The following is a 922,746-nucleotide window of genomic DNA, read 5'->3' on the forward strand; positions in this document are numbered from 1 at the left end:
CGGACTTGGATAACGTCACCACCACCGCATCTTTATTTAATTTTTTGTGCCCACGATGAATTAATTCCGCCGCCTGCTCAAGGTAAACAGGTACGCTGGTTAATTCTTTTGCAAACTCATTTATTGCCATCATAGGCGCCAAAGAACCGCCTACCGAGGCGAAAAATAACGCGCTACAGCCGCTGTGATAAATATCGTCGGCGACGGCTTCTGCCTGCTGACGCGCAGCGATGATCTCGCGAGCACTGGTCAGGTACTCGTCCTGATTAAAACCCAACATAGTTATTCTCCTGAATAATCAGATTTTACTTTTTAATACGCGGTCAAAATTGTCAAAAATACGTTTTGCCAGATCGATCCCTTTTAGTCGGGCGGTATGCCATGCCAGCATCTGGACCGGAACGATTAGCAGCAGCGGCGCCAGGTGATGGTCACACGGACAGTTCAGCGCCAGCGCCTGCTCATCCTCTTTATCGCTGAGCGTCAGCGTAAAGGCCCGGGCAATGGACGGCGCCATATAGTCCCGCAGCGCCCGGGTACGCGCATCCGGCGCATCTTCAATAAACAGCATCACGTGACGGGCGTTCGCCTCCAGATAGGGGCCGTGCATATAGGCCTCAAGTTCAAATCCACTAGAAGGGACCCGCACCGTCTCGGTAAATTTGGTTTCGAACTCCTTCGCCACGCCAACCAGCGCGCCATAGCCGATGGCGATAAATCGTTCGCCGCCCCGCAGCGCTTCGCCGTGCCTGTCGATAAAGCGCGAGGTGCGGGCGATAACATCCGGGATAGCCGCCGCCAGCCGCTGCAGCTCGTCAAGATAGCGCTGCTCCTCGGCCTCGCTGACTCTTCCCTGGACACGGGCAATCATCAGCGCCATCAGCAGCAAATTCAGTACCGTCGCGCTAAATCCGCGGGTGACAAACCCTACGCTCTCAATACCGGTATTGATATCCAGTACCCCGTCGCAATCGCGGGCTATCGGGCTTTGCGGGTCGGAGGTCAAGGCAAAAACCGGCAGATTCGCCGCCTGGACCTTGCGCATCGCCTCCAGCGTCGAGGCGCTTTTTCCGCTCTGCGAAATCGCCACCACCAGATCGGTATGCGGATCGACAGCCTCGTAATGCGTAAAGTTATACGGCTCTTTAATTTCAACCAACACGCCGAAGCGCTGTTCAAAGAAATAGCGCGCGCACAGTGCGGCGTTTAGCGACGATCCGGTCGCCAGCAGCAAAATACGGCGTACCGGATGCTGGCGGGCGAAATCCTCAATCGCCGCCAGCTTTTGCCGATAGTCGCGCAGGATCTGCGCCAGACAGGCCGGCTCTTCGCTGATATACGTCATCATTGTTGGTACCATTTTCGACTCCCGTTAAAACAAGCCAATCCACGAACCCAGAATGCCCACCAGCGCCATCCCGCCAATAATAGAAAGCGGTTTGACCTTACGCCCCAGCAGCCAGTAAACGATGCCAAAGCTCAGCAACGGCAGCATGCAGGGCAGAATGTCGTTGATAATGTCCTGTACCTGGGTTTTCGCCTCCCCGGCACCGAAAGAGACAGGGATAGTGATATCAATCATTGAGGCGGTCATCGCGCCCACCACCATCAGGCCGATAATCGACGCCCCGTAGGTCAGGCTCTCCATCATTCCGCTCTTCTGGATCCGCTGCAGCACCCCGGTGCCCAGCACGTAGCCCCAGCGGGTAAAGAACCAGCGCACCAGAATATGCGGTACGTTAAACACCAGCAGAAACAGAATGGGTCCGAGAATGTTGCCCTTTAGCGCAAGGCTGGTGCCGATGCCGGTGGCGATCAGCCGCAGCGTCCCCCAGAAAAAGGAGTCCCCCAACCCGGCCAGCGGCCCCATCAGCGACGCTTTAACGTTATCAATCGCGTTGGCGTCCATGTTTTTCTGCTGGCTATTTTTCTCCTCCATCGCCGTGGTGATCCCCAGCAGCAATGTGACGATATGCGGCGTGGTATTGAAGAACACCAGATGTCGTTTCAACGCTCCGGCCAGCTCCTCTTTGCGCGGATAGAGCTTTTTCAGCACCGGAATCAGCGCGTAAACAAAGGCGAGATTCATCTGCCGCTCATAGTTCCACGAGAACTCCATCTGGAAGGAGCGCCAGAACACCCGGCGTAAATCGCGCGGCGTAATACGGGTCTCTTCTTGCTCCTGCGGGCGCAGGGTCTCTTCAGAAATCATCTTCGTCGTCATCGCTGACTCCTTGTTCTGTCGTCGTACGAGGTGAGCTCAACGCGGTGACGTTAACCATGACCACCGCCACGATTGCGCCAAGAATAGCGATGCCGGTCACCGGGATTTTCAGGTAGGCCATCAGCACGAAGCCGAGGAAAAAGTACGGCGCGACTTTCTTGTTAATCAGCAGCCTGGCGAGCATCGCGAAGCCGAGAGCCGGAATGATGCCGGTAGCGACGCTGAGCCCGTGTTTGATAAATTCCGGGATGGTATCGAGCAGGGATTTCACCGCGTTGCTGCCGACCAGGAATGAAACGGTCACCACCGTGGCCAGCATCAGCGACAGCCCGAAGCCGGCAATCAGATGCATCCGCTCAATGCCCCGCGTATCCGCCCGTTCCGCGTAGCCGTCAGCCTTCTGGCTGAGCATCGGGATAAACATCCCCAGATAAACGTTTTTCAGGATTAGCGTCAGGGTGGCGATAGGCAGGCCAAGCAGCAGCGCCGTTTCCGTTCCCGCGCCGGAGGTAATGGCGAACGCCACCCCGAGAATGCCGCCGGTTACCACGTCAGGCGGTATCGACGCGCCGACGGAGAAAGATCCAATAAACGCCAGCTCGAGCGTTGCCCCCATGATGACGCCGGTCTGCACATCCCCCAGCACCAGTCCGGTCAGCAGCCCGGTGACGATAGGCCGCGAAATCAGCGACGTCCCTAATGCATATTCCGATTGCGCAATAAACGCCACCAGACCCAGTAAGAGAGCCTCTACCATAATCTGTCCTCCGGAATTAAACGCATTCCGCAAAAAGCTGTTTGCGATCGTTAGGGACCTGGCGGATCTCAACCTCGACGCCTTTCCCGACCAGTTGCTGCAGTTGCTCTATTTCTTCCGGGAGTAAATTAATCGCCTTAGAGATATTTTTGCTGCCCTCTTTAGCCTTAATCCCACCGAGATTAATACTTTTTATTTCCGCGACGGCGCTGGCAATACGCCAGGCGTCATTCACCGACTCCACAACGATAAAGAGATTATATTTATCCGTAACGCCGCTTTTTATCGCTTCTATAGCGTCGTCAATATTTTTAATCACCAGTTTTACCGAAGGCGGCTTGGCGAGCTTAATCGTGGTTTTCCGCAGCTCATCAGTGGGGACATTATCGTTGGCAATTAAAATGCAATCGGCCCCGACATACTGGGTCCAGGAAAAAGCGACCTGGCCGTGGAGTAATCGATGGTCTACCCTTAATAGCGTAATCATGGTGTTCCCTCATTTCAGAAGTCTTTATCAACGGTCATCGCACTGGCAATCGTCTGATTGCAGTACTGGATGCTCTCTTTGGCGCTTGTTAATGCTTCAGAAATTAATTTCTCGGTATTTTCTTCCCCTGCGGAAATAAGCAAATCAATAATCAGCGGCAAGTTTAAACCGGACAATAAATGAAAATTAGGACGCGATAAAAAACGCACAAACTCATTATTGACGCTACCGGCGAAAATATCCGTAATGACAATCAGCTCATCCTCAGCGGGAAAACGCGCCAGCAGCGTCTCCACCTGCTGCGTTAGATCGGCCTCCTCTTCGATATAGGCGCAGAGGGTATGAATATCCGGCTGCTTGCCGAGGATCAGCTCCACGGAGTTCAGCAGACCGTTAGCAAAGGTGCCATGGCTGGCAAAAATATAGTGTCGTTTCATCCTTACCTCGAAAGCGCATTCCACTGCTTTCTTAATTGCAACCGGCGTGCCAGAAACAGTGGCGCGCCGGTTAGCGCAAGGACCAACGGATGAAGGGAATTAAAACTCTTGATCTTCCTGAATAAATTCCGTTTCCCGAGTCAGGATATCGTGAATGTAATACAGCTCTACGGCGGGGATTTTGACACTATATCCGCTCTCAATGACACTAAAGGCCTCGCGGAGAATAACCAGCTCGCTCTCCGGACACTGCCTTCCGGAATAATGGGATGGCGACGCGTTGCGGATCAGTCGCTCAATCAGACAGCTGATATGCACGTACAGCGCCACCTTGCGATCGTTGGGCACGTCGCAGCCGGCCAGATGCTCATAGCGCAGTAAAAACTGCTCGACCTGATTGATGACCTTTGCGGTATCGAGGATCGTCACCGACTCGATCACCCGGCGCAGCGAGAAATTTTTCAGGAGCAGGTTATTAATTTCGCTGACCTGTTCAGAGGTGGCCAGCTCGCCGAAAATACGCATCAGCGGGCGGCTGCCCTGGCCGGAAATCAGCGAATCCAGCGAGATCCACGGCAGATCGGCAAGATGCGGGTCGAGTGTACCGACGATCGCTAACACCTCGTAGCGGCTGAGCATCGGCTCCCGCCGCGCGGGATCGGCGAGCGTTTCCACATCGCAGGCCACAATATCGATGCCGAGCGCTTCGGGAATACTGGCTTTTAACAGCGCCGACAGATTCGCCGCCGCCCCCAGGCCGGTGGCGCAGGTCGTGAGAATCGCCCGCGGTTTGTCCGCCTGCGGATAATAGAGCTGATGCTCAACCGCGAGATCATCGCCAATCTCACGGACAATATCCTCCAGCATATCGCCCTGCAAAATCCGCTCTCCGACGTACATCGCCATCCCGGTCGAGACGTTATTAATAATCGCCACCGGCGTGGTCAGACGGCGGTTAAAGTGGCTGTGAATAGCGTTCAGCGATCCCATATCGACCAGGATGATCAGCCCGGAAGCCAGCGAGTGGCTCTCGATATAGGCCATCACCTGGTCGGCGATAGCCTCCGGCGTCACGTCGAGCGGCATATCGAATGACTCAAACAGCTGGCTTTTCAGCAACCGGTTCGCCACGTTGGCGATGCTGCTGGCGGTGGCGTAACCGTGGGCGAGAACGATCGCCCGGGTGACCTTCTGCTGGCTGATGGCGCCGTTTTTCTGTAACCACAACACCAGCAACAGCAGGTCAATGCGTCGGGGTTCAATATCCAGCTTCAGCGCCAGCGCGGCGAGGATCTCTTCACAAAAGCGATACAGCAGCGGAAACTTTTGCGCCAGGAAATCCTCCAGCTGGCGGCTTTTCTCGTTGCTCATGGTGGAGTGCGCCTGGCGAGAACGATGTATCAGGTAGTGGCTGAGGGCGTAAATACAGTTGCCGTTAAACTGGATATTGAAGCGCTTTTCAAGGCGATAAAACTCTTCCCGCGCCTGATGGGTCAGCAGCAGTAGCAGATGCGAACTGCTGGCATCGTGATTATCGAAAATAAGCCGATCGAAGAGAGTTTCAATCTCTTCGCCCATTTTTTTTTGCGCCTCTTCCCAAACCGTTTTTTTACTCAATACCGCTTCATATAGCGCCAGAACGCGGCACTGAATATCGTAGATCAGCCCCTGAAGCGGATCGCGCGCGCGCAGCAGCCAGACCAGACTGGTCTGCGGTTCGATAAGCAGCGGCTCCTGCTGGCCCATCGGTTCGCTGAGCGCTGGCGTCGCGGCTATGATATTTTCCGGCAGATCGTGCAGCGTGACGTTAAGCCTCTCGCTGCCCGGGCACCTTGCCCAGGCCGACGCAACGGCGTACTTCACCACATTCTTCAGCTCACCGACGTTACCCCGATAAACATAGTGCGTCAGCACCTGTAGCAGCCGGGGCGTCAGCTGCAGCCGGGCGGCCAACGTGCGCGCCTCCTGCCAGAAAAACTGCAGCGTTAACGCTTCTTTTTCGTGGCGGCTGCGGTTTTGTAAATCAGGCAGGCTAACGAGGATCGGAATACGGCGAATAAAGGTGGTCAGAAAAGTGCTGTGAATATCTTCGGTGGTGGCAAACACCAGCCGCAGAGAAATCGGCATCCCCTGCGCCGTTTCCCCCACCCGATAGATCTCCTTGCGATCCAGCCAGGTGAAGAGCTTCTCCTGGCCCTGCGCATCCAGACGATGGACTTCATCGAGAAACAGCACGCCGCCGTTTGCCGCCTCAAACGCCCCGGCTTTATCCCCCTGCGCGCCGGTAAACGCGCCTTTAACGTAGCCAAACAGGTTGGCGGCCAACAGCTCCGGGTTACTGGCGTACTGGGCGCAGTTGAAGCTGACAAAGGGCGCATCGGGCGCCAGCAGTCCCTGGGCGATAGCAAACTCGTGCATCAACTCCGCCATATAGCTCTTGCCGGTACCGCTGTCGCCGGTGATCAGCAGCGGTAGCCCGCCGTTAGGATAAAACAGCGCGGTTTTCATCTGTTCGATAGGCTTGCGCAGGCTGCCGTCATGGCCGGTCAGCAATGAGAAATGATCCGCCTGCTCCGGCTGTCGGTCGCTCTCCGCCAGCAGCTCCGCCATGCTGGCGTACTCGCTGCGGGAAAGGGGGAAAAACTGCTGGCAGAAGGCGGCCTTATGCAGGAAATAGACCGGACGGGTATTGATCTTCACCAGCACATCCTGGGCCACCAGCTGATTCAGATAGTGGCTGGCGGTGTTTCTTTGCATGGCAAAACGCCGGGCAAGGTAGCCGGCGGTGAAGATCTCGCTCAGGTTATCCGGATCAAAAAAATCGGTCTGATTTTGCAGAAAAGCCAACAGTTCCGTTTTACGCATCGCATCCCCCTCTTCGCCTGTCAGGGGCTTATGATGCGGGAAATCCGCCAGGCGTTGGCGCTTAATTCATTTTTTGCGGTTCAGAGCACAAAAAAAAACGACGCCCAAATCCGCGGGCGCCGCACAACAAACCTGCTATAACCGTATCAGGGCCTCCCGCATCCCCTCGCTCAAAATCACTTCCAGATACCGCGTGACCTGTTCGGCAAGTCCGGGAATCCCCGTCAGATCCTCGCCCCAATGCGCTTTATCCTGCAAAATCTCCGTCACCAGCTCACCCAGCGGGCGGCCCTGGGCCACCTGCGCCCACCCTTCGACAAAACGAGTTAACCAGACGTCATCATCCTGTAACGGATACGCTTGCCCGTCACGCTGGCCGCGGTAGAAGGCGATAAGCGCCGCCAGGGCAAAGGTTAAGCGCGGCGGAATGACGCCATGCTGGCGGATATTCGTCAGCAGCTGCGGCAGGATCCGGGTGCGAAACTTGGTCATCCCGTTCAGGGCGATGGAGAGCAGCTGATGGCGGATAAACGGGTTGAGAAAGCGTCCGGTAACGGCATCAGCAAACTGGCGTAGCTCATCGGCGGGCAAATCCAGCGCCGGGATAATCTCCTCGCCGATGGTCTGCTGCACATAATGGCGAATGGCTTCGTCGCGCATCGCTTCGCCGACGGTATCCACGCCGCACAGCCACGCCACCGGGACCAACGCGGTGTGCGCGCCGTTAAGAATGGCGACTTTGCGCTCTTTGTAGGGCCGGATATCCTCTACGATATGAATATTAAGCGGGCAGCGGTCAAGCCGTAGCTTTTCCGCCAGCGCCCGCGGTCCCTGGATAACAAACAGCCAGAAATATTCGGCGGTATCGAGGAAAGCATCATGGTAGCCCAGCTCCGCCTCCAGCTTTTCTGCTTCATCATGCGGGTAGCCGGTAACGATGCGGTCAACCAGCGTTGAACAAAACGTATTGGCCGTTTCAACCCAGTTGTGAAAAGCCGCGGGCAATCGCCACTCTTCGGCGTAGCGCAGCACCAGCGCCTTCAGCGCCTCGCCGTTATAATCAATTAGCTCACACGGGATAATCGTCCAGCCCTTATCCGCTGCGCCGTTGAAATGGCGGAACCGTTCGAGCAGCAGTTGGGCCAGCTTCGCCGGGAAGCTAACCGGCGGCTTATCGTCAGGCCGGTCTCCGGCGTGATAGCTGATGCCCGCTTCGGTGGTATTTGAAAATACGAATGCAATATCCGGGTTACGGGCCAGCGCCAGATAGCCGGCAAAATCCTGCCAGGGGTTAATTTCATTGTTTACGGAGCGAATAATTCGCGCCTCGCTCACCGCCTCCCCGTGTTCGTCCAGTCCGCGGCTCACCGTGGTGTAGAGTCCGTCCTGGGTATTGAGCGACGGTGGAAACTCGGTGTTGATCGGACGAACGATGGTGACTCCCGCCGCCAGATCGGTTTTCTCATTCAACAGATCCAGCTGCCAGTCGATAAACGCCCGCAGAAAGTTGCCCTCGCCGAACTGAATCGCGCGCGTCGGGTACTGCGGCCCGGGAAAATCTTGTCTGTTTAACGATTTCATGAGCTTACCTGCTAAAAATGAATGACGCCTTTGATCAGCTGGCGATTATTAATCACTTCGCTTTCGTAAATGTCCGCCAGCGACCTGAAATCGTAACGGTGGGTCAGCATCATCCTGGCGGTGATTTCCCCCTCGGCCATCAGCCGCCCGACTTTGGCAAAATCCTCTTCCGTCGCATTGCGGCTGCCCATCATGGTGGTCTCTTTCTTATGAAATTCTGGATCTGAGAACTGCAGTTCACCTTTAAACAGGCCAACGAATATGATGCTGCCGCCGTGGCGAATTAAATTCACCGTGTTGTTCATCGCATGCTGATTCCCGGTGGCGTCGATCACTTTTTGCGCCAGAGAACCGCCGAAGGCGGCGCACAGCTGTTCGATAAACTGCGGGTCGGAAGGATCGAGGGTGCTCAGACCGAGATGCTGCGCCACATGTTCGCGCCGTGCCGGACTGGTGTCCGCCACCACCACCTGCGCCCCGTCGGCTTTGGCGATAGCCGCCGCCCCAAGGCCGATGGGGCCCGCGCCAACTACCAACACCTGCTCTCCCGCCCGGATAGCGGCGCGACGCACCGCGTGGGCGCTGATGGCAAAAGGCTCAATTAGCGCTGCGGCTTCAGGATCGACGTCATCCACCACCAGCAGATTTTTAACCGGAACGCTGAGGTACTCGCTAAACCCGCCGTCCCGATGCACGCCGATAACCGAAATCTTCTCGCAGCAGTTTGTCCGGCCGCTCAGGCAGGCCGGACACTGGCGGCAGGCGACGTAAGGAATGACGGCAACCTGCTGGCCGCTTTTCAGATTAAGAATATTTTTACCAAGACCGATTATCTCGCCGCATATTTCATGACCAAGAACGCGCGGATAGCTAAAAAAAGGTTGATTGCCGCCCCATGCGTGAATATCGGTGCCACAAATCCCCACCGTTTTTATTTTAATGAGAACCTCATCGTCCCCGGGAATAGGAATCTGGCGTTTTTCCCAGTGAAATCTTTTGGGTTCCTGGCACACTAGTGTATTCATCGACGTCATAATAATTGCCTCCGTATTTGTTGGCTTAGATATCGATGAAAAACAGAATTGAGGTTAAAGTCATTGCGAAAATTGTGAAAGCTCGCGCACAAAAATGTTTTAAATCTGGTTTTAATAACGAAATAACAGGAGAACCATGATGAGCCGTTCACAAAACCTTCGTCACAACGTCATTAACCAGGTCATTAACGATATGGCGCGCGGCTTTCTTCCCTCGCCGCTGCCCTCTCAAAGCGCGCTGGCGGAGATGTACAACATCAGCCGCACCACCGTGCGCCACATCCTCAGCCACTTATGCGAGCGCGGCGTGCTGCATCAGGTCAAGCAGGATTACCAGATCCTCCGCCAGCCGGAGGTGCAGGACGGCTTCGATGGTTCCAGCGCCTCGCTGGCCGAACAGAATCGTCTCTTCGAACAGGCGTTTTTCACCATGATCAACCAGCGCCAGCTGCGCGCCGGGGAGATGTTCTCCGAGCTACAGCTGGCGCGTGCTGCCGGCGTCAGTCCGGTGGTGGTCAGAGAATTTTTGTTGAAATTCAGCCGCTACAACCTGATTGAAAGCGAAAAGCGCGGCCAGTGGAACATGAAGAAGTTTGAGCAATCCTGGGCGGAGCAGCTGTTCGAACTGCGGGAAATGCTGGAAACCCACGCGCTCCAGCACTTCCTCAACCTGCCGGATAACGACGCCCGCTGGCTGCAGGCCAGAACCCTGCTTGAGCGCCATCGCGCCCTGCGGGACAGCATCGGCGACAGCTTTCGTATGTTTTCGCAGCTCGATCGCGACTTTCATACGCTGCTGCTGTCCGCTGCGGAAAATATATTTTTTAATCAATCACTTGAAATTATTTCCGTGATCTTCCACTTTCACTATCAGTGGGATGAAAGCGACCTTAAACAGCGCAATATCATCGCCATTGATGAACATATGACCATCCTCAGCGCGCTCATCTGCCGCAGCGATCTGGATGCCAACCTGGCGCTGCGTAACCACCTGAACTCGGCGAAGCAGTCGATGATTAACTCGCTCAAACAGAGCGAATCCCTGGCTCATTAAGTACCGATTAAAAACAGAAAATGATTATCAGCAGCACAAATCTCAAAACATAAACTAATGCCGTAAAAAAGGTTATTTATGCTGAAAACAAGTCGACTTACTTTACTGTGAAATAGGTGGGTGGTGTTTAAACCATTCGGTGTCACTTGTCGTTCAAATAGAATAGCCAGGAGTCAGGCGTGGAACAACGAAATATCACTATCGACCCGCAGACAACCTTTAAAAAAGGGAAAGCGGAGACGATTTCAGTTCCGTTAGATAATACGTTAACGCGTAGTACTCGCATTAAAAAAATTCAGACAACGGCAATGATCCTGTTATTTCTGGCGGCGGTGATTAACTACCTCGACAGAAGTTCATTGTCCGTCGCGAACTTAACGATTCGCGAAGAGTTGGGGCTGAGCGCCACCGAAATCGGGGCGCTGCTGTCCGTTTTCTCGCTGGCCTACGGCATCGCCCAGCTCCCCTGCGGGCCGCTGCTGGACCGTAAAGGTCCGCGCATCATGCTGGGGCTGGGCATGTTTTTCTGGTCGCTGTTTCAGGCGGTCTCCGGAATGGTGCACAGCTTTACCCAGTTCGTTCTGGTGCGTATCGGCATGGGGATCGGCGAAGCGCCGATGAACCCCTGCGGCGTCAAGGTGATCAACGACTGGTTTAATATTAAAGAGCGCGGCCGCCCGATGGGTTTCTTCAACGCCGCGTCGACTATTGGCGTCGCCATCAGCCCGCCGATCCTGGCCGCCATGATGCTGATGATGGGCTGGCGCGGGATGTTTATCACCATCGGCTTGCTGGGGATCTTCGTCGCTATCGGCTGGTATATGCTCTATCGCAACCGGGAGGATATCGCTCTCACCGCCGACGAGCAGGCCTACCTTAACGCCGGGAGCGTCAACGTTCGCCGCGACCCGCTAAGCTTTGCCGAATGGCGCAGCCTGTTTAAAAACAAAACCATGTGGGGAATGATGCTGGGCTTCAGCGGCATCAACTATACCGCATGGCTGTATCTGGCCTGGCTGCCGGGCTACCTGCAAACGGCATATAGCCTTGATCTGAAAAGTACCGGTTTTATGGCCGCCATTCCTTTCCTGTTCGGCGCCGCCGGTATGCTCATCAACGGCTACGTCACGGACTGGCTGGTTAAAGGCGGCATGGCGCCAATCAAAAGCCGTAAAATTTGCATTATTGCCGGGATGTTCTGCTCCGCCGCATTTACGCTTATCGTGCCGCAGGCTACTACCTCAATCGCCGCGGTGCTGTTAATCGGTATGGCGCTGTTCTGCATCCACTTTGCCGGCACCTCCTGCTGGGGATTGATTCACGTCGCGGTGGCCTCAAGGATGACTGCGTCCGTCGGCAGCATCCAGAACTTCGCCAGCTTTATCTGCGCCTCCTTCGCGCCGCTGGTGACCGGGTTTATCGTCGATACCACCCATTCATTCCAGCTGGCGCTGATTATCTGCGGCTGCGTGACCGCCCTCGGCGCGCTGGCCTATATTTTCCTGGTCCGACAGCCGATTAGCGACCCGCGTAACGGCTGAATCTTAACGCCCTGCTGGCGGCAGGGCGCTCAAGGTCGCGCTCATCTCATACTGTTTTAATGCCATGGGCGTATAGCCGGCGGCGTGAAACAGCGGCGTAAAGCGCTCCGGGATAGTCACCGACGTACCGAGGCCGGGAAACCGACGGGCGAGCGCCATCAGCATTTCCTGTCCCAGTCCTCGCCCGCGGGCGGCGGGATCGACCCATAAAAACTGCAGCTGCGGCCTGCTGGTTAAGGTCGCCAGCACGGCGAAAGCCTGCTGATGAAGGCTCAACGCCCGGCACGGGAGGGTGCTGAAGGTGAGCGGGTCCATCAGCCACGGCAGCTGACCGTTAATCTCGGCGCCGGCCCTGCGCGTCAGCGCCAGCACGTCATACTCCTGCAATATGGATGACTCCTCGCTCGCGGCCTGCTCGCTCAGATAGCCGCACAGCCCGTGCCGCACCTCGAAGCCCAGCGATTGATACAGCGCCACCGCGGCATGGTTATCGCGGATAACCTCCAGCCACATCCGCCGTACGCCCTGCTCGCGCAGCGCGTCGATAAGCGGCGTCATCAGCCGGCGGCCAACGCCCTTTCCGCGATACGCAGGCCGCACCGCGAACGCCGCCAGTCGGGCTTCATCGCCGCGTCGGGCGACGACCGCCATCGCGGCGGGGACATCACCCTCCAGCCAGACGCGAGAATCCAGCAGGCTCAGCCCTTCGGCGCTAAAACGCTGGACAAAAACCTCCACCGACAGCGTGACGGGAACGAGGTAATCTTCGAAACAGTCGCTGAGGATCGTTGTCAGTTGCTCAATGCTGAACTGAGTGGCGGGAACGGCGGTAAGCTCCATACATTTCTCCCGGAGGCTGCTATGCTGAGGTGATGAAAACTAACACTATAACCGCCGCCGCGACGTTACGCCTGACTGAGGAGAACGATATTCCCCTCCTGCCCGCGATTGAGCGCTCGGCGGCCCAGGCTTTCCGCCAGATCCCGGCGCTGGCCTGGCTGGCGGAAAGCGATGTGATAAGCCCCGAGCGCCACCGGCTGTTTCTCGAAACGGACCACAGCCTGCTGGCCGTGGCCGATGACCAACCGATCGGCTTCGTGCTGACCGAACCGCTGGACGATGCGCTGTTTATCGTTGAGATCGCCGTCCATCAGGCGTGGCAGGGGCGAGGCGTTGGCCGCATGATGCTGGAGCAGGTAATAAAGTCAGCCCGCCAGGCGGCGTATCCGGCGGTCACGCTCACCACCTTCCGCGACGTGCCGTGGAACGCGCCATTCTACACGCGCCTCGGATTTTCAATGCTGAACGAGCTAAGGCTACCGGCAGGGCTGGCGGCGAAAAGAGATCTGGAGACGGAACACGGGCTGGCGCCGGAAACGCGCTGCGCCATGCGCTTAGCGCTGTAGCCTTCGGCGCTGCTTTCAGCGCCTGAATATGGTACAAAGTATCATTCCAAATTAACCCGTTGATACCCGTATGTCCTGGTCAATCGATATCATTTCCTGCATTACCGATCGCTTTGTTGAACTGACGGCGACCGAAAAGCGCATCGCGCAGTTTATTCTCGATGATGTCGCGGCGGCGGCGGAGCTGCCCATCGCCGAGATGGCGCGTCTGACCCATACCAGCCAGGCCTCGGTCACCCGCTTTGCCCGGGCGCTGGGCTGCAAAGACGTCCGCGAGCTGAAGATGAAGCTCGCGCAATCCCTCGCGGTCGGGCAGCGATTTATCCTCGATGTGCCGGACCTTGAAGGCGTACAGGGGATCTACGAGTCGATCATCGGCGTGCTGGAGACCAACCGGCGGGCGCTGGATCTTGAGGCGCTGAAACGCGCGGTCGGCTGGCTGAGCGACGCGCGGCAGATTCTGGCCCTCGGCATGGGCGGCGGCTCCACCATCTGCGCTCAGGAAATCCAGTATCGCCTGTTTCGCCTCGGCCTGCCGGTGGTCAGTCAGAACGACGGCCTGCTGGTGCGCATGATGAGCTCGGCGGTCACGCCAAAGGATGTGGTTATCGTGCTGTCCTTAGGCGGCTATACCCAGGAAATCATTGAAAGCGCGGCGATTGCCAGCCAGTACGGCGCGAAGGTGATTGCAATTACTCCTGCTGGGACGCCGCTGGCGGAGCAGGCAGATCTGGTTCTGCCGCTGCTGGTGCGCGAAAACGACTATATCTTCAAGCCCAGCACTTCGCGCTATGCGATGCTGGCGATGGTTGACGTGCTGGCCACCGAACTGGCGATGGCCAACAAGACCCAGGCAAAAGGCAGACTACGCCGCATTAAGCTGGCGCTCGACAGCCACCGCGGCGGCGTTGACCGCCAGCCGCTGGGCGATTAAGCGCAGCGGGCGGCGGCGATAAACCTCTCCGCCTGCTGACGGGTACGCTCCACGGCCTGCCCGGCGCGATAAAGATCGCTTCCCAGACCGGCGCCAGCGCATCCCGCTCGCACCCAGCTCGCCAGATTCTCCGGCGTCACGCCGCCGACCGCCAGCACCGGTACCTCCGGCGGCAGTACCGCTTTCAGCGCCCGAATGTAGTCCGGGCCGAATGCGGAAGACGGGAAAATTTTCAGCCACTGCGCACCGGCGTCCAGCGCGCTAAACGCCTCGGTCGCCGTGGCGCATCCGGCGCAGACCCGCATTCCGCGCGCCACCGCCCGGCGAATCACCTCCGGCTGAGTATTCGGCGTCACGATAAGCTTCGCCCCGGCGTCGGCCAGAAAATCGACCTGTTCAACCTTAAGCACCGTTCCCGCGCCAATCACCGCTTGTTCGCCAAAACGTGCGACCATCTGCGGAATGCTCTGCCGCCAGTCCGGTGAATTAAGCGGGATTTCAATATAGCGGAAGCCCTCGCCCACCAGCGTCGCAATATGCTCCGCCGCCTCAGCGGGGCGGATGCCGCGTAAAATCGCCACCAGTTTAATCTTGTCCATGCATTATCCTCGCCATGCCGTTCAGCAATGCCTCATCGCCGCTGCAGCTGTTAACCGTCATTCCACGCGCTATCATCGCCCGGCGATAGCGAGCGTTCAGCGCCGGGTCGCCAACCAGCGTGACGGCGGAGGTACGGTAACGCTGGCCCATGACGGCCACCTCCGCGCCAATCAGCAGACCGGAGAGATAGTCGCTGACCGAGGTCGCCGCCAGCGCCCCGAGTACCCTGGCCGCCCTGGCGACAAACAGTTCGCTCACCAACGACGGCTGCGCCAGCCCTTTTTCCAGCCCTCGCTCAAACGCCGCCTCGTCCGTCTGCTGGGCCGGTAGCCCTTTGCCGAGCAGCGACTGCGCCATCAGCAGATGATGCAGTTCTCCGGTCATCGCCGTGGCAAAATGGCGCACCGCGCCGTCCTCCACCTGCACCCATTTACAGTGGGTGCCCGGCAGCACGTAACACTCCGCCGGCGCCAGCTGCCAGGCCCCCAGCAGCTGCGTCTCTTCGCCGCGCATCACGTTGTAATCCCCGGCCTGATCCATCTTGAGGCCGGGAATAATCCACACGCCTTCCGCCACGGCGCAAAGCTGCTGCCCCGGCGCGTCAATCGCCGCCGGGCAGGCAAGATAGGGCACCGATTGCCAGCCCGCATCGCTGCCGATCATCCCGGCCATCAGCACCGGCAGCGTCGCCGCGCCGCGCCAGGGCGCCAAATGCTCCTCGAATACGTCGGCGGGCGCCCGCCCGTTCAGGCGGGTGATGCCCAGCGGCAGCTGCTTCGTTTCGATGCACTGAGCGTTGCGAATCAGCCAGCCACGCAGCTGGGTGGACCCCCAGTCGACGGCAATATAGTCCCTCATTGCGCGTCTCCTGAGGCCGGCACCACCGTCGTTTTCGCCGGCGCCGCCTGCCCTTCCCGCTCCTGGGTAATCATCTCCAGCGCTTGCTGACGGCTGATTTTGCTGGCAGGTGTCATTAACGTGACAAAAACAGCGGAAACGAAGCTGCCGACGACGGACGGTATACACGGGTTGCCCCAGTAAGCCAGCCAGTCGGCCTTAATCAGAACCACAATAGAGACCAGCATGCCGCTCAGCAGCGCCGTTAACGCGCCCTGCCAGTTAAAGCGCAGCCAGAAGCGGCCCAGAATCGAACAGACGAACAGCCCGGACATCAGCATGGAGATCATTTTGGTGATATAGCTGATGATATCGTTCGAGGTCAGGGCGAAAATCATCGCCAGGCCAATCACGAACGCCAGCATCCAGCGGGAGAGGGTTATCGCCCTGTTCTCCGGCGGCATCTTGCCGGTAACGAGGGTATAGACATCGCGCATCATGATGGCCACGGCGGCTATCGCATCGGAGCTGGCCGAAGACATGGTGGCGGAAAGTCCGGCAATCAGCACCACCAGCCCCAGCGTCGCCGGCAGGAAACTGGTGGCGAACAGGAAGGCGTAATTGCTGTTCTCCAGATGGGGGTTCATCGTCCATGCCGCCATGCCGATAATCGCCGGCAGTACCGAGAAAAACAGATACAACACGCCGGTATAGACAAACGAGCGGCGTACCGAAGAGACATCTTTCCCCGAGTAGATACGCTGACGATAGGAAGGGGTCGCCAATACGCCGACGCCGATGACCATGGCCAGCGATAGCGCCGGTATCACCCCGAGCTTGTCGACGGCAAACAGGCTCATCGCCTTAGGATCCATCGCCTGAACAATGGCATCCCATCCCCCCACATGAACCACGGCCAGAATCGCCATCAGGATAAAACCGAAAAACAGAATTAATGCCTGAATGGTATCCGTCCACACCACCGCAGAATACCCGCCAATAATCACGTAAATCGCAAACGCCAGAGCGATAATAATTTTTGCCAGCGTCAGATTTATTCCTGTGGCCCAGGATAAATACATGCTGCCGCCGAGAATATGGGCCCCCAGCCAGCCAATCGAGGCAATAAATATCATTATGCCGACGATATTTTTAATTAAATGGCTGCCGCCGGTATAATATGAGAGCTCTTCGCTCATGGTCATAAAACGGAGTTTACGCACCGGCGCGAAAAGCCAGGCCACCAGCAGAATACCGATGGCCCCGCCCACGCCGTACAGCATACCGGCCCAGCCGTTGCTGTAGCCGAAGCCTACGGCGCCCATGCTTGAACCGGTTCCCACCATGGTCGCCACGGTGGAACCCAGCGTCAGAAACAGCGGTAAGGAACGGCCGCCGAGTAAAAAATCTTCACCGCTTTTTTGATTACGCGACACGTACCAGCCAAGCCAAATCATGGCCAACGCGTAAATAATAAAGCCGACTAAAAAGACATGACTATTCATGATTCACATCCTGCCAGTTGAGTATGTAAAAGGTAAAAGGCTACGGAGCGCTGAATGAATTCAGCGCTCAAAATCCTGTTTATATTTCTGATGAATAAATTTTTATACGCGAGCCGCGTTATAACAGGTCACATCCACTTCGACTTTACAATCCACCACCAGGTCCGCTACGCAGCAGATACGGGCAGGCGGGTTGTCGCCAAAAAACTCGCGGAACACTTTGTTGAAAGACTGAAAATAGCGTGAATCGGTGAGGATCACTTTAACATGCACCACGTCGGCCAGGCTGTAGCCCGCTTCGCTCATGATATCCACGCAGTTCTGAATCGCCAGGCGCGACTGGTCGACAATCCCGCCTTCCACCACTTCGCCGTCCTTCATCGGCGTCTGGCCGGATACATACAGCCAGCCCCCCGCCTCCACCGCGCGCGCGAACGGTAGATGCTGCCCGCCAGTCCCGGTACCGCCTTCCACGCCATAACGTTTAATACTCATCTTTCACTCCTCAGTTCATTTGGCGACGCAGGAAACGCCCCGCGCGCCCGATAATCTTTTTATCGCTGCCGTAGCTCATCACGCCGTTGACCATCACCGCCTCAATACCGTCCGCCGGTTGTTTCGGGTCGGAGAAGCTGGCGACATCGCGCACCGTCTGCGGATCGAACAGCACCAGATCGGCGAAGTAGCCCACTTTCACCAGCCCGCGATCCGCCAGCTGGAAACGCGCCGCCGACAGCCCGGTCATTTTGTGAATAGCGGTGGTCAGCGGAAACAGCCGTTCATCGCGGCTGTAGTGGCCCAGGACCCGCGGGAAAGCGCCCCACAGCCGCGGGTGCGGCATCGGATCGTTCGGCAGACCATCGGAGCCAATCATGGTCACCGGATAACTAAGTACCCGCCGTACGTCCTGCTCATCCATGTTGTAGTAAATGGCCCCGGCGGGCATCAGCCGCGCCGCCGCCTCATGCAGGCTAACCTGCCAGCCGTCGGCAATTTGCTGCAGGGTTTTCCCGGCCTGTTCCGGTTGCGCTTCCGACCAGGTGATGACGATGTCGAACTCATCGGTCACCTGCTTCATATCCAGCGTCGATGAGCTGGCAGAGTACGGGTAGCAGTCGCAGGCGATCTCCTGGCGCTGGCGCATCTCATCGAAGAAAGCCAGCGTCTCCTTCGTGCGACCCCAGTTTTTCGCGCCGGCGCACTTATGGTGCGATACCACCACCGGTACGTTACCGTGGCGGCCAATGCGGAACGCCTCGTCGAGCGCCTCGAGAATCGGTTCGAACTCCGAACGCAGGTGGGTGGTATAAATTCCCCCCTCTGCCGCCAGCTCCTCGGCCAGCGCCATCACCTCTTCGGTAGTGGATTGAAACGCGCTGGCGTAGGCCAGCCCGCTGCTCAGGCCAAGCGCGCCCTGGCGCAGCGCGTCGCGCAGCTGCACCCGCATTCCGGCAATCTCGGTTTCCGTCGCAGGACGAAATAGATCGTCCATATGGTTATTACGCAGCGCGGTATGGCCAATCAGCGTGCCAACGTTTAATGAAGGCTTCGCCGCCTCCACCGCGTGGGCGTAAGCGTCCACGGTGGGATAAATAAAGTGCTCCTGCTCGCCCAGCAGATTCATCGGGTCAGGCACACCGTCGCGCAGGGTCGCCGTCGCCGCGCTGATCCCGCAGTTGCCGACAATCACCGTTGTCACCCCCTGGCTCAGCTTCGGCAAATACGCCGGCATACGGATGACGTTAATATCGTCATGGGTATGCACATCGATAAATCCGGGCGCCAGCACGCGCCCCTGCCCGTCAATCACCTGCTCCGCCGGCAGGTTTAGCGCCGGGGCCATATCCACAATCCGATCGCCCTTCACCGCCACGTCGCCGCGAAACTGCGGTCCGCCGCTGCCGTCAATGACCGTGACGTTTTTGAAAAGCCAATTAACTTTCATCGCAATTACTCCCTCTCAACTCTGTCGACAAGTTAACCATTTACAAGGCGGAAAAACAGTGGAAAACTACGCAAAAACCAGATCAAATTATGATACTTTTATTCATTAACGATAAAAACAAACAATAAAATTATTATTTTTCAATGAATTAGTATTGATACTTAACTTAATCCGATCATGAACCCTAAAAGGATAGTGTTATGAAATACCATTCCGATACGCTTATTCCGCACAAAGCCGCCGTGATGTCCGAACCGGCAAATCTGCTGGCGGAAGATATTTGCCTGCCCGCCGCGTTGCTGAAAAAAACGGCGCTGGAAAATAACATCGCCTGGATGCAACGCTATGCCGACGCGCGCGGCGTCTCGCTGGCGCCGCACGGCAAAACGACGATGACGCCGTGGATTTTTCAGGCGCAGCAGCGGGCGGGGGCATGGGGGATCGGCGTAGGCAGCGCCTGGCAGGCCGGCGCGGCGATGGCCAGCGGCGTTGAGCGCGTGTTAATGGTTAATCAGTTGGTCGGTAGGGCGAATATGCAGGCGGTTTCGCGGCTGAAGGCGCATTACCGGGCAGCGGATTTTATCTGCTGCATCGATAGCCTCGCCAACGCCCACGCGCTGTCGGCCTTTTTCAGCGAACGGCAACAAACACTGGACGTGCTGATTGAGCTGGGCGTGGCCGGCGGGCGCTGCGGCTGCCGCAGCGTGGAGGATGCGCTGGCCCTGGCGCAGGCCGTCGCGGACCTTCCGGGGCTGAAGCTGCGCGGGCTAGAGCTGTATGAAGGGGTGCTGCACGGCGACGATCCGCAGCCGCAGGTGGAGGCTCTGCTGCGCCAGGCCGCCGATTTGGCCTGTCGGATGGCGCCGCTGGTGGAGGGCGAGTTTGTCCTTACCGGCGCGGGCACCGTCTGGTATGACGTGGTGTGCAATATCTGGCTGGCGGCGAAGAAACCGGCGCAGTGTCGAATCGTTATCCGCCCCGGCTGCTATATCACCCACGATCGGGGGATCTACGATGCCGCACAGAAAGCGCTGGTGGCGCGCGATCCGATCGCCTGCGATCTGGGCGGCGATTTAACCTCGGCGCTGGAGCTGATGGCGATGGTCCAGTCGGTGCCGGAAGCGGATCGCGCGGTGGTCAACTTCGGTAAACGCGACTGCGCCTTCGACGCCGGGCTGCCGCAGCCGATCGCCAGGTATCGCCACGGTGAGCAGCTGTCCGCGCAGGGGATCGAAAGCGTCGGGATCATGGATCAGCACTGTATGCTGCGCCTTGAACCGGGCAGCGACGTGCAGGTCGGCGATATTCTGGTGTTCGGCACCTCGCACCCGTGCCTGACGTTTGATAAATGGAAAACCCTGCTGCTGGTGGATGAGCAGTATAACGTGCTGGAAGAGCTCGATACCTTGTTCTGAAGGACGCTTTCTCCCGGAGGCGGCGCGCTGCGCCTGTCCGGGCTACCAGACTGTGAACCCGTAGCCCGGACAGGTGCGCCAGCACCGCCTCCGGGATGTTTTTCGCGCGGACAACGCATTACGCCTCTTCCTCTCCCTGCGCTCCATTCCCCAGGGCGATAAACTCCTCCAGCAGCGCGGTAAGCTGGCGCATTTTTTCGACGGTAAACTCGGCTTCTATCTGGCGATAGGCTTCTTCGACCTGGGCCTGGGCGCTTTCATACAGCTTCAGGCCCGCCGGGGTCAGCGAAACGTAGAGCTTGCGCTGATCGTTAACCGGCTTTAAGCGCAGCACCAGGCCGTCGCGTTCCATACGGGTCAGGATGCCGGTCAGGCTCGGGCGTAAAATACAGGCGCGAAAGGCCAGGTCGTGAAAATCCATCGACGGATTTTCGGCGAGGATCCGCACGATACGCCACTGCTGCTCGGTCAGATTGTGGCGTTTAACGATGGGCCGAAAGTGGGCCATCGCCGCTTCCCGCGCCTGCAGCAGCGCGATAGTTAACGAATCATGCATCACATACCTCTGAATGAAATCTCTCATCTGTTAATAAGTTAATAATTAGCCTTAATTGCCGCAGAAGGCAACCGGTTTCTGCCAGTGAAAAGTACCAGATGGTACAACTAAATTTCATTACCAATTGATTTAAAACGTATAAATTAAAAACCTGTAAATATATTGTTAATCCGATCACAAAACATTCACTTCTGTTTGCCAAACCTTCCCGCAAAGCATAAAAGATGATCATTAACATATTAATGAAATTTGTTATTCCCAAATCTGTAGCAGAGGAGTGGTCAATGAAAGGCACCATCTTCGCCGTGGCGCTTAACCACCGCAGCCAGCTCGACGCCTGGCGCGAAGCGTTCCAACAGGCTCCCTATAAAACCCCGCCGAAGACTGCGGTCTGGTTTATCAAACCGCGCAACACCGTGATCGGCGACGGCGAGAGTATCCCCTATCCGGACGGTGAAACCGTGCAGAGCGGCGCTACCGTCGCCCTGATCGTCGGGAAAACCGCGCGTAAAGTCGCCGCGGAAGAAGCCGCCAATTATATTGCCGGATACGCGCTGGCCAACGACGTCAGCCTGCCGGAAGAGAGCTTCTATCGTCCGGCCATCAAAGCCAAATGCCGCGACGGCTTCTGCCCGCTGGGCGCCCTCGCGCCGCTCAGCAACGTCGATAACCTGACCATCATCACCGAAATCAACGGTCGCGAAGCGGACAGCTGGAATACCGCCGATCTTCAGCGCTCCGCCGCCGAGTTGCTGAGCGCCCTGAGCGAATTCGCCACCCTCAATCCCGGCGATGCGATTCTGATCGGTACGCCCCACACCCGCGTTACGCTGCGCCCCGGCGATCGCGTACGCCTTCTCGCCGAGGGTTTCCCGGCGCTGGAAAACCCGGTGGTTGCTGAAGGAGAGCTGGCATGAAACAGGCACGTATTGAGTGGCAGGGACAGCGGCACGATGTCCAGGTTAATGAACGTGGTCAGGTCAAGCTCGCTAACGGCAGTCTGCTTCAGGAAGGCGAGTTTCGCTGGCTGCCGCCCGCCGACGGCACCCTGTTCGCACTGGGCCTGAACTACGCCGATCACGCCAGCGAGCTGGCGTTTACGCCGCCAACGGAGCCGCTGGTATTTATCAAAGCGCCCAACACCTTTATCGGCCACCGCCAGGATTCGGTGCGCCCGGATAACGTCGAGTACATGCATTACGAGGCGGAACTGGTGGTGGTGATCGGCAAAACCGCGCGTAAGGTCGCCGAAGCCGACGCCATGGCGTACGTAGCTGGCTACACCGTCTGCAACGACTACGCCATCCGCGACTACCTGGAAAACTACTATCGCCCCAACCTGCGGGTCAAAAGCCGCGACACCCTGACGCCGATCGGCCCGTGGATCGTCAGTAAAGAGGCGATCCCGGATCCGCATAACCTGGCGCTGTGCACCTGGGTCAACGGCGAACTGCGCCAACAGGGCACCACCGCCGATCTGATCTTCAGCATTCCGTTCCTGATCGCTTACCTCAGCGAATTTATGACCCTGCAGCCGGGCGACATGATCGCCACCGGCACGCCTAAAGGGCTATCGGACGTAGTGCCGGGCGATGAAGTGATCGTCGAAGTGGAGGGCGTCGGCCGCCTGGTCAACCGCATCATCAGCCAGCAGGAATATGAGGAGAAGCTGTCATGAAAAAAATTAACCATTGGATCAACGGCAAAAACGTCGCCGCCGCGGAGTATTTCCATACCACCAACCCGGCGACCGGCGAAGTGCTGGCGGAAGTCGCCTCCGGCGGCGCCGACGAGGTGAATCAGGCGGTGGCCGCGGCGAAAGAGGCATTTCCGAAATGGGCCAATCTGCCGATGAAAGAGCGCGCGCGCCTGATGCGTCGGCTGGGGGATCTGATCGACCAGAACGTCCCGGAGATCGCCGCCATGGAGACCGCCGATACCGGCCTGCCGATCCACCAGACCAAAAACGTGCTGATCCCGCGCGCCTCGCACAACTTCGAATTCTTCGCCGAGGTTTGCCAGCAGATGAACGGCAAGACCTACCCGGTTGACGACAAGATGCTCAACTACACCCTCGTGCAGCCGGTCGGCGTTTGCGCGCTGGTGTCGCCGTGGAACGTGCCGTTTATGACCGCCACCTGGAAGGTGGCGCCATGCCTCGCGCTAGGCAATACCGCGGTGCTGAAGATGTCCGAGCTGTCGCCGTTAACCGCCGACCGCCTGGGCGAGCTGGCGCTGGAAGCCGGGATCCCGGCTGGCGTGCTCAACGTGGTGCAGGGCTATGGCGCCACCGCTGGCGATGCGCTAGTCCGCCACCATGACGTACGCGCGGTATCGTTTACCGGCGGTACCGCCACCGGCCGCAACATCATGAAAAACGCCGGCCTGAAAAAGTACTCCATGGAGCTGGGCGGCAAATCGCCGGTGCTGATTTTCGAAGACGCCGATATTGAGCGCGCCCTGGACGCCGCGCTGTTCACCATTTTCTCAATCAACGGCGAACGCTGCACAGCCGGTTCGCGTATTTTCATTCAGCAGAGCATCTACCCCGAGTTCGTTAAACGCTTCGCCGAGCGGGCGAACCGCCTGCGCGTCGGCGACCCGACCGACCCGAACACCCAGGTGGGCGCGCTGATTAGCCAGCAGCACTGGGAGAAAGTCTCCGGCTATATCCGCCTCGGCATTGAAGAAGGGGCGACCCTGCTAGCCGGCGGCGCGGATAAACCGACCGATCTGCCCGCCCATCTGAGAAACGGCAACTTCCTGCGGCCAACGGTGCTGGCGGACGTCGATAACCGCATGCGCGTAGCGCAGGAAGAGATTTTTGGCCCGGTAGCCTGCCTGTTGCCGTTTAAAGACGAGGCGGAAGGTCTGCGCCTGGCCAACGATGTGGAGTATGGCCTCGCCTCTTATATCTGGACCCAGGACGTCAGCAAGGTGCTGCGTCTGGCGCGCGGCATCGAAGCCGGAATGGTGTTCGTCAACACCCAGAACGTCCGCGACCTGCGTCAGCCTTTCGGCGGCGTGAAGGCCTCCGGCACCGGCCGCGAAGGCGGCGAATATAGCTTTGAAGTGTTCGCTGAAATGAAAAACGTCTGCATCTCGATGGGCGACCATCCGATCCCAAAATGGGGAGTCTGATATGGGAAAGTTAGCGTTAGCAGCAAAAATCACTCACGTGCCGTCGATGTATCTTTCTGAGCTGCCGGGTAAAAACCACGGCTGCCGCCAGGGAGCCATCGATGGGCATAAAGAAATCGGCAAGCGGTGCCGCGAACTGGGCGTGGATACCATCATCGTCTTTGATACCCACTGGCTGGTCAACAGCGCCTACCACATCAACTGCGCTGACCATTTCCAGGGCGTCTATACCAGCAACGAGTTGCCGCATTTTATTCGCGACATGACCTACGACTACGACGGTAATCCGGCGCTCGGCCACCTGATCGCCGACGAAGCGGTCAAGCTCGGCGTCCGCGCTAAAGCGCACAACATTCCGAGCCTGAAGCTGGAGTACGGCACCCTGGTGCCCATGCGCTATATGAACAGCGATAAGCATTTCAAAGTGGTCTCTATCTCGGCGTTCTGTACCGTTCATGATTTTGCCGACAGCCGCAGGCTGGGCGAAGCCATTCTTAAGGCTATCGAGAAATATGACGGCACCGTGGCGGTCTTTGCCAGCGGCTCGCTGTCGCACCGTTTTATCGACGACCAGCGCGCCGAAGAGGGGATGAACAGCTATACCCGCGAGTTCGATCACCAGATGGACGAACGGGTCGTGAAGCTGTGGCGCGAAGGCAAATTCAAAGAGTTCTGCACCATGCTGCCGGAGTACGCCGACTACTGCTACGGCGAAGGCAATATGCACGACACGGTGATGCTGCTGGGCCTGCTGGGCTGGGATAAATACGACGGCAAAGTGGAATTTATCACCGAGCTGTTCGCCAGCTCCGGCACCGGTCAGGTCAACGCCGTCTTCCCGCTGCCGGAAACGGCTTAAGGAGAGCGCAGAATGCCGCATTTTATCGCTGAATGTACCGACAACATCCGCGAGCAGGCTGATTTATCAGGTCTGTTCAGCAAAGTGAACGACGCGCTGGCGGCGACCGGCATCTTTCCCATCGGCGGCATTCGCAGCCGCGCCATCTGGCTGGATACCTGGCAGATGGCCGACGGCCAGCACGATTACGCCTTTGTGCATATGACGCTAAAGATTGGCGCCGGGCGCAGCCTGGAGAGCCGCCAGGACGTGGGCGATATGCTGTTCACGCTGATCAAAGCCCATTTCGCCGCGCTGATGAAGAGCCGCTACCTGGCGCTGTCGTTTGAGCTCGATGAACTGCACCCGACGCTGAACTACAAGCAGAACAACGTGCACGCCTTGTTTACATAGCGTGCGCCCGGCCAGTCCCCTCTCCTCTTTAGGGAGAGGGAGAAAACAAGCACTGCCACAAACCACAGGCCGGGTAAGACGCGCCAGCGTCGCCCCCCGGCGCAGCAGCACCGAATGACGTAACAGGAAGCGACTATGCTCGATAAACATACCCATACCCTGATCGCCCAGCGGCTAAACCAGGCGGAAAAACAGCGCGAACAGATCCGCGCCATCTCGCTGGATCACCCGACGATCACCATCGAAGACGCCTACGCCGTACAGCGCGAATGGGTAAATATGAAAATCGCCGAAGGCCGCGTGCTGAAAGGGCATAAAATCGGCCTGACCTCAAAAGCGATGCAGGCCAGCTCGCAGATAAGCGAACCGGACTACGGCGCGCTGCTGGACGATATGTTTTTCCACGACGGCGGCGACATCCCCACCGACCGCTTTATCGTCCCGCGTATCGAAGTGGAGTTGGCCTTCGTGCTGGCCAAACCGTTACGCGGCCCCAACTGCACCCTGTTCGACGTCTATAACGCCACCGACTACGTGATCCCGGCGCTGGAGCTGATTGACGCCCGCTGCCACAACATCGACCCGGAAACCCAGCGTCCGCGTAAAGTCTTCGACACCATCTCCGATAACGCCGCCAACGCCGGAGTGATCCTCGGCGGTCGCCCGATTAAACCTGACGAGCTGGATCTACGCTGGATCGCCGCCCTGCTCTATCGCAACGGCGTGATTGAAGAGACCGGCGTCGCCGCGGGGGTACTGAATCACCCGGCCAACGGCGTAGCCTGGCTGGCGAACAAGCTGGCGCCGTACGACGTCCAGCTGGAGGCCGGGCAGATTATTCTCGGCGGCTCCTTTACGCGCCCGGTACCGGCGCGCAAGGGCGACACCTTCCACGTCGACTACGGCAACATGGGCGCGATCAGCTGCCGGTTTGTCTAGGAGAAACATGATGAATAACGCCTTTAAAGACGCCTTAAAAGCGGGTCGTCCGCAGATTGGCCTGTGGCTGGGGCTGACCAGCAGCTACAGCGCCGAGCTGCTGGCCGGGGCCGGATTCGACTGGCTGCTGATCGACGGCGAGCATGCGCCAAACAGCGTGCAGACGATACTGACCCAGCTGCAGGCGATCGCTCCTTACCCCAGCCAGCCGGTGGTACGCCCCTCGTGGAACGACCCGGTGCAGATTAAACAGCTGCTGGATATCGGCGCGCAAACCCTGCTGGTACCCGTGGTGCAGAACGCCGACGAAGCGCGGCTGGCGGTGAAAGCCACCCGCTATCCGCCCGCGGGTATTCGCGGCGTCGGCAGCGCGCTGGCCCGCGCCTCGCGCTGGAACCGCGTCCCGGATTATCTCCATCAGGCCAACGACGCGATGTGCGTGCTGGTGCAGATCGAAACTCGCGAAGCGCTCAACAATCTGCCGCAGATCCTCGATGTCGAGGGCGTGGACGGCGTGTTTATCGGCCCGGCGGATCTGAGCGCCGATATGGGCTTCAGCGGCAACCCGCAGCATCCGGAAGTGCAGGCCGCCATTGAGCGCGCCATCGCGCAAATTCGCGCGGCGGGCAAAGCGCCGGGGATCCTGATGGCCAGCGAACCGCTGGCGAAGCGCTACCTGCAGCTCGGCGCGCTGTTCGTCGCCGTCGGCGTCGATACCACCCTGCTGGCCCGCGGGGCGGAAGCGCTGGCGGCCCGATTTGGCGCGGAAAAAACCGCCGAGGGTTCGTCAGGCGTCTATTAACGCCAGGTGGCGCAGCGCCACCCGGCAACCCGCAGTACCCTACAAAATTCCCATTAGAGGAAAATGATAATGAGCGATACATCATCTGCCATCCCGGAAAAGTTCGATCCGGCTAATCAGCACAAACAGCTGACGGCGCAGCAGCAGTCGGTTATCAACAAGCTCTTTCGCCGCCTGATCGTGTTTTTGTTCGTGCTGTTTATCTTTTCGTTTTTAGATCGCATCAATATCGGCTTTGCCGGGCTGACCATGGGGCAGGATCTGGGCCTTAATGCCACCATGTTCGGCCTTGCCACTACCCTTTTTTACGCGACCTACGTGATTTTCGGCATTCCCAGCAACGTGATGCTCAGCATCGTCGGCGCACGACGCTGGATCGCCACCATCATGGTGCTGTGGGGCATCGCCTCCACCGCCACCATGTTTGCGACCGGGCCGAATAGCCTCTATATCCTGCGCATGCTGGTGGGGATCACCGAGGCCGGTTTCCTGCCCGGTATTCTGCTATATCTGACCTACTGGTTCCCGGCCTTTTTCCGCGCCCGCGCCAACGCGCTGTTTATGATCGCGATGCCGGTGACCACCGCGCTGGGGTCGATTGTTTCAGGCTATATCTTGTCGATGGACGGCCTGTTGAACCTGCACGGCTGGCAGTGGCTGTTCCTGCTGGAAGGCTTCCCGTCGGTGCTGCTCGGAATTATGGTCTGGTTCTGGCTGGACGATTCGCCGTCGAAGGCCAAATGGCTGACCGCAGAAGATAAAAAATGCCTGCAGGAGATGATGGACAACGACCGCCTGACGCTGGTCCAGCCGGAAGGGGCGATCAGCCATCACGCCATGCAGCAGCGCAGCCTGTGGCGGGAAGTGTTCACGCCGATCGTGCTGATGTACACCCTGGCCTACTTCTGCCTGACCAATACGCTCAGCGCGATCAGCATCTGGACGCCGCAGATCCTCAAAAGCTTTAACGAAAGCAGCAGCAATATCACCATCGGCCTGCTGGCGGCGATCCCGCAGATTTGTACCATTCTCGGGATGATCTACTGGAGCCGCCACTCCGATAAACACCAGGAGCGTAAGCACCACACCGCCCTGCCGTTCCTGTTCGCCGCGGCGGGCTGGCTGCTGGCGTCGGCCACCGATCACAACCTGATCCAGCTGCTCGGGATCGTGATGGCCTCCACCGGATCGTTTAGCGCGATGGCCATTTTCTGGACCACGCCGGATCAGTCGATCAGCCTGCGCGCCAGAGCGATCGGCATCGCGGTGATCAACGCGACCGGCAATATCGGATCGGCGCTCAGCCCCTTTATGATTGGCTGGCTGAAGGATGTTACCGGCAGCTTCAGCAGCGGTCTGTGGTTCGTCGCCGCCCTGCTGGTCATCGGCGCGGTAATTATCTGGGCGATTCCGATGAAAGGATCGCGTCCGCGCGCGACGCCGTAGGGAGCCGCTATGTGCCAGAGCCCTGTTACCAATATCGATATGAATAAAGAGTACGATGAGAGTCTGGGGACGGAAGAGGTGCATTATCAATCCTTTGCCCGGATGGCGGAGTTCTTTGGCCGTGATATGCAGGCGCACCGCCACGACCAGTATTTTCAGATGCACTTTCTCGATACCGGGCAGATTGAGCTACAGCTCGACGATCATCGCTACTCGGTGCAGGCGCCGCTGTTTGTCCTGACGCCGCCCTCGGTGCCGCACGCTTTTATCACCGAGTCCGATAGCGATGGTCACGTGCTGACGGTGCGCGAGGATCTGGTCTGGCCGCTGCTGGAGGTGCTCTATCCCGGCACGCGGGAGGCCTTCGGCCTGCCGGGCATCTGCCTGTCGCTGGCCGATAAGCCCGATGAGCTGGCTGCGCTGGCGCACTACTGGCGGCTGATTGAACGGGAATCGACCTCGCAGCTGCCGGGGCGGGAACACACCCTGACGCTGCTGGCGCAGGCGGTATTCACCCTGCTACTGCGCAACGCGAAGCTTGACGATCATGCGGCCAGCGGGATACGCGGCGAGCTCAAGCTGTTCCAGCGTTTTAACCAGTTGATCGATAGCCACTACCACCAGCACTGGACGGTACCAGATTACGCCTGCGAGCTGCATCTGACCGAATCCCGGTTAACCGATATTTGCCGCCGCTTCGCTAACCGACCGCCCAAGCGGCTGATTTTCGACAGGCAGTTGCGCGAGGCCAGGCGATTACTGCTCTTCTCCGACAGTACGATCGGTGAAATAGCCTGGCAGCTGGGCTTTAAAGATCCGGCCTATTTCGCCCGCTTTTTTAACCGCCTGACGGGCTGTTCGCCGAGCGCGTTCAGAATGCAAAAAGTACCGGTGTCTTAGGATCGTTCCCTGGACGGCACGGCGAGTCGGCAGCCGTCTGAAAGGCGGTAGCCCGGGCAAGGCGCGCCAGGCGCCACCCCCGGGAGCAGAGCGCAGAGTCGCTGAATTTCCCGGAGACGAGGCCGCGCATCTGTCCGGGGTACAAATTCAAAACCCGCCCCGGCTTGTTGTCGGTTCACCGGGGAGCCAGGCAGGAAAATAGAAAAACCAACCCCGATCACATAACCCAACCCCGCCTGAAAAGTACCGACCGTTGACCTAAAAGTCTCTTCACGAAAGGCGCGTTAACCGCTTCAATTGAACAACAAAAACAAAACATAAATTTAACATCACATTCCGATTAATACTGAAGAGGTCACCTATGAAACCTGAAAATTTCCGTGCAGACGCTAAACGCCCGTTAACCAGTGAAGAGTACCTGAAGAGCCTGCAGGACGGCCGCGAAATCTATATCTACGGTGAACGCGTTAAAGACGTGACCACCCACCCGGCGTTCCGCAACGCCGCTGCCTCCGTCGCCCAGATGTACGATGCGCTGCATAAACCCGAGCTGCAGGATACCCTGTGCTGGGGCACCGATACCGGCAGCGGCGGCTATACCCACAAGTTCTTCCGCGTCGCGAAAAGCGCCGACGATCTGCGCCAGCAGCGCGACGCCATCGCTGAATGGTCGCGCCTGAGCTACGGCTGGATGGGCCGCACCCCCGACTACAAAGCCGCCTTCGGCTGCGCGCTCGGCGCCAACCCGGCGTTTTACGGCCAGTTTGAACAGAACGCCCGTAACTGGTACACCCGCATCCAGGAAACCGGCCTGTACTTTAACCACGCCATCGTCAACCCGCCGATCGATCGCCATAAGCCGGCGGACGAAGTGAAAGATGTTTATATCAAGCTGGAAAAAGAGACCGACGCCGGGATCATCGTCAGCGGCGCGAAAGTGGTCGCCACCAACTCGGCGCTGACCCACTACAACATGATCGGCTTCGGCTCGGCACAGGTGATGGGCGAGAACCCGGACTTCGCGCTGATGTTCGTCGCGCCGATGGATGCCGAAGGCGTTAAGCTTATCTCCCGCGCCTCCTATGAACTGGTCGCCGGAGCAACCGGATCGCCGTACGACTATCCGCTCTCCAGCCGCTTCGACGAAAACGATGCGATCCTGGTGATGGATAATGTACTGATCCCATGGGAAAACGTGCTGATTTATCGCGATTTCGATCGCTGCCGTCGCTGGACGATGGAAGGCGGTTTCGCCCGCATGTATCCGCTCCAGGCCTGCGTACGTCTGGCCGTGAAGCTCGATTTCATCACCGCCCTGCTGAAGCGCTCGCTGGAGTGCACCGGCACCCTGGAGTTCCGCGGCGTACAGGCGGATCTCGGCGAAGTGGTAGCCTGGCGCAATATGTTCTGGGCGTTGAGCGACTCGATGTGCGCCGAAGCGACGCCGTGGGTTAACGGTGCGTATCTGCCGGATCACGCCGCGCTGCAAACCTATCGCGTGATGGCGCCGATGGCCTACGCCAAAATCAAAAACATTATTGAACGCAACGTCACCAGCGGCCTGATCTATCTGCCGTCCAGCGCCCGCGATCTCAACAACCCGCAGATCAACGAATATCTGGCGAAATACGTGCGCGGATCGAACGGCATGGATCACGTCGAGCGTATCAAGATCCTCAAACTGATGTGGGATGCGATCGGCAGCGAGTTTGGTGGTCGCCACGAACTGTACGAAATCAACTACTCAGGTAGCCAGGATGAAATTCGCCTGCAGTGCCTGCGTCAGGCGCAGAGCTCCGGCAACATGGACAAAATGATGGCGATGGTGGATCGCTGCCTGTCCGAGTACGACCAGAACGGCTGGACGGTGCCGCATCTGCACAACAATACCGATATCAACATGCTGGATAAGCTGCTGAAATAACGGCAGCGGGAGGTCACAATGCAATTAGATGAACAACGTCTGCGTTTTCGCGATGCCATGGCCAGCCTGTCGGCCGCCGTTAACGTCATCACCACCGAAGGCGAGGCGGGCCGCTGCGGAATCACCGCCACCGCGGTCTGTTCGGTGACCGATACGCCGCCGTCGGTGATGGTTTGTATCAACGCCAACAGCGCGATGAACCCGGTATTTCAGGGCAACGGCAAGTTGTGCATCAACGTGCTAAACCACGAGCAAGAGGAGATGGCGCGCCACTTCGCCGGCATGACCGGGATGACGATGGACGACCGTTTCGGCCTCAGCTGCTGGCAAAAAGGCGAGCTCGGCCAGCCGGTGCTAAAAGGCTCACTGGCGAGTCTCGAAGGCGAGATTAGCCAGGTGCAAACCATTGGTACCCACCTGGTGTATCTGGCGGAGATCCGCAATATTACCCTGAGCCCGCAAGGGCACGGCCTGGTTTACTTTAAACGCCGTTTCCACCCGGTGATGATGGAAATGGAAGTCGCGGTGTAATGGCTTCGCCTGCCTCTCCCCGGATAACGGGGAGGGGCAACACAGATTCGCGTTAGCGTTCCTGCTGTGCAAACTGTGTCAGAGCTGCACCGCGTGCGCGTTCAGCTTACCCTGCGTCACCAGCACATCACTCATCTGGCGCCCGATTTCACCTGTCTTCTGCGCCACCGCCAGCCGGTTCTGCTCTTTCTCCTTGCCACATAGCGGGCTCAAGTCCTGATTCGGACATTCCGCATTCCACCATCTGCTACAAGTTCTACTGCCTGAATTGACTGACAGGATGCCGATCCGGATCCGGGTGACACCGAACTGCATCATCATCACAGCCAGAACACCCGCGAGTTGTACGGCTGCGCCGAGGGGCTGAGCGTGGTTCCCGTCAACCGGCAGAAGATGAAGCTGTGGCTGGAAGGGTTTCCGGGGGCGCTGAATGACACCGGCGATCTGCCGGTGTACAGGCGCGGGAACGGGCATTTTGGGTGAGGCTGACGGCTGATAGCACGATCCCGGCACAAAGGCCGGGATCTTACTGCTATTCAGGGAACTAACTGGATCGGGAAGGTTACTTCCCTGCCTTCAATGTAATCCCATATTATTTTATGCAACTTATTAAAAATTGAAGATTCATGAGGCATAAACTTCATTAAGAACAAGTGCAACTCGTCAGAACTGACCACCTTTATCTCCCCAACTTTTTTCACTTCTGCTGAGAAAATTTCTTTATTATCAATACAGTTAAAATACAAAATGATTTTCCTATCCTCTTCAGAATATAAAATATCATTTATATATAATGAATTACTGGTTGAGGACGGCGTTTCCATTCCAAGTTCCTTTAAACTCTTTATCTGTCATTTTATAACTGGTTCCTTTCCCGGTGAAAGATTATTGTCCTGAGCATATTTAACCCAGGATGTTGCCGACTGGGCCGAATCAGCAAGACCTTTACCGAAGTCATTCGGGCTAAGTGCATTTGATTCCTCCGCATTCTTCCCGCCCTGCGCCCCCGCAGCTGCTGAAGCCGTACTGTCTCCCGCTATCCCTCCGGCCATCCCCGCCGATATCGTTGCCAGCGTACTGACCGTCTGCTTCTGCTCCTCGCTCAGGTCACTGACCGCTTTACCCGGGTACATCGCCGCCATAATGGCACGCGCCGCAAGCTCACCCGTCGCCGCTCCGGCCGCACTCGCTGCCGCACTGTTCCCCTGCAGCGCCGCAACCGCGCCGCCCAGTATCGCGTGCGCAATGGTGTTGACCGCCGGGTTGCCCTCGGTTGATTTCAGAAAATGCGCCAGCTCCGGTACCCCCGACATCCCCCTGTTATTTCCGTGAGTTACAACCGTTTTTGCCTGCTGTATTTCCGGGACGGCAACTTTTTGCGCTGTTAAGCGTTTATGGCCCCGCAGACGCTACCGCCCGACCGTGACACAAGGCCTATCGCGCCACCATCATATAAGCGAACTAAAGCACCACTTAAGGATGCTGAAGTCTTGGATTTATATTTCAATTAAGAAGTTCTTTTGATACGTTGCCAGTATCAAAAAACTCTTTTAAGATCTTTACAACAAATTCACAGTCTTCAGTAAGCTGAGATTCCGGCCAGTAATCTCCAAGAATCAACACTCCTGTATCAGGTTTAGACGAATCCCAGTACGTTCTTACTTGGTATTCATCCTCGACAATTTCACCTAATGTTATCAAGTAATAACCATTCTCCGCTCTGACCTGAAGCATTTCAGCGCTATCATCGCCATTGTTCAGTATATCAAGAGTAAGGGTTCCTTTTTTCCCCTGAATTTGTTTAAACTGATTTAATACCATATCCCAATTTGGGATCTGCTTATTGCCACCTGTTTCGTCCAGTGTCCAACTCATTTTAAAATTCATTTTAATCCCTAACCTTGAGAGATTTCATGCCAGGCTGCCAGTAGAGGACTGATCCTGTAGCTTCTTCATAAATTGTTAAAGATTTTAGCCCCGCTTTATCAGCCATAGCTGCTATATCACCGCGGCAATAACCACATACAGGCTCTTTAGATACACTCATTGTCATCTCACGACCTTGAGACATTTCTTTTTCAAAAGCTTGCTGTATCACCCCTACTTCAGCATGAGCTGTAGCCATATTACCGTTAGGAAGAGGCTTGTTTTGCTTATCTATTTTAGCCTGGATTCGTCCATCAATGAGTGTTGGCTTATTCACATCTGCTAAGTTGGAAGGCCTTGCCCCCTGATTAGTATCAATGAACTTAGCTCCATCAACATTACCTTTCGCCACGACCTTAAGACTAGCATCAACGATTTTACTTAATTGTTTTGCTGCAGCAGAACCCAAAATTGGTGTTACCGAAGCCGCAATGATCTCCAGACCCTGCTTCGTTTCGGTGTAGCTTTCAGCGGTCTGATGATCAACTCCTTTGGTGACCATGAAATAGTTAATCATGGCGTCTTTCACCTGCTGCTGATTCTGTGCATCAACGCTGGTGATATCAAGGAGATTGACTATCTGCCCATACGCATCAGCATACTGTTGGCTATATTTCGAGTTATAAGGGCCATCTTCATACCCCTCTTTTGACGCAATGACTTTCAGCCTTGCACCTGCACACGCTGAACTTCCCGCATTACCATTACCGCAGGCATCAACAACTTCCTTATCACTGGCGATATCCTTCTCACGCAGCGCGTCATATTTCTGCTGCGCTTTCTCGCGCTCTGCCGGATCTTTACTGTTTTTAAGTGTCTGTTTCGCTATCTCAAGCTCAGTCTTATCAGACACGCTCAGATAGTTATTCTCAACCGCGTTCTTCCCGGCCTGCGCCCCCGCCACTGTATCCCCGCTGCTGCCTCCGCTAAGCCCCCCCATCAGTCCCGCCGCCAGCGTGCTCAGCGCGCTTATCGTCGACTTCTGCTCATCCGACAGCTCTTCTGTCTTAACATCCGGATAATATTCCGCCGCTATCCAGCGCCCCAGCAGTTCGCCGCTCACTGCGCCCGCGGCCCCCGCCAGCGCGCTATTATTTCCCGATGCCGCCGCTATCGCTCCCCACACCGCGTGCGCCATCGCATTGGCTTCCACATTCACCTTACCCGTCGCGCTGTCCGTCGTCTGGCTGTGAATGATTTCCGCCACATACGGACTCACTGCCCCGCTCGCCGCTTGCGCCAGGTTGCCGCCCGCCAGACCCTGCATCGCCGACGTTACCGCCTGCGCCACCTTCTGGTAATTTCCACCCGTATCGGCGGTTCACTGATAACTAAGAGCGAATGTAAGCATTTGGGTAAAACCGACGACTGAAAACACTACCGTCTGTATTTCATAAGAACCTGGGTCAAGTTATAATTGACTAAAACCCCTTTACTTTAATAAGTTTAGATAAAATGATCCCACAACCCAATACCCCACCTCCAATCCCACCAATTTTCAAACCCTTTAATATTTCAGAACATTCTGTCTCAATGTATCCATAAGCCAAATATTTAATAAACAGTAAAAAAATATGATACTTCAGCTATTATAACTCCGGAAAACATAGAAACAGCTATGATAAAGAAAGCAAAAAACAATGACTTCATCATTTCCCGCCATTAGAGTATTTATCTTGAATAATTTTTTTCATTTCAGTTCCTGTCATCTCTGATGTAATAGATGAACCCATATTACTAGTAGAGGTTGGTATTCTACTTGGTAACATTTCCTTAGATAAACCAAGTTGACCTTTGATTTCAGCGTATTTGAGCCAGTTGTGATCAAACTTGGGATCCCAGCCTCCTGTTATCCACTTTCCCGCTGAATTTACAGAGGGCTTCAAGATATACTTACCAACCCCATATCCTAATCCCGAGCCAACACTACTTGTTATAGCCCCAACTATGGGGTCATCTCCTTTAATATAACTTGATGTCGCTCCACCTGCCATATTCCATCCCACAGTTCCTAACCAACCAGTTTTTGAGGTTGCTGCTCCAACCCAAGTCGCTATCAACGCATCTGTGTAATTCACTTCACGAGTCGTGGCATATTGTATTGCAGTATTGGCTCCGCCACCGATGGCAGCTGTTATCAGAGCCCCCTTTGGCAATATACCTAACCCAACAGTACCTGGCAGATGGGCTGATACTACTGCATTCCCTTTTGCCACATCTTCTGCAAGTTTTCCTTTACAGTCTGTATCGCAGTCTGGCGTCTGGCTGAACCAGAACCCGAGGTTTGTTCCAGCACTCGCTCCGAAAGCATTATTCTCCACAACAATATCATTACAGCTGAAAGCTAAGAGTGCCTGTCACGTCACTTGTATCTACCTTTTTTTGAATGCTGATAATAAATCCACCAACAACCAGTAGCTATTAATGACCCTGTGAAACATGCAGCTTTGGTATACTTCCCTAAATCACTCCAAGCCAGCTCAAATGGGATGTGGTACATCAATAAGAGATAACCTCTAATGAGAACATATAAAAGTAAAAACAATACGATCATTGCTACATTGCAAGCAAAAAACAGATAGAAAAAAATGAAAAAAAAAGATTTTGTATTCATTTTTGGTTTCCTTTTTTGAATTTCGCATCTGCTTTACCTGCTTGATCATTGAGGATTTCTGTCGCCGCGCTACCCGAGGCATTACCTGCCATACCTGGCACTGGATTAATCGGCAGCGGTTTGGATATCCCCATTCCAACATCTGTCCAGATCCAGTCTTTCCATGGTTTCATTGGATTAAGGACTTTATCAAATGGCAATTCAACCAGTTTACCTGCACCATAACCCAGCCCGGAAGCAGCCCCGCTGATCAATCCACCTTTCAGAGGATCATCACCTTTGAGATAACTTGATGCGGCACCACTACCAGCATTAACCGCCATCGTTCCCCACAGCCCGGTTCCTGCTGTGAATGCACCGGTCCAGTATCCCAGAATAACGTCATTTGGATTTACTTCACCGTTAATCAGCAAGCCCACTCCAGCATTAGCTCCAGCACCTATCAAGCTGGTTGTTGCTGCTGCTCCCGGTAATAATGGCCATGCCATTGCACTACCTATTGCGGCTACTGCCGTTTCGCATGACACCGGCGTTCCACCACTGCACGCTTCCCTGATTTGCTCCTGCTGCTCTTTTGTCCATGACTCAACTGTTCTCGGCTTGTTGGCCTCTATAGCTGCCAGCACATGCGCCAGAGAGTTATTCTCAACCGCATTCTTCCCGGCCTGCGCCCCCGCCACCGCATCCCCGCTGCTGCCTCCGCTCAGCCCCCCCATCAGTCCCGCCGCCAGCGTACTCAGCGCGCTTATCGTCGACTTCTGCTCATCCGACAGCTCTTCTGTCTTAACATCCGGATAATATTCCGCCGCTATCCAGCGGCCCAGCAGCTCGCCGCTCACCGCGCCTGCCGCCCCCGCCAGCGCGCTGTTATTTCCCGATGCCGCCGCTATCGCTCCCCACACCGCGTGCGCCATCGCATTGGCTTCCACATTCACCTTACCCGTCGCGCTGTCCGTCGTCTGGCTGTGAATGATTTCCGCCACATACGGACTCACTGCACCGCTCGCCGCCTGCGCCAGGTTGCCCCCCGCCAGACCCTGCATCGCCGCCGTTACCGCCTGCGCCACCTTCTGGTACTTTCCGCCCGTATCGTAGTCCGCCGTCGCCGTCCGGCTCACCTGCGCACTGATTTGCTCCTCGCTCGGGCTGGCATTCCCTCCCGCTACCAGCTTCTCCCGCGCCGCTGCCCGCGCAGCCGGGTCGCCCTGCGCCGCCTGCGCGTTCAGCTTGCCCTGCGTCACCAGCACATCACTCACCTGGCGCCCGATTTCACCTATCTTCTGCGCTACCGCCAGCCGGTTCTGCTCTTTCTCCTTATCAAATATCGGACTCAGCGTCTGGTTCGCATGCGCCGCATCCCGGCTTAACTCCGTCACGTCCTGCTGCTGACTCGTGCCGTCGCGAATTACAATACTGCCCTCGCTCACCGCCGCCCGCGTCAGCGAACTGTCGCTGCCGCTGCCGTTCGCCCCCATCAGCAGACCACTGGACGCATTCCCGAGGAACTGCCCCGCCACGCTACCGCTCGTGCTCGCCCCCGCGCTCTGCTGCTCCACGCTGTACTCGGCAGAGTTTTTAATATCCCGGAAACCCAGCGTCCCGGTATCCAGCCGGTTCAGCTCCGCCGCCGCCGTGCTCGCCAGCACGCTGCCATTCAGCTGCGTATGCCCGCCCACCTTCACATCAAAACCGCCCTCGCCGGCAAAAATCCCCGTCTGCGCCTCCACCGACGCCCAGGTGCTGTGCATTTTGCTCTGGCTCAGGTTAAGAGAACCCGAACCGCCGCCCATGCTGCCGCTCGCCCCCACGCTGCCGCTACGCTGCTTCGAATCGTAGTTATCGCTGTCCTGCTCGCTGCTCAGCGTCAGGTTACGCCCGACGTCCATTGTCACATAGCGGGCTCAGGGGCTGATTCGGACATTCCACATCCCACCATCTGCTACGAGTTCTACTGCCTGGATTGACTGACAGGATGCCGATCCGGATCCGGGTGACACCGGACTGCATCATCATCACAGCCAGAACACCCGCGAGTTGTACGGCTGCGCCGAGGGGCTGAACGTGGTCTCCGTTAACGGGCCAAAGATGAAGCAGTGGCTTAAGACCTTCCCCGGCGCGCTTAACGACACCGGCGATCTGCCGGTGATTAAGCGTGGCAAGGGGCATTTTTCGGGAGTATAACGGTTTACAACAAGGCCCCCGGCCATTCAGGCCGGGATTTCTTTTAACCGGTATAATTTATCCGATATTTTCTCTAATTCACCTGAGATAACCATCTCATTCAAAAGCGCCTCAAGCTGGTTTTCATCATCAAGCGAAAAGTACTGTAGTAATCGCCATGTATCAACCAATTCAGGACAACTTATATTATTATGTACATCAACCACTTTGCCAGTATGTGAACCTTCTATAAAGAACCTGATCCCCTTTCCATGTTTGGAAAAACTCCATACATCCCCATTAATATGAACATGTCCATTTTTGGGAAAATCTAATAACCACTCAATGTCTTTTGCCATTGGATAGGTTTTAAATAAGGCTTTAACCAGCTCACTCTGAAGTAGAAAAAATCTAATAACTTCATCTTTATCAAAAACACTATTCATTTCAGTACCTCACCCTTGCTTCAGCGGCTTCACGCAGTAATTGATCACCTTGCTCTTTTGTAACAGGGTGAACTCTGACGGGATATCTTTCATACCTGCCTTTCTTGCGACCTCGGCTCTATGATGACCATCGATAATGATCATTTTGCCGTTTACAATAGCGACATCAACGGGCTTATCAACTTTATAGCCATTTGCTTTCATATCCTTTGCAATGCGTTTTACCTGAGAACCTGACATTTCATTACTATTCTGTCGGCTTATTAATGAGCCAGGATTAACATTCTTAGTAACTACTTGTGTTGTTGATGCTTTAGCTCCTTTCGTTCCACTCATAGCTAATGGGAGAGTTGCCGCCATCGCCGTTGCGAATTCCTCCCTGATTCCCATCGCCTCAAAGCGTTTTTTCCAGCCCTCGCTCGCCTTGATGCCACCGGCTTCCTGACTCAGCGTATAAACTGGTGCCATCGCATACCTGAAATCATTCGGCAGCGTACCATCAGCAGCCATGCGCCTGATTGTGGCATCAAACACTTCCCACTGCTCAACCAAATAACCATACTTCTGTTGACATTGCTGAGGGTTGATTGAACACAGAGTTGCTATTTCTTGCTGCTGCTCTATGTTGAGGTTGATCATATCCCTGACAACGTTCTCGCAGCTGGCTGCCCTCGCAGTTTCTGGCTCTTTGCGCAAAACCATCAAGCTGATTCACACTCAGCGCATTATTCTCCACAACAACTATTAAAATCCTTTAACTTCAAAATGGCGAAGCAGAGCAAGTCCTATTCCCATTATCCCCCCTCCACCGGCCCCTACTTTCAGATAGTGCCATGCTGATGCCAGTTCAAAGTTAAAATTGCCAAGCATTACGTATTCAACGATAAGTAAAAAAATATATGCAATTTCAGCTAAAAGTATCCCTGCCAAAATTGAAAATAAAGCGAAAAGGATATTGATCATTTTTCATCTCCATTACTACCTGGAGATGAAATTTTCTCGATTCCTTTACCTGTTATTTCAGAGAAAATAGAACCGCCTAAGTCACCAAAAGAACTGGGTACCTTACTTGGTTTCATTTCTTTTGAAAGGCCATAATCTCCTTTCACTTCAGTAAACTGTCTCAGATCAGCATTAAACTTCGGATCCCAACCACCTTTCCACCAGTTTGCTCCAGCATTAACGCCCCATGAGAGCCCTTTACCAATACCATAGCCAATGCCCGAACCGACACCATTGATAAGTGCACCAGACAGTGGATCTTTATTGTCAATCCAGTTCCCCAGCGCGCCACCTGCCGCATTCCATCCAACAGTACCCACCAGACCATTTCCCATGCTGATAACGTTTACCCATCCAGCAATAGCCGCATTTGCCGGATCTATCGTACCATCCGCCAGATAACTGATGCCTGCATTCGCACCGGCTCCAAGACCCCACATAGCCTGAGCTCCGCCCGGTAACAGGGCAACACTACCTGTAGCCAGCGCCAACCCTATGGCATCTCGTTCATTCATTGCTTTCTGACATGCAGCCCCACTCGGATTGTCTGAACAGCTCGCCATATCGACGCCGTGCTGGCGTATCCATGCAGCCTGAGCATCTTCACTACCGCCGAGTAAATTATTCTCAACCGCGTTCTTCCCGGCCTGCGCCCCCGCCACCGCATCCCCGCTGCTGCCTCCGCTCAGCCCCCCCATCAGTCCCGCCGCCAGCGTACTCAGCGCGCTTATCGTCGACTTCTGCTCATCCGACAGCTCTTCTGTCTTAACATCCGGATAATATTCCGCCGCTATCCAGCGGCCCAGCAGCTCGCCGCTCACCGCGCCTGCCGCCCCCGCCAGCGCGCTGTTATTTCCCGATGCCGCCGCTATCGCTCCCCACACCGCGTGCGCCATCGCATTGGCTTCCACATTCACCTTACCCGTCGCGCTGTCCGTCGTCTGGCTGTGAATGATTTCCGCCACATACGGACTCACTGCACCGCTCGCCGCCTGCGCCAGGTTGCCCCCCGCCAGACCCTGCATCGCCGCCGTTACCGCCTGCGCCACCTTCTGGTACTTTCCGCCCGTATCGTAGTCCGCCGTCGCCGTCCGGCTCACCTGCGCGCTGATTTGCTCCTCGCTCGGGCTGGCATTCCCTCCCGCTACCAGCTTCTCCCGCGCCGCTGCCCGCGCAGCCGGGTCGCCCTGCGCCGCCTGCGCGTTCAGCTTGCCCTGCGTCACCAGCACATCACTCACCTGGCGCCCGATTTCACCTATCTTCTGCGCTACCGCCAGCCGGTTCTGCTCTTTCTCCTTATCAAATATCGGACTCAGCGTCTGGTTCGCATGCGCCGCATCCCGGCTTAACTCCGTCACGTCCTGCTGCTGATTCGCGCCGTCGCGGATAACGATACTGCCCTCGCTCACCGCCGCCCGCGTCAGCGAACTATCGCTGCCGCTGCCGTTCGCCCCCATCAGCAGACCACTGGACGCATTCCCGAGGAACTGCCCCGCCACGCTACCGCTCGTGCCCGCCCCCGCGCTCTGCTGCTCCACGCTGTACTCGGCAGAGTTTTTAATATCCCGGAAACCCAGCGTCCCGGTATCCAGCCGGTTCAGCTCCGCCGCCGCCGTGCTCGCCAGCACGCTGCCATTCAGCTGCGTATGCCCGCCCACCTTCACATCAAAACCACCCTCGCCGGCAAAAATCCCCGTCTGCGCCTCCACCGACGCCCAGGTGCTGTGCATTTTGCTCTGGCTCAGGTTGAGAGAACCCGAACCGCCGCCCATGCTGCCGCTCGCCCCCACGCTGCCGCTACGCTGCTTCGAATCGTAGTTATCGCTGTCCTGCTCGCTGTCCAGCGTCAGGTTACGCCCGACGTCCATTGTCACCTGATGGCCGCTCACCTGCACCCCGGTCAGCGTCGTATCGCGACCGCTGACGATAGTCATCCGCTCACCGGCGCTGAGGGTCGTTTCGTTATGCGTCAGGCTGTTGCCCCTCTCGTGGCCCTTCGCGGCGTTGGCGCTGGCGCTGACCGTCAGCCCGTTCGCGCCCTGACCGAAGTTAATACCGACGCCAAACGAACTCCCATGGCTCTCGTTTTTACCGCTCAGGGTGCTGGCGTTCTCCGCAGAGAATAAATTCACATCGCGCGCGGCATTGAGTAACGCACTGCCGCCGGCCTGCAGCTGGCTGCCCTCAACGTTGATATCCGTCTCAGTGGCGATAATGCTGAGATTGGTGCCGGCCATCAGGCTACTGCCGCGGCTGGTGTTCTGCGTTTGTCGCTGAGTGGATTTCGATGACTGGCTACCCCAGGAAAGGTTGACCCCTATCATGCTCTCCGGACTGGAATCCGCAGTCTGCATCTGCGATGCCTGATACGCCTGTACGCCCGATAATGCCGACTGCAGCCCGCTCAGCGCGGCGAGACGACCATTGCTCTCGGTGCTGGCCTGGTTGGCGCTGGAAACCGCGGTATTAATGGCGCTGCCCACCATCCCGGATAACGCCAGCGTCAGGCCGCTGGTTTTCTGCTCCACGGTATGGGTCTGGGTGCTCTGGTGTTCCGCTGCCAGAATATTCACGGTTTTACCGGTCAACGCCATATTGTTGCCGGCCACCAGGTCAGATCCCTGAACCGTCAACACATTACCGGCGCTCAGGCTAAGGTTGCCCTGTGAGCTTCCGACGGTACTGGCGGCGCTACTCAGCGTTGTCGTCGCGTCGGTGGCTTTCAGCGACGAACTGCCGACGCTGAAGCCAACACCGCCGGTGCCGGAAAAGCCGCTATGTTTCTCTTTACGTAGATGGTTTTCCTGGCGACTCTCCTCGGCGGTGGCGATGGTCAGGTTACGCCCCGCCACAAGGTTGACCTCCTGGGTACCGGCAACACCGCTGCCGGATACCAGCAGGTCGCGCCCGGCCTGCATCACAATACTGTCACCGCTAAAATTGCTGCCGATGGCGTTCTGCGCCCACACTTCATCGTGAGTGGTGAGCGAGCGGCGAGCCAGCAGGCCGCTGCTGCTTTGATGGCTGTTTTCCATCAGATGCCATGAGGACTCGCCGCTGCTGAGGTTTATGTCATTGCCGGCGGCAACCGTCAGGCTGCTGGTTGCCGTCACGCTGGCGGCGCGGGCATTCATATCGTGGCCGGCGGACAGCGCCACCGCGCCGCCGTTAATTTGCGTGCCGATATCGCTACGCTGGGTCAAAGAACGATCGTTGCCTTTCCCCCAATTTCCGCTTTCGCTATGGGTGGTAGCGAGCGTCTGCAGGTTGAGATCGTTGCCGGCGATAATCTGCGTCTGGCTGCCCGCCGCGCTGTTACTCACCATGCTTGCCGTCAGATTAATGTTATGTAGCGCCTGCAGCCCCAGCTGGCCGTTTTCATTCTGGACATAAATCCCCGCAGGCCGATCGAGGCTGACATTACCTGGGCCGCCGCCGAGGGTGCTGGCGCTGTTGATATCACGCCCGGCTTGCGCGTTCAGGCTATCGCCGCCCTGCAGCGTTCCGCCAATATTGTTGATATCAGTACGCGCGTTTAGCGTAAGCTGGTTGCCGCCGATATAGCCGCTGTTATGAATGTTTTCCGCGGTTAGCTGCGTCACGCCGCGGCTGTGGATGTGCCCGCTGTTGGTCACATCACGGCTCACACTGAACGCCACGTTTTCACCGCCGAGCAACGCGCCGCTGCCATCAAGATCGCCCGCTTTAAGCCGCGCATAAACCTGCGGCACCAGCACCTGTTGCACAGAGCCATCCGTTAGCGTGACCTCTCTGGCGACCAGCCAGACCATATCGCTGGTCAGCAGCGCCATCTGCGCTGGCGTCAGCGCTACCCCGACCGTCAGGTTGTACTGTTTGGCGAAGGCGACGCCCGCGTCCATCAGCGCCCGGTACTGCTCTTCATCGTTACTGTAGCCCTGCAGGTAGCGCCCGCCGCTCAGTTTAACGATCTGCTCACGCACCAGCCGCTGTTCGTAATAGCCGTCGCCAAGCCGCTTCATCGCCTGATCAACGCCCAGCTGATTTTGCATGTAGTCGCTGGCGAGCCACGCTTTACCGTTGGTAAAACGCGGATCGGTTTCCACCAGATAGCCCGCAGTAGCCTGCGGATCGATCTGATACAGGCTGCTGACAGGAAGACGGGTATCCGGCGTGACGACGCGAATAACCGTTCCGTCAGCGTTAACCGGCGTCACTTCCACCAATCGTCCGGCGGGTAGTTCACCTGTTTCATCGGCGCGATCGCGCGGGGTAATCACACCGCTATGGCCATCAATTGGGGTATTGCCCTGCCACTTCATGGTTTGCAGATCGATAGTCTGAACCGTTGGCGTCGGTTCATATTCGCTGCTTTTTTTCCCCTGGCTGGTTTTGGTGCCGCCAAACGGGCGGCTGGTCTTTTTTTCATACCAACGAGTCTGGGTGCCGACGTCGGTGGTCACCCGTTTACCGGTCGTGGCGACATTGTTTAGTTCGCCAATCACGCCACCAAGCGCTCCTCCGGCGATAATCTGGCTGTCGTAGTTATTCAGCTTATCGCTGTTGATGATGAGCCGGCCGCCGGAGAGGATTTTGCTGGGATCGCTTTCCACCACCTGCGTTTCCACAACGGTACGCTGGTACTGATATTCATAGAACTCATCGCCGCGGCTACCGTCCGGCATGATGGCGTCGTGAACGCCGTATTTGTTTTTATAGCTGGTATCGACCAGCGACCAGTCGAAGCGCTGTACCGATCCTTTCAGCGCCGCTTCATGGCGCCATGACTGCTCGACCATCACATCTTTCGTCACCAGATGGTCGTTGTAGTTATTGATTTGTTGGATATCGAGCGCCATATCACCGGCGGACTCAAGCGTTGCGCTGTGGTTATTAAAGACTCCCGCCCGGCCGCTGAGCGAACCGTCTTCGGCAAGTAGGCCGCCAATGGAGAGCGTACCGTCGCTGAAGATCAGCGCGTGATCCTGGTTATTGAGCGTGCCGACGCCCATTGCCAGCGATGCTCGTGCAGCAATCGTCGCCGCCACACCGTTCTCCGCGGCGTTAGTCAGCGTTGCCGCCTGCAGCGCGACGGCGTCGCCGTACAGGCGCCCGCTACCGATATTGGTTAACGTCGTGGCGACAATATGGGTTAAACCACCGTCAATCAGCCCCCGATTGACTAACTCGCCATTAACCGTCGAATGGTTCTCGCCAGCGCTGATTTCACCTTCCTGACGGTTATCCAGCTTCGCCACATAGAGATTGAGCGCCTGGCCAACGCTGATAACCCCCTGATTAATCAGCGCCAATCCGGAGAGATTCCACTGCAGGTTGCCGTTGGCGATGATCATCCCGGCGTGATGAAACGCCTGACGCAACGTTAGTGACATATCGCCTTGAGAGAGCACCTCGCCATCGCCGCTGAGGGAATCTGCATCGAGAATAAGTTTGCTCGCGGCCAGTAGCGTCCCGCCCGTATTAGCCAGCGCCAGGTTGACGCCTGCTATATCCAGAGCGGCGGCGGAGACGATCTGCCCCTGCCGGTTATCCAGCCCCCGATTGTGGATGGTGATGTTCAGGTTACCGCCGGACTGCAGTTCTCCCTGACGGTTATCAACAGCGGCGCTGTGAATACGCAGGACATCAACGGCGGTAATTGTGCCCTGCTGATTATCCAGTAAACCGCTCGTCTTCAGGTTGACGCTGCCCCGCTGCGCCGAGCCAACCTGCCCGTGACGATTGTTAAGATTTTCAGCCTGTAGCCGGATGTCGCCGCTGGCGATGATATTCCCCTGCGAGTTATCCACCCCATGGCGCGCAGTGAGCTGAACGTCGCCCTGCGCCGCGCTGATTTTTCCGCCATGGTTGGTCAGATTGTCGGCGTCAAGCTTGATATTGCCATTTGCGGCAAGAACGCCTTCGCGGTTATCCAGCCCCCCTTCAGCACTCATGGCCAGGTCGCCCTGCGCCGCAATCAATTGCCCCTGCTGGTTCCGAAGGCTTGCTACTTGTAGAGTAAGGCTACCGCCAGCAACGATATTCCCTTGTGAATTTTCCAGCTCATGACGCGTAGTGAGCTGGGCATTGCCTTGCGTCGTACTGATTTTACCGCTGCGATTATTAATGTTATCGGAGTACAAAACGATATTGCCGTTAGCGGCAATAGTGCCTTGGCCGTTGTCCAGCACGCCATCGCTGGTAATAGACATGCCGCCGCTGCCGGTATGCAACAGCGTTCCGTTTTGATTGAGCAACTGGCTGGTGCTGAGCGTCAATGCATGGCTGTTGCTGGCGATCTCTCCGCCGTGGTTATCCAATCCCGCGCGAAAATCAAGGCGTAGATCGTCCCCGCCCGTGTGCTGGATTACGCCCTGCTGGTTATCCAGCGCCATTGCTTTCAGCTCAAGCTGGCTGGCCGTCAACAGGCCACTGTGGTTTTTGAGTTTGCCGCTGGCGGCCAACTGGAGTTTTTCGCTGGCCGCCACCACCGCATCTCGGGTTGTGATATCGCCGGACGCGGCGCTGACCACGATCCGCGCCCCCGAGGTTCGACTGTTATCAAGATCCACCGCCCTGCCCTGCGCCGTCAGCGTCCCTGCCGCCATATTGCGGCCATTCAGCGCCAGCGAAGTCTGGCTATTCAGCGTCAGCGCGCCGCTGCTGGCGGAAGAACCATCGCTATTTAATCCGGCGGCGAGCGTGCTGTTTTGCACGCTACGCAAAGCGTTGGCGGCAATCCGCGTATCACCTTGCGCGGCGATAATGCCGTCATTGGTTAGCGTCGCGCTGGCCGTCACCAGGCTATCTTTTCCGGCGTACAGCTGGCCCTGGTTGTGAAGATCGCCCTTAACGGACAGTTGCAGATTCTGCGCGGACTGAATCATGCCGCTGTTGCTGAGCGCGCCATCAGCGCTGATTGCTACGTCCCCCGTCGCCGCGCCGATATTGCCGGCATTGTGAACGCCTACGCCGCGCTCGGTACCGACAAGACGAATTTTATGGGCGTACATCCCGCCCAGCGCGCTGACGTCTATCGCCACCGCTGGCGCCGCACTGCCGTCGGTTGATTTTGCCGTCGTCCGACTGTGCGCCGCATCGATCTGATTACGCCCTGCTGTGACCTTTAGCTCCTGCGCCCAAACCCCGGCGTTGATTTTCACCGCGCGGGCGAGCAGGTCGGTGCTGTCTACCGAGCTCGCATCAAGCCCGCCGCCCTGTACGATAATTTCGCCGCGATTGACATCGTAACCGCTAATCTGCCCGTTGCTGTACTGCACCTGACCTGTCGTCAGCGTCGCGCGGCTGGCATTGATAAACCCGCAGCCGTCGCAGCTAATTCCGCCAGGGTTAGCGATCACCACCTGCGCTTTCTGCCCGGCAACCTCGATATAGCCATTCAGCCGGCTCGGATCACGGGTATTCACCTCGTTGAGGATCACTCTGGCTTCCCCTTTCGCCAGATTCGGGTTACCGGCGACCATCCCGGCCAGTTGGGTTGAAGTGCTGGCGTGGCTGTTATTCAGCACCACGCCGCGCCCATCGACGTCAAACTGGCTGTAGACGTTGCGCGAAACGCCTGCGCCGCTCGGTGTCTGAATATTGACCTGCGGCGTGCCATTGGCGCTATTGGCGATCTGCGGTTGCTGGCCGCCAGGCGCAGGGTTATCGGCGACAATCGCTGCCTGAGCCGGGGTGAGACAGGAAAACGCGAGTAGAAAGCCAAAGGCCAGCGGCGCCAGGGTGGACGTCAGCGTCGACCCGGTTCGCGCGTCGGCGCCGGATTGCGGCGACACGCCCGCCCGATGAGAGCGGGTCGTTTCCGCCACTACCATCAGCATCCCGCGAGCCTTATTAAACACGATTCGATAAAAGCGTTTATTCATTGCCGTTACTCGTCATCCGTTGTCCACCGCGGCGCGGAAAATCATCCCTGTGCGCAGCACGCGCCGCCGGACGGCGCGTGAGTAAAAGTCAGTAGCTCCAGCTGACGCTGAAACCAAAAGTTGCCGGTTCGGTTTTAAAACCATCGGGTTTGTCTAAAGGGATACCGGCGAACAGGTCGTAGCTGGCGCGTAGGTACTGGCCGCGCAGCCCTGCCACGCCTCCGGCGAGGTGTTTGCCCACCAGCGTTTCACTGCCTGCGCCGCCGACTTCGCCGTAATCTGTTCCCAGATAAAACTCCTGCCCCGGTAACGGGGTCGACCAGGCGATATCGTTACGTACGTACCAGCCGTGGCTGGCGGTCAGGGTGCGCTCGCCGTCAAAGCCGCGAACCGTCCAGCGGTTGCCGATGGAAAACATATCCGGCGAAGTCAGCGCCGTGCTGCTCATCTGCCGCTGATAGCGACTGGTAAAGCGAAAACGTTGCCCGCCCAAGGCAAAAGGCAAATTGAGCTGAGCATTAAATTGCAGGATCTTGCTGAGGGCGGTTGCTTCCCCCCACTGCTCTTCCGGCGCGGGTTGAGCGCCGAACCAGCGGGTACCGCGCTGGTAGCTCACTCCGCCATCGAGAGTGGCGTTGCCAAGGTAATGGCGATGCTGCAGACCAAGCTTCCAGGCCGCCGTTTGCCGCCGCTGGACGGCAATCTCAGTGTCGTTAATAAAGTTCTGCTGCTCGCGGGCTAACACATCGGCGCTAAGAGTGGTCTTCTGACTACCGCTACGGTGCAGTACGCGGCTAAGCTGGAAATCAACGTTCTTGCTTTTACCGCTGTACTGGTAATCGCCGTTAGCCCCCGCCACGGTTTGCACGTAATCGTACTGGCTGGCGGTTAACAGGAACTGCCAGTAGCCCAGCGGGACCGAATAGTGGCCGGTCAGGTTCTTCGAGGATTTACCGCCGTTGCCATCGAGGTTATGTGAACCGGAAAGGTAAAAAAGATCGCTTAAGGCTAGCGGGTTATCCAGTGACAGCGTCAGGTTCCCCTGATAACGGCCGGTGGCATTAGAGCCGGAATCATCGAGCGAGGCGTCGACGCGCCAGAAGCGCTCCTGTTGGCGGTTAATGACAATATCGCTTTGCCCCGGCATCTCGCCCGGAACAATTTCCATGCTGGCCTGTACCGTCGGCAGGCGCTGCAGATTTTCCAGCCCCTGTTCAATATCGCGCAAATCCAACAGTTTCCCATCAGTCGCCGGAAATGCGCTCGCCAGCCACAGATAATCATCGCTCTGCGCCGTAAGCCTGGCTTCACGGATATATCCCGGCATCACTACCAGGCGTAAAACACCGCTTTTTAAGTCCTGCTGCGGAGCAAGGATCCGGCTGGTGATATAACCGCGGTCGATTAATATATTTTGCAATTGGGCCATCAGTAGATTTATTCCCTTTCCTCCCAGACAACGCCCAATCACTTTATTTTTCTGGCGCTGGAGCGGAAGCCAATGCGGTAAGGCTTCGGCGCCCTGCAAAATAACCTGAGAAATAGCAAAGCAAGGTTGTTCTACGGGAAATAGCCCATCATCGACATTTATTCCTTCCGCGGATAAATGAATATCCGGTGACGGCGGCGCGATCTGACTTTCCAGGGCATGCTGGCGCTGCTGCTGGTTGATGAACTGCTGCTCACGTACGGTATCCGCAGGCGCGGCGTACCCCCACACTGGCAGCGCAGAGATAATAAAAACCTTATGAATTAAACTCCATTTATTCATTATTTTTTAAGCCAGGGCTATCCATGTCGATGACAAGCATTCAATGATGGCAATTAAATACATGCGAACGCACATAAATATCAACTCATATTAATAAGGCAATCACCGCAATAATAATTCAACGGCGAATTCATCAATTGCGGGATATTTTTATTGGATCGGTGAATATATTTCAGTAATAAAGGTGAAATGTGAATTCATTACGAAATGAGAATAATGAGTTTGAATTGATATAATCTGCCGCTGGTATGACTCGTGCCACACCACAAACCCCTGTGATCTCAATCACATATTTTCCTCCTGCTCACTTCATAGCCAACCGCTTACCCCGGCTAGCGACCGCTTAACCCCGCATATAACCACTCACCGATTTACCCAACTTTACGCACACGGCGTTCTGGCAAGATCGGAGCCAGCATAGCTAATCAATACCTCCACCAACCCAAACACAAAACCAGACGGCTTCGGCCAATTATTAATCTAATTAACGCCAGGTTTTACTATGGATACCAAAAAACTACTCAAGCACATACCTTGGGTGATTCTCGGAATCATCGGGGCATTTTGCCTCTCAGTCGTCGCTCTGCGCCGCGGTGAGCACGTCAGTGCGCTGTGGATCGTGGTGGCGTCGGTTTCCGTCTACCTCGTCGCCTACCGTTATTACAGCCTGTACATCGCGCAAAAGGTGATGAAGCTCGACCCTACGCGCTCTACGCCAGCGGTCATTAACAACGATGGCCTGAACTACGTCCCGACCAACCGCTACGTGCTGTTCGGCCACCACTTTGCCGCTATCGCTGGCGCCGGTCCGCTGGTAGGGCCGGTGCTCGCCGCGCAGATGGGCTACCTGCCGGGTACCCTGTGGCTGCTGGCGGGCGTCGTGCTGGCCGGGGCGGTGCAGGACTTTATGGTGCTGTTTATCTCCTCGCGGCGTAACGGCGCCTCGCTGGGAGAAATGATCAAGCAGGAGATGGGTCCGGTGCCGGGTTCCATCGCGCTGTTCGGCTGCTTCCTGATAATGATCATCATCCTCGCAGTGCTGGCGTTAATCGTGGTGAAAGCGCTGGCGGAAAGCCCGTGGGGCGTATTCACCGTCTGCTCGACCGTGCCGATTGCCCTGTTTATGGGTATCTATATGCGCTTCCTGCGCCCTGGCCGCGTGGGTGAAGTTTCAGTTATCGGTATCGTGCTGCTGGTGGCATCCATCTGGTTCGGCGGCATCATTGCCCACGACCCGTACTGGGGCCCGGCGCTGACCTTTAAAGACACCACCATTACCTTTACCCTGATTGGCTACGCGTTCATCTCCGCGCTGCTGCCGGTATGGCTGATTCTGGCGCCGCGCGATTATCTGGCCACCTTCCTGAAAATCGGCGTGATCGTCGGCCTGGCGCTGGGGATCGTTATCCTCAACCCGGACCTGAAAATGCCGGCAGTGACCCAGTACATTGATGGTACCGGCCCGCTGTGGAAAGGCGCCCTGTTCCCGTTCCTGTTTATCACCATCGCCTGCGGCGCGGTCTCTGGCTTCCACGCCCTGATCGCCTCTGGTACGACGCCGAAGCTACTGGCCAACGAAACCGATGCCCGTTTTATCGGCTACGGCGCGATGCTGATGGAATCTTTCGTCGCTATCATGGCGCTGGTTGCGGCATCGATTATCGAACCGGGCCTCTACTTTGCCATGAACACCCCACCGGCTGGCCTCGGCATTACCATGCCGAATCTGCACGAAATGGGCGGTGAAAACGCCGCGCTGATTGCCGCGCAGTTGAGGGATGTCACCGCGCACGCGGCGGCGACCGTTAGCTCCTGGGGCTTTGTGATCTCTCCTGAGCAAATCCTGCAAACCGCGAAAGATATCGGCGAACCGTCGGTACTGAACCGCGCGGGCGGCGCGCCGACGCTGGCCGTGGGTATCGCTCACGTATTCCACAAAATCATCCCGATGGCGGATATGGGCTTCTGGTACCACTTCGGTATTCTGTTTGAAGCGCTGTTTATCCTCACCGCGCTGGATGCCGGTACCCGTGCAGGCCGCTTTATGCTGCAGGATCTGCTGGGCAACTTCGTGCCGTTCCTCAAGAAAACCGACTCGCTGGTGGCCGGTGTTATCGGTACCGCGGGCTGCGTCGGCCTGTGGGGCTACCTGCTGTATCAGGGTGTGGTCGACCCGCTGGGCGGCGTGAAGAGCCTGTGGCCGCTGTTCGGCATCTCTAACCAGATGCTGGCCGCCGTGGCGCTGGTGCTCGGCACCGTGGTGCTGGTCAAAATGCAGCGCACCAAATATATCTGGGTCACCGTGATCCCGGCCGCTTGGCTGCTACTGTGCACCACCTGGGCGCTAGGTCTGAAACTGTTCAGCACCAACCCGCAGATGGAAGGCTTCTTCTTCATGGCGCAGCAGTACAAAGAGAAGATCGCTTCCGGCGGCGAACTGACCGCGCAGCAGATTGCCAACATGAACCATATCGTGGTGAACAACTACACCAACGCGGGTCTGAGCATTCTGTTCCTGGTGGTGGTTTACAGCATCATTTTCTACGGCATCAAAACCTGGCTCAACGTGCGCAACAATAAAGTGCGTACCGACAAGGAGACCCCGTACGTGCCGGTACCGGAAGGCGGCGTGAAGACCTCTTCCCATCACTAAACCTTAATGCCGGATAGCGCTACGCTTATCCGGTCTACACAAACGAATGTTTGTAGGCCGGATAAGGCGCTAGCCGCCATCCGGCTTTATTCGTTCTCTGGGACTCACAATGTTTGGTAACTTAGGTCAGGCAAAAAAATACCTCGGTCAGGCAGCGAAAATGCTGATCGGCATTCCGGATTACGATAATTACGTCGAGCATATGCAGACTAACCATCCGGACCAGCCGTACATGACCTACGACGAATTCTTTCGCGAACGCCAGCAGGCCCGCTACGGCGGCGACGGAAAAGGCGGCGTACGCTGCTGCTAATGGAGGCAAACATGGCACCGATTGCAGTTACCCTGTTAACCGGTTTTCTTGGCGCCGGTAAAACCACCCTGCTGCGCCATATCCTGAACGAACGGCACGGCTTTAAAATTGCCGTTATTGAAAACGAATTTGGCGAAGTCGCCATCGATAACCAGCTTATCGGCGATCGCGCCACGCAGATTAAAACTCTGACCAACGGCTGTATCTGCTGTACCCGCTCCAACGAGCTGGAAGACGCCCTGCTCGATCTGCTCGACAGCCTCGATCGCGGAGACATCGCGTTTGACCGGCTGGTGATCGAATGCACCGGCATGGCCGACCCCGGCCCGATCATCCAGACCTTTTTCTCTCACGATGTGCTGTGTGAACGCTACCTGCTGGATGGGGTGATTGCGCTGGTTGACGCGGTTCATGCCGACCAGCAGATGAATCAGTTCACCATCGCCCAGTCGCAGGTGGGCTATGCCGATCGCATCCTGCTCAGCAAAACTGACGTGGCGGGCGACAGCGACAAGCTCCGCGAACGGCTGATACGAATTAACGCCCGCGCGCCGATTTACAACGTCACCCACGGCGATATCGACCTGAACCTGCTGTTTAACACCAGCGGCTTTATGCTGGAAGAGAACGTGGTCAGCAGCAAACCGCGCTTCCACTTTATGGCCGATAAGCAGAACGACGTGTCGTCTATCGTAGTGGAGCTTGATTATCCGGTGGATATCAGTGAGGTATCGCGGGTGATGGAAAACCTGCTGCTCACCTTTGCAGAACAGCTGATGCGCTATAAAGGGATGCTGTGGATCGATGGCGAGCCCAACCGCCTGCTGTTCCAGGGCGTTCAACGGCTATACAGCGCCGACTGGGATCGGCCGTGGGGCGATGAGCGGCCGCACAGCACTCTGGTATTTATTGGAATACAGCTTCCGGAAGATGAGATTCGCACCGCATTTGCGAGCCTTCGCAAGTAGCCACGCAGCTTATCCCCCTCTTCGGGAGGGGGAGTGCGCGAATGAAATGTAAAATTCTGTTCTTATATGTAACAACAGAAATGTTTTTGGAAATAATTAGAAAGGCAATTATTGCGTCAACAACCGATTTTTCTCGCCCGTTCAGCGAATATTTAGCCAAAAGATTCAACTCACGCTCAACGGCTAAAGATTAGCCATTGACTCCGCAGTAAAAACAACTAACAAACAACACAAATAAATATATCTAATAACAAAATTAGCATAAAACAGTCATCGCTAGCTGATTTGCAGTCATAAAAATCGATTGTTAAGGTGCCCTCCGCGTAATGTAATGATGAGGCATAAAACATGAAAAAGATGAATATCCTTCTTCTCTCGGCGTTGACTGCCGTCTCGGGATCCGCGCTCGCGATGGGCGGCACCGTTGAGCAGGGCAAGAACTTCACCAACCTGAATCTGGAAATGGGGAAATCCTCCTCTGGCCTGTATGTGGAAAGCAACTGGCTCAAAAATACCGATGACGGTACCCAGACAGGCGGCGTCGGCGCGGGTTATAACCTGGAACTCGGCCCGGTGATGTTCAACGCCGGCGCGAAAGCCATCTACCTCGGCCCAAAAAAAGGCGATAACGGCGTAGCCTTTCCCATTGGCGGCGGCGTCAATGTGGCCCTGACCGACAGCATTCATCTCTATGGTGAGGGCTACGCCGCACCGGAGGGCCTGAACAACAGCGTCAAAAACTACGTTGAAGCCAACGGCGGCGTAAGCTGGACGCCCATCACCCCGGTGACGCTGAAAGTGGGCTATCGTCATGTCAGCGTCGACGGCAAAGATGGCCGCCCGGGCCACACGCTGATTGACGGCGCCTATGTCGGCGGTGGGGTTACCTTCTGATGAACAGCCGCTTCGCCGCGCTTTGCGTTTTGAGCTTCACCATGCTGCTGTCAGGCTGCGTCCAGTACAAATGGGTGAAGCCGGGCGTCAGCGATACGGAGATGAATAAAAAGCTCACGGAATGCGAAGCGCAGGCGCTGATCGATCTCCCCCCGGATAACGTCGTTACCGGTTCAAGCTCGGAAAAAACGGACAAAAAGAACAAGAAAAAGGATATTTCCACCAGCTATACGGTTGAGGATGCCAATGAGGGGCGCAGAGATACGCTCGTCGACAGCTGCATGTTTAAGAGCGGCTGGGATAAGATTGAAGTTCAGTGAATACAAAAAAACCTGCCGGATGGCAGGTTTTTGTCTTTCACGCCGTTATTTATGCACGACCACCAGCTTCTGATTCACAAACTCTTTAATCCCGAGATCGGAAAGCTCGCGGCCAAACCCGGAACGCTTAACGCCGCCAAACGGCAGCTCCGGCGCGGTATCGGTTAGCCAGTTGATATAGACCATCCCGGTTTCAATCCGCGAGGCCATGCGTTTCGCTCTTTCGATATCCTGGCTGAATACGGCTCCGCCAAGGCCATAGTGCGAATCGTTAGCCAGCTTCACCACCTCATCGTCATCTTTCACCACGTAGATTTGCGCAACCGGGCCGAAGAACTCTTCGAAGTAGGCCGGGTTATCGCGGGTAATACCGGTGAGTATGGTGGGCTCGAAAAAGCTGCCCTCACGCTGCACGGGTTTACCGCCCAGGTGCAGCTTCGCACCGTTTTTCACCGCGTCACTCACCTGCCTGGTCAGTGTCTCCAGCGCATCTTTTGAGGAGAGCGGCCCCAGCGTCGTGCTCTCATCCAGCGGATCGCCGATTTTCACCTGACGGAAGGCCTCGGTAAACTGGTTCAGGAACGAGTCGGCAATTTTTTCATGCAGGATAAAGCGCTTCGCCGCGGTGCACACCTGGCCTGCGTTGTTGAGCCGCGCCTGCACGCCGATCTTCACCGCCTTCGCCAGATCGGCATCGTCCAGGACCACAAAGACATCGTTTCCGCCCAGTTCAAGCGTCGCTTTCTTGATGTGTTTAGCCGCCTGCGCCGCCACCACGCCACCGGCTTTTTCCGACCCGGTCAGGGCCGCACCCTGTACGCGATCGTCGGCGATAATCTTCGCCACCTGATCCTGAGAAATAAACAGGTTAGTCCACGCCCCTTCCGGCGCGCCGGCTTCACGTACCAGGTGGGCGAAGGTTTCCGCACAGTGCGGGACGATGCTGGCATGTTTAGCGATAACCGGGTTCCCCGCCGCCAGGTTCGGCGCCAGTACGCGCATAAGCTGGTAATAAGGGAAGTTCCACGGTTCTACAGCCATCAACACGCCGATAGGATGGTGTTCAACCCAGGCTTCGCCCAAATCTGACGGATACTTCACCGGCGCCAAAAACTGTTTGGCGTTGTCGGCATAGTAACGAGCAATTTGCGCGCACAGCTTCACTTCACCGCGGCTTTGCTCAATCAGTTTGCCCATCTCCTGGCTGGCGATTTTAGCCAACTCTTCAACCCGGCTGTCGATCAAGTCCGCCAGTTTATGCAGTACCGGCAGACGCTGGTCAATATCCCCTTTCGCCCACGGCGAATGATAAAGCGCATCCGCCTTCTGCAGAGCCGCTTCTACGTCCGCGTCACTGTGTGCCGGAAACTCTTTAATAAGCTGGTTATTGGCAGGATTCACCGTCTGATAAGCCATATCGTATGTCTCCTTGTTATCGCTGTTAACGCAGTCATAAATACCGCACAGGATATTAAGGGTAGTCGAGATAGCTGAGGATGCGGCCAAACTCAGAGAGATACAGAATTTTCCAGAAATGAAACAGATCGCCCTATCGGCATATATCGCTCAGAAATAAAAACTTAATATCAATGAGTTAGTGAATAACGGCCCGAATGTCCGCCTCAGACAAACCGGTAATTCTCAGCACCGTTTCCAGGGCCATACCTTCGGCGAGCATCGTTTGAGCAATACGCAGCGCTTCGGCCCGCTGCCCCTCCTAAACGCCCTCAAGTCGACCTTCCCGCTTCCCCTGCCTGCGCCCCACTTCGCGGATAAATTTCCCCAACCGAAGCGCTTTGCCCGAGTGAATCAGGTAATTAAACAGCGTGTTAGCTGCCTGTCATTAGCGTATCCGCTAAGCAAAATGGCCGTCAGAGGTTCCATAAAACCCAGCCAATCGCGCTGATAAATATATTTTGCATCATCTCCAGTCAGGCGAGTCTTCGATGTTGGACAATTTCGTCATCAGGCACAGCGATAATATCCACCAGCGGAAACGGCATGGTATAAACAGCTATCCCTCTCAGCTAAGGAGCCCATCGTGAGCCATACGCGCGATATTCAGCAAACCTTCTGGCGCGACGAACAGCTGCCCTGGCTGGAGCTGCGCAGTACCTGGAACAGCCGCCAGGCCTATAAACGTCACCGCCATCCGCAGCTCTCCGTGGGGGCGATTATCGAGGGGGAAACGCGCTGTATCTGCAACGGGCAGGAGTATCTGCTGCGGCCGGGCGATCTGATTACTATCCCCGCCCAGGCCCCCCACAGCTGCAATCCGCGCGACGGCCAGCCGCGCAGCTACCATATGCTCTATCTCGAGCTAAGCTGGTGCCGGCGACAGCTGGCCAACGATATGCATCAAGAGCGGTTAATAGCCTCCCAGCCGGTAATACGCGATGCCGAACTCTTTGCCCGGTATTTGCAAATCGTGGAATTGATGAGCCAGCAGAACACCGCCACGTTACCCGAAAGCGTCGCCCGATTGCTGCGCGGCCTGCCGCTGCGCCCGCTCGCGCCTGCAGCGCTAAGCCAAACCAGCGCGCGTTTGTTCAGTCGTCTGGCAACCAATCTGCAGGCGCCGCCGACGCTGGATAGCCTCGCCGATGAGTTTTCGCTGCGTAAAGAGACGCTGATCCGCGCCTTCAAGCAGGATACCGGCCTGACGCCCGCCAGCTTTATCAATATCGCGCGGATTGAATTCGCCAAAACGCGTCTGCGCGCCGGGGATAATATCGCCGATGTGGGCTACCAGGCCGGGTTTGCCGACCAGAGCCACTTTCATAAAACCTTTGTCAGCTATACCGCCGCCACGCCGCGCCAGTATGCGCAATCTCGATCAATAACAGACAATAATTAGCGTTCGCGCTGGCGTAGGGTGACCTCAGGTTATTACTGAGGTTGCTATGGACATACTCGCTACGCTCTTTCCCTCCGCCTTCCCCGCGCTGGCGCTCTCCCATTTTGTCGCCCTGCTGAGCCCCGGACCCGATTTTTTTCTGCTGGTGGGCTACGCCATCCGCTATCGCCTGCGCGGCAGCGTTGGCCTGTGTCTCGGCATCGCCGCCGGAAACGGCCTGTATATTCTTCTGGCGATTATCGGCTGGGGGATCCTGCGCCAGGCGCCGCTGCTGTTTACGGCGATTGAGCTGCTGGGCGCGGCGTATTTGCTGTGGATTGGCAGCCTGCTGCTCAGAAGCCGCCCGGCCACGCTGGCGCTGCACGGCGCCTCGGCTTCGCGCCCGCCGCTGGTGAAGCAGCTTTTTCTCGGGCTGGGTTCTTCGCTGCTCAATCCGAAAAACGCGCTGTTCTACCTCGCGCTGATGACCTCCCTGCTGGGACCGAACGTCACGCTGGTGCAGCAGGCCGTCAGCGGGGCCTGGATGACCAGCGTGGTGTTGATATGGGATCTGTTGCTGGTCACGCTGATTGCGCTACCGTCGGTGCAGCGCCGCCTTTCCGCCGTCGTCTGGCGAGTCGAGCGCACGGCCGGCGGCGTATTGATGGCTTTTGGTTGTTGGATTGTGTGGCAGTTTTTGCACGAGTTCGCCGTCAGGCTATATGCTTAAGCTTATGGAAAAACTCGCTGAACTGAAACGCGCCAAGCTGCTGGCGCTCTCGCTGCTGCTGATTGCAGCCGCCATTTTTATCACTACCCTCGTGCTGCCGCCAACGCCATGGGTCGGTGCGCTAAAGGCTATTTCCGAAGCGGCAATGGTCGGCGCGCTGGCGGACTGGTTTGCGGTAGTCGCGCTGTTTCGCCGTATTCCGCTGCCGTTCGTTTCGCGACATACGGCGATTATTCCGCGTAATAAGGATCGGATTGCCGATAATCTCGGCTATTTCGTGCAGGAAAAATTTCTTGATACGCCGTCGCTGGTGGCGCTGATCCGCCGCTATGAACCGGCGCTGATGCTCGGTAACTGGTTCAGCCAGCCGGAAAACGCGCGGCGGGTCGGCCAGCATCTGCTGCAAGTGATGAGCGGGTTTCTCGAGCTCACCGATGACGCGCGCATTCAGCGCCTGCTGCGTCGGGCGGTGCATAAAGCGATTGATAAGGTCGATTTAACCCAAACCAGCGCCATGATGCTGGAGGGGCTGACGCGCGATAACCGCCACCAGAAGCTGCTCGATTCGCTGATTAGCCAGCTGATCGCCCTGCTCCAGCGCGACAGCTCGCGGGCGTTTATTGCCCGCGGAATCGTACACTGGCTGGAGACCGAGCATCCGCTTAAAGCCAGACTGCTGCCTACCGAATGGCTTGGCGAGCACAGCGCTGAAATGGTTACCGATGCGGTTAACACGCTGCTCGACGAAGTGAGTCAGGATCGCGCCCATCAGATCCGCCAGGCCTTCGATCGCGCGGCGCTGAAGCTGATCGACAACCTGAAGTCCGATCCGCTGATGGCGGAAAAAGCGGACAATATTAAAGCCTATCTGAAAAACGATGAGACCTTTAACCGCTATCTGGGCGAGGTATGGGCCGATCTGCGCGGCTGGGTTAAAAACGATGTTAATAGCGACGATTCACGTATTAAGCAGCGCATTGCCGAAGCCGGGCAGTGGTTTGGCGAAACGCTGCTCCACGATGAGGCGCTGCGAGAATCGCTGAACGAACACCTTGAGCAGGCGGCGCACCGGGTGGCCCCGGAGTTTGCCACCTTCCTGACGCGCCATATCAGCGATACGGTCAAAAGCTGGGACTCCCGCGATATGTCCCGACAAATCGAGCTGAACATTGGTAAGGACCTGCAGTTTATCCGCATCAACGGCACGCTGGTTGGCGGCACTATCGGTCTGCTGCTGTGGCTGTTTTCACAAATCCCGGCGCTGCTGCATTTACATATTTAATTCAACTGTTTGTTTTTAAAGTATTCCTTACGCCAATATATATTGGCCACTAAAAGAACATGGATATTTAGGTTGACCCTAAATTTATTGCAGTGTGAAGTGCTGAAATAGTGCGCGCATAAACGGCTATTTATGGCGTAGAGACTCAACAAGGAGCCCACCGATGTTGCAATGGATGACCCGCTTTTTTGCCCGCCATTCCGCCACCCTGTTCTTCCCGGCAGCGCTGATCCTCTATGACTTTGCCGCCTATCTGACCACCGATCTTATCCAGCCGGGTATTATCCACGTGGTCCGCGACTTTGACGCCGACGTGGCGCTGGCGCCCGCCTCCGTTAGCCTGTATATGGCCGGCGGCATGGCGCTACAGTGGCTGCTCGGGCCGCTCTCCGATCGTATCGGCCGCCGCCCGGTGCTGCTCACCGGCGCGCTGATCTTTACCCTGGCCTGCTTCGCGACCCTGTTCACCACCTCAATGGAGCAGTTCCTCGCCGCGCGCTTTGTTCAGGGCACCAGCATCTGTTTTATCGCCACGGTCGGCTACGTCACCGTGCAGGAGGCGTTCGGCCAGACAAAAGCCATTAAGCTGATGGCGATTATTACCTCGATCGTGCTGATCGCGCCAATAATTGGCCCGCTCTCCGGCGCGGCGCTGATGCACTTCGTGCACTGGAAAGCGCTGTTCGGGATTATTGCCGTTATGGGGTTTATCGCCTGGCTGGGGCTGCTGCTGAATATGCCGGAGACCGTCCGGCGCGGCGACGTCCCCTTCAGCGCCAGCGGCGTGCTGCGCGATTTCCGCGATGTTTTCCGCAACCGCGTTTTTCTGTTCGGCGCCGCCACGCTCTCGCTCAGCTATATTCCACTGATGAGCTGGGTTGCGGTCTCGCCGGTTATCCTGATTGACGACGGCGGGCTGACTACCGCCGAGTTCGCCTGGACCCAGGTACCGGTCTTCAGCGCGGTGATTATTGCCAACCTGTCGGTGGCGCGCTGGGTAAAAGATCCCACCCGCCCGCGCTTTATCTGGCGCGCGGTGCCCATCCAGATGACCGGGCTGGCGATCCTGATCCTCGGCAACCTGCTGTGGCCGCACGTCTGGCTGTGGTCGGTGCTCGGCACCTGCTTCTATGCTTTCGGCATCGGGCTGATCTTCCCGACGCTGTTCCGCTTTACTCTGTTTTCAAACGATCTGCCAAAAGGCACGGTTTCCGCGTCGCTGAACATCGTGATCCTCAGCGTCAGCGCGCTCTCTATCGAAGCGGCGCGCTGGCTGTGGTTTAACGGCGGCAGGCTGCCTTTTCATCTGCTGGGGGTGGCGGCGGGGATCGCGGCCGCGTGCTGTCTGGCGGGTTTATTAAGCCGGATACGCCAGCAGCCGGAAGCCACGCTGGCGCAGGAGTAGCGCGCATTGGCTACTCCACGGTCCAGGCTTCACTAAAGCTTTCGTCGGCGAACAGCTCCGTCAGGCCGCTGATCTGTTTCAGGCGCAGCACCTCATCCGCATCCATACCGAGCTCTTCGCCGATGCGCCGGTCGTCCCACCCCTGGCGATGTAAATCGCGGACGATGTCGGACATCGCCGCGATCTGATGTTTGCCTCTGGCGCGATTATGGCGAATGGTGGCGGCGATACGCTCTTTCTGCCCCTCCCGCTCGGCATTGATGAGCGTCACCGGAAGATACCCATGCAGGCGGCGGCTCAGCTCCGGGCGACTCTTACCAATCAGATGGCGATGAAAGCCGTCGACAACCAGGTGGCGTCGCTGCTGGCGGGCTACCACTACCGGTTGGGTAAAACCATCCAGTTCGATAGAGCGCTCCAGCAGCTTTTTTTCCACCGTCGCCATCACGTTCGGGTTGTAGTCATTCGCCTCAACCGTGTTGGCTTCGACCCACAGCACGCAGTCCACCGGCTCGCGGCAGAAGGGACTGTGCTGGTGGATCAGGCTCTTCAGCTCGTTAATCGCTTTGATTTTCAGGTCAATATCGTCAAACGACTCGAGATACTCAATCACTGTCTTAGCCACATCCGGTGACATCAAAGCGTCCTCCACTCTTTACGTTTGTTACTCACCAGCCGACAGTAACGCTCATAGTGCTTAGGCTGCGTCGGGCTGAACGACAGCATCCGGCACCAGAAATCGTTTTTCAGCAGCGTCTTGCAGATGCGACGCCATGAGGGAATATCGCGATAGCCAAGATCTTTTTCCTGCTCATCGGGGATATCGTCAGGGAAACCGCGGGTCTGGTACCAGTGCAGATAAATAGCGATTTTATTGCGGTAATGCTCGGCGGTTTTTTCCGGCATGCTGTCGAGCAGAAAGAGCGCATACTCACGCCAGCTAAAATGCGCCGGTTTGCGGATTTTGGTCTTCAGCGCAAAATAGTCGCCGCTGGCGTTGGCGTAAATCGCGCCGCTGTGCGCGCCGCAGACCCGACGGCACATCCGCTCCCAGGTCTCCGGCTCAAGAATGTGATAAAGCCACAGCCCGCGCCGCTGCTCGGGGCCGAAGGGCTCGCAGACGCGCATATTTTTCAGCGGTACGCCGGCGCGGTGCATCAGGTCATAGAGCGGGTTGTAGGGGAGCCGCGACTTGTGATTAAAGATCCAGATGTCGCGGGTCCGCCAGTCATAGAGGGGATAGCAGGTGTAGCTGAACCCTTCCGGCGAGGCGGTGGTCCATGGCTTATCGTCCTCAAAGCGCAGTTTGGTCGGCGAAGTGAGCGCCATGTAGCGATGTAGCGACTCGTCGGTGCGGATACCGATCAGCGAAGCGAGGCTTCTCCCGGCAGCCAGCCAGTGCGAAAAGGCCGGAACAAAGGCTTCAAACGTCATTTCCGGCTGATAAAAAGGGAAAAAATCGATATCGGTGATGGCGTCATCCGGCGGTTGCCTTACCCATTCAACACCGGCCCGCCAGGCGACCCATTCCGGCTCATGCTGCGATACGCCGCTCACCGTGGTCATCGGCAGCGCCACCCAGTAGAAGCGGCTCACCACGTCCTGATAGCGCTCTTTCATATTTTGCACGTGCTGGATAGTTAATAAATACTGTGCTTCCCAGTCCACGAACAATACCGCAAACTTTTTCCCTTTTTTACGCGCAACGGCCGCCGCCAGATGAAATAATACCGTTGAGTCTTTGCCACCCGAAAAAGATAAACAGACCTGCTCGAAAGTATCAAATACCCAATCCAGGCGCATCAGAGCAGCGTCAAAAACATTCATATCCAGTTTTACGCGTTTCATCCTTCACCCCTGATAAATGAATCGCCGTCAGAATGTACTTATAGAAAAATCCCGTAAGCCAGATAACCTGAAATCAGGTTCATAGATTATTCATCCAGATACCGACATGCTGAAAAAAGGCGAGCGCAACTAAATGTTATTCACATCATAAAAATCATAATATCTCATTTAAATTCATAAAGTTATGAGAATATCTCTTATAGTCTCCATTACACAGGGAATACCGTGACCTCTGTCACAATTATCTCCTGAACTATTTATTCATTCTCCTTCACTGCGACCAAAAACATCACGCTATAACCCCACGGGAGCGTCGCTATCGGATATAATCAGCGGCCCTGATTCACCGTAACAATATTGATTAAGGAACGCCATGAGCGATATCGATCTCAGCCCGCCGCAACGCGATCTGCTGCGCGAGAAGCTGTGTAAATACTGCGAAGAGAATTTTGAGCTGGAGCTGGAGCAATTTGACGCGGAATTCTTTGTCGACTTTATTGCGAAAGAGCTGGGTCCAATGTTTTATAACGCCGGGATTGATGCGGCCATCGCCACCCACCTTGCGTGGAGCGATCGGATTCAGGAAGAGATGGATCTGAAAAAAGTCTATTAGCGGGAGATCAATAAATCCATGCAATAAACAGGGGTATAATGCGACCTCTTTCATCATCTCCCGTGTACGGGGAAGGAAAACCATGTCGCTTATCACCGATCTACCCGCCATCTTTGACCACTTCTCCGCAGCCCGCCAGCAGGGTTTCCTCACGGTCATGGAGCTTAAAGAGCAAAACATACCGCTGGTTGGCACCTACTGCACCTTTATGCCGCAGGAAATTCCGCTGGCCGCCGGCGCAGTGGTGGTGTCGCTATGCTCCACCTCCGACGAGACGATTGAAGAGGCGGAAAAGGATCTGCCGCGCAACCTCTGTCCGCTGATAAAAAGCAGCTACGGTTTTGGCAAGACCGACAAATGCCCCTACTTCTACTTTTCCGACCTCGTGGTGGGCGAAACCACCTGCGACGGCAAAAAGAAAATGTACGAATACATGGCCGAATTCAAAGCCGTACACGTGATGCAGTTGCCGAACAGCGCCAGCGATGATGCCTCGCGAGCGTTATGGAAAGCGGAAATTTTGCGCCTGCAGAAGGCAGTGGAAGATCGCTTTGGTACGCCGATCACCGAAGCCGCCCTGCGCGAGGCGATTATCCTCAAGAACCGCGAACGGCGGGCGCTGGCGAACTTTTATCGCGTCGGGCAGCTCAACCCGCCCGCGCTCAGCGGCAGCGATATTTTAAAAGTGGTCTACGGCGCGACCTTCCGCTTCGATAAAGCGGCGCTGATCGATGAGCTCAACGACATGGCGGATCGGGTACGCCTGCAGTGGCAAGAGGGCAAACGGCTGGCGGCGCGGCCGCGTATTCTGATCACCGGCTGCCCGATCGGCGGCGCGGCGGAAAAAGTGGTGAAGGCCATTGAGGACAACGGCGGCTGGGTGGTCGGTTTTGAAAACTGCACCGGCGCGAAAGCCACCGAGCGCTGCGTGGAGGAGACGGGCGACGTTTACGACGCCCTGACCGATAAATATCTCGCCATCGGCTGCTCCTGCATCTCGCCGAACGACCAGCGACTCTCCCTGCTTAGCCAGATGGTGGATGAATATCAGGCGGACGGCGTGGTAGACGTCATTCTGCAGGCCTGCCATACCTACGCGGTGGAGTCGCTGGCGATAAAACGCCACGTGCGCCAGCAGCACGACATTCCCTATATCGCCATTGAGACCGACTATTCGACGGCGGATATCGGCCAGCTCAGCACCCGCGTGGCGGCCTTTATTGAGATGCTTTAGGAGCGCACGTGACCGTTACCGTAGGGATTGATTCCGGATCCACCGCCACCAAAGGCATCCTGCTTGAAGACGGCGTGATTCAGCGCCGCTTTCTCTGCCCGACGCCGTTTCGCCCCGCCGACGCCATCGTTGAGGCGTGGGAAACGCTCCGCGCTGGCCTGAGCGAACGCCCCTTTTTAACCTTAACCGGCTACGGACGCCAGCTGGTGGATTTCGCCGATAAGCAGGTCACCGAGATCTCGTGCCATGGGCTCGGCGCGCGGCTGCTGGCCCCGCAGACCCGGACGGTCATCGACATCGGCGGCCAGGACAGTAAGGTTATCCAACTGGACGAGGCGGGTAATCTCACCGATTTTCTGATGAATGATAAATGCGCGGCGGGCACCGGGCGCTTTCTGGAAGTGATCTCGCGTACGCTGGGGGCCAGCGTCGAACAGCTCGACAGCATCACCGAAGGCGTTGAGCCCCATGCGATTACCAGCATGTGTACGGTATTCGCCGAATCCGAGGTCATCAGCCTGCGTTCGGCCGGGGTGCCGCCGGAGGCGATCCTCGCCGGGGTGATCAACGCCATGGCCCGACGCAGCGCCAATTTTATCGGTCGTCTTTCGGCACAGGGGCCGCTGCTGTTTACCGGCGGCGTCAGCCACTGCGCCGCCTTCGCGCGGAGGCTGCAGGGGCACGTGGGTATGGCGGTGCAGACGCATCCCGACGCGCAGTTTGCCGGGGCGATCGGCGCAGCGCTGATCGGCTTACGTCAGAGGAGCCGCCGGTGACGGAATATCTGTTTTTATTTCACTCAACGGTGGGGGTAGTGCGGATGCGCAAAGCCCTGCAGGCGGCGGGGGCGTCCTTCCGGGTGAAGGACATTCCGCGCCAGCTGCGCGGCGGCTGCGGGCTGTGCATTTATCTGAGCTGTGCGCCGGGCGAAGAACAGAAGTGGATTCTCCCCGGCCAAACGGCAGCCCTGTTTCGCGTCGCCGGGGATGATTATCAGCTGCTGGCTCAGTTTCCGCCGCAGGCGTAACCCAGGCGCGAATCATCGCCCGGCGGCGTACAGCGAGCACAATATCCGGGTTTGTTCCCTCAGCCCAGCAACTGGCGAATGCAGGATTTAAACACCCGCACGCCATCCGCCAGCGCGGCGCGGTCGAAGCGCATCTCCGGATGATGCAGCCCCGGCAGCAGGTCGCAGCCCAGACCCCAGAATCCGCCCTTCACCTGTGGACGCAGGCGCAGGTAGTGGAAAAAGTCCTCACTGCCCGGCGTACTCTTCGCCGCCGTTAAGCCGGCTTCGCCAAACGTTTCGCGAATCGCCTGGCTGACGATAGCCGTAGCCTGTTCGTCGATAATCGCGGCGGGCATCTCCTTGACGATCTGGATATCGACGGTGGCGCCGTAAGCCGCCGCGCTGCTTTCTATCGCCCGCACTACCCGCTCTTTCAACGTCGCCATACCGTCATTTTCCGCGCTGCGCAGATCCCAGCACACGTGCGCTTTTGCCGGCACCGAGTTGGTCACTCCCGCATCGCACAGAAAGCGCGTCGCTTTAGCGCTCCAGGTCAGCGAAGGCGCCAGATGAATCCCGTTTACCGCCTGCACCGCGTGCGACGCGGCATCCAGCGCGTTAACGCCCAGATGAGGCCGGGCGGCATGCGCGGCTTTGCCGTGGAAATCGACCATCACCGTCGCCGAGGCGGAGTAGTACATCGCCGGGACCGCCTTGCCCTTCGGACACTCCTCCAGCGGCCTGAGGTGGAAGCCGAACAGCATCTCTACGTCGTCCAGCACGCCCGCTTCCGTCAGCGCGATCGCCCCGGTGCCCAGCTCTTCAGCGGGCTGAAAGAGTATTTTCAGCTTCCCGCGCTTTACCAGCCCTTCGGCGAGGATCTCTTCCGCGGCGGTCAACACCACCGAAGAGTGACCGTCATGACCACAGGTATGGCGAGCCTCTAAGCGGCCATCAATGATATGGCCCAGCGCATCCATATCCGCCCGCAGCGCCACGACCGGCCCCGGCTTACCGCTATCCAGCAGGGCAACAATGCCGGTGGTGCCGCCGACGTTGCGCTGAACCTGAAACCCCGCGGCTTCTAATGCATCGCCGATGTATGCCGACGTTTTGTGCTCCTCAAAGCCCAGTTCAGGGATTTGGTGCAGATAATTGAAATGATCTAAAGTTCGCGACACGTCTTACTCCTTGCCTTCTATTATGCAATCACGCGCATGACCAGCATGGCGATGACGGCATTGATAATGCTCACCGCCATCAGCAGCGGCCAATATTTTTTCGGGACATCCGCCACGCCGAGCAGGCGCCCCATGTACTGAAGCTGCGAACCCATGAGGAAAATCGCCGGGATCAGAATCGTGATATCCGCCACGTTGAGGGTGCCTTTGCTCAACAGGCTCACCGCCACGCCGGTTCCCGCAGAGGCGGAAAGCCAGGAGGTCAGCAATACGGTAATGGCTTCGCCCGGCAGGCCAAACAGGCCCATCAGCGGCGCGCAGACGTGGCCGATGATCTGCATCACGCCGAGCAAATTGAGCATTTCAGCAATCACGTAGGCCATTAATACATTCGGCATCAGATTGTTGATGGCGATATTAAATCCTTTGCGCGCGCCGATAACGAAAATATCGAACGGGTTACTGCCGACTTTTGCCGAATTATTCATTTTCAAAATCCCTTCTATAAGCGGTATTCAGAACCAGACGCGTGATTGCCGCGCCGACAAATTTCAGCACAAACATTAAAAGCAGCGGAATAATGATAGGAATGGTTAACGAAGCGAACAGCGCTGAGCCAATCGAGAAGTAGTTATTAATCAGACCGGCGCCGGAATATTGCCAGGCGCCCATAATAACCAGATCCTTACGATTTATTTTGTCGCTGTCATACAGCTCTTTGGTCAGCGCCGCGCCGGCATCGGTACTCTGTAAATCGGTAATCAGCGCCAGGCCGGTATAACCCGGGATCCCGAGCAGCGGGCGAAGCAGCGGGGTCAGCAGCTTATGCGCCGCGCGGATCGCCCCGTAGTGGGTAAATATCTCCAGCAGCCCCAGCGCCAGCATCACCGTCGGCACCAGCGACAGGGCAAACAGGAAGCCGGCCTTGGCGCTGATGCCGCCGCTACCGATAAAGGTGTTGGTTTCCGGCGTTTTCATGGTGCCGAACGCGCCGCCGAGGGTGGTAAAGTCAAACGCCCCCAGCCAGGCCATGCCTTCAACCTTAAACAATAATCCGGAGAAAACTAACAATACGATGATCAGTGAAATCCAGGCGCCGGGCCCGACTTTCCACTCATTTGCCGTTTCGTCGGAGGAACATTCCAACGTTTTATTTTCACTCATACCCTGTCCTCTCACATAATGAAATGTTAGTGCGATTGTTTGCAATTTGAAATTATGTCAATTTATTGTTATTCGAATTTATTATTTTCACTGATAGGCTTTTCCATATTCCCTTACTCAGCATCATCACCATTTCTTATTCTTCACCTTCCCGAGCATTGCCACCTTAATAGCACGCCGGAAATAAGCGATGAGAATTTTCCTCCCTGTCAGTTTTTGTCCGAATTACGATTATCTATAACTTGCCGGGATGATAAATACCTGTGAAAGGGTGTTATTGTTGACTACAGGTCAACAAAGGAGCGAGAAACGATGTTGCATGAGAGGCCAATGAGCTATCTGTATGAAGTCGGGATTCAGGGAGGCATTCGCCGGGCCGCCGATATGCTGGGCATCAACCCGTCAGTCATCAGCCGCCAGATAGCACAGCTGGAACGGGCGCTGGAGCTGCCGCTGCTGGAACGGCAGGGGCGAAACGTGGTGCTCACCGAAGCAGGGCGCCTGCTGGCGGAGGACTACTTCGAAAGCCGCCAGCGCCGGGAAAAGCTGGAAAGTCACCTGAAGGATTTACGCCATATGCGCGGCGGGACAATTTCAGTGAGGATTGGCGGCGGGCTGGTCACCACCTTTATTGAATCGGTGATGAGCACCTTTGCGCAGTCCTGGCCTAACGTATTCGTGGATATTATTGTCGGCAGCATGCAGGAGATGCTCAACGATATCGCCAGCGGCGAAGCGGATATGGCGGTCGCCTTTGGCCCCATCGGCAACCCGGAGCTTAAACGCCACAGCTTCCAGTGGGGCCCTATCTGCGCCGTGGTCTCGCCACAGCACCCCATCGCTGCCCTGCCCGCCGTCACCATCGATGAGCTTACGCAATATCGCCTGATCGCGCTCACCGACAGCTTTGGCCTGCAGCGTCATATGAACGCCATGTTCAAAACCGCTGGACGGCAGTTTCATCCGGCCTATCGCTGCAACCTCTTTTCCACCGCCATGAGCCTGAGCCAGGCGGGATTGGGGATCTCTTTTATGACCGCATACGCCGCCCGGGAAGCGATCGCCCACGGTATTCTGACCGCAGTCCCCATCGACCATCCTATCGCCAGCAGCGCCCAGTGCCACCTGCTACGCAACTCCGACCGCCGCTTTTCCCCGGCGGCGCATCATATGTGGCGGCTGCTGCACAACGCTTTTCGCGACGCGCAGCGGGCGCTGGCGGCCTGAGCTTATTCGGTCACCACAAACCGCGTTGGCGCAAAACAGTTCAGCAGCCGATGCATAAGGAAGACCATGGTCAGCGTGACGATCAGCGCCACGGTGACGGAAGTGATGCGGTACAGATCGCTGAACACCAGGTCCTGGTCCGGATGCAGGTTCTGACCGAACATGATGCCGATGGTGGTGATGCTGGCGAAGCCAACGCCAGCCCCCACTTTCTCCATCACGTGCAGACGGGCGCTAAACGCCAGGCCGAGACCAATCAGCGGCATCATCAGCAACATATGGTTGCTGAAGTCGTAGATAATCAGCTGCACCACCAGAATATAAAGGCAGGCCAGCACTACCCCCACCACACGCCAGATCGAGCTGATCACCGCGCCGCGATAGTGCATCGGGAACAGAATTAAAATCCCCGCCATCAGCGCCGACAGCGAGTCGCTCAGATCGCAGACCTGAAAGATCACAAAGATCATTGTCGCCACGCTGCCGGAGAGCAGCGATTCGTGGCGAATACGGGCGGCGTCTTTTTCAATGCGCGGCGGCGGCTTGCGCGGTTCAACGTCCGGGATGAAGTAGTTGAGCAATGCGCTCAGCGCTACCGCCATCACGCAGGCCTCCATATTGGAGAACATCAGGGTGTGCCAGTTACTGGTGGGATAGCTCATAAAGTTGAGCATCGTGCTTTGACACACCACGCCCATCGATCCCAGCAAAAACAGCGGCCCCTGGCTCATAAAGCGAAAGCGCATCACGTACAGACCAAACACCACCAGCGTCATGATCACCGGCCACTGCGACAGATAGCCGACGATCAGCACCATTTCGACGCAGTTTACCGCCGCGCTGAACACAAACTGCCGCGCCACGTGGCGGTTAAATACCGGCACCAGAGACAGCAGCATCAGCGGATAAACCACGAAAAAGACGCCGTACTGTACGTCGTAGAAGGTCGAAATGCTCAGTGCGATAGTGCCGGCCACGGCGATACGCAGCGTCTGGCGAAAATCGTTGGCCGTATAGACGATGTTGCCGTGCGGGGTGAAAACCCGCGCCAGGGTATTAATAGACATAGTGCAGCAGACTCACCAGATGGATCTGCGCGCCGGCAAAGGTGCGGGCAAACGGGCCATCGCTGTTATAAAGCTGTACCGTCGCGCGGGCGCCGGTGGGCAGCGGCTTATCCAGCGGCTCGTCCAGGGCAACGTGAATACGCATGCGCTGCGCGTCGCGCACCCAGCGGGTAGACTGCTCCGGCTGCGACAGCTGGCCATTGACCTCTTCCTGGCCGGCCAGAATACCGGCATCGCTGCTGGTGACGTGCGCCGGGAAGACTTTCCCCGGCAGCGCATCAAACACCACCGCGGCATCGGTATTGACGCCGGTGTGGCGCAGGCTCTTTTCACGGAAATCGGCGACGATATCGGTCTGATTGCTCACCAGCGCCAGCAGCGGCGTGGCGGCGGTGGCGTACAGACCGGGGTTAAGCTGCAGGTTGCTCACCATGCCGTCAGTCTCCGCGCGGACCTTCGTCCAGCCGAGGTTAAGCTGCGCTTCTTCCAGCGCGTTGCGGTACTTCTGCAGCGTGACGTTGCGCTCATCGTCACGCTCGCCGCGCTGGATCAGCAGATTCTGGATACTGGCGTTGAGCGCGCTGACCGACTGCTCGCTGGTCTGCCAGGTGGTACGCACTTTATCCAGATCCGACTGAGAGACGTTCTGCATGGTGCTCAGGCGCTGGTAACGATCGAAGGTCACCTTATCGTTGCGCGCGGTGTACTGGGCGGTGCGCAGGTTGGCTCGGGCAGAGGCGATCTGCGCGTCCAGCTGCTGGTTGCTGAGTTTCGCCTGTTCAAGGGCGATCTGCGCCGCTTCCACTTTATTGATAAACGGCGTCGGATCCAGTTCATAGAGCAGGTCGCCCTTCTTCACCTGGCTGTTGTTGTGCACATAGACATGGGAGACATAGCCGGAGACGCGCGACGAGACCGGCGTGACCACGCGCATCACGGTGGAGTCCGGCGTGAGCGGGATCCAGATATCGGCAACGATAAACCAGGCGAATATGGCCAGGAAGGCGGCAATACTCACCCTTACCCAGCGGGCAAATTTCTGTTCAGGGGTCATCATAGTGTTTTAGATCTTGTTATCTTCTTCGCGGATAGTCCGCAGATTGCAGGCGATTTGATTTAACGTGGCGCTAAAGGCGGCGAGCTGCGCTTCAGGGAGGGTTTCGGTGACGCGCTGTTGATAGGTCTCAATCACGCGGTTCAGCTTCTCCAGAATAGCGCGGCCTTCCGCCGTCAGCGTCAGCAGGCGTATGCGTTTGTCATAAGGCGATGTAGAACGCAGCAGATAGCCCTGCTTTTCCAGCTGCGTGAGGGTGCGCATCAGCGGCGGCAGTTCAATGCCCTGCACCTCCGCCAGCTCGCTGACCGAGACGTTATTCCCCAGCTGATGCAGCTGCATCAGCACCGTCCAGCTTGACTGGGTCAGGCCGGTGTCGGTAATGGCAGAATCAATAATCGCGCGCCACTGGCGCACCACCATCGCCATACGCATCCCCATCGGGCGGCGGGCAAACAGGTCGTCTTCGGTCATCTTTTTTCCTCACTTAACGCTAAGGAAAATAATACTTATCACGATAAGTATCAAGAAACGAAGAGTGGATAAGCATGAATTGATAAATTTTATGAATGTATTATCCCCGGTCGCGCTTGCGCTTACCGGGGCTACAGAACTGCGCGGTTTGGTAGCCCCCCGGACAGGCGCTTCAAGCGCCGCCTCCGGGGAAATGCCAGGGAAAAAATCGCACTTTTTAATTGATCTGATCCCGACGCAGCCCGACATCTTTTAGCTGTTCGTCGCTCATACGCTGCAATGTCCTGCGTGTTTGTTCACGAAGCCACCATTTTTTGATTATCCGCGCCAGAAATACGAAGCCGATAAACGGCTGTCTTGCCCGATTCTCGTGAAATTCCATCCTCTACCTCCTCACCTTGCCAGAGGCTTTATCTTCACGGATCCGGGGCTAAACAATACAGATTCACAAAATACTTTTCTTTAACATACAGATTCGCTAAAACGTACAGCAGACCTCATTTTTACCGCCAATCTGTACTGGTTTATTGATCTGTATGGCGACGATCAAGGATACAGCATGACCCGCTATCAACATCTGGCCAGCATGCTGGCAGAACGCATCGAACAGGGGCTGTATCGACCCGGCGAAAAGCTGCCGTCGGTACGCAGCCTGAGCCAGGAACACGGTGTCAGCATCAGCACCGTTCAGCAGGCCTACCAGATGCTGGAACAGCAGCAGCTGATCGTGCCGCAGCCGCGATCCGGCTATTTCGTGGCCCCGCGTAAAGCCCAGCCGCCGGTACCGCCGATGTCGCGTCCGGTCCAGCGCCCCGTCGAGATCACCCAGTGGGATCAGGTGCTGACCATGCTCGACGCCCGCCACGACAAATCGATTATCCCCTTCGGCGGCGGCTCGCCGGACGTCACTCAGCCGAGCCTGAAGCCTATCTGGCGCGAGCTGAGCCGGGCAATTCAGCACAACCTTAGCGAAGTACTGAACTACGACGAGCTGGCCGGGCGTCGCGAGCTGCGCGAACAGATCGCCCGCCTGATGCTCGACGGCGGATCGGTGGTCACCGCCAACGATCTGGTACTTACCAGCGGCTGCCACAGCGCGCTGTCGCTGGCGCTGCTGTCGGTATGCCAGCCCGGCGATATCGTCGCCGTCGAATCCCCTTGCTACTACGGCACCATGCAGATGCTGCGCGGATTAGGGTTAAAAACCATCGAGATCCCCACCGATCCGGAAACCGGGATCAGCATCGAGGCGTTAGAGCTGGCGCTCGATCAATGGCCGATCAAAGGGGTGATCCTGGTCCCCAACTGCAATAATCCGCTGGGATTTATCATGCCGGATGCCCGCAAGCGGGCGGCGCTGTGCCTCGCCCAGCGCCACGATATCGTTATCTTTGAGGATGATATCTACGGCGAACTGGCGACCGAATACCCGCGCCCGCGCACCATCCATTCCTGGGATATCGACGGCCGGGTGATGCTCTGCAGTTCGTTTACCAAAACCATCGCTCCCGGCCTGCGCATCGGCTGGATTGCCCCCGGCCGTTATTACGATCGTCTGCTGCAGATGAAATATGCCGCCAGCGGCACCAACGTCCCCTCCACCCAACTGGCGGCCTGTAACTTTATTCGCGAAGGCCACTATCACCGCCACGTGCGGCGGATGCGGCAGATCTACCAGCGTAATATGGAGATCTACACCTGCTGGCTGCGGGAGTTTTTCCCCTGCGGAATCTGCGTTACCCGCCCGAAAGGCGGCTTTATGCTGTGGGTCGAGCTGCCGGAGCAGGTGGATATGGTCTGCGTCGCGAAGCAGCTGTGCCGGCTGAAAATCCAGGTCGCGCCGGGATCGCTGTTTTCAGCATCCGGGAAATATCGCAACTGCTTAAGGATCAACTGTGCCCTGCCGCCGATCGAGAAGCATAAAGAGGTGATGGTGCAGCTGGGGGAAGCGGTGAAAGTGGCGATGGAGTGAGGCGCCGGAGTGAGTCTGCGTTGACCGGGACTACCGGTTCCCCATCGTCTGCGGGCCGGTAGCCCGGACAAGGCGCGTCAAGCGCCGCCTCCGGGGAAAACGTTTCTATTATTTTAACCACGCGGGAATATTATATTCAGGTAAATACTCGACTGCATAAAAATCTTTCCTGTTACTGCCTTTTTGGCAAGTAAGCTCATAGAAACCCCATTTATCATTTTTATCTGTATAAAAAACGGTATATTTATCAGTATTAAAGCCAAAGTATTTTTCATTTTTATTCTTCACTTTTAGATCGCCGCATTTTGCTTCATCACGCCATTCAAAATTGATGGTTCTGTTTAACACATAATAAGCAGCATCACCAAACAGTTTAGGAACAAGCAGAAACAAAAAAACTGACATAATAAAGGCGCCGGTTAATGTAAATATTCGATACCCTTTCGCTTTATCACCGTAAATGATAAACAATCCATAACAAATTGGCTGTGATAACCACAAGAAGAACATAAGAAATGCTGTGGCTTTCCAGCAATATTCTAACCATGGAGAGGACGATAGCTCCAGATTACTAATTTGCCAGAAAATACTGGCTGAATAGCTACTGGTAAATGTAAACACACCTGAAAATACGGTAACCGCCAGACCGATTATTTTAAGAGTTTTTGCTGTATTATTTCTGGCAATATCTAAAACCGTTAAAATACTGCTAATGAGGATGAGGAGCGAAAAGAAAATCGCTAACCAATACGTTATAGTATTTACAAACACATTAGCAGACAACAATAAAAGCAAAAAAATTGACCATGCAGTTAGCGATAGAATACCAGCAAATCGAGTCAGTAAATGGTCGTTGCATGTACGTACAAAGAAGTTAATATATTCTCTAAGCCGAAATTCTTGAGTGCATGCGAAGATTAAAATAGATATAAAAAGAAACGCAACCAGGTAACTTTTCAACGGAAATTTATAGGGAATTAAATAGATGGCGATCGCTCCGTAGATAACCACCGCAGAGTCTAATTTTTTCTGTTTGAAATGTTTAAGAAAGGATTTCCAAATCTTAATAATTTCCATATTAAAACCTTATATGTTGAGTACAGGATCCACGAATTCATCTAAAACAGAAACTTAAGACAAATAATGCACATAGAGTGTAATGATTTCATCTGATTTTGTGTGTAGAATTTGCGCATCGCTATTTGATGAGAATCCCCAATGGCTGACCTGAACCTGAGTACCCTGACGGAAGCAGACATCATCACCAAACGCGTTATGCCCGCCATCCTTGATGCTGGCTGGAGCGACACAACGCAAATCCGACAGGAGGTCAAACTCCGGGATGGTAAGGTCATCGTGCGCGGTAAGGTTGCAGCGCGCAGAACGGTGAAATCCGCCGATATCGTGCTGTATCACAAGCCGGGTATTCCGCTGGCGGTCATTGAAGCCAAAGCCAACAAACATGAAATCGGCAAGGGGATGCAGCAGGGCATCGAGTACGCGCGACTGCTGGACGTTCCGTTCGTCTTCGCCACCAATGGCGACGGTTTTATTTTCCGCGATGCCACGGCAGCCGAAGGCGAGTTGCTCGAAAAAAGTATTACCCTTGACGAATTTCCATCCCCAGCCGAACTTTGGCACAAGCTCTGCGTCTGGAAAGGTTACACCGAAGCCCAGCTTCCGGTGATTACTCAGGACTACTACGACGACGGCAGCGGCAAAGCGCCGCGCTACTACCAGCTACAGGCCATCAATAAAACGATTGAAGCCGTTTCCGCCGGGCAGAACCGCGTTCTGCTGGTGATGGCAACCGGCACCGGCAAAACCTATACCGCCTTCCAGATCATCTGGCGCTTATGGAAAGCGAAAAGTAAGAAGCGGATCCTGTTCCTCGCCGATCGCAATATCCTGGTCGATCAGACCAAAAACAACGACTTCCTGCCGTTTGGCACGGCGATGACCAAGGTCACCGGGCGCACCATCGACCCGGCCTTTGAAATCCACCTCGCGCTGTACCAGGCCATCACCGGCCCGGAAGAAGATCAAAAAGCCTTTAAACAGGTAGCGCCGGATTTCTTTGACCTGATTGTCATCGACGAATGTCATCGCGGCAGCGCTTCGGAAGACAGCGCGTGGCGCGAAATCCTCGACTATTTCAGCGCCGCCACGCAGGTTGGCTTAACCGCCACGCCGAAAGAGACCCATGAAGTCTCCAGCACCGATTACTTCGGCGACCCGGTGTATATCTACTCGCTGAAAGAAGGTATCGAAGACGGCTTCCTTGCTCCCTATAAAGTGGTGCGCGTCGACATCGACGTCGATCTCCAGGGCTGGCGCCCGACCAAAGGTCAGACGGATAAAAACGGCGAGCTGATCGACGACCGCATCTACAACCAAAAAGATTTTGATCGCACGATGGTGATCGATGAACGCACCGAACTGGTAGCGAAAACCATTACCGATTACCTCAAACGCACCAACCCGATGGATAAAACCATCATCTTCTGTAACGACATCGATCACGCGGAGCGGATGCGCCGTGCGCTGGTCAATCTCAACCCGGAACAGGTCAAAAAGAACGACAAGTACGTGATGAAAATCACCGGCGATGACGACATTGGCAAAGCCCAGCTGGATAACTTTATTAACCCCAAAAAAGAGTATCCGGTTATCGCCACCACCTCCGAGCTGATGACCACCGGCGTGGACGCCAAAACCTGCAAACTGGTGGTGCTGGACCAAAACATTCAGTCGATGACCAAATTCAAGCAGATCATCGGCCGCGGCACCCGCATCGATGAACGCTACGGCAAGCTATGGTTCACCATCCTCGACTTCAAAAAGGCCACCGAACTGTTCGCCGATGAACGCTTCGACGGCATCCCGGAAAAAGTGATGGACACCACGCCGCAAGATATCGCCGACCCGGAGTCTGATTTTGAAGAGCAGTTCGACAAACACGAAGAAGAGACCGAAGACGACATCACCGGTGTCGATGAAGATCCCGCCCCGTATACCGTCACCGATTCCGGCGATGTCGGCCCGCTGCCGGAAGAGGACGAGAACAAAGTGCGCAAGTTTCACGTCAACGGCGTGGCCGTCGGCGTAATTGCCCAGCGCGTGCAGTATTACGACGCCGACGGCAAGCTGGTCACCGAATCCTTCAAAGATTACACCCGCAAAACGCTGCTCAAAGAGTACGCCTCGCTGGATGATTTCACCCGCAAATGGCAGGGCGCCGAGCGCAAAGAGGCCATCATCAAGGAGCTGGAGCAGCAGGGGATTATCTGGGAAGTGCTGGCGGAAGAGGTCGGTAAAGAGCTCGACCCGTTCGACATGCTGTGCCACGTGGTGTATGGTCAGCCGCCGTTAACCCGCAAAGAGCGGGCGGAGAACGTGCGCAAGCGCAACTACTTCACCAAATACTCCGACGCCGCGCAGGCGGTGCTGAACACGCTGCTGGATAAATACGCCGACGCGGGCGTGCAGGAAATAGAGAGTATTCAGGTGCTGAAGCTCAAGCCGTTCGACAGCATGGGTACGCTGCCGGAGATCATTAAAAGCGGATTCGGCGACCGTAACGGGTATAATCAGGCCATCAGCGAGCTGGAGAGCGAAATCTACCACCTACCGCCCCGCTCCGCGTAACCACTCCCCTTTTGCGCCTTCTGCTGCCACCGCGTAGCAGAAGGCCTTATTGTTAATGAAACATGGAACACATCATGTCAATCAGCTCGGTTATCAAATCATTACAGGACATTATGCGCAAAGACGCCGGCGTGGACGGCGATGCGCAGCGCCTCGGCCAGCTCTCCTGGCTGCTGTTTCTGAAAATCTTCGACGCCCAGGAAGAGGCGCTGGAACTGGAGCAGGATAACTATCAGTACCCGATCCCGCAGCGCTACCTGTGGCGCACCTGGGCGGCGAACGCCGAGGGCATTACCGGTGATTCCCTGCTGGAATTCGTCAATGACGACCTGTTCCCGACGCTGAAAAACCTCACCGCGCCTATCGACAAGAACCCGCGCGGCTTTGTGGTCAGGCAGGCGTTCAGCGATGCCTATAACTACATGAAAAACGGCACCCTGCTGCGTCAGGTGATCAACAAGCTCAACGAAATCGACTTTACCAGCGCCAGCGAGCGCCACCTGTTCGGCGACATTTACGAACAGATCCTCAAAGATCTGCAATCGGCGGGCAATGCTGGTGAGTTCTACACCCCGCGAGCGGTGACCCGCTTTATGGTCGATCGCGTCGATCCGAAGCTCGGCGAGTCAATTATGGATCCGGCCTGCGGCACCGGCGGCTTCCTCGCCTGCGCATTCGATCACGTCAAAAACAACTACGTGAAGAGCGTGGCCGATCACCAGACGCTGCAAAAGCAGATCCACGGCGTGGAGAAAAAACAGCTTCCTCACCTGCTGGCGACCACCAATATGCTGCTGCACGGTATCGAAGTGCCGGTGCAAATTCGTCACGACAACACCCTCAACAAGCCGCTGTCGTCGTGGGATGAACAGCTTGATGTGATCGTCACCAACCCGCCGTTCGGCGGCACCGAAGAAGACGGCATTGAGAAGAACTTCCCGGCAGAGATGCAGACCCGCGAAACGGCGGATCTGTTCCTGCAACTGATCGTTGAAGTGCTGGCGAAAAACGGCCGCGCGGCGGTGGTGCTGCCGGACGGCACGCTGTTTGGCGAAGGTGTGAAAACCAAAATCAAAAAGCTGCTCACCGAGGAGTGCAACCTGCACACCATCGTGCGTCTGCCGAACGGCGTGTTTAACCCATACACCGGGATCAAAACCAACCTGCTGTTCTTTACCAAAGGCCAGCCGACCCAAGCGATCTGGTTCTACGAGCACCCGTACCCGGCGGGCGTGAAGAACTACAGCAAAACCAAGCCGATGAAGTTTGACGAGTTCCAGGCCGAGATCGACTGGTGGGGCAACGAGGCCGACGGCTTCGCCAGCCGCGTCGAAAACGAACAGGCGTGGAAGGTCAGCATCGACGAGGTGATTGCCCGCAACTTTAACCTCGATATCAAAAACCCGCACCAGGCGGAAACCGTCAGCCACGATCCGGACGAACTGCTGGCGCAGTACGCCAAACAACAGGAAGAAATCCAGATCCTGCGCCACCAGCTGCGCGATATCCTCGGCGCGGCGCTCTCCGGTAAGGAGGCCAACTGATGGCAGTGGAAAAACTGATTGTCGACCATATCGACACCTGGACCACGGCGCTGCAAACCCGCTCCACGGCGGGGCGCGGCAGCTCGGGTAAGATCGACCTGTACGGGATTAAGAAGCTGCGCGAGCTGATTCTGGAGCTGGCGGTGCGCGGCAAGCTGGTGCCGCAGGCTCCTAACGATGAACCGGCGTCGGTGCTGCTGGAGCGTATTGCGGCGGAAAAAGCCGAGCTGGTGAAGCAGGGGAAAATTAAGAAGCCCAAGCCGCTGCCGGAGATTAGCGAGGAGGAGAAACCGTTTGAGCTGCCGGAGGGGTGGGAGTGGACGAGGTTAGGATTTATTTCAAACTATGGTTTTTGTGATAAAGCAGAAGCTGAAGACGTAACACCTGAAACATGGATCCTTGAATTAGAGGATATAGAGAAAGTCACATCAAAGCTTCTCAATAAGGTAACTTTTGCAGAAAGACCATTTAAAAGCTCTAAGAATCGATTTTCACAAGGTGATGTACTTTATGGAAAATTACGTCCGTACCTGGATAAAGTGATCGTTGCTAATGAACCGGGTGTATGTACTACTGAAATTATCCCAATAACAAGCTATGGTAATATTTCCCCAGAATTCTTACGTTTATTGCTGAAAGCACCAAATTTCATTACTTACGCAAATAGCTCTACACATGGAATGAACTTGCCAAGGCTTGGTACAGAAAAAGCTCAGCATGCCGTCATCGAATTAGCTCCTATCCAGGAGCAACTGCGAATTGTTTCACGTGTTGATAAACTCATGTCCCTCTGCGACCAACTGGAACAGCACTCACTGACCAGTCTGGACGCCCATCAACAGTTGGTTGAAACTCTGCTAGCCACGCTAACCGACAGCCAGAACGCCGATGAACTGGCCGAAAACTGGGCGCGTATCAGCGAGCATTTCGACACGCTGTTTACCACCGAAGCCAGCATTGACGCCTTAAAACAGACCATTCTGCAACTGGCGGTGATGGGCAAACTGGTGCCGCAGGATCCCAACGACGAACCGGCCTCTGAACTGCTCAAACGTATTGCGCAGGAAAAAGCGCAACTGGTAAAAGACGGGAAAATTAAAAAGCAAAAACCGTTGCCATCGATTAGTGATGAGGAAAAACCGTTTGAACTGCCTGAGGGGTGGGAGTGGTGTAAATTTGGTTTAATCTCTGAGTTTATTAACGGAGATCGGGGAAGTAACTATCCTAATAAAAATGAATACGTTGTTCACGGAATCCCTTGGATAAATACGGGTCACATAGAGAAAGATGGAACTCTATCAATAACAGATATGAATTTCATTACTGAGAAAAAATTTAATGAGTTAAGAAGTGGTAAAATTCAAATCGGAGATTTAGTTTATTGTTTGCGCGGAGCTACATTCGGTAAAACAGCATTCGTAAAACCATATGAAGCTGGTGCCATCGCATCTTCTCTAATGATCATTCGACCATTTATTAGAGAAATGGGAGAATATATATACAATTATTTAATCAGTCCATTTGGACGCTCGCAAATTTTTCGTTTTGATAATGGTTCAGCACAGCCTAATCTATCTGCTAACAGTGTGATGCTTTATGCTTTTGCATGTCCACCACTACAAGAACAATTTAGAATTCATAAAATAATAACTGAGCTATTTCATATATGCGATAATTTGAAATTACAAACTCAATCCGCCCAACAAACCCAACTCCACCTGGCCGACGCCCTCACCGACGCCGCCATAAATTAACCCGCCCCCAGAAACCAATAAAGCGGCTAAATAGCCGCTTTATTCCCATCACCAAAAATAATCATTCCCTTTATCCCCGCCGTTATTTTCATTCATTTTCAGCTGGACTTTCTTTCTATTCCCTGATGATATATCCAGGTATTTATCGCAAGGCACCCGTGCTGCAACACGAGCGCCTTGCTCATCACAATCCCTATTAACAAGGAATAGAGACCATGACTACCCCGCATTCTATTGCAGAATTCACCGATCCAGAAGTCTCCCCGGAAAATAACCGTAAAGGCACCGTCAGTTACGCGAGCCGCTTTGAAGATCGCCAGCGTATCCCGGCAATTATCATGAAGGGCCAGTGGCTGGAAGCTGCCGGTTTTGCCACCGGCACCAAAATTGATATCAAAGTAATGGAAGGTTGCATCGTATTGACGGCAAAGCAGCCGGAGCCGGAACTGGTAGAGTCTCTGCGCCAGCTGCATAAGCTGTCGGCGCGCAAGCAGAAGCAGGTGCAGGCGTTAATCGGCGCGATCGCCGGGCAGAAACGTAAGCTGGCCTAAACTAAATTCCCCGGCGGCGCTGCGCTGACCGGGGCTACCGGTTCCCCGTCGTCTGCTGGCCGGTAGCCCGGACAAGGCGCGTCAAGCGCCGCCTCCGGGATTTCTCTTCTCCCTACACCTAAGACCTTATAATGCGCTCATATCACCGCATATATAAATAATCCTACTGCCGCACGCAGCAGCGTAATATGCTGGATAATAACCCCAGGGCAGTAAACAATTAGCGAATGACCACTAAAGCCAAAATAACAAAAAGTTTTTTGCTAAATAACCAGCATATAAGAAAACCCCACCAATATAGCTAACCGCATGATTCACCAGCAAATATATACCATTTATTTTTGAAAAAACTGACCTGATTGCCTTCCCATAATAATCCCGATACATTCACTCATTCCCTATACGGGAAACTCTAAATATAAAAATCACAACAATATAACCGGGATGAATGTCATGAAAATAACCAAAGATCGGGTGGTTTACGCCATGTCGCGGGATAACGCTCCTGTCGCTACCGTCAGCAGCGGCAGTGAAGTGCTGTTCGAAACCTGCGACTGCTTCTCCGACCAAATCACCTCCGCCGATGCCGTGTTCAACGAACTGGACTGGCAGCGTATTAACCCGGCGACCGGGCCGGTGTACGTCGAGGGCGCCGAGCCGGGCGATGCGCTCAAGGTGACCATCAAACGCATTACCCTGAGCAGCAATCAGGCGGTGATGGTCACCGCACCGCAGCTGGGGGTGATTGGCGACGAGCTAGATGCTCCGAAGGTCACTATCGTCCCGATTGAAAACGACCATGCCATACTGCCCGGCAACGTGCGCGTCCCGCTCAACCCGATGGTCGGCGTGATCGGCGTCGCGCCTGCCGGGGAAGCCATCTCCTGCGGCACGCCGGATAGCCACGGCGGCAATATGGACTGCAAAATGATTACCGCCGGCAGCACCCTGTGGCTGCCGGTCAACGTTCCCGGCGCGCTGTTCGGGCTGGGGGATTTACACGCCGCGATGGGCGATGGCGAAGTCTCGGTTTGCGGTCTGGAAATTCCCGGCGAAGTGCTGGTCGAACTGACGGTGGTCAAAAACCGCAAGCTGCCGCTGCCGATGCTCGAAAACAGCGAGACCCTGTTTACCCTCGCCTCGGCGCTGACCCTCGATGATGCCGCCGCCATGGCTACCCGCAATATGGCGCATTTTATCGCCGACAATACCTCCCTGACGCTGGCGGACGCCATCAGCATCCTGAGCATTGCCGGCGACCTGCAAATCTGTCAGGTAGTCGACCCGCTGAAAACCTGCCGCTATGCCTTACCGAAATCAGTGGCTGAACAGCTCTCCCTGCGAATTGAAGGGGAGCAGGCATGAGCGTTGAACAATTTGGCTATAAGCAGGAGCTGCACCGGGCGCTGACGTTCCGCGATCTGCTGGTCTACGGCATGATTTTTATGGTGCCCATCGCACCGTTTGGCGTCTTTGGCTACGTCTGGGACGGCGCGCAGGGCATGGTGGCGCTGGCCTATCTTATCGGTATGGTGGCGATGTTCTTTACCGCCATGAGCTACTGGTCGATGTCGCGCGCGTTTCCAGTTTCCGGCTCGGTATATGCCTATGCCCAGCGCGGTATTCATCCGATTGTCGGCTTTTTTGCCGGCTGGCTGATCCTGCTGGATTATATTCTGGTGCCGTCCCTGCTCTATATCGTCAGCGCGGCGGCGCTGGCGCCCATGCTGCCGGGCGTGCCGGGCTGGCTGTGGATTGTCGGCTTTATCGCGATTAACAGCCTGATTAACCTGCGCGGCATTACCTTTACCGCGCGCGCCAATAATACGATTCTGATCGCGGAGATCGTGGTGCTATCCGTGTTCGTCGTGCTGGGGCTGATTGCGCTCTACTCCGGCGCCGGGGCGGGCCATCTGACCCTCGACCCGCTCTATAACGCCGATAAGTTCAGCCTGCCGCTGGTGATGGGCGCAGTCTCCATCGCCGTGCTCTCGTTCCTCGGCTTCGACGGGATCTCCACGCTGTCAGAGGAAACGAAAGGCGGCGTAGATACCGTGGGTAAGGCGTCGCTGGGCGCGCTGATGCTGGTCGGTTCGCTGTTTATCCTGCAAACGTGGATTGCCGCCGATCTGGCGCAGGGCATGACGTTCAGCAGCCTCGATACCGCCTTCTACGATACCGCGAATCTGGCGGGCGGCGGCTGGCTGAAGTATGTCACCATGTGGTCGACGGTGATCTCCTGGGGGATTGCTAACGCCCTGGTGGCGCAGGCCGCCGTGTCGCGTATTCTGTTTGCGATGGCGCGCGACAAGCAGCTGCCGCAGCTGCTGGCGAAAGTGCACCCGCGGCTGAAAACGCCTTACGTTAGCACCCTGTTTGTGGCGCTGATTTCGCTGGCTTCCGGCCTGTGGTTCTATGGCGATATCGATAACCTCAGCCGTCTGGTGAACTTCGGCGCGCTGATGGGCTTCCTGGTGCTGCATATCGCCGTGATAAACCATTACATCATTCGCCAGAAATCGCGCAATCTGGTGGTACACCTGCTGTTCCCGGTGGTGGGCCTGTGCATTATCGGCTTTGTTATTTATGAAATGGACGCGCAGGCCAAGGTGCTGGGGCTAAGCTGGCTGGCGGTTGGCGTGGTCTATTACCTGCTGATGCGCCTGGTGCTCAAGCGCAATGTGGAACTGAAGCTGGAAGGCTAGCGCGATTTATCTCCCCGGCTCGCGCTACGCTTAGCCGGGCTACCCAAGCGCACGGGCCGGTAGCCCGGACAAGGCGCGTCAAGCGCCGCCTCCGGGGAAACAACGCGCAATACAGCCTCCACTTTTCCCCGGCTCGCGCTGCGCTTAGCCGGGCTACCCGATTGCACGGGCCGGTAGCCCGGACAAGGCGCGTCAAGCGCCGCCTCCGGGGAAACAACGCGCAATACAGCCTCCACTTTTCCCCGGCTCGCGCTACGCTTAGCCGGGCTACGGGTTCCCGGCCGTCGGTTCGTCCTCGCCAAAAAACACCATACCTTTATAGGGCTTCGCCCGGCACGCCGCCAGGCGCTGGGCGAGGCTGCCGACGTGCAGCTCCAGCTTGTGGCCGTCCGGGTCGAGAAAATAGTGCGATGCGCCTTCGCTTTTGTTGGTTTTCCAAACCGGAACGCCAGCCGCATTCAGGCGCCCGGCAAAAAGCGCGAAATCCTCTTCTGCAATGCTGAACGCGTAGTGGGTGTAATCGCTCTCCTCCGGCGAAATGACGCGCCGCTGCGAGTCCAGCGACAGGCACAGCCAGAGGTCGCCGCAGGAAAAATATGCGCCGTTATCCCAGCGGGCGCGCAGCGTCATCCCCGGAAGCTGCTGATAAAACGCCACGCTCGGCGCCAGCTGGCTGACCGCCAGGGTCAGATGGTTTAATCCGCTTAACATGGCTTTTCCTCTAATGACGTTACGATTTGCTGGCGCAGCCACCGATGCGCCGGATCGCGGTGCCAGCGCTCGTGCCACAGCATCAGCATCTCAAACCCGGCGACCGCCAGCGGCGGTTCAACCACCGTCAGCCCCTCAGCTCCGCGCACCAGCCGCTCCGGCAGCACCGCCACCAGCTCGCTATTACGCAGCGTCTCCAGCATAAAGAGGAAATGTGGCACAGAAAGGACAACCCGCCGCGCCAGCCCGAGATTCGTCAGCGCGCTATCGGTCGCGGCGCTGAATCCTCCGCCGTCCGGCGAGACAATCACCTGCTCCAGCTCGCAGAACTGCGCCAGGCTTAACGCCGACCGCAACGCCGGGTGCCCCGCTCTACCCGCCAGCACGTAGCGTTCGCGGAACAGCAAACGCTGATGCAGCCCGGGCGGCGCGCCGTCGCGCGTGTGAAAAAACAGATCGACCTCATCACGATCCGCCTGCTGAACCAGCCGCGCGGGCTGTAGCTCAAACAGCGCCAGGCGGCTGGCTGGAGAGGCGATGCGCAGGGTATTGAGTACCGGCAGCAAAATCGCCGACGCCATATAGTCCGTCGCCGCCACCCGCCAGGTCTGCGCCGCCGTGGCCGGGTCGAAAGGCTGAACCGGCGCTACCGCCAGCTCCAGCGCCAGCAGTGCATCGCGCAGCGGCCCGCGCAGTTCATCAGCGCGGGCGGTGGGCTGCATTCCGCGCGGCCCCGGTAGCAGCAGCGGGTCGGCGAAAATCTCCCGTAGTCTTGCCAACTGCACGCTGACCGACGGCTGCGACAGGTTGAGGCGCTGCGCCGCGCGGGTGACGTTATTTTCGCTGAGCAGGACGTTCAGCGTGCGCAGCAAATTGAGATCCAGCCCCTGGAGATTAATCATTACTATACCTGTCATTGAAGCAATTCATTTCTACTATAGCGTCGTCGACTCTACTCTGCAGCTCTCCATTGCTCAGAGGTGATTTCAATGAAAATATTACTGGTTTACGCCCATCCCGAACCGCGTTCGCTTAACGGCGCGCTGAAAGATTTTGCCGTGCAGCATCTGCAAAACGCCGGTCATGACGTGCAGGTGTCCGATCTCTACGCCATGCGCTGGAAGGCGGGATTTGATGCCGATGACAGCAGCGCCCCGCCGGTCGGTGAAAGCTGGCGGGCAACGCGGGATTCGCAGTACGCCTTCGCTAACGGCACGCAAAGCGCGGATATCATGGGCGAACAGGAGAAGCTGCTGTGGGCCGATACGGTGATTTTTCAGTTCCCGCTGTGGTGGTTTTCGCTGCCCGCCATCATGAAGGGCTGGATTGACCGGGTCTACGCTTACGGGTTTGCCTACGGCGTCGGCGAGCACAGCGAAACCCACTGGGGCGATCGCTACGGCGAAGGCACGTTCGCGGGGAAACGGGCGATGCTGGTCGTTACCGCCGGCGGATGGGCGGAGCACTACGCGCCGCGCGGAATTAACGGGTCTATCGACGACATCCTGTTCCCCATTCAGCACGGGATGCTGTTCTATCCCGGCTTTGATGTGCTGCCGCCGGTGGTGTTCTACCGCACCGACAAACTCGATGCACAGCGCTTCGCCGCGCTGCGCGATGCGCTGGCCCGGCGACTGGATACCCTCTCTGAAACGCCGCCCATTCCCTTCCGTCGTCAGAACTACGGCGACTATCTGATCCCCTCTCTGAACCTGCGCCCGGAGCTGGCGCCGGGCGAAAACGGCCTCGCTATCCACGTGAAGCCGATGTGAATCTCGGTGGGTGATATTCGCGGCCCGGCGAATATCACCACAATTCATAAGGTGAACTGTGAGCCTCCACGCAATAACGGCATCGCGCCCCGCTACGCCCCTTCGCATATTGATAGCGATCAAGAATAATCATACCGTCTGGTCGGTATGATTCGGGCCATGAATATGGAAGCCCAACATCGTAAAAAAGATCCCGTCCGCCTGTATAAGCAGCTGCTGGAGTCCGCGGCCACCATCGCCGGCCGGGACGGCATCGCCTCTCTGTCGCTGAACGCCGTCGCGCGCGAAGCGGGCGTCAGCAAAGGCGGCTTACTGCACCATTTCCCCAATAAGCAGGCGCTGATTTTCGCTCTCTTTGCCCGCCTGCTGGCGATTATGGAAGAGGCGATTTCAGAGCTTATGGCCGCGGATAACATCTCTTATGGCCGCTTTACCCGCGCCTATCTGCGCTATCTGTCGGCGCCGGAACTCACGGATACCCAGGAGAGCCGCCAGCTGATGGTGCTGTCGCTGGCCATGCCGGATGAACCGGTGCTGCGAAAATGCTGGCGCGACTGGATGCTCAACCATCTGGCGCAAGGCGATGAACTGGACAATAGCCATACCGGCACGCTGGTGCGCTATGCGGCGGACGGCATCTGGCTATCGGAATTAACCGAGGGGCGCACCATGAGCCCCGGGCACCGGCAGTCGCTGGTCAGCGATCTGACGAAGATGACGCTTCCTGCGTGAAGCATGTTGAGGCCACGATGCGCTATAACATCCATGGCCGTCTGATTTATGATGCAATGGACGGCACGCTAACGTTACCAGGAAGCGATGAGGCGGACAGCCAGCTGTCGATCACCGCCAACGCGCTGCTGTGGTTCTTCCTGCGCCACACCGAGGTGGTCAGCCGCGATGAGGTGCTTAAAAAAGTCTGGGATGACAACGGGTTAACCTCATCCAACAGCAATCTCAATCAGTACCTGAGCATGCTGCGCAAAACCTTTCGCCACTACGATATCGACAACATTATCGTCACCGTGTCGCGCGGACTGCTGCAGCTCAATCCGGATCTCACCATTGAGAGGCTCGACGCCAGCCCGGAGCTGGAACCGCTGTTAACGGCGGAAGTTGAGCAAGACGAAACCGCCGCCCCGGAAGCGCAGAAGGCCGTTCCCAGCCGCCACGCGCGCGGCACCTGCTGGTATCTCGCCGGCGGCTGCCTGCTCACCATCGCCCTGCTGCTGGTGGTATGCAGTTTTCTCGGCGGCAACACCTCGCACCCCATCACCCTGACGCAAATGCGCCACAGCCAGTGCGAGCTGCTGGCCAGCGATGAGATGCTGCGCTCCGTTGCCGGAACCGCCTATGGTAAGAATTTTGATGCGGTGCGCCAGCGCCTGAAGCTGGAGTGCAAGCCCGGCGAACGCTTCGTCTTCTTCTATGGCGACCGGCTGGAAACCAACGGCCTGGGCCGGGTATTCCTCGCCCACTGCGCGATGCATGAAGATAACCCGTTCAGCTACTGCGATAACTATTTTTACTATTCATGGAAGCCGCAATGAGACTCGCCCCGCGCCCCTTTTTCGCCCTCTCCAGCCTGGTATTTATTGCCGCCGCCGGGTTCTGCGCCTGGAAGCTGCTGCCGGTCGAAAACGGCGGGGTGATGAGCTGCTCGACCAAAGCGATTATGCGCTTTGAGAACATGGAGAAAGAGAACGTCAACGGCAATATCCATTTCAACTTTGCCGCCAACGGAAAAGGGTCGATGGTCGTCGAAGGCTATACCGATTCCGCCGCCGGTTGGCTCTATCTCCAGCGCTACGTCAAGTTTAGCTACACCAGCAAACGCATCTCCACCACCGAGCGCCACTATCGCATCAGCAAGTGGGAATCCAGCGCCTCGTCCATCGATGAGTCGCCGGACGTGATCTTCGACTACTTTATGCGTGAGATGTCCGATAGCCACGACGGCCTGTTCCTGAACGCGCAGAAGCTCAATGAGAAAGCCATTCTTCTCAGCTCTATCAACTCACCGCTCTACGTCTGCACGCTGAAGTCCGGCAGCAAGCTTGATTAAGCTCACACCCGCTTTTCCTTCATCGCTTTCGCTTTAGTAAAACCGCACGTTTTGTATTTAGCCTGCCGAATAAAACACGATCCTCTCCACACTTCATACATCGTCAAATTACCCCTGATCTGCAATAAATTAGCAACTTGTTAACATCAGTTCGCCTCCGGCTAAATGGTGAAAAAAACGCCGCAATCGTCACTCAATTCGCCCCACCACCGCAGCACAAACGCATAAATCGCCCGCTTATAAAATCTAATTCATAGAGCAAAAAACTAAAAATTCACCTTGAGCAGATTTAAATTTCACTTAATTCGCCATTCCCTATAGTGAACCCCGAACGCCGCTTCCGCGTCCTGACGTCGTTACGCGGACGGTTTTCCCGAATCACAAAACCTGTTCTGAAGGAGAAACCATGGGTGATGCATTAGGGCTTATCGAAACCAAAGGTCTGGTGGCCTGCATTGAAGCAGCGGATGCGATGTGTAAAGCCGCCAACGTCGAGCTGATTAGCTATGAAAACATCGGCTCGGGGCTGGTGACCGTCATGGTGAAGGGCGACGTCGGCGCGGTGAAAGCGGCGGTCGATTCCGGCGTCGAGTCCGCGCAGCGCATCGGTGAAGTGGTGACCTCGCTGGTTATCGCTCGTCCGCATAACGACATCAACAAAATCGTCATTAAACACAAGGCCTGATGGCCAGGAGAACGCAAATGGGTGATGCATTAGGTCTGATTGAAACCAAAGGTCTGGTGGCTTGTATCGAAGCGGCAGATGCGATGTGTAAAGCCGCCAACGTTGAACTGATTGGCTATGAAAACGTCGGTTCCGGCCTCGTCACCGCGATGGTGAAAGGCGACGTCGGCGCGGTGAAAGCGGCGGTGGATTCCGGCGTCGAATCCGCGCAGCGCATCGGTGAAGTGGTGACTTCGCTGGTTATCGCCCGCCCGCATAACGACATCAACAAAATCGTCTCGCATTACAAAATCATGGATTAACCGGAGAAAAACCTGATGAAAGAAGCGCTTGGTCTGATCGAAACCAAAGGTCTGGTGGCCTGTATCGAAGCCGCGGATGCGATGTGTAAAGCCGCCAACGTGGAGCTGATTGGCTATGAAAACGTCGGCTCCGGCCTCGTTACCGCGATGGTGAAAGGCGACGTCGGCGCGGTGAATGCCGCGGTGGATTCCGGCGTGGAAGCGGCAAAACGCATCGGCGAAGTCGTCACCTCTCGCGTCATCGCGCGTCCGCATAACGACATCGAAAAAATCGCGGCACAGCACAAAGCATGACCTGACAGGGCGCGCCCCGTCTCCACTCTTTTAGTCTGATGAAGGATAGACTCATGATTGAACTGGATAACGATTTGCAGTCCCGGCAGAACGCCCGGGAGCTGGTGCGCAATGCCAAAAAGGCGCAGGCGATTCTGGCCACCTTTTCGCAGCAGCAAATCGACGCCATCGTGAAGAACGTGGCCCAGGAAGCGGCGCATCATGCCGAAGCGCTGGCGAAAATGGCCGCGGAAGAAACCGGTTTTGGCAACTGGCAGGACAAAGTGCTGAAGAACCGCTTCGCCTCGCTGCGCGTCTACGACGCCATCAAAGATATGAAGACCGTCGGCATCATTCATGACGATCCGCTACAAAAAGTGATGGACGTGGGCGTGCCGCTGGGGGTGATTTGTGCGCTGGTGCCGTCGACCAACCCGACCTCCACCGTCATCTACAAAACGCTGATTGCGCTGAAGGCCGGCAACGCGATTATCTTCTCCCCGCATCCCGGCGCCCGCCAGTGCAGCTGGAAAGCGATTGAAATCGTGAAGCGCGCGGCGGAAGCGGCAGGGGCGCCTGCCGGTAGCGTCGACGCCATTAGCCAACTGACCCTCGAAGCCACCTCAGAACTGATGCACAGCAAAGACGTGTCGCTGATCCTGGCGACCGGCGGCGAAGGCATGGTGCGCGCCGCCTACGCGTCCGGCACGCCGACCATCAGCGGCGGTCCGGGTAACGGCCCGGCGTTTATCGAACGCAGCGCCGATATCCCCCACGCGGTGAAAGATATCATCACCAGTAAAACCTTCGATAACGGCGTGATCTGCGCCTCCGAGCAGTCGATTATCGTCGAACGCTGTATCTACGACGAAGTCCACCGCGAACTGGAAGCCCAGGGCGCGTACTTCATGAACGAAAGCGAAGCGGCGAAAATGGCAGCCCTGCTGCTGCGCCCCAACGGCACCATCAACCCCAAAGTGGTGGGTAAAACCGCGCTCTATCTGAGCCAGATGGCCGGCTTCTGCGTCCCTGCCAGCACCCGGGTGCTGATTGCCGCGCAGACCACGGTATCGCATTCCAACCCCTACTCGCGGGAAAAACTGTGCCCGGTACTCGGCCTGTACGTTGAAGAGGACTGGAAAGCCGCCTGCCACCGCGTCGTGGAGCTGCTGACCAACGAAGGCCTCGGCCACACGCTGGTGATCCACACCCGCAACCAGGATGTCATCCGCCAGTTCTGCCTCGAAAAACCGGTTAACCGCATTCTGATTAACACCCCGGCGGCGCTGGGCGGCATCGGCGCGACCACCAACATCACCCCGGCCCTGACCCTCGGCTGCGGCGCGGTCGGCGGCGGATCCAGCTCGGACAACGTCGGGCCGATGAACCTGCTCAACATCCGCAAAGTGGGCTACGGCGTTCGCTCCATCGATGAGCTGCGCGCGCCGGGCAGCCGCCCGGAACCGCAGCCGACCATCGTCAGCCCGGCAGCCAGCCCAAACCGCAGCATCTTTGACGATGAACGTTTTAACGCCCCGGCTGCCGCCACCGCAGCCCATCCGGCCAGCGCCGACGATCGCTTTGCGACTGCCGCCGCCGTCGGCGCGGACAGCGAGATTAATGAGCAAAACGTGGAACGCGTCATCCGCCAGGTGCTGGAACGCCTTGGTAAGTAACACATTGATATAAGGCGATAAAACAATGATTCTCGCAAAGGTAGTCGGACATGTCGTCGCCACGCAGAAGTGCGATGAGCTACGGGGCAGCAACCTGCTGCTGATCGTCAAATTAGATGATGACCAGCAGCCGATGAAAGACCAGACCTGGGTTGCCGTTGATAGCGTCGGCGCCGGTATGCACGACATCGTGCTGGCCGAAGAGTATCTGGCGCTCAACAAAGAGCGGTACAAGGCCATGTCGGTGGTCGCCATTGTCGAGAACGTGTTTCGGGACGCTTAAGGAGTCAATAACCCAATGAGTGAATTTTTGCTGAAACCCCGGATTCGCTTTGGTCAGGATGCGCTTGCCATCCTGAACGAGCTGCCCGCCCGCAACGTACTGCTGGTCACTGACCAGGCGATGGTTAAGTTTGGCCTCGCCGATCGCGTCACGCAGATCCTCAATGCGCGCGGCATCGCTTTCCAGGTCTGGGACGACGTGGTGGCCGACCCGGATATCGCCACCGTAGTGCGCGGTATGAAGCGGATGGATAACAGCTATCCGGATCTGGTTATCGCGCTGGGCGGCGGTTCGGTGATTGATGCAGCCAAAGCGGTTATTTTCGCCCTGGCGCAAACCCGTCCGGACGCTCACCGCGAGCCGCCCTGCTTTGTGGCGATCCCCACCACCAGCGGCACCGGCTCTGAGGTCACCGCCTTTTCGGTGGTAAAAGCCCACGCCGAGAAGCTGGTGCTGGTGGACCCGTCGCTGCTGCCGGATATCGCCATTCTTGACCCGGCGCTGGTGGCCTCGGTGCCGCCGGCGATCACCGCCGATACCGGGATGGACGTGCTGTGTCACGCGCTGGAAGCCTATGTCTCCCTCGCCGCCAGCGACTTTTCCGATGCGCTGGCGGAGAAAGTAGTGCAGCAGGTATTTCGCTTTCTGCCGACCTGCTGGCGCAACGGTGGCGACCTGCTGGCGCGGGAAAAGATGCACAACGCCTCCTGTATGGCGGGCATGGCGTTCACCAACGCGTCGCTGGGCATCACCCACAGCCTTGCCCACGCGCTCGGCGGCGTGTTTCGCGTCCCCCACGGTCGCGCCAACGCCCTGCTGATGGCGGATGTGGTGGCCTGGAACGCCGATTATCACGGGCAGTGCGATACCGATGCCGCCCGCAAATACGCCCGATTAGCCCATCTGCTGGATCTGCCTGCGGCCACTACCCGCCAGGGCGTCGCCAGTCTGTTGGTCGCCATTCAGGCGCTAAAAGACGAAATGAGCATGCCGGCCGGCATCCGCGATACCGGCGTCCTTGTAGACGCGTTTGAACAGCGGCTGGCGGAGATGGTCGGCCAGGCGCTACGCGACAGCTGTACCCCGACGAACCCACGCGCGCCGGACGCTCACGCACTAACCGAACTCTATCGCCGGGCATGGACCGGCAACGCCGTTCAGGGCCACTGATAACAAGATTTGGAGAACCTTACCCATGGCACACTACAGCTTAACGCCGCGCGTCAAAGTGTTGGCAGAACGTTTAATCTCACAAAAAAGCACCCTGTGCACCGAACACGCCACCACGCTGAACGCCCTTGATGGCGATATCGCCGGGGTTCCCGCCGCCGTCAAACCGGCGCGCCGTTTCTATGAACTGATGCGCCAGCTGCCGCTGTGCATCAGCGCTGACGAACTGATCGTCGGCAACCAGACCCGCAAACCGCACGGGGCGATTTTCCACGACGAGAGCGCCGTCCGTCGCCCGTCCGCGTTCCAGTTCCTCAACCTGAATAGCGACCTCGACTCCCCGGATTACAAGCTGGTGATCGAAAAAGGCGTACTGGCGATAAAACATCAGTTGGAAGAGAAAACCCGCGCGCTGGGCAGCGCCGTCAGCCGCAGCGGCATGGACGAAGTCAACGGCTGCCGCGCGGCCATCTACGCCTGCGATGCCCTGATGGCGCTGGCGCAAAACCTGGCCAACAGCGCCGAACAGCTGGCCGCCGCGGAAACCAATGCTTACCGCCGGGCGGAATTGCTGGACAGCGCCGCCATTCTGCACCACGTTCCGGCACATCCGGCGCGCAGCTTCAAAGAGGCGTGCCAGGCCTTTTATCTGTTCCAGCTGGCGCTCCAGCTCGATAACGGCAGCTACGCCGTCAACCCGGAAGGCGCCGACAAAGCCCTGCTGCCGTACTACCAGCACGATATCAACAGCGGCGCGCTCTCCCCGCAGCAGGCATATGAAATCGTCGAATCCCTGTGGTTCAAGCTGGCGGAACTGTGCGAAGTGCGCGCCGCCTGCGCGATCGACGGTTATCCGATGTTCGACGCCCTGCTGCACGGCGCAAGCCTTGAGAACGCGCGCATCAACGAACTCTCCGACATGTTCCTCAGCGCGCAGCACAACCTGAGCGCCCTGCATCTGCCGGTGCGTCTGTTCAAGGGCGTCCAGCACGTTTCCGCCGCCCCGTTTGCCGCCGCCGGCGAAACGCAGGCAGCAGAAGGGCTGACCCCGCGCATGCAGCGCCTGCGTAACCACTACCTGACCGTGCGCCCGAGCGTCTCTATCTACCGCGCGCTGGCCTTTACCGAAGTGGTCAAAGCCAACCCCGGCATGCCGACGATTCTGCTGCGCGCCAAAGCCTTCCGCCACGCCTGCGAAACCGCGCCGATTCTGATTCAGGACGATGAGCTGATCGTCGGTCATCCATGCGGCAAGCCGCGCGCGGGCGCCTTCTCACCGGATATCGCCTGGCGCTGGGTGCGCGACGAACTCGATACCATGAGCACCCGTCCGCAGGATCCGTTTGAGATCAGCGAAGAAGATAAGAAAACCATTCGCGAAGAGATCGTGCCGTTCTGGGAAGGCCGCTCGCTGGACGAAATCTGCGAAGCCCAGTACCGCGAAGCCGGCGTATGGGCGTTCAGCGGCGAAACCTTCGTCAGCGACCTCTCCTACCACCAGATCAACGGCGGCGGCGACACCTGCCCGGGCTACGACGTACTGCTATTTACCAAAGGGATGAACGGCATTAAAGCCGACGCCGAGGCGCACCTTGCCAGCCTGAGCATGGAAAACCCGGAAGATATCGACCGCATCTACTACTACAAAGCAGCGATTGAAACCTGCGAAGGGGTGATTAACTACGCGCACCGCATCGCCGCCCGCGCCCGCGAACTGGCAGCGATTGAGCAGAACGCCCAGCGCCGCGCCGAGCTGCTGACCATCGCCGAGGTGAACCAGAACGTGCCGGCGAATCCGCCGAAAACCCTGCAGGAAGCGCTGCAAAGCATCTGGACCGTGGAGTCGCTGTTTGAAATCGAAGAGAACCAGACCGGGCTATCGCTGGGCCGCGTAGACCAGTACTGCTACCCGATGTTTGAAGCCGATATCCGCGAAGGCCGCCTGACGCACGACACCGCGCTGGAGCTGCTACAGGCGTTTATCATCAAATGCGCCGAGCTGATGTGGATGTCCAGCGAGCTGGGAGCGAAATATTTCGCTGGCTATCAGCCGTTTATCAACCTGACCGTCGGCGGTCAGAAGCGCTCCGGCGGCGATGCCTGTAACGACCTGACCTACCTGATCATGGACGCCGTGCGCTTCGTGAAGGTTTACCAGCCGTCGCTGGCCTGCCGTATTCACAACCAGTCGCCGCAGAAGTATATGGAAAAAATCGTCGACGTCGTCAAAGCGGGGATGGGCTTCCCGGCCTGCCACTTCGACGACTCCCATATCAAGATGATGCTGCGTAAAGGCTTCGATTTCGAAGATGCCCGCGATTACTGCCTGATGGGCTGCGTCGAACCGCAGAAATCCGGCCGCATCTATCAGTGGACCTCCACCGGCTACACCCAGTGGCCCATCGCCATTGAGTTCGTTTTAAACCGCGGCCGCATGGTGCTGTTCGACAGCTATCAGGGGCTGGATACCGGCGACCTGCGCGACCTGCGCACTTTCGAAGAATTCGACGCGGCGGTGAAACAGCAGATCGCCCATATCGTGCGCCTGTCGGCGATCGGTACCGTCATCAGCCAGCGCGTGCACCGCGACGTGGCGCCGAAGCCGCTGATGTCGCTGCTGGTGGAAGGCTGCATGGAAAAAGGCAAAGACGTTGCCGCCGGCGGCGCGATGATCAACCACGGCCCGGGGCTGATCTTCTCCGGTCTGGCGACCTACGTCGACTCCATGGCGGCGATTCGTAAGCTGGTGTTTGAAGATAAGAAATACACCCTCGAGCAGGTACGCGATGCGCTGCTGGCGAACTTCGAAGGCTTTGAAGGCCTGCGCCGCGACTGCCTCAACGCGCCGAAATACGGCAACGATGATAACTACGTCGATCGGTATGCGCTGGATATCACCGAGTGGACCGAGCGCGAGTGCCGTAAGTACAAGATGCTCTACTCCACCCTGAGCCACGGCACCCTGTCCATCTCCAACAACACGCCGATCGGCGAGCTGACCAACGCCACGCCGAACGGTCGCCTGGCGTGGATGCCGCTCTCCGACGGCATCAGCCCGACTCAGGGCGCGGATAAGCAGGGCCCGACGGCGATCATCAAGTCGGTGAGCAAGATGAACGTTGAAACCATGAACATCGGCATGGTGCACAACTTCAAGTTCCTCAAAGGGCTGCTGGATACCCCGGAAGGTCGTCACGGCCTGATTACCCTGCTGCGCACCGCGTCGATTCTCGGCAACGGCCAAATGCAGTTCAGCTATGTCGATAACGACGTGCTGAAAAAAGCCCAGCAGGAGCCGGAAAAATATCGCGACCTGATCGTCCGCGTCGCGGGCTACAGCGCCTACTTCGTTGAGCTGTGTAAAGAAGTTCAGGACGAGATCATCAGCCGTACGGTCATCGAGAAGTTCTGATAAAGACACGGACGTTTTTGGACACGGATGTCCCGATCGTTTTTCTGGAGGTATGTGTGAGCGCAAAACAAGAATTAACCGGGCGAATATTCAATATTCAGAAATATTCGATCTATGACGGCGATGGGATCCGCACGCTGGTTTTTTTCAAAGGCTGCAATATTCGCTGCCCGTGGTGCGCTAACCCGGAAGGGCTGAATAGCCAGTTTCAGGTGATGTTCTCACAGGATAAATGCATTAACTGCGGCGACTGCGTCAACGTCTGCCCGGCGGGAATTCATTATCGGGCGGAAGAAAACGGCGAAATGAAGCATTTCGTCAACCGCAACAAAGACTGTATCGGCTGCCGCAAGTGCGAAGAGATCTGCACCCAGAACGCGCTGGATATTATGGGTAAAGATGTCACCGTCAGCGAGCTGATGGAGATCATCATGCAGGACTACGACTTTTATATCTCCTCCGGCGGCGGCGTCACCATCGGCGGCGGGGAAATGAGCCTGCAGACCGACTTTGCCGTCGCGCTATTTAGCGAATGCAAAAAGATGATGCTCAATACCGCCGTGGAAACGCAGGGCACCACGCCGCTGGCCAATTATCAAAAGCTGGCGCCGGTGACCGACACCTTCTTATTCGATATTAAGCAAATTAACAGCGAGCACCATAAAGCGTTATTTGGCATCGGTAACGAAGGCATTCGCCGCAACCTGGAGTGGCTGGTGGATTCCGGCGCTAACGTCATTATCCGCATGCCGCTGGTTCGCGGCTATAACGACTCGTTCGATGCCATTACCGGGGCCATTGATTATGTACAAAAGCTGGCGAAGCGCGGAAATATCCGCCGCATCGATATGCTGCCGTACCACCAGCTCGGGCGCAAAAAATATGAGCGCCTCGATATGCCCTATCCCATTACCCAGGACCCAACGTATTCCGCCGAGGAGTTAGACCGGCTGGAAACGTTCTTCACGCAGTTTGATTTTGATATTCGCTTAGTCCGCCATTAACAGGAGCCGACAATGAAAAGTTTAGGCGTAATTGAAACGCGAGGGTTAGTTGCCGCCGTTCAGGCCGTGGATGCCGCCTGTAAAAGCGCAGGCGTGTCCTGCATTGGCTACCGCAAAGTCGGTTCGGGGCTAGTGAGCGTCTGCTTTGAAGGGGAGATCAGCGCGATTCACACCGCTATCGAACGCGGCGTGGCCGTCGCCGCGCTCATCGACCCGCAGGTGAAATCCCTGACGATCGCCCGTCCGGAGCGCAGCGTCGTCGACGCTCTCAGCACTCTAAAAGGCCGTCCGCCGCGCGCGGAAGCTGCCGCGCCGCTTGAGGCTGAAGCCGTCGCGCCCGCAGCTGTGGAAACAAGGGAACCCACTGAACCCGCCGCTGCGCCTGCGCCGACGGAAGATAAAAACGCGGCGATGAGGAAAGGGAAGAAGGCATGATCGACACCCTGCTCCATGAAAAAATCGCCGCCCGCCTGAGCCACGCGGCTCCGGCTATCCCGGTCGGCATCTCTAACCGCCACGTCCATCTGGCGCAGCAGGACGTCGAAGCGCTGTTTGGCAAGGGCTACGTCCTGACGCCGTTTAAGCCGCTGCGCCAGCCGGGGCAGTTCGCGGCCCAGGAGTGCGTCACCGTGGTCGGTCCGAAGGGCTCGCTCACCCAGGTGCGCGTCCTCGGCCCAACCCGCCCGGTATCGCAGCTGGAAATCTCCCGCGCCGACTGCTTTACCCTCGGCATCAAAGCGCCGGTTCGCGAATCCGGCCAGTTGGAGAACGCGGGCAGCGCGCTGCTGATCGGCCCGGCAGGCCACGTTGAGCTGCGATCTCAGGTGATCTGCGCCTGGCGGCATATCCATATGTCGCCGCAGGACGCCCGCCAGCTGAACGTCGCCAACGGCCAGAAGGTTAGCGTCCGCAGCGACGGCGAACGCCAGTTGACCTTCGATGAAGTGGTGGTGCGGGTGCGCGAAGACTTTGCGCTGGAGTTTCATATTGATACCGAAGAGGCCAACGCCGCCGGCTTGAAAAACGGCGCGCAGGTCACGCTCATCGGCTAAAGGAGGCTCGCCATGACCGACCAACAGATGGAAGACCTGGTTGAACGCATTATCCAGCGTCTGCGGCCGCCGGTACTGGTGATGGTGACCGCCGCGGCGGGCTACCGGCACGCTATTCGTCAGCGGCTGGCCAGCTGCGGCGAGAGCCTGCACCTGGCGCTGGATAGCGGGATTGGCGACGGCGAGCAGTGGCGGGCTATTGGTAAAACGCTGGCGGCGGCCGACTGGCAACAGGAGCTGCCTTCTGCCTCGTATAAGGCGCTGTTGCTGCCGTTTCTCGACTACCCGCTGGCGGCGGATCTGCTGAAGGGTTCCCTGCACAGTCCCGTTGCCCGCCGCGTGCACGATGCCCTGCTGAGCGGCCTGCCGGTACTGGCGCTGCGCTATCACTGCGATCCCGCCAGCGAGCTTAATCAGCTGCGTGGAGCGCAGCCTGATACCGCTTACGCCGGGCATATGCAGGCCACGCTGGCCCGCCTGGCCGAATGCGGCATCGCGCTGTGCACCATGAACGAATTGCTGGAGAAGCTGACGTCGGGTCGCGAAGCGGCGGCGCCGTCGGCGAGCAGCCCGCGGCGTTATCTCACTGTCACAGACGTGGTGAATAATCCGGCGCTGGCCTGTGCTCCTGAAGCGCAGTTGACCGATGCCGCTATCGATTTTTTAAAAAACAGAAAAAAAGAACCTTACCTTAAATAGTAAACCCGGAGTTTAACTTATGTCTTCAAAAACAAAGTGTTGGCTATGGATGCTGCTGGTTATCGTTTCCGAAACCTCAGCCACCTCCACCCTCAAAATGTTCGGCGGCAGTGAAGGGATGACCAAAATGCTGCTGCTCGGGCTACTGGTGCTGCTGTACTGCACCTGCTACTACTCGCTGTCCCGCGCGGTGAAGGATATTCCCGTCGGTCTGGCCTACGCCACCTGGTCCGGTACCGGCATCCTCGTGGTGTCGACCCTGGGAATGGCGTTTTACGGCCAGCACCCGGACACCGCCGCCATTATCGGTATGGCGGTTATCGCCAGCGGGATCGTGATCATGAACCTGTTTTCCAAAATGGGTAGCGAAGAGAGCGAGGAAGCGCCCGCGCAACCAGTCGCTGCATCTCTGGACAAAAAAGTCGCCAACTAACAAAAAAAGGAATTACCTATGTTTAACCTCGGATTTTTATGGCTGGCGCTGTCTATCGGCTCCGAAATCACCGGCACATCGATGATCAAAAAGACCAACGGCTTCAGCAAGCTGGCGCCGTCGGTGCTGGTGGTCTGCGCCTACGGCCTGTGCTACTTCGCCCTCACCCGCGCGATGAGCACTATTCCGGTCGGCGTCGCCTACTCGCTGTGGTGCGGTTTTGGCATCGTCGGCGTCACGATTTGCTCAATGATCCTTTATAAGCAAAAACCGGATATCCCGGCCATTCTCGCCATGGTGCTGATCATCTCCGGCGGCATCATTATGAACGTCTTCTCCAGCATGTAAGTCCCGCCTGCGCCTTCATTGATTGCGGTGAAGGCGCTAATAACCTCACTCAATAAGCCATTATTGGCGTAATAAAAAAACAAAAAACCATCGCCTGCTAATCAATAACGCTAAAAAGACGACGAGCGTCAAATTTTTATACTCCGCTTATCGATAAATAATTTTTTGTGATTTTAATCGTGGTTATTTTCTCATTTTACCTTATTTTTATGGCATCCCTTCACTCACAGAGGACGATGTCATGACGCAAAAATCGATTTATCGCCTCATTGCCCAGGGCGGCCTGGACGACTGGTATAATTTAGATCACCGCATCTCCAACGACTTCCCTCGTTAATTCTCCGCTGCTGTTCATTCCCTAAAAAATTAATTCAGCACTGCGTTTAGTCGCTATTTGTTGCGTCTGTTATTTGTCGCCAAATAGCCAAACGCGGCACAGCATCCCCATGGAGAAAATAAATGAAACGTATTCCTGAGCCGTTCCGCATTAAAATGGTCGAAAACATTCGTATGACTACCTTTGACGATCGCGTCAAAGCGCTGGAAGAGGCGGGCTATAACCCGTTTTTGCTCAACAGCCAGGACGTGTATATCGACCTGCTGACCGACTCCGGCACCGGCGCGATGAGCGACCATCAGTGGGCCGGGCTGATGATGGGCGACGAAGCCTACGCCGGGTCGCGTAACTATCAGCATCTGTGCGAAAAGGTCAAAGAGATTATCGGCTATCCATATACCATTCCCACCCATCAGGGGCGCGGCGCGGAGCAGATTCTGTTCCCGAGCCTGATTGCTCGCCGCAAGTCGGCGCATCCGGTGTTTATTTCCAACTTCCACTTCGATACCACCGCCGCGCACGTGGAGCTCAACGGCGCGAAAGCCATTAACGTGGTGACGCCGAAAGCCTTCGACACTACCTCGTGGTACGACTGGAAAGGCAACTTTGATATTGATTTGCTCAAAGCGACCATCGCCGAACACGGCGCGGAAAACGTGGCGGCGATTATTACCACCGTCACCTGTAACAGCTCCGGCGGCCAACCGGTATCGCTGGCAAATATGCGCGAGGTGTATCAGATTGCCCGCCAGAATAATATTCCGGTGGTGATCGACTCCGCCCGCTTCTGCGAAAACGCCTGGTTTATTAAACAGCGCGAAGAGGGCTACGCCGATAAATCGGTGAAAGAGATTATTCTTGAGATGTACCAGTACGGCGATATGCTGACCATGTCCGCCAAGAAAGACCCGATGGTGAATATCGGCGGACTCTGCTGCTTCCGCGATGACGAAGATCTCTTCAACGAAGTGCGCATCCGCTGCGTGCCGATGGAGGGCTTTGTCACCTACGGCGGCCTGGCGGGGCGCGATATGGAGGCGTTGGCTATCGGCCTGGAAGAAGGGACCAACGAGGATTACCTCGCTTATCGCATCAATCAGGTGGAATACCTCGGCGAACGCCTGCGCGAAGGCGGCATTCCGATTCAGTATCCGACCGGCGGCCATGCGGTGTTCGTCGATGCTAAGCTGCTGCTGCCGCATATCCCACCGGAGCAGTTCCCGGCGCACGCGCTAAACAACGAGCTGTATCTGGAAGCGGGCATCCGCAGCGTGGAAATCGGCTCCCTGTTGCTGGGCCGCGACCCGCAAACCGGCAAACAGAAGGCGTCGCCGATGGAGCTGCTGCGCCTGACCATTCCGCGCCGGGTTTATACCAACGATCATATGGACTATATCGCTGATGCGCTGATCGCCGTTAAGGCCCGCGCCGCCACGATTAAGGGTCTGACCTTTACCTATGAGCCGCCGGTACTGCGCCACTTTGTCGCCAGACTGAAACCGGTGAAATAAATAACGTCCTGGCGCTCTCGCAACGGGAGCGCCATTAATTTAAATCCATCTCTTTAAGCTCAATCATTCGGGTTGCGCCGGGTAGCCGTTTGCCCGCAGCCGTTATCTGTACCCTAAATAATTCGAGTTGCAGAAAGGCGGCAAGAGAGGGACAAATTCGTCGGGAACGAATTTGACCAGCCGAAGGCTGGCCTCCGGTGAGAGGCAGGAGCCTCTCATTAATCCCCAGGAGCTTACTGAGGTAAGTGACTGGGGTGAGTGAACGCAGCCAACACATCTGCAACTTGAAGTATGACGGGTATAATAATTATAGCCACGTGAGGAATGCACCTTATGGCTACACTATCAGTCTCAAAAGCGGTCTCAACAAATACGCCATCGCTGATTGGCGGAGCGATGATTATCGGCGGCACGATTATTGGCGCCGGCATGTTTTCTTTACCGGTGGTGATGTCCGGTGCCTGGTTTTTCTGGTCGCTGTTGGCGCTCATTTTTACCTGGTTTTGCATGCTGCACTCCGGGTTAATGATCCTCGAAGCCAATCTCAATTATCATATTGGCGCCAGCTTCGACACGATTACCAAGGATTTACTCGGAAACGGCTGGAATATTATTAACGGCCTGACCGTCGCCTTTGTTTTATATATCCTGACCTACGCCTATATTTCCGCCAGCGGTTCTGTTATTCAGCATACTTTTGCGCAGATGAACCTCGCGGTTCCCGCACGCCTGGGCGGACTGGCGTTCGCGCTGGTGGTCGCCTTTATCGTCTGGCTGAGTACGAAAGCGGTAAGCCGGATGACGACTATTGTGCTGGGCGCCAAAATCCTCACCTTCTTTATGACCTTCGGCGGCCTGATGTGGCACGTGGAGCCCGCGATTCTGTTTAACCGCTCAGAAGCCAACGCGTCATATTTGCCCTACGTGCTGATGACGCTACCGTTCTGTCTCGCCTCATTTGGCTATCACGGTAACGTCCCCAGCCTGATGAAGTATTACGGTAAAGATCCGCTTATCATTCGCCGCTGCCTGCTGCTCGGCACGCTGATGGCGCTGGTGCTGTATATCATCTGGCTGGTCGGCACCATGGGTAATATCCCGCGCCCGGCGTTTATTGCTATCGCCGAAAAAGGCGGCAATATCGACGTGCTGGTACAGACCTTAAGCGGCCTGCTGAACAGTTCGACCCTGGACTTACTGCTGACGGTCTTTTCCAACTTCGCCGTCGCCAGCTCGTTCCTGGGCGTCACGCTCGGCCTGTTTGATTATCTGGCGGATCTGTTTAAGTTTGACGATAGCCGGCTGGGGCGGTTTAAAACCGCGCTGGTGACCTTTCTGCCGCCGATCGCCGGCGGGCTGCTGTGGCCTAACGGTTTTATCTACGCCATTGGTTTCGCCGGTCTCGCCGCCACCGTCTGGGCCGCTATCGTCCCCGCCCTGCTGGCGCGCGCCTCGCGCAGGCGTTTCGGCAGCCCGAACTATCGGGTCTGGGGCGGCAATGCCATGATTATCCTGATTTTGTGCTTCGGCGGCGCCAACGCAATAATTCATATTTTATCCAGCTTTAACCTGCTGCCGGTTTATCGCTGAATGAAAAAGGGCTTTTACTGCCGCGGCTTTTCGTGGCAGGATAAAAAGATGAACAGAAACGTTGTCATCTCTCACCTCCGCCGTTGGTGGCTGCCTGCATAACAGGCGGCAAGATTTGACGTTTCCTCTATTCAAAGCCGCCGGAAGGCGGCTTTGTTGTTTCTGAGTGTCGCCCTTCGGCCTGATAGCATCCTAAGGAGTCACTCATGAACACCAGCCAAACGATCCTGACCGGCGACCGTCCTACCGGCCAGCTGCACCTCGGCCACTACGTCGGTTCCCTGCGCCAGCGCGTGCTGCTCCAGCACGACCACCAGCAGTTTATCCTCGTCGCGGATCTCCAGGGTCTGACCGACAACGGCAGCAACCCGCAAAAAATCAGCAGCAATATCCTTGAGGTGATGGCTGATTATCTCGCCGTCGGCATCGATCCGCAGAAGACCACCATTTGCCTGCAATCCGCCCTGCCGGCGCTGGCCGAACTCAGCGCGCTGTATATGAATATTGTCACCGTCGCCCGGGTTGAACGTAATCCGACGGTAAAAAATGAAATCGCCCAGAAGGGGTTTTCCCGCTCGCTGCCGGTGGGATTTTTAGCCTATCCCATTAGCCAGGCCGCCGATATCACCGCCTTTAAGGCCGAACTGGTGCCGGTCGGCGACGATCAGCTACCGATGATTGAACAGACCAATGAGATCGTGCACAAAATGAATAGCCTGACCACGACGCCGATCTTACAGCACTGCAAAGCGCTGCTCAGCGACGTCAGCCGCCTGCCGGGCATCGATGGCAATGCCAAAATGTCGAAATCGCTGGGGAACACCCTCACCCTTTCGGCCAGTGAAGAGGAGATCCATCGTGCGGTCAGCGCCATGTATACCGACCCGAATCACCTGCGGGTCGCCGACCCGGGTCAGGTAGAAGGCAACGTGGTCTTCACTTATCTCGACGCCTTTCATGCTGATAAGGCTTTCGTTGCCGATATGAAAGCCCACTATCGGCGCGGAGGACTGGGAGACAGGCAGTGTAAAAACGCGCTGGAGACCTGCTTACAGGAGCTGCTGGCGCCAATACGCGAACGCCGGGCGACCTATATTCAGGATAAAGGCATGCTGCTGACGCTGCTGCGCCGGGGAAGCGAGCGAGCGCACGAACTGACACAACGGACGCTGCATGAAGTGAAGCGTGGCCTGGGGCTGCCGGTGCTGTTTTGAGGCGCGGAGATCTCGCCGCATTGAAATCCGCTGCCACATCTCTCCCGGGGGCGGCGCTTGGCGCGCCTTGCCCGGGCTACATGTTCACAGCCGTCTGCGATCCGGTAGCCCGGACAGGCGCAGCGCGCCGCCTCCGGGATGGGCCGTCAGCTTAATTTCCGTCGCTTTCATGCATTTTCACGCAGTTGCGCCCATCGCGCTTGGCGACGTACAGCGCGCTGTCGGCATCGCGCAGCAGCAGATTGTAATCCGGATGACCGGTGTGGACGGCGTAGCCGATGCTGGCGGTAATCGAAATCTCATTGTCAGCGCCAACGCTAAACGCCAGTTGGCTGATTTTTTTACGCAGCCGTTCAAGGATAGTAAAAGCTTCCGCCGCGCCGGTCTCCACCAGCACCAGCAGAAACTCCTCGCCGCCGTAGCGGAAGATATAATCACTGGAACGAATGTTATCGCTGAGCAACTCCGCAACATGCTTGATGGCCCGATCACCGACCATATGACCCCAGCTATCATTGATCTCTTTAAAGTGGTCGATATCGATAATCGCCACCGTCATCGGCAGCTCATACTCCATCGCCAGCGTCACTTCATGCTTGAGGACAACCGGCAGATAGCGACGGTTCAGCAGGCTGGTCAGCGAATCCTTACCGCTTTGCATCTGCGACAGGCTGCTAAAGAGTACCCCCAGCTGGCTGCCGATCTGCTGGCAATGGATATGAATCCCCTGCAGCAGAGCCTGCGTATTTTTATACTCAGAACCGTCAGAGGAGGATTTCCAGGCGGATAACAGCGCATCCACCTTGCTAATTAAATCGGCGATCTCCTCCATTTGCGGATTTTTGTTAAAATAACGCACGCATTTATGGCGGAACCACAGACCAAATTCCGAATCAGATAATAACGCGCCGTTAATATCTGTCTTATTATCGCTAACGATATTAAAAATAGCGGTATTTTCCCAACCGGAGAGCGAGGCCTGCTGCTTGCCATATTCCAGCGGAACGTTATCCATCAGGCTATACAGGCGGTAGGCTTCTTCATTTTTTGTCGCCCGATAGTGCGACAAAGTATAGGCATGACACATCATCTCTACCGCCATGTTAATGGCCATGATGGCGTAGTAGATGGCGGCGACGCTGGTTTCGCGATCGAGGTGACTATCGCGGATATTTTCAATCAGCCCGGCTTTTAGCTGGCGCGCGCCGCGAAGCACGGCCTCTGCCGGGATACCGATACGCGAATGGATGCTGCCGATCAGGTACTGCCGCTCCGCCAGCGCCTGCAAATTCTCTTTCTCACACATCAGGATATCTTTCACCCACCCGGCCAGCGAGCTACTGAGCCGCTCCTGGACTAAATCATAGGTAAGATGCCTGGCGATATCCGGGTCCTGAAAAATAAAGTCATAGAAACGGGTCGCTAACGCCTCCGCCTGCTGCCCGGCGATATTTTTAAGTACCGCCTTCACCTCCGGCGTCAGGCTGTCGTACAGCGGCAACCATTCCTTAAAAATAATTGAGATATATTTTTGGCTTTCATCTTTCATTGAATAAAGCGCTCGCCTGGCGTGAGTGTATTTTCAGGGCCGGAGATCATACAACAGTTCTCCTGGAGCAACCAGATTAAAAATGCGCCAGTTCCCTACCAATAATATCCTCAGGTTATTAGCGTTGTGCGATAGCTTATAAGTATGATGATTTAATGAAGCGCTATGAGATTGTACGAGCGAGTGCCCGAAGCATTAAACCCAAATAGTATTATGGGTAATATTGGCATATCGGTTCGCGGCTGTTTTTATGTTAACCCTGCGACAAGTCCATGTTTTCCATATGGACATAATTAGTGCGGGTGTTAGTATTGCATTGACGGTAGCAATAAATATGCGTGTTTCATTTAAGGCGAGGATTGCTGATGATGACCACATTAATCGCACCTCTTTCCGACCGGTTCGCCGCGCAGCAGGATTCACGCGCCGGTTGGCCTTGCCCCCCATTCCTCCCTTTCCTGAAGAGACGATACTTCGCCACGCGGAGGAGAAGCGCGCACCACTCAGCCTATGGAACAAAGCGAGTCGCATATGGACAAAATCAAACGACGTTGGGTTGGATACGTTATTGGTTTACTGGTGGTGATTGCCGCAGCGGCATGGTGGATGCTGCGCCCGCCGGGAATTCCGGCGGGCTTTGCCAGCAGTAACGGCAGAATTGAAGCTACGGAAGTCGATATCGCCACCAAAACCGCCGGGCGTATCGAGACGATACTGGTCAAGGAGGGGCAGTTTGTTCACCAGGGTGACGTTCTGGCCCGCATGGATACCCGCGTGCTCAACGAACAACGGCTGGAAGCCGCTGCGCAAATCAAGGAAGCAGAGAGCGCGATTGCCGCCGCGAAAGCCCTGCTCGACCAGCGCCAAAGCGAAATGCGCGCTACGGAAGCGGTAGTGAAGCAGCGGCAGGCGGAGCTGAACTCCTCGGCTAAACGACACGTCCGCTCCAGCACGCTCTCGCAGCGCGGCGCGGTCTCCGCGCAGCAGCTGGATGACGACCAGGCGGCGGCAGAAAGCGCCAGAGCGGCGCTGGAATCCGCCAAAGCGCAGGTCTCTGCCGCCAGGGCCGCAATTGAGGCGGCGCGAACCAGCATCATTCAGGCGCAAACCCGGGTCGAGGCCGCCCAGGCGACCGAACGGCGGATTATCGCCGATATCGACGATAGCGAGCTGAAAGCCCCGCGCGATGGCCGCATTCAGTACCGCGTCGCCGAACCGGGAGAGGTGCTGGCGGCGGGCGGCCGGGTGCTGAATATGGTCGACTTATCCGATGTCTATATGACCTTCTTCCTGCCTACCGAGCAGGCAGGTCTGCTGGCGCTGGGCAGCGAAGCGCGAATTATCCTTGATGCCGCGCCGAATCTGGTGATCCCCGCCAATATCAGTTTTGTCGCCAGTGTGGCGCAGTTTACGCCTAAAACGGTGGAAACCAGCGACGAAAGGCTGAAACTGATGTTCCGCGTGAAAGCCCGCATTCCGCCAGCGCTGCTGGCGGAGCATCTGGAGTATGTGAAGACCGGCCTGCCCGGGATGGCCTGGGTTCGTCTGGATAACCAGCTGGCGTGGCCTGAAGCGCTGACGGTGAGGCTACCGCAATGAAAACCGTCGCCCGCCTGGAAAACGTTAGCCAGCGCTTTGGCGCAACCGTCGCGCTGAAGGACATTACGCTGAGCATTCCCGCCCGCCGTATGGTAGGGCTGATCGGGCCCGATGGCGTGGGCAAGTCCAGCCTGCTCTCGCTGATTTCCGGCGCGCGCGTGATTGAGCGCGGTAACGTCATGGTGCTCGGCGGCGATATGAGCGATGTGCGCCATCGCCAGGATGTCTGCCCGAAAATCGCCTGGATGCCCCAGGGGCTGGGGAAGAACCTCTACCACACTCTGTCGGTCTATGAAAACGTCGATTTCTTCGCCCGTCTGTTCGGCCATGATAAAGCCGAACGCGACATCCGCATCAATGAGCTGCTCCAGAGTACCGGCCTGGCGCCGTTTCGCGATCGTCCGGCAGGAAAACTCTCCGGGGGGATGAAACAAAAGCTCGGCCTGTGCTGCGCGCTTATTCACGACCCGCAGCTGCTGATACTCGATGAACCCACCACCGGCGTCGATCCCCTCTCGCGAGCGCAGTTTTGGGATCTGATCGACAACATCCGCCAGCGTCAGCCGGAGATGAGCGTCCTGGTCGCCACCGCTTACATGGAGGAGGCGGAGCGCTTTGACTGGCTGGTAGCCATGAACGCGGGGGAAGTTCTGGCGACCGGCAGCGCCGATGAGCTTAAAGCGCACACGGCGAGTCAGACGCTGGAGCAGGCATTTATCGCCCTGCTACCCGAAGCTCAGCGCCTGGCGCATAAAGAGGTGATCATCCCGCCGCGCCAGGCCGATGAAAGCGAAATTGCGATTGAAGCGCGCGGGCTCACCATGCGCTTCGGTAATTTTATCGCCGTTGACCACGTGAACTTTCGTATCGCCCGCGGCGAGATTTTCGGTTTCCTCGGCTCTAACGGCTGCGGCAAATCAACGACCATGAAAATGCTGACCGGGTTGCTACCGGCCAGCGAAGGCGAGGCGTGGCTGTTTGGCCAACCGGTCGACCCCAGGGACATCGAAACCCGCCGCCGCGTCGGCTATATGTCGCAGGCCTTTTCCCTCTATAGCGAACTGACCGTGCGGCAAAACCTCGAACTGCATGCCCGCCTGTTCCATATACCGGATGCGGAGATCCCCGGACGGATCGCCGAAATGAGCCAGCGCTTTATGCTGGAAGAGGTTGAGGACACCCTGCCCGCTTCGCTGCCGCTAGGTATCCGCCAGCGGCTCTCGCTGGCGGTCGCGGTGATCCACCGCCCGGAAATGTTAATCCTTGATGAACCCACCTCCGGCGTCGATCCGGTGGCCCGGGATATGTTCTGGCAGCTAATGGTCGATCTTGCGCGTCAGGACCGGGTGACGATTTTTATCTCCACCCATTTTATGAATGAAGCGGAGCGTTGCGATCGCATTTCGCTGATGCATGCCGGAAAAGTGCTGGCCAGCAATACGCCGCAGGCGCTGGTCGAACAGCGCGGATCGGCCAGCCTTGAAGAGGCGTTCATTGCCTGGCTACAGGAAGCAGCGGATACCGCCCAGCCGCCTGATGCGCAGGCTGCACCGGTTCCCGCGATAGAACACAAAGCCGAAAGCGTGGCGCCGCGCCAGGGGTTTAGCCTGCAGCGCCTGTTTAGCTACAGTCGCCGCGAAGCGCTTGAGCTTCGCCGCGATCCGGTGCGATCGACCCTGGCCCTGCTCGGCACCGTGATCCTGATGTTTATCATGGGCTACGGGATCAGTATGGACGTCGAAGATCTGCGGTTTGCGGTGCTCGACCGCGACCAGACCGTCAGCAGCCAGGCCTGGTCGCAAAATATCGCCGGTTCGCGCTACTTCATCGAACAACCGCCGCTGCAAAGCTATAGCGAACTGGACAGAAGAATGCGTAACGGCGAGCTGGCGGTGGCTATCGAAATTCCGCCTAATTTTGGCCGTGATATCGCCCGGGGAACGCCGGTGCAAATTGGCGTATGGGTGGACGGCGCGATGCCGAACCGCGCGGAAACGGTGCGCGGCTACGTGCAGGCCATGCATCTGGCCTGGCTACAGGAGATGGCCGGTCGCCAGGCCAGCCCCAATCGCGATACATCGCTGATTTCCATCGAGACCCGCTACCGCTATAACCCGGATGTGAAGAGCCTGCCGGCAATCGTCCCGGCGGTAATTCCGCTGCTGTTGATGATGATCCCGGCGATGCTCAGCGCGCTTAGCGTGGTCCGCGAGAAAGAGCTCGGCTCAATTATCAATTTGTACGTGACGCCAACCACCCGCAGCGAATTTCTGCTGGGTAAACAGGTGCCGTATATCGTGCTGGGGATGTTCAACTTCTTCCTGCTCTGCGCGCTGTCGGTCTTTGTTTTTGGCGTACCGCACAAAGGGAGTTTTCTGACGCTCACCCTCGCCGCGCTGCTCTACGTCACTATCGCCACCGGGCTTGGCCTGCTGATCTCCACCTTTATGAAAAGCCAGATTGCGGCGATTTTCGGCACCGCGATCATTACGCTTATCCCGGCGACGCAGTTCTCGGGAATGATCGATCCCGTTGCCTCGCTGGAAGGGCCCGGCCGCTGGATTGGCCAGATTTATCCAACCAGCCACTTTCTGACCATCGCGCGCGGAACGTTCTCCAAAGCGCTGAATCTGACGGATTTGTGGGGATCCTTTATTCCGCTGCTTATCGCAGTTCCGCTGGTGCTGGGCCTGAGCGTGTGGCTGTTGAAAAAACAGGAGGGATAATGCGCGGATTACGCAATATTTATAATTTGGGGATGAAAGAGCTACGCAGCCTGCTGGGCGATAAAGCGATGCTGACGTTAATTGTCTTTGCTTTTACCGTCTCGGTGTACTCCTCCGCGACCGTCATGCCGGGTTCGCTGCATCTGGCGCCCATCGCTATTGCCGACATGGATAAGTCGCAGCTCTCATCGCGCATTATCAATGGGTTTTACCGGCCCTGGTTTTTGCCGCCGGCGCTGATCACCGCTGATGAGATGGATGCCGGGCTGGATGCGGGACGCTATACTTTCGCCATCAATATTCCGCCGGGTTTCCAGCACGACGTTCTGGCCGGACGCCAGCCCGAGCTGCAGGTTAACGTCGACGCGACGCGAATGAGCCAGGCGTTTACCGGCAATAGCTATATCCAGAATATCGTCACCGGCGAGGTGAACAGCTTTGTCGCCCGCTACCGGGACAACGGCACGCTGCCGGTTGAGCTGGCCGTCAGAATGCGTTTTAACCCGAACCTGGAACAGGAGCGTTTTGGCGCCGTCATGGCAATTATCAATAATATCACCATGCTGGCGATCGTGCTGACCGGTTCGGCGCTGATACGTGAGCGGGAACATGGCACCATAGAGCACCTGCTGGTTATGCCGGTCACGCCGTTTGAGATCATGATGGCGAAGATATGGTCAATGGGGCTGGTGGTGCTGGTGGTTTCCGGACTCTCCCTGATCTTGATGGTTCAGGGTGTATTGCAAGTACCGATAGAGGGCTCGATATCGCTCTTTATGCTTGGGGTGGCCCTGAGCCTGTTTGCCACCACCTCGATCGGCATTTTTATGGGTACGGTGGCGCGTTCCATGCCGCAGCTGGGGCTGCTGATGATTCTGGTGCTGTTGCCGCTGCAGATGCTTTCCGGCGGCTCGACGCCACGGGAAAGTATGCCGCAGGCTGTACAGGATATTATGCTCACCATGCCGACAACCCACTTTGTCAGTCTGGCGCAGGCCATTCTTTATCGCGGCGCGGATTTCTCGATCGTCTGGCCGCAGTTTCTGACGCTGCTAGCTATCGGTGGGGTGTTTTTTACTGTCGCGCTACTGCGTTTTCGTAAAACGATCGGTGAGATGGCCTGAGTCAATGCCGGTGCCGCTCCCTGTGGTCGCAGCATCGGCGTTATTTATTTCGATTCATAAAGCGCCGCAGAGCCCAGGTGAACCCCATCGCCATGCTGAACAGGATAAACAGCAGCAGCACCCAGCTGACGGAAATTCTCAGTAGCGCGCTTAGCGTCATAAGTGGCTGAAGATAGACGGTAAAGGAGTGTTCGGTAGGCTTTCCGAGCAGAACCATCAGCCCATCTGTTAACCAGACAAGCGCCCGACATACCAGCCAGATGATCGCCGGCCAGCAGAGCAAGACCAGAAAGGTAAAACGCTCCCGGATATAATTTATTGGTTGGCGCAGAGGAGGCCAGTTAATCAGAAATTTCATTTATATTCTCATATTGCCAGCCGGTAACATGCACTATTCGTCAAAAGACGTTACCGGGTTAGCTTCCATACAGGCAATGCACCCTATGTTTTTAGCAAATTTGAATTAACTTAAACCAGATCGAGTTAACAAAGTGTTAAGGACACTAAGTCATTTCGCAGAAAAAGTCCAGCTGTTATGCCTGCTTCCCGGCATGATAAGGGGGTTCCGTATCTATTTGTTAACCTGATTACATTAGAGTAACTTAAGAATTAAACCGGAAATATTCTTAATATAATTCACATTAAATATTAAGAGACGAGTTTATATATATTTTTATTTTCATATAAAACATACATCCTAAGAAACACCTCCTTCATAAGGTTATTTTATTGAGAAAATAAATCCTTTGCAGGTTATTTCTCAATAAAAAAACAGGCTTAAAAGGGCACTATTTTCTCCTTCACCGCAGCTGATAATCATTTCCTCTAACGACTCGCCTCAATATTCAGCGTTCTTGTTCCAAGTCCAGATCAGACAGGAAAACCACTTCAATTTCATTGCGATATAAATCAATATTGTTTTAATACGGCGGATACCTCATCACAATAGCCGTTCGGCTGACACGTTCAGTAATGTTAGGTATTGCTGTATCAGCTGCTGAAACGGCCGAACTCATCCTATAAGGTAAACTAAAGGAACAGCCCGCTGCGTCACTTTCATGCGTTAGCGACGCTTTAACCGGAGGGAGGGCGTATGACAGGCTTCAGGCTGGAAAACATGAATGCTGTCGGTAACGTGATACAACTCTGGCGTTAGTTCTCAGGCCACAAAAACGCAAAAAGCCCATCCGTCAGGATGGGCTCTTCACGTGTTTGATGCCTGGCAGTTCCCTACTCTCACATGGGGAGACCCCACACTACCATCGGCGCTACGGCGTTTCACTTCTGAGTTCGGCATGGGGTCAGGTGGGACCACCGCGCTATCGCCGCCAGGCAAATTCTGTTGTCAGAAACGAATCTTTTACACCGATGCTGCGTTGGCTGCATTCGTAAAGTCAGTCACATACCTCAGTATGCTCCTTCCTTTACTTCATTTGCCGCCTTGCCTCAGCGTAAAATCTTTCGTTCCCGAAAATCTGTAATCAATGCTGAAATTGTTGTCTCTCAAATCCGCCAAAACATCTTCGGCGTTGTAAGGTTAAGCCTCACGGTTCATTAGTACCGGTTAGCTCAACGCATCGCTGCGCTTACACACCCGGCCTATCAACGTCGTCGTCTTCAACGTTCCTTCAGGACTCTCAAGGAGTCAGGGAGAACTCATCTCGGGGCAAGTTTCGTACTTAGATGCTTTCAGCACTTATCTCTTCCGCATTTAGCTACCGGGCAATGCCATTGGCATGACAACCCGAACACCAGTGATGCGTCCACTCCGGTCCTCTCGTACTAGGAGCAGCCCCCCTCAATTCTCCAGCGCCCACGGCAGATAGGGACCGAACTGTCTCACGACGTTCTAAACCCAGCTCGCGTACCACTTTAAATGGCGAACAGCCATACCCTTGGGACCTACTTCAGCCCCAGGATGTGATGAGCCGACATCGAGGTGCCAAACACCGCCGTCGATATGAACTCTTGGGCGGTATCAGCCTGTTATCCCGGAGTACCTTTTATCCGTTGAGCGATGGCCCTTCCATTCAGAACCACCGGATCACTATGACCTGCTTTCGCACCTGCTCGCGCCGTCACGCTCGCAGTCAAGCCAGCTTATGCCATTGCACTAACCTCCTGATGTCCGACCAGGATTAGCTGACCTTCGTGCTCCTCCGTTACTCTTTAGGAGGAGACCGCCCCAGTCAAACTACCCACCAGACACTGTCCGCAACCCGGATTACGGGCCCACGTTAGAACACCAGCCATTAAAGGGTGGTATTTCAAGGATGGCTCCATGCAGACTGGCGTCCACACTTCAAAGCCTCCCACCTATCCTACACATCAAGGACCAGTGTTCAGTGTCAAGCTATAGTAAAGGTTCACGGGGTCTTTCCGTCTTGCCGCGGGTACACTGCATCTTCACAGCGAGTTCAATTTCACTGAGTCTCGGGTGGAGACAGCCTGGCCATCATTACGCCATTCGTGCAGGTCGGAACTTACCCGACAAGGAATTTCGCTACCTTAGGACCGTTATAGTTACGGCCGCCGTTTACCGGGGCTTCGATCAAGAGCTTCTCCTTACGGATAACCCCATCAATTAACCTTCCGGCACCGGGCAGGCGTCACACCGTATACGTCCACTTTCGTGTTTGCACAGTGCTGTGTTTTTAATAAACAGTTGCAGCCAGCTGGTATCTTCGACTGATTTCAGCTCCATGAGTAAATCACTTCACCTACATATCAGCGTGCCTTCTCCCGAAGTTACGGCACCATTTTGCCTAGTTCCTTCACCCGAGTTCTCTCAAGCGCCTTGGTATTCTCTACCTGACCACCTGTGTCGGTTTGGGGTACGATTTGATGTTACCTGATGCTTAGAGGCTTTTCCTGGAAGCAGGGCATTTGTCACTTCAGCACCGTAGTGCCTCGTCATCACACCTCAGCGTTAGTAAGGTTCCGGATTTACCTGGAATCTCCGCCTACATGCTTAAACCGGGACAACCGTCGCCCGGCCAACATAGCCTTCTCCGTCCCCCCTTCGCAGTAACACCAAGTACAGGAATATTAACCTGTTTCCCATCGACTACGCCTTTCGGCCTCGCCTTAGGGGTCGACTCACCCTGCCCCGATTAACGTTGGACAGGAACCCTTGGTCTTCCGGCGTGCGGGTTTTTCACCCGCATTATCGTTACTTATGTCAGCATTCGCACTTCTGATACCTCCAGCAACCCTCACAGGCCACCTTCAACGGCTTACAGAACGCTCCCCTACCCAACAACGCATAAGCGTCGCTGCCGCAGCTTCGGTGCATGGTTTAGCCCCGTTACATCTTCCGCGCAGGCCGACTCGACCAGTGAGCTATTACGCTTTCTTTAAATGATGGCTGCTTCTAAGCCAACATCCTGGCTGTCTGGGCCTTCCCACATCGTTTCCCACTTAACCATGACTTTGGGACCTTAGCTGGCGGTCTGGGTTGTTTCCCTCTTCACGACGGACGTTAGCACCCGCCGTGTGTCTCCCGTGATAACATTCTTCGGTATTCGTAGTTTGCATCGGGTTGGTAAGTCGGGATGACCCCCTAGCCGAAACAGTGCTCTACCCCGAAGATGAGTTCACGAGGCGCTACCTAAATAGCTTTCGGGGAGAACCAGCTATCTCCCGGTTTGATTGGCCTTTCACCCCCAGCCACAAGTCATCCGCTAATTTTTCAACATTAGTCGGTTCGGTCCTCCAGTTAGTGTTACCCAACCTTCAACCTGCCCATGGCTAGATCACCGGGTTTCGGGTCTATACCCTGCAACTTAACGCCCAGTTAAGACTCGGTTTCCCTGCGGCTCCCCTATACGGTTAACCTTGCTACAGAATATAAGTCGCTGACCCATTATACAAAAGGTACGCAGTCACCCAACAAGTGGGCTCCTACTGCTTGTACGTACACGGTTTCAGGTTCTTTTTCACTCCCCTCGCCGGGGTTCTTTTCGCCTTTCCCTCACGGTACTGGTTCACTATCGGTCAGTCAGGAGTATTTAGCCTTGGAGGATGGTCCCCCATATTCAGACAGGATACCACGTGTCCCGCCCTACTCTTCGAGTTCACAGCCTGTGCGTTTTAGTGTACGGGAGTATCACCCTGTACCCTGCGACTTTCCAGACGCTTCCACTAACACACAAGCTGATTCAGACTCCGGGCTGCTCCCCGTTCGCTCGCCGCTACTGGGGGAATCTCGGTTGATTTCTTTTCCTCGGGGTACTTAGATGTTTCAGTTCCCCCGGTTCGCCTCGTTTGACTATGTATTCATCAAACGATAGTGCAACGAATTGCACTGGGTTTCCCCATTCGGACATCGCCGGCTGTAACGGTTCATATCACCTTACCGACGCTTTTCGCAGATTAGCACGTCCTTCATCGCCTCTGACTGCCAGGGCATCCACCGTGTACGCTTAGTCGCTTAACCTCACAACCCGAAGATGTTTCGTAAAACATCGTCGTGTCGCGAAAATTTGAGAGACTCGAACACACATAACATGTGTGTCGTTTCAATTTTCAGCTTGATCCAGATTTTTAAAGAGCAAATATCTCAAACGTCACCCGAAGATGAGTTTTGAGATATCGGTTGGTTGTGCCTTTCACTCACAGCCAGCAAGTGGCGTCCCCTAGGGGATTCGAACCCCTGTTGCCGCCGTGAAAGGGCGGAGTCCTAACCGCTAGACGAAGGGGACACGAGGTGTCACGACTTCGCAGCCGTCTTGCTTCTTTACATCTATCAGACAATCTGTGTGAGCACTACAAAGGCAGGTTCTTTAAGGTAAGGAGGTGATCCAACCGCAGGTTCCCCTACGGTTACCTTGTTACGACTTCACCCCAGTCATGAATCACAAAGTGGTAAGCGCCCTCCCGAAGGTTAAGCTACCTACTTCTTTTGCAACCCACTCCCATGGTGTGACGGGCGGTGTGTACAAGGCCCGGGAACGTATTCACCGTGGCATTCTGATCCACGATTACTAGCGATTCCGACTTCATGGAGTCGAGTTGCAGACTCCAATCCGGACTACGACATACTTTATGAGGTCCGCTTGCTCTCGCGAGGTCGCTTCTCTTTGTATATGCCATTGTAGCACGTGTGTAGCCCTACTCGTAAGGGCCATGATGACTTGACGTCATCCCCACCTTCCTCCAGTTTATCACTGGCAGTCTCCTTTGAGTTCCCGACCGAATCGCTGGCAACAAAGGATAAGGGTTGCGCTCGTTGCGGGACTTAACCCAACATTTCACAACACGAGCTGACGACAGCCATGCAGCACCTGTCTCAGAGTTCCCGAAGGCACCAAAGCATCTCTGCTAAGTTCTCTGGATGTCAAGAGTAGGTAAGGTTCTTCGCGTTGCATCGAATTAAACCACATGCTCCACCGCTTGTGCGGGCCCCCGTCAATTCATTTGAGTTTTAACCTTGCGGCCGTACTCCCCAGGCGGTCGACTTAACGCGTTAGCTCCGGAAGCCACTCCTCAAGGGAACAACCTCCAAGTCGACATCGTTTACAGCGTGGACTACCAGGGTATCTAATCCTGTTTGCTCCCCACGCTTTCGCACCTGAGCGTCAGTCTTTGTCCAGGGGGCCGCCTTCGCCACCGGTATTCCTCCAGATCTCTACGCATTTCACCGCTACACCTGGAATTCTACCCCCCTCTACAAGACTCCAGCCTGCCAGTTTCGAATGCAGTTCCCAGGTTGAGCCCGGGGATTTCACATCCGACTTGACAGACCGCCTGCGTGCGCTTTACGCCCAGTAATTCCGATTAACGCTTGCACCCTCCGTATTACCGCGGCTGCTGGCACGGAGTTAGCCGGTGCTTCTTCTGCGGGTAACGTCAATGAATAAGGTTATTAACCTTACTCCCTTCCTCCCCGCTGAAAGTACTTTACAACCCGAAGGCCTTCTTCATACACGCGGCATGGCTGCATCAGGCTTGCGCCCATTGTGCAATATTCCCCACTGCTGCCTCCCGTAGGAGTCTGGACCGTGTCTCAGTTCCAGTGTGGCTGGTCATCCTCTCAGACCAGCTAGGGATCGTCGCCTAGGTGAGCCGTTACCCCACCTACTAGCTAATCCCATCTGGGCACATCTGATGGCAAGAGGCCCGAAGGTCCCCCTCTTTGGTCTTGCGACGTTATGCGGTATTAGCTACCGTTTCCAGTAGTTATCCCCCTCCATCAGGCAGTTTCCCAGACATTACTCACCCGTCCGCCACTCGTCACCCGAGAGCAAGCTCTCTGTGCTACCGTTCGACTTGCATGTGTTAGGCCTGCCGCCAGCGTTCAATCTGAGCCATGATCAAACTCTTCAATTTAAGTTTGATGCTCGTGAATTAAACTTCGTAATGAATTACGTGTTCACTCAGAGACTTGGTATTCATTTTTCGTCCGAGGACGTTAAGAATCCATGTCACTTTGAGTGCCCACACAGATTGTCTGATAAATTGTTAAAGAGCAGTGCAACGCGGCTTTCGCTCACCGTTGCGAGGTGGCGTATATTACGCTTTCCTCTTTCAGAGTCAACCCTGTTTTTCAGGATTTTTTCTCTTCAACCAACCGGCTGTTTGTGTGAAGTGATTCACATCTGCCGTGTCAGTGGGAGCGCATTATAGGGAGCTGCCGGGATATAGCAACCCTTAAAATACAAAAAACTTATCAAACGCTCATAATTTAAACTTCCCACGCCCCATCCACGCCAGAAAAAATGGGGAAAAGCCAGACGCCACGCGGGCTGCAGCGAATTCAGGCAAAAGCGACATTTTGCGAAAATCAACGTTATCCGCTTTACGTTTCCCCCTCTTTTACCGCGTCGTGACTTCAGATGATGAATTAAGCACCAGCCTTGACCCATGACAAAGCGGCTTGAGGGTGCCTATTTCTATAATCAGGCCCGTTTCTTCTTATTGGTATAAACCTATGGCTTATCAACTCAACATTAACTGGCCCGAGTTTTTAGAAAAGTACTGGCAAAAGCAGCCAGTCGTATTAAAGAAGGCTTTCGCGAATTTCGTCGATCCGATTACGCCGGATGAGCTGGCCGGGCTGGCCATGGAACCGGAAGTCGATAGTCGACTGGTGAGCCTCAAGAACGGTCAATGGCAGGCCAGCAACGGGCCGTTTGAACATTTTGATGGCCTGGGCGAAACCGGCTGGTCGCTACTGGCTCAGGCGGTAAACCACTGGCATATGCCCGCAACTGAACTGGTGCGCCCCTTCCGCGTGCTGCCGGACTGGCGTTTGGACGATCTGATGATCTCCTTTTCCGTACCGGGCGGCGGCGTGGGCCCGCATATCGACCAGTACGACGTCTTTATTATTCAGGGCATGGGCAGCCGCCGCTGGCGCGTGGGCGATAAGCTACCGATGCGTCAGTTCTGCCCGCATCCCGCGCTGCTGCACGTCGACCCGTTCCCGCCCATTATTGATGAGGATCTGGAACCTGGCGACATCCTCTATATTCCACCGGGATTCCCGCATGACGGGATCACTCACGAAACGGCGCTGAATTACTCCGTCGGCTTCCGCGGGCCAAACGGCCGCGATTTGATCAGCAGCTTTGCCGATTACGCGCTGGAAAACGATCTCGGCGGCGAGCACTACAGCGATCCGGATTTAACCTGTCGCGAACACCCGGGACGGGTAGAAGAGTATGAACTGGAACGCCTGCGCGGCATGATGATCGAGATGATTAGCCAGCCAGAAGATTTCCGCCGCTGGTTTGGGCGCTTTGCCACCACGCCGCGCCACGAGCTGGATATTGCGCCCGCTGAACCGCCTTTTGAAGAAGAGGAGATTGTCGACGCGCTGATGGGCGGTGAAATGCTGACCCGCCTGAGCGGCCTGCGCGTACTGCACATCGGCGACAGCTTCTTTGTGAATAGCGAACAGCTGGAGCCAACCGACCCCGCGGCTCTGGATGCGCTGTGCCGCTATACCCTGCTGGGTAAAGAGGAGCTAGGCGAGGCAGCGCTGCGCAATCCGGCGTTTATCGCCGATCTGACCCGTTTGATTAACCAGGGCTACTGGTTCTTCGACGAATAGCACTTCATCATCGGTTCATATAAAGAAGGCGCGGAGCCCGCGCCTTCTTCTTTACTATCGCTACAGCATCATTTACCGAGCAGCGCCTCAAACTGCGGCTGGTACTGCGGCGCGTTCCATGAACCATCAAACAGGGTGTAAGTAATATATCCTTTGTTGAGCCAGCCCGAGTCATTATCCCCTTCCGCCGGTTTCATCGCCTGCGGATTCATCGTCTGTTTGGCGGTCCCGTCCGCCAGAAGTTCATAACCAATCTGCGGCACAGGAAATTGTTCATTCTCAATATAATGAACGCCCTTAATTTCAGCCGACGCTAGCGGCGGATAGTTAATGCTCAACCCGACCCCCTTCGGCATAATCGGGCTTCCCGGTTTATGCGCGGCGTTAAGTTTATCCACCAGCGAGACGACATAATCCACCGAATCAGGCCAGTACTTATGCGTGCTCGGCCATTTGTTCTTCATCTCTTCTTCCGTGAATCGGTAGCCAATGCTGGCGGCAATCGCCGGGAAACCGTAGCGTACGGCGCGGGCCGCGGCGCTCACGGTGCCGGAGTTAACCTGCGCCATACCGGTATTGGGGCCATCGTTAACACCCGAAATAACCAGATCCGGCGGCGCGTCTTTCAGGACGCCCCACAGGCCAAAATCCAGCGCATCGGCGGGGGTTCCGGGGAAGCAATAGCGTTTGTCAGCGGCTTTTTTGACATCAAAAACTTTACCCGTCTTAAAAGTAATTGCCGATCCGATACCGCTCTGATTCGTTGCCGGTGCCACCATCCAGACGTCATACCCTTTGGCCGCCAGTTTTTCCTGTAGCGAAGTGGTCCCCACCGACTGGCAGCCATCATCGTTAACCAGCAGTATTTTCAGCGGTTTTTCAGCAGCCTGTACGCCAGCGGCAGATAACGCCAGAATGGCGGCAGTCAGGATTTTCGTTCTCATCATCACTCCTTGTTGGGTAGCAGAGGTATTTCTTAGGCGCAAAAAAAAACCTAAGACTCCTGCCGCACGCCTCATTGGCGGACGGGAGTCTTAGGTTTTGCCTGTGGTCAGTAACAATCCCAGAGTGTTGCGAAAATAACGCCAGAGCGTAAAAGAGTCCAGCCCAGACATCATTATTCTGTGATGGAGATCAATCCTCTAAAATTATTCAAGCCGAAAACCGCCAATTAATCTGAAAATTAAACTTAAGATACAACTCAATCAGCAAAATTACCTCCATGAAGACGATCACATTTATTGACATTAATAATAAATAGAGGGTGTCTTTTTTCATAATTAGTGCTAACGTCGCCCATGTTGGATTGTTACTGTTTAGAACAGGCGAAACCTACGTCATAGACGTTCGAGCGAACATAACCTTATTTATGCTTCGCGTCGAATATCTGACGTAGGTTTTTTTTTGCTTATAAAAAGACCATTCAGGTGGAGCGTTATATGAAGAAGTGGCTAATAGCATTAATGATGGCGGCAGGTGCGGCAACCTGCTCTGCGGCGGAAGTTAAAAACGATGACGGCGTGAATATCTATTTCGCCCGTCACGGTAAAACGCTGCTGAATACGTTTGACCGGGTGCAGGGTTGGGCGGACTCACCGCTTACCGAAGACGGCATTCGCGTCGCTCGTTATCTCGGCGAGGGGCTTAAAGGTATTCCGTTTGATAGCTTCTATTCCAGCGATGCCGGACGTCAGCGTGAAACCATGCAGGTGATCCTTAAGCAAGCCGGAGTAAGTAATTACAAACTTACCGAGTTAAGCGGCCTGCGAGAAGCCTTCTTCGGCGGTTTTGAAGGCGGCTATAACAAAGATATGGCCGACGCCGGCGCCAGACAGCTGGGGCTTAAAGACGGCGCTGCGCTGTTCAGCCAAATGAAAGCGGGCACCCTGGCCGTTGATACCAACCAGAACGCGCTGGCAGCGGCCGATCCCAAGGGCATGGCGGAAAACTATCAGCAGGTAAAAACCCGCACCCAGGCAGCGCTGCACACTATCGTTGAAAACGCGCAGGCCCGGGGCGATAAAAACGTGCTGGCGATTTCATCCGGTACCGCAATGCAGATCATGATCTCCGATTTAACCGACGATAACGCGAAAAACAAGCCGCTTGCCAATGCCGCGGTGGTGAAAATTGTTTATAAAGACGGCAAATATACCGTTCCAGAAATTGGCACCATGAAATATGTTGAAGCCGGAAAACAGGCTCTCGATAAAAAATAATACCCACGCTTAATTATTTATTACGGCAGACTTCAGGCGAAAACACCTCGCCTGGATCGCTGCGTCCCTACTCTGGGGTTTATTATGAAAATCAATACTACAACAGTCGCCATTATGCTGCTGGCTATTCCCGCCAGCGCCTGGTCAGCTTCGACCACTAACAGCCTGAAGGAGCGCGATAATATCGATACCGTGCTCGACGATCCATTATTTAGCCAGTCCCATATGAATTTGTCGTTTAAAAACTACTGGAAATATCTTAAGGAAGAAGAGACCGAGCCAAAGAAAGTCCATAATGCCTGGGGTCAGGGCGTGGCCGTCGATTATCAGTCCGGCTATTTTGCCGATATTATTGGCTTTGATGCCACTTACTACGGAGCGGTTAAGCTCGGCGCCAGCGATTATTTTAACTCCCGCGGCGTGCTTTATAACAACGGCAGCGGGAATAAAAAGAGCAACGCTGAAGGCTTTTCCAAATTTGGTCAACGCAACGTCAAGCTGCAGTATCGCCTGGCGGACACTCATCTGAACGCCCGCTGGGGCTGGCAGACGATGAAAAACTTTGGCGTCATCTCCAACTCGACCCGCCTCTCCCCGACCACCTATTTGGGCTGGACCGGCGCGGTGAACTACGGTCCCTTCACGCTGCGCGGCGCGTACATCGAAAGTGCGATGGATCGTAACTCGCCGGATAAGAAACGCTTCCAGACCAACAGCGGACAGTACATTAACCATATCGCCAGCGGCGATATTCTGTGGCAAAGCGAGCACCTGAACATGCAGTACGGCTATGGTGAAAGCGACAACTATCTGCGCCGCCATGTTCTGTTTACCAATATTAAGCCGATAAAAGCGCTGAACATCGGTACTCAGGTCTACGCCACTCACGCGCTGGACGAGTATAAAGCGATGCCGGCGAATAAGCGTGACTTTGACGACGACGCCTGGCACATCGCCATGGATGTGAAGTGGCAGGCGGACAACTGGAGCACCAAGTGGGGTCTGGGCTATACCGATGCGAACAAGGCCAATGAAGTGGGCTTCTACCCGCGCCATATGAGTAAAAACTCGCGCGGGACCTTTATCTCAATGGCCTATGCCGGCAACGACTATATGCGCGACGGTGAACTGGTTCTCTCTAATATGTCGGACTATAACCTGACGCCGGAACTGGCGATCGGTCTGGCCGGCAACATCGCCCAGTTTAACTACCGCGGCAACCACGTCCGTACGGGGGAAATTAACGCCTTCAGCCGCTGGGTGCCGACGCACCCAAGGCTGAAAAATCTCACCGTCTGGGCGATGTTCGGGCCGGGCTGGTCCTATAAGATGAATGGTAAAACGCCGGTGCTCACCGACGGCCATTACAGCCGGGCCAACTCGCTCTCTTCGGAAGTGATTATCGAATATAAATTTAACCTGTTCTGATTCGCCCGCCCCGCCGGTCATGGCGGGGCAACCCTTCCCGGCTACTTCTTCACCTCATTAAGCTCATCGTTATAGCTTTCCCGCGTCACGCAGACGCACAGGATGGTAATCAGCGCCATGCAGGCGAGAAACAGCGAGATGGGCCACGATGCGCCGCCGGACCACACCAGCAGCAAGGTACCGATCATCGGCGTTAAGCCGCCGACGATATTCGCCAGCTGGAAGCCGAGCGACACGCCGGTATAGCGCACGCTGGTGTCAAAAAGCTCCGAAAAGAAGGCCGGCTGAACGCTGAACATCATGCCCAGCCCCACGGAATAGCAGAAGGTGGTGGCGAACATAAACATCTTCACCGAGCCGGAGTCGATCATCCAGAACAGCGGGAAAGCAAAGATCAGCGTGATGGCGGCTCCGGCCAGATAGACCGGTCGGCGGCCAATTTTATCGGAAAGCCAGCCGAAGAACGGAAAGGTAAAAATGCCGACAAAGCTGGCCAGCAGCAGCCCGTTCAGCGCCGTTTCGCGGGTAAAGTTGAGTTCCCTTGTCACATAGGACATAAAGAACGCCACCGTCAGCCAGCCCAGAACAATCTCCCCCATGCGCATGCCCATCGCCAGGAACACCGCCTTACGGTGATGCTTGAGTACGGTGAGAATGGGAAACTTCTGCTCCGCCGCTTTCGGCGCGTTCTGCTGCTGTTTCTGATTCTCCTGGAACACCGGCGTCTCTTCGATCCTTGAGCGGATAAACATCCCGACGAACAGCAGCGCGATACTTAACAGGAAAGGCACGCGCCAGCCCCAGGACATCAGGTCATCCTCCGGCAGCATCACCACCAGCGCAAAAACGCCGGTGGCGATAAACAGGCCAAGCACGTTGCCCAACTGAACAAAGGTGCCGAAAAAGCCCCGGCGATGGCGCGGCGCATACTCGGTGATCAGCGTCGTCGCCCCGCCCCATTCGCCGCCGATGGCAAAGCCCTGGCAGAGGCGCAAAAAGATAAGTATCAACGGCGCGGCGTTACCTATGGTGTCGTAGCTGGGGATTAAGCCTATGAAAAACGTCGAAATACCCATAATCATCAGCGACAGAACCAGCGATTTCTTGCGGCCGATCTTATCGCCATAGTGACCAAATACGATGGCCCCGATGGGTCGGCTGACGAAGGTAATCGACAGCGTCAGGAAGGATACCAGCAGCGCCATCAGCGGCGAGAGGTTAGGAAAAAACAGCGATGGAAACACCAGCGCGGCGGCGGTGCCGTAGATAAAAAAGTCATAGAACTCAATCGTTGTGCCAGAAAGACCGGAGCCCAGCACGGTGATCAGCTTTCTTCTTTCATGGGTTTGTTGCGATGTTTGTTCGTCTTTTGCAGGGGTCATGGCGGGCGAGGTAAGCATAGTCATCATTAAATCCTCTGTCCTGAATCATTATTGTTAAGTCGGGCAGCGCCTGGTTAACAGCGGTGGCGAGGGAAAATCGCCAGCAAGCTAACTCGAATTAGCTAATTATAACAAGATACGGAGATTCACAACGTAAATGCTAAAAGAGTGTGACCAGGATCGGTTATATTTTGACACCGTCACCAGCGCCGCGAGGCAAATCGCTCAAAATATGGCGTAAATAATTTATTAAATTCAATTAATTAAATATTAAACGCTGATTTACCGTCCTCGCAGCGCTTTCCGCCCGCTTTTCTGCACGCCTTTATGTCGCTTTAGCAAGCGTTGCTGAACACCAGACCTGCCGTTTAAAAATTAATATTTAAATATCAATAATTTAATAATTACGCATTGATAGCCATCACAAATCCCCGGTAAAGAGTTTGTTCCTGTCTTTTTTTTGACCTAATTTGCTAATTCGAGTTAGCCAAAGAAATTAGCCAAAAATAAAACGATTGATGCCGCGCTTACCCCGGCGCAGCACGCTCAACGATAACTAAGCGACCTATCCCCTACAGGAGAAATTCACATGTTGAATTTAACGTTACCCGCGGAAGCCGAACTTATTACCCCGCAGCCAGGCGAAGTGTTGATGGTGACCAATGCGGATCTCCGCGAACCGGCTAACGTCACCTGCTGGCCCACGCAGAAGCTGTTTGAACAGCGTCTGGAAACGGCGCTGGAAACATTAGGCTATCGCCTGCGCCGCGCCCATCCGGTCAACGAGCAGCGCGGCCACGGGTTTATCAGTAGCCAGAAAGAGGGTAGCGAGCTGTTCGCCGGGATCGATCCGGATGCGCCGATTATTGTCCTGCTGACCGCCTGGCAATACTCCCATCACCTTGCGCCTTCGCTGGTACATCATCGCGGCCCTATTTTGCTGCTCGCCAATTTTGACGGTACCTGGCCGGGCCTCGTCGGCATGCTCTGTATGGCAGGCTGCCTCACCAGCCTGGAGCGCAACTACTCGCGGCTGTGGTCGGAAACCTTCGCCGACGAGGCGTTTATTCGCGGCTTAGACACCTGGCTGCGCGACGGCCATCTCAGCCATAAGCTCGGCTATCTGCATCCGGTCGCGCCCAGCGCGCCGCTGCTGGCCAGCGAAGCCGGACAGGTTGGCGTGAAGGTTGGGCAGTCGATCCTCAAACACAAGGCCATTGTCGGCCTGTTCGATACCTTCTGTATGGGGATGATCAACGGCGTGTTCCCGCAAAAAGCGATGATCGACGTGGGGATGCCGGTGGAGTCGCTGTCGCAATCGGCGCTGCTGGTTGAGATGAACAAGGTGCCGACCGCCCTGCGCGAAGCCTGTCTCGACTGGTATGAGACCCGCGGCATGCGCTTCCTGTTCGGCACCGACGGGGCGAAGGATCTGACCCGGGAGCAGGTGCTGGAACAGTGCGCGATGATGATCGCCATGGTGCGCTTCGTGAAGCGCTTCGGCCTGACGGCGGTGGGCGTGCAGTATCAGCAGGGGCTCAAAGACAGCTGCGCCGCCTCGGATTTTGCCGAAGGCGCCATCGGCAACGCGGAGCGTTTCCCGATCCCGGATGAGAACGGCGAGATCGTCTGTCCGGACGCGCCGATCCCCTGCATCAACGAAGTAGACATGGGTAGCGCCATCCCGCAGGTGATGCTGGCGAAGCTGCTCGGCGCGCTGGGGATGGCGAGCGAAACCACCCTTCACGATATCCGCTGGGGTAGCGAATACAACGGCACGTTCTACTGGGATCTGGAGATCTCCGGCGCGGTGCCGTTCGCCCATCTGAAGGGCGGGATCGCCGGGGCCACCGGCTATCGCCAGCCGGCGATGTTCTTCCCCTATGGCGGCTCGACCATCGCCGGTCAGGGCAAAGCCGGACGCTTTATCTGGGCGCGCGCGCACTACGAAGGCACTCAGGTGATCCTGCATATCGGCACCGGCACCGCCGTCGAACTGCCGCATGACGAATTCGAACGCCGCCGCCGGGCGACCAACTACGAGTGGCCATTACTCAACGCCGTTCTCGACGGGGTTTCGCGCGACGATTTGATGGCGGGCCACCAGAGCAACCATCTCAGTCTGGCTTATGTAGAAGAGGAGGTATTATCCGAAGTGCTGAACGCCTTTATTGCTCAGGCGCTGACGCAAAATATGAAAGTCTTTATCGCAGGCGATGCGCATTTATTAATGAAATAACAACTGATTCGCTTATGTAATTTTTACGTTGTTAGCGATCCTGGCAAACATCCGCTTCATTCGTCTCTTTATCACCCATAAAGAGCGGATTAACGCGCATCTGTCCGGGCGGGCCCTCCGCCTGCCCGGATATGAGAGGATTATATGTATCAGCAGCAACATATTGAATTTATTATCCAGAAGGCAAAGAAACGGCTCGACCAGCAGGAGGCCCCCGGCTGCACCAAAGCGGGATGGCTGATGATCACCGCATTATTAATTGAGTCATGGGATATTTATTCCATGGCGTTTATTTTATTCGCCCTGAAAGATATTTATGAGCCCAGCAGCTGGCTGCTTGGTTTTACCGCCGCTGGCACCCAGCTTGGCGCGGTGGTCGGCGCGCTGCTCGGCGGCTGGCTGACCGATAAGCTCGGACGGCGTAAAATTTTCCTCTGGTCGATGATCCTGTTCGCGATCTTCGCCGTTCTTCAGGGCCTGGCGCCCAATATGTACTGGCTGGCGATTATTCGCTGCCTCGCCGGGATCCCGGTGGGCGCGGACGTGGCTAACGGCTTTACCTACATCATGGAGGTGATGCCGAAGGGCAAGCGCGAAGTGATGGCTAACCGCTGGCAGTTTATGTTCGCGCTGGGGATTATCGCCGCCATTCTGCTGGTCACCACGCTGGTGGCGCTTGATGTTCACCCGGATATGATCTGGCGCATCGTGCTGGCGGTCCCGGCGATCCCGGCCTGCCTGCTGCTGTTTATGCGTCGGGAGCTGCCGGAGACGCCGGCGTGGTTCGTCGAACGCGGCCGCTTTATCGAAGCGAAACAAGCCTCCCGTGACTATTACGGCGAACAGGATGGCCGTCTGCTGGACGACATTCTGCCCAACGAAAATGTCACCATCGCCGACCCGACGCTCAAAGAGACGCTGCACGATCTGTTCCGCCGTCCGTTTACCCGCCGCACCACCCTGTTCGGCTGGTTCTCCTGCGCCGTACAGTCGTTTGAAAACTACGCCTTCTCCTTCTTCCTGCCGCTGATCCTCGTGACCATCGGGATTTCCGGACAGATCCAGAATAACCTCGCCCTGCTGGCGGTGAACTGTATCGCCGCGCTCTCGGCGTTTGTCGGCCCGCTGCTGTTGCCGAAGCTCGGGCATAAGGGGCTGAGCAAATACGGCTTCCTGCTGGTCACCATCGGCATCTCAATTTCGGCGTGGGGCGTCTACAGCAGCAGCTTTGGTTTTATCATTTTCGGCGCGGCGCTGATGCTGTGGGGCCACTACTGGGATTCCGAAAGCGGCATGACGGTGATCTCGCTGGTGGCAAAACCGCGCTATCGCGGCGTGGCCTCCGGCATCGGCTACACCATCGTCAAGGTCACCGCCTTCGTCACCACCCTGGTCTTCCCGGCCCTGTTTGAAGCGGTCGGCGTACCGGTCGCCTCAATGATTATCGCGATCGCGCCGTTCTGCGCCTTCCTTGCCTCTATCTTCCTGCTACCGGAAGTCTTCGGCCATGCGGTGGGCGACGAGAACGATCGAGAACATGACGCCAGCCCGGCAATCGCCCTGGAGGGGCATGAATCCCCGGCCTCCAAACATTAACCGCCCGGGCCGCAGGGGCGGCCCCCGCTGAACCCATAAAGGAAGGAATCAGATGAACAGCACAAAAATGCCCGTAATTGAAAATATCGAACTGATGACCGCCCGCGTTCCGCTGCCGGAAGGCCCGTGGGGGGATCAGATTCACCACGTCACCGATATCGAAGTGGCGATTGTTGACGTCTACGGTTCTAACGGCCACGTCGGCACCGGCTTTAGCCACACTTCCGGCTGGTGCGGGAAAACCATCTCCGCGCTGATTGCCGAGATTATCCCGGACGTTATTGGCCAGCCGCTCTCCCCACGCGGCCTGTGGCATCGCTCGTATAAACACGTACACGACGTCGGCGGCGCGGGCGTCACCACCCATGCCCTGGCGGCGCTGGATATTGCCTACTGGGATCTGTTAGGTAAAACCCTCAATGCGCCGATTATCGACATTCTTGGCCGCGTGCGCGATCGCGTTCCGCTGTACGGCAGCGGCATCAACCTGCATCTGTCCATTGAGGAAGTGATTGACCAGGTCAAACGCTGGAAAAGCACCGGCTACCTGGCGGCGAAAGTGAAAGTGGGCAAACCGACGCTGGAAGAGGACGTAGAGCGGCTGCGTAAGATTCAGGAGGCGGTGCCGGGCTTCCCGCTGGCGGTGGACGCCAACCAGGGCTGGAACTTCCCGCAGGCGCTGCGCGCATTCAAGCTGTTCGAGCCGCTTAACCTGCTGTGGATTGAGGAGCCGCTGCCCTCCGACGATATCGCCGGCCACCTGCGGCTGCGCGAACGCAGCGCCACGCCTATCGCGCTGGGAGAAAACGTCTATAACTTAAACCAGTTTACGCAGTACATCGAGAGCGGCAGCGCGGATTATATCCAGGCGGATCTCGGCCGCGTCGGCGGGATCACCGGCTATCTGGATATCGCCGCCGTCGCCCGCGCGCACAACCTGCCGATGACGCCGCATTTTGTCATGGAGCTCAGCGCCAGCCTGCTGGCTACGGTGCCGAATATCTCATACGCCGAGATGACCGACGGCGGGCGCTGGAAAGATCTGCGCATCATCGCCGAAGCGGGCGAAGAGGTGGACGGCTACTACGTACCGAGCGAACGGCCGGGCCACGGCATTATTCTCGATCGTGATTACCTCGCAACCCACAAAATCTAACCACGCAGTGAGGGGAAAGGACAATGGAAGACTCGTTATTCTCGGTTAAAGACAAGGTCATCATTGTGACCGGCGGCCTGGGACAGCTGGGGGCGCAGTACGTGAAGACGTTACACGACCGCGGCGCGAAGGTGGCGGCGCTGGCCACCCGCGTCGATGCCGCCCGCGTCGACCGCGTGCTGGGGGCGATTAAGGACTCCGATCGCCTGCTGTGCGCGGAAGTGAATATTACCGATAAAGCCAGCATTAACCGGGTGCTGGATAGCATTGAAGCGAAGTGGGGCGTGCCGGATGGCCTGGTCAACAACGCGGGCGTCGACACCCAGCCCAGCGCGCCGCCGGAAGTCTCCGGGCCGTTTGAAGAGTTTCCGGAAGAGGTGTTCCGCGAGGTGGTGGAAGTGAACCTGGTTGGCACCTTCCTGATGACCCAACAGGTCGGCAAGCGCATGAAGCAGGCCGGCAAAGGCGGCTCGATCATCAACGTCGGTTCGATCTACGGCGTGGTTTCTCCGGTGCAGGATATCTACAGCTATAAAAAAGAGGACACCGGCATTCCGTTCGTCAAACCGGTGGCCTATTCGGCGGCAAAGTCCGGGCTGTATAACTTTACCCGCTACTGCGCCACCTACTGGGGGCGCGACGGCATTCGCGTCAATACCCTGACCCTCTCCGGCGTCGAGCGCAGCGATCAGGACCCGCGCTTTCAGAAAAACTACACCAACCGTATCCCCATCGGGCGGATGGCGAAAGCCCACGAGTACAACGGCGCGGTGGTGTTTTTGCTCTCCGACGCCTCGGTCTATATGACCGGTTCCAACGTGGTGGTGGATGGAGGCTGGACCGCATGGTAAGCGATAAATGGCAGGTTTTTCGCGGCATTATCTCCGCCGTGGTGACGCCGATGCATGCCGATGAGTCGGTGAACTACGCGGCGCTGGACGCGCTCGCCCGGGCCCAGCTGGCGCGCGGGGTTGAGGGCTTTTACTGCTGCGGCTCCTCCGGGGAGGGGCCGTTGCTGCGTTTCGATGAGCGCCGGCAGGTACTGGCAACGCTGGTGCAGTCGGCGGGCGGTCGCGTGCCGGTGATCGCCCACGTCGGGACGCCGCGCACCCGGGATGCCGTCGAGCTGGCGAAGCACGCCGAGCAGGACGGCGCCAGCGCGGTGTCGCTGGTGCCGCCCTACTACTACAAATATAGCCGCGAGGAGATTATCGCTTACTACCGTCGGGTGCTGGACGCCATTTCGATTCCGGTGATTTTGTATAATATTCCGCAGTTTACCGGCGTCGAGCTGGATGCCCAGAACGCCGACGCGCTGCTCGGCGATGAGCAGGTTCTGGGGGTGAAGCATACTTCGCATAACCTCTATTCGCTGGAACGGATGATCGCCCGCTACCCGGAGAAAGTCTTTTTTAACGGTTTCGATGAGATCTTCCTTTCCAGCCTCGCGGCGGGCGCGACGGCCACGGTTGGCACCACGGTTAACCTGCAGCCGGAGCTGTTTCTCGCCCTGCGCAGCGCTTTTCAGCAGGGCGACATTGCCCGGGCGCAGCGCCTGCAGCAGCAGATCAACGAGGTGGTGGAGCAGCTGGTCGCGCGCGGCGTGTTCCAGTCGGCGAAGTATCTTGCCGCGAAAGAGACCGTCGAGACCGGCCCCACCCGCGAGCCGTTTGTGGCGCTGACGGCGGCGCAGAAAGGCGAGCTGGATGACCTCTATCTGCGCTTACGGAGGTATATCGCCGATGCCGGACAATGACGTGTTTTGTCCCCAGGTCCGTCTGAACGATAGCGTCGTGTGCCAGCAGGTCGCGCGGTTTTTACAGGAGACGGAAAGCAATGCGCGAACCCGGGGGCTGGCGGTGGCGGTTGTCGGGCCGGAGGGCGAGCTCATCGCCTTTGGCGCGCACGCTCGCTGCCCGCCGCTACCGCGCCAGCTGGCGCAGCGCAAGGCCTGGAGCGCCCTGCGCTTTCGCCGTCCGACGGCAACGCTGGCGCAAGAGGTCAGCGCCGGCGCCCTGCAGCTGGCGGTATTTAACGACCCGCAGCTGCTGGCGATGCCGGGCGGCGAGCCGGTGATCGTCGACGGGCTGGCCATTGGCGGCGTCGGGATCAGCGGCCTGCCGCCGGAGCTGGACGCCGGGCTGGCGGCGCGGTTTGTTCAGCGATTGACTTGATGAGGGATCGTTAAGGGTTCCCGGATTGCGGCGCCCGCGCCTTATCCGGGCTACCAGCGCGCGCAGGATGCGGTATTTGTAGCCCCGGCCAGCATAGCGCAGCCGGGGATTGACGTGTTCACACAAGCCGTGTCATTTACTGGCTCCGCTGCTTCTCCACCGACAGCGGACGATGAATCAGGGTCATCGGCACAGTGATCTTCACATCGGCATTTTCCCCCTGCAGCTTCTGCTGCATCAGATGAAACGCGTGCTGCGCCCAGGCGTCCTCATCCTGGCGCATCGACCATACCGCGTTCGGCAGAAATCCCAGCATTTGATGTTCATCGAAGGTGCCGATGGGAATATCCCACGGAATAAAGCCGTAGGTTTCCCGCAGCGCGCTCAGCGTCCCTTCCAGAATAGGCAGAGAGGAGGCGATAAACGCCTTCGGCGGCTCGCGGTGCTGACGGAGGAAATCGAGCATCAGCTGTTTGCCCTCTTCCTGACGGTTATGGCTGGCGGACAATATCCACTCCTTCCCCGCGGGCAGTTCGCTCAGGTAGCCCTGCAGACGACGCTGAATAGACGGCTGCTGGGTATCCCCGGCGATAAAAAAAATCGGCGAGACGTCCACCGCCTGGGTCATCGCCTGCACCAGCTTTTTGCTGCCGTTGTAGTTATCGCTCACCACCAGCGACACGTCGCTCTCGCCAAAATCGCGGTCGAGCAGCACCAGCGGCCGCTTGCGCGCTACCTTCTGGTGATGCAGCTGCGTTTCCCGGGTAGAGGGCACCACGAAGAGCCCGTCAACGTTGCGCGCCAGCAGTCCTTCAACCAGACTGTTTTCATGCTCGCTGTCACTATAGGTGCAGGCAATCATTAGCTGATACCCCGCCTGACGGCAGCAGGCTTCGAGCTTTTCCGCCAGGGTGGAGAAAAACAGGTTGGATAAACGCGGGATCACCAGCCCTAAGGTCTCGGTTTTATTGAGCTTCAGGCTGCGGGCGATATGGTTAACGACCAGCCCATTCTCGGCGATGTAATCATTAATACGCTGCTGCGTTTTGGCGCTGATGCGATACTGCTCAGCTTTGCCACCCAGCACCAGGCGCACGGTGGTAATCGAGATTTCCAGCGCCCTGGCGACTTGCTCAACGGTTTTGGCCATAAACTCATTTTCCATAACGAACAGAACGGCTTAATCATAAACTAATTCGAGTTAGCAATACATTAGCCGCGCTGTTATTTTGAACAAGGCGTCAGTTTTCTGACGCCACTGGCGCTGTCGATCGCGATCCCGCTACGCGGACGATCGTTAAGATCCTCTCTGTCCTCTCTGTCGGCGTGTGTGCCGGGAGAGATTCTGGCCGCGTGATTTCACTTTGCCGGTTTAACCTCGGTCACCCAGGTGGGGAGATCCCATGTCCCGCCGAGGCGAAGATAGCGGCACATCCCGGTGGTCGCTTCACGGTTTTTGCGGAACGTTGTGCCATCCCAGAGCCAGCTCGCCGTACCCCAGCAATCGCCGAGCCCTCGCCCTTTCTGGCTCATAAAAATCTCGCCGTCACCATACTCAGAACCGGAAACCGTAATAAGCGTTGGATTACTCTCAAGTTTGCTATCCACAACCCAATAGCCATATCCCTCGTTATAGGCCGCCCGCCAGCACAAGGCCGAAATCAGGGAATGCGCGTTATCCAGCGGCGTCAGGCTGATGGTTTCAGGCTCCTCCCCCTCCTCAGGCTGGAGGCGATCGCACCAATCATCGTTATTTAGCGTGGCCAGAAGCTTCGGCTTGAGCACCGCCAGCTCAGGCGCGGTTAACGCTCTCTCCTGCGCCTTCTCAGGCATGACCCGGTGAATGACCGGAGCAGGAATCGCCGCCCGGACGCTGCTTTCCGGCCTGTCGCCTTTTTTGGTCAACGCGCCCGGCGTGCCGATTCGCCCCTGAACATCGTCCATTTTCAGCAGTACCGCGTAAGCACCTTCGCCGGAAAGCTCAAACGGCGCCTCCCCGCCTGTAAATTCGACCTTCCCGCTGCCTTTGATGGCGTTAACGATCGCCCGGGCCTGTTTCTCCGACAGCGGCCAGCTCTCTTTTGCGGGCTTCACATCGCCTGCCGGCTGGCCGTTGATCCACAGCGTCAGTTTGCCCGGCAGAACATCGCTGTCGGTCACCTCCGCCAGCATCAGCTCTCCCGAGAGGGCGGTACCCGCTCCGGCCTGGCGGGTCAGCAGCACCGAACCTCCGCTTCCTTCTTCAGCGCTGTATCCCGCCGCCCGGCAGGTCAGCGTATTATCGCACACCACTTCCCAGTCTTTGTGGCTGAATGAAACGCCTGTTTTCGCCAGCGCGGGGAGGCTAAGTACGGCCAGTGCCAGCACGCCTCTCCAGAGTTCCTTTTTCATACTTTCTCTCCTTAATCGGTCATCCGTATAGTCTGAGTAATCCCCCGCTCAGAGAGAAGCGTTTTCCCCTGCCGCGATATTTTTTCAGACAACGACATGGATGCAGTACGGCTTTACGCGTCGTCAGGCATATTCCCGCCCGTTCAGCCCGGCTGAAAATAGCGGGCTGAGAGTCTGATTACCTCATTCAACATCATTTCCGGGATCACAAAATAACATCCGCCGTGATGTTAAATCATCTTGTGATATTCCGCGCGGCTGCGACCGGCTAACTCTTTCTACGCTCTCACTTCATCTTTGCGATTCATAGCTGAATTCCGCTCTGGTTATTCAGGGGGTTCTTTTATGCATCGGTTCATCTTTTCTTTGACGTCATCAATAATATGAAGCTATCCCGAGTATTCAGCGTACTGCCGTCGCTATTTTTTGCCGTCGCGTGCGCTGCCGCATCATCCGGCGTGGATCATTGTGAAGTGGGCTGCCCGACCGGCGGAAGCGCGCAGACGCTGGTTCGCGAAGCCTATACGCTCAATAACAACAGCCACCGCAAATTCGCTAATTGGGTGGCGTATAAAATCACCAAAGCCAGCCTGGCCAGCGGGCGTTCGCGCAGCTGGAAGCGCGATCCGGATTTACCCGCTGCGGATACCCTTGCCCCCGCGGCATACAAAGGGGCCAGCGCAGCATTGGCGGTCGATCGCGGGCATCAGGCGCCGCTCGCCGGGCTGGGCGCCAGCGCAGACTGGCAGGCGTTAAACTATCTTTCCAATATCACCCCGCAGGCCTCCGCCCTGAATCAGGGGGCGTGGGCGCGGCTGGAGGATAAGGAGCGCGCCCTCGCCGAGCGCCGCGACGTGGCGGCGGTGTGGTCCGTTACCGGGCCGCTGTTCGAACGGCATATCGCCACCCTGCCCGCCGCGCCCGAGGTGGAGCTTCCCAGCGGCTACTGGAAGATTATTTTTATCGGCTCCAGTCCGGATAAAGGCGAATACGCGGCGTTTTTGCTGGATCAGGCGACGCCCAAAAGCGCCAGTTTTTGTGATTATCAAGTGACGGTGGAGGAGATTGAGCGGCGGACTCATCCGGCGCTCTCGTTCTGGTCCGCCCTGCCGGCAGGTATCGCCCGCCGCCTGAAGTTCCGGAAGGGGATGCTGGCAAAAGAGATGGGGTGCCCGTAATTAGGTATGGGCATCCTGTTACGCGTATTATCTCGCTTTTATTTTTTGAATCTGCTTTGCGGTTATTTCAGCAATATCAGGAAAAACATTTTGCACAGGCGCTAATTAATGGCATCACGCATTCTGTTAATTCTTAATTCGCAGTTAAAGGCGTTTATTATGTCCGATTAAAGTCTGGACTTTATTTTTATTACTGGTTAGGTTTACAGGTGTTATTTAGCGCGGTGCGAATGTGCGCCAACACACCCGCACCGCTGATCACAATTACTATTTACCAGGAATAGCAACCATGACTAATGCTGATTGTATTGTAGATTCGTTTGATCCAGAAGTGTCGCCTAAAAATAAGCGTCAGTTGACGGTGAGTTATGTGAGACGTTTGCCAGATCGTCGTCTTGTTCCGGCGCTGATCATGAAGGGCGAGTGGCTGGCGGCGGCAGGGTTTTCGACCGGCACCCGGGTGGAGGTGCGGGTGATGGATGGCTGTATTGTGCTGACGGCGGTTGAGCCGGAACCGGAGCTGGAAGCCGCGATGCGCAGGGTGGAGAAGCTGTCGGCCAGGAAGCAGAAGCAGGTCAGAGAGTTTATCGGGGTGATTGGGGGACGGGGTTGAGGGGTCAGGATTGGAATGTCATGACCTTTCGATTGAGATGCATCGTCATCCCGGGCCTGTACTTATCCATCAAATCCGTACAACGTTCCTTTTAGATAACGGATAAATACCTGTTAATACGACTGAATGAGGAAACCATCATGGAGACTTACCTTTTACATCGCGGCAGGCTTATCGACCATATCCAGCTTGTGGTAAATGATTTCGAGGCCAGCAAAGCGTTTTATACAGCCGTGCTGGCGGTCCTTGAGATCCCTGTTGTGAATACCTACGACGATTATTTTTGGGCTGATGAGCTTGTTGTTTCATCCATTAATAGCCCCGGTTCCGCAGGTAAGCCGACAGGTCGCCATCATCTGGCTTTCCAGGCCAGGGATCGTGAGACGGTGGATGCTTTTTACCAGGCAGCGCTGGCACACGGCGGCAGTGATAACGGCGCACCCGGTGAGCGAACTTATCACCCGGGGTACTACGCGGCCTTTGTACTCGATCCCGATGGTAACAACATCGAAGCGGTTTACCATGGCGAGGGGGAACGCAGTGCGGCATCGGTGGAGATTGGCTTCAGTCTTTAAGTATAACGGCCTCCGGGCAGGGGCCGTATTGGGCGGTTGGCATTAAGTCAGACCAGGAGCCAGCCCAGGAATTAGCCATATCGAAGCCCTCATAATAATGAGGGCTACATAAGATAAGTTCAGTATTGTAAATTTACCTTTAACTACACTGGCTAAGGAATAAGCATGTTAAAATCATATATTGTCCCTATCAACATGAAAAATAATAATTATTATAAAGAAATAAAGAAAACCTTGGATACAATAATCATGTCTTTGCTTGGAGTTGTAGTATACTCTGCTATATCTTTAGATGTGAATTTAAACTACCCTCCTGATTGGATAGTTAGTTTACTCTATGTTTTCTTTATACTGTTTATAGTTAGAGTAACGTTTGCGTCATCACCAACCATTATATTTATCAAGCCTTCAAACTGTAAATTTAAAAAATGCTTAGCTAAAATATTTAGCTATATTACAACGTTACTGATAGGTGTGACTTGCTCAGCATTATATACTGCCATCAACTCTACGCCAGAAAAGATCATAAAAACATCTATAATCTTCCTTCTGTGTTATTGCCTGACTACAATTTCTTTATGTTTTTTTGGTTACTTTTCTATAAATCAAATTATAAAAAAGAAATAAACAGAACAAACTACAATATAAGGAATTAAATAAATGAATCCTGTAAACGAAATAGATATTGCAAAGCTAGTTTTGCTACCCGCGGTTTTATATGTGGCTAAAAAGATCATCGACTGGGCGGGAAAAATGATGTCCAGCCCGCCAGCAAAGCGAAAAATCCGCTTCGAAAAGGTACCTATTGAAACAAAAATAGAGGTGCTGAATAAAATCGCTGAGATACCCGACACTAAACTCTCGAGGACGCATCAGACGGTACAAATGAAATTTTTGTATGAGCAGATCGGGATAACGCTTCCTGTCTGGCACGCCCATCAGCTGATCGCGTTTATCGCTGATAAAAATATCGGCTCATATGATGTACGATTGATGAGTTTCCTTAAAAACCCATCCTTATATCGTTGTGAAGAAAATCATTTTTCTGTAGATGCTAAAAAAATAAAAAATTTTCACATCGTTAGCGGGGTTTTCTGGCTATTTTCAATCGTCATTTTTGCCTGCGCCTGGTGGACAACAATACAATCGTTACTGGCCAGCGGGGGCGTAAATTCAGCTATCGCATTTTCACTGTTTTACTTTATTTCCGCTATTGTGGTCACTGGCTTTATCTTGAGCCAGGTTGGAGAAACCTAGCAAAGCGCCAGATTCGCCAGGCTGTTTGAAAGGTGGTGTGAGGATGAAGCGCGGGTGGAAAGTGGGGAGCATGCTGTGCTAGCCGCATCGGAGCCAGAAGAACAGACGCCTCAACAGGAGGTTTTCAAACGATGAAATGCAGATACAAAAAAGTATTTTAGGGGACTGATTGGGGGATTTGGTGCGAAGGCCGGACTCGAACATCGAAACTATCCTTATGATCTTAAGAGAGTAAAACTTATCATGCTGGGCATGATACCATCATTGATACCATCAGTCCCGATTGGTGATAATCGAACAAAGAGTATATTAATCTTGTTTACTTACACTAACTTCGACTTTATCTATATCATAAATACTTACATTTCCTCCAGTCGCATTTAACGGTTCAAAAAGAGCAAGATTGATTCCTTCACTTACAGAACTACTATAAAGTACTCCATGAAAGCCAGTTTTCTTAATAAATTCGCATATATATTGACTTGGAATATAATCAAGGGCTGCACTTTTAGGTAATACAGGTCTTGTTAGTTCATAACCAAGTCGTTCAAGAAAAGGTATATCTGCAAGCATTTTACCCATTTCACCTGGATCAGTTAATAAAAACGGTGAAACGGTTTCACGAGGGTTTCTAAGGTCTATTAGAGTCATGTTATCTCTTAGAGTAAACTCTGCGACACAAGCTCTGTCACCTGTATGAGGTCGAATTTCAGACAAAGCTGTATCTGGTTTAGATCCAAGATATAAATACGGTATACCTGTAGGATTTGCTCTCCCATGACTAACTAATCTCTTGGGGGGAGCCCCCATTTGGTCTATCGTAAAAGCAGCATCATCTGCATAAATACGGGCTCGATACCAAGTTTTAGAAACATCATCCAAAGCAAGGAAACTTAATAACTCGCCAAGCCTATCTGTATCAAGTGATTTATTGAGAAAATATCTATTTTCATACATGAGTTCCTCACAAAGATGATCCCATAATGCGAGAGATTCACTCTTATAATCATCAGAAAGTACGAAGGTTTTTCTAACAATATTCCCATCATCAAGTATATCACCTAATAACTCTTTGGCATGTGCCTCATCTAAAAGAGGATGTGAGAATAGCTTCCAATCCTCTTTCAAATGTGCAACTAGACTCTTACCATCCGGATGATTTTCGTAGATGTTTATCAATGAACTAAAGTGTTCAAATAAAGCATGAGGCTCAATAATCTCAATACCTTTGGTACCACAATACGAACAATCGCCAAAATCTGGAGAAAGTGAAGGTATGATATGTTTCTTTAAACCATTATCCCCAAAACAGCTCGCACAGCAGTACTTGATCATATTATTTACCATCCATGAAATTGGCTATGGTTTCTATATGATGAATCATAGACAATTTTTTAACTGTGCCTAACCCAGGGAAATGGCTCGGATTATGTAATCGTCTAAATTCTTTGATAGCCGACGTTTCAAGCAACATGGATTTGCCTGAATTTAAAGCAGCCATTAATTTATCAAGGGACTGTGCGAACTTACCTGCCGGGTCTGTCGGTGTATCACGTGTTGTCGAAACAAAATGATAGATGTACATTTCATCTTCATGCTTCGTATTAATGTAAGTTAGATGAATAGCAACAGCATACGCAGGGCCACCGGACTCACTAAACTCATCACCAACAATTAAGAAATCACCAAAACCATTCATACCCTCTTCTTCATAGTTAAGATGAAGATCTGAAAAGAACTCAGAATCGGGATGGTCAGCATTTCGTCTTTTTTCAAAGCCATCTTTAATTAAAATTCTTTCTGAACCCGAAAAATGTTTTCGATAAGCTTTAGAACAATAGTTTGAAATAAATACATGTTTGTATCCATCCCCAAATCTTTCATGTAAAGCTTTTGGCTCATCAAACCCAGCATGGATAAAGGTGACTTCATGAACGAGGTCTGAATGAAGGAGATTATCAACCTTAGTAATAGTCATACTCTTATCAAGAAGTACTCCTACAGAAATATTTTTATAACTACTAAATTCATTTTTTAATAATTGAGCTATACTTTGTCCATCAGAAGAATGATCACCACATGCCGGATTAATGATGACAATAGCCTTACCATCATTTTCTTTTATTGTTTTCAGTGTTCGCTCAAGACCATTGAGAGCCTCTCTCACAGGCTCTATAATCGGAGTAAAACCTGCCTCAGCCATTACATTAGCAGTGTCTCTAATAGCTAACAGTTCAAATTGTTTCCCACGAAAATAAGGATAATACATAGTTTGTTACTCCCATAACAATGCCTCATTAAGAGGAAGCTGCATAGTATTAATTAATCGCTCATGATCCTTAGAGCGAAGCTGAATAGAAAGTGCCGCTGGTTGTAAAGACTTTGGTAAGTTAAGAATCAACTCTCTTAAAGAAAGTAAACTTCTGCTTTCCTTTAAAGTTTTTAACATTAAATTATATACAGAAACAGGTGGTAGACCACTAAATTCTTCTTTTAAGAAACCATGCATTTGGGTATTCGGCAAGTCGGGGATTTTTATACCTAACTCGGAAGCTATAATTTTCGCTTCATTAATTCTTAATGACTCAAAGATTGTTACAGGGCATAAAAAGTCTAAGACTTCTTCAGCTTCTCTTACAGTAGAAATTCGATTCCATCGGGTTAAACTCAATACCCCAATGGTAGATTCAGTTGTGTTCAGCACATCATCTATATGTTCTGAACCTGCTATCACATAGATTTTCCCAAATGCTTTGCGGTAGTTTGTTATTTGGTTATTTAGACGGCTTAAGGAATCCCTTTCGGATTTTATTTCGTAAACCGTTCCAGTTCCGTTCAGAATGATGAGATCAGCTTTGCAAGAGCCGATTCTGAATTCATTAAGCATACAGGCAGTTCTTAATGAATGTTTCCCAAGCAAAAGATTGTGTGTGAGTGCAGAACGATAAACATACTCATTCCGCAAGCCTGTTTGTCTGAGTAGGGCAAATGCCTCATTGAAGGCTTCACCAACGGTAATCCCAAGTGTATCTGCATGGTCGAAAAGCTCGGTCTCTCGGAGAGAGCGAGCAAACATAGGAGACTGCCCTTTTTTCGCTATCTCGCTGAAGACGGAAGCGGAAAAAAGTCTACTTAAAGCAGTCAATTGAAAAGAGTTAAGATCGTTACTTCTCATCATGGTGAATCACATAGTCCATCGTTCAGGATCTTGTTTGGTTACTGTCAAAATCCTCAGCAAAACCCACATAAAAGTCGTTTATCAGTGTAGGAAAGCTATGAAAAAATCTTCACCTTAGGTTACCAAACCAGCAGTGCTCTGCAAAGAAATCTCTTCAGCTACTGGAATGCAATCTTTCTGCTTTGTTAAGTATAGATAGATTTAAGAGCAGAAGTTGTGAGATATGGCACAACCGATTGAAAAAGATAGGGTCTATGCGTAGACTTCTACAAAGAGATTATATTAAAAGATTTATCAAACACTTCCAGTAATTTAATTGAAGCTTATTAAAGATATGAATCAAGAGTTATAAAAATCAATGGTTATTTTTAACGGAAAATTAACAGCTCTGGTACAGCACCTCAATACTGAAGCAATACCCAATTTGAGTTACACCCCCCCCCCAAAAAAAATCGAAAAAAAAATAACTCCGCCTTTATTCTGGCTTTATTAAATCAATATATATAATTTTATGGCTGACTCAGAACAGATGCCCTAACGCAAAAAAATTAAATTCTTTTTTTGTTTTCTTTATCCCTATCTGAACAAATTGGCATGATTGAAGACAGTATGCTTTCTTCTTTTTTCGCAATTAAAGCAGGTATATCTATATTATCACAATCAAGATTATCTCCCCACCAATGCATAAATTTGTTCACTGCGGGTGTCATATCCTCTTTACCCTCATGATATTCATCATTCGTAAAAATAGAGGATATTAACTTCAAGTCATCAACTTCTATTTCTCTTACAACCATTCTAAATATATCCTCTGTAGGAAATAAATCAGTTTCCTCCAGTGTAATATTTAATTTAGCAAGTATCTCGCTAATAAGTACATTAACCTCATTGAATGCTTTTTCATATTTACCCATTATGGCACTCCTTTTATTTTCATTATTGCTAAACATTATTTAGCGGATATATTTCAAATGTCAAGTATCATGACAATAAAAAATTATAAATCTTTTCATTCTTATAGGTATGAAATACAAAATCTTAATTGAGATATAATCTTATTTGGGATAGCCTCCTTTGGTTTGACACCCTGATTCAGAGATCATATATAAATGTTTTTTTGCTCGTGATGCACACAATCGAAACAGTCATTTCAGCGCTTCGCCTGCGCTACAGGAGAAGCTTTTAAAAACAATGCAAGCGAAGCTGTCTGTATTTTTGTAAAAGCAACCGCTGCATTATTCTTTTTCTTTATTATAACTGAAGCAAGGGCTAACTCAGCGAAGCCGCTGCGCTTGCTTCTTCAAGTTCCCCTTGCTTTTCTGCCCTTCGGTTAGAAAAGAAACCAAACCGCTACCAACCTTGAATATCTATATTTTTGAATAGATATCCCCCCTCCTTAACTACCACTATCAAAAATAGAAAAATTATCTTACAAATAACCCCACACACATCATTTTAGATTGCGACCTTATTAAATTAAAAATTCAACCTTAGATGGAATTTAATGTATAAGGAATGTCTTACTGTAACGGAGAATTTTAAACATTAAAAATTATAGATATGGTTTGTCATAGCCTGTACATCTATTCACCCCATGCATATGCACTAAGAAAGCATTTTTTGAATACTGGAGTTGCCCTTGCTAAAACGGACACGGCTAATTAACTGCTAATATGGCATCAAGATATTCGCGTGGCGATTTCATGTTCAACCCCTTGCGTGGATGCAGATTATTATAATTCTCTATCCATTCTGCCATTTTTCCATCACTGAGACTGCATCCGGCAGATCATTTACTTACACGTAATTCCGCTTGAACGTCTTTACAAACGATTCTGCCATGCCGTTACTTTCCGGATGCGTACTGGTGTAGTACACACGATGAACCCCAGTGAACTGGCGAATGTGCGCGTGGTATCGGCTATGCAGCAATTATGCCAATGACAGTGGCTCCATTGACGGCAATGACCTGACATCTACAATCCCGCTACAAAGCACTTACTCCATGAGTCATTGCACTTGCTGAGCTAAACAAACACACTAAAACCAGATAATAATTAATCGCTGTATAAGCTCGTAACAAGCGGAACTTTAAGGCAAAATAGGGCCATCTTCCCCCTTCACAAGGTTACGCTAATGGCCAGAAAACCTAAAGAAATCAAAACAGACCCGTTAGAGGTCATCCTGTGGAAAGCGGCTGACAAGCTACGTAAGAACATTGATGCAGCCGAGTACAAGCATGTCGTGCTGGGCCTCATTTTCCTTAAGTATATTTCTGATTCTTTTGAATCTCATTATGAGTTGCTGAAGGCTGGTGAAGGCGAGTTCGCAGGTGCTGACCCGGAAGATAAAGACGAGTACACCGCTTACAACATTTTCTTTGTCCCTGAGCTTGCACGCTGGAACTATCTAATATCTAAGGCCAAGCTACCCGAAATCGGTAAGCTGGTAGATGATGCGATGGAACTTATCGAAGCGGGTAACCCACAGCTAAAAGGTGTGTTGCCGAAAGTCTATGCCCGACAAAACCTCGACGCCACAGTGCTGGGCGAACTGATTGATCTGATTGGCAACATTGCACTAGGCGATGCCAAAGCGCGTTCTGCTGACGTTTTAGGCCACGTATTCGAATACTTCCTTGGTGAATTTGCACTGGCAGAAGGCAAACAAGGCGGTCAGTTCTATACACCAAAATCCATTGTAAGCCTGCTGGTAAACATGCTGGAACCCTATAAGGGACGCGTCTTTGATCCCTGCTGTGGTTCTGGTGGTATGTTCGTTCAGTCTGAAAAATTTGTTGAAGCTCATCAGGGCAATATTGACGATATTTCGATTTACGGTCAGGAATCAAACCAGACAACCTGGCGTCTGGCAAAAATGAACCTGGCTATTCGTGGTATTAACTCAGAACACGTCCGGTGGAACAGTGAAGGTTCATTCCTTAATGACGCTCATAAAGATTTAAAATCTGATTTTATCATTGCTAACCCACCGTTTAACGTTTCCGACTGGTCCGGTGAGCAGCTTCGTGGTGATGCCCGTTGGCAATATGGTATCCCTCCTGCCGGCAATGCTAACTTTGCCTGGATGCAACACTTCCTGTATCACCTGTCGCCAAAAGGTCAGGCTGGCGTTGTACTGGCAAAAGGGGCTTTAACCTCTAAAAGTTCGGGTGAAGGTGAAATTCGTGCAGCACTGGTTAAAGATGCCAATGTGATTGATTGTATCGTTAACTTACCCGCAAAACTGTTCCTGAATACCCAGATCCCAGCGGCCTTATGGTTTATGCGCCGAGATCGTGAAAACAGCAACCAGTATCGTGATCGCAGTAAAGAAATTCTGTTTATTGATGCCCGTAATCTTGGTCATTTGATCAACCGCCGTAGCAAAGTTTTTTCAGACGACGATATCAAGACCATTGCAGATACTTACCATAACTGGCGTAACAAAGGTGGCGACTATGAAGACGTGGCTGGTTTTTGTGCGTCCGTAGACATTGATGAAGTGGCTAAACTCGATTATGTGCTGACTCCTGGCCGTTATGTTGGTCTCGCTGATGAAGAAGACGATTTTGACTTTAAAGAACGGTTCACGGCTCTTAAAGCTGAGTTTGAGGCACAACTCGAAGAAGAAGCACGTCTGAATCAGGCTATCGCTGATAATCTGGCGAAGGTGGTGTTATGAATTGGTTGCATGAGGTCAGTATTAAAGATATTTGCGATTTAATTACTGTTAAAACAAACATTAAAAACGCATCTATTGAAAATTATATCTCAACCGAAAATATGCTACCTAATTTTGGTGGTGTTGAGCATGCTGAAAAACTACCCACATCAAACACCGTAAATACATTTATTCCTCAAGATATTTTGTTTTCAAACATCCGAACTTATTTTAAGAAAGTTTGGTTTTCGAGATTTAATGGCACTGCCTCCGCTGATGTATTAGTCTTTCGAGCTAAGGATAATTGTGATAGTAAATTTTTGTACTATCTCATGTGTGATCCGTCTTTTATTGAGTATACTGTTCTAACATCCAAAGGGGCGAAAATGCCCAGAGGGGATAAAGATGCAATTTTCAGTTACACTGTATCATTGCCTTCTATCCAAGAACAAAAGGCCATCGCCTCTGTGCTGTCCTCTCTTGATGACAAAATAGACCTGCTTCATCGCCAGAATAAAACGCTGGAATCTATGGCTAACACCCTGTTTAGACAGTGGTTTATTGAGGACGCGCATATACACTGGACGGAAAAAAAACTGTCCTCTTTTGGAAGAATAATTTGTGGTAAAACGCCTTCAAAAAAGAATTCTTTGTATTTTGGTAATGATGTTCCTTTTCTAAAAATCCCTGACATGCATGGCAAGGTTTTTGTATTCAAATCAACTGATAATCTTTCATTTGCAGGGGAGCATAGCCAATCAAAAAAAACAATTCCACCAGGAAGTATATGTGTTAGCTGTATCGCTACTGTTGGTTTAGTCTGTATAACTGATGTAAGCATGCAAACAAACCAACAAATTAACTCCATTATTCCTAACAAGGAATATTATAAATATTTTTTGTATCTTTTAATGAAAAGCATGGGTGATGAATTAAATAACCTGGCAAGTGGCGGTACTGCAACATTAAACTTGAACACTGGGGATTTTTCTAACATAACATTTCTTTCCCCTTCAGAAAATGAGTTGAAAATATTTCATCAATCCATTTCAAGTTTATTTGATAAGTTAAAATTAAATTCAAAACAAATTAATATAATTGAAAACCTTCGAGACACTCTTCTTCCCAAACTGATGAGTGGTGAAGTAAGGGTTCAGGATGCAGAAGAAGCAATCGCGTCAGTAGCTTAAAATAATTAAGCGGGTATGCAGCCCGCCCTCTGGTTAAGCAGCAATAAGGACAGTACTCATGGTAAAGATGACCGAATCCGATATTGAAGTAATGGCGATTGAGCACCTGCAAGGGCTGGGCTATGAGTATGTTTACGGCCCGGATATTGAATCCAGTGGCATTAATCCGTTACGTAGCTATCAGCAGGTTATCCTTGAAGATAAGGTGCGTATTGCTCTACAACGCCTGAATCCGCACCTTAGTGAACAGAAGTGTGAGGAAGCCCTGAAACAGATGATGCAGATCAGCACACCTGATCTAATGGCAAACAATCTGGCCTTTCATCGCCTGTTGACCGAAGGGATCAATATCGAAGTCAGTAAGGATGGTAATACACAAGGAGAGCTGGCCTGCCTGATCGACTTTAACGATCCCACTAATAATGAATTTCTGGTCATTAATCAGCTCACCATCAAAGAAGGCAATCATACCCGCCGACCTGATCTTATTTTATTCATCAATGGCCTGCCATTAGTCGTTATCGAACTTAAAAATGCCGCTGACGAAAATGCTACGGTAACAGGTGCCTATAATCAGATTAAAACCTATCAGAACCAAATCCCCGGTCTGTTTAACTACAATGCTTTTAATGTGATATCTGACGGGCTGGAAGCCAAAGCGGGGACGGTTTCTGCCGATTTCAGTCGTTATATGACGTGGAAAACTGCTAACGGTAAAACGCAAGCCACCAGTACCCAACCACAGCTTGAAGTTTTATTACAGGGGTTGCTTAATCCTGTAACGCTGCTGGATATGATCCGCCACTTTATCGTGTTTGAGGCCAGCAAACATGAAGACAGCAAAGGGATTATCAGTATCCGTACTGTTAAAAAAATGGCGGCTTATCACCAGTACTACGCGGTCAATGCAGCAGTTCTTTCCACTATTCGTGCCTCAGCGGTGAATGCGGACTCCCCCTCTGCCGAAGTGGCACTGCGCCAGCAGGGACGTAACAGTAAAGATCTTGTTAATGCGCAAAAAACCGGAGATCGCAAAGCGGGCGTAGTCTGGCATACTCAGGGTTCCGGTAAATCGCTTTCGATGGTGTTTTACACCGGGAAAATTGTGCTGGCGCTGGATAATCCGACAGTTGTTGTGATTACTGACCGTAACGACTTAGATGATCAGCTATTCGGTACGTTCTCTTCCGCGACCCAGCTACTTCGTCAGACACCAAAACAGGCCGACAACCGGGAAGAACTCAAAGAATATTTGCGCGTAGCCTCTGGTGGTGTGGTGTTTACCACTATTCAAAAATTCCAGCCTGATGATGGCAGCAATATCTATGAGTTGTTGTCAGACAGAACCAATATTGTCGTTATCGCTGATGAAGCCCACCGTTCACAATACGGTTTCAGCGCCAAAGAAGTTGACGTGAAAGACAGTGAAGGCAACGTTACAGGTAAGCGCACTGTTTATGGCTTTGCCAAATATATGCGTGATGCCTTACCTAATGCGACCTATCTCGGCTTTACCGGAACCCCCATAGAAAAAACGGACGTCAACACGCCTGCTGTTTTTGGTAACTATGTTGATATCTACGATATCTCGCAGGCCGTTGAAGATGGTGCAACAGTTCGTATCTTTTATGAAAGCCGTCTTGCCAAAATTGCCATCAGTGATGAAGGTCGTCAGCTTATTGAAGACTTTGATGATGAGTTTAACGAGGACGAACTGACGCTCACGCAGAAAGAACGTTCTAAATGGGCCAGAATCGAAGGTTTGATTGGCAGTTCAAAACGTATTAAAGCGATTGCGGCGGATATGGTTCTGCACTTTGAGCAGCGCTTAAAATCCAATGCCGATCATGGTAAGGGCATGATTGTTACCATGTCCCGCCGTATTGCTGCTGAACTATATAAAGAAATCATAGCCTTAAAACCTGAATGGCACAGCGATGATTTAAATGACGGTATAATAAAAGTCGTCATGACCTCTTCTGCTGCTGACGGGCCAGAAATTGCCAAGCACCACACCACCAAAAAAGAACGTCAGGTTCTGGCTAACCGTATGAAGGATGACGACGACAAGCTTAAACTGGTGATAGTGCGTGATATGTGGCTTACCGGCTTTGATGCACCAAGTATGCATACCCTCTATATAGACAAACCGATGAAGGGCCATAACCTGATGCAGGCCATTGCCCGCGTTAACCGGGTATACAAGGATAAAATCGGCGGTCTGGTTGTTGACTATCTGGGCATTGCTTCTGATTTAAAAGAAGCCTTGTCGTTCTACTCTGATGCCGGAGGACGTGGTGATCCTGCTGAGGTTCAGGAAGAAGCCGTTACCCTCATGCAGGAAAAACTGGAAATCCTGGAAGGTATGATGCATGGCTATGATTACAAAGCCTACTTTACTGCAACAACTTCACAGCGCCTGACGATTATCCTTGAATCAGAAAACCACATTTTAGGTTTGGATAACGGCAAAGGGAAAATGCGCTTCCTTGCCGCTGTTGCTGCCATGTCCCAAGCTTTTGCACTGGCAACGCCACATGATAAAGCAATGGAAGCGGCACCCGAAGTCGCATTCTTCCAGGCGGTTAAGGCTCGCCTTAATAAATTTACTGAAAACCCGGACGGCTCAGAAGAAGAACATAATGACAGTCTCGAAGTGCGGGTAAAACAGACTATCGATCAGGCACTGGTCACGGATAAAGTCGTCGATATCTTTGACGCAGCGGGAATACAGAAGCCGGATATCTCTGTGCTATCTGATGAATTTCTTCAGGAAATGAAGGATTATCAGCACAGAAATATTGCGCTGGAAACGCTTAAAAAACTGCTTTCTGATGAGATCAAGGTTCGCTCGAACCAGAGTATTACGCAGGGTAAAAAACTGATCGATATGCTGACCTCTGCAATCAATGGTTACCAGAACAAGGTACTGACCGCTGCGGAAGTGATCGATGAACTGATCAAGCTTGCTAAAACCATACAGGAATCTGACAGCCTTGCCAGCCAGTTAAACCTCAGCCCCTACGAATATGCCTTCTATTCTGCGGTTGCAGATAACGACAGTGCACGCGAGTTAATGAAAAAGGAAAAGCTGCGTGAATTGGCGGTCGTACTGACGGAAGCTATCCGCAACAATGTCAGTCTGGACTGGACAGTGAAAGAGGCGGCAAGAGCGAAAATTCGTGTGGTTGTAAAACGGCTGCTCAAAAAATATGGTTATCCGCCTGATATGTCATTGCTCGCCACAGAGACTGTTTTGAAGCAGGCTGAACTTTTAGCTGGAGAATTAGGAAAATGATTCCTCTAAATTTTTAACATACAAACTATTTTAAGTTATACAGGAGAAGCTAATGGATAGCAGGCCATATCTTATATATATACTATCACTGTGGCTTCTATTTTTATCATTATTATTAATCACTAAAAGAACGCTACTCTTATGAAGAAATCCTCCAGGACAAATTACAGAGAGAGCAAAAAGTTTTACGAACGACGCTTCAACCAGTTAACAACACAGCAGTTACAAAGAAAAGATTATAAATATGCCTACCCCCAGATTTTAACCTCAGTAAGGTAGTCAAGGGGAACTAATGTAACTAATTTAGTATACTTCTTCACATAAAGCCTGAGCACTATGATAGTGCTATTTAATTACCTCTCATTTCGCTAATTAAAACCATTTAAACCTTCCTTTACCTTAAAAACATATAATTCAAATAACATAAAAATAGCATTTTATGCTAAATTTGTATATTCATCATAAAAAACACCCACTTAAATCAGTTATATATTAAAGAAAACGCTTGCGTATTTTTTAATATTAAAAATAAATTTGATTTATATTTATTTAATAATATATATTCATTTCACCAAAACAATAAAGGAGAATAAAAATGAAAAAATACAATTACCCAACACTGACAAACTACCTTGCCAAAACCAAAAAAAATGCAGATCTCTATAGATTATATAACCCACAATTTTCTGTATTCGGAAAACCAGTAAGTGAAGAGCAGGATTTTTACTTTTGTTACTTCTCCAGACATATGATTACCGAGAGGAATATCTTAACCCTCTTTTCAATTCATACATTTCTCTCTTACAACGTAAGCAAGAAAGAGACAATTAAATCATTTGTAAATTTTCTCAAAAAAGCAAACCGTGACACCTTCAACAAGGCATTCCAGTTTCGCGGGTGCAATATTATTTATCAAAACAAGAAGAGAGAGGTTAAGGAGATCTCATGGTTTTCATTCTCACGGATCTATGACGATATCGTAGAAATAAAAGAGTATAGAACAAACAACAACACTTACAACAAAATTGCAGCCTAAAAGAGGGGACGACACAATGAATAACCATGACGAATACAATTTATTTTACTGCCAGACTAAAAAAGATGTCCAGGATTGCATTGCCGCAGGCATTGATATTAACTCTCTCATACATTGGGGTGAAAATGCACTGTTCAAGAACTGTCACACCAGTGCGATTCAGGCCATGATTGAAGCAGGAATTGATTTAGACCATACAGATCATTACGGAAATAATGCGCTATTTATCAATTCTTCCCCAGAAATACTCAGCCTCTTAATTGATTCAGGCATTAACATTCACCATACAAATGACAAGGGGGAGAATTGTCTTTCCCACCATAGGTATGACAGAGCAAGCACAGAAACCCTCATTAATGCGGGTGTTGATATTCACCATAAAGATAATAATGGTCAGACCCTTCTTTATAATAACTTGGATAATCTCTGCTTTGATTATTTGGTGAATAAAGGTTGTGATCTTAATCATAGGGATAACAATGGCAACACGGTTCTGGATTTGCCTGACCATAAAAGTTACAAATATGATTTTATCGTAATGGCTCTTGCTCGTCACCTTGATAAAATTGATACTCCTCCTACACTTTTTAAACACTTAACGATTAAGTGCTTACCCCTAATGGCGTTGCTGCATGAAAAAGGTATTCATTTCACGGTAGCTGAACACTGTACATTTTCACTTTACGTGAGAGAAATGAAAGCTTTTTTTATCGAATTAAAAACCTACACCGATATCGGCCATGTTCAATTTTACAATATGGACAATAAACACATTGGCAGCTATACGGGGATCGAGAGAGTAAAATGGTTTATTCGAAATGGTATCAGAATGGACGACGATATACTCAGACAGCGTTCCGACTCCGATAAAATTTTATCTTATATCGCAGGAAGAGAGAAAAAAGACCTGTTAAACGAAATGAAGCCAGAGATCCCCCATGCACCTGTGCGAAAAAGACTCTAAAACTTCGGAGTAAACAACCCTTTTCTTAGTCTGAAAGGTTTCATTTAATGACCATTAATCTGATATGTCCTCGTAGGTATACTATTTATCAAATGGTATACCTTTTTTAATCCAGCCAATTAAATTATTTGCCCCGTCATAGCTTGACTTATTCACCTCATCGGTTATCTATAGTAATAAGCATTCACTAAAAGGATAGCTATGAACAGTGACATGAGTAATGAAGATGATATAACCAGATTATCAAAGCGTGGTAAATTCCATACTAACAAACTTCCTGAGAATGAAATACGACATCACTGCATCAGTGTCAGATTAAATGAAGAAGAGTTAATTATTCTCGACAGTAAGAGAGGCCAGTATAAAAAGGGAGAATGGCTCAGGATGGCTTCCCTGAATAAACTCCCGCCGGTTCTGCCTGAAATCAATCGTGAAGCATGGATTAAACTTGGCAGCCTTTCACAGGATTTAAACCACCTGCTGAGTCATCTCGACAGCAAAAGCCCTGACAGCGAACTGACCCGTACAGAGCTCTTTGCCCTGCGCAGACAAATCAAAACTCTTCGCGATCACCTAATTCCTACAACCTTTCTGGAGCCAGGCCGATGAAAGGCATGCAGAAAATAAAAAGGGGTAAACAGTTTGCAGGCGTGGTGCTATACAGCCTCAAATCCGGCCCACACCACAACGTTATGCCTTATGTCATCGGTGGTAATATAACCGGAAGTTCGGTGGCTGAGCTTATCAGTGAGTTTGAAAGTTCTAAACAATTGCGTCCCGATGTCACTAAACCTGTCTGGCATAATTCACTTCGCCTGCCAAAGGGAGAAACACTGTCAGCCAGACAGTGGGCGGTATTTGCCGACGATTATATGACCCGGATGGGGTTCACTGAAACGCACCTTCGCTGTTATATCCTTCACGACGATACCGACGGGCAGCATATCCATATCATTGCAAGTCGCATTAACATGGTCGGTGGAAAGCTGTACCTGGGGAAAAATGAAAATCTCATCAGCACCCGCATTATCAGCGAACTGGAGCGAATACACGGACTCACTGAAACAACACCTGCAACCAGCAGTCGCCCTCAGGCTAAAAGAAAACCCTCACGCAATGAGCTGATGATGGCAGAACGAACAGCAGCTCCCAGCCCTAAGTCTCAGTTGCAGACCCGGATTGATAATGTCTTAACGCATCGTCCCGATTTACTGACTTTTATCGACATGCTGGAACGGAAAGGTGTGACCTGTAAACCCAATATCGCGTCGACAGGAAAAATGAATGGATTTTCATTTCAGTACCAGGGCATTGCCTTTAAAGGGTCTCAGCTTGGGAAAAAATATGGCTGGTCTTCTCTGCAAACACAGATTGATTTTACACCAGAGCACCTGGCTTTACTGAAAAAAGAGCAACAGCAGACTGTACCAATACCAGTACCAGTACCAGTACCAGTACCATCATGCGAGTCTGAAGAACAGGCTGCAAACCGGGAAACGATTCTGGAGAAAATCCTTCGGCTTGAAGAAAAAATTCGTCTGGAACGACAACAGGAAACAGTGAGTGTCATTCAACTCAGGAGCAAACTGCACAATACAGCTCGTCAGATACCCCGCCAGCGTCGGCTGTATTCGTGGCTTGCATTGCTTGGCCATATTGTGGCACTTCTCAGGCGCAGGGGTATGTCTCTGTTACATGCCACTGCACATCCGTTCCACCAAATCCTGCACCTGCATCTTCTGACACCCTGTCATTCCATGACAACAAATCCCATTAAAGAACAATTAGTTAATAATAACCCACATCCTGCACCATAAGTTAACTAGTCCATACTTTAGTGATAGTCAATAAAATATTGATCGTTTATATAGATCGATAATCTTGTTATGATAGTTATAACCTATCAACCAAGATCCATCGATCGGTACAAGCAATTTTACTAAAGCGGAGCATTCATCGAAAATGTTCAAAAATACATCACCTTAAATCAGGCCACGGAGTCATGATGGATAATAAAACGATTAGCTGCCCCTTCTGCTTTACACAAAGCCCGCACGGCGTGCGGATTTGCAAAGGTTGCCATGCAAAAGTGGCCTATGGTGAAAGTCCGCTCAGTGTGGCATTTCTGTTTCAATTCGTGGCATTCGGTCTCGCCTGGTTAGTATTTTCATTAACCGGCAGCACTCCTGTCTCAGTCATTACATTTTTTGCCAGCGTCATTATTCTGATCTGCATAATTAAAAAGAAATATGCAGACAGAGTTGTTTTTATACGGTGATATTAATTTCACACCACCGCAAACATAAAAAATTAATATGGGAGAACTTATGAACAGATTCATGATTTCTGTGTTTTTTATTTCTGCTTTCCTTATTTCTGGCTGTTCAATATCAGGCAACCAGCATCTAAAAAAAGAAACATCACAAAGTCTGCAGTCGAAAATTATCAAAAATAAAACGACGAAATCAGAAATCATTACCGCATTAGGTGAGCCCGAAACCAGAACTACACTTGATAGTGGCAATGAAGAATGGACTTATTCCATGGATAACAATCAGTTTGATGCCACCACATTCATTCCAGTGGTCGGGTTGCTGACAGGCGGTTCACAGACGCAGGCCAAAACGCTGGAAATCGAATTTAAAGGCGAAACGGTCAGCAAGTGGACGTTCTCTGAAAACAACAGCAAGATGAAAACCGGTCTTATTCAATAACGTACTCTACAGTCTGGGATTATTTTATGAAAACATATGCATTTACCACACTCATTGCGTCCATTTTTTTGCTGAGTGGCTGTACCGGTGAACCGTCTGAGCAGGATATTTACACTGCGATGAATAAGGTCGTGGAGCAGACGAATGCCATCGTTAAATCCATAGCAGGTAAAGATGTCCCGAAAGACGCACTGCGGGAATTAAAATCTGTCAAAAAGCATGACTGCGTGAAAGTATCGGATAAAAGCTATAAATGCAATGTAACAGCTGTTGTCGATAACGAAAAACGCACAGCGGCTGTCACGCTGGTCAAAACGGATGATGGCTGGCAGGTCGTTGACAAGTAAGACCACAGTAAAACAATCCCGCCAGGCAGGACACCAAACCGGTGGCTCCTGCCTTTTTAATGCCCGGTAATGTCTTGCGGGAAACGACTGCTTTTATGTCACTCTGCCATCCCCTGCATTGTCCAGTACGTATCCGCTGCCTCACAGCCTTTTCCTGACCACGGATCCTGGTGGTGTATAAGCCAGAGAACGTGCAATGCGTTTCTTTTCATACTGTGCCAGTAAATCAGCATAAATGTGCTCTGCTTCATCCAGATTGCCTGAAATATAATTCACGAGCGAATTCAGGCAATGCAGTAATGTGTCACTGTTTGCGAGTTGCCTGAGCAGAGGGGCCTTCAGGGTAGAAACGACACCCATAAACATCTGCATGATATTATCAACGTGATAACACGAATTGCGATATTGTGCCCGTGAATAAAAATACTTCAGATGGTATCCAGCGAAAAGCACATAAAGTTTTCTGTAAAAATTATTGTTATTAACACTGTCGCGATGGTGTGTTATATATTTATCAACAACAAATATAAACCTTTCTTCCTGAGATGAAACACAAATATTGCTCATAACCCTCTCCTTTTTTGTTTTTATAATTAAGTACTATCAGCTTTAAATTTTAAATCAATACAAAATCGAAAATATTTTATTTTAAAATGACAACTATTTATTCTGTTAATACTGGAAACAGCTTTCGCTGTTGCAATGTTGAGTCCGATCGATTGCATTACCGCTTTCTTTTTTCAAAAACCGGGTAGTTTCCAGATATCAGATAAAACCCCCTCAGGAATTTTTTGAGAGAGTGCTACGCACTGGCTCACGCCCCCGACGACAGATATATGTTAATTATTTTTACCCGTCAGATGAAAACCCAATGTTTAATCCCCCTTGCAGCGCCGCTGAGTGCCCTCAGCACTCACTCGCTGAAGCAAAAAGGATTTTTCCGAAGGGGTTCCGGCGTGAGCCGTATTAAGTTAACGGGTAAATCATGTAGTCGGGTCCATTCTTTCGCTAAACTCAGCAGCCTGAATCTCTGCGCGAAGCGTATTTCTACTGACAGTTAAACACTATAGCAATGTTCTGAAGCCCAGTGGCGCAACACACAGGTGCGCAGGCTTCACTTAAGGAATAATATTACGAAGGAAAATCAGCAATAGCAGTGTTTATCAAACTGTGTACAATGGAATTTTGTGTCAATCTAAAGCTAAATTTCGGTTTCTTGTTTCTTTATCACTCTTTTATCTTGCAAATTCAAAAAGAAAATTAATCAATTACATCAACAAGTTAAGATAGAATATTGGTTGTATCTTTCAGAACCAAAAATTATTAATGACATAACAGGTGATGGTGAAATTTAGCACCCTTCGTAATAACTCTGACAACCCTTAATATTCCACTAAAAAAAATCACAGAGAAATAAATATAATATTTTTTAAATTTTTATTACTAATAATATTGACAAACAAATTTAATATGCCATATCTGTTATCACAATAATAAAAAAGGAGCCATTATGTCAAACACAAGTGTTATGTTAACTAAAGAACAAAAAGCAATTATTGCAGAAGCATTAGATGTTATGCCCGAAGATCTGGAAGAAATAAAAGTTAAAGCAAGTGCCTGTAAAAAGACATCCTTTCGTGACGATTTCTCGATGGTCTTTAAAGATAACACGGCCAGACTCGCCAGAATGGATCTAACACCAACGGCATTCAAAATTGTTATTTACCTATTTTCAATCATTGATTACGGGAATATTATCCCTGACTTTTCACAGTCACGTACTGCCAGAGAATTAGGACTGAATAAATCGAATGTTTCACGTGCATTCAGAGAATTATTTGAAAGGAAAATACTGATCCGTAACGCTGAAGACGGTCAGGTTTACCTGAATTCTAATTTATGCGTAAAAGGCATTCCTCATCGTTTCAATGAAGAACTGATGGATAAGTTCAGTAAATCCAGACTTGAGACTGAAGACTTTGCCACTTCATTCAACTTTTATCGCGCAGGGCGAAAAACAAAGCCTGTAAAAAAATCCAGAAACAGATATCCAACTGACGGCATTCCATTTTAAAAGACATAACAGCGCTGGTGATTTTACTCCTGACACCAGCGAAAAATTTAACAAAATAAAGGATATCTTTATAAAGCAAAGACTCCCTGCTTACCTTCACCAGAATAAATTATCAGATGAACAACGCAATCTGAACAATACTGTTCACAATGTGTTTTGGCTTCTCACATTAATCGCTTCATACACACCAGATAAAAGCACTGTTTACCTGAGTTTTCACCGTGCAACATCCATCGCACAGCAAAAGAGATACATATCACACCAGCCCGATTTTATCAGGCCATCGATAAACTGATTGATACAAATGTTATTATTTGTACTGAGTTTAAATACCAGTATCGTTTAAATCCTGAATTTTTCAGTTTTCTTTAATTTAACCTAATACACGTATTTAATATACAACACAAAATTATCAACATAGCACTAATTTAAATGCTCACCACTATCTGATTCATAACGTAAAGTTTAAGACTCCTTTCCTAAACTTTACCCTACTAAACTCACACAGGCATACCGATACTGTAATAAATAATTGTTTTTGCCAGAGACTCAAGGTAATCTCGTGACTTTATTATTTCAAACCACAAATCAAAGATATCTGCCTGGGCAAGCATATTCATCTCACGTATTTCACCCAGTACTTCACGCATATCTTCCGCAAAGAAGTAGCTCAGCAATTCGATTGCCTTAAGAACCTTTTCTGTTGGCTCTAACTTCTCAATACATTCCATATAAAAGATGTCTTCGAAAAGATCATCATCAATAATGTCCCAATAACCTTCATACGCCTCAAAATCACTTATATTCATTTTATTTTCCTCTTGTTACGCTGCATGAGATCTTGAGTTACTAATGACTGCCTTAATCCATTCATCAATCTCACTCTCGACAAAAGCCACCGCGCGTGTGCCAATCTTTACAGGTGCGGGAAAACGACCTTCACTGATCAGACGATAAATCCAGGCCTTGCCGAAACCAGTTCGTTTCAAGACTTCTGGTAAACGAATTAAGCTTTGATTTGTTGTATTCATTTGGCTGTCTCCTCCGCTTCCGTTATGGATATATTAACCACATAAGTTTCTGTCTATGAAGAGAGTGCTGATAACTGAAATCTTAGATGAGGGAAGAATGAAAGGAAATTCCGGGGAAGAAAAATATTTACGCCCTCCCCTTGACAATTAACATTATGATTTACAACTAGAAAGAGCCGAGTTCAGAAATCGGTATGTTGAGGAGATGGCTGTTTTTGCTAATAAAGTATTCGAGACTACGGGTTGTTTCTCCATTCAATGACTTCTCTGCAACAGGCCTGTCTGTATCTTTAATGTGATCTTCTCCTCTGATCTCACTTGTAAAGTCTGGATACAAGACACGAGACAAGACCATATTTGAGATTTTTACTTTTTTAAATTTTGCCCAAATCAATAAATCAATCATTGGGATAATATTGTAATCGACAAGTTTTCTTATTTTTGCCAGTCCAATTTTTTCAGTTTTTACTGGCTCAATTTCATATTCCTTCCTGAGAATGGGTAGCATCGTTTGTAAGGCCGTTATAATTTCTTCATCGCTGGACATTCCTAAATTAAATGAAACATACATCTTGCTGCTATTTTGGTTAAGAAAAAAGTCTCTCATTGTTTTTGTTATTGGTTTCTTTTTCAACTCTTTTTTGAAATCGCCATTTTCTTCAAAAAAATCCATGCTAAACATTATTAACTTGTTCTCTAATTTTTTTATATCACCAAAGCTAACCTGCGCAACATGTCTTTGGCCCTTGCCAAAATGACCATGATTATTATCTTGTCTGCTTAAAATAGGATTACCTTCAAGGATAGACCTTAAATTTTGATTATCATCTTCCCATCCAAAATTTACACTGTCGAAAATCGCTTCTCTAAAGGCAAGCTCAGTATGCAGTTCTTTGATTGTAAGTGATTTTAACTGCTCATAGTTTTCGAGACTAAACCAGATTTTTAATTCTTCATAAGGGCTTACTACTTTCATTAATCCCTCCACTGTATTCAAAGCTTGAATGAGTTAACACTGCTTATTTGAATTAATTCTCCCTTAACAAGGTTGATAAGGGAGAACGATTACTTAACTACTTATTCATAGTTAAATTATTTTAAAATCAAATGGTGAAACTTGTCGTGTTCTAAGAAGGTCAAGGTAATCGGCCCACCATTGAAGCATTAACTTTCGTTCATCAAGGTGCTCTGCTTTATGTATATAAGCAGCGCGAACTGAGTTCCGCTCCTGATGGCTCATTTGCCGTTCAACAGCATCTTTCGACCACAAGCCGGATTCAATCAAGGCACTACATGCCATAGCCCTGAATCCATGTCCACAGACTTCAACAGTAGTGTCGTAGCCCATAGCTCGCAACGCTTTATTAACTGTATTCTCGCTCATAGGTTTGCGGAAATTATGATCGCCAATAAACACGAGTTCCTGGTCACCACTGATCTCTTTGATTTCCGTCAGCACAGCCAATGCCTGACAACTCAAAGGAACAAGATGTGGAGTTCGCATTTTCGAACCACGGTGAGAATGTTTGACCCCTGGCAATGGCTCGCGTTCTCCAGGGATAGTCCACATCGCATTTTCAAAGTCGATCTCCGACCATCTTGCGAATCTGAGTTCACTGGAACGAATGAAAATGAGCAATGTCAGCTTTACGGCTAACTTCGTGAGTTTCCTACCTTTGAAGTTATCAATTCGTTCTAAGAGTTCTGAGAATCGTTCGAATGGCAAAGCTGGCCTGTGGGTTCGTTTGGCTACGGCAATAGCTCCTGCCATCTCCTGAGCAGGATTGTAATCTATCAGCCCATTTTGGACGGCATATCGCATTACTGCTGTTGTTCTTTGCTGTAGGCGGGAAGCAACTTCCAATCGTCCGGAAGCTTCAACAGCCTTGATAGGTGCAAGAAGATCTCTGGTATTAAGCTCGGATATTTTTCTTTTACCGATTGCAGTAAAGAGACCATCTTCCATGCTTTTTAGAACTCTCTCGCTGTGGGAATCTGACCATTTTCTTTTACAAGCCTTATGCCAGTCCCTGGCAACAGATTCAAAAGTAAGAGCTTCGCTCTGCTCGATTTTGTCGGCTTTTTTCTTCTCAGAAGGGTCGATACCATCAGATACCAACTTTTTGGCTTCATCTCGCTTCCTGCGGGCTTCACTAAGAGAGACCATTGGATAAACACCCAATGCTAAAACTTTCTGTTTGCCATCGAAACGGTACTGTAATCGCCAGTACTTCGAGCCGTTAGGATTGATCAGCAGGTGCATACCCTGCCCATCTGTGAGTTTGAAGGGTTTGTCGGAGGGCTTGGTAGTCCTAACTTTGATATCGGTGAGAGCCATCAGTTGATACCTCCTGTGTTGGTACCAAAATCAATCGAACCGGGAATACCATCAGTTATACCATCATCAGTTGGTATATGTTCAAGGAATTGAGTAGACGTGAACAGACTAAGCCAAGTTAGAGAGCTGCTTAACTTACTGTTTTTATGGACTAAAGTAGACGTTAGTAGACTTGAAAAAAGCTTTGTATGGTGCCGAAGGCCGGACTCGAACCGGCACGTATTTCTACGGTTGATTTTGAATCAACTGCGTCTACCGATTTCGCCACTCCGGCACGGAAAGGATACGGAAAACGTTCTGGATTATACCTGTCAATGGCTGCTGCGCAAGCGGCAGAGTGCGATCGCCGCGCTAAGTGTTGAAAAAAACAGCGCAAGCCGCATTTCGGGCAACATTCAATACGTTCCGCAGGTAATCCCCCTCGTTCTCACCTTTCCCACTCGCGGTTTCCTCTTTCTCCGAGCCTGCTCGCAAAATCCTGCAAACGGCTCAATTCGGTTTACATTTTCGGCAATTTGTTATCAGATCCTGTTATTAGTACGCGTAATAACGCCGGTACTTTCCCAAAACAGGATTTCCGCAATGCGCTTCTATCAGATCGAACCGACGCTGGAGAACTACTGGCGCGGCATTATTCTTTTTGGCAAAAACGTCGCCTCCTATAAGTTTGCGCTGGCGCATGCGCTGTACGATATCCGCCGCGACGGTAGCGATCTGATACGCCTCGAGGAGCTGGCGGTGCCGTTCAGCCAGCATCTGTGTCGCCATCTTGAGCAGGCCCCCAAACAGATCACGTCGCCAAAAAGCCAGTTTCTCAGCGCCTGTAGCCGCTTCAATCGCCAGGAGATAACCCAGGATCAGCTCATCGCGGCAACGGTTAAGCTCGGCTTTAGCGTGGTGCTGGATAAATTTCATAACGTGAATCAGGGCGAAATCGCCAGGCGCTTTTTTATCGACGAGCGTAAAACGCATCAAGGCATCCGTCTGACCGACGACTTTTATTCTCTGACGGAGCGCCAGCAGTACCAGAACCTGATCCACGAAACGGACGCCCGCTGGCGTCTGGTGGAACAGGCGTGGGCGATGAACATCGCCAGCAGCCTGATCGCCGTGGAATATGATGCCGCCGAACAGCAGCTCTTCAGCACCCTGAATACCCGACGAGTTGCCATCTCCAGCTGTCGCGACAGCCTGAACGGCTACCAAAAAGGCCGCTGCTTTTACTGCTATGCGCCGATCAGTCTCGAAAGCGGGGATGAGAACCTGGCCGACGTTGACCACTTTATCCCATGGGCGGCGCGCGGCGAGGTGGCGAATATCAACGGTGTCTGGAACCTGGTTCTCGCCTGCAAGAGCTGCAACCGCGGGGAGAAAGGCAAGTTTATGCGGGTACCGTCGGCAAAATTGCTGCGCCGCCTGCGCGACAGAAACGAATATTTTATTACCAGCCACCTTCCCTTGCGTGAAACCTTAATCCGTCAGACCGGCAACACGACCGCCCGCCGCGATGACTTCCTCGCCAAAATCTGGAACACTGCGCGCATTACGCTCCTTCATGAATGGGAACCTCAAGCCGCCGGAACGGATATATTCTGATGACAATCAACTACTACCAGCAGAACGCTGACAGCTTTGTGGCTTCAACCGTCGCTGTCGATATGACCTCTCTGTACGCGCCTTTTATCGGGGCAATTGAACCGAACGGGCTGATTCTCGATGCGGGATGCGGCTCCGGACGCGATGCAAAAGCCTTTGCCGATATGGGCTACCGGGTCGAGGCGTTTGACGCCTCACCGGCCATGGTCGAGCGGGCTGCGCAACACAGCGGGCTGGCCGTGCGTCAGGCGACCTTTCAAAACATCAGCGAAAGCGCGCGGTATGACGGCATCTGGTGCTGCGCTTCGCTGCTGCACGTTCCCGCCGCGGAGCTGCCGGGAGTGATGCACAAACTGGCTATGGCCCTCAAACCTGGCGGCGTCTGGTACGTCTCATTTAAATACGGTTCAGGCGAGCGAGAAAAAGAGGGGCGGCGGTTTACCGATCTCGACGAAGCAGGGCTGACGGCGCTGGTCGAACCGCTGGCGGATATCCGTCTTGCCAACATGTGGCAGACGGTGGATAAGCGCCCGGAGCGGAGCGAAATCTGGCTCAACGCGCTGTTGATCAAAAGCTGAACTATCGCGATGGCTTCTCTCTCGCAGAGAAGCCGGCTTGCGCAAGCTTCTCCCCTCCTTCTGCCAGGCGTCCCCTCGCCCCATGCTCTACACTTCCTTCTTAACTACGCCAAACCCAAGGAAACTGTCATGAGCACTATTAAAAGTTACGCCGCCAAAGAAGCGGGCGCCGATCTGTCGCTGTGGGAGTACGATGCCGGCGACCTTAAGCCGGAAGATGTCGAAGTGCAGGTGGAGTACTGCGGGATCTGCCACTCCGACCTGTCGATGATCGACAACGAATGGGGCATGTCGAGCTATCCGCTGGTGGCCGGTCACGAGGTGATTGGCCGGGTGGCGGCGCTGGGCAGCGCGGCGCAGGATAAAGGGCTGAAGGTTGGCCAGAAGGTCGGCATTGGCTGGACGGCGCGCAGCTGCGGCCACTGCGACGCCTGTATTAGCGGCAACCACGTGAACTGTCTGGAAGGCTCGGTGCCCACCATCATCAACCGCGGCGGCTTCGCCGATAAGCTACGCGCCGACTGGCAATGGGTGATCCCGCTGCCGGAAAACGTCGATCTCGAATCCGCCGGGCCGATGCTCTGCGGCGGCATTACCGTCTTCAAACCGCTGCTGATGCATCACGTCACGGCGAACAGCCGCGTCGGCGTCATCGGCATTGGCGGCCTCGGCCATATCGCCATCAAGCTGCTGCACGCGATGGGCGCGGAAGTCACCGCCTTTAGCTCCAATCCGGCGAAAGAGCAGGAAGTGCTGACAATGGGCGCCGATCGCGTGGTGAACAGCCGCGATCCCGAAGCCTTAAAGGCGCTGGCCGGCCAGTTCGACCTGATTATCAACACCGTCGCCGTCGACCTCGACTGGCAGCCGTACTTTGAAGCGCTGGCGTACGGCGGCAACTTCCACACCGTCGGGGCGGTGATGAAGCCGTTCCCGGTCCCCGCTTTTACCCTGATTGGCGGCGACCGCAGCATCTCAGGTTCGGCCACCGGCAACCCATCCGAGCTGCGCAAGCTGATGAAATTCGCCGGACGCAGCAAAGTCGCGCCGACCACCGAGCTGTTCCCGATGTCGCAGATCAACGAGGCGCTGAAGCACGTTCGCGAGGGCAAGGCCCGCTACCGCGTGGTGCTGAAAGCCGACTTCTGATCGTTCCTCGTCATGCTTCAGGCCGCAGCCGCGCGGCCTGAACGCCACTGACCGGGGTGATGCCGGGCGGCCCGTCTGCCCGGCGCTTGTTTCCCTGGTCATTAAACCGTCATCTCCCCGCCATACGTTTGCAGTCAATCCTTCTCACAATCCGGGCTTCTACAAACGCCTGAATGAGACGTCCGCCACCATGAGAAAAACCTGGCTCCCCTGGCTGATACTGTCGCCTTCCCTGCTGTTTTTATTACTGTTTACCTGGTTCCCGCTCGGGCGATCGGTCTATGACAGCCTGTTCGATACCCGCATGGTCAGCGACGGCGGCCAGTATGTCGGGCTGGAGAACTTTAGTCGTCTGTTCGCCGACAGCGTCTTCTGGCAGTCGCTGGTGAATAACCTGCTTTATATCCTGCTGACGGTGGTACCGGGCGTGACCCTCGCCCTGCTGCTGGCGGTCGCCCTGACCGAGAATCACCGCGTCAACCGCTGGCTGCGCACCGCCTTCTTCTTCCCGATGATTATCCCGATGGTCAGCGCCGCCGCGCTGTGGCTGTTTATCTTTATGCCCGGCCTGGGCCTGCTCGACCACTATCTGGCGAAGCTGTTCGGCCCGATGAACAACAACTGGCTGGGGCGCAGCAATAGCGCGCTGCTGGCGCTGGCGCTGATTGGCGTGTGGAAGTTCGCCGGTTACTACATGCTGTTTTTCCTCGCCGGGTTGCAAAGCATTCCGGCCTCCACGCGCGAAGCGGCGATCATGGAAGGCGCCACCCGCACGCAGGTGTTCTTTAAGGTCACGCTGCCGCTGCTGCGCCCGACCCTGAGCTTCGTGATAACCACGGCGCTGATCTACTCTATCACCCAGATCGACCACGTGGCGGTGATGACCCGCGGCGGGCCGGATAACGCCACGACCGTGCTGCTCTACTACATCCAGAACCTCGCCTGGGACACTCATGATTTAGGTAAAGCTTCCGCCGCCACCTTCCTGACGCTGGCCGGGCTGTTTGCCTTCTCGCTGATTAACCTCAAACTGCTGGAGAAAGGAGCGCACTATGAGCGCTGAAATCTCGCCGCTGGCGCTGCGATCGCACAGCGCATCGCGCCCGCTCTGGCTGCGCCTGCGCCGCTCGCAGCCCTTTACGCTCACGGTATTAATGTGCTGCCTGGCGCTGCTGTGGATGAGCCCGTTTTTATGGATGCTGGCGACCTCGTTTAGCGCCACGACCTTCGGCGAGGATATGGCCTCGCTGCTGCCCCGCATGCCGCTGACGCTGGATAACTTCCGCGATGCCTGGGCCAGCGCCGACTGGCTGAGCCTCTACGCCAACACCCTTATCTTCACCTTCGGCACCTTCTTCGTGCAGCTGTTGACCATCACCACCGCCGGCTACGTCTTCGCCTGCCACGAGTTCCGCGGCAAAAAGACGCTGTTTCTGATGTTCCTCGTCCAGCTGATGATCATGCCGGTGGTGATGATGGTGCCGAACATGCTGACCCTGAAAACCTTCGGCCTGCTCAACACCCTCACCGGGGTGATGATGCCCTACTTCACCTCGGCGTTCGGCGTGTTCCTGATGCGTCAGGCGTTTCTGGCCATCCCCAAAGAGCTGGAAGAGGCGGCGCTGATGGAGGGTTGTCGCTGGTGGCAGGTGCTGTTCCGCGTGCTGCTGCCGATGTCCTGGCCGTCGGTGCTGGCCTTCGCCACCGTCAGCATTACCTACCACTGGAACGAGTATCTGTGGCCGCTGATGATGCTGAACGACCCGGACAAACAGGTGCTGACCGTGGGGCTGGTCTCGTTCGCCATGGGCGCAGAATCCGGCGGTCAGTGGGGCATCATTGGCGCCGGCACGCTGATGGTCTGCCTGCCGCTGATGCTGGCGTTCATTCTCTTCCAGAAACAGTTCCTGCGAAGCTTCGGCTTCTCCGGGATAAAATAAGGAGCTCTTCATGCTGTTAGCGCAAATTTCCGATACCCATTTTCGCAGCCGCGGCCAGAAGCTGTACGGCTTTATTGACGTCAACGCCGCCAATGCCGACGTCGTCTCCCAGCTGAATGCCCTGCAGGAGCGTCCGGACGCGGTGGTGGTGAGCGGCGATATCGTCAACTGCGGCCGCCCGGAAGAGTATGAGGTCGCCCGCCAGATCCTCGGCAGCCTGAACTATCCGCTGTATCTCATTCCCGGCAACCACGACGATAAAGCGCTGTTTCTGGAGTACCTGCATCCTCTGTGCCCGCAGCTCGGCCGCGACGCGCAAAACATGCACTACGCGGTAGACGATTTTGCCACTCGCCTGCTGTTTATCGACTCCAGCCGGGCGGGTACGTCGAAAGGCTGGCTGACCGAGGAAACCATCAAGTGGCTGGAGACTCAGCTGTTTGATGGCGGCGATAAACCGGCGACGGTGTTTATGCATCATCCGCCGCTGCCGCTGGGCAACGCGCAGATGGACCCTATCGCCTGCGAAAACGGCCATCGTCTGCTGGCGCTGGTTGAGCGTTTCCCGTCGCTGACGCGCATTTTCTGCGGCCATAACCACAGCCTGACCATGACCCAGTATCGTCAGGCCATCATCTCCACCATCCCGGGAACCGTCCACCAGGTGCCCTATTTTCATGAAGATACCCGTCCGTATTACGACCTCTCTCCGGCGTCGTGCCTGATGCATCGCCAGGTCGACGAGCAGTGGGTGAGCTATCAGCATCCTCTGACCCACTACGCCGGACCGTGGATGTACGACGAAAATATCAGCTGCCCAACGGAAGATTGCTAAACGCCATGCTTAGTCTGCAAAACATCAGTAAACAGTTTGACGGTAAACCGGCCCTCAGCGCCCTGTCGCTGGATATTCGCGAAGGGGAATTCGTGGTGCTGGTGGGCCCATCCGGCTGCGGTAAAAGCACCCTGCTGCGCCTGCTCGCCGGGCTGGAGCCGGTCAGCGAGGGGGAGATCTGGCTGCACGATGAGAACATCACCGAAATGTCGCCCAGAGAGCGCAACTTCGCGATGATCTTCCAGAACTATGCGCTGTTTCCGCACCTGTCGGTGCGCGACAACATCACCTTCGGCATGAAGGTGCGCAAAGAGGAGAAGACCAGCTGGCAGCCGCGGGTGGATAAAGTCGCGCAGATGCTGCAGCTGGATACCCTGCTCGATCGCAAACCGGCGAAGCTCTCCGGCGGCCAGCGGCAGCGGGTGGCGATGGCGCGGGCGATTGTGCGCAATCCGCGCCTGTTCCTGATGGATGAGCCGCTCTCCAACCTCGACGCCCGCCTGCGTAGCGAAGTGCGCGACAGCATTATGGACCTCCACCAGCAGCTCAGAACCAGCACCGTCTACGTCACCCATGACCAGACGGAAGCGATGTCGATGGCCGACCGCATCGTGGTGATGAACGGCGGCCACGTACAGCAGGTCGGGCGACCGGAGTATCTGTACGCCAACCCGGCCAATCTGTTCGTGGCAGGTTTTATCGGTTCGCCAGCGATGAATCTGCTATCGCTCCCCTGCGTTGACGGCAACGTTCAGCTTGGCGAACAACGCCATCCGCTACCGCCGCGCCACCGCAGCCAGACCCGTGTCTGGCTGGGCATTCGCCCGGAACATATTACCGACCGCGTGGAGCAAGGCCATCTACGCCTGCCGGGCACCGTCCTGCAACGAGAACTGATGGGAGCCGATTATCTACTCCACGTCAGCACCCCCATCGGCACCTTACGCTTTAGCCGTCGCCATCGCGGCGCGGTGCCGGAGAAAGGCGATTCGCTGATCCTCGGCTTTTCACCTGCCGATGTGCATCTTTTTCATGCTGAGAAACAGCATAATTTACTGATGGAGACAGACCATGTTTAAACCTCTCACCGCTCTCGCGGTTGGGCTCAGCCTTGCCCTGAGCGGCGCGGCGCTGGCGAAAGAGAAGATCGACTTCATGTTTCCGGCGCCGGTGGACGGCAAGCTGACCATGGAGATGACCCGCGTCATTAAGCAATTCAACGAGTCGCAGCAGGATGTCGAAGTGCGCGGGATCTTTACCGGCAACTACGACACCACCAAGATCAAAGCCGAATCAGCGCAGAAAGCCGGGAAGCCGCCCGCGCTGGTGATTATGTCCGCCAACTTCACCACCGATCTGGCGCTGAAAGATGAGATCCTGCCGATGGACGAACTGTTCCAGTATGGCGATCAAAAAGCGGGGGATTTTCTGGTGAAGGCGTTCTGGCCCGCAATGCATAAAAACGCCCAGGTGATGGGCACCACCTATGCGATCCCGTTCCATAACTCGACGCCGATCCTCTACTACAACAAAACGATGTTCGATCGGGCCGGGATCAAACAGCCGCCGCAAACCTGGGCCGAGCTGCTGGCGGACGCCAGAAAGCTGACCGACGAAAGCAAAGGCCAGTGGGGGATCATGCTGCCGTCGACCAACGATGATTACGGCGGCTGGATCTTCTCGGCGCTGGTGCGCGCCAACGGCGGGAAATACTTTAACGAGGACTATCCCGGCGAAGTCTATTACTACACGCCAACCACCATCGGCGCCCTGCGCTTCTGGCAGAACCTGGTCTATAAAGACAAAGTCATGCCTTCCGGCGTGCTGAATTCGAAACAGATTGGCGCCAGCTTCTTCTCCGGCAAAGTTGGAATGGCGATGCTGAGCACCGGCGCGCTGGGCTTTATGCGCGAGAACAGCAAAGATTTTGAGCTGGGCGTGGCGATGCTGCCGGCCAAAGAGCAGCGCGCGGTACCGATCGGCGGCGCCAGCCTGGTAAGCTTCAAGGGCATCAACGACGCGCAGAAAAAAGCGGCGTACCAGTTCCTGACATATCTGGTGAGCCCGCAGGTCAACGGCGCCTGGAGCCGCTTTACCGGCTACTTCTCCCCGCGTAAGGCCGCCTACGATACGCCGGAAATGAAGGCGTATCTGCAGCAGGATCCGCGTGCGGCTATCGCCCTCGAACAGCTGAAGTATGCACATCCGTGGTACTCCACCTGGGAGACCGTTGCCGTGCGTAAAGCGATGGAAAACCAGCTGGCCGCGGTGGTCAACGATGCTAACGTTACCCCGGAAGCCGCGGTGCAGGCGGCGCAGAAGGAAGCCGATGCGCTGATGAAGCCCTACGTCGATAAGACCGCGCTGGCGGAAGTGAAGTAAAACTTTTCCCTCTCCCTGCACCTCTCCCAAAAGGAGAGGGAAACGCGTACAGCGTCGCTTATTCGCCACCAGGCAATGTCACGACAGAGGAAAAAAAGCAGGCCATACGACGTATGGCCTGAAAATAAAACAACGATTAGATTCCTGCCGTCTCGCGGATATATTTGCGCGCTTTTACGGCGTATTCGAATGGGTTGGCCAGCGCCGGATCCTGCTCGGCCTCAACCACCATCCAGCCTTTATAGCCATGTTCGTCCAGCAGTTTAAACACCGGACGGAAATCAATGACGCCGTCTCCCGGCACGGTGAAGGTCCCCTTCTTCACGCCGTCAAGGAAGGAGAGCCCTTCGCGACGCACCTGCTCGATCACCGGCGGACGCACGTCTTTCAGGTGCACGTGATTAATACGCGGCAGATATTTTTTCAGAATCGCCAGCATCGGCTCTTCGCCGCCTTCGGAATACCAGGCGTGCCCGGTGTCGTAGAGCAGGAAGACTTTGTCATCCACCAGCGACATAAACTTGTCGATCTCTGCCGTCGTCTGGATACCGGTACCCATATGGTGGTGCAGACAGACCTGCATGCCCTTTTCCGCCGCCAGGCGACCGAGGGTGTTGTAGCCTTCCGCCACCCGCTGCCACTCTTCTTCGCTAAAGCACGGTTTCTCATTCTCCAGGATGGGCTTTTCCAGCCCCTGGATGCTGCCGCTCTGCTCGGAACAGCCGATCACTTTTGCGCCCATAGCATGCAGGAAATTCATGTGGTTAACGAATTCATCAATGGTCTTTTCCCGCTGGCCGTTAGCAAAAAAGGTGCTGAACCAGGCGTTGCAAATATGAATGCCGCGGATATCCAGCATCGGCTTGAGAACCGCCGGATCGCGTGGATATTTGCTGCCGACTTCGCTGCCGGTAAAGCCCGCCAGCGCCATTTCGCTGACGATTTGCTGGAAAGTATTTTCGCTGCCCAGCTCCGGCATATCGTCGTTAGTCCAGCCAATCGGGGCGATAGCCAGTTTTACGTTATCTTTGTTCATAGTAGGGGCTCCTGCCGCTGCGCCTTACCGGCGCAGCAATTCACGTTCGATGAGTTCACGGGTTTCCACTGCCTGGTATTTTATTTTTTCCGGGTAACCGAACAGCGAGGTGGCCACAATAGGCTCACCGCCGACCTTGAAGGTCTGCTCGGCAAATTTCATATCGCGCAGAGTGCGGAACAGCGCGTCGAAATCAACATCCCCTTCCCCGACGCCCACGTGCTGGTGAACGACGGCATCTACGCCCGGCGGGTTAACGATATAGCGGCAATGTTTTGTATGGTTGCGGGTATCCGCGATCAGCACATGGGAGAGATCGCTTCCCGCGTAGCGCAGCATCTTCTCAACATCACCCACGCCTTTGTCATAGAAGAAGGTGTGCGGGACGCTGTAAACGTACTTAACGTTATCGCTGCGAAACGACTTCACAATATCGACGGTTTCGTTGTTCTCTTCGCAGAAGTCCCACGGATGTGCCTGAATTTCAACGCGGATGCCTTCCCGCTCAAAAATCGGCAGCAGCTCTTCCATGGAGCGATAGAACATCTCATCGCAAATCTCCGGCTGGTTAGGATCGCCGGAGAACTCGGTGTTGATCACCTGAACACCCATTTCAACCGCGATTTCGATCAGCCGTTTCCAGTTTTTCACTGCCGCCTGACGGCGCAGCTCATCCGGACCGGACCAGCGGTAGACGCAGATAAACGAAGAGAGCTCCACGCCGGTATCGCGCAGCGCCTGCTTGTACTCAGCCATAATTTCCCGGCTGGCCCGCGGGTGCTTGTAGAACGGGTTGATCTGCGGGTGCGGCGATTGCTCAATGTACTTGTAGCCCCACTCCGCCACCTGATGGACCATTCGGGTTACCCCGAGGTCTTTAATGACATCAACGTCAAAAGCAATTTTCATCGTCGTTACCTGTGCAAAGAAGTTCCGTCAGCAAAGCGGGATTAGCGTTTGTAGAATGCCGGGCATTCCGGCAGCGTCACCTCAACCGGCTCGCTGGTTTCCTGGGCTTTGATACAGGCGTCGGCAGCAACGGACGCCGCATAGCCATCCCACGCCGATGGGCCGTGCAGCTGGCCGGCCTGAACATCATTGATAAAGGCCTGCAGCTCAACGTCATACGCTTTGATAAAGCGATCCTTCCAGTCGGTCAGGATAGCGGTCGACAGATTAGCGGCTTTGCGCATCTGCACGGCCGACGGCTCAGGCAGGCGGGCAATCCCGGTTTCCCCTACCACTTCACACTGGATGTCGTAGCCGTACTGGCAGTTCACGAAGACTTCCACGTCGATCAGTGTGCCTTTTTTGGTTTCAAACGACACGATCTGCGGGTCTTTCAGGCGCGCGTGGGTGTGGGACGTGGAGCGCGGGAAGCGCACCTGCACGGAAACATAGTCGTCATTCAGCAGCCAGCGCAGCACATCCAGTTCGTGAATCAGGGTGTTAGTGATCGCCATGTTGGTGATGTAATCCTCGCCCACCGACTGGTTGCGGTGCGCGCAGCGCAGCATCAGCGGCGCGCCGATGTCGCCGTCATCGATCACTTTTTTCAGCGCCAGATAGCCTTCGTCGTAAGGGCGCATAAATCCAACCTGCACCAGGCGGCGACCAGCTTTCATTTCCGCATCAACGATGCGGCGGCAGCCTTCCGCGCTCATCGCCAGCGGCTTCTCGCAGAACACCGGCTTCCCGGCGGCGATAGCGGCCAGGGTGTACTCTTCGTGGGTGGGGTCCCATGAGGTGACCAGAATGGCATCGACATCGCTGGCTTTAATCACGTCATGACCGTCGGCATAAACTTCGGCATGCACGCCCGGCAGCGCTACCGCGGCGCGGGCGTTCTCTTCGTTGATGTCCGAAACCGCAACGACCGTGGCTCCCTGCAGTACCTGAGTGCAACGACGGATATGCTCTTTACCGATAGCGCCGGCACCGATGACACCTAATTTGAGTGACATAGTTGGTTTTCTCCCGAGATTTGTAGGGTTCAGGGTTTATGTTCTGTTTAGTAATCCCGCGCCTGAGCGCGTTTTTCATTGATCATTTGCGCCACCTTGCGGATCCGCTCGGAGAGCGCAGACTGCGCGACGCCGACGTTCCACCAGCTGCCGTATTTGTGCACCATGGTTTTCGGCAGCACTTTAATGTCTATTAGGGTACTGACGGTTTCGCGGCGCGCGGCGTCCAGCGCGTGGCGCAGTTCTTCTAGCGTCGTGACGCGCCAGGTTTTGCAGCCGTAGCCGGCAGCGACGGTGGCGAAATCTACCGGCACCAGGCCGCCCTGCAGCTGGCCCGATTCGGCGCAGCGGAAGCGGAACTCGGTGCCGAAGCTGTCCATACCGTGCTCCATCTGCAGGTTGTTAATGCAACCGTTGGCCATGTTGTCGAGCAGCACGATGTTGATCTTCGCGCGCTCCTGCAGGGAGGTGACCAGCTCGGAGTGCAGCATCATGAACGAGCCGTCGCCGACCAGCGAATAGACCTCGCTTTGCGGTTGGGCTAACTTCACGCCCAGCGCGGCGCTGACTTCATACCCCATGCAGGAGTAGCCGTATTCCACGTGATAGGTGTTGGTGGCCCGGTTGCGCCAGACGCGCTGCAGGTCTCCCGGCAGGCTACCCGCCGCCGCCACAATTACCGCATCCGCCGGCAGCGTTTCGTTGAGTACGCCGAGAACGCTGCTTTGCGTCAGGGTGGAGTCGGTTATCTGGCGAAATTCGCGATACACCGATTCCCGATCCAGGTGGTCGTCTATTTCCGGGACGAAAGCGGTTTCCTGCCACACCGCCTGGTAAACGCGCTGGGTCTCTTTCAGCTGGCGGCTCTGTACGCTTTCAATCTGCTCTCCCCAGCCAGCCTGCCAGGATTCGCCGGACAGGGCGCCGTCCAGAGCGGTGAGGGCTTCGCGAGCATCCGCCAGCATCGGGATGCCATCCAGCTTCCAGGCGTCGAAGTTGCTGACGTTGATATTGAGGAAGCGCACGCCCGGGTGCTGGAAAATCCATTTTGATGAGGTGGTGAAATCGCTGAAACGCGTGCCAAGACCGATGACTAAGTCCGCCTCTTTCGCCAGCAGGTTCGCCGCCAGGCAGCCGGTTTCGCCGACGCCGCCTACGTTATAAGGATGCGAAGAGACAACGCTGCCTTTACCCGCCTGGGTTTCGGCAAACGGCACGCCGTAGCGCTCGGCAAAACGGGTCAACGCCTCGCCTGCGCCGGAGTATTTCACCCCGCCGCCGCAAACGATCAGCGGCTTACGGCTGGCTTTAATCGCCGCCACGGCATCCGCCAGCTGCGCGGCGCTGGCCGGACGGCGATCAAGGCGGTGTACCCGGCGGGTAAAGAAGGATTCCGGATAATCCCAGGCTTCACCCTGGACATCCTGCGGCAGACAGAGCGTGACCGCACCGGTTTCCGCCGGGTCAGTCAACACGCGCATGGCGTTGATGCAGGCGCTCATCAGCTGTTCCGGACGGGTGATGCGATCCCAATATTTACTCACCGCGCGAAACGCGTCGTTAGTGGTAATGCTGAGATCGTGGCTCTGTTCGATTTGCTGCAGCACCGGATCAGGCTGGCGGGTCGCAAACACATCGCCCGGCAGCAGCAGCAGCGGGATGCGGTTGGCGGTCGCGGTCGCGGCGGCGGTAATCATATTCGCTGCGCCGGGGCCAATGGAGGAAGTACAGGCAATAATCTGACGACGCAAAGACTGTCTGGCAAAACCGGTGGCGACATGCGCCATCCCTTGCTCGTTACGCCCCTGATAGACCCGCATTTCACCGCTATCTTGTTCAAGGGCCTGGCCCATTCCCAGCACGTTGCCGTGGCCAAAGATAGCAAAGATGCCTTTGACGAACTTATGCTCTTCGCCATCGACTTCCAGGTACTGGTTATCCAGGAACTTCACCAGCGCCTGCGCCATTGTCAGTCTCAGTTTGCCCATGTTGCCCAATCCTTATTGTCAGTATTTGCGTGTGGGTTAGCGTTTTGCCCTGCGCAGCGATACAAGCGATGAGTCAGGGAAACCGTTAACGCCACTGGAATACTTCTGGATTATAGGCAAACATTTTTTTCATTAAATAGAAATACAGAAGAAATATTTCATTTTGCGAGAGGGATCAAACTCTCTATGCATTTCACCCGTTTCATTCGCATCCTGTATACGGGATAACGCGCAAATTACGCGGCCCACCTCTTAATATCCCCTTAAAAATCATAGGTAAAGACCACATCCAAACGGGCTCCAGTTCAACTTTCAGCCGCAGCCCAGGATCCGAGGCAGAATGAGGCTCAGCGCGGCATAGTGGTATATCCCTCACATTTTTGGTTTTTTAATTTCGATCTAGTTTGCAAATGAAATATTTATTTCTCAAACTAAGGGTAACCAATAACCCTCAGGCTGTTTTCGGAGACGCTGTCGGCATTCCGACTCTTCCGTACAGCAGAAATGCAAAAGGAAACCCTAGCTATGAATGCAGCAGTAAAGCGACTCGACGTCATCTGTATTGGCCGGGTGGCAGTCGATCTCTATGCCCAGCAGATTGGCGCGAGGCTGGAAGATGTCGCCAGTTTTTCTAAATACCTGGGTGGATCTTCCGGCAACGTCGCCTTCGGCACCGCCATTCAGGGATTAAAATCGGCAATGCTCGCTCGCGTGGGCGATGAGCATAATGGCCGTTTTCTACGCGAAACTCTGAGCCGCGCCGGCGTCGATACCGAATATCTGATCACCGATAAGCAGCGCCTGACAGCGTTAGTGATGCTGGGGATTAAAGATCAGGAGACGTTTCCGCTGATTTTTTACCGCGATAACTGCGCCGATATGGCCCTTTCGCCAGAAGATATTAAGGAAGAGTACATCGCCTCTTCCCGGGCACTGGCGGTAACCGGCACCCACCTTTCGCACGCCAACACGCGCGAAGCGGTGCTGAAGGCGCTGGAGTACGCCCGCCGCCACGGCCTGCGTACCGCGCTGGATATCGACTATCGTCCGGTGCTTTGGGGGTTAACGTCTTTAGGCGACGGTGAAACGCGTTTCATTGAATCCGGCCAGGTAACCAGCCAGCTGCAGGAGGTCCTGCATCTGTTCGATTTGGTGGTGGGGACTGAAGAGGAGTTTCATATTGCCGGCGGCAGCACCGATACCCTGACCGCGCTGAAAAACGTGCGTAACGCCACAAAAGCGACGCTGGTTTGCAAGCGCGGTCCGATGGGCTGCGTGGTGCTGGAAGGCGCCATTCCCGACAGCTGGGATAGCGTGCCGCTGCAGCAGGGCGTACGTGTAGACGTGCTTAACGTCCTGGGCGCGGGCGATGCCTTTATGTCCGGCCTGTTGCGCGGCTGGCTTAACGATGAAGGCTGGGAGCAGGCCTGTCGCTACGCTAACGCCTGCGGCGCGCTGGTGGTTTCACGCCACGGCTGCGCGCCCGCGATGCCGACCAAAGCCGAGCTTGACGACTATCTGTCGCGGGCAGAATCGGTGCCGCGTCCGGATATCGACGCTCGCCTCAACCATCTCCATCGCGTCACCAGCCGCCGCCAGGCGTGGCCGGAGCTGTGCATTTTCGCCTTTGACCACCGTAAGCAGCTGGCAGACCTGGCGCTGGAAACCGGGCGTGATGAATCCTGTATTCCGCAGCTGAAGCTGCTGCTGCTGGCTGCCGCGGAAGCCGCTGCAGATGAAGCCGGTCTTGACGGTCGCAGCGGCATCCTCGCCGATGGCACCTACGGCCAGCGTTCGCTCAATGCCATCACCGGCAAGGGTTGGTGGATTGGTCGGCCGATTGAAATGCCGAGCTCACGCCCGCTGCGCCTGGAACATGGCAACATCGGTTCCCAACTGATCGACTGGCCGCTGGAACACGTGGTGAAATGCCTGGTCTTCTATCATCCGGCCGATCCCGCCGAGCTGCGCGCCGAACAGGATGCGCTGCTGCTGGAGGTCTGGCAGGCGTGCAACAAGTCCGGGCATGAACTGCTGCTGGAAATCATCCTGCCGGAAAACGGCCCGGATAAAGATGAACGCCACTACCACGATATGCTGGAGCATTTCTATCAGCTGGGCATCCAGCCGGACTGGTGGAAGCTGCCGCCGCTGTCGAGCGCGGAATGGGAAAGGATCGGCAAACTGATCGCGCGCGAAGATAGCTGGTGCCGCGGGATCTTAATCCTCGGCCTCGACGCACCTTCGGACCGACTGCGCGCCGGTTTTGCTGAAGCGGCGAAGCATCCGATGATCAAAGGTTTTGCCGTCGGGCGCACCATTTTTGGCCAACCTTCACGGCGCTGGATGCAGGGAGAGCTCAGCGACGAGGCGCTGATTAACGAAGTGAAACGCAACTACCTCACGCTCATCGGCTACTGGCGAGAAGCCCGCGGCTGATTCAGCCCAGGCCCGCATCCTCTTCAGAAGATGCGGGCTTTTTTCTGGATCTTCGTGAAATGAATCGCGTATTTCATCGTAGTAAATGAAAAATTCGCTTCATTTGATACACTGGAAATTATATTCCTTTCATTTTCTCAGAGCGCAATCTATGGCCAATAATCCGACCCAACTTACCATCTTGCAGGATGAAATCAGGCGTCGCTACGACACGTTAAGCAAACGCCTGAAACAGGTAGCCCGCTATATTCTCGATAACAGCAATAGCGTGGCTTTCGACACCGTGGCCTCTATCGCGCAACAAGCTGACGTCCCCCCTTCCACGCTGATCCGCTTCGCTAACGCCTTTGGTTTTAGCGGCTTCAACGAAATGAAGCAGATGTTCAAGCAGCACCTGATGGAAGAGACGGCTAACTATACCGAGCGCGCGCGTCTGTTCCGCCAGACCACGACGGATGACGCAACCCCGCCGGAAACGCCGACCGAAATCCTGAATATGTTCACCATGGTCAATACCCAGGCGCTGCAGCAGCTGGCGATGCAGACCTCTGGCGACGATCTGCAGCGCGCGGTCGCGCTGCTGGCGGAAGCGGAGAATATCTACGTTATTGGCCTGCGCCGTTCCTTTAGCGTCGCCTCCTATCTGACCTACGCCCTGCGCCATCTGGACCGTAAAGCGTTCCTGATTGACGGTCTGGGCGGCATGTTTACCGAGCAGCTCAGCCTGGTCGGGCCGAAAGATGTCGTGGTGGCGGTGAGCTTCTCTCCGTATGCGCGGGAAGTGGTTGAACTGGTGGAGCTCGGCGCGCAGCGTAAAGCACGGCAGATAGCGATTACCGACAGCCAGGTCAGCCCGCTCGCGGCCTTCAGCGACGTCTGCTTCGTGGTGCGCGAGGCGCAGGTTGATGGTTTCCGTTCACAGGTGGCCTCGCTGTGCCTGGCCCAGACTCTGGCGGTCTCGCTGGCGCTGAACAGCAGCAAGGATGCAGAGACGAAGCAGCTGGCTTAAGTTTTTCATGCCTCCCGGATGGCGACGTAAACGTCTTATCCGGGCTACTTGTCCGCAGACGACGGTAAACCCGTAGCCCGGCTGAGCGCAGCGCGAGCCGGGGGTGCAGTTGGCTTAAGCTTTTCATTATTCCCGGATTGCGACGTAAACGTCTTATCCGGGCTACTTGTCCGCAGACGACGGTAAACCCGTAGCCCGGCTCAGCGCAGCGCGAGCCGGGGGTGCAGCTGGCTTAAGCTTTTCATTATTCCCGGATTGCGACGTAAACGTCTTATCCGGGCTACTTGTCCGCAGACGACGGTAAACCCGTAGCCCGGCTCAGCGCAGCGCGAGCCGGGGATGTGGTAGGATTGCGACGACGATCTTATTCGGGTTACAGGATCAAAAAGGCCGGCTAGCAACGCTAACCGGCCTTTTTATCCTCAACCGACGTTAATCGTGGCGAGGATAATCAGGGCTATTGATCCACGCGTGATCCTCTTCCCAGGTAAACATCCATTTGCGATCCGGGCCGGCCATCACGTTCAGATAGTAACTATCATATCCGGCAATCGCCGCCACCGGATGGTAGCCGCGCGGCACCATGACCACATCGTGGTTGTAGGGAGCCATGCAGGCATCGAGGCTGCGGTCATCTGTGTAGACGCGCTGGAAGGCAAAACCCTGCGGCGGATCGAAACGGTGATAGTAGGTCTCTTCCAGCTGGGTTTCCTGGCCCGGCAGCGCCGTATCGTGCTTATGCGACGGCCATGAGCTGGTCGCCCCTTCCTCGGTGTAAACCTCCACCACCAGCAGGCAGTCCGCCTGCACGTTGTCCGGAAGAATATTGTGCACCAGGCGCTGGTTGCGCCCCTTACCGCGATGCTCTACGCCAACGTCCTGCGGGGAGATGACCCGTGCAGGGAAGGTTCCTTTACCCGGCGCGCTGCATATGGCCAGCTCGAGGTCTGAATCCGCCGTCACTTCGACTTTATCCTGCGGCGGCACGTAGACTGACCAGGGCGGCGTACGCTCAAATGGCGACATACGCTGGCCAAGGTTGGGGAAATCCGCCCGAGTGGTTTTTACCGAAGCCAGCCCGGCGACCAGCACCAGGCACAGTTCGCGATCGCCGCTTTCCAGGGTGACGGTTTGCCCTTTCTTTAACATCCAGACGTCAAAACCAATGTACTTCCACCCCGCGCTCTGCGGGGTGATGTGCTGAATCTGCCCTTCTTTTTTTGCTTTAGCCAGTAAAGACATGGCGCTCTCCTTCGCCGATTAGCCTAACGTCGGCATACTGAATTCAGATACGGTTTGCTGACCCTGCGGCCAGCGGACGGTGGCGGTTTTCATACGCGTATAGAAGCGCACACCATCCGGGCCATGCACGTTCAGGGCGCCGAATACGGAGCGTTTCCAGCCGCCAAAGCTATGGAAGGCCATGGGAACGGGTACCGGTACGTTGACCCCAACCATTCCGGCCTGGACATCATGTACAAATTCACGCGCGGTGTGGCCGTTGCTGGTAAAGACGGCGCTACCGTTGCCGAACTCATGGCTGTTCACCAGCTCCAGCGCGCTGTGGTAATCCGCCACGCGGACAATACCCAGCACCGGGCCAAAAATCTCTTCGCGCCAGATAGTCATCTCCGGCGTAACGTTGTCGAACAGCGTTCCGCCGACGTAGTACCCCTCTTCAAACCCGGGAACCTGCGGCTTACGGCCGTCAACCACCAGCGTCGCCCCCTCGCAGATCCCTTTATCAATATATCCCAGCACTTTTTTCTGATGGGTATCGGAAACGACCGGCCCCATTTCGTTCTCTTCTTTTCCGCGCATACAGCCCGGCCCAACCTTCAGGGATTCCACCAGTGGCTTCAGGCGCGCAATCAGTTTATCCGCCGTTTCATCGCCGACGGCGACCACTACCGGCAGCGCCATGCAGCGCTCGCCCGCCGAGCCGAACGCGCCGCCCATAATGGCGTTCACGGTGGCATCCAGATCGGCATCCGGCATCACAATCGCGTGGTTTTTCGCCGCGCCAAACGCCTGTACTCGCTTGCCATAAGCGCTGGCGGTTTTATAAATATGCTCCGCCACGCCGGACGAACCCACAAAGCTTACCGCCGCGATACGCGGGTCCCGGTAGAGCTGCTCAGCGTCTTCATTGCTGCAGTGCACCACGTTAAAGACGCCATCCGGCAGCCCCGCTTCTTTCAGCAATTCCGCCAGACGCACCGCGGCGGTCGGCGCCAGCGCTGGTGGCTTCAGGACAAAGCTGTTGCCGCAGGCCAGCGCTAGCGGGAACATCCACATCGGTACCATCGCCGGGAAGTTGAACGGTGTAATGCCCGCCACCACGCCCAGCGGCTGCATCAGAGAATAGCTGTCAACGCCGGTACCGACATCCGATGAGAACTCCCCTTTGATCAGATGCGGAATGCCGCAGGCAAACTCGACGACTTCCATGCCGCGCGTCAGCTCCCCATCGCGTCGGAAAACACTTTACCGTGCTCGCTGACGATAATCCCCGCCAGCTCTTCAGCGTGCTGTTCCAGTAACATTTTAAAATTGAACATCACGCGCGCGCGGCGCAGCGGCGTGGTGCGCGACCAGCTCTCAAAAGCATCACGCGCCACCTGAATGGCGTCAGAGACTTCCTGCGCGGTCGATAACGTGACTTCGCGGACCACTTTGCCCGTCGCGGGGTCGAATACCGGCATTGTGTTGTTGCTGCCGCTGGTAACGGTTTTCCCGCCAATAAAGTTTCCTGTGATAGTCATGCTCTCGCCTCATCTGTATGGGGTATCGGGGGCCAACGCAGTACGGCCCATTGCTGGATCTGCTGTGCTATAACCGTAGTAAAATGAAATTAATATTTCAATATTGATAGCTAATGAAATTCAATTTTGGTGACGATGGTCGCAATTTATTGTAAGGAAACGCCGCCTTGCGCGCTAAAGCCCGACAAAAAGAGATTAGACGTAGCGCCTTCTGGAACCGGCAGCAATGAAAGCACAACAGAAAAATATTTTGCGAGTCGGCTCAAAAAATCGCCATTTCATACATTGCTAATTTTGGAATAAATGTTTTGACTATGAGGCATTCGAACGAATTCGATCCCTACGTTTCTGGAGAGTCAAAATGGCTATTGCATCGCAACGTTTCTGCATCAACCGCAAGATCGCCCCGTCATTCAGCATTGAGGCCTTTTTCCGGCTGGTGAACAGCCTCGGGCTGAACAAAGTCGAGCTACGTAACGACCTCCCCAGCGGAAAAGTAACCGACGACCTGAGCCACCAGCAGGTTCGCGAGCTGGCTGACCGCTACCATATTGAGATCCTCACGATCAACGCGGTCTACCCTTTCAACTGCCGCACCGCAGAGGTTCGTAGCCTGACGGAGTCATTGTTAAAAGAAGCCAAAGCCGTTGGCGCCAAATCGCTGGTGCTGTGCCCGCTGAACGATGGTACCGAGGTTCCGGCGAGCGAAACCCTTAACGCCCTGCGTGACCTGGCGCCGTTATTCGCCTTCTACGGCATTCAGGGACTGGTGGAACCGCTCGGTTTCCCGCAGAGCTCGCTGCGCTCCTCGGCGCAGGCGCAAACGCTGATCCACGACGCGCGGGTGCCGTTTAAGCTGCTGATCGATACCTTCCATCATCATCTTTATCCGCAGGCGGAGCAGGAGTTTAACCAGGTGGATATCGGCGAAATCGGTCTGGTCCATCTTTCCGGCGTAGAGGATACCCGCCCACGCGAAGCCCTTACCGACAATGAGCGCATCATGCTGAGCGCAAAAGACCAGCTGCACAGCTGCGAGCAGGCCAAAAACCTGGAGGCGCGCGGCTATCAGGGCGTGTATGCGTTCGAGCCCTTCGCGCCGGAGCTGGCAAACTGGAGCGAAGACGATATCCGCCGCGAAATTGAGCAGAGCATCGCGTTAATTCAGCGCCACTGCGCCTGAAGCGAATAAGCGAAGGCGCGCGTGATTTCCCTGCTTTTGTCATCAAGTTGCCTATACTCGCAGCAGGATAAATGGAGAAATCGATCATGAGCGCACCTCTGCTAATTGCCCGCACGCTGGATAAACAGCTGCATTTACTGCCCGCTATGGCCAACCGCCACGGCTTAATTACCGGCGCCACGGGGACCGGTAAAACCGTCACCCTGCAAAAGCTGGCGGAGTCGTTCTCGGAGATCGGCGTTCCGGTATTTATGGCCGATGTGAAAGGCGACCTCACCGGTATCGCCGAGTCGGGCCAAAGTTCGGAAAAGCTGCAGGCGCGGCTGGAGAAAATTGGCGCAACGGATTGGCAGCCGCACGCCAATCCGGTGGTGCTATGGGATATTTTCGGCGAAAAAGGCCACCCGGTGCGCGCCACGGTTTCCGATCTCGGGCCCCTGCTGCTGGCTCGCCTGCTCAACCTCAATGAGGTTCAGTCAGGGGTGCTGAATATCATTTTCCGTATCGCCGACGATCGCGGGCTGCTGCTGCTCGACTTTAAAGACCTGCGCGCCATTACCCAATACATTGGCGACAACGCCAAAGCGTTTCAGAACCAGTACGGCAATATCAGCAGCGCCTCCGTAGGGGCGATTCAGCGCGGGTTACTCACCCTTGAGCAGCAGGGCGCGGAGCACTTTTTTGGCGAACCTATGCTCGATATTCAGGACTGGATGCGCGTCGACGCTGAGGGTAAAGGGGTGATTAATATCCTGAGCGCCGAGAAGCTCTACCAGATGCCGAAGCTGTACGCCGCCAGCCTGCTATGGATGCTCTCCGAGCTTTACGAACGGCTGCCGGAAGCCGGCGACCTGGAGAAGCCAAAGCTGGTCTTTTTCTTTGATGAAGCGCATCTGCTGTTTAACGATGCGCCGCAGGTGCTGCTGGATAAAATCGAGCAGGTCATTCGTCTGATTCGTTCTAAAGCCGTCGGGGTCTATTTTGTTTCACAAAACCCGTCGGACATTCCCGATGCGGTTCTCGGCCAACTGGGTAATCGCGTGCAGCACGCCCTGCGCGCCTTCACGCCGAAAGACCAAAAAGCGGTAAAAACTGCCGCGCAGACCATGCGCGCGAATCCGGCGTTCAGTACCGAACAGGCGATTCAGGAGCTGGGCACCGGCGAAGCGCTGATCTCCTTTCTTGATGAGAAAGGCAGCCCTTCGATAGTGGAACGCGCGATGGTTATCGCCCCCTGCTCGCGTATGGGGCCGGTCACCGATGACGAACGCAACGGGCTACTTAACCACTCGCCGCTGTACGGAAAATATGAAGAAGAGATCGACCGTGAATCGGCCTTTGAAATGCTGCAACAGGGCGTTCAGAGCACAACGGAGCAGCAGCAGTCACCGCCCGCAAAAGGCCAGCAAAACGGCGATGACGACGGCCTGCTGGGCGGATTAAAAGACATTCTGTTCGGCACCACCGGTCCGCGCGGCGGCAAACGCGACGGTATCGTACAAACGGCAGCCAGGAGCGCGGTGCGTCAGGTCACCAATCAGATAGTCAGGGGAATGCTGGGAAGCTTGCTTGGCGGGCGGAAACGCTAAAAAAACGCCCCCTTTCTGAATTCAGGAAGGGGGCGCGTGACGTCAGGATTTACGCATCATCAGCCAGAGGCTCAGCAAGAAGAAGCTGGCGCTCGGCAACAGCGCGCCGATAATCGGCGGGATGCCGTACACCAGGGTGAGCGGGCCGAAAATCTGGTCCAGCACGTAGAAGATGAAGCCGAAGCTGATCCCGGTCACCACTCTGACGCCCATCGGCACGCTACGTAGCGGGCCAAAGATAAACGACAGCGCCATCAGCATCATCACCGCCACCGACAGCGGCTGGAAGATTTTGCTCCACATATTGAGCTGATAGCGGCCCGGATCCTGACCGCTGGACTTCAGATAGGTAACATAGTTGTGCAGGCCGCTGATAGACAGCGCGTCGGGGTCCAGCGCCACCACGCCGAGCTTGTCCGGCGTCAGGTTGGTCTTCCAGGTCCCGCTGACCGTCTGCGTTCCGGTGACCTGTTTCGGGTCAGTCAGGTTGGATTCATCCACCTGCGACAGCCGCCAGAGCTTATTCTCGGTGTCAAACTTTGCCGAAGCGGCATAGCGAACGGACTGCAGGCGGCGCTGGTCGTTAAAGGCGTAGATGCTCACTCCGCCCAGCTCATCGCTGCCTTTTACCCGCTCGATATACACAAAGTTATGGCCGTCTTTCGCCCATAGCCCCTGCTGCGTTGAAAGCAGCGATCCGCCGTACATCTGCTGAGCACGATAGTTACGCGCCATCTGCTCGCCCTGCGGGGCAACCCACTCGCCCATCGCCATGGTCAGCAGCACCAGCGGAATCGCGGTTTTCATCACCGACAGCGCCACCTGCAGACGGGTAAAGCCGGAAGCCTGCATCACCACCAGTTCGCTGCGCTGCGCCAGCATCCCCAGCCCCAGCAGCGCGCCGAGCAGCGCCGCCATCGGGAAGAAGATTTGGATATCTTTCGGCACGCTGAGAATCGTGTAGATTCCTGCCCCCAGCGCATCATAGTTGCCCTGCCCGGCCTTTTTCAGCTGGTCGACAAACTTGATAATGCCCGAGAGGGAAACCAGCATGAACAGGGTCATCATGATGGTATTGAAAATCGTCTTACCGATATAACGGTCAAGTACCCCAAACGCCTGCATCACGCCGCTCCTTTGTTAAAACGGGCACGGAAGCGGCGCATCGGCACCGTATCCCACAGGTTCAACAGCACGGCCAACGCGAAATAGAGCAGGTTTACCGCCCACATCCAGATCATCGGATCCATTTTGCCTTTACCGCCGCTCGATTTAATCGACGTTTGCAGCAGGAAGAACACCAGATAGAGCAGCATCGCCGGCAGCATCGACAGCACGCGGCCCTGGCGCGGGTTTACCACGCTAAGCGGCACCACCATCAGCGCCATGATGAATACCGTAGCGACCAGCGTGAAGCGCCAGTGCAGCTCCGCCCGGGCGCGATCGGTATCGGTACGCCACAGGGTACGCATATCCATCTGCTCGGTATCGTTCGGATCGGATGCCACCGCCTGATGGCCGACTATCGCCTGATAGTTTTTGAAGTCAGTAATGCGGAAGTCGCGCAGCATCGCGGTGCCTTCAAAGCGGGTGCCCTGATTCATGGTCACCACCTGCGAGCCGTCTTTACGCAGCGAGAGCTCGCCGGTATCCGCGACAACCACCGACGGGCGTGCGTTGCCTCGCGGCCGCAGCTGAGCAAGGAAAACATCGCTGAAGCGGTTGCCGTTGACGTTCTCAATAAACAGCACCGCGCTGCCATCGCTGGCCTGCTGGAACTGGCCCTGAGCCAGCGCCGCCATGCCGGGGTTCGCTTTCGCTTCCGCCAGCACTTCATCCTGGTGACGAGAAGACCAGGGCCCGGCCCACATCACGTTGACCGCCGCGACGATGCCCGTAAAGAGCGCCAGGATCATGGCGGCTTTCACCAGCACTGCCTTGCTCAGGCCGCAGGCGTGCATCACCGTGATTTCGCTTTCGGTATACAGTTTACCCAGCGTCATCAGCAGCCCGAGGAATAAACTCAGGGGCAGAATAAGCTGCGCCATTTCAGGTACGCCCAGCCCTAGCAGCGAGAGCACCAGATTTGTCGGGATATCGCCATCAACAGCGGCGCCGAGGATCCTGACCAGTTTCTGACAAAAGAAAATGAGCAGCAGGATGAATAGGATCGCCAACTGGCTTTTCAGCGTCTCACGAACCAGATATCTTATGATTATCACTATAAATACGCCCGTAAAAACCCGTTTTATTGCAGGAAAATTGCTTGTTTCATGGCTTAAACGTCATTTATTCTCTTTGGTCGTCGAAAACATCGCTAAGATTAAATGACTCGCTGGTTCTGCGTATCAGGATCTTTTCTGACGAACCAAGGCCGTAATAACGTTAAGATTAACACGAAGTCACCACAACAGCGGACATGAGTTACGAAAGCTTTCAATTTCTATACTCTATGGATTTCGAGTTGCAGGCAGGCGGCAAGACTGTGAAGCCCCGGAGCTTACATCAGGTAAGTGACAGGGGTGAGCAGGCGCAGCCAACGCATCTGCAACTTGAAAGACGACGAGTATATCTGTAGCCACCACTGTTGTCTTTAAGATTCAGGAGCATAGTGCATGGAGTTCAGTGTAAAAAGCGGTAGCCCGGAGAAGCAGCGGAGCGCCTGTATCGTGGTCGGCGTCTTTGAACCACGGCGCCTCTCCCCCATCGCCGAACAGCTTGATAAAATTAGCGACGGTTATATCAGCGCCCTGCTGCGTCGCGGCGAGCTGGAAGGCAAACCTGGCCAGACTTTATTGCTGCACCATGTGCCGAATATTCTGTCGGAGCGCATTCTGCTTATTGGCTGTGGTAAAGAGCGCGAGCTGGATGAACGTCAGTACAAGCAGGTCATTCAGAAAACTATCAATACGCTGAATGATACCGGTTCAATGGAGGCCGTCTGCTTCCTGACCGAGCTGCACGTCAAAGGCCGCAATAACTACTGGAAAGTGCGTCAGGCGGTCGAGACCGCTAAAGAAACGCTGTACAGCTTTGACCAGTTGAAAACCAACAAAAGCGAGCCGCGCCGCCCGCTGCGTAAAATGGTTTTCAACGTCCCGACCCGTCGCGAGCTGACCAGCGGCGAACGCGCCATTCAGCACGGTCTGGCGATTGCTGCCGGCATCAAAGCGGCGAAAGATCTCGGCAATATGCCGCCAAACATCTGTAATGCCGCCTATCTGGCCTCTCAGGCGCGCCAGCTGGCCGATACCTACAGCAAGAACGTCATTACCCGCGTTATCGGCGAACAGCAGATGAAAGAGCTGGGAATGAACTCTTATCTGGCGGTCGGCAACGGTTCGCAGAACGAATCGCTGATGTCGGTTATCGAATACAAAGGCAACCCGGCGGAGGATGCGCGTCCTATCGTGCTGGTCGGTAAAGGCCTGACCTTTGACTCCGGCGGCATCTCCATCAAGCCTGCCGAAGGCATGGACGAGATGAAATACGATATGTGCGGCGCGGCGGCAGTGTACGGCGTGATGCGCATGGTGGCAGAACTTCAGCTGCCACTGAACGTTGTCGGCGTGCTTGCTGGATGTGAAAACATGCCGGGTGGTCGCGCCTACCGCCCAGGCGACGTGTTGACCACGATGTCCGGGCAAACGGTTGAAGTGCTGAACACCGATGCCGAAGGGCGCCTGGTGCTGTGCGATGTGCTGACCTACGTCGAGCGCTTCGAGCCGGAGACGGTAATCGACGTGGCGACGCTGACCGGCGCCTGCGTGATAGCGCTGGGCCATCACATCACCGGCCTGATGTCGAACCACAATCCGCTGGCCCACGAGCTGATCGGCGCCTCCGAACTGGCAGGCGATCGCGCATGGCGTCTGCCGCTTGCCGACGAGTTCCAGGAACAGCTGGAATCTAACTTCGCCGATATGGCGAACATCGGCGGCCGTCCCGGCGGAGCGATTACCGCGGGCTGCTTCCTGGCGCGCTTTACCCGTAAGTACAACTGGGCGCACCTGGATATCGCCGGTACCGCGTGGCGTTCCGGTAAAGCCAAAGGCGCGACCGGTCGTCCGGTGGCGATGCTGTCGCAGTTCCTGCTCAACCGCGCTGGGTTTACCGGCGAAGAGTGATGCAACGTGCCGGGTGGACCCGGCCTACTAACGACAGTACACCGTAGGCCGGGTCCGCCCGGCTTAAGCATTTAAAGTCATCACAAGAAGCCCCATATATGAAAAACGCAACGTTCTACCTTCTGGACAACGACACGCAACAAGACGGTCTGAGCGCCGTTGAACAACTGGTGTGTGACATTGCCGCAGAACGTTGGCGCAGCGGCAAGCGAGTGCTCATCGCCTGCGAAGATGAGCAACAGGCCATTCGTCTGGACGAGGCGCTGTGGGCACGGCCAGCGGAAAGTTTTGTTCCGCATAATCTGGCGGGAGAAGGTCCGCGCGGCGGCGCGCCGGTGGAGATCGCCTGGCCGCAAAAACGCAACAGCAGCCCGCGGGATATTCTGATTAGCCTGCGGCTAAATTTTGCAGATTTTGCCACCGCTTTCACAGAAGTGATAGACTTCGTCCCTTATGAAGATTCTTTGAAACAACTGGCGCGCGAACGCTATAAAGCGTACCGCATGGCTGGTTTCAACCTGAACACGGCAACCTGGAAATAATGGAAAAGACATACAACCCCCAAGATATCGAACAGCCGCTTTACGAGCACTGGGAAAAGCAGGGCTATTTCAAGCCTAACGGCGATGAAAGCAAAGAGTCCTTCTGCATCATGATCCCGCCGCCGAACGTCACCGGCAGTTTGCATATGGGTCATGCCTTCCAGCAAACCATCATGGATACCATGATTCGCTACCAGCGCATGCAGGGTAAAAACACTCTGTGGCAGGCCGGTACCGACCACGCGGGTATCGCTACCCAGATGGTGGTTGAGCGTAAGATTGCCGCCGAAGAAGGTAAAACCCGCCACGACTACGGTCGCGACGCCTTTATCGATAAAATCTGGCAGTGGAAAGCGGAGTCCGGCGGCACCATTACCCGCCAGATGCGCCGCCTGGGCAACTCCGTGGACTGGGAGCGCGAGCGCTTCACCATGGACGAAGGCCTGTCCAACGCCGTCAAAGAAGTCTTTGTCCGCCTGTACAAAGAAGATCTGATCTACCGCGGCAAGCGCCTGGTCAACTGGGACCCGAAACTGCGCACCGCTATCTCCGATCTGGAAGTGGAAAACCGCGAGTCTAAAGGCTCGATGTGGCATATCCGCTATCCTCTGGCCGACGGCGCGAAAACCGCTGACGGTAAAGATTACCTGGTCGTCGCCACCACCCGTCCGGAGACCGTGCTGGGCGATACCGGCGTGGCCGTTAACCCGGAAGATCCGCGCTATAAAGACCTTATCGGCAAATTCGTGATCCTGCCGCTGGTTGACCGCCGCATTCCGATTGTAGGCGACGAACACGCCGATATGGAAAAAGGCACCGGCTGCGTGAAGATCACCCCGGCGCACGATTTTAACGACTATGAAGTGGGCAAGCGTCATGCCCTGCCGATGATCAATATCCTGACCTTTGACGGCGACATCCGCGAAACCGCGGAAGTTTATGACACCAAAGGCAACGAGTCTGACGTTTACTCAAACGCTATCCCGGCGGAGTTCCAGAAGCTGGAGCGCTTTGCCGCGCGTAAAGCGGTAGTTGCCGCTATCGACGCGCTGGGCCTGCTGGAAGAGATTAAACCGCACGACCTGACCGTTCCGTACGGCGACCGCGGCGGCGTGGTGATCGAACCGATGCTGACCGACCAGTGGTACGTCCGCGCCGACGTGCTGGCTAAACCCGCTGTTGAAGCGGTTGAGAACGGCGACATCCAGTTCGTGCCGAAGCAGTACGAAAACATGTACTTCTCCTGGATGCGCGACATTCAGGACTGGTGTATCTCCCGCCAGCTGTGGTGGGGTCACCGCATCCCGGCATGGTACGACAACGACGGCAACGTCTACGTTGGCCGCACCGAAGACGAAGTGCGTCAGGAAAATAACCTGGGCGCCGGCGTGGCGCTGCGCCAGGACGAAGACGTTCTCGATACCTGGTTCTCCTCCGCGCTGTGGACCTTCTCCACCCTCGGCTGGCCGGAAAACACCGATGCCCTGCGCCAGTTCCATCCGACCAGCGTGATGGTTTCCGGCTTCGACATCATCTTCTTCTGGATTGCGCGCATGATCATGATGACCATGCACTTCATCAAAGATGAAAACGGCAAGCCGCAGGTGCCGTTTAAAACCGTCTATATGACCGGCCTGATCCGCGATGACGAAGGCCAGAAGATGTCCAAATCGAAGGGCAACGTTATCGACCCGCTGGATATGGTCGACGGCATTTCCCTGCCGGAGCTGCTGGAAAAACGCACCGGTAACATGATGCAGCCGCAGTTGGCGGAAAAAATCGCCAAACGCACCGAGAAACAGTTCCCGAACGGCATTGAGCCGCACGGTACCGACGCCCTGCGCTTTACCCTGGCGGCGTTGGCCTCGACCGGCCGCGATATCAACTGGGATATGAAGCGTCTGGAAGGTTATCGTAACTTCTGCAACAAGCTGTGGAACGCCAGCCGCTTTGTGCTGATGAACACCGAAGATCAGGATTGCGGCTTTAACGGCGGTGAAATGACCCTGTCGCTGGCGGACCGCTGGATCCTGGCGGAATTCAACCAGACCGTCAAAGCCTACCGCGAGGCGCTGGACGGCTTCCGCTTCGATATCGCCGCGGGCATTCTGTATGAGTTCACCTGGAACCAGTTCTGCGACTGGTATCTGGAGCTGACCAAGCCGGTGATGACCGGCGGTTCCGAGTCTGAGCTGCGCGGCACCCGCCACACGCTGGTGACCGTTCTGGAAGGTCTGCTGCGCCTGGCGCACCCGATTATCCCGTTCATCACCGAGACCATCTGGCAGCGCGTGAAGGTGATTTGCGGTATTACTGCCGATACCATCATGCTGCAGCCGTTCCCGCAGTACGATGCGTCTCAGGTTGACGAAGCGGCGCTGGCCGATACCGAATGGCTGAAGCAGGCGATCGTCGCCGTGCGTAACATCCGTGCGGAAATGAACATCGCCCCAGGTAAGCCGCTGGAGCTGCTGCTGCGCGGTTGCAGCGAAGCCGCGATGCGTCGCGTGAACGACAACCGTAGCTTCCTGCTGAACCTGGCGCGTCTGGAAAGCATCACCGTGCTGCCCGCCGATGATAAAGGTCCGGTTTCCGTGACCAAAATTATCGACGGCGCCGAGCTGCTGATCCCGATGGCCGGCCTCATCAATAAAGAAGATGAACTGGCGCGCCTCGCGAAAGAGGTGACAAAAATCGAAGGTGAGATTGGCCGCATCGAGAGCAAACTCTCCAACGAAGGCTTTGTGGCACGCGCGCCGGAAGCGGTGATCGCCAAAGAGCGTGAGAAGCTGGAAGGTTACGCGGAAGCGAAAGCGAAGCTGATTGAGCAGCAGGCGGTTATCGCCGCGCTGTAATTCACTCGCCCCTTATCCCATCCGGGTAAGGGGCGTTTTCTGTGAAAGATCCTCGCTTGCACTCTCCCCTCCCGCAGTGTTATTAACAACATCATCCGTCATCATTTTGTAACGAGTCTTCACATGAATACGAGCGCAACCCTACCGCTAACCCTGCGCCGCATCACGGCTAATGATAATCAGGCGATAGCCAACGTTATCCGCCAGGTTTCCGCCGAATATGGCCTGACCGCCGATAAAGGCTATACGGTCGCCGATCCGAATCTGGATCAGCTCTATGAGCTTTATAGCCAACCGGGTTCCGCCTATTGGGTCGTTGAGCAGAATGGTGAAGTGGTCGGCGGCGGCGGCGTGGCGCCGCTCTCCTGCAGCGAGCCCGATATCTGCGAACTACAAAAAATGTATTTTATGACCTCCGCGCGCGGTCGGGGACTGGCGAAAAAACTGGCGCTGATGGCCATGGATTACGCCCGTGAACAGGGTTTCAAACGCTGCTATCTCGAAACCACCGCCTTCCTTAAAGAAGCGGTCGGTTTATATGAGCATCTCGGCTTCGAGCATATCGACGGGCCGCTGGGCTGCACCGGCCACGTTGACTGCGAGGTCACGATGCTGAAAGTGCTGTAGCGCCCGCAAAACGACGACGTTAATTAATCGAAAAAATGCATGGTTTTCATGCAAAAAGAGCGTTATTCACCGCACGTTTTCGCTAATACACTCTTCGAGCATTGGATCTTTTCGCCTGCTACTGCGGCAGGCTTTGCTCAGGATAGAACATCATGAAAAAACTCCCCCTCCTGCTCACCGGCGGCCTGATGCTTGCCGGCATGGCTTCCTGCGTTAACGCCAGCGAACTTGCTGGCAATACCGAAGGCGCTCAGGTCATTCGCGTGGAAAAAAACCGGGGCCGTATCGATGCGCTCAACGATATCGTTTATAGCCAGGTAAAAAGCACCGTCGCCGTTCGTCAGCTGCATATGTCTTTACTGGTACCGCGTAACGGCGATCTGAAACCGGCAATCATCTATTTCCCCGGCGGCGGTTTCACCAGCGCGGCCTGGAATAAGTTTATCGAGATGCGTATGGCGCTGGCGACGGCGGGATTCGTCGTCGCGGCGGCGGAATACCGTACGGTTCCCGACACCTTCCCGGCCCCGGTTATCGATGGTAAAGCCGCCGTTCGCTATCTCCGCGAACATGCCGCGGAATACGGTATAGACCCGTCACGTATTGGCGTGCTGGGGGATTCCGCAGGCGGCTATATGGCGCAGATGCTGGCGCTCACCAACGGCGACAAAACGTTCGATCGTGGCGATAACCTGGCGCAATCCTCGGACGTGCAGGCCGCCGCCACGCTGTACGGTATTTCAAACCTGTTGAATATCGGCGAAGGTTTTCCGCAGGCGATTCAAAAGGTACACCAGTCGCCGGCGGTCACTGAAGCGCTGCTGGTACACGGTAGCGCTTTTCGCGACTGGCCGGGAGCGACCATTGACAGCGATCCGCAAAAAGCCCTGGCGGCCAGCCCGATGGGCCATATCAGCGGTAAAAAGCCGCCGTTTTTAATTATGCACGGCAGCGCCGATACCCTGGTTTCACCGGTACAAAGTCAACAGCTCTATCGCGCGCTGAAGAAGGAGGGCAACCCGGCTGATTACGTGTTGCTGGCGGGTGCGGAGCACGGCGATGACAGCTGGTATCAGAAGCCGGTTATTGAACGGGTAGTGAACTGGTTTAAAGCGACCCTCGGCGCGCCAAAAGCCGCCGCGACAGCAGAGAAAGACAAAAACGCCAATCTGTAATAGATCGTCAGGCCGCTGCGACGAAGCGGCGGCCTGGCACTCAGACCGGCACGCCGCTGTGAAAACGAAACTCCGCTTCAGGCGCGTTAATTAACGCCGCTTCCGCCTCGCCAAGCTGGCGCACGCGTTCGCTGATATTTTCCGCGGAAATCCTCTGCGCTAAGTCCAGATAGTCCTGATAGTGGCGCGCTTCGGAACGCAGCAGCGACAGATAAAACTTCTGCAGATCGTCATCCAGCCATGGCGCCAGCGCGGCAAAACGCTCGCAGGAACGGGCTTCAATGTAGGCGCCGCAAATCAGTTTATCGATCAGCATCACCGGTTCGTGAGAACGCACTTCCCGGCGCAGCCCGCGGGCATAGTTGCTGGCGGTGATTTTGACGTACGGGATTTCGCGGGAAAGCATGATTTCCCTCACCTGCCAGAAGTGATGCAGCTCCTCTTTGATCAGCAAAATCATGCTGTCGAGCAGCTGACGTCCCCAGGGATCGTCGGTCTGCGGCATGGCGCTTTTGTTTATCTGCTTATGTAGCGCGACGAAATCCGGCTCCGGGCCCCAGCGGTAGGTGAAGTCCTCGTAGGGCTTCAGGCAGGCCAGCAGCTCATCGGCGCCTTCTTTATCCGCAACGTATCGACGCACCAGCAGCATGGCGTTTTGCGCCGCTTTCAGCTCGCACACCATATGGTCGGTCAATAGCAGTGGAAGATTTTCCGGTTTACGGGCTTCATCAATCCACGCCTGAGGAGTTGGGCAATGCAGAAAGCTTAAAATCGGGGCGAGTATTTGCGGGTAATCCATTGAAATTCCTTGCTATACGGCGGCATAACGCACCGCCGTATACCTCTGCTACCTAGTGGCGAACGCCGTCGTCGTCTTCATCAACGAGATCTTCGTCGTCGTCACCTTCTTCGTCTTCCCCGTTAGGATCTTCGTAGTAGGTGCCCCAGCCGTCGTATTCAACGTCGTATTTTTCCGCCAGCGTCATCAGCTGCTCAACCTGGGCATCGATCAGCTCGGCATTCAGCGCGGATTCGCTGAGGATATCGCAGCAAATCACGGTATCGCCCTCTTCCACTTCCAGCTCTTCTGGCTCAGTCACTTCATAGCCCAGCTTGAAAGCTTCTACCGCCACTTTCTCCAGCGTTTCGAAATCATCGGCGGAGAGATGGTGCTCAATGGTGTACAGCGCGTCCGGATCGCTGCCGTCTTCGAGCAACTCTTCAATAATCAGACGCGTTTCTTCACGCTGTTCTTCCAGTAATTCCGGGTTGGCCATGGCTCGTTCCTCATAATGTGTCGCAGATGCTTCTATTGTCACATACCGCCGTGATTGCCTCCACCTTCTAAGAGAAAGATTTATGACACGGGGTTGCAAATGAATATTCATACATATAAAGTGAATTTTAATTCAACAAATGGTCTAAGCCATGTGAGGGAACCATGTCCGCGTTATATCAGAAGCATTTTTTAAAGTTGCTTGATTTTACTCCTGCAGAAATTACCGCCCTGCTTGAACTGGCGGCCAGGCTCAAAGCTGATAAGAAAAACAATATCGAAATTCAGCATCTCACCGGCAAAAACATCGCGCTCATCTTCGAAAAAGACTCTACTCGTACCCGATGCTCTTTCGAAGTTGCCGCATTTGACCAGGGCGCTCGCGTCACCTATCTCGGACCAAGCGGCAGCCAGATTGGCCACAAAGAGTCGATTAAAGACACCGCCCGCGTGCTGGGACGCATGTACGACGGTATTCAATATCGCGGTCATGGCCAGGAAGTGGTGGAAACCCTTGCCGAATATGCCGCCGTTCCGGTATGGAACGGCCTGACCAATGAATTCCACCCTACCCAGCTGCTAGCGGACCTTCTGACCATGCAGGAGCACCTGCCGGGCAAAGCCTTTAACCAGATGACCCTGGTCTACGCCGGCGACGCGCGGAATAATATGGGCAACTCCATGCTCGAAGCCGCCGCGCTGACCGGCCTGGATCTGCGCCTGGTCGCGCCAACGGCCTGCTGGCCGGAAGAGAAGCTGGTCGAGCAGTGCCGGGCGCTGGCGCAGAAAAACGGCGGCAATATTACGCTGACCGAAGATATCGCCGCGGGCGTGAAGGACGCGGACTTTATCTATACCGACGTCTGGGTATCAATGGGCGAAGCTAAAGAGAAGTGGGCGGAGCGTATCGCGCTGCTGCGCGGGTATCAAGTGAATAGCGAGATGATGGCGCTGACCGGCAATCCGCAGGTGAAATTCCTCCACTGCCTGCCCGCGTTCCACGACGACCAGACCACGCTCGGCAAACAGATGGCGGCGGAGTACGGCCTGCACGGCGGTATGGAAGTCACCGACGAGGTATTTGAATCCGCGGCGAGCGTCGTTTTCGACCAGGCGGAAAACCGCATGCATACTATCAAAGCGGTGATGGTGGCGACGCTTTCCCACTGAAATCAAAAACTAAACGTGTAACGCTCGGCGACAATATACTGTTCTCCATAGTGAATAGGCTGATGCTGGCTATCCAGAATCAGCGTTTTCATCAGGAATAACGGTTCGCCGGGCGGTTGCTGCAGCAGCGGTGCGTTGTCAGAATGCGCGCGCACCATCTCTACCGTCGTTTCACCCGCATAGGTAGGCACGATCGCGTATTTATCACTCAATAGCTGATAAAGCGACCCGCTGAGATCTTCCTGCTGTAAAAATCCTAATCGTTTCAGAGAGTAGTAATTATTCTCTAACATTAACGGCGCATCGCCAGCGATCCTGAGGCGTTGGATATAAAGCACGGAATCATCCCTCTCAAGCTCAAGAAGCTGACGCGCATTACGATAGTCCGGCAGAATCTCACGACGAGTCACTACGCTGTGGGTTGGTAGATGGTTAGCATCGCATGCGGCAGTAAAGCTAAGCAGGTGCACAACTTTACGCTCAATTTTAGGCAGACAGACAAAAGTCCCCTTCCCCTGCTTTTTCACCAAATAGCCTTCGGCTACCAGCTCTTTCACTGCGTTGCGCACCGTAATGCGGCTGATATTGTAAAGTTCGCTGAGCTCAATCTCGGTGGGGATTTTCTCTCCTTCAGCGAGTTTCCCGGACGAGATATCGCTGAGGATTTTATCTTTAAGCTGCCTGTATAACGGTACGGAAGTATTCTGTTGCAGTCCGAAATTCGACATAAAAGAGGTACCAGCACGGCCATTAATGCGAAGCAGGATTATAATCGAAGCGCGCCCATCAAACTACGACGGCGCGCATATCCCTTAGACCCAGGCCGAAATCGCAGCAAACACGGCGCTGACTATCCACAGCACCGGAAACAGCGGCGCAATCGCCTTTAACCACTGACCAAATCCAATACGCGCAATAGACAGCCCGGCCAGCAATACACCACCGGTAGGAGAAACCAGGTTCGTCAGGCCATTGCCAAATTGATAAGCCATTACCATCGCCTCTTTATTGATACCCACTAAATCGCCTAATGGCGCCAGCACGGGCATCGTGAGCGCAGCCTCGCCCGAAGAGGAAGGGACAAAAAAGGTGATGACGTTATGCCCTAATAGCATCAAAGTGGTGAATGCGTACTGCGGCAACCCTTCCAGCATTTCCGACAAGCCAAAGAGCAGCGTGTCGATAATTCGTCCGTTCTCTGCCACCACCAAAATACCGCGCGCGAGTCCTATCACTACGGCGGCGTAAACAAACTCTTTACACCCTTCGACAAAGCTGTCGGCCATCCCGCTAATACCCATGCGCCCGACGATCCCAGAAAACAGCCCCAGAGCCAGGAACACAGAGCCGATCTCAACCATGTACCAGCCACGCGTGATTAACCCCCATGAAATGATGGCCAGCGCCAGCACAAAAGCGATGATAATCACTCGATCGGCGATGGAAAAATGGACCGACGTATCCTGTATCGACAAAAACTGCTCACGGTTGCGGCAATCATTCTCATATACCGGCGACTTTTGTGGAGTGCGTTTAACACGATGTGCGTACCACATGGTGTAAGTAATCGCCAGTAATGTGAAGACCAGCCATGCGATGGCACGCAGCCAAAGCTGCGGATTTCCCTGAATACCCGCTACGCCCTGGGCAATGAGTACAGAGAACGGATTGGTCATTGCGCCAACATAGCCAATCTGGGTTCCCAGAAAAAGAATCAGGATCGCGGTCATTGAGTCATAACCCAGCGCGAACATGAGGGATATAAAGATCGCATAAAGAGGGATCACCTCCTCGCTCATACCAAAAGTTGCGCCCCCCAGGCTAAACAAAGTCATTGCGATAGGGATAACCAGAATCCCTTTACCAGCCAGACGTTCAGCCAGCGCCACCAGCCCCCGCTCAATAGCGCCAGTACGTAAAATAACGCCAAAAGCACCACCAACAATGAGTACAAACGCCACTACGTCGGCGGCCTTGATAATTCCCTCCATCGGCGCGGCCAGTACGGCGGCAATACCCTGACGTAAATCGCCCTCGCTGCTGACTTTTTCCAGCAGATGATAAGACCCTGGGATCACTAATGTTTTCGTTTCACCGCCGGGTAAAGTCACTGAGTGATAATCAAAACTGCCGCTGGGAATACACCATGTCAGCAGCGCTACTAATATAATAATGAAGAAAATCAGAGCGTAGCAGTGTGGCATCGCCCACTTTATTTTTGCAATACGCATAATCCGCCTCGGTAAGATGTTTATATAATGTTCGCCGTCATTCGGCATTTTTAGAGTCACAGAAGGTCATGGGTAATACGGCCATCCACCAGGGTCAGTACAACGGTGGAGGTCCGTAACTCATCATTCGGGCAGCTCAACAAATTACGGTCAAAAACCGCGATATCCGCACGTTTTCCCGGCTCAAGGCTACCGGTCATATCTTCCATGCCGTGATGTCGAGCACTATTCAGCGTCCAGGCCGTTAAGAGCTGCTGTCGTGTCATTCCGCGTTCGCGGTACCAGCCATTCACGGGTGAACCATCAGGGAACTGACGACAGCAGGCGGCATACATCGCGTCAGGAACAGAAGGAATAAACAGGGGCAGATCGGTACCAATAGTGACCGTCACACCAGCCCCGAATAGTGCGGCATAATCGTAGAATTGCGCTTCGCGCTCTTCTCCATAGCGTTCGCGCATATAGGCTTCCGCTTCGCAGGGGTTAAGGAGCAGAATTTGTGCATAAACTTCGGCAAAGAGGCCGAGCTCAGCCATTCTGGGAATATCGTTTGGATGCGGGCATTCCAGATCGCTCAGAGAATGTCTAACCACACTCTGCGGGTGACGCTGACGGCATTCGGCAAAAATATCTATACAGCGGCGAATTGCGGCATCGCCCTCCGCATTCATACAGCAGTTGAATCCACGAGCATCAGCCAGCAAAACCTGCTGGCGCAGGGCATCATAATCAACGGGCCTTTCATTGTTCGTGCCGGGACGATCGGCATAGGGGTAAATCATATCGCCGGTATGATCGGCAATAACGCCATCGACCATAAATTTAAAACCATGAAACCGCAGCCATGGCGAATGAAAGCGGCGTCGGGCCTGTTCACCGAAAGCAAGATCGACAGGCGCAGATACGGGCTGAGAAACAATGCTCACCCTCAGCGACAGCGCATCCTCTTTTTCCAGTTCATCCCAGGCATTCATCAACCGCGGCGCATCGTTGAAACAAACGTCTTTTATCGCCGTGATTCCCTGCCCGGCAAGTCGGGTCATAAATGCCCGCATTTCTTTTTTTAACTGTGCGGTATCAGCCAGCATCTCATTCAATAATGCGATTCTCGCCTCCGCGCTGCACTCTTCAGCGGTAAAGCCATAAAGCTCCACGGCGGCACGGTTCATCCAGCAATAGCTTTTGTCATCGTTAATAGCAACAACCGGCCTCTGCGGGAAAGCGTCATCCAATAAGCTGGCATCAGGCACCGCTCCCCAACGGGCAACAGACCAGCCCCAGCCATAGAGGCTTTTCCCCTCAGGGAGAAGATTCACTGCAGCCTGTAGTAGTTCAAGGGCATGATTACTGTCGCGGGCGCCATGGAGATCGACGCCACGCCGCATGCTCATATAGCCGGTAAAAAACGTGTGATTATCGCAAAATCCCGGACAAATCAGGCGATCGCCAAGTTCGATAAAGCGAGTACTTTCACCTCTCCAGGGTTGAATATCTTCCCCATTTGCTATCATCGCCGCGATAGCGCCATTTTTAATGACGACATATCCGCTAAATAGCTCATTTCTGGCAGCAGTAAAAATAGCATCAGAACGTAAAATCAAATCAGCAGCTTCACTATGCATAATTCTTTCCTCACGGAAAAAGCGCACGAATCCCCGTTTCCGCCCGGCAAGCGGACGGAAATCAGTATGGAAAAATGAGAGAAGGCGTTATAGGTTAGTAGTGAGTCCCGTAGCCAAACGCCCCTTCTTTCAGGCAAATTTGTGCCGAGAAAGCTGCTGCTTTTTGCAGGCTATGGGTAATCGCTTCGCGCTTGTTACCCGTAGGTTGGGCCAGAAAATGGCAAACGAAAGCGGTAATAAAAGCATCACCTGCGCCCATTGTATCGACTGGAGTGACGTAATCGGGCGCCTGCTGATACCAATCCTGCCCGTCAAATAAAATCGCGCCTTCATCCCCACGCGTCGCGCAGACAATGCGACTCCCGCTGGCCTGCGCCTGTTGCACAATTTCACGCGTTTGCGCCAGGCTGTAGTCAGCGCATGAGAAGAATGCGAAGTCGACGTAACGGCACAACGGCAGCGCCTGCTCCAGTACAAAGTCATCTGAAAAATCGAAAGAGACAGGAATGTTGAGCTTGCGTAACTGAGGTAATTGCGTCTCCATGTAGCTATAACAACCGCTATGGATCAGATCAAACTCACGCAGGTATTGCTCATGCTGAAAAATAAAATCCATCGAAGTTGTCTTACGAATACCCCCGGCGTTCGAACCAAGAAATATCCGTTCTCCCTCTTCGATTTTCAGCTGCGCACAGCCGTTCTCCCCGGCCACCTGCAGACAGTGGGGCCACTTGACGCCAACTTTATCCAGCACCTGCATAACGTGCTCCGCAGCGGCATCATTACCAAAAATCCCCAGATAGGCCGCATTGTGTCCCAACATGGCCGCATAAGCGGCAAAGTTCAACGCATTTCCACCGGGATACATGGTCTGAGTATGGGCGTATTTATCGACGACGTTATCGCCAATTCCAATCACATTCATCATAATTCCCCTTAGTATTCCACCAGCCCCATATAGCGGCGGGTATCCAATGGATGCTGACGAATGTCGGCAAGCGCAGAACGATATTCACACATGATGCTGTAAAACAGCACGGGGTTGAAAAACTCCACGACTGACGGAGGGAGAACCCCGATGCCCAGTTCTTTAGCATCAACGACTTCCACTTTCTCTGCATACTTGGTGAGGAAGACCAAAGCTCGCTCATCCATCGCTCGCGTACGGCCTTCGTTCATTAATAAAATAAACGGCGTCTCTTTATCCGTAACTTCGAAAGGCCCGTGGAAGTACTCACCGGAGTGAATAGGTGCGGCATGTAGCCATTGCATTTCCATTAGTGAGCAGATAGCAAAACCATAAGCATGGCCGTAAGAAGCTCCGCTGGAGAGGATATAGAAGAGTTTTTCATCCTGATATTTTTGGGCAAAACGCTGGCAGCGATCCGCAACCTGCTGACGGCCATGAGCAATGACGCCATTAATTTGGGCCATTCCCTGTTGGAAATCAGCGTAATTATCGAAACCTTCAACCTGCTGCAGCGTATCAACGCACAGATTGAGGATAATCGCCATCGGATTATCGACCACATTGGTATCGTTACCCCAGGCATAGAGAATGTTGTGGCTGGCGTATTCGATCAGCTGTGCCTGAGCGTTGTGAGTCAGCGTAATAGTATGCGCTTGATGGTGCTGTGCAAGCTTAGCCGCAGCGACGGATTCTGGCGTGTTGCCCCCGTGCGAACAGACGATAACCAGCGAATTCTCCCCCAACGTTTTTGGCGTCGCGTAGACAAACTCATTGGCGGTATACATGCCGACATGAAGCGTTGTCGCCTCGCTATCAAGAAAGTATTTAGCCGGATACATATCCACTAATGACCCGCCGCAGGCCACAAGGAACACCTGGCGGATTCCGCCTTTATCTTCTATCTCTTTCGCAACGGCATTAATTATTTCTTTAGTATTCATATAGTAAAAACTCCACATCTCATTATTGATTGTTCAAATTAACGGAAACAACATTAATACGTTATATAACGTATTAATGAGATCGCCATCAAAATTTGCACAATGCGCGCGGTATGAGCGTTTGGCTGAAGCATCAAATGAGAGGGAATAAGAAGTAAAAAATCGCGAATAGCTAGAAAAAACAAAGGCTAGCAATTGTCACAATATGACAATTGCTAGCCTTCGGTAAAAATACGCTCGTCAACTAAACCATCAGCATCTTCACAACCGCTTTGCGCACCTTCGCTGGCGTGCCGACGGCGCACAGCGGCTTATGTACTTCGCCGGGATAGAACACTACAAAATCGCCTTCGCTGAGGATAACGGTTTTTTCCTGCGCCCCCTCCGCCAGGAAAGCGATGTCTTTATCAGCCAGCCAATCGGTATCCGGCGCACCGGCGGGAAGAACGCTAAAGGTCATGCTCTCCTGGCCTTTGAGTACAATCTGGATGTCGAGGTAGCGGGCGTGATACTCGGCGCGGCGGTCGGCCATCGGCTCGGTGGTATCTTCGGAAATGAGATAAAACAGGTTGTTGCCGTCAATATCATGTTTACCCAGCGGCGTCGCGTCGGTGACGTGGGCCTTAACGTGTTCGATAGCCTCGCGTAGAGACGCCGGCAGCCAGCTCTGCAGATGGTGAATGTTCCCAACGATCATAATAACCCCTAATTATAAAACAGCTTTTCATTTTCCGTTTTATACCCCCCTTCGCACTGCCATACCACCTCTTTTTCAGGGTTTTTTGCGTTACCGCACTCTTCTCCAGGCAAACGTTTACCTTTTGTGGATTAATCGCTTGATCCGAAATATGAGCTGCGTATAATGCCACCCGTTTTGCCGGGAGGAATTATGGTTCAGTGTGTACGACATCGCGTCTTACCGCGTCTGAAAACAGGCGCTGGCCTGCCGTTTTTTCTTTCCGTTGCATCCGTATTCGTAAAGCCCCTTATTTAAGGGGCTTTTTTTTTGCCCAGGCGTCAGGAGATAAACATGGCTAATCCGCTGTATCAAAAACATATCATTTCTATAAACGATCTCAGCCGCGAAGACCTTGAACTGGTACTGGCAACCGCAGCAAAGCTCAAAGCCCATCCACAGCCTGAGCTGCTGAAGCATAAAGTGATTGCCAGCTGCTTTTTTGAAGCGTCGACTCGCACCCGCCTGTCGTTTGAAACCTCGATGCATCGCCTGGGCGCCAGCGTGGTCGGTTTCTCGGACAGCAGCAACACCTCGCTGGGCAAGAAAGGCGAAACCCTGGCCGATACCATCTCGGTCATCAGCACCTATGTCGATGCCATCGTCATGCGCCACCCGCAGGAAGGCGCGGCGCGTCTGGCGACCGAATTCTCCGGCGGTATTCCGATACTCAACGCCGGCGACGGCGCGAACCAGCATCCGACGCAGACCCTGCTGGATCTGTTCACCATTCAGGAGACCCAGGGCCGTCTGGAAAATCTTAACGTGGCGATGGTCGGCGACCTGAAATACGGCCGCACCGTTCACTCCCTGACCCAGGCGCTGGCGAAATTTAACGGCAACCGCTTCTACTTTATCGCGCCGGACGCGCTGGCCATGCCGCAGTACATCCTCGACATGCTCGACGAAAAAGGCATTGCCTGGAGCCTGCATAGCGCCATTGAAGAGGTGATGGAAGAGGTGGACATTCTGTATATGACCCGGGTACAGAAAGAGCGCCTCGACCCATCGGAATATGCCAACGTGAAGGCGCAGTTTGTCCTGCGCGCCGCCGATCTGGAAGGCGCCCGCGCCAATATGAAGGTGCTGCATCCGCTGCCGCGCATTGATGAAATCACCACCGATGTCGATAAAACGCCGCACGCCTGGTACTTCCAGCAGGCAGGCAACGGCATCTTCGCGCGCCAGGCCTTACTGGCACTGGTACTGAATAGCGATCTGGCACTGTAAGGGGAAAAAGAGATGACACACGACAATAAATTACAGGTAGAAGCCATCAAACGTGGCACCGTTATCGACCATATCCCGGCGCAGGTCGGCTTTAAGCTGCTGACCCTGTTCAAACTGACCGAAACGGATCAGCGCATCACCATCGGCCTGAACCTGCCGTCAGGCGAAATGGGCCGCAAAGATTTAATCAAAATCGAAAACACCTTCCTGACCGACGAGCAGGTCAACCAGCTCTCCCTGTACGCGCCGCAGGCTACGGTGAACCGCATTGATGATTATGAAGTGGTCGGTAAATCCCGCCCGCATCTACCGGACCGCATTAACAACGTACTGGTTTGCCCCAACAGCAACTGTATCAGCCACGCCGAGCCGGTGTCCTCCAGCTTTGCGGTGAAGAAACGTGAAAACGATATCGCGCTGAAGTGCAAATATTGTGAAAAAGAATTTTCACATCATGTCGTTCTGGCAAACTAAATGCTTCAGCAGCAGACCCAGAAATGGGTCTGCTAATAAAACGATGCGTTAAATAATCCGCGCAAAGTCAACTCACAGACCGTTTGCAAGATAATCAATATCTCTCACTATACCATCATTTATTATCCAGGTGCCTGACGGTTATATATAATGATTATTGATATTGCTCATTAAATATCACCCGTATTGCTCTCGTTTTTTTCTCTTCATACACTCCAGAACGCTTTCCATTATTTATTAATTAATCACTGGATGAATTATGAAACTGAAGAAAATATCGCTCTATACGGCAACATTATTATTTACCTCCTCAGCATTGGCTCATGGCTATGTAGAATCTCCGCCAAGTCGGGCCTACCAATGTAATACAGGGAAAAACACGGACTGCGGTCCGGTGCAGTGGGAACCGCAAAGCGTTGAGCAAGCAAGCGGTTTTCCTGAAGGCCCGATGCCGCCTGACGGGCAACTGGCCAGCGCGGGTAAAACCAACTTCTCGCAGCTGGATAGCCAGAGCCCGACCCGCTGGTCGAAAACCAGGATAAAGAGCGGTAAAAATAATTTTGTCTGGCACCATTCTGCGCCCCACAGAACCGCTAACTGGCGTTATTACATTACCAAACAAAACTGGGTTCAAAATAAGCCGCTGACACGCAGCGATTTTGAAAGCAAGCCCTTTTGTCAAATCGCCGGTAACGGCGTAGCGCCGGCAATACAGGTCACCCATTCCTGTAATGTCCCCGAGCGTACCGGCTATCAGGTTATTTATGCCGTGTGGGAAATTGCCGATACGGCAAATAGTTTCTATCAGGCCATTGATGTCGATTTTGGCAGCACCGGCGATGACAGCGCAGACGAATCACTCTGGACAACGCAGCTGTCAGGCCAGCTTACTGGGAAGGATCTCCATGCTGGTGATAAAGTCGTTGCCCATTTCTTTAACGCGAGCGGCGAAGTTTATTCGTTACAAACGGAATTAACGATCGCCAGCGATGCGCAGGGGCAAAACAGCCAATGGTCTTACGATCTGGCGGAAGCCATTAATACCGCGCACGAAGGCAAGCTGCGCGCCGGGGTAAAGGAGGGCGATGGCAATATTAACCCGATCCATGGCGTTAACCAGGTCTATGTGCCGCAAGACAGCGCGGTACAAAGCGTCACGCTGACCTATGCCGAATCGCAGTCAGACGATAGCGCGAAAGAATCTCTGAGCATTACCAACGTCAGCGCAACCAAAATCGAAAACGGGAAAGCGACGGTGACCTTTAACGCCACGGCCAACGGTAAAATGCACCTTACCGCCGCCGTCAGCAATCATGCGGGCACGGAGAAAGGGAGCATTCAGCAAACGGTAGATAATCGCACCCTGACGTTAACTATTCCTCTAAGTCACGTTCAGGCTGGCCATCATATGCTGCGCTACAATGCCAGCAATGAGCAAGGCGCCATCATCGGCCAGGGGGTCATTAACCTGATGCTGGAAGAGAGTGCGCAACCGACGCCAGCGCCTGCGGGCAAGTATGACTACACCTTTCCGGAGCAGCTGAAAAGCTATACGGCAGGCACCCGGGTTTTACAGCCTAAAGACGGCAAAGTGTACCAATGTCGCCCACTCCCCTACAGCGGCTACTGCGTGCAGTGGAGCCAACACGCCAACCAGTACGAACCGGGCGTCGGATCGGCCTGGACGGCGGCATGGACTGAAGTCACCCGCTAATTTCGTTCTGCAGATTCATGCCTTAAGCGGATAGCGCCCTGCGTTATCCGCTGCTCTGCTTCGCAAAATGCGGCCTGTATAATGATAAAGCAGTCAGCACTCTTTATAATGGCCAACGCCAGTCAGATTACCTTTAAATATTTCAGGAGAACTCATGTCTAAAACTATCGCGACGGAAAATGCACCCGCAGCCATCGGCCCGTACGTTCAGGGTGTTGATCTGGGTAATATGATCATCACTTCCGGGCAGATCCCGGTAGACCCGAAAACCGGCAGCGTGCCGGAAGATGTCGCCGCTCAGGCACGTCAGTCGCTGGATAACGTGAAAGCTATCGTAGAAGCCGCGGGCCTGAAAGTTGGCGATATCATTAAAACCACCGTTTTCGTGAAAGATCTGAACGATTTCGCCACCGTTAACGCCGCCTATGAAGCCTTCTTCACCGAGCACAACGCCACCTTCCCGGCGCGCTCCTGCGTAGAAGTGGCGCGTCTGCCGAAAGACGTGAAAATTGAGATTGAAGCGATCGCCATTCGTCGCTAATCGTAGACAGTATGAACAAAGGCAGCCCGTGGCTGCCTTTGTTGTTTCTGCACGTAAAGCGCCTCGCTCACTGCCAGCCGTAGCGACGGCTGTAGAAGCCTTTGACCATCTGCGTCAGCGTCATATAGCCCGCAAGGATCGCAATCAGCCACGGGAAGTAGCTGAGCGGCAGCGCCTGAAGCTGCAGGTAGCCCGCCAGCGGCGAGAACGGCAGCGCAATTCCCACCACCATCACCAGCAGCGTCATCACGATCAGCGGCCAGGCCGCGCGGCTCTGGATAAACGGGATCCGCCGCGTACGGATCATATGCACAATCAGCGTCTGCGACAGCAGGCCAACCACGAACCAGCCGGACTGGAACAGGGTCTGATGTTCTGGCGTGTTGGCGTGGAATACCCACCACATCAGGCAGAACGTCAGAATATCGAATATGGAACTGATCGGCCCAAAGAAGACCATAAAGCGGCCGAGATCCGCCGGGTTCCAGCGCTGCGGTTTACGAATCTGCTCATCGTCCACGTTATCAAACGGGATCGCGACCTGGGATACGTCGTACAGCAGGTTCTGGATCAGCAGATGCAGCGGCAGCATCGGCAGGAACGGCAGGAAGGCGCTGGCCACCAGCACGCTAAAAACGTTACCGAAATTGGAGCTGGCGGTCATTTTGATGTACTTGAGCATATTGGCGAAGGTCCGGCGGCCTTCAATAACCCCCTCCTCCAGCACCATCAGGCTCTTCTCCAGCAGGATGATATCCGCCGCCTCGCGGGCGATATCCACCGCGCCGTCGACGGAAATACCGATATCCGCCGCGCGCAGCGCCGGGGCGTCGTTAATGCCGTCGCCCATAAAACCCACCACGTGTCCTTCGCGTTTCAGTAGGGTCACGATACGCTCTTTGTGCAGCGGCGCCAGGCGAGCAAACAGGGTGGTACGTTTTGCCAGTTCGGCCAACTCATCATCGTTCAGCGCTTCAACCTGGCTGCCGATAACCACGTCCCCCGCATCCAGCCCCACTTCGTGGCAGACTTTGGCCGCCACCAGCTCACTGTCGCCAGTGAGGATTTTGACCGTAATGCCGCTGGCCTTCAGCGCCTTGAGCGCCGGGGCGGTAGTCTCTTTCGGCGGGTCAAGGAAGGCGATATAACCTTCGAGGATCAGATCTGACTCATCCGCGCGCTGGTAGTCGCCTTCGCGTGCGGGCAGGTACTTCGTCGCCACCGCCACCACGCGCAATCCCTGGCGGTTGAGGGTGTCGGTGACGCGACGGATGCGCCGTAGCATGGTCTCGTCCAGCGGTACGATGTCGCCGTTATAGCGCACTTGGGTCGAGACGTTGAGGATCTCCTGCAAAGCGCCTTTGCAGATCAGCTGGTGAACGTTGTCCTGCTCCTGCACCACCACCGACATACGGCGACGCTCAAAATCGAACGGGATCTCATCCACTTTTTGCCAGCGTTCCGCCAGCCCGCGCGCTGACTCCAGCTCTACGCCCTCCAGCACCGCGGTATCGAGCAGATTCTTCAGCCCGGTCTGATAGTGGCTATTCAGCCAGGCGGTATGCAGCACCCGTTCGCTCACTTTGCCGGAGACATCGGTGTGATTCTCCAGCACGATTTTATCCTGCGTCAGGGTACCGGTTTTATCGGTGCACAGAATGTCCATCGCGCCAAAGTTCTGTATCGCGTCGAGGTGCTTGACGATCACTTTCTGTTTCGACAGCTTCACCGCCCCGCGCGCCAGGGTCGAGGTGACGATCATCGGCAGCATTTCCGGGGTCAGACCCACCGCGACGGAGAGCGCGAACAGCGCCGCCTCCCACCAGTCGCCTTTGGTGTAGCCGTTAATCAGCAGCACGATCGGCGTCATCACCAGCATAAAGCGGATCAACAGCATGCTGACCCGGCTGATGCCTTTCTGAAAGGCGTTCGGCTCGCTTTCCTGTTCGCTGACGCGACCGGCCAGCTGGCCAAACCAGGTGCCGCCGCCGGTGGCGAAAACGATGGCCTGCGCCGATCCGCTCACTACGTTGGTACCCATAAAGCACAGGGTGTCGCACTCCAGCGGGTTCGTCTGTAGCGGGTCGCGGGTGCGGGTCACCTTTTCGACCGGCAGCGATTCCCCGGTCAGCGAGGCCTGGGCGACAAACAGGTCGCGCGCCTGAATGACGCGCAGATCTGCCGGAATCATGTCTCCCGCCGATAGCTTGACGATATCTCCCGGCACCAGCTGGTCGATGGGCAGCTCGCACCAGCGGCTTTCACCCTGCTCATTCACCACCCGCAGGACCGTCGCGGTGTTGCTGACCATCGCCTTCAGTGCGTCCGCGGCTTTGGTCGAGCGGGCTTCCTGGATAAAGTTCAGCAGCGTGGAGATCCCCACCATCAGGGCGATAACCGCCGCGGCAAACAGATCCTCCGTCGAGTAGGAGACGATACCCAGAACGGTCAGCAGCAGATTGAAAGGATTGCGGTAGCAGCTCCACAGATGCACCCACCACGGCGACGGCTTCTGCGCCGGGATCTGGTTTTCGCCATACTGCGCGATTTTCTGCGCCACTTCGCCTTCGTTTAGCCCTTCTGGATGACTGGCGAAAGCGCGCCAGATTTCATTCTCATCCATTGCCGCCACGTTCAGGCACTGCTTGCCGAGAGAATCCGGGATCGGCGCGCTCGCCAAATTGCGAGCATCGGGTAGCGGATCGCGTTGCACTAAACGATGCGGTAAATGGCGGCCAAGCTGGGCAAACAGCTGGCGGGTAAAATTTTTCAACATAAACAGTCCCTCCGCGCTCGCGCGAGCGAACGCAGCGCAACCGACAGGCGCGAGTAAACCTTACCTGTCAGGCATATTATTTTTATGGCAGGGACATCAAGGACGTCGCTGCTTTACGCTTCCGGTAAAGCAACGCTAAGCGGGATTACCGGAAAAAAAGATGGCTCCATCGAGGATCGGGAGTGGGTTCGGGGTCCATAAAATCTCCGGTAAATGAATACAAACGGCGCGAATTATATCGTCACCGATACTCTATTTGTGGCTATTATGGCGATGATACCCCCGGGTAGCTAAACCAGACGTAAACCAGACTTTGCTCATTGTGGTTTCCTTGAGTAGCATTAGGCTCACTTTAATCGGACCACAACGAGAACCCTGCATGCAAAACCGGCTGACCATCAAAGATATCGCGCGCTTAAGCGGCGTCGGGAAATCGACGGTATCCCGCGTGCTTAATAACGAAAGCGGCGTTAGCGAACGCACCCGCGAACGGGTCGAAGCGGTGATGCAACAGCATGGATTTTCGCCTTCGCGCTCCGCCAGGGCGATGCGTGGTCAAAGCGACAAAGTCGTGGCGATTATCGTCACCCGCCTGGATTCACTCTCAGAAAATCTTGCCGTGCAAACCATGCTTCCGGCTTTTTACGAGCAGGGCTACGATCCGATTATGATGGAGAGCCAATTCTCTCCGGCGCTGGTCGAGGAGCATCTCGGCATGCTCGCCCGGCGCAATATCGATGGCGTGGTGCTGTTTGGTTTTACCGGCATTCATGAAGAGATGCTCACCCCGTGGCGGGAGACGCTGGTGCTGCTGGCCCGCGACGCGCCCGGAATCGCCTCCGTCTGCTATGACGATGAAGGGTCGATCAGGATGCTGATGCAGCGCCTTTACGAGCGTGGACATCGCCATATCAGCTTCCTCGGCGTGCCGCATAGCGACGTGACCACCGGGCAGCGCCGCCACCAGGCCTACCTCGATTTCTGTCAGAAAAAACGCCTCACTCCCCTCGCCGCGCTGCCGGGTCTGGGCATGAAACAGGGCTACGAAAGCGTCGCTGAGGTGCTGTCGGCAGAGACCAGCGCGCTGGTCTGCGCAACCGATACTCTCGCGCTGGGGGCCAGCAAGTATCTCCAGCAGCAGGGAATCGATCGTCTCCAGCTTGCCAGCGTTGGCAGCACGCCGCTGATGAAGTTTCTCCACCCGGAGATCCTGACGGTCGATCCCGGCTATGCCGAATCCGGACGCCAGGCGGCACAGCAGCTGATCGAGCAGATCGCCGGCAACCGTGAGCCCCGTCAAATCGTGATTCCCGCCGTACTGAATTAACCCCGCAGGAACGATTTATGTGATCTTCACTGCGTTTCGGGAACGTTCCCATTTTGCAATTTAAGCGGAGCGAGTAGGATCCGTCTCAAGTTAAATGCAACCTCTCCCCTCGGTCATGAGGCCTCATCATGAGTAAAGTGAATCAGCAGGACATCGATAAACTTATCGAACTGGTGGGCGGGCGCGACAATATCGCCACCGTCAGCCACTGTATTACCCGTTTGCGCTTTGTGCTGAATAATCCGGCCATCGCCAAACCGAAAGACATTGAACAGCTACGCATGGTGAAGGGCTGCTTTACCAACGCCGGACAGTTCCAGGTGGTGATCGGCACCGAGGTTGGCGACTACTATAAAGCGCTTCTGGCGACTACCGGCCAGGCCAGCGCCGACAAAGAGCAGGCCAAAAAAGCCGCGCGGCAGAATATGAAATGGCATGAACAGCTCATTTCACACTTCGCGGAGATCTTCTTCCCGCTGCTGCCTGCGCTGATCAGCGGCGGCCTGATCTTAGGCTTCCGCAACGTGATCGGCGATCTGCCGATGAGCAACGGCCAGACGCTGGCGCAAATGCACCCGTCGCTGAAAACTATTTATGACTTCCTGTGGCTGATTGGCGAGGCGATCTTCTTCTACCTGCCGGTGGGTATCTGCTGGTCCGCGGTCAAGAAAATGGGCGGCACGCCGATCCTCGGCATCGTGCTGGGCGTCACGCTGGTCTCTCCGCAGCTGATGAACGCCTACCTGCTGGGCCAGCAGGTGCCGGAAGTCTGGAACTTTGGTCTGTTCACCATTGAGAAGGTCGGCTACCAGGCGCAGGTTATCCCGGCCCTGCTGGCGGGACTGGCGCTTGGCTTTATCGAAACGCGGCTGAAACGCATCGTGCCTGACTATCTCTATCTGGTGATCGTACCAGTCTGTTCGCTGATTCTGGCAGTCTTCCTCGCGCACGCTTTTATCGGCCCGTTTGGCCGCATGATTGGCGACGGCGTGGCCTGGGCCGTGCGTCATCTGCTAACCGGCAGCTTCGCGCCGATTGGCGCCGCGCTGTTCGGCTTCCTGTACGCGCCGCTGGTGATTACCGGGGTTCATCAGACCACGCTCGCCATCGATATGCAGATGATACAGAGCATGGGCGGGACGCCGGTATGGCCGCTGATTGCGCTGTCCAACATTGCCCAGGCGTCGGCGGTCGTGGGAATCATCATCGCCAGCCGTAAACAGAACGAACGTGAAATCTCCGTTCCGGCCGCCATTTCCGCCTACCTCGGCGTCACGGAACCGGCCATGTACGGTATCAACCTGAAGTACCGCTTCCCGATGCTGTGCGCGATGGTCGGTTCCGGTCTTGCCGGGCTGCTGTGCGGCCTGAACGGCGTGATGGCCAACGGTATCGGCGTCGGCGGCCTGCCGGGCATCCTCTCTATCCAGCCAACCTACTGGCAGGTTTACGCGCTGGCGATGGCCATCGCCGTAGTGGTACCGATTGTCCTGACGACGGTCGTTTACCAGCGCAAATTCCGCCAGGGCACCTTACAGATTGTCTGACTTCTTATTTTCGGGGCGCCCAGGCGCTCCCTTGCTGTAGCAGGAACGTGATATGAATACCCTTCCCCTCTGGTGGCAAAACGGCGTTATTTATCAAATCTATCCGAAGAGTTTCCAGGACACCACCGGTACCGGAACCGGCGATCTGCGCGGCGTCACCTCCCGCCTCGACTATCTGCAAAAGCTCGGCGTGGACGCCATATGGCTGACGCCGTTCTACGTCTCGCCACAGGTGGATAATGGTTACGACGTCGCCAACTATACCGCTATCGACCCAACCTACGGCACGCTGGACGATTTCGACGAACTGGTCACTCAGGCGCACGATCGCGGGATCCGCATCGTGCTGGATATGGTGCTGAACCACACTTCGACCGAACACGCGTGGTTCCGCGAAGCGCTCAATAAAGAGAGTCCGTATCGCCAGTTCTATATCTGGCGCGACGGCGAACCCACCACGCCGCCCAACAACTGGCGCTCAAAATTTGGCGGTAACGCCTGGCAGTGGCACGCCGAAAGCGAGCAGTACTATCTGCATCTGTTCGCCATTGAGCAGGCGGACCTGAACTGGGAAAACCCGGCGGTACGCGCGGAGCTGAAAAAAGTGTGCGAGTTCTGGGCCGATCGCGGCGTCGACGGCCTGCGCCTCGATGTGGTCAATTTGATCTCCAAAGACCAGACCTTTCCGTCCGATACGGATGGCGACGGCCGCCGCTTCTATACCGACGGTCCGCGAGCGCACGAATTTTTGCAGGAGATGAGCCGCGATGTCTTCACCCCGCGCAACCTGATGACGGTCGGCGAAATGTCCTCCACCACGCTTGAGCATTGCCAGAAGTACGCGGCGCTCGACGGCGGTGAGCTATCGATGACCTTTAACTTCCACCATCTGAAGGTGGACTATCCCGGCGGCGAGAAGTGGACGCTGGCGCGCCCGGATTTTGTGGCCTTGAAAGCGCTGTTCAGGCACTGGCAGCAGGGGATGCACAATCGCGCGTGGAACGCGCTGTTCTGGTGTAACCACGACCAGCCGCGCATCGTCTCCCGCTTCGGGGACGAGGGTGAATACCGCGTCCCGGCGGCGAAAATGCTGGCGATGGTGCTCCACGGTATGCAGGGCACGCCCTATATCTATCAGGGCGAAGAGATCGGCATGACGAATCCGCACTTTACGCGCATTACCGATTATCGCGACGTTGAGAGCCACAACATGTTCATCGAACGCGCGGCGCAGGGCCAGGATCCGGATGAACTTCTGGCGATTCTGGCCAGTAAATCGCGCGATAACAGCCGTACGCCAATGCAGTGGAACAGCGCCGATAACGGCGGTTTTAGCGCAGGCGAGCCGTGGATTGCGCTGTGCGATAACTATCGCGAGATCAACGCCGAAGCGGCGCTGGCGGACCCGGAATCGGTGTTTTATACCTATCAGCAGCTGATTGCGTTGCGCAAGAGCGCGCCAGTGCTGACCTGGGGCGACTATCAGGACCTGCTGCCGGAACATCCGTCCCTGTGGTGCTATCGCCGTCAGTGGCAAGGGCAAACGCTGGTGGTCGTGGCGAACCTGAGCCGCGAGTTCCAGCGCTGGCAGCCGGAAGCGATGAGCGGCGAATGGGGGATGCTGATGAGCAACTACGCGGAAGCGGCAAACCGTCCTGCCGATATGACCCTACGTCCGTTTGAAGCGGTATGGTGGCTGCAGGAGTAACCCCTCCCCGGCTTGCGCTGAGAGTCCCGGGTCGCGCTGCGCTTACCCGGGCTACAGGTTCACCATCGTCTGCGAGCCAGTAGCCCGGACAGGCGCGTCAAGCGCCGCCTCCGGGAATATGCTTTAAATACGATCGGCCGCAGACAGCGTCGCGCTGGCTTCCGGCTGCGCTGACGCCTGCTCTTCTTTTGCCTTCAGGCGATCCCATGCCCGGAAGAACGGATAGTAGATCACCAGCGAGATCGCCAGGTTCACCACCTGCAGCACCGCACCGGAAACGTGCCCTCCGGTCGCCAGATAGCCACTCATAAAAATAGGCGTGGTAAACGGCAGCGCAATCCCCGCCGGCTTCATCACCAGCCCGGTGGCCATCGCGGTATACGAGACAATCACCAACAGGACTGGCGTCAAAATAAACGGCAGGAAGAAGTACGGGTTCATCACCAGCGGAATGCCGAATACCATCGGCTCGCTGATATTGAACAGCGCCCCCGGCGCGGCAATTTTCCCTAGCTGTTTCATCTGCTGGCTACGGCTGCGCAGCAGCATAAAAATCACCAGCCCCAGCAGCGCCCCGGTACCGCCGGGCGCAATCCACAGGTCATAAAACTGCTGGGTGATGATATGCGGGATCGGCAGCCCATTCTGAAACGCTTCCAGGTTCTCCGACATATTCGACAGCCAGACCGGGCGAATAAACACCAGCACAATGGTGTCGCCGTGCAGCCCCAGGGTCCACAGGATGCCAATCAGGATCACTGAGATAATCATCCCCGGCAGCGAACCGCCGACGTGCGACATTGGAATACCAATCAGCGTGGTGATCATGCTATTGATATCACCGAACGGCGAGGCTTCGACGATCAGGCGCAGCGCCAGCACCACGGCCAGCACGCAGAAGCCGGGGATCAGGGCGAGAAAAGATTTCGCCACCGCGGGCGGTACGCCATCTGGCATGCGGATCACCAGATTACGGCTGGCCACCAGGCGGTAGATCTCCGTGGAAAGCAGCGAAATCACAATCGCCACAAACAGTCCCTGGCTGCCAATCATCCCTACCGGCAGCACGCCTTTGACGATTTGCGCCGCCGAGCCATCTGCCGGTGTAAAAAGCGTCACCTGCGGGATCGTCATCACAAACGCCACCAGCGACATCGCCCCGGCGCTGAGCGGGTCCAGGGTCCGATATTTTTCCGCCAGCCGGTAGGCAATGCCGAAGGCCGAAAGCAGCGCCATGATGTCATAGGTCGCTTTGACCGGGTACAGCATTTTGTCGCGCCAGGCATCGCCAAATACGCTGGCCATCATCTCACCGTAGCCTGGAATCGGCAGGTAGGCGAATATCAGGAAAAACGAACCAATCAGCATAAACGGCATATTGAGAATAATGCCGTCGCGTACCGACAGGACATGCTTCTGACCGCCGATTTTCAGCGCGGCGGGCATGACATAGCGTTCAATAAATGAAGTACGAGACATAGTGATATCCCCGAAGGCGGAAAAGTTTAGTTAAACTGCGTTAACCAGGGGCGGTTGATGGTTAACACCTCATCAAGCAGCGCCCGGGCATCGGTCACATTCCCAACCAGCGGGTTACTTACCAGCGCCAGCAGCGCGCTATCCCGGCAGCCGTGAACCGCGGCCTCAATCGTCAAGCGCTCGAAGGCTTTCACCTGTTGCGTCAGTCCGTTCATGATCGGCGACAGCGCGCCAAAGGCCAGCGGTCGTGCGCCCTGCGCGTCAATAATGCTGTTAATTTCCACCACCGCATCATCATCGAAGCCGTGGATCGCGCCGTTGTTGCGGGTGTTGACGACCATCTCTTTGCCAAGATTGTTGTAAATGGCGTTAATCAGCTCCACCGCCACTTCGGAGTAGTAGGCCCCACCGCGAAAGCTCAGCTGTTCGGGCTTTTCATCCAGCTCAGGCCGGGCATAAATATCAAACAGCTCCTGTTCCACCTTCATCACCTGTTCCGCGCGGGTGCCTTTGGTTTTCGCCGCCTCAATCTCTTCCGCCAGCATGGCTGGCGTCAGCCAGAAATAGCGGTGATAGGGACAGGGAATCGCCTTCAGGGCCCGCAGAAACTCCGCCGGCCACGGCAACGATTTAATATTGTTCATCGACAGTGATTGACCGTCGCACAGCATGTCGAGAACCTTACCGGTGACATCCTCCCGCCCCTGCATCACCTTGTGTACCCAGACCATATGATTTAACCCGGCGAAGCTCAGCCTGACCTCCTCTGCCTTTGCCTCCAGCATGCCGGCGATCATATGCTGCATGTTGATGGGCACGTTGCACAGGCCGATGATTTTAGCGCTGCTGTAGCGGCTCACCGCCTCCGTCACGATCCCCGCTGGATTGGTAAAGTTGAGGATGAAGGCGTCGGGTGCCAGCGCCTCAACTTTGCGCGCGACCTGCAAGATCACCGGAATGGTGCGCAGCGCCTTAGCAAAGCCGCCGATGCCGGTGGTTTCCTGGCCCAGGAGGTTATATTTCAGCCCCAAACGCTCATCCGCCGCCCGCGCCGCCAGCTGCCCAACCCGCAGCTGGGTCAGGACGAATTTAGCGCCGCGAATGGCCTCATCCAGGCTGAAATGCACGCTAACCTTAACCTGTTCGAGACCATGGCGCTTTAGCATACGCTGGGCCAGCCCGGCGATAATCACCACTTTCTCGCGCCCGGCTTCGACATCGACCAGCGCCAGTTCCGTGACCGGAATCTGCTGATGGCGAAGGATAATGCCTTCGATAAGTTCCGGCGTATAGCTGCTGCCGCCGCCGATGACGGCAATTTTCAATGTTTGCATAGTGGCCTCATTTTTGGCGTACAGATCCCCGCGCAAGGCCGCAGCGGCTTTGCGAAATGAACGCGTTGATGGGAAAGCGTTAGTGGTTCAGCAGAGCGAGCGCTTTATCAAGGACGGCGGCCCCGCGCATCATGCCGTAATCTGCCATATCGATTACCGCAACGGCTTTCCCGTGCGGGGCAGCAAGCTCAGTCAATCGGGCCGCTTCGTACTTCACCTGCGGCCCCAGTAAAATCACGTCGGCATTCGGCAACTCGCGTTCAAACTCGGCGACGGGCACGGCATAAATTTCCAGCGCCAGCGCGCGCTGCTGCGCCTCGGTTTTCATTTTGTTAACCAGCATGCTGGTGGACATTCCGGCGGCGCAGCACAGGACGATACGTGGCATAATTCCTCCCATTGGGTTTTGCTTGAGCGAGTGCTAAATAAGCACCATCGACTATAGGGCGAGGTGCGGGTATCGGTGAAGGCTATATGAAAATTTTTTTCACGTACGTGATCGAGGCGTTATTTTTCGCCTCTTTACCCCGGCATAAAAGCGAAACCGGTCATAATCTCAGGCATTGCGGGTGATTAAGTGGTATAAAAAGCCATCATTATTTGAAAAATATTTTCAATCAGGCGGTGGCGGAGAAAGAGGCTAAGCATGGATATCGTAGGGCAGTTACAGGAAGGCATGACGCGCTTTAGCGCTCAGGAATCAAGAGTCGCGGCATTTATTCTGCAGAATTTAAGCTTTACCGCCAGCGCTTCGATTGATGAACTGGCGGTGCGCGCTGGCGTGAGCGCAGCCACAATTACCCGCTTTGCCCGCTCCGTCGGCTGCGAGGATATTCGTGATTTGCGCAAGCAGCTGGCGCAGGCCTGCGAACGTCGCACCAGTTGGCTAAACGAGGAGAGCGCCGCGCTGCCGGCCGCGTGGCGCGACAAGTTAAGCCTGATTAGCGCAAATCTGGAGCAGCAGCTGGTCAGCACGCCCGAATCGACGCTGCAAAAGCTACGCACGCGCCTACAAAATGCCCGCGCCGTGCACTGTTTCGCCCTCGGCGCGCAGGATATCGCGCTGGCGACGCTGCTTCAGCACCAGCTGCTCTCCATCGGTATCGTGATTAATCTCTGCCAGGACAGCGCCCTGATGCGGATGGTAGCCAGTACCCTCAGCGACGATCATCTCCTGCTGGTGCTGGCAACCGGCGAGGCCGACGCGATTTTGCAGGGCGCTACCCTGCTGGCCCGGGTACAGGAAGCGACGATTTTCGCTCTCACTCCGGCCAACCACGCGTTGAGCAATATGGCCTCCGCGCTGTTGCCTCTGCCTGAGAATGCGCAGGCCGCGCGTTACGCCCTGCTGCTGCTGGTCGACCTGCTTAACGACGCGCTGCTCGCCTGACGTTATCCCTTTCAGGCCTGAATTTACTGCGTTCAGGCCCCATTTCTGCTTATTTTATAAGCGGATAAATTTACATTAAGCGCAAGTGCCCATCATTCCTGCTCTCCTCTTTTTACTTTGTTCTGCATCAATAAAATTGCAAACATCTTTGATGCAAAGCACTACATATAGAACTTAAAATGCGTCCCGGCCCCACATATTGTATTAATAGTCTATTATGTCACCACGCCCATCGTACTCAGGCGGTGATGGGATGTGGATAAAAAGGGCCGGGATCGGAGGGAAACGGCGGCAGCTATAGCGCCTCGTGGCTTCGATTGACCTTCCGCCTCTGTGGATAACCTGTTCTGTAAAAATTATGGAGTGATCATGACACCGCATGTGATGAAACGCGATGGCTGTAAAGTGCCGTTCAAGTCAGAGCGCATAAATGAAGCAATTCTACGTGCAGCTAAAGCAGCGGGAGTCGATGACGCAGACTATTGCGCCACCGTCGCAGAAGTCGTTAGCCAGCAAATGCAGGGCCGCGCCCAGGTGGATATCAGCGAGATCCAGACCGCGGTTGAGAACCAACTGATGTCCGGTCCGTACAAGCAGCTGGCGCGCGCCTACATTGAATATCGCCACGACCGCGATAGCCAACGTGAAAAGCGCGGTCGTCTGAACCAGGAAATTCGCGGCCTGGTTGAGCAGACCAACTCGGCGTTACTCAACGAGAACGCCAACAAAGACAGCAAAGTCATCCCTACCCAGCGCGATCTGCTGGCAGGTATCGTCGCCAAGCACTACGCGCGCCAGCACCTGCTGCCGCATGACGTGGTGATGGCCCACGAGCGCGGCGTGATCCACTATCACGATCTCGACTACTCTCCGTTCTTCCCGATGTTCAACTGTATGCTGATCGATCTTAAAGGCATGCTGACCCAGGGATTTAAAATGGGCAACGCCGAGATTGAGCCGCCGAAGTCAATCTCTACCGCTACCGCGGTGACGGCGCAGATTATCGCTCAGGTCGCCAGCCATATTTATGGCGGTACGACCATCAACCGCATCGATGAAGTACTGGCGCCGTTTGTTACCGAAAGCTTCAATAAGCACCGTAAAATTGCCGAAGAGTGGCACATCCCCGATGCCGAAGGCTACGCCCGTTCCCGCACCGAGAAAGAGTGCTACGACGCCTTCCAGTCGCTGGAATATGAAGTGAACACCCTGCATACCGCCAACGGTCAGACGCCGTTCGTGACCTTCGGTTTTGGCCTTGGCACCAGTTGGGAATCGCGCCTGATTCAGCAGTCCATTCTGCGCAACCGCATCGCGGGCCTCGGTAAAAATCGCAAAACGGCGGTGTTCCCGAAGCTGGTCTTCGCCATTCGCGACGGCCTGAACCACAAGTTCGGCGATGCGAACTACGACATTAAACAGCTGGCGCTGGAGTGCGCGAGCAAGCGTATGTACCCGGACATCCTCAACTACGATCAGGTAGTGAAGGTGACCGGCTCGTTCAAAACGCCGATGGGCTGCCGCAGCTTTCTCGGCGTGTGGGAAAACGAGGACGGCGAACAGGTGCACGATGGCCGCAATAACCTCGGCGTTATCAGCCTCAACCTGCCGCGCATCGCGCTGGAAGCGAAGGGCGACGAAACAGAGTTCTGGAAACTGCTCGACGAACGCCTGCAGCTGGCGCGTAAAGCGCTAATGACCCGCATCGCCCGCCTGGAAGGGGTGAAGGCTCGCGTGGCGCCGATTCTGTATATGGAAGGGGCCTGCGGCGTGCGTCTGAAAGCGGACGACGACGTTTCAGAGATTTTCAAAAACGGCCGCGCGTCAATTTCGCTGGGCTATATCGGCATCCATGAAACCATCAACGCGCTGTTCGGCAACAAGCATATGTACGATAGCGCAGCGCTGCGTGAGAAAGGCGTCGCCATCGTTCAGCGCCTGCGCGAAGCGGTAGATCAGTGGAAAGACGAGACGGGCTATGGATTTAGCCTGTACAGCACGCCGAGCGAAAACCTCTGCGACCGCTTCTGCCGTCTCGATACCGCTGAGTTCGGCGTCATTGAAGGCGTGACCGATAAAGGGTATTACACCAACAGCTTCCACCTTGACGTGGAGAAGAAGGTGAACCCTTACGACAAAATCGATTTTGAAGCGCCTTATCCGCCGCTGGCTAACGGGGGCTTTATTTGCTACGGCGAGTACCCGAATATTCAGCACAACCTGAGAGCGCTGGAAGACGTCTGGGATTACAGCTATCAGCACGTACCCTATTACGGAACCAATACGCCCATCGATGAGTGCTATGAGTGCGGCTTTACCGGCGAGTTCGAGTGCACCAGCAAAGGCTTCACCTGTCCGAAATGCGGCAACCACGATGCTTCTCGCGTATCGGTAACCCGCCGCGTGTGCGGCTATCTCGGGAGCCCGGACGCGCGTCCGTTCAACGCCGGCAAGCAGGAAGAAGTGAAGCGCCGCGTGAAGCATCTGGGTAACGGGCAGATCGGTTAATTCCGCGCGATTTAGCCCCTAACCTTCTCCCCAACGGGGAGAGGGTACCGACCAGTCGCCGTTTGGCCATTCCCGGATCGCGGCGCAAAGCGCCTTATCCGGGCTACAACCGCGTATGCGGCTTTTCGTAGCCCGGCCGAGCGCAGCGACGCCGGGAGCCGTTCCCTTTACAAATGCAAAGCCCCTCCGTTTTCGCAAAGCAATTAGCGTCAGAGCAAGGCGGCAAACGAGGGAATCCCCGGGAGCGTACATTAAGTACGTGACTGGGGTGAGCGAGCGCAGCCAACGCGGCTATGGCGTTAATTGAGAAGCGAAAAAATGAATTACCATCAGTACTACCCGGTAGATATTGTTAACGGTCCGGGCACCCGCTGCACCCTGTTTGTCTCCGGCTGCGTTCACGAATGCCCCGGCTGCTACAACAAAAGCACCTGGCGGCTAAATTCCGGCATGCCGTTTACCCCCGAGATGGCCGACCGCATCATTGCCGACCTCAACGACACGCGCGTTAAGCGCCAGGGGATCACCCTCTCCGGCGGCGACCCGCTGCATCCGCAGAACGTCCCGGAGATCCTTAAGCTGGTGCAGCGCGTTCGCGCCGAGTGCCCCGGTAAAGACATCTGGGTATGGACCGGCTACACGCTTTCCGAACTTAACGATGCGCAGATGCAGGTGGTGGATCTCATCAACGTGCTGGTTGATGGCAAATTTGTGCAGGATCTCAAAGACCCGGCGCTAATCTGGCGCGGCAGCAGCAACCAGGTGGTGCATCACCTGAGATAGCCTCCCGCTACAGCCGTTTATTGACTTTCCGGTAGACGGCTAATTTGTCTCGTTTCCCACAGCAATCGCATAAACCATCACCCCCTCATCCCGAACCTGATATACCAGACGGTATTCCGAAGCGCGCACGGCTCGAACTCTGACAGCGCCTCTCAAAACCGGCTGACGCACTCCATCGCCACCGCTTTAAACTCATCAAAGCTGCGGGTGACGGCGAGGCGGGCCATAGCGCGTTCGCGCAGGAAGGTAACGAAAATATCGTAGATCGCCATCGCTTCTTCATACTCGCTTTTGCTGATGGCAAGCAGGAAGATGATATGCGCGGTTTCATCGCCCCAGGCGATGCCGTGCGGCGCAATCACGGTATAAACCACGGTCTTTTTCGCCAGCAGGCCGAGGGCGTGGGGCAGCGCGATGCCGTCGCCGAGCATGGTGCTGACGATAGCCTCACGCTCCACCACCGAATCATGGAACTCCGCGCCGACAAACCCCTCCCGCTGCAGCTGCTGGCACAGCGTGGCAAACAGCGTCTGCCGATCCATCGGGGCATCAATTACCTGAAAGTGAGTCTCATCAAAATACTTATTCAGCATCCAGGGACGCGTGCGGTCCACCAGCACAAGCTTGCCGATTTGGTCGAGCTGATAGTCGGTAGGAAACGGCGCAATGGTCACCACCGGCTTATCTTTCTCGCTGATGCGCACGGTGGAGATGACAAAATCTTCCGCGATCTCTTGCCGCTGTTCATATTCGCGCTGCGAGAGGGTGGCGGCAATTTCCAGCTGCGGATACTTTCGCTGAAGAATAGCTTCAATCATCCGCACCATCGCGTTGCTGGTATCGCACACCAGCAACACCTGCGGCTGACGCTGGTAGCCGATATTGTAATGGCGCTCCAGCCCGACGCCGATATGCAGCACCAGAAAGCCAATCTCATTTTCGCTGATGGCGTAGGGGGTATATTTTCCCCAGCTGGATACCGCCGCCAGGGTCATGTCCCACGCCATCGGATAGTGCTGCTTGATGTTATCGAGCAGTGGATTAGGGATCATTATCTGGTAGCGCACGCGGGTGATCATGGTCTTAATATGGGTCAGTAAATCCGCATGCAGCTGGGCGTCGTCCAGCAGATTGTAGTTATATTGCTGATTGATATAGCGCAGGATGTAGTTCACCAGCGCTTCGTCGTCGTCGGCGCTGATGGTGCCCGGATCGACGTCCTGCACCTGGCGGGCGGCAAGATGGACGCACAGCCACTCCTCTTCCGCCGCAGCAAGCGGTTTACCCGCCAGCTGTTGCAGGGTATTCGCCAGCTCGCGGGCGGCGTCGCGCACGTTCTGCGCCACATCCTCGGCGCTAAAGTCGGCCAGCGGATACCCTTCACTCACGCGGCGCACGGCAACCGCACCGTACAGGCAGACAAAGCGTTCTCCCGCGTCAGTCAGGCGCACGTGATGACGGGTCAACGTCTCCTGCAGCACGCCTGCCAGCAGCGCCGGTACGCTGGCGTCAAACGCCTCTTCGCCGATAAGCGGGTTCAGCGGCCCTTGCTGGCTCAGCTCCCACAGCAGATCGGTCAGGCAGGCGCGAATGGAGACCTCGCTGCCGAACAGCTTCATACCGTGGCGCGGACGCGTCTCGAGGGTGAGTTGATAACGCTGAAAACGTTCGCGTACGTCGACCATGTCGCCCTGTAAGGTGGCGCGGCTGACGAACCACGCATCGGCCAGATCCTCCAGCTTGATAGAAAACGCGGAGGTTAAAAAGCGCACCAGCAAAAAGTGGCTGCGATCCGCCGCGGTTCGCGGGATGTGCTGCGCTTTCGGCGCGCTCTCTTCCAGCGTCTGATAGCGCGACGGATCGTGAATCACCAGTTGATAACCGCTGCCGCGAGTAAGGGTGAACTGCGCGCCGTAGTGCAGCAGCAGCGCGTTCAGCGCGGTGATGTCCGCGCGCACCGTGCGAGTAGAAACCGACAGCCGCTGCGCCAGCTCCTCCTGCGGCAGCGTTTCGTTTTGCAACAGAGTAAACAGCTGCGCTAAACGTTGATTGGGAAATCGCATGTCAGTTCCTTTTTCTTACGGCTCAGGGTTGAGCGGATATCACCATCTGCGACGGGGCGCCGACCGGAGTGTAGTCCGGGGAGAACGTCAACCTGCCATCCTTCGGCGCGACGCGGAAACGGGTAATGTTGTCGCTACGCTGGTTCATGACGTACAGCCACTGCCCCTGACTGTCCAGGGTCAGCGTGCGCGGGTAGTCGCCGCGGGTCCAGATATCTTCCTGGTGGCTCAGGCTGCCGTCGGCCAGCACCGTAAAGTGGGCGATGCTGTTATGCAGCCGGTTGGCGACGTACAGCTGCTTGCCGTCGCGGCTCAGGACCAGGCCGGCGGCAAAGCTGGTGCCCTTATATTCTTTAGGCAGCGTCGAGACCGTTTTCCCCGCGCGCAGAAGGCCGGTTTGCTTATCAAGATGATAGAAGGTAAGCGTCGATGCCTCTTCGTTAATCAGCCATAGTCCGTCGCCCTGCGGCGTAAAAACAAAGTGGCGCGGCCCGGCGCCGGGAGATGAGGCGTCAATAAATGGCGGATCGTTCGGCGTCAGCTTGCCGCTGGCGTTATCCAGCCGGTACTGATAGATCCGGTCCAGCCCCAGATCGGTGGAATAAACGAACTTACCGCTGGGATCGGCGGCAATCATATGGGCGTGCGGGCCGTTATGATCGCTAATGGCAAAACTGCCTTCGACGGCCGCCGCCGGGCGTTCCGCGCCAGCAGGGCCTTGATCCTGATGTATATCCACCGCTTCACCCAGGTTACCCTCTTCGTTCACCGGGAGCACCGCGATACTGCCGCTGACATAGTTTGCCACCAGCAGATGGCGGCCATCGGGGGTCAGGGAGAGATAAACCGGACCGGCGCCGCCGGAAGCGACCTGATTGAGCTCGCTCAGTTCGCCGTTGCTGCCGATGCGCCATGCCTGAACCACACCCTTGTCCACTTCGCTGGCGGCGTACAGGGTTTTGCCGTCCGCCGAGACGGTGAGCTGGGCAAGATGAGGCAGCTTAGCAACCAGCGCTTTATCTCGCAGCGCTCCGGTCTGGCTATCGATGGTAAAGCGGTACAGTCCTTCACCATTGGGGTTGTAGGTGCCGACCCAGGCGTATTGGGTTTGCGCAGCGGCGCTGGCGGCGAGTAGAGAGAGTGAAGCAACAAGCAGATGACGAGCGGTTGGCATGGTGGCTCCTTGATGGTTCGCTGAGGGTTCCCCTCACCCTTTCCCCAGAGGGGCGAGGGAACAGTTCGGTATTCTCCCGCCCGATCGGCGCAAAAGGCACCGTCTGGTTATCTCCCTCTCCCTTTGGTAGAGGGCCGGGGTGAGGGCAACGGCGCTATTTGACTAACTGTTTGGTGATCGAAAGCAGCTGACGCACATCCGCCGGGCGGGTGTTACCGCTGGCTTTATCAATAATCGAACTGTAGATATGCGGGATAATTTTACTCACGCCGGCATCCAGCGCGATCTGCAGGATCTCGCCATAATTTTCCAGATCGATCCCGCCGGTCGGCTCCAGCCAGAAATCATAACGGGCGCAGGCCTCGGCCACCGCGATAAACTCGTCGCGATGCTTCAGCCCACCCATCGGGAAATATTTAATCGAACTGCCGCCCATATCTTTCAACAGCGCAATCGCGGTTTCCAGCGGTACGATGCCGTCCGGCGCGCCGCTGCTAAGCGGACCGGTGGAGATCTTCACCATGCCCGGCGTACCGGTTGGCGACACCAGACCGTTGACCACGGTTTCGTCCTGCCCCAGCAGCGCGCGGCTGGTCGCCACGCCGGTAAATACCTGATTAACGTGCTGCGGCTGCACCTGGCGCGAAATTTCGCTGACCATCGCCGACTGGTTCGGGTCACCGGCACCCAGTCCCACGGAGAGCGCGTTATCGATCCGCAGCGCGTATTCCCGCATATCGGCCACCGCGCTGGCGACGTCCGGGTAATTTTTGGAGAGCACGCCCACCAGTACATGACCTTCCGCCGCCTCATAAATCTCGCTGGCGTTATCTTTGCTCCCCGCCAGCACGTTCAGGCAGACGCGGTCACGATAAAAATTAGGGGTCAGTTTCATGCGTTTTTCTCCTTGTTCAAAACTTCTGCGATGCGACGGGAGACAATCTCCAGCTGCTGCGCGTTCACGCTGCGGACATCGGCTTCAATAATGCCTTCATTAGCTTTATAGCCACGGAAGTAGATGGCGTATTCGCCCTGCTTCAGCGCATTGACCAGATCGCCGGTATTGACGCCGGTCACCGCTTCATCAAACTTAATCTCTGCCCGCGCGATATCGCGGCCGGCGCTGTCCCAGACCACGCGCGCCGTCACGCCATTAAGCGTATTAAGCTGCTGAATAAACGGCGTCATCTTGGCCACCATCTGCTCACCGCTCTCTTTGCTCGCCGTCAGGTAATGTTCGATGGCGCAGGTCAGCCCGAGAATCCCCTCTTTGCCCACCTTCATCGCCCGACCAATGCCGTTCGACTGGCGTTTGACCCACTCAACGTATTGGGTTTTGCCAATCACCAGCCCGCTGGTCGGCCCTTCGATCGCCTTCGCGCCGCTATAAATCACCAGATCGGCGCCGGCACGATAGTAGGCCTGGAGATCTTCCTCCGCCGCCGCGTCGACAATCAGCGGCAGATTATGGCGCTGCGCCACCTCGGCCGCTTGCGCCACGTTGAGCATGCTTTTCTGCACGCAGTGATGGGATTTGATATACAGAATGGCCGCGGTGCGTGGGGTAATCGCCGCCGCCAGCTGCCCGGCGGAACATTCGTTGGCGTAACCCGCTTCCACCAGCCTGCCGCCGCCCAGCGCCACCATGGTGCCCACCGGCGCGCCAAAGTTGACGTTATGACCCTTAGGCAGCACGATTTCGTTGTTTTCGATCGGCGCCACGTGCAGGTTTTCCAGTAGCCAGTCGCTGTCTTTTACTAGCACCGCCGCCACCGACTGGGCAATGCCCGCCGAGGCGCAGGAGACGACGGTCGCTCCTTCCACGTCCAGCAGCTTCGCAATATACGCGCCGGTTTTGTTGACCAGATCTTTCATCTCGAAATACTGGTTCATGCCCGCCATCGCGGCCTCCACCACTTCCGGCCGCGGCGTGGAGACGCCGAGAATGGTCATACGGCCGGAGGTATTAATAACCTGTTTTAAATCATATTTCTCAAAAATCGAAGGCATTTTCCGCGCTCCCTTGTTCGGTCATATAGCCCTTGCCCGCGCGAACGGCGGCAAGCGGCTGCAGAATCGTGTCGGTCTGAAGGCTCTCTTTTTCCGCATCCACCAGCACCGTCGGCGTCTGCGCGAGGGTAAACAACGTAAGATCGGCGTCGTAGCCCACCTCCAACCGCCCTTTATGAGAAAGACGCAGGCCGTCTGCGGCGTGAGCGGTCACGCAGTCGATGACCTGCGGCAGCGACATCCCGATGGCGAGGAATTTCGACATCACCAGCGCCAGCGAGCGCACCGGGCCGTCGATACGGTTGCGGCAGTAGATATCGGAGCTGATGGTGTGCGGCAGAATGCCCATAGCAATCGCCCGCCGCGCCACTTCAAAGCTGAAGCTGGCGGTACCGTGGCCGATATCAAGGCGCACGCCGCGCTGTAGCGCGCGGGAAATCGAGCTTTTCAGTTCGCCGGACGGCGTCAGAATACGATTGGGTTTACCGTTGTAGCAGTGGGTAATGATGTCACCGGAGGTCAGCAGGTCGGCGATTTCATCCAGGTCGGGCGGATTGTTGCCAATATGCACCATCAGCGGCAAGCCGCCGTTTTCCTGCTGCATCGCCTTCGCGCGCGCCAGCGGCGTAATGCCGTTTTCGCCCACCACGCTGCTGCTCATGCGCGCCTTCAGGCCAACGATAAAGTTCGGATAGCGGTTGACCGCCTGCTTCACCACATCCGCGTCGATATTCGCCATATTGGCCAGTTCATTCTGGGCAATCAGCCCGACGCGGGAGATATTAAGCAGGGCATAAACCTCAGTCGCGGCTTGGCGGGTCAACTGGTAGAAATCATCCACGTCGTCCGCACCGGTGCTGCCCGCGTCAATCACGGTGGTCACGCCGGTAGCAATCCCCACGCTGTCCGGCTCATCATGGTAAATCGGCGAGTTCGGATAGCAGTGAACATGGGAGTCAATCCAGCCCGCGCTGACATAACAGCTGCCGTCCAGCGCAATAGTTTTGCGCGCAGGGGCGCTAATCTCGCCAAGCGCCGCGATTTTACCGTCCCGGATGGCGATATCGGTCAGGGTATCGTCGACGAGGCGCGCACGGCGCAGGAGTAAATCAAACATATCTCTCTCCTGTTAACGCGGGCGCCGATGCGCCCGCAGAACTTAACTAATCGCCACCGGGAAGATTGACCCAAGCAGCATCGCGCCAAGGATCGCGCCGCCGGTGATCGGCTTCTGCCAGATGTAGAACAGCAGCGCGCCCGCCAGGGAGCCGATGCCGATAGGAATAGAAGCGGCCATGGCACTGAGAATAATCAACGGCCCGAGGAAGCGGCCGGAGGCGTTACCGGCCCCCATCATGACGTCCGCGCCGTAGGTGGAGTCGCTCTGGTTGATGGTGAATTTACGCGCCAGGATGATGATGTAGCCAATGGCGAGGCCAAGCACCAGACCGGTGGCCAGAGAGGCGGCAAAGTTGGCGACCGGGAAAACAAAGCCCGCGCCGAGCAGCAGCGCCGGAACGCCCAGGCCGACGCCGGTCTGAATCGCCCCGCCGATATCCAGAATCCCCACCAGCGAGCCTTCGATAATACGCGCGAACAGGAAGCTGGCGCCGAACGCCGCTACCGCGCCGTAGGCCCCGGTATCGATTCCCGCTTTCAGCATCGCCACGAAAGCGACTTCGTTAAACGCGCCGATACCGTAGAGGTAGTACATATGCGTCCCGGCAAAGACGCCGGAGGAGAGCAGGCCAACAAAGATCGGGAACGACCAGTCGGCATACCAAAAACCTTTATTTTGTTCCATGAGAGGCTCCTGTTATTTACCGCTGAGCGAGTTGTGGATCAGTTCCAGCCAGTTCGGCACGGTCAGATGGAAGGATTCAATCATCTTCATATCGAAACCGCGGAAGAAGCCGCTCAGGACGAACAGCGCGACAATGGCCACCATCATCACTTTAGTGACGCGGTGCCAGCCGCTCTCTTCTACGCCTTTACCAATCAGGATACCCAGCACCAGGCCCGGTACGGCGTTTCCCATAATCAGCTGCGCCGCGCCGCCGAAAATCGTCGCCCAGAAGCCCGATTTTTTACCGGCATCAATCGCCGCCAGCCAGAAGATAACCGGCATCACCGTGTTCACCAGCAGGTTCGCCGCCGGAACCAGGACTTTGACCGCCGTCACCTGCAGCGCTTCCGGTACTGAAGAAGCGGTCAGGTTGAGGAAAGCGACCACGATCATGCCGATAATGCCGCAGGCGATGGCCATCTTTTTCGGATCGTGCAGCGTCTCGCCAACGTTGCGGTTTTTGATCATCAGGGCCGCCGCCCCCCAGTTGGGGATGATGCGGTGGTCAACGTCCTGAGTGAAGGAGCCTGCCGCGACGGAAGAGGCCCAGGCGTTGAAGAAGAAGCCCAGGCCAAAAGAGAAGTGGGAAGCCGGATCGCCTTCACATGAATTCAGCTCGCCCAACGTACGAAACGCCCCCATCCCCTGCGTGGTGGGCGCATGAAACATGCGTGCCGCTCCGGCGCCAACGCCGACGCCAACCAGGCCGCCGATGATGAGCGATTTTATTAAAATTATCAGGAACATAGTCTGACCCTTTGGTGAAAATCAGGTTTGCGTGACGAAATCCACTTTATCGAGATTAATGGCGGTCACGTTGACGGTGACCTTCAGCTCCACGCTGTAGCTCCGTCGCTCGCGGCGCAGAAAGAAGAATAAAAACGCCTCTTTTCGTACCGCTTCACGCGCATGAACAACCTCCACATCCTGTGGTTCAATACGCAGTAGAATGTGCGGCGACGTTTTCATCACCGCCGCCTGAACATGGTTCAGCGCATCAGCGAAAGCGCGCGCTTTGCTCTCGCCTTTGCCGGCAACGCTCACCGTGGTGGTGAATTGCTCTTTCATACTCACGCGCCGTACTTCTTCTTCCAGGCCTCAACCAGGCGTTCGCCCAGCTCTTCTTTATCCATAAAGCCGAAGCCCAGAACGTTGTAGCCTTCGTTGATCGCGGTGACGCCTTCATCAACGGAACGCATACCATATTTTGCTTTGTAGCCGTGCTTATTCTGCGCGGTGATCGCCCCTGCGCCGCCGCTGCCGCAGAAAGAGATACCGAAGGTGGCGTTTTCGGCTTTCATCATGTCGCCCAGCTTCATATCCGCGGCGACGCCCGGGACGACAACGGCGCGAGCGCCGGCTTTTTCCGCACCTGCGGCAACTTTTTGTCCTTTACCCAGGCGATCGCCAATAACAACAGTGATTTGTTCCATTTGAGTGCTCCTTACAGGTTATCTTTCGCGACTTCGAAGTGGACAGACAGCAGCCAGGCTTCTTCATCTGGCAGATTGCCGAACTGTGCGACCACTTCGCGGGCCAGCATCATTGAATCTTCCGAGATCTCTTCGAACAGGCTGGCATCCACTTCCGGCAGCGGCTCGCCGCTGATTGAGCGATGGGCCATCGCCCGAACGTGGGAGGTCAGCATTTGCTCCTGCACGTCGTTGGGGACGATGTTGCGGCGGCTCAATAGCGCGAAAACCTGCTGCAGCATCTTGTTGGCCAGCTGTTCGGTTAGCGTGGCCTGCTCCTCTGGGACGTGTGTTACCGCTCCGTTATTCACTTGAATTACCCCGTTGATGTCTCTGGGGATAACACTAATGCCGGGAAGGATGAGTTTGTAGCGAGTTGTTTTCCACTTCGAAGTGGAAAGAACGGCGGCAGGCGTGATTCATTTCACATAACCATAAGGAATGTGTTCACTTAGTCAAATTCACGTGATGAACATCACAAAAACGCCAGCGATTCTGAAGCGAAACCCGCTGAGTAGAAAAGAGAAAAATGTGATGAAGGTGGTTTTTATGTCAGCTTACCTACCTGCAAAGGCCTGCGGAACGGTTTGGGGTTTGGGGTTTGGGGTTTGGGGTTTGGGAGTATTTTTCATTTTTCCATGCCGGGCGAGGCGTCAGCCGCCGCCCGGCAGAAATACCTAACATCTAAAAACGATTAACGATACTTCTTGTGATAGGCGTTGCGGGTGGTTTTGAACTCTTCCGCAGCGGCCTGGGCCTCTTTAACTTTACCTTCGTCGGCCAGCTTCAGCGCGCCGTCGATCTGGCCGATCAGCACATCAAAACCGTGACGATAGTCTTTCATTTCGGCACTGTCCGCCGCTTTACCTTCCAGCTTCGGCGGCGTCTCTTTCTGGGCATCCACCGCCGCCGTACGCATCTTATTCAGCGCCGCTTTCAGCTCGCCGGCGTCGGAGGTTTTCTGCACCACTTGCAGGTTCTCGGCAAGGGTATCCATGTCTTCGCCCAGATCGGCGAAGGCCGATGCCGAACCAAGCGCAAAAGCCGATACGGCCAGCATCGCTAACAGTTTTTTACGCATTGCTCACTTCCTTTTTTATTATTTAGCACACAGGTTTATTGCCCGGCGATTTTCATCTCCGGCAGCAGCACGGAACCGCACTGAATGTTGCTGCGCGTTTCGATATCGTCGCCGATGGTCACGATATTACGCCACATATCTTTCAGATTTCCTGCAATGGTTATCTCACTGACTGGATACTGAATTTCGCCATTCTCTACCCAAAAGCCGGATGCGCCGCGTGAGTAGTCGCCGGTGACGCCGCTTACACCCTGCCCCATCAGTTCCGTTACGACAAGACCGGTTCCCATCTCTTTAAGCAACTTTGCAAAACTGAGGCCGCGGCCGTTGATCCGCCAATTGTGAATGCCGCCCGCGTGGCCGGTGCTCTTCAGCCCCAGCTTGCGCGCCGAGTAGTTGGTCAGTAGCCATTGGGTCAGCACGCCATCTTTAATGATATCGCGGCGTTCCGTACGGACGCCTTCGCTATCGAACGGGGTTGAAGCCAGCCCTTTCAGCAGGTGCGGATGCTCTTCAATGGTCAGCCACTCCGGCAGGATCTGGCTACCCAGCGCATCAAGCAGGAAGGTAGATTTACGGTAAACCGACCCGCCGGCGATCGCTCCGACCAGATGCCCGAACAGGCCGGTAGCGACTTCGTTGGCGAAAATCACCGGCGCTTTCATCGTCGATAGCTTACGCGGAGCCAGGCGCGACAGGGTACGGCGGGCACACTCCTCGCCAACCCACTCCGGCGATTGCAGATCGTCTATCGCCCGCCCGATGGTATAAGCGTAATCTCGCTCCATATCACCATTCTCTTCGGCAATCACGCAGCTCGATAGCGAATGGCGGGTCGAACAGTAGCTCTGCAGCATACCGTGGCTGTTGCCGAATACTTTAATGCCGTAGTGGCTGTTAAAGCTGCCGCCTTCAGTATTGCTGATGCGCTTATCGGCTTTCAGAGCCGCCTGCTCAGCGCGGGAGGCCAGCTCAATGGCTTCGTCCGGCGACACTTCCGCAGGATGGAACAGATCAAGATCCGGGGCCTCAAAGGCCAGCAGCTCTTTATCCGCCACGCCCGCGCACGGGTCCGGCGAGGTGTAGCGGGCAATATCCAGCGCCGCCTGCACCGTGCGGGCGATAGCCTGCGGGCTAAGATCGGTCGAAGACGCGCTGCCTTTACGGTTTTGGTGATAAACGGTGATGCCCAGGGCACCATCGCTATTGAATTCTACGTTCTCCACTTCGCCGTAGCGGGTGCTAACGCCGATACCGGTAGTTTTGCTGACGGAGACTTCCGCGCCGTCGGATTTGCCTGCCGCCAGTTCCAGCGCCGTGGTCACGGCCTCTTCCAGCGTCTTACGCTGTTGTGCAACTTGAGAGATGACTTTCATCGCTAATGCCATAATGTAAGAAGGAGTTAACTGAAGTCTAACAGAGAACCGTTTTTCAGTGCGCGCCTTAACTGGTAACATTAGTCTCTTTTTTAAGGAGCCTGAGATGACAAAGCAGCCCGAAGACTGGCTCGACGACGTCCCTGGTGATGACGTCGAAGATGAAGACGATGAAATTATCTGGGTCAGTAAAAGTGAAATTAAGCGCGACGCCGAAGAACTGAAGCGTCTTGGCGCGGAAATGGTCGAGCTGGGTAAAAACGCGCTTGATAAAATCCCGCTGGATACCGACCTGCGCGACGCGATTGAACTCGCCCAGCGTATCAAGAAAGAAGGCCGCCGCCGCCAAATGCAGCTGATTGGTAAAATGCTGCGCAGCCGCGACGTCGAGCCGATTCGTCAGGCGCTGGACAAGCTCAAGAACCGCCACAACCAGCAGGTTGCGCTGTTCCATAAGCTTGAGCAGATCCGCGATCGTCTGATTGATAATGGTGATGAGGCCGTTGCTGAAGTGCTGAACCTGTGGCCTGACGCCGATCGTCAGCAGCTGCGTTCGCTGATCCGCAACGCCAAAAAAGAGAAAGAAGGCAACAAGCCGCCGAAGTCCGCGCGTCTTATCTTCCAGTACCTGCGTGAACTGGCCGAAAGCGAAGGCTAATTCTGAACGACTCCCCCGGATACGGCCCTAGCCCGATCCGGGCGACCCACCTCCTCTTACAGATCACTTGATCGATAGCCAGTCGTCGTTACCGTGGCTTAAAATCGGTTTTAATTTTTCATTTTAATGCCATTCTGCGTTTAAATTTAACTTTTATTTCACAAAAAAACCGTTCCATTCTAGCCTGCCTGGACTCCCCACCTTTTCGGCAATGCTGCCAGAATAATACTAATATATTGATTTTATTAAATTAAAAAACAGAACCCCGCCTTTAAAACGCTGACTTTATCAGCAGTTTGTTTATCTTTGATCCATCTCTCAAAACGGTCTCGTTATTTCATACATTATTATAATGAAAAATTAATTTCATTAAGTCACGAGAAACGAAACGGTGCGAGCGTGTATTTTGGCCAGTCAGTTCTGTTAATTAAAACCGGGCGTCTGCAGGCTTTCTTCAGGAGAAAGTCGACCAAATCTTCCGCGCCACCGCAGGTGAATCGCCGGTAATCATCGGGAATTCACTATTCACGAGAGTGGCTGACCCGGCGCTAAGCCGTTTGCCGCCGGTCAGAGCCAGATTTTTAGAGAGTCGACAGCTATCATCATGGAGAAAAATATGACTACTGTACCAAGACTGAAATATTTCGTTGATGGTCAATGGCGCGTATCGCAGACCGAACGCTATATGGACGTCTATAACCCAAGTACCGGGGAAGTGATGGCTCAGGCCCCCTGCTGCACCGAGCAAGAAGTGCTGGATGCCGTTGCCGCGGCGCGCAAAGCCTTTCCGGCATGGTCAGATACGCCAGCCATTAAACGCTCGCAAATTATGTTCCGCGTTCGCGAATTATTAATCCAGCATCAGGACCGCTTAACCGAGCTGGTGGCAAAAGAAAACGGTAAAGCCTGGGGCGACGCCCAGGGCGATGTCTTAAAAGCGAAAGAAGGCACCGAGCTTGCCTGCTCGATTCCCACTCTCATGGCCGGTGAAAACCTGATGGACGCCTCTGCCGGGATCGACACCAACCTTTACCGTGAGCCAATTGGCGTGTTCGCCGGTATTGTGCCGTTTAACTTCCCGGCGATGATCCCGATGGGATGGATGGCGCCATTATGCGTCGCTTCCGGTAATACCATGGTGATAAAAGCGGCCAGTATGACGCCGATGACCTGTATGGAAATCACCAAGCTCTACCAGGAAGCAGGCGTGCCGGATGGGGTTATCAACGTGGTGACCTGCTCACGTAACGAAGCCGATATCTTGCTAACCCATCCGGACGTCAACGGCGTCTCCTTCGTCGGCTCTACCTCCGTGGGCCTGCACGTTTACTCCAAAGCCGCCGCTCATGGCAAACGCGTCCAGGCGCTGTGCGAAGCGAAAAACCATGCCCTGGTGCTGGCCGATGCGCCGATTAACCGCACCGCAGCGGGGATTATCAACGCCGCGTTTGGCTGCGCGGGCGAACGCTGTATGGCGTTGCCGGTCGTCGTGGTGCAGGAAGAGATCGCCGATAAGCTGATTGCCGCCGTCGTCGAAAAAGCCAAACAGCTGAAAATCGGCCCCGGCTATCTGCGCGATACCGATATGGGTCCGGTGATTTCTAAAGACCATAAACGGTCGGTGGTCGACTGGATTAATAAAGGCATTGAGGAGGGGGCGAAGCTGGTGCTCGATGGTCGCGATATTAAGGTTCCGGGCCAGGAAAACGGCTTTTACGTCGGGCCGACCATACTGGATCGCGTAACCGAAGAGATGAGCGTCGGAACACAGGAAATTTTCGGGCCGGTGCTGTGCTTTAAGCGGGTGAAAACCTTCGAAGAAGGTCTGCAATTAATGAACAATAACCCGTTTGCCAACGGCTCGGTTATTTTCACCCAAAGCGGCTATTACGCCCGTGAATTCCAGAAACGCACGCACGGCGGTATGGTCGGTATCAACGTCGGTATCCCGGTACCGGTCGGCGTATTCCCGTTCTCTGGCCATAAGCAGTCCTTCTTCGGTGATCTGCACTGCCTGGGCAAAGACGGCGTACGTTTCTACACCGAATCAAAATGCGTGACCTCGCGCTGGTTTGATGAAGAGGAAGCGAAACGCGAAAAAGTCGACTCCTGGGACGGTACGATTTAATCGCAGCTTATTTCTCCAATTAATTCGAGTTGCCGCCATCGCCTCCCCCTGGAAATATGGCGGATTTAAAAGAAACAGCTCCCTCCAGATATTGCTCCGGCAATATCTGGAGCATTAATTCGATTTTTTTACTCTGCACGTGTCGCTGAATCGTAAATGACGAATGCACACTAAAAAAATCCTTAATATTAAATGGAGTTTCCTATGACCCAGGCCTTCTCAATTCCTCGTAGTATTATTTATGGCGAAAACGCCTTAGAACATCTTTCCACGCTAAGCGGTAAAAAAGCCGCATTAGTCACCGGCGGAAGTTCAATGAAGCGTTTTGGCTTTCTGGATAAAGCCGTCAGCGAACTTAATAAAGCGGGGATGGAATGCATTATTATCGATAATGTGGAACCCAACCCATCCATTAAAACCGTCTGGCGCGGCGCAAAAGCGATGCTGGCCTTTGAACCAGACTGGATAGTGGCGATTGGCGGCGGCTCTGCGCTTGATGCCGCCAAAGTCATGTGGTGTTTTTACGAGCATCCGCAACTGAAGTTTGAAGATATTCTCCCAGTCGGCTCCATGCCAGCGCTGCGCAATAAAGCCCGGTTTGTGGCGATTCCTTCCACCAGCGGCAGCGCCTCTGAGATCACCGCGTTCTCGGTGATCACCGATACGGCAAATCATATCAAGCACCCGATTGTTGCCGCCGATCTGGTGCCGGATATCGCTATTCTCGACCCGACAATTCCGGCAAAAATGCCGCCGCACGTAACCGTTCACACCGGTATGGACGTTCTGACCCATGCGATTGAAGCCTATGTGTCCACCGCGGCCAACTCCTTTACCGATCCCTATGCGGTAGAAGCGATTCGGCTGGTGTTTAAGTATCTGGAAACCGCCTGGCGCTCACCTGATGATATAAACGCCCGCATGCATATGCATAACGCCTCTGCGCTGGCGGGAATCGCCTTCACGAATGCTTCGCTGGGATTAGTCCACGCGATGGCGCATAAAATTGGCGGCGAGTTTGGTATTACCCACGGGCTGGCGAACGCGATTATGTTGCCTTATATCATTCGATATAACGCGAAGTTCACCAAAAAATATCGTCAGCTGGAAGCGGCTTTAGACATCAATAACCTAAGTGAAGCGATCAACGCGCTGAATCAACGTCTGGGCGTGCCGAAAACCCTAAGCCAGTGCGATGAAGTTGAAATCAATGAAGTGACCTTTGTGAATGTTCTCGACAGAATGAGCCGCCATGCCGTCGACGATCCATGCACCTTAACTAACCCTAACTATCCGTCTGTTCAGGATGTCAAAGGGCTCTATACCCAGGCATTCTACGGCGCTTAATCGCCTCCCCACTGTTTTTTTTAAACGCTAAAGCAGCGTCAACCAGGGCCGCATGGATAACTAAAACCCGGCGGCCTTATCGGTTCTACAGACGTCATCATAGCCATGGCCAGTAATAGCTGAATCGTTAAAGCTTTCTTCGTTTTAAATCACAAATTTTTAGCAACTATTTTTATAATTACCTAAAAAACGCGATTTAAATCTCATTTAAAAATATAAAAATGGCCATTTTCTCACCAGGTGAGACACTTCACATTTTAATAATCCACTTGCAACTAAATTCCCTCCATCAGCAACACAATCGATTCAGCAAAAGGAATGAAAAATGAAAAAAACATTAGCTTTAACCGCAATCGCTATGCTTGTTTCTGGGCCAGTAGTAGCAAAAACGTGGGTGCTGACAAGTGCTGAAAGCGGCATGGATAAAGGAAACTGGCAGATAACAAGCGACCAGCTGAAGATTAAAGATCATAATTTCAGCATTGAGCAAAAAGTCCTTCACGGCGGTAAACAAGAAGGCAGCAAAATCCTCGTCATCCACAGCAAAGACGGCCTGACAATTACCCTGAGCCCCACCCGCGGCATGAACCTGCTAAAAATCGAAGGGTTTGGTTCGCGGATGGGCTGGGACTCGCCGGTTAAAGAGGTCGTCAACCCGGCGTTCATAAACCTTGAAAGCCGCAACGGGCTGGGGTGGCTGGAAGGCTTCAATGAGATGATGGTGCGCTGCGGCTATGAATGGACCGGCCATCCGGTAACCGCAGACGGTCAGATTTATACCCTGCACGGCAAAGTTGGCAACACGCCGGCTTCACAGGTGGAAGTGGAAGTCGCTGACGCCGCGCCGTATGAAATTCGCGTTCGCGGACTGGTGAAGGAGAGCACGTTTAAGAAAGCGGATCTGCAGACCATGACCGAGTTGCGCTATGTACCCGGCAGCAACAGCTTCAGCCTGCACGATGTCTTAACCAACCATGCCGACTATCCGCATGACTATCAAATTATCTATCACAGCAACTTTGGCCAGCCGATCCTCGAAGAGGGGGCCCGCTTCCTGGCGCCGATCTCAAGCATCAGCCCGTTCAATGACTACGCCAAGGCCGGCCTAAAAACCTGGCAAACCTACGCCGGTCCAACCAAAGGTTTCGATGAAATGGTGTTTAATATGCAGCCGCTGGCGGATGAAAATCATCAAACCCTGGCCGCCGTGGTCAACAAAGCCGGCGATAAAGGGGCATCGATTCAGTTTGATACCCGCCAGTTGCCGGTACTGACGCTGTGGAAAAACACCGATACCGAGAAACAGGGCTACGTAACCGGTATTGAGCCGGGCACCAGCTACGCCTATCCGGTGACCATCGAGCGCGAGCAAAAACGCGTTAAGCAACTTCAGCCTGGGGCAAGCACCCAGTTTGATCTGACCTATACGCTGCTGCACAGCAGCGAGCAGGTTGCCGACGTGGAGAAGAAAATCGCGGCTATTCAGGGCGATACCAAAGTAACGGAAAACGAAACACCTATCGCGAAGGAGTAGCGCTGTTTCCAGGAGGCGGCGCTGCGCACCTGTCCGGACTACCGGACCGCAGACGGCAGTAAACCTGTAGCCCCGGTAAGGCGTCAGCCGCCACCGGGGAATGGTTCAGAGTCCAGGATGGATATACTTTCCTGCAGGCGGCGCTTGGCGCGCCTTATACGGGTTACAAAACCTTGGCCGCACCAGCCCGATCCATGACCACCAAACGCAAATCCTGTGCAAAACGCTGGTACTGCACTTCATTAATCGGCTGCGGGTAGCTCAACACGATCAATTCATGATCGGCGATCCCCTGATGATAGCTCGGGTGACGATGCGTCCAGGGATTCGCGCAAAACCCCATGGTTTCATAAAAGCGCAGGCGCTTATGGGCAATCTCGCTGGTCAGCGGATCGATTTCCAGGATGGTCAGCGGCGCCCGCTGAAGTATTTCAGCTAACAACTGCTTGCCGTAGCCCCGCGATCGTAACCTGTCGTCAACGGCCAGATGCTCAATGTAGACATAGTCGATAAACCGCCAGCCGCCGCTCAGGCCAATAAACAGGCCATCATCGAACCAGGCTTCGAGTTCATAATGCGGATTATCAAGCGCCTGCTGTTTAGCCCCGGCTTCACGCTGTTCATGCCACGGGAAGGCCCTGCCGTACAGCGCGTCAAGCGCGGGAAAATGCGCGGAATCGGTAGAGGTCACTCTTTGTGAAATCAACATGAACCGTCCTGGTCACAAAAACCATCCGCCCTCGCGCGGAGGGCGGATAAACGAGGAGAATAGCTTACTCGACCGCCTCGGCTTTTTTCGCCAGCTTATCGAGCAGCTTCTGATGAATGCCGCCAAACCCGCCGTTGCTCATCACCAGAATGTGGTCGCCCGGATGCGCGGTTTTAACAATCATATCCACCAGCGCATCGACATCGGCGCTCCAGTGCGCGGGCTGTACGCAAGCGTCAGCCACTTCAGCAACCTGCCACGGAATATGCTGCGGCTGCAGCAGGAAGACTTCGTCCGCTCGGCCAAGGGACGGCGCCAGGTCGTCTTTGCAGATACCCATTTTCATGGTGTTGGAACGAGGTTCAAGCACGGCAAGAATACGCGCGGTACCGCCAACCTTGCCGCGTAGTGCCTGCAGGGTCGCCAGAATCGCCGTCGGGTGGTGGGCAAAATCGTCGTACACGGTCACGCCGTTGGCTTCGCCGCGCAGCTCCAGACGCCGGCGGGCGTTGATAAAGCTGCCCAGCGCGTTAGCCGCATCGGCAGGCTGCACGCCGACATGACGGGCGGCGGCAATGGCCATCAGACCATTATGCATATTATGTTCGCCAACCAGCGCCCACTTCACCTCACCGACTTTCTCGCCGTCCAGCCACACTTCCCATGAGGAAGCATCTGTGGTGAGCTTTTTCGCCTGCCAGTGGCCCTGTTCGCCGACCAGCTCCTGTTCGCTCCAGCAGCCCATCGCCATCGTCTGTTTCAGATTGATGTCGTTCTCCGGCAGGATAATCTTGCCTTTGCCCGGCACAATGCGCACCAGATGATGGAACTGTTTCTGGATCGCTTTCAGATCGTCAAAGATGTCCGCGTGGTCAAACTCAAGGTTATTGAGAATCAACGTGCGCGGGCAGTAGTGAACGAACTTAGAGCGCTTATCGAAGAAAGCGCAGTCGTATTCATCGGCTTCAATCACGAAGAACGGGCTATCGCCGAGGCGCGCGGAAACATCGAAGTTGCCCGGAACGCCGCCGATAACAAAGCCCGGCTTGTAGCCGCAGGCTTCGAGGATCCAGGTCGCCATGCCGGCGGTGGTGGTTTTCCCGTGCGTACCGGCAACCGCCAGCACCCAGCGATCGCGCAGAACGAAGTCGTGCAGCCACTGCGGACCGGACATGTAAGGGATATTATTTTCCAGCACCGCTTCCACGCACGGGTTACCACGCGTCATCGCGTTACCGATAATCACCAGATCCGGCTGCGGATCCAACTGACTGGCATCATATCCTTGAATTAACTCAATTCCCTGGTTTTCCAACAGGGTACTCATTGGCGGATAGACGTTCGCATCCGACCCCGTTACCTCATGACCGAGGGAACGCGCCAGCATCGCCAGCCCCCCCATAAACGTGCCACAGATTCCTAAAATATGAATGCGCATTCGTCACTTCCTTCTCTTATCTGAAGCACAGTTTACCGGGATGTTGGGGGTGAAAGAAATGCATTTAAGGCGAATCCGTATTTTGCTGGCGCGATTCACCTGTGCGAACTTTTTTTATTCTTTGTTAAGATTGTTATGTTCGTTTTACTTCACATAAACATGCAGGGAACGGGTTATGAAAACGTTAGGTGAATTTATTGTCGAAAAGCAGCACGAGTTCTCTCACGCAACCGGCGAGCTTACTGCTTTGTTGTCGGCGATAAAGTTAGGCGCCAAGATCATCCACCGCGATATCAACAAGGCCGGTCTGGTCGATATCCTGGGTGCCAGCGGTGCTGAAAACGTTCAGGGCGAGGTTCAGCAAAAACTCGACCTGTTTGCCAATGAAAAGTTGAAAGCCGCACTGCGAGCACGCGATATTGTTGCCGGGATCGCCTCTGAAGAAGAAGATGAAATTGTCGTCTTTGAAGGATGTGAACACGCCAAATACGTGGTGCTGATGGACCCGCTGGATGGATCTTCTAACATCGACGTTAACGTCTCCGTTGGAACGATTTTCTCTATCTATCGCCGCGTCACGCCGGTGGGAACCCCCGTTACTGAAGAAGATTTCCTGCAACCGGGCAACCGACAGGTCGCCGCGGGCTATGTGGTTTACGGCTCCTCGACGATGCTGGTTTATACCACCGGCTGCGGCGTCCACGCCTTTACCTACGACCCGTCCCTTGGCGTCTTCTGCTTGTGCCAGGAGCGCATGCGCTTCCCGGAAAAGGGCAACACCTACTCGATTAACGAAGGTAACTACATCAAGTTCCCGATGGGTGTGAAGAAGTACATCAAGCATTGCCAGGAAGAAGATAGAGAGACCCAGCGCCCGTACACCTCGCGCTACATCGGCTCCCTGGTGGCGGATTTCCACCGCAACCTGCTAAAAGGCGGCATCTATCTCTACCCGAGCACCGCCAGCCACCCGGACGGTAAACTGCGCCTGCTGTACGAATGCAACCCGATGGCGTTCCTCGCGGAACAGGCGGGCGGTAAGGCCAGCGATGGTAAAGAGCGTATTCTGGATATCATTCCGGAAAGCCTGCACCAGCGCCGTTCTTTCTTCGTCGGCAATAACCATATGGTTGAAGACGTCGAGAACTTTATTAAAGAGTTCCCGGACGCATAAAGCGCCTCTTCCCCTCCCGCCGTACGGGAGGGGAAATTCTCCAATCAGTGTCCCACCCTTGTCACCGGCGAGCTCTGCCGATTCTCCCACAGCACCGTCAGGCCGCGCTGCAGCGCAATAAAGATAAACAGCAGGATACCGATGGCGATCTTGGTCCACCATGAACTGAGGGTACCGTCGAAGTTGATATAGGTTTGAATCAGCCCCTGAATCCCTACGCCAAACAGCGTGCCGAGCACCGTCCCTACCCCACCGCTTAACAGCGTGCCGCCGATAACCACTGAAGCAATCGCGTCCAGCTCGACGCCGACGCCCGCCAGCGCATAGCCCGCCTGGGTATAAATAGAGAAGACGATCCCCGCCAGCGTCGCCAGTCCGGTGGAGAGCATATAGATGCGGATCGTCGTGCTCCGCGTGGAGATCCCCATCAGGTTCGCCGACGTCGCGTTGCCGCCGATGGCATAAACCTGATTGCCGAAGCGGGTGCGGTGGGCCATAAAAATTCCGCCGATCACCACCAGCAGCATCAGCAGCCCCATCGCGCTCAGACGCCCGCCGCCGGGGATGGTCCATGCCAGTCCTGACAGCGCGTCATATACCGGGTGATTAATGGGAATCGACTCTTCCGAAACCAGGTAGCTGACGCCGCGCAGGAAAAACATCCCGGCGAGGGTGATGATAAACGCCGGGATCTTCAGCGCATCAATAAGCAGGCCCATAAACGCGCCAAAGGCGCAGCCCATCACCAGTACCAGCGGAAACGCCACCAGTGGCGAGATCCCCCAGAAACCAATCGCTTTAGCGAGAAAGACCCCGGTAAAGGCGATCACCGACCCGACCGACAGATCGATCCCGCCGGAGAGGATCACGAAGGTCATACCGACGGCGATAATCCCGAGAAAAGCATTGTCGGTCAGGATATTACAGATCACCCGCGTCGAGGCAAAGCCGGGAAACTGGGTCAGGCAGTAAAGGTACCCCAGCACAAATACCGCGAGGGTGATCATTAACGGTAAATTACGTTTTATCATGGCCGCGCATCCCCTTCAGTATGCTGATAAAGCGCGGCGACTGGACGATCAGTACGCACAGCACCACCACCGCTTTAACTACCTGATTAAGCTCCGGCGGGAAGCCTGACAGCAGGATCCCGGTATTCATACCCTGGATAATCAGCGCCCCGACGACCGAGAGCAGCAGGTTAAAGCGCCCGCCCATCAGCGAGCCGCCGCCGATAACCACCGCCAGGATGGCGTCCAGCTCCAGCCACAGCCCGGCGTTATTGGCATCCGCGCCGCGAATATCCGCCGCAACGATAATCCCGGCGATTGCCGCGCAAACGCCGCTAAGTACATAGGCTAACATCACGACGACGCGGGTATTTACGCCGGCGTTTTTCGCCGCGCGAATGTTAATCCCCACCGCTTCGATAAACATTCCCAGCGCGGTTTTGCGGGTAAACAGCCAGAACAGCGCCAGCGTGACGATGGCGATAATCACCGGCGTCGGGAACAGCAGCAGCGAACCGCTGCCCAGCCACGCCAGATGCGGTGAGTCAAAGGTCACGATCTGCCCGGAGGTGATCAGCTGCGCCACTCCGCGCCCGGCGACCATCAGGATCAGCGTGGCGACGAACGGCTGGATCTTCAGCACCGCCACCAGGATCCCGTTCCACAGACCGGCCAGCGCGCCGGCCGCCAGCGAAGCCAGCAGCACAATCGGCAGGCTGTGCCCTGCCACGGTCATCGACGCTGCCGTTGCGCCGGCAATCGCCATCACCGCCCCGACGGAGAGGTCAATCCCGCCGGTGGCGATAACCAGCGTCATGCCAATCGCCAGCAGCGCCACCGGGGCGGCGCGGTTTAAAATGTCTATCGGGCTGCCGAACAGCCGCCCGTCCTGGAGCACGACCTGATAAAAATGCGGCGCGACCAGGCTGTCAACGACCAGCACCAGCAGCAGCGCAATAATTTGCGGCATCCCTTTTGGCCAGTTAAAGCGCCGTTTCGGCTGGCCGCTTTTCGGAACAGATTGAGGCATCATCGGTTACTCCTTATGCCGCAATAGCGTTCATGATCGCCGGTACGGAGAGCTCGCTCAGCGACAGCTCCGCCACCTGCTGGCGATCGCGCATGATAATCACCCGATCGGCGTAACCCACCAGCTCTTCCAGCTCAGAAGAGATGACCAGCAGCGCCAGGCCATCGGCACACAGAGTTTCTATCAGGCGAATGATTTCGGCGTGGGCGCCAACGTCAATACCGCGAGTCGGTTCATCGAGGATCAGGAACTGCGGCTTCGTCAGCAGCCAGCGGGAGAGCAGCACCTTCTGCTGATTACCGCCGGAGAGAAATTCGATCGGCTGTTCAGCGCTGGGGGTACGAATACCGAGCTGACGAATAAAACGTTCGGCAATCTCATTTTGTTCGCGGCGACTAATCGGCCGCAGCCAGCCGCGCTGCGCCTGTAGCGCGAGAACGATATTTTCCCGCACCGAGGCGGCGGCGATAATGCCGTCGGTTTTACGATCTTCCGGACAGAAGCCAATCCCGAGGCACGATGCCTGATGCGGCGAGCGCAGGGTTTGCGGCTTGCCTTTGATCCACGCTTTGCCGCTGTCGGCGGGTTTAATGCCGAAAATGACTTCCGCGGTTTCCGTTCGTCCGGAGCCTAGCAGACCCGCCAGGCCGACGATCTCACCGGGACGGACCTGCAGACTAAACGGTGCGATGGTGCCTTTTTTGCCAAAATCTTCGAAGGCGGCCACCGGTTTATCACTCAGCAGGGTGCGGCCCGCACGCTGCAGGGCGTTATGCTCCAGCTCGCGGCCCAGCATCATTTTCACCAGTTCAATTTGCGGTAGCTCGCGGGTTTCCCGGCAGCCGACAAAACCGCCGTTACGCAGAACGGTGATGCGGTCGCTGACGGCGTAAACCTGGTCGAGGAAGTGGGTGACGAAAATCAGGCTGACGCCGCTATCGCGCAGCTGGCGCATCAGGGTGAAGAGCATTTCCACCTCCTGGGTATCCAGGCTGGCGGTCGGTTCATCAAGAATTAACACTTTTGCTGACAGGTCAATTGCCCGGCAGATCGCGACAATCTGCTGCATGGCGACCGAAAAGCGGTTCAGCGGTTCACGGACATCGAGAGAAAAACCGTAGGACGCCATCAGCGCGGTGGCGCGTTTTTCCATCTCTTTGCGCTGCAGGAGGCCAAAGCGCCGGGGCTCGCGGCCAATAAACAGATTATCCGCCACCGACATGTTAGGCAGCAGGTTTACTTCCTGATAGACGGTGCCGATCCCCAGCTGCTGGGCGTGGGCGGTGTTTTTTGGCGAGATCTCCCGGCCTTCCAGCCATATTGCCCCGCGATCAGCGTGGTAGACGCCGGTAAGCGCTTTAATCAGGGTGGACTTACCCGCGCCGTTTTCGCCTAACAGAGCCATGATTTCGCCCCGGCGCAGGCTGAAATTAACGTTATCCAGCGCCTTCACGCCGGGGAAAAATTTGCTTAGCCCTTCAGTTCGAAGGATTTCCTGATGTTGTTCGCCGTTCATGCTCTCCCCTCACCTTAACCCGCTCCCCGACCGGGAGAGGGTGTTCAGCCGCGCCTTAGCGACCGGGAAAATCCCGGAGGCGGCGCCGCGCGCCTGTCCGGGCTACTCAATCCGCAGACGGCGATGAACCTGTCGCCCGGTGCGCATAGCGTCACCGGGAGCGTGCGTGTTTTTCGCTACTCAATAGCCCATATTTTTCTTCTTCTCTAACTCTTCTTTCGCCGTATCCGGCAGGTAGAGGGTCGATTTGGTGATGGTGACTTTTTCAGGCAGGGTGCCGTCTTTTTTGTATTTCTCCAGCGCATCGAACGCCGGGCCGGCCATATTCGGCGTCAGCTCGACGCTGGCGTTAGCCTCGCCGGCCATCATCGCTTTATAGATATCCGGCACGCCGTCGATAGAGCCGGTGAGGATATCTTTGCCCGGCTTCAGCCCGGCCTCTTTAATCGCCTGAATCGCGCCAATCACCATGTCGTCGTTATGGGCGTAAACCATGCAGATGTTCTTGCCGTTGTTCTCCGCTTTGATAAAGCTCTCCATCACTTCTTTACCCTTACTGCGGGTAAAGTCGCCGGACTGGGAGCGGATAATCTTGATATTGGAGGCTTTAGAAATGGCTTCAGCAAAGCCTTTCTTGCGGTCAATCGCCACGCTGGCCCCTACGGTGCCCTGCAGTTCAACAACGTTACACGGCTTGCCGTCGACGGTTTTCACCAGCCACTCACCGATCAGTTGGCCTTCCAGCACGTTGTTCGCGGTGACGGTGGTCATATAGAGATCTTTGTCTTTGACATCAATAGAGCGGTCGAGCAGGAATACCGGGATTTTGGCTTCTTTCGCTTCCTTCAGTACCGGCTCCCAGCCGGTCGCCACTACCGGAGCGATGAAGATGGCATCGACGCCCTGAGCGATGAAGGAGCGTACGGCTTTAATCTGGTTTTCCTGTTTTTGTTGGGCGTCGGCAATCTTCAGCGTAATGCCGCGCTTCGCGGCCTCTTCCTTCGCGACGTTGGTTTCGGCCGCACGCCAGCCGGATTCAGAACCGACCTGCGAAAAACCTACGGTAAGAGGGGCAGCCATGACCATAGACGACATAGCTGCGGAAACTGCTGTGACAAGAAGTAAGCGCTTCCACATAAGAGGATCCTCGTAGGGTTATTGTTGGTTAAAGCCTCACCTGCGGACAAACTATAGACAATCGGAGATGTAACTGAATGCGTTACATCACACTTCAAAAAAGTTAATTAGATGTTAATCAGCACCCATCTCATCAGCGGAGAGCCGATGAGGCTTCGCGAGCCGTGCGAGCTTCACCGTTTATGACGAAATTTTTCACACTTTGAGATATCAAGCATATGCAATGAAAACGGTTACATAATTTTATTCAGTATGCGGCTATGTTTATGGATTTTCAGGCTGTATGACGGGGAAAATTTCAGACTCCCCCCACCCGTTCTGGAGAAAAAGAAGCGAAGACATTCGATGCGAGTTGGCTATAATACCGGGCACTTGTTTGCCATACATTTTAAAGGAAACAGACATGAGCTTACTCAACGTACCTGCGGGCAAAGATCTGCCGGAAGACATCTACGTCGTGATCGAGATCCCGGCGAACGCAGATCCTATCAAATACGAAGTCGACAAAGAGAGCGGTGCACTGTTCGTTGACCGTTTCATGTCCACGGCAATGTTCTATCCGTGCAACTACGGCTACATCAACCACACTCTCTCCCTGGACGGCGACCCGGTTGACGTACTGGTCCCGACCCCGTATCCGCTGGAGCCAGGTTCAGTTATCCGCTGCCGTCCGGTTGGCGTACTGAAAATGACCGACGAATCCGGTGAAGATGCGAAGCTGGTTGCGGTACCGCACACCAAACTGAGCAAAGAGTACGATCACATCAAAGATGTGAGCGACCTGCCGGAACTGTTGAAAGCGCAGATCACCCACTTCTTCGAGCACTATAAAGACCTCGAAGCGGGCAAATGGGTTAAGGTTGACGGCTGGGACAACGCTGAAACGGCGAAAGCTGAAATCGTAGCTTCCTTCGAGCGCGCGAAGAAGTAATTCTTCCGCACTCAGGTTAGCGAAAACACCGCCTCCGGGCGGTGTTTTTATTTGGCATATTGAGCCATTTCCCGGTTAGCGACTAATGCGCCTTAGCCGGGCGACAACACCCAACTTCACAAAAAACAACGCCACCTGAGGGTGGCGTTATCGTTATTAATACTGGTCTTTATCCAACCAGTTGCCGCTTTCTATCAGCGTGAAGCCCTCAACGGGGCGCTGATAGACATACATCCAGGCGCTACCGTAAGGCGTCTGGATCAGGTGACGAGCATACTCGCCGCCTTTGGTACGCAGCGCATCCAATTCAGCCAGCGTCGATGCGTCAATACGATAGACTTCACCATGTACCGTGCCATCGCCGGGCACCGCGCCTGGATAGTGGCCCAGGCTGTACAGTTGATAATCATTGACACTATGATCGCCCAGCCACTGAGCGTTGGTCATCCAGTGGCTGTTGCCTTGTTTGCGTCGTAAACTGCCGTAAACAAATATTCGCATTGCTAAAACTCAAACTGATAGAGCAAATCGAGAGCCTGGTCTACACCAGACACGGCTTCCATATATAGCTTAGGCATCAGGCGATAACGTAACGTCAATGTCGCCAGGGAATCAAAGATCCCTACCCCATATTTTACCTGCAGACCGGGCAGCACATAGCCGCTGACCACCACCTGGGAGGAGTCGCCCACTCCCTCGGTATCCAGCGCCAGATTGCTTACGCCAAACGTCTCGCCGATTTTACCCACAACCTGACCACTTTGTGCAACCCCCATACCAATAAGCATGGAGGTCATTGCCGCACTATCGCTCTGTCCGCTGCCTAAACCCTGCCCGCGGAGCAGGTAAGAGAGCGCTTCCTGCTGCGACATCGCCGGATCGGAGAAAATCTCCGCTTTCGGCTGATCGGCCGAGCCGGTGACGCGAACGCCGGCGATAACGTCGTCCTCGGTGGCGTCCGGATTACGAATGGCTTCGATATTCAGCAGCGGCTGATCCGGAGGACCGGAGAACAGCAGCTCGCCTTTACGCACGATCAGATCCTGCCCGTAGGCATGGAAGCGCCCCTCCGGGATGTTGATCTGCCCGTTGAGCCCCAGCCCCTGTTTGTCCTGAGCGACTTTCAAATCACCGGTCAAACGCGCTTTCAGACCGAAGGCATCCAGACGAACGTTGTTGCCTACGTGAATAGTCAGGTTGCTGTTGATAGGGATACCGGCGCTCTGCTGCTTAATCGGCTGCAGATTTTTATCCAGCATCACTTCGTCAGATGAGACCCCAACGGCGCTTTCCGGCACTTCGTTGACCACGATACGCGCCCAGGGCACATCAACGCTGCCATCCAGGTTAAACAGGCTTGGCGTGGCGGTAAACACCACGTCCGGCGAGACATCCAGGCGCACCATCGGCGGCACGGTTATCCGCACCCGGCTGCCCTTCGCCGCAATCTGCGCGCGCCAGTTATCAATCTGCGTCCAGTCGGCGTTGCCGCTGAGCGCGATGTGGCCCTGGCTGGTATTCACCGTTCCCTGTAGGGTCGAGCGGGTACCGGTGAAATTCATCGCCAGCTGGCTCGGCTGCATATCGAACGGCATAAAGTTACCGTCAATATCAACGCCATTCAGCTGCATTTGACCGAACAGCTGCGGACTCTGAAGGTTGCCACCAAGCGTCAGGCGTGCATTCAGTCTCCCTTCCGCCTTTTCGCCGCGCGAGAAGATTGGGTTAATCATCGCCAGCGAGAAGTTGTTGATATTGACGTTACCGCCCAGATTACGTCGGCCCTGCGGATCGGTGACCTGCACCTGCCCGTCCAACTGGCCATTGTTGGTCAGACGAATTAGCCAGCCCAACTGGGCGCGATTATTATGCAGATCGGCGGTGAGGTTGAGAGTATCGAAAGCCACCGGCAACGGCGCGTCGTTGACCGTCTGCGTCACCTTCACGTTACGCCCGCTCAGGGTGACCTTACCCTGCGGCAGCCCCTCTTTGGTGGTGTCCCAGCTCACATCGGCATTACCGCTAAACACGCCGCTGGCCTGGGTCGCTTCCGGCATAAAGGGCTTCAGCATCGCGAGATCGAAACGGTTGAGGTTCACCACCGCGCGCCCGCTTGCCCCGGCGTCGATGGTCTGCGGTACGCACAGCTCGGCGTTCGGGTTAGCCCAGCAGTGCGGCCCGATGCTGATTTTCTGTTCGAGGTTACGATAATCCAGCGCGATATCGCGCGTCAGCGCAACCGGCCCCACCGGGGTCTGGAAACGGGTATTGCTCAGCGAGCCTTTCCAGCGCTCCGCTTTGCGGTCAAAGCTCCCCGCCAGCGACAGCTGCCCGGAGACCGGATCGCCCTGCACCCGCAGTTGCAGGTCGTGCTGCTTCTCGTTGCCCTTGGCATTGAGCTGCACCAGACTGATATTGACGCCCGGCTGGCTAATGCGGTCCACGCGTACGTCAAGATTACCGCCAATCTGGTCGGTGGATTTCACATCGCCCTTCACGTTCACCTGGGCCACCGACAGCTCCTGCCAGCGCAGCGCCCGGGCGGTAATATCCGCCAGCAGCTGCGGCGCGTCGACGGTGCCGCGAACCTTCACCAGCCCCTTCGCTGTGCCGCCCAGGCCCGGCAGGGCGTTGTCGAGATGCGGCGCATCAATGGTGGCGTCAAGGTTAAGGTCTTTGACCCCCAGCTCGCCTTTCACATCAGCGCTGTTGGGGCCTAACGCCAGATGCAGACCGGGGATTTTCCACTGCATATAGCTGTTGCCCTGCAGCGAACCGCTCACATCAACTTTATTTTGCTTCACGTTACCGGTGATTTTCAGCTCCGGCACCGACATCTGCCAGCTGCCACCGTACAGGCTGCCCTGAGTCTTAATCAGGCCGTTGAGCTTCGACGGCCAGTCCGGGACCTCTTTAGCGGTATTGATACCGTCAAGCGTCAATTCGCCGCGCCAGCTGATCGCCTGCTGCCAGTCGAGCAGCGCCTTCAGTTCGGTTTTCCCTTCGAGGGCGGCGACGGTCAGTTTATCAAGATTGACCTGCTGCTCGTTGCCCTTGGCGCCGAGGTTAATCTTCGCCGGCGGCAGCGACTGCCCTTTGACCGCGGTGCTGAAGGCCAGGGTGTAGTCGGTCATTTTGCCGTTAAATTTCAGCAGGAGATCGTCAGCCTGATACGCTTTCTCGCCGGTGAACGGCCAGTAGAGCTGCTTACTTTTAATCTCCATATCCAACGGTAGCCCCGCCTCCGCCAGCTGCGCTTCGGCACGCAGGGTCATCGCCACGGGACCGTTTAAATCCACGCCGAGCGTAAGCTTTTTACGCACTTCACCGCCCACTTTCAGCTGCACTTTCTCGCCCTTGAGGGGATCAATATTCAGCGTACTGTTGAGGGTAATATCGACCGGCCAGTTATCCTGCAGCTGGGCGTTGCCGGAAGCCGTGACTTTGCCCTGGTCGGAGTCCACATCCAGCGCGTCCAGCTTCATCTGCCCATCAATACTGCTGACTTTAAGCAGCAGATTATAGATGGTGATATCGGTGTCGCCGGTGAGACGCAGCTGCTCGCCGCGGAACGCCTGAATATTGAGATTCAACGGCAGATGGACGTCGGTCATCTCCGGCAGCACCGGCTTCGAGAACAGATCTTTCATCGTCTCGCCGAGCGGCTTTTCTTCCGGCTGCGGATTGTCAATTTTCGGCTCGACCACCTGCTCCTGGGCCACCTTCGCCACCTTCGGCAGCGCGATGAGCAACCCCTGCAGGGAGGTCGGCGTCAGGGTCAGGTTTTTCTCCTGCCAGTTCAGACCGCTGGTAAAGTCGCGCAGCGAGACGGCGGTATCGTCAATTTTTACGTTGACGTTATGCAGCGCCACCCGGCTCAGCGTGATGGGATAAGGTGTGGAGAGATTCAGCGGGCCGCTATCTTCTTCTTCAACCGGCGCCGCCGGCGGCATCTTGCTGGTATCGATCGCCACATAGATATCGCGCAGAGAAAGATCGTTGACGCACAGGCTGCTGTCCCACAGGCAGCGCAGCTTGACGCCGAGGTGGAACTGACCAGCGGTGACCGCCACGCCCGGCTGCTCAAAGCGCACGTTCTCCAGCGTCAAATCGCGCCAGCCGCCGGTCGCTTTGCCAATCTCCAGCCCCGGAACCCAGCGGTCGGCAGCTTTGATCACCAGATGCAGGCCGGTGGTGGTCCCCACCAGGAATCCTACCGTCCCCAGCAGCAGCACAAGAAAAATCAGTACGCCGAGGCTTATCTTCTTCCATAAACTCATAATTCAGGCCCCAGACCGATATAAAACTGTAAACCGTGCTCTTCTTTGTCGCCGATCGGTCTGGCGATATCCAGCTTGATTGGTCCGACCGGAGACTGCCAGCGTACGCCGAGGCCGGCGCCGGTTTTAAAGTCGCTCTCGCGGATATCGCTCACCGCTTCGCCGCTATCGACGAACACCGCGCCCCACCATTTGCCGCTCACGTTGTACTGATACTCCAGCGAACCGGTAGCCAGCTTCGAGGCCCCCATCAGCTTGCCGTCGTCATCTTTTGGCGAGATAGATTTGTATTTATACCCGCGAATGCTGCGGTCGCCACCGGCGAAGAAACGCAGATCCGGCGGGACCTTGCTGAAGTTATCGGCCTCAATCCAGCCGAGATTGCCGCGTACTACGAAGCGGTGGCGGTCATACAGGGTGCGGATCCAGACGTCCTGCGCCTGCATCACGATAAAGTTGATGTCCGAGCCCCACATGGTATTGGAGTAGTCCACAGAATAGCGCTGCGAATCACCCCAGGTCGGCATCAGGCCGCCGCGCGAACGTGTGCGGTTCACCGACACGCCGGGGTAGATCAGCATGGTGGTGTTAGTGACGTTGGCCTGGGTAAAGTGGTCGAGGCTCCAGCGCAGGTTCAGCGCGCGCTGCCAGCCGCTCGACATCTCCCAAAAACGTGATACCCCGAGAGTCGTAGAGTCAGCTTTGGTATCGTTAAGGTCGGTACGCTTAAAGCCGCCCTGCATCAGGTAGTACTGCTCCAGCGGGCTTTTTAACAGCGGCACCTTATAGCTGAAATCAAGCTGCTGTTCCGGGGCGGAAAGGCTGAGGCTAGAGGTCAGGCTGTGGCCGTAGGAGTTCATCCACGGCTTTCTCCAGGTGCCTTTGACGCGCGGCCCGACGTCGGTTGAGTAGCCGACCCCGGTTTCAACGGTATTCTCTTTACGCGGAGAGACGACGCCCTGCAAAGGCAGAACTTTGGTCTGGCGGGATTTTTCAAACTGCGGCGCCACCACGACGGAGCTAAACCAGCCGGTTGCCGCCAGGCGGCGGTTCAGTTCAGCGAGATCCTGCGAAGTGTAGTAGTCGCCCTGCTTAAACGGCACCAGGTTTTGCAGATATTCGTCGCGAATTTGCGAGCCTTCAAAAGTGACCGGGCCAAAGCGGTAGCGCTCGCCGCTGTTGTAGTCGATATCCCAGAAGGCCTGATGTCGGTCGAGAGAGACGCCGAGCTGGCTTTTATTAAACTCGCTATCAAAATAGCCTTTACGTAGCGCAACGCGGGTCAGGGAGCTTTTGAAGCCATCATAGTCGCCGTGGTTTAGCACGGTGCCGATCGCCGGGCGCGTTTTCAACAAATCCAGATAGTCGCGATCGGTTCGGGCGCCGCCGCGTAAAATCACTTCAGTGCCGCCAATACGCACCGGTTCGCCGGGCGTAACTTTGGCGATCAGGACCTGGCGGCCCCTCGCCGGCGGCGGACGTAAATCAAAATCGATCGTCGGTTCGTAGTAGCCGAGCGCTTTCAGGCCTTCGCGGATAGCATCATCAACGCGCGCGCGAAAGCGCCGGTCCGGCGTGACTTCATCGCTCTGGATCGTAGATAGTTGGGCGCGGACGTTTTTTTCCAGTTCCCCGGATAGCCCCTCAACCTGCAAACGCACGCTCGCTGCGCTGGCGACCCCGCTGACCAGCAAAAGGCTGGTGATACATAACTGGCGGATTTGTAGCACGTTTTCTCCTGAATATCCTTGTTTCCCCCCGAAGGAAACGAAAGCGCCGCTCCACGGCTTAACAAAACCCTAACAATCAAGGGTTGAAAAATAGACGTTATCCCAAATAATTCTTATGTTTAAATCTAGACGTATTAAGCGCGTTTATTGTGTTAAAAGACGCGCTTGGTTACAACCTTAACCACATTTTCTGTTTTGAGAGGCCCACCGTGAGTCTATTTGATAAAACGCATCTTGTCGCCCAAGCGGACGCGCTGCCGGGACGCAACACGCCGATGCCGGTGGCTACGCTCCACGCCGTCAATGGTCACTCGATGACCAACGTTCCCGCAGGAATGGAAATCGCCCTGTTCGCCATGGGCTGCTTCTGGGGCGTCGAACGCCTGTTCTGGCAGCTGCCCGGCGTCTACAGTACCGCCGCCGGCTACACCGGCGGCTATACGCCAAACCCGACCTACCGCGAAGTGTGCAGCGGCGAGACCGGTCACGCCGAAGCGGTGCGCGTGGTCTACGATCCACAGGTTATCAGCTATGAGCAGCTGCTCCAGGTGTTCTGGGAAAACCACGACCCGGCGCAGGGTATGCAGCAGGGTAACGATCGCGGTACCCAGTATCGTTCCGCGATTTATCCGCTGACGCCGGAGCAGAGCGAGGCGGCACAGGCCAGCCTGGCGCGTTTCCAGGCGGCAATGAAGGAAGCTAACGACTCACGCACTATCACTACCGAGATCGCGACGGCGAAACCGTTCTACTATGCGGAAGACGATCATCAGCAGTATCTGCATAAAAACCCGTACGGATACTGCGGTATCGGCGGAATCGGCGTTTGTTTGCCGCCGCAGGCCTGATGCCGCCGCGTGGTTCCCGCAGGCCGCCGGATTGAATAATTTACGCTCTGGCGGCTTTACAGTACCTTACGCTATACTACGCCGTGCTATCGCCGGTCCAGGGCCTTCGGACCGGCTTTTTGTGAATTCCACTTAGCGTTATCCACTTCCCTTCCGAGGATCTGATCTCAACGGTCAGATAAGATATGTTAAACAGTATTTTAGTAATACTCTGTCTGATAGCCGTCAGTGCGTTCTTTTCGATATCGGAAATCTCGCTGGCCGCATCACGTAAAATCAAACTCAAGCTGCTGGCCGATGATGGCAACATCAACGCTCAACGCGTGCTGAAGATGCAGGAAAACCCCGGTATGTTCTTTACCGTGGTGCAAATCGGCCTAAACGCGGTGGCGATTCTCGGCGGTATCGTCGGCGACGCTGCGTTTTCACCGGCTTTCTACGGCCTGCTAAACCGTTATCTGTCGCCGGAGCTCTCCGAGCAGCTGAGCTTTATTATTTCCTTTACCCTGGTCACCAGCCTGTTCATTCTGTTTGCTGACCTGACTCCGAAACGCATCGGTATGATCGCGCCTGAAGCCGTCGCTTTACGCATCATCAACCCGATGCGCTTCTGCTTGTTTATCTTCCGCCCGCTGGTGTGGTTGTTTAACGGCATGGCCAACAACATCTTCCGCCTGTTCAAAATTCCGATGGTGCGTAAAGACGACATTACCTCTGATGATATCTACGCCGTGGTGGAAGCCGGCGCGCTGGCCGGGGTGCTGCGTAAGCAGGAGCATGAGCTGATTGAAAACGTGTTCGAGCTGGAATCGCGCACCGTGCCTTCATCTATGACCTCGCGTGAAAACGTCATCTGGTTCGATCTTCATGAAGATGAGCAGAGCCTGAAGAATAAGGTCGCGGAGCATCCACACTCCAAATTCCTGGTGTGTAACGAAGATATCGACCACATCATCGGCTACGTTGACTCTAAAGACCTGCTGAACCGCGTGCTGGCGAACCAGAGCCTGGTACTGACCGGCGGCGTGCAGATCCGTAATACCCTGATTGTCCCGGACACCCTGACGCTCTCTGAAGCGCTGGAAAGCTTTAAAACCGCCGGTGAAGACTTCGCCGTGATCATGAACGAGTATGCGCTGGTGGTTGGGATTATCACCCTGAACGACGTGATGACCACCCTGATGGGCGACCTCGTCGGCCAGGGTCTGGAAGAGCAGATCGTCGCGCGCGATGAAAACTCCTGGCTCATCGACGGCGGGACGCCGATTGACGACGTGATGCGGGTGCTGGATATCGATGATTTCCCGCAGTCCGGCAATTACGAGACCATTGGCGGCTTTATGATGTTTATGCTGCGTAAAATTCCCAAGCGGACCGACGCGGTGAAATTCTCCGGCTATAAGTTCGAAGTGGTGGATATCGATAACTACCGTATCGATCAGCTGCTGGTGACCCGTATCGACAATAAGCCGACGGTGCTGGTGCCCAAGCTGCCGGACGCGGCGAATAGCGATAAAGAGTCGGCGTAAAGCGTTTGACGAACCGACAAGGCGGATGAAAATCCGCCTTTTTTATTGCCCGAATGTGAGGCGGCTCACGCCCCTCGGGCGATAGCAGATTTTTACTGCTCCATAGCGAAACGTTCATGACTCCCCTCTGCACAAAAAGGTAACTTTGCTCGCGACTACACGATCATATTCCTGAATAAAGGAAGCGAGGGTTACCATGATAGAATCAAATAAAAACTACTATATAAGCTGTCTGTTCTTCCTGTTCTTCTTTATTGGCTGGGGATGCTGCTATCCTTATTTATCATTGTGGTTAACGGAAACCATCGGTATTAATTACACCGATGTCGGTCTGGTTTATTCCTTTACTGCGGTTATTGCCGTTTGCGTTCAGCCGCTATTCGGTTTTATATCCGACAGGCTGGTTTATCGTAAAAACCTGATGTGGATGCTGGCCATCATTATTACCCTTTTTGCCCCCTACTGGATCTACGTCTTTGCGCCATTATTAAAAGTTAACGTTTTTCTCGGGGCGCTGGCCGGCGGCATTTATATTGGCATGGCCTACGGCGCAGGCTGCGGTATTTGCGAAGCTTACATTGATAAAGTCAGCCGCGCTTCCGGCTTTGAGTTTGGTCGCGCAAGAATGTTTGGCGGCATTGGCGCGGCTATCGGCACCTTCGCGGCAGGCAAGCTCTACGGGATCGACCAGAACATGATTTTCTGGCTGGCCAGTTGCGCAGGCTTATGCCTGCTGGTCATTGTCTGGAAAATGCAGATCAGCGCGCATAAACAAGGCGCGATGCAGAGTCGTAAAGCCTCTCCGGTCACCCTGAGCGACGCCACCTCGCTGCTGAAAATGAAGAAATTCTGGTTCTTCGCGATCTACACGATCGGTGTCGGCGCGGTATATGAAACCTACGACCAGCAGTTCGCCATCTATTACAGCCACTTCTTTGAGAGCAAAGCGCGCGGCGCGGAAGTGTTCGGCTATTTAACCACAGGTCAGATTTTCCTTGATGCGGTGGTGATGTTCTTCGCCCCATGGTTCGTGAATAAAATCGGCCCAAAAAATGCTCTGCTGTACTGCGGAATGATTATGAGTCTGCGCATTATCGGCTCGGCCTGGGCTATTGGCCCGGTGTCCATTAGCCTGATTAAACTGCTGCACGGTTTTGAAAGTTCGGTATTACTCGTTGCCGCGCTGAAATATATCACCGCCAACTTCAACCCGCTGCTATCAGCCACGGTTTATTTAATCGGCTTCCAGTTTTCGAAAAGCTTTAGCTCTATTTTCCTTTCTACTGGCATCGGTCATATGTACCAGAGCATGGGCTTTACCAGCAGCTATATCGTGCTCGGCGGTATCGCCCTGTGCTTTACGCTGATTTCATTTATTACGCTGGATAAAGCGCGCGCTTTTGCCCCGCAGCCGGCGCCCGCGCATTAATTTAAGGAGGTAACCTGTATGTCTGATTTATTTTATGGCGTGGCCTATTACGATGAATATATGCCGGAAGAGCGGCTGGCAAAAGATATCGCCTTAATGCAGGAAACGGGCATTAACGTGGTGCGCATTGCCGAATCGACCTGGAGTACGCTCGAGCCCCGGGAGGGTGAATATAACTTCTATCATATCGACCGGGTGCTGAATGCCATGCATGAGGCGGGGATCGCGGTGATTATCGGTACGCCGACCTACGCCGTCCCGGCCTGGCTGGCGGCTAAACATCCGGACATACTGGTCACCACGGTCGATGGCCAGCAAAAATATGGCCCGCGCCAGATTATGGATATCGTCAACCCGACCTTTCGCCGCTATGCCGAAAAGATTATCCGTACGCTAATGACGCACGTGCAGCACCATCCGGCGATTATTGGCTGGCAGCTGGATAACGAAACCAAGCATTACGATAATATCGGCCGCTATATGCAAGAGGGTTTTGTGCGCAGCCTGCGGGAAAAATACCCCGATCTCGACCGGTTGAATAACGATTTTGGTCTGGACTACTGGAGCAACCGTATTGATAGCTGGCAGGATTTTCCGCCGGTCGAGAATACCATTAACGCCAGCCTCGCCTGCGCGTTCTCTCGCTACCAGCGCCAGCAGGTGACGGAGTATCTCGCCTGGCAGGCGGAGATCGTGCGCGAATATGCCCAGCCGCATCAGTTCGTCACCCACAACTTCGATTTTGAATGGCGCGGCTACTCCTACGGCGTGCAGCCGCGAGTCGACCATTTTGCGGCGGCGCAGGCGCTGGATATTGCCGGTGTCGATATCTATCACCCGGGCCAGAAGCACCTGACCGGGCGGGAAATCGCGTTTGGCGGCGCCATTACGCGCTCGCTCAAGCAGGGTAAGAATTACTTCGTGCTGGAAACCCAGGCGCAGGGCTTTGCCCAATGGACTCCTTATCCGGGCCAGCTGCGCCTGCAGGCCTTTAGCCACGTGGCCTCGGGGGCGGCGATGGTCTCTTACTGGCATTGGCATTCGATTCATAACGCGTTCGAAACTTACTGGAAAGGGCTGTTAAGCCATGACTTTTCACGCAACGCGACCTGGCAGGAGGCCACCACTATCGGGGCTGACTTCGCCCGCCTGTCGCCGCAGCTGGCGGAGCTGAAGGCAGAAAACGACGTCGCGCTGCTGATCAGCAATGAGGCGATGGACGCCCTTAACCAGTTCCGCCCCGGTGACGCGCAGGGCAATATTTATAACGATATTTTCCGCCGCTTCCACGATGCGCTGTACGACCACAATATCAGCCTCGATATTATCCACGACGTTAACGAGGAAACCTCGCGCTATCGCGTGCTGATCGTACCCGGTCTCTACGCCGCGGATGATGGCCTGCTTACGCGCATTAACCGCTATATTGAACAGGGCGGCAGAGCGCTGATCGGCTTTAAATCGGGCTTTAGCGATGAAAACGTAAAGGTGCGCAGCGGCGCGCAGCCGGGAGTTTTGTGCGAAAGCTGCGGCGTGAGCTACAGCCAGTTCACCCTGCCGGAAGAGACGACGGTAAGCGCGTGCAGCTCGGACATTGATTGCAGCAAAGATAACCAGGTCGAGCTGTGGATGGAGCTGCTGACGCCGGACGCCGGTACCCGTACGCTACTGCGCTATCAGCATCCGGCATGGGGCGACTATGCCGCCGCCACCGAGGCGGATTACGGCCAGGGCCGGGCGATTTACGTTGGCTTCCTGCCGCAAAAAACGCTGATTAGCCAACTGTTCGACCGGCTGACAGTGGGTCTGGAGCTGCGTTCACGCACCTCGGCCTACCGCTATCCTCTGGTGGTCAAAAAGATGCGCAACCGCGACGGTAATAGCATCCACTTCCTGTTTAACTACTCCGGCGATCCGCTGGCGTTTATCAGCGAGACATCGGGCAACGCGCTGCTGAGCGGGGAAAAAGTTCACTGCGGCCAGCCGTTGCGTCTCAGGGAATGGGAATTTAGTATCATCGAAAGTTAAGCGAGCGGCGCCGCTCGGGCGGGGGAAACGATGCAACTGGATATCAATGAGCTACTGAACTTCTCGCCATTGATGAAGACCTTTACCTTCAACGCCTGGGTCGTCGCCGGCTTTACTCCCATCACCCGCGGCTCAAAGCTGGACTACTACATTAACCGCCCGCAGGGAATGAAAGGTTACATCATCAATCTGACCCTGCGCGGCCAGGCGCGCGCGAAAGCGGGCGACGGCTCTCTTCTGTTTCGTGAAAACGATCTGCTGCTCTTCCCGCCCGGCGTTCCCCACCATTATGGACGGGACGAACACAGCGACTACTGGGATCACCTATGGATCTACTTTATCCCCCGGCCCTACTGGATAGACTGGCTAAAATGGGATCAAACGACCCACGGCATTGGTAAAACCACGGTCAACGATCCTGAGCAGTTGCAAAGCCTGCGCGATCTGTTCTATGAGGTCATCCGCCATCACTCCGCTTCCGCCCCGCTGTCGGAGGCGCTGGCGATGAACGCGCTGGAGCGCCTGATCCTGAGCTGCTTTCAGCGACAGCCGATCAGCAACCGCCACGCCCACGATCCGCGGATTAACGCCGTATGCGACTATCTTAACGAACATATTGCCCAGGAGATTAAGATTGAGAACCTGGCGGCGATGGTTTTTATCTCCCCCTCCCGGCTGGCGCATCTGTTCAAAAATGAACTGGGGCAAACGGTTTACGCCTGGCGCGAGGCGCAGCGCATTAACCGCGCAAAGTGGCTGATCCAAACCACGTCGCTGCCGCTTAACAAAATCGCCCTGTCGGTAGGTTATGGAGACCCGGTCTATTTCACGCGCATTTTCCGCAAGCATAACGGCATTCCGCCGGGCGAGTACCGCAAACGCTATGCGCAAATGAAGGGATAGGTCCAGAAACATCAACGGCTCCCGTTGGGAGCCGCCTTTTTACCGTGTAGCCATACCACTTTTCAGATTATGCCATCTCTGTTTGCAGACGGATAACCTGACGATTGACTTCGGACATCACCGACAAATGCAGCTTGTCCTTCACCTTCGGGATAAGGATTTTGCCCTTATCAAACTCAAAAGCGCCAACGTCCTTGATATACAAACGTCCACGGAACAGGATCTTCACGTACTTCGCTACTTGTAGCGGATTGTAGCGTTGGAAAATTTTCATTGTTGTCTCCTGCCAGGGTTACGCTCCTGTGGTGCCACAGTTAGCCCACGTACCGGAAGCGCAAATTTTAGTGCCCTGAAACTATAGTCCAGAATCTGAGTGATACCCAGTATGTATAAGTTTATTTACCTTATGATGACAATAATTCAGAGTTTTCGTTTCAGGCATCCGATGAAGGTAGTATAAGTCGCCGATTTTGGACGAATTTGTGCGTTAACACGCAAACTGGCACCATCATTGCGAGTAATGCCCATAAATCGCATTTATGATTAAAGCAGACCAAGTGGTCGGATCACCTGCACAAATAATAAAAGGAAACACCATGACCCTACATAGATTACTGGCCGTTTCATGTCTCCTGTTCCCGCTGATGGCGTCGGCGCATAACTTTGTCGATGGTCAGCGCGTTGCGCCGGTCGGCGTCGCGGATCGGGGGGAGCTGGTACTGAACAACGATAAGTTTAGCTATAAAAGCTGGAATAGCGCGCAGCTGGTGGGGAAAGTGCGCGTCGTGCAACACATTGCCGGGCGCTCGTCGGCAAAAGAAAAAAACGCGACCCTGATTGAAGCGATTAAAAGTGCGAAGCTGCCGCACGATCGCTATCAAACCACCACTATCGTCAATACCGATGACGCTATCCCGGGTTCAGGCATGTTTGTCCGCAGCAGTATTGAGAGCAACAAGCAGCTTTACCCCTGGTCGCAGTTTATCGTCGACAGCAACGGTGTGGTCCGCAAAGCGTGGCAGCTTAATGAGGAGAGTTCAGCCATCGTGGTTCTGGATAAAGACGGCCGCGTACAGTGGGCTAAAGACGGCGCGCTTAGTCAGGAAGAGGTGCAGCAGGTGGTGGCCCTGCTGCACAAGCTGCTCAATAAATAGAGACCCGGAAGCCGGGGTTGAGGAACGATTCACGCGGCGTGTAATCAAGGGTACGCCCCTGCCAGTCGCGAACGTGCGCCCCGGCGGCGCTGGCCACCGCATGACCGGCCGCGGTATCCCAGGTGGAGGTCGGCCCGAAGCGCGGATAAAGCTGGGCCTGCCCTTCGGCGACCAGACAGAACTTCAGCGATGAACCGATTGAGGTGGTCTGGTGTTCGCCAAGCTGCTCCAGATACTCCTGCAGCTCCGGGTCATTGCCGTGGGATCGGCTAATCACCACCAGCGGCGGACGCGCATCGCGGACTTGAATCTGCTTGCGAACGCCGCACTCCTCTTTCCATGCTTTGCCCTTTTCCGCGCTGTACATCACCTTCATCACCGGCGCGTAGACTACGCCAAGGATCGGCTTCCCGTTCTCAATCAAGGCGATATTGACCGTGAACTCGCCGTTGCGCTTGATAAACTCTTTGGTGCCGTCCAGCGGGTCCACCAGCCAGTAGCGCTGCCAGTGCTGGCGCACCTCCCAGGCCGGCGGGTCCTCTTCCGACAGAACCGGAATATCGGGCGTCAGCGCCAGCAGGCCGCTGATAATCACCTTGTGCGCCGCAATATCCGCGGCCGTGACCGGAGAATCGTCCTTCTTGCTGGCAACGTCCATCGGCTGTTTTCCATCGTAAACTTCCATGATGGCATCGCCCGCGTTCCGTGCAAGCTGACATACTTGTTCTAACATTCTCCACCTCGTCTGGTTACAGTGGCGTTAACTCGTTGTTTTATTTATATCGCATCATTGTGAGTTCCGCTATCTGTGATAACGATGCCGGTTTCATTGATCCCTTTTCTGGCATGATTCACATTTCTGTAAGCAACAGAATGTAAATACATTTTCTTCTGTGCTATTGCTCATAAAAAAGGACGCCACTGATGATTAAGTTTAGCGCAACGCTGCTGGCCACGCTGATCGCCGCCAGCGTAAATGCGGCGACGGTCGATTTGCGGATCATGGAAACCACCGATCTGCACAGTAATATGATGGACTTTGACTATTACAAAGACAGCGCCACGGAAAAATTTGGCCTGGTGCGCACCGCAACCCTGATTGAGAAATCACGCCAGGAAGCCAAAAACAGCGTGCTGGTCGATAACGGCGACGTCATTCAGGGCAGCCCGCTGGGCGACTATATGGCGGCGAAGGGGCTGAAAGAGGGCGATGTTCACCCGGTCTATAAGGCAATGAATACCCTGGACTATACGGTGGGCAACCTCGGTAACCACGAGTTTAACTACGGACTCGACTTCCTGCACAAAGCGCTGGCCGGCGCGAAATTCCCCTACGTAAACGCCAATATCATCGATGCTAAAACCGGCAAACCGATGTTTACGCCTTATCTGATTCAGGATACCCAGGTACAGGATAGCGACGGCAAAACGCAGACGCTGCGCATTGGCTATATCGGCTTCGTACCGCCGCAGATTATGACCTGGGATAAAGCCAATCTCAGCGGCAAAGTCACCGTCAACGACATTACCGCAACCGCGCGCAAGTTTGTCCCGGAAATGCGTGAAAAAGGCGCGGATGTGGTGGTGGTCATTGCCCACTCCGGCCTCTCCGCCGACCCGTATCAGGCGATGGCGGAGAACTCCGTTTACTATTTAAGCCAGGTGCCCGGCGTCGATGCCATTATGTTCGGCCACGCGCATGCCGTCTTCCCGAGCAAAGATTTTGCCGGTATTAAAGGCGCAGATATCGCGAAAGGTACGCTGAACGGCGTACCGGCGGTGATGCCGGGCATGTGGGGCGATCATCTTGGGGTGGTCGATCTGGTTCTGAACAACGACAGCGGCAAATGGCAGGTCAGCGCAGCGAAAGCCGAAGCGCGCCCGATCTACGATGCGGCGGCGAAGAAATCGCTGGCGGCAGAAGACAGCAATATGGTGGCGGTATTAAAAGCCGACCATGACGCCACCCGCGAGTTTGTCGGCAAACCGATCGGTAAATCCTCGGACAATATGTACAGCTACCTGGCGCTGGTGCAGGATGACCCGACCGTACAGGTGGTCAACATGGCCCAGAAAGCCTATGTGGAGCACTATATTCAGGGCGACCCGGATTTGGCGAAGCTGCCGGTACTCTCCGCCGCCGCGCCGTTTAAAGTCGGCGGACGGAAAAACGATCCGGCCAGCTTTGTGGAAGTGGAAAAAGGTCAGCTCACCTTCCGCAACGCCGCCGATCTCTACCTGTATCCCAACACCCTGGTGGTGATGAAAGTGAGTGGTAAAGAGGTGAAAGAGTGGCTGGAGTGTTCCGCCGGGCAGTTCAATCAGATTGACCCCGCCAGCAGCAAGCCGCAGTCGCTGATTAACTGGGACAGCTTCCGCACCTACAACTTCGACGTGATTGACGGCGTGAACTACCAGATCGATATCACCCAGCCGGCGCGCTATGACGGCGAATGTCAGCCCGTTAATCCGCAGGCCGAGCGAATTAAAAACCTGACCTTTAACGGCAAGCCAATCGATCAGAACGCCACTTTCCTCGTCGCGACCAATAACTACCGCGCTTACGGCGGTAAATTCCAGGGCACCGGCGAGGATCATATCGCGTTCGCCTCGCCGGATGAAAACCGCTCGGTGCTGGCGGCGTGGATTGGCGCGGAGTCGAAGAAAAACGGCGAGATCCATCCGGCGGCGGATAACAACTGGCGACTGGCGCCGATCCATAGCAGCGTACCGCTGGATATTCGCTTTGAAACCTCACCGGGCGATAAGGCCGCGGCGTTTATCAAAGAGAAAGCGCAATACCCGATGCGCCAGGTCGCAACCGACGATATCGGTTTTGCCATTTATCAGCTGGATTTGAGTCAGTAATTGCCCGTTCCCCGGTTGCGCTACGCCTACCGGGGCTACCCAGGCATCACCCTCAGGCTACCTGTTCGTGGTTCGCCAGAACCGCGGGCAGGTTCAGCTCAATCCAGTCCGCCAGCGCCGCCACCTTCTCGCTTACCTGCTCACCGAGCGGAGTCAGACTATATTCAACGTGCGGCGGTACCACCGGGTACGACACGCGGTTAAGAAAGCCATCCTGCTCCAGCGCCTGCAACGACTGGGCCAGCATCTTTTCGCTGACGCCGCCGATCTTACGCCGCAGATCGCTAAACCGATGGGTGCCATCGCGCAGGGACACCAAAATCAGTACGCCCCAGCGGCTGGTCACGTGCTTGAGCACTTCCCGCGAGGGGCACTGTTCGGCAAACAGGTTGCCGTTCCGTAGCTGCTCGCTTAGCGTCAGATTCGCCATATTCACACTTACCTTTTTGTACGTACTTACTAAAAGTTAGTTAAGGTGTTAGCTTACCACAACTGCCAATGAACACGAAGGAGAAGACTTATGATCGCCATTACCGGCGCCACCGGCCAGCTTGGCCAGCACGTCCTGGAAAATCTGTTAACTACCGTCCCCGCAGGCCAGGTTGTGGCTATCGTGCGCAACCCGGCGAAGGCCGAATCGCTGAGTCAACAGGGCGTGGTGGTTCGTCAGGCCGACTACAGCGATGAAGCCGCGTTGACCGCCGCCCTGCAGGGCGTAGACAAACTGCTGCTGATCTCGTCCAGCGAAGTCGGCCAGCGTGCCGTCCAGCACCGTAACGTAATTAACGCGGCGAAAGCCGCCGGCGTAAAATTTATCGCCTACACCAGCCTGCTGCACGCCGATACCTCCCCGCTGGGGCTGGCCGATGAGCATATCGCCACCGAGAAAATGCTCGCCGACTCCGGCATTGCGTATGCTCTGCTGCGCAACGGCTGGTACACCGAAAACTATCTCGCCAGCGCGCCGCCGTCGATTGAGCACGGCGTGTTTATCGGCGCGGCCGGTAACGGCAAAATCGCCTCCGCGACCCGCGCAGACTACGCCGCCGCCGCCGCTCGCGTTATCGCCGAAGAGGGCCACGCCGGAAAAGTGTATGAACTGGCGGGCGATGAGGCGTGGACGCTGAGCGAACTGGCCGCTGAGCTGAGCAAACAAAGCGGTAAAAACGTGGTGTATCAAAACCTCAGCGAAGCCGACTTCGCCGCCGCGCTGAAGAGCGTCGGGCTACCTGCCGGTCTGGCGGATATGCTGGCGGATTCTGATACCGGCGCGTCCAAAGGCGGTCTGTTCGACGATAGCTGCACCCTGAGTAAGCTAATCGGTCGCCCAACCACGACGCTGGCAGAGAGCGTCAAAGGCATTCTGTAACTGTTACATAGCGGTTAATTTTTGTAGCATCCCGGCGGACCATCCTCAATAATAAAAGGATGTCCGTCGGGAGTTATCGCATGCAAGGCGTACCAGAACAGTTCAGTGATGAAAGAGACAGCGCGCGCTTTCGCCATCTGGCGCAGCTGCCCGGCGTTGAGCTGTACCATGCCCATATCTCCCGCTACGCCTTTGAACCGCACACCCATGAAGCCTTTGGTATCGGCGCGATCGAGCTCGGCGCCGAGCGTTTTCGCTATCGCGGCAGCCAGCACGTGGCTTCGGTTAACTCGATCGTCACCATGAACCCCGATGAGCTGCACACCGGCGAGGCAGAGACCGCCGACGGCTGGCGCTATCGAATGATTTATCTCGACCCGGATACGCTGGAAGAGGTGACCGGCGAACGCCACTGGTGGTTCAGCGAGGTGGTTCGCCAGGATCCGCTGCGCTCCCGGCAAATCGGCAATCTTATCTATGGCCTGTGGCATACCGACGATCCGCTGGCGCAGCAGGGCCTGCTGCTGGATCTCATCGATACCTTCCGTCCGTTTGCCCATCACGCCGCTGCGCTGCCCGAGGCCCGCCACCGCTTCGAGCGGGTACGCGACTATCTGCACGACAATTATATGCGTACGGTCACCCTCGATGAGCTGGCGCAGGTGGCGGCGCTCAGCCCATACCATTTTCAACGCCAGTTCAAAGCGCACTTTCACGTCACGCCGCACCAGATGCTGATGGCGATTCGCCTGTGGCGCGCCAAAGCGTTTCTCACCCACGGCATGCCCGCCGCCGACGTTGCTCTCGCCGCCGGGCTGACCGACCAGTCGCACCTGACGCGCGCCTTCACTCGCCGCTACGGCATTACGCCGGTGCGTTATCAAAAGCAGGTTCTCCCGCGCTAATGCGCAACCTCATACAATATTCCCGCTTTTGCCTCGCCTACACTGTCGCCAACGAAAAGAGTAATGGAAGGCGTGATGATTAGTGGTGTGCTGTACGCCCTGCTGGCAGGGCTGATGTGGGGATTGATATTCGTGGGTCCTTTACTGGTGCCGGAATACCCGGCTGTTTTACAGTCGATGGGGCGCTATCTGGCGCTGGGGCTGATCGCTCTGCCGCTGGCCTGGCTGGGCCGCGCGCGGCTGCGCCAGCTCACCGGGAAAGACTGGTGGACAGCGCTGGGGCTGACCATGATGGGCAACTTAATCTATTACGTCTGCCTGGCCAGCGCCATTCAGCGTACCGGCGCGCCGGTATCGACCATGATTATCGGCACCCTGCCGGTCGTGCTGCCGGTTTTCGCTAACCTGCTCTATAGCCAGCGCGACGGCAAGCTGCCGTGGCGACGCCTGTTCCCGGCGCTGGTCTGTATTGCCCTCGGCCTGGCGTGCGTCAATATCGCCGAGCTGCATCAGGGCTTACCTGATTTCAGCCCGTGGCGCTACGGTTCCGGTATCGCGCTGGCACTGATCTCGGTGGTGTGCTGGGCCTGGTACGCGCTGCGCAACGCCCGCTGGCTGCGGGAAAATCCGGATAAGCCACCGATGATGTGGGCCACCGCGCAGGCGCTGGTGACCCTGCCGGTATCCCTGGCCGGATACCTTATCGCCTGCGGGTGGCTGCACGGCCAGCACGCGGACTTTCCGCTCCCCTTCGGCCCGCGCCCGGCGGTATTTGTCACCCTGATGCTGGCGATCGCCATTTTCTGCTCATGGGTCGGCGCGTGGTGCTGGAACGTTGCCAGCCAGCGCCTGCCAACGGTGATCCTCGGGCCGCTGATCGTCTTCGAAACCCTTGCCGGACTGCTGTATACCTTTATTCTGCGCCAGAGCCTGCCCCCGTTTCTCACCTTCAGCGGTATCCTGCTGCTGGTGCTCGGCGTGGTGTCCGCCGTGCGTGCCCGCCCGGAAAAGCCCGCGCTGCAGGAGCTGGTCAGCGAGAAAAAATAGCCTGGTATCCTAAAGGGGTATTCCCAGGAATATAAGATGCATTTAAAATACAACTTATATTCTTGATGACGAGGTAACTGCTATGGCTTTCCGTGACCAACCTTTAGGCGAGCTGGCGCTGACGATTCCGCGCGCCTCCGCGCTGTTCCGTCAATACGATATGGACTACTGCTGCGGCGGCAAACAGACGCTGGAGCGCGCGGCGTCGCGCAAAGAGCTGGACGTCGCGGTGATTGAAGCCGAGCTGGCCAAACTGGCGGAAGAGCCGGTAGAGCGCGACTGGCGGGCTGCGCCCTATGCGGACATCATCGATCACATTATCGTTCGCTATCACGACCGGCATCGCGAGCAGCTGCCGGAGCTGATTTTACAGGCCACTAAAGTCGAGCGCGTTCACGCCGACAAGCCCAACGTTCCGAAAGGTTTAACCAAGTACCTGACCATGCTGCACCAGGAGCTTTCCAGCCATATGATGAAAGAGGAGCAGATTCTGTTCCCGATGATCAAACAGGGCATGGGAACGCAGGCCGGCGGTCCTATCAGCGTCATGGAAAGCGAACATGATGACGCGGGCGAGCTGCTAGAGGTGATTAAGCACATCACGCAGAACGTGACGCCGCCGGCGGAAGCCTGCACTACCTGGAAAGCGATGTACAACGGCATCAACGAGCTGATTGATGACCTGATGGAGTACATCAGCCTTGAAAATAACGTCCTGTTCCCGCGCGCCCTCGCCGGAAAGTAAATAAAAAGGCGCCCGCAGGCGCCCTCGACATTGTCAGTCTTATTGGCCACCCCGGGTGGCCTTTTTTATGACGGACCGTTGCAAGCAACGTTAAAAACCGCTGCCGAAGATTTTTTATTTCGCCAGGCGCTTCTTGCCGGCAAACAGCCAGCCCGCGCCGAGCAGCACAAACCACAGCGGGGTCACCATCAGCGCTTCGCGGGTATCGGCTTCCAGCGTCAGCAGGACCAGGACAAAGACGAAGAATGCCATGCACACCCAGCACATCAGTTTGCCCAGCGGCATCTTATATTTGGACTGCTCATGCAGCTGCGGACGCTTTCTGCGATAGGCCAGATACGAGCACAGGATAATCGTCCAGACGAACATAAACAGGATCGCCGACACCGTGGTAATCATGGTAAACGCCGCGATCACGCTTGGATTGACCATCAGCATCACCACGCCGCCCAGCAGACACATACAGGAGAAGGTCAGGCCTTTCGCCGGTACCGCGCGCTTCGACAGCTTGGCGAACATTTTCGGCGCCTGTCCGTCCTGCGCCAGACCGAACAGCATACGGCTGGTGGAGAACACGCCGCTGTTAGCGGAAGAGGCCGCCGAGGTCAGCACCACGAAGTTGATCAGGCTTGCCGCCGCCGGCAGCCCGACCAGCACAAACAGTTCAACGAACGGGCTCTTTGACGGCACGACGGAGCTCCACGGCGTCACTGACATAATCACGATCAGCGCAAAGACGTAGAACATAATGATACGGATTGGAATTGAGTTAATCGCCCGCGGCAGGGATTTCTCAGGATCTTTCGTTTCCGCCGCCGTGGTTCCCACCAGTTCGATGCCCACAAAGGCGAAGACCGCTATCTGGAAGCCGGCAAAGAATCCGCTGATGCCTTTCGGGAACCAGCCGCCGTCATTCCACAGATGGGCGAAAGAAGCTTCTACCCCGGTCGGTGACTGGAAGTGCATCATCACCATCACCAGGCCGACGACGATCAGCGCCACGATAGCGACGATTTTGATCATCGCAAACCAGAACTCCATCTCGCCGAACATCTTCACGGTGGCGAGGTTAAGGCCCAGCAGCAGCAGGATGACCGCCAGCGAGGCGACCCAGTCGGAGAGTCCCGGGAACCAGAACTGCGCGTAGGCGGTGATCGCCACCACGTCCGCCATCCCGGTTACTACCCAGCAGAACCAGTAGGTCCAGCCGGTAAAATAGCCTGCCCAAGGGCCCAGCAGGTCGGCGGCAAAATCGCTGAACGACTTGTATTCGAGATTCGACAGCAGCAGTTCGCCCATGGCGCGCATGACGAAAAACAGCATAAAGCCGATGATCATATAAACAAAAATAATTGACGGCCCGGCAAGGCTGATGGTTTTGCCTGAGCCCATAAACAGCCCGGTGCCGATCGCACCACCGATAGCAATAAGCTGAATATGCCGGTTAGTGAGATTTCGCCGCAGCGATTGTTCAGTCGGAGCCTGTTCGTCGGCAGCGACTTTTACCTGATCTACCATGTGATTTTTTCCTGTTGTACCTGTCTGTGTTGTTCGGGCTCTGCTGGCCCTTCATTCGTCTTAACCCTGGAACGAGGGTTTATCGATATTAGGTAAGAATCGGAGGGATGAATACTATGATTTAGATATAATGTTAATTTTATGTTTAAAGTGAGTGTTATATCACTCAGGTTACGCGAAACAGCTCACAAAAATACACCCATTAAGCAGATATGCAATATAAAGCTCCGAAAAACGCTCAACTTAAGGGTTTTACACTATTTAAAGCGGCCTCCTCCCCCGTACGGGAGAGGAAGCACCTGCTGTTTAGATAATATCCAGCAGTTCAACTTCAAAAATCAGGGTACTGAACGGAGGAATGGATGCGCCCGCGCCGCGCTCGCCGTAGGCCAGGCTGTGCGGAATGGTCAGTTCCCATTTGGAACCCACTGGCATCAGGGTCAGCGCTTCAATCCAGCCGCCGATTACGCCTGTCACCGGGAATTCAGCCGGTTCGCCGCGTGCGACGGAGCTATCGAAGACGGTACCGTCGATCAGTTTGCCGGTGTAGTGGACGCGAACGCGGTCAGTACGCGCCGGGATCGGGCCTTCGCCCTGGGTCAGAACGCGGAACTGCAGACCAGATTCGGTGCTGTTCACGCCTTCGCGCTCGCGGTTCTCTTCCAGGTATTTCTCGCCATCCGCGGCCATTTCCTGGAAACGCTCGCGACGCACGGCGTCAGCGCGTTCGTGGATTTCACGCAGCGCGCGGTGAACGGCTTCCACCGGCACCTGCGGCTGTTTACCTTCCAGCGCGTCAGCAATACCGGCGACCAACGCTTCCGGCAGCAGCCCCTGCAGGCCAGATTCGCTCAGCTGTTGTCCAACCTGCAAGCCGATACCGTAACTTGCCTGTGCTTCGATCGTGTCAAAAGTTGGGGTTGCCATCTTTGTTCCTTTTTTCGTGGGAGCTCTCATGCTCTCTGGCTTCCAAAATGCAAAAGACGATGAGCAGAGAAAAGAGGTGGAAAGCATATCAGCCATAGCACGACGGGTAAAACTTTGTCGCCTGGATGATGACAAATCTAAGGGAAACAGAAACAATAGAGAGATAAGGTTAACCTCACGAAACATTGCTTTGTCTCGTCCTTCAGGAAGTTAGCCATTTATACCCGTCATACTTTAAGTTGCAGGAGCGTTGGCTTCGCCAGCGCGCCCCAGTCACATAGTTATCTATGCTCCTGGGAACTTACTGGCTTGCCGCGTTACTCGGCCTGCGGCCCCGCCCCTACGGGGCCAGCGCAAGCGCTGTTCAAGGCAAACCTTGTCCTGCGACTTAAATTATTTAGGGTATATACTTTATTTACAGGATAAAAATATGCGGAGCAGGAGGAAAGCCATGCCCGGGCGCTTTGAACTGACATCTACCCTGGCGAAGATCTGGCACGCCCCGGATCATTTTCGCCTCATGGATCCGCTACCGCCGATGCACCGCCGGGGCATCATTGCCGGAGCGCTACTGGTGATTATCGGCGTTCTGCTCCCTTCCGAGGATAACAGCAGCGAGGTTCAGGCCAGCCGCGAGGCGAACATCAACCTGCAATCCCAGTCACAGCCCTCTTCCGGCAATCAGGCTGTCCCGCTGCCGCCCATCACCAATACGCCGCCCGTAAACGATGCCGATCAGGTGGCGCCGGTCGCGCCGGAGCCGATTCAGGATGAGCAGCCGGACCAGCCGCAGCAGCAGACCGCTTCCCAGCCTTATCAGGAGCCGCAGTCGACTCCCGGCATTGAGCAGCAGTGGCGGACCTACCGCATTGAATCCGGCAAAACCCTCGCACAGCTGTTCCGCGACCACAACCTGCCGCCGACCGACGTTTACGCCATGGCCCAGGTGGAAGGCGCAGGAAAACCGCTAAGCTCACTGCAAACCGGGCAGACGGTACAGATCCGTCAGAACGCCAATGGCGTAGTCACCGGGCTGACTATCGATACCGGCGGCGGGCAGCAGGTGCTATTTACCCGCCAGTCGAACGGTAGCTTTATTCGCGTCCGATAAGGTCTCACGGCCGGGTAATTGACCCGGCCTGCGGTGAAGCTTTGCCGGGCTTATTCACCCACCAGATCCCGGCGCACACCAGCGCCAGCGCAACCGCATATTTCAGCTCGAGAATATTCTCGCCGAGGAAGATGGCCGACAGCACGGTGCCGGCTACCGGAACCACAAAGTTGAACGGCGCGATCGTACTCACCCGGTTATGCTTGAGCAGCACGCTCCATAGAGCAAAAGCAATGGAAGAGAGCAGCGTCAAATAAGCCAGAACCAGCGCAGCAGCTGCGCTGTGAACCTCAAGGGTGCCGCCGGTCAGATAGCCGCCGCCGACCAGTACCAGGCCGCCAAACGCCAGCTGCCAGCCGGTCATCACCGTCGGGTCAACCGTCTGCGAAATGCGCTTACCGTACAGCGTCGCCGCCGACAGGATAAACGCCGCCAGCACTACAAAGCCGTCGCCCTGCCAGATAAAGCTAAAATCGCTCAATGAATGATTAACGTTCACCAGCATCACGCCGGCAAAGCCGACAATACAGCCGATGGCTTTGTTGTAGCTCAGCCTGTCATTCTGATAGATAAAGTGCGCCAGCAGAACGCTGAAGAAGGTACCTGTGGCGTTCATAATCGATCCCTTCACGCCGGTGGTAAACGCGAGGCCAACGTAGAAGAAAACGTACTGGATAGACGTTTGCGTGATGCCCAGTATCGCCAGCTGGCCGCACTGACGGGGATTTAAGCGAGCGATTGGCTTACGCTGCGCCAGCGCGAAGAGCAGCAGCAGCGCGCCGGCAAACAGGAAGCGATAGCCAGCAAAGACGATTTTAGACGGCACATCATCAGTGGCAATCTGAAACAGTTCATAGCCGCTTTTAATCGCCGGGTAGGAGCTTCCCCACAGCAGACAGCAGAGGGTTGCGCAGGCATAAGCCACTTTCTTGCGGGAAAAAATCGAGGGTGCGTCCATTCACTTCACCAGAAATAAAATAGTGTTTTATTTTATTATCCAGAAAGTTGCTAAGAATAGCCACCATACCAGGAAAAGATTCGACAAATACAGAAAAGCAAAACGCCGGCACAAGGCCGGCGTCTCGACGTGAGTTGAGTAATTAATTACTCAGCTACAACGTTAACAACCAGTTTAGCGAAAACTTCGCTGTGAACCTGGAAGTCCACTTCGTGCTCACCGGTGGTGCGCAGAACGCCGTTCGGCAGACGAACTTCGCTCTTAGCAACGGCAACGCCAGCTGCAGTTACAGCGTCAGCGATGTCGCGAGTACCGATGGAACCGAACAGTTTACCTTCGTCGCCAGATTTAGACGCGATGGTAACGGTGCCCAGTGCGTTGATTGCTTCAGCACGTGCGTTAGCAGCGCTCAGAACTTCTGCCAGTTTGGCTTCCAGTTCAGCACGGCGTGCTTCGAAGAATTCAACGTTTTTCTTGGTAGCAGGAACAGCTTTACCCTGTGGTACCAGGAAGTTACGAGCATAGCCCGCTTTAACGTTAACCTGATCACCCAGGCTACCCAGGTTTGCTACTTTATCAAGCAGAATAACTTGCATTACCTTATCCTCTCAAAGTCGTATTAATGGACCGTGACCGATTACTGATGACGATCAGTGTACGGCAGCAGGGACAGGTAGCGAGCGCGTTTGATTGCGCGTGCCAGCTGACGCTGATATTTTGCACGGGTACCGGTGATACGGCTCGGGACAATCTTACCGCTTTCGGTGATGTAGTTTTTCAGCGTAGCGATATCTTTATAGTCGATCTCTTGAACGCCTTCCGCGGTGAAACGGCAGAACTTGCGACGACGGAAATAACGTGCCATATGGCTAGTCTCCAGAATCTATCAATTCAATCTGCTCGGCATGCAGAACCATTTTGCTCAAGCCGTTCTTTGCCTTGTGGCAAGAGATGAACCCTCGAACGATTACTGCGCTACCGACCGTTATACTGTGAGTAATGGCCTGGTTCTCGTGTCCGCTGATTATCACGGGCATTTGGCACCATGCCTGCCGGTGAAAACCGGCTTCCTCCTGCACTGAACGATGCTCAAGCACGAACTGGCAGTGTGGAATTCCTGACGGGCTGACCTTACGAAGTGGAGTCCTGCATACTATGCCGGACAGCTCCAGACGGTTGGTCATCAGGATTACTCTTCAGAATCCCCAGCTTCAGAATCATCTGCGGTTTCGTTGGCGAAATCTTCGCGACGCTCGCGGCGCTCGTCTTTCGCTTTAACCATCGGAGATGCTTCGGTAACAGCGTGCTTAGTACGCATTACCATGCTGCGGATAACGGCGTCGTTGAAGCGGAAGTTAGTTTCCAGCTCATCGATCGCTTCCTGCGGCGCTTCAACGTTCAGCAGAACGTAGTGAGCTTTGTGCAGTTTGTTGATCGGATAAGCCAGCTGACGGCGGCCCCAGTCTTCCAGACGGTGGATCGTACCTTCTGCTGCAGTGATTGCACCAGTGTAACGTTCGATCATGCCCGGAACCTGTTCGCTCTGGTCAGGATGGACCATAAAAACGATTTCGTAATGACGCATCGAATTGCTCCTTACGGATTATTCAGCCTCCTGTCTGGGTCAGCCGCGGCCCATGGAGGCAAGGAACGTGTTAAAGGGCGGCTGAAAAATTGACGCGTCATAATACGGGCGAGCGGGGTTTAAGACAAGTGAATTGTGCAAATAATTCGCACTAAGCGCGAAGTGGCCTTAAGCCAGTGATTTAAAATTAATCAACGGCGGAAGCGACAATTTTTTGAACAACTGCATCAGAAATGGTCGCGATACGCCAGCGAGGCAGCGATTACACTTAGATCAGAAGCAATCCATACCCCAGGGAAGCGGGTTAACGTCAGGATTGTCATAAGGAGCGTAGATGATGAAATACATCCTCATAACCGTAATGGCAGTGCTTTTATTGAGCGCCAACGCGCTGGCTGCTATTAAAATCGATGCCCGCCAGGCCCGCAACATGGACGATGTGCAGAGCCTCGGCGTTATCTATATTAACCACAACATCGCCACCGAGCAGGAAGCCGACCAGGCGCTTAGTCAGCAGAGCGATGCTCAGGGAGCGAAGTATTTCCAGCCGATCCTCATCCATGAACCGGGAAGCGACGGTCCGATTCACGCCAGTGCCGCCATTTACCGCTAGTTTTCCCGGATCGTTGGCTTCTTCCCGTTGCAGGGGGAAGCCAACGATGGCATTGCCCGGCGGGCATATCCGCACAATAGCGCCTTAATGCAATTGAGAATTATTTTTTCTCGTGACTTATCAGCGCCAGCGTAACCTGATTTAATCACTTTTTAACCGCATGATTTTCCGGAGTGCTTCATGGTTCCGCGTTTTGCCACGCTAAGCCGTATCCCAAAAGGAGTTTGGGTTCTTGGCGGTGTTAGCCTGCTGATGGATGTTTCCTCGGAAATGATCCACAGCCTGCTCCCTTTATTTATGGCCACTACGTTGGGGGCCAGCGTCATTATTATCGGCATTATCGAAGGCGTTGCCGAAGCTACCGCGCTGATGCTGAAGGTTTTCTCTGGCGTCTTCAGCGATTATGTCGGCAAACGCAAAGGCCTTGCGCTGCTCGGCTATGGCCTGGGTGCGCTGAGCAAGCCTCTTTTCGCCATCGCGCCCACCTCAGGCGTGGTGTTTAGCGCGCGAATGATCGACCGCGTGGGCAAAGGAATACGCGGCGCGCCGAGGGATGCGCTGGTCGCCGACGTCACCCCGCCGGAAATCCGCGGCGCCGCCTACGGGCTGCGCCAGGCGCTGGACACTATCGGCGCTTTTCTGGGGCCGCTGCTTGCCGTCGCGCTGATGTTTCTCTGGGATAACGACTTCCAGTCTATTTTCTGGATCGCGGTCATTCCTGCCGCGTTCTCCATCGCTTTATTAGGCTTTGGGCTAAAAGAGCCAAAAACGCCGGTCACCCGGAAACGAACCAATCCCCTGCGCAGCGAGAACCTAAAAAAGCTTTCAGCCACCTACTGGTGGGTTGTGGTTATCGGCTCGATATTTACTCTCGCCCGCTTCAGCGAAGCGTTTCTGGTACTGCGTGCCCAGCAGATGGCGATCCCGCTGTTCGCGATTCCGCTGGTGATGGTCGCGATGAATCTGGTGTACAGCCTGACGGCTTATCCGTTCGGTAAACTATCGGACAGCATGAGCCACAGCAAAATGCTGCAGTGGGGTCTGCTGGTGCTGATCGCCGCCGATATCGTGCTGGCGCTGAGCAGCCACTGGAGCACGCTTCTGGCCGGCGTCGCGCTGTGGGGTATTCATATGGGCATGACGCAGGGTCTACTGGCGGCGATGGTGGCGCAAACCGCCCCGCCGGAGCTGCGCGGAACGGCGTTCGGGATGTTCAACCTGGTGAGCGGCGTTGCGCTGCTGCTGGCCAGCGCAGGTGCGGGGGGGCTGTGGGAGGTATTCGGTGCTGCCTCGACGTTTTACGCCGGAGCGGTAATCTGCGTGCTGACGCTTATTGGTATGCGCTGTATGCCATCGGCTTATCAGCAAAACTAAAATGGCTCCGGAGCAGACCGGTTGATTCATCATAAAGATGAATGCTCCGGAGCACGTGTTTCACTTTTGCCCGTAATAGGCATTTGGCCCATGCTTGCGCATAAAGTGCTTGTCCATCAGCCAGCTATCGATGGGCTTCAGCTGCGGATTGATCCCGCGAGCAATCCACGCCATCCGCGCCACCTCTTCCATCACCACCGCGTTATGCACCGCATCGTGCGCATCTTTGCCCCAGGCAAAAGGCCCGTGCTGATAAACCACGATGCCCGGCGTATGCAGCGGCTCAACGTCTCCTAGCGTTTCGATAATCACGTGGCCGGTGTTCAGCTCATAAGCCTCCGCCACTTCCTGCGCGCTTAACGCCCGGGTGCAGGGAATATCGCCAAAGAAGTAGTCCGCGTGGGTCGTCCCCAGCGCGGGAATAGCCAGGCCCGCCTGCGCCCAGGCCGTCGCGTGCGTCGAGTGGGTATGCACCACGCCGCCGAGGCTCGGATAGCGACGATATAGCGCCAGGTGCGTGGCGGTATCGGAAGAAGGGCGATAGCGCCCTTCCACCACCTTACCCTCGAGATCGACTACCACCATATCATCCGCTTTCATGATCTCGTAGGCGACGCCGCTGGGCTTAATCGCTACCAGCCCGCGTTCGCGGTCAATGGCGCTGACGTTACCCCAGGTAAAAGTGACCAGTCCGTAACGCGGCAAATCCATATTGGCGTCAAAGACCTGCTGTTTTAACGTGTGCATTATGCCGCCTCCACCAGACCGGCGCGGGCCATCCGCGCCCTCACCCAATCGCGTGCTTTCGCAACTTCAGCGGCCGGATCGTCGGTCGTTTCGCTCCACATTTCAATCAGATACGGGCCGCAGTAGCCCGTCTGCTTGAGCGTTTCGAAACAACGTTCAAAATCGACGACGCCTTCACCGAACGGCACGTTTTTAAACACGCCGGGCTTCGTATCTTTGACGTGCACCGCCACGATATGACCCATTCCGGCCTGAAGCTCCATCTGCACGTCGTTATCCCAGGCGGACAGGTTGCCGATATCCGGATAGAGCTGGAACCACGGATTATTCAGGTAGTGGGCATAGCCCAGCGCCTTGCTGATCGAGTTCATCAGCGGGTAGTCCATGATTTCCATCGCCAGCGTCACCTGCGCGCGGCTCGCCATTTCGACGCTCTCTTTTAGCCCGTCGCGGAAACGACGGCGCGTCTCGTTATTGGCTTCCTGGTAGTACACGTCGTAACCCGCCAGTTGGATAACGCGAATCCCCACATCCTGCGCCAGCCGAATCGCTTTGCGCATAATCTCCAGGCCCTGCGCACGAACCGCGTCGTCTTCACTACCGAGCGGAAAGCGGCGATGGGCGCTCAGGCACATAGAGGGTACCCGCACCCCGGTTTCGGCAATCGCGTTGACCAGCGCAAGGCGCTGCTCCCGGCTCCAGTCTAGTCGCGCCAGACGGGCGTCCGTTTCATCTACCGACATTTCGACGAAATCAAAGCCGAGTTCTTTCGCCAGCCGCAGGCGTTCTTGCCAGCACTCCCCCGCGGGGAGCGCTTTTTCATAGATACCGAGCGGAATTTGTTTTGACAGCATGACCGCTCCTTAGCCCCACAGCTGGGCGATAGAACGTTTAAACTGCCGGGCGGCCTCTACCGGAGAGGCAGCGTCGCGAATGCTGCGACCGGCGATAAAGACGTGAATGGGAATACCTTTAAACAGCGGTAAATCTTCCAGCGCCAGGCCGCCGGTGACGGTGACTTTAAAGCCCATTTCAGACAAGCGTTTGATCGCGCTGATATCCGCCTCGCCCCACGCCACGCCGGCCGCCTGGGCATCGCGGCTACGGTGATAGACCACCTGCTGAATACCCGCTTCGCGCCACTCCTGCGCCTGCTCCCAGGTCCAGTAGCCGGTCAGTTCGATCTGAACATCGCCGTTGAACTCTTTCGCGACATCCAGCGCGCCTTTGGTGGTGTTGATGTCCGCGCAGCAGATCACGGTGACCCAATCGGCGTTGGCTTCAAAGCACATGCGGGAGAGAATTTTACCGGCATCGGCGATTTTGGCGTCCGCCAGCACGATTTTATTGGGATAGAGCGCCTTCAGGTCGCGAACGGCGCGTACGCCTTCAGCCACACAAAGAATGGTGCCGACTTCAATAATGTCCACTTCATCGGCTATCAGGCGCGTCGTTTCATACGCGGAAGACATGGATTGGTTATCAAGCGCAACCTGCAACATAGGTAATGACATTGTAGTGTTCCTTTTAAACGGCCGCCGCCGTGGCGTTATCAATTAATTCCAGCACTTCCTGCGCGGTGCGGCAGGCGCGTAAACGGTCAAAGTTGGCTTCATCTTCAAACAGATTAACGATTTGCATGATGCCGACTTCCTGATGGGTATTGGCATCCACGGCCGCCATGGTGATCAGAATATCGACCGGGTCGTTATCCTCGTGATTAAAAACCAGCGGCGTTTTCAGCGTGACCAGCGCAAAGCCGGTTTTCTTAACCCCCTCTTCTGGGCGGCCATGCGGCATCGCCAGACCGGGAGCAATCACAAAATAGGGGCCATGCTGGGCTACGCCATCCAGAATGGCCTGGTAGTAGCGCGGCTCAACGACATCCGCCTTTACCAGTAAATCAACGCTCAGCTTGACGGCTTCCTGCCAGGTGCTGGCGTCGGCTTGTAAAAGGATGGAGTTGTTATCCACCAGCGAGTCACGTAATTTCATTTAGCCTCCTTACTTCACATCCTGCGGAAAGTGCGCTTTGATCACTTCCAGCAGTTTTGGGCCGAAATCCGCAGGCGATAGCATGTTGCGCACCCCAACCACATACTTGTTGCCGGAGACGCTAATCTCACCGGCGATATGGGTGGAGGCGATGATGATATCCGCACCGTTTAGTTCACTTTTGTATTCACCCACCGCGCAGCTGTTTACCGTGTGATCGATATTTGACTGGGTCAAAAACTGGTCCACCTTCATCTTCATGATCATGGAACTTCCTTGCCCGTTGCCACATACAGCCAGAATACGTACGGTCATAGTCAAAACTCCTTATTGAGCAGAAGCATCTGCCAGTTGTTTTTCCGCGTCCTCTTCAGCACGCAGCGTGCGCCCTGCGAAGAACATATAAGCCAGTGCGATAATGATGATGACGGCTATAAACGCGATACCGATGGAGGCGAAGCCCTGCATCATCGGCGGCGCCAGAATTGACCAGTCCGCCATGCCCATCCAGGCGCTCATGCCGGTCAGCTTCACCGCCCAGACGCAGCCAAAGATTTCGATCATCCCCATCACCAGACAAATCTTGAGCGCCGCGCGCCAGCCGCCAAAATGGTTAGCAAACACGCCGATGGTGGCGTTAGAGAAGAACATCGGGATAAAACCCGGAATAATCAGAATGGAAGAGCCGAAGCCGACCAGAATACCGACGGCGATCAGTTGGCCGATGGTGCCCCACATAAAGCCCCAGACGACGGCGTTTGGCGCAAAGCTATAAATCGCGGCGCAGTCAATCGCCAGCACGGCGCCGGGAATCAGGCGCTGGGAGATACCGTTGAACGCTTCCGAAAGTTCGGCGACGAACATGCGCACGCCCTGGGTGATAATGAAAATAGCGACGGCGAACGAGAAGCCGGTTTGCAGGATATAGATTGTCCAGTGGGTTTTACCCGCCATCGCCTGTACGGTGTCGATGCCGAAGGAGAGCAAAATCGCGCCGAAGAAAATGGTCATCACGATAGCCGTGGAGACAATGTTGTCGTGAAAGATGTTCAGCCAGCCAGGCAGCTTGAGATCCTCAACGCTCTCCTCTTTTTTACCCAGATACGGGGCGATCTTGTAAGCAATCCATGAAGCGAACTGCTGCTGGTGTCCGATGGAGAAGCCGCAGCCGTCGGTCACTTCCTGCGTCGGCTTATACATCATATTTGAGGTAATGCCCCAATAGAGTGACACCAGCACCGCCGTGCAGATAATCGTCGTCCACATCGTGTAGCCGAAGATATAAAAAGAGACGGCAATCAGCCCCGCCTGCTGGAACATGATGTGCCCGGTAAGCATGATGGTACGAATACCGGTAATACGCCGCAGCAGGACATAACAAATATTCAGCGCCAGGGCTAACAGCACGGCATAGCCCACCCAGCTGTAAGCATCGCCCATCCTCTCAATGGTCGCCATCATGGAGGCATAGGTATCAGAGATAGCGCCGTTGATGCCGTAAACTTCAGACATTTTCGCCACCACCGGTTTAAACGTGCTGGTCAGAATGCCGGAGCCGGCCTGCAGCAGCATAAAACCGATAATGGTTTTAATTGTCCCTTTAACGATAACGCTGGCGCTTTTGCGCAGCAGGATATAGCCCAGGCAGGTCACAATACCCAGCAGCAGCGGGGCGTTGGTCATAACCTGGTTAAAGAACACGGTAAAGATGTGGTAGAGAATCTCCATAACACACTCCAGAAAGTGGACGCTCTGAACGCACGCTACGCCCAGGTTGGTTGTTGCGATCACTCTAATAATCAAAAATAATCACAACAAGATTATATTTGATTAAATGTGACGCACGCCGCAAATAATCATACAATCCATCATGGTATTAATTCTCATTTTCAGAAATTGAAAAATAATATATTAAAATCAATAAAATAAGATAAACCACATATCATAAAGTATACATTCATCTCTTTTTAACTCCCACAACTACTCTCATGAAGGGCAAAATTCAGGATTGCAATCCTGAACAAACGATGCCAGTATTCGTCAAAACAAATCACATCGTGATTACTTTTGATAATATGTGAGGGAAAAACAAATGAGTAAAGTGCAAACCATCACCCGCGAATCATGGATCCTGAACACTTTTCCGGAATGGGGTAGCTGGCTGAATGAAGAAATTGAACAAGAGCAGGTTGCGCCGGGCACCTTTGCGATGTGGTGGTTGGGTTGTACGGGCATCTGGCTGAAATCCGAAGGCGGGGCCAATATCTGCGTCGATTTCTGGTGCGGTACCGGCAAGCAAAGCCACGGGAATCCGCTGATGAAAACCGGCCACCAGATGCAACGTATGGCCGGCGTGAAGAAGCTCCAGCCCAACCTGCGCACCACCCCGTTTGTTCTCGATCCGTTCGCTATTCGCCAGATCGACGCCGTACTGTCCACCCACGATCATAACGATCACATTGATGTGAACGTGGCCGCCGCGGTTATGCAAAACTGCGCCGATGACGTGCCGTTTATCGGTCCGCAAACCTGCGTCGATCTGTGGATTGGCTGGGGCGTACCGAAAGAGCGCTGCATCGTGATGAAGCCGGGCGATGTGGTCAAAATAAAAGACGTCGAAATTCACGCGCTCGACGCTTTTGACCGTACGGCTCTGATTACCTTGCCCGCGGATCAGAAAGCGGCAGGCGTACTGCCGGACGGAATGGATCAGCGCGCGGTGAACTACCTGTTCAAAACGCCGGGCGGCAACCTTTACCATAGCGGCGATTCTCACTACTCCAACTACTACGCGAAGCACGGTAACGAACACCAGATAGACGTGGCTCTCGGTTCCTATGGCGAGAACCCGCGCGGTATCACCGACAAAATGACCAGCGCCGATATCCTGCGCATGGCCGAGTCTCTGAATGCCAAAGTGGTGATCCCGTTTCATCACGATATCTGGTCAAACTTCCAGGCCGATCCGCAGGAAATCCGCGTTCTGTGGGAGATGAAAAAAGACCGCCTGAAGTATGGCTTTAAGCCTTTTATCTGGCAGGTGGGTGGGAAATTCACCTGGCCGCTGGATAAAGACAGCTTTGAATACCACTATCCGCGCGGATTCGACGATTGCTTCACCATGGAACCGGACCTGCCCTTTAAGTCTTTCCTGTAAGGCTTCTCCGGCGGGACCGCCCGCCGGAAATTATCCCCGTCAGCATTAGTATTTTCACCTGATTTCAAATATCATCTTTGCTTATCACTTTTAATCGGATTTGCTCATGACGGAAGCGCAAAGACATCAAATTTTACTGGATTTGCTGGCACAAACGGGATTTGTCACCGTGGAGCAGGTGATTTCCCGGCTGGGAATTTCTCCGGCGACGGCACGACGCGATATCAACAAACTCGATGAAAGCGGCAAGCTGAAAAAGGTCCGCAACGGCGCGGAAGCCATCAGCGAGCAGCGCCCGCGCTGGTCACCAATGAATATTCACCAGGCGCAAAACCACGATGAGAAGGTGCGGATTGCACGCGCGGCTTCGCAGCTGGTGAACCCGGGCGAAAGCATCGTCATAAATTGCGGCTCTACCGCATTCCTGCTTGGGCAAGAACTGTGCGGTAAACCGGTGCAGATCATCACCAACTATTTGCCGCTAGCCAACTACCTGATCGATCAGGAACACGACAGCGTCATTATTATGGGCGGGCAGTATAACCGCAGCCACTCCATCACGCTGAGCCCGCAGGGCAGCGAAAACAGCCTGTACGCCGGGCACTGGATGTTTACCAGCGGCAAAGGGTTGACCGCCGAAGGGTTGTACAAAACCGATATGCTGACAGCGATGGCGGAGCAAAAAATGCTTAACGTTGTCGGCAAACTCGCGGTTCTGGTCGACAGCAGCAAAGTAGGCGAACGCGCCGGAATGCTCTTTAGCCAGGCCGGGCAAATCGACCTGGTTATTACCGGTAAACAGGCCGATGAGGCGATCCTCAAGCAGCTTGAAGATCAGGGCGTTCAGGTGATTCGCGTTTAAAGGTGACGTTGAAAAAATGCCACCGTCGCGGCTAACGCTTCCGGCGTAATGCGGTGACGGACGCCTTTCTGCCAAATGCAGGTTAAGTTGTCGGCCAGTGCGTTTTGCTGCAGCGCCTGCTGCAGGCGGAAGGTCTCCCCCGGCGGCACCACATCATCCTCATCGCCGTGCCAGAGCAGCAGCGGTCGGCTGGCGAGGGTCGCCAGCTGCTGGCTGACGTCCCACTCAGCCAGCTGCCCTGCCTCCCACGAAGGAGAAGGAAAAAGCGTCTGCGAGAGCGAACTGAAATAGCCTGACCCCATCAGGCAGGCGACGCTTTTCAGCTCCGGGTGGTGGGTCATAATCCCTAAGGCCGTCATTCCGCCCATCGATGCGCCGGCCACCGCCAGCCTGTCGTCAGCAAGCCATCCCCGCTCCCGAATCGCCTCCTGTAGCGCCGGAAATTCAATAAAATTGTTCATCAGAATCGGCCAGAAGCGCTGCATCCGCCCCTGTTCGTCTCCCCGGTAGCGCGCGCCGTGTTCCGCTGCATCGGGCATAATCACCCGAAAGCCCGCCTCTGCAAGCGCAACGGCAAAATAGCTGTAGACCAGCTTAGAAGAGGTAAAACCATGGTAAAAGACAATGCAAGGCAGCGCCGTATCCGCGGCGCCCTGCGGGTACGCATGGAGAATCTCCCCACCCGCAAGGTTACGCATTTCTAGTGCAATCATTTACCGTCTCCTTTCTCTCAAGTGATGTTATGTTATTACTCAAGTCACTCGCTCGCACATGATTCATAATCTTGAGAACCAGATTACGCTTTCACGATATTTTCATTCGAAAATCGCGTACGGGATAACAATTTGGGAACATTCCCCGGAAATGACATTCAGGCTACCACTACACTATGACTAACAGGAAACGAGATATGGTTATGCGTAGGTTTGCACCGTGGTTAATGGCAATCGCTTTAACCGGCTGTAGCGCCCTACAAGGGACGCCAAAGGCGCCGCCGCCAGCAACCGACCATCCACAAGAGATCCAGCGTAACCAGACGGCGGGTCTGCAGAAGATGGGGACGGTGAGCGTATTAATGTACGGCTCGCCGATGGATGTAGAGGCTGCGCTGAAGCTCAAAGCAGAGGCGGCTAAAGCTGATTACTACGTCATCATAATGATTGATGACACCATGGTTCCGGGCCAGTGGTATTCGCAGGCAATTTTGTACCGTAAATAGCGGTCAACCTTTAAGCCAGCTTTACACTGTTTTGCATCCATTCACGTTCTCCTGTGCATAATAACGTTCAGCCAGCTGTAACCTGGCAGAACGTTAGCAACGGACTGCCCTCAGGACTATGTGAAATGGAGCTGACGATGAAACGAACTTTTACCCTACCCAGCCTGATGTTGACCACCGTCACGGCCAATACTTCCGCGCAGTCAGCGGAGTTTGCCAGCGCTGACTGCGTAACGGGCCTGAACGAAATTGGCCTGATTTGCGTTAACAACATCTCCGGCAGCCAGCAGGATGTTGAGCACGCCATCGCCGTGCAGGCCGACGAACAGGGCGCGTCCTGGTATCGCATTGTCCAGATGTACGAGGAGCAGCAGCCGGATAACTGGCGGGTACAGGCCATTCTCTATGCCTGAGGCGCCAGGCGTCCGCGTCCCGTTGCCCGTAACAGCAAATCATCCAGCGTCTGCTCATCCAGCCGCATGCCGCCGCGCGTGTCGAGCATCATACGACACCAGGCCTCTGCCAACGGCGGTGAAGCGAAGCGTAATACCTGAGCGCCAACGCCAAGCAGATAAACCAGCCGGGTAATCTCCCGTCCCTGTTCTTCGTGAGGGCGCCGTAGCCACTGCTGCAGCTGCCGCCACGCCCGATCGAAATGACGATTTTGCCCTTTCACTTCCGCGCACTCCGCCGCCAGAAGCTCAAGCGCCGCCGGCTGCTTCATCAGAACACGCATCACGTCCAGGCACATAATATTCCCTGAACCTTCCCAGATACTGTTTACCGGCATTTCACGATACAAACGCGGCAGTTCACTTTCTTCACAGTAGCCGGAGCCGCCCAGCACCTCCATCGCCTCGGCGACGAAGGCGATACCGGATTTGCAGATAGCAAATTTCGCCGCGGGCGTGAACAACCTTGCCCATAGCGCTTCCTGCACATCATTGCGCCTGTCCCAGGCCCTCGCCAGGCGGAACAGAAAGACGGTTTGCCCTTCCAGCCGCAGCGCCATCTGCCCCAGAACCTGACGCATCATCGGCTGATCGACCAGATTTTTACCAAATGCCTGACGCTGCAGAGCATGGTATAACGCTACCGAATAGGCCCGGCGCATCAGCGCATGGCTACCCAGCGCACAGTCAAAACGGGTCAGACCGCCCATTTTGAGAATTTGCCGGACGCCATCACCCTCTTCCCCGACCAGCCAGCCGCAGGCATTGAAAAACTCGGCTTCGCTGCTGGCATTCGCGCGGTTGCCCAATTTATCTTTCAGCCTTTCCAGATGTACGCCGTTACGCTGGCCATCCGGCAACAGGCGCGGAACAAAAAAGCAGGAGAGGCCCGCCGGCGCCTGAGCCAGCACCAGATGAGCATCGCTCTGCGGTACGGAGAAAAACCATTTATGCCCAATCAGATGATAAAAGCCTTCGGCTGTCTTCTCCGCACGGGTCGTATTGCTCAGGACATCAGATCCCCCCTGCTTTTCCGTCATCCCCATGCCGATAAGCAGCCCGCGTTTCTGATTTCCCGGTACCAAATGCGGATCGTAGCGATCGCTTAATAGCGGTGATAACCAGTCGCTAAAGGGCCTGGGTAAGGAACTCTGCAGCAATGGAATAGCGGCAAAGGTCATGGTGGTGGGACACAGGGTTCCCGCTTCTACCTGCGCATGCAGCATAAAGCGGGCAGCGCGGGCAACGAAAGAACCTCCGCGAGCATCCTCCTGCCAGGCGAGGTTATGTACCCGGTTAGCGCATAGTCCCTGCATCAGGAGATGCCAGGCGGGATGGAAACGCACATCGTCAAGCCGCGATCCCGTGGCGTCATAGCGCAGCAGTTCCGGCGGGTTGCTGTTGGCCAGGCGCCCCAGCTCCAGAGATTCGGCCGTCCCCAGCTGTTGACCAATGCTCGCCAGCAGATCGCCATCCCAGCCCGCGCCTTCGCGGACGACGGCTTCACGCAGGGCGGTATCGGACAAGAATAAGTTGCTGTTGCACAGCGGCGAGGGTTGGTTAAATACGGTATGAGTTTGCCAGTGCATTATGTTTCCCTCTAGACTGGCCCCATGAATCTCCAGACAGTTGGTATCACTTAAATTAGTGATAGTCTTAATACTAGTTTTAGACTAGTCGTTGGAGTCCGAATGATTGATGTTCTAGGTCCAGAGAAGCGCAGACGGCGCAGCGTTCAGGAAAAAATCGCCATTGTTCAGCAGAGCTTTGAGCCCGGAATGACCGTGTCGCTGGTCGCCCGTCAGCATGGCGTTGCTGCCAGTCAGCTGTTCCTGTGGCGTAAGCAATATCAGGAAGGCAGTCTCACTGCGGTTGCCGCGGGTGAACAGGTTGTACCCGCGTCGGAGCTGGCATCTGCAATGAAGCAAATTAAAGAGTTACAGCGCCTGCTGGGCAAAAAAACCATGGAAAACGAGCTGCTGAAAGAAGCCGTTGAATATGGCCGACAAAAAAAGTGGATAGCGCACGTGCCCTTGTTGCCGGAGGATGGCGAATAAGCCTTGTCAGTCGTTGCCTCCGGGTCTCACGTGCGCAACTGCATGCCATGGCCCGTCGGTCGAAGGGCTGGCAGGATCGTCGGTGCAAGCGCAAGCCTGATGATACTGAAGCGCTGGCTCGTATCCATACCGTTATCGACGATCTGCCCACCTATGGTTATCGTCGTGTATGGGCACTGCTGCGCAGACAATCAGAAACTGACGACATGGCGGTGATCAATGCCAAACGCGTATACCGCATCATGCGTCAGAATGCGCTGCTGCTTGAGCGTAAACCGGCAATACCGCCCTCGAAGCGGGCGCATAGAGGGAAAGTGGCCGTTGGAGAAAGTAACCAGCGGTGGTGCTCCGACGGCTTCGAGTTCAGCTGTGATAACGGTGAAAAACTGCGGGTCACGTTCGCACTGGACTGTTGCGATCGCGAGGCACTTCACTGGGCGGCAAGTACCGGTGGATATGACAGTGAAACCGTGCAGGACGTCATGCTGGGTGCAGTAGAGCGTCGCTTCGGTAACAGGCTGCCGACATCCCCCGTTGAGTGGCTGACAGACAACGGTTCAGCCTACCGTTCTCATCAGACGCGTCAGTTCGCCAGAATGGTAGGACTGGAGCCAAAACATACGGCGGTACGTAGTCCAGAAAGCAACGGAATGGCGGAGAGCTTCGTGAAAACGATGAAGCGCGACTACATCAGCATCATGCCAAAACCTGACGGGTTAACAGCGGCAAAGAACCTTGCGGAGGCCTTCGAACATTACAACGAATGGCATCCGCACAGTGCACTGGGATATCGTTCGCCACGGGAATATCTGCGGCGGCGAACCAGTAATGGGTAAAGCGATAAAAAGTGTCTGGAAATATAGGGGCCAATCCACCCTCCTTCAATGGCTCTATTCATAAGTATGGACAACGGCGCACTTTCCGTCAGAGAACTCTGTTATAAAGTTCTCTCACAATCAGAAAGGGAATTTCATGATTCATTTAATTATTGAAGCTCGAGAAAATGCGCCGAGCTATATTCCGCTTATCCACCGCCATCTTCCTCATCTCGCGATGAGCGCTATCAAGCAGAACCTGAACGCTTACGGTTACGTCACCTCATTTGATGAAAACAAAATCTGCGATGACATTCTGGAAGAGCAGAACCCCATTGGAAATTTTCTGAATCTCGTCAAAGTATTAAAGCATCGAGGCGCGCAGCTTAAATTCATTAAGCAAACGGGAGATGAACCGGGAGAGGAATTACCCTTGAGCCAGGTCCTGGACTATGTTGAAAAAGGTCTCGACATTGCCCGTCGGATAGAGCGAGAGGATGAACAGGACTGATGAAGATAAGCCATTCCGGAGAATGGCTTATTCAGAAAGAAGAGATTAGCTGCGCTGGCGTACCGCTTCAAACAGGCAAATACCGGTGGCGACCGATACGTTCAGCGACGACACACTACCGGCCATCGGGATGCTGATTAACTCGTCGCAGTGCTCCCGGGTCAGGCGGCGCATGCCTTCACCTTCCGCTCCCATGACCAGCGCCAGCGATCCGGTCATTTTGCTCTGGAACAGCGTATGATCGGCCTCACCGGCAGTACCGACGATCCAGACGTTCTCTTCCTGCAGCAAACGCATGGTACGCGCCAGGTTGGTGACGCGGATCAGCGGGACGTTTTCCGCCGCACCGCAGGCCACTTTTTTCGCCGTGGCATTCAGCTGCGCAGAACGGTCTTTGGGGACAATCACCGCATGCACGCCAGCGGCGTCAGCGCTACGTAAACAGGCGCCGAGGTTGTGCGGATCGGTCACGCCGTCAAGGATCAAAAAGAACGGCTGATCGAGAGAGGCGATCAGATCCGGCAGATCGTTCTCCTGATACTGACGTCCGGGCTTCACGCGGGCAATAATTCCCTGATGAACGGCGCCTTCGCTTTTCTCATCCAGAAACTGGCGGCTGGCGACCTGAATCACCACACCCTGCGCTTCCAGAGCATGGATCAGCGGCATAAGGCGCTTATCCTCGCGGCCTTTCAGAATAAAGACTTCCTGGAAACGCTCAGGAGCACGCTCCAGCAGCGCCTGCACCGCGTGGATGCCGTAAATCATTTCACTCATTTATCTACTCGTTTAGGTTCTGTTTTCAGTCCCTTCACCCCGGTCCCATTACGATTCCGGGAGTCGCCGGGGTAAAGGGATATCATTACTCAGCTATTTTCTTTTTCGCCGCGCGCTTGGCCTTGGTCGCTGCGGCGATCTTCTGGGTTTTCTCCGACGGCTTCTTCGCTTTCTTCTCGCCTTTTGGCTGAGCGGACTTTGCCTGAGGCTGACCTTTCTGTTTGCGGAATGCGCTATCCGGCTCGAAGTTTACCTGCTTGCCCGCCTGACGGCGACGTCCGGAAGATTTACCTGCGCCACCTTTCTTCGCTTTTTCTCGCTCGGTCTTACCGACGTTGCGCGGCGCGCGCTCGCTGGAGATAAGCGAGAAGTCAATTTTACGCTCGTCCATGTTGACCGCTTCAACGCGCACTTCCACGCGATCGCCCAGTCGATAGGTCTGGCCGCCGGATTCACCAATCAGACGCTGCCCGACCTGATCGAAGCGGTAGTAGTCGTTATCGAGAGAAGAGACGTGCACCAGGCCATCAATAAACAGCTCATCCAGACGGACGAAGAAACCAAAGCCGGTCACGCTGGCAATCACGCCCTTAAAGACGTTACCCACCTGATCCAACATGAAGTCACACTTCAGCCAGTCCGAAACATCGCGCGTCGCTTCATCAGCACGACGCTCGGTCATCGAACAGTGCGCTCCCAGCTGCAGCATCTCGTCCATGCTGTAGTGCCAGCCGCCGGTCTCGGTGCTATTGCCTTTATGTCCCTGCTCTTTCGCCAGTAAATACTTGATCGCGCGATGCAGCGAAAGGTCAGGATAGCGGCGAATCGGCGAGGTGAAGTGGGCATAGGATTGCAGCGCCAGACCAAAGTGGCCACGGTTTTCCGGGTCGTATATTGCCTGTTTCATCGACCGCAGCAGCATGGTTTGCAGCATCTCTGCATCCGGACGATCGGCGATAGAGGTCAGTAATTCCGCATAGTCGCGCGGCTCCGGCTTGTTGCCGCCAGGCAGTTCAAGCCCTAGCTCCGCGAGCACCGAACGGAATGCGGTAATCGCTTCCGTACTCGGTTTGTCATGGATACGGAACAGCGCCGGTTCCTCGGCCTTCTCAACGAAGCGCGCAGCGGAGATGTTCGCCAGGATCATGCACTCTTCAATCAGCTTGTGCGCGTCGTTACGCTGAGTCTGCTCAATACGTTCAATGCGGCGTTCAGCATTAAAGATGAATTTAGCTTCTTCACTCTCAAATGAGATACCGCCGCGCTCTTCACGCGCGCCGTCCAGCACTTTGTAGAGGTTATGCAGCTCTTCAATATGCTTAACCAGCGGCGCGTACTGCTCGCGCAGATCCTGGTCGCCCTGCAGCATATGCCAGACTTTGGTATAGGTCAGACGGGCATGGGAGCTCATCACCGCTTCGTAGAATTTGAAGCCGGTCAGACGCCCCTTGGCCGAAATCGTCATTTCACAAACCATACAGAGCCTGTCGACCTGAGGATTCAGTGAACACAGGCCGTTAGAGAGCACTTCAGGCAGCATCGGAACCACCTGAGACGGGAAGTAGACCGACGTGCCGCGGCTACGCGCCTCGCCATCCAGCGGCGTACCCGGGCGCACGTAGTAGCTCACATCGGCGATCGCCACCCACAGACGCCAGCCACCGCCGCGTTTCTTCTCGCAGTACACGGCATCATCAAAGTCACGGGCGTCTTCGCCATCAATGGTGACCAGCGGCAGGCTGCGTAAATCAACGCGCCCTTTTTTCGCCTCTTCAGGTACCTGTTCTTTCAGGCCGGCAACCTGTTTTTCGACCGCTGGCGGCCAGACGTAGGGAATTTCATGGGTGCGCAGGGCCATATCGACCGCCATACCGGTACCCATATTGTCGCCAAGTACCTCAACGATCTTGCCGACCGCTTTGGTGCGGCGGGTTGGACGCTGGGTCAGCTCAACCACCACGACAAATCCCATCCGCGCGCCCATGATCTGTTCCGGGGGGATCAGGATATCGAAGCTCAAGCGGCTGTCATCCGGCACCACGAAGCCAACGCCCGCATCGGTAAAGTAGCGGCCCACAATCTGACCCGTTTTGGGCACCAGTACGCGGACAATACGCGCTTCCCGACGGCCTTTACGGTCGGCGCCCAGCGGCTGCGCCAGCACCTGATCGCCGTGAATGCAGGTTTTCATCTGCTCGGACGACAGATACAGGTCATCTTTACGGCCTTCAACGCGCAGGAAGCCATAACCATCACGATGACCGATAACGGTCCCTTTCAGCAGATCAAGACGTTCCGGCAGCGCATAGCACTGACGACGTGTAAAGACCAGTTGACCATCGCGTTCCATTGCACGCAATCTGCGGCGCAATGCTTCTTGTTGTTCTTCGCCTTCAATATTCAGCTCTATTGCCAGCTCATCTCGGCTAGCCGGTTTTTCGCGTTTTGCTAAATGATCGAGGATAAATTCCCGGCTCGGGATTGGATTAGCGTATTTTTCAGATTCGCGGTCCAGGAAAGGATCTTGTGACATGTCGGTTCCTCCGTTGTCATCTCCAGTGAAGTTTACGTCACTCCACCAGTAATAATTTATAAAGCGGTTGATTCTTTTCAACCAAATCGGCCAGCGTGTAGTTATCCAGTTCCTTGAGAAAACTTTGCGCGGCTTCAGCAAGCGCCTGTTTAAGACGACAGGCGGGCGTAATATGGCAAAATTCGCTGCTGCAGTTGACCAACGAGAGCGGCTCAAGATCGCGAACAACATCCCCCACGCGAATCATATTTGCCGGTTTCCCCAGACGAATGCCCCCATTTTTTCCCCGTACCGCGGTCACGTACCCCACGCGACTTAGCTGATTGATTATTTTAACCATATGATTACGGGAAACGCCGTAAACCTCCGTCACTTCGGAGATGCTGGTCATTCTTCCATCCGGTAGCGACGCCATATAAATCAGCGCGCGTAATCCGTAATCAGTGAAACTCGTTAACTGCACAATCAACCTCAGGGAAAAGAAAAACAGAGTGCGTCGGTAGACGTAATTACTATTGATGATAAACCAGCCAGCGCTCAGGCCGCTAATTTATTTAAATGGGGCGGGCGAACAGCAAAAACAAGAGGCGCCTTAACGGCGCCCCTGGAGATAATTACGCGTCGAACGGATCGCGCAAAATCATCGTCTCGGTACGGTCAGGACCGGTAGAGATAATATCAACCGGTACACCGGTCAGCTCTTCAATGCGTGCGATGTAGTTCAGCGCTGCCTGCGGCAGGCCGCTGCGCTCTTTCACACCAAAGGTGGTTTCAGACCAGCCCGGCATGGTTTCATAAATCGGCTCGATGCCTTCCCAGTTGTCAGCAGCCAGCGGAGTGGTTGTCACTTCGCGGCCATCCGGCATACGGTAGGCAACGCAGATTTTAACTTCTTTCAGGCCGTCCAGGACGTCCAGCTTAGTCAGGCAGAAACCCGACAGGGAGTTAATCTGCACCGCGCGGCGTACCGCCACGGCATCCAGCCAACCGGTACGACGACGACGGCCGGTGGTGGCGCCAAACTCGTTACCCTGCTTGCACAGGAACTCGCCGGTTTCATCAAACAGCTCAGTCGGGAACGGACCTGCGCCTACGCGAGTGGAGTAGGCTTTAATGATACCCAGCACGTAGTCTACATAACGCGGACCCAGACCGGAGCCGGTCGCAACGCCACCAGCGGTGGTGTTGGAGGAGGTCACGTACGGGTAGGTGCCGTGGTCGATATCCAGCAGCGTACCCTGCGCGCCTTCAAACATGACGAAATCGCCACGCTTACGCGCCTGGTCGAGCAGATCGGAAACGTCAACAACCATCGCGGTCAGGATGTCGGCAATCGCCATCACGTCATCCAGAACTTTCTGGTAATCAACCGCTTCGGCTTTATAGAAATTCACCAACTGGAAGTTGTGATATTCCATCACTTCTTTCAGTTTCTCAGAGAAGGTGGCTTTATCAAACAGATCGCCAACGCGCAGACCGCGGCGAGCCACTTTATCTTCGTAAGCCGGGCCGATACCGCGACCGGTCGTACCGATAGCTTTCGCGCCACGCGCTTTTTCACGGGCGACATCCAGCGCGACGTGATATTCGAGGATAAGCGGGCAAGCTTCAGAAAGCAGCAGACGCTCGCGAACAGGGATACCACGGTCTTCCAGACCTTTCATCTCTTTCATCAGCGCAGCCGGAGACAGTACAACACCGTTACCGATGATGCTGGTGACATTCTCGCGAAGAATACCTGATGGAATGAGATGGAGGACGGTTTTTTCACCGTTGATTACGAGAGTATGGCCGGCGTTGTGACCACCCTGGTAGCGCACAACATATTTAGCCCGTTCAGTCAGGAGATCGACGATCTTCCCTTTACCTTCGTCACCCCATTGGGTGCCCAGTACGACGACGTTGTTACCCATTTTTCAAAATCACCGTTTGCTTAAAAATGGATTCTACCATCGCTTTTTCAGAGTTACAGCACTTTTTGCACTCGAAAGACGGGAAATTAGTCTACTTTACGCTCAGCCAATCGTTTTCCTCAACATGTAGTAGATGACGATGCCAGCAACCACAAGACCACCGCCAAACCGGCGTAATAAATTATCCGGTAATTGACTCATCGTGGCGACCATTCGACGCCAGGCTCGCGGGTAAAGCAGCGGCCCGAGTCCTTCGAGTACTAAAACCAGCGCCAGCGCCAGCCAGATTGTTGAGTTCATTATTTACCCTTATTTATACGCCGCCCGATACAGCACCCGATGCTAGTCAATGCTGTGTTTATCCTCATTTCACATTGTCAGTTATTTCATCATCATTATGAACTAATTTTATGAAACAAAATTCATAACCCATTGTATTGAAGGTTGTTTTTTAAATTGCAAGTATGCATAGCGTATCAAGATTCGATACGAGCATAAGATAATCAGGAGGATTATTATGAGAGAATTAACCGCAACTGAAATCAACGCTGTAAGCGGCGCGGGCTGGCTGCAAGATGGGCTGGCTTCACTGGGTGGTAAGACAGGCTCTGCAGTATGGTCACTCGGCAGTACTCTGAGCGTTGACTTACCTATCCTTGGCACAATCAATCTGTCGACCATCGCGCCAGGGCTTGGAGAAACTATCGGTAGTACGATAGGTTCAACAATCGGCGGTGTGATTGAAAGCACGCTAGCAAGCGTACCGTTATTCGGTGGGCTGATAAATAAATTGCTTGGCAACTAATTTAGCTCAGTTGTAAAAAAGGCGCCTTACAAGGCGCCTTTTCACTTATTCCATCTACGAACGCTTATTAGCGAGCCGCCGCCGTAGGTGATTTCATATAGCGGAAGAAATCGCTGTCCGGGCTGAGAACCATCACATCCTGATTGCTCTGGAAGCTGTTCTCGTACGCACGCAGGCTACGGATAAAGGCATAGAAGCCCGGATCCTGACTGAATGCGTCAGCAAACAATTTCGCCGACTCAGCGTCGCCTTCACCGCGCAGGATACGTCCCTGACGCTCGGCTTCCGCCAGCGTTTTGGTCACTTCATAATCCGCGGTCGCGCGCAGTTTTTCAGCTTCTTCCTGCCCTTGCGAACGATGGCGACGGGCAACCGCTTCACGCTCGGCGCGCATACGGTTGTAGATCGCTTCAGACACTTCAGCCGGCAGGTTGATCTGTTTGATTCGCACGTCGACGACTTCAATACCCAGCGCCGCCATACTGTTCGGGTTGATCACCTGAACCTTACCGTTGGTTTCTGCTTCAATACGCTCTGCCGCTTTGGCAATCGCGTCATCGGCAGCCGGCGTGCTGACTTCATCTTCCGTGCCCGCAGAGCCTGAGTTCAGGGCATCGCGCACTTCCAGGGTCAGACGACCGCGGGAGTCGGTCACGATGTCTTTCACATCGAGACGGCCAATTTCAGAACGCAGACGGTCAGAGAATTTACGTTTCAGCAGCACCTCGGCCTGGGAGATATCACCGCCGCCGGTTGCCAGGTAGTAACGGCTAAAGTCGCTGATGCGCCACTTGATGTAGGAGTCAACGATCAGGTCTTTCTTCTCTTTGGTGACGAAGCGGTCAGCCTGATTGTCCATCGTCTGGATACGCGCATCGAGCATCTTCACAGACTCAATAAACGGAATCTTGAAGTGCAGTCCTGGCGCGTACACCAGAGGTTTGTTTTCATCGTCGCGCAGAACTTTACCAAAACGCAGCGTGATCCCGCGCTCGCCCTCTTTAACAACAAAGATGGACATGTAGAGCACCACCAGCACGATGACAATTATCGCGATAACAGATTTACGCATCGTTATTCCCCCTGACGCTGGTAGTCGTTACGCTGCGCGTTGGCGCGGCGTTGGTCCATAATGGTGCCTCCCGTAGAGGTAGAAGCGTTGCTGGCGCTGTTTGAGCTGGATGCAGGCGGCAGACGCAGCAGATCGCTTGCGCCACTGCTATCGCTCTTTGCCGCCGGCGCGCCGGCGCCTTTAAGCATCTGATCCAGAGGCAGAACCATCAGGTTGCTCCCCTTATCGTTAACCAGCACTTTGCGCGTATGGCTCAGCACTTTTTCCATGGTTTCGATATACAGACGCTCGCGGGTAATTTCCGGAGCCGCTTTATACTCAGGCAGGATTTTCGCAAAGCGAGCCACTTCACCCTGAGCTTCAAGAACGGTCTGGGTCTTGTATGCGCGAGCTTCTTCCAGAATACGCTGCGCCTGACCGTTAGCCCGCGGCTGAACTTCGTTGGTGTAAGCTTCCGCTTCACGAATGTACTGCTGTTCGTTTTCACGTGCGGCAATCGCATCATCAAACGCGGCTTTTACTTCTTCCGGCGGACGAGCCGTCTGGAAGTTGACGTCCAGCAGGGTAATCCCCATGTTGTACGGACGAATGGTCTCTTCCAGCTCACGCTGAGTATCGCTACGAATGACGGTACGTCCTTCAGTCAGGATACGGTCCATGGTGTATTTACCGATCACGCCGCGCAGGGCGCTGTCGGTAGCCTGACGCAGGCTATCGTCCGCGCTGGTGACGCTGAACAGATAGCGTTCCGGATCGGTCACGCGGTACTGCACGTTCATCTCAACGCGCACGACGTTTTCGTCAGACGTCAGCATGACGCCGGAAGCCGCCAGTTCACGGACCGACTCAACGTTAACCGCCTGAACGCTATCAATGAAGGTCGGTTTCCAGTTAAGGCCAGGCTCAACCAGATGGCTAAATTTACCAAAGCGAGTGACGACGCCACGTTCAGCTTCTTTAATGGTATAAAAACCGCTGGCTGCCCAGATAATAACCGCAGCGGCGGCAACGATGCCGACGATACGCCCGCCCATTGGCCCACGAGGTCCCTGAGAGCCGCTACCGCCGCCCAGTCCACCTTTTCCGCCACCCAGGCCGCCAAGTTTTTTGCTTAGCTTACGGAAGATATCATCCAGATCGGGAGGTCCCTGATCGCGACCGCCTTTATTGCCATTTCCCCCAGAGTTGCCGCCTTGGTTATTGCTGCTTCCCCACGGGTCGCGGTCCTGTCCGTTATTACCGGGCTGATTCCACGCCATGTATATGCTCCATATTTGTTTTTGATATCCCCACAGGGGTTAATATCTTCAGGCAAGCTGCAAGGTCAAATCACGTATTCAACCAGCGCTGGCTCTTGTTTACAGAGGCGACGCCAGTCAACGATCGGCATGCGCACCTGCAGACCAACGCTACCGTCATCCTCCATCCACTCTTTCTCTATCGCCTGAAGCTGATAGAACCGGCTTCTCAACCGGCCTTCCTGCGGCGGCAGGCGCAGCGTGTGCTGCGCCACTTCACCAGAAAGCCGTTCCGTCAAAGCCTGAAAAAGCAGCGGTACACCAACCCCGGTCTGGGCGGAAAGCCAGACCCGAATCGGTTTATTTTCTTCATCCCGATCGATACGCGGCTCAAAATCATCCAGCATGTCGATTTTATTCATAACCAGCAGCGTCGGGATCTCATCGGCCTCGATTTCCGCGAGCACCGTATTTACCGCGTCAATGTTTTCCTGCACGCGCACATCGGCCGCATCAATGATATGCAGCAGCAGCGTCGCCTGGCGCGTCTCCTGGAGCGTCGCTTTAAACGCGGCCACCAGGTCGTGCGGCAGGTGGCGGATAAAACCTACGGTATCCGCCAGTACGGTTTCGCCAACATCAGGGACGTCAATGCGGCGCAGCGTTGGATCCAGAGTAGCGAACAGCTGGTTCGCAGCATAGACCTCGGCTTCAGTTATCTGGTTGAACAACGTGGATTTACCGGCGTTGGTATAACCGACCAGCGACACGGTTGGAATATCGGCTTTAGCGCGTGACCGCCGTCCCTGCTCGCGCTGTTTTTCAACTTTTTCCAGCCGCGCCAGGATCTGCATAATGCGGTTACGCAGCAAACGGCGGTCAGTTTCGAGCTGGGTTTCACCCGGGCCGCGCAAACCAATCCCGCCTTTCTGTCTTTCAAGGTGGGTCCAGCCGCGAACGAGGCGAGTCGCCATGTGGCGCAGCTGCGCCAGCTCGACCTGTAGTTTCCCTTCGTGGGTACGCGCTCGCTGGGCAAAAATATCTAAAATCAGGCCGGTACGATCGATAACCCGACATTCGCATAAGCGCTCCAGGTTTCGTTCCTGTGCCGGACTCAGGGCATGATCGAAGAGCACGACCGATGCTCCGGTCGCTTTTACGGCTTCCGCAATTTCGACAGCTTTACCTTCACCAACAAAATACTTCGGGTGCGGTGCTTTACGGCTACCGGTAATCACCTGCATTGCTTCGACACCGGCGGAAGAGGCCAGAGTTTCAAACTCCTGGAGATCTTCCATATCTTTGTCTTGCGAAAAATAGATGTGTACCAGTACCGCCTGCTCACCGGCATCATAACGGTCAAACAAGCGTAAACCCCTTATAAAATACCAGCGGGGAACGCAGAAAACCTGGCTCCCCGACGTGGAAAAACAGCATCTGCCTTATTCGGCGTCTTCGCTGTCTTGCTGCGGCGCAGAAGAACCCTGCGCACCACCACCGTGGTGATAGTTGTTTGTACCGCCACCAGCATTGTTGCTGTGGTGTGACACCGGGCGAGACGGGACAACAGTAGAAATTGCGTGCTTATAGACCATCTGGCTGACCGTGTTTTTCAACAGGATCACGAACTGATCGAAAGACTCAATTTGCCCTTGCAGCTTAATACCATTCACCAAATAAATAGAAACCGGAACACGTTCCCGACGCAAAGCGTTCAGGAACGGATCTTGTAAAGATTGCCCCTTAGCCATTCTCTCTTTTCCTTATATGTATGCTTGTTTTGTACTCAGAACCTTACGATTCTTAAAAAAATTACGCACGATACCTGTTCAATTGTACACGTTCAGTCCAGGCTAGCACCAACAACCTGTAATACTTTGTTGAACGCTTGTTCAGGTTGTTCACTGTCTAACCAGTGAATACCTTCCCAACCGCGCAGCCAGGTAACCTGACGTTTAGCCAACTGTCTCGTGGCGCAAACACCTCGATAAACCATTTCATCATACGGGATCTCGCCATTTAGGTACGACCACATCTGGCGATATCCGACACAACGAATGGAAGGCATATCCGTATGCAAATCTCCCCGGGCAAAAAGCGCCCGCACTTCTGCTTCAAAACCTGAAGCCAACATCTGATGAAAACGCTGTTCTATGCGCTGATGGAGCAGTTCACGGCTCGCCGGGGCGATGGCGAACTGGTGCACCTTATACGGCAGAGCATCACCTGACGTTTGCGTCAGCTCCGTTAAAGTTTTACCCGAAATGAAAAAAACTTCCAGTGCTCGGGAAAGTCTTTGCGGATCATTTGGATGAATACGCGCGGCGGCAACCGGATCAATTTCCTGTAGCTGCTGGTGCAACGCGTTCCATCCTTGCTCTGCGGCCTGTTGCTCGATCCTGGCCCTGACCTCAGGGTCAGCCGAGGGTAGAGGCGACAACCCTTCCAACAACGCCTTGAAATACAACATCGTTCCGCCAACCAGTAGCGGAATACGCCCCGCGGCAACAATATCAGCCATCTCAGCCAGCGCAGCACGACGAAAATCCGCTGCGGAATAAGCCTCAGCCGGATCAAGAATATCCAGCAGCCGATGCGGCGCAGCGCTTAGCTCCGCGGCATCCGGCTTGGCCGTGCCGATGTCCATTCCTCGATAAATGAGGGCTGAATCAACGCTAATCAACTCTACTGGCAAAACTTTACGTAAGGCGATCGCCAATGCGGTTTTACCAGAGGCCGTCGGGCCCATTAAAAATATTGCCTTAGGCAGGCTTGCCTCGGTTACATCACTCATCTTTCAGGGCATTCATCGCCGAATGTAAATCAACAGGTTGTAACAGACCACCCGGCGGCGCTTTAACCAGCTGCGGACATAAGCGCTCAATATCCGCCAGGACGGCAATCGCCTGCGCCATATTCCACTGCGCATGCTCGCTCGCCAGGTTACGCGCCATCCACTGGGCAATATTGCCGACGTCGACGGTTTTTTGCTGCGCCAGGTAGCCTATCAGTTCAGGAATCAAGATTTGTAAATTTTGTTGTCTTAAGGGTAAAGGCACTGCGCGGATCGTCACGTGGTGCGCATCGGACTGGAGTTCAATCCCGACCTCTGCCAGCGCAGACTGCGCCTGCTTGAGCGCGTCTTTTTCCTCTTCGGACACTTTTATCCGCAGCGGGATAAGCAACGGTTGGGCGCAAACCGCCTCTGCGCCCGGCGTCAGCTGTGCCTGGCGCAGCCAGCGCTCAGCGACCGGCAGGGCCAGCAGCGCTAACTTACCGTCGCGCTCCAGCAGCGCGCAGTCGCTATCGATAATCGTCAGCACGCGGCCAAAGCTTTGGCTATGACCTGACAGGCCTTCCGCCGTCGGTGTGGGAGATTTGGGTTTGCGCTCCGCGACAGGAGTATCCAGCAGTTGGCGGTAGAGCGCACCCTGCTGTTTTTGATAGCCTGGCTGCGCATGCGGCCAGCCGGCTCCACCAGTTGAAGATGGCCCCGACGAACCGCTGGCGTTAAAGCGCGGCGCGGCGGGCTCATCACGATACCGGGGAGCCGCGTTTTCACGCGCGACCGCCGGCTGGGCAAAATGATTGCCGCCTGCCGCAATGCGGTTTTCCGGCACCTGCCGCGGTGCGGACTCATCGCCCTCTTCCGCCAACGGTACATCCAGCTGCTGCTGCAGGACGCTCAGCACGCCCTGATAGATAAAATCGTGCACCAGGCGCGACTGATGAAAACGCACTTCATGTTTGGCCGGGTGAACGTTCACATCCACCTGATGCGGATCTATCTTCAGGTACAGCACAAAAGCAGGCTGCTGATCGGCCCCCAGTTTATCTTCACAAGCCTGACGGATCGCGTGATTAATCAGGCGATCGCGCATCATCCGCCCATTAACGTAGCAATATTGAATCTCCGCCAGCGTCGGATTGGTATGCAGAGGATCGGCCACCCAGCCGCTGAGGGTAAGATCGCCATGCTGCCACTCAATCGCCAGGGCATGTTCGAGAAAGGGTATACCGCAGATCGCGCCCAGACGCCGCTCACGCTGGCCGTCCTGCGATACCGCCCGGTACTGACGCACGACTTTACCATTGTGGCTGAGGTTGATAGTGACGTCGAAACGCGCCAGCGCGATGCGCCGGACGATTTCGTCAATATGGCCAAATTCGGTTTTCTCGGTGCGCATAAACTTGCGCCGGGCGGGGGTGTTATAAAACAGGTCCAGCACTTCCAGCGTTGTCCCCACCGGGTGCGCCGCTGGCTTCACGGTGACCGCCTGATCGCGCCCTTCGGCATAGGCCTGCCAGGCCTCCTGCTGATCCTCGGTACGCGAGGTCAAGGTCAGGCGAGCCACTGAGCTAATACTGGCCAGAGCTTCGCCGCGAAAGCCGAGGCTAATGATCGCCTCAAGGTCGTCCAGCGAAGCAATTTTACTGGTGGCGTGACGGGCCAGCGCTAGCGCCAGCTCGTCTTTTTTAATGCCGCAGCCGTTATCGCGAATGCGGATTAACTTCGCCCCGCCGCGCTCAATATCAATGTCGATGCGCGTCGCCCCGGCATCGAGGCTATTTTCCACCAGCTCTTTGACCACCGAAGCCGGTCGTTCCACCACTTCACCTGCGGCAATCTGGTTGGCGAGCTGCGGCGGTAGAACCTGAATCGGCATGGCCGTCTCCTTAATTTAACAACGTCCCATCAGACGAACCTGCGCTGGCGGTCTGCGCGGCTGCTCCGCGCGGCGCGGATTGCAGAGGATGCTGCATAAAGTAGTTACGCAGACCGTTATAAATCGCCTCTGCGACCTGTTGCTGATAGGCATCGCTGCCCAACAGCCGCTCCTCGCCTGTATTACTAATAAAACCTGTTTCGACAAGGATCGACGGGATATCCGGCGAGCGCAGTACACCCAGGCTGGCATGCTCGGGGCGGCGCTTATGTAAATCGCCGATCCGCTGCAGTTGGCTCAGCACATTGGTCGCCACATCATACCCGACGCGCTGGGAATGGCCGAACTGTAAATCCAGCACCGCCTGGCTCAGGTAAGGGTCAGACTGGCTGTTGGCCAGTACATCGCCCGCGCCGCCCAGCAGCTCGGACTGCTTCTCATGCTGTTCGAGCCAGCCGGCCATCTCGCTGTTCGCGCGGCGGTTGGAAAGCACCCAAACCGAGGCTCCGGTGGCATCGCGATTCGGCGCGGCGTCGGCGTGAATTGAGACAAGGAAATTGGCGTTTTGCTTACGCGCGACGTCAGATCTCCCCATGACTGAAATAAAGTAATCGCCGTCGCGCGTCAGCACCGGCCTGAACTGAGGGTCGGCATTCAATAGCGCGCGGAGCTTACGCGCAATGGCAATAGTCACATTCTTCTCTTTCGTGCCATTCGGGCCAATAGCGCCCGGATCCTGGCCGCCGTGACCGGCATCAATGGCGATAATCACTTTATCATCGGAGGACACGGGACGCGCAGCGGGACGCGTTACGCTACTCGTGCTGGTCACCGCAGTAAGCCGGTCGTTATCGGCTTTAAACGGGTTACGTGCGGGTTCGCTCGGACGCACGGGCTGCGCCACGGGCCTTTCCGCCTGTCTAACCACCACCGGCTGCGGCGGTGGCGGAGGCGGCTCGTCGGCGTTAATCGTAAACACCACGGTGTAGTTAGAGCCGTTCTGCTGTTTCACCGCGCGGGTTTTGCCATCGGCAGTTAAATCCACCAACAAGCGCAGCGACTGCGTATCCTGCGGCGTCCCGGAACGAATGCTTTTTACCAGATTATTGCCGCTAAACTGCAGCGGTAGCCCCTGGAGTACGCCGGTCTGTTTGATATCCAGTGCCACGATGCGTTTGCCCTGGGGGCTAAACGAATATTCAGGCTCGCCGATAAAACTAATGGTAATACGGGCCTGCCGATCTCCATTTGAGACCTGGATATCGGATAAACTTGCCGCAGTAGCCTGAATGCTAAACAGCATCAGTGCGGCAGCCAGCCAACTGGTTATGCGATACATCATCCCGTCGTCCTTCAGGCTAATTAGCCAAACGCGCCAATAAAGACTTACCCAATGAGGAGACCGCGGTTACGCGCGCCTCACGCCCTTGTGCCTGATACTCAAGGTGAATTTCAACATCCGGGTCCGGCAGTACTCCCGTGCCCTGCTGCGGCCATTCCACCAGGCAGATAGCATCGTCAGTAAAATAATCGCGGATCCCCATAAACTCGAGTTCCTCAGGATCCGCCAGGCGATACAGATCGAAGTGATAGACCATCAAATTATCGAGACTGTAAGGCTCTACGAGGGTGTAGGTTGGGCTTTTAACGTTGCCACGGTGACCGAGAGCCTGAAGGAAACCGCGGCTAAAGGTGGTCTTACCCGCCCCTAAATCGCCATACAAATAGATGACCGTCGCGCCAGTGCATGCCTGCGCGACGCGGTTGCCAAGGCTTAAAGTCGCCTGCTCATCGGGTAAAGGAATCACTCGGTTAATCATGGTCTACGTCAATCACATCCGGGTTAACAACACGCCTGAGCGTGGAAAAAAGATCGGTCGCCAGCATTCCGCGGGTGCCATGTCTCGCCGCCAGCCGATCGGCAGCTTCGCCATGAGCAACGCATCCGGCGCAGGCAGCATCATACGGCGTCAGGCGCTGGCCTAACAACGCGGCGATAATACCGGTCAGCACATCACCCATCCCGCCGCTGGCCATCCCAGCGTTACCGGCGTCGATAATAGCCATTTCGCCCGTTTCGCTCGCCACGATCGTTCCTGCACCTTTTAGCACCACAACGCCACCATAACGTTTTACCAGACGTTGTGCAGAATGTAAGCGATCGCTTTCAATTTCTGCCACACTCACGTTCAGCAGACGGGCGGCTTCGCCGGGATGCGGCGTCAGCACGCGATTGTGACGTTTATCGGGATTGATTGCCAGCAGGTTCAGCGCATCCGCATCCCAGACCATCGGTTTGCGAAAATTCTCCGCCTGGCGCAGCGCATTCTTACCCCACTCGCTCTGACCAAGACCCGGCCCAATCGCGACGACATCCGCCCATTGCAGGCTTTCCTCAAGCGCGCGGGATGTCAGTTCATGGACCATCAGCTCCGGCCTGGCGGTCAGAACGGGGGCGATATTATCCTTATGAGTCAGGACGCGCACCAGCCCTGCGCCCGCACGCAGCGCCGCTTCCCCGCTCATCCGAATGGCTCCCGCCGTACCCGGTTCGCCGCCAATAATCACCAGCTTACCGTGGTCGCCTTTGTGCGAGGTTGGGCGTCGTGGCGGCAGCCAGTCGGAAAGCTGCGAGGCATCGAATCGACTGATTGCCGTCGTCTGGCCTGCCAGCCAGCGGTCAAGCCCTAAAGCGTGATGATGCAGGCGGCCCACGACATCGCGAGCTTTGCCGGTCAGCAGCCCCGGCTTAAGCGCAATAAACGTGATGGTATGAGCGGCATGGATAACCGCGCCTGGCGTCGTACCTGTCTGCGCGTTCAGACCTGAGGGGATATCGAGCGCGACAACCGGCACCGGATAAGCGTTAGCATGCGCGATAAGCTCAGCGACGTTTTCCCGGGGCGCGCTCTGTAGCCCGGTACCGAGCAGACCGTCAATAATCAATGTGATATCTTCAGGCCAGACGATGTTCGCGGCGTGAATCGTCCCGCCGGCATTGAGCCACTCTTCACGCGCCAGGCTGGCCTCTTCCGGCAGCGGCTTCTCGCTCTCCAGCGCCAGCAGCGTGACCTGAATCCCGCGCGCCTGCGCCAGGCGCGCCACCACGTAGCCGTCTCCGCCGTTATTACCGTGGCCGCAAAGAATCAGCCAGTGCTGGCTTCCTGGATACTGTTCGCAGGCAAGTTCAAAAGCCGCTTCGCCCGCACGGCGCATCAGCTCATATAACGTCAGCCCAAGGGCATCCGCCGCCTCTTTTTCCGCCCGCCGTAGCGCCTCCGCCGGCCAGATGATATGTGGTATACTGTCGGTGTTTTTCGTCATCGTATGGTCCATCATGTCACAGCCCCTCGATCTCAATCATTTAGCGCAGCAAATCAAACAGTGGGGCACAGAGCTGGGGTTCCAGCAGGTCGGTATTACCGATACCGATCTCAGCGCCAGCGAACCTAAACTGCAGGCGTGGCTGGATAAACAATACCACGGCGAAATGGAGTGGATGGCGCGCCATGGCATGATGCGCGCGCGCCCTCATGAACTCCAGCCAGGTACCTTACGCGTGATTAGCGTGAGGATGAACTATCTGCCTGCTAATGCCGCTTTCGCCCGCACCCTGAAAGATCCCGCGCGGGGTTACGTTAGCCGTTACGCCCTCGGACGGGACTATCATAAGCTGTTACGTCATCGCCTGAAAAAATTAGGTGAGATGATTCAGGCGCAGTGTGCTTCGCTCAATTTTAGACCTTTTGTCGATTCCGCGCCGATTCTTGAACGCCCTTTAGCCGAAAAAGCAGGGCTGGGATGGACAGGTAAGCACTCACTCATCCTCAGCCGCGATGCCGGCTCGTTCTTTTTCCTCGGCGAGCTACTTATCGACCTCCCTCTCCCCATCGACCAACCCGTCGAGGAACAGTGCGGGCGCTGCGTGGCCTGCATGACTATCTGCCCAACCGGCGCCATCGTCGAGCCCTATACCGTCGATGCCCGACGCTGTATCTCCTATCTGACGATTGAACTGGAAGGCGCCATCCCGGAAGAGTTCCGCCCGCTGATCGGTAACCGCATCTACGGCTGCGATGATTGCCAGCTGATTTGCCCGTGGAACCGCTTCGCGCAGCTGACTGATGAAGACGATTTCAGCCCGCGCAAAGCGTTGCATGCCCCAGAGCTACTGGAGCTTTTCACCTGGAGCGAGTCATATTTTCTAAAAGTGACGGAGGGATCGGCTATTCGCCGTATTGGCCATCTGCGCTGGCTACGTAATATTGCCGTCGCGCTGGGCAATGCGCCCTGGGATGAAGCCAACCTCAAGGCGCTGGAGAGCCGCCGGGGTGAGCACCCACTTCTCGATGAACACATCGAGTGGGCGATGACGCAGCAAATGGCAAAACGAAATGCCAATGTGGTTGAGGTGCAATTGCCCAAGAAGCTACGGCTGGTCAGGGTGGTTGAAAAAGGGCTACCGCGCGACGCCTGATTCATTCACAGGGTGTGAATAAAAATAAAAACACATTGCGTTTCAACGGGCAGACGTTCGTCAAGTGATCGGATTAACACTTTGAAATGAAATTTAACCCTTACGTTTCAGGTACATATAAGAATACTATTTACATAGTGAAGTGTTTTCCTGAGAAAAGACGAAAGACTAACCTGTGGATAACTCTGTTCACAGTATTTTCAGGACATCGCGAAAAGTATCCATGACGCGTAGTTGCGCTGTGGATAAACTGAATATGAGAAGAAATTTGGAGCGGGAAACGAGACTCGAACTCGCGACCCCGACCTTGGCAAGGTCGTGCTCTACCAACTGAGCTATTCCCGCTTGGGTGTGGTAACTTTCAAATTTTGGAGCGGGAAACGAGACTCGAACTCGCGACCCCGACCTTGGCAAGGTCGTGCTCTACCAACTGAGCTATTCCCGCTTAATCTTTGTCTTTCAAGTCGCTTCTGCGTTAGCTGCTTTATCGCAACTCGAAATCCTGTGATTAGGATGGTACTTTCAAATTTTGGAGCGGGAAACGAGACTCGAACTCGCGACCCCGACCTTGGCAAGGTCGTGCTCTACCAACTGAGCTATTCCCGCATACTTCTGGCCATATTTCTATGGCGTCGTGATTTGCATTTCTGCTTCGTCACGGGAGGCGCATTATACGAGAATTCGATTTACCTGCAACCCCCCTGAGCGCAATTTTTTTCGTTTTTGGTTTAAATGACCACTTTATCACCACACACCGGCCTGAATTGTCTAAATAACCAGCAAATGCGGCAAAATCACTTTTTCCGGGCCCGCTAAAGGCGCAAAATCGCTCAAGTTTATAGGCGGATATCGCCCGCTGACGGTCAACAACGATGACAACCAGGGAAATAAAATGAAAAAAGCGCTTACCGTCCTGCTGCTGGCCACGCTTGCCACAGGAACAGCATCGGCAACAACGCTACATTTTGGGACAACGACGGCCAATCCGCCGTATGAAACCGTCAATGGTAAAAATCTGCCCACGGGTTTTGATATCGACCTGGCCAACGCGCTGTGCAGACAGATGCAGGTCGAATGCAAATTCACTCCCCAGGGGTTCGATACCCTCATCCCGGCGCTGCGCTTTAAGAAATTCGACGCCGTGATTGCCGGTATCGAAGTGATTCCGATGCGAGAAAAGCAGGTTGCGTTCAGCCATCCCTATCGTCAGGCGCTGTCCGGCGTAGTTGTCACAGCGAAAGACGCCGCCCACACCTTTGCCGATCTGAAGGATAAAAAAATCGGCGTCGTAAAAGGCACCCTTCATCAGCGCTATCTGCGGGACAAACAAAAAGCCGTGCATGCGGTGCCTTACGACAGCGACGAAAGCGCCCTGAGCGCGCTGAAAGAAGGCGTGATTAGCGGCGTGATGGGCAATCAGGAGACGTTAACGAAATGGCTCCAGGATAACCCCGACTACGCCATGATGGACGAACGCGCCACGGATCCCGGCTACTACGGTAAGCAGTACGCCATTGCGGTACGTAAAGACGATCCTGAGCTGCTGAATAACATCAATGCCGCTCTGGATGTCGTAAAAGCCTCGCCGGAGTTCCAGGCCATGGAACAGAAGTGGTTTAAATAGTTGGGGGTATGGCTGGGGCGTGTTGGCCCCGGCACGGGCGTTAAAGCTTAATAAAGTGTTCGCGATAGTAGGCCAGTTCCGCGACCGATTCGCGAATATCGTCCATCGCCTGGTGCGTACCTTGTTTCTTAAAGCCGTCGAGAATTTCCGGCTTCCAGCGACGAGCCAGCTCTTTCAGCGTACTGACGTCCAGGTAACGGTAATGGAAATATGCTTCCAGCTCCGGCATATATTTAAACAGGAAGCGACGATCCTGGCCGATGCTATTGCCGCAGATTGGCGACTTACCTGCCGGTACCCACTTTTTGAGGAATTCGATAGTCGCCAGTTCGGCTTCACGATCGCCCTGGGTACTCGCCTTCACCCGTTCCACCAGCCCGCTGCCGGTATGGGTACGCACGTTCCACTCGTCCATCAGCGCCAGCTGCGCGTCTGACTGGTGTACCGCAATCGTCGGCCCTTCCGCCAGAATGTTCAGATTCGCGTCGGTCACCAGGGTGGCGATTTCGATGATGCGATCGCGCTCCGGATCCAGCCCCGTCATTTCAAGATCGATCCAAATCAGGTTGTTTTCATCTGTACTCATGTTATTTTCCACCCTTCTTACGTCACTATATTCATCTAAAATAGCGTGTATCATAGAGGTTTTGCCCGTACAGGGCGACCAGGAGCCAGTTCGATTGAGTAAAAATAAACTCTCCAAAGGCCAACAGCGCCGCGTGAAGGCCAACCACCAGCGCCGCCTGAAAACGACTTCGGAGAAGGCCGATTTTGACGACAACCTGTTCGGTGAAAAATCTGAAGGGACAGTCATTAGCCGCTTTGGCATGCATGCCGATGTCGAATCCGCCGACGGTAGCGTCCACCGTTGCAACATACGCCGCACTATCCGTTCGCTGGTCACCGGCGATCGCGTGGTCTGGCGGCCAGGCAAAAGCGAAGCTGACGGCGTCAACGTTAAGGGCATCGTCGAGGCCGTCCATGAACGAACTTCCGTACTGACGCGTCCGGATTTCTATGACGGCGTCAAACCCATCGCCGCCAATATCAATCAGATTGTCATTGTTTCCGCGATTTTGCCTGAGCTTTCTCCGAATATTATCGACCGCTATCTCGTGGCCTGCGAAGCGCTAAACGTCGAGCCGTTGATCGTACTCAACAAGATCGATCTGCTGGATCAGGAGAGCATGGCCTTCGTCAACGAGCAAATGGACATTTATCGCCATATTGGTTACCGCGTACTGATGGTCTCCAGCCGCACGCAGGATGGCCTGAAGCCGCTTGAAGAGGCGCTCACCGATCGTATCAGTATCTTTGCCGGGCAGTCAGGGGTAGGCAAATCCAGCCTGCTGAACGCGCTGCTGGGCCTGCATGATGACCAAATCCTCACCAATGACGTTTCGGACGTCTCAGGACTGGGGCAGCACACCACCACGGCCGCGCGCCTGTACCACTTCCCGCACGGCGGCGATGTGATTGATTCGCCGGGCGTACGCGAGTTTGGTTTGTGGCATCTCGACGCGGAACAAATCACCCACGGCTTTGTCGAATTCCATGATTATTTAGGCCGGTGCAAATACCGCGACTGCAAGCACGACAATGACCCGGGCTGCGCCATTCGCGAAGCGGTTGAGAAGGGTGAAATCGCCGAAAGCCGGTTTGAAAACTACCATCGCATTCTGGAAAGCATGGCGCAGGTACAGGTAAAAACGCGTAAAAGCTTTTCATCAACCGATGACTGACATTTAAGCTGAGCATCGTTAGAATCGTCCCCCTTTTTCAGGCTCCGCTGCTCCGCGGGGCCAGGAACGACAAATAATGGCCTGGAGGCTACCTTGTTAAACGATCTTAAACTTTCACTGCAATACATTCTGCCTAAACTGTGGCTCACCCGCCTCGCAGGCTGGGGTGCACGCAAACGAGCAGGCTGGCTGACAAAACTGGTCATCGATCTGTTCGTGAAATATTACAAGGTCGATATGAAAGAGGCGCAAAAGCCTGATACCGCCAGCTACCGTACCTTTAACGACTTCTTCGTTCGTCCGCTGCGCGACGACGTGCGTCCGTTAAATACCGACCCGAGCGTGCTGGTGATGCCCGCCGACGGCGTCATCAGCCAACTGGGCGCCATTGAAGACGACAAAATTTTGCAGGCTAAGGGCCATAACTACAGCCTGGAAGCGCTGCTGGCCGGTAACTACCAGATGGCGGACCTGTTCCGTAACGGCAGCTTCGTCACCACCTATCTTTCGCCGCGCGATTACCACCGCGTGCATATGCCATGCAACGGTATTCTGCGCGAAATGATCTACGTGCCGGGGGATCTGTTCTCCGTAAACCACCTGACCGCACAAAACGTGCCGAATCTTTTTGCTCGCAACGAGCGCGTCATCTGCCTGTTCGATACTGAGTTTGGTCCTATGGTGCAAATCCTCGTCGGTGCCACCATCGTCGGCAGCATCGAAACCGTGTGGTCCGGTACCGTCACGCCGCCGCGCGAAGGCATCATTAAGCGCTGGACCTGGCCTGCTGGTGATAGCGAAGGCTCTGTCGCCCTGCTGAAAGGCCAGGAAATGGGCCGCTTTAAACTGGGCTCCACGGTGATCAACCTATTTTCGCCAGGCAAGGTGACGCTGATTGAGCAGTTACACAGCCTGTCGGTCACTAAAATAGGCCAGCCGCTGGCAACCGCGCCTGAAGCCGTAGCGCCGGCCGAGCCCGCGCCGCTGGCAGAAGAAGAAGTCCGCGCGGAACACGCCGCCAGTCCGCTGGTTGACGATAAACAAGACAAAGGTTAATTCCTGAAAGAAAAGGTCACGCCGTGCGCCTGATATACACTTTCCTGCTGGCCTGGTGCCTCAGTTTTGGGGCGTACGCAGCGACAGCCCCGGATGCTAAACAGATAGCTCAGGAACTGGAACAGGCGAAGGCGGCGAAGCCCGCCCAGCCTGAGACCGTCGAAGTCCTGCAATCTGCCCTCAACGCCCTTGAGGAGCGTAATGCTTCCCTTGAGCGCGTCCGTCAGTACCAGGACGTTATCGATAACTTCCCCAAACTGTCGCAAAACCTGCGCGCGCAGCTCAATAATCTGAGCGATGAGCCGCGCCAGGTCTCCACTACTCTCTCCTCCGATGCGCTGAACCAGGAGATTCTCCAGGTCAGCAGCCAGCTGCTGGAAGCCAGCCGTAAAGCTCAGCAGGAGCAGGATCGCGCCCGCGATATCGCCGATTCGCTTAACCAGCTGCCGCAGCAGCAGAGCGATGCCCGCCGCCAACTGAACGAGGTTGAGCGCCGGGTTGGCGCACAAAACAGCAATACGCCGCTGGCGCAGGCGCAGAATCTTGGCCTGCAGGCGGAGTCCGCGCGGCTGAAAGCGCTGGTCGATGAGCTGGATCTGGCCCAGCTCTCCGCCAATAACCGCCAGGAACTTTCGCGGTTGCGCTCCGAGCTGGCGCAGAAAGAGAGCGAACAGCTCGACGCCTGGCTACAAGCGCTGCGTAATCAGCTAAACAACCAACGGCAGCGCGAGGCGGAGAAAGCGCTGGAAAGCACCGAACTACTGGCGGAAAACAGCGAAAACCTGCCGCCGGATATCGTGGCGCAGTTTAAAGTTAACCGCGAGCTGTCGCAGGCGCTCAACCAGCAGGCGCAGCGCATGGATCTGATCGCCTCGCAGCAGCGCCAGGCGACCAATCAAACTCTCCAGGTGCGTCAGGCGCTAAACACCCTGCGCGAGCAGTCTCAGTGGCTGGGTTCTTCCAATCTGCTTGGCGAAGCCCTGCGCGCGCAGGTTGCGCGGCTGCCGGAAATCCCGCGACCGCAGCAGTTGGATACCGAAATGGCTCAGCTGCGCGTGCAGCGCCTGCGCTATGAAGATCAGCTCGGCAAGCAGCCTCAGCTAAGACAAATTCGTCAGGCGGATGGGGAGCCGCTCACCAGCGAGCAGAACCGTATTCTGCAGGCTCAGATGCGTACGCAGACTGAGTTGCTCAACTCCCTGCTACGCGGCGGCGATACGCTTATGCTCGAACTGACCAAGCTGAAAGTCGCCAACGGCCAGCTTGAAGATGCGCTTAAAGAGATCAACGAAGCGACCCACCGCTATCTGTTCTGGACCTCCGACGTCAGCCCAATCGGCTTCTCATGGCCGCTGGAGATCGTTCAGGACCTACGCCGTCTGATCTCGCTCGATACCATGAGCCAGCTCGGCAAAGCCAGCATGATGATGCTGACCAGCAAAGAGACCCTGCTGCCGCTCTTCGTCGCGCTCATTCTGGTGGGGTTCAGTATTAGCTCACGACGCCATTTCACCAGCTTCCTTGAGCGCTCCAGCGCGCGCGTCGGTAAGGTGACGCAGGATCACTTCTGGCTCACGCTGCGCACGGTGTTCTGGTCAATACTGGTGGCCTCGCCGCTGCCGGTACTGTGGATGACGCTGGGCTATGGCCTGCAGGCCGCCTGGCCTTTCCCGCTGGCGGTCGCCATTGGCGATAGCGTTACCGCTACGGTGCCGCTGCTGTGGGTGGTGATGATTTGCGCTACATTCGCCCGCCCAAACGGCCTGTTCATCGCCCACTTCGGCTGGCCGCGTAGCCGCGTCAGCAAAGCGATGCGCTACTACCTGATGAGCATCGGGCTGATCGTGCCGCTGATTATGGCGCTGATTACCTTCGATAACCTCAACGATCGCGAATTCTCCGCCTCGCTGGGCCGCCTCTGCTTTATGCTGATTTGCGGCGCGCTGGCGATGGTGACCCTGAGCCTGAAACGCGCCGGCATCCCGCTGTATCTCGACAAAGAAGGCAGCGGCGACAATATGCTGAACCGGCTGCTGTGGAATATGCTGCTCGGCGCGCCGCTGGTGGCGATGCTGGCGGCGGCGATCGGCTATCTCGCCACGGCGCAGGCGCTGCTCGCCAGGCTCGAAACCTCGGTCGCCATCTGGTTCCTGCTGCTGGTGGTCTATCACATCATTCGCCGCTGGATGTTGATCCAGCGCCGCCGCCTGGCGTTCGATCGCGCCAAGCATCGACGGGCGGAGATCCTCGCCCAGCGCGCGCGTGGTGAAGAAGAGGCTCAGCATACCAGCAGCCCGGAAGGTTCAATGGAAGCCGAGGTCAGCGAGGTCGATCTGGATGCCATCAGTACCCAGTCGTTACGTCTGGTGCGCTCCCTGCTGATGCTGATTGCGCTAGTGTCGGTTATCGTGCTGTGGTCAGAAATCCACTCCGCGTTTGGCTTCCTGGAGAATATCTCGCTGTGGGACGTCACCTCTACGGTGCAGGGCGTTGAGAGCCTGGAGCCGATTACCCTCGGCGCGGTGCTGATTGCCATCCTGGTGTTGATTATTACCACCCAACTGGTGCGCAACCTGCCCGCGCTGCTGGAACTGGCGATCCTCCAGCATCTGGAACTGACGCCGGGCACCGGCTACGCCATCACCACCATCACTAAATATCTGCTGATGCTGATTGGCGGTCTGGTCGGCTTCTCGATGATTGGCATCGAGTGGGCCAAGCTGCAGTGGCTCATTGCCGCCCTCGGCGTCGGTCTCGGTTTTGGTCTGCAGGAGATCTTCGCCAACTTTATCTCCGGCCTGATTATTCTGTTTGAGAAACCAATACGGATTGGCGATACGGTCACTATTCGCGATCTCACCGGCAGCGTGACGCGTATTAATACCCGCGCCACGACCATCAGCGACTGGGACCGTAAAGAGATTATCGTGCCGAACAAGGCGTTCATCACCGAACAGTTCATCAACTGGTCGTTGTCGGATTCCGTGACCCGCGTAGTGTTGACGGTGCCTGCGCCGGTGGATGCCAATACCGAAGAGGTTGCGCAGATCCTGTTAAATGCCGCGCACCGCTGTTCGTTAGTTATCGATACCCCGGCGCCGGAAGCGTTCCTCGTTGACCTGCAGCAGGGGATCCAGATTTTCGAGCTGCGTATCTACGCCGCCGAAATGGGTCACCGTATGCCGCTGCGCCACGAGATGCATCAGCTGATTCTGGCCGGATTCCGCGAGCACGGGATCGATATGCCGTTCCCGCCGTTCCAGATGCGTCTGGAGAGCATTGATGGCAGAAAAAGCAGCAGAGCGCTGACTTCGGCAGGGAAAACCAGCCGCGCCCCCGGCAGTCTGTAAGAACGGCCTTGCCTGAACGCAGGCAAGGCCAGAACGGTCGCACGACCGGACAATCAACCATACCGCCATACATCGGCGGTCATCTCCGTCAATATCCGGCAGGAAAGCGGAAAGGAAGATCAGGCACGGTCGACGGTAAACGAAATGACCTCACCGATGCTTTCAGCCCCCAGGGCCAGCATCACAACGCGGTCAACGCCCAGCGCTACGCCGGAACAATCCGGCAGCCCGGCTTCCAGAGCGGCCAGCAGATGACGATCGATTGGCTGCTGCGGCAGGCCGCGAGCAGCACGCTTGCGGTTATCCTGCTCAAAACGCTGCTGCTGTTCGCGCGCGTCGGTCAGCTCATGAAAACCGTTCGCCAGCTCAATGCCTTTGTAATAGACCTCGAAGCGCTCCGCCACGCGGTGATCTTCGGTGCTAATTTGCGCCAGCGACGCCTGGCTTGCCGGGAAGTGATAAATAAACGTTGGCCGATCTTTACCGATGTGCGGCTCGACGCCCATGGCGAAGAGTAGCTGAAGCAGCGTATCCCGGTCCTCTTCCGTATCGGCGATATTGCTCAGATCCAGCTTCGCCGCCGCTTCGCGCAGCTGGGTTTTATCCGCCGACAGCGGGTCGATTTCCAGATGACGCTGAAAGGCTTGCTGGTAAGAGAGGCTTTCGGCCGGCTGGCAGTCGAGCACCTGCTGGAGCAGATCGTCGACTTCATTAATCAGGCGGTACATGTCGTAGCATGGACGATACCACTCCAGCATGGTGAATTCCGGATTATGGTGACGCCCCATCTCTTCATTGCGGAAGCTACGGCATAGCTGAAACACCGGGCCGCAGCCGGCCGCCAGCAGGCGTTTCATGTGATACTCCGGGCTGGTCATCAGGTACAGGTTCAGCCCCTGAGAGTGGCCAGGACCAACGAAACGCGTCTCAAACGGGACCATATGAATATCCGTCACCGTCGCCTGACTCATGCAGGGCGTCTCCACCTCCAGCACGCCGCGGTCGGTAAAGAAACGGCGAATTTCCGCCATCACCGCTGCACGTTTTAACAGATTTGGAATGGATGCGCTCGGCTGCCAGGTTGCCGTTTCGCTCATGGTACTTTCTCCGATTTGAAACAAGGGCACGAAGTCTACTCGTAACTGGCAGATGAAACAAATTTTGTGCGAATACGTAAACGCGTTACATACACTTAATTTGTTGATAACCCAAAAACATAAAGCAAGCAGATAAACAACCGCACAGAACGATAAAAAAATCGAACACGTCAATTTTCCCTTATGACCCTACGGCTATACTCCTTACCTATAAAGGAGCAGTGATACGTTTTCGCCAGCCCGGCGGCGAAATAAACAAAAACTGGAGGAATGTCGTGCAAACTTTTCAAGCCGATCTTGCCGTAATAGGCGCAGGCGGAGCAGGTCTTCGCGCCGCAATAGCCGCCGCGCAAGCTAATCCAAATGCTAAAATCGCTCTAATTTCAAAAGTCTATCCTATGCGCAGCCATACCGTTGCTGCTGAAGGGGGTTCCGCTGCCGTCGCGCAGGATCATGATAGCTTCGAGTACCATTTCCACGACACCGTTGCAGGAGGCGACTGGCTGTGCGAACAGGACGTCGTTGACTACTTCGTTCATCACTGCCCGACGGAAATGACCCAGCTCGAACATTGGGGATGCCCGTGGAGTCGCCGCCCGGACGGCAGCGTCAACGTCCGGCGATTCGGCGGTATGAAGATCGAACGAACCTGGTTCGCTGCCGATAAAACCGGCTTTCATATGCTGCACACCCTTTTTCAGACCTCGCTTCAATTCCCGCAAATCCAGCGCTTCGATGAACATTTTGTTCTGGATATTCTGGTGGATGATGGCCAGGCTCGCGGTCTGGTCGCGATGAATATGATGGAAGGTACGCTGGTGCAGATCCGCGCCAACGCGGTCATTCTGGCGACCGGCGGCGCAGGACGCGTGTATCGCTACAATACCAACGGCGGTATCGTCACCGGTGACGGTATGGGTATGGCGCTCAGCCACGGCGTACCGCTGCGCGATATGGAGTTCGTGCAATATCACCCCACCGGTCTGCCGGGTTCCGGCATTCTGATGACGGAAGGCTGCCGCGGCGAAGGCGGTATTCTGGTCAACAAGAACGGCTACCGCTATCTGCAGGATTACGGCATGGGTCCGGAAACCCCGTTGGGCGAACCGAAAAATAAATATATGGAGCTGGGTCCGCGCGATAAAGTCTCCCAGGCTTTCTGGCACGAATGGCGTAAAGGCAACACGATCCCTACCCCGCGAGGCGATGTGGTCTATCTCGATCTGCGCCATTTGGGCGAGAAAAAGCTGCTTGAACGTCTGCCGTTTATCTGCGAACTCTCGAAGGCCTACGTTGGCGTCGATCCGGTGAAAGATCCTATTCCGGTACGTCCGACCGCGCACTATACCATGGGCGGGATCGAAACCGACCAGCAGTGTGAAACCCGCATCAAAGGGCTGTTTGCCGTGGGCGAATGTTCTTCTGTCGGCCTGCATGGCGCCAACCGCCTTGGCTCCAACTCCCTGGCGGAGCTGGTGGTGTTTGGTCGTCTGGCCGGTGAGCAGGCCATGCAGCGCGCAACCGAAGCGGGCGAAGCCAATAGCGCTGCGCTGGACGCCCAGGTCGTCGATATCGAGAACCGCCTGAAAGAACTCGTTAATCAAGAAGGTAACGAGAACTGGGCGAAGATTCGTGACGAAATGGGGCTGTCAATGGAAGAAGGCTGCGGCATCTACCGTACGCCGGAGCTTATGCAGAAAACGGTTGATAAGCTGGCCGAGCTGCAGGAGCGCTTCAAGCGCGTGCGTATCACCGACACCTCGAGCGTGTTCAACACCGACCTGCTGTACACCATCGAACTGGGTCATGGCCTGAACGTCGCCGAATGTATGGCGCACTCCGCCCTCGCGCGTAAAGAGTCCCGCGGCGCGCATCAGCGTCTGGACGAAGGCTGCACCGAGCGTGACGACGTCAACTTCCTCAAGCATACCCTCGCCTTCCGCGATGCCGACGGTAATACCAGCCTGGAGTACAGTGATGTGAAAATCACCACTCTGCCGCCGGCAAAACGCGTGTACGGTGCGGAAGCGGAAGCAGCCGAGAAGAAGGAGACGACGAATGGCTGAGATGAAAAATATGAAAGTCGAAGTGGTGCGCTACAACCCGGAAGTGGACATTGCACCGCACAGCGCTTTCTATGAAGTTCCCTACGATGAGCAAACCTCTCTGCTTGATGCTCTGGGCTATATCAAAGACAACCTCGCGCCGGACCTCAGCTACCGCTGGTCCTGCCGTATGGCGATTTGCGGTTCCTGCGGCATGATGGTGAACAAGGTGCCAAAGCTGGCCTGTAAAACCTTCCTGCGTGAATACACCAAAGGCATTAAAGTCGAGGCGCTGGCTAACTTCCCGATTGAGCGCGATCTGGTGGTCGATATGACTCACTTTATTGAAAGCCTGGAAGCCATTAAGCCGTACATCATTGGCAACCCACGCACGCCCGATCAGGGGCCTAACACGCAGACGCCGGCGCAAATGGCCAAGTACCACCAGTTCTCTGGCTGCATCAACTGCGGCCTGTGCTATGCGGCCTGTCCGCAGTTTGGTCTTAATCCGGAGTTTATCGGTCCGGCGGCGATCACCCTCGCCCATCGCTACAACGAAGACAGCCGCGATCGCGGTAAAAAGGAACGTATGGCGCAGCTTAACGGCCAGAATGGCGTCTGGACATGTACTTTCGTGGGCTACTGCTCCGAAGTCTGCCCGAAACACGTCGACCCGGCGGCCGCGATCCAGCAGGGCAAGGTAGAAAGCTCGAAAGACTTTCTTATCGCCACCCTGAAACCACGCTAAGGAGTGCTGTATGACGACTAAACGCAAACCCTACGTGCGGCCGATGCCGTCCACCTGGTGGAAAAAGCTGCCGTTTTATCGCTTCTATATGCTGCGTGAAGGAACGGCGGTACCCACGGTCTGGTTCAGCATCGTGCTGATTTACGGGCTGTTCGCACTGAAGCATGGCGCGGAGAGCTGGGCGGGCTATGTCGGTTTCCTGCAAAACCCGATTGTCGTGATCCTAAACCTGATCACGCTTGCAGCCGCGCTACTGCATACCAAAACCTGGTTTGAGCTGGCGCCGAAAGCCGCCAATATTATCCTTAAAGGCGAGAAAATGGGACCTGAGCCAATTATTAAAGGGCTTTGGGTCGTCACTGCGGTCGTCACCGTGGTGATCCTGTTTGTCGCACTGTTCTGGTAAGGAGGCTGGAATGATTAATCCCAACCCAAAACGTTCTGATGAGCCGGTATTCTGGGGGCTGTTTGGCGCTGGCGGCATGTGGGGAGCGATTATCGCCCCCGTCATTGTGCTGCTGGTAGGTATTATGCTGCCGCTTGGCCTCGCGCCTGCCGACGCCTTCAGCTATGAACGCGTGCTGGCTTTTGCCCATAGCTTTATTGGCCGTGCATTCATTTTCCTGATGATTGTTCTGCCGCTATGGTGCGGGCTTCACCGTATTCACCATGCAATGCACGATTTAAAAATTCACGTACCCAACGGTAAATGGGTCTTCTACGGCCTTGCGGCGATTCTGACCATCGTCACACTGGTCGGCATATTGTTCATCTAAACGAATAGCCGTACGCGGCTTTTACCTCAGCCGCAATAAGCCCGGTAGCATTCTGTTACCGGGCTCGCTTCTCAAGAAAATTCTGCCACATTTTTCCTGCCTGGCTCTACACTTAGCTTAAAACTGGCAAGGAAAAAATTATGCGTCTGCTACCCGTTCTTGCGGTTGTTGCCGCTTCATTTCTGCTTGTAGCCTGTAGTACTCCGGTGCCGCCTCCTGGCGTAACCGTGGTTAGCCCCTTCGACGCTCAACGCTATCTTGGCACCTGGTATGAGATTGCCCGCTTCGATCACCGTTTTGAAAGCGGCTTAGAAAAGGTCACCGCAACGTATAGCCTGCGCGATGATGGCGGACTGAACGTGGTAAATAAAGGCTACAACCCAGACCGGGGTATGTGGCAAAAAACCGATGGCGTCGCCTACTTTACCGGAGAGCCCACGCGAGCCGCGCTGAAAGTCTCGTTTTTCGGCCCCTTCTATGGCAGCTATAACGTGATGGCGCTGGATAAGGATTATCGCTACGCGCTGGTTTGTGGACCCGATCGCGACTATCTCTGGCTACTGGCGCGCACGCCGAAAATCCCGCCGGAAGTGAAGCAGCAGATGCTGGATATCGCTACCCGGCAAGGATTCGACGTGAGCAAACTGCTATGGGTCAATCAGCAGTATTAATGCGCGCTCATTTTCAGGCCAATGATGCCAATCACAATACACGCCAGGCTGGCAATGCGCATCGGGCTGGCGGATTCACCCAGCAGGATAATACCCGTCACGGCTGCGCCGACCGCGCCTATTCCGGTCCAAACGGCGTAAGCCGTCCCTACGGGCAACGTTTTCATCGCCCATGACAACAGCGCCATGCTGATGACCATAGCGGCAATCGTTAACACGCTTGGCACCAGACGGCTAAAACCGTGGGTATATTTCAGACCGACTGCCCAGACAACTTCCAGCAGACCAGCGATAAACAGAACTAACCAGGACATATGGCTCCTTTAATGGGGCCGTCCCCAGATGTGAAACGCTTACAGGTCGTCCCGTAAGGTAGATGATATTCCGCAGGAATTATACACGACGTGGGTAAGGTGAGGAAGAACGGTACGACCAGCGGCCGTACCGCCATGGTCTATTGCTGAGCTTTGGTCGCGGCGCCCGAAATCGCGCTGCCGCCTTCTGAAATATCCTGACCAACACCGCGCGTGGTGTTACATGCAGTCAGTACAGAGGAAAGAGCCAAAACCGTAAAGAACGCTGCAATCGCTTTTTTTACCATAATGTCATCCTTATTAACCAGTTTTAGTTATCGTGCTCTATAAGCATAGACAAACTGCTCCAGGATGAGGGAAACGCGGCGATTTTTAAGAGAAAAAGAAATTACGCGAGCGAATAGGATTGAGCGTGGGGAGTGTGAATAAGAATTCCCTGATGAAATAAGATTAACTGACAGCGTGAGAAATAGCATGACCCAGGCTCTGGATATCCTCGCCAACGCCACGAGCCGTGTTGCACCCGGTAAGCAGCGACCCGCCCAGAACTAACAGTAACAAAAGTTTCAGCGTAGCGTTCATCTTCCTTGCCTGCAGTTTCGACATTATAGAGGGCGCAGCATTGCGGCTGCGCCAACCATCTCATCGCCCAGATTACTTCACGCGGGATACGTATTCGCCAGAGCGGGTATCCACTTTGATGACTTCGCCAATCTGTACGAACAGAGGAACTTTAACTACTGCGCCAGTGGATAGCGTTGCAGGTTTGCCGCCAGTACCAGCAGTATCGCCCTTCAGGCCAGGATCGGTTTCAACGATTTCCAGCTCAACAAAGTTTGGTGGGGTGACGGAAATTGGCTGACCGTTCCACAGGGTCACGATGCATTCAGCCTGATCCAGCAGCCATTTCGCGTTATCGCCAACGGCTTTAGCGTCAGCAGCCAGCTGTTCGAAAGTAGAGTTATTCATAAAGTGCCAGAACTCACCGTCGTTATACAGGTAAGTCAGGTTCATATCGACAACGTCCGCGCCTTCAGCAGAATCAGTAGACTTAAAAGTTTTCTCAACGCGAGTACCGGTCAGCAGGCGGCGCAGCTTAACGCGTGCAAAAGCCTGGCCTTTGCCGGGTTTAACGAATTCACTGGCTTCAACTGCATAAGGTTCGCCGTCCATCATGATTTTAAGACCGGCACGAAAATCGTTGCTATAGTAAGTCGCCATAAGGCCCTCTGAAATTTTGTTAATTGGTAGCTAAGCCACAAAATGGCGCATATTGTAACCCTAAATACCCCATCCAGAGAAGATTGGTTAACGCAACTTGCCGATGTTGTGACCAGTCCTGATGAACTGCTGCATCTTTTAAATGTAGACGCTGATGCGAATCTATTGGCAGGGCGCGATGCTAAGCGCCTGTTCGCATTGCGTGTTCCACGAGCGTTTATTGCCCGTATGGAACCAGGCAACCCTAATGATCCTCTTCTTCGTCAGGTACTTACCTCTCAGGAAGAGTTTACTAATGTTTCAGGATTCTCTACCGATCCGTTGGAAGAACAGCATAGCGTTGTGCCGGGCCTGCTGCATAAATACAGCAACCGCGCGTTGCTGCTGGTTAAAGGCGGCTGTGCGGTAAATTGTCGTTATTGTTTCCGTCGTCACTTCCCCTATGCTGAAAATCAGGGCAATAAACGTAACTGGCAGATGGCCCTCGAGTATATTGCGGCGCATCCCCGACTCGATGAGATCATCTTTTCCGGTGGCGATCCGCTCATGGCGAAGGATCATGAGCTCGACTGGCTCTTGACGCAGCTGGAAGCTATTCCGCACATCAAACGCCTACGTATCCACAGCCGGTTGCCCGTTGTGATTCCTGCGCGTATTACCGATACGCTGGTTGCCCGTATTTCTGCATCATCGCTACAGGTACTGCTGGTAAACCATGTTAACCACGCTAACGAGATTGATGCGGCATTTCGTTCGTCCATGAAAAAGCTGCGTATGGCTGGCGTAACCTTATTGAACCAAAGCGTGCTGCTGCGCGGTGTAAACGATAACGCGCATACGCTCGCCGATTTGAGCAATGCGCTCTTCGACGCTGGCGTCATGCCCTACTATCTCCACGTTCTGGACAAAGTGCAGGGGGCGGCTCATTTTATGGTCAGTGACGAAGAGGCCAGAACCATCATGCGCGAACTGCTCACCCTGATATCCGGCTATTTAGTACCAAAACTTGCACGGGAAATCGGCGGAGAACCAAGTAAGACTCCCCTGGACTTAGGATTAAAGCAGCGATAACCAATCCGTCTGCCGGGCACTGCCTGGCAGACTACCTACTTGCCATTACTCACTGTGTATAAATACTAACGACTTATAATTTTCGTAAAACGAGTATTCTCCAGAAGAAAGTAAAAGCAAATATAAAAGTAAGCTGTAACTTCATTCATTATTAGTTACAAAAAAAGAGAAAGAATGTTTGCTGCGGTCATCGCCAATAACAGGGGTAAGATCCACCCAGGTAATTTGAATTCTGTTGCTTTATTGCCACTGAAACTTTTTGAGGCGTCATCCTGAATGGCTAAATTATGAATCACATTTTTCTCAACCGGGGGCGAGGATGTGCTCGCGGTGATCTGTAGATTTTCAGGCTGTTTCTCCTCCGTTCGGAAGAATGAGGCTATATGTGAACCAGCCGCAAGAACAAACCCCCTCTGCCTTACAGTAACAATAATATCCTGCGACAACCCTGCTTTTACTAACGATTTTCTTAGCAAGGAAATATTTTGATAGAAAGTATTCTGGGAAACGACAACACCTCTGGTTTTCCATACTATATCCAGAAACTCTTCTCTGGATATAATCTTCCCATTGCTTTCCAGTAAAAGTTGAAGGCAGCGTGCAGTTGGCGCATTCAGGGTCACGCTATCCCCATTTTCCCCAACGGGCTGCAACTCATTCATATTTACATTAAATATAACTTCATTATTAATGATATATTCATTGAATATCATAATTCCAATCCCCCTTCACCATTCCATATGAAATAAAGATGAATTAAATTCAAATTCACCTTTAGCAAACACGGTACATCCCTTTAAGCCTGCCAGATTAGATAATTTTACGGATAAGCTCCCGCTCTTCCCAGAGCAAAGATAATATTATCATGATATTTGAACCAAAGGGAAGACTGATTTACAACTATACGTTCCAGACACGCTCATTATTATCCACGAAATCTCTTTGTGAATTTGCAACCTTCAATAAACGAGGTTTAAATTCAAGCAGAATTCACATGCATTTTGTCTACCCTACACTTAGATTTGTTCCCGCTCCGGTACAGTACGCTTTATGTATACTAGCTATACGCAATAGCGGCAGCAGGAGTAAGAAAACGATAGAGCTCAGGCATAGATACGGGGTGTTAGTTATTACTAATATCATTAATTAACAACCGGGCCGAGTATCTATTCAGGACTTTAGTATCTATAAATGGATTAAATAAATGAAAAAAACAATCGTAGCTGTAATGGTCGCTGCTTCCGCAGTTCTGAGCGCTCAGGCTTTCGCGGCAGGGAACAGTTCTCAACTAACAATTCTGGGCAACGTCACTGATACCGGTGAGTCCTGTAACGTTACTCCTTCAGCGCAGATCCAGGGAGGTTCTTTAACTCTGGATGATGTTAAAGCCTCTACCCTGGAAGGCCAGGCCGTAAACTCGCCGTATATGTCTCTTGCAAAAGATATTGAATACAAAATTGAAGATTGCCAGAAAGGCGCAACCGATTACACTGGTAACCTCAACGTGACCGTAACCGGCGACTATATCAGCGGCCAGGATAACGTGCTGACTAACACCGCTGTAAACCCAGCAACCAACGCAGCAGTAACTGTTGTTAACACCGATGGTTCTCGCGTGAGCTTCACAGGCACAACACCTAAAGTTGTCGCTTATACTGCGGGTACCCCATCTTACCTGCGCTACAAAGCAGCATATGTTAAAACCGCTGCCGGCGTTACCGATGGCGCAGTTAAAGGTGTAGCTACCTTTACCATCACCTACTAATACTCAATAGGGCCTGCCTCAGGCAAGCCCTATTTTTATTCAGGGAATGAATTATGTTGAAGTCATTATTAAAGATAGTGGCAGTTTTTGCGTTTTCAGTAAGTTTTGCCGCCTATAGCGGTGTAGTTGTGGACTCCACACGGCATCTTTATAAAGAGGGGGCGCGTGAAATTAACGCTAACCTGGAAAACAAAGATAATATTCCGTATTTAATAAAGTCATGGGTTGAGCCTCGCGAAGGCAGCCAAATGTCTTTTTTTATGGTAACCCCTCCTCTTTTTCGTCTGGAAGCAAAACAGAAAAATACTGTGCGTATATTTCCTAATGCGAACATAACTAACGCGCCTAAAGATAGGGAAACTGTTTATTATTTCAACGTAATGTCAATCCCACCGACCAGTGACGCAGACACGGATAAAAACAAAATCCAACTGGCTGTGCGTCATAGAATGCGTCTTATCTATCGCCCAAAATCCTTACACGATCTTTCGATTAACCAAGAAGCAAAGAAATTAGAATGGCGGAGAAGTGGTAATAAAATCACGCTAAAAAACACGACACCATTTTTTATCTATTTTAAGTCAATCAAAATTAATAACACAGAAGTGAGTGGTTCCATTAACAATATCGATGCATTCGCAACCAAAGAATTTACATTACCAGCGGGTGTAAATGGCTCAGAAATAGTATGGAAAGTCGCAACTGACAACGGAGGCATGGGTTCTGCCTACTCGTCATCAATTTAATTTTTTAGTTCTTTTTTGAACGACCAGGGTGAAAAGTATGTCTATTTTAATAAAAAAAAGGGATGGTGTTCTTTCTGGTGTGTCCCACCCATTTTTCGTTCTTGTTCCTGCGTTAGCCCTCGGTTTTTGTAACAATGCCCTGGCGCGTGATTTTTTTGATCCTGATTTTATTAAATCAGTGGGGCAAAGCGACCCTTCCTCAATACCGGACTTATCGCTGTACGCAACGAAAGATGCTCAGGCACCGGGTGAGTATCGTATTGATGTAGTTTTAAACAACAACCTGCAGGAAACAACTGATATTCAATTTGTCGAAAAAAAAGATCCGACTACTGGTGCTCTGAAACTAGTTCCCTGCCTGAGTATCGCTAAATTAACCAGCTATGGTTTACGCTCAGAAGCGTTCCCTCACTTAAAAGAAGATACTAACGGGTGCGCTGATGTCAGTGGGATACCTAACTTCACGACAGATTTTAACTTCAATACTCAGCAACTGCTGATATCCATACCACAGGCTGCATTATCAACTATTGCTCAAGGGTTTGTCCCGCCTGAAGAATTTGATGATGGAATTAACGCACTGCTGACCAATTACCAATTCAGCTCAGGGAAGGATTATGAGGCGAATAATGAATACTACAACCTCAACTTACAATCTGGCCTAAACATTGGACCATGGCGTCTACGTAATCTCAGCACATGGAATAAATCGGCTGGTATCCAGAGCGATTGGGATTCAGTATATCTTTATGCTCAACGGAGTATTATCCCCCTAAAAAGCACGCTGGTAATGGGAGAAAGCAGTTCACTATCAAGTATTTTTGATAGCGTGCCGTTTACCGGTATTCAGCTTGCTACTGATACTGATATGATTCCAGAAAGCCTGCGCGGCTTCGCCCCTATCGTGCGTGGTATTGCCAGAACTAACGCCCGCGTAGTTATCAAACAGAACGGCTACCAGATCTATCAAGCCTTTGTTGCACCTGGTGCCTTTGAAATTACCGACCTCTACTCAACCGGCGGTAACGGTGATCTCTATGTCACTGTCGAAGAAGCCGATGGCTCCCGACAAAACTTCGTTGTTCCTTACGCCTCTCTGCCGCTGATGCTCAGAGAAGGCCAGGTGGAATACGAAATCACCAGCGGTAAATATCGTCCCTATGATGGCGATGTTGACGAAAAACCATTTACCCAAGCGACCATCAGCTACGGCGTATTAAGCAATACGACTTTTTACACCGGCCTGCAGGCTGCATCGAGTTATCAGGCGCTGGCTTTAGGTGTCGGGCAAAATCTGGGTGATATCGGTGCAGTTTCAGCCGACGTCACCGAAGCCTGGTCGAAAAAGAAAGATATGGATAAAACGACGGGTCAGTCCTGGCGTATCCGCTATGGTAAAAATATTCTTGAAACCGGCACGAATATCACCGTCGCAGGCTACCGCTACTCCACCTCTGGGTTCAATACGCTTACTGATGTAATGAACACTTATAATAATCGCTACGGTAGTTATACTTCTCGTTCTTTACGAAACAGAACCAATATCACCGTAAATCAAAGTCTGGGTTCAGGGCTCGGAAGTCTGTCCGTCTCCGGTATATTTGAAGACTACTGGGATAGCAATCGCCGTAACAACTCATTCAATATTGGCTATAATGGTGGGTTCCGTCGCTTTAACTATTATGCAGGCTATAGCTACAGTCGCTATTCCTGGGGCGATAGCGGCTCGAATCGTACCGTCGAAGACGACCACGTCGTTTCATTTAACATCACAGTGCCATTAGGTGACTGGATATCCAATACCTACGCAACCTATAACGTCACTAATAGCAGCCCAGGATCTACCGACCAGTACGTTTCTCTCAGCGGTGTAGCGCTGGAAAATCATAATCTGGACTGGAACGTACAGCAGGGTTATAGCAATCGGGAAGATGCCAGCGGTGGGGTATATAGCAACTATCGTGGTTCAATGGGTTCCATTAACGGTGGTTACAGCTATAGCAAACATAGCCAGCTCATTAACTATGGTATGAGCGGTGGAGTCCTGCTCCACGCTGACGGGATTACTCTGGGTCAGGAAATGTCTGAAACAGCGGTGTTAGTTAAAGCCCCGGGGTTAGATAATGTTCGACTGGAAAATGATGTCAGTATTACAACAGATTATCGTGGTTACGCAATTATCCCATACGTTACACCATACCATCGAACCAGTGTGACTTTAGATAACACCACCCTGAGTGACAATATGGAATTACCGAATACCACGCAGAAAGTGGTGCCCACTCGTGCCGCAATTGTACGGGCAAACTTTGAAGGCAATATTGGCCGTCGCGCTTTCCTGATATTGAAAAGAACGTCGGGTGACTATGTTCCTTATGGTGCGACGGTAACCTTAACCACGGATAAAAATGCTCAGGCCAGCATCGTATCCGACGGTGGCATGGTTTATATGTCCGGGCTGAAAGATAACGGTGAAATTTATGCCCGGTGGGGAACTAAAAGCGGCCAGCAGTGTAAGGCAACTTATAGCTTAGCTGCGACAACCGAAGGCATTGCGCAGGCCACTGCGGTTTGCCGTTAACAGGGATAGTAATACTATGAAAAGTCTTTTTTTTATTATTAGCTTACTCTGCATAAGCTCGCATGCAGTAGCTACCTGCACGTATGGTAAAACTGGTGGCGGTGCAATTAGCGTTAACTTCAGTGGCTCTGTAATCGCTGATTCAACATTACCTAATGGAAGCATATTAGCGTCAGCAAGGCGCGGAGGTGTTGATCCCAAAACATTTTCGTCATGTAGCGCTAGTGACGTTTTTGTTGTTAGAACCGTTCCTACAGTTAGTCCATCTAGCATTTCAAAAATTGGTGGCAAAGTCGTATATGAGACAGGTATCCCTGGTATTGGCTTTCAGATCTCCGATATTACGTTACCATCTGCAAACTATTTTTCACCAGCAAATATAGATCAGCCAGAAGCAGCCAATACTCATTATTTCTCTAACTCATCTGGCCAAGTCATGGTTTGGTTAGTTAAAACAGGCCCCATAACTAAAACGACGGGAAGAAAAACCTCTGTTTACTTTATGGCTGGCCCGCCAAATCAGACTAGTACTGGTTCGTCAAATGCAACTGAATTATTCAGAATCATTATTGACTTAACTAACATAAAATTCAAAGAAACCACATGTGAAATTTCCCCCCGAAACGGAAATATAGTAAGACTATCAAACATTGATATTTCAGAGCTGAACTCAGTGTCAGTTGGAAGTGCCGTTGGAAAAGCAAAAAGCATCACACTTGATATTAGCTGCCCAGACTCCGAAGTTAACAAGAAATATATTTACTGGTTTAGCCCTATATCTATAGCATCAACTAGCACCGATGGATTATTACTAAATTCATTATCAGATGGTGCTCAAAATGTAGGCATAATTTTAAAAAAAGGAAGCTCTGCGATAAAATTTAACAATCTGGAAGCCTATCCCTTCACCAGCTCGAAGAGTCAAGATATAACGTTAACGGCTGATTACTATAAAATCGCCCAAAATGTTTCAACAGGAACTACTGGGGAGATCAAAACAGACCTAGAGATTGTCCTTCAGGAAGAATAACCTTAACCTACATGAAGATAAATGTCATACCGTCAAGCCTAAGCCAGGCTGGCGGCATATTGACCATATGAAATATAACTTATTTCGGAGTTTCAATGATAGTTAAGAGAGTAATTATATAAATCCATAAAAATTGATACATGAACAACTAAAAATTCATCATTTAATCATGACAAATGGCATTGAAAAATAAAAAGCGCATACTAAAATCATCGTCGAAATGTCACATAACGCATTAGTGACCTTTCGTAGACTAAATGTAACAAAATATGTTAACCTACTTATTATTAACATATTGTTATCGTAGAATAATATTAGTATAAAAGGGAATATGTAATGAAACAATTGACTGTATTCGAAATGGAAACTATCTCCGGTGGATATTCTTGGGACTTCTCTTCTATCAGCTCAGCTATCACAAGTGTAGTAAGTAACGGTGCTGAAGCAGTAGCCTCTGCCATAATTTCTGGTGCAGCACATGCGATGATAGGTTCGACTATTGGGGGATCACAGGGTGGTGACGGCGGTGGTCTACTTGGTATTGGTGCTATCGGGCAAGCTGTTGGAATGGTTTGGGGTCTGGCTGTTGGTGCTATTGGTGGTGCAGTTTACGGCGCTATGGGTGGCTGGGAATTTGCCAGCAAGGAAGCTCAAGCAGCTATGAATGGTCTCTATAACGGCACCCTTGCTCCTTGGGCTTAAAATTCAACAATCGAATATATTATAGTATCATGAATAGATAATATTCTTTATATTCATTGAATTAAAGGTCTGGATATCCAGACCTTTTTTACTAGAAGCAGAGTAAAATTGGTAAAATATGCTAAAAAATATCTATCGCAAGGAAGCGATTGAGTACAAAAAAACGCACTGGAAAGGGAAAGCTCTATTGTTGGCAGGAATTCCTGCATGGCTTATAACCTTACTGGCATTCATTTTCCTTATTGCCCTGGTACTTTCGCTTATATATTGCACCTTTACCCAGCGTATTGATGTACGTGGTGAAGTTATTACCCTTCCCCACTCCGTTAACGTTTTCGCTCCCCAGCAGGGTTTTGTTGTTAACCAGCATGTAAAAGTGGGTGATATAGTTAAAAAAGGTCAATCACTCTATGAACTGGATATTTCACGCAATACAGTGAATGGCAATGTCAGCACTGCACAGATTGAAGTCATCAATGAGAAAATCGCTAATGCCCAGGATATCATCAGCAAACTTTCACATAATAAGTCTGAAACGCTAAGCGCCCTGGATAAACAAATAAAAACTACCCGTGACTCCCTGGCAGAAACGAATCGCATGTTGGCAAATACTCAGGCTGGTTTGAAGAAAATGCATACCAACCTGGCCAGCTATGACAAATACCTGAAAGACGGCATGATTACCAAAGATCAGTATAACTACCAGCATTCATTATATTTCCAGCAGCAAAGTGCTTATCAATCTCTGGTCACTCAAAAAATGCAGCTGGAATCTCAGCTCACGCAAACGAATAGTGACAAAGTTACTAAAGCAGCGGATTTTGACAACCAGATATCCAGCCAGCATAATCAAATTAATGATTATAAAAATCAGCTGGTAGAATCAAACGCCAATGGCAATATCATTATTAAAGCCACTACCGACGGAAAAATAGAGTCACTGGCCGTTACTAAAGGTCAGATGGTCGAAAACGGTAGCAGCCTTGCCCAGATTAAACCGACAGGTGACATTGAATATTACCTTATCCTTTGGTTGCCCAATAATACGATCCCCTACGTGAAGCCAGGAGATACGATAAATATTCGTTATGATGCATTTCCGGCGGATAAATTTGGTCAATTCCCTGGAAAGGTGCTAAGCATATCTTCAGTTCCCGCATCTCGCCAGGAGATGGCCGAATATACCAACGTCAATAACGGCACTAATCAGCAGGAGCTCGCACTGTATAAAGCTATTATAAAAATCAAAGATAAAACATTTAGCTACAATGGAAAAACGCTCACGCTCTCTAACGGCCTGAAGGCTCAGGCGGTAGTTTTCCTTGAAGAACGCCCGCTTTACATGTGGATGTTTACTCCTTTCTATAAGATGACGCAAAGCGTGAGTGGCCCGATCGATGAATAAAGAACTATTTAAAACCATTACCGATAAGCTTAATTTTTCATTCCGCCATAAAACGCCGGTTATTTTACAGTCAGAGGCTGCCGAATGCGGCATCGCCTGCCTGGCAATGGTATGCGGCTTTTACGGTCTCAATATCGATCTGTTTAACTTCCGCCATCGCTACGGCAGCCCCTCTCAGGGCGTCACGCTGATGTCATTAAGTAAAACGGCGGAACATGCCGGGCTAAAAAGCCGGGCACTTTCTCTCGACCTCGATGAAATAAAGCAGCTAAAGCTCCCCTGCATTATCCACTGGGGTATGAACCACTACGTTGTACTGACTAAAGCACGTAAAAGTAGCTTTATCGTTCATGACCCGGCGCTGGGAAAAAGAGTTATTGGTATCCAGGAGATGTCGAATAACTTTACCGGCGTTGCCCTGGAGCTATGGCCAGATCAAAACTTCCAGCAGGAGCAGGCAAAGTCTCGCCTGCGCCTGCTGGATCTGATGCGCAACATTGTTGGCCTCAAATCCGTCCTGCTGAAGATCTTTGCCTTTTCGGTTGTCGTTGAAGCCATCGGTTTGTTATTACCTATCGGTACGCAGCTGGTAACCGACCATGTCATCATGGCCCACGACCAGAGCCTGCTTTCTGTCATATGTATTGGCCTGGTGTTTTTTACGCTCTTTCGCACCTTTATCAGTATGCTGAGAGCATGGACCTCATTAACGTTAAACACCTTAACCAACATTCAGTGGAAGACAACGCTGTTCGATCATCTGACGAGCCTACCATTATCCTTTTTTGAGAAGCGCCATTTAGGCGATATTCAGTCTCGCTTCTCATCGCTGGATACTATCCGTTCAACGTTTACCAATAGCATTGTTACCGGCATTATCGACTCAATCATGACGATTGGCCTGCTGGTTATGTTAACCCTGTACGGCGGCTGGCTGGTCTGGGTCGTGGTAGGCTTTACGTTATGCTACGCCATCATGCGTTTTGCCACCTACAGCTTCTATCGTCGCGTTGCCGAAGAGCAGGTTATCAAGGGCGCGCGCTCCAGCTCGCACTTCATGGAGTCGCTGTATGGCATTTCAACCATTAAAGCGCTCAACTTAAAAGAGCGTCGTTCGCAGCACTGGTTAAATATCAATATCGATGCCTGTAATGCCGGCATCAAACAGACTCGTTTCGATATGATGTTTGGCGGTATTAATACTTTTATTACCTCTATCGATCAAGTCGCCGTACTCTGGCTGGGTGCTATTATGGTTATTGATAACAATATGACCCTCGGTATGTTTATGGCTTTTAACGCCTATCGCGGGCAATTCTCGCAGCGAGCATCAAGCTTGATCGACCTGGTCATGCAACTGCGCATGCTGTCGTTACATAATGAGCGTCTTTCAGAGATCGTCTTCAGCGAGCCAGAAAAAGAGCTGCCTTCGCGACGCGTTTTTGCTGAAAATACGGGCGTTAAGCTGGAAGTGAAAAATCTCAGCTATCAGTACGATCCGTTCTCACAGCCTATTTTTTCTAATTTAAATATTACCGTTGAACCAGGTGAGTCAATAGCTCTGGTGGGCCCTTCCGGGGTCGGTAAAACCACCCTACTGAAAGTCATGTGCGGCCTGTTAGCCCCCACCAGCGGCGACGTGATAGCGGATAATCTCGATATTCAAAAAATTGGCCTTAACAACTTCCGCCATGGAACGGCCTGCGTTCTTCAGGAGGACCGTCTTTTCTCTGGCTCACTTATCGATAATATCAGCGGTTTTGAAGATAACGCCGATATGGATTTCATAATCGAATGTGCGCGCAGGTGTAATATTCATGACGAAATTATGAAAATGCCTATGGGTTACGAAACCATTGTCGGTGAGCTTGGTTTAGGCATCTCTGGCGGGCAAAAACAGCGAATCTTAATCGCCCGTGCGCTCTACCGCAAACCCAGCATTCTGTTTATGGATGAAGCCACCAGCCATCTCGACCTGAAAAATGAATCGGCCATTAACCAGTCTATCTCTGGTTTAAGCATTACCCGAATCATTGTTGCCCATCGACCATCCACCATTGCCTCAGCCGATCGCATCATTGATATGTCACAGCTCCATATGCAGGCACCAGCGTAACCACCAGGAAAAGGAGATCCGTATGCAAGGAACATTTATTGGTTTTAATACTGCATCTATTAAATATGAGGACAAATTTTTGGCTTTGATGCTCAAAGTCAAACAGAGTAATCAACTCTGTCAGTCTTATTATCTTCAGGCGCCGATTCTTGCGGATCTCCTGTTAGTTCTGCAGCACAGAATGGCCATCGTCCTGCAGCGCTTAAATGCTGAAGGCGAAAGTTATAAGAATGAACTGGTGGCCTTTAATGAACGCCTTATAGAAAATACACCGACGATCGATATTCCGGAAGTACAGCAGCCCAATCCGGAAAAGCGTATCATGTCGATAACGTTAAAACCCGGCCACACCTGGTCAACGCTCATACTGGTGCTGCAAAATGAACAAATTGCTACGTTGCGCATTGATGATATGCAAGTTGAAGCGCTGCTGGTGGGCATTCAGCAGTCGCTTAAACACACTGGTGATAGCGATCTAATTAATTATTTAACTTCCTCGCTGGAAGGCCTGATGCTATACGCGGTGGATTTAAAGAATACCAGCAGCGTTGATTATCAGCAGTATCTTCAGGATGAATGGAAGCTCAATCTGTTTTCCCATTATCTCGGCGTGTTGTACTGTTGTGACACGGAGGAAGGCCGAAAAATCATCTCCGGCGCAGTGATTAAAACCAACGCCGCTCATCCATCAGAGCAGGAAAATATCGTTGTAATGCGCTTAATTGAGAGAAGCCCAAAGCTGAAAGAAGTGCATACCCAGCGCCAGCCCAGCCAGATTTTTAGCCAAATAATTCCTTCTCAGCCAGGAAAAATGATGACGCTGGAGGAGTGCCTACGTCCTTTGCATGCGTTCTACCAGCAAACTCAGGCGCAAATCAGCAAGCAATAAAAGAGATCAAGCGGGTGCCTCAATTTATGCAAGAGAGGCACCTGTTAACTCAGTTCGGGCACTTATAAACCTGGCCGTTCATTTGGCTATCGGTCGGCACAAAGCTCGACAGCAGATTCTGCGTCGGGCTGCTGACGCCGTAAATCACGTTGCCGCCCATTTCTGCCGCATGGTTACGCAGAGCATTTGCCGCGCCGCGCATAGAGCCGCCTTCATCACCATTCTGCCCGGACAGCCAGTTGCTCTGCGTTCCGGTCGCGGTCCCTAACAGCTGGCATTCAGAACCCGGCTTATCTTCAACAAAGCGTACGTTCTGGCCGCCAGAGGTCAATTCGTTGCTGGAGCTGCAACCTGCTAACAACAATGCTGCGCCGACAATCCCTGCTAAATATTTTACCTGCATGTTATTCCCCACGATCAATGAGCTGGACGCACTGGCCCGGATGTACAACCTTATACTAAAAAGACGACAAAAAGAAAAACCCCCGAGCATTTCTGCCCGAGGGTTCTTTATTTAAGGGGTATAGCGCACGATTACATCATGCCGCCCATACCACCCATGCCACCCATACCGCCAGCAGCACCTAAATCAGGCGCATCGCTTTTCGGCAGGTCGGTGACCATGCACTCGGTGGTAATCATCAGACCAGCAACGGATGCTGCGTACTGCAGAGCAGAACGAGTCACTTTAGTTGGGTCCAGGATACCGAAGTCGATCATGTTGCCGTATTCTTCAGTTGCTGCGTTGTAACCGTAGTTACCTTCACCGGCTTTTACGTTGTTAGCAACAACAGATGGCTCTTCACCAGCGTTGGATACGATCTGACGCAGCGGAGCCTCCATTGCGCGCAGCGCAACTTTGATACCGACGTTCTGATCTTCGTTCTGAGCAGTCAGGCCAGCCAGTTTAGCGGCAACGCGAACCAGCGCTACGCCACCACCGGCAACTACGCCTTCTTCAACCGCGGCACGAGTTGCGTGCAGGGCATCGTCAACGCGTGCTTTTTTCTCTTTCATTTCAACTTCTGTCGCTGCGCCAACTTTGATTACCGCGACGCCGCCAGCCAGTTTAGCTACGCGCTCCTGCAGTTTTTCACGGTCATAGTCAGAAGTTGCTTCTTCAATCTGCTTACGGATCTGAGCAACGCGGCCCTGAATCGCAGCTTCTTCACCCACGCCATCAATGATGGTGGTGGTGTCTTTGTTGATAACAACGCGTTTCGCCTGACCCAGGTCTTCCAGAGTCGCTTTTTCCAGCTCCATACCGATCTCTTCAGAGATAACGGTACCGCCGGTCAGGGTTGCGATATCCTGCAGCATAGCTTTACGACGGTCGCCGAAGCCCGGAGCTTTAACCGCAGCCACTTTAACGATGCCGCGCATGGTGTTCACCACCAGGGTCGCCAGCGCTTCGCCTTCTACGTCTTCAGCGATGATAACCAGCGGTTTGCCAGCTTTCGCTACGGCTTCCAGAACCGGCAGCATTTCGCGGATGTTGGAGATTTTTTTGTCAGCCAGCAGGATAAACGGGCTTTCCAGCTCAACAGCACCGGTTTCCGGCTTGTTGATGAAGTACGGAGACAGGTAGCCGCGGTCAAACTGCATACCTTCAACCACGTCCAGTTCGTCTTCCAGACCGGTACCGTCTTCTACGGTGATCACGCCTTCTTTACCAACTTTATCCATCGCTTCAGCGATCAATTTACCTACGGTTTCGTCGGAGTTAGCGGAGATAGTACCAACCTGAGCAATGGCTTTAGAATCAGAGCACGGTACGGACAGCGTTTTCAGTTCTTCAACAGCGGCTACGACAGCTTTGTCGATACCACGTTTCAGATCCATCGGATTCATACCCGCAGCAACGGCTTTCAGGCCTTCAGCGATGATAGCCTGAGCCAGTACGGTTGCGGTAGTGGTACCGTCGCCTGCAGCGTCGTTCGCTTTAGAGGCAACTTCTTTTACCATCTGCGCGCCCATATTTTCGAACTTGTCTTCCAGCTCGATTTCACGCGCTACGGACACGCCGTCTTTAGTGATGGTCGGCGCCCCGAAGGATTTGTCCAGAACCACGTTACGGCCTTTCGGGCCCAGGGTGACTTTAACTGCGTCTGCCAGTACGTTTACGCCGCGCAGCATTTTCACACGAGCGTCGTTACCGAATTTTACGTCTTTAGCTGCCATTTTATCTTTCCCTTAAATTCGTATGTTCAGTGTCGTTCGCGGATTACGCTTCAACAATTGCCAGAATGTCGCTCTCGGACATGATCAACACTTCTTCATTGTCGATCTTCTCGGATTTTACGCCGTAGCCATCGTTGAAAATGACGATGTCACCAACTTTAACGTCCAGAGGCTGCACGGTTCCGTTTTCCAGGATGCGGCCCTTACCGACAGCGATGATTTCGCCACGAGTTGATTTTGCTGCCGCAGAACCGGTCAGAACGATGCCGCCAGCAGACTTCGTTTCAACTTCTTTACGTTTGACGATCACACGATCATGTAACGGACGAATACTCATTTTGATAGCTCTCCTTTGAGAAAGTCATTATCAGTTATGGATGACGCCGGTCCGCACACGGTTTTCCGGCTAGTGCCCTGAGAGATGGGGATGGGGTTTTCCCGCTTCAAGGGGAAAAGCAAAAAAAAATTTGTCCACGTGCTCAGACGCACACTAATTTGCTGTCCTCACCTGACGTCATAAGCAAAAGCGATTGTGATACCATCCCTTTTTTGCCGGGCGCAAGGTTGAATCATGAGTGGTTTAAAACAGGAGTTGGGGCTTGCTCAAGGAGTGGGGCTACTTTCCACATCATTACTGGGAACCGGCGTTTTCGCCGTTCCGGCACTGGCGGCATTAGTCGCCGGCGATAACAGCCTCTGGGCCTGGCCGGCGCTGATTTTACTGGTGTTTCCCATCGCTATCGTCTTCGCCACGCTGGGCCGCCACTTTCCCAGTGCAGGCGGCGTAGCGCATTTTGTGCATATGGCTTTTGGCCCGCGCCTGGCGCGCGTCACCGGCTGGCTCTTTTTATCGGTGATCCCGGTCGGGTTACCCGCCGCCCTGCATATCGCCACCGGCTTTGGTCAGGCGCTCTTTGGCTGGCACGATAGCCAGCTGCTGCTGGCCGAGCTGGGAACGTTGGCGATTATCTGGTGGGTCGGTTCCCGCGGGGCCAGCTCCAGCGCCAATCTACAAACGCTGGTTGCCGTGCTGATTGTCGCCCTGATTGTCGCCATTTGGTGGCGCGGGGGGATAAACCCAGCGCAGATCCCCTTCCCGGCGCCTTCTGATATCGACAGTTCGCAGCTTTTTTCTGCCCTTTCGGTGATGTTCTGGTGTTTTGTCGGTCTTGAGGCCTTCGCGCACCTGGCCTCTGAATTTAAGCAGCCGGAACGCGATTTCCCCCGCGCGCTGATGATCGGCTTATTACTGGCGGGTTCAGTCTATTGGGCCTGTACGGTACTGGTTCTGCATTTTCACGCCTTTGGCGAAGAGATGGCCGCCGCCGCGTCGCTGCCCAATATCGTGGTGCGCCTGTTTGGCGTGCAGGCGCTGTGGATTGCCTGCGTTATCGGCTATCTCGCCTGCTTCGCCAGCCTCAATATCTATATTCAGAGTTTTGCTCGCCTGGTCTGGTCGCAGGCGCAGTACAAGCCCGAGAGCTATCTGGCCCGGCTGTCGCCGCGACAGATTCCGCGCAACGCGCTGAATGCGGTGCTCGGCTGCTGCGTCATTAGCGCGTTAGGCATTTATGCACTCAATATCAATCTTGATGCGCTGATCGTCTACGCCAACGGCATTTTTATTATGATCTATCTGCTGTGCATGCTGGCGGGCTGCCGTTTGCTTGAGGGACGTTATCGCCTGTTAGCGGCGTTTGGCAGCCTGCTGTGCCTGCTGCTGCTGGCGATGGTGGGCTGGAAGAGCCTTTACGCGTTTATCATGCTGGCGGTACTGTGGTTGTTTTTACCGAAGCGCAGGCTGGCGTAGAGGGGTTCCGGGCCGGAGTAACCGGCCTGGACAATGCAGGTTAGTCGCGGCGATCGTCTTTATGATCGAGACGGTCGCGTTCGTCGTCTTTACGCTGGTATTCGCCTTCAAAGGTATCGCCGCCGCCCGTTCCGGCACTAAACCCGCCGCCCGGCATCCGGCTAAAACGCAGATGCGGCATCAGTTTTAAGGTCAGATGCTTCTGTACCGGAGGTAGCAGCAGCAGCAGTCCCAGGAAATCGGTAAAGAACCCCGGCAGCAGTAACAGCAGACCGGCGATAATCAGCGACACGCTTTTGATCATCTCAGCGGCCGGGCTCTCCCCCGCCGCCATCTTCTGCTGCATCAGCACAAGGTTTTTAAAGCCCTGGTTTTTTACCAGCGATATCCCCACCACCGAGCTGAAGATCACCAGAATCAGCGTCAGCAAGACGCCAAGCACATGGGCGACCTGGATAAAGATCGAGATTTCAATGTAAACGTATAAAAAAACGGCAATTAATGGAATCCAACGCACCGGCGTCTCCTTCATAAACAGACGCCCGCATCGGCGCCCGTAGTCATTGATGTGCTATTCGCATCAGAAAGATGTTGGGCCAAAACGTCACTTTTCAATCGTAAAAAAAGCTTATTTTTTTCAAGATTAGAAAACCGGTGACTCATTTCACAGATTAATAATTCTTATAAGATTCACTACATAATAAGTGATCAGGGCGGCTGATATTCGCTATCATCAGCATATGATCGTGGGCACCGGGCCGATTAAGGAAATAATCTGCGGCCAGAAAATGCGCTAGATCCGATAAATTCTGCGTATTTGGTGAATTCATAGGCAGCTTGAAAGAGAAGGTTCACATGTTAAACAACATTCGTATCGAAGAAGATCTGTTGGGCACCAGGGAAGTTCCAGCTGACGCTTACTACGGCGTCCATACTCTGAGAGCGATTGAAAACTTCTACATCAGCAACAACAAAATCAGCGATATCCCTGAATTTGTCCGCGGAATGGTAATGGTGAAGAAGGCCGCTGCGCAGGCTAACAAAGAGCTGCAAACTATCCCAAAAAGCGTTGCCAATGCCATTATCGCCGCCTGCGATGAGGTCCTGAATAATGGCAAATGCATGGACCAGTTCCCGGTCGATGTGTTCCAGGGTGGCGCGGGCACTTCCGTTAACATGAACACCAACGAAGTACTGGCCAACATCGGCCTTGAGCTGATGGGCCACCAGAAAGGCGAATATCAGTACCTCAACCCTAACGACCACGTTAACAAATGCCAGTCCACCAACGATGCGTACCCGACCGGTTTCCGCATCGCGGTCTACGCGTCCATCCTCAAGTTGATCGATGCGATTAACCAGCTGGGCGAAGGCTTCCAGCAGAAGGCGGTTGAGTTCCAGGACATTCTGAAAATGGGCCGGACTCAGCTACAGGATGCGGTGCCGATGACCCTCGGCCAGGAGTTCCACGCGTTTAATGTTCTGCTTAACGAAGAGACCAAATGCATTCTGCGCACTGCGGAACTGCTGCTGGAAGTGAACCTTGGCGCGACCGCTATCGGCACCCGCTTGAACACCCCGGATGGTTATCAGCAGTTAGCGGTACAAAAACTGGCGGAAGTCAGCAACCTGCCGGTCGTACCCGCGGAAGATCTGATCGAAGCGACCTCCGACTGCGGCGCCTACGTAATGGTCCACAGTTCCCTGAAGCGTCTGGCGGTAAAACTGTCCAAAATCTGTAACGACCTGCGCCTGCTCTCTTCCGGCCCGCGCGCTGGCCTGAACGAAATCAATCTGCCTGAACTACAGGCGGGATCCTCCATCATGCCAGCTAAGGTAAACCCGGTAGTCCCGGAAGTCGTCAACCAGGTATGCTTCAAAGTGATCGGCAACGACACCACCGTCACCATGGCTTCCGAGGCAGGCCAACTGCAGCTGAACGTGATGGAACCGGTGATTGGCCAGGCGATGTTTGAATCTATCCATATTCTGACCAACGCCTGCTACAACCTGCTGGAAAAATGCGTCAGCGGCATCACCGCCAACAAAGCGGTATGTGAAAGCTACGTCTATAACTCGATTGGTATTGTCACCTACCTCAACCCGTATATCGGCCACCACAATGGCGATATCGTCGGCAAGATTTGCGCCGAAACGGGCAAGAGCGTCAGGGACGTGGTGCTTGAACGCGGGCTACTGACCGCAGCGGAGCTGGATGACATCTTCTCTGCGCAGAACCTGATGCACCCGGCCTATAAAGCGAAGCGTTATACCGATGAAAGCGAACAATAGATCTTCAGAGTAGACTTACCACAGGCATGTCAGCGATGACATGCCTTTTTTGTTCTTATTGATTTACTAAATCACAACAACCCAATATCAACTTGTTAATAAAACAAGGAAGGAAAATATGTTTGGTGCAGAACTCGTTATTGTCCTGCTGGCTATTTATCTGGGAGCCAGACTGGGGGGCATCGGCATCGGTTTCGCCGGTGGCCTGGGTGTCCTCGTCCTGACTCTCGCTTTTCAAATTAAACCCGGCGCGATCCCCTTCGACGTTATTGAAATCATTATGGCGGTTATCGCCGCTATCGCCGCCATGCAGGTCGCCGGAGGGATGGACTATCTGGTCAGCCTCGCCGAACGTATGCTCCGGCGTCACCCCAAATACATCACCTTTCTCGCTCCGCTGGTCACCTGGTTTATGACCGTACTTGCCGGAACCGGGCATACCGCATTCTCGACCCTACCGGTGATCACCGAAGTGGCAAAAGAACAGGGCATCCGCCCCTCGCGTCCTCTCTCCATCGCGGTGGTCGCTTCGCAGATTGCGATTACCGCCTCGCCGATTTCGGCAGCGGTGGTCTTTTTTGCCGGCATTCTTGAGCCGCTGGGCGTCAGCTACCTGACCCTGCTGGCGATCTGTATTCCGGTAACCCTGATTGCCGTCATGCTTACCGCCATCGTCTGTAACTTCCTCGGTTGCGAGCTGAAAGACGATCCGATTTATCAGGAGCGACTGGCAAAAGGGGAAGTCAAACTGCGCGGCAGCCAGGTTTTTGAACTGAAGCCGCACGCCAGACGCTCGGTATTACTGTTTCTGATTGGTATCGTCGCGGTGATGTTCTACGCCACCGCCATTAGCGATACCGTAGGCCTGATCCAGAACCCGGTCCTGCCGCGTAACGAAGCGATCGTCGTATTTATGCTGACTATCGCAACGCTAATAAGCATTACCTGTAAAATCGACACCGGTGAAGTTCTCAACGCCAGCACCTTTAAATCCGGCATGAGCGCCTGCGTCTGCGTTCTCGGCGTCGCCTGGCTGGGGGATACGTTCGTCAAAGCCCATATCAGCGATATCCAGACCGTGGCGGGCGACCTGCTGCACAACTACCCGTGGCTGCTGGCGGTGGTGCTGTTCTTCGCTGCGACCCTGCTATATTCCCAGGCCGCGACCACTAAGGCGCTGATGCCCGCAGCGCTGATGCTGGGCGTGAGCCCGCTGACCGCCATCGCTTCATTTGCCGCCGTCTCCGCCCTTTTCGTTCTGCCGACCTACCCAACGCTGCTGGCGGCGGTCGAAATGGATGACACCGGCTCAACCCGCATCGGCAAATATGTCTTTAACCATGCCTTCCTGATCCCCGGCGTCATCGCCATTACGCTATGCGTGATCCTCGGGTTTATTTTCGGCGGTATCATGCTGTAAATCTCTTCAAATTCGGGCCAGATCCTGGCCCGTTTCGTTAATCCTCCCCACCTTGCGTGCTATGGTGCCTCTTTTCGCTGATACGAGGTTCACGATGACTACGCCTGATGCTGTTGTTGTACTCTGTACCGCGCCGGATGAAGCGACCGCCCAGGACCTGGCGGCCAAAGCGCTGGCGGAAAAACTCGCCGCCTGCGCCACTCTCCTCCCGGGAGCGACATCGCTCTACTATTGGGAAGGAAAACTGGAGCAGGAGTATGAAGTGCAAATGCTGCTGAAAACCGACCTTGCCCATCAGCAGGCGCTACTGGACTGCCTGAAGTCTCATCACCCGTATCAAACCCCTGAACTTCTGGTTCTGCCCGTTATTCACGGAGACAACGATTACCTCTCATGGCTCAACGCATCATTACGCTGATCCTGCTGCTTTGCAGCACTTCGGCCATTGCCGGCCTGTTCGACGCCCCTGGCCGTTCGAACTTTGTTCCTGCTGACCAGGCTTTTGCCTTCGATTTTCAGCAGAATCAACACGATCTTAATCTGACCTGGCAAATCAAAGATGGTTACTATCTTTACCGTAAACAGATAAAGCTGACGTCCGCCGATGCGGCGTTTACCGCCCCCTCGCTGCCTGCAGGCGAGTGGCATGAGGATGAGTTTTACGGTAAAAGCGAAATTTACCGCCAGCGCCTGACCGTGCCGGTCACGCTGACTCACGCCGCCGCCGGCGCGACTCTTACCGTGACTTATCAGGGATGCGCGGATGCCGGTTTCTGCTATCCGCCGGAAACCAAAATCGTGCCGCTCGGCAATGCGCTGGCGCGCTCCGACAGCGGCGCTACGGCCGAACAACCAAAGCTCAACCCGCCTCTGCCGCTGGAAACGCGCCCGGCGCTGCCGGTAGAGTCGCCATCTGCTCTTCCTCCCTTAGTCCAGGATAACAAAGGCTCAGATCTCCCTTTTAGCGCGCTGTGGGCGCTATTAATTGGTATCGGCATCGCGTTTACCCCCTGCGTTCTGCCGATGTATCCACTCATTTCCGGTATCGTGCTGGGCGGCCAGCAACGTCTCTCCACCGCCCGCGCGCTGCTGCTGGCCTTTATCTACGTTCAGGGTATGGCCTTAACCTACACCGCGCTGGGGCTGGTTGTTGCCGCTGCGGGCTTGCAGTTCCAGGCGGCGCTGCAGCACCCTTATGTGCTGATCGGCCTGTCGGTGGTGTTTATCCTGCTGGCGCTGTCGATGTTTGGTCTGTTTACGCTCCAGCTGCCTTCGTCGCTGCAAACGCGTCTGACGCTGATGAGCAACAAACGTCAGGGCGGTTCACCCGGCGGCGTATTCGCCATGGGGGCGATCGCCGGATTAATCTGCTCGCCCTGCACCACCGCGCCGCTGAGCGCCATTCTGCTCTATATCGCCCAGAGCGGTAATCTGTGGCTGGGCGGCGGTACCCTGTATCTCTATGCGCTCGGTATGGGGCTGCCGCTGATCCTGGTGACCGTATTCGGTAACCGTCTGCTGCCGAAAAGCGGCCCATGGATGGCCCACGTCAAAACCGCCTTTGGCTTTGTGATCCTCGCGCTGCCGGTCTTTTTACTGGAGCGTATCGTGGGCGAACCGTGGGGCCTGCGGCTGTGGTCGCTGCTGGGCGTCGCCTTTTTTAGCTGGGCGTTTATTACCTCGCTGGGCGGCACGCGCCCCTGGCTGCGTATCGTGCAAATAGCAATGTTCGGCGCTGCGTTGGTCAGCGCCCGTCCGCTGCAGGACTGGGCTTTCGATGCGCCGCTCGCCCAACGGCAGGCCCATCTCCAGTTTACCCGTATCCATAGCGTCGATGAGCTCAATCAGGCGCTGGCGCAGGCGAAAGGTAAACCGGTGATGCTCGACCTGTACGCCGACTGGTGCGTGGCCTGCAAGGAGTTCGAGAAATACACCTTCACCTCACCTGAGGTTCAACAGGCCCTGAAAGAGACCGTTCTGCTGCAGGTTGATGTCACCAAAAATAGCGCGCGGGACGCGGCGCTGCTGAAGCATCTCCAGGTGCTCGGCTTGCCCACCATTCTGTTCTTCAATGAACAGGGCGAGGAGCTGCCCGCGCAGCGAGTCACCGGATTTATGGATGCCGCGGCATTCAGCGCCCATTTGCGCGATCGACAACCGTGAGCGACACTGTAGGAGGAAAAATGGAGGAAAAGACCGTGCAACGTGAAGATGTCCTGGGTGAAGCCATCCAAATCCTCGAAATCGAGGGTATCGCTAACACCACGCTGGAAATGGTCGCCGAGCGCGTGGCTTACCCGCTCAATGACCTCAAACGTTTCTGGCCTGACCAGGAAGCGCTGCTGTACGACGCGCTTCGCTATCTCAGCCATCAGGTCGATGCCTGGCGCCGCCAGCTTTTACTGGACGAGTCGCTAAGCGCAGAGCAGAAGCTGCTGGCCCGCTACGCCGCACTGACCACCTGCGTAAGCAACCATCGTTATCCCGGCTGCCTGTTTATTGCCGCCTGTACTTTTTATCCGGACCCTCAGCATCCAATCCATCAGCTGGCCGAACAGCAAAAGCAGGCTTCACTGGCCTATACCCACGAACTGCTTAGCCAGCTGGAAGTTGACGATCCGGCAATGGTCGCGAAGCAGATGGAGCTGATCATCGAAGGCTGCCTGAGCCGGCTGCTGATCAAACGCAGTCAGACGGACGTCGATACCGCGCGTCGCCTGGCTGAAGACATTTTACGTTTTGCCCAGTGCCGTATGGGCGGCGCCCTGACCTGATTCCGATATCTTAACTGATTCATCGCGCATATAATTCCCCTTCATCGATATGCTGACAGGGTTTGATATGCGCTCTCTTCTTTGGCTTGCCACCATGGGGCTGTGTTCGACGCCGCTCCTGGCAGCCTCTCCGCAAGGCTTTTCTTTCGCGCATAAAGACTGGGAGCTCGCCTGCGACAACACCGGTACCTGTAGGGCCGCCGGCTATGGCGCCACCATGGGCGAAGTCAGCGTTCTGCTGACCCGCAATGCGGGCGCGGCGCAGCACGTCATCGCTGTCGCGACCTTCGCGCAAACCGAACGCGATATTCCTCCCGACGCCGCGGTAAACCTGTTTATTGACGATCGGGATCACGGTCCACTTGACGTCGCCGACGAGAGCCACTTTCGCTTCGATGATACCCAGACGGCGGCCCTGATTCAGGCCCTTGAGCACAACGGAAAAATTGAGCTGGCGCTTAACGGCGAGCGTAAGACGCTTTCCGACGCAGGCAGCAGCGCCGTATTTTTGAAGATGGATGAGTTCCAGCGGCGCCTGGGCACTGCCGATGCGCTGTTACGCCAGGGCGACGCCGGTGATGACAATATTTTATCGGCAGCGCCCGCGCCGGAAATCATCGCCGCGCCGGTGGTTCACGATGCCGCTACCGCGCCGCTGCCGGCAAAGCAGCGGCAGAAACTCCTTCCCCAGCTTGTCCCGCTCCTGAACAGTCATTGTGACGACTGGCAAAACGCGGATATCCCGGCGTCTGAGCGCCAGCTCACCGCAATCCCGCTGGACAAAAACCACACGCTGATTCAGGCCCTGTGCTGGCGCGCGGCCTATAACGACGGCTATGCAATGTGGGTTGTGGACAAAGGGTTCATGACCCCGCCTCAGTTGGTCACTACTGACGCCTCCAGCTATGCCGATGGCGTACTCACCTTTTTCAATAAAGGCCGCGGTATCGCCGACTGCATCAGCGGCGAAGAGCGCGTCTGGGACGGCAAAACGTTTGTCCAGAGCCTAAAGTACACCACCGGTGACTGCCGGGAAATCGCTCCCGGCGGCGCGTGGATGCTGCCCACCTTTGTGAGCCAGGTTATCCCAAAGCAGCAGAAAGATGCCGATAACAACGCGCTGAAAGCGTTATACAACGCGGTGTTAAAAGAGCAGAAGGTCAATCCTGAACTGGATCTGAATAAGATCGCCGAGCAGTTTCCTCTCAGCGGCAACGTCAGCCATTTTACGCTAACCTACGCGGACGACTCTCTGGTCTCGACGACGAAACCTTCCGCCGATATCAGCGATGATGAGTGGCAGACGTTTCTCCAGTCCGATATCAGCGCCGACTCCGAAAACGGCAAAGTCAGCTTTACCCTGGTCGACCTCGACGGAGACGGTAAGCGTGATTTAATCATCGACAGCTACGTCGGCGGTACCGGACTCTTTAGCTATACCGGAATATTAAAACGCAGCGACGATGCTTTTGCTGCGGTCAACAGCGATGATAGCGGCAACGGCGATGATTTTGACGCAGGCGTTCCCGGCGCGCTCTACTCTCTCAACGGCCGCGGCGCCAACCAGTGGAGCCATTGGGTACGCATTAATGGCCAGGTTTATGCGCTCTGGTACAACGGCCAGTTTGGCGAAGATAATCTCTATCTCTTGCGCCCGTTTGGTCCCTCAGGCAGTACGCCGGCAGTGACGATCCGCTACCGCTACACCCTTAACGACATTCGCTCGCCGGAAAAAGACCAGCCCCTGACGCCCGCGCTGAATGAGCGGGAAAAATCAGACCTGCTGAAGTCACTGGAAGTGATGCAGAGCAGCCTGCTCAAGGATAAGCCGCAGAGCGACAATGACGCGCCGATTTGCCCTATTCCTCCGGGCACGTCGTCCGATGACGCGGAAAACTACTACAGCGGCGTACCGTCGAACTATATCTATGAAACCGTGGCGTATATCCCGGTTTGGCTGAACGATAAATGTTTTATCGGCACCATCTTTAGCCACCACGGCGCCTATCGCCACGGCGTCGACGCGGAAATCACGCTCAGCTCGCCGCGTGATGATGAAGATATCGTTGGCGACTACACGATCTCCGGATTGCGCCGCGCTATCTCGGTGACCAGCGGCTGGAAAATCCGCGAAGGCGACAACGGTATGATGTAATTTTCAGCAAAAAAGCGCCTTTGGGCGCAGAATTGCCGCAAAGTTAAGCAACCGATAGATAAAACGAGAAATTTGATTGACGGGGCGTACGGATTACGGTTTAATGCGCCCCGTTGCCCGGATAGCTCAGTCGGTAGAGCAGGGGATTGAAAATCCCCGTGTCCTTGGTTCGATTCCGAGTCCGGGCACCACTATTTAAAGAACCCAGCCTATGGCTGGGTTTTTGCTTTTCTACGACCGGACTCTCCATCGAACTACGTTCGATTATTCGCCGCACAGCGGCTCACCCCTTCGGGGCCAGCGCGACAAGCGCGCTGTTCAACGCCTGCGGCGTTAGTCCGAGTCCGGGCACCACTATTTAAAGAACCCAGCCTATGGCTGGGTTTTTACTTTTCTGCGACCGGCCTCTCCATCGAACTGCGTTCGATTATTCGCCGCTCGGCGGCTCACCCCTTCGGGGCCAGCGCGACAAGCGCGCTGTTCAACGCCTGCGGCGTTAGTCCGAGTCCGGGCACCACTATTTAAAGAACCCAGCCTATGGCTGGGTTTTTGCTTTTCTACGACCGGACTCTCCATCGAACTACGTTCGATTATTCGCCGCACAGCGGCTCACCCCTTCGGGGCCAGCGCGACAAGCGCGCTGTTCAACGCCTGCGGCGTTAGTCCGAGTCCGGGCACCACTATTCAGAGAACCCGCCTAAAAGCAGCCTAATCGCGGAATAAGCAGACGTTGGTATTCGGGGGGAGTTGAGTACGTCGGACAATTAAACTTCATTAAAACTATTTTTTGCGGAGCTCTTTCGAGCTCCGCGGACGCTGCTATTTCAACAGGGATTTAACTTTCCTGCCTACCCGACGAACCAGACTTCTGCCTCTGTTTGCCCCCTGAACATGAATCGCTTCATAAAGAGCATTAAAGCGATCGTGGGCCCAGCCGTCCCTTTGCTGAGAAATCAGACCATCAATCTTATTATTTAAAAGCTGTAGTTCATTACTGACTGAGTGGCCGCCATTGATGCTGCGCAGTCGGCTCACTTCATTCTCCAGCTCATGAATTTTTTCGAGGTAAGCAGGAATCAACCCCATCGCATAGTTATATTTCACATTCTCATCCATAAATGGACGGAAACTGCGATAGTTGTTTTTGCTCTTATTTCCGCTTAACAACATTCCGGAGTTTGCTACTCTGTACCAAAATAGCGGCTCAGGAACGATTTGCAGTTTATAACCATTTAAAGATATTTTTGCAAAAAACTCCCAATCTTCATGACCTAAACCGTAATCTTCAGTAAAGCCACCGATGTGGTCGAAAGCTTCTTTCCTGATCAGGGCATTAGCATCGCCAAAGCAGTTACTAAAGCTGGCAATATTTAAATCAGGTCCTAACGGAAGCCAGCAGTGCGTCATTTTACGGAATGGCGAAGGGAACTCCTCACCAAAAATGAGATCGCTTGGAGTGGTTAACACATCGGCACCGGAGTTTAAAGCTGCCGTGACAAATGTCTCAACCTCAAAAGGTTTAGCGACATTATCATCATCCATAAACATCAGATATTCACCGGAAGCATGTCGCGCAGCCAAATTTCGTGCTGCACCGAGGTAGTTATTAGAACTGCGGATGATTTTCCAACCTCGGGCGTTAAAGTCGTTCTCGATTAGATTCAAATAACGATGAGATTCTTCTTTTGTGCTTCCATCATCAACTAAAATAACTTCAATATTTTGGTACGTTTGCGTTTTTATTGAGGCCAGCGCCTGCTGGAGCAGATGGTGACGATCGAAATGAGTAATACATACGCTCACTAACGGGCGATTGGATTCATCAATTTTCTTGAAGACACAGTTATCTTTTCTTTCAATCGCGGCAAACCACGCTGCCTGGATATTTTCTTGTGAGTCAACCAGTCCGGGTTTGATGTTTATATTTTTTAAGCGATAGTGAATTTTACCGTATAAATCAACCGGCGTTGGGGTAAACAAAACTTCGGCATGATGCTCCTGCGGAATAAGCTCTGGAATCCCTCCGACGTTTGAGGCGAGGAAGTTAACGTTATTAATCAAGCATTCATAAACGGTATACGGAGAGTTTTCAACGAGCGATGGGATGATGACTAATACATTTTTTCTTTTTATATATTCGTTCGCATTGGTACGGTCATAATCGCTGATGATATTGACTGCCAGACCCAGATTTTTGGTCTGATTCATGATATAGGTAAATGAATCAATTTTACCCAGCGTGACGTTTTTCCCGAGGAAAGTTACACCAGAGATCGTTTCTTTATCTTCGTCAGAGAGTTTTCTTAATGCGCGCAGGAAGATATCGAGCCCTTTACGGGTTTCAAGGCGGCCGAAAAATACAAGCTCAACGCCTGAGGCGGTTTTTTCATTGGTTTTAACGACAACGTCACTTCTCTTTTCAAACCCTTGAAATGGCTCGCAATTTAAAATAACGTGGCGTTCTTCAGGAACATTCCAGTGTTTACTCAACATCCAGTCAATTAAATACTGAGAAGGACTAACGACTTCATCAGCCATCTCAACAACCATTTTTTCCATATAATAGAGTTCAAGGTGATTCTGATCATATGGGAGCTGGTAGTTACCTTCATCAGCCCATAACGTTGAGCTATGGGTATTGACAATGAATTTGGTATGTTCAAAATCAGTGCCATTCTTTTTACTTAATAAAGCGTAATAAAGATCTGCCTGCCATTCACAAGAAATAATCGTGTCATAGACATTATTTTCTTTCAGCCAGAGCAAAATTGAGTAACTTTTTCTTCTAAAATAGGGGGCGTCGATATTAATTTCTTTAACCAGCCCGGTACTCAGCAGATTAATACCAAAGGTGCTATAAATACGTGACCAATCGCTAAAAGTTGATGCAGATGACTCCGAATAGTCACCACATGTATACAATACATCGACATCATACCCCTTTTTTGCCAAAGTAGTGGCAAGGGCAGTGAAAGCAGTACCAATGCCGCCGTTACGGACAGGCCCCTCTATGTCCGGCGTCATTATAAGAACTTTTTTCATTGTGATCTTTCCTTAGTAAACTAGACTTTTCTATAATAATGAGTGAGTTGAAGTAATATTAAGATAGCAATCAATAGCTTCTGTTAAACAGGATAAAAAATGACCAGTGCAGAGTTAAAATTTGATTTATTTCTAAAATCCTATCATCCATCTCATCGATTTGTCTATAAGGCAAACCCCGGTAACGCGGGTGATGGCGTGATTGCATCGGCAACGTACGATTTTTTCGAACGAAATGCGCTTACTTATGTTCCTTATAGGGCCGATGAGCACTACAGCCCCGATACCGATATTTTAATTTTTGGCGGCGGAGGAAACCTCATCGAAGGGTTATATGCTGAAGGCCGTGATTTCATCCAAAATAATATTCATAAATTTCATAAAGCAATCATTATGCCTTCGACAATCAGAGGGTACAGCGATTTATTCACCAACAACATCGATAAATTAGTGGTATTTTGCCGTGAAAATACCACTTTCGATTATATTAGATCTCTTAACTACGAGGCAAACAAAAACGTATTCATTGCTGATGACATGGCGTTTTATCTCGATCTTAGCAAATATCTGTCCCTTAAACCTGCCTATAAACAACAGGCAAATTGTTTCAGAACAGATTCAGAATCGCTGACAGGAGATTATAAAGAAAACAATCATGATATTTCGCTCACATGGAATGGCGACTATTGGGACAATGAATTTCTGGCACGAAATTCTACCCGATGCATGATTAACTTTCTTGAAGAGTATAAAGTCGTTAATACCGACAGACTGCATGTAGCAATTTTAGCTTCTCTGCTCGGGAAAGAAGTCAACTTCTACCCTAACTCGTACTATAAAAATGAAGCCGTTTATAATTACTCACTGTTGAATCATTACCCAAAAACGTGCTTTATCACTACCAGCTAAAAAATGCAGCGTATATTAATACGCTGCTAAAAAGTCACATAACCTTTACAGCATTATCAATTATTGCCTGCCAGCCTTCACGTGAGTATTCATTTGCACGACTATAGTCGGCGAATCTATCAATGGCCCCAACAAAGAGATTATCCGTTAATTTCGTTATTTCACCTGGCGTTGAATTTCCCGCATCGCTTTTAACATAGAGTATTTTACTGTTGCCGTGCTTCTTGAACTCGTTTGCAAAAGCCAGTACAACATCATCAAGGTTATTGCCATTGCTTTTTACGACAAAAATTTTATTCTCATCAGCAAGGCTGTTCTTAAATTTATTTATCAAGTAATTAATCTTATCCATTTCCCTCGTATAAATAAGATCATTTTCCTCTTCGCTATAACGCCAGACCCAGCCATCATCTTTATTATCGCTATACATTTCAGTATGAAAACAAATATCATGCCGTTGATCAAGTACCATATCCTGCCAGAAGGGCGTCAGATTTTCATAAACATACAAATCAGCAAAATCAGATTCGATTAACTTTAGAAGTGCATGATAGTTTTTTATTAAAGTCCAACGAAATAAGCTGCCTTCATCATAACCTGACTCTCTTAGAAAGAAAGCAAACTCACAATTATCACCGAGACTTTCGAAACGCTGTAAATTATTTATCATTGTTTTCCAGAGGGGGAATGGAAGGATTATACAATAAGGCATCTCTCGCTAACACCAAAATGTCGGCAGATCCAGTCTGATCAGGGCCACATAACTCGATGAATACACGGCATATCAGCATTAGGTGCCCTCGCAGGATTAGCACCCATTCTGTCCCGACATGGCGAACATAAGCCATTGATAATATATTTTTTCAGGCCGGGCTCGGATAAAGACGCCCGGCGGAAACCCCGGCTCGGGAGCGAAACGAACCTCAGGCAAACATCTTTCTTCCCAGCTGGCGCCCCGCCTCCAGATGCGCCTCCGCCGTTTTCAGGTCCGGCAACAGCAGCATCTGCGAACTGGCTACCGTAGCCCCGCAGTAATCAAAAATGCCGTGGACAATTTGCGCATTAAAAGCATCGGTAAACCCGTGCTTGTCATACGTTTGTCGACTCGCTGCGCCTAATGCCACCAGATGTACCCGCAGGCGCCCCAGCTTCTTCACGACGTTGCCGTCGGCGGTCTCCTCATACGCCCAGCCGTTTGAAAACACGCGGTCAATCCAGCCTTTCAGCAGCCCCGGCATCGACCACCAGTAAATGGGAAACACCAGCACCAGCGCATCGGCGTTATCGATTCTGGCCTGTTCAGCGGTCGTATCGGACGGCGTAGCGCCGGTTTGCAGAAAGGCGGCAATATCCGGTTCGGCAAAAACCGGGCTAAAGCCTTCCTGGGTTAAATCGGCAATTTCAGCGCTGTGATGTGAACCGGATTCGGCAACCCCCTGCGCAATCGCTGTCGCAACGCTGTGAGTCAGAGAAGTATTAAGAGGATGAGAAACCACGATTAATGCATGCATGAAGGATACTCCAGTTGCTATACAACGATATTGGACGTAGTCTTATATACTAACAGTAACCTACCAATAGTAAGTTACCTTTGGTATATAAGCATGTCAACGGGAGAATGCTTCTATGTCTGAACCACTCGTACGGCAGCGTTTAACGCGAGAAGAGCGGCACAAACAGCTGATTGATGTTGCCTGGCAGATTATTCGCCAAGAAGGGACCGATGCCCTGACGCTGGGTTACCTGGCGACGCAGGCGGGGGTCACTAAACCGGTGGTATACGATCATTTTGACAGCCGTTCGGGACTTTTCGCGACGCTGTATACGGAATACGACCAGCGCCAGACGGCGCGAATGGATGAAATTCTGCGCAATACCGAACCGGACGCGGATAAACTGGCCGCGGCGATCGCCAACGCCTATATCGAGTGCGTGCTGCTTCAGGGGCGCGAGATGCCGAGCGTCATGGCCGCGCTGGCCGGGACGCCTGAGCTGGAGAAGATCAAACAAGAGTGCATCGCCACCTTTACCGGAAAATGCCGGGACTATTTTTCTCCGCTTTGTGAGAGCGAGAATCTCAGCGAGGCGGCCATTCTCGCCATGCTCGGCTCCGCCGACGGATTATCGGCCGCGGTCGTGAACGGCGTCATCACCGAGCAGCAGGCTAAAGATGAGCTCTTTCAGGTTATTATGTCGATGCTGCAACGCTGCTGTCATCGCTAAATCGCGCCCGCCATCCGGCGGACGCGTGGATTATCAGCCGCCCGCTTTCTTGATCGCCGCATCCAGCGAGGCTTTATCCGCTAGCCCCGGGAACACGGTGATCGTCGCTTCCGTGGCGCCGGTAGTCGGCATCACGATAACTCCCGGCGTCCCACTCAGACCAATTTCCTGCGCCAGCTGATTGGTGCTTTCCAGTGCCGGCTCAACGTCCGCCGCTTTCCCGGCATCGAAATTCACTTTCTTCGCCTGCTGCTGGATGTCGGCAGACGTCAGCTTGCCTTCGTTATGCCCGGTGGAATAGATCCCGTTATGGTAGGTGAGATAAGCCTCTGCGCCCTTCTGCTGATAAATCTGCAGGCCGGTTTTCGCCGCCTCAAGCGAGGTTTCCCAGCGGCTGCCAAAAATCGGCCACTCTTTAAATGCAAAGCGGGTCTGCGGGTTCTCTTTAATCACCTGTTCCATTACCGGCGCCAGACGACTGCAGTAAACACACTGATAATCGAAGAATTCAATGACCGTAACTTTGCCCTCTTTCGGACCGTAGGTTGGCGTATTTTTATCCTGGGTCAGCGCAGCCGCATTCTTCAGTACCGCCTGGGTCGCGGCGCTGGCCTGCTGCTGTTGTTGAATTTGCTGTAGCTTCTGGCTAGCCTGCAGCAGCACTTCCGGGTGCGCGACTAAGTAATCCGCGGCGATTTTGCCAATACGGGCCTCTTGTTCAGGCGTAAAAGTCGGCGCATCAGCAGCGGTCGCCATAAGCGGAAACAGGGTAGCGCTAATAAAGGCAAATGTGAGTAAATTCTTATGGCCGGGCATGTAGTTAGTCCTTGCGATAGGTGAACGGCAGATGTATTTCTGCGAACAAAATATCATCCTTTGCCTGCGAATCATTGCCGGACCATGCAATGATTGGTAACGATATTTTTCAATAACTCGCTGCGCGCGGTCTCTCTGGAAGGTGGTCAGGGTGCCCGAACGAGAGTACGCTTCGCCCCTGCGTTTTTCTGTAGGTTTTCTTTTGTGGTTCGATGAGTTGGGTATGAATGAGTTTTTTAGTCAGTGGGACGTGGCGGTTATTCTGCTGCAAATTATTGCTATCGATCTGTTATTGGGCGGCGACAACGCGGTGGTGATTGCGATGGCCTGCCGTAAACTACCACCTCAGCAGCGTACCAAAGCGATTATCATCGGTACCGTCGGCGCAATAGCGGCACGCGTGCTGCTTTTAGCCATCGCGATCTATTTACTCTCATTGCCGTGGCTTAAAGTGGTCGGCGCGCTGATGCTACTGTGGATTGGCATCAAGCTGGTGACCAATCAGGAAGAAGAGAGCGACGTCAGTAGTTCCAGCAGCCTGTGGCGTACCGCAGTCACCATTACCGTTGCCGACGTCATTATGTCGCTGGATAACGTACTGGCGGTTGCCGCCGCCGGGAAAGGCCATCTGCTGCTGGTCGCGCTGGGCGTATTAATCAGCATTCCGATTATCGTCCTCGGCAGCAAACTGGTGCTGGCAATCCTTAACCGCTTCCCGTCCGTGGTGATGCTGGGCGGTGCGCTCATCGGCTGGATAGCCGGTTCAATGATGGTGACCGATGTGACCATCATTCATCTGTTCCCCAACGCACCCGCCGCTCTCCCACTGATGGGCGGAACCATTGGCGCAGCGCTGGTGCTACTCGAAGGGCTACGCAGAAACCGCAGGCGCTCCAGCGAATAGCTGGCGTTCACAATTGGCCGCCGTCAATCCCGACGGCGTCAAGTTTGCGCCACTTTTCCGCCCAATCCGTCTTCATTTGCCCTACGCTTAATAGAGACACCTGATCCAGGGATCTGTAACCGTAATATTGCGCATAAATGAGATAACGCCATGGAATTAAAGGATTATTATGCCATTTTAGGGGTTCAGCCAACGGACGATCTGAAAACCATTAAGACCGCCTATCGCCGTCTGGCACGTAAATATCACCCCGATGTCAGCAAAGAAAACGATGCCGAAGCCAAATTCAAAGATCTCGCCGAAGCCTGGGAAGTGCTTAAAGATGACCAGCGCCGCGCCGAATACGACCAGCTCTGGCAGCACCGCAACGATCCGCAGTTTGGCCGGCAGCAGCATTCTCACGAGCAGAGCTATAGCCAGCAGGACTTCGACGACATCTTCTCCACTATGTTTGGCCAGCAGGCGCACCATAGCCGCCGCCAGCACGGCGTCCGCGGTCATGACCTGGAGATAGAAGTCGCGGTATTCCTTGAAGAGACCCTGGCGGAGCAGACGCGCACTATCAGCTATAAGCTGCCGGTTTATAACGTCTTCGGCATGGTCGAAAGCGAAACGCCGAAAACCCTGAACGTGAAAATTCCCGCGGGCGTCGTCGACGGCCAGCGCATCCGTCTGAAAGGCCAGGGCACTCCCGGTGAAAATGGCGGCCCCAACGGCGATCTGTGGCTGGTGATCCATATCGCACCGCATCCGCTGTTTGATGTCGTCGGCCATAACCTTGAAATCGTCCTGCCGCTGGCACCATGGGAAGCCGCATTGGGCGCTAAAGTTACCATCCCGACGCTGAAAGAGAGCATCCTGTTGACCATTCCGCCGGGCAGCCAGGCCGGTCAGCGGCTGCGTGTGAAGGGCAAAGGGCTGACCAGCAAAACCACCACCGGCGACCTGTATGCGGTGATTAAAATCGTCATGCCGCCAAAACCAGATGAGAAGAGCCGCGCGCTCTGGCAACAACTGGCGGATGCGCAATCCAGCTTCGAGCCGCGTAAGACATGGGGGAAAGCCTGATGGCTAAGATAACAGTGACGTTCACGATTACCGAGTTTTGTCTCCACACCGGCCTTTCCGAAGAGGAGCTTGACGAGATTGTCGGCCTTGGCATGATTGAGCCCCGCCAGCCGCAGCGGGAAAGCTGGCTGTTTGACGATAGCGCAGTGACCATAGTGCACCGCGCCGTACGCCTGCGCAAAGAGCTGGAGCTAGACTGGCCGGGTATCGCTGTCGCCTTAACGCTGCTGGACGAGAACGCGCGCCTGAGCCGTGAAAATCAAATCCTGCAGCAGCGGCTGGCGCGCTTTCTGACGCATAGCTAAGCCCTCGCCGCCGCAACGCCCGGTGGCGGCTAATACCTTACCGGGCATACGCATTTCGCGAACGACATCACGTCTGTAGTCAGTCAGGACATAAAAAATGCCGCCGGGGGAAGCCCGCGGCGGCATGCGTTACCAGCAAAACGATTTAGTCGTTGATGCGCGGATGCTGCTGCACCAGACGAGAACGTTTTTCCTGCAGGTCGGCGATTTCCTGATCGATATCTTCGATTTTATGTTCGATGTTATCGTAGTGCTCGCCGAGAATTTCTTTCGCTTCCTGAATATCCGAAGCCGCTGGCGTCGCCCCTTTCAGCGGACGGTTAGCGGTCTCTTTCATCGACAGGCCGGTAATCAGACCAATCAATGCCACCACCATCAGATAGTAAGCCGGCATCATCAGGTTCTGCGTGCTTTCCACCAGCCACGCCGCCAGCGTCGGCGTCAGACCGGCAATCAGCACCGAGATGTTAAAGGCACTGGCCAGGGCGCTAAAGCGGATGTGGGTCGGGAACATCGCCGGCAGCGACGAGGCCATCACCCCGATAAAGCAGTTCAGCACTACCGCCAACACCAGCAGACCGGCGAAAATCAGGCCGAGAACGTTACTGTTAATCATGATAAAGGCCGGAATCGACAGCGCGAACAGCGCCACGCTACCAATCAGAATAAACGGGCGACGGCCAAAACGGTCGCTGAGCATACCGATAACCGGCTGAACGAACAGCATCCCGACCATGATGGCGATGATGATCAGCACCCCGTGGTCTTCTGAATAGTGCAGGTTATGCGATAGGTAGCTCGGCATATAGGTCAGCAACATGTAGTAGGTCACGTTGGTGGAAATCACCAGACCGATACAGGTCAGCAGGCTACGCCAGTGTTTGGTCGCAATCTCTTTAAACGAGACTTTCGGTCCTTCCTGCAGGCCTTCACGATCGCCCTGCTCCATTTTATCAACGTGCTGCTGGAACGCTGGCGTCTCTTCCAGCGCATGGCGCAGATAAAGACCAATAATCCCTAACGGCAGCGCCAGGAAGAACGGAATACGCCAGCCCCAGTCGAGGAAGTTCTCTTCACCCACCACGCTGGAAATCAGTACCACCACGCCCGCGCCCATCACAAAACCGGCTATCGAACCGAAGTCCAGCCAGCTACCCATAAAGCCGCGTTTCCGGTCAGGGGAGTATTCCGCAACAAAGATCGATGCGCCGGTATATTCTCCGCCCACCGAGAAGCCCTGCGCCATTTTACACAGCAGCAGCAGTATTGGCGCCCAGATACCAATCGTGGCATACGACGGAATAAGACCGATACAGAATGTACTTATCGACATGATGACAATGGTTATCGCCAGAATCTTTTGTCGACCGTATTTATCGCCCAGCATCCCGAAGAACAGGCCGCCTAATGGACGAATTAAGAAGGGAACCGAGAAGGTACCGAGGGCGGCGATCATCTGCACGCTGGGGTTAGCATCGGGGAAAAAGACTTTACCCAGGGCATACGCAACAAAACCATAAACCCCAAAATCGAACCATTCCATCGCGTTACCCAGCGATGCTGCGGTAATCGCTTTCTTCAGTTTGCTGTCATCAATGATGGTCACATCCCGAAGCGTGATGGGTTTTACTTTTTTCCTTTTAAGCATAATTATCCTCTTTTGCTCTCGCCTTGAGCGCACGAATCTCCGCCGAATGACAAAGTCATTCGCGTCATGCGTTGGGAGCGGCGAATTGCTGTGCTCCACATTTCAAGCGTAGCAGGTTTGCCTGCACTGTCTGCTGACAGTCCGTACAACCGAACCTGTTGACGCCTGCTCTGGCCATAATCAAATAAGCGGTGCCGCTAATAAGTGTAGTGAATTTGCGTTCTCGCTTTTTTACCCTAACAGCGTTTAAATTTGGGATCAACTTCACAAAAATTTACCTACCCTTAAACAGAGTCGTCCCAAACCAATAAGTTCAATGAATATTGGAACTTAGCGATATATTTCCGGAAATAACTGGCGGTTTTTAAGGAATTAATCCCGCCAATCCTCACAATATAAATTCTCTTACTCCGCTGCGAAGCCGCATAAAAAAGGCCCGACAAAAGTGCGGGATTGCGCTATAATCAGCATCACTTTCGGCTATCAGCCGCCATTTAAAGGACCAACGTCCTGTTTTACCCAGTAATCGCGAGGAACGTCATGCAACTGCCACACTGCCCAAAATGCCATTCTGAATACACTTATGAAGACAACGGCATGTTTGTTTGCCCGGAATGCGCCCACGAATGGAACAATGCCGAGCCTGCGGACGATAACGACGCGCTGATTGTCAAAGACGCCAACGGCAATTTACTGGCCGACGGCGATAGCGTCACCGTGGTAAAAGATCTGAAGGTTAAAGGCAGCTCTTCGATGCTAAAAATTGGTACTAAAGTTAAAAATATCCGCCTGGTAGAAGGCGATCATAATATTGACTGTAAAATTGATGGTTTTGGACCGATGAAGCTAAAATCCGAATTTGTTAAAAAGAACTGATTTTATTCCCCCGGCGCCCATCGTCGGGGGGAAAAGATTTTTCCGCGCCCTGATCAGCCTTCCCTCATTCGCACTCGCCTTACCCGAGCCTGGCATCCGTCGCTGCCGCCTGGCTTAATTCTGCAATCCCCTTCTACGCTTAATGGAATATTCGTTACCTGAGGTAATGGTTATGCCCTTAAGTCCCTATATCGCTTTTAGCGGCAACTGCGCTGCCGCCATCGCCTTCTACCAGCAGGCGCTGGGCGCTGAGCTGATCCACAAAATCACCTGGGGTGAAATGCCGCAGAATACCCAGGACGCCGAAGATGGCTGCCCTTCTGGCCAACATCTGGCTGCTGACGGTATCGCACACGCCAGCCTGCGCATCGCGTACAGCATCCTGATGCTCAGCGACAGCCCCTCCAGCAAAATGGAGCGCTACGCCGGATTTACCATCGTGCTCGACCCAAAAGACGTGATCGAGGGTAAACGCTGGTTTGACGGCCTCGCCGACGGCGGCCAGATAGAGATGGCCTGGCAGGAAACGTTCTGGGCGCACGGCTTCGGTAAAGTCATCGACCGCTTTGGCGTCCCGTGGATGGTCAACGTGGTGAAAGAGCCTCAAGAGCCTTAACGCTTACCTTCCTCCCCTCACCCTCCGGTAGAGAGCCAGGGTGAGGGCATCCGTGCGTTCATTCCCCCTCTCCCTGTCATCCCATCGGCATTAACTCTTCATCCCCCGGTCATCATGAGTTAACCGAAATGTAACAAAAAACCGTCAGGATCGGCCCACGCTCAGAGGGAAACTCCTTCATGTCTATAGTGAGGTTCGATTGACATGTACTTATCCAGACATCCGACCAGTTACCCGACACGATATCAGGAAATTGCCGCCAAACTTGAGCAAGAGCTTCGCCATCACTACCGCTGCGGCGACTATCTTCCCGCCGAGCAGCAGCTGGCAACCCGCTTTGAAGTTAACCGCCATACCCTGCGCCGGGCCATCGATCAGCTCGTCGAACGCGGCTGGGTCCAGCGCCGCCAGGGCGTCGGCGTGCTGGTTCTGATGCGTCCGATAGATTATCCACTCAATGCTCAGGCCCGCTTTAGCCAGAATCTTCTCGAACAGGGTAGCCATCCGACCAGCGAGAAGTTGCTGTCGGTGTTACGCCCGGCCAGTAGCCACGTTGCTGAGGCGTTTGCCATTAATGAAGGCGATAACGTCATCCACCTGCGCACCCTGCGCCGCGTTAACGGCGTCGCGCTGTGCCTGATAGACCACTACTTTACCGACCTGCGACTGTGGCCGGTTCTGCAAACCTTTACCCACGGCTCTCTCCATGACCTGCTGCGCGACCGGCTTGATATCGAACTGACCCGCGTACGCACCAAAATCAGCGCCCGCCGCGCGCAGGCCAAAGAGAGCAACATTCTCGGCATTCCCAACATGGCGCCGCTGCTGTGCGTGCGCACCCTGAATCATCGCCAGGACGAGCAGAACGCGACGGAGTACTCCGTCAGCCTGACCCTCGCCGACATGATTGAATTCACCATGGAGCACTGAATGCACTTTGATACCGCTACCCGCCAGCGCTGGATGTCCGTGCTGGCCCACAGTGAACCACAAGAACTGGCGGCACGGATGCAGACCCTGCAGCTCGCGCCGCAGTATGAGCTGATTCGCGCCCCGGAAACCGGACTGGTTCAGCTGCAGGCGCGTATGGGCGGCATCGGCGACCGATTCTTTGCCGGAGACGCCACCTTAACCCGCGCCGCCATTCGCCTGGCCGACGGAACGCTCGGCTATAGCTGGATTTTGGGCCGCGACCGCCCGCACGCTGAACGCTGCGCGGCTATCGATGCCCTGATGCAGTCGCCACACCATTTTCACACCCTGATGGAAACCCTGATAACCCCGCTGGAAGAACAACGTAGCGCGCGCATTGAAGCCCGACGCGCCGAAGTCAACGCCAGCCGGGTCGACTTCTTTACTCTGGTTCGCGGAGATAACGCATGACACTACAACCCGCCTTTACCCTGGCTGTGCAAGATGCCCAGCACAGTTTCCGCCGCCTGCTGAAGGCGATGAGCGAGCCGGGAGTGATTGTCTCCCTGCAACAGCTTCAGCACGGCTGGCAGCCGCTGAACGTCGCCTCTACCAGCCTGTTGCTGACGCTGGTGGATCACGAGACGCCGGTCTGGCTGGCTCCGGGGCTGCATAACGATCTCGTCGGCCAGAATCTGCGCTTTCATACCGGCGCGCCGCTGGTTGAGCAGCCGCAGCAGGCGATCTTCGCCGTCGCCAGTGACACCATCAGCGCCGAGCAGTTGAACGTGCTTTCCGCCGGAACCGTCGTCGCCCCTGAAACCGGCGTCACGCTGGTGGTCCAGCTTGCTAGCCTGAGCGGCGGCCGGATGCTGCGGCTGACCGGCGCGGGGATCGCCGAAGAGCGGATGATCGCCCCGCAGCTGCCGGAATGCATTATTGAAGAATTGACCGAGCGCCCGCATCCGTTCCCGCTGGGCATCGATCTGATCCTCACCTGCGGTGAACGCCTGCTGGCTATCCCGCGCACTACCCATGTCGAGGTCTGCTAATGTACGTAGCCGTCAAAGGCGGCGAGAAGGCGATCGTCGCCGCTCACGCCCTACAGGAACAGAAACGCCGAGGCGATGGACGGCTTCCTGAAATCAGCGTTGACCAGATTAGCCAGCAGCTTAATCTGGCGGTGGACCGGGTAATGACCGAAGGCGGTATCGCCGACCGGGAACTGGCGGCGCTGGCGCTTAAGCAGGCCAGCGGTGATAGCGTTGAAGCGATTTTTCTGCTGCGCGCTTACCGTACCACGCTGCAAAGGCTGGCGGTCAGCGAGCCCGTCGACACCGCCGGTATGCGCCTTGAGCGCCGTATTTCGGCGGTCTATAAAGATATTCCCGGCGGCCAGCTGCTCGGCCCAACCTACGATTACAGCCACCGCCTGCTCGATTTTACCCTGCTGGCCAACGGCGAAACCCCGCCGCTGGCGACCGATAGCGCGCCGCAGGAAGCCGCGCCGCACGTTTTTAATCTGCTGGTTCAGCAAGAACTGGCGAAAGCCGAACGAGATACCGACGCGCAGCCCGACGATATCACCCGCCATCCGCCGGTCTATCCCTGCTCGCGCTCTTCGCGCCTGCAGCAGCTGGCGCGCGGCGACGAGGGTTACCTGCTGGCGCTGGCCTACTCCACCCAGCGCGGCTACGGGCGCAACCACCCGTTTGCCGGTGAAATTCGCAGCGGCTACGTCGCGGTGGAGATCGCTCCCGAAGAGCTGGGATTCACCGTCAATATCGGTGAACTGCTGATGACCGAATGCGAAATGGTTAACGGCTTTGTCGCCCCTGAGGATGAACCGCCGCACTTTACCCGCGGCTACGGCCTGACGTTCGGCATGAGCGAGCGTAAAGCGATGGCGATGGCGCTGGTGGACCGTGCGCTCCAGGCGCCGGAGTACGGCGAAGAGCTAGCGGGCCCCGCTCAGGACGAAGAGTTTGTGCTGGCCCATGCCGATAACGTCGAGGCGGCCGGTTTCGTTTCACACCTTAAACTTCCCCACTATGTCGATTTCCAGGCCGAACTGGCGCTGCTTAAACGCCTGCAACGGGAGAATCAACGTGGCTAACGCATTGACCGGCTACAACTTTGCTTATCTTGACGAGCAAACCAAACGCATGATCCGCCGCGCCATCCTGAAAGCGGTGGCCATCCCTGGCTACCAGGTGCCCTTCGGCGGTCGCGAGATGCCGATGCCTTACGGCTGGGGCACCGGCGGTATCCAGCTTACCGCCAGCGTCATCGGCGAAAATGACGTGCTGAAGGTGATTGACCAGGGCGCCGACGACACCACCAACGCGGTGTCGATTCGCCAGTTTTTCCAACGCGTCACCGGCGTCGCGACCACCGAACGCACCGAAGACGCGACACTGATCCAGACCCGCCACCGGATCCCGGAAACGCCGCTGACCGAAGATCAGATCCTGATCTTCCAGGTGCCGATCCCAGAGCCGCTGCGCTTTATTGAACCGCGAGAAACCGAAACCCGCACCATGCACGCGCTGGAGGAGTACGGCGTGATGCAGGTGAAGCTGTACGAAGATATCGCCCGCTTCGGCCATATCGCCACCACCTACGCCTATCCGGTGAAGGTCAACGGCCGCTACGTGATGGACCCGTCGCCGATTCCGAAATTCGATAACCCGAAGATGCATATGATGCCCGCACTTCAGCTGTTCGGCGCCGGACGCGAAAAACGCATCTACGCGGTACCGCCGTATACCCCGGTTGAGAGCCTCGATTTCGACGATCATCCGTTTACCGTTCAGGAATGGGATGAACCCTGCGCCATCTGCGGATCTCGCCATAGCTATCTTGATGAAGTGGTGCTCGACGACAGCGGCAAAAGGATGTTTGTTTGTTCAGATACCGATTATTGCCGCCAGCAGAGCGAGGAGCAGGAAAAATGAGTCATCCGTTACTGGCGGTCAATAATCTGACCCACCTCTACGCGCCAGGCAAAGGCTTCAGCGACGTGTCGTTTGAGCTGTGGCCGGGAGAAGTGCTGGGTATCGTCGGCGAGTCCGGCTCCGGGAAAACCACCCTGCTACAGGCGCTTTCCGCCCGCCTGACGCCGCAACAGGGCGACGTGCGCTATCAGAACCGTTCGCTGTACGCGATGAGCGAAGCGGATCGCCGCCGCCTGCTGCGCACCGAATGGGGCGTGGTACATCAGCATCCGATGGACGGCCTGCGCCGTCAGGTGTCGGCTGGGGGGAATATCGGCGAGCGCCTGATGGCCACCGGGGCCCGCCACTACGGCAATATTCGCGCGACCGCCGAAAGGTGGTTGCAGGAGGTGGAGATCCCGCCTTCGCGCATTGACGACCTGCCCACCACCTTTTCCGGCGGTATGCAGCAGCGTCTACAAATCGCCCGCAATCTGGTGACCCAGCCGAAGCTGGTGTTTATGGATGAACCCACCGGCGGGCTGGACGTGTCGGTGCAGGCGCGCCTGCTCGATCTGCTGCGCGGCCTGGTGGTGGAGCTGAACCTGGCGGTGGTGATTGTGACCCACGACCTCGGCGTTGCCCGCCTGCTGGCTAACCGTCTGCTGGTGATGAAGCAGGGTCAGGTAGTGGAAAGCGGCTTAACCGACCGGGTGCTCGACGATCCCCATCACCCCTACACCCAGCTGCTGGTGTCGTCGGTATTGCAGAACTGAGCGTATGTCCACTCCCTGGTGGCGCTTCGTGAATTAATGCATCAGGTAGCCCGGATAAGGCGTTTACGCCGCGATCCGGGGAAATTCAGGCACGATGAGGCTAAAAATGAACGCCATCCGCGTTGAAAATATTCATAAAACCTTTGTTCTGCACCAGCAGCACGGCGCGCGTCTGCCGGTCCTCGCCGACGCCTCGCTGACCGTGAATGCCGGCGAATGCGTGGTGCTGCACGGCCACTCCGGCAGCGGCAAATCGACCCTGCTGCGCTCGCTGTACGCCAACTATCTCCCCGATAGCGGCCACATTCATATTCGCCACGGCGACGAATGGGTCGACCTGGTTACCGCAACGCCGCGCAAAGTGCTGGAAGTGCGCAAAACCACTATCGGCTGGGTTAGTCAGTTTCTACGGGTGATCCCGCGTATCTCCGCCCTCGACGTGGTGATGCAACCGCTGCTCGAACTGGGCGCCCCGCGCGAAGAGAGTGCCGCGAAAGCCGCCCGCCTGCTGACGCGCCTGAACGTCCCCGAACGCCTGTGGCACCTCGCCCCCTCAACCTTTTCCGGCGGTGAACAGCAGCGGGTTAACATCGCCCGCGGCTTCGCGGTCGACTACCCGATTTTGCTTCTCGACGAACCCACCGCCTCGCTGGACGCTAATAACAGCGCCGCGGTGGTGGCGTTGATTCTCGAAGCTAAAGCCCGCGGCGCGGCGATCGTCGGTATTTTCCACGACGAGGCCACACGCAACCAGGTCGCCGACCGTCTGCACCCGATGGGGATTTCAGCATGATTATTAATAACGTAAAGCTGGTCCTCGAAGACGAGGTGGTTAACGGTTCGCTGGAAGTCCAGGACGGCAGAATTTCGGCCTTTGCCGAAAGCCAGAGCCGACTGGCGGAGGCCATCGATGGAGAGGGCGGCTGGCTTCTGCCGGGGCTTATCGAGCTGCATACCGACAACCTGGACAAGTTTTTCACCCCGCGACCGAAAGTGAACTGGCCCGCCCACTCGGCGATGAGCAGCCACGACGCGCTGATGGTCGCCAGCGGCATCACCACCGTGCTGGATGCCGTGGCTATTGGCGATGTGCGCGACGGCGGCGATCGCCTGGAAAATCTCGAAAAAATGATCAACGCCGTGGAAGAGACGCAGAAGCGCGGCCTCAACCGCGCTGAGCATCGGCTGCATCTTCGCTGCGAACTGCCGCATCACACCACCCTGCCGCTGTTTGAGAAGCTGGTTGGCCGCGAGCCGGTGAGCATGGTCTCCCTGATGGATCACTCCCCTGGCCAGCGCCAGTATGCCGACCGCAGCAAATACCGCGACTATTATCAGGGCAAATATCACCTGACCAACGAAGAGATGGACAAATTCGAAGAGGAACAGATGGCGCTGGCGGCGGCCTGGTCTCAGCCTAACCGGCAGCGCATCGCCGCCATCTGTCGCGAGCGAAATATCGCGCTGGCCAGCCACGATGACGCCACCTGCGAACATGTGCTCGAATCGCGCCAGCTTGGCAGCGTCATCGCCGAATTTCCCACCACGATCGCCGCAGCTCAGGCGTCGCGCCAGCACGGGATGAACGTTCTGATGGGCGCGCCGAATATCGTACGCGGCGGTTCGCACTCGGGGAACGTCGCCGCCCACCATCTGGCGGCCAGCGGCCTGCTGGACATTCTCTCCTCCGACTATTATCCCGCCAGCCTGCTGGATGCCGCTTTTCGCATCGCCGACGACGAGGGCAACGCCTTTACCCTCGCGCAGGCCATTCGTCTGGTGAGCAAAAACCCGGCCCAGGCGCTGGGGCTGCACGACCGCGGGGAGATTGCCGAAGGTAAGCGGGCGGACCTGGTGCTGGCGCGCCGTCACGGCGAGCATATCCATATTGACCACGTCTGGCGGCAAGGCAAGAGGGTCTTCTGATGACAGGGAAACTGATTTGGCTGGTCGGTCCGTCCGGCTCCGGCAAAGACAGCCTGCTGGCGGCGCTGCGCCAGCGAGAACATCCCCAGCTGCTGGTGGCGCACCGCTACATTACCCGCCCGCACAACGCGGGCTGTGAAAACCATATCGCCCTCAGCGAGCATGAGTTTTTTACCCGCGCCGAGCAGCATCTGTTTGCCCTTAGCTGGCACGCTAACAATAATTACTATGGCATCGGTATCGAGATTGACCTGTGGCTGCACGCCGGGTTTAACGTGGTCGCTAACGGCTCCCGCGCCCACCTGGCGCAGGCGCAGACGCGCTATGCCGACGCCCTACTGCCCATCTGTTTGCAGGTCTCGCCGGAGGTGCTGCGACAGCGCCTGGAGCAGCGCGGAAGGGAGAACGAGACGGAAATCGCCCAGCGGCTGGAGCGCGCGGCGCGCTATACGCCGAGCGCATGTTTGACCCTGAATAACGATGGCCGCCTGAGCCAGTCGGTGGATGCGCTGGTCTCGCTGATTCGCGTTCACGGCAACCGACACGAGCAGCAAATTGCCTGAGACGAGGAAAAAATATGAGCCTGACGATCCGCTTGACCGGCACCGGCGGCGCGCAGCTGGTGCCGGTTTTCGGCTGCGCCTGCCGCGCCTGCCGCCGCGCCCGCGCCGACGACGCGCATCGCCGTCGCCCCTGTAGCGCGGCGGTGAAGTTCAACAACGCGGTGACGCTGCTCGATGCCGGGCTGCCGGATCTGCTGGAGCGGTGGCCCGCCGGCAGCTTTCAGCAGTTTCTGCTCACCCATTATCATATGGATCACGTGCAGGGCCTGTTCCCCCTGCGCTGGGGCGTAGGCGAAGCGATTGCGGTTTACGGCCCGCCCGATGAACAGGGCTGCGATGACCTGTTCAGGCATCCGGGCCTGCTTGATTTCAGCCATACCGTTGAGCCATTCGTGATGTTTGAACTTCAGGGATTGCGCGTTACGCCGCTGCCGCTGAATCACTCAAAGCTCACTTTCGGCTACCTGCTGGAATCGGCCCATAGCCGGGTCGCCTGGCTGTCCGACACCGCCGCCCTGCCGGAAAAAACCCTCAAGTTCCTGCTTAACAACCGACCGCAGCTTATCATCATCGACTGCAGCCACGAGCCGCGCCCGCAGACCCCACGCAATCACTGCGATCTCAACACCGTGCGAGCTATTAACGAGGTCATCGGCTGCCCGCGGGTGATACTTACCCATATCAGCCACCAGTTCGATGCATGGATGATGGAAAATTCTCTGCCTGCGGGATTTGAAGCGGGATTTGACGGCATGGAGATTGTGCTGGATTAACCAAACTTCATCGTCTCTTCACTTAACCTCACTATCTTCCCTGCGGACTTAACTATCTGAAGGGAATCCTGTGACCACAACACGACGAGTTCTACATCATGCCGGCTGGTTTGCCGGCTTTGGGCCATTTATACCGCTGCCGATACTTCTTTTTTTCCCTAAGGGAAGCTCGTTTTTCAGCATCTTCAGGCATCTTCCGGAGATCGTATTTCTTACCTGGATTGTCGGCTTTCTGCCCGCATTGTTAACCGGTATTTTTATGGCCGTTCTGTCTGGTAACGTTTATCGCCACTGGTTTTGGCGTTTATTAACAGGGGGAATCGCGGCCGTTGTGATAACGGCCATCTGCTGCGGCACAATCGGCGCCTTTATGCCGATGTTTTTCTATTTAATCCCGCTGTTACTTCTCTCGGCGCTGCTGTCCGGCATGATTATGGGGCTGATAATTCCCCGACTTCCGCCGCGGGTCGCGCCGCATCAATAATCATCATCCAGCCTGCGCTGGTCGCTTTCCAACTGACGGCGGTCCCGGTCCAGCTGGCGCTGACGCTCATCAAGTTCGCGGCGACGATCTTCCAGCTGTCGCCGTTGATCGTCATACTGCCGCTGGCGATCGGCGTTTTGCTGACGGCTGCCCTGATAGCGCCCATCATCATAATCCTCATCATCGGAACGGTTGCCGTTGGGTTGATAAGCGTCATTAATGGCCTGCTGAATATTGCCGATCGCATCGTCAATAATATCAGCGTGCGCCAGCTGGCTGGCGAAGGAAAGAGCGCAGAAAAGCAAAGTAGTAGAGTAACGTTTCATAAAGCCAGTCTCATCAGGGGGCTGGCTCTACGTTAATCAAGGGCTATCGCGGCGAGTAGCGGAGGAATCTCAAATCCGCTGCTGTTCAATCGCGCCGATGGCGTCCACCCGCCCCTGATGGCGTCCGCCCTCGAATTCGGCGCTCAGCCAGGCATCAACGATCATTTTCGCCAGTTCAAGGCCGATCACCCTGGCGCCAAAGGCCAGAACGTTGGTGTCATTATGCTGGCGTGATAGCTGAGCCGAGTAGGGCTCGCTGCAAACCACCGCGCGAATCCCGGGGTACTTATTGGCGGCAATGGAGATGCCGACGCCGGTGCCGCAGATCAGAATCCCGCCGTCAACTTCGCCGGCGGCAACCGCCTGCGCGACGGCGCTGGCATAGCGCGGATAATCGGTGCGTTCCGTTGACCATGCGCCTTTATCCACCACCTCCATTCCGCGCTGACGCAGATGCAACACAATATCGTCTTTTAGGATAAACCCAACATGATCGCAGCCAATTGCAATCCTTTTCATACCTAGCCTCGCCTGTTAGTCACTTTACGAAAATGCTTTATGTTGTGATTTAAACGGCATTTATCGGCCAAATAAGCGTCAAAAACACCGCAGCCAGGGCCTGTTCTACACGCTGTAATTTCACAAATCAAGCGTCATCGTTCTTTCCCCTCAAATTACCACCCATTAAAACCAACAGGGAAAACAACATAATTGATTGATAATTAACAAATAATAAATAATTCAACGAAAAACCAACCTCCCTTAAACTTCACAATAGATAATACTTTATAAAAATATAAAATTTGTGAAGTTGATAGTATCTTTTCTGTTTTGCCTGTGGTGATATAGTGACGTCTTCATTTTATGGACAATGAGAAAGCGATGAATCAGTCAGAATCCAGTTCGCTCCCCAACGGTATCGGCCTTGCCCCCTGGCTTCGCATGAAGCAGGAAGGGATGACCGAAAATGAAAGCCGCATCGTCGAATGGTTGCTTACCCCCGGCAATCTGAGCGATGCGCCGGCCATTAAGGACGTCGCAGAGGCGCTGTCGGTGTCAGAGGCCATGATCGTTAAGGTCTCTAAACTGCTCGGTTTTAGCGGTTTTCGTAATCTGCGCAGCGCGCTGGAAGCCTATTTTTCGCAGTCTGAGCAGGTCCTGCCGACTGAGCTCTCTTTTGATGAAGCGCCGCAGGATGTGGTGAATAAGGTGTTCAACATCACCCTGCGCACCATTATGGAAGGCCAGTCGATCGTGAACGTCGACGAAATTCATCGCGCGGCGCGCTTTTTCGCCCAGGCCAACCAGCGCGACCTGTACGGCGCGGGCGGTTCAAACGCCATCTGCGCGGACGTGCAGCATAAGTTTTTACGCATCGGCGTGCGCTGCCAGGCCTACCCGGACGCACATATCATGATGATGTCCGCCTCGCTACTGAAGGAAGGCGATGTGGTACTGGTGGTCTCGCACTCCGGGCGCACCAGCGATATCAAATCAGCGGTGGAGCTGGCGAAAAAGAATGGCGCAAAAATTATTTGTATCACCCATAGCTATCATTCACCGATTGCCAAATTAGCTGATTTTATTATTTGTTCGCCAGCACCAGAGACGCCTTTATTAGGCCGTAACGCCTCAGCGCGTATATTACAACTCACATTATTAGATGCATTTTTTGTTTCCGTTGCCCAGCTGAATATTGAACAAGCGAATTTAAATATGCGAAAAACCGGCGCGATTGTTAATTTCTTTTCACCCGGCGCGCTTAAATAAAAAAACCGATCCCACGTTGGTGGGATCAATATAACTGTATCCTACACTGAGAATACTGCCATGAATAAATATCTGAAACTTTTCAGCGGCACGCTCATGGGCGTAATGTTATCCACCAGCGCCTTTGCCGCCGCCGATTATGCTGTGGTTTTAAAAACTTTATCCAATCCGTTTTGGGTGGATATGAAAAAAGGGATTGAAGACGAAGCCAAAACGCTGGGCGTGAGCGTCGATATTTTTGCTTCTCCTTCTGAAGGGGATTTTCAGTCGCAGCTGCAGCTGTTTGAAGACCTGAGCAACAAAAACTACAAAGGTATCGCCTTTGCGCCGCTCTCCTCGGTAAACCTGGTGATGCCGGTGGCCAAAGCCTGGAAAAAAGGCATCTATCTGGTCAACCTCGATGAAAAAATCGATATGGATAACCTGAAGAAAGCCGGCGGCAACGTTGAAGGTTTTGTCACCACCGATAACGTGGCGGTCGGGGCAAAAGGCGCGGAGTTTATTATCGACAAGCTGGGTGCGGAAGGCGGCGAAGTGGCGATTATCGAAGGTAAAGCCGGTAACGCCTCCGGTGAAGCTCGCCGCAATGGCGCCACCGAGGCCTTCAAAAAAGCGAGCCAGATCAAGCTAGTGGCCAGCCAGCCCGCCGACTGGGACCGTATTAAAGCGCTGGACGTCGCCACGAACGTGCTGCAGCGTAACCCGAACGTTAAAGCGATTTACTGCGCCAACGACACCATGGCGATGGGCGTCGCCCAGGCCGTCGCCAACGCCGGCAAAACCGGCAAGGTGCTGGTGGTCGGTACCGACGGTATTCCGGAAGCGCGCAAAATGGTCGAAGCCGGACAGATGACCGCCACTATCGCGCAGAACCCGGCAGATATTGGCGCGACGGGCCTGAAGCTGATGGTCGATGCCGAGAAGAGCGGCAAGGTGATCCCGCTGGATAAAGCCCCTCAGTTTACGCTGGTGGATTCCATTCTGGTGACGAAATAGGTCTGCCCCCCCTCTTCCTTTGGGAGAGGGGCATTCATGCAGAGGTAATGAAGGAAATTTTCTATGCTCACGCCATATATTTCAATGGCGGGGATCGGCAAATCCTTTGGCCCGGTTCACGCATTAAAATCGGTTGATTTAACTATTTACCCGCACGAAATACATGCGTTATTAGGGGAAAATGGTGCCGGTAAATCAACGCTGATGAAAGTATTGTCGGGAATCCATGAACCGACCAAAGGCACCATTACCATTAATAACGTGAACTACGACAAGCTGGACCATAAATTAGCGGCCCAGCTCGGCATCGGCATTATTTATCAGGAGCTCAGCGTCATTGATGAATTAACGGTGCTGGAGAATTTATATATTGGCCGCCATCTGACGAAAAAAGTCTGCGGCGTCAACGTGATCGACTGGAAAGAAATGCGCGTGCGGGCGGCGATGATGCTGCTGCGCGTCGGGCTGAAGATCGACTTAGACGAAAAGGTGGCCAATCTCTCCATCAGCCACAAGCAGATGCTGGAAATCGCCAAAACGCTGATGCTCGACGCCAAAGTGCTGATCATGGATGAACCGACCTCCTCACTGACCAATAAAGAGGTGGACTATCTGTTCCTGATCATGAACCAGCTGCGTAAAGAGGGCACCGCCATTGTCTATATCTCGCACAAGCTAGCGGAAATACGCCGCATCTGCGACCGCTATACGGTGATGAAAGACGGCAGCAGCGTCTGCAGCGGAATGGTCAGCGAAGTGAATAACGACGACATCGTACGCCTGATGGTCGGCCGCGAGCTGCAAAACCGCTTTAACGCCATGAAAGAGAGCACCGGCAATATCGTCCGCGAGACGGTATTCGAAGTGAAAAACGTCACCAGCCATGACAAGAAAAAGGTACGCGATATCTCGTTCAGCGTGAATCGCGGCGAAATTCTCGGCTTCGCCGGGCTGGTCGGCTCCGGGCGCACGGAGCTCATGGACTGCCTGTTTGGGGTTGATAAGCGTAGCGGCGGTGAAATTTATCTCAACGGCAAAGCGATCTCCCCCCGCTCGCCGCTGGACGCCTTAAAAAAAGGGATGGGCTACATCACCGAAAGCCGCCGGGAAAACGGCTTTTTCCCCAATTTTTCCATCGCTCAGAACATGGCGGTCAGCCAGAGCCTGAAGCGTGGCGGCTACAAAGGGGCTATGGGGCTGTTCCGCGAAGGCGACGAACGCAAAACGGCGGAAGAGCAGCGCAAACTGCTGGCGCTGAAGTGCCATTCGGTCGATCAGAACATCACCGAGCTTTCCGGCGGCAACCAGCAGAAGGTGCTGATTTCCAAATGGCTGTGCTGCAGCCCCGAAGTGATCATTTTTGACGAGCCGACGCGCGGTATCGACGTCGGTGCGAAAGCCGAAATTTATAAAGTGATGCGCCAGCTGGCCGATGACGGAAAAGTCATCCTGATGGTGTCATCCGAACTACCTGAAATTATCGCCGTCTGCGACCGCATTGCCGTGTTCTGCGAAGGGCGACTGACGCAAATCCTGACCAATCGCGACGACTTGAGCGAAGAGGAGATTATGGCATGGGCACTACCACAAGAGTGAAAGGCGATATGGACGAGAAAAAACCGTTTAACTTCGCGCTGTTCTGGGATAAATACGGCACCTTTTTTATCCTCGCCATTATTGTCGCCATCTTCGGCACCCTATCGTCAGAGTACTTCCTGACGACCAACAACATTACACAGATCTTCGTCCAAAGTTCGGTCACCGTCCTGATCGGCATGGGCGAATTCTTCGCGATCCTCGTCGCCGGGATCGATCTGTCGGTCGGGGCGATCCTCGCGCTCTCCGGGATGGTCACCGCTAAGTTAATGCTGGCGGGCGTCGATCCGTTCCTCGCGGCGCTGATTGGCGGCGTGCTGGTCGGCGGCGCGCTGGGCGCCATCAACGGCTGTCTGGTCAACTGGACCGGCCTGCACCCGTTCATTATTACCCTCGGCACCAACGCTATCTTTCGCGGTATCACCCTGGTGATTTCCGATGCCAACTCGGTATACGGCTTCTCGTTTGATTTCGTTAACTTCTTCGCCGCCACGCCGCTGGGTATACCGGTTCCGGTGATTTTCTCGCTGATTGTGGCGGTGATCCTCTGGTTCCTGACCACCCGCATGCGCGTGGGCCGCAACATCTACGCGCTGGGCGGCAACAAGAACTCCGCTTTCTACTCCGGTATCGACGTCAAATTCCACATGCTGCTGGTGTTCATTATTTCCGGCGTTTGCGCCGGGCTGGCGGGCGTGGTCTCCACCGCGCGTCTCGGCGCGGCGGAACCGCTGGCGGGGATGGGCTTTGAAACCTACGCCATCGCCAGCGCCATCATCGGCGGCACCAGCTTCTTCGGCGGTAAAGGACGCATCTTCTCGGTGGTCATCGGCGGCCTGATTATCGGCACCATCAATAACGGACTGAACATTCTGCAAGTACAAACCTACTACCAGCTGGTGGTAATGGGCGGGTTAATCATCGCGGCTGTCGCCCTCGACCGTCTTATCAGTAAGTAAGGAATTTATAATGAAAATTGCTCCCTCTTTAATGTGTATGGATCTGCTGAAATTCAAAGAACAGATCGAGTTTATCGACCAGCACGCAGACTATTTCCACATCGACATTATGGACGGTCATTTTGTACCGAACCTGACCCTGTCGCCGTTTTTCGTCGGCCAGGTGAAAAAGCTGGCCAGCAAGCCGCTGGACTGCCACCTGATGGTCACCCGTCCGCAGGACTACATTAGCCAACTGGCGCAGGCAGGGGCGGATTTTATCACTCTGCATCCGGAAACGATTAACGGCCAGGCCTTCCGCCTGATCGAAGAGATCCGCCGCCACGGCATGAAGGTCGGGCTGATCCTCAACCCGGAAACCCCGGTCGAAGCCATGAAGTACTACATCCATAAAGCCGACAAAATCACGGTGATGACCGTCGATCCGGGCTTCGCCGGGCAGCCGTTTATCCCGGAGATGCTGGAAAAAATCGCCGAACTGAAAGCCTGGCGCGAGCGCGAGGGGCTGAGCTACGAGATCGAAATCGACGGTTCCTGCAATAAAGCCACCTATCAAAAGCTGATGGCGGCGGGCGCGGACGTGTTTATCGTCGGCACCTCAGGCCTCTTTAACCATGCTGATAAGATTGAAGACGCGTGGCAGATCATGGCAGAGCAGATCCTGGCGGCGAAACACGAGGTACTGCCTCATGCAAAAACAGCGTAACGTCGTCGCGGGTGTGGATATGGGCGCGACCCATATCCGCCTTTGCCTGCAAACCGCGCAGGGCGAAGCGCTGCACTGCGAAAAGCGGCGCACCGCTGATGTAATTAGCGCCGACGGCCTGGTCAATGGCATTAAAAACCTGTTGCAGCAGCAGCTGACCCTGCACGACGCCCATTGCTGCGGGCTGGTGATGGGGTTCCCGGCGCTGGTGGCAAAAGACAAGCGGACGATTATCTCCACGCCTAATCTGCCTCTCGCCGCCGACGACCTCTATAATCTGGCCGACCGGCTGGAAGCGGCGCTATGCTGCCCGGTGGAGTTTTCCCGCGATGTCAATCTGCAGCTCTCTTTTGATGTGCAGGAGAATGGCCTGCAGGAGCAGGAGGTACTAGCGGCCTATCTCGGCACCGGCATGGGCTTCGCGGTCTGGCTCAACGGCGGGCCGTGGACCGGCGCGCACGGCGTGGCGGGCGAGCTGGGGCATATTCCGCAGGGCAATGACGCCCTCACCTGCGCCTGCGGCAACCCCGCCTGTCTGGAAACCGTTTGCTCCGGCATTGCGCTCAAGCGCTGGTATGAACAGCAACCTCGAGCGTACGAACTGGGCGAGCTGTTCGTCCACGCTGCGCGGGAGCCGTTTGTCCAGACGTTGCTAAACCACGCCGCTCGCGCCATCGCCACCAGCATCAACCTGTTCGATCCCGATGCGGTGATCCTCGGCGGCGGGGTGATGGATATGCCCGCCTTCCCGCGCGACGCCTTAATCGCGATGGTCAAAACCTACGTTCGCCGTCCGCTGCCGTATCAGGCCGTTCGCTTTATCGCCGCCTCCTCTTCAGCGTTTAACGGCGCCCAGGGCGCGGCGGCGCTGGCGAGAAGCCGGTATTTAAACTAGCCCAGCAATACCTGTAAGCGCGCTGCCCCGCGATCTTCTCCGGGGGCGGTGCTGCGCGCCTGTCCCGGCTGCCCGACCCGCGTCACATCCTCTCGCGTCGACACGTCAAAACTGACGATAGGCTGTTTTTCGTCAGCATTTCGCCCAAAAAAACAACGTATCATCAGTCAATACCCACAATGAAAACATGGCATAGAAGATGCATAGTGACGGCGCGATAGCGCGTATGCGCCAATTGATTAACTGGAGCAAGACCGATGAAAAAAGTCGTCACGGTTTGCCCGTATTGCGCATCAGGTTGCAAAATCAACCTGGTGGTCGATAACGGCAAAATCGTTCGGGCGGAGGCGGCACAGGGGAAAACCAACCAGGGAACCCTGTGTCTGAAAGGCTATTATGGCTGGGACTTCATTAACGATACCCAGATCCTTACCCCGCGCCTGAAAACCCCGATGATCCGTCGCCAGCGCGGCGGCAAGCTGGAATCCGTCTCCTGGGATGAGGCGCTCGATTACGTCGCCACTCGCCTTAGCGCCATTAAAGAGAAGTATGGCCCGGACGCGATTCAGACTACCGGTTCGTCCCGCGGGACGGGTAACGAAACCAACTATGTGATGCAAAAATTCGCGCGCGCCGTTATTGGTACCAATAACGTCGACTGCTGCGCTCGCGTCTGACACGGCCCATCGGTTGCAGGTCTGCACCAATCGGTCGGTAACGGCGCTATGAGTAATGCCATCACCGAGATCGACAACACCGATCTCGTGTTTATCTTCGGGTATAACCCGGCAGATTCACACCCTATTGTGGCGAATCACGTGATTAACGCCAAACGCAATGGGGCGAAAATCATCGTCTGCGATCCGCGTAAAATCGAAACCGCGCGCATCGCCGATATGCACATTGCGCTGAAAAACGGCTCGAACATCGCGCTGCTCAACGCCATCGGGCATGTCATTATCGAAGAGGATCTTTACGATAAATCCTTCGTCGCCAGCCGTTCCGAGGGCTTCGAAGAGTATCGCAAAATCGTCGAAGGCTATACGCCGGAGTCGGTGGAAGCGATTACCGGCGTCAGCGCCCAGGAAATCCGCGCCTGCGCCCGGATGTACGCCAGCGCGAAATCCGCCGCTATCCTGTGGGGCATGGGCGTGACCCAGTTCTACCAGGGCGTGGAGACCGTACGTTCGTTGACCAGCCTGGCGATCCTCACCGGCAACCTCGGCAAGCCGAGCGTCGGCGTCAACCCGGTGCGCGGCCAGAACAACGTTCAGGGCGCCTGTGATATGGGCGCGCTGCCGGATACCTATCCGGGCTATCAGTACGTTAAGTTCCCGGAAAACCGCGAGAAGTTCGCCAAAGCCTGGGGCGTCGACAGCCTGCCGGCGCACACCGGCTACCGCATCAGCGAGCTGCCGCACCGCGCGGCGCATGGCGAAGTACGGGCGGCGTACATCATGGGGGAAGATCCGCTGCAGACCGATGCCGAGCTGTCCGCCGTGCGTAAGGCTTTCGACGATCTGGAACTGGTTATCGTCCAGGATATTTTCATGACCAAAACCGCCTCAGCGGCCGACGTTATCCTGCCTTCCACTTCATGGGGCGAGCACGAAGGCGTTTATACCGCAGCGGACCGCGGCTTCCAGCGCTTCTTTAAAGCGGTAGAGCCGAAGTGGGACCTGAAAACCGACTGGCAGATCATCAGCGAAATCGCCACCCGGATGGGTTATAAGATGCACTACAACAACACCCAGGAAATCTGGGACGAGTTGCGTCATCTGTGCCCGGATTTCTATGGCGCCACCTACGAGAAAATGGGCGAGCTGGGCTACGTCATGTGGCCGTGCCGCGATGAGTCCGACGCTGACCAGGGGACCTCTTATCTGTTTAAAGAGAAGTTCGATACCCCGAACGGTCTGGCGCAGTTCTTCACCTGCGACTGGGTCGCGCCGATTGACAAGCTCACCGACGAGTATCCGATGGTGCTGTCGACGGTGCGTGAAGTCGGCCACTACTCGTGCCGTTCGATGACCGGCAACTGTGCGGCGCTGGCCGCGTTAGCAGATGAACCGGGCTATGCGCAGATCAATACCGCCGATGCCGAACGTCTGGGCATTGAGGATGAGGCGCTGGTGTGGGTGAATTCGCGTAAAGGCCGCATCATCACCCGCGCGCAGGTTAGCGACCGTCCGAACAAAGGGGCGGTCTATATGACCTACCAATGGTGGATTGGCGCCTGTAACGAGCTGGTTTCCGAGAATCTGAGCCCGATAACCAAAACGCCGGAGTACAAGTACTGCGCCGTCAACGTTGAGCCGATTGCCGACCAACGGGCCGCCGAGCAGTACGTGATTGACGAGTACAACAAGCTGAAAACCCGCCTGCGCGAAAGCGCAATGGGCTAATCAGGTCGCCTCCCCGGAGGCGGTGCTTCACACCTGCCCGGGCTACACAATCCGTAGCCCGGGTAAGGCGTTTACGCCGCAACCCAGGAAACAGATCGCTCGATTATTCGGGTAAAGCATGAGTCTCCCCCACTCGTTCCCGTCGTTTTCTTCTCCTTCACCTGCCTTTATACTGCTCACTATGTCCTCTACCGATAATAAAAAATGAAATACCTCTCTTTACTGCTGGTGATAGCAAGCGTCGCCGCAGGTGCCATGGAACCCGGCAGCCAGTACAAAGCGCAGGCCGAAGCGGGCGACCCGCGCGCTCAGTATTACCTGGCGGATACCTACGTTAGCTTCGGCGATTTTCCGCAGGCCGAATACTGGGCGCAAAAAGCCGCGGACAACGGCGACGGCGATGCCCTGGCGCTGCTGGCCCAGCTCAAAATCCGCAATCCGCAGCAGGCCGACTATCTCCAGGCGAAAGCGCTGGCTGAAAAATCGGTGAAAACCGGCAGCAGGGCGGGAGAAATTGTCCTCGCCCGGGTGCTGGTGAATCAGCAGGCCGGTACGCCGAACTATTCGCACGCCATCTCCCTGTTACAGCATGCCGCACAGGATCCGGAGAGCGACTCCGCCGTCGACGCCCAGATGCTGCTGGGGCTCATCTACGCCAGCGGCGTTCATCCGCCGGAGGATGACGTAAAAGCGACGCAGTATTTCAAAGAGAGCTCCGCCCTCTCCCGCACCGGCTACGCCGAGTACTGGGCCGGGATGCTTTTCCAGCAGGGAGAAAAAGGCTTTATCGAACCAAACAAGCAAAAAGCGCTGCACTGGCTCAACGTGAGCTGTCAGGAGGGGTTTGATACCGGCTGTGAAGAGTTCGACAGGATCAGTAAAAGATAAGAAAAAGCCCGGAGCGATGTCACCGGGCTTTCTGTTTTATTGCGCCGTTTTATCAAATTTACCCAGCACTTCACGCTCGTACGCCAGCGCTTTTTTGCGGTCAAATTTGTGTTCCCATTTGGCGATAACCAGCACCGCCAGCGCGTTACCCACTACGTTCAGCGCGGTACGCGCCATATCGAGGATACGGTCAACGCCGGCGATAAAGGCCAGACCTTCCAGCGGAATACCCACGCTGCCCAGCGTCGCCAGCAGCACCACGAAGGAGACGCCCGGCACGCCGGCAATCCCTTTCGACGTCACCATCAGCGTCAGCACGAGGGTAATTTCCTGCCAGATGGAGAGGTCGATACCGTACAACTGGGCAATAAAGATCGCCGCAATGCTCTGATACAGCGTTGAGCCATCGAGGTTAAACGAGTAGCCGGTAGGCACCACGAAGCTGGTGATCGACGCCGGCGCGCCATAGGCTTCCATCTTCTCAATAATACGCGGCAGCACGCTCTCGGAGCTGGCGGTAGAGTAAGCCAGAATCAGCTCATCCTTCAGAATGCGAATCAGAGTCCAGATGCTCAGCCCGCAAACCCGCGCCACGATGCCTAATACCACCAGCGCGAAGAACAGGATCGCGAAGTAAACCAGAATCACCAGCTTCGCCAGCGGCCACAGCGAGGCGAAGCCGAAGGTCGCCACGGTCACCGAGATCAGCGCGAACACGCCAACCGGAGCATAACGCATCACCATATGCGTCACTTTGAACATGGTTTCAGAGATAGAGCGGAACACCGTAACCAGCGGTTCGCGGTGGGTAGCGGGCAGCGAGGAGAGGCCGAGACCAAACAGCACCGAGAAGAAGATAATCGGCAGCATGTCGCCTTTCGCCATCGAGGCCACGATATTGGTCGGCACCAGCGAGAGGATGGTGCCCATCAGGCCATGCGCGTGGCTCTGCACTTCCGCCGTGGTGTTTTGATACTTCGAAATATCCACCGCCGCCAGCTGCGACATATCGATCCCGCTCCCCGGCTGGAAGACGTTCGCCAGGGTGATCCCCAGCACGATAGCCACCGTGGTGATCACTTCAAAATAGATAATGGTTTTCGCGCCGATACGGCCCAACTGCTTCGCGTCGCCCACGCCCGCAATACCGACCACCAGGGTCGAAATAACGATCGGTACGACGATCATTTTAATCAGATGGATAAAGATATCGCCCGCCGGGGTCAGCAGATTCGAGATCAGCCAATCACGGCTTTCGGCGTGGTAATGCAGGTAACTGCCCAGAAGTATGCCCAGCACCAGCGCCAGCAAAATTTGCCAGGCCAGGCTGACTTTTGTTTTTTTCTTCACTACAGACTTCCTCGATGAAAGGCACCATTCCAGGAGGTAATGGCGCCCACTGAAAGGGGTATGAATTGTGTTGCGTTGCTTTATAGGGTTATTTAACGCGCAATGTCAGTATCATTTGCACGGCATGCTGCGCAAGTCTTTAAGAACAGCGGTTTACTCTGATTTTATGCATAAACCCGCTAATATTCCCACCTTATATTGCATAAGTATTTGTTATAAAAAATATTTAATATATTCAACTTCTATTAATCCATTTCTGAAATTATTTCACATAAAAGTTTCATTTGATTGCTTTTCATTCAATTTATTTATTGCGTGATCTGCCCCCCAAATAGCAAACAAAGCCACCAAAGCCCCTACTATTAACGTTTATTTGACATATATTTAACAACCTACAGGAGAAAAAAAGCCATGAGCCAAATACATAAACACCCTATTCCCGCTACTATTGCGGAACGTTGCCTGATTAACCCGGAACAGTACCAGGCGCAGTATCAACAGTCCGTCACCGACCCTGATGCCTTCTGGGGCGAACAGGGCAAAATCCTTGACTGGATGAAACCCTACACGCGCGTGAAAAATACCTCATTCGCGCCAGGCAATATTTCGATTAAATGGTACGAAGACGGCACGCTGAACCTCGCCGCTAACTGCCTCGATCGCCATCTGGCGGAGCGCGGCGACCAGACGGCCATCATCTGGGAGGGCGATGACGCCAGCCAGAGCAAAAACATCACTTATCGCGAGCTACACCGCGATGTCTGCCGCTTCGCCAACGTCCTGCTCGATCTCGGCATCAAAAAGGGCGATGTGGTCGCTATCTATATGCCGATGGTGCCGGAAGCGGCGGTGGCCATGCTGGCCTGTGCCCGCATCGGCGCTATCCATTCGGTGATTTTCGGTGGCTTCTCGCCGGAAGCGGTCGCCGGACGAATCATCGATTCAAACTCCCGTCTGGTGATCACCGCTGATGAAGGATTGCGCGCCGGTCGCGCGATCCCCCTTAAGAAGAACGTCGATGACGCGTTGAAGAATCCGAACGTCAAAAGTATCGAAAACGTGGTGGTGCTCAAGCGTACCGGCGGCAAAATCGACTGGCAGGAGGGGCGCGACCAGTGGTGGAGCGATCTGATTGAGAAAGCCAGCGTGGAACACCAGCCTGAAGAGATGAACGCCGAAGATCCGCTGTTCATCCTTTATACCTCCGGTTCCACCGGTAAGCCAAAAGGCGTGCTGCACACCACCGGCGGCTACCTGGTCTATGCGGCTTCGACCTTTAAATACGTGTTCGACTACCATCCGGGCGACATCTACTGGTGCACCGCCGACGTCGGCTGGGTCACCGGCCACAGCTACCTGCTGTACGGCCCGCTGGCCTGCGGCGCAACGACGCTGATGTTCGAAGGCGTACCGAACTGGCCGACCCCGGCGCGCATGTGCCAGGTGGTGGATAAGCATAAGGTCAACATTCTCTATACCGCTCCTACGGCGATCCGCGCGCTGATGGCGGAAGGCGATAAGGCCATCGAAGGCACCGACCGCTCTTCACTGCGCATACTCGGTTCCGTCGGCGAGCCGATTAACCCGGAAGCCTGGGAGTGGTACTGGAAGAAAATCGGCAACGAGAAGTGCCCTGTGATGGACACCTGGTGGCAGACCGAAACTGGCGGCTTTATGATCACCCCGCTGCCCGGCGCCATCGAGCTGAAGGCCGGCTCCGCCACGCGTCCCTTCTTCGGTGTCCAGCCGGTACTGGTCGATAACGAAGGCACACCGCTGGAAGGCGCGACCGGGGGCAACCTGGCGATCGCCGACTCCTGGCCGGGCCAGGCGCGCACGCTGTTTGGCGACCACGAACGCTTCGAACAGACCTACTTCTCCACCTTTAAAAATATGTACTTCAGCGGCGACGGTGCGCGCCGTGACGAAGATGGCTACTACTGGATCACCGGCCGCGTCGATGACGTGCTGAACGTTTCCGGCCACCGTCTGGGGACCGCTGAAATTGAATCGGCGCTGGTGTCGCATCCGAAAATCGCCGAAGCGGCGGTGGTCGGCATTCCGCATAATATTAAGGGCCAGGCCATCTACGCCTACGTGACCCTCAACCATGGCGAGGAACCAACGCCGGAGCTCTACGCCGAGGTACGCAACTGGGTTCGTAAAGAGATTGGTCCGCTGGCGACGCCGGACGTGCTGCACTGGACCGATTCCTTGCCGAAAACCCGTTCGGGCAAAATCATGCGCCGTATTCTGCGCAAAATTGCCGCGGGCGATACCAGTAACCTCGGCGATACCTCAACGCTTGCCGATCCGGGCGTGGTGGAGAAACTGCTCGAAGAGAAGCAGGCCATCACGATGCCATCGTAAACCAACCGATCCCCTACACCCTCTCCTCTTCGGGGGAGAGGATATAAATACATACTCCCGAAGGATTTCAGGTAGCAGGAAAGCGGTAAACAGGCGGATTCCCGACAGTTAACTGCCGGGCGGATGAGTGTTGCCGACGACCGGCGCGTGAATGACAAAAGGGAACCTCTGGAGACGCTACGATGAACGATCAGATTTGTCAGCGGATAGAAAATAGTGCGCATTTTAAGGAACTTGTTGCAGCCCGGCAAAGGTTTGCCGCCATCCTGTCACTGATTATGCTGGTGATTTATGTGGGCTTTATTCTGCTTATCGCCTTCGCCCCCGGCTGGCTGGGCACGCCGCTGCATGCGGGCACCAGCGTCACCCGGGGTATTCCGATTGGTATCGGCGTGATCGTTATCTCTTTCGTATTAACCGGAATATACGTCTGGCGGGCAAATGGTGAATTTGATCGGCTGACGAAGAGCATTCTCAGCGAGGTTAAAGCATCATGAAGAAAGTCCTGACGGCGCTCGCCGCCACGCTCCCTTTTACCGCCAATGCCGCGGATGCTATTACCGGCGCGGTACAGCGCCAGCCGACTAACTGGCAGGCGATTATCATGTTCCTGATATTCGTCGCCCTGACGCTCTATATCACCTGGTGGGCGTCAAAACGCGTACGTTCGCGCAGCGATTACTACACCGCGGGCGGCAATATCACCGGTTTCCAGAACGGGCTGGCGATTGCCGGCGACTTTATGTCTGCGGCCTCGTTCCTCGGCATTTCCGCGCTGGTTTACACCTCCGGCTACGATGGGTTGATCTACTCGCTCGGCTTCCTCGTCGGCTGGCCGATTATTTTATTCCTGATCGCCGAACGCCTGCGTAACCTCGGGCGCTATACGTTTGCCGACGTGGCGTCCTATCGTCTTAAACAGGGGCCGATTCGCACCCTCTCCGCCTGCGGTTCGCTAGTGGTAGTGGCGCTCTATCTGATCGCCCAGATGGTCGGCGCAGGTACGCTTATCCAACTGCTGTTTGGCCTCAACTACCACATTGCGGTCGTCCTGGTCGGCGTGCTGATGGTGCTTTACGTCCTCTTCGGCGGCATGCTCGCCACTACCTGGGTGCAGATTATCAAAGCGGTCCTGCTGCTGTTCGGCGCCAGCTTTATGGCCTTTATGGTGATGAAGCACGTCGGCTTCAGCTTCAATAATCTGTTCACCGAAGCGATGGCGGTCCACCCGAAAGGCGCGGCGATTATGAGCCCAGGCGGGCTGGTGAAAGACCCGATATCAGCGCTATCGCTCGGTCTCGGGCTGATGTTCGGTACTGCGGGCCTGCCGCATATTCTGATGCGTTTCTTCACCGTGAGCGACGCCAAAGAAGCGCGTAAGAGCGTGTTTTACGCCACCGGCTTTATGGGCTACTTCTATATTCTGACCTTTATCATCGGTTTCGGCGCCATCATGCTGGTGGGGGCGAATCCGGCGTTCAAAGATGCGGCCGGGCAGCTTATCGGCGGCAACAACATGGCAGCGGTGCATCTGGCGGACGCGGTCGGCGGCAATCTGTTCCTCGGCTTTATCTCGGCCGTCGCCTTCGCTACCATTCTGGCGGTGGTGGCCGGTTTGACGCTGGCGGGCGCTTCGGCGGTCTCTCACGACCTGTACGCGAACGTGTTCCGTAAAGGCGCGACCGAACGTCAGGAACTGAAGGTGTCGAAGATTACCGTGCTGATCCTTGGCGTAGTGGCGATTCTACTTGGCATCCTGTTCGAGAATCAGAACATCGCCTTTATGGTCGGTCTCGCATTCTCCATCGCCGCCAGCTGTAACTTCCCGATTATCCTGCTGTCGATGTACTGGTCGAAGCTGACCACCCGCGGGGCGATGATTGGCGGCTGGCTGGGTCTGCTGACCGCGGTGATTCTGATGATCCTCGGCCCGACTATCTGGGTACAGATCCTCGGCCACGAAAAGGCGGTATTCCCATATGAATATCCGGCGCTGTTCTCTATCGCCATTGCCTTTGTCGGTATCTGGTTCTTCTCCGCCACCGATAGCTCAGAAGAAGGATTGCGCGAGCGCGAGCGGTTCCGCGCCCAGTTTATCCGTTCGCAGACCGGTATCGGTATTGAGAAGGGTCAGGCGCATTAATTATCATTCGTACCCCGGCCTGACGACCGGGGTATATTTTATTGATAAATAAAGGTTATCGTGCCACTTGCATTTGCATTTCCTGGGGTTACTTTCGATCCGGTTTTGTAATAGTTCGTCGTAAACGTCAACGCATTGGATGCCGCCGCCCCGCCGGGGTTATCGGGATCGGTGAATATCAGATAGCTGGCATCCGCGCCGGGATTAGTTACCGTTGTTCTGTTGTAAGGATAGACCCGGTAGTTGGTATTCAGGGATAACGGAGCGCCGTCAATATTCAATTGGACGCCAACGCCGGTCGCCACGTTGTTACCAGGGGTGAGCGCTATCACGCTATTGTCCGGGCTATCGCCATCTGTTTCAGTCGCGTTAATACGCATCGTTACTCTTGTACCGGGTTCACAGGACAAGATAAGCGTTTGCTCAGCAAAACCAGCCTTGTTCGAGAGATTAAAGACGTTTGTGCTGATTGAGCCCATGGGGAAATTGAGGGCGGTCGAACCTACCGTGCACCCCATCGGGGTTAGCTGAATTTTTGTCGAACCCGTCACGTGCAGCTGCGAAAGAACCATCGTTCCGTCAAGGTCGAGAATCGAAACCCTGGAAATCGGATCGGCTAGCGTCAGCGTGCTATTACTGGCGATAGTCCCTCCCGTAGCGACAAGCTGCACCTGGTACGTTGGCGCATAATGTGTGCTCGCCTTGTCATCGCCATAGCCGTTTGGTTTTCCCAGATACAGGTCCGCATCACCGATATAGTGAACATTGTAGTCAGCATTAAAATCATCTTTATCACCAGCATATTCACCCGTGATGTTTAACCAGACTTTAACTCTGATACCGACGCCCTGTACTGAAGTTGAGTAGATATTATCGCCAACTAACGTGCCCGCATTCTCCGAATTCCATACAAACTGTGCATATAACCACCCGCGACAATCTGTAACAGATGTATCTGGATGAGTGAGCTGCCCGGAATCATACAGAATGGTGCCCGCCGAATAGCTTCCGGCATTAACCAGTATCTGCGGGGGTAAATTGGTCAACGCGATATCACCCAAATTTGCGCCAGATTGACATGCCCAGCTGTAAGCCGGTAACAAACAGGTCAGCAATAATAAAATAAACGTCTTCATTCCTCTCCCTCGCGTGAATAGTTCACCTATAGGCCACATTAAAAGTGACCGTATAAGCGACACTTCCCCTCGTAGCTCGTCCATTCGGCGTATACATTCTGGCGTTCATATTAAAAACATGCTCAGAACCCTCAATGAAAGCATAGGTATAGCTGTCATTTGGCCCCAGGACCTTTTGATCCCCCGCGCTTAACAGCTGAAGCCCGACGTCCTTAGCGCCATAAATGTTCTCACTCTCATAAATATCGGTATAGGTACTGCTAAATGAGGTACCGCTAAACGTTAGCGTTACGGAAGCCGTACCGAGAGAGCAATTATCAAAGGCAATGGCAACGATCTTCGCAGCGCTACTCGCACCTGGTTTTCCGCTCAGACTTTGATAGGACACCGTTCCCAGATCGATAGTACTGGAGGGCTTTATCGACACCTCGCATACGGGCTCTTCAATCTTACCGGTGACATTGAAATTAACAGTACTATTCGCATCATAGGCCCCGGCAGGTCTTGCGAAAATAGATACAAACCCAATGCTAATAATGAATAACAAGCGCGATTTCATTAATGACCGGCAATTATTTCCTTCCATCATTTCCATCCTGGGTTTATGAATTAAAGCCATTATCCTGTTATTCATCATTGGCAATCCGCTGCATAAAAAACGATATCATCCACTGACTGATTAGAGGACAAATCATAATTGAGATAACACTGGCTATTTTTCGTATCACCCCATTTCACAAATAGCCGGCCTTTTTTGGGTAACCCGGTCAAATAGGCTTGCCCGGCATCGCCCACAATTGAACTACGGCGCTCTTTATCATTCAGATTTTCATCATCTAGCGTCACCACAGCGCCAAAAGGCACCGCTTTGTTTTTGTAGCTTATGGTGATCATGGCCTTATAGCCGATCCAGGTATCGTATTTGACTTTAACAACCGCATTACGCGTCGGTACTACTGTTTTGACAATATTATCAATTTCCGCACCAGAGACCTGCTGCTCATCAAGAGAGAGATTGTTTTCATGGTAAGGTCGTACAAAAGGCACAACGGCGTATCCGAAAGCATCGGTCGTAATATTCGTCTGCCCGCGCACTGCCACATCGCTAACGCCAGGCGCTTCGACCAGCGCCACGCTCTCACCCAGATAGCGAGAAAGGGTTACCCCGCCGGAATGGGCAACCATCCCACCGCGCAACGAGTAGTTGTAGTGCGAGCTATAGCTGTCATATCCGTATCCGGCGGCGACTTCGCCTCGTGAACCCTGATAGTTCAGATTGACATTTCCCGAGGTGCCTTTGTCGCTGGCGTTGTAGCCTTCCTGCACGTTCCAGCTCAGGGAACGGTCCGCAAAAGCAGAACCGCTCAGCCCCAGATTATGGGTCGTGTCGCCCGTCCGGCTGCTGTTCAGGTTGTAGTTAGCCGATATATCCGCGCCAAAAGGCATGCTCACCGTAAGCGAAATCATATTATCACTGGTCGGAGAGCTATCGCTGTTCTGGCTTGCGCTCTGCACATTTCGGCTATAGGAGTAGTTAATGAAATAGGAAACGCGGCCCAGAGTATTGCTATAGCTCACCCCCAGCGACTCCATACGTGAATTATCCCAATAAGATTCACTGACCAGCGAGAGGGAGAGAGAACCGAACCCGGAGAAAATCTGGGAAGCCGAAGCATCAAAACGATCTTTAGTCCGCCCCGTTGATGAACAGCACCCGCTATGAGCATTCGCCCTATCAATGAAATTCTGCAGAGAATAATAGCCATGGGTCGAATAACGATATCCGGCAACGGAGAAGTTGGTACCCGTCTGCGGAATATCTTTACTAAAGCGCACGCGATAAGATTGCCCTTCGCTGGATGAGGTTCGATCCGCTGCGGAATTGTCTTTGATATCCGCCCAGGACTGAGATGCATCCAGAGAGAGCGCGCCGATAGTGCCGAGGTTAAGTCCGGCGCCCAGCAAAACATTACTGTATTTGTCTTCAAGCTGCTGAAAACCGCCATATAGCGTGACGTTGCTCGATGCCCCCCAGGCAAGGTTATATTGCAGGAAGTTGTATTCCTTTCCACCGGAGCTCCCCGAGCGGGTTTTACCGCCGCTAAGAGCGTAATCTACCTGGCCCTCGCGCTGCAAAATCGCCAGCGAAGCAAAAGGCACCACAAAGCTCTGTTCACTGCCATCGGACTCTTTCACCGTCACATACAGATCGCCCGCGCTGCCGGTTGGATAAAGATCGTTTATCTCAAACGCGCCGGGAGAGACCGTGGTTTTATAGATGCTGTATCCATTCTGATAAACCGTCACATCGGCGGTCGAGCGGGCGATGCCTTTAATGACCGGCGCAAAGCCATTCATACTGTCCGGCAGCATCTCTTTATCTGAATTCAGCTGTAGCCCGGTGAAGCTAATGCTGTCGAACACGCTTGATGAAGTATAGGTTTGACCTACGATCAGCTGGCCTTTCAGGGCGTGGATGTCTCGCGCAATATAGCTGTAGACCGAGTCCCACTGGTTGCCGTTATCATCATGGTTAAGAGTGCTGTAATTACGTAAGCGCCACGGCCCGATGTTTAAGCCTGGCTGCAGGCTAACAAACTGGCTCGACGTCGCTTCCCCGCCGTGCCGCGGGTCGGTTTTTTGCCCGGAGAGATTATAGTTAAGCAGCCCCGCGGTAATGCCCTGCTGCCATCGGTTTTCAGGAACATATCCCCGCGGGTGATGCATCACCGCGACCTGAGGCACGTTAAAATCAACGCGCTGTTGCGAAAGTAATACCGTGGTTCCCCATCCGGGGATCGCGGATAGCCTGGCGCAGCTGGAGCCCGCGACCGCGAGCTCGGGGTAATTTTCCGTTTTAATTGACCACTCTTTCAGATGCGCGACGCTGATACAAGGTGAAGAATCGTCATGATTTTCATCCTGTTGCTTGAAACTGACCGATTCGGAAGTGACAAATTCGTTGTTAATATAAACATCAAGATTATATTCGCCTGGAGGTACGGTTTCCTGGGAGATATAGCTTAAGTCGACCGACGTTGTACCGGTTTCATTGACCTCCAGCAGGTGAGGATTGAAATACTCACCGGCGAGAGTAGATAGCGGAACTGTGGCAAAGCAGGAAATAATGGCAACATAGCCACTCTTCAACAGGAATGTAAAATTCTGTCCAACGTTATTGAATGATGGCGGTGTATTTTGGTCCCGGCATTCCATAATCATTGATCACGCTCCATGTGATTTTCTTTTTCCCTGGTGAAGATGTATTTGCAAGCGGTATTTTTATTGTTGAGAACGGAGCTACAAACCATGCTTCAGGGACTGACTTACCATTAACTGTTATTTCTGAAAAATTCATATATAGCGGCGAGGCGTTTTTTACTTTAATTTCTCGACCTTCAGTAGACCACTGCAGCTTTTCGGCAAAATTTTCCGGAATGGCATTTTTTAATGCCGCCGGGCGAAAAATAAGTTTAATCCGCGAGTTAATGGCAAACTGCACCATATTTTTGTCCGGGGCGCTATCCATAGCGGGAATTCCTTTAATATTTAGCCAAAACATTGACTCTCGCTCCTCGGGCAGCGGTTTACCTGAGCGAAGAATGCGCACAAACCCTTTTTCTCCCGCCTTCAGGCGAAATAGCGGAGGGGTTGTAATAAAGGAATCTTTTGCCGGTGATGCTTCATCCACAACAGCGATCCACGACTGGACAATATTTGTAACGTTATCCTTATTTTGCACAGATACCGTCGCCGCCTTTTGCGTACCGTCGAATATCACTCGCGTCCCGCCAACCACCACACTGGCCTGCGCGACGGATATGCAGGAAAAAAAACACATCAAATAAGCTAATTTATTCATGGTAGAGTCCAGTGAGGGAAAGCTCAAGGCTTTCCCTATATCTATTTATATAATGCTTAATTAATAATAGGTGACATTATAAGTTACTGTTGTCTGCACCGGCCCTTTTGTTGGATCAGCGGCACCCGACTTAGCCATTTTAACGATAAACGGAATGGTAGCCTCGCCAGAAGAAATATCGACATCTGAACCTTCAGTATTGTTCTTCTGTACGACCCCGGCATTATCAAAAATAGCTATTGCGACATTAGCGGCTGGAGACACTGGAGCCTGGTTTTTAAAATAATCGCTATTAAATGTATCTGCTTCACCACCAAAAGTAATTCTGGCTTTTGTCAGAGCCCCCTCTTCACCGGTAGGGCAATTGCTCAAAGTGAAAGAGAAGTTCTTGGCCGCGCTATAGGTATTATCTTTTAAATCTGCTACCGAAACAGTGCCCATTTCAATGGAGTTGGCGCCATTGTTGATATTGGCTGTACAAGTGGTATCTGAGACCGTACCGGTAAAAGTAATTGTATTCGCTGCTTGAGCCATGGTCACCAGAGAGCAGCCAGCAGATAAGGTTAATATTTTGGCAAGTGTTTTGGCTTTTAATTTCATTGGTATTCCCCTGTATATTAAGATTAACAATCAATCCATCAATTGTTTTATGGCATTTATTAGAGATTGAAATTAAATATCAACTTAAGATTTAAGCTGACTTGCAGCATGGGGAGTGAGTTGCCTGTATTTAATAATATCAGATCATAAATACAAGAGCTTTAATTCCACATGAATCCATTCAATAATAAAAGCTCACGTAACTAAGGTAACTAAAATCGAGATTATTCTCAACCACAGTTTATGAATTATCTTAATTAAGAAGTCACATTATATAAAACATTAAAGCATACACATGAAAAATATTTAAATGAAATCATAGCATTAAAAACAAAACATATTCACACTATCTATTACTTCACATATTTATATTGATATTAAAAATTAAAAACACTAAAATCAGAAATAATTACTTACAATTAAGCACAAATAAATAAGGACATTCTCTAATAAATTCGTCGCATTGCCCTTTCAATTCTGATAATTAACGCCTACTCATATATATAAAATGACTAATTATATGAATATTAAGAGGAGTTAGATATATACTTCCGCACTAATAAAAAAACGCATTGTGTAAAAAGCAATATTTAGAACATCACCCAACGCACCAGCGGCGCGGCCAGCACCATCACCACCCCGGATAGCATCATTACCAGGCTGGCGACCACGCCCTCCTGCGGGCCAAGCTCGTAGGATCGTGCGGTACCGGCGCCGTGCGATGCGGCGCCAAACCCGGCCCCCTTTGCCATTCCTTCGCGAATAGAAAGGCGCAGAAACAGTACATCACCTACCGCCATACCGAATACCCCGGTCACCACCACAAACAGGGCGACTAAGTCTGGCTGACCGCCCAGCGGTTTGGCTGCCGCCAGCGCAAAGGGCGTGGTCACCGAGCGTACCGCCAGGCTGCGCTGGATCTCATCAGGTAAAGTCAGTAATCGCGCCAGCCACACCGAGCTGGTCACTGCGACAACCGACGCGGTAGTGACGCCGGCAGTCAGCGACATCCAGTGGCGCTTAATGATCGCCAGGTTGTCATACACCGGCACGGCAAAAGCGATCGTCGCCGGACCCAGCAGCCACAGTAGCCAGTGGGTCTCCCCCATGTAGCGTTGATAGGAGATATGGCCAACCACCAGAATCATGACCAACAGAATCGGAGTAAATACCAGCGGCATCAGCGGAAGTTTATGGAAGCGACGGTAAAGCCGCTTGTTGGCAAAATAGAGTCCCAGCGTGACCAGAAGGCACAGAACGCTTAGCTGAAAATCACTCATGTTTCATCCTGCTGACTTCATAGTGATACACTTTATCAACCACCCACGCCGTTGCGCCCAGTACCATGGTGGTACTCAGGCCAATGACCAGAAAGATGCGCCAGCCATCGACCATTAGCAGCTGCGCGTAGTTGACGACCGCCACCACCGCCGGCACGAAAAATAGCAGCATCTCTGCCAGCAGCCAGCGGGCGCCGGCCCGTACCCAGTTTAGGGGGATAATGCGGCAAACAATCAGCGCCAGCAGCAGCAGCATGCCGACCAGATTCGCCGGAAGCGGCAGGTGCAGCCAGTTGACTAAATATTCAGAGCAGACGAACAGTCCGGCGTAAATCAGTACCTGAACCGGTACCTGAAGACGTTGCATGACGAAGGGCGTCACGCGTGCTGGCGCGAAGGCCATGAGCGGTATTCCTGAAAAAGAAGACAGGCGTGCAGTATAGAGAGCCGCCCGGCCCGGCAGAAATGAATTAAAATCATCGCAGGTATAGTCTCAGGGAATAATCATGGATATCCGAACGCTGCGTTATTTTGTCGAAGTGGTTCGCCAGCAAAGCTTTACCCGCGCGGCGGAGAAACTGTTCGTCACGCAGCCCACCATCAGCAAAATGCTTAAAAATCTGGAAGATGAGCTGAACTGTACGCTGCTGATCCGCGACGGGCGCAAGCTGCTGCTGACCGATACCGGACGCGTGGTTTTCGAGCGCGGGCAGGCCATTCTTGGCGAATTTCATCAACTGGAGTCGGAGCTGAGCGATATTAATCATCTGCACAAAGGCGTACTGCGCCTCGGGATCCCGCCGATGGTCGGCATGCTGATGGCCGAGCCGATTAGCCGCTTCCGCCAGCGCTATGCGGGCATTGAGCTGAAAATCGCCGAGTTTGGCGGGTTGACCGTGCAGCAGGCGGTTAGCAACGGCGAACTGGATCTGGCCATGACGGCGCTTCCCGTTGATGAGGCCAGCGGCCTGACGACGCTATCTCTGTTCAGCCATCCGCTCTGCGTACTGACGCCGAGAACGGCGCAGTGGGAGAGCATCGCGTCATTATCGCCGCGGGCGCTCGCAGCGTATCCGCTGGTAATTTACAACGAGGATTTCGCCCTCAGCCAGCAGCTGATGCGGCTTTTTGCTCAGCATGAGGTTAAGCCGCGCATCGCCGTACGCAGCGGACAGTGGGATTTTCTGGCCGCCATGGTGCAGGCAGGAATTGGCGTCGCGATTTTGCCGGAACCGATTTGCCAGCGTCTCGACCCACAGAGCTTTTGCTGGATCCCCTTGCAGAGCGACCTGCGCTGGGAGCTGGGGATGATTTGGCGGGAAGGGGTGTATATGTCGCACAGCGCGCGCGCGTGGCTGGCGTGCAGTAAGGCGTTCTGGCTGAAGTAAGTCCCCGGGTCGCGGCGTAAACGCCTGACCCGGGGAACAACCGCGTTACTGGTCTTCGATAAGCAGCGCTTCCAGCAGGTCGAGGTCATGCAGCAGCTTCTGCAGCGTCTCGTTACTAATCTGCCGGGTGGCGCGCAGGTGGTACAGCTCACCGCGTTCTGAGCGCAGCGCCGCCAGACGGAACCGCCGTTCGAGGCTCTCTTCCAGCATTGAGGTCTCAACATCGTTGCGCCCATCGACGCGACGACGCAGGTTACCGATGACCCGCGAACTGACCTCGGTCAGCAGCTGATTATCGATATTCTCTTTGGTATCCGCAGCCAGGCGCTCCTCCATTTTCTGAATCGCGACAATCGCCACATCCGCGGTTGCCGCCCGCGCCAGACGCTCCTCTTTGCGCTGCTGGACATGATCGCTCGACTCGATATGCCGCAGCAGAATCGGCAGCACAATCACGCCGACGAACAGCGAGAACAGAATTACCCCTGCGGCCAGGAACACCAGCTCATAGCGCGCCGGGAAGACGTTGCCGTCCGGCAGCAGTAGAGGAATCGACAGTACGCCGGCAAGGGTAATCGCCCCGCGGACACCAGCGACGGAGGAGATCAGCAGCTCGCGCGTGGTCCAGGAGCCAAACTCCATCGGTTTCTTTTTCAGGAAACGCTGGCTGAGTTTGCGCATCGTCCACAGCCAGCCAAAACGCACCAGCATCAGGGCGGCATAAATCAGGATGATATCGGTAAACAGCATCCAGGTTTCGACGTTGGGATCCGCTTCCGCGGCCACCAGAGAAGTGGAGAGAATATCCGGTAGCTGCAGGCCCAACAGCAGGAAGACCATGCCGTTAAACACAAACTCCAGCATCGCCCAGGTGCTGTTGGCGCGCAGGCGCATCGCCAGTGGCGCGCTGCGCATCACCCCGGAACGCGTGATAGTCATCCCCGCCGCGACCGCCGCCAGGATCCCGGAAAAGCCGATATGCTCGGCGATCAGGTAAGAAGCGAATGGCAGCAGGAACAGCAGCACAATTTGCGTTGCCGGTTCATCGCCGCCCCAGCGGCTGAGGAAGCGCATCGAGCGCCCGTACAGCCAGCTGACCACGAAGCCCGCGAGAATACCGCCGACCGCCACCTTGAAAAACTCCACCGTCGCGCCGCCTACGGTAAAGACCATGGTGCCCATCGCCACCGCAACGGCAAACTTCAGGGAGACCAGGCCGGAGGCATCGTTCATCAGCGCCTCGCCCTGCAAAATCCCCATAATTTTTTTCGGGATGCGCCCTTCGCCAACAATCCCGGATAGCGCCACGGCATCCGTTGGCGACAGGACCGCCGCCAGAGCAAAAGCCGGAATCAGTGGAATACCCGGAACGATCCAGTAGATGAGGTAGCCAATACCAACCACCGTCACCACCACCAGCGCTAGCGCCAGACCAAAAATTTCTCGCCCATGCTCAATGAATTCGCGGGTCGGCGTCTTCCAGCCGTCGGCAAAAAGCAGCGGCGGAATGAACAGAACCAGAAAGAGTTCAGGGTCGAATTCAACGTGCAGTCCGAAAGTAGGCCAGGCCAACAGCGCGCCGATGCCGATTTGGATTAAGGGGAGTGGAACCTGAAAGGGCAGTACGCGTGTAACCACCCCGGAGAGAGAGACCACGAGGGTCATGATGAGTATGGTAAAAAATATTTCCATGTGTTCCCTGTTTGCTGCGTTTCTTTTTTTACATCTGAGGCGTCATGTCTCGGCATAATACGCTACTCAGATTAACGCAAAAGGAAACAGGATGTAGCTTAAAAATTAAGCGGGCGGCCAAAGCCGCCCGTTGTTAGCAGAAAAAGTTAAATCGCCCAACCGCCGGCATAGAAGATAACCAGCGCCGCGGCGATGATCACCGTACCCAGGTTAAGCTTACGCCATTCACCAGACACCAGACGTCCAATCACCAGCGTCGCAAAGCCGATCATGATACCGGTCACGATGTTGCAGGTCAGCACGATAAAGACCGCGGTAATCAGGCCCGCCATCGCGTCGACGAAGTCGTTGAAATCGATTTTCGCCACGTTGCTCAGCATCAGCAGGCCGACGTACATCAGCGCCGGAGCGGTGGCATATGCCGGAACCAGATAGGAGAGCGGCGAGAGGAACAGGATCAGCAGGAACAGCACGCCGACGGTCACTGCCGTCAGGCCGGTTTTACCACCCGCCGCCGTACCGGCAGCCGATTCGATATACACCGCCGCCGGCGCCGCGCCCACCAGGCCGGAGAAAACGCTGCTCAGGGAGTCGGTGGTCAGCGCTTTGCCGCCGTTAATAATCTGCCCGTCTTTATCCAGCAGGTTCGCCTGACCGGCCACCGCGCGAATGGTACCGGTGGCGTCAAACACCGCGGTCATCACCAGCGCAAGCACGCTTGGCAACACGACCGGATTCAGCGCCCCCACGATATCCAGACTACCGATCAGCGAGTTGCCTTTATCGTCGCTCAGCGACGGCATGGCGAAAATCCCGGAGAAGTGGACGTTAGGATCGAAAATCAGGCCGATAATCGAGACGCCGATAATCGTCAGCAGGATACCGCCCGGCACTTTCAGTTTTTCAAGGCCGATAATCACCGCCAGCCCGACCAGCGACATAATCACCGGGAAGCTGTCAAAATGCCCCAGCGCCACCGGCAGACCATCCAGCGGGTTTTTGATCACCAGGCCTACGCCATTGGCGGCAATCAGCAGCAGGAACAGGCCGATACCAATCCCGGTGCCGTGCGCCACGCCCTGCGGCAGGTTACGCAGGATCCAGCTACGAATACCGGTTGCGGAAATCACCGTAAACAACACGCCCATCAGAAAGACCGCGCCCAGCGCGACCGGAATGCTGATCTGCTGACCCAGCACCAGGCTGAAGGCGGTAAACGCCGTCAGCGAGATGGCGCAGCCAATCGCCAGCGGCAGGTTCGCCCACAGGCCCATCACCAGAGAGCCGACGCCGGCAACCAGGCAGGTGGAGACAAATACCGCTGCCGGCGGGAAACCCGCTTTACCGAGCATACCTGGCACCACGATGACGGAATAGACCATCGCCAGAAAGGTGGTAAGACCGGCAACGATTTCCTGACGCACGGTGCTGCCGCGAGCAGAAATTTTAAACCAGGCGTCTAATGAACCGCCGTTACGCGCAGAAGGCGTAGACATAGAAAACTTCCCCTGAGAATTTTTATCGTTCGTCTGGATGCGTGGTGGACCATCCACTGCCAGTTAAACGCGATCTCCTTGTGCTACATCGCAGCGCCAGGGGCTGTGAAAAGCAAACGTTTAACTCCGCGCATCCAATACGGTGTGAAGAATGACTTTGCTCCCCCCTGTCAGCAGAGGAAATGATGAGCAAAATAAAAAGGCAAACGATTATCCAGCCTTTAGACGGGCCTTTTCAACTGAAGTTTGTCGTATTTCGCTAAATTTCGCTTATGACGTTCAGGAAATAACCAGCCGATGCGCAAACGTTATCGTCCATGCGCAATCCGGTAACATTTTTGTATTGCGCTGATAGCAATTTTCGCCGGTCATCGGCTTTAGTAATAGTTTACTCGCCGGGTAAGGTAAATGGTCCCCCGCGCGCAATCGCCTTCTGCCAGGCCGGACGCTGCTCTACGCGCTGAACCCACTGCGTCAGATGCGGTAAATCATCCACGCCGCCGCGCGCCAGCAGCGCCATCGCCGGAAAGCTCATCTGAATATCGGCCATACTTAAATCCGCGCCGGCAAACCAGCGCTGGCGGGAAAGATGCGCCTCAATAAAACGGGCATGGGTTTCCACCTGGCGGTTAAGCCACGCCTTTTGCACCCCTTTGCCCAACGCATTGCCCAGCGTGCGCATGCCAAACGGCACTGGGGGTTTACCCAGGCTGGCAAATACCAGCTTCATCAGCAGCAGGGGCATTAGCGAACCCTCGGCGTAGTGCAGCCAGAAACGATATTGCAGCTTATCTTCCACCGACTCAGGCTTTAAGCGCCGGGCACTATCATAGGTTTCCTGTAAATACTCCAGAATGGCGCCGGATTCCGCCAAAATATGGCCGTTATCCTCTACAACTGGTGATTTGCCCAGCGGATGAACGCTTTTTAATTCCGCCGGGGCGAGCATATTCTTTCCCCGCTGATAAGAGACAACCTGATAAGGCAGCTGCAGCTCTTCCAGCGCCCATAATACGCGCTGCGATCGTGACTGATTGAGATGATGTACCGTTAACATGAGCCTCTCCCGCTGTTTGTTCAAATTAACTATAGGAACAGGCGGCGAATGACGGGAATTTTTCGGCAAACGGAAGAGGCAAATTCAGAGAAAAGAGCCACACTTAAAGTGTCGGCGCAAACCGGAACCTCCATCAAAGATTGCGCAATACTGAGGTGAGCCGACGTCGGGGGAAACCCTCCTGCGTACCAGCGGGATAGTGCGAAAGACCAAGACCGGAAAACAACTAAAGCGCCCTGTTGTGGCGCTTTAGTTTTTTTAGTCATCTTCCAGCAATCGCGCGCCGGTCCCCTCTTCACCCAGCTTATCGCCGGGGTTACGTAACGGGCAATCGCGGCGCGACAGACAGCCGCAGCCAATGCAACCATCGAGCTGATCGCGCAGCGCGGTCAGGGTATGGATGCGTCGGTCTAGCTCTTCCCGCCACTGGGACGACAGCATCTTCCACTCTTTGGCGCTGAGGTTATGCCCTTCCGGCAGCACGCCGAACGCGTCGCCGATGGTTGCCAGCGGAATACCAATACGTTGCGCAATCTTAATGATCGCCACCGCGCGCAGGACGTCGCGCCGGTAGCGCCGCTGATTACCCGCGTTGCGCTGGCTGTGGATCAGCCCTTTGCTTTCATAAAAGTGCAGCGCGGAGACGGCCACGCCGGTTCGTTTTGCCACTTCGCCGGGCGTCAGCAGCATTTTGATGCGGGGTGATTTCTTTTCCATAAAGCGCTTTACCTCAAGTTAACTTGAGGAATTATACTCGCCCGCAGACAAAACGACGAATCGAGAATTGAGAGAGGCCGCTTTATGTCCCATCAGGATATTATCCAAACGCTTATTGAATGGATTGATGAACATATCGATCAACCACTTAACATTGATATAGTCGCCAGAAAATCGGGATACTCGAAATGGTATCTGCAGCGGATGTTCCGCGCCGTGATGCATCAAACGCTGGGAGATTACATTCGCCAGCGCCGCCTGCTGCTCGCCGCGGAAGCGCTAAGAACCACCCAGCGTCCTATTTTTGATATCGCGATGGATCTCGGCTACGTGTCGCAGCAGACTTTCTCGCGGGTGTTCCGCCGCGAATTTGACCGTACGCCTACCGCCTATCGCCATCAAATTTCGGCCTGATAAGGCTGCTGATAAGGGCAGAGGCTGATGCGGTCATTCGCCAGCCACTGCATGAACTCCTGCGGTGGCATCGCTTTCGCAAAGTGCCATCCCTGGCAGTATTGCACGCCGCGCTTTTGGAGCCATGCGACCTGCCCTGCCGTTTCGACGCCTTCAGCCACGATTTTTAAGCGCAGGCTGTTCGCCATCTGGATAATATGCTCAGCAATCATGTGGCTGGTGCTGTTGCTCGTCAGCATGTCGACAAAAGATTTATCAATCTTGAGGACATCGACGTTGAGCGCATGGAGGTTGTTCAGGTTGGAGTACCCGGTACCGAAATCATCAATGGCGATTTCATATCCCGCCTCGCGGAACGCCTGAATCACCGGCGTCGTTTTCGCCACGTCGATAAACCCGCGTTCGGTCACTTCAATTTTAATTTGTTCCGCCTTGACCGCGTAGCGGCGGAGCTTCTCGTTGATGTTCTCAATCAGGCGAGCGGAATGGAAATCGGAAGCGGAAAGGTTAATCGCTACGTACAGATGCGGCTGCCGTGCCAGAAACTCGCCAAGATCGGCAAAAACCTCTTCTATCACATAATCGGTGACCTGCGCGATCATCCCTTCGTTTTCCGCCAGTGGAATAAACTCCGCCGGGCTCATCATCGGGCCATCAAAGCCCGGCCAGCGCAATAATGCTTCGGTGCCGACGCAGCGGTTATTTTTAATATCGATAACCGGCTGATAGTGCAGGCACAGCTGGCGCCGACTCAACGCCCGCTGCAGCATCTTGCGCGGAGAGTGGTACTGCTGCCGGGTGCGCGACCACACCAGTAAAAGCAATACGCTGCAAATCAGCCCCAGCGGTAACGTCAACGTGACCTGGTTATAAAAATTCTGAAAATAGCTGACGCGCGAGGTCGACATAATAACGGCTATCGGGCGAACGCTGGAATGAGCGATGGTATAAACGCGACCATCCTGATGAAATAAAGCCTCTTCAGCACGAATCAGACGATGCAGCTCAGCGGGATCGGCATTCTTGCTGACGGAAAAAAACTGCCGGGTTTTAGTGTCGAAAACGCCCCAGGCGAGGTTGCGGTCGCTGGTTATCAACGCGCTATATGAAAGCGGATTCACCACCACCACATAGTTACCGCGCTGCATATAGTTCATCGCGTAGTCTGGGTAGAAAGGCGTTTCGCGGTAGTAGTAAATCGCGATATCCGGCTTTTTGGTATAGGTTGCAGCCGGAATCCGCCACCCCGTCGGGCGGCGTACCGAGGTGGAGCAGAAAAAATGGGTGCCGTTGGCGTAGATTAAATCGTCGATATAGAGCAGACCGCGAACAATCCCGAGCAGATATTGCTGATGTTGCGGTGAACATATCTCTCCCTGATACAAACGGGCTTTATCCCGCGCTTCGTCGGCCTCATGAATCACTAACTCCGTTTTTTGCAACGCCAGCCGAGAAAACAACCGCAGCTGATCGCCGGTTTCCGCTTTGGCGCGTATCTGCGCAAACCACAACGCCAGCAGCACCGGTAGCAGAATGACTAACACGATGCCAAATATTCTCAACGCCTTACGTGGCGCGCTATGATTCATTTCCGCTTCTTATCCATGCGATACGCCTTAATCAAGGTGAGCTGCCCCGACGACTCTGCTTACTGTGATATGAATTAGGGCATCTCAGCAACACATGCTTTGACGTAAAAACCTCATGACGATGAATTATGAATAATACTGGCTTATAGAAGTCTGGAGAAACATTCTCAACAGAATGAGATTAGCTCCACTATGTTATTCGGTTTATCCGTATAATTAGCCGGAATAAGTAATAAAATCCGTAGAACATAAACCTATATAAAAAAGAAAAGTCGCCGGGAATCACTTATAATCGGCCTTCACGCTGAAAGAACAATCCTCCCCCTCGCCATTAACCACATCATTAGAATGGTTATAAGGCGCAATAAAAGACCTTTTTTAGGCTGGTCAATAAAAGAACAAGTGTGATATAGTTCACATTAGTTAATGAAAAAAAAACGTTGTTTCATTACATTCTTGTTTGCCTGAAGATGACCAGAAGACCGTACCATCGTCAGTCTCACCCGGTTGTCAAAGGCTGCCAAATTTCGTTGAGGATAGGTTGATGGCTTCCATTACTACCAGTGTCGTACTTTTGCGCTGGCCGCTCGTGAGCGCAGTGCTGATGTTTCTGGCCAGCTCGTTAAACATTCAGCTACGTAAAAGCGATTATGCCGGTTTAGCGGTGATTTGTAGCTGTATGGGCCTGGCTGCGGCCTGCTGGTTCGCCACCGGTCTGTTAGGTATCACGCTGCTGGACGTGGCGAAAATCTGGGGTAATATCAAGGACGTGATGATTGAAGTCATGAGTCAGACCCCGCCGGAATGGCCGATGATGATGACCTGATGTCCGCCCGCCCTGGCCGGGCGCCGGTGCACCTGACCGGGCAGTCACTCCCTGGCCTGGACAGGTGCGCAGCAATTTCCCCCTCTGCGACAGCATAAATATATCACCGGCATAAACCGCAGCCATGGCAACATAGCCGCCAGGTTTTAGCGCATCCGCTGACCGACGTCGCGCCGTCCGGAAGCCTGCTCTGGCGCTCCGCGAGAAAAATCGTTCGGGCAGCGCTTTATCGCGCAGTGCGCCTGGTAAGCACAGGACGCCGCCGCCGTGGCGGTAGACTGGTAGGGACAGGAGGGCCGCTCACGTAATTTATCCCATTGCGTCTCGTCGTATCGCGTAACGTTATAAACCCTTATCGCGTGATACTGCTCGTTAATTAACACGCCAGACGAATAGAGCTTCATCGACTCTCCCGGCAGCAACAAAATGTCAGCTTCATACCAAAGAATAAATTTTAAAAAACGCAGGCTGGAAATCGAAGAGAAAGCCACGCCGGAATACGGGCACACAAGCGTATTATGAATAGTCCATTTCATTTTTTATCCTTGCAGGCATTGCTGATAAATGACTCTATATATTGATAGCATCCATCATTGCTACCCGCAAGGTTGTCGCCGAATAATTTGATATTAGACAATTCTCAACATTACTGATACTCAATAAGGCTTACCATGAATATGGCGATCTAATAATGAATGATTAGCCATAATAGCCAAAAAAATGCGCGCAGGCCTATACATAAATTAAAACATACTGACAATAAATTACAGGCCATCAGAATCGATAGCCTGTAGTGTTATTTTTGCATTAAGCAGAAAGAGACTGAACGACTCGAAAAATAATCACCTGGGGGATTACCAGGTTTTGCCGATATTAAACTGAAACTGCTCGGCTTTATCCCCATCGTATTTTTTAAACGGCTCGGCCCAGAGAATACCAGCGGGCCTGGCGGCGACATCCACTGCACCGCAATCCCGACAGACATCCGGATATGCGACGGATCGCCATAGTCAGGGATCCCGGCCGCCAGCGTCTGGCCGGTATTTTGCCAGGAGGTGCTCCATACCGTACCGGCATCGAGGAATAGCGACGTCCGCAGGCTGTCGGCGTATTTGTCATTCACAAACGGCGTCGGCACAATAAACTCGCTGTTCAGCACCGCCATCGCGTTACCGCCAACCGCATCGGATGATGAGTCCAGCTGACAGGCGCTGTAGCTGCTTTCAGAGCCATTACAACGATAATAAGCCGCTTTTGGGCCAATCGTATTCGACGAAAAACCGCGAACCGACGACGATCCGCCGGCATAAAAATTATCATAAAACGGTACCGATTTGCCGTTTAGCCCATCGGCATAGCCCGCTCGCAGGTGCTCCATCCACACCCAGCTTTTGCTCTCGGTCAGCGGCATATATTGGGTGGTATCGAAAGTGACTTTGTAATAGCTGTTATCCGAACCGGGCACGGTAACCTTGGCGGTCAGGCTGCTTTTATTCCCCGCGCGCGGGAAGAAGCCGCGATCGAGGTTGTTATAGCTCCAGCCAACGCTGGCAAAATAGTCATTGGCGCTATAGGTGGCGCCGCCGCGGTAACCACCATCGTTTCATCATCATTTCCCGCAGCCGTTTCAGATTTCTTCATATCGTCTGGCGTGCTGCCATCAGCGGCCTGAACCGGCAGCGTCCCTCCCCAGATGACCATCGGGATCAGCACGGCCAGCGAGTAGTATGAATCGTGTTTCATGGAATATGCCCTGTTTTTCTTTTTAGCTGTCGGGGCGCGTCTTCTTCATCAGCCAGATAAACAACGGCAATGACTTTCATGCAAGCGCAGTATCTCTGCTTTTGGCGTAGCCGGGCCCTCCAGCTTAAATAGCGGAACAGCAATAAATAATGATCGGCCAAAATAGATTTTTTACTTTGGCAAAAATGAAGAAATAAACGCACCGTGCTATTCTTTGATAGCATTTGCCCAACAGCAGTAATAGGAGTATTGTGCCACACAACGTTATTAGAAATGAGATGTATTATCAAGTAGATAACTATGCATCACACCAATAAATTTAAATAATCCAATAAAAACAAAAAAATGAAATAATTATTTGCGCTTATTTCTTATTAGCACTTTAAATAATTAAAATATATCCACACCAAAAAAAACACAATCTGATCATATTATTTCCATAATTACTGACATCTATTTCTTTATTACTCCACTATAAATACTGAGCCTGTTAATTAATAAAATAGCTGATTAACCGACCGACATTCTCGATCGCCGGGCATGCTAACGGCGTGGAATTGACTAAAATAAGAAAATCCCCCTGCGGAGCACCGCACCATGAACACTTCATCGTTCTATCGATACCTTGTCGGTGGGCTCGCATGCCTTGCCGCCCTGCTATGCTTCACCTCCGTTTACGCCGCCACTGAGAACAAACTGTCAGAGCCAGAAGAACGCGAGGCTCTGGAGGTCAACGTTGACGATATGCTACAACCATGGAAGGGAGATTTACCCGGCATGCTCGACCGGCGAACTATTCGCGTATTAACCACCTTCAGCAAAACCTTTTTCTTTATTAACAAAGGCACTCAGCGCGGCGCCACGCACGATATTTTTATGGAGTTTGAGCGTAGCCTTAACCAAAGCCTGGCGAAGGAGAAAAAGCTCAAACATCGTCATCTTAAGGTCCGTATCATCTTTGTGCCGGTTGCCCGCGACCAGCTCATCAGCGCGCTTAACGCTGGTAAGGGGGATATTATCGCCGCCAACCTGACGATTACCCCCGCTCGCCAGCAGGAGATGACCTTTACCGCGCCGATATACTCTCACGTTCAGGAGCTGCTCCTTTCCGGCCCGGGTTCCCCCAAAGTGGACAATCTGCAGCAGCTTTCCGGTAAAACGGTCTTTGTGCGTACCTCATCGAGCTATTACGAGAGCCTGGTCGCGCTCAACGCGCGCTTTGCGCAGCAATCTTTGCCCCCTATCACCATCACACCGGCGCCTGAAGCGCTGGAGGATGAAGATTTGATAGAGATGCTCAGCGCGGGCCTGATTCCCTTGACCGTCGTCGACCGCCACAAGGCCCTGTTCTGGAAGCAGGTCTTCCCCAGAATTCAGGTTCATCAAAACATCATTCTGCGCAACGAAGGCAATATCGGCTGGGCGGTACGCAACAACAGCCCGCAGCTGCTGGCCTTGCTTAATGAATTCATCAACAAGAATCGTCAGGGCAGCAAGTTGGGTAATACGATTCTGCTGCGCTACCTGAAGGATGCCCGATACGTTAAAAACGCGGCAGCGCAAAAAGAGCGGCGTAAATTTCTGACCATGGTGGAGATCTTCCGCAAATATGGCGATCGCTACGACGTTGACTGGCTGCTGATGGCGGCGCAGGGCTATCAGGAGTCGCGGCTAAATCAGTCGGTTCGTAGCCACGTCGGCGCAATTGGCGTTATGCAGGTGATGCCGGGCACCGGCAGGGAGCTGAACGTCGGCGATATTAAGCAGCTCGATCCCAATATTCATGCTGGGGTGAAATATATGCGCTGGATGATAGACCGCTACTATGGCGATGAACCGATGACCCAGCTTGATAAGGCGCTGTTCTCATTCGCTTCTTATAATGCGGGCCCCGCGCGCATCGCCCGACTGCGGGCGGATACCAAAAAGCGCGGTTTTGACCCAAACATCTGGTTTGGCAACGTCGAATATCTGGCCGCCGAGAAGATCGGTTCCGAGACCGTAAGCTATGTCAGCAATATCTATAAATATTACATCGCTTACCGGCTGATTGTGGATGAAATGGCGCGCAAGCAGCTGGCGACAGCTGCCGCCAAAAATCCGGCCTTGCCGCCCGCGACAGCGACGCCAGCCGTACCAGCCGCTGCGGCCACGCCCGCTTCGCAGTGAAATAGCGCTGATAACCTGCGTTTTAAAATAGAAAAAGCCCCGGTCAGGGGCTTTTTCGGAACTGACTTCACAACGTCTAATCGCGATTAGAACGGGATATCGTCGTCAAAGTCCATCGGCGGCTCATTGGAAGGGGCTGCCGGAGCCTGCTGCTGCGGACGAGACTGCGCACCGCCGCTGAACTGGTTTCCGCCCTGCGGCTGCTGAGGCTGACCCCAACCGCCCTGCTGCTGACCGCCGCCTGCCGGGGCGCCCGCGCCCTGCTGACGACCGCCGAGCATTTGCATCGTGCCGCCAACGTTAACCACAACTTCAGTGGTGTATTTTTCCTGACCAGATTGATCAGTCCATTTACGCGTACGCAGCTGGCCTTCAATGTAGACCTGAGAACCTTTACGCAGATACTCGCCGGCCACTTCCGCCAGTTTGCCGAACAGCACAACGCGGTGCCATTCGGTCTGCTCTTTCATCTCACCGGTCGCTTTATCACGCCAGGATTCGGAAGTAGCCAGCGTAATGTTGGCAACTGCGCCACCACTCGGCATGTAGCGTACTTCCGGGTCCTGGCCCAGATTACCGACGAGAATCACCTTGTTTACGCCTCTGCTGGCCATGTTTGTGTCTCCTGAATGCGTTTCTTAATAGTGTAAACGCGCGAGTGTACCATTTCCAGGTGCTATGTTGATAGCTGGGAAGTAGGTTCCAGATAACTCTCGCGGTGCGACATTTTTACACACCCCACCGGAAAATGCATTCCAATACTGTATATTCAAACAGGTTAAATTGTGTCATAATTAGCCGTTTCTGCCGTTTGTCCTTCTAACAAACCAGGCAATCCGCGTATCTACCGGGAAAGGTGAATGGATAAGATCGAAGTTCGGGGCGCCCGCACCCATAATCTCAAAAATATCAACCTCGTCATCCCGCGCGACAAACTCATTGTCGTCACCGGGCTTTCGGGTTCAGGCAAATCCTCACTGGCTTTCGACACGTTGTATGCCGAAGGGCAGCGTCGCTACGTTGAGTCGCTCTCCGCCTACGCGCGGCAGTTCCTGTCGCTGATGGAGAAGCCCGACGTCGACCATATTGAAGGGCTGTCGCCGGCGATTTCCATTGAACAGAAATCAACGTCCCACAACCCCCGTTCAACGGTAGGCACCATTACCGAAATTCACGACTACCTGCGTCTGCTGTACGCGCGCGTCGGCGAGCCGCGCTGCCCGGATCACGACGTCCCGCTGGCGGCGCAAACCGTGAGCCAGATGGTCGATAACGTGCTCTCCCAGCCAGAAGGACAGCGCCTGATGCTGCTGGCGCCGATCATTAAAGAGCGCAAAGGCGAGCATAACAAAACCCTGGAAAATCTCGCCGGGCAGGGCTACATCCGCGCGAGAATCGACGGCGAGGTCTGCGATCTCTCCGATCCGCCAAAGCTGGAACTGCAGAAGAAACACACTATTGAAGTGGTGATTGACCGCTTTAAGGTACGCGACGATCTCAGCACGCGCCTGGCCGAGTCTTTTGAAACCGCGCTGGAGCTGTCGGGCGGCACCGCTATCGTCGCCAATATGGACGATCCGAAAGCCGAAGAGCTGTTGTTTTCCGCCAACTTCGCCTGCCCGATTTGCGGCTACAGCATGCGCGAACTGGAACCGCGCCTGTTCTCCTTCAACAACCCGGCTGGTGCTTGCCCGACCTGCGATGGTCTCGGCGTACAGCAGTATTTCGATCCGGAACGCGTCATTCAGAACCCAGAGCTGTCACTGGCGGGCGGGGCGATTCGCGGCTGGGATCGGCGCAATTTTTACTACTTCCAGATGCTGAAGTCGCTGGCGGAACACTATGAATTCGATGTTGAAGCCCCCTGGGGCACGCTGAATAGCAGCGTACAAAAAGTGGTCCTGTATGGCTCAGGCAAAGAGAATATTGAATTCAAATATATGAACGATCGCGGCGACACCTCGGTGCGCCGCCATCCGTTCGAAGGTGTGCTGCATAATATGGAGCGCCGTTATAAAGAGACGGAATCCAGCGCGGTACGTGAAGAGTTAGCGAAATTCATCAGCAACCGTCCCTGCACCAGCTGTGAAGGGACCCGCCTGAAGCGTGAAGCGCGGCACGTTTTCGTGGAAAATACCCCGCTGCCGACCATCTCGGACATGAGCATCGGCCACGCGATGGACTTCTTCAACAACCTGAAGCTCTCCGGCCAGCGTGCGCAAATCGCTGAAAAAGTCCTGAAAGAGATTGGCGATCGCCTGAAGTTCCTCGTTAACGTCGGTCTGAACTACCTGACGCTCTCCCGTTCGGCGGAAACCCTCTCAGGCGGCGAAGCGCAGCGTATCCGCCTCGCCAGCCAGATCGGCGCGGGCCTGGTGGGCGTGATGTACGTACTGGATGAGCCCTCTATCGGCCTGCATCAGCGCGATAACGAACGCCTACTGGGCACCCTGATCCATCTGCGAAATCTCGGCAATACCGTGATCGTCGTTGAGCACGATGAAGACGCTATTCGCGCCGCCGACCACGTTATCGATATCGGCCCGGGCGCCGGGGTACACGGTGGTCAGGTCGTGGCTGAAGGCAAGCTGGAAGATATTATGGCGGTACCGGAATCGCTGACCGGCCAGTTCATGAGCGGCAAGCGTAAAATCGAAGTACCGAAACAGCGCGTGCCCGCCAATCCGGAGAAAGTGCTGAAGTTGTCCGGCGCGCGCGGAAACAACCTGAAAGACGTGACGCTGACGCTGCCGGTGGGCCTCTTCACCTGCATTACCGGCGTTTCCGGGTCGGGTAAATCCACGCTGATCAACGACACGCTGTTTCCGATTGCCCAGCGTCAGCTCAACGGCGCCACCATCGCCGAGCCGGCGCCGTACCGCGACGTGCAGGGGCTGGAACATTTCGACAAAGTCATTGATATCGACCAGAGCCCCATCGGCCGTACGCCGCGTTCTAACCCGGCCACCTACACCGGCGTCTTTACGCCAGTCCGTGAACTGTTTGCCGGCGTACCTGAATCACGTTCGCGCGGTTACACGCCGGGCCGCTTCAGTTTTAACGTGCGCGGCGGTCGCTGTGAAGCGTGTCAGGGCGACGGCGTGATCAAAGTCGAGATGCACTTCCTGCCGGATATCTACGTGCCGTGCGACCAGTGCAAAGGCAAGCGCTATAACCGCGAAACGCTGGAGATTAAGTACAAAGGCAAAACGATTCATGAAGTGCTGGATATGACCATCGAAGAAGCGCGTGAGTTCTTCGATGCGGTACCGGCGCTGGCGCGTAAGCTGCAAACGCTGATGGACGTCGGCCTGACCTATATTCGTCTGGGTCAGTCAGCGACCACCCTCTCCGGCGGCGAGGCCCAGCGCGTCAAGCTGGCGCGCGAGCTGTCCAAACGCGGTACCGGGCAAACGCTGTATATCCTTGATGAACCGACTACCGGCCTGCACTTTGCCGATATTCAACAGTTGCTGGAAGTTCTGCATCAGCTCCGCGACCAGGGCAATACCATTGTGGTGATTGAGCACAACCTGGACGTCATCAAGACGGCTGACTGGATCGTTGACCTTGGGCCGGAAGGCGGAAGCGGCGGCGGAGAGATCCTCGTTTCCGGTACGCCGGAAACGGTCGCCGAGTGCGAGGCCTCCTATACGGCTCGCTTCCTCAAGCCCATGTTGAAGTAATCTCATCTGCCTCTTTCCGTCCCGGGAAGAGGCACCATTTCCTCTCATTTTTTCCCACTGATATTTTGTGATTTGCAGCCGGACGGCATCTGTCATCAGATAGCACCACAGCCATAAATTGCAGGATGGATCATGTATTTACAGCCCGGAGTTTATCGCCTGGCCCTCGCCGCAGCGTTGTTTTTGATAGCCGCCTGCAGCTGGGTAGACGGCTACAGCAGCACGGCTCATCAGCAACTGCTGATGCTGGAACAGCTTCATCTGCAGTTCATCAGCGATGCGGCCGCCGCGCCGGTCAACCGACAATTACTCAGGCAAGAGGATCGCCAGATTCGTCAGCAATTTAGCCTGGCGTTAAGCGATAGCGATGCGCTACGGCAGAATAATCTGCTCGTGCTGGAGAAAAATTATCAGCGGCTGTACCGGCACGTAGCCAGCCAGGATACTGCGCTAACGCCCTTCGAGGCCGGGATTCTGACGCAACAAACGGAAAATCTTTACCAGCAGGCCATCAGCGGCGAACAGCGGCGTTCAGGAAGGTGAGCATGTCCACCATAGAAGAGTTAAGTACCCAGTTAACCGACTCCGGCGTGAATGCGGCAGAGTGGTTACAGCTTATGCAAGCGATCGTTCATGATGACGACAGCGACATTCGCGACGCCGGGACGCTTATGCTCCAGGCATTACAGGAGAAAGCGCGCGGCTGGTTAACCCATGACGACCTGGTTCTGCTTCTGCAAGGGCAGCGCGATATTGCCCGCATTCGCGCCAACAACGCGCATATCGCCATGCAGAGGCATCTTCAGTCCACGCTGCTTCGTCTGCTTGATATGACGCTACTGGCGCTGCTGGGTTGAATATCGCTTTATGACAACAGCTTACGCTTGTTTTCAGTAAGAGAATCAAGCGCCTGCTGATATGACGCATCCACCAGATAGTAAATTTGTGAATCAGGCAGGGAGCCGTCAAGAAACACCGTGCTCCAGTGGGCTTTATTAAGATGTTTGCTGGGTCGCACATCGCGATGCTGCTGCCTCAGCAGCTCTGCAAGCTCGGGGCTGGTTTTTAACGATACCGCAGGCCGGTTGTCCTCTACCTCTTTTATCATCGCAAACAGTACGTCAGCCGCTTTGATTTGCGTCGCTTTCCAGTCGCTATGTACGCTTTGTTCCGCGCCCGGCTTGGCCATGCAGTACTGCAATAAATCCGAAATTGTCATTTTTATTCCCCCATCAGCGTCGCGATGATATGGCGCGATCCGCCATGAATACGATGCTCCCCGAGCCAGATCCCCTGCCAGGTCCCTAGCCTGACGCGCCCATCCCGGACGGGCAGCATCAGCGATACGCCCAGCATCGACGACTTAATGTGCGAGGGCATATCATCAGGACCTTCATAATCGTGTTCATACGGCGCGTTATCCGGTACGGCAGTAAGAAAATGCTGCTCCATATCGTAACGGACGGTCGGATCGCAGTTTTCATTAAGCGTCAGGGAAGCAGATGTATGCTGGAGCAGTATATGCAGCAGGCCCGTTTTCACCCGCGATAGTTCGCGGATTTGACCGAGAATTTCATCAGTGACCAGATGGAAGCCCCGTGATTTTGGGCCTAACGTCAGGGTTTGCTGATGCCACATAGGCGACTCCTTCTACTAATGAACCTTCCTAAGTGTGCAGCAATAAGCGAAAAGGTAAAACCTTTGGTACGCTATTTTGCACAAAAAAACGGCAGCGCGCTGGCTGCCGTTTTAGCAATTCATAATTAAGCCGTCGTCAGCTTAATATTCTGAATTCACAATCACCTCTTCCCCCTGAGCGCCTGCCATTGGCAGCGGCTTATAGGAAGAGTTGGATGCCCGCAGGATGCGGATACCGCGGGCGCCAACCTCACGGGCGGCAGAAATATCGTTATCTGAATCGCCGTAGAAGACTTTAATGCCCTTCTCCTGCAGCCACTGCGTTTTGGTGTTCTGACCAGGCTTATCGCCGGCAAAAATAACTGGGTTCATGTTCGCTGCCGGGATAAGAAAATCGTCCTGCAGAGTTTTTGATACCGTTTCGGTTTTGGTCTGGCTGCGTCCGGTGACAAAATAGATGCTATCGCCACGCTTCACGTGCATCGCAATCAGCTGGCGCGCCACCTCTTTCGGCATGCTGAATTCATCCCAGCCGTTGTTCATTTTTTCCCAGAACTCCGGATTTTTCAGGTAATCATCGCTGCCGGGGGAATAGGTTTTCTGCCCGCGCCAGAAGCCCGGACTGGAGAACAGGACAGTATCATCAATATCAAAGCCGACGGCCATCGGCTGGCGTCCCAGCAGGCTATTTTCAATCTGAGCCACGGAAACCCAATGGATCGGCGCCTGTTCGGCGAGTTTCGCCATATTGGTGCCCGTCCACAGCGGCTGCGGCGTGGAGGCGCGAGCAACGACGGAGCTATTTAGCGTGAACAGTAAGCAGATGGCCCCAAAGGCCAGGGTGATCTTGCGCATATTTTTCCCTAAATAATCGAATCGTTATAGTTTTCAATAATGTGTACGCTTATTAATGCACCCAGACCTTACCCCCCGCTGAGGCGGATAGGAAGGTTTTTCTGCTCAGATGTCATATAAAAAGAGAATGATCACACTTCAGGAAGGGAATGACCCTCACCAAAATGTTGGCGAGGGCAAAAGCGGTCTGTAAGGATTTATATTACCGCGGCAAAGGCCTGGGCCACGCGCTGAACGTTGCGTGAATTCAGTCCCGCGACGCACATGCGTCCGCTGGCAATCAGGTAGACGCCAAACTCATCGCGCAGGCGGTCGACCTGGGCCGGGCTGAACCCGGTATAGCTAAACATTCCGCGCTGCTTCAGAAGATAGTCAAAATTACCGCCCGGCACCGTATCTTTAAGCACATTAACCAGCTCCTGACGCATGGCCAGAATACGGGTACGCATCCCTTCCACTTCCGCCAACCATGAGGCTTTCAGCTCGCTGTCGCTCAGTACCGCCGCAACCACCTGCGCGCCAAAGTTCGGTGGGCTGGAGTAGTTGCGACGTACGGTCGCTTTTAATTGCCCCAGCACGCGAATCGCGGTTTCAGCGTCCTCACAGACGATTGACAGCCCGCCAACGCGCTCACCGTACAGGGAGAAGATTTTTGAGAACGAGTTGCTGACCAGCATTGGCATGCCGGCGTTCGCAATGGCGCGGATTGCGTAAGCATCCTCTTCCATTCCTGCGCCAAAGCCCTGATAGGCGATATCGAGGAAAGGAATCAAATTACGCGCTTTCAGTACCTCAACCACCCGATCCCACTGGGCGTTGCTGAGATCGGCTCCCGTTGGGTTATGGCAGCACGGATGCAGCAGCACAATATCTCGCTCCGCTAGCGAATTGAGTTTTTCCAGGAACGCCGCGAAACGTACGCCATTGGTCTTCTCATCAAACCAAGGGTAAGTACTTACTTCGAATCCTGCCCCTTCAAATATTGCGATGTGGTTTTCCCATGTCGGGTCGCTCACCCAAACACGCGACTCCGGGAAGTAGCGTTTCAGAAAATCAGCGCCCACCTTCAGGGCGCCGGAACCGCCCAGCGTTTGAATGGAGGCCACGCGATTTTGCGCCAGCACCTGATGATCGGCACCGAACAGCAGCGGCGCGATAGCGTGACGATAGGTGTTCAGCCCTTCCATCGGTAAATAGACTGAGGCGCCATGCGGCTGGGCATTGAGGCGCGCCTCAGCTGCGGCAACCGACTGCAGCTGCGGAATAATGCCGTCTTCGTTGTAATAAAGACCGATGCTGAGATTTACTTTGTCACTACGCGGATCGTCTTTGAAACGCTCCATCAGGGAGAGAATGGGGTCGCCAGCGTAGGCGTCAACTTTCTGAAACACGGGATGTTTCTCCAGGTTTACATGGGCTCGTCATAACACAATAAACCGGATGTGAAAGAAGGTCGAGAGGATGTTGGCGGATGGCTGGGTTTGCCAGCCATCCCGGATGGCGGCTTAAAACGCCTTATCCTGGCTACCGACCCGCAGCCGGTAGCAAATACGTAGCCCCCCGGTAAGCCGTCAGCCGCCACCGGGGGAAAGAGCGCGGGCTGAAATCAATCCACGTACTTCATTGATACCCGTGAAGTCAGGCGGGTAATAAGTTCGTAAGCACTTACTTTTGTGATTTCGGCAATACGCTCGACGGGCAGGCCTTCGCCCCACAGCACCACCGGGTCGCCCGATTTATCCTGCGCTTCGGGCCCGAGATCGACGCAAATCATATCCATCGCCACGCGACCCACAATCGGCACTTCGCGGCCGTTGACCAGCACCGGGGTCCCGGACGGCGCAGCGCGCGGATAGCCGTCACCGTAGCCCATCGCCACCACCCCTAAACGCGTATCACGCTCGCTGATCCAGGTTCCGCCGTAGCCCACCGGCTCCCCGGCTTTATGCTCGCGGACCGCAATCAGGCTCGAGGTCAGAGACATCACCGGCTGGCAGCCAAAGTCCGCGCCGGTAGAGCTACCGTCGAGCGGCGACACGCCGTAGAGAATGATCCCCGGACGCGCCCAGTCGAAATGCGACTGGGGCCACAGCAATATACCGCCGGATGCGGCGATAGAGCGCAGTCCCGGTTTCCCTTCCGTGAAGGTGGTAAAGATGTCCAGCTGACGTTCGGTCGCCCCGCACTCAGGCTCATCCGCACGGGCAAAATGGCTGACCACGTTGACCGGCTGGCGGACGTTTTTACACTGGCTAAGACGCTGATAAAACGCTTCGGCCTGCTCAGGCAGAACGCCTAATCGATGCATTCCGGTATCCAGCTTCATCCATACGGTGACCGGCTCGGGTAAATCCGCTTCCTCCAGCGCCGCCAGCTGTTCCGGGCTGTGTACCGCCGTGTGCAGGCGCTGGGCGGAAATCACCGCCAGGTCGGCAGCCTCAAAGAACCCCTCCAGCAGCAGAATCGGCTGGCCGATACCGCCCGCGCGCAGGCGCAGAGCTTCTTCAAGACGGGCGACGCCAAAAGCATCGGCGTCAGGGAGCGTTCGCGCGGTCTCAAGAAGACCGTGTCCGTAGGCGTTCGCTTTCACCACCGCAACCAGTTTGCTGGCGGGCGCCAGTTCACGCAGACGTTGCAGGTTGTGTCGCAGAGCGCGGCGGTTAATGACTACAGTTGCCGCTTGCATTTGAATTCCTTAATAAAAGAATCTCCTAAATCCTTCGTGTTGCAGGAAGGCGACAAGCCTGAGAATCCCCGGAAGCTTAGTAAACTAAGTGACCGGGGTGAACAGCGTAGTCAACGCATCTGCGGCATGAAGGATGACGGAGATTTATTCGTCGTCGTATTGTGGCCCAGCATAATTATCAAAACGCGACCACTGGCCGTTAAACGTCAGGCGCACCGTCCCGATAGGGCCGTTACGCTGTTTACCAATAATAATTTCGGCGATGCCTTTTAAATCACTGTTCTCGTGATAAACCTCGTCACGGTAGATAAACATGATTAAGTCGGCGTCCTGCTCAATGGATCCGGATTCACGCAGGTCGGAGTTCACCGGGCGCTTGTCCGCACGCTGTTCCAGCGAGCGGTTAAGCTGCGACAGCGCCACCACCGGCACCTGTAGCTCCTTCGCCAGCGCCTTGAGCGAGCGCGAAATTTCGGCGATTTCCAGCGTACGGTTATCGGAGAGCGACGGCACGCGCATCAGCTGCAGGTAGTCGATCATGATAAGTCCGATCCCCCCGTGCTCGCGGGCAATACGCCGCGCGCGGGAGCGCACTTCCGTCGGCGTCAGGCCGGAGGAGTCATCAATATAAATATTGCGCTTTTCCAGCAGGATCCCCATGGTGCCGGAAATGCGCGCCCAGTCTTCGTCATCCAGTTGGCCGGTTCGAATGCGGGTCTGGTCAACGCGCGACAGTGAGGCCAGAGAACGCATCATAATCTGCTCCGAGGGCATCTCGAGACTGAAGATGAGTACCGGTTTATCCTGCAGCATCGCCGCGTTTTCCACGAGGTTCATCGCAAAGGTCGTTTTACCCATAGACGGACGCGCGGCAACGATAATCAGGTCCGACGGCTGAAGACCGGCGGTCTTTTTGTTGAGATCGTCATAGCCGGTATTTACCCCGGTGACGCCGTCATGCGGCTGCTGGAACAGCTGCTCAATACGCGCCACGGTGGCGTCGAGCACGTCGGCGATATTCTTCGGCCCTTCGTCTTTATTCGCGCGGCTTTCGGCGATTTTAAAGACTCGGGATTCGGCGAGGTCGAGCAGATCTTCGCTGGTGCGGCCCTGGGGGTCAAAGCCGGCTTCGGCGATTTCATTCGCCACAGAGATCATTTCGCGTACGACCGCGCGTTCGCGAACGATATCGGCATAGGCGCTAATATTCGCCGCGCTTGGCGTATTTTTCGATAATTCGGCCAGATAGGCGAAGCCGCCGACGCTGTCCAACTGACCCTGACGCTCCAGCGATTCCGCGAGCGTAATCAGGTCAATCGGGCTTCCCGACTCCTGCAGACGCGCCATTTCGGTGAAAATATGGCGATGCGGACGGGTATAAAAATCTTCCGAAACAACGCGCTCGGCAACATCGTCCCAACGTTCGTTATCCAGCATTAAACCGCCCAACACCGACTGTTCCGCTTCAATCGAGTGCGGCGGGACCTTCAACCCATCAAGCTGATAATCACGCTCGCGGGGTTCAGTCTGTGGTTTGTTGAAGGGTTTATTTCCTGCCATAGTGAATGGAGTTACCGAGATAGTGAATGGGTCGAAAGATTACCACATTTCTGGAGGAAGCATGGCAACACGAATTGAATTTCACCAGCACGGAGGGCCTGAAGTTCTGCAAGCGGTAGAGTTCACGCCGAAAGATCCCGCAGAGCACGAAATTCAGGTAGAGAATAAGGCCATCGGCATCAACTACATTGATACCTATATCCGCAGCGGCCTCTACCCACCACCATCATTGCCGAGCGGTCTGGGCACCGAAGCCGCTGGCGTGGTGAGCAAAGTTGGCAGCGGCGTGAAGCATATTAAAGCCGGCGATCGGGTGGTCTACGCACAATCGGCGCTAGGAGCCTATAGCACTGTCCACAATGTCCCCGCCGATAAGGCCGCTATTTTGCCGGACGCGATCTCTTTCGAGCAGGCGGCGGCCTCATTCCTGAAAGGGCTCACGGTCTATTACCTGCTGCGGAAAACCTACGAGATCAAAGCGGGCGAGCCGTTCCTGTTTCATGCAGCGGCCGGCGGCGTCGGGCTCATCGCCTGCCAGTGGGCCAAAGCGCTGGGCGCGAAGCTAATCGGTACCGTCGGCAGCGCGCAAAAAGCTGAACGCGCTAAACAGGCCGGCGCCTGGCAGATCATTAACTATCGCGAAGAGAATATCGTCGAGCGCCTGAAAGAGATCACCGACGGTAAGAAAGTCCACGTGGTGTATGATTCAGTCGGTAAAGATACCTGGGAAGCCTCACTTGACTGCCTGCAGCGTCGGGGGCTGATGGTGAGCTTTGGCAATTCTTCCGGCCCGGTGACCGGCGTCAACCTCGGGATCCTCAATCAAAAGGGTTCGCTGTACGTCACCCGCCCTTCTCTGCAGGGCTATATCACCACGCGTGACGAGCTGACGGAAGCCAGCAACGAGCTGTTCTCGCTGATCGCCAGCGGCGTGATAAAAGTGGATGTCGCGGAGAGTCAAAAATATGCGTTAACCGACGCCAGGCGCGCGCATGAGGTGCTGGAAAGCCGGGCGACGCAGGGTTCAAGTTTGCTCTTGCCATAGTTATGGCTTTTCCCTAAATAATTCGGGCTACAGGAAGATGGTAAGTGAATGAATCCCCAGGAGCTTACAACAGTAAGTGATTGGGGTGAATGCAAGCAACCAACGCCCCTGTAGCCTGAAGTATGACGGGAAAAGAAGAAAAGTTTAGGGCTTCCACATGGGAAGCCCTTACTTTTTTTTGTTCGGCTGTATGTAGGGTACAGCGCGATGAATTCGTTAACCCGCTAATAGTGACAGATTTAATAAGCAAAGCCTACGCTGTTTTATGCAAAAATCTTCAGGTTGTGACATACCGCTCAATACCTTAGTAACGCCAGCGGTTATTACCGCGATAGCGGTTCGCGGCTGGCGATTTTATCGCCCGAATCAGCCAAACCACGATAACGGCCAGCAGCAGCCACGGCAGCAGTTTAATCATTAATGCAAACAGACCGCCGACAAACATCAGTGCGGTCGCGACCACAATCGCGGCAATTATGCCCAGCAGCGACACGCCGGTGACCAACAGCATGACAAAAAAGCCAATAACAAATAAGAGTTCCAGCATCGTCTTTCCCCTAAAGAAATTTATCTACCTTGCCGGATGTTACAAAAATCGTGCCAAATATAAGCTATTGAATAAAAACAAAAACGCCCAACACGAAACGTGCAGGGCGTGGTGAATTTGACCAAGTTTTAGCGAAAAACTAACGCTTATCGGCAACCAGCTTCAGCGCCTGTTCCAACACGTTGATATCCGCCCCGGCTTTATGCGCATTTTCGCTCAGATAGCGACGCCACTGGCGCGCGCCAGGTATCCCCTGAAACAGCCCCAGCATATGACGCGTCACATGTCCGAGATAAGTCCCGTTGCTAAGCTCGCGCTCGATGTAGGGATACATCGCCCGGACCACGGAGACCGGATCGGCATCGACGCCTTCCACGCCGAAAATCTCCCGATCCACCGAGGCCAGAATGCCCGGATTCTGATAAGCCTCGCGGCCGACCATCACGCCGTCCATATGCGCAAGATGCAGCTTTGCCTCTTCCAGCGACTTAATGCCGCCGTTAATCGCCATGGTCAGATGCGGGAAATCACGTTTAAGCTGGTAGACGCGCGGATAATCCAGCGGCGGGATCTCGCGGTTTTCCTTTGGACTCAGACCTGAAAGCCAGGCTTTGCGCGCGTGGATGATAAACATCTCGCATTCGCCTTTCCCGGATACCGTTTCGATAAAATCACACAGAAACGCGTAGCTGTCCTGGTCATCAATGCCGATACGGGTTTTTACCGTGACCGGGATCGACACGACGTCGCGCATCGCTTTAATGCAGTCGGCAACCAGCTGCGCATTCCCCATCAGGCAAGCGCCAAACATACCGTTCTGCACGCGATCTGACGGGCAGCCGACGTTGAGGTTAATTTCATCGTAGCCGCGCGCCTGCGCCAGCTTCGCGCAGTGCGCCAGCGCAGCCGGATCGCTGCCGCCGAGCTGCAGGGCGACCGGATGTTCTTCTTCGCTGTAGGCCAGATAATCGCCCTTGCCGTGAATAATCGCACCGGTGGTCACCATTTCGGTATACAGCAGCGTATGGCGCGACAGCTGACGCAGAAAATAACGGCAGTGTCTATCGGTCCAGTCGAGCATCGGCGCGATGGAAAAACGGTGAGCGGCGAAAGCAGTAGGCGTTGATTCTGACATCATGGCGAATAAATAAGCATCCGGGTAAAAAGGGGCGCTACTATAGCATAAAGATAAACCACTGACGCATAGCGTCAGCGCTCACCTTTTTTATCCCGCAATAAACGCTATATTTTCCGCGGCTTCCCGTCGTGAGGGCCAAAAAACTGCGGCGGATGGTCAACCCAGCGATCCTGACGCGTGGCGGCATAGCCTGGGTTCAGCGGGTAGTAGATGCGATTGAATTTCTTGTTTGCCTCGCCAACGACTAACAGCCGCACCTCCTGCTCGGTGTTATTGAGGAAGGTATGGCAAATGCCGGTTCCAGCAGGAAAACCGACGCTATCCCCCGGCTCCAACTTCCAGAGGTAGCCGTTAATCCACACCTCAGGATAGCCGTCCAGCACGTAGATGAACTCTTCTTCATCGCTTTCCGCATGCGGGTAGGAGGTACGACGCCCGGGCGGCAGACGTTCATGGTGGATCCCCAGACGATTCAGTCGCAGGCCGCGCGCCAGCGGCGCGCCGATGGAGAAAAGCTCAGTACTGTCGGGATAGGTGGAATCATCCGCACCTTCCAGTTCACGCCAGTGTCGTATGCAATCAGGTCGTTTCATCGTTTTCTCCCGAAAATGAGATGCTTCAGGTATAGCATAAGGCGGCAAGATAGCGCGCCCCGAGAGCGCATGACCGGGGCGACCAACGCACATGTCACATGAAGTGTGACGGCTATATCCCGCCGGGTCTCGGCGTTTTACCGGTATCGTGATAAAGTAACAGTTTCAGATTCACGCAACCAGAGGACGCTCATGGATAAGACCACTTCGCAACAAATGTTAGCGCATGCTGAAAAGCTGTGCGCGCAGCGTGGCGTGCGCCTGACCCCGCAGCGCCTCGAAGTATTGCGTTTGATGAGCCTACAGCAAGGGGCAATCAGCGCCTACGATCTGCTCGATCTCCTTCGTGATAAAGAACCTCAGGCGAAACCGCCAACGGTATACCGGGCGCTGGAGTTTTTACTGGAGCAAGGGTTCGTACATAAGGTGGAATCCACCAATAGCTACGTACTGTGTCACCTTTTCGATCAGCCTACCCACAGCTCGGCGATGTTTATCTGCGACCGCTGCGGTGGCGTCAAAGAAGAGTGTGCGGAAGGCGTCGAAGATATTATGCATACGCTGGCGGCAAGAATGGGATTCGCCCTGCGCCACAACGTCATTGAGGCTCACGGCCTGTGCGCCGCCTGCGTCGAGGTTGAGTCCTGCAGTACGCCGGGCCATTGCCACCACGACCATACCATTCAGATCAAAAAGAAAGCCCGCTGAGGCGGTAGCCGCAGCGGGAATCAAGGGTGTATACCCGTCATACTTCAAGTTGCATGTGCGTTGGCTTTGGTACTCGGCTCATCCATGAGCTTCGCCCTTCGGGGACAGCGCAAGCGCTGTTCAAAGCACGAGTGCCTTGTCCTGCAACTCGCATTATTTAGGGTATAAATCGTTAGGGCAGACAATAGTAAGGGGTTAAAACACGGCGTTTTCGCTACCAGCGATAGTCGTTTTTAGTTTCCCAGTCGGTCACTTCTTTCTCTGCCTGGTCTTTTGCGTAACCGTAACGTTCCTGAATTCTGCCCACCAGCTGGTCGCGTTTGCCTTCAATGACGGTCATGTCATCGTCGGTCAGCTTGCCCCATTTTTCTTTCGCTTTACCTTTGAACTGTTTCCAGTTACCGCCGATTTCGTCTTTATTCATCATGCATTCCTCATCGTTCGGTGATCGTTCGGTGAATGAACAGCCCGCTGTGTGCCGGACATGACTTAACTATAGATGAGTATTCTGAGTAAGATTTATTATTCGGAATCTTTAACCATCAGATGAGCCAAAGGCATTACGAAAACCAGGTTCCGCGCTGCCAGTGGCGCCGCCAGATAACCGCCAGGGAAGCGCCGCGCAGGGCGAGAAATATCGTCAGCGCCAGCCACAGCCCGTGGTTACCGAGCACCGGTACGGTAAACAGCGTCAGGGCAAACCCTGCTGCTGCGACCGCCATGCTGTTGCGCATCTCCGCGCCGCGCGTCGCGCCGATAAACATGCCGTCCAGCAGGTAACACCAGACGCCGATGACCGGCAGGATCATCTGCCAGACCAGATAGCGGTCGGCCAACTGCTGCAGCGAAGGCAGCGAGGTCAGCAACGCGATAATCTGTTCACCGGCAAGGCCGTAAATCAGCGCAAACCCCAGCGCCACCATCCCCGACTGGCGGCAGGCCGCATGCCAGACCGCAAGCAGCTGGCTGTCGTCGCGCGCGCCGTAGGCCTGCCCGGAGTGCGCCTCAACGGCATAGGCAAAACCGTCCAGCGCATAGGCGGTAAAGGTCAGCATCGTCATGAGGACCGCATTGACCGCGACGACATCGGCGCCGAGGCGGGCGCCAAATACCGTCACCGCCCCGAAGCAGAGCTGTAGCAGCAGCGAGCGCAGCATGATGTCGCGATTCAGCGCCAGCAGGCGGCGTATATCGCCGCGCCAGGCATTTTTCAGCATCGACAGGGAAACGCCGCGCAGCGCCAGCACGCGTCTCGCCATCAGCAGACCAATAAAGAAAGTGACGTATTCTGCGGTGACCGTCGCCAGTGCAGCCCCCTGCACGTTCATATGCAGGCCCATCACCAGCCATAAATCGAGCACAATGTTGAGGACGTTGCCGACCACCAGCAGGATCACCGGCGCTCTGGCGTACTGCACGCCCAGCAGCCAGCCCAGCAGGACCAGGTTCGCCAGCGAGGCCGGTGCGCTTAGCCAGCGGATCTCAAGGAAACGCCTGGCCTGTTCAAGCACGGCTTCGCTGCCGCCCACAATGTGCAGCGCCAGGTTTATCAACGGGATCCTGAAAAGCACAATCGCCAGCCCGGCGGCCAGCGCCAGGCCCAGCGGCTGCACCAGCGCGCGCGCCAGCCGCTGCGGATCCCTGGCACCAAACGCCTGTGCCGTTAGCCCGGTGGTACTCATGCGCAGGAAAAGGAGCAGCATAAAGAGGAAGCTGGTCGCCGTTGCGCCAACCGCCACGCCGCCCAGATAAACCGGGCTGTCGAGATGGCCAATAACGGCGGTATCCACCAGCCCCAGCAGCGGAACGGTGATATTGGAGAAGATCATGGGCAGCGCTAAGCGCCACAGGGCTTTGTCGGCGGCGTTAAAAAGCATGGAGAAAGCGCCTAAATGAGGAAAAACGACGCAGCATCATGCTTCAGATGATGATGCCGCGAGATGAAGAGATTATTGCCAGTTGCCGTTGCGGATAACGCCGACGGCCAGGCCTTCAATAGTAAAACTTTGTTCGCGAAGGTCGACCACAATCGGCGAGAATTCGCTGTTTTCCGGCAGCAGTTCCACGACGTTACCCTGTTTTTTCAGACGCTTCACGGTCACTTCTTCGTCGATGCGCGCCACAACTACCTGACCATTGCGCACATCCTGCGTTTTATGGACGGCCAGCAGGTCGCCATCAAGAATACCGATGTCTTTCATCGACATACCGCTAACGCGCAGCAGAAAATCAGCATTCGGCTTAAACATAGCCGGATCGACCTGATAGTGACCTTCGATATGCTGCTGGGCCAGCAGCGGCTCACCTGCCGCGACGCGGCCGATAAGCGGCAGACCGGTTTCTTCTTCCGTCAGCAGACGAATTCCGCGGGAGGCGCCGGAAACGATCTCGATTGCGCCTTTACGCGCCAGCGCTTTCAGGTGCTCTTCCGCCGCGTTTGGGGAGCGAAACCCCAAGCGCTGAGCAATCTCCGCACGCGTCGGCGGCATGCCCGTCTGGCTGATATGATCCCGAATGAGATCAAACACCTCTTGCTGCCTGGTCGTTAACGCTTTCATTCCGCCCCCTGGGTGTATATACAGTTATGCTGTGAGTATATACAGCTAACGGTGATTTTGGAACCACATTTCACACAAAAATCAGGAGTTTCTTTCCGTTTTGCGAGCAGCTACGACAAGACTTAGCGGTAGTTCGCCCACAGCAGCGTTCCCCATGCGATCAGCGCGATGATAATCGCCAGCAGAACTGCCGCCGATCCCATATCTTTCGCTCGCCCCGAAAGCTCATGATGTTCGGGACCGATACGGTCAACCACCGCCTCAATCGCGCTATTGATAATTTCAACTATCATCACTAGCAGGACCGAGCTAATGAGCAGCACCCGCGTGATAGCATCGACGTCCAACCAGCAGGCGATCGCCACGGCAATGACGGCCGCGATGCCTTCCTGACGAAATGCGGCCTCATTGACCCACGCCGCACGGAATCCTTTCCAGGAATACCCGGCAGCTTTAATAATTCGGGTTAACCCAGTGGTATTATTGGCCATCAAACAAACCTTTTTATGTAAATGACGTCAATGAGTGTACGCGTTTGCCGCGTTACAACGGAAATTTTGCGCACTTTCTGTTATTCTTGCGGCGCATTTGCATGATTAACCAGAGGCTTCACATCGTCTATGTCTGGCTGGCAACGAATTTACTATAAATTACTGAATTTACCATTAAGGGCGCTGGTAAAAAGCAAGTCGATTCCGGCGCAACCTGCGCAGGAATTAGGCCTGGATACCTCGCGTCCTATTATGTACGTCCTGCCCTACAATTCGAAGGCGGACCTGCTGACGCTGCGCGCGCAATGTCTGGAACATGAGTTACCGGACCCGCTGGAGCCGCTCGAGATCGACGGCGCCCTGCTTCCGCGCTACGTATTTATCCACGGCGGGCCGCGCGTGTTCACCTATTACACGCCGAAAGAAGAGTCTATCAAGCTCTTTCACGACTATCTGGATTTGCACCGCAATCATCCCGATCTTGACGTGCAGATGGTGCCGGTTTCGGTGATGTTCGGTCGCGCGCCGGGGCGTGAAAAAGGCGAGGTTAACCCGCCGCTGCGTATGCTCAACGGCATTCAAAAATTCTTCGCCGTTCTGTGGCTGGGCCGCGATAGCTTCGTCCGTTTCTCGCCTTCGGTCTCGCTGCGTAAGATGGCGGACGAACACGGTACCGATAAAACCATCGCCCAGAAGCTGGCCCGCGTGGCGCGCATGCACTTCGCCCGTCAGCGTCTGGCGGCGGTCGGCCCGCGCCTCCCCGCGCGCCAGGATCTGTTTAATAAACTGCTGGCGTCGAAAGCCATTGCCCGTGCGGTAGAAGACGAAGCGCGCAGCAAGAAGATTTCTCATGAAAAGGCGCAGCAAAACGCTATCGCTCTGATGGAAGAGATCGCGGCAAACTTCTCCTACGAGATGATTCGCCTGACAGACCGCGTGCTGGGCTTTACCTGGAACCGGTTGTATCAGGGCATCAACGTCCATAACGCCGAGCGTGTCCGTCAGCTGGCGCACGAAGGCCACGAGATAGTCTACGTCCCATGCCACCGCAGCCATATGGACTATCTGCTGCTCTCTTACGTCATTTATCATCAGGGCCTGGTGCCGCCGCATATCGCTGCCGGCATCAACCTGAACTTCTGGCCCGCCGGGCCGATCTTCCGTCGCGGCGGCGCGTTCTTTATTCGTCGCACGTTCAAGGGCAATAAGCTCTACTCAACCGTATTTCGCGAATATCTTGGCGAGCTGTTCAGCCGCGGCTATTCGGTGGAGTACTTCGTGGAGGGCGGGCGTTCACGTACTGGTCGTCTGCTGGATCCGAAAACCGGCACCCTGTCGATGACCATCCAGGCAATGCTGCGCGGCGGTAATCGCCCTATCACCCTGGTGCCGATTTACATCGGCTACGAGCACGTGATGGAGGTCGGCACCTACGCCAAAGAGCTGCGCGGCGCGACAAAAGAGAAAGAGAGTCTGCCGCAGATGCTGCGCGGCTTGAGCAAGCTGCGCAATCTCGGCCAGGGCTACGTTAACTTCGGCGAACCGCTGCCGCTGATGACCTATCTGAACCAGCATGTGCCGGACTGGCGCGAGTCTATCGACCCTATCGAAGCGGTCCGTCCTTCCTGGCTGACGCCGACGGTGAATAACATCGCCTCGGATCTGATGGTACGCATCAACAATGCCGGCGCGGCTAACGCCATGAACCTGTGCTGTACCGCGCTGCTGGCATCGCGTCAACGCTCACTGACCCGCGAGCAGCTCACCGAGCAGCTGGAGTGCTATCTCGCCCTGCTGCGCAACGTGCCATATTCAGCGGATGCGACCACGCCTGCGGCCTCAGCCAGCGAGCTTATCGACCACGCGCTGCAGATGAACAAGTTCGAAGTCGAGAAAGACACCATTGGCGATATCATCATTCTGCCGCGCGAGCAGGCCGTCCTGATGACTTATTACCGCAACAACATCGCCCATATGCTGGTGATGCCGTCGCTGTTAGCCGCCATCGTCACTCAGCATCGTCGCATTACCCGCGCCGAAATTCTGCGTCACGTTGAGATGTTCTATCCGTTCCTCAAGGCCGAGCTATTCCTGCGTTGGGAAAAAGCGGAGCTGGCGGGCGTCGTCGATGCGCTGATCGCCGAGATGCAGCGTCAGGGTCTGATCGCCCTGAACAACGATGAGGTGAGCGTTAATCCGTCTCACGCCCGTTCTCTGCAGCTGCTGGCCGCAGGCGCGCGCGAAACGCTGCAGCGCTACGCCATTACCTTCTGGCTGCTGAGCGCTAACCCGTCAATCAACCGCAGTTCGCTGGAGAAAGAGAGCCGCACCGTGGCGCAGCGCCTGTCCGTTCTGCACGGCATCAACGCGCCGGAGTTCTTCGATAAGGCGGTGTTCAGCACGCTGGTGCTGACCCTGCGCGACGAAGGCTATATCAGCGATACCGGGGACGCCGAGCCGGAAGAGACGTTGAAGATCTACCGCATGCTGGCGGATCTGATTACTTCGGATGTGCGGTTAACGATTGAAAGCGTTACCCAGGATGAAGCGTAACGTTTAAAGAGATGTCCCGGCTTGCGCCGGGCTACCGGCCCATGCGGTTTTGTAGCCCGGCTAAGGCGTTTATGCCGCAAGCCGGGAAGAACTACTGCATATATCCCATCGCCAGACCAAGAAACAGCACCAGCCCAACGTAGTTATTGTTCATAAACGCCTTAAAGCAGGCATCGCGTTCGCGTTTAAATATTAGCTTCTGCTGCCAGGCGAACAGCGCCGCGGCGATAAACAACGACCAGTAATACTCCCAGCCCAGCCCGCTCAGCCAGCCTACCGCCGCCATCAGGGCCAGCACCGCCACCTGTAAAATGCCGATGATTAAGCGATCGTTGTCGCCAAAGAGAATCGCCGTCGATTTAATACCGATTTTGACGTCATCATCACGATCGACCATCGCATACTGGGTATCGTAGGCCACCGCCCACAGGATATTGGCGAGGAACATCAGCCAGCAGCTCAGCGGCAGCGATTCGCTGACCGCCGAAAAGGCCATCGGGATCGACCAGCCGAACGCCGCGCCCAGTACTACCTGCGGCAGGTGGGTATAGCGCTTCATAAACGGATATACCCATGCCAGCGCCAGCGCCGCTACCGACAGCAAAATGGTCATGGTGTTCAGGGTCAACACCAGCAGGAACGAAAGCAGCACCAGCACGACAAACAGCGTCCGCGCCTCCTTTTCGCTCACGTCGCCGCTCGGCAACGGGCGGTGGGCCGTCCGTTTGACGTGGCCGTCAAACTTGCGATCGGCATAATCGTTGACCACGCAGCCTGCGGCGCGCATCAGCCAGACGCCGGCGACGAAAACGGCGAGGATCCATAGCGGCGGTATCCCCGGCGTCGCCACCCACAGCGCCCACAGCGTCGGCCACAGCAGCAGCAGCGCGCCAATCGGTTTGTCAGTACGCATCAGGCGGTGAAACGCCAGCAGCTTGTTCTGCGTCAGACTCCACTCCATTTCATTTTCCTCTTAATACAACGGCGATGCAGGCAAAAACAGTTCCGTCAGCAGCAGCGGTTTGCCGCTCAACCGGAGACGGGAACGACGTCCCCACAGCTCTGCATGACGACCAATTTCAATAAAATCGCGGGTTAGCGTCGATGACGTGAAGAGATAGCGGCCCAACGGCGTTTGCCCCAGCTGTTGCAGCGCCAGTTCGGGGCCGCTCAGCGTTGATTCGGGCACTATCGTGCGCCCGGCCAGCCAGGGTTCACCGTTGGCGCAAAGAATGATTTCCCGCAGCCAGTAGCGGGGTTCGCTCGGTAACAGGGGCGCCTCACCGGCCAGCGCGTCGCGTCCAACAAAACCTTCGTTAACCATGATGACGCTGACTTTCTTCCCCTGCTGCTCAAAGCGTTTGGTCATTGAGTCTTCCAGCAATAACCAGTCGCGCAGATGCGCATCCAGCGGGGGCATAGCGGCAAAATAATGCAGCGCACGCAGTTGCGTAAGCGCAGGATGTGGCATGCCTGAATCTCCGGTACATAACGTGAAGGTATTGTATCGCAGAATGGGGCATCGGGGGCGGGCAAACGTCAATATACGATCATCCGCGCAACAGCCGTGCAACAGAGGCTGCGGCGCGCTAAAAAAAAGTGCGCCCTGACGGACGCACCTAAAGGCTGTGCCTAAACATCAGCATTGCGGGGAGACGGTCACCCCTTGCCTTTTACACTGCTGATAAAGGTGGAACGAGCAGATTTCGAGCCAAGACGTTCAGCTTCGTTCATCAATTTCAGGGCTTTATCGATATCGCCTTTCGCAACCGCCTGCTTAATGCCGTTGTTGAAATAGGTTTCGGTGTCATCAAGCATCGGTTCGCTTTTCGCCGCCGGAGCCGGGGCCGGCGCGACAACCGGCGCGCTATAGGCAGGAGCAGCGGTATTACCGACGGTAACGGGCCCCGGACCTGACGAACCAAACAACGGGCCAACCAGCACGCTGGAGCCGGTAGAGGTTTTCACCTTCAGGCTAATGGTGCCGTCTGTAACGTGTTTCGCGATGGGATCCGGAATATCCGGCACCGCATTGCCGGTACCTTTGGCGTAAGCCTTCGCCGGATCGATTAATTTAGTGGTCTGCTGCAAATCCTGCGGCGTGGTAAAAACCAGCACATAAATTTTCTGCTGTCCCAGCGCCGGAGTCAGGCGCATTACGCCTTCCAGACGATCTGAACTCATCACTCCCGGTTCAAGATAAGTGAAGTAGCTGCTGGGGAAAAACGCGGATGGCGTCATATTTTGGTCAAGAATCAGCACGTTCGGCGCATATACCGCAGTTTGTTTTTCCACTTCGCTGGTTAACGTAATATTGAGCTCGCCAATATTCGCCGGAACGCTGTATGCGGCGACCGGGCCGCTGATACCGGGGACACTGAGCGTCTGTCCGGCCACGGCGAGCTTTGTCGTCTGCGTTTTGGATTGATCGACCGGAGTCCAGGTCAACTGCTGCAACGCGGAGGCCGGAATCGACGGCGCGGCAGAGGTGTTCTGCGGCACGAAATTAACATCAGCAAAACTGACTGCGGGTACGCAGGCCATCAGGCCGACGGACAGGCAGAGGGCAACGAGACTTTTCTTCATTTTCATTGTTATCACCTCAATTCCGATGGCCGAGCGGTAGCCAGGCAATAGCGCGCTGGGCCTAAGATAGAGGGGCTTGCGCCCCTCTTTTAGTTACGAACGGTCAGGCTCAATTACCACCAGATTTCCATCTGGGCACCGAAGGTCCACTCGTCGCTATCGCCACGGCTAAAGGTTTTAGCGCTGGTGTCGTTGTACGCTACGCCGCTATCGTTATAGCCCCATTTCTCATCCCATTTAGCGTACGTTGCGAATACGCGGATTGCCGGACGGGACCAGATGCTGTCACCAGCCTGCCACTGCTGTGCCAGAGTCACTTTATACTGGCTGTTACGATCGCTGGTGCGTTGAGATTTGACGTTGTCGTAGCCGATTTCCATCAGGGTGCTCATGATAGGCGTCCACTTGTACATTGGACGAACGCCGACGGTCCACCACTGGGTACCATTGTTGTTGTCGCGGTCGATATCCTGGTACATACCGACGTACATCAGATCCCAGCTATCGCCCAGAGAGATCGCACCGTGGTCCAACACGCGCCACATAGATCCATCGTTATTAATGCTGCCACCTTGCGGAACGCCTTTACCGCTGGAAGTCATAGAGTCAGTTGCATACTGCAGAACAAATTTGTTAAAGCCTTTCAGCATGCTCTGAGTATGCTCAGCGGTAAGCATCCAGCCGTCTTTGGAAGCGCCCGGCTGCAGAGAATAATCATCAGGGATGTTAGTGTGGCCGTAGTCAACGCCCAGTTCCAGCGTACCGCCCGGGTTAGTTTCCAGACCGGCCAAACGCACGTCGAATACATCGTTCGGCACGATATTGTCATAGACGCGATTACCGAACTCGTCGCGATCGGCGAAGGTGCCGGAGCCGCCGGATTCAGAAGAACGCGTTGCTGCCAGAGAGAGTTTACCGAAGCCCAGATCGATGTTTTCAATACCCGCACCAGGACCAGAAATATCCCAGTAGTAGAAGTCGATCATATGAACGTCATGACGCTGGTAGAAGCGCTTACCGGCCCAGATGGTGGAACCTGGCAACCATTCGATCAGGTTTTTACCCTGCACGTTAGCTTCACGGAATGCCGGACTGGTGGATTCCCAGTCGTTCTGCTGTGACACAGAGTAGGCGACGTTGGTATCGAAGTAGAAGCTCTTATCACCTTCTTTCCATACTTCCTGGCCCAGCTTCAGTTCCGCATAGGTTTCACATTCGTTACCCAGACGGTATTTACTTTGAGCGCCGGTTGCCTGGAAGCACTGTTGCTCACCGCCGCTGCCGGTCCAGCCGATACCAGAACGGGCATAACCGTGGAAATCAACGGCCAGCGCCTGAGCAGACATAACGCCTGCCGCAACGGCGACCGCCAGTGGAAGTTTGCGCAGAGTAATCATCATTCTATCTCCTGAGATCATTGCTTTTCTTTGAACACTTCACCCTTCGGGCTGCCTCTTTGTTGGCTGCGCTCACTCACCCTGGTCACGTACTTTTGTACGCTCCCAGGGATTCATTCCCTTGCCGCCTCGATGCAGCGCGAATGGTTTTGTGTTTTTTTTTTAGTTAGAAGCCCTACACGCCCGGCTCTTTATGCAGCCGACGACAAGCGGTGCCATCCTCACGGAATAAATGGCAGCGCTCCGGCGGCAAACCGATGGCGAATGTGGCTCCCTCTTCTACCAGCACCACGTCGTTCTGGCGGTAAACCAGGTTTTGACGGATGGATGGGATCTGGATATGAATTTGCGTTTCGTGGCCGAGCTGTTCGACCACCTGAACTTCACCTTCAAGGGTGACGTCGGCGATATCGCTGGGCAGCAGATGTTCCGGGCGAATACCTAAAGACATATTGGCGCCGACCTGAACGCGGGCGCTGTCCACCGGCAGCCAGACCTGCTGACGGTTCGGTAGCTCCACCTGCACCTGCTCAATGGCGGTAGCGGTGACTTTGACCGGCAGGAAGTTCATCTTCGGCGAGCCGATAAAGCCCGCGACGAAGCGATCCGCCGGGTAGTGATAGAGTTCGAGAGGCTTGCCGACCTGCGCGACGCGACCGGCGTCCAGCACCACAATCTTGTCGGCGAGGGTCATCGCTTCGACCTGGTCGTGGGTCACGTAAATCATTGTGCGGCCAAGACGCTTATGCAGACGGGAAATCTCAATACGCATCTGTACGCGCAGCGCGGCATCGAGGTTAGAGAGCGGTTCATCCAGCAGGAAAACGCGCGGTTCAGCCACCAGGGTACGACCAATCGCCACGCGCTGGCGCTGACCGCCGGAAAGCGCTTTCGGTTTACGCTCCAGCAGGTGAGCCAGCTGCAGCACTTCCGCCACCTGAGTCACGCGTTGGTTAATCAGCTCTTTTTTGGCGCCGGCCAGCTTCAGGCCAAAAGACATGTTTTCCGCGACGGAAAGATGGGGGTAAAGTGCATAAGACTGAAACACCATCCCGATACCGCGCTCGGCGGGCGGAACATCATTCATTCGGGTATCGCCAATCAGCAGATCGCCGCTGGTCACCGTTTCCAGCCCGGCAATCATACGCAGCAGGGTGGATTTGCCGCAGCCTGATGGCCCAACAAACACGACGAACTCCCCATCCTGGATCTCGAGATTGATATCTTTTGATACCACCACGTCACCCCAGGCTTTCGTTACATTTCGCAGCTGTACGCTCGCCATGCCCTTCTCCCTTCGTTACAACCTGTCACTTAACGACACATTCAAGATGGGCTGACTATGCGGCATTCATTAGTCTGGTAAATCCTCCACCCCCCGGCTTTTTCATGGGGGAGGAGACGGGAGGATGAGAGATGACGTCTCGCCGCTGGGGGGGGCGGGCCGATACCCATTTCGTGATGCAGCCTGCAAAATTGGCCTCCTTTTTATGTGCTCCAGGACTCATAACCGGCATTTCTGCTATGGAGATCACACAATCGGGGGATGGGGCGTAGACATGGGGAGGATGGAAAGAGGTTGTTAAAAAAGGAAACTCATCACCGTTAAGCCACTCAAGTGTATCCACGAGCACATCACCAAATAGGACGGGTATATGAAAATCAAAACTGGCGCTCGCATCCTCGCGCTGTCTGCATTGACCACGATGATGTTTTCCGCCTCTACCCTCGCAAAAATCGAAGAAGGTAAGCTGGTTATCTGGATTAACGGCGACAAAGGCTACAACGGCCTCGCTGAAGTGGGTAAAAAGTTTGAAAAAGACACCGGCATTAAAGTATCCGTAGAACATCCGGATAAGCTGGAGGAGAAATTCCCGCAGGTTGCTGCGACCGGCGACGGCCCTGACATCATTTTCTGGGCCCACGACCGTTTTGGCGGCTACGCCCAGTCCGGCCTGTTGGCGGAAATCACCCCGGACAAAGCTTTCCAGGACAAACTCTATCCGTTCACCTGGGACGCGGTTCGCTATAACGGCAAGCTGATTGCCTACCCGGTTGCCGTCGAAGCGCTGTCGCTGATCTATAACAAAGACCTGGTGCCAAATCCGCCGAAAACCTGGGAAGAGATCCCGGCGCTGGATAAAGAACTGAAGGCGAAAGGTAAGAGCGCGCTGATGTTCAACCTGCAAGAACCGTACTTCACCTGGCCGCTGATTGCCGCCGACGGCGGTTATGCGTTCAAGTTTGAAAACGGCAAGTACGACGTGAAAGACGTAGGCGTGGATAGCGCTGGCGCGAAAGCAGGCCTGACCTTCCTGGTCGACCTTATTAAGAACAAGCATATGAACGCCGACACCGACTACTCCATCGCGGAAGCGGCATTCAACAAAGGCGAAACCGCGATGACCATCAACGGTCCGTGGGCGTGGTCTAACATCGATAAGAGCAAGGTTAACTACGGCGTTACCCTGCTGCCGACCTTCAAAGGCAACCCGTCTAAACCGTTCGTTGGCGTACTGAGCGCCGGTATTAACGCCGCCAGCCCGAACAAAGAACTGGCGAAAGAGTTCCTCGAAAACTACCTGATGACCGATCAGGGCCTGGATGAAGTGAACAAGGACAAACCGCTGGGCGCGGTCGCGCTGAAATCCTTCCAGGAAAAACTGGAAAAAGATCCGCGTATCGCCGCCACCATGGCTAACGCCAAGAATGGTGAAATCATGCCGAATATTCCGCAGATGTCCGCCTTCTGGTATGCCGTTCGTACCGCAGTGATCAACGCCGCTAGCGGTCGCCAGACCGTTGAAGAGGCGCTGAAAGACGCACAGGCTCGTATCACCAAGTAATACGGTTTCCCTTATTTCTTAGGGAATAAGGTTTGTTGAATACGTTGTTACACGAAATCATTCGCGCTACATCGAGGCGGCAAGGATGCAAATCCCCAGGCGCTTACATCAGTAAGTAACTGGGGTACGCATCCGCAGCCAACAAAGAGGTAGCGCGAAGGATAAAGTGTAAAGAGGATGATCCCCATGGATGTCGTGAAAAAGAAACACTGGTGGCAAAGCCCGCAGCTCACATGGTCTGTGATCGGCTTGCTGTGCCTGCTGGTGGGTTACCTTGTTGTTTTGATGTACGCCCAGGGGGAGTACCTGTTTGCCATCATGACGCTGATTTTGAGCTCGGTTGGCCTGTATATTTTTTCCAATCGCAAAGCCTACGCCTGGCGCTATGTGTATCCGGGTCTCGCCGGGATGGGGCTGTTCGTCCTGTTCCCGCTGATCTGCACGATCGCAATCGCTTTCACCAACTACAGCAGCACTAACCAACTGACCTTCGAACGCGCCCAACAGGTGCTGATGGACCGCTCCTTCCAGGCGGGTAAATCCTACAACTTCGCGCTCTATCCGGCGGGAGATGAATGGAAGCTGGCGCTGACCGACGGCGAAAGCGGCAAAAACTATCTTTCCGACGCCTTTAAATTCGGCGGCGAGCAGAAGCTGGCCTTAAAAGAGGCTGACGCCCTGCCGGAAGGCGAGCGCGCCACGCTGCGCGTGATTACGCAAAACCGTACCGCCCTGAACCAGCTGACCGCCGTGCTGCCGGATGAAAGCAAAGTCATCATGAGCTCCCTGCGTCAGTTCTCCGGTACTCAACCGCTGTACGCGCTGGCCAATGACGGTACGCTGACCAACAACCAGAGCGGCGTGAAATATCGTCCGAACGCCGAGGTCGGTTTCTATCAGGCGATCAACGCCGACGGCAGCTGGGGCAGCGAAAAGCTCAGCCCGGGCTACACCGTAACCATCGGCTGGGATAACTTCACCCGCGTGTTCCAGGATGAAGGGATCCAGAAACCGTTCTTCGCGATTTTCGTCTGGACGGTGGTGTTCTCCGTTCTGACCGTGATTCTCACCGTTGCGGTCGGCATGGTGCTCGCCTGTCTCGTCCAGTGGGAAGCCCTAAAGGGCAAAGCGATTTACCGCGTACTGCTGATTCTGCCATATGCCGTACCGTCATTTATCTCGATTCTGATTTTCAAAGGCTTGTTCAACCAGAGCTTTGGTGAGATCAACATGATGCTCAGCGCGCTGTTCGGCATCAAGCCGGCCTGGTTTAGCGACCCAACCACCGCGCGTACCATGATTATCATCGTCAACACCTGGCTGGGCTATCCGTACATGATGATCCTGTGCATGGGCCTGCTGAAAGCGATTCCTGACGATTTATATGAAGCCTCGGCAATGGATGGCGCTACGCCGTTCCAGAACTTCTTCAAAATTACGCTGCCGCTGCTGATCAAGCCGCTGACGCCGCTGATGATCGCCAGCTTCGCCTTTAACTTTAACAACTTCGTGCTGATTCAGCTGTTGACCAACGGCGGGCCGGACCGGCTCGGCACCACCACGCCGGCGGGCTACACCGACCTGCTGGTGAGCTATACCTACCGTATCGCCTTTGAAGGCGGCGGCGGTCAGGACTTCGGCCTCGCGGCGGCTATCGCCACGCTGATCTTCCTGCTGGTAGGCGCGCTGGCGATTGTTAACCTGAAAGCCACACGTATGAAGTTTGATTAAGGGAGATAACGATTATGGCTATGGTTCAACCCAAATCTCAGAAGCTGCGCCTGTTCACGACGCATCTCCTGCTGCTGATTTTTATCGCGGCGATTATGTTCCCGCTGCTGATGGTTATCGCTATCTCTCTGCGCGAAGGTAACTTCGCCACCGGTAGCCTGATCCCTGAAAGTATCTCCTGGGAGCACTGGCGGCTGGCGTTAGGTTTCAGTGTCGAACACGCTGACGGCCGCGTCACGCCGCCTCCCTTCCCGGTGCTGCTGTGGCTGTGGAACTCCATCAAGGTGGCCGGCATTACCGCTATTGGCATCGTCGCGCTCTCTACCACCTGCGCTTACGCTTTTGCCCGCATGCGCTTCCCAGGTAAAGCAACGCTGCTGAAAGGGATGCTGATTTTCCAGATGTTCCCCGCAGTGCTGTCGCTGGTCGCGCTGTATGCCCTGTTTGACCGTCTTGGCCAGTACGTGCCGTTCGTCGGCCTGAATACCCACGGCGGCGTCATCTTTGCCTATATGGGCGGTATCGCGCTGCACGTCTGGACGATTAAAGGTTACTTCGAAACCATCGACGGCTCGCTGGAAGAAGCGGCGGCGCTGGACGGCGCCACCCCATGGCAGGCTTTCCGCCTGGTGCTGCTCCCGCTGTCAGTGCCGATTCTGGCGGTGGTGTTTATTCTGTCGTTCATCGCTGCGATTACCGAAGTACCGGTGGCCTCCCTGCTGCTGCGCGATGTGAACAGCTATACCCTGGCGGTCGGAATGCAGCAGTATCTCAACCCGCAGAACTATCTGTGGGGCGACTTTGCCGCCGCGGCGGTGCTCTCCGCCATCCCGATTACCGTAGTGTTCCTGCTGGCCCAGCGCTGGTTGGTCAACGGCCTGACGGCTGGCGGAGTGAAAGGTTAATTTTTTTGTAACACCCGCCCCAAATTTCAGATGAGGGCCGGCGGTTTAGCGGCAATACACGTCCCCAACCGGGTATTGCCGCCGCCGCCCTCAGCTGAAAAAGTAAGGCAAATGCCACTGCAATCCTCAACTGGACCCTACATAAATTTAATTTGTGACTGTTGGTCAGCGGCCCTGGAGGCCGCTTTTTTTTATTCGCGTTTCAGGCGGTTGGAGTTACACAGCCAGAGCGTAATCACCAAAATCAGGATCGCCGCGGAGTAAATCAGTACCGCCATAGGCGACTCATGATCGATAATGATCAGGCGGACGATGGCGGTGATGCCGATATAGACAAAGTAGCGCAGCGGGAAGTGAAATCCCGACTCAAAGTACTTCACTATCAGCGCGATAAATTCGAAATAGAGGAAGTAGACCACCAGCCCTTCCACAAGCTTGTACTTACTGACAGGTTCAGGGGTGAACAGGACGTGCGCCAGATGCAACGTCTCTTTCCCGAGAAAAACGATCAGTATGACTCCCAGACACAATAGCCCGAGATTCAAAACGGTTTGCATGGCGGTTGCAATAAAACTCACCAACGGACGATAAACCGGCGGCATAGGTACACCTCATCATCATGATTTCCTGTGACCTGTATAACGCAAAAATGTGATCCAGATCTACATTTATGAGTCCCTTCTTGTTACTACATAGCTCTCGACTATCCGACGAAATACGTAAAAAAAGAAATTTTTACTTTCGGCGAGGCTGTGAGGCAGTTAACTAAATCCCTTTTTATGTTCAAAAAACAGAATATAAATACCTATCAAATCAGCTAATTAACCATAATAAGATCACAATTTTACAATATTTTAATAAGCGAATATTTTTCTCTTTCAGGCATAAATAACGGGGGTATTAGAGTAAGTTTTTTCTTAAGAATTGACATAGCATATTCGCAGATTAATAAGCCCTCGTTAGCGGATAGATATAAAATATGACTACTGAACACGCATCTCTATTTATAAACTGGCTGAAAAAAGAAGTTGCCCCGGCATTAGGCTGTACAGAGCCTGTCGCTATTTCTTTTACCGCGGCTTACGCCGCGAAACATTTGGATACTGCTTGTCAAAGTATTAGCGGTTTTATTTCCGCAAATCTGTATAAGAATGCAATGGGCGTAACTATTCCCGGAACATCCGTCAACGGCGTGGCGCTTGCGGCCGCAATTGGCGCATTTGGCGGCGACGCTGATAAGGGATTAAAAACACTGGAGGGGATTAGCGAACGGCATGTTGAACTAGCCCAAAAATTAATCGCCGATGGTCAGGTCAATATTAGCGTGCAAGACACCCCTGATTTTATTCATCTGGATCTGACGCTAACGGGCGGCGAAAAAAACTGTCGCGTGGTGGTCAAGGGCACGCATACCAATATCGTTGAGCTGTATATTAATGGCGAAGCGCAGGTGCTGGCGGACAAACAGAGTACGGTAACGCAGCAGGAAACATTAGCAACCTTTTCGCTTGCCGAGGCCTTTGATTTTATTAGCGAGGTCGAATTCGCCGACATCGCATTTATTCTCGAAGCCGCCCGGCTCAATTCGGCGCTGGCGGAGGAAGGTAAAAGCAAAAAATACGGTTTGAACATCAACGGCACCTTCTCTGATGCGGTAAAAAATGGCCTGCTCAGCAACGACCTGCTGAGTAAAGTCATCATCAATACCGTCGCCGCATCCGACGCGCGAATGGGCGGAGCCCCCGTCGTCGCGATGTCAAACTTTGGTTCCGGTAACCAGGGTATCGCCGCCACCATGCCGGTAGTGACGGTCGCGGAGCATCTTAACGCCGATGAAGAGACCCTCGCGCGGGCGCTGGCGCTCTCCCACCTGACCGCCATATCGATCCACTCCCGCTATACGCGTCTGTCCGCGCTATGCGCAGCGTCCACGGCAGCGATGGGCGCCGCGGCAGGTATGGCGTGGTTATTTACCCGTGACCTGCAAACAATTAATACCGCTATTATTAATATGATCAGCGATATTACCGGCATGATTTGCGATGGCGCCTCTAATAGCTGCGCAATGAAAGTATCGTCCGTGGTTTCCAGCGCCTTTAAGGCCGTACTGATGGCGATGAAAAATAGCTGCGCAGGCTCTAATGACGGCATTGTTTGCGCTGATGTAGAGCAGACCATTAATAATCTCTGCCGTCTGGTGATTAAGCCCATGGCCTATACCGATAAAGAAATCATCAATATTATGGTAGCAAAGTAATCATTAATTCGCGTTTTAATGTACCTTACACAAATAATTAATCTCCTGAATACAACAGGTATTGCTTATGAACAAAAAAGTTATTCTACGGGGTATGAGCGCCATACTTCCCTTGTGCATCGGCGACTTTCCGTTTTCATTTATTGTCGGCGCGCTAAGCGTTAGCGCCGGGATGAGTATCTGGCAAAGTACGGCATGGTCGACGATTGTCATCGCCGGTTCGGCACAAATGCTGGCGTTAAATATGCTAAAAACCGGAGCGAGCCTTGGGGTGATTATATTCACCACGATGATAATTAATCTTCGCCATGTGCTTTATAGCGCCTCTATTTCCAGTACGGTACGCGAAGCCTCCTTCTTTAAAAAATGCTTTATGGCATATGCCCTGACCGATGAAGTGTACGCCACGACGGTGAAAGAGATGGAGGAGAATAAAAAAGATAAATATCTTTTCTATTTTTCAGCAATGCTGACGTTTTGGTTCGCCTGGGTACTGGCCGATTTCCTTGGCGCTCTGGTTGGCGCGTCTTTTCCGCACATTGAAAAATATGGTCTGGACTTCGCGATGGTCGCCGCATTTATCGCCATCGTGGTCCCGCAAATCAAAAGCCAGGCCTGTACCGTCGCCGCCGTTGTTGCTGCCGTATCCGGGGTACTTTTGGTCGTACTGCCCTACTCGTTAGGTATCGTCGTCGCGTCCGTACTGGGCGTAATGGCGGGCCTGAGCGTCGATCTCGCCGAAGAGCGTAAACAGGCGCAGGCCGCTGACAAACTCTCTCTCGAAGGAGCGCTGGAAAATGAGTAATAGCTTTTTTATCGCCCTGACGCTGGGCATGGCCGCCGTGACCTTTCTTATTCGCTTCTCGTTCATTGGCCTCGCCGGGAAGGTTCAGATGTCGAGCCGGGTCAGCAAAACGCTGCGTTTTGTGCCGGTGACCGTGCTGCCGGCCATCATCACGATTCAGATCCTGAGCGTAAATTCCAGCATGGAGTTCGATTTGAAAAACCCGAAGGTGATCGCCGCGATTATCTGCACGCTCGCCAGCTTCCGCCTGGGCCTGGTATGGGTCGTCGTCAGCGGCGTCGGTTCACTCGTTTTGCTCAACTATTTCATGTAACCACCTATCAGAAGGAATCAACAGAATGATAATTACCACTGCCGCTGCGCCTGCCGCCATTGGTCCGTATGTTCAGGGGGTAAACCTGGGTACCATGACGATGACCTCGGGGCAGCTCCCGGTCAATCCGCAAGACGGCACCATGCCTGACGACATCGCTCAGCAGACGCGACAGTCGCTGGATAACGTTAAGGCTATCGTTGAAGCGGCGGGTTTGCAGGTGAAAAACATCGTTAAGACGATGGTCTTCGTCAAGGATCTGAATGACTTCGCCACCATCAACGCGGTTTATGAAGCGTTCTTCGCCGAACACAACGCGGACTTTCCAGCCCGCTCTTGCGTTGAAGTCGCCAGACTGCCTAAAGATGCGGGCATTGAGATCGAAGCCATCGCCGTCGCCTAATCCCCCTGCCGGAGGTCCTCCTCCGGCAACGTCTTACCCCCCACTTTTGAGGTTTACCCGCAGCGAAGTTTACGGGCAAAATATCGCCACTTCTTTGCGAGGAACGCAGAATGCTAAAGATTCGTATTGGACGTCCGGAAGATGCGGCTTTACTCAACGAAATGGCCAACGTCAGTTACCGCCACCACTTTACCCATCTCTGGCACAACGCCGAGGAAATGGAGCACTACCTGCAGCAAGAGTATTCCATGGCCGCGTTGGCGCCCAGCCTGGCCGATCCGCAGTGCTGCTGGTTGATTGCGGAAGCCGCGCGCCCTGTCGGCTTTGCTAAATACGCCTGTGGTCAGAATATTGATCCCGGGGGTCCATCCGGCGCGCTGCTACATAAGCTCTATCTACTGCCTGACGCCACCGGGCATCGTTACGGCGAGCAGATTTTCCGCGCCGTCGAGACGCGAGCGAAAGAGACGGGTGAAAGCTGGCTATGGCTGGAAGTGCTCGCCGCGAATACCCGCGCCCGCCGTTTTTATGAACGCCAGGGGATGCAGCACGTGAAGGATGTGGCATTTCATTCTGCAACCCAGCAAAGCACACTCCATATTCTGGCTAAACCAATCTGAGAGGCAGCATGCATACCCTTCGTGAAACCGCCATTCGCAACGTCGCCAGCGGCGAAAACGTGGTGATTTACCAACCCACCAACCTCTACGACTGCACGCTTGGCGATAACGTCTTCGTCGGGCCATTTGTGGAGATTCAGGGTCATACCCGCATCGGCAACGACAGCAAAATTCAGTCCCACACCTTTATCTGCGAGTACGTGACCATCGGCGAGCGCTGCTTTATCGGCCACGGCGTGATGTTCGCCAACGATATGTTCCGCGAAGGCAAACCCAACGCCGACCGCGAGAGCTGGGGAAGAATTGTGATTGGCAACGATGTGTCTATCGGCAGCGGCGCAACCATTCTGGCGGTCAGCATCTGCGATGGGGTCGTGATCGGCGCGGGCAGCGTGGTGACAAAATCCATTACTGAGAAAGGCGTGTGGGCCGGGAACCCGGCAAAGCTGCTGCGCCGGCTATAACAAAAATGCCGACCACATGGGCCGGCATTGCGAACGTTTTAGCGATTATGCGCGCCAGGATTTATAGCGGTTAATCAGACCGTTAGTGGAGCTGTCGTGGCTGCTCACTTCGGAACCATCTTTCAGCTCCGGCAGGATGCGGTTAGCCAGCTGTTTGCCCAGCTCAACGCCCCACTGATCGAAGGTGAAGATGTTCATAATCACGCCCTGGGTGAAGATTTTGTGCTCATACAGGGCAATCAGCGCGCCCAGGCTGAACGGCGTAATTTCACGCAGCAGGATGGAGTTGGTTGGGCGGTTGCCTTCAAACACTTTGAACGGCACAACGTGTTCCAGGGTCGCCGGATCTTTACCCTGATCGCGATATTCCTGCTCGACCACTTCGCGGGATTTACCAAACGCCAGCGCTTCGGTCTGCGCAAAGAAGTTAGACAGCAGCTTCGGATGGTGGTCGGACAGCGGGTTGTGGGTAACCGCCGGGGCGATAAAGTCGCAAGGCACCATTTTGGTCCCCTGGTGAATCAGCTGGTAGAACGCGTGCTGACCGTTAGTGCCCGGCTCGCCCCAGATGATTGGGCCAGTCTGGTAATCCACGGCGTTGCCGTTACGGTCAACGTATTTACCGTTGGATTCCATGTTGCCCTGCTGGAAGTAGGCGGCAAAGCGGTGCATATACTGGTCGTACGGCAGAATCGCTTCGGTTTCAGCGCCGAAGAAGTTGTTGTACCAGATACCAATCAGCGCCAGCAGCACCGGCAGGTTTTTCTCAGGCGCGGTCGTGGAGAAGTGTTTGTCCATCGCATGCGCGCCGGAGAGCAGTTCAACAAAATTGTCGAAGCCCACGGACAGGATGATGGACAGGCCGATGGCTGACCACAGAGAGTAACGGCCGCCAACCCAGTCCCAGAACTCAAACATATTAGCGGTATCAATACCGAACTCGCCCACCGCTTTACCATTGGTGGAGAGCGCGGCGAAGTGTTTCGCTACGTGTTTCTCATCGCCGGCGGTCGCCAGGAACCAGTCGCGCGCGCTGTGGGCGTTGGTCATCGTTTCCTGAGTGGTAAAGGTTTTCGACGCCACCAGGAACAGCGTGGTTTCCGGGTTCACCGTTTTCAGCACTTCGGCGATGTGGGTCCCATCGACGTTGGAAACAAAGTGCATATTCAGGTGATTTTTATACGGGCGCAGCGCTTCGGTCACCATGAACGGGCCGAGGTCGGAGCCGCCGATACCGATGTTGACGACGTCGGTAATCGCTTTACCGGTGTAGCCTTTCCAGCTGCCGGAGATAATGGCTTCGGAGAAGGTTTTCATCTTCTCAAGCACGGCGTTCACTTCCGGCATCACGTCTTTGCCATCAACCAGAATCGGAGTATTGCTGCGGTTACGCAGCGCAACGTGCAGCACCGCGCGATCTTCCGTACGGTTAATCTTCTCGCCGGAGAACATGGATTTAATGGCGTCTGCCAGGAAGGTCTCTTTGGCCAGGTCCTGCAGTTTTGCCAGCGTCTCTTCGGTGATGCGGTTTTTGGAAAAATCCACCAGCATCAGATCGTCGAACGTGGCGGAGAATTTAGAGAAACGATCGCTATCCTTCGCGAACAGATCCGCGATGGTAACGTCTTTCATTTCATCAAAGTGTTTCTGTAATGCCTGCCAGGCAGAGGTCTGCGTTGGGTTGATGTTTTTCATTAGCAATACTCTTCTGATTTGAGAATTGTGACTGCGGTCGATTGTAGCGCCGGTGACGAAAAATTGTGATGATTTTTATGTTATGCCGATGATACGCGTCAGAAATTGGGCCGATTTGGCGCAAAATGCCCCTGATAGTATAGACATCATAAGGCTTTTTTCTGTCAGCGACCCGCGCATGAAAAATCCGCATAACCCTGACGTTGACATACTTCGCCTGAAGCCTTTATATAACGGCAGTACCTACGTATACGTAGATATGTATGGATCGCGCATTTCACGCTACAGCGAAAGGGTATTGTAGGGGGGTATAATGTCCCGCGTCCCCCAGGCAAAGTGAAAGACGTCGGTAATTGCCAGAAGAGGTGCGTTGCCCAGGTAACCGTATTGGAGGAGCCAGTCCGGGGAAAATACGTGAGGGGGAGCAACGCCGAGGTGAATAAGCGTCTGGTTACGCTCATCACCGGCCACAGGGGCTGAATCCCCTGGGTTGTCACCAGAAACGTTCGCAGTCGGGCGTTTCATACTCGCCATCTGATGCACAGCATCGGCAAGCGGGTCTACAAGGTGGAGCACTTCTGGGTGACATCGTAGTTTGTTTATCGCTCTGCGCCCACCCTGTTTTTCGCTCTTCCCTTGTGCCATGGCTGAATAATTTGGCCTGGCTTATTAAGACATTTTATTGCAATCCGGCTGCGTCCAGCCCCGCCAGGATTGGTTTTCTGGAATCGTTTTAATAAGTCAGGCCCCCTGACACGAGGTTGTTATGACAGATTTAGTTGTAGCCAAATTCGGCGGCACCAGCGTTGCCGATTTTGATGCCATGAACCGCAGCGTAGACGTCGCGCTGCTGGATGCCAATACCCGCGTGGTGGTGCTTTCCGCCTCAGCGGGCGTGACCAACCTGCTGGTCGCATTAGCGGAAGGGCTGGAACCCGGCGAACGTTTCGCGAAGCTCGATGCCATGCGTCAAATCCAGTTCAATATTCTGGAGCGTCTGCGCTATCCCAACGTTATTCGCGATGAAATTGAGCGCCTGCTGGAAAATATCACCACCCTGGCGGAAGCCGCCTCCCTGGCCAGCTCAACCGCGTTAACCGACGAGCTGGTCAGCCACGGCGAACTGATGTCTACCCTGCTGTTTGTCGAGATCCTGCGCGAGCGCGGTATCGCCGCCCAGTGGTTCGATGTACGCAAAATTATGCGCACCAACGACCGCTTTGGCCGTGCGGAACCGGATATCGCCGCCTTATCTGAATTAACCCAGCAGCAGCTGACCCCGCGCCTTGCGGAAGGGCTGGTGATCACCCAGGGCTTTATCGGCAGCGAAGCCAAAGGCCGTACCACCACCCTGGGCCGCGGCGGCAGCGACTATACCGCCGCGCTGCTCGGCGAAGCGCTAAACGCCACCCGCGTCGATATCTGGACCGATGTTCCGGGTATCTATACCACCGACCCGCGCGTCGCCCCGGCGGCCAAACGCATTGACGTTATCGCTTTTGAAGAAGCGGCGGAAATGGCGACCTTTGGCGCGAAGGTCCTGCATCCGGCCACCCTGCTCCCCGCCGTGCGCAGCGATATTCCGGTATTCGTCGGCTCCAGCAAAGAGCCGAAAGCCGGCGGCACGCTGGTGTGCAAAAACACCGAAAACCCGCCGCTGTTCCGCGCGCTGGCGCTGCGCCGCAAGCAGACGCTGCTAACCCTGCACAGCCTGAATATGCTGCATTCACGCGGTTTTCTGGCCGAGGTATTCAGTATTCTGGCGCGTCACAGTATCTCCGTCGATCTGATCACCACTTCGGAAGTGAGCGTGGCGCTGACCATGGATACCACCGGTTCGACGTCGGCTGGCGATACCCTGCTCACCCAGGGGTTGCTGACCGAACTTTCCTCTCTGTGCCGCGTTGAGGTCGAGCAGGATCTGGCGCTGGTCGCCATCATTGGTAATGAGCTGTCGAAGGCGTGCGGCGTCGGTAAAGAGGTGTTTGGCGTACTGGACCCGTTTAATATTCGTATGATTTGCTACGGCGCATCCAGCCATAACCTGTGCTTCCTGGTACCGGGAGCGGATGCCGAAAAAGTGGTGCAGAAGCTGCATCATAATCTGTTCGAGTAATAGCGAATAAAATGGCCCGCCATTTCTGCCGGGCCATTTTTAGTTTCCCATCACCGTGGTGATCAGCAATCTGTCCAACTCCCTGACATCACCGCTCCGGCTCTCCGGCAGCGCTGGCGGGATTGCACCCCTGAGCAGCTCGGACTGAATAAACGCATGCAGCAGCGGTCGACGCGGGCCGTTTTCCGCCTCTCCCGCACGCTGTTTACGCTCCAGCAGCTCGTCTATTTCCGCACGTAGACCCATTTCCAGCTCGCTTCCCGCCAGCAGTTCATCAAAGCGCATCGGCGGCACGCCTTTTCCCGCCTCAACCCAGCGGACGGCCAGCAGCGGGCGCAATACGTAAAAGTACTTTTTCAGCCGCACCTGTTCGCCTTGCAGATAGCCGCGAAAATTTTTCCTGGCCATCGAGTAGTAATGCCAGCGGGCGCGAACCGGAGAAAACCAATGCGGGATGAGTTTTTTAAGCGCCTGAACCGTCGCATCATCCTGCCGATACACCACCGGTGAATCCAGCCATTCGATCAGCGTCGGGTTCGCCCCTTTCAACAGACCCAGCGCTTTGCGCCACTCCCAGCCGCAGACGTCCAGCTCATCGTCGATGGGCAGCTCGATAACATCGCGCTGCGCGTCCACCCGCAGATACCACTCCAGCGAATGAACGTAGAGAAACCGCACATCATAATCGCTGTCCGGCGAAGCAAAGCCCCAGCCCCGGCTGCCGGACTCGCAGGCGTAGAGCACCCTGACGCCGTAGCGCCGCTCCACGTCGTTTAACTGCCGCTGCACCTTATGGCGCATGGCGGCGTTCACACCGTGATACGTCATTTTCATTATCCTTTTAGATTCACCAGGCCATGCAGCACCTGGTCCAGACCGCCAAAGACCGAGATTTTATCGATACGCTCCGCCACTCTTTCCAGCGTTTCCAGCTCTTTTAAACGCAACGCCACCGGATTGTTTTCCATCACCTTCGCGGTGTTGAGCAACGAGCGCGTCGCCGCGGTCTCTTCACGCCGGCGGATCACGTTCGCCTGCGCCGATTTCTCCGCCTCCACCAGCTGCGACAAAATGGCTTTCATGTCGCCGGGCAGCACAATATCCTTCACGCCCAGCGACGCGACGTCGATACCAAATGCCGCCATGCGCTCGGTGACCTGCGCGCTCACCACCTCATCAATGATTTTCTTATCTTCCAGCAGCGCATCCAGCGTTCGTGTTCCGACGGCTTCACGCAGCGCAAACTGCAGCTCGCGATACAGATGGTCCAGCGGCTTCGTCAGCTGTCCAAAAGCCTGCAGCACATCGCTGTAGCGCCAGTTCGCCGCCAGATTTAAACGCAGGTTCACTTTATCTTTGGTCAGAATCTCCTGGCCGCCAACCTCCAGCACCTGCAGGCGGGTATCGACCACTTCCGCTTCCACCAGGTGATTGACCTTCCAGTACGCGCTCAGGCCAGGCTGCAGCAGAGATTGTGTCTCGCCGTCGATTTTCAGCACCCCGACGTGCCACGCCGGCACCGATACGGTGAGGATCGCTTCGCGGCCTTTTACCGCCCCGTGACGTCGCGGCTGCAACACCGCATTCATGATGTCAGCCGGAACCGCAACCTGCCGGGTATCGATACGTAGCAGCCGCATCTCGTCACCGGCGGACCAGTACAGCCGGCGCGTCGAAGGCGGTAAAATTTCCTGCAGCACACCGTTGGCATACAGCGCCCCGGTTTCGATATCCGTCAAATCCACCGCCAGGCAGTAGCGTTCAACCCATTCAGGCTGAAAGCGCCGTAAATACTCCGCCAGCGCTTCCGGCACCTCGCTGCCGTCCCGGTTTACGATCAGCACGTCAGGAACGTTGAACCACGGCAGGCGGTGCTCGCCCGCTTCCAGAACCTGATAGTAGTCGCCCTGGCGGGATAAAAGGCCAAGCTGACCTTTACGTACCGTAATTTTTTTCGTCATTTTTTATTCCTTAACAATTAATCAGGCGCGGGTGCAGGGGCGAAGCCGCAGGGGAACTCCCTTTTACCTGCGGCACGGCGCCTTTACCGGCGGCCTGCTTTGGGGAGTGCCGACTGCGCACAACCCCGGTGTATTTTTATGATTAACAACCAGTTTTCATTGGAGATGAAATCGGGAATCGAACCCATTGGTGGTCATCGGCTGACGGAACGCGCCCGAAAAACGGTCTGTACCGTTCCTGGCGTGCCGGCGGGGTTTAACCCCCTGCGTCTTCAGCGTCGTGACGAAAGGACTATTGCCAGATGCGTGCCAAAAACAACAATGGCGAAAGTTGTTTTTTAAAAAATTGATTAATAAGGTTTTTATTTTCAAAGCACACCGTAGCGCTTGCTCCCGCCAGCAGGTTTTTTTATCTTTAAATATCAATAATTATCTTTTGGGATAAACATGAAAAAGCGGCGAGTGGTGATTGGCGTCCTCGGAACGGTACTGGATAAACGCGGCAAGCGAGCGAACCGTTTTAAAAAATGGCGGCCCACCGTGGGGCTATGCCAGCAGGCCGATTTTCCTGTCGACAGGCTGGAGCTTCTCCACCAGCCGCGTGATGAAAATATGGCGCAAAAGCTGATTGACGATATCGCACAGCTTTCGCCGCATACCGAAGTCCATCCGCATACGGTTGAAATCAACGATCCCTGGGATTTTGAAGAGGTCTACGCGGCGTTTCTCGACTTCGCCAACCGCTATCGCTTTGATACCGAAAACGAAGAGTATCTGGTGCATATCACCACCGGGACCCACGTGGCGCAGATCTGCTGGTTCCTGCTGACCGAAGCGCGCTACCTTCCCGCCAGCCTGCTGCAGACCAGCCCTGCGCCGAAAGGCGCAACGGATGAAGCCGTCGCCGCCGGTATTTACTCGGTGATCGATCTGGACTTAAGCCGCTATGCTGCGCTCACCAGCCGCTTTCAGCGCGAGCAGCAGCAGTCCGTCTCCTTCCTGAAGGCAGGTATCGAGACGCTGAACGCGACGTTCAACGCACTTATCGATCGTATTGAGCGCGTGGCGATCCGATCGACCGATCCGATCCTGCTTACCGGCCCAACGGGCGCCGGTAAATCCGTCCTCGCCAAACGTATTTTTCAGCTTCGTCAGTCACGGCATCGGGTGGCGGGAAAATTCATGGCGGTGAACTGCGCCACGCTGCGCGGCGATAACGCCATGTCCACGCTGTTTGGTCATGTCAAAGGCGCGTTTACCGGCGCGGTGACGCCTCGCGCCGGGCTATTACGCGAAGCCGACGGCGGCGTACTGTTTCTCGATGAAATAGCCGAGCTGGGGCTGGATGAGCAGGCCATGCTGCTGAAGGCCATCGAAGAAAAAACCTTTTTCCCGTTTGGCTCGGATAAAGAGGTGCACAGCGACTTCCAGCTGATCGCCGGCACGCATCGCGATATGCAGCAGTGGGTGGCGGAGGGGCGCTTTCGCGAAGATCTTTATGCGCGCATCAATATGTGGCGCTTTGCCCTCCCCGGCCTGGCGCAGCGGCGGGAAGATATTGCGCCGAACGTGGAGTATGAATTACGGCGACTGGCCAACGAGCGGCAGACGCAGATCCGCTTCGATAAAGACGCCCGCGAACGCTATCTGGCCTTTGCCTGTTCGCCGCAGGCGCAATGGCGCGGCAATTTTCGCGAGCTCAGCTCGTCCGTGGCGCGCATGGCGACCCTGGCCGAGCAGGGGCGCATTACGCTAGCCGTTGCGGAAGAGGAGATAATGCTGCTGAAAGAGAGCTGGCAGCTCACGACATCTTCTCCTGATATTGCGCTGGAAATCGATCTGTTCGATCGCCGCCAGCTGGAAACGGTGCTGGAGGTCTGCCAACGCAGCGCTTCGCTCTCCGAAGCCGGACGCGAGCTGTTCGCCGTCTCCCGGCAAAAAAAGGCCAACCCTAACGATGCCGACCGCTTGCGCAAATATTTAGCGCGCTTCGGACTCAGCTGGGAGCTTATCCGCAGCGGAACATGAGCATAATTTGTTTGAATAATATGTCTTAGCACGATAAACAATAGCGATGGCCGGGCTCGATCCCGGCCGGTCTATAACAAGCAAACACAACTTACGTGCAAGGAAAACAACATGCTCGCCACGCTTACGCGGCTGTTCCCATTATGGGCGCTGCTGCTCTCGGTTATCGCCTATTACACGCCATCCACTTTTACCCCCGTTGGCCCGTGGGTCCCGACGCTGCTGATGCTGATTATGTTCGGCATGGGCGTGCATCTGAAAGTCGACGATTTTAAGCGCGTGCTTTCCCGCCCCGCGCCGGTCGCCGCCGGCATTTTTCTCCACTACCTGGTGATGCCGCTCGCCGCCTGGCTGCTGGCGCTGATTTTTCACATGCCGCCCGAGCTCTCCGCCGGGATGGTGCTGGTCGGCAGCGTCGCCAGCGGTACGGCATCCAACGTGATGATCTTTCTGGCAAAAGGCGACGTCGCGCTCTCAGTCACCATCTCATCGGTTTCCACGCTGGTTGGGGTGGTCGCCACCCCGCTGCTGACGCGTCTGTACGTGGATGCGCATATTCAGGTGGACGTGATGGGGATGCTGCTCAGCATTCTGCAAATCGTGGTGATCCCGATTGCGCTGGGGCTGGTAGTGCACCATCTGCTGCCGAAAGTGGTGAAGGCGGTGGAGCCGTTTCTGCCGGCCTTTTCGATGGTCTGCATTCTGGCGATTATCTGCGCCGTGGTGGCCGGTTCCGCATCGCATATCGCTTCCGTAGGCTTTGTGGTGATTATCGCCGTCATCCTGCATAACACCATCGGCCTGCTCGGCGGCTACTGGGGCGGACGGCTGTTTGGCTTTGACGAATCCACCTGCCGCACGCTGGCGATCGAGGTGGGAATGCAGAACTCTGGCCTTGCCGCCGCGCTGGGGAAAATCTACTTTGGCCCGCTGGCCGCGCTGCCCGGCGCGCTGTTCTCGGTCTGGCACAACCTGTCCGGCTCGCTGCTGGCCGGTTACTGGTCAGGGAAGCCTATTGTTGATAAATCGCGTAAAACGGTAAAAGAGCGCGAATAACCCGTAATTTTCCCGGCTTGCGCTGCGCTTAGCCGGGCAACGGTCCGTGCAGCTTGCGGGTTTTGTCGCCGGACAGGCGCGCAGCGCCGCCTCCGGGATTTTCTGCGAGGCACAACAATTTACCGTGAGACGTCAGCCCCAATACCGTACACTGAAACTACAGGCTAATTGAGGGCACCACTATGGCACTCCCCCGCATCACGCAAAAAGAGATGACCGAGCGCGAACAGCGCGAACTGAAAACCCTGCTCGACCGCGCGCGCATCGCCCATGGCCGTCCGCTGACTAACGCGGAAGCCAATAGCGTGAAAAAAGAGTACATCGATAAGCTGATGCTTCAGCGGGAAACCGAGGCAAAAAAAGCTCGCCAGCTGAAGAAAAAGCAGGCGTATAAACCGGATGCAGAGGCCTCGTTTTCCTGGTCGGCAAATACCCCGACGCGCGGCAGACGTTAACGCCCTTTCTTCTTGCGCCCCGGCGCGGTAAAGCGTTTGCCGTTCGACGCCGGGCGGGAGGACTTGTCGCTGGTTTTTTCAATCGCCACCACCGGGCGCTTGATGCCGGCCGTTTTCGGCTTCGCTTTTGCCTTCGGTTTCGCTTCTGAAGACGAGTTTTCAATCAGTTTGAAAAGATCGATCAGCTCATCGTCGGTCAGATCGCGCCACTCTCCCAGCGGGATCCCCGTCAGGCTGACGTTCATGATCCGCGTCCGCTCAAGCTTCGTCACTTCATAGCCAAAGTGTTCGCACATCCGGCGGATCTGGCGATTCAGCCCCTGCACCAGGGTAATGCGGAACACAAACGGCGCTTCTTTTTTCACTTTGCACTTCTTCGTCACCGTGCCGAGAATCGGTACGCCCGCCCCCATGCCGCGGATAAACTCATCGGTCACCGGCTTATCAACGGTGACCATATACTCTTTTTCGTGATCGTTACCGGCGCGCAGGATTTTATTCACCAGATCGCCATGGTTGGTCAGAAAGATCAGCCCCTGGGAGTCTTTATCCAGGCGACCGATGGGGAAAACGCGTTTACTGTGGTTAACGAAATCCACGATGTTATCGCGCTCGCCGTCTTCGGTGGTGCTGACGATGCCAACCGGTTTATTCAGCGCAATCAGGACCAGATCGTCCGCTTCGCGCGGCTCAATCAACCGGCCATTGACCTTTACCACGTCGCCAGCTTTAACCTGGTCGCCGATGGTGGCGCGCTTGCCGTTGATAAAAACGTTGCCTTGTTCGATAAAGCGATCGGCTTCACGACGCGAGCAAATTCCGCTTTCGCTGATGTATTTATTAAGTCGGGTTGATGAGTCGGGCAGCATAAAATCTCCTGTAAAAGCGAAATATACCCTACCTTACGGGCGATAAAAAAGAATCGCGCGCGCGTCGCCTGACACTAAGTGTGATCTGCTCCGCCTTTCAACACAAAAGTGTGCCCATGAAAGCCCGGCAACTTTGCCCGGCGAAACAAAGCAGAATCAGGCTCTTATCACGTCCAGCACAAAGGTGCCATAAACCACCGGTAAGCAACGCAAATGTGCAACAGAAATGGTCGGAACATCTTCATGAAATAGAGGAAAATTTCTTTGAAGCGGGTCGCTGATGGGGTTATATCAGATCATGACAGCAACTCTCCCATTTGCACAAATGTGCAGGAGCCGACAGTGACGATGGAAAACAGCGACGATATTCGTCTGATCGTGAAAATCGCCCAGCTCTACTATGAGCAGGATATGACCCAGGCGCAGATTGCCCGCGAGCTGGGGATATACCGCACCACTATCAGCCGTCTGCTGAAGCGCGGCCGCGAGCAGGGCATCGTCACTATCGCCATCAACTACGACTACAACGAAAATCTGTGGCTTGAGCAGCAGCTAAAACAAAAATTCGGTCTCAAAGAGGCGGTAGTGGCGGCCTGCAACTCACTGCTGGAGGAGGATCAGCTCAATCTAATCGGCCTGCATGGCGCGCAATTGGTCGACAGGCTGCTAGAGCCGGGCGATATCGTCGGCTTCTCCTGGGGTCGGGCGGTGCGCGCGCTGGTGGAGAATCTGCCACAGGCCAGCCAGTCCCGTCAGGTTATCTGCGTGCCGATTATCGGCGGCCCCTCCGGCAAGCTGGAGAGCCGCTACCACGTGAATACGCTGACCTACGGCGCCGCGGCGAAGCTGAAAGCGGAATCGCATCTCGCCGATTTCCCGGCACTGCTGGATAACACATTAATTCGCAACGGTATTATGCAGTCCCGGCATTTTAAAACGATTGCCTCCTACTGGGATAACCTGGACGTCGCGCTGGTGGGCATTGGTTCTCCGGCGATCCGCGACGGCGCCAACTGGCATGCATTTTACGGCAGTGAAGAGAGCGACGATCTCAACGCTCGCCAGGTCGCCGGCGATATCTGTTCGCGTTTTTACAACATTGATGGCGCGCTGGTCGAAACCGCCATGAGCGAAAAAACGCTCTCTATCGAGATGGCGAAACTCAAGCAGGCACGCTACTCGGTGGGTATCGCCATGGGCGAGGAGAAATACGCCGGGATTCTTGGCGCCTTAAACGGTCATTACATTAATTGTCTGGTGACGAATCGAGAAACCGCTGAGTCATTACTGAAGTAAATGTCAAGAATATGATTTCACGCAGCGCTGCTGCGGGGGATCCCTTTATCTAAAGAAACAGGAGTCGATAATGAATACATGGTTAAATTTAAAAGACAAAATAATTATCGTGACCGGCGGCGCATCAGGAATCGGCCTGGCGATTGTCGATGAGTTATTAGCCCAGGGCGCCAACGTGCAGATGAGCGATATTCACGGCGGCGACAAACATCAGAATCGCGATAATTATAATTTCTGGCCAACCGATATTTCCAGCGCCAGCGAAGTGAATAAAACCGTCGAGAGTATTATTCAGCGCTTTGGCCGCATTGATGGTTTAGTCAATAACGCCGGCGTCAATTTCCCGCGTTTATTAGTGGATGAGAAAGCGCCGTCCGGTCGCTATGAATTAAATGAAGCGGCATTCGAAAAAATGGTCAATATCAACCAGAAAGGCGTTTTCCTGATGTCGCAGGCGGTGGCGCGCCAGATGGTGAAACAGCGCAGCGGCGTGATTGTTAACGTCTCGTCGGAAAGCGGTCTCGAAGGCTCTGAAGGCCAGAGCTGCTACGCCGCGACCAAGGCCGCGCTGAACAGCTTTACCCGCTCCTGGTCGAAAGAGCTGGGCAAACACGGTATTCGCGTTGTAGGCGTCGCGCCGGGTATTCTGGAAAAAACCGGGCTGCGTACCCCGGAATATGAAGAGGCGCTGGCCTGGACCCGCAATATCACTGTAGAACAGCTGCGCGAAGGCTATAGCAAAAATGCGATCCCTGTTGGTCGCTCCGGCCGTCTCAGTGAAGTTGCTGATTTTGTTTGCTATCTGCTCTCAGAGCGCGCCAGCTACATTACCGGAGTAACCACTAACATTGCGGGCGGCAAAACGCGCGGCTAAGGGGGAAACATGGTTAACGTCATCTTCTGCGCTCACGGTCAGCTGGCCTGCGCCATGCTCGACTCGGTGCGCATGGTTTACGGCGATGTCCACGTCAGCGCCGTGGCGTTTGTACCGGGGGAAAACGCGGGCGATATCGCCGATAAGCTTGAAAAGTTGGTAAGTACTCACAAAGAGGAGGAGTGGCTCATCGCCGTCGATCTACAGTGCGGCAGCCCGTGGAACGCCGCCGCCGGCCTGGCGATGCGCAACCCGCAGCTTCGGGTCATCAGCGGCCTGTCGCTACCGCTGGCTCTGGAGCTGGTCGATAACCAGCAAACGATGAATGCAGAAGCACTGTGCCAACATCTTGAGGCTATCGCCAGCCAGTGCTGCGTCACCTGGCGACAGCCGGAAACCGTTGAGGAGGATTTCTGATGAACATTACGCTCGCACGCATTGATGACCGCCTGATTCACGGCCAGGTCACCACCGTTTGGTCAAAAGTGGCCAACGCCCAGCGTATCATTATCTGTAATGACGACGTGTATAACGACGACGTTCGCCGCACGCTGCTTCGCCAGGCCGCGCCGCCGGGCATGAAGGTCAATGTGGTGAATATCGAGAAAGCCGTCGCCGTTTATCACAACCCGCAATATCAGGACGAAACGGTTTTTTATTTATTCACTAATCCGCAGGACGTATTAACCATGGTGCAGCAGGGCGTCAAAATAGCCACCCTGAATATTGGCGGCATGGCCTGGCGACCGGGTAAAAAACAGTTAACCAAAGCGGTCTCATTAGACGCAGCGGATATTAATGCCTTTCAGCAGTTAGATAAGCTGGGCGTTAAGCTTGATTTACGCGTCGTAGCCTCGGATCCGTCGGTTAATATTCTCGAAAAAATAGCAGAGCAGTCCGTTACAGAATAATAAAACGCGCCTTTTATTACACACTGTCATTCTGGATGCATCTCGGCGGCAAATGAGCGAGTCACCAGCAGCATAGCTAACTATGTGACTGGGGCGAGAGAATGCAGTCAACAAAGAGGCAGCCTGAAGAACATCGTGTAAATGCCGTAAAAGGCAGGGATTTCTATACCCTCAAGGTGACAAATTATGGAAATAAGTACCCTACAAATCATCGCCATATTTATTTTTTCCTGTATTGCCGGGATGGGCAGCGTGCTGGATGAATTCCAGACTCACCGCCCATTAATCGCCTGTACCGTGATTGGCTTAATTCTCGGTGATTTAAAAACCGGGATTATGCTCGGCGGGACGCTGGAGCTGATCGCGCTCGGCTGGATGAACGTCGGCGCGGCGCAGTCTCCGGATTCGGCGTTAGCCAGCATTATCTCCGCCATCCTGGTTATCGTGGGCCAGCAAAGCATCGCTACCGGAATAGCGATTGCGCTGCCGGTCGCCGCGGCGGGTCAGGTGCTCACCGTGTTCGCCCGCACCATTACCGTGGTGTTCCAGCACGCGGCGGATAAGGCAGCAGAAGAAGCGCGCTTCGGGACAATCGATCTGCTGCACGTATCGGCGTTGGGTGTACAGGCGCTGCGCGTTGCTATCCCCGCGCTGGTGGTTTCGCTGTTCGTCAGCGCGGATATGGTCAGCAATATGCTCAACGCCATCCCGGAATTCGTCACCCGCGGTCTGCAAATCGCCGGCGGTTTTATCGTGGTGGTCGGCTACGCCATGGTGCTGCGCATGATGGGCGTGAAGTATCTGATGCCCTTCTTCTTCCTCGGCTTCCTCGCAGGGGGATATCTCGACTTTAGCCTGCTGGCCTTCGGCGGCGTGGGGGTCATCATCGCGCTGATTTATATCCAGCTTAATCCGCAGTGGCGTAAACCTGAAGCGCAGGCAGCCGCCACCTCTTCCACTGCCCTTGACCAGCTTGACGACTGAAGGAGCCCAACATGGAACAGAGAAAAATTACCCAAGGCGACCTGGTGAGCATGTTTCTGCGCTCCAACCTGCAGCAGGCGTCATTCAACTTCGAACGTATTCACGGGCTTGGCTTCTGCTACGACATGATCCCGGCCATCAAGCGCCTCTACCCGCTGAAGGAGGATCAGGTCGCCGCGCTGAAGCGCCATCTGGTGTTCTTTAACACCACCCCGGCGGTGTGCGGGCCGGTGATTGGCGTGACCGCCGCGATGGAGGAAGCGCGGGCTAACGGCGCCGCTATTGACGATGGCGCCATCAACGGGATCAAAGTGGGTCTGATGGGGCCGCTGGCCGGCGTGGGCGACCCGCTGGTATGGGGCACGCTGCGGCCAATTACCGCCGCCCTCGGCGCCTCGCTGGCGCTCTCCGGGAATATTCTTGGCCCCCTGCTATTCTTCTTCATTTTCAACGCAGTACGTCTGGCGATGAAGTGGTACGGGCTGCAGCTTGGCTTCCGTAAAGGGGTCAATATCGTCAGCGATATGGGCGGCAACCTGCTGCAAAAGCTGACCGAAGGCGCCTCCATTCTTGGCCTGTTTGTGATGGGCGTGTTGGTCACCAAGTGGACCACTATCAACGTACCGCTGGTGGTCTCGCAAACGCCGGGCGCCGATGGCTCGACCGTCACCATGACCGTACAGAACATCCTCGATCAGCTCTGCCCCGGGCTGCTGGCTTTGGGCCTGACGCTGCTGATGGTGCATCTGCTTAATAAGAAAGTGAACCCAGTATGGCTGATTTTCGCCCTCTTCGGTTTGGGGATTATCGGTAACGCGCTGGGCTTCCTGTCCTGATTATTCCGCCCCGGCGATGCCGGGGCTACTTCAACAAGTTAGCCCCAACAGATTGCGCAGTACGGCAAAGCGGCAACCGAACGTATCCCTGGGAGCGTAGATTCACTGCGTGACCAGGGCGTGAAGAAAGCCAACACAGCCGTAATGCGAAAGATGAAGGGGATGAGGTGGTAAATATGCAAACAACAGCCCTGCGCCTGTACGGCAAACGCGACCTGCGCCTGGAAACCTTCGAACTACCGGCGATGCAGGATGATGAAATCCTCGCCCGGGTGGTCACCGACAGCCTGTGCCTCTCCTCATGGAAAGAGGCGAATCAGGGTGAGGACCACAAAAAGGTGCCGGACGATGTGGCGACCAACCCGATTATCATCGGCCATGAGTTTTGCGGGGAAATTATCGCCGTCGGTAAAAAGTGGCAGCACAAGTTTCACGCTGGTCAACGCTATGTTATTCAGGCCAACCTGCAGTTGCCGGATCGCCCGGACTGCCCCGGCTATTCCTTCCCGTGGATCGGTGGCGAAGCCACCCACGTGGTGATCCCCAACGAGGTGATGGAACAGGATTGTTTGCTTTCCTGGGAAGGCGATACCTGGTTTGAAGGTTCGCTGGTGGAGCCGCTCTCCTGCGTGATTGGCGCCTTCAATGCCAACTACCATTTGCAGGAAGGCAGCTATAACCATGTGATGGGCATTCGTCCGCAGGGGCGCACGCTGATCCTCGGCGGCACCGGCCCGATGGGGCTACTGGCTATCGACTACGCGCTGCATGGCCCGATCAATCCGGCGCTGCTGGTGGTCACCGACACCAATAAGCCAAAGCTCAGCTATGCGCGCCAGCACTATCCCTCCGAGCCGCAAACGCTGATCCACTATCTTGATGGGCGTGACGCCAGCCGCGAAACGCTGATGGCGCTCTCCGGCGGCCACGGTTTTGACGATATCTTCGTCTTCGTCCCTAACGAACAGCTCATCACTCTGGCATCCTCGCTGCTGGCCGCAGACGGCTGCCTGAACTTCTTCGCCGGTCCGCAGGATAAGCAGTTCAGCGCGCCGATCAATTTTTACGATGTGCATTACGCATTTACCCACTACGTCGGCACCTCCGGCGGCAATACCGACGATATGCGCGCCGCCGTAGCGCTGATGCAGGCGAAAAAAGTCCAGACCGCGAAGGTGGTGACCCATATTCTGGGGCTGAACGCGGCGGGCGAGACGACCCTGGATTTACCGGCGGTGGGAGGCGGTAAAAAGCTGGTCTATACCGGGAAAAATATCCCGCTGACGCCGCTGGGAGAAATCAGCGATCCGCAGCTGGCGGCGATTATGGAGCGCCATCACGGTATCTGGTCAAAAGAGGCGGAGGTGTATCTGCTGGCCCACGCGGAGGATATTGTTCATGATTAATCGTGATACGCAGCTGTGCATGTCGTTGGCCGGTCGTCCGGGCAACTTCGGCACCCGCTTTCACAACTATCTGTATGAAAAGCTGGGGCTGAACTATATCTATAAAGCGTTTACGACCCAGGATATTGCCGCGGCGGTAAACGGCGTGCGCGCATTAGGCGTTCGCGGCTGCGCGGTCTCGATGCCGTTTAAAGAGAGCTGCATACCGTTTCTCGACGCTCTTGACCCTTCGGCAAAGGTGATTGATTCGGTCAATACCATCGTCAACGACGACGGCAGGCTGACCGGGCTGAATACCGACTATATCGCGGTAAAAAGCCTGATTGACAGCCATCGGCTCGACGCCTCTGCCAAAGTGATGATCCAGGGCAGCGGCGGAATGGGCAAAGCGGTCATCGCCGCCTTCCGCGATGCCGGTTTCCGCGATGTGATTATCGCCGCCCGCCATCGCGAGCGCGGCCTGGCGCTGGCGAAGCAGTACGGTTTCCAGTGGCAGCCCAAGCCAGAGGGAATCGCAGCGGATATTCTGGTTAACGTCACGCCGCTCGGCATGGCGGGCGGTACGGAAAGCGAAACCCTGGCCTTTAGCCAGACAATGGTGGAACGGGCCGCCGTGATATTTGACGTGGTCGCGCTACCGCCGGAAACCCCGCTCATCAAGCTGGCGCAGAGGCTGGACAAGCACGTTATCAGCGGCGCGGAGGTGATTGCCCTGCAGGCGGTGGAGCAATTTGCGCTCTACACCGGCGTGCGCCCGGACGCGGCGCTGGTCGCTGAAGCCGCGGCCTTTGCCAGAGGATAAGGGCAAAACGGAGAGCGCCAGGGAGGGCGCCCTAATAACCGTTGATCAGGAAGTCGATTGCATCGCGCAGCGCAGCCCTGTCCGCCGTCAAATCAGCGACGCGCTTGCCCAGTTCTTTTTGCGGCAAACCCGCCATCATATGCGTCATCACAATATAAGTTTGACCGGCAATCGTAATCACGGGACAAATTTTGGTCGGGGGCTGGGTATCGGGTAGTTGGTTTTGTTCTATCACAGGGGCAACCAGGATATGCTTCAGGACATTCGCGACCGGATGCTGCAGGTTGATTAAATAAGGGAAAACCTTTTTACCGCTTCCCGTATTCTCATAAGCGCAATATTGTTCCATCAGAACGGCCTTTGAAAATCACTAAACGAACCGTTTTCTTCTACCCATTGGTTAATCGTATCGATCGATTTCTTATTGTCTCGTAACCACTCTTCACGTTTGTGCTCACGAAGTTTTTCAAGCAAAGCTTCCGTTAAAACCGCCGAAATGTTGATTTTAAGTTTACGCGCCTCTTCCAGGATTTCAGGCGAAAGCGAGACATTGACTGATTTTTTAACGTTCGACGTAGTGCGCATGATAGCCCCCATGATAATGCGCATGACATGCCTCAGATTAGCGTAATAAACGAGCATTTTCTATTCCTTTGCCTGTGAATCATCAACGTAAAACTAAGCGGTTCCCGCTAACCTGTCACGCCCGGTAGAGTCAGTCTGCGAGGCGCTTTCCAGTTTAATTCAGAGAATCCCAGCGCCAGAAATCGCCGTTCCGCTATGTTCAGCGCGTCTCAGCGTGAGCCACGTCAGCAAGCGGTAAGATATCCTGTGATAACATCCCTGCCCGAATAATCATCTGGCCAAATGGAGAAATGATGGAACTGCTGCTATTAAGTAACTCAACGCTACCGGGCAAAGCCTGGCTGGAACATGCGCTGCCGACCATTGCCGGGCAGCTAAACGGCCGCCGTTCTGCGGTATTTATTCCTTTCGCCGGGGTAACGCAAACCTGGGACGATTACACCGCGAAAACCGCCGCCGTCTTCAGTCCAATGGGCGTCACGGTTACCGGTATTCACAGCGTCGCGGATCCGGTGTCGGCGATTGCGAATGCGGAGATAGTTATCGTCGGCGGCGGCAACACCTTTCAGTTGCTGAAAGAGTGCCGCGAACGCGGCCTGCTGGCGCCGATAGTAGATGTGGTGAAGCGCGGGGCGCTGTATATCGGCTGGAGCGCGGGCGCTAACCTGGCCTGTCCGACGATTCGCACCACTAACGATATGCCGATTGTCGACCCTAACGGTTTTACTGCGCTGGGGTTGTTCCCGCTGCAAATTAACCCGCACTTCACCAACGCACTGCCGGAAGGCCATAAAGGCGAGACCCGCGAACAGCGGATCCGCGAGCTGCTGGTGGTTGCGCCAGAGCTGACGATTATCGGCCTGCCGGAAGGCAACTGGATTCAGGTGACGCAGGGCCACGCCACTCTCGGCGGCCCGAATCCGACGCTGGTGTTCAGAGCCGGAGAAGAAGCAGTGACCCTGAACGCCGGCCATCGTTTCTGACCCCTGCTTGCTCTTGTCCCGGAGGAGGCGCGTTGCGCCTTTCCGGGCTACCGTTCCGCAGACGGCGGTGGGCCAGCGCAGTCTCCGGGTTGCGGCGTAAACGCCTCAGCCGAGCTACCGGCCGCAGACGGCGGTAATCCTGTAGCCCGGTTAAGCACAGCGCGAGCCAGGGATGTCAGGCGGCTCATCAGCGCTTAATAATCATCGCGCTCATCGTCCTCATCCGGCTGCTCCATCACGCTATAGGCTACCGAGCAGAACAACGAGTTAAGACGCTTCATATCGCCAAGCAGCGCCAGGTGCAGCGTACTGGTTTCAATGCTCTGCACGTTTTGCTGATGCAGGCGGTCAACGTGCGCGTGCGAGTAACGACGGTTCATAATGCGAAAACGATGTTTGCTGCGGCGCAGGCGGCGGGCGCTCGGCACGTCGCCGGAGAAGAAGACCGACATCGCCAGCTGCAGATTGCTGAGCAGCTGGTCGTAGAGTGCGTCCAGCTCTTTCAGCCCCTCCATAGAGAACGCGCGGCGCGCGGCCAGCGATTTATCGGCGATTTCGCTGCCCATTCTTTCGACGATATCCGAAGCCTGCTCGAGGTTGAGCGCCATTTCGATAATTTCCGCCCAGCGGCGGGACTCCTCATCCGCCAGCTCCTCTTTCGGCATCCGCGCCAGATAGAGCTTAATGGCGGTGTAAAGCACGTTGATATCATCCGCCATCCGCCGCAGCTCTTTCTCTTCACGCGGCTCACCGTGCATTACTTTACGCAGGCTTTCCAGCATCTGCTCCATGGCATCGCCAATACGCAGCGTTTCGCGGGCGGCATTGGCCAGCGCCAGCGCGGGCGTATCCAGCGCCGAAGTATCCAGATGCTTCGGCTTCAGACGCGCATCCAGCTCGGGCTCATCGCGAATCAGACGCTTACAGAGGTTCGCCATCGGCCCGGCAAACGGCACCATGGCGATACAGCGGATCAGGTTGTAGAAGACGTGGAAATAGATGACCAGCTCGGATTTTTGCAGCGGGAGTTCATCCATGACGTTTGCCAACAGATGTACAAACGGCAGGATAATCAGGCTGCCCACCAGCTTAAACAGCAGGCTGCCGAGCGCAACGCGGCGCGCGGCGGCATTGGCGCCGCTGTTATTTAGCATGGCCAACAGCCCGGAGCCGAGGTTAGCGCCGATCACCAGGCACAGCGCCACCGGAAACGAAATCACGCCGGTGGCGGTTAACGTCGCGGTCAGCAGCACCGCCGCCAGACTTGAATAGCTGATAATGGCGAACACCGCGCCGATCAGCGCATCCAGCATAATATCGCCGGTCAAAGAGGCGAAAATCACCTGTACGCCGTTGGCCTGGGTGATGGGATGCACCGCCTGCACGATCAGCTCCAGCGCCAGCAGAATCAAGCCCAGACCAATCCCCACGCGCCCGAGCTGGCCCGCGCGCGTTTGCTTGCGCCCGAGGAAGAAAATCACGCCGATAAAAATCAGCAGCGGCGAAAGCCACGACAGGTCGAAGGTCAGCACCCTCGCCATCAGCGCGGTACCGACGTCAGCGCCCAGCACCATCACCAGCGCGGGGGCCAGCGCCACCAGATCCTGGGCGACAAAAGAAGTCACCAGCATAGTGGTGGCATTGCTGCTCTGGACCAGCGCGGTAACGCCGATCCCCGCGCAGAAGGCGAGCGGTTTTTTCTCCACGCTGCTGCTGAGCACGCTGCGCAGGCGAGCGCCGTAGACACGCATCACGCCGGTACGGACGATATGGGTGCCCCACACCAGTAGAGCGACGGCGGACAACAGGTGTAGCAGAGTTAACACGGAATCAGCTTCTCCTTATATTTATTTGTTCCAGAAACTCATCAACCGTTACAGGCCGGATAGCGCTTTGCTTATCCGACGGCAACGATCGCAAGTTCCCTTCAGTATAAGGGTTTACGCACAATAAAGAGACAGGGCGCTCATTGAGCGCCCTGTTAGTTGTAAGAAAAGATAACGGTTTGGTGGATCAGTCGGCATCGTAACCGAGGTTCGGCGCCAGCCAGCGCTCCACTTCCGCCACGCTCATTCCCTTACGCAACGCATAGTCTTCCACCTGGTCGCGCTGAATTTGCGCCACCGCGAAGTACTTGCTGTCAGGATGGCTGAAGTACCAGCCGGAAACCGACGCGCCGGGCCACATGGCAAAGGACTCCGTCAGCTTCATGCCGGTGTGCTTTTCCACCTCCAGCAGCTCCCAGATCGTCGCCTTTTCGGTGTGCTCCGGGCAGGCCGGATAGCCCGGCGCCGGGCGAATTCCCTGATAGTTCTCGCGGATCAGCTCTTCGTTACTGAGGTTCTCGTTCGCCGCATAGCCCCAATAGACCTTGCGCACCCGCTCATGCAGATATTCGGCAAAGGCTTCCGCCAGACGGTCGGCAATCGCCTTCACCATAATCTTGTTGTAATCATCGTGCTGCGCTTCGTAGGCGTCGGCCAGCGCGTCTTCCTCAAGGCCGCCCGTCACCGCAAAGGCGCCGATATAATCCGCTTTTCCTGACAGTTTCGGCGCGACAAAGTCCGCCAGGCAGTAGTTGGCAAAACCGACTTTCTCGGTCTGCTGGCGCAAATGATGCCCCACGGTCAGCACGTGCGTGCGGGTTTCATCGCGATAGATTTCGACGTCGTCGCCGACGCGGTTAGCCGGGAACAACCCCACCACGCCGCGCGGGTTCAGTGTCTTCCCGGCGCTGAGCTTATCCAGCAGCTCATTGGCGTCTTTGAACAGGCGCTGCGCCTCTTCGCCGACCACTTCATCTTCCAGAATGCGCGGATATTTCCCGGCCAGCGACCAGGTCATAAAGAACGGCGTCCAGTCGATATAGTTACGCAGGGTTTCGATACTGGCTTCCACTTCCTGTACGCCCAGACGATGGGCCACTGGCGGCGTATAGCTTTCCCAGTCAAAGGCCAGATCGTTATCGCGCGCGGCTTCCAGCGTGACCGGCGGGGTACGCGGCTTTTTACGTCCGTGCTGAATACGTACCGTTTCGTACTCTTTGCGGGTACGGGCGACAAAATCATCACGCTGGGTCGCGGACAGCAGCGCAGCGACCACGCCGACGGTGCGCGAGGCGTTCTGCACGTAAACCGTCGGGCCGCTGTAGTTCTGCTCGATTTTCACCGCCGTATGCGCTTTCGAGGTGGTGGCGCCGCCGATCAGCAGCGGAATAGTAAAGCCCTGACGCTCCATCTCCTTCGCCACGTTGACCATCTCATCCAGCGACGGCGTTATCAGCCCGGAGAGGCCAATCAGGTCGGCGTTAACCTCGCGGGCGGTTTTCAGGATTTTATCCGCAGGCACCATCACGCCAAGGTCGACAATTTCGTAGTTATTACACTGCAGCACCACGCCGACAATATTCTTGCCGATGTCGTGCACGTCGCCTTTCACGGTGGCGATGACCATCTTGCCGTTGCTGGAACCTTTCTCTTTGCTGGCTTCGATATAGGGTTCGAGATAGGCCACCGCCTGCTTCATGACGCGGGCGGATTTCACCACCTGCGGCAGGAACATTTTCCCTTCACCGAACAGGTCGCCGACCACGTTCATGCCGTCCATCAGCGGCCCTTCGATAACCTCAATCGGCCGCGCGGCCTGCTGGCGGGCTTCTTCGGTATCGAGCTCGATAAATTCGGTAATGCCTTTAACCAGCGAGTATTCGAGGCGTTTTTTGACGTCCCAGCTGCGCCACTCCGCCTGCTGAGCATTGGCGGTATCGTCGGTTTTGCTGCCGCGATATTTTTCCGCCAAATCGAGCAGGCGTTCGGTGCCGTCATCGCGGCGGTTCAGAATCACATCTTCAACCGCGTCGCGCAGCTCGGCGGGAAGGTCGTCGTAAATCGCCAGCTGGCCAGCGTTGACGATGCCCATATCCATGCCGTTGCGGATGGCGTAGTAGAGGAATACCGCGTGAATCGCCTCGCGCACCGGGTCGTTGCCACGAAAGGAGAACGACACGTTAGACACGCCGCCGGAAATGAGCGCGTGCGGCAGTTCGCGTTTGATATCTTCGCAGGCGCCGATAAAGTCCTGGGCGTAGTTGTTGTGCTCTTCAATCCCGGTCGCCACGGCGAAAATATTCGGGTCAAAGATGATATCTTCCGGCGGGAAGCCCACCTCTTCGGTGAGAATGTTGTACGCCCGGCGGCAAATTTCAATTTTCCGCTCGCGGGTATCGGCCTGGCCCACTTCATCAAAGGCCATCACCACGACGGCGGCCCCGTAGCGGCGCACCTTTTTCGCATGCTGGATAAACGGCTCAACGCCCTCTTTCATCGAGATGGAGTTAACGATACCTTTACCCTGAATACACTTCAGGCCTTTTTCGATAACTTCCCATTTGGAGGAGTCAATCATAATCGGCACGCGGGCGATATCCGGCTCACCGGCGATCAGGTTGAGGAAGCGCGTCATCGCCGCTTCGGCGTCGAGCATTCCCTCATCCATATTGATATCGATAATCTGCGCGCCGCTTTCGACTTGCTGGCGAGCCACATCCAGCGCTTCGTTATATTTCTCTTCTTTAATCAGGCGCTTGAATTTCGCTGAGCCGGTGACGTTGGTGCGTTCGCCGACGTTCACAAACAGGCTGTCATCGCCGATATTCAGCGGCTCAAGGCCGGAAAGACGGCAGGCGACGGGGATTTCCGGCAGCTGGCGCGGCGGCAGGCCGGCCACCGCGCGGCTCATGGCGGCGATATGTTCCGGCGTGGTGCCGCAGCAGCCGCCGACAATATTCAGGAATCCGGCTTCAGCCCATTCGCGAATTTGCGCCGCCATCGTGTCGGCGTCGAGGTCGTATTCGCCAAAGGCGTTTGGCAAACCGGCATTCGGGTGGGCGGTAACGTAGCATTCGGCGATACGCGACAGCTCCTGCACGTACTGGCGCAGCTCATCCGGCCCGAGTGCGCAGTTGAGGCCGAACGTCAGCGCATCGGCGTGGCGCAGCGAGTTATAGAAAGCTTCGGTGGTCTGGCCGGACAGCGTGCGCCCGGAGGCGTCGGTGATGGTGCCGGAGATCATAATCGGCAGATCGACCCCCAGCGCTTCGAACTCCTCTTTAACCGCAAAGATCGCCGCTTTAGCGTTGAGGGTATCGAACACCGTCTCAATCAGAATCAGATCCGCCCCGCCTTCAACCAGCGCTTTGGTGGATTCACGATAGGCTTCCACTAGCCCGTCAAAGGTGATGTTGCGGTAGGCCGGGTCGTTGACGTCGGGAGAAATAGACGCGGTGCGGTTAGTCGGGCCGAGGACCCCTGCGACGTAGCGCGGTTTTTCCGGCGTGCGGGCGGTCCAGGCATCGGCGCTGGCGCGGGCCAGTTTCGCCGCCGTAAAGTTGATCTCCGCCGACAGGGATTCCATCTGGTAATCCGCCATCGCGATGGTCGTCGAATTAAAGGTGTTGGTTTCAATGATATCCGCCCCGGCCTCGAAATAGGCATCGTGGATAGCGGTTATCACTTCCGGCTTGCTGAGAACCAGCAGGTCGTTGTTGCCCTTCAGGTCGCACGGCCAGTCGGCAAAGCGTGCGCCGCGAAAGTCCTGCTCACTCAGACGATAGCTCTGGATCATGGTGCCCATGCCCCCATCCAGAACCAAAATACGTGCTTTTAACTGCTGATGCAGTTGCTCAACTTTGCTGCTCACACTCGCTCCCGACAACGCTCAACCAGACCGAAAAACTCAACAGACCATACTGGCACAAACCGAAGGGGTGGAAAAGAGAACAGCGGGCAAGATGAGACATGTTCAGCTTCACTCATCCGATCAGTCGGGTAGTGATTGCATTATCGCCAAATAAAACGAAAATCATTTCCACGATACAGAAAAAAGGAGTCCGCGATGGCGACCCCCGCTCCCGCAAAACGCGGCAGAAAACCTGCCTCTCCCGCCGCCGCTCCGGCTGGCGGACAAGTTCAGTCCCTGACTCGCGGACTGAAACTGCTCGAATGGATTGCTGAATCCCACGGTAGCGTGGCGCTGACCGAACTGGCCCAGCAGGCCGGTTTGCCTAACTCCACGACGCACCGCCTGCTGACGACCATGCAGCAGTTGGGTTTTGTTCGTCAGGTCGGTGAGCTGGGACACTGGTCGGTAGGCGCGCATGCTTTCGTCGTCGGCAGCAGCTTCCTGCAAAGCCGTAACCTGTTGGCGATCGTCCATCCGATTTTGCGTCAGCTGATGGAAGACTCCGGCGAAACGGTTAACCTCGCGGTGCTTGACCAGGGCGACCACCAGGCGATTATTATCGATCAGGTGCAGTGTACCCAACTGATGCGTATGTCGGCGCCGATTGGCGGTAAGCTGCCGATGCACGCTTCCGGCGCCGGAAAGGCTTTTCTGTCGCAGCTAAGCGAAGAGCAGGTTACCGGCCTGCTGCACCGAAAAGGTCTGCACGCCTATACCCACGCCACTCTGGTGTCGCCGGTGCATCTGAAAGAAGATCTGGCCCAGACGCGTAAGCGTGGCTACTCGTTTGATGACGAGGAACACGCGCTTGGCCTGCGCTGCGTGGCGTCGTGCATTTATGATGAACATCGTGAGCCGTTCGCCGCTATCTCAATCTCCGGACCCATTTCCCGCATTACCGATGACCGCGTGACCGAGTTCGGCGCGATGGTGATCAAGGCGGCGAAAGAAGTCACGCTGGCCTACGGCGGAGTGCGCTAAATGAGCGATCTGAAATCCTACTGGCAGGATAAATACCCTTCAGCTTTTTGCTGGTCTTTCGGCGACTCCGCGGCGCTGGCCGACGAGCTGGCGGCACTGGTCGTCGCGGGGAAAAAGCGCGGTACCTGCGGCTCGCTTGTCAGCTATCAGCAGGAGCAGCCACCCGTGACGCCAGGGGCATATCACATTGTACTGGACGGCAAAGGGAAAGCCGTCTGCGTGATACGCACCCTGACGCTCAGGCTCATCCGTTTTAACGAAATGAGCCCGGAGCTCGCCGCGCTGGAAGGCGAAGGCGATTTGAGCCTCGCCTACTGGCAATCGGCGCATCAGGCCTTCTTTGAACGAGAGGGCACCTGGGCTCCGGATATGGAGCTGGTATACGAAGAATTTGCCGTTATCGAAGCGGCCTGAGCCAGGCCGCCTGTTACCCCGCCTGCTGCAGATTGCCGTAACGCACGCAAAAGCGCTGACGGCGGCGATAGGCGTAGACATCCTCCACGTGGCCGTTGCGGATGCGCGTTTGCAGCTCCCGCCAGTAGTCGGCGCGCAGCAGGTCCGAATGCATCTCTTCAAATAGCGGCCCGATGCGCGGATCGGCGCACAGCCAGTGGCGAAACTCTTCCGGGAAAACATCGCCCGGCGAGACGCTATACCAGGGCTCGCTGGCGAGTTCATCTTCCGGGTAGCGCGCCGGCGGGATCTCACGGAAGTTCACTTCCGTCATATAGCAAATTTCATCATAATCGTAGAACACCACCCGGCCGTGACGCGTGACGCCAAAGTTTTTAAATAGCATATCGCCGGGGAAAATATTGGCGGCGGCCAGCTGTCGAATGGCGTTCCCGTACTCCTCCACCGCATCGCGCAGCGCCTGACCGTCGACCTGCTCCAGCCAGATATTGAGCGGCACCATCCGCCGCTCGATATAAAGATGGCTGATGGCGATTCGATCGCCGAGATCGGTAATTTTCGCTCCGGCCTCGGTTTGCAGCAGGGTCATCAATTCGGGCGCAATTTGCCGTTTCTCCAGCACGAAGTTCTCAAACTCCTGGGTATCGGCCATCCGTCCCACGCGGTCGTGCTCTTTGACCAGCTGATAGCAGGCGCGCACGTGGGCGGCTGTCATCTCTTTCTGCGGCGCGAAGCGGTCCTTGATGATCTTAAATACCCGGTCAAACCCCGGCAAAGTAAACACCAGCATCACCATGCCGCGAATCCCCGGCGCTTCAATAAATTGCTCATCACTTTGGGAAATGTAGTGCAGGTATTCCCGATAGCTCTCGGTTTTCGCATGCTTCTGGCAGCCAATTGCCATATACAGTTCGGCGGTGGTTTTACCCGGGAGAATCTCACGCAGCCACTCAACCAGCGCGCCGGGCAGCGGCGCGTAAACCATAAAATAGGAGCGGGCGAAGCCAAAAACGATGCTGGCTTCGGCGTGCGTTGTCAGACAGGCATCGACAAACAGTTCACCTTCATCAGAACGATGGATAGGGAGAAGAAAAGGCAGCGTCGCTATTGGCGTGACGAGTTTACCCACCAGCCAGGCCGCCTTATTGCGATAAAACAGTTCGTTCGCCACCTGCAGATGTGAGCGGGAAAGTAGCTCGCTGCCAAGCGCTTCCTGCAGGCAAGCGGTGATATATCCGATATCGCGCGCGCTGTTTTGCCACGGCAGGCGGAGAGGAAGATCGGATAACACTTTGCGTAATAACGTGTCCCAGCCCCGGTTAGGGAAGAAATCTTTAGCCAGCGGCCGCGGGATGGAACGTAAGCGCCGCTCCGGCTGCGAGCTGAAAATAAAAAGCCGCTCGGGAGTCAGCGAGCGGTGGTCAAACAACCGGCAATAGACGGAATTAAAAAAGCTCTCCGCAATTTCGAAGCGAGGGTAATCCGGCAGCAGGCGGGTATAGTGCTCTTTCACCCGCAGCAAAAAATCGGTATCGGTATTTTTCCCATCAGTAATGCAGCGCAGCTGTTCGACGACCAGGCCGACATGGTGATCGTAAAGGTGAATACGCTGCTTCATCGCCTGCTGGACGGTATGCCAGTCAGCCTGTTCAAAGCGCTGCTGGGCGCCGGAAGTCACTTCAAGAAAACGACCATACTGGGCGTCAAAACCCTGCAAAATAGTTTGAGCAATCAATAGTTCCAGGCCACGCGTCATCGCTTCCCCCTCACCCATCCCTCTCCCCCGGAGAGAGGGAGAGGGGGAAATTATCAGAACTGATCTTCTTCTGTAGAGCCGGTTAACGCCGTGACTGACGAGGCTCCGCCCTGGATAATGGTGGTCACCTTATCGAAGTAGCCGGTGCCCACTTCCTGCTGATGAGAGACAAAGGTGTAGCCATCTTTAGCCGCCGCGAACTCCGGCTGCTGGACTTTCTCAACATAATGCTTCATGCCCTCGCCCTGGGCGTAAGCGTGCGCCAGATCAAACATGTTGAACCACATACTGTGGATACCCGCCAGGGTGATGAACTGATACTTGTAACCCATATCCGACAGCTGCTGCTGGAAGCTGGCGATGGTTTTATCATCCAGCTTTTTCTGCCAGTTAAACGACGGCGAGCAGTTGTAGGCCAGCAGTTTACCCGGATATTTCGCGTGAATCGCATCGGCAAAGCGCTTCGCCAGCTCAAGGTCCGGGGTGGAAGTTTCACACCACACCAGGTCGGCATAGGGCGCGTAGGCCAGCCCGCGGCTGATCGCCTGTTCGATACCGGCATGGGTGCGGAAGAAACCTTCGCTGGTACGGTCTCCGGTGATGAACTGACGATCGTAAGGATCGCAGTCTGAGGTAATTAAATCCGCCGCATCGGCGTCAGTACGGGCAATCACCAGGGTTGGCACGCCCATCACATCCGCCGCCAGGCGCGCGGCAACCAGTTTCTGAATCGCCTCTTGCGTGGGGACCAGCACTTTGCCGCCCATATGGCCGCACTTCTTCACCGATGCCAGCTGGTCTTCGAAGTGTACGGCCGCTGCACCGGCCTCAATCATCGATTTCATCAGCTCAAACGCATTAAGCACGCCGCCAAATCCCGCTTCCGCGTCGGCGACGATCGGCAGGAAATAATCGGTATAACGCGGATCGTTCGGCTCAATGCCCGCAGACCACTGGATCTGATCTGCACGGCGGAAGGTGTTGTTGATCCGATCGACAACCGCCGGTACCGAGTTTGCCGGATAGAGCGATTGATCCGGATACATGCTGGAGGCCAGGTTGGCATCCGCCGCGACCTGCCAGCCGGAAAGATAAATCGCTTCAATGCCCGCTTTCGCCTGCTGCAGCGCCTGCCCGCCGGTCAGCGCGCCCAGGCTGTTGACGTAGCCTTTTTTCGCTTCGCCGTGCAGGAGTCGCCACATCTTTGCCGCGCCCAGTTGCGCCAGCGTACACTCCGGGTTGACCGAGCCGCGTAGCTTCACCACGTCCTCGGCGCTGTATGGGCGGGTAATCCCTTCCCAGCGCGGTTTCGTCCACTCTTTGTTTAATTCTTCGATTTGTTGGGTACGAGTCTTCATGTGCAGATGCTCCATATTGTTGTGTGGTGAATTAGGCCAGAAGGCGATAGCCCGGCAGGGTTAAGAAATCGATCAGCTCGTCGGAGGTGGTGATCTGTTCCATCAGACGAGCGGCTTCATCAAAACGCCCGCTGCTGTAGCGGTGCTCGCCCAGTTCGTCCTGAATCACCCGCATCTCTTCGGCCAGCCACTGGCGGAACAGCGCTTTGGTAACAGGTGTGCCGTTACTGAGGGTTTTCTCATGATGGATCCACTGCCAAATCGAGGTACGGGAGATTTCGGCCGTTGCCGCATCTTCCATCAGGCCATAGATCGGTACGCAGCCGTTGCCGGAGATCCACGCTTCGATGTACTGCACCGCCACGCGAATATTGGCGCGCATGCCCTCTTCGGTCCGTTCGCCTTCACAGGGGGCCAGCAGTTGTTCAGCAGTAATCGGCGCGTCGTCTTCGCGGGTAACGGACAGCTGATTTTTGTTCTCGCCCAGTACGCCGTTAAAAACGGCCATCGCGGTATCAGCCAGCCCGGGATGCGCGATCCAGGTACCATCATGGCCGTTATTTGCCTCCAGCGATTTGTCTGCTTTTACCTTGTTCAGCACCTGGTTGTTTCGCTCGGCATCTTTGCTCGGAATAAAGGCCGCCATGCCGCCCATCGCAAACGCGCCGCGCTTGTGGCAGGTCCTAATCAGCAATCGCGAGTAGGCGCTGAGGAAAGGTTTGTCCATCGTCACCACCTGACGATCCGGCAAAACGCGGTCAGGGTGGTTCTTCAGCGTTTTGATATAGCTGAAGATGTAGTCCCAGCGCCCGCAGTTCAGGCCAACAATATGGTCGCGCAGGGCGTGCAGAATTTCGTCCATCTGGAATACGGCGGGCAGCGTTTCAATCAGCAACGTGGCTTTAACGGTGCCGCGCGGCAGCTCAAAACGGTCTTCCGTAAAGCTAAAGACTTCACTCCACCACGCCGCTTCCTGCCAGGCCTGAGTCTTCGGCAGATAGAAATAGGGCCCGCTACCTTTTTCCAGTAACGCTTTGTAGTTGTGGAAGAAATAGAGTGCGAAGTCGAACAGGCTGCCGGGAATGGCTTCACCGCGCCAGGTCACATGTTTTTCCGGCAGGTGCAGACCGCGAACGCGGCAGATCAGTAGCGCCGGGTTCGGCTTGAGCTGATAAATCTTGCCGGCTTCATTGGTGTAGCTGATGGTGCCGTTAACCGCATCACGCAGGTTAATTTGCCCATCAATGACTTTGTTCCATTCGGGCGCCAGCGAGTCTTCGAAATCCGCCATAAAGACTTTCACATTCGCATTGAGCGCATTGATCACCATCTTGCGCTCAACCGGTCCGGTGATTTCCACCCGCCGATCCTGCAAATCCTCCGGAATACCGCGGATCTTCCATTCACTATTACGAATGGAAGCAGTTTCCGAAATAAAGTCAGGAAGCTTTCCGTCGTCAATTGCCTGCTGCTGCTGGATACGCGCCGCCAGGAGTTTGTTGCGTTCTGGCGTAAAGCGGCTCACCAGCTCGGTCAGAAACTCCACTGCCTCAGGCGTTAAGATTTGCTTCTCCTGGTCGCCATATGGCTGGCTAAAAGCCAGTTCGTCAGTAATTGTCGCCTGCTGCGTCATGTGCTGCTCCTCTTGGTTGATCCAGTTGGCGCGAACGTAAGATCGTTGTGTAGTTTTCGTTCAGCACAATTAAGACTACGCATTTATTTTTCAAAATCAAAAACAATTTCCATTTTTAATTTAATTCTTAATTAACCTATTGATAACAATATAAATAAAGTTTAATTACAATATGAGCCGCGTTTCGGAAATAAAAAAGGCACCCGAAGGTGCCAGAGGCAAAATGCTGAAACGCTTTAGGATCGCGTTGTGTAGGACATTAATCCAGAGTCGGATTCATATGGCGTAGATCGTATGGTGTAATCTGGTAGACGTAATAATTCAGCCAGTTGATAAACAGCAGATTGCCATGACTTCGCCAGGTGGCACGCGGTTTGTTCTGCGGATCGTTTTGCGGGAAATAATTGTGCGGAACCTGTGGATCGAGGCCCGCTTCTACATCGCGGAAAAATTCGCTGGCCAGAGTATTGGCGTCATATTCCGGGTGACCGGTCACGAAGGCGATGCGCTTATCTTTGCTGGCGAACAGGTAGGCGTCCCCTTCTTCCGTCTCCGCCAGAATCTCAAGATCGGTATAGTCGCGAATCAGCGCCGCCGGGAAATCGGCATAGCGCGAGTGCGGGGCCAAAAAGCTATCGTCAAAGCCGCGGGTTAATAAGGCATGAGGTTGCAGGATATGGTGTTCATATACGCCGGAAATCTTTTCAGAGCGGGTCTGTTTAGGAATACCGTAGAGAATATTAAGGGCAGCCTGTACCGCCCAACAGACAAACAGCGTGGAGGTGACATGATCTTTTGCCCACTCCAGTACCTGCTTGATCTGCGGCCAATAGGCAACGTCATTAAACTCAACCAGCCCTAAAGGCGCGCCGGTCACAATCAGGCCATCAAAGTTCTGATCGCAAATATCTTCAAAGTTGCAGTAAAAGTTGTTCAGGTGTTCCGCCGGGGTATTACGCGATTCGCGGGCATCGATGCGCAGCAGCTGGATATCAAGCTGTAGGGGAGAGTTGGAAAGTAGTCGCAGAAACTGATTCTCAGTCTCGATTTTCTTCGGCATCAGATTAAGGATGAGCACCTTCAGCGGGCGGATTTCCTGAGTCGTCGCGCGAGTAGTCGTCATCACAAAGACGTTTTCATTACGCAAGAAATTGACGGCCGGTAGCTCGTCCTGCACCCGAATTGGCATAACTTTATTACCTCATAGCATACGTATAAACGTTTAGACATCCAGACAGCTGAAGATACCCAGGAATAAGGTGAATGTCGAGCCTGCAGGTGCAGGGTGAGAAAATTTCACGGAGATTTTTACGTTAGAATATAAGAACAAATAAAAGGAGCAATTATGGTTATTAGTATCCGCCGTTCACGGCATGATGAAGGGGAAAAACTGGTTGCGATCTGGCGTCGCTCGGTTGATGCCACTCACGATTTCCTGTCAAAAGAGTATAGAGTGGAACTCGAAACGCTGGTGAGTTCATTTCTACCCGAAGCGCCGCTGTGGGTGGCGGTAACGGAGAAAGATGAGCCTATCGCCTTTATGCTTCTTACGGGTGAACATATGGATGCGCTATTCGTTGATCCTATGGTCCGCGGCTGCGGCGTCGGTAAGTTACTGATTGAACACGCGCTAACGCTGGCGCCAAAGTTGACGACCAACGTTAATGAGCAGAATGAGCAAGCGGTCGGATTTTATCAGAAGATGGGCTTTAAGGTGACGGGGCGTTCAGAGACGGACGATCTCGGTAAACCTTACCCGTTATTGAATCTGGTACACGAATAAGATACGGAGCCGGATAAGAATAAACTTCTATCCGGTAGTTCTCAGGCCATAAAAACGCAAAAAGCCCATCCGTCAGGATGGGCTCTTCACCTGTTTGATGCCTGGCAGTTCCCTACTCTCACATGGGGAGACCCCACACTACCATCGGCGCTACGGCGTTTCACTTCTGAGTTCGGCATGGGGTCAGGTGGGACCACCGCGCTATCGCCGCCAGGCAAATTCTGTTGTCAGAAACGAATCTTTTACACCGATGCTGCGTTGGCTGCATTCGTAAAGTCAGTCACATACCTCAGTATGCTCCTTCCTTTACTTCATTTGCCGCCTTGCCTCAGCGTAAAATCTTTCGTTCCCGAAAATCTGTAATCAATGCTGAAATTGTTGTCTTCTCAAATCCGCCAAAACATCTTCGGCGTTGTAAGGTTAAGCCTCACGGTTCATTAGTACCGGTTAGCTCAACGCATCGCTGCGCTTACACACCCGGCCTATCAACGTCGTCGTCTTCAACGTTCCTTCAGGACTCTCAAGGAGTCAGGGAGAACTCATCTCGGGGCAAGTTTCGTACTTAGATGCTTTCAGCACTTATCTCTTCCGCATTTAGCTACCGGGCAATGCCATTGGCATGACAACCCGAACACCAGTGATGCGTCCACTCCGGTCCTCTCGTACTAGGAGCAGCCCCCCTCAATTCTCCAGCGCCCACGGCAGATAGGGACCGAACTGTCTCACGACGTTCTAAACCCAGCTCGCGTACCACTTTAAATGGCGAACAGCCATACCCTTGGGACCTACTTCAGCCCCAGGATGTGATGAGCCGACATCGAGGTGCCAAACACCGCCGTCGATATGAACTCTTGGGCGGTATCAGCCTGTTATCCCCGGAGTACCTTTTATCCGTTGAGCGATGGCCCTTCCATTCAGAACCACCGGATCACTATGACCTGCTTTCGCACCTGCTCGCGCCGTCACGCTCGCAGTCAAGCCAGCTTATGCCATTGCACTAACCTCCTGATGTCCGACCAGGATTAGCTGACCTTCGTGCTCCTCCGTTACTCTTTAGGAGGAGACCGCCCCAGTCAAACTACCCACCAGACACTGTCCGCAACCCGGATTACGGGCCCACGTTAGAACACCAGCCATTAAAGGGTGGTATTTCAAGGATGGCTCCACGCAGACTGGCGTCCACGCTTCAAAGCCTCCCACCTATCCTACACATCAAGGACCAGTGTTCAGTGTCAAGCTATAGTAAAGGTTCACGGGGTCTTTCCGTCTTGCCGCGGGTACACTGCATCTTCACAGCGAGTTCAATTTCACTGAGTCTCGGGTGGAGACAGCCTGGCCATCATTACGCCATTCGTGCAGGTCGGAACTTACCCGACAAGGAATTTCGCTACCTTAGGACCGTTATAGTTACGGCCGCCGTTTACCGGGGCTTCGATCAAGAGCTTCTCCTTACGGATAACCCCATCAATTAACCTTCCGGCACCGGGCAGGCGTCACACCGTATACGTCCACTTTCGTGTTTGCACAGTGCTGTGTTTTTAATAAACAGTTGCAGCCAGCTGGTATCTTCGACTGATTTCAGCTCCATGAGTAAATCACTTCACCTACATATCAGCGTGCCTTCTCCCGAAGTTACGGCACCATTTTGCCTAGTTCCTTCACCCGAGTTCTCTCAAGCGCCTTGGTATTCTCTACCTGACCACCTGTGTCGGTTTGGGGTACGATTTGATGTTACCTGATGCTTAGAGGCTTTTCCTGGAAGCAGGGCATTTGTCACTTCAGCACCGTAGTGCCTCGTCATCACGCCTCAGTGTTAAAGTGAACCGGATTTACCTGGAACACACACCTACACGCTTAAACCGGGACAACCGTCGCCCGGCCAACATAGCCTTCTCCGTCCCCCCTTCGCAGTAACACCAAGTACAGGAATATTAACCTGTTTCCCATCGACTACGCCTTTCGGCCTCGCCTTAGGGGTCGACTCACCCTGCCCCGATTAACGTTGGACAGGAACCCTTGGTCTTCCGGCGTGCGGGTTTTTCACCCGCATTATCGTTACTTATGTCAGCATTCGCACTTCTGATACCTCCAGCAACCCTCACAGGCCACCTTCAACGGCTTACAGAACGCTCCCCTACCCAACAACACATAGTGTCGCTGCCGCAGCTTCGGTGCATGGTTTAGCCCCGTTACATCTTCCGCGCAGGCCGACTCGACCAGTGAGCTATTACGCTTTCTTTAAATGATGGCTGCTTCTAAGCCAACATCCTGGCTGTCTGGGCCTTCCCACATCGTTTCCCACTTAACCATGACTTTGGGACCTTAGCTGGCGGTCTGGGTTGTTTCCCTCTTCACGACGGACGTTAGCACCCGCCGTGTGTCTCCCGTGATAACATTCTTCGGTATTCGTAGTTTGCATCGGGTTGGTAAGTCGGGATGACCCCCTAGCCGAAACAGTGCTCTACCCCCGAAGATGAGTTCACGAGGCGCTACCTAAATAGCTTTCGGGGAGAACCAGCTATCTCCCGGTTTGATTGGCCTTTCACCCCCAGCCACAAGTCATCCGCTAATTTTTCAACATTAGTCGGTTCGGTCCTCCAGTTAGTGTTACCCAACCTTCAACCTGCCCATGGCTAGATCACCGGGTTTCGGGTCTATACCCTGCAACTTAACGCCCAGTTAAGACTCGGTTTCCCTGCGGCTCCCCTATACGGTTAACCTTGCTACAGAATATAAGTCGCTGACCCATTATACAAAAGGTACGCAGTCACCCAACAAGTGGGCTCCTACTGCTTGTACGTACACGGTTTCAGGTTCTTTTTCACTCCCCTCGCCGGGGTTCTTTTCGCCTTTCCCTCACGGTACTGGTTCACTATCGGTCAGTCAGGAGTATTTAGCCTTGGAGGATGGTCCCCCCATATTCAGACAGGATACCACGTGTCCCGCCCTACTCTTCGAGTTCACAGCCTGTGTGTTTTAGTGTACGGGAGTATCACCCTGTACCCTGCGACTTTCCAGACGCTTCCACTAACACACAAGCTGATTCAGACTCCGGGCTGCTCCCCGTTCGCTCGCCGCTACTGGGGGAATCTCGGTTGATTTCTTTTCCTCGGGGTACTTAGATGTTTCAGTTCCCCCGGTTCGCCTCGTTTGACTATGTATTCATCAAACGATAGTGCAACGAATTGCACTGGGTTTCCCCATTCGGACATCGCCGGCTGTAACGGTTCATATCACCTTACCGACGCTTTTCGCAGATTAGCACGTCCTTCATCGCCTCTGACTGCCAGGGCATCCACCGTGTACGCTTAGTCGCTTAACCTCACAACCCGAAGATGTTTCGTAAAACATCGTCGTGTCGCGAAAATTTGAGAGACTCGAACACACATAACATGTGTGTCGTTTCAATTTTCAGCTTGATCCAGATTTTTAAAGAGCAAATATCTCAAACGTCACCCGAAGATGAGTTTTGAGATATCGGTTGGTTGTGCCTTTCACTCACAGCCAGCAAGTGGCGTCCCCTAGGGGATTCGAACCCCTGTTGCCGCCGTGAAAGGGCGGAGTCCTAACCGCTAGACGAAGGGGACACGAGGTGTCACGACTTCGCAGCCGTCTTGCTTCTTTACATCTATCAGACAATCTGTGTGAGCACTACAAAGGCAGGTTCTTTAAGGTAAGGAGGTGATCCAACCGCAGGTTCCCCTACGGTTACCTTGTTACGACTTCACCCCAGTCATGAATCACAAAGTGGTAAGCGCCCTCCCGAAGGTTAAGCTACCTACTTCTTTTGCAACCCACTCCCATGGTGTGACGGGCGGTGTGTACAAGGCCCGGGAACGTATTCACCGTGGCATTCTGATCCACGATTACTAGCGATTCCGACTTCATGGAGTCGAGTTGCAGACTCCAATCCGGACTACGACATACTTTATGAGGTCCGCTTGCTCTCGCGAGGTCGCTTCTCTTTGTATATGCCATTGTAGCACGTGTGTAGCCCTACTCGTAAGGGCCATGATGACTTGACGTCATCCCCACCTTCCTCCAGTTTATCACTGGCAGTCTCCTTTGAGTTCCCGACCGAATCGCTGGCAACAAAGGATAAGGGTTGCGCTCGTTGCGGGACTTAACCCAACATTTCACAACACGAGCTGACGACAGCCATGCAGCACCTGTCTCAGAGTTCCCGAAGGCACCAAAGCATCTCTGCTAAGTTCTCTGGATGTCAAGAGTAGGTAAGGTTCTTCGCGTTGCATCGAATTAAACCACATGCTCCACCGCTTGTGCGGGCCCCCGTCAATTCATTTGAGTTTTAACCTTGCGGCCGTACTCCCCAGGCGGTCGACTTAACGCGTTAGCTCCGGAAGCCACTCCTCAAGGGAACAACCTCCAAGTCGACATCGTTTACAGCGTGGACTACCAGGGTATCTAATCCTGTTTGCTCCCCACGCTTTCGCACCTGAGCGTCAGTCTTTGTCCAGGGGGCCGCCTTCGCCACCGGTATTCCTCCAGATCTCTACGCATTTCACCGCTACACCTGGAATTCTACCCCCCTCTACAAGACTCCAGCCTGCCAGTTTCGAATGCAGTTCCCAGGTTGAGCCCGGGGATTTCACATCCGACTTGACAGACCGCCTGCGTGCGCTTTACGCCCAGTAATTCCGATTAACGCTTGCACCCTCCGTATTACCGCGGCTGCTGGCACGGAGTTAGCCGGTGCTTCTTCTGCGGGTAACGTCAATCGACAAGGTTATTAACCTTATCGCCTTCCTCCCCGCTGAAAGTACTTTACAACCCGAAGGCCTTCTTCATACACGCGGCATGGCTGCATCAGGCTTGCGCCCATTGTGCAATATTCCCCACTGCTGCCTCCCGTAGGAGTCTGGACCGTGTCTCAGTTCCAGTGTGGCTGGTCATCCTCTCAGACCAGCTAGGGATCGTCGCCTAGGTGAGCCGTTACCCCACCTACTAGCTAATCCCATCTGGGCACATCTGATGGCAAGAGGCCCGAAGGTCCCCCTCTTTGGTCTTGCGACGTTATGCGGTATTAGCTACCGTTTCCAGTAGTTATCCCCCTCCATCAGGCAGTTTCCCAGACATTACTCACCCGTCCGCCACTCGTCACCCGAGAGCAAGCTCTCTGTGCTACCGTTCGACTTGCATGTGTTAGGCCTGCCGCCAGCGTTCAATCTGAGCCATGATCAAACTCTTCAATTTAAGTTTGATGCTCGTGAATTAAACTTCGTAATGAATTACGTGTTCACTCAGAGACTTGGTATTCATTTTTCGTCTTGCGACGTTAAGAATCCATGTCACTTTGAGTGCCCACACAGATTGTCTGATAAATTGTTAAAGAGCAGTGCAACGCGGCTTTCGCTCACCGTTGCGAGGTGGCGTATATTACGCTTTCCTCTTTCAGAGTCAACCCGTTATTTCAGGATTTTTTCTCTTCAACCGACCGGGCTGTTTGTGAAGTGATTCACATCTGCCGTGTCGATGGAGGCGCATTATAGGGAGTTCCCGAGCATCCGCAATAGATAAATTGCAGAAAAATGACTGACTGCTGCATTCCCCAGCAAAACCCCGCTTTATACCCTGTTACACACAGAATTATCCACAGATGATGAAAGATGCCCCCTTATAAAGGCCATCTCTCTTCTCTATATAAGGTCTATCCAGGCGGCATCCGGGGCTAAAAAGAGAAAGATAAAAATTCGCGAGCGTTGCGCAAACGTTTTCGTTACAATGCCGCGCTATAACAAGGATGCCCGGTTGGGTGCGTTAGGTGAGTTTTTAGACAAAAACTCACCTAACGCTCTCTGTAATATTCAAATCCTGGGGATTTAATACTATGCAACAACGTCGTCCAGTCCGCCGCGCACTGCTCAGTGTTTCTGACAAGGCCGGTATCGTCGAATTCGCGCAGGCGCTTTCCGCTCGTGGTGTCGAGCTACTCTCTACGGGTGGTACCGCACGCCTGCTGGCTGAGAAAGGTCTGCCGGTGACCGAAGTCTCTGACTACACCGGTTTCCCGGAAATGATGGACGGACGCGTGAAGACCCTGCATCCGAAAGTTCACGGCGGCATTCTCGGCCGTCGCGGCCAGGATGATGGCATTATGCAACAGCACGGTATCGCCCCTATCGATATGGTGGTTGTTAACCTGTATCCGTTTGCTCAAACCGTGGCCCGCGAGGGGTGCTCGCTGGAAGACGCGGTTGAGAACATTGATATCGGCGGTCCAACCATGGTTCGCTCAGCGGCGAAGAACCATAAAGACGTCGCCATTGTGGTAAAGAGCAGCGACTACGATGCCATTATTAAAGAGATGGAAGCCAACGAAGGTTCCTTAACCCTCGACACCCGCTTCGACCTCGCCATTAAAGCATTTGAACATACCGCAGCCTACGACAGCATGATTGCCAACTACTTTGGCAGCATGGTCCCGGCTTATCACGGCGAGAGCAAAGAAGCCGCCGGCCGCTTTCCGCGTACGCTGAACCTGAACTTCATTAAGAAGCAGGATATGCGTTACGGTGAAAATAGCCACCAGCAGGCTGCCTTCTATATAGAAGAAGAAATCAAAGAAGCTTCCGTGGCGACCGCGCAGCAGGTTCAGGGCAAAGCCCTCTCTTATAACAACATCGCCGATACCGACGCGGCGCTGGAGTGCGTGAAAGAGTTTAGCGAGCCGGCCTGCGTTATCGTGAAGCACGCCAACCCGTGCGGTGTGGCGGTAAGCACCTCCCTTCTTGACGCCTACGACCGCGCGTATAAAACCGACCCGACCTCGGCCTTTGGCGGCATTATCGCCTTTAACCGCGAACTGGATGCTGAAACCGCGCAAGCGATCATCTCCCGCCAGTTTGTTGAAGTGATCATCGCACCGTCCGCGACAGAAGAAGCGCTGAAAATCACGGCGGCTAAACAGAACGTCCGCGTCCTGACCTGCGGTCAGTGGACGCAGCGCGTGCCGGGTCTGGACTTCAAACGCGTTAACGGCGGCCTGCTGGTTCAGGACCGCGACCTGGGCATGGTGACGGAAGGCGAACTGCGAGTGGTTTCCAAACGTCAGCCAACCGAACAGGAGTTGCGTGACGCCCTGTTCTGCTGGAAAGTGGCGAAATTCGTGAAATCCAACGCCATCGTCTACGCCAAAGAGAACATGACCATCGGGATAGGCGCAGGCCAGATGAGCCGCGTTTACTCGGCCAAAATCGCCGGGATTAAAGCCGGTGATGAAGGTCTGGAAGTGAAAGGTTCGGCTATGGCCTCCGACGCCTTCTTCCCGTTCCGCGACGGTATTGACGCCGCTGCTGCCGTTGGCGTGAGCTGCGTCATTCAGCCTGGCGGTTCTATTCGCGACGAAGAGGTGATTGCCGCCGCCGATGAGCACGGCATCGCGATGATCTTCACCGATATGCGCCACTTCCGCCATTAATTTACGGAGCAGACGATGAAAGTATTAGTTATTGGCAACGGCGGGCGCGAACACGCGCTGGCCTGGAAGGCCGCACAGTCACCGCTGGTTGATACCGTTTTTGTCGCCCCGGGTAACGCGGGTACCGCCCTGGAACCGACGCTGCAGAACGTAGCTATCGGCGTCACCGATATTCCGGCCCTGCTGAGCTTTGCCCAGAACGAGAAGATTGATCTGACCATCGTTGGTCCGGAAGCGCCGCTGGTGATTGGCGTGGTAGATGCATTCCGCGCCGCTGGCCTGAAAATCTTCGGTCCAACCGAAGGCGCCGCGCAGCTGGAAGGTTCCAAAGCCTTCACTAAAGATTTCCTCGCCCGTCATCAAATCCCGACGGCGGAGTATCAGAACTTCACCGACATCGAGCCCGCGCTGGCCTATCTGCGTGAGAAAGGCGCGCCGATCGTTATCAAGGCCGACGGCCTGGCCGCCGGCAAAGGCGTAATTGTCGCCATGACGCTGGAAGAAGCGGAAGCCGCCGTTCACGACATGCTGGCAGGTAACGCCTTTGGCGACGCCGGACACCGCATCGTCATCGAAGAATTTCTCGACGGCGAAGAGGCGAGCTTTATCGTGATGGTCGACGGCGAGCACGTCCTGCCGATGGCGACCAGCCAGGATCACAAACGCGTGGGCAATGGCGATACCGGCCCGAACACTGGCGGCATGGGCGCTTATTCACCGGCACCGGTAGTAACCGATGAAGTTCACCAGCGCACTATGGAACGCATTATCTGGCCAACCGTAAAAGGTATGGCCGCGGAAGGGAATACCTATACCGGTTTCCTTTACGCGGGCCTGATGATCGACAAACAGGGCAATCCAAAGGTTATCGAGTTCAACTGCCGTTTTGGCGATCCGGAAACCCAGCCGATCATGCTGCGCATGAAATCCGATCTGGTCGATCTCTGCCTGGCTGCGTGTGAAGGCCAGTTGGACAAGAAAACCTCCGAGTGGGACGAACGCGCTTCTCTGGGCGTGGTGATTGCTGCCGGCGGCTATCCGGGCAACTACACTACCGGTGATGAGATCCACGGCCTGCCGCTGGAAGAGACTGAGGACGGTAAAGTGTTCCACGCCGGTACGAAGCTCTCTGATGACGATCGGGTGCTGACCAACGGCGGTCGCGTGCTGTGTGCGACTGCGCTGGGCAATACCGTCGCACAAGCGCAGAAGCGTGCCTATGCGCTAATGGCGGATATTCGCTGGAACGGCAGCTTCAGCCGCCAGGATATTGGTTATCGCGCAATCGCGCGCGAGCAAGACGCGTAACAGAGCCCTCGGTTCCCCTTCGCCGCGGGCCGGTGAGGGGGCCACTTTGTGACCACCACACTCACCGTGGCGCTCATCAGCGCATAGCGCATGCGCTTCTGTTCCTGTCTATGCATTGGATTCAGATGCCTCACGCCGCCGCATCAGCTGCTAATCGAATGTATTTTTCAGTAAAACAAACAATTCAGAATCCGATTGCACCCCGAGTTTGCGCATCGCATTACATTTATGCGCGCTGATCGTTTTGATACTTAACTGCTTCATACCCGCAATTTGCTGTAAATCCATACCGTTAAACAGATGCTTCAGCACATCAATTTCACTGCGCGTCAATCTGGAGGTGACGCTCTCATGGTTGTGATTAATCCGCGCGAGGTTGCTGCAAATTTTCGGACTGAGTATACGCTTTTGCACAAACGCCCTTTTAAAGAAGTCCTCAGTGTCCGTCATCGACTCCCCGCGCGCTATCACGCTGAAGTTATGCTGATTGAGTAACTTCCGCAGCTCGTTGCTGTCATGGCAAAACGTATACACCACCACATTCAGCTCAGGGAACTGAGCTCCCAGGCGCAGTAAAATATCCAGCCCTTCGTGCGGGTTTTCTTCTGCGCTTTGCAAATCGGTAACAAGAATATCGACGGACTGGTACATCAGCGCTTCTGAGATTTTGCCCAGGCTCGACTCGGTGATCCGAATATCGCATGTTGCGTCAACGGATTTAATAAGTGTCGAAAGCCCGGAAAGCGTCAGGGGATGGCTATCCATCAAAGCGATCGTTCGAGACGATGGAGACGATAAATTCATCACGCAGCTGCTCCTTGCTTGCTGGCCGAGATGTCCCCGGCCCTTCGTTGTGTACAACACAATTCATGGTTAGCTCTTAAAGACAGGCAACGGGGCCAACTTTTGCCATCCAGGTCCCCTGAGAAAAGAGTTCACTGTCGTTGTGAAAACCCAGCTTTACCATCGCATTGCGCTTATGCGTACTTACCGTACGGATATTACGATGTAACGTCTGCGCGACACGAGAAACATTTTGCCCTGAAAACAGATGCACGAGTACATCCAGTTCCCGAGCGGTCAGCGGGCTATTTGTCCGAGTTGTCTTAGAAAGCAGCTGTTTTGTTTTCGGGCTCAACCACTGTCGTCCGCCTGACATGACTTCGGAAACACATTGTGCCAGCGCCAGAACCGGCTCGTGTTTTAATAGGATGCCGCGGGCATTCGACAAGGCCAACAGCTCAAGCACGCGGGGATCGCGAAAATCGGTACAGATTATAATTTTTATCGCTGGATGTGATTCATACAGGTGGGCCAGCAAGCGCAGCCCATCAAGCATTAGCTCTTTTTCGCCACAGATATCCATGACAATCAGCGCGGGTGGTGCGCTGGCAACGATCGGCGAAATACTGGCAAGATTTCTTACATCGTTTATAGGCTCGATGATCCCGCAGGCCTGGATCAACACGCGTTTGATACCCAGCGCGGTAATGGGGCATGCATCCATTATCAGCACGCCTCGACCAGGCGATCCTGCAAGAGAGGCACACGATGAGTTTGAGCTATTAATATTATTCATAATACTTTCCTTGTATTATTAGTCACGCTCCCAAACGAAAGGGATATTCTGATTAAAGCACGGACTCTTCCTGAGTCCGCGCTTATTTGTCATTACTGGTATACGAAGGTTAATTGCACCGCGCCGACGATAGTACCTGGCGTCGCTTTACCCTTCGAGCTGTATGCTCGCGCCTGCATATTAAAGGTCGTACTCTGGGTCGCGGCATTAATATCCTGAATCATCGTTGAGGCATTACCCAACGCGGCTCCCGCCGTATTTTGCAGCTCAATTTGTACCCCAGTTGCCGTTCCAGCATTCGAGTACATGGCACTCTCCGTGGCATCCGGCGTGCCGTTCAGGATCATAGTGGCCGATGAAGTCGTCGCCGGGCAACTTATTATTTCAATAGCGATAGGCTTCCACTCTGTGGCTGAGCCGGCACCCGATAATGTCGCAGCCATAATATTCTGCCCCAGATCCACATTAACCCCTCCGGTCGGCACATTAACTTTACACGGAGAAGCTTTAATATTACCAGTGATATTCAGCTGTGTGTCAGCAGCGCTCGCTGACTGCGAGAGTACAGCGGCGGCCAAACATAGCAGTAATGCCGGAGCTTGTTTGCTCAATAAAGATATTGATCCCTTCATCATTTTCCCTTACCGGTTTCCCCCGGAATTATTGTATTTCAGCACGAATAGTGGCCGTTGCGGTGAAGTCACCTGTCTCAGGCTCTTTACCTGTCGTGTTAATTGGAAATAGGCTAATCGACGATGTCCCCACCTGGGAGCTGTAGTCCATCGTCAGCGGTAATTCTCCACCCTGCGGAACGATTGTGTTTCCTGATGGGTTCTGGATTCTGACGCCCACGTCATTGTTGGTCGTCGAGAACGCGGTCGGGTCGTTCGCATCCGGGGTTCCCTGGAAGGAGAGACTCACCTTCACGCCTTCGGAGATATTGGTACAGGCCACGTCAAAGTTGACGTTTTTTGGCGTGAAGTTTTTAGCCATTTCGCCTTTAGTGGCAATATCGCCAGACATGATGCTGCCTAAAGGCACGGTAATAACGCCGCCGCCATTAATCATGCAGGATTGCGGGACGGTGACCGTTCCGCTCATCCAGACGGTTGAAACCGGCGTGCTGGCCTGAGTCGTTGCATCGGATGCGATATACACATCGACGACTTTGGTCAGAGGGATGCTCTGAACCCCCACAAACGGCCGGCGGAAGTACAGGGAAATCGTTCCACGCGCACCGGTTCCGTAAGGGTATTTGTCGCAGCTTACCGAAATGTTCTGGTTGCTGACGCTGGTGAACGGCGTTGCCTTTAAAGCCTGATAGTTGCCGCCAATAAAGACCTCGCTGGCTACGGCCAGGTACTCGTTAATCGCGTAATAGTTGAGGTTGCCATCGCTGTATACCTGGCCGGTATCCGGCACTTTTGCGGTAATATAAGCCCCGGTATAGCTGCCTGAGCAAGAACAGGTCACGTTATAGTTGCCGCTGAGGTTCCACTGATAGGCATTGTTGATCACCCTTCCTGCCGAGTTTTGCGACGGATCGGCTAACAAATAATTCATATCGAAGTTATAGGACTTCTGCCCGGCAGTCGCATAACACTCTGCCGCGCTGGCGGCAGTACTCAGCATCCCCCCCGCCAGAGCCAGACAAAGCAACGCCGCGTTTTTTACACTAGCGAAACAGCATAATAGGTTTCGGCGCGGTATCACGTCGGTGAAAATTTTATTCGTGCGCTCGGTCATTTCCATATTCCGCCTTACCGGCAGTCTCCATTCATAAGTTGAATACCCGATGTCGCCGTTTGTTCAGGCAGACGGTAATTCACCTGACAGGTCTGATCCGCTGAGGATCCCCATTTCAGCGTGAGCGTTCCAGAATCGGCCATGCCCGACAGGTAAACCTGGCCACCGTCGCCAACGATGCTGGCGCCGCTATTTTTGCCATCGCTACCCGCGGTGGCGCCGAAAGGTACCGGCTCGCCGTTGGCGCGAGTCAGCGTCATCAGTACACGCTGGCCGACGTTCGGATCAAAGTCCGCGCGTACCACGGCTCCACGAGTTGGGATCACCGAGGTACTGGTCAGCGTCATATCCACGTTGTCCGGTAAGGTTGATGTGTCGAGTGCGATCTGGTTGCGTCGGTATGCCGTGACGTAAGGCACTACCGCATAGCCGCGCCAGTCAGTTTTCACACCGGTGTTGTTGGCAATGCTCACATCACCCGCGCCTGGCGCTTTTACCAGCGCCATGGTTTCACTCAGCGGCTGGGAAAGCGTGACCCCGTTTTCATGCACCAGGATACCGCCCTGCAGGCCGTAATCCACGCGGCTCTGGCTATGGTCATAGCCATAACCGACATTCACCTCACCGTAACCGCCTTTGTAGTCGGCGCTGGCGTAGCCGTTCGCCTCTTCACCCTGAGAAGCGAAACCCTGGCTGATACTGTAATTCAGGTTGTCGTCAGGCAGCGCGGTACCACTAAGGCCAACGCTTTGTGAGGTATTACCGTTTTTACTGCTATTAAGGTTGTAGGTGGCGTAGCTTCCCGGCAACCATTTGCTTAATGGGACGCTGACATTCACAGCGACAATCCGATCGGTGTAATAGGTCCGATTTTGATGGCTGTCGACGCCATTGCGGCTATAGGTATAGTTGAGACCATAAGAGATTCCGTTCCAGGTGTTGTTGTAGCCCACGCTGGCCGATTCGGTAGAACGGTTGTTATTCCAGTACTCTTCTTTCACCACGCTTACCGACAGCGAACCTGCCTTTTGCCACAAGTTCTGGCTCAGCGTCAGTTCCGCACGGCTTTTCTTATGATCGTTATAATATCCGTTTTCTCCGGCATAGCTTTCCAGCGCCTCCTGCAATGTATAAAAGCCTGAAGTGGAATAGCGGTAGCTGGCCAGGCTGAAGTTAGTACCGGTTTGCACAAAGCTTTTGCCGTAGCGCAGCCTGTACGATTGGCCGTTGTCTTTATCCTGATGTTCCTGCCTGGACCACGCCTGGGTGATGTCGGCAGATAGCGCACCGATAGCGCCAAGGTTCTGACCAAGGCCGATGGCCAACGACTGATATTTGCTCGCTGCCTGTACCCCGCCATAGATCGTTGCGCCACGTGGCAAACCAAAAATCGCGGTTCCCTGAGTGAACAGCGTTTTTTCAACATCGTTGTTATATGAACGGTACTGGCCGCTAGTGATGCTGTATTTCAGACGTCCTTCGCGCTGAAGAACCGGAACGGAGGCAAAAGGCACGACCATCGTTTGCTCGCTACCATCGGCTTCTTTAATGGTCACGTTCAGGTCGCCACTGCCCGCCGTCGGGTAGAGGTCAGAAATGGCAAACGATCCGGCCGGTACATAACTTTGATAGATGACGTATCCGTTCTGGCGGATGGTGACCTGCGCATTACTCCGCGCAATACCACGCACCACTGGTGAATAGCCTTTGAGGCTGTCCGGCAGCATGTCATCGTCGGAAGAGAGCTGTGCCCCACGAAACGGTACGGAATCAAAAATATCCGCTGGCGAGTTACTGTCACCCAGCGTCAGCTGGCTTCTCAGTACGTGAATGTCACGCTGCAAATAGGTATTGATGGAATCCCAGTGCTCATTGCCGCGGCTATCACGGTTCCAGGTAGAGTAGTTACGTAAACGCCATGCCCCCAGGTTTGCCCCTGAACGCAGGTTCAGGTAGTACGTATCAGAACCTTTGCTGTCGTTATTCCGTGCTTCAGTGTTCGCCCCGCTAAAGCTGTAGTTCATCAGTAGCGCAGGTATACCCGCGTCCCATTTATCCGGAGAAACATAACCGCGCGCCAGTGAGTTCAGCGCGGCCTGCGGGATGCTCAGGTTCAAACGCTGCTGGTCAAAGCGGAAGCTGGCAGAGGACTGGTCTATGGCACCGGTGAAATTGGCACATTCATCTGCGGCTGCTATGCCGGGATACATGCCGATTTTTACCCCCATATCGCGGAGCTGCTCACCGCTCAGGCAGGGCTGGAGGCTTTGCTTACCGGAGGCGTCCGTCGCCAGGAAAAATTTCACGTCCCGGGTATCGACCTCTGAACCGTTGAGATAAATATCGACGCGATAGGTTCCCGGCGGCTGTAGCTCACCCTCTTCGAAAACGGATAAATCCGCGCTTCCCTGATCAGGATTATCTATTTCAAGTAACGCCGGGTTGAAGTAGCCCGCCGCATTAGCCAGTTCAGCCCCGCCCATTAACATGGCTATCTGACATGTCACTAGCAAGGCAAGGCGGGAGCGTGAAAACCGCCCCGAAGTATGACTCTTCGTTATAGTGTCCATTTAATTTTTCCATGTATAAACGTAGTTTGGATGACTAACGTTTTTTACTTCCCTGTTTAAGCAACAAAACAGAGCACAGAAGAGGCGCTTAGAGGCTGGCAGTCAGAGCGTTACTGGCGCCGCCATAATCGTTGATAAACTGCCAACTCAGCGAGCCGCCTGCGACGTTGGTAGGCAAATCGAAACGGGCTTCCGATCGCGGTGCAACCATCGTGACGTTTTTCATCGCGGTGCCATTGATGTTGACGTTGAAAAAAGTGATGTAGTGCGAGGATGGGTTGGTCACCTGAATCTGGCTACCCGCCCGCTTCCAGGCCAGCGTTTTCGCCGCCTCTTCAAGCGTACTCTTAACCCCAGAAGGACGGAAAATGAGCTTGATACGTGTTTTCACCGCAATTTGCAGGGTGTTTTCTTTCTTCTCGGCAGAGGGGATGGATTTGATATTCAGCCAAAACAAAGATTCTTTGTCTTCTGGCAGATTGCCGCCTGCGCGCACTATGCGCAATATGTTTTGCTGATTGCTATCCAGTCGGAATAATGGCGGCGTAACGATAAACGGGGCTTTTTCAGCCTGTGCGTTTTTACCCTTGCCTTCACTATCTACCCATGACTGGATGAGATAAATATTTTTATCGGGATTGCTGAGGTTAATGGATGCCTCTTTCTTCCCGCCGTCATAGATCAGGCGTGTACCGCCGACCACAACCCCAGCCTGCGAAGTCGCACTAAGGGCCATTAATAATGTTGCCGCCACTCCGGCGCGCCATGTTTTCATGCTGTCCCTGCCTGTCTGGATATTCAAAAAAGACCAGAGGCATGGATTGCCCCCTGGTCTGATTTAATTCATTCGAACTTACTGATAAACAACGGTGAACTGGGTTACTGCATTTGCATCACCCACGGTGACGGCATCGGTCAAAGAGATGTAACGCGCGCTGAAGCTCAGCTTATTATCGGCGGTGCTAACCAGAGGGTAAACTGAAGAGTCTTCGTACAGCGGAACAACTTTGTTCTGATCGTCAGAAATCTGAACGCCCACACCTTTAGCAGTGGTGCTACCCGCAGTCAGTGCCAGAACAGAGTTGTCGCCAGAAACCTGGGCGCCATCAAAACGTACGGTTGCGCCGGTCACGGTATCCGGGCAGTTTTTCAGGACCAGAGTGAATTTCTTAGCTGCAGCCAGAGAACCCGCTACCGGGAACGCTGTACGAGCGATGTTGCCCAGGAATACGTCCTGGTTTTGCGACGCAGTGTCAACAGTACATGCTGCGTCAGTGATGCTACCAGTGAAGTTAACTGCGCCGTCAGAAGCGAAAGCAGAAGAAGCAAATACAGAAGTAGCCATCAGAGCAACAGCAAGAAGATTCTTTTTCATTAAATGTATCCCTATTAACAATGTAAATCGATTTACCTGGATAGAACCGGAGATCGAATCAGTTTTGACAAAACCATGTCATTTCCCTTTTATTTAGTCCATGAAGTCTCCGACCCCAATTAATAAAACGCCGTACGGTTTACCCGAAAGACAAACGATTCATTTGAACTAAATTAGGGCTCAATGTAATTAGCTGGTAATTTGAAGTCAATATTGATTTTGACACCCTGCACCAAATTATTTTTATGTTATTTATTTCAATCAGTTACGATTATATCCTCCGTTTAACCTCCGTTTAACTCACTCGGTTTTTTCTTATATTCACGCACCTTATTTAAATAGAAGAATCTAATCAATAAAAAATACATTCGAATATTATGTTGCGTTGTCATGATGATGCAGATTTTTATTCCGAGATTAAGGCTATATTTAATCCCAAAAACCCAAAACAGGTGCATCAGTTCAACGCCCCCTTTGAAATACCCTGTTACATGCGCTCTACTAAACCCAGCTGAATAGTTAGTTAATGCTTCTTGTATATAAACCGCATCATGAATATTGCGAAGGCACACAATTAATCTTGAATTAACAGTGCTTCCGCACCTCGGCTAGTCAATGCAATGCTTCAGCCATGCATTAATTTAGGGGATAAGATTTAGTCGGCAAGTTTGCTGCCAGGCTATATTTTTTGCCAGATAAAAACATCGTTCCAGGAGACTGCCCACCTTGCTGCAACGAAACCACCAACCGGTATCAGGCCCGATACGGATTTATTTTATTTAGCCCGGGCATTAACCATTTCCGCCCATAATGATAAAGTGTAAAAAGATTGATAAAAAATTATTCAACCGAGGGATGTAGGTGTCAGCCAATTATCAGTTAGCGTTCTCATCAACCCGACACATGCAGTTAAAACGCTTCAAAATCAAACACTCTGGGTGACTTTCTTAAGCAACCAGCCATCTTCACATGGGGGTGGTTTTTTACGTTTTATTAAACCTACCCCTATAAAAATAGCTTAAGCATTTTTTAATCTTGCTTAAATCCTTCCTGGCGTTCTTTTTTAATAACCATGAATATATTATCGCAGAGCCTTTTTATCTTTACCTGCCATTTAATTCACCCCTTTTAAATTACAGTTATAACATAACATTTAGATTAATATCTTTCCTGAGCGATCATTCAGCCGGTAGACGATATTGAAAGATTTTCCTCAAGGTTGTTCAACTCAGGTTCACAAAAGGCTTCATAAAAAAACACGCGCTGGCTATTTAAATTCACATAGGTTGACAAACCTGTCGGAATAGCATTTTGGCTCTCTGCAGACATCACGCAATGCATACAGTAACAATATAATTGGCCGTTGCTCCCGCCTGTTTACAGTATGCCGGGGGGATTTCTACCAACATGAGATAGATTTTAGCGTAAGGAAAATTCTTAGTCTGTTCCGGCATTTTTGCGCTGCAGCGGGTCGTATTTTTCAGATATGCGAAGTTATTCGCCAGCAACGAGGGAGATTTGTCGTTCAGGCAAAAAAAAACGGGACGCAATGCGTCCCGTTTGAGTCGAACCGAGTAGTGTGAGACAGGTCAGGCGGAAAGGCCGCCGTCCAGGACGAGCGTTTGTCCCGTCATATAGGTACTATCATCGCTAACCAGCCATGCCACTGCGCCTGACACCTCTTCTGCTTTTCCGAAGCGCTTCATAGGAATGCTTCGACGCAGCGCCGTCCGCTTCTCTTTCGGTATATTGGCCATAATATCTGTATCGATATAGCCGGGCAGCAGGCAATTAACCCGCACGCCAAAGCGTCCTAGCTCTATTGACAGAGTCCGCGCCAGACCAATCATCGCCGCTTTACTCGCGCCATAAGCGCTCTGCCCGCTGTTGCCCTTCACTCCAGTGACTGACGACATCAACACCACGGAACCGCTCCCCTGCATCATCATTGGCTCTATCAGGATCTGATTCCAGTAGAAGATGGCGTTAACGTTGGTATCCATCACCTGTCGCCAGTTCTCCGGTCGTTGGTGAATGTGCAGCGCATCAAGCGTGATACCCGCATTGTGAACCACGGCGTGAGGAGCGCCGTAGCGTGCCAGCAGCTCGGTAGCAACACGTTTCACCGCCGGTTCATCGCTTCCGTCGCACTGAAAACTCTCGACTTTGCCCGGAAGCCCCTCGCCGGCCCGTTCCACCTCCTGTGCCGCGGCCTCATTCTGGCACCAGGTAAACACCACGTTCCACTCTTTCGCCAGACGAAGCACCGTAGCGCGTCCGATACCCCGGCTTCCACCGGTCACTAATATCCATTTACTCTGCATGGTTTAATGGCTTTTTTCGCTGAGGTATTGGCATAAATCACGAAGCGTCATGTTCGGATGATCAATAAACAGATCGGCGCCAACGGAGACAGCAAACTCTTTCTTTGCCAGTACCATCAATTCCACGTAGTCCAGGCTGTCGAGCTTCAGCTTATGTAGCGGCATATCTGGTTCCAGCTCGTCCATCTCCAGATCCTTCGCATCACACAGCATCTCGCCAACTTTGCGGTAAACTTCATCAAATTGCGTCATGTTTTATTCCTTTAATTCAGACTCTAAAATGGATGTATTTCGTTAACAAAAATTGTCGCCTACGCCGCCAGCGGCCCGGTTTTCAACGTCACCGTAACGGAAATCAGCGGTTCATTGAGGCGCCACGCCTGAATGCCAGCCACTAAAATCAGCCCGGCATGCTTGTCTCCCATCACCAGCGTCGGCTGGATGGAATAATAAAGCGATGTAATGCGCTGGCTTTCCTCCCATTGACTCAGCAGCTGAGGCGAAAAATGCACCTCATGGTGAGTTTGCACGACCTGCACCAGACGAAATACGTCGCGCAGGCTGGCAACCTCAGGCTGAGGAATAAGGCTATGTACGGTTGCAAGCGTTTCTGGCGCATTGACCAGTTCACGGAACAACGCCGCATCCAGAAAGCTCCACAGCGGTGCCGCCGGGCTTTTCACGGCGAGGAATCGATCGTACAACGCCGTTAATGCATCCTCGCCAAGCGTATACGACTGCACGACGGGCGATAACTCTAGCGCTTTAGAACTAACCAGCTTACTGCTGATGCCGGTACGTTGCGTCTGAACGTTTAACAAACTCCCGCTGAGTTGCATCTGCTCATGACGACGCGTTTCGCGGACCGACAGCTGATAGGGTATTCCACACGCTACCGGTTCGCGCAGGCGGCAGCTGAACACCAGGCCACCTGATGCCAGAGCATCTTTTTCCAGAGAAGCGCCGATCGCCGACTTTACATCCAGCATCGCGCGCATACCGTGTACGCATAATCCTTCCAGACCAAAACGCTTCGCTTCGGCAACGTCAAAGTGAATCGGGTTATCGTCGCCGGAAAATGCCGCCCAGCGTTCTGCATCACGCAGGCTATAGCACAGGGTCATCATTTCCCCCGTCCGATAACCAACGCTGCATTCGCGCCGCCAAAACCGAAGCTCAGATTAAGCGTTGTGCTCAGGGCTGCCGGGCGATGCGTATTGGGGACATAATCCAGATCGCACGCGGGATCGGACGAATCAAGATGACAAGTGGCAGGCGCTATCTGATGCGCTATTGCCTGAAGGCAGATAATCGATTCAAAACTGCCGGCGGCGGCGATCAGATGCCCGCTGTAGGATTTGGTGCTCGAGCACGGTATGGCATATGCCGCCTCGCCCAGCGCCATTTTTATCGCTTCGGTTTCATTGAGGTCGTTAAGTGGAGTAGAGGTACCGTGCGTATTGATATAGTCCAGATCGCAGGCGGAGATCCCCGCCTGTTCAAGCGCATGGCGGATAGTTTGCACCCGCGCAATTTTATCCTCGGCCGGCGCGGTAAAATCATAGGCGTCAGAGAAGTTGCCGTAGCCGAGGATCTCGCCGAGAATATTCGCCCCGCGCGCAATCGCGGATTCCCGCTCTTCCAGGCACACTACCGCCGCGCCTTCACTCAGCACGAAGCCATTGCGATGCAGGCTAAACGGACAGCAGACGCGGGTGATATCTTCCTGTTCGCTGGCCAGCGCTCCCAGTACGTCGATATTCCACACCGCGCAGTCAGAACGCAGAGACTCTCCCGCCCCCGCCAGCATCATGTTGGCGCGGCCATTGCGGATCAGCTCAAATGCATCACCAATCGCGATCGTTCCGGTCGCACAGGCTGCGACTGGCGTATTCTGATAACCACGTAATCCCCACAGCAGGCTGACCGCCGCGGTAGATACGTTAGGCATCGAGAAAAAACAGCCGAAAGGAGAACCCACGCCAGTGCGCTGATAATCATCGTAATAGAGTTGAGTTTCGTCCTGACCCGCCCAGCCAGTCCCCATAATGACGCCGCAGTCACGCAGATCGTAATGCTGTTCCGGCGCGTCATCGCCAAACGCCATCTGCATCGCTTCCCGCGCTGCGGCGAGCGTCAGCCGCGCGTAGCGAGGCAGGCGACGGCGAATCGCGGCGGGCACGCCTTTGAGCGAAGGTTCCTCATCGATCAAACCATAAAAGCGGGACTTAATCCCGGCAGCCGATTTATCGCAGTAACGGTAGCCGAGTTTGTACGCCATGATAGCAGCCCAGCTTTCAGCGGAATTCATCCCGAGCGGTGTTACCGCGCCATAACCGGTAACCACGACACGGCGCGGTGTGCTCATCGTCTGTAAAACGTCCATGTCTATGACCTATCCTTAGTGATTCATCGAACTGTTTTCCCCGCCCCCCAGCGCCAGCCAGAGTTTCATCGTGGAATACAGGTATTGGTATTGGCTCTGCACCAATGTATTTTCACTGTTCAACAGCGAATTCTGCGCATCAAGCAGCGTTTGATACGCCACGGATCCGTGGCGATACTGGCTCTCCACCAGCGTCAAACGTTGCTGGCTCAATGCCAGATCTTTCAGCTGCAGCCGTTTTTCCTGCTGGTACGTGAGGCGCTGCGCCATGGCGTTATCAATATCCTGCAGCGCGCTGTAAGCGGCGCTTCGGAACTGTATCGCCGCGGTTTGTACATCCAGATCGGACTTTTCAATGGTCAAGCGCACTTTGTTCCACTGGATAAAAGGCAGATCGAGCGCAGATCCGAGCGTTCGGGCGGGATTACTGAACCACTGCTGAAACACCGCTGCGCCCGCGTTCAGTGACGCATTCAGCGTCAGTGACGGATAAAAACTCAATCGGGCAACGTCAGAACCCGCCAGCGCAGCGCGTAAGTTCATTTCTGCCGACTGCACGTCCGGTCGCCTGGCAATCACATCTAACGGCAAACGCTGCGCCACCGGTACGCTCTGCTGAATATCCAGAGAGCCCCGTTCCGCAGGAAATTGCCCCGGCGCGCGACTGAGTAAAATCGCCAGCGCGTTACGGTTCTCATCACGCTGCTGACGTAAGTCGCGGAGGGTCGTTTCACGGCTCAGCACCGTTTGCTGCGCCTGGAGATAATCCAGTTGCCCCAGGTCTCCTGCTTTCCAGCGGGAAGTCACCATCGCCAGCGTTTCCTCAGCAATATTGAGGCTTTGCTGCAAATTGCCTATCCGCTGGTTCAGGCTGGCTATCTGCCAGTAAAGCTGAGAGGTGGTACCAATCAGCGTCAGCGCGGTCGCTCGTAAATCTTGCTCCGACGCCTGCGCCAGCCAGTCGGACTGCTCTCGAGTGCGCGCTAATTTACCCCACAGGTCAAGTTCATAAGAAGCCGAAAGCGATTGGCTATAGCCTTCCGTTGACGTTGTGCTGTGGCGCAGATTCTTGCTGTTGCTGGCCGTTGCGCCAACGGCAAAGTCAGGCGTCAGATTCAGGTCCGATAACCCCGCCGCCAGGCGCGCCTGTCGAAGTCTTATTCCCGCCAGAGCGAGATCGTTATTGCTTTGCAGCGTTGCAACGATCAGCCGTGACAGCTGCGGGTCGCCAAAATTATCCCACCAGTGTGGGGAAAATTGCGCTACGCCCTCGCCGGTATCCTCCACCCGCCAGGTATCGGGTATCGACAGCATGGGCCTTTGATAGTCGCTTTTCAGCGCCTGGCCGCAGCCGGTCAATACCAGCGCCACAGCGATCGTTGAAAGTAGGTGCAGTTTTTTCATTCGCGGGCCAGCGCCTCCGTCGGATGCAGACGGGCAGCATTGCGCGCCGGGAAAAAGCCAAATCCAAGGCCAATCAGCGCGGAAAATCCGCAGGCCAGAAGGACCGGTGGCCAGGTGAACACCATGGTGAATTCCTGAGTCATCAGCGAGAAAATCAGCCCGGCCCCGCCGGAACCGATAACGCCGATCAGACCGCCGAGAGTACAAATCACCATGGCTTCAATCAGGAACTGACGCATGATATCCGCGGGGCGGGCGCCGACCGAAAGGCGAATACCAATTTCATGCGTCCTCTCCGTCACCGACACCAGCATGATATTCATCACGCCCACCCCGCCTACCAGCAGGGAAATCCCAGCAATTGCCGTAATCAGCAGCGTCATCGACTGCGAGGTTTTGCGGATAGTCTTCGTCAGCTGATCGTTGGTCATGGTGAAGAAATCGCGCTTACCGTGCATGGAATCCAGCAGTTGCTCCACATTTCGCTGCGCAACTTCTATCGAATAGCCGTCGACGATGCGCAGAGTGATGGACTGTAGCGGCGAATCACCTGACATACGCTCTCGCAGCGAGGTGTAGGGGATCCACGCGCCGGGCTGCTCGCCGATATACTTCGGTCCTTTTTTCGCGGCCACGCCGATCACCCGGTAGGGCACGCCGGAAAGCTGAATAATTTCGCCCAACGGATCCTGACCGCCGGGAAACAGGGAGCTCTGTACGTTCGGATCGATGATGACCACCGGCTCACGCTCGTCCAAATCGCGCGACGTAAAACGGTTTCCAGCGATAAAATTCAGCCCCTGCACTCGGAAGAAGCCGTTACTGACGCCCGACAGCGATGCAAGAAGCTGCTTACCCCCGCGGATCGTCATCACGGTTTTACTGACCACTGGCGAAATGCTATCGATATACGGCTGTTTGCTGAGTAATTCCACATCGTCCAGGGTCAGGGACCGTTCAAAATCCGGGCGCGGTCTGTCCCAGCCAAGACCTGGCTGAATTTCGATGGTGCTGGTGCCCAGCTGGCTTATCTGGCTGAGAATATTTTGCCGCGCGCCCTCTCCCACCGCCATAGAAGAGACCACGGAGGAGATGCCGATGATAATCCCCAGCATGGAAAGGAAGGCGCGGATCCGATGCCCGAGCAGAGAGCGCCACGCCATGCGTACCGCCTCTTTGATGCTCTGCCAGACGGACGTTCGCCCTGTGGCCGCAATAGCCGGTAATCCCTGCGAAACCACCTGCGATATAACCGGATTGGCCCGGTCCGCAATAATTCTGCCGTCGCGGATTTCGACAATACGCTGGCACTGTTCAGCGATGCTGCGGTCGTGGGTCACGATAATAAGCGTATGCCCGGCCTGGTGCAGGCCATGTAAAATGGCCATCAGCTCCTGACCGCTGGTGCTGTCGAGCGCCCCGGTGGGCTCATCCGCCAGGATCACCGGCGCACCGTTCATCAGGGCGCGTGCGATACTCACCCGTTGCTGCTGGCCACCGGACAACTGCGCGGGACGGTAGTTTATGCGGTCACCAAGACCTAACCGAGTCAGCAGATATTTTGCTCGCGTCTGGCGTTCAGCGACCGGCATGTCGGTGTAGAGCGCCGGGATGGTGACGTTTTCGAGAGCCGTCAGATACGGCATCAGATGATAACGCTGAAAGATAAAGCCCAGATACTGGCTACGCAGCTGCGCCAGCTGTTCGCTGCTGGCCGCCTGCGCAGGCACATCCATAATGCGCATTTCACCTTCCGATGGTTTATCCAGACACCCTAGAATGTTCATCAATGTGGACTTACCGGAACCCGACGCACCGATAATCGCCACCATTTCTCCGGCATGGACGCGCAGAGAAACATCCTTCAGTACGGTAACGCTGGCGTTACCTGCGCCAAAATGACGGGAGATGTGCGAAAGTTCGATGATCGGAGAGTCAGCCATTTGCCACCCCTGCATCATTTTGCGCCATCACCACGCGATCGCCTGCTTTCAGCCCCTCTTTTACTTCAACAAACTGACGGTCGTTGATACCTACCTGAATCAGACGCTGTTCAACCTTATCGCCTTTTAGCACCTGTACATGATAGCTATTGGCTCCCTGCGGTTGCCCCAGCGCCATCACCGGCAGGCGTAGTACATTTTTAGCCTGCTCGGTGATGATAAATACCTGCGCCGTCATCGCGGTTCTCAACCGATGATCGGGGTTCGGCACGCTGAACACACCGTTATAATAAACGGCAGAGGCCTGTTGCCCCTGCGGACGAGCGCTATCATCCTGTAGGGCATCGTTCGGCGCGTCCTGCAGCCCCCCCATCACGCTCTGATAGCGGCGTTTGGGTTCGGCGACGACGTAAAACCACAGCGGCTGGCCGGGACGGACTTTCAAAATATCCGTTTCTGAAATACGGGTTTGCACCGTCATGGTATCGACATTCGCCAGAACCAGAATGGTCGGCGCTGTCTGTGAAGAGACCACGGTTTGTCCCTCTTTGGTGACGATGCCCAATACCTGCCCGTCCACCGGCGCGATGATCCGCGTATAGCCAAGATTGGCTTTCGCCGTTTCCAGCGCCATCTGCGCCTGCACAATTTGCGCCATATTGACTCTCACCTGCGCCTTCTGGGTATCGACCCTGGCCTGCGCTTCCTCGAGATTGCTTTTCGTTCCTGACCCGTCACGATCCATCCGCAGCTGGCGTTTCAGCTCGAGCTGGTACTGAGTGAGCGTGAACTGTGACGCCTGTTTCTGCGCTACCGCGCTCTCCAGCGCCGCTTCAGACTTACGCAATTCGCTCTGCTGCAGCGTTGGATCGATTTCGGCTAGCAGCTGGCCCTGGGTAACCCGATCGCCGGCACGCACGTACAATTTCTTTAACTGACCGTTGACCTGCGCCCCGACATTCACCTGCACTGACGGTTTGAGGATCCCGGTGGCCAGCACGGTTTTTTCGATATCGCCGCGATCGACAACATAAGCCGCCACCGGCTCAGCACGCCCAGAAAGCTGGCTGGACGCGCCCAGCACGCCGCCAATCAGCAGGATCGCCAACAGGGCCGCCAGCCCATAAAGTGACTTGCGGTGTCCGGCCATCATGGCGGGCCATCGACTGCTTGCGAAACTCATGCCGGCTCTCCTTCAGGGGTGAGCGCGTAACTATCAGCGCTCGGCAGCGCTTGTATGCGGCCATTTTTCATCGAACAGAGGCGGTCAAACAGCCCCAGCGTTGTCTCGCTGTGGGTCACGGTAATCAGCGTTTTTCCGTATTCACGACAGTGGTCAATCAGCGCGCGCATCACCTGCTGCGCGGTCTGTTCGTCCAAATTGGCGGTCGGCTCATCCAGCACCATCACAGGACAATCGCTGTACATTGCACGCGCCAGCATCAGACGCTGGCGTTGCCCAAGCGAGAGCGCGGGGTGGCTTTCGCGAATCAGCGCGTTTTGTTTTCCCGGCAAGCTATCAATCACTTCTGTCAGATTCAGCCCGCGCAATGATTTATCGATACGCAGTTGCTTTTTCTCATCATATTCGCGATCGAACAGCGTGATGTTTTGCAGCACGCTGGTATTGAACAGGATATCTTCCTGGCTTTGCAGGAAGAACAGCTTCTGCGCCTGGCGGCTGCTGACAGGCAGTCCGTCGGCAAGAATATCTCCCGCCTGAGGTTCGATAAGCCCGGTGATAACTTTCAGCAAGGTACTTTTCCCCGCGCCCGACTCACCGACAATCGCCAGCGTCTCCCCCTGTTTCAGCATCAATGACGTCCGATCGAGCACCGGTTTGCCGGGATCGTAAGCATACTGAAGCTCACGATAGTGGAGCCGCTGAGTGAACCTCGCAGGCGGCAGTAGCCCATCATGTCTCTCTTCTTTGACCTGCGGGAACAGATCGGCAGCACGGGTATCGATCACGTGTAGCTGGTTCTTACGCAGTACAGAGAAGAAAATCTGCGTAATGTAGGCCGTAAAAATCTGCCGCACGAAGCTGTAGGCAAAAAACTCACCCAGCGAGATGCGGTTGTCCTTCAGCAGCGGCAGTGCCAGCAGCATGAAAAAAACCATCTCAAGGCTACCAATCAGTTGATACAGGCTGCTCTTCACCTGTTCATAGACTCTCTGCTTCTGACGACAGTCAAATAGGGATAACGCGTATCGGGCGAACGCCGCCTGGCGCTGGCCATGCAGTCCGGCAGCTTTCAGCGTGGCAAAGCCCTGAATGGTTTCCAGCAGAAAATCGCTTTGCTCGGCGCTCTTCGCCTGAATTTGCTGAGTGAAATAGCGGTCGCGGAAAATCGCCCAGACGCTCACCAGCCCCATGAGCGTTACGCCAACGGCGGAGATGGCCGCCAGCATCGGGCTGATGAAACACATCACGCCCAGCGCGATGACGCCAACCACCCAGTCCACGCGTAGACCGTTATCCAGCTCAATTTTTTGCGCCGCCGCCAGCTGCCAGTTGGAGAAGCGGCTGTAGATTTCGCCCGGACTGCGCTTTTCAAAGTAAGAGAGCGAATGTGTCAAAAGGCGGGTAAAACCGCTGAGGCTTTGCATCACCACAAAACGTTTGATAAACCGCTCGGTTACGCTGCGCACAAGGAACGCCAGCAGGGTCGAGACCATGAAGGCCAGTAGATAGTAGAAATACGGAAATTCAGTCTGGCCGCCGGAAGAGAAAACGTTATTGATAGCCGAGCTGAGCATCACCGGCATGATGAACAGGGTCAGAGAAACCAGAAACGCCAGCACCATCAACCGATAGATTCCGGGAATCGCCGCGGTCTGCTTCAGGCTCATGCACGCCAGCGCGCGAAAACGTCGCGTGCGTTTATGCTGCTCCACAGGTTGAGCGGCGTTTTCCGCTTCCCGGTCGAGCACCAGCGCATAACCGCTAATTTCCGATTTAAGGGCAGCAACAGGCAAAAGCTGCTCACCAATCGCCGGGTTCATCACGCACACGTAGCTGCCCTGGCGATATGCCAGCAGCACATAGTGACTCGCGCCATAGTGCAAAATAGCCGGTAAAGGGAGTTCGGCAATCTCATCCAGATCGAAAGCCACCGGATAGGCCGGGATCGCCAGCTCAGCAAGGATGTCGCACATGGTTGAAAGCGCGGTACCATGGGCGGATGCCGGGAAGCGCTCGCGGAGCTCTTCAAGCGGCGCATTAAGCCCCTGAGTTTCTGCCAGCATGGAGAGACATGCCAGCGCGCACTCGTTCGTTTCTGCCTGATAAACCATTTGCGGAATAATATTGTCCATAATAGATCCCCTGGAACGTCCTGTTCTCTTCACTAATATTGCCGGGCTGTACTCTGTTCACATCCTTAATCATTGATGAAAAACAGCGAGTGAGAATGCCACAACATCCAGTCGGTAGAATGCTCACGAATACTTTGTTCAATAATGAGTGGCATTTCCTGCTTAAGTTTTTTTGCCGGAACGGGCTCATGAATAATAACTTTCAGCCCCTGCTCATAATAAAGATGATAAAAAACCACCTTCGCTGACATCATTCTCGCCATGCGGATAATGCCGCTGTGCAGATTGGCCTGGCGACCGAATAACTGACAATGCAGTTTCTCGGTTTTGTCCTTGCTGGCAAACTGCGTGAAGTCAGGTGTAATATCGGGAAACAGAATAATATTCCTTTTATTTTCAGCCGCCTCCATCACCGACATCATCAGATTGCCGGCAATATTTTTATTATCCTCATGAATTGAGCAATACGTGAGATTCACGCCACCGAGCTGACGCTCGGCTTCAGAGTGAGCATTAGCGCTGCGGGAGGTAATGACCGTCGCTTTCCCTGGAAATACCGCCGCGCCAACCATCGTACTTAGTACGTCTGAAACCATATGCAGCGGCGCGAGAATGACCGGCTGGCGCGCACGTTGTAACGGTTCAACAACGGCATTAAGCTGCGCGGAACACGCAGCGAGCTCCTGCATTATTCGGCGATTTTGTCCGTAGGTGACCGCCTGAACCAGTAGCTGCCGGCGCTGGGTCAGCCAGATGTAGTCAAATTTCTGCTTATCGTTGAGCAGACAGCGACGGTTTGATTGGGCAACGGCTGCCCGTAGCTTCAGATCGCGTCGTGTCAGCCCTAAACAGCGGCTGACATGCGAGAAGGCAAAAACAACGCGATAATTCAGGCGCCGGAACAGTAAACAATGCGCCCGGTAGGCGATAAGCTGGAGTTTATACAAAACCCATTGATATTTCACAATGAGGTTTTTCCAAAACAACGCACTCCACAGGGCAAAGAATTTCATTATTTCTCCGGCGCTTGTTCGGTTTCTAATAGTGAGATTAATTTATCAGAGAATACCGGAAAATCACTGTCCTGGAATGCCACCCACTTTTTGGCCACAATAAAGGCCGGCGTTGCATTAATGTTATAATAACGGGTCACCTGGGTCATATAATCCATCAGTTCTTTGACTTTCACGGACTGGCTGACTCTATTGTATTGCGCAACGCTAATCTTATTCTCTGCCAGCCACGCGTCGCGTTGGGCTGCATCACTTAAATCAATTTTACGCTTTATGACCGCGTCGTAAGCGCTTTTGCGGTGCGCCTCTTCAATGCCCATAACCTGCAGGGTAGCAAACACCGTTGCGTAGCGCGCCAGTCCGCCCTGGCCATCCAGGTTGAAGTGAAGACGCGCCAGCTTCTTGCCCGCTGGCATACGCTTTTCCAGCATATCCACGTTCTCTTCGTTCACTTCACAGTAATGGCAACCGTATGAAAAAATTTCAATAATATCTTCCCCGCCGACCAGCGGACTGTTTGCGACTTTTTCCGCCGCCAGCGATACCAGCGCCTGCTGCTCAACATCACCTTTTTGATTGAATACAAAGGCATGGAACCAAGCGGTGGTAATCAACGCTGAAACTACCGCAACAAAAACGGTATAAGCAAAAAGGGGAAGAATTCTTTTTTTCACGGGGGCTTTTCATCCTGAAAATAATATTTAACAGAGTCAGGTGAGCGTTGTATAAAAATACAACGCCCTGGCAGAATAAATACGAATCCTATTTACTCTGTTTTAATGAGAAACAGCTGTTTCTCAGCCTGCATTACCGCAGTTTGACATGGCTGCTGGGGTATAAGACTTAGTCACAACACCGTTCTTGTCAGTGCAGGTGTTTACTGCGTTACATACAGTTTCATCACCGACCAGGGTCAGTTCGAAGGTGTTAACGCAGGTAGTGCAAGTACCGCCAACAATTACGCTAGCTTCAGTCATGGTCATCTTTTTCATCTGTGATATCCTTATTTAAAATGAATACTAGGTTGAACATAGCGTTCACTGGCATATTTCCAGTCTATGCCCATTATTAAGAAGTTATTATTAAACATCCTCTTTATGTACCCGAAACAATACCCTGGAAGATTGAACATTCAGGTTTTCATTAGCGGATACGGCGCATTGTAGCCGTGGTTTTTTCATTGAGCAATACGCTGACAACAGCCTTGAACGATGATTATCAGATAAAGCACAACGCGCTGTGTGGGATTTTTCTTATGAAATCTTAAGAAAATAGAATAGCAAAAACTATATTCGCTCCAGATACCAGATCCCGTCCTCCACAGTAGCAGGATTTTTCTTATGAAAAACTGAGATGGCAAGATCATGTAATAAAAAATTTTTATAAAAAAATAATGACGAAACTTGCTTGAGGAAAATCGTGACTCATCTATTTCAATTCACATTTCATTAATATCTATTCATCGCACCGTTGCGGATAGACATATAGTTTCACATAGTTAAACCATTGCAAACGAAGACGCAAAATTTCATTTCTCATCTTTTTGGAGGAGCACCCTGTCGTAAAAGAACATAACAATGGGCTTCACTGCGGCGCCCTCATGTCGTTTGAAGTGACAAACCGTAAGCACTAAGCCACCATGCGCAATCCAACATACGCGTTCACGATCCAGACGCGTTAAAACTGAATGAGACGCTCAAGGGGAAAACCAGGGTCTGAAAGAATTGCAGCGCGCGAGGCGCAGGCGGGGGATTATCTACGACTGGGCGGCTTTCGGCTTGAAGAATACCGCGGTGGAGCGAATGGAGATAGCGAGCTGAGTTCAGAAACTTTTTTCGGTCGGCTGCCAGGTACAAAAGTCTTCGTTTGCCACCAGCAGCAGCTGAGAGCCTTCCGGCGCTTCCAGCCACGCTACGCTCACCTCAACGGATGAGTGATTCTGGCGACGCTCAATATGCGCCAGCGCCAGCGTATCGAGGTCAGGTTTCACGGTCTGACCTTCACAGGTCGTCACCGTCCTGTTGGCGTGCCAGCGCCCCTGGCGCAGCATAACGCGTCCCTGACGCAAAGCATCGCTGGTCTGGCGTATTTGCTCAGCGCGATAGCGGTATAAGGCGACCTGATCGCTGGAAAGCTGCTGCTTCTGCCCATCGATTTCACGCTGCATAAAGCTGAGTTCGCCTTGCGCATCAAAACGAGCGCGAATATGTTCCGGGGGTTTGCCGTAGACGTTGATTTCAATCAGCGCGAGCTGGCCATCCTGCCAGCGGTACTCGCTGGTCGAGGTATTACCATGACGCCATGGACTGAAGGCCGCAAGGAGACGGACCTCGCTGTCGGAATCTTTGCGCCAGATACGCATCGCCCCCTGGTTATCCGCATATCCGCTGGCGGTAAACGGCGGGAGAGAGGAATCATGGCTGCAGGCAGTGAGCAGCAATACGCCTACCAGCGCCAACGTGCGGCGCCAGGTAGACAAAAGGGGCCGACAAGCCCCTTCGATAAAACTGTACACTGCCACGCGGTCTTACTTAACTGCGTCTTTCAGAGCTTTACCTGAAACAAATGCCGGTACGTTTGCTGCGGCGATTTTGATTTCATTACCGGTCTGCGGGTTGCGGCCAGTACGCTCAGCGCGGTGGTTCACTTTGAAGGTACCGAAACCAACCAGTTGAACAGCATCACCTTCTTTCAGAGACTCGGTAATTGCAGCCAGGGTAGATTCCAGGGCAGCTTTCGCCTGTGCTTTGGACAGGTCAGCTTTGTCCGCAATTACATCAATCAGTTGAGTCTTGTTCATAAGTTATCCTTACAATGTGTTTATCGCTTGCTAAGCATCGAGTGCGACGGAAATGCCTGAAAAGCACTCTCCTGCATACACGCACCGATAGCCACGTTTTTTCGCCCCCCAAATGTAGACCAGACGGGGGGCGGAATGGAAGCCTTCAGACGCTACAATTCAGGCGGTAAATCACGTTTTCTGGTCTCATTGCTGAAAATTTATACCAATATTGCTCTCGCCGGCCTCGCGAAGGTCTGCCCGTAGCCCTTTGATCAGTTCAATATCGCGTTCTTCGCAGTCGGCCAGAAGACGGAAAATCTCCCACTGAATATCCCATTCTTGTTCAACGGCCGGGTTTTCTTTGAGCTCTTCGTCGGTCATTTCGCGACCAGCCTGGGTCATTTCCAGCATCGCGACGGTGGTAATCGAACTCTTGCTGACTTCAATGGCATGTTCGAGCGTTTCGCCGCTCAGCCGCGAATGAATCAGTTCACTCAGTGCGACGCAGGCATCGATCGCCGGATAAACGCCGTACAGGTCGTAATCATCTGCGGCAGGAATCGCCTCCTCCAGTTTTTCCAGCTGGCTGTCGAAATTCACCTTGGCATCTTTTACCGTCAGCGTTTCCCAGATCAGATCGAGGATACGGCGATAGAGCTGGCCATCAGCGAACTCAGTTTGCTGGCAAAACATGGCGTAGTTGGGGTACATCCGCTCGCACAGGCAGGCCATAAAGGTCACGTGCTGCCAGCTTTCCAGCTTCTCCAGACGCAGATGAATCGGATTTTGTAACATGATGAAATCTCGAAGTCAGAAATTAGCCGCAGTGTACCTGAATCAGCCGCGATTTGCTTGCCAACGCACAAACGCCGGGCGTCGGGACGCCACCGCATCAGCCCAGCGCGTCGGCTCAGGCAGGCGATAGCCTTTCAGGCAGCGTTCGACCCACATCAGCGCGCTATCCAGGCCCACGCGGTGCCCGGTACTCACAAATAGGGGATTACAGCGCGTTTTACTGCGCAAAACCCACGCCAGCTGGTCGCCTTTATCCAGCAGTGGCGCCAGCGCGCCGGGTTCATCGCCCAGCGCCTCGAACTTACCGCACAGCCTTTTTTTCGCCACGCCGATAGTCGGCACATCCACCAGCAGACCAAAGTGGCTGGCGACGCCGAGGCGGCGCGGGTGGGAAATACCGTGACCATCGACGAATAAGAGATTTGGCTTCTGCGAAAGCTGCTCCCAGGCCGCCAGCAGCGCGGGGGTTTCGCGAAAGGAGAGGAAGCCGGGGATATAAGGCATCGTGGTCGCGACGCGCGCGACCTGATACTCCACCAGCTCCAGGGAGGGATAGCTCAGCAGCACCATCGCCGCCCGGGTCACCTCTCCCTCTTGCTCAAATCCAACATCCGCTCCGCCGATCAGCGTCGGCAGATCCTGGTCCAGCCGATCGCCTCGTTCAACCGATGCCGCCAGGCTGATCTGCTGGGTGCGTAGCGATGATAAATCCATAATCACTCCTTAGCGGTGGTATGGCGCCGACAACCGATGCACAGCCTCCACAAATACGCCCGCATGTTCCGGGTCGACGTCCTGATGAATTCCGTGCCCAAGGTTAAAGACATGGCCTTCGCCCTGGCCAAACCCGGCGAGAATGGTCGCCACCTCTTCTTCGATGCGCGCCGGAGGGGCATACAGCATCGAGGGATCCATATTGCCCTGCAGGGCGACTTTATGGCCGACGCGACGCCGCGCATCGGCGATATCGGTAGTCCAGTCGAGCCCCAGCGCATCGCAGCCGGTTTCCGCCATCGCTTCTAGCCACTGCCCGCCGCCTTTGGTAAACAGCGTCACCGGCACGCGGCGGCCATCGTTTTCACGCAGTAGACCATCAACGATTTTATGCATGTAATAGAGCGAGAACTGCTGGTAATCCCGGCCAGTCAGCGCGCCGCCCCAGGTATCAAAAATCATCACCGACTGCGCGCCCGCTTTGATTTGCGCATTCAGGTACAGCGTGACGCTTTTCGCCAGCTTATCGAGCAGTGCATGCAGGGCCTGCGGCTCGGCGTACATCATCTTTTTGATCACCGTAAACGCTTTGCTGCTGCCGCCTTCAACCATATAGGTCGCCAGCGTCCACGGGCTGCCGGAAAAGCCAATCAGCGGCACTTCCCCCTTCAGCTCACGACGAATCGTGCGCACGGCGTTCATCACGTAGCCAAGTTCATCTTCCGGGTCGGGAACCGGTAATTTATCAACATCTGCTTTACAGGTGACAGGTGAGGTAAAACGCGGCCCTTCCCCGGCTTCGAAATAGAGCCCCAGCCCCATTGCATCCGGAATAGTGAGAATGTCCGAGAAGAGGATAGCCGCGTCCAGCTTATAGCGGCGCAGCGGCTGCAGCGTCACTTCACAGGCCAGCTCGGCGTTTTTACACAGCGACATAAAATCGCCCGCCTCGGCGCGGGTGGCTTTATATTCCGGTAAATAGCGGCCCGCCTGACGCATCATCCACACCGGGGTGACATCAACCGGCTGGCGTAGCAGCGCGCGCAGGTAACGATCGTTCTTCAGTTCGGTCATTTTTACATTCCTTTAGCGTTGATGCGCCAAGTTTATACACAAAATCATTCAATGTGGATCGAGGCGGCAATTGAATGAACCCCAGAAGCTTACTCAAGTAAGTGACTGGGGTAAGTGAAAGCAGCCAACAAAGAGGCAATTTGAAGGATAAAGTGTATGTAACATGTCACTCATACTCTGCCCGACACATCGCCACGGTATCTTCAATCAGGCGGCGCGCCACGGTGCCCGGCGGCGGCAAAAGCGGTAAATTGTCATAGCGATACCACCCCGCCTCCAGCAGCTCTTTCTTGTCGATGACAATCTCGCCGCTATCGTACTCGGCCATAAACGCGGTCATCAGCGATTGCGGGAACGGCCAGGGCTGAGAGGTCACGTAGCGCAGGTTTTTCACCTTAATGCCGCTCTCTTCCATCACCTCGCGGGCAACGGTCTGCTCCAGGGTCTCACCCACTTCGACAAAACCGGCCAGTACCGTGTGCACGCCGTTGCGATGGCGAGTATGCTGCGCCAGCAAAATAGCGTCATCCCGGCGGATGGCGACGATGATGCAGGGGGCGATTTGCGGGTAATAACGTTCGCGGCAGTGGCTGCAAAGCATCGCCCATTCGGTTTTGCTGGGATGCATCGGATGCCCGCAGTAGCCGCAGAATTTGTGCGATCGATAAAACTCCGCCAGCTGAATCCCGCGCCCCGCAAGTTGAAAAAGGCCGGCATCCTGATCGAGCACCTGGCGTAGCGATCCCATCTCATGCCGGCGATCCTGGCGCACCAGCCACACCGGATCGCCCTGCCATTCTCCGATTCGCAGCGCGGGCTGCCCCGCAAGATTAAAATTTACCGCTTCGCCGTAGGGCAATTCTCCGCCGGGCAACCATAATTTCTGTTCGTGGCTGACGATCCACCAGCCGCGATCTAATTTTTCAATAATACGATCCATATCTATTGCACTACCTTTATTTTACTGGCACTTTTAACATTAAATTTACATTTTGGTGAGCAACGTATTTCTCTTAAATCCTTGCGGAGTCAACCATGTTAAACCAGCTGGAAAACCTGACGGAACGTGTTGGAGGCAGCAATAAACTGGTCGATCGCTGGCTACAAGTACGTAAGCATTTGCTTGTGGCTTACTACAACCTGGTTGGCCTGAAGCCTGGCAAAGAATCATTTATGCGACTTAATGAGAAAGCGCTGGATGATTTTTGTCAAAGCCTGGTGGACTACCTCTCCTCCGGCCATTTTAATATTTATGAACGCTTTATCGGCGAATTGGAAGGCGATACGCCACTTTTAGCCGCCACGAAGATTTATCCACAGCTCCAGGCCAATACCCAGCAGATCATGGATTATTACGACTCCTGCCTCGAAAATGCCATCGATCACGATAACTACCTTGAGTTCCAGCAGGCGCTGTCGGATATCGGCGAAGCGCTGGAAGCGCGCTTTGCGCTGGAAGATAGCCTGATCGCCCTCGCCGTCGCCCACAGTCAAAAAGATAACGTCAGCGACAATATCGCGCCGACCGCTTGAGTTGTGAACCATTAACGCGTAGTTTACATACATTCCCCCTCGCTGAGAGGGGATGTCATCTTGTCGGAGTGCCCATTTTCCACACCGGAAAAGGCTGAGACCGTTTATTCGGGATCCGCGGAACCTGATCAGGCTAATACCTGCGAAGGGAACAAGAGTAAACTGCGTTTAGCGTCAGCCTCTTCAGGGCCGATCGCATCTGTTACTCCATCCGTCGTCTGGCAAGCCATATCCTGTTTAACTGGAATGAGCTATGTCTACAACAAAACTCACGCGTCGAGAGCAACGCGAACACGCCCAGCGCTTTATCGACACGCTGGAAGGTACCGCATTTCCCAATTCACAGCGCATCTATATCCACGGTTCGCGGGAAGATATTCGCGTCCCGATGCGCGAAATTCAGCTTAGCCCGACCCTTATCGGCGGCAGCAAAGATAATCCGCAATATGAAGCGAATGAAGCGATTCCGGTCTATGACACCTCTGGCCCCTACGGCGATCCGAACATCGCGATTAACGTTGAGCAGGGTCTGAAAAAACTGCGTCAGCCGTGGATTGATGCGCGTCACGATTGCGATGAACTCAACGACCGCAGCTCGGCGTATACCAGAAAACGGCTGGCGGATGATGGACTCAACGAGCTGCGTTTTACCGGCCTGCTCACACCCAGGCGCGCCATGGTCGGGAAATGCGTGACTCAGCTGCACTACGCCCGGCAGGGGATTGTCACCCCGGAGATGGAGTTCATCGCCATTCGCGAAAATATGGGCCGCGAGCGTATTCGTAGCGAAGTGTTGCGCCGGCAGCATCCGGGCGTTGGGTTTGGCGCGCGGCTGCCGGAGAATATCACCCCGGAGTTTGTGCGCGCTGAAGTCGCCGCCGGGCGCGCGATTATCCCGGCCAATATAAATCATCCAGAATCCGAGCCGATGATTATTGGCCGCAACTTCCTCGTGAAGGTTAACGCCAATATCGGCAACTCAGCGGTTACCTCATCGATTGAAGAAGAGGTCGAGAAGCTGGTGTGGTCGACGCGCTGGGGAGCGGATACGGTGATGGACCTTTCCACCGGCCGCTATATTCACGAGACCCGCGAATGGATCTTGCGTAATAGCCCGGTACCGATCGGTACGGTGCCGATCTACCAGGCGCTGGAGAAGGTCAACGGGATCGCCGAAGATCTTACCTGGGAAGCCTTTCGCGATACGCTGCTCGAGCAGGCTGAACAAGGGGTGGACTACTTTACCATCCACGCGGGCGTACTGCTGCGCTACGTGCCGATGACTGCCAGGCGCCTGACCGGCATCGTCTCCCGCGGTGGCTCAATCATGGCGAAATGGTGCTTATCCCATCATCAAGAGAACTTTCTCTATCAGCATTTCCGCGAAATCTGCGAAATCTGCGCCGCCTATGACGTCTCGCTGTCATTGGGTGATGGCCTGCGTCCCGGTTCGATTCAGGATGCCAACGATGAAGCGCAGTTCGCCGAGCTGCACACCCTGGGCGAACTGACCCAAATCGCCTGGGAGTATGACGTACAGGTGATGATCGAAGGCCCGGGTCATGTGCCGATGCAGATGATTCAGCGCAATATGACCGAAGAGCTGGAGCACTGCCACGAAGCGCCTTTCTACACCTTAGGGCCGCTCACCACCGATATCGCGCCGGGCTACGACCACTTCACTTCGGGTATTGGCGCCGCCATGATCGGCTGGTTCGGCTGCGCGATGCTCTGCTACGTGACGCCAAAAGAGCACCTCGGCCTGCCGAATAAAGAAGACGTTAAGCAGGGCCTGATTACCTACAAAATTGCCGCCCACGCCGCCGACCTCGCCAAAGGCCATCCCGGCGCGCAGATCCGCGATAACGCCATGTCGAAAGCGCGCTTTGAGTTCCGCTGGGAAGATCAGTTCAACCTGGCGCTCGACCCGTTCACCGCTCGCGCTTACCACGACGAAACCCTGCCGCAGGAGTCCGGCAAAGTGGCCCACTTCTGCTCCATGTGCGGCCCTAAATTCTGTTCAATGAAGATAAGCCAGGAAGTTCGCGACTATGCCGCCGCGCAAACCATCGAAGTGGGGATGGCCGATATGTCGGATAACTTTCGCGCCCGCGGCGGTGAAATCTATCTACGTAAGGAGGAAGCCTGATGTATCAACCCGATTTTCCATCCGTCCCTTTCCGCCTGGGGCTTTATCCGGTCGTTGATAGCGTTGCGTGGATCGAACGCTTGCTGGATGCGGGCGTTCGCACTGTCCAGCTGCGTATCAAGGATAAACACGATAGCGAAGTCGAAGACGATGTGGTTGCCGCGATCGCGCTGGGGCGCAAGTATGATGCGCGCCTGTTTATTAATGATTACTGGCGTCTGGCCATCAAACATCAGGCCTACGGGGTGCATTTAGGCCAGGAAGATCTGGAAACCACCGATCTCCGCGCCATCCGCAACGCCGGGCTGCGTCTGGGAGTTTCCACGCACGACGATATGGAAATTGATATCGCGCTGGCGGCTCGTCCCTCTTACATCGCCCTCGGGCACGTTTTTCCAACGCAAACCAAGCAGATGCCCTCCGCCCCGCAGGGACTGGAGCAGCTCGCGCAGCACATTCAGCGTCTGGACGATTATCCGACCGTGGCGATTGGTGGCATCAGCCTTGAGCGTGCCGCGGGGGTACTGGCGACCGGCGTCGGCAGCGTTGCGGTGGTCAGCGCCATTACTCAGGCGGCCGACTGGCGACAGGCAACGGCTCGGCTGCTCGAGATAGCGGGAGCCGGTGATGAATGACAGCGATTTTATGCGCTATAGCCGCCAGCTGCTGCTGGAGGATATCGCCATTGAAGGCCAGCAAAAACTGTTGGCCAGCCGGGTGTTGATCGTGGGTCTTGGCGGGCTGGGCTCTCCCGCCGCGCTCTACCTGGCCGGGGCCGGCGTCGGCACGCTGGTGCTGGTCGACGACGACGACGTGCATGTGAGTAACCTGCAGCGACAAATTTTGTTCACCAGCGAGGATATCTCGCGGTCCAAAGCCGCTGCCGCCAGGGCCCGGCTGGCTCAGCTAAATCCGCAGATTGCGCTGATTGCGCTTAAGCAGCGTTTAGGCGGAGAGGCCCTACAGGATGAAGTGGCGAAGGCCGATGTGGTACTGGATTGCACCGATAACATGGCAACCCGACAGGCGATCAATGCCGCCTGCATCGCGCTTCAAACCCCGCTGATTACCGCCAGCGCCGTCGGGCTGGGGGGCCAGCTGATGGTACTGACGCCGCCGTGGGACCAGGGCTGCTATCGCTGCCTGTGGCCGGACGCTAACGAGCCTGAGCGCAACTGCCGTACGGCGGGCATCATCGGCCCGGTGGTCGGCATGATGGGCACGTTACAGGCGCTGGAGGCCATTAAGCTGCTCGCCGGCATGGCCACGCCGCGTAACGCGCTGCGCCTGTTTGATGCCCGCACCAGTAGCTGGCGCACTCTCGCGCTCCAGCGGGCTCAGGGTTGTCCGGTCTGTGGAGGGCAGCATGAAGGTGTGGTTTAACGATGAACCGCTGCAGTGCGCCGAAGCGACCTCCGTCGCCGCTCTGCTCACTCAGTTGGGTCAGCAGCAGCCGGGCGTCGCGCTGGCGCTCAATCAATGCATCCTGCCGCGTGAACGGTGGGAAGATCATCTTTTGCAGGAAGGCGACCAAATCCTGCTTTTTCAGGTTATCGCTGGAGGCTGATATGTTACGTATTGCGGATAAAACGTTTGAGTCCCATCTTTTCACCGGCACCGGTAAATTCGCCGCCCCCGACGTCATGGTGGAGGCCATTCGCGCCTCCGGCAGCCAGCTGGTGACGCTGGCGATGAAGCGCGTCGATCTTCGTCAGCATAATGACGCGATCCTCGCGCCGCTGTTGGCGGCTGGCGTTTGCCTGCTGCCCAACACCTCCGGCGCCAAAACGGCGGAAGAAGCCGTCTTTGCCGCCCGTCTGGCGCGTGAAGCGCTGGGTACCCACTGGCTGAAACTGGAAATTCACCCGGACGCCCGCTGGCTGCTCCCCGACCCGATTGAAACGCTGAAAGCGGCAGAAATTCTGGTACGGGAAGGTTTCGTGGTGCTGCCCTACTGCGGAGCCGATCCGGTGCTGTGCAAACGTCTGGAAGAGGCGGGCTGCGCGGCGGTGATGCCGCTCGGCGCACCAATCGGCTCTAATCAGGGACTGGAAACCAAAGCGATGCTGGAAATTATTATCGAACAGGCCACGGTCCCGGTGGTCGTTGATGCGGGTATAGGTGTACCGAGCCACGCGGCGCAGGCGCTGGAAATGGGCGCTGACGCGGTACTGGTGAATACCGCTATCGCCGTGGCCGACGATCCGGTAACCATGGCCCGCGCCTTCCGCTTAGCGATTGATGCCGGATTGCTGGCGCGGCAGGCTGGTCCGGGCGCGCGCAGCGCGCAGGCGCAGGCCACCAGCCCGCTGACCGGCTTTCTGGAGGCGCGGGTATGAACACCTTCACTGACCGTTGGCGGCAGCTGGACTGGGACGACATTCGCCTGCGTATCAACGGGAAAACGCCTGCCGACGTTGAACGCGCCCTGGCGGCCAAACAACTTAGCCGCGATGATATGATGGCCCTGCTCTCGCCCGCCGCCGCGAATTATCTGGAGCCTCTGGCCCAGCGCGCCCAGCGCCTGACTCGCCAGCGTTTTGGCAATACCGTCAGCTTTTATGTCCCGCTGTATCTCTCGAATCTCTGCGCCAACGACTGTACCTACTGCGGTTTCTCCATGAGTAACCGCATCAAGCGCAAGACCCTGGATGAGGCGGAAATTGCCCGCGAATGCACGGCGATCCGCGCAATGGGCTTTGAGCATCTGCTGCTGGTCACCGGCGAACATCAGGGCAAAGTCGGTATGGACTATTTTCGTCAACATCTGCCCACGATTCGCCGCCAGTTCGCCTCGCTGCAGATGGAGGTCCAGCCGCTGGCGATGAAAGAGTACGCCGAGCTGAAAACCCTCGGCCTGGACGGGGTAATGGTCTATCAGGAGACCTATCATGAAAGTATGTATGCGAAACATCATCTGAAAGGGAAAAAGCAGGACTTCTTCTGGCGGCTGGATACGCCGGACAGGCTCGGACAGGCGGGGATTGATAAAATTGGCCTTGGCGCATTAATTGGCCTCTCCGACAGCTGGCGGGTGGATTGCTTTATGGTGGCGGAACATCTGCTGTGGCTCCAGCAACACTACTGGCGAAGCCGCTACTCCATCTCCTTTCCGCGGCTGCGTCCTTGCGCCGGGGGAATCGAGCCCGCCTCGTTAATGGATGAACGACAGCTGGTGCAGACCATCTGCGCTTTCCGCCTGCTGGCCCCGGAAGTGGAGCTCTCGCTCTCCACCCGCGAATCTCCCTGGTTCCGCGATCGGGTGATCCCGCTGGCCATCAACAACGTCAGCGCATTTTCGAAAACCCAGCCAGGCGGGTATGCCGATAACCATCCTGAGCTGGAGCAGTTTGCGCCTCATGATGACCGTCGCCCGGAAGAGGTCGCCCGCGCGCTGGTGGGCAGCGGGCTGCAGCCGGTATGGAAGGATTGGGATAGCTGGCTGGGACGCGCTTCCCACTCGTCATGATGAAGAATGTCATTTCTTAAATGTTCTTCGTGCACGATCGTAATAAGAGAAACGGAAGATTGTGGTTATATTTCCGTTTCTCTATTCTGCCCTCGTCAGCAACGGATGCTGTCCAGGGCGAATAATAGCTTTTCCTCATTTCGCCCTGCTCCATCTCTGCGCCGCAAGGGTAATTCCATTAATATCGAATATTAATCAGTCCATATCACAACGTCAGAGTTATAATTACCAGTGTTTTATCTGATTCGCTCAGCAGGCATGCTGGCTAAACCTGCGTCTTCACCCACGGTTTAACGCTTCTGGAACGATTTACGACTCATGGCTCGTCATAATAGAAAGCTCTCTTTCACCACGCCGATCGTCATCGGGTTTGCGGGTATTTTAATCAGCTTCTTGCTCATCGCGGTGTTTGCCACAATGACGCAGAGGAAAGATTTTCTCGAAGATTATCATCATATTAACCGCAATTTTACCCACAATATGGCGACCAACTACACGGAGACGCTGCTGCAGGGCAACGACTTTATCCTCACCCGTGCCGCCACTTTCTTTGCCCGCAATGATGCGCTGAATGAGGCGGTTAACGTCAATCCTGAAAAAGGGTTGATGCAGCTCATGCAGTTGCAAAATATGATGCAGACCGTTTCGTCCATCTCGCTGGCGGATACCAATGGGCACTATCTGCGCGCGCCCGAGGTTCTGAAAACCGAAGACAGCCAGTCCTTCGATGCCAAAACAAGGCCGTGGTTTATTAAGCAAGCGGAAGCCAGTACCTTTAGTCTGTATACCAGCCCGTACAACGACTACTTCACACATCATCCGACCATTACCCTCTATAAACCCATTATTTCCCCGGAAGGGCGACTGAAGGGCAGCCTCGCTTTTCATCTCGATCTCACTTCAATGGGCTATGCGTTACGGCAAATGGTTGCTCCGGTCCAGGGGGAGTTTTTTGTGGTGCAACGCGATGGTAAAGTCGTTCTCCATCCCGATCCTGGCGCTTTGTTTAAACCTTACGTCAGTGAAGCCTTGATGGACAGAATGACCAGCGGCGAAGGCCAGCTTTACGATACCGATACGGACACCTGGTACTATTATTACTCCTTTACCAACCCCGACTGGTTTGTTATTTATCGGGTCGATAACGCGACGCTGGTCAACTTAACGCGCCATGAAACCGATATCGTCGCCTGGAGCTTTGCCCTGGCCGCGATCGTCATTGTGCTGTTTGGCCTGTATTTACGCCATGCTTCACGTACGGTGTTGATGAACATCATCAATGCGATTAAAACCGGGGATGTTAAGCGTGCCCCGCGGTTGGAAGCGATGCTCAGCAAAGCCATCGAGAGCAATAAGCAGCGCGAGTTAACCTACGTTCGCCAGGCGACCATCGACGCGCTAACCGGCTGCAAGAACCGACGCGCCTTCGACAGCGATATCGCCGCGCTGATGAACGATCATCATCCCTTCTCTCTTGCGCTGGTTGATATTGATAACTTCAAAACGATAAACGACACCTGGGGCCACCTCAACGGCGATATCGTGCTGCGCAACGTCGCCCGGGAAGGACTGCAAATCCTTCAGCCCCTGCAAATTTCACTTTACCGCTACGGCGGCGAAGAGTTTGCGGTGATATTTTCCGGCGGACATATCGATAACGCTCTGATGTTGCTGGAAAGCTGGCGAGCCAGCGTCGCGCAGCGCTCCTGGCGTGAAGAAGGATTGACGGTCACCTTTAGCGCGGGCCTGGGCGAATGGAATATGGAGCCCCTGGAGCAGCTTGTCGTGCGCGTTGATGAAGCGCTTTATAAAGCCAAGCAGCAGGGCAAGAATCGTATCGTCCGCACCTAAGAGAGCACGCTACTATAGGCCCGGCGGAGCGGGCTTTTATCGTTTTCAACCCTAAATCCGAAACCGGTTTCATTATTTTGTGATGACTTACACACAATCACCGTAAAGCGGTTGTCCCACCCGCCAGCCCGCGATAAAGATGGTATATCAAGGAACATAAGGGCCATCAACTATGAAGAATATCGTTTTATGCTGTGCCGCAGGTATGTCCACCAGCATGCTGGTTCAACGAATGCAGGCCGCTGCGCAACAAAAAGGCGTGGAAGTCTCGATCAAAGCCGTACCGGTTGCCGAATTTAAAGATAATCTTGCGGCTGCCGATATTATCCTGCTCGGTCCTCAGGTGAAATATGAGCAAGCCAAGCTACAGGCTATGGCCGACCCTTTTGGGAAAAAAGTCGCCGTTATCGATATGATGGATTACGGTATGATGAAAGGCGATGCCGTGCTTGATAAAGCCCTGAAGTTGATGGAGTAAGAAATGGAAGATTTAGAAACGATCATCATGGAGCTTCTGGTTAACGCCGGTTCAGCGCGCAGCTCGGCTTTAACCGCTCTGCAGCTGGCGCGTAAAGGCGATTTTGCCGCCGCCGAACAGGCGATGGCGGAATCCCACGAATTCGTCAAGCATGCGCATAAAATCCAGACCCAGCTTATCGGCATGGACGAAGGCAGCGGTAAGCTTCCGGTTAACCTGATCACCGTGCACTCCCAGGATCACCTGATGAACGCGATGGTCATTCAGGATCTGGCAACCGACATGATTGAACTCTATCGCCGAATTCCGCTCGCACAATAACGTCAACAGGCGCCGCTATCGGCGCCTGAATCCTCTTAAAGAAATCCGTACATTGCCGCAAACACCCAGCCAAAGACGCAAGAAACGCTGACGCCAATAAGTCCGGGGAGAATAAAACTATGGTTAATCACAAAGCGGCCGATATGCGTGGTACCTGAGCGATCGAATTGAATCGCCGCCAAATCGCTTGGGTAGGTCGGCAGAATATAATAACCGTAGCAGGCGGGCGCGGAAGCGACGATGTAGGCCGGGTCGACGCCAATCGCCAACGCCACCGGGACGATCGCCGCCAGCGCAGCCGCCTGGGAGTTAACAAACTTCGATACCAGCAGCAAAACGATAGCGTAGGCCCACGGGTACTCCTTCACCATCTCACCGAGCACGCCTTTAATCTCGGTCATGTGCGCGCCGAACATCGTTTCCGCCATCCACGCGATGCCGTATACGGCAACGATAGCGATCATCCCGGAACGAAACACCTCATTTTTGGAGATCGAAGCCGGATTGGTTTTCGTAATAATGATGATGAGCGCCCCGGAGAGCAGCATAAACATCTGGATTACCAGTACCATCGACAGCGGCTTACCGTCGAATGCCGGACGCAGTTCGGAGAAGGCGCCGAGCAGGGCGACAACCGCGATGGAGGCCAGAAAAATCCACATCGCGATCCAGTTACTTGTCGGAAGCTTCTTATCCAGCAAAGTGGCCGTGTCGCCATAAACGTAGTGGCGGTTTTCCGGCACCGCGATAAAGGCCTGGAACTCCGGGTCTTTATCGAGATCTTTGCCGCGAAACCAACTAAAGATACCAATGGCCAAAATCCCCAGCAGCGTAGACGGAATGGTTATTGCCAGCAGATCGAGAAACTCAAGGTGCTTACCGTTAAAGGTAAAATTGCCAAGCATCGCCACCAGCGAGACGACTGCCACGGAAACCGGGCTGGCGATAATCCCCATCTGCGCGCCGATCGAGCTGGCGGCCATAGGTCGCTCCGGACGGATGTTATTTTTGATGGCGACATCATAAATAATCGGCAGGATGGTATATACCACGTGCCCCGTGCCGCAAAGAATCGTCAGCGTACAGGTGACGAATGGCGCGACGATCGAGACATATTTCGGGTTTCGCCGCAGGAGCTTCTCGGCAATCTGCAGCATCACGTCTAACCCACCGGAAGCCTGCAGCGTCGCCGATGCGGCCACGACGGCGATAATCACCAGCATGACATCGACGGGCGGTTTTCCAGGCTTCAGGTGAAAAACAAAGACCAGGATGACTAACCCAATTCCGCCTAAAAGGCCGAGCGCAATGCCGCCCTTTTTCGCGCCATAGAACAGACAAATTAAGATAATGATAAGTTGTATAGCAAATTCCATACATCCCCCAGAAGCTATCCATTAAATAACGACAATACTCTCCGCTTTGTTTTTATTTGTTCACCTCCTCCATCGCCTTTTTGACGGGCGTAACAATCCCCTCGGCTGCGGTAAACCGAAAAGAACAGGGAAAGTAATCACATGATTATTTTAGTTTTTTGACTATATAGCGTTTGCGGTGCTTATTTTTTGATACGTGTAGAATTTTCACCCATTAATGAATGATGAAAATCAGAAAAGAAAATAAATAATTACGGCAGATGCTTACATTTGCTAATTAATTGCAGCAAATATATCAATAAAATGTGATCAAAAAGTAGATGACAGAAATAACGATAATAAACTGACAGGCAATAAAAAAGCCAGTCAGGTTACCTGACTGGCTTTTTGAGCGCTTAGCGAATCAACGATTAATCGTTGTCAGAACCGCCCAGACCGGCGTTCAGCAGTTCTGCCAGGTTGGCAGACGCTTCTTCCACGCTTACCTGCGGCGCTGCAGGCAGTTCGCCCGCTGCGCGACGGCGCATACGATCCTGGTGGTACGCATAACCGGTACCGGCCGGGATCAGACGACCCACGATAACGTTCTCTTTCAGGCCGCGCAGTTCGTCGCGTTTACCCGCAACGGCTGCTTCGGTCAGGACACGCGTGGTCTCCTGGAACGATGCGGCAGAGATGAACGATTCGGTTGCCAGAGACGCTTTGGTGATACCCAGCAGATCGCGGGCGAATGTTGCCCCCACTTTGCCGTTCGCTTCCAGATCGCGGTTTGCAATCTTAACGCGAGAGTATTCAACCTGTTCGCCTTCCAGGAAGTCGGAGCTACCGGCGCTTTCGATGGTCGCTTTACGCAGCATCTGACGAACGATAACTTCGATGTGCTTATCGTTAATCTTAACGCCCTGCAGACGGTATACGTCCTGGACTTCGTTAACAATGTAACGCGTCACAGCATGCACACCACGCAGACGCAGAATGTCGTGCGGCGCTTCCGGACCGTCGGAAACCACGTCACCACGTTCTACACGTTCACCTTCGAACACGTTGAGCTGACGCCACTTAGGTATCATCTCTTCGTACGGATCGCTACCGTCTACCGGGGTGATAACCAGACGACGTTTCCCTTTGGTTTCTTTACCGAAGGAAATGATGCCGCTGATTTCAGCCAGGATTGCCGGCTCTTTCGGACGACGTGCTTCGAACAGGTCGGCAACGCGCGGCAGACCACCGGTGATGTCCTTGGTACCGCCGGATTCCTGCGGTACACGCGCCAGGGTGTCACCAGAGCTGATCTGTACGCCATCTTCCAGCTGAACAATCGCTTTACCCGGCAGGAAGTACTGCGCAGGCATATCGGTGCCAGGGATCAGAACGTCATTGCCCTGAGCATCAACGATTTTCAACGCCGGACGCAGGTCTTTACCGCCAGTGGTACGCTCGGCAGAGTCCAGAACCACCAGAGAAGACAGACCGGTCAGCTCGTCGGTTTGACGAGTAATGGTCTGGCCGTCAATCATGTCAGTGAAGCGGACGAAACCACTCACTTCCGTGATAACCGGCATGGTGTGCGGATCCCAGTTTGCTACGGTTTCACCGCCGGCAACCTGCTCGCCATCACCTTTCGCCATAACGGAGCCGTAAGGCACTTTATAGCTCTCTTTGGTACGACCGAATTCGTCGATCAGCTTCAGCTCGGTATTACGGGAAGTAATAACCAGTTTGCCGCTGGAGTTCACAACCGACTTCGCATTGCTCAGACGGATGCTACCTTTGTTTTTCACCTGAATGCTGGATTCAGCAGCCGCACGAGATGCCGCACCACCGATGTGGAACGTACGCATCGTCAGCTGTGTACCCGGCTCACCGATGGACTGTGCCGCGATAACGCCGATAGCCTCACCTTTGTTGATGATGTGGCCACGCGCCAGGTCACGACCGTAGCAGTGTGCACATACACCAAAGTCGGTGTCGCAGGATACAACGGAACGTACCTTGACGGAGTCAACGGAGTTCTCTTCCAGCAGATCGCACCAGTGCTCGTGCAGCAGCGTATTGCGTGGAACCAGAATGTCCGCCGTACCCGGCTTCAGAACGTCTTCAGCGGTCACACGACCCAGAACACGATCGCGCAGCGGCTCTTTAACATCGCCACCCTCGATAACCGGGGTCATGGTGATGCCTTCCAGAGTGCCGCAGTCATCTTCAGTCACCACCAGGTCCTGCGCGACGTCAACCAGACGACGAGTCAGGTAACCGGAGTTCGCCGTTTTCAGTGCGGTATCCGCCAGACCTTTACGCGCACCGTGCGTGGAGATGAAGTACTGGAGTACGTTCAGACCTTCACGGAAGTTCGCGGTGATTGGCGTTTCGATGATGGAGCCATCCGGCTTCGCCATCAGACCACGCATACCGGCAAGCTGACGAATCTGAGCAGCAGAACCACGCGCACCGGAGTCGGCCATCATGTAAATGCTGTTGAAGGAGACCTGCTGCTCTTCTTCGCCGTTACGGTTAATAACGGTTTCAGTTTGCAGGTTGTCCATCATCGCTTTGGATACACGATCGTTCGCCGCGGCCCAGATATCGATAACTTTGTTGTAGCGTTCGCCAGCGGTCACCAGACCAGACTGGAACTGCTCCTGAATCTCAGCAACTTCCGCTTCTGCTTCGCTGATGATCTCGTATTTTTTCTCCGGGATGACCATGTCATCGATACCAACGGATGCACCTGAGCGCGCTGCATAAGCAAAGCCGGTGTACATCGTCTGGTCCGCAAAAATAACGGTCGGTTTCAGGCCCAGAATACGGTAGCAGGTGTTCAGCATCTTGGAGATGGCTTTCTTACCCAGCGCCTGGTTGACGATGGAGAAAGGCAGACCTTTCGGTACGATCATCCACAGAATGGCACGACCAACGGTCGTATCTTTCAGGCTGGTTTTCGCAACGAATTCGCCGTTTTCATCTTTTTCGTATTCGGTAATACGCACTTTAACGCGCGCATGCAGAGAGGCCAGGCCAGCGCGGTAAATACGCTCAGCTTCTTTCGGGCCAGTCAGCACCATGCCTTCGCCTTTGGCGTTAACACAGTCACGGGTCATGTAGTACAGACCCAGAACAACGTCCTGAGACGGAACGATGATAGGCTCGCCGTTCGCCGGAGACAGGATGTTGTTAGTAGACATCATCAGCGCACGCGCTTCGAGCTGGGCTTCCAGCGTCAGCGGTACGTGAACAGCCATCTGGTCACCATCGAAGTCGGCGTTGTATGCCGCACAAACCAGCGGGTGCAGCTGGATAGCTTTACCTTCGATCAGCACCGGTTCAAATGCCTGGATACCCAGACGGTGCAGGGTTGGTGCACGGTTCAGCAGTACCGGGTGTTCGCGGATGACTTCGTCCAGGATATCCCAAACGACAGCTTCTTCGCGCTCAACCATTTTCTTAGCGGCTTTGATGGTGGTGGCGAGGCCACGCAGTTCCAGCTTGCCGTAAATAAACGGTTTGAACAGCTCCAGCGCCATTTTCTTCGGCAGACCGCACTGATGCAGACGCAGGTATGGACCTACGGTGATTACAGAACGACCGGAGTAGTCAACGCGCTTACCGAGCAGGTTCTGACGGAAACGACCCTGCTTACCTTTGATCATATCGGCCAAAGATTTCAGAGGACGTTTGTTAGAACCGGTGATCGCACGACCGCGACGACCGTTATCCAGCAGGGCGTCAACCGCTTCCTGCAGCATACGTTTTTCGTTGCGTACGATGATGTCCGGCGCGGCCAGATCCAGCAGACGTTTCAGACGGTTGTTACGGTTAATGACGCGACGATACAGATCGTTCAGGTCAGAAGTCGCAAAACGACCGCCATCCAGCGGAACCAGCGGACGCAGATCTGGCGGCAGTACCGGCAGAACTGTCAGGATCATCCACTCCGGCTTGTTGCCAGACTGGACGAACGCTTCCAGCAGCTTGATACGCTTGGTCAGCTTCTTACGCTTGGTTTCGGAGTTGGTTTCGTTCAGCTCTTCGCGCAGAGTTTCACACTCTTGCTCCAGATCCATGCTCTTCAGCAGGGCCTGAATTGCTTCCGCACCCATCTTCGCGTCGAATTCGTCACCGAACTCTTCCAGCGCATCCAGATACTGCTCTTCAGTCAGGATCTGCTGGCGTTCCAGGTTGGTCATACCGCCTTCGATAACCACATAGGATTCGAAGTACAGCACGCGTTCGATATCGCGCAGCGGCATATCGAGCAGCAGGCCGATACGGGACGGCAGAGACTTCAGGAACCAAATGTGGGCGGTCGGAGACGCCAGCTCGATGTGGCCCATACGCTCACGGCGCACTTTAGTCTGGGTCACTTCAACGCCGCACTTCTCACAGATCACACCGCGGTGTTTCAGGCGCTTGTACTTACCGCACAGGCACTCGTAATCTTTTACTGGCCCGAAAATACGCGCACAGAAAAGGCCGTCACGTTCAGGTTTGAACGTACGGTAGTTAATGGTTTCCGGCTTTTTAACTTCACCAAAAGACCATGAACGGATCATGTCTGGCGATGCCAGAGCAATTTTGATCGCATCAAACTCTTCGGTTTTAGTTTGCGCTTTCAGAAACTTTAATAAGTCTTTCACGGATTTGCTCCCGTCGGAGTTAGCACAATCTGGCGCCGGGTCTTACCCCGGCACCAGTGACCTGTTTGAGCGAGAGTTACTCGTCTTCCAGTTCGATGTTGATGCCCAGCGAGCGAATCTCTTTCAACAGAACGTTGAAGGATTCCGGCATGCCCGGTTCCATCTGATGGTTGCCGTCTACGATGTTTTTATACATCTTAGTACGGCCGTTCACGTCATCAGACTTAACGGTGAGCATTTCCTGCAGGGTGTATGCTGCGCCATATGCTTCCAGCGCCCACACTTCCATCTCCCCGAAGCGCTGACCACCGAACTGCGCCTTACCACCCAGCGGCTGCTGAGTAACCAGGCTGTAAGAACCGGTAGAACGCGCATGCATTTTGTCATCAACCAGGTGGTTCAGTTTCAGCATGTACATGTAGCCAACGGTAACCTGGCGCTCGAATTGCTCACCGGTACGACCGTCAAACAGGGTGATCTGGCCGGAAGTCGGCAGGCCACCAAGCTGTAACAGTTCCTTGATTTCAGACTCTTTCGCACCGTCGAAGACCGGCGTTGCGATCGGCATACCTTTTTTCAGGTTTTCAGCGAGACGCATAACTTCTTCGTCAGTGAAGGTATTCAGATCTACCTTCTGACGAACGTCGGTACCCAGATCGTAGGCACGCTGGATGAACTCGCGCAGTTTGGCGACTTCCTGCTGCTGTTTCAGCATGGCGTTGATTTTCTCGCCAATGCCTTTCGCAGCCATACCCAGGTGAGTTTCCAGGATCTGACCGATGTTCATACGAGACGGTACGCCCAGCGGGTTCAGTACGATGTCTACCGGCGTGCCGTTTTCATCGTAAGGCATATCTTCGATCGGGTTGATCTTAGAGATAACACCCTTGTTACCGTGACGACCTGCCATTTTGTCACCAGGCTGAATCTGACGTTTAACGGCCAGATACACTTTAACAATCTTCAGCACGCCCGGTGCCAGATCGTCGCCCTGAGTGATTTTGCGGCGTTTCGCTTCGAGTTTTTTCTCGAACTCGTGTTTCAGTTCGTCGTACTGCTCAGCCAGCTGTTCCAGCTGATTCTGTTTCTCTTCGTCGGTCAGGCCCAGTTCCAGCCAGCGATCGCGCGGCAGCTTGTCGAGCTTCTCAGCTTCGATACCGCCGGAAACCAGCACCGCGTAGATACGACCAAACAGGCCAGCTTCGAGGATCTGCAGTTCTTCAGACAGGTCTTTTTTAGCCTGTTTGAGCTGCATCTCTTCGATTTCCAGCGCACGCTTGTCTTTTTCTACGCCGTCACGGGTAAAGACCTGAACGTCGATAATGGTACCGGAGACACCGTTAGGCACGCGCAGGGAAGAGTCTTTAACGTCAGACGCTTTCTCACCGAAGATCGCACGCAGCAGTTTCTCTTCCGGCGTCAGCTGGGTTTCACCCTTCGGCGTCACCTTACCAACCAGAATATCGCCGCCGGTTACTTCCGCGCCGATATAAACGATACCGGATTCATCCAGTTTGGAGAGCGCAGCTTCACCCACGTTCGGGATGTCGGCAGTGATCTCTTCCGGCCCCAGCTTGGTGTCACGAGACACGCACGCCAGTTCCTGAATGTGGATGGTGGTAAAACGGTCTTCCTGGACAACACGCTCGGAAACGAGGATGGAGTCTTCGAAGTTGTAACCGTTCCACGGCATGAACGCTACGCGCATGTTCTGACCGAGTGCCAGCTCACCGAGGTCGGTGGACGGGCCGTCAGCCAGCACGTCGCCGCGCTCAATTGGCTCACCCAGAGACACGCACGGCATCTGGTTGATGCAGGTGTTCTGGTTAGAACGGGTGTACTTGGTCAGGTTATAGATGTCGATACCTGCTTCGCCCGGGTACATCTCGTCTTCGTTAACTTTGATAACGATACGGGATGCATCCACGTACTGAACGGTACCGCCACGCTTAGCAACCGCAGTTACACCGGAGTCAACGGCAACAGCACGTTCCATACCGGTACCAACCAGCGGCTTATCAGCGCGCAGAGTTGGAACGGCCTGACGTTGCATGTTCGCACCCATCAATGCACGGTTGGCGTCATCGTGTTCCAGGAACGGGATCAGGGACGCACCGACAGAAACCACCTGCTGGGTGGAAACGTCCATGTAGTCAACCTGATCGCGGCTGAACAAGCTGGATTCGCCTTTACTACGGCAGGTAACCAGATCTTCTACAAAGTGGCCTTCGTCATCGAGGTTGGAGTTCGCCTGAGCGATAACGTAGTTGCCTTCTTCGATAGCAGACAGGTAATGAATTTCGTCGGTTACAACACCGTCAGTCACTTTACGATACGGCGTCTCAAGGAAGCCATATTCGTTAGTCTGTGCGTACACGGACAGGGAGTTGATCAGACCGATGTTCGGACCTTCAGGGGTTTCGATTGGACATACGCGACCATAGTGAGTCGGGTGTACGTCTCGAACTTCAAAGCCTGCGCGTTCACGGGTCAGACCGCCTGGGCCGAGTGCGGAGATACGGCGTTTGTGCGTAATCTCAGACAGCGGGTTGTTCTGGTCCATAAACTGAGACAGCTGGCTGGAACCAAAGAACTCTTTCACTGCCGCAGAAATCGGCTTGGCGTTGATCATATCCTGAGGCATCAGGGTATCCAGATCGCCCAGAGACAGACGCTCTTTCACCGCACGCTCTACACGTACCAGGCCAACGCGGAACTGGTTTTCCGCCATTTCACCCACGGAACGAATACGACGGTTTCCGAGATGGTCGATATCATCGACTTCGCCTTTACCGTTACGGATATCGATGAGCTTCTTCATCACTTCGATGATGTCTTCTTTGCTCAGGATACCGGAACCTTCGATTTCGTCGCGCAGCAGAGAACGGTTGAACTTCATACGACCTACCGCGGACAGATCGTAGCGGTCTTCAGAGAAGAACAGGTTCTCGAACAGGCTTTCAGCCGCTTCGCGAGTCGGCGGCTCACCAGGACGCATCATGCGGTAGATTTCTACCAGCGCGCTCAGACGATCGTTGGTCGGGTCGACACGTACAGTCTCGGACATGTACGGACCGTGATCCAGATCGTTGGTGAACAGCGTTTCGATACGCTTATGGCCAGACTGGCTCAGTTTGGCCAGCAGATCCAGGCTCAGCTCCATGTTCGCCGGGCAGATCAGCTCGCCAGTAGATTCGTCGATATAGTCTTTAGAGGCAACTTTGCCCGCAATGTACTCAACCGGAACTTCGATATGTTTGATATCGTCTTTTTCCAGCTGGCGAATGTGACGTGCGGTGATGCGACGCCCTTTCTCAACGTACACTTTACCGTTAGCTTCGATGTCGAAGGAGGCGGTTTCGCCGCGCAGACGCTCCGGAACCAGCTCCATCTGCAGCTTATTATCGCGAATTTCAAAAACCACTTTCTCGAAGAACAGGTCAAGGATCTGCTCAGTGGTGTAATTCAGCGCGCGCAGGATGATGGTAGCCGGCAGCTTACGACGACGGTCAATACGGACAAACAGGTTGTCTTTCGGGTCGAACTCGAAGTCCAGCCAGGAGCCGCGGTAAGGAATGATACGTGCGTTATACAGGACCTTACCGGAAGAGTGGGTCTTACCTTTGTCACTGTCAAAGAAGACGCCCGGGCTACGGTGCAGCTGAGAAACGATAACGCGCTCGGTACCGTTAATAACGAAGGTACCGTTGTCGGTCATGAGCGGAATTTCGCCCATGTAGACTTCTTGTTCTTTAATGTCTTTAACGGTGCCTTCCGGCGCTTCGCGCTCGTAGATCACCAGACGCAGTTTGACGCGCAGCGGTGCCGAGTAGGTCACGCCACGGATCTGACATTCTTTAACGTCAAAAACCGGTTCGCCCAGACGGTAGCTGACGTACTGCAGCTCGGAGTTACCGCTGTAGCTTTTAATCGGGAATACGGAACGGAAAGCTGCTTCCAGACCATACTGCCCTTCAGGATCTTGCTCGATGAACTTCTGAAACGAGTCAAGCTGGATAGAAAGGAGATAAGGTATGTCCAGAACCTGCGGACGTTTACCAAAATCCTTACGAATACGTTTTTTCTCGGTATAGGAGTAAACCATAGGGTTCCTCAGCTCGCTGACAAGTCGACCCATCTGCCCACATAAGGCAGTTTTTTATGCAACACTATTTTGTTGACCGGAAAATGGAACACTTTCCGCAATACCTGTTTCTATCACGCTTAAACCATTTCATTGCGATTTACACAGCTCAGGAGCCCTAACCTGTCGCAGTATATTAAGTCGTCTATAGAAACAAGCATTGTCAGGACAACCAGCAGTCAAACAGTGTGAAATTCTACTGGCGCCTTACAGCGCAAAAAGGCTGGTGACTAAAAAGTCACCAGCCATCAGCCTGATTTCTCAGGCTGCAACCGGAAAGGTTGGCTTATTTAACTTCAACTTCAGCGCCAGCTTCTTCCAGAGATTTTTTCAGTGCTTCAGCGTCATCTTTGCTCACGCCTTCTTTCAGAGCGGCCGGAGCAGATTCTACAAGGTCTTTAGCTTCTTTCAGACCCAGACCAGTTGCGCCACGTACTGCTTTGATAACGGCAACTTTGTTAGCGCCGATACCTTTCAGAATTACGTCGAATTCAGTTTTTTCTTCAGCAGCTTCAACCGGGCCAGCAGCTACAGCTACAGCAGCAGCAGCGGAAACACCGAATTTTTCTTCCATTGCAGAGATCAGCTCAACAACGTCCATTACGGACATAGCGGATACTGCTTCAATGATTTGATCTTTAGTGATAGACATTTAAATTGTTCCTGAATATCAGAATAAGTTTATACGTAAGCGAATGCTTTACAAAGACAACTGCGATTAAGCAGCTTCTTTCGCATCGCGTACAGCAGCCAGAGTGCGAACCAGTTTGCCAGCCGAAGCTTCTTTCATGGTTGCCATCAGGCGTGCAATTGCTTCTTCGTAGGTCGGCAGAGTTGCCAGGCGGTCGATTTGCGACGCCGGGATCAGCTCACCTTCAAAGGCTGCGGCTTTGACCTCAAATTTTGCATTCGCTTTCGCGAACTCTTTAAACAGACGAGCGGCAGCGCCCGGGTGTTCCATAGAGTATGCAATCAGGGTCGGACCAACAAACGTGTCTTTCAGGCACTCGAAAGGAGTACCTTCAACGACGCGGCGCAGCAGGGTGTTACGAACAACACGCATGTATACGCCAGCTTCACGACCTGCTTTACGCAGTTCAGTCATTTTGTCTACAGTCACGCCACGGGAATCCGCAACTACTGCAGACAGCGCGCCTTTGGCTACTTCGCTGACTTCAGCAACAATCGCTTGTTTGTCTTGAAGATTTAAAGCCATTAGCTTTGCTCCTGGATGTTTGCCAGAGCTCATGCTCCGGAACTCACTTCACTCGACTCAAAGAGAAGAGCGTCTTAATACGGTGAGCAGAAACAAGCCAGAGTATCCAAAAATAATCTTAGCGTTCTGTCACCGTCTACGCAGGGCATTAAGTCTCTTACGAGACACCTGCGGTCTTCGACGGAGGCCTGGATAGGCCAGGCTCCAACGAACAAATCTTGTCTATCCGTCGCTATTCAATCTGTGGCGGCGTTGACTGCCTTCGTTCACACCGGTCACATAGTTAACTATGCTCCAGGCGATTCACTCAGTTGTCGCCTTGCCACAGCCTGAATATGTCGGCTATACGTCTGCTATAAGCAGAATACGTGGGGGTAAGATTGTAGACAAATTCACCGCCCACGTAAAGCTAATCTTAGTTCGCAGAAGCGCTCAGACCAGCCTGATCAACGGCAACGCCAGCACCCATGGTGGTGGAGATGCTGATTTTCTTGATGTACACACCTTTAGCCTGAGTCGGTTTCGCTTTTTTCAGCGCAACCAGCAGAGCTTCCAGGTTTTCTTTCAGTTTATCAGCGTCAAAATCCACTTTACCGATGGTGGTGTGAATGATGCCGTTTTTGTCGTTACGGTAACGAACCTGACCTGCTTTAGCGTTCTTAACCGCTTCAGCAACGTTCGGCGTTACAGTACCAACTTTCGGGTTTGGCATCAGGCCGCGCGGACCCAGAACCTGGCCCAGCTGGCCAACAACGCGCATTGCATCCGGGGAAGCAATAACAACGTCAAAGTTCATTTCGCCTTTTTTGATCTGGTCAGCCAGATCTTCCATACCTACCAGCTCTGCGCCAGCAGCTTTAGCTGCTTCAGCGTTCGGGCCCTGGGCAAATACGGCTACGCGAACTGAACGGCCAGTACCGTGCGGCAGTACGGTCGCGCCACGGACGTTCTGGTCAGATTTACGAGCGTCGATGCCGAGGTTAACGGCAACATCAACGCTTTCAACGAACTTAGCAGTAGCTAGTTCTTTCAGCAGAGAGATGGCTTCGTTGATGTCGTACTGCTTGGTCGCATCAACTTTGTCACGAATCACGGACATGCGCTTGGTCAGTTTAGCCATTTCTTAGTCCTCCACTACCAGGCCCATGGAACGTGCAGTACCTTCAATGGAGCGAGTCATCGCTTCAATGTCGGAACCAGTCATGTCGGCAGCTTTGGTCTGCGCGATTTCCTGCAGCTGAGCGCGGGAAATTTTACCTACTTTGTCTTTGTTCGGTTTACCGGAACCAGACTTGATACCAGCCGCTTTTTTCAGCAGAACTGCTGCCGGCGGAGTTTTGGTAACGAAGGTGAAAGAACGGTCAGCGTAAACGGTGATAACAACCGGGATTGGCAGACCTTTTTCCAGGGATTCAGTTTTTGCGTTGAACGCTTTGCAGAATTCCATGATGTTCACACCCTGCTGACCCAGTGCTGGACCAACCGGCGGACTCGGGTTTGCCATACCAGCTGCAACCTGCAGCTTGACATAGGCTTGTACTTTCTTAGCCATGTAAATTTCCTCGTTTGGGTGTAGCGCCTGAAAAGGCTCCCCGTGATAAATATCGCTTTATGGGAATCAGACCCATAAAAACAAAAGGCGCGAAATTGTATGCCAATTTCGCGCCTCATGCAACGATTAAATCGTTGCTTTTTTGATCGGCTGTTAGGCTTTTTCTACCTGAGCAAAGTCCAGCTCAACCGGCGTCGCACGACCGAAGATAGAAACGGACACTTTCAGACGAGACTTCTCGTAGTCCACTTCTTCAACAACGCCGTTAAAGTCGGCAAACGGACCGTCGCTAACGCGAACCATTTCACCCGGCTCAAACAGCGTCTTCGGCCGCGGCTTATCGCCAACCTGCTGCAGGCGGTTCATGATCGCGTCGACTTCTTTGTCGCTGATCGGTGCCGGACGGTCAGACGTACCGCCGATGAAACCCATTACACGCGGTACGCTGCGCACCAGGTGCCAGCTCGCGTCATTCATCACCATCTGGACCAGCACGTAGCCCGGGAAGAATTTGCGTTCGCTTTTACGACGCTGGCCGCCACGGATTTCGACCACTTCTTCGGTCGGCACCATGACTTCGCCAAACAGCTCTTCCATGTTATGTAATTTGATGTGCTCACGTAGCGAAGTCGCTACGCGGCCTTCAAAACCGGAAAACGCCTGAACGACGTACCAACGCTTTTTAGGTGCTTCAGACATCTCAGAACCTCAGGCCAGTGATAAAGGATACCAGGCGAACCAGAATACCATCCAGTCCCCACAGGATCAGTGACATTACGGCAGTCACTGCGGCAACAATCAGCGTGGTATGCAACGTTTCCTGCCGAGTCGGCCAGATCACCTTGCGGACTTCGGTTCTCGCTTCACGAGCGAAGGCGACTGTCGCCTTACCTTTTGTCGTTAACAGCGCGACACCGCCCGCTGCAGCGATCAGAATCACTACAGCCAGCGCACGCACTGCCAGCATAATGTCACGATAAAGGAAGTTGCCGACGATGGCCACAACCAGCAGCACGACTACGATTGTCCACTTCATCGCTTCGAGGCCGCGCCCGCTCCCTTGAGCTTCGGTATTCGCACTCATAAACCAACCTGTCACAAGAATTCAGACAAATAACTTCACCCCGCATGAAATGCGAGGCGACCAAACCGAAATGCTCTGCTGCGTTTCGGACTTAACGCCCTCTTCAGAGCCTGTCTCAGCAATGATTATGACCCAAAAAATCACTGATGAGCCAGGTTCTGGTGTGAAAGCGTGCAAAAAGGGCATCAAATGATGCCCTTTTATTGCGCATTGCGTCAAATGTTATCAGCAATTAGCCGAGAACTTTAGCAACCACGCCTGCGCCAACGGTACGGCCACCTTCACGGATTGCGAAACGCAGACCGTCGTCCATCGCGATCGGGTGGATCAGGGTAACAACCATTTTGATGTTGTCGCCCGGCATTACCATCTCTACGCCTTCCGGCAGTTCGATGGTGCCAGTCACGTCAGTTGTACGGAAGTAGAACTGCGGACGGTAGCCTTTGAAGAACGGAGTATGACGGCCGCCTTCGTCTTTGGACAGAATGTACACTTCAGATTCGAACTTGGTGTGCGGCTTGATGGAACCGGGCTTAGCCAGTACCTGACCACGTTCGATTTCTTCACGTTTGATACCACGCAGCAGAACACCAACGTTCTCACCAGCACGGCCTTCGTCCAGCAGTTTGCGGAACATTTCAACGCCAGTACAGGTAGACTTCGCAGTCTCTTTGATACCAACGATTTCAACTTCTTCGCCAACTTTGATGATACCGCGCTCTACACGACCGGTAACAACGGTACCACGACCGGAGATGGAGAATACGTCTTCGATCGGCAGCAGGAACGGCTTGTCAATCGCACGCTCTGGTTCCGGGATGTAAGAATCCAGATAGCCAGCCAGTTCGATGATTTTCGCTTCCCAGTCTGCGTCGCCTTCCAGCGCTTTCAGAGCGGAACCGCGAACGATCGGAGTGTCGTCGCCCGGGAAATCGTACTGAGACAGAAGTTCACGAACTTCCATTTCAACCAGTTCCAGCAGCTCTTCGTCATCAACCATGTCGCATTTGTTCAGGAACACGATGATGTACGGAACGCCTACCTGACGACCCAGCAGGATGTGCTCACGAGTCTGCGGCATCGGGCCGTCAGTCGCAGCAACAACCAGGATCGCGCCGTCCATCTGTGCAGCACCGGTGATCATGTTTTTAACATAGTCGGCGTGGCCCGGGCAGTCTACGTGCGCGTAGTGGCGAGTCGGGGTGTCATATTCAACGTGAGAAGTGTTGATGGTGATACCACGAGCTTTTTCTTCCGGCGCGTTATCGATCTGATCGAATGCGCGAGCAGAACCACCGTAGGTTTTAGCCAGAACGGTAGTGATTGCAGCGGTCAGCGTTGTTTTACCATGGTCAACGTGGCCGATAGTACCGACGTTAACGTGCGGTTTTGTACGTTCAAACTTTTCTTTAGACATCGATTGTCCCTCTAAGACACGGATAAATCGGTGATATCACCACATCAACCGGGCAACATGCCCGACTTGTTGAATGCAATAAACCAGAGAGAAACAGGGGAGGAGAGATAAAGAAGTGGTGCTGATACCCAGAGTCGAACTGGGGACCTCACCCTTACCAAGGGTGCGCTCTACCAACTGAGCCATATCAGCACGTTTGGAGCGGGCAGCGGGAATCGAACCCGCATCATCAGCTTGGAAGGCTGAGGTAATAGCCATTATACGATGCCCGCATCCTGAAACTCGGCTACCCAGTTCTTTCTATAACAAAAAAAAGAGAAGCGTCTCTTTTTCTGTTTGAGCTGACCAGTTTAACCAATCAACTCTGGCTCCGCAAAGCGTTGCCGAAAGATGGTGGTGGGGGAAGGATTCGAACCTTCGAAGTCGATGACGGCAGATTTACAGTCTGCTCCCTTTGGCCGCTCGGGAACCCCACCAGGCACTTGATGGTGCCGACTACCGGAATCGAACTGGTGACCTACTGATTACAAGTCAGTTGCTCTACCTACTGAGCTAAGTCGGCATCAAGTAGCGCGCATTCTAGGGAGACCTGCGAGTTCATGCAACTAAAAAATTGCAGAAAATGTTCTATTGCTCACATTTTGTGCTCAAACGAGAAAAAACGGTGTAATTTCAAACAGAGCAGAACAAAAATACGCCAACTTTCTTCACAGATACGGTTACGAGGAAGGCAAAAGGCATATCCAAACCGCGCAAGTAATATCGATACCTCGCAACCTCTCCCTTAAGATGTCGCGAAAACTCGCTGGCCTCTATCGAGGACTTTATACCCCCTTACCAAACCATTCATCTCTGTGATGCTACCTTTAGAAAGCATCATTCAATGAGTTTTTTTCTTATTATTCCGCGCAATCTGGTGTTACCCTCCTGCCCATTGTCCTGATTAACTAGTGTGAAGCACCCCGCCTTCATGTAATTCGGCGGTTGCAAGAGCATGCTTATGAGCCTAAAAGAGCAAACGTTAATGACACCGTATCTACAATTTAACCGTGACCAATGGGCTGCACTGCGTGATTCCGTTCCGATGACGCTAACAGAAGAAGAAATCACGCGGTTAAAAGGCATCAACGAAGATCTTTCCCTGGAAGAAGTTGCAGAGATTTATTTGCCGCTGTCGCGTTTACTCAATTTCTATATCAGTTCTAATTTGCGCCGCCAGGCTGTACTGGAACAATTCCTTGGCACCAATGGCCAACGTATTCCTTATATCATTAGCATTGCGGGTAGCGTGGCGGTCGGGAAGAGCACCACCGCACGCGTACTACAGGCTTTACTTAGCCGCTGGCCTGAGCATCGACATGTAGAATTGATTACGACAGATGGTTTTCTCCACCCTAACGCAGTATTGAAAGAACGTGGACTGATGAAGAAGAAGGGCTTCCCACAGTCATACGATATGCATCGCCTGGTTAAATTCGTCTCCGATCTGAAATCCGGCGTACCTGATGCTACGGCACCGGTCTATTCACATCTCATTTATGATGTGATTCCGGATGGGGATAAAACGGTCACTCAGCCTGATATATTAATTCTTGAAGGATTAAATGTTTTGCAGAGTGGAATGGATTACCCTCACGATCCACATCATGTATTTGTTTCCGACTTCGTTGATTTTTCAATTTATGTGGATGCACCAGAAGAGTTGCTCAAAACCTGGTATATCAATCGTTTTCTGAAATTTCGCGAAGGGGCTTTTACCGACCCGGACTCTTATTTCCATAACTATGCTCAGCTGTCTAAAGACGAAGCTATTAATATTGCCACATCGCTTTGGAATGAAATTAATCTTTTGAATTTAAAAGAAAATATCTTACCAACACGTGAGCGAGCCAGTCTTATCATGACAAAAAGCGCAAACCACTCAGTCAATCAGGTGCGGTTAAGGAAATAAAAAGGGGAGCGCTGGCTCCCCTTTTTCATTCAGCGCCTCTCAATGAGATCTCACCGCCAATCCAGGGTTTTATCACCCCTTCTTGTTCCAGTAATAATGCGCCTTGAGCATCAATACCTCGAGAAATCCCAAAGATCTCTTTATCGCCAATAATAAGTTTAACAGGACGGTTAATAAAATTATCGAGCTTTTCCCAGCGGCCCAGATAGGGCGCCAGACCTTCATTCTCAAAAAGTTTAAAACCTGCCCGCAGCTCTTTAATCAGACAAGCGGCTAACTGATTACGATCGATAGAGATCCCTGCCTCCTGCAGGCTGATCCAGCCCTGATTGACAACATCAGACTCCACGCGGCGCATCATGAGATTAATCCCCGCGCCGCTGACTATCTGTGCCGCATCGCCGGTTTTCCCCGTCAGTTCAACCAGGATCCCGGATAATTTGCGATCCTGCAAATAGAGGTCGTTCGGCCATTTAACCCGTACTTTATCCGCCCCCAGACTCTGCAGCACCTCGGCAATCACAATCCCGATGACCAGACTCAAACCTATCGCCGCAGCAGGCCCCTGCTCCAGCCGCCAGTACATTGAAAGATAAAGGTTAGACCCAAACGGCGAGAACCACTTGCGCCCGCGGCGGCCGCGGCCAGCCTGCTGATACTCAGCTACGCAGGCATCACCAGATTGCAGTTCGCTGAGCCGGTCCAGAAGATACTGGTTCGTAGAATCAATCACCGGTAGCACGGTTACCCGGCCATGCTCGATCTGCCTGGCGATCTGCTCTTCATCCAGAAGTTGAATAGGCTCAGGGAGACTGTAGCCTTTACCCGGGACGGTAAATACGTCGACTCCCCAATCGCGTAACGTTTGAATATGCTTGTTGATTGCTGCCCGACTCATCCCTAAGCGCTCGCCAAGCTGTTCACCTGAGTGAAATTCAGCATCAGCCAGTATCGATATCAGTGTCAAAGGAACCGTGTAGTCTTTCATGCAATGGTCTCCTCGGCATTGACTTCACCCGTTTCGCCAATAAAGCGCACCTCCGGCTGTAGCCAAATATCAAACTTCTCACCAACCTGTTGGCGTACATAGTGAGCCAGTCCAACCACATCTTCACTGGTTGCCTGATTATGATTGATTAATACCAATGCCTGTTGGCTATGTACCGCTGCGCCGCCAATTACTTTGCCTTTAAGCTGACATTGATCGATAAGCCAGCCGGCGGCCAGCTTCATACAGCCCTCAGGCTGAGGATAGTGGGGAATGTGCGGATAGGCAGCCAACAATGCTTGAGCCTTGTCTGCGCTAACGACCGGATTCTTAAAGAAGCTCCCCGCATTTCCATTCACTTTGGGATCGGGAAGTTTGGTCATGCGCATATGACATACGGCATCAAACACCTGCCTGGGGGTAACGGTTTGCGGATCAAGCCGGGTTAAATCGCCGTAGGTCAAAACGGGTTGCCACTCTTTTGGTAACATCAAACCAACGGCCACAATCGCGTAGCAATCCTGATATTCATGCTTAAAAATACTGTCCCGGTAGCCAAAACGGCATTCCGCAGCGGAAAGGCGCTGTTTCTCGCCGGTTGCTAACTCAACGCAATCGACGTACTGGCAAACCTTTTGTAATTCAACGCCGTAAGCTCCAATATTTTGAATCGGCGAGGAGCCGGCGCAGCCAGGAATCAGGGCAAGATTTTCCAGGCCAGGCATACCGTTATTCAACGCAAACTGCACTAGCTGATGCCAGTTCTCTCCTGCACCAACATGTAAATGCCACGCGTCTGGTGTTTCACTCACTTCGATACCCATAATACGATTAATAATCACCGTACCGGCATAATCCTTCAGGAACAGAACATTGCTTCCTTCACCAAGAATCAGGGTTGGCTGACGCTGTGCAGCGGCATTTTGCCAGGCATCCAGTAGCTGTTTTTCAGTTTCGGCGCGAACAATCGTTTTAGCAGAACGGTCAATACCGAAGGTATTCCAGGGCTTAAGTGAGTGGCTCATAATGGCTTCCAGATGCAAAATCTGCATTAGTTTACCGTATATAGCGAGGGAAGGCTTGCCTGATTGTCAGGGGAGACCTGGTACCATGACGTTACCAAAGTCTGGTAGTTCTCAGGCCACAAAAACGCAAAAAGCCCATCCGTCAGGATGGGCTCTTCACCTGTTTGATGCCTGGCAGTTCCCTACTCTCACATGGGGAGACCCCACACTACCATCGGCGCTACGGCGTTTCACTTCTGAGTTCGGCATGGGGTCAGGTGGGACCACCGCGCTATCGCCGCCAGGCAAATTCTGTTGTCAGAAACGAATCTTTTACACCGATGCTGCGTTGGCTGCATTCGTAAAGTCAGTCACATACCTCAGTATGCTCCTTCCTTTACTTCATTTGCCGCCTTGCCTCAGCGTAAAATCTTTCGTTCCCGAAAATCTGTAATCAATGCTGAAATTGTTGTCTTCTCAAATCCGCCAAAACATCTTCGGCGTTGTAAGGTTAAGCCTCACGGTTCATTAGTACCGGTTAGCTCAACGCATCGCTGCGCTTACACACCCGGCCTATCAACGTCGTCGTCTTCAACGTTCCTTCAGGACTCTCAAGGAGTCAGGGAGAACTCATCTCGGGGCAAGTTTCGTACTTAGATGCTTTCAGCACTTATCTCTTCCGCATTTAGCTACCGGGCAATGCCATTGGCATGACAACCCGAACACCAGTGATGCGTCCACTCCGGTCCTCTCGTACTAGGAGCAGCCCCCTCAATTCTCCAGCGCCCACGGCAGATAGGGACCGAACTGTCTCACGACGTTCTAAACCCAGCTCGCGTACCACTTTAAATGGCGAACAGCCATACCCTTGGGACCTACTTCAGCCCCAGGATGTGATGAGCCGACATCGAGGTGCCAAACACCGCCGTCGATATGAACTCTTGGGCGGTATCAGCCTGTTATCCCCGGAGTACCTTTTATCCGTTGAGCGATGGCCCTTCCATTCAGAACCACCGGATCACTATGACCTGCTTTCGCACCTGCTCGCGCCGTCACGCTCGCAGTCAAGCCAGCTTATGCCATTGCACTAACCTCCTGATGTCCGACCAGGATTAGCTGACCTTCGTGCTCCTCCGTTACTCTTTAGGAGGAGACCGCCCCAGTCAAACTACCCACCAGACACTGTCCGCAACCCGGATTACGGGCCCACGTTAGAACACCAGCCATTAAAGGGTGGTATTTCAAGGATGGCTCCACGCAGACTGGCGTCCACGCTTCAAAGCCTCCCACCTATCCTACACATCAAGGACCAGTGTTCAGTGTCAAGCTATAGTAAAGGTTCACGGGGTCTTTCCGTCTTGCCGCGGGTACACTGCATCTTCACAGCGAGTTCAATTTCACTGAGTCTCGGGTGGAGACAGCCTGGCCATCATTACGCCATTCGTGCAGGTCGGAACTTACCCGACAAGGAATTTCGCTACCTTAGGACCGTTATAGTTACGGCCGCCGTTTACCGGGGCTTCGATCAAGAGCTTCTCCTTACGGATAACCCCATCAATTAACCTTCCGGCACCGGGCAGGCGTCACACCGTATACGTCCACTTTCGTGTTTGCACAGTGCTGTGTTTTTAATAAACAGTTGCAGCCAGCTGGTATCTTCGACTGATTTCAGCTCCATGAGTAAATCACTTCACCTACATATCAGCGTGCCTTCTCCCGAAGTTACGGCACCATTTTGCCTAGTTCCTTCACCCGAGTTCTCTCAAGCGCCTTGGTATTCTCTACCTGACCACCTGTGTCGGTTTGGGGTACGATTTGATGTTACCTGATGCTTAGAGGCTTTTCCTGGAAGCAGGGCATTTGTCACTTCAGCACCGTAGTGCCTCGTCATCACGCCTCAGTGTTAAAGTGAACCGGATTTACCTGGAACACACACCTACACGCTTAAACCGGGACAACCGTCGCCCGGCCAACATAGCCTTCTCCGTCCCCCTTCGCAGTAACACCAAGTACAGGAATATTAACCTGTTTCCCATCGACTACGCCTTTCGGCCTCGCCTTAGGGGTCGACTCACCCTGCCCCGATTAACGTTGGACAGGAACCCTTGGTCTTCCGGCGTGCGGGTTTTTCACCCGCATTATCGTTACTTATGTCAGCATTCGCACTTCTGATACCTCCAGCAACCCTCACAGGCCACCTTCAACGGCTTACAGAACGCTCCCCTACCCAACAACACATAGTGTCGCTGCCGCAGCTTCGGTGCATGGTTTAGCCCCGTTACATCTTCCGCGCAGGCCGACTCGACCAGTGAGCTATTACGCTTTCTTTAAATGATGGCTGCTTCTAAGCCAACATCCTGGCTGTCTGGGCCTTCCCACATCGTTTCCCACTTAACCATGACTTTGGGACCTTAGCTGGCGGTCTGGGTTGTTTCCCTCTTCACGACGGACGTTAGCACCCGCCGTGTGTCTCCCGTGATAACATTCTTCGGTATTCGTAGTTTGCATCGGGTTGGTAAGTCGGGATGACCCCCTAGCCGAAACAGTGCTCTACCCCCGAAGATGAGTTCACGAGGCGCTACCTAAATAGCTTTCGGGGAGAACCAGCTATCTCCCGGTTTGATTGGCCTTTCACCCCCAGCCACAAGTCATCCGCTAATTTTTCAACATTAGTCGGTTCGGTCCTCCAGTTAGTGTTACCCAACCTTCAACCTGCCCATGGCTAGATCACCGGGTTTCGGGTCTATACCCTGCAACTTAACGCCCAGTTAAGACTCGGTTTCCCTGCGGCTCCCCTATACGGTTAACCTTGCTACAGAATATAAGTCGCTGACCCATTATACAAAAGGTACGCAGTCACCCAACAAGTGGGCTCCTACTGCTTGTACGTACACGGTTTCAGGTTCTTTTTCACTCCCCTCGCCGGGGTTCTTTTCGCCTTTCCCTCACGGTACTGGTTCACTATCGGTCAGTCAGGAGTATTTAGCCTTGGAGGATGGTCCCCCATATTCAGACAGGATACCACGTGTCCCGCCCTACTCTTCGAGTTCACAGCCTGTGTGTTTTAGTGTACGGGAGTATCACCCTGTACCCTGCGACTTTCCAGACGCTTCCACTAACACACAAGCTGATTCAGACTCCGGGCTGCTCCCCGTTCGCTCGCCGCTACTGGGGAATCTCGGTTGATTTCTTTTCCTCGGGGTACTTAGATGTTTCAGTTCCCCCGGTTCGCCTCGTTTGACTATGTATTCATCAAACGATAGTGCAACGAATTGCACTGGGTTTCCCCATTCGGACATCGCCGGCTGTAACGGTTCATATCACCTTACCGACGCTTTTCGCAGATTAGCACGTCCTTCATCGCCTCTGACTGCCAGGGCATCCACCGTGTACGCTTAGTCGCTTAACCTCACAACCCGAAGATGTTTCGTAAAACATCATCGTGTCGCGAAAATTTGAGAGACTCGAACACACATAACATGTGTGTCGTTTCAATTTTCAGCTTGATCCAGATTTTTAAAGAGCAAAACTTCGCAGTGAACCTTTTCAGGTACACTCTGAAGTTTTCTTGTGGTATGCAGTAAAGATGGTGGAGCTATGCGGGATCGAACCGCAGACCTCCTGCGTGCAAAGCAGGCGCTCTCCCAGCTGAGCTATAGCCCCATCGTAGTTAAATCTCATCAACCTTAATTTCTGTTGAGGCAAAGCGGGGTGACACGAAGCATACTTAAAGTATGTGAGTGTCGCCGCAACGCAGCATCAGCAGAAATTTGGTAGGCCTGAGTGGACTTGAACCACCGACCTCACCCTTATCAGGGGTGCGCTCTAACCACCTGAGCTACAAGCCTGCAGAGATTTTCTTACTGCTTATTTTCATCAGACAATCTGTGTGAGCACTACAAAGGCAGGTTCTTTAAGGTAAGGAGGTGATCCAACCGCAGGTTCCCCTACGGTTACCTTGTTACGACTTCACCCCAGTCATGAATCACAAAGTGGTAAGCGCCCTCCCGAAGGTTAAGCTACCTACTTCTTTTGCAACCCACTCCCATGGTGTGACGGGCGGTGTGTACAAGGCCCGGGAACGTATTCACCGTGGCATTCTGATCCACGATTACTAGCGATTCCGACTTCATGGAGTCGAGTTGCAGACTCCAATCCGGACTACGACATACTTTATGAGGTCCGCTTGCTCTCGCGAGGTCGCTTCTCTTTGTATATGCCATTGTAGCACGTGTGTAGCCCTACTCGTAAGGGCCATGATGACTTGACGTCATCCCCACCTTCCTCCAGTTTATCACTGGCAGTCTCCTTTGAGTTCCCGACCGAATCGCTGGCAACAAAGGATAAGGGTTGCGCTCGTTGCGGGACTTAACCCAACATTTCACAACACGAGCTGACGACAGCCATGCAGCACCTGTCTCAGAGTTCCCGAAGGCACCAAAGCATCTCTGCTAAGTTCTCTGGATGTCAAGAGTAGGTAAGGTTCTTCGCGTTGCATCGAATTAAACCACATGCTCCACCGCTTGTGCGGGCCCCCGTCAATTCATTTGAGTTTTAACCTTGCGGCCGTACTCCCCAGGCGGTCGACTTAACGCGTTAGCTCCGGAAGCCACTCCTCAAGGGAACAACCTCCAAGTCGACATCGTTTACAGCGTGGACTACCAGGGTATCTAATCCTGTTTGCTCCCCACGCTTTCGCACCTGAGCGTCAGTCTTTGTCCAGGGGGCCGCCTTCGCCACCGGTATTCCTCCAGATCTCTACGCATTTCACCGCTACACCTGGAATTCTACCCCCTCTACAAGACTCCAGCCTGCCAGTTTCGAATGCAGTTCCCAGGTTGAGCCCGGGGATTTCACATCCGACTTGACAGACCGCCTGCGTGCGCTTTACGCCCAGTAATTCCGATTAACGCTTGCACCCTCCGTATTACCGCGGCTGCTGGCACGGAGTTAGCCGGTGCTTCTTCTGCGGGTAACGTCAATGAATAAGGTTATTAACCTTACTCCCTTCCTCCCCGCTGAAAGTACTTTACAACCCGAAGGCCTTCTTCATACACGCGGCATGGCTGCATCAGGCTTGCGCCCATTGTGCAATATTCCCCACTGCTGCCTCCCGTAGGAGTCTGGACCGTGTCTCAGTTCCAGTGTGGCTGGTCATCCTCTCAGACCAGCTAGGGATCGTCGCCTAGGTGAGCCGTTACCCCACCTACTAGCTAATCCCATCTGGGCACATCTGATGGCAAGAGGCCCGAAGGTCCCCTCTTTGGTCTTGCGACGTTATGCGGTATTAGCTACCGTTTCCAGTAGTTATCCCCCTCCATCAGGCAGTTTCCCAGACATTACTCACCCGTCCGCCACTCGTCACCCGAGAGCAAGCTCTCTGTGCTACCGTTCGACTTGCATGTGTTAGGCCTGCCGCCAGCGTTCAATCTGAGCCATGATCAAACTCTTCAATTTAAGTTTGATGCTCGTGAATTAAACTTCGTAATGAATTACGTGTTCACTCTTTGAGACTTGGTATTCATTTTTCGTCCGAGGACGTTAAGAATCCATGTCACTTTGAGTGCCCACACAGATTGTCTGATAAATTGTTAAAGAGCAGTGCAACGCGGCTTTCGCTCACCGTTGCGAGGTCCCGTATAATACGTTTTCCTCATTCAGAGTCAAGCGTTTAATTTTGCTTTTCTCTGCCGGCATTCATCGCTGAATCCCGCTGACCCGGCGGCTTGCGTGCCGTTGTTCCGTGTCAGTGGGAGCGCATTATAGGGAGTTATTCCGAAGTGACAAGGGGAAATTTCAAAAAAAATTTCGTTCGCTCAACTTTCCATCACCAGGGTGATTTAACGCGCTATTTGCTGGTCATTTGCGCAATTTCCCGCGCAAACCTGCCCACCTGCTGCCAGTCGGTATACACCACTTCTTTACTGACATCCGTTTCGCCGCCGGTCATCTTCATAATTAGGCGAATCATAAACCGATCGTACCAACGATAGCGTGGATAACGAAGCGCTCCGGCAAATACCGCGCACTGCTGAGGCTGCCAGGGCGAGTTGAGCAGAAACTTTCGCGTGTAGCTGTTGGTCTGCGGCGTTCGTTTTTCTGGCTTACGCGCGACGAGGTTAACCGAGAAAAATGCTCCCGGCAGCGCCTGCAGCGACTGAAGATGCGTTTTGACAAACCGCTCCAGCGCGGGATGAAAGTGACCATAGCGGATTGATGCGCCAATCACGACACGATCGTATAAAGGCCACTCCACCTCATTGGTACGGTTGAGGTCAATCGTATCCGCATCAATCCCCTGCTCTTTTAATTCAGATGCCAGATAGGAGGCGATTTCACGCGTCTGTCCGTCGCGGGTAGAAAATAGAATCAAAGTTTTCACAGGCACTCCTGTTATTCGCGCCAGAAAGTCGGAGTAAATAGCACCAGCAAGGTGAACACTTCCAGACGACCAAACAGCATATTAGCAATCAAGATCCATTTTGCGACAGGGTTCATCGTCGCAAAGTTATCCGCCACCACGCCCAGCCCCGGGCCAAGGTTATTCAGCGTCGCGACGACCGAAGCAAAGGCTGAGAAATCATCCACGCCGGTGGCGATAATCGCCAGCATACTGATGATAAACACCAGCGCATAGGCGGAGAAAAATCCCCAAACGGCTTCAAGGATACGTTCCGGCAACGCACGGTTCCCCAGTTTAATACTGTATACCGCGTTAGGGTGTACCAGCCGTTTAAGCTCACGGTTACCCTGCTTGAAAAGTAGAAGAATACGGATAACCTTCAAACCACCGCCCGTCGACCCGGCGCAGCCGCCGATAAAAGCCGAGCAGAGTAGAAGGACCGGCAAGAATAGCGGCCAGCGCGCGATACTGTCGGTAGTGAATCCTGCCGTTGTCGCCATCGAAACAACCTGGAAGAACGCCTGGTTCACCGTCATGAGTGCAGAACTGTAGACGTCATGCAGCCACAGCACCAGAGTACATACCACCACCAGCGTGAGCTGCACGCCGATAAACATGCGGAATTCGGGATCGCGCCAGTACACTTTCAGGCTGCGCCCGCTAAGTAATGAAAAGTGCAGGCCGTAGTTACAGCCAGATATCAGCAAGAAAATCGCAATAATGGAGTTAATCGTTGGGCTATTAAAGTAGCCCACGCTAGCGTCATGGGTAGAGAACCCGCCAATCGCAATCGTCGAGAAGCTATGCCCAATGGCGTCGAACGCCGGCATACCGGCAAACCACAGCGCCAGCGCGCAGGCCACCGTCAGTAAGACATAGATAAGCCATAGCGTTTTCGCCGTCTCAGCAATGCGCGGCCGCATCTTGTTATCTTTCAGCGGCCCGGGCATTTCCGCCCGATACAGCTGCATCCCCCCGACGCCCAGTATCGGCAGTATCGCTACCGCCAGCACGATGATCCCCATCCCACCAAACCATTGCAGCATCTGACGATAGAAAAGAATGGCGTGGGGTAACGAATCTAGCCCAACCAGCGTGGTTGCCCCGGTCGTTGTCAAACCTGAGAAAGATTCAAAGAAGGCATCCGTAATGCTCAGGTTGGGCTGTTCAGAGAAGATAAAGGGCAGCGAGCCGACGCTTCCGAGTACCGTCCAGAACAGCACGACGATAAGAAATCCTTCGCGGGATTTCAGTTCGCCCTTCTCACGACGGTTAGGCCACCACAGCAGCGAGCCGATCGCCAGAGCGACAAAAAAGGTCTGGGTAAACGCTCGCCCCGCACCATCGCGATATATCAGAGCTATTAATCCCGGGAGGATCATTGTCCCCGAAAACAAAATGACCAGCAGTCCAACGATTCGGGTTATCGCGCGAAAATGCATCTCTGGCGCTTCCTTTGATATGCAAAAAAATCAGGTGGGGATTATTCGTCAATCTTCAGTAATTGCAACGAACCGCGACTAAAATCAGCCAGTTTTGCTGAAAATAGCGCCACTTCAGCCTGAGGAAGCGCCACGCGCAGCTGAACAGACGCTTGATATTCGCTTTCGACAATTTTCCCTGAGAATTGAGCCAACAGCGTTTCAATCCCGGCCAACTGCCCGTATTCACACTGCAAAGTATATGCGGTCAACGGCGTCTTGCGCTGTGTTGCGAGCTGCGCAAGCGCCTGATGCACGCCGCCGCCGTACGCTTTGACCAGACCGCCGGTGCCGAGCAGAATACCACCGTAGTAGCGCACGACGACAGCGGTTATCTCGCCGACGCCGCTGCCCATAAGCTGCGCCAGCATCGGCTTACCCGCCGTCCCCGCCGGTTCGCCATCATCGGAAAATCCCAGCTGCTGCGAGTCATTTGGCGGCCCGGCGACCCACGCCACGCAGTGGTGACGGGCATCCGGATGTTCAGCCCTGACTGACTCGACAAACGCTTTTGCCGCCGCTACGCCGTCGGTATGCGCCAATAGCGTGATAAAGCGGCTCCTTTTGATCTCTTCCACAAAAGTGACCGGCGCGGCCGGTATCAACCAGCTTTCCATTACGCCAGTTTCAGATCGCGCGTCATGTTTTCAATACTGTTTTCGTGGATCACGACGTTGTCTTCGATACGAATACCGCCAAACGGTTTCAGCGCTTCAATTTTCTGCCAGTTGAAGTGTTTGCTGAACTGTCCCTCGCGCCACGGCGCCAGCAGCGATTCGATAAAGTAGATGCCCGGTTCAATCGTCAATACCATGCGCGGCTGCAGCACGCGCGTGCAGCGCAGGTAAGGATATTTTGCCGGCGCGGCCAGATGGGTACCGGTATCATCCTGCATAAAGCCGGCGACATCATGAACCTGCAGACCCAGAGGATGGCCAATACCGTGCGGCATAAACGGTCCGGTCAGGTCGTTTTCCACCATAGCTTCTTCACTCATCTCTTTGACGATCTGATGTTTACGCAGCAGTTTGGCAATACGCTGATGGAACTGGACATGATAATCCACATAGCTCACGCCCGCCTTCATGGTGCTAATCAGCGCCAGCTGTTCGTCATTAACATCTTTAATCAGTTGAGCATAGTCACTATCACCATGCGCCGCCCAGGTACGCGTCAGGTCCGCCGCATAGCCGTTATATTCCGCACCCGCATCCAGCAGGAAGCTGCGCAATTCCGCCGGTGCGCGATGATCCAGCTTCGTGTAATGCAGCACGGAGGCATGTTCGTTCAGCGCCACAATGTTGCTGTACGGTACATCGGTGTCGCGATGGCCGGTCGCGGTCAGATAGGCCTGATTGATATCAAACTCGCTCATCCCGGAGAGGAACGCTTCATGAGCGGCCTGATGACCGTTAACCGCCGACTTCTGCGCTTCGCGCATGCAGGCCAGCTCATAGTCAGTTTTATAAGAGCGGTAGTAGTGCAGATAATCAATCACCCCTTTCGGGTTGATTTTATCCGCCGCGAGTTCTAACCCCAGTGCGCGTTCCGGTACCGGCCCGATATAAGCGATATTGCCGCGCGCGGCAGGCAGCTGGCTGCCGATACCGTCCGCTTTCGGCAGGGCAATCACATCCACCTCTTCGGTCCAGAACGAAGTCGGTAGCGGTTCCACGTTATGCCAGTAGTCGACCGGCAGGTAGAACCACAGTTTCGGTTTGTTGACGCCGTCCACCAGCAGCCAGCAGTTAGGGACCTGGGTAACCGGCACCCAGGCTTTGAACTGGGGATTGACCTTGAACGGATACGGATGATCGTCAAGGAAGACGTTGAACAGTTCACCGGAGTGAATCAGCAGGGCATCCAGCTTAAAGCGGGCCAGTACGTCACGGGTGCGTTCTTGTAGGGTAACAATATGATTTTTATAGAGACCGGCAAGGGATTCCATCTTTTATCCTTTGATTTTATGAGATCGTGATGCTTCGCATCTTAGCACAATGACCTCAAACGAGGTGATCTCTACCGGGTGTGATCCGACCAGCATTTATTTAAAGTCTTATTTGCAATTTCTTAACATAAAATCCACACTCCGTCTCATCTGGTACGACCAGATCATATTGCTGGATTCAGGAGACTGACATGCTCTACAAAGGCGACACCCTGTACCTCGACTGGCGGGAAGACGGCATTGCCGAACTGGTATTCGATGCCCCCGGCTCGGTCAACAAGCTCGATACCGCAACCGTAGCCAGCCTCGGTGAAGCGCTGGACGTACTGGAAAAACAAAAAGATCTTAAAGGGCTGCTGCTACGCTCCGAGAAAGCCGCTTTTATCGTCGGCGCGGATATCACCGAATTTCTTTCTCTGTTCCTGGTTCCCGAAGAACAGCTCAGTCAGTGGCTACATTTCGCTAATAGCGTATTTAACCGCCTGGAAGATTTGCCGGTTCCGACCATTTCCGCCGTCAACGGCTATGCGCTGGGCGGCGGCTGCGAATGCGTCCTGGCGACCGATTACCGTCTGGCGACGCCGGACCTGCGTATTGGCCTGCCGGAAACGAAGCTGGGCATCATGCCGGGCTTTGGCGGCTCGGTGCGGATGCCGCGTATGCTTGGCGCGGGCAGCGCGCTGGAAATCATTGCCGCGGGTAAAGACGTTGGTGCCGAACAGGCCTTAAAAATCGGCCTCGTCGACGGCGTGGTTAAACATGAAAAACTGATTGAGGGCGCGATAGCCATTCTGCGTCAGGCCATTAACGGCGACCTGGACTGGAAAGCGAAGCGCCAGCCGAAGCTGGAGCCTCTTCACCTGAGTAAAATTGAAGCTGCAATGAGTTTTACCATCGCCAAAGGCATGGTGGCGCAAACCGCCGGGAAACACTACCCGGCCCCGATTACCGCCGTTAAAACCATTGAAGCCGCCGCCCGCTTTGGCCGCGAAGAAGCGCTGAATCTGGAAAACAAAAGTTTCGTCCCGCTGGCGCATACCAACGAGGCGCGTGCACTGGTCGGTATCTTCCTCAACGATCAGTACGTCAAAGCGAAAGCGAAGAAGCTGACTAAAGATATCGACACGCCAAAACACGCGGCCGTGCTGGGCGCGGGAATTATGGGCGGCGGTATTGCATACCAGTCGGCCTGGAAAGGCGTGCCGGTGGTCATGAAGGATATCAACGACAAATCGCTGACGCTTGGCATGACCGAAGCGGCCAAGCTGCTCAATAAACAGCTTGAGCGCGGCAAAATCGATGGGCTCAGGATGGCCGGCGTTATTTCCACTATACAGCCAACCCTGGATTACGCCGGCTTTGAACGCGTTGACGTTGTGGTCGAAGCCGTCGTTGAGAACCCAAAAGTGAAAAAAGCGGTGCTGGCGGAAACCGAAGAGAAGGTACGCCCGGATACCGTGCTAGCCTCGAACACCTCGACCATTCCTATCAGCGAGCTGGCCAGCGTTCTGCAGCGCCCGGAAAACTTCTGCGGCATGCACTTCTTTAACCCGGTGCATCGCATGCCGCTGGTTGAAGTGATCCGCGGCGATAAAACCTCGGATAAGACCATTGCCAAAGTCGTCGCCTGGGCCAGCAAAATGGGCAAAACGCCAATTGTGGTCAACGACTGCCCCGGCTTCTTCGTCAACCGCGTACTGTTCCCCTACTTCGCCGGTTTCAGCCAGCTACTGCGCGATGGCGCGGACTTCCGCAAGGTCGACAAAGTAATGGAAAAACAGTTTGGCTGGCCGATGGGGCCCGCCTATCTGCTGGACGTCGTGGGCATTGATACCGCGCATCACGCGCAGGCGGTCATGGCGGCGGGCTTCCCGCAGCGAATGCAGAAAGAGTATCGCGATGCGATCGATGCTCTATTCGACGCTAACCGTTTCGGCCAGAAAAACGGCCTTGGCTTCTGGCGCTACAAAGAAGACAGCAAAGGTAAGCCGAAGAAGGAAGAGGATGCTGCCGTCGATAGCCTGCTGGCGGAAGTCAGCCAGCCGAAGCGCGATTTCAGCGATGAAGAGATTATCGCCCGTATGATGATCCCTATGGTCAACGAAGTGGTGCGCTGTCTCGAAGAGGGCATTATTGCCAGCCCGGCGGAAGCCGATATGGCGCTGGTTTATGGCCTGGGCTTCCCTCCGTTCCACGGCGGCGCGTTCCGCTGGCTCGATACGCTCGGTAGCGCAAAATATCTCGATATGGCGCAGCAGTACCAGCACCTCGGCCCGCTATACGACGTGCCGGAAGGATTGCGCAGCAAAGCGCGTCATAACGAACCGTACTATCCCCCGGTTGAGCCTGCCCGTGCGCCAGGCGACCTGAAAACGGCTTAAGGAGTCACAATGGAACAGGTTGTCATTGTCGATGCAGTTCGTACCCCGATGGGCCGTTCGAAGGGCGGCGCCTTTCGCCACGTACGTGCGGAAGATCTCTCCGCGCACTTGATGCGTAGCCTGCTTTCGCGTAATCCGTCTCTTGAGGCAAGCGCGATCGACGATATTTACTGGGGCTGCGTCCAGCAGACCCTGGAACAGGGCTTCAACATTGCCCGCAACGCGGCACTGCTGGCGGAGATCCCACATTCAGTACCCGCCACCACGGTCAATCGGCTGTGTGGTTCTTCTATGCAGGCACTTCACGACGCAGCGCGTATGATCATGACCGGCGATGCCAGCGTCTGCCTGATTGGCGGCGTAGAGCATATGGGCCACGTCCCGATGAGCCACGGCGTGGATTTCCATCCCGGGCTGAGCCGTAACGTCGCCAAAGCCGCCGGAATGATGGGTCTGACGGCAGAAATGCTGGCGCGCTTGCACGGCATCAGCCGGGAAATGCAGGACCAGTTCGCCGCCCGGTCCCACGCTCGCGCCTGGGCCGCGACGCAGTCCGGCGCATTCAAGACGGAGATTATCCCGACCGGCGGTCACGACGCCGACGGCGTACTGAAGTCTTACCGCTACGATGAAGTTATTCGCCCGGAGACAACGGTAGAAGCACTGGCCGCGCTGAGACCCGCGTTCGATCCGGTCACCGGCACCGTGACGGCCGGAACCTCTTCCGCTCTCTCCGATGGCGCCGCAGCGATGTTATTAATGAGCGAAAGCCGCGCCCGCGAACTGGGCCTGAGGCCTCGCGCTCGCGTGCGCTCGATGGCTGTCGTCGGCTGCGACCCGTCCATCATGGGCTATGGCCCGGTTCCCGCGTCAAAACTGGCGCTGAAAAAGGCCGGGCTCAGCACCAGCGATATCGATGTGTTCGAGATGAACGAAGCTTTTGCCGCCCAGATCCTTCCGTGCATTAAAGATCTGGGGCTAATGGAACAGATAGACGAGAAGATCAACCTCAACGGCGGCGCGATCGCCCTGGGCCATCCGCTCGGCTGTTCCGGCGCACGCATTAGCACCACCTTGATCAACCAGATGGAGCGTAAAGACGCGCAGTTCGGCCTGGCGACGATGTGTATTGGCTTAGGTCAGGGTATCGCGACGGTATTCGAGCGAGTTTAATCGAAGAGTTAATCCCTAAAGAGTTTAGTTGCCGTTCTTCCCGCCTGTCAGGGGCGGGTTTTTTATTTCTACCGATCGGTTATTATCGCCATGTACCTAATGATTATTAAGGATAATGAAGAGTGATGAAAACACTCCCAATCATTTTTCTGCTATCGACGTTCTCTGCCGCAGCGCTCGCCAGCGAACAGGATAGCGCTCAGGCATGTCTCTCCTGGGGAATCAGTAAAATGGCGCAGGATCCTGGCAGCGATCGGCTAAAGCATCTGGTCATCACCGACATTAATACCGAACGTTATGATGAGAAGGTAGGCAGCCAGCATATCGCGACGCAGCTAACCGCCACGCTGAAAAAAGAAGGGAACCCGGTAGGGAAAATGCTCTGTTTGCTGGAAAACGATCGGCCGCTATACGTTTACTTCAGCGATGACCGGTAAAAATAGCACCCAGGCTAAAAGCCCGGATGCTTTCAGAGCAGCTATCAGATAAACGCAAAGGCATCGCCAAACAGGCGATCTTCACGCGCGCCGCGCTCGTTGCAGAACAGGTCACGGGCAATTTTTGCCATCTCGAAACGGCCAGCGATATAGATATCATGCTCGCCCAGCGTACCGTAATCCTGCAGGACCGCTGTAAGCACGGTTCCGGTGCGGCCACGCCACTCGGCTTCAGGCTGCTCAACAACGGGTTCAACGCGCAGGCCCGGATGCCGCAGGCTTAACGCTTCCAGCTCGGCCAGATCGTAGAGATGCTTCGCTTCGCGTCCGCCCCAGTAGATGGCGATATCGCGGTTCGGATTGCGCGCCAGCGCGGTAAGCAGAATCGAACGCACGTAAGAGAAGCCCGTCCCCCCGGCGATCAAAATCAGCGGGCGTTCTTCATCATCGCGCAGCCAGGCTTCGCCATGCGGCATATCGACCTCAATTTCACGCTCTTTCAGAATACGATCCATCACCGCCATCGCATACAGGTTAAGTTCAGATGCACCGATATGCAGCTCGATAAACTCCTGTTCCGACGGCGTAGAAGCCATGGAGAATGGGCGCTTATCGCGTTCGTCCATCACGACCATCAGATACTGACCAGCCCGGAAGGCAAACGCCGCTTCCGGCACTAATCGAACGCGATACACAGTATCGGTAATCGCCTCCACCGAGGTCACTTTACAGCTTAAGGTTGTCATGCGTCCCCTCTGTCGGGTCTATTGTGCAAAACAGCGGCGTAGCCCCGCTTACTGTTATTTGAAGATAGCCAGTTCGTCCCAGATGGCGTCGACGCGCGCCGTCACTTCAGGATCTTTCTTGATAGGACGACCCCACTCGCGCTGGGTCTCTCCAGGCCATTTGTTTGTGGCATCCAGCCCCATTTTTGAACCCAAACCGGAAACCGGTGAGGCAAAATCCAGATAATCAATTGGCGTATTTTCTACCAGTACCGTATCACGCGCCGGGTCCATACGGGTAGTAATCGCCCAAATCACATCATTCCAGTCGCGCGCGTTGACATCGTCATCGCAGACGATAACAAACTTGGTATACATGAACTGACGGAGGAATGACCAGACGCCCATCATGACGCGTTTCGCGTGACCGGCGTACTGCTTCTTCATCGTGACCACCGCCAGGCGATAAGAACAGCCTTCAGGCGGTAAATAGAAATCCACGATTTCAGGAAACTGCTTTTGCAGGATGGGGACGAACACTTCATTCAGCGCAACGCCCAGCACCGCGGGTTCGTCCGGCGGACGCCCGGTGTAGGTCGAATGGTAGATGGCGTCTTCACGCTGAGTAATATGGGTAACGGTAAAGACCGGGAAGTTATCCACTTCATTGTAGTAGCCCGTATGATCGCCATACGGGCCTTCCGGCGCCATCTCTCCGGCCTCAATATATCCTTCCAGCACGATCTCCGCGCTGGCGGGCACTTCCAGTTCGTTAGAGATGCACTTCACGACTTCGGTTTTCGTTCCGCGCAGCAGCCCGGCAAACGCATACTCGGAGAGGGTATCCGGAACCGGGGTCACCGCCCCGAGAATGGTCGCCGGATCGGCACCCAGCGCGACGGATACCGGGAAACGCTCGCCAGGACGCGCTGCGCACCACTCCTGGAAGTCCAGCGCGCCGCCGCGATGCGATAGCCAGCGCATAATCAGCTTGTTCTTACCAATCAGCTGCTGGCGATAAATGCCCAAATTTTGCCGCTCTTTATGCGGACCGCGGGTCACCGTCAGCCCCCAGGTGATCAGCGGCGCGGCATCTTCCGGCCAGCAGGTCATGATCGGGATGCGGGTCAAATCCACCTCATCGCCCTGGAGGATTTTTTGCTGGCACGGGGCCCCGCGCAGCCGCTTAGTCGGCATATTCAGCACCTGCTTGAACTGCGGCAGCTTATCAAACAGGTCGCGGAAGCCTTTTGGTGGCTCCGGCTCTTTCAGAAATGCCAGAAGCTTACCCACTTCCCGCAGCGAACTGACATCCTCCTGCCCCATCCCCAGCGCGACTCGCCGCGGCGTGCCGAAAAGATTACACAGCACCGGCATGGCGTAGCCTGTAGGATTTTCGAATAGCAGGGCCGGACCGCCGGCGCGCAACGTGCGGTCGGCAATTTCGGTGATTTCCAGGTGAGGATCGACCGGCAGGGAGATTCGTTTCAATTCCCCCTGCTGCTCCAGTAATGTCAGAAATTCGCGTAGATCGTGGTATTTCATGGAGTTGTTATTGACCTCTATACAGGCGGCTGATTATACGGCGTTCGCCGGAGCTATGCTGTATTTTTGTTAAATTAGCGTGAAAGACCGCTGAAATTTAGTTTTCACCCGCAATGATTTCGCGATCGTACCGGGCTTTTGTTATGCTTGCTGCTAGTAGCATTGGAAAGAGTCATTATGCAAGCCTGGTATTTACTTTATTGCAAACGTGGGCAACTTGAACGCGCCCAGGAACACCTTGAGCGGCAGGCCGTGAATTGCCTGATGCCAACGATCGAGCTGGAAAAAATCGTCCGCGGTAAACGCACGACGGTCAGCGAGCCACTGTTCCCAAATTATCTGTTTATCGAGTTCGATCCGGAAGTGATTCATACCACCACCATCAGCGCAACGCGCGGTGTGAACAGCTTTGTGCGTTTCGGCGCGCTGCCCGCCATCGTGCCGTCTGCCGTCATTCATCAGCTTTCCATCTACAAACCGGAAGGGATCACCGATCCGGAAACGCCGCACGAAGGCGATAGCGTGCTGATTACCGATGGCGCCTTTGAGGGTCTGCAGGCTATTTTTACCGAACCGGACGGTGAAGCCCGTTCAATGCTGCTGCTGAATTTACTTAACAAGCAGGTGCTACAGAGCGTTAAAAACACTGATTTTTATAAAATCTGACGGCGTCTAAAAGCGCACGCCAAAGAGTCTTCTGACGTTAGCATCGGTAATCTCTTCCAGCCACTGCGCCTCTTCCCCACGCCATCCCGCGATGCTGGTCAGAATATGCGGCAGGTAGGCGGGCTCATTACGGCGGGAAGAGGGTTTTGGCCGCATATCGCGGGGCAACAAATAGGGCGCATCAGACTCAACCAGCAGGCGATCTGCCGGAATATCGGCCAGCAAGGATCGCAGATCCAGCCCCCGACGCTCATCGCATACCCAGCCGGTGATACCAATAAATAAACCGTGCTCAAGGCATTCGCGCATCTCTTCACGGCTACCCGTAAAGCAATGCACAACGGCCCCCGGGAGCTTATCAAGCCAGGGAACCAGCAGGGCCAGAAAGCGCTCGTGCGCATCGCGACAGTGCAGAAATACCGGCATCGACAGCTCCGCTGCCAGCGCCAGCTGGGCGCTAAACGCCGCTTCTTGCTCCTGAGGCGCCGAAAAGTTGCGGTTGAAGTCGAGGCCGCATTCGCCAACCGCAACGACTTCCGGCTCGCGAGCCAGCGCATAGACCGCAGCCGCTACCGATTCCGTCCAGCAGCGACTATCGTGGGGATGAACGCCGGCCGTTGACCAGCATCCCGAATAACGGCGCGCCATCTGTTGCGCCTGCGCGCTTTCATGTAGGTTGGTTCCCGTCAACAGCATCCCGGTGACACCCGCCTCCCGAGCCCGGGAAACCACCTCATCGCGATCGCGGGAAAACTGCGAACTGGTCAGGTTTACGCCGATATCAAACATCATCGCTCCCATATGGCAACCGCCCTGGCGGGCGGTTGAGCGTTATTCTTCTTTACCCTGCGCCTCTTCGGCAGCGGCATCCTCGTCACGCGTAAGGCGTTTACCGGTGTAGAACCGCGCGAAGAAGACCCCAACCTCAAACAGACAGTACATCGGAATCGCCAGCAGAGTTTGCGAAAACACGTCCGGCGGAGTCAGCAGCATCCCCACAACGAATGCGCCAACCAGGACATAGGGACGTTTCTTACGCAGGTCTTCCGGCGTGGTGACGCCCATCCAGCACAGCAGCACGATGGCCACCGGAACCTCGAACGAGACGCCAAACGCGATAAACAGCGCCATCACAAAGTCGAGATAGCTGCGAATATCGGTAGAGACCTGTACGCCTTCAGGCGCCGCGTGGGTCAGAAAACCAAACGCCAGCGGGAAAACGACGAAGTAGGCGAAAGCCATACCGATATAGAACAGCAGCGTACTGGAGACCAGCAGCGGCATAACCAACCGACGCTCATGCTTATACAGCGCTGGCGCCACAAAGGCCCAGACCTGATACAGAATGACCGGTACCGATAAAATTATCGATACCATAAAGGTCAGCTTGATCGGCGTGAAGAAAGGCGAGGCCACATCCGTCGCGATCATGGTCGCGCCAACCGGCATCTGCCGAATAAGCGGCGCGGAAACCAGCTGATAGATATCGTTGGCGAAATAGACTAACGCCAGGAAAATGACCAGAATCGCAAGAATGCTGTTGATCAAGCGCTTGCGCAGCTCGATCAGATGCGTAATTAGCGGTTGAGTATCGTCTACGCCCATTTTTACTGTTTATCACTCGGTACAGGGGAGGAGGAATCGGAAGCCGCCACGGCAGTTTTTACTTTCACTGCCGGGATTTCACTCTGCGAAGCGGGAAGCTCTTCAGCCACGGGGTCAGGCGCATGCTCCGGCGCACTGACCTGGTGTTCAGCCGTCGCCGGCGTCACGTCCTTGCGCTGCTCTTCACTCCCTTTAACGACTGGGTTGTGAATGGTGTTGGCTTCGTCGCTGGCTTTTTCAGGATCGTGGGCGGAGTAGGATCGCTTCATAGATTCAGCCGCTTCACGCAGCTCATCCATTGAAGCTTTTAGCTCGGGCGTCAGGTTGTCCAGGCTGGCCTTTTCCACCTTTTTAAGGCTTTCCTGAAACTCCTGCAGTTTTAATTCCTGCGTTATTTCATTTTGTACGGTAGCCGCAAGCGACCGCAGCGTGCGGATCCAGCTAACCACCGTCTTTACCGCTACCGGCAGTCGCTGCGGCCCCAAAACGATGAGGCCAATCACGAATACCAGCAGCAGCTCACTAAAACCGATATCGAACACGAATTACACCTGCTCTTTGTCGTGGCGTTTAGTCTCGTCTTTCTTTACATCATCCGGTTTATCAGCAAGGGTTTTCGCCGCAAAATCGGCATCGGGTGCGGATTTTTCCGGTTTATCTTCGTCGCTCATGGCCTTTTTAAAGCCTTTGATCGACGCCCCTAGATCTGAACCGAGCGAGCTCAGCTTTTTTGTCCCAAAAAGCAGAACCACGATGACGACAACAATGAGTAACTGCCAAATACTGATACCACCCATACACATTCCCCTATGACAGATGATGAATTATTAGGACGCATTATACACATTATGCGCAGTGATAAAGGCGGCCGCCGTCAGTTCGTCTTTCGCCAGCCGATAAGCCAGGTTACGACGCCAGCGGCCATCAGCCAGCCGGGCATCATGCCCCACTCGGGACGATGAATGAATAGCAGCGTACCACTCAGTAATAAAACCGCGCCTATACCAAACAGATAGCGGGATTGACCCTGGCGCACGTGCCGCACCTGGATGTCGCGCACGATGGTATCGACGCTATTCTGCAGCTGCTTGCTTTGCTGCAGGCTCTGGTACACCAGTTCCGGTATTTCCGGCATTCTTTCGATCCAGAACGGCGCTTTTTCTTTAAACGCCCGCACCAGAGCTGGAATGCCCACCTGATCTTTGATCCACGACTCAAGGAACGGTTTCGCCGTTTTCCACAAGTCTAACTGAGGATAGAGCTGGCGACCTACACCTTCTACGTAAAGTAATGTCTTCTGCAGCAGAACCAGCTGCGGCTGCACTTCCATATTGAAACGTCGCGCCGTATTAAACAGGTTCAACAACACGTGGCCAAACGAGATTTCCGCCAGCGGTTTTTCAAAAATAGGCTCGCAGACGGTACGAATAGCAAACTCGAACTCTTCAACGTTGGTATCCGCGGGAACCCAGCCGGAATCAACGTGCAGCTCCGCAACTTTGCGGTAATCCCGATTAAAGAAGGCAATGAAGTTCTCCGCCAGATAGCGCTTATCTTCTTTGTTCAGCGAACCGACGATACCGCAGTCAATACCAATATACTGCGGATCTTCCGGATGATTACGGCTGACAAAAATATTGCCCGGATGCATGTCAGCATGGAAGAAGCTGTCGCGGAAAACCTGGGTAAAGAAGACCTGCACGCCACGCTCGGCCAGCAGCTTCATGTTAGTCCCCTGCGCTTCCAACGCGGCGACGTCGGACACCGGGATCCCGTAAATCCGCTCCATCACCATCATGCCTTCGCTGCAGTAGTCCGAATAAACTTCCGGGACATAAAGCATTGGGCTCTCGTCGAAGTTGCGGCGAAGCTGGATAGCGTTCGCCGATTCACGCAGCAGGTTGAGCTCATCCAACAGCGTTTTTTCGTATTCGCGAACCACTTCCTGCGGGCGAAGGCGACGGCCGTCCGGTAACAGACGCGGCACCCAGCGGGCAAGACGGTAGATGAGCTTCATATCCGCTTTAATAACCGGAACGATATCCGGGCGGATCACCTTAATGACCACCTCTTTGCCGTTCTCTTTCAGACGCGCGGTATGCACCTGGGCAATAGAAGCGGAAGCGAGCGGTTCAATCGAGAAATCATCAAACCAGGCTTCTACCGGCAGGCCGCCCATGGCTTGCTCAATCTGCTTTTTGGCCTGCAGACCGTCAAAAGGCGCGACGCGATCCTGCAGCATGGCCAACTGATCGGCAATGTGCGGCGGAAACAGGTCGCGACGGGTCGAGAGCATCTGGCCAAACTTGATCCACACTGGCCCCAGTTCCTGTAATGCGAGACGCAGTCGCTCGCCAAGAGGACGATCTTTGTGGCGATTGGGCATCCAGAAGAGCATCCGCCTCCAGATTCGCAGCGGCAGCGTGATACGCATTTTGGGAATGAGCTCATCCAGCCCGTAGCTCAAAAAGGTGTGGACGATAAAATACAGGCGCCGTATTTCTCCTGGCGTCATTTGCCCTCCAGCGTTTCCAGCCGTTTTTCCAGCGCGGCCAGGGTTCGTTCCACCGCAGCGGTTTCCTCTGCAAACCAGGCCAGCTCCAGCGGCCCAGGCGCCAGACGCCACTCTTCGGTAATCACTTCCGCGACATAGCGCTGCTGGCGCTGAGCGCCATGCAGAAGAAAACGAGCGCCGCCGCGTAATACTTTACTGAAGCCTTCCGCAACAACATCACCGGTATACGGGGCGAGCAGTTCAGCCGGATCGAACTCCGCCAGATCGCAGAGCGTGACGGTATTTTGCACCACCTGCAGATCGCCCTCTACTTCGAGATCGCCGCTACGAATCAGCGCGGTAAGCTGCTGACGATTGCGCAGCTGCGGAAGCACGCTCAGGCGGGTACGCACGGTGCAGTCAGCCTCGCCTTCCCATGCGCCCAGCACGTCTACCTGACGCTCGCTAAAAACCAGCACCACAGGTGCGGAAAGCTCTTGCAGCTCGACGCGCAGCACTTTCCCCAGCAGACGCTGGCGGGCGGGTTTCAGCGCCCGATCGCGCCAGAGGAAAGCATTGAGGACCGTCTCAAGACCGGCGGTAACCAGTGGTTTGAAAGGCATATCGTCCCTCCTGTCAGAACTTATAACCGCGGTGTAGCGCAACGATACCTGCCGTGAGGTTGTAGTAGTCGACGCTTTCAAACCCTGCGTCCTGCATCATGCCTTTCAGCGTCTCCTGATCGGGGTGCATTCGAATAGATTCAGCAAGATAACGATAGCTTTCGGCATCTTTAGCAACCAGCTCACCCACGCGCGGCAGAATATGGAAGGAATAAGCGTCGTAGGCTTTGCTGAGCGGCTCAATAATCGGTTTCGAGAATTCCAGCACCAGCAGACGACCGCCCGGTTTTAGCACGCGATACATGGAGCGCAGCGCTTTTTCTTTATCGGTCACATTTCGCAGGCCGAAGGAAATCGTAATACAATCAAAGGTATTGTCCGCAAAAGGCAGCGCTTCAGCGTTTGCCTGGACGTATTCCACGTTGCCGACGATGCCGATGTTGCGCAGCTTCTCACGGCCCATTTTCAGCATTGAGTCGTTGATATCCGCTAGCATCACGCGGCCGGTTTCTCCCACCAGACGAGAGAATTTCGCCGTCAGATCGCCGGTACCACCCGCCAGATCCAATACGGTTTGCCCGCGGCGGACGCCGCTGCAGTCGATGGTGAAACGCTTCCACAAACGATGAATACCGAACGACATCAGGTCGTTCATGACGTCATATTTTGCGGCCACAGAATGAAATACATGCGCCACCATGTCAGCTTTCTGCTCTTTGGCGACAGTCTGAAAGCCAAAATGCGTCGTTTCTTGTGAATCCTCAACCATCTCAATGCCTGCTTACTTATCAAGAAAATGTTCGTTGAGTGTAACAGGTTTAGCGCACTTCCCATACGCTTCAACGCGGCTGAGGGCGGTTATCATATGCGGCGGCAGCGGCCGTATCGGAAGAAAAATTGTTATCTTCCTGAACGTTACCGTCATCTGTAAGGAAGTATTCCTCATCCTGTGTGATTGCCTGTTCGACTAAGTCAGGATTAATCCCACGTTTAACCTCCACGCCCAGCTCGCGAAATGATTCCGCCTGCACCAGCAGGTTGCCTCGCCCGGAAGCGAGCTTTTTCATCGCCTGGCGGTAGTTATCCTGGGCTTTATCCAGGCTCTGGCCGATAGCGGACATATCGTCAACAAATAGGCGCATTTTGTCGTACAGCCGCCCCGCTCTTTCGGCAATTTTCTGCGCGTTACGGCTCTGATGCTCATAGCGCCAGAGATTGGCGATAGTCCGCAGCGCCACCAGCAGCGTGGTCGGGCTCACCAGCATAATGTTGTTTTTCAGCGCTTCGCTAATGAGTTCCGGCTGGCGATCGATCGCCAGCAGGAAGGCTGGCTCCACCGGGATAAACATCAGAACGTAGTCGAGCGAGCGCAATCCCGGCAGTTGCTGGTAGTCTTTACGCCCCAGCAGGCGCATATGGTTGCGTACGGAAGCGATATGCTCCTGCAGCGCCGCTTCACGTGTGTAATCATCTTCGGCATTGAAATAGCGTTCGTAGGCCACCAGGGTCATCTTGGCATCGATAACCACGTCTTTCCCCTGCGGCAAACGGACAATCACATCGGGCTGCATCCGCGAGCGGTTGTCCGTTTCGATGCTCACCTGGGTCTGATATTCATGACCCTCCCGCAGCCCGGACGCTTCCAGCACGCGGGTCAATACCACCTCGCCCCAGTTGCCCTGGGTTTTGTTATCGCCCTTAAGCGCGCGAGTCAGGTTCAGCGCCTCCTGGGCCATTTGCGCATTAAGCTGCTGGAGATTACGGATTTCATGAGCCAGGGTGTGGCGCTCCCGCGCTTCCTGGCCAAAGCTATCCTGCACCTGACGGCGAAAACCATCCAGCTGCTCGCGAAGCGGCGTCAGCAGGCCGTGCAGGCTCTGGCGATTCTGCTCATCCACCCGTCGATTGCTGTGCTCAAAGATGCGGTTCGCCAGATTCTCAAACTGCTCGCTAAGCCGCTGCTCGCTGTTGACCATCTGGCGGATTTTATCTTCGGCATGCAGTTGAGTGGATTCAAGGCGGGTTGTCACTTCACGGAGATCGGCCTCCAGCGAGGCGTTGATATCGCGCAGGCTGCGCAGCTCGTTATTGAGCAGCTCGCACTCTTCTCGCCAGTGGGACTCCTGCACCAGCTGCTGGCGGGCCGCGCTCAGTTCAATATCCAGCTCGCGCCGCTCTTCAATAAGATCGGCGCGAATTTGATCGGCGTGCGCTTTCGTCGCCAGCCAGCCAACAATCAGGCCCACGGCTAGCGCCGCAACGGCACTCATAATAATCGAAATATCCACAACGCCCCCTGCGGCAACCACTTACGGCACAAAATAGAATTGTGCTGTACAAACGTCCAGTTGGAAAGGGTTTTCCTGCGAGGCGCTACGCAAAAAAGAAGAGCCGGAGAGTCCGGCCCTTTTCGGAAAGGAGAAGAACTACAGCAGGCGACGCGCCGCTTCCACGACAATTTTCACCGCATGGCTTTCGGTTTGCTTCATGGTTTCCGCGTTCGGAATTTCCTGCTGGGTACGGTTGACGATAACCCCGGCAACCATCCCGGCGCGCAGGCCCTGGCTGGCGCACATCGTCAGCAGCGTGGCGGATTCCATTTCATAGTTCATCACGCCCATCGACTGCCACTCTTCCATCGAGCCTTTAAAGCGGCTCACAACGCGGCCGGAGAAGGTGTCGTAACGTTCCTGTCCCGGATAGAAGGTGTCGGAGGAGGCAGTCACGCCGATATGGGTGGTCGCGCCGATAGATTTCGCCGCTTCAACCAGCGCGGTAGTGCATTCAAAATCAGCCACCGCCGGGAACTCCATGGGCGCAAAGTGCAGACTTGCACCGTCCAGGCGCACAGAAGCGGTAGTCACCAGAACATCGCCTACGTTGATGTGCGGCTGGATGGCGCCGGTGGTGCCAATGCGCAGGAAGGTACGGATGCCGAGCTGGGCCAGTTCTTCCACGGCGATAGAGGTCGATGGGCCGCCGATACCGGTGGAGCAAACAATCACTGCTTTACCGTCCAGCTCCGCGCGCCAGGTGGTGAATTCACGGTGAGATGCCAGCTTAACCGGCTTATCCATCAGCGCGGCGATCTTTTCCACACGCTCTGGATCGCCAGGGACGATAGCCAGCGTAGCCCCTTGTAAATCGTTTTTGGTGAGGCCGAGATGAAAAACATCAGACTTGGACATAAAAAACTCCTCTGTGGGTCGAATTATCAGCAGAAGCAAAACGGTACTTTACAGAAGCTGTCGGTTCAATTTTGTGACAACAATCACCATGAATGAAATTCATTGCAATAACTTTCCATAAAATAGTGATATACATCACATTAACAAGCGAAATCGCGGAAGCCTGAACAAAAGATAGCCTGTTTCGGGCACTGTGTTTGGTTAACGTCCTGTCCAGAGCAGCTATAGTTATTGCTGCGCTAATAAATTAAGGGTACGGAGAATACCATGACGACAATTAAGCAAACCGGCTTTGCACCTGCAGCCACGCCGCACGCCTCAACTGCCGTTCACACATCAGATGAGAACATCGTCTGCGGAGAGACATCAATCCCTTCGCAGGGGGATAACATGCCGGCATTCCACGCCCGCCCGGGGAACGTCGACGGCCCGCTGCCGGTCGTTATTGTGGTTCAGGAAATTTTCGGCGTGCATGAACATATCCGCGATATTTGCCGCCGTCTGGCGAAGGAGGGGTATCTGGCTATCGCACCAGAGCTGTACTTCCGCCAGGGCGACCCTAATGATTACAGCGACATCCCTTCTCTGTTCCAGGGGCTGGTAAAAAAAGTGCCGGACTCTCAAGTGCTGGCCGACCTCGATCACGTGGCCAGTTGGGCCTCCCGCCACGGCGGCGATGCCCATCGCCTGCTGATTACCGGCTTCTGCTGGGGCGGGCGCATTACCTGGCTGTACGCTGCGCATAACCCGCAGCTAAAAGCCGCCGTCGCCTGGTACGGCAAACTGGTCGGAGAGAAAACGTTGAATTCGCCGAAGCATCCGGTCGATATTGCCGTCGATCTCAACGCGCCGGTTTTAGGGCTCTATGGCGCGAAAGATGACAGCATTCCGCAGGATACGGTGGAAACCATGCGCCAGGCGCTGCGGGCGGCCAACGCCACGGCGGAGATCGTGGTTTACCCGCACGCTGACCACGCCTTTAATGCCGACTATCGCGCCAGCTATCATGAAGAGTCGGCGAAGGACGGCTGGCAACGGATGCTGGCCTGGTTTGCCCAGCATGGCAGTAAGCGCGGTTAAAGTTCAGCTATTGCCGATATGGCGCTTCACCATCCCGGCAATAGTACCGTCCGCTATCCATGAAGAAAGGCAGCGGCAAATAAATTCATAATGCTGCGGCGCATTGCGCGGTACGCATATCGCCTGGCGTATCTGGCTAAAGCTGTCGGGCAGAACGCGCAACGCCGGGTTTTCCTGCGCGGCTTGCTCCAGAGGCTGGCGAATACCGGCCGCCATATCGCCTTCGCCGTGGATGAACGCCTGAATAGCCTCCTGAGAAGTGGCGTACTGGCGCATCGTCGCGTGTTTTAGCGTGCGAATCAGATACAGCTCGTAGGCTGCACCTTTGCCCACGTTTATCACCACACCTTCTCGGTCCATCTCCTGAACCGACCCTATTTCACTCTCTTTTTTAACCATCGCCGAGCTTTCGATGGTGACGTAGGGCGGCGTGAAGCGAAGCTTATCTTCCCGCGCCGGGTCGATAGCCAGAAAGGCGATATCCCATTGATCCTGCAGCGCAGCATCCACGACCTGCCCGGCCGTCGGCCAGGTCACAAACCGCGCTTCGCGCTGGCTCTCTGCCGCCAGCCTCTTTGCCAGCTCAACGGTTATCCCCCCCGGGGCACCTCCCGGCAACAGTGTCGTAAGAACCGGGTTACCCAGGTTTATGGCAAAACGCAAAAAGTCTTTTCGATCGTGGTGTTCACTCACTTTTCACCTCCGGACAGTCGCAACAGCCTCGTTTCAGAAAACGTTAAACGGTAGTCAAAGAGATCCGCCCTGAACAACCTCCAGCCATTGGGCGCTACCTTGCTGGTTCAGCATTCTCAATGCTGCGCGCCGCAGCATTTTTTATATTTACGCCCGCTGCCGCAGGGGCAAGGGTCGTTGCGGGAAGCCATCATCGGCGCCTGCTGCGCCTCTTGCGCCAGCCACTGCATTATCGCCGGAAGCGGATAACCGTTGTCCAGGAGCTGCCGCCAGACGTTCATATATGGCGTCACGTGTTTGAAAAAGTGCTGATAGCCCGCGCACAGATAGCTGTGGCCGGGACGGCCGCTCGGGGAAACGGCGAAACGATGCTTCGGGCAGCCGCCGTGGCAAACAAAACGAAACTCGCAGCGGCGGCAATCTGCCGTTAGCGTCTCTTGCTTCGCCTGACCAAAGGCGATGGCCTGCGCGCTATTGTTCAGCTCCCGGATGCTCTGCTGATGAATATTGCCCAGCCTGTGCTCCGGGTAAACATAGTGATCGCAGTTATACAGATCGCCATTCGATTCCAGCGCAAAAGCGTGGCCGCAGGTGGCCGAATGTACGCACAGCACCGGCGGCTGGCCGGTCCACGCCGCCAGGGCGACGTCAAACATCTGCACATAGACGCGATCGACGTCGCGACGCACCCAGATATCGAAAATTTGGTTAAGAAACTCGCCGAACTGCCAGGAGGGTACCGTCCAGGGCGCCAGCCGCGCCGCGCTCTCCCCCGGCAGTACCAGCTGTAGCGGAGCCGAGGCGTCGCTGCTCATCCGTTCGACCAGCGGGATTAACTGCATATAGCGCGAACCGGCCGCCAGCAGGAAATCGTACACTTCGCGGGCGTGATCAACGTTATGCTTGCCGACCACGGTCAGGGTGTTGAACTCAACGTTATGGGACTTCAATAGCGCCATCGCCGCAACGACCTTCTCGTGGGTTCCCTTTCCCGCGCGGTTGACGCGGTACTGGTTATGTAGATGCGCCGGACCGTCTATCGACAAGCCCACCAGAAAACCCTGCTCGGCAAAAAAACGCGCCCACTCATCGTTCACCAGTACGCCGTTAGTTTGCAGCGCATGTTCTATCTTCTTACCGTTGGCGTACTTGTCACACAGCTCAACGACCCGGCGAAAGAACGGCAGCCCCATCATCGTCGGCTCGCCGCCCTGCCAGGCAAAGGTCACCGCATCGCCGGACTGGGCGGCAATATGCTGGCGAATATAGTTTTCCAGCGTCTCATCGGACATGCGCCAGTTTTTATTCCGTTCCGGATAAAGCGCTTCTTTTTCCAGATAAAAGCAGTAGGTGCAATCGATATTACACACCGAGCCGCTCGGCTTTGCCATCACGTGGCAGCCATGAATCATGCTAATTTCCCCTGCTTTGATGGCCCGGTAAATTCTGCCATTAACTGTTCTCTACAATGTACTGATAGCAGCTGGCGATATGGCGGGCGATGGTATATTCCACCAGCTCGCCGCGATCGTTAAATCCCTGGCGAGTCTTCACCAGCAGCGGCTCGCCTGCGGCAACCTGCAAAATATCGCAGTCCTGGGTCGTCGGCAGCTCGGCGGTAATGGTGTCTTTATAGCTATCGATATTCTCGCCGCGCTGTTCCAGCGCGCTGTACAATCCTTCTTTAAATGCGTCTAACGTCAGTTCGCCCAGACGCGGCGTCAGCCAGATATAGTTTACCTGCGCGGGAAGTTCGTTTTGTCGATAGATCGTACGGGTGAGACGCTGAATTTTCTGCTCCGCCGGGAGCACGAACGCCTGCGCCACTTCCGGCGGCGGTAAGAGCAGCTCAAGTGTCAGATTATGTCGCGAAATAGAGTGCTGCTGCTGGCCGTCAATCAGTCGAATGCGGGTTTTTACACCCTGTTTCTCGGAGGTGCTGATGACCATGGTGCCAATACCGGCCTGGCGTTTGACCAGCCCTTTTGCGGCAAGCTCGGCCAGCGCGCGCCGGGCCGTGATGCGGCTAACGCCGAACAGCTCTTCAAATTCGGCTTCGGTAGGCAGGACATCATTCTTCTTGTAGGTTCCGGACCTCAGCTTTTCCAGCAGGATGTCGTATAGCTGGGCGTACAAAGGCTTCGCCCCGCGAGAATAGTCCAGTTCTTCTTTCATTAACTTCGCACTCCTGTTCCCCGGCCGTGGCCGGGGGTACCCCTTAATCAAGTCGCATTTCTAACGCCATCTTATAGTACACGCTCTGATGCTGCTCCTCCGGAACCTCGTTCTGCACGAACGCCCACAAATTTTGCCGATCCCAGTTCGGCTGACAGGCGGCCCGCAGCTTTTCAGCCAGAGCGTTCTGTCCGCCCCCCTCCAGATGCTGCAGCAACGCATACAGCCCGTAGCGCACCTGCGGCGCAAAAGCGGACAGCTCCGGCAGCAGATGCGGATCCCGCCCGAGCAGCGGGCCTTGCGCATCGTCCAGCCCGTAGCGCGCGTACAGTTCGCCGGGCGCATCGTTTTCCTGCATCATGAAAATCATCTGCTCCCGCAGTCGCCGCGCCGCTTGTTGATCCCGACACTGGGTTTGCTGCGTCGGATCGCTCTGTAAATCATACAAGCGATGACCAAAGCGATCGGCGCCGCGGGTCATTACCGACTCGGCGGGAACTTTCATTACCGGGCAGCCCTTGGTAAAGCGAAACGGCGGATGCAGCGTCGTTGCGCGTAGCTCCTGCGGTGTAAAGCGGCGGTTGATCCGCGTTGGCATCAGGGTGTATTCGTACAGGCCATCAACGCCGCGCTCAACGGGCGAACGCATATAAACATAGCGACCATCAGTAATATTGATATGGCAGCCGTGATAACCAAACAGGGCATAGTCGCGTACCGGCGTATCGTCGCGCAACGCGGGCAACAGCGAGACGCCCTGCATATCCGCCGGTTTATTCAGGCCAAAACAGTCCAACAGCGTCGCGGGAAGATCGATGGTCTGCGCCAGCGCCTGACGAGACTCGCCCGCGCCGCCGTACTGCGGATGCCAGATAAATAAGGGAACATTCGCCACTTCGTTATACAACGGCATGATATTTTTCCCCCACCACTCATGCTCGCCGAGCAGAAAACCGTGGTCGGTGTTGACGATCAGCAGCGTGTCGCGCCACAGATCGTAACGATCCATATAGTCCAGCACCTTCCCGACGTACGCATCCACCATCGTCAGCAGCGCCATGTAGTACCGTTGGATCACGCTCTTGCGTTCGGCGCTTTCGGTGACGAAGTAGTACGGCGGCCAGCCGTCGAACTGCGCGGGATCGTCAATGCCGTACATCTTCAGGTATTTTTCCGGCACAAAAAACGGCTCATGCGGATCGAAACACTCCAGCTGCAGAAACCAGCTGTCGCTGGCGTGGTTGGCGTCGATAAACGCCAGCCCTTTGCCAATCGTCCGCGCCAGATGATGATCCTCTTCGTTCTGCATAAACTGCGCGTTGATCTGATGCTGAACCCGGCTGGCGATGCGCCGCTGTTTGATCTCCTCCGGCTCGCCGGATTCGTAGCGGTATTTCGGCTTATTTACCACGCCTTTCCAGGCATCGCCCTCCTGACCGCGCACAAACTCGTAGGTACTGTAGCGAGAGTGATAGGTCGCCCCGCCGTCGCGCCAGTAGTGTTTATGGTCCGTCACCAGATGGGTGTGAATGCCGTTCTTCTTGAGCAGCTCCGGAACCGAATCATCGAACGGCTCGATCGGTGACCAGCCGCGATGTAAAAAGTTATAGCGTCCGGTATGCAGCTCCCGGCGCGCGGGCATGCAGGGCATGCTGCCGACATAGGCGTTATCAAAACGAACCGTACGCTCCTTCAGCCGCTGAAAATTCGGCGTGATCGCCCTGTCGCTGCCGTAGGCCGACAGCAGGCGCTTATTCAGCGAATCAAACATCAACATAATCGCTTTCATGCTTTACTCCTTCACTCTTCCTTCACGCCGTTTCTTTATCGTAACCGCGTACTTTGCCGACGATATAGGTCAGCACGAAGGCTGCGGCGCAGCCGGTTAACCATGAGAGGATGTACTGTAAATATTTACCGTCGGCGATGAGCGGCAGCGCGGAGAGCCCGGCGGCGCCCACGCCGTTGGTCGAAACCCCCAGCAGCACCACCATCATTCCGCCAAAGCCGGCGCCGATAGAACCGGTAATAAAGGCGAAACCGGCCGGGATATTGACGCCGAAAATCGTCGGCTCTCCCACCGCCAGGATGGAGGTCGGGATCGCCCCTTTGGCGATTTTCTTCATCATCGGATCGCGCGTCAGCAGCAGAACCGCCGTCGCCGCGCCAACCATTCCGGCGTTGGACATAATCTGAATGGCGAACAACGGAGCGTGCCCGGTCGCGTTGATCATCTCCAGGTGAATAGGGAACAAGCCATGGTGCAGGCCGAGCGAGATCAGGAACGGGAACAGCGCCGAGAGCGCAAAGCCCGCCGCAATGCCGCCGGTAGAGAGCAGGCCGTTTAGCCCGTGGAGGATACCGTTAGAAATAACGCCCGCCACCGGCATAATCACCAGCAGCAGCGCCGCTGCCATCACCACCAGTACGATGGTCGGCGTGACCACCACATCAACAATATCCGGGACAAAGCGCCGAACCTGCTTTTCCAACAGGCACATCAGCCAGGCGCAAAGAATGACGCCGATCAGCCCGCCCTGCCCCGGAATCAGCCCCAGCGCAGTAATCTGCGGCACGATGGTGATCGCCCCCAGCAGGCCGCCCATCACCGCGTTGCCGTCAAACTCTTTCGCCGCCGTCACGCCGGTATAGATGGCGAGGAAGCCGAACAGCGCTTTAGAGACGATATCAAGGAACTGGCTGATGCCGAGCAGGTGCCGTTGATCGAGCACCACCTGGGTTGGCGACAGATCCCCCAGCGCCGCCACCTGATGCGCCAGCGCCCAGGAGGCGGCGGAGTTCACCAGCAAGTTGTTAATCCCCATCAGAATACCGGCGGCGATCAACGACGGTAGGATCGGTACAAAAATATTGGCGATATGTTTAAGGATAATTTTGCTACGGGTCTGCTTTTTCGCCTTTTCCCGCGCCAGCTTTGCTTTTTGCTCAACATCGCTTAACGGGGTAGCATCCGCAGGCTGCCCCTTAAGCAAATCGTTAATCACGTTTGCGACCTTGGTCGATTTGCCCGGCCCGACGATCGCCTGCAGGGTATCGTCCTCCACCACGCCGAGTACGCCTTCGATGCTTTTGAGCGCGGCGATATCGACCCGCGATGGATCGCTTATGGTCATCCGTACGCGAGTCATACAGTTCGTCACGTGCAGCAAATTCGCCAGGCCGCCGCAGTGTTTCACAATCGCGTGTCCCACCTTGTTGTAGTCCATACAGAGGTTCCTTTATTATTTTTGTGTGCAATTGTTATAACAATATAATGTTATTATATTTGTGAGGAGCGTCATAAAGGCGAATTAACGATCGTTTTGCCGGCAGCAGAAACGAAAAAAGAGGCCGAAGCCTCCTTGAGCAGATAGTGGTCAGGATGAGCACATTTCCCGGGTTGCGCTGCATTTATTCGGGCTACCTGCCCACAGACGGCGGTAACCCCGTAGACCCGGTAAGGCGTCAGCCGCCACCGGGGGAAGAGCACTGAATAGCGCTGTGGTTATTATGCTGCCATCCGGGAGCCGGAAAGCGTGGCTACACTATGCCTGGCGCAGGTTCTGCGCGGCCTTGACCATGTTGGTCAGCGCGCTCAGGGTTTCCGGCCAGCTGCGGGTTTTCAGGCCGCAGTCCGGATTTACCCACAGGCGCTCGGCCGGGATACGCTGCGCGGCTTTCTTCAGCAGCGCTTCGATCCACTCCACGCTCGGCACATTCGGAGAGTGAATGTCGTACACGCCCGGCCCGATTTCATTCGGATAGTCGAACGCTTCGAACGACTCCAGCAGCTCCATATCGGAGCGCGAAGTTTCGATGGTAATGACGTCCGCATCCAGCGCGGCGATAGAATCCATGATGTTGTTGAACTCGCAGTAACACATGTGGGTGTGGATTTGCGTGTCGTCTTGCGCTACCGCCGCGTTGATGCGGAAAGCTTCCACGCCCCACGCCAGATACGTATCCCAGTCGCTACGCTTCAGAGGCAGACCTTCGCGTAGCGCCGGTTCGTCGATCTGGATGATACCGATACCAGCGGCTTCCAGGTCCGCCACTTCGTCGCGCAGCGCAAGGGCAATCTGCTTCGCAATCGTTTCACGGGTGACGTCCTCACGCGGGAAGGACCAGCAAAGAATGGTCACCGGGCCGGTCAGCATGCCTTTTACCGGTTTATCGGTCAGCGACTGAGCGTATTTAGCCCACTCAACGGTAATCGCCTCCGGACGGCTGACATCGCCGATCACCACCGGCGGTTTGACGCAGCGGGAACCATAGCTTTGTACCCAGCCGTTCTGAGTGAAGATAAACCCATCCAGGTGTTCGCCGAAGTATTCCACCATGTCGTTACGCTCGGCTTCACCGTGTACCAGCACGTCCAGACCCAGGCGCTCCTGCTCCATAATCGCCTGACGGATGTGTTCGGCGATGCCGGTGCGGTAGTTGTTCGCATCCAGGTTGCCCTTTTTAAAGTCCAGACGCAGGCCGCGGATCTCGGTGGTCTGCGGGAAAGAACCGATCGTGGTGGTCGGCCAGGCAGGTAGCTTAAAGCGGGCGCGCTGCGCTGCGGCGCGAACTTGATAGGCGCTTTGGCGCTGGCTGTCCTGAGCGGTGATGGTCGCCAGACGCTTCTCCACCGCCGCGTTATGCACGCGGGTTGAGTGGCGACGGGCCTGAATCGGCGCGCTCCATTCAGCAATCGCGGTGGTATCGCCACTGTTCAGCGCATCTCGCAGCAGCGCCAGCTCCTCACATTTTTGCAGGGCGAAGGCAAACCAGCTCTTCACTTCAGCATCGAGCCGCGTTTCCACGCTCAAATCAATTGGGCAGTGTAGCAGGGAGCAGGAAGAGGCGACCCACAGTTCGCGTTGACCGACGATAGCTTTAATTTTCGCGTATTTCTCGCTCAGATCGGCGCGCCAGACGTTGCGGCCATTGATCAGTCCGGCGGAGAGCAGCCAGTCGGCAGGCAGGCGTTTATGCAGTTCGGCGACATCATCCTGGCCGTGCACCAGGTCCACGTGCAGACCCTGTACCGGCAGCGCGGCGATGGTATCGAAGTTATCGGTAATGCCTTCAAAGTAGGTGGTCAGCAGCAGCTTAACCTCGCCGCTAAGCGCCTCGTAAGCCGGTTTGAAGGCATCCAGCCACGCCTGCGGCAGTTCCAGTACCAGCGCCGGCTCATCAATCTGCACCCATTCAATGCCGCGTTTTGCCAGTTCAGCCAACACCTGCTGGTAAACCGGCAGAATATCGTTCAGCAGGCTCAGGCGGTCGAACGGCTCGCCTTTAACCTTACCGAGCCACAGGTAAGTAACCGGCCCGAGCAGGACGGGTTTCGCCTTGTGACCCAGCGCCAGTGCTTCATCCACTTCATCCAGCAGCTGGGTCCAGGTCAGTTTGAACCGCTGGCCCTTTACGAATTCCGGCACCATGTAGTGGTAGTTGGTATTAAACCATTTGGTCATTTCCGCCGCCGCCGCCGGTTCGCCGGTCGGCGCGCGGCCACGGCCAATGCGGAACAAGGTATCGATATCAACGGAGCCGTCTTTGTTCTGATGACGAGCCGGCACGTTACCAAGCAGCAGGCTGGTGGTCAGAACATGGTCGTACCAGGCGAAATCGCCTACCGGCAGCAGGTCAACGCCGGCCTGCTTCTGTTGAGCCCAGTGACGAGCGCGCAGCTCGCGGCCGACAGCCAGCAGTTCTTCGCGGCCGGTATTGCCCGCCCAGTAGCTTTCTTGCGCTTTCTTCAGCTCGCGACGCAGGCCAACGCGAGGGAAACCGAGGGTGTGGTTAATAATTGTCATTTTTTGAGCCTCATAATTGCAATCCGAAAGATTTCGGATTTAGGGAAGGCGGCAAACTTGCTCATCCCCAGGAGCTTACTGAAGTAAGTGACTGGGGTGAGGAAGTGCAGCCAACGCACCATAAATTCGAAAGATAAAGGATTTAGACGTCCAGATGTTTACACATCCATAATTGGCAGTTACTGTATATTCCTCAAGCGCAAATTATTCATGCCGAAGTGAAGGACTTTCATGATCGAAATTAAACACCTGAAAACGCTCCAGGCGTTGCGGAATAGCGGTTCTCTGGCAGGGGCGGCGGCGGCCCTGCACCAGACCCAATCCGCATTGTCCCACCAGTTCAGCGATCTGGAACAGCGCCTCGGCTTCCGTCTGTTTGTGCGTAAAAGCCAGCCGCTACGCTTTACGCCGCAGGGAGAGATCCTGCTGCAGCTGGCAAATCAGGTACTGCCGCAAATCAGCCGCGCCCTGCAGGATTGCAATGAGCCGCAGCAAACCCGGCTGCGTATCGCTATCGAATGCCATAGCTGTATCCAGTGGCTGACCCCGGCGCTGGAGAGTTTTCGCGCCCGTTGGCCGCATGTGGAAGTGGATTTCCAGTCCGGGGTGATCTTCGATCCGCAGCCGGGCCTGCAGCAGGGCGAGCTGGATCTGGTGATGACCTCAGATATCCTGCCGCGCAGCGGCCTGCACTATTCACCGATGTTTGATTTCGAAGTGCGCCTGGTGATGGCGCCGGACCATCCGCTGGCGGCAAAGATGCGCATTGCGCCTGAGGATTTAGCGACCGAAATGCTGCTGATTTACCCGGTGCAGCGCGCGCGCCTGGATATCTGGCGTCACTTTTTACAGCCAGCAGGAATCAGCCCGCAGTTGAAAAGCGTCGACAATACGCTGCTGTTAATTCAGATGGTGGCGGCGCGGATGGGGATCGCCGCCCTGCCGCACTGGGTAGTGGAAAGCTTTGAGCGCCAGGGTCTGGTGGTCACCAAAACCCTGGGCGAAGGACTGTGGAGCCGACTGTACGCCGCGGTGCGCGACGGCGAGCAACGTCAGCCGGTCACCGAAGCGTTTATTCGCTCAGCGCGGAATCACGCTTGCGACCATTTGCCGTTTGTGCGGAGTGCGGAGCGACCCAGCGTCGATGAACCCATAGCGAGGCCAGGATCACCAGAGCGCCAATAATAAAGCTCGGCCAGCGTGGCTGCGTCTGCCAGATGGCCAGGTTCACCAGCAACCCGGCGGGCACGTGCATATTGTTCATGATGCCGAGCGTACCGGCATCGACCTGGGTGGCGCCGTAGTTCCACATAAAGTAGCCAATTCCCGATGCCGCCACGCCAAGAAACACCAGAATGCTCCACTGTAGCGAGGTTTCCGGCATTTTCTGCGCGTTACCCAGCATCGTCCAGGCAACCACCGCCACCAGAAACGCCCCGATGTAGAACCAGGCGAAGGCATTATGCTGCGGCATCGGACGCGTTTCCATCAGCCGCTTGTAGCCCACCATGCCAATCGCGAAGCTGATGTTGGAGAGCTGCACCAGGATCAGACCGGTCCAGAAATGATTGGTCACCTGGTCATAACGGATGATGCCCGCGCCGATAACCGCCAGCAGCGCGCTGCAGGCGTAGCCCCAGCGCAGGCGACGGCGGCTCATCACATCGTAAATCAGCGTGATGTAGAGCGGCGTCAGGACGGTAAACAGCAGAAGCTCAGATACCGTCAGGTACAGATAGGCCTGGAAACTCAGCATATACATAATGCCGAGCTGCATCGCTCCTACCAGCATATACAGGCCGATAGTGGTCAGGCTCTGCCCGCGGGTGCGCAGGAAGGGCAAAAACACCAGTGCCGCCAGGCCAACGCGCGCCAGCACCGCAAAATAGCTGTCAACGTGGCCTGCCAGGTATTCGCCATAGAGGCTAAAGGAAAAGGCCCACAGAATGGTGGTGATAATCAGTAGCGCCACAATGAATGTCTCGTAGAGTAAAGAACACCCATTGTAGCGAAGTGACAGGTTGACAACTGCTCATTAAAAAAACAATCGTCAATCTTTTTTAGTCAAGATAGAGTTTACGCAGGTAGTGGGGAACGGCATCATCAACATTGCTGCCAATCACTTCCAGCTCAGGGTGCAGATCTTTCAGCCGCTGGTGCGCGTTGGCCATAATGCAGCCCTTGCCCGCCATTGACAGCATCTCCGCATCGTTCATACCGTCGCCGAAGGCGATACACTCTTTCAGGCTATAGCCAAGCATTTTCGCCACCGCCTCCAGCGCATGCCCTTTCGACACGCCGCCCGCCATCACTTCAAGGCAGGTGACGGTAGAGAAGCTCACGTTCACGCGATCGCCCCAGCGGGCGTTGATCGCCTGCTCCAGCGGCAGCAAATGCTCATGCTTATCGCAGGTGAAAAAGACTTTGCTGATGCCTTCCGGGTCCAGCTCGCCCGGCTCGTACAGCTTGTAGTTAAACACCGCTTCTTTGAAGAAGCGCATCTCTTCCGGACGATGGCGATTCATATACCACTCATCTTCACGATAGACGTTGGTCACAATCGCCCGATCGTTACGCATCATTTCGAACAGGTCGGCGGCGATATCGCGGTCAAGGTTGTGGGCGAAGATCTGCTTTCCTTCGCTATCGTGCACGCGAGCGCCGTTCGAGGTGATCATATAGGATTTAATGCCGAGATTATCGCGAATTTGCCCAACATCGATGTAGTGGCGGCCGGTCGCGAACACGAAGTTGATACCGCGTGCGGTAAGCAGCTTCAGCGTCTCTTTGGCGTAGGGGGTTAGGCAGTGATCGGGAGAAAGCAGCGTGCCATCTAAATCAGACGCAACAACCTGGTACATAAAAATTTTAACCTCTAAGCAGGGCGACGAGCGTTTCGCCGGATTAAGTGTGTCGACCAAAAAAATCGACGATAGCGTTTAGCGCGACCGAGCGCATGGCGTCCTTTTCAAAAAGGATCTCATGGTATGCCCCTTCTATGACAAACGGCTTATCCCCTTCACAGGGGTGACCGCCAGCGGCGCGAAGTTCACAGTAGCGATCGTGCATACGATTATCGACCACCCGCTCTTCTTCCGCCTGGAGCAATAATGTTGGCGTGACGTCTTTCTCCGCACCGGCCAGCACCTCTTCGCCGGCAAGAATCCCCTCGCGCACCCAGTGGAACGTAGGCCCGCCGACCCGTAGCTGCGGCTCATCGGCGTAAAAACGCAGGTTGCGGCGATAGCGTTGGCGGCTGTGCGTCAGTACGTTGACCGCAAAGGGCAGCGCGCGCCAGCGGCCGGTACCGAGGGCATACTCTTCACGAATGCGCTGATGGCCCTCAGCCCAATCGAGAATATGGCGCACCATCCAGTCAGGCAGGCGCATAACGATACCGAACATCGGCGCGCAGAGCGCCATCGCATCGCAATGCTGTTGGTAGCGCTGCAAAAATAGCGTCGCAATGGCACCGCCCATGGAGTGGGCGAGTATAAACCGCTTTCGCCAGCGTCCGGGCGCCACTTGCTGCTGCCAGAACGCGGCGAGATCGTCGACGTAATCGCTGAAATTAACGACGTGCCCGCGGTGGGTGTCTGAAAGCATTCGCCCGGAGCGCCCCTGGCCGCGATGATCGATAATCATCACGTCAAAGCCGCTGCGGAAAAGATCGTAAGCCACTTCGGCGTACTTAACGTAGCTTTCAATGCGACCCGGGCAGATAACCACGACCCGATCATGACTGTTGGCGCAGAAACGAACAAAGCGCACCGGAACGTTATCCACGCCCGTAAATTCAGCCTCTTCCCGCTGACGCCAGAAATCGGTCAGTGGCCCCATGGTAAAGGCCGCAAACGCGTTTTCTCGTGTTTCCCAGTCCTTTTGCTGCAAAAACATCGGGCTTACACCCCTGATAACCGCTGAAAATCGTTTTTTTGTCGTGCATCACACAATGCTTACACAATAGCGTATTGTGGCATAAAAACAGACAATCAGGGAGTTTCTCATGACGTTCGAGTGGTGGTTTGCCTATCTGCTGACATCGATTATTCTCAGCCTGTCACCCGGCTCCGGGGCGATAAATACCATGACCACCTCAATCAACCATGGCTATCGCGGCGCGGCGGCCTCTATTGCCGGTCTACAGACCGGGCTCGGCATCCATATTGTGCTGGTGGGTATTGGCCTGGGCACGCTGTTTTCCCGTTCGCTGTTGGCCTTTGAAATTCTTAAATGGGCGGGCGCCGCTTATCTTATCTGGCTCGGCATTCAGCAATGGCGAGCTGCCGGCTCTATCGATCTTAACACCCTGGCGAAAGCGCAGACCCGCGGCAAACTCTTTAAACGCGCGGTCTTCGTAAATCTGACCAACCCGAAAAGCATCGTGTTCCTCGCCGCGCTGTTCCCGCAGTTTATCGTGCCGAATGAGCCCCAGGTGATGCAGTACCTCGTGCTCGGCATCACCACGATCGTGGTCGATATTATCGTGATGATTGGCTACGCCACGCTGGCGCAGCGTATTGCCGCGTGGATTAAGGGACCGAAGCAGATGAAAGCGCTAAACAAGGTCTTTGGCTCCCTGTTTATGCTGGTCGGCGCCCTGCTGGCTTCCGCCCGCCACGCCTGATGTATAGATAAACAGCAAATTACCGTACTGATGACTCTGGCAGAAAAGTGGCTTGAGGAAGGTATGCAGAAGGGCAATTAAGGAAGGCATAAAAGAGGGCGAACGTGCTGCGCTTCTTAACGTCGCAAAGGCCATGCTCGAGCCGGGCATTGATACTATTGCGGTTATGGAAATGACCGGCCTCACGTCCGACGATTTGCAGCAGCTCCGTCATTAATACCCGGCCCGCCCATAATCTCCTGGGCGGGACGCTGAAGGGTTAACGCGAAATAATCAGATGAATACCGAAGCCAGCGAATAGCGTACCGGCGATGCCGTCGATCCACTTCGCCATCCGCTGGTAGCCGCGGCGCATGCCCGGAAGGGCGAACAGGCTGGCAACCACCATAAACCAGGCCAGCGTCTCCAGTACGATCAGCAGGAAAATCCCCCAGCGCGCGCCGGAACTGACGCTGTCACCGACAAACAGCGAGAACACGGAGCCAAAATAGATAATCGCTTTTGGGTTAGCCAGATTAGTCAGCAGCCCTTTCAGGAAGCTCCGGCCGCTGCGCGCCAGTTCGACCTGAGGCTCAACCGCCGCTGCCGCTTCGCTTTTTTTCAGCGCGCCGCGCAGCATCTGGAAGCCCATCCAGCACAGATACAGTCCGCCGCCGACCATAATAATGGTATGCAGCCAGGCCATCTTCTCGATAATCAGGTTCAGGCCGAGCAGGGCTACGCCCGCCCATACCATCACCCCGCAGGTGATCCCCAGCACGCCCATCATCGCCTCTTTGCGGGAGCGGCTAACAGCGGTTTGTGAGACAAAGAAAAAGTCCGGGCCAGGACTCATCAGCGCAATGATATGCACCAGCGCCACGGTGAAGAAAAGCGTCAACATGATTAACTCGCAGGAAAATAGTCAGGACGAAAACTATATTTGCACTTTTTCGTCTGGCTGACTACTCATCATCGCCATCCACGTGCGCCCGGATCAGGGCCATAAACTCTTTACCAAAGCGCTCAAGCTTACGCGTACCGACACCGTTGACGCTGAGCATCTCACCGGCCGTCAGCGGCGTTTGCTCGGCCATTTCAATTAGCGTCGCATCGTTAAACACCACGTAGGGCGGGATATTCTCTTCGTCGGCAATCGCTTTACGCAATTTGCGCAGCTTAGCGAACAACTTACGATCGTAATTACCGCCGAAGGATTTCTGCATCGCTTTCGGCTTCAGCGCCACAATACGCGGTACGGCAAGCTGTAGCGTTACGTCGCCGCGCAGGACCGGACGCGCGGCCTCGGTAAGCTGTAGCGCAGAGTGCTGGGCAATATTCTGCGTCACCAGCCCCAAATGAATAAGTTGACGGATAACGCTGACCCAATGCTCATGGCTCTGTTCGCGCCCGATACCGTAGACCGGCAGCTTATCGTGCCCCATATCGCGAATACGCTGGTTATTAGCGCCGCGCAGCACTTCCACGACATAGCCCATACCAAAACGTTGGTTGACGCGGTAAATCGTCGACAGCGCCTTACGCGCATCCATTAAGCCGTCGTACTGTTTCGGCGGGTCGAGGCAGATATCGCAGTTGCCGCAGGGCTCCTGGCGCCCCTCACCAAAGTAGTTGAGCAGCACCAGACGGCGGCAGGTTTGCGCTTCGGCAAAGGCCCCCATCGCGTTGAGCTTATGGCGTTCAATGTCCTGCAGCGGCCCGGCAGGCTTCTCTTCAAGGCAGCGTCTGAGCCACGCCATATCCGCCGGATCGTAAAACAGCATCGCTTCGGCAGGCAGCCCATCGCGCCCGGCGCGCCCGGTCTCCTGGTAATAAGACTCAATATTGCGGGGAATATCGAAATGCACCACAAAGCGGACGTTCGGTTTGTTGATACCCATACCGAAGGCCACCGTTGCCACTACGATTTGCAGGTCGTCGCGCTGGAATTTCTCCTGCACGTCGGCGCGGATATGGTTTTCCAGCCCGGCGTGGTAGGCCGCGGCGCTGATGCCGCGGCTTTGCAGGCGAGCGGCGGTATCTTCCACTTTTGACCGGCTATTGCAGTAGATAATGCCCGACTTACCGCGCTGGTCCTGCACGTAGCGCATCAGCTGATCCAGCGGCTTAAACTTCTCTATCAGCATATAGCGGATGTTGGGACGGTCGAAGCTGCTGACCTGAATGAGCGGATCGTTCAGGTCCAGAAGGCGGACAATGTCGCGACGCGTAGTGTCATCGGCCGTGGCGGTCAGCGCCATAAACGGGATGTGCGGTATCCGCTGGCGCAGCTGCCCTAACGCGGCATATTCCGGACGGAAATCGTGTCCCCACTGGGATATACAGTGCGCCTCGTCTACCGCCACCATCGACAGATTCCAGTGCGTAAGATGCTCAAGGAAGTTGTCCAGCATCAGGCGCTCCGGGGCGATATACAGCAGGCGAATCTGCCCGCTGCGGCAGCCGGCCATCACGTCCTGCTGCTGCTCCCGGCTCTGCGTTGAGTTCAGGCACGCCGCCGCCACGCCGTTAGCCAGCAGTTGATCGACCTGGTCCTTCATCAAGGAAATAAGCGGCGATACCACGACGGTGAGACCGCCCAGTACCAGCGCCGGAACCTGATAACACAGCGACTTGCCGCCGCCGGTTGGCATCACCACCAGGCAATCGCGCCCGGCCAACGCCGTATCAATGATGGTTTCCTGGCCCGGGCGAAATTGCTGGTAGCCGAAGGTCTCTTGTAAAACCTGCTTAGCCAGCGATTCCTGATTCAATACTTCCGCCTGCGCCACGTTGACCCCATATGCCTGAAAAGAAAACAGGCGCTATTTTCAGCGCCTGAGAGCCAGAGTGCAACGATTAAAACAGATCGTTGAGCATCAGCCCGACGCCGACGCGGGTCTGATTGAAGTTATAATCGATGAGTGACTCGCCATAACCGCTATAGACCTGAGTATAGACGCGCACGTGTTTGGTGATCGGATAGCTCACCCCGAGCTCGGCACCGCCGTAGCCGGTATTCCAGTTATATTGCCCCTGGGCGCTGAGAATGGCGTCGCCCAGTTGATAGCCCACTTTCAGGCGGTAATAACCCATATATTTGGTGATATCCGGATTATCGTCGGTGCTGCCAATCACGTACCAGGGCTTCACCTCGACCAGCCAGTTGCCGTTTTGCGCCATCAGCCGGGTATAGAGGCGGTTCCAACTGCGGGAGGTGGGATCGGAACGGCCGTTAGAGTCGTGGTTATAACCCATCTCAACGTCGCGCAGCGTCCAGCCAGCGAACGAGTAATCGGTCGCGAAACCGAGGAACAGCTGCGGCTCATAGTTGGTTTCGCGAAACGGCGCGGACTCTTTGCTGTTGGAGAGCTGCCACCAGGATTTTTGCGTATACGAAGCGCCCAGCAGCGAGTTTTCGCCGAGTATCCCCCGCCACAGCGGAAACGCCAGGCTGAGCTGGAATTTCACTTCATCTTTACGCGCGTTCTCGGCCCAGTCGTAGCTACGAATCGCTTCTTTGTTAAGATCGCTGGTCCACGTATAGAGCAAATAGTTGCTCTCATAGGGATAGAGCAGGAACGGATTATCATGATCCTGTAACAGGTTGGCGATAATACTCCCGCGAACGGCAGGGGTGTCGTGGACCTGTTTATTCACCGGCGCGTCCTGCGCCAGAACGCCGGCCGGAAGCGCAATAAGCGCCAGCAGGCAGGCCAAAGAGATACGCATTGCTGTTCTCCTGGATGGATACTTATTATTTCTGTTTAACCCAGGCAGCATTCTACCTATTTATGCGGCATCTGACCTGTTATCCGTTCTTAAAGTAGAAATCAATATTTTAGAAGCATAAAATCAACATTTCATTAACCTTTGGAAATGTTGTTATGTCTGAACTGACCGCCGCCGCCGCCCTGAAGCTGGTGGGAGAGATCTTCGTCTACCATATGCCGTTTAATCGTGCCTTAGGACTGGAGCTGGAGCGCTATGAAAAGGAATTTGCCCAGCTGAGTTTCAACAACCAGCCGATGATGGTCGGCAACTGGGCGCAAAGTATTTTACATGGCGGCGTGATCGCCTCCGCGCTGGACGTCGCTGCGGGACTGGTATGCGTCGGCAGTACGCTCACCCGGCACGACACCATCAATGAAGAGGAGCTGCGCCAGCGCCTGTCGCGGATGGGTACCATCGATCTGCGCGTCGACTACCTGCGTCCAGGCCGCGGGGAACGCTTTACCGCCACCAGTAGCCTGCTGCGCGCCGGTAACAAAGTGGCGGTCGCCCGCGTCGAGCTGCATAACGAAGAGCAGGTGTATATCGCCAGCGCCACAGCGACGTATATGGTGGGTTGATCGGCCTAAATCGAGTAACATCACTCTCTTTGGCAATGGATTTGTACCGATGGATGCTAAACAAACGCGGGTGGGGATTCTGCTGGCCCTGGCCGCCTATTTTATCTGGGGTATCGCGCCAGCGTACTTCAAGCTTATCTACTATGTTCCCGCCGATGAAATCCTGACTCACCGCGTGATCTGGTCCTTCTTCTTCATGGTGGCGCTGATTAGCGTCAGCCGCCAGTGGCCGCAGGTCAAAAGGCTGCTGAAGACGCCAAAAAAAGTGTTGCTGCTGGCGCTCTCTGCGGTGCTGGTGGGCGGTAACTGGCTGCTGTTTATCTGGGCGGTGAATAACCATCATATGCTGGAAGCCAGCCTGGGCTACTTTATCAACCCGCTGGTGAACATTCTGCTGGGGATGATCTTCCTCGGTGAGCGTTTCCGTCGGATGCAGTGGCTAGCGGTGCTGCTGGCCGCCTGCGGCGTGCTGGTACAGCTCTGGACCTTCGGCTCGCTGCCGATTATCGCGCTGGGTCTGGCCTTCAGCTTCGCTTTTTACGGCCTGCTGCGTAAAAAGATCGCCGTGGATGCGCAAACCGGGATGCTGTTTGAAACGCTATGGCTGCTGCCAGTCGCCGCGATTTACCTGTTTGGTATTGCCGATAGCCCGACCAGCCATATGGGGCAGAACCCGTGGTCGCTGAACCTGCTGCTGATGGCGGCGGGCGTGGTGACCACCATCCCGCTGCTGTGCTTTACCGGCGCGGCAACCCGCCTGCGCCTTTCTACGCTGGGCTTCTTCCAGTATATCGGCCCGACGCTGATGTTCCTGCTGGCGGTAACCTTCTACGGCGAAGTGCCGGGTGCGGATAAAATGGTGACCTTCGCCTTTATCTGGGTGGCGCTGGCGATTTTCGTGATGGATGCGGTTTACACAATACGCCGGACGCGTAGGGCATAGAGCCAAACTGATACGCAAAAAAGGAGCCGAAGCTCCTTTTTTTACAGCCAGTTTTTGCGTTTAAAGTACAGATAGGGCGCCAGACCGGCGAGCATCATAAAGACAATCGCCCCGGGATAGCCAAAGCTCCAGTGCAGCTCGGGCATAAACTCAAAGTTCATCCCATAGCTGGATGCCACCAGCGTCGGCGGCAGGAACACCACGGAGACCACCGAGAAGATTTTGATGATGCGGTTCTGCTCGATGTTGATAAAGCCCATCGCCGCCTGCATCAGGAAGTTAACCTTCTGGAACAGCGATTCGTTGTGCGGCAGCAGAGATTCGATATCGCGCAGGATCTCACGCGCCTGCTCAAGCTGGCCTGCCGGCAGACGGGCTTTACGCACGAGGAAGTTCAGCGCGCGCTGGGTATCCATCAGACACAGGCGAACTTTCCAGCCGATATCTTCCTGCTCCGCCAGCGTCGAGAGCGCCTCGTCATAGTCGTCGCCCTGACGGCCTTCCATGATCACCCGACTGAGCTTTTCCAGGTCGCTGTAGATGTTTTCGATTTCATCCGCCAGCTGCTCAATTTTGGTTTCGAACAGGTCCAGCAGCAGCTCGTAGGCGTTGCCGTCCACCATAGACTGGCTGCGGGCGCGCATGCGATACAGGCGGAAAGCGGGCAGCTCCCGTTCGCGCAGGGTGAACAGACGCCCTTCGCGGATAGTGAACGCCACGGTAGAGTTACCGGCGTGATCCTCAGCATCTTCAAAAAAGGAAAATGAGTGGATATGCAGGCCGTCTTCATCCTCAAAGAAACGCGCTGACGCTTCGATGTCCTCCAGCTCCGGGCGCGTCGCCAGGTTCTGGCCCAATTCCGTTTGCACGCGGCTTCGTTCATCGTCGTCAGGCTCGACCAAATCGACCCACACCGAACTGGCGAGGTGCTTGATCTCGTCGGCTTCAAGACGCGTTAAACGATTGTTTTCCAGTTGAAATGCGCTCAGCATGACCGGGACTCCCAATGCAAAAAATTATCGGACAGTTCGGTGGGCACACAGAAACAATTTGGGTTTCAGACCATTAAGCCTGACTCAGAGCGACGGGAATAGAACGAGTCGCCGACAACCGCTAAGGCTATCAGCATAAGAGGATAGCCTTAGGAGTTGTTCCTGATGGGCAGGAAATTGAGCCAGCATCTACTGGGTGTGTCCAAGGCGAATGTCCTCTTAGCGTAATCGTGCGCGCATGTTACGCCAGCGCAAAAACGGCGTCAACACGCAACGGAACGCTAAAGAGCAAATCAAGCTCCTTAACGTATAAAGGTAGCAGAATATTACAAAATTATTATATTTTTCTTACTGTTACACTGTTTCCAACCGGGCGTAGGCCGCGACAAGCCATTTGATCCCCTGCCCCTGAAACGCAACCTGTAGGCGGCTGTGTTCACCGCTACCTTCGAGGTTAACGATCGTCCCTTCACCAAACTTGGCATGGCGCACGCGCTGGCCAAGCTTATAGCCGGTGTCGTTTTCCGCCATCGGCGTCCCCATCCGCTGATGGCTGACCGGACGGCTCACCGTCGCCCGCAGCCGTACCTCTTCTACGCACGACTCCGGCAGCTCGCCGATAAAGCGCGACGGACGGTGATACACCTCTTTGCCATACAGGCGGCGAGTTTCCGCGTAGGTCAACGTGAGCTTCTGCATCGCGCGGGTGACACCGACGTAGGCCAGCCGGCGTTCTTCTTCCAGGCGGCCGCCCTCATCCAGCGCCATCTGGCTCGGGAACATCCCCTCTTCCACCCCAACGATAAAGACCTGAGGGAACTCCAGCCCTTTCGCCGAGTGCAGGGTCATCAGCTGTACCGCGTCCTGCCAGGTATCCGCCTGTCCTTCTCCAGCCTCCAGCGCCGCGTGCGAGAGGAACGCCTGCAGCGGCATGAGATCTTCATCTTCTTCGTTGTAGCTGAACTGGCGCGTTGCCGTCACCAGCTCCTCTAAGTTTTCAATACGCGTCTGGCCTTTCTCGCCTTTCTCCTGCTCGTACATCATGCGCAGGCCGGAGTCTTTAATCACCCGGTCGGTCTGCACGTGCAGCGGCATATCGGCGGTTTCCTGCGCCAGCGCGTCAATAAGCTCCATAAAACGCTGCAGGGCGCTGGCGGCGCGTCCGGCGAGGACTTTATCTTTTAACAGTTCGCGACAGGCCTGCCACAGCGTCAGCTGACGGTCGCGCGAGGTCTGACGCACTACGTCCAGCGTGCGATCGCCAATGCCGCGCGTCGGGGTATTCACCACGCGCTCAAACGCCGCGTCGTCATTACGGTTGGCGATCAAACGCAGATAGGAGAGCGCATCTTTAATCTCCTGGCGTTCGAAGAAGCGCATGCCGCCATAAATACGATACGGCATGCTGGCCTGCAGCAGCGCCTCTTCCAGCACGCGCGACTGGGCGTTGCTGCGATACAGAATCGCGCACTGCTCCAGCGCCCCGCCGTTTTCTTGCCAGGTTTTGATACGGTTGACGACAAAACGCGCCTCATCAAGATCGTTAAACGCGCAGTAAAGCGAAATCGGCTCGCCGTCGGCGCCGTCGGTCCACAATTTTTTACCCAGCCGCCCGCTGTTGTTCTCAATCAGGGCGTTGGCCGCGCTGAGGATATTGCTGGTCGAACGATAGTTCTGCTCGAGGCGAATAGTTTCCGCGCCGGGGAAATCGTTGAGGAAGCGCTGGATGTTCTCTACCTGCGCGCCGCGCCAGCCGTAGATCGACTGATCGTCATCGCCGACGATCATCACCTTGCCGGTCTCCCCCGCCAGCAGGCGGATCCACGCGTACTGAATGTTGTTGGTATCCTGGAATTCGTCGACCAGGATATTGGTAAAGCGCTCGCGGTAGTGCTGCAGGATATGCGGCTTATTCAGCCACAGTTCGTGCGCGCGCAGCAGCAGCTCGGCGAAATCCACCAGTCCCGCGCGATCGCAGGCTTCCTGATAGGCCTGATACACCTTCTGCCAGGTCTGCTCCACCGGGTTACCGTAGCTCTGAATATGGTGCGGGCGCAGGCCTTCGTCTTTCTGGCCGTTGATGTACCACATCGCCTGACGCGGCGGCCACTGCTTCTCATCGAGGTTCATTGCCTTAATCAAACGCTTAAGCAGACGCAGCTGGTCTTCGCTGTCGAGGATCTGGAAGTCCTGCGGCAGGTTGGCGTCAAGGTGATGGGCGCGTAGCAGCCGGTGCGCCAGGCCGTGGAAAGTACCGACCCACATACCGCCCTGGGTGGTGCCCATCAGTTGGCCAATACGATGGCGCATCTCCGCCGCCGCTTTGTTGGTAAAGGTCACCGCCATAATGGAGTAAGGGGAACAGTTCTCAACGCTCAGCAGCCAGGCGATGCGGTGTACCAGCACGCGCGTCTTACCGCTGCCCGCTCCTGCCAGAACCAGCATATTCGTACGTGATGCCGCAACGGCTTCACGCTGTTTGTCATTAAGGCTGTCGAGCAGGTAAGAAACGTCCATTGGCACCGCCGGAAATGAGACGCCCGGCAACGTTCAGTTCACCGGGCTACTGTTAATTTATACAGAACTACTGACGATTATATCAGCGAGGTCAGAGATGCCAACCGTGAAATTTCGATGTGCGGCAGCAGACGGCTGTCGGCGGTGCGCATCAGGTCTGCGCCCTGCGGTTTGATCCAACAGGCCTGCATGCCGCAGCGAATGGAGCCCGCCACGTCGGTCGTCAGATCGTCACCAACGTGCAGAATCTGCGCCAGCGGCAGCGCCAACCGCTCTGCCGCCAGATGATACATATCGGCAAAAGGTTTAGAACGCCCGTCCGGACCGGCGCGCAGCACGAAACGGAAGTAGTCGCTCAGGCCAAAAAGTTCCGGCCGGGCATTGCCGTTGGTAATGGCCACCAGCGGCCATTTTTCCGCCAGCTTCGCCAGCGTATCGTGCGTCTCTTGCGGGACGTCGATCAGGCTGCGCCAGTGGGCGAAGTTGGCCATCGCTTCATCCGCCCCCGTTTTCGCCAGCGCCGCAGAAAGCCCGGCGTTGATCATCCCCAGCTCCAGCGCGCGGCGGCGCCACTCGGTGACATCGTGGTAAATTTCCGGCTCTGAGGCCAGCAGCGTCTGGCGCAGCCGGTTGAGTTCGCTGGCGTCAAATTGACTCAGCGACGGATGGTAGCTGCGCACAAAACTCAGCGACTCATGCAGCGTTCGGTCAATCACCGGGCGGTTGTCATAAAGGGTATCGTCCAGGTCAAATGTCAGTGCTGAAATCTGGCCAAGAGGTCGGTAAAAACGCATTATTTCCCCCGTTTGGCGCGCGGATGCGCCGCATCGTACACCGACGCAATGTGTTGAAAATCAAGATGGGTATAAATTTGAGTGGTGGACAGATTCGCATGACCCAGCAGCTCCTGCACCCCGCGCAGATCGCCGCTCGACTCCAGCATATGGGTCGCGAAGGAGTGGCGCAGCTTATGCGGATGCACGTGGCTGTTGAGGCCCTGCTTAATGCCCCATTCGGCAAAGCGCTTTTGCACGTTACGCGCGGAAATTCGCTTGCCCAGTTTCGATAAGAACAGGGCGTCTTCATCAGCGCCGAACAGGCCGCGCAGGTCGAGCCAGTGCTCAATCCACACCACCGCGTTGCGGCCAATCGGCAGGCGGCGCTCTTTGCTGCCTTTGCCCATCACCCACACCTCGCCGGATTCCAGATCGAGGTGCTTAATGTCGAGATTCACCAGCTCCGAGAGACGCAGCCCCGCGCCGTACATCACTTCCAGCATCGCCCTGTCGCGTACCGCCAGCGGATCGTTAAGATCAATATCCAGCAGCCGGTTAACGTCGTCGACGTCGATATTTTTCGGTAAATGGCGCGGTGTTTTCGGCGCCGAAATCCCCTTTGCCGGATTGGCCGCCAGTTCGCCCTGGCTCACCAGCCAGTCAAAGAAGCTGCGTAAGGCGGAGAGGCGTAAAGCCAGGCTGGCTGGACCCAGTCCCTGACGACGGCTGCGTACCGCCAGGTTACGGACCTGGGCGGCATCGCATTGCTGCCAGCTTTTCAGCCCGGCGTTTTCCGCCAGCGCGATAAGCGTCTCCAGCTGACGGCGGTAGTTCAGCAGCGTTATTGGACTCAACTGACGCTCGACGCCGAGATAGCGTAAAAAGCGCTCTACGGAAGGCAACAGCGGTGAGGCGGTCATGCGCGCTCGATCCAGCGCTCCAGCAATCCCGGGAGCATCGACGCAATTTCCTGCAAAAGCTGCGTTCCCTGGCCTTGTTGATAGTGCTGAGGGTCGCGACTGCTGAACAGCATCACGCCGGGCGCTTCATCTCCCCCCAGCAGCGACATCGCCACCGAACCCACGGCTTTTGCTTCCGGCAGCACCACCAGCAGTTCCGGACCGTTCAATGGGCCAAGATAGTGGCGCTGCTGGCCAAGCCGCTGGATGCGAATGGGCTCAAACGCCTGACGGCTTATCGCCAGATGGGTGAATTTAGAGGGCGCGCCGAGCCGCCAGCTGTCGGGAAACAGGCGCACCGTCGCGCCCGCCAGCCCCAGCTCGCGCGCCCAGCGATGAAAGCGGTTGAGCATTTCATCAAGGCTATCGGCCGCCGCCAGCCGCGTTTGGAGATCAAACAGGCGCTGAAACAGGCTTTCGTTCGCCGTCGCCTGGGCCATCAGCAGCGACATATTCTCTTCCAGCACGTTGATATGATTCCGCGCCCGCGCCATATGCCATTCCACCAGCGAGACCGAACCACGTACCGGATGCGGAACCGACATGTGCTCCACCAGCGCCGCATTACGAATAAAGAATTCAGGATGTTGCAACAGATAGTCCACCACTGCGCGATCGTTCAGCTCGCTGGCGAGTTCCTGCTGTTCTTCCCCGACTTGTTTCATAAATGAATAAATCCGTCATAGACATGTGCCGCCGGGCCAGTCATATACAGCGGTTGGCCCGGACCTTTCCAGGCGATATCAAGACGCCCGCCGGGTAATTCCACGCGGACCTCCTCGCCCAGTAAACCCTGCTGGATACCTACTGCCGCCGCCGCACAGGCGCCGCTGCCGCAGGCCTGCGTTTCACCCGCGCCGCGTTCATACACGCGCAGACGAATATGGGAGCGGCTGACCACCTGCATAAAGCCGATGTTCGCTCGCTCCGGGAAGCGCTCGTGGTTTTCCATCACCGGACCGAGCGTTTCCACCGTCGCGGTTTCCACATCATCGACCTGAATAACGCAGTGCGGATTACCCATCGATACCACGCCGCACAATACTGTCTGTTCGGCGGCGCGCATGATATAGGTCTTTTCCGCTTTGTTCGCGCGAAACGGCACCTGCGACGGTTCGAAGTTCGGCTCGCCCATATTCACGCGCACCAAATCGTCTTCCGTCACGCTTAATACCATACGGCCATTTGACGTACTCACGCGGATGTCACGTTTATTGGTCAGGCCTTTCAGGCGCACAAAGCGGGCGAAACAGCGCGCGCCATTGCCGCATTGCGCCACTTCGCTACCGTCTGCATTGAAGATGCGATAGTGGAAATCGAGCTCTGGATCGTAGGGCGGCTCAACCACCAGCAGCTGATCGAAGCCCACACCAAGATGCCGATCCGCCAGACGGCGAATCAGTTCCGGGGAGAAAAAAACATTCTGAGTTACCGCGTCAACGACCATAAAGTCATTGCCAAGGCCATGCATCTTAGAGAACTGCATCATCTACTCCAGCAGCGCGGAACTGTCAGTAATTCACCTGGGTCGGACCACCGCTATCGCCGCGATCGTTACGATCCGGCGTAGAGCTCTGGATACCGCTATCAACCGGTTTAGTCGGCGGAGGCGCCGTTTTATCCGCTGGCGGGAAATAAAGCGGCCCTTTCAGACCACAGCCGGTCAGGCTGAGGACCGCTAATAAAACGGCAAGCGCTGGGAAAACGTTTTTCATGGATAGTTGCCCGTAATTCATTCTTTCTGCTTTCTATCATCGCAGGAGAAGGCGTAAAAGCAAGCGTTTAGGACAGCTTTATGAAATCAGAAAAGCGCCGTTCCACCAGAGTTACCGCGCAAAAGCGTTGATGGATATGCTCTGGTGATTCATTTTAGCGGAGCTCGCTTCCAGCATTTCTTTAACACCTGTATCGACTGCACAATATCCGCTTCCATTACGCCGGCAAATCCCAGCACCACGCCGTAATGATGGCGGCTTTCAGGCGTACCGGGGATCCACAGCGCGCTCAGCGGGGTAATTTCAACACCTGCCGCCAGGGCCTGGCTAACGAGACGGTTTTCGGTTTCAGCATCCTCCAGCGTAATCGCCGCATGTAGTCCCGAGGCGACTTCCGGCATCACGCCAATATGGCTCAGATGCTGATTCCACTCGGCCAGCAGCAGGTCGCGGCGGCTTTTACTGATTCTGCGCATTCGGCGGATATGGGGCTGGAAATGGCCTTCCGAAATAAAGCTCGCCATCACCTGCTGGTCGTTCATTGGCGGCTGGCGGGTGGATAGCGTGCGCAGCAGGTTCAGCGGTTCCACCAGCGGTTGCGGAACCACCATGTAGCCCAGGCGTAGCGCGGGATACATCACTTTGGAAAACGAACCGATATAAATCACCCGATGGCGGTTATCCAGCGCGGCGAGCGGCATCAGCGGCGTACCGTTATAGCGATACTCGCCGTCGTAATCATCCTCCATAATCCACGCCTGATGCTTTCTGGCCCACTCCAGCAGCGCCATCCGCCGCGATAGCGACAGCGTCGCGCCCGTCGGGTACTGGCATGACGGGCTTACGTAGACCATCCTGGCGTCGGGATAATCCGTCAACTGCGCCGCCTGAAGCCCCTCATCATCAACGTTAATCGCTTTAATATTCAAACCAAGGCAGGAGAATACGCCCGCCGCTGCCCAGTGGCAGGGGTTTTCCATAATGACGTCCTGCCCGGCGCGCAGCAGCAGCGCGGAACACAGCATAATCGCCTGCTGTGCGCCAAGGGTAATAATCACCTGGGCCGGGTCGCACTTCAGGCCGCGCGAGGTGTGCAGATAGCTGGCGATAAGCTCGCGCAGCTGTAGATCTCCCGCCGGTACGCCGTAGCCCATTTGCGCGATGGGTCGCCGCCGCCAGAAGCGGTTTTGCAAACGCGACCAGGTATCAAACGGGAAATGGTCAATCGCGGGCATGCCGATGCGAAAAGCCTTCGGCGGGCCGTCGTGAACAAAATGGCGATTAAACCGCGCCGTCAGCGGCAGGCGCGAGTCTACGCGTAAGGCAGGAAATTCAGGCACTTCAGGGCCTTCTTCAACCTCCTGCCCGCGGTAACGTATATAGGTGCCGTCGCCCTGGCGGGTTTCAATCAAATCGTCGGCATATAAGCGCTCGTAGACCGAAACTACCGTATTGCGAGACACCCCCAGCAGCCTCGCCAGCTCACGGGTCGCGGGTAGCTTTGCCCCGTGAAGACCGGGCGTATTCATCATCTTCTCTCTCAGGGCGCGATAAAGCTGCTCGCTACGCTTTCTGCCAGCATCCAGCTTTATTCCCGTTAAATCAAAAGGCAGAGCAACCGACAAATTGGCACCTTAATATCGTTGGTTTTTGGTCCTGTTATACATCCAATATGACAATTAGCATAGGCGCATTAATACTCATGATGAAAGCGATGCCTTTCATCGCTCTCTGAACCCTGAATGATTGAGCCTACTATGTCAGCATCAGAAATCACGATTTTTGCCGCAAAAAAAATCATTACGATGTGTCCGAACCGCCCGGAAACCACCCATGTCGCGGTGCGCGGCGACCGTATTTTAGGTACCGGCACGCTTGAAGAACTCACTGGCTTCGGCGAATACCAGCTGGACGAGACCTTTGCCGACAAAGTGTTAATGCCCGGCCTGATTGAAGCCCACTCCCACGTCACCGGCGGCGGCATGTGGCAGTTCCCCTATGTGGGTTACTACGATCGCCCGGACCATACCGGTAAAATCTGGCAAGGCTGCCGCTCATTCGACGACGTCGTCAGCGCGCTGCAGGCGGTTGAACGTGAGATGACCGATCCACACGCGCCGCTGATCGCATGGGGCGTCGATCCTATTTATTTCGGCAGCGAAAAGCTGGGACGCGAACATCTGGACCGTGTCTCAACCACCCGTCCGGTCGCCGTTATCCATATGAGCATTCACCTGATGGGCGCCAATACCGCTGCGCTGCACGACTGCGGAATATTTGACGACTGCCAGATTGAAGGGGTGGTGAAAAATCAGGACGGTACGCTGCACGGTGAGCTGGTGGAATTCGCCGCCATGGGGCCAATCCTGAATAAATATGGTTTCTGGGATGAGCTCACCACCGAAATCGCCATCGCCAATTTTGGCCAGGAAGCGTTTCGCGCAGGCTGCACCAGCGCTGCCGATATGGGCCTGACCGATTTCAGCAACCCCGAGCTGATGACCAACTACATCCGCATGACCCGTGAAGAGGATTTCCCGATTCGCCTGCTGGTAGCCTACGGTCCTCCGTTCGTGAAGAAACCCTTTCAGGAAGCGCTGGATTTCGCGCCGGACGTGATGCGTCACGGGCACGAAAAAATGCACTTCGGCCCGATGAAAATCTTCCTCGATGGTTCTATCCAGGGCGGTTCAGGAAGAATGCTGGAGCCCTTCTATTATCTCGATGGTCACAACGGCGCGTGGAACGCTACACCGGAAGAGGTGGAGCAGCAGGTCTACGACATTATGTCCCGCGGCTACCAGGTTCACTGCCACTGTAACGGCGACGAGGCTTCGGAAGCGTTCATTAAAGCCGTCGAGAAAACCCTGAATCGTATTCCGGCAGTTAACCACCGCGCGGTAATGCAGCACGCGCAAATGCTGCGTGAAGACCAGTTCAAACGCATCAAAGAAATGGGGATGTGCGTGAACTTTTTCAGCAATCACGTCTATTACTGGGGCGATCAGCACTACAGCAAAACCATGGGCCCGGAGCGCGCGATGCGTATGGATGCCTGCGGCAGCGCAGTGCGTCACGGTATTCCTTTCGCCTTCCACAGCGATTGCGGTATCACCCCCATCAACCCGCTGTTCACCGGCTGGTGCGCGGTTAACCGTCTGACGGCATCCGGGCGCGTGCTGGGCGAAGCGGAGAAAATCTCCGTCGATCAAGCACTGCACGCGATGACACTCGGCGCAGCGTGGACCATGAAAATGGATCATCTGATCGGCAGCATCGAATGCGGTAAATACGCCGACTTCACCGTGCTGGAAGAGGATCCGCAGGCCATCGAGCCGATTCAGCTCAAAGATGTGAAGGTCTGGGGCACCGTGCTGGGCGGTAAGAAACAGCAAATCCAGTAATCCTGTTGCGAACATTATCCACCCGGCGTCGTCGTCGGGCGGATAGCTATTACACAAAATCATTCACGTTGCATCAAGGCGGCACTTAGAGAGTCCCCTGGCGCTTACGACAGTAAGTGACTGGGGTAAACGCAGGCAGCCAACACAGAGGCAGCTTGAAGGATGATGTGTAGATTGCCTGAAATTAACCACAGAACACTATCATGACGACAAATTCAGTAATTAACTCTCCCGGCATGTCGCGCAACGCGGCCGCCGATACGGCGATGAAATGGTTGCCGCTTCTGGTACTGTGCCTCGCCCAGCTCTCGACATCCGGCGATAATGCCACGCTGAGCATCGCTACCGGCGCGTTGGTCAGCGACCTGCACGCCTCAATGGATCTCATCAGCATCGCCAACGCGATGTACTCGCTGGCCGCGGGGTCTCTGATGGTCGCCGCCGGAATGGCCGGGCTTATCGTGGGCTGGAAGAAAACCTTCCGCATCGGCTGCGCGCTGCTGTTTCTCGCCGAACTGACCGCTTATTTCTCACCGAACATGCTGGTCTTCACCTACGGCGCCCGTCTGCTTTCCGGTATTGGCGGAAGCTTTATGATCCCGTCGGTGCTGGGGCTTATCGCCAGTAACTACAAAGGCCGCCAGCAGGCGATCGCCTTTGGCGCTATCGGCGCAGCTAGCGGCGTCTCCTTCGCCGCCGGCCCGTTGATTTGCGGCCTGCTGGTTGACCACCTCGGCTGGCGCGCCGCGTTTGCCGCTATCGCCGGCCTGTGCATCGTCATCTTCAGCGGCTCCTTCCTGGTCCCTACGCCGGCAAAACCTGAACGCAAAGTGGTGTTCGATCTGCCCGGCGTCGTCCTGACCGTCATCGGCCTGTTCAGCGTGATCCTCGGCTTCCTGAAAGTATCAAGCTGGGGTCTGTTTACGCCGTTTAACGCGCCGTTCACCGTTATGGGCCTTAGCCCGGCGCCGTTCCTCGTCCTGTTTGGTCTGATCGTGCTGGCGATTATGCTGAAGTGGGAGCGCCATCGCGAAGCCACCACCGGCAGCGCGCTGATCCCGCTGTCGTTCCTCGCAACGCCGCAGGTGCGTAACGGTCTCTATCTGACGGCGTTTATCTTCCTCGCCTACGGTTCCGGTATTTTCGTGACCGTGAGCTTCGTGCAGGTAGTTGCCGGACTGAACGGTATTGAAACCGGCCTGCTCATTCTGCCGTTTGCGCTGGGCGTCGTGGTCTTTTCGCTGGGGCTGCCGATCGTCTGGAAAAACGCGAATCCGAAACGGATGTGCCAGAGCGCGCTGCTCATCGGCACGCTGGGCTCCGTGTTGTGCATCTTCGGCTTCGGCCCGTCTGATTTCAGCATGATCGTGCCGGTAGGGATGTGTCTGATTGGCGTCAGTATGGGCATCGTTTCCGCCTATTCCAGCTATATTGTTACCAGCGCCCTGCCGGCGCGCGATGCACAGCAGTCGGGCGGCGTGCAGGCGACTTCGCGTAACGTCGGCCAGGCAATCGGCGTGGCGGTTTGCGGTATGGTGATGCTGACGGCGATCACCATGACAGTGCAGGATATGGCGAGCCACGACGCTTCGCTGAGCCAGGATACACAGCAAAAAGTGGCGAATATCTCCGTCATTCCTTATCTCAGCGATACCGGCTTCTCAAAGCTAATGCTGGATCAAGGCGTGAATCAAAAGGATGTGACGGAACTCAACCAGGTCTATAAAACCGCCCGCCTGAAAGCTACGCGAGCGGGCATGGTCGCCACCGCGGTCATGACGCTGCTGTTTTTATTCGGGACGCGCAATCTCCCCGTCCGCGCCAAAGGGTCTGACGACGCAGCAGGAGAAGAGCCGCGTGCTAAGAAGTCGAAAATCTGAGTTAAGATCAAAAGATAACTAACAATAACGCGCCCCTCCCGCGAGGAAGGGCGCGTTTTGTCGTTTCTATCAAAAAGGAACAATCTGTGACCACCAACCCTACACCGACAAACTGGTTACCTTTGATTGTCTTGTGCTGTGCACAGTTTCTGGCCTCCGCCGATAACGTGACGTTGAGTATCGCCACGCAGGCGCTAATGAACGACCTGCACGCGACGCTTGGACAGGTCAGTACGGCGAATACCTTGTATCCGTTGATTGCGGGCACGTTTATGGTGGCGGGCGGAATGCTGGGGTGTATCTGGGGTTGGCGGATGCTGTTTCGCATCGGATGCCTGATTTTTATCCTCGCCGAAATCTGCGCCTTTTTTTCGCCATCGATCACGCTCTTCACCTGGGGCGCGCGTCTGACCGCCGGGATAGGCGGTAGCCTGATGATCCCCGCCGTTTTTGGCCTGATCTCTGCCCTGTATCAGCAGCGACGACGGGTTGCCGCTTTTGGCGCGCTTGGCGCCTCCAGCGGCATTTCATTCGCCTGCGGGCCCATTCTATGCGGATATTTACTGGACCACGTCGGCTGGCGCATCGCGTTTGCCTCGCTGGGCCTGCTGGCGCTGCTTATTCTCATCTGTTCTGTCATCATCCCGGTATCAGAAAACAAACGCGCCGCTATCCCCTTCGATACCCCGGGTTTCCTGTTAGGCACCCTGGGGCTGTTTCTGACCATTTTCGGCATTCTGCGCATCCCGGTCTGGGGACTGATTATGCCTTTCGACGCCGCAGTGAGCATTCTCGGCCTGAGCCCCGCCCCTTTCGTCATCCTGTGCGGCCTGATTGTGCTGGTGATGATGCTGCGCTGGGAACGTCATTTTGAAGCCGCCACCGGCCACGCTCTGCTGCCCGCGGTTTTCCTGAAAACCCGCCTGGTGCGCCACGGGCTCTATCTCACGGGTTGGATATTTTTTGCCTACAGTTCGGCTATTTTTACCGTGGTGAGTTTTGTGCAGATTGTTAAAAGCGTATCGGCGATGGAAACAGGGCTGCTGATACTCCCTTTTGCGATCTGTCTCGCCGCCTGTTCTCTGGGTTTACCGCTGCTCATTCAGCAGCGAAACCCTCGCCGCCAGTGCCAGATGGGACTGGCTGAGGGAATCGCCGGCGCTCTGGTTGCCGCCGCGGCGCTGCACGTGACGGGATTTACCCCTGTACTGATGGCGTCAGGGCTCTGTTTAATCGGCGCGGGGATGGGCACCATCGCGACCAATGCCCCGATACTGGTCACCACGGGCGCAGGGAATCGGCACGCCGAACAGTCCGGCGGCGTTCAGGCCGCCTCGCGCGATATCGGGCAAGCATTAGGAATGGCGTTAATCAGTACCGTCATGCTAACGGTATTGACCTTCATGATGAAATATCAGGTACAGCACGATGTGGCAATCAGCCTGGCCGCCCGACAGGCCATCGGCCATCTCACGTTTATCCCGTGGACGAGCGATCGAACTTTTCATCAGCTTATCCAGACACAAAGCCTGGCGACCGATGATATTTATAGCATTCTGCAGCATTATCAACAGAGCCGGATGGAAAGCGCGCGCTATGGGCTGCTGGCGATGGCCATCGTGACGTCTCTACTGCTTATCCGCCTTCGCCATCTGCCGAAGTCATCGTAGATTGCGCTATACTGCCGCCACGATCAAAAAAGCGGGAAAGAACCATGAACGACAGTGAATTCCATCGCCTGGCCGATACCCTGTGGATGACCATCGAAGAGCGTCTCGACGACTGGGATGGCGACAGCGATATCGACTGTGAAATCAACGGCGGCGTGCTGACTATCAGCTTTGAAAACGGCAGCAAAATTATTATCAACCGCCAGGAGCCGCTGCACCAGGTATGGCTGGCGACAAAACAAGGCGGCTACCATTTCGACTTGAAAGGCGACGAGTGGGTATGCGACCGCAGCGGCGAAACGTTCTGGGATCTGCTGGAACAGGCGGCGACCGCGCAGGCCGGTGAAGCGGTGAGTTTTCGCTAAGCGCGCGTGATTCGAGTTCCCCGGATTGCGGCTGGCGCCTTATCCGGGCTACATAACCCTATGCCGCACGCTACCCTTTCTCAGGAGTAGTGCTGCAGCATTGGCGACGTTGCGGCATCCTGACCGGCTGAAGCGGTGGCGGCGGCAATCACCTGGCTGCGGAACGGGATCACCTGTTCGCGACCGTCGACGTCGACGATTTGATAAAACTGCGGCAGGTTAAAGTTGATAAAGCTGGAGCCGTAGGTAAAGCGGTCATGCGATGAAGAGTAGAAGCGGCTGACGTCGCGCACCAGCTCCTCTTTGCTGCCCTCACAGTGGTGATACACCTCGGCGCGGTTGCTCTCATCAAGAATATAGATGTTAAATCCGTTATCGTTATCCGCATCTTCAAAGAAGAACTGAATGATCCCTTCGCTGGCAAAACCATCCACCACCTGCGGCAGCCTGACGTGGTTGGTCTCCACCTGCACCGACAGGCCGTGCAGTTTGTTATGCGAAATCGCGCCGTAGAATTCGATGGCGTTTTCCAGCTTCTGTACCGAGACGTTAAGGCGCTCGAAAAACAACCCCCAGGTCTGCCCGGATACGCGCAGCGCTTTAAAGCGGCCGGTATCCTGACGGGTGCTGGAGAGGCGTAGCTCAACGCATTCAGAAACCAGCTGCTGCACGCGAGTGCGGATCAGGCCGCGCAAATGCTGGCTATAGCAGAAGACCTCCACGCTATCCGGCGGCGCGGCGTCCTGATGCATCTTGCCGAGAATGGTTTTCAGCGCTTCGATCATCGCCTGCTCGCCGTTAAAATGCAGCGTTCGCACCTCGTTCCACGAGTTGCGGTACAGCAGATCGATGCTGCCAATCAGGCATTTTTGCTCTTCGCCGAAGCTAAAAACATCGAGCTTACGGAAGTCAAAATGCACCACCTGATTGCGGAAGGCCGCCGTCGGATCATATTCGAGATTGACGATAATCGCCAGGTGGCGAATTTCGCACGGGCTATACAGCGCTTTCGGCGTCGGGGACGGCAGGCGCAACGGGAAGTGGTGCGCCACATCGGCCACCATCTCCTGCAGTTTAGCCAGATCGACAATGCCGTTGCCCTTAATAAACAGGCGAGTGCGTGACGTCAGCAGGCCGTTAAACCAGGCCCAGGCCACCAGCTTATTAAGATAACGGTTATATTCCAGCGGCTGGTGGCTGATGATCGACTCCATATCCGGCGCGCGGTTATAGACATACCAGCCGGTACGGTTGGCACGGCCGGGCGGCACATGGATAAAGGTCAGATTCGGCTCAGACAGATCCGGCGAAATTTGCGGGTTAACCAGGGTCACTTTCCCCGGCAGCGCTTCAAAGGCGGCGTACAGCTTACGCGTCAGCACGCCAATATCCTGCGGACTGGCGGAAACGCTCAGGTTGTTGCGACGCGCAAAGCGAATCAGGTTGCGATAGCTCTGCATCATCGCATCAAGCAGCTCGTTATGCGCTTTACGGACTTCGTCAATCTTCCAGTTGGCCCGGTTATCGAGCATCATCAGACGCTTTTCATCCCAGCCCCACTCTTTAACCAGGTGGCTGACGACTTCACGGCGCCAGCCGACGCAGGCACGCTCGCGGCTCAGCTTCTCGCACACTTTTAAATAGAAACATCGACGCACCAGATCGAGGCGCGTTTCATCCTCGATAGCCTGCAGATAGAGCGTGACGCGCTCCAGCATCATGCAGTAAGGGTCGAGGCCAAACGATACGATTTCACCGTCATGCAAGCGCTGCTTGATATCTTTCGCCAGCAGACGGTTGTTGGGGTACTCCCAGGAGTACGCTTCCAGCAGCAGCGTCTTCAGCACCGCTTTATAGGGCGAGTCGATGCTTTTATACAGCTGCCACAGGCTGGCGCCGAAGTACTCTTCCGCCGAGAGGGAGCTCAGACCGCCGAGATCCAGCCATTCGTTCGGCGTCAGCACGCCCTGCGCGTAGAGGCTCATCACGTAATCATCGTAATGCTCTTCTTCCTCGCACGGCACCATATTCCACAGAATACGCTTCCCGGCAAGGCGCACCGCGGTGCGGTAAAACTCATCCAGTAGCAGGATATGCTGGGTCGAACCGCAGTCTTCACCGCCCAGGCTGCCGCTTTCGTTGTGGCGGAAGCGGTTTTCGTCGATCAGGAAGAAGCTCACTTCAACGCCCAACGACGCAGCCCAGCTTTCCAGCAGGCTGCATTTTCGCTGCAGCAGCTGGCGCTCTTCGCTATCCAGCCACGACTGATGGCAAACCCAGATATCAAGGTCGGAAGAACAGCTTTGCCCAACGGAAGAAGTACTGCCCATGGAGTAAAGGCCAGTGATGGGCAGCTCGCCTTTCGGCGGTTCCTGGGTCAGCATTCCACGATTGAGTTCAAGCTCGTCAAGGTAGTGGCGTTGGGTTTCATCAGGCGTGTAGAGGCAAATGCCACGGGGAACGTTACCGTCAAGGTAACCCGGCATCAGCGGGTGATGATAATGTAGTAATGTCGGCAGTAGACTGTAAACCTGCTGGAAAGCGGGTCCCATGGCAGCAAGGGCGCGATCCACGCGCAATTGGTTGATGGCATCCAGTCTCTGTTTCAGTGTCTCAATATAGAGGTACAAGACATATCGCCTGATGTTCAAAAACCCGACGTACAATAGTACGGAGAGTTTCAGTATTTCAACAAAAACCGTCACCATTCGTCGTCGGTGTGGTTGTGATGAGCTGCTGACTGACAAATGGTTTAAAACGTGATCAATCTAACACCTTGCGGATTGACCGTAAAGAAAGATGCGCTACATACAAGTGTAGCACCCTTTACTACGTGTAAATTCTTCACTACGTTTGCGGCAACCCGCAAACGCATGAAAGGCTAAAATGATGGCCGCGACCCTTACCCCCACAAAACTAACATCCCTAAGACAACAATGTTAGGATGGTTAGTGGTCGACTATGACGGTAACAAGCATGTTAGACAAAGTTTTGAGAATTGCCACACGGCAAAGCCCGCTTGCGCTATGGCAGGCACATTATGTGAAAGAGCGTCTGGAAGACTGTCATCCGGGGCTTTCTGTTGAACTGGTGCCGATGGTCACCCGCGGCGACGTGATCCTTGATACGCCCCTTGCAAAAGTGGGCGGCAAGGGTCTCTTTGTGAAAGAGTTAGAGCTGGCCATGCTGGAAGGCCGCGCCGATATTGCCGTCCATTCCATGAAAGACGTGCCGGTGGAATTTCCCGCTGGACTAGGGCTGGTGACCATTTGTGAACGAGAAGATCCGCGCGATGCGTTTGTCTCGAACCACTACGCTTCCATTGATGAACTGCCGCACGGCAGCGTCGTTGGCACATCAAGTTTACGTCGCCAGTGTCAGCTGGCCGCAGCGCGGCCGGATCTCACCATCCGCTCCCTGCGCGGCAACGTTGGCACTCGTTTAAGCAAGCTCGATAGCGGCGAGTACGACGCGATCATTCTTGCCGCCGCGGGGCTTAAGCGCCTGAACCTTGAGGCACGTATTCGTCAACCGCTGACGCCGGAGCAATCTCTGCCCGCCGTCGGCCAGGGCGCGGTCGGCATTGAGTGTCGCCTTGACGACGAATGGACCAAAGCGCTGCTGGCCCCACTGAACCATACGGAAACGGCCATACGCGTACGCGCTGAACGGGCGATGAACACCCGGCTTGAAGGCGGTTGCCAGGTGCCTATCGGTAGCTATGCCGAACTGATCGACGGTGAGCTATGGCTGCGCGCGCTGGTTGGCGCACCGGATGGCTCGCACACGGTACGCGGCGAGCGGCGCGGTCGTCCGGAAGATGCCGAAACGCTGGGTGTCTCCCTTGCCGAAGAACTTCTGGATAACGGCGCGCGCGACATTCTCGCCGTCGTTTACGCAGGAGAAGCGCCACGATGAGCATTCTGGTTACCCGTCCGCTGCCGCAAGGCGAAGAGTTAGTCAGCCGCCTGCGCGCGCTGGGACGCGTGGCCTGGAGCTTTCCGCTCATCGAGTTTACCCCGGGTCGACAGCTCCCTGAGCTGAGCGCCCAGTTGGCAAGCCTGGCGGCGGGCGATTTACTCTTCGCGCTATCACAGCATGCCGTTGAGTTTGCCCACGCTCGCCTCCAGCAGCAGGGGCTGCGCTGGCCCACGGCGCCCGACTATTTTGCCATTGGCCGCACCACCGCGCTGGCCCTGCATAAAGTCAGCAATCGACAAGTTCGCTACCCGTTAGATCGGGAAATCAGCGAAGTCTTGCTACAATTACCTGAATTACAAAACATTGCGGGGAAAAAAGCGCTCATCCTGCGCGGCAACGGCGGGCGAGAATTACTCGGCGACACGCTTCGCGAACGCGGTGCCGATGTCACGTTTTGTGAATGTTATCAACGTAGTGCGAGGCACTATGATGGCGCAGAAGAAGCAATGCGCTGGCAGTCCCGCGGGGTTTCAACGCTGGTCATTACCAGCGGCGAGATGCTGCAGCAGCTCTGGGCGCTAATACCACAGTGGTATCGCGAACGTTGGCTCCTGAGCTGTCGCATTTTAGTTGTCAGTGAACGTCTGGCCGAACAGGCCAGGGAATTGGGCTGGCAGGATATCCAGGTTGCCGATAGCGCCGACAACGATGCGCTGCTACGCGCATTACAATAACTCTCAACATTGGAAGCCATAATGACGGAACAACAGAATCAATCCGCCGTGGTTGAAGAGACCAGGGAGGCCGTGGACACAACGCCACAGCCAGAAAATAACGTAGAAAAGAAAAACGGCGGCAGTAAAACCAGCCTCGCTCTGAGCGCCATAGCTATCGCTATCGCCCTCGCCGCTGGCATAGGTCTTTATGGCCTGACGAAGACCCAGGCGACCCGCCAGAGCGAAGCCAGCGCCGGGCTATCCAGCCAGATCGCCGCGCTGCAAAAAGCGCAGGAAAATCAAAAAAGCGAGCTTGAAAGCATCATTAAGCAGCAGACCGAGCAGCTGACGCAAGCACAGCGTCAGCAGGATGCTCTGGCGAAGAAGCTGGAAGAAGTGCAGGAGAAGGTCGCGGTCATTTCCGGCAGCGACGCAAAAACCTGGCTGCTCGCGCAGGCTGATTTCCTCGTGAAACTGGCCGGACGTAAGCTGTGGGGCGATCAGGATGTGACGACCGCCGCCGCGCTGCTGAAAAGCGCCGACGCCAGCCTCGCCGACATGAACGATCCAAGCCTGATTAGCGCCCGTCGCGCCATCACCGACGATATCGCCTCGCTCTCCGCCGTAAGTCAGGTGGACTATGACGGCATCATTCTGAAGGTTAACCAGCTCGCCAACCAGATCGATAATTTACGCCTGGCGGACAATAACGACGATGACACCCCGATGGATTCCGATAGCGATGAGCTATCCAGCTCCATTAGCGAGTGGCGGGTAAACCTGCAAAAAAGCTGGCAGAACTTTATGGACAGCTTTATTACCGTTCGCCGCCGCGATGAGACCGCCGTACCGCTGCTGGCGCCAAACCAGGACGTCTACCTGCGCGAAAACATTCGCTCGCGTCTGCTGGTCGCGGCGCAGGCCGTTCCGCGCCATCAAGAAGAGACCTACAAACAGGCGCTGGATAACGTCTCAACCTGGGTTCGCGCCTACTACGATACTGAAGACGCCACCACTAAAGCCTTCCTTGAGGATGTGGATAAGCTCAGCCAGCAAAGCATCACCATGAACGTACCAGAGAGCCTGCAGAGCCAGTCGCTGCTTGAGAAACTGATGCAAACGCGGGTACGTAATCTGATGGCGCAGCCGGCTGAAACCCAGACCAGCGTTCCGGCTCCCGCGCCGGCACCTGCTGCCCACGCGCCAACGCCTGCGCCACAAGGAGAGTAACGCATGTTGAAAATTCTCTTACTCTTCGCGCTGCTGCTTGCCGGAATCGTTGTTGGCCCGATGATCGCCGGTCATCAGGGCTACGTCCTGATCCAGACCGATAACTACAACATTGAAACCAGCGTCACCGGGCTAGCGATCATCATGATCCTCACCATGGTGGTGCTGTTTGCCATTGAGTGGCTGCTGCGGCGCATTTTCCGCACCGGCGCCCATACCCGCGGCTGGTTCGTGGGCCGTAAACGTCGTCGCGCCCGTAAGCAAACTGAGCAGGCGCTGCTGAAGCTGGCGGAAGGCGACTATCAGCAGGTTGAGAAGCTGATGGCGAAAAATGCCGATCACGCTGAGCAGCCGGTTGTGAATTACCTGCTGGCGGCGGAAGCCGCGCAGCAGCGAGGGGATGAAGCCCGCGCCAACCAGCATCTGGAGCGCGCAACTGAGCTCGCCGGCGATGACCTGATTCCTGTCGAAATTACCCGCGTACGCCTGCAGTTGGCGCGTAATGAAAACCACGCCGCCCGCCACGGTATCGACAAGCTGCTGGAGATCACGCCGCGTCATCCGGAGGTTCTGCGCCTAGCCGAGCAGGCCTACATTCGTACCGGAGCCTGGAATTCGCTGCTGGATATCATTCCGTCAATGGCGAAAGCTAACGTCAGCGATGAAGAGCACCGCGCCGAACTGGAACAGCTGGCGTGGATTGGTCTGATGGATAAAACCCTGGCCGACGGCGGCAGCGAAGGTTTGCGCGAATGGTGGAAAAACCAGAACCGTAAAACCCGCAGCCAGGTGGCGCTACAGGTGGCAATGGCGAATCGCCTTATCGAAAGCGACGACCATGATACCGCACAGCAGATTATTATTGATGGTCTGAAAAAGCACTACGACGACCGTCTGGTCATGCCGATCCCGCGGCTGAAAACCAATAATCCGGAACAGCTGGAAAAAGTGCTACGTCAGCAGATTAAAACGGTCGGCGACCGCCCGCTGCTGTGGAGTACGCTGGGACAATCGCTCATGCGCCACGGCGAGTGGCAGGAAGCCAGCATTGCGTTCCGCGCTGCGCTCAAGCAGCGCCCGGATGCGTTTGATTACGCGTGGCTGGCCGATACCCTCGACCGCCTGCATCAGCCGGAAGAAGCGGCGACGATGCGTCGCGACGGCCTGCTGTTAACCCTGCAAAACAACCCGCAGCAATAATGCGATTCTCGCCTCCGCCGGGGGCGAGAATATCTTCCCTTCCCGCCTGAACGCTTTCCGAGCCCTGAAAAGAAAAAAACGCCTGCTCTGAAACCAGGGCAGGCGTTAAAACAGGTCTGTTTGACAACAAATTGGGTGCTTCACTCAACGTAGTGTCCATGGTGTTTGATGAGGCTATATGCTTCATCCTTCACGCTGTCTCTTCGTTGGCTGCACACTCTCCCTAAATCACTTACCTTTGTAAGCGCCTGGGGATTCCCGTGCTGGCCGTCTCGACACATCATGAATGATTTAGCATATAAAATGCGACATCTGTCAGTGGACGATAAGCACCGTAAAACGGCTCTGCATCATTCCTGAGTTTATGAGGCGCTAAGGCGAACATAAGAGATGGAATGAGCATCTACCCGGTTATTATCGCACAGGATCTGTAGAAAATGCATCTACCCGAACAGGGAATTGGGACTATTCTGGAGAATAAATTGTAATGTGATTAGCGGAATATTGTTTTCGATATCAGGAAGATAAGATTTTTTTTGCAAAATCAAAAAACAAAAAACCCCGCCGAAGCGGGGTTCAAAATTGGTCGGCGAGAGAGGATTCGAACCTCCGACCCACTGGTCCCAAACCAGTTGCGCTACCAAGCTGCGCTACTCGCCGATGTACTGCTTTTTTGAATTTTTAGTTCAATTCTTTATAAAGTCGTGGTGCGAGGGGGGGGACTTGAACCCCCACGTCCGTAAGAACACTAACACCTGAAGCTAGCGCGTCTACCAATTCCGCCACCTTCGCAATATCACAACTTTCTAAATAATGGGGTGGCTAATGGGATTCGAACCCACGACAACTGGAATCACAATCCAGGGCTCTACCAACTGAGCTATAGCCACCACTGCAAATCTTTTACGCGGTATTGAAACCACCGCAGCTCCAGCACCGGGTAAATGGTGCGCCCGACAGGATTCGAACCTGAGACCTCTGCCTCCGGAGGGCAGCGCTCTATCCAGCTGAGCTACGGGCGCTTAGCGCCGTTGCGGGGTCGGATAATACGGACTTCCTACCCCGCTGTCTAGTGCCTTTTTAAAGAAAATTATCGTTTGCTCATGCTTTGTGCGTTTTGTTGCTTATTGCGCCACATTATCAACATTCCCGCGTCGACCAAGGCCAAATACCTTATAAATAAGCGTCACGGCGGCAAGGAAAATCATTCCGACAAAGAGCGACATACGCGTATCGTCGTTAAATCCCATCCCTATCAGTACGCAAACCAGGAACGCCATAGTCAAATAGTTTGCCCACGGGAACAGCAGCGAGCGAAACGGATGGCTGGCCATGGCTTCTTTATGCACAAGACGAAAACGCAGCTGGCTAATCAGAATCACAAACCACGGTACCATCCCCGGCAGCACGCTGGCGCTGTAGACGTAGACGAAAACCCGCTGTGGATTAGGGATAATGTAGTTCAGGCACGAACCGACCAGCAGAATCAGGATCGACAGCGCCACGCCCGCCGAGGGTACGCCGTTGCGCGAGACTTTGGCGATGGCCGCGGGCAGCTGACGATTCCTTGCCAGCGCGTAGAGCATGCGTCCGCAGCTGTACATTCCGCTATTACAGCCGGAAAGCGCCGCCGTGAGCACCACAAAGTTAATAATACCTGCCGCCGCGGTGATGCCGATTTTGGCAAAGGTCAGTACGAACGGACTGCCGTTGGAGCCAATCTGATCCCACGGGAAAATAGTGACGATAACGAAAATCGCCCCCACGTAGAAAATCAGGATTCGCCACAGCACTTTTCCTACCGCGCTGCGCAGCGTGACCTGCGGATTCTTCGCTTCACCGGCGGTAATGCCGATAAGCTCGACGCCCTGGTAGGAAGCGACCACGATACACAGCGCCGTCAGGAAGCCCTTCCAGCCGCCGGCGAAGAAGCCACCGTGCTCGGTCAGATTGCCAAAGCCAATAGCGTGCCCGCCGTTGCCAAAACCAAAGAAAATAACGCCCAGCCCCACCACAATCATCACAATAATGGTGGTGACCTTAATCATAGCGAACCAGAATTCAATTTCACCGTAGAGCCGTACCGCCGCCAGGTTCGCCAGCGCCACCAGCCCGACCGCAATCAGCGCCGGTATCCACTGGACCATATCCGGGAACCAGAACTGGACATAGACCCCGATAGCCGTAATTTCCGATATCCCGACCGCCATCCACATAAACCAGTAAGACCATGCGGTGAGATAGCCGAAAAACGGGCTCATATAGCGGTGGGCATAAACGGCGAACGAGCCGGTTACCGGTTCGAGGAACAACATTTCGCCCATCGAACGCATGATAAAGAAGACAAAGAGCCCGGCGATAATATACGCCAGCAGAACCGAAGGTCCGGCCCACTTAAGCGTACTTGCCGCGCCCATAAATAACCCCACGCCAATCGTGCCGCCAAGAGCGATTAGCTCAATGTGTCGCGCCTCCAGTCCCCGCTGAAGTTCCGCTTTTTTCTCAGTCATATAACCTCTTGTGTTTGCCCTGCTCCGGGTTTAAGCGCATCCCAACCAGGATGTGTCTATACCGGTTATTTTTATGAATGAATAAAATGGAATAGCCCTGCCTGCGCGACGGTCAACTGACCGTCGCGTTTTAAGCATGCGAATGGTTAATGAATTTGAGGGAAATGGCAAATAAAGTATCAGACGAGTGAATACATTACACAGAATACCCAGGTAAACCCGCCCGCTTGCAGTGGAATGTCACAGCTTATCGGTGTAATACCAGCGTAAATAACGCAGCAGGCGCGCCTGCCTTTTTATTCGGCTCGGCTGCGAAACCAGGCGATAGAACCACTCCAGACCCAGGTCCTGCCAGAACTTCGGCGCCCGCTGCACGTGGCCGGTAAAGACATCGTAGGTGCCGCCCACGCCCATATACAGCGCCTGCGGATAAACGTCCCGACAGTCGCGCATCAGGATCTCCTGACGCGGCGAACCCATCGCCACCGTGACGATCTTCGCCCCACTATCGCGGATACGCTCAAAGAGTGCCTGACGCTGGTCAGCGGCAAAATAGCCATTCTGGCTTCCAACGATATTCACGTTCCAGCGCTGGCGAAGCTGCTGCTCCGTTTGCGCCAGCACCTCGGGCTTACCGCCGATCAGAAATACCGGCGTTCCCTGAGCGCCTGCGCGCGCCATTAGAGCTTCCCATAAATCAGCGCCGGCGACGCGCGACACCTGCGACTGAGGGTATTTTTTACGTAGTGAGCGTACTACGCTGATGCCGTCAGCATATTTGAATTCTGCGGCTTCAATCAGCGCCCGAACCTCGGGGCTGTCTTCTACCGCCAGCATCTTCTCTGCATTAATCGCCACCAGCGTCCCCGTACGGATCTCGCCGTCGGCGTACAGATAATCCAGAGCGTGTTGCATATCGCGCCAACCAATGAGTTGTAGCCCTCTCAGCAGATACAACGGCGCGGATGTGGTCTCAGTCATGTACACCCTTATCAGACTTGAGGTTGCGTCAGCGGTTTAGCCCGCTTATGAATCAGCCCCACGCTATCCAGGAACCAGTACAGCAGTTTTGCCGCCAGCAGGCAGATCCCAAAGATGACGAGGAAAAAAACCACGCGGGAACCGAATGAATCCAGCCCTTCACGCGCCAGCACGATCATGTTGAAGATAGCGCCAAAACAGAAACTGTGCAGGATCGCCGCTTTATAGCGGTTCGTCTCCCGGTTGCCAAGCTCGTACAGCCAGTCAAACCATTTAATGATCAGCCCAACCGCCACCGCGCCCAGCGGGACGAACCAGACGCCGCCCATCACCACCAGCGAGCCAATCAGGGTCGGCGAAATCGCCAGGCCAGAATGGTTATTCAGCACGTCCCAGGTGAAATAGTTCGCGGTATTGAGCACCATTGTCGGACGACCGTGCCACAACCAGCTGGGGATAAAGACGTAAAAATCCCGGATGATGGGCGCCAGCCCCTGGAACTCGATCTTGTCGTAGTTTTGCAGCAGCAGGGCCAGGTTTTCCCACGGCGAGAAAGTATCGCGGGTCAGATAGAGGAAAGTATAAAACGCCTCATCGCCGCTGACGTTCATGCCATAGCGCTTGAGGGCCAGCCAGAACATACCGACGATACCCAGCACGCCCGCCGCCGCCAGCATCCACAGGCTGATCCAGCCGCGAATGATGCCGATAAACAGGAAAATGGCAAAAGCGATGATAATGTTCGCCCGGGTGCCGCCAACGATGGCGTAGGTCAGCAGACCAAAGGCGACGGTGCTAACGAGGAAGAATATCCACGCTTTATAATCCTGACGCAGAAAATAGACCACCAGCATTGCCGGGATGAAAAAGTAGAAGAAACGCTTTAGCGCCACGCCGGAGACTTCGCTGGAGAATATCTGGCTATAGGAGTTGAGTTTGAATAACAGGAATCCGTTATGCGCAAAGAAGATGCCGACGCAAAGCAGCGCCAGCCCGAGTAAAATGCCCCAGGTCAGATGGGTCTCCACGCGATTCATCGTAAACAGCGGACGATGCGGATGGCCGTGCGCCGCCGAGCGTAGCCGCGTTTTGTAGGTGCCGTAGTAAACCGCATAAAAACAGACGGAAACCAACAGAGTTTGCAGCAGAATTTCCGGCGGGGCGACCGCGACGTCAAAGCGGAACACCAGAATACTGGTCAGCGGGAAGCCAAAGAAAAAGGTCAGCAGAAACAACAGCGAGAAAAAGACGTTGAAGTTGAAGCGTACGCGACGAAATTCAAAGTACGTGGCGGTGGCGATAAAGAGCGTCGACAGCAGCCAGACCAGCAGCAGCCCGCTAAATTGCATTAATGTCATGCATCCCCCCCGCGGCAATCCGCAACGCGCGTCGCCAGCCCGTCAGATAATTCGGACGGAAGAAGGCGATCTGATTTTTATCCACACCGGCCAGCTGGCGCTGTGCTTCACGCACAACGCTCACGTCCAGCGCATCGCGGGTAAAGAGTACCGGAATATGCTGCTCCGACATATCCTGCCAGAAGGGATTATCCCGATTCAGCACGCAAGGGATGCCCGCCTGAATCAGCAGGCACAGCGTGCCGATACCCTGCTGACGGGCAAACAGGAAGTAGCCAAGATCGCAACGACGCAGCAGGGCCAGATAGTCATCAAACGCCAGCTTATCGCCCAGTACCTGAAGATGCTGCGGGCTGAACAGCGCCGCGCCGGCCGCGCGAACTTCATCGATATAGTCACTATTGTTGGCCGGATAGCCCATCGGCACGACGACATTGACCGTATCGCCGAACTGCTGATGAATCGCACGCAGCGCGGCGATGTGCTCATTGCTACGATCGCCGGAATTCCCCACCAGAATAGTCAGCGTGTCACCGCGCGGGGCGCTATCGGCGAGCGAATTCAGCGCCGGATCCATACGGGTCGGGAAGTAGAGCAGCTCACCCGGCACGCCCGAATGGCGGGCGGCGAACCAGCTCAGATCGCCGCGGGTAGCAAACACGCGCCCTACCCGGCCCTGCGCCATGCGCCGCAGGGGATAGAACAGACGAAACTTCAGGCTGGCGGAGTTCTCATACAGGTCCGCCCCCCAGATATGCCAGTTAAACTGCGCCGGGCGGATCCCGCCGCTGAGCAGCGCCAGCCACAGGCCGGTATTGAACTGGCCGTGAAAGAAAAAGCGCTGCTGCCGGTTCGCTTTTGCCAGCGCGATAACCGCCTGCGCCAGCGACTTTTTCCCCGGATAACAGCTGATGGAGAGCGCGGGATAGGCTGCGCGGATCCCTGTCTCCTCACCGACGACCATAAATATACGCGCCTGCTCGTCATCGACGGCCAGCTCATCATTAAAGAACCGCAGCACGGTCTGGTTGTGGTGCGGGATATCCGATCCCAGTACATGTATCAGTGCTGTCATGCCCGTTTACGCCAAAGTAAAAACACGCCGCTACAGAGAGCGAAATAAACAATATAGGTAGCCATATACGCCTGCGCCGCGCCGATTGCGCCATGCGCCGGGATAAGCCAGTGCGAGAATGCGGTCAACAGCGTGAACTGGCTGATTTCCGTCAGAATATAAAAACGTAGCGAGGCTTTGGCGATCACCAGATAGCCATAAACATAAGCCCCGACCTTTAACACATCGCCCACCAGCTGCCAGGCAAACAGATCGCGCATCGCCGTAAAACGGTCGGAAAAAAGTAGCCAGATAGCGAAATCACGCAGCAGCCACACTGTTAAGCTTGCTGCCGCCACCGCCGGGAGAACAAATTTTAACGATTTGCTAATCTCGCGGGTGATATCCGCTTTCGCCGTTAGCCGGGACAATGTCGGTAACAGATAAACGCTAAATGACGCGGTAATAAACTGTAGATAGGCGTCGGAGATGCTGCTCACCCCTTGCCAGATCCCCACCGCGTCCCAGCCATAGTGGGCCGCCAGCAGGTTACGCATCATCACATAGGCAACCGGCAGCGTCACCGAGGTAATCAGCGCCATCAGGGTAAATTTCGATAGCTGCCCCGCCAGGCCGTTGTCCCAGCGCGGGCGCAGCGCGCTCAGCGGAATATTGCCGCGTCGCCACAGTACGAAGGCCGCCGGCACCACCACCAGCGCGGGCACCAGCGCCAGCCCCAACAATGCGCCCTGATAGCCGCCGAAACGGTAGCAGGCATAGTACGCCGCCACGCCAATCAGGCTCCCGGCGATAAGCGACAGCGCATTACCCGCCGCATCGCGAAAACCTTTCATCAGCGCTAACAAGAAATTCGCCCAGGCGATCCCCATCTGTACCAGGGCCACCAGCCGCACCAGGTTCTGGTAATGCTGATGGCCGAACAGCCCCTGGCTGATTGGCGCGGCCGCCAGCAGGAAGATCAGCGCCAACAGTGTAGAGAAACCCAGTACCATCGCCGAAGAGGTGCCAACGACGTTGTACAACTGCCGGCGATCGTCATGATGCTGGGCTACCAGCTTAGTGACGCCGTTAAATATCCCGGCCCCCGCCAGTACGCCAAGTACGGTCACCAGTTGGCGGAAGTTACCCGCCTGCCCCACCCCTGCCGGGCCGAACGACACGGCCAGCAGCTTAACCACCAGCAGACCGGCGCCGATTTTGACCAGCGTGGACGCCGCGGTCCACAGAGACGCTTTTGCCAGCGACATATCAGGAGAAATAGCTCAGCAGCGAGTTAATTACCGTGCGCTGGTTGACGTTCGACAGGTTGTAGAATAAAGGCAGACGCAGCAGGCGTTCGCTCTCCTGAGTGGTGTAGCGATCCGTCCCGTGGAACTCGCCGAAGGTTTCCCCGGCCGGGCAGCTGTGCAGCGGGATATAGTGGAACACCGCCAGAATTTCCGCCTCTTTCAGCCAGGCGATCAGCTTGCTGCGATCGTCAATATCGCGCAGCTTGATATAGAACATGTGCGCATTTTGCCCGCAGTCGGCAGGAACGATCGGCAGATCGATACGTCCAGCCCGCGCCAGCGGCAGCAGGGCATCATAGTAGTTCTGCCACAGCGCCAGGCGCTGCTGGTTAATCCGCTCCGCCGCTTCCAGCTGCGCCCACAGATAGGCGGCCTGTAAATCGGACATCAGATAGCTGGAGCCGATATCGCGCCAGGTATATTTATCCACCAGACCACGAAAAAACTGGCTGCGGTTGGTGCCTTTTTCACGAATAATCTCCGCGCGCTCGACCAGCTTGCGATCGTTAATCAGCGTCGCGCCACCTTCACCACCCGCGGTATAGTTTTTGGTTTCATGAAAGCTGAAGCAGCCAATATGGCCGATAGTACCGAGCGCCCGGCCTTTATAAGTCGACATCACGCCCTGCGCGGCATCCTCCACCACAAACAGATTATGCTTGCCGGCGATAGCCATAATAGTGTCCATCTCGCAGGCCACGCCGGCGTAGTGAACCGGCACAATCGCGCGGGTTTTCTCGGTAATGGCCGCTTCAATCAGCGTCTCATCGATATTCATGGTATCGCGACGAATATCAACGAAGACGATTTTCGCGCCGCGCAGCACAAAGGCGTTGGCGGTGGAGACGAAGGTGTAGCTCGGCATAATCACTTCATCGCCCGGCTGGATATCCAGCAGCAGCGCCGCCATCTCCAGCGAAGCGGTGCAGGACGGCGTCAGCAGCGCTTTCACGGTGCCGAAACGCTGCTCCATCCACTGCTGGCAGCGGCGGGTAAAACCGCCATCGCCGCACAGCTTGCCACTGCCCATCGCGGACTGCATATAATCAAGTTCGGTTCCCACCACCGGCGGCGCGTTAAATGGAATCATCATGTCACCTGTATAACCAGTACGCGGTGCTTTCGATATTCGCACCGCTAAGAATGTAACGTTTAAGCGCGGCGGTGTTACCCATCTGGGTCGCCACCCGCAGTGTCGTCAGCCCACGCAGCGCGGCCCAGCGCTGGGCTGCTTGCATTAATTCCGCTCCTGCGCCGCGTCCGGCCAGCAGGCCAATTCTCGCCTCGCGCTCGCTGAGCTGGCGCAGGGAGACAAACGCACGAATATCACCATCAGGGGCGCGAAACACCAGACACTGATGATCGAAAGTCCCACGCACCGCATTTTCAATCCACTGGGCATAGAAGCGGGCGCTGGCATCGGCTGCGTACCAGGGCGCGCGAAAACGGCTCTGCGCAAAGGCCAACGCCGCCAGTTCTCGCAGCCGGGGAATATCCACCTCGGTCGCCAGCTCGGCACCGCTATCATCTGAAGCCGCAGGCGAAAGCGCGAGATCTACCTCGCCCTCCACCAGCCGGAAGCCCAATGCCTGCAGCGCGTCCAGACGCGCAATATCATCCGCCGCGACTTTCGCCTGCACCCGCGACCATCCGGCCAGCGCTTGCGCCGTCAGCGGCGGCGCATCGTCGCCAAAACGTACGATGGCGCTATTGACGCCGAAGAAGCGGTTTTCCCATTCAAGGGGTTCAATACTGGCGCGGACGGGCATAAAACAGGTCTGTTAAGTTTTGATCGTGATGAAAGCGCGCGAAACTCCGGGCACCTTCGTCTTTGACCAGACGCTTTCTCACCGCCACACCCCTTTGGTATCGACGATAAACTGCTGGCTCACGCTGTCACCACTCATCGCTTTAAATTCTTTATGATCGACCAGCATCACCAGCACATCGGCGCTCGCCAGCGCTTCGTCAAGCGTCGCCAGAGCGCACAGTCCGTCGAGCTTTTTCGGCAGCTGATGAATATTTGGCTCAACGACCAGGGTTTCGCCGCCGTGCCAGCGGGCGATTTGCGCGGCAATAGCCATTGCCGGGCTTTCGCGCAGGTCATCAATATTCGGCTTAAACGCGAGGCCAAAACAGGCGATTTTTAGCTCGCTGGCGCGTTTGTTGCTCACCGCGAGACAGTCGGCGACTCGCGCTTTCACCTGGTCGATTACCCATTCTGGTTTGTGGTCGTTGACTTCACGCGCGGTCCGGATAAGTCGAGCTTGCTGCGGGTTCTGCGCCACGATAAACCACGGGTCGACCGCGATACAGTGGCCGCCAACGCCCGGGCCCGGCTGAAGAATATTGACGCGCGGATGACGATTCGCCAGGCGAATCAGCTCCCAGACGTTAATCCCCTGATCGGCGCAAATTAGCGAAAGTTCATTGGCAAAAGCGATATTAACGTCACGGAAGCTGTTTTCAGTCAGCTTACACATCTCGGCAGTGCGCGAGTTGGTCACCACGCATTCGCCTTCAAGGAAGATTTTATACAGCTCGCTAGCGCGGGCCGAGCACACCGGCGACATGCCGCCAATCACGCGATCGTTTTTAATCAGCTCAACCATCACTTGCCCCGGCAAAACGCGCTCCGGACAGTAGGCAATATTGACGTCAGCCGCTTCGCCAGCCTGCTGTGGGAAACTCAGATCGGGGCGCATTTCCGCCAGCCAGCCAGCCATCTGCTCGGTTGCCCCCACCGGCGATGTGGACTCAAGGATAACCAGCGAGCCTTTCTTCAGCGTCGGCGCGATAGATTTAGCCGCCGATTCGACGAAAACCATATCCGGTTCGTGCAGATCTTTAAACGGCGTCGGCACCGCAATAAGATAGGCGTCGGCTTCTACCGGCGCGGTAGTGGCGCTCAGGTAGCCCTGTTCGACCGCCGTTTTGACGACGCTCGCCAGATCCGGCTCCACGATATGAATTTCTCCACGGTTAATGGTCTCCACGGCGTGTTGATTAATATCAACGCCGACCACCCGCTTTTGCCGGGAGGCGAACGCGGCAGCGGTTGGCAGGCCAATATATCCAAGGCCAATCACTGAAATGGTAGAAAAATTCATAGCGTTACCTGATTATTTTTAAGTGCAGACAAAATACGATGACACGCTTGTCCATCGCCGTACGGGTTATGCGCCCGGCTCATGGCCTGATACGCGGACTCATCTTGCAGCAAGCGCGTGACTTCATTGACGATGCGTTGGCTATCGGTGCCCACCAGGCACACGGTGCCCGCGCTAACCGCTTCCGGACGCTCGGTCATGTCACGCATCACCAGCACCGGCTTACCGAGCGATGGCGCTTCTTCCTGGATACCGCCGGAATCAGTCAGGATCAACCATGCGCGATTCATCAGCCAGACGAACGGTAGATAATCCTGCGGCTCAATAAGCATGACGTTCTCAACGTGGCCGAGAATACGCTTAACCGGCTCGCTGACGTTCGGGTTCAGATGAACCGGATAGACGATTTGTACGTCCGGGTTGTTAGCGGCGATCTCCGCCAGCGCATGGCAGATTTGCTCAAAACCACGGCCAAAGCTTTCCCGACGGTGCCCGGTGACCAGAATCATCTTTTTGCCGTTGGCGAGGAAGGGATAGCGCTGAGTCAGCTCGTTGCGCAGGACTTCATCGCTCAACACCCGGTCGCGCACCCAGAACAGCGCGTCAATAACCGTATTGCCGGTTACCGCGATCCGATTGTCGGCGATGTTTTCCCGCAGCAGGTTCTGCCGCGAGGTTTCCGTCGGCGCAAAGTGGTACGTTGCCAGATGCCCGGTCAACGTACGATTCCCCTCTTCCGGCCACGGCGAGCTCAGATCGCCCGTACGCAGCCCGGCTTCCACGTGCCCTACCGGAATGCGCTGATAAAAAGCGGCCAGGCTTGCCGCCATCGTCGTGGTGGTATCGCCATGCACCAGCACCACGTCCGGCTTAAACGACTCCAGCACCGGCTTTAAGCCCTCAAGGATACGGCAGGTAATCTCCGTCAACCCCTGGCCCGGCTGCATAATGTTAAGGTCGTATTCCGGAACAATAGAAAAAAGTTTCAACACCTGATCGAGCATCTCCCGATGCTGCGCGGTCACGCAAACTTTCGCCTCAAAATGAGGATCCTTTGCCAGCGCATGAACCAGAGGCGCCATTTTGATAGCTTCTGGTCTCGTGCCAAATACCGTTAGTACTTTCACATCGATTCTCTTCGATTAGGTGATAAAGGCTGAATGTCCTTCACCACGGGCCGCATTCACTGGACACGGCGACGCGATAACGCAACGCCTGCGCCGATGAGCGCGCCCACAATCCCCCACATCACCATCAGAAACACGCGGCGCGGGCTATCGCGTTTTACCGGTTCTTCAGGCGTTCGCAAATACCTGTAAGTCTGAAAACGCGGATCCAGGGTCGGCCCAACGTTTAATGTCGTTAGCATGGCGCGGCTTTGGTCATAATCAAGATCGTACTCCGGCCCCACCGCCTGCAGGTTTTCCAGTCGGGCCTGCAGCATCGGCCGTCCCAGTAAAAACAGCTCTGAATCCGGCAACTGGTCTGGTGGAATATCGGTTTCGCTGCGGGAGATATTGTGCTGCTGGGCGACTTTCAGCGCCTGTTCCACGCTATGCATGCGACGATTGAAAATCTCTCGCGCCACCTCTTCCTGACGCTTCACCTGCGCTTTCATCTGGATGGTACGCGCGGCCCAGGCGCCTTTAAGCTCGTCATTCAGATGCCCTGCCGCACGCTGGCTGGCGAAAGCCACATACTGGCGCAGCAGATTATTGGCATCCGGCGCGGTTTCTGCCGTCAGCTTCACGCTATCGTTGATGCTTTTTAGCGCATCGCCGGGCATAAACTGGATATCGTTAATCAGGTCATCCAGCAGAGCGGCATCGGCGCGAGCGTTACCCGACTGGCGCTGCTTGTAGTAGTCCGTTTGCAGCCAGAAGTCGCGGCGGGTATCCCATGACGCCTGCTGCATGATGAACTCTTTATAAGCTTCATCCATTACCGAAGGCTGATCGACCGAGACGAGATTGGCCTTGATATCGAGATTGCGTAAAAACTGCTGTTGCGAATAGTATCCCCCCAGCATGTTTACCGTTGGCCGATCGGTAATCGCCGTCGCGCTCCACTCCTGGCGAGCAAAAAAGGTATAAACCAGAACAACCAGTGCAAAGAGCACTGCGATACCTGCTATCCAGCTTTTTCCTGCCCATAAGGCGCGAAACAGCCCGCGAATATCCAGCTCATTCTCAACGTTCACTGTTTGTGCTCCCGGTAATGGTTGAGTCATCACGTCCCCAGATTGATTTGGTTAATTTGGATTATTGCCGCTGTGTCGCCGAATTCTGCGTCTAATACGTTTAACCATGCGCGCCACTTTCCAGGCGCGTTTAATGCAGTAGCCATAAAGAAAGAAGGCTACCAAAAAGAGTATTAACATCACCCATTCCGGCACAATGCGGGTGTATTCCGCCACCACGCCAACCAGAGCCAGCAGCGCGGCGGCCAGAGTGATCAGGACAAACGCCTGGCGGGAAGTAAACCCTGCGCGCATGATTAAGTGATGAATATGCTGACGGTCCGGGGAGAATGGACTCATCCCTTTACGCAAGCGACGGTACATAATCGCCACCATATCCATCAATGGGATAGCAATAATCCACAGCGCCGTGACCGGGCTAATAGGATGCGTCTTTCCCTGCGTGGTCTCCAGCAGGATCCAGATGATAGTGAAGCCAATCATGGTGCTGCCGGCATCACCCATAAAGACCTTATAGCGACGGCCAAGCGCACCGAGGTTAAGTAAAATATAGGGCAAAATGGCGGCAATCATCGCAAAACACCACATCGCCAGGCTGTACTGGCCATCAAACCACAGGATGATGCCCGTTGCCGCGAAAGAGACGGAGGACAGGCCGCCAAGCAGCCCATCAATACCATCTACCATATTGAAAGCATTGATCGCCGCCCAAACGGCGAACAGCGTGAGGAAGAAGCCAAAGGGGCCGAGCACCAGCTCCCATGAGCCGAATATAAAACCGAGGCTACTAAGATGAAGATTTCCCACCATCATCATAATGACGGCGATAGCGGCCTGAATAACCGCGCGAATTTTTACGCTGATATCAAAGCGGTCGTCCAGCGCGCCGACCAGCACAAGCACCCCGGCACACCCCAGGTATAACCTTGCGTGGGGAATGTAATAGTCGGCGATGGCAAACGTAAAACAAATACCTGCGAAAACTGAAATACCACCAACTAACGGAATCAAACCCTGATGCCGTTTGCGATAGTTAGGTTTATCCACCAGCCCAACTCTTTTTGCCGCCTTGCGAGCGATAAATATAAACAGGGTAGTGAATAAGAAAATACTGATTAATTCAGTAATAGCAGTGAGTAAATTCACAACGCATGTGCTCTCAGCATAGTTAATCCGGGAAGTATAACGATGATGCCTCAACTCCAGAAGGGGCAAAGCAGAACATTACAAATTTATTGTAGAAATTTTAGACTGTTAAAGCTGTCTCTGCCTGCCATCATCCTGCACACATCATACGTTAACACCCATTTTGTTTTCCCTTGCTGGATCATACAAACCCGGAAAACAAAACGCCACGCAATAGCGTGGCGTTTTCTGGCATTTTTAACTTACGAGCGCTTCATCATATCGAAGAAGTCATCGTTAGTTTTGGTCATCGCCAGTTTATTGATGAGGAATTCCATCGCGTCGATTTCACCCATCGGGTGAATGATTTTACGCAGGATCCACATCTTCTGCAGCTCTTCCTGAGTGGTGAGCAGCTCTTCTTTACGGGTACCGGAACGGTTGTAGTCGATAGCCGGGAAGACGCGTTTTTCTGCGATCTTACGAGAGAGATGAAGCTCCATGTTACCGGTGCCTTTAAACTCTTCGTAGATAACTTCGTCCATTTTAGAACCGGTATCGATCAGCGCCGTAGCGATGATGGTCAGGCTACCGCCCTCTTCCACGTTACGCGCGGCGCCGAAGAAACGCTTCGGACGATGCAGGGCGTTGGCGTCCACACCACCGGTCAACACTTTACCGGAGGCCGGGACCACGGTGTTGTAGGCACGCGCCAGACGGGTAATGGAGTCGAGCAGGATGATAACGTCTTTCTTATGCTCAACCAGACGCTTCGCCTTCTCGATAACCATCTCGGCAACCTGAACGTGGCGGGATGCCGGCTCGTCAAAGGTCGAAGCGACAACTTCACCTTTAACCAGACGCTGCATCTCGGTCACTTCTTCCGGACGTTCGTCGATCAGCAGTACCATCAGTACGCAATCAGGATGGTTGTAAGCAATGCTCTGCGCGATGTTCTGCAGCAGCATGGTTTTACCGGCCTTCGGCGGCGCGACAATCAGACCACGCTGGCCGCGACCGATCGGCGATGCCAGATCCAGTACGCGGGCGGTTAAGTCTTCCGTCGAGCCGTTACCACGTTCCATACGCAGACGTGAATTTGCGTGCAGCGGGGTTAAGTTCTCGAACAGAATCTTGTTACGCGCGTTTTCCGGCTTATCGTAGTTAACTTCGTTAACTTTCAACAACGCAAAGTAACGCTCACCCTCTTTAGGAGGACGAATCTTACCGGAAATGGTGTCACCAGTGCGGAGGTTGAAGCGGCGGATTTGGCTGGGGGATACGTAGATGTCGTCGGGACCGGCGAGGTAGGAGCTGTCTGCTGAACGGAGGAAACCAAATCCATCCTGCAGTATCTCCAGTACGCCATCGCCAAAGATATCCTCGCCACTCTTCGAATGCTGCTTGAGGATGGCAAAAATAATATCCTGCTTACGCATACGGGCCAGGTTTTCCAGCCCCATATTTTCGCCGAGAGTAATCAGCTCAGAAACCGGCGTATTCTTTAATTCGGTAAGATTCATAATGGTGTGGGTTCTTAAACTCGGGGTGATTCTCGAACTTAATGTTGTGAATGGTATGGCAGGAACATCCATGCCTGTTAACGGCCTTCATCTCGTGTCTGTACGTTGCCTGGTCACAGGAAAGAACGCAGAACTGAAACGACTAAACGGAATGAGTGATAAGCCCGGATTATAAGCCTCACGCGCATTTTTGCGGGACGCTTTGGGTAAAACAAGATTCAAACAAAGGTATGTTTAAAACGAAGTCTGAGATTAACTTAGCACGACTCTCGCCGGGCGTCCAGAGATCCGCAAAAAATTGGACGCTGGACGCCGGCAGAGCAAGCCGCTTACGCCAGGTTGGCGTCGAGGAACTCTTTTAACTGGCCTTTAGACAGCGCGCCAACTTTGGTCGCTGCAACTTCGCCATTTTTGAACAGCAGCAGGGTCGGAATGCCGCGAATGCCGTATTTCGGCGCGGTACCCGGGTTCTGATCGATGTTCAGTTTCGCAATGGTCAGTTTGCCCTGATACTCTTCAGCGATCTCATCCAGAATCGGGGCGATCATTTTGCACGGACCACACCACTCTGCCCAGAAATCGACGAGGGTTAGCCCGTCAGCCTTGAGTACGTCCGTGTCAAAACTGTCGTCAGTCAGGTGAATAATTTTATCGCTCATATTTAACTCCACAGGAATAAGCCTGGTGTGTTGGTGTCGCGGCCATCAACGACGTGTCGATGCTACGTTATGCACGCTGTTCTTCAGAATGCCCCTTTTATCGATCTGCGTCACAATGTCCATCATGAACTTTGCCCCACAAAAGATAAAGCAACCCGCGTTCAAACCGGCTTATCGCAGATTTGTCACCCTCGCCTCGCTTAGTAGTCTAAGCTTTCGAAGATTCGTTCAGTTGCCGCAGACGCACCTTGAATAATTTCATACATAGCCAACGAAAGGTTGACGTTATTTCACCGGATACGCTTTCTTAATGCAATAGTTAGCTGATATTCTACCACACTATGAGCAAAACACATTTAACAGAACAGAAGTTTTCCGACTTCGCCCTGCACCCGGCAGTGATTGAAGCCCTTGAAAAAAAAGGGTTTCATAATTGCACACCCATCCAGGCACTCGCCCTCCCGCTTACGCTGGAAGGTCGCGATGTCGCCGGGCAGGCGCAAACCGGTACCGGTAAAACGATGGCGTTTCTGACGTCAACGTTTCATTATCTTCTCACTCACCCGGCGATCGCTGACCGCCAGGTCAACCAGCCGCGCGCGCTGATCATGGCGCCGACGCGTGAACTGGCGGTACAGATTCATGCTGACGCCGAACCGCTGGCGCAGGCTACCGGTCTGAAACTGGGCCTTGCTTACGGCGGCGACGGCTACGATAAGCAGCTGAAAGTGCTGGAAAGCGGCGTGGATATTTTGATCGGCACCACCGGTCGCCTTATCGACTACGCCAAACAGAACCATATTAACCTCGGCGCCATTCAGGTTGTCGTACTTGACGAAGCCGATCGCATGTACGATCTCGGCTTTATTAAAGATATCCGTTGGTTGTTCCGCCGTATGCCGCCGGCGAATCAGCGCCTGAACATGCTGTTCTCTGCCACCCTTTCTTATCGCGTCCGTGAACTGGCGTTCGAACAAATGAACAACGCCGAGTACGTCGAAGTTGAGCCTGAGCAGAAAACGGGCCACCGTATTAAAGAAGAGCTGTTCTATCCTTCCAACGAAGAAAAAATGCGCCTCCTGCAGACCTTGCTTGAAGAAGAGTGGCCGGATCGCGCGATTATTTTCGCCAACACCAAGCATCGTTGTGAAGATATCTGGGGTCACCTGGCGGCGGACGGCCATCGCGTTGGTCTGTTGACCGGCGACGTCGCGCAGAAAAAACGCCTGCGCATTCTCGATGAATTTACCCGCGGCGATATCGACATTCTGGTCGCAACCGACGTTGCCGCCCGCGGTCTGCATATTCCGGCCGTTACGCACGTCTTTAACTACGACCTGCCGGACGATTGCGAAGACTACGTTCACCGTATTGGCCGTACCGGCCGCGCTGGCGCCAGCGGTCACTCCATCAGCCTGGCCTGTGAAGAGTACGCGCTGAACCTGCCGGCGATTGAAACCTATATTGGCCATTCAATTCCAGTCAGCAAATACAATTCTGACGCACTCATGACCGAACTGCCCAGACCGCTGCGCCTCACGCGCCCGCGTCCTGGCAACGGCCCGCGTCGTAACGGCCCACCACGTAATCGTCGTCGTTCAGGTTAAAGCAATATGTCATACACAAAATCATGCAAGTTGCATCAAGGCGGCAAGAGAACGAATCCCGAGGAGCCGCGCTCCGGGAAAAAGCATGCAGCCAACGCAGAGGCAGCTTGAAGGATGAAGTGTATGAGTTCCACCTCGCTCTATGCAGCTATCGATCTTGGCTCCAATAGCTTTCATATGTTGGTTGTACGCGAGGTCGCCGGGAGCATCCAGACCCTCAGCCGTATCAAACGCAAAGTCCGTCTGGCCGCTGGCCTCAACGGCGACAACACGCTCTCTGCCGAAGCCATGGAGCGCGGCTGGCAATGCTTGCGCCTGTTCGCCGAGCGTTTGCAGGATATCCCCCCGACGCAAATCCGCGTGGTCGCCACAGCGACGCTGCGCCTGGCGGTTAACGCCGGTGAGTTTCTGGAAAAAGCGCGGGAAATCCTCGGCTGCGCGGTGCAGGTTATCAGCGGCGAAGAGGAAGCACGCCTGATTTATCAGGGTGTCGCGCATACCACTGGCGGCGCGGATCAGCGTCTGGTCGTGGATATTGGAGGCGCCAGCACCGAACTGGTTACCGGTACCGGCGCGCAAACCACCTCGCTTTTTAGCCTGTCGATGGGCTGCGTGACCTGGCTGGAACGATACTTCGCCGATCGCAGCCTGACCAAAGAAAACTTTGACCAGGCCGAAACCGCCGCGCGTGAAGTTTTGCGTCCCGTCGCCGATGTTCTGCGCTATCACGGCTGGAAAGTGTGCGTCGGGGCTTCCGGTACGGTCCAGGCGTTACAGGAAATCATGATGGCGCAGGGGATGGATGAACGCATCACCTTAGCCAAGCTACAGCAGCTCAAACAGCGCGCGATTCAGTGCGGTCGGCTGGAGGAGCTGGAGATCGAAGGTCTGACCCTTGAACGGGCGCTCGTCTTTCCTAGCGGGCTGGCGATTCTTATGGCCATCTTCAGCGAGCTGAATATTCAGTGTATGACGCTCGCCGGCGGCGCACTGCGTGAAGGTTTGGTATACGGCATGCTGCACCTGTCGATCGATCAGGATATTCGCAGTCGTACCTTACGCAATATTCAGCGCCGGTTTCTGGTTGATACCGAACAGGCACAGCGCGTTGCCCAACTGGCCGCCCATTTCGTTCATCAGGTGGAAAACAGCTGGGAAATTGAGCCGCTATGCTTCGATTTGCTGCAAAGCGCCTGCCAGCTGCATGAAATCGGTCTGAGCGTGGAATACAAGCAGGCGCCTCTGCATGCCGCCTGGCTGGTGCGCAATCTCGACCTGCCAGGATTTACCCCCGCGCAGAAGAAGCTGCTGGCGACCCTGCTGTTAAACCAAACCAGCACCGTCGACCTTTCTTCCCTTCATCAACAAAACGCGGTTCCGCCGAGAGTCGCGGAGCATATGTGTCGTCTGCTGCGTCTGGCTATTCTGTTTGCCAGCCGCCGACGCGACGATCTGCTGCCGATGATTACGCTGGCTGCCGTTGATGAAAGTTTGACGCTAACGCTGCCGCAGGGCTGGCTGGAGAATCATCCGCTGGGTCGGGAAATGGTCGAACAGGAGTGCCAGTGGCAGAGCTACGTTCACTGGCCGCTTCGGCTTAACGAGCAGTAAGTCGTCGGATATTATCCGCTCTTACATAAAGCGATTGCGGGTTTCATACACCGACCATGCCAAACGGTAATGAACGATAACTGGCCGACTGCGCTTATTGCAGCTTCACTCTGAAATCAAAATTAAAGTAATTGCTCAGGCAGAAAGCGGTACCGTACTCAAGCACCTCGCCCTGGGCATTACGACTTTTCAGCGTAATTTTCATCAATGGCACACCCTGCGGCAGGTCGAGCAAATTCAGCTCTTCCGCCGAAGGAATATGCACCGTCAGCGAGTAATCCTGAAGATCGGGGTAAATAGCATTTTCCGCCCAGTGCGCGTACAGCGACCCTTCGAGTAAATCCGGGCGGGGTAAAAAACGCTCGGGAATAAACATGGTTTCGATAGACACCGGAAGGGCATCGACCAGACGTACGCGTTTGATTTTCGCCACTCGATCGCCGACGGCGATCTCCAGCTGACGAGCCAGAAAATCATCCGCCGCCAGCTTTTCCCGCACCAGCCATCGATTGGACACCGTTCCTGAATTTTGTAGCTGGGCAGAAAATCCGCCGCTGGCAAGGTTATAGCTTACCGGCAGATTCACCTCGGTACCTTTTCCATGGCGCTTAATCACCAGCCCAGCTTCCAGCAGCGCATCAAGGGCCTTAACCACCGTCACGCGCGACAATTCCAGGGTCTGAGACATTTTGCGCTCGGAGGGCAGAATGCTGCCGTGCGTCAATAAACGCTCGGTCATCGCAGCTTCAATAGCTTGTTTAAGCTGAATATAAAGCGGCGCGGGAGCCTCTGCATTCAGACGCCCTTTTATATACTCAAGCAATGGTTGCGACATAATTTCATGGCCTTGCGGAATTCAGTGACAGTGGATTTATCATAGTGGATCCATACTGGAATCAATAGCCCCATCATAACGTCGCCCCATTCATTTTTACGTCGCTTTTTTCTCTCAGAATGCGCCTGCGATCACAGCATAACTATAAAGGACTTTAACTGGACTTAATCTGGATCTATTTTTAGATTAACTTTTATTCATTTCTTCCAGGGAGTCGACGATGTCTGATATTCGCCCTACCTATATTGCCGAAAGCCGCATCCTTGGCTGTCTTTATGGGCAAGCCATCGGTGATGCGATGGGCATGCCCTCTGAACTGTGGCCTAAACGTCGAATCATTAACCATTTTGGCTGGATTGAACGCTTTCTTCCCGGGCCGAAAGAGAATATTGCGGCCTGCGAATTTCGCGCCGCCGAGTTCACGGATGACACCCATCAGTGTATCGCGCTGATGGATGCGCTCGATGAACACAACGGCGTGACCGATCCACTGACTATCGCCAGACACATTCTGCTGTGGGCCCGACGCTGCAAGGCATTCGAGAAAAATATTCTCGGCCCAACCTCAAAAGCTTCTCTGATCGCGCTCGAACAGGGGCAACCGCTGGATGAGATCGCGGCCAACGGCGTGACCAACGGCGCGGCAATGCGCGTGGCGCCGATGGGTTGTCGACTACCAACCGGGGACAGGGCCTTTTTCATTGAGCAAGTGCGGCTATCCTGCCTGCCGACGCATAAATCAGACATCGCCATCGCCGGCGCGGTGGTCGTTGCCTGGGCTATCAGCCGCGCCATTGAAGGAGCCGGGTGGCCGTTAATCAAAACCGAGTTGTCGTCGCTGGCAAATGAAACCCAGCGCCATTACGAGTCCACTTTTAGTCCACTTCTTGGGAACCGTATCCACCTGGCGCTGGAAACGATTGCCGGGGAGAATGACCACCTGACAGGTATTGAACGTATTTATGAGGATATCGGCGCCGGTATGGATATTATCGAGTCCGTCCCCGCAGCGATTGCGCTGGTCGAGCTGGCAAAAACGCAGCCCATGAAATGCGCTATGCTGGCAGCCAATTTAGGCGGCGACACCGACACTATTGGCGCGATGGCAACCGCCATTTGCGGCGCGCTTCATGGCATAGAGGCTTTTCCTGAAGAACCTGTACAACAGATTAAGCAGGCCAACAGCATCGACTTCGCGCCTTACGCACGGCGGCTTGCAGAATACCGCTTCGCATAATTCACAGAGGGCATCACTATGGACAGCAAAGCTTCATACGATGGAAATATCCAGACGGCAGATCCCGGAATGGCGGAATTAGGGATCGGTCTCGTTCCCCCGGTCCACCAGACCCAACAACCGATCCAGCTGTTTTTCGTCTGGTGCGCCGCGAATATTGGCATTCTTGGGGTCGTTTACGGCGCGGTGATTGTGTCGTTTGGCCTCTCATTCTGGCAGGCGATTCTTGCCGCCGTGGCGGGCGTCGCCTCTTTTGCGCTGGTCGGCGTCACCAGCATCGCCGGCAAAATCGGCCGCACCACGACGCTCACTCTCTCCCGGGTCATTTTTGGCAAACGCGGTAATATCGCCCCCACCAGCTTCTGTTGGGTGAATCTGATGGGCTGGGAGGCGGTCAATATCATTACCGGCACGCTCACCCTCGTCGCGCTGTTTGCCGCCATGGGTTTTGAAGAGAGTCTCACCACCACCGCGCTGTCGCTTTTCTTGTTTGGCGGGCTGACCGTACTGGTCAGCGTGCTCGGACAAAATGCCGTGTTGATGATGCAAAAATGGATCACCCGGATCTTTGGCGCCATGACGCTGCTGGTAGTGATCTATTTACTCTTCACCGCAGACTGGCAGGCCATCCTCGCGCTGCCTTCAGGCAGCTGGCTCACCGGTTTTCTGCCGGCGGTATCAATTATTGCCGCCGGTACCGGCATCAGCTGGGCTATCGCCGGCGCCGACTATAGCCGGGATCAGCGTCCCGACGCCGGTGAAAAGCCTATTTTTCTCGCCGTTGTCAGCGGCGCCGCGCTCCCCCTATTGCTGCTGATGCTCACCGGGATACTGCTTACCGCCCAGATCCCCGATCTGGCGTCCAGCGAGAACCCCATTTCAGCGATTGGCAAACTGCTGCCTTCCTGGATGGCAATCCCCTATCTGGCCGCGGCGACCGCCGGGGTCGTGACCATCGCCGTATTGAGCCTCTATTCCGCCAGTCTTAATCTGTTAAGCATGGGGATTAAGCTCCAGCAGCGTTCCGCCGTGGCCCTCGATGCCGTACTGGTGCTGGGGATCGCGCTCTATGTGCTATTTGTCTCGAAAGATTTTCTTGGGCCCTTCATCGCGTTTCTGATTTTCTGCGGCGTATTTCTGGCCGCCTGGGCCGCCATTTTTATGGTCGATTTTTATCGGATTCGCCGCCGAGCCGGATATGCTGAAGCTGATTTATTCAGGGAAAGCGGAGCAAACCGCACCGCGCTGGGCTGCTGGATTGTCGGCGCGCTGGCGGGATTGATGGTATCCAAAACCGGGTTTATCGACGGTCCTTTCGCCGTCGGCATTTTCGCGGACTCCAGCCTGGGTCTGTTTGTCTCTTTTATTCTGAGCCTGGCGCTGTATCTGGCGTTCGGCGCAAGAAAGGAGGCCAGCCGTGACAATAACAGCTGACTTGCTGTCGCCGCGGCGGCCGATCGTGGTTATCGGCGCCGCTTTTAGCGACATGATCCTCCATCTCGATGCACTACCGCATAGCGGTAGCGATGTTTCCGCCCGCGACGGCGGACGGCAGATTGGCGGCTGCGCGTTCAATGTCGCCCGCGCGCTCTCACGCCTTGAACTCCCTGTGATAAACGCGATACCGGTGGGAAATGGCGAGTGGGGGCAGGCCGTTGCACAGAAAATGGCGCAGGAAAACCTACCCGTCCTCTTGCGCCACCCCACTCACGATAACGGCTGGTGTCTGGCCCTCGTCGAGGCTAACAAAGAGCGGACGTTTATCACCGTTGAGGGCTGCGAGCAGCACTGGAACAACGAGCTACTCGCACAAATTCCGCAGCCGAAGGACGCCATAATTTATGTCTCTGGCTACGAGCTGGCCAGCGAAGCCCTGCGCAAGTGGATTCTGGACCTTACGGAAGATAAAACGCTGTTTGTCGATTTTGGTCCGCGTCTGGGTGAACTGGATATTCACTTTATCCAGGCGTTGTTGGGCAAAGGTCCCGTGCTCACCCTGAATCGCGATGAACTGAGCTTGCTGTGCGCACGTTTATACGATACGGATAGCGCGACCCTTCACGCCGCTTCGCGGCTCGCCAGCGACTGGCATTTACGGGCGATCTGTCGGTTTGATAAAGATGGCGCGTGGGTGGTTGAACCCGACGCGGAACCGCAGCACATTCCTGCCTGCCGCGTGAAGGTCTATGACACGATTGCCGCAGGAGACAGCCACTGCGCCGGTACGATCGCCGGGCTGGCCTGCGGGATGGATCTACGCCAGGCCGCGCTGCTGGGCAATGAAGTAGCGGCTATTGTCGTCACCCGGCCGGGTTCAGACGGTGCTCCGGGTCGCGAAGAGCTACGTCAGTTCCAGCTTCAGCAGCAAAACGGCCGCTAGCCGCTATTTACGCGCTTTCGCCAGCATCGCCCGGATGTTGGCGACATTCGCCTGGCCTTTATGCATGCGTTCTTCCGGCGAAATAACTTTGCGCTCCTGCTCCCAAATCAGATCATCCTGCGGCAGCTCCAGCAGGAAACGGCTCGGCTCCGGTCGCACCAGCTCGCCGTACTGCCGGCGCTCTTTGCACAGGGTAAAAGTGAGCTCTTTCTGCGCGCGGGTGATACCCACGTAGGCAAGACGGCGTTCTTCATCGACGTTGTCTTCATCAATACTACTCTGGTGCGGCAACAGCCCTTCCTCCATGCCAACCAGATAGACGTAGGGGAACTCCAGTCCCTTTGAAGCATGAAGCGTCATCAGCTGAACCTGATCCGTCTCCTCATCCGACTCGCCGCGCTCCATCATGTCTCGTAGCGTGAAACGGGTCACGACCTGGGTGAGCGTCATCGGTTCATCGATATCGCTGCCCTCCAGCATTTCGGTCATCCACGTGAAGAGCGTATTGACGTTTTTCATCCGCATTTCGGCGGCTTTCGGGCTGGGCGAAGTCTCATAGAGCCATGATTCATAATCCACGCCGCGGATCAGATCGCGGACGGCGGCAATCGGCTCGCGCTCTGAAAGCTGCTGGATCTCCCGCAGCCAGTGGGTGAAGCGGGTCAGAGACTCGTAGCCGCGTCCGTTCAGCGTCTGGGTCAGACCCATATCGAAGCTGGCGGTAAACATGCTTTTATTGCGCCCCATCGCCCATTCGCCCAGCTTTTGCAACGTCGCCGAACCGATTTCACGCTTCGGCGTATTGACGATGCGCAGAAAGGCGCTGTCGTCATCAGGGTTAGTCAGCACGCGCAGATAGGCCAGCAGATCTTTAATTTCCGGGCGGGAAAAGAACGACGTGCCGCCAGAAATTTTGTACGGAATGCGGTTTTGCATCAGCATCTTTTCGAAAACCCGTGACTGATGGTTGCCGCGATACAGGATCGCGTAATCCTTATAGGCAGTTTTATTAATAAAGTGATGAGCGATGAGTTCACCGGCAACGCGTTCCGCCTCATGATCTTCATTGTTGGCGGAGAGCACCTTCAGCTCTACGCCATAGCCCAGCTCGGAAAACAGGCGCTTTTCGAAGACGTGCGGGTTATTGGCAATCAGGATGTTGGCCGCCTTCAGAATACGCCCGGAAGAGCGGTAGTTTTGCTCCAGCTTGATCACCTGCAGCGCCGGGAAATCCTGGCTTAGCAGCACCAGGTTCTGCGGCCGCGCGCCGCGCCAGGAGTAGATCGACTGATCGTCATCGCCGACCACGGTAAAGCGCGCCCGCTGCCCCACCAGCAGTTTCACCAGCTCGTACTGGCTGGTGTTGGTATCCTGGTATTCATCCACCAGCAGATAGCGAATCTTGTTCTGCCAGCGCTCCCGCACCTCTTCGTTACGCTGCAGCAGCAGGGTCGGCAGCAGGATCAGATCATCGAAGTCGAGTACGTTACAGGCTTTCATATGCGCGTCGTACAGCCCGTAGCAGTGAGCAAAGATCCGATCCCGCTCCCCTTTCGCGCCAGCGGCGGCCTGGACAGGGGTTTTCAGATCGTTTTTCCAGTTGGAGATCGTGGAGATCAGCTGCTGAAGTACCACTTTGTCTTCTTCGATCAGCCCTTCGGTGAGCTCTTTTAACAGCGCCACCTGGTCGGTATCGTCGAACAGCGAGAAGTTGGATTTCATCCCTAACGCAGCGTATTCGCGTTTGATGATATCCAGCCCCAGCGTGTGGAAGGTGGAAATCATCAGGCCGCGCGCTTCTTTACGCCCCAGCGTTTGCCCGACGCGCTCTTTCATTTCGCGCGCCGCCTTATTGGTAAAGGTGACCGCCGCGATATGGCGCGCCTGATAGCCGCAGCCGCGGATCAGGTGGGCTATTTTATTGGTAATAACGCGGGTCTTACCGGAACCGGCACCCGCCAGCACCAGGCACGGTCCGGTAACGAATTCGACGGCTTGTTGTTGGCCAGGATTTAAACGCATGGGAGTCTTTTGCTCAATCTTCGAACGGGGTGGGGATTGTAGCAGAAAGAGGGGCGGTGAGAGCAACAGGCTGCCCATTCAGGCAGCCTGGCAATAGGTCAATCAGGATGCGGCGGCAGCAAGCGGCGTATAGCCGTTGCGCTGCGCGCTCTTGATCCAGCTGTACGAGCCCATCACCGCGATCGCCGTCAGCAGGACATATTCAAGCGACATGGCGTAAACGCCCTGTACCGCATAGATAACCACGCTAATCACGTCGATAACCACCCACAGCAGCCAGTTTTCGACGAACTTACGCGTCATCAGCACCATGGCCGCAATCGACAACACCAGCATGGTGGAATCCCAGAACGGGAAGGCGTCGGGCTGGAGGTCGGGCATCGCGACCTGCATACCGAACGTTTGCAGTAGGGCAATCATGATACGGGTGAGCGTCGCGAACACCGGGTCAATAAATAGCGTCATCAGCACAATCGCCACCGCGCAGATGCCGCCCAGCGCCAGCGTTTGCTGACGGGAAAGCCAACGTACCTTGAGCGCGGCCTCCTGCGCCTCGTTTTGCCGGCTCCACGCGTACCAGCCGTAAATATTGGCAGCGAAGAAAAACACCTGCAGCAGCAGGCTGGCATAGAGCTGGATCTGGAAAAAAATGGCCGCAAACAGCGTGACGTTGATCAGGCCAAACAGATAATTGATGATTTTTTCCCGGCTGGCGCACCAGATACACAACAGGCCGAACACGGTACCGATAGCTTCAATCCACGATAGCGCATAGCCGCCTTCGCCGAGGGGAATGTTGACCATCACATTGTTGATGCTAAAAAAGTCCATCACAAACCTCCTTGCTGGCTAGCGGAATAAATGGCGCGTAGCGCCAGGGTAATTTGCCGTTCTTCGCCCTGCTGGCACAGCGTTTCCTGCTGGACATAATCATTGATGCTGCTATCCAGACAACCGTTATGGGCAACAACCACATTGAGTAATGAAGCCGTACGTAACCCGCGCAGCGCGCCGATAGTCATCAGGGCGGCACTCTCCATATCCGCCCCCAGAATGCCGCGCGCCGACCACTGCGCATCCAGTTCCGCCTCACGATCGGTATAGAAACTGTCATGGCTGCGCACCAGACCGCACGCGACCGGGATGTTCATCTGCCGCGCCTGCGCCACCAGTTCCCAGGTCAGCTGCGGGTCGGCGCAGGCCGGATAGCCCGCTGGCGCATAGGTTCGGCTGGTACCGTCATCCATCACCGCGGCGTGAGCGATAATCACATCGCCGAGCGCAAGATTATCCTGCAGTGCCCCGCAGCTGCCGATACGAATCAGAGTGGTTACGCCGATCTGGCGCAGCTCTTCAATGGCAATCGCCGTAGATGGCCCGCCGATGCCGGTAGAGAGCACTAAAATCTCGACGCCCTGATACCAGCCGCGCGCGGCGCGAAACTCCCGGTTCTGACCGAGTGGCTGTGGATTATCAAGAAAATTGGCGATGCGGTCGACCCGCTGCGGGTCGCCCGGCAGCAGCGCGTACCGCGCGCCGGTCATCTCTTTGCTTAACTGGATATGGGGTTGCAGCGACATTCTCCCGCCTCCTTACTCTTGCGGTTATCCGATATCAGCCTCCTGCTTCAGTTTTTCAGGAGCTAACAACACAATGCGTTCACCATCGGTATCAATAATCTGTAGCGCTTTCAGGTCATGCAAAATACGGTTAATACTGCGGGTCGTCGCCGCGAATTCCTGGCTGAGATTCTGCTTATCCAGCAAGATTTCATCGGCACCATCCTGTTGATAACGCAGCCATAACGCCTGACACACCCGCTGATGCAGCGAGTAAAGATTGTCGCTGCTGGCCTTCTTCGACAGCTGGTAATACTGCTGGCTAAAGAAGCGCAGCATCCGCTGGTTAAAATGGTTATCTAACGCCAGCCAGCGGCAGAAATGTTCCTGCGACAGGCTCAGAAGCTGCACATGACCCACCGCCACCACCGAGCAGATGTAATGACGCGATTCAAAGATCTCGAGCTCGCCCAGCATGTCGCCTTTACGGTAGCGGGCCTGACGGTAGCGGCGCCCGTCCTCAGCCTCATAGAAAACGTCCACCTCACCGGCGATAATCAGCGAAAACCGCTGACACACTTCACCCTGTCGGCAGATAAAATCACCGCGCGGGATCTCTTCGAAACGCCAGCGCCGCATGATCTCCAGAGGACAATATTTCAGTAATTCATAGAGCAGCGGATCGCTCACAATCTCGCTCAGCCCGGAAAGCCAGCCGACTGAAAATTCAGGTTTTTTCATTGTGTCCATGTTATCTCGCTCCACGACGTTAAGGACAGGACGGCTGTCCCTGGCAGGGGGGAATACGCCGGATAAAAGTGTTGCTCATCTCCCGCTTCCATCTATCAGGCGAGACATCTGTCCCGCGATGGCGAAGAGTATATGTCCGCGACCAAAGCGGGTGGTAAAGTAACGGGATATCTTTGAGACGTGAGAACAAAATAATGGCAAAGAGCGCAGCAGCCCTGCACATCCTGGTTAAAGAAGAGAAGCTGGCGCAAGAGATCCTCGCCAAACTGGAACGTGGCGTGAGCTTCGATCATCTGGCAAAACGCTATTCAAAGTGCCCCTCCGGGCGCAACGGCGGCGATCTCGGGGAGTTTAATCAAGGAGTCATGGTCGGGCCGTTCGATAAGGCAGTCTTTAGCTGCCCGCTGCTCAAACCTTACGGGCCGGTCAAAACCAAGTTTGGCTACCACATCATTAAGGTGCTGTATCGCCGCTAGCCCATGCTACTATTGCGCCCTGATTCATCCCCTATTCAATCAAGGTACGATCATGGCAAAAACGGCAGCAGCACTGCATATCCTGGTTAAAGAAGAGCAGCTGGCACTGGATCTTCTGGAGCAAATTAAAAACGGCGCCGATTTCGGTAAACTGGCGAAGAAGCACTCGATCTGCCCGTCAGGCAAACGCGGCGGCGACTTAGGTGAATTCCGCCAGGGCCAGATGGTGCCGGCGTTTGATAAAGTTGTCTTCTCCTGCCCGGAGCTGGAGCCCACCGGCCCGCTGCACACCCAATTCGGTTATCACATCATCAAAGTGCTGTACCGCAAATAAAAAAACCGGTGTCTTATTGCACCGGTTTTTTATCTCACAGCTTTCCCCTAAGGATTTCAGCTTGCAGGAAGGCGGCAAGTGAGTACAACCCCAGGAGCATAGATAACTATGTGACTGGGGTGTACCAACGCAGCCAACGCATCTGCAAGTTGAAAGACGACGGGGAATTAGCCCGCTACCGCAATACGCTTCATATCGGTCATGTAACCGCGCAGTTTCTTACCAACCTGCTCGATAGCGTGGCTGCGAATGGCTTCGTTCACGTCGCGCAGCTGAGCGTTGTCTACCGCGCCTTCGGCAATCGCTTTACCCAGGTCGCCGGTCTGCAGGGTGGTCATGAACTCTTTCAGCAGCGGTACGCAGGCGTAAGAGAACAGGTAGTTACCGTATTCAGCGGTATCGGAGATAACCACGTTCATTTCGTACAGACGCTTACGAGCGATGGTGTTGGCAATCAGCGGCAACTCGTGCAGTGATTCGTAGTAAGCAGACTCTTCGATGATGCCGGAATCCACCATGGTTTCAAACGCCAGCTCAACGCCCGCTTTCACCATTGCGATCATCAGAACGCCTTTATCGAAGTACTCCTGCTCGCCGATTTTACCTTCAAACTGCGGTGCGGTCTCGAACGCGGTCTTACCGGTTTCTTCACGCCAGGTCAGCAGTTTCTTATCGTCGTTGGCCCAGTCAGCCATCATGCCTGAGGAGAATTCACCGGAGATGATGTCATCCATATGTTTCTGGAACAACGGCGCCATGATCGTTTTCAGCTGTTCGGACAGCGCATAAGCACGCAGCTTAGCCGGGTTAGACAGGCGATCCATCATCAGGGTGATACCACCCTGTTTCAGCGCTTCGGTGATGGTTTCCCAGCCGAACTGAATCAGTTTTTCGGCGTATGCCGGGTCGGTACCCTCTTCCACCAGCTTATCGAAGCACAGCAGAGAACCGGCCTGCAGCATACCGCAGAGGATGGTCTGCTCGCCCATCAGATCGGATTTCACTTCGGCAACGAAGGAAGATTCCAGAACGCCCGCACGGTGACCGCCGGTCGCCGCAGCCCAAGCTTTAGCAATCGCCATGCCTTCGCCTTTCGGATCGTTTTCCGGGTGAACCGCGATCAAGGTCGGTACGCCGAAGCCGCGCTTGTACTCTTCACGCACTTCGGTACCCGGGCACTTCGGCGCCACCATCACGACAGTGATATCTTTACGGATCTGCTCGCCAACTTCCACGATGTTGAAACCATGTGAGTAGCCCAGCGCCGCGCCATCTTTCATCAACGGCTGAACGGAACGTACAACGTCAGAGTGCTGTTTGTCCGGAGTCAGGTTAACCACCAGATCGGCCTGCGGGATCAGCTCTTCGTAGGTCCCTACTTTGAAGCCGTTTTCGGTCGCTTTACGCCATGACGCGCGCTTTTCGGCAATCGCTTCTTTACGCAGGGCGTAGGAAATATCCAGACCGGAGTCACGCATGTTCAGACCCTGGTTCAGGCCCTGAGCGCCACAGCCGACGATGACCACTTTTTTACCCTGAAGGTAGCTTGCGCCATCGGCGAATTCGTCGCGACCCATAAAGCGACATTTGCCCAGCTGCGCCAGCTGCTGGCGCAGGTTCAGTGTATTAAAGTAGTTAGCCATGGTGATACCTCGTGATGTTGTGCGTCTTATTGTTCGGTTCGCTTGCCGTGTCTGTGCAAGAGAGAATGAACTTACTATATGACAGGAAATTTATTGCGGAAATTGATATATTCACAACGTCACGTTGCAATTTCTGCAATGTAAAATCGTGGAGTGCCGCCGGTGGATTTACGCGATCTAAAAACCTTCCTGCATCTGGCGGAAAGCCGCCATTTTGGCCGCAGCGCGCGGGCGATGCACGTCAGCCCCTCCACGCTTTCCCGGCAGATTCAGCGCCTGGAAGAAGACCTTGGGCAGCCGCTGTTTGTCCGCGATAACCGCACGGTAACGCTTACCGAAGCAGGAGAAGAACTCCGCACCTTTGCCCAGCAAACGCTGTTGCAGTACCAGCAGCTGCGCCACGCGATCGATCAGCAAGGTCCGTCGCTGTCGGGCGAACTGCATATCTTCTGTTCGGTGACCGCCGCCTACAGTCATCTTCCGCCGATTCTCGATCGTTTCCGCGCCGAACATCCCTCGGTGGAAATAAAACTCACCACCGGCGATGCCGCCGATGCGATGGAGAAAGTAGTCACGGGTGAGGCCGATCTGGCGATTGCCGGGAAACCCGAGACGCTGCCTGGCGCAGTGGTGTTTTCCATGCTGGAGAATTTGGCGGTAGTGCTGATCGCCCCGGCGCTGCCTTGTCCGGTTCGCAATCAGGTCTCGGTGGAGAAACCCGACTGGGCAACGGTACCCTTCATTATGGCCGATCAGGGGCCCGTGCGCCGCCGCATTGAGCTATGGTTTCGCCGCCATAAAATCAGTAATCCGTCGATTTACGCTACGGTGGGCGGACATGAAGCCATGGTTTCTATGGTGGCGCTGGGCTGCGGCGTCGCGCTGCTGCCGGAAGTGGTGTTGGAAAATAGCCCGGAGCCCGTTCGCAATCGCGTCATGATTCTGGAGCGTAGCGACGAGAAAACCCCTTTTGAACTGGGCGTCTGCGCGCCAAAAAAGCGGCTGCATGAGCCGCTGATTAATGCATTCTGGAATTTGCTGCCTGGTCACTAGTGCCGGATGCCTGAACCGGCCTACAACCCGATCGTAGGCCAGATAAGCGCTGCGCAGCTTAACCTGCGAGGAAGAACCTGAACGCTGGATTATTGCTCTCGTCGTGGCAATCGTAGCCCAGCTCATGCAAGCGGGTTTCGAAATCAGGCTCATGATCGCCCAGTTCGAATGCCGCCAGCACGCGGCCATAATCGGTACCGTGGCTGCGATAATGGAACAGAGAGATGTTCCAGTGGGTGCCCAGGGTATGCAGGAACTTCAGCAGCGCGCCGGGCGATTCCGGAAACTCGAAGCTGAACAAACGCTCCTGCAGCGGCTGCGACGGACGCCCGCCGACCATATAGCGCACGTGCAGCTTGGCCATTTCATCGTCGGAGAGATCCACTACGCTGTAGCCCCCCTCGTGCAGCAGGTTGAGGATCTCTTTCCGCTCTTCCAGTCCCCGGCTCAGGCGCACGCCGACAAAAATGCAGGCATTTTTCGCATCCGCGAAGCGGTAGTTGAACTCCGTCACCGAACGGCCGCCCAGCAGCTGGCAGAACTTGAGGAAGCTGCCCTTCTCTTCCGGAATGGTGACCGCCAGCAGCGCTTCGCGCTGTTCCCCAAGCTCGCAGCGTTCGGAAACGTAGCGCAGGCCGTGGAAGTTGACGTTCGCGCCGGAAAGCACGTGCGCCAGGCGTTCGCCGCGAATATTATGCTGAGTGATATATTTTTTCATCCCCGCCAGCGCCAGCGCCCCGGAAGGTTCTGCTACCGCACGCACATCTTCAAACAGGTCTTTCATCGCCGCGCAGATGGCATCGCTATCGACAGTAACGATGTCGTCGAGATACTCCTGACACAGACGGAAAGTCTCATCGCCGATACGTTTAACCGCTACGCCTTCGGCAAAGAGCCCAACGCGGGGTAAATCAACCGGATGACCCGCATCCAGCGCGGCTTTCAGACAGGCAGAATCCTCGGCCTCAACCGCAATGACTTTGATCTGCGGCATCAGCTGTTTGATCAGCACCGCCACGCCCGCCGCGAGACCGCCGCCGCCGACCGGGACAAACACGCGATCGATATGGGCATCCTGCTGCAGCAGCTCCAGCGCCAGCGTCCCCTGCCCGGCAATCACCATCGGATGGTCGAAAGGCGGAACCCAGGTGAACCCCTGCTGCTGCGCCAGATCGATGGCTTTGGCTTTGGCTTCATCGAAATTCGCGCCGTGCAGCAGCACTTCACCGCCGAAGCCGCGCACCGCATCAACTTTGATATCCGCGGTGGCGGTTGGCATGACGATGAGCGCCTTCACGCCCAGGCGAGATGCCGAGAAAGCCACGCCCTGCGCATGATTACCCGCCGAAGCGGTAATCACGCCATGCGATTTTTGTTCTTCCGTCAGACCCGCCATCATCGCGTACGCCCCGCGCAGCTTAAAGCTGTGCACCGGCTGACGGTCTTCACGCTTCACCAGCACAACGTTATCGAGGCGCGACGAGAGCTTTTCCATTTTTTGCAGCGGCGTGATCTGCGCGGCTTCGTATACCGGCGCGCGCAGTATCGCTCTGAGGTATTCCGCCCCCTCAGGGGCGGCGGACAGGGGTTGCGACTCGGCCATCATTAACCCCCAAGTTTCGATTTATCGCGCACCGCGCCTTTATCGGCGCTGGTTGCCAGACTGGCATAGGCGCGAAGGGCAAAGGAAACCTGACGCTCGCGATCTTTCGGCGTCCATGCTTTATCACCGCGGGCTTCCTGAGCTTCGCGTCGCGCCGCAATCTCGGCATCGCTCAGCTGCAGCTGAATACCGCGGTTCGGGATATCGATAGCAATCATGTCGCCATCTTCAATGATCGCGATATTGCCACCGCTGGCTGCTTCCGGAGAAACGTGGCCAATAGAGAGACCCGAGGTACCGCCGGAGAAGCGTCCATCGGTAATCAGCGCACAGGCTTTACCCAGGCCCATTGATTTCAGGAAGGTCGTCGGGTAGAGCATCTCCTGCATCCCCGGCCCACCTTTCGGCCCTTCATAGCGGATGACGACTACGTCACCGGCGACCACCTTGCCGCCGAGGATCGCATCCACAGCCGCGTCCTGGCTTTCGTATACCTTCGCCGGGCCGGTAAATTTGAGGATGCTGTCGTCAACGCCGGCGGTTTTCACGATGCAGCCGTTCTCGGCAAAGTTGCCGTACAGAACCGCCAGACCGCCATCCTTGCTGTAAGCATGTTCCAGCGAGCGGATACAGCCTTCTGCGCGATCGTCATCCAGGGTGTCCCAACGGCAATTCTGAGAGAAAGCCTGCGTTGTGCGGATACCCGCCGGACCAGCGCGGAACATCTTCTTAACCGCTTCATCCTGCGTGACGGTGATATCATACTGCTCCAGCGTCTGCGGCAGGGACAAACCAAGCACGTTTTTCACATCGCGGTTCAGCAGCCCGGCACGATCCAGTTCACCTAAAATACCCAACACGCCGCCCGCGCGATGCACGTCTTCCATATGATATTTCTGCGTACTTGGCGCGACCTTACACAGCTGCGGCACTTTGCGGGAAAGTTTATCGATATCGCTCATGGTGAAGTCGATTTCCGCTTCCTGCGCCGCCGCCAGCAGATGCAGTACGGTATTGGTGGAACCGCCCATGGCGATATCCAGCGTCATGGCGTTTTCAAACGCCGCCTTATTGGCGATATTACGCGGCAGCGCAGAGGCATCGTCCTGCTCGTAATAGCGTTTAGTCAGCTCAACGATACGTGAGCCCGCATTGAGGAACAGCTGTTTACGATCGGCGTGAGTCGCCAGCAGCGAGCCGTTACCCGGCTGCGACAGGCCCAGCGCTTCGGTCAGGCAGTTCATCGAGTTCGCGGTGAACATCCCTGAACAAGAGCCGCAGGTCGGGCAGGCTGAACGTTCAACCTGATTACTCTGATCGTCGGAGACTTTCGGGTCAGCGCCCTGAATCATCGCGTCAACGAGGTCGAGTTTAATGATTTGATCGGACAGTTTGGTTTTCCCGGCTTCCATCGGGCCGCCGGAAACAAAAATGACCGGAATATTCAGGCGCAGAGACGCCATTAACATCCCCGGGGTGATTTTGTCGCAGTTAGAGATACAGACCATCGCATCAGCACAGTGGGCGTTAACCATGTACTCTACCGAGTCGGCGATCAGTTCGCGGGATGGCAGTGAATAAAGCATACCCCCGTGGCCCATCGCGATCCCATCATCCACCGCAATAGTGTTGAATTCTTTGGCGACGCCGCCAGCGGCTTCGATTTGCTCAGCAACCAGCTTACCGAGATCGCGCAGGTGAACGTGACCCGGCACGAACTGGGTGAAAGAGTTCACCACGGCGATAATCGGCTTACCGAAATCATCGTCGGTCATTCCAGTGGCGCGCCACAGCGCGCGGGCACCCGCCATATTACGGCCGTGAGTGGTTGTGGCGGAACGGTACTTAGGCATGCTTTAGTTACTCCCAGTTTCGGTGAAATGGGGCGTTGCGTGTCGCCCCATTTTTTTATGCTTATTGATTAACCTGATCCAACCAGCCCCATTTATCCTCGGTTTCACCGGTGAAGAGGCCAAAGAATGCTTGCTGAATGCGCTTGGTGATCGGGCCGCAGCGGCCTTCGCCCACCTGAATACCATCAACGCTGCGTACCGGCGTGATCTCCGCGGCAGTACCGGACATAAAGACTTCGTCGGCCAGGTACAGGGACTCGCGGGACAATACCTGCTCGCGGACTTCCAGACCCAGGTCTTTCGCCAGCTTGATGATAGCGTCGCGGGTGATGCCCGGCAGCGCGGAAGAGGTGAACGGCGGAGTAAACAACACGCCATCTTTGACTTCAAACAGATTTTCACCGGCGCCTTCAGAGATATAGCCGTTCACGTCCAGCGCGATACCTTCCTGATAGCCATGGCGACGCGCTTCGCTGCCGACCAGCAGAGAAGAGAGGTAGTTACCGCCCGCTTTAGCTGCGGTTGGGATCGTGTTTGGCGCCGCGCGATTCCAGGAAGAAACCATCGCATCGATCCCCTGATCCAGCGCTTCGGCACCCAGGTAGGCGCCCCACGGGAACGCCGCGATGATCACGTCAGTGTTATAGCCCGGAGGCGGGTTGACGCCCATGCCCACATCGCCGACAAAGACTAACGGACGGATATAGGCGCTGGTCAGGCTGTTTTTACGAATAACTTCGCGGCAGGCTTCCATCAGTTCATCAACGCTCTGAGAAACCGGGAAACGATAGATTTTGGCTGAGTCATGCAGACGCTGCATATGTTCACGGTGACGAAACACCACCGGTCCCTTGTGAGAATCGTAGCAACGAATACCTTCAAATACGGAAGTCCCGTAGTGCAGCGCATGGGACATTACGTGAACCTTCGCCTCGCCCCACGGAACCATCTCACCATTGAACCAAATGTAGTCAGCTTTTTTCGTCGTCATTATTCTTCCTTTGCGCTCAGGCGCGAATTTGTTGTGATGTTGGTTGCTGGATCTCGACGCAGGCGACGTCCACCAGTTTGCTTAATTGACTAAACAGTAATTCGACGGGCCGCTGGCTGGCAACGGTCAGTTCAATATTAATATTCCGGGCATCGGCGGCGGTTTCCATATTCATCGCGCAAATCTGGAACCCGCGATGGCGCACGACGCGCAGCACGCGTTCTAACGTTTCAGGGTTAAAGCGAGCCTGCAAGGCGACCTGATGTTGCATCATGATAATTTCTCCAGCATTTCTGCATTACTGGCACCGGGCGGCACCAACGGCCAGACGTTCTCAAGTTCATCGATTGAGACATGAAGCAGGTAAGGCCCCTGGCTCGAAAGCATGGTGTCGAGTGCCGCTTCAACCTGGTCTTTACGGGTGATGTGTTGACCAGGGATGCCGAAGGCGCTGGCCAGAGTAAGAAAATCGGGGTTATCGGTAAGAGTGGTTTCGCTATAACGTTCCTGAAAAAACAGCTGCTGCCATTGTCGAACCATTCCTAAACGCTGGTTGTCCAGTAAGACTATCTTCAGCGGCAGCTGCTTGCGTTTTACGGTGCCCAGCTCCTGCACGTTCATCATGAAGGAACCGTCACCGGAGATACAGATAACCGTATCATCGGGGCGGGCCACCTGCGCGCCTACCGCTGCGGGCAAGCCGAAACCCATAGTGCCTAATCCACTGGAAGTGATGAAATTCTCCGGGCGCGTATAGATCATATGCTGCGCTGACCACATCTGATGCTGGCCCACATCGGTTGTCACGACGCAGTCTGCGGGTTTGCGATCGGAAAGCTGCTTCAGCAGCAGCGGGGCATAGATAGCGTCTCCCGGATGGTCATAGCGCCAGGCATGCTCGGCGCGCAGCTGCGCATTACGTTGGCGCCAGGCGTCAATAGACAGCGGCTGCTGCAGTGCGGGCAGCATTACGTTCAAATCGCCGGTCAGGCCGATATGCGCCTGACGGAGCTTGTTCAGTTCAGCCGGATCGATATCCATATGGATAACTTGGGCGTGCGGGGCAAACGTATTCAGCTTACCGGTGACGCGATCGTCAAAGCGAGCGCCTACCGCGATCAGCAGGTCACATTCCTGTACCGCCAGGTTGGCCGCCTTGGTGCCGTGCATCCCCAGCATCCCCAGATAATAAGGATAATCCGCCGCAACAACCCCCAACCCTTTCAGGGTGGCGGTCGCTGGCATTTGCGTGACGGCAAGAAATTCGCGCAGCGCCGGTACCGCCTGCGCCATCCCCACGCCGCCGCCTACGTATAACATCGGCTTCTGCGACTGAAACAGCATCTGCAAAGCGTATTCGATATCCGCATATGGAAAATCAACGTCGTCGGCTACCATGGAAAAATGCGGATCGAGATCGCCTTGAGCCAGCTGGATGTCTTTTGGGATATCGACCAACACGGGACCGGGACGCCCAGAGTTTGCTACGTGGAAAGCTTCGGCAATGATGCGCGGCAGTTCTTCCAGCGACTGCACCAGGAAACTGTGCTTGGTGCATGCCAGCGATAAACCGAGGACATCAACTTCCTGGAATGCGTCGGTGCCAATGAACGGGGCAGCAACCTGGCCAGTGATAGCAACAACGGGAACGGAATCAAGCAGTGCGTCGGCGAGGCCGGTGATCAGGTTGGTTGCGCCAGGCCCCGAAGTGGCAATACACACGCCGGTTTTGCCGGTAGCCCTGGCATAGCCGATAGCCGCCATAGCCGCGCCCTGTTCATGCCGGCAAAGTAAGTGTTCCACGCCGCCGTCATACAATGCATCGTAAACCGGCATAATTGCTCCACCCGGATAGCCAAAAACGGTATCGACTCCCTGTGCTCGCAAAGCATGTACTACCCACCGCGCCCCATTCATAGTTACTTCCCCATCGTAGATCGAGAGAAACAGAATTTTATGCTACCAGCCATCGTCTGCTCCTCTTTTCTGTTTTTAAGTTATAAAAAAACCCCCGGACCTTTCGGTGCGGGGGTCTTAGTTCGTTAAGGCTTGTTTTTTAAGCCTTTCCTCGTCCAAGTGCAGCCCCGCACGGTGGGATAATAATCACCACCACGCTAATCACGACCAGGCTAATCACTCGTAGAAGGGCTGTCATTTTATGTTCTTTCTTGCTTCATGTTCGAAGGAATACCTAAAGAGGTACCACAGACTTCGCGTTAAACACAAGATTTTTTTATGACGTCATTTCTTACCTTGCTAACCATTTACGAAAAAACAATTGTTTTTAATGGAAAAAACATGAAATGAAAATATTTCAATTTGTGGCTTACTCCACAGCACTTTCTCATCTTGTTGCCTGATGACAGCATTTTACGAGGCAGTATCCAACACCAGTGCAAAGCGGAAATTGCCGGGAAATTGGCAGGGAGCAAGCATGCAGAATTTAATATTGCCGAATTACTCAAAAACAAATCCCCGACATAATCCCGGTTCTCAGGAGGTTTTATGTCACTCGCCATTGTTTACACCCGCGCCGCTCTCGGGATCGGCGCCCCGCTTATCACCGTTGAAGTTCATATCAGCAACGGGCTCCCAGGCCTGACAATGGTAGGGCTGCCTGAAACAACGGTTAGAGAAGCGCGTGACCGGGTACGTAGTGCGATTATCAACAGCGGCTACGCTTATCCGGCGAAAAAAATCACTATTAATCTGGCCCCGGCCGATCTGCCAAAAGAAGGTGGAAGATATGATTTACCTATCGCTCTCGCGCTTCTGGTGGCCTCTGAGCAGCTTAAAGCTCCCAGGATAAATCAATATGAGTTTGTCGGCGAGCTGGCGCTTACAGGCACTCTGCGTGGCGTTCCTGGTGCTATATCCAGCGCCATGGAGGCCATAAAAGCGGGGCGGAAGATTGTTATCTCTAATGAGAATTCTCCAGAGGTTGGGTTAATCGGCGGCAGTGACTGTCTTATCGCCACCGATCTCCAGGAAGTCTGCGCTTTTCTCGAAGGTCAACATACCCTGGCTAACCCCCTTCCCGAAGGGGAATATTCGGATGAAACATCGGTTGATTTGCGTGATGTTATTGGCCAGCGGCAGGGGAAACGAGCGCTGGAAATCATTGCAGCAGGTGGTCACAACCTGCTGATGATAGGCCCGCCCGGCACAGGAAAAACGATGCTCGCCAGTCGATTACCGGGACTAATGCCGCCGCTGAGTAACCAGGAAGCGCTAGAAAGCGCAGCAATACTTAGCCTGGTCGATTCCAGGCATGCCATGAAAAATTGGCGCCGCAGGCCCTTTCGCGCCCCGCATCATAGCGCCTCCCTCGCGGCCATGGTCGGCGGAGGCTCAATTCCGGCACCGGGAGAGATTTCCCTTGCCCATAACGGCGTCCTGTTCCTGGATGAGTTGCCTGAATTCGAACGCAGGGTTCTGGATGCGTTACGCGAACCCATTGAGTCAGGGGTTATCCATATCTCGCGCACCCGCGCCAAAATCGATTATCCAGCCCGTTTCCAGCTTATTGCAGCGATGAATCCCAGCCCGACAGGGCACTATCAGGGCCAGCATAATCGCGCTTCACCGGAACAGACGCTACGCTACCTTGGTCGTTTATCCGGCCCGTTTCTTGACCGGTTCGATCTCTCCCTGGAGATCCCACTTCCCCCGCCGGGGGTGCTCAGCCAGGGAACAAACGAAGAGGAAAGTAGCGCCTGCGTACGCCAACGTGTTCTGGCCGCACGCGAAAGGCAGCTATCGCGGCAGAAAAAACTTAATGCGCATCTGGGAAATGATGAGATGAAAATCTGCTGCCAGCTTCATCAAGATGACGCTATCTGGCTGGAGCAGACGCTAACGCAGCTTGGACTTTCAATCCGTGCCTGGCAGCGCCTGCTTAAAGTTTCCCGGACTATTGCCGATATTGAAGCCGTCGAACGCATCGAACGTCATCATCTGCAGGAGGCTCTTGGCTATCGGGCAATAGACAGAATGTTGGGCCATCTACAAAAAATGATGGCGTAAAAAAAGGGCTTACGCCCTTTTTCTTAATCATCGCTTTCTGTGTAATCTTCCGTACCTTCCACCTGCGGCTTGCCGCCGGACAAAGTATGGAAACGCTTCGGACGCTTAATCCGCGCCATGTACTTAATCCAGACGCGTTCTGCTTCCGTCGCGGGCTCACGTTCACCGCGACATACCGAAACAAACTGTTTTTCATCGTCGGTGACAGGCTCGCGTTTACCTAGTTCGAGTTCATTAAAGGCATAACCATGACGTTCCAGCAGTTGCGCCTCTTTGATGGTGAAATCTCCATGACGGGAAAACCCGCGCGGATAATTTTTATTGTCGAAAAAACGATTAGTTGTCGTAAAGCTTTCCGCCATCCTACACGCTCCTGATTCTTTGGCCGAGCTAATTATGGCGCGGAGTATTAGTTACGCTTGACAGAGCGTCAAACAAAACATTTAAATCATCACGACAAATAATTTTGCGGAGAAGAGTGTGGATACGGAATTGCTCAAGACTTTCCTTGAGGTGAGCAGAACTCGCCACTTTGGCCGAGCCGCAGAGGCGCTTTATCTGACGCAGTCAGCAGTTAGCTTTCGTATTCGTCAACTGGAGAACCAGCTGGGGGTAAATCTTTTTACCCGCCATCGTAATAATATCCGTCTGACCTCAGCCGGAGAGAAACTGCTGCCCTACGCCGAAACGCTGATGAATACCTGGCAAGCTGCGCGCAAGGAGGTCGCGAATGCTTCCCGACATAATGAATTTTCGATCGGTGCCAGCGCTTCTCTGTGGGAATGTCTGCTTAACGGATGGTTGGGCAAGCTCTATACGGAGCCCTATAACCTCCAGTTTGAGGCGCGGATTGCGCAGCGCCAATCGCTGGTCAAACAGCTGCACGAACGTCAACTTGATCTCTTGATCACGACAGAATCGCCGAAGATGGATGAACTAAGCAGCCAGTTATTGGGTAATTTTACCCTGGCGCTTTATTGTGCCTCTCCGGCTAAATACACAAATGAATTGAATTATTTACGCCTGGAGTGGGGGCCCGATTTCCAACAAAACGAAGCTGGATTGATCGGAAATGATGATATTCCTCTGCTGACCACCAGTTCTGCCGAATTAGCTTACCAACAACTCAGCGCCCTTAAAGGATGTACATGGTTGCCCGTACTCTGGGCTCAGGGGAAAAATAATCTGCACACGGTGACCGACAGTGCGACGCTCTCAAGGCCTCTCTATGCAATTTGGCTACAAAACAGCGATAAACAAGCGCAGATTCGGGAGATCCTGAAGCACAATATATTGGAATAGACGCACTCCTCCAGGGATGGAGGACGATCGGCGGGAAATTTAAAGCAAAAAAAATCCTTTGCCTGAGCAAAGGATTATATATGGCAGGGGCGGAGAGACTCGAACTCGCGACACCCGGTTTTGGAGACCGGTGCTCTACCAACTGAGCTACGCCCCTAAAGTTTCTTATCATTAAGCCTGCTTAATCAGCAGGCTTAATTTTTTAATAAGTGGCGGAACGGACGGGACTCGAACCCGCGACCCCCTGCGTGACAGGCAGGTATTCTAACCGACTGAACTACCGCTCCACCGAATACTTCTGTAACCACCGGATTAATGCACCGGCTTACTACTTAATTTGATGCCTGGCAGTTCCCTACTCTCACATGGGGAGACCCCACACTACCATCGGCGCTACGGCGTTTCACTTCTGAGTTCGGCATGGGGTCAGGTGGGACCACCGCGCTATCGCCGCCAGGCAAATTCTGTTGTCAGAAACGAATCTTTTACACCGATGCTGCGTTGGCTGCATTCGTAAAGTCAGTCACATACCTCAGTATGCTCCTTCCTTTACTTCATTTGCCGCCTTGCCTCAGCGTAAAATCTTTCGTTCCCGAAAATCTGTAATCAATGCTGAAATTGTTGTCTTCTCAAATCCGCCAAAACATCTTCGGCGTTGTAAGGTTAAGCCTCACGGTTCATTAGTACCGGTTAGCTCAACGCATCGCTGCGCTTACACACCCGGCCTATCAACGTCGTCGTCTTCAACGTTCCTTCAGGACTCTCAAGGAGTCAGGGAGAACTCATCTCGGGGCAAGTTTCGTACTTAGATGCTTTCAGCACTTATCTCTTCCGCATTTAGCTACCGGGCAATGCCATTGGCATGACAACCCGAACACCAGTGATGCGTCCACTCCGGTCCTCTCGTACTAGGAGCAGCCCCCCTCAATTCTCCAGCGCCCACGGCAGATAGGGACCGAACTGTCTCACGACGTTCTAAACCCAGCTCGCGTACCACTTTAAATGGCGAACAGCCATACCCTTGGGACCTACTTCAGCCCCAGGATGTGATGAGCCGACATCGAGGTGCCAAACACCGCCGTCGATATGAACTCTTGGGCGGTATCAGCCTGTTATCCCCGGAGTACCTTTTATCCGTTGAGCGATGGCCCTTCCATTCAGAACCACCGGATCACTATGACCTGCTTTCGCACCTGCTCGCGCCGTCACGCTCGCAGTCAAGCCAGCTTATGCCATTGCACTAACCTCCTGATGTCCGACCAGGATTAGCTGACCTTCGTGCTCCTCCGTTACTCTTTAGGAGGAGACCGCCCCAGTCAAACTACCCACCAGACACTGTCCGCAACCCGGATTACGGGCCCACGTTAGAACACCAGCCATTAAAGGGTGGTATTTCAAGGATGGCTCCACGCAGACTGGCGTCCACGCTTCAAAGCCTCCCACCTATCCTACACATCAAGGACCAGTGTTCAGTGTCAAGCTATAGTAAAGGTTCACGGGGTCTTTCCGTCTTGCCGCGGGTACACTGCATCTTCACAGCGAGTTCAATTTCACTGAGTCTCGGGTGGAGACAGCCTGGCCATCATTACGCCATTCGTGCAGGTCGGAACTTACCCGACAAGGAATTTCGCTACCTTAGGACCGTTATAGTTACGGCCGCCGTTTACCGGGGCTTCGATCAAGAGCTTCTCCTTACGGATAACCCCATCAATTAACCTTCCGGCACCGGGCAGGCGTCACACCGTATACGTCCACTTTCGTGTTTGCACAGTGCTGTGTTTTTAATAAACAGTTGCAGCCAGCTGGTATCTTCGACTGATTTCAGCTCCATGAGTAAATCACTTCACCTACATATCAGCGTGCCTTCTCCCGAAGTTACGGCACCATTTTGCCTAGTTCCTTCACCCGAGTTCTCTCAAGCGCCTTGGTATTCTCTACCTGACCACCTGTGTCGGTTTGGGGTACGATTTGATGTTACCTGATGCTTAGAGGCTTTTCCTGGAAGCAGGGCATTTGTCACTTCAGCACCGTAGTGCCTCGTCATCACGCCTCAGTGTTAAAGTGAACCGGATTTACCTGGAACACACACCTACACGCTTAAACCGGGACAACCGTCGCCCGGCCAACATAGCCTTCTCCGTCCCCCCTTCGCAGTAACACCAAGTACAGGAATATTAACCTGTTTCCCATCGACTACGCCTTTCGGCCTCGCCTTAGGGGTCGACTCACCCTGCCCCGATTAACGTTGGACAGGAACCCTTGGTCTTCCGGCGTGCGGGTTTTTCACCCGCATTATCGTTACTTATGTCAGCATTCGCACTTCTGATACCTCCAGCAACCCTCACAGGCCACCTTCAACGGCTTACAGAACGCTCCCCTACCCAACAACACATAGTGTCGCTGCCGCAGCTTCGGTGCATGGTTTAGCCCCGTTACATCTTCCGCGCAGGCCGACTCGACCAGTGAGCTATTACGCTTTCTTTAAATGATGGCTGCTTCTAAGCCAACATCCTGGCTGTCTGGGCCTTCCCACATCGTTTCCCACTTAACCATGACTTTGGGACCTTAGCTGGCGGTCTGGGTTGTTTCCCTCTTCACGACGGACGTTAGCACCCGCCGTGTGTCTCCCGTGATAACATTCTTCGGTATTCGTAGTTTGCATCGGGTTGGTAAGTCGGGATGACCCCCTAGCCGAAACAGTGCTCTACCCCCGAAGATGAGTTCACGAGGCGCTACCTAAATAGCTTTCGGGGAGAACCAGCTATCTCCCGGTTTGATTGGCCTTTCACCCCCAGCCACAAGTCATCCGCTAATTTTTCAACATTAGTCGGTTCGGTCCTCCAGTTAGTGTTACCCAACCTTCAACCTGCCCATGGCTAGATCACCGGGTTTCGGGTCTATACCCTGCAACTTAACGCCCAGTTAAGACTCGGTTTCCCTGCGGCTCCCCTATACGGTTAACCTTGCTACAGAATATAAGTCGCTGACCCATTATACAAAAGGTACGCAGTCACCCAACAAGTGGGCTCCTACTGCTTGTACGTACACGGTTTCAGGTTCTTTTTCACTCCCCTCGCCGGGGTTCTTTTCGCCTTTCCCTCACGGTACTGGTTCACTATCGGTCAGTCAGGAGTATTTAGCCTTGGAGGATGGTCCCCCATATTCAGACAGGATACCACGTGTCCCGCCCTACTCTTCGAGTTCACAGCCTGTGTGTTTTAGTGTACGGGAGTATCACCCTGTACCCTGCGACTTTCCAGACGCTTCCACTAACACACAAGCTGATTCAGACTCCGGGCTGCTCCCCGTTCGCTCGCCGCTACTGGGGGAATCTCGGTTGATTTCTTTTCCTCGGGGTACTTAGATGTTTCAGTTCCCCCGGTTCGCCTCGTTTGACTATGTATTCATCAAACGATAGTGCAACGAATTGCACTGGGTTTCCCCATTCGGACATCGCCGGCTGTAACGGTTCATATCACCTTACCGACGCTTTTCGCAGATTAGCACGTCCTTCATCGCCTCTGACTGCCAGGGCATCCACCGTGTACGCTTAGTCGCTTAACCTCACAACCCGAAGATGTTTCGTAAAACATCATCGTGTCGCGAAAATTTGAGAGACTCGAACACACATAACATGTGTGTCGTTTCAATTTTCAGCTTGATCCAGATTTTAAAGAGCAAAACTTCGCAGTGAACCTTTTCAGGTACACTCTGAAGTTTTCTTGTGGTATGCAGTAAAGATGGTGGAGCTATGCGGGATCGAACCGCAGACCTCCTGCGTGCAAAGCAGGCGCTCTCCCAGCTGAGCTATAGCCCCATCGTAGTTAAATCTCATCAACCTTAATTTCTGTTGAGGCAAAGCGGGGTGACACGAAGCATACTTAAAGTATGTGAGTGTCGCCGCAACGCAGCATCAGCAGAAATTTGGTAGGCCTGAGTGGACTTGAACCACCGACCTCACCCTTATCAGGGGTGCGCTCTAACCACCTGAGCTACAAGCCTGCAGAGATTTTCTTACTGCTTATTTTTCATCAGACAATCTGTGTGAGCACTACAAAGGCAGGTTCTTTAAGGTAAGGAGGTGATCCAACCGCAGGTTCCCCTACGGTTACCTTGTTACGACTTCACCCCAGTCATGAATCACAAAGTGGTAAGCGCCCTCCCGAAGGTTAAGCTACCTACTTCTTTTGCAACCCACTCCCATGGTGTGACGGGCGGTGTGTACAAGGCCCGGGAACGTATTCACCGTGGCATTCTGATCCACGATTACTAGCGATTCCGACTTCATGGAGTCGAGTTGCAGACTCCAATCCGGACTACGACATACTTTATGAGGTCCGCTTGCTCTCGCGAGGTCGCTTCTCTTTGTATATGCCATTGTAGCACGTGTGTAGCCCTACTCGTAAGGGCCATGATGACTTGACGTCATCCCCACCTTCCTCCAGTTTATCACTGGCAGTCTCCTTTGAGTTCCCGACCGAATCGCTGGCAACAAAGGATAAGGGTTGCGCTCGTTGCGGGACTTAACCCAACATTTCACAACACGAGCTGACGACAGCCATGCAGCACCTGTCTCAGAGTTCCCGAAGGCACCAAAGCATCTCTGCTAAGTTCTCTGGATGTCAAGAGTAGGTAAGGTTCTTCGCGTTGCATCGAATTAAACCACATGCTCCACCGCTTGTGCGGGCCCCCGTCAATTCATTTGAGTTTTAACCTTGCGGCCGTACTCCCCAGGCGGTCGACTTAACGCGTTAGCTCCGGAAGCCACTCCTCAAGGGAACAACCTCCAAGTCGACATCGTTTACAGCGTGGACTACCAGGGTATCTAATCCTGTTTGCTCCCCACGCTTTCGCACCTGAGCGTCAGTCTTTGTCCAGGGGGCCGCCTTCGCCACCGGTATTCCTCCAGATCTCTACGCATTTCACCGCTACACCTGGAATTCTACCCCCCTCTACAAGACTCCAGCCTGCCAGTTTCGAATGCAGTTCCCAGGTTGAGCCCGGGGATTTCACATCCGACTTGACAGACCGCCTGCGTGCGCTTTACGCCCAGTAATTCCGATTAACGCTTGCACCCTCCGTATTACCGCGGCTGCTGGCACGGAGTTAGCCGGTGCTTCTTCTGCGGGTAACGTCAATGAATAAGGTTATTAACCTTACTCCCTTCCTCCCCGCTGAAAGTACTTTACAACCCGAAGGCCTTCTTCATACACGCGGCATGGCTGCATCAGGCTTGCGCCCATTGTGCAATATTCCCCACTGCTGCCTCCCGTAGGAGTCTGGACCGTGTCTCAGTTCCAGTGTGGCTGGTCATCCTCTCAGACCAGCTAGGGATCGTCGCCTAGGTGAGCCGTTACCCCACCTACTAGCTAATCCCATCTGGGCACATCTGATGGCAAGAGGCCCGAAGGTCCCCCTCTTTGGTCTTGCGACGTTATGCGGTATTAGCTACCGTTTCCAGTAGTTATCCCCCTCCATCAGGCAGTTTCCCAGACATTACTCACCCGTCCGCCACTCGTCACCCGAGAGCAAGCTCTCTGTGCTACCGTTCGACTTGCATGTGTTAGGCCTGCCGCCAGCGTTCAATCTGAGCCATGATCAAACTCTTCAATTTAAGTTTGATGCTCGTAGAATTAAACTTCGTAATGAATTACGTGTTCACTCTTTGAGACTTGGTATTCATTTTTCGTCCGAGGACGTTAAGAATCCATGTCACTTTGAGTGCCCACACAGATTGTCTGATAAATTGTTAAAGAGCAGTGCAACGCGGCTTTCGCTCACCGTTGCGAGGTCCCGTATAATACGTTTTCCTCATTCAGAGTCAAGCGTTTAATTTTGCTTTTCTCTGCCGGCATTCATCGCTGAATCCCGCTGACCCGGCGGCTTGCGTGCCGTTGTTCCGTGTCAGTGGAGGCGCATTATAGGGAGTTCTGAGACGTTGACAAGCCCTGTTTTCAAAAAATCTTTCAACCGTCTCTTTTTTGTGCAAAACGCTATGAAAGCGGTAATTTTTCCAGCGATTCGAAGCCATAGCGCCGCAAAACGCTCAAAAGCTGCTCAGTTTCAGGCGTCAACGCCATACAGTACGCAATATTGACATCACTCGATTTTGCGTCAGGCGCTTCGTGCTCTAATAGCCAGGCTGTGCGACGCGCAATTGCCGCCCCGGAGTCGATCATTCTCGTCCCTTCCGGCAGAACCTGCTGCAGCTCTTCTTGTATTAGAGGGAAATGCGTACACCCCAGCACAACCGTATCAGGCGGTTCCTGCATTCTCAGCCAGGGACGCAGGATACGTCGCAGTTCATCCAGCGGGACCGGTTCACCGTGGAGCTTAGCCTCCGCCAGCTCCACCAGCTCTGCCGACCCCAGCATTTCAATTTTGCATTCATTCGCAAAGCGAGAGATCAGTTCGCGCGTATAAGGACGTTTTACCGTTCCGCGCGTCGCCAGAAGACCAACAACGCCATTCGCCGTTAAGCGAGCCGCGGGTTTTATCGCCGGAACGACGCCGACAACCGGAAAGGCGAATTTATCGCGTAATGCGGGGAGGGAAACGGTACTTGCGGTGTTACAGGCAATGACGGCCAATGCCAACGGATAGCGCTGCTGTACCGCGGTAACGATCTCCAGAACGCGTTCAACGATAAATTCTTCGCTCTTCTCCCCGTAAGGGAATGCCACGTTATCGAAAGCGTAGATGTAATGCAGATCCGGCAGAAGCTGCCGAATCTCGTTGTAAACCGACAGCCCACCGACGCCGGAATCAAACACCAGCACGGTGGGACGTGGATCAGAAGGTGTAGCTGCCAGACAAGTAGTATTCTCGTCCTGCAGTTTGGTAGCCATAAGCTGTCTCGTAATCTTTATCGAACAGGTTAGCTATTTTACCACGAACTGTCAGGCGATCGGTGATCGGATACGATGCAGAAACGTCTACCGTGCTGTAGCTCGGCAAAATCCTTTGCGTATTGTTGTACTGGGAGGTGTTGTTATCGTAGCGCTTCCCATAATACTGCCAGGACACATCCATATCGACATCAAACACGGACCAGTCTAGCTGATACTTTGCCTGTCGTTTAGAACGTCGGGCCAGCACTTCACCGTTATCATCGTTACGCGGATCGACATACTGCAACGTTACGCGATGGCTGAAAATACCGGTATCGACACTTCCCGTCCACTCCACGCCTTTAATCGTCGCGGCATTAATATTGTCGTACTCCCCTTCATAGGTGACAGGATCGGAGAAATAGGTAATCAGGTTAGTAATCTTGTAATGGTATGCGGACAAGCGCCAGTCCACGGGACCTGTGAGCCCTTCCAGCCCCGCTTCCCACTGCTTCGACTCTTCAGGCTTCAGGTTGGGATTCGCATTGATACCAAATCGGGTCGAACCAAACTGTTGTCCTAAAGAAGGTGCAAGGAAGCCGGTACCGTAGCCGAGGGTCAAGCGATAGTTTTCAACAAACTCCCAGCCTGCGGTCGTCTGCCAAGTACCATGCCAGCCAAACTGCTCATCGTGGTCTTCACGCCCGGAAGCTTCGAGGGTCACATCGCCAAACTGCTGCTGGCCCGTCAGATACAGTCCCGTATTGTCACGTTTATAGGTATCCGACATCGTCGTGTCTGATGACGTTAATCGCTGCTGCTGCCAGTCCACCCCTGCGCTGACAGAACCATGACCCACAATAACGTTATTACCCCACTGCAGGTTACGCTGCGTCATCCTGTCGAGCGTCGTACCATCGTTGTAACGGCCATAGATACTGCTGTAGTTGTAGTCCTTTACCTTCTGGTAGCTGGCGATAAGCTGAGAGGAGTAGATACCGGAATTAAAGTTCAGCCCCGCATCCCAGCTTTGGTTGTAGAGCTGGTTTTCATCGGCGCTGTAGGCCGGGCTATACGGCGGGCTTCCAAGATCGTAATCAGAGTTATTGGTATAGCTGTGTCCGCGGAAGAAACCGTCAAAATTCTCGTTAAATGTATGCTCGAGGCTGCCCCAAAATGTTTTATTACGAAAACCGTCGCGATCGCCGTCGTGCTCCCAGGTTGAACCAGGCTGAACGTTGAAGCCTTTATTACCCTCATAGGAGCCCGCAACCGTCGCCACCGTATCGCCAAAGCGATGGCGCAGGGTACCGTCATATTGTTGGTAACCTTTAGAACCTACCCCAGCGGTAATTTTGGATTGTTCTTTATCAGAGTGCGTAATGACGTTAATCACCCCGCCCATAGCCCCGGATCCATAAATCGCCGAACGCGGGCCGCGGATATATTCGACGCGCTGTACCAGCGATAAAGGGATCTGATTCAAATCAGGGTTATTTGTAATTCCCGGTCGGGCCATGGGAACGCCGTCAACCAGCACCAGCACCTGTTTGGCTTCAGTACCACGGATAAACAGAGAGGAGGATTGCCCCATGCCACCATTTTGCGCGACATCCACGCCAGGCAATCGGCGCATCACATCGTTCAAATCTTTCGCCTGCCAGCGCTCGATATCTTCCCGGGTAACCACATCGGTCGGCGCAAGGACCGTATTGACCGGCTGTTGAAAACGGTTTGCTGTGACCACTAACGTATCTGAATTGCTGTCCTGCGCCCAGCCGGAAAATGCCGTGACGGAGAGCGCCGTCATCAGCGAAGCTTTTTTAATCATTTTAAAGCATCCGTAATAAATAAAGGATGCCGCCGGCTCTATCAGTAGCACGCGATGATAGAAACCAAATGCGACGTATTCCGGCAGGTCTTCGGGCTTGGAGTGTTTGATGGATGAGGACTTCCCGCTAAATAACCGCAGTGTCTGCATAATGCGCTCATCCCACTTTTCCTTACCGCTGCGCGTCAGCTCCAGATTTACACTGGATTCCCTATTAACTCATAGGACCGGTAGCACGATGCTATAATCAGAAACATATAGATGTCCAGACTTCTACCGTTATATTTCCTTATATCATCAGGGCTGGACATCCCCGGCGCTTTCCCTACAATCCCCCGCGTACTTATTTTATTCAGGATGCATCATGACCCCCGAACACCTTCCTACCGAACAATATGAAGCGCAGCTGGCAGAAAAAGTCGTCCGTTTGCAGAAAATGATGGCGCCTTTCAGCGCCCCGGTTCCGGAAGTGTTTCGTTCGCCGGTCAGCCACTATCGCATGCGCGCAGAGTTCCGCCTGTGGCACGATGGCGATGACCTGTACCACATTATGTTTGATCAGCAGACCAAATCCCGCATTCGCGTCGATACCTTCCCGGCCGCCAGCGAGCTGATTAATCAGCTGATGACCGCGGTGATTGAAGGCGTACGCGATAACCCGGTACTGCGCCATAAACTGTTTCAGGTGGATTATCTGACCACCCTGAGCAATCAGGCCGTGATATCGCTGCTGTATCATAAGAAGCTCGACGATGAATGGCGTCAGCAGGCAGAGCGCTTCCGCGATGCGCTGCGAGCGCAAAATCTGAATGTGCATCTGATTGGCCGCGCTACGAAAACTAAAATCGAGCTGGATCAAGACTATATCGATGAACGTCTGCCAGTTGGCGGGCGTGAAATGATCTATCGTCAGGTTGAGAATAGCTTCACCCAGCCAAACGCGGTAATGAACGTCCAGATGCTGGAGTGGGCTATCGATGCCACCAAAGGCGCAACTGGCGACCTGCTTGAGCTGTATTGCGGTAACGGTAACTTTTCGCTGGCGTTGGCGCGTAATTTCGAACGCGTGCTGGCAACGGAAATAGCTAAACCGTCCGTCGCGGCGGCGCAATATAATATTGCAGCGAACCACATTGATAATGTGCAGATTATCCGCATGTCGGCGGAAGAGTTTACCCAGGCGATGAACGGCGTGCGGGAGTTTAACCGCCTGCAGGGCATTGATCTGAAGAGCTATCAGTGTGAGACGATTTTCGTTGATCCGCCGCGCAGTGGGCTGGATAGCGAAACGGAGAAAATGGTGCAGGCGTATCCGCGTATTCTGTATATCTCCTGCAATCCGGAGACCCTATGCCAGAACCTGGAAACGCTCAGTGAGACCCACGCGGTCACGCGCCTGGCGCTATTCGACCAGTTCCCGTATACCCATCATATGGAATGCGGCGTACTGCTAACGAAGAAGTAAAGCTGCGCGAGAAAACCCGGCAACAGCGCTGCTGCCGGGTGAGAGATTATTCCGCGACCGCGTTCTTGCGGTTGCGCAATTTGTAGCCAATCCAGAACACCATAATCACTGACAGAACTGCCGGGAAGAAGTTAGAGCCGATGTCCGGATACTCCGCGCGCACAACGGTGCTGTAAACCAACACGCCGAGAATAAAGCAAGCAGCGGCAAGCCCCGGCAAACCCACGGGCATACTACGATTCTGATAGCGCTGATGCAGGCAGTATACCGTCAGCACCAACGACAAGATGGGGAAGATGGAAAAAGGGACAATGGAGCTGAACAGCGCGGCGAAGGTACCATTAATGGATAAACCTGCGATCAGCGCCAGCAGCAGCGTACCTCTATCTTGTACTGAGTGTTTCATTGCTCGTCCTTCACGTTATTCGGAATGATTTGATATTTTTTCTTGTTCACGGCGATACCAGTAATACGCGCCTTTCGAGATCATTCTGAGCTGCAGCACCAGGCGTTCTTCCAGCTGTCGACGCTGCTCCGGGCCTACATCGAGAGCCTCAGCGCCAGCGCTAAATACGATGGTGACCATAGCTTCAGCCTGCGCTTCGGTAAAGGCGCGCGGCATATGGTTTTCGATTTCTAAATAGTCGGCAAGTTCCGCGATAAAATGCTGAATTTCACGCGCCACGGCGGCGCGAAACGCCGCAGACGTACCGGAGCGTTCCCGCAGCAGCAGGCGGAAGGCGTTCGGATTGTTGCCAATAAATTCCATAAAGGTGGAAACAGAAGTGCGAATGACGCTGCCGCCTTTCGCGATACGCTGGCGCGCCTGACGCATCAGCTGGCGCAGCATAAGCCCGCTTTCATCCACCATGGTCAGACCAAGCTCATCGACATCACGAAAATGGCGATAGAAGGACGTCGGGGCGATCCCCGCTTCCCGCGCAACTTCGCGCAGGCTTAAGCTGGCAAAACTGCGTTCAGCACTTAGCTGGCTAAATGCCGCTTCCACCAGCGAACGCCGGGTTTTTTCTTTTTGTTGCGCTCTTACGCCCATCACGTTGTCTGAATCCTTCCATAAGCCCTTCCGGCACTATACCAGAGATCAGAACCAATCGGTTTACACTGGATTGTGAATGATTGTTTACGAGCTGTTTCTGCTTTTATGCCGCAAAAAAGCACAACGATAATTGGGTTAAAGCGCGGCAAATGTTATCATCGTGTTTATTTTATGTATAAAACAGGTGAGTAATGCCATGTCACACTCTTGGGATTATGATGCAATTGTGATTGGTTCCGGTCCTGGCGGAGAAGGTGCCGCCATGGGGCTGGTGAAACAGGGAGCACGCGTTGCCGTCATTGAGCGCTACCATAACGTTGGCGGCGGTTGTACCCACTGGGGTACCATCCCGTCAAAAGCCCTCCGCCATGCCGTCAGCCGTATTATCGAGTTTAACCAAAATCCCCTCTACAGCGACCATTCCCGTCTTCTTCGTTCTTCCTTCGCCGACATCCTGAACCATGCCGACAGCGTCATTAACCAGCAAACCCATATGCGTCAGGGTTTCTATGAGCGTAACCACTGTGAAATCCTGCAGGGTAATGCCCATTTTGTTGATGACCACACTATCGCGCTGGAATGCCACGACGGTACCGTGGAAACGGTGACGGCGGAAAAGTTCGTGATTGCCTGCGGTTCACGCCCGTACCATCCGGCAGACGTTGACTTCCATCACCCGCGCATTTATGACAGCGACTCGATCCTTAGCCTGCACCACGAACCGCGCCATGTGATCATTTATGGGGCCGGGGTGATCGGCTGCGAATATGCGTCGATCTTCCGCGGAATGGAAGTGAAGGTGGATCTGATCAACACCCGCGATCGCCTGCTGGCGTTTCTCGATCAGGAGATGTCCGACTCCCTCTCCTATCACTTCTGGAATAGCGGCGTGGTCATTCGCCACAATGAAGAGTACGAAAAGATTGAGGGCGTGGATGACGGCGTCATCATGCACCTGAAATCCGGCAAAAAGCTAAAAGCGGACTGCCTGCTGTACGCTAACGGCCGCACCGGGAATACCGACTCTCTGGCGCTGGAAAATATCGGCCTGCAAACCGATAGCCGCGGTCAGTTGAAGGTCAACAGCATGTATCAAACCGCCCTGCCGCATATTTATGCCGTCGGCGATGTGATTGGCTACCCGAGCCTGGCCTCGGCCGCCTACGACCAGGGGCGCATCGCTGCCCAGGCGCTGGTGAAAGGCGAAGCCTCGGCGCATCTGATTGAAGATATCCCTACCGGTATTTACACCATTCCGGAAATCAGCTCCGTTGGCAAAACCGAGCAGCAATTGACGGCCATGAAAGTGCCTTACGAGGTAGGGCGCGCGCAGTTCAAGCATCTGGCGCGTGCGCAGATTGTCGGCATGAGCGTCGGTACGCTGAAGATCCTGTTTCATCGCGAAACGAAAGAGATCCTTGGGATTCATTGCTTTGGCGAGCGCGCGGCCGAAATTATTCACATCGGCCAGGCGATAATGGAGCAGAAAGGCGGTGGTAACACCATTGAGTACTTCGTTAACACCACCTTTAACTACCCGACGATGGCGGAAGCCTATCGGGTAGCCGCGTTAAATGGCTTAAACCGCCTGTTTTAACGCGGTGTCGAAATGGCCATCCATCTTCCCGCGGATGGCCTCTGCCAGATGTTCATAGCGGCTACGCAGCGGCGAACCCGGGCGATAAACCAGCCCCACGGTACGTCTCGGTTCCGGCTTGATACAGGGCACATAGACCACGCCATCGCGCTTTCTCTCCTGCGGCACGGCTAAGGCTGGCAGCAGCGTGATGCCGCTACCGGCAGCCACCATGTTACGCAACGTTTCGAGGCTGGTCGCCCGGAAATGCGTATCCTCGTCGGCGCCCGCTTCAAAGCAAAAGCCCATCGCCTGATCGCGCAGGCAGTGGCCGTCTTCCAGCATCAGCAGCTTTTCACCGGCCAGGTCCGACATCGGCACGCACTCGCGGTTAGCCCACGGGTGATCTTCGTAGATAGCCAGCATCATGGGCTCATCAAACAGCGGCACCTCAATAAACGCTTCGCTCTCTTTGACCAGCGCCAGAATCGCGCAGTCGAGCTTACCGCTATCAAGCTGCGCTAAAAGCTGATGGGTTTGTGCTTCATGCAGATACATTTCCAGCTTGGGAAAGGTCTGATGCAGCATCGGGATAATCAACGGCAGCAGATAAGGGCCAATCGTCGGGATCAGTCCAATATGCAGCGGCCCGGACATGGTCTCTCCCTGCTGGCTTGCCATTTCCTTCAGCACTTTGACTTCGCGTAGCACGGTACGCGCCTGATCCACCAGCAGCAGCCCTGCCTGGGTGAACAGAACCTTACGGCTGGTGCGTTCCAGCAACATCACACCGAGCTCATCCTCCAGCTTACGGATTTGTCCGCTAAGCGTAGGTTGGCTGACGTGACAAGAATCCGCCGCGCGGCGGAAGTGGCGGTGTTCGGCTAGCGCTACCAGATATTCAAGATCGCGAATATTCATTATTCATCCTCCATCGCCACGATAGTCCATGGCGATAGATAGAATAGCAACGAACGATTATCCCTATCAAGGTTTCTGTTCAATAATAAACCCATAAATGAGGAAAACTGCAGAAAATCATCGCGCTTCCTCACAGTTTTCTACCCGGATAACTAAAGCCAACGTGAACTTTTGCGGACCTTGTGTCCGCTTTTTTTTGTATAAAAAAAGCCCGGGGTTACCCGAGCTTCGTTTATTTACCGCCTTAAAAGCAGCCCCGCAGGCGAATCACACCAGGCGCTGTTTAGCGTCGGCAATCGCCTGAGCCACCTGCTGAGGAGAAACGCCGCCTTTAGCCGCACGCTTATCCAGACACGACTGCAGCGCCAGAATCGGATAGACGTCATCCGCAATCACGGAGCTAAATTTCTGCAAATCGGCCAGAGGCAGATCCTCCAGCGGCTTGCCCTGGGCAATGGCTTCCACTACCGCTTCACCGACAATATGGTGCGCTTCACGGAACGGCACACCTTTAGCAACCAGATAATCCGCCAGTTCGGTGGCATTCGCATAACCCTGCTGCGCCGCTTCTTCACAGCGCGGGCGTTTTACCTGAATACCGTCAAGCACCAGTGCCGCCATATGCATGCAGTCGAGCCAGGTATCAAGCGCGTCAAACAGCCCTTCTTTATCTTCCTGCATATCTTTGTTGTAGGCCAGCGGCAGCCCCTTGAGGGTCATCATCATGCCGGTCAGCGCGCCCTGCACGCGGCCGCATTTTCCACGGATCAGCTCCAGCGCATCCGGGTTTTTCTTCTGCGGCATCAGGGATGAGCCAGAAGTCACGCGGTCAGAAAGCTCAACAAAACTCGCTTCGCCGGTATTGAAGAAGATCAGATCTTCGGCAAAACGCGACAGGTGGACCATACCGATTGAGGCATCGGACAGCAGTTCCAGTACGTGATCGCGATCGGACACGCTGTCCAGGCTATTGCGGGTCGCCGATGCGAAGCCCAGCCAGCCGGCCAGCTGTTCACGATCGATTTCATAGGCAGTACCCGCCAGCGCTCCGCAGCCCAGCGGGCTGACGTCCAGACGTTTAAGCGCATCCTGCAGACGGCTTTCATCTCGTGCCAGCATTTCAACATAGGCCAGACACCAGTGGGCAAACGTCACCGGCTGCGCGCGCTGCAGGTGGGTATAGCCCGGCATGACGGCGTCCTGGTTATTCTCCGCCGTCTCGACCAGCGCGCTTTGTAGCTGACGATTCGCCGACAGCAGTTCCACAACGGTATCTTTGCACCACAGCTTCAGGTCTGTCGCCACCTGGTCATTACGGCTACGCCCGGTGTGCAGCTTTTTGCCCAGTTGGCCGACCTTGTCGATCAGCTTACCTTCCACCCAGCTATGAATATCTTCCGCATCGCTTTCGAGGATCTGCTGCGGGTTAGCCCGCACGTCTTCCAGCAGAATGTTCAGCGCCTCTTCCAGCTGCTGTTGTTCATCAGCGGTCAAAACGCCAACCGTCACCAGCGCTTTGGACCAGGCAACAGAGCCAACGATATCCTGCTCCGCCAGGCGATAGTCAAAGCGCAAAGAGTCGTTGAACTGTTTGAACCGCTGATCCGCTGCCTGAGTAAAACGCCCACCCCAAAGTGCCATAACATGCTTCCTTAATATCTTTGAATTTTATTGCCCGGCGGCGCTACGCTTACCGGGCCGACAAAATGATAAATTGATTATGCGAGAATACGCGTGCCGATCGGCGTGCCGTTAAACAACGCAGGGAGCTGCTCCGCGTGACGCCAGGAGGCGATATCGACCGGGCGGCCTAATGTCCGCGCCGCGTCCAGGGCCGCATTCACTTTGACGATCATGCCGTCGGTGATAATGCCCTGCTCGATCAGCTGTTCAGCCTTCTCGGCGGTCATTTCCGCAATGCGCTGCCCTTTGCCATCTAGAATGCCGCTTACATCAGACAGCAGAATCAGGTCTGCGCCGAGCGTTGCCGCCAGCGCGGTCGCCGCCTGGTCGGCGTTGACGTTCATCAACTCGCCTTCATCGGTGACGCCGATAGAGCTAACGACCGGCATATAACCGCCCGCCAGCAGCGAGTTAATCAGCGCCGGAGAACCCGGCTGAGCGTATCCGACATGACCAAGCTCTTCATCAAGCTGCGTCACTTTGACGCTATCGCCGTCACCGAGGAATAGCCCAACGGCAGCCAGTCCATGCTTCTTCGCCCACGCCAGCAGCGTTTTGTTGGCGGTTCCCGCCAGCGCGCCGGTAATAATGTCGATCTGATCCGCCGGCGTGACCCGCAGACCGTTTTTCTTGTTCACCGGCAGGTTGAGCTGCTTCATGAGTTCATCCACCACGCAGCCGCCGCCGTGCACAATAATCAGCGGGCGCTGATGGGATTCGCGGTAGTTCACCAGTGCCGTAAACAAGCGCTCAAGCGCTTCTTCGCTGTCCAGCAGGACGCCGCCAAGTTTGATAATTAAAGGATTCATCATCACACCTTAAATAAGAGACTGCGTCTCAGCGAAGCCGAAACGAATATTTGCGCACTGCACGGCCTGCGCGGCCGCGCCTTTCAGCAGGTTATCTTCCGCCGCCACCACGATGATATGTTCATCCTGGACCGCAAAACCGATATCACAGAATGGCAGACCCACGACATTTTTCAATGCAGGGACACCTTTATCGTATAAACGTACCAGCGGTTTTTCCGCATAGGCCTGCTGGAACACCGCCGCCACCTGCTCTTTGCTCACGCCGGGTTTTAGACGGCAGGTGATGGTCTCCAGAATTCCGCGCTTAAAATTGCCCAGATGCGGAGTAAAAATCACGTCCGCGCCCAGGTGGGTTGAAATTTCCGGGTGATGACGGTGGTTGAAAACGCCGTAGGGTTGCAGGCTGACTTCGCAGAAGCTATTGCCGATAGAGGCTTTACGCCCGGCGCCGCTTACCCCGCTGGTCGCGTTGATCACCGGCCACTGGTTAAGATCCAGCAGCCCCGCCTCGATCAGCGGTTTTAACGATAGCTGAGCCGCCGTCGGGTAGCAGCCCGGTACGGCGATCAGATTGGCTTCTTTTAGCTTTTCGACGCTCCACTCGGCCAGGCCGTAAACCGCCTGCTCCAACAGTTCAGGGTACTGATGAGTGAAACCGTAATATTTTTCATAGAAGGCGCCGTCATTCACGCGGAACGCCCCGGAGAGATCGAACACGACGCAGCCTGCGGCGAGGAACTGCGGCGCCAGGTCATGGCTCACCTCGTGCGCGGTGGCGAGGAAAACCACATCCACTCCGGCGCTAAACTCGCTGATATCGGACATCGGCTGCAGCGGCAGATCGACAATGCCTTTCAGCTGCGGATGCAAATCGGAAACTAATTTTCCCGCATCATTGCTTTGCGCGGAGACCGTCAATGCGGTTATGGTCATATGAGGATGGCGATTTACATAGGCCACTAGCTCTGCGCCGGCATAACCGCTGGCGCCCACAATCAGCGTGTTCAACATTGGGGCTCTTCACCTTCTTGCTTACGTATATTTGCCCTGGAAGACCGTTGCCTTCCCCACCCTGTTGAGCCGTAAGAGCATCATCCTTATATTCGATGGGTTTTCTTACGCTCAACGATAATGTATTTTTATTCACAAATAATGCATGAATATTGATACTATCACGACCCGAGGTGTGTCAACAATGAAAAACAAATTACCGCCCTTTATCGAGATTTACCGCGCGCTGATCGCCACACCTTCCATCAGCGCAACCGAAGAGGCGCTGGATCAGAGCAATGAGTCTTTAATCAATTTACTGGCTGGCTGGTTCCGTGATATAGGCTTTAATGTTGAAGTTCAGCCGGTACCGGACACGCGCAATAAATTCAACCTGCTGGCCAGCAGCGGCCACGGCGCTGGCGGCCTGCTGCTTGCCGGGCACACCGATACCGTCCCGTTTGATGATGGCCGCTGGACCCGCGACCCTTTTACCCTGACCGAGCACGACAATAAGCTGTACGGTCTCGGCACCGCGGATATGAAAGGCTTCTTCGCTTTTATTCTCGACGCCCTGCGCGACGTTGACGTCACTCAGCTCAAAAAGCCGCTCTATATTCTGGCGACGGCCGATGAAGAGACCAGCATGGCCGGCGCCCGCTACTTCGCCGAGACGACCCAACTGCGACCGGACTGCGCCATTATCGGTGAGCCCACGTCGCTGCAGCCGATACGCGCGCACAAAGGCCACATGTCCAACGCGGTTCGCATTCAGGGGCAGTCGGGCCACTCCAGCGACCCGGCACGCGGCGTCAACGCGATTGAACTGATGCACGACGCCATTGGCCGCATTATGCAGCTGCGCGACGACTTAAAAGAGCGTTATCACTATGCCGCCTTTACCGTTCCCTGGCCGACGCTCAACCTCGGCGCCATCCACGGCGGCGATGCCTCCAACCGCATTTGCGCCTGCTGCGAACTGCACATGGATATTCGTCCGCTACCCGGAATGACGCTCAACGATCTCAACGGGCTGCTGAACGAGGCGCTGGCGCCGGTGAGCGAGCGCTGGCCTGGCCGCCTGACCGTTTCTGAACTGCATCCGCCGATCCCCGGTTACGAATGTCCGCCGGACCATAAGCTGGTTGAGGTCGTAGAAAAACTCCTCGGCGCGCAAACCGACGTGGTGAACTACTGTACCGAAGCGCCGTTTATTCAGACTCTCTGCCCGACGCTGGTGTTAGGCCCGGGCTCTATCAACCAGGCCCATCAGCCGGATGAGTACCTGGAAACGCGCTTTATTAAGCCGACCCGCGAGCTCATCACTCAGGTGGTCCACCATTTTTGCTGGCATTAAATACGCATTCTCTCGGGCGATTTCATCCGCGCGAGAGGGTGACAATTATCACATTTTCATAAGCAACACTTATCAAGCGACCTCCGAGTTAAATTTCGCAAATTGCCGCCATTTATTCGTTTGCTGAAGCGATTTCGCAACAATTGACGTGGGGGTTTTTACGTGGCTTTATAAAAGACGGTTGCTTATCCACTGCTCAAATTATCGAGCGCCGGATATAACAAAATAAAATGAGATGGGGTGTCTGGGGTAACATGAACGAACAATATTCCGCTTTGCGTAGTAATGTCAGTATGCTCGGTAAGGTGCTGGGCGACACCATCAAGGATGCGCTAGGAGAAAACATTCTTGATCGTGTCGAAACTATCCGTAAGTTGTCCAAATCTTCTCGCGCTGGCAATGAAGCCAACCGCCAGGAACTGCTCACCACGTTGCAAAACTTGTCCAACGACGAGCTACTGCCGGTGGCGCGCGCCTTTAGCCAGTTTCTGAACCTGGCGAATACCGCTGAGCAATACCACAGCATTTCGCCAAAAGGCGAAGCGGCCAGTAATCCGGAAGTGATTGCCCGCACCCTGAGAAAGCTTAAAGAGCAACCCAACCTCAACGAAACCATTATTAAGCAAGCCGTTGAATCCCTGTCGCTGGAACTGGTGCTGACCGCGCACCCGACCGAAATCACGCGTCGTACGCTGATCCATAAGATGGGTGAAATCAACAGCTGCCTGAAGCAGCTCGATAACAACGACATTGCGGACTATGAACGTCATCAGGTCATGCGCCGTCTGCGCCAGCTGATTGCCCAGTCGTGGCACACCGATGAAATCCGCAAACATCGCCCGACCCCGGTGGATGAAGCGAAATGGGGCTTCGCAGTTGTTGAAAATAGCCTGTGGGAAGGCGTACCGAACTACCTGCGCGAGCTGAATGAACAGCTGGAAGACAACCTGAACTATCGGCTGCCGGTCGACTTTGTTCCGGTTCGCTTTACTTCCTGGATGGGCGGCGACCGCGACGGCAACCCGAACGTGACTGCCGACATTACCCGCCACGTCCTGCTACTCAGCCGCTGGAAAGCAACCGATCTGTTCCTGAAAGACGTCCAGGTGCTGATTTCCGAGCTATCAATGGTCGAGTGCACCGATGAGCTGCGCGATCTGGCAGGCGCGGAAGGCGCGCAGGAACCCTATCGTTACCTGATGAAAAAGCTGCGCACGCAGCTGATGGAGACGCAGGCCTGGCTGGAAGCGCGCCTGAAAGGGCAGAAACTGCCGAAACCAGCGGGTCTTATCACGCAAAACGAGCAGTTGTGGGAACCGCTTTACGCCTGTTACCAATCGCTGCAAGCCTGCGGCATGGGCATTATCGCCAATGGCGAGCTGCTCGACACCCTGCGCCGCGTAAAAGCCTTTGGCGTACCGCTGGTGCGTATCGATATCCGTCAGGAAAGCACCCGCCACACCGAAGCGCTGGGCGAAATGACCCGCTATCTCGGCATCGGCGACTATGAAAGCTGGTCAGAAGCCGATAAGCAGGCCTTCCTGATCCGCGAACTGAACTCTAAACGCCCTCTGCTGCCGCGCCAGTGGGAGCCAAGCGAAGAAACTCGCGAAGTGCTTGAGACGTGCAAAGTCATCTCCGAGGCGCCGCGCGGCTCGATTGCGGCCTACGTGATTTCAATGGCCAAAACGCCGTCAGACGTCCTGGCAGTACATCTGCTGCTGAAAGAGGCTGGCATCGGCTTCGCGCTGCCGGTCGCCCCGCTGTTCGAAACCCTGGACGACCTGAATAACGCCGACGACGTCATGACCCAACTGCTGAATATCGACTGGTATCGCGGCTTTATCCAGGGCAAACAGATGGTCATGATTGGCTATTCCGACTCGGCGAAAGATGCGGGCGTGATGGCCGCCTCCTGGGCGCAGTACCAGGCGCAGGACGCCTTAATTAAGACCTGTGAAAAAGCCGGTATTGAGCTGACCCTGTTCCACGGTCGCGGTGGTTCTATCGGTCGCGGCGGCGCGCCGGCGCACGCGGCCCTGCTCTCTCAGCCTCCGGGAAGCCTGAAAGGCGGCCTGCGCGTCACCGAACAGGGCGAGATGATCCGCTTTAAATACGGCCTGCCGGAAGTCACCATCAGCAGCCTATCGCTCTATACCAGCGCGATTCTGGAAGCCAACCTGCTGCCGCCGCCGGAGCCCAAAGCGCAATGGCGCGACATCATGGCCGAGCTATCAGATGTCTCCTGCGAGATGTACCGCGGCTACGTGCGTGAAAATAAAGATTTTGTTCCTTACTTCCGTTCCGCAACGCCGGAGCAGGAGCTGGGTAAACTGCCGCTGGGCTCGCGTCCGGCAAAACGTCGCCCGACCGGCGGCGTCGAGTCGCTGCGCGCCATTCCGTGGATCTTCGCGTGGACGCAAAACCGCCTGATGCTGCCAGCCTGGCTGGGCGCCGGCGCCGCGCTGCAAAAAGTCGTTGAAGGCGGCAAGCAGAGCGAGCTGGAAAGCATGTGCCGCGACTGGCCGTTCTTCTCTACCCGCCTCGGCATGCTGGAGATGGTCTACTCAAAAGCCGACCTGTGGCTGGCGGAATATTACGATCAGCGTCTGGTGAAACCGGAACTATGGAAGCTCGGTGAAGAGCTGCGCCAACTGCTGTCCGCCGATATCAACGTGGTGCTGGCAATCGCCAACGACTCCCACCTGATGGCCGACCTGCCGTGGATCGCGGAGTCCATCCAGCTGCGTAATATCTATACCGACCCGTTAAACGTGCTCCAGGCCGAGCTGCTCCATCGTTCACGCCTGGCGGAAGAGAAAGGTGAAAAACCGGATCCGCGCGTTGAACAAGCGCTGATGGTCACTATCGCCGGCGTTGCGGCAGGCATGCGTAACACCGGCTAGTTCGCCTTGCGGAACCTGTAGCCCGGCTAAGCGTAGCGCGAGCCGGGTTAAAAACCGTAGCTCCGGTAAGCATCACGTTTACCGGAGCTATTTTTTATTAGTGGTGCAGCATTTCGTCGACAATCTGCTCTTTGTGCAGCGCATAAGGATAGTAGGTTGGCCAGTTATCCATCTCTTTCAGCAGCGCGTCCTGGGACTCATCGCCCATGAAGATGTGGAAATGCTGGGACTTGCGCGGCGCGATAGTATGATCGCTAAACTGAACAAACTTCGGCGCTTTTGAATCCGCCTGCTGGCATTCGAACAGGTAGCGCACGCCTTTTTTACCGGATGCGTAGGTCAGAATTTTGTAACCGGAATAGCTGTACTTACAGGCGTTGACGGTTTTCCCGACGTGAAACTCCATGACGTTATCCTCGATACCAATTTGGTCGACATCGGTAGCGTAGCCCTTCTTATAATATTCCCGATATTCCGCCACGCTTTTACCGGCCTTTTTGGCCTTCTGCTCCAGAACCGGATCTAAATCCCCGTTCAGCAGATAGGGGTTAACCGACTGCCAGATCCCCTCCCAGTCGCTCAGCGCCCTGTCCTTTACGTCCTGGTCGGCAAAAATACCTTCGCTCGCCTTTTGTTCCGCTTCGGTCAGCGCCGGGCCATGGCCAGGGTGACCGTGGGCAAAAGCCTGGCTGCTCGCCATTACCATGCCAATGCCAAACGCCAGCGCGGAAATCTTTTTGGTCATCACTCTCTCCTGAGTTTAGGTTTGCAATAATATGTTACGATATAACATATCAATTAAATCTTACAATACTCTTCGCAGAAAAACCGCGCGGCTTTTCCCTCTGTCAGTTTGTTAGGTATGATGAAAAGAGATCGCATTACGCGGAGAGAGAATGAATAGCGATATTAATCAGGCCATTGATTCTTTTATTAAAGGCCCAGCGGTAATCGGCAAAATCCGCTTTTCCACAGAGACCAGACCGGCTTCTGAGAATGCGCTATGCGTCGATTTTCCGCGCCTCGAAATCATGCTTGCAGGCCAGCTTCACGATCCAGCGATTAATGCCGAACGCACCCAGCTCATGCCGCACGATGTGCTGTATATTCCCGCTGGCGGATGGAATGACCCGCAATGGATGACGCCCTCCACTCTGCTCACTATTTTATTTGGTAAACAGCAGCTGGAATTCGTCCTGCGCCACTGGGACGGCAGCGCGCTTAACGTGCTGGATAAACAGCAGGTTCCACGCCGCGGTCCCCGGGTCGGCTCTTTTCTGCTGCAGGCATTGAATGAAATGCAGATGCAGCCGCGGGAGCAGTACACGGCCCGCTTTATCGTCACCAGCCTGCTCAGCCACTGTGCCGATCTGCTGGGCAGCCAGGTACAAACCTCATCGCGCAGCCAGGCGCTTTTTGAAGCGATTCGTAAGCATATTGACGCCCACTTTGCCGACCCATTAACCCGGGAGTCGGTGGCGCAGGCGTTTTATCTCTCGCCAAACTATCTATCCCATCTGTTCCAGAAATGCGGGCCAATGGGCTTTAACGAGTATCTGAATCACATCCGCCTGGAGCAGGCCCGAATGCTGTTAAAAGGTCACGATATGAAAGTAAAAGATATCGCCCACGCGTGCGGTTTCGCCGACAGCAACTACTTCTGCCGCCTGTTCCGCAAAAACACCGAACGCTCGCCGTCAGAGTATCGCCGTCAATATCATAGCCAGCTGACGGAAAAAACGGCCTCAGCAAAAAACTAGATTTTTGTGTGTTAAACCTGACTTTTGTGCGCACTTTTACTTCCACTTTAATCCGTATTACGGGATAAACGTGATCTAAATCATCCTTACTCATAATGCGTACATTTATCCAGTTTTTGGCAAATTTGTCATCTGGCGACCCTTCGAGTGAAAGCCGTATTCTTACCTCAACGACACTACCGAATTATGTACTGAGGAAAGAATCATGGAACTCTATCTGGACACCGCAAACGTAGCAGAAGTTGAACGCCTGGCGCGTATCTACCCGCTGGCCGGCGTGACCACCAACCCGAGCATTATCGCTGCCGGTAAAACGCCGGTTTGGGATGTTCTGCCGCGCCTGCAAAAAGCCGTCGGCCCGGAAGGTATTTTGTTCGCCCAGACCATGAGCCGCGACGCGCAGGGCATGGTGGAAGAAGCCAAACGCCTGAGCAACGCCGTCCCCGGTATCGTGGTAAAAATCCCGGTCACTGCCGAAGGCCTTGCCGCTATCAAATTGTTGAAAAAAGAAGGCATCCCTACACTTGGCACGGCGGTCTACAGCGCCTCTCAGGGCCTGCTGGCCGCGCTGGCCGGGGCAAAATATGTTGCCCCTTACGTAAACCGCGTCGATGCCCAGGGCGGTGACGGCATCCGCATGGTCCAGGAGCTGCAGTCCCTGCTGGAACTGCATGCGCCGGAAAGCAAAGTGCTGGCCGCCAGCTTCAAAACTCCACGCCAGGCGCTGGATTGCCTGTTAGCCGGTTGCGAAGCTATCACCCTTCCGTTAGATGTAGCGCAACAAATGCTCGGTACCCCTGCGGTAGAGTCAGCCATTGAGAAGTTTGAGCAGGACTGGAATAACGCCTTTGGAACTCTGAACCTGTAACCCGATCGGCGAGCCGCCCAGGGGGGTGGCATCACGGTCATCCAGGAGGAATAGAAATGGATCGCATTATTCAATCACCCGGTAAGTATATTCAGGGCGCAGACGCAATGACTCGCCTTGGCGGCTACCTCAAACCGCTGGCTGAACGCTGGCTCATCGTTGGCGATAAATTCGTACTCGGTTTTGCCGAAGAAAAACTGCGTAAAAGCCTGGCGGATGCTGGGCTGGTCGGTGAAATCGCTCCGTTTGGCGGTGAATGCTCACACAATGAAATCAATCGCTTACGTGGTATCGCCGATTCTGTCCAATGCACAGCCGTGCTCGGTATCGGCGGCGGCAAGACGCTGGATACCGCAAAAGCATTAGCACATTTTATGAATCTTCCGGTGGTTATTGCGCCGACGATTGCTTCCACCGATGCGCCGTGCAGTGCGCTCTCGGTCATTTATTCCGATGATGGCGAGTTTGATAGCTATCTGATGCTGCCGCGCAACCCGAACATGGTTATTGTTGACTCGCAAATCGTAGCTGGGGCCCCGGCACGCCTGCTGGCAGCCGGTATCGGCGACGCGCTGGCGACCTGGTTTGAAGCGCGTGCCTGCTCCCGCAGCGGCGCGACCACCATGGCTGGCGGTAAATGCACCCAGGCGGCGCTGGCGCTGGCTGAACTGTGCTACAACACGCTGATTGAAGAGGGTGAAAAAGCCATGCTGGCGGCAGAGCAGCACGTTGTGACGCCTGCGCTGGAACGGGTGATTGAAGCTAATACCTACCTGAGCGGCGTCGGGTTTGAAAGCGGCGGCCTGGCGGCTGCGCACGCTATTCACAACGGTCTGACCGCTATTCCGGACGCTCACCACTACTATCATGGTGAAAAAGTGGCTTTCGGTACGCTTACGCAGCTGGTACTGGAAAACGCGCCGGTGGAAGAGATCGAAACCGTAGCGGCGCTGTGCCATAGCGTCGGGCTGCCTATCACCCTGGCGCAGCTGGATATTAAAACCGATATCCCGGGCAAAATGCGTACCGTCGCGGAAGCCGCCTGCGCGGAAGGTGAGACCATCCACAATATGCCCGGCGGCGCGACGCCGGATCAGGTCTATGCGGCGCTTCTGGTCGCCGACCAATACGGTCAACGCTTCCTGCAAGAGTGGGAATAACCTCTGCACACACCTGCTTCGGCGGGTGTGTTCTTTCATGTTCTTTTCATCCCCCATTGTCAGCCTGAATGATGTGTTTTATAGTGCGATTTTCCTCCGGATGTATCGTAGACATGCAATCATCAGATCGAAGAATGAGCATTTATGCCATTCTGCAACAGAACAAAAAAGTCGTCGTCAATGAACTCGCCGAAAAGTTCGGCGTCACCAAAATGACCATCCGTCGCGACCTGTCTTTCTTTGAAAAACAAGGTATTGTAAAAACAACCTACGGCGGGGCCTATTTGACAAGCGGTGCCAGCGTCGAGCCCAGTTTCCAGCTCAAATCAATACAGATGGTCGATGACAAGCATCTGATTGGCCAGAAAGCCGCCGAACTGGTTGAGGATGGCGATACGATTATTATCGATTGCGGTACCACGCCACTGGCCCTGGCACAGTTTATTTTTGATAAAAAAATCATGGTGATAACGAATTCCGTTCCAGTAGTTAATCTATTGAAAGGGAGAAAAAATATTAAATTAATCGTGGCACCAGGTGAGTACGAGGACGATACCCAAGGGATGATCTCCTTCAGCACCGCTGATTTCTTTCGTAATATCCATGCCGATAAGGTCTTCCTCAGTACTCAGGGTATTAACGAACTGGGAGAACTGACGGTACCCAAAATGACCGATGCCCACGTCAAGCAAGCGCTGATGCGTGCTGGAAGGCAAAAAATACTACTGGCAGACAGAAGCAAGTTTGGCCAAACATTTCTTGCTGGCCACGCTCGTCTGGCTGACCTCGACCTCGTTATCAGCCAGACCGACCTCCCCAACGACACCCTCTCTCTGATTAAAACGCAAAACGTACAGCTATTGCTGGCAGATACTCACTCCTGATCGCACAGACGTCTGACAACAGGCGTCTGTGTTTTTTTGCACCCTTATAATGTTTCATTTGGATTCATTAAAGCCAAAAGAAACAAAATAGATCATTTTTTTATTGACAAAAGAACACCTCAGGCGTGGAATAGGGATACCCACTCCAGAATTGAGGTCTTTATGAACGGATTACTGAGCTTCAAACCCACCAACAACGATTGTGATTTCAATCGTATCGCCAAAAAACAAGATCAGATGTTCCACCGCGTGGCGACCATTTGCCCGGAACGCGCGGAGATCATCACCGAATCCTTCAAACGTTCTGAGGGTAAATCCATTGTGATTCGCCGGGCGTTAGCGATGGCCGATATTCTGGAAAAGATGACTATCTATATCGAACCGGACATGCTGATCGTCGGTAATCAGGCAAGCGCCAATTTTGCCGCCCCGGTGTTCCCGGAATACTCGTTTAACTGGGTCATTGACGAGCTGGACGAGTTCGATAAACGTTCAGGCGACAGCTTTCAGGTTGCTGAAGAAACCAAAGCACGCTTGCGTGTGCTGCAGGATTATTGGCAGGGGAAAACACACCAGGATGAAGTGTTGACTAACCTACCGCAAATAAACCGCCTGGCAGAAAAACAGGGGGTACTACACCGCGGCGGTATCAGTATGTCTGGCGATGGCCATATCATTCCGAACCATGACTTTGTACTGGAAGTCGGCTACGGTGGGATGCGTGATATCGCAAAACAACATCTGGCGGAAGACCAGGACCTGACTGAAGAACAGACGGATTTCTACCAGGCGGTCATCATCACCATGGATGCGGCGCTGCATTACTGCAAACGCTTCTCTCTGTTGGCAAAAGAAGAGGCGGAAAAAACCGCCGATGCTAAACGCCGTAACGAACTACTGACGATGAGCGAAATGTTCGCTCACCTGATGGAAGGCAAAGCACAAAGCTTCTACGAAGCGGTAGAAACCGTCTACCTGACTCACCTGCTAATGATGATCGAAAGTAACGGTCATTCCTTCTCTTTCGGCCGTTTTGACCAGTACATCTGGCCGTTCTACGAGGCGGATATCAACTCCGGAAAAATCAGCAAAGAAAAAGCGCTGGAGATCCTGACCCACTTCTTCATCATGACCAACAGTCTGAATAAAGTGCGCCCGTGGGGCCACACGCAGTACAGCGGCGGCTACCCGCTTTACTCCAACCTGATGGTTGGCGGTATGAAGCCGGACGGCACCGACGGTACCAACGACCTCTCTTATTTATCGCTGGAAGCCATGGCATTGACCGGCCTGCCAGAGCCAAACCTGAGCGTACGTTTCTCTAAAGATACCCCGCACTCGCTGATGCAGGATTCAGCAAAACTGATCCGTAAAGGATTCGGCATGCCGTCCATCTTCTGCGACGAAGTGGTTATCCCGGCGATGATGACTCTCGGCCTGACGGAAGAAGTCGCGCGTGAATATGCCTCAATGGGTTGTGTCGAAACCGCGATTCCGGGGCGCTGGGGCCATCGAGCCACCGGGATGACCTACGTAAACTTCGGCAAAATTCTTGAACTGGTGATGAACAACGGCTGCGACCCGGCAACTGGCGTACAGCTGGTCAAAGTCAACGGTAAGGAAGGTCGTGAGATTAATTATGAATCTTATGATGAAGTCTGGGCCGCGTGGAATCAGCTGCTGGAATTCTACTCCGATCTGGCTGTTGATTGTGACCTGGTCTGCGACCGTGCGCTGAAATATCACGATGCCGACGCCTTTGCTTCTGCCACCATCAACTGCTCGCTGGAGCGCGGCAAAACCCTGAAAAATGGCGGCGCTGAATATGACTTCGTTAGCTCATCCAATATCGGTCCATCAGTGGTTGGCGACAGTCTGGCAGCGGTGAAAAAGCTGGTCTTTGATGACAAGGTGTTGACACTGAAGCAGCTTCGCGATGCGATGGACTGCAACTTTGAAGGCATCGAAGGCGCCCGCGTGCGTAAACTGTGCCGTAACGCGCCGAAGTTCGGTAACGATATCGACTACGTTGATCACATCGTCGCCGACGTATTCGAGTCCTACCTGAAGCTGCTGCCGAAATACAAAACCGACCGTTACGGTAAGGGACCGAAGGGCTGTGGGTACACCATGTCCACCTCCAATATCACTTCATATGTACCAAACGGTTTTGACGTTGGCGCAACTCCGGATGGCCGCCTGGCCACTCTACCGCTGAACGAAGGCGCATCACCATGCCTTGGCGCGGACAAAGAAGGCCCGACTGCGGTGATCAACTCCGTCGCGAAACTGCCTAACCAGAAAATCGCCGGTGGCCAGCTGCTGAACATGAAATTTACACCGAGCGCGCTGGAAGGCGACGATAATCTGGAGAAATTCACTCATTTCATGGAAGCCAGTCGCGAGAAAAATATCTTCCATAACCAGTTCAACATCATCGATTCGAATCTTTTACGCGCGGCTAAAGAGCGCCCGGAAGATTATCCGAATCTGATGGTCCGCGTTGCGGGTTACTGCGCTCTGTTCTCGACGCTGATGCCGGAAGCGCAGGACGCGATTATTGCCCGCACAGAACTGGCCTGGTAGATATCCCGACATACTTCGAGTTGCAGTTACGTTGTTAAGGACGCTTATAGCGTCCTTATCCTGCCACCCGAATTATTTAGGGTATATATGGAGGTAATATGAGAACTGGCCTGATTTCACGCATTCAGCGTTACTCGACCAAAGACGGTCCAGGAATACGTAGTACCGTATTTATGCAGCAATGTAATTTACGCTGCCAGTGGTGTGCGAATCCGGAGACTATCAGACCAGGTTTCAACGTTTTCTGGTTTAAGGAACGCTGCCGCCAGTGTGGCACCTGCGCTAAGGCCGCAGTCAATAACACCATTACCATGGCGACACCGGGTAACGGCGTGAATATCGATCGAAAAAACTGTACCAACCTGCTGGATATGGTCGATATGTGCCCCTATGACGGTTACGAAAAAGTGGGTAAGGAGATGTCCTCCCACGAGTTGGCCAATCTGCTGCTGCGCGATAAATCATTTTACGACTCCAGCCACGGTGGCGTTACTTTTTCCGGCGGCGAGCCTGCACTGCAGGCTGAGTTCGTCAGGGAGACGGCTCTACTGTTAAAAGAGGCGGATGTGCACGTTTGCCTTGATACTGCCGGGCATATTCGCTGGGAGAAACTGCGCCCGCTGATCGAAGCGGTCGATCTGGTCTCTTACGATTTTAAGGCCTTTGATGCCGAGACGCATCTCGCCTGTACCGGCGTAGATAATCGGTTGATCCTTGAAAATGCCAAAGCGATCGCGGCGATGGGTACCCCCATGCTTGCGCGCATGGTCATTGTCCCCACACGTAATGACGATCCGGAAGATATCCGTCAACGCCTGGATTTTATCCGCAAGCTGGGCGCTGCGGTTCAGCAGGTCGATATTCTGGAATATCACATCTACGGTGTTGGAAAGTATCAAAAACTTGGCATGCCCTATCTTCTGAATAATATTCCTGGCTGCCAGCGAGAAATGACAGAGCAAATAAAACATTACGCCGAAGAAATTGGTCTGAAAGCAACCATAGGCGGCTAAAGGATAAACATGTTAAATTTTATCATTACTGAAACCTACAAAGAAATGAGTGAGCTGGCGGCTAGTCGGGTAGCGATTGCGCTAGCGAAAAAACCGAATTTGGTGATGGCATTACCTACCGGAGGAACTCCTGTGGGCCTTCTTGCAGAAATGAGTCGAATGGCTAAAAGCGCAGAGGCTAATTTCGCACACGCCAGATCATTTAACATTGATGAATATATCCCGCTAAAGAAGGACGATCCGCAAAGCTATTACTGGTTTTTAGAGCACTATTTTTATCAGCACGCTAATATCCCTTGTGAAAATACCTTTGCACCCAACGTTCTGGCTGAAGATTTAAACGCAGAATGCGCACGCTATGAGCGTGAAATTCAGGCGCAAGGTGATTTTGATATCACTATCCTTGGCATTGGTCACGATGGGCATATTGGTTTTAACGAACCTCATCCCACTCATAGCCCTGTCTGCCATATTATTGATCTTAATGAAGAAACCATAGAGGCCAACGCTCGATTCTTCTCACGTAAAGAAGATGTGCCGCTACGGGCGATAACGCTCGGTATGGGAACTATTCTAAGAAGTAAAGAAATTGTCCTGATTGCTAACGGTAAATCAAAAGCGGCGGTCATTAAACAGCTTCATGAGTGCACTCGTGTCGACCCATTATTCCCCGCCTCGTTCTTACTGATGCATCCAGACGTAACCATTATTTGCGACCGCGAGGCAGCATCGCTCATCAACGCATAAGGTGGATATATGAAAATCCAGAGTGAACGTGTTTGGCTAGCGGGTGGTTTCTATCCGGCGCAGCTGACCCTGGAAAATGGTGTTATCAGCGATATCACGCTGGGGCTCAGCCCAAATGTTGACCAGGACTATGGCTCACGGCGCATAATACCAGGGTTGATTGACACTCATGCCCACGGCGCCTGGGACTATGATACTAACGAAGACGATCCTGAGGGGCTTCGACGCTGGACGTATCGTCTGCCGGAAGAAGGCGTCACCGCGTTTTGTCCCACGACCGTGACCGATGAAGATACCACTCTGTTTGCTGCGCTGGAAAATATCTCGCGCGTTATGGATGAAGGTTACCAGGGTGCGGAAATTCTCGGCATCCATCTGGAAGGGCCATTTCTTAGCCAGCTTTACCGCGGCGCACAGCCGGAAAAACAGATTCGGCCGGCCAGCGTCAGCGCGTTTCAAGCCTTTGAACGTGCAGCTCATGGGCGAATCATCGCCATCAGCCTTGCGCCAGAAGAAGATGCCGAATTGGCGTTAACACGCTATTGCACTCAGCAAGGTATCGTGGTCAATCTGGGTCATTCGGATGCCTCCTTCGAACAGGCTTTGGAAGCGGTCGCTAATGGCGCAAAAAATGTCACCCATGTTTTCAACGGGATGGCGAAATATGTCAACCGTGAACCGGGCCTTTTGGGCGCCGCGCTCCGACTCGACGGTCTTTACGGCGAATTGATCGCCGACGGCATTTTTGTGAGCCTGGTTTCTGCCGCTAATCTCTATCGCATTAAGAATGATGATGACGTCATTATGATTAGCGATTCAATGAAATCAAAAGGTTGCCCTCCTGGCCGCTATATGTTTGGTGGTGAACCAATGATTTTAGGTCCGGATGGTGCAACCCGACGTGAAAATGGTGTACTGGTGGGCAGTACTCTACAGCTGAATCGCGGGCTCTATAATATGGTTGAGGGTGCGACAGTACCCTTTGCCTCAGCATTAAAATCCTGCACCATCAACCCCGCCAGATTGTTAGGGTTAGAGAACCGGAAAGGTAAATTACAGCGCGGATTCGATGCTGACATCGTTATATTAGAAGATGACTATCAGGTTAATACAACATACTGCAAAGGAGTCATCGCCTATTCAGTAAATTAACCTTTTTAATTACCGAGCATAAAACAAATAAGCGGACATTGAAAAATGGCTGCTATTTTCTTACGCCTTTAAATTATTAAAAATATTACCTTGTAAAGTATTTAATAAAATGCGACAGAGATAACATTAACCTTTCTCTTATTCCCTTAAAAATAAAACCACAAAAACAAAGCGGTTATAACACCGCAATACCCATCGCAGGGTCAGCCAGTATAAATGCCCTCACGGTCACGCTGGCTTCAGGATTTTATTTTCTAAGAGAACGATAATGAATATATTGGGTTATCTCCAGAAGGTGGGGCGTGCGCTAATGGTGCCAGTCGCCACATTGCCCGCAGCAGCAATTTTAATGGGTATCGGATATTGGATTGATCCCAATGGTTGGGGAAGTTCTAATGCTCTTGCAGCGTTATGTATTCAGTCCGGTGCCGCCATTATCGATAATATGGGCGTACTTTTTGCCGTAGGAGTCGCATACGGCATGTCAAAAGATAAAGACGGCGCGGCCGCGCTGGCAGGATTTGTGGGTTTCCTGGTATTAACCACACTTTGCTCGCCAGCCGCCGTTGCAATGATCCAAAAAATACCGGCAGATCAGGTACCTGCCGCCTTTAGCAAAATTAAAAACCAGTTTATCGGTATCATGGTGGGAATTATCGCCGCCGAGCTTTACAATCGTTTCAGCAGCGTCGAGTTACCAAAAGCGCTCTCCTTTTTCAGCGGCCGCCGTCTGGTACCGATCATCACCTCTTTCGCCATGATTATCGTTGCCTTCATACTGATGTTTATCTGGCCAGTGGTGTTCAGCGGCCTGGTGAGCTTTGGCGAACATATCCAGAAGCTAGGTTCACTGGGAGCTGGAGTCTACGCCTTCTTCAACCGCCTTTTGATACCCGTTGGTCTGCATCACGCTCTCAACTCGGTGTTCTGGTTTGATGTAGCCGGTATTAACGATATCCCCAATTTCCTCGGCGGCGCACAGTCGCTTGCTTCAGGCAAAGCGGTACTCGGCATTACCGGCCGCTACCAGGCTGGTTTCTTCCCGATCATGATGTTTGGCCTGCCGGGAGCTGCACTGGCGATTTATCAATGCGCACGCCCGGAAAACAGAGCCAAAGTCATGGGTATTATGATGGCCGGCGCCTTTGCCGCCTTCTTTACCGGGATCACCGAGCCACTGGAATTCTCCTTTATGTTTGTAGCGCCCGTGCTGTACGTCATTCACGCGGCCCTGACTGGCCTCTCGGTCTTCATTGCTGCCAGCATGCACTGGATTGCCGGTTTTGGCTTCAGCGCCGGTTTGGTTGACATGGTGCTGGCCTCGCGTAACCCGCTGGCGACGCAGTGGTACTTGCTGATCCCAATGGGGGTGGTGTTCTTCGCTATCTACTATCTGGTCTTCCGTTTCACCATCACTAAATTTAATCTGATGACCCCAGGTCGTGAACTCGCCGTTGCCGGAAGCGCTGCTGATGGTGAAGATATAAATGTTAGCGACAATAAAGAGCAAAGTGTAACCGCGCTGGCCCGCCAGTACATTGCGACGATTGGCGGCTCCGATAATCTGACCTCTATTGATGCCTGCATTACCCGCCTGCGCCTGGGAGTTAAAGACGCTACACTGGTCAACGAAGCGCTGGCAAGACGCCTGGGTGCCAGTGGCGTGATCCGCCTGAACAATACAAATGTGCAGATTATCGTCGGATTTATTGCAGAGAAAATTGCCAATGAGATGAAAACCGCTGGTCATGTTGATGCTGCTGAAGCTCTACCAGTTGCCACCACGCCTGTTGTTAACAAACCCCGCACTACGGCTGGCGCCATTGTTATCGCCGAACTACTCTCTCCGGTAAGCGGTGAGGTGGTGGAACTGCAACAAGTGCCGGACGAAGCTTTTGCCAGCAAAGCTGTCGGTGACGGCATCGCCATCAAGCCCACCAGCAATATCGTCCTCTCTCCCGCCGCGGGGACAATCGTCAAAATCTTCAATACCAATCACGCGTTTTGCCTCGAAACGGAAAAAGGGGCTGAGATCGTAGTCCACATGGGGCTGGATACCGTCGCGCTTGACGGCCAGGGATTTAAGCGGTTGATTGAAGAAGGTAGCGAAGTGGCTGCGGGGCAGCCAGTGCTTGAGATGGACCTTGATTTTCTCAACGCAAACGTGCGATCGATGATAAGTCCAGTGGTGTGTAGCAACGTTGAGGACTTTGGCTGCCTGGAAATTAAGGCTAAAGGCCAGGTTATCGCCGGACAAACCCTGCTTTATGAGATTAAGGGATAAGAGAAAGCATTGAAGGAAAACGGCCGTCGCGCTGGCGGCCGAAGAGGGCTGGCAACGTATGCCACTGGACGAGAATCTCAATGGGGTGCAGACCGCCTCATGCGCTCTGCACCCGCGCCACACGTTTTTTCATGCTGATAGCAGTCAGCGCCTCACAATGACCAAAATACCAATGCCCAGAAAACCCAGGCTGATACTGCGGAACCAGCCACGCCACCGCACTCATCACCAACGCGCCGTACACCATTTCCCAGGTCGTCAGAGCGAGTAAATCAACGCCTGGATAGCGAGCATACCTTCGCTTCACAACGATGGCGCTGGCTCCCCAGTTGATGCCGGAAAGAATCGCCAGCAGAGCGCTTTCATCAAGGAGAAGTCGAGCTGCCATGGCTGCAGCACCAGCAATAAACCGAATGCCGTCAGTCCAATAGCGGCATACTGTATTCGCCGCATGCGTTCGCCTAAAATACTCGCTTTGCCGACGTGGTGATAAACCAAAAGAAGCGGCGCCGAATGAATTTTTTCGTCGCCGCGTAAAAAAGGGAAGGATAAGAAGAGGAAAACGGAATGGGAGTTAAGCCGGTCGCACGCCCAGAGTGTGGCAAATTGCGTAACTCATTTCCGCGCGGTTAAGCGTGTAAAAGTGGAAATCTTTCACCCCTTCACGGCTTAAAATCTTCACCATATCCATCGCAATGTTCGCACCCACCAGCTGACGAGTTTCGGCGTCATTATCCAGGCCCTCAAACATTTTCGCCATCCACGTCGGGATACGCACGTTGGTCATATCGGCAAACTTTTTCGCCTGCTTAAAGTTAGAGACCGGCAGAATACCCGGAATGATTTCGACATCGATACCGGCCGAGACGCAACGATCGCGAAAACGCAGGTAACTTTCAACGTCGAAGAAGAACTGGGTAATCGCGCGATTTGCCCCGGCATCAACTTTACGCTTCAGGTTAAGCAGGTCAGCCTGCGCGCTTTTAGCTTCAGGATGGACTTCCGGATAAGCCGCGACGGAAATATCAAAGTCTCCGACCTCTTTCAGCAGCGTGACCAGGTCTGCCGCATACATATCCGGCTTACCGCTGCCCGGCGGCAGGTCGCCACGCAGCGCAACGATATGGCGAATCCCGCTATTCCAGTAATCCTGGGCAATGGCGCGCAGCTCATCACGGCTGGCGTCAATACAGGTCAGATGCGGCGCGGCTTCAAGACCGGTACGCTCTTTTATACCTTTGATGATGCTATGGGTGCGGTCACGTTCACCGGAGTTAGCACCGTAAGTCACGGAGACAAACTTCGGCTTCAGGCTACTCAGGCGATCGATGGATTTCCAGAGGGTTTGCTCCATTTCACTGGTGCGCGGCGGAAAGAATTCAAAAGAAACATTAATCTGGCCCTGCACTTCCGCCAGGCTCTGATTCAGGGCTTCCCGCTGATTGGCGTGAAAAAAGCTCATACCTTACCTCATCAATCGCATTTTATTGTTTGTTGTGTTGCGAACTTCTATACGTTTAGACGTCCAGATGTAAAAATGACGGAAAAGAGCACCGGCGTCAATAGAAAAATCAGCGTAAACAGTGAGGAATATTCAGACAAGATGAAATTAATTCATGGCGCATTCGCTAAGGTAATGATTTTTCAAGGACTGCTATCACCCTTTCCCGTACCCCCTCATTTGCGGACATCGTGACCACACCAAGCCTAAGAGGAAGCTGCTGGCTGGCGTCCCGAAGAGGACAAAAGACCACTCCTTGCCGCTGAATCGCGGAAAAAGAGGCTGGCAGAAGGATCATGCCTTCTCCGCGCGCAATGCGCGCCAGCAGAACATCATGCTCGGCGGGCTCCTCAACGTAAGCGGGCGAATAGCCTGCCCGATCAAAAATACGCCGCGTATAGTCAAAAAAATCAGGATTACGCTCGCGTGGAAACCAGAACAACGGCCGGTGATTGAGCGCGCTTAACGTCAGGTCCGCCCTAACGGCCTCCGGCCAGGATGCGGGTAACGCTACGATGAGCGGCTCCTGGTAAGACAAAGGATGCAGGTGAAGCCCCTCGGTATTCAGCGGCAGCGCCACCAGCGCCGCATCCAGCTTGCCCTTTCGCACCAGCCGGGCCAACGCCGGTGATGACTGACGAGTGATATGTAAAGCGCCGGTCTGTTCCCCCAGAGCGGATTCCGCGGCGGCGAAAACGCCCTGTTCAAAGGCCGTCGTCAGCCCGATCCGCAGAAGCTGCTGCGCAGGCGCCGAGAGCTGGCTCAGCGCCGACAGGGTGCGCTCCTGAAGACACAACAGCGGCCGAACGATGTCCAGCACCCGTTTTCCCTCATCGGTCAGAATCAAGCCTTTGGTGTGGCGCAAAAATAGCGCCACCCCCAGTTGAGATTCCAGATGACGAATATGACGGCTCAGCGGCGGCTGCGAAATAAAGAGCCGCTGAGCCGCTCGGCTGATGTTACTTTCCTCCGCAACCACTGCGAAATAGCGCAGCAGGCGGACATCCAGATTCTGTAAGCGTGAATTTGTCATACTGAAAAGGTATCACGAAAAGGGTATTACTCAAGTCCGGTAAACCTCCCTAACCTTCCTCGTAACGCATAATCACACTGAGGAATAGGCTATGAGCAGCGAACGTTATACCACCGGACAAGAAATGCTACAGCGCGTGGACGGCAAAGGCGGCGATGCCGTCGTCAACAGCCTGAAGGATATCGCCCCCGATTTTGCCCGCTATCTGATTGAGTTCCCCTTCGGCGATATTTACGCCAGACCAGGGCTCGATTTGCGCAGCCGTGAAGTTGCCACCATCGCCGCGCTCACGTCCCTCGGCAATGCCGCACCGCAGCTAAAAGTGCATATCGCCGCCGGGTTAAATGTCGGCCTGACACAGGAAGAGATTACCGAAGTTATCATGCAGATGGCGGTCTATGCCGGATTCCCGGCGGCCCTGAATGGCCTGTTTGCCGCCAAAGAAGTTTTCGCTGCGCACTAAGGCGAAAAGACCAGGCGTTGCCTGGTCTTTTATTTATGACTACAGCAGCTGCGCCAGGCGGTTGATATCCGACTGAATCGCCCCGGCGGTCACATCACGACCGGCGCCCGGACCACGGATGACCAGCGGGTTATCGCGATACCAGCGGCTCTCAATGGCGAAGACGTTGTCGCACGGCAGTAGCGCCGCCAGCGGATGCTCTTCGCGCACCGCTTCAACGCCGACGCGGGCTTTACCATTGGCATCAAAACGCGCCACGTAGCGCAATACCAGACCCATTTCACGCGCCGCCTCCAGGCGCTGCAGCATCTGTTCGTTCAGCTCTTCACCGTTCTCGAAGAAGTGATCAACAGAACCCTCTTCGCAATGAGCGGGCACCAGCGACTCTACGCGCACCTGATCCGGCTCGATATCGTAACCCGCCTCACGGGCTAGGATCACCAGCTTACGCATCACGTCTTTCCCGGAGAGATCGACACGCGGGTCCGGCTCCGTCAGCCCCTGCTGCCATGCCTGATCGACGAGGTCAGTAAACGGCACGGTACCGTCAAACTGCAGGAACAGCCAGGAGAGGGTGCCGGAGAAAATACCGCTTAGCGCGAGAATGGTATCGCCGCTATCAATCAAGTCACGTACCGTGTGGTTGACCGGTAAACCGGCTCCGACGGTAGCGTTGTACAGCCAATGTCGCCCGGTTTTCTCGAACGCATCGTGGATCTGGCGATATTTGCTGCTGCTGCTGGCACCAGCCAGCTTATTCGCGCTAATAACGTGGAAGCCATGGCTGGCGAAATCAAGATACTGATCGGCCAACTGCTCGCTGGCGGTCACATCAAGCACAACTAAATCATCATACGGATGCGCACGCATCCACAGGAACAACGACTCTTCATCCTGTTCAATCGCTTCATCATTAAAGAAAGCCAGCGCACGACTGGCGTCGAGGCCTTCATAATTGAGCAGGCTGCGGCGGCTATCCACGACGCCGGCAAGAATAAATTCAAAACCGGTACGGGCGGAAAGTGTCGTTTGCTCACGGGCGAACAACTCCAGCCAGCGTGAACCGATATTGCCTTTACCAAACAGTACCAGCCCAATACGCTTTTCCGCGCGGAACAACGACTGATGCAGGCCCTGAATAAGGCTTTCCGTCGGCCCGGCGCGCAGTACCGCGACCAGGCTGATGCCCTCTTCTGATTGCCAGGTAAACTCTACCGGCTGGCCTTTCAGCTGCTGCCAGAAACGGTGGCAGTGCAGCGGATTACGGGTCACGCCGGCGCCGACCATCGCCACCAGCGCCAGCTTCTGACGCAGACGCAGCTCGCCCGGCAGCCCCGCTTCGTCCAGCAGCTTCAGCGCGCTGTCGGCCACTTCAGAGGTGTAGCAGAACTGCAGCAGCTTACGGTCGGCGTGTACGCCAACCGCCAGCGGCCGCAGCTGGGCGCGTTTTAAAATGGCGTCCAGCTCTTTATGCGCCAGTTTGAAATCCTGACCACCAGGCACCTGAAACTCAATCAGGCAGACATCATCGTGGCTGGTGACGATACGCGCCCCGGTGCCGGAAGCCAGCACGCGTTCGATGCGCGTAGAGCCCTGATCCGGGGTGTAGCTACAGCGTAATTGTAAATCGATATCGCTGCCGGAGACCGGCTGCAGCGTACGGGCATGTAGCACCGGCGCCGCCAGGCGGGCCAGCTCGCTGGCTTCATCAAGGCGCAGCAGCGGTAGCAGGCATGCATCTTTCACTTTCCGCGGATCCGCGCTGTAGACCCCGGCCACGTCGCTCCAGATAGTGACGCGAGACGCCCCGGCCAGCGCGCCGATTTGGGTGGCGGAATAATCGGAACCATTACGCCCCAGCAGAACGGTTTCTCCGGCGTTGTTACGCGAGATAAAGCCGGTCACCACCAGACGTTTGTTCGGGTGCTGAGCCATCAGCTGCTGCAAAAGCGGATAGGAGAGGCCTTCATCCACCTGCGGCTGCGGGGAGCGCTCGGCGCGTAAGAAGCTACGCGCATCCAGCCAGGCGGCCTCTACGCCCAGATGGTTCAGCACCGCCGCCATAAGGCGGGCCGACCAGACTTCGCCATGACCAACGACTTCGGCATATACCGCGTCAGTAACGCCGCCATCCAGCAGCCCGGCAAGACGCTCAAGATCCTGAATAAACGTGGCGATCAGCGTGTCGGCAGCGTCTGGCGACAGCAATCCGGAAATGAGATCCATCTGATAACGACGGAGCGATTGTTGCACCTGATGCGCAGAGAGGCGATCGGTCTGGCTGAGCTTCAGCCAGCTGATCAACTGGTTGGTGGTACTGCCGGCGGCAGAGACGACCATCATATCGCCCGCCTGCGAATACTCCGTCATGATACCCGCGACGCGCAGGTAACATTTCGCATCCGCTAAACTACTCCCACCAAATTTGTGCAGCTGACGACCCTTCGCCCCTGCCTGCGCAATCACACTCATGTTTATTCCTCGTTTGCTGCCCGGAAGCCATTTTCCAGGTCGGCAATTAAATCTTCACCATCTTCAATACCGGTCGAAATCCGCAGAAGCGTTTCTGAGATCCCGGCGGCCGCACGCGCTTCAGGCGCCATGCCCGCATGGGTCATCGTCGCTGCGTGGGAAATCAGACTTTCCACGCCGCCCAGCGATTCCGCCAGCGTAAACAGCGATAGCCCGCTCAGGAAACGACGCAGCGTCTGCTCATCGCCATCCAGTTCGAAGCTTAACATCGCCCCAAAACCTTTTTGCTGACGCGCCGCAATCTCATGCCCCTGGTTTTCCGGCAGGGACGGATGGTACAGTTTTTTCACCAGCGGCTGGGTTTTCAGATAGTCGACAATCGCCAGCGCGTTGCGCTGCGCCACTTCCATACGCGGAGAAAGCGTACGTAAGCCGCGCAGCAGCAGATAGCTATCAAACGCTCCGCCGGTGACGCCGATATTATTCGCCCACCATGCCAGTTCGGTGACGGTCGCCGGATCTTTGGCGATAACCACCCCGGCCACCACGTCAGAGTGGCCGTTCAGATATTTGGTGCATGAATGCAACACCAGATCGGCGCCCAGCGCCAGCGGATTCTGCAAAGCCGGGCTCAGGAAGGTGTTATCCACCACGCTGACCGCTCCGGCCTCACGCGCCAGACCGCAGATTTTCGCAATATCCACAACTCTCAGCAATGGATTACTTGGGCTTTCGACCAGAACCAGCTTCGGTTTTTCCGCCAGCGCGGCGCTCAGCGCCTGCTCGTCGTTCTGATCGACAAACAGCACGCGATAGCAGCCGCGCTTCGCCAGGCTATCAAACAGGCGGTAGCTGCCACCGTAGCAGTCGTGCGGTGCCACCAGCAGATCGCCCGGTTTCAGGAATACGGTGGTGACCAGCAAAATAGCCGACATGCCGGTATTGGTCAGAACCGCCCCCGCGCCGCCCTCCAGCTCCGCCAGCGCACGCTGCACCACATCACGGGTCGGGTTACCGCGACGAGAGTAGTCGTGGGCGCGAGGTTCGTTAAATCCGGTGAAGTTATAGGTGCTGGAGAGATGAATGGGCGGGACAACGCAACCGTACTGCTCGTCGTCATTTAAACCGCTACGCACTGCGATGGTGGCCTGTTTACGCGTCATGTTGGGGAGTTCCTGGGCTGAGTCGGTGAAAAGTCAGGCACCAGAGTAATCATTGTTATAATAGACGTCAATACATCTGGACATCTAAACTTCTTTGCGTATAGATTGAGCAAACTGGAAATAGCCGTTAAAATTATATGCATTAGCGCACATCCGTAGCGGCTTGTTTGGTGTCAGATGCGCCCCTCTACGGTAAACTACGCGCAATTATGGCCAGAACTCGCGTTCAGGCCCTTAACTAATGAATAGAGGATTAAAGGTAACTCATGGCTGAATGGAGCGGCGAATATATCAGCCCATACGCTGAGCACGGTAAGAAGAGTGAGCAAGTAAAAAAAATTACGGTTTCCATTCCTCTGAAGGTGTTAAAAATCCTCACCGATGAACGCACGCGTCGTCAGGTGAATAACCTGCGTCACGCGACCAACAGCGAACTGCTGTGCGAAGCGTTCCTGCATGCCTTTACCGGTCAACCGTTGCCTAACGATGAAGACCTGCGTAAAGAGCGCAGCGATGAAATCCCGGAAGCGGCGAAAGAGATTATGCGCGAGCTGGGAATCGACCCGGATACGTGGGAATACTAAAACCATAAAAAAAAAGCAGAAGGAATCTTCTGCTTTTTTTGCGCGGTTGCGCGCGAGAGACAAAAAAGCCGCCCTGAGGCGGCTTCTTCAGCAAATTACTTGCTGGTACCCGGTACGCTGAAGCGCTTGTTGAAGCGGTCAACACGGCCACCGGTAGCAACATCACGCTGTTTGCCGGTGTAGAACGGGTGGCATTTACCGCACACGTCGAGGTTCAGGTCGTGACCTACGGTAGAACGGATTTTCATGACGTTACCGCAAGAGCAGGAAGCAGTAACTTCTTCGTATTTCGGATGAATATCTTTTTTCATGGGAGAACCTCAGTTAAGGCCGCGTCGCTCTTCCAGCCCTAACGCCAGACACCACGCGATGTTAATAATTTCCCGGTGCGATTGCGCAAAGCGAAATTGCCGGGTAATAGATTTTGATACCGCATAAAGCGCATCAAAGGCGGCGAATCATACAGAATTTGACCAGCATATGCAAACTGATCCGCGAGCCCTTATCACAATGTGTATACTAACCCGCCAGATTTCAAGTCAGGAAGATTAAATGCCCGTCGCTCACGTTGCCCTGCCCGTTCCGCTGCCCCGCACTTTTGACTATTTGCTGCCTGACGGCATGCCGGTCAAAGCGGGCTGTCGCGTGCGCGTCCCGTTCGGCAAACAGGAGCGGATAGGTATCGTAACGGCGGTCTGTGAGCGCAGCGAACTGCCGCTCAACGAACTCAAGCCGGTGGCTGAAGTCCTCGACGCCGATCCGGTCTTCTCCGCTTCGGTCTGGCGGCTGCTGCTGTGGGCGGCGGACTACTACCATCATCCCATCGGCGATGTGCTGTTTCACGCGCTACCGATCGTGCTGCGCCAGGGTAAGCCCGCCAGCGCGACGCCAATGTGGTACTGGTTTGCCACCGAACAGGGGCAAACGGTTGATATCAACAGCCTTAAGCGCTCACCGAAACAACAGCAGGCGCTGGCGGCGCTGCGTCAGGGGAAGATCTGGCGCCATCAGGTTGCCGAACTGGAATTTAACGACGCCGCCCTGCAGGCACTGAGGGGTAAAGGCCTGGCGGAGCTGGCCAGCGAAGCGCCGGCTATCACCGACTGGCGCGCAGGCTTCTCGGTACCCGGCGAACGCCTGCGTCTTAATACCGAACAGGCCACCGCCGTGGGCGCGATCCACAGCGCCTCGGACAGCTTTTCCGCCTGGCTGCTGGCCGGGATCACCGGCTCGGGCAAAACGGAAGTGTATCTGAGCGTCCTTGAAAACGTGCTGGCGCAGGGTCGCCAGGCGCTGGTGATGGTGCCAGAAATCGGCCTGACGCCGCAGACTATCGCCCGTTTCCGCCACCGTTTTAACGCCCCGGTGGAAGTGCTGCACTCCGGGCTGAACGACAGCGAACGCCTCTCCGCGTGGCTAAAAGCTAAAAACGGCGAAGCAGCGATTGTGATCGGTACTCGCTCGTCGCTATTCACTCCTTTTAAAGACCTCGGGGTGATCGTCATCGATGAAGAGCACGACAGCTCTTACAAACAGCAGGAGGGCTGGCGCTATCACGCCCGCGATCTGGCGGTCTGGCGCGCCCACAGCGAGCAAATCCCGATTATTCTCGGCTCGGCGACTCCGGCGCTGGAGACGCTTTATAACGTTCGCCAGGGCAAGTATCGCCAGCTGAAGCTCACCAAACGAGCGGGCAATGCGCGCCCGGCTCAGCAGCACGTTCTGGATTTAAAGGGCCAGCAGCTGCAGGCCGGACTGTCTCCGGCGCTGATAGGCCGCATGCGCCAGCATCTGCAGGCCGATAACCAGGTGATTCTGTTTTTGAACCGCCGTGGCTTCGCGCCGGCGCTGCTGTGTCACGACTGCGGCTGGATAGCGGAGTGTCCGCGCTGCGACAGCTACTACACGCTGCACCAGGCCCAGCATCATCTGCGCTGCCACCACTGCGACAGCCAGCGCCCGATTCCGCGCCAGTGCCCCTCCTGCGGTTCGACGCATCTGGTACCGGTCGGTCTGGGAACTGAACAACTTGAACAGGCCCTGGGGCCGCTGTTTCCCGATATCCCGATTTCCCGTATCGACCGGGATACCACCAGCCGCAAAGGCGCGCTTGAGCAATATCTTGCCGACGTCAACCGCGGCGGCGCGCGCATTCTTATCGGCACCCAAATGCTGGCGAAGGGGCACCACTTCCCGGATGTCACCCTGGTTTCCCTGCTGGACGTTGACGGCGCGCTGTTTTCCGCCGATTTCCGCTCGGCGGAGCGCTTCGCTCAGCTCTACACGCAGGTTTCAGGCCGCGCAGGCCGGGCGGGCAAACAGGGCGAGGTGATCCTGCAGACCCACCACCCGGAGCACACGCTGCTGCAAACGCTGCTTTATAAAGGATACGACGCGTTTGCCGAGCAGGCGCTGGCGGAACGGCAAAGCATGCAGCTGCCGCCGTGGACCAGCCACGTGCTGATTCGCGCCGAAGATCATAACAATCAGCAGGCGCCGCTTTTTTTACAGCAGCTGCGCAATCTGCTGCAGGCCAGCCCGCTGGCCGATAAGAAACTGTGGGTGCTCGGGCCGGTTCCGGCGCTGGCGCCAAAGCGCGGCGGCCGCTGGCGCTGGCAAATTCTCCTTCAGCATCCGTCGCGCGTTCAGCTGCAGCATATCGTCAGCGGAACGCTGGCGTTGATTAACACGCTACCCGAAGCGCGAAAAGTGAAATGGGTACTGGACGTCGATCCTATTGAAGGTTAAGGCTTCTCTTGCGAGGCGGATCGAAAAATTCAACCGTCATCACGTTTTTCATGAAAATTCTGTAACTCTCTGGATGTACTATCTGTTAAAAATGTTGCTGATGTCAGAACGCCAGGGATGTGTCTGCGCCAGTCAGCGAGGAGAAATCAGGTGAAGCCCAAAAAACAGGTCGTTGCCGCCACTATGAAAGACGTTGCCCAAAAGGCAAACGTTTCCACGGCAACCGTATCCCGAGCGTTAATGAACCCCGATAAGGTTTCGCAGAGCACCCGTAACCGGGTCGAGCAGGCCGCGCTTGAAGTCGGCTATTTACCGCAATCGCTCGGGCGCAATATGAAGCGCAACGAGTCGCGCACCATCCTGGTGATTGTGCCGGATATCTGCGACCCCTTCTTCAGCGAGATCATTCGCGGTATTGAAGTCACCGCCGCGGAGCAAGAGTACCTGGTGTTGATCGGCGATTGCGCCCACCAGAACCGTCAGGAAAAGACCTTTATCGACCTGATCATTACCAAGCAGATCGATGGCATGCTGCTGCTGGGCTCCCGTTTACCCTTCGATGCGGGCGTGGAAGAGCAGCGCAATCTGCCGCCAATGGTGATGGCCAATGAATTCGCTCCCGAGCTGGAGTTGCCGACGGTGCATATCGATAACCTCACCGCCGCGTTTAACGCTGTGAACTATCTGCACGAGCTGGGGCACCGCCGCATCGGCTGTATCGCCGGCCCGGAAGAGATGCCGCTGTGCCATTACCGCCTGCAGGGCTATGTCCAGGCGCTCCGTCGCAGCGGGATAACCGTCGATCCGCACTATATCGCCCGCGGCAACTTTACCTATGAAGCCGGCGCCAGCGCGCTGGAACAGCTGCTGGCGCTGCCGGTACCGCCAACGGCTATTTTCTGCCATAGCGATATTATGGCGCTGGGGGCGCTATCGCTGGCGAAACGTCGCGGCCTGAAAGTTCCTGAAGATCTGTCTATTATTGGTTTTGATAACATCTCTTTGTCTGAATTTTGCGATCCGCCATTGACGACCGTCGCGCAACCACGTTTTGATATTGGCCGCGAAGCGATGCTGCTTTTGCTGGATCAACTGCACGGTCATAACGTCAGCAGCGGATCACGATTACTTGACTGCGAGCTTATCGTTCGCGGCAGTACGCGCAAAATCCGAACATAACCACCAGGCTTTCGGGCCTGCTCTTCTGGTCAAAGCCCCGCCGCTTAAGTAACATGGCGGGCTGAAAAACGAATAAGACAGCGAAACGATAGTGGCACAACGAGATTATGTACGCCGCAGCCAACCGGCTTCTTCGCGGCGCAAAAAGAGCAATACGCGAAGCTCAAGGAACAAACAAGGCGGCCTTTCGGCGGTTTCACCGACTATGGTGGCCATCGCTGCGGCAGTGCTGGTGGCCTTTATCGGTGGACTGTACTTCATCACTCACCATAAGAAAGAAGAAGCTGAAGCTCTGCAGAACCGCCAGGCCGCGGGCAACGGCCTGCCGCCGAAGCCGGAAGAGCGTTGGCGCTATATTAAAGAGCTGGAAAGTCGTCAGCCCGGGGTACGCGCGCCTACGGAACCCACCGCGGGCGGAGAAGTCATGAAGCCGGAGCAGTTGACGGATGAGCAGCGCCAGCTACTGGCGCAGATGCAGGCCGATATGCGTCAGCAGCCCACGCAGCTGACCGAAGTGCCGTGGAATGAACAAACTCCGGCACAGCGTCAGCAAACCTTGCAGCGTCAGCGTTTAGCTCAGCAGCAGGTACAGCAACAGCAGCTCGCGCAGGCCCAACAGCAGACGCAGGTACAGCAACCGCGAACCCAGCCGCGGGTTGTCGAGCAGCCGAAGCCGGTACAACAGCAGCCGAGGCAGACGGCGTCGAATCAGCAGCCGTATCAGGACCTGCTGCAAACGCCAGCGCATACCAGTACCGCGCAGCCTAAAGCCCAGGCCGCCGCGCCGGTAACCCGTGTAGAAGAAGCGCCGAAAACCGCCGCGACGGAGAAAAAAGACGATCGCAGCTGGATGATCCAGTGCGGGTCCTTTAAAGGCGCTGAGCAGGCGGAAACCGTGCGCGCGCAGCTGGCGTTTGAAGGCTTCGCCTCGCACATCACCACCAATAACGGCTGGAATCGCGTGGTGATTGGCCCGCTGAAAGGCAAAGAAAACGCCAGCAATATGATTGAACGGCTGAAAATGGCCGGACACGCAAACTGCATTCGTCTCGCCGCCAGGGGTTGAAACCCTCAAAATCCCCCCCATCTATAATTGCATTCTGCCCCGCGTAAACCGCGGGGCCCCTATTCCGCTTTTGCAACCAAGGGGTCTGCTCGTGACTACAATTGTAAGTGTTCGCCGTAACGGCCATGTCGTTATTGCCGGTGATGGCCAGGCCACGCTGGGCAACACCGTAATGAAAGGCAACGTGAAAAAAGTGCGCCGCCTGTATAACGACAAAGTGATTGCCGGCTTTGCGGGCGGCACCGCTGACGCCTTCACGCTGTTCGAACTGTTTGAACGTAAGCTGGAAATGCATCAGGGCCACCTGGTGAAAGCCGCCGTTGAGCTGGCGAAAGACTGGCGTACCGACCGGATGCTGCGCAAGCTCGAAGCGCTGCTGGCGGTGGCTGACGAAAACGCCTCGCTCATCATCACCGGTAACGGTGACGTGGTGCAGCCAGAAAACGATTTGATTGCTATCGGCTCCGGCGGTCCCTACGCCCAGGCCGCGGCTCGCGCCCTGCTGGAAAATACCGATATGGGCGCACGCGATATCGCAGAGAAAGCGTTGAGTATTGCAGGTGATATCTGCATTTATACCAACCACTTCCATACCATCGAAGAATTGACCTCCAAAGCGTAAGGATCTCCCATGTCTGAAATGACCCCACGCGAAATTGTCAGCGAACTGGACAAACACATTATCGGCCAGGACGCAGCCAAGCGCTCCGTCGCCATCGCTCTGCGTAACCGCTGGCGTCGTATGCAGCTCAACGAAGAGCTGCGTCACGAAGTCACGCCCAAAAACATTCTGATGATCGGCCCGACCGGCGTCGGTAAAACGGAAATCGCCCGTCGTCTGGCAAAGCTTGCCAATGCGCCATTTATCAAGGTTGAAGCGACTAAATTCACCGAAGTCGGCTATGTTGGTAAGGAAGTGGACTCCATCATCCGCGATCTGACCGATGCGGCGATCAAAATGGTGCGCATGCAGTCCATCGACAAAAACCGCTATCGTGCGGAAGAGCTGGCGGAAGAACGCATCCTCGACGTGCTGATCCCGCCGGCGAAAAACAACTGGGGCCAGGCCGAACAGCCTCAGGAACCTTCCGCCGCGCGCCAGTCTTTCCGTAAAAAACTGCGCGAAGGTCAGCTTGATGATAAAGAGATTGAAATCGATCTCGCGGCTGCGCCGATGGGCGTTGAAATCATGTCCCCTCCGGGCATGGAAGAGATGACCAGCCAGCTGCAGTCCATGTTCCAGAACCTGGGCGGCCAGAAGCAAAAACCGCGTAAGCTGAAAATTAAAGACGCGATGAAGCTGCTGATTGAAGAAGAAGCGGCGAAGCTGGTCAACCCGGAAGAGCTGAAGCAGGATGCCATCGACGCCGTTGAGCAGCACGGTATCGTGTTTATCGACGAAATCGACAAAATCTGTAAGCGCGGCGGCAACTCTTCCGGCCCTGACGTATCTCGTGAAGGCGTACAGCGCGACCTGCTGCCGCTGGTTGAAGGCTGCACCGTCTCCACTAAGCACGGTATGGTGAAAACCGATCACATTCTGTTTATCGCCTCCGGCGCGTTCCAGGTCGCCAGCCCGTCTGACTTAATCCCGGAACTGCAGGGTCGTCTGCCGATTCGCGTTGAGCTGAAAGCGCTGACCACCCACGACTTCGAGCGTATTTTGACCGAGCCGAACGCGTCTATCACCGTGCAGTATAAAGCGCTGATGGCGACCGAGGGCGTCAATATCGAATTCACGGAAGATGGCATCAAGCGTATCGCTCAGGCCGCATGGCAGGTCAACGAAACTACCGAGAACATCGGTGCACGTCGTCTGCATACCGTACTGGAGCGTCTGATCGAAGACATCTCCTACGATGCCAGCGAAATGAATGGCCAAACCGTCACCATCGATGCGGAATATGTCGGTAAGCATCTGGATGTTCTGGTGGCAGATGAAGATCTGAGCCGTTTTATCTTATAATCCGGTTCAATATATTTTCATCACACTAGATGGGGCTATAGATACCCTACTCATTCGAGTTGCAGGACAAAACGGTTAACCGTTTGAACAGACCTTACGCTGGCCCCGAAGGCCAAATCACGCGGCAAGGGAATTCATCCCCAGGAGTGTGCATAAGTACATGACTGGGGTGAATGAGCGTAGCCTACGTATCTGCAGCCTGAAGTATGAAGGGTAGGGCCCCATTTTTATTGGCCGGGACTTATGACCGAACACGCAATCACTCGCACCCAGGCCTGGCTGGAAAGCCTGCGCCCCAAAACGTTACCTCTGGCCTTTGCTGCCATTATTGTTGGCTCCGCGCTTGCCTGGCATCAGGGCAGTTTCGATCCCTGGGTTGCGCTGCTGGCCATCATTACCGCCGGTTTATTACAAATCCTCTCCAATCTGGCCAACGATTATGGCGACGCGATAAAAGGCAGCGATAAACCTGACCGTATCGGCCCGCTGCGCGGTATGCAGAAAGGCGCCATCACCCAGGCGCAGATGAAACGCGCGTTGATTCTCACCGTGGCGCTGATTTGTCTCTCCGGCCTGACGTTGCTATTCCTGGCCTGGCAAACCATGGCCGATTTTATCGGTTTTATGGTCCTCGGCGGTCTCGCGATCGTTGCCGCCATTACCTATACCGTCGGCACTCGCCCTTACGGCTACATCGGCCTTGGCGATATCTCCGTGCTGGTGTTCTTCGGCTGGCTTAGCGTCGTCGGGAGCTGGTATCTGCAGGCGCACAGCGTTGAAGCGGCCATTTTCTTACCCGCCACCGCCTGCGGTCTGCTGGCGACGGCGGTGCTGAATATTAACAATCTGCGCGATATCGACAGCGATCGTGAAAACGGTAAAAACACCCTCGCCGTGCGCCTGGGGCCGGTTAACGCTCGCCGCTATCACGCTTGCCTGCTGTTTGGCGCGCTGCTGTGCCTGGCGCTGTTTAACCTGATCTCGCTGCATAATCCGTGGGGCTGGCTGTTCCTGCTGGCGACGCCGCTGCTGGTTAAGCAGGCGCGTTATGTGATGCGGGAGCGTGACCCCGTCGCCATGCGTCCAATGCTCGAAAGAACCGTTAAAGGGGCACTGCTGACCAACCTGCTGTTTGTTATCGGAATTATTTGCAGCAGGCTTGCGGCTTAACTGACAAATATCAATTAACAATTGATGATTTTGCCAACAGCGTGATTCACGAGATATACTGAAAATTCTCGCAGCAACTGAACGTTAAGCCTATGAAATACGATACTTCCGAGCTTTGTGACATCTACCAGGAGGATGTCAACGTCGTGGAACCTCTGTTCTCCAACTTTGGGGGGCGCTCGTCGTTTGGTGGACAAATCATCACGGTAAAATGTTTCGAGGATAACGGGTTGCTCTACGATATGCTCGAACAGAACGGCCGTGGTCATGTCCTGTTGGTTGACGGTGGTGGTTCCGTTCGACGCGCATTGATTGACGCTGACCTGGCGCGTCTGGCCGTACAAAACGAGTGGGAAGGGCTGGTCGTCTATGGCGCGGTGCGTCAGGTTGACGATCTGGAAGAGCTGGATATCGGTATCCAGGCGCTGGCCGCCATCCCCGTCGGAGCCGCAGGTGAAGGGATCGGCGAAAGCGACGTGCGCGTCAACTTCGGCGGCGTCACCTTCTTTTCCGGCGACCATCTCTACGCCGATAATACCGGTATTATCCTTTCCGAGGATGCCCTGGATATCGAGTAGCTTCCCGCCCATAAAAAAGGCCTTCTCTCTGAGAAGGCCTTTTTGTTTCCGTTGGAAGCTTAGTACAGCTTCTTAGCGCAATCCAGCCAGTCGCTTTTGAACGGACGCTTCATGTTCTCAATAGCGTCGATAATGTCGTGGTGCACCAGCTTCTCGTTCTGAATACCGACGCAGCGGCCGCCGAAGCCCTGCAGCAGCAGGTCAATCGCGTACGCGCCCATGCGGGATGCCAGAATACGGTCATAAGGAACCGGAGAGCCGCCGCGCTGAATGTGGCCCAGTACGGTTGCGCGAGTTTCACGGCCGGTCTCTTTCTCGATGTAGTGAGCCAGCTCGTCGACGTCGCACATATGCTCGGTGATCGCCACAATCGCGTGCTTTTTGCCTTTGGCGATGCCCGCCTTAATTTCTGATACCAGGTCGTCGCGAGTGTATTCAACCTCAGGCACCATGATGAACTCACAGCCGCCGGAGATAGCTGCCGCCAGGGTCAGGTCGCCGCAGTAACGGCCCATCACTTCCACAACGGAAATACGCTGGTGGGAGGAAGAGGTGTCACGCAGGCGGTCAATTGCCTCTACCACGGTGCTCAATGCGGTGAAGAAGCCAATGGTATAGTCAGTGCCTTTGATATCGTTGTCGATAGTGCCCGGCAGGCCGATGCAGGGGAAGCCCATCTCAGTCAGACGCACGGCACCCATATAGGAACCGTCACCACCGATAACCACCAGCGCATCCAGGCCGCGCTTTCTCATATTTTCAATGGCGACTGCGCGAATATGTTCTTCGCGGAATTCTGGAAAACGCGCCGACCCCAGGAAGGTGCCGCCGCGGTTGATCATGTCGGAAACGCTGTAGCGGTCGAGCTGAACCATACGATCTTCATACAGGCCGAGGTAACCGTCATAGATTCCAAAAACTTCCAGACCTTCCGTTAATGCCGCACGCACAACGCCACGAATTGCTGCGTTCATGCCCGGGGCATCACCGCCACTTGTCAACACACCGATTTTCTTAATCATGACTACCTCTGAACTTAGGAAGCAAAAAATAATCCTGTTGCCTGAAGCGCCCCTCACCAGGAGTGCACAACGATAATTGCAATAGTATATCAAACGCTTCTGGCTGAATTGATTCAGGTCAGACCAAATGGCGGTAATTTATACAAAAAATGCCGATCCGCCCCACACTTTTACATCGAGTTTACAGACTATAACCTAAAGATCATAAAACACCCTGCCGCCCTAACGGCACCACAGAGCAGGGGTCCTGGTGGATAATGACATCGGACCCGGGAAAACGGAGCAACAACGCCTGCTCCACCTGGTCGGCAATTACGTGTGCCTGAACCAGCGGGAGGTTATCTTCCATTTCCAAATGAATCTGAATAAAGCGAGTCGGCCCTGACTGCCGCGTTCGTAGATCGTGCGCCCCGCTGACGCCTGGCCACGCGGTCACGATATTGATAATTTCCTGGCGTTCCTCATCAGGAAGCGCGCGGTCTAACAACGACTGAACGGCGTCATAAGCCATGCGCAGCGCGCTATATAAAATATAGACGCCTATACCTAATGCAAACAGCGCATCAGCACGGTGCCAGCCGTACCAGGAGAGGGCCAGCGCCACCAGAATTGCGCCGTTCATCATAACATCAGACTGATAATGAAGCATATCCGCCCGTACCGCCTGACTTTGTGTTTTTCTTACGACCCAGCGCTGGAACGTGACCAGCAGCAGCGTGCTGACCAGCGCAATCAGCGTCACCACCATCCCAACGCCCGCCGCATTCATCGGCTCAGGACGAACGAGATGATCAATACCGGTCAAGAACAGAAACAGCGCCGAGCCGGAGATAAACATACTTTGCGCCAGCGCGGCCAGCGATTCCGCTTTACCATGGCCAAAGGTATGTTCTTCATCGGCAGGCTGCAGCGAATAACGCACCACCAGCAGGTTGGTCAACGAGGCGGCGATATCCACCAGTGAATCAACCAGCGCCGCCAGAATACTCACAGACCCGGTATACCACCATGCAAAAATCTTGATCAAAAGTAACGCAGAGGCCATCACCGTCGCCGCAATCGCCGCGCGGCTCACCAGCTGCCCATAAGATTGATTCATAAACGCTCCTTACTTCGCGATGCGCTTAGTATAACCCGATCTTTTACCGGGACGGGGAGACAGGAGGGCGCTGAATAACGGGCAAAAAAAACCCCCACATCATGTGGGGGAAGACAGGGATGGTGTCTATGGCAAGGAAAACAGGGTTGTTACTGGGGTTGCAGGGTATTGCTACTACTCGAAAGCATCATCGCTGAGCCTTTATGCATCCGTGCAACCTCACGCAACTGATCCATTCGTTGCTGGTGCTTAGCGTTTAAAACCGCTTGCTGCTCTGGCGTTAGCAGGTGATACATCTGGTTGCGAACTTTTGCCATTTCAACCTGGCGGGCAACCTGTTCCTGCGCCATCTTATCTGCCTGAGCGCGTACAGCGTTTTCATCAAAATTTTCTGCGGTGACAAGGCGATGCATTGTCTCCATTTCGCTAACATTAACGGGTGGCCTGTCGTGGCGTGCCCGCTGCATAAGATCTCGTAACTGTTGCCGTTGGTGTTCAGTTAAACTTATGCCGTCAAACATATGGCTCTGGCTGCTGCGCTGGACCCCTTCGTCTCCGGGAAGCCAGTTAACGCTGGTGACGACTTCAGCGGCTTGGCTATATGCACTTAGCGCCAGCGTTGAGGCCATGACGGCAGCGATAACATTGCGCATCACATACTCCCAAAACGTTTGTGTCGCGATTCAACGAGAGAGAGTTTACGATGCAGGCTGCAAACATGCGTCAGGGGGTGTAAAACAACGTAAAGTCATGGATTAGCGAGCCTTGATGACGTAATTTCTGCCTCGGAGGTATTTAAACAATGAATAAAATCCTGTTAGTAGATGATGACCGGGAGCTCACCTCCCTGTTAAAAGAGCTGCTCGATATGGAAGGTTTTAATGTGCTCGTCGCCCATGATGGGGAACAGGCGCTGGCCCTTCTGGACGACAGCATCGATTTACTTTTGCTTGATGTGATGATGCCGAAGAAAAACGGTATCGACACGCTCAAAGAGTTGCGTCAGACACACCAGACCCCGGTTATCATGCTAACGGCCCGCGGGAGCGAGCTGGATCGCGTTCTCGGCCTCGAGCTGGGCGCGGACGATTATTTGCCTAAGCCGTTCAACGATCGTGAGCTGGTGGCGCGTATACGCGCGATTCTGCGCCGGTCGCACTGGAGCGAGCAGCAGCAGACAACCGAAGCCGGGTCACCGACGCTGGAAGTGGATGCGCTAAGCCTTAACCCCGGTCGCCAGGAAGCCAGCTTCGATGGTCTGACCCTGGAACTGACCGGCACCGAGTTCACCCTGCTCTATCTTCTGGCGCAGCATCTTGGCCAGGTGGTATCGCGTGAGCATCTTAGCCAGGAAGTGCTGGGTAAACGCCTGACGCCATTCGATCGCGCGATCGACATGCACATCTCCAACCTGCGGCGCAAGCTGCCGGAGCGCAAAGACGGCCATCCGTGGTTTAAAACCCTGCGCGGACGCGGCTATCTGATGGTATCGGCTTCATGATTGGAAGTTTAACCGCACGCATCTTCGCTATTTTCTGGCTCACGCTGGCGCTGGTGTTGATGCTGGTTCTGATGCTGCCCAAGCTGGACTCGCGCCAGATGACCGAGCTGCTGGAGAGCGAGCAACGTCAGGGCATCATGATTGAACAGCACGTCGAGGCCGAACTGGCGAACGATCCGCCAAACGACCTGATGTGGTGGCGTCGTCTGTTTCGCGCCATCGATAAGTGGGCTCCGCCGGGCCAGCGTTTGCTGCTGGTTACCAGCGAAGGTCGCGTTATCGGCGCCGAGCGCAACGAAATGCAGATTATCCGCAACTTTATCGGCCAGGCGGATAACGCCGACCATCCGCAGAAAAAGCGCTATGGTCGTCTGGAAATGGTCGGGCCTTTTTCCGTCAGGGATGGAGAAGATAACTACCAGCTCTATCTGATTCGCCCTGCCAATACATCACAATCAGACTTCATCAATCTGCTGTTCGATCGGCCGTTACTGCTGCTGATCGTCACCATGTTAGTCAGCGCCCCGCTGCTGCTGTGGCTGGCGTGGAGCCTGGCGAAACCCGCACGTAAGCTGAAAAATGCCGCCGATGAAGTCGCCCAGGGCAACCTGCGTCAGCATCCGGAGCTGGAAGCCGGTCCGCAGGAGTTTTTAGCCGCCGGGACCAGTTTTAACCAGATGGTGACCGCGCTGGAGCGCATGATGTCCAGCCAGCATCGTCTGCTGTCCGATATCTCGCACGAACTGCGCACGCCGCTGACCCGCCTGCAGTTAGGCACCGCATTGCTGCGCCGCCGCAGCGGGGAAAGCAAAGAGCTGGAGCGCATTGAGATGGAAGCGCACCGGCTGGATAGCATGATCAACGACCTGCTGGTGATGTCGCGCAATCAGGCGAAAACCGCGCTGGTCAGCGAAACGGTGAAAGCCAACCAGCTGTGGGGCGAGGTGCTGGATAACGCCGCCTTTGAAGCCGAACAGATGGGGAAATCGTTCACCGTCGAGTATCCGCCGGGGCCCTGGCCGCTGTACGGTAACCCCAATGCGCTGGAGAGCGCGCTGGAAAATATCGTACGTAACGCGCTGCGCTATTCGCATACCAAAATTTCAGTGAGCTTCTCGGTGGATAAAGACGGAATTACGGTTAACGTCGATGATGACGGGCCGGGCGTGAGTCCGGAGGATCGCGAGCAGATTTTCCGTCCGTTCTACCGTACCGATGAGGCGCGCGACCGCGAGTCTGGCGGTACCGGCCTGGGTCTGGCGATTGTCGAAGCGGCGATTCAACAGCACCGCGGTTGGGTAAAAGCCGACGACAGCCCGCTGGGCGGCCTGCGTTTAACCCTCTGGCTGCCGCTGTATAAGCGCACCTGATGCCCCCGGCCTGCGCTTCGCCAGGCCGGGTTCGAAACGGGGAGCCCGGATAAAGCGCAAAGCGCCGCCATCCGGGAACGCGCACGGAAGCGCTATTTTCCCCACAATCTCCGCGAATTATTCTCGATCTGCCCGCTTAAACGCCGCTTCTGCATCGTTCTGCTCCAGCTTACCGACAGCCCCGCCGCGGAAAGTAAACGTCGGTACTGGTCATCATCGAACGGCATCTGCCAGGCGATGGCGCCCGCTTCGTGAACGCTGACGTCGCTGAGCCGGGATACCAGCGCCAGCGGCGCATCGCTGGAGACTTGCCCACCCGCCACCACCCGATACAACCAGCCGGTTTTACCGCTGTTCTGCATAAGCTGGGCCATATCGCTGACGGCAAAATGATAGTTGAGCTTGAAGCAGGGAGAGCGCGGCTGCGTCACCTGGATCAGCGCCTCTCCCCAGCGAAAGATATCGCCGATGTAGACATTTTTTTCCGTCAGCCCTTCGGTCGAGAGATTCTCGCCAAACGCCGGGGCGCAGAAAAGATCCGCCTGCTGCGGAAGTTCAAGCGCCCAATGGGCATAGTGTTCTCGGGGATAGTGGCACAGCGCGCGGTCCGGTCCGCCGTGAATTTTCTTCTCGGCCTGCTCATCGCCCTCCAGCCCCAAATCGCCGAGGGTCAGTTCACCATCGACCTGGACTTTCCCGATGGCGCTTGGACGGCTGCCGTCGTAATCCCTTACCTTGCCCACAAAGACATTCACCGGATAGTGCATCGCTGCTCCTTTGCTGCGGATATAAAAAAAGCGAGTCATCAGACTCGCTTCTCGCTCAGCACAATGCAACCTTATTTTTTGGCGGCAAAACGCGCTGCGGCTTCGTCCCAGTTCACGACGTCCCAGAACGCTTTGATGTAGTCCGGGCGACGGTTCTGGAATTTCAGGTAGTAAGCGTGTTCCCACACGTCCAGGCCGATAATCGGAAAGCCGGAAGCGCCGGAGATAGCTTCACCCATCAGCGGGGAGTCCTGGTTAGCGGTAGAAACCACCGCCAGCTTGTCGCCTTTCAGCACCAGCCACGCCCAGCCGGAGCCAAAACGGGTCGCAGCCGCTTTTTCAAATTCCGCTTTGAAGTTGTCAACGGAACCGAAATCGCGCTCGATAGCCGCTTTCAGGTCGCCCTGCAAGGTGGTACCGGTTTTCAGGCCTTTCCAGAACAGGCTGTGGTTAGCGTGGCCGCCGGCGTTGTTACGCAGAACGGTTTTTTTGTCTGCCGGCAGCTGATCCAGTTTGGTAATCAGCTCTTCTGCGGACAGGCTCGCGAATTCAGGCAGGCTTTCCAGCGCCGCGTTGGCGTTGTTCACGTAGGTCTGGTGGTGTTTAGTGTGATGGATTTCCATCGTCTGCTTGTCAAAATGCGGTTCCAGGGCGTCATAAGCGTACGGCAGGGCAGGCAGTGTGTAACTCATAATCATCTCCATTATTGTCGAGCGGCGGAAAGTGTTAATGCCGCGTAAGCAGTTGGTTCATTATAGTTAATTAAATGATATTGAAAACGCTTATCAATGCCGTATTTTTAATAAGGTTATAACAGGGGGGGATTGATGTCGTTTTGTGATACAGAACAACTAATTAAGTTTTTGGTTGCCAGGTTCAGGCTTCCGGTGGCAACAGCTTAAAGGCGGAAAAACTGACCGATTTTTACACTCACCGGGTCGGAAGAAGATTTATCCGATAAAAAATAGATGAGGATAAAATCAATGAATCACGCGATTACGATGGGTATTTTTTGGCATTTGATAGGTGCGGCCAGTGCAGCCTGTTTCTATGCCCCGTTCAAGAAAGTTAAACATTGGTCCTGGGAAACCATGTGGTCTATCGGCGGTATTGTCTCCTGGCTGATCCTCCCCTGGGCCATCAGCGCCATGCTGCTGCCCGATTTCTGGGCCTATTACGGCTCTTTTAACGCCTCCACGCTGCTGCCCGTTTTCCTGTTCGGCGCCATGTGGGGTATCGGTAATATCAACTACGGCCTGACGATGCGCTACCTCGGCATGTCGATGGGGATCGGCATCGCCATTGGTATCACGCTGATTGTTGGCACCTTAATGACGCCGATTCTTAACGGTCAGTTTGCTGTTCTCATTAACACCAAAGGCGGCCAGATGACGCTGCTCGGCGTGCTGGTCGCGGTGATTGGCGTGGGGATCGTCACCCGCGCCGGCCAGTTGAAAGAGCGCAAAATGGGCATCAAAGCCGAAGACTTCAACCTGAAAAAGGGGCTGGTCCTGGCGGTGATGTGCGGCATCTTCTCGGCCGGTATGTCGTTCGCCATGAACGCCGCCAAGCCGATGCATGAAGCGGCCGCCGCGCTCGGCGTTGACCCGCTCTATACCGCGCTGCCAAGCTATGTGGTGATCATGGGCGGCGGCGCGCTGGTTAACCTCGGCTTCTGCTTTATTCGTCTGGCAAAAGTGAAAAACCTGTCGATAAAAGCCGACTTCTCGCTGGCAAAACCGCTCATCGTCAGCAATATCCTGCTTTCGGCGTTAGGCGGCCTGATGTGGTATCTCCAGTTCTTCTTCTATGCCTGGGGCCACGCCAGCATTCCGGCGCAGTACGACTACATGAGCTGGATGCTGCATATGAGCTTCTATGTGCTGTGCGGCGGCCTGGTGGGTCTGATACTGAAAGAGTGGAACAACGCCGGTCGTCGTCCGGTGGGCGTCCTCAGCCTCGGCTGCGTGGTGATTATTATCGCCGCCAATATCGTTGGTCTGGGAATGGCGAACTAGCGTCGTCAGGCGGCGGTGCGACTGCGCTGCCGCCACTGCCCCGGCGTCATGCCTATCTCGCGGTTAAACACCACCGAAAAGTAGTTGCTGTCTTCAAACCCGCACTGCATCGCCACTTCGCCAATCAGCCGTTCGGTATGCTGCAGCAGATACTGCGCGTGACAGATGCGCAGCTGGCGCAGGTAGTGGTTGATGGTCATCCCCGTCTGCTGGCGAAACTGCTGACGCAGCGCGCGTTCGCTGCACCCTTCGCGCTCGCAAAAACGGTCAAGAAAGAAGGGACGATTGAGGCTGCCCGCCAGCTCGGTGAGCAGCTTATCGAGCAGCGCTTCGCTTTGGGTTGCCGCCAGATTATCGGTGGCGTAGCGATAGCGCTGAAGAATAAGCGCCAGCTGCGCAAACAGCAGTTCGGCCATATTATTGGCCTGCGCATCGCTGCGGCTGCTTTCATGCTCCAGCTGGGTAATCACCTGCCTGACCTGGGCCATGCCGCTGCTGCCAATCCGCCAGTGCGGAACCCACGGAGTGCCGAACAGACCGGGAATGTGCGCCGCCCAGTCAAAGTTAAGCCGCAGCCGGTCCGGGCAGTAAATGACGTTTTGCAGGACGAGATCGTTCACCGAGGCGTAGGAGTGTTTGTCTTCCGCGCGGATATAGAACAGATCGCCGCGGGTAATCCGCCACGGGCGATCGTTAAGGACGTGCAGGCCGTTCCCCCGCCACACCAGCACCAGTTCGCAGAACTCGTGGGTATGCTCGGCGAAGACGTTTTGCGGATAGCGATCCGCTACCGCCACCGCCTGAGCGGGGGAGGCGAAAAATTCATCTTTGCGAAGAATCAGCTGACCTGCCACGACATCAACTCCGGACGCGAAAAAACGAGTCATTATTCGCGTTTATGCCTGCTAAAACGTTGACTGCTCTCGCGTTACTGAAGAATGGCGTCGCGTCCCTGGCGAATATCACGCGGAGACCAGGCAAACTCCCGGCGAAAAAGCGTCGAAAAGTGGTTACTGTCGCCGAATCCACAGCGATAGGCGATATCGGTCACACTATCATCGCTATGGCGCAGCAGATGGCGCGCCTTCATCAACCGCACCCGATTCAGATAGCGCTGCGGCGTCAGTCCGGTTTGCTGTTTTAACTGGCGATGCAGGGTTCGCAGGGAGAGTGAAAACCGCGCCGCGACCTCTTCCCAGCAGATATCTTCGGCAAAATGGTCTTCCAGCCAGGCCATTAAATGGTTCAGCCGCGCCTCGTTGTCCGACGCCCCTTCGGCCAGGCTGCTTTTACGCAGGTGCACCAGCAGTTGCATAAATAAAATCTCGCGGCTGGCGATAGCGTGCATATCCGCATCCGCGCCGACCTCCTCCATCTGATCCACAATCTGGCGCACCTGCTGCAAAGCGCTCTGATTAACCCGCCAGTGCGAAAGGTAATTTCCCTCTTGCTCCTGCGGCAGCAGCGCGTTCAGGCCGGACAAAAAGCGAAACGCGTCCGGCGCGCGATAGAGCACATTGGTCAGGCACAGATTATCGGTATGTTCGTAGAGATGGCGGTCGTGATCGCGAATAAAGCAGACCGAACCGCCGCTGATGGTGTAGGGCTGGCCGTTGAAAACGTGAATTCCCGTACCGTGTTCCACAATAACAATCTCATGAAAATCATGGTGATGTTCAGGAAAAGCGGATTGTGGGAGCCGCGGCTCAATGGCGACAGCTGAAACGCCGGACTTAAAGAAATCCACACTGTGCAACATGGTCATAGCAGCTCCTCGAAATGAGAAATGTTATCAATCAGTGGAGCAAATAGTAATTAAGGGGCGGCGATCCGGCCTTCAATTTTTGACCGTAAAATTCGTAAAGCCTGCCGCTTTTTCAAGAAATGACGGGAAAGATCGGGAACTGCGGACAACATCACATCCCGCACGCCACCGCGGAGAAAACGAAACTGTGACCTCTCTCACGGTCACCTTTGCTTTCTTGCCAGCGGCCAATTTTCCCTGTCAGTAACAAGAAGGTGAGCCTGACGCGACTTTTTTAGACTGCATGCAATGATTTTCACAAGGATCTTCCCATGAGTCTTCGTCATTGTGTCGCCGTTGATTTAGGCGCCTCCAGCGGGCGGGTGATGCTAGCCAGCTATCAACCCGCCCAGCAAACCCTGGCCCTGCGCGAAATTCACCGCTTTACCAATAGTCTGCAGAAGGTCGATGGCTTCGACTGCTGGGATCTCGATAGCCTGGAAGAGGAAATTCGCCGCGGTCTGGAGAAGGTCTGCGAACAGGGCATCCTGATCGACAGCATCGGCATTGATACCTGGGGCGTGGATTATGTCCTGCTGGATAAACAGGGCCAGCGTGTCGGCCTGCCGGTTTCCTATCGCGACTCTCGCACCCAGGGCCTGATGCGCCACGCCGAAGCCCAACTGGGCCGCGCGGAAATCTACCGCCGCAGCGGCATTCAGTTTCTGCCGTTTAACACCCTTTATCAGCTGCGCGCGCTGGTTGAACAGCAGCCGGAGCTGGTCAGCCAGGCCGCGCACGCGCTGCTGATCCCGGACTACTTTAGCTTCCGCCTGACCGGCAACATGAACTGGGAATACACCAACGCCACCACCACGCAGTTGGTCAACATCAACAGCGATAGCTGGGATGAAGACCTGCTGAACTGGAGCGGCGCGCCGCGCGAATGGTTCGGTACGCCGACCCATCCCGGCAACGTCATCGGCCACTGGATTTGCCCGCAGGGCAATCACATCCCGGTGGTCGCCGTCGCCAGCCACGATACCGCCAGCGCGGTTATCGCCTCGCCGCTGGCCAGCAAAAACGCCGCCTACCTCTCTTCCGGCACCTGGTCGCTGATGGGCTTTGAAAGCAAAACCCCCTGCACCAGCGATGCGGCGCTAAGAGCCAATATCACCAACGAAGGTGGCGCCGAAGGCCGCTATCGGGTGCTGAAAAATATTATGGGCCTGTGGCTGCTGCAGCGGGTGCTCAAGGAGCAAAACGTCGGCGACCTGCCAGCGCTGATCGCGCGTACCGCTGCGCTTCCGGCCTGCCGCTTCGTCATCGACTGCAACGATGACCGCTTTATCAACCCGGACCACATGAGCGCGGAAATCCAGGCCGCCTGCCGCGAATCCGGGCAGCCGGTTCCTGATACCGACGCCGAACTGGCGCGCTGCATTTTCGACAGCCTGGCGCTGCTCTACGCCCGGGTGCTCAACGAGCTGGCGGCGCTGAGCGGTCAGCCGTTCAGCCAGCTGCATATCGTCGGCGGCGGCTGCCAGAACGAACTGCTTAACCAGCTGTGCGCCGACGCCTGCGGCATCACCGTGGTTGCCGGCCCGGTTGAGGCCTCCACGCTTGGCAATATCGGTATCCAGCTGATGACCCTGGATGAGTTGAACAACGTCGATGAATTCCGTCAGGTGGTACGACAAAACTACGCCCTCACTACCTTTACCCCTAATCCTGAAAATGAAATTGCCCGCTTCGTCGCGCAGTTTCAGCCACAACAGAACAAGGAGCTTTGCGCATGACCACTCAACTTGAACAAGCCTGGGAAATTGCCAAACAGCGCTACGCCAGCGTCGGCGTGGACGTCGAGGAGGCCTTGCGCCAGCTGGATCGCCTGCCCGTGTCCATGCACTGCTGGCAGGGCGATGACGTCGTCGGTTTCGAAAACCCGGAAGGAAGCCTGACCGGCGGTATTCAGGCCACCGGCAACTACCCGGGTAAAGCGCGTAACGCCAGCGAGCTGCGCGCCGACCTTGAGCAGGCGATGAGCCTGATCCCCGGGCCAAAACGCCTGAACCTGCACGCGCTCTATCTGGAATCCGATACGCCGGTATCGCGCAATGAAATTAAGCCGGAGCACTTTAAAAACTGGGTGACGTGGGCGAAAGCCAACAAGCTGGGGCTGGATTTTAACCCCTCCTGCTTCTCGCATCCGCTGAGCGCCGACGGCTTTACGCTGTCGCACGCCAACGATGAAATCCGTCAGTTCTGGATCGATCACTGCAAGGCCAGCCGCCGTATTTCCGCTTACTTCGGCGAGCAGCTGGGCACGCCGTCAGTGATGAATATCTGGATCCCGGACGGCATGAAGGATATTACCGTCGACCGCTTCGCGCCGCGCCAGCGTCTGCTGAACGCGCTCGATGAAGTGATTAGCGAAAAGCTCGACCCGGCGCACCACATTGACGCCGTGGAGAGCAAGCTGTTCGGTATCGGCGCGGAAAGCTACACCGTCGGCTCCAACGAGTTCTACATGGGTTACGCCACCAGCCGCCAGACCGCCCTGTGCCTGGATGCAGGCCACTTCCATCCGACGGAAGTCATCTCCGACAAGATCTCCGCCGCGATGCTCTATATCCCGCGCCTGCTGCTGCACGTTAGCCGCCCGGTACGCTGGGACAGCGACCACGTGGTACTGCTGGATGACGAAACCCAGGCCATCGCCAGCGAAATCATCCGTCACGATCTGTTCGACCGCGTGCATATCGGCCTCGATTTCTTCGACGCTTCGATTAACCGCATCGCGGCGTGGGTGATTGGCACGCGCAATATGAAGAAAGCGCTGCTGCGCGCCCTGCTGGAACCGACCGCCCAGCTGCGTCAGCTGGAAGTCGACGGCGACTACACCGCCCGTCTGGCGCTGCTGGAAGAGCAGAAGTGCCTGCCGTGGCAGGCCATCTGGGAGATGTACTGTCAGCGTCACGATACGCCGGCGGGCAGCCAGTGGCTGGATAACGTACGCGCTTATGAAAATGCGGTTCTGAGCCAGCGCGGGTAATGCCTGGACGTTCCCCGGGTCGCGGCCGGGCTACGAACTGGTAGCCCGGATAAGCCGTTTACGGCGCAATCCGGGGCTCGCACATATTCAGGGCGAGGGGCCAACCCCGCGCCGAATCAACAGGAAAGACAAGACTATGCAGACCATTATCGACGCCTGGTTCGTCCAGGGCATGATTAAAGCCACTTCCGACGCCTGGCTGAAAGGCTGGGACGAGCGCAACGGCGGCAACCTGACGCTGCGCCTGGACGAAGCGGATATTGAACCCTACGCGGCGGATTTTCACGCCAAACCGCGCTATATCGCCCTGAGCCAGCCGATGCCGACGCTGGCTAACCAGCCGTTTATCGTCACCGGTTCCGGTAAATTCTTCCGTAACGTCCAGCTCGACCCGGCGGCTAACCTCGGGGTGGTGAAAGTCGACAGCGACGGCGCGGGATACCATATTCTTTGGGGCCTGACCAACGACGCGGTGCCCACTTCCGAGCTGCCGGCGCACTTCCTGTCGCACAGCGAGCGCATCCGGCTGACCAACGGCAAAGACCGGGTGATCATGCACTGTCACGCCACCAACCTGATCGCCCTGACCTACGTGCTGGAGAACACCAGCGATCTGTTCACCCGCAAGCTGTGGGAAGGAAGTACCGAATGTCTGGTGGTCTTCCCGGACGGCGTCGGCATCCTGCCGTGGATGGTGCCGGGTACCGACGAAATCGGCCAGGCCACCGCCGAGGCGATGCAGAAACATTCGCTGGTGCTGTGGCCGTTCCACGGCGTTTTCGGCAGCGGCCCCAATCTGGACGAAACCTTCGGCCTGATCGATACCGCCGAGAAATCCGCTGAGGTGCTGGTGAAAGTCTATTCAATGGGCGGGATGAAACAAACTATCACCCGCGAAGAGCTGATAGCCCTTGGCAAACGCTTCAACGTTCAACCCCTGCAGTCCGCATTAGACCTTTATCAATAACAACATCGCGCCCCGCTCACTGAGACGGGGCGAAAAAAACACCTGCAAACCCTACAAACTAACTCGATTATGTGGAGTAAAAGCAATGAAAACAAACACAAGCTTGATCCTCACCGTTGCCATCCTGGCGTTGTCCGGTTCCGCTTTAGCCGAAGTCAAAATCGCCCTCGTGGCGAAATCATTGGGAAATGGATTCTTCGAAGCAGCGAACGTCGGCGCGCAGGAAGCGGCCAAAGAGTTAGGCGATGTCAAAGTGATCTATACCGGCCCGACCACCACCACCGCCGAAGCGCAGATCGAAGTGCTGAATGGTTTGATCGCCCAGGGGGTGGATGCGATCGCCATTTCCGCTAACGATCCCGACGCCGTGGTGCCGGTGCTGAAAAAAGCGATGCAGCGCGGTATTAAGGTGGTCTCCTGGGACTCCGGCGTCGCGCCGGCGGGCCGCCAGATCCATCTTAATCCGTCCAATAACGCGCTGATTGGCGAAACCAACGTTAAGCTCGCCGCCGATGCGCTGAAGGCGCTGAACGTGGAAAAAGGCGATGTGGCGATTTTAAGCGCCACCCCAACCTCCACCAACCAGAACATCTGGATTGAGGAGATGAAAAAGGTGCTGCCGCAGTACCCGTCCGTCAATCTGGTGACCGTCGCCTACGGGGACGATCTGTCGGATAAAAGCTACCGCGAAGCGGTGGGCCTGCTGAAGTCATACCCTGACCTGAAAGTGATTGTTTCGCCTTCGTCGGTGGGGATCGTGGCCGCCGCGCAGGCGGTAAAAGATCAGGGCAAAATCGGCAAGGTCTACGTTACCGGGCTGGGGCTACCGTCGGAAATGGCTGGGGCGATTAAATCCGGCGCCAGCAAAAGCTTCGCCATCTGGAATCCGATTGACCTCGGCTACGCCGCCACGTATCTGGCCGACGATTTAGTCAAAGGCACGGCGACCAAAACCGAAGCCAATATGGGCAAACTGGGCAAAGTGAAGCTGGACGCCGACGGTAGCGGCGCGATGGCCGAACCGTTCGTCTACGATGCGAGCAACATCGATAAGTTCTCAAAAATCTTCTAATCCCCCTTACCCGACCCTCTCTCCTCAAGGGAGAAGGAACAAACCACTCTCTCGCTCTTTGGGGGAGGGTAAAGGGTAATTTGACGGAGAACTATCATGTCAGCATCCACCCCACTGCTGTCGCTGAAGGGCATCACCAAGGTTTTTCCCGGTGTCCGCGCCCTTGAAAACGTGCAGCTCGATCTCTGGCCCGGCAAAGTGACCGCTTTAATCGGCGAAAACGGCGCGGGGAAATCTACGCTGGTCAAAGTGATGACCGGCATTTATCAGCCCGAAGAGGGCGAGATTCTCTATAAAGCGATCCCTATCCAACTGCCGAACCCGGAGTCGGCGCACAAGGTCGGGATCACCGCGATTCATCAGGAAACCGTGTTGTTCGACGAACTCTCGGTGACCGAAAATATCTTCGTCGGCCAGTATCTGCATCGCGGCCTGCTGAAGAAGCTCGACTGGCCCGCCATGCACCGCAAAGCCAGCGAAATTCTCACCCGCCTCGAGGTACAGATTGACCCGCGCGCGACGCTGAAAACCCTCAGCATCGCCCAACGCCATATGGTAGCCATCGCCCGGGCGCTCTCCTTTGAAGCCCAGGTGGTGATCCTCGATGAGCCGACGGCGGCGCTCTCGCAGCATGAAATTCTGGAGTTTTATCAAATCGTTGAGCGCCTGAAGCAGGACGGTAAAGCGATTCTGTTTATCTCGCATAAGTTCGATGAGATTTTCGAGCTGGCGGACTACTACACCATTCTGCGCGACGGCGTGTACGTCAGCTCCGGCGCGATTAACGATATCACCGAAGAGCGGATGGTGGCGATGATGGTGGGCCGCGCGATTACCCAAACCTACCCGAAAGTCGACTGTATTCCGGGAGAAACGGTGCTGGAGGTGAAAGACCTTTGCCACCCCACCGAGTTCGCCCATATCAGCTTCAGCCTGCGCAAAGGGGAGATTCTTGGCTTTTACGGCCTGGTGGGCGCCGGGCGCACCGAGCTGATGCAGGCGCTCTCCGGAGTCTCACATCCCTCTTCCGGCGATATTGTGCTGAAGGGGAAACCGATGCGCTTTCGCCAGCCGGCCGACGCGATCGGCGCCGGTATCGTCTGCGTGCCGGAAGAGCGGCAGAAGCAGGGAGCGATTATCGCCCTGCCGATCGCCCAGAACATCAGCCTGCCGCAGCTCAGCAAACTGAACCCCGGCGGCGTGCTTAACGACGCCCGCGAATGGCGGCTGGCGGACGAGTACGCTTCGCGCCTGCAGGTTAAGGCCTTTAGCTGGCGGCAGGCGGTGGAAACCCTTTCCGGCGGCAATCAGCAAAAAGTGGTGATCGGCAAATGGCTGGCGACCCATCCCGAGGTGATTATCCTCGACGAACCGACCAAAGGCATCGATATCGGCTCCAAAGCGGCGGTGCACCAGTTTATGTCCGAGCTGGTCAGCCAGGGGCTGGCGGTGATTATGGTCTCTTCGGAGCTGCCGGAAGTGATGGGTATGGCCGACCGGATTATCGTGATGCATGAAGGGCTGATGGTCGCCGAGTACCGCGCCGGTGAAGCGACGGCGGAAACCATCGTTAGCGCCGCCAGCGGCATTGGTCAGGAGGCAGCGTAATGGGCCGACAACTGCTTAAACACCGTGAAGCGCTGCTGGCGGTGGTCGTCATTTTGATGATCGGCGCGATCGGCAGCCGGGCGCCGTCGTTCGTCTCGCCGGGCAATCTGGTGGAGATGTTTAACGACACCGCCATCCTCATCATCCTCGCCCTCGGCCAGATGATGGTACTGCTGACCAAAGGCATCGATCTGTCGATGGCCGCCAACCTGGCGCTGACCGGGATGATCGTCGCCCTGCTCAACGCCCACTATCCGGGTATTCCGGTGGCGGCGCTGCTGGCGCTGGCGACCCTGCTGGGCCTGCTGATGGGGATAATTAACGGCCTGCTGGTCTGGCGGCTCGGCATCCCGGCCATCGTGGTCACGCTGGGCACCATGAGTATTTATCGCGGGATCATCTTCCTGCTCTCCGACGGCGGCTGGGTGAACTCGCACCAGATGAGCGCCGATTTTCTCGGCCTGCCGCGCGCCTCGCTGCTGGGGCTGCCGCTGCTGAGCTGGTGCGCCATCGCCGCACTGCTGCTGGTGGGCTATTTCCTGCGCTACAGCCGCACCGGTCGGGCTTTGTACACTGCGGGCGGCAACGCGACGGCGGCGTACTACACCGGGATTAACGCCGGGAAAATGCAGTTTGTCAGCTTCTGCCTCTCCGGCGCGCTGGCCGGGTTCTGCGGCTATCTGTGGATCTCGCGCTTCGCCGTCGCCTATGTCGATGTCGCCAACGGTTTTGAACTGCAGGTAGTCGCCGCCTGCGTCATCGGCGGCATCAGCACCATGGGCGGAACCGGTCGCGTGCTCGGCTGTCTGTGCGGCGCGCTGTTCCTTGGGGTGATTAATAACGCGCTGCCGGTGATTGGCATTTCGCCGTTCTGGCAAATGGCCATTTCCGGCGCGGTGATCGTCATTGCGGTGCTGCTTAACGAACGCGGTAATAAAGGTAGCGGGCGATTAATCCTGCGCAACGCGGCGCTGGCGCGGCAGAAACAGGCGGTGAAATCATGAGCAAAATAATGATGTCTGAAGAGATGAAAAGCGCCCCGGCCGCGCCGTCGCCGCTGCGCCGTCTGCTGTGCTGGGAAGGGTTTCTGCTGGCGGTAACCCTGGCGGTATTCGTGGTTAACGCCCTGGCGTCGCCCTACTTCCTTAATATCTGGAACCTGTCGGACGCCACGTTTAACTTCACCGAAAAAGCGATCATCGTGTTGCCGATGGCGATGCTAATTATCGCCAGAGAGATCGACCTTTCGGTGGCGTCGACGATGGCGCTGAGCTCAACGGCGATGGGCTTCTGCGCGGCGGCGGGTATGGATACGCCGCTGCTGGTGGCCGTCGGGCTGGGCGTGGGGCTGCTGTGCGGCCTGTTCAACGGTATCCTGGTGACGCGCTTTAACCTATCGTCGATCGTCATCACCATCGGTACCATGAGCCTGTATCGCGGGATAACCTACATTCTGCTCGGCGACAAGGCGCTCAATCACTACCCGGAGAGCTTCGCCTGGTTCGGCCAGGGCTACGTGTGGGGGGCGCTCTCTTTTGAGTTCGCGCTGTTTATCCTCCTCGCCGCCGCCTTTACCTTCCTGCTGCATAAAACCAACTTTGGCCGCCGGACCTACGCCATCGGCAATAACCCAACCGGGGCCTGGTTCTCTGGCATCAACGTCAAGCGTCACAATCTGGTGCTGTTCGCGCTGGTCGGGCTGATGGCCGGGCTGGCGGCGGTCCTGCTGACCTCGAGGCTCGGCAGCACCCGTCCGACGCTGGCGATGGGCTGGGAGCTGGCGGTCGTCACGATGGCGGTGCTCGGAGGCATCAATATTCTCGGCGGCTCCGGCAGCATGGTGGGGGTGATTATCGCCGCTTTCCTGATGGGGCTGGTGACGTTTGGCCTGAGCCTGCTCAACGTGCCGGGGATCGTGATGTCGATCATCATTGGCGCGATGCTGATCGTGGTGATCTCGCTGCCGATTATTACCCGGCGGATGATGCAGCGAAGACGAATTTAATTTCCCCTTCACACTGATCTGACCGGTACGTGTAGCCCGGGTAAGGCGCCAGCCGCGACCCGGGGGCGGGTGAAGGGAAACGGATTACCCAAAATCAACATTAAGGAGAATTATCATGAGTTTTATGTTGGCACTGCCCAAAATCAGCCTCCACGGCGCGGGCGCAATCGGCGATATGGTCAAGCTGGTGGCGGGCAAACAGTGGGGTAAAGCGCTGATCGTCACCGACGGTCATCTGGTTAAAATGGGCCTGCTCGATAGCCTGTTCACCGCCCTGGACGCCCAGCAGATGTCTTACCATCTGTTTGACGAGGTGTTCCCTAACCCAACGGAAGCGCTGGTGCAACAAGGCTACGCGGCGTATCAGGAAGCAAACTGCGACTTTATTATCGCCTTCGGCGGCGGCAGCCCAATTGATACCGCCAAAGCGGTCAAAATCCTCACCGCCAATCCGGGACCGTCCACCGCCTACTCCGGCGTCGGCAAGGTGATAAACGCCGGCGTGCCGCTGGTGGCGATCAACACCACAGCCGGAACAGCGGCGGAGATGACCAGCAACGCGGTGATCATCGACGCCGAGCGCAAGGTGAAAGAGGTGATTATCGACCCCAATATCATCCCGGATATTGCCGTCGATGACGCCAGCGTGATGCTGGATATCCCGCCATCCATTACCGCCGCCACCGGCATGGACGCGCTGACCCACGCCATTGAAGCCTTCGTGTCCGTTGGCGCGCATCCGCTGACCGACGCCAACGCCCTGGAGGCGATTCGCCTGATCAACCTGTGGCTGCCGAAAGCCGTGGACGACGGACATAACCTTGAAGCCCGCGAGCAGATGGCGTTTGGCCAGTATCTGGCGGGCATGGCGTTTAACAGCGCCGGTCTGGGCCTGGTGCACGCGCTGGCCCATCAGCCGGGCGCCACCCACAACCTGCCGCACGGCGTGTGCAACGCCATCCTGCTGCCGATCATCGAAAACTTTAACCGCCCGAACGCCGTCTCCCGTTTCGCCCGCGTGGCGCAGGCGATGGACGTCGATACCCGCGGCATGAGCGATGAGGCGGCCAGCATGGAGGCAATCAACGCCATCCGCGCGCTGAGCAAACGCGTCGGCATTCCGCAAGGCTTCAGCCAGCTTGGCGTTAGCAAAGCCGATATCGAAGGCTGGCTGGACAAAGCGCTGGCCGACCCGTGCGCGCCGTGCAACCCGCGCGCCGCCAGCCGCGATGAAGTTCGCGAACTCTATCTGGAGGCCTTATGATCCGCAAAGCTTTCGTTATGCAGGTCAACCCGGACGCGCATGAAGAGTATCAGCGCCGCCATAACCCCATTTGGCCGGAGCTGGAAGCGGTGCTGAAAGCCCACGGCGCGCAACATTACGCGATATATCTCGATAAAGCGCGCCATCTGCTGTTCGCCACGGTGGAGATTGAGTCCGAAGCGCGCTGGGATGCCGTCGCCAACACGGAGGTGTGCCAGCGCTGGTGGCGGCATATGCGCGACGTGATGCCCGCCAACCCGGACAACATTCCGGTAAGCGCGGAGCTCAAAGAGGTGTTTTATCTCGATTAAATCCCTGACGGCCCCGCTGCGTTTAGCGGGGCCACCGCTTGAGGTTGAAGAGCGTTACATCGTTCCGGGAACAGGCGTGGCCCTGAAGGCGTTTACCGCCCTGTCCATCAGCACCTGATTGTCACTTCCGCTATCCAGGATCGTGTTTTGCGCAGAGCGCTTTTCTACCAGCACGGCGACCGCATTGAGGGCTTTTAATCTGTCCGTGGTGAGCAAGGCGCTGACCTGCGCCGCAAAGCAGGCATCCTCTTCCAAAGTTTGCGCCTGCGACGCCGACGCCTCAGTCGTCGCCACGATATGGTTATTGGCAAGGTAGTTCCCCTTGCCGGCAACAAGACGGATGACGATCGGCTTTATTCCCTGCGGCTTGAGATACTGGACATCGACGGTTTCGGAAATATGATTGGCAATAATCGAGTTATTACTCCCGTCAATATACAGCAGACCATAGGTATCATCTCGCCCATTGTCATAAGCCTGCATCGGCGGCCAGGGCTCACGATCGCGCAAGAAGTGGTTTGCCGAGATCAGATTCTCCGCGCAGTTGTTCTCCATTATCAGCATGCCAGGATAAAACGAATGGAATCGGTTGCTGGTGACGCAGGAGCGTACAACGCCGGATAAGTGGACGCTGCTGGCGCCGCGCGGGAAAATATTGTTGGTAGAAATTAATAACCCGCCGAAGTTTTGCGCGTAAATGGAATAGCCTTTATAACCTGCGCCAATCAAGTTATCGGTTATTTTTGACGCCTGCCCGGCGCCGCGGAGTTCAATACAGTTACCACATTCGGCAATAAAGTTATTATGGATCGCCATCGCATCGCTGTTGTACGCGGTGAGGCCATGCTCGAGGTAGATGAACCCCATCCCGGTGATCCGAAAGGCGTCCTGCGCGCTGGCGATATAAATTCCGGTTTTACCGTTGGTGTAGGTATTTTCCGGATCGTTGTTTCCCAGCCCATCATCCACAAAGTGCAGACCATCAATACAGAAGTTTTCGAACGCCACCGAACTGATACGCGGCGCCCCGCTGCGCTTTACATAAAACGCGGCGCCGGCGTGCTCTTCATCGCCGTCCTGCGGACAAAGATCGACCAGGATACGGCTCCCGCCCGGCCACAGATCGTGCAGGTTCGGCCATTCATCCGCTGGGGTATTAAAGCGAATGCTTGAGGAGACAAAACCATGCCCGGCGCCCATTATTTTTAAATAGCTTATATCAATCAAGACCTGCGTCGTCAGATGATAATCGCCGGGCGGGATAAAGATAGCGGCGCCCGGTTTTCCGCCGTCGTTGATATCGGTTTCGGTTTGCCGGGATTTAATATCGGCGATAATACTATTAATCACTTCGCCAATATCCTGATAGGGATTACCCACCGGCCACCGCGTGACATCATAATAATTTTCAGGCACCATAAAAACCTCCTTTGATATTAAATAGAAATTAATAAGCAATATTTAAATCGTAGTTATTTCATTGTTGAATAAAACCGATACTCTGCGCTCCAGGTCATTAACCGTGGCCTTTTTCCAGCTCGCGCTTTGCCAGATCCGTTTTAATTCTTTCAAGGAAAGCGTTATTCAGCTTAAAATAGCGCACCAGATACGCGCTGATGAAATAACTCACCATCGGCAGCAGTGAAAACATCATGATAATACCTTGAATGGTCTGCGAATTTTGCTGCGGCTCATTCGCGACATAGCCGGTAAACGCCAGAATCCAGGCGACGATCGCGCCGGCGACCGCCAGACCCATTTTGAGCATAAACAGGTTTCCCGCGAAGGAGATGCCGGTCAGGCGTTTACCAAATTTCCAGTCGCCGTAATCGTCGACGTCGGACATCATCGCCCACAGAATAGGGCCAGACTGTATTAAATGCAGAACGTTAATAATGATGAACAGCGTCATCAGCGGGGTCAGGGATTGCGGATCAACAAACCACAGCGCAAATGAGAGAATGCCGAGAATAATATTAATAACGCGGAACAGCGCCAGCTTATCAAAGCGATCGGTAAGCGGTTTGGCAAGCACGCTGCCCAGCATATTACAGGCCACGCCCAGCGCCATAAAGAAGGTAATAAATCCAACCGACTCTTTCATGACGTAAGTAGCATAATAGATAGTGACGCCACCGCGGATAAATGCCGGGAAAACGTTCAGGAAGGTAATAGCGATCATCAGGAGCCACTGATCGTTTTTGATAATATCGCGCAGGTCTTTCTTCAACGACTCGTTTTGCTTCACCGACACCACCCGCTCTTTAATGCTGGAAAAGCAGAACAGGAACATCAGCGTTGCCGCGCCGCCCATAATGATCATGGTCAGTTGGAAACCGGAGGCGCGATCGCCGTTACCCAGCCAGTCCGTTAACGGCAGAATAGAGGAGGAAATAATTAATGTCGCCAGGCCATTAAGGAAAAAACGCCAGGACAGACAGCCCATACGCTCTTTCTGATTGAGGGTAATCACGCCGCCGACCGAGCAATAGGGAATATTAATCGCGGTGTAAATCAGCGACATGACAAGATAGGTGACCCAGGCATAGATAATCTTGCCGTTCATGCTGAGATCGGGGGTGGTAAACATCAGTACCGCGCCCAGGCCAAACGGAAGCGCCATCCATAATAACCATGGACGGAATTTACCCCAGCGCGAGATGGTGCGGTCGCAGATTGCCCCCATTAGCGGATCGCTAAAAGCGTCAAAGATACGGATAACCAGGAATAATGTGCCAACCACCCCGGCATTCAGGCCATAAACATCGGTATAAAACCACGTCAGATATAGCGCCAGGACGCTCCATATCATTCCCGACCCGGCGTCACCCATGCCGTAGCCTATCTTCTCCCTGAGCCCGAGCTTTTCATAAGCGCCTGGCTTTTCCATTGCGGTAGCAGACATAAATACACCTATTTTTGGTTAAAAGGAGCCCATGGCGCAAACGTTGCGCCATTACTAAATACCTATCCTTTACAGGGAGGTAATATTAATCTTTACGCTGCTCTCGCGGATAATTAACCGGGAGACGATTTCATGCATTTCAATACTGTCTGGCTGCTGTTGATGCTTCACCATCTGGAACGCGAGGTGGGCAATCTCATTGACCGGCTGCGCCACGCTGGTGATTTTTTTTGTTTGCGCCAGCAGGGTATTATCAAAACTGGCAATAGCAATATCTTCTGGAACGGAGATACCTTTTTCTTTAAGTCCATCGATAATATAGTTAGCGGCAATATCGTTATACACCAACAGGCATGAACAGGTACGCTCAGGCTCGCTGAGCTTCTCGATAATGACATCAAGAATTTGAATATGCCCGGAAACTCTCTCGCCTTCACCTTTGGCTATCCAGAACAAATTATCTTTGGCGAGGGTTAAGCCGTGGCTCGCTATTTTTTTGCTATACGATGATACCTTGCGATTATCAACACCTTCCTGGGCAACAAAGCCAAATGAAAGATGACCCGTGTGGATAAAATGTTCCGCAATACTTTCCGCCCCGCGATCCTGATTAATCGAAACGGAATTAAAGAACCGGGACACCTGGGTAACAACGGCGACCGGGATTCGGGTAATGGCTAACCATTCGGAAAGGTCGGCCTCCGCTTCCGTCGGTACCCATAACAAACTGTCAATGCCCATCCCCACCAGCGTATGAATAATATGTTTATCCTGCTGCGGCTGATTCTGATGCGTTTTAACGATCACCGATTTTCCAATATACCGGGCCTCTTCCTCCACTGTCGCTAATAGTTCACAGAAGTGAGGATTTACCAGGTTAGGCAACACCACGCCAATTAGCCCTGAACATTTACCGCTAAGCTGAAACGAACTCTTACTGGGGACGTAGCAGAGATAATCCATCGCATCGCGTACCGCCTGCCGGGTTTCCGGCACCACGCTGGGATGATTGTTAAGGACTCGTGATACGGTCGCCGTCGAGACCCCCGCTCTTTTCGCTACGTCTTTGATCGATGCCATGATGATTGAGTACGCCCCCTAACATTGGTGCTCACTATAAATTGTGATCGCGATCGAAAATGTAAGCCAGTTCACATGTTGCTTTGTTACATGGAATCACGTTTAGCCTTCGCATTTTTATTATTCTTTCCATGGCTTAAAGACGGGCCTATACAAAAGCATAAATCAGCGAAAAAGGATAATATATTATGTCAAAAAAATATTGCTGGCGATCGTGTGGGGTTTCACTAAAAGATACATAACGCATGAAGGTCCCTCATCCTTTTTTCGTGTAAACAACAGAATGTCAGATTGCTCCTTCACTCAGGATGAAGCATGAGAAATACTGGCTTAATTATTTATAGCGGCCATCATTCATTTAAATAATGTTCAATTAAAGAGAATACACTCTGCGTATAACTACAATTATTAGAAGAAATACTTAAAACGCACCCGCGCGCCGTAGCGATTGTCATCATCACCCTGGCTCAGCTTCTCGTTGCTGGCATCCATATAAGCGGTGTTCAGATTCATCACGACCCCGTTATCCGGGTCGCTCTTCAGGCCGTTCCAGGTCATAGTCAGGCCATCGCCGGCGCGGTCGTATAGATTTAGCCATGACCGTCGCTATATAGGTCGTTGGCGGTATTGCCGGAGTGCTCGACGAAGGTATCCTGATTCAGTGGGAACATATCTTACGCCTCAAAACACCCTACTTTCACCTGCCAGTCGTTCTCCTGACTAAAGAAGAAAACCGCGTTGTCGAGGTTCATCGAACCGGTTATGTCCGCTAGCGGCTGGACAGAGAACCCGGCTAAATAGCTGTTGTCCGTTTTATGGATACCGTCAAAACCGAGCAGAATACGGCCGTTTAAATCCCACTTATCGTAGGTGGGATCGCTGCCGACGTCGGCATTGGTCATGGCCAGCAGGCCACGTTTGCTTTCCGCATCCATATTGAATTCCACGTCACCGTAGATTTTCAGATCGCCATAGCCGGATAATTTCAGCTCAGGGACTGAAATATTCTTTTTACTCTCAGCAACCGGAGCCACGCTTTTAACCAGCGATGCTGGTTTGCGCCGTCTGCATAGCGGCATTCTGCTTCGCCTGTAAATTCCGCACCTGACCTTCGGCCAACGCCGCCCGGCGTTCAGCGGCGGCAAGCCGCGCTTCAAGCAGCTCCATACGTTGTTCCAGCATCAGGTGATTATTTTTCGCTACCGCTGAACCAGTTATTAAACATAAACCTATGGCTATCGATAATACTGTTTTATTCATTTTTATTATTCGGAGGTAAAAGAGGGCCAGGTGAGTCATAAACTCACCCGTATCTTTTTATATCACGCACATTTTCTGTTTTATTTTGGATATTCATCCCGCGAACAGCTGATATTTATTTTTATCTTCATCGGTAATTTCTCTTAATACCCGACAGGGGACCCCAACGGCCACCACGTTCGCCGGTATGGAACGGTTCACCACGCTGCCGGCTCCAATGACCGAGTTTTTACCAATTGTGACGCCAGGGTTGATAATTACCCCGGTACCAAGCCATACGCCATCCTCGATGATAACCGGCTGAGAGAACTGCTGCTGGGTGTGGCGCAGATCCGGATGAACCGGATGGCCCGCGGTGGAAATGGTCACATTGGGCGCAAACATCACGTTATTGCCGATGATAATGTCGGCATCATCAACCAGCGTCAGGTTAAAGTTCGCGTAAAAATTATCGCCAATGGTGGTGTGGGTGCCGTAGGCTACGTGAATCGGCGGTTCTATCCAGCACTGCTCGCCCACGGCGGCGAACATCCGCTGAATAATGTCGTTTCTTAATTCCTGATTAAAGGGGTGCGAGTGGTTGTATTCATAAGCTCGCGCCTTGCCCATCAGCCGCTGTTCCGGTAAACCATATCCTGAATCAAGATAGAGTTCGCCGCTGTTCATTCTTGCTTTCATATCCATAGTGCAAATTTTCCTCATCTCGCCAGCACATCCCAGTGCATTATCGACCTGTTTTCTAAACCGTCATCGCGTTATCGCGCATCTTTTCCGACGCGGCTTTGCCCGATAAGGTAAAGGCGGATATCAAGGTGACGGTCAGGGCAATGCCGCCAAGGATCATATAAGTATCCTGGAAGCCGATACGGTCATACATATTTCCGGCAAAAGCGGAGAGAAAAATCGCCGCCACCTGTTTGGAAAACTGGAAGCCGACCAGGTAAATCGTCGCCGACAGGCGAACGTCAAACACGCCGGTAATATATTTAAACGCGCCTACCAGCAAGAACGGGACCTCCAGCGCATGGAGCATTTTCAGCGCCACCACTTCAGCGGCCGTCGTGGCGAACGATGAACCGATCATCCTCGCCGCCATCACCATCCCGGCAATCAGCAGCGTATTCTTCGCCCCGATGCGGTTAATAATCCACGGCGAACTGAACATAATAATCGCGTTGCATATTTCCCCGGCAGTGGTCGCAAAACCAAAGGCGCGGGTGCCCGATTCCGGCGTGGCGAAGAAAGATTTGAAGAAGGTGGCAAACTGCTGGTCAAAGACGTCATATACGCAGGCGACGCCGATAACGTAGAGAATGAACATCCACATTTTGCGCTGACGGAACATGCGCACGGCGGTTTTTAAATCGACCGACGAACGGTTAGCGCCCAGCGAATCCATCACCTGCGCGGTCTGGCTGGCCTGCGGTTTCGCGATAGACACCAGTACGACCAGCACTAGCGCGGCGGCCGACCCCATCCAGAACACCCACTCGGGATTAACGCTGAACAGCATCCCCGCCGTGGTGGCGCACAGCGCCCAGCCGAGGCAGCCAAAAGTCCGCGCCTTGCCGTATTCAAACCCGCTGTTGCGGCTCACGCGCTCAATATAGGCTTCCATCGCCCCGGCGCCGGCGGAGAAAACAAAACCGATATAGGCCCCGCCGCTCAGCGCCCCGAGCCAGATATTGCTTTTCAGCAGCGGCGCAAAGACATAGAGGAAAAAGGGGGCGATCAGCACCAGCAGCACCGTCACGATCCACATAAGATGCTTTTTCAGCCCCAGCTTATCGGAGATCACGCCCAGTATCGGCTGAAAGCAGATAGCGAACAGCGACAGGCTGGAGAAAACAATACCGGTCTCGGTTTTATTCAGGCCGATGACGTCCGATAGCCAGATTGGCAAAAACGGAAAGCAGGTGGCCATAATGAAAAAGTAGAGAAAGAAGAACAGCCCGAAAATCCAGAAATTGGGGTTGTTTTTATGGGTACAGGCGGTCGGGTTCATTGTGTACTCCTCAAAAAGGGCCGACGCGCGGCCCGTTACCATCACACGCGTTGCAGGCCAATCAAAATGGCGCTTTCCGGGTCGAGGATTGGCAGCGCCAGCCCCGCCAGTTGTAACCACTCGCCGCTGACGGTCTGCGGCGTCGTCATCCATTCCGGCAGCTTACGCATCGTATGGCCGCCCTCTCCCGTAATCTGGATATCAGGATGGTCGAGCAGCGTCACCCGGTAGCGGGCTCCCGCTTCCAGTCCCGCCACGCGCAGCGGCGCCATCAGGGTGTAGTCCGGCATCGCCAGTTGACTGACGAGGAAGATTGCCCGGCTCCGATCTTCACTCACCACACCGTGCGCGAGGGTTGTGGCGTCCGGCATATCGATACGCCACTGCACGCCATGATGAATGACATCGCGCCACTGCTTATGCAGCGCCGCGTATTTACGGTAGCCCGCGCGCTCCTGCTCATCGGCGGTCACCGGATCCAGCTCAAGCCCCATATGGCCAAACAGCGCCGTCAGGCCGCGAAACGCAATACTGTGCTGGCGGAAGGTGGCGTGGCAGTGGCGGTTGCCGATGTGCGCGCCCATCACTTCCGGCGGGAAGAAGTAGCTCATACCGCGCTGGATGGTGTTGCGCTCGAGGGCATCATTATTGTCGGAAGCCCAGAAGCGATGGCTGCGCTTCAGCACTTCATAATCGATACGCCCGCCGCCGGAGGAGCAGGATTCAAATTCAATATGCGGGAAGCGGGCCACCAGCGTATCCAGCAGGCGATAGAACTGGCGAGTTTGCGCATCGGCGGCGGCTTTACCATTATGGGCAGGCTGCACCAGTTCACGGTTCATATCCCACTTCACATAGTCCACGGCGTGCTCGCCCAGCAGCCAGCTCATTCGTTCCAGCAGATAATCAAAGGCTTCCGGGATATTCAGGTTCAGGACAAACTGATGACGTCCGGGGATCGGCGTATAGCCCGGCAGCGCCAGCAACCAGTCAGGATGTGCGCGGTATAAATCGGAGTTCGGATTGATCATCTCTGGCTCAACCCAGATGCCGAACTCCATCCCCAGCGACTTCACATGGTCGATAACCGGGGTCAAACCGTCAGGATATTTTTCCTCATCAAGATACCAGTCGCCGAGCGCCGCCCAGTCGTCATTGCGCCCTTTAAACCAGCCATCATCAATAATAAAGCGCTCCACGCCCAGCCCCGCCGCCTCATCCGCCATGCGCATGATGTACTGCGGGTCGTGGTCGAAATAGATCCCTTCCCAGGTGTTGAGATGCACCGGGCGCGGTTTGTTGTCCGGGAAGCGAATAATCTGTTCGCGCAAATAGCGGTGGAACTGCTGGCTCATGCCGTTCAGCCCTTGTGCTGAATAGCTGGCGTAGAGGTTCGGCGTCCACAGCGTTTCCCCTTCCGCCAGCGCCATTTCGCCCGCCAGATAGAGCGCTTCCGCCTGCAGGTAGCGCCGTCCGTCGGTTTTCACTTCCGCCCGCAGGCGGTGGTTACCGCTCCAGCCCAGATGCACGCCCCACACTTCGCCCTGCATCTCGCTAAAGGCGCGGCTGCCGGTAATCAGCGCCGGGAAATGTTCGTGAGAGGTGCGTCCGCGGCGGTTTTCCAGCACGAAGCTGTCGTGTTCAAGGATCAAACGATGAGGCTGGAATTCGCGGATCCAGCGGCCATGAAAAGCCATCACTTCGCGGGCGCGTTCGGCGACCGGCAGCGTGACTGCCAGACGTTCCACCTGCCACGGCTGCGGGCGCAGGTTGGTTAAGCCATGGCGCACGCTCAGCACGCCGCTGCTATCAAGCTGGATTTCACTGCATAACCGCAGGCCAGCCTGCGCGTCTTCGCTGAAAAGAGTAACCTTCCGCCCGTCCTGCACCACCTCGGTGGTGGTGAAAATAGGCGAGGCATCAAGCCCCTGGCGGTGACCCTCAATGCCCGGCGCGCCAAATAGACCGTGCCCCAATTCAGCCATCAAGGTCACCGGTGAATCCACGTCGAGGCGGCCGTTGGCCACCGGACGGGCGATACTGGCGGCATCCTGAGGCGAAAAGTGGCTTAAATGCGGTCCCCAGTAGATAATTTCGGCGAACGGATGGGTTTTGATCACCACGTCGGCCGCTGCGCTTTGCAGGTGTAAAATCGAATCAGACATTAGACATCTCCACAACAAGGAATGTCTTACTGTTGATCCGAAACGTTTCGGGTGCCAACCAAAACGTTTCGGATCCGTGATCGAGTTCAGGAAATTAATCTGAGGTGCGGGAAATCAGGCGGTTTCGCCGGGGATGAATTCAGGCTGCCAAAGTACCTGGAGCGAGGCCAGATCGTCGCCGGCGATTAAGCGGCGGACCATGCTGGCTATCTGGCGGCCAACGCCCTGACGAGTGGACTGAACCACCGCGCCCACCGGGGTCTCGATGATGCTGTCCTGCGGTAGGCCATCGTAAACCACCAGTGAGACGCGATCGGAACCGGTAAGACGTCCAAGCTGCGACAGGGCCATCGCTGCGCCGTCGCCGTGAGTGTTGCAATCGGTGACAATCGCCGTTGGCGGTTCGGGCAAGCGCAGCAGTTCCATGGTTGCCTGAAACCCGCCGCGGCGGGTGGGCGGCACGCTGCGCAGCCAGGTTTCAGTAAGGCCCGCCTCGCGCAGCGCCTGTAGATAACCGTTGCGGCGCTGGGTAATAAACGCCTGATTGTTATTTTCGCTCAGCAGCGCGATGCGCCGGTGCCCCTGGCTAATCAGGTGGCGGGTGGCGCGATACGTTCCCGCCTGGTTATCGAAATCAAACCAGGCGTAGGGCTGCGGCAGGCGGCTGCGGCCCAGCGCCAGAAAAGGAAAGCCGGCGGAGAGGAGTTGAATCAGACGCGGGTCGTCATCCAGCGTATGCGCGACGATAAGCGCATCGACGCGACGGCTCTGCACCATACGCATATAGCCGTGCTTATCGGCCTGTTCATCATCGGCAATCAGCAATAAATCAATCTCGTAGCGCGCCAGTTCGTGGCTGATTTCGCCCACCATTTCAAGAAAGACGTTGTTATTCAGCGGCGCGGGGCGCACGGGGAAAACGAGGCCGACGGCGTCGATTTTGCCCATCTTCAGGCGACGCGCGAAAGTGTTGGGTCGATATCCGCGGCGCTGGGCTTCCGCTTCCACGCGGGCGCGCGTCTCCTGCGACACGTCGTCATAGCCGTTTAACGCGCGGCTGACGGTTGTTACCGAGATCCCAAGTTCTTTAGCAATGGCTTTCAGCGACATATGTATGCCTGTCTTCGCGGAAGAATGCGGTTAGTGTCCCGCAATACGGGCATGGCGTCCAGCAACAGCGACAAAGCGTCGTTCGGCGCTTTGTTCTGAGTAAAAAACTACTGCGTCAGCGGCTTACGCACAAAGAAGCCATAGAGACAGGCGCCAAGAAACAGCAGGCAGCCGCCGAGAATAAAGACATTGGTGAACTGACCGGTAGCATCAAGGATAATCCCGGTGATCACCGGCGCCAGCGCTGCTCCCAGAAAACCGCCAAAGTTCTGGATAGCACCGAGAGAAGCGACCTGCTCTTCCCTCCGGCCCCAGACTGCTACCCAGCGCCATTAGCGACTCACCGCCTCGCGGGAAGCGTTCAACCTTAGCCACAATGTCAACGTTGAACGAGCCAAATACACCTACCTTTCCCTGCATAACTTTTCCTTTTTGTCGCTCATCGCCTGGTGATTTACGGTGATTAAGAGGTTGCAGCAGCACCTCGAAACTATCGCCGGTTTCAGAAATAAGTTCCGCCTGCAAACTACGGCGCGAAATAATTGCTCCGCCATAACAGCGCTGCACCAAACCCATCGCTGCAAGAGTATTTAAATCACTGCGAATCGTTTCTTTTGTAACATTAAATAAGCAGAAAAATAATTAACACAACCACGCTCATGTTCATCTAAATATCGTAAAATAGACATCCTACGTTCTTCAAGAAACATAATTAACCCCAATATCACCGTTGCAGTATACAAACCACTTAAGGGTGGAAGAGTGACATCAATCCCATGTTTCCAGACGAAACAGAAGCAAACAAAAATGAAGAAAAAGAATAAACGGAAAAGCGATATTCCCGGCTCTATAAGGAGTAAAATAATATATGAGTCATTAATATATATAACGGTATAACATTCTGCGTATTACGAATAAATGCGCAGAATGTTATTAAATTTAGTTTTGCTCGGCAATCAGCAGCGCCTGGGTGTCCGGCTCCAGCGCCTGGAAAACGTGCTGCCGATCGGCGGGATAGCAGATGTAATCGCCTTCCCTCAGTTCTTCCGGCGCTTCCGTCAGGCCGACCCGCGCGCGCCCCTGGGTGACAATAATATGCTCCACCGAACCCGGCGGATGGGGATGGGAAATGCGGTCTGCGCCCGGCTGGGTCAGCAGAAGATAGATATCGCGCCGAGCGCCCGGCGGGCAGGCGGCCAGCAAAATCGCCTGATAGTTTGCCTGCTCGGCGACCACCTTCGTCCCCTCACCGCGGCGGATCACCTGCGTGGTGTTGGCCTGCGGCTCCAGCAGCCGGGCAAAGGGAATATCAAGGGCCACGCACAGCGCCCAGAGGGTTTCCAGGCTCGGGTTGCCGTTGCCGGACTCCAACTGCGATAACGTTGATTTGGCAATTCCCGCCCGCCGCGCAACTTCAGCAAGGGAAAGGCCAGTGCGCGCGCGTTCACGTACCAGGCTTTTGGCAATCAGGCTAATTGGCTGAGTCATCCAGCCCTCCGTGTTTTTTATAACGAACGTTTCGTTCGTCTTGAAATGCGATTCGGTTGCGTTCATTATAATGGAAAATCGTTCGATATGGCTAAAGAGTATGAAACAGCACTTCGCCAGTCTTAAAGGCGACACCCTCAGAGCAATTGTTTTAGTCTGCCTCGCGGTAGGTATCGTCGGGATGTCCTACGGCTCGCTGGCCGTCGCCTATGGTTTCCCGATTTGGGTCCCCTTTGTGCTTTCGGTTTGCGTCCTGGCGGGGGCTTCAGAGTTTATGTTTATCGGCATTGTCGCCAGCGGCGGCAACCCGCTGGCTGCGGCGGCGGCCGGGCTGCTGGTTAACGCACGGCATATTCCCTTCGGCGTGACGGTTCGCGATCTGGTCGGCCAGCGCGCCGCCAGCTTCCTCGGCTGCCATATTATGAACGATGAAAGCGTAGTGTTTGGTCTGTCGCAGAAAACCCCCGAGCAGCGGCGGGCCGCCTACTGGCTGTGCGGTCTGGGCGTGGCGCTGATCTGGCCGTTGGGGGCGCTCCTGGGCGCGGGGGTCGGCAAACTGCTCCCGGCCCCGGAAACCATTGGCCTCGATGCGGTATTCCCGGCGATTCTGCTGGCGCTGGTTGTGCCAGCCTTTAAAAACCGCACCACGCTGATCCGCGCCTGCAGCGGAGCGGCCCTGTCGCTGGCCGCCGTGCCTTTCGCACCGGTTGGCCTGCCGGTTTTGCTGTCGCTATTTGGCCTGCTGACGAGGAAAAAATAATGGGCAATATGACGCTATTTATCGCCGGTATTACGATTCTGTCGCTGGGCACCTACTTAATGCGTTTAGGCGGAGCGAAGCTCGGCAGCCGGCTGGCGTTTTCCGAGCGCTCCCAGGCCCTGCTCTCCGATGCGGCAACGGTGCTGCTCTTTTCCGTAGCGCTGGCGACCACCTTTTACGAGGGCGAACATTTTGCCGGGATGGCGCGGGTACTGGGCGTTGGCCTGGCCGTGTTCCTCGCCTGGCGCAAGATGCCGCTGATCGTGGTGATTATCGCCGCCGCCGTGGCGACGGCGCTGCTGCGGATGGCGGGTATCGCCTGACCCGGCCTACGAAACCCGAAATATCAAATAACTACGCAATTCCTGTAGGCCGCGAAAACGAAGCGCCGCCGGGCAGCTGCAGTTAAGGACCTACTGCATTTGTACTTCGAGCCAACGGATAACAGGCGCCATATCCAGCGGTTTTTGCTGATCGACGGTAAACACCGGCCCCAGCCGCATGGGTTCCGCCCGCTGCGCCAGCTGGGCCAGCTCAGGGAGATACTCTTCGCCCGGGTGCCCCGGCCTGCGATCCTGCAACCGGCTGGCATAACGCGACACCGCAAGCTCGGGCGAGATGCGGTTCCAGATCTCCAGAACCTTTTCAACGCCTGCTAGCTGCAGCTGCCGCTGCAACGTTTCGCGCGGCTGAAAACCAAACCAGGCGTCAATTAACCAGATACAGCCTGCCGGAGCGTGGCCGACGATCGACCAGATGACTTCATAAGCGGCGCAGCCCAGCTGCCGGTTGAAAGATCTGTCGATTTCGCTAAAGCACGCCATAAACGGCTCTTTAATACCGTCGATAGTCAGCTGCGGCAGATTGAAGGTTGCCGATAGCTGCCTGGTGACGGTGCTTTTGCCCGAGGCGGGAATGCCGTTAATTAAAATCACCGTTTTGCAGCCGGGTGTGAGATGTCTGTTCATAACAACGCGACGACCTCCTCTCTGCTGCTGGCGGCGCGCAGCTTCGCCATGGTCTCGTTATTATCGAGCAGGGCGATAATCGCCCGAATGCCCTCCTCAATATGGGCATTGCTGTCCCGCGCGCCGAACATAATGACAATATCCGCCTTCTCGCTATTGGCAAAATGAATCGGCTTATCTAACACGACCAGGCTAAAACAGTTGCGCCTGACGCCGCATTCCGGCCTGGCGTGGGGGATGGCGACGCCTTCATCGAAAACGTAATAGGCGCCATGGTTCAGGGTATTATCGATTACCGCCTGACCGTAATCCGCCGAGATATACCCTTTCGCGACCAGCGGGCTGGCCGCCAGATGGATCACTTTCTGCCAGTCGGACTCGGTGACGCCGACCTGAATCGCATCGGCCTCAATAAGCAGTTCTTTTATCGTCATTATCACTTCCTATATATTACGGCGAATAATGTTACGTAACTCATCAATGCGTATAAAAAGCGCATCGATTTCCTCGCGATGCGTATGACTTTTGGCATAGACCGACAACGCCCGGTTATACATCAGCATTAAGGCTTTCTGTATTTCACCATTAGCCGGGTTGCCCTGTAGTTCCGCTTCCAGTCTGGCTATTTCCCCCGCCAGCTGACGGGACTGTTCGTCATAATCCTGCGGGGGTTGATTCTCTTTTTTCCACAACGTTTTCAAAGATTCAAACATAGCGAGCTCCTCCCTGACGGACAGCAGGGCAACAAAATAAGGTTTAAAATAAGCTTTTATTTAAACAGAGCGATTTTTTCCATTAATACATTGGTGACCGCGTTATTCGCCGGAATTAAAAATTTGCGTACGCTGTCGTTCACTTTGCCTTTTTCAAAGGTGGTTTTACAGCGATCGACCCACTGGACGTTCATTTCAGTGCCGACATTCACTTTGTTAATGCCTTCAGTGACGGCCTGGCGCATATCTTCATCGCTGACGCCGGTACCGCCGTGCAGCACTAACGGCACGCCGGTCGCGGCGCTAATCTCTTTTAGCCGCTGATGCTGGATTTGCGCCTTGCCGGTATACAGGCCGTGCACCGTGCCCACGGAGACCGCCAGCATATCCACCCGGGTCTCCTCCACAAAGCGTTTGGCGTCCTCCACCGTGGTGAAGCAGATATCCTCCGCGGCCACGGCTTTGCCGTCTTCCGATCCGCCGATCGCCCCCAGCTCGCCTTCTACCGTGATATTCCGCGGGCGCGCCATCTCCACCACGATGCGGGTGTTGCCGATATTCTCCTCCAGATCCAGATGGGAGCCGTCGTACATCACTGATGTAAATCCGGCATCCATGGCCGTTTCAATGGCGCTAATATCAGAGCAGTGATCCAGGTGCAGGCAGGTCGGCACGTCTTCACTTTCCGCTAATGAACGAACCGCATCCACCAGTAAACGATAGCCGAGATATTCCGCAGTCCCGGTAGAGATTTGAATCATTAATGGGCTATCGCTTTGTTGCGCCGCTTTAAAAAAGGCGGGCAGCATTTCAATACAGTGCAAATTAAATGAGCCAATGGCTTTAAAATCTCTTTCCTGCGCAATTTTCAGAATAGCGTTGAAGTTATACAGACTCATGAACATTTTCCCCTTTCGGCTTAGCTGATTTACCGTTTACGAACCATGCCAGTGCGGCAACAAAAACAATGAACAGGGCGACAAATAGCCAGTTATTCTGGAAGGCGTGGCCTAATACCAGACCGGAACTAATGACGTCCGAATCGCTGAAGGTGACGCCGGTAAAACCGTAGCTTTCCAGCATCGGTACCAAAATGGCGGGCAGGAAGGTGATAAACAGGCCGTGGATCACGCCGCCAATCATCGCCCCGCGGCGGCCGCCCAGCGCGTTGCCGAAGACGCCCGCCGTCCCCCCGGCAAAGAAGTTGGTTAACAGGCCGGGCAGGATCATCGCCAGGCCAAACATGGGAAACACCAGCATGCCGATGATGGAACCGACGGTGGTCGCCAGGAAGCCGACGATCACCGCGTTAGGCGCATAGGGGAACAGCACTGGGCAATCCAGCGCAGGCTTAGCGTCCGGGACAATGCGCATCGCAATCCCGCGAAATGCCGGCACCAGCTCGTTGAGCAACAGACGCACGCCGCTGTAGAGAACGAATACCCCCGCCACAAACTGAATGGACTGCATAAAGGCGTACATCAGGTAGTTAATGCCGTTGGAGAACTGCGCGATATATTCCGGACCCGCCGCAACCGCGGGAATGAGGTACATCGGCACCATCACTACCGCCATCGCGAGATAGGTATCCTGAAGAAACTTAAAGTTATCTGGTAATTCAAGATCTTCCGTTGAGCGGGATCCTTTACCCACCACTTTAGCAACCGCCGCCTGCACCAGATAGCCGATAGTGCAGAAGTGCCCCAGCGCCACGTCATCGGAACCGGTGATGCGCCTGACCACCGGTTGCGCCAGGGCAGGCATCAGTACCGCCATCACGCCGCCGAAAATACCGCCAGTTAAAATCAGCGGAAGCCCGGTCAGCCCGGCTTTATAGCCAATCACCGCGCCGATAGTCGCCATCCACAGCAGCGCCTGGCCGGTCAGAAAAATATATTTAAGCGGCGTCAGGCGGGCGATAATGATATTGACGGCAAAAATCACCATCAGGGTCAACGCAACTTCGGAACCTAATTCACGGTTGGCTAATCCGGCAATAGCGGCGACATCGGTAATGTAGCCTTTCATGCCAAATCCCTGCGTGAAAATATCGTTAAGGAACGTTAGCGTGGCGACAATAATGTTGATCCCGGCCATCATAATTAAGAAACCGAGCAGCGTTTTAAACGTTCCTTCCGCCGTTTTACCCGCTGATTTTTTTTGCAAAATTAGGCCCAACATCGCAATAAATGCAATTAATATCGATGACTGGCCGAGTAAATCTTTGACAATAAACTCTACAAAGCTATTCATAGTCCGCTACCTTCAGATTACGTTCTTTTAAGAATGCGACGATCTTTGCCTCAATTTCGTCTTTATCCGTCAGCTTATGCAGTACCACTACGCGTTTAATTTCCTCCTCACTGGCATCCGCCGTTAATATATCGGCAAAGGTTTTTTGCGTCAGAATCATATCTGATTTAAACGCCCCGGCTTCAGAAATAGTGGTATGTTCAATCTGTGCTGGAATCTCCAGCTTCTTTAAAACCGCCTTCGCCGTCATTTCAATGGCAAAGCTTGAACCGAGGCCGCAGCCACATACGCATAGAATTTTCAGCATGTAGGGTCTCCTCAAATTATATTGAGTTGTTTGGCAAGTTTATAATGATGTCCTTCAGTATCGACCAGACGTTTTTTCATACTAATTAAATCAATCGGAATAGGTTTGTTACTTGAATTAATTATAATGGCTTTATTTTTCATCCCTGACTGAATGCAACGAACCACTTCACTGGCCATAATCGTGCCCTGGTAAATCTCTTCGCAGGTCGGATCGCCATTGCGCAAACCGTAGCCAACGATAGTTTTACGAATACGCACGCCAATTTGCGGTTCGAGCTGCTTAATCATGGTATCAATGGCTCCCTGAAATCCGGGAGAGTATTCCCTGGTGTAGCCTTCAGAGCACAGGATCACCACGCTGTTCTGCTGTGTCAGCTTATGCTTCACCCGCTCGGCCAGCGTTTCCAACGGCAGCTGCGATTCCGGGATCAGGGCGACATCGGCGTTACTTTTTATCGCGGATTGCAACGTTAGCTCTCCACAATACCCGCCCAGAATTTCAACCATAAAGACGCGGCCCGGTAATGCTCTTCCGGTATTTCTTAAGCGGGAAACCTCTTTAATAATCTGCTCGCAGGCGGTGGAGAAACCAATCGTATAATCACTGCCGTATACATCATTATCGATAGTCATCCCGACGCCAAAGCAATTGATATCAAATTCACTCAGCGTATTGAGAAACTGCAGGCTACCGTCGCCGCCAGCCATAATCAGCACATCAATGCGCAGTGATTTAATTTTTTTGGCTATTGTTTCATATTCACTACGCAGCAATCGACGGCTGGTGCGCCCGGAGGTAATGATCGGAATTGAGGCAATGGAGAAATCGACCAGATCCCGCCAGGCCACCTCCTGATGGTTTTTATCCAACAGCCCGGGAATTCCACCATTAAAAATAGTGATATCGGCATTCGCCAGTCTGGCGATCTGGAATATAAAATTATTAATTCCTGAAACATCGCCGCCGCTAATAACAATGCCAATTTTCATTGCCCATCTCCGCTGTTTTGCTTGCCCACATTTTTCCCTGAGTTCAAGGGCATTATTTGCAAGGGAGATCACAATATGCTGATAAATCTCTGCCAGCCTAATATTGACAGTGGTTTTATTAGCCTGACTTTTGTGATCAAAATCTCTTTTATAAAATGAGATCGTCTTAACAGTTCTCTTTTTATTTTCTTTTAGATCATCAGGTTACTTGAGGAGATAATTTCGCCGGCGGGCTGCCCCTTTTCACCTTTAAGCCCAGCGATAATGAAAAGGCGGAAATGTGATAAATAGCGCATTTTTTTGCGTTAGGAAGGTTCACGACATTCTCATCTATTACCTGCCTTCTTGTATGGGCCCAGGCGCAAAACTGCATTCAACCTGTTTTGATTCTGATATTGCCGCCCCTCATAGCAAAGGTGCCAGCGTTAAGCCCCCGGGGAATAAATCTTAGATACAAAAAAAGCGCCCCTTGGGCGCTCTTTCGACAGTAGCTTTACGCTTATTTATTCAGTTCCGCAGTCATGTGCACGCGGTTACCGGTAAACGCTTCGGTAATTTTGTAAGACGATGCGCCTGCGGCCTGGGCCTGAGCGGCGATTTTCGCTTCCGCACCGTCCATCGTTGCGGCGGTTGCGGTCACGGTTTCCGCAGCGAAGGAACCAAAAGAAGCGGCCAGAGCGATAACTGCGACAAAAGTTTTGATGCTTTTCATGATATAAACCCTTTACGTTAGTTGTTTGAATAAGGCGCCGTGCCTTGATGTGATAAATAGTAGCTCGCACATCGCCAAACATAAAGCGGAAGGATTTGCTGTCATCATTCAAAAAAATTGACTTAAATTTAACCCGCGATTAACCGCTGCGGATGCGTGTAAACGGTCGCCCTGCCCGGCTTGCAGAATCCCCCCAGCGTCAGGTTACAGCGCTCGGCAACGTCAACCGCCAGCGTGGTCGCGGCAGAGACCGCAAAGAGGATTTCCACCCCGCACATAGCTGCCTTCTGCACCATCTCATAGCTGGCGCGGCTGGAGACCAGTGCCGCGCCGTTCTGCCAGGCGCCTTCTGACTCCGCGCGGTGTCCCAGCAGTTTGTCCAGCGCCACGTGGCGACCAACATCTTCATGGCCGCCCGCGAGCTCGCCGGAAGGACTAACCCAGGCCGCGGCATGAGTACAGCCGGTAAGGCGGCCTATCGGCTGAAAATCATGCAGGTGCGCCAACGCGCGATCGAGATTCGCCAGATCGAACGCTTGGGTAAAGGGTAGCGGCTGTACGGGCTTGCCGATATCGTTGAGCTGCTCAACGCCGCATACGCCACAGCCGGTGCGCCCGGCTAGCGCGCGACGGCGCTCTTTCAGCCCCATAAAGCGGCGGCTGGAAAGCTCGATTTGCACTTCCAGGCCGTTACAGGCCTGAATGACGTCCATACCATAAATCTCGCCCCGGTTTTCGATAATCCCTTCGGATAAGGAAAAGCCGACGGCGAACTGCGCCAGGTCTTTCGGCGTCGCCATCATCACCACGTGCGAGATGCCGTTATAGACCAGCGCAACGGGTACCTCTTCAGCTAACTCGTCTGGCTGAGGATGTTGCAAATTTTGGCGCTTCCAGAGCGATACCTGGCGATAACCTGTGATATCAATCACATTTTCGATTTGTTCAAGAGGCTTCTTGTTCACTTTGTCTTAACCGTATTGGAACAGGCATACACACAATGTGGTATTCTGTTTATATCCCTTCGGGAACGAGGGAAATTACCCCTAATTCTGAACCTTTGCGGCTCTTACCGCAAAGCAAATAACTATACGTGACAATGTCGAAACAAGGAGCAAACCATGCAGGTCAGCAGAAGGCAGTTCTTTAAGATCTGCGCTGGCGGTATGGCAGGAACCACGGCGGCGGCGCTGGGCTTTGCGCCCGGTTTAGCGCTCGCGGAAACACGGCAGTACAAGCTGCTGCGCACCCGCGAAACCCGTAACACCTGCACTTACTGTTCCGTTGGCTGTGGGCTGTTAATGTACAGCCTCGGCGACGGCGCAAAAAATGCCAAAGCGTCTATCTTCCATATCGAAGGTGACCCGGACCATCCGGTCAACCGTGGCGCGCTCTGCCCTAAAGGGGCCGGACTGGTGGACTTTATCCACTCCGAAAGTCGCCTGAAATTTCCAGAATACCGTGCGCCAGGCTCCGATAAATGGCAGCAAATCAGCTGGGATGAAGCGTTCGACCGCATCGCTAAGCTGATGAAAGAGGACCGAGACGCCAACTTTGTCGCGCAGAATAGCGAAGGCACCACCGTCAACCGCTGGCTGACCACCGGTATGCTGTGCGCCTCCGCCTCCAGTAACGAAACCGGTTATTTAACCCAGAAATTTACCCGCGCGCTCGGTATGCTCGCGGTCGACAACCAGGCGCGCGTCTGACACGGACCAACGGTAGCAAGTCTTGCTCCAACATTTGGTCGCGGTGCGATGACCAACCACTGGGTCGACATCAAAAACGCCAATCTCGTGGTGGTGATGGGCGGCAACGCCGCTGAAGCACACCCGGTTGGATTCCGCTGGGCGATGGAAGCCAAGATTCACAACGGCGCGAAGCTGATTGTGATCGATCCGCGCTTTACGCGTACCGCGGCGGTGGCTGATTTCTATACCCCAATTCGTTCCGGTACTGACATTACCTTCCTGTCAGGCGTCATCCTGTACCTGCTGAACAATGAAAAAATCAACCGTGAATATACCGAAGCCTATACCAACGCCAGCCTGATCGTGCGTGAAGATTACAGCTTTGAAGACGGTTTGTTCAGCGGCTACGACGCCGAAGCCCGCAAGTACGATAAAACGTCCTGGAACTATGAGCTGGATGAAAACGGCTTTGCCAAACGCGATACCACGCTGCAGCATCCGCGCTGCGTATGGAACCTGCTGAAGCAGCACGTTTCCCGCTATACGCCGGAAGTTGTCGAAAACATCTGCGGAACGCCAAAAGCTGACTTCCTCAAAGTCTGCGAGTACATCGCGGAAACCAGCGCGCACGATAAAACCGCGTCATTCCTGTACGCGCTGGGCTGGACGCAGCACTCCATCGGCGCGCAGAACATTCGCACCATGGCGATGATCCAGCTGCTGCTCGGCAATATGGGCATGGCGGGCGGTGGCGTAAACGCCCTGCGCGGCCACTCCAATATTCAGGGTCTCACCGACCTGGGGCTGCTGTCGCAGAGCCTGCCTGGCTATATGACGCTGCCGAGCGAGAAACAGACTGACCTGCAAACCTACCTCGCCGCCAACACGCCGAAACCGCTGTTGAAGGACCAGGTGAACTACTGGGGTAATTACCCGAAATTCTTCGTCTCCATGATGAAGGCCTTCTTTGGCGATAAAGCCACGGCGGAAAACAGCTGGGGCTTTGACTGGCTGCCGAAGTGGGATAAGGGCTACGACGTCCTGCAATACTTCGAGATGATGAACCAGGGCAAAGTGAACGGCTATATCTGCCAGGGCTTTAACCCGGTAGCCTCGTTCCCGAACAAAAACAAGGTTGTCGCGTCGCTGTCGAAGCTGAAGTTCCTGGTGACCATCGACCCGCTCAACACCGAAACATCCACCTTCTGGCAAAACCACGGGGAGTCGAACGACGTCGATCCGACAAAAATCCAGACCGAAGTGTTCCGCCTGCCGTCCACCTGCTTCGCCGAAGAGAACGGTTCTATCGTCAACTCCGGCCGCTGGCTGCAGTGGCACTGGAAAGGCGCGGACGCCCCGGGGATTGCGACCACCGACGGTGAGATCCTCGCCGGTATCTTCTTACGGCTGCGCAAGATGTACGCCGAACAGGGCGGACCGGCGCCGGAACCGGTGCTGAACATGACGTGGAACTACGCCACGCCGCATGAACCAGCGTCGGAAGAAGTGGCGATGGAGAGCAACGGCAAGGCGCTGGCAGACATTATCGACCCGGCAACCGGGGCGGTGATTGTCAAGAAGGGCCAGCAGCTCAGCTCATTTGCGCAGCTGCGCGATGACGGCACCACCTCCAGCGGCTGCTGGATCTTCGCCGGTAGCTGGACGCCTGACGGCAACCAGATGGCGCGTCGCGATAACGCCGATCCGTCTGGCCTCGGCAATACGCTGGGCTGGGCATGGGCGTGGCCGCTCAACCGCCGCATTCTGTATAACCGCGCCTCCGCGGACCCGCAGGGTAAACCGTGGGATCCGAAGCGCCAGCTCCTGAAATGGGACGGCGCGAAGTGGGGCGGCGTGGACATTCCAGACTACAGCGCCGCAGCGCCGGACAGCGATGTCGGACCGTTCATCATGCAGCCGGAAGGGATGGGGCGTCTGTTCGCTATCGATAAGATGGCGGAAGGGCCGTTCCCGGAACACTACGAGCCGTTTGAAACGCCGCTGGGCACTAACCCGCTGCACCCGAACGTGGTCTCGAACCCGGCCGCGCGCGTCTTTAAAGGCGACCTTGAGCAGATGGGCAAAGCGGATAAATTCCCTTACGTCGGCACCACTTACCGCCTGACCGAGCACTTCCACTACTGGACCAAGCACGCGCTGCTTAACGCCATCGCGCAGCCGGAACAATTCGTGGAGATCGGAGAGAAGCTGGCGAACAAGCTGGGCATCGCTCATGGCGATACCGTGAAGGTCTCCTCTAACCGCGGCTATATCAAAGCCAAGGCGGTGGTGACCAAGCGTATTCGCACGCTGAAAGCGGACGGTAAGGATATCGATACTATCGGTATTCCGATTCACTGGGGCTACGAAGGCGTGGCGAAGAAAGGGTTTATCGCCAATACCCTGACGCCGTTTGTCGGTGATGCGAACACGCAGACGCCGGAGTTCAAGGCTTTCCTCGTGAACGTGGAAAAGGCGTAACGGAGACGAATTATGGCTTATCAATCGCAAGACATTATCCGTCGTTCCGCGACTAACGGCTTCACCCCCGCGCCCCGCGCGCGGGACCACCAGGAAGAGGTGGCGAAGCTTATCGACGTCACCACCTGTATCGGCTGTAAAGCCTGCCAGGTGGCCTGTTCCGAGTGGAACGACATCCGGGATGAAGTCGGTCACAACGTCGGGGTGTACGATAACCCCGCCGACCTGACCGCCAAATCCTGGACCGTGATGCGCTTCTCGGAAGTGGAGCAGAACGACAAACTGGAGTGGCTCATCCGCAAGGATGGCTGTATGCACTGCGCCGACCCGGGCTGCCTGAAGGCCTGCCCGGCGGAAGGGGCGATCATTCAGTACGCCAACGGCATCGTCGACTTCCAGTCCGAGCAGTGCATCGGCTGTGGTTACTGCATCGCCGGCTGCCCGTTCAACGTGCCGCGCCTGAATCCGGAAGACAACCGCGTCTACAAATGCACGCTGTGCGTCGACCGCGTTAACGTTGGCCAGGAGCCGGCGTGCGTGAAAACCTGCCCGACCGGCGCTATCCACTTTGGCTCCAAAGAGGAGATGAAAACGCTGGCGGGCGAGCGCGTCGCCGAGCTGAAAACCCGCGGCTACGACAATGCGGGGCTGTACGATCCGGCCGGCGTTGGCGGCACGCACGTGATGTACGTGCTGCACCACGCCGACAAGCCGAACCTGTACCACGGCCTGCCGGAGAACCCGGAAATCAGCGCCACGGTTAAGTTCTGGAAAGGGATCTGGAAGCCTCTCGCGGCGGTCGGCTTTGCGGCCACCTTCGCCGCCAGCATCTTCCACTACGTCGGCGTCGGTCCGAACCGCGCGGAAGAGGAAGAGGACAATCTGGATGAAGAGAAAGACGAGGTGCGCAAATGAAAAGACGTGACACCATCGTGCGCTACACCGCGCCGGAGCGAATCAACCACTGGGTCACCGCCTTCTGCTTCGTGCTGGCGGCAGTGAGCGGACTGGGCTTTTTCTTCCCGTCCTTCAACTGGCTGATGCACATCATGGGCACCCCGCAGCTGGCGCGTATTCTGCACCCGTTCGTGGGCGTGATTATGTTTGCTTCGTTCATCATCATGTTCTTCCGCTACTGGCACCACAACCTGATCAACCGGGACGATATTTTCTGGGCGAAAAATATTCGCAAGATTGTCGTCAACGAGGAAGTGGGCGACACCGGGCGCTATAACTTCGGCCAGAAATGCGTGTTCTGGGCGGCGATTATCTTCCTGGTGCTGCTGCTGGTGAGCGGCGTGATCATCTGGCGTCCGTACTTTGCGCCGGCCTTCTCCATCCCGGTTATCCGCTTCGCGCTGATGCTGCACTCCTTCTCTGCGGTGGCGCTGATTGTGGTGATCATGGTGCATATTTACGCTGCGCTGTGGGTGAAGGGCACGATAACCGCAATGGTAGAAGGCTGGGTGACGAAGACCTGGGCGAAGAAACATCACCCGCGCTGGTATCGTGAAGTCCGCGAAAAGCAGGATAAGCGCCAGTCGTAGACCCGAGCGCGTTGTTCGTCTCTGAAATGGCGTCGTATATCGACGCCATTTTTTTGCGGATAACGTGCTGTTTTGACAACGTTAACCATAGTGCGCCGCAGGCCGGAGCGGCACGTTTCCCGGTTCGCTCAAGCCATGGCGCAGGGTGGCTAACCCCAACGGTGCATAGTCGGGGTTATCGATATCAGGTATCGTAACGCACACATTGCGATGTCGTGGGTATATCCCGTATACCAATTGCGGTTATCATTAATGACATCACCAGAGCGGGCGCGTGATGCCCGCCAAATCGCAGAGCGGACGCGACCATCGCCGAATCTGCTGAAACCAGGAAGTGACTGAATGAGCATTCGTATCATCCCGCAAGATGAGCTGGAAAAGAGCGAGAAACGCGCGACGGATATGATCCCGCCGTTGTTGTTTCCCCGGCTCAAAAATTTATATAACCGTCGCGCCGAACGCCTGCGCGAACTGGCTGAAAATAACCCGCTGGGCGATTACCTGCGCTTTGCCGCGCTTATCGCCCACGCGCAGGAAGTGGTGCTGTACGACCATCCGCTGCAGATGGATCTCACCGCGCGCATCAAAGAAGCGAACGACCAGGGTAAACCGCCGCTGGATATCCACGTTTTGCCGCGCGATAAGCACTGGCACAAGCTGCTGCATTCGCTGATTGCCGAACTGAAGCCGGAGATGAGCGGCCCGGCGCTGGCGGTCATTGAGAATCTGGAAAAAGCCTCCGAACAGGAGCTGGAACTGATGGCAAGCGCGCTATTTGCGTCCGATTTTGCCTCTGTCAGCAGCGATAAAGCGCCGTTTATCTGGGCCGCGCTCTCGCTCTATTGGGCGCAGATGGCCAGCTTGATCCCCGGAAAAGCCCGCGCTGAATATGGTGAACAGCGTCAGTTCTGCCCGGTTTGCGGCTCGATGCCGGTCTCCAGCATAGTGCAAATTGGTACCACACAGGGGCTGCGTTATCTGCACTGCAACCTGTGCGAAACCGAGTGGCACGTGGTGCGCGTGAAGTGCAGCAACTGCGAACAGACGCGCGATCTGCACTACTGGTCATTAGATAACGAGCAGTCGGCGATTAAGGCCGAAACCTGCGGCGACTGCGGTACCTACCTGAAGATTCTCTATCAGGAAAAAGACCCTAAAGTGGAAGCCGTCGCCGACGACCTCGCCTCGCTGGTACTGGACGCACGAATGGAACAAGAGGGCTTCGCCCGCAGCTCCATCAACCCGTTCCTGTTCCCTGGCGAAGGGGAATAACGACAGGTATCATGCCGGGTGGCGCCTGTCGCCCGGCTTACCATTGACAAGGCGTAATCGCTCCCGGTATGCCGGCAAACTTTTTGAGTTTGCGAGCCGCTTTCCAGAATCACTTCTCAACGAAAATCCCCGGTTTTCTTTTGCTCACAATCAGGCTATAACCCTGTATATCCAAACAGGTTAAGGGAATAAAAAATGGCGCTTGAAAAGGGTATCGCAGAGCTGGTGCGGGAATTTATCGATGCGGGCCGCCCCTCATCACGCGAACAGAATATTGATGACCGGAGACGCGGCTATATCGCCAGCACAGTACTGGCTGGGGAACAGGAAAAGCGCGTTCAGGTAGAAGAGATCGAGCTTGAGGGCATGATATTTCGCGTTGTCTCTCCCCTTAACGCTTCTGGCGCACTACCTGCCGTTATCTATTTCCACGGTGGCTGCTTTATCAGCGGCGGTTTCGCCACGCATGACCATCAGCTCCGCCAGCTGGCATATCACAGCGGCTGCCGCGTTATCGCCATGCAATACCGGCTGGCGCCGGAGCATACTTTCCCTGCCGCTCATGACGATGCGGAGAGAGGCGCGCTGATTATTCACCGCCACGCCGGGCAGCTGGGCATCGACGCTTCCCGTATTACGCTGGCTGGCGACAGCGCCGGGGGACATCTGGCATTAGTGACCGCACTGCGGCTCAAAACCGCGCAGGTCTGGCAGCCCGCGCAGCTGGTTTTGATTTACCCGATGCTGGACGCCACCGCCAGCATGAAGAGCTATATCGATAACGGTAAAGATTACATCATCACCGAAGATACGCTGCTCAGTGGCTATGAAATGTACCTTTCAGCGACGGAGCTCCATCACCCGGAAGCCAGCCCGCTGTGGCGTAAAGACTTTCACGGCTTACCGCCAGTGCATATTCTGACGGCGGAATACGACCCTTTGCGTGATGAAGGCGAAACGCTTTACCAGCGCCTGCTTGAGCAGGGCGTTGACTGTACCTGTCAGCGTTATCTCGGGGTGATCCACGGCTTCTTTCAGCTGGGCGGCATCAGCCCGGCGGCCGGAAGCGCGATGAGGGATATCGCCTGGCGGGTGAAGTCACCAGAGCAATAGACCGGTATAAACGGAGACTACTCCTCTTCGTTACCGCCCTCTTCATACGGGCCAAACGGCTTCGCAGGAAGAACAATATAGATACCCTCAAAAACCGCGCCGAGCCGATCGTCACCAAACAGTTCAACCTGCAGTTGAACGCGCGCTTTGCGGCCTCGCGCCAGCCGGTCAAGATCGCCGCTTAACGAACCGAGATCGGCAACGGCGCTGGGGCGTCCGCTAATGGGCTGGCTGTAGCGGATATGCGCATCGGCAAGGATAATCGTGCCGCCAAGATGCCGCTCGCGCAGCATCAGCCAGATAAGCCCCCAGCCGGTTAACGTTGCCTGAGAAAACAGACTGCCGGCAAACAGCGTATGGTGTGGGTTCTGGTTACCGGCTTCCGGCATGGTGGTTATGAATTTTTGCCCGGTATACTGCTGGATGCGCACGCCCATTTTCTCGCTGAGAGGGATGTGCTGATACCAGGCCTGCTGCAGCTGAGCGCACCAGTCGCCGCGATGTAAAATATCGTCCAGCGAGGCTATCGGCTTAATCATCAGAAAATGACGGATCGGCGTGGTCGTCGGCGTGGTGATTTCGCCCTGATTCACAAAACCGAGCTTAGCGAAGAACTCCACCGCATCTTCGCGGGCGCTACAGGTCACGCGCTTAACGCCTTCCTGACGGGCGACGGACTCCAGCGTCATCGCCATCAGGGTTCCCAGCCCTTTATCCTGTACTGACGGATGCACGGCCATAAAACGAATAGAAGCTTCGTTTTCCGCATTCACATATAGCCGCCCGACGGCAACCAGATTGCCCTCTTCATCGACCACCATTTGATGATGCGCCATCGCATCCCACGCATCGCGCTCGGACCCTTTCGGCTGATGCAGCGGCTTACGCAGCATCTCCCAGCGGAACTGGTAGTAGCTCTCTAACTCTTCTTCTGTTTGCGGTACACGAAGGTGATACATAGCTGTACTCTCTTTTGTTACCCGCAGCCTGCCCGGAAGCTGGCTCATACCTGCAACCAAAAGGTCACGGGACCATCATTCACCAGAGAAACCTGCATATCGGCAGCAAATCTCCCGGTCTGCGTATTCATTTGCTGCTGGCGGCAGCGCTCAACGAAATACTGGTACAGCGCTTCCGCTTTATCCGGCGCGGCCCCTTTAGAAAATCCAGGGCGCATCCCGCGCTCGGTATCCGCTGCCAGCGTAAACTGTGAAACCACCAGCACGCTGCCGCCAGCCTGCTGCACGTTAAGATTCATTTTGCCTTCAGCATCGCTAAAAATACGGTATCCCAGCACGCGCTCGCACAGGCGGTTCGCCTTTTGCTCATCATCGTCTCTCTCGACACCTAACAGCACCAGAAGCCCGGGGCCGATTTCGCCCGTCACTTCACCCTCCACGGTAACGCTAGCTCGGGATACGCGTTGAATTAATGCAATCATGATTGTTCTGTTTCTTCTTTTTTCAGTTTGCGGTATTCACCGAGAGTGACAGTAATTTCAGCGCCAAGCAAGACGATACACCACGTCCAGTACACCCAGACAAACAAAATAGGCACCACGGCGAGCACGCCATATATCAGCTGATATGACGGGAACGCGGTGATATATAAAGCAAAAGCTTTCTTACCCGCTTCAAAGAGCAGCGCAGCGACCAGGGAGCCGATTATCGCATCGCGGTTACGCACCTCGGCCGTCGGCACAATGCTGTAAAGCAGCCAGAATGCCACCCAGGATAAAATGAGCGGAAAAATACGCAGCACATCGTCAATTACGCTATTCAGGTCGCTGGCCCAGCGTAACGACAGAAGATAGGAGCTGATCGCAAGGCTGGCGCCCGCCAGCAGCGGCCCCAGGGTGAGGATCATCCAGTAAACGGCAAAGGAGTAGGTTTTGGGCCGGGTTCGGGTACTGCGCCAGATGGTGTTCAACGCGCTATCAATGGAGTACATCAACAGCAGCGATGTCACAATCAAACCGAAAGCGCCCACGGCGGTCATTCGGCTGGAGTTAGCGACAAACTGCTCAATGTAGCCCTGAATGACATCCCCGGTTGCCGGAATGAAATTGGCGAAAATAAAGTGGCGAATCTGGATACTGACATCAGAAAACATCGGAAATGCCGCGAACAGCGCGAAAACGACGGCAATAAGCGGCACAAGGGAGAGTAACGACACATAGGCAAGATTCCCCGCCAGTGTCGTCATATTATCTTCATCAATACGCCGCCATAGCAGCTTGAGCCAGGCCACCAGCGGTCGCAGATGGCGCGTGGTTTTTTGATGAACGGTTTTTAGCATAGCTGTTTAGCAAAATAGTTGGGGATGGTTTCCTTCCCGGTCACCAGAATGCTGGTTATGCCCAGCTGGTTAGCCCCGGCGATATTGTCCGCGTTATCATCGAAGAAGACCGTATCGTCAGCGGCGAAACCTTCAGCGTCGAGGACGCTCTGATAGATCCGCGCTTCCGGTTTACGCATCCCCATCTCTTGAGAAAGATAGATATGATCAGCAACGGCGCGTATCTCAGGGTACTCATCCGGCCAGAAAGTCGTATGCAAACGGTTCGTGTTGGACAGAACCACAACGCGATGCCCCTGCTCGCGTAATTTTTGCATAATCGCGATAACCTCCGGGCGCAGGGCAACGAAAACCGCCTGCCAGCCGTGGGAGAACTGCTCGTAGCTTAGCGACATGTTCATTTCATGGCACATCGCCGCCGCAAAATCTTCGTCGCTGATTTCACCGCGCTCATGCTGGTGGAACGCTTCGCCCATGGTGAAATGCTGCTGCAGCGTCGCAAGGGGAATTCGCGTTAAATCGCTCCACGTCCCGAGCACCCGGTTGAAGTCAATATCGACAATCACATTACCTAAATCAAAGATATAGAGCATGGTCCTCTCCTTTTGCACCGTGGAAAATTAACTGTAGCGGGAAAGGGGGAGTTTGACTATGGGCGGCAGGGCTTTGTACAAAAAAGAAACCCTGCCATTGAGGCAGGGTTCAGATAGCAGAAAGAAGCGTTAATTAATCTTCTTTCGCACCGCGCATCGCGCGTTTACGGTCGTTCTCGGTCAGGTGACGTTTACGGATACGGACAGAGGTCGGGGTGACTTCTACCAGTTCGTCGTCATCGATGAACTCAAGAGCCTGCTCCAGGGTCATCTTAACCGGCGGCACCAGAACCGTTGCTTCGTCAGTACCGGACGCACGCATGTTGGTCAGTTTCTTACCGGTCAGGCAGTTTACCGTCAGGTCGTTAGAACGACTGTGAATACCGATAATCTGGCCTTCGTAAACTTCTGCGCCGTGGCCCAGGAACAGCTTACCGCGATCCTGCAGGCTGAACAGTGCGAACGCAACCGCTTTACCCTGGCCGTTGGAGATCAGAACACCATTCTGACGCTGACCCACATCACCCGCACGAACGTCGTCGTAGTGGCTGAAGGTGGAGTACAGCAGACCGGTACCGGAGGTCATGGTCATGAATTCTGAACGGAAGCCGATCAGACCACGGCTCGGGATCACGTAGTCGAGACGTACGCGGCCTTTGCCATCTGGATTCATGTTTTTCAGATCGCCTTTACGCTCACCCAGCGCCTGCATCACAGAACCCTGGTGCTGTTCTTCAACGTCCAGCGTGACGTTTTCGAACGGCTCTTGCTTACGGCCATCGATTTCGCGGAAGATAACTTTCGGACGGGAAACCGCCATTTCGAAACCTTCACGACGCATGTTCTCGATAAGAACGGACAGGTGCAGTTCGCCACGGCCAGAAACGCGGAATGCGTCTGCATCCGGCGTTTCTTCAACGCGCAGCGCCACGTTATGCACCAGCTCTTTGTTCAGGCGGTCAAGGATCTGACGAGAGGTAACGTACTTACCTTCTTTACCGCAGAACGGCGAGGTGTTAACGCAGAAGAACATAGAGACGGTCGGCTCATCAACAGACAGCGCCGGCAGCGCTTCAACATTCTGCGTATCACAGATGGTGTCAGAGATGTTCAGTTCGCCCAGGCCGGTGATCGCGATGATATCGCCCGCTTCTGCAACGTCGCTCTCGATACGCTCAAGGCCCAGATGGGTCAGAACTTTACCGACTTTACCGTTACGAGTTTTGCCTTCGCTATCAATGATAGTGACCTGCTGGTTCGGCTTCACTTTACCGCGCTTGATGCGGCCGATGCCGATGACGCCAACGTAGTTGTTGTAGTCCAGCTGGGAGATTTGCATCTGCAGCGGGCCATCCAGGTCAACGTTCGGCGCCGGTACGCGATCGACGATGGTCTGATACAGCGGAGTCATGTCTTCAGCCATATCTTCGTGATCCAGACCCGCAATACCATTCAGCGCAGAAGCGTAAACGATAGGGAAGTCCAGCTGTTCGTCGGTAGCGTCGAGGTTAACGAACAGGTCGAATACCTGATCGACAACCCAGTCAGGGCGCGCGCCCGGACGGTCAACTTTGTTGATAACAACAATTGGCTTCAGGCCATGAGCAAAGGCTTTTTTGGTCACGAAGCGCGTCTGCGGCATCGGACCATCCATTGCATCAACGACCAACAGAACGGAATCAACCATGGACATGACACGTTCAACTTCACCACCGAAGTCGGCGTGCCCCGGGGTATCAACGATGTTGATACGGTAGTCATTCCATTTGATAGCGGTGTTTTTAGCCAGGATGGTAATCCCGCGCTCTTTCTCCAAATCGTTGGAGTCCATCACTCGCTCTTGAGTTTCGGCACGCGCGTCGAACGTACCGGATTGCTGTAGCAGCTTATCAACCAGGGTAGTTTTACCATGGTCAACGTGCGCGATGATGGCGATATTACGCAAATTTTCGATCACAACTTTGCCTCAGGCATTAGAAATAGCGCGTTATTGTACACGGATTAATCGCAGTACAAAACAGGATCACAAACATCCTCCGCAAACAAGTATTGCAGAGATTCTTTGTGATCGCTTTCACGGAGCGTTAAAAGGGTTATTCAAGGTCAATTGCACCAAATAAGTGCCCAATGTTCACACAAATGCACTATATTGGTGCAATGCATTCATTTTGGTGCAGCCCTTTTGCACGATGATGTGCATGATAACGCCTTTTGGGGGCAATTTAAAAGTTGGCACAGATTTCGCTTTATATTTTTTAAGGCAACAACGCCACTTTACGTAGTTAAAAAGTTTTCGTTTCCACGACGACAATGACCAATCCGGGAGAGTTTAAGTATGTCCGCTGAACACGTTTTGACGATGCTGAACGAGCATGAAGTGAAGTTTGTCGATCTGCGCTTCACCGATACCAAAGGTAAAGAACAGCACGTTACTATTCCTTCTCATCAGGTAAATGCCGAATTCTTCGAAGAAGGCAAAATGTTTGATGGCTCCTCGATTGGCGGCTGGAAAGGTATTAACGAATCCGACATGGTTCTGATGCCGGATGCAACCACCGCGCTGATCGACCCGTTCTATGAAGAACCGACGCTGATCATCCGCTGCGACATCCTGGAACCAGGCACCCTGCAGGGCTATGATCGCGACCCGCGTTCCATTGCTAAGCGCGCTGAAGAGTATCTGCGCTCTACCGGTCTGGCTGACACCGTGCTGTTCGGGCCAGAACCAGAATTCTTCCTGTTCGACGACATCCGTTTTGGTGCCTCCATCTCCGGTTCCCACGTTGCTATCGACGATATCGAAGGCGCATGGAACTCTTCCACCAAATACGAAGGCGGCAACAAGGGCCACCGTCCGGGCGTGAAAGGCGGTTACTTCCCGGTTCCGCCAGTAGACTCCTCACAGGATATCCGCTCCACCATGTGTATGATCATGGAAGAGATGGGCCTGGTTGTTGAAGCTCACCACCACGAAGTGGCGACTGCGGGCCAGAACGAAATCGCGACCCGCTTTAACACCATGACCAAAAAAGCGGACGAAATTCAGATTTACAAATACGTTGTGCACAACGTTGCACACCGTTTCGGCAAAACCGCGACCTTTATGCCAAAACCGATGTTTGGCGATAACGGTTCCGGTATGCACTGCCACATGTCCCTGTCCAAGAACGGCGTAAACCTGTTCTCCGGCGACAAATACGCAGGCCTGTCTGAACAAGCGCTGTACTATATCGGCGGCGTAATCAAACACGCTAAAGCGATTAACGCCCTGGCTAACCCGACCACCAACTCCTACAAGCGTCTGGTCCCGGGTTACGAAGCGCCGGTTATGCTGGCTTACTCTGCCCGTAACCGTTCCGCGTCTATCCGTATTCCGGTTGTCACCTCTCCGAAAGCGCGCCGTATCGAAGTTCGCTTCCCGGACCCGGCTGCTAACCCGTACCTGTGCTTCGCGGCGCTGCTGATGGCTGGCCTTGACGGTATCAAGAACAAAATCCATCCGGGCGAAGCCATGGATAAAAACCTGTACGATCTGCCGCCGGAAGAAGCGAAAGAGATCCCACAGGTTGCAGGCTCTCTGGAAGAAGCACTGAACGCGCTGGACGCGGACCGTGAATTCCTGACCGCCGGCGGCGTATTCACCAACGACGCTATCGATGCTTACATCGCCCTGCGTATTGAAGAAAACGACCGCGTACGCATGACTCCGCACCCGGTTGAGTTTGAGCTGTACTACAGCGTCTAATTTTGCTGTAAATCCGCGGTATTCCGTGTTGTGGCGTGGGGTACCAAGGATGTTTTGTTGCCGTGGAAACTTTCAGCCCATCTCAGGATGGGCTTTTTTCTCCACCAACGCGCTGATCCCATGAGCTTTTTATTCATAAAAAGCTATACTGCACTAAAATGGTGCACTCTTTTTCAGGAGACTGTCGAATGGCAACAGGCACACTGCCCGATGCTGGGCAGATCCTTAACTCTTTAATCAACAGTATCTTACTGGTCGATGACGACCTGGCGGTACATTACGCGAACCCGGCGGCGCAGCAGCTGTTGGCGCAAAGCTCGCGTAAATTATTCGGCACGCCGCTGCCGGAGCTGTTGAGCTATTTCTCGCTGAATATCGGCCTCATGCAAGAGAGCCTCGCCGCAGGTCAGGGTTTTACCGATAACGAAGTGACGCTGGTTATTGATGGCCGCTCGCATATCCTTTCCCTAACGGCGCAACGCCTACCGGAAGGCTATATCCTGCTGGAAATGGCGCCGATGGATAATCAGCGTCGCCTGAGCCAGGAGCAGCTACAGCACGCACAACAGATTGCCGCGCGTGACTTAGTGCGTGGTCTGGCCCACGAGATTAAAAATCCGCTGGGCGGCCTGCGCGGCGCGGCGCAGCTGCTGAGCAAAGCGCTGCCCGACCCTGCGCTAATGGAATATACCAAAGTCATTATTGAACAGGCCGACCGGTTAAGAAATCTGGTCGACCGTCTACTGGGACCACAGCATCCCGGAATGCATGTAACAGAAAGCATCCACAAGGTCGCTGAGCGGGTGGTGAAGCTGGTGTCGATGGAACTACCGGATAACGTTAAGCTGGTGCGCGACTATGACCCCAGCCTGCCAGAACTCCCGCACGACCCAGACCAAATTGAACAAGTGCTGCTGAACATCGTACGCAACGCGCTGCAGGCGCTGGGACCGGAGGGCGGAGAGATCACTCTGCGCACCCGGACGGCCTTCCAGTTAACCCTGCACGGCGTGCGCTACCGCCTCGCAGCGCGTATCGACGTTGAAGATAACGGCCCGGGAATCCCATCTCACTTACAGGATACGCTGTTTTATCCCATGGTGAGCGGACGCGAAGGCGGTACCGGACTCGGTCTGTCTATCGCCCGCAGCCTTATCGATCAGCACTCCGGCAAAATTGAATTTACCAGTTGGCCAGGGCATACCGAATTCTCGGTGTACCTGCCTATTCGGAAGTAGAGGTGTTTATGCAACGAGGGATAGCATGGATCGTTGACGACGATAGCTCCATCCGTTGGGTGCTTGAACGCGCGCTCACCGGGGCAGGCTTGAGTTGTACAACGTTTGAAAGCGGCAATGAGGTGCTTGATGCCCTCACGACCAAAACCCCGGATGTGCTGCTGTCGGATATCCGCATGCCGGGGATGGATGGGCTGGCGCTGCTAAAGCAAATTAAACAGCGTCATCCGATGCTCCCGGTCATCATAATGACGGCGCATTCGGATCTTGACGCGGCGGTCAGCGCCTATCAGCAGGGCGCCTTTGATTATCTGCCGAAGCCGTTTGATATCGATGAAGCGGTGGCGCTGGTCGACCGTGCGATTAGCCATTACCAGGAACAGCAGCAGCCGCGTAATGCGCCGATTAACAGCCCGACGGCCGATATCATCGGCGAAGCGCCGGCCATGCAGGACGTTTTTCGCATTATCGGCCGCCTGTCGCGTTCATCAATCAGCGTACTGATCAACGGGGAATCCGGTACCGGTAAAGAGCTGGTTGCCCATGCTCTCCATCGGCACAGTCCGCGCGCCAAGGCGCCGTTTATCGCGCTAAATATGGCGGCAATACCTAAAGATTTAATCGAATCAGAACTATTTGGCCACGAGAAAGGGGCCTTTACCGGCGCTAATACTGTGCGTCAGGGACGTTTTGAGCAGGCAGACGGCGGCACGCTGTTCCTCGACGAGATCGGCGATATGCCGCTGGACGTACAGACTCGCCTGCTGCGCGTCCTCGCTGATGGCCAGTTTTATCGCGTCGGCGGCTATGCGCCGGTGAAAGTGGATGTGCGCATCATTGCCGCAACCCACCAGAACCTTGAGCTGCGCGTCCAGGAAGGAAAATTCCGCGAGGATTTATTCCACCGCCTTAACGTGATTCGCGTCCATCTGCCGCCGCTGCGCGAACGTCGGGAAGATATCCCCCGTCTGGCGCGACATTTCCTGCAAATCGCCGCCCGTGAGCTGGGCGTAGAGGCCAAACAGCTGCATCCGGAGACGGAGATGGCGTTAACCCGACTGGCATGGCCGGGTAACGTACGTCAGCTGGAAAATACCTGTCGATGGCTGACGGTAATGGCCGCAGGTCAGGAGGTTCTGACGCAGGATCTTCCCAGCGAGCTTTTTGAAACCGCGATACCGGATAACCCAACGCAAATGCTGCCGGATAGCTGGGCCACGCTGCTGGGACAGTGGGCCGATCGCGCTTTGCGTTCCGGTCATCAAAACCTGCTATCGGAAGCGCAACCTGAGATGGAGCGCACGCTGCTGACCACCGCCTTACGCCACACTCAGGGGCATAAACAAGAGGCGGCCCGGCTGCTGGGATGGGGTCGTAATACCCTGACGCGTAAGCTAAAAGAGTTGGGGATGGAGTAGCTGCGCACTGGCGAGTAAAAAATAGTCACCCAGCGCAAACTGCTGCTATTTTGTACTTTACTGTTGCCATGCGTTGAGTATGATCTTGCCCGGAAAGACGGGGGAGAAATCATGCTTGAATCACTCATTAATATTATATCGAGCGGTGTTGCAGCGGGTCATACGCCGCAGACGGCGGTCGCTGCCGTTCTGTGCGCGGCAATGGTTGGCCTGTTTAGCTGATAATATCCCCTCTCCTGCCAGGAGAGGGGATATTGCTTATATGACGCGGGAAAACTGCTGCATCCGCGCTTTCTGGCGCAGATACGCATCAAAACACATGCAGATATTGCGAATCAGCAGCCGGCCTTTCGGCGTTACCTGAATGCCTTTCCCATCCACATCCACCAGCCCGTCTTTGGCCAGCGGCGCCAGCAATTTCATATCGTCGGCAAAGTAGCTATCGAAGGTAAGATCCCACTGCGCTTCTACCGCAGCGAAGTCGAGACGGAAGTTACAAATCAGCGCCTTAATCACGTCACGGCGGATACAGTCATCGCGAGTCAACGCGATACCGCGCCACAGCGCCGTTCCGGTTTCATCAACCTGCTGATAATACTGCTTCAACTCTTTCTGGTTCTGCGCGTAGCAATCGCCAATCATGCTGATCGCCGACACGCCCATCCCCAGCAGGTCGGTGTCTCCCTGGGTGGTATATCCCTGGAAGTTCCGATGCAGGATACCTTCACGTTGGGCTATCGCCAGTTCATCATCCGGACGGGCAAAGTGGTCCATGCCGATAAACTGATATCCCGCGGCCGTCAGTGAATTGATGGTTTCCTGAAGAATGTCCAGCTTCTGCTCCGCTGAGGGCAAATCGGCATCTTTGATTTTGCGCTGCGCGGCGAAGAGCGTGGGCAGATGCGCGTAATTGAACACGCTCAGACGATCGGGATTAAGCTCCGCCACTTTCTGTAGCGTATAAGCGAAGCTCTGCGGCGTCTGCTTCGGCAGGCCGTAAATCAGGTCGATATTAGTCGAGGTAAAGCCAATGTCGCGCGCATGGTTGAGTAGCGCGAAGATAAAGGCCTCATCCTGCTCGCGATTCACCAGGCGCTGTACTTCTTTGTTGAAGTCCTGCACGCCCATACTCAGGCGATTAAAGCCTTCGCCGCGTAAATGATCCAGCACATCGAGTTCGATTTCGCGCGGATCAACCTCAATGGAGATCTCTGCATCCGCGTTAAAATTGAAATGGGTACGCAGCAGACCCATCAGACGACTAATTTGCGCCTTGTTTAAATATGTTGGCGTACCGCCGCCCCAGTGCAGCTGATTAACTTTGCGGCCAGCAAAAAGCGGCGCGCGATGAATAATCTCCTGCTCAAGCACATCCAGATACTGGTCGGCCTTATGCTGTTGGCGGGTGACGATTTTATTGCAGCCGCAGAAATAGCAGAGCTTATGGCAAAACGGGATATGCACGTACAGCGACAGGGGACGCTGCGGATAGCGGGCAACCGCCGCATCAAATTCAGCGGCGCCGAATTCTGGAGAAAACTCCAGCGCGGTGGGATACGAAGTATAACGCGGCCCGGAATAGTTATATTTCTGGATCAGGGCCAGATCCCAGTCGATTAACTGCACAGACATGCTCACTCCTTCCGATGGTACCGTCGGCGGGTACGCCGCCCCGGCCCAACCGCACCTCGGGTAATGAGCCGGTTGCGCAGCCATTTTTGACGCCGCGACAACCGTCGTAGTTTAACGAATAACCACAGCAGATAACATATAACCAGAAGGGTTATAAGCAGGACCGGGAATCCGATGGGGTGCAAACGTTAGTTTCCACCCTTCAGCAGACGCATCATATCTTCTTTGCGCTCTTCCTCTTCTTCATCTTCGTCATCATCGTATGAGAGGCCCAGCTGCTGCATCAGCTCATCAATACGATCCAGCTTGGCGTCAACCCAGGCCTGCTCTTCGGCATTCAGGGTGCCGCCCTCTTCCAGACGTTCCAGCAGCGCGTCCAGGCGCTCATCGTTCTCCAGCAAATCCAGCTCAGCCTGCGGTGAAAGCATAGGTTTCTCGCTCTTTGGTTTATGCTGCTTAATCGCCGGAGCATTTTCAGTTACGCCCAGCGGGATTGGTTTTTTACTGCCAATTCGGGGATCTTGCTGCTGGCCTTGTTTTTTACCTGTCGAAGCGGTATCGCCACCGGTCGCACGACTTCCTGCCGCGTGGCCACGATGCTTCTTCTGATGCTTACGCTCGCGGGCTTCCTGGTTCAATTCTTCACGGGTTTTGCGATTTTTTTTGCCGCGAGGTACGGATGTCGGTTTTTTCATGTTGTGTAATCTTCAGGCCGTTTTCTTCAGTATAGAATTGAGGCGGAATCTAGCAGAAAGCAAGCAAAGAAAAAAGGCGACAGATTACTCTGTCGCCTTTTTCCGCACTAACAACCCTTAATGGGCTTCTACTTTCCATGTTCGCTAACGACACACCCTGTCTTTCCTTTAGCGACCAACGGTCCCTGTTACATCCATTTCCTTTTAAAACGTCTCCAGACGTTTGTCATCCTGACAATCCGTAGTCCTCGCCTCCTGGCGCTTCCTGACTCCTCATCCTGAGTCATAATCCTGTCAGCATCCTCGCCCTTGACCGCTACTTTACTGTTTTGAGAAAAACCTACAACCGACTGTACGGAAAAAAAACGAGTTTCAGAATTTTCTTTCAGCCCAACACGATGATTTATCAGAATTTGTATTATGTTTACTCAGTTTTTCCTCATGTATTTCTCATATAATCAATAGCCAATGTCTTACAAAGACTGTGGTTTTAGCTTACAGCGATGAGGTGCGGTAAAAACAGCCTTTTTCTGCTGTTCAGGTATAATCCCCGTCAAAGCCTGATTTAACGGAGACGACCGTCTTGACCAACTGGAATTATCAACTGACGCATTTTGTCACTAGCGCGCCAGATATCCGCCATCTTCCTGCCGATACCGGTATTGAAGTGGCCTTTGCTGGCCGCTCTAACGCCGGGAAATCCAGCGCTCTGAACACGCTGACTAACCAGAAAAGCCTGGCGCGTACTTCGAAGACGCCCGGCCGTACGCAGCTGATTAACTTGTTTGAAGTCGCTGAGGGCAAACGCCTGGTCGACCTGCCGGGCTATGGTTATGCCCAGGTTCCCGAAGAGATGAAAATCAAGTGGCAGCGCGCACTGGGTGAATATCTCGAGAAACGCCTTTGCCTGAAAGGCCTGGTTGTGCTGATGGATATCCGTCATCCGCTTAAAGATCTCGATCAGCAGATGATCCAATGGGCGGTTGAAAGCGATATTCCGGTTCTGGTGCTGCTGACCAAAGCCGATAAGCTGGCCAGCGGCGCGCGGAAAGCGCAGATCGCTATGGTCCGTGAAGCGGTAACCGCTTTTAACGGAGATGTGCAGGTGGAAGGATTTTCTTCCCTGAAGAAGCAAGGCGTGGATAAACTACGGCAGAAACTGGATAGCTGGTATAACGATATCCCACCACAGGAAGAACCTGAAGACGGCGAATAGTCTCGCTAATTACCCCGGGTAGCGGCGCTTGACGCCCTGTCCGGGTAGCCCGCCTCATCAGCATCGATACGCAAAAATTTTCTTTCGCGCAATAAAAAACGCCCCGGTCATAAATGACCGGGGCGGCTAAAATATTCAGCCAAATCCGATTACGTGAAGTAAAAGGTCTGAAAGATAGAACATCTTACCTCTGTACCCTACGTCTTTAACTCTACTCTTCTTTCGATTACGGATAAAGCATTTTTTGTAGTTTTTTTTCACTCTTTACATAGCAAATTCAAATGATCATCACAAAATACGATAAGTTATGTTACTCACTTACAAGAAATGACCATACCTGCCGAATACTTAGTGCGCTTGATCCCAGTTTTCTCCGCTTCCAACTTCCACCAGTAGCGGAACCGCCAGCGTCGTACTGCTTTCCATCAGTTCATGGATCTTTTTCGCAACCGCCTCAAGATCGTCTTTATGCACTTCAAAGACCAATTCATCGTGCACCTGCATGATCATCCGCACGCGTGGTTTTTCACTTAGCAGCCAGCTGTCGACGGCGATCATCGCACGCTTAATAATATCGGCGGCGGTTCCCTGCATCGGCGCGTTGATCGCCGCACGCTCGGCACCGGCACGACGCGCTCCGTTGCTGGATTTGATGTCCGGCAAATAGAGGCGACGACCATCGAGCGTTTCAACATACCCCTGCTCTTTTGCCTGGGCGCGGGTGCGCTCCATATACTCCAGCACGCCCGGATAGCGCTCAAAGTAGAGATCCATATACTTTTGCGCTTCTTTGCGTGGAATATTGAGCTGGCGCGCAAGTCCGAACGCGCTCATGCCATAAATAAGGCCGAAGTTGATTGCCTTCGCGCTGCGGCGCTGCTCGCTGCTGACGCTCTCCAGCGGCAAACCGAAAACCTCGGCCGCCGTCGCGCGGTGGATATCCTTCCCCTCCGCAAACGCGGTCAACAGGCCCTTGTCGCGAGACAGATGCGCCATGATGCGCAGTTCAATTTGCGAGTAGTCGGCAGAAACGATGAGATAATCTTCCGGTGCAATAAACGCCTGGCGGATACGGCGCCCTTCATCATTGCGCACCGGAATATTCTGCAGGTTCGGATCGGTAGACGACAAACGTCCCGTTGCCGTAACCGCCTGGTGATAAGAGGTGTGAACCCGGCCCGTTTTCGGGCTGATCATCAGCGGCAGCTTATCGGTATAGGTGGACTTGAGTTTGGCCAGACCACGATATTCGAGGATGACTTTCGGCAGCGGATAGTCCAACGCCAGCTCTTCCAGCACCTCTTCCGAGGTCGAGGGCGCGCCGCCCGGGGTTTTCTTCAGCGGCTTAATACCTTGTTTTTCAAACAAGATCGTTTGCAGCTGCTTCGGAGAAGAAAGGTTAAACTCTTCACCCGCGATGTCGTACGCTTTTTTCTCCAGCTCAACCAGGCGCTTGGCTATCTCCTGAGAATGCGCATGCAGTACGGCCGGATCGATCTTCACGCCATTGCGCTCAATGCGGGATAGTACCGGCACCAGCGGCATCTCAATATTTTTAAAGACGTTCAGCGGGCCTTCATTTTGCTGAAGTTTAGGCCACATTTTCAGGTGCAGCTGTAGCGTGACGTCGGCATCTTCCGCCGCGTAGCGGCCCGCTTCTTCCAGCGCGATTTGGTTGAATGTAAGCTGGTTTTTACCTTTACCCGCAATCTCTTCAAAAGTAATGGTTTTGTGCTTCAGCCAGCGATCGGAGAGGCTATCCATATCATGGCGGCCCGCCACGCTGTCAAGAATGTAAGATTCCAGCATGGTATCAAAGGCAATACCGCGCAATTCAATGTCGTAGTTAGCCAGGATACCGCGGTCATATTTGAGGTTTTGCCCAACCTTCAGAATCTTGTCATCTTCCAGTAGCGGTTTCAGTAGCTCAAGGACACGGTCACGCGGGATCTGATCCGGTGCATCCAGATAATCATGGGCAACCGGTACATAGGCCGCAACGCCAGGCTCAATAGCGAAGGATAAACCGACCATATTGGCTGAAACGTTATCCAGGCTGTCAGTTTCGGTATCAAAGGCAAAAAGCGGCGCTTTCTTCAGGTTTTCAATCCAGGTCAGCAGCGTTTCTTCATCAAGAATCGTGACATAGTTTTCAGAAGAGAGCGCCGTGGCGGTTTCCTCTTCGGCATCAGCCACTGCTGCCACCGCTGCTACCGGGTTCGCCGCAGGCTTCGCGCCTTTTGCCTGCATCCACTTGCCGGACTCGACATCGGTGATCCAGCGTTTGAACTCATACTTTTTAAATAGCGTCAGCAGTTCATCAGCGATGGGCTGTGCAACCAGCAGATCTTCGCAGCCCAGATCCAGCTCGACGTCGGTTTTGATTGTCGCCAGCTGATAAGAGAGATAGGCCACCTCTTTATTCTGCTCCAGCTTCGCTGCCATTGTTTTTGCACCGCGGAAGGTCAGTCCGGCGATTTTTTCAGGTTCCGCATATAGCGTATCAAGGCCGCCCAGCCCCTGTAACAACGCCTGCGCCGTCTTCTCACCCACGCCTGGTACGCCAGGGATGTTGTCCGATGAGTCCCCCATCAGGGCCAGAAAATCGATGATCAGCTCCGGCGGCACGCCATATTTGGTCACCACTTCATCCGGGCCAAGGATGGTGTTGGTCATGGTGTTAATCAGCGTAATACCCGGCGTAACCAGCTGAGCCATGTCTTTATCGCCGGTGCTAATCAGTACCGGACGCCCGACCTTTTCAGCTTCACGCGCCAGGGTACCGATGACATCGTCAGCTTCTACGCCAGGGACGGCCATCAGCGGCAGGCCCATCGCCTTGACCATGGCATGCAGCGGCTCGATCTGCGCCCGAAGATCGTCCGGCATCGGCGGGCGATGAGATTTATAGTGCTCAAACAGTTCATCACGGAAAGTCTTCCCCTTGGCATCAAACACGACGACGGCATGGGTCGGTTGATACTGCAGGATCAGGCTTCGCAGCATATTCAGTACGCCATACATTGCGCCTGTCGGCTCGCCAGCGCTATTCGTCAGCGGAGGGAACGCGTGATATGCCCGATAAAGGTAAGAGGAGCCGTCAACGAGGATGAGAGGGTTTTCTGGGATCTGAACCATAATTTCCGTGCCTGTTTATCAGATTATCGGTAAAGGATGCCACAGACGGGCATTAAATCCTGAATTTTTCCCGCATTTCGTCGAAAAGATTCCGCGATCCCGTCGATCGTATGATGTGTCAACCTGTGGATAACTTTGTGAATAGTTTTATAACGATGACTAAACCATCATTAATAAAATAATCTATTGATAAATTATTCTATATTTATCATGACATTATGAATTAATGACTTGCGTTAATAACATCATGATGACTCAATGTTCCATGTGGATATAAGATCCGGAAATTTTTCTATCCAGGTAAAACCCGTCATTTGCTCTATTTTCTGGTAAAATCAGCCGCTTGCGCTGTTTAAACGCGTTCTTTGTCAGCCTAACTTTCTGAATAAATTAACTATGTCGAGATTACTCGCTGCGATAACGCTCCCGCTGAGTATCGCCCTGACTATCGTAGTCACCATTATATGTTCCGTGCCAATAATCATCGCGGGGCTGATTAAACTGCTTGTGCCTGTTACTGCGGTCTGGCGCTCGATATCCATTTTCTGCAATTTCATGATGTACTGCTGGTGTGAAGGGTTGGCCCTGCTGCTGCGCCTTAATCCCTGGCTTAAGTGGGATGTTGAGGGCCTGGAAGGCTTGAACAAGAAAAACTGGTATCTGCTTATCAGCAACCACCATAGCTGGGCCGATATCGTGGTGCTTTGCGTACTGTTCCGCAAACATATCCCGATGAATAAATATTTCCTGAAGCAACAACTCGCCTGGGTGCCGTTTATTGGCCTGGCCTGCTGGGCGTTGGATATGCCTTTTATGCGCCGTTATTCCCGGGGTTATTTAATCCGCCATCCAGAACGCCGCGGCAAAGATGTGGAAACCACCCGTCGCTCCTGCGAGAAATTCCGCTCGCATCCCACCACTATCGTTAACTTTGTCGAAGGCTCACGTTTTACTGAAGAGAAGCGGCTGCAGACCCGCTCGCCTTATAATAATTTATTAGCACCAAAAGCTGCCGGTACTGCCATGGCATTAAGCGTCCTGGGCTCGCAGTTTGATAAGCTGCTGAACGTTACACTGTGTTATCCAGAGAATCATCACCGACCGTTTTACGACATGCTGAGCGGCCGATTAACGCGGATTGTAGTACGCATCCGCCTTGAACCCGTGACAGAAGAGCTGCACGGCGATTATGTGAATGATAAAAACTTTAAGCGGCGGTTTCAGCGCTGGCTAAATACGCTTTGGGAAGATAAAGATCGTCAGTTAACGGAAATAATGCAGCAGAAAGGAAAATGATGCTGGGCGCTGAAAAGCGTAACGCCGGTCAGTAACCGGCGTTTATTTTTTATTTCTTCTCAACTAACTGCTTAACGGTATCGGCATACTGGGCAACAAATGCGTCCATATTGCTGGTATCCATACCCTGCGGGTTAAGCTGATATTTGCCGTTAACGTACATAGCGGGTACGCCCTGCAGCTGGAAATCAGCGGCGGCTTTCTCTTGCTGAGCCACCAGGGATTTCACTACAAAACTGTTCCAGGCTGCATCGTAATCTTCACCTTTAACGCCAGCGTCAACGAAGACCTTACGAATATCGGCTACGGTCTGAACGGTCTGTGTTTTCTGTACCGCTTCAAACATCGGGACAGTGATCTTGTCTTCCACACCCAGCGCCATCGCGACGGCCCACGCCTGAGTCAGATCCTTGCCCAACGGGCCCAGGAACTCTACGTGGTATTTCGTCATTTTGACGCCTTCAGGCAGCTTTTTCTTCACGTTATCTGACACATGAAGCACTTCTTCAAACTGATAGCAGTGCGGGCAGTAGAACGAGAAAAACTCGAGCACCTGAGGCTCACCAGCAACGGGCTTATCGAGGGTAATATACTGCTTACCGTCGGTGATCTGGGCAGCGGATGCACTAAAAGCCAGAATCATACCAGCCAGCGCCAGCCAAATTTTTTTCATGATTAACTCTCTCCTGGATATATCACATTAATACATTGGCGTTAACTGAAGAGGCGGTTCCTGTAGAACCTTTACCTGCTCAAGAAAAGTTGTTGTCTGCCCACGCCAGTAATCTTCCCCTGTTAACCACGGGAAGTTCTTAGGAAAAGCAGGATCTTCCCAGCGCCTTAACAACCACGCCAGATAATAAACTAAGCGCATTGCACGTAAAGGTTCGATGAGGGCAATTTCATCCGTATTAAAAGAGCTAAACTCTTCATACGCTTCAATGATCATCTCAAGCTGCATCCGTTGCTCGGCCTTATCACCGTTCAACAGCATCCACAGATCCTGGATAGCAGGTCCATTACGTGAATCATCTAAATCAACAAACAAAGGGCCATCGCGCCAGAGGATGTTTCCTGCATGGCAATCACCGTGTAAACGTAAGATATTGGCGCGTCCGTGCCATTGCGCCATTACCGCATCTATCAGCTTATCGGTGGCGTTAAGAAAAGCCTCTTTCAGCCCTGCTGTTATCAGCGGGGAGAGCTCAAAGACCTGCCGGGGCTCAAGAAGGTACTCATTGGTGCCAATCTCCGGGCGCGCGACAAAACGCTGTTTGTGTCCCGTTTGATGCAGACGACCAAGGTAGCGCCCAACCCATTCCATCTGATCGAGGTTATCCGCCTCAAACTGACGTCCCCCCAGGCTTGGGAACACGGCGAAAAAGAACCCCTGATGCTGATGAAGGGTACTTCCGTTAAATGACAATGGCGCCGCTACAGGGACTTCGTCCTGAACGAGCTGGAGGGAAAACTGGTGTTCTTCGAGGATTTGTTCGGCGGACCAGCGCTCAGGACGATAGAACTTCACCACATAGCGGCGACGGTCTTCGTCCTGAAACTGGTAAACTCGGTTCTCATAGCTATTAAGCGGGGTAAGACCTGAGTCCACCCGCATTCCCAGATCAAATAAACCATCAATGATGGTATCCGGGTGAAGCGTCTGAAAAGTGAAAGCCTTATCGTGCATCCTGACATCCGATAATCGTACGAATGATACAGGATATCATCTCATTGCCGATTCCGCGGCAGCGCTTACAACCTTTTACTCTTTAATCACTCCGCGAGCGCGTAGCAGCGCAGTTTTAAAATCTTCTTCATAATCTTTCTGGATACCGGGGATAACGGCCTCTTTTGCCGAGTCGCGCATCTTCAGGTGATAAATCAGAATATCGTCGGAAAGATCGCTCAGTTCACCGGCATAACCAGCCTCTTTCGCCAGTTTTTGCAAAAATTGAATCAAATTCAGCTCGGGTTCTTTCTGCCAGGCCGGCTGGAGGAGTTCAATGACTTCATTCAGGCGTTTACATTTCATAGCAATGCTCCTTACTCTTGATAGGTGTACGTTAGCAGGGACAATCCCACAATGAAAGAGGCGATATTAATATGCAGGGTAAGGTAATAACCGGCGTTGTACTGGCAGGTGGGAGAGGTACGCGTATGGGAGGTGTTGATAAAGGATTGCAGTTGCTGAAGGGGAAAGCGCTGTGGCGTCATGTCGCCGATACGCTGCAACCCCAGGTCACAAAGCTGGTGATTAGCGCTAACCGCAATCTTGATTGCTGGCGAAGCAGCGGCTACCCGATTATTACCGACTCTCTGAACGACTTTCCCGGGCCGTTAGCTGGCATGCTTTCCGTTATGCATCAGGTTGAGGGTGAGTGGTTTCTGTTTTGTCCGTGCGATACGCCTTTTATTCCATCATTTCTGGCTGAGCGCTTAATACTGCAAAAAAAGTCATCCCCGGTCGTTTGGGTACACGACGGTGAACGCGACCATCCGGCGATTGCTCTGGTGAATCGAGAGGTGATTAGCGAGCTGGAAAGCTATCTGGCGGTAGGCGAGCGGCGGGTTATGGTGTTTATGCGCAAAATGGGGGGGCATAGCGTCGATTTTAGCGATGTAAAATCAGCCTTTATTAACGTCAACACTCTCAGCGATTTACAAAGTATGCAGGTGTCATCATGATCCCTCTTTTAGCCATCGCCGCCTGGAGCGGCACGGGTAAAACAACCTTATTGAAAGCGCTGATTCCAGCGCTACGCGCGGAAGGCATACGTCCTGGGCTCATTAAACATACCCATCATGATATGGACGTGGATAAACCCGGTAAAGATAGCTATGAGCTACGTAAAGCAGGAGCGGCTCAGACGATTGTCGCCAGCTCGCAGCGTTGGGCATTAATGACGGAAACACCCGAAGAGCCTCCGCTGGATCTGGCATGGCTGGTTAGCCGAATGGACACATCAACGTTAGATCTCGTACTGGTTGAAGGTTTTAAACATGAAGCTGTGCCAAAAATTCTGCTATTTCGGAAAAACAGCGGACATTGCAAAGAAGAATTAGTATTTGATGATGACGTGATTGCCGTAGCTAGCGATACGCCTGTCGAGACGTCGCTTCCCTTTTTAGATTTAAATAATATTCCGCAGATAGCCGCTTTTATTATGCAATGGTCAAAAAGGGCTTAATCGCAACCTTAATTGAGATTGCAGAGATGTCGCTACGCGTCATCTTGCTAAATCATCACTGATTTCTCAGGCCATAAAAACGCAAAAAGCCCATCCGTCAGGATGGGCTCTTCACCTGTTTGATGCCTGGCAGTTCCCTACTCTCACATGGGGAGACCCCACACTACCATCGGCGCTACGGCGTTTCACTTCTGAGTTCGGCATGGGGTCAGGTGGGACCACCGCGCTATCGCCGCCAGGCAAATTCTGTTGTCAGAAACGAATCTTTTACACCGATGCTGCGTTGGCTGCATTCGTAAAGTCAGTCACATACCTCAGTATGCTCCTTCCTTTACTTCATTTGCCGCCTTGCCTCAGCGTAAAATCTTTCGTTCCCGAAAATCTGTAATCAATGCTGAAATTGTTGTCTTCTCAAATCCGCCAAAACATCTTCGGCGTTGTAAGGTTAAGCCTCACGGTTCATTAGTACCGGTTAGCTCAACGCATCGCTGCGCTTACACACCCGGCCTATCAACGTCGTCGTCTTCAACGTTCCTTCAGGACTCTCAAGGAGTCAGGGAGAACTCATCTCGGGGCAAGTTTCGTACTTAGATGCTTTCAGCACTTATCTCTTCCGCATTTAGCTACCGGGCAATGCCATTGGCATGACAACCCGAACACCAGTGATGCGTCCACTCCGGTCCTCTCGTACTAGGAGCAGCCCCCCTCAATTCTCCAGCGCCCACGGCAGATAGGGACCGAACTGTCTCACGACGTTCTAAACCCAGCTCGCGTACCACTTTAAATGGCGAACAGCCATACCCTTGGGACCTACTTCAGCCCCAGGATGTGATGAGCCGACATCGAGGTGCCAAACACCGCCGTCGATATGAACTCTTGGGCGGTATCAGCCTGTTATCCCCGGAGTACCTTTTATCCGTTGAGCGATGGCCCTTCCATTCAGAACCACCGGATCACTATGACCTGCTTTCGCACCTGCTCGCGCCGTCACGCTCGCAGTCAAGCCAGCTTATGCCATTGCACTAACCTCCTGATGTCCGACCAGGATTAGCTGACCTTCGTGCTCCTCCGTTACTCTTTAGGAGGAGACCGCCCCAGTCAAACTACCCACCAGACACTGTCCGCAACCCGGATTACGGGCCCACGTTAGAACACCAGCCATTAAAGGGTGGTATTTCAAGGATGGCTCCATGCAGACTGGCGTCCACACTTCAAAGCCTCCCACCTATCCTACACATCAAGGACCAGTGTTCAGTGTCAAGCTATAGTAAAGGTTCACGGGGTCTTTCCGTCTTGCCGCGGGTACACTGCATCTTCACAGCGAGTTCAATTTCACTGAGTCTCGGGTGGAGACAGCCTGGCCATCATTACGCCATTCGTGCAGGTCGGAACTTACCCGACAAGGAATTTCGCTACCTTAGGACCGTTATAGTTACGGCCGCCGTTTACCGGGGCTTCGATCAAGAGCTTCTCCTTACGGATAACCCCATCAATTAACCTTCCGGCACCGGGCAGGCGTCACACCGTATACGTCCACTTTCGTGTTTGCACAGTGCTGTGTTTTTAATAAACAGTTGCAGCCAGCTGGTATCTTCGACTGATTTCAGCTCCATGAGTAAATCACTTCACCTACATATCAGCGTGCCTTCTCCCGAAGTTACGGCACCATTTTGCCTAGTTCCTTCACCCGAGTTCTCTCAAGCGCCTTGGTATTCTCTACCTGACCACCTGTGTCGGTTTGGGGTACGATTTGATGTTACCTGATGCTTAGAGGCTTTTCCTGGAAGCAGGGCATTTGTCACTTCAGCACCGTAGTGCCTCGTCATCACGCCTCAGTGTTAAAGTGAACCGGATTTACCTGGAACACACACCTACACGCTTAAACCGGGACAACCGTCGCCCGGCCAACATAGCCTTCTCCGTCCCCCCTTCGCAGTAACACCAAGTACAGGAATATTAACCTGTTTCCCATCGACTACGCCTTTCGGCCTCGCCTTAGGGGTCGACTCACCCTGCCCCGATTAACGTTGGACAGGAACCCTTGGTCTTCCGGCGTGCGGGTTTTTCACCCGCATTATCGTTACTTATGTCAGCATTCGCACTTCTGATACCTCCAGCAACCCTCACAGGCCACCTTCAACGGCTTACAGAACGCTCCCCTACCCAACAACGCCTAAGCGTCGCTGCCGCAGCTTCGGTGCATGGTTTAGCCCCGTTACATCTTCCGCGCAGGCCGACTCGACCAGTGAGCTATTACGCTTTCTTTAAATGATGGCTGCTTCTAAGCCAACATCCTGGCTGTCTGGGCCTTCCCACATCGTTTCCCACTTAACCATGACTTTGGGACCTTAGCTGGCGGTCTGGGTTGTTTCCCTCTTCACGACGGACGTTAGCACCCGCCGTGTGTCTCCCGTGATAACATTCTTCGGTATTCGTAGTTTGCATCGGGTTGGTAAGTCGGGATGACCCCCTAGCCGAAACAGTGCTCTACCCCCGAAGATGAGTTCACGAGGCGCTACCTAAATAGCTTTCGGGGAGAACCAGCTATCTCCCGGTTTGATTGGCCTTTCACCCCCAGCCACAAGTCATCCGCTAATTTTTCAACATTAGTCGGTTCGGTCCTCCAGTTAGTGTTACCCAACCTTCAACCTGCCCATGGCTAGATCACCGGGTTTCGGGTCTATACCCTGCAACTTAACGCCCAGTTAAGACTCGGTTTCCCTGCGGCTCCCCTATACGGTTAACCTTGCTACAGAATATAAGTCGCTGACCCATTATACAAAAGGTACGCAGTCACCCAACAAGTGGGCTCCTACTGCTTGTACGTACACGGTTTCAGGTTCTTTTTCACTCCCCTCGCCGGGGTTCTTTTCGCCTTTCCCTCACGGTACTGGTTCACTATCGGTCAGTCAGGAGTATTTAGCCTTGGAGGATGGTCCCCCCATATTCAGACAGGATACCACGTGTCCCGCCCTACTCTTCGAGTTCACAGCCTGTGTGTTTTAGTGTACGGGAGTATCACCCTGTACCCTGCGACTTTCCAGACGCTTCCACTAACACACAAGCTGATTCAGACTCCGGGCTGCTCCCCGTTCGCTCGCCGCTACTGGGGGAATCTCGGTTGATTTCTTTTCCTCGGGGTACTTAGATGTTTCAGTTCCCCCGGTTCGCCTCGTTTGACTATGTATTCATCAAACGATAGTGCAACGAATTGCACTGGGTTTCCCCATTCGGACATCGCCGGCTGTAACGGTTCATATCACCTTACCGACGCTTTTCGCAGATTAGCACGTCCTTCATCGCCTCTGACTGCCAGGGCATCCACCGTGTACGCTTAGTCGCTTAACCTCACAACCCGAAGATGTTTCGTAAAACATCATCGTGTCGCGAAAATTTGAGAGACTCGAACACACATAACATGTGTGTCGTTTCAATTTTCAGCTTGATCCAGATTTTTAAAGAGCAAAATTTCACAATGCACTTCACAGTACATTTTGAAATTTATCATTCATCAGACAATCTGTGTGAGCACTACAAAGGCAGGTTCTTTAAGGTAAGGAGGTGATCCAACCGCAGGTTCCCCTACGGTTACCTTGTTACGACTTCACCCCAGTCATGAATCACAAAGTGGTAAGCGCCCTCCCGAAGGTTAAGCTACCTACTTCTTTTGCAACCCACTCCCATGGTGTGACGGGCGGTGTGTACAAGGCCCGGGAACGTATTCACCGTGGCATTCTGATCCACGATTACTAGCGATTCCGACTTCATGGAGTCGAGTTGCAGACTCCAATCCGGACTACGACATACTTTATGAGGTCCGCTTGCTCTCGCGAGGTCGCTTCTCTTTGTATATGCCATTGTAGCACGTGTGTAGCCCTACTCGTAAGGGCCATGATGACTTGACGTCATCCCCACCTTCCTCCAGTTTATCACTGGCAGTCTCCTTTGAGTTCCCGGCCGGACCGCTGGCAACAAAGGATAAGGGTTGCGCTCGTTGCGGGACTTAACCCAACATTTCACAACACGAGCTGACGACAGCCATGCAGCACCTGTCTCAGAGTTCCCGAAGGCACCAAAGCATCTCTGCTAAGTTCTCTGGATGTCAAGAGTAGGTAAGGTTCTTCGCGTTGCATCGAATTAAACCACATGCTCCACCGCTTGTGCGGGCCCCCGTCAATTCATTTGAGTTTTAACCTTGCGGCCGTACTCCCCAGGCGGTCGACTTAACGCGTTAGCTCCGGAAGCCACTCCTCAAGGGAACAACCTCCAAGTCGACATCGTTTACAGCGTGGACTACCAGGGTATCTAATCCTGTTTGCTCCCCACGCTTTCGCACCTGAGCGTCAGTCTTTGTCCAGGGGGCCGCCTTCGCCACCGGTATTCCTCCAGATCTCTACGCATTTCACCGCTACACCTGGAATTCTACCCCCTCTACAAGACTCCAGCCTGCCAGTTTCGAATGCAGTTCCCAGGTTGAGCCCGGGGATTTCACATCCGACTTGACAGACCGCCTGCGTGCGCTTTACGCCCAGTAATTCCGATTAACGCTTGCACCCTCCGTATTACCGCGGCTGCTGGCACGGAGTTAGCCGGTGCTTCTTCTGCGGGTAACGTCAATCGACAAGGTTATTAACCTTATCGCCTTCCTCCCCGCTGAAAGTACTTTACAACCCGAAGGCCTTCTTCATACACGCGGCATGGCTGCATCAGGCTTGCGCCCATTGTGCAATATTCCCCACTGCTGCCTCCCGTAGGAGTCTGGACCGTGTCTCAGTTCCAGTGTGGCTGGTCATCCTCTCAGACCAGCTAGGGATCGTCGCCTAGGTGAGCCGTTACCCCACCTACTAGCTAATCCCATCTGGGCACATCTGATGGCAAGAGGCCCGAAGGTCCCCCTCTTTGGTCTTGCGACGTTATGCGGTATTAGCTACCGTTTCCAGTAGTTATCCCCCTCCATCAGGCAGTTTCCCAGACATTACTCACCCGTCCGCCACTCGTCACCCGAGAGCAAGCTCTCTGTGCTACCGTTCGACTTGCATGTGTTAGGCCTGCCGCCAGCGTTCAATCTGAGCCATGATCAAACTCTTCAATTTAAGTTTGATGCTCGTGAATTAAACTTCGTAATGAATTACGTGTTCACTCTTTGAGACTTGGTATTCATTTTTCGTCCGAGGACGTTAAGAATCCATGTCACTTTGAGTGCCCACACAGATTGTCTGATAAATTGTTAAAGAGCAGTGCAACGCGGCTTTCGCTCACCGTTGCGAGGTGGCGTATATTACGCTTTCCTCTTTCAGAGTCAAGCGTTTAATTTCGCTTTTCTCTGCCGGCATTCATCGCTGAATCCCGTTGACCCGGCGGCTTACGTGCCGTTGTTCCGTGTCAGTGGAGGCGCATTATAGGGAGTAATTCTGAAGTGACAAGGGCTAAATGCAAAAAACTTTTCAACCGCCTCTTTTTTCATCATTACGGCGCGTGATGTAGCAAAAAACCGGCGTTTTGCCGTTTTAACCAACGAAGCAAGCCGTCAGATGGCATACTGGTAAGGTAAAAAAGAGAAAGGAACGGCATTGTATGTCTTTAAGCGCACAGCAGTTGGCGGCACAAAAGAATATATCTTGGGTATTAGCGGAGAAGCTGGCTCAAAAAATTTTGACCGGTGAATATCAGCCAGAAAGTATCCTTCCTGGCGAGATGGAGCTGGGCGAACAATTCGGCGTGAGCCGCACGGCCGTGCGTGAAGCGGTTAAGACGCTAACGGCAAAAGGTATGCTTTTACCACGGCCACGCATCGGTACGCGGGTGATGCCGCGCAGCAGCTGGAACTTTCTCGATAAAGAACTCCTGGCCTGGTGGTTAACAGAAGATAACTTCTCTGATGTTGTCAGCCATTTCCTCGTTATGCGCGGTAGCCTGGAACCTCAAGCCTGTTTTCTGGCGTCAACGTCAGGCACGCCGGAGCAAAAAGCCCAGCTTAACGCCTTGATGGAGGAGATGATTGAGCTAAAGAGGAACTTTCAGCGCGAGCGCTGGATTGAAGTCGATATGGCCTGGCATGAACATATATATGAAATGAGCGGCAACCCTTTCCTGATCTCTTTCGCCTCTTTATTTCATTCGGTCTATCACACCTACTTCACATCAATTACTCAAAATGAAGTGGTGAAACTGGATCTGCATCAGGCAATCGTTGATGCCATTCTGGATAGCGACGGCTCGCGAGCGCTTAACGCCTGCCAGGCGTTGCTGAGTGCCCCCAATCATTCCGACAAATCGCAAGGGTAACGAATGACCAAAAAGAAAGGCCGCAGTATGGCCGGGCTGCCATGGATCGCAGCGATGGCTTTTTTTATGCAGGCGCTCGACGCCACCATTCTGAATACAGCCCTTCCCGCTATCGCCCATAGTCTCAACCGTTCACCGCTAGCGATGCAATCGGCCATCATCAGCTATACGCTGACGGTGGCTATGCTTATTCCGGTCAGTGGTTGGCTGGCCGACCGTTTCGGCACGCGGAAAGTATTTATCATCGCCGTCAGCCTGTTCACACTCGGTTCTCTTGCCTGCGCCCTGTCAAACTCGCTGATGGAACTGGTTATTTTCCGCGTCATTCAGGGAATCGGCGGGGCAATGATGATGCCAGTAGCGAGGCTGGCGTTACTGCGTGCCTATCCGCGCAGCGAACTGCTGCAGGTACTCAACTTCGTCACGATGCCTGGGCTGGTTGGCCCCATTCTTGGCCCCGTACTCGGCGGCGTTTTGGTCACCTGGGCTAGCTGGCATTGGATTTTCCTGATTAATATTCCCATCGGCATTATCGGGATCGTGTATGCCCGCAAATATATGCCGGATTTCACCACGCCCCGTCGCCGCTTCGACACGCTCGGTTTTATACTGTTTGGCCTGAGCCTGGTGCTGTTCTCCAGCGGAATCGAGCTGTTTGGCGAGAAAATTGTCGCCACATGGATGGCTTTGGCCGTTATCGCTCTGAGCATCATTTTACTGTGGGCCTATATTCGCCACGCTCGCCGTCATCCCACGCCGCTCATTTCACTTTCTTTATTTAAGACGCATACCTTCTCTGTCGGGATCGCGGGGAACCTGGCCACGCGCCTGGGTACCGGTTGCGTTCCGTTCCTGATGCCGCTGATGTTACAGGTTGGCTTCGGTTATCCGGCGATTATCGCCGGATGCATGATAGCGCCTACGGCTATTGGTTCGATTATTGCGAAATCAACCGTCACCCAGATACTTCGCTGGTTTGGTTATCGTAAAACGCTGGTCGGGGTCACGATATTTATCGGCCTGATGATCGCTCAGTTTTCGCTGCAAACTCCGGATATGTCAATCTGGATGCTGCTGCTGCCGCTATTCGTTTTGGGAATGGCGATGTCCACTCAGTTCACCTCAATGAACACCATCACGCTCGCCGATTTAACGGATGACAATGCCAGCAGCGGCAACAGCATGCTGGCTGTTACTCAGCAGCTTTCTATTAGTCTTGGGGTCGCCGTTAGCGCGGCGGTGCTGCGGTTTTATGAAGGATTCGATAGCGCAAATACCATTGAGCAGTTCCACTACACCTTTATTACCATGGGGGCAATCACCGTGGTATCGGCGCTGGTATTTACCTTATTAAGAGCAAAAGATGGCCGCAACCTGATTAAGGAGCGGCACAAGCATTAAGCTGAACCGCGAACCACTAGCTCGGGGGTTAACTGTACGCGTTGCTGTTTTTGCCCAGGATCGGCCATGCGGTGAATCAGCACATCGATGGCCAGCTCGCCCAGTTCATCTTTCGGTTGATGAATTGTGGTTAACGGCGGCGTCATATAGCGCGCCAGTTCAATATCGTCATAACCCACCAGCGCCATATCCTGAGGGATGCGCAGACCGCCCTGATAAAGGGCCTGGTAGGCGCCCACCGCCATCGCATCGTTACCGATAAACACCGCCTGCGGCAGCGTTGATAGGGTCAGCAGCTTCTGCATGGCGCTAAATCCGCCGCCAAACTCAAAATCGCTGCTAATCACATAGCCTTCAGGTATCGTGAGTCCGGCCCGAGCCATCGCTGACTGATACCCCTCCAGGCGCAGCCGGGCAGGCGTTTTATCCAACGGACCCGCAATACAGGCAATTCGCGTGTAGCCCTGGTCGATCAGATACTTCGTCGCCATATCGCCACCCAGCAGAGAGTTATCCTGAATCAGATCGCTATCGCCGTCGAACGGCGCCCAGTCCATCATCACCGTCGGAACAGAAGGGTAACGCTGCATGATCTCCGGCGAAGGTTGATGCGTTTCAGTGCACAGCAACAGTAAACCATCGACGCGCTTTTGCATCAGCGTCTCCAGATTACGGTTCATGCGCTGCTCATCGCCTTCGGTATTACACAGCACCAGGCTATAACCCCGCTCGAAGCAGCTGCGCTCCACGCCGCGTACCAGCTCCGAATAAAACGGATTGGTACTGGCGGTAATGAGCATACCTATAGTGCGGGTTTGATTTAATTTGAGACTACGCGCCAGCGCGGACGGCGCGTAGTTCAGGCTTTTAATCGCAGCGTCGACTTTAGCGGTAATCGCTTCGCTAACGAAACGGTCTTTGTTAATGACATGAGAAACCGTCGAAGTGGAAACGCCCGCGATGCGGGCTACATCCTTCATGGTGGCCAAGCGTTACCCCTGTTGACGTAAAAATTCGTCTATTTCTTTTCGCCAGGGCACGGAGGGCTGAGCCCCTTTTCGGGTGACGGCGATAGCCGCAGCTGCATGGGCAAAACGAATTGCCTCCGCCAGTTCGCGACCTTCAAGCAGCGCGGTGACCAGCGCGCCATTAAAGGTATCGCCAGCGGCAATGGTGTCAACCGCCTGCACTTTAAATCCCGGAACCCGACGACCGTTACCTTCGCTGCTGGCCCATACACCACGGCTGCCAAGCGTAATGATCACCGTACCAATACCTTTATCATGGAGCACTTTAGCGGCTTTTGCCGCATCCTCGTCGTTTTCCACGCGCACGCCGGTGAGCTTTTCCGCTTCGGTCTCGTTAGGGGTAATGATATCCACCAGCGTTAACAGTTCATCCGGCAATTCACGCGCCGGAGCAGGATTGAGTATGACCGAGGTTTGATTTTGGTGAGCAATTTTCGCCGCCGCCAGTACGCTTTCCAGCGGTGATTCCAGCTGCATCAGCAGCGCCTGCGCGCTGGCAATACGCTCTTTTTCCGCATCAACCTGCGCAACGCAGAGCGCGGCATTAGCACCGGCGTGAATACCGATGGTGTTTTCACCTTCAGCGTTGACAAAAATCAGCGCCACGCCAGTTGATTCTCCGGAAACGGCCCTGACCGGCGCGACGTCGATATTATCGCTGTCCAGCTGACGACGAACGCGTTCGCCAATATCGTCATCGCCGGTACAGGCGATAAAGGAGATATTTGCCCCGCTGCGTCCGGCGGCAACCGCCTGGTTTGCCCCCTTACCGCCGAAAGCGACCTGATAATGATGACCGGTGACAGTTTCACCGGGCGTAGGGAAGGCCTCGAGATTAAGGATGTGATCGGCGTTGATACTGCCAAGGACGACAAGTTTGCCTGCGGTTTTCATAATCAATATTCCCGGAAAGCGCGCCACCGGAATCCGGTGGCGCATGCCCTGCTTTTCTTTATTATGTTGTCCCTCGGACCGTCGCCGATCCGAATCGCACATTATTGCTTAATGACCAGTTTCAACTCAACCGGATAGCTGGTCTCCACTTTTTCGCCCTTCAGCACTTTATCGGCTGTCTCAACGCCTTTCACGCCGATCTGCTCCGGTAACTGGGCGATGGTCGCTGCCAGTTTGCCACTATTTACCGCTTTTTCGCCATCCGGAGTGCCGTCAAATCCAACAACCATCACATCAGATTTGCCCGCCGTTTGCAGCGCACGCAGCGCGCCCAGCGCCATTTCATCATTCTGGGCAAATACCGCCTGTACATCCGGATGTGCGGTCAGCAGGTTCTGCATGACGTTCAGGCCCTTAGTGCGGTCAAAATCTGCCGGTTGGCTGGCCAACACGTTAAACTTATGTGCAGCCACGGCCTGCTGAAAACCTTCGCCACGCTCGCGCGCCGCGGATGTCCCCGCAATGCCCTGTAGTTCAATGATCTTCGCGCTTTCGCCGACTTTTTTGGCGATAAAGTCACCGGCCATTTTTCCGCCCAGCACGTTATCAGACGCGATATGACTAACTACGTCACCTTTTGATGCCTGACGATCAAGGGTGATAACCGGAATTTTCGCCTGGTTAGCCAGCTTCACGGCATTACCAACCGCATCGGAATCCGTTGGGTTGATCAGCAGCAGTTTGGTGCCACGGACGGTTAAATCCTGAACGTTAGCCAGCTCTTTTGCCGGGTTGTTCTGTGAATCCAGAACCACCAGGTTATAGCCAAGTTTATCCGCTTCTTTTTGCGCACCCTCTTTCAGAGAGACAAAGAACGGGTTGTTAAGGGTTGAGATAACCAGAGCGATAGTGTCTTTTGCCATCGCGTTTGCACTTACGGTCGCACTTAGCGCTACAGCAGAGACCAGGGTCGCCAGTTTTTTCATATTCATAGTTAAGATGTCCTGTAGAGTTCTCAGTTACTGCTTCTTGTTATCTACCAGTACCGCCAGCAAAATAACCACCGCTTTCACGATCATCTGGTAATAGGATGAAACACCTAATAAATTCAGTCCGTTGTTCAGAAAGCCAAGGATCAACGCACCAATCAACGTGCCGACAATACGCCCTTTACCGCCCGCGAGGCTGGTACCACCCAGCACCACCGCCGCAATTGCATCCAGTTCATATCCGGTGCCCGCCGTCGGCTGCGCGGAGGAGAGACGCGCGACCTCAATAATACCGGCCAGCGAGGCCAGCATGCCGCACAAAGAATAGACGATGATCTTAACTTTATTCACGCTGATGCCGGAAAGACGCGTTGCCGCCTCGTTACCGCCGAGGGCGTAGATATAACGGCCCAGACGGGTATGGTGCAGCATGTACCAGGCGGCCAGGAAGACAAACGCCATAATCCACACCGGCGTTGGGATCCCCAGCGGACGACCAATCCCGAACCAGCCAAACAGATCGGCATTATCGGTAAAACCGGTATTCACCGGGCTACCGTTGGTATACACCATCGTCACGCCGCGCAGCAGCAGCATCATCACCAGCGTAGCGATAAATGCCTGGACGCGCCCTTTCGCCACAATCACGCCGGTAACGGCGCCAATTGCCGCCCCTAACGCCAGCGCAGCGGCTACGGCCACCAGCGCGTTAACCTCAATTCCGACAATCGACGCAGCGACCGCGCCGGTCAGCGCCAGCAGGGAACCGACGGACAGGTCGATGCCCGACGTCAGGATAACCAGCGTCATCCCTACCGCCATAATGGCGTTAACTGAAGTTTGTTGCAGGATATTGAACAAGTTATTCACGGTAAAAAAGTTGGGGCTCATGGTCGAAACAATCGCAATCAGCACCAGCAGGGCTATCAGCGATTTTTGCTCCATCAGCCACGCTTTTGTGAAGTAGCGACGACCAGAAACAGCCGGGTTATTCATCTTTTTTACTCCTGATTCACACGGTTAAGCTTGCCCACAGCGGCAGCCATCAATACTTCCTGGGTGGCCTGCTCGCGTGTGAATTCACCGCCGAGATGCCCTTCATGCATCACCATGATGCGATCGCTCATGCCCAGCACTTCCGGCATCTCCGAAGAGACCAGAATGATGCTCAGGCCTTCGGCTTTAAACTGGTTAATCAGCTGGTAGATCTCTTTCTTCGCACCAACGTCGACGCCGCGGGTCGGTTCATCAAGGATCAACACTTTCGGACGAGTCATTAACCCGCGGGCGATCGCCACCTTCTGCTGGTTACCGCCCGAAAGCAGCCCAATAGCCTGCTCCATCGACGGCGTTTTCACATTAAACAGGCGGATAAAATCACCTACCGCCTGCTGTTCATCTTTATGCTTTAGGCTACCGCCGCCGCGGCTGAAGTAACGCAGCGCGGTTAGCGACATATTCTCTTTAACCGACATGCCGAGCACTAAACCATCGCGCTTGCGGTCTTCAGAGATGTAAACAATGCCGTTGGCCAGGCCATCCTGCGGAGAACGAGCGACAACTTCGCGCCCATCAAGAGTCACCGAGCCGCTGCTGCGCGGCAGCGCACCGTACAGCACCTTCATCAGTTCGGTGCGACCGGCGCCCATCAGCCCGGCGACGCCGAGAATTTCACCCTGGCGCAGAATAAAGGAGATATTCTCCACGCCTGAGCCGCACAGGTTGTCGACCTTAAGGCGAACCTCACCCGGGGCTTTGTCCAGACGCGGATACTGATCCTCCAGCTTGCGGCCGACCATCATCTCAATAAGCAGATCTTCATCCAGGCTGGCCACTTCGCGCTCGGCGATAAACTGCCCATCGCGAAATACCGTGACGTCATCGCAAATCTCGAAGATCTCTTTCATACGGTGAGAGATATAGACAATACCGCGCCCCTGCGATTTCAGTTCGCGGATCACGCGAAACAGGGATTCGGTCTCAGTATCGGTTAGCGCGTCGGTGGGTTCATCCATAATGATGACCTTCGACTCAAAGCTCAGTACTTTAGCGATCTCGACCATCTGCTGATCGCCGATCGACAAATCGCCCACCAGCTTCTGGCTGTTAAAACGTAGATTCAGCTTTGCCAGCAGCTTATCGGCTTCGGCGTACATCATCTTCCAGTCAATTTTGCCAAAGCGATTCACAAACTCACGACCAAGGAAAATGTTCTCGGCGATCGTCAGTTGCGGGATCAGGTTGAGCTCCTGGTGGATGATGCCGATTCCGGCTTCCTGAGAAGATTTGGGTCCGTTGAAGGTGGTTTCTTTCCCCAGCCACAGCAGCGAACCGGCATCGCGGGAGTAAATACCGGTCAGCACCTTCATCATGGTGGACTTGCCGGCACCGTTCTCGCCGACCAGCGCCATCACGCGGCCCGGATAGACATTTAGCGAGGCGCCGGAGAGCGCCTTGACGCCAGGGAACGCTTTATCGATCCCTTTTAATTGCAATAACGCTTCCATATCGGCGACCTCAGAACGTCACGCCGGCACAGAGAATAACGTTCGCATACGGGGAACACTCCCCGCTGCGAATCACCGCCTGACTGTCTGCGGTTTCTTTTTTAAACTGCTCATGACTGGTGTAACGAATTTCAATAGTGTTTCCCTGGTGCTGCTGCAGCTGCTCAAGGTGATTGAGCAACGTCGCGTGGAGCTGCGGATTAAGAGTTTTAATGTCTTCCGCGAGGATAGCCGCTTCAACCTGCATTTCGCTCGTCACCACCTCCAGAACCTGCATAAAGGAGGGCACCCCGTGGGTTAACGCCATATCAATACGCGCGCTGCTGCGGGGAACCGGTAAACCAGCGTCGCAAACCACCAGCGTATCGGTATGACCCAGACGGGAGATAACTGACGAAATATCAGCATTGAGGACGGTACCTTTTTTCATTTTCTCTTTTGCTCCACTAGCGAAACGTTTCGCTGGTATTAGTATTAGCAATAAGAGAACAGAAAACCATCACCAGATGTGAGAATTGTGATCGTCATCGAAACGTTTCGCAACGCAGAAGCGAGAAAGTCCGAAGTGAGTAGATAAAACAAAAAAGCCCTTCGTCAAGAAGGGCCTTAGCGAATCAGATCTCAACCTGAGTGCCGAGCTCAATAACCCGGTTAGGCGGGATTTCGAACTGGTCCGGCGCTCGCAGGGCGTTGCGCTGCAGCAGCAGATACAGCTTGCCGCGCAGGCGCAGATACCATGGCCGCTTGCCGATGATCAACGACTCATGCGACATAAAGAAGGAGGTCTCCATCATCCGGCAGCTCAGACCTTCCAGCCCGCAGCGGTGGAAAACCTCTTCGACGTTCGGCGTTTCGCGCCAGCCGTAGCTGGCAACGACGCGCCAGAACGATGGCGATATCTGTTCAATCTGCACGCGACGAACGTTATGTACGTACGGCGCGTCTTCGGTACGCAGCGTGAGCAAAATCACCCGCTCGTGCAGCACCTTGTTATGCTTCAGGTTGTGCAACAGCGCGAAAGGAATCACGTTCAGCGCCCGAGACATATAAACAGCGGTACCCGGCACACGAACCGGCGGCGATTTTTCAAGAGAAGAGATCATCGCCTCCAGAGAGTTACCGTGCTCATGCATCCGACGCAGAAGGCGGAAACGCTCGCTCTTCCAGGTCGTCATGATGGTAAACATCACCAGACCGAGGGTCAGAGGCAGCCAGCCGCCGGAGACGATTTTATCGAGGTTCGCAGAGAAGAGCGGGATATCAATGCACATAAAGGCAACCAGCAGCAGGGCCACTACGAACTTATTCCAGTGCCAGTTTTGACGCGCCACGGTCGTGAACAGAATGGTGGTCAGCACCATCGTTCCCGTCACCGCAATACCGTATGCCGCCGCCAGATTCGAAGAGTGCTCAAAGTTAACAATCACGATAACCACCGAGATATACAGCAGCCAGTTGATGAACGGGATGTAAATCTGCCCGGACTCCATTTCCGAGGTATGAATAATACGCATTGGCGACAGGTATCCCAGACGCACCGCCTGACGAGTCAGGGAGAAGACGCCGGAGATAACCGCCTGGGAAGCGATAACCGTCGCCAGGGCGGCAATAATCAGCATCGGAATCAGCGCCCACTCCGGGGCCAGCAGAAAGAACGGGTTTTTAATTGCTTCCGGGTGTTTGAGCAGCAGCGCCCCCTGGCCAAAGTAGTTCAGCACCAGCGAAGGCAATACCACCGAAAACCAGGCCAGACGAATAGGTAATTTACCGAAATGCCCCATATCGGCATACAGCGCTTCCACGCCGGTGATTGACAGCACCACCGCCCCCAGCGCCACAAACGAAACGGTTTTATATTCAAGGAAGAAATGAACCGCCCAATACGGGTTCAGCGCCTGCAGCACCTCCGGGTTAGCGAAGATACTGCGTGCCCCCAGCACCGCCAGTAGCAAGAACCAGATCAGCATAATTGGCGCGAACAGCTTGCCCACCATGCTGGTACCGTGCTTTTGAATGGCGAATAATAGCGTCAGAACAATAATGGAAATGGGCACAACCCAGGTATCCAGGTCGGGAGCGATAATTTCCAGCCCCTCTATCGCCGACATCACCGAGATGGCAGGCGTAATCACCACCTCGCCATAAAAGAAGCTGCCGCCGATAAGCCCAAGGATCACCAGTACGGATGTCGCACGTGCGGAGGTGTTTCGCCCCGCCAGCGACATTAACGTCAGGATGCCACCTTCACCGGCGTTATCTGCCCGCATCACGAAGGTGATGTACTTGAGCGATACGGTAAAAATTAATAGCCAGAAAATGAGCGACAGGAAGCCAAAAACAGCATCACGCTCAACGCCAAAGCCAAACTGGCCTGACAGACATTCACGAAGTGTATACAGTGGGCTGGTGCCGATATCGCCGTATACCACGCCGATTGCCGCCAGCGTTATTGCCGGCAGCGATTGCTTATTATCAGTGCTCATAGACTAGTCTTTTCGTTTATAAAACAAATGTGTGCCTAGTCCCTTGGCCCACAAAAAGCGCACAGTATGCACGATTATTTGCTGAATCGTACCCCTAACTGACATCATCTTAACCTGACTCAAAGAAAATAAATCGATTCTTCAGGCTATTACCACCCCTAATCAAACATCTATACTCGACCTAACAACGACATTCTAAAAAGCACGCAACTCTATTATGGCTCAATCACATTTACTGGCAGAAAGAATTTCCCGGCTCAGCGCCGCGCTGGAAAAAGGACTCTTCGAACGCAGCCACGCAATACGCCTTTGCCTGCTTGCCGCCCTCAGCGGCGAGAGCGTTTTTCTGCTGGGCCCGCCGGGGATCGCCAAAAGCCTGATTGCCCGTCGCCTCAAGTTCGCCTTTCAGCAGGCTCGCGCATTTGAATACCTGATGACCCGTTTCTCCACGCCGGAAGAGGTCTTTGGACCACTCTCCATTCAGGCGCTGAAAGATGAAGGGCGCTATGAGCGTTTGACCGCCGGCTATCTTCCGGAAGCCGAAATTGTTTTTCTCGATGAGATCTGGAAAGCGGGCCCGGCGATTCTCAATACGCTATTGACGGCGATAAACGAACGCCATTTCCGTAACGGGGCGACCGAAGAGAAAATCCCCATGCGCCTGCTGGTGGCGGCGTCAAACGAACTCCCTGAGGCGGACAACAGCCTGGAAGCCTTATACGACCGTATGCTTATCCGGTTATGGCTGGACAAGGTACAGGATAAAACTAACTTCCGCTCAATGCTGGTAAGCCAGCAGGACGAGAACAGTAATCCAGTCCCGGCGAATTTGCAGGTCAGCGACGAGGAGTTCCTGCAATGGCAGCAGGATATCGGCAACGTGAAGCTACCGGACAGCGTGTTTGAACTCATATTCCAGCTGCGCCAGCAGCTAGATACGCTGCCGAACGCGCCCTACGTCTCAGATCGTCGCTGGAAAAAAGCGATTCGTCTGCTGCAGGCCAGCGCCTTTTTCAGCGGTCGCGACACCATTGCGCCAATAGACCTGATCCTGCTGAAGGATTGCCTGTGGCACAACGTTGAGACAATGAACCTGATGTCCGCGCAACTGGAGACCTTAATGACCAGCCACGCCTGGCAGCAGCAGGCGATGCTCACTCGACTGGGGTCGATAGTCCAGCGGCGCATTCAGCTTCAACAGCAGCAAAGCGATAAGACCGCGCTAAAAGTCACCCGTCTCGGCGGGATGTTCAGCCGGAAACCTCATTATGAACTGCCTGCTGAAGTGCAGGACCCCACGCTAACGCTGCTTCTCCAGCAGCCGCTCAAACTGCACGATCTGGAAGTCATTCATATTACGTTCGTTCGTGAAGAGCTCGCTCATTGGCTGGAGAAAGGCGGTGAGATCCGCGGCAAGCTCAACGGTATTGGTTTTGCCCAGCAGCTGAATATGGATGTCGATACCAGCCAGCACCTTGTCGTGCGCGACGTCAGCTTACAGGGATCGCGGCTCTCCCTGCCCGGTAGCGAATCACGGGAAAATATGCCGGCCGAAATCCGGCAACAGCTGGAGGCGCTGGACGACGAATGGCATCAGCAACATAACCGCTTTAGCGAACAGCAAAAATGTCTGTTTATCCCCGGCGAGTGGCTGGGGCGTATTGAAGCCAGTCTTCAGGACGTCGGCGCGCAGATTAAACAGGCCCGCCAGTCATGACCCTGGACATGCTGAATGTCATGCTGGCAGTCGGCGAAGAGGGCATGATCGATGAGATGCTGCTGGCGCTGCTGGCGGCGCCTCAGCTCGCGGTATTCTTTGAAAAATTCCCGCGGCTCAAAAATATTATCGCCGCCGACATCCCTCGCTGGCGGGAAGCGGTGAGATCGCGGCTAAAAGAGACCAACGTCCCGCCCGAGCTGGATGCGGAAGTTCAGTGCTATCAGCAGTCACAACGGCTTTCCACCTCGCAGTTTATCGTCCAGCTTCCGCAAATTCTGAGCCAGCTACATAAGCTCCACTCCCCGTTCGCCAGTCAGGCGCAGCAGCTGGTGGATGACAACAGTACCTTTACGCCAGCGCTGCACACATTATTCCTCCAGCGCTGGCGCCTGAGCCTGGTGGTGCAGGCTACCTCTCTTAATCAGCAGCTACTGGATGAAGAGCGCGATCAGCTGCTGAGCGAAGTTCAGGAGCGCATGACCCTTAGCGGCCAGCTGGAGCCGGTACTGGTGGAAAATGACAATGCGGCTGGGCATCTGTGGGACATGAGTGCCGGAGAGCTGAAGCGCGGCGATTATCAGCTGATCGTTCGCTACGGGGATTTTTTAACTCAACAACCTGAGCTCATGCAGCTAGCCGAACAGCTGGGACGCTCGCGTGAAGCGAAAGCGGTGCCGAAAAAAGATGCGCCGATGGAGACCTTTCGCAGCCTGGTGCGCGAACCGGCCACCGTGCCGGAGCAGGTCGACGGGCTTCAGCAGAGCGACGATATTCTGCGTCTGCTGCCGCCAGAGCTGGCCACCCTCGGCATTACCGAGCTGGAGTTTGAGTTCTACCGCAAGCTGGTTGAAAAGCAGCTGCTGACCTATCGGCTACACGGCGATGCGTGGAAGGAAAAGATCACCGAACGGCCGGTCACGCGCCAGGACGTTGACGAACAGCCGCGCGGGCCGTTTATTGTCTGCGTCGATACTTCCGGCTCAATGGGGGGTTTCAATGAACAGTGCGCCAAGGCGTTTTGTCTGGCGTTGATGCGGGTCGCTCTGGCGGATAACCGCCGCTGCTTCATTATGCTGTTTTCCAGCGAAGTGGTGCACTACGAACTCACCGGCCCGCAGGGGCTGGAGCAGGCGATTCGTTTCTTAAGTCAGCGCTTTCGCGGCGGCACCGATCTGGCCAGCTGCTTCCGGGCGGTGATTGAGCGTATGCAGAATCCGCAGTGGGTCGATGCTGATGCGGTGGTGATTTCCGATTTTATCGCCCAGCGCCTGCCGGATGAGGTGATCAATAAGGTGGGAGAGCTACAGCATAAACATCAACATCGTTTTCATGCGGTGGCGATGTCGGTACACGGTAAGCCCGGCATTATGCGCGTTTTCGATCATATCTGGCGCTTTGATACCGGGTTGCGTAGCCGCCTGCTGCGACGCTGGCGGCGTTAATCACTGATTAAAGAAGAGCAGCAACGCTTTGACGAACCTGCGTTGGCCACACGCCGCACTGCACCTGGCCGATGTGATCCAACTGCAGAAGCAGCATCGTCAGGCGTGACTGGCCAATGCCGCCGCCGATAGTCTGCGGCATCTCCCCGCGTAGCAGCGCCTGGTGCCATTCCAGCTTCAGGCGATCTTCATCACCGGTTATCGCCAGCTGACGCTTCAGCGCTTCGGCATCCACGCGGATCCCCATTGAAGAGAGTTCGAATGCATCTTCCAGAACCGGGTTCCATACCAGAATGTCGCCGTTCAGGCCCGCATAGCCTTCAGCGGCAAGCGTACTCCAGTCATCGTAATCAGGCGCGCGAACGTCGTGGCGCTGGCCATCAGAAAGCTTACCGCCGATACCGATCAGAAATACCGCGCCCAGCTCTTTTGCGATTGCCCTCTCGCGGCCCTTGGCATCGAGATCCGGATAACGGCTTAAAAGCTCCTGGCTGTGAACAAAGTGGATCTTCTCCGGCAAGAACGGCGTGAGGCCAAACTCTTTACTGACTGCATCCTCGGTGGCTTTGATCCCAGCATAGATCGCTTCAACGGTTGCTTTCAGCGTGCCGCAATGGCGTTCTTCATCCCCCATTACGCGCTCCCAGTCCCACTGGTCAACGTAGACGGAATGGATGGCGGTTAACCGGTCTTCATCGGGGCGAAGGGCCTTCATGTGCGTGTACAGCCCTTCGCCCGCGCTGAAGTCGTGTTGTCCCAGGGTTTGACGCTTCCACTTCGCCAGCGAGTGAACCACTTCGAACTGGGCGTCAGGCAGTGTTTTCACTTTGACCTGAACCGCTTTTTCGCAACCAGAGAGGTTATCCTGCGTCCCATCGCCCACGCGGCTTAAGATCGGCGCCTGGACTTCTATCAGGCCGAGCTTCTCTTCAAGCTGGCGGGAAAAGTGTGACTTAACGAAACTAATCTGGCGTTGTTTTGCGATGTATGCGGTTTTCATTTTTTATAACTCCTGCGTCCTGTTGCCATTGATTAAGCAACAAAACAGCGCTGCAATTCAATAATCCAACAACAAAAAGCCTACATCGATTTTGATTCATTAAAATTTGAGGCTAAAATAGAAATATTCGTCAAACTTCATAAGAAAAACCTATGGAAAATTATCAGATCGACAATCTGGACCGCGGCATCCTTGAGGCTCTCATGGCCAACGCGCGTACCGCCTATGCTGAGCTGGCAAAACAGTTTGGCGTCAGCCCGGGGACCATCCACGTTCGCGTAGAGAAAATGAAGCAGGCCGGAATTATTACCGGCGCGCGTATAGACGTGAGCCCCAAGCAGCTGGGTTACGATGTGGGATGCTTTATCGGCATTATTCTGAAGAGCGCGAAAGACTACCCCTCGGCGCTGGCCAGGCTAAACAGCCTGGATGAGGTTACCGAGGCGTATTACACCACCGGGCACTACAGCATCTTTATAAAAGTGATGTGCCGATCGATTGACGCTCTCCAGCATGTACTTATCAACAAGATCCAAACAATTGATGAAATTCAGTCCACTGAAACGCTGATCGTCCTGCAAAACCCGATTATGCGCACCATCCGCCCATGATCGGGCTTTTTAATCCCACATTTTTCCACAGGTAGATCCCAGCTCGCTCACAGCGTACAATACGCCACTCTGAATAGTGGAGCGGGCGATCATGGCAGAGATAACTCTAATCAGCGGCAGTACGCTGGGTAGCGCAGAATATGTATCAGAACATCTGGCGGAAAAGCTGGAAGAGGCTGGTCACAGCACGACTATCCTGCACGGACCGCTGATCGAAGATCTGCAGCCGCAGGGGATCTGGCTGGTTATCTCTTCGACGCATGGCGCCGGGGACATTCCCGATAATCTTCTGCCTTTCTATGAAGCGCTTCAGGAGAAGCAGGTCGATCTTTCTGCAGTCCATTTTGGCGCAATCGGCATTGGTAGCCGCGAATACGATACCTTCTGCGGAGCGATTGATAAGCTCGAGGCTGCGCTCAAAGCCTGCGGGGCAAAACAGATCGGTGAAACGCTCAAAATTAACGTCCTCGAACATGAAATTCCGGAAGATCCGGCCGAGATTTGGGTGGGATCCTGGAAAAACTTGCTCTGAGAATTGTAAAGATCATACTTTCTTCTGTGGATAACTATGCTTAAAAGCTTGGATCAACCGGTAGTTATCCAAAGTATAACCGTTGTCTGATTTTTGTGCTGTGTATAACCCTTCATTTTGATCCCAGCTTATACGGACCAGGATCACCGATCATTCACAGAAAGCGATCCTTCTTAAACGGTTGATCCTAAACCGCGGATCTGACTTATCCACAAGACAAGCCGATCCTAATAAGAGATCACAATAAAACAGATCTCTAAATAAAAGATCTTCTTTTTAATACTCAGGATCCCGGCGCTTTCTCGGAAGGCTAAAGTTGAGTAGAATCCACGGCCCGGGCTTCAATCTATTTTCAAACCGCTTTATGCGAGGCATACCACCATGTTTTATCAGGATCCTTTTGACGTCATCATCATTGGCGGGGGTCATGCAGGCACTGAGGCCGCGATGGCCGCAGCGCGAATGGGTCAACAGACTCTGCTTTTGACACACAATATCGACACGCTGGGGCAGATGAGCTGCAATCCGGCGATTGGCGGCATTGGGAAAGGACACCTGGTAAAAGAAGTGGATGCGCTTGGCGGCCTGATGGCGAAGGCCATTGACCACGCAGGCATCCAGTTTAGGATACTAAACGCCAGCAAAGGCCCTGCCGTACGGGCGACTCGCGCTCAGGCAGACCGAGTGCTGTACCGCCAGGCCGTACGGACCGCGCTAGAAAACCAGCCCAACTTAATGATCTTCCAGCAGGCGGTGGAAGATCTGATTGTTGAGAATGATCGTGTTGTCGGTGCCGTCACCCAGATGGGGCTTAAATTCCGCGCCAAAGCGGTAGTACTGACCGTCGGAACCTTTCTCGACGGTAAGATCCATATTGGCCTCGATAACTACAGCGGCGGCCGTGCAGGGGATCCTCCTTCGATCCCGCTGTCCCGCCGTTTGCGTGAACTGCCGCTGCGCGTCAGCCGCCTGAAAACCGGTACCCCGCCGCGTATCGACGCAAGGACGATTGATTTTAGCGTTCTGGCACAGCAGCACGGCGATAATCCGATGCCGGTCTTCTCGTTTATGGGGGATGCTTCTCAACATCCGCGTCAGGTGCCGTGCTTCGTCACGCATACCAACGAGAAAACTCATGACGTGATCCGTAATAACCTCGATCGTAGCCCGATGTATGCCGGCGTAATCGAAGGGATCGGCCCCCGCTACTGTCCTTCGATCGAAGACAAGGTCATGCGCTTTGCCGATCGCAACCAGCACCAGATCTTCCTCGAGCCGGAAGGACTGACGTCCAACGAGGTTTATCCAAACGGTATCTCCACCAGCCTGCCGTTCGATGTCCAGATGCAAATCGTCCGCTCAATGCAGGGGATGGAAAATGCAAAAATCGTTCGTCCTGGCTACGCTATTGAGTACGATTTCTTTGACCCGCGTGACCTGAAACCGACGCTGGAAAGTAAATTTATCCATGGCCTGTTCTTTGCCGGCCAGATTAATGGCACGACCGGTTATGAAGAAGCTGCCGCTCAGGGCCTGCTTGCCGGCCTGAACGCCGCCCGTTTCTCCTCCGAGAAAGAGGGATGGGCGCCCGGCCGCTCTCAGGCATACCTTGGCGTCCTGGTGGACGATCTCTGTACTCTTGGCACCAAAGAACCGTACCGCATGTTTACTTCACGCGCGGAATACCGCCTGATGCTGCGTGAAGACAACGCCGATTTGCGCCTGACCGAACAAGGCCGTGAACTGGGTCTGGTGGATGACGAACGCTGGGCGCGCTTCAACCAGAAGCTTGAAAGTATTGAACGTGAACGCCAGCGCCTCAAAGCCAGCTGGGTTAATCCGCTGGCGGAAAGCGCTGCGGAAGTGAATGCTCAGCTGACTGCGCCTTTATCCCGTGAAGCTAACGGTGAAGATTTGCTCCGTCGTCCGGAAATGACCTACGAACAGCTGGTGCAGATGACGCCGTTCTCGCCGGGTCTTGAGGATAAGCAAGCGGCTGAACAGGTTGAAATTCAGGTAAAATACGAAGGCTACATCGCGCGCCAGCAGGATGAAATCGAGAAACAACAGCGCAACGAGAACACGTTGCTGCCCGCTACGCTTGATTATCGCCAGGTGAATGGGTTGTCGAACGAGGTCATTGCCAAGTTGAACGACCATAAGCCGTCTTCGATAGGACAGGCATCGCGTATTTCCGGCATTACGCCTGCGGCAATCTCGATTTTGCTGGTGTGGTTGAAGAAGCAGGGAATGCTGCGCCGTAGCGCCTGATTTTCCACTGAACAATACATTGGCGGATAACGCATCTGACGTCCGCCAGGTTAATTTCTCAGCCCGGTTAGCGAATCGCCTCCGGGCTCATTGTTTTAAACAGGTACCGATCGTGCTCAACAAACTTTCTCGTCTGCTTGATGAAGCAGGTATTTCACTTACCGATCACCAGAAAAACCAGCTTGTCGGCTACGTTGGCATGCTGGATAAGTGGAATAAGGCGTATAACCTGACCTCGGTTCGCGATCCTGCCGAGATGCTGGTACGCCACATCCTCGATAGCATTGTTGTTGCGCCATTCCTTAAAGGAACGCGTTTTATCGATGTCGGTACGGGCCCTGGCCTGCCGGGGATCCCGCTGGCTATCGTGCGTCCTGAATCCCACTTCACCCTGTTAGACAGCCTTGGCAAGCGAGTTCGTTTCCTCCGCCAGGTCCAGCATGAGCTAAAACTGGATAACGTCACCCCGGTACAAAGCCGTGTGGAAGAGTTCCCGGCAGAGCCGCCGTTTGACGGCGTCATTAGCCGCGCATTTGCGTCGCTGAATGACATGGTGAGCTGGTGCCATCATTTACCCGCCGAGAACGGTCACTTCTATGCGCTCAAAGGGTTAGCGCAGGAAGATGAAATGGCAAATTTACCGGAAGGGTTCGTCATTAAAGATGTTGTCGAACTGCATGTGCCTCAGCTGGAAGGGGAGCGTCACCTTGTGGTGATTCAGCCAAAAATGATTTAATTTTTATCAAAAAATGTGAAAAAAAGACGGGCCGTGCATGTTACAAAAATAGAAGTCACGGCAGGGTATTATCGGACGGTCTTTAACCATGAAGTTACCATGGTTTTTCTTTCCGTTAACTTTTCCCGATTGCTTTACCAAAAGAATAGTCAACATTGAAAATATCAGTACGCTAAAAATCTCGCTGCTTGCCGTTCATACTGATGTTAAATATTTATTATGAATGTCAATAAAAGGTTTTTATTGTATATGGGATTGTTTTAGAAAGAATACCTGGTTTTTATGTTGAATATCAAACGGATAAAAAATTGGGTTTTATGTACAGAATTAATTCGATTTCGCGAAAAATGTTTATTATGTGATCTGATGCACGCTTTAATTGCCGATTTTACGCGGTATTTGCAGTTTTGCATGACTGCTCACAGATTGGTGAAATGCATGAAAAGTTGTCTGTCGGAAAATAATTAAACATTTATTCACTATTTTGCTACTTATTGTTTGAAATCACGAGGCGTCACCGTATAATTTGTCCGCTTTTTGATGCTTGACTCTTCGTCTTAAAGGACGTTTTATACGACACGCGACATACCTCGAAGGGAGCAGGAGTAAAAACGTGATGTCAGTGTCGCTCTTGAGTCGAAACGTTGCTCGTAAGCTTCTGTTTATTCAGTTACTGGCAGTAATAGCAAGTGGACTGCTGTTCAGCCTCAAAGACCCTTTCTGGGGCATCTCCGCGGTGAGTGGAGGTTTGGCGGTTCTTTTGCCAAATATGATATTTATGATTTTTGCCTGGCGTCATCAGGCGCATACACCAGCTAAAGGCCGAGTGGCCTGGTCCTTCGCCATCGGTGAAGCCTTCAAGGTGTTGCTGACCTTCGCCTTTCTGGCGGTGGCGCTGGCGGTTTTGAAAGTGGTATTTTTGCCGCTGATAGTGACGTGGGTTTTGGTGCTGGTGGTACAAGTTCTGGCGCCAGCTGTAATTAACAACAAAGGGTAAAAGGCATCATGGCTTCAGAAAATATGACGCCGCAGGATTACATAGGCCACCATCTGAACAACCTTCAGCTGGACCTGCGTACATTCTCGCTGGTGGATCCGCACAACCCCCCGGCCACCTTCTGGACGCTCAACATTGACTCCATGTTTTTCTCAGTGGTGCTCGGTCTGTTATTCCTGTTTATGTTCCGCAGCGTGGCTAAAAAGGCGACAACCGGCGTACCTGGTAAATTCCAGACCTTCATTGAGATGATCATCGGCTTCGTCCATGGCAGCGTCAAAGATATGTATCATGGCAAGAGCAAGGTCATTGCTCCGCTGGCCCTCACCGTGTTCGTCTGGGTATTCCTGATGAACCTGATGGATCTGCTGCCTATCGACTTTATCCCTTGGATCGGCGAACACGTTCTCGGTCTGCCTGCTCTGCGCGTGGTGCCGTCAGCTGACGTTAACATCACCCTGTCGATGGCGCTTGGCGTATTTATCCTGATTCTTTTCTACAGCATCAAAATGAAAGGCGTGGGCGGGTTCGTTAAAGAACTGACCCTGCAGCCGTTCAATCACTGGGCGTTCATTCCTGTCAACTTAATCCTTGAAGGGGTAAGCCTGCTGTCAAAACCTGTATCACTGGGTCTGCGACTGTTCGGCAACATGTATGCCGGTGAGCTGATTTTCATTCTGATTGCTGGCCTGTTGCCGTGGTGGTCACAGTGGATTCTGAATGTGCCATGGGCCATTTTCCACATCCTGATTATTACGCTGCAAGCCTTCATCTTCATGGTTCTGACGATCGTCTATCTGTCGATGGCATCTGAAGAGCATTGATTTTTACCAACATACTACGTTTTAACTGAAACAAACTGGAGACTGTCATGGAAAACCTGAATATGGATCTGCTGTACATGGCTGCCGCTGTGATGATGGGTCTGGCGGCAATCGGTGCTGCGATCGGTATCGGCATCCTCGGGGGTAAATTCCTGGAAGGCGCAGCGCGTCAACCGGATCTGATTCCTCTGCTGCGTACTCAGTTCTTTATCGTTATGGGTCTGGTGGATGCTATCCCGATGATCGCTGTAGGTCTGGGTCTGTACGTGATGTTCGCCGTCGCGTAGTAAGTTGTTCGAAAGAAACCTAAGCCACAGAGTTATTTTTTAAGAGGTATTGTGCTGTGAACATGAACGCAACAATCCTCGGCCAGGCCATCGCGTTTGTTATCTTCGTATGGTTCTGCATGAAGTATGTATGGCCGCCGTTAATGGCTGCCATCGAAAAGCGCCAGAAAGAAATTTCTGACGGTTTAGCTTCTGCAGAACGCGCTAAGAAAGATTTGGACCTTGCACAGGCCAACGCGACCGACCAGCTGAAAAAAGCGAAAGCGGAAGCCCAGGTAATCATCGAGCAGGCGAACAAGCGTCGCTCTCAGATCCTGGATGAAGCAAAAGCGGAAGCAGAACAGGAACGCACCAAAATCGTCGCACAGGCGCAGGCTGAAATCGATGCCGAACGTAAACGTGCTCGTGAGGAGCTGCGTAAGCAGGTTGCTATCCTGGCTGTTGCTGGCGCCGAGAAGATCATCGAACGTTCCGTGGATGAAGCTGCTAACAGCGACATCGTGGATAAACTTGTCGCTGAACTGTAAGGAGGGAGGGGCTGATGTCTGAATTTGTAACGGTAGCTCGCCCCTACGCCAAAGCAGCTTTTGACTTTGCCGTCGAACACAACAGCGTTGAACGCTGGCAGGATATGCTGGCGTTTGTTGCTGAAGTGACTAAAAACGAAGAAATGGCAGAGCTACTCTCTGGCGCACTGGCGCCGGAAACGCTCTCTGATGTGTTTATCGCGGTTTGTGGTGAGCAACTGGACGAGAATGGTCAAAACCTGATTCGGGTAATGGCTGAGAATGGTCGTCTGAATGCGCTCCCTGATGTTCTCGAGCAGTTCATTCACCTGCGCGCTGCCAGTGAGGCAACCGCAGAGGTAGAAGTTATTTCTGCCGCTCAAATGAGTGACGAACAGCTTGCGAAAATTACCGCCGCGATGGAAAAACGTCTGTCACGCAAAGTTAAGCTGAATTGCAAAATCGATAAGTCTGTAATGGCAGGCGTAATCATCCGTTCGGGTGATATGGTCATTGATGGTAGCGTACGCGGCCGTCTTGAACGCCTTGCAGACGTCTTGCAGTCTTAAGGGGACTGGAGCATGCAACTGAATTCCACCGAAATCAGCGAACTGATCAAGCAGCGCATTGCTCAGTTCAATGTTGTGAGCGAGGCTCATAACGAAGGTACTATCGTTTCTGTAAGTGACGGTGTTATCCGCATTCACGGCCTGGCCGATTGTATGCAGGGTGAGATGATCGCTCTGCCGGGTAACCGTTACGCTATCGCACTGAACCTGGAGCGCGACTCCGTAGGGGCAGTTGTGATGGGTCCGTACGCTGACCTCGCCGAAGGTATGAAGGTTAAATGTACTGGCCGTATCCTTGAAGTTCCGGTTGGCCGCGGCCTGCTGGGACGTGTGGTTAACACCCTGGGTGCACCGATTGATGGTAAAGGTCCGCTGGAGCACGACGGCTTCTCCGCTGTTGAAGCTATCGCGCCGGGCGTAATCGAACGTCAGTCCGTCGATCAGCCGGTGCAGACCGGTTATAAATCCGTTGATGCCATGATCCCAATCGGTCGTGGACAGCGTGAACTGATTATCGGCGACCGTCAGACCGGTAAAACCGCGCTGGCTATCGACGCCATCATCAACCAGCGTGATTCCGGCATCAAGTGTGTCTACGTAGCCATCGGCCAGAAAGCGTCCACCATTTCTAACGTGGTACGTAAACTGGAAGAACACGGCGCGCTGGCTAACACCATCGTTGTGGTTGCAACCGCATCTGAATCTGCCGCACTGCAATACCTGGCGCCATACGCTGGTTGCGCAATGGGCGAATACTTCCGCGACCGCGGTGAAGATGCGTTGATCATTTATGATGACCTGTCTAAACAGGCCGTTGCTTATCGTCAGATCTCCCTGCTGCTCCGCCGTCCGCCTGGACGTGAAGCATTCCCGGGCGACGTATTCTACCTCCACTCTCGTCTGCTGGAGCGTGCTGCACGTGTTAACGTCGAATACGTTGAAGCTTTCACCAAAGGTGAAGTGAAAGGTAAAACCGGTTCACTGACCGCGCTGCCGATTATCGAAACCCAGGCGGGTGACGTTTCTGCGTTCGTTCCGACCAACGTAATTTCCATTACCGATGGTCAGATCTTCCTGGAAACCAACCTGTTCAACTCCGGTATTCGTCCTGCGGTTAACCCGGGTATCTCCGTATCCCGTGTTGGTGGTGCAGCTCAGACCAAGATCATGAAGAAACTGTCCGGTGGTATTCGTACCGCTCTGGCGCAGTATCGTGAACTGGCGGCGTTCTCCCAGTTTGCCTCTGACCTTGATGATGCAACCCGTAAGCAGCTGGACCACGGTCAGAAAGTGACCGAACTGCTGAAACAGAAACAGTATGCGCCGATGTCCGTTGCGCAGCAGTCTCTGGTTCTGTTCGCGGCAGAACGTGGTTATCTGGCGGATGTCGAGCTGTCGAAAATCGGTAGCTTTGAAGCCGCTCTGCTGGCTTACGTCGACCGTGATCACGCTCCGTTGATGCAAGAGATCAACCAGTCCGGTGGCTATAACGACGAAATCGAAGGCAAGCTGAAAGGCATCCTCGATTCCTTCAAAGCAACCCAATCCTGGTAAAGTCTGGCGGCTTGCTTTAGGGCAGGCCGCAAGGCATTGAGGAGAAGCTCATGGCCGGCGCAAAAGAGATACGTAGTAAGATCGCAAGCGTCCAGAACACGCAAAAGATCACTAAAGCGATGGAAATGGTCGCCGCTTCCAAAATGCGTAAATCGCAGGAGCGCATGGCGGCCAGCCGTCCTTATGCAGATACCATGCGCAAAGTGATCGGTCACCTTGCGAACGGTAATCTGGAATATAAGCACCCTTACCTGGAAGAACGCGACGTTAAACGCGTGGGCTACCTGGTGGTGTCTACCGACCGTGGTCTGTGCGGTGGCTTGAACATTAACCTGTTCAAAAAGCTGCTGGCGGAAATGAAAGCATGGTCCGATAAAGGCATTCAGTGCGAACTCGCAATGATCGGCTCTAAGGGCGTGTCGTTCTTTAATTCCGTTAGCGGCAACGTTGTCGCCCAGGTGACGGGTATGGGTGATAACCCATCCCTGTCCGAACTGATCGGTCCGGTAAAAGTGATGTTGCAGGCCTACGATGAAGGCCGTCTGGACAAGCTGTATATTGTCAGCAACAAATTTATTAACACCATGTCTCAGGTTCCAACCATCACTCAGCTGTTGCCGTTACCGGCTTCAGAAGATGGTGAGTTGAAGCGTAAATCCTGGGATTACCTGTATGAACCCGATCCGAAAGCGCTGCTGGATACCCTGCTGCGCCGTTATGTGGAATCTCAGGTTTATCAGGGTGTGGTAGAAAACCTGGCCAGCGAGCAGGCCGCACGTATGGTGGCGATGAAAGCCGCGACCGACAATGGCGGCAGCCTGATTAAAGAGCTGCAGTTGGTATACAACAAAGCTCGTCAGGCCAGCATTACTCAGGAACTCACCGAGATCGTCGGTGGAGCATCCGCGGTATAACCAGGTTAATTCGTAGAGGATTCAAGATGGCTACTGGAAAAATTGTCCAGGTAATCGGCGCCGTGGTCGACGTCGAATTCCCTCAGGATGCCGTACCGCGCGTGTACGAGGCTCTTGAGGTGCAAAATGGTAGTGAGAAGCTGGTGCTGGAAGTTCAGCAGCAGCTCGGCGGCGGTATTGTTCGTACCATCGCCATGGGTTCTTCCGACGGTCTGCGTCGCGGTCTGGAAGTAAAAGACCTCGAGCATCCGATCGAAGTCCCGGTAGGTAAAGCAACGCTGGGTCGTATCATGAACGTACTGGGCCAACCGGTAGACATGAAAGGCGACATCGGCGAAGAAGAGCGTTGGGCTATCCACCGCGCAGCGCCTTCCTACGAAGAGTTGTCAAACTCTCAGGAACTGCTGGAAACCGGCATTAAAGTTATCGACCTGATGTGTCCGTTTGCGAAGGGCGGTAAAGTTGGTCTGTTCGGTGGTGCGGGCGTAGGTAAAACCGTAAACATGATGGAGCTGATCCGTAACATCGCGATCGAGCACTCCGGTTACTCCGTGTTTGCGGGCGTAGGTGAGCGTACTCGTGAGGGTAACGACTTCTACCACGAAATGACCGACTCCAACGTTATCGATAAAGTATCCCTGGTGTATGGCCAGATGAACGAGCCGCCGGGAAACCGTCTGCGCGTTGCGCTGACCGGCCTGACCATGGCTGAGAAGTTCCGTGACGAAGGTCGTGACGTTCTGCTGTTCGTCGATAACATCTACCGTTACACCCTGGCCGGTACTGAAGTATCCGCACTGCTGGGCCGTATGCCTTCAGCGGTAGGTTACCAGCCGACCCTGGCGGAAGAGATGGGCGTTCTGCAGGAACGTATCACCTCTACCAAAACCGGTTCAATCACTTCCGTACAGGCGGTATACGTACCTGCGGATGACTTGACTGACCCGTCTCCAGCCACCACCTTTGCGCACCTTGACGCAACCGTGGTACTGAGCCGTCAGATCGCCTCTCTGGGTATCTACCCGGCAGTTGATCCGCTGGATTCCACCAGCCGTCAGCTGGATCCGCTGGTTGTTGGTCAGGAGCACTACGACACCGCTCGTGGCGTTCAGTCCATCCTGCAGCGTTATCAGGAACTGAAAGACATCATCGCCATCCTGGGTATGGATGAACTGTCTGAAGAAGATAAACTGGTGGTAGCTCGCGCGCGTAAGATTCAGCGCTTCCTGTCCCAGCCGTTCTTCGTGGCAGAAGTATTTACCGGTTCTCCGGGCAAATACGTCTCCCTGAAAGACACCATCCGTGGCTTTAAAGGCATCATGGAAGGCGAATACGATCACCTGCCGGAGCAGGCGTTCTACATGGTCGGTTCTATCGACGAAGCCGTGGAAAAAGCCAAAAAACTTTAACGCCTTAATCGGAGGGTGATATGGCAATGACTTACCACCTGGACGTCGTCAGCGCAGAGAAACAAATGTTCTCTGGTCTGGTCGAGAAAATCCAGGTAACGGGTAGTGAAGGTGAACTGGGTATTTACCCGGGGCACGCGCCGCTGCTCACCGCCATTAAGCCTGGTATGATTCGCATCGTTAAGCAGCACGGTCACGAAGAATTTATTTACCTGTCAGGCGGCATTCTTGAAGTGCAGCCGGGTAGCACGACCGTTCTGGCTGATACGGCAATTCGTGGCCAGGATCTCGACGAAGCGCGAGCCCTGGAAGCGAAACGTAAGGCTGAAGAGCACATTAAGAGCTCTCATGGTGACGTGGATTACGCTCAGGCGTCCGCGGAACTGGCCAAAGCGATCGCTAAACTGCGCGTTATCGAGTTGACCAAAAAAGCGATGTAACACCGGCTTGAACGTTAAAAGCCAGTCTGGTTTCCAGGCTGGCTTTTTTTATGGTTTCGTTTCAGAAAAAACAAAACTAAAAAGAGGGTTTAAAAATTTTGTGATGAATGTCTCATTTTTATTGATCGTTTAAAAGATGAAGCGTAGACTTGTTTTTGTGATGTAAATCACAAAAAAGAATTCATCAAAAACGTAATCGCTATCCAGGAAGAGATCATGAAACTGCTTAATAAAATCGTCGCTTTCTTCAGTGCTATGAACGTAACCTTCGGTACGTTCAATCACTAAGACGTCCGCTCTCCAGACTGCTTATGCGCTGTACCGCTAACTAAAACGACAACACATGCGGTGTGAAGCAGGAAAGAAAGTAAAAAGGTCGCCCGAGGGCGACCTTTATGTTTTTAGCGTGTCCCTAGTTGCGACTAAGGAAGTTACCGGTGTTAAAGCTGCCGTCGGCCTCACGCATCAGCGGATCCGGCAGTGTCAGAGTCTGATAGTCGGCGCTGTGAATACTCTTTCCCTGGGCGTTGATGCTTCTGCCACCGTGGATAAAGTAGTTACTATCATCAATGTTCCCGACAACGGCATCGTCATATTTCCCCGGCTGGCTGCGCAGGGAAAGGTTATCGCTAAAGGTACCCTGCGTTTCCGGTGCGCCATATGGGCTTGGGCGGAATAGATAGTTAAAGCGCTGGTTATCCACCGCAACGTTATTGATCACTACCAGCTTGCCCGGGTTGAAGTTGTCGGTAAAACCGTCCAGATGATTGCCGATGGCGATGCTGTTACGGACCTCGTGGGCGACCGGCTGCCCTTCCCCACCGAGCTTAAAGCCGTTGCTGATATTATTGCGGGCAATTGAGTTCTCGATCACCACAACGCCGTTAGCGCCGTCCTCAATCTTATTGAACAGGTCGAAGCCGTCGTCGATGTTATCGTGTGAGTAACAGCCCTCCAGCCGGTTACCCTCCCCTACGCGCATTTTCACCGCAAAGCCATCGGCGTTAATTTTACCCGGATCTTCGTTATTAAAGGATTCAGAATTCACCACCCGGTTATAGCTGGCCCACAGCGGGCGTCCGACATCCGCCGGAGAGGAAATTTGAATACCGGTATCATCGTTACGATACGCGGTGACGTTCTCAATCAGGTTATGGCTACCCTGTATGCGCAGACTCTTGTCCGTAATCTCTATTCCATTGATATGCCAGTAGCCGGCATCCAGCAGTAGCCCGTGAATCACGGCTTTTCCACCAGCTTTCAGGGTTTTAATTTTGTCTTTCAGGCCGCTGGCGCTAACCGGAATGGTAGTTTGCGGATAATTACCGGCGGCTAATATAATTTGCCCGCCAGGGGGAACGAGTTCGACGGCGGTGGCTAAATCCAGCGGCGACTCTGCCGTGCCTTTGGCCTGCGGTTGCCCCTCAGGTGAAACATAGAGCGTATTGCCTGTGATATTGGCACTCTGTTCCACCGTCAGCGTCTGAGTCAGCGAGTTTGCGCTGGTGGCCGGCGTAAAAATAACTTCGAATGTGCTTTTATCTTTCAGAACGGCAGGTTGGGTAAACATTTCACCGGCTTTCACGGCTTTCTCCTGCCCGATCACCACTTCATCCTGGCGAACGGTGATGCGCCCGTCGCTATTGGTACGCGCCTGTAGTATGTACGTTTTGTCCTGGCTTTTTGTTCCCGAGGCAATTTGCATGACCGGCGGCCAGCTTTTGGCAACATACGGGGCGGAGGGAACCGTATTTGCCGCGGAAGTCGTCAGGGAAGCATTGCTGACGGTTATTTTGGCATTACGTGAGGCGAAGAAACCGACGTAGTAATGTTCTTTATCCTGCTGGGTAACCAGATCGGCGTGAGGAACACGCTGGCTTACCCACTCATTACTGCCCGTTGCCGCCCATGAGGTAATAAATCCGTCGTTAGTGCGTTCCAGCTTAAGCTGAAACGTCGGGGTTTGCTGAATATCGATTTTCTCTTTGTAACTTTGACGCTTGATTACTGCGCCCGCATTTCCCCACGGCTGGGTTATCCCTTCCCGGCTGATAGCCTGCAGCTTAATATGCGAGTGATCTTTTTTATCCTGGGTCATAATGGCGTTCATCACCATATTGGACGCCGCCGGGAACTCTTCGTAGCCGACCTTGAGGGGCTCTTGGCGTGGGTTGCCAATGACGTCGCGGACCAGCAGTCCAGCGCCTTCCTGCGCCGCAGGACGCGCGCCATTTTCCGGGCCAAACTGATTGACGGTCACCGTAGCCTGCAGGATAAAATTCTGACTGGTTGGGAGTTGGGTATAAAAGAAGGTCAGTCCGTCGTGGGCGTTGGCAATTTTACCTCCCCGGCTCTCGATGGTAATGGGCTGGCTGAGATCGGCGGAATCCTGCGGCGTCAGTTTTTTACCGGCGATAGTGACATCATTGACGCCAATCTTTTCAGGCAGAACATTCGAGGAAAAATTGCTGTCGGTGGATTGCCCAAAGGCGATTGCCCGCCACTGATGGCCTCCGTTGGCCTGCAGCGGTAGCGCGATCATCGTACTGCAAAGGGTTAATGCCAAAGGTATTTTGTTTTTCATTTTTTTCTCCTGGGTAATTATTAAGCGGCATTATCAGGAAAATGAAATGGTGTTTCTATTTATTGCGTCACAATTAATGAATATTAAAACTGCGTTTTATTTTATGGGTTTTCTTTATTTATCCATCAAAAAAACAGCAAAAGCAGAGGGATAGCCGGTATCCCTCCCCCCTAAAATGCTTTTTTTGCGCTAAACGGGTTTGCGCTGGCTAAAAATACCCACCTAAAATGGTCTATAGCGTTACGCTTGTGCGTTTTATATTCGTCTCGTTTCATGATGAAAAATATGTAGATATTTCAACGTGAAAGGCTTTTACTTTTCGTTCTAACAGCAGTCAGGATGCGTATGTCAAACAGTCCGATGAGCGTGGTTATTCTTGCCGCAGGCAAAGGTACCCGCATGTATTCCGATCTTCCTAAGGTGTTGCATTCGCTGGCCGGAAAGCCGATGGTGCAGCATGTTATTGATGCAGCTAAAGAATTAGGGGCATCCGCCGTACATCTGGTGTACGGGCACGGCGGCGACCTGCTTCGCCAGACGCTGCGCGAAGACAATCTTAACTGGGTCCTACAGGCCGAACAGCTTGGTACCGGCCACGCCATGCAGCAGGCGGCACCGTTCTTCAGCGACGATGAAGATATCCTGATGCTGTACGGCGACGTGCCGCTTATTTCGGTCGAAACATTACAGCGCTTGCGGGACGCAAAACCGCAGGGCGGTATCGGCCTGTTGACGGTGAAGCTGGACGATCCGACCGGCTATGGCCGCATTACGCGCGATAACGGCGCGGTGACGGGAATTGTTGAGCATAAAGACGCCAGTGAAGAGCAGCGCCGGATTCAGGAAATTAACACCGGGATTCTGGTCGCCAACGGGGCGGATCTTAAACGCTGGTTGGCTAAGCTCACCAACAACAACGTTCAGGGCGAATACTACATCACCGACATTATCGCCATGGCCTATCAAGAAGGCCGTGAAATTGCCGCTGTACATCCGCAACGGTTAAGCGAAGTGGAAGGCGTGAATAACCGCCTGCAGCTCTCCCGTCTTGAACGCGTCTGGCAGTCGGAACAGGCTGAAAAACTGCTGCTCGCGGGCGTTATGCTGCGCGATCCGGCGCGTTTTGATCTACGCGGCGTGCTGAAATACGGGCGCGATGTCGAAATTGATACTAACGTTATCCTCGAAGGTGACGTGGTGTTGGGGGATCGGGTCAAGATCGGCGCTGGCTGCGTGATCAAGAACAGTACCATTGGCGATGATTGCGAGATCAGCCCCTATACCGTGGTGGAGGATGCTCATCTGGAAGCCGCCTGTACCATTGGGCCGTTCGCGCGGCTGCGCCCAGGCGCTGAGCTTCTCGAAGGCGCGCACGTCGGCAACTTTGTCGAAATTAAAAAGGCGCGCCTGGGTAAAGGCACAAAAGCCGGGCATCTTTCTTACCTCGGCGACGCTGAGATTGGCGATAACGTTAATATCGGCGCGGGCACCATCACTTGTAACTATGATGGTGCAAATAAACATAAAACGGTGATCGGCGATGACGTGTTTGTTGGCTCTGACAGCCAGCTGGTCGCGCCGGTGACCGTCGGCAAAGGCGTCACCATTGCCGCAGGAACAACGGTAACGCGTGATGTTGCCGATAATGAATTAGTGTTAAGCCGCGTGCCGCAGGTTCATAAACAGGGATGGCAGCGCCCGGTGAAGAAGAAGTAAGGCTATTTCTCTTTCGCCCTTTTGGGGGAAAGAGCGGGGTGAGGGGATAACATAATCCTCCCCCCACGGCAGTACCATAAAAATAACCCCACTCTCTACAAGGCTCGGGGCGCCCGGAAAAACGGGTAAACAGGTTGACCGACAACGTATGGCATACAGCCAAAATCGGAATTAAAAACTATGTGTGGAATTGTTGGCGCAGTCGCGCAGCGTGATATTGCTGAAATCCTTCTCGAAGGTTTACGTCGTCTGGAATACCGCGGTTATGACTCCGCCGGTCTGGCAGTCGTCGATAACGAAGGTCATATGAACCGCGTTCGTCGCCTTGGGAAAGTCCAGATGCTGGCCCAGGCGCTGGAAGAACATCCGTTGCACGGTGGGACTGGAATTGCCCATACCCGCTGGGCGACGCACGGCGAACCGTCTGAAGGCAACGCGCATCCGCATGTTTCTGACCATATTGTGGTGGTGCATAACGGAATTATCGAAAACCATGAGCCGCTGCGCGAGCTGTTGCAGTCGCGAGGCTACGTTTTTGTCTCCGAGACTGACACAGAAGTGATTGCGCATCTGGTTCACTGGGAGCTGGAACAAGGTGGCACCCTGCGTGAAGCCGTTCTGCGAACCATCCCGCAGCTGCGTGGCGCTTACGGCACCGTGATCATGGATACCCGCGATCCGGGTACGCTACTGGCCGCTCGTTCAGGCAGCCCGCTGGTCATTGGCCTGGGGATGGGGGAAAACTTCATTGCCTCCGATCAGCTGGCGCTACTGCCGGTTACCCGCCGCTTTATCTTCCTCGAAGAGGGCGATATTGCTGAGGTTACCCGCCGTTCGGTGACTATCTTTGATAAATCCGGCGCCGAAGTGCAGCGCCCGGACATCGAATCCAATCTGCAGTACGATGCAGGCGATAAAGGTATCTATCGCCACTACATGCAAAAAGAGATCTACGAGCAGCCGAACGCCATCAAAAATACCCTTTCCGGGCGCATTAGCCATGGTGAGGTTGATTTAAGCGAACTGGGCCCGCAGGCTAACGAGCTGCTGTCGCAGGTCGAGCATATTCAGATCATCGCCTGCGGCACCTCCTACAACTCAGGTATGGTTTCCCGCTACTGGTTTGAGTCGCTGGCAGGGGTACCGTGCGATGTCGAAATCGCCTCCGAGTTCCGCTACCGCAAATCGGCCGTGCGTCGCAACAGTCTGATGATCACCCTCTCTCAGTCAGGCGAAACGGCAGATACGCTGGCCGGTCTGCGCCTGTCGAAAGAGCTGGGCTATCTGGGCTCGCTGGCGATTTGTAATGTGCCCGGTTCTTCTCTGGTGCGTGAATCCGATCTGGCGATGATGACCAACGCCGGGACGGAAATCGGCGTCGCCTCGACCAAAGCCTTCACTACGCAGCTGACCGTTTTGCTGATGCTGGTGGCGAAACTGGCGCGCCTTAAAGGCCAGGACGCCGCTATCGAACACGAGATCGTGCATGGCCTGCAGGCGTTACCGAGCCGCATTGAGCAGGTGCTTTCGCAGGATAAGCGTATTGAAGCGCTGGCTGAGAATTTCTCTGACAAACACCATGCGCTGTTCCTTGGACGCGGCGATCAGTATCCCATCGCCCTCGAAGGGGCGCTGAAGCTGAAAGAGATCTCCTATATTCACGCAGAAGCCTATGCTGCCGGTGAGCTCAAGCATGGCCCGCTGGCGCTGATTGATGCTGAGATGCCGGTGGTGGTGGTGGCGCCGAACAACGAACTGCTGGAAAAACTGAAATCCAACATTGAAGAAGTTCGCGCTCGCGGCGGCCAGCTGTACGTCTTTGCTGACGGCGATGCGGGTTTCACCAGCAGCGACAATATGCACATCATCGAGATGCCGCACGTTGAAGAGGTTATCGCGCCAATCTTCTACACTGTACCGCTGCAGCTGTTGGCGTATCACGTCGCGCTGATCAAAGGGACTGACGTTGACCAGCCGCGTAACCTGGCGAAATCAGTTACCGTGGAATAACGGTTTTTACATCGTGACAGGGCTGCCATCCGGCAGCCCTTTTTATTTGCGGCGAACGGAGAGATCCTACCCGCTTTATGACAGTCTGTCATTTTTGAGACGCTTTTTTGTCGTCATAAAAATAAAATTTTTCGGCAATATTTTCTTCATTATCTTTATTAACAATATGATTTGTATTGTTTTTATTAAGCGTAAAATCCCGCTTTTTCGACTGTCATAAAACTGTAATAATTCGTACATTTTACTGTCACCTGTTTGTCCTATTTTGCTCACCATAGCTTCGAAACAATGGTTTACGAATCCAGCAGGAGACATTATGAACGTTATGCGTACCACCGTCGCAACAGTTGTCGCCGCGACCTTATCGATGAGCGCTTTCTCTGTTTTTGCAGCAGCAAGCCTGACTGGCGCAGGCGCAACTTTTCCCGCGCCGGTGTATGCCAAGTGGGCAGATACCTATAACAAAGAAACGGGTAATAAAGTCAATTACCAGGGTATCGGCTCCTCTGGCGGCGTAAAACAAATTACGGCCAACACCGTAGACTTTGGCGCTTCTGATGCCCCTCTGGCTGACGATAAACTGGCTCAGGAAGGTTTGTTCCAGTTCCCGACCGTTATCGGCGGCGTGGTGCTGGCGATTAACCTGCCTGGCGTGAAATCCGGTGAGCTGGTGCTTGACGGTAAAACGCTGGGTGACATCTACCTTGGCAAGATCAAAAAATGGGATGACGCAGCGATTGCTAAGCTCAACCCGGGCATGAAGCTGCCTTCTCAGAATATCGCAGTGGTTCGTCGTGCCGATGGTTCCGGTACTTCCTTCGTTTTCACCAGCTATCTGGCGAAGGTGAACGAAGAGTGGAAATCTAAAATCGGCGCGGGTTCAACCGTTAACTGGCCGACCGGTCTGGGCGGTAAGGGCAACGACGGCATCGCCGCGTTTGTTCAGCGTCTGCCGGGCTCTATCGGCTACGTAGAATATGCCTACGCAAAACAGAACAACCTCGCTTACACCAAACTGCTGTCTGCCGATGGCAAGCCGGTGAGCCCGACTGAAGATAACTTTGCTAACGCGGCAAAAGAAATCGACTGGAGCAAATCCTTTGCACAGGATCTGACTAACCAGAAAGGCGACAACGCATGGCCGATTACCTCGACTACCTTCATTCTGGTTCACAAGGCTTCCAATAAGCCAGAGCAGACCGCTGAAGTGCTGAAGTTCTTCGACTGGGCGTATAAAAACGGCGGTAAAGAGGCTAACGCGCTGGATTATGCAACCCTGCCGGAAAGCGTGGTTGAGCAGGTTCGCGCGGCATGGAAGACCAACGTCAAGGATAGCAGCGGTAAAGCGCTGTACTAATACCCGTCATACTTCGAGTTACAGGCGCGTTGGCAGCGCTTGCCTGTAGCTCGAATTATTTAGGGTATGGCATTACCTTTGCCAGAAAGATCAGTAAACTACGATTTTTTCTGGCCCGAAACTGAAGAGTAACGTATGGCTGCAACCAAGCCGGCATTTAACCCTCCGGGGAAAAAGGGTGACATAATTTTCAGCGTGCTGGTAAAACTGGCGGCGCTGATTGTGCTATTGATGCTTGGCGGCATCATCGTCTCCCTTATCATCTCGTCCTGGCCAAGCATTGAGAAATTCGGCTTTGCCTTCCTGTGGACCAAAGAGTGGGATGCGCCGAACCAGATTTTCGGTGCACTGGTGCCTATTTACGGAACGCTGGTCACCTCATTTATCGCGCTGCTGATCGCCGTACCGGTGAGCTTCGGTATTGCGCTGTTCCTGACCGAACTTTCACCCGCCTGGCTCAAGCGCCCGCTGGGTATCGCTATTGAACTACTGGCCGCAATCCCCAGTATCGTTTACGGCATGTGGGGCCTGTTTATTTTCGCCCCGCTGTTTGCGACTTACTTTCAGGAACCGGTTGGCAATGTATTGTCGACCATTCCGTTCGTTGGCGCGCTCTTTGCGGGCCCGGCATTTGGTATCGGTATCCTGGCGGCGGGCGTGATTCTGGCCATCATGATCATTCCTTATATCGCGGCCGTTATGCGTGACGTCTTTGAACAGACGCCGGTGATGATGAAAGAGTCGGCATACGGTATCGGATGTACAACGTGGGAAGTTATCTGGCGTATCGTTCTGCCCTTTACCAAAAACGGCGTGATTGGCGGAGTGATGCTCGGACTGGGGCGCGCGCTTGGGGAAACCATGGCGGTGACCTTTATTATCGGCAACACCTACCAGCTTGATAGCGCTTCGCTGTATATGCCAGGTAACAGCATCACCTCCGCGCTGGCCAACGAGTTTGCCGAAGCGGAAACCGGACTGCACGTTGCAGCCTTGATGGAGCTGGGTCTGATTCTGTTCGTTATCACCTTTATTGTTCTGGCCGCATCAAAGTTTATGATCATGCGCCTGGCTAAGAACGAGGGGGCACGCTAATGGCGACGATTGAACTACAAACCACCGCGGAGCTGGCGGAGTCTCGCCGAAAAATGCAGGCGAAACGCCGCATGAAAAACCGCCTCGCCCTGACGCTATCGATGGCGACCATGGCGTTTGGTCTGTTCTGGTTAATCTGGATCCTGATGTCCACCGTTACCCGCGGCATCGACGGCATGAGCCTGGCGCTGTTTACCGAAATGACCCCGCCGCCAAATACGGCGGGCGGCGGTCTGGCGAACGCCCTGGCAGGTAGCGGATTGTTGATTCTGTGGTCGACGGTTATCGGTACCCCACTGGGCATTCTGGCGGGGATTTATCTGGCGGAATATGGCCGTAAATCCTGGTTGGCTGAAGTCATTCGTTTTATTAACGACATCCTGCTTTCCGCGCCGTCGATTGTCGTCGGTCTGTTTGTGTACACCATCGTCGTTGCGCAAATGCAGCACTTTTCCGGCTGGGCGGGCGTGATTGCGCTGGCGCTGCTGCAGGTACCTATCGTTATTCGTACCACTGAAAACATGCTGAAGCTGGTTCCGGACAGCCTGCGCGAGGCGGCCTATGCGCTCGGTACGCCAAAGTGGCGAATGATTTCTGCGATCACCCTGAAGGCATCGGTATCGGGCATTATGACCGGTATCCTGCTGGCTATCGCCCGTATCGCCGGGGAAACGGCGCCGCTGCTGTTTACCGCGCTCTCCAATCAGTTCTGGAGCACCGATATGATGCAGCCGATCGCTAACTTGCCGGTGACGATTTTCAAATTTGCCATGAGTCCGTTTGCGGAGTGGCAGCAACTGGCATGGGCCGGGGTCTTGATTATCACCCTGTGCGTATTGCTGCTGAACATTCTGGCGCGCGTTATTTTCGCGAAGAATAAACACGGTTAATTTTTGCGGCGCGGCGAAACGCGGCGCCGAATGAGGAAGAGAACGAGATGAGTATGGTGAATACGACCCCGGGTAAACTTTCAGTACGTAATCTGAACTTCTACTACGGAAAATTCCATGCCCTGAAAAACATCAACCTGGATATCACCAAAAACCAGGTTACGGCATTTATCGGTCCGTCAGGCTGCGGTAAATCCACGCTGCTGCGTACGTTCAACAAAATGTTTGAGCTGTACCCGGAGCAGCGTGCGGAAGGTGAAATTCTGCTGGATGGCGATAATATTCTCACCAACACCCAGGATATCGCCCTGCTGCGCGCCAAAGTGGGGATGGTGTTCCAGAAGCCGACGCCGTTCCCGATGTCGATTTATGACAACATCGCCTTTGGCGTACGCCTGTTTGAGAAACTCTCCCGCGCGGATATGGACGAGCGAGTGCAGTGGGCTTTGACCAAAGCCGCATTGTGGAATGAAACCAAAGATAAACTGCATCAGAGCGGATATTCTCTCTCCGGTGGTCAGCAGCAGCGTCTGTGCATCGCGCGCGGTATCGCTATTCGTCCGGAAGTCTTACTGCTGGATGAGCCCTGCTCGGCGCTGGACCCGATCTCTACCGGGCGTATTGAAGAGCTGATTACCGAACTGAAACAGGATTACACCGTCGTTATCGTGACCCACAACATGCAGCAGGCCGCGCGTTGTTCCGACCATACGGCATTTATGTATCTTGGCGAGCTGATTGAATTCAGCAACACGGACGATCTGTTTACCAAGCCCGCTAAGAAGCAAACTGAAGATTATATTACTGGCCGCTACGGTTGATTGCCCTTCTGCTTTCAGGCTCTAACCTATTGGGCAATCAGGAGATACTATGGATAACCTAAACCTTAACAAACATATTTCCGGCCAGTTCAACGCTGAACTGGAGTACATCCGCACCCAGGTCATGACCATGGGTGGGCTGGTGGAACAGCAGCTTTCTGATGCGATCACCGCTATGCATAACCAGGACAGCGAGCTGGCGAAGCGCGTTATCGACGGCGATAAGCAGGTCAATATGATGGAAGTGGCGATCGATGAAGCCTGCGTACGCATCATCGCCAAGCGCCAGCCAACCGCCAGCGACCTGCGCCTGGTGATGGCGATTATCAAAACCATCGCCGAGCTGGAACGTATTGGCGACGTAGCGGATAAAATTTGCCGCACCGCGCTGGAAAAATTCTCCCAGCAGCATCAGCCGCTGCTGGTCAGCCTGGAATCGCTGGGGCGCCATACCGTGCAGATGCTGCACGATGTGCTGGATGCCTTTGCGCGTATGGACCTTGATGAAGCCGTGCGTATCTATCGCGAAGATAAGAAAGTTGACCAGGAATATGAAGGCATCGTGCGTCAACTGATGACCTATATGATGGAAGATTCGCGCACTATTCCAAGCGTATTGACCGCGCTGTTCTGCGCCCGCTCGATTGAGCGTATCGGCGACCGTTGCCAGAATATCTGCGAATATATTTTCTACTTCGTCAAAGGTCAGGATTTTCGTCATGTTGGCGGTGACGAGCTGGATAAACTGCTGGCGGGGAAAGACCCCAAAGAGTAATAAATCACAGAGACTAATTCTGATAAAAGGACATATCAGAATTAGTTATGATATATATTTCAGTTTTTTTTCATTAACAATAACGGTGCGATTGTCGTCACAAATAACAATTTCACCAATTGTGGTTTTATTTTTATAGCGTAACAATACGGTTTATCAATCGAGTGACTTGTCGTTACAAGGCTCGAATGGAAACGGCGGATTGTTACTGCGTAAGCAGGCAAAACCTGACATCACCTTTAATCTGGTGATGTCAGGTTTTTTTTTGCCAAATAATCCACTCGCAGTAGATGAATGGGGTTGTTACCGCCGTGCGGGCAAAACCTGAAGAAAATCGCCTCTGTTTTATGCAGAGAGTTTTCTTCAGGTTTTTTTATACGCTGCAAGGATGTCTGAGGGTAACCATGCCTCGCGCTGGTCGTTATTTTTCACGATGTTCAGCTGCACTCATTTTATATAAAGGGAATTTATGTTTAGAAGAAATCTGATTACATCTGCCATTATTATTATGGCGCCGCTCGCTTATTCTACCCATGCTATGGCGGCATCGTTGACGGTTGAGCAGCGCCTTGAACTTCTGGAAAAGGCGCTTAAGGATACGCAGTCCGAACTCAAAAAATATAAAGATGAAGAGAAAGCCAGAAATCAAATATGGGTCGCCAATACGCAGCCGGGCGAAAATAAAACGAGCGCGGCCCAGCAAGTTGTTAGCCCGCCAGCGCCGGCCCGCGCCGCCCAAAAACCGGCGGCAGTGCTGGTGAAAAATGAACAACCTGCGGCTAATGGCGAGTCTATCTATAGCTCCATAACGATGAAGGATTTCAGCAAGTTTGTGAAGGATGAAATTGGCTTCAGCTATAACGGCTATTACCGTTCCGGTTGGGGAACCGCCTCTCATGGATCGCCAAAATCGTGGGCGATTGGTTCGCTTGGCCGCTTTGGTAACGAATACTCTGGCTGGTTTGATTTACAGCTTAAGCAGCGGGTCTATCAGGAAGGCAATAGGCGTGTTGATGCGATCGTGATGTTAGACGGTAACGTCGGGCAGCAATATTCCAGCGGCTGGTTCGGAGATAATGCTGGCGGCGAGAACTATATGCAGTTCTCTGATATGTACGTCAATACCAAAGGTTTCCTGCCGTTCGCGCCGGAGGCGGATTTCTGGGTCGGCAAGCACGGCGCGCCGAAAATTGAAATCCAGATGCTGGACTGGAAAACGCAAAGAACCGATGCTGCAGCTGGCGTTGGTCTTGAAAACTGGAAGGTGGGCGCGGGTAAGTTTGATATTGCGCTGGTGCGCGAGGACGTTGATGACTACAACCGTACGTTGACCAAAAGCCAGCAAATTAACACCAATACTATTGATGTTCGTTATAAAGAGATCCCGCTTTGGGATAAAGCGTCATTGATGGTCAGCGGCCGGTATGTCGCGGCAAATCAGAGTTCATCCGAGAAATATAATGAAGGTAATAATGGGTATTATGAATGGAAAGATACCTGGATGGCGGGAACGTCGTTAACGCAGAAATTCGATAACGGCGGGTTTAACGAATTTTCATTCCTGCTGGCGAATAATTCCATCGCCAGCAGCTTCTCGCGGTACGCGGGATCCAGTCCGTATACCACATTCAACGGCAGATACTATGGCGATCATACTAACGGCACAGCCGTTCGTTTGACTTCCCAGGGAGAAACCTATCTGAGTGATGACATCATTATGGCTAACGCCATCGTTTACTCCTTTGGTAATGATGTCTACAGCTACGAGACCGGCGCACACTCCGATTTCGAATCTATTCGCGCCGTCGTTCGTCCCGCCTGGATCTGGGATAAATATAACCAAACCGGCGTCGAACTGGGCTATTTCAAACAGCAGAACAAAGATATCACCGGCAAGAAATATAACGAATCCGGCTACAAAACCACCTTGTTCCATACCTTTAAAGTGAATACCAGTATGCTGACCTCACGCCCGGAAATTCGTTTCTATGCTACTTATATTAAAGCGAAGGATATCGACCTAGATAAGGCCGCTAACAGCAACACCAGCAGCATTTTTGAAGATGGCAAGAACGATCAGTTTGCCGTTGGCGCCCAGGCTGAAATCTGGTGGTAAGGCTGGCAATGGCCAGGACAAAACTCTAAAGAGGAATAACGATGAAACGACATGCTATTTACTTCGCTCTGGCCCTGGCGGGCGCAGCGTTTACCGCTCATGCTGCGCCGTTTCCGGCCACGCCGAGCGCGGCGATCCCGGTCAGCCAGTATATTACGCAGGTTAACGGCGATAAGAGTATTACCTTCCGCCTGTTTGCCCCGGATGCAAAACGGGTATCCGTGGTGACGGGGGCAACGCCGGACACCTTCGTCTCCCACGATATGGCCAAAGATGAACAGGGGATCTGGACATGGAAAAGCGAAGCTCTGGCGCCCAACCTCTACGAATACTATTTTGATGTCGACGGATTCCGTTCAGTCGATACCGGTAGCCGCTATCAGAAGCCCCAGCGACAGGTGAATACCAGCCTGATTCTGGTCCCCGGCAGCATTCTTGACGATCGCGCGGTGGCTCATGGTGAACTACGCACCTTGACCTACCACTCAAAGGCGCTGAATTCTGAACGCCGTGTCTACGTGTGGACGCCGCCGGGCTATACCGGTACCGACGAGCCGCTGCCGGTGCTCTATTTCTATCACGGTTTTGGCGACAGCGGCCTGTCGGCCATCGATCAGGGACGTATCCCGCAAATCATGGATAACCTATTGGCGGAAGGTAAAATCAAGCCAATGCTGGTGGTGGTGCCGGATACCGAAACCGATATCCCTGAAGCGGTTGCGGAAAACTTCCCGCCGCAGGAACGGCGTAAAACCTTCTATCCGCTGAATGCGAAAGCGGCGGATAAAGAGCTGATGAACGATATTATTCCGCTGATTGATGCCCGCTTTAATGTGCGTAAAGACGCGGATGGTCGGGCGCTTGCCGGGCTGTCGCAGGGCGGTTATCAGGCGCTGGTCTCCGGAATGAACCATCTGGAGAGCTTCGGCTGGCTGGCGACGTTCAGCGGCGTAACGACCACCACGGTACCGGATGCCGGCGTCGAGGCGCAGCTAAACAACCCGCAGGCGATCAATAAGCAGCTGCGTAACTTCACCGTCGTCGTAGGCGAGAAAGACGCGGTCACCGGAAAAGATATCGCCGGACTGAAAGCGGAGCTGGAGAAGCAGAACATCAAGTTTGACTACCACGAGTTCCCGGGCCTGAATCATGAAATGGACGTCTGGCGTCCCGCCTATGCCGAATTCGTACAGAAGTTGTTCAAATAACATGAAGGAGTCAGTTCGCTGGCTCCTTATCTTCATTATATTCAGGGAAATAACATGAAGTTAATCGTGACGGAAGATTATGCCGAGATGAGCCTGGTCGCCAGCCATCATGTCTTAGGCTACATCACTGCGCCGCGGAGGATGAATCTGGCGGTAACGGCAGGCAGTACGCCGAAGAAAATGTATGAACATCTGACGGCAGCGATTAAAGGCAAATCGTTCTATTCTCAAGTCCATTATTACAATTTTGACGAGATCCCGTTCCGCGGACAGGATCGCGAAGGCGTGACAATTTCCAATCTGCGCAACCTGTTTTTCACTCCCGCTCAGATCCCTGAAGAGAACATTCACAAGCTCAGCCATGCAAACTTTATCCATCACGACCAGCGGTTACACGAAGAAGGGGGCCTCGATCTGATGGTGATGGGCCTCGGCGCTGACGGCCATTTTTGCGGTAACTTGCCGAATACCACGCGGTTCCACGATGCGACGGTGGAAGTTCCTATCATCGGGGGTTTGGTGGATCTCGTCGCGCACGGCGAAATGGGCGGCGACTTCTCCGCGGTGCCGGATAGCTACGTCACGATGGGGCCGAAAAGCGTCATGGCGGCGAAAAATTTGCTGCTGATCGTCAGCGGAGCGGCAAAAGCGCAGGCGCTAAAACAGGTGATTGAAGGCGAAGTCAGCGAGCGGGTTCCGGCATCAGTGCTGAAACTGCATCCATCCCTGGTGATAGTGGCTGATAAAGCGGCGGCTGCGGAATTGAGTCAACCGTAATCCACTTTCAGCGTAGCGCAGGCGGGACGCTCCCGGGTTGCGCTACGCTGCGGCTTTTATCGAGTAATATGCCAGCCGCGCGCTTTCCACAGTTCCGGCAGCGCTTCCAGACGGGTAAACGTCGTCACTTTCGGATGGTCGATGGGCTTGTTGTGCGGATCGGCGCAGAAGTAGAACACCTCCATGCCTGCCGCGATCCCCGACTGCGCGCCTGCGCTGGAGTCGTCGACCAGAATGCAGTTCTCGACGTTAACGTTCATCGCTTTTGCGGCATGCAGCATTAGCGCCGGATCGGGCTTCCAGCGCTGGATATCGTAGCCGCTATACAGACGCTCGGGGAAATGGCGCAGCATGCCTGTTTTACCGAGAGAGTGCTGCATTTTGCTGACCGGGCCGTTGGAGACCACGCACATCGGCACGTTGACCGCGTCCAGCAGCGCCTGGGCGCCAGAAATGACTTCCAGTTCAGTATCAAAAAGGCGTGCGACTTCATCGCGGTAAACCGGCTCAAGGGTCGCCTTATCCAGATTAACGCTGTACTCCGCGTTAATAGTATCGATAATCTCGTACAGCTTTACGCCTTTGAAGCGCTTAAAAATCTCTTCTAAATCCAGCGTAATGCCGAATTCCCTGAACATGTGAACGTAGGCGCGGGAGCAGATCACCTCGCTGTCGACCAGCGTGCCGTCACAGTCGAAAAATACTGCTTCTGGTTGGGTCATGTCGTTTCCATTTTAATAAGTTAACGTTTTCGTCATGCTGATTGGTGAGACGCAATCGTTGCCGTATAAGCAAAATCGATGAAAAAAAGTATCTCACAACCGCCCTTATTGTCGCATTTTGGTATAGGATAGCGACGAATTTTCCCTCCTTTGTTCGGAAACCGATAATGAGTCAACAACAAACCAGCCAGTCATCTGGCCAGGGTCTGCTGGAGCGCGTGTTCAAATTACGTGAACACGGCACCACGGCACGCACCGAAGCGATTGCAGGTTTCACCACTTTTCTGACAATGGTGTACATCGTTTTTGTTAACCCACAGATTCTCGGCGTGGCGGGTATGGATACCAGCGCCGTTTTTGTCACAACCTGTCTGATTGCCGCATTCGGCAGCATTATGATGGGGCTGTTCGCTAACCTCCCGGTGGCGCTGGCGCCGGCAATGGGCCTGAACGCCTTCTTTGCTTTTGTCGTGGTACAGGCGATGGGCTTGCCCTGGCAGGTCGGGATGGGCGCGATTTTCTGGGGCGCCGTTGGCCTGCTGCTGCTGACGATTTTCCGCGTGCGCTACTGGATGATTGCCAATATCCCGGTTAGCCTGCGTATTGGCATCACCAGCGGTATCGGCCTGTTTATCGGTATGATGGGCCTGAAAAATGCGGGCGTTATCGTCGCCAACCCGGAAACCCTGGTGAGTATCGGCAACCTGACGTCCCACAGCGTGCTGCTGGGTATTCTTGGCTTCTTTATTATTGCAATTCTGGCTTCCCGCAACATCCACGCGGCGGTGTTGGTTTCTATCGTGGTTACCACGCTGCTGGGCTGGATGCTGGGTGACGTTCACTACACAGGCATCGTTTCCATGCCGCCGAGCGTGACTACGGTGATTGGTCATGTTGACCTGGCGGGCTCGCTGAATCTCGGCCTGGCGGGCGTGATCTTCTCGTTTATGCTGGTTAACCTGTTCGACTCCTCCGGCACGCTGATCGGCGTGACCGATAAGGCCGGTCTGGCCGATGCGCAGGGCAAGTTCCCGCGTATGAAGCAGGCGCTGTTTGTCGATAGCGTATCGTCCGTTGCGGGCTCCTTTATCGGCACCTCTTCCGTAACCGCCTATATTGAATCGTCCTCGGGCGTTTCCGTGGGCGGCCGTACCGGCTTAACCGCCGTGGTCGTTGGGCTCTTGTTCCTGCTGGTGATTTTCCTGTCGCCGCTGGCGGGTATGGTCCCGGCCTATGCCGCAGCCGGTGCGCTGATTTACGTTGGCGTCCTGATGACCTCCAGTCTTGCGCGGGTGAAGTGGGATGATTTAACCGAATCAGTGCCTGCGTTTATTACCGCCGTGATGATGCCGTTCAGCTTCTCCATTACGGAAGGTATTGCCTTAGGCTTTATCTCTTACTGCGTTATGAAGATTGGTACCGGCCGCCTGCGTGACCTCAGTCCGTGCGTGATTGTGGTTTCGCTGCTGTTTGTACTGAAGATTGTGTTTATCGACGCGCATTAATACCTGCGCCGTCACACTCGCCCTTTCTGGCGAGCGTGACGGCGTCTGTCAGGCCTTAACCCGCTGAATATACTCGGCAAAAGCGCTCAGCTGTCCGCTCAGATGATCGAGCGTACTCTGATCGACGACTTTCCCCTCCTGCGGATCCACTTTGTTCTGAATCATGCCGCCCATAAATTCGGGCTTATTCATCACCATTGCATCGAGGAATACCAGAATCTGACGCAGGTGATACTGACAGCGCGCACCGCCAATAGCCCCCATCGAACTGGTTTGAATCAGTACCGGCTTACCGGCCAGCGGCTGTTCCGGCAGACGAGATAGCCAGTCGATGGCGTTTTTCAGGCCGCCGGGAACCGAATAGTTATATTCTGGCGTCACGATGACCACACCGTCGGCCTCGCGAATTTGCTGCGCGATATCCTGAACGCTTTGTGGGAATCCCTCTTCCTGCTGGACATCGGCATCATAGAGTGGAATATCGCCAATGGACGGTAATGCGGAAACCGCCATACCTGCGGGCGCGATGCCGGGGAGGGTACGCGCGACCATGGCATTAAAAGAGCCTTTGCGCAGACTTCCGAGTAACGTAACAATTTTCAACGTATCAGACATAATTGCTCCTTTGCATCATGATGGCCGGGAAAACCGGTCAGTTGAGGGAGATGGCTTTTTCTAACGGTAAATGGGTAAAGCGCATAAGCCGGGCGGACGGTTCTTTGGCGCGAGCCTGCGCGTCGGGCAGGCTGCGCCAGCCCTCTTTACCATTATATTCCCAGACTTTCAGCTGACCGATATCCGGGCTGGCGGCGATGGACCAGACCAGCACCGTTTCGGCATCGCAGACGGCTTCGATTGCCTGCGTCCCACTTGTCCTTAACCGCCCGGAGCCCGGAAGAAGCTGTAGGTTAACGGCGGTTTCGCCGGTCAGTTTCATGACGCTTTTGCGCAGCGCGTCAGGCTGAGCGCGAGCTTCGTCAGGATCGTGCTGATTGCTAATCCATACACGCTCATTACTGTTGAAAACGTAGCGGTCGGCGTCGTGCGGGGAGTGTAAACCGCGGGTGGCGTGCGGTAATTCCATACCCAGGCCGCAATCGCCTTCGGTGGTTAACGCGACGCCAACGATATTTCCGGCATAGGAGATGGAGAAACGCGGGAGATGTTCGTCGCGAAATGCGGGTTTTCCATTTTCTTCATCAATGATTTCAGGTAGTTCGCTGATGCCGTACAACATAAAGAGGAGTTCTGCGAGGAGTGACCGGGAAGCGCGATAGCGGCTTTGTCGGTACTCAGGCAGGCGCCTGGCGGATTGATGGCAGGCCGCTGACAGGCGTGTTGATAGCGGTTCCCGGGTGTTGAGTATCCCTCTTGCAAAATGCGTTGCCATTCGTCGCTCCGTGATTAATGGTCAATGATAGAAATTGCGAATTATATTATCGCTCAGAATTGTCAGGTTTTAATGCGGAAATCATCCGTTGAAAAGAGAAATCGCATGAATTTTACAATTTATTGCGCAAGGCGGGCTAAACCAGCGCTATAGCGGTTCAGTGTAAAGCTGTCTCAGCGTTTCTCGTAGCCAGACGATCTTCGGGTTGTAGCTGTTGCGCTTATGCCACAGGAGGGTAAAGGGGACGCGTATTTTCTCCAGCTGCGACGGTTCCAGCGGCAGCGGCAGTGAGACCAGCGGCAGATGATGCTGCTGATTGTAGCGCTGGCAATAACGCGGGGCGGTGGCCAGCATCGTATGATGAGGCTGGGCTGCCATAAACAGCGACTGTTCAAAGCCCGGAACGGTTAACGCCACGGTGCGTTTATGCCCCAGGTCGTGCAGAACATCATCCAGCGCCCAGGTATCGCTTTGTTCCCAACAGATATTGATATGCGGGTAGCGCAGGAAAGCGTCCAGATTCCATTCATCGTTCAGCGCGGGATGGTCGGCGCGCAGCCATACCTGCGGTAGATCGGTGAACAGGATTTCAAAATCGATATACCAGGGCAGCAGGCTGAGCTGTTCACGGGAGCGAGGATGGGTTTCCCGGCCGCAAAAACCGATGTCGACTTCGCCGCGAATAATGGCATCCAGCGAATCGTAATCCCAGTTGCGCAGGCGGATCAGCGCCTGCGGATAGCGCTGGTAGATCCGCTGTGAAAGCGTATTCAACAGGATCATCAGCAGGGGCGACTCCGCCGCCAGCTCAAACTTTAGCCCGCTTGGCATAGTGTGATGGGGCTTGTCGAGGATCTGATTACCCATCTGCATCCAGTCCGCCAGATCCTGCTCCATACTGCTCATCAGCGGCGTGGGCGACAGCCCCAGAGGCGTTTTGACAAACAGCGGATCGTCAAACCAGGCTCGGAGTTTGGCCAGCGACTTGCTCACCGCCGATGGCGAAACGTTCATCCGCTTCGCCGTGCGGGTAACGCTGAGCTCCTGAGTTAAGAGCTGCAGGCACAGCAGTAAATTAAGATCGAGACTCGACAGGGGTTTCTTCATAGCGTTGCGCGGCCCGCGCCGGAGAGGCGACCATAATCAGAACAATACTCACTATGCTACAGGCAATAAGTATCCCGATCAGCATATTCATCGCGCTGAGCCCGATGATAGCCGCCAGCCAAATCCACAGTGAAGAGCCGCAAACCTGAGCAATCCCCAAAACTGAACTCGCCATGCCAGCGCGTAGAGTAAATGGCCCCAGGGCCTGGCTCATCGCCACGCCAAAGCCGGCGGAGAACCCGGCGCAAATCAGTCCCAGCCCCAGCATCGTTATCGTCTGGCTGGTGGCAAGGCTCAGCAGCACGCCCGCGATAAAAAAGAGCGCCTGCGAGGTCAGCATCAGGGTGCGGGGTTTAAAGAGCGACAGAGCAAACGGCGTCGAGAACGATACCACCATGCTCACTAGCGCCATGAGTGCCATCGCCATGGAATAAGTCCCGCGATCGAAGCCCATCACTTCCATCATGAGCACCGGGGAGACGTTAACGTAGGTCAGAATAGCCGTCACGCTGAGGGTAGTCATGATCATTCGGCTGAGGAAAAAGCGGTTAAGCAGCGATTCGAGGGCCACATTTTGCTGCGCCGCCTGCGGAACGGATGTTGGACGCGTTTCCCGCAAGATAAATATCGACAGCAGTCCCACCAGAACGCCCATGCCGGTCATGGTATAGAACAGGCTCTGCCAGGGGTATTTCAGCATAATCAGGTGGCCGAGTACCGGCGCCAGCACCGGAATAATGCAGGTGATGCCGTTAAGGAGGGAAAGCACCTTCGCCCGGCGGCGATCGTCGAGGGTATCGCGCAGCACCGCAAAGGCAACGACGTAGCAGCTGCCGGCGCCAATCCCCTGAATAAAACGCCCCGCCAGGAAGTGGGCGCTGACCTGCGCCTGCGAGCAGATAAGGGAGGCGAGTATGAAAACAACGGCGCCGAAAATCGCCACTGGCTTACGGCCTGACTTGTCGGCGATACGGCCAGCAAACAGCATGGCTGCGGCCATCCCCGCCAGATAAACCGAGAAGGCGATGTGCAGCTGCGCTTCACTAGCCCCCAGATCCTGCGCAATGCGCGGCAGGCCGACCAGATACATATCAATACCGGATGGATAAAGCAGAACCAGCGCAAAACTGCAGATAAGAAAGCGTGCCATAGAACCCTCGCATAAGATTGCCGTACAGCATAGAGGGGTTCGTGCGGTAGTACGAGTTGCCATTTGGACAACAATGATTTCCTGGGAGGAAAAGCGACGAAGCAAGCGCCGCTTTGGCGTCGGGAGGCCATCCCGCCAGGAGGCATACCTGGCGGGCGAAGGAAGCGACTCAGACAAGCAGCGCGCGGTTAACTTTAATTACTGCTTTTTTTATCTCCATGCTCGCTGCGCCCTGCACGCCCGGCTTATGCGGTTCGCCAGGAAAAAAAATGGCGAACATGCCAGGCTTCAGGGTCACCTGCTGCTGGTCGGCGATAGCTGCGCACAGCTGGTAGTCCTCTTCTTTATGCCAGACGTCGCACTCACGGGCGCTGTCGGCTACGCCGCAGTGGATTGTCTCCTCGCCTTGCAGCAGGATCTGAATATCAATAAATTTTTCGTGCAGCTCCGCTTTTTTACTTTCCGCCGACTGCGTGGCGAAGCGCATGACGTTCATATAAATATCATCGCCCTGCAACTCATAACGACCCGGCTCACACTGCTGCGGCTGAACTTTTACGGCCAGCCTCACGGCCTGAAGCAGAACGGGTAACAGTCCCGCGCGTTCCGGATGGTGGATATCGCCGATAATCATAATGCTTTGTCCTCCGCTAACAACGCCGCGCCAATCAGACCGGCATCATGCTGATAGTGTGCGGCTACAATCTTCGTCTGATAGACCGCAGGTTCCTGCGCCAGATAGGTCTCAACTAGCGGGAGATAGCCGGGCGCCAGCCCGATGCTGCCGCCCAGTACGGCACACTGGCAGTTAACGCTGGCCTTCATGTCGGCAATCAGCCGGGCGATGGTTTGCGCCGAACGGTGGACTAACGACGTTGCCTGCGGATGGCCGCTCTGCGCAAGAGTAAAAATGGATTTGGCCGTCATCCCCTGCAGATCGTCCGTCGCCAGCGCGGCGATCCCTCTGCCGGAGGCAATAGCCTCTACGCAGCCGGTGCGACCGCAGCCGCAGCGCGGACCGTGCGGATCGGCCAGCGTGTGCCCGATATGCCCGGCTAGCCCCTCGTTCCCGGACAGGAGCCGACCGTTGCAGATGATACCGCCGCCCACGCCCGTTGAGATGGTGATGAATACCATCTCGTCGGCATCGACAGACAGGGCGTGATATTCGGCCCAGGCCGCCGCCTGCGCATCGTTCACGACCAGGCACGGTCGCCCCGTCAGCTGCGCCAGCGTCTCCCGCAGAGGAAACTGCGCCAGCCCGCCAAGGTTATCCGGGTTTAACGCCGTCAGTACGCCGTGACGAATGATTCCCGTCGAGGCGACCGCTATCCGCCGGGCCTCCCCCGCGAAAGGCGCGACCAGCGCGCTCAACGCCTCCGTCAGTGCCGCCGGCGTTTTGCTGGCGGGCGTCGGCAGCGCTCGTTTCTCCAACAGACGATGCTGCGTATCAATTAGCGCGGCGGCCAGCTTGGTGCCGCCGATGTCTATCGCCAGCGTCGTCATAGCGCAACCTCAGCCAGCGCATCGCGGTACCACTGGCAGATGTGTTCAATACGCGTAATCGCGGAACCGACGGTCACCGCCCATGCGCCTTGCATTATGGCCTGCGCTGCCAGGGCCGGGGAGTTGAACCGCCCTTCGGCAATGACCCGGTATCCTTTGGCGCTCAGCGCCTGCACTAGCGGGAAATCCGGTTCGGTAGGTACCGCATCCGTGGTATACCCGGACAGCGTAGTGCCGATAATTTCTGCGCCCAGAGCGTGGCAGCGAGTACCGTCTTCAAGGTTCGAGCAGTCTGCCATCGCGACGCAGCCCTGCTGATGAATACGCTCGATAGTCGCCTTCACGCTGGCCGGACGCGGGCGATCCGTGCCGTCAAAGGCGATAATATCCGCACCCGCCTGCGCCAGCGCGTCCACATCCTCAAGGAACGGCGTGATGCGCACCGGCGAGTCCGGCAGGTCGCGCTTGATGATGCCGATAATGGGTACTGAAATAAGTTCGCGCGTGGCCTTCAGGTTATTAATGCCTTCAATACGTACCGCGACTGCTCCCGTCTTGACCGCCGCCAGCGCCATCGCCGCGACTATTTCAGGCTTATCTAACGGGCTGCCCGGCACCGGCTGGCACGAGACAATGAGTCCGCCCAATTCTTTAACCTTCACATCCAAAGTATCAAATAAAGACATAGCGCTATCCCTTACTTCCGTTTGCGCCCGACAGCGCCGGGCGCATGAATTTAATGTTTACTGCAAAGCGGAGCGTCCGCTTTGTCGTGACGAACCTTTGCCCCGCTAAACGGTTTGCCATCAATAGCGTCATGGGTTCGCAGCGCCTCCGGGCGAATCCAGCGCTGTACGCGAGACGGCATATCCAGGCCAATCAGCAGGATCACCACAAACGTCAATCCAAAAGAGAGCGATCCCAGCGCCGTACCCAGATGCATATGCTGTGCGACCAGCGCGCCGAGGACCGGCGCCGCCGCACCGCCCAGAGCGCCGACGTTGTAGGTGAAGCCCAGACCGGCAGCGCGCTGATCGGTGTCAAAGTAACCACCGATCAGTTTCGGCAGTATTCCCGCGATCCCCTGTCCCAGCATCTGCTGGAAGAAGAGCAGGAGGCCCAGACCCCAGAGGCTGGCGCCGCCGATGGCGAAGACAGGGATAATCAGTACCTGCGAGGCCAGCAGGCTGTAAACGTAGGCTTTACGCGTGCCCAACCAGTCGCCAAGGAATCCGCCGACGATGCAACCGACGGCCGCACCGAATCCACTGAAGAAAAGTACCTTCGCAACCGTCGCCGGATCGTATGCCAACTCGGTTTTCAGATAGGTTGGCAGCAGCGCCTGGATAGGCCACGAATAGAGGAAGGCGAACAGAACGACAACCATCAGCATCACGCCGGTCGGCCAGCGTTTTCCGCTGCTCTGTACCATGAAGCTGATGAAAATAACGGTGCAAACGAGCGCCAGGGCAATCACCACCAGCGGGTTGTGCTGGTTACCTGCGAAGCAGAACCACAGCGCTGCCGTTGCGATCAGCGTCGTTGCTATATTCATGGCGCGATATTTACCGCGATAGAGGATATCCACCATCGTCCGCACCGGCGCTTTCTTCGTCTGCCGCTCTTTCCAGTCTTCCGTTTCCGGAATATTTTTACGCAGCCACAGCGCGAAAATAATCGGCAAAATGCCGAGGAAGAATAAGGCGCGCCAGCCCCAGAGGGGCACCACCAGGCTGTAAACCTGCGCCGCCACAACGGCGCCGACGGAAAAGCCTGAAATCAGGAAACCGCTGGCTTTGTTACGCAGATGTTTTGGCCAGCTTTCAATAACATAGGTGGCGCTGGAGCCGTACTCGCCGGCCATCCCCATTCCGATCACCATTCGGGCGATAAACATCGAGGTGTATCCCGGCGCAAAGCCGCAGGCCAGCGTACCGACGGAGAAAAGAATAATACTGCTGACCATCGCCAGGCGGCGGCCATAGCGGTCGCCCATTGCCCCCAGCAGCAGGCCGCCGAACCAACGGGAGATAAATGCCGCGGAGATAATACTCGCCGCCTGGACCGTGGTGAGCTGAAATTCGCTTTGTACTTCGGTGAGCACCAGAGCGATTAAAACGAAATCAAAACCATCCAGTAAATAGCCCAGCCAGGCTGCAGAGAAAGCCCGCCACTGGGACTTATTGAGATGCTTATACCATGGTTTGGTACTTATTATTTCACTCATATGCTCTCCTGTGATGAGCAGCGTTTTTTTTTGCTATCGGGCCTAAAACAGCAGGGTGTCGCATAGCCAAATGAAGTTAAACTCCATTTAATGTATTTTTTAGAAGTTAAACACCACAAGAGCATTTTATTAAATGTGTGAACAAGATCATGGACACAGAATAGGAGAAACGAAAAAAGGCGATCTGACTCACGCCATGAGACGTAAAATGTTTTCGCCGCTCAGGATATAGACGCGGCGGCACGGCGTTTTTAAAAATCCATATTGCCTGGTGATGCGCTGTACTCCATCATTAGCGCCTGATAATCGCGTAAACAGTAGGGAAGAGATGACGACTCCGACTTCGCCGGTCAAAGCCGGGAAAATACTTGATACCCTGGGAGCGATGCAAAGCAGTATGACCCGCGTCGGGAAAAGCATTGCGCAGTTTGTGATGACTTCCCCCCACAAGGTGACGCAGCTTTCTATCGCCGACCTCTCAGAGGAAGTGAACGCGGGCGAAGCGTCGGTGATCCGTTTCTGTCGACAGCTGGGCTATAAAGGCTTTCAGAATTTCAAAATGGAGCTGGCTATTGAGCTGGCCATGACCGATACCGATGACAACAGCACGCTTCTGGAGGCTGAGATTCAGAAAGCCGACGATGCGCACACCATTGGTCTCAAGCTCCAGGGCGCTATCTCGACCGTGCTCTCGGAAACGCTCAATCTGCTGGATATGGAGCAGGTTGAACGGGTCGTTGAGGCGCTGCATAGCTGCAATAGCACCTTTATCTTCGGCGTTGGCGCCTCCGGGCTGACCGCCGAAGAGATGAAGCACAAGCTGATGCGAATCGGGATGCGCGTCGATGCCTTAACGAATAATCACTTTATGTATATGCAGGCCGCGCTGCTCAAGGCTGGTGATGTCGCTATCGGTATCAGCCACTCCGGGCATTCGCCGGAAACCACCCACGCCCTTAGTCTGGCAAAGCAGGCCGGAGCCATCACCGTCGCCTTAACGCATAACCTCGGGTCGCCATTGAGTAAAGTCGCGGATATTACGCTGATTAACGGCAACCGCCAGGGACGCCTTCAGGGCGACTCCATTGGCACCAAAACGGCGCAGCTTTTCGTACTGGATCTCATTTACACGCTGCTAGTGCAGAAAGATCCTGAAGCCGCCCGAGCCAATAAACTGCGCACGATGGATGCCCTGTCCACGCTCAAATAGAGCGATTTTTGTGCGATTCGTCACAATCTTCTACTCCCGTTTTTCTCCCTGCCGGTATCCAGTTGCAACCGGCATGGTTACCTTTTAAAGTGGAGTAATACTTCAAAGTAAATTCATTTAAGAAGAAAAACACCACTAGAGGTTTACATGACAAAGCTAACCGGTCTTATTGCCGCTCCCCACACGCCTTTTGATGCCAACGGCGAAGTCAACTACCCCGTTATCGATCGGATTGCCGAGCACCTGATTCGCCAGGGCGTTAAAGGCGCTTACGTCTGTGGGACAACCGGAGAAGGTATCCACTGTTCTGTTGACGAGCGTAAAAAAATCGCCGAGCGCTGGGTCGCGGCAAGCCAGGGACAGCTCAGCATCACGCTGCACACGGGGGCGCTCAGCATCGCCGATGCGCTGGAGCTGAGCCGTCATGCTGAAACCCTGGATATTTTTGCCACCTCGGTCATCGGTCCGTGCTTCTTTAAACCGTCTACCGTCGACGATCTGGTGGAATATTGCCGCATTATCGCCGCCGCGGCGCCGTCAAAAGGCTTCTATTACTACCATTCCGGCATGTCGGGTCTGAGCCTCGATATGGAGCAGTTTCTGATCGCCGCGGCGGATAAAATTCCGAACCTGTCCGGTATGAAGTTTAACTCCGCGGATATGTATGAGTTCCAGCGCTGCCTGCGCGTCAACAATCGCCAGTTCGATATTCCGTTCGGCGTGGATGAGTTTTTACCCGCAGGCCTGGCCTGCGGCGCCATCGGCGCGGTGGGCAGTACCTATAACTACGCGGCGCCGCTCTATCATCGCCTGATCGAGAGCTTCAACCAGGGGGATCATCAGGACGTTGCCGCCTGTATGGATAAAGTCATCGCGATTATTCGCATCCTGGTTCAGTACGGCGGCGTGGCGGCCGGGAAGCTGGCCATGCAGCTGCACGACATTGACGTCGGCGATCCGCGCCGCCCGCTGCGCCCGATGACCAGCGAGCAAAAGCGCGTCGCGCTGGACGCTTTTCGCGCTGCCGACTTTATTTAATTCTGATAGCATCACCGGCATCCGGGAGATACCGCAGCCCCGGATGCCCCTCCGCCGTTACGGCGATTCTGGTTACATCTAAACAGGGCGTTAGTACTCGGGGCTATTTCCAGATCTTCGCCATACCTTCACTTTCCGGCCTGACGCTGGAAAAGCCGAATTTCGCGTACAGTTCGGGAACATCGGCCACCAGCGAGACGTATGCCCCTTTAAACGCGTTGTTATCAAGCCAGGTAACTATTTTTTGCACGATCTGGCGACCGAGACCTTTTCCCTGATGGGCCGGGTCCACGGCGACGTCGACAATTTCAAAGTTCAGCGCGCCGTCGCCGACGATACGCCCCATACCAACGGTCACGCCCTCATAGAGAATATGCACGCCGTAGCAGCTACGCGGCAGGCCAGCACGGGCGCCTTCCAGCGGGCGCGGCGACATACCTGATATGACGCGCAGGCGACAAAAATCTTCTGCAGAAGGGACGGTATCAATAAAGGTGTAATCGATGGTCATGGTTGCATCCGGCACGTTAAAAACAGCGATGCCGATAAGGGTAATAGATAAACCAATCTACGGTGAAGATGATAAATAAAAATAATAAAAAACCCGCTTTAACAGGACGTTAATGCGGGTTAGTCAATGCTCACATACTGAGCTTATTTACCAATACAGAAACTTGAGAAAATACGACCCAGCAGGTCATCGGAGGTAAACTCGCCGGTGATTTCGCTCAAGTTCTGCTGAGCCAGGCGCAGCTCTTCCGCCAGCAGCTCGCCAGCCCACGCGCCCAGCAGCTGCGCTTTACCCTGCTGCAGATGCTCTGCGGCGTCGGACAGCGCCTGTAGATGGCGGCGGCGCGCCAGAAAACCGCCTTCCATATTGGTTTCAAAGCCCATGCTCTGCTTGAGATGATTACGCAGTACGTCTACGCCCTCGCCGGTACGCGCCGAAAGGCGTACAAGTGAGTGATCATTTACTTCGCTCAGCCCCAGCGTTTCGCCGGTTATATCCGCTTTGTTGCGCACGACGGTAATCGGCAGGTTTTTCGGCAGACGGGCGATAAAATCTGGCCAGATATCCGCCGGATCGGTCGCGTCAGTGGTGGTGCCATCGACCATAAATAGCACGCGGTCGGCCTGTTCAATCTCCTGCCAGGCGCGCTCGATACCGATGCGCTCGACCTCATCGTTCGCATCGCGCAGGCCGGCGGTATCGATGATGTGCAGCGGCATACCATCGATATGGATATGTTCGCGCAGCACGTCGCGGGTGGTACCGGCAATATCGGTGACGATAGCCGCTTCCCGGCCCGCCAGCGCATTCAGCAGGCTTGATTTCCCGGCGTTCGGCCGCCCGGCAATGACGACCTTCATCCCTTCGCGCAGCAGGCTGCCCTGGCGCGCTTCGGCGCGAACGGCATCAAGATCGGCGATAACGTCGTTTAGCTGGGCTTCAATTTTGCCATCGGAGAGGAAGTCGATCTCTTCGTCCGGGAAATCAATGGCCGCCTCCACGTAGATGCGCAGGTGCGTCAGCGCTTCCACAAGATGGTTTACGCGGGTAGAGAATGCGCCCTGCAGCGAATTCAGCGCAGAACGTGCCGCCTGCTCGGAGCTGGCGTCGATCAGATCGGCAATGGCTTCTGCCTGTGCCAGGTCGAGCTTGTCGTTTAAAAACGCGCGCTCGGAGAACTCGCCGGGCCTGGCGATGCGCACGCCCGGCAGCGTCAGAATGCGTTTCAGAAGCAGGTCGAGGATAACCGGTCCGCCGTGGCCCTGAAGCTCCAGCACGTCTTCACCGGTAAAGGAGTTAGGGCCGGGGAACCACAGCGCAATCCCCTGATCCAGCGCACTGCCGTCGCTGTCTTTAAACGGCAGGTAGTCGGCATAGCGCGGTTTCGGCAGCTTGCCCAGCACCGCCTGCGCAACGTCGCGCGCCTTCAGGCCAGAGATGCGCAGAATGCCCACACCACCGCGTCCCGGTGGGGTTGCCTGGGCGACGATAGTGTCGTTATGGCTCATGGTGACTCTCTATGTAGATGTAAAAAAGGCGGTCTATTGACCGCCTTCTCTGGCATTAACGTTACCGTAGATACTCGAAATAATTCAAGTTGCAGAAAGGCGGCAAGTTAGTGAGGCCCCAGGAGCTTACTGTAGTAAGTGACTGGGGCGAACTAATGAAGCCAACGCATCTGCGGCTTGAAGAATGAAGAGTATCAGGATTTTTTCTTCTCGCGGCTATGAAGGCCACGCTTCTCCAGACCACGGTAAATCAGCTGCTGCTGAATAATGGTGACCAGGTTGCTGACGATATAGTAAACCACCAGACCGGACGGGAACCACAGGAAGAACACCGTGAAGATGACCGGCATAAAGGTCATGATCTTCTGCTGCATCGGGTCGGTCACGGTGGTCGGAGACATCTTCTGGATGAAGAACATCGTCGCGCCCATGATGATCGGCAGGATGTAGTACGGGTCTTGCGCAGACAGGTCGTGGATCCACAGGATAAACGGCGCATGACGCAGTTCAACCGAGGCGCTCAGCATGTAGTACAGCGCAAGGAAGATTGGCATCTGGATTATCAGCGGGAAGCAGCCACCCAGCGGGTTAACCTTCTCAGCTTTATACAGGGCCATCATTTCCTGGCTTTGACGCTGCTTGTCGTCGCCCAGACGCTCGCGCATCGCCTGAATCTTCGGCTGCAGCATACGCATCTTCGCCATGGAGGTGTACTGCGCTTTAGTCAGCGGGTACATGATGCCACGAACGATAAAGGTGATGACGATGATGGAGAAGCCCCAGTTGCCCAGGAAGCTATGGATCCATTTCAGCAGTTTGAACAGCGGCTGAGAGATAAACCACAGCCAGCCGTAGTCGACGGTCAGGTCAAGGTGTGGCGCAACGGCGGCCATTTTGTCCTGAATGGCCGGGCCGACCCACAGGGTGCTTTCCAGCTTATCGGTTTGACCCGGCTGCACCAGAACCGGCTGCGATTTGTAGCCGATCGCCACAATACCGTTGCCGAGATTCGCGGTGTAGAAGTTGTTAGTACCGTTGTTCTGCGGAACCCATGCGGTTGTGAAGTACTGCTGCAGCATGGCAACCCAACCGTTTTTGGTGCTAACGTTCAGGTTTTCGTTATCGATGATAGTATCGAATTTATATTTTTCGTACTTCGTTTCAGACGTTGAGTACGCCGCGCCGCGGAAGGTGTGCATCGTTGTCAGACCGCCGGTCTGCGTATCGCGATGCGTCGGCAGGTTGGCCGTTTGCTTCAGTTGACCAAACGTCGACACTTCCAGCGGTTTTTCGCTGGCGTTCTGCACGCTATAGCCGACGTTTACCGCATATTCACCGCGCTTAAGGGTGAAGGTTTTGGTGAATACGTTGCCTGCTTTATCGGTGTACGTCAGAGGAATGACGATTTCGTTCTGGCCATCAGCCAGCACAAACGCATCTTTATCGACGTTATACAACGGACGCGGTCCGTTAGCCGGGTTGTCCGGGCCATCACGACCGGTCAGGCCGCTCTGCGCCTGATAGGTAAACTGCGGCGTGGTTTCCAGTAACTGGAACGGCTCAGTCGACTTCAGCTCTTTCGGATAATCCAGAAGCAGCGCTTGCTCAACATCACCACCGCTGGTGTTGATGGTCAGGTCAAGCACATCGGTTTTTACCGTAATCAGTTTCCCCTGGCCACTGGCCGGTACGCCCTGGTCGGCGGCGCTACCCGTTGCTGTGGTCGTTGTCTGCGTGGTCTGCTGCTGAGGTTGAGGATTGTTATCCTGCTCCCAGGCTTGCCAGATCATGAAAGACACGAACAACAAAGCGATGATAAGAAGATTGCGTTGCGAATCCATCGTTAGTGTTCTCTGGTATCAAATGGTCCAGGCGGGACGGGATCGTCACCACCAGGGTGTAAAGGGTGGCATTTTAATACGCGTTTCACCGTCAACCAACTGCCTTTTATCAATCCAAACCTGCGCAATGCCTCAATTCCGTATTGAGAACAGGTCGGCGTGAAACGGCAGTGCGGCCCGAGTAGCGGACTAATCAGGCGCTGATAGACCCGAATCAGGCCTATCAGGACCCGCGAGCCAGGCGACAGTGGCGGCGCCATAATTTTTCCAACGCTTCCGAGAGAGCACGGTTATCGAGGTCGGCAACCCCTTTCTTCGCCACCACCACGAAATCCATTGGCGGGAGTTCATGTTGACGTAAACGGAAGCTTTCACGCGTCAGACGTTTAATCCGATTGCGTTCATGCGCTCGCTTAACGTTTTTCTTGGCGACGGTAAGACCGATGCGGGGATGCCCCAGCGAATTTTGGCGGCCGAGGATGGTGATTTGCGGCGTGCCAGCCCGTAATGGCTGCTGGAAGACGAAAGTGAAATGACTGGGAGTTAACAAGCGTAACTCCCTGGGAAATGCGAGCTTAACCACTCAGGGTTAGCTTTATTACTTGGAAACGGTCAGACGAGCGCGGCTTTTAGCACGACGACGTGCCAGAACCTGACGACCATTTTTAGTAGCCATACGAGCACGGAAGCCGTGAGAACGGTTGCGCTTCAGTACAGACGGTTGAAAAGTGCGTTTCATGGCGATTTCTACCTAAACTTGAATAATTTCACTGACTTTCGCGTAAATCCGAACGAATTTCGAACGGCCTACGCCTCAGCGTGGGTGATTAAAGAGGCCGGATTGTAATAATTGTACACTCCGGAGTCAATTCTCTTTCCTTATTTCTCGCACCTTGCCGCACAAAAAACAGGCGATGGCACGTTACGGAAAACGGGCATTACGCGCCGGGTGGTGGATTATACGACCTGGTGGATAAAGCGCAAGGATCGCAAAGGATCTTTGTTAGATCGATTAAGCCCAAAACCAGGATAGTTCATTAATTTTTCCAATATGCGGCTGAAATCGTGCTCCACTCCAGCCAGGATCGATTACACTTACCCAGCTTCGATCCTTCCTGTGGATAAATCGGGAAGAATCTGTTGAGAAACACAAGATCTCTTTCTCAGTTTAGGCTATGATCCCCGGTCCCGATCGGGATCCAGAGATCCGCATCGGGTAATAACCGCAGATAGCGGTTCGCACGTCACCCCTTTAGTGCAGGGGCTTTTCGGCTATGCAGGGTCTTGTCGACGTGTGCCAACAATCACGATTGTTTCAGTTTCTCTTTTTATATATCGATTTTTGTTCGAGTGGAGTCCGCCGTGTCACTTTCGCTTTGGCAGCAGTGTCTTGCCCGATTGCAGGATGAGTTACCAGCCACAGAATTCAGCATGTGGATACGCCCTTTGCAGGCGGAATTGAGCGATAACACGCTGGCACTGTATGCGCCAAACCGTTTTGTGCTCGATTGGGTAAGGGATAAATACCTCAATAATATCAATGGACTCCTCAATGATTTTTGCGGTGCGGATGCCCCACAGCTGCGGTTTGAGGTAGGCGCTAAGCCAGCCGTTCAGATGCAGAGAGGTACGGTTAGCGTTGCGGCCGCAGCGCCCGCGCAGCCGATCCAGACGGCGCGCGTCGCGCCGACGATCGTGCGTCCGGGTTGGGATAACGTTCCGGCGCCGGCAGAACCGACCTACCGCTCTAACGTCAATGTAAAACACACGTTTGATAACTTCGTCGAAGGTAAATCCAACCAGCTGGCTCGCGCGGCGGCGCGTCAGGTTGCGGATAACCCCGGCGGCGCGTACAACCCACTGTTCCTTTATGGCGGTACCGGTTTGGGTAAAACCCACCTTTTACATGCGGTGGGTAACGGAATTGTGGCGCGTAAACCCAATGCGAAAGTGGTTTACATGCACTCAGAGCGTTTTGTACAGGACATGGTAAAAGCCCTGCAAAACAACGCTATTGAAGAATTTAAGCGCTATTACCGCTCCGTTGACGCCCTGTTGATCGATGACATTCAGTTTTTCGCTAATAAAGAGCGCTCGCAGGAAGAGTTTTTCCACACCTTTAACGCCCTGCTGGAAGGCAATCAGCAGATCATCCTGACGTCGGATCGCTATCCGAAGGAGATCAACGGGGTTGAGGATCGTCTGAAATCACGCTTCGGCTGGGGGCTGACGGTCGCGATCGAGCCGCCAGAGCTAGAAACCCGCGTGGCGATCCTGATGAAAAAAGCCGATGAAAACGACATTCGCCTGCCGGGCGAAGTCGCGTTCTTTATTGCTAAGCGCCTGCGCTCTAACGTACGTGAACTCGAAGGGGCACTGAACCGCGTTATTGCCAACGCCAACTTTACCGGCCGGGCGATCACCATCGATTTCGTGCGCGAAGCGCTGCGCGATCTGCTGGCTTTACAGGAAAAACTGGTCACCATCGACAATATTCAAAAGACGGTGGCGGAGTATTACAAAATTAAGGTAGCGGACCTGCTGTCTAAACGCCGCTCCCGTTCGGTGGCGCGCCCTCGGCAGATGGCGATGGCGCTGGCAAAAGAGCTGACCAACCACAGTCTGCCGGAAATCGGCGACGCGTTTGGCGGCCGCGACCATACCACCGTCCTGCACGCTTGCCGCAAGATTGAGCAACTGCGTGAAGAAAGCCACGATATCAAAGAAGATTTTTCCAATTTAATCAGAACATTATCCTCGTGACGCTATGAAATTTACCGTAGAACGTGAACATTTATTAAAACCGCTGCAACAGGTTAGCGGTCCTTTAGGTGGTCGTCCGACGCTACCGATTCTTGGCAACCTGCTCCTACAGGTTACCGATGGCGCGCTGTCGCTGACCGGTACCGATCTGGAAATGGAAATGGTCGCGCGCGTTGCGCTGATTCAGCCGCACGAAGCGGGAGCAACAACCGTTCCGGCGCGTAAATTTTTTGATATCTGCCGCGGCCTGCCTGAAGGCGCGGAGATCGCGGTCCAGCTGGAAGGCGAGCGCATGCTGGTGCGTTCCGGACGCAGCCGCTTTTCGCTGTCGACGCTGCCTGCGGCGGATTTCCCGAACCTCGATGACTGGCAGAGTGAAGTCGAATTCACCCTGCCGCAGGCGACCATGAAGCGTCTGATCGAAGCGACGCAGTTTTCAATGGCGCACCAGGACGTTCGCTATTACTTAAACGGTATGCTGTTTGAAACCGAGGGTAGCGAACTGCGCACCGTGGCGACCGACGGTCACCGCCTGGCGGTTTGCTCGATGCCGCTGGAAGAGTCGCTGCCCAATCATTCGGTGATCGTGCCGCGTAAAGGCGTGATTGAGCTGATGCGTATGCTCGACGGCGGCGATACCCCGCTGCGCGTGCAGATCGGCAGCAACAATATCCGCGCTCACGTTGGCGACTTTATCTTCACTTCTAAGCTGGTGGATGGACGTTTCCCTGACTATCGCCGCGTATTGCCGAAAAACCCGGATAAGCACCTGGATGCCGGCTGCGATATTCTCAAGCAGGCCTTTGCTCGCGCGGCGATTCTTTCTAACGAAAAATTCCGCGGCGTGCGACTGTACGTCAGTGAAAATCAGCTGAAAATCACCGCCAATAACCCGGAACAGGAAGAAGCGGAAGAAATTCTCGATGTCACCTATGCCGGGACCGAGATGGAAATCGGCTTTAACGTCAGCTATGTGCTGGACGTCCTGAACGCGCTAAAGTGTGAGAACGTGCGCATTCTGCTGACGGATTCCGTTTCGAGCGTGCAGATTGAGGATGCGGCCTCCCAATCCGCAGCCTACGTCGTCATGCCTATGCGATTGTAGAATCTGCAAAGGGGCTGGTTTACTTGCCATTTCGCCTTCCGGCAGTGCTCGAAATGCTCACGTACTTCGTGTACGCTCCGCTTTCTGCGCGCTGGCGGTAGACGAACTGGCTGCGACACCCACGCCCCTTGAATGATGACGAGCTGATATGTCGCTATCCCGACTCCTGATTAAAGATTTCCGCAATATTGAAAATGCGGATCTCGCCCTCTCTCCCGGCTTTAATTTCCTGGTTGGCGCCAACGGCAGCGGCAAAACCAGCGTACTTGAAGCTATCTACACGCTCGGCCACGGGCGGGCGTTTCGCAGTTTGCAGATTGGCCGCGTGATTCGTCACGAACAGGAGTCCTTTGTTCTGCACGGTCGCCTGCAGGGAGAAGAGCGAGAAGTATCTATCGGCCTGACGAAAGATAAACAGGGCGACAGCAAGGTGCGTATCGACGGTACCGATGGGCATAAAGTGGCTGAGCTGGCTCATCTGATGCCGATGCAGCTGATTACCCCCGAGGGGTTTACTTTACTCAACGGCGGCCCCAAATACAGAAGAGCGTTCCTTGACTGGGGATGCTTTCACAACGAAGCCGGATTCTTTACCGCCTGGAGCAACCTGAAGCGTCTGGTGAAGCAGCGCAACGCCGCGCTGCGTCAGGTAAGCCGCTATGCCCAGCTGCGGCCATGGGATCTGGAGCTGATCCCGCTGGCGGAGCAAATCAGCCGCTGGCGGGCCGAATATAGCGCCGCTATCGTCGAAGACATGGCGGATACCTGTCGGCAGTTTTTGCCGGAGTTCGCTCTCACTTTTTCTTTCCAGCGCGGCTGGGAGAAAGAAACGGATTATGCCGAGGTGCTGGAGCGAAATTTCGAACGCGATCGCATGCTAACCTATACCGCCCACGGCCCGCACAAAGCGGATTTCCGCATTCGTGCCGATGGCGCGCCGGTAGAGGATACATTGTCACGCGGGCAGCTTAAGCTGCTGATGTGCGCCCTACGACTGGCGCAAGGCGAGTTTCTGACCCGCGAAAGCGGGCGGCGCTGCCTGTACCTGATAGATGATTTTGCCTCGGAACTTGACGACGCGCGGCGCGGGCTACTTGCCAGCCGCTTAAAAGCCACGCAGTCGCAGGTTTTCGTCAGCGCCATTAGCGCTGAACACGTTATGGACATGTCGGACGAAAATTCGAAGATGTTTACCGTGGAAAAGGGTAAAATAGCGGATTAACCTAAGATAAAATGAGCGAGAAACGTTGATGTCGAATTCTTATGACTCCTCCAGTATCAAAGTCCTGAAAGGGCTGGATGCGGTGCGTAAGCGCCCGGGTATGTATATCGGCGACACGGATGACGGCACCGGTCTGCACCACATGGTATTCGAGGTTGTGGATAACGCTATCGACGAAGCGCTCGCAGGTTACTGTAAAGACATCGTTGTTACTATCCACAGCGATAACTCCGTCTCCGTCCAGGATGACGGTCGCGGTATTCCGACTGGTATTCACCCCGAAGAGGGCGTGTCGGCGGCGGAAGTGATCATGACCGTTCTGCACGCGGGCGGTAAATTCGATGATAACTCCTATAAAGTTTCCGGTGGTCTGCACGGCGTAGGCGTTTCCGTGGTTAACGCCCTGTCGCAGAAACTGGAGCTGGTCATTCAGCGCGATAACAAAATTCACCGTCAGATTTACGCGCATGGCGTGCCGCAGGCGCCGCTCGCGGTTACCGGCGAAACCGAAAAAACCGGCACCATGGTGCGTTTCTGGCCGAGCTACGAAACCTTCACCAACGTGGTCGAATTCGAATACGAGATTCTGGCAAAACGCCTGCGCGAGCTGTCGTTCCTGAACTCCGGTGTGTCGATTCGCCTGCGCGATAAGCGCGACGGTAAAGAGGATCATTTCCACTACGAAGGCGGTATTAAAGCGTTCGTAGAATATCTGAATAAAAACAAAACGCCGATCCACCCGAATATCTTCTATTTCTCCACCGAAAAAGACGGCATCGGCGTTGAAGTTGCGCTGCAGTGGAACGATGGTTTCCAGGAAAACATCTACTGTTTTACCAACAACATTCCGCAGCGCGACGGCGGTACTCACCTTGCTGGCTTCCGTGCGGCGATGACCCGTACCCTGAACGCCTACATGGATAAAGAAGGCTACAGCAAAAAAGCGAAAGTCAGCGCCACCGGCGACGATGCCCGTGAAGGCCTGATCGCTGTGGTCTCCGTGAAGGTGCCGGATCCGAAGTTCTCCTCGCAGACCAAAGACAAGCTGGTCTCCTCTGAGGTGAAATCGGCGGTCGAACAGCAGATGAACGAACTGCTGAACGAATACCTGCTGGAAAATCCGTCTGACGCCAAAATCGTAGTCGGTAAAATCATCGACGCGGCGCGCGCGCGCGAAGCCGCACGTCGGGCGCGTGAAATGACCCGCCGTAAAGGCGCGCTGGACCTGGCGGGCCTGCCGGGCAAGCTGGCGGACTGTCAGGAACGCGACCCCGCGCACTCTGAATTGTACTTAGTGGAAGGGGACTCTGCGGGCGGCTCTGCGAAACAGGGGCGTAACCGTAAGAACCAGGCGATTCTGCCGCTGAAAGGTAAAATCCTTAACGTTGAGAAAGCGCGCTTTGACAAAATGCTCGCGTCTCAGGAAGTGGCGACGCTGATTACCGCGTTGGGCTGCGGCATTGGCCGTGATGAGTACAACCCGGACAAACTGCGCTACCACAGCATCATCATCATGACCGATGCGGACGTCGACGGCTCGCACATTCGTACGCTGCTGTTGACCTTCTTCTATCGTCAGATGCCGGAAATCGTTGAGCGCGGACACGTCTACATTGCCCAGCCGCCGCTGTACAAAGTGAAGAAAGGCAAGCAGGAACAGTACATTAAAGACGACGAAGCGATGGATCAGTACCAAATCTCCATCGCGCTGGATGGCGCCACTTTGCATACCAACGCCAACGCGCCGGCCTTAGCCGGCGAGCCGCTGGAGAGACTGGTTGCCGAGTATAACGCCACGCAGAAAATGATTACGCGTATGGAACGTCGTTATCCTAAAGCCCTGCTGAAAGAGCTTATCTATCAGCCGACGCTGGCAGAGGCCGACCTGGCGAACGAGCAGACCGTAACGCGCTGGATCAACGCCCTGGTGAGCGAGCTGAACGAGAAAGAGCAGCACGGCAGCCAGTGGAAATTTGATGTCCGCGAGAACGCCGAGCTGCAGCAGTTTGAGCCGATCGTTCGCGTCCGTACCCACGGCGTGGATACCGACTACCCGCTGGATCACGAGTTTGTCACCGGGCCGGAATACCACCGTATCTGCGCGCTGGGCGAAACGCTGCGCGGTCTGATTGAAGACGATGCCTTTATCGAGCGCGGCGAGCGTCGTCAGCCGGTGGCCAGCTTCGAACAGGCGCTGGACTGGCTGGTGAAAGAGTCCCGTCGCGGCCTTTCTATCCAGCGCTATAAAGGTCTTGGTGAGATGAACCCGGATCAGCTGTGGGAAACCACCATGGATCCGGACAGCCGCCGCATGCTGCGCGTGACCGTTAAGGACGCGATTGCCGCTGACCAGCTGTTCACGACCCTGATGGGGGACGCCGTTGAACCACGTCGCGCCTTTATCGAAGAGAACGCCCTCAAAGCGGCAAACATCGATATTTAATCGTCGTATACCGCCATACTCAGGCCGCGCATTTAGCGCGGCTTTTTTATGGGCGCAGGCCTATCCAGCGACATCACGGACGGTAAACGGCTAGCGAGCGTATCGACGGCAATTCTCACTCTCAGCGGCAGATGAGGCGTCTGTTGCCAGACCGCGTGAACGTCGAAGCGCACATCCGGTGCCTGCTTTAACAGCGGGACGAGTTTTCCCTCATGAATTTCTTTACTGACCATCCAGCAGGGCAGCCATGCAATACCGTGTCCGGCCAGCGCAGCGTCGCAGATCGCCTGCAAATCATCCATATTGAGCGATGAACGGGGAGTAAAGGTATGCGAGGCACCTTCGCTGTCCATCAGCTGCCAGGATAGCACTCTGCCTGCCTGCAGATAGTTAATGGCCGCATGATGGGGTAAATCATCAACGCTTTGCGGCGTCCCCTTCTTCTGCAGATAATCCGGCGCGGCGCACAGTACCATGCGGTGTTCTCCCAGCCTTCTGGCGACCAGAACGCTGCTGTCCTGAAGCGTGCCGTTACGTACCGCCATATCAAACCCTTCCTCGACGAGATCCACAACGCGGTCGCTGAATGACATCTCCAGCTCAAGGTCTGGATGTTCCTGCGCCAGCGCGATCAGCAGCGGGGCGACGCACTGGCGGCCAAACAGCACCGGCATGGCAACGCGCAGGCGGCCACTGACCTGCTGTTTCCCCGTTTCCAGTAGCGATTCTGCGCCCCGAATTTCCTCCAGCGCGCGCAGGCAGTGTTCATAAAAAAGGGCGCCGCTGTCGGTCAGGCTTTGGCTGCGGGTCGTACGTTGAAACAGACGTACCCCCAGTCGCTCCTCAAGGCGAGCGATGCTCTTTCCCACCGCCGAACGCGACAAATGCAAACGGATTGCGGCCTGCGCAAAACTGCCCGCCTCAACGGCGGCCACAAAAACGGGGATATCCTTCAGCGTATTGGACATAAATTGTTTCTTTTTTGGCGTCAATAGTGGGAAAAGTTATCGCCACTGGCGACTCTGAGTCAACGGTAGACTGTCGATACTGAAGCTTATTTGATTCCAGGAGAAAAAAGATGACAGAGACAATGCAACGCTGGTCGATGAACGCCCTAGGGCGCGAGAATCTCAAACTCACCCAGGCGCCCGTGCCGCAGCCCGGCCCGGGAGAAGTCCGCGTACGGGTGAATGCCGTTGCGCTCAACTACCGCGATAAAATGGTTATCGAAGGCTCCATGCCGATCGCGCTTTCCTTCCCGTTTACGCCGGCATCCGATATGGCGGGCGTGGTGGAAAGCACGGGAGAGGGCGTCACGCGTTTTAAACCCGGCGCTCGCGTCATCTCGACCTTTTTCCCGGAGTGGATCGACGGTAGGCCAACAGCGGACGCCCGCACTTTGCCCTATAAAACGACCGGCGGTTACTTTCAGGGGATGCTGGCTGAGTACGTGATTGTGAATGAAAACGGGTTGGTGGCCGCTCCGGAATCCCTGGATGACGCAGAGGCCAGCACGTTACCCTGCGCCGGGCTTACCGCATGGTTCGCGCTGGTGGAGCGCGGTCATTTGCGCGCCGGGCAATCGGTACTGGTGCAGGGCACGGGCGGTGTGGCGATATTCGCTTTGCAAATTGCCAAAGCGCAGGGGGCGGAGGTTTTTGTCACGTCGGGAAGCGATGAAAAACTGGTGCGGGCTAAGCAACTCGGCGCCGATTATGGCATCAACCGGCTTAAAGGTGACTGGGCTGAAGGAATATACGAACTGACGAGCGATCGCGGCATCGACCACATCATTGAAACCGTTGGCGGGGAGAACCTGAGGCATTCCCTGCGCGCCGTGGCGGTTCATGGGCGTATTTCGGTCATCGGCGTGCTGGCGGGCACTGAAATCTCGCTGCCCGCGGGCGAATTGTTGCTGAAATCCCCGGTGATTCAGGGGATTGGCGTCGGGCACCGTCGTGCGCTGGAAGATTTCGTTCGCGCCGTTGACGTGACCGGGTTGAAGCCTGTGATTGAGCACCGTTACCGCTTTAACCAGCTTGAACAGGCGCTGGAACACCTCGATCGCGGGGCGTTTGGCAAAATTGTGCTCACCCGCGAGTAAGACTCCGTTCCCCGGATCTTGCCTAAAAGGGGGGATTCTGCTGCGCAATGTAGCTCTATTTTTGTGGGCTTAATCGCGTTAGCATGAGTAAGGACTCATCTTACCCGGGGATTTCATGGCTATTAAACTGATTGCAATCGATATGGACGGCACGCTCCTGCTGCCTGACCATACTATCTCTCCTGCGGTGAAAACCGCGATTGCCGCAGCCCGTGAACGCGGCGTTAACGTGGTGCTGACCACCGGCCGTCCTTACGCTGGCGTGCACAGTTATCTGAAAGAACTGCATATGGAGCAGCCTGGAGATTACTGCATCACCTATAACGGTGCTTTAGTGCAGAAGGCGAGCGACGGCAGTACCGTTGCACAAACCGCGCTGGGCTACGACGACTACCGCTATCTGGAACAGCTGGCCCGCGATGTCGGCTCCCACTTCCACGCGCTCGACCGCAATACCCTGTATACCGCGAACCGCGATGTGAGCTATTACACGGTACATGAATCCTACGTGGCGACGATCCCGTTGGTCTTCTGTGAAGCAGAAAATATGGATCCGAATATTCAGCTGCTGAAAGTGATGATGATCGATGAGCCGGCGATTCTGGATCAGGCTATCGCCCGCATTCCGGCTGAAGTGAAAGAGAAATACACCGTGCTGAAAAGCGCGCCGTACTTCCTTGAAATTCTTGATAAACGCGTCACCAAAGGCACTGGCGTGAAATCGCTGGCCGATGCGTTGGGTATCAAAGCGGAAGAGGTGATGGCGATTGGCGATCAGGAAAACGACATCGCGATGATTGAATACGCCGGTGTCGGCGTAGCAATGGACAATGCGATTCCGGCAGTCAAAGAAGCGGCAAACTTTATCACAAAATCTAACCTGGAAGACGGTGTAGCGTATGCTATTGAAAAATATGTCTTAAACTAAAGGTCTCTTTCTGAAAAACCCGCGTTTATCGCGGGTTTTTTTATGCTCTAAGTTTACCCCGCCGCAAGATCCCCAAACCGAATTGTCGTTTTTGTGATCTAAATTGTAGTACAACATGTTTGTATTGTACTACATTGTGTCCATAGAGATGACGAGTGGTATCACGTTAGTACTACAAAGTTGCGGTTAAATCCGCCTGTCGCGGTAAAGTAGAGGGAGACATCCAGAGCATAAGGACTCTCCATGACTCTCAATAAAACCGATCGCATTGTCATCACGTTGGGCAAGCAGATTGTCAGCGGCAAATACGTTCCCGGCTCTGCGCTGCCCGCGGAAGCCGACCTGTGTGAGGAGTTCGCCACCTCGCGCAATATCATTCGCGAAGTGTTCCGTTCGTTGATGGCTAAGCGGCTGATTGAAATGAAGCGCTATCGCGGCGCGTTCGTTGCGCCGCGTAACCAGTGGAATTATCTCGACACCGACGTTTTACAGTGGGTGCTGGAGAGTGATTACGACCCGCGGCTGATTAGCGCGATGAGCGAGGTACGTAACCTGGTTGAACCCGCGATTGCCCGCTGGGCGGCAGAGCGCGCGACGTCGAGCGATCTGGCGCAAATAGAAGAAGCGCTCAATGACATGATCGCCAACAATCAGGACAGAGAGGCGTTTAACGAGGCGGATATTCGCTATCACGAGGCGGTGCTGCAGTCGGTGCATAACCCGGTACTGCAACAGCTCAACGTAGCGATCAGCTCGCTGCAGCGGGCGGTATTTGAAAGAACGTGGATGGGCGATGAGGCCAACATGCCGAAAACGCTCCAGGAACATAAGGCGCTGTTTGACGCCATCCGGCATCAGGACAGCGAAGCGGCGGAGCAGGCGGCGCTCACCATGATCGCCAGCTCGACACGAAGGCTGAAGGAAATCACATGACATCTCGCTACATCGCAATTGACTGGGGATCGACCAACCTGCGCGCCTGGCTTTATCAGGACGACCAGTGCCTGGAGAGCAGGCAATCGGAAGCTGGCGTCACGCGCCTGAACGGACATTCCCCCGCAGCGGTGTTTAGCGAAATAACCACGGGCTGGCGCGACAGCGCTACCCCGGTAGTGATGGCGGGAATGGTCGGCAGTAACGTCGGCTGGAAGGTGGCGGCCTATTTGCCCGTTCCCGTTGATTTCTCCGCCATTGGCCAACAATTGACGCCCGTTGGCGACAAAGTCTGGATTATTCCCGGGCTCTGCGTCTCTCGAGACGATAACCAGAATGTGATGCGCGGCGAAGAGACTCAGCTCCTCGGCGCGCGGATGATTACCCCTTCTTCCGTCTACGTGATGCCCGGCACCCACTGCAAATGGGTGCAGGCCGACCGCCAACAAATTAACGACTTTCGCACGGTGATGACCGGCGAACTGCATCATCTTCTGCTGCGCCACTCGCTGGTCGGCGCCGGGTTACCGGAGCAGGTCTCCGCCCCCGGCGCGTTTAACGCCGGGCTTGAGCGCGGCCTTCATTCGCCAGACATTCTGCCGCGGCTTTTTGAGGTGCGCGCTTCGCACGTGCTGGGGTCGCTGCCGCGCGAGCAGGTCAGCGAGTTTCTGTCGGGGCTGCTGATTGGCGCGGAAGTCGCCACCCTGAGCCAACGCTTTCACGACTCGCAGGTCGCCATTGTCGGCGGCGAGGCGCTAGCGAACCGCTATCAGCAGGCCCTGAGCGCCATTGGCCGTCAGACCACCGTGGTGTCGGGTGACAACGCATTTCAGACAGGAATAAGGAGCATCATCCATGCAGTGGCAAACTAACTTACCGCTTATCGCTATCCTGCGCGGGATCAAGCCGGAAGAGGCGCTGGCGCATGTGGGGGCGGTGATTGACGCCGGATTTGACGCCGTAGAAATTCCGCTCAACTCACCGCAGTGGGAAAAGAGTATTCCCGCCGTTGTTGAGGCTTATGGCGATAAAGCCCTGATTGGCGCAGGCACTGTGCTTAATACAGAACGGGTGGATCAGCTTGCCCAAATGGGCTGCAGGCTTATCGTCACGCCCAATATTCAGCCCGAGGTCATTCGCCGTGCGGTGAGCTACGGCATGACGGTCTGTCCGGGATGCGCGACGGCGACAGAAGCGTTCGCCGCGCTGGACGCCGGGTCTCAGGCGTTGAAAGTCTTCCCTTCTTCGGCTTTTGGCCCTGACTACATCAAAGCGTTAAAAGCCGTTTTGCCGCCGGAGGTGCCCGTTTTTGCGGTGGGCGGCGTGACGCCGGAAAATCTGGCGCAGTGGATAAAAGCAGGCTGTACCGGCGCCGGGTTGGGCAGCGATCTTTATCGCGCAGGCCAATCCATAGAGCGTACCCAACGGCAGGCGACAGCATTTGTTAAAGCGTATCGAGAGGCAGTGCAATGAAAATAACCAAACTCACCACGTATCGTTTACCCCCGCGCTGGATGTTTTTAAAAATTGAGACCGACGAAGGCGTGGTTGGCTGGGGCGAGCCCGTGATTGAAGGGCGCGCGCGCACCGTAGAGGCGGCGGTGCATGAGCTCGGCGATTATCTGATAGGCCAGGATCCGGCGCGGATTAACGACCTGTGGCAGGTGATGTACCGCGCGGGCTTTTACCGCGGCGGTCCGATTTTAATGAGCGCCATCGCCGGTATCGATCAGGCGCTGTGGGATATTAAAGGCAAAGTGATGAACGCGCCGGTCTGGCAGTTGATGGGCGGCCTGGTGCGCGACAAAATCAAAGCCTACAGCTGGGTTGGCGGAGATCGTCCGGCGGAGGTGATTGACGGTATCAAAAAGCTGCGCGGAATTGGTTTTGATACCTTTAAATTAAACGGCTGCGAAGAGCTGGGGCTTATCGATAACTCGCGCGCGGTGGATGCCGCGGTGAATACCGTCGCGCAAATTCGCGAAGCGTTCGGCAATGAAATTGAGTTCGGCCTCGATTTCCACGGTCGCGTTAGCGCGCCAATGGCGAAGGTGCTGATTAAAGAGCTGGAGCAATATCGCCCGCTGTTTATTGAAGAGCCGGTTCTTGCCGAACAGGCGGAATATTATTCGCGGCTGGCGGCGCAAACCTCGATTCCTATCGCGGCGGGCGAACGCATGTTCTCGCGCTTCGAGTTTAAACGCGTGCTGGAAGCGGGTGGGCTGGCCATTCTCCAACCCGATCTGTCGCACGCCGGTGGTATTACCGAGTGCTATAAAATCGCCGGAATGGCCGAAGCCTACGACGTGGCGCTGGCGCCGCACTGCCCGCTGGGACCTGTTGCGCTTGCCGCCTGCCTGCACGTCGACTTTGTCTCATATAACGCCGTCTTCCAGGAGCAGAGTATGGGTATTCACTATAACAAGGGCGCGGAATTACTCGACTTTGTGAAAAATAAAGAGGACTTCAATATGGAAGGCGGTTTCTTTAAACCATTAATGAAGCCCGGGCTTGGCGTAGAAATAGATGAAGCGCGGGTCGTGGAATTAAGTCAGAACGCGCCGGACTGGCGTAATCCGTTGTGGCGGCATGAGGATGGTAGCGTCGCCGAATGGTAAATGCGCGTCATACTTTGCGCTGCTGATGCGTTGGCTGCATTTTCTTATCCCAGTCACATACTAATGTATGCTCCTGGGAATGCGAAAATTTGCCACCTTTCCCCAGCACAAATTATTTAGCGCATTACGGTTAAGTTATTAATAAAAAATTTAAATAAACCCTCTGTAAATTACCGGGCATGGTGAGCGGCCTCGCTATGCCCAAAATCTGGAGACAGATTGCGATGGATATTTCAGTTACAGCTGCAAAACCCGGGCGTCGTCGCTATTTGACGCTGATAATGATCTTTATTACCGTGGTGATTTGTTATGTTGACCGCGCTAACCTTGCCGTGGCATCGGCGCATATTCAGGAAGAGTTTGGTATAACCAAAGCGGAAATGGGATATGTATTTTCCGCTTTCGCGTGGCTGTATACGCTTTGCCAGATTCCCGGCGGCTGGTTCCTTGACCGCGTGGGCTCAAGGCTAACCTACTTTATCGCTATTTTTGGCTGGTCGGTGGCGACGCTGCTTCAGGGATTTGCCACCGGGCTTATGTCGTTGATTGGCCTGCGCGCAATTACCGGGATATTTGAAGCGCCGGCGTTTCCAACCAATAATCGCATGGTGACCAGCTGGTTTCCGGAACACGAGCGCGCATCAGCCGTCGGTTTTTACACCTCAGGACAGTTTGTCGGGCTGGCATTTCTGACCCCACTGTTAATCTGGATTCAGGAAATGCTGAGCTGGCACTGGGTATTTATCGTTACCGGCGCTATCGGGATTGTATGGTCACTTATTTGGATAAAGGTCTATCAACCGCCGCGCCTGACGAAAAGCATCAGCAAAGCCGAACTGGATTATATTCGCGACGGCGGTGGCCTGGTGGACGGCGATGCGCCCGTTAAAAAAGAGGCGCGCCAGCCGCTGACCAAAGCCGACTGGAAGCTGGTATTCCATCGCAAACTGATAGGTGTTTACCTGGGACAGTTTGCCGTGACCTCGACACTGTGGTTCTTCCTGACCTGGTTCCCCAACTATCTGACACAGGAAAAGGGGATTACGGCGCTGAAAGCGGGCTTTATGACCACGGTTCCGTTCCTTGCCGCCTTTGTTGGCGTGCTGCTCTCCGGCTGGCTGGCGGACAGGCTGGTAAGAAAAGGCTTCTCGTTAGGCGCCGCGCGTAAAACCCCGATTATCTGCGGCCTGCTGATCTCGACCTGCATCATGGGCGCAAACTATACCAACGATCCGGTGTGGATTATGGTCCTGATGGCGTTAGCGTTTTTCGGTAACGGCTTCGCTTCGATTACCTGGTCGCTGGTCTCTTCGCTTGCGCCAATGAGGCTTATTGGGCTGACGGGGGGGATGTTTAATTTCGTCGGCGGGCTGGGCGGTATCACCGTTCCGCTGGTAGTGGGCTATCTGGCTCAGGACTATGGTTTTGCGCCTGCGCTGGTTTATATTTCCGTTATTGCGTTGGTTGGCGCACTCTCTTACATCCTGCTGGTGGGGGATGTTAAACGAGTAGGCTAATCCTTTCCGATACTATACCCTGATGCGAAAGTCTCGCATCAGGGTATCTTTATGAAACAAGTCACCTTTGCTCTCCGTCATCATCAGCTTACCAACACCCGCACCTGGACGGCGGACAGCCGGTGGCTGGTTTTTGACGTTCGTCCCTCAGGCGCCTCCTTTACTGGCGAAACGATTGAGCGGGTAAATGTCGATACGGGAGAAGTTGAGATCCTCTACCGAACCGGACAAGGTGCGTACGTTGGCGTGGTGACCGTTCATCCATCGGAAGATAAATATGTCTTCATCCACGGCCCGGAAAACCCTGACGAGCGCTGGCATTACGATTTCCACCATCGTCGCGGCGTGGTGACGTATCAGGGGGAAACGCGCAACCTTGATGCGATGGATATCACTCCGCCCTATACCCCCGGCGCGCTGCGCGGCGGCAGCCATGTGCATGTTTTTAGCCCGAACGGCGAGCTCGTCAGCTTTACCTATAACGACCACGTGTTGCATGAACGCGATCCGGCGCTGGATTTGCGCAACGTTGGCGTGGCGGTTCCCTATGGCCCGGTAGTACCGCGTGGGGATCATCCGCGGCAATACGGCGGTAGCCACTGGTGCGTGCTGGTCAGCCACACAACGTCATCCCCCGTGCCGGGCAGCGACGAGATTAATCGTGCCTATGAAGAAGGCTGGGTCGGCGACCGGGCGCTGGCGTTTATTGGCGATACGCGAGCGATAAACGGCGACAAAGTGCCGGAGCTGTTTATTGTCGCGTTGCCGCAGAGCGAGCAGGGCTGGAAGCAGTCTGGCGATGCGCCGCTGGCAGGAACGCAAACCACGATGCCGGCGCCTCCTGCCGGCGTGGTTCAGCGTCGCTTAACGTTTACCCATGAACGTCGTTATCCGGGGCTGGTGACTACGCCCCGTCATTGGGTACGCGCCAATCCGCAGGCAACGGAGATTGCTTTTCTGATGCGCGATGAGGCCGGCGTGGTGCAAATGTGGCTTATCTCGCCTCAGGGTGACGGGCTGCGGCAGTTGACCCACAACCGCTCCGATATCCAGTCGGCGTTTAACTGGCATCCGTCGGGGAAATGGTTGGGCTTTGTGCTGGAAAACCGAATCGCGCTTTGTGATGCGCTGAGCGGGGAAATCCTCTTTTTGACCGACGGACATACCAATCCGCCATCGGCCGAAGCGATCGTCTTTTCGCCAGACGGCAAACAGCTTGCCTGGATGGAAGAGGTAGACGGTTACCGCCAGCTATGGGTAACCGCAACGGGGCGCTAAATTACTGATTAGTCATCCGCGCTGGCGGGATCACGGAGTTGGTCGCCAGCGTCTCTTTCTCACTCTTTTCGACGCGCGATTTGACCGAGCTGTCGGTGCGGAACATATCCCACGGCAGCAGCAGCGTGTCCATTACCGCCGTAAGGGGCATATCCAGCGCCACAAGGGATTTCGTTCCCCAGTTGGCATCGCTATCTCCCAGCATTTGCGCGCTGGCGCGCGTTCCCGGATAGGTTCCTTCCTTACCGCCGGTATGTGACATCACGCTGGAGCAACCGCCTACACTTATCATCCCGCTAAACAGGACCAGCTTTAACAGACCGTTTTTCATCATTTTTCCGTCATCGTTACGGGCGTTGATAGAACCTTCAATGTACAAAAAATTCAGAGCGCCGCCGGTAATGGCGCGGTCTGAAGAATGGCGTACATATCGGTTATATCGGGCCATTCCATGGATGCATAGTGCGATTGCGCCGCACTGTGGCAGGCGTCGCACTTTGCCTTTTGTGCTGTCACTCCAGTCTAAGCAATAGACCGCAAACTGCAAAAAAAATTGCCCTCTTCACCTTGAAAAGGGCATGGATATACCCATTTTAGGAATGTGTCACTCAGAGAATACGCCGAATGGGTATTCCGCTTAATAACGACCTGTCCATGATGGAAGGTCAGATAATTCTCGCTGATTTCAGGAGCTATGTATTATGCGTAATTTCGATCTCTCCCCGCTGTATCGTTCTGCTATTGGTTTCGACCGCCTTTTCAATCTGTTAGAAAATAATCAAAGCCAGAGTAATGGCGGCTACCCTCCGTACAACGTTGAGTTAGTAGACGAGAACAACTACCGCATCGCGATTGCCGTGGCCGGTTTTGCCGAGAGCGAACTGGAAATTACCGCTCAGGATAATCTGCTTATCGTGAAAGGCGCCCATGCCGCCGAACAGAAAGAGCGTACTTATCTTTATCAGGGCATCGCTGAACGCAATTTTGAGCGTAAATTCCAGCTGGCGGAAAATATCCATATTCGCGGCGCCAACCTGGTAAACGGCCTGCTGTATATCGACCTCGAGCGAGTGATTCCCGAAGCGAATAAACCGCGCCGTATCGAGATCAACTAATTTCCTCGGGCCGCCAACGCGGCCCGGTATTAATGTAAAAATCTGCCTGCCGTCAGGGGGCAAATGCGAATCCGCAGGATTTGCAGCTATCCACTCGCTTCTTAGAAGGAGAAACACAATGCGTAACTACGATTTATCCCCGCTGCTGCGTCAATGGATCGGTTTTGACAAACTGGCCAACGCGCTGCAAACCGCCGGTGAAAGCCAGACCTTCCCGCCTTATAACATCGAAAAAAGCGACGACAACCACTATCGCATTACCCTTGCGCTGGCCGGTTTCCGTCAGGAAGATTTGGATATCCAGCTTGAAGGCACGCGCCTGACGGTAAAAGGCGCGCCGCAGCAGCCGGAAAAAGAGACCAAATGGCTGCATCAGGGGCTGGTTAACCAGGCCTTTAGCCTGAGCTTTACGCTTGCCGAAAATATGGAAGTCTCCGGGGCTACCTTTACCAACGGCCTGCTGCATATCGATCTGACCCGTAACGAGCCGGAACAGATCGCACCGCAGCGCATCGCCATCAGCGAGCGCCCCGCGTTAGATAGCTAATTAAGCTAACCACCCATAAAGCCCCGATTTTCGGGGCTTTTTTGTGCGCGAGAGCGCATTAAATCCCCTTGCTGCAATAGATGTTTCAGTTTAAAAAATAATCAGGTTTTATAGGCTCACTGAAACAAAGGATATGTAATGAACGAACAGTAGCCGTTTGAAGCGATTAAAAATAGGGATGAGGCGGGAAGAGAGTACTGGTCTGCCCGGGCGTTAGCAAAACTGCTTGAATACTCGGAATATCGACACTTTAATCCCGTGATAATTAAGGCAACTGAAGCCTGTGCGAATAGTGGTCATGCTATTAGCGACCATTTCGAAGAGATCCTCGCTATGGTCAAGACAGGTTCGGGAGCGCAAAGAGAACTTAAGGATATTAAGCTCTCCCGCTATGCCTGCTATCTGGTTGTGCAAAATGGCGATCCATCGAAACCGGTGATTGCCGCAGGGCAAACCTACTTTGCTTTGCAAACTCGTCGCCAGGAGCTGGAAGACGATCAAACGTTTAAATCACTACGAGAGGATGAAAAGCGACTGTTTCTGCGCAATGAGCTTACTGAACATAATAAACATCTGGTTGAAACGGCCCAACAGGCAGGCGTGGAGACAACGCTGGATTTTGCCATCTTCCAGAACCATGGCTATAAAGGCCTCTATGGCGGACTGGATCAAAAAGCGATTCACGAGCGTAAGAAGCTGAAGAAAAGCCAAAAAATTCTCGACCATATGGAGTCTACTGAACTTGCAGACAACCTGTTTCGCGCTACTCAAACGGAAGAAAAACTACGCCGGGATGAGGTTGATACGAAGCAGTTGGCCAATCAAACCCATTATGAAGTAGGTACAAAAAGTACGCCAGACTATCAAAGAACTTGGCGGCACGATGCCGGAAGCGCTTCCTTCCCCGGAGAAAAGTATTCAGCAGCTAAAAATCGCCGCGAAAAAGAAATGTTCCCCTGAGTCATAAACCTGATCCCGTGATTATTGTGCGCCAGGCGGCATACAGCCTGGTGAGTACCGGTCATAATCCTCATTGTGAGTAATGTTATACACAGGGAAGAGACGATGAGTGATATAGCATTGACCGTTAGCGTATTGGCGCTGGTGGCGGTCGTCGGATTGTGGATCGGCAATGTAAAAGTGCGCGGTGTCGGCTTCGGTATCGGAGGCGTGCTGTTTGGCGGCATCATCGTCGGCCACTTTGTGGACCAGGCGGGCATTACGCTCAGTAGCCCAATGCTGCACTTTATTCAGGAATTCGGCCTGATTCTCTTTGTGTATACCATCGGTATCCAGGTTGGGCCGGGCTTCTTCGCCTCGCTGCGCGTCTCCGGCCTGCGGCTGAACCTCTTCGCCATTCTGATCGTCATTCTCGGCGGCCTGGTCACCGCGGTCCTGCATAAACTGTTCGATATCCCTCTTCCCGTGGTGCTCGGTATCTTCTCCGGCGCGGTAACCAACACGCCTGCGCTGGGCGCCGGGCAGCAGATCCTGCGCGACCTTGGCGTACCGCTTGATACCGTCGATCAGATGGGGATGAGCTACGCCATGGCCTATCCGTTTGGCATCTGCGGCATTTTGCTGACCATGTGGCTGGTGCGACTGTTTTTCCGCATCAACGTCGAGAAAGAAGCCCAGCAGTTTGACGAGATCAGCGGCAACGGCCATGCGCATCTCCAGACCATCAACGTGCGGGTCGAAAACCCGAACCTGAACAATATGGCGATTCAGGATGTGCCGATGCTTAACAGCGACAAGCTGATCTGCTCGCGCCTCAAGCGTGAGGAGATGCTAATGGTGCCCGCGCCGAATACCCTGATTCAGCTTGGGGACCTGCTGCACTTGGTCGGGCGACCGGAGGATTTACACAATGCCCAGCTGGTGATTGGCAAGGAGGTTTCCACTTCGCTCTCCACGCGCGGCACCGATCTGAAAGTCGAGCGCGTGGTGGTCACTAACGAAAAAGTGTTAGGTAAAAGAATTCGCGATCTGCACTTTAAACAGCGCTACGACGTGGTGATTTCGCGCCTCAATCGCGCCGGGGTTGAACTGGTGGCCAGCAGCCATGCTAGCCTGCAGTTCGGTGATATTCTCAACCTGGTCGGCCGTCCGGAGGCGATTGACGCGGTGGCCGCTGAGCTTGGCAACGCCCAGCAAAAACTGCAGCAGGTGCAGATGTTGCCGGTATTCATCGGCATTGGCTTAGGCGTGCTGCTGGGCTCTATTCCGCTGTTTATTCCGGGGTTCCCGGCGGCGTTGAAGCTGGGTCTGGCCGGAGGGCCGCTGATAATGGCGCTGATCCTCGGGCGTATCGGCAGCATCGGTAAGCTGTACTGGTTTATGCCGCCCAGCGCCAACCTCGCGCTGCGCGAGCTGGGTATTGTGCTGTTCCTGGCGGTGGTTGGGCTGAAATCCGGCGGCGACTTTGTGGCGACGCTGATTGAAGGTGACGGCATGAGCTGGATTGTCTACGGCATCTTTATCACCGCTATCCCACTGCTGGCTGTCGGTATTCTGGCGCGGATGCTGGCGAAGATGAACTACCTGACCCTATGCGGCATGCTGGCCGGTTCAATGACCGATCCGCCCGCGCTGGCCTTTGCCAACAACCTGCATGCCACCAGCGGCGCGGCGGCGCTCTCTTACGCGACCGTTTATCCGCTGGTCATGTTCTTACGTATTATTACGCCGCAGCTACTGGCGGTGCTGTTCTGGGGGATAGGTTAACGGATTCTCCGCCTGGACACGCCGCAGGTGGTAGTCCACCTGATACTCGCTGGCGTTACGGAACATCACCGAGTAGTTAAGAAACTCGCCGCTGTCGCTGTAGGAAAGAGAGGTTATACGCAGCAGCGGCGTCTGTTCCGGCACGTTCATCGACTGCGCCAGCTGCCTGTCCGCCAGCACCGGCGACAGCGTTTCATAGTTACCGCTAATGGTTATTCCACACTCCTTCTCGATGTAATCGAACTTCGACCCTTCCAGATGCACCAGCGATAGATTGCGAAACAGCTTCACCGGCATATAGCTGTCTTCCAGCATTAGCGGCTTGCCATCGACATAGCGCACCCGGCGCGAGAAGTAGATCCGTTCATCAATTTGTATCCGCAGCAGGCTGGCGATAGCCGGGGGGGCGGGCATCACCTCAAAAACCAATACCCGGCTGACCACCTCTTTACCCTGCTTGCGCAGCACCTCGGCCAGACCGGTCAGATTGCTGGTTTCATGATGCAGGTCTTTACGGGCGACGTAGGTGCCGGAGCCGTGTCGACGCACCACCAGCCCCCAGGCGACCAGCAGATCTATCGCCTTGCGGATGGTCATGCGCGCGACGCCAAACTCTTCCGCCAGCTTTTTTTCGCCGGGAAGCGGGCTGCCGACCTCGAAATCGGAGGAGTTCAGCCGCAGACGTAGTCTGTCAGCGATAGATTTGTAGATCACCAGTAGACCTCTATTCATTCAGTTGAAAACGATAGTGCATGAATTATTCACTATAAAAATGCATTTAATACATGGGGATAAAGAGTATTCGTTATAGCGACTTAAACAGCGCAATTCATCATGTCTAATTTTTACTTAAAAAGTAGACAACATTGACGCAATTAAAACCATGAAAGCGATCACGAATCGCAACGGCGCCGCATGTTGTTGGAGGGGCAAATTTCTATTCTCATCTCAGGCCAGTACAAATAGTTACCCTGAATAATTCACCGCGGCAGGTGAAGCATGGCGGGTATGAATAAGGCCACTCACCCTATGAGTTGTTACATGAGGATTTTCAAATGCTCAGTCAAATACAACGCTTTGGCGGCGCCATGTTTACCCCGGTTTTACTCTTTCCTTTCGCCGGGATCGTGGTGGGTATCGCCATTATGTTGCGCAACCCGATGTTCGTCGGCGAAGCGCTCACAGCACCCGACAGTTTATTTGCTCAGATCGTTCACATTATTGAAGAGGGCGGCTGGACCGTCTTTCGTAATATGCCGCTGATTTTCGCCGTCGGTCTACCGATCGGCCTGGCGAAACAGGCCCAGGGCCGGGCCTGCCTGGCGGTGCTGGTTAGCTTCCTTACCTGGAACTACTTTATCAACGCCATGGGGATGACCTGGGGCCACTTCTTCGGCGTCGACTTTTCCGTTGAGCCAACGGCAGGCAGCGGCCTGACGATGATGGCCGGGATTAAAACGCTTGATACCAGCATTATCGGCGCGATCGTCATTTCCGGGCTGGTGACCGCCCTGCATAACCGCTATTTCGATAAACCGCTGCCGGTGTTTCTGGGGATCTTCCAGGGCTCCTCGTTTGTGGTCATTGTTGCCTTCCTGGCAATGATCCCCTGCGCCTGGCTGACCCTGCTTGGCTGGCCAAAGGTGCAGATGGGCATTGAATCGCTGCAGGCCTTTTTACGCTCCGCCGGAGCACTGGGCGTCTGGGTCTATATCTTCCTTGAACGTATCCTGATCCCGACCGGTTTACATCACTTCGTCTACGGACCGTTTATTTTCGGCCCGGCGGTAGTGGAAAGCGGTATTCAGGTTTACTGGGCGCAGCATTTACATGAGTTCAGCCAGAGTACCGAGGCGCTGAAAACCCTGTTCCCGGAAGGCGGATTCGCGCTGCACGGTAACTCGAAGGTCTTTGGTTCCGTGGGTATCGCGCTGGCGCTCTACTACACCGCAGCACCGGAAAACCGCGTGAAAGTCGCCGGTCTGCTGATTCCTGCCACCTTAACCGCCGTACTGGTGGGAATAACCGAGCCGTTAGAGTTCACCTTCCTGTTTATCTCGCCGCTGCTGTTTGCCGTCCATGCGGTGCTGGCAGCCACTATGGCGACGGTGATGTATATCTGCGGCGTGGTAGGCAACTTTGGCGGCGGCCTGCTCGACCAGTTCCTGCCGCAAAACTGGATCCCGATGTTCCACAACCACGCGTCGATGATGTTTATCCAGATTGGCGTTGGCGTGTGCTTCACCGCACTCTACTTCGTCATTTTCCGCACGTTGATTCTGCGCCTGAACCTCAAAACGCCGGGCCGTGAAGAGAGTGAAATTAAGCTCTACAGCAAAGCGGATTACCAGGCCGCACGCGGTAAAACCAGCGCCGCCGGAGCAGCGGACACCAAACTGGGCCAGGCCGCCGGCTTCCTGCAGGCGCTGGGCGGAGCGGGCAATATCGAAAGCATCAATAACTGCGCCACCCGGCTGCGCATTGCGCTGGTCGATATGGCGAAGACCCAAAGCGACGACGTCTTTAAAGCGCTGGGCGCCCACGGCGTAGTCCGCCGCGGCAACGCAATTCAGGTCATCGTCGGCCTGCACGTTCCTCAGGTCCGCGACCAGCTGGAAACCCTGATAAAAGATTCTCTACAGACCGAACAAACCACCATGACGGAGGCAGTATCATGAAAAAATTCTCAGTTGTTATCGCAGGCGGCGGTAGTACCTTCACCCCGGGCATCGTGCTGATGCTGTTAGCGAACCAGGATCGCTTCCCGCTGCGGTCGCTGAAATTTTACGACAACGACGGCGCGCGTCAGGAGACCATCGCCGAGGCGTGCAAAGTCATTCTCAAAGAGCAGGCCCCGGAGATCGAGTTCAGCTACACCACCGACCCGCAGGCGGCGTTTACCGACGTCGATTTCGTGATGGCGCATATCCGCGTGGGCAAATACCCGATGCGTGAAAAAGATGAAAAAATTCCGCTGCGCCACGGCGTTCTGGGCCAGGAAACCTGCGGCCCAGGCGGGATCGCCTACGGTATGCGCTCCATCGGCGGCGTCCTGGAACTGGTGGACTATATGGAAAAATATTCACCAAACGCCTGGATGCTGAACTACTCCAACCCGGCGGCCATTGTGGCGGAAGCGACCCGCCGCCTGCGTCCGAACGCTAAAATTCTCAACATCTGTGATATGCCGATCGGTATTGAAGGTCGGATGGCGCAAATCGTCGGCCTTAAGGACCGTAAACAGATGCGCGTGCGCTACTACGGGCTGAACCACTTCGGCTGGTGGACCTCGATTGAAGATTTGCAGGGCAACGATCTGATGCCGAAACTGCGCGAACATGTCGCGAAATTCGGCTATGTGCCGCCATCAAACGATCCGCATACCGAAGCCAGCTGGAACGACACTTTCGCCAAGGCGAAAGACGTGCAGGCGTTGGATCCGGATACGATGCCGAATACCTATCTCAAGTATTATCTGTTCCCGGACTATGTGGTGGCGCACTCCAACCCGGAACGCACCCGCGCCAATGAGGTGATGGATCATCGTGAGAAAAACGTCTTTAGCGCCTGTCGGGCAATTATTGAGGCGGGTAAATCCTCCGCCGGCGATCTGGAAATTGACGAACACGCTTCCTACATCGTCGATCTGGCGGCGGCGATTGCCTTTAATACCCAGGAACGGATGCTGCTGATTGTGCCGAACAACGGCGCGATTCATAACTTTGACGCCGATGCGATGGTGGAAATTCCGTGCCTGGTGGGCCACAACGGACCGGAGCCGCTGACGGTTGGCGATATTCCGCACTTCCAGAAAGGGATGATGAGCCAGCAGGTCGCGGTGGAAAAACTGGTGGTGGATGCCTGGGAACAGCGCTCGTACCATAAGCTGTGGCAGGCCATCGCACTGTCGAAAACCGTACCGAGCGCATCGGTCGCCAAAGCGATTCTTGATGACCTGATCGCGGCCAACAAAGAGTACTGGCCGGAACTGCATTAATCCTGCTGACCGGCATCCATGGGGTGCCGGTCATTCATTTTTAACACCGCTGAGGGCGCGTAGCCGAACCGGCGTTTAAACGCCTTGCTAAAATGAAAGGAGTCAAAGAAGTTCAGCATTTCCGCCACCTTACCCACCGTATTCCCCTCCTGCTTTAATAGCGACTGCGCCAGCTCAAGCTGGGCGTTAAGGTAATACTCCTTTGGCGTTTTGCCGGTATAACGCAAAAAGAGGCGCCGCAGCCACGGTTCGCTGCACTGCATAGCATCAGCCATATCGGCTACGCTCCAGCGTTTTTGCGGATTAGCGTGTAGAGCGGCAATAAGATTCTCCAGCTTTTGCAGTTGACGATCTTTGTTGCCATTTTCGGCAATCAGGCAAATCCATTGATAAATGATTTTCGTGAGGTAGGCGACGGCCAGGTTATTCTTTAGCGGATCGCGGTCAGCAATCAGTAAGGCCACTTCATTGAGTTCCTTATTAAAAATATCGGCGTGATAAATAGTGCCGATTTGTAATACCGGAATAGGCATCAGCGTAGTAGGAATAAATTCCATCCAGTATTGTTCCCAGACCAATCCGGCGCAGTGATAGGATTTGATCTCTATGGGTTTTAGAAATATGACGCAGTTACCGTTTAACGTTATTTCAGTATGGTCTTTAAGATATATTTTCCCGCACCCCTGGAGTGTATATATCGCCACCCACGAGTTGGCGATAAGCGGTTTCTTTTTATCGCGCGGCCAGCTAACCCGGTAGCTTTCATCGGCCAGGGTATGCCACAGCGAGAGCAGGGAAATCCCGCTTGAGATCACATTTTCTTCCAGAACTAACGGAATGTTATACGTAGTTTCGTTTTTTACATGCGAAATTTGTATTTTTCCATTCATTTTAATTTCCCATCGGCCAATGATGCCTGCAACCTGATGAGGTGAATTTAGCAAGAAATAGCCTTGCAGGGATACATTACATCTCGTTTTATATAAATCATCGCCTTACCTGGATAAAACGCTATACCTTTGTACCTAATAGCGCCGGGATATAATGACAAATAAGGGCTTAAAGATGAATACTATACAAATTTTGAGCTTTGTCGGTTTTACATTGCTGGTGGCTATCATTACCTGGTTCAAGGTAAGAAAAGCGGATACCGGTTCGCAGCAGGGCTATTTTCTTGCAGGCCGTTCGCTGAAAGCGCCAGTCATCGCCGCCTCGCTGATGTTAACCAACTTATCGACCGAACAGCTGGTAGGATTATCGGGCCAGGCTTACAAAAGCGGCATGTCGGTCATGGGCTGGGAAGTGACATCGGCGGTGACGCTAATCTTCCTGGCGCTGATCTTTCTTCCCCGTTATTTGCAGCGCGGTATCGCCACCATCCCGGACTTTCTGGAAGAGCGGTACGATAAAACGACCCGCATTATTATCGACTTCTGCTTTCTTATCGCCACCGGTATCTGCTTTTTACCCATCGTGCTTTACTCCGGCGCGCTGGCGCTAAATAGCCTGTTTCATATCGGTGAGTCGCTGGGGCTGACCCAGGGCGCCGCCATCTGGTTACTGGTCATTTTGCTCGGTCTGGCCGGGATTTTATACGCGGTGATCGGCGGTATGCGCGCAATGGCAATCGCTGATTCCATTAACGGAATTGGCCTGGTGATTGGCGGTCTGATGGTACCGATTTTTGGCCTGATGGCGATGGGGAAGGGGAGCTTTTTACAGGGCATAGAGCAGCTGACGACGGTACATGCGGAGAAGCTGAACTCCATTGGCGGCAGCACTGACCCCTTACCGATTGGCGCGGCGTTTACCGGCCTGATTCTGGTGAACACCTTCTACTGGTGTACTAATCAGGGGATAGTTCAGCGAACCCTGGCGTCAAAAAGCCTGGCGGAGGGGCAGAAAGGGGCGCTGCTGACGGCGGTTCTCAAGATGCTCGATCCGTTGATTCTGGTTCTTCCCGGTTTAATTGCCTTTCACCTCTACCAGGATCTGCCGAGCGCGGATATGGCCTATCCGACGCTGGTCAATAAGGTGATGCCGCTCCCGTTAGTTGGGTTCTTCGGCGCGGTACTGTTTGGCGCGGTTATTAGCACCTTTAACGGTTTTTTAAACAGCGCCAGTACCCTGTTCAGCATGGGGATTTACCGGCGCATCATTAATCAAAACGCACAGCCGGAACAGCTGGTGCGCATTGGGCGGAAATTTGGCCTTTTTATTGCGGTGATATCGGTGATTGTCGCGCCGTGGATCGCCAATGCGCCGCAGGGACTGTATAGCTGGATGAAGCAGCTCAACGGTATTTATAACGTGCCGCTGGTAACCATCATCATTATGGGCTTCTTCTTTCCGCGTATCCCGGCGATCGCCGCCAAAGTGGCGATGGGGCTGGGGATTGTTAGCTACATCACGATTAACTACCTGGTGAAGTTCGATTTCCATTTCCTCTACGTGCTTGCCTGCACGTTCTGCATCAACGTGGTAGTCATGCTGGTTATCGGCGTCATTAAGCCGCGGGCGACGCCGTTTAAATTCCATGATGCGTTTGCCGTTGATATGCAGCCGTACCGGCACGTGAAAATTGCTTCGGTGGGGATCTTGTTCGCGATGATCGGCGTTTACGCGGGCCTCGCCGAATTTGGCGGCTACGGCACTCGCTGGCTGGCGGCGGTGAGCTACGCCATTACCGCAGCGGTCGTTATCTATCTGATTTACAGCAGCTGGCGGGAACGCCGCTCCGCTCCAGCTTCCTATGCTATCGACGTTAAGGAAAAATCATGAGTCGTCCCAATTTCCTGTTTATTATGACCGATACCCAGGCGACCAATATGGTGGGCTGCTACAGCGGTAAACCGCTGAATACCCATAATATTGATCGTCTGGCCGCCGAAGGTATCCGCTTTAATTCCGCCTATACCTGCTCGCCGGTATGCACTCCGGCGCGTGCCGGACTGTTTACCGGAATCTACGCCAACCAGTCCGGCCCGTGGACCAATAACATCGCGCCGGGAAAAAACATCTCTACCATGGGGCGCTACTTTAAGGATGCAGGTTACCGCACCTGCTATATCGGCAAGTGGCATCTGGATGGTCACGACTACTTTGGTACCGGCGAGTGCCCGCCGGAGTGGGACGCTGACTACTGGTTCGACGGCGCAAATTACCTCGCGGAACTGACCAAGGAGGAGATCAGCCTGTGGCGCAATGGCCTGAACTCGGTTGAAGATTTACAGCGACACGGTATCGACGAAACCTTTACCTGGGCGCACCGCATCAGCAATCGGGCGGTAGACTTCCTGCATCAACCCGCGCGCGCCGACGAGCCGTTCCTGATGGTGGTGTCCTATGACGAGCCGCACCATCCGTTTACCTGCCCGGTGGAGTATCTGGAGAAGTATCAGGACTTTTATTACGACCTCGGGCCGAAGGCTCATGATTCGTTGAGCAATAAACCGGAACACCATCGGCTATGGTCGCAGGCGATGCCCTCACCGGTAGGCGAGGATGGGCGCTATCATCATCCGCTCTACTTTGCCTGCAACGACTTTGTTGATGACCAGATTGGTCGGGTGATCGATGCCTTAACCCCGGAACAGCGGGATAATACCTGGGTGATATACACCTCCGATCACGGTGAGATGATGGGCGCGCATAAGCTCATCAGCAAAGGCGCGGCGATGTATGACGACATTACCCGTATCCCGTTGATTATGCGCCCGCCGCAGGGCAAACCCGCGCAGGTCGACACACCGGTCAGCCATATCGACCTGCTGCCGACGATGATGGCGCTGGCGGGCATCGATAAGCCGGATATCCTGCCGGGAGAAAATATTCTCGATGCTGAAACGCCGCGTGGCGTGATGGTCGAGTTCAATCGCTATGAAATCGAACACGACAGCTTTGGCGGTTTTATTCCGGTGCGATGCTGGGTGACGGATGAGTACAAACTGGTACTCAATCTGTTTACCAGTGATGAACTGTATGATCGGAAAAATGACCAGGATGAGCTACATAATCTGATCGATGTCCATGAATTCGCCGACGTTCGCTACCGGATGCACGATGCGCTGCTGGACTATATGGATAAAATCCGCGACCCGTTCCGCACCTATCAATGGAGCCTGCGTCCGTGGCGGCCGGATGCCCAGCCGCGCTGGATGGGCGCTTTCCGCCCGCGTCCGCAGGATGGCTACTCGCCGGTCGTGCGCGACTATGACACCGGTCTGCCGACGCGGGGCGTGAAGGTAGAGGAGAAAAAACAGAAATTTTGACGAGTTCACAGCGTTGGCAAAGGGCGCTCGGCAGGCATTGCCCGGTAGAAAGGCGGACGCACTGGGCCATCACTCTGAACGATATAGCCGCCAATCATCAGCCTGATAACCTGACGTTAAATGGTTATCAGGCCTGAACTTTTTCTGCAACGGGGCGATTATTGATGCCTTCCGCATTGGCTCTCAGGTAGAATCGCCGGTATTTTACGCAATCGGCAACCCATCAAGGAGTTATGATGAAAATATCCCGCCTTGGCGAAGCGCCGGATTACCGCTTCTCGCTGGCGAATGAACGTACCTTTCTGGCGTGGATCCGCACTTCGCTTGGCTTTTTAGCTGGCGGCGTCGGCCTGGACCAGCTGGCGCCGGATTTCGCGACGCCGCTGATCCGCGAAATTCTTGCTCTGCTGCTGTGCCTGTTTGCCGGCGGCCTGGCGATTTACGGTTATATACGCTGGCTGAGCAACGAAAAGGCGATGCGGCTTAAACAGGATCTTCCCTATACCCGCACCCTGCTGCTGATCAGTATTCTGCTGACTATCGTTATCGTGGTGGTCATGGCGCTGGTGCTCTATGCCGGATAATCGCCGGGCGCGCCGCGAGAACGACCCGGGCCTGCAACCGGAGCGCACGTCGCTGGCCTGGTTTCGCACTCTTTTAGGCTATGGCGCGCTGCTGGCGCTGGCGATTAAGCACCACTGGCATCAGGCAGGGCTTCCGTTCTGGATTTCGCTGTGCATATTGCCGTTTGTCGCCGTCATCCTCTGGCGCTATACCCGCAGCCGCAATGTGATGGATGTTGAGCACAGTGATTTTGTCCAGCGGCAGGCGGTTCGTGACAAATTTTTGATCGCATTCGCAGTACTTTCCCTGTCATTGTTGTTTGCTGTAACCCATATACGACAGGTGATTTTGTTTATTAAGGATCTGATATGACAGGATGTCAGGCCGATTACAGTGACGATCGGCACTGCGGTAACTGCCAGTCTCTGGCGAGCGATATCCCGGTATGGGAAGTGATTATCCATCGTCAGGAGTGTGAACGCCCCGAGCATGTCTATCATCAACTGAGCGCTCAGGGGGCAGTGGCTATCAAGTTCATTCCCCATTTGCAACCTTCCGACGCCCGCCTGTGGGGGGATTTTCTCTGCGCGGTGTTCGCTATTTGGATCAAAGAAGACGCTAATCGCATCGTCGTGCCGCTGTTTGAGGCAACGCTGCGCGCCTGGCGCGGTGAGGCAGTATGTTATGAGAATAATCCGCCTGGGCCGGCCTGCGCCGGCTGCGCCTGGCTAAGATTATGCGGTGGCGGCTGCCCGCAGCTGCGACTGGAGGATGGCTCCAATGCGCTATGCGAGGGATACCGGCAGTTTTATAGCTGGAGCGCCCCCTATATGCGCGTCCTGCGCGATTTACTCAACCAGCACCGCTCGCCAGTTGAGCTCATGCATCTGCTGCGCTAAAAAAATGGCGACAAGAGGATCTTCGTCGCCATTGCGTTTACCTGTCTTAAAGTTTACCGCCCTTTTGCCAGATACTGCGCCATCTCCTCTTCCGGCACCATGCCGCCGCCGGTCGCCCACACCAGATGGGTCGCATTCTGCATCTGCTCCGCGGTGAAGCCGTGCATCAGCTGATATGCCTCGCTGGCGCAGACCCGCTGCGGCCCGGCCATACCGGCCAGGGCGGATGGCTCGAGGCGAATACCTTCTTCTTCGGCTAACCAACCCAGCATATCGTACATAGTCTGGTCATCGAGAGAGTAGAACCCATCCAGCAGGCGCTCCATTGCCCGACCCACGAAACCGGAAGCGCGGCCTACCGCCAGACCGTCGGCGGCGGTCAGATTATCGATCCCCAGATCCTGAACTGAAATCTGGTCATGCAGGCCGGTATAGACCCCCAGCAGCATGCAAGGGGAGTGGGTCGGCTCGGCGAAGAGGCAGTGGACGTGGTCGCCAAACGCCAGCTTCAGGCCAAACGCCACCCCGCCGGGGCCGCCGCCCACGCCGCACGGCAGATAAACAAACAGCGGATGAGCGGCGTCTACCACGCGCCCTTCCCGGGCAAACTGCGCCTTTAGCCGCTCGCCGGCCACGGAATAACCGAGGAACAGGGTGCGCGAGTTCTCATCATCGATAAAGAAGCAGTTTGGGTCAGATTCGGCGGCTTTGCGCCCCTGCTCAACCGCCACGCCGTAATCCTCTTCGTACTCCACCACCGTTACGCCATGGCTGCGCAGTTTGGCTTTTTTCCACGCCCGGGCGTCGGCGGACATATGGACCGTTACTTTGAAGCCGATGCGCGCGCTCATTATGCCAATCGACATCCCCAGATTGCCGGTGGAGCCGACGGCGATGCTGTACTGGCTAAAGAACCCCCTGAACTCGGGCGTCAGCAGCTTACGGTAGTCGTCGGCAGTGTTTAACAATCCCGCGCCTATCGCCAGTTTCTCCGCGTGGGTAAGCACCTCATAAATGCCGCCGCGAGCTTTTATCGAACCCGAAATCGGCAGATGGCTGTCTTTTTTCAGCAGCAGATCGCCGCTAATTGGCTGGCTAAAAGTTTTTTCCAACCGGGCCTTCATTGCCGGAATAACCACCAGCTCAGACTCGATGATGCCGCCGGTGGCGGCGGTTTCCGGAAAGGCCTCCGCCAGATAAGGCGCAAAGCGATCGAGCCGGGCATGGGCGTCCTGAACGTCTTCTGTCGTCAGGCCAACATAGGGTAACCCTTCCGCCAGCGACGTCGTTGACGGGTTAAACCAGGTGGTTTCTTTCAGGGCTATCAGCTCCTCCAGGAGAGGAAACTGCGCGAGTAAAGTGGTCATGTCAGCGTTTTTCATATTACGTCTCTTTGCGCTCAGATGATGAAAGAAAGCAGGAATGTACCGGCCAGTGCAAGCAGCGAAGCGATAAAGGTCGCGGTGGTATAGTATTTGAACGTCTCGTTGAGGCTTGCGCCGCAGTACTGTTTAACCAGCCAGAACAGGGAATCCGTTACGATAGTGCAGCCAATCGCGCCGGAGCCGATGGCGATAGCGATGATTTCCGGGCTCACGCCGGGATAGAGCGGCAGCATCGGCGCGACGATGGCGGTTGCGCCCATCATGGCGACGGTGGCGGAACCGACCGCGGCGTGCAGAATCAGCGCCACCAGCCAGGCCAGCAGAATCGGGTGCATATCGAGGTTCGACAGAATCACCGCCAGCGTATCGGCCAGGCCGCTGGTTTTCAGGATGGCGTTGAAGGCCCCGCCAGCGCCGATAATCAGCAGAATGTTGGCAATTGAACCGAAGCAGTTTTCCGTATGCGTCAGCAGGGTACTCATCCCCATATCCTGGCGGATACCCAGCACGTAGTAGGCCACGAAAACGGCGATAAACATGGCGGTGATCGGGTTGCCGATAAACTCCAGCAGCATATACAGCGTGCCGCCTTTGGTCATATTCAGTTCGGCGATGGTTTTGACCAGCATCAGGCCGATCGGCAGCAGCACCGTAAACAGGGTTGCGCCAAGCGACGGCAGGGTCTCTTCTTTGCGCACTTCGAGATTGGCAAATTCAGCCGGAACCGCTTTAAACGGCAGGCGGTTGCCGAGCAGCCGTAGGAACAGCGGGCCGCCGACCAGCGAAGCCAGCAGGCCCACCAGCAGACCGTATACGATCACCGTCCCGATATCCGCGCCCAGCTTGTTCGCGACAAACAGCGCCGCCGGATGCGGCGGCACCACGCAGTGCACCGCCATCAGCGCCGTACACAGCGGAATGGCCAGCTTGAGCAGCGACGTGTTGGTCTTCTTGGCAATGGAAAACGCCAGCGGGATCAGCAGCACCACGCCCACTTCAACGAATAGGGTGATCCCGCAAATCAGGCCCACCAGCACCATAATAACGTCGGCGGACAGCCAGCGGCAGCGCTGGAGCGTCAGGCCAATACGTTCCGCTGCGCCGGAAACCTCCATCATTTTGCCGAGAATCGTCCCCAGCCCAATCACCGCCGCCAGGAAGCCCAGCGTACCGCCAATCCCGCTCTCTATGGCGTTAACCATATCCAGCGGGCTCATTCCCATCATGGCGCCGACGAAAAAGCTGGCCAGCAGTAGCGCCAGAAACGGGTGAAACTTTAGTTTGACGATAGTTAACACAATCAACACGATGCTAATCAGCAGCGTGCTCACAACCCAGATCTGAGATTCCATACCCCACCTCGCCTGTGAATAATCTATGGGTATTGAACAGAAAAACGGCACGCGCTGACAAACGATATAAACGGCTCTTCAGGTGAATCAGATTGAATCAAAAAGGTGATTTCGCTCTAATATTGCCTGTTTATTGTGCTATGAATCACTTTTTTTCATCTTTAAGCGGTTAGCAGGGCGATAATTTTCTTACACTCGGCGGGGAAAATTAAAGGAGTAGGTGATGGAGACGCTAAAAGATCTGGGTAACAGGCTACTCAACGGCTGGCAGCTTTCGAAGCTGTATACTTTTGAAGTCGCCGCCCGCCATGAGTCGTTCGCCCTGGCGGCGGAGGAACTATCGCTGACGCCTAGCGCGGTGAGCCACCGTATCAATCAGCTTGAAGAAGAGCTGGGGATCCAGCTGTTTGTGCGCTCGCACCGCAAGGTGGAGCTGACGCATGAGGGCAAACGGGTGTTCTGGGCGCTGAAGTCCTCGCTGGACAGCCTGAACCAGGAGATTCTGGATATTAAAAACCAGGAGCTGTCGGGAACGTTAACGGTCTATTCGCGCCCGTCCATCGCCCAGTGCTGGCTGGTGCCCGCGCTCGGCGATTTTACCCGCCGCTATCCGTCGATCTCGCTTACCGTGCTGACCGGCAACGATAACGTCAACATGCAGCGTGCGGGCATCGACCTGGCGATCTACTTTGATGACGCGCCTTCCTCACAGCTTAGCCATCATTTTTTGATGGATGAGGCTATCGTGCCGGTTTGCACGGCGGAATACGCGCGCCAGCATCATCTGCGGCAGAATCCCGGCAACCTTCGTCACTGCACGCTGCTGCACGATCGTCAGGCCTGGAGCAACGATTCCGGTACCGACGAGTGGTTCAGTTGGGCGCAAAAATTTAGCATCAATTTGCCGCAATCGTCAGGAATTGGCTTCGATCGTTCGGATTTGGCGGTCATTGCGGCGATGAACCACGTCGGCGTGGCGATGGGGCGTAAGCGGCTGGTGCAAAAGCGCCTGGAGAGCGGCGAGCTGATCGCGCCGTTCGGCGAGATGACCCTGAAGTGCCATCAGCACTATTACGTAACGACCCTGCCGGGTCGTCAATGGCCGAAAATCGATGCCTTTATCAACTGGCTGCAGAGTCAGGCACAATTATGATGACCGGCTTAGTTTCATCCCGGCTTGCGCTGCGCTTAGCCGGGCTACGGGTTCATCGGCGTCCGTCATTTTGTAGCCCGGGTAAGACGCGCCGCGTCGCGACCCGGGGAACCCGCAATGAAGCCTTAAACCGGCTGCTGGTGTTGATGAAAGCGCGACGCCAGCGGCAGCCAGCACAGCAGAATCAGTAACCCCATCAGCATCATCAGCAGGCCAAGACTACCCTGGCCTGTTTGCGGCATCATCGCCGACAGCCACGCCAGCACGCCGGAACCGATATTCTGCAGCCCACCCACCAGTGCCCCGGCGGTGCCGGCGAGGAACGGGAAGGGCTCCATCGCGCCGCTGGTCGCCAGCGGGAACAGCATCCCGGCGCCAAAAAAGAACAGCGCGGCAGGAGCCAGTAGGGTCCAGACGGTCATCACGCCCAGCAGGCCAGGGATCCACATCAGCACGCCCGCCAGCAGGCAGCAAATCACCGATTGCCACATCAGCGTCGGAAAGCGTTTGTCCGGCCGTCCGGCAAACCAGGCGCCGAAGAACGCCGCCGGGATCGGCAGAATAAACAGAATGCTGACCGACATGCTGCTCAAACCCAGCACCGCGCCCATCAGCACGCCGGAACAGGCTTCGAATACGGCAATGCCCGCCAGGCCGCCGATCAGCATCAACAGATAGCAGTTGAACGCGCCGGTACTGAACAGCGTTTTATAGTTGGTAATGAGCCGGGTACGCGGCGCGCCGGTGGGCCGGGTTTCCGGCATCCAGCGCGCCATGCTGAAGGTGACGCCGGCGCAAAGCACCAGCAGGAACACGAAGCAGGCCCGCCAGTTCCATAGAGTATCGAGAATACCGCCAATCAGCGGAGCTAGCAGCGGGCTGACCAGAATCCCCATATTCAGCAGACTATTGGCATGCCTGAGTTGCGCGCCTTCATACAAATCGCGCGGCAGGGTGCGCGCCATGACGCCGCCGACGCCGGTGCCCATTCCCTGCATCGCACTGGCGGCAATCAGCACCGGCAGGCTATGGGTGGTGATGGCAACCAGCGTCGCCAGCATAAAAATAGACATCCCAACGAGGATCACCGGGCGGCGGCCAACGCGATCGGAGAGCGGGCCGTAGAAAAGCTGTGAGACGCCGTAGGTCAGTAGATAAGCGGCCATCACGCTCTGCACCGCGCCTTCGCGAACGTTTAGCGATACCGCCATATCGGCAATCGCCGGAATATAAATGGTCTGCGCCATCTGGCCTACGGCCACCAGCAGTACCAGCATCAACAACAAATTGAAGTTCTTATGGCGTTTCATGTCGATGAATAATTTGTATAAAGTTGAGTATAGAGAATATGTGACTGGCACATCCGCAAAACTATGGAGGAATCTACCACATAATAATGACAGGACAACCACGTGACGGTGATTGTGGGAGGATTTTCAGGCAGGTTTTGTAAACAACAATCGGCAACTAATGTTGCCATGTATATACCCGTCATACTTCAAGTTGCAGATGCGTTGGCTGCGGATTACTCGGCCTAAGGCCTCGCCCCTTACGGGGCCAGCGCAAGCGCTGTTCAAAACGGTTAACCGTTTTGTCCTGCAACTCGAATTATTTAGGGTATAGATTAAGACAGCCGCAGCAAAATCGCCCCAGCGGCGATACCGCAGGCGGCAACGATACGCAATGGAACCATTTTCTCTTTCAACAGGATAAACGCGATAACCGCGCCGAAAAGAATCGAAGTTTCGCGCAGGGCGGCAACCACAGCCAGCGGCGCCTGAGTCATTGCCCACAGCGCCAGACCATAGGAGCCCATGGTGCCGACGCCACCCACCATGCCTTTCTTCCAGTGCTGGCGCAGATAGCGACTGGCCTGCGGGCGTCGGGCAATCATCGCCCAGCCCAGCAGGCAGAAGCCGTTCATAAAAAAGGTCCACAGGGTATAGCCCAGCGCGGTTTCTGAAAGCCGTACCCCGGTCCCGTCAACCAGCGTGTAGCCGGCAATGAAGCAGGCGTTGATTAGCGCCAGTACGATACCCTGGCTTGAACTGGCGCGGCCGTTAAAAGCCATCGCCAGAATCGCCAGGCAGATGACGCCGATGCCCAGCCATGCCAGCGGGGAGAGATGGTCGCCAAGGAAGATGACGCTGATTATCGCCACCAGTAGCGGCGCGGTCCCGCGCATCAGCGGATAGGTCTGGCTCATATCCGAGACCTGATAGGTTTTTGCCACCAGCACCGTATACACCACCTGCAGCGCGCAGGAGACGGCAAGAAACGGCACGCTGGCCAGCGTCGGCTGGGGGGAAAAGGGGAGCATAACCAGCGCGATGAGCGACGCTGAGCCGCTAACGCCGACCGCCGCGTACAGTTTATCACCGCTGGCTTTTACGATAGCGTTCCAGCTGGCGTGAAGCAGGGCGGCAAACAGCAAAATAGAGAATACGGTAATGGTCATTACGGCCTGGCGCTGAGGAAAAAATCGTCACTGGACTGTAACATGCGCGCTTGTCGTCAGCCAGCTGCGGCTAGAGCGAACAAAACAGGCGATGGGTGACCCGCGGTTCATCATGCACCGGGCGAAACCCCAGATTTTCATAAAACGACCAGGCAGTTGGCGGCGCATGGGTATTGAGAAAATCAAAGCTGGCGCCGGAGTGGGTGATAACCGAGACCAGCAGCTGATGCCCGATCCCCTGTCGACGGTGGCTTTCACCGATGTATAAATGGCGGATGCGCCCAGCCCGCACCTGCTGGCTAAAAGGGTCGATATTCAGTCCGCAAACGCCGACCAGCTGCCCATGCGCAAAGGCCCCCAGCAGCTTTTCTCCCGGTGCGTCAAAGCGGTTTTTCCCACTCTGCCAGTTCTCAGCCAGGCGGCCAAGCATATTCAGATTTTGCGCCAGGCTTTCGGCGCGCAACGCCGAAAAACCGGGTTCGTCCGGGGTGATGGCGGCAATCAACAAGGGTGCCATAATTTTCTCCGTCAGGTTAGCCTGTAGAGGGGCGGTTTCCCGCCCCTCCCAGGTGCGACTTGAACCTGAATCAGCGGAACTGTTTCAGGACTGCATCAAGTAGTTGCAACACGGCAACCATGAGTTTCAGGATGAGAACAACGATATCCACTCCGCCCATACGCGTCTCCTCTGGTTCAGGAGCACAACCGGCTGGCGTACCTTTCCGCCGCCTGTTGCCAGCCAGGGTATACCCGTCATATTCAGACGCCACCTGCCGGTGGCGGACTCAATAATTCGGGGTATTTGTTGACGTAACACAGTGTGCTCTTCTGGGGTTAAGGCGCTGACGGCACCACCCGTTTCAGCCAGGACTTTTTTTTGCGCCGGTAGTAAAAGTGCGGCCCCAGATTCACCCTGCGTACCCCCTCAGTATAGAATGAATACTGTATGCATGAACAGTATTTTTTGGACAAATTTGCCTACGCGATCCATACTCTACATCAGCAAAAACCGTCGTGAAAATTGCGCCTTCTTCGCCGATCGCGTATACTTTTTTCGTTGACGTAATACAGTGTGCTTGCGGCTACCAACCGTAAAAACACCGAGCAAAAAACCTCGCCGCGGCGGGGTTTTTGTTTTTCATCTCTCCTCCGCAAATTAATGTGATCTTCCGCGCAGTTTTCCCTGGTTGAAAATAAATCCATTGTGAAATGACAAAAGCTGTGTTTGTATAAATTCATTCCCTTTTTTGAGACAACAGGTCCCTAATGAACGCTACCACGCTGACTTCGACCCTACTACTAACCGCGCCTGCCGCGGTGGTCGTCGTGTCTGTGGTGGTCGTCGTCGGCAACGCGCCGTAGGGTCCGGAACAACACGAATTCCAAACCCCGCCGGCGCAAACCGAGCGGGGTTTTTCGTTTCATGCCCCTCGGTAAGTCGGCTCAGAATAAAAGGACTGGAGCATGGCAAGTTCGGGCACAACATCAGAAAAAATGCGCTTCACTGGCGCGCAGTTAGTCGTTCATTTACTGGAGCGTCAGGGGATCACCACGGTCAGCGGCATTCCGGGCGGCTCCATCCTTCCCATTTACGATGCGTTAAGCCAAAGCACGCAGATCCGCCATATTCTGGCGCGTCACGAGCAGGGGGCGGGATTCATCGCCCAGGGCATGGCGCGTACCGAAGGCAAACCCGCCGTGTGTATGGCCTGTAGCGGCCCGGGAGCCACTAACTTGATCACCGCTATCGCCGACGCCCGTCTGGATTCGATTCCGCTGGTGTGCATTACCGGCCAGGTTCCGGCCTCAATGATCGGCACCGACGCTTTCCAGGAAGTCGACACCTACGGTATCTCTATCCCCATCACCAAACATAACTATCTGGTCCGCAACATTGCGGAGCTGCCGCAGGTGATAAGCGACGCGTTTCGCATCGCGCAGTCCGGGCGACCAGGGCCGGTGTGGATAGATATTCCTAAGGATGTTCAGGCGGCGACCATTGAGCTCGACGCCCTGCCGGAACCCGGCGCCCGCATGGCAGCCCCGGAATTCGATAGCGCCAGCGTGCGCGAAGCGGCGGCAATGATTAACGCGGCGCAGCGTCCGGTACTCTATTTGGGTGGTGGGGTCATCAACGCTCCTGAGCAGATTCGCCAGCTGGCGGAGAAAGCTAATCTGCCGACTACCCTGACCTTAATGGCGTTGGGGATGCTGCCGAAAGCGCACCCGCTGTCGCTGGGCATGCTGGGGATGCACGGTGCGCGCAGTACCAACTTTATTCTTCAAGAGGCTGATTTACTGATTGTTTTAGGTGCTCGTTTTGATGACCGGGCGATTGGTAAAACCGAGCAGTTCTGCCCGAACGCGAAAATTATCCACGTTGATATCGACCGCTCAGAGCTGGGTAAAATCAAGCAGCCGCACGTGGCGATTCAGGGCGACGTTGGCGAAGTGCTGGAGCAGCTGATCCCGCAGGTCGAGGCGCAGCCGCGCAGCGCATGGCTGCAGCTGGTGGCAGATTTGCAGCGCGAGTTCCCCAGCACCATTCCGCAGGAGAAAGACCCGCTCTCCCATTACGGCCTGATTAACGCCGTGGCCGCCTGCGTGGATGATGAAGCGATCATCACTACCGACGTTGGCCAGCATCAGATGTGGACCGCTCAGGCTTATCCGCTGAACCGTCCGCGCCAGTGGCTGACCTCCGGCGGGTTGGGTACGATGGGTTTTGGCTTACCTGCCGCGGTGGGCGCGGCGCTGGCGAACCCGCAGCGCAAGGTTATCTGCTTCTCCGGCGACGGCAGCCTGATGATGAATATTCAGGAGATGGCGACGGCGGCGGAAAATCAGCTGGATGTGAAAATCATCTTGATGAATAACGAAGCGCTGGGGCTGGTGCATCAACAGCAAAGCATGTTCTATAAGCAGGGCGTGTTTGCCGCCACCTATCCTGGCATGGTCAACTTTATGCAGATCGCCGCTGGTTTTGGTCTGCAAACCTGTGATTTAAATAACGAAGCCGACCCGCAGGCGGCGCTGCAGGCGATTATCGACCGCCCAGGCCCGGCGCTGATCCACGTGCGTATCGATGCCGAAGAAAAAGTGTATCCAATGGTACCGCCGGGTGCGGCCAATACTGAAATGGTGGGGGAATAAGCCATGCAACAAGCGACTCATGAAAACGTTATTCTACAGCTCACCGTGCGCAACCACCCTGGCGTGATGACCCACGTTTGCGGCCTTTTTGCCCGCCGCGCTTTCAACGTGGAAGGCATTCTTTGTCTGCCGATTCAGGACAGCAACCAGAGCCGCATCTGGCTGCTGGTCAACGACGATCAGCGCCTCGGGCAGATGATTAGCCAGATCGAAAAGCTGGAAGACGTTGAGAAGGTGGTACGCAACCAGTCAGACCCGTCCATGTTCAGCAAAATTGCGGTCTTTTTTGAGTAACTAATTTTTCCGCTGGACATATTCCTGCCGGGAAGAAAATCTGCTCTGGATTTATTCAGAGCAGATTCTTCTGTACTCATCTAAAGAGAACGCTTTCGATTTTTTATCTATATCATCAGGCCACTTTACTTCGCGGCCATAAATGCCAACTTGCGTATTAACGGATGTGTCTAATAACCGATCGTTGAAACTCATATAGTTACAGATCCATAGCCACAGCTTGTAGTTAGGCATTAATAGCGCGTCCGTACCTGCGTCGGTCGATATCAGGTTAAAGGCATCGATCATAGTGGTGCTAATACTGGAGTCATAAACGATACAGCGAATGGTGGAGTATGATGAGTGCTTATTGCGTGAATATATACTGATGGCTTGTATCTGACTCCAGTCATACTCTTTGCATTCAGGTCTTGTTCTCTTATAAAAAGGGTAATACCACCAGAAAGTATAAGTTAATTTATAAGTAATACTATACATAACGTGATCGTAAACATAAACCTTGCCTGTTTTCCGATTAAAACGAACGGGATAGTGACGAGGGGCGAAGATAAAGTAATTTACGACGGCTGCGAAAACAAAAGTCATAAAAAATATAATAACAACTGCGAAATGCATTAAAAGTTGATCGTCTGCTCTGGACTGCCAGGTTTCAACATATCGCGCATAATTAAATATCGCATCATAGAAAAAAAATAAAACAGCACCAAAGCATAAAATAGCAACAGGTAAGAAAAGCACCACGCCCAGGATGTTCATCCCATAAAATGAAGTGTAGTTACGCGTAATCTCACAGTAGTTATCATTGATATAAGCCAATTTACCGCTATGCGACAGCTTATCCGTTTTGCTCTGTGTTGTTTTATTTAGCTTATTGAGCTGGTGCTCATCGATCGTTTGCTTTGCTAAGTGAGGCCGTTGCTGCATATATTTTTCCTTGCTGATATCAAAGAGACAATATCACGCTGGTTACTCTCTGTACATAATGGCCGCATGGCATTCTGCCTGTCATAATATATAAATCATTCTCGGCATGAATAATTTATAGCGTTACACTGCGATTACTCAAATAAGACAAAAATTTTAAATTGTTCGTCTGCAGTCAAAGGGCTTACCGACTGTCCAGCCCATTGCGTAACTGCTTACTACCCTGTTCAGCAAAATCGCGGTGTTGTTCGAATAATCGCTCGAGGCTTGAACCACTGCGCGCTTATCGTTAAGGTAAGCGCGTTTTTTAACCCGCCAGGAATCGCCATGACCACAATCGCCCTTATTGACGATCACCTTATCGTCCGATCCGGCTTTGCCCAACTGCTGGGGCTGGAAGCCGATTTTCAGGTCGTCGCCGAATTCGGTTCCGGGCGCGAGGCGCTGGCGGGGCTGCCCGGTCGCGGCGTGCAGGTCTGCATCTGCGATATCTCGATGCCGGATATCTCCGGGCTTGAATTATTAAACCAGCTGCCGAAAGGGATGGCGATCGTCATGCTGTCGGTGCATGACAGCCCGGCGCTGGTGGAGCAGGCGCTGAACGCCGGGGCGCGCGGTTTTCTCTCTAAGCGCTGCAGTCCGGATGAGCTGATCGCCGCCGTGCGCACCGTGGCGGCTGGCGGCTGTTATCTGACGCCGGATATCGCCATGAAGCTGGCGGCCGGACGACGGGACCCGCTGACCAGGCGCGAACGCGAGGTGGCGGAAAAGCTGGCGCAGGGGATGGCGGTAAAAGAGATTGCCGCCGAGCTGGGCTTGTCGCCGAAAACCGTCCACGTTCATCGCGCCAACCTGCTCGAAAAGCTGGGCGTCAGCAACGACGTCGAGCTGGCGCGCCGCATGTTCGATAGCTGGCAATGAAAGCCTTTTTCTCGCGGCTGCTCTCGGTCGTCGGCTGTTGCTTTATCTTTTCCGCCGCGTGGTTTTGCCTGTGGAGCATCAGCCTGCACCTGGTGGAGCGCCCCGACCTTGCGGTGTTGCTTTTCCCCTTTGGCCTGCGGCTTGGCCTGATGCTGCAATGCCCGCGCGGCTACTGGCCGGTTCTGCTGGGCGCGGAGTGGCTGCTGATCCTCTGGCTGGCGCAGGAAGTGGCGCTGGCGCACCCGATAATATTGATGACTGGAAGCCTGTTGACTCTGCTGCCGGTGGCGCTGATATCGCGCTATCGTCATCAGCGTGACTGGCTGACGTTGTTGCGCCAGGGCGCAGCGCTGATTGCCGCCGCGCTGCTGCAATCGCTACCCTGGCTGGCGGAAGGTAAAGAGGGGCTGAATGCGCTGCTGCTGACTCTGACCGGCGGCCTGACGCTGGCGCCCACCTGTCTGGTTATCTGGCACTACCTTACCAGCACCGTCTGGCGGCCGCTGGGGCCATCGCTGGTCTCGCAGCCGGTGAACTGGCGCGGGCGGCATCTTATCTGGTACCTGCTGCTGTTCAGCGTCAGCCTCTGGCTCCAACTGGGGCTGCCCGCCGAGCTCTCACGATTTACGCCCTTCTGCCTGGCGCTGCCGATTATCGCTCTGGCCTGGCATTACGGCTGGCAGGGGGCGCTGATCGCGACCCTGATGAACGCCATCGCGCTGATTGCCAGCCAGACCTGGCACGATCATCCGGTGGATTTACTGCTTTCGCTGCTGGCGCAAAGCTTGACCGGCCTGCTGCTGGGCGCCGGAATACAGCGGCTGCGCGAGCTGAATCAGTCGCTGCAAAAGGAGCTGGTGCGTAACCAGCGGCTGGCGGAGCGCCTGCTGGAAACCGAGGAGAGCGTGCGCCGCGAGGTGGCCCGCGAGCTGCACGATGATATCGGGCAGACCATCACCGCAATTCGTACCCAGGCGGGGATCGTTCAGCGGCTGGCGCCCAACAGCGCCAGCGTCAGGCAGAGCGGTCAGCTGATTGAGCAGCTCTCGCTCGGCGTCTACGATTCCGTGCGCCGTCTGCTGGGGCGCTTGCGTCCACGCCAGCTGGACGACCTGACGCTTGAACAGGCGGTACGTTCGCTGATGCGCGAAATGGAGCTGGAGGATCGCGGTATGGTCAGCCATCTGGCGTGGCGTATCGATGAGTCGCTGCTGAGCGAAAACCAGCGCGTCACCCTGTTCCGCGTCTGCCAGGAGGGGCTGAATAATATCGTCAAACACGCCAGCGCCAGCGCCGTCACGCTGCAAGGCTGGCAGCAGGAGCAGCGGCTGATGCTGGTGATCGAGGACGACGGCTGCGGCCTGCCGCCGGGCTCCGGTCAGCAGGGCTTTGGCCTCACCGGCATGCGCGAGCGCGTCACCGCCCTGGGCGGCACCCTGACCATCTCCTGCACCCACGGCACTCGCGTTTGCGTCAGCCTGCCGCTGCGTTACGCCTGAGGAACGATAATGTTTGCCTTTTTAAAATCCCCGCCCGATGCTCCGCCGATTACCGACAAACAGGCGCTGGACGAGCGCTACCGCTACTGGCGTCGGCATATTCTGCTGACCATCTGGCTGGGCTATGCGCTGTTTTACTTCACCCGTAAAAGCTTTAACGCCGCGGTGCCGGAAATTCTCGCCAGCAACGTTTTGACCCGCAGCGATATCGGTCTGCTGGCGACGCTGTTCTACATCACCTATGGGCTATCGAAATTTTTCTCCGGTATCGTCAGCGATCGCTCTAACGCCCGCTATTTTATGGGCATCGGCCTGGTCGCTACCGGCGTGGTGAATATTCTGTTTGGCTTTTCCACTTCCCTGTGGGCCTTCGCGCTGCTGTGGGCGCTGAACGCCTTCTTCCAGGGATGGGGCTCGCCGGTATGCGCCCGCCTGCTGACGGCCTGGTATTCTCGTACCGAGCGCGGCGGCTGGTGGGCGCTATGGAACACGGCGCATAACGTCGGCGGGGCGCTGATTCCGATGGTGGTTGGCGCGGCGGCGCTGCACTACGGCTGGCGAACGGGGATGATGATTGCCGGGATGCTGGCGATCCTCGCTGGGCTGTTTCTCTGCTGGCGGCTGCGCGACCGGCCGCAGGCGGTCGGCCTGCCCGCAGTGGGCGACTGGCGGCACGATGAGCTGGAGATTGCTCAGCAGCAGGAGGGCGCTGGCCTGACTCGCAAAGAGATCCTCACCAAATACGTGCTGCTGAATCCCTATATCTGGCTGCTCTCGCTGTGCTACGTGTTGGTATACGTGGTGCGCGCGGCAATTAACGATTGGGGCAACCTGTACATGTCGGAAACGCTCGGCGTCGATCTGGTCACGGCGAATTCGGCGGTCACCATGTTCGAAGTGGGCGGTTTTATCGGCGCGCTGGTGGCGGGCTGGGGCTCGGATAAGCTCTTCAACGGCAACCGCGGGCCGATGAACCTGATTTTCGCCGCCGGGATTTTGTTGTCGGTTGGCGGGCTGTGGCTGATGCCGTTCGCCAGCTACGTGATGCAGGCGGCCTGCTTCTTTACCGCCGGCTTTTTCGTTTTTGGCCCGCAGATGCTGATCGGCATGGCGGCGGCGGAGTGCTCGCACAAAGAGGCGGCGGGGGCGGCAACCGGCTTTGTTGGCCTGTTTGCCTATCTTGGCGCATCGCTCTCCGGCTGGCCGCTGGCGCAGGTGATGGAGATCTGGCACTGGAGCGGATTTTTCGTGGTTATTGCCATTGCCGCCGGTATTTCCGCCCTGCTGCTGCTGCCGTTTTTAAACGCCCAGGCGCCGCGAGAAGCGTGACCGACTTCACCTTTCTTCGCCGAATGGCGTAAAACTAAGAAATTTTCCCGGTTTCGCCTGGACGCTGTCTCAGGCGAGTCTCCCGGCTGATTTTTACAATGCCTGCCATTCGCAGGTACTAAATCAGCTCAGGAGTCACCCAATCATGCTGGCCTTCTTAAACCAGGTGCGCAAGCCAACCCTGGACCTGCCGCTCGAAGCGCGGCGCAAAATGTGGTTCAAACCGTTCATGCAGTCGTATCTGGTGGTTTTCATCGGCTATCTGACCATGTATCTGATCCGCAAAAACTTTAATATCGCGCAGAACGACATGATCTCCACCTACGGGTTGAGCATGACGCAGCTGGGGATGATCGGCCTCGGCTTTTCTATCACCTACGGCGTGGGGAAAACGCTGGTCTCCTACTACGCAGACGGTAAGAACACCAAGCAGTTTCTGCCGTTTATGCTGATTCTCTCGGCCATCTGTATGCTCGGCTTCAGCGCCAGCATGGGCGCGGGGTCGACCAGCCTGTTCCTGATGATCGCCTTCTACGCTCTGAGCGGCTTCTTCCAGAGCACCGGCGGCTCGTGCAGCTATTCGACCATTACCAAGTGGACGCCTCGCCGTAAGCGCGGCACCTTCCTCGGCTTCTGGAATATCTCTCACAACCTCGGCGGCGCCGGCGCGGCGGGCGTGGCGCTGTTTGGCGCCAACTACCTGTTTGACGGCCACGTGATCGGGATGTTTATCTTCCCGTCGATTATTGCGTTAATCGTCGGTTTTATCGGCCTGCGCTTCGGCAGCGACTCCCCGGAATCCTACGGTCTCGGTAACGCCGAAGAGCTGTTTGGCGAAGAGATCAGCGAAGAGGATAAAGAGACGGAAGAGAATGCCATGACCAAATGGCAGATCTTCGTCGAATACGTGCTGAAGAACAAAGTTATCTGGCTGCTGTGCTTCTCCAACATCTTCCTGTACGTGGTACGCATCGGCATCGATCAGTGGTCCACCGTTTACGCTTTCCAGGAGCTGAAGCTCTCCAAAGAGGTGGCGATTCAGGGCTTTACCCTGTTTGAAGTGGGCGCGCTGGTTGGCACGCTGCTGTGGGGATGGCTGTCGGATCTGGCAAACGGACGCCGCGCGCTGGTGGCCTGCGTTGCGCTGGCGCTGATTATCGCCACGCTAGGGGTTTATCAGCATGCCAGCAATCAATACGTTTATCTCGCATCGCTGTTTGCGCTGGGTTTCCTGGTGTTTGGCCCGCAGCTGCTGATCGGCGTCGCCGCGGTAGGCTTCGTGCCGAAAAAAGCGATTGGCGCTGCCGACGGGATCAAGGGCACCTTCGCCTATCTGATCGGCGACAGCTTTGCCAAGCTGGGACTCGGGATGATTGCCGACGGTACGCCAATTTTCGGCCTCACCGGCTGGGCGGGCACCTTTGCGGCGCTGGATGCGGCGGCAATTGGCTGCATCTGCCTGATGGCCATCGTCGCGGTCTTTGAGGAACGTAAAATCCGCCGCCAGAAAAAGACACAAACTTTGCAGACTGCCTGAGTCATTGGGTGTGAGTTACGTTGCCCGGCCTCTGCGCCGGGCTTTTTTATGCCTCTTGCCGGGCGGTTTGATGATAGCGATACGGGGCCGCGATAAGTCACATTATGGTACTTCCGGCAGTCGACAGCGGGCAATTTCCCATTATGATAGTGGGGCTGCGATTGAATGAGAGGATGCATGATCTGGTTAGGACTGGCCACGCTGATAGTGGTATTTGTTGTGGGATTTCGGGTGCTTACCTCTGATTCACGCCGTGCGATTCGCCGTCTGAGCGAACGGTTAGGCATTACGCCGCTACCGCTGGAATCGATGATCGATCAGCTGGGAAAAACCGCCGGCAACGAGTATCTGCGCTACCTGGAGCGGCCGAATGAAGCGCATTTGCAAAATGCCGCGCAGGTGCTGCTGGTCTGGCAGGTCGCTATCGTCGACGGCAGCGAGCAGAACCTGCACTACTGGTATCGGCTGATGAAAAAGTCCCGCCTCGCGGCGCCGATTACCGAAGCGCAAATCCGCCTGGCACAAGGTTTTCTTCGCGAGCTGGAGCCGGAAGTGAGCGACCTGCACGCTTTGCAGGAGCGCTATAACGCGCTGTTTTTGCCGGAGGATGGCGTCCACTGGCTGCACTGATATCACTTCCCGGTGCACTGTTGGCTTCGTTAAACGTCACGCCGACGAGGCCACCGGTGCAAAAGTCATCGCAACAAAGCCATCATGCCAGTACCTCTAACCCATGTTTTTGCACGATGGTGAGTAATTTCAGTGCCAGCCCACCGGGGCGTTTTGCCCCGCTTTCCCATTTTTGGACCGTGGAAACGCTGGTGTTCAGATAGCGGGCAAAAACCGGCTGACTGACGTTGAGTTGGTCACGTAGAGCCTTAATTTCACCAGGTTGGAAATCGCTTACGCGGCTGATGCATGTTTCATCAAAGCTGCGCATTGTCTCCTGCGCGATCGCATCAACACTGTATAAACCTGCTGCAGCGCTATGGATAGCTTCAAAGGCGGGGCTTTTGAATTTAGTTTTTGCAGTCATGACAAATCTCCACCAATTCTTTTCTCTTAACCAATGCCGCCATTTTCTCCTCGCTGAGAAGGGGATAATGCCTGGCTAACTCACGGAACGCCGCGAGTTCTCGGTTATCGATATTGGCGATATCCTGTTTGGCGTATAAAAATGTGTAAAACCAATGCGCAGCGCCCTTTGCCAGAATAATTGCGCGATCGCGATTTTTATTGAGGCGTTTTTTGTAAACGCCGCCACCAAGGTTATCTGCTTTTCCCAGGAGAGTGGCTTCAATCGCTTTGCAGAGTTCGCCATCATCAATCGCATGGGCCCGGGCTTCCCTGGTAAACCATTTCGTTTTAAAAACACGCATTGGCTGACATCCTGTAACCATAAATATAGCACCAAGTGCTATGTTATTTCTTCCTCTTACTGTTCTGAAATACCTGAGAACGTGATTTTCCGGTTATGCGAGCAGCTACGCAGGAGCTTTGCAAGGCCTGAAAAGTTGTCAAAACGTTAAATTCGTCACATTTAAAATGTTACACTGCGCGGCTTCCCCGTCGTTCAACCATGCAGGTAACTTATGACCCCTTCGAATGCCACTTCGCCCCAGGCTAATCAGTCAGCGCGACCCAACTGGTCGGCTGTTTTTGCGGTGGCCTTCTGCGTTGCCTGCCTGATTACCGTTGAGTTCCTGCCGGTAAGCCTGCTCACGCCGATGGCGCAGGATTTGGGCATCTCCGAAGGCGTTGCCGGGCAGTCGGTTACCACTACGGCGTTCGTGGCGATGTTTGCCAGCCTGTTTATCACCTCAATTATCCGCAGTACCGATCGCCGCTACGTGGTGATCCTGTTTTCGGTTCTGCTGACCCTTTCCTGCCTGTTGGTCTCGTTTGCCAACAGCTTTTCGTTATTGCTGCTGGGCCGCGCGTGCCTTGGTCTGGCGCTGGGCGGCTTTTGGGCGATGTCGGCGTCGCTCACCATGCGGCTGGTGCCGATGCGCGTGGTGCCCAAAGCGCTATCGGTTATTTTCGGCGCGGTATCGATAGCGCTGGTGATCGCCGCGCCGCTGGGCAGCTTCCTTGGCGGTATTATCGGCTGGCGTAACGTCTTTAACGGCGCGGCGGTCATGGGCGTGATCTGTACGATTTGGGTGCTGAAGGCGCTGCCGTCTCTGCCGGGCGAGTCGACCTCGGCGCAGCAAAACATGTTCGGCCTGCTGAAGCGGCCCGGCGTGATGGCCGGGATGTGCGCCATCTTTATGGCCTTCGCTGGCCAGTTTGCTTTCTTTACCTATATCCGCCCGGTGTATATGACGCTGGCGGGCTTTGACGTCGACGGTTTGACGCTGGTACTGCTCAGCTTCGGCATCGCCAGCTTTGTCGGCACCTCGCTCTCCTCAATGCTGCTCAAGCGCTCGGTGAAAGCGGCGCTGGCGATTGCTCCAGTAGTGCTGGCTATCAGCGCCGCGGTGCTGGTGCTGTGGGGAGAGAGTAAAATCGTGGCGTCGACGGTGGCGGTAATCTGGGGCTTTGCCTTCGCGTTGATACCGGTAGGCTGGTCAACGTGGATCACCCGCTCCCTGTCCGATCAGGCGGAAAAAGCCGGGTCGATTCAGGTGGCGGTGATCCAGTTGGCTAACACCTGCGGCGCAGCGGTTGGCGGCGTGGCGCTGGATCACCTCGGTTTGCTCTCGCCGCTGGTCCTCTCCGGTACGTTGATGCTGATTACCGGCCTGCTGGTGGCGACGAAAGTGCGGGTGTAATGGGGCTACGGGTTCACCGCAGCCTGCGGTTAGGTCGCCCGGACAGGCGCGCAGCGCCGCCTCCGGGAATGCGCACCCGGGTCAGGCTCTTACACCGTGACCCCGGACGATTTCACTCTCTTAGAACCACGCTTCAAACATGCCGCCGACGTTCAGCGAATCCAGCTGTTCGTCTTTGGTGCCGTTGACCTTCGCAGTGCGCTTGTTATCCACCTGGCCGCCGGTCACGTAGAAGCGCAGCATCGGACGGAACTCCGGCCCCATACCGATGGCGATATTCTGCGACAGCGTCAGCTTCCAGCCGTGGTTATCACCGCCCTGGTCGTAATCGACGCGCTGGTAGCCCGCTTCCAGCCAGGTGGAGTGCACGTCGTTCCAGAAGTACATCGGACGGACGATGGCGCCGTAGTTTTTGCGGTTATCGGTGTTGTCCTTGCCGTTATCATAGTCGTGGAAGGCCAGCAGATATTCGATCTGCGTCTGCTGGGTAAATTTATGCAGCCCTTCAAAGCTGGCGTAGATAGCGGTCAGGTCATCGGTTTTGTTGTAGACGCTGTTATCCGAGTTATCGGAGTAGCGCAGGATCACTTTATTGACGCCGCTGTCGTTGGTGTGGCTCAGCACCAGCCCGCCCTGCCAGGCGTCGAGACGCTCGTCGCTGTCCACCGCTTTCGAATCAAAACCGTAGTTGGCGTATACCTCAACGTCGATCGGCCCGGCCTTGATGTTGTGGGTTTTGGTGGTCAGGGCGTAGTGGCCGTTATCGCCGGTACCGGAGCCGCCGGTACAGGTGATGCGCGACGGGTTGGCCTCATCGGCCATCACTTCCGGGCTACAGGACTCCACCTGCGACACCCCCGCCACGTCAAACTGCACGCCGCCGATATCAAAGTTTTTCACCCCAGCGCCCTGGCCATCGTGGTTCATCCAGAAGTAGTCGTTGATCCCCTGCTGCGGACGCTGATGGAAGTCGCGGCCGGCCCAGATATAAGCGTTGGGGTTAGATTCCAGCACGTTGGTGACGCCGACGTAGGCTTTTTTCAGGTTAACTTCATCGCTCCAGTGATCAAACATGACGTTGATATCCCAGATCGCGCCTTTATTGCTCTTGAAGGCTTTGGTTATCTGGAATTCGCCGCCGTTACCTTCGTTGCCTAAACGACCGATCGCCGAGGCGCCGTTATAGGAGCCATCCACGCCGACAAACTTCTGATCGCCGGTCTGGAACTGCGCGCCGTAGCGGGCGTAGCCGCTGAACTTGAGGCCGAAGGGGATCGCCATATCCGGCGTGGCCGCGGTGGTCTGCGGGTTAGTAATGACATCCACTTTTTTATCGGCGGCGGCGTCGATTTTTGCCTGGCGCTCGGCCAGAGCTTTATCGACGGCTTTCGCCACAATGGCGTCGATCTGTTCTTGAGTAAATTCTTGCGCGAATACGGAAATTGGGCACAGCGCGGCGACGACCGCCATGGTTAATGGCAGCATTTTTACAGTTTTCATCATTATCTCGCTTTTAATAATTCATATATTCAGATAATAGCTATCCCGCCAGGATAAGCTGGTATATTTAGTTCGGGTACTGTTGTTAAATATTTATATAAATTAACGCTGATATAAATGAATTAACTCTTCCGAAAATTCACGGGCGAGCAGCGAATTCATTAAGTGATCCTGAGCATGGACCATAATTAACGTCATCGGCTGGCGCGCTTCGCCGGCATCCTGTTCGATAAGCTGGGTCTGCATCTGATGCGCCCGGCGGGCGTAGCCATCGGCTTCATTCAGAAGCAAGCGCGCTTCATCTATATTACCGTTGCGGGCGCAATGGAGTGCTTCAAAACACAATGAGCGTGACTGTCCCGCATTAACGATAATTTCCATTACCGCATCTTCTAATTCAATCATGATAGGTCCTGAGGTCATTAACTTTATTATTTAATATAATGCAGCAAAATCCCTTTTCCGCATTATTTATGCCGTCATCTAAAATATAATATTAAATATATTGATTCATTATTGGCTGACCGTTTCGGCAACCGGAACCGCGGCTTTTGCTTTTTCAACTTCAGTTTTCATTAACGAGCGTTCATAGGCGCGCAGGAATGGCAGATAGATTAGCGCCGACATCACCATACAAATCAGGCACATGACCAGTGGGCTTAGCGTCCAGTTTGCAGCCCATGATGCGCCGATAGGCGCCGGCGTCGTCCACGGCGTCAGCGAAACCACCTGGCTGAGCCAGCCGAGACGCGTCGCGCCATAAGCCAGAACGGCGTTGATCATCGGGACAAAGACGAACGGGATAAACATCATCGGGTTCATGATAATCGGCGCGCCGAACAGGATCGGTTCGTTGATATTAAAGAAGCTTGGCACAATGCCCATTTTACCGATGGTACGCAGATGGGTTACGCGGCTACGCAGCAGCAGGAACGCCAGCGGAAGCGTGGAACCGACGCCGCCTATGAGCAGATAGTGATCCCAGAAACCTTGCAGATAGACATGCGGCAGGGCCGCACCGGCCGCCAGCGCGGCCTGGTTTGCCGACAGGTTGGCCATCCAGAAGGGGTTCATAATACCGGTCACGATCAGCGAACCGTGGATTCCGGCGAACCAGAAAATCTGGCACATCAGGACGGAAAGCAGAATCGCCGGCAGGGAGTCAGAGGCGGAAACCAGGGGCTCCAGCAGGTGCATAATCGCCTGCGGTAGAATCATATCGGTCTGCGCTTCGATAAACAGATTCAGCGGATGCAGGGTCGCGATCACCACCAGTACCGGGATAAGAATTTCAAACGAGCGGGCCACGCCGGTCGGCACCTCTTTTGGCAGGCGAATCGTAATATTGTTCTGCTTTAACCAGGCGTAAACGCGGGTGGAGTAGATGGCGGTGATCAAAGCGGTAAAAATGCCCTGACCGGAGAGGTACTGGGTGGAGATTTTGCCATCGGCGTACGGCGCGGCAACCAGTAAGAAGGCCATGAACGCCAGCAGACCGGACATTACCGGGTCGAGCTGGAACTGACGTCCGAGGCTGGCGCCGATTCCCACCGAAATAAAAAACGTCATTACGCCCATGCTGAGGTTAAACGGCAGCATCAGCTGTTCACGGTATTGCTGGGAGAAATCCAGCCAGCCGCGGGCGAAACCATTCGTGGTATCTGGGGAGAAAGGTGGAAAGATAAATACCAGCATGAATGAGCCGATGATCATAAACGGCAATGCGGCAGTGAAGCCATCGCGAATCGCGATAACGTATTTCTGCTGCCCAAGGCGTCCTGCCAGCGGGGTAATTGATTGCTCGATCACGGCAATCATGGACTGATACAGAGAACTCATTTGCACACCTCTTAATGCGCTGCAATCAGCGACAGGGCATAATCCAGGACGTTATCTCCCCGCTGCATTCCGTAATCCATGGTGTTAATCGCCTGGACCGGAATATTCAGGGGAGCGGCTTTCTCAGATAAGTTTTTCAGCATGTATTTCACCTGTGGCCCAAGAAGCACCACCTGGTATTGCGGAAACTGTATGTCAAATTCGGAAACTCCGTAGGCGTCAATCTGCACCGGCATATTACGTTCCTTCGCGGCATCAACCATCTTTCTGACCAGCAGGCTGGTGGACATTCCGGCAGAGCAGCACAGCATAATCTTGTACATCGACATTCGTCCTCAAAATGTAAAAAGTTATTGCGTGGATGATTTGATATCAGACGGAAACCGGTTTCCATTTATAAAAAACAGAACTGTGATAACCATCAAGATCTGTCAGTCAAAGGGGCTGTTAATTAGATTTTGCTCACAAATTTTCCTGGTTTTTGCTACGATTTTCCATGAAACGGAAAATCGGTTTCCAAATAAAAAGGGAAACGGATATACTGCCGCTGGTGATTATTGAAGCGATTCAGGTTTAAGGATTTACAGGGATCGGATTGGCCCTGTCAGGGGAAAATAATGTCTACAATCAACGATGTATCGCGGTTAGCTGGGGTGTCTAAAGCCACAGTCTCTCGGGTGTTGAGCGGTTCGCGCGGCGTAAAGGAAGCCAGCCGACAGGCGGTACTGCAGGCGGCGGAAGAGCTTAACTACCGGCCGAATATGATAGCGCAATCTTTGCTGAGTCAGACCACTGGCTGCATCGGCGTCATTTGCGCCCAGGACAACATAAATCAAACCACCAGCTATCTCTACGCGCTGGAAAAACAGCTCAGCCAGCACCAGAAGCATCTGCTGCTGCGTTTTGCCAACAGCCGCGACAGAGTGCTGCATTCGCTGGAAGAGTTGACCTGCGGCCTTTGCGATAATGTGTTAATCATCGGCGCGCGGTTTCCGCTCAATATCGACCGGCCCGACGTGGTACTGATTGACTGCCTGGAAAGCGACGGAACGAATAGCATTCAGTTTGACCACGCCTTCGCGGCGGAAACGGCCTGCAACTATCTGATAAGCCAGGGGCGGCGCCAGATTGCGCTAATCCATCCCCAGGCCAGCGGCTTTGCTGACCAGGTTCTGCTGGGCTATAAGCATGCGCTGGAAAAGAATTTTCTGCCGTTCAATCGCAACCTGGTTTTTCTCGACAGTCATTCGCCATCCGTGGCGGTGCAGGAGCTGGTAAACAACGCAACTACCCTGAATTTTAATGCATTATTGGTGGCCAACGAGCAGCAGGCGCAACTGGTGGTGCCGCAGCTCCAGGCGTTTAATCGTGCGGTGCCGGAAAAAGTCATGGTGTTCAGCCTTGCGGGCTCGTTACAGCTGCCCGGTATTCCGACTATTCCGGCGATAGAATATTCAATGGACGCGATGGCCAGCCAGATCGTTAACTGGCTGACCGAGAAGACGCAAATGCTCGGCAGCAGCCCGCTGCGCGGGGATTTGATCATTCCGAACCGTTGATGGCGCTCCCCCGCAACCGGCGCTAGGGCATGGGGCAAGTAATGCCGCTAATGGCCTTCTGGTAAGCGGCGCTGTTGTTTTTATCCAGCGCCCGCGTCGCGCTTTGTACGGCAGTCTTATTTTCCGCTGATTCCAGTACGCGGTTAGCAAACTGCGTATCGTCCAGCGCGCTGCTGGCAGGGCAGTTTTTCCTCACATCCTTCACTATCTGCTGCTTTTGCTGTTCAAACTTCAGCCCGGAGAGCGGTGCGGCTGTCGCCACGCTGGGGAGCACCAGACAGACGGCCAGCAAAAGCGCAATTTTCATTCTCGTCATCACGGATATCCTTATTTTTATTAAAGCGTTCCTCTAACTATAGACGCATTCCTGAATCAACATTTTTGCGTGTCGCTTTCCGCAGGAATGTATCTGTTTCAGTCGCTGAAATTTATCTTCCGTAGCGGCAAGCAAAGCCGTTGATGCGCAGATGCCCGGCGTCGCGATGATGGATATATTCCAGCCATCGCGTTTCAGGGATGGCGGACCATGACGAAAAAAGGAACGACCTCGACGCCGCACGATGCGGTTTTTAAACAGTTTTTATCGCATCCCGAGTGCGCAAGGGATTTTATCGAGATTCATCTTCCCGCTTCGCTGCGCCAGCTGTGCGACCTGCAAACGCTTAAGCTGGAGTCCGGCAGCTTTATTGAGGCCGATTTGCGCGCAAGCTACTCCGACGTACTGTGGTCGCTGAAAACCCGCGACGGTGACGGCTATATCTACGTGGTAATTGAACATCAGAGCACGCCGGAAGCGCATATGGCATTCAGGCTGATGCGCTACGCGCTGGCGGCGATGCAGCGTCATCTGGACGCCGGGCACAAAACGCTGCCGCTGGTGGTGCCGATGCTGTTCTATCACGGCGCGAAAAGCCCCTATCCTTTCTCGCTGTGCTGGCTGGATGAGTTTGCCGATACGGAGGCCGCGCGGCGGATCTATGCCGCCGCTTTCCCGCTGGTGGATATTACGGTGGTGCCGGATGACGAGATCATGCAGAACCGGCGTGTGGCGCTGCTGGAGCTGATTCAAAAGCACATTCGCCAGCGCGATTTACTTGGCCTGGTGGAGCAATTAGCAGAGCTGTTGGTTAAAGGTTGCGCTAATGACAGCCAGTTGAAAGCGCTGTTTAATTACATGCTGCAGTGTGGCGATGCGCCTCATTTTGGTGAATTTCTTCACGAGGTCGAGCGGCGCGTTCCTCAACATAAGGAGGTATTCATGACGATTGCGGAAAGGCTACGGCAGGAAGGGAGACAAGAAGGCAAGTTGGAGGGCAAGTTAGAAGGTAAACAAGAGGGTAGACAAGAAGAAGCGTTGCGTATTGCCCGTTCACTTCTGGAGCAGGGGTTTGAGCGCGAGCTGGTACGGATGACTATTGGGCTCTCGGATGATGATCTGAATGCATTCCAGGATGCATCCCTCAAAATGGGGGAAAATTAATGACGATTGTAGAGAGACTACCGCTGGAAGAGATACCACAGGAGTTACAACCTGAGTATTTACTGGGATATCTGTTGGAATTATACCTGGAGTTTTATGAAGGATTTCAGGAAGGTAAACGAGAAGAGGCATTGCGTATTGCTCGTTCATGTCTGGAACAGGGATTTGAGCGCGAGCTGGTGCAGGTGGTTTGTGAGCTGTCGGATGACGACCTGAAGATGCTGCAAACGCAGGTCGCAGCATCTCCTGCCCGATAATCCTCAGGCCGTTTTAACCCGCCGCCGCGAATCCATGGCGATCAGCACCACCGACGAGAGAATCAGCAGCGTGCCCAGCCAGTCCGGGAGGGTAAAGGTGATGCCGAGCAGCAGCAGAGAGAGCAGAGCGCTGCTCAACGGCTCCGCGCAGCTGAGGATCCCCGCCTTCGCGCCGCCAATCTTCTGCGCGCCGTTCAGGTAGAGGCTAAAGGTCAGCGAGGTGCCGATGACCACCAGGTAGAAAAAGGCCAGCAGCAGGCCGCCGGTCACCACAAAATGGTTGCCCTGTCCGGCGTAGAACGGCAGCAGCATCGCGCCGCCGAGCAGCATGCTCCAGCCGACAATCGGCAGCGTACCGTAGCGGGCAATCAGCGTCGAAGGGTAAGTCGTATAAAAAGCAGCGGCAAACGCTGAAGCAATCCCCCAGAACAGCGCCGTGGGGGAAATCGACAGCGTCGTTGGGTTGCCGTGGGTCACCAGCAGAAAAGTGCCCGCCAGCGAGGTGCCGATGGCCGCCAGCACCAGCGGGCTGGGGCGCGTTTTGCGGGCGATGGCAAACCAGGCGACGATAATCGTCGGCGACAGAAACTGCAGCACCGTCGCGGTGGCGGCGTTGGATTGCTCGATAGTCATCAGAAAGGTGTACTGCACGGTGAGCGCGCCGAACAGCGAAAAGATCAGCAGACTGACGGCGTCTTTACGGTTTTGCAGGACGCGGAAGATCTTATCGCCGTGGAAGAACGAGAGCATCAGAAGGATCAGGCCGGCGAACAACAGGCGCGTCATGGTCAGAAACGGCGATGACATCTGGCTTTGCTGCATAATATATTGCGCGCAGACGCCGGAACTGCCCCACAGCACGGCGGCGATCAGTACGTTCAGCATCCCTTTTTTGCTGGAGCCCATCTTTCCCTCAGGTGAAAATAGTGCGAAAGCAGTATCATAGCATGAGCACGTGTGGGAAGCGGGGCAGGAAATGGTCGCTGGATCCTTTATCAGATGTGTACCCTGGCCGACGTTGCCCGGCGGCGGCTGGCGCCTGACCGGGCAGACAGAAACGCGGCGCCACGTGCAAAAAATATTCAGCATGGGGCGTCATTGCCTCCCGCCATGTGGCGAATAAACTCACGTTTACCGCCGTGCGCCAGACGCGCCTCTTAGCTCAAATCAACGTTTTTACTGCCGAACAGCCAGGTCAGAGCGAAGCCGCACAGATAAGAGACCGCCAGCCCTGCGGCATACACCGCCATTCCGGCGTAGATCCCGCTGTTGGAGGTCATCAGCGGCAGTGCCACCAGCCCGGAAGGGCCAAATACCGTATTCAGGCCGACCGGTAGCCCCAGCCAGGCGATAAGCCCGAGAAAGAAACCGCCGCAGGCGCCGCCGAGGCAGGCGGTGATAAACGGCTTCATGCGCGGCAGCGTGACGCCATAAATCAGCGGTTCGCCGATGCCGAGGAAGCCGGGGATAATCGCCCCTTTAATCTGCGTACGCAGCAGAGAGCCGTGCTTCGCCCGCCAGAACAGCGCCAACGCCGCGCCGACCTGTCCGGCCCCGGCCATCGCCAGAATCGGAAACAGCGAGTTAAACCCCTGCGCATCCACCAGCGCAAAATAGACCGGCACGAAGCCCTGATGGACGCCGAACATCACCGCCAGCAGGAACAGGCCGGCCAGCACCGCAGAGCCGAACGGGTTACCGTTAAGGTGCAGGAATAGCCATGACATTCCGGTAAACAGCCAGCCGCCGATAGGCATTATGACGGTAAAGGTGATCGCGCCCATGATCAGCAGCGTCACCGCCGAGGTGAGGATCATATCGAGGTTGGCAGGCATGATGCGGCGTACCTGTCGTTCCACCCATGCGCCGATAATCGCGGCGATAAGCACGCCGATAATATTGCCGCGCGGGTCGATACCGTGGCCGAAGAAGGTCGAAATTCCGGAATAGAAGCCGCTGGTAGCCTCCGGGTTATAGCCGAGGACAAACAGCGCAGCGATGATGGCCCCGTTGACCCCGGAGCCGCCGAAGGCTTTCTGGGCGTTATAGCCGATCAGGATGCTCAGGAAGGTAAACATCCCCTTGCTGAACACTTTCATGTAGCCGATCAGCGCCACCATCGTCGCGTTCGGATGCGCGTTTTCGAGGACAAATATCTGCTCCGCCAGGGTGGCGAACCCTAACAGCAGGCCGACGGCGATAAAACCGGGGATCAGCGGGGTGAAGATGGTGGCGAATTTAGCGAGGAATTTTTGGATGCCGCTGGTTTGCTTGTTCTTCAGCGCCTGCTTCTTCTCGGCGGCGACATCGGCCAGCGATGGCGCATCCGGCGGGGCATCTTCCAGTAACGCATTCATCATTTCAGCCGCGGTTTGCGCCTTGCCGGGGCCGAGCACGACCTGGAACTGCTCATCGCTGACGATAACCCCCATTACGCCCTCAATCTGACGGATGGCGGCGCTATCGGCCCGTGATTCATCGCGCAAAGTCAGGCGTAGCCGGGTCATACAGTTGCCCGCCTGCGCGACGTTACCGGCGCCGCCAACGTGTCGAAGGATCCGCGCTATCATCTCTTTATTTATTTTTGCCATTGCAGATTACCTGTTGGTCAGCGGTCAGGAGTGGCTCAGCGCCTTGCGAATGTAGCCGTTATTTTTTGCCAGCAGCGCCTGGGCCTCGGCGGCGCTTAAATCAGCCAGCACCATCACAATCGCCGTTTTGCAGTGGCGACCGCAGGCCTCCAGCGCGCTCTGGGCGGTTGCGCGATCGCATTCGGTCGCTTCCATGACGATGGACACCTGGCGCTCGATAAGCTTGGCGTTGGTCGCTTCAACATCCACCATCAGGTTACTGTAGACCTTACCGATGCGGATCATCGCCCCGGTGGAGATCATATTCAGCACCAGCTTCTGCGCTGTGCCTGCCTTCAGCCGCGTTGAGCCGGTAACGACTTCCGGGCCGACCACCGGCGTAATGGCGACGTCCGCCAGCTGGGCCATTTCCCCGTGCGGGTTGCAGCTGACGATGGCGACGAAAGCGTTCTGGCTGTGGGCATACTCCATGGCGCCGATGACGAACGGCGTGCGTCCGCTGGCCGCGAGCCCCACCAGCACATCGCGGCTGCTAAAATTAATATTCTGCAGATCCATTGCCCCTTGCGCTTTGTTATCTTCAACGTTCTCTACGGCGCTCAGAATCGCTTTATGGCCGCCCGCGATGATGCCCACTACCTGTTCGGGGCGAGTGCCAAAGGTCGGCGGACACTCGCTGGCGTCAAGGATCCCCAGACGACCAGAGGTCCCCGCGCCGATATAAATCAGTCGACCGCCCGCCTGCAGTGCCGCCGCGACCTTATCCACCACCTGGGCAATTTGCGCCAGATAAGGGGTGATGGCGTGAGCCACCTGCTGGTCTTCCTGGTTAATCACCGTCAGCATCTCTTCGGTGGAAAGGGTGTCAATGTTGGCGCTATTGGCGTTGCGGCGCTCGGTCAGCAGTTTACTCAGGTCGATACTCATAAGAACCTCTTCATTCACAGTGGCGGGCAGTATAAGGAATTAATTATTCCTTTCATGTGAAGGCTATCACGATTGGTGTTGAATGGATAATAGGAGATTTCAGCATTGGCGGGAAATATGGTGGTAATAAAATTGGAATATTTTATTACCACCGGAGGAGATTATGCGACAGAACGCGGTTTTTTCAGGCCAATCAGCAGCGCGGCCAGATAGCAAAGGGTCATCGCCAGGCTCATTTTGAGCATCGTTTCGCCGCCGAGTCCGGCCAGCGGCGCGGCAATCCCGCCGAACACAAACATCAGCGTGCCCATCAGGGCGGAAGCGGTGCCGGACTGGCTGGCGTTAATAGCATTCATCGCTTCCGAGCCGGCAATGGTACTGATGCCGCTCATCATGGAAACGGTAAAAAACAGGCCGACCAGCGCCAGCGTCGGCTGCGGTAGCCAGGCGAAGAGCAGGGTGATGGCGGCAAACGCCACCGCCAGCAATTGACCGCCGCGCAGCAGAGATTCGGCGCTGAAGCGGCGCGCCAGGCGGGAAAAGATCAGCGCCGCGATAATCAGCCCGATACCGTTAAGGCCGAACAGCAGGCTGAACTGCATCGCGCTCATGGCATATTCGCTCTGGATAACGAACGAAGACGAGCCGATATAGGAGAACAGCCCGGCCATCATAAACGCCTGAATCAGGCAGTAGCGCATAAAGCGGCGATTTTTCAGCACCGGAGTTTCATCCTGCCGCTGCGCAACCGATGCGGCGCTTTTTCCCGGCAGCGTTTCGTGCAGCACCGTCAGGCTGAGCAGCAGTAACACTACGCCGATCGCCGCCATCGCCCAGAACAGGATACGCCAGTCGAAGGCGGTAATGATCCAACCGCCAAGTACCGGTGAAAGCACCGGCGCGATGCCGTTTACGGTCATCAGCAGGGCGAAAAACTGGGTCAGCAGGGTGCCCTGATAGCGGTCTCGGGCGATGGATCGCGATAGCACCGAGCCGCCCGCGCCGGCGAAGCCCTGCAGAAATCGCCAGGCGATCAGCAGGTGAATGTCGTAGGTTATCGCGCACATCGCCGAGGAGAAGATAAACAGCAGCAGAGAGAGCGCCAGCGGCTTTTTACGACCAATGCGGTCGCTCAGCGGACCGAAAAACAGCTGCCCAAGGCCGAGGCCGATCAGCGCCGCGGTCAGCGAGAGCTGGGTCTGCGTGCCGGTAGCGCTAAGCTGCTGGGTAATTTCCGGCAGCGCGGGAAGATAGAAATCGGTACACAGCGGCCCAATGGCGCTGAGCAAACCGAGAACCACGACCCAGGAAAGGGAAATTCGGGACATACAAGCGAGCTCCTTGTCATCAAACCGGGCGCTGTCGCCCGGTAAAGGCGTTAGCTGGCGCCGCCTCCCAGCGACTGCCAGAGGGTGATGCGGTTTTCCAGGTCCGTTTGCTGGAGGGATATCAGGGTGGCCTGCGCCGACCACAGCGTTCGCTGGGCGGTCAGCACCGACAGATAATCTCCGACCCCGGCCTGATAGCTCTTCAGCGCGATATTCAGCGATTTCTGTTCCGCCGCGACGTATTTATTCTGCGCGTCCAGCTGTTCGCTGAGGGTTTCCCGCCGCGCCAGCGCGTCGGCGACATCTTTGAAAGCGCTCTGAATCGTTTTCTCATAGGTGGCGATCAGCCCCTTTTTCTCCGCTTCAGCGTAGCGTAGCTGCGCCAGGTTGCTACCGCCGGTAAACAGCGGCAGGCTGATGGACGGCGCGAATGACCATACCTGCATACCGTGGCTGAACAGCGACGAGAGCGAGTCGCTGCCGACCCCGGCGCTGGCGGTCAGCGAGATGGACGGGAAGAAATTGGCCCGCGCAGCGCCGATATCGGCGTTAGCGCTCTTCAGATTATGCTCCGCTTCCTGGATATCCGGGCGGCGCAGCAGTACCGATGAAGAGACGCCCGCCGGCACCAGGGTGATGCTGCGATCGCCAAGGCTTTCCAGCGTGCCGGGCAGCAAGCTATCCGGCACGGTTTCTCCGGCTAGCAGGTTGAGCGCATTTTTGTCCTGCGCCACCAGCGTGCGGTAGCTGGCGACGCTGGCGCGCGCCTGCTGGTACACGCTTTCGGCATCGCTCAGGTCGCCTGCCGAGGCGGTGCCGACTTCCATCTGGCGGGTGACGATGCGGCGCGAGTTCTCCGCGCTGGCCATGGTGTCCTGCGCCAGCGCCAGATTGCTGTTGTCCGCGGCGAGAGTTATCCATGCGGTGGTCAGATCGGCGATCATCGTCAGACGTGTATTCTGGGCGGTGAATTCGCTGGCAAGCCAGGTTTCCCGCGCGGCGCGCGTCAGGCTTTGATTCTTGCCAAACAGATCCAGTTCGAAGCTGGAGACCGCGCCGTCGGCTTCCGCTGCCGACGACAGGCCGCTGGCTACCGTTTTACTGCGGGTATGGCTCAGCTCGGCGTCGAGGGTCGGAAACAGCGAGGCGCGGGTTTCGCCAAACTGGGCGCGCGCGGCTTCGATATCGGCCAGCGCTTTCTGCACGTCGCGGTTGCTGGTCAACGCGATGTTCACCACTTTTTTGAGGCGGGCGTCATTCACCACCTGCTGCCAGTCGCTGACTACCGCAGTTGCCTCGCCGTGGCTGCCCGGCAGGGTCGCCGGGACCGGCGCGGCTGGACGTTCATAGTGCGGGTCGAGAGAGACGCAGCCCGCCGTCAGGAGCGCAACAAAAATTAAGGTAAAACGAAACATAACTTACTCCTGGGAAGAACGATGGCGGGTGAAGAAACGTTTCACCAGCACAAAGAACAGCGGCACGAAGAACACCGCCAGCAGCGTTGCGGTCAGGGTGCCGCCGATAATCCCGGTACCGATCGCCACGCGGCTGTTGGCCCCGGCTCCGGTGGCGATCGCCAGCGGCAGTACCCCGGCGATAAACGCCAGCGAGGTCATCACAATAGGGCGTAAACGGGTCTGCGCGGCGCGCATGGCGGCGCGCGAGAGGGAATAGCCCTCTTCCACCGCCGATTCGGCGAATTCAACGATCAGGATGGCGTTCTTTGACGACAGGCCTATGGTGGTTAATAGCGCCACCTGGAAGTAAACGTCATTGCTCAGACCGCGCATCCACGCCGCCAGCGCCGCGCCGAGCAGCCCAAGCGGGATCACCATGATCACCGAGAACGGCACCGACCAGCTCTCATACAGCGCCGCGAGGCACAGGAAGACCACCAGAATCGAGATAGCGTAGAGGCTCATCGCCTGGCCGCTGGCGAGTTTTTCCTGCAGCGACATGCCGCTCCACGCCCAGGTGGTGCCGGCGGGCAGGTTATTGGCTAAGGCCTCCATCTTGTCCATTGCCGCGCCGGAGCTGAAGCCGCTGGCGTTTTCGCCCTGGATTTCGAAGGCGGCGGAACCGTTGTAGCGCACCAGGCTTTCCGGGCCGTATTGCCAGCGGGTGGTGGCGAAGGCGGAGAACGGCGTCATGCTGTCGTCACTGCCGCGCACGAACCATTTACCGAGGTCAGACGGCACGGCGCGGGCGTCACTTTCGCCCTGGATATAGACCTTCTTCACGCGACCGCGATCGATAAAATCGTTAACGTAGGTTCCTCCCCAGGCGCTGGAGAGGGTATCGGTAACATCGCTTAGCGACAGCCCGAGCGACACGGCTTTGTTGTTATCGATATCCACCTGCAGCTGCGGCATTTGCGGCAGATCGTTGGCGCGAACTGACTGCAGCTCGGTACTTTGATTCGCCGCCGCCAGCAGCTGGCTGCGCATTTTCATCAGGCTATCGCGATCGGTACCGCCGCTGGCCATCAGTTCGAAGGTGAAACCGTTACTCTGCCCCAGGCCATCTACCGACGGCGGAGTCATGGCGAACAGGGTGGCGTCGCGAATGCTGCTGAGCTCTTTGGTGGCGCGCAGGGCGATGGCCTGAGCGGTATTTTCTTCGCCTTTACGTTCGGACCAGTTTTTCAGCGACACGAAGGCCATCCCGGCGTTTTGTCCGCTGCCGCTAAAGCTAAAGCCGTCGACGGTAAAGATCACGTCGGTATTGGCTTTCTCTTTCGTCAGGAACCAGTCGGTGACCTGGCGGCGAACCTCGGCGGTACGTACCGCCGTCGCCCCGGCGGGCAGCGTGTACTGGACCATGATTTCACCTTGATCTTCCGTCGGCAGGAAGCTGCCGGGTAGTTTCCACATTGCCAGCGCCATGCCGCCGCAAATCAGGACAAAAGCGCCCATCATCATTGCCGAGCGGCGCAGGCCGCCGACAACACGATGCTGATAGCCCTGCTCGGTGCGTCCCCACAGGCGGTTAAAGGCGCCGAAGAAGCCTTTGGTATGCGGTTTAGAATGGCTCAGCAGCGCGCCGCACAGCGCCGGGGTTAAGGTTAAGGCGACCACCACGGAGAGCATCATCGCCGAGATAATGGTCACCGAGAACTGGCGATAAATCACCCCGGTTGAGCCGCCGAAGAAGGCCATCGGCAGGAACACTGCCGAGAGCACCAGAGCAATGGCGATCAGCGCGCCGGAGATTTCGCCCATCGATTTTTCGGTGGCTTCCCGGGCGGGCAGCCCTTCGTCGCGCATGATACGCTCGACGTTTTCCACCACCACGATGGCGTCATCCACCAGCAAGCCTATTGCCAGCACCATCGCAAACAGCGTCAGGGTGTTAATGGAGTAGCCGAACAGCGCCAGCACGCCGAAGGTGCCCAGCAGCACGACCGGCACCGCCACCGCCGGGATCAGCGTGGCGCGGAAGTTTTGCAGGAACAGATACATCACGCAGACCACGAGGATAATCGCTTCGAACAGCGTCTGAATCACATCCTCAACCGAGATTTTGATGAATTCGGTGCTGTCTTTAGGGTAGGCGATATCGTAGCCCTGCGGCATCTGGCGCTGGAACTCGGCAATCTTGTTTTTCACCAGCGTCGCGGTATTCAGGGCGTTAGCGCCCGGCGCCATCATCACCGCGATCCCCGCAGCCGGGTGGCCGTTGAGATTGGCGGAGGCGGTGTAATCTTCGCTGCCCATCTCCACGCGGGCGACGTCGCTCAGGCGCACCACCGACCCGTCGCTCTTGCTCTTGACGATAATCTCTTTGAACTGGGCGACGGTTTGCAGTCGCGACTGGGCACGGACGGTGGCGGTCAGCTGCTGCGCGTTGGCGGCGGGCAGGGCGCCGATTTTACCGGCGGACACCTGCACGTTCTGCGCCTCTATCGCCGATTGCACATCGGATGGCATCAGCGAATAGGAGGCCAGTTTGGTCGGGTCCATCCAGATGCGCATGGCGTACTCCGCGCCGAACACCTGCAGGCTGCCGACGCCTTCAATACGCGCCATCGGGTCCTGCATATTGCTGACCAGCCAGTCGGAGATATCGGAGCTGGTGGCTTTGTTGTTTTTGTCATACACCGCGAGGATCAGCAGGAAGCTGCTCTGCGATTTCTCCACCGTCACGCCGGACTGCTGAACTTCGCTCGGCAGGCGCGACTCCGCCTGCTGCACTTTGTTCTGCACCTGAACCTGGGCGGTATCCGGATCGGTACCCTGCTCAAAGGTGACGGTAATGCTGACCGAGCCGTCGGAACTGCTGGTGGACGTAAAGTAGAGCAGGTTGTCCAGTCCGGTGAGCTGCTGCTCGATAACCTGGGTGACGCTGTTTTCCAGGGTTTCCGCAGAAGCCCCGGTGTAGGTAGCGGAGATTTTTATCGCCGGCGGGGCGACGTCAGGATACTGGGCGACCGGCAGGGTGCGGATAGCCAGAATCCCGGCGAGCATAATCAGAATGGCGATAACCCAGGCGAAGACCGGGCGGCGCACGAAGAAACGGGAAAACATCAGGCATTGCCTCCGTCATTTTTGACTTCGGCGGCTTTTACCTGCTGGCCGGGCGCGACTTTGCTGGTCCCTTCGACAATCAGCCGGTCGCCGCTCTTCAGGCCGTTGACGATAAGCCATTTGTCGCCGTAGGTTTCGCCGGTTTCCACGCTGCGCTGTTCAACCTTGTTATTAGCGTCAACCACCAGCGCGGTGGCATCGCCTTTGGCATCGCGGGTGATGCCCTGCTGCGGGGCGAGAATCGCACCGTTCATGATGCCTTCGTCTATGCGGGCGCGAACGAACATCCCCGGCAGCAGCACGTGCTGCGGATTGGGAAAGACCGCGCGCAGCGTGACCGAACCGGTCGATTCATCTACCGCCACTTCGGTCAGTGCCAGGCGACCTTTTTCGCTATAGGTGCTGCCATCTTCAAGAGTCAGGGTGACGTTAAGGGTATCGCTGTTGCTTGCCAGGCTTTGCTTACGCAGGCGCAGCAGATCGACGCTGGATCGGGTGAGATCGACGTACATCGTATCCAGTCCGCGGATCGTCGCCAGCGCGGTATCCTGATCGGCGGACACCAGCGCGCCCGGGGTGACGGAAGAGATGCCGATGCGCCCGGCAATCGGTGCGGTCACGGTGGTCCAGTTCAGGTTGATGCGCGCGCTTTCCAGCGCCGCTTTTTTCGACTCGACGCTGGCCTTATCCTGATTACAGGTCGCTATCGCGTCATCGGCGTCCTGACGGGAGACGCCGTTATCTTTGACCAGCACCGCGTAGCGCTGGGCTTTTTGGCAGTCGGCGATGACCAGCGCCTGGGCCTGTTTCAGCGAGGCGGCGGCTTCGTTAAACGTCGCGCGATAGCTTGACGGATCGATTTGGTATAGCGCCTGCCCGGCTTTGACCATGTCACCCTCGGTAAACAGGCGTTTTTGCACGATACCGCCCACCTGCGGGCGCACTTCGGCGCTAAGCGAGGCGGTGGTGCGTCCGGTCAGGCTGCTCACCACCGGGACAGGCTGGCTTTGCAGGGTCACGACGCCGACTTCCTGCGTCATCGGCTGCGGGGAAGCGTTTTGCGCATTATCGCACCCGCTAAGGAGAAATAATGCTGCTGCGATGGGGGCTAAAGTATATTTCATTATATTTTCTCAGGATGAACGACGTCCGCCCCGCAAATTTACTGGCGGGGTGATGGGCCGGGCGATGATGCATCTCCGGGCAAGCACAAATAACCAAATGGGAAGTAAATATTCCTGTTTGCAGTAAATGACCCTGCGAATACCGATATTAATTAAACGGTTTTTCCGACAGTTTCCCGTGCGGCGAATACGGTATCAGACGGCGGTTACAGGCTCTGAACCGAGGAGTGACGCCAGCTACAGGGCATTTTCATGGGATTCTCCATGGTTTGTGTTTTTGAGAATGATCGTTCTCATTTTTCCCATTATACGTCTGAACCGAATGATGGGAAGATTTTTTACACAAAATTTAGTGCAGGGAATTTAGTCAGGAAATAATGGAGAAAAAAAGGATATTTTGTGAAAGTAGGATGGTGAGTGGTCTATGAAAAATAAAAGATGGAGATAATCAATGACATTAATAATAACAGAGAAGATTAATCCCGCCGATCAGGAAGAGCTGCTGACGGGGCTGCGGGAATTCAATCTGCGCTTTCTGGACCCGGCCCAGTTCGGCGAGCTGGGCGTTTATTCACGCGATGCTGCTGGCGAGATGCGCGGGGGATTGATTGCCAAACGCAAGGGCAGCTGGCTGTGTATTGAATATCTGTGGGTCAGCGAAACGTCGCGCGGCAGCGGCCTTGGCAGCGAGCTGATGTATGAAGCGGAAAACCAGGCGCGGGAGCGCGGCTGCAGCCATATGCTGGTGGATACGTTCAGCTTCCAGGCGCTGCCGTTTTATCAGAAGCTGGGCTATCAGCTGCAGATGTCGCTGCCGGACTTCCCGCACGCGGGTATGCAGCGCCATTATTTATCGAAAGTATTGTAAAGCAGGCCCAGGAGATCCTCCCGGAGGCGGCGCTATGCGCCTGTCCGGGCAATCTGAACGCAGGCGGCTGTGAAGCGGGTTGTATCTCCCGGATGGCGGCTGTGAACCGGATTGTATTCCCCGGATTGCAGACGGCTGTGAACCTGTAGCCCGGCTAAGCGCAGCGCGAGCCGGGGGGGGGAATCAGCCGCCGATCCCGCGGCTTATCAGCGCCAGGGCGTGGCTGACAATCATTTGCCTGTCCACCGATTGCAACCGCGGATCGGTGTGGGTGCGGGAAAAAGGTACCAGCACCAGGCTTATCAGGGTGGTAAACAGCAGCTCCGGGGAGAGCGCCGGATTAAGCTTGCCCTCCCGCTGCCAGCGGCGCACCGTCTCCAGCATCTTGTGGTACTTCTCATCGCCAAAACGCGCGTGCATATGCTGGCGCAGCACCGGCATCTCGCCGATGATCTCCTGCATCCACAGCGGCGCGAACCACGCGTTTTTCTCCGCCATCATCGCCAGGGATTCGATCAGCAGCGTAAAAGCGGTGACCGGATCGTCGCCGTGCGCGACAAAAATTTGTCCGATCTCGCTGCGTAGCGGCATAAAGCGCTCTTCGACCAGCTTTTCCACCAGCGCTTCGCGCGAGCTGAAGTAGTAGTGCAGCATCGCGGGCGTTACCCCCGCCTCTTTGGCAATGGCGTTCAGCGAAATGCGGGCGATCCCGTGGCGGGCAAACAGCGCCAGGGCAATATCCATCAGCTGTTCGCGGTTGGCGGGGCCGGATTTCTGCCCGCGAGGGCGACCGGGCCGACGCGGGGCTTCATTGTCTTTTTGTGCTGACATCGTGTGGCGATCCCTTGACCAGATTCATCATTTCCCTAAATATTAATTATGCATTTAATTAATTTCAAGCGAGTCATGCTATGACAACTGAAATCGCCAGCCAACCGGCGGTCCCCTCAATCCGCCTGCTCTTCAGCGCCCTGCTGCTGGTGATGCTGCTCTCGGCGCTGGATCAGACTATTGTCTCCACCGCGCTGCCGACCATCGTCGGCGAGCTCGGCGGACTGGATAAGCTCTCCTGGGTGGTCACCGCCTACATCCTGAGTTCGACCATCGCGGTGCCGCTGTACGGCAAATTCGGCGATCTCTTCGGGCGCAAAATCGTCTTGCAGGTAGCGATTGTGCTGTTTCTTGCCGGTTCCGCCCTCTGCGGGCTGGCGCAAAATATGACTCAACTGGTGCTGATGCGCGCTCTGCAGGGGCTCGGCGGCGGCGGCCTGATGGTGATCAGCATGGCGGCGGTGGCTGACGTTATCCCGCCGGCGCATCGCGGCCGCTATCAGGGCCTGTTCGGCGGCGTCTTTGGCCTGGCGACGGTAATTGGGCCGTTAATCGGCGGCTTCCTGGTGCAGCACGCCTCCTGGCGCTGGATTTTTTACATCAACCTGCCGCTTGGGCTGTTTGCGCTGCTGGTGATCGGCGCGGTCTTTCACAGCAGCAACAAACGCAGCCAGCATCAGATCGACTGGCTGGGGGCGATTTACCTCAGCATGGCGCTGCTGTGCATCATCCTGTTTACCTCCGAGGGCGGCAGCGTCCGCGCGTGGAGCGACCCGCAGCTGTGGTGCATCCTGGCGTTCGGCCTGGTCGGGATTATCGGCTTTATTCATGAAGAGCGGCTGGCCAGCGAGCCGATTATTCCGCTCTCCTTGTTCCGCAACCGCAGCTTTTTGCTATGCAGCCTGATTGGCTTTGTTATCGGCATGGCGCTGTTCGGCTCGGTGACCTTTCTGCCGCTCTATTTACAGGTGGTTAAAGAAGCGACGCCGACCGAGGCGGGCCTGCAGCTGATTCCGCTGATGGGCGGCCTGCTGCTGACGTCAATCATCAGCGGGCGCATTATCAGCCGTACCGGTAAGTATCGGGTGTTTCCGATTATCGGCACCCTGCTGGGGGTGGTCGGCATGGTGCTGCTGACGCGCATTACCATCCACTCCGCGATGTGGCAGCTCTATCTGTTTACCGGGGTACTAGGAGCGGGTTTGGGACTGGTGATGCAGGTGCTGGTGCTGGCAGTGCAGAACGCGATGCCCGCGCAGATGTACGGGGTGGCGACCTCCGGGGTCACGCTGTTTCGATCGATTGGCGGCTCCATCGGCGTGGCGCTGTTCGGGGCGGTATTTACCCACGTGCTGCAAAGCAATCTTCAGCGCCTGCTACCTGAGGGGGCACAGTTGCCGAGGGCGCTGAACCCGGCGGCGGTACAGAATCTCCCGGCGGAGATCCGCCTCGATTATCTGGACGCCTTCGGATCCGCTATCCATGCGGCGTTTCTGATGGCGGCCTGCATTATGGCGGTGGCGTTTGCCCTCTCCTGGCTACTGAAAGAAGCGCCGCTGAAAACCAGCGTGCGCTAGACGGCGGCGGCGATACGCAACAGCGCCTGACGCAGAGCCGGCGCGGCGAAATCGATGAATTTACGCAGCTTAAGCGGAGCCAGATCCCGGGAGGTGTACAGCAGGTGCACCGGCGCAGGTTCCGGTTCCATCGCCTGCAGGAAAAGCGTCAGTTCGCCGCAGGCCAGACCGTCAATCGCCTGGTAGTGCAGCAGGCGCGCCACGCCTGCCCCCAGACGGGCGGCGTCGGCGGCGCTCTCCGGCGTGGTCAGCGACAGCACCGGCTGCAGCGCCACCAGCCGGTCCTCCGCCTCTGCGGCGTTAAAGCGCCAGCCGCGATAAGGCATTGGCGATTCAATACGAATGATCGGTAGCGCGGCCAGTTCGCGCGGGCGTTCAGGTATGCCGTGTTTTTCCAGCAAAGCCGGGTGCGCACAGGTGACGATGCGCATCTCGCCCAGCCGGGTGGCCACCAGCCCGCTGTCCGGCAGGGTGCCGATCCGTACCGCTAAATCAATATGATCGCCCACCAGATCGGCGTTGCGGTCGCTAAGCAGTAAACGGACGCGAATCTGCGGGTAACGGGCGAGAAAATCCGTCACCACCGGTAAAACATGCTGACGGCCAAACATGGTCGGCGCCGAGAGAACCAGCTCGCCTTTTGGCTCCTGATATTCGCCCGCCGCCTGGCGCTCGGCGTTCTCCACCTCTTCGAGAATGCGCCGCGCGGCGGCGACATAATCGACGCCGGCATCGGTCAGCGTCAGCTTGCGGGTGGTGCGGATCATCAGGCGCACGCCGAGGGTATTTTCCAGTTCGCCAACCTGGCGGCTAACGGTGGTCAGCGGCATATTCAACGCCCGCGCCGCCGCCGACATGCTGCCGAGCTCGGTAATTTTCACCAGCAGCGCCATCGCGCTGAGTCGGTCCATAATTATCCCGTTTTACGGAAAGATGATTGTCATATTCCCACTATTATCTTTTCTGCCAGCACAGTCCATGATGAGTTACGCCGCAACGCATCGGGAGGAACTATGCCAGCAGAATTTCTTGATATCGCCATGACGCCGGACGTGATGGCTGTCCAGCATGAAATGGGCAGCGATGAGCTGTGGCAGTCGCCGCATCGCCAGCGCCGGGGTGAGCGCTTCGGCGCCAGCGAGGAGGCGATGATTGCCACCCGCGACAGCTTCTATCTGGCCACTCTTTCGCAAACCGGCTGGCCCTATATTCAGCATCGCGGCGGTCCGGTGGGTTTTCTGCATCTGCTGGATGAAACCACCCTGGCGATGGCGGATTTTTCCGGTAATCGCCAGTACATCACCACCGGCAACCTGCGCGGCAGCGATCGGGCCTGTCTGTTTTTGATGGATTACCCGCGCCGTGCGAGGCTGAAAATCTACGCCACCGTAGAGGTGACGGCGGCGGATGCCGACCCGCAGCTGCTGGCGCGGGTCGCGCCGGAGAACTATCGGGCCCGGATTGAGCGTATTTACCGTTTTCATTTGCAGGCTTTTGACTGGAACTGCCCCCAGCATATTACTCCCCGCTACACCGCTCAGCAGGTGGCGGAGTATAGCCAGACGCTGCAACAGCGTATTGACGAACTGGAGCGGGAAAATCAGCGCCTGCAGCAGCTTATATACCCCAAATAATTCGAGTTGCTTAAAGGCGGCAAGGGAGTGACAAATTCGTCGGGAACGAATTTGACCAGCCGAAGGCTGGCCTCCGGTGAGAGGCAGGAGCCTTTTATTAATCCCCAGGAGCATAGATAACTATGTGACTGGGGGGAACGACAAATCTGCCGGGAGCAGATTTGAACGTCGCTTGCGACGGCCCGTGAGGGCGAGGCCCATGGATGGGCCGAGTAATCCATAGCCAACACATAAGCAACTTGAAGTATGAAGGGTATTCATACAGGAGATTCATGATGACCGAACAACGTCCGCCTCTGCCGCCGTTCACCCGCGAGAGCGCCGCGCAAAAAGTCCGTGCCGCAGAAGATGGCTGGAACAGCCGCGATGCCGCTAAGGTCGCCCTGGCCTATACCGTCGATAGCGAATGGCGTAACCGCAGCGAATTTGTTCACGGCAGAACGCAGATTATCGACTTCCTGCAGCGCAAATGGCGTAGAGAGCAGGAGTACCGGCTGATTAAGGAGCTGTGGGCATGGAGCGATAACCGTATTGCGGTACGCTTTGCCTATGAGTGGCAAGATGACAGCGGCAACTGGTTTCGCTCTTACGGCAACGAGAACTGGGAGTTTGATCGGCACGGACTGATGCATACGCGCTACGCCTGCATTAACGATCTGCCCATCACCGAGAGCGAGCGTCTGTTTCACTGGCCCCAGGGCCGCCGCCCGGACGATTACCCGGGATTGAGTGAGCTGGGGCTGTAAGGCGCGTCCCCGTTCTGCGCAGCGAGCCGCCCCCCGGGAGAAAGGGGGAAGATGATTTTATTTCCGGTTGCGGTTTTTGCGTTTAAAACCTCGCCATAAAGTCGTTATAGTTTCAGACGAAAAATAATAACGATTTTCTATGGACTGATGGGGTTATAACAATGAAATTGCGTTTACGGACAGCCGCCGCCGTGGTGCTGGCGGGCCTGCTGCTGGCGGGCTGCGACCAGAAGGGCAGCGATGCGAAGCACATTAAAGTCGGCGTCATTAACGGCGCGGAACAGGATGTGGCGGAAGTGGCGAAGAAAGTGGCCAAAGAGAAATATGGTCTCGACGTGGAGCTGGTGGGCTTTAGCGGCTCGCTGCTGCCGAATGAGTCCACCAACGCTGGCGATCTGGACGCCAACGTCTTTCAGCACCGCCCGTTCCTCGAACAGGATAATAAAGCCCACAACTATCGTCTGGTGGCGGTGGGCAACACCTTCGTCTTCCCGATGGCGGGCTACTCGCGCAAAATAAAATCCGTCGCCGAGCTGAAAGACGGCGCGACCATCGCTATTCCGAACGACCCGACCAACCTGGGCCGCGCGCTGCTTCTGCTGCAGCAGGAAAAGCTGATTACCCTTAAAGCGGGCACTGGCCTGCTGCCGACGGCGGTCGATATCACCGATAACCCGCATAACCTGAAAATTATGGAGCTGGAAGGGGCGCAGCTGCCGCGCGTCATCGACGACCCGAAAGTTGACGTGGCGATCATCAGCACCACCTACCTGCAGCAGACCGGCCTTTCACCGGTGCGCGACGGTATCTTTATTGAAGATAAAAACTCGCCCTATGTGAACATCATCGTGACCCGTGAAGACAACAAAGACGCGGAAAACGTCAAAGCGTTTATCCACTCCTACCAGTCGCCGGAAGTGGCGAAGGCGGCGGAGACCATCTTCAACGGCGGCGCGGTGCCCGGCTGGTAATGACTGACACAAGGAGACGTGGCGATGACCCGGCAACGCCAGGCTGATTTGCTGCTCATAGCCGCGACGGTTATCGCCGCCTGCGGATGGATTTTTTCCCGGGAAGCGATTGCCGGCATGCCGGTTTTCGCTTTCCTCGGCCTGCGTTTTTTCTTCGCCGCGCTGCTGCTGCTACCTTTCTGCCGCGGCCTGCGCGTCGAGAGGCAGCAGTGGCCGCGCATGATTATCAGCGGCCTGTGGTTTGCGCTAAACCTGTGCCTGTGGATCTATTCGGTATCGACGACCCCGTCGCTGGGCGAAGGGGCGTTTATCATGAGCCTGTCGATGCTGTTCGTGCCGCTTACCGCATGGGTGATGATGAAGGCGCGGCCGGCGCGGGCCTACTGGGAGTGCCTGCCGATTGCCATTGTCGGCCTCGGATTGCTCAGCCTGCATATGCCGATTGCGTTTCACCCCAGCCAGGGCTGGTTTCTGCTGACCGCGCTGGTGCAGTCGATCTGGTTTTGCTACACCAGCAAAAGCGCCCGCGAGGTGCCGCTGATCCCGCTGACTACCGTGCAGCTAGGCATCACCGGGATTGTCGGGCTGGGGATCTCCGCCGCCGTTGAAAGCTGGACTCAGCCGTTTACCCTGCCGACCTTCGGCTGGCTGCTCGCCAGCATCGTTATCGCCACCAGCCTGCGCTTCGGCCTGCAAATGAAGGGGCAGAAGTACGCGGCGGTCGCCAGCGCGGCGATTATAATGGTGCTGGAACCGCTGCTGACGGTGATTGCCGCCGCGCTGTGGTACGGCGAACAGCTGCCGTTGCAGAAGATTATCGGCGGTGTGCTGATCCTCGTCGCCCAGCTGTGGTTTCGCTGGCGGATGCTGAAACCGTTACGCTAAACCGGTGCGCCGTTGCGCCATCAGATGCAGCAGCGGCACCAGCGATAGCCCGTCCGGCATCTCGCCGCGGGCGATCAGCTGGCCAATCTCTTCGAGGGTAAACCAGCCCGTTTCCATCACCTCATCCTGATCTTCATCCATCCCCACCCAGGTTAAATCACTGGCAAGCCAGGTGATAAACAGCTGGTCGCTGCTGCCATAGGATGGGTTATAGCGGATGATTTCGTCGGCGCGCTGCGCCTGCCAGCCGGTCTCTTCCCGCAGCTCGCGCAGGGCCGCCTCGCGCGGGTCTTCCTCTTCATCAACGCCGCCTGAAGGAACGGCCCACACCACCCGATCGATCAGGTAACGGTAGTGGCGAATCAGCAGCACTTTGTCATCCTGCATCGCCACAATCCCCACCGCCGGGCGAGGATAGTGAATGGAGTAAAAATCCCGCCGATCGCCGGGCGCCATATCAATTCCGACCTTGCGCATGCTGAACCATGGGGTGTCTGCCAGAACTTCAACATCGTGCATATCGGCGGAAGTGAGTTTCTTTTTCATCGTAGCTACTGTTCCTCAACGTTGAGCGTTCAGCACATCATAGCCGGGAGCCAATGGCAACCGTCGCAGATTGGCCCGATTTCATCGTTCATTGCCCAAACGCCCATATTGCGCCAGGCTTGTGGGACGTACGATGTTCGCCAGATAACCGCGAAGAGGAATGAACATCATGAAAATCACCCATGTGCGTAATGCTACCCAGCTTATTGAATATGCGGGTAAAAAGTTTCTGATTGACCCGATGCTTTCAGCCAGGGGCGCCTGGGCGGGTTTCGCCGGTACCGCGCGCAGCGAGTTGCGTAACCCACTAGTGGAATTACCTTTTTCCATTGAAGCGATCGTTGACGTGGATGCCGTTATCGTCACCCACACCCATGATGATCACTGGGACGAGGCGGCGATCGCCGCGATCCCCAAAACCCTGCCGGTTTACGTCCAGCATGACGCCGACGCTCAGCTGCTGGGCGGCCAGGGCTTTCGCGATATTCGTCTGCTCTCTGAGGGCAGCGCGTTTGCTGACGTTGCGCTGGTGAAAACCACCTCGGGCCAGCACGGCAGCGATCGCACCTATGCGGTGCCGGCAATGGCCGAGCGCCTGGGCGAAGCCTGCGGCGTGGTGCTGCGCCATCCGCAGGAGAAAACCCTGTGGCTGGTGGGGGACACCATCTGGCGCGATGAAGTGGAAGCCGACATGCTCAGGCTGCGCCCTGACGTAGTGGTGTTGAATGCCGGGTATGCGCACGTCATCGGTTTTGGGCCGATCATCATGGGCAAAGAGGATGTGCTGAAGGCGCACTTCACCCTACCGGAAGCCAAAATTGTCGCCAGCCATCTGGAGGCGGTGAACCACTGTCTGCTCAGCCGCGATGAGCTACGCCAGTACGTGGCTGACAATCAGATTGCCGAGGCGGTCAGCATCCCGCAGGATGGGGAAAGTATGGTCTTTTAAAAGCGGAGCGGGCGATGAAACTCACGGAAGTGGCGATTGTAGCGGTGGACGGGTTTAGCCCGTTCCACTACTCGGTGCCCTGTATGCTGTTTGGCGATACGGTCTCGGAAACCAAACGCTTTAACCTGCATATTTGCGCCGAACGGCCCGGGCTGCTGAGCGCCCGCGACGGCTTCGCGCTGAACGCCAGCGGCGATTTTTCTCTTCTGGAGCAGGCGGATATCGTGGTGGTGCCTTACTGGGGGGCGGTAAATCAGCGTCCTCCGCAGTCGCTGCTGGACGGTCTGGTTCGCGCGCGCAATAACGGCGCGCAGATCGTCGGCCTGTGCCTCGGGGCGTTTGTACTCGGCTACGCCGGGCTGCTGGACAACAGGCGCGCGGCGACCCACTGGGAGTTCGAACAGGATTTTCAGCGCCTGTTTCCGCAGGTGCGGCTGGATATCAACGCGCTGTACGTTGACGATGAAGGGGTAATCACCTCGGCGGGTACCGCGGCGGCGCTCGACTGCTGCCTGTATCTCATTCGCCAGCGTTTTGGCAGCCTTGTCGCCAATCAGATCGCCCGGCGAATGATCGTCCCACCGCACCGTGAGGGCGGCCAGGCGCAGTTTATCGCCCAGCCGGTACCGAAAAACACCCGCGACGCGCGGATTAACGGCCTGCTTGAGTATCTCCAGCAGCACATCCGCGAACCGCATAATCTTGACTCCCTGGCGCAGGTTGCAGCGATGAGCCGCCGGACCCTGACCCGCCATTTCGCCAAAGCGACCGGGATGGGTATCGCCGACTGGCTGGCCGCCGAGCGCCTGCGGCGCAGCCAGATCCTGCTGGAGGCGGGGGATTTACCGGTCGGACAGGTGGCGGAGGAAGTGGGCTATCGCTCCGCCGTAACCTGGCGCCAGCAGTTTAAAGCGCGCTTTGGCGTCAGCCCGGCGGAGTGGCGGCGCACCTTTCGCCGCGGGGCTTAATCGCCGAGCGTGGCGCTGTCGACGACGAAGCGGTATTTCACGTCGCCTTTAATCATCCGCTCCCAGGCCTCGTTAATCTGGTCGCCGCGAATCAGCTCTATATCGGCGACGATGCCGTGCTCGGCGCAGAAATCGAGCATCTCCTGGGTTTCCGGAATGCCGCCGATCATCGACCCGGCAATTGACCGGCGGCGGAAGATTAGATTAAACACTTCCGGCGAGGGATGCGGCGTGGCGGGGGCGCCCACCAGCGTCATGGTGCCGTCGCGCTTGAGCAGGGTGGTGAAGGCATCGAGGTTATGCGGCGCCGCCACGGTGTTGAGAATAAAGTCGAAGCTTTTCAGGTGGGCGGCCATTTCGTTTTCGTTGCGAGAGACCACCACTTCGTCCGCGCCCAGCTCGCGCGCCGCGTCACGCTTGGATTCCGAGGTGGTGAAGGCCACCACGTGGGCGCCCATGGCGTGGGCCAACTTGATGCCCATATGCCCCAGTCCGCCGATGCCAACGATGCCGACTTTCTTACCCGGCCCGACGTTCCAGTGGCGCAGCGGCGAGTACGTCGTGATGCCCGCGCACAGCAGCGGCGCGACGGCGGCCAACTGCTCTTTGGGATGGCGGACGCGCAGCACGTAGCGCTGATGAACGACGATCTGCTGGGAGTAACCGCCTAAAGTGTGGCCGGGCGCGTCCTGCGTCGGGCCGTTATAGGTGAGCACCATATGGTCGCAATAGTTTTCCAGCCCATCCCGGCACTCCTCGCACTCTTTACAGCTGTCGACCATACAGCCGACGCCCACCAGATCGCCCACGGCGTGACCGGAGACCCGACTGCCCACGGCGGTCACCCGGCCGACGATTTCATGGCCCGGTACGCAGGGATAGAGCGTTCCGGCCCATTCGGCGCGGGCCTGATGTACATCCGAGTGGCAGACGCCGCAATAATCAATGGCGATCTGCACATCGTCCGGCCCCGGTTCGCGGCGGGTGATGGCCATTGACCCCAGCGGCTGGCTGGCCGAGTTCGTTCCAATAGCGTTGATCTGCATAGCAAAACCTCTTCTACATAACGGCGTTGAATAAAACGGAGGGGGGAGAGCGTTTTTTTGAGCGGCAGGATCAAGCCTGGCCTGGTTGAGGCGGGTTGGGAGGGGGAGAGCTCAAAGGGTCAAAGATGGGCTCACCCCCGTAAACGGAGTACAGAAAATATCAGGGCGCGACGGGCGTCAGGTAATCCAGCCGCAGCGGTTCGGCAAGCAGGTCATTCATCTGCGCGATAAAATTCTGGAAGTGCGGCAGGGCGACATGCGCTTCCAGCGCTTCCTGACTACGCCAGGATTCGCGCATATAGAACGTATCCGGCGCATCGCGCAGCTGAAACAGGGCGTAATCGAGGTTGCCTGGCTCCTGACGCGTCGGCAGCAGCAGCGCCTGCAGGGCTTGCCGCAGCGCATCTTTCTGCCCCGGCTTTGCCTTCAGCACCGCGATAATCGAGATCGCTTCGTGGCTCATCTTAAAAGCCCTCCAGCACGATTTTGCCCACCGAACGCCCGGTTTCCAGCTGCGCGTGCGCTTTTTGCAGGTTGGCGGCGGTGATGGCGCCGTAGTGCTCGCCGAGGGTGGTCTTAATGGTGTTGTCGTCTATCAACGCCGCCACGCGGGTCAGCAGCTGATGCTGGGCGATCATATCCGGCGTTGCGAACATCGAGCGGGTAAACATAAATTCCCAGTGCAGGGAGATGCTTTTCGCCTTCAGCGGCACCACATCGAGGGTTTCCGGGTCGTCAATAAGCGCCAGTTTGCCCTGCGGTGCGAGAGCGGCGATCAGCTGCGGATAGTGCTGGTCGGTATTGGTCAGGCTGGCGACATGGGTCACTGCTTTAACGCCAATCCGCGCCAGCTCGTCGGCGAGCGGTTTGCTGTGATCGATAACATGATGTGCCCCCGCTTCTCGTACCCATTTCTGGCTTTCCGGACGCGAGGCGGTGCCAATGACCGTCATGCCGGTCAGCTTGCTGGCGAGCTGGGTCAGTATTGAACCGACGCCGCCCGCCGCGCCGACGATCAGCAGCGTGTCGCCCGCGTTGCCGCCTTCCTCTACGCCAAGGCGGTGGAACAGCAGCTCCCAGGCGGTTATGGCGGTGAGCGGTAGCGCGGCGGCGGAGGCGTTGTCCAGCGAACGGGGCTTGCGGGCGACGATGCGCTCATCCACTAACTGAAATTCGCTGTTGCTGCCCGGACGGCCCAGCGCGCCGGCGTACCATACTTCATCTCCCGCGGCGAACAGCGTCACCGCGCTGCCGACGGCTTTCACCACGCCGACCGCGTCCCAGCCCAGCACGCGCGGGGTATCGGCGTTAAACCCGGCGCGGACTTTGGTATCCACCGGGTTGACGGAAATGGCCTTCACTTCAACCAGCAGGTCATGCCCCTCGGCAACCGGCTGCGGCAGCTCAATGTCGGTTAAAAAAGGAATATTGCTGCCTTCGGTCGCTGCGCGAGTAATGGCGATCGCTTTCATACACTCTCCGGTTTTGAATAAGGTTCATCGTTTGACTGTACTGAGGATAGACCGCGGCAGGCGGGGGAAAAATGGCCCGACGGCGATAACAGTTATATTGAAAAAGTGAAAATCAGCGGACGCGATAAAAATCGAGCATCACGCCGTGCTGCGTGCGGCCACCGGAACAGATAAACAGCGAGGTGGTTATCCAGCACAGTGTTCTTTGCCATATTCTGATGAAATGACATTTTTACAAGGATGCGGGAAATCAAAGATGAATACGCTGTTTCTGATTGGCCCTGGCGGGGTGGGGAAAAGCACGGTTGGAGCGCTGCTGGCGCAGGCGATGAGCTACCGGCTTATCGATCTCGATAGCGAATTTTGCGAGCAGATTTTAAATATTCGCCAATATATTCAGCGCGATGGATACGAGCGCTATGTGCGTGAGAACGCCGCGCTATGCTCTCGCCTGCTGGCGGAGAATCCGCATGAAAAACGAGTGGTGGTGCTCTCCTCGGGATTTCTTGCCACCGATGTCTGCCCGGAGATCGTTGCCAGCAACCGACTGCTTGTGCGGCAGGTCGGGTATTCCATACTGCTACTGCCGTCAGAGGATATTGATATCGCAACGCGCATCGTGGTCGCGCGCCAGCTGATGCGCGGCTTTGGTCTGGTCAGAGAAAAAGAAGAGATGAAGTTCCGCCAGCGCTTTAGGGAGTATTGTACGTTAGACGATTGCCGGGTGGTTTCGTCTGAGGAGCCGGAGAGGGTGGCGGAGCGGGTGCGGGAGAAGGTGGCTGCGGAACAGCGGAAACAAAAAAGCCTGGAGGCGATGCGTGAGCTGAGTGAACTATCACAGAAGCTGGGGCTGTATAACTAAACGCCATGCAGCGCAGCCCTGTGGGAATTACACAGGCCCAAAGATAATCCCGGATCGCGTAGGCCGGGCAAGGCGCCGTCCGGCAGAAAGGCGCGGAAAACACATAAAAAATGAAATATATCAGTCACTTAATTTATAGCGCAATTTAGACGTTACTTAATGCTCTGCCTACACTTTGGGAGGATTGATGAAGTTGCAGTAATACGGCCTGATGTCAGGGATGCAAAATCTGCATAGAAAACAAAATCAACTCGTTGAAGGAATAGCTGGATACCGTGGCAGCGGAAGAAGGGGGGAATTTTACGAGCTGGTTTAAAGAACTGGCGAGAAGCGCGCTAAAAGCGAAAGGTATTGAACCGAAAGGCTGATTTTCTGGATAAGTTCACATGGATAAAAATGATTGAACTGGCGGAAGATCACAGGAGTTGAACCTGCCCGGGACCGCTGGCGGCCCCAACTGGATTTGAAGTCCAGCCACCTCACCGGAGATGACGATCTTCCGCGCCTCGATTGCTACATGGAGGCGGGGCGCATTATAGCTACTTTCCTGCATTAACCACATACCCAAACGCACTTTTTTACTGTTAAAACTGGACTTTACAGAACCTTCTTAAACAATTCCTTGCAAAATCCGTGGCTTACACTTTTAAACACTCTTTCAGGCTACCGGGATCACATAAAACAAGAAACGTAATTTGAATATGAGATATCGCAATTCATCTTACTGCGCGGATGGTTTACAAAGCATGTAACCGGTACCAACCCGCGGCAGCGCTGAGAGAAGAGTGTGCGATGAAAGATCATATTTTGTCCGTCAAAGAGAAGATTGGCTACGGCATGGGCGATGCCGCAAGCCACATCATTTTTGATAACGTCATGTTGTATATGATGTTTTTCTATACCGATATTTTTGGTATTCCTGCCGGCTATGTCGGCACCATGTTCCTGCTGGCCCGCGCGCTGGATGCGATATCCGACCCCTGCATGGGACTGCTGGCCGACCGTACCCGCAGCCGCTGGGGGAAATTCCGCCCGTGGATCCTGTTCGGCGCGATTCCGTTCGGCCTCGTCTGCGTACTGGCCTATAGCTCGCCGGACCTGAGTCATAACGGCAAGCTGATTTACGCCGCGGTCACCTACACGCTGCTGACCCTGCTCTACACCGTCGTTAACATCCCGTACTGCGCGCTGGGCGGGGTTATCACCGACAACCCAACGCAGCGCATCTCCCTGCAGTCCTGGCGCTTTGTGCTGGCGACGGCGGGCGGCATGCTCTCCACCGTGCTGATGATGCCGCTGGTGAACTTTATCGGTGGCGAAGACAAAGCCTTTGGTTTCCAGGGCGGCATCGCGGTGCTCTCGGCGATCGCGTTCCTGATGCTGGCGTTTTGCTTCTTCACCACCAAAGAGCGCGTCGAAGCGCCGCCGAGCTCAACCTCAATGCGGGAAGACCTGCGCGATATCTGGCGCAACGATCAGTGGCGTGTCGTTGGTCTGCTGACCATCCTCAACATCCTCGCGGTCTGCGTTCGCGGCGGCGCGATGATGTACTACACCACCTGGATCATGGGATCTGCGGGTCTGTTCACCGCCTTTCTCACCACCTACTGCGTCGGCAACCTGATTGGCTCGGCGCTGGCGAAGCCGCTCACCGACTGGAAATGCAAAGTCAGCGTCTTCTGGTGGACCAATGCTCTGCTTGCGGCGCTGAGCGTGGCAATGTTCTTCGTGCCGATGGACGCCGAAATCACCATGTTCGCCTTTATCTTCGTGATTGGCGTGCTGCACCAGCTGGTGACGCCGATTCAGTGGGTGATGATGTCCGACACCGTCGACTACGGCGAATGGTGTAACGGCAAACGCCTGACCGGCATCAGCTTTGCGGGCACCCTGTTCGTGCTCAAGCTGGGCCTGGCGCTGGGCGGCGCGCTGATTGGCTGGGTGCTGGCAGGCGGCGGTTACGATGCTGCGGCCAAAACCCAGAACAGCGCCACTATCACCATCATTATCTCATTATTTACCCTCGCTCCGGCGGTCTGCTATCTGCTGAGCGCGGTCATTGCTAAACGCTACTACACCCTGAAAACGCCGTTCCTGAAAAAGATGATGACGGAGCTGGCTCAGGGGGCACGGCGCAACGAACACGACTTCACTTCAGCGCCGATCGGCAAAGAATGGCAAAACTAAAAGGAAGATATTGATGAAAATCAGTGATGGAAACTGGCTTGTCCAACCCGGACTCAATCTGATCCAACCCGTACAAGTATACGAGGTTGAGCAACAGGGTAACGACATGGTGGTCTATGTCGCGTCGCGCGAAGTGCGCGAGCGCGCCGCCCAGCTGGACGTTCCGCTCTTTACCGTGCGCTTCTTCTCTCCGCAGGAAGGGGTGATCGGCGTACGCATGGAGCATTTTCAGGGCGCGCTGAACAACGGCCCGCATTATCCGCTGAACGTTGTAAAAGATGTGAAGGTGGAGATTCACAACGGCGCTGAATTTGCCGAGCTGAAGAGCGGCAATTTGACCGCACGCGTCACGAAAGGCGACTTCTGGTCGTTGGATTTCCTGCGCGACGGCGTGCGGATTACCGGTAGCCAGCTGAAAAACGACGGCTACGTGCAGGATACGAAAACCAACCGCAACTATATGTTCGAGCGCCTGGATCTCGGCGTCGGCGACACCGTTTACGGCCTCGGCGAGCGCTTTACCGCGCTGGTGCGCAACGGTCAGACGGTCGACACCTGGAACGAAGACGGCGGCACCAGCACCGAACAGTCGTACAAAAATATCCCGTTCTATCTGACTAACCGCGGCTACGGCGTGCTGGTTAATCATCCGGAGCGCGTCTCTTTCGAAATCGGCTCCGAGAAAGTCTCTAAGGTGCAGTTCAGCGTCGAAGGTGAATACCTGGAGTACTTCGTGATCGATGGCCCGACCCCGAAAGAGGTGCTGAACCGCTATACCCGGTTTACCGGGCGTCCGGCGCTGCCGCCGGCCTGGTCTTTTGGCCTGTGGCTGACCACCTCGTTCACGACCAACTACGATGAAGCGACGGTTAACCGCTTTATCGACGGCATGGCGGAGCGCAACCTGCCGCTGCACGTGTTCCACTTTGACTGCTTCTGGATGAAGGCTTTCCAGTGGTGCGATTTTGAATGGGATCCGGTGACCTTCCCGGACCCGGAAGGCATGATTAAGCGCCTGAAAGAGAAAGGGCTGAAGGTCTGCGTGTGGATTAACCCCTATATCGGCCAGCGTTCGCCGGTGTTTAAAGAGCTGCAGGAGAAAGGCTATCTGCTGAAACGCCCGGACGGTTCGCTGTGGCAGTGGGATAAATGGCAGCCGGGCCTGGCGATTTATGATTTCACTAATCCGCAAGCTTGCCAGTGGTATGCCGACAAGCTGAAAGGCCTGGTGGCGATGGGCGTTGACTGCTTCAAGACCGACTTCGGCGAGCGTATCCCGACCGACGTGCAGTGGTTTGATGGTTCCGATCCGCAAAAAATGCACAACCACTACGCCTTCATCTATAACGAGCTGGTGTGGAACGTGCTGAAAGAGACCGTCGGCGAGAAAGAAGCGGTGCTGTTCGCGCGTTCCGCCTCGGTGGGCGCACAGCAGTTCCCGGTGCACTGGGGCGGCGACTGCTACGCCAACTATGAATCGATGGCGGAAAGCCTGCGCGGCGGCCTGTCGATCGGCATGTCCGGCTTTGGGTTCTGGAGCCACGATATCGGCGGCTTCGAAAACACCGCGCCCGCCCACGTCTACAAGCGCTGGTGCGCCTTCGGCCTGCTGTCGAGCCACAGCCGGCTGCACGGCAGCAAATCCTATCGCGTGCCGTGGGCCTACGATGACGAGTCCTGCGACGTGGTGCGCCACTTCACGCAGCTGAAATGCCGCATGATGCCGTATCTGTACCGGCAGGCGGCGCTGGCCAATGAGTTCGGTACGCCGATGCTGCGTTCGATGGTGCTGGAGTTCCCGCACGACCCGGCCTGCGACTATCTGGATCGGCAGTACATGCTGGGGGATTCCGTGCTGGTGGCGCCGGTGTTTAGCGAAGCGGGCGACGTGCAGTTCTATCTGCCGGAAGGCCGCTGGACCCATCTGTGGCGTAATGATGAAGCACAAGGTAGCCGCTGGCATAAGCAGAATCACGATGTGCTGAGCCTGCCGGTGTACGTGCGTGATAACACTCTGCTGGCATTGGGTAACAATGACCAGAAGCCAGACTACGCGTGGAACGAAGGTACCGCCTTCCAACTGTTTAGCCTCGACGATGGTCGCGAAGCCGTCTGCCAGGTGCCAGCCGCGGACGGGTCGGTGGTCTTTACCCTGACGGCAAAACGCCAGGGCAATGTCATCACCGTCAGCGGTGACGGCGAGGCCGGCGGCTGGATGCTATGCCTGCGCAATATCCAGCACGTTGCCGGCGTGCAGGGCGGCGCGCAGGCGGGTAGCGAGCTGGGCGTGGTGGTGACCGCGCAGGACAATGCGTTGACGATTACGCTGTAAGCGCTTTGTAGCCGGACAGGCGCATCAGGCGCCGCCTCCCGGGTTAGAGGCGCAATGCAGCCTCCGCTTTTCCCCGGCTCGCGCTACGCTTAGCCGGGCTACAGGCCCCCCATCGTCTGCGGGCCAGTAGCCCGGACAAGGCGCGTCAAGCGCCGCCTCCGGGGAAACAACGCGCAATGTAACCTCCGCTTTTCCCCGGCTCGCGCTACGCTTAGCCGGGCTACAGGCTCCCCATCGTCTGCGGGCCAGTAGCCCGGACAAGGCGCGTCAAGCGCCGCCTCCGGGGAAACAACGCGCAATGTAACCTCCGCTTTTCCCCGGCTCGCGCAGCGCTTAGCGGGTTTACAGGCTCCCCATCGTCTGCACGCCGGTAGCCCGGACAAGGCGCATCAAGTACCGGCTCCGGGAATGCTGTATTGCTAAAGGCGGTCCGGATATATTCTTATGATGAATTGAGATCGCTATCACGTATATTTCTTCCTGAAATGTGATCTGAATTATAATTATTCCCTAATCCCTTTCTTCGTTTTATTTCTGTCCGGATGTCTGGACAAAATTTAGTATTGTTGTTTACGCCTCAGCTACTTATATTTATCCTCAATGATTTATGTAGCGCTCGCGTGGTATCGCGCTGGCCTCCAGGCATTAATCTGGTATGCAAAAAGGGTAAATAATGCAAATGATTACCTCACGACAGAACAGATTATTGAAATTTCTCCTGCCCCGCAGAGAATACGTTACGCTGATGAAAATTGCTGAATATTTAAATGTTTCAGAAAAAACGGTTCAGCGTGATTTACGCTTTTTAGAACAGTGGTTATCTGAGTGGAAAATGACTATCGATAAACGCTCAGGTACCGGCGTGATGCTGATCGCTGATAATGTCGCGGACCTGCTGCAATTAGACCAATTACTCGGTAACGAGGGGGAGGACAGCGATGTCATGATGAATAACTCCCGGCGCGTGAAAATTGCTTCGCAGCTGTTAAGTGAGACGCCGCGGGAGACATCAATAAATAAGCTCTCTGAGCGTTATTTTATCAGTAGCGCTTCTATCGTTAATGACCTGAAAATTATTGAATCATGGATTGCTCCGCTCGGCTTAGCGCTGATTCGTAGCCAGAGCGGGACGCATATTGAAGGCAGCGAAAACAGCGTCCGCCAGGCGATGGCGTCATTAATTAATGGGGTGATTAATCATAATGAGCCCGGTTGTATTATCCATTCCCGACTGGACTCAGGAAGCTATAAAGCGCTGGTGCATTATTTTGGTGAGGATGACGTTTTATTTGTTCAGTCATTATTACAGGAAATGGAGCGCAAGCTGTGCTGGTCATTAGGCGAACCGTATTATGTGAATATTTTTACCCATATCCTGATTATGATGTATCGCATTACCCGTGGGAATGCCTTACCGCGGCGTGAACAGGGGCAGCAGATTTTTGATGAGACGATATTTAGCGTTGCCCAGAATATGCTACGAAAAATTGAACACCGTATTGATCATTCGCTGCCGGAAGATGAAGTCTGGTTTATTTATCAGTACATCATCTCATCTGGCGTTGTGGTGGAAGAGCGTGATGACGTCAGTATGGCGCGCTATATGCATTCTAGCGATGAGGCCCGACAAATTACCGATCGCCTGATTAGCGCTTTTTCCACCATGATTGATCTCGATTTAACCGCCGATCGCGCGTTATACGATGGTCTGCTCATTCATATTAAGCCGCTCATTAATCGCCTAAATTTTCGGATTTATATTCGTAACCCTCTGCTGGAGGATATCAAGGGCGAGCTGACGGACGTGTGGCCGCTCACCCAACGGGCGGTCAATCAGGTTTTTAGCTGCTGGGGCGAGCATGCGGTTTCCGACGACGAGATTGGCTATCTCACCGTTCATTTCCAGGCGGCGATGGAAAGACAGGTCGCCAGCAAGCGCGTTCTGCTGGTTTGTTCTACCGGAATCGGCACATCTCACCTGTTGAAAAGTAGAGTGTTGAGAGCGTTTCCAGACTGGACCATCGTCGGCGTAGTTTCGGCAAGCAGTCTGCATACCCTTCAACCGCAGGACAAGATTGAACTGGTTATTTCGACGATTAATCTGCCAGAAATAGCTTTGCCGGTAGTCTATGTTAGCGCTTTTTTTAATGATGCCGATATCCGACGGGTTACGGAAAAAATCGTTACCGACAAATTACATCGTGCGGCAATATCTGCTGTAGATAATGAAGTTTTATATCCATGAGGTAAAGAATATGGACATAACCAGGATTTTAAACACCAAACGCGTTTTGTTAGATATGCACGCTACGAATAAAGCGGAAGCCATCGAGGAGTTAACCGACTTATTACAAAAAGATGGGGCGATAAGCTGTCGTGAAACCTTTATTCAGGATGTCTGGCAGCGTGAGTCGGAAGGCTCAACGGGGTTTGAAAATCATATTGCGATCCCGCATGGAAAGTCTTCCGCCGTTGTTAATACTACCCTTGCCATTGGCCGCACCCGGCAGGATATCGCCTGGGAAACGCTGGACGGCAGCCAGGTACGCTGCATTATTTTATTTGCCGTTCGTCTGGAAGATCAAAATACCACCCATATTCGCCTGTTGTCCCAGGTCGCTGGAGCGCTGGCGGATGATGACATTATTGAACAACTGCTCAAAGAAACCAGTCCGCAGAGGATTATTGATCTGTTTAACCAATATGCCGAGCCGGACATTTACTAACAATAACTAGCGGAGTCCGAGATGAATATTGTCTGTGTTGCTGCCTGTACCGCAGGTATTGCTCATACTTATATTGCACGTGAGAAGCTGATTAAAGGCGCGAGAGCGCTGGGCCATAATGTCAAAGTCGAAACTCAGGGAACCATTGGAACTGAAAATGAACTGGCGGCGGAAGATATTGACGCTGCGGATGTCGTTATTCTTGCCATTGATGTGAAAATCAAAGGCGAAGAGCGTTTTAAAAATAAACGGATTGTCAGAGTAAAAACGGAAGTCGTGATTAAGTCGCCGATTCAGTTTATCGAAAAGGTCGAAAAATCCTTAGCGAATGCCTGATCCTTAATCTGGAGGGATCTACCATGAGTGAGAATAAAACTCCCGTCTCACAGGAAATTAAGAAGCATCTATTAACCGGTATTTCATGGATGATACCGCTGATCGTCGCCGCCGGGATCTGTATCGCGCTGGGACAAGTCCTTGGCGGGACGAACGTAGGCGAGAAAACCGGCACCATTCCGTGGATGTTAAACCAAATCGGCGGCTGGGGAATGGGGCTGATTGTGCCCTTGATCTGCGCCGCTATCGCTTACTCCATTGCCGATCGTCCTGGATTTGCTCCGGGTTTGATCGTGGGCTTTGTCTGCGGGCAAATTCATACCGGTTTTATTGGCGGCATGCTGGGCGGCTTCCTCGTGGGCTACACGGTACTGGCGCTGAAGCACTATATTCGGCTGCCGAAGTCGATGCAGGGGCTGATGCCGATTATGGTGCTGCCGGTATTAAGTACCATCATTAGCGGTTTGCTGATGATGACCCTGATCGGCAAGCCCATTGCCTGGCTGCAAGAAGCGCTGATTCACCTGCTGGAGTCGATGCAGGGCGGCTCGCGTTTCCTGCTGGGCGCCATCCTTGGCGCCATGGCGACCTTCGACTTTGGCGGCCCGGTGAATAAAACCATGTCGCTGTTTGCCGATGGTCTGCTGGTCAGCGGCGTTTATGGCCCGGAAGCGGTGAAGTTTGTGGGTTCGATCATTCCGCCGTTCGGCATCACCCTCTCGTTCCTGCTGACCCGGCATAAATATACCCGTGCCGAACGCGAAGCTCTGAAGGCCGCGTTCCCGATGGGGATCTGCATGATCACCGAAGGGGTGATCCCCATCGCCGCCCGCGATCTGCTGCGCGTCGTGGGATCCTGCGTGGTGGCGTCAGCGGTGGCTGGTGGCCTGATCATGACCTGGGGCGTGGAGAGTCCGGTGCCGCACGGTGGGATGTTCGTGGTGCCGCTCTTTACGCATCCCCTGCTGTTCTGCCTCTCTCTGGCGATTGGCACCGTGATTTGCGGTGTGATGCTCTCGCTGTGGAAAAAGCCGGTAACCGAGCGTGATGAAGAGTTTGATGAGCTGAACGACCAAAAGGTCAAAGACGACGAAATCACCTTTACCCTCGAATAAACGGAGGCCCTATGTTTGCCGATATGAAAAGTATGGTGATCAAAGCCTGGCGTGAACGGTATGCCCTGCTGGCGATTAACTGCATGAACCTGGAAAGCGCACGCGCGGCGGTGCGCGTGGCGGAAAAACATCGCGCGCCGATTATTCTCAACCTGTATCAGGGGCATCTGTCGCACTTTCCGGCGACCACGGCGGCGGCGGTAGTCAGGGTACTGGCGGAGGAGGCGAGCGTACCCGTGACGTTAAGTCTCGATCACGGCAAAGACCCGATAAAAATACGTCAGGCTTTCCGCACCGGATTTAGCGGGTTAATGATCGATGCTTCGGCGTTCGCGCTGGCGGAGAACATCCGCCAGACCCGAGAGGTCGTTGAACTGGCCGCCAGCGTCGGGCTGTGCGTGGAGGGCGAACTGGGGCACCTGGCGGATGCGCCGCGCTACGACCAGGCCAGCAATGCCGATTTAATGACTCAGCCGGAGGACGTCCCTCCCTTTATCGAACAGACCGGGATTGACCTGCTGGCGGTCTCCGTGGGAACCGCCCACGGTATGTACGCTCCCGGTGTAAAACCAATGCTCGATTTCGACCGCCTGGCGCAGATACAGCGCGCGTCATCCGTGCCACTGGCGCTGCACGGCGGGAGCGGTACGCCGTTCGAGCAGCTGCAACGTTGCCCGGAATTCGGGGTCGCAAAAATCAACGTTGGGGCGGCGGTATTTGAAGCGGGGAAAGCGGCGCTGCTGCACACCCTGTGCCACGACAGCACCATTGAGCTGGCCGATGCGCTATCGGTGATGGAGCAGGCCAGCGCTGACGCCATCGTTCCCTATTTACACGCATCCGGCTCAATCAACAAAGCCTGATTAAATCTCAGTAAGGCCTTCCATGCCAGCGCCCGTATGCCCTGGCAGGGCTTACCACACCCTGAAACTGGAGAATAACGATGTTAGTTTCAATGCACGAATTACTTAAACCCACCCGTGAACATGGTTTTGCTATCGGCGCATTTAACGTGGCGGATAGCTGTTTTATTCGCGCCGTGGTGGAAGAGGCGGAAGCGACAAATACGCCGGCGATTATTTCCATTCACCCCAGCGAGCACGATTTTGTTGGCGACGCGTTTTTTAGCTACGTGCGGGATATCACCCAGCGCAGCCGCGTGCCTTTCACCCTGCATCTGGATCATGGTGCATCGGTGGAACATGTTCTGCGCGCCATTCAGTGTGGCTTCACCTCGGTCATGATCGATGGTTCGTTACTGCCTTATGAAGAAAACGTCGCCCTGACCCACGAAGTGGTGCAGCTGGCGCACGCGGTGGGCGTGTCGGTGGAAGGTGAGCTGGGAACCATCGGCCAGACCGGGACTTCCGTGGAAGGCGGCGTGTCAGAAGTCACCTATACCGACCCGGCACAGGCGGAAGATTTCGTCGCCCGTACCGGCGTAGATACGCTGGCGGTAGCGATTGGCACCGCACACGGTATCTATCCGAAGGGGATGCAGCCGGAGCTGCAGATGCACATTCTGCGCGATATCGCCGGGCGTCTGTCGATTCCGCTGGTGCTGCACGGCGGCTCGGCTAATCCGGATGCGGAAATTGCGGAATCCGTTACGCTTGGCGTTGGCAAAATCAATATTTCCAGCGATATGAAATATGCCTATTTCCAGAAAGTGCGCGAAATTCTGACAAAAGAGACATGGTGGGATCCGAATGTCATTTATCCGGAACCGATTGACGCCGCGCGGAAGGTGATTCGCCACAAAATGAAGCTCTTTGGCTCCACCGGCAAGGCCAGCCTGTACTAATCCCCCGGCGGGGCGGGGAAACCTGCCTCGCTATCAATAAGGAGGCCGGTATGAAGTATTTGGGGCTGGATATCGGCGGGAGCAAAATCGCCGCCGTGGTGATGGATGAACAAGGCCATGAATGGAGGCGTTTTCGCGTTGAAACGCGAAAACAGACCCGGCAGCAGTTTATTGCAACGCTGGTGGCGTTAATCACCGCGATTGGTGATGAGCTGGCTCAGCCTTTGGCTATCGGTATCGCCCTGCCGGGAAGTATCTCCCCGCAGACCGGCAAGATCCGCAATGCCAATATTCAGGTCATCAACGGCTGCCGCTTACAGGATGAGCTTGAGCAGCGCCTGGGCCAGCCGGTTGTGCTGGCGAACGATGGCAACTGTTTCGCTTTATCAGAAGCCTGCGATGGCGCAGGTGCCGATTATTCGCTGGTATTTGGCATGACGCTGGGGACCGGATGCGGGGGCGGTATTGCGCTTAATCGCCAGATTTTCTCCGGCGCGTCAGGGATTGCGGCGGAGTGCGGGCATATCACGCTGCCGGGATATCAGGAGGTCAACGATGGGCCGCCCGCGCGCTGTTATTGCGGAAAATATAATTGCGTCGAGTCCTTTATTTCCGGCACCGGGCTGAGCGCGCGCTATCGTTTGCTGACCCGGGAGGCGCTCAGCAGTCAGGCTATTATCGCCCGGGCGCTGGAGGGCGAGCATGCCGCCTGCGAGCAGGTGCTGCGCTTTCGCCAGCAGCTGGCGCGGACGCTGGCGACGGTGGTGAATCTTATCGATCCCGGCGTGATTGTTCTCGGCGGCGGTCTGTCTAACGTGGCGCTGCTGGTGAACGACCTGGCGGCGGATGTTGCCCCGCTGGTGTTTACCGACCATTTCATCACCCCCATCGTGCCTGCCCGACATGGCGACAGTAGCGGTATGCGCGGCGCAGCCTGGCTGGCCGTCCGAAGCGGAGTCGAAAATGAAACGTTCACAGATTAACTACGCGATTGATAAAGCGCACGCTATCGCCGAGTCCTTTCGCATTTGTTTACCCGAGTTTGCCTGCTTTACCGCCGATATCTGGGCGAAAAAGCGGATTGAAGAGTGGCGAGAAGTTCGGGATCTACAGCTTGGCTGGGATATTACCGATTTTGGCAGCGGCCGTTTTCAGGAAACCGGACTGACGCTGTTGACCCTGCGTAATGGCGCGCTGGGCGATTCGCGCTATCCCAAACCCTACGCCGAGAAAATGTTGCAGATTCAGCAAGATCAGCAAACCCCCTGGCATTTTCATTATCACAAAATGGAAGATATTCTGAACCGCGGCGGCGGCCGGCTCTGTCTGCAGCTGGCATGGGCGACAGAGGATGAACGGCTGGATATGCAGCGCAGCGTGAGCGTCGCGGTTGATGGCCGCCAGCGCACGCTGAAACCGACAGAAACCCTGGTTCTTAACCCCGGGCAAGGTGTTTGCTTGCCGCCTACGCTGTACCACCGTTTTTGGGCTGAAAACGCGCTGGTGATGGGCTGGGAAATTTCGATGGTGAATGATGATAAGCGCGATAACCGTTTTCTGGAAGATAGCGGCCGTTTCCCGATGATTCAGGAAGATGAACCGAAAAAATGGTTATTGTGCAGTGAGTACGAGCGCTGAAAAGAGATAGACGTTGCTGAATCCATCACCCTCTTTACCGGAGGGTTTTTTTATTCCATTTTATCTAAAAAAGTAATGTTCATTTCATTCTGGTGATTAATGCCACAGACGCCAGCGCCGCCGGGTGATAGCGTAGTTTAGCGCTGAGAGGAGCCCGGTATGGATTTAGAAAACATCTTTCGTGACGTTAAGCTAAGCAAAACGGAAATGACCGTGCTGCGTTTTATTCAGAACGATCCTGAGCAATGCGTTCGTGAGGGGATCCGCGCCGTGGCGGAGCACTGTTATAGTAATCCCTCTTCGCTGGTACGCCTGGCGAAGAAGCTGAAATTCAGCGGCTGGCTGGAGCTGGTCTATTTTATTAAATTCAATATCACTATGCCCAAACTCGATGTGACCAACGACATCGATTATATGAGCATTCAGCCGGCGGAGCGGATAGCTCCGCTGCTGGAAAGCCTGCAACATCACCGCATTTTGATTCACGGCAGCGGCTTTTCGCAGCTGATCGCCCAGTATATTTACAATAAATTTTTGGTAACCGGGGTGAATGCCAGCCTGGCGCTGTGGCCGGATTACGAAATCCTCGAGCAGAAGAACGCCGCCAAATTTGATTCGATCTGGATTATTTCCAAATCCGGACGCAGCAGTTCGGCGCTGAACTGGGTGAAAGCGCTGGAAGGCAAGGAGATTAACCTGGTCTGCTTTACCGGCGATTATCAAAGCCCGCTGGCGCAGGCGGCGGATACGGCGTTTATCATTCATGACCCGCAGAAGTTTGATGACGATATTTACTGGAGCAATCCATTCTTCGGCTACTGCATACTCGGCTTTGAGCGGCTACTGAAGATGTGGTTTATGCAGGCGGGCCTTCCCGGAGGCGGCGCCTGAGGCGCCTGTCCGGGCTACCGGCCCGCAGTTGGCGATGAACCTGTAGCCCGGATAAGGCGTTAGCCGCTATCCGGGGGATTTCTCCGGGCGTTTATCGCCAGTCGGCGAACTGCTTATCGTCGAGATAGGCTTCAACCAACGTTTTCGCCAGCGAATACGAGCCGACCAGCGGATGCGCCATCAGAGCCCGTATCGCCAGCGATTTATCGCGCTGCAGAATCGCCGCCACCGCCAGCCGCTCATACTCCTTCACGCTGGCGATCATGTTTTTCTGCGCCGTTGGCACATGCTTCGGCGTCACCGGCTTCAGGCCGTCTTTACTCAGGTCGCAGCTGATCTCAATCACATCATCCGGGCGCAGGAAGTCCAGCGTGCCGTTGTTCGACATCGACACCACGATACGCTTGGTGGTGGTGCTGTTGACCGCTTCCAGAATATCCAGCGCCACGCCAGCGTAACCGCCGGTATCCGGCTCCTCGATAAACTGCTTTAAGGTCAACGGCTCGCGGGTATGGAATTTTTCCTGCTGCGACTCGTTCTGCATATAGCTATTTTCCCGGCGCAGATAGTGCTTCATCCAGAGGGTAAACGCCGCTTCCGGGTTGGCTTTCACATCCACAGTTCGCAGCTCTTCGCGCATATCGTGATTGATACGGGCAATCTGCTCGCCGCGGGTTTCCGGCGCGTTCTGAATCGCTTTTAAGGCCACTTCGCGATAATAGTAGTAATAAAGATATTCATTCAGCAGCTGCTTATCGCACAGCTGTACCAGCTCCGGTGAAAAGTACTGCATTGCCGTCTTGCGATACAGGTCCGGGCTGGCGATCAGACGCTCGGTGACATCCTCGCCGCGCACGGTGAAGTGGGTAAACCAGGAGAAGTGGTTCAGCCCGTAGCACTCGACGCCGAGATCGCGCTCGTCGCAGCCGAGGATCTCGGGCAGCTCGCGAATCAGCTCCGACGGCGCGTCGCAGATGCCATACACCCGACGCTTAAAGCCGGATTTGATAATCGCCTCGGTGACCAGGCCCGACGGGTTGGTGAAGTTAAACAAAATGGCATCTTCGGCGGCATGCTCTTCAATCAGGCGGCAGTAGTTGAGAATCGCCGGAATGGAGCGCATCGCCATGGCGAATCCGCCCGCCCCGGTGGTCTCCTGGCCCAGCGTATTGTGCTCCAGGGCGATACGCTCGTCGCGGATCCGGCTCTCATCGCCGCCGACCCGCAGGGTGGTGATCACATAGTGGCTATTTTTCAGCGCGGGCACCGGGTCGCTGGTTACGCTGAAGTGAATATCCGGGCGAATAGCATTAAACACATAGCGGGCAATCTCGCCGAATATCGCCAGGTTCTCAGCGGAGCTGTCGAGAAATACCACTTCCGTTAACCCAATGCGGTGCGCGTTATATGCCAGAGATTTTGCCAGAAACGCAGAGCGAACGCCGCCCCCGCCTAATACGGTTAATTTCATAAATCACTCCTAATTAATTTTCTGCTAGCCAGCTATCAACCCGGGAACGAACCTGTCCGACTTTGACGCCGTAAATAACCTGAACTTCATTTCGATTTCGTACTACGCCATTTGCGCCGGTGCTTTTTAATATCGTATCGTCAACCAGATCCATATTATGAATAGCGACGCGCAGGCGGGTGAAACAGTTATCGACGGAAATAATGTTTTCTTTACCGCCCAAGCCATTGATAATTTCGTTAGTCACCGACTGCGGTTCGCCCATTTTTTTACGATAATCCGCCTTGCTATATAACTTCACGTTTTCATCGTCTTCACGACCCGGTGTTTTGAGATTCAACTTAATGACAAGGGTGCGGAAGATAACGTAGTAGACGGCGAACTGACCGAGCCCGATAAGCACGTAGCCGGGCCAGCGCGTCAGGGAGACCGGCAGCGGCAGGTTGTAAATCAGGAACTCAATCAGCCCGGAAGCGCCCCAGGGACGCACGGTGAAGATGTCGCAAATCGCCTGCGAGGCCGCGGTTAAGGTGGCGTGGATCACCCACAGCAGCGGCGAAACGAACAGGAAGGTAAACTCAATCGGCTCGGTGATGCCGGTGAGCATGGAGGTGATAATGGCCGGCAGCAGAATCGCTTTGGCCATCATTTTTTTCTCCGGTTTCGCCGTGTGGTAGAACGCCAGTGAGGCGCCGGCCAGGCCGAAGATGGTGGTCATTCCCTGCTGCGAGAAACGCAGCGCCTCGTTCATCACTGGGGTTAAATCCGGGTGGCGCATATAGGCGAGGAAAATCGCCTGGGTGCCGGAGACGACCTGGCCGTCGACGCTCAGCGTCCCGCCGATTTGGGTGAGCTGGAACGGCGACCAGACGAAGTGGTGCAGGCCGGTGGGGATGAGGAATTTTTCAAAGAAGCCATAGACGAAGACCCCGGCCACGCCGGCGTTTTTCATAAAGCCGGTCAGCGCCGCGATGCCGTGGGTCATAAACGGCCAGATCCAGGTAAAGGCGATAGCGTAGAGAATGACGATCGGCGTCATCGCCACCAGCGTCAGCTTGGCTCCGCCGTACATGGAGAGCGCGCCGGGCAGTTCAATCGTCGAGACTTTGTTATGCACCCAGGCGATGGTGCAGCCGAGAATAATCCCGAGGAAGACCCCCATATCGACTACCACAAACCCCAGCAGCTGAGTCTGCCCGGTACCGTAATATTCGCCGTTAATTTTTTCCGCGAGTCCGTGGGTATGTTCCAGCCACGAGTGGTTAGCGCCAAGAAACATGATAAAACACATTACCGAAACCAGCGCCACTTCGGTTTTTTTATCTTTTGCCAGGCCATAGCTGATACCGACGCAAAAGAGTAATCCCAGATTGCCAAATAATGGCCAGAAGGTATCGCCGAGGAGCTGTCCGAGCTGGTGTAAAAAACTGGTCTCCGAAATTAATGTTGGGTTAGTTAAGACTGAACTGAGTGCCAAAATTAAGCCAATGACCGGCAAGAACAATACTGCACCGATCATTGCTCTGGAGAATTTTTGCATATTCTCCAGAATACGCTGACGTATTACAGACATGGTCGTTCCTTTATTTTTGTAAGTTCAGGGACTTTAATTATTTTTTTAACTTCCAGTATTTTTGTTATAGCAAGTCCGCTATTTGAAAGGAACAGGTTGCGGGAAATAGGTACAAACAGCCGCTTAATGGCAACAGGTTTCGCGAATGGAACAGGCCCCTCTCCCGTGGGGAGAGGGGAGAGGGTGAGGGAAAGTCAGGGAGTCGTTGTCGCCGGCGCTGAAGGGGTCGGGGCGTTGATGATCTCCCCGTTGCGCATCACCTGCGCCACCTGCTGTTTTTCCATATTTATCGCGCTAAGCTGCCCGTTGACGGTCGGCTTCAGCGGCGCATCCGCCAGCATGCTGCCGGTCGCCGTCAGCTGAAGGTTACCATCGCCGGAAACCGGCAGCGCGGGCCAGCCCCACGCCTGCAAAATATTCAGCGGCACGCCGCGACCGTTGAGACTCAGGTTGACCAGGCGCTGCGGGAGCTGCGACACCGCTGCGGTGGCTTGCAGGATCCCTCGTTCGGTAAAGGCGCTGAGCTCGTTAACGTTCACCGTTGAGGCGTTGGCGCTCAGCTTCAGCGACGGGCGGCGGACGTCAATCCGGTTAAACGTCGCGGCGGCGGCGTTCAGCGTCGCGCTACCGCTCCACACGCCCCAGCTGCGGTTTTTCACCAGCTGCAGCTCGCCGCCGTAGCCGTCGAGCGCGGTGATTTGCCACGGGAACGCCGGTTCAATATCGATAATCAGGTTGCGGCTGGCGCTGAACTTTCTCAGCGTCAGGCTTTGCAGCCAGTCGGGCAGCGGAGCCATCCACAGCTGCTTCCAGTTGTCCGGCAGGGTGTATTCCAGCCCGGCAAACGCCGCGTCATCCAGCACCAGGGCGTGACCGGCACGCAGCCAGTTACCGGACGTGCGCACCATGCCGCCCTCCCAGCGTGAGGTGAACTGGCGCAGCGCGATGCCCTGCGGTGAGAACCCGGCGTTAAGGATCGGGTCGAGGAAATGCAGCGAGCCGTAAATGAACTCGTTGGCGTTCATCGACAGCGTACCCTCCTGGCTTTGCCAGTCGCCGTGGCTCAGGGTGAGGTTGCGCAGATTAAGGTCGAGACCGGCGATCGCCCAGTCAGGCCCCTGCAGGCTGGCGTCGGTGACATCAAGGCGGCCAATCTCTAGCGAAGGCAGGGTAGTCAGCGGCGCGAAAAAGTCGGCGAGGGATTTATCGCTTTGCAGGCGGATTTCGCTGAGGCGCAAATTATCGACCTGCCAGCCGCCGTCGGCGCTGCGTTTCGCCGTGCCGGTGAGCGTACCGCGGGCGACGTCCGCTCCAATGGTCGAGAGGGACACTTCGCCGTTATCAATATTCCCCTGAATCAGCACGTTGCTGGCTTCAATACCGTTGAGCGTCATCGACCCGGCGCTGATCTGAATCTGCGTTTTCTTACCTAGCACGTTGCCCGCTTCCGGCGCCCACGGGCTGACGCCGCCGGTGACGCGCTGCGCGCTCAGATCCCAGTCGCTCTCCGGGCTGTTGAACGCCATATTGCGCAGCTGCAGACGGTCGGCGGCGAATGGCAGCGCCGCAGAGGAAGGGGAAAAGTTTAGCGTGCCGTCGCTGAGGACGATTTCGTCGGCATGCAGCGGGTCGCTAAACTGGCGGCTGCTAAAACCAATATCCACCGTTTGCGCCACCAGCGTGGCGGGTTTGCCGTCGCGGCCGAGGGTGACGTTTTGCAGCTGCAGGTGCATCGGCGAGGAGAAATTATGGTTCATCTTGTTGAAAGAGACCTTCCAACCGGTGCCGTCGCTTAGCCAGGCGCTGGCCTGGCGCCCACCCCACTGGGTTTGCAACAGGAAGTAAGCGGCAATAATCACCACCAGCAGGGCAATCAGCAGCCAGAGAATCAGCTTTCTGAGAAATTTCATGGTCTTCGATCCTGAGCGAGGCACATAAGGCTGTTATGCCCGAATTATGCGCAATCCTCAAGACAGGAATTGTGTAATGAGATGATGTGAGGTTGATGATGCAGACGCCCCGACCAGCATTGCGCGGCCGGAGCGTCACAGAGGATCAGTTTTTCTCTGGCGGGAAAATCAGATTCAGAACAATCGCCGTGATACCGCCGGCAGCGATACCCGAGGAGAGCAGGTTCTTCAGCCAGTCAGGGGCGAACTGCAGGATCAGCGGCTGCTGGGAGACGCCAAGGCCGACGGCCAGCGACAGGGCGATAATCAGGATCGCCCGGCGGTTCAGCGGCTCGCGGGAGACGATGCGCACGCCGGAAGCGGCAATGGTGCCGAACATGACCAGCGTCGCGCCGCCGAGCACCGGCTCAGGAATATGCTGCACAAAGCCGCTCACCGCCGGGAACAGGCCGAGCACGATCAGCATCAGCGCGACCACGAAACCGACATAGCGGCTGGCGACGCCGGTCAGCTGGATCACGCCGTTGTTCTGACCAAAGCAGGAGTTCGGGAAGGTATTGAATACCGCCGAAACAAAGGAGTTCAGGCCGTTAGCCAGCACGCCGCCCTTCAGACGCTTCATATATACCGGGCCGGAAACCGGCTGCTCGGAGACGTCAGAGGTGGCGGTAATATCGCCGATGGTTTCCAGCGAGGTAATCATAAACACTAGCATCAGCGGCAGCAGCAGGTTCCAGTCGATGCCCAGCCCGTAGTAAAGCGGCGTAGGCACCATAATCAGGCTGCTTTCCGTCGGCGTGGTATTGGCCGGCAGCATATCGAGCAACCATGCCGCCAGATAGCCGGCCGCCATCGCGATTACCAGCGAAGCGATGCGCAGGTACGGGTTACGCTGGCGGTTAAGGATAATAATCAGCGCCAGCACGATCCCTGCCAGCAGCAGGTTTTTCGGCGCGCCGAAGGTGTGATCGGCCATGGCCGCATAGCCGCCGCCGATGGAGGTCAGGCCAACCTGGATCAGCGACAGGCCGATAATCATCACCACCACGCCGGAGACCAGCGGGGTAATAATGCGGCGGGCGAGATGCAGGACGCGGGAGAGAACCATCTCCGTGCAGCTGGCCAACATCAGGGTGCCGAACAGCGCGGCCATCATGGTCGGAACATCGGCGCCGCCGGTTTTCAGCGCGGTGCCGCCCATAATCAGCGGTGCGACGAAGTTAAAGCTGGTGCCCTGAATCGAGAGCAGACCAGATCCCACCGGGCCCCAGGCTTTAATTTGAATGATGGAGGCCACGCCGGAGGCGAAAAGGGACATGCTGATGATGTGTTGCGTATCCTGAGCCGGAAGGCCCAGCGCCTGGCAAATTAACAGCGCCGGAGTGATAACCGCGACAAACATCGCCAGCAGGTGCTGGAAAGCGGCGAACAAGGTTTGCGGTAGCGGCGGGCGGTCTTCGAGGCGGTAGATTAATTCGCTGGTTTGCATGTGCGCAACCGGTTGCGCATTTTCTGACTCTGCGGTGTTAACGGACATCACAACAATCCCAAAGGTGGCAAAGCGGGGATTTTATCGGACTGTAGACCAAAAGCAAACGTTTGCCACTCTTTAGCGGCAAATATTTAAGCATGGAATAAGTGTCAAATATTTATTAACATTTTGTATGCTTGATCGCATCATTATCCCTACAAAATATCTTTTCCTGTCCTTTTTTCCGTACTTCTGCTTAAAATCCCTTCCCGATTACTCATGATGAGAAGCAATCGACACCGGGAATACCGTCGCGTGTGAATGGATCATGCGCCTATAAGGAGCTCTTTTTATGTTTCATCTCGATACCTTATCGACGCTCGTTGCCGCAACACTCGTGTTGCTACTGGGTAGAAAACTCGTTCAAATCGTCCCTTTCCTCAAGAAATACACCATTCCTGAACCCGTTGCGGGCGGCCTGCTGGTCGCGCTGGCGCTGCTGGTATTAAAGAAAAGCATGGATATCGAAATCGATTTCGATATGAGCCTGAAAGATCCGCTGATGCTGGCTTTCTTTGCGACTATCGGCCTCAACGCCAACCTCGCCAGCCTGCGCTCCGGCGGCAAAGTGGTGGGGACGTTCCTGATTGTGGTGGTGGGACTGCTGCTGCTGCAAAACGCGCTCGGAATCGGCATGGCGAAGCTGCTGGGCCTCGACCCGCTGATGGGGCTGCTGGCCGGTTCGATTACCCTTTCCGGCGGCCACGGCACCGGCGCGGCGTGGAGTAAGTTGTTTGTTGAGCGCTATGGTTTTGCCAACGCCACCGAAGTGGCGATGGCTTGCGCAACCTTCGGTCTTGTCCTTGGCGGCCTGATCGGCGGACCGGTGGCGCGCTATCTGGTTAAACACTCTTCCTCCCCGGACGGTACGCCGGACGATCAGCTCGCGCCGACCGCGTTTGAAAAGCCGGATATGGGGCGCATGATCACCTCGTTGGTGCTGATTGAGAGCATCGCGCTGATCGCCATCTGTTTGACGGTAGGGAAGATCGTTGCGCAACTGCTGGCGGGAACCATATTTGAACTGCCCACCTTCGTTTGCGTATTGTTTATCGGCGTGATCCTGAGCAACAGCCTGTCGGCGCTGGGGCTGTACCGCGTGTTCGACCGCGCGGTGTCGGTGCTGGGTAACGTCAGCCTGTCGCTGTTCCTGGCGATGGCGCTGATGAGCCTGAAGCTGTGGGAGCTGGCGTCGCTGGCGCTGCCGATGATTATTATTCTGGCGGTTCAGGCAGTGGCCATGGCGCTGTATGCAGTGTTTGTGACCTACCGGATGATGGGCAAAAACTACGATGCCGCGGTGCTGGCCGCCGGCCACTGTGGTTTCGGCCTCGGCGCGACGCCGACGGCGATTGCCAATATGCAGGCGATTACCGACCGTTTCGGCCCGTCGCACATGGCGTTTCTGGTGGTGCCGATGGTGGGTGCGTTCTTTATTGATATCGTTAACGCGCTAGTGATTAAGCTCTATCTGCTGCTGCCGGTATTTGGCTGATTAAAACCCGGCGGCGCTGCGCTACGGGGTTGTGCGGTCTGCGGGCAGTAGCCCGGGTAAGGCGTTTACGCCGCAACCCCGGGATACCCCGGGTTTTATACATCGGCGCGGTTTCTCCCCGGCTCGCGCCGCGCTTAGCCGGACTACGGGGGGGCGGTCTGCGGGTTGTAGCCCGGCTAAGGCGTTTACGCCGTCAGCCGGGAATACCTCAACAATCTTACGCTTCGTCGTGCTCTTCCCACGCCAGCGCGCGTTTTACCGCTTTCTTCCAGCCGCTGTAGCGATAGTTACGCTCGGTGGTTTCAATTCCTGGACGGAACTCGCGCTCGATAACGGCTTTCTCCTGCAGCTCATCCAGATTCTGCCAGAAACCGACCGCCAGACCGGCCAGATAAGCTGCGCCCAAAGCGGTGACTTCACGGACTTCCGGGCGCTCCACGCGGGTGCCGAGAATATCCGACTGGAACTGCATCAGGAAGTTGTTGGCGACCGCGCCGCCGTCAACGCGCAGGGCGTGCAGACGGATCCCGGAGTCAGCCTGCATCGCTTCCAGTACGTCGCGGGTCTGATAGGCGATCGACTCTAGCGTGGCGCGAATAATATGGTTGGAGTTCACGCCGCGGGTCAGGCCAAAAATTGCGCCGCGGGCATAGGGATCCCAATACGGTGCGCCGAGGCCGGTAAAGGCCGGAACGACGTACACGCCGTTGGTATCCTTCACTTTGGTGGCGAAATATTCGGAATCGAACGCGTCGCTAATCAGCTTCATCTCATCGCGCAGCCACTGGATGGAAGCGCCCGCCATAAACACCGCGCCTTCCAGCGCATAGTTCACCTCACCGCGCGGGCCGCAGGCGATAGTCGTCAACAGGCCGTGCGTTGATGTCACCGCTTTCTCGCCGGTATTCATCAGCATAAAGCAGCCGGTACCGTAGGTGTTTTTCGCCATCCCCTCTTTAACGCACAGCTGGCCGAACAGCGCAGCCTGCTGGTCGCCGGCGATACCGGCGATCGGAATACGCGTCCCGCCTTTACCGCCGATGTTGGTCTGGCCGTACACTTCGGACGACTTGCGCACTTCCGGCAGCATGGCGCGCGGGATATCCAGCGCATCGAGCATTTTGTCGTCCCAGTCCAGCTCGTGGATATTAAACAGCATGGTACGCGAGGCGTTGGTGTAGTCGGTCACGTGAACGCGTCCCTGGGTCATTTTCCAGATAAGCCAGGTGTCTACGGTGCCGAACAGCAGCTCGCCGCGTTTAGCGCGTTCGCGCGCGCCTTCGACGTGGTCGAGGATCCACTTCACTTTGGTGCCGGAGAAGTACGGGTCAACCACCAGGCCGGTGGCCTTGCGGATGTACTCTTCCATGCCGTCGCGCTTGAGCTGCTCGCAGATCTCGGCGGTACGGCGGCACTGCCAGACGATAGCGTTATAAATCGGCTTGCCGGTTTCACGCTCCCAGACGATGGCGGTTTCACGCTGGTTGGTGATACCGATCGCCGCGATTTCATCGGAGCTGATATCGGCTTTTGCCAGCACTTCGACCAGCGTAGAGCTTTGCGATGCCCAGATCTCCATCGGGTCGTGTTCAACCCAGCCTGGGCGCGGATAAATTTGTTCGAATTCTCGCTGAGAGACGCTGACGATATTGGCATCGTGATCCATTACCACGGCGCGGGAGCTGGTGGTGCCCTGGTCGAGCGCTACGATATATTTTTTGTCGGTCATAGTATGAGTCCCGTAGTCAGATTACAGCGAAGCTTTGTGTTGCGTCGTAGAGGGAGATGCGGCTTCTTTCTCTTCAACAACGCAGGTGTCGCAAGGCAGGTGGCGGCCAATCAGCTTGCGGTAGCAGAATGCGCCCAGCGCAGCACCGACGATTGGCGCACACAGCGGCACCAGGAAATAAGGAATATCTTTGCCGCCGGTGAAGGCGACGTTGCCCCAGCCTGCCAGCCAGGCGAAGGCTTTCGGTCCGATATCACGCGCCGGGTTCATGGCGAAGCCGGTCAGCGGGCCCATGGATGCGCCAATGACGGCGATCAGCAGACCAATCAGCAGCGGCGCCAGCGGGCCACGCGGCACGCCGTTGCCATCGTCGGTCAGCGCCAGAATGACGCCCATCAGGATAGCGGTAATCACCATTTCTACCGCGAAGGCCTGCACAAAATTGATATGCGGGTTCGGGTAAGTAGAGAAAATGCCAGCCAGCTCGAGACTTTCGACGCTACCGCGCACCATATTGTGGGTATGTTCGAAATCGAAGAAAAGATTGTAATAAAGCCCGTAAACTAAAGCCGCAGCGCAAAAGGCGCCAGCGAATTGCGCAATGATAAAAGGAACAACTTTACGACCGTCAAAGCAGGCGAATAGCCACAGCGCGATGGTGACCGCTGGGTTAAGATGCGCACCGGAAACCCCTGCGGTCAGGTAAATCGCCATGGCGACGCCCAGACCCCAGATGATGCTGATTTCCCATTGACCGAAGCTGGCTCCCGCGACCTTAAGCGCAGCGACGCACCCAACGCCGAAAAAGATCAACAACCCGGTACCGAGGAACTCTGCGATGCACTGGCCTTTTAGTGTTGATGTTTGGCTCATAATCGAATCCTGAAGCGTAGTGATGATTATTGTAAGTGTGAAGGTCGCAGGCGACCATGCTGCCATGTAGGCATAGTGTTAATTTATCGTTAACGAACAAAAACGAGAAATATCGAAATTCAAATGTGTGTACCACGTCAAGAAAATGAGCGTTTTCGCGCCATAAACGCGTATTCGGCCGTTTGCGGGAGCGTTTCACCGCTCATTTTTTTACGTCTTGATTAACAATTACGAAAAAGTACCGGGTAAAAGCGGCGAACGGACCAGGTAAAGGCTGAAAAGTGTTGCAAACCGCAATCTGCGCGGGTTGTCGCTGGACAGGGGAGGCGGGGCTTCATACAATCGACTACATCACCACTGTAGTGCGCTAATTTTCGTTAAGGCGTCAACGCGTATACGAAACGGACGGTTTCTATCAACGCCTTGCAAGTTCAGGAGAGGTATGACGATGTCATTAGAAGTGTTTGAGAAATTAGAATCTAAAGTTCAGCAGGCGATTGATACCATCACTCTGTTACAGATGGAAATCGAAGAGCTGAAAGAGAAGAACAACACGCTGGCGCAGGAAGTACAGAGCGCACAGCACAGCCGTGAAGAGCTTGAGCGTGAAAACGGTCAGCTGAAAGAACAGCAGCAGGGCTGGCAGGATCGTCTGCAGGCGCTGCTGGGCCGCATGGAAGAAGTCTGATGCTTCCCGCTCCCTCCCGTTTGGGAGGGGGCAAACTCTCCCCCGTTCTATATACTCGCAAGTTATAGCCAATCTTTTTTTATTCTTTAATCATCAGTCCGCTTTCTGGCACGCTTAATCCATCACAACACGACATAAAGAGAGCGGTGCGATGAATAAGTGGGGCATAGGGTTAACTCTGTTGCTGGCATCCGCCAGCGTTCTGGCAAAAGACATTCAACTATTAAACGTTTCTTACGATCCGACGCGCGAGCTGTACGAACAGTACAATAAAGCCTTTAGCGCCCACTGGAAGCAAGAAACCGGCGACAACGTGGTGATTCGTCAATCCCACGGCGGCTCCGGCAAACAGGCGACCTCGGTGATCAACGGCATTGAAGCCGACGTGGTGACCCTTGCGCTGGCCTATGACGTCGATGCGATTGCCGAACGCGGCCGAATCGACAAAAACTGGCTGAAACGTCTGCCGGATAACTCTGCGCCGTATACCTCCACCATCGTGTTCCTCGTACGCAAAGGCAACCCGAAGCAGATTCACGACTGGAACGACCTGATTAAACCGGGCGTGTCGGTGATTACCCCGAACCCGAAAAGCTCCGGCGGCGCGCGCTGGAACTATCTGGCGGCATGGGGCTACGCCCTGCACCAGAACAATGGCGACCAGGCGAAGGCGCAAGAGTTCGTAAAAGCGCTGTTTAAGAACGTCGAAGTGCTGGATTCCGGCGCCCGGGGCGCGACTAACACCTTCGTAGAGCGCGGGATCGGCGATGTGCTGATTGCCTGGGAAAACGAAGCCCTGCTGGCGACCAACGAACTGGGTAAAGACAAATTTGAGATCGTGACCCCGAGCGAATCGATTCTCGCCGAGCCGACGGTTTCCGTGGTGGATAAAGTGGTCGACAAGAAAGGCACTCGCCAGGTGGCGGAAGCGTATCTGAAGTATCTCTACTCGCCGGAAGGCCAGGAGATTGCGGCGAAGAACTTCTATCGCCCGCGCGATCCTGAAATTGCGAAAAAATACGCGAATGAGTTCCCGAAACTGAAGCTGTTCACCATTGATGATGTGTTTGGCGGCTGGACGAAAGCGCAGAAAGAGCACTTCTCCAACGGCGGCACCTTCGACCAGATTAACCAGCGTTAAATAGCCTCTCCTTATCCCCGCTCGCGCTGCGCGTAGCGGGGCTACAACTCTTGTAGCCAGGGTAAGCCGCGACCCGGGGCAGAGTAGCCCGGTCAGGCGCGTTAAGCGCCGCCTCGGGCAAAACTCAATGCACCACCTCCCGTTTTCATTTAGTCATCAAACTGCGTTACTCTTCCGTTTCTGGCTGAGACAGGAAAATAGAATGCGAAGAGTACGATACCTTTTATTAGCGCTGCTGGTGGCGGTTGTGGCGGCGATGGCCGGCGGCTACTACTGGCTCCATTCCGGCAACCCTGACGCGTTGCGCAAAATTGTTCTGCAGCAGTGCGTCCCCAACCAACAGCAGAATCAGGATCCCGCACCCTGTGCGGAAGTGAACCTGAAGGGCGGCTATGTGCTGTTTAAAGACCGCAATGGCCCGCTGCAGTATCTGCTGATGCCGACCTACCGTATTAACGGCACCGAAAGCCCGCTGCTGCTCAATCCCCTGACGCCGAACTTCTTCTGGCAGGCCTGGCAGGGGCGCGAAATCATGAGCCAGCATCGTGGTTCCGCTGTATCGGATGACGCGGTCTCCTTGACCATCAACTCGCGCAGCGGACGCACGCAAAATCATTTCCATATCCATATCTCCTGCCTGCGTCCCGATGTCCGTACTCAGCTGGACAAGGAAGCGCCCGCTATCAGCAGTCGCTGGTTGCCGCTGCCCGGTGGACTACTGGGCCACGAATATCTGGCGCGCCGGGTCACCGAAACGGAGCTGGCGCAGCGCAGCCCGTTCCTGATGCTGGCCGAAGAGGTACCGGAAGCACGTGAACATATGGGCCGTTTTGCGCTGGCGATGGCGAAGCAGAGCGATGGTTCGCTGGTGCTGCTGGCGACCGAGCGTAACCTGTTGACGCTGAATCGCGCATCGGCGGAAGAGATTCAGGACCATAGCTG

At 54.9% G+C, this 922,746-nt stretch carries 812 protein-coding genes, 22 tRNA genes, 15 rRNA genes, 17 pseudogenes, 3 riboswitches and 1 other annotated feature (2 of these 870 cut by a window edge); of the genes and pseudogenes, 416 read left to right on the plus strand and 450 right to left on the minus strand.

Translation table 11 applies throughout. The features are described from left to right. The 9 genes from EGY08_RS11150 to EGY08_RS11190 all read right to left on the minus strand — a co-directional run. Positions 1 to 280, minus strand: partial view of an SIS domain-containing protein gene (locus EGY08_RS11150; protein WP_112167019.1) — the 5' end (the start) only. The gene continues 731 nt to the left of window position 1, outside the view; the window shows 280 of its 1,011 coding nt (coding positions 1-280); the start codon lies at positions 278 to 280; its stop codon lies off the left edge, out of view. An 18-nt stretch (positions 281 to 298) separates the two neighbouring features. Beyond that, complete coding sequence (locus EGY08_RS11155) at positions 299 to 1,360, minus strand: SIS domain-containing protein (RefSeq protein ID WP_123828487.1); 1,062 nt, start codon at positions 1,358 to 1,360, stop codon at positions 299 to 301. A 12-nt stretch (positions 1,361 to 1,372) separates the two neighbouring features. Continuing rightward, entirely contained in the window at positions 1,373 to 2,224 is an 852-nt protein-coding gene (locus tag EGY08_RS11160) for a PTS system mannose/fructose/sorbose family transporter subunit IID (protein WP_004128642.1), read from the minus strand. Continuing rightward, a complete protein-coding gene (locus EGY08_RS11165) occupies positions 2,202 to 2,981 on the minus strand; it encodes a PTS mannose/fructose/sorbose/N-acetylgalactosamine transporter subunit IIC (RefSeq protein ID WP_004108505.1) in 780 nt (259 codons plus the stop codon). Before EGY08_RS11165 ends, EGY08_RS11160 begins: the two co-directional genes overlap by 23 nt. A gap of 16 nt (positions 2,982 to 2,997) precedes the next feature. Beyond that, entirely contained in the window at positions 2,998 to 3,468 is a 471-nt protein-coding gene (locus tag EGY08_RS11170; protein ID WP_024360411.1) for a PTS sugar transporter subunit IIB, read from the minus strand. Positions 3,469 to 3,482: 14 nt separating this feature from the next. After that, positions 3,483 to 3,905 (minus strand): PTS sugar transporter subunit IIA, encoded by a 423-nt coding sequence (locus tag EGY08_RS11175; protein WP_004128638.1) that lies wholly within the window; start codon positions 3,903 to 3,905, stop codon positions 3,483 to 3,485. A 99-nt stretch (positions 3,906 to 4,004) separates the two neighbouring features. Beyond that, on the minus strand, positions 4,005 to 6,770 hold the full coding sequence (locus EGY08_RS11180; protein WP_123828488.1) for a sigma 54-interacting transcriptional regulator: 2,766 nt from the start codon (positions 6,768 to 6,770) through the stop codon (positions 4,005 to 4,007). Positions 6,771 to 6,905: 135 nt separating this feature from the next. Next, positions 6,906 to 8,351: a tagaturonate reductase gene (locus EGY08_RS11185; protein WP_049113873.1), complete on the minus strand. Its 1,446-nt coding sequence runs from the start codon at positions 8,349 to 8,351 to the stop codon at positions 6,906 to 6,908. Between the two features lie 11 nt (positions 8,352 to 8,362). Next, the gene (locus tag EGY08_RS11190; protein ID WP_004128635.1) at positions 8,363 to 9,385 is read right to left on the minus strand and encodes a zinc-binding alcohol dehydrogenase family protein; all 1,023 of its coding nucleotides are present in this window, start codon (positions 9,383 to 9,385) and stop codon (positions 8,363 to 8,365) included. 139 nt (positions 9,386 to 9,524) lie between these two features. Between EGY08_RS11190 and EGY08_RS11195 the strand changes: the two genes are divergently transcribed. Then, on the plus strand, positions 9,525 to 10,439 hold the full coding sequence (locus tag EGY08_RS11195; protein ID WP_004128634.1) for a GntR family transcriptional regulator: 915 nt from the start codon (positions 9,525 to 9,527) through the stop codon (positions 10,437 to 10,439). 179 nt (positions 10,440 to 10,618) lie between these two features. Continuing rightward, entirely contained in the window at positions 10,619 to 11,980 is a 1,362-nt protein-coding gene (locus tag EGY08_RS11200) for an MFS transporter (RefSeq protein ID WP_004128633.1), read from the plus strand. A 3-nt stretch (positions 11,981 to 11,983) separates the two neighbouring features. Here the strand turns inward: EGY08_RS11200 and EGY08_RS11205 are convergent, their stop codons facing one another. After that, entirely contained in the window at positions 11,984 to 12,820 is an 837-nt protein-coding gene (locus EGY08_RS11205) for a GNAT family N-acetyltransferase (RefSeq protein WP_123828489.1), read from the minus strand. A 32-nt stretch (positions 12,821 to 12,852) separates the two neighbouring features. Between EGY08_RS11205 and EGY08_RS11210 the strand changes: the two genes are divergently transcribed. Then, the gene (locus EGY08_RS11210; RefSeq protein ID WP_004128631.1) at positions 12,853 to 13,386 is read left to right on the plus strand and encodes a GNAT family N-acetyltransferase; all 534 of its coding nucleotides are present in this window, start codon (positions 12,853 to 12,855) and stop codon (positions 13,384 to 13,386) included. Positions 13,387 to 13,456: 70 nt separating this feature from the next. Continuing rightward, positions 13,457 to 14,320 (plus strand): MurR/RpiR family transcriptional regulator, encoded by an 864-nt coding sequence (locus tag EGY08_RS11215; RefSeq protein ID WP_004128630.1) that lies wholly within the window; start codon positions 13,457 to 13,459, stop codon positions 14,318 to 14,320. Here EGY08_RS11215 and EGY08_RS11220 read toward each other — a convergent pair. The 5 genes from EGY08_RS11220 to EGY08_RS11240 all read right to left on the minus strand — a co-directional run bounded on the left by EGY08_RS11220 (position 14,317) and on the right by EGY08_RS11240 (position 19,207). After that, complete coding sequence (locus EGY08_RS11220; protein WP_004128629.1) at positions 14,317 to 14,919, minus strand: 2-dehydro-3-deoxy-6-phosphogalactonate aldolase; 603 nt, start codon at positions 14,917 to 14,919, stop codon at positions 14,317 to 14,319. The two genes, EGY08_RS11215 and EGY08_RS11220, sit on opposite strands and share 4 nt — an antisense overlap. After that, positions 14,906 to 15,778, minus strand: a complete 873-nt coding sequence (locus tag EGY08_RS11225) for a 2-dehydro-3-deoxygalactonokinase (protein ID WP_004128628.1) — start codon at positions 15,776 to 15,778, stop codon at positions 14,906 to 14,908. Before EGY08_RS11225 ends, EGY08_RS11220 begins: the two co-directional genes overlap by 14 nt. Then, a complete protein-coding gene (locus tag EGY08_RS11230) occupies positions 15,775 to 17,262 on the minus strand; it encodes a sodium:solute symporter family protein (RefSeq protein WP_087828588.1) in 1,488 nt (495 codons plus the stop codon). Before EGY08_RS11230 ends, EGY08_RS11225 begins: the two co-directional genes overlap by 4 nt. Before the next feature lie 102 nt (positions 17,263 to 17,364). Further along, positions 17,365 to 17,757 carry a RidA family protein gene (locus EGY08_RS11235; protein WP_049114121.1) on the minus strand — a complete coding sequence of 131 codons (393 nt, stop codon included), beginning with the start codon at positions 17,755 to 17,757 and terminating at the stop codon, positions 17,365 to 17,367. Between the two features lie 10 nt (positions 17,758 to 17,767). Further along, the gene (locus tag EGY08_RS11240) at positions 17,768 to 19,207 is read right to left on the minus strand and encodes an N-acyl-D-amino-acid deacylase family protein (RefSeq protein ID WP_112167015.1); all 1,440 of its coding nucleotides are present in this window, start codon (positions 19,205 to 19,207) and stop codon (positions 17,768 to 17,770) included. A 200-nt stretch (positions 19,208 to 19,407) separates the two neighbouring features. Between EGY08_RS11240 and EGY08_RS11245 the strand changes: the two genes are divergently transcribed. Next, positions 19,408 to 20,622: an amino acid deaminase gene (locus EGY08_RS11245; protein WP_004128623.1), complete on the plus strand. Its 1,215-nt coding sequence runs from the start codon at positions 19,408 to 19,410 to the stop codon at positions 20,620 to 20,622. A 118-nt stretch (positions 20,623 to 20,740) separates the two neighbouring features. Here the strand turns inward: EGY08_RS11245 and hpaR are convergent, their stop codons facing one another. Continuing rightward, complete coding sequence (gene hpaR, locus EGY08_RS11250) at positions 20,741 to 21,178, minus strand: homoprotocatechuate degradation operon regulator HpaR (RefSeq protein WP_004128621.1); 438 nt, start codon at positions 21,176 to 21,178, stop codon at positions 20,741 to 20,743. Between the two features lie 153 nt (positions 21,179 to 21,331). Between hpaR and EGY08_RS31425 the strand changes: the two are divergent. From EGY08_RS31425 to EGY08_RS11310, 12 genes and pseudogenes are all read left to right on the plus strand, one after another. Continuing rightward, positions 21,332 to 21,406 (plus strand): annotated as a pseudogene (locus tag EGY08_RS31425) (hypothetical protein); the annotation flags it as partial. Between the two features lie 56 nt (positions 21,407 to 21,462). Then, positions 21,463 to 22,095: a fumarylacetoacetate hydrolase family protein gene (locus tag EGY08_RS11260; RefSeq protein WP_004128618.1), complete on the plus strand. Its 633-nt coding sequence runs from the start codon at positions 21,463 to 21,465 to the stop codon at positions 22,093 to 22,095. Continuing rightward, a complete protein-coding gene (locus tag EGY08_RS11265; protein WP_004128617.1) occupies positions 22,092 to 22,856 on the plus strand; it encodes a fumarylacetoacetate hydrolase family protein in 765 nt (254 codons plus the stop codon). Before EGY08_RS11260 ends, EGY08_RS11265 begins: the two co-directional genes overlap by 4 nt. After that, positions 22,853 to 24,319 (plus strand): 5-carboxymethyl-2-hydroxymuconate semialdehyde dehydrogenase, encoded by a 1,467-nt coding sequence (gene hpaE, locus EGY08_RS11270; RefSeq protein WP_123828491.1) that lies wholly within the window; start codon positions 22,853 to 22,855, stop codon positions 24,317 to 24,319. The genes EGY08_RS11265 and hpaE overlap by 4 nt, the downstream gene beginning before the upstream one ends. Position 24,320: 1 nt before the next feature. Beyond that, positions 24,321 to 25,178: a 3,4-dihydroxyphenylacetate 2,3-dioxygenase gene (gene hpaD / locus EGY08_RS11275; RefSeq protein ID WP_004128612.1), complete on the plus strand. Its 858-nt coding sequence runs from the start codon at positions 24,321 to 24,323 to the stop codon at positions 25,176 to 25,178. 12 nt (positions 25,179 to 25,190) lie between these two features. Next, positions 25,191 to 25,571 (plus strand): 5-carboxymethyl-2-hydroxymuconate Delta-isomerase, encoded by a 381-nt coding sequence (locus tag EGY08_RS11280; RefSeq protein ID WP_087828583.1) that lies wholly within the window; start codon positions 25,191 to 25,193, stop codon positions 25,569 to 25,571. Between the two features lie 135 nt (positions 25,572 to 25,706). Further along, positions 25,707 to 26,510, plus strand: a complete 804-nt coding sequence (hpaH, locus tag EGY08_RS11285) for a 2-oxo-hept-4-ene-1,7-dioate hydratase (protein ID WP_049115400.1) — start codon at positions 25,707 to 25,709, stop codon at positions 26,508 to 26,510. A gap of 10 nt (positions 26,511 to 26,520) precedes the next feature. Continuing rightward, positions 26,521 to 27,312, plus strand: a complete 792-nt coding sequence (gene hpaI / locus EGY08_RS11290) for a 4-hydroxy-2-oxoheptanedioate aldolase (RefSeq protein WP_123829421.1) — start codon at positions 26,521 to 26,523, stop codon at positions 27,310 to 27,312. A 69-nt stretch (positions 27,313 to 27,381) separates the two neighbouring features. Then, positions 27,382 to 28,758, plus strand: coding sequence for a 4-hydroxyphenylacetate permease (gene hpaX / locus EGY08_RS11295; RefSeq protein WP_049123204.1), 1,377 nt, complete (start codon positions 27,382 to 27,384; stop codon positions 28,756 to 28,758). Positions 28,759 to 28,767: 9 nt separating this feature from the next. Continuing rightward, on the plus strand, positions 28,768 to 29,658 hold the full coding sequence (gene hpaA / locus EGY08_RS11300) for a 4-hydroxyphenylacetate catabolism regulatory protein HpaA (RefSeq protein WP_049123205.1): 891 nt from the start codon (positions 28,768 to 28,770) through the stop codon (positions 29,656 to 29,658). Between the two features lie 361 nt (positions 29,659 to 30,019). Then, a complete protein-coding gene (gene hpaB / locus EGY08_RS11305) occupies positions 30,020 to 31,582 on the plus strand; it encodes a 4-hydroxyphenylacetate 3-monooxygenase, oxygenase component (protein WP_049112549.1) in 1,563 nt (520 codons plus the stop codon). Positions 31,583 to 31,600: 18 nt separating this feature from the next. Further along, the gene (locus tag EGY08_RS11310) at positions 31,601 to 32,113 is read left to right on the plus strand and encodes a 4-hydroxyphenylacetate 3-monooxygenase reductase subunit (protein ID WP_049112551.1); all 513 of its coding nucleotides are present in this window, start codon (positions 31,601 to 31,603) and stop codon (positions 32,111 to 32,113) included. Positions 32,114 to 32,197: 84 nt separating this feature from the next. Here EGY08_RS11310 and EGY08_RS31250 read toward each other — a convergent pair. The 12 genes and pseudogenes from EGY08_RS31250 to EGY08_RS11385 all read right to left on the minus strand — a co-directional run. Then, positions 32,198 to 32,335: pseudogene (locus EGY08_RS31250) on the minus strand (filamentous hemagglutinin); the annotation flags it as partial. A gap of 314 nt (positions 32,336 to 32,649) precedes the next feature. Continuing rightward, positions 32,650 to 32,937 carry a hypothetical protein gene (locus tag EGY08_RS11325; RefSeq protein ID WP_049112554.1) on the minus strand — a complete coding sequence of 96 codons (288 nt, stop codon included), beginning with the start codon at positions 32,935 to 32,937 and terminating at the stop codon, positions 32,650 to 32,652. 138 nt (positions 32,938 to 33,075) lie between these two features. After that, positions 33,076 to 33,423, minus strand: a pseudogene (locus EGY08_RS11330) (VENN motif pre-toxin domain-containing protein); the annotation flags it as partial. A 193-nt stretch (positions 33,424 to 33,616) separates the two neighbouring features. Further along, positions 33,617 to 33,988 carry a DUF6911 family protein gene (locus tag EGY08_RS11335; RefSeq protein ID WP_224326201.1) on the minus strand — a complete coding sequence of 124 codons (372 nt, stop codon included), beginning with the start codon at positions 33,986 to 33,988 and terminating at the stop codon, positions 33,617 to 33,619. Positions 33,989 to 34,001: 13 nt separating this feature from the next. Further along, positions 34,002 to 35,354: pseudogene (locus tag EGY08_RS11340) on the minus strand (VENN motif pre-toxin domain-containing protein); the annotation flags it as partial. 334 nt (positions 35,355 to 35,688) lie between these two features. Next, positions 35,689 to 36,360, minus strand: a complete 672-nt coding sequence (locus EGY08_RS11350; protein ID WP_227634717.1) for a hypothetical protein — start codon at positions 36,358 to 36,360, stop codon at positions 35,689 to 35,691. A 922-nt stretch (positions 36,361 to 37,282) separates the two neighbouring features. Further along, positions 37,283 to 38,545 (minus strand): annotated as a pseudogene (locus EGY08_RS11355) (VENN motif pre-toxin domain-containing protein); the annotation flags it as partial. A 315-nt stretch (positions 38,546 to 38,860) separates the two neighbouring features. After that, positions 38,861 to 39,259 carry a DUF6896 domain-containing protein gene (locus tag EGY08_RS11365; RefSeq protein WP_004128589.1) on the minus strand — a complete coding sequence of 133 codons (399 nt, stop codon included), beginning with the start codon at positions 39,257 to 39,259 and terminating at the stop codon, positions 38,861 to 38,863. 9 nt (positions 39,260 to 39,268) lie between these two features. Next, positions 39,269 to 39,898: a ParB/RepB/Spo0J family partition protein gene (locus tag EGY08_RS11370; protein ID WP_177447680.1), complete on the minus strand. Its 630-nt coding sequence runs from the start codon at positions 39,896 to 39,898 to the stop codon at positions 39,269 to 39,271. A gap of 105 nt (positions 39,899 to 40,003) precedes the next feature. After that, positions 40,004 to 40,222 carry a hypothetical protein gene (locus EGY08_RS11375; RefSeq protein WP_004128582.1) on the minus strand — a complete coding sequence of 73 codons (219 nt, stop codon included), beginning with the start codon at positions 40,220 to 40,222 and terminating at the stop codon, positions 40,004 to 40,006. Continuing rightward, positions 40,219 to 48,126 carry a hemagglutinin repeat-containing protein gene (locus EGY08_RS11380; protein WP_123828494.1) on the minus strand — a complete coding sequence of 2,636 codons (7,908 nt, stop codon included), beginning with the start codon at positions 48,124 to 48,126 and terminating at the stop codon, positions 40,219 to 40,221. The genes EGY08_RS11375 and EGY08_RS11380 overlap by 4 nt, the downstream gene beginning before the upstream one ends. Before the next feature lie 88 nt (positions 48,127 to 48,214). Then, positions 48,215 to 49,897, minus strand: a complete 1,683-nt coding sequence (locus tag EGY08_RS11385) for a ShlB/FhaC/HecB family hemolysin secretion/activation protein (protein WP_123828495.1) — start codon at positions 49,895 to 49,897, stop codon at positions 48,215 to 48,217. Positions 49,898 to 50,399: 502 nt separating this feature from the next. Here EGY08_RS11385 and EGY08_RS11390 point away from each other — a divergent pair. The 5 genes from EGY08_RS11390 (at position 50,400) to EGY08_RS11410 (ending at position 55,045) form a co-directional block, all read left to right on the plus strand. Continuing rightward, positions 50,400 to 52,550: a carbon starvation CstA family protein gene (locus EGY08_RS11390; RefSeq protein ID WP_004128574.1), complete on the plus strand. Its 2,151-nt coding sequence runs from the start codon at positions 50,400 to 50,402 to the stop codon at positions 52,548 to 52,550. Between the two features lie 109 nt (positions 52,551 to 52,659). Then, on the plus strand, positions 52,660 to 52,863 hold the full coding sequence (locus EGY08_RS11395) for a YbdD/YjiX family protein (RefSeq protein WP_004108577.1): 204 nt from the start codon (positions 52,660 to 52,662) through the stop codon (positions 52,861 to 52,863). An 11-nt stretch (positions 52,864 to 52,874) separates the two neighbouring features. Beyond that, on the plus strand, positions 52,875 to 53,831 hold the full coding sequence (gene yjiA / locus EGY08_RS11400; RefSeq protein ID WP_004128572.1) for a GTPase: 957 nt from the start codon (positions 52,875 to 52,877) through the stop codon (positions 53,829 to 53,831). A gap of 348 nt (positions 53,832 to 54,179) precedes the next feature. Then, entirely contained in the window at positions 54,180 to 54,725 is a 546-nt protein-coding gene (locus tag EGY08_RS11405; RefSeq protein WP_087828874.1) for a YfaZ family outer membrane protein, read from the plus strand. After that, on the plus strand, positions 54,725 to 55,045 hold the full coding sequence (locus tag EGY08_RS11410; RefSeq protein ID WP_004128569.1) for a hypothetical protein: 321 nt from the start codon (positions 54,725 to 54,727) through the stop codon (positions 55,043 to 55,045). Before EGY08_RS11405 ends, EGY08_RS11410 begins: the two co-directional genes overlap by 1 nt. Positions 55,046 to 55,090: 45 nt before the next feature. On the opposite strand, the gene EGY08_RS11415 is transcribed toward EGY08_RS11410, so the two are convergent. Next, positions 55,091 to 56,461 carry an NAD-dependent succinate-semialdehyde dehydrogenase gene (locus tag EGY08_RS11415; RefSeq protein ID WP_087828875.1) on the minus strand — a complete coding sequence of 457 codons (1,371 nt, stop codon included), beginning with the start codon at positions 56,459 to 56,461 and terminating at the stop codon, positions 55,091 to 55,093. A gap of 178 nt (positions 56,462 to 56,639) precedes the next feature. Beyond that, positions 56,640 to 57,057: pseudogene (locus tag EGY08_RS31065) on the minus strand (Rpn family recombination-promoting nuclease/putative transposase); the annotation flags it as partial. Between the two features lie 29 nt (positions 57,058 to 57,086). Between EGY08_RS31065 and EGY08_RS11425 the strand changes: the two are divergent. The 4 genes from EGY08_RS11425 (at position 57,087) to mdtM (ending at position 61,298) form a co-directional block, all read left to right on the plus strand. Further along, complete coding sequence (locus tag EGY08_RS11425) at positions 57,087 to 57,902, plus strand: AraC family transcriptional regulator (RefSeq protein WP_049113054.1); 816 nt, start codon at positions 57,087 to 57,089, stop codon at positions 57,900 to 57,902. 46 nt (positions 57,903 to 57,948) lie between these two features. Then, positions 57,949 to 58,611 (plus strand): LysE family translocator, encoded by a 663-nt coding sequence (locus EGY08_RS11430; protein WP_004128563.1) that lies wholly within the window; start codon positions 57,949 to 57,951, stop codon positions 58,609 to 58,611. Continuing rightward, positions 58,604 to 59,893, plus strand: coding sequence for a DUF445 domain-containing protein (locus EGY08_RS11435; protein WP_004128562.1), 1,290 nt, complete (start codon positions 58,604 to 58,606; stop codon positions 59,891 to 59,893). The genes EGY08_RS11430 and EGY08_RS11435 overlap by 8 nt, the downstream gene beginning before the upstream one ends. Positions 59,894 to 60,056: 163 nt before the next feature. Then, positions 60,057 to 61,298 (plus strand): multidrug efflux MFS transporter MdtM, encoded by a 1,242-nt coding sequence (gene mdtM / locus EGY08_RS11440; RefSeq protein ID WP_049113053.1) that lies wholly within the window; start codon positions 60,057 to 60,059, stop codon positions 61,296 to 61,298. A 10-nt stretch (positions 61,299 to 61,308) separates the two neighbouring features. Here the strand turns inward: mdtM and EGY08_RS11445 are convergent, their stop codons facing one another. Further along, the gene (locus EGY08_RS11445) at positions 61,309 to 61,935 is read right to left on the minus strand and encodes an IbrB-like domain-containing protein (RefSeq protein WP_004128557.1); all 627 of its coding nucleotides are present in this window, start codon (positions 61,933 to 61,935) and stop codon (positions 61,309 to 61,311) included. Continuing rightward, a complete protein-coding gene (locus tag EGY08_RS11450) occupies positions 61,935 to 63,146 on the minus strand; it encodes a phosphoadenosine phosphosulfate reductase (RefSeq protein WP_004128554.1) in 1,212 nt (403 codons plus the stop codon). The genes EGY08_RS11445 and EGY08_RS11450 overlap by 1 nt, the downstream gene beginning before the upstream one ends. A 373-nt stretch (positions 63,147 to 63,519) precedes the next feature. Between EGY08_RS11450 and EGY08_RS11455 the strand changes: the two genes are divergently transcribed. The 4 genes from EGY08_RS11455 to EGY08_RS11470 all read left to right on the plus strand — a co-directional run bounded on the left by EGY08_RS11455 (position 63,520) and on the right by EGY08_RS11470 (position 66,020). Continuing rightward, positions 63,520 to 63,759: a DUF2164 domain-containing protein gene (locus tag EGY08_RS11455; RefSeq protein WP_004128551.1), complete on the plus strand. Its 240-nt coding sequence runs from the start codon at positions 63,520 to 63,522 to the stop codon at positions 63,757 to 63,759. Between the two features lie 82 nt (positions 63,760 to 63,841). Then, positions 63,842 to 64,993, plus strand: coding sequence for a double-cubane-cluster-containing anaerobic reductase (locus tag EGY08_RS11460; RefSeq protein ID WP_004128548.1), 1,152 nt, complete (start codon positions 63,842 to 63,844; stop codon positions 64,991 to 64,993). 8 nt (positions 64,994 to 65,001) lie between these two features. Further along, positions 65,002 to 65,769 carry a putative 2-hydroxyacyl-CoA dehydratase activator YjiL gene (gene yjiL / locus EGY08_RS11465; RefSeq protein WP_049113049.1) on the plus strand — a complete coding sequence of 256 codons (768 nt, stop codon included), beginning with the start codon at positions 65,002 to 65,004 and terminating at the stop codon, positions 65,767 to 65,769. Then, entirely contained in the window at positions 65,766 to 66,020 is a 255-nt protein-coding gene (locus tag EGY08_RS11470; protein WP_004128543.1) for a DUF3343 domain-containing protein, read from the plus strand. Before yjiL ends, EGY08_RS11470 begins: the two co-directional genes overlap by 4 nt. A gap of 59 nt (positions 66,021 to 66,079) precedes the next feature. Here the strand turns inward: EGY08_RS11470 and EGY08_RS11475 are convergent, their stop codons facing one another. The 3 genes from EGY08_RS11475 to EGY08_RS11485 are packed head-to-tail and all read right to left on the minus strand — an operon-like array spanning position 66,080 to position 68,347. Beyond that, positions 66,080 to 67,183, minus strand: coding sequence for a M20 peptidase aminoacylase family protein (locus EGY08_RS11475; protein WP_123828496.1), 1,104 nt, complete (start codon positions 67,181 to 67,183; stop codon positions 66,080 to 66,082). Positions 67,184 to 67,203: 20 nt separating this feature from the next. After that, a complete protein-coding gene (locus EGY08_RS11480) occupies positions 67,204 to 67,671 on the minus strand; it encodes a YjiG family protein (RefSeq protein WP_004128539.1) in 468 nt (155 codons plus the stop codon). Then, positions 67,664 to 68,347 (minus strand): nucleoside recognition domain-containing protein, encoded by a 684-nt coding sequence (locus tag EGY08_RS11485; protein WP_004128538.1) that lies wholly within the window; start codon positions 68,345 to 68,347, stop codon positions 67,664 to 67,666. The genes EGY08_RS11480 and EGY08_RS11485 overlap by 8 nt, the downstream gene beginning before the upstream one ends. Before the next feature lie 312 nt (positions 68,348 to 68,659). On the opposite strand from EGY08_RS11485, the gene EGY08_RS11490 reads away from it, so the two are divergent. Beyond that, complete coding sequence (locus tag EGY08_RS11490; protein ID WP_004098266.1) at positions 68,660 to 69,574, plus strand: LysR substrate-binding domain-containing protein; 915 nt, start codon at positions 68,660 to 68,662, stop codon at positions 69,572 to 69,574. A 2-nt stretch (positions 69,575 to 69,576) separates the two neighbouring features. On the opposite strand, the gene EGY08_RS11495 is transcribed toward EGY08_RS11490, so the two are convergent. From EGY08_RS11495 to EGY08_RS11510, 4 genes are all read right to left on the minus strand, one after another. Next, on the minus strand, positions 69,577 to 70,641 hold the full coding sequence (locus EGY08_RS11495; protein ID WP_004128535.1) for a DUF2955 domain-containing protein: 1,065 nt from the start codon (positions 70,639 to 70,641) through the stop codon (positions 69,577 to 69,579). Beyond that, on the minus strand, positions 70,631 to 71,698 hold the full coding sequence (locus tag EGY08_RS11500) for an HlyD family secretion protein (protein WP_049113042.1): 1,068 nt from the start codon (positions 71,696 to 71,698) through the stop codon (positions 70,631 to 70,633). Before EGY08_RS11500 ends, EGY08_RS11495 begins: the two co-directional genes overlap by 11 nt. Positions 71,699 to 71,704: 6 nt before the next feature. Next, positions 71,705 to 72,169 (minus strand): MarR family winged helix-turn-helix transcriptional regulator, encoded by a 465-nt coding sequence (locus EGY08_RS11505; RefSeq protein ID WP_117075976.1) that lies wholly within the window; start codon positions 72,167 to 72,169, stop codon positions 71,705 to 71,707. 217 nt (positions 72,170 to 72,386) lie between these two features. After that, entirely contained in the window at positions 72,387 to 72,551 is a 165-nt protein-coding gene (locus tag EGY08_RS11510) for a DUF1127 domain-containing protein (RefSeq protein ID WP_004098259.1), read from the minus strand. A 177-nt stretch (positions 72,552 to 72,728) separates the two neighbouring features. Here EGY08_RS11510 and EGY08_RS11515 point away from each other — a divergent pair, with 177 nt between their 5' ends. After that, on the plus strand, positions 72,729 to 74,141 hold the full coding sequence (locus tag EGY08_RS11515; RefSeq protein WP_123828497.1) for a PLP-dependent aminotransferase family protein: 1,413 nt from the start codon (positions 72,729 to 72,731) through the stop codon (positions 74,139 to 74,141). Positions 74,142 to 74,249: 108 nt separating this feature from the next. Here the strand turns inward: EGY08_RS11515 and EGY08_RS11520 are convergent, their stop codons facing one another. Then, on the minus strand, positions 74,250 to 75,218 hold the full coding sequence (locus tag EGY08_RS11520; RefSeq protein ID WP_123828498.1) for a hypothetical protein: 969 nt from the start codon (positions 75,216 to 75,218) through the stop codon (positions 74,250 to 74,252). 141 nt (positions 75,219 to 75,359) lie between these two features. Here EGY08_RS11520 and hsdR point away from each other — a divergent pair, with 141 nt between their 5' ends. The 6 genes from hsdR to EGY08_RS11550 all read left to right on the plus strand — a co-directional run bounded on the left by hsdR (position 75,360) and on the right by EGY08_RS11550 (position 84,343). Next, positions 75,360 to 77,789, plus strand: coding sequence for an EcoAI/FtnUII family type I restriction enzme subunit R (hsdR, locus tag EGY08_RS11525; protein WP_123828499.1), 2,430 nt, complete (start codon positions 75,360 to 75,362; stop codon positions 77,787 to 77,789). Positions 77,790 to 77,863: 74 nt separating this feature from the next. Further along, the gene (locus EGY08_RS11530) at positions 77,864 to 79,333 is read left to right on the plus strand and encodes an N-6 DNA methylase (protein ID WP_123828500.1); all 1,470 of its coding nucleotides are present in this window, start codon (positions 77,864 to 77,866) and stop codon (positions 79,331 to 79,333) included. After that, positions 79,333 to 81,087, plus strand: coding sequence for a restriction endonuclease subunit S (locus tag EGY08_RS11535; protein ID WP_123828501.1), 1,755 nt, complete (start codon positions 79,333 to 79,335; stop codon positions 81,085 to 81,087). Before EGY08_RS11530 ends, EGY08_RS11535 begins: the two co-directional genes overlap by 1 nt. A gap of 215 nt (positions 81,088 to 81,302) precedes the next feature. After that, entirely contained in the window at positions 81,303 to 81,638 is a 336-nt protein-coding gene (gene symE, locus EGY08_RS11540; RefSeq protein WP_123828502.1) for an endoribonuclease SymE, read from the plus strand. Between the two features lie 453 nt (positions 81,639 to 82,091). Next, positions 82,092 to 83,003 (plus strand): acetamidase/formamidase family protein, encoded by a 912-nt coding sequence (locus tag EGY08_RS11545; RefSeq protein WP_123828503.1) that lies wholly within the window; start codon positions 82,092 to 82,094, stop codon positions 83,001 to 83,003. Beyond that, positions 83,000 to 84,343: an APC family permease gene (locus EGY08_RS11550; RefSeq protein ID WP_004128506.1), complete on the plus strand. Its 1,344-nt coding sequence runs from the start codon at positions 83,000 to 83,002 to the stop codon at positions 84,341 to 84,343. The genes EGY08_RS11545 and EGY08_RS11550 overlap by 4 nt, the downstream gene beginning before the upstream one ends. On the opposite strand, the gene EGY08_RS11555 is transcribed toward EGY08_RS11550, so the two are convergent. The 3 genes from EGY08_RS11555 to EGY08_RS11565 are packed head-to-tail and all read right to left on the minus strand — an operon-like array spanning position 84,340 to position 85,956. Beyond that, positions 84,340 to 84,567, minus strand: coding sequence for a hypothetical protein (locus tag EGY08_RS11555; protein WP_123828504.1), 228 nt, complete (start codon positions 84,565 to 84,567; stop codon positions 84,340 to 84,342). The genes EGY08_RS11550 and EGY08_RS11555 overlap by 4 nt on opposite strands. Positions 84,568 to 84,610: 43 nt before the next feature. Beyond that, on the minus strand, positions 84,611 to 85,054 hold the full coding sequence (locus EGY08_RS11560) for a FosA family fosfomycin resistance glutathione transferase (RefSeq protein ID WP_123828505.1): 444 nt from the start codon (positions 85,052 to 85,054) through the stop codon (positions 84,611 to 84,613). Beyond that, the gene (locus tag EGY08_RS11565; protein WP_004128500.1) at positions 85,048 to 85,956 is read right to left on the minus strand and encodes a LysR family transcriptional regulator; all 909 of its coding nucleotides are present in this window, start codon (positions 85,954 to 85,956) and stop codon (positions 85,048 to 85,050) included. The genes EGY08_RS11560 and EGY08_RS11565 overlap by 7 nt, the downstream gene beginning before the upstream one ends. Before the next feature lie 87 nt (positions 85,957 to 86,043). Between EGY08_RS11565 and EGY08_RS11570 the strand changes: the two genes are divergently transcribed. From EGY08_RS11570 to trpS, 21 genes are all read left to right on the plus strand, one after another. Beyond that, complete coding sequence (locus EGY08_RS11570) at positions 86,044 to 86,826, plus strand: NAD(P)H-dependent oxidoreductase (RefSeq protein WP_004128497.1); 783 nt, start codon at positions 86,044 to 86,046, stop codon at positions 86,824 to 86,826. Between the two features lie 147 nt (positions 86,827 to 86,973). Then, positions 86,974 to 87,558, plus strand: coding sequence for a TetR/AcrR family transcriptional regulator (locus tag EGY08_RS11575; RefSeq protein ID WP_004128495.1), 585 nt, complete (start codon positions 86,974 to 86,976; stop codon positions 87,556 to 87,558). A gap of 17 nt (positions 87,559 to 87,575) precedes the next feature. After that, on the plus strand, positions 87,576 to 88,376 hold the full coding sequence (locus EGY08_RS11580; RefSeq protein ID WP_123828506.1) for a winged helix-turn-helix domain-containing protein: 801 nt from the start codon (positions 87,576 to 87,578) through the stop codon (positions 88,374 to 88,376). Continuing rightward, positions 88,373 to 88,891, plus strand: coding sequence for a FidL-like protein (locus EGY08_RS11585; RefSeq protein WP_004098240.1), 519 nt, complete (start codon positions 88,373 to 88,375; stop codon positions 88,889 to 88,891). The genes EGY08_RS11580 and EGY08_RS11585 overlap by 4 nt, the downstream gene beginning before the upstream one ends. A 406-nt stretch (positions 88,892 to 89,297) precedes the next feature. After that, on the plus strand, positions 89,298 to 89,576 hold the full coding sequence (locus EGY08_RS11590; protein WP_004098239.1) for a BMC domain-containing protein: 279 nt from the start codon (positions 89,298 to 89,300) through the stop codon (positions 89,574 to 89,576). 17 nt (positions 89,577 to 89,593) lie between these two features. Then, complete coding sequence (locus EGY08_RS11595) at positions 89,594 to 89,878, plus strand: BMC domain-containing protein (RefSeq protein ID WP_004098238.1); 285 nt, start codon at positions 89,594 to 89,596, stop codon at positions 89,876 to 89,878. 15 nt (positions 89,879 to 89,893) lie between these two features. Further along, the gene (locus EGY08_RS11600; protein ID WP_002442217.1) at positions 89,894 to 90,172 is read left to right on the plus strand and encodes a BMC domain-containing protein; all 279 of its coding nucleotides are present in this window, start codon (positions 89,894 to 89,896) and stop codon (positions 90,170 to 90,172) included. Between the two features lie 53 nt (positions 90,173 to 90,225). After that, the gene (locus EGY08_RS11605) at positions 90,226 to 91,827 is read left to right on the plus strand and encodes an acetaldehyde dehydrogenase (acetylating) (RefSeq protein WP_123828507.1); all 1,602 of its coding nucleotides are present in this window, start codon (positions 90,226 to 90,228) and stop codon (positions 91,825 to 91,827) included. A gap of 25 nt (positions 91,828 to 91,852) precedes the next feature. Further along, the gene (locus EGY08_RS11610) at positions 91,853 to 92,110 is read left to right on the plus strand and encodes a EutN/CcmL family microcompartment protein (RefSeq protein ID WP_004098229.1); all 258 of its coding nucleotides are present in this window, start codon (positions 91,853 to 91,855) and stop codon (positions 92,108 to 92,110) included. A gap of 15 nt (positions 92,111 to 92,125) precedes the next feature. Then, positions 92,126 to 93,280, plus strand: a complete 1,155-nt coding sequence (locus tag EGY08_RS11615; protein WP_087828890.1) for a 1-propanol dehydrogenase PduQ — start codon at positions 92,126 to 92,128, stop codon at positions 93,278 to 93,280. Positions 93,281 to 93,305: 25 nt separating this feature from the next. After that, positions 93,306 to 96,692, plus strand: coding sequence for a choline trimethylamine-lyase (cutC, locus tag EGY08_RS11620; RefSeq protein ID WP_123828508.1), 3,387 nt, complete (start codon positions 93,306 to 93,308; stop codon positions 96,690 to 96,692). Positions 96,693 to 96,748: 56 nt separating this feature from the next. Further along, on the plus strand, positions 96,749 to 97,696 hold the full coding sequence (gene cutD / locus EGY08_RS11625) for a choline TMA-lyase-activating enzyme (RefSeq protein WP_004128480.1): 948 nt from the start codon (positions 96,749 to 96,751) through the stop codon (positions 97,694 to 97,696). A gap of 12 nt (positions 97,697 to 97,708) precedes the next feature. Next, positions 97,709 to 98,131: a BMC domain-containing protein gene (locus EGY08_RS11630; RefSeq protein WP_004098223.1), complete on the plus strand. Its 423-nt coding sequence runs from the start codon at positions 97,709 to 97,711 to the stop codon at positions 98,129 to 98,131. Beyond that, a complete protein-coding gene (locus tag EGY08_RS11635) occupies positions 98,128 to 98,748 on the plus strand; it encodes a phosphate propanoyltransferase (RefSeq protein ID WP_004128477.1) in 621 nt (206 codons plus the stop codon). The genes EGY08_RS11630 and EGY08_RS11635 overlap by 4 nt, the downstream gene beginning before the upstream one ends. Positions 98,749 to 98,760: 12 nt before the next feature. Next, complete coding sequence (locus EGY08_RS11640) at positions 98,761 to 99,447, plus strand: hypothetical protein (RefSeq protein WP_123828509.1); 687 nt, start codon at positions 98,761 to 98,763, stop codon at positions 99,445 to 99,447. Between the two features lie 19 nt (positions 99,448 to 99,466). After that, a complete protein-coding gene (locus tag EGY08_RS11645) occupies positions 99,467 to 99,880 on the plus strand; it encodes a DMT family transporter (RefSeq protein WP_049114468.1) in 414 nt (137 codons plus the stop codon). Between the two features lie 18 nt (positions 99,881 to 99,898). Beyond that, positions 99,899 to 100,228 (plus strand): DMT family transporter, encoded by a 330-nt coding sequence (locus tag EGY08_RS11650; protein WP_004108688.1) that lies wholly within the window; start codon positions 99,899 to 99,901, stop codon positions 100,226 to 100,228. Between the two features lie 241 nt (positions 100,229 to 100,469). Then, positions 100,470 to 100,565, plus strand: coding sequence for a tryptophanase leader peptide (gene tnaC / locus EGY08_RS11655; RefSeq protein WP_004098218.1), 96 nt, complete (start codon positions 100,470 to 100,472; stop codon positions 100,563 to 100,565). Positions 100,566 to 100,687: 122 nt separating this feature from the next. Further along, positions 100,688 to 102,076 (plus strand): tryptophanase, encoded by a 1,389-nt coding sequence (tnaA, locus tag EGY08_RS11660; RefSeq protein WP_004128455.1) that lies wholly within the window; start codon positions 100,688 to 100,690, stop codon positions 102,074 to 102,076. Positions 102,077 to 102,409: 333 nt separating this feature from the next. After that, positions 102,410 to 103,666, plus strand: coding sequence for a tryptophan permease (gene mtr / locus EGY08_RS11670; RefSeq protein ID WP_004128446.1), 1,257 nt, complete (start codon positions 102,410 to 102,412; stop codon positions 103,664 to 103,666). Positions 103,667 to 103,872: 206 nt separating this feature from the next. After that, entirely contained in the window at positions 103,873 to 104,880 is a 1,008-nt protein-coding gene (gene trpS, locus EGY08_RS11675; protein WP_004128443.1) for a tryptophan--tRNA ligase, read from the plus strand. 151 nt (positions 104,881 to 105,031) lie between these two features. Here the strand turns inward: trpS and EGY08_RS11680 are convergent, their stop codons facing one another. Beyond that, positions 105,032 to 106,429 carry a GGDEF domain-containing protein gene (locus tag EGY08_RS11680; RefSeq protein ID WP_004128440.1) on the minus strand — a complete coding sequence of 466 codons (1,398 nt, stop codon included), beginning with the start codon at positions 106,427 to 106,429 and terminating at the stop codon, positions 105,032 to 105,034. Between the two features lie 531 nt (positions 106,430 to 106,960). Here EGY08_RS11680 and EGY08_RS11685 point away from each other — a divergent pair. Genes EGY08_RS11685 through EGY08_RS11695 form a run of 3 tightly spaced genes read left to right on the plus strand, consistent with a single transcriptional unit; the run spans position 106,961 to position 111,878 of the window. Then, positions 106,961 to 108,028: an HlyD family secretion protein gene (locus EGY08_RS11685; RefSeq protein ID WP_004128432.1), complete on the plus strand. Its 1,068-nt coding sequence runs from the start codon at positions 106,961 to 106,963 to the stop codon at positions 108,026 to 108,028. Then, positions 108,025 to 110,754 carry a ribosome-associated ATPase/putative transporter RbbA gene (gene rbbA / locus EGY08_RS11690; RefSeq protein WP_123828510.1) on the plus strand — a complete coding sequence of 910 codons (2,730 nt, stop codon included), beginning with the start codon at positions 108,025 to 108,027 and terminating at the stop codon, positions 110,752 to 110,754. The genes EGY08_RS11685 and rbbA overlap by 4 nt, the downstream gene beginning before the upstream one ends. Beyond that, the gene (locus EGY08_RS11695) at positions 110,754 to 111,878 is read left to right on the plus strand and encodes an ABC transporter permease (protein WP_004128428.1); all 1,125 of its coding nucleotides are present in this window, start codon (positions 110,754 to 110,756) and stop codon (positions 111,876 to 111,878) included. The genes rbbA and EGY08_RS11695 overlap by 1 nt, the downstream gene beginning before the upstream one ends. 40 nt (positions 111,879 to 111,918) lie before the next feature. On the opposite strand, the gene EGY08_RS11700 is transcribed toward EGY08_RS11695, so the two are convergent. The 5 genes from EGY08_RS11700 to EGY08_RS11720 all read right to left on the minus strand — a co-directional run bounded on the left by EGY08_RS11700 (position 111,919) and on the right by EGY08_RS11720 (position 118,208). Beyond that, positions 111,919 to 112,236 (minus strand): hypothetical protein, encoded by a 318-nt coding sequence (locus EGY08_RS11700; protein WP_004128418.1) that lies wholly within the window; start codon positions 112,234 to 112,236, stop codon positions 111,919 to 111,921. Between the two features lie 859 nt (positions 112,237 to 113,095). Further along, positions 113,096 to 113,211 (minus strand): 5S ribosomal RNA (gene rrf / locus EGY08_RS11705). A 200-nt stretch (positions 113,212 to 113,411) separates the two neighbouring features. After that, positions 113,412 to 116,316: ribosomal RNA gene (locus EGY08_RS11710) — 23S ribosomal RNA — on the minus strand. A gap of 190 nt (positions 116,317 to 116,506) precedes the next feature. Beyond that, positions 116,507 to 116,581, minus strand: a tRNA-Glu gene (locus tag EGY08_RS11715). Between the two features lie 87 nt (positions 116,582 to 116,668). Next, positions 116,669 to 118,208, minus strand: a 16S ribosomal RNA gene (locus EGY08_RS11720). Together the 16S, 23S and 5S rRNA genes with 1 tRNA gene alongside form the textbook arrangement of a ribosomal RNA operon. Before the next feature lie 601 nt (positions 118,209 to 118,809). Between EGY08_RS11720 and EGY08_RS11725 the strand changes: the two genes are divergently transcribed. After that, positions 118,810 to 119,934: a cupin domain-containing protein gene (locus EGY08_RS11725; RefSeq protein ID WP_049113968.1), complete on the plus strand. Its 1,125-nt coding sequence runs from the start codon at positions 118,810 to 118,812 to the stop codon at positions 119,932 to 119,934. A 68-nt stretch (positions 119,935 to 120,002) separates the two neighbouring features. Here the strand turns inward: EGY08_RS11725 and surE are convergent, their stop codons facing one another. Then, positions 120,003 to 120,878 carry a 5'/3'-nucleotidase SurE gene (gene surE / locus EGY08_RS11730; protein WP_123829424.1) on the minus strand — a complete coding sequence of 292 codons (876 nt, stop codon included), beginning with the start codon at positions 120,876 to 120,878 and terminating at the stop codon, positions 120,003 to 120,005. 495 nt (positions 120,879 to 121,373) lie between these two features. Between surE and EGY08_RS11735 the strand changes: the two genes are divergently transcribed. Together EGY08_RS11735 and EGY08_RS11740 are read left to right on the plus strand one after the other, a co-directional pair. After that, complete coding sequence (locus tag EGY08_RS11735; RefSeq protein WP_004128409.1) at positions 121,374 to 122,153, plus strand: histidine phosphatase family protein; 780 nt, start codon at positions 121,374 to 121,376, stop codon at positions 122,151 to 122,153. Between the two features lie 84 nt (positions 122,154 to 122,237). Beyond that, a complete protein-coding gene (locus EGY08_RS11740) occupies positions 122,238 to 123,581 on the plus strand; it encodes an OprD family outer membrane porin (RefSeq protein ID WP_123828511.1) in 1,344 nt (447 codons plus the stop codon). Between the two features lie 41 nt (positions 123,582 to 123,622). Here EGY08_RS11740 and EGY08_RS11745 read toward each other — a convergent pair whose 3' ends face one another. Next, a complete protein-coding gene (locus EGY08_RS11745; RefSeq protein WP_032742026.1) occupies positions 123,623 to 124,987 on the minus strand; it encodes an MFS transporter in 1,365 nt (454 codons plus the stop codon). A gap of 565 nt (positions 124,988 to 125,552) precedes the next feature. Between EGY08_RS11745 and EGY08_RS11750 the strand changes: the two genes are divergently transcribed. The 6 genes from EGY08_RS11750 (at position 125,553) to EGY08_RS11775 (ending at position 132,128) form a co-directional block, all read left to right on the plus strand. Beyond that, a complete protein-coding gene (locus EGY08_RS11750; protein ID WP_123828512.1) occupies positions 125,553 to 127,202 on the plus strand; it encodes a signal transduction protein in 1,650 nt (549 codons plus the stop codon). 144 nt (positions 127,203 to 127,346) lie between these two features. After that, on the plus strand, positions 127,347 to 128,798 hold the full coding sequence (locus EGY08_RS11755) for an MFS transporter (RefSeq protein ID WP_004117633.1): 1,452 nt from the start codon (positions 127,347 to 127,349) through the stop codon (positions 128,796 to 128,798). A 52-nt stretch (positions 128,799 to 128,850) separates the two neighbouring features. Continuing rightward, entirely contained in the window at positions 128,851 to 129,954 is a 1,104-nt protein-coding gene (locus EGY08_RS11760) for a mandelate racemase/muconate lactonizing enzyme family protein (protein ID WP_004108723.1), read from the plus strand. Between the two features lie 23 nt (positions 129,955 to 129,977). Then, positions 129,978 to 130,805: an SDR family oxidoreductase gene (locus EGY08_RS11765; protein ID WP_004128395.1), complete on the plus strand. Its 828-nt coding sequence runs from the start codon at positions 129,978 to 129,980 to the stop codon at positions 130,803 to 130,805. Continuing rightward, positions 130,799 to 131,710 carry a dihydrodipicolinate synthase family protein gene (locus EGY08_RS11770; RefSeq protein WP_049113961.1) on the plus strand — a complete coding sequence of 304 codons (912 nt, stop codon included), beginning with the start codon at positions 130,799 to 130,801 and terminating at the stop codon, positions 131,708 to 131,710. Before EGY08_RS11765 ends, EGY08_RS11770 begins: the two co-directional genes overlap by 7 nt. Beyond that, positions 131,697 to 132,128, plus strand: a complete 432-nt coding sequence (locus EGY08_RS11775) for a GlcG/HbpS family heme-binding protein (protein ID WP_049113959.1) — start codon at positions 131,697 to 131,699, stop codon at positions 132,126 to 132,128. The genes EGY08_RS11770 and EGY08_RS11775 overlap by 14 nt, the downstream gene beginning before the upstream one ends. Before the next feature lie 136 nt (positions 132,129 to 132,264). On the opposite strand, the gene EGY08_RS11780 is transcribed toward EGY08_RS11775, so the two are convergent. Together EGY08_RS11780 and EGY08_RS11785 are read right to left on the minus strand one after the other, a co-directional pair. Next, positions 132,265 to 133,278, minus strand: coding sequence for a LacI family DNA-binding transcriptional regulator (locus EGY08_RS11780; RefSeq protein ID WP_016808138.1), 1,014 nt, complete (start codon positions 133,276 to 133,278; stop codon positions 132,265 to 132,267). A 209-nt stretch (positions 133,279 to 133,487) separates the two neighbouring features. After that, positions 133,488 to 134,519, minus strand: coding sequence for a DUF1176 domain-containing protein (locus EGY08_RS11785; protein ID WP_123828513.1), 1,032 nt, complete (start codon positions 134,517 to 134,519; stop codon positions 133,488 to 133,490). A 473-nt stretch (positions 134,520 to 134,992) separates the two neighbouring features. On the opposite strand from EGY08_RS11785, the gene EGY08_RS11790 reads away from it, so the two are divergent. From EGY08_RS11790 to EGY08_RS11810, 5 genes and pseudogenes are all read left to right on the plus strand, one after another. After that, positions 134,993 to 135,697, plus strand: a complete 705-nt coding sequence (locus EGY08_RS11790) for a DNA/RNA non-specific endonuclease (protein ID WP_123829425.1) — start codon at positions 134,993 to 134,995, stop codon at positions 135,695 to 135,697. Positions 135,698 to 135,986: 289 nt separating this feature from the next. Beyond that, positions 135,987 to 136,310 (plus strand): endoribonuclease SymE, encoded by a 324-nt coding sequence (gene symE, locus EGY08_RS11795; protein WP_004128377.1) that lies wholly within the window; start codon positions 135,987 to 135,989, stop codon positions 136,308 to 136,310. 140 nt (positions 136,311 to 136,450) lie between these two features. Then, positions 136,451 to 136,885, plus strand: coding sequence for a VOC family protein (locus tag EGY08_RS11800; RefSeq protein ID WP_117076050.1), 435 nt, complete (start codon positions 136,451 to 136,453; stop codon positions 136,883 to 136,885). Between the two features lie 165 nt (positions 136,886 to 137,050). Next, positions 137,051 to 137,512 carry a hypothetical protein gene (locus EGY08_RS11805; RefSeq protein WP_049113955.1) on the plus strand — a complete coding sequence of 154 codons (462 nt, stop codon included), beginning with the start codon at positions 137,051 to 137,053 and terminating at the stop codon, positions 137,510 to 137,512. Positions 137,513 to 137,545: 33 nt separating this feature from the next. Further along, a pseudogene (locus EGY08_RS11810) lies at positions 137,546 to 138,277 on the plus strand (hypothetical protein). A 174-nt stretch (positions 138,278 to 138,451) separates the two neighbouring features. Here the strand turns inward: EGY08_RS11810 and EGY08_RS11815 are convergent. The 5 genes and pseudogenes from EGY08_RS11815 to EGY08_RS11835 all read right to left on the minus strand — a co-directional run. After that, positions 138,452 to 139,477 carry an RES domain-containing protein gene (locus tag EGY08_RS11815; protein WP_123828514.1) on the minus strand — a complete coding sequence of 342 codons (1,026 nt, stop codon included), beginning with the start codon at positions 139,475 to 139,477 and terminating at the stop codon, positions 138,452 to 138,454. 1 nt (position 139,478) lies between these two features. Next, entirely contained in the window at positions 139,479 to 140,411 is a 933-nt protein-coding gene (locus EGY08_RS11820) for a sce7725 family protein (protein ID WP_123828515.1), read from the minus strand. A 6-nt stretch (positions 140,412 to 140,417) separates the two neighbouring features. Next, positions 140,418 to 141,320: a sce7726 family protein gene (locus tag EGY08_RS11825; RefSeq protein ID WP_123828516.1), complete on the minus strand. Its 903-nt coding sequence runs from the start codon at positions 141,318 to 141,320 to the stop codon at positions 140,418 to 140,420. Positions 141,321 to 141,868: 548 nt separating this feature from the next. Continuing rightward, a complete protein-coding gene (locus EGY08_RS11830) occupies positions 141,869 to 142,234 on the minus strand; it encodes a hypothetical protein (RefSeq protein WP_123828517.1) in 366 nt (121 codons plus the stop codon). A gap of 743 nt (positions 142,235 to 142,977) precedes the next feature. Further along, a pseudogene (locus EGY08_RS11835) lies at positions 142,978 to 143,254 on the minus strand (integrase core domain-containing protein); the annotation flags it as partial. Between the two features lie 202 nt (positions 143,255 to 143,456). On the opposite strand from EGY08_RS11835, the gene EGY08_RS11840 reads away from it, so the two are divergent. The 10 genes from EGY08_RS11840 to EGY08_RS11885 all read left to right on the plus strand — a co-directional run bounded on the left by EGY08_RS11840 (position 143,457) and on the right by EGY08_RS11885 (position 154,532). Beyond that, positions 143,457 to 145,004, plus strand: coding sequence for a type I restriction-modification system subunit M (locus EGY08_RS11840; protein ID WP_123828518.1), 1,548 nt, complete (start codon positions 143,457 to 143,459; stop codon positions 145,002 to 145,004). Beyond that, positions 145,001 to 146,173 carry a restriction endonuclease subunit S gene (locus EGY08_RS11845; protein ID WP_123828519.1) on the plus strand — a complete coding sequence of 391 codons (1,173 nt, stop codon included), beginning with the start codon at positions 145,001 to 145,003 and terminating at the stop codon, positions 146,171 to 146,173. Before EGY08_RS11840 ends, EGY08_RS11845 begins: the two co-directional genes overlap by 4 nt. 58 nt (positions 146,174 to 146,231) lie before the next feature. Next, the gene (locus EGY08_RS11850) at positions 146,232 to 149,471 is read left to right on the plus strand and encodes a type I restriction endonuclease subunit R (RefSeq protein ID WP_123828520.1); all 3,240 of its coding nucleotides are present in this window, start codon (positions 146,232 to 146,234) and stop codon (positions 149,469 to 149,471) included. A 595-nt stretch (positions 149,472 to 150,066) separates the two neighbouring features. Beyond that, entirely contained in the window at positions 150,067 to 150,507 is a 441-nt protein-coding gene (locus EGY08_RS11855; RefSeq protein ID WP_123828521.1) for a hypothetical protein, read from the plus strand. A 16-nt stretch (positions 150,508 to 150,523) separates the two neighbouring features. Continuing rightward, positions 150,524 to 151,471: an ankyrin repeat domain-containing protein gene (locus EGY08_RS11860; RefSeq protein WP_123828522.1), complete on the plus strand. Its 948-nt coding sequence runs from the start codon at positions 150,524 to 150,526 to the stop codon at positions 151,469 to 151,471. A gap of 201 nt (positions 151,472 to 151,672) precedes the next feature. Then, positions 151,673 to 152,080, plus strand: coding sequence for an ATP-binding protein (locus EGY08_RS11865; RefSeq protein ID WP_123828523.1), 408 nt, complete (start codon positions 151,673 to 151,675; stop codon positions 152,078 to 152,080). Further along, positions 152,077 to 153,288, plus strand: a complete 1,212-nt coding sequence (locus EGY08_RS11870) for a relaxase/mobilization nuclease domain-containing protein (RefSeq protein ID WP_123828524.1) — start codon at positions 152,077 to 152,079, stop codon at positions 153,286 to 153,288. The genes EGY08_RS11865 and EGY08_RS11870 overlap by 4 nt, the downstream gene beginning before the upstream one ends. Before the next feature lie 188 nt (positions 153,289 to 153,476). Continuing rightward, the gene (locus EGY08_RS11875) at positions 153,477 to 153,749 is read left to right on the plus strand and encodes a hypothetical protein (RefSeq protein WP_072010564.1); all 273 of its coding nucleotides are present in this window, start codon (positions 153,477 to 153,479) and stop codon (positions 153,747 to 153,749) included. Between the two features lie 49 nt (positions 153,750 to 153,798). Further along, positions 153,799 to 154,185 (plus strand): hypothetical protein, encoded by a 387-nt coding sequence (locus EGY08_RS11880; RefSeq protein WP_082237733.1) that lies wholly within the window; start codon positions 153,799 to 153,801, stop codon positions 154,183 to 154,185. A 26-nt stretch (positions 154,186 to 154,211) separates the two neighbouring features. After that, positions 154,212 to 154,532, plus strand: a complete 321-nt coding sequence (locus tag EGY08_RS11885; RefSeq protein ID WP_016239768.1) for a hypothetical protein — start codon at positions 154,212 to 154,214, stop codon at positions 154,530 to 154,532. Between the two features lie 141 nt (positions 154,533 to 154,673). Here the strand turns inward: EGY08_RS11885 and EGY08_RS11890 are convergent, their stop codons facing one another. Further along, a complete protein-coding gene (locus EGY08_RS11890) occupies positions 154,674 to 155,099 on the minus strand; it encodes a hypothetical protein (protein ID WP_023243257.1) in 426 nt (141 codons plus the stop codon). Positions 155,100 to 156,042: 943 nt separating this feature from the next. On the opposite strand from EGY08_RS11890, the gene EGY08_RS11895 reads away from it, so the two are divergent. Continuing rightward, entirely contained in the window at positions 156,043 to 156,606 is a 564-nt protein-coding gene (locus tag EGY08_RS11895) for a helix-turn-helix domain-containing protein (RefSeq protein WP_096122157.1), read from the plus strand. 500 nt (positions 156,607 to 157,106) lie between these two features. Here EGY08_RS11895 and EGY08_RS11905 read toward each other — a convergent pair whose 3' ends face one another. From EGY08_RS11905 to EGY08_RS11925, 5 genes are all read right to left on the minus strand, one after another. Beyond that, on the minus strand, positions 157,107 to 157,415 hold the full coding sequence (locus EGY08_RS11905) for a hypothetical protein (RefSeq protein WP_016239765.1): 309 nt from the start codon (positions 157,413 to 157,415) through the stop codon (positions 157,107 to 157,109). A 15-nt stretch (positions 157,416 to 157,430) separates the two neighbouring features. Further along, on the minus strand, positions 157,431 to 157,637 hold the full coding sequence (locus EGY08_RS11910; RefSeq protein WP_001098485.1) for a helix-turn-helix transcriptional regulator: 207 nt from the start codon (positions 157,635 to 157,637) through the stop codon (positions 157,431 to 157,433). Positions 157,638 to 157,803: 166 nt separating this feature from the next. After that, entirely contained in the window at positions 157,804 to 158,613 is an 810-nt protein-coding gene (locus EGY08_RS11915; RefSeq protein WP_123828525.1) for a DUF6387 family protein, read from the minus strand. A 111-nt stretch (positions 158,614 to 158,724) separates the two neighbouring features. Further along, the gene (locus tag EGY08_RS11920) at positions 158,725 to 159,975 is read right to left on the minus strand and encodes a tyrosine-type recombinase/integrase (RefSeq protein WP_123828526.1); all 1,251 of its coding nucleotides are present in this window, start codon (positions 159,973 to 159,975) and stop codon (positions 158,725 to 158,727) included. Between the two features lie 189 nt (positions 159,976 to 160,164). After that, positions 160,165 to 160,249, minus strand: a tRNA-Leu gene (locus EGY08_RS11925). Between the two features lie 308 nt (positions 160,250 to 160,557). Here EGY08_RS11925 and EGY08_RS11930 point away from each other — a divergent pair. The 8 genes from EGY08_RS11930 to EGY08_RS11965 all read left to right on the plus strand — a co-directional run bounded on the left by EGY08_RS11930 (position 160,558) and on the right by EGY08_RS11965 (position 168,455). Then, positions 160,558 to 161,571, plus strand: coding sequence for an HNH endonuclease domain-containing protein (locus tag EGY08_RS11930; RefSeq protein WP_004128309.1), 1,014 nt, complete (start codon positions 160,558 to 160,560; stop codon positions 161,569 to 161,571). After that, entirely contained in the window at positions 161,571 to 162,149 is a 579-nt protein-coding gene (locus EGY08_RS11935; RefSeq protein ID WP_004128307.1) for a class I SAM-dependent methyltransferase, read from the plus strand. Before EGY08_RS11930 ends, EGY08_RS11935 begins: the two co-directional genes overlap by 1 nt. 129 nt (positions 162,150 to 162,278) lie before the next feature. Continuing rightward, positions 162,279 to 163,298, plus strand: a complete 1,020-nt coding sequence (ahr, locus tag EGY08_RS11940) for an NADPH-dependent aldehyde reductase Ahr (protein ID WP_123828527.1) — start codon at positions 162,279 to 162,281, stop codon at positions 163,296 to 163,298. A 190-nt stretch (positions 163,299 to 163,488) separates the two neighbouring features. Continuing rightward, the gene (locus EGY08_RS11945; RefSeq protein ID WP_004128303.1) at positions 163,489 to 164,361 is read left to right on the plus strand and encodes a carbohydrate ABC transporter permease; all 873 of its coding nucleotides are present in this window, start codon (positions 163,489 to 163,491) and stop codon (positions 164,359 to 164,361) included. After that, complete coding sequence (locus EGY08_RS11950) at positions 164,351 to 165,238, plus strand: carbohydrate ABC transporter permease (RefSeq protein WP_004108826.1); 888 nt, start codon at positions 164,351 to 164,353, stop codon at positions 165,236 to 165,238. The genes EGY08_RS11945 and EGY08_RS11950 overlap by 11 nt, the downstream gene beginning before the upstream one ends. 10 nt (positions 165,239 to 165,248) lie before the next feature. After that, positions 165,249 to 166,073, plus strand: coding sequence for a phosphodiesterase (locus EGY08_RS11955; RefSeq protein ID WP_123828528.1), 825 nt, complete (start codon positions 165,249 to 165,251; stop codon positions 166,071 to 166,073). A gap of 5 nt (positions 166,074 to 166,078) precedes the next feature. Then, positions 166,079 to 167,152 (plus strand): ABC transporter ATP-binding protein, encoded by a 1,074-nt coding sequence (locus EGY08_RS11960; protein ID WP_123828529.1) that lies wholly within the window; start codon positions 166,079 to 166,081, stop codon positions 167,150 to 167,152. After that, positions 167,145 to 168,455, plus strand: a complete 1,311-nt coding sequence (locus EGY08_RS11965; protein WP_123828530.1) for an ABC transporter substrate-binding protein — start codon at positions 167,145 to 167,147, stop codon at positions 168,453 to 168,455. The genes EGY08_RS11960 and EGY08_RS11965 overlap by 8 nt, the downstream gene beginning before the upstream one ends. 136 nt (positions 168,456 to 168,591) lie before the next feature. Here the strand turns inward: EGY08_RS11965 and iolE are convergent, their stop codons facing one another. Genes iolE through iolD form a run of 4 tightly spaced genes read right to left on the minus strand, consistent with a single transcriptional unit; the run spans position 168,592 to position 173,443 of the window. Beyond that, positions 168,592 to 169,491, minus strand: a complete 900-nt coding sequence (gene iolE, locus EGY08_RS11970) for a myo-inosose-2 dehydratase (protein WP_087829745.1) — start codon at positions 169,489 to 169,491, stop codon at positions 168,592 to 168,594. A 24-nt stretch (positions 169,492 to 169,515) separates the two neighbouring features. Next, complete coding sequence (locus EGY08_RS11975; RefSeq protein ID WP_049112879.1) at positions 169,516 to 170,400, minus strand: sugar phosphate isomerase/epimerase family protein; 885 nt, start codon at positions 170,398 to 170,400, stop codon at positions 169,516 to 169,518. 41 nt (positions 170,401 to 170,441) lie between these two features. After that, positions 170,442 to 171,455, minus strand: a complete 1,014-nt coding sequence (locus EGY08_RS11980) for a Gfo/Idh/MocA family protein (RefSeq protein ID WP_004098145.1) — start codon at positions 171,453 to 171,455, stop codon at positions 170,442 to 170,444. Between the two features lie 47 nt (positions 171,456 to 171,502). Beyond that, a complete protein-coding gene (gene iolD / locus EGY08_RS11985; RefSeq protein ID WP_009652310.1) occupies positions 171,503 to 173,443 on the minus strand; it encodes a 3D-(3,5/4)-trihydroxycyclohexane-1,2-dione acylhydrolase (decyclizing) in 1,941 nt (646 codons plus the stop codon). A gap of 525 nt (positions 173,444 to 173,968) precedes the next feature. Here iolD and EGY08_RS11990 point away from each other — a divergent pair. Then, on the plus strand, positions 173,969 to 175,882 hold the full coding sequence (locus EGY08_RS11990) for a bifunctional 5-dehydro-2-deoxygluconokinase/5-dehydro-2-deoxyphosphogluconate aldolase (protein WP_004128291.1): 1,914 nt from the start codon (positions 173,969 to 173,971) through the stop codon (positions 175,880 to 175,882). A gap of 151 nt (positions 175,883 to 176,033) precedes the next feature. Beyond that, the gene (locus tag EGY08_RS11995) at positions 176,034 to 176,891 is read left to right on the plus strand and encodes a MurR/RpiR family transcriptional regulator (RefSeq protein WP_004098142.1); all 858 of its coding nucleotides are present in this window, start codon (positions 176,034 to 176,036) and stop codon (positions 176,889 to 176,891) included. A 432-nt stretch (positions 176,892 to 177,323) separates the two neighbouring features. Here EGY08_RS11995 and iolB read toward each other — a convergent pair whose 3' ends face one another. Then, a complete protein-coding gene (gene iolB / locus EGY08_RS12000; protein WP_123828531.1) occupies positions 177,324 to 178,133 on the minus strand; it encodes a 5-deoxy-glucuronate isomerase in 810 nt (269 codons plus the stop codon). Positions 178,134 to 178,151: 18 nt separating this feature from the next. Then, positions 178,152 to 179,656, minus strand: a pseudogene (locus tag EGY08_RS12005) (CoA-acylating methylmalonate-semialdehyde dehydrogenase). A gap of 361 nt (positions 179,657 to 180,017) precedes the next feature. On the opposite strand from EGY08_RS12005, the gene EGY08_RS12010 reads away from it, so the two are divergent. Both EGY08_RS12010 and EGY08_RS12015 read left to right on the plus strand, forming a co-directional pair. Continuing rightward, entirely contained in the window at positions 180,018 to 180,839 is an 822-nt protein-coding gene (locus EGY08_RS12010) for a TIM barrel protein (protein WP_123828532.1), read from the plus strand. An 86-nt stretch (positions 180,840 to 180,925) separates the two neighbouring features. Next, positions 180,926 to 182,428 carry a helicase HerA-like C-terminal domain-containing protein gene (locus tag EGY08_RS12015; protein ID WP_123828533.1) on the plus strand — a complete coding sequence of 501 codons (1,503 nt, stop codon included), beginning with the start codon at positions 180,926 to 180,928 and terminating at the stop codon, positions 182,426 to 182,428. A 42-nt stretch (positions 182,429 to 182,470) separates the two neighbouring features. Here EGY08_RS12015 and lptG read toward each other — a convergent pair whose 3' ends face one another. Next, positions 182,471 to 183,553, minus strand: coding sequence for an LPS export ABC transporter permease LptG (gene lptG, locus EGY08_RS12020; protein WP_004128285.1), 1,083 nt, complete (start codon positions 183,551 to 183,553; stop codon positions 182,471 to 182,473). Continuing rightward, positions 183,553 to 184,650: an LPS export ABC transporter permease LptF gene (gene lptF, locus EGY08_RS12025; RefSeq protein WP_004128284.1), complete on the minus strand. Its 1,098-nt coding sequence runs from the start codon at positions 184,648 to 184,650 to the stop codon at positions 183,553 to 183,555. The genes lptG and lptF overlap by 1 nt, the downstream gene beginning before the upstream one ends. 393 nt (positions 184,651 to 185,043) lie before the next feature. Between lptF and pepA the strand changes: the two genes are divergently transcribed. The 5 genes from pepA (at position 185,044) to EGY08_RS12055 (ending at position 191,754) form a co-directional block, all read left to right on the plus strand. Next, positions 185,044 to 186,555 carry a leucyl aminopeptidase gene (pepA, locus tag EGY08_RS12035; protein ID WP_004128283.1) on the plus strand — a complete coding sequence of 504 codons (1,512 nt, stop codon included), beginning with the start codon at positions 185,044 to 185,046 and terminating at the stop codon, positions 186,553 to 186,555. 98 nt (positions 186,556 to 186,653) lie between these two features. Further along, on the plus strand, positions 186,654 to 187,097 hold the full coding sequence (holC, locus tag EGY08_RS12040; protein WP_004098129.1) for a DNA polymerase III subunit chi: 444 nt from the start codon (positions 186,654 to 186,656) through the stop codon (positions 187,095 to 187,097). Next, a complete protein-coding gene (locus tag EGY08_RS12045; RefSeq protein ID WP_004128282.1) occupies positions 187,097 to 189,952 on the plus strand; it encodes a valine--tRNA ligase in 2,856 nt (951 codons plus the stop codon). Before holC ends, EGY08_RS12045 begins: the two co-directional genes overlap by 1 nt. A gap of 123 nt (positions 189,953 to 190,075) precedes the next feature. Further along, positions 190,076 to 190,579, plus strand: a complete 504-nt coding sequence (locus tag EGY08_RS12050; protein ID WP_004128281.1) for a GNAT family N-acetyltransferase — start codon at positions 190,076 to 190,078, stop codon at positions 190,577 to 190,579. Positions 190,580 to 190,731: 152 nt separating this feature from the next. Next, on the plus strand, positions 190,732 to 191,754 hold the full coding sequence (locus EGY08_RS12055; protein ID WP_123828534.1) for an alpha/beta hydrolase: 1,023 nt from the start codon (positions 190,732 to 190,734) through the stop codon (positions 191,752 to 191,754). Positions 191,755 to 191,794: 40 nt separating this feature from the next. On the opposite strand, the gene miaE is transcribed toward EGY08_RS12055, so the two are convergent. Next, a complete protein-coding gene (miaE, locus tag EGY08_RS12060) occupies positions 191,795 to 192,553 on the minus strand; it encodes a tRNA isopentenyl-2-thiomethyl-A-37 hydroxylase MiaE (RefSeq protein ID WP_004128278.1) in 759 nt (252 codons plus the stop codon). A 52-nt stretch (positions 192,554 to 192,605) separates the two neighbouring features. Beyond that, positions 192,606 to 193,031 carry a ribonuclease E inhibitor RraB gene (gene rraB / locus EGY08_RS12065; protein WP_004098122.1) on the minus strand — a complete coding sequence of 142 codons (426 nt, stop codon included), beginning with the start codon at positions 193,029 to 193,031 and terminating at the stop codon, positions 192,606 to 192,608. 99 nt (positions 193,032 to 193,130) lie between these two features. On the opposite strand from rraB, the gene argL reads away from it, so the two are divergent. Both argL and argF read left to right on the plus strand, forming a co-directional pair. After that, positions 193,131 to 193,226 (plus strand): putative translational regulatory protein ArgL, encoded by a 96-nt coding sequence (argL, locus tag EGY08_RS31430; RefSeq protein ID WP_371320544.1) that lies wholly within the window; start codon positions 193,131 to 193,133, stop codon positions 193,224 to 193,226. Continuing rightward, a complete protein-coding gene (gene argF / locus EGY08_RS12070; RefSeq protein ID WP_123828535.1) occupies positions 193,196 to 194,200 on the plus strand; it encodes an ornithine carbamoyltransferase in 1,005 nt (334 codons plus the stop codon). The genes argL and argF overlap by 31 nt, the downstream gene beginning before the upstream one ends. 2 nt (positions 194,201 to 194,202) lie before the next feature. On the opposite strand, the gene EGY08_RS12075 is transcribed toward argF, so the two are convergent. The 6 genes from EGY08_RS12075 to EGY08_RS12100 form a co-directional block, all read right to left on the minus strand. Then, a complete protein-coding gene (locus EGY08_RS12075; protein WP_004128274.1) occupies positions 194,203 to 194,928 on the minus strand; it encodes a GntR family transcriptional regulator in 726 nt (241 codons plus the stop codon). Positions 194,929 to 195,012: 84 nt separating this feature from the next. Next, complete coding sequence (locus EGY08_RS12080) at positions 195,013 to 196,431, minus strand: YfcC family protein (protein ID WP_004128272.1); 1,419 nt, start codon at positions 196,429 to 196,431, stop codon at positions 195,013 to 195,015. Positions 196,432 to 196,487: 56 nt separating this feature from the next. Beyond that, positions 196,488 to 198,053 carry an amidohydrolase gene (locus tag EGY08_RS12085; RefSeq protein WP_004128269.1) on the minus strand — a complete coding sequence of 522 codons (1,566 nt, stop codon included), beginning with the start codon at positions 198,051 to 198,053 and terminating at the stop codon, positions 196,488 to 196,490. Positions 198,054 to 198,147: 94 nt separating this feature from the next. Beyond that, a complete protein-coding gene (locus EGY08_RS12090; protein WP_123829426.1) occupies positions 198,148 to 198,978 on the minus strand; it encodes a PfkB family carbohydrate kinase in 831 nt (276 codons plus the stop codon). 11 nt (positions 198,979 to 198,989) lie between these two features. Then, complete coding sequence (locus EGY08_RS12095; RefSeq protein ID WP_123828536.1) at positions 198,990 to 199,964, minus strand: SIS domain-containing protein; 975 nt, start codon at positions 199,962 to 199,964, stop codon at positions 198,990 to 198,992. 244 nt (positions 199,965 to 200,208) lie between these two features. Next, positions 200,209 to 200,661, minus strand: a complete 453-nt coding sequence (locus tag EGY08_RS12100; RefSeq protein WP_004128263.1) for a YhcH/YjgK/YiaL family protein — start codon at positions 200,659 to 200,661, stop codon at positions 200,209 to 200,211. Between the two features lie 192 nt (positions 200,662 to 200,853). On the opposite strand from EGY08_RS12100, the gene EGY08_RS12105 reads away from it, so the two are divergent. From EGY08_RS12105 to ridA, 5 genes are all read left to right on the plus strand, one after another. Then, positions 200,854 to 200,958: a pyrBI operon leader peptide gene (locus EGY08_RS12105; RefSeq protein WP_009652331.1), complete on the plus strand. Its 105-nt coding sequence runs from the start codon at positions 200,854 to 200,856 to the stop codon at positions 200,956 to 200,958. Between the two features lie 36 nt (positions 200,959 to 200,994). Next, a complete protein-coding gene (gene pyrB, locus EGY08_RS12115) occupies positions 200,995 to 201,930 on the plus strand; it encodes an aspartate carbamoyltransferase (protein WP_123828537.1) in 936 nt (311 codons plus the stop codon). Between the two features lie 12 nt (positions 201,931 to 201,942). Continuing rightward, complete coding sequence (gene pyrI / locus EGY08_RS12120) at positions 201,943 to 202,404, plus strand: aspartate carbamoyltransferase regulatory subunit (protein WP_004128261.1); 462 nt, start codon at positions 201,943 to 201,945, stop codon at positions 202,402 to 202,404. A 259-nt stretch (positions 202,405 to 202,663) separates the two neighbouring features. Beyond that, entirely contained in the window at positions 202,664 to 204,118 is a 1,455-nt protein-coding gene (gene gbpA, locus EGY08_RS12125; RefSeq protein ID WP_049114570.1) for an N-acetylglucosamine-binding protein GbpA, read from the plus strand. Positions 204,119 to 204,272: 154 nt separating this feature from the next. Then, complete coding sequence (ridA, locus tag EGY08_RS12130) at positions 204,273 to 204,659, plus strand: 2-iminobutanoate/2-iminopropanoate deaminase (protein ID WP_049114569.1); 387 nt, start codon at positions 204,273 to 204,275, stop codon at positions 204,657 to 204,659. Between the two features lie 67 nt (positions 204,660 to 204,726). Here ridA and mgtA read toward each other — a convergent pair whose 3' ends face one another. Both mgtA and mgtL read right to left on the minus strand, forming a co-directional pair. Then, positions 204,727 to 207,435 carry a magnesium-translocating P-type ATPase gene (gene mgtA, locus EGY08_RS12135; protein ID WP_004128253.1) on the minus strand — a complete coding sequence of 903 codons (2,709 nt, stop codon included), beginning with the start codon at positions 207,433 to 207,435 and terminating at the stop codon, positions 204,727 to 204,729. A 145-nt stretch (positions 207,436 to 207,580) separates the two neighbouring features. After that, complete coding sequence (gene mgtL / locus EGY08_RS31435; RefSeq protein ID WP_219192905.1) at positions 207,581 to 207,634, minus strand: mgtA regulatory leader peptide MgtL; 54 nt, start codon at positions 207,632 to 207,634, stop codon at positions 207,581 to 207,583. A gap of 180 nt (positions 207,635 to 207,814) precedes the next feature. On the opposite strand from mgtL, the gene treR reads away from it, so the two are divergent. The 3 genes from treR (at position 207,815) to treC (ending at position 212,017) form a co-directional block, all read left to right on the plus strand. Then, on the plus strand, positions 207,815 to 208,762 hold the full coding sequence (gene treR / locus EGY08_RS12145; protein ID WP_004128250.1) for a trehalose operon repressor TreR: 948 nt from the start codon (positions 207,815 to 207,817) through the stop codon (positions 208,760 to 208,762). A 128-nt stretch (positions 208,763 to 208,890) separates the two neighbouring features. Beyond that, the gene (treB, locus tag EGY08_RS12150; protein WP_004128239.1) at positions 208,891 to 210,309 is read left to right on the plus strand and encodes a PTS trehalose transporter subunit IIBC; all 1,419 of its coding nucleotides are present in this window, start codon (positions 208,891 to 208,893) and stop codon (positions 210,307 to 210,309) included. A gap of 52 nt (positions 210,310 to 210,361) precedes the next feature. Further along, a complete protein-coding gene (gene treC, locus EGY08_RS12155; RefSeq protein WP_004128236.1) occupies positions 210,362 to 212,017 on the plus strand; it encodes an alpha,alpha-phosphotrehalase in 1,656 nt (551 codons plus the stop codon). 123 nt (positions 212,018 to 212,140) lie between these two features. On the opposite strand, the gene celB is transcribed toward treC, so the two are convergent. From celB to EGY08_RS12170, 3 genes are all read right to left on the minus strand, one after another. Then, the gene (celB, locus tag EGY08_RS12160; RefSeq protein ID WP_004128234.1) at positions 212,141 to 213,496 is read right to left on the minus strand and encodes a PTS cellobiose transporter subunit IIC; all 1,356 of its coding nucleotides are present in this window, start codon (positions 213,494 to 213,496) and stop codon (positions 212,141 to 212,143) included. A gap of 26 nt (positions 213,497 to 213,522) precedes the next feature. After that, positions 213,523 to 214,830 carry a 6-phospho-beta-glucosidase gene (locus EGY08_RS12165; protein ID WP_004128232.1) on the minus strand — a complete coding sequence of 436 codons (1,308 nt, stop codon included), beginning with the start codon at positions 214,828 to 214,830 and terminating at the stop codon, positions 213,523 to 213,525. Positions 214,831 to 214,909: 79 nt separating this feature from the next. After that, on the minus strand, positions 214,910 to 215,173 hold the full coding sequence (locus EGY08_RS12170; RefSeq protein WP_232391401.1) for a PTS sugar transporter subunit IIB: 264 nt from the start codon (positions 215,171 to 215,173) through the stop codon (positions 214,910 to 214,912). A gap of 303 nt (positions 215,174 to 215,476) precedes the next feature. Here EGY08_RS12170 and EGY08_RS12175 point away from each other — a divergent pair, with 303 nt between their 5' ends. The 3 genes from EGY08_RS12175 to nrdG all read left to right on the plus strand — a co-directional run bounded on the left by EGY08_RS12175 (position 215,477) and on the right by nrdG (position 219,511). Beyond that, positions 215,477 to 216,220, plus strand: a complete 744-nt coding sequence (locus EGY08_RS12175) for a MurR/RpiR family transcriptional regulator (protein ID WP_049113515.1) — start codon at positions 215,477 to 215,479, stop codon at positions 216,218 to 216,220. Positions 216,221 to 216,589: 369 nt separating this feature from the next. Continuing rightward, positions 216,590 to 218,728 (plus strand): anaerobic ribonucleoside-triphosphate reductase, encoded by a 2,139-nt coding sequence (nrdD, locus tag EGY08_RS12180; RefSeq protein ID WP_004128226.1) that lies wholly within the window; start codon positions 216,590 to 216,592, stop codon positions 218,726 to 218,728. A gap of 318 nt (positions 218,729 to 219,046) precedes the next feature. Continuing rightward, entirely contained in the window at positions 219,047 to 219,511 is a 465-nt protein-coding gene (gene nrdG, locus EGY08_RS12185) for an anaerobic ribonucleoside-triphosphate reductase-activating protein (protein ID WP_004128223.1), read from the plus strand. 152 nt (positions 219,512 to 219,663) lie between these two features. Here nrdG and EGY08_RS12190 read toward each other — a convergent pair whose 3' ends face one another. The 12 genes from EGY08_RS12190 to pmbA all read right to left on the minus strand — a co-directional run bounded on the left by EGY08_RS12190 (position 219,664) and on the right by pmbA (position 230,545). Further along, the gene (locus EGY08_RS12190; RefSeq protein ID WP_004128221.1) at positions 219,664 to 221,574 is read right to left on the minus strand and encodes a BglG family transcription antiterminator; all 1,911 of its coding nucleotides are present in this window, start codon (positions 221,572 to 221,574) and stop codon (positions 219,664 to 219,666) included. A gap of 22 nt (positions 221,575 to 221,596) precedes the next feature. Then, on the minus strand, positions 221,597 to 222,748 hold the full coding sequence (locus EGY08_RS12195) for a lactonase family protein (RefSeq protein WP_123828538.1): 1,152 nt from the start codon (positions 222,746 to 222,748) through the stop codon (positions 221,597 to 221,599). A 154-nt stretch (positions 222,749 to 222,902) separates the two neighbouring features. Then, positions 222,903 to 223,643 carry a 2-dehydro-3-deoxy-phosphogluconate aldolase gene (gene dagF, locus EGY08_RS12200; protein ID WP_049113511.1) on the minus strand — a complete coding sequence of 247 codons (741 nt, stop codon included), beginning with the start codon at positions 223,641 to 223,643 and terminating at the stop codon, positions 222,903 to 222,905. After that, on the minus strand, positions 223,640 to 224,758 hold the full coding sequence (locus tag EGY08_RS12205; RefSeq protein ID WP_087829733.1) for a DgaE family pyridoxal phosphate-dependent ammonia lyase: 1,119 nt from the start codon (positions 224,756 to 224,758) through the stop codon (positions 223,640 to 223,642). Before EGY08_RS12205 ends, dagF begins: the two co-directional genes overlap by 4 nt. Beyond that, positions 224,742 to 225,875, minus strand: a complete 1,134-nt coding sequence (locus EGY08_RS12210) for an amidohydrolase/deacetylase family metallohydrolase (protein ID WP_123828539.1) — start codon at positions 225,873 to 225,875, stop codon at positions 224,742 to 224,744. Before EGY08_RS12210 ends, EGY08_RS12205 begins: the two co-directional genes overlap by 17 nt. A gap of 42 nt (positions 225,876 to 225,917) precedes the next feature. Continuing rightward, the gene (locus EGY08_RS12215; RefSeq protein ID WP_004128208.1) at positions 225,918 to 226,562 is read right to left on the minus strand and encodes a DUF4310 family protein; all 645 of its coding nucleotides are present in this window, start codon (positions 226,560 to 226,562) and stop codon (positions 225,918 to 225,920) included. Between the two features lie 12 nt (positions 226,563 to 226,574). Further along, complete coding sequence (locus EGY08_RS12220; RefSeq protein ID WP_004098075.1) at positions 226,575 to 227,351, minus strand: DUF4311 domain-containing protein; 777 nt, start codon at positions 227,349 to 227,351, stop codon at positions 226,575 to 226,577. A 21-nt stretch (positions 227,352 to 227,372) separates the two neighbouring features. Then, positions 227,373 to 227,672 carry a DUF4312 family protein gene (locus EGY08_RS12225; RefSeq protein ID WP_032742017.1) on the minus strand — a complete coding sequence of 100 codons (300 nt, stop codon included), beginning with the start codon at positions 227,670 to 227,672 and terminating at the stop codon, positions 227,373 to 227,375. A 2-nt stretch (positions 227,673 to 227,674) separates the two neighbouring features. Continuing rightward, positions 227,675 to 228,037 (minus strand): SFCGS family glycine-rich protein, encoded by a 363-nt coding sequence (locus EGY08_RS12230; protein ID WP_004098072.1) that lies wholly within the window; start codon positions 228,035 to 228,037, stop codon positions 227,675 to 227,677. 11 nt (positions 228,038 to 228,048) lie between these two features. Next, positions 228,049 to 228,387 (minus strand): PRD domain-containing protein, encoded by a 339-nt coding sequence (locus tag EGY08_RS12235; protein ID WP_004128203.1) that lies wholly within the window; start codon positions 228,385 to 228,387, stop codon positions 228,049 to 228,051. Between the two features lie 383 nt (positions 228,388 to 228,770). Continuing rightward, positions 228,771 to 229,157 carry a cytochrome b562 gene (gene cybC / locus EGY08_RS12240; RefSeq protein WP_004128201.1) on the minus strand — a complete coding sequence of 129 codons (387 nt, stop codon included), beginning with the start codon at positions 229,155 to 229,157 and terminating at the stop codon, positions 228,771 to 228,773. 35 nt (positions 229,158 to 229,192) lie between these two features. Continuing rightward, entirely contained in the window at positions 229,193 to 230,545 is a 1,353-nt protein-coding gene (gene pmbA, locus EGY08_RS12245) for a metalloprotease PmbA (RefSeq protein ID WP_004128199.1), read from the minus strand. Between the two features lie 94 nt (positions 230,546 to 230,639). Between pmbA and yjgA the strand changes: the two genes are divergently transcribed. From yjgA to EGY08_RS12265, 4 genes are all read left to right on the plus strand, one after another. Then, on the plus strand, positions 230,640 to 231,191 hold the full coding sequence (gene yjgA / locus EGY08_RS12250) for a ribosome biogenesis factor YjgA (RefSeq protein WP_004128196.1): 552 nt from the start codon (positions 230,640 to 230,642) through the stop codon (positions 231,189 to 231,191). A gap of 616 nt (positions 231,192 to 231,807) precedes the next feature. Then, on the plus strand, positions 231,808 to 233,319 hold the full coding sequence (locus tag EGY08_RS12255; protein ID WP_004128193.1) for a CoA-acylating methylmalonate-semialdehyde dehydrogenase: 1,512 nt from the start codon (positions 231,808 to 231,810) through the stop codon (positions 233,317 to 233,319). A gap of 204 nt (positions 233,320 to 233,523) precedes the next feature. After that, complete coding sequence (locus EGY08_RS12260) at positions 233,524 to 234,666, plus strand: iron-containing alcohol dehydrogenase (protein ID WP_004128190.1); 1,143 nt, start codon at positions 233,524 to 233,526, stop codon at positions 234,664 to 234,666. Between the two features lie 325 nt (positions 234,667 to 234,991). Then, a complete protein-coding gene (locus EGY08_RS12265) occupies positions 234,992 to 236,200 on the plus strand; it encodes an aldose 1-epimerase family protein (protein ID WP_004128187.1) in 1,209 nt (402 codons plus the stop codon). A 163-nt stretch (positions 236,201 to 236,363) separates the two neighbouring features. On the opposite strand, the gene EGY08_RS12270 is transcribed toward EGY08_RS12265, so the two are convergent. Together EGY08_RS12270 and mpl are read right to left on the minus strand one after the other, a co-directional pair. Then, positions 236,364 to 236,909, minus strand: a complete 546-nt coding sequence (locus tag EGY08_RS12270) for a GNAT family N-acetyltransferase (protein ID WP_004128185.1) — start codon at positions 236,907 to 236,909, stop codon at positions 236,364 to 236,366. 64 nt (positions 236,910 to 236,973) lie between these two features. After that, positions 236,974 to 238,347 carry a UDP-N-acetylmuramate:L-alanyl-gamma-D-glutamyl-meso-diaminopimelate ligase gene (gene mpl / locus EGY08_RS12275; RefSeq protein WP_004128184.1) on the minus strand — a complete coding sequence of 458 codons (1,374 nt, stop codon included), beginning with the start codon at positions 238,345 to 238,347 and terminating at the stop codon, positions 236,974 to 236,976. A gap of 175 nt (positions 238,348 to 238,522) precedes the next feature. Here mpl and fbp point away from each other — a divergent pair, with 175 nt between their 5' ends. Further along, entirely contained in the window at positions 238,523 to 239,521 is a 999-nt protein-coding gene (gene fbp, locus EGY08_RS12280; protein ID WP_004128183.1) for a class 1 fructose-bisphosphatase, read from the plus strand. Between the two features lie 44 nt (positions 239,522 to 239,565). Here the strand turns inward: fbp and yjfF are convergent, their stop codons facing one another. The 4 genes from yjfF to ytfQ form a co-directional block, all read right to left on the minus strand. Further along, complete coding sequence (yjfF, locus tag EGY08_RS12285; RefSeq protein ID WP_004128182.1) at positions 239,566 to 240,552, minus strand: galactofuranose ABC transporter, permease protein YjfF; 987 nt, start codon at positions 240,550 to 240,552, stop codon at positions 239,566 to 239,568. After that, positions 240,539 to 241,564 (minus strand): galactofuranose ABC transporter, ATP-binding protein YtfT, encoded by a 1,026-nt coding sequence (ytfT, locus tag EGY08_RS12290; RefSeq protein ID WP_032742013.1) that lies wholly within the window; start codon positions 241,562 to 241,564, stop codon positions 240,539 to 240,541. The genes yjfF and ytfT overlap by 14 nt, the downstream gene beginning before the upstream one ends. A gap of 10 nt (positions 241,565 to 241,574) precedes the next feature. Then, positions 241,575 to 243,077 (minus strand): galactofuranose ABC transporter, ATP-binding protein YtfR, encoded by a 1,503-nt coding sequence (gene ytfR / locus EGY08_RS12295; RefSeq protein WP_004098046.1) that lies wholly within the window; start codon positions 243,075 to 243,077, stop codon positions 241,575 to 241,577. A 180-nt stretch (positions 243,078 to 243,257) separates the two neighbouring features. Continuing rightward, complete coding sequence (ytfQ, locus tag EGY08_RS12300; protein ID WP_004098043.1) at positions 243,258 to 244,214, minus strand: galactofuranose ABC transporter, galactofuranose-binding protein YtfQ; 957 nt, start codon at positions 244,212 to 244,214, stop codon at positions 243,258 to 243,260. A 403-nt stretch (positions 244,215 to 244,617) separates the two neighbouring features. Between ytfQ and ppa the strand changes: the two genes are divergently transcribed. Beyond that, entirely contained in the window at positions 244,618 to 245,145 is a 528-nt protein-coding gene (ppa, locus tag EGY08_RS12305) for an inorganic diphosphatase (protein WP_123828540.1), read from the plus strand. A 156-nt stretch (positions 245,146 to 245,301) separates the two neighbouring features. On the opposite strand, the gene EGY08_RS12310 is transcribed toward ppa, so the two are convergent. Genes EGY08_RS12310 through tamA form a run of 3 tightly spaced genes read right to left on the minus strand, consistent with a single transcriptional unit; the run spans position 245,302 to position 251,155 of the window. After that, on the minus strand, positions 245,302 to 245,646 hold the full coding sequence (locus EGY08_RS12310) for a gamma-glutamylcyclotransferase family protein (RefSeq protein WP_004098039.1): 345 nt from the start codon (positions 245,644 to 245,646) through the stop codon (positions 245,302 to 245,304). Between the two features lie 2 nt (positions 245,647 to 245,648). Then, complete coding sequence (tamB, locus tag EGY08_RS12315) at positions 245,649 to 249,425, minus strand: autotransporter assembly complex protein TamB (protein ID WP_123828541.1); 3,777 nt, start codon at positions 249,423 to 249,425, stop codon at positions 245,649 to 245,651. Continuing rightward, entirely contained in the window at positions 249,422 to 251,155 is a 1,734-nt protein-coding gene (gene tamA / locus EGY08_RS12320; protein WP_004128178.1) for an autotransporter assembly complex protein TamA, read from the minus strand. The genes tamB and tamA overlap by 4 nt, the downstream gene beginning before the upstream one ends. A gap of 209 nt (positions 251,156 to 251,364) precedes the next feature. Here tamA and msrA point away from each other — a divergent pair, with 209 nt between their 5' ends. The 5 genes from msrA (at position 251,365) to araC (ending at position 257,892) form a co-directional block, all read left to right on the plus strand. Further along, positions 251,365 to 252,003 (plus strand): peptide-methionine (S)-S-oxide reductase MsrA, encoded by a 639-nt coding sequence (gene msrA / locus EGY08_RS12325; protein ID WP_004128176.1) that lies wholly within the window; start codon positions 251,365 to 251,367, stop codon positions 252,001 to 252,003. A 185-nt stretch (positions 252,004 to 252,188) separates the two neighbouring features. Further along, positions 252,189 to 253,532, plus strand: coding sequence for a hemolysin family protein (locus EGY08_RS12330; RefSeq protein WP_004128175.1), 1,344 nt, complete (start codon positions 252,189 to 252,191; stop codon positions 253,530 to 253,532). 196 nt (positions 253,533 to 253,728) lie between these two features. Continuing rightward, positions 253,729 to 254,961, plus strand: coding sequence for an oligosaccharide MFS transporter (locus tag EGY08_RS12335; protein WP_087829724.1), 1,233 nt, complete (start codon positions 253,729 to 253,731; stop codon positions 254,959 to 254,961). A gap of 18 nt (positions 254,962 to 254,979) precedes the next feature. Next, complete coding sequence (locus EGY08_RS12340) at positions 254,980 to 256,989, plus strand: beta-galactosidase (protein ID WP_123828542.1); 2,010 nt, start codon at positions 254,980 to 254,982, stop codon at positions 256,987 to 256,989. Between the two features lie 30 nt (positions 256,990 to 257,019). Beyond that, entirely contained in the window at positions 257,020 to 257,892 is an 873-nt protein-coding gene (araC, locus tag EGY08_RS12345) for an arabinose operon transcriptional regulator AraC (RefSeq protein ID WP_004128168.1), read from the plus strand. Positions 257,893 to 257,959: 67 nt separating this feature from the next. On the opposite strand, the gene EGY08_RS12350 is transcribed toward araC, so the two are convergent. Continuing rightward, complete coding sequence (locus EGY08_RS12350; protein WP_004128166.1) at positions 257,960 to 258,166, minus strand: DUF1107 domain-containing protein; 207 nt, start codon at positions 258,164 to 258,166, stop codon at positions 257,960 to 257,962. Positions 258,167 to 258,488: 322 nt separating this feature from the next. On the opposite strand from EGY08_RS12350, the gene EGY08_RS12355 reads away from it, so the two are divergent. Then, positions 258,489 to 259,046: a YtfJ family protein gene (locus EGY08_RS12355; protein ID WP_004128163.1), complete on the plus strand. Its 558-nt coding sequence runs from the start codon at positions 258,489 to 258,491 to the stop codon at positions 259,044 to 259,046. On the opposite strand, the gene cysQ is transcribed toward EGY08_RS12355, so the two are convergent. Further along, positions 259,036 to 259,779, minus strand: coding sequence for a 3'(2'),5'-bisphosphate nucleotidase CysQ (cysQ, locus tag EGY08_RS12360; protein WP_123828543.1), 744 nt, complete (start codon positions 259,777 to 259,779; stop codon positions 259,036 to 259,038). The genes EGY08_RS12355 and cysQ overlap by 11 nt on opposite strands. 191 nt (positions 259,780 to 259,970) lie before the next feature. Between cysQ and EGY08_RS12365 the strand changes: the two genes are divergently transcribed. Beyond that, a complete protein-coding gene (locus EGY08_RS12365) occupies positions 259,971 to 261,914 on the plus strand; it encodes a bifunctional 2',3'-cyclic-nucleotide 2'-phosphodiesterase/3'-nucleotidase (RefSeq protein ID WP_004128158.1) in 1,944 nt (647 codons plus the stop codon). Between the two features lie 52 nt (positions 261,915 to 261,966). Here EGY08_RS12365 and EGY08_RS12370 read toward each other — a convergent pair whose 3' ends face one another. Beyond that, complete coding sequence (locus EGY08_RS12370; protein ID WP_004098015.1) at positions 261,967 to 262,344, minus strand: winged helix-turn-helix transcriptional regulator; 378 nt, start codon at positions 262,342 to 262,344, stop codon at positions 261,967 to 261,969. Positions 262,345 to 262,434: 90 nt separating this feature from the next. Here EGY08_RS12370 and EGY08_RS12375 point away from each other — a divergent pair, with 90 nt between their 5' ends. The 4 genes from EGY08_RS12375 (at position 262,435) to ytfE (ending at position 265,980) form a co-directional block, all read left to right on the plus strand. After that, positions 262,435 to 263,283: an SDR family oxidoreductase gene (locus tag EGY08_RS12375; RefSeq protein WP_123828544.1), complete on the plus strand. Its 849-nt coding sequence runs from the start codon at positions 262,435 to 262,437 to the stop codon at positions 263,281 to 263,283. A gap of 80 nt (positions 263,284 to 263,363) precedes the next feature. Continuing rightward, a complete protein-coding gene (locus EGY08_RS12380) occupies positions 263,364 to 264,188 on the plus strand; it encodes an AraC family transcriptional regulator (protein WP_004128154.1) in 825 nt (274 codons plus the stop codon). Positions 264,189 to 264,263: 75 nt separating this feature from the next. Beyond that, positions 264,264 to 265,235, plus strand: coding sequence for a DMT family transporter (locus EGY08_RS12385; RefSeq protein ID WP_004128153.1), 972 nt, complete (start codon positions 264,264 to 264,266; stop codon positions 265,233 to 265,235). An 82-nt stretch (positions 265,236 to 265,317) separates the two neighbouring features. After that, positions 265,318 to 265,980 carry an iron-sulfur cluster repair protein YtfE gene (gene ytfE, locus EGY08_RS12390; RefSeq protein WP_123828545.1) on the plus strand — a complete coding sequence of 221 codons (663 nt, stop codon included), beginning with the start codon at positions 265,318 to 265,320 and terminating at the stop codon, positions 265,978 to 265,980. 114 nt (positions 265,981 to 266,094) lie between these two features. Here the strand turns inward: ytfE and cycA are convergent, their stop codons facing one another. Both cycA and fklB read right to left on the minus strand, forming a co-directional pair. Beyond that, positions 266,095 to 267,498 (minus strand): D-serine/D-alanine/glycine transporter, encoded by a 1,404-nt coding sequence (cycA, locus tag EGY08_RS12395; protein ID WP_004128150.1) that lies wholly within the window; start codon positions 267,496 to 267,498, stop codon positions 266,095 to 266,097. Between the two features lie 306 nt (positions 267,499 to 267,804). Next, positions 267,805 to 268,425, minus strand: a complete 621-nt coding sequence (fklB, locus tag EGY08_RS12400; protein WP_004098007.1) for an FKBP-type peptidyl-prolyl cis-trans isomerase — start codon at positions 268,423 to 268,425, stop codon at positions 267,805 to 267,807. Between the two features lie 451 nt (positions 268,426 to 268,876). Between fklB and EGY08_RS12410 the strand changes: the two genes are divergently transcribed. Next, positions 268,877 to 269,536 (plus strand): LysM-like peptidoglycan-binding domain-containing protein, encoded by a 660-nt coding sequence (locus tag EGY08_RS12410; protein WP_123828546.1) that lies wholly within the window; start codon positions 268,877 to 268,879, stop codon positions 269,534 to 269,536. A 4-nt stretch (positions 269,537 to 269,540) separates the two neighbouring features. Here EGY08_RS12410 and EGY08_RS12415 read toward each other — a convergent pair whose 3' ends face one another. The 5 genes from EGY08_RS12415 to rpsF all read right to left on the minus strand — a co-directional run bounded on the left by EGY08_RS12415 (position 269,541) and on the right by rpsF (position 272,079). Then, the gene (locus tag EGY08_RS12415) at positions 269,541 to 270,494 is read right to left on the minus strand and encodes a DMT family transporter (RefSeq protein WP_004128146.1); all 954 of its coding nucleotides are present in this window, start codon (positions 270,492 to 270,494) and stop codon (positions 269,541 to 269,543) included. 146 nt (positions 270,495 to 270,640) lie between these two features. Further along, positions 270,641 to 271,090 carry a 50S ribosomal protein L9 gene (gene rplI, locus EGY08_RS12420; protein ID WP_004109068.1) on the minus strand — a complete coding sequence of 150 codons (450 nt, stop codon included), beginning with the start codon at positions 271,088 to 271,090 and terminating at the stop codon, positions 270,641 to 270,643. Positions 271,091 to 271,131: 41 nt separating this feature from the next. Further along, positions 271,132 to 271,359 carry a 30S ribosomal protein S18 gene (gene rpsR / locus EGY08_RS12425; RefSeq protein WP_000135199.1) on the minus strand — a complete coding sequence of 76 codons (228 nt, stop codon included), beginning with the start codon at positions 271,357 to 271,359 and terminating at the stop codon, positions 271,132 to 271,134. A gap of 4 nt (positions 271,360 to 271,363) precedes the next feature. Then, positions 271,364 to 271,678 carry a primosomal replication protein N gene (gene priB, locus EGY08_RS12430; RefSeq protein ID WP_004128142.1) on the minus strand — a complete coding sequence of 105 codons (315 nt, stop codon included), beginning with the start codon at positions 271,676 to 271,678 and terminating at the stop codon, positions 271,364 to 271,366. A 5-nt stretch (positions 271,679 to 271,683) separates the two neighbouring features. After that, positions 271,684 to 272,079 (minus strand): 30S ribosomal protein S6, encoded by a 396-nt coding sequence (rpsF, locus tag EGY08_RS12435; protein WP_004098001.1) that lies wholly within the window; start codon positions 272,077 to 272,079, stop codon positions 271,684 to 271,686. 337 nt (positions 272,080 to 272,416) lie between these two features. Here rpsF and EGY08_RS12440 point away from each other — a divergent pair, with 337 nt between their 5' ends. Then, positions 272,417 to 272,692: a DUF1471 domain-containing protein gene (locus tag EGY08_RS12440; protein ID WP_049115791.1), complete on the plus strand. Its 276-nt coding sequence runs from the start codon at positions 272,417 to 272,419 to the stop codon at positions 272,690 to 272,692. Positions 272,693 to 272,872: 180 nt separating this feature from the next. After that, a complete protein-coding gene (locus tag EGY08_RS12445) occupies positions 272,873 to 274,066 on the plus strand; it encodes an MFS transporter (RefSeq protein ID WP_123828547.1) in 1,194 nt (397 codons plus the stop codon). Between the two features lie 60 nt (positions 274,067 to 274,126). Here the strand turns inward: EGY08_RS12445 and EGY08_RS12450 are convergent, their stop codons facing one another. From EGY08_RS12450 to ulaA, 6 genes are read right to left on the minus strand one after another with little or no spacing between them, the layout of a single operon-like run. After that, positions 274,127 to 274,813 carry an L-ribulose-5-phosphate 4-epimerase gene (locus tag EGY08_RS12450; protein WP_004128133.1) on the minus strand — a complete coding sequence of 229 codons (687 nt, stop codon included), beginning with the start codon at positions 274,811 to 274,813 and terminating at the stop codon, positions 274,127 to 274,129. Continuing rightward, a complete protein-coding gene (ulaE, locus tag EGY08_RS12455; RefSeq protein ID WP_049115772.1) occupies positions 274,813 to 275,667 on the minus strand; it encodes an L-ribulose-5-phosphate 3-epimerase UlaE in 855 nt (284 codons plus the stop codon). The genes EGY08_RS12450 and ulaE overlap by 1 nt, the downstream gene beginning before the upstream one ends. Before the next feature lie 9 nt (positions 275,668 to 275,676). Continuing rightward, on the minus strand, positions 275,677 to 276,327 hold the full coding sequence (gene ulaD, locus EGY08_RS12460; RefSeq protein WP_004128129.1) for a 3-keto-L-gulonate-6-phosphate decarboxylase UlaD: 651 nt from the start codon (positions 276,325 to 276,327) through the stop codon (positions 275,677 to 275,679). A 13-nt stretch (positions 276,328 to 276,340) separates the two neighbouring features. Further along, positions 276,341 to 276,808 (minus strand): PTS ascorbate transporter subunit IIA, encoded by a 468-nt coding sequence (gene ulaC / locus EGY08_RS12465; RefSeq protein ID WP_004128126.1) that lies wholly within the window; start codon positions 276,806 to 276,808, stop codon positions 276,341 to 276,343. 9 nt (positions 276,809 to 276,817) lie between these two features. Next, positions 276,818 to 277,123 carry a PTS ascorbate transporter subunit IIB gene (ulaB, locus tag EGY08_RS12470; protein ID WP_004109091.1) on the minus strand — a complete coding sequence of 102 codons (306 nt, stop codon included), beginning with the start codon at positions 277,121 to 277,123 and terminating at the stop codon, positions 276,818 to 276,820. Between the two features lie 12 nt (positions 277,124 to 277,135). After that, positions 277,136 to 278,536, minus strand: coding sequence for a PTS ascorbate transporter subunit IIC (gene ulaA / locus EGY08_RS12475; RefSeq protein ID WP_004128123.1), 1,401 nt, complete (start codon positions 278,534 to 278,536; stop codon positions 277,136 to 277,138). A gap of 364 nt (positions 278,537 to 278,900) precedes the next feature. Between ulaA and ulaG the strand changes: the two genes are divergently transcribed. Next, positions 278,901 to 279,965, plus strand: a complete 1,065-nt coding sequence (gene ulaG / locus EGY08_RS12480; protein ID WP_004128112.1) for an L-ascorbate 6-phosphate lactonase — start codon at positions 278,901 to 278,903, stop codon at positions 279,963 to 279,965. 106 nt (positions 279,966 to 280,071) lie between these two features. Next, the gene (gene ulaR / locus EGY08_RS12485; protein ID WP_004128109.1) at positions 280,072 to 280,827 is read left to right on the plus strand and encodes an HTH-type transcriptional regulator UlaR; all 756 of its coding nucleotides are present in this window, start codon (positions 280,072 to 280,074) and stop codon (positions 280,825 to 280,827) included. On the opposite strand, the gene yjfP is transcribed toward ulaR, so the two are convergent. Next, positions 280,824 to 281,540, minus strand: coding sequence for an esterase (yjfP, locus tag EGY08_RS12490; RefSeq protein WP_123828548.1), 717 nt, complete (start codon positions 281,538 to 281,540; stop codon positions 280,824 to 280,826). The two genes, ulaR and yjfP, sit on opposite strands and share 4 nt — an antisense overlap. Positions 281,541 to 281,737: 197 nt before the next feature. On the opposite strand from yjfP, the gene bsmA reads away from it, so the two are divergent. Together bsmA and yjfN are read left to right on the plus strand one after the other, a co-directional pair. After that, positions 281,738 to 282,046, plus strand: coding sequence for a biofilm peroxide resistance protein BsmA (gene bsmA, locus EGY08_RS12495; protein WP_004128104.1), 309 nt, complete (start codon positions 281,738 to 281,740; stop codon positions 282,044 to 282,046). Positions 282,047 to 282,183: 137 nt separating this feature from the next. Continuing rightward, complete coding sequence (gene yjfN / locus EGY08_RS12500; protein WP_014227626.1) at positions 282,184 to 282,459, plus strand: DUF1471 family protease activator YjfN; 276 nt, start codon at positions 282,184 to 282,186, stop codon at positions 282,457 to 282,459. Here yjfN and EGY08_RS12505 read toward each other — a convergent pair. Further along, positions 282,450 to 284,087, minus strand: a complete 1,638-nt coding sequence (locus EGY08_RS12505; protein WP_123828549.1) for an isovaleryl-CoA dehydrogenase — start codon at positions 284,085 to 284,087, stop codon at positions 282,450 to 282,452. The genes yjfN and EGY08_RS12505 overlap by 10 nt on opposite strands. Positions 284,088 to 284,189: 102 nt before the next feature. Between EGY08_RS12505 and EGY08_RS12510 the strand changes: the two genes are divergently transcribed. Both EGY08_RS12510 and EGY08_RS12515 read left to right on the plus strand, forming a co-directional pair. Beyond that, a protein-coding gene (locus EGY08_RS12510; RefSeq protein WP_096913407.1) for an IS3 family transposase occupies positions 284,190 to 285,391 on the plus strand; the annotation gives its coding sequence in 2 pieces (ribosomal slippage) (positions 284,190 to 284,505 and positions 284,505 to 285,391; 1,203 coding nt in all). Positions 285,392 to 285,527: 136 nt separating this feature from the next. Further along, on the plus strand, positions 285,528 to 285,881 hold the full coding sequence (locus EGY08_RS12515; protein ID WP_049115780.1) for a hypothetical protein: 354 nt from the start codon (positions 285,528 to 285,530) through the stop codon (positions 285,879 to 285,881). A gap of 45 nt (positions 285,882 to 285,926) precedes the next feature. Here the strand turns inward: EGY08_RS12515 and rlmB are convergent, their stop codons facing one another. From rlmB to EGY08_RS12540, 5 genes are all read right to left on the minus strand, one after another. Then, a complete protein-coding gene (rlmB, locus tag EGY08_RS12520; RefSeq protein ID WP_004109129.1) occupies positions 285,927 to 286,658 on the minus strand; it encodes a 23S rRNA (guanosine(2251)-2'-O)-methyltransferase RlmB in 732 nt (243 codons plus the stop codon). Positions 286,659 to 286,743: 85 nt separating this feature from the next. Further along, on the minus strand, positions 286,744 to 289,191 hold the full coding sequence (rnr, locus tag EGY08_RS12525; RefSeq protein ID WP_049115782.1) for a ribonuclease R: 2,448 nt from the start codon (positions 289,189 to 289,191) through the stop codon (positions 286,744 to 286,746). 37 nt (positions 289,192 to 289,228) lie between these two features. Further along, a complete protein-coding gene (gene nsrR, locus EGY08_RS12530) occupies positions 289,229 to 289,654 on the minus strand; it encodes a nitric oxide-sensing transcriptional repressor NsrR (protein ID WP_004097980.1) in 426 nt (141 codons plus the stop codon). A gap of 151 nt (positions 289,655 to 289,805) precedes the next feature. Then, entirely contained in the window at positions 289,806 to 291,104 is a 1,299-nt protein-coding gene (locus EGY08_RS12535) for an adenylosuccinate synthase (RefSeq protein WP_123828550.1), read from the minus strand. A gap of 102 nt (positions 291,105 to 291,206) precedes the next feature. After that, a complete protein-coding gene (locus tag EGY08_RS12540) occupies positions 291,207 to 291,404 on the minus strand; it encodes a DUF2065 domain-containing protein (protein WP_004097978.1) in 198 nt (65 codons plus the stop codon). Positions 291,405 to 291,621: 217 nt separating this feature from the next. Here EGY08_RS12540 and EGY08_RS12545 point away from each other — a divergent pair, with 217 nt between their 5' ends. Continuing rightward, the gene (locus EGY08_RS12545) at positions 291,622 to 291,909 is read left to right on the plus strand and encodes a hypothetical protein (RefSeq protein WP_004128090.1); all 288 of its coding nucleotides are present in this window, start codon (positions 291,622 to 291,624) and stop codon (positions 291,907 to 291,909) included. 67 nt (positions 291,910 to 291,976) lie between these two features. Here EGY08_RS12545 and hflC read toward each other — a convergent pair whose 3' ends face one another. The 9 genes from hflC to nnr form a co-directional block, all read right to left on the minus strand. Next, positions 291,977 to 292,981 (minus strand): protease modulator HflC, encoded by a 1,005-nt coding sequence (hflC, locus tag EGY08_RS12550; protein ID WP_004128087.1) that lies wholly within the window; start codon positions 292,979 to 292,981, stop codon positions 291,977 to 291,979. Between the two features lie 2 nt (positions 292,982 to 292,983). Continuing rightward, a complete protein-coding gene (hflK, locus tag EGY08_RS12555; RefSeq protein WP_004128085.1) occupies positions 292,984 to 294,240 on the minus strand; it encodes an FtsH protease activity modulator HflK in 1,257 nt (418 codons plus the stop codon). A gap of 65 nt (positions 294,241 to 294,305) precedes the next feature. Continuing rightward, on the minus strand, positions 294,306 to 295,586 hold the full coding sequence (hflX, locus tag EGY08_RS12560) for a ribosome rescue GTPase HflX (RefSeq protein WP_004128082.1): 1,281 nt from the start codon (positions 295,584 to 295,586) through the stop codon (positions 294,306 to 294,308). Between the two features lie 75 nt (positions 295,587 to 295,661). Continuing rightward, entirely contained in the window at positions 295,662 to 295,970 is a 309-nt protein-coding gene (hfq, locus tag EGY08_RS12565) for an RNA chaperone Hfq (RefSeq protein ID WP_004097968.1), read from the minus strand. A gap of 92 nt (positions 295,971 to 296,062) precedes the next feature. Then, positions 296,063 to 297,013: a tRNA (adenosine(37)-N6)-dimethylallyltransferase MiaA gene (gene miaA, locus EGY08_RS12570; protein ID WP_049115784.1), complete on the minus strand. Its 951-nt coding sequence runs from the start codon at positions 297,011 to 297,013 to the stop codon at positions 296,063 to 296,065. Then, on the minus strand, positions 297,006 to 298,886 hold the full coding sequence (gene mutL, locus EGY08_RS12575; protein ID WP_049115785.1) for a DNA mismatch repair endonuclease MutL: 1,881 nt from the start codon (positions 298,884 to 298,886) through the stop codon (positions 297,006 to 297,008). Before mutL ends, miaA begins: the two co-directional genes overlap by 8 nt. Positions 298,887 to 298,896: 10 nt before the next feature. After that, positions 298,897 to 300,228 carry an N-acetylmuramoyl-L-alanine amidase AmiB gene (amiB, locus tag EGY08_RS12580; protein ID WP_049115787.1) on the minus strand — a complete coding sequence of 444 codons (1,332 nt, stop codon included), beginning with the start codon at positions 300,226 to 300,228 and terminating at the stop codon, positions 298,897 to 298,899. Positions 300,229 to 300,244: 16 nt separating this feature from the next. Then, a complete protein-coding gene (gene tsaE / locus EGY08_RS12585) occupies positions 300,245 to 300,706 on the minus strand; it encodes a tRNA (adenosine(37)-N6)-threonylcarbamoyltransferase complex ATPase subunit type 1 TsaE (RefSeq protein ID WP_004128070.1) in 462 nt (153 codons plus the stop codon). Continuing rightward, complete coding sequence (gene nnr, locus EGY08_RS12590; RefSeq protein WP_177447638.1) at positions 300,699 to 302,210, minus strand: bifunctional ADP-dependent NAD(P)H-hydrate dehydratase/NAD(P)H-hydrate epimerase; 1,512 nt, start codon at positions 302,208 to 302,210, stop codon at positions 300,699 to 300,701. The genes tsaE and nnr overlap by 8 nt, the downstream gene beginning before the upstream one ends. A gap of 13 nt (positions 302,211 to 302,223) precedes the next feature. Here nnr and queG point away from each other — a divergent pair, with 13 nt between their 5' ends. Then, a complete protein-coding gene (gene queG / locus EGY08_RS12595; protein ID WP_112166541.1) occupies positions 302,224 to 303,363 on the plus strand; it encodes a tRNA epoxyqueuosine(34) reductase QueG in 1,140 nt (379 codons plus the stop codon). A 269-nt stretch (positions 303,364 to 303,632) separates the two neighbouring features. Here queG and EGY08_RS12600 read toward each other — a convergent pair. The 3 genes from EGY08_RS12600 to EGY08_RS12610 all read right to left on the minus strand — a co-directional run bounded on the left by EGY08_RS12600 (position 303,633) and on the right by EGY08_RS12610 (position 303,969). Further along, positions 303,633 to 303,708 (minus strand) — tRNA-Gly (locus EGY08_RS12600). Between the two features lie 24 nt (positions 303,709 to 303,732). Next, a tRNA-Gly gene (locus EGY08_RS12605) sits at positions 303,733 to 303,808 on the minus strand. An 85-nt stretch (positions 303,809 to 303,893) separates the two neighbouring features. Then, positions 303,894 to 303,969, minus strand: a tRNA-Gly gene (locus EGY08_RS12610). Between the two features lie 286 nt (positions 303,970 to 304,255). Here EGY08_RS12610 and EGY08_RS12615 point away from each other — a divergent pair. Further along, positions 304,256 to 304,987: an arginine ABC transporter substrate-binding protein gene (locus EGY08_RS12615; RefSeq protein WP_112166539.1), complete on the plus strand. Its 732-nt coding sequence runs from the start codon at positions 304,256 to 304,258 to the stop codon at positions 304,985 to 304,987. Between the two features lie 40 nt (positions 304,988 to 305,027). Here EGY08_RS12615 and orn read toward each other — a convergent pair whose 3' ends face one another. Further along, positions 305,028 to 305,573 carry an oligoribonuclease gene (gene orn, locus EGY08_RS12620; RefSeq protein WP_123828552.1) on the minus strand — a complete coding sequence of 182 codons (546 nt, stop codon included), beginning with the start codon at positions 305,571 to 305,573 and terminating at the stop codon, positions 305,028 to 305,030. A 94-nt stretch (positions 305,574 to 305,667) separates the two neighbouring features. Between orn and rsgA the strand changes: the two genes are divergently transcribed. The 3 genes from rsgA (at position 305,668) to mscM (ending at position 311,135) form a co-directional block, all read left to right on the plus strand. Then, the gene (gene rsgA, locus EGY08_RS12630) at positions 305,668 to 306,729 is read left to right on the plus strand and encodes a small ribosomal subunit biogenesis GTPase RsgA (RefSeq protein ID WP_004128058.1); all 1,062 of its coding nucleotides are present in this window, start codon (positions 305,668 to 305,670) and stop codon (positions 306,727 to 306,729) included. A 93-nt stretch (positions 306,730 to 306,822) separates the two neighbouring features. After that, positions 306,823 to 307,785 carry an archaetidylserine decarboxylase gene (asd, locus tag EGY08_RS12635; RefSeq protein ID WP_004128055.1) on the plus strand — a complete coding sequence of 321 codons (963 nt, stop codon included), beginning with the start codon at positions 306,823 to 306,825 and terminating at the stop codon, positions 307,783 to 307,785. Positions 307,786 to 307,808: 23 nt separating this feature from the next. Continuing rightward, positions 307,809 to 311,135 (plus strand): miniconductance mechanosensitive channel MscM, encoded by a 3,327-nt coding sequence (gene mscM, locus EGY08_RS12640; protein ID WP_004128051.1) that lies wholly within the window; start codon positions 307,809 to 307,811, stop codon positions 311,133 to 311,135. A gap of 119 nt (positions 311,136 to 311,254) precedes the next feature. Here mscM and epmA read toward each other — a convergent pair whose 3' ends face one another. Next, positions 311,255 to 312,232 carry an elongation factor P--(R)-beta-lysine ligase gene (gene epmA, locus EGY08_RS12645; protein WP_004128048.1) on the minus strand — a complete coding sequence of 326 codons (978 nt, stop codon included), beginning with the start codon at positions 312,230 to 312,232 and terminating at the stop codon, positions 311,255 to 311,257. Positions 312,233 to 312,507: 275 nt separating this feature from the next. Between epmA and frdA the strand changes: the two genes are divergently transcribed. The 5 genes from frdA (at position 312,508) to blc (ending at position 316,472) form a co-directional block, all read left to right on the plus strand. Continuing rightward, entirely contained in the window at positions 312,508 to 314,298 is a 1,791-nt protein-coding gene (gene frdA, locus EGY08_RS12650; RefSeq protein WP_087829763.1) for a fumarate reductase (quinol) flavoprotein subunit, read from the plus strand. Further along, positions 314,291 to 315,025 (plus strand): succinate dehydrogenase/fumarate reductase iron-sulfur subunit, encoded by a 735-nt coding sequence (locus EGY08_RS12655; RefSeq protein WP_004128039.1) that lies wholly within the window; start codon positions 314,291 to 314,293, stop codon positions 315,023 to 315,025. The genes frdA and EGY08_RS12655 overlap by 8 nt, the downstream gene beginning before the upstream one ends. Positions 315,026 to 315,035: 10 nt before the next feature. Next, the gene (gene frdC, locus EGY08_RS12660) at positions 315,036 to 315,431 is read left to right on the plus strand and encodes a fumarate reductase subunit FrdC (RefSeq protein ID WP_004128037.1); all 396 of its coding nucleotides are present in this window, start codon (positions 315,036 to 315,038) and stop codon (positions 315,429 to 315,431) included. A gap of 10 nt (positions 315,432 to 315,441) precedes the next feature. Then, on the plus strand, positions 315,442 to 315,801 hold the full coding sequence (gene frdD, locus EGY08_RS12665; RefSeq protein WP_004128035.1) for a fumarate reductase subunit FrdD: 360 nt from the start codon (positions 315,442 to 315,444) through the stop codon (positions 315,799 to 315,801). A gap of 140 nt (positions 315,802 to 315,941) precedes the next feature. Then, on the plus strand, positions 315,942 to 316,472 hold the full coding sequence (blc, locus tag EGY08_RS12670; protein WP_049112906.1) for an outer membrane lipoprotein Blc: 531 nt from the start codon (positions 315,942 to 315,944) through the stop codon (positions 316,470 to 316,472). On the opposite strand, the gene sugE is transcribed toward blc, so the two are convergent. The 4 genes from sugE to efp all read right to left on the minus strand — a co-directional run bounded on the left by sugE (position 316,469) and on the right by efp (position 318,007). Next, positions 316,469 to 316,786: a quaternary ammonium compound efflux SMR transporter SugE gene (gene sugE, locus EGY08_RS12675; protein WP_123828553.1), complete on the minus strand. Its 318-nt coding sequence runs from the start codon at positions 316,784 to 316,786 to the stop codon at positions 316,469 to 316,471. The two genes, blc and sugE, sit on opposite strands and share 4 nt — an antisense overlap. A 140-nt stretch (positions 316,787 to 316,926) precedes the next feature. Beyond that, positions 316,927 to 317,073 (minus strand): lipoprotein toxin entericidin B, encoded by a 147-nt coding sequence (ecnB, locus tag EGY08_RS12680; RefSeq protein ID WP_004097935.1) that lies wholly within the window; start codon positions 317,071 to 317,073, stop codon positions 316,927 to 316,929. A 163-nt stretch (positions 317,074 to 317,236) separates the two neighbouring features. Continuing rightward, entirely contained in the window at positions 317,237 to 317,368 is a 132-nt protein-coding gene (locus EGY08_RS12685; protein WP_004128026.1) for an entericidin A/B family lipoprotein, read from the minus strand. A gap of 72 nt (positions 317,369 to 317,440) precedes the next feature. Continuing rightward, the gene (gene efp, locus EGY08_RS12690) at positions 317,441 to 318,007 is read right to left on the minus strand and encodes an elongation factor P (RefSeq protein ID WP_004097931.1); all 567 of its coding nucleotides are present in this window, start codon (positions 318,005 to 318,007) and stop codon (positions 317,441 to 317,443) included. A 42-nt stretch (positions 318,008 to 318,049) separates the two neighbouring features. Between efp and epmB the strand changes: the two genes are divergently transcribed. After that, on the plus strand, positions 318,050 to 319,078 hold the full coding sequence (gene epmB, locus EGY08_RS12695; protein WP_123828554.1) for an EF-P beta-lysylation protein EpmB: 1,029 nt from the start codon (positions 318,050 to 318,052) through the stop codon (positions 319,076 to 319,078). Positions 319,079 to 319,233: 155 nt separating this feature from the next. Here epmB and EGY08_RS12700 read toward each other — a convergent pair whose 3' ends face one another. Beyond that, positions 319,234 to 319,791, minus strand: a complete 558-nt coding sequence (locus EGY08_RS12700) for a winged helix-turn-helix domain-containing protein (RefSeq protein WP_004128019.1) — start codon at positions 319,789 to 319,791, stop codon at positions 319,234 to 319,236. A gap of 491 nt (positions 319,792 to 320,282) precedes the next feature. On the opposite strand from EGY08_RS12700, the gene EGY08_RS12705 reads away from it, so the two are divergent. The 8 genes from EGY08_RS12705 to yjeJ all read left to right on the plus strand — a co-directional run bounded on the left by EGY08_RS12705 (position 320,283) and on the right by yjeJ (position 330,312). Beyond that, positions 320,283 to 320,843: a fimbrial protein gene (locus tag EGY08_RS12705; RefSeq protein WP_004128016.1), complete on the plus strand. Its 561-nt coding sequence runs from the start codon at positions 320,283 to 320,285 to the stop codon at positions 320,841 to 320,843. Positions 320,844 to 320,896: 53 nt separating this feature from the next. Then, positions 320,897 to 321,589 carry a molecular chaperone gene (locus EGY08_RS12710; RefSeq protein WP_123828555.1) on the plus strand — a complete coding sequence of 231 codons (693 nt, stop codon included), beginning with the start codon at positions 320,897 to 320,899 and terminating at the stop codon, positions 321,587 to 321,589. A 37-nt stretch (positions 321,590 to 321,626) separates the two neighbouring features. Next, entirely contained in the window at positions 321,627 to 324,170 is a 2,544-nt protein-coding gene (locus EGY08_RS12715; protein WP_123828556.1) for a fimbria/pilus outer membrane usher protein, read from the plus strand. A 16-nt stretch (positions 324,171 to 324,186) separates the two neighbouring features. After that, positions 324,187 to 325,200: a fimbrial protein gene (locus tag EGY08_RS12720; protein ID WP_087829699.1), complete on the plus strand. Its 1,014-nt coding sequence runs from the start codon at positions 324,187 to 324,189 to the stop codon at positions 325,198 to 325,200. A 336-nt stretch (positions 325,201 to 325,536) separates the two neighbouring features. Then, the gene (locus EGY08_RS12725) at positions 325,537 to 325,902 is read left to right on the plus strand and encodes a hypothetical protein (RefSeq protein WP_032742011.1); all 366 of its coding nucleotides are present in this window, start codon (positions 325,537 to 325,539) and stop codon (positions 325,900 to 325,902) included. A 118-nt stretch (positions 325,903 to 326,020) separates the two neighbouring features. Continuing rightward, positions 326,021 to 327,307 carry an HlyD family secretion protein gene (locus EGY08_RS12730; RefSeq protein ID WP_087829697.1) on the plus strand — a complete coding sequence of 429 codons (1,287 nt, stop codon included), beginning with the start codon at positions 326,021 to 326,023 and terminating at the stop codon, positions 327,305 to 327,307. Further along, positions 327,300 to 329,423, plus strand: coding sequence for a peptidase domain-containing ABC transporter (locus EGY08_RS12735; protein WP_004128007.1), 2,124 nt, complete (start codon positions 327,300 to 327,302; stop codon positions 329,421 to 329,423). The genes EGY08_RS12730 and EGY08_RS12735 overlap by 8 nt, the downstream gene beginning before the upstream one ends. Positions 329,424 to 329,445: 22 nt before the next feature. Beyond that, a complete protein-coding gene (yjeJ, locus tag EGY08_RS12740; protein ID WP_087829693.1) occupies positions 329,446 to 330,312 on the plus strand; it encodes a YjeJ family protein in 867 nt (288 codons plus the stop codon). A gap of 49 nt (positions 330,313 to 330,361) precedes the next feature. Here yjeJ and EGY08_RS12745 read toward each other — a convergent pair whose 3' ends face one another. From EGY08_RS12745 to EGY08_RS12755, 3 genes are all read right to left on the minus strand, one after another. Continuing rightward, positions 330,362 to 330,715 (minus strand): DUF4156 domain-containing protein, encoded by a 354-nt coding sequence (locus EGY08_RS12745; protein ID WP_004097909.1) that lies wholly within the window; start codon positions 330,713 to 330,715, stop codon positions 330,362 to 330,364. Positions 330,716 to 330,846: 131 nt separating this feature from the next. Next, positions 330,847 to 332,493, minus strand: a complete 1,647-nt coding sequence (gene groL / locus EGY08_RS12750) for a chaperonin GroEL (protein WP_004128001.1) — start codon at positions 332,491 to 332,493, stop codon at positions 330,847 to 330,849. 43 nt (positions 332,494 to 332,536) lie between these two features. After that, on the minus strand, positions 332,537 to 332,830 hold the full coding sequence (locus EGY08_RS12755; protein WP_003855929.1) for a co-chaperone GroES: 294 nt from the start codon (positions 332,828 to 332,830) through the stop codon (positions 332,537 to 332,539). 234 nt (positions 332,831 to 333,064) lie between these two features. Between EGY08_RS12755 and yjeH the strand changes: the two genes are divergently transcribed. Continuing rightward, positions 333,065 to 334,303: an L-methionine/branched-chain amino acid transporter gene (gene yjeH / locus EGY08_RS12760; protein ID WP_004127997.1), complete on the plus strand. Its 1,239-nt coding sequence runs from the start codon at positions 333,065 to 333,067 to the stop codon at positions 334,301 to 334,303. Between the two features lie 40 nt (positions 334,304 to 334,343). Here yjeH and EGY08_RS12765 read toward each other — a convergent pair whose 3' ends face one another. Beyond that, complete coding sequence (locus EGY08_RS12765; protein WP_004127994.1) at positions 334,344 to 334,820, minus strand: FxsA family protein; 477 nt, start codon at positions 334,818 to 334,820, stop codon at positions 334,344 to 334,346. A 338-nt stretch (positions 334,821 to 335,158) separates the two neighbouring features. Between EGY08_RS12765 and aspA the strand changes: the two genes are divergently transcribed. The 7 genes from aspA (at position 335,159) to EGY08_RS12805 (ending at position 343,135) form a co-directional block, all read left to right on the plus strand. Then, a complete protein-coding gene (aspA, locus tag EGY08_RS12775; protein WP_004097898.1) occupies positions 335,159 to 336,595 on the plus strand; it encodes an aspartate ammonia-lyase in 1,437 nt (478 codons plus the stop codon). A 118-nt stretch (positions 336,596 to 336,713) separates the two neighbouring features. Next, a complete protein-coding gene (locus EGY08_RS12780) occupies positions 336,714 to 338,015 on the plus strand; it encodes an anaerobic C4-dicarboxylate transporter (protein WP_123828557.1) in 1,302 nt (433 codons plus the stop codon). A 94-nt stretch (positions 338,016 to 338,109) separates the two neighbouring features. Continuing rightward, positions 338,110 to 338,433, plus strand: a complete 324-nt coding sequence (cutA, locus tag EGY08_RS12785; protein ID WP_004109254.1) for a divalent cation tolerance protein CutA — start codon at positions 338,110 to 338,112, stop codon at positions 338,431 to 338,433. Next, positions 338,409 to 340,178, plus strand: coding sequence for a protein-disulfide reductase DsbD (locus tag EGY08_RS12790; RefSeq protein ID WP_004127989.1), 1,770 nt, complete (start codon positions 338,409 to 338,411; stop codon positions 340,176 to 340,178). The genes cutA and EGY08_RS12790 overlap by 25 nt, the downstream gene beginning before the upstream one ends. A 35-nt stretch (positions 340,179 to 340,213) precedes the next feature. After that, the gene (locus tag EGY08_RS12795) at positions 340,214 to 340,789 is read left to right on the plus strand and encodes a transcriptional regulator (protein WP_004871181.1); all 576 of its coding nucleotides are present in this window, start codon (positions 340,214 to 340,216) and stop codon (positions 340,787 to 340,789) included. A 67-nt stretch (positions 340,790 to 340,856) separates the two neighbouring features. Then, positions 340,857 to 342,944, plus strand: a complete 2,088-nt coding sequence (locus EGY08_RS12800) for a DUF1176 domain-containing protein (protein WP_004127983.1) — start codon at positions 340,857 to 340,859, stop codon at positions 342,942 to 342,944. A gap of 115 nt (positions 342,945 to 343,059) precedes the next feature. Further along, a tRNA-Phe gene (locus EGY08_RS12805) sits at positions 343,060 to 343,135 on the plus strand. A gap of 628 nt (positions 343,136 to 343,763) precedes the next feature. On the opposite strand, the gene EGY08_RS12810 is transcribed toward EGY08_RS12805, so the two are convergent. Further along, positions 343,764 to 345,986 (minus strand): glycosyltransferase, encoded by a 2,223-nt coding sequence (locus EGY08_RS12810; RefSeq protein ID WP_049114396.1) that lies wholly within the window; start codon positions 345,984 to 345,986, stop codon positions 343,764 to 343,766. 99 nt (positions 345,987 to 346,085) lie between these two features. Here EGY08_RS12810 and EGY08_RS12815 point away from each other — a divergent pair, with 99 nt between their 5' ends. After that, entirely contained in the window at positions 346,086 to 346,895 is an 810-nt protein-coding gene (locus EGY08_RS12815; RefSeq protein ID WP_123828558.1) for a polysaccharide pyruvyl transferase family protein, read from the plus strand. A 34-nt stretch (positions 346,896 to 346,929) separates the two neighbouring features. On the opposite strand, the gene EGY08_RS31070 is transcribed toward EGY08_RS12815, so the two are convergent. Both EGY08_RS31070 and EGY08_RS12825 read right to left on the minus strand, forming a co-directional pair. Continuing rightward, positions 346,930 to 347,565 (minus strand): hypothetical protein, encoded by a 636-nt coding sequence (locus EGY08_RS31070; protein WP_227635283.1) that lies wholly within the window; start codon positions 347,563 to 347,565, stop codon positions 346,930 to 346,932. A 253-nt stretch (positions 347,566 to 347,818) separates the two neighbouring features. Continuing rightward, entirely contained in the window at positions 347,819 to 348,406 is a 588-nt protein-coding gene (locus EGY08_RS12825) for an NAD(P)H-dependent oxidoreductase (protein WP_004127972.1), read from the minus strand. A 115-nt stretch (positions 348,407 to 348,521) separates the two neighbouring features. Here EGY08_RS12825 and EGY08_RS12830 point away from each other — a divergent pair, with 115 nt between their 5' ends. Beyond that, positions 348,522 to 349,118, plus strand: coding sequence for a TetR/AcrR family transcriptional regulator (locus tag EGY08_RS12830; RefSeq protein WP_049114399.1), 597 nt, complete (start codon positions 348,522 to 348,524; stop codon positions 349,116 to 349,118). Positions 349,119 to 349,151: 33 nt separating this feature from the next. Here the strand turns inward: EGY08_RS12830 and EGY08_RS12835 are convergent, their stop codons facing one another. Further along, on the minus strand, positions 349,152 to 349,934 hold the full coding sequence (locus EGY08_RS12835; RefSeq protein ID WP_004127967.1) for a DsbA family protein: 783 nt from the start codon (positions 349,932 to 349,934) through the stop codon (positions 349,152 to 349,154). A gap of 223 nt (positions 349,935 to 350,157) precedes the next feature. Between EGY08_RS12835 and EGY08_RS12840 the strand changes: the two genes are divergently transcribed. The 3 genes from EGY08_RS12840 (at position 350,158) to cbpM (ending at position 352,211) form a co-directional block, all read left to right on the plus strand. Next, on the plus strand, positions 350,158 to 350,838 hold the full coding sequence (locus EGY08_RS12840) for a TerC family protein (RefSeq protein WP_004127964.1): 681 nt from the start codon (positions 350,158 to 350,160) through the stop codon (positions 350,836 to 350,838). Positions 350,839 to 350,988: 150 nt separating this feature from the next. Next, positions 350,989 to 351,906 (plus strand): curved DNA-binding protein, encoded by a 918-nt coding sequence (cbpA, locus tag EGY08_RS12845; RefSeq protein WP_004127961.1) that lies wholly within the window; start codon positions 350,989 to 350,991, stop codon positions 351,904 to 351,906. Continuing rightward, complete coding sequence (gene cbpM, locus EGY08_RS12850; protein WP_004127958.1) at positions 351,906 to 352,211, plus strand: chaperone modulator CbpM; 306 nt, start codon at positions 351,906 to 351,908, stop codon at positions 352,209 to 352,211. The genes cbpA and cbpM overlap by 1 nt, the downstream gene beginning before the upstream one ends. 145 nt (positions 352,212 to 352,356) lie before the next feature. Here cbpM and proP read toward each other — a convergent pair whose 3' ends face one another. Next, a complete protein-coding gene (gene proP / locus EGY08_RS12855) occupies positions 352,357 to 353,859 on the minus strand; it encodes a glycine betaine/L-proline transporter ProP (protein WP_004127952.1) in 1,503 nt (500 codons plus the stop codon). Between the two features lie 540 nt (positions 353,860 to 354,399). Between proP and EGY08_RS12860 the strand changes: the two genes are divergently transcribed. From EGY08_RS12860 to EGY08_RS31075, 13 genes are all read left to right on the plus strand, one after another. Next, positions 354,400 to 354,735 (plus strand): zinc ribbon domain-containing protein YjdM, encoded by a 336-nt coding sequence (locus tag EGY08_RS12860; protein ID WP_004127949.1) that lies wholly within the window; start codon positions 354,400 to 354,402, stop codon positions 354,733 to 354,735. 172 nt (positions 354,736 to 354,907) lie between these two features. Then, positions 354,908 to 355,351, plus strand: a complete 444-nt coding sequence (gene yjdN, locus EGY08_RS12865; RefSeq protein ID WP_123828559.1) for a VOC family metalloprotein YjdN — start codon at positions 354,908 to 354,910, stop codon at positions 355,349 to 355,351. Positions 355,352 to 355,555: 204 nt separating this feature from the next. Next, positions 355,556 to 356,281, plus strand: a complete 726-nt coding sequence (gene phnF, locus EGY08_RS12870; protein WP_123828560.1) for a phosphonate metabolism transcriptional regulator PhnF — start codon at positions 355,556 to 355,558, stop codon at positions 356,279 to 356,281. Next, positions 356,282 to 356,734: a phosphonate C-P lyase system protein PhnG gene (gene phnG / locus EGY08_RS12875; RefSeq protein WP_004097867.1), complete on the plus strand. Its 453-nt coding sequence runs from the start codon at positions 356,282 to 356,284 to the stop codon at positions 356,732 to 356,734. It begins immediately after the preceding gene. Continuing rightward, entirely contained in the window at positions 356,731 to 357,315 is a 585-nt protein-coding gene (gene phnH / locus EGY08_RS12880) for a phosphonate C-P lyase system protein PhnH (protein ID WP_004127938.1), read from the plus strand. The genes phnG and phnH overlap by 4 nt, the downstream gene beginning before the upstream one ends. Beyond that, positions 357,315 to 358,379 carry a carbon-phosphorus lyase complex subunit PhnI gene (locus EGY08_RS12885; protein ID WP_004127936.1) on the plus strand — a complete coding sequence of 355 codons (1,065 nt, stop codon included), beginning with the start codon at positions 357,315 to 357,317 and terminating at the stop codon, positions 358,377 to 358,379. The genes phnH and EGY08_RS12885 overlap by 1 nt, the downstream gene beginning before the upstream one ends. Then, positions 358,372 to 359,220, plus strand: coding sequence for an alpha-D-ribose 1-methylphosphonate 5-phosphate C-P-lyase PhnJ (locus EGY08_RS12890; RefSeq protein WP_004127934.1), 849 nt, complete (start codon positions 358,372 to 358,374; stop codon positions 359,218 to 359,220). The genes EGY08_RS12885 and EGY08_RS12890 overlap by 8 nt, the downstream gene beginning before the upstream one ends. Further along, positions 359,217 to 359,975, plus strand: a complete 759-nt coding sequence (phnK, locus tag EGY08_RS12895) for a phosphonate C-P lyase system protein PhnK (protein ID WP_004127931.1) — start codon at positions 359,217 to 359,219, stop codon at positions 359,973 to 359,975. The genes EGY08_RS12890 and phnK overlap by 4 nt, the downstream gene beginning before the upstream one ends. A gap of 106 nt (positions 359,976 to 360,081) precedes the next feature. Next, positions 360,082 to 360,768, plus strand: a complete 687-nt coding sequence (gene phnL / locus EGY08_RS12900; protein ID WP_049114409.1) for a phosphonate C-P lyase system protein PhnL — start codon at positions 360,082 to 360,084, stop codon at positions 360,766 to 360,768. After that, entirely contained in the window at positions 360,765 to 361,901 is a 1,137-nt protein-coding gene (gene phnM / locus EGY08_RS12905) for an alpha-D-ribose 1-methylphosphonate 5-triphosphate diphosphatase (RefSeq protein ID WP_049114411.1), read from the plus strand. Before phnL ends, phnM begins: the two co-directional genes overlap by 4 nt. After that, a complete protein-coding gene (gene phnN / locus EGY08_RS12910) occupies positions 361,901 to 362,464 on the plus strand; it encodes a ribose 1,5-bisphosphokinase (protein WP_004127921.1) in 564 nt (187 codons plus the stop codon). The genes phnM and phnN overlap by 1 nt, the downstream gene beginning before the upstream one ends. A gap of 14 nt (positions 362,465 to 362,478) precedes the next feature. Continuing rightward, the gene (gene phnP, locus EGY08_RS12915; RefSeq protein ID WP_123828561.1) at positions 362,479 to 363,237 is read left to right on the plus strand and encodes a phosphonate metabolism protein PhnP; all 759 of its coding nucleotides are present in this window, start codon (positions 362,479 to 362,481) and stop codon (positions 363,235 to 363,237) included. A gap of 259 nt (positions 363,238 to 363,496) precedes the next feature. Beyond that, positions 363,497 to 363,721: a hemolysin XhlA family protein gene (locus tag EGY08_RS31075; RefSeq protein WP_224326683.1), complete on the plus strand. Its 225-nt coding sequence runs from the start codon at positions 363,497 to 363,499 to the stop codon at positions 363,719 to 363,721. On the opposite strand, the gene yjdP is transcribed toward EGY08_RS31075, so the two are convergent. Together yjdP and rpiB are read right to left on the minus strand one after the other, a co-directional pair. Continuing rightward, positions 363,715 to 364,047: a DDRRRQL repeat protein YjdP gene (yjdP, locus tag EGY08_RS12925; protein ID WP_004127911.1), complete on the minus strand. Its 333-nt coding sequence runs from the start codon at positions 364,045 to 364,047 to the stop codon at positions 363,715 to 363,717. The two genes, EGY08_RS31075 and yjdP, sit on opposite strands and share 7 nt — an antisense overlap. Positions 364,048 to 364,116: 69 nt before the next feature. Further along, a complete protein-coding gene (gene rpiB, locus EGY08_RS12930) occupies positions 364,117 to 364,566 on the minus strand; it encodes a bifunctional allose-6-phosphate isomerase/ribose-5-phosphate isomerase RpiB (protein WP_004127907.1) in 450 nt (149 codons plus the stop codon). 363 nt (positions 364,567 to 364,929) lie between these two features. Here rpiB and EGY08_RS12935 point away from each other — a divergent pair, with 363 nt between their 5' ends. The 6 genes from EGY08_RS12935 to alsK all read left to right on the plus strand — a co-directional run bounded on the left by EGY08_RS12935 (position 364,930) and on the right by alsK (position 370,969). Continuing rightward, the gene (locus tag EGY08_RS12935; protein WP_004127904.1) at positions 364,930 to 365,817 is read left to right on the plus strand and encodes a MurR/RpiR family transcriptional regulator; all 888 of its coding nucleotides are present in this window, start codon (positions 364,930 to 364,932) and stop codon (positions 365,815 to 365,817) included. A 60-nt stretch (positions 365,818 to 365,877) separates the two neighbouring features. Continuing rightward, positions 365,878 to 366,813: a D-allose transporter substrate-binding protein gene (gene alsB, locus EGY08_RS12940; protein WP_004127900.1), complete on the plus strand. Its 936-nt coding sequence runs from the start codon at positions 365,878 to 365,880 to the stop codon at positions 366,811 to 366,813. Between the two features lie 63 nt (positions 366,814 to 366,876). Next, entirely contained in the window at positions 366,877 to 368,409 is a 1,533-nt protein-coding gene (gene alsA / locus EGY08_RS12945) for a D-allose ABC transporter ATP-binding protein AlsA (RefSeq protein ID WP_004127889.1), read from the plus strand. Then, positions 368,388 to 369,368, plus strand: coding sequence for a D-allose ABC transporter permease (gene alsC, locus EGY08_RS12950; protein WP_004127887.1), 981 nt, complete (start codon positions 368,388 to 368,390; stop codon positions 369,366 to 369,368). The genes alsA and alsC overlap by 22 nt, the downstream gene beginning before the upstream one ends. 10 nt (positions 369,369 to 369,378) lie before the next feature. Beyond that, positions 369,379 to 370,074, plus strand: coding sequence for a D-allulose 6-phosphate 3-epimerase (gene alsE / locus EGY08_RS12955; protein WP_004127884.1), 696 nt, complete (start codon positions 369,379 to 369,381; stop codon positions 370,072 to 370,074). Next, positions 370,058 to 370,969, plus strand: coding sequence for an allose kinase (gene alsK / locus EGY08_RS12960; RefSeq protein WP_123828563.1), 912 nt, complete (start codon positions 370,058 to 370,060; stop codon positions 370,967 to 370,969). Before alsE ends, alsK begins: the two co-directional genes overlap by 17 nt. On the opposite strand, the gene EGY08_RS30775 is transcribed toward alsK, so the two are convergent. Continuing rightward, positions 370,966 to 371,133 (minus strand): hypothetical protein, encoded by a 168-nt coding sequence (locus EGY08_RS30775; RefSeq protein ID WP_157262004.1) that lies wholly within the window; start codon positions 371,131 to 371,133, stop codon positions 370,966 to 370,968. The genes alsK and EGY08_RS30775 overlap by 4 nt on opposite strands. A gap of 93 nt (positions 371,134 to 371,226) precedes the next feature. On the opposite strand from EGY08_RS30775, the gene fdhF reads away from it, so the two are divergent. After that, the gene (fdhF, locus tag EGY08_RS12965) at positions 371,227 to 373,374 is read left to right on the plus strand and encodes a formate dehydrogenase subunit alpha (RefSeq protein WP_077598887.1); all 2,148 of its coding nucleotides are present in this window, start codon (positions 371,227 to 371,229) and stop codon (positions 373,372 to 373,374) included. A gap of 204 nt (positions 373,375 to 373,578) precedes the next feature. Then, positions 373,579 to 374,262, plus strand: a complete 684-nt coding sequence (locus EGY08_RS12970; protein WP_004127875.1) for a tetratricopeptide repeat protein — start codon at positions 373,579 to 373,581, stop codon at positions 374,260 to 374,262. A gap of 36 nt (positions 374,263 to 374,298) precedes the next feature. Here EGY08_RS12970 and gltP read toward each other — a convergent pair whose 3' ends face one another. Continuing rightward, the gene (gene gltP / locus EGY08_RS12975; RefSeq protein ID WP_004109428.1) at positions 374,299 to 375,612 is read right to left on the minus strand and encodes a glutamate/aspartate:proton symporter GltP; all 1,314 of its coding nucleotides are present in this window, start codon (positions 375,610 to 375,612) and stop codon (positions 374,299 to 374,301) included. Between the two features lie 411 nt (positions 375,613 to 376,023). Between gltP and acs the strand changes: the two genes are divergently transcribed. The 3 genes from acs (at position 376,024) to actP (ending at position 380,125) form a co-directional block, all read left to right on the plus strand. Further along, a complete protein-coding gene (gene acs, locus EGY08_RS12985; protein WP_123828565.1) occupies positions 376,024 to 377,982 on the plus strand; it encodes an acetate--CoA ligase in 1,959 nt (652 codons plus the stop codon). A gap of 182 nt (positions 377,983 to 378,164) precedes the next feature. Beyond that, on the plus strand, positions 378,165 to 378,479 hold the full coding sequence (locus EGY08_RS12990; RefSeq protein WP_004127871.1) for a DUF485 domain-containing protein: 315 nt from the start codon (positions 378,165 to 378,167) through the stop codon (positions 378,477 to 378,479). Next, complete coding sequence (actP, locus tag EGY08_RS12995) at positions 378,476 to 380,125, plus strand: cation/acetate symporter ActP (protein ID WP_123828566.1); 1,650 nt, start codon at positions 378,476 to 378,478, stop codon at positions 380,123 to 380,125. The genes EGY08_RS12990 and actP overlap by 4 nt, the downstream gene beginning before the upstream one ends. A gap of 38 nt (positions 380,126 to 380,163) precedes the next feature. Here actP and EGY08_RS13000 read toward each other — a convergent pair whose 3' ends face one another. The 7 genes from EGY08_RS13000 to EGY08_RS13030 form a co-directional block, all read right to left on the minus strand. Continuing rightward, entirely contained in the window at positions 380,164 to 381,261 is a 1,098-nt protein-coding gene (locus EGY08_RS13000; RefSeq protein ID WP_004127865.1) for a type 1 fimbrial protein, read from the minus strand. Between the two features lie 22 nt (positions 381,262 to 381,283). Beyond that, the gene (locus EGY08_RS13005; RefSeq protein ID WP_032742009.1) at positions 381,284 to 381,898 is read right to left on the minus strand and encodes a fimbrial protein; all 615 of its coding nucleotides are present in this window, start codon (positions 381,896 to 381,898) and stop codon (positions 381,284 to 381,286) included. Further along, entirely contained in the window at positions 381,895 to 384,483 is a 2,589-nt protein-coding gene (locus tag EGY08_RS13010; protein ID WP_123828567.1) for a fimbria/pilus outer membrane usher protein, read from the minus strand. The genes EGY08_RS13005 and EGY08_RS13010 overlap by 4 nt, the downstream gene beginning before the upstream one ends. Next, on the minus strand, positions 384,437 to 385,123 hold the full coding sequence (locus tag EGY08_RS13015) for a fimbrial assembly chaperone (protein ID WP_004127856.1): 687 nt from the start codon (positions 385,121 to 385,123) through the stop codon (positions 384,437 to 384,439). Before EGY08_RS13015 ends, EGY08_RS13010 begins: the two co-directional genes overlap by 47 nt. A gap of 60 nt (positions 385,124 to 385,183) precedes the next feature. After that, entirely contained in the window at positions 385,184 to 385,723 is a 540-nt protein-coding gene (locus EGY08_RS13020; protein ID WP_004127854.1) for a fimbrial protein, read from the minus strand. Between the two features lie 590 nt (positions 385,724 to 386,313). After that, positions 386,314 to 387,003, minus strand: coding sequence for an LrgB family protein (locus EGY08_RS13025; protein WP_004127853.1), 690 nt, complete (start codon positions 387,001 to 387,003; stop codon positions 386,314 to 386,316). Beyond that, positions 386,996 to 387,406, minus strand: coding sequence for a CidA/LrgA family protein (locus tag EGY08_RS13030; protein WP_004127852.1), 411 nt, complete (start codon positions 387,404 to 387,406; stop codon positions 386,996 to 386,998). Before EGY08_RS13030 ends, EGY08_RS13025 begins: the two co-directional genes overlap by 8 nt. A gap of 103 nt (positions 387,407 to 387,509) precedes the next feature. On the opposite strand from EGY08_RS13030, the gene EGY08_RS13035 reads away from it, so the two are divergent. Then, the gene (locus EGY08_RS13035) at positions 387,510 to 388,391 is read left to right on the plus strand and encodes a LysR family transcriptional regulator (RefSeq protein ID WP_004127851.1); all 882 of its coding nucleotides are present in this window, start codon (positions 387,510 to 387,512) and stop codon (positions 388,389 to 388,391) included. A gap of 45 nt (positions 388,392 to 388,436) precedes the next feature. Here the strand turns inward: EGY08_RS13035 and EGY08_RS13040 are convergent, their stop codons facing one another. The 4 genes from EGY08_RS13040 to soxR all read right to left on the minus strand — a co-directional run bounded on the left by EGY08_RS13040 (position 388,437) and on the right by soxR (position 393,353). Beyond that, on the minus strand, positions 388,437 to 390,083 hold the full coding sequence (locus EGY08_RS13040; RefSeq protein ID WP_004127849.1) for a Na+/H+ antiporter: 1,647 nt from the start codon (positions 390,081 to 390,083) through the stop codon (positions 388,437 to 388,439). 146 nt (positions 390,084 to 390,229) lie between these two features. Further along, entirely contained in the window at positions 390,230 to 391,579 is a 1,350-nt protein-coding gene (locus EGY08_RS13045) for an NCS2 family permease (protein WP_004127847.1), read from the minus strand. 388 nt (positions 391,580 to 391,967) lie between these two features. Continuing rightward, entirely contained in the window at positions 391,968 to 392,636 is a 669-nt protein-coding gene (locus EGY08_RS13055; RefSeq protein ID WP_004127844.1) for a glutathione S-transferase family protein, read from the minus strand. A gap of 258 nt (positions 392,637 to 392,894) precedes the next feature. Next, on the minus strand, positions 392,895 to 393,353 hold the full coding sequence (soxR, locus tag EGY08_RS13060) for a redox-sensitive transcriptional activator SoxR (RefSeq protein WP_004097815.1): 459 nt from the start codon (positions 393,351 to 393,353) through the stop codon (positions 392,895 to 392,897). Positions 393,354 to 393,437: 84 nt separating this feature from the next. On the opposite strand from soxR, the gene soxS reads away from it, so the two are divergent. Continuing rightward, positions 393,438 to 393,767: a superoxide response transcriptional regulator SoxS gene (gene soxS / locus EGY08_RS13065; RefSeq protein ID WP_004097813.1), complete on the plus strand. Its 330-nt coding sequence runs from the start codon at positions 393,438 to 393,440 to the stop codon at positions 393,765 to 393,767. Here the strand turns inward: soxS and EGY08_RS13070 are convergent. Then, complete coding sequence (locus EGY08_RS13070) at positions 393,752 to 395,356, minus strand: EAL domain-containing protein (RefSeq protein ID WP_123828568.1); 1,605 nt, start codon at positions 395,354 to 395,356, stop codon at positions 393,752 to 393,754. The two genes, soxS and EGY08_RS13070, sit on opposite strands and share 16 nt — an antisense overlap. Positions 395,357 to 395,900: 544 nt before the next feature. Here EGY08_RS13070 and EGY08_RS13075 point away from each other — a divergent pair. Further along, positions 395,901 to 396,182 carry a YjcB family protein gene (locus EGY08_RS13075; RefSeq protein ID WP_004097808.1) on the plus strand — a complete coding sequence of 94 codons (282 nt, stop codon included), beginning with the start codon at positions 395,901 to 395,903 and terminating at the stop codon, positions 396,180 to 396,182. Between the two features lie 146 nt (positions 396,183 to 396,328). Here EGY08_RS13075 and iraM read toward each other — a convergent pair whose 3' ends face one another. The 3 genes and pseudogenes from iraM to EGY08_RS13090 form a co-directional block, all read right to left on the minus strand. After that, a complete protein-coding gene (gene iraM / locus EGY08_RS13080) occupies positions 396,329 to 396,718 on the minus strand; it encodes an anti-adapter protein IraM (protein ID WP_049115948.1) in 390 nt (129 codons plus the stop codon). Positions 396,719 to 397,036: 318 nt separating this feature from the next. Further along, positions 397,037 to 397,764: pseudogene (locus EGY08_RS13085) on the minus strand (BamA/TamA family outer membrane protein); the annotation flags it as partial. Continuing rightward, positions 397,662 to 397,925 carry a hypothetical protein gene (locus EGY08_RS13090; RefSeq protein ID WP_004127830.1) on the minus strand — a complete coding sequence of 88 codons (264 nt, stop codon included), beginning with the start codon at positions 397,923 to 397,925 and terminating at the stop codon, positions 397,662 to 397,664. The pseudogene EGY08_RS13085 and the gene EGY08_RS13090, both read right to left, overlap by 103 nt. Positions 397,926 to 398,522: 597 nt before the next feature. Here EGY08_RS13090 and EGY08_RS13095 point away from each other — a divergent pair. Then, the gene (locus EGY08_RS13095; protein WP_004127827.1) at positions 398,523 to 400,094 is read left to right on the plus strand and encodes a lytic transglycosylase F; all 1,572 of its coding nucleotides are present in this window, start codon (positions 398,523 to 398,525) and stop codon (positions 400,092 to 400,094) included. A gap of 86 nt (positions 400,095 to 400,180) precedes the next feature. Here the strand turns inward: EGY08_RS13095 and ssb1 are convergent, their stop codons facing one another. Then, positions 400,181 to 400,708, minus strand: coding sequence for a single-stranded DNA-binding protein SSB1 (gene ssb1, locus EGY08_RS13100; protein WP_004097799.1), 528 nt, complete (start codon positions 400,706 to 400,708; stop codon positions 400,181 to 400,183). A 246-nt stretch (positions 400,709 to 400,954) separates the two neighbouring features. Between ssb1 and uvrA the strand changes: the two genes are divergently transcribed. The 3 genes from uvrA (at position 400,955) to EGY08_RS13120 (ending at position 404,637) form a co-directional block, all read left to right on the plus strand. Continuing rightward, positions 400,955 to 403,780 carry an excinuclease ABC subunit UvrA gene (gene uvrA / locus EGY08_RS13110; RefSeq protein ID WP_004097797.1) on the plus strand — a complete coding sequence of 942 codons (2,826 nt, stop codon included), beginning with the start codon at positions 400,955 to 400,957 and terminating at the stop codon, positions 403,778 to 403,780. Between the two features lie 132 nt (positions 403,781 to 403,912). Beyond that, complete coding sequence (locus EGY08_RS13115) at positions 403,913 to 404,323, plus strand: hypothetical protein (RefSeq protein WP_004127825.1); 411 nt, start codon at positions 403,913 to 403,915, stop codon at positions 404,321 to 404,323. Between the two features lie 2 nt (positions 404,324 to 404,325). Further along, positions 404,326 to 404,637, plus strand: coding sequence for a hypothetical protein (locus EGY08_RS13120; protein ID WP_004127824.1), 312 nt, complete (start codon positions 404,326 to 404,328; stop codon positions 404,635 to 404,637). An 8-nt stretch (positions 404,638 to 404,645) separates the two neighbouring features. Here the strand turns inward: EGY08_RS13120 and EGY08_RS13125 are convergent, their stop codons facing one another. The 6 genes from EGY08_RS13125 to dnaB form a co-directional block, all read right to left on the minus strand. Beyond that, complete coding sequence (locus EGY08_RS13125; protein WP_004127822.1) at positions 404,646 to 404,999, minus strand: MmcQ/YjbR family DNA-binding protein; 354 nt, start codon at positions 404,997 to 404,999, stop codon at positions 404,646 to 404,648. Between the two features lie 2 nt (positions 405,000 to 405,001). Continuing rightward, entirely contained in the window at positions 405,002 to 405,418 is a 417-nt protein-coding gene (locus tag EGY08_RS13130; protein ID WP_004127820.1) for a secondary thiamine-phosphate synthase enzyme YjbQ, read from the minus strand. A gap of 141 nt (positions 405,419 to 405,559) precedes the next feature. Beyond that, on the minus strand, positions 405,560 to 406,273 hold the full coding sequence (gene aphA, locus EGY08_RS13135) for an acid phosphatase AphA (protein WP_004127818.1): 714 nt from the start codon (positions 406,271 to 406,273) through the stop codon (positions 405,560 to 405,562). A gap of 197 nt (positions 406,274 to 406,470) precedes the next feature. Beyond that, the gene (gene tyrB / locus EGY08_RS13140) at positions 406,471 to 407,664 is read right to left on the minus strand and encodes an aromatic amino acid transaminase (RefSeq protein ID WP_004127815.1); all 1,194 of its coding nucleotides are present in this window, start codon (positions 407,662 to 407,664) and stop codon (positions 406,471 to 406,473) included. A gap of 215 nt (positions 407,665 to 407,879) precedes the next feature. Then, a complete protein-coding gene (gene alr, locus EGY08_RS13145) occupies positions 407,880 to 408,959 on the minus strand; it encodes an alanine racemase (protein ID WP_004127814.1) in 1,080 nt (359 codons plus the stop codon). Between the two features lie 144 nt (positions 408,960 to 409,103). Then, the gene (gene dnaB / locus EGY08_RS13150; RefSeq protein WP_004097788.1) at positions 409,104 to 410,519 is read right to left on the minus strand and encodes a replicative DNA helicase; all 1,416 of its coding nucleotides are present in this window, start codon (positions 410,517 to 410,519) and stop codon (positions 409,104 to 409,106) included. A 61-nt stretch (positions 410,520 to 410,580) separates the two neighbouring features. Between dnaB and EGY08_RS13155 the strand changes: the two genes are divergently transcribed. Then, positions 410,581 to 411,564 carry a quinone oxidoreductase gene (locus EGY08_RS13155; protein ID WP_004127812.1) on the plus strand — a complete coding sequence of 328 codons (984 nt, stop codon included), beginning with the start codon at positions 410,581 to 410,583 and terminating at the stop codon, positions 411,562 to 411,564. Between the two features lie 304 nt (positions 411,565 to 411,868). Here EGY08_RS13155 and pspG read toward each other — a convergent pair whose 3' ends face one another. The 3 genes from pspG to EGY08_RS13170 all read right to left on the minus strand — a co-directional run bounded on the left by pspG (position 411,869) and on the right by EGY08_RS13170 (position 413,842). Continuing rightward, positions 411,869 to 412,111 carry an envelope stress response protein PspG gene (gene pspG, locus EGY08_RS13160; RefSeq protein WP_004127810.1) on the minus strand — a complete coding sequence of 81 codons (243 nt, stop codon included), beginning with the start codon at positions 412,109 to 412,111 and terminating at the stop codon, positions 411,869 to 411,871. Between the two features lie 139 nt (positions 412,112 to 412,250). Then, positions 412,251 to 413,249, minus strand: a complete 999-nt coding sequence (dusA, locus tag EGY08_RS13165) for a tRNA dihydrouridine(20/20a) synthase DusA (RefSeq protein ID WP_123828569.1) — start codon at positions 413,247 to 413,249, stop codon at positions 412,251 to 412,253. 104 nt (positions 413,250 to 413,353) lie between these two features. After that, the gene (locus EGY08_RS13170) at positions 413,354 to 413,842 is read right to left on the minus strand and encodes a cupin domain-containing protein (protein ID WP_004127806.1); all 489 of its coding nucleotides are present in this window, start codon (positions 413,840 to 413,842) and stop codon (positions 413,354 to 413,356) included. Between the two features lie 192 nt (positions 413,843 to 414,034). On the opposite strand from EGY08_RS13170, the gene zur reads away from it, so the two are divergent. Then, the gene (gene zur, locus EGY08_RS13175) at positions 414,035 to 414,550 is read left to right on the plus strand and encodes a zinc uptake transcriptional repressor Zur (protein ID WP_004127803.1); all 516 of its coding nucleotides are present in this window, start codon (positions 414,035 to 414,037) and stop codon (positions 414,548 to 414,550) included. Between the two features lie 214 nt (positions 414,551 to 414,764). Here zur and EGY08_RS13180 read toward each other — a convergent pair whose 3' ends face one another. The 4 genes from EGY08_RS13180 to EGY08_RS13195 form a co-directional block, all read right to left on the minus strand. Then, the gene (locus EGY08_RS13180; protein ID WP_004137568.1) at positions 414,765 to 414,974 is read right to left on the minus strand and encodes a CsbD family protein; all 210 of its coding nucleotides are present in this window, start codon (positions 414,972 to 414,974) and stop codon (positions 414,765 to 414,767) included. Positions 414,975 to 415,110: 136 nt separating this feature from the next. Continuing rightward, positions 415,111 to 416,427 (minus strand): MATE family efflux transporter DinF, encoded by a 1,317-nt coding sequence (dinF, locus tag EGY08_RS13185; protein ID WP_123828570.1) that lies wholly within the window; start codon positions 416,425 to 416,427, stop codon positions 415,111 to 415,113. A gap of 72 nt (positions 416,428 to 416,499) precedes the next feature. Beyond that, positions 416,500 to 417,108 (minus strand): transcriptional repressor LexA, encoded by a 609-nt coding sequence (gene lexA / locus EGY08_RS13190; protein WP_004097774.1) that lies wholly within the window; start codon positions 417,106 to 417,108, stop codon positions 416,500 to 416,502. Positions 417,109 to 417,230: 122 nt separating this feature from the next. Continuing rightward, a complete protein-coding gene (locus tag EGY08_RS13195) occupies positions 417,231 to 417,599 on the minus strand; it encodes a diacylglycerol kinase (protein ID WP_004127797.1) in 369 nt (122 codons plus the stop codon). A gap of 129 nt (positions 417,600 to 417,728) precedes the next feature. Between EGY08_RS13195 and plsB the strand changes: the two genes are divergently transcribed. Beyond that, the gene (gene plsB / locus EGY08_RS13200) at positions 417,729 to 420,152 is read left to right on the plus strand and encodes a glycerol-3-phosphate 1-O-acyltransferase PlsB (RefSeq protein ID WP_004127795.1); all 2,424 of its coding nucleotides are present in this window, start codon (positions 417,729 to 417,731) and stop codon (positions 420,150 to 420,152) included. A 91-nt stretch (positions 420,153 to 420,243) separates the two neighbouring features. Here the strand turns inward: plsB and ubiA are convergent, their stop codons facing one another. From ubiA to malK, 5 genes are all read right to left on the minus strand, one after another. After that, the gene (gene ubiA, locus EGY08_RS13205) at positions 420,244 to 421,113 is read right to left on the minus strand and encodes a 4-hydroxybenzoate octaprenyltransferase (RefSeq protein WP_004127792.1); all 870 of its coding nucleotides are present in this window, start codon (positions 421,111 to 421,113) and stop codon (positions 420,244 to 420,246) included. A gap of 12 nt (positions 421,114 to 421,125) precedes the next feature. Then, complete coding sequence (ubiC, locus tag EGY08_RS13210) at positions 421,126 to 421,623, minus strand: chorismate lyase (protein WP_014227537.1); 498 nt, start codon at positions 421,621 to 421,623, stop codon at positions 421,126 to 421,128. Between the two features lie 188 nt (positions 421,624 to 421,811). Beyond that, the gene (gene malM / locus EGY08_RS13215; RefSeq protein ID WP_004097766.1) at positions 421,812 to 422,744 is read right to left on the minus strand and encodes a maltose operon protein MalM; all 933 of its coding nucleotides are present in this window, start codon (positions 422,742 to 422,744) and stop codon (positions 421,812 to 421,814) included. Between the two features lie 107 nt (positions 422,745 to 422,851). Further along, positions 422,852 to 424,138 carry a maltoporin gene (locus tag EGY08_RS13220; protein ID WP_004097765.1) on the minus strand — a complete coding sequence of 429 codons (1,287 nt, stop codon included), beginning with the start codon at positions 424,136 to 424,138 and terminating at the stop codon, positions 422,852 to 422,854. 172 nt (positions 424,139 to 424,310) lie between these two features. Further along, on the minus strand, positions 424,311 to 425,420 hold the full coding sequence (gene malK, locus EGY08_RS13225) for a maltose/maltodextrin ABC transporter ATP-binding protein MalK (RefSeq protein ID WP_004097762.1): 1,110 nt from the start codon (positions 425,418 to 425,420) through the stop codon (positions 424,311 to 424,313). 370 nt (positions 425,421 to 425,790) lie between these two features. On the opposite strand from malK, the gene malE reads away from it, so the two are divergent. From malE to malG, 3 genes are all read left to right on the plus strand, one after another. Continuing rightward, a complete protein-coding gene (gene malE, locus EGY08_RS13235) occupies positions 425,791 to 426,981 on the plus strand; it encodes a maltose/maltodextrin ABC transporter substrate-binding protein MalE (protein ID WP_123828571.1) in 1,191 nt (396 codons plus the stop codon). A 186-nt stretch (positions 426,982 to 427,167) separates the two neighbouring features. Then, positions 427,168 to 428,712: a maltose ABC transporter permease MalF gene (malF, locus tag EGY08_RS13240; protein WP_004109570.1), complete on the plus strand. Its 1,545-nt coding sequence runs from the start codon at positions 427,168 to 427,170 to the stop codon at positions 428,710 to 428,712. Positions 428,713 to 428,726: 14 nt separating this feature from the next. Next, on the plus strand, positions 428,727 to 429,617 hold the full coding sequence (gene malG / locus EGY08_RS13245; RefSeq protein ID WP_004097756.1) for a maltose ABC transporter permease MalG: 891 nt from the start codon (positions 428,727 to 428,729) through the stop codon (positions 429,615 to 429,617). 191 nt (positions 429,618 to 429,808) lie between these two features. On the opposite strand, the gene psiE is transcribed toward malG, so the two are convergent. After that, complete coding sequence (gene psiE, locus EGY08_RS13250; protein ID WP_004097754.1) at positions 429,809 to 430,219, minus strand: phosphate-starvation-inducible protein PsiE; 411 nt, start codon at positions 430,217 to 430,219, stop codon at positions 429,809 to 429,811. A 377-nt stretch (positions 430,220 to 430,596) separates the two neighbouring features. Between psiE and EGY08_RS13255 the strand changes: the two genes are divergently transcribed. The 6 genes from EGY08_RS13255 to EGY08_RS13280 all read left to right on the plus strand — a co-directional run bounded on the left by EGY08_RS13255 (position 430,597) and on the right by EGY08_RS13280 (position 434,479). Then, positions 430,597 to 431,874 (plus strand): serine dehydratase subunit alpha family protein, encoded by a 1,278-nt coding sequence (locus tag EGY08_RS13255; protein WP_123828572.1) that lies wholly within the window; start codon positions 430,597 to 430,599, stop codon positions 431,872 to 431,874. A gap of 67 nt (positions 431,875 to 431,941) precedes the next feature. Next, positions 431,942 to 432,679: an AzlC family ABC transporter permease gene (locus EGY08_RS13260; RefSeq protein WP_004127776.1), complete on the plus strand. Its 738-nt coding sequence runs from the start codon at positions 431,942 to 431,944 to the stop codon at positions 432,677 to 432,679. Next, positions 432,672 to 432,992, plus strand: a complete 321-nt coding sequence (locus EGY08_RS13265) for an AzlD domain-containing protein (RefSeq protein ID WP_112167074.1) — start codon at positions 432,672 to 432,674, stop codon at positions 432,990 to 432,992. Before EGY08_RS13260 ends, EGY08_RS13265 begins: the two co-directional genes overlap by 8 nt. A gap of 25 nt (positions 432,993 to 433,017) precedes the next feature. Then, positions 433,018 to 433,395: a Rid family detoxifying hydrolase gene (locus tag EGY08_RS13270; protein ID WP_117077261.1), complete on the plus strand. Its 378-nt coding sequence runs from the start codon at positions 433,018 to 433,020 to the stop codon at positions 433,393 to 433,395. A 110-nt stretch (positions 433,396 to 433,505) separates the two neighbouring features. After that, positions 433,506 to 434,015, plus strand: coding sequence for a GNAT family N-acetyltransferase (locus tag EGY08_RS13275; protein WP_004127761.1), 510 nt, complete (start codon positions 433,506 to 433,508; stop codon positions 434,013 to 434,015). Between the two features lie 8 nt (positions 434,016 to 434,023). Continuing rightward, the gene (locus tag EGY08_RS13280) at positions 434,024 to 434,479 is read left to right on the plus strand and encodes an acyltransferase (protein WP_123828573.1); all 456 of its coding nucleotides are present in this window, start codon (positions 434,024 to 434,026) and stop codon (positions 434,477 to 434,479) included. Positions 434,480 to 434,524: 45 nt separating this feature from the next. Here EGY08_RS13280 and pgi read toward each other — a convergent pair whose 3' ends face one another. Next, positions 434,525 to 436,174: a glucose-6-phosphate isomerase gene (gene pgi / locus EGY08_RS13285; RefSeq protein WP_004127757.1), complete on the minus strand. Its 1,650-nt coding sequence runs from the start codon at positions 436,172 to 436,174 to the stop codon at positions 434,525 to 434,527. 352 nt (positions 436,175 to 436,526) lie between these two features. Continuing rightward, positions 436,527 to 436,760: riboswitch (Lysine riboswitch) on the plus strand. A gap of 180 nt (positions 436,761 to 436,940) precedes the next feature. Here pgi and lysC point away from each other — a divergent pair. Then, positions 436,941 to 438,290, plus strand: a complete 1,350-nt coding sequence (gene lysC / locus EGY08_RS13295; protein ID WP_004127755.1) for a lysine-sensitive aspartokinase 3 — start codon at positions 436,941 to 436,943, stop codon at positions 438,288 to 438,290. Positions 438,291 to 438,329: 39 nt separating this feature from the next. On the opposite strand, the gene EGY08_RS13300 is transcribed toward lysC, so the two are convergent. Both EGY08_RS13300 and EGY08_RS13305 read right to left on the minus strand, forming a co-directional pair. Continuing rightward, positions 438,330 to 439,118: a DNA polymerase beta superfamily protein gene (locus EGY08_RS13300; RefSeq protein WP_004127753.1), complete on the minus strand. Its 789-nt coding sequence runs from the start codon at positions 439,116 to 439,118 to the stop codon at positions 438,330 to 438,332. Between the two features lie 5 nt (positions 439,119 to 439,123). Beyond that, on the minus strand, positions 439,124 to 440,251 hold the full coding sequence (locus EGY08_RS13305; protein WP_123828574.1) for a slipin family protein: 1,128 nt from the start codon (positions 440,249 to 440,251) through the stop codon (positions 439,124 to 439,126). 138 nt (positions 440,252 to 440,389) lie between these two features. Here EGY08_RS13305 and EGY08_RS13310 point away from each other — a divergent pair, with 138 nt between their 5' ends. From EGY08_RS13310 to EGY08_RS13325, 4 genes are all read left to right on the plus strand, one after another. After that, positions 440,390 to 440,593, plus strand: coding sequence for a hypothetical protein (locus EGY08_RS13310; RefSeq protein ID WP_075208534.1), 204 nt, complete (start codon positions 440,390 to 440,392; stop codon positions 440,591 to 440,593). Positions 440,594 to 440,698: 105 nt separating this feature from the next. Continuing rightward, positions 440,699 to 442,279 carry an RNA repair transcriptional activator RtcR gene (gene rtcR / locus EGY08_RS13315; RefSeq protein WP_123828575.1) on the plus strand — a complete coding sequence of 527 codons (1,581 nt, stop codon included), beginning with the start codon at positions 440,699 to 440,701 and terminating at the stop codon, positions 442,277 to 442,279. Between the two features lie 111 nt (positions 442,280 to 442,390). Beyond that, on the plus strand, positions 442,391 to 443,335 hold the full coding sequence (panS, locus tag EGY08_RS13320) for a ketopantoate/pantoate/pantothenate transporter PanS (RefSeq protein ID WP_004127747.1): 945 nt from the start codon (positions 442,391 to 442,393) through the stop codon (positions 443,333 to 443,335). Between the two features lie 182 nt (positions 443,336 to 443,517). Continuing rightward, complete coding sequence (locus EGY08_RS13325; protein ID WP_004127746.1) at positions 443,518 to 443,790, plus strand: DUF3811 domain-containing protein; 273 nt, start codon at positions 443,518 to 443,520, stop codon at positions 443,788 to 443,790. Here EGY08_RS13325 and rluF read toward each other — a convergent pair. Beyond that, positions 443,787 to 444,659 carry a 23S rRNA pseudouridine(2604) synthase RluF gene (gene rluF, locus EGY08_RS13330; protein ID WP_123828576.1) on the minus strand — a complete coding sequence of 291 codons (873 nt, stop codon included), beginning with the start codon at positions 444,657 to 444,659 and terminating at the stop codon, positions 443,787 to 443,789. The two genes, EGY08_RS13325 and rluF, sit on opposite strands and share 4 nt — an antisense overlap. Before the next feature lie 348 nt (positions 444,660 to 445,007). On the opposite strand from rluF, the gene EGY08_RS13335 reads away from it, so the two are divergent. The 8 genes from EGY08_RS13335 (at position 445,008) to EGY08_RS13370 (ending at position 451,768) form a co-directional block, all read left to right on the plus strand. Then, positions 445,008 to 445,955, plus strand: a complete 948-nt coding sequence (locus tag EGY08_RS13335; protein WP_004127741.1) for a sugar-binding transcriptional regulator — start codon at positions 445,008 to 445,010, stop codon at positions 445,953 to 445,955. A gap of 70 nt (positions 445,956 to 446,025) precedes the next feature. Beyond that, positions 446,026 to 446,829 (plus strand): SDR family oxidoreductase, encoded by an 804-nt coding sequence (locus EGY08_RS13340; protein WP_004127739.1) that lies wholly within the window; start codon positions 446,026 to 446,028, stop codon positions 446,827 to 446,829. Between the two features lie 9 nt (positions 446,830 to 446,838). Beyond that, positions 446,839 to 447,246, plus strand: coding sequence for a mannose/fructose/sorbose PTS transporter subunit IIA (locus tag EGY08_RS13345; protein ID WP_004127737.1), 408 nt, complete (start codon positions 446,839 to 446,841; stop codon positions 447,244 to 447,246). Beyond that, the gene (locus EGY08_RS13350; protein ID WP_004127734.1) at positions 447,246 to 447,740 is read left to right on the plus strand and encodes a mannose/fructose/sorbose PTS transporter subunit IIB; all 495 of its coding nucleotides are present in this window, start codon (positions 447,246 to 447,248) and stop codon (positions 447,738 to 447,740) included. The genes EGY08_RS13345 and EGY08_RS13350 overlap by 1 nt, the downstream gene beginning before the upstream one ends. A gap of 186 nt (positions 447,741 to 447,926) precedes the next feature. Then, entirely contained in the window at positions 447,927 to 448,724 is a 798-nt protein-coding gene (locus EGY08_RS13355; protein ID WP_087829627.1) for a PTS mannose/fructose/sorbose transporter subunit IIC, read from the plus strand. An 11-nt stretch (positions 448,725 to 448,735) separates the two neighbouring features. Next, positions 448,736 to 449,560, plus strand: coding sequence for a PTS system mannose/fructose/sorbose family transporter subunit IID (locus EGY08_RS13360; RefSeq protein WP_123828578.1), 825 nt, complete (start codon positions 448,736 to 448,738; stop codon positions 449,558 to 449,560). 176 nt (positions 449,561 to 449,736) lie between these two features. Next, complete coding sequence (gene sorE / locus EGY08_RS13365; protein ID WP_004127726.1) at positions 449,737 to 450,966, plus strand: L-sorbose 1-phosphate reductase; 1,230 nt, start codon at positions 449,737 to 449,739, stop codon at positions 450,964 to 450,966. Continuing rightward, positions 450,959 to 451,768, plus strand: a complete 810-nt coding sequence (locus EGY08_RS13370; RefSeq protein WP_123828579.1) for a shikimate 5-dehydrogenase — start codon at positions 450,959 to 450,961, stop codon at positions 451,766 to 451,768. Before sorE ends, EGY08_RS13370 begins: the two co-directional genes overlap by 8 nt. A 31-nt stretch (positions 451,769 to 451,799) precedes the next feature. Here the strand turns inward: EGY08_RS13370 and EGY08_RS13375 are convergent, their stop codons facing one another. After that, complete coding sequence (locus EGY08_RS13375) at positions 451,800 to 452,117, minus strand: CcdB family protein (RefSeq protein WP_014837118.1); 318 nt, start codon at positions 452,115 to 452,117, stop codon at positions 451,800 to 451,802. Beyond that, the gene (locus EGY08_RS13380) at positions 452,117 to 452,410 is read right to left on the minus strand and encodes a type II toxin-antitoxin system CcdA family antitoxin (protein ID WP_004127718.1); all 294 of its coding nucleotides are present in this window, start codon (positions 452,408 to 452,410) and stop codon (positions 452,117 to 452,119) included. Before EGY08_RS13380 ends, EGY08_RS13375 begins: the two co-directional genes overlap by 1 nt. Positions 452,411 to 452,646: 236 nt before the next feature. Here EGY08_RS13380 and pepE point away from each other — a divergent pair, with 236 nt between their 5' ends. Beyond that, positions 452,647 to 453,336 (plus strand): dipeptidase PepE, encoded by a 690-nt coding sequence (gene pepE, locus EGY08_RS13385; protein ID WP_049115450.1) that lies wholly within the window; start codon positions 452,647 to 452,649, stop codon positions 453,334 to 453,336. A gap of 194 nt (positions 453,337 to 453,530) precedes the next feature. Here the strand turns inward: pepE and EGY08_RS13390 are convergent, their stop codons facing one another. After that, on the minus strand, positions 453,531 to 455,162 hold the full coding sequence (locus EGY08_RS13390; protein WP_004127714.1) for a Na/Pi cotransporter family protein: 1,632 nt from the start codon (positions 455,160 to 455,162) through the stop codon (positions 453,531 to 453,533). A gap of 187 nt (positions 455,163 to 455,349) precedes the next feature. Beyond that, positions 455,350 to 459,033, minus strand: a complete 3,684-nt coding sequence (gene metH, locus EGY08_RS13395) for a methionine synthase (protein ID WP_004127713.1) — start codon at positions 459,031 to 459,033, stop codon at positions 455,350 to 455,352. Positions 459,034 to 459,228: 195 nt separating this feature from the next. On the opposite strand from metH, the gene iclR reads away from it, so the two are divergent. Together iclR and EGY08_RS13405 are read left to right on the plus strand one after the other, a co-directional pair. Further along, positions 459,229 to 460,056, plus strand: a complete 828-nt coding sequence (gene iclR / locus EGY08_RS13400; RefSeq protein WP_004127712.1) for a glyoxylate bypass operon transcriptional repressor IclR — start codon at positions 459,229 to 459,231, stop codon at positions 460,054 to 460,056. Positions 460,057 to 460,065: 9 nt separating this feature from the next. Then, complete coding sequence (locus tag EGY08_RS13405) at positions 460,066 to 460,470, plus strand: ASCH domain-containing protein (RefSeq protein WP_087829759.1); 405 nt, start codon at positions 460,066 to 460,068, stop codon at positions 460,468 to 460,470. 13 nt (positions 460,471 to 460,483) lie between these two features. Here EGY08_RS13405 and aceK read toward each other — a convergent pair whose 3' ends face one another. From aceK to metA, 4 genes are all read right to left on the minus strand, one after another. Continuing rightward, the gene (gene aceK / locus EGY08_RS13410; RefSeq protein WP_032742235.1) at positions 460,484 to 462,226 is read right to left on the minus strand and encodes a bifunctional isocitrate dehydrogenase kinase/phosphatase; all 1,743 of its coding nucleotides are present in this window, start codon (positions 462,224 to 462,226) and stop codon (positions 460,484 to 460,486) included. 53 nt (positions 462,227 to 462,279) lie between these two features. Then, positions 462,280 to 463,584 carry an isocitrate lyase gene (gene aceA / locus EGY08_RS13415; protein ID WP_004127709.1) on the minus strand — a complete coding sequence of 435 codons (1,305 nt, stop codon included), beginning with the start codon at positions 463,582 to 463,584 and terminating at the stop codon, positions 462,280 to 462,282. Positions 463,585 to 463,615: 31 nt separating this feature from the next. Next, positions 463,616 to 465,217 carry a malate synthase A gene (gene aceB, locus EGY08_RS13420; protein ID WP_004127708.1) on the minus strand — a complete coding sequence of 534 codons (1,602 nt, stop codon included), beginning with the start codon at positions 465,215 to 465,217 and terminating at the stop codon, positions 463,616 to 463,618. A gap of 259 nt (positions 465,218 to 465,476) precedes the next feature. Beyond that, positions 465,477 to 466,406 carry a homoserine O-acetyltransferase MetA gene (gene metA, locus EGY08_RS13425; RefSeq protein WP_004109666.1) on the minus strand — a complete coding sequence of 310 codons (930 nt, stop codon included), beginning with the start codon at positions 466,404 to 466,406 and terminating at the stop codon, positions 465,477 to 465,479. 156 nt (positions 466,407 to 466,562) lie between these two features. On the opposite strand from metA, the gene EGY08_RS13430 reads away from it, so the two are divergent. Continuing rightward, on the plus strand, positions 466,563 to 467,000 hold the full coding sequence (locus EGY08_RS13430; RefSeq protein WP_004127707.1) for an acetyltransferase: 438 nt from the start codon (positions 466,563 to 466,565) through the stop codon (positions 466,998 to 467,000). A gap of 99 nt (positions 467,001 to 467,099) precedes the next feature. Here EGY08_RS13430 and rrf (EGY08_RS13435) read toward each other — a convergent pair. From rrf (EGY08_RS13435) to EGY08_RS13450, 4 genes are all read right to left on the minus strand, one after another. Further along, positions 467,100 to 467,215: ribosomal RNA gene (gene rrf / locus EGY08_RS13435) — 5S ribosomal RNA — on the minus strand. Between the two features lie 201 nt (positions 467,216 to 467,416). Then, positions 467,417 to 470,322: ribosomal RNA gene (locus tag EGY08_RS13440) — 23S ribosomal RNA — on the minus strand. 190 nt (positions 470,323 to 470,512) lie between these two features. After that, positions 470,513 to 470,587, minus strand: a tRNA-Glu gene (locus EGY08_RS13445). A gap of 87 nt (positions 470,588 to 470,674) precedes the next feature. After that, positions 470,675 to 472,214, minus strand: a 16S ribosomal RNA gene (locus EGY08_RS13450). Positions 472,215 to 472,848: 634 nt separating this feature from the next. Here EGY08_RS13450 and purH point away from each other — a divergent pair. Next, positions 472,849 to 474,438 carry a bifunctional phosphoribosylaminoimidazolecarboxamide formyltransferase/IMP cyclohydrolase gene (gene purH / locus EGY08_RS13455; protein ID WP_004127706.1) on the plus strand — a complete coding sequence of 530 codons (1,590 nt, stop codon included), beginning with the start codon at positions 472,849 to 472,851 and terminating at the stop codon, positions 474,436 to 474,438. Between the two features lie 15 nt (positions 474,439 to 474,453). Further along, positions 474,454 to 475,746, plus strand: a complete 1,293-nt coding sequence (purD, locus tag EGY08_RS13460) for a phosphoribosylamine--glycine ligase (RefSeq protein ID WP_004127704.1) — start codon at positions 474,454 to 474,456, stop codon at positions 475,744 to 475,746. A 150-nt stretch (positions 475,747 to 475,896) separates the two neighbouring features. Here purD and EGY08_RS13465 read toward each other — a convergent pair whose 3' ends face one another. The 24 genes from EGY08_RS13465 to nudC all read right to left on the minus strand — a co-directional run bounded on the left by EGY08_RS13465 (position 475,897) and on the right by nudC (position 501,709). Further along, on the minus strand, positions 475,897 to 476,550 hold the full coding sequence (locus EGY08_RS13465; RefSeq protein ID WP_004127701.1) for a helix-turn-helix transcriptional regulator: 654 nt from the start codon (positions 476,548 to 476,550) through the stop codon (positions 475,897 to 475,899). Positions 476,551 to 476,626: 76 nt separating this feature from the next. Further along, positions 476,627 to 477,325, minus strand: coding sequence for a response regulator transcription factor (locus tag EGY08_RS13470; RefSeq protein ID WP_032742004.1), 699 nt, complete (start codon positions 477,323 to 477,325; stop codon positions 476,627 to 476,629). A 92-nt stretch (positions 477,326 to 477,417) separates the two neighbouring features. Further along, positions 477,418 to 477,960 carry a fimbrial protein gene (locus tag EGY08_RS13475; protein ID WP_077252540.1) on the minus strand — a complete coding sequence of 181 codons (543 nt, stop codon included), beginning with the start codon at positions 477,958 to 477,960 and terminating at the stop codon, positions 477,418 to 477,420. A 25-nt stretch (positions 477,961 to 477,985) separates the two neighbouring features. Beyond that, a complete protein-coding gene (locus EGY08_RS13480; protein WP_032742233.1) occupies positions 477,986 to 478,957 on the minus strand; it encodes a fimbrial protein in 972 nt (323 codons plus the stop codon). A gap of 128 nt (positions 478,958 to 479,085) precedes the next feature. After that, a complete protein-coding gene (locus tag EGY08_RS13485; protein WP_123828580.1) occupies positions 479,086 to 481,641 on the minus strand; it encodes a fimbria/pilus outer membrane usher protein in 2,556 nt (851 codons plus the stop codon). A gap of 88 nt (positions 481,642 to 481,729) precedes the next feature. Continuing rightward, positions 481,730 to 482,416, minus strand: a complete 687-nt coding sequence (locus EGY08_RS13490; protein ID WP_112167347.1) for a molecular chaperone — start codon at positions 482,414 to 482,416, stop codon at positions 481,730 to 481,732. Between the two features lie 78 nt (positions 482,417 to 482,494). Beyond that, a complete protein-coding gene (locus EGY08_RS13495; RefSeq protein ID WP_004127681.1) occupies positions 482,495 to 483,016 on the minus strand; it encodes a fimbrial protein in 522 nt (173 codons plus the stop codon). A gap of 1,589 nt (positions 483,017 to 484,605) precedes the next feature. Continuing rightward, positions 484,606 to 485,340, minus strand: coding sequence for an SDR family NAD(P)-dependent oxidoreductase (locus EGY08_RS13500; protein WP_049123130.1), 735 nt, complete (start codon positions 485,338 to 485,340; stop codon positions 484,606 to 484,608). Between the two features lie 3 nt (positions 485,341 to 485,343). Continuing rightward, a complete protein-coding gene (locus EGY08_RS13505) occupies positions 485,344 to 485,592 on the minus strand; it encodes an acyl carrier protein (RefSeq protein WP_004127675.1) in 249 nt (82 codons plus the stop codon). A gap of 59 nt (positions 485,593 to 485,651) precedes the next feature. Then, positions 485,652 to 486,467 (minus strand): MaoC/PaaZ C-terminal domain-containing protein, encoded by an 816-nt coding sequence (locus EGY08_RS13510; protein ID WP_112167348.1) that lies wholly within the window; start codon positions 486,465 to 486,467, stop codon positions 485,652 to 485,654. Continuing rightward, entirely contained in the window at positions 486,464 to 487,726 is a 1,263-nt protein-coding gene (locus EGY08_RS13515; RefSeq protein ID WP_177447664.1) for a beta-ketoacyl-[acyl-carrier-protein] synthase family protein, read from the minus strand. Before EGY08_RS13515 ends, EGY08_RS13510 begins: the two co-directional genes overlap by 4 nt. A gap of 15 nt (positions 487,727 to 487,741) precedes the next feature. Continuing rightward, positions 487,742 to 489,130 (minus strand): efflux transporter outer membrane subunit, encoded by a 1,389-nt coding sequence (locus EGY08_RS13520; RefSeq protein WP_004127644.1) that lies wholly within the window; start codon positions 489,128 to 489,130, stop codon positions 487,742 to 487,744. Next, the gene (locus EGY08_RS13525; protein WP_123828581.1) at positions 489,127 to 491,073 is read right to left on the minus strand and encodes a MacB family efflux pump subunit; all 1,947 of its coding nucleotides are present in this window, start codon (positions 491,071 to 491,073) and stop codon (positions 489,127 to 489,129) included. The genes EGY08_RS13520 and EGY08_RS13525 overlap by 4 nt, the downstream gene beginning before the upstream one ends. Continuing rightward, positions 491,066 to 492,226 (minus strand): efflux RND transporter periplasmic adaptor subunit, encoded by a 1,161-nt coding sequence (locus EGY08_RS13530; RefSeq protein WP_032742230.1) that lies wholly within the window; start codon positions 492,224 to 492,226, stop codon positions 491,066 to 491,068. Before EGY08_RS13530 ends, EGY08_RS13525 begins: the two co-directional genes overlap by 8 nt. A 26-nt stretch (positions 492,227 to 492,252) precedes the next feature. Continuing rightward, complete coding sequence (locus tag EGY08_RS13535) at positions 492,253 to 494,391, minus strand: peptidase domain-containing ABC transporter (RefSeq protein ID WP_123828582.1); 2,139 nt, start codon at positions 494,389 to 494,391, stop codon at positions 492,253 to 492,255. 65 nt (positions 494,392 to 494,456) lie between these two features. After that, complete coding sequence (locus EGY08_RS13540; RefSeq protein WP_123828583.1) at positions 494,457 to 495,404, minus strand: ABC transporter; 948 nt, start codon at positions 495,402 to 495,404, stop codon at positions 494,457 to 494,459. Further along, positions 495,404 to 496,078 (minus strand): DsbA family protein, encoded by a 675-nt coding sequence (locus tag EGY08_RS13545; protein WP_112167351.1) that lies wholly within the window; start codon positions 496,076 to 496,078, stop codon positions 495,404 to 495,406. Before EGY08_RS13545 ends, EGY08_RS13540 begins: the two co-directional genes overlap by 1 nt. A gap of 123 nt (positions 496,079 to 496,201) precedes the next feature. Further along, positions 496,202 to 496,396 (minus strand): DUF4762 family protein, encoded by a 195-nt coding sequence (locus EGY08_RS13550; protein WP_004127617.1) that lies wholly within the window; start codon positions 496,394 to 496,396, stop codon positions 496,202 to 496,204. 830 nt (positions 496,397 to 497,226) lie between these two features. After that, positions 497,227 to 497,919, minus strand: coding sequence for a DUF1481 domain-containing protein (locus EGY08_RS13555; protein WP_032742229.1), 693 nt, complete (start codon positions 497,917 to 497,919; stop codon positions 497,227 to 497,229). A gap of 12 nt (positions 497,920 to 497,931) precedes the next feature. Further along, positions 497,932 to 498,204 (minus strand): nucleoid-associated protein HU-alpha, encoded by a 273-nt coding sequence (gene hupA / locus EGY08_RS13560; RefSeq protein WP_004097675.1) that lies wholly within the window; start codon positions 498,202 to 498,204, stop codon positions 497,932 to 497,934. Between the two features lie 186 nt (positions 498,205 to 498,390). After that, complete coding sequence (locus EGY08_RS13565) at positions 498,391 to 498,981, minus strand: YjaG family protein (RefSeq protein WP_004097673.1); 591 nt, start codon at positions 498,979 to 498,981, stop codon at positions 498,391 to 498,393. Between the two features lie 42 nt (positions 498,982 to 499,023). Then, positions 499,024 to 499,695 carry a deoxyribonuclease V gene (nfi, locus tag EGY08_RS13570; RefSeq protein ID WP_004127613.1) on the minus strand — a complete coding sequence of 224 codons (672 nt, stop codon included), beginning with the start codon at positions 499,693 to 499,695 and terminating at the stop codon, positions 499,024 to 499,026. 9 nt (positions 499,696 to 499,704) lie between these two features. Then, positions 499,705 to 500,769: a uroporphyrinogen decarboxylase gene (gene hemE, locus EGY08_RS13575; protein WP_004127611.1), complete on the minus strand. Its 1,065-nt coding sequence runs from the start codon at positions 500,767 to 500,769 to the stop codon at positions 499,705 to 499,707. A 166-nt stretch (positions 500,770 to 500,935) separates the two neighbouring features. Next, entirely contained in the window at positions 500,936 to 501,709 is a 774-nt protein-coding gene (gene nudC, locus EGY08_RS13580) for an NAD(+) diphosphatase (protein WP_004127606.1), read from the minus strand. A 95-nt stretch (positions 501,710 to 501,804) separates the two neighbouring features. On the opposite strand from nudC, the gene EGY08_RS13585 reads away from it, so the two are divergent. The 10 genes from EGY08_RS13585 to EGY08_RS13630 all read left to right on the plus strand — a co-directional run bounded on the left by EGY08_RS13585 (position 501,805) and on the right by EGY08_RS13630 (position 510,570). Next, complete coding sequence (locus EGY08_RS13585; protein WP_004127603.1) at positions 501,805 to 502,302, plus strand: Rsd/AlgQ family anti-sigma factor; 498 nt, start codon at positions 501,805 to 501,807, stop codon at positions 502,300 to 502,302. Between the two features lie 54 nt (positions 502,303 to 502,356). Continuing rightward, a riboswitch (TPP riboswitch) is annotated at positions 502,357 to 502,470 on the plus strand. An 85-nt stretch (positions 502,471 to 502,555) separates the two neighbouring features. Beyond that, the gene (gene thiC, locus EGY08_RS13590) at positions 502,556 to 504,451 is read left to right on the plus strand and encodes a phosphomethylpyrimidine synthase ThiC (protein WP_004127600.1); all 1,896 of its coding nucleotides are present in this window, start codon (positions 502,556 to 502,558) and stop codon (positions 504,449 to 504,451) included. Further along, positions 504,451 to 505,086: a thiamine phosphate synthase gene (gene thiE / locus EGY08_RS13595; RefSeq protein ID WP_049115698.1), complete on the plus strand. Its 636-nt coding sequence runs from the start codon at positions 504,451 to 504,453 to the stop codon at positions 505,084 to 505,086. Before thiC ends, thiE begins: the two co-directional genes overlap by 1 nt. After that, positions 505,079 to 505,834: a thiazole biosynthesis adenylyltransferase ThiF gene (gene thiF / locus EGY08_RS13600; protein ID WP_004127595.1), complete on the plus strand. Its 756-nt coding sequence runs from the start codon at positions 505,079 to 505,081 to the stop codon at positions 505,832 to 505,834. The genes thiE and thiF overlap by 8 nt, the downstream gene beginning before the upstream one ends. Continuing rightward, positions 505,818 to 506,018, plus strand: a complete 201-nt coding sequence (gene thiS, locus EGY08_RS13605; protein WP_004127593.1) for a sulfur carrier protein ThiS — start codon at positions 505,818 to 505,820, stop codon at positions 506,016 to 506,018. The genes thiF and thiS overlap by 17 nt, the downstream gene beginning before the upstream one ends. Before the next feature lies 1 nt (position 506,019). Further along, a complete protein-coding gene (thiG, locus tag EGY08_RS13610; protein ID WP_004127590.1) occupies positions 506,020 to 506,790 on the plus strand; it encodes a thiazole synthase in 771 nt (256 codons plus the stop codon). After that, positions 506,787 to 507,920, plus strand: coding sequence for a 2-iminoacetate synthase ThiH (thiH, locus tag EGY08_RS13615; protein ID WP_123828584.1), 1,134 nt, complete (start codon positions 506,787 to 506,789; stop codon positions 507,918 to 507,920). Before thiG ends, thiH begins: the two co-directional genes overlap by 4 nt. Before the next feature lie 318 nt (positions 507,921 to 508,238). Next, entirely contained in the window at positions 508,239 to 509,771 is a 1,533-nt protein-coding gene (locus EGY08_RS13620) for a sensor domain-containing diguanylate cyclase (protein WP_049113760.1), read from the plus strand. A 217-nt stretch (positions 509,772 to 509,988) separates the two neighbouring features. Further along, the gene (locus EGY08_RS13625) at positions 509,989 to 510,249 is read left to right on the plus strand and encodes a PTS sugar transporter subunit IIB (protein WP_009652762.1); all 261 of its coding nucleotides are present in this window, start codon (positions 509,989 to 509,991) and stop codon (positions 510,247 to 510,249) included. 3 nt (positions 510,250 to 510,252) lie between these two features. Next, on the plus strand, positions 510,253 to 510,570 hold the full coding sequence (locus EGY08_RS13630; protein WP_004097651.1) for a PTS lactose/cellobiose transporter subunit IIA: 318 nt from the start codon (positions 510,253 to 510,255) through the stop codon (positions 510,568 to 510,570). Positions 510,571 to 510,605: 35 nt separating this feature from the next. Here EGY08_RS13630 and dcuB read toward each other — a convergent pair whose 3' ends face one another. From dcuB to EGY08_RS13705, 14 genes are all read right to left on the minus strand, one after another. Beyond that, complete coding sequence (dcuB, locus tag EGY08_RS13635) at positions 510,606 to 511,946, minus strand: anaerobic C4-dicarboxylate transporter DcuB (RefSeq protein WP_004127583.1); 1,341 nt, start codon at positions 511,944 to 511,946, stop codon at positions 510,606 to 510,608. 410 nt (positions 511,947 to 512,356) lie between these two features. Continuing rightward, complete coding sequence (gene rpoC / locus EGY08_RS13640; RefSeq protein WP_004127580.1) at positions 512,357 to 516,580, minus strand: DNA-directed RNA polymerase subunit beta'; 4,224 nt, start codon at positions 516,578 to 516,580, stop codon at positions 512,357 to 512,359. A 76-nt stretch (positions 516,581 to 516,656) separates the two neighbouring features. Continuing rightward, complete coding sequence (gene rpoB / locus EGY08_RS13645; RefSeq protein ID WP_004127579.1) at positions 516,657 to 520,685, minus strand: DNA-directed RNA polymerase subunit beta; 4,029 nt, start codon at positions 520,683 to 520,685, stop codon at positions 516,657 to 516,659. A 325-nt stretch (positions 520,686 to 521,010) separates the two neighbouring features. Then, on the minus strand, positions 521,011 to 521,376 hold the full coding sequence (gene rplL / locus EGY08_RS13650) for a 50S ribosomal protein L7/L12 (protein ID WP_004097645.1): 366 nt from the start codon (positions 521,374 to 521,376) through the stop codon (positions 521,011 to 521,013). Positions 521,377 to 521,442: 66 nt separating this feature from the next. Further along, positions 521,443 to 521,940 (minus strand): 50S ribosomal protein L10, encoded by a 498-nt coding sequence (rplJ, locus tag EGY08_RS13655; RefSeq protein ID WP_004097644.1) that lies wholly within the window; start codon positions 521,938 to 521,940, stop codon positions 521,443 to 521,445. Positions 521,941 to 522,355: 415 nt separating this feature from the next. After that, a complete protein-coding gene (gene rplA / locus EGY08_RS13660) occupies positions 522,356 to 523,060 on the minus strand; it encodes a 50S ribosomal protein L1 (protein WP_004097642.1) in 705 nt (234 codons plus the stop codon). Positions 523,061 to 523,063: 3 nt separating this feature from the next. After that, the gene (rplK, locus tag EGY08_RS13665) at positions 523,064 to 523,492 is read right to left on the minus strand and encodes a 50S ribosomal protein L11 (protein ID WP_004097640.1); all 429 of its coding nucleotides are present in this window, start codon (positions 523,490 to 523,492) and stop codon (positions 523,064 to 523,066) included. 153 nt (positions 523,493 to 523,645) lie between these two features. After that, on the minus strand, positions 523,646 to 524,191 hold the full coding sequence (nusG, locus tag EGY08_RS13670; RefSeq protein WP_002438628.1) for a transcription termination/antitermination protein NusG: 546 nt from the start codon (positions 524,189 to 524,191) through the stop codon (positions 523,646 to 523,648). A 1-nt stretch (position 524,192) separates the two neighbouring features. Then, entirely contained in the window at positions 524,193 to 524,576 is a 384-nt protein-coding gene (gene secE / locus EGY08_RS13675; RefSeq protein ID WP_004097638.1) for a preprotein translocase subunit SecE, read from the minus strand. 232 nt (positions 524,577 to 524,808) lie between these two features. Next, a complete protein-coding gene (gene tuf / locus EGY08_RS13685; protein ID WP_004097636.1) occupies positions 524,809 to 525,993 on the minus strand; it encodes an elongation factor Tu in 1,185 nt (394 codons plus the stop codon). Between the two features lie 116 nt (positions 525,994 to 526,109). Continuing rightward, positions 526,110 to 526,185, minus strand: a tRNA-Thr gene (locus EGY08_RS13690). A 5-nt stretch (positions 526,186 to 526,190) separates the two neighbouring features. Continuing rightward, positions 526,191 to 526,265, minus strand: a tRNA-Gly gene (locus tag EGY08_RS13695). A 119-nt stretch (positions 526,266 to 526,384) separates the two neighbouring features. Further along, positions 526,385 to 526,469 (minus strand) — tRNA-Tyr (locus EGY08_RS13700). Positions 526,470 to 526,479: 10 nt separating this feature from the next. Further along, a tRNA-Thr gene (locus EGY08_RS13705) sits at positions 526,480 to 526,555 on the minus strand. A 438-nt stretch (positions 526,556 to 526,993) separates the two neighbouring features. Between EGY08_RS13705 and coaA the strand changes: the two genes are divergently transcribed. Then, complete coding sequence (coaA, locus tag EGY08_RS13710) at positions 526,994 to 527,944, plus strand: type I pantothenate kinase (RefSeq protein ID WP_004127574.1); 951 nt, start codon at positions 526,994 to 526,996, stop codon at positions 527,942 to 527,944. A gap of 25 nt (positions 527,945 to 527,969) precedes the next feature. Here the strand turns inward: coaA and birA are convergent, their stop codons facing one another. The 11 genes from birA to pepQ form a co-directional block, all read right to left on the minus strand. After that, positions 527,970 to 528,932: a bifunctional biotin--[acetyl-CoA-carboxylase] ligase/biotin operon repressor BirA gene (gene birA, locus EGY08_RS13715; protein WP_004127571.1), complete on the minus strand. Its 963-nt coding sequence runs from the start codon at positions 528,930 to 528,932 to the stop codon at positions 527,970 to 527,972. After that, a complete protein-coding gene (gene murB, locus EGY08_RS13720) occupies positions 528,929 to 529,957 on the minus strand; it encodes a UDP-N-acetylmuramate dehydrogenase (RefSeq protein WP_004127569.1) in 1,029 nt (342 codons plus the stop codon). Before murB ends, birA begins: the two co-directional genes overlap by 4 nt. A 169-nt stretch (positions 529,958 to 530,126) precedes the next feature. After that, positions 530,127 to 530,242 (minus strand): 5S ribosomal RNA (gene rrf, locus EGY08_RS13725). Positions 530,243 to 530,443: 201 nt separating this feature from the next. Next, positions 530,444 to 533,345 (minus strand): 23S ribosomal RNA (locus EGY08_RS13730). Positions 533,346 to 533,523: 178 nt separating this feature from the next. Further along, positions 533,524 to 533,599: transfer RNA gene (locus tag EGY08_RS13735), tRNA-Ala, on the minus strand. 108 nt (positions 533,600 to 533,707) lie between these two features. Further along, positions 533,708 to 533,784, minus strand: a tRNA-Ile gene (locus EGY08_RS13740). A gap of 71 nt (positions 533,785 to 533,855) precedes the next feature. Beyond that, a 16S ribosomal RNA gene (locus tag EGY08_RS13745) occupies positions 533,856 to 535,393 on the minus strand. Between the two features lie 391 nt (positions 535,394 to 535,784). Beyond that, positions 535,785 to 536,318 carry a menaquinone-dependent protoporphyrinogen IX dehydrogenase gene (gene hemG / locus EGY08_RS13750; protein WP_004127566.1) on the minus strand — a complete coding sequence of 178 codons (534 nt, stop codon included), beginning with the start codon at positions 536,316 to 536,318 and terminating at the stop codon, positions 535,785 to 535,787. Between the two features lie 11 nt (positions 536,319 to 536,329). After that, positions 536,330 to 537,781 (minus strand): Trk system potassium transporter TrkH, encoded by a 1,452-nt coding sequence (gene trkH / locus EGY08_RS13755; RefSeq protein WP_004097624.1) that lies wholly within the window; start codon positions 537,779 to 537,781, stop codon positions 536,330 to 536,332. A 41-nt stretch (positions 537,782 to 537,822) separates the two neighbouring features. After that, complete coding sequence (locus tag EGY08_RS13760) at positions 537,823 to 538,437, minus strand: IMPACT family protein (protein ID WP_004127563.1); 615 nt, start codon at positions 538,435 to 538,437, stop codon at positions 537,823 to 537,825. Further along, on the minus strand, positions 538,437 to 539,768 hold the full coding sequence (pepQ, locus tag EGY08_RS13765) for a Xaa-Pro dipeptidase (protein WP_004127559.1): 1,332 nt from the start codon (positions 539,766 to 539,768) through the stop codon (positions 538,437 to 538,439). The genes EGY08_RS13760 and pepQ overlap by 1 nt, the downstream gene beginning before the upstream one ends. Before the next feature lie 191 nt (positions 539,769 to 539,959). Here pepQ and fadB point away from each other — a divergent pair, with 191 nt between their 5' ends. The 3 genes from fadB (at position 539,960) to EGY08_RS13785 (ending at position 543,759) form a co-directional block, all read left to right on the plus strand. Next, positions 539,960 to 542,149: a fatty acid oxidation complex subunit alpha FadB gene (gene fadB / locus EGY08_RS13775; protein WP_123828585.1), complete on the plus strand. Its 2,190-nt coding sequence runs from the start codon at positions 539,960 to 539,962 to the stop codon at positions 542,147 to 542,149. Positions 542,150 to 542,158: 9 nt separating this feature from the next. Beyond that, on the plus strand, positions 542,159 to 543,322 hold the full coding sequence (fadA, locus tag EGY08_RS13780) for an acetyl-CoA C-acyltransferase FadA (RefSeq protein ID WP_004127553.1): 1,164 nt from the start codon (positions 542,159 to 542,161) through the stop codon (positions 543,320 to 543,322). 125 nt (positions 543,323 to 543,447) lie between these two features. Continuing rightward, on the plus strand, positions 543,448 to 543,759 hold the full coding sequence (locus EGY08_RS13785; protein WP_004127550.1) for a hypothetical protein: 312 nt from the start codon (positions 543,448 to 543,450) through the stop codon (positions 543,757 to 543,759). 44 nt (positions 543,760 to 543,803) lie between these two features. On the opposite strand, the gene fre is transcribed toward EGY08_RS13785, so the two are convergent. Both fre and ubiD read right to left on the minus strand, forming a co-directional pair. Continuing rightward, on the minus strand, positions 543,804 to 544,505 hold the full coding sequence (fre, locus tag EGY08_RS13790) for an NAD(P)H-flavin reductase (RefSeq protein ID WP_004127546.1): 702 nt from the start codon (positions 544,503 to 544,505) through the stop codon (positions 543,804 to 543,806). Between the two features lie 54 nt (positions 544,506 to 544,559). Next, positions 544,560 to 546,029, minus strand: a complete 1,470-nt coding sequence (ubiD, locus tag EGY08_RS13795) for a 4-hydroxy-3-polyprenylbenzoate decarboxylase (protein ID WP_004127544.1) — start codon at positions 546,027 to 546,029, stop codon at positions 544,560 to 544,562. A gap of 177 nt (positions 546,030 to 546,206) precedes the next feature. Here ubiD and rfaH point away from each other — a divergent pair, with 177 nt between their 5' ends. Further along, positions 546,207 to 546,695, plus strand: coding sequence for a transcription/translation regulatory transformer protein RfaH (gene rfaH / locus EGY08_RS13800; RefSeq protein ID WP_004097595.1), 489 nt, complete (start codon positions 546,207 to 546,209; stop codon positions 546,693 to 546,695). 6 nt (positions 546,696 to 546,701) lie between these two features. On the opposite strand, the gene tatD is transcribed toward rfaH, so the two are convergent. The 9 genes from tatD to udp form a co-directional block, all read right to left on the minus strand. Beyond that, a complete protein-coding gene (tatD, locus tag EGY08_RS13805) occupies positions 546,702 to 547,496 on the minus strand; it encodes a 3'-5' ssDNA/RNA exonuclease TatD (RefSeq protein WP_177447649.1) in 795 nt (264 codons plus the stop codon). Between the two features lie 30 nt (positions 547,497 to 547,526). Beyond that, positions 547,527 to 548,300: a Sec-independent protein translocase subunit TatC gene (gene tatC, locus EGY08_RS13810; protein ID WP_004107787.1), complete on the minus strand. Its 774-nt coding sequence runs from the start codon at positions 548,298 to 548,300 to the stop codon at positions 547,527 to 547,529. A 2-nt stretch (positions 548,301 to 548,302) separates the two neighbouring features. Next, positions 548,303 to 548,842 carry a Sec-independent protein translocase protein TatB gene (tatB, locus tag EGY08_RS13815; protein ID WP_004127539.1) on the minus strand — a complete coding sequence of 180 codons (540 nt, stop codon included), beginning with the start codon at positions 548,840 to 548,842 and terminating at the stop codon, positions 548,303 to 548,305. A 3-nt stretch (positions 548,843 to 548,845) separates the two neighbouring features. Then, on the minus strand, positions 548,846 to 549,097 hold the full coding sequence (gene tatA, locus EGY08_RS13820; RefSeq protein WP_004127537.1) for a Sec-independent protein translocase subunit TatA: 252 nt from the start codon (positions 549,095 to 549,097) through the stop codon (positions 548,846 to 548,848). A gap of 77 nt (positions 549,098 to 549,174) precedes the next feature. Then, on the minus strand, positions 549,175 to 550,815 hold the full coding sequence (gene ubiB / locus EGY08_RS13825; RefSeq protein ID WP_004127535.1) for a ubiquinone biosynthesis regulatory protein kinase UbiB: 1,641 nt from the start codon (positions 550,813 to 550,815) through the stop codon (positions 549,175 to 549,177). Further along, positions 550,812 to 551,417, minus strand: coding sequence for a ubiquinone biosynthesis protein UbiJ (ubiJ, locus tag EGY08_RS13830; RefSeq protein WP_004127533.1), 606 nt, complete (start codon positions 551,415 to 551,417; stop codon positions 550,812 to 550,814). The genes ubiB and ubiJ overlap by 4 nt, the downstream gene beginning before the upstream one ends. Positions 551,418 to 551,430: 13 nt before the next feature. Further along, positions 551,431 to 552,186, minus strand: coding sequence for a bifunctional demethylmenaquinone methyltransferase/2-methoxy-6-polyprenyl-1,4-benzoquinol methylase UbiE (ubiE, locus tag EGY08_RS13835; protein WP_004127530.1), 756 nt, complete (start codon positions 552,184 to 552,186; stop codon positions 551,431 to 551,433). 70 nt (positions 552,187 to 552,256) lie between these two features. Beyond that, positions 552,257 to 553,705, minus strand: coding sequence for a DNA recombination protein RmuC (gene rmuC, locus EGY08_RS13840; protein ID WP_004127527.1), 1,449 nt, complete (start codon positions 553,703 to 553,705; stop codon positions 552,257 to 552,259). A gap of 138 nt (positions 553,706 to 553,843) precedes the next feature. Continuing rightward, on the minus strand, positions 553,844 to 554,605 hold the full coding sequence (gene udp / locus EGY08_RS13845) for a uridine phosphorylase (protein WP_004127525.1): 762 nt from the start codon (positions 554,603 to 554,605) through the stop codon (positions 553,844 to 553,846). Between the two features lie 267 nt (positions 554,606 to 554,872). Between udp and EGY08_RS13850 the strand changes: the two genes are divergently transcribed. Next, positions 554,873 to 555,685 (plus strand): dienelactone hydrolase family protein, encoded by an 813-nt coding sequence (locus EGY08_RS13850; RefSeq protein WP_123828586.1) that lies wholly within the window; start codon positions 554,873 to 554,875, stop codon positions 555,683 to 555,685. A gap of 3 nt (positions 555,686 to 555,688) precedes the next feature. On the opposite strand, the gene EGY08_RS13855 is transcribed toward EGY08_RS13850, so the two are convergent. The 6 genes from EGY08_RS13855 to metE all read right to left on the minus strand — a co-directional run bounded on the left by EGY08_RS13855 (position 555,689) and on the right by metE (position 564,360). Next, positions 555,689 to 556,378 carry a transporter substrate-binding domain-containing protein gene (locus tag EGY08_RS13855; protein WP_004127518.1) on the minus strand — a complete coding sequence of 230 codons (690 nt, stop codon included), beginning with the start codon at positions 556,376 to 556,378 and terminating at the stop codon, positions 555,689 to 555,691. A gap of 116 nt (positions 556,379 to 556,494) precedes the next feature. Further along, positions 556,495 to 557,790: an anaerobic sulfatase maturase gene (locus EGY08_RS13860; RefSeq protein WP_123828587.1), complete on the minus strand. Its 1,296-nt coding sequence runs from the start codon at positions 557,788 to 557,790 to the stop codon at positions 556,495 to 556,497. A gap of 40 nt (positions 557,791 to 557,830) precedes the next feature. Then, positions 557,831 to 558,553: a GntR family transcriptional regulator gene (locus tag EGY08_RS13865; RefSeq protein WP_004127511.1), complete on the minus strand. Its 723-nt coding sequence runs from the start codon at positions 558,551 to 558,553 to the stop codon at positions 557,831 to 557,833. Positions 558,554 to 558,596: 43 nt separating this feature from the next. Further along, a complete protein-coding gene (locus tag EGY08_RS13870) occupies positions 558,597 to 560,342 on the minus strand; it encodes a sulfatase (protein WP_123828588.1) in 1,746 nt (581 codons plus the stop codon). 22 nt (positions 560,343 to 560,364) lie between these two features. Further along, entirely contained in the window at positions 560,365 to 561,780 is a 1,416-nt protein-coding gene (locus tag EGY08_RS13875) for a PTS transporter subunit EIIC (RefSeq protein ID WP_004127504.1), read from the minus strand. A 318-nt stretch (positions 561,781 to 562,098) separates the two neighbouring features. After that, the gene (gene metE, locus EGY08_RS13880) at positions 562,099 to 564,360 is read right to left on the minus strand and encodes a 5-methyltetrahydropteroyltriglutamate--homocysteine S-methyltransferase (protein WP_123828589.1); all 2,262 of its coding nucleotides are present in this window, start codon (positions 564,358 to 564,360) and stop codon (positions 562,099 to 562,101) included. Positions 564,361 to 564,591: 231 nt separating this feature from the next. On the opposite strand from metE, the gene metR reads away from it, so the two are divergent. Then, positions 564,592 to 565,545 carry an HTH-type transcriptional regulator MetR gene (gene metR, locus EGY08_RS13885; RefSeq protein WP_004127498.1) on the plus strand — a complete coding sequence of 318 codons (954 nt, stop codon included), beginning with the start codon at positions 564,592 to 564,594 and terminating at the stop codon, positions 565,543 to 565,545. Here the strand turns inward: metR and EGY08_RS13890 are convergent. From EGY08_RS13890 to pldB, 3 genes are all read right to left on the minus strand, one after another. Continuing rightward, the gene (locus tag EGY08_RS13890) at positions 565,433 to 566,332 is read right to left on the minus strand and encodes a carboxylate/amino acid/amine transporter (RefSeq protein ID WP_004127495.1); all 900 of its coding nucleotides are present in this window, start codon (positions 566,330 to 566,332) and stop codon (positions 565,433 to 565,435) included. The two genes, metR and EGY08_RS13890, sit on opposite strands and share 113 nt — an antisense overlap. 88 nt (positions 566,333 to 566,420) lie before the next feature. Next, positions 566,421 to 567,221 (minus strand): sugar/pyridoxal phosphate phosphatase YigL, encoded by an 801-nt coding sequence (gene yigL, locus EGY08_RS13895; RefSeq protein ID WP_004127491.1) that lies wholly within the window; start codon positions 567,219 to 567,221, stop codon positions 566,421 to 566,423. A gap of 43 nt (positions 567,222 to 567,264) precedes the next feature. Next, positions 567,265 to 568,257, minus strand: coding sequence for a lysophospholipase L2 (gene pldB, locus EGY08_RS13900; RefSeq protein ID WP_004127488.1), 993 nt, complete (start codon positions 568,255 to 568,257; stop codon positions 567,265 to 567,267). 109 nt (positions 568,258 to 568,366) lie between these two features. Here pldB and rhtB point away from each other — a divergent pair, with 109 nt between their 5' ends. Together rhtB and EGY08_RS31325 are read left to right on the plus strand one after the other, a co-directional pair. Then, positions 568,367 to 568,987 (plus strand): homoserine/homoserine lactone efflux protein, encoded by a 621-nt coding sequence (gene rhtB, locus EGY08_RS13905; protein WP_004127485.1) that lies wholly within the window; start codon positions 568,367 to 568,369, stop codon positions 568,985 to 568,987. 24 nt (positions 568,988 to 569,011) lie between these two features. Continuing rightward, a pseudogene (locus tag EGY08_RS31325) lies at positions 569,012 to 569,204 on the plus strand (ISNCY family transposase); the annotation flags it as partial. Between the two features lie 42 nt (positions 569,205 to 569,246). Here the strand turns inward: EGY08_RS31325 and rhtC are convergent. From rhtC to pldA, 3 genes are all read right to left on the minus strand, one after another. Further along, complete coding sequence (rhtC, locus tag EGY08_RS13910) at positions 569,247 to 569,870, minus strand: threonine export protein RhtC (RefSeq protein WP_004127480.1); 624 nt, start codon at positions 569,868 to 569,870, stop codon at positions 569,247 to 569,249. A gap of 61 nt (positions 569,871 to 569,931) precedes the next feature. Then, entirely contained in the window at positions 569,932 to 571,758 is a 1,827-nt protein-coding gene (gene recQ, locus EGY08_RS13915) for an ATP-dependent DNA helicase RecQ (RefSeq protein ID WP_123828590.1), read from the minus strand. A 67-nt stretch (positions 571,759 to 571,825) separates the two neighbouring features. Beyond that, complete coding sequence (pldA, locus tag EGY08_RS13920; protein ID WP_049114613.1) at positions 571,826 to 572,698, minus strand: phospholipase A; 873 nt, start codon at positions 572,696 to 572,698, stop codon at positions 571,826 to 571,828. Positions 572,699 to 572,853: 155 nt separating this feature from the next. Here pldA and yigI point away from each other — a divergent pair, with 155 nt between their 5' ends. Together yigI and rarD are read left to right on the plus strand one after the other, a co-directional pair. Continuing rightward, positions 572,854 to 573,318 carry an acyl-CoA thioesterase YigI gene (gene yigI / locus EGY08_RS13925; protein WP_004097567.1) on the plus strand — a complete coding sequence of 155 codons (465 nt, stop codon included), beginning with the start codon at positions 572,854 to 572,856 and terminating at the stop codon, positions 573,316 to 573,318. A 49-nt stretch (positions 573,319 to 573,367) separates the two neighbouring features. Beyond that, on the plus strand, positions 573,368 to 574,261 hold the full coding sequence (rarD, locus tag EGY08_RS13930) for an EamA family transporter RarD (RefSeq protein WP_123828591.1): 894 nt from the start codon (positions 573,368 to 573,370) through the stop codon (positions 574,259 to 574,261). Positions 574,262 to 574,302: 41 nt separating this feature from the next. Here the strand turns inward: rarD and corA are convergent, their stop codons facing one another. The 9 genes from corA to EGY08_RS13970 form a co-directional block, all read right to left on the minus strand. Further along, positions 574,303 to 575,253 carry a magnesium/cobalt transporter CorA gene (gene corA / locus EGY08_RS13935; protein ID WP_123828592.1) on the minus strand — a complete coding sequence of 317 codons (951 nt, stop codon included), beginning with the start codon at positions 575,251 to 575,253 and terminating at the stop codon, positions 574,303 to 574,305. 149 nt (positions 575,254 to 575,402) lie between these two features. Continuing rightward, positions 575,403 to 575,459, minus strand: coding sequence for a YsgD/CorL family protein (gene ysgD / locus EGY08_RS31440; protein WP_349817343.1), 57 nt, complete (start codon positions 575,457 to 575,459; stop codon positions 575,403 to 575,405). A 148-nt stretch (positions 575,460 to 575,607) separates the two neighbouring features. Further along, on the minus strand, positions 575,608 to 577,770 hold the full coding sequence (gene uvrD, locus EGY08_RS13940) for a DNA helicase II (RefSeq protein WP_123828593.1): 2,163 nt from the start codon (positions 577,768 to 577,770) through the stop codon (positions 575,608 to 575,610). 77 nt (positions 577,771 to 577,847) lie between these two features. Then, positions 577,848 to 578,564, minus strand: a complete 717-nt coding sequence (gene yigB, locus EGY08_RS13945) for a 5-amino-6-(5-phospho-D-ribitylamino)uracil phosphatase YigB (protein ID WP_004127464.1) — start codon at positions 578,562 to 578,564, stop codon at positions 577,848 to 577,850. Then, positions 578,564 to 579,466, minus strand: a complete 903-nt coding sequence (xerC, locus tag EGY08_RS13950; RefSeq protein ID WP_123828594.1) for a tyrosine recombinase XerC — start codon at positions 579,464 to 579,466, stop codon at positions 578,564 to 578,566. The genes yigB and xerC overlap by 1 nt, the downstream gene beginning before the upstream one ends. Further along, a complete protein-coding gene (locus tag EGY08_RS13955; protein ID WP_004127460.1) occupies positions 579,463 to 580,170 on the minus strand; it encodes a DUF484 domain-containing protein in 708 nt (235 codons plus the stop codon). Before EGY08_RS13955 ends, xerC begins: the two co-directional genes overlap by 4 nt. Further along, complete coding sequence (gene dapF, locus EGY08_RS13960) at positions 580,167 to 580,991, minus strand: diaminopimelate epimerase (protein ID WP_004127458.1); 825 nt, start codon at positions 580,989 to 580,991, stop codon at positions 580,167 to 580,169. Before dapF ends, EGY08_RS13955 begins: the two co-directional genes overlap by 4 nt. 25 nt (positions 580,992 to 581,016) lie before the next feature. Further along, positions 581,017 to 581,220, minus strand: a complete 204-nt coding sequence (gene lptM, locus EGY08_RS13965) for an LPS translocon maturation chaperone LptM (protein ID WP_024360622.1) — start codon at positions 581,218 to 581,220, stop codon at positions 581,017 to 581,019. A 149-nt stretch (positions 581,221 to 581,369) separates the two neighbouring features. Next, a complete protein-coding gene (locus EGY08_RS13970) occupies positions 581,370 to 582,845 on the minus strand; it encodes a PLP-dependent aminotransferase family protein (RefSeq protein ID WP_032741999.1) in 1,476 nt (491 codons plus the stop codon). Positions 582,846 to 582,977: 132 nt separating this feature from the next. Here EGY08_RS13970 and EGY08_RS13975 point away from each other — a divergent pair, with 132 nt between their 5' ends. From EGY08_RS13975 to cyaY, 4 genes are all read left to right on the plus strand, one after another. Beyond that, a complete protein-coding gene (locus EGY08_RS13975) occupies positions 582,978 to 584,624 on the plus strand; it encodes an amidohydrolase (RefSeq protein WP_004127450.1) in 1,647 nt (548 codons plus the stop codon). 203 nt (positions 584,625 to 584,827) lie between these two features. Continuing rightward, positions 584,828 to 586,504: an MFS transporter gene (locus tag EGY08_RS13980; RefSeq protein WP_004127447.1), complete on the plus strand. Its 1,677-nt coding sequence runs from the start codon at positions 584,828 to 584,830 to the stop codon at positions 586,502 to 586,504. A gap of 86 nt (positions 586,505 to 586,590) precedes the next feature. Next, positions 586,591 to 588,174: an MFS transporter gene (locus EGY08_RS13985; RefSeq protein ID WP_123828595.1), complete on the plus strand. Its 1,584-nt coding sequence runs from the start codon at positions 586,591 to 586,593 to the stop codon at positions 588,172 to 588,174. 44 nt (positions 588,175 to 588,218) lie between these two features. Further along, positions 588,219 to 588,539, plus strand: coding sequence for an iron donor protein CyaY (cyaY, locus tag EGY08_RS13990; protein ID WP_004097546.1), 321 nt, complete (start codon positions 588,219 to 588,221; stop codon positions 588,537 to 588,539). A gap of 80 nt (positions 588,540 to 588,619) precedes the next feature. Here cyaY and cyaA read toward each other — a convergent pair whose 3' ends face one another. Continuing rightward, positions 588,620 to 591,169 carry a class I adenylate cyclase gene (gene cyaA / locus EGY08_RS13995; RefSeq protein WP_032741996.1) on the minus strand — a complete coding sequence of 850 codons (2,550 nt, stop codon included), beginning with the start codon at positions 591,167 to 591,169 and terminating at the stop codon, positions 588,620 to 588,622. Between the two features lie 346 nt (positions 591,170 to 591,515). Here cyaA and hemC point away from each other — a divergent pair, with 346 nt between their 5' ends. The 4 genes from hemC to hemY are packed head-to-tail and all read left to right on the plus strand — an operon-like array spanning position 591,516 to position 595,606. Then, entirely contained in the window at positions 591,516 to 592,457 is a 942-nt protein-coding gene (hemC, locus tag EGY08_RS14000; protein WP_032741995.1) for a hydroxymethylbilane synthase, read from the plus strand. Next, positions 592,454 to 593,194: a uroporphyrinogen-III synthase gene (hemD, locus tag EGY08_RS14005; protein ID WP_004127436.1), complete on the plus strand. Its 741-nt coding sequence runs from the start codon at positions 592,454 to 592,456 to the stop codon at positions 593,192 to 593,194. Before hemC ends, hemD begins: the two co-directional genes overlap by 4 nt. A 21-nt stretch (positions 593,195 to 593,215) precedes the next feature. Next, the gene (gene hemX, locus EGY08_RS14010; protein ID WP_004127433.1) at positions 593,216 to 594,406 is read left to right on the plus strand and encodes a uroporphyrinogen-III C-methyltransferase; all 1,191 of its coding nucleotides are present in this window, start codon (positions 593,216 to 593,218) and stop codon (positions 594,404 to 594,406) included. Positions 594,407 to 594,409: 3 nt separating this feature from the next. After that, positions 594,410 to 595,606: a protoheme IX biogenesis protein HemY gene (hemY, locus tag EGY08_RS14015; RefSeq protein ID WP_004127430.1), complete on the plus strand. Its 1,197-nt coding sequence runs from the start codon at positions 594,410 to 594,412 to the stop codon at positions 595,604 to 595,606. A 583-nt stretch (positions 595,607 to 596,189) separates the two neighbouring features. Here hemY and EGY08_RS14020 read toward each other — a convergent pair. The 17 genes from EGY08_RS14020 to trxA form a co-directional block, all read right to left on the minus strand. After that, a tRNA-Pro gene (locus tag EGY08_RS14020) sits at positions 596,190 to 596,266 on the minus strand. A gap of 45 nt (positions 596,267 to 596,311) precedes the next feature. After that, positions 596,312 to 596,398 (minus strand) — tRNA-Leu (locus EGY08_RS14025). 22 nt (positions 596,399 to 596,420) lie between these two features. Further along, positions 596,421 to 596,496 (minus strand) — tRNA-His (locus EGY08_RS14030). A 55-nt stretch (positions 596,497 to 596,551) separates the two neighbouring features. Further along, positions 596,552 to 596,628, minus strand: a tRNA-Arg gene (locus EGY08_RS14035). A 102-nt stretch (positions 596,629 to 596,730) separates the two neighbouring features. Then, a complete protein-coding gene (gene thrP, locus EGY08_RS14040; protein WP_004127426.1) occupies positions 596,731 to 598,116 on the minus strand; it encodes a bifunctional threonine/serine APC transporter ThrP in 1,386 nt (461 codons plus the stop codon). 240 nt (positions 598,117 to 598,356) lie between these two features. Further along, a complete protein-coding gene (gene wecG / locus EGY08_RS14045) occupies positions 598,357 to 599,097 on the minus strand; it encodes a lipopolysaccharide N-acetylmannosaminouronosyltransferase (RefSeq protein WP_049115423.1) in 741 nt (246 codons plus the stop codon). Between the two features lie 11 nt (positions 599,098 to 599,108). Then, positions 599,109 to 600,455: an ECA oligosaccharide polymerase gene (gene wzyE, locus EGY08_RS14050; protein WP_123828596.1), complete on the minus strand. Its 1,347-nt coding sequence runs from the start codon at positions 600,453 to 600,455 to the stop codon at positions 599,109 to 599,111. Then, on the minus strand, positions 600,436 to 601,530 hold the full coding sequence (locus EGY08_RS14055) for a TDP-N-acetylfucosamine:lipid II N-acetylfucosaminyltransferase (protein WP_123828597.1): 1,095 nt from the start codon (positions 601,528 to 601,530) through the stop codon (positions 600,436 to 600,438). The genes wzyE and EGY08_RS14055 overlap by 20 nt, the downstream gene beginning before the upstream one ends. Next, positions 601,527 to 602,777: a lipid III flippase WzxE gene (gene wzxE, locus EGY08_RS14060; protein ID WP_087828784.1), complete on the minus strand. Its 1,251-nt coding sequence runs from the start codon at positions 602,775 to 602,777 to the stop codon at positions 601,527 to 601,529. Before wzxE ends, EGY08_RS14055 begins: the two co-directional genes overlap by 4 nt. A gap of 1 nt (position 602,778) precedes the next feature. Further along, on the minus strand, positions 602,779 to 603,909 hold the full coding sequence (gene rffA, locus EGY08_RS14065; RefSeq protein ID WP_004127411.1) for a dTDP-4-amino-4,6-dideoxygalactose transaminase: 1,131 nt from the start codon (positions 603,907 to 603,909) through the stop codon (positions 602,779 to 602,781). Between the two features lie 4 nt (positions 603,910 to 603,913). After that, on the minus strand, positions 603,914 to 604,588 hold the full coding sequence (gene rffC, locus EGY08_RS14070; protein ID WP_123828598.1) for a dTDP-4-amino-4,6-dideoxy-D-galactose acyltransferase: 675 nt from the start codon (positions 604,586 to 604,588) through the stop codon (positions 603,914 to 603,916). Positions 604,589 to 604,666: 78 nt separating this feature from the next. Further along, on the minus strand, positions 604,667 to 605,929 hold the full coding sequence (gene wecC / locus EGY08_RS14075) for a UDP-N-acetyl-D-mannosamine dehydrogenase (protein WP_004127406.1): 1,263 nt from the start codon (positions 605,927 to 605,929) through the stop codon (positions 604,667 to 604,669). Beyond that, entirely contained in the window at positions 605,926 to 607,056 is a 1,131-nt protein-coding gene (wecB, locus tag EGY08_RS14080) for a non-hydrolyzing UDP-N-acetylglucosamine 2-epimerase (protein WP_004127395.1), read from the minus strand. The genes wecC and wecB overlap by 4 nt, the downstream gene beginning before the upstream one ends. A gap of 56 nt (positions 607,057 to 607,112) precedes the next feature. Then, complete coding sequence (wzzE, locus tag EGY08_RS14085; RefSeq protein WP_032741993.1) at positions 607,113 to 608,159, minus strand: ECA polysaccharide chain length modulation protein; 1,047 nt, start codon at positions 608,157 to 608,159, stop codon at positions 607,113 to 607,115. Positions 608,160 to 608,180: 21 nt separating this feature from the next. Next, entirely contained in the window at positions 608,181 to 609,275 is a 1,095-nt protein-coding gene (gene wecA / locus EGY08_RS14090; protein WP_004127391.1) for a UDP-N-acetylglucosamine--undecaprenyl-phosphate N-acetylglucosaminephosphotransferase, read from the minus strand. Positions 609,276 to 609,517: 242 nt separating this feature from the next. Next, positions 609,518 to 610,777 (minus strand): transcription termination factor Rho, encoded by a 1,260-nt coding sequence (gene rho, locus EGY08_RS14095; protein WP_002883293.1) that lies wholly within the window; start codon positions 610,775 to 610,777, stop codon positions 609,518 to 609,520. Positions 610,778 to 611,106: 329 nt separating this feature from the next. Further along, complete coding sequence (gene trxA, locus EGY08_RS14100) at positions 611,107 to 611,436, minus strand: thioredoxin TrxA (protein WP_004097507.1); 330 nt, start codon at positions 611,434 to 611,436, stop codon at positions 611,107 to 611,109. 341 nt (positions 611,437 to 611,777) lie between these two features. On the opposite strand from trxA, the gene rhlB reads away from it, so the two are divergent. Next, complete coding sequence (rhlB, locus tag EGY08_RS14105; RefSeq protein ID WP_004127388.1) at positions 611,778 to 613,043, plus strand: ATP-dependent RNA helicase RhlB; 1,266 nt, start codon at positions 611,778 to 611,780, stop codon at positions 613,041 to 613,043. A gap of 114 nt (positions 613,044 to 613,157) precedes the next feature. Further along, positions 613,158 to 614,654 (plus strand): guanosine-5'-triphosphate,3'-diphosphate diphosphatase, encoded by a 1,497-nt coding sequence (gene gppA, locus EGY08_RS14110; protein WP_162626108.1) that lies wholly within the window; start codon positions 613,158 to 613,160, stop codon positions 614,652 to 614,654. Between the two features lie 94 nt (positions 614,655 to 614,748). On the opposite strand, the gene EGY08_RS14115 is transcribed toward gppA, so the two are convergent. Continuing rightward, positions 614,749 to 615,489, minus strand: a complete 741-nt coding sequence (locus EGY08_RS14115; protein WP_004127377.1) for a GntR family transcriptional regulator — start codon at positions 615,487 to 615,489, stop codon at positions 614,749 to 614,751. Positions 615,490 to 615,709: 220 nt separating this feature from the next. Between EGY08_RS14115 and EGY08_RS14120 the strand changes: the two genes are divergently transcribed. From EGY08_RS14120 to EGY08_RS14130, 3 genes are read left to right on the plus strand one after another with little or no spacing between them, the layout of a single operon-like run. Beyond that, complete coding sequence (locus tag EGY08_RS14120) at positions 615,710 to 616,726, plus strand: ADP-ribosylglycohydrolase family protein (RefSeq protein WP_004127374.1); 1,017 nt, start codon at positions 615,710 to 615,712, stop codon at positions 616,724 to 616,726. 18 nt (positions 616,727 to 616,744) lie between these two features. Continuing rightward, on the plus strand, positions 616,745 to 618,160 hold the full coding sequence (locus EGY08_RS14125; protein ID WP_049112506.1) for a purine-cytosine permease family protein: 1,416 nt from the start codon (positions 616,745 to 616,747) through the stop codon (positions 618,158 to 618,160). After that, positions 618,144 to 619,106, plus strand: coding sequence for a PfkB family carbohydrate kinase (locus tag EGY08_RS14130; protein WP_004127369.1), 963 nt, complete (start codon positions 618,144 to 618,146; stop codon positions 619,104 to 619,106). The genes EGY08_RS14125 and EGY08_RS14130 overlap by 17 nt, the downstream gene beginning before the upstream one ends. A gap of 3 nt (positions 619,107 to 619,109) precedes the next feature. Here EGY08_RS14130 and rep read toward each other — a convergent pair whose 3' ends face one another. The 4 genes from rep to EGY08_RS14150 form a co-directional block, all read right to left on the minus strand. Further along, a complete protein-coding gene (rep, locus tag EGY08_RS14135; RefSeq protein ID WP_049112508.1) occupies positions 619,110 to 621,128 on the minus strand; it encodes a DNA helicase Rep in 2,019 nt (672 codons plus the stop codon). A 102-nt stretch (positions 621,129 to 621,230) separates the two neighbouring features. Then, positions 621,231 to 621,959, minus strand: a complete 729-nt coding sequence (gene pnuC, locus EGY08_RS14140) for a nicotinamide riboside transporter PnuC (RefSeq protein WP_004127360.1) — start codon at positions 621,957 to 621,959, stop codon at positions 621,231 to 621,233. Then, positions 621,959 to 622,708, minus strand: a complete 750-nt coding sequence (locus EGY08_RS14145; RefSeq protein WP_049112509.1) for a nucleoside phosphorylase — start codon at positions 622,706 to 622,708, stop codon at positions 621,959 to 621,961. Before EGY08_RS14145 ends, pnuC begins: the two co-directional genes overlap by 1 nt. 24 nt (positions 622,709 to 622,732) lie before the next feature. After that, positions 622,733 to 623,437: a Crp/Fnr family transcriptional regulator gene (locus EGY08_RS14150; protein WP_004127355.1), complete on the minus strand. Its 705-nt coding sequence runs from the start codon at positions 623,435 to 623,437 to the stop codon at positions 622,733 to 622,735. 194 nt (positions 623,438 to 623,631) lie between these two features. Between EGY08_RS14150 and ppiC (EGY08_RS14155) the strand changes: the two genes are divergently transcribed. Together ppiC (EGY08_RS14155) and ppiC (EGY08_RS14160) are read left to right on the plus strand one after the other, a co-directional pair. Next, positions 623,632 to 623,913, plus strand: a complete 282-nt coding sequence (gene ppiC, locus EGY08_RS14155; protein ID WP_004127352.1) for a peptidylprolyl isomerase PpiC — start codon at positions 623,632 to 623,634, stop codon at positions 623,911 to 623,913. A 52-nt stretch (positions 623,914 to 623,965) separates the two neighbouring features. After that, complete coding sequence (gene ppiC / locus EGY08_RS14160; protein WP_004127351.1) at positions 623,966 to 624,247, plus strand: peptidylprolyl isomerase PpiC; 282 nt, start codon at positions 623,966 to 623,968, stop codon at positions 624,245 to 624,247. Positions 624,248 to 624,414: 167 nt separating this feature from the next. Here the strand turns inward: ppiC (EGY08_RS14160) and ilvC are convergent, their stop codons facing one another. Further along, positions 624,415 to 625,890, minus strand: coding sequence for a ketol-acid reductoisomerase (gene ilvC / locus EGY08_RS14165; RefSeq protein WP_004127350.1), 1,476 nt, complete (start codon positions 625,888 to 625,890; stop codon positions 624,415 to 624,417). A 162-nt stretch (positions 625,891 to 626,052) separates the two neighbouring features. On the opposite strand from ilvC, the gene ilvY reads away from it, so the two are divergent. Next, a complete protein-coding gene (gene ilvY / locus EGY08_RS14170) occupies positions 626,053 to 626,943 on the plus strand; it encodes an HTH-type transcriptional activator IlvY (protein ID WP_004127349.1) in 891 nt (296 codons plus the stop codon). A gap of 58 nt (positions 626,944 to 627,001) precedes the next feature. Here ilvY and ilvA read toward each other — a convergent pair whose 3' ends face one another. The 6 genes from ilvA to ilvL form a co-directional block, all read right to left on the minus strand. After that, complete coding sequence (ilvA, locus tag EGY08_RS14175) at positions 627,002 to 628,546, minus strand: threonine ammonia-lyase, biosynthetic (protein WP_123829429.1); 1,545 nt, start codon at positions 628,544 to 628,546, stop codon at positions 627,002 to 627,004. A gap of 2 nt (positions 628,547 to 628,548) precedes the next feature. Next, a complete protein-coding gene (gene ilvD / locus EGY08_RS14180) occupies positions 628,549 to 630,399 on the minus strand; it encodes a dihydroxy-acid dehydratase (RefSeq protein ID WP_004097475.1) in 1,851 nt (616 codons plus the stop codon). A 61-nt stretch (positions 630,400 to 630,460) separates the two neighbouring features. Continuing rightward, entirely contained in the window at positions 630,461 to 631,390 is a 930-nt protein-coding gene (locus EGY08_RS14185) for a branched-chain amino acid transaminase (RefSeq protein WP_004097473.1), read from the minus strand. A 16-nt stretch (positions 631,391 to 631,406) separates the two neighbouring features. Further along, positions 631,407 to 631,664: an acetolactate synthase 2 small subunit gene (gene ilvM, locus EGY08_RS14190; RefSeq protein ID WP_004107599.1), complete on the minus strand. Its 258-nt coding sequence runs from the start codon at positions 631,662 to 631,664 to the stop codon at positions 631,407 to 631,409. Further along, positions 631,661 to 633,307 carry an acetolactate synthase 2 catalytic subunit gene (ilvG, locus tag EGY08_RS14195; RefSeq protein ID WP_123828599.1) on the minus strand — a complete coding sequence of 549 codons (1,647 nt, stop codon included), beginning with the start codon at positions 633,305 to 633,307 and terminating at the stop codon, positions 631,661 to 631,663. The genes ilvM and ilvG overlap by 4 nt, the downstream gene beginning before the upstream one ends. 139 nt (positions 633,308 to 633,446) lie before the next feature. Then, positions 633,447 to 633,545, minus strand: a complete 99-nt coding sequence (gene ilvL, locus EGY08_RS14200; protein ID WP_001311244.1) for an ilv operon leader peptide — start codon at positions 633,543 to 633,545, stop codon at positions 633,447 to 633,449. A 350-nt stretch (positions 633,546 to 633,895) separates the two neighbouring features. Between ilvL and EGY08_RS14205 the strand changes: the two genes are divergently transcribed. Then, positions 633,896 to 635,416 carry a YifB family Mg chelatase-like AAA ATPase gene (locus tag EGY08_RS14205; RefSeq protein WP_123828600.1) on the plus strand — a complete coding sequence of 507 codons (1,521 nt, stop codon included), beginning with the start codon at positions 633,896 to 633,898 and terminating at the stop codon, positions 635,414 to 635,416. Between the two features lie 23 nt (positions 635,417 to 635,439). Here the strand turns inward: EGY08_RS14205 and EGY08_RS14210 are convergent, their stop codons facing one another. After that, positions 635,440 to 635,778 (minus strand): DUF413 domain-containing protein, encoded by a 339-nt coding sequence (locus EGY08_RS14210; RefSeq protein ID WP_004097464.1) that lies wholly within the window; start codon positions 635,776 to 635,778, stop codon positions 635,440 to 635,442. A 118-nt stretch (positions 635,779 to 635,896) separates the two neighbouring features. Between EGY08_RS14210 and hdfR the strand changes: the two genes are divergently transcribed. Continuing rightward, complete coding sequence (gene hdfR / locus EGY08_RS14215; protein WP_004127343.1) at positions 635,897 to 636,718, plus strand: HTH-type transcriptional regulator HdfR; 822 nt, start codon at positions 635,897 to 635,899, stop codon at positions 636,716 to 636,718. An 81-nt stretch (positions 636,719 to 636,799) separates the two neighbouring features. Here the strand turns inward: hdfR and EGY08_RS14220 are convergent. The 9 genes from EGY08_RS14220 to btuB form a co-directional block, all read right to left on the minus strand. After that, positions 636,800 to 636,875: transfer RNA gene (locus tag EGY08_RS14220), tRNA-Trp, on the minus strand. Between the two features lie 53 nt (positions 636,876 to 636,928). Continuing rightward, positions 636,929 to 637,005, minus strand: a tRNA-Asp gene (locus EGY08_RS14225). A 55-nt stretch (positions 637,006 to 637,060) separates the two neighbouring features. Then, positions 637,061 to 637,176, minus strand: a 5S ribosomal RNA gene (rrf, locus tag EGY08_RS14230). A gap of 201 nt (positions 637,177 to 637,377) precedes the next feature. Then, positions 637,378 to 640,282, minus strand: a 23S ribosomal RNA gene (locus EGY08_RS14235). A 177-nt stretch (positions 640,283 to 640,459) separates the two neighbouring features. Further along, a tRNA-Ala gene (locus tag EGY08_RS14240) sits at positions 640,460 to 640,535 on the minus strand. Positions 640,536 to 640,643: 108 nt separating this feature from the next. Further along, positions 640,644 to 640,720: transfer RNA gene (locus EGY08_RS14245), tRNA-Ile, on the minus strand. 72 nt (positions 640,721 to 640,792) lie between these two features. Continuing rightward, a 16S ribosomal RNA gene (locus EGY08_RS14250) occupies positions 640,793 to 642,332 on the minus strand. Between the two features lie 379 nt (positions 642,333 to 642,711). Next, the gene (gene murI, locus EGY08_RS14255; RefSeq protein ID WP_004127341.1) at positions 642,712 to 643,566 is read right to left on the minus strand and encodes a glutamate racemase; all 855 of its coding nucleotides are present in this window, start codon (positions 643,564 to 643,566) and stop codon (positions 642,712 to 642,714) included. Beyond that, positions 643,511 to 645,379 carry a TonB-dependent vitamin B12 receptor BtuB gene (btuB, locus tag EGY08_RS14260; protein WP_049111975.1) on the minus strand — a complete coding sequence of 623 codons (1,869 nt, stop codon included), beginning with the start codon at positions 645,377 to 645,379 and terminating at the stop codon, positions 643,511 to 643,513. The genes murI and btuB overlap by 56 nt, the downstream gene beginning before the upstream one ends. Before the next feature lie 64 nt (positions 645,380 to 645,443). Further along, a riboswitch (cobalamin riboswitch) is annotated at positions 645,444 to 645,626 on the minus strand. Between the two features lie 117 nt (positions 645,627 to 645,743). On the opposite strand from btuB, the gene trmA reads away from it, so the two are divergent. After that, the gene (trmA, locus tag EGY08_RS14265; RefSeq protein WP_004127337.1) at positions 645,744 to 646,844 is read left to right on the plus strand and encodes a tRNA (uridine(54)-C5)-methyltransferase TrmA; all 1,101 of its coding nucleotides are present in this window, start codon (positions 645,744 to 645,746) and stop codon (positions 646,842 to 646,844) included. A gap of 46 nt (positions 646,845 to 646,890) precedes the next feature. Here the strand turns inward: trmA and EGY08_RS14270 are convergent, their stop codons facing one another. Both EGY08_RS14270 and fabR read right to left on the minus strand, forming a co-directional pair. Further along, entirely contained in the window at positions 646,891 to 647,250 is a 360-nt protein-coding gene (locus tag EGY08_RS14270) for a YijD family membrane protein (protein WP_004127333.1), read from the minus strand. Between the two features lie 15 nt (positions 647,251 to 647,265). Then, positions 647,266 to 647,901, minus strand: coding sequence for an HTH-type transcriptional repressor FabR (fabR, locus tag EGY08_RS14275; RefSeq protein WP_004107582.1), 636 nt, complete (start codon positions 647,899 to 647,901; stop codon positions 647,266 to 647,268). Between the two features lie 196 nt (positions 647,902 to 648,097). On the opposite strand from fabR, the gene sthA reads away from it, so the two are divergent. Further along, positions 648,098 to 649,498 carry a Si-specific NAD(P)(+) transhydrogenase gene (sthA, locus tag EGY08_RS14280; RefSeq protein ID WP_123828601.1) on the plus strand — a complete coding sequence of 467 codons (1,401 nt, stop codon included), beginning with the start codon at positions 648,098 to 648,100 and terminating at the stop codon, positions 649,496 to 649,498. Here sthA and oxyR read toward each other — a convergent pair. The 4 genes from oxyR to argC all read right to left on the minus strand — a co-directional run bounded on the left by oxyR (position 649,481) and on the right by argC (position 653,904). Further along, positions 649,481 to 650,398 (minus strand): DNA-binding transcriptional regulator OxyR, encoded by a 918-nt coding sequence (gene oxyR / locus EGY08_RS14285; protein WP_004127331.1) that lies wholly within the window; start codon positions 650,396 to 650,398, stop codon positions 649,481 to 649,483. The two genes, sthA and oxyR, sit on opposite strands and share 18 nt — an antisense overlap. Positions 650,399 to 650,665: 267 nt before the next feature. Continuing rightward, positions 650,666 to 652,039: an argininosuccinate lyase gene (gene argH / locus EGY08_RS14295; protein WP_004127328.1), complete on the minus strand. Its 1,374-nt coding sequence runs from the start codon at positions 652,037 to 652,039 to the stop codon at positions 650,666 to 650,668. Between the two features lie 77 nt (positions 652,040 to 652,116). Continuing rightward, positions 652,117 to 652,893, minus strand: coding sequence for an acetylglutamate kinase (gene argB / locus EGY08_RS14300; RefSeq protein WP_109213033.1), 777 nt, complete (start codon positions 652,891 to 652,893; stop codon positions 652,117 to 652,119). Between the two features lie 6 nt (positions 652,894 to 652,899). Further along, positions 652,900 to 653,904, minus strand: a complete 1,005-nt coding sequence (gene argC / locus EGY08_RS14305; RefSeq protein ID WP_004127324.1) for an N-acetyl-gamma-glutamyl-phosphate reductase — start codon at positions 653,902 to 653,904, stop codon at positions 652,900 to 652,902. 184 nt (positions 653,905 to 654,088) lie between these two features. Between argC and argE the strand changes: the two genes are divergently transcribed. Both argE and ppc read left to right on the plus strand, forming a co-directional pair. Then, a complete protein-coding gene (gene argE, locus EGY08_RS14310) occupies positions 654,089 to 655,240 on the plus strand; it encodes an acetylornithine deacetylase (protein ID WP_004127321.1) in 1,152 nt (383 codons plus the stop codon). Positions 655,241 to 655,494: 254 nt separating this feature from the next. Beyond that, the gene (gene ppc, locus EGY08_RS14315; protein ID WP_049113499.1) at positions 655,495 to 658,146 is read left to right on the plus strand and encodes a phosphoenolpyruvate carboxylase; all 2,652 of its coding nucleotides are present in this window, start codon (positions 655,495 to 655,497) and stop codon (positions 658,144 to 658,146) included. 97 nt (positions 658,147 to 658,243) lie between these two features. On the opposite strand, the gene zinT is transcribed toward ppc, so the two are convergent. Further along, positions 658,244 to 658,891: a metal-binding protein ZinT gene (gene zinT, locus EGY08_RS14320; protein WP_004127314.1), complete on the minus strand. Its 648-nt coding sequence runs from the start codon at positions 658,889 to 658,891 to the stop codon at positions 658,244 to 658,246. A gap of 151 nt (positions 658,892 to 659,042) precedes the next feature. Here zinT and EGY08_RS14325 point away from each other — a divergent pair, with 151 nt between their 5' ends. The 9 genes from EGY08_RS14325 (at position 659,043) to nagE (ending at position 670,600) form a co-directional block, all read left to right on the plus strand. Then, positions 659,043 to 659,906, plus strand: a complete 864-nt coding sequence (locus EGY08_RS14325) for an AraC family transcriptional regulator (protein ID WP_004127311.1) — start codon at positions 659,043 to 659,045, stop codon at positions 659,904 to 659,906. 205 nt (positions 659,907 to 660,111) lie between these two features. After that, the gene (gene fsa / locus EGY08_RS14330; protein WP_004107558.1) at positions 660,112 to 660,774 is read left to right on the plus strand and encodes a fructose-6-phosphate aldolase; all 663 of its coding nucleotides are present in this window, start codon (positions 660,112 to 660,114) and stop codon (positions 660,772 to 660,774) included. Positions 660,775 to 660,830: 56 nt separating this feature from the next. Beyond that, complete coding sequence (gene gldA / locus EGY08_RS14335; protein ID WP_004127305.1) at positions 660,831 to 661,934, plus strand: bifunctional L-1,2-propanediol dehydrogenase/glycerol dehydrogenase; 1,104 nt, start codon at positions 660,831 to 660,833, stop codon at positions 661,932 to 661,934. Between the two features lie 134 nt (positions 661,935 to 662,068). Continuing rightward, the gene (locus tag EGY08_RS14340) at positions 662,069 to 662,818 is read left to right on the plus strand and encodes a DeoR/GlpR family DNA-binding transcription regulator (RefSeq protein WP_123829430.1); all 750 of its coding nucleotides are present in this window, start codon (positions 662,069 to 662,071) and stop codon (positions 662,816 to 662,818) included. A 162-nt stretch (positions 662,819 to 662,980) separates the two neighbouring features. Further along, on the plus strand, positions 662,981 to 665,404 hold the full coding sequence (locus EGY08_RS14345; protein WP_049113497.1) for a glycyl radical protein: 2,424 nt from the start codon (positions 662,981 to 662,983) through the stop codon (positions 665,402 to 665,404). Between the two features lie 98 nt (positions 665,405 to 665,502). Next, the gene (locus tag EGY08_RS14350; protein WP_004127298.1) at positions 665,503 to 666,417 is read left to right on the plus strand and encodes a glycyl-radical enzyme activating protein; all 915 of its coding nucleotides are present in this window, start codon (positions 665,503 to 665,505) and stop codon (positions 666,415 to 666,417) included. Positions 666,418 to 666,426: 9 nt separating this feature from the next. Beyond that, entirely contained in the window at positions 666,427 to 667,164 is a 738-nt protein-coding gene (gene nagB, locus EGY08_RS14355; RefSeq protein ID WP_004127295.1) for a glucosamine-6-phosphate deaminase, read from the plus strand. 9 nt (positions 667,165 to 667,173) lie between these two features. Beyond that, positions 667,174 to 668,316, plus strand: a complete 1,143-nt coding sequence (gene nagA / locus EGY08_RS14360; RefSeq protein WP_004127287.1) for an N-acetylglucosamine-6-phosphate deacetylase — start codon at positions 667,174 to 667,176, stop codon at positions 668,314 to 668,316. Between the two features lie 268 nt (positions 668,317 to 668,584). Then, positions 668,585 to 670,600 (plus strand): N-acetylglucosamine-specific PTS transporter subunit IIBC, encoded by a 2,016-nt coding sequence (gene nagE, locus EGY08_RS14365; protein WP_004127285.1) that lies wholly within the window; start codon positions 668,585 to 668,587, stop codon positions 670,598 to 670,600. A gap of 164 nt (positions 670,601 to 670,764) precedes the next feature. Here nagE and EGY08_RS14370 read toward each other — a convergent pair. The 3 genes and pseudogenes from EGY08_RS14370 to EGY08_RS14380 form a co-directional block, all read right to left on the minus strand. Further along, positions 670,765 to 671,074 (minus strand): annotated as a pseudogene (locus EGY08_RS14370) (EamA family transporter); the annotation flags it as partial. 100 nt (positions 671,075 to 671,174) lie between these two features. Continuing rightward, positions 671,175 to 672,062, minus strand: a complete 888-nt coding sequence (gene metF / locus EGY08_RS14375) for a methylenetetrahydrofolate reductase (RefSeq protein WP_004127280.1) — start codon at positions 672,060 to 672,062, stop codon at positions 671,175 to 671,177. Positions 672,063 to 672,228: 166 nt separating this feature from the next. After that, on the minus strand, positions 672,229 to 673,134 hold the full coding sequence (locus tag EGY08_RS14380; protein WP_049113492.1) for a LysR family transcriptional regulator: 906 nt from the start codon (positions 673,132 to 673,134) through the stop codon (positions 672,229 to 672,231). 91 nt (positions 673,135 to 673,225) lie between these two features. On the opposite strand from EGY08_RS14380, the gene EGY08_RS14385 reads away from it, so the two are divergent. Then, the gene (locus EGY08_RS14385) at positions 673,226 to 673,597 is read left to right on the plus strand and encodes a carboxymuconolactone decarboxylase family protein (RefSeq protein WP_123828602.1); all 372 of its coding nucleotides are present in this window, start codon (positions 673,226 to 673,228) and stop codon (positions 673,595 to 673,597) included. A 39-nt stretch (positions 673,598 to 673,636) separates the two neighbouring features. Here the strand turns inward: EGY08_RS14385 and EGY08_RS14390 are convergent, their stop codons facing one another. Both EGY08_RS14390 and metB read right to left on the minus strand, forming a co-directional pair. Further along, positions 673,637 to 676,069 (minus strand): bifunctional aspartate kinase/homoserine dehydrogenase II, encoded by a 2,433-nt coding sequence (locus EGY08_RS14390; protein WP_004127269.1) that lies wholly within the window; start codon positions 676,067 to 676,069, stop codon positions 673,637 to 673,639. Between the two features lie 2 nt (positions 676,070 to 676,071). Beyond that, positions 676,072 to 677,232, minus strand: a complete 1,161-nt coding sequence (gene metB, locus EGY08_RS14395; RefSeq protein WP_004127265.1) for a cystathionine gamma-synthase — start codon at positions 677,230 to 677,232, stop codon at positions 676,072 to 676,074. A 266-nt stretch (positions 677,233 to 677,498) separates the two neighbouring features. On the opposite strand from metB, the gene metJ reads away from it, so the two are divergent. Further along, positions 677,499 to 677,816, plus strand: a complete 318-nt coding sequence (metJ, locus tag EGY08_RS14400; protein ID WP_004107547.1) for a met regulon transcriptional regulator MetJ — start codon at positions 677,499 to 677,501, stop codon at positions 677,814 to 677,816. A gap of 95 nt (positions 677,817 to 677,911) precedes the next feature. Here the strand turns inward: metJ and rpmE are convergent, their stop codons facing one another. Further along, complete coding sequence (gene rpmE, locus EGY08_RS14405; protein WP_004107543.1) at positions 677,912 to 678,127, minus strand: 50S ribosomal protein L31; 216 nt, start codon at positions 678,125 to 678,127, stop codon at positions 677,912 to 677,914. Positions 678,128 to 678,368: 241 nt separating this feature from the next. Here rpmE and priA point away from each other — a divergent pair, with 241 nt between their 5' ends. From priA to rraA, 7 genes are all read left to right on the plus strand, one after another. Continuing rightward, complete coding sequence (gene priA / locus EGY08_RS14410) at positions 678,369 to 680,564, plus strand: primosomal protein N' (protein ID WP_123828603.1); 2,196 nt, start codon at positions 678,369 to 678,371, stop codon at positions 680,562 to 680,564. A gap of 150 nt (positions 680,565 to 680,714) precedes the next feature. Then, positions 680,715 to 681,743, plus strand: a complete 1,029-nt coding sequence (cytR, locus tag EGY08_RS14415; RefSeq protein ID WP_004127258.1) for a DNA-binding transcriptional regulator CytR — start codon at positions 680,715 to 680,717, stop codon at positions 681,741 to 681,743. Positions 681,744 to 681,834: 91 nt separating this feature from the next. After that, positions 681,835 to 682,809: a cell division protein FtsN gene (gene ftsN / locus EGY08_RS14420; protein WP_071830616.1), complete on the plus strand. Its 975-nt coding sequence runs from the start codon at positions 681,835 to 681,837 to the stop codon at positions 682,807 to 682,809. Between the two features lie 91 nt (positions 682,810 to 682,900). Further along, complete coding sequence (hslV, locus tag EGY08_RS14425) at positions 682,901 to 683,431, plus strand: ATP-dependent protease subunit HslV (RefSeq protein WP_004127251.1); 531 nt, start codon at positions 682,901 to 682,903, stop codon at positions 683,429 to 683,431. A 9-nt stretch (positions 683,432 to 683,440) separates the two neighbouring features. Beyond that, positions 683,441 to 684,775: an HslU--HslV peptidase ATPase subunit gene (gene hslU, locus EGY08_RS14430; protein ID WP_004127247.1), complete on the plus strand. Its 1,335-nt coding sequence runs from the start codon at positions 683,441 to 683,443 to the stop codon at positions 684,773 to 684,775. A 243-nt stretch (positions 684,776 to 685,018) separates the two neighbouring features. Then, the gene (gene menA, locus EGY08_RS14435; protein WP_004127244.1) at positions 685,019 to 685,945 is read left to right on the plus strand and encodes a 1,4-dihydroxy-2-naphthoate polyprenyltransferase; all 927 of its coding nucleotides are present in this window, start codon (positions 685,019 to 685,021) and stop codon (positions 685,943 to 685,945) included. Between the two features lie 92 nt (positions 685,946 to 686,037). Then, entirely contained in the window at positions 686,038 to 686,523 is a 486-nt protein-coding gene (gene rraA / locus EGY08_RS14440) for a ribonuclease E activity regulator RraA (protein ID WP_004127241.1), read from the plus strand. A 59-nt stretch (positions 686,524 to 686,582) separates the two neighbouring features. On the opposite strand, the gene pfkA is transcribed toward rraA, so the two are convergent. From pfkA to cpxP, 3 genes are all read right to left on the minus strand, one after another. Continuing rightward, entirely contained in the window at positions 686,583 to 687,545 is a 963-nt protein-coding gene (gene pfkA, locus EGY08_RS14445; RefSeq protein ID WP_004127238.1) for a 6-phosphofructokinase, read from the minus strand. Positions 687,546 to 687,747: 202 nt separating this feature from the next. Next, a complete protein-coding gene (gene fieF / locus EGY08_RS14450; RefSeq protein WP_049113482.1) occupies positions 687,748 to 688,644 on the minus strand; it encodes a CDF family cation-efflux transporter FieF in 897 nt (298 codons plus the stop codon). Positions 688,645 to 688,793: 149 nt separating this feature from the next. Then, positions 688,794 to 689,297, minus strand: a complete 504-nt coding sequence (cpxP, locus tag EGY08_RS14455) for a cell-envelope stress modulator CpxP (protein WP_004127232.1) — start codon at positions 689,295 to 689,297, stop codon at positions 688,794 to 688,796. Between the two features lie 149 nt (positions 689,298 to 689,446). Here cpxP and cpxR point away from each other — a divergent pair, with 149 nt between their 5' ends. Both cpxR and cpxA read left to right on the plus strand, forming a co-directional pair. Next, positions 689,447 to 690,145 carry an envelope stress response regulator transcription factor CpxR gene (gene cpxR / locus EGY08_RS14460; RefSeq protein ID WP_004127228.1) on the plus strand — a complete coding sequence of 233 codons (699 nt, stop codon included), beginning with the start codon at positions 689,447 to 689,449 and terminating at the stop codon, positions 690,143 to 690,145. Further along, positions 690,142 to 691,515: an envelope stress sensor histidine kinase CpxA gene (gene cpxA, locus EGY08_RS14465; RefSeq protein ID WP_004107505.1), complete on the plus strand. Its 1,374-nt coding sequence runs from the start codon at positions 690,142 to 690,144 to the stop codon at positions 691,513 to 691,515. The genes cpxR and cpxA overlap by 4 nt, the downstream gene beginning before the upstream one ends. Positions 691,516 to 691,607: 92 nt before the next feature. Here cpxA and yiiM read toward each other — a convergent pair whose 3' ends face one another. Further along, the gene (gene yiiM / locus EGY08_RS14470) at positions 691,608 to 692,282 is read right to left on the minus strand and encodes a 6-hydroxyaminopurine reductase (RefSeq protein WP_024360578.1); all 675 of its coding nucleotides are present in this window, start codon (positions 692,280 to 692,282) and stop codon (positions 691,608 to 691,610) included. 71 nt (positions 692,283 to 692,353) lie between these two features. Beyond that, the gene (sodA, locus tag EGY08_RS14475) at positions 692,354 to 692,974 is read right to left on the minus strand and encodes a superoxide dismutase [Mn] (protein ID WP_004127220.1); all 621 of its coding nucleotides are present in this window, start codon (positions 692,972 to 692,974) and stop codon (positions 692,354 to 692,356) included. Between the two features lie 291 nt (positions 692,975 to 693,265). Here sodA and rhaT point away from each other — a divergent pair, with 291 nt between their 5' ends. Then, complete coding sequence (gene rhaT / locus EGY08_RS14480) at positions 693,266 to 694,300, plus strand: L-rhamnose/proton symporter RhaT (RefSeq protein WP_004127216.1); 1,035 nt, start codon at positions 693,266 to 693,268, stop codon at positions 694,298 to 694,300. 5 nt (positions 694,301 to 694,305) lie between these two features. Here rhaT and rhaR read toward each other — a convergent pair whose 3' ends face one another. Together rhaR and rhaS (EGY08_RS14490) are read right to left on the minus strand one after the other, a co-directional pair. Further along, positions 694,306 to 695,154, minus strand: a complete 849-nt coding sequence (rhaR, locus tag EGY08_RS14485) for an HTH-type transcriptional activator RhaR (protein ID WP_004127212.1) — start codon at positions 695,152 to 695,154, stop codon at positions 694,306 to 694,308. A gap of 74 nt (positions 695,155 to 695,228) precedes the next feature. Next, positions 695,229 to 696,065 carry an HTH-type transcriptional activator RhaS gene (gene rhaS / locus EGY08_RS14490; RefSeq protein ID WP_004127210.1) on the minus strand — a complete coding sequence of 279 codons (837 nt, stop codon included), beginning with the start codon at positions 696,063 to 696,065 and terminating at the stop codon, positions 695,229 to 695,231. Between the two features lie 311 nt (positions 696,066 to 696,376). On the opposite strand from rhaS (EGY08_RS14490), the gene rhaB reads away from it, so the two are divergent. The 9 genes from rhaB (at position 696,377) to rhaM (ending at position 706,326) form a co-directional block, all read left to right on the plus strand. Next, on the plus strand, positions 696,377 to 697,843 hold the full coding sequence (gene rhaB, locus EGY08_RS14500; protein ID WP_123828604.1) for a rhamnulokinase: 1,467 nt from the start codon (positions 696,377 to 696,379) through the stop codon (positions 697,841 to 697,843). Continuing rightward, a complete protein-coding gene (rhaA, locus tag EGY08_RS14505) occupies positions 697,840 to 699,099 on the plus strand; it encodes an L-rhamnose isomerase (protein WP_004127202.1) in 1,260 nt (419 codons plus the stop codon). Before rhaB ends, rhaA begins: the two co-directional genes overlap by 4 nt. A 136-nt stretch (positions 699,100 to 699,235) precedes the next feature. Next, a complete protein-coding gene (gene rhaD, locus EGY08_RS14510) occupies positions 699,236 to 700,066 on the plus strand; it encodes a rhamnulose-1-phosphate aldolase (protein ID WP_004127198.1) in 831 nt (276 codons plus the stop codon). An 85-nt stretch (positions 700,067 to 700,151) separates the two neighbouring features. Beyond that, a complete protein-coding gene (gene rhaS, locus EGY08_RS14515) occupies positions 700,152 to 701,138 on the plus strand; it encodes a rhamnose ABC transporter substrate-binding protein (RefSeq protein ID WP_004127197.1) in 987 nt (328 codons plus the stop codon). A 96-nt stretch (positions 701,139 to 701,234) separates the two neighbouring features. Further along, positions 701,235 to 702,746 (plus strand): sugar ABC transporter ATP-binding protein, encoded by a 1,512-nt coding sequence (locus EGY08_RS14520; RefSeq protein WP_004127195.1) that lies wholly within the window; start codon positions 701,235 to 701,237, stop codon positions 702,744 to 702,746. Further along, a complete protein-coding gene (locus tag EGY08_RS14525) occupies positions 702,746 to 703,750 on the plus strand; it encodes an ABC transporter permease (protein WP_087828799.1) in 1,005 nt (334 codons plus the stop codon). The genes EGY08_RS14520 and EGY08_RS14525 overlap by 1 nt, the downstream gene beginning before the upstream one ends. Then, positions 703,747 to 704,751: an ABC transporter permease gene (locus tag EGY08_RS14530; protein WP_004127192.1), complete on the plus strand. Its 1,005-nt coding sequence runs from the start codon at positions 703,747 to 703,749 to the stop codon at positions 704,749 to 704,751. The genes EGY08_RS14525 and EGY08_RS14530 overlap by 4 nt, the downstream gene beginning before the upstream one ends. A gap of 115 nt (positions 704,752 to 704,866) precedes the next feature. Next, positions 704,867 to 706,015 carry a lactaldehyde reductase gene (gene fucO, locus EGY08_RS14535; RefSeq protein WP_123828605.1) on the plus strand — a complete coding sequence of 383 codons (1,149 nt, stop codon included), beginning with the start codon at positions 704,867 to 704,869 and terminating at the stop codon, positions 706,013 to 706,015. Continuing rightward, positions 706,012 to 706,326, plus strand: a complete 315-nt coding sequence (rhaM, locus tag EGY08_RS14540; protein WP_123828606.1) for an L-rhamnose mutarotase — start codon at positions 706,012 to 706,014, stop codon at positions 706,324 to 706,326. Before fucO ends, rhaM begins: the two co-directional genes overlap by 4 nt. A 54-nt stretch (positions 706,327 to 706,380) precedes the next feature. On the opposite strand, the gene EGY08_RS14545 is transcribed toward rhaM, so the two are convergent. The 11 genes and pseudogenes from EGY08_RS14545 to EGY08_RS14595 form a co-directional block, all read right to left on the minus strand. Then, positions 706,381 to 707,745: a NosD domain-containing protein gene (locus tag EGY08_RS14545; RefSeq protein ID WP_123828607.1), complete on the minus strand. Its 1,365-nt coding sequence runs from the start codon at positions 707,743 to 707,745 to the stop codon at positions 706,381 to 706,383. A 97-nt stretch (positions 707,746 to 707,842) separates the two neighbouring features. Then, complete coding sequence (locus EGY08_RS14550) at positions 707,843 to 709,231, minus strand: glycoside-pentoside-hexuronide (GPH):cation symporter (RefSeq protein WP_004127186.1); 1,389 nt, start codon at positions 709,229 to 709,231, stop codon at positions 707,843 to 707,845. Positions 709,232 to 709,300: 69 nt separating this feature from the next. Next, positions 709,301 to 710,311, minus strand: a complete 1,011-nt coding sequence (locus tag EGY08_RS14555; protein ID WP_004127185.1) for a LacI family DNA-binding transcriptional regulator — start codon at positions 710,309 to 710,311, stop codon at positions 709,301 to 709,303. Between the two features lie 471 nt (positions 710,312 to 710,782). After that, positions 710,783 to 711,571 (minus strand): annotated as a pseudogene (locus tag EGY08_RS14560) (carbohydrate porin); the annotation flags it as partial. Positions 711,572 to 711,664: 93 nt separating this feature from the next. Next, positions 711,665 to 712,255: a DapH/DapD/GlmU-related protein gene (locus EGY08_RS14565; RefSeq protein WP_049113468.1), complete on the minus strand. Its 591-nt coding sequence runs from the start codon at positions 712,253 to 712,255 to the stop codon at positions 711,665 to 711,667. Positions 712,256 to 712,310: 55 nt separating this feature from the next. Then, positions 712,311 to 713,576: an MFS transporter gene (locus EGY08_RS14570; RefSeq protein ID WP_004127178.1), complete on the minus strand. Its 1,266-nt coding sequence runs from the start codon at positions 713,574 to 713,576 to the stop codon at positions 712,311 to 712,313. A gap of 41 nt (positions 713,577 to 713,617) precedes the next feature. Continuing rightward, positions 713,618 to 715,741, minus strand: a complete 2,124-nt coding sequence (locus EGY08_RS14575) for an alpha-galactosidase (protein ID WP_123828608.1) — start codon at positions 715,739 to 715,741, stop codon at positions 713,618 to 713,620. A gap of 114 nt (positions 715,742 to 715,855) precedes the next feature. Next, positions 715,856 to 716,851, minus strand: a complete 996-nt coding sequence (locus EGY08_RS14580) for a substrate-binding domain-containing protein (protein WP_004127172.1) — start codon at positions 716,849 to 716,851, stop codon at positions 715,856 to 715,858. A gap of 107 nt (positions 716,852 to 716,958) precedes the next feature. Then, positions 716,959 to 717,153, minus strand: a pseudogene (locus EGY08_RS14585) (MFS transporter); the annotation flags it as partial. Next, positions 717,149 to 717,561, minus strand: a pseudogene (locus EGY08_RS14590) (DeoR family transcriptional regulator); the annotation flags it as partial. The pseudogenes EGY08_RS14585 and EGY08_RS14590, both read right to left, overlap by 5 nt. Positions 717,562 to 717,790: 229 nt before the next feature. Further along, positions 717,791 to 718,339: a helix-turn-helix domain-containing protein gene (locus tag EGY08_RS14595; protein ID WP_123828609.1), complete on the minus strand. Its 549-nt coding sequence runs from the start codon at positions 718,337 to 718,339 to the stop codon at positions 717,791 to 717,793. A 100-nt stretch (positions 718,340 to 718,439) separates the two neighbouring features. On the opposite strand from EGY08_RS14595, the gene EGY08_RS14600 reads away from it, so the two are divergent. Together EGY08_RS14600 and EGY08_RS14605 are read left to right on the plus strand one after the other, a co-directional pair. Further along, the gene (locus tag EGY08_RS14600; RefSeq protein ID WP_004127164.1) at positions 718,440 to 719,099 is read left to right on the plus strand and encodes an AzlC family ABC transporter permease; all 660 of its coding nucleotides are present in this window, start codon (positions 718,440 to 718,442) and stop codon (positions 719,097 to 719,099) included. Continuing rightward, on the plus strand, positions 719,099 to 719,422 hold the full coding sequence (locus EGY08_RS14605; protein WP_123828610.1) for an AzlD domain-containing protein: 324 nt from the start codon (positions 719,099 to 719,101) through the stop codon (positions 719,420 to 719,422). Before EGY08_RS14600 ends, EGY08_RS14605 begins: the two co-directional genes overlap by 1 nt. A gap of 90 nt (positions 719,423 to 719,512) precedes the next feature. Here the strand turns inward: EGY08_RS14605 and EGY08_RS14610 are convergent, their stop codons facing one another. The 9 genes from EGY08_RS14610 to fdhD form a co-directional block, all read right to left on the minus strand. Next, complete coding sequence (locus EGY08_RS14610) at positions 719,513 to 720,067, minus strand: AAA family ATPase (RefSeq protein WP_004127162.1); 555 nt, start codon at positions 720,065 to 720,067, stop codon at positions 719,513 to 719,515. Beyond that, positions 720,064 to 720,501, minus strand: a complete 438-nt coding sequence (locus tag EGY08_RS14615) for a PTS sugar transporter subunit IIA (protein ID WP_004127161.1) — start codon at positions 720,499 to 720,501, stop codon at positions 720,064 to 720,066. The genes EGY08_RS14610 and EGY08_RS14615 overlap by 4 nt, the downstream gene beginning before the upstream one ends. Before the next feature lie 9 nt (positions 720,502 to 720,510). Next, the gene (locus EGY08_RS14620) at positions 720,511 to 720,780 is read right to left on the minus strand and encodes a hypothetical protein (protein WP_004127160.1); all 270 of its coding nucleotides are present in this window, start codon (positions 720,778 to 720,780) and stop codon (positions 720,511 to 720,513) included. Between the two features lie 56 nt (positions 720,781 to 720,836). After that, a complete protein-coding gene (locus tag EGY08_RS14625; protein WP_032741988.1) occupies positions 720,837 to 721,679 on the minus strand; it encodes a class II fructose-bisphosphate aldolase in 843 nt (280 codons plus the stop codon). Beyond that, positions 721,666 to 723,033, minus strand: coding sequence for a PTS sugar transporter subunit IIC (locus EGY08_RS14630; protein WP_123828611.1), 1,368 nt, complete (start codon positions 723,031 to 723,033; stop codon positions 721,666 to 721,668). Before EGY08_RS14630 ends, EGY08_RS14625 begins: the two co-directional genes overlap by 14 nt. Continuing rightward, entirely contained in the window at positions 723,026 to 723,340 is a 315-nt protein-coding gene (locus EGY08_RS14635) for a PTS sugar transporter subunit IIB (RefSeq protein ID WP_004127154.1), read from the minus strand. Before EGY08_RS14635 ends, EGY08_RS14630 begins: the two co-directional genes overlap by 8 nt. Positions 723,341 to 723,351: 11 nt before the next feature. Beyond that, on the minus strand, positions 723,352 to 724,332 hold the full coding sequence (locus tag EGY08_RS14640; protein ID WP_049113461.1) for a 6-phosphofructokinase: 981 nt from the start codon (positions 724,330 to 724,332) through the stop codon (positions 723,352 to 723,354). Between the two features lie 499 nt (positions 724,333 to 724,831). Beyond that, complete coding sequence (locus EGY08_RS14645) at positions 724,832 to 725,044, minus strand: YdgH/BhsA/McbA-like domain containing protein (RefSeq protein ID WP_004127125.1); 213 nt, start codon at positions 725,042 to 725,044, stop codon at positions 724,832 to 724,834. A 128-nt stretch (positions 725,045 to 725,172) separates the two neighbouring features. Continuing rightward, positions 725,173 to 726,009, minus strand: a complete 837-nt coding sequence (gene fdhD, locus EGY08_RS14650; RefSeq protein ID WP_123828612.1) for a formate dehydrogenase accessory sulfurtransferase FdhD — start codon at positions 726,007 to 726,009, stop codon at positions 725,173 to 725,175. A gap of 156 nt (positions 726,010 to 726,165) precedes the next feature. Between fdhD and fdnG the strand changes: the two genes are divergently transcribed. From fdnG to EGY08_RS14680, 5 genes are all read left to right on the plus strand, one after another. Beyond that, positions 726,166 to 729,216 carry a formate dehydrogenase-N subunit alpha gene (gene fdnG / locus EGY08_RS14660; protein WP_120787575.1) on the plus strand — a complete coding sequence of 1,017 codons (3,051 nt, stop codon included), beginning with the start codon at positions 726,166 to 726,168 and terminating at the stop codon, positions 729,214 to 729,216. 12 nt (positions 729,217 to 729,228) lie between these two features. After that, the gene (gene fdxH / locus EGY08_RS14665; RefSeq protein WP_004122548.1) at positions 729,229 to 730,131 is read left to right on the plus strand and encodes a formate dehydrogenase subunit beta; all 903 of its coding nucleotides are present in this window, start codon (positions 729,229 to 729,231) and stop codon (positions 730,129 to 730,131) included. Continuing rightward, positions 730,128 to 730,763 (plus strand): formate dehydrogenase cytochrome b556 subunit, encoded by a 636-nt coding sequence (gene fdoI / locus EGY08_RS14670; protein WP_004127119.1) that lies wholly within the window; start codon positions 730,128 to 730,130, stop codon positions 730,761 to 730,763. Before fdxH ends, fdoI begins: the two co-directional genes overlap by 4 nt. 342 nt (positions 730,764 to 731,105) lie before the next feature. After that, complete coding sequence (fdhE, locus tag EGY08_RS14675; protein ID WP_004127117.1) at positions 731,106 to 732,035, plus strand: formate dehydrogenase accessory protein FdhE; 930 nt, start codon at positions 731,106 to 731,108, stop codon at positions 732,033 to 732,035. A 195-nt stretch (positions 732,036 to 732,230) separates the two neighbouring features. Beyond that, positions 732,231 to 733,148, plus strand: a complete 918-nt coding sequence (locus EGY08_RS14680) for an alpha/beta hydrolase (RefSeq protein ID WP_004127115.1) — start codon at positions 732,231 to 732,233, stop codon at positions 733,146 to 733,148. 17 nt (positions 733,149 to 733,165) lie between these two features. On the opposite strand, the gene fabY is transcribed toward EGY08_RS14680, so the two are convergent. The 5 genes from fabY to typA all read right to left on the minus strand — a co-directional run bounded on the left by fabY (position 733,166) and on the right by typA (position 737,996). Continuing rightward, the gene (fabY, locus tag EGY08_RS14685) at positions 733,166 to 734,107 is read right to left on the minus strand and encodes a fatty acid biosynthesis protein FabY (protein WP_004127112.1); all 942 of its coding nucleotides are present in this window, start codon (positions 734,105 to 734,107) and stop codon (positions 733,166 to 733,168) included. 44 nt (positions 734,108 to 734,151) lie between these two features. After that, entirely contained in the window at positions 734,152 to 734,589 is a 438-nt protein-coding gene (dtd, locus tag EGY08_RS14690) for a D-aminoacyl-tRNA deacylase (RefSeq protein ID WP_004127110.1), read from the minus strand. Continuing rightward, positions 734,586 to 735,446: a virulence factor BrkB family protein gene (locus EGY08_RS14695; RefSeq protein ID WP_004127107.1), complete on the minus strand. Its 861-nt coding sequence runs from the start codon at positions 735,444 to 735,446 to the stop codon at positions 734,586 to 734,588. Before EGY08_RS14695 ends, dtd begins: the two co-directional genes overlap by 4 nt. Next, complete coding sequence (yihX, locus tag EGY08_RS14700) at positions 735,440 to 736,039, minus strand: glucose-1-phosphatase (RefSeq protein ID WP_004127106.1); 600 nt, start codon at positions 736,037 to 736,039, stop codon at positions 735,440 to 735,442. The genes EGY08_RS14695 and yihX overlap by 7 nt, the downstream gene beginning before the upstream one ends. 133 nt (positions 736,040 to 736,172) lie before the next feature. Further along, entirely contained in the window at positions 736,173 to 737,996 is a 1,824-nt protein-coding gene (typA, locus tag EGY08_RS14705; protein ID WP_004127103.1) for a ribosome-dependent GTPase TypA, read from the minus strand. Between the two features lie 378 nt (positions 737,997 to 738,374). On the opposite strand from typA, the gene glnA reads away from it, so the two are divergent. The 4 genes from glnA to EGY08_RS14730 all read left to right on the plus strand — a co-directional run bounded on the left by glnA (position 738,375) and on the right by EGY08_RS14730 (position 742,662). Beyond that, complete coding sequence (gene glnA, locus EGY08_RS14710) at positions 738,375 to 739,784, plus strand: glutamate--ammonia ligase (RefSeq protein WP_004127100.1); 1,410 nt, start codon at positions 738,375 to 738,377, stop codon at positions 739,782 to 739,784. 188 nt (positions 739,785 to 739,972) lie between these two features. After that, a complete protein-coding gene (gene glnL / locus EGY08_RS14720; protein ID WP_004127098.1) occupies positions 739,973 to 741,022 on the plus strand; it encodes a nitrogen regulation protein NR(II) in 1,050 nt (349 codons plus the stop codon). Positions 741,023 to 741,030: 8 nt separating this feature from the next. Further along, positions 741,031 to 742,440, plus strand: a complete 1,410-nt coding sequence (gene glnG / locus EGY08_RS14725) for a nitrogen regulation protein NR(I) (protein WP_004107350.1) — start codon at positions 741,031 to 741,033, stop codon at positions 742,438 to 742,440. A 111-nt stretch (positions 742,441 to 742,551) separates the two neighbouring features. Continuing rightward, a complete protein-coding gene (locus EGY08_RS14730) occupies positions 742,552 to 742,662 on the plus strand; it encodes a YshB family small membrane protein (protein WP_004127096.1) in 111 nt (36 codons plus the stop codon). A 36-nt stretch (positions 742,663 to 742,698) separates the two neighbouring features. On the opposite strand, the gene hemN is transcribed toward EGY08_RS14730, so the two are convergent. Both hemN and yihI read right to left on the minus strand, forming a co-directional pair. Continuing rightward, on the minus strand, positions 742,699 to 744,072 hold the full coding sequence (hemN, locus tag EGY08_RS14735; RefSeq protein WP_049113224.1) for an oxygen-independent coproporphyrinogen III oxidase: 1,374 nt from the start codon (positions 744,070 to 744,072) through the stop codon (positions 742,699 to 742,701). Between the two features lie 188 nt (positions 744,073 to 744,260). After that, positions 744,261 to 744,767: a Der GTPase-activating protein YihI gene (yihI, locus tag EGY08_RS14745; RefSeq protein WP_123828613.1), complete on the minus strand. Its 507-nt coding sequence runs from the start codon at positions 744,765 to 744,767 to the stop codon at positions 744,261 to 744,263. 583 nt (positions 744,768 to 745,350) lie between these two features. On the opposite strand from yihI, the gene yihA reads away from it, so the two are divergent. After that, positions 745,351 to 745,983, plus strand: a complete 633-nt coding sequence (gene yihA / locus EGY08_RS14750; RefSeq protein WP_004127091.1) for a ribosome biogenesis GTP-binding protein YihA/YsxC — start codon at positions 745,351 to 745,353, stop codon at positions 745,981 to 745,983. A 348-nt stretch (positions 745,984 to 746,331) separates the two neighbouring features. On the opposite strand, the gene polA is transcribed toward yihA, so the two are convergent. Continuing rightward, on the minus strand, positions 746,332 to 749,121 hold the full coding sequence (polA, locus tag EGY08_RS14755) for a DNA polymerase I (protein ID WP_123828614.1): 2,790 nt from the start codon (positions 749,119 to 749,121) through the stop codon (positions 746,332 to 746,334). 396 nt (positions 749,122 to 749,517) lie between these two features. Between polA and EGY08_RS14765 the strand changes: the two genes are divergently transcribed. Further along, the gene (locus tag EGY08_RS14765; RefSeq protein WP_004127088.1) at positions 749,518 to 750,417 is read left to right on the plus strand and encodes an acyltransferase; all 900 of its coding nucleotides are present in this window, start codon (positions 749,518 to 749,520) and stop codon (positions 750,415 to 750,417) included. 49 nt (positions 750,418 to 750,466) lie between these two features. On the opposite strand, the gene dsbA is transcribed toward EGY08_RS14765, so the two are convergent. From dsbA to EGY08_RS14780, 3 genes are all read right to left on the minus strand, one after another. After that, positions 750,467 to 751,090: a thiol:disulfide interchange protein DsbA gene (gene dsbA, locus EGY08_RS14770; RefSeq protein WP_004127082.1), complete on the minus strand. Its 624-nt coding sequence runs from the start codon at positions 751,088 to 751,090 to the stop codon at positions 750,467 to 750,469. A gap of 27 nt (positions 751,091 to 751,117) precedes the next feature. Next, complete coding sequence (locus EGY08_RS14775) at positions 751,118 to 752,104, minus strand: serine/threonine protein kinase (RefSeq protein ID WP_123828615.1); 987 nt, start codon at positions 752,102 to 752,104, stop codon at positions 751,118 to 751,120. Positions 752,105 to 752,179: 75 nt separating this feature from the next. After that, complete coding sequence (locus EGY08_RS14780; protein ID WP_004127077.1) at positions 752,180 to 752,449, minus strand: YihD family protein; 270 nt, start codon at positions 752,447 to 752,449, stop codon at positions 752,180 to 752,182. A 71-nt stretch (positions 752,450 to 752,520) separates the two neighbouring features. Between EGY08_RS14780 and mobA the strand changes: the two genes are divergently transcribed. Next, positions 752,521 to 753,102 carry a molybdenum cofactor guanylyltransferase MobA gene (gene mobA / locus EGY08_RS14785; protein ID WP_004127074.1) on the plus strand — a complete coding sequence of 194 codons (582 nt, stop codon included), beginning with the start codon at positions 752,521 to 752,523 and terminating at the stop codon, positions 753,100 to 753,102. Then, complete coding sequence (gene mobB, locus EGY08_RS14790; RefSeq protein ID WP_049113233.1) at positions 753,099 to 753,605, plus strand: molybdopterin-guanine dinucleotide biosynthesis protein MobB; 507 nt, start codon at positions 753,099 to 753,101, stop codon at positions 753,603 to 753,605. Before mobA ends, mobB begins: the two co-directional genes overlap by 4 nt. Before the next feature lie 124 nt (positions 753,606 to 753,729). Here the strand turns inward: mobB and rrf (EGY08_RS14795) are convergent. The 3 genes from rrf (EGY08_RS14795) to EGY08_RS14805 all read right to left on the minus strand — a co-directional run bounded on the left by rrf (EGY08_RS14795) (position 753,730) and on the right by EGY08_RS14805 (position 758,698). Continuing rightward, positions 753,730 to 753,845, minus strand: a 5S ribosomal RNA gene (rrf, locus tag EGY08_RS14795). A gap of 201 nt (positions 753,846 to 754,046) precedes the next feature. Then, positions 754,047 to 756,953, minus strand: a 23S ribosomal RNA gene (locus EGY08_RS14800). A 206-nt stretch (positions 756,954 to 757,159) separates the two neighbouring features. Further along, positions 757,160 to 758,698: ribosomal RNA gene (locus EGY08_RS14805) — 16S ribosomal RNA — on the minus strand. 481 nt (positions 758,699 to 759,179) lie between these two features. On the opposite strand from EGY08_RS14805, the gene EGY08_RS14810 reads away from it, so the two are divergent. Both EGY08_RS14810 and mdtD read left to right on the plus strand, forming a co-directional pair. Beyond that, positions 759,180 to 759,890: a FadR/GntR family transcriptional regulator gene (locus EGY08_RS14810; protein ID WP_004127068.1), complete on the plus strand. Its 711-nt coding sequence runs from the start codon at positions 759,180 to 759,182 to the stop codon at positions 759,888 to 759,890. Between the two features lie 3 nt (positions 759,891 to 759,893). Further along, entirely contained in the window at positions 759,894 to 761,291 is a 1,398-nt protein-coding gene (mdtD, locus tag EGY08_RS14815) for a multidrug transporter subunit MdtD (protein ID WP_123828616.1), read from the plus strand. On the opposite strand, the gene rbsR is transcribed toward mdtD, so the two are convergent. The 7 genes from rbsR to kup form a co-directional block, all read right to left on the minus strand. Further along, positions 761,288 to 762,271 (minus strand): ribose operon transcriptional repressor RbsR, encoded by a 984-nt coding sequence (rbsR, locus tag EGY08_RS14820; protein WP_004127065.1) that lies wholly within the window; start codon positions 762,269 to 762,271, stop codon positions 761,288 to 761,290. The genes mdtD and rbsR overlap by 4 nt on opposite strands. Positions 762,272 to 762,283: 12 nt before the next feature. After that, complete coding sequence (rbsK, locus tag EGY08_RS14825; RefSeq protein WP_172879656.1) at positions 762,284 to 763,216, minus strand: ribokinase; 933 nt, start codon at positions 763,214 to 763,216, stop codon at positions 762,284 to 762,286. A gap of 98 nt (positions 763,217 to 763,314) precedes the next feature. Beyond that, the gene (rbsB, locus tag EGY08_RS14830; RefSeq protein WP_004127061.1) at positions 763,315 to 764,205 is read right to left on the minus strand and encodes a ribose ABC transporter substrate-binding protein RbsB; all 891 of its coding nucleotides are present in this window, start codon (positions 764,203 to 764,205) and stop codon (positions 763,315 to 763,317) included. 27 nt (positions 764,206 to 764,232) lie between these two features. Further along, positions 764,233 to 765,198 carry a ribose ABC transporter permease gene (rbsC, locus tag EGY08_RS14835; protein ID WP_004127059.1) on the minus strand — a complete coding sequence of 322 codons (966 nt, stop codon included), beginning with the start codon at positions 765,196 to 765,198 and terminating at the stop codon, positions 764,233 to 764,235. A gap of 5 nt (positions 765,199 to 765,203) precedes the next feature. Next, a complete protein-coding gene (gene rbsA / locus EGY08_RS14840) occupies positions 765,204 to 766,709 on the minus strand; it encodes a ribose ABC transporter ATP-binding protein RbsA (protein ID WP_004127057.1) in 1,506 nt (501 codons plus the stop codon). A 10-nt stretch (positions 766,710 to 766,719) separates the two neighbouring features. After that, entirely contained in the window at positions 766,720 to 767,139 is a 420-nt protein-coding gene (rbsD, locus tag EGY08_RS14845; RefSeq protein WP_123828617.1) for a D-ribose pyranase, read from the minus strand. A gap of 184 nt (positions 767,140 to 767,323) precedes the next feature. Then, a complete protein-coding gene (gene kup / locus EGY08_RS14850; RefSeq protein ID WP_004127053.1) occupies positions 767,324 to 769,192 on the minus strand; it encodes a low affinity potassium transporter Kup in 1,869 nt (622 codons plus the stop codon). 217 nt (positions 769,193 to 769,409) lie between these two features. Here kup and ravA point away from each other — a divergent pair, with 217 nt between their 5' ends. Beyond that, the gene (gene ravA, locus EGY08_RS14855; RefSeq protein ID WP_004127051.1) at positions 769,410 to 770,909 is read left to right on the plus strand and encodes an ATPase RavA; all 1,500 of its coding nucleotides are present in this window, start codon (positions 769,410 to 769,412) and stop codon (positions 770,907 to 770,909) included. Further along, a complete protein-coding gene (gene viaA / locus EGY08_RS14860) occupies positions 770,906 to 772,354 on the plus strand; it encodes an ATPase RavA stimulator ViaA (protein WP_049131988.1) in 1,449 nt (482 codons plus the stop codon). Before ravA ends, viaA begins: the two co-directional genes overlap by 4 nt. Before the next feature lie 7 nt (positions 772,355 to 772,361). Here viaA and asnA read toward each other — a convergent pair whose 3' ends face one another. After that, positions 772,362 to 773,354 carry an aspartate--ammonia ligase gene (gene asnA, locus EGY08_RS14865; RefSeq protein WP_004127047.1) on the minus strand — a complete coding sequence of 331 codons (993 nt, stop codon included), beginning with the start codon at positions 773,352 to 773,354 and terminating at the stop codon, positions 772,362 to 772,364. A gap of 152 nt (positions 773,355 to 773,506) precedes the next feature. On the opposite strand from asnA, the gene asnC reads away from it, so the two are divergent. From asnC to EGY08_RS14935, 13 genes are all read left to right on the plus strand, one after another. Next, complete coding sequence (gene asnC, locus EGY08_RS14870; protein ID WP_004107306.1) at positions 773,507 to 773,965, plus strand: transcriptional regulator AsnC; 459 nt, start codon at positions 773,507 to 773,509, stop codon at positions 773,963 to 773,965. A 91-nt stretch (positions 773,966 to 774,056) separates the two neighbouring features. Then, positions 774,057 to 774,497, plus strand: coding sequence for an FMN-binding protein MioC (gene mioC / locus EGY08_RS14875; protein ID WP_123828618.1), 441 nt, complete (start codon positions 774,057 to 774,059; stop codon positions 774,495 to 774,497). A gap of 381 nt (positions 774,498 to 774,878) precedes the next feature. Further along, entirely contained in the window at positions 774,879 to 776,768 is a 1,890-nt protein-coding gene (mnmG, locus tag EGY08_RS14885; protein WP_049112496.1) for a tRNA uridine-5-carboxymethylaminomethyl(34) synthesis enzyme MnmG, read from the plus strand. Positions 776,769 to 776,880: 112 nt separating this feature from the next. Continuing rightward, positions 776,881 to 777,504 (plus strand): 16S rRNA (guanine(527)-N(7))-methyltransferase RsmG, encoded by a 624-nt coding sequence (rsmG, locus tag EGY08_RS14890; protein ID WP_004127042.1) that lies wholly within the window; start codon positions 776,881 to 776,883, stop codon positions 777,502 to 777,504. Between the two features lie 616 nt (positions 777,505 to 778,120). Then, positions 778,121 to 778,501, plus strand: a complete 381-nt coding sequence (atpI, locus tag EGY08_RS14895; protein WP_004127040.1) for a F0F1 ATP synthase subunit I — start codon at positions 778,121 to 778,123, stop codon at positions 778,499 to 778,501. Between the two features lie 8 nt (positions 778,502 to 778,509). Beyond that, on the plus strand, positions 778,510 to 779,325 hold the full coding sequence (gene atpB, locus EGY08_RS14900; RefSeq protein WP_004127037.1) for a F0F1 ATP synthase subunit A: 816 nt from the start codon (positions 778,510 to 778,512) through the stop codon (positions 779,323 to 779,325). 47 nt (positions 779,326 to 779,372) lie between these two features. Further along, positions 779,373 to 779,612 carry a F0F1 ATP synthase subunit C gene (gene atpE, locus EGY08_RS14905; protein WP_000429386.1) on the plus strand — a complete coding sequence of 80 codons (240 nt, stop codon included), beginning with the start codon at positions 779,373 to 779,375 and terminating at the stop codon, positions 779,610 to 779,612. Between the two features lie 56 nt (positions 779,613 to 779,668). Then, positions 779,669 to 780,139 carry a F0F1 ATP synthase subunit B gene (atpF, locus tag EGY08_RS14910; protein ID WP_004107293.1) on the plus strand — a complete coding sequence of 157 codons (471 nt, stop codon included), beginning with the start codon at positions 779,669 to 779,671 and terminating at the stop codon, positions 780,137 to 780,139. A 14-nt stretch (positions 780,140 to 780,153) separates the two neighbouring features. Next, a complete protein-coding gene (gene atpH, locus EGY08_RS14915) occupies positions 780,154 to 780,687 on the plus strand; it encodes a F0F1 ATP synthase subunit delta (protein ID WP_004127031.1) in 534 nt (177 codons plus the stop codon). Positions 780,688 to 780,699: 12 nt separating this feature from the next. Continuing rightward, positions 780,700 to 782,241: a F0F1 ATP synthase subunit alpha gene (gene atpA, locus EGY08_RS14920; RefSeq protein WP_004127029.1), complete on the plus strand. Its 1,542-nt coding sequence runs from the start codon at positions 780,700 to 780,702 to the stop codon at positions 782,239 to 782,241. Positions 782,242 to 782,291: 50 nt separating this feature from the next. Next, entirely contained in the window at positions 782,292 to 783,155 is an 864-nt protein-coding gene (gene atpG, locus EGY08_RS14925) for a F0F1 ATP synthase subunit gamma (RefSeq protein WP_004127027.1), read from the plus strand. 26 nt (positions 783,156 to 783,181) lie between these two features. Next, a complete protein-coding gene (atpD, locus tag EGY08_RS14930) occupies positions 783,182 to 784,564 on the plus strand; it encodes a F0F1 ATP synthase subunit beta (protein WP_004127025.1) in 1,383 nt (460 codons plus the stop codon). A gap of 20 nt (positions 784,565 to 784,584) precedes the next feature. After that, positions 784,585 to 785,004 carry a F0F1 ATP synthase subunit epsilon gene (locus tag EGY08_RS14935; protein WP_004107274.1) on the plus strand — a complete coding sequence of 140 codons (420 nt, stop codon included), beginning with the start codon at positions 784,585 to 784,587 and terminating at the stop codon, positions 785,002 to 785,004. A gap of 412 nt (positions 785,005 to 785,416) precedes the next feature. Here the strand turns inward: EGY08_RS14935 and EGY08_RS14940 are convergent, their stop codons facing one another. Then, on the minus strand, positions 785,417 to 787,588 hold the full coding sequence (locus EGY08_RS14940; protein ID WP_049113668.1) for a right-handed parallel beta-helix repeat-containing protein: 2,172 nt from the start codon (positions 787,586 to 787,588) through the stop codon (positions 785,417 to 785,419). 345 nt (positions 787,589 to 787,933) lie between these two features. On the opposite strand from EGY08_RS14940, the gene glmU reads away from it, so the two are divergent. The 10 genes from glmU to EGY08_RS14995 all read left to right on the plus strand — a co-directional run bounded on the left by glmU (position 787,934) and on the right by EGY08_RS14995 (position 800,353). Then, positions 787,934 to 789,304, plus strand: a complete 1,371-nt coding sequence (glmU, locus tag EGY08_RS14945) for a bifunctional UDP-N-acetylglucosamine diphosphorylase/glucosamine-1-phosphate N-acetyltransferase GlmU (protein WP_049113666.1) — start codon at positions 787,934 to 787,936, stop codon at positions 789,302 to 789,304. 180 nt (positions 789,305 to 789,484) lie between these two features. After that, positions 789,485 to 791,314 carry a glutamine--fructose-6-phosphate transaminase (isomerizing) gene (glmS, locus tag EGY08_RS14950; protein ID WP_004871870.1) on the plus strand — a complete coding sequence of 610 codons (1,830 nt, stop codon included), beginning with the start codon at positions 789,485 to 789,487 and terminating at the stop codon, positions 791,312 to 791,314. A 316-nt stretch (positions 791,315 to 791,630) separates the two neighbouring features. Beyond that, positions 791,631 to 792,671 carry a phosphate ABC transporter substrate-binding protein PstS gene (gene pstS / locus EGY08_RS14960; RefSeq protein WP_004127017.1) on the plus strand — a complete coding sequence of 347 codons (1,041 nt, stop codon included), beginning with the start codon at positions 791,631 to 791,633 and terminating at the stop codon, positions 792,669 to 792,671. A gap of 135 nt (positions 792,672 to 792,806) precedes the next feature. Continuing rightward, positions 792,807 to 793,766, plus strand: coding sequence for a phosphate ABC transporter permease PstC (gene pstC, locus EGY08_RS14965; protein WP_004107261.1), 960 nt, complete (start codon positions 792,807 to 792,809; stop codon positions 793,764 to 793,766). Then, positions 793,766 to 794,656, plus strand: a complete 891-nt coding sequence (pstA, locus tag EGY08_RS14970; RefSeq protein WP_004107257.1) for a phosphate ABC transporter permease PstA — start codon at positions 793,766 to 793,768, stop codon at positions 794,654 to 794,656. Before pstC ends, pstA begins: the two co-directional genes overlap by 1 nt. Positions 794,657 to 794,703: 47 nt before the next feature. After that, positions 794,704 to 795,477: a phosphate ABC transporter ATP-binding protein PstB gene (gene pstB, locus EGY08_RS14975; protein ID WP_004107254.1), complete on the plus strand. Its 774-nt coding sequence runs from the start codon at positions 794,704 to 794,706 to the stop codon at positions 795,475 to 795,477. A 49-nt stretch (positions 795,478 to 795,526) separates the two neighbouring features. Then, entirely contained in the window at positions 795,527 to 796,252 is a 726-nt protein-coding gene (gene phoU, locus EGY08_RS14980) for a phosphate signaling complex protein PhoU (protein ID WP_004107251.1), read from the plus strand. 469 nt (positions 796,253 to 796,721) lie between these two features. Then, on the plus strand, positions 796,722 to 798,368 hold the full coding sequence (locus EGY08_RS14985; protein WP_123828620.1) for a carbohydrate porin: 1,647 nt from the start codon (positions 796,722 to 796,724) through the stop codon (positions 798,366 to 798,368). A 41-nt stretch (positions 798,369 to 798,409) separates the two neighbouring features. After that, positions 798,410 to 799,576 (plus strand): esterase, encoded by a 1,167-nt coding sequence (locus EGY08_RS14990; RefSeq protein WP_123828621.1) that lies wholly within the window; start codon positions 798,410 to 798,412, stop codon positions 799,574 to 799,576. A 54-nt stretch (positions 799,577 to 799,630) separates the two neighbouring features. Beyond that, the gene (locus tag EGY08_RS14995; RefSeq protein WP_004127007.1) at positions 799,631 to 800,353 is read left to right on the plus strand and encodes a glucosamine-6-phosphate deaminase; all 723 of its coding nucleotides are present in this window, start codon (positions 799,631 to 799,633) and stop codon (positions 800,351 to 800,353) included. 56 nt (positions 800,354 to 800,409) lie between these two features. Here EGY08_RS14995 and yieH read toward each other — a convergent pair whose 3' ends face one another. After that, positions 800,410 to 801,075: a 6-phosphogluconate phosphatase gene (yieH, locus tag EGY08_RS15000; RefSeq protein ID WP_004127005.1), complete on the minus strand. Its 666-nt coding sequence runs from the start codon at positions 801,073 to 801,075 to the stop codon at positions 800,410 to 800,412. Positions 801,076 to 801,242: 167 nt separating this feature from the next. Between yieH and adeP the strand changes: the two genes are divergently transcribed. Next, positions 801,243 to 802,580, plus strand: coding sequence for an adenine permease AdeP (adeP, locus tag EGY08_RS15010; RefSeq protein ID WP_004127003.1), 1,338 nt, complete (start codon positions 801,243 to 801,245; stop codon positions 802,578 to 802,580). Positions 802,581 to 802,628: 48 nt separating this feature from the next. Here the strand turns inward: adeP and EGY08_RS15015 are convergent, their stop codons facing one another. The 8 genes from EGY08_RS15015 to EGY08_RS15050 all read right to left on the minus strand — a co-directional run bounded on the left by EGY08_RS15015 (position 802,629) and on the right by EGY08_RS15050 (position 809,960). Next, positions 802,629 to 803,195 carry an NADPH-dependent FMN reductase gene (locus EGY08_RS15015; RefSeq protein WP_123828622.1) on the minus strand — a complete coding sequence of 189 codons (567 nt, stop codon included), beginning with the start codon at positions 803,193 to 803,195 and terminating at the stop codon, positions 802,629 to 802,631. Between the two features lie 37 nt (positions 803,196 to 803,232). After that, positions 803,233 to 803,970 (minus strand): 4'-phosphopantetheinyl transferase family protein, encoded by a 738-nt coding sequence (locus tag EGY08_RS15020; protein ID WP_123828623.1) that lies wholly within the window; start codon positions 803,968 to 803,970, stop codon positions 803,233 to 803,235. 147 nt (positions 803,971 to 804,117) lie between these two features. Next, positions 804,118 to 805,077 carry an HTH-type transcriptional regulator YidZ gene (gene yidZ / locus EGY08_RS15025; protein WP_004126988.1) on the minus strand — a complete coding sequence of 320 codons (960 nt, stop codon included), beginning with the start codon at positions 805,075 to 805,077 and terminating at the stop codon, positions 804,118 to 804,120. Beyond that, positions 805,046 to 806,227: an MFS transporter gene (locus EGY08_RS15030; protein WP_123828624.1), complete on the minus strand. Its 1,182-nt coding sequence runs from the start codon at positions 806,225 to 806,227 to the stop codon at positions 805,046 to 805,048. The genes yidZ and EGY08_RS15030 overlap by 32 nt, the downstream gene beginning before the upstream one ends. Positions 806,228 to 806,396: 169 nt before the next feature. After that, entirely contained in the window at positions 806,397 to 806,861 is a 465-nt protein-coding gene (gene nanQ / locus EGY08_RS15035) for an N-acetylneuraminate anomerase (protein WP_004126981.1), read from the minus strand. Then, complete coding sequence (nanK, locus tag EGY08_RS15040) at positions 806,858 to 807,733, minus strand: N-acetylmannosamine kinase (protein WP_049113657.1); 876 nt, start codon at positions 807,731 to 807,733, stop codon at positions 806,858 to 806,860. The genes nanQ and nanK overlap by 4 nt, the downstream gene beginning before the upstream one ends. Then, entirely contained in the window at positions 807,730 to 808,419 is a 690-nt protein-coding gene (locus EGY08_RS15045; protein WP_004126973.1) for an N-acetylmannosamine-6-phosphate 2-epimerase, read from the minus strand. Before EGY08_RS15045 ends, nanK begins: the two co-directional genes overlap by 4 nt. Positions 808,420 to 808,469: 50 nt before the next feature. Further along, positions 808,470 to 809,960, minus strand: a complete 1,491-nt coding sequence (locus EGY08_RS15050) for an MFS transporter (RefSeq protein ID WP_004126970.1) — start codon at positions 809,958 to 809,960, stop codon at positions 808,470 to 808,472. Positions 809,961 to 810,288: 328 nt separating this feature from the next. Between EGY08_RS15050 and EGY08_RS15055 the strand changes: the two genes are divergently transcribed. Both EGY08_RS15055 and EGY08_RS15060 read left to right on the plus strand, forming a co-directional pair. After that, positions 810,289 to 811,170 (plus strand): MurR/RpiR family transcriptional regulator, encoded by an 882-nt coding sequence (locus EGY08_RS15055; RefSeq protein ID WP_004126967.1) that lies wholly within the window; start codon positions 810,289 to 810,291, stop codon positions 811,168 to 811,170. Between the two features lie 147 nt (positions 811,171 to 811,317). Beyond that, positions 811,318 to 812,208, plus strand: coding sequence for a dihydrodipicolinate synthase family protein (locus EGY08_RS15060; RefSeq protein ID WP_004126964.1), 891 nt, complete (start codon positions 811,318 to 811,320; stop codon positions 812,206 to 812,208). A 103-nt stretch (positions 812,209 to 812,311) separates the two neighbouring features. On the opposite strand, the gene EGY08_RS15065 is transcribed toward EGY08_RS15060, so the two are convergent. From EGY08_RS15065 to rpmH, 6 genes are all read right to left on the minus strand, one after another. Then, positions 812,312 to 812,719 (minus strand): GNAT family N-acetyltransferase, encoded by a 408-nt coding sequence (locus EGY08_RS15065; RefSeq protein WP_004126960.1) that lies wholly within the window; start codon positions 812,717 to 812,719, stop codon positions 812,312 to 812,314. A gap of 143 nt (positions 812,720 to 812,862) precedes the next feature. Next, positions 812,863 to 814,227 carry a tRNA uridine-5-carboxymethylaminomethyl(34) synthesis GTPase MnmE gene (mnmE, locus tag EGY08_RS15070; RefSeq protein ID WP_004126955.1) on the minus strand — a complete coding sequence of 455 codons (1,365 nt, stop codon included), beginning with the start codon at positions 814,225 to 814,227 and terminating at the stop codon, positions 812,863 to 812,865. 194 nt (positions 814,228 to 814,421) lie between these two features. Beyond that, positions 814,422 to 816,068: a membrane protein insertase YidC gene (gene yidC, locus EGY08_RS15075; RefSeq protein ID WP_004126953.1), complete on the minus strand. Its 1,647-nt coding sequence runs from the start codon at positions 816,066 to 816,068 to the stop codon at positions 814,422 to 814,424. 2 nt (positions 816,069 to 816,070) lie between these two features. After that, positions 816,071 to 816,328, minus strand: coding sequence for a membrane protein insertion efficiency factor YidD (gene yidD, locus EGY08_RS15080; RefSeq protein ID WP_004871831.1), 258 nt, complete (start codon positions 816,326 to 816,328; stop codon positions 816,071 to 816,073). Next, positions 816,292 to 816,651, minus strand: coding sequence for a ribonuclease P protein component (rnpA, locus tag EGY08_RS15085; protein ID WP_004871829.1), 360 nt, complete (start codon positions 816,649 to 816,651; stop codon positions 816,292 to 816,294). Before rnpA ends, yidD begins: the two co-directional genes overlap by 37 nt. A gap of 15 nt (positions 816,652 to 816,666) precedes the next feature. Beyond that, entirely contained in the window at positions 816,667 to 816,807 is a 141-nt protein-coding gene (gene rpmH, locus EGY08_RS15090) for a 50S ribosomal protein L34 (RefSeq protein ID WP_004871828.1), read from the minus strand. Between the two features lie 623 nt (positions 816,808 to 817,430). On the opposite strand from rpmH, the gene dnaA reads away from it, so the two are divergent. The 4 genes from dnaA to gyrB all read left to right on the plus strand — a co-directional run bounded on the left by dnaA (position 817,431) and on the right by gyrB (position 823,601). Beyond that, on the plus strand, positions 817,431 to 818,831 hold the full coding sequence (gene dnaA / locus EGY08_RS15095; RefSeq protein WP_004126950.1) for a chromosomal replication initiator protein DnaA: 1,401 nt from the start codon (positions 817,431 to 817,433) through the stop codon (positions 818,829 to 818,831). 4 nt (positions 818,832 to 818,835) lie between these two features. Further along, positions 818,836 to 819,936, plus strand: a complete 1,101-nt coding sequence (gene dnaN, locus EGY08_RS15100; protein WP_004107206.1) for a DNA polymerase III subunit beta — start codon at positions 818,836 to 818,838, stop codon at positions 819,934 to 819,936. Between the two features lie 148 nt (positions 819,937 to 820,084). Further along, complete coding sequence (gene recF, locus EGY08_RS15105) at positions 820,085 to 821,158, plus strand: DNA replication/repair protein RecF (RefSeq protein WP_004126948.1); 1,074 nt, start codon at positions 820,085 to 820,087, stop codon at positions 821,156 to 821,158. Between the two features lie 28 nt (positions 821,159 to 821,186). Continuing rightward, entirely contained in the window at positions 821,187 to 823,601 is a 2,415-nt protein-coding gene (gyrB, locus tag EGY08_RS15110) for a DNA topoisomerase (ATP-hydrolyzing) subunit B (protein WP_004126944.1), read from the plus strand. Between the two features lie 32 nt (positions 823,602 to 823,633). Here gyrB and EGY08_RS15115 read toward each other — a convergent pair whose 3' ends face one another. Next, positions 823,634 to 824,569 (minus strand): LysR family transcriptional regulator, encoded by a 936-nt coding sequence (locus EGY08_RS15115; RefSeq protein ID WP_004126943.1) that lies wholly within the window; start codon positions 824,567 to 824,569, stop codon positions 823,634 to 823,636. Positions 824,570 to 824,679: 110 nt separating this feature from the next. Between EGY08_RS15115 and EGY08_RS15120 the strand changes: the two genes are divergently transcribed. From EGY08_RS15120 to EGY08_RS15155, 8 genes are all read left to right on the plus strand, one after another. Then, positions 824,680 to 825,705, plus strand: a complete 1,026-nt coding sequence (locus EGY08_RS15120; RefSeq protein ID WP_123828625.1) for a zinc-dependent alcohol dehydrogenase family protein — start codon at positions 824,680 to 824,682, stop codon at positions 825,703 to 825,705. Positions 825,706 to 825,820: 115 nt separating this feature from the next. Beyond that, positions 825,821 to 826,633 carry a sugar-phosphatase gene (gene yidA, locus EGY08_RS15125; RefSeq protein ID WP_004126934.1) on the plus strand — a complete coding sequence of 271 codons (813 nt, stop codon included), beginning with the start codon at positions 825,821 to 825,823 and terminating at the stop codon, positions 826,631 to 826,633. Positions 826,634 to 826,876: 243 nt separating this feature from the next. Further along, on the plus strand, positions 826,877 to 827,566 hold the full coding sequence (dgoR, locus tag EGY08_RS15130; RefSeq protein WP_004126932.1) for a D-galactonate utilization transcriptional regulator DgoR: 690 nt from the start codon (positions 826,877 to 826,879) through the stop codon (positions 827,564 to 827,566). Continuing rightward, on the plus strand, positions 827,563 to 828,438 hold the full coding sequence (locus EGY08_RS15135) for a 2-dehydro-3-deoxygalactonokinase (RefSeq protein ID WP_123828626.1): 876 nt from the start codon (positions 827,563 to 827,565) through the stop codon (positions 828,436 to 828,438). The genes dgoR and EGY08_RS15135 overlap by 4 nt, the downstream gene beginning before the upstream one ends. Then, positions 828,422 to 829,039 carry a 2-dehydro-3-deoxy-6-phosphogalactonate aldolase gene (locus EGY08_RS15140; RefSeq protein ID WP_004126928.1) on the plus strand — a complete coding sequence of 206 codons (618 nt, stop codon included), beginning with the start codon at positions 828,422 to 828,424 and terminating at the stop codon, positions 829,037 to 829,039. The genes EGY08_RS15135 and EGY08_RS15140 overlap by 17 nt, the downstream gene beginning before the upstream one ends. Beyond that, positions 829,036 to 830,184: a galactonate dehydratase gene (gene dgoD / locus EGY08_RS15145; protein ID WP_123828627.1), complete on the plus strand. Its 1,149-nt coding sequence runs from the start codon at positions 829,036 to 829,038 to the stop codon at positions 830,182 to 830,184. The genes EGY08_RS15140 and dgoD overlap by 4 nt, the downstream gene beginning before the upstream one ends. Positions 830,185 to 830,363: 179 nt before the next feature. Continuing rightward, positions 830,364 to 831,701 (plus strand): MFS transporter, encoded by a 1,338-nt coding sequence (locus tag EGY08_RS15150; protein WP_071846050.1) that lies wholly within the window; start codon positions 830,364 to 830,366, stop codon positions 831,699 to 831,701. A gap of 51 nt (positions 831,702 to 831,752) precedes the next feature. Further along, positions 831,753 to 832,979: a DUF3748 domain-containing protein gene (locus EGY08_RS15155; protein ID WP_004126922.1), complete on the plus strand. Its 1,227-nt coding sequence runs from the start codon at positions 831,753 to 831,755 to the stop codon at positions 832,977 to 832,979. 1 nt (position 832,980) lies between these two features. Here the strand turns inward: EGY08_RS15155 and EGY08_RS15160 are convergent, their stop codons facing one another. Then, the gene (locus tag EGY08_RS15160; RefSeq protein ID WP_032742222.1) at positions 832,981 to 833,313 is read right to left on the minus strand and encodes a YceK/YidQ family lipoprotein; all 333 of its coding nucleotides are present in this window, start codon (positions 833,311 to 833,313) and stop codon (positions 832,981 to 832,983) included. Between the two features lie 298 nt (positions 833,314 to 833,611). After that, positions 833,612 to 833,687: a sequence feature (ROSE (Repression Of Heat Shock gene Expression) occurs in the 5'-region of heat shock genes and acts as an RNA thermometer to modulate expression.), on the plus strand. Between EGY08_RS15160 and ibpA the strand changes: the two genes are divergently transcribed. The 4 genes and pseudogenes from ibpA to EGY08_RS15180 all read left to right on the plus strand — a co-directional run bounded on the left by ibpA (position 833,681) and on the right by EGY08_RS15180 (position 837,368). Beyond that, entirely contained in the window at positions 833,681 to 834,094 is a 414-nt protein-coding gene (gene ibpA, locus EGY08_RS15165; protein ID WP_004126917.1) for a small heat shock chaperone IbpA, read from the plus strand. Its footprint overlaps the feature before it by 7 nt. A 118-nt stretch (positions 834,095 to 834,212) precedes the next feature. Next, positions 834,213 to 834,641, plus strand: a complete 429-nt coding sequence (ibpB, locus tag EGY08_RS15170) for a small heat shock chaperone IbpB (protein ID WP_004126915.1) — start codon at positions 834,213 to 834,215, stop codon at positions 834,639 to 834,641. Positions 834,642 to 834,806: 165 nt separating this feature from the next. Further along, positions 834,807 to 835,608 (plus strand): annotated as a pseudogene (dinD, locus tag EGY08_RS15175) (DNA damage-inducible protein D). A gap of 98 nt (positions 835,609 to 835,706) precedes the next feature. Further along, positions 835,707 to 837,368, plus strand: coding sequence for a putative transporter (locus EGY08_RS15180; RefSeq protein ID WP_004126911.1), 1,662 nt, complete (start codon positions 835,707 to 835,709; stop codon positions 837,366 to 837,368). On the opposite strand, the gene EGY08_RS15185 is transcribed toward EGY08_RS15180, so the two are convergent. Continuing rightward, a complete protein-coding gene (locus tag EGY08_RS15185) occupies positions 837,336 to 838,082 on the minus strand; it encodes a GntR family transcriptional regulator (RefSeq protein ID WP_004126909.1) in 747 nt (248 codons plus the stop codon). The two genes, EGY08_RS15180 and EGY08_RS15185, sit on opposite strands and share 33 nt — an antisense overlap. Before the next feature lie 341 nt (positions 838,083 to 838,423). Between EGY08_RS15185 and EGY08_RS15190 the strand changes: the two genes are divergently transcribed. Further along, positions 838,424 to 840,046, plus strand: a complete 1,623-nt coding sequence (locus EGY08_RS15190; RefSeq protein WP_123828628.1) for an alpha-glucoside-specific PTS transporter subunit IIBC — start codon at positions 838,424 to 838,426, stop codon at positions 840,044 to 840,046. Beyond that, positions 840,043 to 841,365: a 6-phospho-alpha-glucosidase gene (locus EGY08_RS15195; protein WP_004126903.1), complete on the plus strand. Its 1,323-nt coding sequence runs from the start codon at positions 840,043 to 840,045 to the stop codon at positions 841,363 to 841,365. Before EGY08_RS15190 ends, EGY08_RS15195 begins: the two co-directional genes overlap by 4 nt. Here EGY08_RS15195 and EGY08_RS15200 read toward each other — a convergent pair. Next, a complete protein-coding gene (locus tag EGY08_RS15200; RefSeq protein ID WP_004126900.1) occupies positions 841,362 to 842,255 on the minus strand; it encodes a helix-turn-helix transcriptional regulator in 894 nt (297 codons plus the stop codon). The two genes, EGY08_RS15195 and EGY08_RS15200, sit on opposite strands and share 4 nt — an antisense overlap. Before the next feature lie 175 nt (positions 842,256 to 842,430). Between EGY08_RS15200 and EGY08_RS15205 the strand changes: the two genes are divergently transcribed. From EGY08_RS15205 to EGY08_RS15225, 5 genes are all read left to right on the plus strand, one after another. Then, a complete protein-coding gene (locus EGY08_RS15205) occupies positions 842,431 to 844,146 on the plus strand; it encodes a solute:sodium symporter family transporter (protein ID WP_004126885.1) in 1,716 nt (571 codons plus the stop codon). Further along, positions 844,143 to 845,636, plus strand: coding sequence for a sulfatase-like hydrolase/transferase (locus EGY08_RS15210; protein ID WP_049115573.1), 1,494 nt, complete (start codon positions 844,143 to 844,145; stop codon positions 845,634 to 845,636). The genes EGY08_RS15205 and EGY08_RS15210 overlap by 4 nt, the downstream gene beginning before the upstream one ends. Positions 845,637 to 845,872: 236 nt before the next feature. After that, positions 845,873 to 846,220, plus strand: a complete 348-nt coding sequence (locus tag EGY08_RS15215) for a YidH family protein (protein ID WP_004126880.1) — start codon at positions 845,873 to 845,875, stop codon at positions 846,218 to 846,220. Beyond that, positions 846,210 to 846,572: a DUF202 domain-containing protein gene (locus tag EGY08_RS15220; RefSeq protein ID WP_004126877.1), complete on the plus strand. Its 363-nt coding sequence runs from the start codon at positions 846,210 to 846,212 to the stop codon at positions 846,570 to 846,572. The genes EGY08_RS15215 and EGY08_RS15220 overlap by 11 nt, the downstream gene beginning before the upstream one ends. Beyond that, on the plus strand, positions 846,569 to 847,099 hold the full coding sequence (locus tag EGY08_RS15225) for a radical SAM protein (RefSeq protein ID WP_004126874.1): 531 nt from the start codon (positions 846,569 to 846,571) through the stop codon (positions 847,097 to 847,099). Before EGY08_RS15220 ends, EGY08_RS15225 begins: the two co-directional genes overlap by 4 nt. A 53-nt stretch (positions 847,100 to 847,152) precedes the next feature. Here the strand turns inward: EGY08_RS15225 and dsdA are convergent, their stop codons facing one another. Continuing rightward, positions 847,153 to 848,481, minus strand: coding sequence for a D-serine ammonia-lyase (gene dsdA, locus EGY08_RS15230; protein ID WP_123828629.1), 1,329 nt, complete (start codon positions 848,479 to 848,481; stop codon positions 847,153 to 847,155). Between the two features lie 17 nt (positions 848,482 to 848,498). Then, positions 848,499 to 849,836: a D-serine transporter DsdX gene (gene dsdX / locus EGY08_RS15235; RefSeq protein WP_004126868.1), complete on the minus strand. Its 1,338-nt coding sequence runs from the start codon at positions 849,834 to 849,836 to the stop codon at positions 848,499 to 848,501. 223 nt (positions 849,837 to 850,059) lie between these two features. Here dsdX and dsdC point away from each other — a divergent pair, with 223 nt between their 5' ends. Then, a complete protein-coding gene (dsdC, locus tag EGY08_RS15240) occupies positions 850,060 to 850,989 on the plus strand; it encodes a DNA-binding transcriptional regulator DsdC (protein WP_049115580.1) in 930 nt (309 codons plus the stop codon). A gap of 125 nt (positions 850,990 to 851,114) precedes the next feature. Here dsdC and emrD read toward each other — a convergent pair whose 3' ends face one another. From emrD to tisB, 4 genes are all read right to left on the minus strand, one after another. After that, entirely contained in the window at positions 851,115 to 852,299 is a 1,185-nt protein-coding gene (emrD, locus tag EGY08_RS15245; RefSeq protein ID WP_112167112.1) for a multidrug efflux MFS transporter EmrD, read from the minus strand. A gap of 314 nt (positions 852,300 to 852,613) precedes the next feature. Further along, positions 852,614 to 853,447, minus strand: coding sequence for a DMT family transporter (locus EGY08_RS15250; protein ID WP_004126860.1), 834 nt, complete (start codon positions 853,445 to 853,447; stop codon positions 852,614 to 852,616). A 70-nt stretch (positions 853,448 to 853,517) separates the two neighbouring features. Continuing rightward, the gene (locus tag EGY08_RS15255) at positions 853,518 to 853,964 is read right to left on the minus strand and encodes a GNAT family N-acetyltransferase (RefSeq protein ID WP_123828630.1); all 447 of its coding nucleotides are present in this window, start codon (positions 853,962 to 853,964) and stop codon (positions 853,518 to 853,520) included. A 70-nt stretch (positions 853,965 to 854,034) separates the two neighbouring features. Then, the gene (tisB, locus tag EGY08_RS15260; protein WP_004107126.1) at positions 854,035 to 854,124 is read right to left on the minus strand and encodes a type I toxin-antitoxin system toxin TisB; all 90 of its coding nucleotides are present in this window, start codon (positions 854,122 to 854,124) and stop codon (positions 854,035 to 854,037) included. A gap of 589 nt (positions 854,125 to 854,713) precedes the next feature. Between tisB and ivbL the strand changes: the two genes are divergently transcribed. The 3 genes from ivbL (at position 854,714) to ilvN (ending at position 856,894) form a co-directional block, all read left to right on the plus strand. Then, a complete protein-coding gene (gene ivbL, locus EGY08_RS15265) occupies positions 854,714 to 854,809 on the plus strand; it encodes an ilvB operon leader peptide IvbL (protein WP_004107123.1) in 96 nt (31 codons plus the stop codon). Between the two features lie 102 nt (positions 854,810 to 854,911). Continuing rightward, positions 854,912 to 856,600, plus strand: a complete 1,689-nt coding sequence (ilvB, locus tag EGY08_RS15270; protein WP_049113098.1) for an acetolactate synthase large subunit — start codon at positions 854,912 to 854,914, stop codon at positions 856,598 to 856,600. Between the two features lie 3 nt (positions 856,601 to 856,603). After that, on the plus strand, positions 856,604 to 856,894 hold the full coding sequence (ilvN, locus tag EGY08_RS15275) for an acetolactate synthase small subunit (RefSeq protein ID WP_004107116.1): 291 nt from the start codon (positions 856,604 to 856,606) through the stop codon (positions 856,892 to 856,894). A gap of 51 nt (positions 856,895 to 856,945) precedes the next feature. Here ilvN and EGY08_RS15280 read toward each other — a convergent pair whose 3' ends face one another. Beyond that, positions 856,946 to 857,818, minus strand: a complete 873-nt coding sequence (locus EGY08_RS15280) for a DUF6708 domain-containing protein (protein WP_049113099.1) — start codon at positions 857,816 to 857,818, stop codon at positions 856,946 to 856,948. A gap of 327 nt (positions 857,819 to 858,145) precedes the next feature. On the opposite strand from EGY08_RS15280, the gene uhpA reads away from it, so the two are divergent. The 5 genes from uhpA (at position 858,146) to EGY08_RS15305 (ending at position 863,734) form a co-directional block, all read left to right on the plus strand. Then, on the plus strand, positions 858,146 to 858,739 hold the full coding sequence (uhpA, locus tag EGY08_RS15285) for a transcriptional regulator UhpA (RefSeq protein WP_004126848.1): 594 nt from the start codon (positions 858,146 to 858,148) through the stop codon (positions 858,737 to 858,739). 17 nt (positions 858,740 to 858,756) lie between these two features. Continuing rightward, positions 858,757 to 860,238, plus strand: a complete 1,482-nt coding sequence (uhpB, locus tag EGY08_RS15290; protein ID WP_162626104.1) for a signal transduction histidine-protein kinase/phosphatase UhpB — start codon at positions 858,757 to 858,759, stop codon at positions 860,236 to 860,238. Positions 860,239 to 860,247: 9 nt separating this feature from the next. Then, a complete protein-coding gene (locus EGY08_RS15295; RefSeq protein ID WP_004126845.1) occupies positions 860,248 to 861,567 on the plus strand; it encodes an MFS transporter in 1,320 nt (439 codons plus the stop codon). A 145-nt stretch (positions 861,568 to 861,712) separates the two neighbouring features. Further along, positions 861,713 to 863,104 carry a hexose-6-phosphate:phosphate antiporter gene (gene uhpT / locus EGY08_RS15300; protein WP_004126843.1) on the plus strand — a complete coding sequence of 464 codons (1,392 nt, stop codon included), beginning with the start codon at positions 861,713 to 861,715 and terminating at the stop codon, positions 863,102 to 863,104. A gap of 177 nt (positions 863,105 to 863,281) precedes the next feature. Next, entirely contained in the window at positions 863,282 to 863,734 is a 453-nt protein-coding gene (locus EGY08_RS15305) for a DUF1198 domain-containing protein (RefSeq protein ID WP_123828631.1), read from the plus strand. Between the two features lie 82 nt (positions 863,735 to 863,816). Here EGY08_RS15305 and EGY08_RS15310 read toward each other — a convergent pair whose 3' ends face one another. Together EGY08_RS15310 and EGY08_RS15315 are read right to left on the minus strand one after the other, a co-directional pair. Continuing rightward, the gene (locus tag EGY08_RS15310) at positions 863,817 to 864,140 is read right to left on the minus strand and encodes a helix-turn-helix domain-containing protein (protein WP_004126838.1); all 324 of its coding nucleotides are present in this window, start codon (positions 864,138 to 864,140) and stop codon (positions 863,817 to 863,819) included. Beyond that, positions 864,124 to 864,483 carry a type II toxin-antitoxin system RelE/ParE family toxin gene (locus tag EGY08_RS15315; RefSeq protein ID WP_123828632.1) on the minus strand — a complete coding sequence of 120 codons (360 nt, stop codon included), beginning with the start codon at positions 864,481 to 864,483 and terminating at the stop codon, positions 864,124 to 864,126. Before EGY08_RS15315 ends, EGY08_RS15310 begins: the two co-directional genes overlap by 17 nt. A 213-nt stretch (positions 864,484 to 864,696) precedes the next feature. On the opposite strand from EGY08_RS15315, the gene nepI reads away from it, so the two are divergent. Beyond that, a complete protein-coding gene (nepI, locus tag EGY08_RS15320; protein WP_004126834.1) occupies positions 864,697 to 865,878 on the plus strand; it encodes a purine ribonucleoside efflux pump NepI in 1,182 nt (393 codons plus the stop codon). A 120-nt stretch (positions 865,879 to 865,998) separates the two neighbouring features. Here nepI and EGY08_RS15325 read toward each other — a convergent pair whose 3' ends face one another. The 4 genes from EGY08_RS15325 to EGY08_RS15340 all read right to left on the minus strand — a co-directional run bounded on the left by EGY08_RS15325 (position 865,999) and on the right by EGY08_RS15340 (position 869,540). Continuing rightward, positions 865,999 to 867,378: a carbohydrate porin gene (locus EGY08_RS15325; protein WP_123829432.1), complete on the minus strand. Its 1,380-nt coding sequence runs from the start codon at positions 867,376 to 867,378 to the stop codon at positions 865,999 to 866,001. A gap of 102 nt (positions 867,379 to 867,480) precedes the next feature. Further along, positions 867,481 to 867,783, minus strand: a complete 303-nt coding sequence (locus EGY08_RS15330; protein WP_004126831.1) for a PTS lactose/cellobiose transporter subunit IIA — start codon at positions 867,781 to 867,783, stop codon at positions 867,481 to 867,483. Positions 867,784 to 867,891: 108 nt separating this feature from the next. After that, positions 867,892 to 869,217: a PTS sugar transporter subunit IIC gene (locus tag EGY08_RS15335; RefSeq protein WP_123828633.1), complete on the minus strand. Its 1,326-nt coding sequence runs from the start codon at positions 869,215 to 869,217 to the stop codon at positions 867,892 to 867,894. A gap of 11 nt (positions 869,218 to 869,228) precedes the next feature. Further along, complete coding sequence (locus tag EGY08_RS15340) at positions 869,229 to 869,540, minus strand: PTS sugar transporter subunit IIB (protein WP_087828376.1); 312 nt, start codon at positions 869,538 to 869,540, stop codon at positions 869,229 to 869,231. A gap of 294 nt (positions 869,541 to 869,834) precedes the next feature. Here EGY08_RS15340 and EGY08_RS15345 point away from each other — a divergent pair, with 294 nt between their 5' ends. Further along, entirely contained in the window at positions 869,835 to 870,776 is a 942-nt protein-coding gene (locus EGY08_RS15345) for a LacI family DNA-binding transcriptional regulator (protein WP_049115969.1), read from the plus strand. 22 nt (positions 870,777 to 870,798) lie between these two features. Here EGY08_RS15345 and EGY08_RS15350 read toward each other — a convergent pair whose 3' ends face one another. Next, on the minus strand, positions 870,799 to 871,092 hold the full coding sequence (locus EGY08_RS15350) for a YicS family protein (protein ID WP_112166084.1): 294 nt from the start codon (positions 871,090 to 871,092) through the stop codon (positions 870,799 to 870,801). A 210-nt stretch (positions 871,093 to 871,302) separates the two neighbouring features. Here EGY08_RS15350 and EGY08_RS15355 point away from each other — a divergent pair, with 210 nt between their 5' ends. Further along, positions 871,303 to 872,256, plus strand: coding sequence for an Rpn family recombination-promoting nuclease/putative transposase (locus EGY08_RS15355; protein ID WP_123828634.1), 954 nt, complete (start codon positions 871,303 to 871,305; stop codon positions 872,254 to 872,256). Then, entirely contained in the window at positions 872,256 to 872,513 is a 258-nt protein-coding gene (locus tag EGY08_RS15360; RefSeq protein ID WP_004126815.1) for a hypothetical protein, read from the plus strand. Before EGY08_RS15355 ends, EGY08_RS15360 begins: the two co-directional genes overlap by 1 nt. A gap of 3 nt (positions 872,514 to 872,516) precedes the next feature. On the opposite strand, the gene EGY08_RS15365 is transcribed toward EGY08_RS15360, so the two are convergent. The 7 genes from EGY08_RS15365 to EGY08_RS15395 form a co-directional block, all read right to left on the minus strand. Then, positions 872,517 to 873,419 (minus strand): EamA family transporter, encoded by a 903-nt coding sequence (locus EGY08_RS15365; protein ID WP_004126812.1) that lies wholly within the window; start codon positions 873,417 to 873,419, stop codon positions 872,517 to 872,519. Positions 873,420 to 873,670: 251 nt separating this feature from the next. Further along, entirely contained in the window at positions 873,671 to 875,104 is a 1,434-nt protein-coding gene (gene murP / locus EGY08_RS15370; protein WP_112166081.1) for a PTS N-acetylmuramic acid transporter subunit IIBC, read from the minus strand. 24 nt (positions 875,105 to 875,128) lie between these two features. Continuing rightward, positions 875,129 to 876,031, minus strand: coding sequence for an N-acetylmuramic acid 6-phosphate etherase (gene murQ / locus EGY08_RS15375; RefSeq protein WP_004126810.1), 903 nt, complete (start codon positions 876,029 to 876,031; stop codon positions 875,129 to 875,131). A gap of 161 nt (positions 876,032 to 876,192) precedes the next feature. Further along, complete coding sequence (locus EGY08_RS15380; RefSeq protein ID WP_004126800.1) at positions 876,193 to 877,359, minus strand: multidrug effflux MFS transporter; 1,167 nt, start codon at positions 877,357 to 877,359, stop codon at positions 876,193 to 876,195. Between the two features lie 50 nt (positions 877,360 to 877,409). Then, complete coding sequence (locus EGY08_RS15385; protein ID WP_004126797.1) at positions 877,410 to 878,774, minus strand: efflux transporter outer membrane subunit; 1,365 nt, start codon at positions 878,772 to 878,774, stop codon at positions 877,410 to 877,412. A 3-nt stretch (positions 878,775 to 878,777) separates the two neighbouring features. Beyond that, entirely contained in the window at positions 878,778 to 881,885 is a 3,108-nt protein-coding gene (gene eefB, locus EGY08_RS15390; RefSeq protein WP_123828635.1) for a multidrug efflux RND transporter permease subunit EefB, read from the minus strand. Continuing rightward, positions 881,885 to 883,009 (minus strand): efflux RND transporter periplasmic adaptor subunit, encoded by a 1,125-nt coding sequence (locus tag EGY08_RS15395; protein WP_004126787.1) that lies wholly within the window; start codon positions 883,007 to 883,009, stop codon positions 881,885 to 881,887. Before EGY08_RS15395 ends, eefB begins: the two co-directional genes overlap by 1 nt. A 451-nt stretch (positions 883,010 to 883,460) precedes the next feature. Between EGY08_RS15395 and EGY08_RS15400 the strand changes: the two genes are divergently transcribed. Beyond that, positions 883,461 to 883,877 carry a GNAT family N-acetyltransferase gene (locus EGY08_RS15400; protein WP_123828636.1) on the plus strand — a complete coding sequence of 139 codons (417 nt, stop codon included), beginning with the start codon at positions 883,461 to 883,463 and terminating at the stop codon, positions 883,875 to 883,877. Positions 883,878 to 884,060: 183 nt separating this feature from the next. Here EGY08_RS15400 and EGY08_RS15405 read toward each other — a convergent pair whose 3' ends face one another. Further along, entirely contained in the window at positions 884,061 to 884,708 is a 648-nt protein-coding gene (locus EGY08_RS15405) for a TetR/AcrR family transcriptional regulator (protein ID WP_123828637.1), read from the minus strand. 80 nt (positions 884,709 to 884,788) lie between these two features. Between EGY08_RS15405 and EGY08_RS15410 the strand changes: the two genes are divergently transcribed. Beyond that, positions 884,789 to 886,285 (plus strand): MDR family MFS transporter, encoded by a 1,497-nt coding sequence (locus EGY08_RS15410; protein ID WP_004126784.1) that lies wholly within the window; start codon positions 884,789 to 884,791, stop codon positions 886,283 to 886,285. On the opposite strand, the gene EGY08_RS15415 is transcribed toward EGY08_RS15410, so the two are convergent. Continuing rightward, positions 886,282 to 887,196 carry a LysR family transcriptional regulator gene (locus EGY08_RS15415; RefSeq protein ID WP_123828638.1) on the minus strand — a complete coding sequence of 305 codons (915 nt, stop codon included), beginning with the start codon at positions 887,194 to 887,196 and terminating at the stop codon, positions 886,282 to 886,284. The genes EGY08_RS15410 and EGY08_RS15415 overlap by 4 nt on opposite strands. Positions 887,197 to 887,298: 102 nt before the next feature. Here EGY08_RS15415 and EGY08_RS15420 point away from each other — a divergent pair, with 102 nt between their 5' ends. From EGY08_RS15420 to EGY08_RS15435, 4 genes are all read left to right on the plus strand, one after another. Further along, positions 887,299 to 887,919 carry a pyridoxamine 5'-phosphate oxidase family protein gene (locus tag EGY08_RS15420; RefSeq protein WP_087828382.1) on the plus strand — a complete coding sequence of 207 codons (621 nt, stop codon included), beginning with the start codon at positions 887,299 to 887,301 and terminating at the stop codon, positions 887,917 to 887,919. A gap of 275 nt (positions 887,920 to 888,194) precedes the next feature. After that, a complete protein-coding gene (locus EGY08_RS15425) occupies positions 888,195 to 888,665 on the plus strand; it encodes a DUF1348 family protein (protein ID WP_049113163.1) in 471 nt (156 codons plus the stop codon). Positions 888,666 to 888,826: 161 nt separating this feature from the next. Further along, positions 888,827 to 889,636, plus strand: a complete 810-nt coding sequence (gene nlpA / locus EGY08_RS15430; RefSeq protein ID WP_032741986.1) for a lipoprotein NlpA — start codon at positions 888,827 to 888,829, stop codon at positions 889,634 to 889,636. Between the two features lie 24 nt (positions 889,637 to 889,660). Next, positions 889,661 to 890,521, plus strand: a complete 861-nt coding sequence (locus EGY08_RS15435; RefSeq protein WP_004126758.1) for a DMT family transporter — start codon at positions 889,661 to 889,663, stop codon at positions 890,519 to 890,521. On the opposite strand, the gene EGY08_RS15440 is transcribed toward EGY08_RS15435, so the two are convergent. After that, positions 890,513 to 891,067, minus strand: a complete 555-nt coding sequence (locus EGY08_RS15440; RefSeq protein WP_112166073.1) for an NUDIX hydrolase — start codon at positions 891,065 to 891,067, stop codon at positions 890,513 to 890,515. The genes EGY08_RS15435 and EGY08_RS15440 overlap by 9 nt on opposite strands. 169 nt (positions 891,068 to 891,236) lie before the next feature. Here EGY08_RS15440 and EGY08_RS15445 point away from each other — a divergent pair, with 169 nt between their 5' ends. Then, positions 891,237 to 892,016, plus strand: a complete 780-nt coding sequence (locus EGY08_RS15445) for an MBL fold metallo-hydrolase (protein WP_049113161.1) — start codon at positions 891,237 to 891,239, stop codon at positions 892,014 to 892,016. Positions 892,017 to 892,030: 14 nt separating this feature from the next. Beyond that, on the plus strand, positions 892,031 to 892,984 hold the full coding sequence (locus EGY08_RS15450; RefSeq protein WP_004126752.1) for a GlxA family transcriptional regulator: 954 nt from the start codon (positions 892,031 to 892,033) through the stop codon (positions 892,982 to 892,984). On the opposite strand, the gene EGY08_RS15455 is transcribed toward EGY08_RS15450, so the two are convergent. The 4 genes and pseudogenes from EGY08_RS15455 to EGY08_RS15470 all read right to left on the minus strand — a co-directional run. After that, positions 892,981 to 894,030 (minus strand): NAD(P)-dependent alcohol dehydrogenase, encoded by a 1,050-nt coding sequence (locus EGY08_RS15455; protein WP_004126751.1) that lies wholly within the window; start codon positions 894,028 to 894,030, stop codon positions 892,981 to 892,983. The two genes, EGY08_RS15450 and EGY08_RS15455, sit on opposite strands and share 4 nt — an antisense overlap. Positions 894,031 to 894,190: 160 nt before the next feature. Further along, positions 894,191 to 894,493 carry a putative quinol monooxygenase gene (locus tag EGY08_RS15460; protein WP_004126750.1) on the minus strand — a complete coding sequence of 101 codons (303 nt, stop codon included), beginning with the start codon at positions 894,491 to 894,493 and terminating at the stop codon, positions 894,191 to 894,193. 1 nt (position 894,494) lies between these two features. Further along, positions 894,495 to 895,502, minus strand: a complete 1,008-nt coding sequence (locus tag EGY08_RS15465) for a zinc-binding alcohol dehydrogenase family protein (RefSeq protein ID WP_004126749.1) — start codon at positions 895,500 to 895,502, stop codon at positions 894,495 to 894,497. Between the two features lie 112 nt (positions 895,503 to 895,614). Further along, positions 895,615 to 895,701 (minus strand): annotated as a pseudogene (locus EGY08_RS15470) (DUF3237 domain-containing protein); the annotation flags it as partial. Between the two features lie 57 nt (positions 895,702 to 895,758). Here EGY08_RS15470 and EGY08_RS15475 point away from each other — a divergent pair. Continuing rightward, positions 895,759 to 896,364, plus strand: a complete 606-nt coding sequence (locus EGY08_RS15475) for a shikimate kinase (RefSeq protein WP_123828639.1) — start codon at positions 895,759 to 895,761, stop codon at positions 896,362 to 896,364. A gap of 406 nt (positions 896,365 to 896,770) precedes the next feature. On the opposite strand, the gene EGY08_RS15480 is transcribed toward EGY08_RS15475, so the two are convergent. Next, positions 896,771 to 896,865, minus strand: a tRNA-Sec gene (locus EGY08_RS15480). Positions 896,866 to 897,156: 291 nt separating this feature from the next. Between EGY08_RS15480 and EGY08_RS15485 the strand changes: the two genes are divergently transcribed. The 11 genes from EGY08_RS15485 to EGY08_RS15535 all read left to right on the plus strand — a co-directional run bounded on the left by EGY08_RS15485 (position 897,157) and on the right by EGY08_RS15535 (position 909,393). Beyond that, entirely contained in the window at positions 897,157 to 898,551 is a 1,395-nt protein-coding gene (locus EGY08_RS15485) for a glycoside-pentoside-hexuronide family transporter (protein ID WP_123828640.1), read from the plus strand. A gap of 13 nt (positions 898,552 to 898,564) precedes the next feature. Beyond that, on the plus strand, positions 898,565 to 900,883 hold the full coding sequence (yicI, locus tag EGY08_RS15490) for an alpha-xylosidase (protein ID WP_123828641.1): 2,319 nt from the start codon (positions 898,565 to 898,567) through the stop codon (positions 900,881 to 900,883). A gap of 673 nt (positions 900,884 to 901,556) precedes the next feature. Next, the gene (locus EGY08_RS15495) at positions 901,557 to 903,128 is read left to right on the plus strand and encodes a BglG family transcription antiterminator (protein ID WP_049113015.1); all 1,572 of its coding nucleotides are present in this window, start codon (positions 901,557 to 901,559) and stop codon (positions 903,126 to 903,128) included. A 10-nt stretch (positions 903,129 to 903,138) separates the two neighbouring features. After that, positions 903,139 to 903,609: a PTS sugar transporter subunit IIA gene (locus tag EGY08_RS15500; RefSeq protein ID WP_112166066.1), complete on the plus strand. Its 471-nt coding sequence runs from the start codon at positions 903,139 to 903,141 to the stop codon at positions 903,607 to 903,609. 21 nt (positions 903,610 to 903,630) lie between these two features. Beyond that, positions 903,631 to 903,945 carry a PTS fructose transporter subunit IIB gene (locus tag EGY08_RS15505; RefSeq protein WP_087828387.1) on the plus strand — a complete coding sequence of 105 codons (315 nt, stop codon included), beginning with the start codon at positions 903,631 to 903,633 and terminating at the stop codon, positions 903,943 to 903,945. Between the two features lie 23 nt (positions 903,946 to 903,968). Then, entirely contained in the window at positions 903,969 to 905,060 is a 1,092-nt protein-coding gene (locus EGY08_RS15510; RefSeq protein ID WP_004126739.1) for a PTS fructose transporter subunit IIC, read from the plus strand. Between the two features lie 11 nt (positions 905,061 to 905,071). Next, a complete protein-coding gene (locus EGY08_RS15515; protein WP_123828642.1) occupies positions 905,072 to 905,923 on the plus strand; it encodes a class II fructose-bisphosphate aldolase in 852 nt (283 codons plus the stop codon). A gap of 80 nt (positions 905,924 to 906,003) precedes the next feature. Further along, positions 906,004 to 906,864, plus strand: coding sequence for a ketose-bisphosphate aldolase (locus EGY08_RS15520; RefSeq protein ID WP_004126736.1), 861 nt, complete (start codon positions 906,004 to 906,006; stop codon positions 906,862 to 906,864). Positions 906,865 to 906,914: 50 nt separating this feature from the next. Next, positions 906,915 to 907,847 carry an ROK family protein gene (locus EGY08_RS15525; RefSeq protein WP_123828643.1) on the plus strand — a complete coding sequence of 311 codons (933 nt, stop codon included), beginning with the start codon at positions 906,915 to 906,917 and terminating at the stop codon, positions 907,845 to 907,847. Further along, positions 907,828 to 908,502 carry a D-lyxose/D-mannose family sugar isomerase gene (locus EGY08_RS15530; RefSeq protein WP_112166061.1) on the plus strand — a complete coding sequence of 225 codons (675 nt, stop codon included), beginning with the start codon at positions 907,828 to 907,830 and terminating at the stop codon, positions 908,500 to 908,502. The genes EGY08_RS15525 and EGY08_RS15530 overlap by 20 nt, the downstream gene beginning before the upstream one ends. A gap of 159 nt (positions 908,503 to 908,661) precedes the next feature. Further along, a complete protein-coding gene (locus EGY08_RS15535; RefSeq protein ID WP_004126732.1) occupies positions 908,662 to 909,393 on the plus strand; it encodes a MurR/RpiR family transcriptional regulator in 732 nt (243 codons plus the stop codon). Positions 909,394 to 909,484: 91 nt separating this feature from the next. Here EGY08_RS15535 and EGY08_RS15540 read toward each other — a convergent pair whose 3' ends face one another. From EGY08_RS15540 to EGY08_RS15555, 4 genes are all read right to left on the minus strand, one after another. Beyond that, positions 909,485 to 910,864, minus strand: coding sequence for a glycoside hydrolase (locus EGY08_RS15540; protein WP_004126731.1), 1,380 nt, complete (start codon positions 910,862 to 910,864; stop codon positions 909,485 to 909,487). Between the two features lie 13 nt (positions 910,865 to 910,877). Then, positions 910,878 to 912,437: a PTS transporter subunit EIIC gene (locus EGY08_RS15545; protein WP_004126730.1), complete on the minus strand. Its 1,560-nt coding sequence runs from the start codon at positions 912,435 to 912,437 to the stop codon at positions 910,878 to 910,880. Positions 912,438 to 912,631: 194 nt separating this feature from the next. Beyond that, positions 912,632 to 914,347: an AsmA family protein gene (locus tag EGY08_RS15550; protein WP_049113011.1), complete on the minus strand. Its 1,716-nt coding sequence runs from the start codon at positions 914,345 to 914,347 to the stop codon at positions 912,632 to 912,634. A gap of 145 nt (positions 914,348 to 914,492) precedes the next feature. Further along, on the minus strand, positions 914,493 to 915,884 hold the full coding sequence (locus EGY08_RS15555; RefSeq protein ID WP_004126728.1) for a nucleobase:cation symporter-2 family protein: 1,392 nt from the start codon (positions 915,882 to 915,884) through the stop codon (positions 914,493 to 914,495). 286 nt (positions 915,885 to 916,170) lie between these two features. Here EGY08_RS15555 and gltS point away from each other — a divergent pair, with 286 nt between their 5' ends. Next, positions 916,171 to 917,373, plus strand: a complete 1,203-nt coding sequence (gene gltS / locus EGY08_RS15560; RefSeq protein WP_004126725.1) for a sodium/glutamate symporter — start codon at positions 916,171 to 916,173, stop codon at positions 917,371 to 917,373. Positions 917,374 to 917,590: 217 nt separating this feature from the next. Here gltS and glpK read toward each other — a convergent pair whose 3' ends face one another. Both glpK and EGY08_RS15570 read right to left on the minus strand, forming a co-directional pair. Further along, on the minus strand, positions 917,591 to 919,102 hold the full coding sequence (glpK, locus tag EGY08_RS15565) for a glycerol kinase GlpK (protein WP_004126722.1): 1,512 nt from the start codon (positions 919,100 to 919,102) through the stop codon (positions 917,591 to 917,593). Positions 919,103 to 919,123: 21 nt separating this feature from the next. Continuing rightward, positions 919,124 to 919,975: an MIP/aquaporin family protein gene (locus EGY08_RS15570; RefSeq protein WP_004106970.1), complete on the minus strand. Its 852-nt coding sequence runs from the start codon at positions 919,973 to 919,975 to the stop codon at positions 919,124 to 919,126. A 442-nt stretch (positions 919,976 to 920,417) separates the two neighbouring features. Between EGY08_RS15570 and zapB the strand changes: the two genes are divergently transcribed. From zapB to EGY08_RS15585, 3 genes are all read left to right on the plus strand, one after another. Continuing rightward, positions 920,418 to 920,663 carry a septal ring assembly protein ZapB gene (gene zapB, locus EGY08_RS15575; protein WP_009652751.1) on the plus strand — a complete coding sequence of 82 codons (246 nt, stop codon included), beginning with the start codon at positions 920,418 to 920,420 and terminating at the stop codon, positions 920,661 to 920,663. Between the two features lie 151 nt (positions 920,664 to 920,814). Continuing rightward, on the plus strand, positions 920,815 to 921,804 hold the full coding sequence (locus EGY08_RS15580; RefSeq protein WP_123828644.1) for a sulfate ABC transporter substrate-binding protein: 990 nt from the start codon (positions 920,815 to 920,817) through the stop codon (positions 921,802 to 921,804). A gap of 202 nt (positions 921,805 to 922,006) precedes the next feature. After that, positions 922,007 to 922,746 carry the 5' portion of a CDP-diacylglycerol diphosphatase gene (locus tag EGY08_RS15585; RefSeq protein ID WP_049123098.1) on the plus strand. 22 nt of this gene lie beyond the right edge of the window, so only the first 740 of its 762 coding nucleotides appear in the window; it begins with the start codon at positions 922,007 to 922,009; its stop codon lies off the right edge, out of view.

This window comes from Klebsiella sp. FDAARGOS_511 (genome assembly GCF_003812845.1).
Taxonomy (GTDB): domain Bacteria; phylum Pseudomonadota; class Gammaproteobacteria; order Enterobacterales; family Enterobacteriaceae; genus Klebsiella; species Klebsiella grimontii.

Coding starts and splice junctions, on each gene's coding strand:
- EGY08_RS13375 (WP_014837118.1), bottom strand. CDS start 452,117: ATGGAACAATATTGCGCTTATGAGAATACGGGAAGCGGTAAAAAGGTT.
- EGY08_RS13360 (WP_123828578.1), top strand. CDS start 448,736: ATGGAACAGAGAAAAATTACCCAAGGCGACCTGGTGAGCATGTTTCTG.
- rhtB (WP_004127485.1), top strand. CDS start 568,367: ATGACGTTCGAGTGGTGGTTTGCCTATCTGCTGACATCGATTATTCTC.
- EGY08_RS11865 (WP_123828523.1), top strand. CDS start 151,673: ATGAACAGTGACATGAGTAATGAAGATGATATAACCAGATTATCAAAG.
- argF (WP_123828535.1), top strand. CDS start 193,196: ATGTCCGCGTTATATCAGAAGCATTTTTTAAAGTTGCTTGATTTTACT.
- EGY08_RS12830 (WP_049114399.1), top strand. CDS start 348,522: ATGTCTGAACCACTCGTACGGCAGCGTTTAACGCGAGAAGAGCGGCAC.
- ilvM (WP_004107599.1), bottom strand. CDS start 631,664: ATGATGCAACATCAGGTCGCCTTGCAGGCTCGCTTTAACCCTGAAACG.
- EGY08_RS15220 (WP_004126877.1), top strand. CDS start 846,210: ATGCCGGATAATCGCCGGGCGCGCCGCGAGAACGACCCGGGCCTGCAA.
- argL (WP_371320544.1), top strand. CDS start 193,131: ATGAATATTCATACATATAAAGTGAATTTTAATTCAACAAATGGTCTA.
- EGY08_RS15215 (WP_004126880.1), top strand. CDS start 845,873: ATGAAAATATCCCGCCTTGGCGAAGCGCCGGATTACCGCTTCTCGCTG.
- EGY08_RS12335 (WP_087829724.1), top strand. CDS start 253,729: ATGATAGAATCAAATAAAAACTACTATATAAGCTGTCTGTTCTTCCTG.
- EGY08_RS15045 (WP_004126973.1), bottom strand. CDS start 808,419: ATGTCTTTATTTGATACTTTGGATGTGAAGGTTAAAGAATTGGGCGGA.
- EGY08_RS11375 (WP_004128582.1), bottom strand. CDS start 40,222: ATGATCAATATCCTTTTCGCTTTATTTTCAATTTTGGCAGGGATACTT.
- lptG (WP_004128285.1), bottom strand. CDS start 183,553: ATGCAGGCGTTTGGGGTACTTGACCGTTATATCGGTAAGACGATTTTC.
- EGY08_RS11855 (WP_123828521.1), top strand. CDS start 150,067: ATGAAAAAATACAATTACCCAACACTGACAAACTACCTTGCCAAAACC.
- tatA (WP_004127537.1), bottom strand. CDS start 549,097: ATGGGTGGTATCAGTATTTGGCAGTTACTCATTGTTGTCGTCATCGTG.
- dsdA (WP_123828629.1), bottom strand. CDS start 848,481: ATGAAAAACGCTGACATGACCACTTTACTCGCGCAGTTTCCTCTCCTG.
- EGY08_RS11815 (WP_123828514.1), bottom strand. CDS start 139,477: ATGATCAAGTACTGCTGTGCGAGCTGTTTTGGGGATAATGGTTTAAAG.
- ytfT (WP_032742013.1), bottom strand. CDS start 241,564: ATGATGCCTCAATCTGTTCCGAAAAGCGGCCAGCCGAAACGGCGCTTT.
- EGY08_RS11630 (WP_004098223.1), top strand. CDS start 97,709: ATGAAAAGTTTAGGCGTAATTGAAACGCGAGGGTTAGTTGCCGCCGTT.
- rarD (WP_123828591.1), top strand. CDS start 573,368: ATGGATGCTAAACAAACGCGGGTGGGGATTCTGCTGGCCCTGGCCGCC.
- EGY08_RS13465 (WP_004127701.1), bottom strand. CDS start 476,550: ATGAATTTATCGTCTCCATCGTCTCGAACGATCGCTTTGATGGATAGC.
- EGY08_RS12230 (WP_004098072.1), bottom strand. CDS start 228,037: ATGGAACAAATCACTGTTGTTATTGGCGATCGCCTGGGTAAAGGACAA.
- mgtA (WP_004128253.1), bottom strand. CDS start 207,435: ATGTTGAAAAATTTTACCCGCCAGCTGTTTGCCCAGCTTGGCCGCCAT.
- thiS (WP_004127593.1), top strand. CDS start 505,818: ATGAAGGTGTGGTTTAACGATGAACCGCTGCAGTGCGCCGAAGCGACC.
- ppiC (WP_004127352.1), top strand. CDS start 623,632: ATGGCAAAGAGCGCAGCAGCCCTGCACATCCTGGTTAAAGAAGAGAAG.
- hsdR (WP_123828499.1), top strand. CDS start 75,360: ATGGCTGACCTGAACCTGAGTACCCTGACGGAAGCAGACATCATCACC.
- yjeJ (WP_087829693.1), top strand. CDS start 329,446: ATGCAAGGAACATTTATTGGTTTTAATACTGCATCTATTAAATATGAG.
- EGY08_RS14545 (WP_123828607.1), bottom strand. CDS start 707,745: ATGGTGCCTGAAAATTATTATGATGTCACGCGGTGGCCGGTGGGTAAT.
- EGY08_RS15205 (WP_004126885.1), top strand. CDS start 842,431: ATGAATACTATACAAATTTTGAGCTTTGTCGGTTTTACATTGCTGGTG.
- murI (WP_004127341.1), bottom strand. CDS start 643,566: ATGGCTACCAAACTGCAGGACGAGAATACTACTTGTCTGGCAGCTACA.
- EGY08_RS14525 (WP_087828799.1), top strand. CDS start 702,746: ATGGGCCGACAACTGCTTAAACACCGTGAAGCGCTGCTGGCGGTGGTC.
- EGY08_RS11880 (WP_082237733.1), top strand. CDS start 153,799: ATGAACAGATTCATGATTTCTGTGTTTTTTATTTCTGCTTTCCTTATT.
- EGY08_RS13430 (WP_004127707.1), top strand. CDS start 466,563: ATGGTTATTAGTATCCGCCGTTCACGGCATGATGAAGGGGAAAAACTG.
- EGY08_RS11235 (WP_049114121.1), bottom strand. CDS start 17,757: ATGAGTATTAAACGTTATGGCGTGGAAGGCGGTACCGGGACTGGCGGG.
- EGY08_RS15050 (WP_004126970.1), bottom strand. CDS start 809,960: ATGAGTGAAATAATAAGTACCAAACCATGGTATAAGCATCTCAATAAG.
- EGY08_RS12720 (WP_087829699.1), top strand. CDS start 324,187: ATGAAAAGTCTTTTTTTTATTATTAGCTTACTCTGCATAAGCTCGCAT.
- rhaB (WP_123828604.1), top strand. CDS start 696,377: ATGAGTCTTCGTCATTGTGTCGCCGTTGATTTAGGCGCCTCCAGCGGG.
- EGY08_RS11380 (WP_123828494.1), bottom strand. CDS start 48,126: ATGAATAAACGCTTTTATCGAATCGTGTTTAATAAGGCTCGCGGGATG.
- EGY08_RS11650 (WP_004108688.1), top strand. CDS start 99,899: ATGTTTAACCTCGGATTTTTATGGCTGGCGCTGTCTATCGGCTCCGAA.
- gbpA (WP_049114570.1), top strand. CDS start 202,664: ATGAAACTGAAGAAAATATCGCTCTATACGGCAACATTATTATTTACC.
- EGY08_RS15195 (WP_004126903.1), top strand. CDS start 840,043: ATGAAAAAATTCTCAGTTGTTATCGCAGGCGGCGGTAGTACCTTCACC.
- ilvN (WP_004107116.1), top strand. CDS start 856,604: ATGCAACAAGCGACTCATGAAAACGTTATTCTACAGCTCACCGTGCGC.
- tnaA (WP_004128455.1), top strand. CDS start 100,688: ATGAAACGTATTCCTGAGCCGTTCCGCATTAAAATGGTCGAAAACATT.
- EGY08_RS12535 (WP_123828550.1), bottom strand. CDS start 291,104: ATGGGTAACAACGTCGTCGTACTGGGCACCCAATGGGGTGACGAAGGT.
- EGY08_RS11225 (WP_004128628.1), bottom strand. CDS start 15,778: ATGAGGGACTATATTGCCGTCGACTGGGGGTCCACCCAGCTGCGTGGC.
- actP (WP_123828566.1), top strand. CDS start 378,476: ATGAAGAAAGTCCTGACGGCGCTCGCCGCCACGCTCCCTTTTACCGCC.
- hpaR (WP_004128621.1), bottom strand. CDS start 21,178: ATGCATGATTCGTTAACTATCGCGCTGCTGCAGGCGCGGGAAGCGGCG.
- EGY08_RS15570 (WP_004106970.1), bottom strand. CDS start 919,975: ATGAGCCAAACATCAACACTAAAAGGCCAGTGCATCGCAGAGTTCCTC.
- EGY08_RS14730 (WP_004127096.1), top strand. CDS start 742,552: ATGCTTGAATCACTCATTAATATTATATCGAGCGGTGTTGCAGCGGGT.
- orn (WP_123828552.1), bottom strand. CDS start 305,573: ATGAGTACAGATGAAAACAACCTGATTTGGATCGATCTTGAAATGACG.
- alsE (WP_004127884.1), top strand. CDS start 369,379: ATGAAAATTGCTCCCTCTTTAATGTGTATGGATCTGCTGAAATTCAAA.
- ibpA (WP_004126917.1), top strand. CDS start 833,681: ATGCGTAATTTCGATCTCTCCCCGCTGTATCGTTCTGCTATTGGTTTC.
- EGY08_RS11990 (WP_004128291.1), top strand. CDS start 173,969: ATGAATGCAGCAGTAAAGCGACTCGACGTCATCTGTATTGGCCGGGTG.
- ilvA (WP_123829429.1), bottom strand. CDS start 628,546: ATGGCCGAGTCGCAACCCCTGTCCGCCGCCCCTGAGGGGGCGGAATAC.
- EGY08_RS11600 (WP_002442217.1), top strand. CDS start 89,894: ATGAAAGAAGCGCTTGGTCTGATCGAAACCAAAGGTCTGGTGGCCTGT.
- EGY08_RS15345 (WP_049115969.1), top strand. CDS start 869,835: ATGTCTACAATCAACGATGTATCGCGGTTAGCTGGGGTGTCTAAAGCC.
- wzyE (WP_123828596.1), bottom strand. CDS start 600,455: ATGACATTAATGCAATTTAGCGGGCTGCTGCTGGTCTGGCTGCTGTCG.
- EGY08_RS11260 (WP_004128618.1), top strand. CDS start 21,463: ATGAAAGGCACCATCTTCGCCGTGGCGCTTAACCACCGCAGCCAGCTC.
- dinF (WP_123828570.1), bottom strand. CDS start 416,427: ATGCTTTTTAACGCCGCCGACAAAGCCCTGTGGCGCTTAGCGCTGCCC.
- argH (WP_004127328.1), bottom strand. CDS start 652,039: ATGGCACTTTGGGGTGGGCGTTTTACTCAGGCAGCGGATCAGCGGTTC.
- EGY08_RS13870 (WP_123828588.1), bottom strand. CDS start 560,342: ATGAAAGCGATTATGTTGATGTTTGATTCGCTGAATAAGCGCCTGCTG.
- rtcR (WP_123828575.1), top strand. CDS start 440,699: ATGAAAAAGCGGCGAGTGGTGATTGGCGTCCTCGGAACGGTACTGGAT.
- malM (WP_004097766.1), bottom strand. CDS start 422,744: ATGAAAATGAAGAAAAGTCTCGTTGCCCTCTGCCTGTCCGTCGGCCTG.
- ulaE (WP_049115772.1), bottom strand. CDS start 275,667: ATGCTGTCAAAACAAATTCCGCTCGGTATCTATGAAAAAGCGCTCCCC.
- pstS (WP_004127017.1), top strand. CDS start 791,631: ATGAACGTTATGCGTACCACCGTCGCAACAGTTGTCGCCGCGACCTTA.
- yjfF (WP_004128182.1), bottom strand. CDS start 240,552: ATGATAAAACGTAATTTACCGTTAATGATCACCCTCGCGGTATTTGTG.
- EGY08_RS11955 (WP_123828528.1), top strand. CDS start 165,249: ATGCTGTTAGCGCAAATTTCCGATACCCATTTTCGCAGCCGCGGCCAG.
- EGY08_RS11740 (WP_123828511.1), top strand. CDS start 122,238: ATGAAAATCAATACTACAACAGTCGCCATTATGCTGCTGGCTATTCCC.
- ytfE (WP_123828545.1), top strand. CDS start 265,318: ATGGCTTTCCGTGACCAACCTTTAGGCGAGCTGGCGCTGACGATTCCG.
- rraA (WP_004127241.1), top strand. CDS start 686,038: ATGAAATACGATACTTCCGAGCTTTGTGACATCTACCAGGAGGATGTC.
- fucO (WP_123828605.1), top strand. CDS start 704,867: ATGAGTTTTATGTTGGCACTGCCCAAAATCAGCCTCCACGGCGCGGGC.
- yigL (WP_004127491.1), bottom strand. CDS start 567,221: ATGTACCAGGTTGTTGCGTCTGATTTAGATGGCACGCTGCTTTCTCCC.
- EGY08_RS11430 (WP_004128563.1), top strand. CDS start 57,949: ATGGACATACTCGCTACGCTCTTTCCCTCCGCCTTCCCCGCGCTGGCG.
- EGY08_RS13305 (WP_123828574.1), bottom strand. CDS start 440,251: ATGACGAAAAAAATTACGGTACGTAAAGGTCAGCTTGGCCTTTTATCC.
- purD (WP_004127704.1), top strand. CDS start 474,454: ATGAAAGTATTAGTTATTGGCAACGGCGGGCGCGAACACGCGCTGGCC.
- EGY08_RS11245 (WP_004128623.1), top strand. CDS start 19,408: ATGAAATACCATTCCGATACGCTTATTCCGCACAAAGCCGCCGTGATG.
- EGY08_RS12340 (WP_123828542.1), top strand. CDS start 254,980: ATGTCTGATTTATTTTATGGCGTGGCCTATTACGATGAATATATGCCG.
- cutC (WP_123828508.1), top strand. CDS start 93,306: ATGGCACACTACAGCTTAACGCCGCGCGTCAAAGTGTTGGCAGAACGT.
- ilvL (WP_001311244.1), bottom strand. CDS start 633,545: ATGACAGCCCTTCTACGAGTGATTAGCCTGGTCGTGATTAGCGTGGTG.
- EGY08_RS13540 (WP_123828583.1), bottom strand. CDS start 495,404: ATGAAATTCTTTGCCCTGTGGAGTGCGTTGTTTTGGAAAAACCTCATT.
- yigB (WP_004127464.1), bottom strand. CDS start 578,564: ATGCGTTTTTACCGACCTCTTGGCCAGATTTCAGCACTGACATTTGAC.
- thrP (WP_004127426.1), bottom strand. CDS start 598,116: ATGACTGAGAAAAAAGCGGAACTTCAGCGGGGACTGGAGGCGCGACAC.
- EGY08_RS14940 (WP_049113668.1), bottom strand. CDS start 787,588: ATGAAAAACAAAATACCTTTGGCATTAACCCTTTGCAGTACGATGATC.
- ppa (WP_123828540.1), top strand. CDS start 244,618: ATGAGCTTACTCAACGTACCTGCGGGCAAAGATCTGCCGGAAGACATC.
- EGY08_RS13255 (WP_123828572.1), top strand. CDS start 430,597: ATGACTACTGAACACGCATCTCTATTTATAAACTGGCTGAAAAAAGAA.
- EGY08_RS12225 (WP_032742017.1), bottom strand. CDS start 227,672: ATGAAAGAGCAATTCACCACCACGGTGAGCGTTGCCGGCAAAGGCGAG.
- phoU (WP_004107251.1), top strand. CDS start 795,527: ATGGATAACCTAAACCTTAACAAACATATTTCCGGCCAGTTCAACGCT.
- EGY08_RS11325 (WP_049112554.1), bottom strand. CDS start 32,937: ATGGAAACGCCGTCCTCAACCAGTAATTCATTATATATAAATGATATT.
- birA (WP_004127571.1), bottom strand. CDS start 528,932: ATGAAAGACTACACGGTTCCTTTGACACTGATATCGATACTGGCTGAT.
- rbsB (WP_004127061.1), bottom strand. CDS start 764,205: ATGAATATGAAAAAACTGGCGACCCTGGTCTCTGCTGTAGCGCTAAGT.
- EGY08_RS11845 (WP_123828519.1), top strand. CDS start 145,001: ATGAATTGGTTGCATGAGGTCAGTATTAAAGATATTTGCGATTTAATT.
- rpiB (WP_004127907.1), bottom strand. CDS start 364,566: ATGAAAAGGATTGCAATTGGCTGCGATCATGTTGGGTTTATCCTAAAA.
- rplJ (WP_004097644.1), bottom strand. CDS start 521,940: ATGGCTTTAAATCTTCAAGACAAACAAGCGATTGTTGCTGAAGTCAGC.
- EGY08_RS13035 (WP_004127851.1), top strand. CDS start 387,510: ATGGATATCCGAACGCTGCGTTATTTTGTCGAAGTGGTTCGCCAGCAA.
- EGY08_RS13010 (WP_123828567.1), bottom strand. CDS start 384,483: ATGATTATGGAATGCCGGGACCAAAATACACCGCCATCATTCAATAAC.
- atpE (WP_000429386.1), top strand. CDS start 779,373: ATGGAAAACCTGAATATGGATCTGCTGTACATGGCTGCCGCTGTGATG.
- EGY08_RS13265 (WP_112167074.1), top strand. CDS start 432,672: ATGAGTAATAGCTTTTTTATCGCCCTGACGCTGGGCATGGCCGCCGTG.
- cbpA (WP_004127961.1), top strand. CDS start 350,989: ATGGAATTAAAGGATTATTATGCCATTTTAGGGGTTCAGCCAACGGAC.
- rnr (WP_049115782.1), bottom strand. CDS start 289,191: ATGTCACAAGATCCTTTCCTGGACCGCGAATCTGAAAAATACGCTAAT.
- EGY08_RS12780 (WP_123828557.1), top strand. CDS start 336,714: ATGTTTGGTGCAGAACTCGTTATTGTCCTGCTGGCTATTTATCTGGGA.
- iolD (WP_009652310.1), bottom strand. CDS start 173,443: ATGGGCAAACTGAGACTGACAATGGCGCAGGCGCTGGTGAAGTTCCTG.
- EGY08_RS15365 (WP_004126812.1), bottom strand. CDS start 873,419: ATGGGCTCCAGCAAAAAAGGGATGCTGAACGTACTGATCGCCGCCGTG.
- EGY08_RS13865 (WP_004127511.1), bottom strand. CDS start 558,553: ATGAAAGAAGAACTGGACTATTCTCGCGGGGCGAAGCCTTTGTACGCC.
- pmbA (WP_004128199.1), bottom strand. CDS start 230,545: ATGGCATTAGCGATGAAAGTCATCTCTCAAGTTGCACAACAGCGTAAG.
- aceK (WP_032742235.1), bottom strand. CDS start 462,226: ATGACGCGTGGCCTGGAACTATTGATTGCTCAAACTATTTTGCAGGGT.
- pgi (WP_004127757.1), bottom strand. CDS start 436,174: ATGAAAAACATCAACCCAACGCAGACCTCTGCCTGGCAGGCATTACAG.
- alsA (WP_004127889.1), top strand. CDS start 366,877: ATGCTCACGCCATATATTTCAATGGCGGGGATCGGCAAATCCTTTGGC.
- trpS (WP_004128443.1), top strand. CDS start 103,873: ATGAACACCAGCCAAACGATCCTGACCGGCGACCGTCCTACCGGCCAG.
- blc (WP_049112906.1), top strand. CDS start 315,942: ATGCGTCTGCTACCCGTTCTTGCGGTTGTTGCCGCTTCATTTCTGCTT.
- EGY08_RS13785 (WP_004127550.1), top strand. CDS start 543,448: ATGAAAACACTCCCAATCATTTTTCTGCTATCGACGTTCTCTGCCGCA.
- EGY08_RS12410 (WP_123828546.1), top strand. CDS start 268,877: ATGCCCGGGCGCTTTGAACTGACATCTACCCTGGCGAAGATCTGGCAC.
- hpaA (WP_049123205.1), top strand. CDS start 28,768: ATGTGCCAGAGCCCTGTTACCAATATCGATATGAATAAAGAGTACGAT.
- wzzE (WP_032741993.1), bottom strand. CDS start 608,159: ATGACTCAACCATTACCGGGAGCACAAACAGTGAACGTTGAGAATGAG.
- EGY08_RS12355 (WP_004128163.1), top strand. CDS start 258,489: ATGACCCTACATAGATTACTGGCCGTTTCATGTCTCCTGTTCCCGCTG.
- ulaA (WP_004128123.1), bottom strand. CDS start 278,536: ATGGAGATTCTCTACCACATCTTTACCGTGTTCTTTAACCAGGTTATG.
- EGY08_RS12415 (WP_004128146.1), bottom strand. CDS start 270,494: ATGGACGCACCCTCGATTTTTTCCCGCAAGAAAGTGGCTTATGCCTGC.
- yicI (WP_123828641.1), top strand. CDS start 898,565: ATGAAAATCAGTGATGGAAACTGGCTTGTCCAACCCGGACTCAATCTG.
- thiG (WP_004127590.1), top strand. CDS start 506,020: ATGTTACGTATTGCGGATAAAACGTTTGAGTCCCATCTTTTCACCGGC.
- EGY08_RS12685 (WP_004128026.1), bottom strand. CDS start 317,368: ATGAACGCTACGCTGAAACTTTTGTTACTGTTAGTTCTGGGCGGGTCG.
- EGY08_RS12515 (WP_049115780.1), top strand. CDS start 285,528: ATGATTCATTTAATTATTGAAGCTCGAGAAAATGCGCCGAGCTATATT.
- nanK (WP_049113657.1), bottom strand. CDS start 807,733: ATGACGACGCTGGCGATAGACATCGGCGGCACCAAGCTGGCCGCCGCG.
- cbpM (WP_004127958.1), top strand. CDS start 351,906: ATGGCTAAGATAACAGTGACGTTCACGATTACCGAGTTTTGTCTCCAC.
- nnr (WP_177447638.1), bottom strand. CDS start 302,210: ATGACGAAAAACACCGACAGTATACCACATATCATCTGGCCGGCGGAG.
- EGY08_RS14520 (WP_004127195.1), top strand. CDS start 701,235: ATGTCAGCATCCACCCCACTGCTGTCGCTGAAGGGCATCACCAAGGTT.
- EGY08_RS15200 (WP_004126900.1), bottom strand. CDS start 842,255: ATGAATGGAAAAATACAAATTTCGCATGTAAAAAACGAAACTACGTAT.
- EGY08_RS12445 (WP_123828547.1), top strand. CDS start 272,873: ATGGTTCCGCGTTTTGCCACGCTAAGCCGTATCCCAAAAGGAGTTTGG.
- EGY08_RS14610 (WP_004127162.1), bottom strand. CDS start 720,067: ATGAACAGACATCTCACACCCGGCTGCAAAACGGTGATTTTAATTAAC.
- EGY08_RS11580 (WP_123828506.1), top strand. CDS start 87,576: ATGCGCTATAACATCCATGGCCGTCTGATTTATGATGCAATGGACGGC.
- EGY08_RS15115 (WP_004126943.1), bottom strand. CDS start 824,569: ATGTCCAATACGCTGAAGGATATCCCCGTTTTTGTGGCCGCCGTTGAG.
- EGY08_RS11240 (WP_112167015.1), bottom strand. CDS start 19,207: ATGAAAGTTAATTGGCTTTTCAAAAACGTCACGGTCATTGACGGCAGC.
- rplA (WP_004097642.1), bottom strand. CDS start 523,060: ATGGCTAAACTGACCAAGCGCATGTCCGTGATTCGTGACAAAGTTGAT.
- surE (WP_123829424.1), bottom strand. CDS start 120,878: ATGAGAACGAAAATCCTGACTGCCGCCATTCTGGCGTTATCTGCCGCT.
- rbbA (WP_123828510.1), top strand. CDS start 108,025: ATGAAAACCGTCGCCCGCCTGGAAAACGTTAGCCAGCGCTTTGGCGCA.
- EGY08_RS15060 (WP_004126964.1), top strand. CDS start 811,318: ATGACAAAGCTAACCGGTCTTATTGCCGCTCCCCACACGCCTTTTGAT.
- fadB (WP_123828585.1), top strand. CDS start 539,960: ATGCTCTACAAAGGCGACACCCTGTACCTCGACTGGCGGGAAGACGGC.
- EGY08_RS13120 (WP_004127824.1), top strand. CDS start 404,326: ATGTCCACCATAGAAGAGTTAAGTACCCAGTTAACCGACTCCGGCGTG.
- mnmG (WP_049112496.1), top strand. CDS start 774,879: ATGTTTTATCAGGATCCTTTTGACGTCATCATCATTGGCGGGGGTCAT.
- ibpB (WP_004126915.1), top strand. CDS start 834,213: ATGCGTAACTACGATTTATCCCCGCTGCTGCGTCAATGGATCGGTTTT.
- atpH (WP_004127031.1), top strand. CDS start 780,154: ATGTCTGAATTTGTAACGGTAGCTCGCCCCTACGCCAAAGCAGCTTTT.
- glnA (WP_004127100.1), top strand. CDS start 738,375: ATGTCCGCTGAACACGTTTTGACGATGCTGAACGAGCATGAAGTGAAG.
- wecG (WP_049115423.1), bottom strand. CDS start 599,097: ATGACTGAGACCACATCCGCGCCGTTGTATCTGCTGAGAGGGCTACAA.
- EGY08_RS13045 (WP_004127847.1), bottom strand. CDS start 391,579: ATGTCTACGCCTTCTGCGCGTAACGGCGGTTCATTAGACGCCTGGTTT.
- EGY08_RS13030 (WP_004127852.1), bottom strand. CDS start 387,406: ATGGCCTTCGCGCCAGCACGCGTGACGCCCTTCGTCATGCAACGTCTT.
- cpxA (WP_004107505.1), top strand. CDS start 690,142: ATGATTGGAAGTTTAACCGCACGCATCTTCGCTATTTTCTGGCTCACG.
- EGY08_RS15450 (WP_004126752.1), top strand. CDS start 892,031: ATGAAACTCACGGAAGTGGCGATTGTAGCGGTGGACGGGTTTAGCCCG.
- EGY08_RS14120 (WP_004127374.1), top strand. CDS start 615,710: ATGTCTGATATTCGCCCTACCTATATTGCCGAAAGCCGCATCCTTGGC.
- cysQ (WP_123828543.1), bottom strand. CDS start 259,779: ATGTTAGAACAAGTATGTCAGCTTGCACGGAACGCGGGCGATGCCATC.
- EGY08_RS11265 (WP_004128617.1), top strand. CDS start 22,092: ATGAAACAGGCACGTATTGAGTGGCAGGGACAGCGGCACGATGTCCAG.
- metE (WP_123828589.1), bottom strand. CDS start 564,360: ATGACAATTATTAACCACACCCTCGGTTTCCCTCGCGTTGGCCTGCGT.
- celB (WP_004128234.1), bottom strand. CDS start 213,496: ATGTCTCGTACTTCATTTATTGAACGCTATGTCATGCCCGCCGCGCTG.
- EGY08_RS12705 (WP_004128016.1), top strand. CDS start 320,283: ATGAAAAAAACAATCGTAGCTGTAATGGTCGCTGCTTCCGCAGTTCTG.
- yiiM (WP_024360578.1), bottom strand. CDS start 692,282: ATGCACTATCCGGTGAATGTCTTTGTGGGCAAGGTAAGGGATTACGAC.
- rpoB (WP_004127579.1), bottom strand. CDS start 520,685: ATGGTTTACTCCTATACCGAGAAAAAACGTATTCGTAAGGATTTTGGT.
- EGY08_RS14575 (WP_123828608.1), bottom strand. CDS start 715,741: ATGTCTGATTCGATTTTACACCTGCAAAGCGCAGCGGCCGACGTGGTG.
- EGY08_RS14600 (WP_004127164.1), top strand. CDS start 718,440: ATGAAACAGCACTTCGCCAGTCTTAAAGGCGACACCCTCAGAGCAATT.
- treR (WP_004128250.1), top strand. CDS start 207,815: ATGCAAAACCGGCTGACCATCAAAGATATCGCGCGCTTAAGCGGCGTC.
- EGY08_RS11995 (WP_004098142.1), top strand. CDS start 176,034: ATGGCCAATAATCCGACCCAACTTACCATCTTGCAGGATGAAATCAGG.
- ulaG (WP_004128112.1), top strand. CDS start 278,901: ATGAGTAAAGTGCAAACCATCACCCGCGAATCATGGATCCTGAACACT.
- EGY08_RS15305 (WP_123828631.1), top strand. CDS start 863,282: ATGATCTGGTTAGGACTGGCCACGCTGATAGTGGTATTTGTTGTGGGA.
- EGY08_RS15385 (WP_004126797.1), bottom strand. CDS start 878,774: ATGTTTCGTTTTACCTTAATTTTTGTTGCGCTCCTGACGGCGGGCTGC.
- zur (WP_004127803.1), top strand. CDS start 414,035: ATGGATAAGACCACTTCGCAACAAATGTTAGCGCATGCTGAAAAGCTG.
- EGY08_RS11725 (WP_049113968.1), top strand. CDS start 118,810: ATGGCTTATCAACTCAACATTAACTGGCCCGAGTTTTTAGAAAAGTAC.
- EGY08_RS11805 (WP_049113955.1), top strand. CDS start 137,051: ATGTTAAAATCATATATTGTCCCTATCAACATGAAAAATAATAATTAT.
- phnL (WP_049114409.1), top strand. CDS start 360,082: ATGAACGCCATCCGCGTTGAAAATATTCATAAAACCTTTGTTCTGCAC.
- EGY08_RS15225 (WP_004126874.1), top strand. CDS start 846,569: ATGACAGGATGTCAGGCCGATTACAGTGACGATCGGCACTGCGGTAAC.
- EGY08_RS13980 (WP_004127447.1), top strand. CDS start 584,828: ATGACGACAAATTCAGTAATTAACTCTCCCGGCATGTCGCGCAACGCG.
- EGY08_RS15465 (WP_004126749.1), bottom strand. CDS start 895,502: ATGAAAGCGATCGCCATTACTCGCGCAGCGACCGAAGGCAGCAATATT.
- EGY08_RS11220 (WP_004128629.1), bottom strand. CDS start 14,919: ATGGACAAGATTAAACTGGTGGCGATTTTACGCGGCATCCGCCCCGCT.
- dnaN (WP_004107206.1), top strand. CDS start 818,836: ATGAAATTTACCGTAGAACGTGAACATTTATTAAAACCGCTGCAACAG.
- nagE (WP_004127285.1), top strand. CDS start 668,585: ATGAATATATTGGGTTATCTCCAGAAGGTGGGGCGTGCGCTAATGGTG.
- ubiB (WP_004127535.1), bottom strand. CDS start 550,815: ATGACGCCAGGAGAAATACGGCGCCTGTATTTTATCGTCCACACCTTT.
- EGY08_RS13015 (WP_004127856.1), bottom strand. CDS start 385,123: ATGAATAAATTAGCTTATTTGATGTGTTTTTTTTCCTGCATATCCGTC.
- metR (WP_004127498.1), top strand. CDS start 564,592: ATGATCGAAATTAAACACCTGAAAACGCTCCAGGCGTTGCGGAATAGC.
- EGY08_RS11460 (WP_004128548.1), top strand. CDS start 63,842: ATGTCGCTTATCACCGATCTACCCGCCATCTTTGACCACTTCTCCGCA.
- EGY08_RS12885 (WP_004127936.1), top strand. CDS start 357,315: ATGTACGTAGCCGTCAAAGGCGGCGAGAAGGCGATCGTCGCCGCTCAC.
- sthA (WP_123828601.1), top strand. CDS start 648,098: ATGTCACACTCTTGGGATTATGATGCAATTGTGATTGGTTCCGGTCCT.
- EGY08_RS11335 (WP_224326201.1), bottom strand. CDS start 33,988: ATGAGTTGGACACTGGACGAAACAGGTGGCAATAAGCAGATCCCAAAT.
- EGY08_RS11915 (WP_123828525.1), bottom strand. CDS start 158,613: ATGAAAGTAGTAAGCCCTTATGAAGAATTAAAAATCTGGTTTAGTCTC.
- EGY08_RS12100 (WP_004128263.1), bottom strand. CDS start 200,661: ATGATCGTTGGGAACATTCACCATCTGCAGAGCTGGCTGCCGGCGTCT.
- EGY08_RS11180 (WP_123828488.1), bottom strand. CDS start 6,770: ATGCGTAAAACGGAACTGTTGGCTTTTCTGCAAAATCAGACCGATTTT.
- EGY08_RS11185 (WP_049113873.1), bottom strand. CDS start 8,351: ATGAAATCGTTAAACAGACAAGATTTTCCCGGGCCGCAGTACCCGACG.
- EGY08_RS11480 (WP_004128539.1), bottom strand. CDS start 67,671: ATGAATAATTCGGCAAAAGTCGGCAGTAACCCGTTCGATATTTTCGTT.
- iclR (WP_004127712.1), top strand. CDS start 459,229: ATGGCGACCCCCGCTCCCGCAAAACGCGGCAGAAAACCTGCCTCTCCC.
- EGY08_RS15410 (WP_004126784.1), top strand. CDS start 884,789: ATGACAACTGAAATCGCCAGCCAACCGGCGGTCCCCTCAATCCGCCTG.
- ubiD (WP_004127544.1), bottom strand. CDS start 546,029: ATGAAATACCACGATCTACGCGAATTTCTGACATTACTGGAGCAGCAG.
- EGY08_RS11960 (WP_123828529.1), top strand. CDS start 166,079: ATGCTTAGTCTGCAAAACATCAGTAAACAGTTTGACGGTAAACCGGCC.
- murB (WP_004127569.1), bottom strand. CDS start 529,957: ATGAGCCACTCACTTAAGCCCTGGAATACCTTCGGTATTGACCGTTCT.
- EGY08_RS11410 (WP_004128569.1), top strand. CDS start 54,725: ATGAACAGCCGCTTCGCCGCGCTTTGCGTTTTGAGCTTCACCATGCTG.
- EGY08_RS12330 (WP_004128175.1), top strand. CDS start 252,189: ATGTTAAACAGTATTTTAGTAATACTCTGTCTGATAGCCGTCAGTGCG.
- phnN (WP_004127921.1), top strand. CDS start 361,901: ATGACAGGGAAACTGATTTGGCTGGTCGGTCCGTCCGGCTCCGGCAAA.
- phnH (WP_004127938.1), top strand. CDS start 356,731: ATGACACTACAACCCGCCTTTACCCTGGCTGTGCAAGATGCCCAGCAC.
- epmA (WP_004128048.1), bottom strand. CDS start 312,232: ATGAGCGAAACGGCAACCTGGCAGCCGAGCGCATCCATTCCAAATCTG.
- hemN (WP_049113224.1), bottom strand. CDS start 744,072: ATGTCTGTGCAGTTAATCGACTGGGATCTGGCCCTGATCCAGAAATAT.
- ulaD (WP_004128129.1), bottom strand. CDS start 276,327: ATGTCATTACCTATGTTGCAGGTTGCGCTTGATAACCAATCCATGTCT.
- EGY08_RS11920 (WP_123828526.1), bottom strand. CDS start 159,975: ATGGCTCTCACCGATATCAAAGTTAGGACTACCAAGCCCTCCGACAAA.
- pyrB (WP_123828537.1), top strand. CDS start 200,995: ATGGCTAATCCGCTGTATCAAAAACATATCATTTCTATAAACGATCTC.
- EGY08_RS11435 (WP_004128562.1), top strand. CDS start 58,604: ATGCTTAAGCTTATGGAAAAACTCGCTGAACTGAAACGCGCCAAGCTG.
- asnC (WP_004107306.1), top strand. CDS start 773,507: ATGGAAAATTATCAGATCGACAATCTGGACCGCGGCATCCTTGAGGCT.
- EGY08_RS15455 (WP_004126751.1), bottom strand. CDS start 894,030: ATGCAGATCAACGCTATTGGAACGAACTCGGCCAGCCAGCCGCTGGGG.
- hflC (WP_004128087.1), bottom strand. CDS start 292,981: ATGCGTAAATCTGTTATCGCGATAATTGTCATCGTGCTGGTGGTGCTC.
- phnK (WP_004127931.1), top strand. CDS start 359,217: ATGAGTCATCCGTTACTGGCGGTCAATAATCTGACCCACCTCTACGCG.
- EGY08_RS15580 (WP_123828644.1), top strand. CDS start 920,815: ATGAATAAGTGGGGCATAGGGTTAACTCTGTTGCTGGCATCCGCCAGC.
- phnF (WP_123828560.1), top strand. CDS start 355,556: ATGTACTTATCCAGACATCCGACCAGTTACCCGACACGATATCAGGAA.
- EGY08_RS11395 (WP_004108577.1), top strand. CDS start 52,660: ATGTTTGGTAACTTAGGTCAGGCAAAAAAATACCTCGGTCAGGCAGCG.
- EGY08_RS11405 (WP_087828874.1), top strand. CDS start 54,180: ATGAAAAAGATGAATATCCTTCTTCTCTCGGCGTTGACTGCCGTCTCG.
- EGY08_RS12085 (WP_004128269.1), bottom strand. CDS start 198,053: ATGCATAGTGAAGCTGCTGATTTGATTTTACGTTCTGATGCTATTTTT.
- EGY08_RS14555 (WP_004127185.1), bottom strand. CDS start 710,311: ATGGCATCGATCAAAGACGTAGCGAAAAGAGCGGGGGTCTCGACGGCG.
- thiC (WP_004127600.1), top strand. CDS start 502,556: ATGTCTACAACAAAACTCACGCGTCGAGAGCAACGCGAACACGCCCAG.
- EGY08_RS12045 (WP_004128282.1), top strand. CDS start 187,097: ATGGAAAAGACATACAACCCCCAAGATATCGAACAGCCGCTTTACGAG.
- EGY08_RS14680 (WP_004127115.1), top strand. CDS start 732,231: ATGGCGCTTGAAAAGGGTATCGCAGAGCTGGTGCGGGAATTTATCGAT.
- EGY08_RS11680 (WP_004128440.1), bottom strand. CDS start 106,429: ATGAAAGATGAAAGCCAAAAATATATCTCAATTATTTTTAAGGAATGG.
- EGY08_RS13125 (WP_004127822.1), bottom strand. CDS start 404,999: ATGACAATTTCGGATTTATTGCAGTACTGCATGGCCAAGCCGGGCGCG.
- EGY08_RS14695 (WP_004127107.1), bottom strand. CDS start 735,446: ATGCTAAAAACCGTTCATCAAAAAACCACGCGCCATCTGCGACCGCTG.
- pepQ (WP_004127559.1), bottom strand. CDS start 539,768: ATGGAATCCCTTGCCGGTCTCTATAAAAATCATATTGTTACCCTACAA.
- rlmB (WP_004109129.1), bottom strand. CDS start 286,658: ATGAGTGAAATGATTTACGGCATCCACGCGGTGCAGGCGCTGCTGGAG.
- EGY08_RS15510 (WP_004126739.1), top strand. CDS start 903,969: ATGAGTGAGAATAAAACTCCCGTCTCACAGGAAATTAAGAAGCATCTA.
- mpl (WP_004128184.1), bottom strand. CDS start 238,347: ATGCGCATTCATATTTTAGGAATCTGTGGCACGTTTATGGGGGGGCTG.
- rpmH (WP_004871828.1), bottom strand. CDS start 816,807: ATGAAACGCACTTTTCAACCGTCTGTACTGAAGCGCAACCGTTCTCAC.
- EGY08_RS12800 (WP_004127983.1), top strand. CDS start 340,857: ATGCGCTCTCTTCTTTGGCTTGCCACCATGGGGCTGTGTTCGACGCCG.
- EGY08_RS11750 (WP_123828512.1), top strand. CDS start 125,553: ATGTTGAATTTAACGTTACCCGCGGAAGCCGAACTTATTACCCCGCAG.
- miaE (WP_004128278.1), bottom strand. CDS start 192,553: ATGGATTACCCGCAAATACTCGCCCCGATTTTAAGCTTTCTGCATTGC.
- pldB (WP_004127488.1), bottom strand. CDS start 568,257: ATGTTTTTGCAGCAAAAGGACTGGGAAACACGAGAAAACGCGTTTGCG.
- EGY08_RS30775 (WP_157262004.1), bottom strand. CDS start 371,133: ATGATACGTTGTTTTTTTGGGCGAAATGCTGACGAAAAACAGCCTATC.
- EGY08_RS14550 (WP_004127186.1), bottom strand. CDS start 709,231: ATGTCTGCTACCGCAATGGAAAAGCCAGGCGCTTATGAAAAGCTCGGG.
- EGY08_RS12310 (WP_004098039.1), bottom strand. CDS start 245,646: ATGCGAATATTTGTTTACGGCAGTTTACGACGCAAACAAGGCAACAGC.
- EGY08_RS12265 (WP_004128187.1), top strand. CDS start 234,992: ATGAAAAAAACATTAGCTTTAACCGCAATCGCTATGCTTGTTTCTGGG.
- thiH (WP_123828584.1), top strand. CDS start 506,787: ATGAACACCTTCACTGACCGTTGGCGGCAGCTGGACTGGGACGACATT.
- EGY08_RS11685 (WP_004128432.1), top strand. CDS start 106,961: ATGGACAAAATCAAACGACGTTGGGTTGGATACGTTATTGGTTTACTG.
- EGY08_RS12190 (WP_004128221.1), bottom strand. CDS start 221,574: ATGCGATTTCCCAATCAACGTTTAGCGCAGCTGTTTACTCTGTTGCAA.
- EGY08_RS11370 (WP_177447680.1), bottom strand. CDS start 39,898: ATGATCAACCTCAACATAGAGCAGCAGCAAGAAATAGCAACTCTGTGT.
- alsB (WP_004127900.1), top strand. CDS start 365,878: ATGAATAAATATCTGAAACTTTTCAGCGGCACGCTCATGGGCGTAATG.
- EGY08_RS12270 (WP_004128185.1), bottom strand. CDS start 236,909: ATGTTGATTTCACAAAGAGTGACCTCTACCGATTCCGCGCATTTTCCC.
- aceA (WP_004127709.1), bottom strand. CDS start 463,584: ATGAAGACTCGTACCCAACAAATCGAAGAATTAAACAAAGAGTGGACG.
- EGY08_RS11850 (WP_123828520.1), top strand. CDS start 146,232: ATGGTAAAGATGACCGAATCCGATATTGAAGTAATGGCGATTGAGCAC.
- EGY08_RS11390 (WP_004128574.1), top strand. CDS start 50,400: ATGGATACCAAAAAACTACTCAAGCACATACCTTGGGTGATTCTCGGA.
- gyrB (WP_004126944.1), top strand. CDS start 821,187: ATGTCGAATTCTTATGACTCCTCCAGTATCAAAGTCCTGAAAGGGCTG.
- yjdN (WP_123828559.1), top strand. CDS start 354,908: ATGCCCTTAAGTCCCTATATCGCTTTTAGCGGCAACTGCGCTGCCGCC.
- EGY08_RS15485 (WP_123828640.1), top strand. CDS start 897,157: ATGAAAGATCATATTTTGTCCGTCAAAGAGAAGATTGGCTACGGCATG.
- EGY08_RS14270 (WP_004127333.1), bottom strand. CDS start 647,250: ATGAAACACTCAGTACAAGATAGAGGTACGCTGCTGCTGGCGCTGATC.
- EGY08_RS11935 (WP_004128307.1), top strand. CDS start 161,571: ATGACAATCAACTACTACCAGCAGAACGCTGACAGCTTTGTGGCTTCA.
- ulaC (WP_004128126.1), bottom strand. CDS start 276,808: ATGAAATTACGTGACTCGCTGGTGGATAACAACTCCATCCTTTTACAA.
- EGY08_RS12970 (WP_004127875.1), top strand. CDS start 373,579: ATGAAATACCTCTCTTTACTGCTGGTGATAGCAAGCGTCGCCGCAGGT.
- EGY08_RS11550 (WP_004128506.1), top strand. CDS start 83,000: ATGAGCGTTGAACAATTTGGCTATAAGCAGGAGCTGCACCGGGCGCTG.
- nagB (WP_004127295.1), top strand. CDS start 666,427: ATGTTAAATTTTATCATTACTGAAACCTACAAAGAAATGAGTGAGCTG.
- EGY08_RS15395 (WP_004126787.1), bottom strand. CDS start 883,009: ATGAAATATACTTTAGCCCCCATCGCAGCAGCATTATTTCTCCTTAGC.
- EGY08_RS12790 (WP_004127989.1), top strand. CDS start 338,409: ATGGCTCAACGCATCATTACGCTGATCCTGCTGCTTTGCAGCACTTCG.
- EGY08_RS11195 (WP_004128634.1), top strand. CDS start 9,525: ATGAGCCGTTCACAAAACCTTCGTCACAACGTCATTAACCAGGTCATT.
- yidZ (WP_004126988.1), bottom strand. CDS start 805,077: ATGAAGAAACCCCTGTCGAGTCTCGATCTTAATTTACTGCTGTGCCTG.
- rhaM (WP_123828606.1), top strand. CDS start 706,012: ATGATCCGCAAAGCTTTCGTTATGCAGGTCAACCCGGACGCGCATGAA.
- EGY08_RS13180 (WP_004137568.1), bottom strand. CDS start 414,974: ATGAATAAAGACGAAATCGGCGGTAACTGGAAACAGTTCAAAGGTAAA.
- ravA (WP_004127051.1), top strand. CDS start 769,410: ATGGCTCAATCACATTTACTGGCAGAAAGAATTTCCCGGCTCAGCGCC.
- EGY08_RS13550 (WP_004127617.1), bottom strand. CDS start 496,396: ATGAAAAAGATGACCATGACTGAAGCTAGCGTAATTGTTGGCGGTACT.
- hemC (WP_032741995.1), top strand. CDS start 591,516: ATGTTAGACAAAGTTTTGAGAATTGCCACACGGCAAAGCCCGCTTGCG.
- EGY08_RS11565 (WP_004128500.1), bottom strand. CDS start 85,956: ATGATTAATCTCCAGGGGCTGGATCTCAATTTGCTGCGCACGCTGAAC.
- EGY08_RS15065 (WP_004126960.1), bottom strand. CDS start 812,719: ATGACCATCGATTACACCTTTATTGATACCGTCCCTTCTGCAGAAGAT.
- EGY08_RS15350 (WP_112166084.1), bottom strand. CDS start 871,092: ATGACGAGAATGAAAATTGCGCTTTTGCTGGCCGTCTGTCTGGTGCTC.
- EGY08_RS15400 (WP_123828636.1), top strand. CDS start 883,461: ATGACATTAATAATAACAGAGAAGATTAATCCCGCCGATCAGGAAGAG.
- EGY08_RS13630 (WP_004097651.1), top strand. CDS start 510,253: ATGGAAGATTTAGAAACGATCATCATGGAGCTTCTGGTTAACGCCGGT.
- EGY08_RS14115 (WP_004127377.1), bottom strand. CDS start 615,489: ATGTCGCAACCATTGCTTGAGTATATAAAAGGGCGTCTGAATGCAGAG.
- nepI (WP_004126834.1), top strand. CDS start 864,697: ATGACCCCTTCGAATGCCACTTCGCCCCAGGCTAATCAGTCAGCGCGA.
- eefB (WP_123828635.1), bottom strand. CDS start 881,885: ATGTTTTCCCGTTTCTTCGTGCGCCGCCCGGTCTTCGCCTGGGTTATC.
- frdD (WP_004128035.1), top strand. CDS start 315,442: ATGATTAATCCCAACCCAAAACGTTCTGATGAGCCGGTATTCTGGGGG.
- phnP (WP_123828561.1), top strand. CDS start 362,479: ATGAGCCTGACGATCCGCTTGACCGGCACCGGCGGCGCGCAGCTGGTG.
- atpA (WP_004127029.1), top strand. CDS start 780,700: ATGCAACTGAATTCCACCGAAATCAGCGAACTGATCAAGCAGCGCATT.
- EGY08_RS14595 (WP_123828609.1), bottom strand. CDS start 718,339: ATGACTCAGCCAATTAGCCTGATTGCCAAAAGCCTGGTACGTGAACGC.
- EGY08_RS12255 (WP_004128193.1), top strand. CDS start 231,808: ATGACTACTGTACCAAGACTGAAATATTTCGTTGATGGTCAATGGCGC.
- treB (WP_004128239.1), top strand. CDS start 208,891: ATGAGTAAAGTGAATCAGCAGGACATCGATAAACTTATCGAACTGGTG.
- EGY08_RS12860 (WP_004127949.1), top strand. CDS start 354,400: ATGCAACTGCCACACTGCCCAAAATGCCATTCTGAATACACTTATGAA.
- dtd (WP_004127110.1), bottom strand. CDS start 734,589: ATGATTGCATTAATTCAACGCGTATCCCGAGCTAGCGTTACCGTGGAG.
- EGY08_RS12615 (WP_112166539.1), top strand. CDS start 304,256: ATGAAAAAAGCGCTTACCGTCCTGCTGCTGGCCACGCTTGCCACAGGA.
- EGY08_RS12710 (WP_123828555.1), top strand. CDS start 320,897: ATGTTGAAGTCATTATTAAAGATAGTGGCAGTTTTTGCGTTTTCAGTA.
- rho (WP_002883293.1), bottom strand. CDS start 610,777: ATGAATCTTACCGAATTAAAGAATACGCCGGTTTCTGAGCTGATTACT.
- EGY08_RS13875 (WP_004127504.1), bottom strand. CDS start 561,780: ATGGACTACAACAAGGTGGGACACGCGATTGTGAAACACTGCGGCGGC.
- phnG (WP_004097867.1), top strand. CDS start 356,282: ATGCACTTTGATACCGCTACCCGCCAGCGCTGGATGTCCGTGCTGGCC.
- EGY08_RS14380 (WP_049113492.1), bottom strand. CDS start 673,134: ATGACAAATTCACGCTTACAGAATCTGGATGTCCGCCTGCTGCGCTAT.
- EGY08_RS13955 (WP_004127460.1), bottom strand. CDS start 580,170: ATGAAACAAGTCGGGGAAGAACAGCAGGAACTCGCCAGCGAGCTGAAC.
- ubiE (WP_004127530.1), bottom strand. CDS start 552,186: ATGGTTGAGGATTCACAAGAAACGACGCATTTTGGCTTTCAGACTGTC.
- EGY08_RS11930 (WP_004128309.1), top strand. CDS start 160,558: ATGCGCTTCTATCAGATCGAACCGACGCTGGAGAACTACTGGCGCGGC.
- EGY08_RS11760 (WP_004108723.1), top strand. CDS start 128,851: ATGAACAGCACAAAAATGCCCGTAATTGAAAATATCGAACTGATGACC.
- yjiA (WP_004128572.1), top strand. CDS start 52,875: ATGGCACCGATTGCAGTTACCCTGTTAACCGGTTTTCTTGGCGCCGGT.
- EGY08_RS14565 (WP_049113468.1), bottom strand. CDS start 712,255: ATGGATATGAAAGCAAGAATGAACAGCGGCGAACTCTATCTTGATTCA.
- EGY08_RS13585 (WP_004127603.1), top strand. CDS start 501,805: ATGTTAAACCAGCTGGAAAACCTGACGGAACGTGTTGGAGGCAGCAAT.
- metJ (WP_004107547.1), top strand. CDS start 677,499: ATGGCTGAATGGAGCGGCGAATATATCAGCCCATACGCTGAGCACGGT.
- EGY08_RS15360 (WP_004126815.1), top strand. CDS start 872,256: ATGACGATTGTAGAGAGACTACCGCTGGAAGAGATACCACAGGAGTTA.
- EGY08_RS13760 (WP_004127563.1), bottom strand. CDS start 538,437: ATGGAAAGCTGGTTGATACCGGCCGCGCCGGTCACTTTTGTGGAAGAG.
- EGY08_RS14150 (WP_004127355.1), bottom strand. CDS start 623,437: ATGGACACAATGAAAAAACCTGAATTTTCAGTCGGCTGGCTTTCCGGG.
- EGY08_RS12990 (WP_004127871.1), top strand. CDS start 378,165: ATGAACGATCAGATTTGTCAGCGGATAGAAAATAGTGCGCATTTTAAG.
- yihX (WP_004127106.1), bottom strand. CDS start 736,039: ATGCTCTATATCTTTGATTTAGGTAATGTGATTGTCGATATTGACTTC.
- coaA (WP_004127574.1), top strand. CDS start 526,994: ATGAGCCTAAAAGAGCAAACGTTAATGACACCGTATCTACAATTTAAC.
- EGY08_RS12175 (WP_049113515.1), top strand. CDS start 215,477: ATGGATATCGTAGGGCAGTTACAGGAAGGCATGACGCGCTTTAGCGCT.
- thiF (WP_004127595.1), top strand. CDS start 505,079: ATGAATGACAGCGATTTTATGCGCTATAGCCGCCAGCTGCTGCTGGAG.
- EGY08_RS11595 (WP_004098238.1), top strand. CDS start 89,594: ATGGGTGATGCATTAGGTCTGATTGAAACCAAAGGTCTGGTGGCTTGT.
- rpsF (WP_004098001.1), bottom strand. CDS start 272,079: ATGCGTCATTACGAAATCGTTTTTATGGTCCATCCTGACCAGAGCGAA.
- EGY08_RS13860 (WP_123828587.1), bottom strand. CDS start 557,790: ATGATTCATGGCTGCCACGTGATGGCAAAGCCGAGCGGCTCGGTGTGT.
- purH (WP_004127706.1), top strand. CDS start 472,849: ATGCAACAACGTCGTCCAGTCCGCCGCGCACTGCTCAGTGTTTCTGAC.
- adeP (WP_004127003.1), top strand. CDS start 801,243: ATGAGTCAACAACAAACCAGCCAGTCATCTGGCCAGGGTCTGCTGGAG.
- atpB (WP_004127037.1), top strand. CDS start 778,510: ATGGCTTCAGAAAATATGACGCCGCAGGATTACATAGGCCACCATCTG.
- EGY08_RS13620 (WP_049113760.1), top strand. CDS start 508,239: ATGGCTCGTCATAATAGAAAGCTCTCTTTCACCACGCCGATCGTCATC.
- rhaA (WP_004127202.1), top strand. CDS start 697,840: ATGACCACTCAACTTGAACAAGCCTGGGAAATTGCCAAACAGCGCTAC.
- EGY08_RS13335 (WP_004127741.1), top strand. CDS start 445,008: ATGGAAAACAGCGACGATATTCGTCTGATCGTGAAAATCGCCCAGCTC.
- hemX (WP_004127433.1), top strand. CDS start 593,216: ATGACGGAACAACAGAATCAATCCGCCGTGGTTGAAGAGACCAGGGAG.
- EGY08_RS13340 (WP_004127739.1), top strand. CDS start 446,026: ATGAATACATGGTTAAATTTAAAAGACAAAATAATTATCGTGACCGGC.
- EGY08_RS11895 (WP_096122157.1), top strand. CDS start 156,043: ATGTCAAACACAAGTGTTATGTTAACTAAAGAACAAAAAGCAATTATT.
- EGY08_RS15310 (WP_004126838.1), bottom strand. CDS start 864,140: ATGACTGCAAAAACTAAATTCAAAAGCCCCGCCTTTGAAGCTATCCAT.
- priA (WP_123828603.1), top strand. CDS start 678,369: ATGCCCGTCGCTCACGTTGCCCTGCCCGTTCCGCTGCCCCGCACTTTT.
- ulaB (WP_004109091.1), bottom strand. CDS start 277,123: ATGACCGTACGTATTCTGGCTGTATGTGGCAACGGGCAAGGAAGTTCC.
- ppiC (WP_004127351.1), top strand. CDS start 623,966: ATGGCAAAAACGGCAGCAGCACTGCATATCCTGGTTAAAGAAGAGCAG.
- EGY08_RS13500 (WP_049123130.1), bottom strand. CDS start 485,340: ATGCAGAGTAAATGGATATTAGTGACCGGTGGAAGCCGGGGTATCGGA.
- EGY08_RS13260 (WP_004127776.1), top strand. CDS start 431,942: ATGAACAAAAAAGTTATTCTACGGGGTATGAGCGCCATACTTCCCTTG.
- EGY08_RS12350 (WP_004128166.1), bottom strand. CDS start 258,166: ATGAAAATTTTCCAACGCTACAATCCGCTACAAGTAGCGAAGTACGTG.
- phnM (WP_049114411.1), top strand. CDS start 360,765: ATGATTATTAATAACGTAAAGCTGGTCCTCGAAGACGAGGTGGTTAAC.
- yidC (WP_004126953.1), bottom strand. CDS start 816,068: ATGGATTCGCAACGCAATCTTCTTATCATCGCTTTGTTGTTCGTGTCT.
- alsK (WP_123828563.1), top strand. CDS start 370,058: ATGCAAAAACAGCGTAACGTCGTCGCGGGTGTGGATATGGGCGCGACC.
- ubiC (WP_014227537.1), bottom strand. CDS start 421,623: ATGCCACATCCTGCGCTTACGCAACTGCGTGCGCTGCATTATTTTGCC.
- EGY08_RS15520 (WP_004126736.1), top strand. CDS start 906,004: ATGTTAGTTTCAATGCACGAATTACTTAAACCCACCCGTGAACATGGT.
- ilvD (WP_004097475.1), bottom strand. CDS start 630,399: ATGCCTAAGTACCGTTCCGCCACAACCACTCACGGCCGTAATATGGCG.
- EGY08_RS13975 (WP_004127450.1), top strand. CDS start 582,978: ATGTCAGCATCAGAAATCACGATTTTTGCCGCAAAAAAAATCATTACG.
- nanQ (WP_004126981.1), bottom strand. CDS start 806,861: ATGATTATCGGCGATATCCACCATCCGGAACGCGCGGGACTGTTACCC.
- EGY08_RS13020 (WP_004127854.1), bottom strand. CDS start 385,723: ATGAAATTAAAAGCCAAAACACTTGCCAAAATATTAACCTTATCTGCT.
- EGY08_RS13520 (WP_004127644.1), bottom strand. CDS start 489,130: ATGAAAAAACTGCACCTACTTTCAACGATCGCTGTGGCGCTGGTATTG.
- xerC (WP_123828594.1), bottom strand. CDS start 579,466: ATGACCGCCTCACCGCTGTTGCCTTCCGTAGAGCGCTTTTTACGCTAT.
- tsaE (WP_004128070.1), bottom strand. CDS start 300,706: ATGATTAACCGAGTGATTCCTTTACCCGATGAGCAGGCGACTTTAAGC.
- wecC (WP_004127406.1), bottom strand. CDS start 605,929: ATGAATTTTTCTACCATTTCAGTGATTGGCCTTGGATATATTGGCCTG.
- argE (WP_004127321.1), top strand. CDS start 654,089: ATGAAAAACAAATTACCGCCCTTTATCGAGATTTACCGCGCGCTGATC.
- fieF (WP_049113482.1), bottom strand. CDS start 688,644: ATGAATCAATCTTATGGGCAGCTGGTGAGCCGCGCGGCGATTGCGGCG.
- EGY08_RS11735 (WP_004128409.1), top strand. CDS start 121,374: ATGAAGAAGTGGCTAATAGCATTAATGATGGCGGCAGGTGCGGCAACC.
- gppA (WP_162626108.1), top strand. CDS start 613,158: ATGAAGTGTATGAGTTCCACCTCGCTCTATGCAGCTATCGATCTTGGC.
- EGY08_RS14645 (WP_004127125.1), bottom strand. CDS start 725,044: ATGAAAAGCATCAAAACTTTTGTCGCAGTTATCGCTCTGGCCGCTTCT.
- zinT (WP_004127314.1), bottom strand. CDS start 658,891: ATGACCAAAAAGATTTCCGCGCTGGCGTTTGGCATTGGCATGGTAATG.
- ssb1 (WP_004097799.1), bottom strand. CDS start 400,708: ATGGCCAGCAGAGGCGTAAACAAGGTGATTCTCGTCGGTAATCTGGGC.
- pnuC (WP_004127360.1), bottom strand. CDS start 621,959: ATGGACTTTTTTAGCATCAACAATGTGATGGTCAACATTCCCCTCGGC.
- EGY08_RS11615 (WP_087828890.1), top strand. CDS start 92,126: ATGAGTGAATTTTTGCTGAAACCCCGGATTCGCTTTGGTCAGGATGCG.
- plsB (WP_004127795.1), top strand. CDS start 417,729: ATGTCTGGCTGGCAACGAATTTACTATAAATTACTGAATTTACCATTA.
- EGY08_RS13515 (WP_177447664.1), bottom strand. CDS start 487,726: ATGGACGTTTTACAGACGATGAGCACACCGCGCCGTGTCGTGGTTACC.
- argC (WP_004127324.1), bottom strand. CDS start 653,904: ATGTTGAACACGCTGATTGTGGGCGCCAGCGGTTATGCCGGCGCAGAG.
- EGY08_RS13380 (WP_004127718.1), bottom strand. CDS start 452,410: ATGCTCGTTTATTACGCTAATCTGAGGCATGTCATGCGCATTATCATG.
- hpaI (WP_123829421.1), top strand. CDS start 26,521: ATGAATAACGCCTTTAAAGACGCCTTAAAAGCGGGTCGTCCGCAGATT.
- rep (WP_049112508.1), bottom strand. CDS start 621,128: ATGCGTTTAAATCCTGGCCAACAACAAGCCGTCGAATTCGTTACCGGA.
- atpG (WP_004127027.1), top strand. CDS start 782,292: ATGGCCGGCGCAAAAGAGATACGTAGTAAGATCGCAAGCGTCCAGAAC.
- viaA (WP_049131988.1), top strand. CDS start 770,906: ATGACCCTGGACATGCTGAATGTCATGCTGGCAGTCGGCGAAGAGGGC.
- rbsD (WP_123828617.1), bottom strand. CDS start 767,139: ATGAAAAAAGGTACCGTCCTCAATGCTGATATTTCGTCAGTTATCTCC.
- nlpA (WP_032741986.1), top strand. CDS start 888,827: ATGAAATTGCGTTTACGGACAGCCGCCGCCGTGGTGCTGGCGGGCCTG.
- dsdC (WP_049115580.1), top strand. CDS start 850,060: ATGGAGACGCTAAAAGATCTGGGTAACAGGCTACTCAACGGCTGGCAG.
- EGY08_RS12210 (WP_123828539.1), bottom strand. CDS start 225,875: ATGTTTGATTTACTCCTGCGCCGTGCGCGCCTCGTCGACGATACCCTG.
- dcuB (WP_004127583.1), bottom strand. CDS start 511,946: ATGGAATTTGCTATACAACTTATCATTATCTTAATTTGTCTGTTCTAT.
- EGY08_RS15255 (WP_123828630.1), bottom strand. CDS start 853,964: ATGGCACCCTTGTTGATTGCCGCCATCACCCCGGACGAACCCGGTTTT.
- EGY08_RS11765 (WP_004128395.1), top strand. CDS start 129,978: ATGGAAGACTCGTTATTCTCGGTTAAAGACAAGGTCATCATTGTGACC.
- rffA (WP_004127411.1), bottom strand. CDS start 603,909: ATGATTCCATTTAACGCGCCGCCGGTGGTGGGAACCGAACTTGATTAT.
- EGY08_RS14625 (WP_032741988.1), bottom strand. CDS start 721,679: ATGAGTCTGTATAACTTCAACGCTATTCTGAAAATTGCGCAGGAAAGA.
- EGY08_RS12195 (WP_123828538.1), bottom strand. CDS start 222,748: ATGCCAACCGCTCGTCATCTGCTTGTTGCTTCACTCTCTCTACTCGCC.
- cutA (WP_004109254.1), top strand. CDS start 338,110: ATGACTACGCCTGATGCTGTTGTTGTACTCTGTACCGCGCCGGATGAA.
- cybC (WP_004128201.1), bottom strand. CDS start 229,157: ATGCGTAAAAAACTGTTAGCGATGCTGGCCGTATCGGCTTTTGCGCTT.
- yjfP (WP_123828548.1), bottom strand. CDS start 281,540: ATGATTGCACTAGAAATGCGTAACCTTGCGGGTGGGGAGATTCTCCAT.
- murQ (WP_004126810.1), bottom strand. CDS start 876,031: ATGAGTATCGACCTGAGTAAACTGCTGACCGAGCGCCGCAACGCCAAT.
- EGY08_RS12215 (WP_004128208.1), bottom strand. CDS start 226,562: ATGGAACAAAATAAAGGTTTTTGGTATGCCGACTGGTCGTTCCCGATC.
- EGY08_RS11980 (WP_004098145.1), bottom strand. CDS start 171,455: ATGTCACTCAAATTAGGTGTCATCGGTGCCGGCGCTATCGGTAAAGAG.
- EGY08_RS14580 (WP_004127172.1), bottom strand. CDS start 716,851: ATGTCGCTGAAAGCCATTGCTAAAGAACTTGGGATCTCGGTAACAACC.
- EGY08_RS12370 (WP_004098015.1), bottom strand. CDS start 262,344: ATGGCGAATCTGACGCTAAGCGAGCAGCTACGGAACGGCAACCTGTTT.
- EGY08_RS15555 (WP_004126728.1), bottom strand. CDS start 915,884: ATGTCCGTTAACACCGCAGAGTCAGAAAATGCGCAACCGGTTGCGCAC.
- EGY08_RS12655 (WP_004128039.1), top strand. CDS start 314,291: ATGGCTGAGATGAAAAATATGAAAGTCGAAGTGGTGCGCTACAACCCG.
- iraM (WP_049115948.1), bottom strand. CDS start 396,718: ATGAAATGGACTATTCATAATACGCTTGTGTGCCCGTATTCCGGCGTG.
- EGY08_RS14390 (WP_004127269.1), bottom strand. CDS start 676,069: ATGAGTGTGATTGCGCAGGCAGGGGCGAAGGGTCGTCAGCTGCACAAA.
- glnL (WP_004127098.1), top strand. CDS start 739,973: ATGGCAACAGGCACACTGCCCGATGCTGGGCAGATCCTTAACTCTTTA.
- ridA (WP_049114569.1), top strand. CDS start 204,273: ATGTCTAAAACTATCGCGACGGAAAATGCACCCGCAGCCATCGGCCCG.
- EGY08_RS15505 (WP_087828387.1), top strand. CDS start 903,631: ATGAATATTGTCTGTGTTGCTGCCTGTACCGCAGGTATTGCTCATACT.
- efp (WP_004097931.1), bottom strand. CDS start 318,007: ATGGCGACTTACTATAGCAACGATTTTCGTGCCGGTCTTAAAATCATG.
- EGY08_RS12105 (WP_009652331.1), top strand. CDS start 200,854: ATGGTTCAGTGTGTACGACATCGCGTCTTACCGCGTCTGAAAACAGGC.
- EGY08_RS15415 (WP_123828638.1), bottom strand. CDS start 887,196: ATGGACCGACTCAGCGCGATGGCGCTGCTGGTGAAAATTACCGAGCTC.
- symE (WP_004128377.1), top strand. CDS start 135,987: ATGACTAATGCTGATTGTATTGTAGATTCGTTTGATCCAGAAGTGTCG.
- lexA (WP_004097774.1), bottom strand. CDS start 417,108: ATGAAAGCGTTAACGACCAGGCAGCAAGAGGTGTTTGATCTCATTCGG.
- dapF (WP_004127458.1), bottom strand. CDS start 580,991: ATGCAGTTCTCTAAGATGCATGGCCTTGGCAATGACTTTATGGTCGTT.
- EGY08_RS13040 (WP_004127849.1), bottom strand. CDS start 390,083: ATGGAAATATTTTTTACCATACTCATCATGACCCTCGTGGTCTCTCTC.
- EGY08_RS11800 (WP_117076050.1), top strand. CDS start 136,451: ATGGAGACTTACCTTTTACATCGCGGCAGGCTTATCGACCATATCCAG.
- EGY08_RS15355 (WP_123828634.1), top strand. CDS start 871,303: ATGACGAAAAAAGGAACGACCTCGACGCCGCACGATGCGGTTTTTAAA.
- EGY08_RS11455 (WP_004128551.1), top strand. CDS start 63,520: ATGAGCGATATCGATCTCAGCCCGCCGCAACGCGATCTGCTGCGCGAG.
- EGY08_RS15530 (WP_112166061.1), top strand. CDS start 907,828: ATGAAACGTTCACAGATTAACTACGCGATTGATAAAGCGCACGCTATC.
- mioC (WP_123828618.1), top strand. CDS start 774,057: ATGGCAGAGATAACTCTAATCAGCGGCAGTACGCTGGGTAGCGCAGAA.
- EGY08_RS12050 (WP_004128281.1), top strand. CDS start 190,076: ATGAATACGAGCGCAACCCTACCGCTAACCCTGCGCCGCATCACGGCT.
- EGY08_RS11560 (WP_123828505.1), bottom strand. CDS start 85,054: ATGTTAAGCGGATTAAACCATCTGACCCTGGCGGTCAGCCAGCTGGCG.
- rbsA (WP_004127057.1), bottom strand. CDS start 766,709: ATGGAAGCGTTATTGCAATTAAAAGGGATCGATAAAGCGTTCCCTGGC.
- hpaX (WP_049123204.1), top strand. CDS start 27,382: ATGAGCGATACATCATCTGCCATCCCGGAAAAGTTCGATCCGGCTAAT.
- cpxR (WP_004127228.1), top strand. CDS start 689,447: ATGAATAAAATCCTGTTAGTAGATGATGACCGGGAGCTCACCTCCCTG.
- fdhE (WP_004127117.1), top strand. CDS start 731,106: ATGAGCATTCGTATCATCCCGCAAGATGAGCTGGAAAAGAGCGAGAAA.
- EGY08_RS14995 (WP_004127007.1), top strand. CDS start 799,631: ATGAAGTTAATCGTGACGGAAGATTATGCCGAGATGAGCCTGGTCGCC.
- EGY08_RS15280 (WP_049113099.1), bottom strand. CDS start 857,818: ATGCAGCAACGGCCTCACTTAGCAAAGCAAACGATCGATGAGCACCAG.
- EGY08_RS11520 (WP_123828498.1), bottom strand. CDS start 75,218: ATGGAAATTATTAAGATTTGGAAATCCTTTCTTAAACATTTCAAACAG.
- rplI (WP_004109068.1), bottom strand. CDS start 271,090: ATGCAAGTTATTCTGCTTGATAAAGTAGCAAACCTGGGTAGCCTGGGT.
- EGY08_RS12380 (WP_004128154.1), top strand. CDS start 263,364: ATGCAAGGCGTACCAGAACAGTTCAGTGATGAAAGAGACAGCGCGCGC.
- EGY08_RS12450 (WP_004128133.1), bottom strand. CDS start 274,813: ATGCACACGTTAAAACAGCAGGTCTTTGACGCCAATATGGATTTGCCG.
- aphA (WP_004127818.1), bottom strand. CDS start 406,273: ATGCGCAAGATCACCCTGGCCTTTGGGGCCATCTGCTTACTGTTCACG.
- EGY08_RS13325 (WP_004127746.1), top strand. CDS start 443,518: ATGGCACTCCCCCGCATCACGCAAAAAGAGATGACCGAGCGCGAACAG.
- thiE (WP_049115698.1), top strand. CDS start 504,451: ATGTATCAACCCGATTTTCCATCCGTCCCTTTCCGCCTGGGGCTTTAT.
- EGY08_RS12840 (WP_004127964.1), top strand. CDS start 350,158: ATGAATGAGTTTTTTAGTCAGTGGGACGTGGCGGTTATTCTGCTGCAA.
- tnaC (WP_004098218.1), top strand. CDS start 100,470: ATGACGCAAAAATCGATTTATCGCCTCATTGCCCAGGGCGGCCTGGAC.
- hpaB (WP_049112549.1), top strand. CDS start 30,020: ATGAAACCTGAAAATTTCCGTGCAGACGCTAAACGCCCGTTAACCAGT.
- EGY08_RS13370 (WP_123828579.1), top strand. CDS start 450,959: ATGATTAATCGTGATACGCAGCTGTGCATGTCGTTGGCCGGTCGTCCG.
- yigI (WP_004097567.1), top strand. CDS start 572,854: ATGTCTGAACTGACCGCCGCCGCCGCCCTGAAGCTGGTGGGAGAGATC.
- atpD (WP_004127025.1), top strand. CDS start 783,182: ATGGCTACTGGAAAAATTGTCCAGGTAATCGGCGCCGTGGTCGACGTC.
- epmB (WP_123828554.1), top strand. CDS start 318,050: ATGGCGCATATTGTAACCCTAAATACCCCATCCAGAGAAGATTGGTTA.
- glmU (WP_049113666.1), top strand. CDS start 787,934: ATGTCAAACAGTCCGATGAGCGTGGTTATTCTTGCCGCAGGCAAAGGT.
- uvrD (WP_123828593.1), bottom strand. CDS start 577,770: ATGGACGTTTCTTACCTGCTCGACAGCCTTAATGACAAACAGCGTGAA.
- fre (WP_004127546.1), bottom strand. CDS start 544,505: ATGACAACCTTAAGCTGTAAAGTGACCTCGGTGGAGGCGATTACCGAT.
- EGY08_RS11870 (WP_123828524.1), top strand. CDS start 152,077: ATGAAAGGCATGCAGAAAATAAAAAGGGGTAAACAGTTTGCAGGCGTG.
- EGY08_RS15525 (WP_123828643.1), top strand. CDS start 906,915: ATGAAGTATTTGGGGCTGGATATCGGCGGGAGCAAAATCGCCGCCGTG.
- EGY08_RS11535 (WP_123828501.1), top strand. CDS start 79,333: ATGGCAGTGGAAAAACTGATTGTCGACCATATCGACACCTGGACCACG.
- EGY08_RS15460 (WP_004126750.1), bottom strand. CDS start 894,493: ATGAGCCACGAAGCGATCTCGATTATCGCGGTGCTGAAGGCAAAGCCG.
- EGY08_RS14350 (WP_004127298.1), top strand. CDS start 665,503: ATGAGAACTGGCCTGATTTCACGCATTCAGCGTTACTCGACCAAAGAC.
- EGY08_RS13280 (WP_123828573.1), top strand. CDS start 434,024: ATGCATACCCTTCGTGAAACCGCCATTCGCAACGTCGCCAGCGGCGAA.
- EGY08_RS11165 (WP_004108505.1), bottom strand. CDS start 2,981: ATGGTAGAGGCTCTCTTACTGGGTCTGGTGGCGTTTATTGCGCAATCG.
- EGY08_RS11215 (WP_004128630.1), top strand. CDS start 13,457: ATGTCCTGGTCAATCGATATCATTTCCTGCATTACCGATCGCTTTGTT.
- EGY08_RS11585 (WP_004098240.1), top strand. CDS start 88,373: ATGAGACTCGCCCCGCGCCCCTTTTTCGCCCTCTCCAGCCTGGTATTT.
- EGY08_RS13625 (WP_009652762.1), top strand. CDS start 509,989: ATGCTGGTTCAACGAATGCAGGCCGCTGCGCAACAAAAAGGCGTGGAA.
- EGY08_RS13075 (WP_004097808.1), top strand. CDS start 395,901: ATGGCTTCCATTACTACCAGTGTCGTACTTTTGCGCTGGCCGCTCGTG.
- EGY08_RS11905 (WP_016239765.1), bottom strand. CDS start 157,415: ATGAATATAAGTGATTTTGAGGCGTATGAAGGTTATTGGGACATTATT.
- EGY08_RS11745 (WP_032742026.1), bottom strand. CDS start 124,987: ATGACTATGCTTACCTCGCCCGCCATGACCCCTGCAAAAGACGAACAA.
- EGY08_RS13505 (WP_004127675.1), bottom strand. CDS start 485,592: ATGACGCAATTTGATGAAGTTTACCGCAAAGTTGGCGAGATGCTGTGT.
- EGY08_RS15325 (WP_123829432.1), bottom strand. CDS start 867,378: ATGAAAACTGTAAAAATGCTGCCATTAACCATGGCGGTCGTCGCCGCG.
- nusG (WP_002438628.1), bottom strand. CDS start 524,191: ATGTCTGAAGCACCTAAAAAGCGTTGGTACGTCGTTCAGGCGTTTTCC.
- queG (WP_112166541.1), top strand. CDS start 302,224: ATGTCACAGCCCCTCGATCTCAATCATTTAGCGCAGCAAATCAAACAG.
- EGY08_RS13350 (WP_004127734.1), top strand. CDS start 447,246: ATGAACATTACGCTCGCACGCATTGATGACCGCCTGATTCACGGCCAG.
- uhpT (WP_004126843.1), top strand. CDS start 861,713: ATGCTGGCCTTCTTAAACCAGGTGCGCAAGCCAACCCTGGACCTGCCG.
- EGY08_RS12935 (WP_004127904.1), top strand. CDS start 364,930: ATGAATCAGTCAGAATCCAGTTCGCTCCCCAACGGTATCGGCCTTGCC.
- EGY08_RS12745 (WP_004097909.1), bottom strand. CDS start 330,715: ATGCAGGTAAAATATTTAGCAGGGATTGTCGGCGCAGCATTGTTGTTA.
- dgoR (WP_004126932.1), top strand. CDS start 826,877: ATGACTCTCAATAAAACCGATCGCATTGTCATCACGTTGGGCAAGCAG.
- amiB (WP_049115787.1), bottom strand. CDS start 300,228: ATGATGTATCGCATAACCAGTTGGCTGGCTGCCGCACTGATGCTGTTT.
- EGY08_RS15135 (WP_123828626.1), top strand. CDS start 827,563: ATGACATCTCGCTACATCGCAATTGACTGGGGATCGACCAACCTGCGC.
- EGY08_RS11890 (WP_023243257.1), bottom strand. CDS start 155,099: ATGAGCAATATTTGTGTTTCATCTCAGGAAGAAAGGTTTATATTTGTT.
- lptM (WP_024360622.1), bottom strand. CDS start 581,220: ATGAAAAACGTTTTCCCAGCGCTTGCCGTTTTATTAGCGGTCCTCAGC.
- EGY08_RS14765 (WP_004127088.1), top strand. CDS start 749,518: ATGTCGAGATTACTCGCTGCGATAACGCTCCCGCTGAGTATCGCCCTG.
- EGY08_RS13525 (WP_123828581.1), bottom strand. CDS start 491,073: ATGGCTGACTCTCCGATCATCGAACTTTCGCACATCTCCCGTCATTTT.
- fabY (WP_004127112.1), bottom strand. CDS start 734,107: ATGTATCACCTTCGTGTACCGCAAACAGAAGAAGAGTTAGAGAGCTAC.
- ulaR (WP_004128109.1), top strand. CDS start 280,072: ATGACGGAAGCGCAAAGACATCAAATTTTACTGGATTTGCTGGCACAA.
- pepA (WP_004128283.1), top strand. CDS start 185,044: ATGGAGTTCAGTGTAAAAAGCGGTAGCCCGGAGAAGCAGCGGAGCGCC.
- rhaT (WP_004127216.1), top strand. CDS start 693,266: ATGAATCACGCGATTACGATGGGTATTTTTTGGCATTTGATAGGTGCG.
- EGY08_RS13220 (WP_004097765.1), bottom strand. CDS start 424,138: ATGATGATTACTCTGCGCAAACTTCCACTGGCGGTCGCCGTTGCGGCA.
- argB (WP_109213033.1), bottom strand. CDS start 652,893: ATGATGAATCCTTTAATTATCAAACTTGGCGGCGTCCTGCTGGACAGC.
- EGY08_RS11785 (WP_123828513.1), bottom strand. CDS start 134,519: ATGAAAAAGGAACTCTGGAGAGGCGTGCTGGCACTGGCCGTACTTAGC.
- EGY08_RS14985 (WP_123828620.1), top strand. CDS start 796,722: ATGTTTAGAAGAAATCTGATTACATCTGCCATTATTATTATGGCGCCG.
- EGY08_RS14570 (WP_004127178.1), bottom strand. CDS start 713,576: ATGAACCCGACCGCCTGTACCCATAAAAACAACCCCAATTTCTGGATT.
- fsa (WP_004107558.1), top strand. CDS start 660,112: ATGGAACTCTATCTGGACACCGCAAACGTAGCAGAAGTTGAACGCCTG.
- EGY08_RS11495 (WP_004128535.1), bottom strand. CDS start 70,641: ATGTCTATTAATACCCTGGCGCGGGTTTTCACCCCGCACGGCAACATC.
- cycA (WP_004128150.1), bottom strand. CDS start 267,498: ATGGTAGATCAGGTAAAAGTCGCTGCCGACGAACAGGCTCCGACTGAA.
- EGY08_RS11490 (WP_004098266.1), top strand. CDS start 68,660: ATGTTGCATGAGAGGCCAATGAGCTATCTGTATGAAGTCGGGATTCAG.
- ahr (WP_123828527.1), top strand. CDS start 162,279: ATGAGCACTATTAAAAGTTACGCCGCCAAAGAAGCGGGCGCCGATCTG.
- EGY08_RS11830 (WP_123828517.1), bottom strand. CDS start 142,234: ATGGGTAAATATGAAAAAGCATTCAATGAGGTTAATGTACTTATTAGC.
- EGY08_RS15380 (WP_004126800.1), bottom strand. CDS start 877,359: ATGTCCCGAATTTCCCTTTCCTGGGTCGTGGTTCTCGGTTTGCTCAGC.
- mobA (WP_004127074.1), top strand. CDS start 752,521: ATGCAGGGTAAGGTAATAACCGGCGTTGTACTGGCAGGTGGGAGAGGT.
- EGY08_RS15425 (WP_049113163.1), top strand. CDS start 888,195: ATGACCGAACAACGTCCGCCTCTGCCGCCGTTCACCCGCGAGAGCGCC.
- mdtD (WP_123828616.1), top strand. CDS start 759,894: ATGACCAAAAAGAAAGGCCGCAGTATGGCCGGGCTGCCATGGATCGCA.
- metF (WP_004127280.1), bottom strand. CDS start 672,062: ATGAGCTTTTTTCACGCCAATCAGCGGGAAGCCCTGAATCAGAGCCTG.
- glmS (WP_004871870.1), top strand. CDS start 789,485: ATGTGTGGAATTGTTGGCGCAGTCGCGCAGCGTGATATTGCTGAAATC.
- ubiA (WP_004127792.1), bottom strand. CDS start 421,113: ATGGAGTGGAGTCTGACGCAGAACAAGCTGCTGGCGTTTCACCGCCTG.
- soxS (WP_004097813.1), top strand. CDS start 393,438: ATGTCCCATCAGGATATTATCCAAACGCTTATTGAATGGATTGATGAA.
- EGY08_RS15540 (WP_004126731.1), bottom strand. CDS start 910,864: ATGAAATTAACCGTATTAGGCGGGGGCGGCGTTCGCTCTGCGTTTCTG.
- EGY08_RS11515 (WP_123828497.1), top strand. CDS start 72,729: ATGACCCGCTATCAACATCTGGCCAGCATGCTGGCAGAACGCATCGAA.
- yjeH (WP_004127997.1), top strand. CDS start 333,065: ATGAGTGGTTTAAAACAGGAGTTGGGGCTTGCTCAAGGAGTGGGGCTA.
- EGY08_RS12755 (WP_003855929.1), bottom strand. CDS start 332,830: ATGAGTATTCGTCCGTTACATGATCGTGTGATCGTCAAACGTAAAGAA.
- EGY08_RS12090 (WP_123829426.1), bottom strand. CDS start 198,978: ATGAATGTGATTGGAATTGGCGATAACGTCGTCGATAAATACGCCCAT.
- EGY08_RS13070 (WP_123828568.1), bottom strand. CDS start 395,356: ATGAATCATAGCGCGCCACGTAAGGCGTTGAGAATATTTGGCATCGTG.
- trxA (WP_004097507.1), bottom strand. CDS start 611,436: ATGAGCGATAAAATTATTCACCTGACTGACGACAGTTTTGACACGGAC.
- hpaH (WP_049115400.1), top strand. CDS start 25,707: ATGCTCGATAAACATACCCATACCCTGATCGCCCAGCGGCTAAACCAG.
- EGY08_RS15295 (WP_004126845.1), top strand. CDS start 860,248: ATGTTTGCCTTTTTAAAATCCCCGCCCGATGCTCCGCCGATTACCGAC.
- EGY08_RS11415 (WP_087828875.1), bottom strand. CDS start 56,461: ATGGCTTATCAGACGGTGAATCCTGCCAATAACCAGCTTATTAAAGAG.
- EGY08_RS13850 (WP_123828586.1), top strand. CDS start 554,873: ATGACGACAATTAAGCAAACCGGCTTTGCACCTGCAGCCACGCCGCAC.
- EGY08_RS13535 (WP_123828582.1), bottom strand. CDS start 494,391: ATGGACAATATTATTCCGCAAATGGTTTATCAGGCAGAAACGAACGAG.
- frdC (WP_004128037.1), top strand. CDS start 315,036: ATGACGACTAAACGCAAACCCTACGTGCGGCCGATGCCGTCCACCTGG.
- rhaS (WP_004127210.1), bottom strand. CDS start 696,065: ATGACCATGTTGCACAGTGTGGATTTCTTTAAGTCCGGCGTTTCAGCT.
- malF (WP_004109570.1), top strand. CDS start 427,168: ATGGATGTCGTGAAAAAGAAACACTGGTGGCAAAGCCCGCAGCTCACA.
- EGY08_RS11645 (WP_049114468.1), top strand. CDS start 99,467: ATGTCTTCAAAAACAAAGTGTTGGCTATGGATGCTGCTGGTTATCGTT.
- nudC (WP_004127606.1), bottom strand. CDS start 501,709: ATGGATCGTATTATTGAAAAATTAGATCGCGGCTGGTGGATCGTCAGC.
- EGY08_RS14935 (WP_004107274.1), top strand. CDS start 784,585: ATGGCAATGACTTACCACCTGGACGTCGTCAGCGCAGAGAAACAAATG.
- EGY08_RS11635 (WP_004128477.1), top strand. CDS start 98,128: ATGATCGACACCCTGCTCCATGAAAAAATCGCCGCCCGCCTGAGCCAC.
- symE (WP_123828502.1), top strand. CDS start 81,303: ATGACTACCCCGCATTCTATTGCAGAATTCACCGATCCAGAAGTCTCC.
- EGY08_RS14205 (WP_123828600.1), top strand. CDS start 633,896: ATGTCACTCGCCATTGTTTACACCCGCGCCGCTCTCGGGATCGGCGCC.
- aceB (WP_004127708.1), bottom strand. CDS start 465,217: ATGACGCAGCAGGCGACAATTACTGACGAACTGGCTTTTAGCCAGCCA.
- gltS (WP_004126725.1), top strand. CDS start 916,171: ATGTTTCATCTCGATACCTTATCGACGCTCGTTGCCGCAACACTCGTG.
- EGY08_RS11775 (WP_049113959.1), top strand. CDS start 131,697: ATGCCGGACAATGACGTGTTTTGTCCCCAGGTCCGTCTGAACGATAGC.
- ivbL (WP_004107123.1), top strand. CDS start 854,714: ATGAACGCTACCACGCTGACTTCGACCCTACTACTAACCGCGCCTGCC.
- tatC (WP_004107787.1), bottom strand. CDS start 548,300: ATGGGCGTAGACGATACTCAACCGCTAATTACGCATCTGATCGAGCTG.
- nrdG (WP_004128223.1), top strand. CDS start 219,047: ATGAATTACCATCAGTACTACCCGGTAGATATTGTTAACGGTCCGGGC.
- EGY08_RS12545 (WP_004128090.1), top strand. CDS start 291,622: ATGAGAGAATTAACCGCAACTGAAATCAACGCTGTAAGCGGCGCGGGC.
- gldA (WP_004127305.1), top strand. CDS start 660,831: ATGGATCGCATTATTCAATCACCCGGTAAGTATATTCAGGGCGCAGAC.
- ilvB (WP_049113098.1), top strand. CDS start 854,912: ATGGCAAGTTCGGGCACAACATCAGAAAAAATGCGCTTCACTGGCGCG.
- EGY08_RS14620 (WP_004127160.1), bottom strand. CDS start 720,780: ATGTTTGAATCTTTGAAAACGTTGTGGAAAAAAGAGAATCAACCCCCG.
- EGY08_RS15020 (WP_123828623.1), bottom strand. CDS start 803,970: ATGGCAACGCATTTTGCAAGAGGGATACTCAACACCCGGGAACCGCTA.
- oxyR (WP_004127331.1), bottom strand. CDS start 650,398: ATGAATATTCGCGATCTTGAATATCTGGTAGCGCTAGCCGAACACCGC.
- EGY08_RS15160 (WP_032742222.1), bottom strand. CDS start 833,313: ATGATGAAAAACGGTCTGTTAAAGCTGGTCCTGTTTAGCGGGATGATA.
- EGY08_RS11910 (WP_001098485.1), bottom strand. CDS start 157,637: ATGAATACAACAAATCAAAGCTTAATTCGTTTACCAGAAGTCTTGAAA.
- EGY08_RS15140 (WP_004126928.1), top strand. CDS start 828,422: ATGCAGTGGCAAACTAACTTACCGCTTATCGCTATCCTGCGCGGGATC.
- cyaY (WP_004097546.1), top strand. CDS start 588,219: ATGAACGACAGTGAATTCCATCGCCTGGCCGATACCCTGTGGATGACC.
- EGY08_RS13310 (WP_075208534.1), top strand. CDS start 440,390: ATGATTAACAACCAGTTTTCATTGGAGATGAAATCGGGAATCGAACCC.
- EGY08_RS13115 (WP_004127825.1), top strand. CDS start 403,913: ATGTATTTACAGCCCGGAGTTTATCGCCTGGCCCTCGCCGCAGCGTTG.
- EGY08_RS12055 (WP_123828534.1), top strand. CDS start 190,732: ATGAAAAAACTCCCCCTCCTGCTCACCGGCGGCCTGATGCTTGCCGGC.
- nagA (WP_004127287.1), top strand. CDS start 667,174: ATGAAAATCCAGAGTGAACGTGTTTGGCTAGCGGGTGGTTTCTATCCG.
- pfkA (WP_004127238.1), bottom strand. CDS start 687,545: ATGATTAAGAAAATCGGTGTGTTGACAAGTGGCGGTGATGCCCCGGGC.
- EGY08_RS13490 (WP_112167347.1), bottom strand. CDS start 482,416: ATGAAAACATGGCGCGCCGGAGTGGCGGCAACATTATTAATGGCCCTT.
- EGY08_RS15150 (WP_071846050.1), top strand. CDS start 830,364: ATGGTGAGCGGCCTCGCTATGCCCAAAATCTGGAGACAGATTGCGATG.
- EGY08_RS12385 (WP_004128153.1), top strand. CDS start 264,264: ATGATTAGTGGTGTGCTGTACGCCCTGCTGGCAGGGCTGATGTGGGGA.
- EGY08_RS31070 (WP_227635283.1), bottom strand. CDS start 347,565: ATGATAAATAATTTACAGCGTTTCGAAAGTCTCGGTGATAATTGTGAG.
- EGY08_RS11485 (WP_004128538.1), bottom strand. CDS start 68,347: ATGAGTGAAAATAAAACGTTGGAATGTTCCTCCGACGAAACGGCAAAT.
- EGY08_RS12375 (WP_123828544.1), top strand. CDS start 262,435: ATGATCGCCATTACCGGCGCCACCGGCCAGCTTGGCCAGCACGTCCTG.
- EGY08_RS11365 (WP_004128589.1), bottom strand. CDS start 39,259: ATGAATAGTGTTTTTGATAAAGATGAAGTTATTAGATTTTTTCTACTT.
- rbsR (WP_004127065.1), bottom strand. CDS start 762,271: ATGAAGGATGTAGCCCGCATCGCGGGCGTTTCCACTTCGACGGTTTCT.
- mtr (WP_004128446.1), top strand. CDS start 102,410: ATGGCTACACTATCAGTCTCAAAAGCGGTCTCAACAAATACGCCATCG.
- hslU (WP_004127247.1), top strand. CDS start 683,441: ATGTCTGAAATGACCCCACGCGAAATTGTCAGCGAACTGGACAAACAC.
- EGY08_RS13475 (WP_077252540.1), bottom strand. CDS start 477,960: ATGATGAAGGGATCAATATCTTTATTGAGCAAACAAGCTCCGGCATTA.
- kup (WP_004127053.1), bottom strand. CDS start 769,192: ATGAGCACTGATAATAAGCAATCGCTGCCGGCAATAACGCTGGCGGCA.
- EGY08_RS11840 (WP_123828518.1), top strand. CDS start 143,457: ATGGCCAGAAAACCTAAAGAAATCAAAACAGACCCGTTAGAGGTCATC.
- EGY08_RS15120 (WP_123828625.1), top strand. CDS start 824,680: ATGACAGAGACAATGCAACGCTGGTCGATGAACGCCCTAGGGCGCGAG.
- EGY08_RS11885 (WP_016239768.1), top strand. CDS start 154,212: ATGAAAACATATGCATTTACCACACTCATTGCGTCCATTTTTTTGCTG.
- trkH (WP_004097624.1), bottom strand. CDS start 537,781: ATGCATTTTCGCGCGATAACCCGAATCGTTGGACTGCTGGTCATTTTG.
- EGY08_RS11875 (WP_072010564.1), top strand. CDS start 153,477: ATGGATAATAAAACGATTAGCTGCCCCTTCTGCTTTACACAAAGCCCG.
- EGY08_RS11310 (WP_049112551.1), top strand. CDS start 31,601: ATGCAATTAGATGAACAACGTCTGCGTTTTCGCGATGCCATGGCCAGC.
- EGY08_RS13005 (WP_032742009.1), bottom strand. CDS start 381,898: ATGATGAATAACAGGATAATGGCTTTAATTCATAAACCCAGGATGGAA.
- EGY08_RS14325 (WP_004127311.1), top strand. CDS start 659,043: ATGAATAGCGATATTAATCAGGCCATTGATTCTTTTATTAAAGGCCCA.
- rhaS (WP_004127197.1), top strand. CDS start 700,152: ATGAAAACAAACACAAGCTTGATCCTCACCGTTGCCATCCTGGCGTTG.
- araC (WP_004128168.1), top strand. CDS start 257,020: ATGCAACTGGATATCAATGAGCTACTGAACTTCTCGCCATTGATGAAG.
- polA (WP_123828614.1), bottom strand. CDS start 749,121: ATGGTTCAGATCCCAGAAAACCCTCTCATCCTCGTTGACGGCTCCTCT.
- mdtM (WP_049113053.1), top strand. CDS start 60,057: ATGTTGCAATGGATGACCCGCTTTTTTGCCCGCCATTCCGCCACCCTG.
- hemE (WP_004127611.1), bottom strand. CDS start 500,769: ATGACCGAACTGAAGAACGATCGTTACCTGCGCGCGCTGCTACGCCAG.
- yihI (WP_123828613.1), bottom strand. CDS start 744,767: ATGAAAAAACCGACATCCGTACCTCGCGGCAAAAAAAATCGCAAAACC.
- EGY08_RS14810 (WP_004127068.1), top strand. CDS start 759,180: ATGTCTTTAAGCGCACAGCAGTTGGCGGCACAAAAGAATATATCTTGG.
- EGY08_RS12165 (WP_004128232.1), bottom strand. CDS start 214,830: ATGCAAACATTGAAAATTGCCGTCATCGGCGGCGGCAGCAGCTATACG.
- iolB (WP_123828531.1), bottom strand. CDS start 178,133: ATGTCTTTACTGGCTAAAGCAAAAAAAGAAGGGCAGATTCAGCACATC.
- EGY08_RS12075 (WP_004128274.1), bottom strand. CDS start 194,928: ATGTCGAATTTCGGACTGCAACAGAATACTTCCGTACCGTTATACAGG.
- hpaD (WP_004128612.1), top strand. CDS start 24,321: ATGGGAAAGTTAGCGTTAGCAGCAAAAATCACTCACGTGCCGTCGATG.
- priB (WP_004128142.1), bottom strand. CDS start 271,678: ATGACCAACCGTCTGGAGCTGTCCGGCATAGTATGCAGGACTCCACTT.
- sodA (WP_004127220.1), bottom strand. CDS start 692,974: ATGAGTTACACACTGCCTGCCCTGCCGTACGCTTATGACGCCCTGGAA.
- EGY08_RS14145 (WP_049112509.1), bottom strand. CDS start 622,708: ATGTCGCTGCAACCCCATATCCAGTTAAGCAAAGAGATGACCGGCGCG.
- EGY08_RS11230 (WP_087828588.1), bottom strand. CDS start 17,262: ATGAATAGTCATGTCTTTTTAGTCGGCTTTATTATTTACGCGTTGGCC.
- EGY08_RS13195 (WP_004127797.1), bottom strand. CDS start 417,599: ATGGCCAATAATACCACTGGGTTAACCCGAATTATTAAAGCTGCCGGG.
- EGY08_RS11975 (WP_049112879.1), bottom strand. CDS start 170,400: ATGAAAATTGCTTTTGACGTTGATGTCATTAAAGACCTCGGGGTAACC.
- EGY08_RS11385 (WP_123828495.1), bottom strand. CDS start 49,897: ATGAATAAATGGAGTTTAATTCATAAGGTTTTTATTATCTCTGCGCTG.
- EGY08_RS11160 (WP_004128642.1), bottom strand. CDS start 2,224: ATGACGACGAAGATGATTTCTGAAGAGACCCTGCGCCCGCAGGAGCAA.
- rhaD (WP_004127198.1), top strand. CDS start 699,236: ATGCAGACCATTATCGACGCCTGGTTCGTCCAGGGCATGATTAAAGCC.
- EGY08_RS11780 (WP_016808138.1), bottom strand. CDS start 133,278: ATGGCCAAAACCGTTGAGCAAGTCGCCAGGGCGCTGGAAATCTCGATT.
- EGY08_RS11280 (WP_087828583.1), top strand. CDS start 25,191: ATGCCGCATTTTATCGCTGAATGTACCGACAACATCCGCGAGCAGGCT.
- secE (WP_004097638.1), bottom strand. CDS start 524,576: ATGAGTGCGAATACCGAAGCTCAAGGGAGCGGGCGCGGCCTCGAAGCG.
- btuB (WP_049111975.1), bottom strand. CDS start 645,379: ATGATTAAAAAAGCTTCGCTGATGACGGCGCTCTCCGTCACGGCATTT.
- ilvG (WP_123828599.1), bottom strand. CDS start 633,307: ATGAATGGGGCGCGGTGGGTAGTACATGCTTTGCGAGCACAGGGAGTC.
- udp (WP_004127525.1), bottom strand. CDS start 554,605: ATGTCCAAGTCTGATGTTTTTCATCTCGGCCTCACCAAAAACGATTTA.
- EGY08_RS13055 (WP_004127844.1), bottom strand. CDS start 392,636: ATGTTAACGGTACATCATCTCAATCAGTCACGATCGCAGCGCGTATTA.
- sorE (WP_004127726.1), top strand. CDS start 449,737: ATGCAAACAACAGCCCTGCGCCTGTACGGCAAACGCGACCTGCGCCTG.
- rpmE (WP_004107543.1), bottom strand. CDS start 678,127: ATGAAAAAAGATATTCATCCGAAATACGAAGAAGTTACTGCTTCCTGC.
- EGY08_RS15495 (WP_049113015.1), top strand. CDS start 901,557: ATGCAAATGATTACCTCACGACAGAACAGATTATTGAAATTTCTCCTG.
- EGY08_RS15405 (WP_123828637.1), bottom strand. CDS start 884,708: ATGTCAGCACAAAAAGACAATGAAGCCCCGCGTCGGCCCGGTCGCCCT.
- EGY08_RS11170 (WP_024360411.1), bottom strand. CDS start 3,468: ATGATTACGCTATTAAGGGTAGACCATCGATTACTCCACGGCCAGGTC.
- sugE (WP_123828553.1), bottom strand. CDS start 316,786: ATGTCCTGGTTAGTTCTGTTTATCGCTGGTCTGCTGGAAGTTGTCTGG.
- EGY08_RS15315 (WP_123828632.1), bottom strand. CDS start 864,483: ATGCGTGTTTTTAAAACGAAATGGTTTACCAGGGAAGCCCGGGCCCAT.
- EGY08_RS12260 (WP_004128190.1), top strand. CDS start 233,524: ATGACCCAGGCCTTCTCAATTCCTCGTAGTATTATTTATGGCGAAAAC.
- ytfR (WP_004098046.1), bottom strand. CDS start 243,077: ATGAACGGCGAACAACATCAGGAAATCCTTCGAACTGAAGGGCTAAGC.
- EGY08_RS14385 (WP_123828602.1), top strand. CDS start 673,226: ATGAGCAGCGAACGTTATACCACCGGACAAGAAATGCTACAGCGCGTG.
- EGY08_RS13495 (WP_004127681.1), bottom strand. CDS start 483,016: ATGAAAAAGAATCTTCTTGCTGTTGCTCTGATGGCTACTTCTGTATTT.
- EGY08_RS12715 (WP_123828556.1), top strand. CDS start 321,627: ATGTCTATTTTAATAAAAAAAAGGGATGGTGTTCTTTCTGGTGTGTCC.
- EGY08_RS13300 (WP_004127753.1), bottom strand. CDS start 439,118: ATGACGTATCACGGTGTGAACGCCGCCATGCGCCATAAGGTGCAGCGG.
- EGY08_RS13025 (WP_004127853.1), bottom strand. CDS start 387,003: ATGAGTGATTTTCAGCTAAGCGTTCTGTGCCTTCTGGTCACGCTGGGA.
- EGY08_RS12010 (WP_123828532.1), top strand. CDS start 180,018: ATGGCTATTGCATCGCAACGTTTCTGCATCAACCGCAAGATCGCCCCG.
- asnA (WP_004127047.1), bottom strand. CDS start 773,354: ATGAAAACCGCATACATCGCAAAACAACGCCAGATTAGTTTCGTTAAG.
- EGY08_RS15515 (WP_123828642.1), top strand. CDS start 905,072: ATGTTTGCCGATATGAAAAGTATGGTGATCAAAGCCTGGCGTGAACGG.
- acs (WP_123828565.1), top strand. CDS start 376,024: ATGAGCCAAATACATAAACACCCTATTCCCGCTACTATTGCGGAACGT.
- treC (WP_004128236.1), top strand. CDS start 210,362: ATGAATACCCTTCCCCTCTGGTGGCAAAACGGCGTTATTTATCAAATC.
- uvrA (WP_004097797.1), top strand. CDS start 400,955: ATGGATAAGATCGAAGTTCGGGGCGCCCGCACCCATAATCTCAAAAAT.
- rplL (WP_004097645.1), bottom strand. CDS start 521,376: ATGTCTATCACTAAAGATCAAATCATTGAAGCAGTATCCGCTATGTCC.
- wzxE (WP_087828784.1), bottom strand. CDS start 602,777: ATGTCGCTGGCAAAAGCGTCTCTGTGGACCGCGGCGTCCACGCTGGTC.
- tatD (WP_177447649.1), bottom strand. CDS start 547,496: ATGGGAGCGATGATGTTTGATATCGGCGTAAACCTGACCAGTTCGCAG.
- trmA (WP_004127337.1), top strand. CDS start 645,744: ATGACCCCCGAACACCTTCCTACCGAACAATATGAAGCGCAGCTGGCA.
- EGY08_RS12725 (WP_032742011.1), top strand. CDS start 325,537: ATGAAACAATTGACTGTATTCGAAATGGAAACTATCTCCGGTGGATAT.
- EGY08_RS12540 (WP_004097978.1), bottom strand. CDS start 291,404: ATGAACTCAACAATCTGGCTGGCGCTGGCGCTGGTTTTAGTACTCGAA.
- EGY08_RS15435 (WP_004126758.1), top strand. CDS start 889,661: ATGACCCGGCAACGCCAGGCTGATTTGCTGCTCATAGCCGCGACGGTT.
- EGY08_RS13470 (WP_032742004.1), bottom strand. CDS start 477,325: ATGAATAATATTAATAGCTCAAACTCATCGTGTGCCTCTCTTGCAGGA.
- yjdP (WP_004127911.1), bottom strand. CDS start 364,047: ATGAAACGTTACTCTACTACTTTGCTTTTCTGCGCTCTTTCCTTCGCC.
- EGY08_RS12505 (WP_123828549.1), bottom strand. CDS start 284,087: ATGCACTGGCAAACTCATACCGTATTTAACCAACCCTCGCCGCTGTGC.
- EGY08_RS15190 (WP_123828628.1), top strand. CDS start 838,424: ATGCTCAGTCAAATACAACGCTTTGGCGGCGCCATGTTTACCCCGGTT.
- pstB (WP_004107254.1), top strand. CDS start 794,704: ATGAGTATGGTGAATACGACCCCGGGTAAACTTTCAGTACGTAATCTG.
- miaA (WP_049115784.1), bottom strand. CDS start 297,013: ATGAGTGATGTAACCGAGGCAAGCCTGCCTAAGGCAATATTTTTAATG.
- EGY08_RS13130 (WP_004127820.1), bottom strand. CDS start 405,418: ATGTGGCATCAGCAAACCCTGACGTTAGGCCCAAAATCACGGGGCTTC.
- EGY08_RS12170 (WP_232391401.1), bottom strand. CDS start 215,173: ATGCTGGTTAACAAAATGAAAACCGAGGCGCAGCAGCGCGCGCTGGCG.
- EGY08_RS13170 (WP_004127806.1), bottom strand. CDS start 413,842: ATGAAACGACCTGATTGCATACGACACTGGCGTGAACTGGAAGGTGCG.
- EGY08_RS15475 (WP_123828639.1), top strand. CDS start 895,759: ATGAATACGCTGTTTCTGATTGGCCCTGGCGGGGTGGGGAAAAGCACG.
- emrD (WP_112167112.1), bottom strand. CDS start 852,299: ATGAAACGCCATAAGAACTTCAATTTGTTGTTGATGCTGGTACTGCTG.
- hemD (WP_004127436.1), top strand. CDS start 592,454: ATGAGCATTCTGGTTACCCGTCCGCTGCCGCAAGGCGAAGAGTTAGTC.
- EGY08_RS12700 (WP_004128019.1), bottom strand. CDS start 319,791: ATGATATTCAATGAATATATCATTAATAATGAAGTTATATTTAATGTA.
- alr (WP_004127814.1), bottom strand. CDS start 408,959: ATGCAAGCGGCAACTGTAGTCATTAACCGCCGCGCTCTGCGACACAAC.
- EGY08_RS11755 (WP_004117633.1), top strand. CDS start 127,347: ATGTATCAGCAGCAACATATTGAATTTATTATCCAGAAGGCAAAGAAA.
- lysC (WP_004127755.1), top strand. CDS start 436,941: ATGACAGATTTAGTTGTAGCCAAATTCGGCGGCACCAGCGTTGCCGAT.
- dusA (WP_123828569.1), bottom strand. CDS start 413,249: ATGATGTCAGAATCAACGCCTACTGCTTTCGCCGCTCACCGTTTTTCC.
- EGY08_RS15440 (WP_112166073.1), bottom strand. CDS start 891,067: ATGAAAAAGAAACTCACTTCCGCCGATATGCACGATGTTGAAGTTCTG.
- EGY08_RS12365 (WP_004128158.1), top strand. CDS start 259,971: ATGATTAAGTTTAGCGCAACGCTGCTGGCCACGCTGATCGCCGCCAGC.
- zapB (WP_009652751.1), top strand. CDS start 920,418: ATGACGATGTCATTAGAAGTGTTTGAGAAATTAGAATCTAAAGTTCAG.
- panS (WP_004127747.1), top strand. CDS start 442,391: ATGCTCGCCACGCTTACGCGGCTGTTCCCATTATGGGCGCTGCTGCTC.
- EGY08_RS13000 (WP_004127865.1), bottom strand. CDS start 381,261: ATGAAGACGTTTATTTTATTATTGCTGACCTGTTTGTTACCGGCTTAC.
- dagF (WP_049113511.1), bottom strand. CDS start 223,643: ATGAAACTGACCCCTAATTTTTATCGTGACCGCGTCTGCCTGAACGTG.
- EGY08_RS12220 (WP_004098075.1), bottom strand. CDS start 227,351: ATGTTCCTGATAATTTTAATAAAATCGCTCATCATCGGCGGCCTGGTT.
- EGY08_RS13510 (WP_112167348.1), bottom strand. CDS start 486,467: ATGATGACCCTGTGCTATAGCCTGCGTGATGCAGAACGCTGGGCGGCA.
- tamB (WP_123828541.1), bottom strand. CDS start 249,425: ATGAGTTTATGGAAGAAGATAAGCCTCGGCGTACTGATTTTTCTTGTG.
- dnaB (WP_004097788.1), bottom strand. CDS start 410,519: ATGGCAGGAAATAAACCCTTCAACAAACCACAGACTGAACCCCGCGAG.
- ytfQ (WP_004098043.1), bottom strand. CDS start 244,214: ATGTGGAAGCGCTTACTTCTTGTCACAGCAGTTTCCGCAGCTATGTCG.
- atpI (WP_004127040.1), top strand. CDS start 778,121: ATGTCAGTGTCGCTCTTGAGTCGAAACGTTGCTCGTAAGCTTCTGTTT.
- EGY08_RS11155 (WP_123828487.1), bottom strand. CDS start 1,360: ATGGTACCAACAATGATGACGTATATCAGCGAAGAGCCGGCCTGTCTG.
- pstA (WP_004107257.1), top strand. CDS start 793,766: ATGGCGACGATTGAACTACAAACCACCGCGGAGCTGGCGGAGTCTCGC.
- recF (WP_004126948.1), top strand. CDS start 820,085: ATGTCGCTATCCCGACTCCTGATTAAAGATTTCCGCAATATTGAAAAT.
- EGY08_RS11590 (WP_004098239.1), top strand. CDS start 89,298: ATGGGTGATGCATTAGGGCTTATCGAAACCAAAGGTCTGGTGGCCTGC.
- EGY08_RS15500 (WP_112166066.1), top strand. CDS start 903,139: ATGGACATAACCAGGATTTTAAACACCAAACGCGTTTTGTTAGATATG.
- corA (WP_123828592.1), bottom strand. CDS start 575,253: ATGCTGAGCGCATTTCAACTGGAAAACAATCGTTTAACGCGTCTTGAA.
- glpK (WP_004126722.1), bottom strand. CDS start 919,102: ATGACCGACAAAAAATATATCGTAGCGCTCGACCAGGGCACCACCAGC.
- ubiJ (WP_004127533.1), bottom strand. CDS start 551,417: ATGCCTTTCAAACCACTGGTTACCGCCGGTCTTGAGACGGTCCTCAAT.
- EGY08_RS13275 (WP_004127761.1), top strand. CDS start 433,506: ATGCTAAAGATTCGTATTGGACGTCCGGAAGATGCGGCTTTACTCAAC.
- EGY08_RS11450 (WP_004128554.1), bottom strand. CDS start 63,146: ATGAAACGCGTAAAACTGGATATGAATGTTTTTGACGCTGCTCTGATG.
- nfi (WP_004127613.1), bottom strand. CDS start 499,695: ATGGATTTATCATCGCTACGCACCCAGCAGATCAGCCTGGCGGCATCG.
- mutL (WP_049115785.1), bottom strand. CDS start 298,886: ATGCCGATTCAGGTTCTACCGCCGCAGCTCGCCAACCAGATTGCCGCA.
- EGY08_RS13095 (WP_004127827.1), top strand. CDS start 398,523: ATGAACACTTCATCGTTCTATCGATACCTTGTCGGTGGGCTCGCATGC.
- bsmA (WP_004128104.1), top strand. CDS start 281,738: ATGGTTATGCGTAGGTTTGCACCGTGGTTAATGGCAATCGCTTTAACC.
- aspA (WP_004097898.1), top strand. CDS start 335,159: ATGTTAAACAACATTCGTATCGAAGAAGATCTGTTGGGCACCAGGGAA.
- EGY08_RS15015 (WP_123828622.1), bottom strand. CDS start 803,195: ATGTCTGATACGTTGAAAATTGTTACGTTACTCGGAAGTCTGCGCAAA.
- EGY08_RS13270 (WP_117077261.1), top strand. CDS start 433,018: ATGATAATTACCACTGCCGCTGCGCCTGCCGCCATTGGTCCGTATGTT.
- EGY08_RS11860 (WP_123828522.1), top strand. CDS start 150,524: ATGAATAACCATGACGAATACAATTTATTTTACTGCCAGACTAAAAAA.
- EGY08_RS15155 (WP_004126922.1), top strand. CDS start 831,753: ATGAAACAAGTCACCTTTGCTCTCCGTCATCATCAGCTTACCAACACC.
- soxR (WP_004097815.1), bottom strand. CDS start 393,353: ATGGAAAAGAAATCACCCCGCATCAAAATGCTGCTGACGCCCGGCGAA.
- EGY08_RS14210 (WP_004097464.1), bottom strand. CDS start 635,778: ATGGCGGAAAGCTTTACGACAACTAATCGTTTTTTCGACAATAAAAAT.
- hflK (WP_004128085.1), bottom strand. CDS start 294,240: ATGGCGTGGAATCAGCCCGGTAATAACGGACAGGACCGCGACCCGTGG.
- pspG (WP_004127810.1), bottom strand. CDS start 412,111: ATGCTGGAACTCTTATTTGTTATTGGCTTTTTTGTCATGCTGTTGGTC.
- EGY08_RS15330 (WP_004126831.1), bottom strand. CDS start 867,783: ATGATTGAATTAGAAGATGCGGTAATGGAAATTATCGTTAATGCGGGA.
- EGY08_RS14640 (WP_049113461.1), bottom strand. CDS start 724,332: ATGAAAATTGGCATTGTTATTAGCGGCGGCGATGTTTCAGGAATTAAT.
- EGY08_RS14530 (WP_004127192.1), top strand. CDS start 703,747: ATGAGCAAAATAATGATGTCTGAAGAGATGAAAAGCGCCCCGGCCGCG.
- EGY08_RS14990 (WP_123828621.1), top strand. CDS start 798,410: ATGAAACGACATGCTATTTACTTCGCTCTGGCCCTGGCGGGCGCAGCG.
- tisB (WP_004107126.1), bottom strand. CDS start 854,124: ATGGGCGGAGTGGATATCGTTGTTCTCATCCTGAAACTCATGGTTGCC.
- fdoI (WP_004127119.1), top strand. CDS start 730,128: ATGAAAAGACGTGACACCATCGTGCGCTACACCGCGCCGGAGCGAATC.
- rraB (WP_004098122.1), bottom strand. CDS start 193,031: ATGGCCAACCCGGAATTACTGGAAGAACAGCGTGAAGAAACGCGTCTG.
- iolE (WP_087829745.1), bottom strand. CDS start 169,491: ATGAACAAAGATAACGTAAAACTGGCTATCGCCCCGATTGGCTGGACT.
- EGY08_RS12095 (WP_123828536.1), bottom strand. CDS start 199,964: ATGAATACTAAAGAAATAATTAATGCCGTTGCGAAAGAGATAGAAGAT.
- rbsC (WP_004127059.1), bottom strand. CDS start 765,198: ATGAATAACCCGGCTGTTTCTGGTCGTCGCTACTTCACAAAAGCGTGG.
- ppc (WP_049113499.1), top strand. CDS start 655,495: ATGAACGAACAATATTCCGCTTTGCGTAGTAATGTCAGTATGCTCGGT.
- dsbA (WP_004127082.1), bottom strand. CDS start 751,090: ATGAAAAAAATTTGGCTGGCGCTGGCTGGTATGATTCTGGCTTTTAGT.
- EGY08_RS11770 (WP_049113961.1), top strand. CDS start 130,799: ATGGTAAGCGATAAATGGCAGGTTTTTCGCGGCATTATCTCCGCCGTG.
- EGY08_RS13090 (WP_004127830.1), bottom strand. CDS start 397,925: ATGAAACACGATTCATACTACTCGCTGGCCGTGCTGATCCCGATGGTC.
- tuf (WP_004097636.1), bottom strand. CDS start 525,993: ATGTCTAAAGAAAAGTTTGAACGTACAAAACCGCACGTTAACGTCGGT.
- EGY08_RS14345 (WP_049113497.1), top strand. CDS start 662,981: ATGAACGGATTACTGAGCTTCAAACCCACCAACAACGATTGTGATTTC.
- groL (WP_004128001.1), bottom strand. CDS start 332,493: ATGGCAGCTAAAGACGTAAAATTCGGTAACGACGCTCGTGTGAAAATG.
- cpxP (WP_004127232.1), bottom strand. CDS start 689,297: ATGCGCAATGTTATCGCTGCCGTCATGGCCTCAACGCTGGCGCTAAGT.
- malK (WP_004097762.1), bottom strand. CDS start 425,420: ATGGCGAGCGTACAGCTGCGAAATGTAACGAAAGCCTGGGGTGACGTG.
- EGY08_RS11445 (WP_004128557.1), bottom strand. CDS start 61,935: ATGTCACCGGATGTGGCTAAGACAGTGATTGAGTATCTCGAGTCGTTT.
- EGY08_RS13345 (WP_004127737.1), top strand. CDS start 446,839: ATGGTTAACGTCATCTTCTGCGCTCACGGTCAGCTGGCCTGCGCCATG.
- EGY08_RS12440 (WP_049115791.1), top strand. CDS start 272,417: ATGAAATACATCCTCATAACCGTAATGGCAGTGCTTTTATTGAGCGCC.
- pyrI (WP_004128261.1), top strand. CDS start 201,943: ATGACACACGACAATAAATTACAGGTAGAAGCCATCAAACGTGGCACC.
- dsdX (WP_004126868.1), bottom strand. CDS start 849,836: ATGGAATCTCAGATCTGGGTTGTGAGCACGCTGCTGATTAGCATCGTG.
- EGY08_RS14605 (WP_123828610.1), top strand. CDS start 719,099: ATGGGCAATATGACGCTATTTATCGCCGGTATTACGATTCTGTCGCTG.
- EGY08_RS11530 (WP_123828500.1), top strand. CDS start 77,864: ATGTCAATCAGCTCGGTTATCAAATCATTACAGGACATTATGCGCAAA.
- uhpA (WP_004126848.1), top strand. CDS start 858,146: ATGACCACAATCGCCCTTATTGACGATCACCTTATCGTCCGATCCGGC.
- rffC (WP_123828598.1), bottom strand. CDS start 604,588: ATGCCCGTCCGCGCCAGTATTGAACCCCTTGAATGGGAAAACCGCTTC.
- EGY08_RS15420 (WP_087828382.1), top strand. CDS start 887,299: ATGCCAGCAGAATTTCTTGATATCGCCATGACGCCGGACGTGATGGCT.
- yidA (WP_004126934.1), top strand. CDS start 825,821: ATGGCTATTAAACTGATTGCAATCGATATGGACGGCACGCTCCTGCTG.
- EGY08_RS15210 (WP_049115573.1), top strand. CDS start 844,143: ATGAGTCGTCCCAATTTCCTGTTTATTATGACCGATACCCAGGCGACC.
- EGY08_RS12735 (WP_004128007.1), top strand. CDS start 327,300: ATGAATAAAGAACTATTTAAAACCATTACCGATAAGCTTAATTTTTCA.
- EGY08_RS15335 (WP_123828633.1), bottom strand. CDS start 869,217: ATGAGTTCTCTGTATCAGTCCATGATTGCCGTGATCGAGCAATCAATT.
- EGY08_RS13155 (WP_004127812.1), top strand. CDS start 410,581: ATGGCAACACGAATTGAATTTCACCAGCACGGAGGGCCTGAAGTTCTG.
- EGY08_RS14615 (WP_004127161.1), bottom strand. CDS start 720,501: ATGACGATAAAAGAACTGCTTATTGAGGCCGATGCGATTCAGGTCGGC.
- proP (WP_004127952.1), bottom strand. CDS start 353,859: ATGCTTAAAAGGAAAAAAGTAAAACCCATCACGCTTCGGGATGTGACC.
- rluF (WP_123828576.1), bottom strand. CDS start 444,659: ATGCTGCCCGACTCATCAACCCGACTTAATAAATACATCAGCGAAAGC.
- EGY08_RS11205 (WP_123828489.1), bottom strand. CDS start 12,820: ATGGAGCTTACCGCCGTTCCCGCCACTCAGTTCAGCATTGAGCAACTG.
- EGY08_RS12080 (WP_004128272.1), bottom strand. CDS start 196,431: ATGCGTATTGCAAAAATAAAGTGGGCGATGCCACACTGCTACGCTCTG.
- yidD (WP_004871831.1), bottom strand. CDS start 816,328: ATGGCGCCGCCACTGTCGCCTGGCTCGCGGGTCCTGATAGGCCTGATT.
- EGY08_RS11500 (WP_049113042.1), bottom strand. CDS start 71,698: ATGATGACCCCTGAACAGAAATTTGCCCGCTGGGTAAGGGTGAGTATT.
- EGY08_RS11570 (WP_004128497.1), top strand. CDS start 86,044: ATGAAAATATTACTGGTTTACGCCCATCCCGAACCGCGTTCGCTTAAC.
- EGY08_RS11190 (WP_004128635.1), bottom strand. CDS start 9,385: ATGACGTCGATGAATACACTAGTGTGCCAGGAACCCAAAAGATTTCAC.
- pstC (WP_004107261.1), top strand. CDS start 792,807: ATGGCTGCAACCAAGCCGGCATTTAACCCTCCGGGGAAAAAGGGTGAC.
- hupA (WP_004097675.1), bottom strand. CDS start 498,204: ATGAACAAGACTCAACTGATTGATGTAATTGCGGACAAAGCTGACCTG.
- rhlB (WP_004127388.1), top strand. CDS start 611,778: ATGAGCAAAACACATTTAACAGAACAGAAGTTTTCCGACTTCGCCCTG.
- EGY08_RS11695 (WP_004128428.1), top strand. CDS start 110,754: ATGCGCGGATTACGCAATATTTATAATTTGGGGATGAAAGAGCTACGC.
- murP (WP_112166081.1), bottom strand. CDS start 875,104: ATGGCAAAAATAAATAAAGAGATGATAGCGCGGATCCTTCGACACGTT.
- alsC (WP_004127887.1), top strand. CDS start 368,388: ATGGGCACTACCACAAGAGTGAAAGGCGATATGGACGAGAAAAAACCG.
- fbp (WP_004128183.1), top strand. CDS start 238,523: ATGAAAACGTTAGGTGAATTTATTGTCGAAAAGCAGCACGAGTTCTCT.
- dgoD (WP_123828627.1), top strand. CDS start 829,036: ATGAAAATAACCAAACTCACCACGTATCGTTTACCCCCGCGCTGGATG.
- yjgA (WP_004128196.1), top strand. CDS start 230,640: ATGACAAAGCAGCCCGAAGACTGGCTCGACGACGTCCCTGGTGATGAC.
- EGY08_RS15545 (WP_004126730.1), bottom strand. CDS start 912,437: ATGTCTGTAATACGTCAGCGTATTCTGGAGAATATGCAAAAATTCTCC.
- EGY08_RS11510 (WP_004098259.1), bottom strand. CDS start 72,551: ATGGAATTTCACGAGAATCGGGCAAGACAGCCGTTTATCGGCTTCGTA.
- EGY08_RS12205 (WP_087829733.1), bottom strand. CDS start 224,758: ATGCCTTCGATTTTTGAGAAATATGATTTAAAACAGGTTATTAATACC.
- EGY08_RS13480 (WP_032742233.1), bottom strand. CDS start 478,957: ATGCTGAGTACTGCCGCCAGCGCGGCAGAGTGTTATGCGACTGCCGGG.
- EGY08_RS12730 (WP_087829697.1), top strand. CDS start 326,021: ATGCTAAAAAATATCTATCGCAAGGAAGCGATTGAGTACAAAAAAACG.
- EGY08_RS11505 (WP_117075976.1), bottom strand. CDS start 72,169: ATGACCGAAGACGACCTGTTTGCCCGCCGCCCGATGGGGATGCGTATG.
- EGY08_RS14055 (WP_123828597.1), bottom strand. CDS start 601,530: ATGACAGCACTGATACATGTACTGGGATCGGATATCCCGCACCACAAC.
- menA (WP_004127244.1), top strand. CDS start 685,019: ATGACCGAACACGCAATCACTCGCACCCAGGCCTGGCTGGAAAGCCTG.
- hfq (WP_004097968.1), bottom strand. CDS start 295,970: ATGGCTAAGGGGCAATCTTTACAAGATCCGTTCCTGAACGCTTTGCGT.
- mobB (WP_049113233.1), top strand. CDS start 753,099: ATGATCCCTCTTTTAGCCATCGCCGCCTGGAGCGGCACGGGTAAAACA.
- EGY08_RS15340 (WP_087828376.1), bottom strand. CDS start 869,540: ATGTACAAGATTATGCTGTGCTGCTCTGCCGGAATGTCCACCAGCCTG.
- EGY08_RS15250 (WP_004126860.1), bottom strand. CDS start 853,447: ATGACCATTACCGTATTCTCTATTTTGCTGTTTGCCGCCCTGCTTCAC.
- EGY08_RS15535 (WP_004126732.1), top strand. CDS start 908,662: ATGGATTTAGAAAACATCTTTCGTGACGTTAAGCTAAGCAAAACGGAA.
- ecnB (WP_004097935.1), bottom strand. CDS start 317,073: ATGGTAAAAAAAGCGATTGCAGCGTTCTTTACGGTTTTGGCTCTTTCC.
- metB (WP_004127265.1), bottom strand. CDS start 677,232: ATGACGCGTAAACAGGCCACCATCGCAGTGCGTAGCGGTTTAAATGAC.
- EGY08_RS15180 (WP_004126911.1), top strand. CDS start 835,707: ATGAGTGATATAGCATTGACCGTTAGCGTATTGGCGCTGGTGGCGGTC.
- EGY08_RS11640 (WP_123828509.1), top strand. CDS start 98,761: ATGACCGACCAACAGATGGAAGACCTGGTTGAACGCATTATCCAGCGT.
- EGY08_RS14635 (WP_004127154.1), bottom strand. CDS start 723,340: ATGCTGAAAATTCTATGCGTATGTGGCTGCGGCCTCGGTTCAAGCTTT.
- hpaE (WP_123828491.1), top strand. CDS start 22,853: ATGAAAAAAATTAACCATTGGATCAACGGCAAAAACGTCGCCGCCGCG.
- EGY08_RS15030 (WP_123828624.1), bottom strand. CDS start 806,227: ATGGCACGCTTTCTTATCTGCAGTTTTGCGCTGGTTCTGCTTTATCCA.
- EGY08_RS11820 (WP_123828515.1), bottom strand. CDS start 140,411: ATGTATTATCCTTATTTTCGTGGGAAACAATTTGAACTGTTAGCTATT.
- fklB (WP_004098007.1), bottom strand. CDS start 268,425: ATGGCAACCCCAACTTTTGACACGATCGAAGCACAGGCAAGTTACGGT.
- EGY08_RS11950 (WP_004108826.1), top strand. CDS start 164,351: ATGAGCGCTGAAATCTCGCCGCTGGCGCTGCGATCGCACAGCGCATCG.
- malE (WP_123828571.1), top strand. CDS start 425,791: ATGAAAATCAAAACTGGCGCTCGCATCCTCGCGCTGTCTGCATTGACC.
- EGY08_RS12835 (WP_004127967.1), bottom strand. CDS start 349,934: ATGCCCGGCCATAAGAATTTACTCACATTTGCCTTTATTAGCGCTACC.
- EGY08_RS31075 (WP_224326683.1), top strand. CDS start 363,497: ATGGCCGTTCTGTCTGGTAACGTTTATCGCCACTGGTTTTGGCGTTTA.
- EGY08_RS11605 (WP_123828507.1), top strand. CDS start 90,226: ATGATTGAACTGGATAACGATTTGCAGTCCCGGCAGAACGCCCGGGAG.
- EGY08_RS15550 (WP_049113011.1), bottom strand. CDS start 914,347: ATGAAATTTCTCAGAAAGCTGATTCTCTGGCTGCTGATTGCCCTGCTG.
- EGY08_RS11575 (WP_004128495.1), top strand. CDS start 86,974: ATGATTCGGGCCATGAATATGGAAGCCCAACATCGTAAAAAAGATCCC.
- hemY (WP_004127430.1), top strand. CDS start 594,410: ATGTTGAAAATTCTCTTACTCTTCGCGCTGCTGCTTGCCGGAATCGTT.
- EGY08_RS14630 (WP_123828611.1), bottom strand. CDS start 723,033: ATGAATAGCTTTGTAGAGTTTATTGTCAAAGATTTACTCGGCCAGTCA.
- EGY08_RS13530 (WP_032742230.1), bottom strand. CDS start 492,226: ATGATGGCCGGACACCGCAAGTCACTTTATGGGCTGGCGGCCCTGTTG.
- fdxH (WP_004122548.1), top strand. CDS start 729,229: ATGGCTTATCAATCGCAAGACATTATCCGTCGTTCCGCGACTAACGGC.
- yjfN (WP_014227626.1), top strand. CDS start 282,184: ATGAAACGAACTTTTACCCTACCCAGCCTGATGTTGACCACCGTCACG.
- yieH (WP_004127005.1), bottom strand. CDS start 801,075: ATGACCCAACCAGAAGCAGTATTTTTCGACTGTGACGGCACGCTGGTC.
- ilvC (WP_004127350.1), bottom strand. CDS start 625,890: ATGGCTAACTACTTTAATACACTGAACCTGCGCCAGCAGCTGGCGCAG.
- EGY08_RS14125 (WP_049112506.1), top strand. CDS start 616,745: ATGGACAGCAAAGCTTCATACGATGGAAATATCCAGACGGCAGATCCC.
- rplK (WP_004097640.1), bottom strand. CDS start 523,492: ATGGCTAAGAAAGTACAAGCCTATGTCAAGCTGCAGGTTGCAGCTGGT.
- rpsR (WP_000135199.1), bottom strand. CDS start 271,359: ATGGCACGTTATTTCCGTCGTCGCAAGTTCTGCCGTTTCACCGCGGAA.
- EGY08_RS13565 (WP_004097673.1), bottom strand. CDS start 498,981: ATGTTACAAAATCCGATTCATCTGCGTCTGGAGAAGCTGGAAAGCTGG.
- EGY08_RS11175 (WP_004128638.1), bottom strand. CDS start 3,905: ATGAAACGACACTATATTTTTGCCAGCCATGGCACCTTTGCTAACGGT.
- EGY08_RS11825 (WP_123828516.1), bottom strand. CDS start 141,320: ATGATGAGAAGTAACGATCTTAACTCTTTTCAATTGACTGCTTTAAGT.
- EGY08_RS11545 (WP_123828503.1), top strand. CDS start 82,092: ATGAAAATAACCAAAGATCGGGTGGTTTACGCCATGTCGCGGGATAAC.
- EGY08_RS14185 (WP_004097473.1), bottom strand. CDS start 631,390: ATGACGACGAAAAAAGCTGACTACATTTGGTTCAATGGTGAGATGGTT.
- EGY08_RS12825 (WP_004127972.1), bottom strand. CDS start 348,406: ATGCATGCATTAATCGTGGTTTCTCATCCTCTTAATACTTCTCTGACT.
- pldA (WP_049114613.1), bottom strand. CDS start 572,698: ATGCGTATCTCTTTGGCCTGCCTGCTGGCGCTTATTGCGCTTCCGGCC.
- EGY08_RS15055 (WP_004126967.1), top strand. CDS start 810,289: ATGACGACTCCGACTTCGCCGGTCAAAGCCGGGAAAATACTTGATACC.
- EGY08_RS11945 (WP_004128303.1), top strand. CDS start 163,489: ATGAGAAAAACCTGGCTCCCCTGGCTGATACTGTCGCCTTCCCTGCTG.
- metA (WP_004109666.1), bottom strand. CDS start 466,406: ATGCCAATTCGGGTGCAGGACGAGCTACCGGCCGTCAATTTCTTGCGT.
- EGY08_RS11700 (WP_004128418.1), bottom strand. CDS start 112,236: ATGAAATTTCTGATTAACTGGCCTCCTCTGCGCCAACCAATAAATTAT.
- glnG (WP_004107350.1), top strand. CDS start 741,031: ATGCAACGAGGGATAGCATGGATCGTTGACGACGATAGCTCCATCCGT.
- EGY08_RS14780 (WP_004127077.1), bottom strand. CDS start 752,449: ATGAAATGTAAACGCCTGAATGAAGTCATTGAACTCCTCCAGCCGGCC.
- EGY08_RS11210 (WP_004128631.1), top strand. CDS start 12,853: ATGAAAACTAACACTATAACCGCCGCCGCGACGTTACGCCTGACTGAG.
- EGY08_RS15445 (WP_049113161.1), top strand. CDS start 891,237: ATGAAAATCACCCATGTGCGTAATGCTACCCAGCTTATTGAATATGCG.
- EGY08_RS12810 (WP_049114396.1), bottom strand. CDS start 345,986: ATGAAAAAAGTTCTTATAATGACGCCGGACATAGAGGGGCCTGTCCGT.
- EGY08_RS12015 (WP_123828533.1), top strand. CDS start 180,926: ATGAGCGCACCTCTGCTAATTGCCCGCACGCTGGATAAACAGCTGCAT.
- EGY08_RS13355 (WP_087829627.1), top strand. CDS start 447,927: ATGGAAATAAGTACCCTACAAATCATCGCCATATTTATTTTTTCCTGT.
- pepE (WP_049115450.1), top strand. CDS start 452,647: ATGGAACTGCTGCTATTAAGTAACTCAACGCTACCGGGCAAAGCCTGG.
- rfaH (WP_004097595.1), top strand. CDS start 546,207: ATGCAAGCCTGGTATTTACTTTATTGCAAACGTGGGCAACTTGAACGC.
- EGY08_RS13485 (WP_123828580.1), bottom strand. CDS start 481,641: ATGGACACTATAACGAAGAGTCATACTTCGGGGCGGTTTTCACGCTCC.
- rhtC (WP_004127480.1), bottom strand. CDS start 569,870: ATGTTGACGCTTTTCTTCACCGTGGCGCTGGTGCATATCATTGCGCTG.
- malG (WP_004097756.1), top strand. CDS start 428,727: ATGGCTATGGTTCAACCCAAATCTCAGAAGCTGCGCCTGTTCACGACG.
- EGY08_RS14340 (WP_123829430.1), top strand. CDS start 662,069: ATGAGCATTTATGCCATTCTGCAACAGAACAAAAAAGTCGTCGTCAAT.
- EGY08_RS11965 (WP_123828530.1), top strand. CDS start 167,145: ATGTTTAAACCTCTCACCGCTCTCGCGGTTGGGCTCAGCCTTGCCCTG.
- mnmE (WP_004126955.1), bottom strand. CDS start 814,227: ATGAGCCATAACGACACTATCGTCGCCCAGGCAACCCCACCGGGACGC.
- holC (WP_004098129.1), top strand. CDS start 186,654: ATGAAAAACGCAACGTTCTACCTTCTGGACAACGACACGCAACAAGAC.
- nrdD (WP_004128226.1), top strand. CDS start 216,590: ATGACACCGCATGTGATGAAACGCGATGGCTGTAAAGTGCCGTTCAAG.
- psiE (WP_004097754.1), bottom strand. CDS start 430,219: ATGCCGCCGGTTTATCGTCCGTTGGTGAGTTTTATTGCAACCGCCATG.
- fadA (WP_004127553.1), top strand. CDS start 542,159: ATGGAACAGGTTGTCATTGTCGATGCAGTTCGTACCCCGATGGGCCGT.
- EGY08_RS11610 (WP_004098229.1), top strand. CDS start 91,853: ATGATTCTCGCAAAGGTAGTCGGACATGTCGTCGCCACGCAGAAGTGC.
- EGY08_RS12815 (WP_123828558.1), top strand. CDS start 346,086: ATGACCAGTGCAGAGTTAAAATTTGATTTATTTCTAAAATCCTATCAT.
- EGY08_RS14775 (WP_123828615.1), bottom strand. CDS start 752,104: ATGCACGATAAGGCTTTCACTTTTCAGACGCTTCACCCGGATACCATC.